The sequence below is a fragment of the Sphingobacterium sp. WOUb80 genome, from assembly GCF_050058145.1.
In the GTDB taxonomy this organism is placed as follows: Bacteria; Bacteroidota; Bacteroidia; order Sphingobacteriales; family Sphingobacteriaceae; genus Sphingobacterium.
Genome location: NZ_CP165617.1, coordinates 634386 through 1557131, shown reverse-complemented (window position 1 = coordinate 1557131; position 922746 = coordinate 634386). Strand labels below are relative to the sequence as shown.

The 922746-nt window shown below is 40.9% G+C and carries 735 protein-coding genes, 5 tRNA genes and 2 pseudogenes (2 of these 742 running past the window's edge); 308 read left to right on the top strand and 434 right to left on the bottom strand.

Translation table 11 applies throughout. The features are described 5' to 3' along the window. Positions 1–147 carry the 3' portion of an MFS transporter gene (locus tag AB1Z56_RS06210; RefSeq protein WP_426791442.1) on the top strand. 1077 nt of this gene lie to the left of the window's left edge, so 147 of the gene's 1224 nt are visible here — the last part of the coding sequence; its start codon lies off the left edge, out of view; the stop codon is at positions 145–147. Positions 148–251: 104 nt separating this feature from the next. On the opposite strand, the gene AB1Z56_RS06205 is transcribed toward AB1Z56_RS06210, so the two are convergent. Beyond that, positions 252–1121 carry a pirin family protein gene (locus tag AB1Z56_RS06205; RefSeq protein ID WP_426791441.1) on the bottom strand — a complete coding sequence of 290 codons (870 nt, stop codon included), beginning with the start codon at positions 1119–1121 and terminating at the stop codon, positions 252–254. A gap of 244 nt (positions 1122–1365) precedes the next feature. Here AB1Z56_RS06205 and AB1Z56_RS06200 point away from each other — a divergent pair, with 244 nt between their 5' ends. Further along, positions 1366–2232 (top strand): alpha/beta hydrolase, encoded by an 867-nt coding sequence (locus AB1Z56_RS06200; protein ID WP_309359556.1) that lies wholly within the window; start codon positions 1366–1368, stop codon positions 2230–2232. Between the two features lie 43 nt (positions 2233–2275). On the opposite strand, the gene AB1Z56_RS06195 is transcribed toward AB1Z56_RS06200, so the two are convergent. Both AB1Z56_RS06195 and AB1Z56_RS06190 read right to left on the bottom strand, forming a co-directional pair. Beyond that, a complete protein-coding gene (locus tag AB1Z56_RS06195) occupies positions 2276–3199 on the bottom strand; it encodes an SRPBCC family protein (RefSeq protein ID WP_426791440.1) in 924 nt (307 codons plus the stop codon). A gap of 43 nt (positions 3200–3242) precedes the next feature. Beyond that, positions 3243–3557 (bottom strand): EthD family reductase, encoded by a 315-nt coding sequence (locus tag AB1Z56_RS06190; protein ID WP_426791439.1) that lies wholly within the window; start codon positions 3555–3557, stop codon positions 3243–3245. 201 nt (positions 3558–3758) lie between these two features. Between AB1Z56_RS06190 and AB1Z56_RS06185 the strand changes: the two genes are divergently transcribed. From AB1Z56_RS06185 to AB1Z56_RS06175, 3 genes are read left to right on the top strand one after another with little or no spacing between them, the layout of a single operon-like run. Further along, a complete protein-coding gene (locus AB1Z56_RS06185) occupies positions 3759–4754 on the top strand; it encodes a GlxA family transcriptional regulator (RefSeq protein ID WP_313263328.1) in 996 nt (331 codons plus the stop codon). A gap of 58 nt (positions 4755–4812) precedes the next feature. Next, positions 4813–5613: a GNAT family N-acetyltransferase gene (locus AB1Z56_RS06180; protein WP_426791438.1), complete on the top strand. Its 801-nt coding sequence runs from the start codon at positions 4813–4815 to the stop codon at positions 5611–5613. A 51-nt stretch (positions 5614–5664) separates the two neighbouring features. Next, the gene (locus tag AB1Z56_RS06175; protein WP_426791437.1) at positions 5665–7260 is read left to right on the top strand and encodes a sulfatase family protein; all 1596 of its coding nucleotides are present in this window, start codon (positions 5665–5667) and stop codon (positions 7258–7260) included. Between the two features lie 42 nt (positions 7261–7302). On the opposite strand, the gene AB1Z56_RS06170 is transcribed toward AB1Z56_RS06175, so the two are convergent. The 3 genes from AB1Z56_RS06170 to dinB are packed head-to-tail and all read right to left on the bottom strand — an operon-like array spanning position 7303 to position 12249. Further along, positions 7303–8100, bottom strand: coding sequence for a GIY-YIG nuclease family protein (locus AB1Z56_RS06170; protein ID WP_309359568.1), 798 nt, complete (start codon positions 8098–8100; stop codon positions 7303–7305). A 47-nt stretch (positions 8101–8147) separates the two neighbouring features. After that, positions 8148–11084, bottom strand: a complete 2937-nt coding sequence (locus AB1Z56_RS06165) for a DNA polymerase III subunit alpha (RefSeq protein ID WP_426791436.1) — start codon at positions 11082–11084, stop codon at positions 8148–8150. Further along, on the bottom strand, positions 11065–12249 hold the full coding sequence (dinB, locus tag AB1Z56_RS06160) for a DNA polymerase IV (RefSeq protein WP_309359571.1): 1185 nt from the start codon (positions 12247–12249) through the stop codon (positions 11065–11067). The genes AB1Z56_RS06165 and dinB overlap by 20 nt, the downstream gene beginning before the upstream one ends. 279 nt (positions 12250–12528) lie before the next feature. Between dinB and AB1Z56_RS06155 the strand changes: the two genes are divergently transcribed. Beyond that, positions 12529–12816 carry a hypothetical protein gene (locus tag AB1Z56_RS06155; RefSeq protein WP_309359573.1) on the top strand — a complete coding sequence of 96 codons (288 nt, stop codon included), beginning with the start codon at positions 12529–12531 and terminating at the stop codon, positions 12814–12816. A gap of 66 nt (positions 12817–12882) precedes the next feature. On the opposite strand, the gene AB1Z56_RS06150 is transcribed toward AB1Z56_RS06155, so the two are convergent. The 4 genes from AB1Z56_RS06150 to AB1Z56_RS06135 all read right to left on the bottom strand — a co-directional run bounded on the left by AB1Z56_RS06150 (position 12883) and on the right by AB1Z56_RS06135 (position 21127). Beyond that, positions 12883–14970 (bottom strand): heavy metal translocating P-type ATPase, encoded by a 2088-nt coding sequence (locus tag AB1Z56_RS06150; RefSeq protein ID WP_426791435.1) that lies wholly within the window; start codon positions 14968–14970, stop codon positions 12883–12885. Between the two features lie 34 nt (positions 14971–15004). Continuing rightward, positions 15005–16315 carry an efflux RND transporter periplasmic adaptor subunit gene (locus AB1Z56_RS06145; RefSeq protein WP_426791434.1) on the bottom strand — a complete coding sequence of 437 codons (1311 nt, stop codon included), beginning with the start codon at positions 16313–16315 and terminating at the stop codon, positions 15005–15007. A gap of 7 nt (positions 16316–16322) precedes the next feature. Continuing rightward, a complete protein-coding gene (locus AB1Z56_RS06140; RefSeq protein ID WP_426791433.1) occupies positions 16323–20645 on the bottom strand; it encodes a CusA/CzcA family heavy metal efflux RND transporter in 4323 nt (1440 codons plus the stop codon). A gap of 152 nt (positions 20646–20797) precedes the next feature. Further along, on the bottom strand, positions 20798–21127 hold the full coding sequence (locus tag AB1Z56_RS06135) for a DUF6660 family protein (RefSeq protein ID WP_309359581.1): 330 nt from the start codon (positions 21125–21127) through the stop codon (positions 20798–20800). Positions 21128–21637: 510 nt separating this feature from the next. Here AB1Z56_RS06135 and AB1Z56_RS06130 point away from each other — a divergent pair. Both AB1Z56_RS06130 and AB1Z56_RS06125 read left to right on the top strand, forming a co-directional pair. After that, positions 21638–23245, top strand: a complete 1608-nt coding sequence (locus AB1Z56_RS06130; RefSeq protein WP_426791432.1) for a hypothetical protein — start codon at positions 21638–21640, stop codon at positions 23243–23245. 83 nt (positions 23246–23328) lie between these two features. Continuing rightward, positions 23329–23499: a hypothetical protein gene (locus AB1Z56_RS06125; RefSeq protein ID WP_309359585.1), complete on the top strand. Its 171-nt coding sequence runs from the start codon at positions 23329–23331 to the stop codon at positions 23497–23499. A 97-nt stretch (positions 23500–23596) separates the two neighbouring features. Here AB1Z56_RS06125 and AB1Z56_RS06120 read toward each other — a convergent pair whose 3' ends face one another. From AB1Z56_RS06120 to AB1Z56_RS06090, 7 genes are all read right to left on the bottom strand, one after another. After that, positions 23597–24256: a DUF6266 family protein gene (locus AB1Z56_RS06120; protein ID WP_426791431.1), complete on the bottom strand. Its 660-nt coding sequence runs from the start codon at positions 24254–24256 to the stop codon at positions 23597–23599. Positions 24257–24692: 436 nt separating this feature from the next. Beyond that, complete coding sequence (locus tag AB1Z56_RS06115) at positions 24693–25859, bottom strand: alpha-hydroxy acid oxidase (protein WP_309359591.1); 1167 nt, start codon at positions 25857–25859, stop codon at positions 24693–24695. A 99-nt stretch (positions 25860–25958) separates the two neighbouring features. Beyond that, the gene (locus AB1Z56_RS06110; RefSeq protein ID WP_426791430.1) at positions 25959–26729 is read right to left on the bottom strand and encodes an SDR family NAD(P)-dependent oxidoreductase; all 771 of its coding nucleotides are present in this window, start codon (positions 26727–26729) and stop codon (positions 25959–25961) included. 57 nt (positions 26730–26786) lie between these two features. Continuing rightward, positions 26787–28430, bottom strand: a complete 1644-nt coding sequence (locus AB1Z56_RS06105; protein WP_309359595.1) for a sodium:solute symporter — start codon at positions 28428–28430, stop codon at positions 26787–26789. A gap of 9 nt (positions 28431–28439) precedes the next feature. Next, positions 28440–29660: an enolase C-terminal domain-like protein gene (locus tag AB1Z56_RS06100; RefSeq protein ID WP_309359597.1), complete on the bottom strand. Its 1221-nt coding sequence runs from the start codon at positions 29658–29660 to the stop codon at positions 28440–28442. Between the two features lie 48 nt (positions 29661–29708). Then, on the bottom strand, positions 29709–30755 hold the full coding sequence (locus AB1Z56_RS06095) for an alpha-L-fucosidase (protein ID WP_426791429.1): 1047 nt from the start codon (positions 30753–30755) through the stop codon (positions 29709–29711). Positions 30756–30795: 40 nt separating this feature from the next. Then, complete coding sequence (locus tag AB1Z56_RS06090) at positions 30796–31224, bottom strand: L-rhamnose mutarotase (RefSeq protein ID WP_426791428.1); 429 nt, start codon at positions 31222–31224, stop codon at positions 30796–30798. Between the two features lie 186 nt (positions 31225–31410). Between AB1Z56_RS06090 and AB1Z56_RS06085 the strand changes: the two genes are divergently transcribed. Both AB1Z56_RS06085 and AB1Z56_RS06080 read left to right on the top strand, forming a co-directional pair. Continuing rightward, entirely contained in the window at positions 31411–32289 is an 879-nt protein-coding gene (locus AB1Z56_RS06085; protein WP_309359603.1) for an AraC family transcriptional regulator, read from the top strand. A 124-nt stretch (positions 32290–32413) separates the two neighbouring features. Beyond that, positions 32414–32905 (top strand): low affinity iron permease family protein, encoded by a 492-nt coding sequence (locus tag AB1Z56_RS06080; RefSeq protein ID WP_426791427.1) that lies wholly within the window; start codon positions 32414–32416, stop codon positions 32903–32905. Positions 32906–32978: 73 nt separating this feature from the next. On the opposite strand, the gene AB1Z56_RS06075 is transcribed toward AB1Z56_RS06080, so the two are convergent. The 3 genes from AB1Z56_RS06075 to AB1Z56_RS06065 form a co-directional block, all read right to left on the bottom strand. Further along, entirely contained in the window at positions 32979–33899 is a 921-nt protein-coding gene (locus tag AB1Z56_RS06075; RefSeq protein ID WP_426791426.1) for an SDR family oxidoreductase, read from the bottom strand. Between the two features lie 146 nt (positions 33900–34045). Continuing rightward, positions 34046–34642 carry a ferritin-like domain-containing protein gene (locus AB1Z56_RS06070; protein WP_426791425.1) on the bottom strand — a complete coding sequence of 199 codons (597 nt, stop codon included), beginning with the start codon at positions 34640–34642 and terminating at the stop codon, positions 34046–34048. A 468-nt stretch (positions 34643–35110) separates the two neighbouring features. Then, the gene (locus tag AB1Z56_RS06065; protein ID WP_426791424.1) at positions 35111–35767 is read right to left on the bottom strand and encodes a response regulator; all 657 of its coding nucleotides are present in this window, start codon (positions 35765–35767) and stop codon (positions 35111–35113) included. A gap of 425 nt (positions 35768–36192) precedes the next feature. Between AB1Z56_RS06065 and AB1Z56_RS06060 the strand changes: the two genes are divergently transcribed. Then, a complete protein-coding gene (locus AB1Z56_RS06060) occupies positions 36193–36801 on the top strand; it encodes a DUF4142 domain-containing protein (protein ID WP_426791423.1) in 609 nt (202 codons plus the stop codon). A 321-nt stretch (positions 36802–37122) separates the two neighbouring features. On the opposite strand, the gene AB1Z56_RS06055 is transcribed toward AB1Z56_RS06060, so the two are convergent. Further along, positions 37123–37356, bottom strand: a complete 234-nt coding sequence (locus AB1Z56_RS06055; protein ID WP_426791422.1) for a hypothetical protein — start codon at positions 37354–37356, stop codon at positions 37123–37125. Between the two features lie 69 nt (positions 37357–37425). Beyond that, positions 37426–37911: a DUF421 domain-containing protein gene (locus AB1Z56_RS06050; protein ID WP_426791421.1), complete on the bottom strand. Its 486-nt coding sequence runs from the start codon at positions 37909–37911 to the stop codon at positions 37426–37428. 206 nt (positions 37912–38117) lie between these two features. On the opposite strand from AB1Z56_RS06050, the gene AB1Z56_RS06045 reads away from it, so the two are divergent. From AB1Z56_RS06045 to AB1Z56_RS06030, 4 genes are all read left to right on the top strand, one after another. Then, positions 38118–38861, top strand: a complete 744-nt coding sequence (locus AB1Z56_RS06045; protein ID WP_309359617.1) for a nucleotidyltransferase domain-containing protein — start codon at positions 38118–38120, stop codon at positions 38859–38861. A gap of 1 nt (position 38862) precedes the next feature. Beyond that, on the top strand, positions 38863–39597 hold the full coding sequence (locus tag AB1Z56_RS06040) for a metallophosphoesterase family protein (protein WP_309359619.1): 735 nt from the start codon (positions 38863–38865) through the stop codon (positions 39595–39597). An 80-nt stretch (positions 39598–39677) separates the two neighbouring features. Beyond that, positions 39678–40232 carry a type 1 glutamine amidotransferase domain-containing protein gene (locus tag AB1Z56_RS06035; RefSeq protein WP_313263356.1) on the top strand — a complete coding sequence of 185 codons (555 nt, stop codon included), beginning with the start codon at positions 39678–39680 and terminating at the stop codon, positions 40230–40232. An 85-nt stretch (positions 40233–40317) separates the two neighbouring features. Further along, positions 40318–40569, top strand: coding sequence for a Rho termination factor N-terminal domain-containing protein (locus tag AB1Z56_RS06030; protein WP_426791420.1), 252 nt, complete (start codon positions 40318–40320; stop codon positions 40567–40569). Between the two features lie 69 nt (positions 40570–40638). Here the strand turns inward: AB1Z56_RS06030 and AB1Z56_RS06025 are convergent, their stop codons facing one another. After that, positions 40639–40842, bottom strand: a complete 204-nt coding sequence (locus tag AB1Z56_RS06025; RefSeq protein ID WP_426791419.1) for a hypothetical protein — start codon at positions 40840–40842, stop codon at positions 40639–40641. 25 nt (positions 40843–40867) lie between these two features. Continuing rightward, the gene (locus AB1Z56_RS06020; RefSeq protein WP_426791418.1) at positions 40868–41524 is read right to left on the bottom strand and encodes a response regulator; all 657 of its coding nucleotides are present in this window, start codon (positions 41522–41524) and stop codon (positions 40868–40870) included. A 224-nt stretch (positions 41525–41748) separates the two neighbouring features. On the opposite strand from AB1Z56_RS06020, the gene AB1Z56_RS06015 reads away from it, so the two are divergent. Beyond that, positions 41749–41964, top strand: a complete 216-nt coding sequence (locus AB1Z56_RS06015; RefSeq protein WP_309360382.1) for a hypothetical protein — start codon at positions 41749–41751, stop codon at positions 41962–41964. A 139-nt stretch (positions 41965–42103) separates the two neighbouring features. On the opposite strand, the gene AB1Z56_RS06010 is transcribed toward AB1Z56_RS06015, so the two are convergent. Continuing rightward, entirely contained in the window at positions 42104–42664 is a 561-nt protein-coding gene (locus AB1Z56_RS06010) for a DUF4230 domain-containing protein (RefSeq protein ID WP_309360384.1), read from the bottom strand. A 202-nt stretch (positions 42665–42866) separates the two neighbouring features. Between AB1Z56_RS06010 and AB1Z56_RS06005 the strand changes: the two genes are divergently transcribed. The 3 genes from AB1Z56_RS06005 to lodB all read left to right on the top strand — a co-directional run bounded on the left by AB1Z56_RS06005 (position 42867) and on the right by lodB (position 46729). Continuing rightward, a tRNA-His gene (locus tag AB1Z56_RS06005) sits at positions 42867–42940 on the top strand. Between the two features lie 648 nt (positions 42941–43588). Continuing rightward, positions 43589–45622, top strand: a complete 2034-nt coding sequence (gene lodA, locus AB1Z56_RS06000) for a CTQ-dependent lysine 6-oxidase LodA (RefSeq protein ID WP_426791417.1) — start codon at positions 43589–43591, stop codon at positions 45620–45622. Between the two features lie 3 nt (positions 45623–45625). After that, positions 45626–46729: a lysine-epsilon-oxidase maturase LodB gene (gene lodB, locus AB1Z56_RS05995; RefSeq protein WP_426791416.1), complete on the top strand. Its 1104-nt coding sequence runs from the start codon at positions 45626–45628 to the stop codon at positions 46727–46729. A gap of 165 nt (positions 46730–46894) precedes the next feature. Here the strand turns inward: lodB and AB1Z56_RS05990 are convergent, their stop codons facing one another. Then, a complete protein-coding gene (locus AB1Z56_RS05990) occupies positions 46895–47674 on the bottom strand; it encodes a class I SAM-dependent methyltransferase (RefSeq protein WP_309360389.1) in 780 nt (259 codons plus the stop codon). 207 nt (positions 47675–47881) lie between these two features. Here AB1Z56_RS05990 and AB1Z56_RS05985 point away from each other — a divergent pair, with 207 nt between their 5' ends. From AB1Z56_RS05985 to AB1Z56_RS05955, 7 genes are all read left to right on the top strand, one after another. Beyond that, complete coding sequence (locus AB1Z56_RS05985; RefSeq protein ID WP_309360391.1) at positions 47882–48847, top strand: bifunctional helix-turn-helix transcriptional regulator/GNAT family N-acetyltransferase; 966 nt, start codon at positions 47882–47884, stop codon at positions 48845–48847. A gap of 154 nt (positions 48848–49001) precedes the next feature. Further along, positions 49002–49535, top strand: a complete 534-nt coding sequence (locus AB1Z56_RS05980; RefSeq protein WP_426791415.1) for an RNA polymerase sigma factor — start codon at positions 49002–49004, stop codon at positions 49533–49535. Beyond that, positions 49516–49788 carry a hypothetical protein gene (locus tag AB1Z56_RS05975; protein ID WP_309360395.1) on the top strand — a complete coding sequence of 91 codons (273 nt, stop codon included), beginning with the start codon at positions 49516–49518 and terminating at the stop codon, positions 49786–49788. Before AB1Z56_RS05980 ends, AB1Z56_RS05975 begins: the two co-directional genes overlap by 20 nt. Before the next feature lie 12 nt (positions 49789–49800). Continuing rightward, on the top strand, positions 49801–50484 hold the full coding sequence (locus AB1Z56_RS05970; RefSeq protein ID WP_309360397.1) for a ClpP family protease: 684 nt from the start codon (positions 49801–49803) through the stop codon (positions 50482–50484). Between the two features lie 96 nt (positions 50485–50580). Further along, on the top strand, positions 50581–50991 hold the full coding sequence (locus AB1Z56_RS05965; protein WP_309360399.1) for a VOC family protein: 411 nt from the start codon (positions 50581–50583) through the stop codon (positions 50989–50991). Positions 50992–51073: 82 nt separating this feature from the next. After that, positions 51074–52174, top strand: coding sequence for a DNA alkylation repair protein (locus AB1Z56_RS05960; protein ID WP_426791414.1), 1101 nt, complete (start codon positions 51074–51076; stop codon positions 52172–52174). A 118-nt stretch (positions 52175–52292) separates the two neighbouring features. After that, a complete protein-coding gene (locus AB1Z56_RS05955) occupies positions 52293–53846 on the top strand; it encodes a M20/M25/M40 family metallo-hydrolase (protein ID WP_426791413.1) in 1554 nt (517 codons plus the stop codon). Positions 53847–53850: 4 nt separating this feature from the next. Here AB1Z56_RS05955 and AB1Z56_RS05950 read toward each other — a convergent pair whose 3' ends face one another. The 8 genes from AB1Z56_RS05950 to AB1Z56_RS05915 all read right to left on the bottom strand — a co-directional run bounded on the left by AB1Z56_RS05950 (position 53851) and on the right by AB1Z56_RS05915 (position 65598). Next, positions 53851–55443, bottom strand: a complete 1593-nt coding sequence (locus tag AB1Z56_RS05950) for a helix-turn-helix domain-containing protein (RefSeq protein ID WP_426791412.1) — start codon at positions 55441–55443, stop codon at positions 53851–53853. A gap of 39 nt (positions 55444–55482) precedes the next feature. After that, positions 55483–55899 carry a hypothetical protein gene (locus AB1Z56_RS05945; protein WP_426791411.1) on the bottom strand — a complete coding sequence of 139 codons (417 nt, stop codon included), beginning with the start codon at positions 55897–55899 and terminating at the stop codon, positions 55483–55485. 164 nt (positions 55900–56063) lie between these two features. Beyond that, on the bottom strand, positions 56064–56609 hold the full coding sequence (locus tag AB1Z56_RS05940; RefSeq protein WP_426791410.1) for a DUF1573 domain-containing protein: 546 nt from the start codon (positions 56607–56609) through the stop codon (positions 56064–56066). Beyond that, positions 56590–58728, bottom strand: coding sequence for a DUF4838 domain-containing protein (locus AB1Z56_RS05935; protein ID WP_426791409.1), 2139 nt, complete (start codon positions 58726–58728; stop codon positions 56590–56592). Before AB1Z56_RS05935 ends, AB1Z56_RS05940 begins: the two co-directional genes overlap by 20 nt. Next, positions 58715–61531, bottom strand: coding sequence for a tetratricopeptide repeat protein (locus AB1Z56_RS05930; RefSeq protein WP_426791408.1), 2817 nt, complete (start codon positions 61529–61531; stop codon positions 58715–58717). Before AB1Z56_RS05930 ends, AB1Z56_RS05935 begins: the two co-directional genes overlap by 14 nt. Further along, positions 61524–62960, bottom strand: coding sequence for a glycosyltransferase family 2 protein (locus tag AB1Z56_RS05925; RefSeq protein WP_426791407.1), 1437 nt, complete (start codon positions 62958–62960; stop codon positions 61524–61526). The genes AB1Z56_RS05930 and AB1Z56_RS05925 overlap by 8 nt, the downstream gene beginning before the upstream one ends. Positions 62961–62972: 12 nt before the next feature. After that, positions 62973–64145 carry a HEAT repeat domain-containing protein gene (locus AB1Z56_RS05920; protein ID WP_426791406.1) on the bottom strand — a complete coding sequence of 391 codons (1173 nt, stop codon included), beginning with the start codon at positions 64143–64145 and terminating at the stop codon, positions 62973–62975. A gap of 337 nt (positions 64146–64482) precedes the next feature. Further along, the gene (locus AB1Z56_RS05915; RefSeq protein WP_426791405.1) at positions 64483–65598 is read right to left on the bottom strand and encodes a helix-turn-helix transcriptional regulator; all 1116 of its coding nucleotides are present in this window, start codon (positions 65596–65598) and stop codon (positions 64483–64485) included. Between the two features lie 273 nt (positions 65599–65871). Between AB1Z56_RS05915 and AB1Z56_RS05910 the strand changes: the two genes are divergently transcribed. Then, positions 65872–66444, top strand: coding sequence for a Crp/Fnr family transcriptional regulator (locus tag AB1Z56_RS05910; protein WP_426791404.1), 573 nt, complete (start codon positions 65872–65874; stop codon positions 66442–66444). 76 nt (positions 66445–66520) lie between these two features. Further along, positions 66521–66937, top strand: coding sequence for a YybH family protein (locus AB1Z56_RS05905; protein ID WP_309360423.1), 417 nt, complete (start codon positions 66521–66523; stop codon positions 66935–66937). A 118-nt stretch (positions 66938–67055) separates the two neighbouring features. Here the strand turns inward: AB1Z56_RS05905 and AB1Z56_RS05900 are convergent, their stop codons facing one another. Beyond that, positions 67056–67784: a CPBP family intramembrane glutamic endopeptidase gene (locus tag AB1Z56_RS05900; protein WP_309360426.1), complete on the bottom strand. Its 729-nt coding sequence runs from the start codon at positions 67782–67784 to the stop codon at positions 67056–67058. A gap of 292 nt (positions 67785–68076) precedes the next feature. Between AB1Z56_RS05900 and AB1Z56_RS05895 the strand changes: the two genes are divergently transcribed. The 4 genes from AB1Z56_RS05895 to AB1Z56_RS05880 all read left to right on the top strand — a co-directional run bounded on the left by AB1Z56_RS05895 (position 68077) and on the right by AB1Z56_RS05880 (position 72448). After that, entirely contained in the window at positions 68077–69429 is a 1353-nt protein-coding gene (locus AB1Z56_RS05895) for a DUF3472 domain-containing protein (RefSeq protein WP_426791403.1), read from the top strand. Positions 69430–69608: 179 nt separating this feature from the next. Then, positions 69609–70298, top strand: coding sequence for a serine hydrolase domain-containing protein (locus AB1Z56_RS05890; RefSeq protein WP_426791402.1), 690 nt, complete (start codon positions 69609–69611; stop codon positions 70296–70298). A 23-nt stretch (positions 70299–70321) separates the two neighbouring features. After that, positions 70322–70648: a serine hydrolase gene (locus AB1Z56_RS05885; RefSeq protein WP_426791401.1), complete on the top strand. Its 327-nt coding sequence runs from the start codon at positions 70322–70324 to the stop codon at positions 70646–70648. A 279-nt stretch (positions 70649–70927) separates the two neighbouring features. After that, on the top strand, positions 70928–72448 hold the full coding sequence (locus tag AB1Z56_RS05880) for a glycoside hydrolase (protein ID WP_309360432.1): 1521 nt from the start codon (positions 70928–70930) through the stop codon (positions 72446–72448). An 80-nt stretch (positions 72449–72528) separates the two neighbouring features. Here AB1Z56_RS05880 and AB1Z56_RS05875 read toward each other — a convergent pair whose 3' ends face one another. Then, positions 72529–72675: a hypothetical protein gene (locus tag AB1Z56_RS05875; RefSeq protein ID WP_309360434.1), complete on the bottom strand. Its 147-nt coding sequence runs from the start codon at positions 72673–72675 to the stop codon at positions 72529–72531. 140 nt (positions 72676–72815) lie between these two features. Between AB1Z56_RS05875 and AB1Z56_RS05870 the strand changes: the two genes are divergently transcribed. Further along, positions 72816–73628: a DUF3575 domain-containing protein gene (locus tag AB1Z56_RS05870; RefSeq protein WP_309360436.1), complete on the top strand. Its 813-nt coding sequence runs from the start codon at positions 72816–72818 to the stop codon at positions 73626–73628. A 93-nt stretch (positions 73629–73721) separates the two neighbouring features. Here AB1Z56_RS05870 and AB1Z56_RS05865 read toward each other — a convergent pair whose 3' ends face one another. Further along, entirely contained in the window at positions 73722–73901 is a 180-nt protein-coding gene (locus AB1Z56_RS05865) for a helix-turn-helix transcriptional regulator (RefSeq protein WP_426791400.1), read from the bottom strand. Between the two features lie 238 nt (positions 73902–74139). Here AB1Z56_RS05865 and AB1Z56_RS05860 point away from each other — a divergent pair, with 238 nt between their 5' ends. From AB1Z56_RS05860 to AB1Z56_RS05850, 3 genes are all read left to right on the top strand, one after another. After that, positions 74140–74376, top strand: coding sequence for a hypothetical protein (locus AB1Z56_RS05860; protein WP_309360440.1), 237 nt, complete (start codon positions 74140–74142; stop codon positions 74374–74376). A gap of 417 nt (positions 74377–74793) precedes the next feature. Next, positions 74794–75591, top strand: a complete 798-nt coding sequence (locus AB1Z56_RS05855; RefSeq protein ID WP_426791399.1) for a DUF3667 domain-containing protein — start codon at positions 74794–74796, stop codon at positions 75589–75591. 6 nt (positions 75592–75597) lie between these two features. Continuing rightward, complete coding sequence (locus AB1Z56_RS05850) at positions 75598–76443, top strand: phospholipase (protein ID WP_309360445.1); 846 nt, start codon at positions 75598–75600, stop codon at positions 76441–76443. Positions 76444–76448: 5 nt separating this feature from the next. Here AB1Z56_RS05850 and AB1Z56_RS05845 read toward each other — a convergent pair whose 3' ends face one another. Further along, positions 76449–77534 carry a hypothetical protein gene (locus tag AB1Z56_RS05845; protein WP_426791398.1) on the bottom strand — a complete coding sequence of 362 codons (1086 nt, stop codon included), beginning with the start codon at positions 77532–77534 and terminating at the stop codon, positions 76449–76451. Between the two features lie 157 nt (positions 77535–77691). On the opposite strand from AB1Z56_RS05845, the gene dapB reads away from it, so the two are divergent. Further along, positions 77692–78492, top strand: a complete 801-nt coding sequence (gene dapB / locus AB1Z56_RS05840; RefSeq protein ID WP_426791397.1) for a 4-hydroxy-tetrahydrodipicolinate reductase — start codon at positions 77692–77694, stop codon at positions 78490–78492. A gap of 142 nt (positions 78493–78634) precedes the next feature. Here the strand turns inward: dapB and AB1Z56_RS05835 are convergent, their stop codons facing one another. Beyond that, entirely contained in the window at positions 78635–80809 is a 2175-nt protein-coding gene (locus AB1Z56_RS05835; protein ID WP_426791396.1) for an ATP-binding protein, read from the bottom strand. An 802-nt stretch (positions 80810–81611) separates the two neighbouring features. Here AB1Z56_RS05835 and AB1Z56_RS05830 point away from each other — a divergent pair. Continuing rightward, positions 81612–82082 carry a hypothetical protein gene (locus AB1Z56_RS05830; RefSeq protein ID WP_309360453.1) on the top strand — a complete coding sequence of 157 codons (471 nt, stop codon included), beginning with the start codon at positions 81612–81614 and terminating at the stop codon, positions 82080–82082. 222 nt (positions 82083–82304) lie between these two features. Next, entirely contained in the window at positions 82305–82715 is a 411-nt protein-coding gene (locus tag AB1Z56_RS05825) for a DUF6157 family protein (protein ID WP_426791395.1), read from the top strand. A gap of 32 nt (positions 82716–82747) precedes the next feature. Here AB1Z56_RS05825 and AB1Z56_RS05820 read toward each other — a convergent pair whose 3' ends face one another. The 3 genes from AB1Z56_RS05820 to AB1Z56_RS05810 all read right to left on the bottom strand — a co-directional run bounded on the left by AB1Z56_RS05820 (position 82748) and on the right by AB1Z56_RS05810 (position 84594). Then, positions 82748–83215 carry an NUDIX domain-containing protein gene (locus AB1Z56_RS05820; RefSeq protein ID WP_313263387.1) on the bottom strand — a complete coding sequence of 156 codons (468 nt, stop codon included), beginning with the start codon at positions 83213–83215 and terminating at the stop codon, positions 82748–82750. Then, on the bottom strand, positions 83208–83993 hold the full coding sequence (gene xth, locus AB1Z56_RS05815) for an exodeoxyribonuclease III (protein WP_309360459.1): 786 nt from the start codon (positions 83991–83993) through the stop codon (positions 83208–83210). Before xth ends, AB1Z56_RS05820 begins: the two co-directional genes overlap by 8 nt. Positions 83994–84111: 118 nt before the next feature. After that, the gene (locus tag AB1Z56_RS05810) at positions 84112–84594 is read right to left on the bottom strand and encodes a GNAT family N-acetyltransferase (RefSeq protein WP_426791394.1); all 483 of its coding nucleotides are present in this window, start codon (positions 84592–84594) and stop codon (positions 84112–84114) included. 89 nt (positions 84595–84683) lie between these two features. Here AB1Z56_RS05810 and AB1Z56_RS05805 point away from each other — a divergent pair, with 89 nt between their 5' ends. The 4 genes from AB1Z56_RS05805 (at position 84684) to AB1Z56_RS05790 (ending at position 89850) form a co-directional block, all read left to right on the top strand. Further along, positions 84684–85133 carry a hypothetical protein gene (locus AB1Z56_RS05805; RefSeq protein ID WP_426791393.1) on the top strand — a complete coding sequence of 150 codons (450 nt, stop codon included), beginning with the start codon at positions 84684–84686 and terminating at the stop codon, positions 85131–85133. A gap of 298 nt (positions 85134–85431) precedes the next feature. Further along, positions 85432–86613 (top strand): glycosyltransferase, encoded by a 1182-nt coding sequence (locus tag AB1Z56_RS05800; protein ID WP_313263391.1) that lies wholly within the window; start codon positions 85432–85434, stop codon positions 86611–86613. A gap of 309 nt (positions 86614–86922) precedes the next feature. Next, entirely contained in the window at positions 86923–88140 is a 1218-nt protein-coding gene (locus AB1Z56_RS05795; RefSeq protein WP_426791392.1) for a hypothetical protein, read from the top strand. A gap of 525 nt (positions 88141–88665) precedes the next feature. Then, positions 88666–89850: a metallophosphoesterase gene (locus AB1Z56_RS05790; protein WP_426791391.1), complete on the top strand. Its 1185-nt coding sequence runs from the start codon at positions 88666–88668 to the stop codon at positions 89848–89850. Positions 89851–89858: 8 nt separating this feature from the next. Here AB1Z56_RS05790 and AB1Z56_RS05785 read toward each other — a convergent pair whose 3' ends face one another. Next, a complete protein-coding gene (locus AB1Z56_RS05785) occupies positions 89859–90224 on the bottom strand; it encodes a VOC family protein (protein WP_313263394.1) in 366 nt (121 codons plus the stop codon). A gap of 155 nt (positions 90225–90379) precedes the next feature. Beyond that, positions 90380–90766, bottom strand: a complete 387-nt coding sequence (locus AB1Z56_RS05780; protein WP_309360475.1) for a DoxX family protein — start codon at positions 90764–90766, stop codon at positions 90380–90382. A 296-nt stretch (positions 90767–91062) separates the two neighbouring features. Here AB1Z56_RS05780 and AB1Z56_RS05775 point away from each other — a divergent pair, with 296 nt between their 5' ends. Continuing rightward, positions 91063–91587: an O-acetyl-ADP-ribose deacetylase gene (locus AB1Z56_RS05775; RefSeq protein WP_313263396.1), complete on the top strand. Its 525-nt coding sequence runs from the start codon at positions 91063–91065 to the stop codon at positions 91585–91587. 12 nt (positions 91588–91599) lie between these two features. On the opposite strand, the gene AB1Z56_RS05770 is transcribed toward AB1Z56_RS05775, so the two are convergent. Further along, on the bottom strand, positions 91600–92073 hold the full coding sequence (locus AB1Z56_RS05770; protein ID WP_309360479.1) for a hypothetical protein: 474 nt from the start codon (positions 92071–92073) through the stop codon (positions 91600–91602). 610 nt (positions 92074–92683) lie between these two features. Between AB1Z56_RS05770 and AB1Z56_RS05765 the strand changes: the two genes are divergently transcribed. The 3 genes from AB1Z56_RS05765 to AB1Z56_RS05755 all read left to right on the top strand — a co-directional run bounded on the left by AB1Z56_RS05765 (position 92684) and on the right by AB1Z56_RS05755 (position 98712). Continuing rightward, a complete protein-coding gene (locus AB1Z56_RS05765) occupies positions 92684–93061 on the top strand; it encodes a hypothetical protein (RefSeq protein WP_426791390.1) in 378 nt (125 codons plus the stop codon). 109 nt (positions 93062–93170) lie between these two features. Continuing rightward, entirely contained in the window at positions 93171–97568 is a 4398-nt protein-coding gene (locus tag AB1Z56_RS05760) for a CusA/CzcA family heavy metal efflux RND transporter (RefSeq protein ID WP_426791389.1), read from the top strand. Continuing rightward, positions 97561–98712 carry an efflux RND transporter periplasmic adaptor subunit gene (locus tag AB1Z56_RS05755; protein WP_309360493.1) on the top strand — a complete coding sequence of 384 codons (1152 nt, stop codon included), beginning with the start codon at positions 97561–97563 and terminating at the stop codon, positions 98710–98712. The genes AB1Z56_RS05760 and AB1Z56_RS05755 overlap by 8 nt, the downstream gene beginning before the upstream one ends. A 214-nt stretch (positions 98713–98926) precedes the next feature. Here AB1Z56_RS05755 and AB1Z56_RS05750 read toward each other — a convergent pair whose 3' ends face one another. Further along, positions 98927–99730, bottom strand: a complete 804-nt coding sequence (locus tag AB1Z56_RS05750) for a DNA alkylation repair protein (RefSeq protein ID WP_426791388.1) — start codon at positions 99728–99730, stop codon at positions 98927–98929. Then, positions 99727–100362 carry a peroxiredoxin-like family protein gene (locus AB1Z56_RS05745; RefSeq protein WP_309360497.1) on the bottom strand — a complete coding sequence of 212 codons (636 nt, stop codon included), beginning with the start codon at positions 100360–100362 and terminating at the stop codon, positions 99727–99729. Before AB1Z56_RS05745 ends, AB1Z56_RS05750 begins: the two co-directional genes overlap by 4 nt. A gap of 92 nt (positions 100363–100454) precedes the next feature. On the opposite strand from AB1Z56_RS05745, the gene AB1Z56_RS05740 reads away from it, so the two are divergent. Beyond that, positions 100455–100796: a winged helix-turn-helix transcriptional regulator gene (locus AB1Z56_RS05740; protein ID WP_309360499.1), complete on the top strand. Its 342-nt coding sequence runs from the start codon at positions 100455–100457 to the stop codon at positions 100794–100796. A 270-nt stretch (positions 100797–101066) separates the two neighbouring features. Here the strand turns inward: AB1Z56_RS05740 and AB1Z56_RS05735 are convergent, their stop codons facing one another. Continuing rightward, a complete protein-coding gene (locus AB1Z56_RS05735) occupies positions 101067–101924 on the bottom strand; it encodes a penicillin-binding transpeptidase domain-containing protein (RefSeq protein WP_309360501.1) in 858 nt (285 codons plus the stop codon). 196 nt (positions 101925–102120) lie between these two features. On the opposite strand from AB1Z56_RS05735, the gene AB1Z56_RS05730 reads away from it, so the two are divergent. Continuing rightward, entirely contained in the window at positions 102121–103488 is a 1368-nt protein-coding gene (locus tag AB1Z56_RS05730; RefSeq protein WP_426791387.1) for a hypothetical protein, read from the top strand. A gap of 91 nt (positions 103489–103579) precedes the next feature. Here AB1Z56_RS05730 and AB1Z56_RS05725 read toward each other — a convergent pair whose 3' ends face one another. The 8 genes from AB1Z56_RS05725 to AB1Z56_RS05690 all read right to left on the bottom strand — a co-directional run bounded on the left by AB1Z56_RS05725 (position 103580) and on the right by AB1Z56_RS05690 (position 112234). Then, entirely contained in the window at positions 103580–104428 is an 849-nt protein-coding gene (locus AB1Z56_RS05725) for a class I SAM-dependent methyltransferase (RefSeq protein WP_426791386.1), read from the bottom strand. 70 nt (positions 104429–104498) lie between these two features. Then, on the bottom strand, positions 104499–106019 hold the full coding sequence (gene eptA, locus AB1Z56_RS05720) for a phosphoethanolamine--lipid A transferase EptA (RefSeq protein ID WP_426791385.1): 1521 nt from the start codon (positions 106017–106019) through the stop codon (positions 104499–104501). Beyond that, entirely contained in the window at positions 106006–106839 is an 834-nt protein-coding gene (locus AB1Z56_RS05715) for a phosphatase PAP2 family protein (RefSeq protein WP_309360509.1), read from the bottom strand. Before AB1Z56_RS05715 ends, eptA begins: the two co-directional genes overlap by 14 nt. Before the next feature lie 164 nt (positions 106840–107003). Continuing rightward, on the bottom strand, positions 107004–107837 hold the full coding sequence (locus AB1Z56_RS05710) for an alpha/beta fold hydrolase (RefSeq protein WP_309360511.1): 834 nt from the start codon (positions 107835–107837) through the stop codon (positions 107004–107006). Between the two features lie 59 nt (positions 107838–107896). Then, on the bottom strand, positions 107897–108481 hold the full coding sequence (locus AB1Z56_RS05705) for a Crp/Fnr family transcriptional regulator (protein WP_309360513.1): 585 nt from the start codon (positions 108479–108481) through the stop codon (positions 107897–107899). Positions 108482–108651: 170 nt separating this feature from the next. Continuing rightward, the gene (locus AB1Z56_RS05700; RefSeq protein ID WP_426791384.1) at positions 108652–109563 is read right to left on the bottom strand and encodes a helix-turn-helix domain-containing protein; all 912 of its coding nucleotides are present in this window, start codon (positions 109561–109563) and stop codon (positions 108652–108654) included. A gap of 11 nt (positions 109564–109574) precedes the next feature. Then, complete coding sequence (locus AB1Z56_RS05695) at positions 109575–110501, bottom strand: NAD-dependent epimerase/dehydratase family protein (protein ID WP_426791383.1); 927 nt, start codon at positions 110499–110501, stop codon at positions 109575–109577. Between the two features lie 380 nt (positions 110502–110881). Continuing rightward, positions 110882–112234 (bottom strand): Gfo/Idh/MocA family protein, encoded by a 1353-nt coding sequence (locus AB1Z56_RS05690; protein ID WP_426791382.1) that lies wholly within the window; start codon positions 112232–112234, stop codon positions 110882–110884. Between the two features lie 192 nt (positions 112235–112426). Between AB1Z56_RS05690 and AB1Z56_RS05685 the strand changes: the two genes are divergently transcribed. Beyond that, positions 112427–113212 (top strand): CPBP family intramembrane glutamic endopeptidase, encoded by a 786-nt coding sequence (locus AB1Z56_RS05685; RefSeq protein WP_426791381.1) that lies wholly within the window; start codon positions 112427–112429, stop codon positions 113210–113212. Between the two features lie 635 nt (positions 113213–113847). Here AB1Z56_RS05685 and AB1Z56_RS05680 read toward each other — a convergent pair. The 4 genes from AB1Z56_RS05680 to AB1Z56_RS05665 all read right to left on the bottom strand — a co-directional run bounded on the left by AB1Z56_RS05680 (position 113848) and on the right by AB1Z56_RS05665 (position 118606). Then, positions 113848–114294 (bottom strand): VOC family protein, encoded by a 447-nt coding sequence (locus tag AB1Z56_RS05680; RefSeq protein WP_313263411.1) that lies wholly within the window; start codon positions 114292–114294, stop codon positions 113848–113850. Positions 114295–114386: 92 nt separating this feature from the next. Beyond that, on the bottom strand, positions 114387–116627 hold the full coding sequence (locus AB1Z56_RS05675) for a TonB-dependent receptor (RefSeq protein ID WP_309360525.1): 2241 nt from the start codon (positions 116625–116627) through the stop codon (positions 114387–114389). Between the two features lie 75 nt (positions 116628–116702). After that, positions 116703–117413: a hypothetical protein gene (locus AB1Z56_RS05670; protein ID WP_309360527.1), complete on the bottom strand. Its 711-nt coding sequence runs from the start codon at positions 117411–117413 to the stop codon at positions 116703–116705. An 821-nt stretch (positions 117414–118234) separates the two neighbouring features. Then, positions 118235–118606, bottom strand: coding sequence for a DoxX family protein (locus tag AB1Z56_RS05665; protein WP_426791380.1), 372 nt, complete (start codon positions 118604–118606; stop codon positions 118235–118237). A 93-nt stretch (positions 118607–118699) separates the two neighbouring features. On the opposite strand from AB1Z56_RS05665, the gene AB1Z56_RS05660 reads away from it, so the two are divergent. Then, positions 118700–119068, top strand: coding sequence for a winged helix-turn-helix transcriptional regulator (locus AB1Z56_RS05660; RefSeq protein WP_309360531.1), 369 nt, complete (start codon positions 118700–118702; stop codon positions 119066–119068). Here AB1Z56_RS05660 and AB1Z56_RS05655 read toward each other — a convergent pair. The 4 genes from AB1Z56_RS05655 to AB1Z56_RS05640 form a co-directional block, all read right to left on the bottom strand. After that, positions 119054–120151 (bottom strand): DUF2891 domain-containing protein, encoded by a 1098-nt coding sequence (locus AB1Z56_RS05655; protein WP_426791379.1) that lies wholly within the window; start codon positions 120149–120151, stop codon positions 119054–119056. The two genes, AB1Z56_RS05660 and AB1Z56_RS05655, sit on opposite strands and share 15 nt — an antisense overlap. Positions 120152–120182: 31 nt before the next feature. Continuing rightward, a complete protein-coding gene (locus AB1Z56_RS05650; protein ID WP_426791378.1) occupies positions 120183–120872 on the bottom strand; it encodes a Sir2 family NAD-dependent protein deacetylase in 690 nt (229 codons plus the stop codon). A gap of 83 nt (positions 120873–120955) precedes the next feature. Then, positions 120956–121411, bottom strand: coding sequence for a hypothetical protein (locus AB1Z56_RS05645; RefSeq protein WP_426791377.1), 456 nt, complete (start codon positions 121409–121411; stop codon positions 120956–120958). Between the two features lie 165 nt (positions 121412–121576). Further along, positions 121577–123415 (bottom strand): alpha-L-fucosidase, encoded by a 1839-nt coding sequence (locus tag AB1Z56_RS05640; RefSeq protein WP_426791376.1) that lies wholly within the window; start codon positions 123413–123415, stop codon positions 121577–121579. A 383-nt stretch (positions 123416–123798) separates the two neighbouring features. Here AB1Z56_RS05640 and rnhA point away from each other — a divergent pair, with 383 nt between their 5' ends. Continuing rightward, positions 123799–124293, top strand: coding sequence for a ribonuclease HI (gene rnhA, locus AB1Z56_RS05635; protein ID WP_309360542.1), 495 nt, complete (start codon positions 123799–123801; stop codon positions 124291–124293). 51 nt (positions 124294–124344) lie between these two features. On the opposite strand, the gene trxB is transcribed toward rnhA, so the two are convergent. From trxB to AB1Z56_RS05600, 7 genes are all read right to left on the bottom strand, one after another. Next, the gene (trxB, locus tag AB1Z56_RS05630) at positions 124345–125301 is read right to left on the bottom strand and encodes a thioredoxin-disulfide reductase (RefSeq protein WP_309360544.1); all 957 of its coding nucleotides are present in this window, start codon (positions 125299–125301) and stop codon (positions 124345–124347) included. Between the two features lie 28 nt (positions 125302–125329). Then, positions 125330–126283 (bottom strand): exonuclease domain-containing protein, encoded by a 954-nt coding sequence (locus AB1Z56_RS05625; protein WP_309360546.1) that lies wholly within the window; start codon positions 126281–126283, stop codon positions 125330–125332. 71 nt (positions 126284–126354) lie between these two features. Then, a complete protein-coding gene (locus AB1Z56_RS05620; protein WP_426791375.1) occupies positions 126355–127677 on the bottom strand; it encodes a M16 family metallopeptidase in 1323 nt (440 codons plus the stop codon). After that, positions 127667–128926: a M16 family metallopeptidase gene (locus AB1Z56_RS05615; RefSeq protein WP_313263424.1), complete on the bottom strand. Its 1260-nt coding sequence runs from the start codon at positions 128924–128926 to the stop codon at positions 127667–127669. The genes AB1Z56_RS05620 and AB1Z56_RS05615 overlap by 11 nt, the downstream gene beginning before the upstream one ends. Positions 128927–128944: 18 nt before the next feature. Beyond that, positions 128945–129841, bottom strand: coding sequence for an oxygen-dependent coproporphyrinogen oxidase (gene hemF / locus AB1Z56_RS05610; RefSeq protein ID WP_309360551.1), 897 nt, complete (start codon positions 129839–129841; stop codon positions 128945–128947). A 17-nt stretch (positions 129842–129858) separates the two neighbouring features. Then, a complete protein-coding gene (locus tag AB1Z56_RS05605; RefSeq protein WP_309360553.1) occupies positions 129859–130863 on the bottom strand; it encodes an NAD(P)H-dependent glycerol-3-phosphate dehydrogenase in 1005 nt (334 codons plus the stop codon). Between the two features lie 88 nt (positions 130864–130951). After that, positions 130952–131287 carry a Rieske (2Fe-2S) protein gene (locus AB1Z56_RS05600; RefSeq protein WP_426791374.1) on the bottom strand — a complete coding sequence of 112 codons (336 nt, stop codon included), beginning with the start codon at positions 131285–131287 and terminating at the stop codon, positions 130952–130954. 68 nt (positions 131288–131355) lie between these two features. Between AB1Z56_RS05600 and ychF the strand changes: the two genes are divergently transcribed. Continuing rightward, complete coding sequence (gene ychF / locus AB1Z56_RS05595; RefSeq protein ID WP_309360557.1) at positions 131356–132456, top strand: redox-regulated ATPase YchF; 1101 nt, start codon at positions 131356–131358, stop codon at positions 132454–132456. Positions 132457–132682: 226 nt separating this feature from the next. Here ychF and AB1Z56_RS05590 read toward each other — a convergent pair whose 3' ends face one another. After that, a complete protein-coding gene (locus AB1Z56_RS05590; protein ID WP_309360559.1) occupies positions 132683–132979 on the bottom strand; it encodes a YgaP family membrane protein in 297 nt (98 codons plus the stop codon). 135 nt (positions 132980–133114) lie between these two features. Between AB1Z56_RS05590 and AB1Z56_RS05585 the strand changes: the two genes are divergently transcribed. Beyond that, a complete protein-coding gene (locus AB1Z56_RS05585; protein WP_309360561.1) occupies positions 133115–133960 on the top strand; it encodes an ATP cone domain-containing protein in 846 nt (281 codons plus the stop codon). A 73-nt stretch (positions 133961–134033) separates the two neighbouring features. Here the strand turns inward: AB1Z56_RS05585 and ispE are convergent, their stop codons facing one another. The 5 genes from ispE to AB1Z56_RS05560 all read right to left on the bottom strand — a co-directional run bounded on the left by ispE (position 134034) and on the right by AB1Z56_RS05560 (position 139152). Beyond that, positions 134034–134849, bottom strand: a complete 816-nt coding sequence (gene ispE, locus AB1Z56_RS05580) for a 4-(cytidine 5'-diphospho)-2-C-methyl-D-erythritol kinase (protein WP_426791373.1) — start codon at positions 134847–134849, stop codon at positions 134034–134036. Positions 134850–134877: 28 nt separating this feature from the next. Continuing rightward, a complete protein-coding gene (locus tag AB1Z56_RS05575; RefSeq protein WP_309360565.1) occupies positions 134878–135405 on the bottom strand; it encodes an adenine phosphoribosyltransferase in 528 nt (175 codons plus the stop codon). Continuing rightward, a complete protein-coding gene (locus tag AB1Z56_RS05570) occupies positions 135392–136354 on the bottom strand; it encodes a helix-hairpin-helix domain-containing protein (RefSeq protein ID WP_426791372.1) in 963 nt (320 codons plus the stop codon). Before AB1Z56_RS05570 ends, AB1Z56_RS05575 begins: the two co-directional genes overlap by 14 nt. Positions 136355–136460: 106 nt before the next feature. Continuing rightward, positions 136461–137765, bottom strand: coding sequence for an efflux RND transporter periplasmic adaptor subunit (locus AB1Z56_RS05565; protein WP_309360569.1), 1305 nt, complete (start codon positions 137763–137765; stop codon positions 136461–136463). 22 nt (positions 137766–137787) lie between these two features. After that, positions 137788–139152 carry a TolC family protein gene (locus AB1Z56_RS05560; RefSeq protein WP_426791371.1) on the bottom strand — a complete coding sequence of 455 codons (1365 nt, stop codon included), beginning with the start codon at positions 139150–139152 and terminating at the stop codon, positions 137788–137790. 54 nt (positions 139153–139206) lie between these two features. Here AB1Z56_RS05560 and AB1Z56_RS05555 point away from each other — a divergent pair, with 54 nt between their 5' ends. Continuing rightward, complete coding sequence (locus AB1Z56_RS05555) at positions 139207–139818, top strand: polysaccharide deacetylase family protein (RefSeq protein ID WP_426791370.1); 612 nt, start codon at positions 139207–139209, stop codon at positions 139816–139818. Between the two features lie 2 nt (positions 139819–139820). On the opposite strand, the gene AB1Z56_RS05550 is transcribed toward AB1Z56_RS05555, so the two are convergent. The 4 genes from AB1Z56_RS05550 to AB1Z56_RS05535 all read right to left on the bottom strand — a co-directional run bounded on the left by AB1Z56_RS05550 (position 139821) and on the right by AB1Z56_RS05535 (position 144899). Beyond that, positions 139821–140618, bottom strand: coding sequence for a DUF4249 family protein (locus AB1Z56_RS05550; RefSeq protein WP_309360575.1), 798 nt, complete (start codon positions 140616–140618; stop codon positions 139821–139823). Positions 140619–140624: 6 nt separating this feature from the next. Continuing rightward, the gene (locus AB1Z56_RS05545) at positions 140625–142949 is read right to left on the bottom strand and encodes a TonB-dependent receptor (RefSeq protein ID WP_426791369.1); all 2325 of its coding nucleotides are present in this window, start codon (positions 142947–142949) and stop codon (positions 140625–140627) included. Positions 142950–143090: 141 nt separating this feature from the next. Then, positions 143091–144014 (bottom strand): alpha/beta hydrolase, encoded by a 924-nt coding sequence (locus AB1Z56_RS05540; RefSeq protein ID WP_426791368.1) that lies wholly within the window; start codon positions 144012–144014, stop codon positions 143091–143093. A 3-nt stretch (positions 144015–144017) separates the two neighbouring features. After that, a complete protein-coding gene (locus AB1Z56_RS05535) occupies positions 144018–144899 on the bottom strand; it encodes a hypothetical protein (protein ID WP_426791367.1) in 882 nt (293 codons plus the stop codon). A 39-nt stretch (positions 144900–144938) separates the two neighbouring features. On the opposite strand from AB1Z56_RS05535, the gene AB1Z56_RS05530 reads away from it, so the two are divergent. Together AB1Z56_RS05530 and AB1Z56_RS05525 are read left to right on the top strand one after the other, a co-directional pair. Beyond that, positions 144939–145832, top strand: a complete 894-nt coding sequence (locus AB1Z56_RS05530) for a DUF4377 domain-containing protein (RefSeq protein WP_426791366.1) — start codon at positions 144939–144941, stop codon at positions 145830–145832. Positions 145833–146086: 254 nt separating this feature from the next. Next, positions 146087–147040 (top strand): glycoside hydrolase family 43 protein, encoded by a 954-nt coding sequence (locus AB1Z56_RS05525; protein WP_309360585.1) that lies wholly within the window; start codon positions 146087–146089, stop codon positions 147038–147040. Between the two features lie 83 nt (positions 147041–147123). On the opposite strand, the gene AB1Z56_RS05520 is transcribed toward AB1Z56_RS05525, so the two are convergent. Then, a complete protein-coding gene (locus tag AB1Z56_RS05520; protein ID WP_426791365.1) occupies positions 147124–149343 on the bottom strand; it encodes an NADP-dependent isocitrate dehydrogenase in 2220 nt (739 codons plus the stop codon). A 272-nt stretch (positions 149344–149615) separates the two neighbouring features. On the opposite strand from AB1Z56_RS05520, the gene AB1Z56_RS05515 reads away from it, so the two are divergent. Then, positions 149616–150455, top strand: coding sequence for an aldo/keto reductase (locus tag AB1Z56_RS05515; protein WP_426791364.1), 840 nt, complete (start codon positions 149616–149618; stop codon positions 150453–150455). A 29-nt stretch (positions 150456–150484) separates the two neighbouring features. On the opposite strand, the gene AB1Z56_RS05510 is transcribed toward AB1Z56_RS05515, so the two are convergent. Further along, positions 150485–151255 (bottom strand): hypothetical protein, encoded by a 771-nt coding sequence (locus AB1Z56_RS05510; RefSeq protein WP_426791363.1) that lies wholly within the window; start codon positions 151253–151255, stop codon positions 150485–150487. 62 nt (positions 151256–151317) lie between these two features. Here AB1Z56_RS05510 and AB1Z56_RS05505 point away from each other — a divergent pair, with 62 nt between their 5' ends. The 3 genes from AB1Z56_RS05505 to AB1Z56_RS05495 all read left to right on the top strand — a co-directional run bounded on the left by AB1Z56_RS05505 (position 151318) and on the right by AB1Z56_RS05495 (position 154335). Continuing rightward, a complete protein-coding gene (locus tag AB1Z56_RS05505) occupies positions 151318–152166 on the top strand; it encodes a helix-turn-helix domain-containing protein (protein ID WP_426791362.1) in 849 nt (282 codons plus the stop codon). A gap of 90 nt (positions 152167–152256) precedes the next feature. Beyond that, a complete protein-coding gene (locus tag AB1Z56_RS05500; protein WP_309360595.1) occupies positions 152257–153591 on the top strand; it encodes a TolC family protein in 1335 nt (444 codons plus the stop codon). Positions 153592–153699: 108 nt separating this feature from the next. Then, the gene (locus AB1Z56_RS05495) at positions 153700–154335 is read left to right on the top strand and encodes an HdeD family acid-resistance protein (RefSeq protein WP_426791361.1); all 636 of its coding nucleotides are present in this window, start codon (positions 153700–153702) and stop codon (positions 154333–154335) included. Positions 154336–154407: 72 nt separating this feature from the next. Here AB1Z56_RS05495 and AB1Z56_RS05490 read toward each other — a convergent pair whose 3' ends face one another. Continuing rightward, positions 154408–155058 carry a peptidylprolyl isomerase gene (locus AB1Z56_RS05490; RefSeq protein WP_426791360.1) on the bottom strand — a complete coding sequence of 217 codons (651 nt, stop codon included), beginning with the start codon at positions 155056–155058 and terminating at the stop codon, positions 154408–154410. 209 nt (positions 155059–155267) lie between these two features. Here AB1Z56_RS05490 and mgrA point away from each other — a divergent pair, with 209 nt between their 5' ends. Beyond that, complete coding sequence (gene mgrA / locus AB1Z56_RS05485; RefSeq protein WP_426791359.1) at positions 155268–156299, top strand: L-glyceraldehyde 3-phosphate reductase; 1032 nt, start codon at positions 155268–155270, stop codon at positions 156297–156299. A 101-nt stretch (positions 156300–156400) separates the two neighbouring features. Here the strand turns inward: mgrA and AB1Z56_RS05480 are convergent, their stop codons facing one another. The 4 genes from AB1Z56_RS05480 to AB1Z56_RS05465 form a co-directional block, all read right to left on the bottom strand. Then, entirely contained in the window at positions 156401–156928 is a 528-nt protein-coding gene (locus AB1Z56_RS05480; RefSeq protein ID WP_309360602.1) for a DUF1697 domain-containing protein, read from the bottom strand. Positions 156929–156937: 9 nt separating this feature from the next. Beyond that, on the bottom strand, positions 156938–157240 hold the full coding sequence (locus tag AB1Z56_RS05475) for an MGMT family protein (RefSeq protein ID WP_426791358.1): 303 nt from the start codon (positions 157238–157240) through the stop codon (positions 156938–156940). A 134-nt stretch (positions 157241–157374) separates the two neighbouring features. Further along, on the bottom strand, positions 157375–157860 hold the full coding sequence (locus AB1Z56_RS05470; protein ID WP_309360606.1) for a hypothetical protein: 486 nt from the start codon (positions 157858–157860) through the stop codon (positions 157375–157377). A gap of 49 nt (positions 157861–157909) precedes the next feature. Continuing rightward, a complete protein-coding gene (locus AB1Z56_RS05465; protein WP_426791357.1) occupies positions 157910–159418 on the bottom strand; it encodes a S41 family peptidase in 1509 nt (502 codons plus the stop codon). A gap of 553 nt (positions 159419–159971) precedes the next feature. On the opposite strand from AB1Z56_RS05465, the gene AB1Z56_RS05460 reads away from it, so the two are divergent. Beyond that, positions 159972–160475: a hypothetical protein gene (locus AB1Z56_RS05460; RefSeq protein ID WP_426791356.1), complete on the top strand. Its 504-nt coding sequence runs from the start codon at positions 159972–159974 to the stop codon at positions 160473–160475. A gap of 32 nt (positions 160476–160507) precedes the next feature. Here the strand turns inward: AB1Z56_RS05460 and AB1Z56_RS05455 are convergent, their stop codons facing one another. From AB1Z56_RS05455 to AB1Z56_RS05440, 4 genes are all read right to left on the bottom strand, one after another. Then, positions 160508–161071: a hypothetical protein gene (locus AB1Z56_RS05455; RefSeq protein ID WP_426791355.1), complete on the bottom strand. Its 564-nt coding sequence runs from the start codon at positions 161069–161071 to the stop codon at positions 160508–160510. Further along, positions 161071–161631, bottom strand: a complete 561-nt coding sequence (locus tag AB1Z56_RS05450) for a hypothetical protein (protein WP_426791354.1) — start codon at positions 161629–161631, stop codon at positions 161071–161073. Before AB1Z56_RS05450 ends, AB1Z56_RS05455 begins: the two co-directional genes overlap by 1 nt. A gap of 232 nt (positions 161632–161863) precedes the next feature. Then, a tRNA-Ser gene (locus AB1Z56_RS05445) sits at positions 161864–161948 on the bottom strand. Between the two features lie 55 nt (positions 161949–162003). Further along, the gene (locus AB1Z56_RS05440; RefSeq protein ID WP_309360616.1) at positions 162004–162522 is read right to left on the bottom strand and encodes a YceI family protein; all 519 of its coding nucleotides are present in this window, start codon (positions 162520–162522) and stop codon (positions 162004–162006) included. Positions 162523–162707: 185 nt separating this feature from the next. Here AB1Z56_RS05440 and AB1Z56_RS05435 point away from each other — a divergent pair. After that, a tRNA-Arg gene (locus AB1Z56_RS05435) sits at positions 162708–162781 on the top strand. A 143-nt stretch (positions 162782–162924) separates the two neighbouring features. On the opposite strand, the gene AB1Z56_RS05430 is transcribed toward AB1Z56_RS05435, so the two are convergent. Further along, on the bottom strand, positions 162925–165237 hold the full coding sequence (locus tag AB1Z56_RS05430) for a glycoside hydrolase family 3 N-terminal domain-containing protein (RefSeq protein WP_426791353.1): 2313 nt from the start codon (positions 165235–165237) through the stop codon (positions 162925–162927). 312 nt (positions 165238–165549) lie between these two features. Between AB1Z56_RS05430 and AB1Z56_RS05425 the strand changes: the two genes are divergently transcribed. Next, on the top strand, positions 165550–166299 hold the full coding sequence (locus tag AB1Z56_RS05425; protein WP_426791352.1) for an NUDIX hydrolase: 750 nt from the start codon (positions 165550–165552) through the stop codon (positions 166297–166299). Positions 166300–166354: 55 nt separating this feature from the next. On the opposite strand, the gene AB1Z56_RS05420 is transcribed toward AB1Z56_RS05425, so the two are convergent. From AB1Z56_RS05420 to AB1Z56_RS05400, 5 genes are all read right to left on the bottom strand, one after another. Beyond that, positions 166355–166720 carry a response regulator gene (locus tag AB1Z56_RS05420; protein WP_309360622.1) on the bottom strand — a complete coding sequence of 122 codons (366 nt, stop codon included), beginning with the start codon at positions 166718–166720 and terminating at the stop codon, positions 166355–166357. 71 nt (positions 166721–166791) lie between these two features. Beyond that, a complete protein-coding gene (locus tag AB1Z56_RS05415; RefSeq protein ID WP_309360624.1) occupies positions 166792–167622 on the bottom strand; it encodes a CheR family methyltransferase in 831 nt (276 codons plus the stop codon). Beyond that, entirely contained in the window at positions 167623–168018 is a 396-nt protein-coding gene (locus AB1Z56_RS05410) for a response regulator (protein WP_309360626.1), read from the bottom strand. Beyond that, on the bottom strand, positions 168008–171610 hold the full coding sequence (locus AB1Z56_RS05405; RefSeq protein WP_426791351.1) for a response regulator: 3603 nt from the start codon (positions 171608–171610) through the stop codon (positions 168008–168010). The genes AB1Z56_RS05410 and AB1Z56_RS05405 overlap by 11 nt, the downstream gene beginning before the upstream one ends. Next, entirely contained in the window at positions 171600–173084 is a 1485-nt protein-coding gene (locus tag AB1Z56_RS05400) for a hybrid sensor histidine kinase/response regulator (protein ID WP_309360630.1), read from the bottom strand. Before AB1Z56_RS05400 ends, AB1Z56_RS05405 begins: the two co-directional genes overlap by 11 nt. A 144-nt stretch (positions 173085–173228) precedes the next feature. Here AB1Z56_RS05400 and AB1Z56_RS05395 point away from each other — a divergent pair, with 144 nt between their 5' ends. From AB1Z56_RS05395 to pdeM, 4 genes are read left to right on the top strand one after another with little or no spacing between them, the layout of a single operon-like run. After that, positions 173229–174230: a ligase-associated DNA damage response exonuclease gene (locus AB1Z56_RS05395; RefSeq protein ID WP_309360633.1), complete on the top strand. Its 1002-nt coding sequence runs from the start codon at positions 173229–173231 to the stop codon at positions 174228–174230. Between the two features lie 3 nt (positions 174231–174233). Next, complete coding sequence (locus AB1Z56_RS05390; RefSeq protein WP_309360635.1) at positions 174234–175814, top strand: ATP-dependent DNA ligase; 1581 nt, start codon at positions 174234–174236, stop codon at positions 175812–175814. A gap of 4 nt (positions 175815–175818) precedes the next feature. After that, positions 175819–178281, top strand: a complete 2463-nt coding sequence (locus tag AB1Z56_RS05385; protein ID WP_309360637.1) for a ligase-associated DNA damage response DEXH box helicase — start codon at positions 175819–175821, stop codon at positions 178279–178281. Further along, positions 178278–178940, top strand: a complete 663-nt coding sequence (gene pdeM, locus AB1Z56_RS05380) for a ligase-associated DNA damage response endonuclease PdeM (protein WP_309360639.1) — start codon at positions 178278–178280, stop codon at positions 178938–178940. The genes AB1Z56_RS05385 and pdeM overlap by 4 nt, the downstream gene beginning before the upstream one ends. Before the next feature lie 18 nt (positions 178941–178958). On the opposite strand, the gene AB1Z56_RS05375 is transcribed toward pdeM, so the two are convergent. From AB1Z56_RS05375 to AB1Z56_RS05360, 4 genes are all read right to left on the bottom strand, one after another. Then, positions 178959–179921 carry a helix-turn-helix transcriptional regulator gene (locus AB1Z56_RS05375; RefSeq protein WP_309360641.1) on the bottom strand — a complete coding sequence of 321 codons (963 nt, stop codon included), beginning with the start codon at positions 179919–179921 and terminating at the stop codon, positions 178959–178961. A 91-nt stretch (positions 179922–180012) separates the two neighbouring features. Then, positions 180013–180804 carry a heme ABC transporter ATP-binding protein gene (locus AB1Z56_RS05370; RefSeq protein WP_309360644.1) on the bottom strand — a complete coding sequence of 264 codons (792 nt, stop codon included), beginning with the start codon at positions 180802–180804 and terminating at the stop codon, positions 180013–180015. Between the two features lie 34 nt (positions 180805–180838). Further along, complete coding sequence (locus tag AB1Z56_RS05365; RefSeq protein WP_309360646.1) at positions 180839–181870, bottom strand: FecCD family ABC transporter permease; 1032 nt, start codon at positions 181868–181870, stop codon at positions 180839–180841. Between the two features lie 5 nt (positions 181871–181875). Further along, positions 181876–182733: a heme/hemin ABC transporter substrate-binding protein gene (locus tag AB1Z56_RS05360; RefSeq protein WP_309360648.1), complete on the bottom strand. Its 858-nt coding sequence runs from the start codon at positions 182731–182733 to the stop codon at positions 181876–181878. A 311-nt stretch (positions 182734–183044) separates the two neighbouring features. Between AB1Z56_RS05360 and AB1Z56_RS05355 the strand changes: the two genes are divergently transcribed. From AB1Z56_RS05355 to AB1Z56_RS05305, 11 genes are all read left to right on the top strand, one after another. Beyond that, positions 183045–185423: a TonB-dependent receptor gene (locus AB1Z56_RS05355; RefSeq protein ID WP_426791350.1), complete on the top strand. Its 2379-nt coding sequence runs from the start codon at positions 183045–183047 to the stop codon at positions 185421–185423. 47 nt (positions 185424–185470) lie between these two features. Further along, positions 185471–186226, top strand: coding sequence for an HmuY family protein (locus AB1Z56_RS05350; RefSeq protein WP_426791349.1), 756 nt, complete (start codon positions 185471–185473; stop codon positions 186224–186226). Between the two features lie 29 nt (positions 186227–186255). Further along, positions 186256–186948, top strand: a complete 693-nt coding sequence (locus tag AB1Z56_RS05345) for a hypothetical protein (protein WP_115048471.1) — start codon at positions 186256–186258, stop codon at positions 186946–186948. Positions 186949–187174: 226 nt separating this feature from the next. Continuing rightward, positions 187175–187915, top strand: a complete 741-nt coding sequence (locus AB1Z56_RS05340; RefSeq protein ID WP_309360655.1) for an HmuY family protein — start codon at positions 187175–187177, stop codon at positions 187913–187915. A 39-nt stretch (positions 187916–187954) separates the two neighbouring features. Continuing rightward, positions 187955–188941, top strand: a complete 987-nt coding sequence (locus AB1Z56_RS05335; RefSeq protein ID WP_309360657.1) for a hypothetical protein — start codon at positions 187955–187957, stop codon at positions 188939–188941. A 67-nt stretch (positions 188942–189008) separates the two neighbouring features. Then, the gene (locus AB1Z56_RS05330; protein ID WP_309360659.1) at positions 189009–189575 is read left to right on the top strand and encodes a hypothetical protein; all 567 of its coding nucleotides are present in this window, start codon (positions 189009–189011) and stop codon (positions 189573–189575) included. A 163-nt stretch (positions 189576–189738) separates the two neighbouring features. Beyond that, positions 189739–190659 carry a hypothetical protein gene (locus AB1Z56_RS05325; RefSeq protein WP_309360661.1) on the top strand — a complete coding sequence of 307 codons (921 nt, stop codon included), beginning with the start codon at positions 189739–189741 and terminating at the stop codon, positions 190657–190659. An 8-nt stretch (positions 190660–190667) separates the two neighbouring features. Next, complete coding sequence (locus AB1Z56_RS05320; RefSeq protein ID WP_309360663.1) at positions 190668–191810, top strand: cytochrome-c peroxidase; 1143 nt, start codon at positions 190668–190670, stop codon at positions 191808–191810. A 196-nt stretch (positions 191811–192006) separates the two neighbouring features. After that, positions 192007–193254, top strand: a complete 1248-nt coding sequence (locus tag AB1Z56_RS05315) for a S41 family peptidase (RefSeq protein WP_309360665.1) — start codon at positions 192007–192009, stop codon at positions 193252–193254. A 141-nt stretch (positions 193255–193395) separates the two neighbouring features. Continuing rightward, positions 193396–193959: a biliverdin-producing heme oxygenase gene (locus AB1Z56_RS05310; protein WP_309360667.1), complete on the top strand. Its 564-nt coding sequence runs from the start codon at positions 193396–193398 to the stop codon at positions 193957–193959. A 29-nt stretch (positions 193960–193988) separates the two neighbouring features. Beyond that, on the top strand, positions 193989–194123 hold the full coding sequence (locus tag AB1Z56_RS05305) for a hypothetical protein (protein ID WP_257786987.1): 135 nt from the start codon (positions 193989–193991) through the stop codon (positions 194121–194123). A 283-nt stretch (positions 194124–194406) separates the two neighbouring features. On the opposite strand, the gene AB1Z56_RS05300 is transcribed toward AB1Z56_RS05305, so the two are convergent. The 5 genes from AB1Z56_RS05300 to AB1Z56_RS05280 all read right to left on the bottom strand — a co-directional run bounded on the left by AB1Z56_RS05300 (position 194407) and on the right by AB1Z56_RS05280 (position 201944). After that, the gene (locus AB1Z56_RS05300) at positions 194407–195411 is read right to left on the bottom strand and encodes a metallophosphoesterase (protein ID WP_309360670.1); all 1005 of its coding nucleotides are present in this window, start codon (positions 195409–195411) and stop codon (positions 194407–194409) included. 9 nt (positions 195412–195420) lie between these two features. Then, positions 195421–197070 (bottom strand): RagB/SusD family nutrient uptake outer membrane protein, encoded by a 1650-nt coding sequence (locus AB1Z56_RS05295; RefSeq protein ID WP_309360673.1) that lies wholly within the window; start codon positions 197068–197070, stop codon positions 195421–195423. 166 nt (positions 197071–197236) lie between these two features. Beyond that, positions 197237–200272, bottom strand: a complete 3036-nt coding sequence (locus tag AB1Z56_RS05290) for a SusC/RagA family TonB-linked outer membrane protein (protein WP_309360675.1) — start codon at positions 200270–200272, stop codon at positions 197237–197239. Positions 200273–200277: 5 nt separating this feature from the next. Continuing rightward, positions 200278–201336: a FecR family protein gene (locus AB1Z56_RS05285; RefSeq protein ID WP_309360677.1), complete on the bottom strand. Its 1059-nt coding sequence runs from the start codon at positions 201334–201336 to the stop codon at positions 200278–200280. 83 nt (positions 201337–201419) lie between these two features. Further along, positions 201420–201944 (bottom strand): RNA polymerase sigma factor, encoded by a 525-nt coding sequence (locus AB1Z56_RS05280; RefSeq protein ID WP_309360679.1) that lies wholly within the window; start codon positions 201942–201944, stop codon positions 201420–201422. A 285-nt stretch (positions 201945–202229) separates the two neighbouring features. Here AB1Z56_RS05280 and AB1Z56_RS05275 point away from each other — a divergent pair, with 285 nt between their 5' ends. From AB1Z56_RS05275 to AB1Z56_RS05265, 3 genes are all read left to right on the top strand, one after another. Continuing rightward, entirely contained in the window at positions 202230–203372 is a 1143-nt protein-coding gene (locus AB1Z56_RS05275) for a DUF4932 domain-containing protein (RefSeq protein ID WP_309360680.1), read from the top strand. A 144-nt stretch (positions 203373–203516) separates the two neighbouring features. Then, positions 203517–204575 carry a 3-oxoacyl-ACP synthase III family protein gene (locus AB1Z56_RS05270; RefSeq protein WP_309360682.1) on the top strand — a complete coding sequence of 353 codons (1059 nt, stop codon included), beginning with the start codon at positions 203517–203519 and terminating at the stop codon, positions 204573–204575. 376 nt (positions 204576–204951) lie between these two features. After that, positions 204952–205143, top strand: a complete 192-nt coding sequence (locus tag AB1Z56_RS05265; RefSeq protein WP_309360684.1) for a cold-shock protein — start codon at positions 204952–204954, stop codon at positions 205141–205143. Between the two features lie 136 nt (positions 205144–205279). Here AB1Z56_RS05265 and AB1Z56_RS05260 read toward each other — a convergent pair whose 3' ends face one another. The 9 genes from AB1Z56_RS05260 to AB1Z56_RS05220 form a co-directional block, all read right to left on the bottom strand. After that, the gene (locus tag AB1Z56_RS05260) at positions 205280–205873 is read right to left on the bottom strand and encodes a TlpA family protein disulfide reductase (RefSeq protein ID WP_309360686.1); all 594 of its coding nucleotides are present in this window, start codon (positions 205871–205873) and stop codon (positions 205280–205282) included. Positions 205874–206835: 962 nt separating this feature from the next. Continuing rightward, entirely contained in the window at positions 206836–208263 is a 1428-nt protein-coding gene (locus AB1Z56_RS05255) for a phytoene desaturase family protein (protein ID WP_426792382.1), read from the bottom strand. Positions 208264–208283: 20 nt separating this feature from the next. Continuing rightward, complete coding sequence (locus AB1Z56_RS05250; protein WP_426791348.1) at positions 208284–208445, bottom strand: hypothetical protein; 162 nt, start codon at positions 208443–208445, stop codon at positions 208284–208286. A gap of 152 nt (positions 208446–208597) precedes the next feature. After that, the gene (locus tag AB1Z56_RS05245) at positions 208598–209269 is read right to left on the bottom strand and encodes a hypothetical protein (protein WP_313263481.1); all 672 of its coding nucleotides are present in this window, start codon (positions 209267–209269) and stop codon (positions 208598–208600) included. 33 nt (positions 209270–209302) lie between these two features. Further along, positions 209303–210754, bottom strand: a complete 1452-nt coding sequence (locus AB1Z56_RS05240) for a rhodanese-like domain-containing protein (RefSeq protein WP_426791347.1) — start codon at positions 210752–210754, stop codon at positions 209303–209305. A gap of 23 nt (positions 210755–210777) precedes the next feature. Continuing rightward, positions 210778–212262, bottom strand: coding sequence for a hypothetical protein (locus AB1Z56_RS05235; protein WP_426791346.1), 1485 nt, complete (start codon positions 212260–212262; stop codon positions 210778–210780). Positions 212263–212285: 23 nt separating this feature from the next. Next, positions 212286–213635 carry a beta-carotene 15,15'-monooxygenase gene (locus AB1Z56_RS05230; RefSeq protein WP_426791345.1) on the bottom strand — a complete coding sequence of 450 codons (1350 nt, stop codon included), beginning with the start codon at positions 213633–213635 and terminating at the stop codon, positions 212286–212288. Between the two features lie 40 nt (positions 213636–213675). Continuing rightward, positions 213676–215043: a RagB/SusD family nutrient uptake outer membrane protein gene (locus AB1Z56_RS05225; RefSeq protein ID WP_426791344.1), complete on the bottom strand. Its 1368-nt coding sequence runs from the start codon at positions 215041–215043 to the stop codon at positions 213676–213678. Positions 215044–215067: 24 nt separating this feature from the next. Beyond that, the gene (locus tag AB1Z56_RS05220) at positions 215068–218121 is read right to left on the bottom strand and encodes a SusC/RagA family TonB-linked outer membrane protein (RefSeq protein WP_426791343.1); all 3054 of its coding nucleotides are present in this window, start codon (positions 218119–218121) and stop codon (positions 215068–215070) included. A gap of 492 nt (positions 218122–218613) precedes the next feature. On the opposite strand from AB1Z56_RS05220, the gene AB1Z56_RS05215 reads away from it, so the two are divergent. Beyond that, a complete protein-coding gene (locus AB1Z56_RS05215; protein ID WP_426791342.1) occupies positions 218614–219240 on the top strand; it encodes a hypothetical protein in 627 nt (208 codons plus the stop codon). Positions 219241–219244: 4 nt separating this feature from the next. Next, positions 219245–219913 carry a TlpA family protein disulfide reductase gene (locus AB1Z56_RS05210; protein WP_426791341.1) on the top strand — a complete coding sequence of 223 codons (669 nt, stop codon included), beginning with the start codon at positions 219245–219247 and terminating at the stop codon, positions 219911–219913. Positions 219914–220025: 112 nt separating this feature from the next. Here the strand turns inward: AB1Z56_RS05210 and AB1Z56_RS05205 are convergent, their stop codons facing one another. Both AB1Z56_RS05205 and AB1Z56_RS05200 read right to left on the bottom strand, forming a co-directional pair. Next, a complete protein-coding gene (locus AB1Z56_RS05205) occupies positions 220026–221219 on the bottom strand; it encodes a DUF1501 domain-containing protein (RefSeq protein WP_313263488.1) in 1194 nt (397 codons plus the stop codon). 17 nt (positions 221220–221236) lie between these two features. Next, complete coding sequence (locus AB1Z56_RS05200) at positions 221237–222610, bottom strand: DUF1800 domain-containing protein (RefSeq protein ID WP_426791340.1); 1374 nt, start codon at positions 222608–222610, stop codon at positions 221237–221239. A gap of 227 nt (positions 222611–222837) precedes the next feature. On the opposite strand from AB1Z56_RS05200, the gene AB1Z56_RS05195 reads away from it, so the two are divergent. The 7 genes from AB1Z56_RS05195 to AB1Z56_RS05165 all read left to right on the top strand — a co-directional run bounded on the left by AB1Z56_RS05195 (position 222838) and on the right by AB1Z56_RS05165 (position 232548). Next, positions 222838–223305: a DUF6265 family protein gene (locus AB1Z56_RS05195; protein ID WP_426791339.1), complete on the top strand. Its 468-nt coding sequence runs from the start codon at positions 222838–222840 to the stop codon at positions 223303–223305. Positions 223306–223423: 118 nt separating this feature from the next. Continuing rightward, complete coding sequence (locus tag AB1Z56_RS05190; RefSeq protein WP_426791338.1) at positions 223424–223975, top strand: sigma-70 family RNA polymerase sigma factor; 552 nt, start codon at positions 223424–223426, stop codon at positions 223973–223975. Between the two features lie 54 nt (positions 223976–224029). Next, positions 224030–225100, top strand: a complete 1071-nt coding sequence (locus AB1Z56_RS05185; protein ID WP_426791337.1) for a FecR family protein — start codon at positions 224030–224032, stop codon at positions 225098–225100. 166 nt (positions 225101–225266) lie between these two features. Beyond that, positions 225267–228761 carry a SusC/RagA family TonB-linked outer membrane protein gene (locus AB1Z56_RS05180; RefSeq protein ID WP_426791336.1) on the top strand — a complete coding sequence of 1165 codons (3495 nt, stop codon included), beginning with the start codon at positions 225267–225269 and terminating at the stop codon, positions 228759–228761. 9 nt (positions 228762–228770) lie between these two features. Further along, positions 228771–230597 (top strand): RagB/SusD family nutrient uptake outer membrane protein, encoded by a 1827-nt coding sequence (locus AB1Z56_RS05175; RefSeq protein ID WP_309360730.1) that lies wholly within the window; start codon positions 228771–228773, stop codon positions 230595–230597. Between the two features lie 32 nt (positions 230598–230629). Then, entirely contained in the window at positions 230630–231016 is a 387-nt protein-coding gene (locus tag AB1Z56_RS05170) for a hypothetical protein (protein ID WP_309360732.1), read from the top strand. Next, on the top strand, positions 231013–232548 hold the full coding sequence (locus AB1Z56_RS05165; protein ID WP_309360734.1) for a sulfatase family protein: 1536 nt from the start codon (positions 231013–231015) through the stop codon (positions 232546–232548). The genes AB1Z56_RS05170 and AB1Z56_RS05165 overlap by 4 nt, the downstream gene beginning before the upstream one ends. Positions 232549–232648: 100 nt before the next feature. Here AB1Z56_RS05165 and AB1Z56_RS05160 read toward each other — a convergent pair whose 3' ends face one another. The 3 genes from AB1Z56_RS05160 to AB1Z56_RS05150 are packed head-to-tail and all read right to left on the bottom strand — an operon-like array spanning position 232649 to position 239266. Further along, on the bottom strand, positions 232649–233839 hold the full coding sequence (locus tag AB1Z56_RS05160) for a glycoside hydrolase family 88/105 protein (RefSeq protein WP_309360736.1): 1191 nt from the start codon (positions 233837–233839) through the stop codon (positions 232649–232651). 31 nt (positions 233840–233870) lie between these two features. Further along, positions 233871–235889, bottom strand: a complete 2019-nt coding sequence (locus tag AB1Z56_RS05155; protein WP_426791335.1) for a RagB/SusD family nutrient uptake outer membrane protein — start codon at positions 235887–235889, stop codon at positions 233871–233873. Between the two features lie 20 nt (positions 235890–235909). Continuing rightward, positions 235910–239266, bottom strand: coding sequence for a SusC/RagA family TonB-linked outer membrane protein (locus tag AB1Z56_RS05150; RefSeq protein ID WP_426791334.1), 3357 nt, complete (start codon positions 239264–239266; stop codon positions 235910–235912). A 680-nt stretch (positions 239267–239946) separates the two neighbouring features. Between AB1Z56_RS05150 and AB1Z56_RS05145 the strand changes: the two genes are divergently transcribed. From AB1Z56_RS05145 to AB1Z56_RS05125, 5 genes are all read left to right on the top strand, one after another. After that, on the top strand, positions 239947–240516 hold the full coding sequence (locus AB1Z56_RS05145; RefSeq protein ID WP_309360740.1) for an RNA polymerase sigma factor: 570 nt from the start codon (positions 239947–239949) through the stop codon (positions 240514–240516). 75 nt (positions 240517–240591) lie between these two features. Next, a complete protein-coding gene (locus AB1Z56_RS05140) occupies positions 240592–241680 on the top strand; it encodes a FecR family protein (RefSeq protein ID WP_426791333.1) in 1089 nt (362 codons plus the stop codon). Positions 241681–241785: 105 nt separating this feature from the next. Next, on the top strand, positions 241786–245418 hold the full coding sequence (locus tag AB1Z56_RS05135) for a SusC/RagA family TonB-linked outer membrane protein (protein ID WP_426791332.1): 3633 nt from the start codon (positions 241786–241788) through the stop codon (positions 245416–245418). A gap of 10 nt (positions 245419–245428) precedes the next feature. Next, positions 245429–246967 carry a RagB/SusD family nutrient uptake outer membrane protein gene (locus AB1Z56_RS05130; protein ID WP_426791331.1) on the top strand — a complete coding sequence of 513 codons (1539 nt, stop codon included), beginning with the start codon at positions 245429–245431 and terminating at the stop codon, positions 246965–246967. Between the two features lie 12 nt (positions 246968–246979). After that, positions 246980–247987: a redoxin domain-containing protein gene (locus AB1Z56_RS05125; protein WP_426791330.1), complete on the top strand. Its 1008-nt coding sequence runs from the start codon at positions 246980–246982 to the stop codon at positions 247985–247987. An 82-nt stretch (positions 247988–248069) separates the two neighbouring features. On the opposite strand, the gene AB1Z56_RS05120 is transcribed toward AB1Z56_RS05125, so the two are convergent. The 8 genes from AB1Z56_RS05120 to AB1Z56_RS05085 form a co-directional block, all read right to left on the bottom strand. Beyond that, entirely contained in the window at positions 248070–249593 is a 1524-nt protein-coding gene (locus AB1Z56_RS05120; RefSeq protein ID WP_426791329.1) for a redoxin domain-containing protein, read from the bottom strand. An 81-nt stretch (positions 249594–249674) separates the two neighbouring features. Beyond that, complete coding sequence (locus AB1Z56_RS05115) at positions 249675–251471, bottom strand: alpha-1,3-galactosidase-related protein (RefSeq protein WP_426791328.1); 1797 nt, start codon at positions 251469–251471, stop codon at positions 249675–249677. A 114-nt stretch (positions 251472–251585) separates the two neighbouring features. Next, positions 251586–253022, bottom strand: a complete 1437-nt coding sequence (locus tag AB1Z56_RS05110) for a Gfo/Idh/MocA family protein (protein WP_426791327.1) — start codon at positions 253020–253022, stop codon at positions 251586–251588. A 112-nt stretch (positions 253023–253134) separates the two neighbouring features. Next, positions 253135–253602, bottom strand: coding sequence for a DUF5018-related domain-containing protein (locus AB1Z56_RS05105; RefSeq protein WP_426791326.1), 468 nt, complete (start codon positions 253600–253602; stop codon positions 253135–253137). 23 nt (positions 253603–253625) lie between these two features. Next, positions 253626–255497, bottom strand: coding sequence for a RagB/SusD family nutrient uptake outer membrane protein (locus AB1Z56_RS05100; RefSeq protein ID WP_309360755.1), 1872 nt, complete (start codon positions 255495–255497; stop codon positions 253626–253628). A 13-nt stretch (positions 255498–255510) separates the two neighbouring features. Further along, positions 255511–258897 (bottom strand): SusC/RagA family TonB-linked outer membrane protein, encoded by a 3387-nt coding sequence (locus AB1Z56_RS05095; RefSeq protein WP_426791325.1) that lies wholly within the window; start codon positions 258895–258897, stop codon positions 255511–255513. Between the two features lie 124 nt (positions 258898–259021). Beyond that, on the bottom strand, positions 259022–260215 hold the full coding sequence (locus AB1Z56_RS05090) for a FecR family protein (RefSeq protein ID WP_309360759.1): 1194 nt from the start codon (positions 260213–260215) through the stop codon (positions 259022–259024). A 51-nt stretch (positions 260216–260266) separates the two neighbouring features. Further along, positions 260267–260848, bottom strand: a complete 582-nt coding sequence (locus tag AB1Z56_RS05085) for an RNA polymerase sigma factor (protein WP_309360761.1) — start codon at positions 260846–260848, stop codon at positions 260267–260269. A gap of 383 nt (positions 260849–261231) precedes the next feature. Here AB1Z56_RS05085 and AB1Z56_RS05080 point away from each other — a divergent pair, with 383 nt between their 5' ends. The 6 genes from AB1Z56_RS05080 (at position 261232) to AB1Z56_RS05055 (ending at position 268895) form a co-directional block, all read left to right on the top strand. After that, on the top strand, positions 261232–261840 hold the full coding sequence (locus AB1Z56_RS05080; protein WP_309360763.1) for an RNA polymerase sigma factor: 609 nt from the start codon (positions 261232–261234) through the stop codon (positions 261838–261840). A gap of 75 nt (positions 261841–261915) precedes the next feature. Next, positions 261916–263076, top strand: coding sequence for a FecR family protein (locus AB1Z56_RS05075; protein ID WP_426791324.1), 1161 nt, complete (start codon positions 261916–261918; stop codon positions 263074–263076). A gap of 198 nt (positions 263077–263274) precedes the next feature. Beyond that, complete coding sequence (locus tag AB1Z56_RS05070) at positions 263275–266697, top strand: carboxypeptidase regulatory-like domain-containing protein (protein WP_426791323.1); 3423 nt, start codon at positions 263275–263277, stop codon at positions 266695–266697. Between the two features lie 10 nt (positions 266698–266707). Further along, on the top strand, positions 266708–267511 hold the full coding sequence (locus tag AB1Z56_RS05065; RefSeq protein ID WP_426791322.1) for a hypothetical protein: 804 nt from the start codon (positions 266708–266710) through the stop codon (positions 267509–267511). Between the two features lie 3 nt (positions 267512–267514). Next, a complete protein-coding gene (locus tag AB1Z56_RS05060; RefSeq protein ID WP_426791321.1) occupies positions 267515–268309 on the top strand; it encodes a hypothetical protein in 795 nt (264 codons plus the stop codon). Positions 268310–268523: 214 nt separating this feature from the next. Next, positions 268524–268895, top strand: coding sequence for a winged helix-turn-helix transcriptional regulator (locus AB1Z56_RS05055; RefSeq protein ID WP_426791320.1), 372 nt, complete (start codon positions 268524–268526; stop codon positions 268893–268895). On the opposite strand, the gene AB1Z56_RS05050 is transcribed toward AB1Z56_RS05055, so the two are convergent. Further along, complete coding sequence (locus AB1Z56_RS05050; protein ID WP_426791319.1) at positions 268876–269334, bottom strand: DinB family protein; 459 nt, start codon at positions 269332–269334, stop codon at positions 268876–268878. The genes AB1Z56_RS05055 and AB1Z56_RS05050 overlap by 20 nt on opposite strands. A 200-nt stretch (positions 269335–269534) precedes the next feature. Between AB1Z56_RS05050 and AB1Z56_RS05045 the strand changes: the two genes are divergently transcribed. From AB1Z56_RS05045 to AB1Z56_RS05035, 3 genes are all read left to right on the top strand, one after another. Further along, positions 269535–269831: a hypothetical protein gene (locus AB1Z56_RS05045; protein WP_309360775.1), complete on the top strand. Its 297-nt coding sequence runs from the start codon at positions 269535–269537 to the stop codon at positions 269829–269831. Positions 269832–270105: 274 nt separating this feature from the next. Next, positions 270106–271656, top strand: a complete 1551-nt coding sequence (locus AB1Z56_RS05040) for a PAS domain-containing sensor histidine kinase (protein ID WP_426791318.1) — start codon at positions 270106–270108, stop codon at positions 271654–271656. Positions 271657–271661: 5 nt separating this feature from the next. Further along, positions 271662–272027, top strand: a complete 366-nt coding sequence (locus tag AB1Z56_RS05035; protein WP_426791317.1) for a response regulator — start codon at positions 271662–271664, stop codon at positions 272025–272027. 79 nt (positions 272028–272106) lie between these two features. Here the strand turns inward: AB1Z56_RS05035 and AB1Z56_RS05030 are convergent, their stop codons facing one another. The 5 genes from AB1Z56_RS05030 to AB1Z56_RS05010 all read right to left on the bottom strand — a co-directional run bounded on the left by AB1Z56_RS05030 (position 272107) and on the right by AB1Z56_RS05010 (position 279388). Next, positions 272107–272481 carry a response regulator gene (locus tag AB1Z56_RS05030; protein WP_426791316.1) on the bottom strand — a complete coding sequence of 125 codons (375 nt, stop codon included), beginning with the start codon at positions 272479–272481 and terminating at the stop codon, positions 272107–272109. Positions 272482–272736: 255 nt separating this feature from the next. After that, on the bottom strand, positions 272737–273594 hold the full coding sequence (locus tag AB1Z56_RS05025; RefSeq protein WP_426791315.1) for a helix-turn-helix domain-containing protein: 858 nt from the start codon (positions 273592–273594) through the stop codon (positions 272737–272739). 164 nt (positions 273595–273758) lie between these two features. After that, a complete protein-coding gene (locus AB1Z56_RS05020) occupies positions 273759–275954 on the bottom strand; it encodes an ATP-binding protein (protein WP_426791314.1) in 2196 nt (731 codons plus the stop codon). A 154-nt stretch (positions 275955–276108) separates the two neighbouring features. Continuing rightward, the gene (gene ggpS / locus AB1Z56_RS05015) at positions 276109–278352 is read right to left on the bottom strand and encodes a glucosylglycerol-phosphate synthase (RefSeq protein WP_426791313.1); all 2244 of its coding nucleotides are present in this window, start codon (positions 278350–278352) and stop codon (positions 276109–276111) included. A gap of 1 nt (position 278353) precedes the next feature. Next, positions 278354–279388, bottom strand: a complete 1035-nt coding sequence (locus AB1Z56_RS05010; protein ID WP_426791312.1) for an NAD(P)H-dependent glycerol-3-phosphate dehydrogenase — start codon at positions 279386–279388, stop codon at positions 278354–278356. Positions 279389–279522: 134 nt separating this feature from the next. Between AB1Z56_RS05010 and AB1Z56_RS05005 the strand changes: the two genes are divergently transcribed. After that, positions 279523–280830, top strand: a complete 1308-nt coding sequence (locus tag AB1Z56_RS05005; protein ID WP_426791311.1) for a mechanosensitive ion channel family protein — start codon at positions 279523–279525, stop codon at positions 280828–280830. A 125-nt stretch (positions 280831–280955) separates the two neighbouring features. Here the strand turns inward: AB1Z56_RS05005 and AB1Z56_RS05000 are convergent, their stop codons facing one another. Next, positions 280956–282962, bottom strand: coding sequence for a BCCT family transporter (locus AB1Z56_RS05000; RefSeq protein ID WP_426791310.1), 2007 nt, complete (start codon positions 282960–282962; stop codon positions 280956–280958). A gap of 306 nt (positions 282963–283268) precedes the next feature. Here AB1Z56_RS05000 and AB1Z56_RS04995 point away from each other — a divergent pair, with 306 nt between their 5' ends. The 5 genes from AB1Z56_RS04995 to AB1Z56_RS04975 all read left to right on the top strand — a co-directional run bounded on the left by AB1Z56_RS04995 (position 283269) and on the right by AB1Z56_RS04975 (position 289846). Further along, positions 283269–284723, top strand: coding sequence for an alanine/glycine:cation symporter family protein (locus AB1Z56_RS04995; RefSeq protein ID WP_426791309.1), 1455 nt, complete (start codon positions 283269–283271; stop codon positions 284721–284723). A gap of 119 nt (positions 284724–284842) precedes the next feature. Beyond that, on the top strand, positions 284843–286642 hold the full coding sequence (locus AB1Z56_RS04990) for a chloride channel protein (RefSeq protein ID WP_426791308.1): 1800 nt from the start codon (positions 284843–284845) through the stop codon (positions 286640–286642). A gap of 274 nt (positions 286643–286916) precedes the next feature. Beyond that, positions 286917–288023 carry a peptide-methionine (R)-S-oxide reductase MsrB gene (gene msrB / locus AB1Z56_RS04985; RefSeq protein ID WP_426791307.1) on the top strand — a complete coding sequence of 369 codons (1107 nt, stop codon included), beginning with the start codon at positions 286917–286919 and terminating at the stop codon, positions 288021–288023. A gap of 243 nt (positions 288024–288266) precedes the next feature. Continuing rightward, positions 288267–288992, top strand: coding sequence for a ferritin-like domain-containing protein (locus AB1Z56_RS04980; RefSeq protein ID WP_426791306.1), 726 nt, complete (start codon positions 288267–288269; stop codon positions 288990–288992). A 20-nt stretch (positions 288993–289012) separates the two neighbouring features. Further along, the gene (locus AB1Z56_RS04975) at positions 289013–289846 is read left to right on the top strand and encodes a ferritin-like domain-containing protein (protein ID WP_426791305.1); all 834 of its coding nucleotides are present in this window, start codon (positions 289013–289015) and stop codon (positions 289844–289846) included. A gap of 201 nt (positions 289847–290047) precedes the next feature. Here the strand turns inward: AB1Z56_RS04975 and AB1Z56_RS04970 are convergent, their stop codons facing one another. Further along, complete coding sequence (locus tag AB1Z56_RS04970) at positions 290048–291139, bottom strand: LytTR family transcriptional regulator DNA-binding domain-containing protein (RefSeq protein ID WP_426791304.1); 1092 nt, start codon at positions 291137–291139, stop codon at positions 290048–290050. A gap of 154 nt (positions 291140–291293) precedes the next feature. On the opposite strand from AB1Z56_RS04970, the gene AB1Z56_RS04965 reads away from it, so the two are divergent. Next, positions 291294–292259, top strand: a complete 966-nt coding sequence (locus AB1Z56_RS04965; protein WP_426791303.1) for a cytochrome P460 family protein — start codon at positions 291294–291296, stop codon at positions 292257–292259. 3 nt (positions 292260–292262) lie between these two features. After that, on the top strand, positions 292263–292751 hold the full coding sequence (locus tag AB1Z56_RS04960; protein WP_426791302.1) for a hypothetical protein: 489 nt from the start codon (positions 292263–292265) through the stop codon (positions 292749–292751). Between the two features lie 85 nt (positions 292752–292836). On the opposite strand, the gene AB1Z56_RS04955 is transcribed toward AB1Z56_RS04960, so the two are convergent. After that, positions 292837–295065 (bottom strand): HEAT repeat domain-containing protein, encoded by a 2229-nt coding sequence (locus AB1Z56_RS04955; RefSeq protein WP_426791301.1) that lies wholly within the window; start codon positions 295063–295065, stop codon positions 292837–292839. A gap of 238 nt (positions 295066–295303) precedes the next feature. Between AB1Z56_RS04955 and AB1Z56_RS04950 the strand changes: the two genes are divergently transcribed. From AB1Z56_RS04950 to AB1Z56_RS04935, 4 genes are read left to right on the top strand one after another with little or no spacing between them, the layout of a single operon-like run. After that, positions 295304–295924, top strand: coding sequence for a hypothetical protein (locus tag AB1Z56_RS04950; RefSeq protein ID WP_309360799.1), 621 nt, complete (start codon positions 295304–295306; stop codon positions 295922–295924). Continuing rightward, positions 295914–298736 carry a TonB-dependent receptor gene (locus AB1Z56_RS04945; protein WP_426791300.1) on the top strand — a complete coding sequence of 941 codons (2823 nt, stop codon included), beginning with the start codon at positions 295914–295916 and terminating at the stop codon, positions 298734–298736. Before AB1Z56_RS04950 ends, AB1Z56_RS04945 begins: the two co-directional genes overlap by 11 nt. Before the next feature lie 4 nt (positions 298737–298740). Then, positions 298741–299952 carry a DUF4876 domain-containing protein gene (locus AB1Z56_RS04940; RefSeq protein ID WP_426791299.1) on the top strand — a complete coding sequence of 404 codons (1212 nt, stop codon included), beginning with the start codon at positions 298741–298743 and terminating at the stop codon, positions 299950–299952. Between the two features lie 11 nt (positions 299953–299963). Next, complete coding sequence (locus AB1Z56_RS04935) at positions 299964–301511, top strand: DUF6850 family outer membrane beta-barrel protein (RefSeq protein ID WP_426791298.1); 1548 nt, start codon at positions 299964–299966, stop codon at positions 301509–301511. Positions 301512–301743: 232 nt separating this feature from the next. On the opposite strand, the gene AB1Z56_RS04930 is transcribed toward AB1Z56_RS04935, so the two are convergent. The 6 genes from AB1Z56_RS04930 to AB1Z56_RS04905 all read right to left on the bottom strand — a co-directional run bounded on the left by AB1Z56_RS04930 (position 301744) and on the right by AB1Z56_RS04905 (position 310560). After that, a complete protein-coding gene (locus AB1Z56_RS04930) occupies positions 301744–301980 on the bottom strand; it encodes a hypothetical protein (RefSeq protein ID WP_046676052.1) in 237 nt (78 codons plus the stop codon). A gap of 370 nt (positions 301981–302350) precedes the next feature. Continuing rightward, positions 302351–304267 (bottom strand): TlpA family protein disulfide reductase, encoded by a 1917-nt coding sequence (locus AB1Z56_RS04925; RefSeq protein ID WP_426791297.1) that lies wholly within the window; start codon positions 304265–304267, stop codon positions 302351–302353. Further along, positions 304260–305651: a RagB/SusD family nutrient uptake outer membrane protein gene (locus AB1Z56_RS04920; RefSeq protein WP_426791296.1), complete on the bottom strand. Its 1392-nt coding sequence runs from the start codon at positions 305649–305651 to the stop codon at positions 304260–304262. Before AB1Z56_RS04920 ends, AB1Z56_RS04925 begins: the two co-directional genes overlap by 8 nt. Then, a complete protein-coding gene (locus AB1Z56_RS04915) occupies positions 305651–308896 on the bottom strand; it encodes a TonB-dependent receptor (protein ID WP_426791295.1) in 3246 nt (1081 codons plus the stop codon). The genes AB1Z56_RS04920 and AB1Z56_RS04915 overlap by 1 nt, the downstream gene beginning before the upstream one ends. A gap of 39 nt (positions 308897–308935) precedes the next feature. Next, on the bottom strand, positions 308936–309988 hold the full coding sequence (locus tag AB1Z56_RS04910) for a FecR family protein (protein WP_426791294.1): 1053 nt from the start codon (positions 309986–309988) through the stop codon (positions 308936–308938). 44 nt (positions 309989–310032) lie between these two features. After that, entirely contained in the window at positions 310033–310560 is a 528-nt protein-coding gene (locus AB1Z56_RS04905; RefSeq protein WP_426791293.1) for an RNA polymerase sigma-70 factor, read from the bottom strand. Between the two features lie 298 nt (positions 310561–310858). Here AB1Z56_RS04905 and AB1Z56_RS04900 point away from each other — a divergent pair, with 298 nt between their 5' ends. From AB1Z56_RS04900 to AB1Z56_RS04890, 3 genes are all read left to right on the top strand, one after another. Next, positions 310859–311107, top strand: coding sequence for a hypothetical protein (locus tag AB1Z56_RS04900; RefSeq protein WP_120336124.1), 249 nt, complete (start codon positions 310859–310861; stop codon positions 311105–311107). 364 nt (positions 311108–311471) lie between these two features. Beyond that, positions 311472–311834, top strand: a complete 363-nt coding sequence (locus AB1Z56_RS04895; protein ID WP_426791292.1) for a response regulator — start codon at positions 311472–311474, stop codon at positions 311832–311834. A 671-nt stretch (positions 311835–312505) separates the two neighbouring features. Continuing rightward, positions 312506–314863, top strand: a complete 2358-nt coding sequence (locus AB1Z56_RS04890; RefSeq protein WP_426791291.1) for an ABC transporter permease — start codon at positions 312506–312508, stop codon at positions 314861–314863. A 43-nt stretch (positions 314864–314906) separates the two neighbouring features. On the opposite strand, the gene AB1Z56_RS04885 is transcribed toward AB1Z56_RS04890, so the two are convergent. Beyond that, positions 314907–315329 (bottom strand): MarR family winged helix-turn-helix transcriptional regulator, encoded by a 423-nt coding sequence (locus AB1Z56_RS04885; RefSeq protein WP_426791290.1) that lies wholly within the window; start codon positions 315327–315329, stop codon positions 314907–314909. A 48-nt stretch (positions 315330–315377) separates the two neighbouring features. Here AB1Z56_RS04885 and AB1Z56_RS04880 point away from each other — a divergent pair, with 48 nt between their 5' ends. The 3 genes from AB1Z56_RS04880 (at position 315378) to AB1Z56_RS04870 (ending at position 319323) form a co-directional block, all read left to right on the top strand. Then, positions 315378–317657 carry an ATP-binding cassette domain-containing protein gene (locus AB1Z56_RS04880; protein WP_426791289.1) on the top strand — a complete coding sequence of 760 codons (2280 nt, stop codon included), beginning with the start codon at positions 315378–315380 and terminating at the stop codon, positions 317655–317657. 61 nt (positions 317658–317718) lie between these two features. Further along, the gene (locus AB1Z56_RS04875; RefSeq protein WP_426791288.1) at positions 317719–318576 is read left to right on the top strand and encodes an AraC family transcriptional regulator; all 858 of its coding nucleotides are present in this window, start codon (positions 317719–317721) and stop codon (positions 318574–318576) included. Positions 318577–318672: 96 nt separating this feature from the next. After that, positions 318673–319323 carry an HD domain-containing protein gene (locus AB1Z56_RS04870; RefSeq protein WP_426791287.1) on the top strand — a complete coding sequence of 217 codons (651 nt, stop codon included), beginning with the start codon at positions 318673–318675 and terminating at the stop codon, positions 319321–319323. A 57-nt stretch (positions 319324–319380) separates the two neighbouring features. On the opposite strand, the gene AB1Z56_RS04865 is transcribed toward AB1Z56_RS04870, so the two are convergent. Further along, positions 319381–319908 (bottom strand): hypothetical protein, encoded by a 528-nt coding sequence (locus AB1Z56_RS04865; protein ID WP_426791286.1) that lies wholly within the window; start codon positions 319906–319908, stop codon positions 319381–319383. 159 nt (positions 319909–320067) lie between these two features. Continuing rightward, positions 320068–320259, bottom strand: a complete 192-nt coding sequence (locus AB1Z56_RS04860) for a hypothetical protein (protein WP_426791285.1) — start codon at positions 320257–320259, stop codon at positions 320068–320070. 158 nt (positions 320260–320417) lie between these two features. On the opposite strand from AB1Z56_RS04860, the gene AB1Z56_RS04855 reads away from it, so the two are divergent. After that, the gene (locus tag AB1Z56_RS04855; RefSeq protein WP_426791284.1) at positions 320418–320711 is read left to right on the top strand and encodes an alcohol dehydrogenase catalytic domain-containing protein; all 294 of its coding nucleotides are present in this window, start codon (positions 320418–320420) and stop codon (positions 320709–320711) included. An 11-nt stretch (positions 320712–320722) separates the two neighbouring features. Beyond that, complete coding sequence (locus AB1Z56_RS04850) at positions 320723–320989, top strand: hypothetical protein (RefSeq protein WP_309360833.1); 267 nt, start codon at positions 320723–320725, stop codon at positions 320987–320989. 107 nt (positions 320990–321096) lie between these two features. On the opposite strand, the gene AB1Z56_RS04845 is transcribed toward AB1Z56_RS04850, so the two are convergent. From AB1Z56_RS04845 to AB1Z56_RS04760, 18 genes are all read right to left on the bottom strand, one after another. After that, the gene (locus AB1Z56_RS04845) at positions 321097–324141 is read right to left on the bottom strand and encodes a SusC/RagA family TonB-linked outer membrane protein (protein ID WP_426791283.1); all 3045 of its coding nucleotides are present in this window, start codon (positions 324139–324141) and stop codon (positions 321097–321099) included. 70 nt (positions 324142–324211) lie between these two features. Beyond that, positions 324212–326026, bottom strand: a complete 1815-nt coding sequence (locus AB1Z56_RS04840) for a RagB/SusD family nutrient uptake outer membrane protein (protein ID WP_426791282.1) — start codon at positions 326024–326026, stop codon at positions 324212–324214. Between the two features lie 16 nt (positions 326027–326042). Beyond that, positions 326043–329150 (bottom strand): SusC/RagA family TonB-linked outer membrane protein, encoded by a 3108-nt coding sequence (locus AB1Z56_RS04835; RefSeq protein WP_426791281.1) that lies wholly within the window; start codon positions 329148–329150, stop codon positions 326043–326045. A gap of 22 nt (positions 329151–329172) precedes the next feature. After that, complete coding sequence (locus AB1Z56_RS04830) at positions 329173–330162, bottom strand: DUF4961 domain-containing protein (RefSeq protein WP_426791280.1); 990 nt, start codon at positions 330160–330162, stop codon at positions 329173–329175. Positions 330163–330244: 82 nt separating this feature from the next. Further along, complete coding sequence (locus tag AB1Z56_RS04825; protein WP_426791279.1) at positions 330245–330697, bottom strand: DUF5004 domain-containing protein; 453 nt, start codon at positions 330695–330697, stop codon at positions 330245–330247. 14 nt (positions 330698–330711) lie between these two features. Further along, positions 330712–332439, bottom strand: coding sequence for a RagB/SusD family nutrient uptake outer membrane protein (locus tag AB1Z56_RS04820; protein ID WP_426791278.1), 1728 nt, complete (start codon positions 332437–332439; stop codon positions 330712–330714). Between the two features lie 86 nt (positions 332440–332525). Beyond that, complete coding sequence (locus AB1Z56_RS04815; protein ID WP_426791277.1) at positions 332526–334802, bottom strand: GH92 family glycosyl hydrolase; 2277 nt, start codon at positions 334800–334802, stop codon at positions 332526–332528. Positions 334803–334831: 29 nt separating this feature from the next. After that, entirely contained in the window at positions 334832–337525 is a 2694-nt protein-coding gene (locus AB1Z56_RS04810; RefSeq protein ID WP_426791276.1) for a glycoside hydrolase family 2 protein, read from the bottom strand. Next, positions 337522–339861, bottom strand: coding sequence for a GH92 family glycosyl hydrolase (locus tag AB1Z56_RS04805; RefSeq protein ID WP_426791275.1), 2340 nt, complete (start codon positions 339859–339861; stop codon positions 337522–337524). The genes AB1Z56_RS04810 and AB1Z56_RS04805 overlap by 4 nt, the downstream gene beginning before the upstream one ends. A 23-nt stretch (positions 339862–339884) precedes the next feature. Further along, complete coding sequence (locus AB1Z56_RS04800) at positions 339885–342458, bottom strand: glycoside hydrolase family 38 C-terminal domain-containing protein (protein WP_426791274.1); 2574 nt, start codon at positions 342456–342458, stop codon at positions 339885–339887. Between the two features lie 4 nt (positions 342459–342462). Continuing rightward, positions 342463–343872, bottom strand: coding sequence for an SGNH/GDSL hydrolase family protein (locus AB1Z56_RS04795; protein ID WP_426791273.1), 1410 nt, complete (start codon positions 343870–343872; stop codon positions 342463–342465). A gap of 225 nt (positions 343873–344097) precedes the next feature. Continuing rightward, positions 344098–345717 carry a DUF6377 domain-containing protein gene (locus tag AB1Z56_RS04790; protein WP_426791272.1) on the bottom strand — a complete coding sequence of 540 codons (1620 nt, stop codon included), beginning with the start codon at positions 345715–345717 and terminating at the stop codon, positions 344098–344100. Positions 345718–345968: 251 nt separating this feature from the next. Next, positions 345969–346742, bottom strand: coding sequence for a sialate O-acetylesterase (locus AB1Z56_RS04785; RefSeq protein WP_426791271.1), 774 nt, complete (start codon positions 346740–346742; stop codon positions 345969–345971). A 27-nt stretch (positions 346743–346769) separates the two neighbouring features. After that, on the bottom strand, positions 346770–346940 hold the full coding sequence (locus AB1Z56_RS04780; protein ID WP_309360861.1) for a hypothetical protein: 171 nt from the start codon (positions 346938–346940) through the stop codon (positions 346770–346772). Beyond that, positions 346927–347211 carry a hypothetical protein gene (locus AB1Z56_RS04775; RefSeq protein ID WP_426791270.1) on the bottom strand — a complete coding sequence of 95 codons (285 nt, stop codon included), beginning with the start codon at positions 347209–347211 and terminating at the stop codon, positions 346927–346929. The genes AB1Z56_RS04780 and AB1Z56_RS04775 overlap by 14 nt, the downstream gene beginning before the upstream one ends. A 274-nt stretch (positions 347212–347485) precedes the next feature. Next, complete coding sequence (locus AB1Z56_RS04770; RefSeq protein WP_426791269.1) at positions 347486–347890, bottom strand: DUF5675 family protein; 405 nt, start codon at positions 347888–347890, stop codon at positions 347486–347488. Beyond that, on the bottom strand, positions 347887–348420 hold the full coding sequence (locus AB1Z56_RS04765; protein ID WP_426791268.1) for a DUF6266 family protein: 534 nt from the start codon (positions 348418–348420) through the stop codon (positions 347887–347889). Before AB1Z56_RS04765 ends, AB1Z56_RS04770 begins: the two co-directional genes overlap by 4 nt. Positions 348421–348470: 50 nt before the next feature. Continuing rightward, entirely contained in the window at positions 348471–349115 is a 645-nt protein-coding gene (locus AB1Z56_RS04760) for a DUF6266 family protein (RefSeq protein ID WP_426791267.1), read from the bottom strand. A gap of 291 nt (positions 349116–349406) precedes the next feature. Here AB1Z56_RS04760 and AB1Z56_RS04755 point away from each other — a divergent pair, with 291 nt between their 5' ends. Both AB1Z56_RS04755 and AB1Z56_RS04750 read left to right on the top strand, forming a co-directional pair. Beyond that, positions 349407–349967 carry a Crp/Fnr family transcriptional regulator gene (locus tag AB1Z56_RS04755; RefSeq protein ID WP_426791266.1) on the top strand — a complete coding sequence of 187 codons (561 nt, stop codon included), beginning with the start codon at positions 349407–349409 and terminating at the stop codon, positions 349965–349967. A 65-nt stretch (positions 349968–350032) separates the two neighbouring features. After that, the gene (locus tag AB1Z56_RS04750; protein ID WP_426791265.1) at positions 350033–350422 is read left to right on the top strand and encodes a RidA family protein; all 390 of its coding nucleotides are present in this window, start codon (positions 350033–350035) and stop codon (positions 350420–350422) included. Positions 350423–350747: 325 nt separating this feature from the next. On the opposite strand, the gene AB1Z56_RS04745 is transcribed toward AB1Z56_RS04750, so the two are convergent. From AB1Z56_RS04745 to AB1Z56_RS04725, 5 genes are all read right to left on the bottom strand, one after another. Next, positions 350748–351062: a MerR family transcriptional regulator gene (locus tag AB1Z56_RS04745; RefSeq protein WP_426791264.1), complete on the bottom strand. Its 315-nt coding sequence runs from the start codon at positions 351060–351062 to the stop codon at positions 350748–350750. A gap of 30 nt (positions 351063–351092) precedes the next feature. Continuing rightward, entirely contained in the window at positions 351093–351836 is a 744-nt protein-coding gene (locus AB1Z56_RS04740; protein WP_426791263.1) for a LytR/AlgR family response regulator transcription factor, read from the bottom strand. Between the two features lie 2 nt (positions 351837–351838). Beyond that, a complete protein-coding gene (locus AB1Z56_RS04735) occupies positions 351839–352405 on the bottom strand; it encodes a hypothetical protein (protein ID WP_426791262.1) in 567 nt (188 codons plus the stop codon). A gap of 467 nt (positions 352406–352872) precedes the next feature. Continuing rightward, positions 352873–353811, bottom strand: coding sequence for a hypothetical protein (locus AB1Z56_RS04730; RefSeq protein WP_426791261.1), 939 nt, complete (start codon positions 353809–353811; stop codon positions 352873–352875). Positions 353812–353879: 68 nt separating this feature from the next. After that, a complete protein-coding gene (locus tag AB1Z56_RS04725) occupies positions 353880–354008 on the bottom strand; it encodes a hypothetical protein (protein WP_426791260.1) in 129 nt (42 codons plus the stop codon). A gap of 317 nt (positions 354009–354325) precedes the next feature. On the opposite strand from AB1Z56_RS04725, the gene AB1Z56_RS04720 reads away from it, so the two are divergent. The 3 genes from AB1Z56_RS04720 to AB1Z56_RS04710 all read left to right on the top strand — a co-directional run bounded on the left by AB1Z56_RS04720 (position 354326) and on the right by AB1Z56_RS04710 (position 356058). After that, positions 354326–354871 carry a hypothetical protein gene (locus tag AB1Z56_RS04720; protein WP_426791259.1) on the top strand — a complete coding sequence of 182 codons (546 nt, stop codon included), beginning with the start codon at positions 354326–354328 and terminating at the stop codon, positions 354869–354871. A 343-nt stretch (positions 354872–355214) separates the two neighbouring features. Further along, a complete protein-coding gene (locus tag AB1Z56_RS04715; protein ID WP_426791258.1) occupies positions 355215–355733 on the top strand; it encodes a MauE/DoxX family redox-associated membrane protein in 519 nt (172 codons plus the stop codon). A 1-nt stretch (position 355734) separates the two neighbouring features. Further along, on the top strand, positions 355735–356058 hold the full coding sequence (locus AB1Z56_RS04710) for a hypothetical protein (RefSeq protein ID WP_426791257.1): 324 nt from the start codon (positions 355735–355737) through the stop codon (positions 356056–356058). A gap of 33 nt (positions 356059–356091) precedes the next feature. Here the strand turns inward: AB1Z56_RS04710 and AB1Z56_RS04705 are convergent, their stop codons facing one another. The 5 genes from AB1Z56_RS04705 to AB1Z56_RS04685 form a co-directional block, all read right to left on the bottom strand. Next, the gene (locus AB1Z56_RS04705) at positions 356092–357564 is read right to left on the bottom strand and encodes a TlpA family protein disulfide reductase (protein WP_426791256.1); all 1473 of its coding nucleotides are present in this window, start codon (positions 357562–357564) and stop codon (positions 356092–356094) included. A gap of 2 nt (positions 357565–357566) precedes the next feature. Then, on the bottom strand, positions 357567–358955 hold the full coding sequence (locus AB1Z56_RS04700) for a RagB/SusD family nutrient uptake outer membrane protein (RefSeq protein WP_426791255.1): 1389 nt from the start codon (positions 358953–358955) through the stop codon (positions 357567–357569). A 17-nt stretch (positions 358956–358972) separates the two neighbouring features. Continuing rightward, entirely contained in the window at positions 358973–362377 is a 3405-nt protein-coding gene (locus tag AB1Z56_RS04695) for a SusC/RagA family TonB-linked outer membrane protein (RefSeq protein WP_426791254.1), read from the bottom strand. A 16-nt stretch (positions 362378–362393) separates the two neighbouring features. Further along, entirely contained in the window at positions 362394–362768 is a 375-nt protein-coding gene (locus AB1Z56_RS04690) for a hypothetical protein (protein ID WP_286777253.1), read from the bottom strand. 630 nt (positions 362769–363398) lie between these two features. Next, positions 363399–363587: a hypothetical protein gene (locus tag AB1Z56_RS04685; RefSeq protein ID WP_426791253.1), complete on the bottom strand. Its 189-nt coding sequence runs from the start codon at positions 363585–363587 to the stop codon at positions 363399–363401. Between the two features lie 135 nt (positions 363588–363722). On the opposite strand from AB1Z56_RS04685, the gene AB1Z56_RS04680 reads away from it, so the two are divergent. The 12 genes from AB1Z56_RS04680 to AB1Z56_RS04625 all read left to right on the top strand — a co-directional run bounded on the left by AB1Z56_RS04680 (position 363723) and on the right by AB1Z56_RS04625 (position 377712). Next, entirely contained in the window at positions 363723–364298 is a 576-nt protein-coding gene (locus AB1Z56_RS04680) for a hypothetical protein (RefSeq protein ID WP_426791252.1), read from the top strand. A 14-nt stretch (positions 364299–364312) separates the two neighbouring features. Beyond that, complete coding sequence (locus AB1Z56_RS04675; RefSeq protein WP_426791251.1) at positions 364313–364732, top strand: nuclear transport factor 2 family protein; 420 nt, start codon at positions 364313–364315, stop codon at positions 364730–364732. 48 nt (positions 364733–364780) lie between these two features. Next, positions 364781–365119: a n-acetylglutamate synthase gene (locus AB1Z56_RS04670; protein WP_426791250.1), complete on the top strand. Its 339-nt coding sequence runs from the start codon at positions 364781–364783 to the stop codon at positions 365117–365119. 151 nt (positions 365120–365270) lie between these two features. Continuing rightward, a complete protein-coding gene (locus AB1Z56_RS04665) occupies positions 365271–365399 on the top strand; it encodes a hypothetical protein (protein WP_426791249.1) in 129 nt (42 codons plus the stop codon). Between the two features lie 41 nt (positions 365400–365440). Beyond that, entirely contained in the window at positions 365441–366232 is a 792-nt protein-coding gene (locus AB1Z56_RS04660; protein ID WP_426791248.1) for an HNH endonuclease, read from the top strand. Positions 366233–366238: 6 nt separating this feature from the next. Next, positions 366239–366640: a (deoxy)nucleoside triphosphate pyrophosphohydrolase gene (locus AB1Z56_RS04655; RefSeq protein WP_426791247.1), complete on the top strand. Its 402-nt coding sequence runs from the start codon at positions 366239–366241 to the stop codon at positions 366638–366640. A 776-nt stretch (positions 366641–367416) separates the two neighbouring features. After that, positions 367417–370203: a DEAD/DEAH box helicase family protein gene (locus tag AB1Z56_RS04650; protein WP_426791246.1), complete on the top strand. Its 2787-nt coding sequence runs from the start codon at positions 367417–367419 to the stop codon at positions 370201–370203. 9 nt (positions 370204–370212) lie between these two features. Continuing rightward, complete coding sequence (locus AB1Z56_RS04645) at positions 370213–371790, top strand: N-6 DNA methylase (protein ID WP_426791245.1); 1578 nt, start codon at positions 370213–370215, stop codon at positions 371788–371790. Continuing rightward, entirely contained in the window at positions 371790–373526 is a 1737-nt protein-coding gene (locus AB1Z56_RS04640; RefSeq protein WP_426791244.1) for a restriction endonuclease subunit S, read from the top strand. The genes AB1Z56_RS04645 and AB1Z56_RS04640 overlap by 1 nt, the downstream gene beginning before the upstream one ends. Next, on the top strand, positions 373507–375339 hold the full coding sequence (locus AB1Z56_RS04635) for a restriction system-associated AAA family ATPase (RefSeq protein WP_426791243.1): 1833 nt from the start codon (positions 373507–373509) through the stop codon (positions 375337–375339). Before AB1Z56_RS04640 ends, AB1Z56_RS04635 begins: the two co-directional genes overlap by 20 nt. Next, positions 375329–376396 (top strand): hypothetical protein, encoded by a 1068-nt coding sequence (locus AB1Z56_RS04630; protein ID WP_426791242.1) that lies wholly within the window; start codon positions 375329–375331, stop codon positions 376394–376396. The genes AB1Z56_RS04635 and AB1Z56_RS04630 overlap by 11 nt, the downstream gene beginning before the upstream one ends. A 116-nt stretch (positions 376397–376512) precedes the next feature. Then, positions 376513–377712: an IS256 family transposase gene (locus AB1Z56_RS04625; protein ID WP_426792381.1), complete on the top strand. Its 1200-nt coding sequence runs from the start codon at positions 376513–376515 to the stop codon at positions 377710–377712. 185 nt (positions 377713–377897) lie between these two features. Here AB1Z56_RS04625 and AB1Z56_RS04620 read toward each other — a convergent pair whose 3' ends face one another. From AB1Z56_RS04620 to AB1Z56_RS04550, 15 genes are all read right to left on the bottom strand, one after another. Then, positions 377898–381737 (bottom strand): hypothetical protein, encoded by a 3840-nt coding sequence (locus AB1Z56_RS04620; RefSeq protein WP_426791241.1) that lies wholly within the window; start codon positions 381735–381737, stop codon positions 377898–377900. Positions 381738–382269: 532 nt separating this feature from the next. After that, complete coding sequence (locus AB1Z56_RS04615; RefSeq protein WP_426791240.1) at positions 382270–383985, bottom strand: right-handed parallel beta-helix repeat-containing protein; 1716 nt, start codon at positions 383983–383985, stop codon at positions 382270–382272. Positions 383986–384598: 613 nt separating this feature from the next. Then, entirely contained in the window at positions 384599–385906 is a 1308-nt protein-coding gene (locus tag AB1Z56_RS04610) for a TolC family protein (RefSeq protein WP_426791239.1), read from the bottom strand. After that, positions 385906–387231, bottom strand: coding sequence for an HlyD family efflux transporter periplasmic adaptor subunit (locus AB1Z56_RS04605; protein WP_426791238.1), 1326 nt, complete (start codon positions 387229–387231; stop codon positions 385906–385908). The genes AB1Z56_RS04610 and AB1Z56_RS04605 overlap by 1 nt, the downstream gene beginning before the upstream one ends. Positions 387232–387236: 5 nt before the next feature. Next, a complete protein-coding gene (locus AB1Z56_RS04600) occupies positions 387237–389456 on the bottom strand; it encodes a peptidase domain-containing ABC transporter (protein WP_426791237.1) in 2220 nt (739 codons plus the stop codon). A gap of 34 nt (positions 389457–389490) precedes the next feature. Beyond that, on the bottom strand, positions 389491–391566 hold the full coding sequence (locus AB1Z56_RS04595; RefSeq protein ID WP_426791236.1) for a glycosyltransferase: 2076 nt from the start codon (positions 391564–391566) through the stop codon (positions 389491–389493). A gap of 81 nt (positions 391567–391647) precedes the next feature. Further along, the gene (locus tag AB1Z56_RS04590; RefSeq protein ID WP_426791235.1) at positions 391648–392106 is read right to left on the bottom strand and encodes a hypothetical protein; all 459 of its coding nucleotides are present in this window, start codon (positions 392104–392106) and stop codon (positions 391648–391650) included. A gap of 49 nt (positions 392107–392155) precedes the next feature. Then, positions 392156–392686 (bottom strand): hypothetical protein, encoded by a 531-nt coding sequence (locus tag AB1Z56_RS04585; protein ID WP_426791234.1) that lies wholly within the window; start codon positions 392684–392686, stop codon positions 392156–392158. Positions 392687–392692: 6 nt separating this feature from the next. Next, complete coding sequence (locus AB1Z56_RS04580; RefSeq protein ID WP_309360967.1) at positions 392693–394180, bottom strand: hypothetical protein; 1488 nt, start codon at positions 394178–394180, stop codon at positions 392693–392695. Between the two features lie 984 nt (positions 394181–395164). Then, positions 395165–395485 carry a hypothetical protein gene (locus AB1Z56_RS04575; RefSeq protein ID WP_426791233.1) on the bottom strand — a complete coding sequence of 107 codons (321 nt, stop codon included), beginning with the start codon at positions 395483–395485 and terminating at the stop codon, positions 395165–395167. Between the two features lie 1660 nt (positions 395486–397145). After that, positions 397146–397454: a hypothetical protein gene (locus AB1Z56_RS04570; protein ID WP_259256391.1), complete on the bottom strand. Its 309-nt coding sequence runs from the start codon at positions 397452–397454 to the stop codon at positions 397146–397148. Position 397455: 1 nt separating this feature from the next. Beyond that, positions 397456–399639 carry a hypothetical protein gene (locus tag AB1Z56_RS04565; protein WP_426791232.1) on the bottom strand — a complete coding sequence of 728 codons (2184 nt, stop codon included), beginning with the start codon at positions 399637–399639 and terminating at the stop codon, positions 397456–397458. A gap of 397 nt (positions 399640–400036) precedes the next feature. Next, positions 400037–402514: a head fiber protein gene (locus AB1Z56_RS04560; protein WP_426791231.1), complete on the bottom strand. Its 2478-nt coding sequence runs from the start codon at positions 402512–402514 to the stop codon at positions 400037–400039. Positions 402515–403319: 805 nt separating this feature from the next. Further along, positions 403320–403940 carry a hypothetical protein gene (locus tag AB1Z56_RS04555; protein WP_426791230.1) on the bottom strand — a complete coding sequence of 207 codons (621 nt, stop codon included), beginning with the start codon at positions 403938–403940 and terminating at the stop codon, positions 403320–403322. A 160-nt stretch (positions 403941–404100) separates the two neighbouring features. Beyond that, positions 404101–404640, bottom strand: coding sequence for a hypothetical protein (locus tag AB1Z56_RS04550; RefSeq protein ID WP_259256395.1), 540 nt, complete (start codon positions 404638–404640; stop codon positions 404101–404103). 272 nt (positions 404641–404912) lie between these two features. On the opposite strand from AB1Z56_RS04550, the gene AB1Z56_RS04545 reads away from it, so the two are divergent. The 3 genes from AB1Z56_RS04545 (at position 404913) to AB1Z56_RS04535 (ending at position 409280) form a co-directional block, all read left to right on the top strand. Beyond that, positions 404913–407858 carry a hypothetical protein gene (locus tag AB1Z56_RS04545; protein ID WP_426791229.1) on the top strand — a complete coding sequence of 982 codons (2946 nt, stop codon included), beginning with the start codon at positions 404913–404915 and terminating at the stop codon, positions 407856–407858. Positions 407859–408683: 825 nt separating this feature from the next. Then, entirely contained in the window at positions 408684–408962 is a 279-nt protein-coding gene (locus tag AB1Z56_RS04540) for a hypothetical protein (protein ID WP_426791228.1), read from the top strand. 153 nt (positions 408963–409115) lie between these two features. Continuing rightward, entirely contained in the window at positions 409116–409280 is a 165-nt protein-coding gene (locus AB1Z56_RS04535) for a hypothetical protein (RefSeq protein WP_426791227.1), read from the top strand. A gap of 511 nt (positions 409281–409791) precedes the next feature. On the opposite strand, the gene AB1Z56_RS04530 is transcribed toward AB1Z56_RS04535, so the two are convergent. The 6 genes from AB1Z56_RS04530 to AB1Z56_RS04505 form a co-directional block, all read right to left on the bottom strand. Continuing rightward, the gene (locus AB1Z56_RS04530; protein ID WP_426791226.1) at positions 409792–410160 is read right to left on the bottom strand and encodes a hypothetical protein; all 369 of its coding nucleotides are present in this window, start codon (positions 410158–410160) and stop codon (positions 409792–409794) included. 31 nt (positions 410161–410191) lie between these two features. Continuing rightward, positions 410192–410821 (bottom strand): SOS response-associated peptidase, encoded by a 630-nt coding sequence (locus tag AB1Z56_RS04525; protein ID WP_426791225.1) that lies wholly within the window; start codon positions 410819–410821, stop codon positions 410192–410194. A 59-nt stretch (positions 410822–410880) separates the two neighbouring features. Beyond that, a complete protein-coding gene (locus tag AB1Z56_RS04520) occupies positions 410881–411483 on the bottom strand; it encodes a DMP19 family protein (RefSeq protein ID WP_426791224.1) in 603 nt (200 codons plus the stop codon). Positions 411484–412199: 716 nt separating this feature from the next. Further along, positions 412200–412322, bottom strand: coding sequence for a hypothetical protein (locus AB1Z56_RS04515; protein ID WP_426791223.1), 123 nt, complete (start codon positions 412320–412322; stop codon positions 412200–412202). A 723-nt stretch (positions 412323–413045) separates the two neighbouring features. Continuing rightward, complete coding sequence (locus AB1Z56_RS04510; protein ID WP_426791222.1) at positions 413046–414032, bottom strand: Rpn family recombination-promoting nuclease/putative transposase; 987 nt, start codon at positions 414030–414032, stop codon at positions 413046–413048. Positions 414033–414164: 132 nt separating this feature from the next. Further along, complete coding sequence (locus tag AB1Z56_RS04505) at positions 414165–414377, bottom strand: hypothetical protein (RefSeq protein ID WP_426791221.1); 213 nt, start codon at positions 414375–414377, stop codon at positions 414165–414167. Positions 414378–414430: 53 nt separating this feature from the next. Between AB1Z56_RS04505 and AB1Z56_RS04500 the strand changes: the two genes are divergently transcribed. Together AB1Z56_RS04500 and AB1Z56_RS04495 are read left to right on the top strand one after the other, a co-directional pair. Further along, positions 414431–414586 (top strand): hypothetical protein, encoded by a 156-nt coding sequence (locus AB1Z56_RS04500; protein ID WP_426791220.1) that lies wholly within the window; start codon positions 414431–414433, stop codon positions 414584–414586. A 1156-nt stretch (positions 414587–415742) separates the two neighbouring features. Further along, entirely contained in the window at positions 415743–416249 is a 507-nt protein-coding gene (locus tag AB1Z56_RS04495) for an RNA polymerase sigma-70 factor (protein ID WP_309361009.1), read from the top strand. Between the two features lie 22 nt (positions 416250–416271). Here the strand turns inward: AB1Z56_RS04495 and AB1Z56_RS04490 are convergent, their stop codons facing one another. From AB1Z56_RS04490 to AB1Z56_RS04420, 15 genes are all read right to left on the bottom strand, one after another. After that, entirely contained in the window at positions 416272–417417 is a 1146-nt protein-coding gene (locus AB1Z56_RS04490) for a cytochrome-c peroxidase (RefSeq protein ID WP_426791219.1), read from the bottom strand. 27 nt (positions 417418–417444) lie between these two features. Further along, positions 417445–418569 (bottom strand): clostripain-related cysteine peptidase, encoded by a 1125-nt coding sequence (locus AB1Z56_RS04485; RefSeq protein WP_426791218.1) that lies wholly within the window; start codon positions 418567–418569, stop codon positions 417445–417447. 10 nt (positions 418570–418579) lie between these two features. Further along, positions 418580–419590: a DUF4302 domain-containing protein gene (locus AB1Z56_RS04480; RefSeq protein ID WP_426791217.1), complete on the bottom strand. Its 1011-nt coding sequence runs from the start codon at positions 419588–419590 to the stop codon at positions 418580–418582. Between the two features lie 2 nt (positions 419591–419592). After that, entirely contained in the window at positions 419593–420462 is an 870-nt protein-coding gene (locus AB1Z56_RS04475; RefSeq protein ID WP_426791216.1) for a substrate import-associated zinc metallohydrolase lipoprotein, read from the bottom strand. A 10-nt stretch (positions 420463–420472) separates the two neighbouring features. Continuing rightward, the gene (locus AB1Z56_RS04470) at positions 420473–421915 is read right to left on the bottom strand and encodes a RagB/SusD family nutrient uptake outer membrane protein (protein ID WP_426791215.1); all 1443 of its coding nucleotides are present in this window, start codon (positions 421913–421915) and stop codon (positions 420473–420475) included. A 30-nt stretch (positions 421916–421945) separates the two neighbouring features. Then, positions 421946–425287, bottom strand: coding sequence for a SusC/RagA family TonB-linked outer membrane protein (locus AB1Z56_RS04465; RefSeq protein WP_426791214.1), 3342 nt, complete (start codon positions 425285–425287; stop codon positions 421946–421948). Between the two features lie 69 nt (positions 425288–425356). Continuing rightward, entirely contained in the window at positions 425357–426076 is a 720-nt protein-coding gene (locus AB1Z56_RS04460; RefSeq protein WP_426791213.1) for a hypothetical protein, read from the bottom strand. Positions 426077–426148: 72 nt separating this feature from the next. After that, positions 426149–426400: a transcriptional repressor gene (locus tag AB1Z56_RS04455; RefSeq protein ID WP_426791212.1), complete on the bottom strand. Its 252-nt coding sequence runs from the start codon at positions 426398–426400 to the stop codon at positions 426149–426151. A 74-nt stretch (positions 426401–426474) separates the two neighbouring features. Next, on the bottom strand, positions 426475–427119 hold the full coding sequence (locus AB1Z56_RS04450; RefSeq protein WP_426791211.1) for an Ig-like domain-containing protein: 645 nt from the start codon (positions 427117–427119) through the stop codon (positions 426475–426477). Positions 427120–427265: 146 nt separating this feature from the next. Then, positions 427266–428480: a DUF4876 domain-containing protein gene (locus AB1Z56_RS04445; protein WP_426791210.1), complete on the bottom strand. Its 1215-nt coding sequence runs from the start codon at positions 428478–428480 to the stop codon at positions 427266–427268. A gap of 75 nt (positions 428481–428555) precedes the next feature. Next, a complete protein-coding gene (locus AB1Z56_RS04440; protein ID WP_309361032.1) occupies positions 428556–430133 on the bottom strand; it encodes a fimbrillin family protein in 1578 nt (525 codons plus the stop codon). A 64-nt stretch (positions 430134–430197) separates the two neighbouring features. Then, positions 430198–431820, bottom strand: a complete 1623-nt coding sequence (locus AB1Z56_RS04435) for a DUF6850 family outer membrane beta-barrel protein (protein ID WP_426791209.1) — start codon at positions 431818–431820, stop codon at positions 430198–430200. Next, positions 431817–432230, bottom strand: a complete 414-nt coding sequence (locus AB1Z56_RS04430) for a hypothetical protein (protein WP_426791208.1) — start codon at positions 432228–432230, stop codon at positions 431817–431819. The genes AB1Z56_RS04435 and AB1Z56_RS04430 overlap by 4 nt, the downstream gene beginning before the upstream one ends. A 14-nt stretch (positions 432231–432244) precedes the next feature. After that, positions 432245–435271, bottom strand: a complete 3027-nt coding sequence (locus tag AB1Z56_RS04425; RefSeq protein ID WP_426791207.1) for a TonB-dependent receptor plug domain-containing protein — start codon at positions 435269–435271, stop codon at positions 432245–432247. 120 nt (positions 435272–435391) lie between these two features. After that, on the bottom strand, positions 435392–436369 hold the full coding sequence (locus AB1Z56_RS04420; protein WP_426791206.1) for a FecR family protein: 978 nt from the start codon (positions 436367–436369) through the stop codon (positions 435392–435394). A gap of 355 nt (positions 436370–436724) precedes the next feature. Here AB1Z56_RS04420 and AB1Z56_RS04415 point away from each other — a divergent pair, with 355 nt between their 5' ends. Further along, positions 436725–437417, top strand: a complete 693-nt coding sequence (locus AB1Z56_RS04415) for a VOC family protein (protein ID WP_309361042.1) — start codon at positions 436725–436727, stop codon at positions 437415–437417. A gap of 571 nt (positions 437418–437988) precedes the next feature. Here AB1Z56_RS04415 and AB1Z56_RS04410 read toward each other — a convergent pair. Together AB1Z56_RS04410 and AB1Z56_RS04405 are read right to left on the bottom strand one after the other, a co-directional pair. Then, positions 437989–439530, bottom strand: coding sequence for a carbohydrate-binding domain-containing protein (locus AB1Z56_RS04410; protein ID WP_426791205.1), 1542 nt, complete (start codon positions 439528–439530; stop codon positions 437989–437991). A gap of 331 nt (positions 439531–439861) precedes the next feature. Beyond that, positions 439862–442207, bottom strand: coding sequence for a TonB-dependent receptor (locus tag AB1Z56_RS04405; protein WP_426791204.1), 2346 nt, complete (start codon positions 442205–442207; stop codon positions 439862–439864). Between the two features lie 151 nt (positions 442208–442358). Between AB1Z56_RS04405 and AB1Z56_RS04400 the strand changes: the two genes are divergently transcribed. The 3 genes from AB1Z56_RS04400 to AB1Z56_RS04390 all read left to right on the top strand — a co-directional run bounded on the left by AB1Z56_RS04400 (position 442359) and on the right by AB1Z56_RS04390 (position 446100). Next, positions 442359–443453, top strand: a complete 1095-nt coding sequence (locus tag AB1Z56_RS04400; RefSeq protein ID WP_426791203.1) for a hypothetical protein — start codon at positions 442359–442361, stop codon at positions 443451–443453. Between the two features lie 1418 nt (positions 443454–444871). Further along, positions 444872–445753, top strand: a complete 882-nt coding sequence (locus AB1Z56_RS04395; protein WP_309361050.1) for a DJ-1/PfpI family protein — start codon at positions 444872–444874, stop codon at positions 445751–445753. 89 nt (positions 445754–445842) lie between these two features. Beyond that, entirely contained in the window at positions 445843–446100 is a 258-nt protein-coding gene (locus tag AB1Z56_RS04390) for a hypothetical protein (RefSeq protein WP_426791202.1), read from the top strand. Between the two features lie 260 nt (positions 446101–446360). Here AB1Z56_RS04390 and AB1Z56_RS04385 read toward each other — a convergent pair. Continuing rightward, a pseudogene (locus AB1Z56_RS04385) lies at positions 446361–447029 on the bottom strand (DUF6766 family protein). Positions 447030–447193: 164 nt separating this feature from the next. On the opposite strand from AB1Z56_RS04385, the gene AB1Z56_RS04380 reads away from it, so the two are divergent. Then, entirely contained in the window at positions 447194–447751 is a 558-nt protein-coding gene (locus AB1Z56_RS04380) for a hypothetical protein (protein WP_426791201.1), read from the top strand. Positions 447752–447858: 107 nt separating this feature from the next. Here AB1Z56_RS04380 and AB1Z56_RS04375 read toward each other — a convergent pair whose 3' ends face one another. Beyond that, the gene (locus AB1Z56_RS04375; RefSeq protein WP_426791200.1) at positions 447859–448344 is read right to left on the bottom strand and encodes a CinA family protein; all 486 of its coding nucleotides are present in this window, start codon (positions 448342–448344) and stop codon (positions 447859–447861) included. A 90-nt stretch (positions 448345–448434) separates the two neighbouring features. Further along, entirely contained in the window at positions 448435–449091 is a 657-nt protein-coding gene (locus AB1Z56_RS04370) for a response regulator (protein WP_426791199.1), read from the bottom strand. 189 nt (positions 449092–449280) lie between these two features. Between AB1Z56_RS04370 and AB1Z56_RS04365 the strand changes: the two genes are divergently transcribed. Together AB1Z56_RS04365 and AB1Z56_RS04360 are read left to right on the top strand one after the other, a co-directional pair. After that, on the top strand, positions 449281–450660 hold the full coding sequence (locus AB1Z56_RS04365; RefSeq protein WP_426791198.1) for a PAS domain S-box protein: 1380 nt from the start codon (positions 449281–449283) through the stop codon (positions 450658–450660). Between the two features lie 42 nt (positions 450661–450702). After that, the gene (locus AB1Z56_RS04360; protein WP_426792380.1) at positions 450703–451122 is read left to right on the top strand and encodes a sensor histidine kinase; all 420 of its coding nucleotides are present in this window, start codon (positions 450703–450705) and stop codon (positions 451120–451122) included. A gap of 82 nt (positions 451123–451204) precedes the next feature. On the opposite strand, the gene ligD is transcribed toward AB1Z56_RS04360, so the two are convergent. The 4 genes from ligD to gndA all read right to left on the bottom strand — a co-directional run bounded on the left by ligD (position 451205) and on the right by gndA (position 458237). Continuing rightward, a complete protein-coding gene (ligD, locus tag AB1Z56_RS04355) occupies positions 451205–453910 on the bottom strand; it encodes a DNA ligase D (protein WP_426791197.1) in 2706 nt (901 codons plus the stop codon). A 689-nt stretch (positions 453911–454599) separates the two neighbouring features. Further along, positions 454600–455310: a 6-phosphogluconolactonase gene (pgl, locus tag AB1Z56_RS04350; protein WP_426791196.1), complete on the bottom strand. Its 711-nt coding sequence runs from the start codon at positions 455308–455310 to the stop codon at positions 454600–454602. A 17-nt stretch (positions 455311–455327) separates the two neighbouring features. Beyond that, positions 455328–456809, bottom strand: a complete 1482-nt coding sequence (zwf, locus tag AB1Z56_RS04345; RefSeq protein WP_309361066.1) for a glucose-6-phosphate dehydrogenase — start codon at positions 456807–456809, stop codon at positions 455328–455330. Between the two features lie 9 nt (positions 456810–456818). Continuing rightward, positions 456819–458237 carry an NADP-dependent phosphogluconate dehydrogenase gene (gene gndA, locus AB1Z56_RS04340; RefSeq protein ID WP_426791195.1) on the bottom strand — a complete coding sequence of 473 codons (1419 nt, stop codon included), beginning with the start codon at positions 458235–458237 and terminating at the stop codon, positions 456819–456821. Between the two features lie 414 nt (positions 458238–458651). On the opposite strand from gndA, the gene AB1Z56_RS04335 reads away from it, so the two are divergent. After that, the gene (locus AB1Z56_RS04335) at positions 458652–460118 is read left to right on the top strand and encodes a ligand-binding sensor domain-containing protein (protein WP_426791194.1); all 1467 of its coding nucleotides are present in this window, start codon (positions 458652–458654) and stop codon (positions 460116–460118) included. A 265-nt stretch (positions 460119–460383) separates the two neighbouring features. Here AB1Z56_RS04335 and AB1Z56_RS04330 read toward each other — a convergent pair whose 3' ends face one another. The 4 genes from AB1Z56_RS04330 to AB1Z56_RS04315 all read right to left on the bottom strand — a co-directional run bounded on the left by AB1Z56_RS04330 (position 460384) and on the right by AB1Z56_RS04315 (position 464283). Beyond that, on the bottom strand, positions 460384–461451 hold the full coding sequence (locus tag AB1Z56_RS04330) for a DNA polymerase beta superfamily protein (RefSeq protein ID WP_426791193.1): 1068 nt from the start codon (positions 461449–461451) through the stop codon (positions 460384–460386). After that, positions 461448–462194: a nucleotidyltransferase domain-containing protein gene (locus tag AB1Z56_RS04325; protein ID WP_426791192.1), complete on the bottom strand. Its 747-nt coding sequence runs from the start codon at positions 462192–462194 to the stop codon at positions 461448–461450. The genes AB1Z56_RS04330 and AB1Z56_RS04325 overlap by 4 nt, the downstream gene beginning before the upstream one ends. A gap of 514 nt (positions 462195–462708) precedes the next feature. After that, a complete protein-coding gene (locus AB1Z56_RS04320) occupies positions 462709–463113 on the bottom strand; it encodes a nuclear transport factor 2 family protein (protein WP_309361076.1) in 405 nt (134 codons plus the stop codon). A gap of 36 nt (positions 463114–463149) precedes the next feature. Continuing rightward, positions 463150–464283, bottom strand: a complete 1134-nt coding sequence (locus AB1Z56_RS04315; protein WP_426791191.1) for a 2-isopropylmalate synthase — start codon at positions 464281–464283, stop codon at positions 463150–463152. A gap of 81 nt (positions 464284–464364) precedes the next feature. Here AB1Z56_RS04315 and AB1Z56_RS04310 point away from each other — a divergent pair, with 81 nt between their 5' ends. Then, entirely contained in the window at positions 464365–465141 is a 777-nt protein-coding gene (locus tag AB1Z56_RS04310; RefSeq protein ID WP_426791190.1) for a helix-turn-helix domain-containing protein, read from the top strand. A 139-nt stretch (positions 465142–465280) separates the two neighbouring features. Beyond that, positions 465281–466297 (top strand): LacI family DNA-binding transcriptional regulator, encoded by a 1017-nt coding sequence (locus tag AB1Z56_RS04305; RefSeq protein ID WP_309361082.1) that lies wholly within the window; start codon positions 465281–465283, stop codon positions 466295–466297. Between the two features lie 6 nt (positions 466298–466303). On the opposite strand, the gene nagA is transcribed toward AB1Z56_RS04305, so the two are convergent. From nagA to AB1Z56_RS04225, 16 genes are all read right to left on the bottom strand, one after another. After that, entirely contained in the window at positions 466304–467503 is a 1200-nt protein-coding gene (gene nagA / locus AB1Z56_RS04300) for an N-acetylglucosamine-6-phosphate deacetylase (RefSeq protein ID WP_310078563.1), read from the bottom strand. A gap of 1 nt (position 467504) precedes the next feature. Beyond that, complete coding sequence (locus tag AB1Z56_RS04295) at positions 467505–468824, bottom strand: sugar MFS transporter (protein ID WP_426791189.1); 1320 nt, start codon at positions 468822–468824, stop codon at positions 467505–467507. 8 nt (positions 468825–468832) lie between these two features. Beyond that, positions 468833–469567 (bottom strand): glucosamine-6-phosphate deaminase, encoded by a 735-nt coding sequence (locus AB1Z56_RS04290; RefSeq protein ID WP_313265624.1) that lies wholly within the window; start codon positions 469565–469567, stop codon positions 468833–468835. Between the two features lie 38 nt (positions 469568–469605). Continuing rightward, complete coding sequence (locus AB1Z56_RS04285; RefSeq protein WP_426791188.1) at positions 469606–471027, bottom strand: Gfo/Idh/MocA family protein; 1422 nt, start codon at positions 471025–471027, stop codon at positions 469606–469608. Between the two features lie 5 nt (positions 471028–471032). Next, positions 471033–473069, bottom strand: a complete 2037-nt coding sequence (locus tag AB1Z56_RS04280; protein ID WP_426791187.1) for an alpha/beta hydrolase family protein — start codon at positions 473067–473069, stop codon at positions 471033–471035. A 15-nt stretch (positions 473070–473084) separates the two neighbouring features. Further along, a complete protein-coding gene (locus AB1Z56_RS04275) occupies positions 473085–474632 on the bottom strand; it encodes a SusD/RagB family nutrient-binding outer membrane lipoprotein (protein ID WP_426791186.1) in 1548 nt (515 codons plus the stop codon). A gap of 11 nt (positions 474633–474643) precedes the next feature. After that, a complete protein-coding gene (locus AB1Z56_RS04270) occupies positions 474644–477727 on the bottom strand; it encodes a SusC/RagA family TonB-linked outer membrane protein (protein ID WP_426791185.1) in 3084 nt (1027 codons plus the stop codon). A 325-nt stretch (positions 477728–478052) separates the two neighbouring features. Continuing rightward, on the bottom strand, positions 478053–479894 hold the full coding sequence (locus tag AB1Z56_RS04265) for a carbon starvation CstA family protein (RefSeq protein ID WP_426791184.1): 1842 nt from the start codon (positions 479892–479894) through the stop codon (positions 478053–478055). 29 nt (positions 479895–479923) lie between these two features. Beyond that, the gene (locus AB1Z56_RS04260) at positions 479924–481573 is read right to left on the bottom strand and encodes an FAD-dependent oxidoreductase (RefSeq protein ID WP_426791183.1); all 1650 of its coding nucleotides are present in this window, start codon (positions 481571–481573) and stop codon (positions 479924–479926) included. A 6-nt stretch (positions 481574–481579) separates the two neighbouring features. Continuing rightward, positions 481580–483583 carry an FAD-dependent oxidoreductase gene (locus AB1Z56_RS04255; RefSeq protein ID WP_426791182.1) on the bottom strand — a complete coding sequence of 668 codons (2004 nt, stop codon included), beginning with the start codon at positions 483581–483583 and terminating at the stop codon, positions 481580–481582. An 8-nt stretch (positions 483584–483591) separates the two neighbouring features. Next, positions 483592–485283, bottom strand: a complete 1692-nt coding sequence (locus AB1Z56_RS04250; protein ID WP_426791181.1) for a RagB/SusD family nutrient uptake outer membrane protein — start codon at positions 485281–485283, stop codon at positions 483592–483594. Positions 485284–485294: 11 nt separating this feature from the next. Next, the gene (locus AB1Z56_RS04245; RefSeq protein ID WP_426791180.1) at positions 485295–488336 is read right to left on the bottom strand and encodes a SusC/RagA family TonB-linked outer membrane protein; all 3042 of its coding nucleotides are present in this window, start codon (positions 488334–488336) and stop codon (positions 485295–485297) included. A gap of 67 nt (positions 488337–488403) precedes the next feature. Then, a complete protein-coding gene (locus AB1Z56_RS04240; protein ID WP_309361109.1) occupies positions 488404–489486 on the bottom strand; it encodes a FecR family protein in 1083 nt (360 codons plus the stop codon). Between the two features lie 89 nt (positions 489487–489575). Continuing rightward, a complete protein-coding gene (locus tag AB1Z56_RS04235; protein WP_309361111.1) occupies positions 489576–490169 on the bottom strand; it encodes an RNA polymerase sigma factor in 594 nt (197 codons plus the stop codon). Positions 490170–490395: 226 nt separating this feature from the next. Beyond that, positions 490396–491346 (bottom strand): helix-turn-helix domain-containing protein, encoded by a 951-nt coding sequence (locus AB1Z56_RS04230; protein WP_309361113.1) that lies wholly within the window; start codon positions 491344–491346, stop codon positions 490396–490398. Positions 491347–491445: 99 nt separating this feature from the next. Further along, positions 491446–492282 (bottom strand): SDR family NAD(P)-dependent oxidoreductase, encoded by an 837-nt coding sequence (locus AB1Z56_RS04225; protein ID WP_426791179.1) that lies wholly within the window; start codon positions 492280–492282, stop codon positions 491446–491448. 376 nt (positions 492283–492658) lie between these two features. Between AB1Z56_RS04225 and AB1Z56_RS04220 the strand changes: the two genes are divergently transcribed. Together AB1Z56_RS04220 and AB1Z56_RS04215 are read left to right on the top strand one after the other, a co-directional pair. Then, entirely contained in the window at positions 492659–493129 is a 471-nt protein-coding gene (locus AB1Z56_RS04220; protein ID WP_426791178.1) for a DinB family protein, read from the top strand. 87 nt (positions 493130–493216) lie between these two features. Further along, entirely contained in the window at positions 493217–493816 is a 600-nt protein-coding gene (locus tag AB1Z56_RS04215; protein ID WP_309361119.1) for a LuxR C-terminal-related transcriptional regulator, read from the top strand. 118 nt (positions 493817–493934) lie between these two features. Here the strand turns inward: AB1Z56_RS04215 and AB1Z56_RS04210 are convergent, their stop codons facing one another. The 3 genes from AB1Z56_RS04210 to AB1Z56_RS04200 form a co-directional block, all read right to left on the bottom strand. Beyond that, positions 493935–495086 (bottom strand): iron-containing alcohol dehydrogenase, encoded by a 1152-nt coding sequence (locus AB1Z56_RS04210; protein ID WP_426791177.1) that lies wholly within the window; start codon positions 495084–495086, stop codon positions 493935–493937. Positions 495087–495218: 132 nt separating this feature from the next. Then, positions 495219–496094: an AraC family transcriptional regulator gene (locus AB1Z56_RS04205; RefSeq protein ID WP_309361123.1), complete on the bottom strand. Its 876-nt coding sequence runs from the start codon at positions 496092–496094 to the stop codon at positions 495219–495221. 81 nt (positions 496095–496175) lie between these two features. Then, complete coding sequence (locus tag AB1Z56_RS04200) at positions 496176–499079, bottom strand: triple tyrosine motif-containing protein (protein ID WP_426791176.1); 2904 nt, start codon at positions 499077–499079, stop codon at positions 496176–496178. A 178-nt stretch (positions 499080–499257) separates the two neighbouring features. On the opposite strand from AB1Z56_RS04200, the gene AB1Z56_RS04195 reads away from it, so the two are divergent. The 3 genes from AB1Z56_RS04195 to AB1Z56_RS04185 are packed head-to-tail and all read left to right on the top strand — an operon-like array spanning position 499258 to position 505942. Beyond that, entirely contained in the window at positions 499258–502314 is a 3057-nt protein-coding gene (locus AB1Z56_RS04195; protein WP_426791175.1) for a SusC/RagA family TonB-linked outer membrane protein, read from the top strand. 25 nt (positions 502315–502339) lie between these two features. Continuing rightward, complete coding sequence (locus AB1Z56_RS04190; protein ID WP_426791174.1) at positions 502340–503890, top strand: RagB/SusD family nutrient uptake outer membrane protein; 1551 nt, start codon at positions 502340–502342, stop codon at positions 503888–503890. Next, positions 503891–505942: a family 16 glycosylhydrolase gene (locus tag AB1Z56_RS04185; RefSeq protein ID WP_426791173.1), complete on the top strand. Its 2052-nt coding sequence runs from the start codon at positions 503891–503893 to the stop codon at positions 505940–505942. Positions 505943–506019: 77 nt separating this feature from the next. Here AB1Z56_RS04185 and AB1Z56_RS04180 read toward each other — a convergent pair whose 3' ends face one another. Next, positions 506020–506811: a hypothetical protein gene (locus AB1Z56_RS04180; protein ID WP_426791172.1), complete on the bottom strand. Its 792-nt coding sequence runs from the start codon at positions 506809–506811 to the stop codon at positions 506020–506022. A 187-nt stretch (positions 506812–506998) separates the two neighbouring features. On the opposite strand from AB1Z56_RS04180, the gene AB1Z56_RS04175 reads away from it, so the two are divergent. The 4 genes from AB1Z56_RS04175 (at position 506999) to AB1Z56_RS04160 (ending at position 510167) form a co-directional block, all read left to right on the top strand. Then, the gene (locus AB1Z56_RS04175) at positions 506999–507877 is read left to right on the top strand and encodes a helix-turn-helix domain-containing protein (protein WP_426791171.1); all 879 of its coding nucleotides are present in this window, start codon (positions 506999–507001) and stop codon (positions 507875–507877) included. A gap of 88 nt (positions 507878–507965) precedes the next feature. Then, complete coding sequence (locus AB1Z56_RS04170) at positions 507966–509021, top strand: alpha/beta hydrolase (RefSeq protein WP_426791170.1); 1056 nt, start codon at positions 507966–507968, stop codon at positions 509019–509021. Between the two features lie 47 nt (positions 509022–509068). After that, positions 509069–509650: a sugar O-acetyltransferase gene (locus tag AB1Z56_RS04165; RefSeq protein WP_426791169.1), complete on the top strand. Its 582-nt coding sequence runs from the start codon at positions 509069–509071 to the stop codon at positions 509648–509650. A 115-nt stretch (positions 509651–509765) separates the two neighbouring features. Further along, positions 509766–510167 carry a (R)-mandelonitrile lyase gene (locus AB1Z56_RS04160; protein WP_309361141.1) on the top strand — a complete coding sequence of 134 codons (402 nt, stop codon included), beginning with the start codon at positions 509766–509768 and terminating at the stop codon, positions 510165–510167. 72 nt (positions 510168–510239) lie between these two features. On the opposite strand, the gene AB1Z56_RS04155 is transcribed toward AB1Z56_RS04160, so the two are convergent. Both AB1Z56_RS04155 and AB1Z56_RS04150 read right to left on the bottom strand, forming a co-directional pair. Then, positions 510240–511451 (bottom strand): DUF3472 domain-containing protein, encoded by a 1212-nt coding sequence (locus AB1Z56_RS04155; protein ID WP_426791168.1) that lies wholly within the window; start codon positions 511449–511451, stop codon positions 510240–510242. Between the two features lie 275 nt (positions 511452–511726). After that, positions 511727–512326, bottom strand: a complete 600-nt coding sequence (locus tag AB1Z56_RS04150) for a porin family protein (RefSeq protein WP_426791167.1) — start codon at positions 512324–512326, stop codon at positions 511727–511729. Positions 512327–512477: 151 nt separating this feature from the next. On the opposite strand from AB1Z56_RS04150, the gene AB1Z56_RS04145 reads away from it, so the two are divergent. Further along, positions 512478–513332, top strand: a complete 855-nt coding sequence (locus AB1Z56_RS04145; RefSeq protein ID WP_426791166.1) for a helix-turn-helix domain-containing protein — start codon at positions 512478–512480, stop codon at positions 513330–513332. 78 nt (positions 513333–513410) lie between these two features. On the opposite strand, the gene AB1Z56_RS04140 is transcribed toward AB1Z56_RS04145, so the two are convergent. The 3 genes from AB1Z56_RS04140 to AB1Z56_RS04130 all read right to left on the bottom strand — a co-directional run bounded on the left by AB1Z56_RS04140 (position 513411) and on the right by AB1Z56_RS04130 (position 515491). Then, positions 513411–514169, bottom strand: a complete 759-nt coding sequence (locus AB1Z56_RS04140) for a DUF6882 domain-containing protein (RefSeq protein WP_309361150.1) — start codon at positions 514167–514169, stop codon at positions 513411–513413. A gap of 96 nt (positions 514170–514265) precedes the next feature. Then, entirely contained in the window at positions 514266–514913 is a 648-nt protein-coding gene (locus tag AB1Z56_RS04135; protein WP_309361152.1) for a hypothetical protein, read from the bottom strand. Between the two features lie 170 nt (positions 514914–515083). Then, positions 515084–515491, bottom strand: coding sequence for a DUF3592 domain-containing protein (locus AB1Z56_RS04130; protein ID WP_309361154.1), 408 nt, complete (start codon positions 515489–515491; stop codon positions 515084–515086). A gap of 453 nt (positions 515492–515944) precedes the next feature. Here AB1Z56_RS04130 and AB1Z56_RS04125 point away from each other — a divergent pair, with 453 nt between their 5' ends. From AB1Z56_RS04125 to AB1Z56_RS04105, 5 genes are all read left to right on the top strand, one after another. Further along, positions 515945–516457 carry a sigma-70 family RNA polymerase sigma factor gene (locus AB1Z56_RS04125; protein ID WP_426791165.1) on the top strand — a complete coding sequence of 171 codons (513 nt, stop codon included), beginning with the start codon at positions 515945–515947 and terminating at the stop codon, positions 516455–516457. Positions 516458–516542: 85 nt separating this feature from the next. After that, positions 516543–517724 carry a FecR family protein gene (locus AB1Z56_RS04120; RefSeq protein ID WP_426791164.1) on the top strand — a complete coding sequence of 394 codons (1182 nt, stop codon included), beginning with the start codon at positions 516543–516545 and terminating at the stop codon, positions 517722–517724. Between the two features lie 137 nt (positions 517725–517861). Then, positions 517862–521146 (top strand): SusC/RagA family TonB-linked outer membrane protein, encoded by a 3285-nt coding sequence (locus AB1Z56_RS04115; RefSeq protein ID WP_426791163.1) that lies wholly within the window; start codon positions 517862–517864, stop codon positions 521144–521146. Positions 521147–521149: 3 nt separating this feature from the next. Then, entirely contained in the window at positions 521150–522751 is a 1602-nt protein-coding gene (locus AB1Z56_RS04110) for a RagB/SusD family nutrient uptake outer membrane protein (RefSeq protein ID WP_309361162.1), read from the top strand. Between the two features lie 384 nt (positions 522752–523135). After that, a complete protein-coding gene (locus AB1Z56_RS04105; protein WP_426791162.1) occupies positions 523136–524134 on the top strand; it encodes an OmpA family protein in 999 nt (332 codons plus the stop codon). Between the two features lie 246 nt (positions 524135–524380). On the opposite strand, the gene AB1Z56_RS04100 is transcribed toward AB1Z56_RS04105, so the two are convergent. Together AB1Z56_RS04100 and AB1Z56_RS04095 are read right to left on the bottom strand one after the other, a co-directional pair. Further along, on the bottom strand, positions 524381–524980 hold the full coding sequence (locus AB1Z56_RS04100) for a hypothetical protein (RefSeq protein ID WP_426791161.1): 600 nt from the start codon (positions 524978–524980) through the stop codon (positions 524381–524383). Between the two features lie 25 nt (positions 524981–525005). After that, complete coding sequence (locus tag AB1Z56_RS04095; RefSeq protein WP_309361168.1) at positions 525006–525374, bottom strand: MerR family DNA-binding protein; 369 nt, start codon at positions 525372–525374, stop codon at positions 525006–525008. A 125-nt stretch (positions 525375–525499) separates the two neighbouring features. Here AB1Z56_RS04095 and AB1Z56_RS04090 point away from each other — a divergent pair, with 125 nt between their 5' ends. After that, positions 525500–526384 (top strand): alpha/beta fold hydrolase, encoded by an 885-nt coding sequence (locus AB1Z56_RS04090; protein ID WP_309361170.1) that lies wholly within the window; start codon positions 525500–525502, stop codon positions 526382–526384. Positions 526385–526530: 146 nt separating this feature from the next. Here AB1Z56_RS04090 and AB1Z56_RS04085 read toward each other — a convergent pair whose 3' ends face one another. After that, positions 526531–527190 (bottom strand): SanA/YdcF family protein, encoded by a 660-nt coding sequence (locus tag AB1Z56_RS04085; RefSeq protein ID WP_309361172.1) that lies wholly within the window; start codon positions 527188–527190, stop codon positions 526531–526533. Positions 527191–527440: 250 nt separating this feature from the next. Here AB1Z56_RS04085 and AB1Z56_RS04080 point away from each other — a divergent pair, with 250 nt between their 5' ends. Then, positions 527441–527830 carry a hypothetical protein gene (locus AB1Z56_RS04080; RefSeq protein WP_426791160.1) on the top strand — a complete coding sequence of 130 codons (390 nt, stop codon included), beginning with the start codon at positions 527441–527443 and terminating at the stop codon, positions 527828–527830. Positions 527831–527928: 98 nt separating this feature from the next. Then, a complete protein-coding gene (locus AB1Z56_RS04075; protein WP_426791159.1) occupies positions 527929–529470 on the top strand; it encodes a protein adenylyltransferase SelO in 1542 nt (513 codons plus the stop codon). Between the two features lie 201 nt (positions 529471–529671). Here AB1Z56_RS04075 and AB1Z56_RS04070 read toward each other — a convergent pair whose 3' ends face one another. From AB1Z56_RS04070 to AB1Z56_RS04040, 7 genes are all read right to left on the bottom strand, one after another. Next, positions 529672–530709 carry a redoxin domain-containing protein gene (locus tag AB1Z56_RS04070; RefSeq protein WP_426791158.1) on the bottom strand — a complete coding sequence of 346 codons (1038 nt, stop codon included), beginning with the start codon at positions 530707–530709 and terminating at the stop codon, positions 529672–529674. Between the two features lie 55 nt (positions 530710–530764). Next, a complete protein-coding gene (locus AB1Z56_RS04065; protein ID WP_426791157.1) occupies positions 530765–531967 on the bottom strand; it encodes a redoxin domain-containing protein in 1203 nt (400 codons plus the stop codon). 67 nt (positions 531968–532034) lie between these two features. Beyond that, positions 532035–533510 carry a RagB/SusD family nutrient uptake outer membrane protein gene (locus AB1Z56_RS04060; RefSeq protein ID WP_426791156.1) on the bottom strand — a complete coding sequence of 492 codons (1476 nt, stop codon included), beginning with the start codon at positions 533508–533510 and terminating at the stop codon, positions 532035–532037. An 8-nt stretch (positions 533511–533518) separates the two neighbouring features. Continuing rightward, positions 533519–537046, bottom strand: a complete 3528-nt coding sequence (locus tag AB1Z56_RS04055; RefSeq protein ID WP_426791155.1) for a SusC/RagA family TonB-linked outer membrane protein — start codon at positions 537044–537046, stop codon at positions 533519–533521. A 190-nt stretch (positions 537047–537236) separates the two neighbouring features. Beyond that, on the bottom strand, positions 537237–538400 hold the full coding sequence (locus tag AB1Z56_RS04050) for a FecR family protein (RefSeq protein ID WP_426791154.1): 1164 nt from the start codon (positions 538398–538400) through the stop codon (positions 537237–537239). A 270-nt stretch (positions 538401–538670) separates the two neighbouring features. Then, positions 538671–539270, bottom strand: coding sequence for an RNA polymerase sigma factor (locus AB1Z56_RS04045; RefSeq protein ID WP_426791153.1), 600 nt, complete (start codon positions 539268–539270; stop codon positions 538671–538673). A 133-nt stretch (positions 539271–539403) separates the two neighbouring features. Further along, complete coding sequence (locus AB1Z56_RS04040; protein ID WP_309361190.1) at positions 539404–539898, bottom strand: hypothetical protein; 495 nt, start codon at positions 539896–539898, stop codon at positions 539404–539406. 1085 nt (positions 539899–540983) lie between these two features. Here AB1Z56_RS04040 and AB1Z56_RS04035 point away from each other — a divergent pair. Next, positions 540984–541379, top strand: a complete 396-nt coding sequence (locus AB1Z56_RS04035) for an STAS/SEC14 domain-containing protein (RefSeq protein WP_309361194.1) — start codon at positions 540984–540986, stop codon at positions 541377–541379. A gap of 217 nt (positions 541380–541596) precedes the next feature. On the opposite strand, the gene AB1Z56_RS04030 is transcribed toward AB1Z56_RS04035, so the two are convergent. Beyond that, positions 541597–542535: an SPFH domain-containing protein gene (locus tag AB1Z56_RS04030; protein WP_309361195.1), complete on the bottom strand. Its 939-nt coding sequence runs from the start codon at positions 542533–542535 to the stop codon at positions 541597–541599. Between the two features lie 301 nt (positions 542536–542836). Next, positions 542837–545263, bottom strand: a complete 2427-nt coding sequence (locus tag AB1Z56_RS04025; protein WP_426791152.1) for an outer membrane beta-barrel protein — start codon at positions 545261–545263, stop codon at positions 542837–542839. Between the two features lie 558 nt (positions 545264–545821). Between AB1Z56_RS04025 and AB1Z56_RS04020 the strand changes: the two genes are divergently transcribed. The 3 genes from AB1Z56_RS04020 (at position 545822) to AB1Z56_RS04010 (ending at position 549554) form a co-directional block, all read left to right on the top strand. Continuing rightward, complete coding sequence (locus AB1Z56_RS04020; RefSeq protein WP_426791151.1) at positions 545822–546640, top strand: alpha/beta fold hydrolase; 819 nt, start codon at positions 545822–545824, stop codon at positions 546638–546640. Between the two features lie 159 nt (positions 546641–546799). Further along, positions 546800–548539, top strand: a complete 1740-nt coding sequence (locus AB1Z56_RS04015) for an NPCBM/NEW2 domain-containing protein (RefSeq protein ID WP_426791150.1) — start codon at positions 546800–546802, stop codon at positions 548537–548539. A gap of 415 nt (positions 548540–548954) precedes the next feature. After that, positions 548955–549554: a DNA-3-methyladenine glycosylase gene (locus AB1Z56_RS04010; RefSeq protein ID WP_309361204.1), complete on the top strand. Its 600-nt coding sequence runs from the start codon at positions 548955–548957 to the stop codon at positions 549552–549554. An 81-nt stretch (positions 549555–549635) separates the two neighbouring features. Here AB1Z56_RS04010 and AB1Z56_RS04005 read toward each other — a convergent pair whose 3' ends face one another. Beyond that, on the bottom strand, positions 549636–550250 hold the full coding sequence (locus AB1Z56_RS04005) for an SMI1/KNR4 family protein (RefSeq protein WP_426791149.1): 615 nt from the start codon (positions 550248–550250) through the stop codon (positions 549636–549638). Positions 550251–550471: 221 nt separating this feature from the next. Between AB1Z56_RS04005 and AB1Z56_RS04000 the strand changes: the two genes are divergently transcribed. Continuing rightward, positions 550472–551059, top strand: coding sequence for a hypothetical protein (locus tag AB1Z56_RS04000; protein WP_426791148.1), 588 nt, complete (start codon positions 550472–550474; stop codon positions 551057–551059). Positions 551060–551089: 30 nt separating this feature from the next. Here AB1Z56_RS04000 and AB1Z56_RS03995 read toward each other — a convergent pair whose 3' ends face one another. The 4 genes from AB1Z56_RS03995 to AB1Z56_RS03980 all read right to left on the bottom strand — a co-directional run bounded on the left by AB1Z56_RS03995 (position 551090) and on the right by AB1Z56_RS03980 (position 553439). Beyond that, entirely contained in the window at positions 551090–551548 is a 459-nt protein-coding gene (locus AB1Z56_RS03995; RefSeq protein WP_426791147.1) for a hypothetical protein, read from the bottom strand. A 33-nt stretch (positions 551549–551581) separates the two neighbouring features. Beyond that, positions 551582–552337 carry a hypothetical protein gene (locus AB1Z56_RS03990; protein WP_426791146.1) on the bottom strand — a complete coding sequence of 252 codons (756 nt, stop codon included), beginning with the start codon at positions 552335–552337 and terminating at the stop codon, positions 551582–551584. Positions 552338–552433: 96 nt separating this feature from the next. After that, positions 552434–552973 carry a hypothetical protein gene (locus AB1Z56_RS03985; protein WP_309361214.1) on the bottom strand — a complete coding sequence of 180 codons (540 nt, stop codon included), beginning with the start codon at positions 552971–552973 and terminating at the stop codon, positions 552434–552436. 61 nt (positions 552974–553034) lie between these two features. Further along, complete coding sequence (locus AB1Z56_RS03980) at positions 553035–553439, bottom strand: hypothetical protein (RefSeq protein ID WP_426791145.1); 405 nt, start codon at positions 553437–553439, stop codon at positions 553035–553037. Positions 553440–553779: 340 nt separating this feature from the next. On the opposite strand from AB1Z56_RS03980, the gene AB1Z56_RS03975 reads away from it, so the two are divergent. Next, positions 553780–556452, top strand: coding sequence for a DEAD/DEAH box helicase family protein (locus AB1Z56_RS03975; RefSeq protein ID WP_426791144.1), 2673 nt, complete (start codon positions 553780–553782; stop codon positions 556450–556452). 52 nt (positions 556453–556504) lie between these two features. Here the strand turns inward: AB1Z56_RS03975 and AB1Z56_RS03970 are convergent, their stop codons facing one another. The 5 genes from AB1Z56_RS03970 to AB1Z56_RS03950 all read right to left on the bottom strand — a co-directional run bounded on the left by AB1Z56_RS03970 (position 556505) and on the right by AB1Z56_RS03950 (position 561102). Beyond that, positions 556505–557152, bottom strand: coding sequence for a DNA alkylation repair protein (locus AB1Z56_RS03970; protein ID WP_309361220.1), 648 nt, complete (start codon positions 557150–557152; stop codon positions 556505–556507). A 240-nt stretch (positions 557153–557392) separates the two neighbouring features. Further along, the gene (locus tag AB1Z56_RS03965; RefSeq protein ID WP_309361222.1) at positions 557393–558292 is read right to left on the bottom strand and encodes a helix-turn-helix domain-containing protein; all 900 of its coding nucleotides are present in this window, start codon (positions 558290–558292) and stop codon (positions 557393–557395) included. A gap of 124 nt (positions 558293–558416) precedes the next feature. Continuing rightward, positions 558417–559277, bottom strand: coding sequence for an oxidoreductase (locus AB1Z56_RS03960; protein ID WP_426791143.1), 861 nt, complete (start codon positions 559275–559277; stop codon positions 558417–558419). 167 nt (positions 559278–559444) lie between these two features. Beyond that, positions 559445–560374 (bottom strand): alpha/beta hydrolase, encoded by a 930-nt coding sequence (locus tag AB1Z56_RS03955; protein WP_309361226.1) that lies wholly within the window; start codon positions 560372–560374, stop codon positions 559445–559447. A 131-nt stretch (positions 560375–560505) separates the two neighbouring features. Further along, positions 560506–561102 (bottom strand): glutathione peroxidase, encoded by a 597-nt coding sequence (locus AB1Z56_RS03950; protein WP_309361228.1) that lies wholly within the window; start codon positions 561100–561102, stop codon positions 560506–560508. Positions 561103–561515: 413 nt separating this feature from the next. On the opposite strand from AB1Z56_RS03950, the gene AB1Z56_RS03945 reads away from it, so the two are divergent. From AB1Z56_RS03945 to AB1Z56_RS03930, 4 genes are all read left to right on the top strand, one after another. Continuing rightward, positions 561516–562337, top strand: a complete 822-nt coding sequence (locus AB1Z56_RS03945) for an ATP-binding protein (protein WP_426791142.1) — start codon at positions 561516–561518, stop codon at positions 562335–562337. A 162-nt stretch (positions 562338–562499) separates the two neighbouring features. After that, entirely contained in the window at positions 562500–564242 is a 1743-nt protein-coding gene (locus tag AB1Z56_RS03940; protein ID WP_426791141.1) for an ABC transporter ATP-binding protein, read from the top strand. Next, the gene (locus tag AB1Z56_RS03935; RefSeq protein WP_426791140.1) at positions 564242–566047 is read left to right on the top strand and encodes an ABC transporter ATP-binding protein; all 1806 of its coding nucleotides are present in this window, start codon (positions 564242–564244) and stop codon (positions 566045–566047) included. Before AB1Z56_RS03940 ends, AB1Z56_RS03935 begins: the two co-directional genes overlap by 1 nt. A gap of 130 nt (positions 566048–566177) precedes the next feature. Then, positions 566178–566501, top strand: coding sequence for a hypothetical protein (locus AB1Z56_RS03930; protein ID WP_426791139.1), 324 nt, complete (start codon positions 566178–566180; stop codon positions 566499–566501). On the opposite strand, the gene AB1Z56_RS03925 is transcribed toward AB1Z56_RS03930, so the two are convergent. The 10 genes from AB1Z56_RS03925 to AB1Z56_RS03880 all read right to left on the bottom strand — a co-directional run bounded on the left by AB1Z56_RS03925 (position 566479) and on the right by AB1Z56_RS03880 (position 578633). Next, on the bottom strand, positions 566479–566865 hold the full coding sequence (locus tag AB1Z56_RS03925) for a YtxH domain-containing protein (RefSeq protein WP_426791138.1): 387 nt from the start codon (positions 566863–566865) through the stop codon (positions 566479–566481). The genes AB1Z56_RS03930 and AB1Z56_RS03925 overlap by 23 nt on opposite strands. Before the next feature lie 192 nt (positions 566866–567057). Beyond that, positions 567058–567546 (bottom strand): hypothetical protein, encoded by a 489-nt coding sequence (locus AB1Z56_RS03920; RefSeq protein WP_426791137.1) that lies wholly within the window; start codon positions 567544–567546, stop codon positions 567058–567060. A gap of 260 nt (positions 567547–567806) precedes the next feature. Beyond that, positions 567807–568619: an AraC family transcriptional regulator gene (locus tag AB1Z56_RS03915; protein ID WP_426791136.1), complete on the bottom strand. Its 813-nt coding sequence runs from the start codon at positions 568617–568619 to the stop codon at positions 567807–567809. Between the two features lie 186 nt (positions 568620–568805). Beyond that, positions 568806–570686, bottom strand: coding sequence for an MGH1-like glycoside hydrolase domain-containing protein (locus AB1Z56_RS03910; RefSeq protein WP_426791135.1), 1881 nt, complete (start codon positions 570684–570686; stop codon positions 568806–568808). Positions 570687–571148: 462 nt separating this feature from the next. Beyond that, positions 571149–571412, bottom strand: coding sequence for a hypothetical protein (locus tag AB1Z56_RS03905; protein ID WP_309361244.1), 264 nt, complete (start codon positions 571410–571412; stop codon positions 571149–571151). 1 nt (position 571413) lies between these two features. Then, positions 571414–571695, bottom strand: a complete 282-nt coding sequence (locus AB1Z56_RS03900; protein ID WP_426791134.1) for a hypothetical protein — start codon at positions 571693–571695, stop codon at positions 571414–571416. A gap of 17 nt (positions 571696–571712) precedes the next feature. Next, a complete protein-coding gene (locus tag AB1Z56_RS03895) occupies positions 571713–573137 on the bottom strand; it encodes an efflux transporter outer membrane subunit (RefSeq protein ID WP_426791133.1) in 1425 nt (474 codons plus the stop codon). A 12-nt stretch (positions 573138–573149) separates the two neighbouring features. Then, on the bottom strand, positions 573150–576290 hold the full coding sequence (locus tag AB1Z56_RS03890) for an efflux RND transporter permease subunit (protein ID WP_426791132.1): 3141 nt from the start codon (positions 576288–576290) through the stop codon (positions 573150–573152). Between the two features lie 14 nt (positions 576291–576304). Continuing rightward, on the bottom strand, positions 576305–577444 hold the full coding sequence (locus AB1Z56_RS03885) for an efflux RND transporter periplasmic adaptor subunit (RefSeq protein WP_309361252.1): 1140 nt from the start codon (positions 577442–577444) through the stop codon (positions 576305–576307). A gap of 277 nt (positions 577445–577721) precedes the next feature. Further along, a complete protein-coding gene (locus AB1Z56_RS03880) occupies positions 577722–578633 on the bottom strand; it encodes a helix-turn-helix domain-containing protein (RefSeq protein ID WP_426791131.1) in 912 nt (303 codons plus the stop codon). Positions 578634–579423: 790 nt separating this feature from the next. On the opposite strand from AB1Z56_RS03880, the gene AB1Z56_RS03875 reads away from it, so the two are divergent. Further along, positions 579424–580275, top strand: coding sequence for a hypothetical protein (locus AB1Z56_RS03875; protein ID WP_313265722.1), 852 nt, complete (start codon positions 579424–579426; stop codon positions 580273–580275). Positions 580276–580791: 516 nt separating this feature from the next. On the opposite strand, the gene AB1Z56_RS03870 is transcribed toward AB1Z56_RS03875, so the two are convergent. Genes AB1Z56_RS03870 through AB1Z56_RS03860 form a run of 3 tightly spaced genes read right to left on the bottom strand, consistent with a single transcriptional unit; the run spans position 580792 to position 581997 of the window. Then, positions 580792–581241 (bottom strand): hypothetical protein, encoded by a 450-nt coding sequence (locus tag AB1Z56_RS03870; protein WP_426791130.1) that lies wholly within the window; start codon positions 581239–581241, stop codon positions 580792–580794. Further along, positions 581219–581563, bottom strand: a complete 345-nt coding sequence (locus AB1Z56_RS03865) for a GIY-YIG nuclease family protein (protein ID WP_309361260.1) — start codon at positions 581561–581563, stop codon at positions 581219–581221. The genes AB1Z56_RS03870 and AB1Z56_RS03865 overlap by 23 nt, the downstream gene beginning before the upstream one ends. Positions 581564–581580: 17 nt before the next feature. Beyond that, on the bottom strand, positions 581581–581997 hold the full coding sequence (locus AB1Z56_RS03860; RefSeq protein ID WP_309361262.1) for a MarR family winged helix-turn-helix transcriptional regulator: 417 nt from the start codon (positions 581995–581997) through the stop codon (positions 581581–581583). Between the two features lie 301 nt (positions 581998–582298). Here AB1Z56_RS03860 and AB1Z56_RS03855 point away from each other — a divergent pair, with 301 nt between their 5' ends. Continuing rightward, on the top strand, positions 582299–583021 hold the full coding sequence (locus AB1Z56_RS03855; RefSeq protein ID WP_426791129.1) for a DUF3667 domain-containing protein: 723 nt from the start codon (positions 582299–582301) through the stop codon (positions 583019–583021). 100 nt (positions 583022–583121) lie between these two features. Here the strand turns inward: AB1Z56_RS03855 and AB1Z56_RS03850 are convergent, their stop codons facing one another. Both AB1Z56_RS03850 and AB1Z56_RS03845 read right to left on the bottom strand, forming a co-directional pair. Then, on the bottom strand, positions 583122–584588 hold the full coding sequence (locus AB1Z56_RS03850; RefSeq protein ID WP_426791128.1) for a sigma 54-interacting transcriptional regulator: 1467 nt from the start codon (positions 584586–584588) through the stop codon (positions 583122–583124). 6 nt (positions 584589–584594) lie between these two features. Further along, positions 584595–585716 (bottom strand): vWA domain-containing protein, encoded by a 1122-nt coding sequence (locus AB1Z56_RS03845; protein WP_309361268.1) that lies wholly within the window; start codon positions 585714–585716, stop codon positions 584595–584597. 595 nt (positions 585717–586311) lie between these two features. Here AB1Z56_RS03845 and AB1Z56_RS03840 point away from each other — a divergent pair. Further along, a complete protein-coding gene (locus AB1Z56_RS03840) occupies positions 586312–586728 on the top strand; it encodes a hypothetical protein (RefSeq protein ID WP_309361270.1) in 417 nt (138 codons plus the stop codon). Between the two features lie 448 nt (positions 586729–587176). Here AB1Z56_RS03840 and AB1Z56_RS03835 read toward each other — a convergent pair whose 3' ends face one another. Continuing rightward, positions 587177–587989 (bottom strand): class I SAM-dependent methyltransferase, encoded by an 813-nt coding sequence (locus AB1Z56_RS03835; protein WP_426791127.1) that lies wholly within the window; start codon positions 587987–587989, stop codon positions 587177–587179. Positions 587990–588364: 375 nt separating this feature from the next. On the opposite strand from AB1Z56_RS03835, the gene AB1Z56_RS03830 reads away from it, so the two are divergent. The 4 genes from AB1Z56_RS03830 to AB1Z56_RS03815 all read left to right on the top strand — a co-directional run bounded on the left by AB1Z56_RS03830 (position 588365) and on the right by AB1Z56_RS03815 (position 593050). After that, positions 588365–589012 (top strand): helix-turn-helix domain-containing protein, encoded by a 648-nt coding sequence (locus AB1Z56_RS03830; RefSeq protein WP_426791126.1) that lies wholly within the window; start codon positions 588365–588367, stop codon positions 589010–589012. Between the two features lie 75 nt (positions 589013–589087). Continuing rightward, complete coding sequence (locus tag AB1Z56_RS03825) at positions 589088–590392, top strand: serine hydrolase domain-containing protein (RefSeq protein WP_426791125.1); 1305 nt, start codon at positions 589088–589090, stop codon at positions 590390–590392. A 208-nt stretch (positions 590393–590600) separates the two neighbouring features. Beyond that, on the top strand, positions 590601–591824 hold the full coding sequence (locus AB1Z56_RS03820; RefSeq protein WP_426791124.1) for a hypothetical protein: 1224 nt from the start codon (positions 590601–590603) through the stop codon (positions 591822–591824). Positions 591825–591991: 167 nt separating this feature from the next. After that, complete coding sequence (locus tag AB1Z56_RS03815) at positions 591992–593050, top strand: alpha/beta hydrolase (protein ID WP_426791123.1); 1059 nt, start codon at positions 591992–591994, stop codon at positions 593048–593050. Positions 593051–593140: 90 nt separating this feature from the next. Here the strand turns inward: AB1Z56_RS03815 and AB1Z56_RS03810 are convergent, their stop codons facing one another. From AB1Z56_RS03810 to AB1Z56_RS03760, 11 genes are all read right to left on the bottom strand, one after another. Then, positions 593141–593914, bottom strand: a complete 774-nt coding sequence (locus AB1Z56_RS03810) for a DUF6624 domain-containing protein (protein WP_426791122.1) — start codon at positions 593912–593914, stop codon at positions 593141–593143. Then, complete coding sequence (locus AB1Z56_RS03805; RefSeq protein WP_426791121.1) at positions 593889–594104, bottom strand: hypothetical protein; 216 nt, start codon at positions 594102–594104, stop codon at positions 593889–593891. Before AB1Z56_RS03805 ends, AB1Z56_RS03810 begins: the two co-directional genes overlap by 26 nt. A 77-nt stretch (positions 594105–594181) precedes the next feature. Beyond that, positions 594182–594682 (bottom strand): 4'-phosphopantetheinyl transferase family protein, encoded by a 501-nt coding sequence (locus AB1Z56_RS03800; protein WP_426791120.1) that lies wholly within the window; start codon positions 594680–594682, stop codon positions 594182–594184. Then, a complete protein-coding gene (locus AB1Z56_RS03795) occupies positions 594679–594933 on the bottom strand; it encodes an acyl carrier protein (RefSeq protein ID WP_426791119.1) in 255 nt (84 codons plus the stop codon). The genes AB1Z56_RS03800 and AB1Z56_RS03795 overlap by 4 nt, the downstream gene beginning before the upstream one ends. Then, positions 594926–596209, bottom strand: coding sequence for a beta-ketoacyl-[acyl-carrier-protein] synthase family protein (locus tag AB1Z56_RS03790; protein WP_309361289.1), 1284 nt, complete (start codon positions 596207–596209; stop codon positions 594926–594928). The genes AB1Z56_RS03795 and AB1Z56_RS03790 overlap by 8 nt, the downstream gene beginning before the upstream one ends. Beyond that, entirely contained in the window at positions 596206–596643 is a 438-nt protein-coding gene (locus AB1Z56_RS03785; RefSeq protein WP_309361291.1) for a 3-hydroxyacyl-ACP dehydratase FabZ family protein, read from the bottom strand. Before AB1Z56_RS03785 ends, AB1Z56_RS03790 begins: the two co-directional genes overlap by 4 nt. Before the next feature lie 18 nt (positions 596644–596661). Beyond that, entirely contained in the window at positions 596662–597714 is a 1053-nt protein-coding gene (locus tag AB1Z56_RS03780) for a type III polyketide synthase (protein WP_426791118.1), read from the bottom strand. After that, positions 597711–598424, bottom strand: a complete 714-nt coding sequence (locus tag AB1Z56_RS03775) for a methyltransferase domain-containing protein (protein ID WP_309361295.1) — start codon at positions 598422–598424, stop codon at positions 597711–597713. Before AB1Z56_RS03775 ends, AB1Z56_RS03780 begins: the two co-directional genes overlap by 4 nt. Further along, positions 598415–599548: an NAD(P)/FAD-dependent oxidoreductase gene (locus AB1Z56_RS03770; RefSeq protein WP_426791117.1), complete on the bottom strand. Its 1134-nt coding sequence runs from the start codon at positions 599546–599548 to the stop codon at positions 598415–598417. Before AB1Z56_RS03770 ends, AB1Z56_RS03775 begins: the two co-directional genes overlap by 10 nt. Positions 599549–599711: 163 nt before the next feature. Beyond that, complete coding sequence (locus AB1Z56_RS03765; RefSeq protein ID WP_426791116.1) at positions 599712–601352, bottom strand: carboxylesterase/lipase family protein; 1641 nt, start codon at positions 601350–601352, stop codon at positions 599712–599714. Positions 601353–601492: 140 nt separating this feature from the next. Next, complete coding sequence (locus AB1Z56_RS03760) at positions 601493–602128, bottom strand: hypothetical protein (protein ID WP_426791115.1); 636 nt, start codon at positions 602126–602128, stop codon at positions 601493–601495. Positions 602129–602338: 210 nt separating this feature from the next. On the opposite strand from AB1Z56_RS03760, the gene AB1Z56_RS03755 reads away from it, so the two are divergent. The 5 genes from AB1Z56_RS03755 (at position 602339) to AB1Z56_RS03735 (ending at position 606907) form a co-directional block, all read left to right on the top strand. Beyond that, a complete protein-coding gene (locus AB1Z56_RS03755) occupies positions 602339–602659 on the top strand; it encodes an ArsR/SmtB family transcription factor (protein ID WP_293898220.1) in 321 nt (106 codons plus the stop codon). 1 nt (position 602660) lies between these two features. Continuing rightward, positions 602661–603125, top strand: a complete 465-nt coding sequence (locus AB1Z56_RS03750; protein ID WP_426791114.1) for an SRPBCC domain-containing protein — start codon at positions 602661–602663, stop codon at positions 603123–603125. An 8-nt stretch (positions 603126–603133) separates the two neighbouring features. Further along, entirely contained in the window at positions 603134–603718 is a 585-nt protein-coding gene (locus AB1Z56_RS03745; protein WP_426791113.1) for a YdeI/OmpD-associated family protein, read from the top strand. 152 nt (positions 603719–603870) lie between these two features. After that, positions 603871–605430: a sulfatase family protein gene (locus tag AB1Z56_RS03740; protein ID WP_426791112.1), complete on the top strand. Its 1560-nt coding sequence runs from the start codon at positions 603871–603873 to the stop codon at positions 605428–605430. Positions 605431–605443: 13 nt separating this feature from the next. Further along, positions 605444–606907, top strand: a complete 1464-nt coding sequence (locus AB1Z56_RS03735; protein ID WP_426791111.1) for a sulfatase family protein — start codon at positions 605444–605446, stop codon at positions 606905–606907. 65 nt (positions 606908–606972) lie between these two features. Here AB1Z56_RS03735 and AB1Z56_RS03730 read toward each other — a convergent pair whose 3' ends face one another. The 4 genes from AB1Z56_RS03730 to AB1Z56_RS03715 form a co-directional block, all read right to left on the bottom strand. Further along, on the bottom strand, positions 606973–607722 hold the full coding sequence (locus AB1Z56_RS03730) for an SDR family NAD(P)-dependent oxidoreductase (RefSeq protein WP_426791110.1): 750 nt from the start codon (positions 607720–607722) through the stop codon (positions 606973–606975). A gap of 109 nt (positions 607723–607831) precedes the next feature. Next, positions 607832–608515, bottom strand: a complete 684-nt coding sequence (locus AB1Z56_RS03725) for a hypothetical protein (protein ID WP_309361311.1) — start codon at positions 608513–608515, stop codon at positions 607832–607834. A 106-nt stretch (positions 608516–608621) separates the two neighbouring features. Then, the gene (locus AB1Z56_RS03720) at positions 608622–609146 is read right to left on the bottom strand and encodes a hypothetical protein (protein ID WP_309361313.1); all 525 of its coding nucleotides are present in this window, start codon (positions 609144–609146) and stop codon (positions 608622–608624) included. A 4-nt stretch (positions 609147–609150) separates the two neighbouring features. Further along, on the bottom strand, positions 609151–609450 hold the full coding sequence (locus tag AB1Z56_RS03715; RefSeq protein ID WP_153848806.1) for a hypothetical protein: 300 nt from the start codon (positions 609448–609450) through the stop codon (positions 609151–609153). Positions 609451–609586: 136 nt separating this feature from the next. Between AB1Z56_RS03715 and mazG the strand changes: the two genes are divergently transcribed. The 4 genes from mazG (at position 609587) to kdsB (ending at position 612936) form a co-directional block, all read left to right on the top strand. Beyond that, entirely contained in the window at positions 609587–610399 is an 813-nt protein-coding gene (gene mazG, locus AB1Z56_RS03710) for a nucleoside triphosphate pyrophosphohydrolase (protein WP_309361315.1), read from the top strand. A gap of 75 nt (positions 610400–610474) precedes the next feature. Next, positions 610475–611473: a tryptophan--tRNA ligase gene (gene trpS, locus AB1Z56_RS03705; RefSeq protein ID WP_088161124.1), complete on the top strand. Its 999-nt coding sequence runs from the start codon at positions 610475–610477 to the stop codon at positions 611471–611473. Positions 611474–611485: 12 nt separating this feature from the next. Then, positions 611486–612103: a deoxynucleoside kinase gene (locus tag AB1Z56_RS03700; RefSeq protein WP_309361319.1), complete on the top strand. Its 618-nt coding sequence runs from the start codon at positions 611486–611488 to the stop codon at positions 612101–612103. Between the two features lie 89 nt (positions 612104–612192). Next, positions 612193–612936: a 3-deoxy-manno-octulosonate cytidylyltransferase gene (gene kdsB, locus AB1Z56_RS03695; RefSeq protein WP_313265766.1), complete on the top strand. Its 744-nt coding sequence runs from the start codon at positions 612193–612195 to the stop codon at positions 612934–612936. A gap of 6 nt (positions 612937–612942) precedes the next feature. Here the strand turns inward: kdsB and AB1Z56_RS03690 are convergent, their stop codons facing one another. The 3 genes from AB1Z56_RS03690 to AB1Z56_RS03680 are packed head-to-tail and all read right to left on the bottom strand — an operon-like array spanning position 612943 to position 615559. After that, complete coding sequence (locus tag AB1Z56_RS03690; protein ID WP_426791109.1) at positions 612943–613848, bottom strand: aldo/keto reductase; 906 nt, start codon at positions 613846–613848, stop codon at positions 612943–612945. Further along, positions 613835–614566: an FKBP-type peptidyl-prolyl cis-trans isomerase gene (locus AB1Z56_RS03685; RefSeq protein WP_426791108.1), complete on the bottom strand. Its 732-nt coding sequence runs from the start codon at positions 614564–614566 to the stop codon at positions 613835–613837. Before AB1Z56_RS03685 ends, AB1Z56_RS03690 begins: the two co-directional genes overlap by 14 nt. Positions 614567–614572: 6 nt before the next feature. Then, on the bottom strand, positions 614573–615559 hold the full coding sequence (locus tag AB1Z56_RS03680) for a glycosyltransferase family protein (RefSeq protein ID WP_309361327.1): 987 nt from the start codon (positions 615557–615559) through the stop codon (positions 614573–614575). 180 nt (positions 615560–615739) lie between these two features. On the opposite strand from AB1Z56_RS03680, the gene AB1Z56_RS03675 reads away from it, so the two are divergent. Together AB1Z56_RS03675 and AB1Z56_RS03670 are read left to right on the top strand one after the other, a co-directional pair. After that, complete coding sequence (locus tag AB1Z56_RS03675; RefSeq protein WP_426791107.1) at positions 615740–616690, top strand: zinc dependent phospholipase C family protein; 951 nt, start codon at positions 615740–615742, stop codon at positions 616688–616690. A gap of 103 nt (positions 616691–616793) precedes the next feature. After that, positions 616794–618680: a TonB-dependent receptor plug domain-containing protein gene (locus AB1Z56_RS03670; protein ID WP_426791106.1), complete on the top strand. Its 1887-nt coding sequence runs from the start codon at positions 616794–616796 to the stop codon at positions 618678–618680. 140 nt (positions 618681–618820) lie between these two features. Here AB1Z56_RS03670 and AB1Z56_RS03665 read toward each other — a convergent pair whose 3' ends face one another. The 3 genes from AB1Z56_RS03665 to AB1Z56_RS03655 all read right to left on the bottom strand — a co-directional run bounded on the left by AB1Z56_RS03665 (position 618821) and on the right by AB1Z56_RS03655 (position 620980). After that, on the bottom strand, positions 618821–619537 hold the full coding sequence (locus AB1Z56_RS03665) for a ThuA domain-containing protein (protein WP_313265774.1): 717 nt from the start codon (positions 619535–619537) through the stop codon (positions 618821–618823). A 118-nt stretch (positions 619538–619655) separates the two neighbouring features. Continuing rightward, a complete protein-coding gene (gene aroB / locus AB1Z56_RS03660) occupies positions 619656–620723 on the bottom strand; it encodes a 3-dehydroquinate synthase (protein WP_309361335.1) in 1068 nt (355 codons plus the stop codon). Positions 620724–620773: 50 nt separating this feature from the next. Further along, a complete protein-coding gene (locus tag AB1Z56_RS03655; RefSeq protein ID WP_309361337.1) occupies positions 620774–620980 on the bottom strand; it encodes an RNA-binding S4 domain-containing protein in 207 nt (68 codons plus the stop codon). 95 nt (positions 620981–621075) lie between these two features. Here AB1Z56_RS03655 and AB1Z56_RS03650 point away from each other — a divergent pair, with 95 nt between their 5' ends. From AB1Z56_RS03650 to xpt, 3 genes are all read left to right on the top strand, one after another. After that, a complete protein-coding gene (locus tag AB1Z56_RS03650; RefSeq protein WP_313265776.1) occupies positions 621076–622269 on the top strand; it encodes a proline dehydrogenase family protein in 1194 nt (397 codons plus the stop codon). A gap of 265 nt (positions 622270–622534) precedes the next feature. Further along, the gene (locus tag AB1Z56_RS03645) at positions 622535–624313 is read left to right on the top strand and encodes an AMP-dependent synthetase/ligase (protein ID WP_426791105.1); all 1779 of its coding nucleotides are present in this window, start codon (positions 622535–622537) and stop codon (positions 624311–624313) included. 53 nt (positions 624314–624366) lie between these two features. After that, positions 624367–624942 carry a xanthine phosphoribosyltransferase gene (gene xpt, locus AB1Z56_RS03640; RefSeq protein ID WP_309361343.1) on the top strand — a complete coding sequence of 192 codons (576 nt, stop codon included), beginning with the start codon at positions 624367–624369 and terminating at the stop codon, positions 624940–624942. Positions 624943–625010: 68 nt separating this feature from the next. Here xpt and AB1Z56_RS03635 read toward each other — a convergent pair whose 3' ends face one another. Beyond that, positions 625011–625496: a hypothetical protein gene (locus tag AB1Z56_RS03635; protein WP_309361345.1), complete on the bottom strand. Its 486-nt coding sequence runs from the start codon at positions 625494–625496 to the stop codon at positions 625011–625013. 177 nt (positions 625497–625673) lie between these two features. Between AB1Z56_RS03635 and mnmE the strand changes: the two genes are divergently transcribed. After that, positions 625674–627053: a tRNA uridine-5-carboxymethylaminomethyl(34) synthesis GTPase MnmE gene (gene mnmE, locus AB1Z56_RS03630; RefSeq protein WP_313265785.1), complete on the top strand. Its 1380-nt coding sequence runs from the start codon at positions 625674–625676 to the stop codon at positions 627051–627053. 180 nt (positions 627054–627233) lie between these two features. On the opposite strand, the gene AB1Z56_RS03625 is transcribed toward mnmE, so the two are convergent. The 3 genes from AB1Z56_RS03625 to AB1Z56_RS03615 all read right to left on the bottom strand — a co-directional run bounded on the left by AB1Z56_RS03625 (position 627234) and on the right by AB1Z56_RS03615 (position 630097). Then, positions 627234–628154, bottom strand: a complete 921-nt coding sequence (locus AB1Z56_RS03625) for a tetratricopeptide repeat protein (RefSeq protein WP_426791104.1) — start codon at positions 628152–628154, stop codon at positions 627234–627236. 80 nt (positions 628155–628234) lie between these two features. Then, on the bottom strand, positions 628235–628882 hold the full coding sequence (locus tag AB1Z56_RS03620; protein WP_309361351.1) for a DUF4919 domain-containing protein: 648 nt from the start codon (positions 628880–628882) through the stop codon (positions 628235–628237). Between the two features lie 624 nt (positions 628883–629506). Further along, positions 629507–630097, bottom strand: a complete 591-nt coding sequence (locus AB1Z56_RS03615; RefSeq protein WP_426791103.1) for a YdeI/OmpD-associated family protein — start codon at positions 630095–630097, stop codon at positions 629507–629509. Between the two features lie 1092 nt (positions 630098–631189). On the opposite strand from AB1Z56_RS03615, the gene AB1Z56_RS03610 reads away from it, so the two are divergent. After that, a complete protein-coding gene (locus tag AB1Z56_RS03610; protein WP_426791102.1) occupies positions 631190–632110 on the top strand; it encodes a metallophosphoesterase in 921 nt (306 codons plus the stop codon). Positions 632111–632229: 119 nt separating this feature from the next. Here the strand turns inward: AB1Z56_RS03610 and AB1Z56_RS03605 are convergent, their stop codons facing one another. The 7 genes from AB1Z56_RS03605 to AB1Z56_RS03575 all read right to left on the bottom strand — a co-directional run bounded on the left by AB1Z56_RS03605 (position 632230) and on the right by AB1Z56_RS03575 (position 641230). Next, a complete protein-coding gene (locus AB1Z56_RS03605; protein WP_426791101.1) occupies positions 632230–633999 on the bottom strand; it encodes a RagB/SusD family nutrient uptake outer membrane protein in 1770 nt (589 codons plus the stop codon). An 11-nt stretch (positions 634000–634010) separates the two neighbouring features. Then, positions 634011–637256 (bottom strand): SusC/RagA family TonB-linked outer membrane protein, encoded by a 3246-nt coding sequence (locus AB1Z56_RS03600; protein ID WP_309361359.1) that lies wholly within the window; start codon positions 637254–637256, stop codon positions 634011–634013. A 378-nt stretch (positions 637257–637634) separates the two neighbouring features. Continuing rightward, on the bottom strand, positions 637635–638411 hold the full coding sequence (locus tag AB1Z56_RS03595) for a phosphatase PAP2 family protein (RefSeq protein WP_426791100.1): 777 nt from the start codon (positions 638409–638411) through the stop codon (positions 637635–637637). A 39-nt stretch (positions 638412–638450) separates the two neighbouring features. Then, positions 638451–638627, bottom strand: coding sequence for a hypothetical protein (locus AB1Z56_RS03590; RefSeq protein WP_309361363.1), 177 nt, complete (start codon positions 638625–638627; stop codon positions 638451–638453). A 27-nt stretch (positions 638628–638654) separates the two neighbouring features. Next, on the bottom strand, positions 638655–639149 hold the full coding sequence (locus AB1Z56_RS03585; RefSeq protein ID WP_426791099.1) for an SRPBCC family protein: 495 nt from the start codon (positions 639147–639149) through the stop codon (positions 638655–638657). A 98-nt stretch (positions 639150–639247) separates the two neighbouring features. Beyond that, the gene (locus AB1Z56_RS03580) at positions 639248–640519 is read right to left on the bottom strand and encodes a glucose-1-phosphate adenylyltransferase (RefSeq protein ID WP_309361367.1); all 1272 of its coding nucleotides are present in this window, start codon (positions 640517–640519) and stop codon (positions 639248–639250) included. A gap of 252 nt (positions 640520–640771) precedes the next feature. Next, on the bottom strand, positions 640772–641230 hold the full coding sequence (locus tag AB1Z56_RS03575; RefSeq protein ID WP_426791098.1) for a hypothetical protein: 459 nt from the start codon (positions 641228–641230) through the stop codon (positions 640772–640774). Positions 641231–641602: 372 nt separating this feature from the next. Here AB1Z56_RS03575 and AB1Z56_RS03570 point away from each other — a divergent pair, with 372 nt between their 5' ends. Continuing rightward, on the top strand, positions 641603–642193 hold the full coding sequence (locus AB1Z56_RS03570) for a methyltransferase (RefSeq protein ID WP_426791097.1): 591 nt from the start codon (positions 641603–641605) through the stop codon (positions 642191–642193). 4 nt (positions 642194–642197) lie between these two features. On the opposite strand, the gene AB1Z56_RS03565 is transcribed toward AB1Z56_RS03570, so the two are convergent. Next, positions 642198–643730 carry a SulP family inorganic anion transporter gene (locus tag AB1Z56_RS03565; RefSeq protein WP_426791096.1) on the bottom strand — a complete coding sequence of 511 codons (1533 nt, stop codon included), beginning with the start codon at positions 643728–643730 and terminating at the stop codon, positions 642198–642200. A 102-nt stretch (positions 643731–643832) separates the two neighbouring features. Here AB1Z56_RS03565 and AB1Z56_RS03560 point away from each other — a divergent pair, with 102 nt between their 5' ends. Continuing rightward, on the top strand, positions 643833–645365 hold the full coding sequence (locus tag AB1Z56_RS03560; RefSeq protein ID WP_426791095.1) for a DUF3943 domain-containing protein: 1533 nt from the start codon (positions 643833–643835) through the stop codon (positions 645363–645365). 41 nt (positions 645366–645406) lie between these two features. On the opposite strand, the gene AB1Z56_RS03555 is transcribed toward AB1Z56_RS03560, so the two are convergent. Together AB1Z56_RS03555 and fbp are read right to left on the bottom strand one after the other, a co-directional pair. Further along, positions 645407–646855 (bottom strand): L,D-transpeptidase family protein, encoded by a 1449-nt coding sequence (locus AB1Z56_RS03555; protein ID WP_309361383.1) that lies wholly within the window; start codon positions 646853–646855, stop codon positions 645407–645409. A gap of 114 nt (positions 646856–646969) precedes the next feature. Further along, entirely contained in the window at positions 646970–647980 is a 1011-nt protein-coding gene (gene fbp / locus AB1Z56_RS03550; RefSeq protein WP_309361385.1) for a class 1 fructose-bisphosphatase, read from the bottom strand. 269 nt (positions 647981–648249) lie between these two features. Here fbp and AB1Z56_RS03545 point away from each other — a divergent pair, with 269 nt between their 5' ends. From AB1Z56_RS03545 to AB1Z56_RS03510, 8 genes are all read left to right on the top strand, one after another. Continuing rightward, a complete protein-coding gene (locus AB1Z56_RS03545) occupies positions 648250–648483 on the top strand; it encodes a hypothetical protein (RefSeq protein WP_309361387.1) in 234 nt (77 codons plus the stop codon). 257 nt (positions 648484–648740) lie between these two features. After that, positions 648741–651491, top strand: a complete 2751-nt coding sequence (locus AB1Z56_RS03540; protein ID WP_426791094.1) for a heavy metal translocating P-type ATPase — start codon at positions 648741–648743, stop codon at positions 651489–651491. A gap of 55 nt (positions 651492–651546) precedes the next feature. Then, positions 651547–651825, top strand: coding sequence for a lipopolysaccharide assembly protein LapA domain-containing protein (locus AB1Z56_RS03535; protein ID WP_309361391.1), 279 nt, complete (start codon positions 651547–651549; stop codon positions 651823–651825). A 141-nt stretch (positions 651826–651966) separates the two neighbouring features. Further along, positions 651967–652039, top strand: a tRNA-Lys gene (locus AB1Z56_RS03530). A gap of 133 nt (positions 652040–652172) precedes the next feature. Continuing rightward, a complete protein-coding gene (locus AB1Z56_RS03525; RefSeq protein ID WP_313265812.1) occupies positions 652173–652334 on the top strand; it encodes a hypothetical protein in 162 nt (53 codons plus the stop codon). A 136-nt stretch (positions 652335–652470) separates the two neighbouring features. Then, positions 652471–653223 (top strand): DUF4241 domain-containing protein, encoded by a 753-nt coding sequence (locus AB1Z56_RS03520; protein WP_426791093.1) that lies wholly within the window; start codon positions 652471–652473, stop codon positions 653221–653223. A 54-nt stretch (positions 653224–653277) separates the two neighbouring features. Beyond that, entirely contained in the window at positions 653278–654465 is a 1188-nt protein-coding gene (locus AB1Z56_RS03515; RefSeq protein WP_426791092.1) for an ankyrin repeat domain-containing protein, read from the top strand. Between the two features lie 11 nt (positions 654466–654476). Continuing rightward, positions 654477–655817, top strand: coding sequence for an ankyrin repeat domain-containing protein (locus AB1Z56_RS03510; protein WP_309361431.1), 1341 nt, complete (start codon positions 654477–654479; stop codon positions 655815–655817). A gap of 277 nt (positions 655818–656094) precedes the next feature. Here AB1Z56_RS03510 and AB1Z56_RS03505 read toward each other — a convergent pair whose 3' ends face one another. Beyond that, complete coding sequence (locus tag AB1Z56_RS03505; RefSeq protein WP_426791091.1) at positions 656095–656778, bottom strand: MBL fold metallo-hydrolase; 684 nt, start codon at positions 656776–656778, stop codon at positions 656095–656097. Positions 656779–656831: 53 nt separating this feature from the next. Further along, the gene (locus AB1Z56_RS03500) at positions 656832–657371 is read right to left on the bottom strand and encodes a Crp/Fnr family transcriptional regulator (protein ID WP_426791090.1); all 540 of its coding nucleotides are present in this window, start codon (positions 657369–657371) and stop codon (positions 656832–656834) included. A 250-nt stretch (positions 657372–657621) separates the two neighbouring features. Here AB1Z56_RS03500 and AB1Z56_RS03495 point away from each other — a divergent pair, with 250 nt between their 5' ends. The 4 genes from AB1Z56_RS03495 (at position 657622) to AB1Z56_RS03480 (ending at position 660844) form a co-directional block, all read left to right on the top strand. Beyond that, on the top strand, positions 657622–658398 hold the full coding sequence (locus AB1Z56_RS03495) for a hypothetical protein (protein ID WP_426791089.1): 777 nt from the start codon (positions 657622–657624) through the stop codon (positions 658396–658398). 115 nt (positions 658399–658513) lie between these two features. Beyond that, complete coding sequence (locus AB1Z56_RS03490; RefSeq protein WP_309361439.1) at positions 658514–659089, top strand: Crp/Fnr family transcriptional regulator; 576 nt, start codon at positions 658514–658516, stop codon at positions 659087–659089. Between the two features lie 74 nt (positions 659090–659163). After that, on the top strand, positions 659164–659982 hold the full coding sequence (locus AB1Z56_RS03485) for an alpha/beta hydrolase (protein WP_426791088.1): 819 nt from the start codon (positions 659164–659166) through the stop codon (positions 659980–659982). Further along, entirely contained in the window at positions 659969–660844 is an 876-nt protein-coding gene (locus tag AB1Z56_RS03480) for an EamA family transporter (protein WP_426791087.1), read from the top strand. The genes AB1Z56_RS03485 and AB1Z56_RS03480 overlap by 14 nt, the downstream gene beginning before the upstream one ends. 520 nt (positions 660845–661364) lie before the next feature. Here AB1Z56_RS03480 and AB1Z56_RS03475 read toward each other — a convergent pair. Next, positions 661365–664082: a GH116 family glycosyl hydrolase gene (locus AB1Z56_RS03475; RefSeq protein WP_426791086.1), complete on the bottom strand. Its 2718-nt coding sequence runs from the start codon at positions 664080–664082 to the stop codon at positions 661365–661367. A 561-nt stretch (positions 664083–664643) separates the two neighbouring features. Here AB1Z56_RS03475 and AB1Z56_RS03470 point away from each other — a divergent pair. Beyond that, the gene (locus tag AB1Z56_RS03470) at positions 664644–665258 is read left to right on the top strand and encodes a hypothetical protein (protein ID WP_426791085.1); all 615 of its coding nucleotides are present in this window, start codon (positions 664644–664646) and stop codon (positions 665256–665258) included. A 194-nt stretch (positions 665259–665452) separates the two neighbouring features. On the opposite strand, the gene AB1Z56_RS03465 is transcribed toward AB1Z56_RS03470, so the two are convergent. Further along, the gene (locus AB1Z56_RS03465) at positions 665453–665878 is read right to left on the bottom strand and encodes a hypothetical protein (RefSeq protein ID WP_426791084.1); all 426 of its coding nucleotides are present in this window, start codon (positions 665876–665878) and stop codon (positions 665453–665455) included. Positions 665879–666212: 334 nt separating this feature from the next. On the opposite strand from AB1Z56_RS03465, the gene AB1Z56_RS03460 reads away from it, so the two are divergent. The 7 genes from AB1Z56_RS03460 to AB1Z56_RS03430 all read left to right on the top strand — a co-directional run bounded on the left by AB1Z56_RS03460 (position 666213) and on the right by AB1Z56_RS03430 (position 677855). Next, a complete protein-coding gene (locus AB1Z56_RS03460) occupies positions 666213–667388 on the top strand; it encodes a FecR family protein (RefSeq protein WP_309361450.1) in 1176 nt (391 codons plus the stop codon). 183 nt (positions 667389–667571) lie between these two features. Next, positions 667572–671000, top strand: a complete 3429-nt coding sequence (locus AB1Z56_RS03455) for a SusC/RagA family TonB-linked outer membrane protein (RefSeq protein ID WP_426791083.1) — start codon at positions 667572–667574, stop codon at positions 670998–671000. 17 nt (positions 671001–671017) lie between these two features. Beyond that, positions 671018–672673 carry a RagB/SusD family nutrient uptake outer membrane protein gene (locus AB1Z56_RS03450; protein WP_426791082.1) on the top strand — a complete coding sequence of 552 codons (1656 nt, stop codon included), beginning with the start codon at positions 671018–671020 and terminating at the stop codon, positions 672671–672673. A gap of 55 nt (positions 672674–672728) precedes the next feature. Next, on the top strand, positions 672729–674252 hold the full coding sequence (locus tag AB1Z56_RS03445) for a sulfatase-like hydrolase/transferase (RefSeq protein ID WP_426791081.1): 1524 nt from the start codon (positions 672729–672731) through the stop codon (positions 674250–674252). Continuing rightward, complete coding sequence (locus tag AB1Z56_RS03440) at positions 674249–675742, top strand: arylsulfatase (protein WP_309361458.1); 1494 nt, start codon at positions 674249–674251, stop codon at positions 675740–675742. The genes AB1Z56_RS03445 and AB1Z56_RS03440 overlap by 4 nt, the downstream gene beginning before the upstream one ends. 191 nt (positions 675743–675933) lie before the next feature. Further along, the gene (locus AB1Z56_RS03435) at positions 675934–676527 is read left to right on the top strand and encodes an RNA polymerase sigma factor (RefSeq protein ID WP_313265834.1); all 594 of its coding nucleotides are present in this window, start codon (positions 675934–675936) and stop codon (positions 676525–676527) included. Between the two features lie 737 nt (positions 676528–677264). Then, complete coding sequence (locus AB1Z56_RS03430; RefSeq protein ID WP_426791080.1) at positions 677265–677855, top strand: riboflavin synthase; 591 nt, start codon at positions 677265–677267, stop codon at positions 677853–677855. Between the two features lie 72 nt (positions 677856–677927). Here the strand turns inward: AB1Z56_RS03430 and AB1Z56_RS03425 are convergent, their stop codons facing one another. Further along, a complete protein-coding gene (locus tag AB1Z56_RS03425) occupies positions 677928–679727 on the bottom strand; it encodes a chloride channel protein (protein WP_309361463.1) in 1800 nt (599 codons plus the stop codon). Between the two features lie 6 nt (positions 679728–679733). Further along, the gene (locus AB1Z56_RS03420; RefSeq protein WP_426791079.1) at positions 679734–680672 is read right to left on the bottom strand and encodes a LysR substrate-binding domain-containing protein; all 939 of its coding nucleotides are present in this window, start codon (positions 680670–680672) and stop codon (positions 679734–679736) included. Positions 680673–680902: 230 nt separating this feature from the next. Here AB1Z56_RS03420 and AB1Z56_RS03415 point away from each other — a divergent pair, with 230 nt between their 5' ends. After that, positions 680903–683065, top strand: a complete 2163-nt coding sequence (locus AB1Z56_RS03415; RefSeq protein ID WP_313265836.1) for a S46 family peptidase — start codon at positions 680903–680905, stop codon at positions 683063–683065. A gap of 117 nt (positions 683066–683182) precedes the next feature. Here the strand turns inward: AB1Z56_RS03415 and AB1Z56_RS03410 are convergent, their stop codons facing one another. Further along, positions 683183–684364 carry a MalY/PatB family protein gene (locus AB1Z56_RS03410; RefSeq protein WP_426791078.1) on the bottom strand — a complete coding sequence of 394 codons (1182 nt, stop codon included), beginning with the start codon at positions 684362–684364 and terminating at the stop codon, positions 683183–683185. A gap of 233 nt (positions 684365–684597) precedes the next feature. Here AB1Z56_RS03410 and AB1Z56_RS03405 point away from each other — a divergent pair, with 233 nt between their 5' ends. Further along, positions 684598–685080: a diacylglycerol kinase family protein gene (locus AB1Z56_RS03405; RefSeq protein ID WP_309361471.1), complete on the top strand. Its 483-nt coding sequence runs from the start codon at positions 684598–684600 to the stop codon at positions 685078–685080. On the opposite strand, the gene AB1Z56_RS03400 is transcribed toward AB1Z56_RS03405, so the two are convergent. After that, complete coding sequence (locus tag AB1Z56_RS03400; protein WP_426791077.1) at positions 685054–685545, bottom strand: hypothetical protein; 492 nt, start codon at positions 685543–685545, stop codon at positions 685054–685056. The genes AB1Z56_RS03405 and AB1Z56_RS03400 overlap by 27 nt on opposite strands. 245 nt (positions 685546–685790) lie before the next feature. On the opposite strand from AB1Z56_RS03400, the gene AB1Z56_RS03395 reads away from it, so the two are divergent. Further along, the gene (locus tag AB1Z56_RS03395) at positions 685791–685979 is read left to right on the top strand and encodes a hypothetical protein (RefSeq protein ID WP_046675853.1); all 189 of its coding nucleotides are present in this window, start codon (positions 685791–685793) and stop codon (positions 685977–685979) included. Positions 685980–686117: 138 nt separating this feature from the next. Here the strand turns inward: AB1Z56_RS03395 and AB1Z56_RS03390 are convergent, their stop codons facing one another. From AB1Z56_RS03390 to AB1Z56_RS03350, 9 genes are all read right to left on the bottom strand, one after another. Then, complete coding sequence (locus AB1Z56_RS03390; protein WP_426791076.1) at positions 686118–687851, bottom strand: thiamine pyrophosphate-dependent enzyme; 1734 nt, start codon at positions 687849–687851, stop codon at positions 686118–686120. Positions 687852–688163: 312 nt separating this feature from the next. After that, positions 688164–689945 carry a glycoside hydrolase domain-containing protein gene (locus AB1Z56_RS03385; protein WP_426791075.1) on the bottom strand — a complete coding sequence of 594 codons (1782 nt, stop codon included), beginning with the start codon at positions 689943–689945 and terminating at the stop codon, positions 688164–688166. Positions 689946–690073: 128 nt separating this feature from the next. Continuing rightward, positions 690074–690856 (bottom strand): zinc-dependent peptidase, encoded by a 783-nt coding sequence (locus AB1Z56_RS03380; RefSeq protein ID WP_426791074.1) that lies wholly within the window; start codon positions 690854–690856, stop codon positions 690074–690076. A 1-nt stretch (position 690857) separates the two neighbouring features. Beyond that, positions 690858–691619: a hypothetical protein gene (locus tag AB1Z56_RS03375; protein WP_426791073.1), complete on the bottom strand. Its 762-nt coding sequence runs from the start codon at positions 691617–691619 to the stop codon at positions 690858–690860. A gap of 167 nt (positions 691620–691786) precedes the next feature. Beyond that, the gene (locus AB1Z56_RS03370) at positions 691787–693070 is read right to left on the bottom strand and encodes a glucose-1-phosphate adenylyltransferase (protein WP_309361484.1); all 1284 of its coding nucleotides are present in this window, start codon (positions 693068–693070) and stop codon (positions 691787–691789) included. A gap of 6 nt (positions 693071–693076) precedes the next feature. Then, the gene (locus tag AB1Z56_RS03365; protein WP_309361486.1) at positions 693077–694489 is read right to left on the bottom strand and encodes a glycogen synthase; all 1413 of its coding nucleotides are present in this window, start codon (positions 694487–694489) and stop codon (positions 693077–693079) included. A gap of 35 nt (positions 694490–694524) precedes the next feature. Next, complete coding sequence (glgB, locus tag AB1Z56_RS03360) at positions 694525–696483, bottom strand: 1,4-alpha-glucan branching protein GlgB (RefSeq protein WP_426791072.1); 1959 nt, start codon at positions 696481–696483, stop codon at positions 694525–694527. Between the two features lie 2 nt (positions 696484–696485). Then, positions 696486–698945, bottom strand: a complete 2460-nt coding sequence (locus tag AB1Z56_RS03355; protein WP_408733541.1) for a glycoside hydrolase family 31 protein — start codon at positions 698943–698945, stop codon at positions 696486–696488. Between the two features lie 148 nt (positions 698946–699093). Further along, positions 699094–699567, bottom strand: coding sequence for a Dps family protein (locus AB1Z56_RS03350; protein WP_309361490.1), 474 nt, complete (start codon positions 699565–699567; stop codon positions 699094–699096). A gap of 337 nt (positions 699568–699904) precedes the next feature. On the opposite strand from AB1Z56_RS03350, the gene AB1Z56_RS03345 reads away from it, so the two are divergent. The 3 genes from AB1Z56_RS03345 (at position 699905) to AB1Z56_RS03335 (ending at position 704816) form a co-directional block, all read left to right on the top strand. Continuing rightward, a complete protein-coding gene (locus AB1Z56_RS03345; RefSeq protein WP_426791071.1) occupies positions 699905–701584 on the top strand; it encodes a pseudouridine synthase in 1680 nt (559 codons plus the stop codon). 301 nt (positions 701585–701885) lie between these two features. Further along, entirely contained in the window at positions 701886–704483 is a 2598-nt protein-coding gene (locus tag AB1Z56_RS03340) for a DUF5686 and carboxypeptidase-like regulatory domain-containing protein (RefSeq protein WP_309361494.1), read from the top strand. 78 nt (positions 704484–704561) lie between these two features. Further along, positions 704562–704816: a hypothetical protein gene (locus AB1Z56_RS03335; RefSeq protein WP_426791070.1), complete on the top strand. Its 255-nt coding sequence runs from the start codon at positions 704562–704564 to the stop codon at positions 704814–704816. A 90-nt stretch (positions 704817–704906) separates the two neighbouring features. Here the strand turns inward: AB1Z56_RS03335 and AB1Z56_RS03330 are convergent, their stop codons facing one another. Both AB1Z56_RS03330 and AB1Z56_RS03325 read right to left on the bottom strand, forming a co-directional pair. Then, a complete protein-coding gene (locus AB1Z56_RS03330) occupies positions 704907–706589 on the bottom strand; it encodes a protein-disulfide reductase DsbD family protein (protein ID WP_426791069.1) in 1683 nt (560 codons plus the stop codon). A 99-nt stretch (positions 706590–706688) separates the two neighbouring features. After that, the gene (locus tag AB1Z56_RS03325; protein ID WP_426791068.1) at positions 706689–707756 is read right to left on the bottom strand and encodes a PLP-dependent cysteine synthase family protein; all 1068 of its coding nucleotides are present in this window, start codon (positions 707754–707756) and stop codon (positions 706689–706691) included. A gap of 160 nt (positions 707757–707916) precedes the next feature. Between AB1Z56_RS03325 and AB1Z56_RS03320 the strand changes: the two genes are divergently transcribed. Then, positions 707917–708375 (top strand): Lrp/AsnC family transcriptional regulator, encoded by a 459-nt coding sequence (locus AB1Z56_RS03320; RefSeq protein WP_408733542.1) that lies wholly within the window; start codon positions 707917–707919, stop codon positions 708373–708375. A gap of 160 nt (positions 708376–708535) precedes the next feature. Here the strand turns inward: AB1Z56_RS03320 and AB1Z56_RS03315 are convergent, their stop codons facing one another. The 3 genes from AB1Z56_RS03315 to yihA all read right to left on the bottom strand — a co-directional run bounded on the left by AB1Z56_RS03315 (position 708536) and on the right by yihA (position 711795). Continuing rightward, positions 708536–710212, bottom strand: a complete 1677-nt coding sequence (locus AB1Z56_RS03315; protein WP_426791067.1) for a PNGase F N-terminal domain-containing protein — start codon at positions 710210–710212, stop codon at positions 708536–708538. An 80-nt stretch (positions 710213–710292) separates the two neighbouring features. After that, entirely contained in the window at positions 710293–711147 is an 855-nt protein-coding gene (locus tag AB1Z56_RS03310) for a UbiA-like polyprenyltransferase (RefSeq protein WP_309361504.1), read from the bottom strand. Positions 711148–711165: 18 nt separating this feature from the next. Then, complete coding sequence (yihA, locus tag AB1Z56_RS03305; RefSeq protein ID WP_309361506.1) at positions 711166–711795, bottom strand: ribosome biogenesis GTP-binding protein YihA/YsxC; 630 nt, start codon at positions 711793–711795, stop codon at positions 711166–711168. 376 nt (positions 711796–712171) lie between these two features. On the opposite strand from yihA, the gene AB1Z56_RS03300 reads away from it, so the two are divergent. Both AB1Z56_RS03300 and AB1Z56_RS03295 read left to right on the top strand, forming a co-directional pair. After that, positions 712172–713107, top strand: a complete 936-nt coding sequence (locus AB1Z56_RS03300; RefSeq protein WP_426791066.1) for an ABC transporter ATP-binding protein — start codon at positions 712172–712174, stop codon at positions 713105–713107. Next, positions 713100–714425: an ABC transporter permease gene (locus AB1Z56_RS03295; RefSeq protein WP_426791065.1), complete on the top strand. Its 1326-nt coding sequence runs from the start codon at positions 713100–713102 to the stop codon at positions 714423–714425. Before AB1Z56_RS03300 ends, AB1Z56_RS03295 begins: the two co-directional genes overlap by 8 nt. Before the next feature lie 111 nt (positions 714426–714536). Here AB1Z56_RS03295 and AB1Z56_RS03290 read toward each other — a convergent pair whose 3' ends face one another. Next, complete coding sequence (locus AB1Z56_RS03290) at positions 714537–715064, bottom strand: hypothetical protein (RefSeq protein WP_426791064.1); 528 nt, start codon at positions 715062–715064, stop codon at positions 714537–714539. 139 nt (positions 715065–715203) lie between these two features. Here AB1Z56_RS03290 and AB1Z56_RS03285 point away from each other — a divergent pair. Together AB1Z56_RS03285 and AB1Z56_RS03280 are read left to right on the top strand one after the other, a co-directional pair. Then, positions 715204–715700 (top strand): annotated as a pseudogene (locus AB1Z56_RS03285) (HAD hydrolase-like protein); the annotation flags it as partial. Then, complete coding sequence (locus tag AB1Z56_RS03280) at positions 715695–715853, top strand: HAD hydrolase-like protein (RefSeq protein ID WP_426792379.1); 159 nt, start codon at positions 715695–715697, stop codon at positions 715851–715853. The pseudogene AB1Z56_RS03285 and the gene AB1Z56_RS03280, both read left to right, overlap by 6 nt. Positions 715854–715910: 57 nt before the next feature. Here AB1Z56_RS03280 and rny read toward each other — a convergent pair whose 3' ends face one another. The 4 genes from rny to pheT all read right to left on the bottom strand — a co-directional run bounded on the left by rny (position 715911) and on the right by pheT (position 720900). Then, positions 715911–717464: a ribonuclease Y gene (gene rny, locus AB1Z56_RS03275; protein ID WP_088161054.1), complete on the bottom strand. Its 1554-nt coding sequence runs from the start codon at positions 717462–717464 to the stop codon at positions 715911–715913. A 348-nt stretch (positions 717465–717812) separates the two neighbouring features. Then, entirely contained in the window at positions 717813–718103 is a 291-nt protein-coding gene (locus AB1Z56_RS03270; RefSeq protein ID WP_046675831.1) for a cell division protein ZapA, read from the bottom strand. A gap of 54 nt (positions 718104–718157) precedes the next feature. Beyond that, positions 718158–718463, bottom strand: a complete 306-nt coding sequence (locus AB1Z56_RS03265; protein WP_046675830.1) for a hypothetical protein — start codon at positions 718461–718463, stop codon at positions 718158–718160. A gap of 40 nt (positions 718464–718503) precedes the next feature. Continuing rightward, positions 718504–720900, bottom strand: coding sequence for a phenylalanine--tRNA ligase subunit beta (pheT, locus tag AB1Z56_RS03260; protein ID WP_313265872.1), 2397 nt, complete (start codon positions 720898–720900; stop codon positions 718504–718506). 512 nt (positions 720901–721412) lie between these two features. On the opposite strand from pheT, the gene purL reads away from it, so the two are divergent. Next, positions 721413–725144, top strand: a complete 3732-nt coding sequence (gene purL, locus AB1Z56_RS03255) for a phosphoribosylformylglycinamidine synthase (protein ID WP_426791063.1) — start codon at positions 721413–721415, stop codon at positions 725142–725144. A 39-nt stretch (positions 725145–725183) separates the two neighbouring features. Here the strand turns inward: purL and AB1Z56_RS03250 are convergent, their stop codons facing one another. After that, positions 725184–725630: a DoxX family protein gene (locus AB1Z56_RS03250; RefSeq protein WP_309361524.1), complete on the bottom strand. Its 447-nt coding sequence runs from the start codon at positions 725628–725630 to the stop codon at positions 725184–725186. A 197-nt stretch (positions 725631–725827) separates the two neighbouring features. After that, positions 725828–726742, bottom strand: coding sequence for an AEC family transporter (locus AB1Z56_RS03245; protein WP_313265876.1), 915 nt, complete (start codon positions 726740–726742; stop codon positions 725828–725830). Positions 726743–726850: 108 nt separating this feature from the next. On the opposite strand from AB1Z56_RS03245, the gene AB1Z56_RS03240 reads away from it, so the two are divergent. Then, the gene (locus AB1Z56_RS03240; RefSeq protein ID WP_309361528.1) at positions 726851–727681 is read left to right on the top strand and encodes an AraC family transcriptional regulator; all 831 of its coding nucleotides are present in this window, start codon (positions 726851–726853) and stop codon (positions 727679–727681) included. A gap of 57 nt (positions 727682–727738) precedes the next feature. On the opposite strand, the gene AB1Z56_RS03235 is transcribed toward AB1Z56_RS03240, so the two are convergent. The 12 genes from AB1Z56_RS03235 to AB1Z56_RS03180 form a co-directional block, all read right to left on the bottom strand. Next, complete coding sequence (locus tag AB1Z56_RS03235; RefSeq protein WP_426791062.1) at positions 727739–730078, bottom strand: mechanosensitive ion channel family protein; 2340 nt, start codon at positions 730076–730078, stop codon at positions 727739–727741. 115 nt (positions 730079–730193) lie between these two features. Beyond that, positions 730194–731597 carry a radical SAM protein gene (locus AB1Z56_RS03230; RefSeq protein ID WP_426791061.1) on the bottom strand — a complete coding sequence of 468 codons (1404 nt, stop codon included), beginning with the start codon at positions 731595–731597 and terminating at the stop codon, positions 730194–730196. An 11-nt stretch (positions 731598–731608) separates the two neighbouring features. Then, complete coding sequence (locus tag AB1Z56_RS03225) at positions 731609–731848, bottom strand: hypothetical protein (protein WP_309361534.1); 240 nt, start codon at positions 731846–731848, stop codon at positions 731609–731611. A gap of 5 nt (positions 731849–731853) precedes the next feature. Next, positions 731854–732606: a prolipoprotein diacylglyceryl transferase gene (locus AB1Z56_RS03220; protein WP_426791060.1), complete on the bottom strand. Its 753-nt coding sequence runs from the start codon at positions 732604–732606 to the stop codon at positions 731854–731856. Positions 732607–732741: 135 nt separating this feature from the next. Then, the gene (lysA, locus tag AB1Z56_RS03215) at positions 732742–733902 is read right to left on the bottom strand and encodes a diaminopimelate decarboxylase (protein WP_309361538.1); all 1161 of its coding nucleotides are present in this window, start codon (positions 733900–733902) and stop codon (positions 732742–732744) included. A gap of 15 nt (positions 733903–733917) precedes the next feature. Then, complete coding sequence (locus AB1Z56_RS03210; RefSeq protein ID WP_309361540.1) at positions 733918–735231, bottom strand: aspartate kinase; 1314 nt, start codon at positions 735229–735231, stop codon at positions 733918–733920. Between the two features lie 125 nt (positions 735232–735356). Further along, on the bottom strand, positions 735357–736304 hold the full coding sequence (locus tag AB1Z56_RS03205) for a D-2-hydroxyacid dehydrogenase (RefSeq protein WP_309361543.1): 948 nt from the start codon (positions 736302–736304) through the stop codon (positions 735357–735359). A gap of 144 nt (positions 736305–736448) precedes the next feature. Continuing rightward, entirely contained in the window at positions 736449–737519 is a 1071-nt protein-coding gene (gene serC, locus AB1Z56_RS03200) for a 3-phosphoserine/phosphohydroxythreonine transaminase (protein ID WP_426791059.1), read from the bottom strand. Positions 737520–737705: 186 nt separating this feature from the next. Continuing rightward, entirely contained in the window at positions 737706–737963 is a 258-nt protein-coding gene (locus AB1Z56_RS03195) for a hypothetical protein (protein WP_309361547.1), read from the bottom strand. Between the two features lie 55 nt (positions 737964–738018). Next, on the bottom strand, positions 738019–739281 hold the full coding sequence (gene icd, locus AB1Z56_RS03190) for an NADP-dependent isocitrate dehydrogenase (RefSeq protein ID WP_309361549.1): 1263 nt from the start codon (positions 739279–739281) through the stop codon (positions 738019–738021). Between the two features lie 27 nt (positions 739282–739308). After that, positions 739309–741432: a cation:proton antiporter gene (locus AB1Z56_RS03185; RefSeq protein ID WP_426791058.1), complete on the bottom strand. Its 2124-nt coding sequence runs from the start codon at positions 741430–741432 to the stop codon at positions 739309–739311. 116 nt (positions 741433–741548) lie between these two features. Then, positions 741549–742766: an ABC transporter permease gene (locus AB1Z56_RS03180; RefSeq protein WP_309361553.1), complete on the bottom strand. Its 1218-nt coding sequence runs from the start codon at positions 742764–742766 to the stop codon at positions 741549–741551. A 148-nt stretch (positions 742767–742914) separates the two neighbouring features. On the opposite strand from AB1Z56_RS03180, the gene fmt reads away from it, so the two are divergent. Beyond that, entirely contained in the window at positions 742915–743832 is a 918-nt protein-coding gene (gene fmt / locus AB1Z56_RS03175) for a methionyl-tRNA formyltransferase (protein ID WP_426791057.1), read from the top strand. Here the strand turns inward: fmt and AB1Z56_RS03170 are convergent. Further along, positions 743829–744050, bottom strand: a complete 222-nt coding sequence (locus tag AB1Z56_RS03170; RefSeq protein ID WP_046675813.1) for a helix-turn-helix domain-containing protein — start codon at positions 744048–744050, stop codon at positions 743829–743831. The two genes, fmt and AB1Z56_RS03170, sit on opposite strands and share 4 nt — an antisense overlap. 389 nt (positions 744051–744439) lie before the next feature. On the opposite strand from AB1Z56_RS03170, the gene AB1Z56_RS03165 reads away from it, so the two are divergent. Further along, positions 744440–745300: a sigma-70 family RNA polymerase sigma factor gene (locus AB1Z56_RS03165; RefSeq protein ID WP_028068906.1), complete on the top strand. Its 861-nt coding sequence runs from the start codon at positions 744440–744442 to the stop codon at positions 745298–745300. A gap of 66 nt (positions 745301–745366) precedes the next feature. Here AB1Z56_RS03165 and AB1Z56_RS03160 read toward each other — a convergent pair whose 3' ends face one another. Further along, positions 745367–748231, bottom strand: a complete 2865-nt coding sequence (locus tag AB1Z56_RS03160) for a M16 family metallopeptidase (protein ID WP_309361559.1) — start codon at positions 748229–748231, stop codon at positions 745367–745369. Positions 748232–748477: 246 nt separating this feature from the next. On the opposite strand from AB1Z56_RS03160, the gene xerD reads away from it, so the two are divergent. Further along, positions 748478–749380, top strand: a complete 903-nt coding sequence (xerD, locus tag AB1Z56_RS03155) for a site-specific tyrosine recombinase XerD (RefSeq protein ID WP_426791056.1) — start codon at positions 748478–748480, stop codon at positions 749378–749380. Positions 749381–749453: 73 nt separating this feature from the next. Here the strand turns inward: xerD and AB1Z56_RS03150 are convergent, their stop codons facing one another. Next, positions 749454–750713, bottom strand: a complete 1260-nt coding sequence (locus AB1Z56_RS03150) for an NAD(P)/FAD-dependent oxidoreductase (protein WP_426791055.1) — start codon at positions 750711–750713, stop codon at positions 749454–749456. A gap of 128 nt (positions 750714–750841) precedes the next feature. On the opposite strand from AB1Z56_RS03150, the gene AB1Z56_RS03145 reads away from it, so the two are divergent. From AB1Z56_RS03145 to AB1Z56_RS03030, 24 genes are all read left to right on the top strand, one after another. Next, positions 750842–752371: an HAL/PAL/TAL family ammonia-lyase gene (locus AB1Z56_RS03145; protein ID WP_313265902.1), complete on the top strand. Its 1530-nt coding sequence runs from the start codon at positions 750842–750844 to the stop codon at positions 752369–752371. Further along, positions 752364–753479, top strand: coding sequence for a WG repeat-containing protein (locus AB1Z56_RS03140; RefSeq protein WP_426791054.1), 1116 nt, complete (start codon positions 752364–752366; stop codon positions 753477–753479). Before AB1Z56_RS03145 ends, AB1Z56_RS03140 begins: the two co-directional genes overlap by 8 nt. A gap of 15 nt (positions 753480–753494) precedes the next feature. Then, positions 753495–754226, top strand: coding sequence for a 3-oxoacyl-ACP reductase FabG (gene fabG / locus AB1Z56_RS03135; RefSeq protein ID WP_426791053.1), 732 nt, complete (start codon positions 753495–753497; stop codon positions 754224–754226). Between the two features lie 4 nt (positions 754227–754230). After that, the gene (locus AB1Z56_RS03130; RefSeq protein WP_309361571.1) at positions 754231–755457 is read left to right on the top strand and encodes a beta-ketoacyl-[acyl-carrier-protein] synthase family protein; all 1227 of its coding nucleotides are present in this window, start codon (positions 754231–754233) and stop codon (positions 755455–755457) included. Between the two features lie 9 nt (positions 755458–755466). Beyond that, the gene (locus AB1Z56_RS03125) at positions 755467–755703 is read left to right on the top strand and encodes an acyl carrier protein (RefSeq protein WP_309361573.1); all 237 of its coding nucleotides are present in this window, start codon (positions 755467–755469) and stop codon (positions 755701–755703) included. Between the two features lie 14 nt (positions 755704–755717). Further along, on the top strand, positions 755718–756611 hold the full coding sequence (locus AB1Z56_RS03120) for a hypothetical protein (protein ID WP_426791052.1): 894 nt from the start codon (positions 755718–755720) through the stop codon (positions 756609–756611). Positions 756612–756852: 241 nt separating this feature from the next. Further along, positions 756853–757290 carry a hypothetical protein gene (locus AB1Z56_RS03115; RefSeq protein ID WP_426791051.1) on the top strand — a complete coding sequence of 146 codons (438 nt, stop codon included), beginning with the start codon at positions 756853–756855 and terminating at the stop codon, positions 757288–757290. Positions 757291–757295: 5 nt separating this feature from the next. After that, positions 757296–757745 (top strand): acyl-CoA thioesterase, encoded by a 450-nt coding sequence (locus AB1Z56_RS03110; protein WP_426791050.1) that lies wholly within the window; start codon positions 757296–757298, stop codon positions 757743–757745. After that, positions 757742–758890 (top strand): beta-ketoacyl-[acyl-carrier-protein] synthase family protein, encoded by a 1149-nt coding sequence (locus AB1Z56_RS03105; protein WP_426791049.1) that lies wholly within the window; start codon positions 757742–757744, stop codon positions 758888–758890. The genes AB1Z56_RS03110 and AB1Z56_RS03105 overlap by 4 nt, the downstream gene beginning before the upstream one ends. Before the next feature lie 2 nt (positions 758891–758892). Continuing rightward, positions 758893–759492 carry a hypothetical protein gene (locus AB1Z56_RS03100; RefSeq protein ID WP_309361584.1) on the top strand — a complete coding sequence of 200 codons (600 nt, stop codon included), beginning with the start codon at positions 758893–758895 and terminating at the stop codon, positions 759490–759492. A 3-nt stretch (positions 759493–759495) separates the two neighbouring features. Then, entirely contained in the window at positions 759496–759753 is a 258-nt protein-coding gene (locus AB1Z56_RS03095) for a phosphopantetheine-binding protein (protein WP_309361586.1), read from the top strand. Positions 759754–759756: 3 nt separating this feature from the next. Continuing rightward, positions 759757–760950: a beta-ketoacyl-[acyl-carrier-protein] synthase family protein gene (locus AB1Z56_RS03090; protein ID WP_309361588.1), complete on the top strand. Its 1194-nt coding sequence runs from the start codon at positions 759757–759759 to the stop codon at positions 760948–760950. Continuing rightward, complete coding sequence (locus tag AB1Z56_RS03085; RefSeq protein ID WP_309361590.1) at positions 760931–761926, top strand: beta-ketoacyl synthase chain length factor; 996 nt, start codon at positions 760931–760933, stop codon at positions 761924–761926. Before AB1Z56_RS03090 ends, AB1Z56_RS03085 begins: the two co-directional genes overlap by 20 nt. Before the next feature lie 155 nt (positions 761927–762081). Then, a complete protein-coding gene (locus AB1Z56_RS03080; protein ID WP_426791048.1) occupies positions 762082–762690 on the top strand; it encodes a polysaccharide deacetylase family protein in 609 nt (202 codons plus the stop codon). After that, positions 762680–763312: a LolA family protein gene (locus AB1Z56_RS03075; RefSeq protein ID WP_309361594.1), complete on the top strand. Its 633-nt coding sequence runs from the start codon at positions 762680–762682 to the stop codon at positions 763310–763312. The genes AB1Z56_RS03080 and AB1Z56_RS03075 overlap by 11 nt, the downstream gene beginning before the upstream one ends. Next, complete coding sequence (locus AB1Z56_RS03070; protein WP_426791047.1) at positions 763293–763904, top strand: hypothetical protein; 612 nt, start codon at positions 763293–763295, stop codon at positions 763902–763904. Before AB1Z56_RS03075 ends, AB1Z56_RS03070 begins: the two co-directional genes overlap by 20 nt. A 68-nt stretch (positions 763905–763972) precedes the next feature. After that, entirely contained in the window at positions 763973–764350 is a 378-nt protein-coding gene (locus tag AB1Z56_RS03065; protein ID WP_309361598.1) for a hypothetical protein, read from the top strand. Between the two features lie 2 nt (positions 764351–764352). After that, positions 764353–765525: a DUF2062 domain-containing protein gene (locus AB1Z56_RS03060; protein WP_426791046.1), complete on the top strand. Its 1173-nt coding sequence runs from the start codon at positions 764353–764355 to the stop codon at positions 765523–765525. Position 765526: 1 nt separating this feature from the next. Beyond that, positions 765527–769153, top strand: coding sequence for a 1-acyl-sn-glycerol-3-phosphate acyltransferase (locus AB1Z56_RS03055; protein WP_426791045.1), 3627 nt, complete (start codon positions 765527–765529; stop codon positions 769151–769153). Further along, positions 769146–770687: a phytoene desaturase family protein gene (locus AB1Z56_RS03050; RefSeq protein WP_309361604.1), complete on the top strand. Its 1542-nt coding sequence runs from the start codon at positions 769146–769148 to the stop codon at positions 770685–770687. The genes AB1Z56_RS03055 and AB1Z56_RS03050 overlap by 8 nt, the downstream gene beginning before the upstream one ends. Beyond that, the gene (locus tag AB1Z56_RS03045; protein ID WP_426791044.1) at positions 770641–772308 is read left to right on the top strand and encodes a C45 family autoproteolytic acyltransferase/hydolase; all 1668 of its coding nucleotides are present in this window, start codon (positions 770641–770643) and stop codon (positions 772306–772308) included. The genes AB1Z56_RS03050 and AB1Z56_RS03045 overlap by 47 nt, the downstream gene beginning before the upstream one ends. Further along, a complete protein-coding gene (locus AB1Z56_RS03040; RefSeq protein ID WP_426791043.1) occupies positions 772305–773597 on the top strand; it encodes a phenylacetate--CoA ligase family protein in 1293 nt (430 codons plus the stop codon). Before AB1Z56_RS03045 ends, AB1Z56_RS03040 begins: the two co-directional genes overlap by 4 nt. A gap of 188 nt (positions 773598–773785) precedes the next feature. Then, positions 773786–773857: transfer RNA gene (locus tag AB1Z56_RS03035), tRNA-Arg, on the top strand. A 109-nt stretch (positions 773858–773966) separates the two neighbouring features. Next, positions 773967–774134, top strand: coding sequence for a hypothetical protein (locus AB1Z56_RS03030; RefSeq protein ID WP_309361611.1), 168 nt, complete (start codon positions 773967–773969; stop codon positions 774132–774134). A gap of 95 nt (positions 774135–774229) precedes the next feature. Here AB1Z56_RS03030 and AB1Z56_RS03025 read toward each other — a convergent pair whose 3' ends face one another. The 16 genes from AB1Z56_RS03025 to AB1Z56_RS02950 form a co-directional block, all read right to left on the bottom strand. Beyond that, on the bottom strand, positions 774230–775240 hold the full coding sequence (locus AB1Z56_RS03025; protein ID WP_426791042.1) for an alpha/beta hydrolase fold domain-containing protein: 1011 nt from the start codon (positions 775238–775240) through the stop codon (positions 774230–774232). Beyond that, complete coding sequence (locus AB1Z56_RS03020; RefSeq protein WP_309361615.1) at positions 775224–776261, bottom strand: pectinesterase family protein; 1038 nt, start codon at positions 776259–776261, stop codon at positions 775224–775226. The genes AB1Z56_RS03025 and AB1Z56_RS03020 overlap by 17 nt, the downstream gene beginning before the upstream one ends. 108 nt (positions 776262–776369) lie before the next feature. Beyond that, positions 776370–778016 (bottom strand): glycoside hydrolase family 43 protein, encoded by a 1647-nt coding sequence (locus AB1Z56_RS03015; RefSeq protein ID WP_426791041.1) that lies wholly within the window; start codon positions 778014–778016, stop codon positions 776370–776372. 18 nt (positions 778017–778034) lie between these two features. Further along, on the bottom strand, positions 778035–780497 hold the full coding sequence (locus tag AB1Z56_RS03010; protein WP_426791040.1) for a glycoside hydrolase family 95 protein: 2463 nt from the start codon (positions 780495–780497) through the stop codon (positions 778035–778037). Positions 780498–780511: 14 nt separating this feature from the next. Then, positions 780512–781420 (bottom strand): alpha/beta hydrolase, encoded by a 909-nt coding sequence (locus AB1Z56_RS03005; RefSeq protein WP_309361621.1) that lies wholly within the window; start codon positions 781418–781420, stop codon positions 780512–780514. A 78-nt stretch (positions 781421–781498) separates the two neighbouring features. Next, a complete protein-coding gene (locus tag AB1Z56_RS03000; RefSeq protein ID WP_426791039.1) occupies positions 781499–783160 on the bottom strand; it encodes a glycoside hydrolase family 28 protein in 1662 nt (553 codons plus the stop codon). Between the two features lie 38 nt (positions 783161–783198). After that, a complete protein-coding gene (locus tag AB1Z56_RS02995) occupies positions 783199–784677 on the bottom strand; it encodes a pectate lyase family protein (RefSeq protein ID WP_426791038.1) in 1479 nt (492 codons plus the stop codon). Between the two features lie 38 nt (positions 784678–784715). Next, positions 784716–786335, bottom strand: a complete 1620-nt coding sequence (locus AB1Z56_RS02990) for a DUF5123 domain-containing protein (protein WP_313265941.1) — start codon at positions 786333–786335, stop codon at positions 784716–784718. Between the two features lie 18 nt (positions 786336–786353). Then, on the bottom strand, positions 786354–788378 hold the full coding sequence (locus AB1Z56_RS02985) for a RagB/SusD family nutrient uptake outer membrane protein (RefSeq protein ID WP_426791037.1): 2025 nt from the start codon (positions 788376–788378) through the stop codon (positions 786354–786356). 10 nt (positions 788379–788388) lie between these two features. Next, entirely contained in the window at positions 788389–791802 is a 3414-nt protein-coding gene (locus AB1Z56_RS02980; protein ID WP_426791036.1) for a SusC/RagA family TonB-linked outer membrane protein, read from the bottom strand. A gap of 48 nt (positions 791803–791850) precedes the next feature. Continuing rightward, entirely contained in the window at positions 791851–792996 is a 1146-nt protein-coding gene (locus AB1Z56_RS02975) for a pectinesterase family protein (protein ID WP_426791035.1), read from the bottom strand. A 161-nt stretch (positions 792997–793157) separates the two neighbouring features. Further along, positions 793158–797489, bottom strand: coding sequence for a two-component regulator propeller domain-containing protein (locus tag AB1Z56_RS02970; RefSeq protein WP_426791034.1), 4332 nt, complete (start codon positions 797487–797489; stop codon positions 793158–793160). A gap of 310 nt (positions 797490–797799) precedes the next feature. Next, entirely contained in the window at positions 797800–798849 is a 1050-nt protein-coding gene (locus AB1Z56_RS02965; RefSeq protein ID WP_426791033.1) for a S41 family peptidase, read from the bottom strand. Between the two features lie 178 nt (positions 798850–799027). Further along, positions 799028–800107, bottom strand: a complete 1080-nt coding sequence (locus tag AB1Z56_RS02960) for an acyl-CoA dehydrogenase (RefSeq protein ID WP_426791032.1) — start codon at positions 800105–800107, stop codon at positions 799028–799030. After that, positions 800094–800711, bottom strand: a complete 618-nt coding sequence (gene pnuC / locus AB1Z56_RS02955; RefSeq protein ID WP_313265954.1) for a nicotinamide riboside transporter PnuC — start codon at positions 800709–800711, stop codon at positions 800094–800096. The genes AB1Z56_RS02960 and pnuC overlap by 14 nt, the downstream gene beginning before the upstream one ends. 214 nt (positions 800712–800925) lie before the next feature. Further along, positions 800926–802425, bottom strand: coding sequence for a malate:quinone oxidoreductase (locus tag AB1Z56_RS02950; RefSeq protein ID WP_426791031.1), 1500 nt, complete (start codon positions 802423–802425; stop codon positions 800926–800928). 507 nt (positions 802426–802932) lie between these two features. On the opposite strand from AB1Z56_RS02950, the gene fabG (AB1Z56_RS02945) reads away from it, so the two are divergent. Further along, positions 802933–803676 carry a 3-oxoacyl-[acyl-carrier-protein] reductase gene (gene fabG, locus AB1Z56_RS02945; RefSeq protein WP_309361700.1) on the top strand — a complete coding sequence of 248 codons (744 nt, stop codon included), beginning with the start codon at positions 802933–802935 and terminating at the stop codon, positions 803674–803676. Positions 803677–803891: 215 nt separating this feature from the next. Next, positions 803892–804872: an acyl transferase gene (locus tag AB1Z56_RS02940; protein WP_426791030.1), complete on the top strand. Its 981-nt coding sequence runs from the start codon at positions 803892–803894 to the stop codon at positions 804870–804872. A gap of 129 nt (positions 804873–805001) precedes the next feature. On the opposite strand, the gene ypfJ is transcribed toward AB1Z56_RS02940, so the two are convergent. After that, on the bottom strand, positions 805002–805871 hold the full coding sequence (gene ypfJ / locus AB1Z56_RS02935; RefSeq protein WP_426791029.1) for a KPN_02809 family neutral zinc metallopeptidase: 870 nt from the start codon (positions 805869–805871) through the stop codon (positions 805002–805004). A gap of 280 nt (positions 805872–806151) precedes the next feature. On the opposite strand from ypfJ, the gene AB1Z56_RS02930 reads away from it, so the two are divergent. Beyond that, the gene (locus AB1Z56_RS02930) at positions 806152–806733 is read left to right on the top strand and encodes a PhnA domain-containing protein (protein ID WP_426791028.1); all 582 of its coding nucleotides are present in this window, start codon (positions 806152–806154) and stop codon (positions 806731–806733) included. Between the two features lie 84 nt (positions 806734–806817). Here AB1Z56_RS02930 and AB1Z56_RS02925 read toward each other — a convergent pair whose 3' ends face one another. Together AB1Z56_RS02925 and AB1Z56_RS02920 are read right to left on the bottom strand one after the other, a co-directional pair. Beyond that, the gene (locus AB1Z56_RS02925) at positions 806818–807744 is read right to left on the bottom strand and encodes a polysaccharide deacetylase family protein (protein ID WP_309361708.1); all 927 of its coding nucleotides are present in this window, start codon (positions 807742–807744) and stop codon (positions 806818–806820) included. 270 nt (positions 807745–808014) lie between these two features. Continuing rightward, positions 808015–808557, bottom strand: coding sequence for a hypothetical protein (locus AB1Z56_RS02920; RefSeq protein ID WP_426791027.1), 543 nt, complete (start codon positions 808555–808557; stop codon positions 808015–808017). 211 nt (positions 808558–808768) lie between these two features. On the opposite strand from AB1Z56_RS02920, the gene AB1Z56_RS02915 reads away from it, so the two are divergent. Then, complete coding sequence (locus tag AB1Z56_RS02915; RefSeq protein WP_426791026.1) at positions 808769–809344, top strand: NADPH-dependent FMN reductase; 576 nt, start codon at positions 808769–808771, stop codon at positions 809342–809344. 33 nt (positions 809345–809377) lie between these two features. Here AB1Z56_RS02915 and AB1Z56_RS02910 read toward each other — a convergent pair whose 3' ends face one another. Continuing rightward, entirely contained in the window at positions 809378–810244 is an 867-nt protein-coding gene (locus AB1Z56_RS02910) for an aminotransferase class IV (protein WP_426791025.1), read from the bottom strand. Between the two features lie 19 nt (positions 810245–810263). Further along, a complete protein-coding gene (locus tag AB1Z56_RS02905; protein ID WP_309361716.1) occupies positions 810264–811310 on the bottom strand; it encodes an RluA family pseudouridine synthase in 1047 nt (348 codons plus the stop codon). Positions 811311–811328: 18 nt separating this feature from the next. On the opposite strand from AB1Z56_RS02905, the gene AB1Z56_RS02900 reads away from it, so the two are divergent. From AB1Z56_RS02900 to AB1Z56_RS02870, 7 genes are all read left to right on the top strand, one after another. Beyond that, positions 811329–812276 (top strand): 1-aminocyclopropane-1-carboxylate deaminase/D-cysteine desulfhydrase, encoded by a 948-nt coding sequence (locus AB1Z56_RS02900; RefSeq protein ID WP_426791024.1) that lies wholly within the window; start codon positions 811329–811331, stop codon positions 812274–812276. Between the two features lie 188 nt (positions 812277–812464). Beyond that, a complete protein-coding gene (locus tag AB1Z56_RS02895) occupies positions 812465–813028 on the top strand; it encodes an NADPH-dependent FMN reductase (RefSeq protein WP_309361720.1) in 564 nt (187 codons plus the stop codon). A 78-nt stretch (positions 813029–813106) separates the two neighbouring features. After that, positions 813107–813685: a DJ-1/PfpI family protein gene (locus AB1Z56_RS02890; protein WP_309361722.1), complete on the top strand. Its 579-nt coding sequence runs from the start codon at positions 813107–813109 to the stop codon at positions 813683–813685. Positions 813686–813694: 9 nt separating this feature from the next. Further along, a complete protein-coding gene (locus tag AB1Z56_RS02885; protein ID WP_293897866.1) occupies positions 813695–814072 on the top strand; it encodes a hypothetical protein in 378 nt (125 codons plus the stop codon). Positions 814073–814271: 199 nt separating this feature from the next. Then, entirely contained in the window at positions 814272–816341 is a 2070-nt protein-coding gene (ppk1, locus tag AB1Z56_RS02880) for a polyphosphate kinase 1 (protein WP_426791023.1), read from the top strand. A gap of 196 nt (positions 816342–816537) precedes the next feature. Continuing rightward, positions 816538–817146, top strand: a complete 609-nt coding sequence (locus tag AB1Z56_RS02875) for a M15 family metallopeptidase (RefSeq protein ID WP_426791022.1) — start codon at positions 816538–816540, stop codon at positions 817144–817146. A 2-nt stretch (positions 817147–817148) separates the two neighbouring features. Next, positions 817149–818039, top strand: coding sequence for a helix-turn-helix domain-containing protein (locus AB1Z56_RS02870; protein WP_426791021.1), 891 nt, complete (start codon positions 817149–817151; stop codon positions 818037–818039). Here the strand turns inward: AB1Z56_RS02870 and AB1Z56_RS02865 are convergent. From AB1Z56_RS02865 to AB1Z56_RS02840, 6 genes are all read right to left on the bottom strand, one after another. Continuing rightward, the gene (locus AB1Z56_RS02865; RefSeq protein ID WP_426791020.1) at positions 818022–818729 is read right to left on the bottom strand and encodes an HAD family hydrolase; all 708 of its coding nucleotides are present in this window, start codon (positions 818727–818729) and stop codon (positions 818022–818024) included. The two genes, AB1Z56_RS02870 and AB1Z56_RS02865, sit on opposite strands and share 18 nt — an antisense overlap. 1 nt (position 818730) lies before the next feature. After that, on the bottom strand, positions 818731–819720 hold the full coding sequence (locus tag AB1Z56_RS02860) for a lysylphosphatidylglycerol synthase transmembrane domain-containing protein (RefSeq protein ID WP_309361732.1): 990 nt from the start codon (positions 819718–819720) through the stop codon (positions 818731–818733). Beyond that, positions 819713–820663, bottom strand: a complete 951-nt coding sequence (locus AB1Z56_RS02855) for a CDP-alcohol phosphatidyltransferase family protein (RefSeq protein ID WP_309361734.1) — start codon at positions 820661–820663, stop codon at positions 819713–819715. The genes AB1Z56_RS02860 and AB1Z56_RS02855 overlap by 8 nt, the downstream gene beginning before the upstream one ends. Next, positions 820644–821528, bottom strand: coding sequence for a hypothetical protein (locus tag AB1Z56_RS02850; protein ID WP_309361736.1), 885 nt, complete (start codon positions 821526–821528; stop codon positions 820644–820646). Before AB1Z56_RS02850 ends, AB1Z56_RS02855 begins: the two co-directional genes overlap by 20 nt. Positions 821529–821541: 13 nt before the next feature. Then, positions 821542–822252, bottom strand: a complete 711-nt coding sequence (locus AB1Z56_RS02845) for a nucleotidyltransferase family protein (protein WP_309361738.1) — start codon at positions 822250–822252, stop codon at positions 821542–821544. 183 nt (positions 822253–822435) lie between these two features. Further along, on the bottom strand, positions 822436–823764 hold the full coding sequence (locus AB1Z56_RS02840) for an inositol-3-phosphate synthase (protein WP_046675789.1): 1329 nt from the start codon (positions 823762–823764) through the stop codon (positions 822436–822438). 637 nt (positions 823765–824401) lie between these two features. Here AB1Z56_RS02840 and AB1Z56_RS02835 point away from each other — a divergent pair. Continuing rightward, the gene (locus AB1Z56_RS02835; RefSeq protein ID WP_309361740.1) at positions 824402–826261 is read left to right on the top strand and encodes a CocE/NonD family hydrolase; all 1860 of its coding nucleotides are present in this window, start codon (positions 824402–824404) and stop codon (positions 826259–826261) included. An 84-nt stretch (positions 826262–826345) separates the two neighbouring features. Here the strand turns inward: AB1Z56_RS02835 and AB1Z56_RS02830 are convergent, their stop codons facing one another. Continuing rightward, positions 826346–827554 (bottom strand): CynX/NimT family MFS transporter, encoded by a 1209-nt coding sequence (locus AB1Z56_RS02830; RefSeq protein ID WP_426791019.1) that lies wholly within the window; start codon positions 827552–827554, stop codon positions 826346–826348. 89 nt (positions 827555–827643) lie between these two features. On the opposite strand from AB1Z56_RS02830, the gene AB1Z56_RS02825 reads away from it, so the two are divergent. Then, a complete protein-coding gene (locus AB1Z56_RS02825) occupies positions 827644–828438 on the top strand; it encodes a helix-turn-helix domain-containing protein (RefSeq protein ID WP_426791018.1) in 795 nt (264 codons plus the stop codon). A 411-nt stretch (positions 828439–828849) separates the two neighbouring features. Then, complete coding sequence (locus AB1Z56_RS02820; protein ID WP_426791017.1) at positions 828850–830172, top strand: NYN domain-containing protein; 1323 nt, start codon at positions 828850–828852, stop codon at positions 830170–830172. Between the two features lie 110 nt (positions 830173–830282). Here the strand turns inward: AB1Z56_RS02820 and AB1Z56_RS02815 are convergent, their stop codons facing one another. Further along, positions 830283–830948 carry a DUF2625 domain-containing protein gene (locus AB1Z56_RS02815; RefSeq protein ID WP_426791016.1) on the bottom strand — a complete coding sequence of 222 codons (666 nt, stop codon included), beginning with the start codon at positions 830946–830948 and terminating at the stop codon, positions 830283–830285. A 203-nt stretch (positions 830949–831151) separates the two neighbouring features. Between AB1Z56_RS02815 and AB1Z56_RS02810 the strand changes: the two genes are divergently transcribed. Next, positions 831152–831682: a YfiT family bacillithiol transferase gene (locus tag AB1Z56_RS02810; protein WP_309361750.1), complete on the top strand. Its 531-nt coding sequence runs from the start codon at positions 831152–831154 to the stop codon at positions 831680–831682. 81 nt (positions 831683–831763) lie between these two features. On the opposite strand, the gene AB1Z56_RS02805 is transcribed toward AB1Z56_RS02810, so the two are convergent. After that, entirely contained in the window at positions 831764–831988 is a 225-nt protein-coding gene (locus AB1Z56_RS02805) for a hypothetical protein (protein WP_313265993.1), read from the bottom strand. Positions 831989–831991: 3 nt separating this feature from the next. Continuing rightward, on the bottom strand, positions 831992–834550 hold the full coding sequence (locus AB1Z56_RS02800) for an SEL1-like repeat protein (protein ID WP_426791015.1): 2559 nt from the start codon (positions 834548–834550) through the stop codon (positions 831992–831994). 177 nt (positions 834551–834727) lie between these two features. Here AB1Z56_RS02800 and AB1Z56_RS02795 point away from each other — a divergent pair, with 177 nt between their 5' ends. Beyond that, positions 834728–835285, top strand: coding sequence for a hypothetical protein (locus AB1Z56_RS02795; protein ID WP_426791014.1), 558 nt, complete (start codon positions 834728–834730; stop codon positions 835283–835285). Between the two features lie 50 nt (positions 835286–835335). Continuing rightward, positions 835336–835896, top strand: coding sequence for a hypothetical protein (locus AB1Z56_RS02790; protein ID WP_426791013.1), 561 nt, complete (start codon positions 835336–835338; stop codon positions 835894–835896). Positions 835897–836047: 151 nt separating this feature from the next. On the opposite strand, the gene AB1Z56_RS02785 is transcribed toward AB1Z56_RS02790, so the two are convergent. From AB1Z56_RS02785 to AB1Z56_RS02765, 5 genes are all read right to left on the bottom strand, one after another. Further along, on the bottom strand, positions 836048–836752 hold the full coding sequence (locus AB1Z56_RS02785; RefSeq protein ID WP_309361760.1) for an NUDIX hydrolase: 705 nt from the start codon (positions 836750–836752) through the stop codon (positions 836048–836050). Between the two features lie 3 nt (positions 836753–836755). Next, a complete protein-coding gene (locus tag AB1Z56_RS02780; RefSeq protein ID WP_426791012.1) occupies positions 836756–837667 on the bottom strand; it encodes a hypothetical protein in 912 nt (303 codons plus the stop codon). Positions 837668–837835: 168 nt separating this feature from the next. Next, positions 837836–838618 carry an NAD(+) synthase gene (gene nadE / locus AB1Z56_RS02775; RefSeq protein WP_426791011.1) on the bottom strand — a complete coding sequence of 261 codons (783 nt, stop codon included), beginning with the start codon at positions 838616–838618 and terminating at the stop codon, positions 837836–837838. Further along, a complete protein-coding gene (locus AB1Z56_RS02770) occupies positions 838608–840104 on the bottom strand; it encodes a nicotinate phosphoribosyltransferase (protein WP_426791010.1) in 1497 nt (498 codons plus the stop codon). The genes nadE and AB1Z56_RS02770 overlap by 11 nt, the downstream gene beginning before the upstream one ends. Positions 840105–840108: 4 nt before the next feature. Further along, positions 840109–840921 carry a hypothetical protein gene (locus AB1Z56_RS02765; RefSeq protein ID WP_313266009.1) on the bottom strand — a complete coding sequence of 271 codons (813 nt, stop codon included), beginning with the start codon at positions 840919–840921 and terminating at the stop codon, positions 840109–840111. A 706-nt stretch (positions 840922–841627) separates the two neighbouring features. On the opposite strand from AB1Z56_RS02765, the gene AB1Z56_RS02760 reads away from it, so the two are divergent. The 3 genes from AB1Z56_RS02760 (at position 841628) to AB1Z56_RS02750 (ending at position 843772) form a co-directional block, all read left to right on the top strand. After that, complete coding sequence (locus tag AB1Z56_RS02760) at positions 841628–842119, top strand: hypothetical protein (protein WP_309361770.1); 492 nt, start codon at positions 841628–841630, stop codon at positions 842117–842119. A 107-nt stretch (positions 842120–842226) separates the two neighbouring features. After that, entirely contained in the window at positions 842227–843078 is an 852-nt protein-coding gene (locus AB1Z56_RS02755; protein WP_426791009.1) for a hypothetical protein, read from the top strand. 16 nt (positions 843079–843094) lie between these two features. Then, on the top strand, positions 843095–843772 hold the full coding sequence (locus tag AB1Z56_RS02750; RefSeq protein ID WP_426791008.1) for a YiiX family permuted papain-like enzyme: 678 nt from the start codon (positions 843095–843097) through the stop codon (positions 843770–843772). A 35-nt stretch (positions 843773–843807) separates the two neighbouring features. Here the strand turns inward: AB1Z56_RS02750 and AB1Z56_RS02745 are convergent, their stop codons facing one another. From AB1Z56_RS02745 to AB1Z56_RS02715, 7 genes are read right to left on the bottom strand one after another with little or no spacing between them, the layout of a single operon-like run. Continuing rightward, on the bottom strand, positions 843808–844779 hold the full coding sequence (locus AB1Z56_RS02745; RefSeq protein ID WP_426791007.1) for a Gfo/Idh/MocA family oxidoreductase: 972 nt from the start codon (positions 844777–844779) through the stop codon (positions 843808–843810). Continuing rightward, positions 844772–845983, bottom strand: coding sequence for a M20 metallopeptidase family protein (locus AB1Z56_RS02740; RefSeq protein WP_426791006.1), 1212 nt, complete (start codon positions 845981–845983; stop codon positions 844772–844774). Before AB1Z56_RS02740 ends, AB1Z56_RS02745 begins: the two co-directional genes overlap by 8 nt. A gap of 40 nt (positions 845984–846023) precedes the next feature. Beyond that, positions 846024–847589 (bottom strand): SLC5 family protein, encoded by a 1566-nt coding sequence (locus AB1Z56_RS02735; RefSeq protein ID WP_426791005.1) that lies wholly within the window; start codon positions 847587–847589, stop codon positions 846024–846026. Continuing rightward, positions 847570–848961: a hypothetical protein gene (locus AB1Z56_RS02730; RefSeq protein ID WP_426791004.1), complete on the bottom strand. Its 1392-nt coding sequence runs from the start codon at positions 848959–848961 to the stop codon at positions 847570–847572. Before AB1Z56_RS02730 ends, AB1Z56_RS02735 begins: the two co-directional genes overlap by 20 nt. 3 nt (positions 848962–848964) lie before the next feature. After that, complete coding sequence (locus AB1Z56_RS02725; RefSeq protein WP_309361784.1) at positions 848965–849732, bottom strand: SDR family NAD(P)-dependent oxidoreductase; 768 nt, start codon at positions 849730–849732, stop codon at positions 848965–848967. Between the two features lie 16 nt (positions 849733–849748). After that, positions 849749–850927, bottom strand: a complete 1179-nt coding sequence (dgoD, locus tag AB1Z56_RS02720) for a galactonate dehydratase (RefSeq protein WP_426791003.1) — start codon at positions 850925–850927, stop codon at positions 849749–849751. Between the two features lie 9 nt (positions 850928–850936). Next, the gene (locus AB1Z56_RS02715) at positions 850937–852259 is read right to left on the bottom strand and encodes an aspartate aminotransferase family protein (RefSeq protein ID WP_426791002.1); all 1323 of its coding nucleotides are present in this window, start codon (positions 852257–852259) and stop codon (positions 850937–850939) included. Between the two features lie 160 nt (positions 852260–852419). Between AB1Z56_RS02715 and AB1Z56_RS02710 the strand changes: the two genes are divergently transcribed. After that, positions 852420–853217 (top strand): SMP-30/gluconolactonase/LRE family protein, encoded by a 798-nt coding sequence (locus AB1Z56_RS02710; RefSeq protein ID WP_426791001.1) that lies wholly within the window; start codon positions 852420–852422, stop codon positions 853215–853217. A 32-nt stretch (positions 853218–853249) separates the two neighbouring features. Here the strand turns inward: AB1Z56_RS02710 and AB1Z56_RS02705 are convergent, their stop codons facing one another. The 6 genes from AB1Z56_RS02705 to AB1Z56_RS02680 form a co-directional block, all read right to left on the bottom strand. Then, a complete protein-coding gene (locus tag AB1Z56_RS02705) occupies positions 853250–853888 on the bottom strand; it encodes a GntR family transcriptional regulator (protein WP_286801560.1) in 639 nt (212 codons plus the stop codon). A gap of 66 nt (positions 853889–853954) precedes the next feature. Next, positions 853955–856603, bottom strand: coding sequence for a hypothetical protein (locus AB1Z56_RS02700; protein ID WP_426791000.1), 2649 nt, complete (start codon positions 856601–856603; stop codon positions 853955–853957). 4 nt (positions 856604–856607) lie between these two features. Next, positions 856608–857600: a DUF4466 family protein gene (locus tag AB1Z56_RS02695; protein WP_426790999.1), complete on the bottom strand. Its 993-nt coding sequence runs from the start codon at positions 857598–857600 to the stop codon at positions 856608–856610. Positions 857601–857608: 8 nt separating this feature from the next. Next, positions 857609–858004 carry a hypothetical protein gene (locus AB1Z56_RS02690; RefSeq protein ID WP_426790998.1) on the bottom strand — a complete coding sequence of 132 codons (396 nt, stop codon included), beginning with the start codon at positions 858002–858004 and terminating at the stop codon, positions 857609–857611. Between the two features lie 25 nt (positions 858005–858029). After that, positions 858030–859862, bottom strand: coding sequence for a RagB/SusD family nutrient uptake outer membrane protein (locus AB1Z56_RS02685; RefSeq protein WP_426790997.1), 1833 nt, complete (start codon positions 859860–859862; stop codon positions 858030–858032). An 11-nt stretch (positions 859863–859873) separates the two neighbouring features. Then, positions 859874–863059, bottom strand: a complete 3186-nt coding sequence (locus AB1Z56_RS02680) for a SusC/RagA family TonB-linked outer membrane protein (RefSeq protein ID WP_426790996.1) — start codon at positions 863057–863059, stop codon at positions 859874–859876. A 376-nt stretch (positions 863060–863435) separates the two neighbouring features. Between AB1Z56_RS02680 and AB1Z56_RS02675 the strand changes: the two genes are divergently transcribed. From AB1Z56_RS02675 to AB1Z56_RS02650, 6 genes are all read left to right on the top strand, one after another. Further along, entirely contained in the window at positions 863436–864956 is a 1521-nt protein-coding gene (locus AB1Z56_RS02675) for a PQQ-dependent sugar dehydrogenase (RefSeq protein ID WP_426790995.1), read from the top strand. Positions 864957–864961: 5 nt separating this feature from the next. Then, a complete protein-coding gene (locus tag AB1Z56_RS02670; RefSeq protein ID WP_293897736.1) occupies positions 864962–866194 on the top strand; it encodes an Nramp family divalent metal transporter in 1233 nt (410 codons plus the stop codon). A gap of 7 nt (positions 866195–866201) precedes the next feature. After that, complete coding sequence (locus tag AB1Z56_RS02665) at positions 866202–867224, top strand: NAD-dependent epimerase/dehydratase family protein (RefSeq protein ID WP_293897733.1); 1023 nt, start codon at positions 866202–866204, stop codon at positions 867222–867224. Beyond that, positions 867224–868285: a dihydrodipicolinate synthase family protein gene (locus tag AB1Z56_RS02660; RefSeq protein WP_426790994.1), complete on the top strand. Its 1062-nt coding sequence runs from the start codon at positions 867224–867226 to the stop codon at positions 868283–868285. The genes AB1Z56_RS02665 and AB1Z56_RS02660 overlap by 1 nt, the downstream gene beginning before the upstream one ends. A 158-nt stretch (positions 868286–868443) precedes the next feature. Next, a complete protein-coding gene (locus AB1Z56_RS02655; RefSeq protein ID WP_426790993.1) occupies positions 868444–869352 on the top strand; it encodes a helix-turn-helix domain-containing protein in 909 nt (302 codons plus the stop codon). A 146-nt stretch (positions 869353–869498) separates the two neighbouring features. Continuing rightward, the gene (locus AB1Z56_RS02650) at positions 869499–870692 is read left to right on the top strand and encodes an MFS transporter (RefSeq protein ID WP_309361812.1); all 1194 of its coding nucleotides are present in this window, start codon (positions 869499–869501) and stop codon (positions 870690–870692) included. Positions 870693–870950: 258 nt separating this feature from the next. Here AB1Z56_RS02650 and AB1Z56_RS02645 read toward each other — a convergent pair whose 3' ends face one another. From AB1Z56_RS02645 to AB1Z56_RS02610, 8 genes are all read right to left on the bottom strand, one after another. Further along, on the bottom strand, positions 870951–875126 hold the full coding sequence (locus AB1Z56_RS02645; RefSeq protein ID WP_309361814.1) for a hybrid sensor histidine kinase/response regulator transcription factor: 4176 nt from the start codon (positions 875124–875126) through the stop codon (positions 870951–870953). A 62-nt stretch (positions 875127–875188) separates the two neighbouring features. Beyond that, entirely contained in the window at positions 875189–877888 is a 2700-nt protein-coding gene (locus AB1Z56_RS02640) for a glycoside hydrolase family 88 protein (RefSeq protein ID WP_426790992.1), read from the bottom strand. Between the two features lie 59 nt (positions 877889–877947). Next, positions 877948–879135 (bottom strand): alginate lyase family protein, encoded by a 1188-nt coding sequence (locus tag AB1Z56_RS02635; protein WP_426790991.1) that lies wholly within the window; start codon positions 879133–879135, stop codon positions 877948–877950. 17 nt (positions 879136–879152) lie between these two features. Then, the gene (locus AB1Z56_RS02630) at positions 879153–881723 is read right to left on the bottom strand and encodes a glycoside hydrolase family 95 protein (RefSeq protein WP_426790990.1); all 2571 of its coding nucleotides are present in this window, start codon (positions 881721–881723) and stop codon (positions 879153–879155) included. A 6-nt stretch (positions 881724–881729) separates the two neighbouring features. Next, positions 881730–884201 (bottom strand): glycoside hydrolase family 2 protein, encoded by a 2472-nt coding sequence (locus tag AB1Z56_RS02625; protein ID WP_426790989.1) that lies wholly within the window; start codon positions 884199–884201, stop codon positions 881730–881732. A gap of 37 nt (positions 884202–884238) precedes the next feature. Then, complete coding sequence (locus AB1Z56_RS02620) at positions 884239–885684, bottom strand: alpha-L-fucosidase (protein WP_426790988.1); 1446 nt, start codon at positions 885682–885684, stop codon at positions 884239–884241. A 25-nt stretch (positions 885685–885709) separates the two neighbouring features. Beyond that, on the bottom strand, positions 885710–887278 hold the full coding sequence (locus AB1Z56_RS02615) for a RagB/SusD family nutrient uptake outer membrane protein (RefSeq protein WP_313266049.1): 1569 nt from the start codon (positions 887276–887278) through the stop codon (positions 885710–885712). A gap of 27 nt (positions 887279–887305) precedes the next feature. Then, positions 887306–890395: a SusC/RagA family TonB-linked outer membrane protein gene (locus AB1Z56_RS02610; protein ID WP_426790987.1), complete on the bottom strand. Its 3090-nt coding sequence runs from the start codon at positions 890393–890395 to the stop codon at positions 887306–887308. A gap of 326 nt (positions 890396–890721) precedes the next feature. Between AB1Z56_RS02610 and AB1Z56_RS02605 the strand changes: the two genes are divergently transcribed. The 5 genes from AB1Z56_RS02605 to bglX all read left to right on the top strand — a co-directional run bounded on the left by AB1Z56_RS02605 (position 890722) and on the right by bglX (position 902329). Beyond that, positions 890722–893607, top strand: a complete 2886-nt coding sequence (locus AB1Z56_RS02605) for a triple tyrosine motif-containing protein (protein WP_426790986.1) — start codon at positions 890722–890724, stop codon at positions 893605–893607. 265 nt (positions 893608–893872) lie between these two features. Next, positions 893873–896974 carry a SusC/RagA family TonB-linked outer membrane protein gene (locus AB1Z56_RS02600; RefSeq protein ID WP_426790985.1) on the top strand — a complete coding sequence of 1034 codons (3102 nt, stop codon included), beginning with the start codon at positions 893873–893875 and terminating at the stop codon, positions 896972–896974. Between the two features lie 20 nt (positions 896975–896994). Next, positions 896995–898425: a RagB/SusD family nutrient uptake outer membrane protein gene (locus tag AB1Z56_RS02595; protein WP_426790984.1), complete on the top strand. Its 1431-nt coding sequence runs from the start codon at positions 896995–896997 to the stop codon at positions 898423–898425. 76 nt (positions 898426–898501) lie between these two features. Continuing rightward, a complete protein-coding gene (locus AB1Z56_RS02590; protein ID WP_426790983.1) occupies positions 898502–899887 on the top strand; it encodes a glucoamylase family protein in 1386 nt (461 codons plus the stop codon). Positions 899888–900052: 165 nt separating this feature from the next. Then, entirely contained in the window at positions 900053–902329 is a 2277-nt protein-coding gene (gene bglX / locus AB1Z56_RS02585; RefSeq protein ID WP_309361839.1) for a beta-glucosidase BglX, read from the top strand. Positions 902330–902412: 83 nt separating this feature from the next. Here bglX and AB1Z56_RS02580 read toward each other — a convergent pair whose 3' ends face one another. From AB1Z56_RS02580 to AB1Z56_RS02565, 4 genes are all read right to left on the bottom strand, one after another. Then, positions 902413–903747: a sulfatase-like hydrolase/transferase gene (locus tag AB1Z56_RS02580; protein ID WP_313266062.1), complete on the bottom strand. Its 1335-nt coding sequence runs from the start codon at positions 903745–903747 to the stop codon at positions 902413–902415. A 73-nt stretch (positions 903748–903820) separates the two neighbouring features. Further along, complete coding sequence (locus AB1Z56_RS02575; protein WP_426790982.1) at positions 903821–905428, bottom strand: RagB/SusD family nutrient uptake outer membrane protein; 1608 nt, start codon at positions 905426–905428, stop codon at positions 903821–903823. A gap of 34 nt (positions 905429–905462) precedes the next feature. Further along, positions 905463–908558, bottom strand: a complete 3096-nt coding sequence (locus AB1Z56_RS02570) for a SusC/RagA family TonB-linked outer membrane protein (RefSeq protein WP_426790981.1) — start codon at positions 908556–908558, stop codon at positions 905463–905465. Between the two features lie 439 nt (positions 908559–908997). Beyond that, positions 908998–909984 (bottom strand): hypothetical protein, encoded by a 987-nt coding sequence (locus AB1Z56_RS02565; protein WP_426790980.1) that lies wholly within the window; start codon positions 909982–909984, stop codon positions 908998–909000. A gap of 227 nt (positions 909985–910211) precedes the next feature. On the opposite strand from AB1Z56_RS02565, the gene AB1Z56_RS02560 reads away from it, so the two are divergent. Together AB1Z56_RS02560 and cydB are read left to right on the top strand one after the other, a co-directional pair. Further along, entirely contained in the window at positions 910212–911549 is a 1338-nt protein-coding gene (locus AB1Z56_RS02560; RefSeq protein WP_313267701.1) for a cytochrome ubiquinol oxidase subunit I, read from the top strand. A 6-nt stretch (positions 911550–911555) separates the two neighbouring features. Continuing rightward, positions 911556–912632, top strand: a complete 1077-nt coding sequence (gene cydB, locus AB1Z56_RS02555) for a cytochrome d ubiquinol oxidase subunit II (RefSeq protein ID WP_426790979.1) — start codon at positions 911556–911558, stop codon at positions 912630–912632. A gap of 14 nt (positions 912633–912646) precedes the next feature. Here the strand turns inward: cydB and AB1Z56_RS02550 are convergent, their stop codons facing one another. The 5 genes from AB1Z56_RS02550 to AB1Z56_RS02530 all read right to left on the bottom strand — a co-directional run bounded on the left by AB1Z56_RS02550 (position 912647) and on the right by AB1Z56_RS02530 (position 917290). Next, positions 912647–913270 (bottom strand): response regulator transcription factor, encoded by a 624-nt coding sequence (locus AB1Z56_RS02550; RefSeq protein ID WP_309361853.1) that lies wholly within the window; start codon positions 913268–913270, stop codon positions 912647–912649. Between the two features lie 12 nt (positions 913271–913282). Further along, the gene (locus AB1Z56_RS02545) at positions 913283–915250 is read right to left on the bottom strand and encodes a sensor histidine kinase (protein WP_309361855.1); all 1968 of its coding nucleotides are present in this window, start codon (positions 915248–915250) and stop codon (positions 913283–913285) included. A 354-nt stretch (positions 915251–915604) separates the two neighbouring features. Further along, complete coding sequence (locus AB1Z56_RS02540; RefSeq protein WP_309361857.1) at positions 915605–916159, bottom strand: NADPH-dependent FMN reductase; 555 nt, start codon at positions 916157–916159, stop codon at positions 915605–915607. Then, positions 916159–916656 carry a DUF2480 family protein gene (locus AB1Z56_RS02535; protein WP_426790978.1) on the bottom strand — a complete coding sequence of 166 codons (498 nt, stop codon included), beginning with the start codon at positions 916654–916656 and terminating at the stop codon, positions 916159–916161. The genes AB1Z56_RS02540 and AB1Z56_RS02535 overlap by 1 nt, the downstream gene beginning before the upstream one ends. Before the next feature lie 7 nt (positions 916657–916663). Continuing rightward, positions 916664–917290 (bottom strand): superoxide dismutase, encoded by a 627-nt coding sequence (locus AB1Z56_RS02530; RefSeq protein WP_426790977.1) that lies wholly within the window; start codon positions 917288–917290, stop codon positions 916664–916666. Positions 917291–917519: 229 nt separating this feature from the next. On the opposite strand from AB1Z56_RS02530, the gene AB1Z56_RS02525 reads away from it, so the two are divergent. The 3 genes from AB1Z56_RS02525 (at position 917520) to fabF (ending at position 920083) form a co-directional block, all read left to right on the top strand. After that, positions 917520–918104, top strand: coding sequence for a helix-turn-helix transcriptional regulator (locus AB1Z56_RS02525; RefSeq protein WP_313267714.1), 585 nt, complete (start codon positions 917520–917522; stop codon positions 918102–918104). Positions 918105–918188: 84 nt separating this feature from the next. Beyond that, the gene (locus AB1Z56_RS02520) at positions 918189–918782 is read left to right on the top strand and encodes a TetR/AcrR family transcriptional regulator (RefSeq protein ID WP_426790976.1); all 594 of its coding nucleotides are present in this window, start codon (positions 918189–918191) and stop codon (positions 918780–918782) included. Between the two features lie 62 nt (positions 918783–918844). Further along, the gene (fabF, locus tag AB1Z56_RS02515) at positions 918845–920083 is read left to right on the top strand and encodes a beta-ketoacyl-ACP synthase II (protein ID WP_309361867.1); all 1239 of its coding nucleotides are present in this window, start codon (positions 918845–918847) and stop codon (positions 920081–920083) included. 740 nt (positions 920084–920823) lie between these two features. On the opposite strand, the gene AB1Z56_RS02510 is transcribed toward fabF, so the two are convergent. Together AB1Z56_RS02510 and AB1Z56_RS02505 are read right to left on the bottom strand one after the other, a co-directional pair. Beyond that, the gene (locus AB1Z56_RS02510) at positions 920824–922332 is read right to left on the bottom strand and encodes a SusD/RagB family nutrient-binding outer membrane lipoprotein (RefSeq protein WP_426790975.1); all 1509 of its coding nucleotides are present in this window, start codon (positions 922330–922332) and stop codon (positions 920824–920826) included. Between the two features lie 42 nt (positions 922333–922374). Further along, positions 922375–922746: the final stretch of a SusC/RagA family TonB-linked outer membrane protein gene (locus tag AB1Z56_RS02505; protein WP_426790974.1), read on the bottom strand. Its footprint extends 2871 nt past the window's final position; only the last 372 of its 3243 coding nucleotides appear in the window; its start codon lies beyond the right edge, outside the window; its stop codon occupies positions 922375–922377.

Genomic DNA, 922746 nt, shown 5'->3' with positions numbered 1-922746 from the left:
TTTAGTTACTTTGCGGGTGGGTCCTTGGGTAGTTATTTAGCTTCCCTCGCTTGGAAGTACTTTCAGTGGAACGGTGTGGTGTTCACAGGTTTTTGTTGTACATTACTGGTCCTGATTGCCCATATTACCTATGGCAAGCGGTCATAATAAGCTGTTTGGCAGCCAACTAACAGTTGCTAATTCCGTTATCTTAGTCTACTAAAATGGCTTACATTATCGAGATGTAAGCCATTTCTGAAAACCTATTTCATTTATTCGAGCACGCCAAACTTACCCGCCTGAAAATCTTCAAAAGCTTGATATATCTCGGCCTGTGTATTCATCACAAATGGCCCGTAACTCGCTATAGGTTCGTCAATAGGTTCACCGCTTAACACAAGCAAGACCGCCTTTTTATTTGCCTTTATCGAAATCTCTTCACCATCATGATCAAATAACACAAAGCTATGCTCTCCAGCGACCTCTCCATTTACCACAATCTCGCCATTCACTACCAATATTCCAGTATTATGATTTTGTGGTACCAAAAAGCTCGTTTCATGCTGCTCTTCCAATTTAATATCAAAGAGGTTGATCGGAGTATATGTGCTGGCTGGTCCGATCGTATCCTGAAATTTTCCCGCTATCACATTGACCACACCGCCCGCATCTGGCAACACAACTTTGCCCATTTGGTCGGCAGTAATCCCCTGATAGTGTGCCGCCGTTGATTTGTCCTTTGCGGGTAAATTGACCCAGAGTTGAACCATTTCAAACAGTCCTCCTTTTTTCGAAAATTCCTCTTCATGATACTCTTTATGCAATATCCATGCTCCAGCAGTCATCCATTGTACATCACCAGGACGAATAACACCGCTATTGCCCGAACTATCATGGTGTGCCACACTCCCTTTGTAAGCGATGGTCACGGTTTCAAAACCTTTGTGCGGGTGGACATCCACTCCCCTTATATGGTCAGAAGGTCCAAAATCAAATGCTGCATTGAAGTCCAATAGAAGAAAGGGACTCATCCTCTTCTGAGAAATTCCTTTGCCTGGAATCATATTAAATACGCGAAAACCATCTCCCACCATTCCAGGTTGGGCCGGACGTTGGAAAATCCGTTCAATTGATCTTTTCATGTTATTATCTCCTATTTATCGTTGTTTACTAATGCTAATGGAAACATAGATTGATGCTATCTATTTATGTTTCTACCTCAAAGTTACGACAAGAAGGCACCTGTCACCAACAACCTGGATTAAGGTATAAACTTAATCTAGGTTAAGAAAATCAAGAACAGTACTTATTCTTAATTTTTATCTCTAAAACTTTCAGCATTTCTCAAAAAAATGTAACTTAAAAAAAACATGGACTAGATCATTTATGGATATAAACAATAGAGCATCGACCAACATCTGTCGACGTTTCAGCCTACGTCTATCACTATTACTCTTCCTATACATTTTTTTACTTCCATTGGGATATGCGCAGTCCAATCGTAAATCCGAAGCAATGCCGAATTGGAACGAGGTGCTGGAAGAACAATTATTCCCCGGTAAAAAGATGCAGGATTCGAGTTTTAATTTCAAGGGTAAATTTGACGAAAAATTTATCCTAACGGCAGATAATATCAAACTCCATGGTTTATTGTTTAAAGCCGATAGTAGCAAAGGGCTAATTTTCTATTTGCATGGCAGTAATGGAGCATTAGATACCTGGGGCAAAATTGCCAATATCTATACCGACAATGAATATGACCTTTTTATGTTGGATTATCGGGGGTATGGGAAAAGCGAAGGTAAAGTAACTGATGAAAAAATACTTTATAGCGATTTACAGACAGTATATGAACAATTAACTCAACACTATCCGGAAGATCAGATTATATTGATCGGTCAATCTATTGGGACAGCACTAGCCTCAACGTTAGCCGCAGACAATAAACCTAAAATGCTTATTCTTCAAGCACCGTACTATAATTTTAAAGATTGGACACATCATGTCGCCCCCGAGATCGATACCACTGGAATCCCTTTCCATTTTGACAATGCTTCAGCATTACAAAAAGTGAAGTGCCAAACAATTATTTTTCATGGAGATAAGGATGAGGCCGTCTATTTTGGTTCGTCCATTAAACTTAGTAAGTTCTTTAAGAAGCATGATAAATTGATCCGGTTGAGACATGAGGGGCATAATGATTTTTCTAAAAACAAGGATTATCTACGCGCCATACATGAGTTACTGCAATAACGCAATTTGCTCGCTAAAATGTATTATGCCCCATTAAACAAGATCATTTATTAAATTCGGGATATGGAAAGCCCTGACCTTTCTCACAAAAAAATTTTAAACTTCTAAAAAATAAAGCCCAATCAAAACTGCACGAAGCAAACTCAGCACTATAGCTTGCCCATCCATCATGGTGGAATAGTAAAACACATCCCTTTTGATGAGGTTCAAGTTCAAAAGTCAATGTCGTTCCAATCCACTCCTCCAGTGCCTTAATACAGCGCCATTCCACTTTTGAATAAGGTGTCAGCACAATGACTTCCATAGTCTTAAAATAACTGGGACCAAACCCGAATCTCAGTACACTGCCAACCTCTGGTTTTGCAACCGTATCTGGAGTCCACCAGCCTGCCAGTCCTTCTGCTGTGGTAATCGCCTTATAAACTATCTCCACAGGGGTTTCAATCAATAATCGATGATATATACTTTTAGTGCCAGCATCCTTTGATCCTTGATCTTCGCCCTGCGGCTGTATAGCAATTTCCTCCTTTGGGGTTGCTAATCCCTGACCAGTAACAATCAACTGTCTCAGGCTGTCCTGGATATAATGCGTCCAAGCATCATGACATAGCTGATAGCATTCTACTTGGGGATGGAGTCCCTGATGGGTAAAATTTAAGGTAGTTGTGCCCCCATCCTCCACTATATCGAAGATAATATAAGTGTCGGTCCATTCCTTTTCATCCTTTGTGAATTTAAAATAGTTTTCTAAGACATGCCATACAACTTTCCGATTGGTTTCCATCAACTCTATTTTTATACGACAGCGATGCACATCTTGATAGTGATACAAAAATTCGTCATTCAAAGCGGCAGTTGATCCTTCAATATTTTGTGACCACCATCTGCGGACATTATTGATCGCCTCAAATACACGTTGAGCTCCTGTGTCAACGGTAAAACTTGTTTTAAAATCCTCCTGTTTCATATTATATGATATTTCACAACTTTAATTCGTACACTTTAAATCCCTATGCCTCAATAGAATCAAATATATAAATCTGGACATCATTTTGATGAGGCGCCAAGATCTTCCGATCCATAGCACAGGCTTTCCCCTGTGCCGAGGCAAATGCAGTTTTAACCGCTTCCAAACTTTCAAAATGTAAAGTTCCAATGCAATAGACATCGTCGTGTCCCGTCGTTGACATAATCCCATCCTTTGCCACTTCATAACTAATCAGTCCCGGAAGTGTTTTAGCCAATGGAATGTGTGTTTCAAAATAATGCCTGTCAAAAAACTCCCTATCCTTCGGCATCTTATATATTGCGAACATTCGTACCATCTTGCTGTGTTAATTTGAATTTGTAAATCAAATATAGCGGGCCTAAAAAAATAAAAGAGGGTGTAAAATAGACATTCTCAGCGGTTGATTTAGACAATCTATTTTGGTATATTTCCACTATAAATAAGTTCTTCAATAGGCAGAGGAGCGATCAATAAACTGCGTATCGTATATTTGCACGCGACCTTATACACCCTGAACATGAAACACTTAACCATCTTAGTACCAGATAGTCAAACAGGCCCAAACACCATATCTTGCATTGTTGGAACATATCATGTATTCACCGAGGCTAACCGCTATTACAATCAACTGGGCAGAGAACCCATTTTTAATATAGAATTGGCGGGAGTTTCCATGCAGAGTAACTTTGTCAATGGATTGTTAACGGTGCTGTCCCAGAAAGATATCGCTGCAATTCAAAAAACCAATCTCATTATAATACCCGCTGTGATTCCTAATTTTGATGCAATAGAAGCTGGAAATATCATCCTGACTGAATGGGTATTGGCCCAATATAACAAGGGAGCCAATGTTGCAAGCATGTGTACTGGCGCATATTTACTGGCGTCCACGGGTCTCCTAGACAACAAAAACTGCTCTATCCACTGGAAGTCCGCGGCAAATTTCAAGAAACTCTTTCCCAAGGTCAATTTGAAAACAGAACAAATTATCACTGATGAGCAAGGCATCTATACGAATGGCGGGGGCTATTCCTTCCTCAACCTTCTCCTCTATCTTGTTGAAAAATTCTACGATAGACAGACGGCTATTTATTGCTCCAAAATCTTTCAAATTGATATTGACAGGCAAACGCAATCTGATTTTATGATTTTTAATGGACAGAAGTCACATGGAGACGAAATGATCATGCGTGCACAGGACTATCTCGAAAAGAATTTTACTGAGAAAATATCGATGGATAAGCTATCAGCACTATTTACGATAGGGCGCAGAAATTTCGATCGCAGATTTATCCGGGCTACAGGCAACACACCAATAGAATATCTTCAACGAATAAAAATAGAATCGGCAAAAAAGTCACTTGAGACCTCTAGAAAGACCGTAAACGAAGTGATGTATGGTGTTGGATACACAGATATAAAGGCTTTCCGCGAAATATTTCGTCGCTTTACAGGACTCACTCCGCTAGCGTACAAAAGCAAATACAATAAGAGAAACACCGTTCAAGAATAGAATTGTTATTCAAAAGTCCTTATATTTAACTTTATACGTAAACCCATTTAATAAATAAATGACTTTTGAACCCATTCAGATTTCCGACTTACCCCAAATAGCAAAACTAACTCCAGAAGGCTGGGGTGATATTACTGTAAAGGTGAGACATTATATGAACAGTGCATTTTGTTTTCCAATAAAGCTCATCGTCAACCGCAAGATTGCAGCCATTGGAGCTACTATTGTGCATGATCATGTTGCGTGGCTGGGGCATATCATTGTCGATCCAGATGAACGGGGAAAAGGATATGGAAAAATAATGACCAACGAGCTCATTCATACCGCTCAACTCAACAACTGTACAAGTATTCAGCTTATAGCGACCGATATGGGAGCACCCGTTTACGCAAAAATTGGGTTCCAAGAAAGCTCCTCCTATCTTTTCTTTGAAGGCATAGCACTGACTCATCCTGAGGAACCAGACAACAATATACTTCCTTATCAATCCAACTTTAAACAGGCTCTTCTAGCGCTTGATCACGCAATAACGGCAGAATATAGACAATGTGAGATAGAGCCACACTTACAATCTGCCTATGTTTACGCGGATAATAACACGGTGAGCGCTTATTATCTTCCAACATTGGGAGAGGGATTTATTGCATCAAACGAACCACATGCTGGAATAGCCTTACTTAAATTACATTTAAAACAAAATTCAAAAGTCGTACTACCCAAAGAGAATACGATTGCAATTTCATTTTTAACGAGTCAAGGATATTGTGTAAAACGCGAAGCGAAACGCATGTATCTTGGTGATCATATCGATGTCCAATTTCCATATATATTCAATAGAATCGGTGGAAATATCGGTTAACTTCTAAAAAAAGATTCATTAGTAAACCATATATTCAATTTAACCTTACCCATGAAACTATATTATTTCCTCACCCTCACCTTAGTCACACTTGTACCCTGTATGCTGATGGCGCAAACAGGTAAAGTAAAAAAGCAACCAAATATTGTTTATATCATGAGTGATGATCACGGCTATCAGGCTATCAGCGCCTATGGTTATCGGTTGAACGAAACTCCTCACATTGATCGATTGGCAAAGGAAGGCGCGATCTTCACCCGTGCCACGGTGACAAATTCGCTATGCGCCCCTAGCAGGGCTGTGCTGTTAACAGGGAAGCACAGCTATATCAATGGAAAAATTGATAATGAGGCTAAATTCGATTGGAATCAGGATAACTTCGCGAAGATCCTCCAAAAAAATGGCTATCAAACCGCATTAATAGGTAAAATTCACATGGATGGTCTGCCTCAGGGTTTTGACCACTCAGCTGTTCTTATTGATCAGGGGGAATACTACAATCCAAACTTTATTATCGATGGCGTCAAACAGCAAATCCAAGGTTACGTGTCCGACCTAACCACCGACATGACTCTGGATTGGATCGCGCAACGAGATACAAGCAGGCCATTCTGTGTACTCTATCACCAAAAAGCACCGCACCGGGAGTGGTTACCAGCCTTACGGCATCTTCAACAGTATACATCAAAAACCTATAAAGAACCCAGTAATCTATTCGATACCTACGAAGGAAGAGGAACGGCAGCAAAAACCGCAGAAATGAATATCCTCAAACATATGAACTGGGCTGGAGACAACAAGATACCACCTGCACTAATGGACGAATTGGGCATAAAAGAATATTTAACCTGGGATAAGGCGGCCTTTAATGGAAACCTGGGAAGGATGACAGCAACACAGCGTGCAACATGGGATTCTATCTACAACCCAATTATGGCAGATTTTAAAATGAAATACCACAACATGTCCAAAGAAGACCTTATGCGCTGGCGATATCAGCGTTATATGCAAGACTACTTAGGCACTGTTGCCGCTGTAGATGAAGGCGTTGGACGTCTATTGGATTTTCTGAAAGAAAATGGGCTCGATGAAAATACAATTGTCATTTATACCTCGGACCAGGGCTTTTACCTTGGTGAACATGGTTGGTTTGATAAACGTTTTATGTATGAAGAATCGCTTCGAACCCCCTTATTGATCCGTTACCCAGCGGAAATAAAAGCTGGCCAATCTTCAAAAGCACTTGTCCAGAATCTCGATTTTGCACCTACAATCCTAGATTATGCAGGGCTTGCGGCTCCAAAAGATATGCAGGGAAAATCATTTCGTGGTTTGCTCAACGGGAAAGAACATAAATGGCGTGATGCCGTATATTACACCTATTATGAATATCCTTCCATTCATATGGTAAAACGCCACTACGGAATTCGCACCGAAAGGTACAAACTGATCCATTTCTACTACGACAAAGATGAGTGGGAATTATATGACCTTGAAAAAGATCCGCAGGAAATGCAGAATGTATACAATGTACAAGCATACCAAAACGTACGTGAAGAAATGCATCATAAACTGCGCGAAGCCCGGGCTTACTATAAAGATTCCGATGAAAACGACAAGAAGTTTTTACCAAAAATAAAACCTTGATTTACTGGAGCAGCGCTCCAGTAAACCATATTCGTCAGTGATCTAAAAAGGATTGCACTTAAAATAACGTCTCAAAATACGTCTGACATCTCTGTTGTCAGCTTTAAGGAGGATAGCTTCCCGTTTTTTCTTTTCACTACGTACACGTTTATTGCAATAGCCAAATCCTTTATACTGACCATCCAAAAGGTAAACCAGCCCTTTTTCTTCGGGTGTACGGCCTAGAAACTCCAAAAATATCTCGCCCAGCGGCAGTTCAGAAGAGGCCACAAACTCCTGGACTCTTCGATTATAATCTTCCGGTAGCTCCTGCGCGATACAAGCCCCCTTGCAGGTTTTCAGCATGTACTGAAAACAATGCCGCGTATAAGTCTGCAGCCTGTTTATCTTTTGGCAAAGCTGGTACGCTTCCACGATCTTGAATAACTGCTCCTTTCCTTCCTGATGACTCGAGAAGGTCATTAACTCCTCACGTTCGGAATCAAGCGCTTCCACTTGAAGGACTTGATAGCCCGATGGATTTGTCTCTAAATAAAGGCCAAATCCATAGTAGGTTCGACGCTGTGCACGGTTGTAAAACGGCTGATGTTTTTTGATCAGGTCAGATTCATATAAAAGGGCTAATAATTCGTGACCTGTTAGTTCAAACCCCACACGGTAAGCCGCTCCCTGGATTTTACGTTCCTTAAAATCTGTACTTCTAAAATGTTGCAATAACCTATTCCTGATATCGATACTCTTACCGACATAAATTAACACATCATTCTTATCGTAAATATAATATACGCCAACTGCAGAAGGCACTCCTTCAAGCAATCCCGCAATTTGTTCTTTCGTCATCACTTGTACTCCACGTAATACATTACAAAGGTAATCTAAAAAATAGGCTATTCACTTCGCGGATCAGATTTTAAAGGCATCTTGGCACATCGTTTTACTTCCAATGATGGACAGCCATAGTCAACGACAATTTTCCCTTCGATCAAATAAATACCGTTCCCCCGAAGTGGATATTCGATAAGTGTCTGAGGAAAATGAACGGTATCAAAAAAACGTCCTTCCGAATCCAAAAAAGTTCCAAATTTCATTTGTCCACCATTGCGCATCCTGACCATTTTTTCACAGACAAAATCACCGACCATCCGAATAGTCTCACCTTCGTTGGACTTCATGTTCTCCGCACAAATATCGCCTCTAAAGGTACTCTTTGCCAAATCGAACAATGTACCTGTAACACAGAAACCGATCAACTCAAGCTCATCATAATAGTCTTCCAAGACATTTTCCTCCAGTGGCGGAAGTATAGGTTTTCTGCTTTCCAGATCAAAGAGTACATTTCCGTTGCGGGCCGGTTTATATTTACTCATCATCAAATGACCCTCCCACAATAATTGTTTTTTCCCTATTCCAGTAAAACGCAAGGCACCAGCACGAATCAAAATAATTAATTGCTCCAGACCGATCGCCGTCCTGCTAATAAAATTTTCTAAACTAAGATAAGGTCCATTCAACTCCCGTTCATTCACAATTCGTAAAGCCAATTTATCCTCCAGATGCTGGAGACAATCAAATCCCAAATAAATATCCTTTCCAAAAATACGCGTATTAGCATTGGACTGGTTAACGCAAGGCAGACAGATGTTGGCCCCTGCAACCCGCGCTTCATTAACATACACCTTGCGGTTGTAGAAACCACCATAATTATTGAGGACCGCAACCATAAATTCCAACGGGAAATAGGTTTTTAAGTAGAGACTTTGGTAACTCTCCACAGCATAGGACGCTGAATGTGCTTTATTGAAGGAGTAACCGGCAAAACTCTCCATCTGCCTCCAAATTTCTATACTGATCCGCTCTGCATATCCTTTCGACTTGCAATTGGCAAAAAAACGCGCGCTGATAGCTGCAAGGTGATCCTTATCACGATATTTGCCCGACATCATGCGCCGCAGTACATCTGCATCGGCCATATCCAAGCCACCGTAGGCGTTTGCAATTTTCATCACATCTTCTTGGTAAACCATCACACCATAAGTTTCCTCGAGCTGCTCTTTAAAGACTGGATGCGGGTAACTTGCGGCAGATGGATCGTGATGACGTCGAATATATTCGCTCATCATTCCCGAACTAGCCACCCCTGGACGAATAATGGAAGAAGCTGCCACTAAAGTTTTATAAGTATTGCATGACAGTTTAGTCAAAAGCTGACGCATAGCTGGACTTTCAATATAGAAACACCCAATAGTATGGGCAGACTGCAATTGTGCCGCAATTAGCGGGTCATTAAAGAAAAGCTCGGGGGTATCTGTATTGATCAGTTCGCCCAGATTCTCACGGACTATCGTTCTGCAGTCCTTGATATGACCTATCCCTCGTTGCGATAGAATATCAAATTTTTCAAAACCAATATCTTCGGCGACGTACATATCAAATTGCATCGTAGGGAGCCCTTTAGGAGGATAGTCCATCGCTCCATAAGATACCAGGGGAGCTTCAGAAATAAGAACACCACTTGCATGGATGGAACGTTGATTCGGGAAATCTGCCATCCGATTGTATACACTCAAAATGGTATTCGTTACTTCATTTTTATTCAGCATGTGTTCGGGTTCATGAATCAAACGATCGATCTCCGCCTTAGGAAGACCATATACCTTTCCAAGTTCACGCAAAATACTCCGCGACCGAAATGTACTCATTGCGCCCATTAACGCGACATGTCCATGCTCGTATTTATTAAAAATATAATCATAAATATCGTCACGCTCATTCCAGCTAAAGTCAATATCAAAATCGGGAGCGCTCTTCCGCTTAGGATTTAGAAAACGTTCAAATGGCAGATTCAATGCAATAGGATCAACATCGGTAATCCCCAAACAATAGGCTACTGCGGAGTTTGCTCCAGAACCACGCCCTACATAATGAAAATCCCGATGTCTTGCATAGCGACAAATATCGTTCGTTATCAGAAAATAACTTGAAAATTTAAGATGTTCTATAATTTCCAATTCCCGCTGGATCCGTTCCCTTGCCACAGCATCACTTTTCCCATAACGTCTTTCCAACCCCATTGCTGCCTGGCTAAAAAGCATTTCCTTATCCGCATAATGACTGTCTGTAAAAGTGGCTTTATTTTTAACGGTCTCAAATTCGAAATAGAAAGAACATTGGGCAAGCAGTTGCTCGGTATTGTTCACGAGTTCGGGTAAATCTGCAAACAGCTCCATCAACGCTTTTCTCGACAAAGGTACTTCATCCGGATGAGCCACTTGATGCGCCTCCAATTGTGATATCAACAGATTATTGTCAATCGCACGTAATTGTCTATGCAGCACATAGTCATTCCGCTGGAAACTTACAGGCGCCAATACAACACAATCATCCAAATGTTTCCGATCCAACAAGCGTACTTTGGTGCGTTCAGAGGGTTTAACCCCAATATATTCATAGTCCCGCAACTCTTGTTGGCCGATCATCGAAAATGGATAAACAACAAATACCTGTTCAAAATTGGGGGCACGTTGCGGCACAGATCGCTGCTCCATATTCAGTTTGGTACGATAGGTATTAATTTCCTGAAAACCACGTTCATTCTTAGCAATAGCGATAAAACAAAGCGTGTCACCTGCTCTAAACTCCATCCCTGCGAGTAAATTTATCCCGCTTTTACGTCCCAGCCGTATAAAATCCAATGTTCCAGAACTATTGTTAATATCGGTCAGCACGGCAGTATCGTAGCCTCCAGACCGGATCTCTTCGATGAGATCTTCCAGACTCAATGTCCCATACCGCAGGCTATAGAAGCTATGAAGATTTAGAAGCACTCTTCCCTCCTTTCTCCCCCGGAATGGGCACACAAATCCCTTTCATCAAAAATTCTGCTCCATATCGACTTTTAATACGATCCATAGCCTGCATCAAATTTACTTCTTCGGCATTATCAGCAAATAGATCCGTCTGGTAAGCGCCATAGATTAGACCCGAAAACTTGATTCCTACCAACCTAATTAACATCCGCCGGCTATATAGCTTTTTAAATAAAGATAGTACTACTTCGATCAATCTTCGGTCGGAATTCGTATAACCGATCTGCAATTGCTGGGTGTGGGTATCAAAATTACTATAGCGTATCTTTAAGGTAACACAACTGGTCAGCCGCTGTTCTTTACGTAACTCAAAAGCGAGATGATCAACCATCCCGATCAATGTACGTCGCAATACATCTATATCGATCGTATCCTGCTGGTAGGTCGTTTCTTTAGACATGGATTTTTGTTCACGAAAGGGAACGACAAGCGTATCGTCGAGACCATTGGCCTTCCGCCAAATATGAATACCATTTTCCCCTAAAACCTGCTGTAAGGTTAAAATCTCCATTTGTTGCAATGTTCCAATTTTCGAAATCCCCATATTACGCAACAAGGTATATGACTTATCACCGACCATGGGTATTTTCCGAATGGAAAGCGGGGCAAGAAAACCCTTTTCTGTCCCCCCATTCACTTGCAACTCACCGCAGGGTTTTGCCTGTCCTGTTGCGATTTTAGAAACTGTTTTGTTGACAGAAAGGCCAAAACTGATCGGCAGTCCCGTTTCCCGAATGATGCGCTGCCGCAATTCTTGGCTCCATTTCCAGCATCCGAAATAACGGTCCATTCCCGAAACATCAAGATAATGTTCATCGATGCTTGCTTTCTCTACAATTGGTGTCTCTAACGAAATAATTTCGGTCACCATATTAGAGTAATAACTGTATAAATCGTGATCACCTTTAACAACAACCGCATCCGGGCACATTCTTAGGGCCAAGCGCATTGGCATGGCGGAATGTACCCCCGACTTCCTGGCTTCATAAGAACACGAAGCCACCACACCTCGATCGCTGCTGCCACCGATAAGCACTGGTACACCAATAAGCTTACTATTGACCAGCCGTTCAACGGATACAAAAAATGTATCCAGATCACAATGGACTATACTCCTTTCCATATCATTCACGTATTGACATGTCATTATTACTTGTCAGCAATAAAAATCACGCTCAAATATACTAATATATTTAGTATTTAAATAAAATGATGGCGAAAAAAAATAGCAAACGCATCTTGTAGAAAGAATACAGCAGCATCTTCAATCGTACGCCAAAAGCTAAGGCAACAGGTAAACAATTGAATGAAAGCAAATGCTATTGGCACACTGTAAAAACATGTGACAAAAAGATAAATTGCAAATCAACAACAAAATGCAGCCATTATCTGTTCAGATGGTATGGGAAAATATTATACAAAGGGAAACACGATTAGTAGCGGAGCATATACTGCAAAGGGTAAAAAGGAAAAAAAATACATTGTCAGCGAGATTAAGCGCGATGGGGAACTGGTCGGCGTCGGTATTTATTATGACGGATCCGATGAACTTCGTGCGGCGGTTGTGATTAATGATCAAGGGCAAGGAGTTGAAATCCGCAACCTACACGATGAACATTATCCAGAAGCGCAAGCAGATGATGACTTGGCTTTTCTCTGGCCTCTTTATGAAAAAATGGTCGGCAAATAAGGTCCTATAAACACCCGTCCTCCATTTCATCAAATTAGAAGGACGAGTGTAAAACAGAGTTCATCACTAAAACTTCATTTTCTGAATTCTTATCGCATTCAATATAGCTATTAACGATACGCCAACATCGGCAAATACAGCTTCCCACATTGTCGCCAAACCTCCAGCTCCAAGAATCAACACGATCCCTTTGACTATGAAGGCAAGGCCTATATTCTGATAAACAACTTTTTTCGTTTCTTTTCCAATGCGAATGGCCATTGGAATTTTCGAAGGTTTGTCATCTTGTATCACGACATCGGCCGTCTCGATCGTCGCATCACTGCCCAGTCCACCCATCGCGATTCCAACATCACTCAGTGCTACGACCGGAGCATCGTTAACGCCATCACCAACAAAAGCAACAGATTCGTTTACCGCCTTTATTTCCTTGACTTTATTCACTTTATCTTCCGGAAGCAGGTCACCATAGGCCTGATCTATACCAAGTTCCTTGGCAACATAGGCGACTACTGTCGTCTTATCCCCGCTCAGCATCGTTGCTTTTACACCAAGCTTATGCAAGAGCTGGATCGTAAGCGCAGCATCCGCTTTAATGCGATCAGCGATCGTCATGAATCCTACAAATTTACCGTCCAAGGCGATCGCAATGGTCGTATAAACGATACTATTCGGATCGATATCATAGGCTACATTAAACTTGTCCAACAATTTAAAATTTCCTACCAACAGTACTTTACCATCAGTAATAGCTTTTAGCCCATGCCCGGCGATTTCTTCCACATCATCAAGACTGACCGCTTCATCGACCTCGCCAGCATATTCTCTGATTGCCGTTGCAACCGGATGACTACTGTGGCTCTCTATTTTATTGACGAGCTTCAAAATTCTTGCTTCATCGTAACCGGCCTGTAGTTTAATTTCCTGCACCTTAAAAACGCCCGCAGTCATTGTCCCGGTTTTATCCATCACGACATGTCTGATGTCGGCCATCGCATCCAAAAAATTACTACCCTTAAATAGAATACCATTTCTGCTCGCGGCACCTATTCCGCCAAAATATCCCAAAGGAATTGAAATGACCAGTGCACAGGGACAAGAAATCACTAAAAACACGAGAGCCCTGTACAACCATTCGCTAAATACATATTGACCGACAAACAAGTAAGGCAGGAGACAGATTCCAATGGCCAAAAAGACCACAATTGGCGTATATATCTTAGCAAACTTCCGAATAAACAATTCTGTCGGTGCTTTTTGAGCTGTCGCGTTCTGTACAAGTTCAAGGATCTTACTCAGCTTGCTATCTTGATAAGCGGTTGTCACCCGAATTAGACTCACTGTATTCATATTGATCATTCCGGCCAGTACAACATCACCCTCCATCTTTGTATCTGGCTTGCTCTCGCCAGTCAGCGCGGCTGTATTAAATGCACCTTGTTCAGACAGCAATTCACCATCCAGCCCGAGCTTTTCTCCAGGTTTCAGCTGAACTATTGCTCCTATACCTGCATCGGCGGCTTTGATCACTTTGCTCTTTCCATTCTCCAAAATGGTCACTTCATCCGGACGCTGATCCAGCAATGCCTTAATATTACTTTTAGCCCGACTCACCGCCAAGGTCTGAAACACTTCTCCTACGGCGTAAAATAACATCACCGCTACAGCCTCCGGGTATTCTTTGATTCCAAAAGCTCCTAGGGTAGCAATGCTCATTAGCAAAAACTCCGAAAAGATTTCCCCTTTAGCTATACTCTTTAAAGCATCCCTGATGACAGGAACCCCTACTGGCAGATAAGCTAATATGTACCAGCTTGTCCGGACCCAATCCTTAAACCATGCTTGCGCAATCCAATTATCCATGGCTATTGCAGCAATGAGCAAGACAAAAGAAATTAGCGCAGGTAGAAACAGCTGCATCTGACTGGCCCCTGCCGTCGAGTGATCGTGACCGTCCTCATCAGGACTATGATCATGACCGTCCTCATCAGGACTATGATCATGACCGTCCTCATCAGGACTATGATCATGACCGTGACTGGAAGCCGGAGCTTCCCCAATAAGGTCTTCAGCTCCGGCCTGGTTATATATTTTTTCTGTCTGTGTACAACAAAGCTGTCTGCCTTGTGCATCATAACGATGTTTATGTTCCATAACTTGCTTTGATTATGTTAACAAATGCTGTCAATTAATGTTCGTGTCCACCTGTATTGCTCATTTTAGCATTGATAAAAAAAGCACCCTTCACAACAATTCTTGTTCCGGCCGGCACTTCTGTAACCGGGATAATCGCCGTATACCCCAAGGCAGACACGCCTTTTTGAATCTCAATTTTTTCAAAATTGATGTTCTTGGCCTGTTCTTCTCCATGCTGCCCGGCTTCCTTCTCATTGCTGTGTGCATGTTTTGCTTCACCCTCATCGTGCGCATGCCCGTGATCGTCGTGCCCTTCTTCATGCTCCTCGGGTTTCTTGTCTGTCTCCACAAAAATATAATACTTGCCGTCGGCCTCCACAATGGCGTCATTAGGAACAGCCGGAGTCCGCACATTATTGACACCGATCATACCCGTAATGTTCATTCCATCAATCAAGCCCACTTTGCTGCCCACAACCGTACTGTGTACAGCGATGGTCTTGCTGTCATTTTCAAAGGAAGATCCAATCGTAAAAACTTTAGCGGTATAGGTCTTATCCGGGTTGTTGGTCAGTTGAAAGTTGATGAGCTGGCCAACTTTAACCAGAGGTAAATCCTTTTCAAACACCTGCAGATCCAAATGCAACAGACTATTGTCAACAATCTCGATCACCGGAGAAGAAACATCCACATAACTCCCTATTTTCGCAAAAACATTACTCACTGTTCCATTGATAGGGCTTGTTACGGACAATGAAGTACGCATATTGGAAAGATTCACGCTATTGGGATTAATGCCCATCAATTGGATCTGTTGTTGCAAGGAAGCCTTTCGAGCCCGTAAACTGTTGAAGTCCGCTGTTGCTGCCTGCAGATTTTTCCGTGCGCCCGCATTACCTTCATTCAATTCCTGTTGCCTTGCCATTTCTTGTTCTGCCAGGGTAATCTTACTTGCGAGGGATACATATTCCTCCTGCAACTGTACAAACTGGGGGTTGGTAATCGTAGCGATTACCTGCCCCTTACGCACATTGTCTCCCAACTGTACATTCAATGTCTTTACAACACCACCATAAAGCGCCGTCGCATTCGCTTTATTGTTATTGGGTACACTCAAAAGTCCATTGGCCTTAATTGTGGCTGTCAGTTCCTTCTCTTCAATACCTCCAAAAACGATGCCCACAGCTTTTATTTGTGCAGCACTCAGGGCGGCTACGGTAACCGGCCCTTCCTCATGACCCTCTTCGGCTTTAGGCTCTTCCTTTCCCGCTGGTTGACCTTTACGCTCCGACTCATTAGAACCGCAACCGTAAAAAACAGCAACGGCGATACATACGATAAATATCTTTATGAAAACTTTCATTGTTGACTTATTTGTTATTGAAGTAATTATATTGAATTGCTGATTGATTATACTGATTGAGTACCTCTAAATAATTCTGACGAATCCCTATGGCCTGACTTAAAAATTGACTTAATTCAGCAAAATTGATCTCCCCAGTTCGATAACCCAAACTTGCCGCTTTAATGATCGCATCAGCTTGTTTTAAACCCGAAGACTCGTAAAATTGCAGTAATGCACTATTCTTGTCGATCTCTGCAAGTGCGTTTCCTTTATTTGTCTGGAATACCTGCGTATCATATTCCAACTTACGCTGTTGAACTTCCATTTCAGCATTGGCAGCCTTCACTTTACTTTTATACGCGCCCAGGCTAAAGACGGGGAAAGATGCGGAGACAGAAAATCCCGATAACGGATCTTTGGCTCCCCACACACGTTGGGAGAAAAATCGCCCCGAGAACTCAGGTTTATTTGTATTTTTCTGAACACTGATATTCGATGAAGCGATATTTACATTCTGCTGCTGTAAAACAAGTAAAGGATGCGTTAGTTCTTCAGATGGGCTGGCGTTCACGACAATCTTCTCCAAGGACTGATCCAATGGAAGCATCCACTCATTACGATCCAACAACATCATCAATTGCTGCTGCTGAATAACAATATCCTTTTTGTTCTGAACCAATTGAGCCTGCAGCTCTTTCAATTTTGCTTCTGCGGCGATTTTATCCAGCGCAGCCACATCACCAGTCCTAAAACGTAATTCTGTTGCCTTAAACATGGCTGTATAGATACTATCCAACTCCATATACAGCTTTTGACGATCCTGGAGATACCAAAGCTGAAAATAGGCTGTCCTTACATCTTTCGTAATCGCAGTTTTCAATACATCCGTATTTAAATTCGCATATTTTAGTTGCTGTTTAAAATACTCCTTACGCGCTGCGTAGAGCCCGGGCCAGGCAATACTTTGCGTTATACCAATTTTCAATAAGCCGGCCTTATCCGTAGGACGGTAATCTTCATTTTCTGCAAAAATCCCGGTCTTGGGGATTTCGGTCGCCGTTTTAACATTAAAACCGGCACCCGCGATTTCAGCCTGGTTGATCTGAAACTGGCGATTGCTCTTTAAAGCAGTTTCCACAGCTTCTGTAACAGAAATGCGCTCTTGGCCAAACACCTGAGATCCCAAGGTCATAAATAGGAAAACAAGTACTGTAACAAAGGTCTTAGCACCGCTACTTCGTTTCATATTCCATTTAGAATTAAAAATTATATACAATAATGGCAGCACAAATAACGTCAGGAAAGTTGCCGTTATCAATCCGCCAATAACTACCGTTGCCAAAGGTTTTTGAACTTCAGCGCCGGCACTTGTACTTATTGCCATCGGTAAAAAGCCCAGTGAGGCCACTGTCGCTGTCATGAGTACGGGACGTAAACGGGTCAAAGTACCTTCTTTAACGCGTTGAAAAATATCATCGACGCCCTCTTTTTTCAGCTGATTGAATGTCCCAATTAAAACGATACCATTGAGTACGGCCACACCAAACAAGGCAATAAAACCGATACCGGCACTAATACTGAAAGGCATGCCGCGCAACATCAATGCAAATACCCCTCCGATAGCACTCATTGGAATTGCGGTAAAAATTAGCGTCGCCTGCTTAAAGGAATGGAACGTGAAATACAACAACATAAAAATAAGCAATAAGGAAACTGGCACAGCAATCAACAGACGTGAACTCGCTTTTTGCAAATTCTCAAACTGCCCCCCATAGGTGAAATAATAACCCGCAGGAAGTTTTACATTTGCCGCCAATTGTTGCTGGATATCTTTTACGACGGTTTGAACATCACGCCCTGCCACATTAAATCCAATCACAATTCTTCTTTTACCAGCTTCGCGGCTGATTTGGGCCGGTCCCAATTTATAATCAATGGCAGCAACCTGAGAAAGAGGAATCTGTGTACCCGTATCTGTAGGAATCATCAGATTACGTACATCATCAATACTGTTTCGGTGGGTTGTATCTAACCTGACGACCAGATCAAAGCGACGTTCATTTTCATAGATCTGTCCCGTACTTCGACCGGCAAAGGCGGTACTCACCACATCATTAACGTCCTGAATGGTCAATCCATAATTCGCAATCCGTGTACGGTCGTAAACAATATTGATTTGCGGCAGACCAGATACGCGCTCCACTTGTGGAGAAGTCGCCCCTTGAACGGATTGAATCTGCGCGGCAACCACATTGGCGTAAGCGGCCAGTGAGTCGATATTTTCACCGAAGATCTTTACAGCCACATCCTGACGGATACCCGTCATCAACTCATTGAAACGCATCTGAATAGGTTGATTCTTTTCGAAAAAGACACCAGGAATTACCTCTAATTTTTCAAGAATAGCACTACCCAGTTCTTCATAAGAACGTCCCGACTTCCACTCTTTTTGAGGCTTCAATACCACCATAATATCTGTCGCTTCCGGTGGCATGGGGTCCGTCGGCACCTCAGCGGCACCTGTTTTACCAACGACCATCTTCACTTCATCGAACTCTTTGATAATCCGGGAAGCCTGCATAGAGGTTTCAATACTTTGCGAAAGCGAGCTTCCCTGCGGAAGTATACAATGGAACGCATAATCACCTTCCTGCAATTGTGGAATAAACTCGCCACCCATATTCTTAAAAAAGAAGGCCGACAAAACAAAAATGGCAACAGTTAAACTCACGATTAGGTATTTAAACCGAATGGCTTTTTGTAATAAAGGCTCATAAATACGCTGCAGCCCCGCAATCATCCGGTCACTCAACGTCTTCTTGTCGCTGTGTTTTTTAGGTAGGAACAAAGCGCACATCATAGGGATATAGGTTAACGAGAGAATCAATGCGCCGAAAATGGCAAATCCAACTGTTTGTGCCATTGGACGAAACATTTTCCCTTCAACACCCACCAATGTTAAAATTGGAATATAGACAATAAGAATAATAATCTCACCAAAGGCTGCACTGGTACGAATCTTTGAAGCAGACTCAAATACCTCATGATCCATTTCAGCCTGGGTCAATTTCTCGGTTGACTTTCGTAAGCCTAAATGGTGTAGTGTAGCTTCCACCACAATGACGGCTCCGTCCACAATCAAACCGAAGTCTATCGCACCCAAACTCATTAAATTGGCACTTACGCCGAAGACGTTCATCAGTCCAAGTGCAAACAGCAGCGCCAGTGGAATCGCCGAGGCAACGATAAGACCTGCGCGCAAGTTCCCAAGAAATAATACCAGGACAAAAATGACGATCAGCGCGCCTTCAATCAGATTTTTTTCAACAGTACTGATCGCACGCCCGACTAGGTCCGTCCGATCTAAATAGGGCTCTATGACCACATCATCAGGTAGCGATTTTTGAATAGTCGGTAGTTTTTCTTTCACCCGATTGACCACCTCATTACTATTTTCCCCCTTTAGCATCATGACCACACCGCCCACAGCGTCTACCTCACCATTGTATGTCAAGGCTCCATAGCGCACAGCATGACCAAAACGTACATCCGCAACGTCTTTTACATAAATCGGTATAGACCCTGATTTTCGGATAGCAATATTTCTGACATCTTCCAAGGAGGTCGCCAGCCCAATTCCCCGGATAAAGTAAGCATTCGGTTTTTTATCAATATAGGCACCACCTGTATTTTGATTATTTTTCTCTAAGGCAGTAAATATCTCTGGAATCGTGATATTCATAGCCTTAAGTCTATTCGGATCAACAGCTACTTCATATTGTTTGAGCTCACCTCCGAAACTATTGACCTCGGCAATTCCAGGTGTTCCATAAAGCTGACGAGCAACAATCCAATCTTGCATGGTGCGCAAATCTTTTGCGTTGTATTTCTTTTCGCTTCCCTTTTTAGGATGGATAATATATTGATACACTTCTCCCAATCCGGTACTTACTGGAGCCAGCTCAGGTTTACCAATACCTTGTGGAATCTGATCCACCGCTTCTTTTAAACGCTCACCAATTAGCTGACGTGCAAAATAAATATCTACATCATCGTCAAAAACAACGGTAATGACAGAAAGCCCGAAGCGTGAAATACTCCTGATCTCCTCAATTTTGGGTACAGTTGCAATACTTTGTTCAATTGGAAAAGTAACCAATTGCTCCACTTCCTGTCCGGCAAGAGTTGGACAAGAGGTAAAGATCTGGACTTGATTATTGGTAATATCGGGAACGGCATCTATCGGCAGTTTCGTTGCACTCCATGCCCCCCAAATGATAAGCAACAAGGTCATTAAACCGATAACGATCTTGTTCTTAATGCTAAATTTTATAATATGATCTAACACAATTATACGTGATTAATGCTTAAATAATAGCTCGTTAGAATAGCTCATCTCTTGTCGTAATACAATACAACAAGCGTATTCCGAGCACAAAGCTGAATAAAGAACAGCATAGCATGCTCATTCAGATTTGTTTTTAGAATTTTTACGAAAAATTAAGCATTAACTTTTGGCGGCTGCCAGATGCTTCCAAAATAACTGGAAACAATCGCTGTATTGAGAACAGGATTACGACTATCAAAATAAATTGAAACCGGGACACCATCTATTTGCGGAAATTGATACGCATAAGCCGTTATATTTCCACTACAACAATTACAATAGCAGAAAATAGAACAGGCATCGGATGCGTCATCACTGTGGTTATGCGCTTGATTTAATTGTGTTTCCATAGCAGTCTGCTCACAGCGATTGGTAGAATCACTGCAGGGAACAAAAGAAAGTCCCATAATATATGCTATCAATATGAAAACAATTAATCTCATGAATACACAAATTTAAAAAAAATAAATTAAAATCTCCTCTTGGTCCCGGAAATCTATTGCTTAGCATTACCTCCTGTTCTTCTTAAAAATAATCGAACAGCTGCGCTGAAACAACCGCTTCTCTCAACCCTTAAATCACATAAAAACGCATAATCCTACACAAAGCTACCGATCAATACTTACATTAACTATTAATACATTTTTATTCAAATAAAACGAATTGTAATTAACAGAAAAATAGCGTAAAACGTGTTTAAACAACATTAAAGCCCTAAATAACACCGTTGTAGATATTTCTCTACAAGAAAAATAAGATAACATAAACACATAATGTTAAGTGAAATGCTATTTATATAATTGCATCGATAAAAAACAATAGCAATAAAAAAAGCAAAGGTATACCATTTTTCAATCACAAATCGGCATACAACTGCAACGATCATTTACGACACAAATCAATAACGAAATCAAATAATCAAAAATCAATAACAAAACAAAATGTCAATTAACATGAATCTAATCCCCCATCGCCGACTGACAAACCTGTTCATGCTAGGCTGCAGTGTCTTCGCACTTAGCCTCTACTCATGTAACAAAAGCGGAGAGAGCACTGCATTAACAGGAGAAACTGTCGTTAAAATCAATCTATCAGGCGTAGAAGCCTACAATGAATCCGACAATAATGCGGTTCAAAAGCAAGCCTCTGCTGGTTCTTCACATACATCCAGCAGTGCACCAGATGTACAGGAAATGACCGTACCATTGGACAACGGAGGCTCCATTGACGTTGTTCTAACAAACAGTTCAGCTGTCACAAAAAGCCTGGTTGCCTCATCCAACCCCAAACTAGCTGCTGCTCAAACCATTGAGAAGCCATTGGACAAAAATGTAAAGTACAAAGTTGTTGTTTATGACAACCAAGGAAACTACGTAACGGAAAAGGTCTATAATTATGGCGAGGAGGCGACTGCCGCAGGTATTGTTCTTGATGCCGGAAAGTCCTACACCTTTATTGCTTATTCAATCAATAGCACAACAGCAATACCGAGCATTAACAACCAAAACACCTTATCAACAGCAAGCTTAAACAATGTTAGCGGTGATTTAATGTATTACACAGGTACTTTGACGCTAAAAAATGGTGTAAACAACTTGAATGTCGTATTAAAGCACAGATTTAGCCAAATCACAACAACATTGACAATGGATCCTAGTATGACTGGCGCGATAACTCAAATCGGTACTGCCGTATTAAACCCTAGTCACAATAGTGCAAATTTAAAATTCTCGGATGAAACGTTAACGTACAACGGTTTGAACAACGCTGGTGTAACCACGCAATTTCCGGCTTTAGGCAATGGCCTGCGCACCGTGATCAGCAATCCGTCCTTATTGATCCACCCGACAACCAGCAACGGAACATTGATGCTTAGCAGTCTCACCATTGATGATGAAACCAAAACGAACATCAAAATTCCAAATGTTAAGATCAATCCTGGACAAAAATACGACCTGAAACTTAACTTCAGAACCTGTACACAAGATGTAACCAGCAATGGTTTGGACTGGAGCTACCCAGCAACAACATCGGGTGGCAAAACAGGCATCATGAAAGATGGTAAATTCTATCCAAATGGAACTGCTATCGACAGAAGTTTCACTGCACCAGCGGCAGACTATGGTTTTGTCTTCGATATTACCGAACTCGACAATGCTTTCAATATGGAAGTTAATGGTGTGAAACTAGCAAAACAGGAAATTCAATTTCAATCCAATGCGGTTGCCTCTACACAAAATATCCAATTTTTTGACGGAAGCAAATATGCAGGCAACAATATCGAAACCAACAAAAAGATCGATGAGGTTTACAATATGAAAGGTACAAGCACTGCTCCATTAGTTAAAGTGGTAATCAGCAGAACTGGACAAGTCACTATGTTTGGTAGTAAAACATCTGGCGGCCCTTTATATGAACTTAAACTCTTTAATGGCAACAGTTTCAACACATTCCCTTGGAGCGCAACACAAAGCAACACCGTAAAAGTAACCCAACTTGTTGATGGACGCACAATTATCAAAGGTGTAGGTGCTGGAAAGAAGAAGATCCCTTGCAAATAATCAATAAATAGATCAATAATCGGAAAGAATAAATCTTGCTGCGTATAACATTTAAAAAAAACAGCACGTAAAAAAAAGATATTATGGAAAAGAAATTAGCATACATCGCCCCAAAAGTCAACACGACTATTATCGAACTTGAGCAAGGTATTGCTGCGGGTTCAGCATGCGCAAGACCAGAAGATGGCAACAGTGGCCAGGTCAGCGAACAATGGGAAGCAGGCTCAACAGACAACAGAAATATCGACTGGTAGACCATTTCCAATACTGGACAAAAAAGGGAATATCCACTTGGATATCCCCTTTTTTTATGCAATTTTATAATACACGATCGTGTCATCAATAGTACATTCAAATCGTTATCGTACCCAAGTGCAGACTGTCTGTATTACCTCCACCATAACTCTCTATAAAAAAGATATATACCTCATAGGTCACTTCCTTTCTATGTTTTGGAATTTCAACATTTTGTTTTCCTGACATTAAGCTGCTTTTTTTATCGTTCATCACAAGTTGATTTCCGCCCCCGTTCTCCATTGCATTATACAGGATTAAGAACGAATCGTAATATCTCGTGTTGAACTTTTCCTCCAGATAGGCATCATATTCCCAGGTAACCTGAAGTTCTTGGTTTTCTTTATCGAAATCCATTGTGTAGGAATTGATGGGATTGGGGCTTCCCTTGGCAATCATAAATTTCCGCCAGTCAATCACAAAACCGTCTTCTTCCCGGATAAGTGCTTCGTTCAAATTATAAGACATCGCGACATCGTATGCCCGTTTAGGATAGCTGTACGCTTTATACCCCATATTGATGATCGGTTTTAATTGACTAATATGCGACCTCACAATTTTGAAGCGTTTTCTACTCAGCAGCTGGCCAGGAGTAGGCTCCCGCTTTTTAACGCGAGGGAGAGACCGTACATAATTTCCTGTTTTAGTCGACACAAACACAACAGGACCTGCTTTCCCGGAAACAGTTCCGTTAACACCATTTTTTATTATTGCCATAATTACCTGATTATGCTATAGATAATAAAGATAAACATTAACACAGAAACATACGCATACCAAATTGTAACAAACTACAATTTTAAATCAATTTTTAGACAGTAATTAGTCAGTGATTGTTCAGTCTCCACTGAACGAGCACTGAACAATCACTGAACAAGCACTGAACGAGCACTGAACAAACACTGTTAAAATGCGGAATTTGGCTACCATCTGTTGCATCTAAGAACTAAAGGAGAAAAAGTAAAATTATCCCTATGATCTAAACCGAGAGCTTAATATTTGCATCAAAGCCAATACCTTTCGAGCGAATCTATAAAACAAAAAAATGTCTCCTACATTTGTTTAATACAAACATAAGAGACATTCTCTTCCTTCGATAGCGTGCTCGATTCTCATCTCAACGCTGGATCGAAAACTCGACCTGCTGCAACAGTTACAGGACAGCCTGTAGACGCTGCGGAAAATCTTCAATCTTTGAAAGACTCAATTGCTTCATAACCTGATACAAATGTGTCTTGAACATATTGATTGTATGTTCCCCTCCTTCATTGCCCAATGCGCCAACGCCATACATAAATGGTCTTCCCATAAAATTGAAATCTGATCCAACGGCATGTGCCCGAGCTAGGTCAACTCCCGATCGAATGCCACCATCTAACATAATTTTTATTTTCTTTTTGTATTCTGGGTTGCTCGCCAAATGGATCAATGAATTGATCGAAGATTCACTTGCGTCGAGCTGTCGTCCACCGTGATTGGATACGATAACTCCATCCACGCCTAATGCGATAGAAGCCTGCATATCTTCATCGGTAGCAATCCCTTTAAGTACTAAAGGCCCTTTCCATAGATCCCGTATTGCTTTAATTTTTTCAACATCCACTTTACCTGTAAATGTTCTATTCATAAACTGCCCTAACTGTGCCAAATCAAGACCTTTTTCCATATAAGGCTTTAATGTCGCAAACGACGGTATTCCATGCCTTAATGTTTCTATCCCCCAAGTCGGACATACAAAAGTTTGCAAGATATTAGCAATACTCATTTTAGGTGGCATGGACAAACCGCTCTTAATTTCACGATAGCGAAGTCCAAAAGCAGGAACATCTACCAACACAACCAATACAGGGCATTCTACAGTCTGTAAACGCTTAATAATATCATCCCGCAGTCTATTTTCCGTCGGATGATAGAGCTGAAACCATGCTTTCCCATCAGATACCTCGGCAATACGTTCAATACTACTTGTTGATACAGTACTTAAAATATAAGGAACATCATTTTTTGCCGCCGCTTTCGCAAGAATCTCCGGCGCATTCGGCCACATCAATCCCTGAAGTCCAATAGGTGAAACGCCAAAAGGTGCACTGTAACGACGACCGAATAGTTCGACGGATAGGTCTATTTCTTCGCTTGCAAGCAGATATTGAGGCTTCAACAGAATGTTATCAAAATCATTCTCATTTCTGGCAAGGTTCAATTCTTCATTTGCACCTCCGGTCAAATAGTCAAATGCAAATCGGGGAATCCTTTTCTTCGCTTTAATCTTTAGATCTTCAACAGAAGGATAACGTGTATTGTATATAAATTTCTGGCTCATGATTGATGTATTATTTATAAACAGTCTACGACTGCGCGCCAAACTTAGATAAATTGCTTTTCAAATGCAAGCTAAATGTAGCTAATATAAAAAAATCTGTCATACATTTCTACGGTAACCCAATTCAGCACCACCACTCACAGGTAAATTTATACCGGTGATAAAGCGTGCTTGGTTTGACAGCAGAAACACACAGGCATCGGCAATGACATCACCTTCAGGACAGTATCCCAGCAAATGAATATCCTTTAAAAAGTCAAAAACCTGTGTCGGATGCGGTTGCTCCAGTGTCCATTTGTTGAGCATGGGTGTCATAACAGCTGCAGGCATAACCGAATTGACACGAATACCGACAGCTGCATAGTCTATGGCCATCGATTTTGTCAACGCATTGATCGCCCCCTTTGTGGCAGCATATGCCGCATGGTTCTCCTGACCTATATCCCCCACTAAGCTACTCGTATTTAGAATACAACCCGCAGATTCCTTTAAATGAGGATAGCCATATCTCGTCGTCAATAGAACACTCTTCATGTTAGTATCCAGCAACCTTACCCATTCATCGTCCGTCGTTTCATGCAAAGGCTTTGATGGGCTTGCCAGGCCAGCATTGTTATGGATTGCATCAAGCCGCCCAAAAAAAGCAACGATCTTTTGGATGGCCAAATCAACCTCCCGGGCCTGCGTCACATCCGCGCAGATGCCCATATGTGGCGCACCGATCAGTGCAGCTGTTTCATCCACGGACGCTTGATCGAGACCAATAAAGGCAACCTTTGCGCCTGCTTTGACATAAGCTTTTACACATTCCAAGCCGATACCGGCACTTCCTCCGGTAATCAATATTATTTTATCTTCTAAGGTTTTCACGTTTTATTATTCTTGTATTTAGCATCAAGTCCCAAGGAATCAGAACAAATTAAAAAATCAGTTGAAAATTACATATAAAATCACGACAATAGCGAGTAGCAATGTGGATAAAATACGGTAATTTCCGATACCTGGCCAGGCTTTACCCCGAAGTGGATCCATGGGGTTCTTCCAGAACAACTCCTGACTTTGCGCAGTATGCTGCACGGGATACATATACGACAACAATACCTGAAGTATCATACAGACCAAAAACAAATAAAAAGCCATCATCATAAATGGGGTCTGGCCTATCCACGAATCAGGCAGCAGCTTGTTTAGCATAAATACAGCAACCCCCAAAACAGAACCTGCCCACAAGGTAAGTTTTGCAGCTGTTGCCGATGCCCCTTTCCAGAATACACCTAAAAGAAACACACAGGTTATCGGTGGTGCAATGTGTGCTATTACATCATTTATACCATAAAAAATACTCTCATAGCGATCCAATAGTGGTAAAAGAGCCAAGGAAAATCCCATAGCTATAACTGCGGCAATTTTCCCAATACGAATCAACTGACCATCGGTAGCTGCAGGCCGTCGCTGTTTAAAGATATCGTAACTCACCATGGTCGATATCGAATTTAGCGCACCCGATATTTGACTCATTAAACCCGACAGAAGCGCCGCTACCAAAACACCGATCAATCCTGAAGGCAAAAGTTGCGTAATCATGAGTGTATAGATACCTTTTGAATTGACCTGCCCTTGATGGTCCACGCCAAGACTGCTTAAATCCAATTGACCTGTTTTAAACAAGGTATACGCAAATAGGCCCGGAAGCACAAAAATAAAAACAGGCAAGATTTTTAGAAAACCACAAAAAAGAGCGCCCACACGTCCATGGTTTTCGTCCTTCGCCCCTAAAACTCGCTGAACAATCGTCTGATCGGCACACCAGTACCAAATACCCAAAATCGGATAGCCAAACAATACGGCATACCAAGGCATTCCGCTTCCATCGTTGCTCCCACGAAGCATAGAAAGACGATCAAGGGCATTATCCTGTACCAATACAGCTTTCATCGGCGTCCAACCGCCCATCTTGTCAAAAGCCGCAAAACTGATAATGAAGGCCCCCGCAAGCAATACAATTGTCTGGATAGATTCCGTCACCACAACAGCACGCAATCCGCCCAAAATCGTATATATTCCAGTGATCACACAGATTACTGTAATACTCAAATACATATTAAATCCAAAAAGTGTTCGCAGCACAATCCCTCCAGCCAACATCGAAAAAGCGATATGAATAACAATTGCCGATAGTATAGAGATAAACGTAAGCCAATCTCTGCTGGCACGATCATAGCGTCGTTCCAGAAAATCGGGCAAGGTGGCAACACCAGACTTGAGGTAAAATGGCACAAAAAAAAGTGCCAGCAAGATTAAAGTAAAGGCCGCCATCCATTCAAAGTTGCCGTTTAGCAAGCCTGTATCAAATCCGCTCTGTGCCAAACTGACCAGATGCACCGTTGAAATATTAGTTGCAAAAAGTGCCAAGCCAATAGCCGGCCACCGGAGTGTCTTTCCTGCCAAAAAATACCCCTCTGCGCTTGTTTCCTTCACTTTCTTAAATCGCCCTGATCCGGCCAATACGCCGACAACTAAAATCAACACAATATAAAAGATGGCGATACCTAAATCTAAATTTCCTAACATAACGTCAACTTATAACAAATCACAACTGCTTCCCACATCCATTGGGGTACGGTAAACTCCATTCTCAATAGATACTGGATGTACAAAATGAGACTTTAGATGCGGAATATGCTCCAAAAACAAAGCCTCATGCCCAAGGCTTATATGGTTAAATAAAACAAGATGCTGATGGAGCTGCCCCATATCCCCAACATGTGGTACAACGGGAATATTATATTTTCGACAAAGTAAACTTACTGAAATAAACTCGCTCACGCCGCCAACGCGAACAGCATCCACCTGTACAAATCCCGTCGCAGCCATTTGAAGATAATTTTTAAACAAAATGCGGTTCGGCACATGCTCACCCATGGCAACTTTTATCGGCGCAATCTGTTCGGCCAATCGTTTATGTCCAACAATGTCGTCCGGGTGTGTCGGCTCCTCTACCCAAAAAGGGTTCATCTCTTTCAGCTCTTGACAGATGGATAGCGCCTGCGGCAGCGTCCATTGCTGATTCGCATCGAGCATTACCTTCGCTTCATCACCAGCAACCTCGCGCACAATATGCGCACGGCGGATATCCCGCAATGGATCTTCACTGCCCACTTTGAGTTTCATCGCCGAAAAACCGTTGTCGATAGCACGCCTACAATTCTCCCGCACTTTTTCATCGGAATAGTTAAACCAGCCTACCGACGTATCGTAGCCAGCATATCCCCTTTCAATAATCCCCATTCTTTCAGAAGACGTTGAGATATTTGACTCCAGCAGGCTGATGGCCTCTGCCTTTGTAAACTCATCTTCCAAATAGGAAAGATCCAGCGTATTGACAATCTCTTCGGCGCTGAGGTCGGTTAGCAGCTTCCAAAGCGGAACTCCTCTCGTTTTAGCCCAAAGATCAAAACAGGCATTTGTTACCGAAGCTAAGGCTAAATGAACAATCCCTTTATGGGGACCCAACCAACGAAATTGCTGTTCGTTGCTCAACTTATTAAACAACTGACCAAAATCTGCCATAAGGTCCTCGATTGGAATCCCTTTCAATCGTTCAGCATAAAAAGCTGCAGCACGACAGACCAGCTCATTTCCTGCACCCAGTGTAAAAGCCAGACCTGTCCCAACGCGCCCCCTATCATCGACCAATCGGGTCACAGCATAAGAATAGATCGGATCCTTGTGTATCGCATCACTACCTGCACCAGTAGCCAAAGGAAATCTCCGATCCTGAATATCAAACGTCTTTATCATAAAATCTTAACGCACTTGTTTTTAGTGTTTAGGTTGATCTATTTTAAATTATAACTTTAACTTATCCTTTAATTTGAGCAAAATGTCAACATCCGAATCCTTTATGCGTCCCATCCGATTGGGACCAACGTTTAAGATCAGGATATTGTCTTGTGCGGTTGCGGTCTGATAAATCCCCGCAAGCTCTTCCAAAGACTTATACTTCTTGTCTGTGGTATTGTAAAACCAGCGTTCTCCAAGTACCACTGTTGTTTCAAAAGGCATATAATAAGTATTCCCCTGCGCCATAAAAAGCTTAGGGTCAGGATCGATCGGAAGATAAGGGTCGCCAAGCCTAAAGTCGCTTGGGAAATAACGTATAGGGTAATAATTTTGCTGGTCTTTCGGCAAGACAATGTGCTTGTCTGTATTCTCAGGCGATCCGATGCTCCAGTTTACACCAATTTGACATCCAGGAACCTTTTTCTTGATTAAATTGTAGATCTCCTGCGTGGGCCATCGATAATTCTCTTTTTCCCAGCCTCCATCCAGCCAAAGCTCAACTATATCCGTATACTTTTTGGTTATATCAACCAACTCATTGAGCTGGTTCAACATATATTGATTATATGCTGCATCTGCAGACTTGTCTTTTACATTGGGGTTCTGCTTTCGGTCCCACAAAGAATAATACAAACCAAGGCGCATTCCCTGTTTGGCACATTCTTTAGCTAGCTCCTGCACAACATTTGTCGCGTTTGAAGAGCTCGCTACATCATAATCCGTATACTTGCTATCCCATAAACAGAAACCCTCATGATGTTTCGTTACCAAAATCATGTACTTCATCCCGGCTTCTTTTGCTGTCGAAACCCACTGTTTAACCTCAATAGCCGATGGCGCATATGAGCTGGCAGGTTTAGATCCATCCGTCCACTCCTGATCATGAAATGTATTCATGCCAAAATGAACGAACATACCATATTTTCGGTCAATTTGCGCCTGCTGATAAGCATTGGGTTGTACCGATGGAACAGGTACAATGGTCTTTGTCTGCGCACCGAGATTTGTACCTAAAACAGCAAGTGCCAAACTAAATAATAATTTTTTTCTCATGGTTATATGATGTTGGTTATTACAGCATTCGTTTCTTTCTTTAGTCCGTATGAAATACCTCCGCCATACCAGACCATACCTCCCCTTTCTCCTGTGCATCGGACAGGGGTTGCTGACAGGGATCCGTTTCTTTCCACCAACGCTGTGTCTCTGGATCGGACGCCATCTTTTGCATATCAAGCTTGAAGTTTTGTCCTACATATTCAAAATAGCTGAAAAGAAAAAATTCACCATCTATCTCCTTCAAAAAAATAGAATAATTGCGGATATGACATGCTTTAATCTTTCGAAGTACTGTGGGCCAAACCTTGGCATGAAGCTTTTTATAATAAGCTACTTTCTCAGCTTTCAGTCCTGTTATGGATGCATAGCGAGTCGCGGCGCGACTTCTTTCTGCAGACCGAAAGGCTGTCATACAGAGTACGACCAAGACGATCACAAGGATATAAGGATATAATTTAGGATACATAAGTTCTGCGTAATCTAGTACAACTATACGTTATTGTATAGTTGTACTAAATTACGCGCTCAGCAGGACGGTGACTACTGCTAGATTGCTCATTTCTCCCACTATATTAACAATTTTACACATGTTAACTTATTTTTAAGGCAAAATAAGCTATATTGCTCGCTCTTAATTAAAATAACCAAACGCATGAAACCTGTTTTTGCAAAAATTCTGGAAGGTGCAGATATTACGACTTTTGCGACCAAAGATGTGCAACGCCCTTTCTTCTCAACTGAATTTCATTTTCATAGCGCCTGTCAGATGACCTATATTGTGGAAAGTGAGGGAAAGCGGATTATTGGCGATAATGTGAGTAACTTTGTTTCCGATGAACTTACTTTTGTAGGACCTGATCTGCCACATGTATGGCACAATAACAATATAAATTGCGCAGGCTCCACCATTGCAGAGACAAAAACTTCCCGTTCTTTAGCCTTGTATATAGAACCTAAATTAATAATTAAACTTTTAGGGCATTTCTTTCAAACACACAAAATCGAAGCCTTCTTTTCAGCCTCCAAACGTGGTCTCCTATTCCGTGGCGCAACAAAGGAACAATTGAAGATAAAGCTAAAAAAGATCGTACAGCTGGATTATGGCTTTGAGAAAACTATTTTATTATTAGAGATTATCGAATTGATGTTATCGACAGATGAATTTGATTACCTCTCCAGCGCTGGATACACCCACAACTATAGCCCCATTGACAATAGTAAAATTGACAGCATCTTTAAATTCGTATTTAACAACTATACGGGCGAAATTCAATTGGATCAAGTTGCACAGCTATCTAATATGTCAAAGCATTCCTTTTGCCGTTACTTCAAATCCCGTACGCAGAAAACCTTCGTTCAATTTGTCAATGAGGTCCGTGTTAGTGAATCCTGTAGATTGATTGTAGAAAACAAGCATCAAATCACGCACATTGCTTATGCCTGTGGTTTCAATAGCCTTTCAAACTTTAATAAAATTTTCAAGTCAATTAAAGGAGTAACCCCAAGTCAATACAAGTCGCAGATACGGTAGCCCAGCAAAAATGTATGCTATTTTAATTCAATAGCGAAAAAAAAGACTGATATATCAGATGATAAATAATTTGTGAAAACAAATCTGCCAGCAGTCTGGTCTCTATAGAAATTAAAGTTTAGCAATGAAAAAGAAGAAGAATTTATTTGAACGATTTTCAGACTGGGCTACCCATGCGACCGGCAGCTCTGCGGCATTCATTATTGCAACGTCCACAGTTATTATCTGGGCAGTGAGCGGTCCCATATTTAATTATTCTGAAACCTGGCAATTGGTGATCAATACAGGAACTACTATTGTTACCTTTTTAATGGTATTTCTTATTCAAAAATCGCAAAATAAGGATTCAAAAGCAGTTCATTTAAAACTCAATGAACTTATTGCTTCACATAAGGGAACGAGCAACCGAATGGTCAGCCTGGAAGACTTAAGCGAGGAAGAGCTGGATCAGTTGGCCAAATTTTATGCACACATTGCCAAATTAGCTCTTCAGGAAAATGATATCACCTGCACCCATTCTATAGATGCTGCAAAGGAAAACCACGCTTCGAAAATGAAAGCTAGGAAAGAAAGACAGGATCATTCAGATGATGAGAAAACTGACAGCACCGATTAGAATTTCAGCCTATCGATTGCTATAAAAAAATCCCCATAGTGGGGATTATTAGGAATGATACAGTTATAAGTTTTTAAGGCTGTCCGCCACCGCCCGCAGCACCATAGATTTGCCCATTAGCATAACTCGCATCTGCGGCAGCCAACTGGACATAGATTGAAGCGAGTTCCGCCGGTTGCCCCGGCCTTCCCATAGGCGTATTTCCTCCAAAATTAACCAGCTTTTCCTGCGTGGCACCGCCGCTGACTTGCAAAGCCGTCCAAATAGGCCCGGGAGCAACCCCATTGACACGTATTCCTTTTGGACCAAGCTGCTTGGCCAAGGAACGAATATAATTGGTGGTTGCGGCCTTTGTTTGTGCATAATCGTATAGATCTTCTGAGGGATCGGCCGCCTGTACCGATGTCGTTCCGATAATAACCGACCCCGGTTTGAGATGTGGCAAGGCGGCCTTGATAAGCCAAAATGGCGCGTAAATATTGGTTTTCATCGTGGCATCAAAATCCGCCGTGGAGATATCTAAAATAGAAGGCTTCGTTTGTTGCCGCGCAGCGTTATTTACCAAAATGTCCAGACCACCCAGCTGAAGTACAGTCTCCTCAATTAGGCGCGTACAGAATTCTTCCTTCCGCAGATCTCCTGGAATAGCCACAGCCTTACGTCCAGCGGCCTTTATTAAAGAAATTACTTCTGCCGCATCTTTTTCCTCTTCCGGCAGATAGTTGATGGCTACATCGGCACCTTCTCGCGCATAAGCAATTGCAGCAGCGCGTCCCATTCCGGAATCGCCACCCGTAATCAATGCCTTACGGCCGTTGAGCCTTCCTGTTCCCTTATAACTATCTTCACCATGATCGGGCCGCGGATCCATTTCACTGCAAAGCCCCGGCCAGGGCTGAGATTGTCTCTTAAATGGCGGGTTTGGGTATTCTTTAACCGGATCAGCCAGCCCCTTTTCCGCAAAACTATTACCCCTATTATCTGAATATTTCATCGCTTTCTTTTTGGAAAAGGCCCAATCAGAATTGAGCCTTTTATGTTTTTCTAAATATGTGCTTCTATTAAAACAGAAAAACAGAGGACAATCATGTCCCTCTTTTTCACAATCTTGTTATAGATTAGCCGCTACTTCCTTTAACCTTATTCAGCCTTCGAATTGAGATTTGTGTCTGCCAGAGCACTTAAATCTTCATCGCACTTCTTCTCCTCGCTTAACGTTTCAAGTAACAGTTTCAAGGCATCCTGATGTTCGAGCACTTTGGCAAATGCGGCCAATGTCCCATAAGTCGCAATTTCATAATGTTCTACCTTCTGCGCCGCTGCTATGATCGCTGCATCTCTGACAGCTCCAACTTCTGTTTCCTTCATAAGGCTTTCGGCCTCTTCCACTAAGCCCGCCATTGCTTCACATTTTTCGGCTTTAGCTTTCACGCCAATAAACTCAAAACATTGCTCGAGACGGTCGACATGTGTTTCAGTCTCGGTCAGATGTTTGGAAATTGCCGATTTTAACTGTTCTGAGCTCGCATTTTTTTCCATCTTCGGAAGTGCTTTTGTGAGTGCTTTTTCAGCCCAATAAATATCTTTCAAGCCGTCTTCGAATAATTCGGCCAAATCTTTCGCTGCACCGGCTTTAGCCCGTACTTTTCTTCCTTCCGAAGTTGCGGCTGAAGTTGCTTTACTAGCCGATTTTGCATTTGCTTTACTTTTGTCTGCTGTTACTTTTGTTGTTGCCATAATTTAAAAGTTTGCGCTCCAAGAGCCGTTTGTGAAATAAACAGCACTCAAACTTTTTTTGTTCAACCAGTTATGCTGTTCCCTTCAAATCAAGCATTTACCACATAAGTTGCGTAAAAACACGTTTTTCCGAAAGATGCCCCTACAGAAGAACCATACTAAAATTAACGTACAAATCTATCGATATGACGTACTTAAACAGTTAACGATAGTGCATTGGGCCATGTTCTATAGGCAAAAGAGTATTAATAATGCGTATTAAGTAAAATCTAAATGAATAAAAACTTTGCTATGAAGGACGCCTATCAAGGCATGGCCATTCTCGCTCTAGCCATCGTGTCACAATCTGGACCAGAAAATCTTCCGAATGATATTCCAGATGAGCATGAAGAAGAGCTTCCAGAAAACACACCGGATCAACAACCTGAAATTGACCAGAATGATTTCGAAACAGACGAAGAGATTCTCTTATATCAACAACTTTTTCTGGAAACCAAAACGGACAAGTCCAGCAGTGTTCTTAGATCCCGTTTTTTCAATCAATTGCTGTCGGTGCCCCTCAACTGTTCTTTTACTTAAATAGATTTGATCAGCTATCTCGGCATTTGTATGTCCCTCTGCAATGAGCTCCAAAACAGACAGTTCTCTTTCTGAAATATCATATCTCCTCATTATTTCCGTGCGATCAACCTCGAGGTGAGCATATTTTGGCAAGTTTTTAATAAGTTCAATACTTAAAGCCGCACTGACATAATGTTCACCCCTGATTACCTGCTGAATTCCGAACAGAATCTCTTCTACATTGGAATCTTTCGACAAATAGCCTTCCGCTCCTAAGTTCAAAACTTCCTGAATAATCTGAATATTATCCTCCATCGACAAAACAATGATTTTTATATCCGGATAATCTCTTTTTACCACTTGAATGAACTGTATGCCATCCATCACTTCCATATGAATATCCGTCAAAATTATATCCGGTCGAGATGCTCCTTTAAGATAGTCTAGAGCCCTTTGCCCATTCTCCGCCCCTGCAATCACAGTTATGTCTTCCTGGGCCTCTAATATGAGTTGGAAACCTGATCGTACCAAAGTATGGTCGTCTACCAAAAGCAACTGTTTCATAGCTGTCTGTTTTTTCTTTGTAGTTTAGTTGAGCAATTGATTTTTGAACGAAACAGCTTTCTAACCAAAAATGTTTTAACAAAATGAATCTTGTTCGATCCAGAAATATTCATCACAAAATGAAGGCAAGAAAAATCTAGCTCTTTTCTAAAAGATCCTCTTAACCCATTAAACTTTGCAAATTCTTTCAGTTGTTGCCCGATCTATGATCTGGTGATTTAATGCGAATTTATACGATGTCCTTACGTAAGCAACACAGTTTTCGATTTAAATACGTAAAATCTAAAGCCTCCAAACCCTTGCTTGCTCGGCACTGTTCATTCTTAAATTTATTCTTTTAGCATCCTATATCATCATGGTTTATAGATGAAAGGAAAACGATGGCAGAAATAGAAAAAAATCATTAACAATTAAAAAATAGTATTATGAAAACCATTTTAAAAACTCTAGGTATGCTGCTCGCAATCTTTGCCTGCATTTTAGCGGCTCAGGCGCAAGACAGTAAACCTGCCCAGCCACAGGCCGGAGACTTAGATTTTGCCAGCAAAGCGACGGCTAGCAATAATTTCGAACTGCAGGCAGCTACTATTGCCCTTGCAAAATCACAAAACGCAAACATCAAACAATATGCACAGATGATTGCTGATGACCATACCGCCGCGGGAAATGAATTGGCGACCTTAGTAAAAAATAAAAATTGGCAGCTGAGTTCGGCCGACGATCAAAATTATAAGACCATGATTGACCAGCTAAACAATGCGGATGCCTCAAATTTCGACCGCGTATACACCGATATGATGGTTAAGAGCCACCAAGATGCGATCTCACTTTTCAAAGATGCAAGTACGGGCACGGCAACCACAGATGCTGATCTGAGGAAATTCGCCGGCGATAAAATTCCAGCCTTCGAAAAACATCTGGGTCAGATTAAAAACATGCAGCCTTCAGATCCGTCAATAGGCGACATGCCCATTACACCTAATGCGCCATCTCCAGCTAGCAAAAACAAAGTACCCAAACTGAAATTAAAATAAAATCATATTAATTCCATTCATTCACCCCGAAGGACAAAGCCATTATCGCTTTGCCCTTCGCTATTTTCTTAACTAACATGGAACAGACATTCGACTACGTACATGAACTACTCAACAGACAAATGGCACTACGTGCAAAGATTGAAGAAAGCAATTGGACGAATTTGGAAAGCTATCCGTTGAATTAGGATTGAATACGCTTGTCGATCTGAAAAATCCGGACGAATTAGAACAGCTGCAGGGCTTAATCTATTACCGTTCCTCAGGAAAGTAAATTTTATGATGCCGAAGCCACTTTTGAATCTGAGTGCTGGGCTTCGGCTATTTATCACCCTTACCCCGATCCAGATTATCCAATGGCACGCCTTCCTTTTTATCTGCCGGGTTATTTTCCACTGAATCTTTTCCACGGCTCCTATGGATGTTGTCCAAGGGGAGACCGTTGTGGACCACTGTCGTATCTATCTTATTTTCAGTCTCTCTAATTTTAGTTGCATCTCTGCAGGATGTTAATGCGCCAATAAATGTGGCGGCTAAATAAAAGTGTTTCATCATGATCGTTATCCTTAATTGTTAATATTCAATACTCCATCTCTTTTGGTTCTTATGAATCGTCGCCAGTATTTAAACGCGCTCCTTCAATGTAAAACTTATTCTCCCGTTTGGTTCCATTAAAGCCATATCCACTTCATCCAGATGCTTGCTATTTGTCTCCAGCCGCAAGCTTGTCAATAAATCCGTACGGCTTACCCCAAGACGATCCATTTGATCCCACTGTATTTTACCGTTTTTGTATAAAACTACAGGCTTCCCCTTGACCATATCGCCTAAATAGGGCAGCCTCGCTGACACCTGTGCTAAAATCTTATTGATAATAATCATGACGAAGCCAGCGAAAACCGTTGACAGAAAGGGCGAAGCACCGACTATTCCTCTTGCCAGCACTGCCCCCAGCATAATGATGATCACAAAATCAACGCCCGATTTCCGTCCGAGAATTCGGATACCTCCTAAACGAACCAGAAAAAGCGCGATGACAAACATGACCAGTGCGCGCGATCCCATCTGTATCATGCTGAGATTTTCACCCGACCCAAATAAACTATCCATGTTTCCTTATGTTTAGATTTATAAAAACCGTTAATGCGCTAAAGCACAAGGGTATTTTGATATAGAACGCTTGTCAAAGGCCTACCAGTTGCACCCATTTTTAAATTGGGTACTTTTACTTGTTGGCTATGTGCATTATACCTTTTCATCGCCAACCTACAAACTTCTCTATTTGACCAGCTGTTTTTAACGAAAAAGAAGACAATATGATTCATTTAGATAATCCACCTGAAGATTGCCTTACCTTCTTTCAGGACACCCTTCGATTGCTGCGGGAGAGTGAAAGCGAATTTATGGTGGGGGGAGCTTTAGCGATGTTCCACTACACAGGGATAATAAGACCAACCAAGGATCTTGATATCTTTTGCAAAAGCAGTGAATATCCTAAAATACTTAAGCACTTCGCTACAAATGGATATCAGACAGAACTGACGGATGTACGATGGTTAGCGAAGATCCATAAAGATCCCTATTTCATTGATATTATTTTTGACAGTGTTAATCACAATTGTACTGTTGAACAGGATTGGTTTGACAGAGGACCGGAAGGAACACTCTTTGATACAAATGTACGCTACATACCCGCAGAGGAACTTGTATGGTGCAAGCTTTATGTACAGAACAGAGAGCGGTACGATAGTGCCGACATCAATCATATCTGGCTGAAATACGGCAAAAAACTGGACTGGAACCATTTGTTAACGCGAATGGATCAACATTGGCATCTTTTGCTTGCCCAAATGCTCATTTTTCAATTTACGTATCCGCATGATTACCGCGAAATTATTCCAAAAGAACTCTTCGATGAACTCATTAATCGCGCACAAGATCAGTATGAACTGCCTGTATGTGTAGAAAAAATCTGCCTGGGACCACTCATCGATCAGACGCAATATGAGATAGATATCAAAGAATGGGGTTATAAATCATATACCATAAAAACTGTTTGATATGAATAAAAAGACAACAATAGCCGCACTGGGCGATATACATATGAATGCAAATCAGCATGGAAAATGGAAAGCAAAGTTTGAAGAAATTTCCGAAAAGGCAAAAGTTCTGCTCCTATGTGGCGATTTAACCGATACGGGTGATGAAGAAGAAGCTGAATTGCTTGTCGCAGAACTGCAATCGATAAAAGTTCCGGTTATCGCCGTATTGGGAAATCATGATTATGAAAAAGGACGGCAGAAACAGATCCGCCAGATTTTGACCGATCATAAAATTACTGTTTTGGATGGCGAAGCAATTATCGTCGAAGACATTGGATTTGCCGGTGTGAAAGGTTTTGGGGGTGGATTTGACCGCTATATGTTATCGATGTTTGGCGAAGATGCCATGAAAAGTTTTGTGCAGGAAGCTGTCAATGAATCGCTACTGCTAGACCGCGCCTTAGCGCGGCTCGAGCAAGAACATGCGGACATCAAAAAAGTGGCATTGCTTCATTATGCTCCCATTGCTGAAACTGTATTGGGTGAACCCGAACAGATTTATCCTTTTTTAGGTTCTACCCATTTAATGGAGCCACTGCAGCGGCGTAAAGTCAGTGCCGCTTTCCATGGGCATGCTCATGCGGGAAAATTCAAGGCGCTGTCCCCTGCTGGCATACCGATTTACAATGTAGCAGTACCCGTACTCAAAGCACAGCATGGAGATGAAAAAGGCTTCGCACTTATTGACATCTAGAATGCGATGTCAGGTTTTGGAAAGCAATTTCTAGGTGAGAGCTGTTTTACCAGAAACGAAATACAAATCAAATTTAGGATATGGAAAAATTAAAGAACAAACGGATTGCCATACTGGTAGCAGATGGCTTCGAAGAAATTGAGTTGACTAGCCCGAAAGAAGCACTGGAAAACGCAGGTGCAAAAACCGATATAATCTCGCCAGCTGAGGGAAAGGTGCGCGCAAAGAGTGGCGACGAGTGGTCAAATGATTACCCCGTCGATGTAGCACTTCAGGAGGCAGAAGAGAATCAATATGATGGTTTGCTGCTCCCGGGGGGAGTTATAAATCCCGACAAACTGAGAACCAATAAAACGGCTATCGCTTTAATCAATGCCTTTTGGGAACGAGACAAACCCATTGCGGCCATCTGCCACGGTCCCCAGTTGCTGATTAATGCAGATCTGGTACGCGATAAGAAAATCACCTCGGTTGAAGCTATACAAATCGACCTAATTAATGCAGGGGCATTATGGGAAGATAGTGAAGTTGTCGTTGACGATAAACTTATTACAAGCCGCACGCCCGAAGATCTGCCTGCTTTCAATAAAGCGATCATTAAAGCGTTTGCAGCCACGGAAAAAAATAAAGCGTAATATTAGCAGGCAATAGCGTATTAAAACGGTCAACTTTTAGCGATTATATCATGTTCAGTTTATAATAACAAATAAATCAAATATTATGAATACAGCTAAAAGTTCAAGCCATACCACTGCAAAAAGTCAGTCTATGGGCAACAGTACAAGCAAAGCGAAAAGTGCAGCCAAATCAGCTGATAAAAAAGCTTCGACATCAAAAAATTCTCAGAATGGCAGTTCCGGAAAAACAAAAGTGGAGCTATTGGAAATGGCAAAGAAAATGGATATCACCGGACGCCATGATATGACAAAAGATGAACTCATGAAGGCTATTGAGAAACAGGACAAAAAGTAAAAAAAGCTTTTATAAACATGTTCTACATGTGCTAGCCATAAAAAAGACCCGTTCAGTACGGGTCTTTTTTTATTTTCTCTTCTCCTTTGGTCGATCTGTCGGATCATTAGGCATATCGTTCAGCTGATCGACCTGCGGATCCACTCCTGCCTCAGCATCACCATGATCTTTATGATTCACGTCCTTAAGTACTTCCCCATCTACACCGAGTTTAACTTTCTTCTTTTTTTCCATTTCTGTGCCGACTACGCGATTTTCGTTCTTAGTTGCCATATTCCTTCTATTTATAGTTGTTCGATTAATGTAAAAGCATCGTATGAAAACCAAACCTGACGAGGCCCGCCGTGTTTTTTGTATTGGTTTTCTCGATAAGTTTTTGCCGATGTCCTTCCACCGTACGTTTGCTCAAAAAAATGCGGTCTGCAATTTCTCCATTTGTATATCCGTCCGCTATAAGTTCCAACACGTGCAATTCGCGTTCTGAAATATCATATTTTACTAGAATGCGATTACGGTCCGGTGCCCTGTCCGCGTAATTTTTGTAATCGTTGAGGCAAGAAACACCTAAAGAACCACTCACATACTTTTCTCCTTTTGCGACTTGTCGCATACCAAAAAGTACCTCATCACAGCTGCTATCCTTTACCAGGTAGCCATCCGCCCCAGCACTAAATACATCAGCAGCAATATGCTTGTCAATTTCCATTGTGAGCGCAAGGATTTTTATATCAAAGTATTGCTGTTTAACTAGTTGAATGAGGGCTACCCCCCCTATCTCTGGCATGTTAATGTCTGTAAGAATCATATCTGGGGGTCGATTGCTTTTCAAAAAATTTAGGGCCTTCTCCGCACTTTCAACATCAGCGACAACAGCGATATCATCCTGCGTTTCTAAAATCAGCCGAAAACCATTTCTTACCAAATGATGGTCGTCGACAAGCATTACCTGAATCATATCTATCTGTTTAATGAACTTCTATATAGATAGGAACAGGAGCGGATTGTAAAAAGTTTTTTACAATTTAAATTATCTAAAAATAAAAGTAATCTTCTGATCTGTTATTTAGCTATAACAATAGATAATTAAAAACCGAAAACGCTTTTGTCCCGAGTGCTGTTCACCAACTGAGAGCATGTAATATTATGCTATAATTAAATAACAAATAAATAACGATAGATATGAATAACCCAACCAAACTAATTGCAGCCTGTCTGGTTTGCTGTGCAGCATACGGATGTAACGGTGCTAAGACAGATGATCAAAAATCGAAAGAGCTGATGCGCGACTCTGTTCCCAACGACACTACGACAATACAATACCGCGATACCACATCTTCAGAATCCCGGGGAGAAATTCCGCCAACACCACAGCCCGATACATCCACAAAAAAATAAAACGAATGTACGCTGGCCATTGTTCTTCGATTGATAATAGCATAATTAGATAGTACCACCGTCGTGAGATGGGCGGAAAGTAGATTTATTGTAGAGAGCTAGACAATTTAAATAATTGTCTAGCTTTTTTATGTTGCGCTTATTCGAAAGTCAGATTGATTTTTGAAAATCCCAATCCTTGTAAGAGCGGTTTAAAAACCGTCGTTGCGTTGGCCTTGGTCTGCTGCAGAATATCCGATTTTTTCACATCATCAGCAACAGCTTTTTCCGCAGCTTTATAGGCTTCATCAACAAGTTCTGCTTCTCGCAAGAAAGCCATCTTGGTATCGTACACCTTGGAAGCTTCATGATCGATCTTGATGTAACAGATCTCCGGAGCAGGTAATTTGATGGAGACTGAATCCCCCATCACTTTGATGTCTTCCGGGCTAAGTTTGCTGAGGTTTACACAGCCTACAGCATCCGCCTTAACGATTAACAACACACTTGCATCCGGTAAAAACGTATTCACGTTTTTATGCTCCACAACATCGCTGTAACGGTATTTGACCAATTCCAGTTTTCCCATTGCCTCAATACGGTCTACCAGCAGCTGATGTTTGCTTTCTACGGTCGGTCCGCTGTTATATTTCTTATACACAAACCAAGCGCCCACTGCCAAAATGGCTACGATAATTAAAAATTTTAAAAATTTTCCCATAAACTATACTATACAAATTAAAGACCAAGCTGCTTTTTTAGGCATTTAACCTGAAAATATTACCTAAATATTATTCTCTAGGGGCGCTAAACAGGCATGCTTGAAAATTATACCTTTTGATAGACAATTGTTTAGTCAAAAAGTTTAAAAAACATTTGGAACATATAAGCTATAATACTACTTTTGTGACATCAAAATCACGGTAGGTATAGCTCAGTTGGTTAGAGCACTAGATTGTGGTTCTAGGGGTCGTCGGTTCGAGCCCGATTACTTACCCAAAAGGCAGATCAAATGATCTGCCTTTTTTGTTTCACACCATTCGGAGATTATTCTAACAGATCATTTATTGTACCTTTTATATCGCCATATTAATTGAGACCAATATCACAGCCACAACCACTCGCTTTCAAATCCCAATTTAATAAAGCCAATTTAAACACACGCGACATTACGTCAAGTTATTTCTTTGCAACGATTTCAATTAAGGAAAAAATTTAATTATTACATTACATCAATCTACTTGTCCACCGCGCTATAATTTCATAAAATAAAATTGTACATATAGACCGCTCAAAATTAGAACAAAAAAAAAAAATATAAAAAACTAATTATAGGACTTTTAACTATATATGGAATAGAAAAAATTAAAAGAAAAGGCGATTGACACGGTTCAAATAAAATGCAAAACAATAAATAAATATCATACAAATACGTTAAAACTAGCTAAAATTGATTTTATTTAAATTAATAATAAAATAATACATATATATTAGAATTATTATTTAAATTTATAATAGCATATTTTTACCCTTATAAACTATTACTTAGCCTTACGGGCATTGTTTTTTCGCAATTCAATTATCATTTCAATATGGCGGAACCGAAAAGCCATTAATAGAGTAGGAAAAACCAAACAAATAAACCATGAATTTATCAATTCATCCATCTGTAGGTGTTGCCCGTCTCGGGAACAGTACTACCGATATCTGTTTATCTCCGACTACGATCGGAGGCCTTCCTTTTGATGCGGACAGCAACGGAAATTCCCAGGGTCCCATTACAGATTTCAAAGATGCGAAAGGTCTGATCAAACGACAAGGCCAGCCATTTACTATCCTTACTGATTATGGGGAAGAAATCACGCTCGATAGCCCTGGTGTACAATCCATTGAGTGGACAGTGCATTTGGCGAACAAAAAAGCAGCCTGGTATCAGTATAGTGAGTTAAAGGGAAATTTGCTGTATGGCCCACAAAACAGCTATAAAAGCTGGGATGTTCCGTTCAGAAACCCAGACGCACAAGATAGAAGCAAGCTTATTATAGATCCCGGACCTAGAAGCATTTCTGGAAGAGCTAATTCAATCGGTTTCGATAAGAACAATGTTCCCGCAGGCTATCCTGCCCAATATCCACCGGATCATGTCCACTATGGCGTGCCGGTAACTACTTTGGGAGACCTCCTAACAGATAACGCTGGTAGGCTCATCGTTTTGGGTGGTTTTGGAAATGCCGGTGGCGACCTTCCACTAACCAGTTATGGGGGATCAAGTACCTGGCACGATGACATTTCTGACGGCGCAGTCTATTGTACCGTAACATTTAATGACGGAAGTTCGTCTTACTTAACGGCTTGGGTTGTGGTCGGATCTCCTGACTTTGCACCTGAAATTGTAAATATCTCTAATTTAAGCGATACGATGTTTGACGTCGCTATAAGAAATTTCAATTTAGTTCCAGGCATGTACAGCAATGGCTACTATAACGCGAACTACGTCGCGAATTTTCAACGGGACATTTTGCCAATTATCAACCGAATAGGACGCTATCAGTGGGTCTCCAATGTACAGTCCATGATGGCCTTTACCAGCAATATCTTTGATTTTACCGATAATTCAAAAGCAAACTGGCAAAATAGACAAAATTATTTTTCATACTTCAGACAAAATGATGATCAGCCACCTTCACCTACATATTTGCCACAGGAGCAATTACTAAAAGAAAATGGGCCAGATATATTCCCTATGATGCCAATGAATTCCGGAAGCAATTCGGTCAGCAATATCAATATCATGAAATTCTTGGCTTTGGACCAAACACAGCTATTCTTGATGCAACAATGGGCTAATGGTAATTTCGTAAACGATCCAAATTATGAGCAATATCCTATAAATCCAATGGATACTGCAAGTGTGGGCAACTGTGTAGGTCTACCCATGTGCCCTGGAATTGAAGTTACCTGGAGTTTGCAAAATCCAATTATCTACGCTGCCCCTTATCAAATTTTGCAGTATGGAAACGAGTCAACGTATGCAACATCGGGCCTAACACCTTCACGTGATGAGTGCGAAGGTGGCGGCTGTGAACCGGGGGATCTGACAAAAAGAATGGCTTGTCCATGGCAGGCAGATTTCTTCCAATGTACGATTCAATTAATCAATTTCACTGATCCTTCAGTGAATAAAGCCGGCTCCCCAGCAGCCCCTCTACCTCCTACTTACTACGCGTATTGGTGGCCGCCTCAAAGCCCCTGGGACGTTTTGGTCGGTGAGTTTACGGCTGAAGGACAGCAGGCAACAAACGTGCCTGCAGGACAACAAATGAATTATGCCCGCGGCATAAATAGCTTTACACAGATGGTTCAGTATTGGTATGCACTAGGCTTCATCAGGGATAAAAACTCCCATAGTACAGGATTCCCATTTTTTGTTGAAACGGAAAGAAACAACGAAATATTTACGTATGACAATGTCCCAGTGAGTCAAATAAGCGGTAATACGGAGGATCAAGAAACATCAATTCCTGTTTTTTATATCGAGGAGCAAGCTCATGTTATCACGCAAAGAAGTAACAAAGGGCGATTATTGATGGAACATCTGGAAGAAGTTGGATTCAAAAAGATTGAGCTCGCAGCAGAACGCATGCCATTGCCTCGCTCTGGAACACGAAACCGAAGATAAATAATGCAACATTTTTTTGAAACTCATGTACTCATAGTCGGTGGAGGCCCCGCAGGGACCTCCGCCGCTTTAAGTTTACTCAAATATTCGAACCTAAAGGTCGTTATTGTTGAGGAGACGAATTTAGAAACAATAAAAATCGGGGAACAGGTCAATTCAAGTATTTTTGACCTACTTGAATATATGGGTATTGAAAAAGACAATCTCAGCCCCGATCATTTTATACAGGGCTACAGCAATATCGCAGCTTGGGGCAGCGACAAAATGGTCGTTAGAGATTCTATTTTTAATACCGAAAGCGAAAATTTTCAGTTAAATAGAGAAGAATTTGATTATCTCTTACTGGAAAAAGTTGCTGCAAGAGGTGCGGTCATCTTCCCAAGGACGAAATGTCTGAATTTTGAACAGGACGATAATAATTATTGGACGGTGAAGTTAAAACATGCCACAAAGGGAAACTTTACAGTACAGGCAAAATATTTGATCGACGCTACCGGAAGGTCAGGAAGTGTCGGTCGGAAATTAGGTATTGAATCAAAACGATATGACGAACTAACCGCAATTGGAAAATTTTTGCAGGTCAAAGCATCACAACAGGTCAAACAAGATATTCTTATCGAAGCCGTCGAAGATGGGTGGTGGTATTGCGCGACCTTACCCAATCAAAAAATGACGCTTACATTCTTTTCAGATGCTGCTATTATTCGAAAAAAAAGACTCGAAAAAATAGAAAATTGGAACGACATGCTGTCGAAAACGAAATACATTAAACATAAAATAGCCCCTGCTGAAAGTCAAGGAAAACCTTGGGTAAGAAATGCTTTTTCGCAGATCTCCAACGTGCTTTCGAAAAACAACTTTGTAGCAGTTGGTGATGCAATAGCATCATTTGATCCAATTTCCTCCATGGGCATTGGTTTCGCCATAAATTCTGCATGCAATGCTGCCAAAGCGATTATCGATGCTGATCTAGGACACGAAAGGACCTTCGCAAATTATCAGGAAAACATCAATGCAATTTATCGTCAATATATCGAGACCAAAGCCTTTTTTTATAAAAAAGAACAGCGTTGGCATGAAGCTCCCTTTTGGCAATACAGACTTTGAACTATAGGCTGCTTTATCAGAGGCTTCCTTCCTTATTCAGCCCCAGACAAGCTATAAACCAACTCTCACCAAAAATTATCCAGTGCGAGTTGGCTTATGGTCTTACATAAAACTCTTTCTCTCAGGTCAACATTCCGAAGAAAGAGGAAATATAATATAAACAATTTAGCGCCACATAAACCCACCTATTCGGAAGAAACGCAGCAACTTGTTGATCATGGTCAAAGCTGGTTTCTTAATCTTCCACTTTAATCCATCAAATCCTGTGGGAGCCGCATTGAAGTCCTTCACCGTCGCCGCCCCTGTCTTCATGTGTACTGGAGGCGTATCTCTTCGGTGCTTTTCCACAACCAAAATACTATCGTAGTAGTGTAGGGAGCTTACCGAACGCGTAAATCCATTGACCTTTAATCCGCGTTGCTCGGAATGGTAAGCATTGATGTAGTCAATAAAATTTTTACTGTACTCGATAAAAGTGCCGTTCCTTTTATGACCACCGCCATAAAAAACCTGATAAGAAGTATGTAAATCTTCACAGAGATATACACCATCATCTTTCACGTGGTCAAAAAGCTCTTCAAATGTCACAATCTGCTGTATCATTGTATGGCCACCGTCGTCGATCAATATATCGATCGGCGGAATAGATTCTTTTACCTGGCGCAGAAACTTTCGGTCCGATTGTGAACCAATAAAGATCTCCACATTTTCCTCTTCAAGCTCCTTGCAGTGCGGATTGATGTCGATACCGTAGATCTTTGCACGATCACCAAAATAGTTCTTCCACATCTGAAGACTTCCACCCTGAAAAACACCAACTTCCAGGACGACGATTTCTTTGCCCTTAAAACGATTAAAATGTCTGTCGTATACATCGAAATAATGCATCCATTTATTGATTAGCTTCGCATCATTATTTCGGAAATAAGTTTCTAACTCGTTCATGCTCTTGGTTCTATTTTAAGGTATTCTGGTTTTTTTATGGCGTGAATTTATTGAAATATAACGAATAAAACAAAGATATATTTTTATTTCAGTAGAAACTTTCCGAAGAATTGATCGCAGCGTAATTCATGTTTTAAAACTAAATTTTTAAACATGAAATTATTCCCCTACTTTTACATAACTGGTTATATAATTACTTATAATACGATGGAACTATTTGAAAAAACTGGAAAAATAGCCTTGGGTAGCAGACTGCGCTATATGGCATCCAACATGACAGAGGAAGCCACCCGTTTACATGAACTCTATCAGATTGATTTTGCGCCCAAATGGTTTCCTGTGTTCTTTATCTTGTCTGAAGGTGATTCCAAAACGATTACTGATATAGCAACTGAGATTGGCCATTCCCAGCCATCGGTCACCAAAATCGTCAAAGAAATGATCAACGCAGGTCTAGTAGAAGATAATCTTCGTTCTGTGGACAAACGACGAAATATGGTTGGATTGACCGATAAAGGAAAAGTGCTTTGGGAAAGGATGCGGATACAATGCGGCGATATAGATCGTGCCATCGATGGCATCATCCAGGAAGCTACGCACAACCTATGGGAAGCTTTAGCGGAATGGGAATTTCTACTCGAACAAAAATCTTTGCTGAAACGTGTGCAGGAACAAAAGAAAATGCGCGAAAGCAAGGACGTCAAAATTGTTCCCTACAATCCGGTCTATCGTATGGCTTTTAAGTCTTTGAATGAGGCCTGGATTTCAACCTATTTTGAAATGGAAGAAACCGATCATAAGGCACTTGACAATCCCGAAGAGTATATTTTGGCAAAAGGGGGCAAAATTATGGTTGCTCTTTATCAGGACGAGCCCGTAGGTGTCTGCTCGATCATTAAAATGAACCATCCAGATTTTGATTACGAACTGGCAAAAATGGCTGTTTCCCCAACGGTACAGGGCAAAAGTATTGGCTATCTCTTAGGAAAAGCGATTATTGAAGAGGCAAGAAATCTAGGGGCCTCAAAACTGTTTCTGGAGAGCAATACCATCCTGAAACCAGCAATCAATCTCTATTATAAGCTGGGCTTCCAAAAAATTAGCGGTTATCCAAGCCCTTATCAACGGTGTAATATTCAGATGGAGCTGGATTTAAAAAATACCCTTGAATAACAGAAATATAAACTGGAATCAGCGTGCTAGAATAAACGTGGTTTAATAAGCGAATGAATGCTTCTCTTTTTGGGAAGCGTTTTTGTTTAAATTATTTTCAGATAAAAGGTGATACTTTTACCTAAATTGGTACATATCTAGAAATGATATTTCTATGCAGCAATTGATCACTTCAAATCGAACAATGGACCGTCAAGAGCTCTTTATGAATCTGTATAAGAGCGCATTTCCAACCGTGGCCGGCTATATCAGCCGCCGGGGCGGTAATTTGGAAGAGGCCAAGGATGTATTTCAGGATGCCTTGGTCGCTTATTACGAGCAGGTTATTCTGACAGCCACTCCCTTAAAGAACGATATCGGTTATCTGGTCGGAACGGCCAAAAACCTTTGGCTGAAACGTTATGGTCAGTCGGGTCATCAGCTGCCCCTAGACCATGCCGACCTTGCCCTGACCGTTGAAGAATCTCCATCCCGCACAAGATTGTTCCGTTTTTTGGAAATTGCCGGACGCAAATGTCTGGAACTGCTCAAAAGCTTCTATTACGATCAAATGTCACTGCAGGAAATTGCCGATGAATATGGTTATTCCGGAACGAGGAGCGCCACGGTGCAGAAATTCAAATGCCTGGAGAAAGTAAGAGCATCCGTTAAACAAAAATCACTAGTTTATGATGACTTCATGGAATGAAACCCAGCAGATAGAGGCTTATATCTTTGGAATAGCTCAACCGGAGGATGTACTAATTTTTGAAGCAAAACTCCTTTTGGATGAAGAATTGGCAGGCAAAGTGGCTGCCCAGCAAAAAGCTTATGATGCTATTCGGCAATTTGGACGCAAGCAACTGAAATTGGAAATTGAAGCTGTACAGCAAACGCTGTTTACACATCCTAAACATAGCTCTTTCAGCCAAAAAATAATAAGACTATTTCGCAAATCCTAAAATTTTAACAGCATGATTATCGACAAAAATGAGTTCCGCAAATTTGCGGTGGGGCATTGCTATGCCCAAAAAGATCTGGTAGATCATTATATTTCCAGTGTCGAGCGCTCCCGTATTCCAATGGCCATGACGCCATACATCACCGAAGAGCGCGAATTAAGGGTATCACAGATGGATGTATTTTCCAGACTGATGATCGACCGCATTATCTTTATGGGTGCCGCTGTAGAATCCAATATCGCCAATATCGTACAGGCTCAACTGTTATTTCTCCAATCGGTCGATCCCAAAAAAGATATCCATATGTATATCAACTCGCCGGGCGGTGAAGTTTATGCAGGGTTAGGCATTTATGATACGATGCAATTGATCAGCCCGGATGTTGCGACGATCTGTACTGGCATGGCCCTCTCCTTTGGGGCCATATTACTTTGCGGTGGGGCTCCGGGCAAACGTAGTGCACTGGAACACGCCCGGGTGATGCTCCATCAGCCCCTTGGCGGTGTTCAGGGGCAGGCTTCCGATATTGAAATCACAGCCAATCAGGTGTTAAAGATCAAGAAAGAACTCTATGATATTATCGCCAAACATAGTGGACAGAGCTATCAAAGAGTACATGATGTCAGCGACCGGGATCACTGGATGGTCGCAGCTGAAGCAAAGGAATTTGGAATTATTGATGATGTACTGACCTAGCGGTGATCATTAAATTTATGAACAGTTTCGAACGGACTATTGACAAACTGGTGTCAATAGTCCGTTTAATTTTGTCATCAATAAATTTAGATCATAATGAAATTAACATCCATTCGGCTAATAGCAAATGACATCCAGCAATCCGTCAAATTCTATGAAGAAATCTTGGGGATCACCGCACAATGGTTTACACCAGATTTCGCTGAACTTTCCACCAGTTCAATTACCATAGCTATTGGAAGTACGCGTACGATGCAAATGTTTAGCGACAGCCCCACTATCTTCGGCAACACGGCCCCTATTATTATTGAATTTTTAGTGGAAAATGTAGATCATGAATATATTCGGATAAAAAATAGTGCTTCAAAAATCATTCAGGAACCGACAACAATGCCTTGGGGTAATCGCTCATTGCTTTTTTGTGATCCCGATGGTAACATGCTTAACTTTTTTACTCCGCTGAGCCCTGAGGCGATCAAAAAATTTGGCGTAGAAGCCACAAACTAATCCGCTCACATGACAAGATACTAAAGGCTAAAAATAGTATCTTGTCTTCCTTAATCGATATTTAACAGCTATTTTTCAACTCATGGCGCTAATTAAAGATATATATACACCGGAATTTTATCAGTTTATTGCCGATCAGTTCCACCGCGTTGACAACAGTTTTAACAGAGAACAGTTTATCAAACGCGTTTTTTCAGGCAGTTTTCATGAAATGGAATGGAAACAGCGTACAAAACACAGCACAGCGGCCCTGCACGAATTTATGCCGACATCTTTTTCCGAAGCAGCGGCTTTGCTAACACAAGTTGTGGAACATCTCCTGGAAACGAACCATCCCGGAGGTCTGGAATATGTTATTTTTCCGGACTATATCGAAACATACGGTATCGATGATTTTGAAACTGCTGTACAATCATTTGAAATCACGACGCAATTTATTACCTGCGAATTTGCAGTTCGCCCATTTATTATAAAATATCGAGCCCGTATGATCAGCGAGATGGAAAAATGGTCCCGAAGCCCGCATCCACAGGTCCGGCGGCTTGCAAGTGAAGGATCGAGGCCCAGACTCCCCTGGGCAATGGCCATTCCATCGCTAAAAAACGACCCAGCTCCCATTTTGTCCATACTTGAAAACCTCAATAACGATCCCTCTGACAGTGTAAGAAGAAGCGTCGCCAACAATCTCAATGATATTGCCAAAGACCACCCTCATCTTGTGCTGTCCATCGCCAGAAAATGGAATGGCATCAGCAAAAATACGGATGCGATCATAAAACATGGCAGCCGTACCCTGCTCAAGCAGGGCCACCCCGAGATCCTACACTTTTACGGGCTGGATAGCCGTGATTTCCAGGTGAAGAATCTCAGCGTCCACACGCCGACGGTTAAAATAGGTGATCATCTTATTTTTTCCTTTCAGATTGAGAATGGAAACAGCATTCCTAAATCACTGCGTCTGGAATATGGCCTGTATTACAAAAAATCGAATGGCCAGCTGGCGAGAAAAGTTTTTAAAATCAGTGAACGGATCTATCAGGGGGCTGAAATAAACTATGTTGAGCGGAAACAGTCTTTTAAAGTGATAACAACCCGAAAATTTTATGCAGGAACACATCAAGTCTCCATTATTGTCAATGGCCTGGAAACCGCACCTGTGGAATTTGAGCTCTTGCATATTTAACGGAGAATAGGTAAACAAACAGACTGCTTAGGTGTTCTACTAGAGAGGCTATCCTTGAACCGGCGGTGATTTTCTCGCTGCCGGTCATGTAAGTGCAGGAGTTAACGCAAAGTCTGTTATGAAGAAAATTCTCGTCATCTTTTTTATCTTACTGATCTTATTTATCATTGGGCTTTTGATCAGAACACTGACTTATCCGTTTGCCCCTATCAAAAAATCTAATGCTGCGCTACCGCAGCCCACAGTCAATGACAGCATTGTCGCTCGATTTGCGGGCGGTATCAAAATTGCCACAATTTCGATCGGCGACTCGGCCTTGTTTAATCATGTTCCTTTTGTAGAATTCAATACCTATATCAGGAACAGTTTTCCCTTGATCTATCAGTCATTGGAAACTTATACGGTCAATAACCATGCATTGGTCTTTCGGCTCAAGGGCAGCGACAATAGCTTGCTTCCTTTACTTTTTCTTTCCCATACCGATGTTGTCCCGCCCGGATCTGCTGCTGTGAAAAACAATGCGTCCGATGTGTTTCAGCCTAACGACAAGCCCATACCGCCGGTAAGCGAAATAGCTGAAGAATGGGATTATGCCCCTTTTTCGGGTGCCATAGCCAACGGCCGCATTTATGGTCGTGGGAGCTTAGACATGAAAGGTATGCTATTTTCCCTGCTGGAAGCTACCGAACAGCTTGTTCGCGAACAGGTACAGCCCAAGCGGGATATCTACCTGGCTTTTGGTTTTGATGAAGAAGTCGGTGGCTTACGTGGTGCTGCTAAAATTGCAGACTATTTTAAGGAAAAGGGGCTTAAATTTGAAGCCGTTTATGACGAGGGCGGATTGATTCTGGAAAAAGGATCGGTTAACGGCATCAGCTCGGATGTGGCGTTGATCGGCTGTGCGGAGAAGGGATTCTTATCCTTAAAAATCAAGGTCAAAGGCCTTGGCGGCCATTCTTCGATGCCGCCAACAGAAAGCGCAATCGGTAAAGCGGCAATCATTATGCAGCGCTTAGAAAATCATCAGATGAAAGCACAGATCGGCCCTATTATTCAGAATTTCTTTCAACAGGTTGGTGGTAGCATGCCCTTTGTCTCGCGATTTGCCATCGCTAACCAATGGCTCCTAAATCCCATGCTCCTGGCACAACTGACAAAAAATCATTCCACCAATGCGCTGGTTCGGACGACTACCGCACTCACGATGATGAAAGGCAGCGATGCCCCTAATGTACTTTCACCGGAAGTTGAATTTGTTGTCAATTTTAGGCTGCTGCCTGAAAACACACTGCAAGAAGTCAACGAACATGTCAAGCAAGCAACCGCTGGTTTTGATGTCGAAATTGAACAGGTGGACAATGCCCGCGAAGCATCTAAGGTTTCACCTACAGATGCTAAAGCTTATAAAATGATGGAAACCTCCATCCGCAGACTTTACCCAGATCTTATCGTTACGCCGTACCTCACCGTAGGCGGAACCGATGCCATCAAATATCAGCAGCTCAGCGACCATGTCTATCGTTTTATGCCAATTAAAATTAATCATGCCGAACAGCAGAGTATGCATAGTACCAATGAATACATCAGTATTGAAAACTACCTGAAGATGATCGACTACTTTCACTACATTATGCGTCATTATGACGATGATACTAGTGCCAAAACGAACTAGCTTGCTAAAGGTTATATTGCTCCATTTCCATTTTTACAAAATGTACAAATGCCGAAGGTGGCATTCCGGTAACGGTTTTGAAAGAAGACGAGAATTTGCTCAATGATGCAAAGCCACACATATCTGCGAGATAAGATAGTTTAAAATCCAGGAGCTCCGGAGACGTACGGATCTTATCCACAATATAATCAATCCGCCTTGTCTGGAGATAATCGTAAAAGTCTTTGCCTTTGAACTTTTGGATGATATAAGTTACATAACGGCTGTTCGTTCCCATGCTCGCTGCAAGCTGGCTCAATGTAACTCCCTTTTCCAGATAAAATAACTCCGCTTCTTTTTTGAGCAGGAGCTGATATAATCGGTCTTCCGTTTCTTTAGACATATTTACCTCTTTCGCTTTGATATTACCTGGGTTTTCTACGCGCTCATTCAACAGAAGTTCGGGCTTGATCTGCGGGCTGCCATTAACCATTTTTGCAGGTTGTTTTTCCATTAGATCAACATACTTTTTTTGATAATTCCGTTGTTTTTCATAGAAAAACAATATCCCGCCAGTCGCCAAAAGCAAAATCACGGTGATACCGCCCAATGCGAAGATTAACCTATTCCGATAAAAGAACTTTCTTTCATTGAGGTTTTCTATGAGATCATCGGAGATACTCTTCGCTACATTGTCTCTTTTCTCCTTGAGGTCAATAAAAAGGGAACGATATTGAAGTGACTTATTTTCATCTATACTTTCCTTATAATATTTTGATAACGTTTCGTAGGTTAACATGCTTAATTCCTCCACGCTACCATTTTCAAGATAAGGTTGTACCAAATCCAGGTATTTCTTTGCGTTTTTAAGATCATTGCGTGCAAGTGCCACTTCGGCCTGAGCACGATAGATATATGGTTTGAGATTACTTTCAACTGTTTTAATTTTATCGAAGGAAGAGTTCAAAAAAGAATCTGCAGCCGCCAAATTGCCCAGATTCAATTCACAGATTCCCCTAAGCTGATCATTTGTTGCTTTTATGAGCAGCGCTTTTTTATCATCATTAGCATTGCGATGAATATAGACTGAAGCCTTAACCACATATGCTTTGGCATCCAAATAATTACCCTGGGCAAAACTATGAAATGCTCTTTCATGTAGGATATTGATAGATGTAAGCATTTTCATGGTAGGATCAGCTTGATTTTCATTGGCAGCTTCCGCTTTTTTCAAAAAACTTTCTGAAGCTTTCAGCAAACCCAACTGACGGAAAGATGTCGCCAGTGAGCCCGAAGTAGTTGCCTGCCAGGAGAAGTTCATGGTTGCATTGGCGATCGTGTCTGCGCGCATCGCACTTTGGATACTCTGCTGCATCTCGCCTTTATTTTCATAAAGCTTGGACCACAACATATAAACTTTAATCTTTTGCTCATCGGTGCTGGCGACGCGACGCAGAGAATCCGCTACCCGTTCTGCCTCTTTGATATCGATGGCTACCAACGAAACAACAACGTCAAGATATCGTTTGTTGAATTGATCCACCTTCATTTTCTGACCGTAGCTATGCTGTAGCAAGGCAAAAAATAATAAACAAAAAAAATTAAATTGCTTCATCATAAAAATATACAGCAGTAAAATGTTCGTAAAACATATAGTCTAATCCAATACAAAAACCCATGACAGCAACAACGTCAATAATCCTCCGAGAAAAGCGGCCAACAATAGATCTTTAGTTTCCCAATGTCTTTTACAGGGTGATTTTTCGACACCATTCCCTAACATATATTCATTATAATCGTGGTATGCGCGCAGATTATTAGACTCAACAACTACATCAATTGTTCGTTCGATCTCTCTTCCCAAATGTAGAAGCGCTAATTGTGAAGAAAGATACCCCACCTCATTGTCGGCCGCTTCCCGCAACTGCAAAAAATCTTCAAGGGCTTTATCCAGATCCTCCGATAATAGTAATTCATTATTTGGGCAATATTTCCCAACTGCCGTGGCTAACCTTTTCTCCAATTCAATCAAGGCCACCAGCAATTCCTTCGGCTCGTATATTACAGTATCCATACATTAGCTAAATAACCACATAGGCAAGCCTATAATCGGCGCTAAATATCTTATTTTAAATTTGTGTCCTAAATGACAGCAATCATCGTAAAAATGACCGATGTCACTAAAACATAATAAACTAATAATTAATAAAAAACTCCAACTGGAGAACTGACCCAATGCTACTTGTCATGGATACGCTTATTAAAATCTTCATCCATAAAATACCCTTTATTATTTTCAGCGCCGTCGACAAGCGTTTTCAGCCCGCCCTGAGCCTTAATTTCTTCTCCATATAGCTCTTCATAGTCTTTTGTATACATCGCATTCGGCACAACATTAATGTCAAAGATTATTTCACGAATGGGTGATTTTTCAAAATTTCCGTATAGGGTAATATAATGTTTAACATAGCCTACATTTTTTGCGCTATTATAGCTAAACGTCAATAGACGTTCCTTACCTGGCGGTATGGAGAATGCCCCCAGTCCCTCTTCTATTTTCAGACAGCCACAAGATGTAATAATGTCTGTAATCATCATCGGATTTTTGCCTGTATTTTTCAGTTTGAAAGAAAGATCCTTCTCCTGTCCTGCCAACAACGGATAATAGTGGCGCTCATTATCTTCAATTTCTATATTGGTCTTACGGTTTGCGATATCCATACATGACCCCAACAGCAGCACAATGGCCGCGAAAATAGTATTTTTAATATAACCGTATCTCATCACAGGCAATTACTGAATTTTTAATATCCTTACTCTTATATATTTTAAGCTGAAGGCTTCCATTTTTCTCCAGCTCAACTTTTTTTCCCAACAGGGCAACTCCTGACTGCAATACGAAATCAGCAGCAGTGTAAGTTGCGGCCTTGTGTCCATCACAGTATAGTTCAACACGATCTGGCACCAGCATGCGATGCCGGGGATTCACAAGACAACGTAGCGCAAATTGCTTTGGCGGATCTGGGTGATCATTCACGCTGCCATTGACTTCTATATCTTCGCCCGTTAAAAACCAGCCCTGGTTAAAATCGCTGGCAAAACCATCTAATCCATCACTTAATAGGTAGCTTTCCGCACAGTTTTGCTTTGAACTAAGGCCTATCGTGTGTATCTGGGAAAAATCATTTCTTTTTAAACCCTTGTTCTCAAATGTTTTCCAGTCCTGGATATAGGTACAAATCGCTCCATCATCTTCCTTATAATTTTTTAAATCAGTATAGGTTACGTAGGCTGAGAGTCTATCTAATGCGACGTCTTTCTCGTTGATCCTTGTTTCCAGATCTGTCCCACTTCTCCTTTCTCCATTTCGTCTACCTGCCCGGATGTAATGTATCTGAAGTTGAGTATACGCCAGTGCAGTCAATAATTTGTCAATTTTCTTTCGTTCATCGCCCACAGTAAGCTTGTTCAGCTGAATCAGGTCGTTGTAGAAATGCAGAAAATCTTCCTCATCAACATATTTTCGTGATGCTTTGCGAAAAGAGGAATAAACATCCGTCGAAATGTTTCTTTTGAGCACAATCCCTTCTAGATTATTCAAATAAGCTGATAGCAAACCTCCTGTTTTCGGATAAAATCGATGTAGATAATTTGTTACCAATTGAGATACCCCTAATGACGGATCGATCATCAAAGCAGCGAACACATAGGTCTGAACATCTTCAAATGGACTATAATCATAACCACTACCATTTAGAAACAGACCATCAATGCCTAGACCTTGAAAAAATACCAGCTGCTTTTTTACACGCCCCATGACAGGAAATGGCGTGAGATAATCGTCAAAATTTGAAATATAGTCCCAGCAGTATAATTGCTTTACTCGTGCTTTCCAATTGCTCGCGAGCGTTGTAAACATAGAAACGGCAGTCGAACTCAGATCCAGGGAAGCTGTTTTCGGTAAATCGATCGTACTTATAAATACCCCAACATTATCCATCAATATCTTTTTCGGTGCTTCAATGGTAGATCGATAAGCCAGGGTAAAAAAATATTGCTTTGGGAATTCTTGAGCCAGCCGGTTCAATAAATCTGCGACTGCAGCCGTCGCACTAGTCGCTGTATTACCTTTCTTTAGGCATGCTGAACAGTTACAAACCACATCATTATCATTCGGAGCTATCATAAAATAGGTTGATCCATCAACTCCGTTTCCATATTGATCGCGTATATATGAGCTGATTGCCTCGTAGGTTTCCTGCGCTGAGAAACAATATTGTTGATTTATCCGTTTTCCGTCTACAAGTGCATAGCAGTTTTGGGGTATAGTATTTCCAAAAACAGCCTTTAGATTGTGTCCCCAAATTCCCCAATCCCGATCAATGGAGCTGGTCGACAATATCCCTGAATAGTCTGCATCTAGGTTAGATGGCAAATGCGGCTCACGATAATGCATTGAAAAAAGCGCTTTCTGGCTTTCAAATTTCAGATAATTGGGCGGTAGATCTGCGACATCTAGTTCGTGGAAATTTGACAAGTGATCAATCAACAGATACGAAATCCAGCGCAGGGTGGCTTGCTCCCGTCCAAAAATAGCCAGCCGCCCCTTTTCATTCCGAATTTCATAATCAAAAGTTAGATCAGGAACAAGTTCCAGATACAGCGTACTTCCATGCTGATCCTCCATCTGATCCGAACGCTGTAAGTGAAAAGCAGTTTCATTTTGAACCCGTTTTTTCAGGTGATGGTATAAATAATCTGCCGCTTCACTGCTCTTTCTGTCACCATTGGATGCAATAACAAGCTCTGGAGACGCAAAGTCGAATGTACTCGCCCTACCCTCACAGCTTACGGACAGCAAAATCTGCAAAAGAAATAGTATTACCGACTTAAAAGGATACATTTAACTGAAGATATAGATTGTATAAATTACGGTAAGCACTATTATCCAACCCTTTACCAGTTTGAAAGTTATACCAGGTACCGATCGCGCTCATACCAATATTACGGCTAATAGACCGTCCCAATCCGGCGCCTACCATGGCATTGAAAACATTAAAACTATTATATAGCTGATTGTCCAACAGGTCAATATCGGGTGAATTACCTATACTTCCCATGGCTAACACATAGTTTTTAGGACTATTCATAAAGTACTGGGCCTTTCCCATCAGACTGTAGAGATAGCGTCCCTGACTGGCGCTATTCAGATAGAAATTGCTCCATTTGGCATGAAGGCGAAAATCTTCGATTTCTTTGGTGATTCCGAGATTCAGATTAAACAGGTTTTGCTCGGTATAGAACTTCCGGAACCCGAGTGCTGCTTCAGCCTCCCAAGATGGCTTCCACGCATACATTACACCCGCATTTAAGGCAATTTTAGCAAAATACTTATTGGCCCAGGCAACATCCACGTGGCTGGACAACTCCGCGGTCCATGGTCTTGTCCACTCAAATTGTCCCTGAATTCCCTTCCCCTCGGCGCGACCGGCATAATTTACTCTTCCTGTATAAGAAGTCCCATCCGGTTTTATGCGTGTATAGTCAGCTGTGGAGATGGTTGAGATGGCATAGTCATCACCAAACCTCGCTCTTAAATGTGATATTGAAACACTATTATGAAAAGACTTTTGTCCTAGATAATTGAGGTGAATTTTGAAATCATCCAATTCTAAAAGCGAGGGTTCATAAAATTTTTGATAATAATAGGCCGAATCGTAGCTTTTCAATCCCTCGTAGGCCAGGCCTTTCATGTATTTCAGCGTCTTATTGTCTTTGTAATGTAGCGCTGTGTCGATGACTGTCAATGCCATCCCATGCTCCTTAGCCCTCAGCAAACGTCCAGCGTATTCCTCTGTTGTACTTGTAAACGTATTTACCAAAGGAATATGGAAGGGGTTGAGCTTTACCTGACCATGCAAGAGCGCCCAAGAGTCAGCAATTTTTTCAACCTTATGTGTCATTGCCTCTGCGAGTTTTATTTTAAATGCAACATCGTCGGCATATTGCCCTTCTGCAATCTGTGCATAACGCAACATCGCATCATTGTCCCGCAGTTGATAACAGATATTGATCATATAAAGAAGTGCATCTTGATTATGTTGGTCAATTGTCAGCCATCTATCCACTGACTGTCGCGCTTCAGCGAGTTTATAGGCTTCCATGAGACTTTTGACCATCGGTATCATGATATCACTATAACCACTCAACAAACGCTGGCGCTCTTCTTCATTTGCTCTGCCCAATACCTGTTCATAAATCGTGAGCGCCTGGTCATACCGTCGTTGTTTATTGTAAAGATCCGATTTCTTCAACATCAGTATCGTATTGCCAGGTTCATCAAGAAGAATGTCGTCCAAAACAACAATTGCCTCCTGATATCGCCCTTCCGTTACATAAGCATTATACAATCCCTGCTGTGCTATGGATACCGATGCATCATCCCCATAACGGATGACATCTTTCCAGTCGGTAATAGCGCCTGCAATTTTGCCGTCCTGAAAGTTGGCTTTTGCCTGTTGTAAAGTGAGCGTGACATAAGATTCACGGAGATCGGTATCGCCTGGATATTTTGCAAAATAGGTTTTTGTCAACGTTGACACTTTTGCCTGATCTCCCATGCGTTTATAGACGGTCAATTCCCGCATATCTAATTCCTTATTTCCCCCTACACTACGTCGATGTTTACTTAAAGCAGCAATAGCGCTCTCATATTGCTCTTTCGCGATCATGTCATTATACACATAGTCAAAAGCTTCCTTATTACCGGGGGCACCATCGAATATTTTTCCATACAGGCTGGCCGGGTCATTATTTTTGGCGTTTCTTGCCGCTTCAAGCAAAAAATAGCTGTATTGAGACCGCAGACTGCTGCTACCGCCATGTTTAAGCTGTTCATCCAAAAATGCCAAAATTTCGGGATACCGTTGTTGATGCTCCAATATGGCAATCTTCTTCTGCACGAAGCCACCACTACCAGGAAACTGATTCAACGCCCTTTCGGTATATACCAATGCATTGTTAAAATCCCCTGCCTTGATATAATTATCGATGACCGAAAAATAACTATCCTGTTTTCGGGGTTGTTCTTCGACCAATTTCTTACCTATGTCAATAGATTGATCGATCTTACCTGATTTTTTTATTTCTCCGTTGCGTTTCTCCAAGAGATAGTTTTGGTCGGATTTAAGTTCGGCATCCTCCGGATAGATTTGGGAGATACGCTTCAATAGGCGGTCTGCCTCGACCTGATTGCCCATCGTGCGATATAACTCTATTTTTTTACGCCATAATCCTTTCCAATACGGATTGACCTCCAATAGTTCATTGATGTAACAGATCGCACTCGAGTAGCGCTGTGTTTCGGTCTCTACTGCGACCAGCATATGTTTGGATTCTACATTTGCTGGGGCATATTCAAGCGATTTTACAAGCTCATACCGTGCTTTGTCATATTGCTGCCGATGCAGATAATACTTACCAAGCAACATGCGCATATCTGAATCTTTGGGATTTTTTTGAAGAAATTCTTCCGCTTTTTTCTTTCCTTCCTCCCATTTTCCCTGGTTATAGAGTTCATTAATTTCGTTTGCATCTTTATTTCTTTCAATTGTCGTTCCGGCCCGTTGAGCATAACTGGGATGTCCCAGCAGTAAAGCGCCAGAAAAGCCGATAAATAAACTGGCGTATGTAAACTTCTTAAACATTGTTATTGGCAGTGTTAGCATTTTTTGAAGGCGAAAAGCCCTGTCGGGTCATCTGTCCCCACTTGAAATTTCGCTTGGTTAAATATTGAATGTATCCTCTTAGGGTAAAAACCACGACCAAAGGGTGGTATATAATAGCTTCAAACGCCGAAAACAGGACAAGCTTGAGATATTCCCAAAAGTTTTTGTAAAGCTTATTCAACACCAGATCATACGAAACGGTAATGATGGATACAGAAAGACCGATGAGGTACGCATAAAGCAGCATCATCCAAAATGTATCAAAATTGACCTGATGCGTAAACAAGAGAAACAGCAGGAATAAAAATCCAGTAAACTCGATTATTGGTGCCAGAAATTCGAAGAAAACGATATAAGGCATAACGAGAAACCCAAGGCGGCCGTAGTCCTTATTCAAGAAGAATTTCCGATGGTCAATAATGAATTGCAGCATACCACGTCCCCAGCGGGTACGCTGCCTATTCAACACTTTGATATTTGGAGGTCCCTCCGTCCAGCAGAGGCTGTATGGACATTGTGCTATTTTATATTTCTTTCTATTTTCCCGCATATAGGCAACCATCCGCACAGTCATATCCATGTCTTCGGCGTGAGATGCTGAATCAAAGCCACCTGCTGATACCACGACCTGTGTATCAAAAAGACCAAAACCGCCCGACACGTTCGGAATGGCATTGAGCATTGACCAGCCCATTTTGGCCACCAGGTAAGATCGTAGATATTCTGTTTCTTGGAAAAGTGGAATAAGGCCCTTTGGTGGCCGCACGCGTGTAATCTGCCCTTTGTCTATCGAACAGCTATTTACCATTCGCATGGTGGCTCCAACAGCAATAACATGTTGCTCGCTGTCCAATACTGGTAAAATAATTTTGCTCAGCGTATCTTTGGCCAGAATACAGTCAACATCTGTATTAATAAAATATTCGTATTGGGCCATATTCACTCCGGCGTTCATCGCATCGGCCTTTGTCCCGCCATTCTCCTTGTCGACCACAATTAACTTACTGTAAGCCGGATTTTTGGAGCGTAATATACGATGTACCGGCCTACAGTAGACCTTATATACATAGTAATAAGGGACCTCTTCAAGTTCGAATTCTTCAATCAAAATCGCCAAAGTCCTGTCTTTACTACCGTCATTAACAATGATGACCTCAAAAGTTGGATAATCGAGATTTAGTAGAGAATTGACACTATCAGATATAATAACTTCTTCGTTGAATGCCGGTGCAACAATTGATATTCCTGGCGCCTCTTCCGGGAAGTTTATGAGATAATTTTCATCCCTTCTTGTATAGGAATAACGATAACGTATCGTTTTGAAATAGCTCATAACGAGCAATGCTATATAGAAAATAGCAAGCGTAGTTGCATAAAAATAAATGAGATAAGTAAAGAAATATACCATTTTTCTAAAAGTTTAGGCTGATACGAAAATATTTTCTGAAAATACCTGATCCAGTAGCACGTTCTCTTTCTCCTTTGCAGCGGAACGGGCATCTTCTTTGAGCTGATTGAGCATTTGCTGCCCCTTCTCGCCATGGCACTTGATGGATCGTGCAACAAGCAATTTAATGTTTACATCTTCGGTAGATTGGTAAGTCTCGACCAGGAAAGTCAATGTTTGTTCGTCCTTTAGATTACCCAGCGCTCTAATAATAGCTTCTCTGACACTGCTGTTCTCCAAGGCAAATCTTTCAATAAGTACAGGTGCACATTCAAAATAATCGAGTTCTCCAAGCGTAATCACAATCTGGGCCCGAACATCCTTGTTCTCTTGTTTATCGAGAAGAGTCAATAATGTTGTAGAAGCTTCGTATTGTTTGAAGAAACCAATCTCTCGTAGCACAAAAATGATGTAATTGGGATTTTTGGAATTATTGATCCAACGGAGTAAATTAGGTAATTTTCCTTCATTTGATTTTTTTATCAATGTCGCATGGAGACGCAATTTATCCAATTGAGTAAAAGCCTCATCAAAATTTTCTTCCATAAACCGAAATGGATTATAGGTGTCCTGGCTTGTATATAGATCCCGTGCAGTTTTACGCAGTTGGATATCTTTATGAAAAGTTGACTTGGAGAGTACACCACTATTGACTCCATTATCAATTTCACCCACAATCTGTAAGACTTCACGCCGACGGTCAATACCCGTAACTCGCATTCGCTTTTCCCAGAACCGCGTCAATCCCAATGCTTCCAAGCAGTTCTTATAATTAATTACATTAAGCAAACTTACTCTATCCACCGTATTTTTGACTGAAAGAACCAGATCGGTCACTAATTCCAGTTTCCACTTTTTCGCTTTACTCGCATCGTAGTCCAGCAGCGCCTGGATTTCCTCAACATCATAATTTGCTTTATTGCGCATGACAAAATCCAGCTTCTCCTCGAAATGCTGCTTCGTTTTGTTCTTTCGCCGCTCTTCCTTATTAATTTTATACCCGATAAATAGTAAGCGCAGTATACCACATAGTGTAATTACTGCCAACACCATCACCATCACCAAGGTCATTCGAATAATTAAGGGATATCCATTGTAAAGAGAGCTCAGATAGCTCAAATAATACAGATAAAAATCGTAATACATATTCTTCTTTTTTTTGGTTGATAAACAGTTCTCGATTTTATACCTTTCGCTCAATCTGACACAAATAGATTCATTTTCAAAGGCATAAAAACTTATTGGCAAAGATTATCAATCGATTGAAAAAGCATGTCTCAAAGAAAGAGCATTCCCTGGCAGATAAATTTACCGCTCAGGGATAATGCTTAATATATAAACCATAAACACCTAATAAAGAGCATATTAAACAACTTAAACAGCTTTATGTCCCTCGAAACGGGACAGCTGTTTTTGCGATAAAAAGAAAATATTTCTTTTGTAAAAAGATAAAATAAAAGGTACAAATTGAGACAATCTGATTTTAGCCACATACCATTGACAGACTCTCCATACGATATTGATGGGGAGAGCAGCCAAATTGCGACTGGAAATTACGATAAAAAGACGCTCTGGAATTAAAGCCGCAAACAAAAGCTAGATCGCTGATTGTATAGACCAACTCCCGTGAACGGAGTTGCTTGGCTGCGTAACTTAATCGCAATTGGTTGATAAATCCATTTAATCCTTTATCAAACTCATCCTTAAGGAAGGCGCCTAGGTGATGTGCGGGAATACCGACTTGCCGGCAGAAGCTTTCCTTATTGAGGTCGCTATCCAGGTAAGCCAACGTTTGTATAAAATAATCAATGGATTTTCTATATTCGAACTGCTTTTCTCTGCTAATGAGCGGCACTGAAAGTTTTGCTTTTTGTTTTTCCAGTGGCATCAAATCGACCGCTATTGTCCGTTGTGAAATTTCAGATTCCTCAAACCTATTAAATTGCGCCGGCTGCAACAATTTAGCCCTTGGAGGTACCACAAATTGCACTGCTGAGAGAAAGAGTGCATATAAGCACATATTGAATCCGCGATGAATATTAAAATTAGCATCATCGTATGCCATTTTAAATATCAAAAATGAGGATACACAAACAAAACTAATTAAACTGACAAAAAAGACTATCCGTTTGAGATTAAATTTAAATAGATAATTTTTCTTTTTTCTTATTCCGAGCCAAATCCAAAAGATATACCCCAATATATGGATATAAGATAAAAAATTGAGAAAGATAGCATAGTCAATATTATAGCGATACCGCATGGTAAAATTGCTACAGAGTAAGATAAAAATCGCTATCGCTCCCAAAAAAGGGAACGTATGCTTCCACAGACGCAATCTGGTAGTTCCGCCATCGAGATCATGGATTAATAAAGCCAATGCGGGACCGTACAACAATCCGATGGGAAAGGTCAACAAGAGGTAGAGCCACTCGTGGAACAAGTGATTGCATAAAAATCCGAACAAGATCTGAAACAAACCCAACGAAAGAATAATCGTTAGGTGTCTATGAAATAACGTATTTTCTCGTCTAATATTGACAAAAATTAGCATAACATTCAATAAAAATACCACAACAGCAACTATAGACAAAAACATATTCTTTACGTTAACAATATCGATATTCAGCGAATTAGGTACACTAGGGTGCAGGTTTCGACGGAATAGGTGTCATAAAAGTAATCTAAAAAAAAGTTAAACAATAAGTTAAATTTGATATTCAAAAAACCTGTAGCCGAAACGCTACAAACAGCTCGTTACGAAGATCTTAGCTATCAGACAAACTATTGTGACTACCCAGAAGGTAAATATTCAAATTGCTACAGCAGAAAAATAGGCTTTATACGCGCTCAAATTTTTTTAATTTTGATTATGGACAATCTTCGCAATTATATTCGAGCCCTAGTCGATTTTTCGACGGACAGCTGGCATTTACTGCAACCCGCATTAACATTGCGCCACTTCAAAAAAAATGAACTGCTGCTGGAACAGGGACAAGTTTGCGACTCGCTATTTTACATCGACAAAGGCTATTGTAAAAGCTATTATATTATAGAGGGTATGGTGAAGAATACAGGATTTTTTTTTGAAAATGACATCGCTACCAATGTTCAAAGCTTTGGCAGCGGACAGAAATCCGAATTTAATATCGTTGCCTGCGAAGCGCTGACGGCCGTAATTTTTGATAGAACAAAACTATTTGAACTCGCTGCACAGTCCATAGAAATCGAACGTTTGGGACGACATTGTATTCGGAATTTCGCTTCACGGCAGGAAGAATTCGCAAATCTGTTTAAACTCTATACCGCTGCTGAACGTTTGTCTTATCTAGAAAGCAAATATCCCGAAATCCTACAACGTGTGCCACTTTCTCAATTAGCCTCCTTTTTGGGGGTAGCCCGGGAAACATTAAGCAGGATCCGCAAACGAAGATTGAACCCCTGATATTATGTGACGATCGTCACAGGATAAAATAAATCCATTTTGGGAACTTTGCATAAGCTAAACAAAAATAAAAGACATGAAAACAGACAATGCAGCCCTTTCGGATTTCGAGCAGTTTATGATGATCAGATTAAAAGCTTCAACAGATTTTCTGGAGGGAAATTTTGACTCCCTAAAAGATCTATCTGTGACAAGCGATCCGGCAACAATTTTCCCACCTCATGGAATATACATCTCGGGCGTATCTCAGGTGAATGATTTTAATCAAAAAGGAGCCTCCAATTTTCTTCCGCATGCGGAAAATGAATTTGAAGTGATCCATCAGGATGCAAGTAATTCACTAGCCTACTGGACGGGTATCCAACGATCGTCGGTTAAAATGACAGGACAAGATGCACCCGTAATTTTTAATCTCCGGGTTACTGAAATATTTAGAAGAGAGCATGGTAGCTGGAAACTTGCGCATCGGCATGCCGATAGATTGGCTGAATAGCCTAAATTACATTTGAAGCACCACATCTATTAGATCTTCCGGAATAGTAACGTCCGCTCCTGACCATCAGGCCAGCGTCAAAGTGACCGGTTTATGGTAACAACGAAATACTGCTCTCCTAGGATTTGAGTCCAACGCTGCTTGTTGCCCCCTTCATTCTCTTGTTCCAAAAGAGCAAGAGAAGAATGAAAAGAATAAATAATATGAGGGTGACGAGGTTTGTCTTTCCCATAAGCGCATGTAAGGTGGCTGGAGCTATAATTGAATTGGTTCTAATGGTAGAGAAAGTCAATACAAACGAAAACACAATACATAAGAGTAGAAAACCGGCAAAGCCAAAAAATTGGGAGAAGTTATCAAAAATTAGGAGATGCCATATCGCCCAAAATATCCCCGTTATTACACTTTTAACAGGCCATTTTATTTCGCCCAGACTATCATTCAAATAGCCCCGCCAAGTAAACTCCTCCATGATATCATACAGCAATGTAAACAAGCAGAACAGCAATGCCCAAACGTGCTCATCAACACCGTAATTATTTTTGAATCCATAAATCCCATACCCTGCAAATAGAAGAAGTGGAAACAAAAGTGATTTTGTTTTATCAGGGCCAAAGAGTGTGACAGTGGAAACGACTTTTGACAGGGCATAAAAAAACGCCGAGATAATCAGAATAATAAATCCGTGGTTCATATTCCAGGGCAAAGGAAAGCTAAAAAGGCCTTTTGTTGCCAACTGGAAAATATTAGGAAGCTTTCGCATAGCAAAGGTCCCCAACAGCACCAACCCATAAAATAATGCGATACGCAGCCAATTGGTCTTTTTTATGCTTTCAATGATATTCATACACTACTTATTATTTTATAGTCTCCCAGCGACTGATTGCAATCAATTAACGCCTACGAATTTTGAAGTCGCGAACTTACAAAAAAACGATGAAAGCAGCCTTTCTTCCAAATGTAAAAAATAAAAGTCATCTATAAATGATGCCTGTGACCAATGACAACTCCTAAATCACAGCCGATGCCTGCGGTATCCCTGTTGTTACAAAAACAATCAACACAAACGATTGCATTTAATATTTTTCGTTTAGTTCAATTGTATTTACAAAATTAGCTAGAACAATTAAATTTAAATTATGAGATATCCCAAATCTACACTGCTGCTCTTTGTGGCACTGGCAAACCTTATTTCTTGCCAAAAGAACGAGGTTCAACCAAATTCAGAAGAAAAGTTGGCACTACGGGCTGCCTCACCGGGTGCGAATGGCTATGAGGTACCATTGGGCGGCAATGCCTTTGTTACGTCTGCTCCTACCGGTGCGGTTGAAGTTATCAACAACAATGGTCTAGCAAACTGGACAAATACCAATAGCGTAATCAGTACCTATGCAAGGGTACCACAAGCAGGCGCTTTACGCGTAAAAATTAGAGCCAAAGTCCTCCCTGCCGGAGATAGCAGTACAGTGAAATTAACAATCAATGGCGTAAGCAAACAAATCAAACTTAAGGGTGGAGCACTACAAGATTACAATATCGGTACCTATTCGTTAAATACCGCTGGATATATAAAGATGGATCTTCAAGGTGTATCTAAGTCAGGCGGTTATTTTGCAGATGTATCACACCTGATCTTAGATAGTTCAGCAACGAATGGCACTGTCATTTACAGTGACAACAATGTCGACAACACTTATTACTGGTCCAGACGAGGTCCTTCCTGCCATCTCAGCTATACTATTCCGACCAATCAACAGGTTTCTTACTATTACAGTGAGGTGAAAGTCCCTGCGGGTGAAGATAAAATAGGCTCCTACTTTATGGCCAATGGGTTTGGCCAAGGGTATTTTGGTATGCAGGTAAACTCAGCAACAGAGCGTCGAATACTATTTTCGGTATGGAGTCCATATAGTACCGATAACCCTTCCCAAATACCAGCAGAAGACCGCATTACATTAAATAGAAAAGGAACAAATACCACGACGGGTGAGTTTGGTGGCGAAGGTTCTGGCGGACAGAGCTACCTCAAGTATAATTGGACTGCCGCCACTACCTATAAATTTTTATTGAAGGGAGAACCTGACAACAATGGAAGTACTGATTTCACGGCGTGGTTTAATGATCCTTCGACCAATACCTGGACGCTTATTGCAAGCTGGAAACGTCCCAAAACAAATACCTATTTAACAGGTTTTCATAGCTTCCTCGAAAATTTTAATGCCGACAACGGTTTCCTTGGCCGCTCTGCAGAATATAGCAATCAATGGGTGCGTACTTCGGCCGGAACCTGGCTGCAGGTTGTTGAAAGCACTTTTACAGTCGATGCAACCTACTCCAACAACCAGCGTATAGACGCTATGGGTGGAATAACAGGCACTAGCTTTTTCCTGAAAAATGGTGGATTTTTCAATACAGTTGTCAATCCCGGGACTAAGTTTACACGATCCGGTACTGGTACAGCACCATCAATTAATTTGACGACATTACCTTAATTATTTCCTTCAGGAACAATGCCGCTTTTGTAGAGCATTGTTCCTGAAGGTTCAAAAATGACCACATGTTTATAACTATGTTATCGAAACCTTTACCTATGTTCCTAGGTCTCCTCTTACTACTGAATAGTCTTTCGTTGACAGGGCAGCATTTGAACTCTATCAAAACTGATCACATAGTGAAAACTCAACTCGATACAATTGTAGCTCGTGCAGTTGAGGACTATCTTTCCCGGGATAATACCCATAGTGTATCAATTGGGATTTATAACAGAGGACACAAAATAACCTACAACTACAGTAAGGATAATTTACCCAACGCCAACAATTACTATAATATTGGATCGGTAGCGAAAACATTCGCTGCTACCCTGCTCGCACAAGCCGTGATTGAGAAGAAAATCAACCTTGATGATGATGTCCGTAAATACCTGACCGGAAGTTATCCCAATCTACAATACAATGGTCACGGAATCCTCGTTAAGCATCTTGCAAATCATACTTCAGCACTTCCGAAGACCTTCAGATCGCTTTCTGCTAAAGTTGCCGATAGTTTAAGCCTGCTATCCATCCCAAAACAGGTAGATTATCTCGCAAATTATAACCGTAACAGCTTGTTGGTAGACCTGAGAAAAGTTAGACCTGACACTATTCCCGGCACAAAATTCAGCTACAATAGTACAGCCGTCATGCTACTTATTGCGCTATTGGAAACTATTTATGCGGACTCCTATGAACATCTTGTCAGCAGCTATCTCAAAACTCATTTAGGTATGCAACATACAGCCCCATATTTAGATGAGGCACAAAAAAGAGAAGTCATACAAGGGCATAACAACAAGGGCAACCTGTCCCTTTCGCCAATTTAAGAGGATTCTACATTGGCCCCACCATGAATTCAACGATCAATGACCTATTGACCTACATGGAAGCCAACCTGAAACTTACGGATAAAGCCGTCGAGCTGACACATCAACTGACTTATGGCAAAGAAGATGGGTTTGGCATGGGCCTCGGTTGGATGATTAATACCGATGAACGTGGCGTTCGCTATTTCTATCATGATGGGAATACCAAAATAGGCTACAATACCTTATGTGTTCTGTATCCTGCAGATGCCTATGGCATCGTTATTATTGTCAACGATACTATTGATCAACGTCAAGTTGGTGAACTTGAAAATATCATTAGACATCAGTTTTTAATGCATAATCAATGACAAGCTCAATCTTCATTTTCGGCAAAAAAGGAAGAATAAAATTAAGTTACCATTAAAAGAATATGTATTTATTTTTAAATCGATAAAAAATAATAAAATATATAATAAATTATCCCAAAATATTATTAATTTTCAAATACTAACCAATGTGGAAATCGGTGAATGTTTAATTTTTTAACTAAAGAAAGGAGGCAAAACAAAACAACGACGAAGAGAACGGCTCAAAAAGCCTAGCACAATTAAATTAATGATTCATTCACAAATCTTAAAAACTAAGTTATGTTAAAATTAACCAGTCGCCGGAACAGGCTTTATACTGTTTTGGCTGTAGTTTCCACATTTTCTATTTTTAGTTGCCAAAAAACATCATTGACTCCTGAAGGTCCAGAGGCACTACTCAACAAAAAAGCTGCGGTATCCGCTCAGGCAGGAGCAGCAATTGCAACATTGAATTGGGATCAAACCTATCAAAAGATTGATGGATTTGGTGCATTCGGGGGCCGAATTGTTCCATTCTTTGAGTCTGCAAAAAGAGATAGTATCCTGGATTATTTATGGGGAGGCAGTGGGCTGAAACTAAATATCCTTCGCGGCAAGGTACTTCACACCTACCCTTTTAACCAGCAGACCAAAGTGGTCACCATTAAACCGGCAGGAGTATCGATTGATGTCGATCGAAATAGCGCAGCCTATCAGAATTTGACGGCAGACGAGAAAGAGCAACTTGGGCAGGTCTGGATTATGAAGAAAGCGAAGGAACGATATGAGGTTCCTTTCGTTATGGCGAGTACATGGACGCCCCCTTTATATATGAAAACCAATACAAGCAGTATTTCTGCAAAATGGTTTAATGGACTTAATTTTAATACTTCCTCAACAGCTTTTGCCCGCTACTTGACTGGATTTGTAAAATCATTTCAGAATGAAGGAATTACGATCAATGCAATCTCCCCGTCAAATGAGCCTGAAAATGTCTTTTCGGATTGGGATGCTTCTTATTGGGACTCCTCTCATCTTGGGCAATTTATTACCAACAATCTACGTCCTGAGTTAAATAGTGCGGGTCTTCAATCCACCAAAATTGTATCTTCTGAAAACGCGGCTTGGGGAACTGCCGATAATTTCTTGTCAGGCATGGACAGAAGCAACGTTGACATCCTTGCGGGACATGGTTACGTAGAGATCAGCGGCATCATCACAGGGCAACGTGGATTTAACCAGAGTCCTTCCATGTGGAATTTTAGTATTGGAGGTAAACCGATGTGGGTAACCGAAGCTTCCGATGATGGCGGCAACTATGACAGTGGTATTGAAGGCGGCCTGAAACTGGCGGTTAACATGCACAAGCTTCTTGCAGATTGCAATGCTAATGCTTATGTGTTTTGGCTAGGTATGTTGGCTTTTCAAAACAATGAAGCACTCATATGTACAAAAAGTGACGGCTCTCTGGAGTTTCCAAAAACTTATGATGTGATGGGACATTATTCCAGATTTATTAAAGCGAATTATATGCGAATCAATGTAGCGGTTCAGAATGGAAATGGCTTGTTGATTTCGGCTTATAAAGATCCGCAAACAGGCAAGTTTGCACTGGTTGTCACCAACACAGGTACGGCAGCAGTTCCATTGGACATCAACCTCAGTGGTTTTGCGAGTGGCGCATTAAACAACTATCAGACCACTGCAACAAGTTCAGGCCATTGGGGCAACGTCGGGGCTGTGAGTCCAAATAGTTCAGGCGTCTATTCCCTAACAATACCTGCTAAAAGCATAAGCACTTTAGAAGGCAACAAACTTTAATATACTAAATACACTGAGGGATCCACTCCCTCGGTGTATATTTTAAAGACTGCCAATCAACCTGTCCTAAAATTCCTGGACTATTCCTCGCCCATTCCTTTTGTAAACATCACTTTTACGAGATATTGATCTTGGGCATGCATATCGAGCATCTTACCTGATTTCACACAGGGAAAGGTTTCGATTGATCGGTATAAAATTGAACTCTTTTCATCCTCGTTTTTCACTTAGCAAATTTACCCATATTAAAAGGATTCTTTTGTAAGCACAATAAAAGCTCAATAGTACATAATATAAAAATTTAAACAACAAAATCCAACTTCCTACGTTCTGTAAAGAACTAAAATCTAAACCATTAGGAGATATAATGCTTAAAAAACAAATTTGTGCCCCCAACCATGCTATGCGGATTAAAAATATATTCCAATATCTTTGCTACCTGAATTTTGGAACAACTACTATGAAATTGCGCTACCTTGCCGTGCTTACCTTTGGGATATGTACTATCTCTGGGCTAAAAGCACAAGAAAAGTCAAATCTTATCAAACTAAATCTTTGGCCACTAGCTGTTGGAAATATTTCGCTGGAATATGAAAGGCCAATTAATGAACACTTATCAATCAATGGAACTGTAAGTTATCGTCCAGATGCTAGCTTACCATTTAAATCGCTTTGGGAATCTGCTTTTGATGATGATAACAATATTTTGGGCGAAGCCAAATTAGGGGCTTTTTCAATCACGCCAGAAGTACGTTTCTACCTAGGCAACAAAGAAGCTTTAAAAGGCTTCTATATAGCACCCTTTGTTAAATACGCCAACTATAATGTACATACTAAAATTACCGTCGATGAGTCTAATTATCATAGAGAGGTACCGATTTCGGGCACATTAAATGCTTTTACTGCTGGTGCAGCTCTCGGCAGCCAATGGCGACTCGGTCAAAATATTTATCTCGATTGGCGTATTATTGGTCCAAATTACGGATTCAATAATGGAACATTTGATGGGAAAACCCCACTAAATGCAGACGAACAACGTGAAGTCAAAAAGCAACTGGATGAATTTGATAGCAATCTCATGAAAATCAAAAAAGAAGTCAATGCTGATGGTGTCACCATAAGCACGAGCGGACCATTTGCCGGTATCCGCACCGCATTATCCGTAGGTTACCGGTTTTAATTACAAAATCCTCCCCTCTCGTATTATCCAAGCGCACGACATTGGTGCGCTTTCACCCTAAATTAGATTATGCTCACGGGCATATTTAAGCATTTATCCAATGGTTTGACACTCTGCTTTTGCCATCATCTTCCTACGATGGGCAACGACAGTGTGCGGACTCAAAAAGGTCTTCGAAGCAGTTTCAGCGACACTATAACCTTCTGAAAAGTATTGTAATACTTCAATCTCCCGCGGTGTGAATGTCTTAACATTCTTATCAAGTGTAGACAAAATACGTTCAAATTCACCACATATATACAGATCCTTTTTCTTGATTGCTTCAAAGCAAGCTAATATGGAATATGAATAAAATTAGCGAATTATCCTCTATTTTAATCTAATTTCATCAATAGGATTTTATTAACAGATTTCTTTCGATCATTTAATTTTATAAAATGATACTAAATTCATTTTTCATATCATTTTCTTCAAATACTCTTCCTACCTTTGTTCTCCAAATTAAATTAACATGCCAAAAGAGACAAGAACAGGGCTTTATCAGGGAGTCATCGAAAAAGATGATAACGGGAACTACTTTTGTGGTCCCTACCTACTGGATTACCAAATCGTAGAAGCTTATTTTAAATTGGGAGATCGCGTGAGTATCAAAACCATCATCAAAAACACAAGCCGCAAGAGTATGGAGGCTTACCCACAAAAGTCTGTTAAATTTTCATTTGCAACAGAGGAGCATGATAATGACTAGAAGCTGCTAAGATTGAACAATATAAATAATAAGGCCAATTCCGAAGAATTGGCCTTATTATTTACGGATTACATTTGATGTATCCAATTAAACAAAGCCTCTGATTTTTGGTAAATCGAGAGGCTTTTACATAATCAAATTGATCGATTACTTTATAAAATAGGTATATTTTTTAATAAAGACTACACGAATGGATCGTTCATCTAAATGATGTATTTCAAATCTATTTTCCATAAAAATTAGGAAAGATTTACTTGCTCTTAGCGGCCTCACACTATTAATGCGTTCATTTATCGTAAGTTTTATTTTTGATTTACTTCTTAAATATAAACACTACTTTAATAGCTTCTAAGCAAAGATGATGATCATGGTCCTATTTTTCGTCGAAATTGCAATTCGGTACGACGAAAATTGGGGATGAGCATATGTGGATTTTTCGATAATAAATCTATATTTGCAAAAAAAATTAACCAAATAATGAATAATAAATGTCTTCATTGCAATTGTACAATTGATGCCAATTTTTGTGGCAATTGCGGACAAAAAGCTGAAACTCACAGATATTCCCTCAAGCATTTTTTCATCCACGATTTTATTCATGGAATTTTCCATTTCGACAGTGGATTTCTCTATACAATGAAGGAACTTTTTACACGGCCGGGCAATAGTGTAAGAGAATATATTGAAGGTAAAAGAGCAAAACATTTCAATTATTTTGCGACCGTAATCATCCTACTTACGATAAACTACTTTTTTTCAAAATTTACGAAGATAGGTCTACAAGATGTGCTCAATCAAGAGAGTGTTTCAGGACTTTCTAAGGTAATTAAGGACTACTCGAAATTTGTGACATTTATCGTTATCCCTTTCAATGCGCTTATGAGTTACTTAATTTTTAAAAAAAGTGGACAAAATTATACGGAGAATTTAGTACTCAATATATTCCTTTTAGCGGCGATTGTTTCTTTAAGATTTTTTATCACTTTTACGCTTATTATAACCGATGACCCTACCACTATACTAACAGTAAATTTCCTATTTGTTATTTTGATCTTTTTATATACCATCATATTCTTCTTTCAGTATTTTTCCGCCTACAATTATAGCAAAATTGAACTTGTTCTAAGAGTTGTGATTATTGCGATCTTATTTATCATCACAAAACAGGGTATTAACACAATAATCAATACAATTGGATTGCGATATCTAAGTTAGGATCTCATGCGACAAAAGAAAATAAGATTTTTTCTACAAATTGGTGTTTTATTCCTTATAATCACCTGTAATTTTTGTTCTGCACAGCAGTGCGAATTCGATAACAGGTCTATTGATAGCACAACATTTGCGGAAACCAGAACAGCATTAAACCAATTATCCGTCGATCAGTTTGAGAAAAGGGTATTTACAAATGAATTCGCTACTATACCATATCGTTTTCTCTTACCAAAGAATTTCAATCCGAAAAAGAAGTATCCCCTTGTCATTACATTTCACAATTCATCCAGAATAGGTACTGACAATGAAAACCAATTGGAACATTTGGCAAGGACATGGGTTAGAGGGGATATTTATGCTAAGTTCAATTGTTTTGTGATAGCCCCGCAGTTTGAAAAGCGCTCATCGAACTACGAACCAAATCAGGATGATATACTTATAGCCAAACCTTCAAGAGATGCGCAACAGATCTTAGGATTGATAGACAATATCGAAACCGAATATCCAAATATCGATATAAACCGTATTTACCTCATCGGTTATTCCATGGGCGCTTCAACCACTCAAAACCTGATGCGCTTGGCTCCTGATAAATTTGCTGCAATGATTTCCATCGCTGCTGTCCCGGATTTATCTAATCTTAATGCATTTAAGCGTAAAAACATTTGGCTTATTCATGGCGAAAAAGACAGCGAAAACCCCTATGTTGGCAGCAAAATCTTATACGAAAAGCTACAGGGAAATCATCGACTTAAATTCACTACGTTTAAAAATTTACAGCACAATAATATCGTCATTCCATTTTTGTTAACTGATGAACTCCATAAATGGTTATTTACCAAGCATCGCTAACGTATCTAGTATCTAGTCTTAAGAGCTATAGGCTGCAATTCCTCATTTGGTATTTCGGGAACATATACGGTTTGTCCTCCCTTTTCATCGACTAACAGCGCCAATAAACTACTGATGTCATCTATCGTATCCAATCCGATGTTGTTTTCTACAGGCTCTATATCTCGATCAGAAAGGATCTTTACAGCTTGATGGAAGCTCTCTTGGACGATTAAGAGATCCCCGCGACCATCTTGACATGCGCGATAGATTTCTTGCAGATCAGTTATTACTAAACCCTTGCCTACAGCAGCATCCAGTTCTTTGAAGTAGTCATCATTTTTACGGACGAGCTCCTGCTTCATAAAATTCCAAGCCCGGCTCTCCAACTGATGGGTTTCTATATTGTTGTAATCGATAGGTAAGTATCCGTAATATATTGAAGGTCGATCCGCGACTTGTAAGAGCTTACTATAATTATCTTCTGTACAAAATACGAGTGTCACCATCTTCTCTTCACCAATATAGCGCAAAAGTGCCTTGTCTACCCTATTTAGATATTCTTTCAGGAGGTCATCAAGGTGTTTGGCATCACTACTTTTATCCGGAAATGTGTTGTAGAACTGATTTTCGGGAATAGGGAACTCTTCATTACTGATATCCTCGACGATACGGCCGTTCAGAGCACCGAAAAGATGAACACCGCTTTGCGATAATAACATCACAAGATAACTTGTCTGACGGCCAATTTCCTTAACCAAAGGACGAACGGCAAATGTGTTGCTTATATGGACGCCCTCTTGGTTCGTCTCCCAAGAGGATTTGAAAACTTCTGCGATGGTATCTGACACGAATATATGCAGGCTATCAAGATTATAGTTGATATCGAGATCATGCTCTATCTTTTCCAATTTTTCGATCAGACCGCTAACATCCTTTTTCGCATGTTTATCCAAGAGTCTATCGATTGCTTCTCTCGTAAAGTTTTTAATTTTTATCCGGTCGCTGAGGTTATCAGGATGTGTACGATGGGTATTGACAGAGATGGTGACGCAGAGCTCGTCCTGAACTCGAATAAGCCTTTGCAGAAGTTGTTTTTCAAACATGATCATGAATAAATAAGTTAAGAATTGAATACACTTTACAGATAACAACAAATTAAAGAAGCTTCTTGTTTGGATAAATAAGAAGTAAGCATAACCTCATCTAACTGATTATCACAAACAAAATAGCTTATTTATAGTTATTGATAGGTAAAAAAGCAGAAATATGAAAAAGGTTTTTATCGCAGGAGCAACAGGTTGGGTGGGAAAAGAATTAAGTAAAAGTATAGTTGACGATCCAAATTATACGTTAGTTGGCGGACTTTCCCGCTCACATACGGGTGAAAATCTAGCCGAGATTCTAAAGATAAAAACATCGCCTATCCTCCTCTTTGACTCCATAGAAAATGCAATTGAGAATATTGATTTTGATATTTTAATTGACTTTACGACACCACTTATCGCCAAGCAAAACATTCTGAATGCGATCAATAAAGGTAGGCATGTCATTGTCGGTACTTCAGGCCTCTCAAATCAGGATTATGAAAAAATTGAAGAAAGGGCGGAAGAAAGGGCTGTATCGGTGTTAGCAGCCGGTAATTTTTCGATTACAGCTGTTTTGTTGAAGAAATTTGCGGAGACTGCTGCTAAATATATTGATCAATTTGAAATTATAGATTATGCATCTCAAAGAAAGGTAGACTCTCCCAGTGGCACAGTCGCCGAGTTGGCCTACAGTCTTTCCAAAATTAAAAAGCCGACGGTTGAAGTTCCCATCAAGGATACCATCGGAAACAAAGAGACCCGTGGTGGTGATATCAATGGAATTCAGGTGCATGCCATAAGATTACCAGGCTATGTGCTCGGCGTTGAAACAATATTCGGTATGGAAGATGAAAAATTAGTCATCAAACATGAAGCTGGAAGTGGTGTAGCCCCCTATCTGAATGGAATTAAGATTGCGCTTGCTAAAATGGGTACCTTTAAGGGATTAAAACGTGGTTTAGATACGATAATGGATTTATAATCGCTACAAATTGAAGAGTTTTATTTCACGACGAATAAAACTCTTCAATTTGTATCTAAGTTCTTTAATGTAAACTCCAACTATTGAAACGATGTTTACTTTAATTTGTTTTCTCCCATTACACTAATTACATCGTTATCTATCAACCTCTAAATTTAACACAGAACGTTGTACCCACGCTGAGATCGCTTTCTACAGTAACCTTCGCATCAAGACGATCCGCTATACGCTTTACGATGGAAAGCCCAATCCCTGATCCTTCAAAACCCTGCGAGTTAGGAAGTCGCTTAAAGATTTCAAAGATATTGCTGCCATCCTTAATATCCATACCAATACCATTGTCTTTAATATAGTAATAAACTGAATGACCGTGTTTTTCACTATAAACTTCTACCTTTGGCTGTTCTTTTCTACTGCTATATTTTATCGCGTTTCCGATTAGATTTAAAAACAGCTGATATAAAAGTGTTCTTTCTCCGAGAATTGGCCATGTTTCCCCTAAAACAAACTCCAGCCTTGCGCTTTCAAACTGTTCCTTGCAGCTCTCGAGAATATTGAGAATTTTGTTTCGAGGATCTATCAGCTCGGTTTTAAAGGCCACATAATTAGACTGTGTGAGCTGATAAACCTTGTCCATCATTTCCGTTATCAATCCGGTAGCATCCATGATATTCGTTGCCATTTTTCGTAACATCTCTTTCGGAAGATCATCTTTCATCAACATCATCTGCGCAGCAAGCTTTATCGACGAAAGGGGGTTTTTAAGATCGTGGGTCAACGTATAGCCAAATGTATCTAAGGCATTGTTTGATCTTACGAGTTCCTTGTTGAGCTGGGCAATCTCTCCTCCCCGTTGCGCAATAGCCTGTTGCGTTATTTGTGCAATTTTCTCCATAAAAGAAAGCTCAGCTTTCTTCCATTTAACAGACTTGCCTTTCATCTTTTCACGCCAAGCTTCAAATGATGTCCTGGGTGATGGAAACTCTACTTCCCTTTCGGGGTCATAATGATATATTTTTTCGGGTTTCCCTGCCCAGACATCTTCGTATACATGTTCCTTACGGAATAAATAAATGTGCCATTTATTGCTGGGAAGAATATTTATCCGCAGAATACCGGGAAATATGACCGATTGCTCTATGGCGGTCCCATCGTAAACAAAATTTGAAGTAAAAAATAAATCGTTCTCGCCTTGTATTTCTATATACTGATCAATCTGACTCTGCTGTAATTCTGCAGGTACCTCACCCCAGGTTTTGCAACCGCGGTCATGTTTGATCATCAATCCATCTGCCCCAACAATTTCCAAGATTTGGGGTGCAAAGCGCTCAAGCACGATTCCAATATCACTGTTTACTAATAATTCAGACTTTAGGTCACGTTCCATAACTCCCATTATCGTCTGGGCCACAAGGTTTTCTTTTTGATGTTCTGAAAGATAATAGTTGATAGCGTACTGCGTTAAGAACGCGCATAAGTGACGTTGGGCAAGGTCAACATTCAAAGGTAGACTATTCTGACAGGCCACCAACCCCCAAAGTTTCCCCTCGATAACGATCGAAAAACTGGCGCTGGCGCGCGCGCCAGCGTTCTTAAGATATTGTAAATGTACTGGAGACAATGCCCTGAGGCTACAACGTGTAAGATCAATTTCTCCTGGCTCCAAGCCTTTTATAGCAATAATCGGCGCATCGATATCCGCAACATGTCGCGCAAGGAATTTGACGTAAAGTGCTCTTGCTTGCGCAGGAATATCAAATTCTGGATAGCGGTACCCCATCAGTGAGGTCATTCCATCTGCCAGGGACTCAGCAATTACCTGACCGCTATTGTCCTCTTCGAAACGGTATACCATAACACGATCAAAACCAATAATCTGGCGGATCAATACCGTTAATGATTGCCAGGCATTACCATGCTGCTCTTCAAGGTATTTTGCATAATAGAATAAACGGGTCGCTTTTAAATGATTTTCGCTACAGATCTCAACTTCAACGTATGTTTTGTCATCATACTGGTAAATGCTTAGATAATAATCCACACCTTTGATACGAATACGTTCCACAAAACGGGTAAATATCTCCCCTTTGATCTGTCTTTCAATCTCTTTGACATTCCACTCCAATTCTGATGATAGCAAAGGCAATAGTTGATCGATTGGCCTGCCTAGGATTTCGGTCATAGGAGTATTCAGGACTGCAGATAGGTTCTCACTTGCGGCAATACATCCGCTCTCATCAAAAATACAAAGGAAACCGAAAAATTGAATTTTACCACATAGGTGGATTTCTTCTTCGTGGCACTCCAGTTGACGCATAGTTTGCTAGTTTTAATCTTTTAATTTACTAATAATAGGAAATTCTCGAAAGAGATAATTTGCCATACATCATAAATCTAGCACCCCTCTTCAAACATGTCATATCTTAGGCTAATATATAAAAATATAACGACGAAAATCGGATCAAACGATTGTCTAACATTTATTCAGGAAGCTGAGCAAATAAAAATACTGATATGAAAGACTATTCCGGTAAAAAATAAAAAAGCTAGGTTGGAAAGGCCCTAGCTTTAAAACTTTCTTCATGACCGGACAAGCAGTCTTTATTTAATGAACAATACTTTTCACTACTTTGTTTGGATTATATCTTGACTATTGCTGAATTAAAGTATAAATAACGCCATATAAAGAACCAGAAAGAATATATTCTATCGGCAGCATTTTATACGGTTTTATATTATTGGAGAATTGATCAAGTGTGTTAGGTAAAAAAACTATCAATCTGATAATGAGATTATTTACTAACATACACGTATAAATCACATCTTCCGTAATATTTACTTAAAAACGACATTGACACTTTCAGCCCCTCTATTTCGGCCAAAATTTGCACTGTTGTTGTTCTAAAATAGCTGTATTAATGACATAAAAGAAACAACATGCAACATATCCAGATAAATCCATTTTTTGAAGAAAAAGAGGCTCACTTAAAAATTTTGGTTCTCAATTCACCTCAGATCCGGAAGATACAAACGAGCAAATTAAACTACAAAAACAATAAACAACGAAACTATTCACAAATAGGTCTTGTTATTTAAACAACATCACAAAATAAATTATTATGATTTCAAACAAAACATTACTCGCTTCTTTAGCGACTGCAGCAATTCTAGTTTCATGTAACAATCAAACACCACAAGAAAAAGCTACAGAGAGCATGGAACATGCAGAGGAAAAAGCAGCTGACGCGAATGAGGATGCCATGAAAACCTCAGAAGATGCCGCTACAAAAGATGCTGAAGCAGTTGTTTATTCAGATAAAGCTGCCGCTAATGCAGCTATAGCTTCAGTGACGGCCCCGGTACTATCCAATGATAAAGCCAAAGAGCTTTATACAAAATTGGGCAAAACATGGGTAGACCGCATCAACGCGGAGTCTGCCGACAAAGCGCTGGATAAGGAAAAATCTCTTTTAGACATTAAAAACGAGATTGAAAAAAATCTTGCGGAAGGTAAAATATCTGCGTCGGATAAAGATAATATCATGAAATACCAATCTGATTGCTTAGCAGCTATAAAGGCTGCACTCTAGTACACAAAACAACAGTAATCAGTATTTAAGAGGATATCTTGCGATTTGAAAATGAATCGCAAGATATCCTCTTATTTTTGTCCCATACAATATTGTCCGCTGCGTTATACTATTAATCCATTCATTGAACTATTTTAACGCTGAAAAATGATAATTTTAAACAAGTTAATTTGCAGAATTGCGTATTATTATACTTCTTTCTGATTAAAGAAAATTAAAATTATGAAAACTCATTCGACAAATTATTTTAATACCCTGATTATGACTGCTACGGATACCAAAGTGGTTAAAGGTACTGTTCCGCCGTCCAAACACAATAAAACCGTAGCTGAAAGACAATATGAATTAATCGTCTCAGCACCTTATCAGTATACATCTGATGACATTATTTTCCAGGTTTATGCGGAAAGGAAAGACCTCATGCCAGACGAGTATCCCTTAGCCAGAACAGTCTTTTTCTCCAGAGGCCAAGCTTGCCTCCGCGCTTCCCCCCTTACAAAAACATATGGGTATGGGGTCCATAGCAACAGTGAAGGAAAGGTAGCCTTATACGGCATGGAAACAGAAGAGTATCAAAAATTTGTAAAGGATGGCAATACAAAAAAGGTTAAAGCAATGAAATCTTCAAAGTAGTGTCTGTTCAATAAAAAGATATGATTTAAACGTCATTTCCCATGAGCAATAACTTGCTCAAGAAAAGAAATCTGTCGTTCGTTTATTTTTTTCTTTGCCTCTGCAAACGTAAACCAAGCTCCACGATCTATTTCAGGATAAGTTTGCATTTTTCCTGATTTCGGTGGCCATTCCATCTCAAAGGTATTGCTAACGAGTTTAGCTGGATCTATATCGCCTTCAATTGCCCAGCACTTAACTATTTTGCCTCCCTTTTGTTGAATAGAATTTAACGCAATGAAATTTCCGCCAGGAAGATAACCTGTCTCTTCAATAAATTCCCTTTTGGCCGCATCGAGTTCATCTTCGTTCATATCGATTTCTCCCTTAGGGATTGTCCATGAGCCTTCATCTTTTTTTGTAAAATAGGGTCCTCCAGGATGTACTAAGAAAAAATAAATTTCTAAAGCCTGAAATTTATACAATAACAATCCAGCGCTTGTATTTATCTTCTTAACCATTAGTGCTGCTATTCCGTAATCGAATCCATGTAGGAGCATGATCGCTGCTCTTCTCCCAGCCGCGAACATCCCGATCAATACCGCCTTCAATTAAACGATCCCGAATTGAAGGGCTCAATAAGATGTGGTCTATACGTAAACCGGCATTTCGGCTGTAAGCCTGACGAAAGTAATCCCAGAACGTATAAACCTGCTGATCCGGAAAAAGCTGACGAATGGAATCCTGCCAACCCTCTTCAAGAAGTTGACTGAAAGCCTCTTTCACCTCCTTTCTAAACAATGCATCATTGATATATTTTTCAGGTTTATAGGTATCCATTTCTGTTGGAATAATATTAAAATCACCAATGAGTATCGCTGGAATATCCATACTAAGCAGCGTTTTGGCCCGTTTGGCTAAGCGCTCGATCCACATCAGCTTATAATCAAATTTGGGTCCGGGAAAGGGGTTTCCATTAGGCAGATAAAGACAGCAGATCACGATTTGTTGAATCATAACCTCCAGATAGCGGCTTTGAACATCGTCGGTATCTCCTGGAAGCTCCCTTGAAATTTCTTGGATCTCATATTTAGAAAGTACTGCAATCCCGTTCCAGCTTTTTTGGCCATGCCAAATAGCATGATATCCGATGTCATTCAGCTCTTTCAATGGAAAACGTTCCTGAGGAGCTTTCAGCTCCTGGAGACATACGATATCAGGTGATTCTTCGGCTAACCATCGTAGCAACACAGGAAGACGTGCGTTGATACCATTAATATTATAAGTGGCTATTTTCATGAGATTGTCGTTCTAACTTAAACAGACAACCAAAGGAAGGTTCCGATTGTTTGAAAACTGCTCAGAAAAATTTAATAGCTGAATTTTAGGCGAGTTAACAGGACTTATTAAGAACACGCTAGGCTAACTCTTTAACCATCCAAACATCACAACCAGAATGTCCAGATTCTCCCATAGGCGCAGTAAGCGTCTCAAACCCTTGCTTCTTGTAGATACTAATAGCATCCCCAAAAGCGGGCAGGCTCTCAAGGTATATGCTGGAATAACCAAATTCCTTTGCTGAAATAATTGATCTGTCCATTAATTCCCGGCCGATACCTTTGCCCCTAGCTTTTGCTGACAAGTAGAATTTAACAAGTTCAGTGCAGTGAGAGGGAAGCCCCGCAGTAGGAAATATACCACAGCAACCTACAATCTCGCCGTCTATCTCAGCGACCCATAAGCAAGCTTTTACTTCTTGGAATAGCTCAAAAAGATTATCAGTCGTAGGATCGGAATAAACTGTACCCAAACGTGGGGCATTCAACTCATCAAAAACAGTTCGTATGATTGTCGCAAGTATAAAATTATCTTCTGGCTGAACCTTCCTTATCGCTATCATTACAATAATGGTATATTACAATTTAATCTGCCTTATTCCAGTTATTTTCAAAGTCAATTATTACTGACAAGAAACATCTTTCATAAAAGATGTTAAAAAATATTAAATTAACATTATATTTATGTAACCAAATATATAAAAAGTTCTACATCATGGCAAAAATATCCGCTAAAAAGTCTTTTCGGAATGACATCGTCATTAACCTAAAAAATTCATTATCCTACCTAAGTGATTATTTGAGTGACAAGAAACTCAATTCTCGTCTAGAAAAAGCATCTAAATTGTTAACCAAGGGTATAAAAGAAAAGAAAATTGAGAAAAACAATTTAAAAAAAGCCAAAATACCGGAAAATGAAAATAGAACTGTCAACAATGCAAATTCTTCTAAAACACCCGCAGCGAAAAGAGTTAAAACCACTGTGCATAAGGTTGAAGCCGCCCCTATTTCGCCAGAACTAACGATAAACGAACAACCCAATGCAATAGCTCCGGTCAAAACTCGTACGCCTAGAAACGGAAAACCAAAAGCTGAAAAGTAAATTTGCTTTTTGTACGCTATAAATACGTAACTCATCTGTTTTTTTCGGTAGTACTGTACTTAGGCTACGTTATTTCCATTCAAAAACTACGGTTAAAGCTGTATAAACAGTCTTTGGGTATAACTTTTGATCCATTTACATCAAAAGAATTCACACTCAAATAGCGTACTGAATATGGAAAATATTGATAAAAAAGCAGAAAAAATAGGTTTAGAAAAAGGCTATTATTTGTTGTTAATGGCCATTCTGGATCTTCCCGTGGAAGAGGTACAAAATGCGGTAAAGGAGGATTAGTCGTATGAAAAAAATAGCAATCATTAGTACATGTCCTCCGCAAGAATGTGGGCTAGCCACTTTTACGAAAGATCTCAAACAAGGTATGGAGCTCGATCCCGATGTTCAAATTGACATTATTGCATTATCTAAATTGGGTTCAGAAGATTTTGACAAATCGGTACGCTTTGTCATCTATAGGGATCGCCTTGATAGTTATCATCAAGCAACCCGTATCATCAACGAGGAATACGACTACTGTATCATCCAGCATGAATTTGGAATATTTGGTGGCGTAGATGGCATTTTCATCACGCAGATCGCCAGCAACTTAACCATTCCATTGCTCACCATATTTCATACTATTCTGCAGACTCCTTCCCTGCAGCAGAAAGAAATTATCGAATTACTTTTGGAAAAATCTCAGGCTGTTGTCAGTCTGTCGCCAAAAGGAGTTGAATTGTTAAAGGAACAATTCAACGCAGCTCATACAGATAAAATTAAAGTTATACCTCATGGCGTACCTCAATTTGACTATAATCAAGGACTGGCTAAATACAGATTGAACCTCCAGCAGAACTTCGTGATGATGACTTTTGGCTTAATCGGAAGAAGTAAAGGACTGGAACATGCCATCCGATCCCTGTCGGGTATTGACTTCCCCGGATTCAAATATCTTATTATCGGAAAAACACATCCGAATGTGTTGGCGCATGAAGGAGAATCGTATCGTTTCGAACTCCAAAATTTAGTCGATCAATTAGGTTTACAGGATAAGGTTGTTTTTATCGATAAGTTCCTGACTGATGAGGAGCTGAAGGAATACTTGACGGCATGTGATATTTATCTGTCCCCTTATCCGCATGAACAGCAAATCAGTAGCGGGACTTTATCTTTTGCGGTAGGTGCTGGCGCAGCAGTTATCTCTACACCTTATTGGCATGCCAAAGATCTATTGAAAGATGAACGTGGGATTCTCACACCTTTTAACGATACAGAAGCCATGCGTGCGAACATCAATCTATTGTATACATCGCATCGGCTTTTAGCCTGGCATCGTTTCAAAGCACGCAGCTATGGGGAACAGACGGTATGGAAGAGCGTAGCAAAAATCTATATGGAGCTTTTAAAGGGTTTAGCAACCCCAGTGAGATCTTTAATTGATTATGAAAAATATGTCTCTTTTGATTTGAGAAGAGAAGCATAAAACAAAAGAGTCCCAACAATTGTTGGGACTCTTTTGTTTTCCAATGCTCTTGCACTATAATTCTGCTGTTCTTCTTCCTATTTGAGATCGGACGTTAATTCAACACTTTTTAGTTGATACAATTTTGTATCTAAAAGCCACTGAAATAGAGCCAAACAACCGCTCAAGTAAGGTCGTTATTAATAAATTAATTTAGCCTTTTATCTTTGACCAGGTACGATTTGGAGTCGTTGAACGTTTTATATGCTAAACATGCCAAGTAATAAATCGATCTTCGCATAATAATATTTAGATATAATTTATTGGTTCATGATGCATTCGAAAATAAAGCTGTCAACATTACTTTTCCTACTAATGGCGCTCACTTGCAACGCGCAGATTTTTGATCACACACTAAAGAATCAAAGGGAGAAAACTCAAAAAGAATTTTTAAAATTTATTACTGAAATAGGCAACAAAATCTCCGATTCCACATTGACAACTGAGCAGCAATATGCGCTATTTAATCCCATTGTTGATTATGCGGATAGAGAACATGCCACTATAACAAAATTGCGCAACAAATATTTTCAACAAACCCTACCTCCACCGGCAGCTCTCGATCAAGTTATTTTTGCGGGCGATCCCCATGATGAACTCTCCAAAATGCTGGAAAACCCACAATTCACAACGGTGACTTTACTACAATGTTATCGACCTCTTGAAATAGGTAGACTTATCAGTGGGCTTATTCAGCCTGCTATTTATCAAAAATTCAATACAGGGCCAGAGGAATCAAATATTGCTTACACCTTTGGAAATCAGGTATTCGCTAAGAAATTAAAGGATAATATTTGGCAAATATGGTTAACAAATAGGCTCTACATGCTTAAGTTTAACCTTAACTTACAGACTATGGTTATTCACAATATGGAGTATACACAGCCCAATCAACCTGAATACTTGCGTCTTCAGCTTCCATTCGGAGTTCAGAAGCCAGCCAATAAATTAGAGATACTCTACCAGAAAATGGATGAAATCCGCTGGAATACCTATACAGAAAAATTGATACAGCACTCATCCCCCAAAGAATGGCAAGATACCATCGACAAACAATTATCCGCTTTCTATTTGAAGAATCAACCGCAATTCATCAAAGTCCAAAGTGAGATACTCAAGAATACAGAAAGAGGCTCCGATTTAGACCAGAACTGGCAGGAATTACACTTGTCTCTTGATGAAAATTTACAATTGAGACGAACTTTAAAAAAGAATATCCTTCAACCCGACGAAACAGCACAGCTGCTATTTTCATTTTCAAATGGCATCATTCCTTTTAATGAAGATATTGAAGAAATCGGCAAAAATGCGATGTCAGGTTTCTTGCATTATATAATTGGTAATGAAAAAAATAACGTTTGGAAAATTCAATCTTTAGGATATTCCATTGCATTTGAATATAAATGGGACTTAATGAAAGGTGAGTTTTCGGAGGTAAGAATCTTCAAGAGAAAATCAGAACATAAGCAGTCTTTAAAATGGGATTAGGAGCAAATTGGAATTTTTCAGTATCAACGATTTATACCATTATAAAAAATGGACTAACAAGGTCAGGCCCTTCTACCCCACGATCATCATGAATAATGTACACTTTTAGAACTCCATCTTTTTTCAAAAGCAACTCAAAAATCACACGGAATATCCAAATATATTATCGCTGGCAAAAGTCGCTATTACAAACGTTCTATTAGTTAACGAAAACGTGAATACGTTTTTTTCACAATACGTCCATACAACTTATATGTCATCTTATTCGTCAATAATACGGCATAAACCAATTAGAAATTATAGCTGCTGCAATGTGACAGCTTTTGATTTATGAAAATAATTTAACACAGAGATTAAGGTTTAGAAAAAAAACATTATCTTAGTTTTAGTCATCCAAACAATCATTCCAACTACAAGACACCACATTAGTTAGACTTGAATATGATCCAACAGTTTTATGCTTATCTAAAAATTTTAACGCTATTTATTTTATTAGATTTTTTAATCTTCATAAGACTACGAAAATTGGTAACTTGGAAATCCAATCCAATACTCGCAAACATTGTTTGGTGGTCCTTCAGCATACTTTCTTACCTTAGCATATTTCTTAATCTATTTTTCAAATGGAGTAGTTTCGAATCCGCCTGTTTCGTATTTTTCCCACTTTCGTTGCTATTTGCCAAGGTCATAGTTCTTTTTTTCATCGGAATCGATGCTATTGTACTTGTTTTCAGAATAACTTTCCGACGCTTTGTTAAACCACAGCCCAGATCTAATCCAGAGGAGCATGTACTACCGATAAAAAGATCGGATTTTATAGTCAAAAGCGGCCTCCTGCTCGCCAGTGTTCCACTCGTTGCACTCACTCGGGGATTTGCTTTCAATTTATATGATTATCAGGTAAAACATATTGATCTCATTTTACCTAATTTACCGAAATCATTTGATGGAATTACCATCGCGCAGATTTCTGATATCCATGCGGGTAGTCTTTATCATCCAATCGCTGTAAAAAGAGGCGTAGATATGTTGCTAGCGCAGAAGCCTGACATCATATTCTTTACAGGAGACTTAGTCAATGATTTCGCTTCCGAAATGGAAGACTATATATCCATATTCAATAAAATAAAAGCCCCATTAGGTACATTTTCAATACTTGGAAACCATGACTATGGCGACTACCATTTTAACAGACAATATTTCTTTGATCAGAATCAATTGACGAAAGAGCAAAACCTCATCAATCTCAAGGCCATCCATCAACAACTGGGCTGGCAATTGCTTCTTAATGAATCGAGAGAACTCGTACTTAACAATGAAAAAATTACAATTATAGGGGTGGAAAACTGGGGAGTCAATAATCCAAACAATTACGGGGATATTGATTTGTCTATGTCAAAAGTAGATAAATCCTCGCCCGTCAATTTAATGCTTTCACACGATCCATCGCATTGGCGCGCAGAGATCATACCCAAATATCCAAGCGTGGATGTTACTTTTAGCGGACATACGCACGGGGGACAATTCGGTTATACAAACCCCAACTATCAATGGAGTCCAATGAAATATGCTTATCGCGAATGGGCCGGCCTATACCGCGAAAAACATCAGGCACTCTATGTAAATGTTGGATTCGGGTATCTGGATTATCCGAGCCGAGTCGGGATATTACCAGAAATTACTGTATTTCACCTGAAGCGTAAAAGTTAAAAGCTATTTTAGCGCTGCTGCAAATTAAATACTGTTCCTGCTGGATCGGTAATCCAATGCATATTTTCCGGCAACTCTTCGAGTTCATCGCATGTTTCAATACCATTTAGTTGTAAATAGGCAGTCGCTTCGGAGACATTTGGAACTGTAAGCTGCAACCAGGTTTCCGAATGAGTATAATTATCTACACAGTCTAACCATATTGTATTTTGTCCAAATATCACACGATGGGTACGGGATACTGTCGGATTAGTAATCGGTCGTTCTTCAACATCTAGCTTCAAAATATCCCGATAGAAACCTACTGTTTTATCGTATTTATTTTTAGGAACTTTTATTGCAATATTAAGTCCAGCTTCAAACTGAGTAATCATAAGGTACATTTTTGATACAAACCCAAGATAAGCAAATTGCCTATTTCGAGACTTGTCATAAGGCAAGTATTTATCATTCTTTTCTGGTCGCACACAATATAGCAATTGTCCATCGGATCGAAATAAATCAAATGGACAATTAAAACGCCTCCATCCTATCTCAAACTGAATTTCCTATCAGCTGGCCTGAAATACCAAGAAGCAGCTATTAGTACAATATACAATAGCGCAGGAGCCATGAAAGAAAAAGAATCTCCAGATACGATATGTGAATATAAAGCCCCAGTCGCAGTAAAGAAAATACCGGCATACGCCCATTCTTTCCAAAGAGGTTTTTTAGGCCAAAGCAAGGCAACCACGGCTAATAGCTTCCAGATCCCAAGTAAAGGAAGTATATAATTAGGGTAGCCCAAATGAGCTATATTCTCTACCCCACCTGCTCCTTCCGTTTGAATTTTAAAAATCTGTATGATAGCAGTTGACAACAATCCTACTGCCAACCATACTGTTGCTATCCAATAAATTATTTTATTTCTTTTCATAATGATTTGATTTACTTATTATATTTTTCATTTTATCATTGGCTTTACTCTTAATATCACTTACTCAATAGCTTTATATTCTTTCCTGATTCACATACCGACAAGTACCCCAGGAAACATGTCGTCATTTGACTACAAATATACATGTAGCTATTTAACTACGCAATATTTTTTTATTTTTTTTAGCAAAAGCGTTACTTTACCAAGCTAAGTGAAAAGGAAAGGCCCTTAGACCCTACTATTTATTTTCCATATATTTGAAAGTCAGTTGATCTTTTTGTTCAAAAAACGATAGAATGGAACTTAAAATTACGGTGATTAAAGGAGATATCACAAAAGTTGAAGCGGATGCTATTGTAAATGCGGCCAACACATCCTTACTCGGGGGCGGAGGTGTTGATGGTGCTATTCATCGAGCTGGAGGGCCAGAAATTCTGGAGGCTTGCCGTAACCTTGTGGCTAAACAAGGAGGCTGCAAAGTAGGTGAAGCGGTCATCACAACTGCGGGCAAGCTAGCCGCTAAATATGTAATTCATACGGTTGGCCCTGTTTGGAATGGTGGAAAAAATCACGAACTTGAAAAGTTGGAAAGCTGTTATCATAACGCACTTACACTAGCGGCTGAAAACGGTTGTCATACCATAGCTTTTCCCAATATCAGTACCGGAATCTATAGGTTCCCTAAAGAACTGGCGGCACAAGTATCTATTCGTATCATTAAACAATTCCTATTTGCGAACACAGCGATCGCACAAGTCAAAATCGTGTGTTTTGATGATGATAACTTTCGACTGGTCAATCAAATGGTAATGCAATCCTAGGATCAAATTGTGCTAGTCCGCTTCAAATTCCCATATACATTCATAGGAAGGAACAGACTTGTCAATGTGTGGAAATTGTAGTTTTTTGAGCTCCCTAATGTGCTCAAAATCTTTATTTAAAAGTAAATATATCCCCGCATTCTTACTGATTTCTCTCAATATTTCCGGAGTGATCTCTCTTTCTCTACTGTTGGCGGATATGATCATTTTCACAATTTGCTTGCCCGGTGAAGTCATATACTGGTTCAGCTTATAGGGCCCCGGAATACCATTATTTTCATGAGATTGTCCTGCCAATACATCATTGATGTAGATAGCATAGTCTACATTCCGTATTTCATGATAGAGAAAGTACGATTTTACGACCGAGGCTATTCCGCTACGAGTGACTTCAGCAACCTCATCATTATCCTTATCTCCACCGCTATTGTTACACGACATAAACAACACAACACAGTACACAGCAATGACGATAATTTTTTTCATTTCGTATTTTCTCTCTATTTTTAACACTGCAACAATATTCCTTTGACAAAGATTCGAAGCCAGTACGACCAACAAATTAACAACCCAATTAAGGTCTTAAAACATAACATTGCGGATGGCTATACAGTGTATTAAGATACAAATTAGTCGGAATAAAAAGTAGCTATACGGGTTTATTTTTTTACGGGAGAAATAAGAAAATCATAAGCAAATAGCGAGATTCATTTCTCTTCAATTTTTTGGTCAACCATATGATCAATCTATAGGACCTAGTTAAAAGAAATAGATATGACCATTCTTTTAATTTTTCTTTATAAGTCATTAGAATTCAATATATTTAAAAAAATAAACACCCTACCAGTATCTGTTTAAAACATTGGTTATCCAATATCTGGATAACTTTTTTTTGCGAGGAGTTATCGTGAAGCTGTGTCCTTCAAATGTTTCATGTCGAACAATACACCGAGTTGTTCACATCGACCAATACTTGGTCGTCTGAAATCGGCTCGCTATGACATAGTATCGAAAAATGCTTCCCTTGCCCGATCGATCTGCAAATTAAGTTTTAGTTTTGTTGTGAAATTGATTGAACAACTGTATTTTTACGACTGTGAAAAGATTTTTTCTTTACATATTTCTATTTTTGGTCATTGGAGAATCAACAATGCTATCCCAGTTGGCGAAACTGCCCAAGCTGTATCAGCATTTTACAATCCATAATGAGATAGGTCCGCCCCTAACTTTTGTGGAATTTCTTTCTATGCATTATTGGGGCCAGGATCTTCCCGACAATGATGAACAGGAAGATATGAAACTGCCCTTCAAAAAATACGATCTAACCGCATTTTCATTTGTATTTGCGTCCAATTATAATATTCATTATGTAAGGCCATATCAAGTCGCAGTGGATAGCGCTTTTGGTTTACCTAAACCGGATAATTATTCCCGATTATATATTTCTGCATTATTCCGTCCGCCTCAAGTCTAATTTATATTAAATCAGCATGTTAAAAACAACCTGATTTTTCAAGTTGCAGGTCCTTTTTTTGTCCCAAAATAAGGTTTGCACGATTTCTTATAATTTAGATTTTACTAAAATGCTTAATAGAATAATACAATTCTCAGTTCGAAACAAACTGGCAATTGGTCTATTTATATTGGTATGGATCGGCTACGGCATCTACCAATTGACTAAGTTGCCTATCGATGCCGTACCAGATATTACGAACAATCAAGTTCAGGTCATCACGACCGCGCCCTCCCTTGGTGCCGAAGACGTTGAACGTCTTATCACCTTTCCCGTGGAATTGGCTGTCAGCAATGTTCCCGAAATCAAAGAAAGCCGAAGTATGTCGCGGTTCGGCCTATCGTTAGTAACCATCGTATTTGAAGATGGCACCGATATCTATTGGGCGAGACAGCAAGTCACAGAACGTCTCGCACAAATTGAAATTAACGAAAATGCAAGTGCTCCTACACTCGCTCCCGTCACTACAGGGCTTGGGGAAATCTACCAGTATGTCCTCAAACCGGAAAAGGGTTATGAACAGACCTATTCGCTAGCAGACTTGCGCACCATTCAGGACTGGACCGTACGCCGTCAACTTCTTGGAACTCCGGGAGTCGCGGATGTTGCTACATTTGGTGGAGAACTCAAACAATATGAGGTTGCTGTAAACCCATCCAGGCTAAAAGCCTTAAATATCAGCATAAGTGACATCTTTGCGGCACTCGAAAACAACAACCAAAATACCGGCGGCGCTTATATCGAAAAAGGCCCCGCAGTATTATATATCCGAAGTGTTGGCTTGACAAAATCCATAGCCGACATCAATAAAATTGTGGTCAAAGATAATGCTGGCGTACCTATCCTCATCCATCACGTCGCAGAAGTCAAGCTGGGCTCAGCGATTCGTTATGGCGCACTAACCATGGCGGGACAAGGCGAGGTATGCGGTGGTATTGTCATGATGCTCAAAGGTGGAAACTCTTCGGATGTGATCAAAATCGTCAAAGACAAAGTCGATCAAATTCAGAAAACACTTCCCAAAGGTGTCCTTATCGAGCCCTTCCTCGACCGCACGAAAATGGTAAATAACGCCATTGGAACAGTGGAACACAATCTCTTGGAAGGAGCACTCATTGTCATACTGGTACTTGTGCTATTTTTAGGTAACCTGAGGGCAGGTCTAATTGTTGCTTCAGTCATCCCGCTATCGCTACTCTTTGCCATCAGCATGATGAACACATTTGGTGTCAGCGGCAATCTAATGAGTTTAGGAGCACTGGATTTTGGATTAATCGTCGATGGTGCAGTTATCATTGTTGAAGCCATTCTACATCATATTCATTTTTCAAAAAAATATAAGGGCATAGACAGTTTATCCCAACAGGAAATGGACCAAGAAGTGACTTCTTCCGCTTCCAGAATGATGAATGCAGCGGTTTTCGGGCAAATTATTATCTTAATCGTCTATCTGCCTATTCTTTCGCTTACTGGAATCGAGGGGAAAATGTTTAAACCCATGGCTCAAACGGTAGCATTCGCTATTTTAGGAGCGTTCATTCTATCTTTGACTTATGTACCAATGATAAGTTCACTGGTGGTGAGCAAGAAACTCAATCATAAACCCAATATTTCGGATCGGATTATGGCCCGTCTCGAACGGGTCTATCAAAATGCACTTACTAGCGCACTTGCTATTCGTAAAACACTCGTTGCCATCACAATTATACTTTTCGCTATTTCAATTGTTGTATTTTCAAAAATGGGCGGTGAGTTTATACCCCAATTGGAAGAAGGTGACTTTGCTGTAGAAACAAGGCTGCTCGTAGGTACCAATCTCTCAACAACGATAAATGCAATTGATCGAGTTTCAGAAGCTTTAAAAAACCGTTATCCTGAAGTAGAAAAAATTGTATCGCGGATTGGAAGTGCAGAGATACCAACAGACCCAATGCCTATTGAAGGTGGTGATATGATCATTGTTCTAAAACCCAAGTCGGAATGGAAAAATGCTAAATCATTTGCGGAGTTGGCGAGTAAGATGTCGGCAACAGCACAGGAAGTTATGCCCGGGATAACAACAGGTTTTCAATTCCCTGTGCAAATGCGTTTTAATGAATTAATGACAGGAGCAAAACAAGATGTCGTGTGCAAAATTTATGGCGAAGATCTCGATAAATTGGCAAACTATGCGCATCTATTGGGCGATATTGCCAAAACAGTAAAAGGAACTGCAGACTGGTACGTCGAATCAGTTACAGGAATGCCCCAGATTGTCATAGACTACAACCGAGATGAGATCGCAAAATACGGTCTCGATATCGCCTCCATCAATCGTACTGTCAATTCGGCCTTTGCAGGAGCTTCTGCAGGCAAGATCTATGAAGGTGAAAAGAGCTTCGATCTTGTTGTGCGCGTGGGTAATGAAGGACGCCGTAATATTGAGGATGTCAGAAATCTACAAGTAACGACTGCCAAGGGAATACAAATTCCACTTAGCCAGATTGCACATATTGATGAAGTGGAGGGTCCTAATCAGATCCAGCGGGAAAATGCCCGACGCCGTATTATCGTGGGCTTCAATGTCAGGGGGCGCGATGTGCAAAGTATCGTGGAGGAACTGCAGCATAAAGTTGCTGTCCAGCTTAAAATGGATACAGGCTACACATTGACTTATGGTGGTACATTTGAAAATCTACAACAGGCAAAGTCCCGCCTGAGCATTGCTGTGCCCATCGCCCTGCTTTTAATCTTTGGTATGCTTTATTTTGCATTTTCGTCATTAAAAGATGGCGCCCTGATTTACACTGCAATTCCCCTGTCAGCGATCGGAGGTATTTTTGCCTTGGCCTTTCGAGGGATGCCCTTTAGTATCTCGGCGGGCGTTGGTTTCATTGCGCTATTTGGTGTTGCCGTTTTAAATGGTATTGTCTTAATCTCGGAGTTTAACCGTATTAAAAAGGAAAGAATTATTACCGACATGCAAGAACTGATTATGGTGGGCACTCGGAATCGTCTCCGCCCGGTACTCATGACCGCCGCTGTAGCGTCCTTGGGATTTTTACCAATGGCATTGAGCAATGGTGCAGGTGCTGAAGTACAACGTCCACTAGCAACGGTTGTTATTGGTGGTTTAATTTCAGCAACATTCCTAACCCTCTTTGTTTTGCCCGCATTATATCTGTTGTTTAATAAATCAGACAAAGCCCCCAACATGCTAAGTTCGGCATTAACCAAAATAGTCCTTCTGGTCCTATTGTCTTGTTTCTCTTTTCAAGGCGCTCAGGTTTCCGCACAAACTGTCAACAGCGCACAGCCTATATCTTTAGCGCAGGCCTTACAGCGTGCAGAACACAATAGCCCGCGTATCCAACAGCTCAGGATCTATGAACAAGCTAAGGAAAAATTGGCCAAAACAGGATTCGACCCTTCTAAATTAGCTATTTCAGGCGATTACGGCCATGTAAATAGTGCGTATACCGATAATCGCATCGGTATCAGCCAAACGGTTAGTTTTCCAGCTGTTTATAAAAAACAGACTGCTGTCTTGCAAAACGAGCTCTCTTTGGCGCGTGAATCTACCAAATTTAATCTCCTGGAGATTCGCACCGCAGTTAAGAGTCTTTATTTCGATTATCTAGCCATGGACAAACGAAAGGAGCTTTTGTTACGCGCAGATAGTCTGTACCGCATTTTTGAAGCAAAAACAAGCAAACGCTTTGACGTCGGTGCAGCAAATATTCTGGAGCAAACTGCTGCCCAAACCCAGCGTCAAGAAATCAATAATCAATTAAAGCTGCTTCAAAAAGATATGAACATCACCCTGAACAGATTCAATTTCTTATTGCAGGACAGTATTCGTTACACCCCACAATCCGATACAATTAAATATCAGTCAGTTAGATCGATCCACCTAAACTTATCAAGTCAGGCAGAAGCACTTCCAACCTATAAGATCGCACAGCTGCAAACGCAGACCGCACATGCGCAATGGCAGCTGGAACGCTCAAAGTTACTTCCTGAAATTACAATAGGATACAATACTCAAACGTTGCAGGGGGCACAAACCATCCATGGTCAGGAGGTATTCTATCGTTCGTCCGACCGTTTGAGCTACTTCAGCGCAGGTGTCACTGTACCCCTATTTTTTGGAGCGCAGTCCAATCGGATAAACGCGGCAAAACTCGCTTGGAAAGGTCAGTTGAAAGAACTTGAATACGTGAAAAGTGAATTGAAAACAGAATCAAACAATGCTATAGAGCAAGTTGAGAAGTTTGAAGAGGTATTAAAATATTATGAAGATCGTGGATTAAAGCATGCAGATACAATTTTTGTAACCGCCGACCAACAATTCGTTAATGGCGAAATAGACTACCTACAATGGGTTATTCTTGTCAACCAAGCCATTGGCATACAGAGCGAATACATCAATACATTAAACAGTTACAATCAGGCAGCCATCCAATTAAGTAAATTATACAATGAATAAATCGTTAAAAAACACCGTATACAGTTTGATCCTTTTTTCCTTCGTTGCCTGTGCACAAGGAGAAAACACTGAAAATAATAAGCCAGCGCCCGTGATAGATTCTACACCTATAGCACAAAGCGTTCTGCTTGAACCCAAACAGATTGCAGCAGCCGGTATTGTTATCGGAACCCCTACACTTGAAAATGTCAATGGTAAAATTACATTACAGGGCCATGTCGCAGTTGCGCCGGAAAGCACTGTGAGCTTAAGCTTTCCCATTGGTGGTTATATTAAATCGACGACCATGCTCCCTGGAAAACCAGTGCGAAAAGGTCAGGTACTGGCAACTATCGAAGATATGCAGTTTATTCAACTCCAACAGGACTATTTGACTGCACAGACAAATTATGTGCTTGCCGAAACCGAATATAAAAGACAATACGAACTCAATCAAAGCAAGGCAAGCAGCGACAAGGTGTTCCAGCAGGCCAAAGCAGATATGGATCGTGAACGCATCCTATTTCACTCGCTGGCGGAGAAACTACGTCTTATCGGAATCGATCCTAAGAAACTGACGACAACAGGTATCAAAAAAGAAGTACCTGTATTGTCTCCAACCAATGGTTTTATTACAAAAGTGAATGTAAGTGTTGGGAAATACACCGCTCCCACAGATATCCTCTTTGAGATTGTTAATCCATCAGACATGTATCTTTCCCTACAGCTGTTTGAAAAAGATCTGTCGAAAGTCAAGATAGGAAATACAGTTTCTGCGTATACCAATACGGAAGTCGCTCGAAAAATTCCAGCCACAGTCTTTCTTGTCAACCGCACTTTTGATGAAAATAGAATGGCCGAAGTGCTATGCCGTTTTCAAAAATCCGATGCTATTTTGACCCCGGGGATGTTCATGAATGGCGATCTCTATATCAATAATACCAAGGCAATGGTTGTTCCCGAAGAGGCTATAGTACGTTGGCAAAATAAATATTTTGTATTTGTGCAACATAGCGCCGGTTCATTTCAAATGAATGAAGTAAAATTAGGTGTCCAAGAGAATGGGAAACAGCAGATTCAAGCCGATAACATTCGAACAGACACACAATTAGCACTAAAAAATGCTTTCGCTTTACTGATGAAAGCACAAAACAAAGAAGAGTAAAATTATGCTGATCGAATAAATCATTTCAAGCGATAGCCGCCATTTATCGTTCTTCTATGAATAATAAATGGCGGCTTTTAATTTCGGATAAGCCAACCATCCGTCTAAACTGTTTTAGTTAGAATAAGCAAACTTAGATTTATTGTGGTAGATTGGGGTCACACGTCGCTCAAGCTGGGGATCATCTTTTTTGTTTGGTAAATACCGGAAATATTTACTTCAGGATGGTTCTAAGTGCTTTTCTAATGATGTATTTGGTTTCTTTGGTATCACTTTCTTCTTCCCAACGATGACAAAGTGCCCTAACAAAACCAGGTTGGCTTTTGCTTGCGTCATTCAGCCAATTTCCGACGCTATCCCGAACATATTTTGAAGGGTCGGATTTTAGCGGTTCTAAAATAGGCAAAGCTAGACTTGGCTCCTGCTTCAACCGATCTATGTGCTTACACCATACGCCCCTTGGTCGGGTCGATTCCGAAGCAAAACGCCTCAAATTTTCATCCTTATCCATTGTCCATAGACTCAGAACCGCAATACTCTGGTCCAGATCAAACGCTATCCGATTACGTATCGCCATCCAGCTGATTTCTCGTACCCCAAAATGCGTATCTGCCGCAAAAGGACGTATTGAAAACAGCAGTTCCTCGATTTCAAGCTGCTTATCATCTCCGATCGTGTAGGTTGCCCAGCAACGCACGAGATCTGCAGCATGGTTAGATAATATTGTAAGGAAGATAGTATCACGATGTTGTGTGACCAAATCGAGCAGCGCACGCCCGATCGTTTCGTTAATGGAATTTACCGTCGGTTTCTGTAACTGCTCAAGCAGCAACAAGATTGGCTTTAAATAATGAAGGCGTCCATTTTGCTGAAGGATATGCTCTAGTAAAAGCCGTTGATCAACAGCTAGCCACTCCACAAGATTTGCAGTTTCAATTTCACCGCGGTTTAAACTGTCCAGGCAATCTATCGAAATATCCGCCATTCGCCTTGCTCCTTTACGTTGTATTTTACTCATAGTTGTGCAATTAACTCTTCGACATTAAGCCGATTCATATAGTTGACATCCATAAATCGATAAGATATCGTATAGTCCCGCTCGATCACAAAAACAGCGGGCACCGGTAGCCTATTGTTTTCATTACCATTGTAACCCGACAAGTTGATTCCCAAGTGATCATAACTTGAAATAGCATAATCCTGAAGTTCAAATGAGATACCACAATTGTTGGCCAGCAAATTGTCTTCGTCAAATAACAATTCAAAATCTAAAGCGAGATCGCCCCTGAGCTGATCATTGTATTGGGGCATTTGTGGAGAAATAGCAAGGAGAGAAACTCCGTATTCTTTAAAATAAGGCAAGTTTTCCTGCAACGCCCGTAACTCGAGATTGCAATATGGACACCAACTTCCGCGAAAAAACGCGACTATTACCTTTCCTTTACTTAATAGTTCGCTCAATTCAATGCGCTTATTCTCTGTATTTAACAGGCCAAAATCGGGGAACTTATCCCCGACCTGGATGCTCCTTTCAATGAGATCCATAGCTGACAGCTCTCCAATAGATCTTCTAAATGTCTCTTTTACTTCACTTGGAAGATTGGCTAAATCTGCGTTTAATTTAGCAATTTCGTTTTCTAGATTTTTCATATCTTATGCGCTATATTTGCAAAGTTTTAAAAGTTTATTCACAACTACAATACCGCATCTAATTATCCCTATGGGATAAAAAAGTCAATTTTATGAGTATAGCAGAGAGAGCAATAAAACAAAAAATTTGTCCTTTGGAATTTGCAGTGAATGCCATTAGCGGAAAATGGAAAATTCCGATTGTATGGCGCATCAACGAAGGAGAAAGACGTCCAAGTGAAATGCTACGTGGCATTGCAAAAGTTGACCGACGAGTTCTAAATCAACAGTTAACGGAGATGGTCGAGGATGGAATATTATCCAAAAAGTCTTTTCATGAGCTTCCACCACGCGTAGAGTATTCACTTACGCCTTTGGGGGAAAGTTTGGTGGAAGTACTCTGGAAGTTAAATGCCTGGGGCGAGATCCTACTCGCAAATTCCAATAAAAGTTAGGGAAAAGAGGTAGCAGCATTTACCTTAGCATATTGACAATTATTTACCAAAACTGCAAAACACAAAATTTTGTGTCGTACCGAATGGCGTGCTGTGGTCAATTGTCATACACTCAATTTTTTTAAAATAAGATTGAAATAATTCGCTTATCGATTGTGCTGATACCAACTCACCGTTTCCAGTGGTTTGTTTTCGTAAATATTTTCCCAATGTTTTTTTCGATCAAAATTTTCCATCTGTTTATTGCTTAATAAATGAACCCCAAAAAATTTACGGTAAAATATTTAAATCTCTTAAAACTTTTTTGGTAATCTCTTTGCGGCAGGCCGAGAAATCGGGGCGATTAAACTTACGATCTTGAATAAGCCTAGTTGCAAAGAAATAAACATCGCCTTTTTGTTCGACGTAGCCTACCCACCATCCTGTATTAATTTGGTTGGCCATTGTCCAGCCCGTCTTAGATCTGATGATATAATCATCGTTTTTTTCCGAAACCATAACACGTTTAACGATATCCATGTTCCTTTTTGCAAAAGGCAAATCTCCGACATAAAGTTTTTTCAAAAATTCAACCTGATTGATTGGAGAAATGCCCATTGAACCAAAATTCCAAAAATCACTACCTGATTCCGAAAGATCTACATTGCCGTAATCACATGCTTCAAGATACTTTCGATAAACAGAACGATCAATTTTCTTCGCTATCTCGATAAAGGCCCAACCAGCTGAAACTTCAAATGCTTCCTTTACAGTAATATTTTTATAAATATTGGGGCGATAGCCATATTTTACGGTATCAGTCGATCCTGGCCATTGGACAATGCTATGCTCATCTTTGATAGTTTTTGTCTCCAAAGCGATCAACATATTAATAATTTTAAAGGTTGATGCAGGCAAAGCTAGGGACTGTGTGTTTGTCGTGTCAGACAAAATCCAAGTGCCACGTTTATTGTCATAAACCGCAATTGCACCGGACACCTGACATTGATCAAAATATTGCTGAAAATCAGATCTGATAATTTTCTTAACGGTACTTTTAGATTGAGCCAACAAACCAAAAGAGCTCGCAGAAATGAGTATAAACAAAACCCATTTGAAAATTGCATTATATTTTATTTTTACAGACATATCCTGCTATCATTAATATTTAGTTTAGCGACAATGGAAGCTTAAAATATGATAAAGTTAAAACAAAATTTTAAAAAGCTTCATCGCTGATCTGAACTTAATTAAATCCCTGTTTTCATGGATTTTTCACAACTTATTATTTCTGTACTTTTGAGTAGACTCAGTGATCATAACAGATTATCCATCAAAATAGTACATGAAAGAATATAGCTTTAAATATCAGAACAAAATTGGAATAGTCTATCTCCTCACGGTGCTGATTGGCATACCATTTCTTACAATCGCTGTCACCGTTTGGTTGATGGATTATATTTCTTGGCTTTTTTGGGTCAGTGTACCATTCATGATTCTGACAATGATCTTAGGTGTCTGGCGTTTCTTAAAAAAATCAAACACATGGGACACAATAAAATTGGACAATGACGGATTTACTTCAAAAAGCTACGGCCGCGTAGAATATCAGGAAATTGCCGATATCCCAGCGTATAATGTTCTTATAGCGCCACCACCATCTATGCGCATCAGACTGACAGACGGAAGGCAATTAATTTGGCTATTCAATCCTAATAATCTAAAATCTACAGATCATATTAATACGTTTATAGCATTCAAGGAAGATCTATTAGATCATCTTGAACAAAGAGAATTAAAGCTAACAGAAAAGGTAGACCATAAGTCTCGTGATCTCCGCGAAATTCAGATTGAAGAAGGTGTCACAAACGAAAAAGTAGATCATGATATCATAGGACAGCTCAAAGAATCCAAACAGCGAGATTATCGTCATATAGCAATTCCTATTTCAGCCGTATTTGGGACAATTATGCTCCTAAAAACTTGTGGTACAGATTTTATTCGCTCGCAGAGAGAAAACGAATCCAATAACTTTCGGTCTGCTGTTCTTAAAATGGAAACAGACTATGGCAACAATATTCAACGCGCTCGCGATGTTGCAGCAAGCTATTCTATTAAATTTGGTCCGGTCTTTCTCCTGACGAATGATCCGGACGCGGTACTGGAGTTTACGCCGAATATAAACAAAGATCCTTATTCGACTGAGATCAATGTTATTGGCTTACGAAGAGTTGAGGATAACAAATTGTTAGAGCAGTATATTAAACACCCAGATAGTGTCTCTTATGAGCTTTCCGTAGTCAACGAAACAGCAAAGTTCTACAGCATTATGCGTAAAAGTATATTTGCGCAACAGGACAGCAGCGCAGGAACTGTCTACTTTGCGGTTTACAATCCGAAAGAGTCATTTCCAGTGAAACATAATCGCAGCTTCAACCAAGACAGTACTTTTCGGCCGATCCAGTTCGCGACATCGATTACAGTACCAAATATTGACAAACCAACAAAAGATATACTTGACAACATGGACTTTGCCTCTCTGAGATCAATCGTACAATCGTACAAGGGTACCTATTTTTATATGGCGGCAAAAGAACAGGACGGCATTTCAGAATCACAATTTGAGCAAATAAAATCCCTTGTCGAACAAGATTTAAAAGAACATCAAATCGACACCAAATTATTTCAAAGCAAAGTATACAATGTTAAATGACCATCCTTCTAAGCGCAAATTAATTCAGCTAGTAAATTGCTCTGATTATCTCATTAGTTTTACCTTCATACGCGACAGCGATGGCTTCGACCTAAACTTTTGCAACGAGAAAAATCTCCCCACTAGCGGGGGTAAGGCCGTCGGATCGCCCCTTAAAATATGCATTCCTAATGTCACCTGTAGAAATAATCCGGACATCATTTAACCCTATTTCTTCAGCAAGTTGTTTGACTTCCTCTACAGAGAAAAAACTCACAAAGGGTGTTCCAGCCGCTTCAGCTCCTTTGATGGCCATTTCTTGCATACCTTGGTCTTCCTCCTCAAGCTGTTCGAGTGGAAGATAAAATGCGATAGCAATACTAGACTGCGGCATCAATAAAGTCATTTTTTGAAGTGTATCCATGATTGCTTCTTTGCTCAGGTAGAGTGTCACTCCGGTGCAGGAAACGAAAGTCTTTTTATGAATATCAAATCCCTTGTCCAACAATGTATCCCACCAAGAAGACTCTTCAAAATTAACAGGTACAAAGTGGAAATTTGCAGAAATTTCATAACCATTTTCGATAAGCCTCTTTTTCTTCCAGGTCAATGTTTCAGCCTGGTCTATTTCATAAAGATCAATATCGGATAGTAGTGCTGTATTTCTCTGCGCAAAACTATCCAATCCGGCACCCAAAAGGACATATTGCTTTGCCCCCTGCTCAAATTGCTCCTTTGCCAGGTCTTCAACAAAGCGCGAGCGACCAACGATAGAGGCCCTAAGTCGCTTTGTATATTTCATATCTGGCCGCTCCTGCCAACCATCTTCAGGGGCCACCAGTCTTAGCCCTACCTCATCCACAAGAATGTGAGGTACAGCGTCTTCTTGAACATGCAGCGCTCGCCACAAAGCTGTCCGGGCGGCAGTATTGTCAGGCAATTCTCTCGGTTGATCTTTCATATTTTCCTCAATTAAATTAAAGTCTCCATACATGATACAAATCGGTCATCCTTGATATGCTTATGACATACTATTTGAAAATATCCATATTCTCATCATAGATAGGGCTCTTCATATCCAAAAATTTCAGCACACTATGAAATACATGATTTTGGGTCAAGGTTTTATTTGATTTCAGCTGTTTCGAGTTATCGGACATCCATACAATAAAAGGAATTTCGTATTGCTCTTTTGGAGCAATACTCATCGGAAGCCCATGCATATATAGGTTATTTTCACCCAATGACTCTCCATGATCCGAAACAAATAGCATTGCACTATTATATTCTTTTAATGCCTTTAGATCTTCTATCAAATTGTGTAAAATATAGTCTGTGTAGACGACCGTATTATCGTAAGCATTAATCAGCTCTTCTTTTGAACAATTCCCCAATTCGACACTGTTACAAACTGGCTTAAACACTTCGAATTTAGCCGGATATTTCTTGCTATAAGTTGGGCCATGACTTGTACTTGTGTGAAGGACAACAAAAATCTTATCCTTTTTACTCGCTAATATCCGTTCTTTTAAACCTGTTAAAAGAACCTCATCGTAAGCACATCCTTCACCTTTACAGTTTGCAGCAAGCTGATCACTCGTTTCATATTCTTTAATATGTACCGGAGGCTCGCCCCAATTGCTTGTACGCCATATAACATCAACATCATTTCTGTAAAGGTAATTTGGCAGAATTTCGTATAAGTCGTCCGTATTTTTGTGCTCCAATAGACACTTTACTCCTGCTGTCGTATAGGTAGAACAAGAATTTGCATCAAAATGATAGAGATTCGGTGTCTTTGAAAGCAAAGGATTCGTATTTTTCTGGTATCCATATAGCGAAAAATTCTCCCTTCTTGCAGATTCTCCAATAACGAGTACGACCACCGTTTTTCTATGGTCAGTTATCGTCGCGTCAGGCAATAATATCTCCTTTTTATTCTTTTGATATTCGTGAATATAAAAACGGGAAATATTTACTGTATAAGACCAAGGCATGGCTAGTGCGCCCAAAGTCTTCGAATTCTTATCTATCCATAACCAGTTACTTGCATTGGCAAATATTAAAATAACAATAAATAACAACGATAACGAGGACGTAATAAGGAACTTTTTCGGTCTATCCTTTACTATTTTGGCTTTAATGATGAAGATACTAGGAAGAATGCCAAGAAAGATTAGGTAAACTATCAATTTGAATGAAAAGAAACCACTGGACTCTGAATACCGGGTATTCAATATATTACCAATCATTGTTTCATCCAAAATAACGCTATATGTATTAACAAAATAAACGGCGACTGAATTGATCAGAAAGAACAAAACAAGTATGGATTTCCCGAAACGACGTGACAGCGAAAAAAACAGATAAAGTACAAAAGCATTCATGACCAGCATTAAAACCATTAAACTAGTAATCAGAATAATGCCGCCAAAGCTCCTGTAATCAACGTTATTAAAAACAAAAGTATAAAATGGAAAATGGAAGAATATAAAATTCAACACACTCATGAATATGACAAAATGGACTAATTTTAAGCTATTTTTTAGCATAAACGGTAATGATTTTATAAAGTGCAATAATTAAGCAGATAAATGTAAAATAAAATATGATCAAATTATCATTAATTATTCTATTGAGCAATACAATACTGAAAACGAGGAACAATAAAATGAAAATCGGATAATACCGTTTATTATACATCCAGTTCCAAATTTTAAATTCCCGGCTAAAAAAAATTCCCAATAGTCCCGAAAGATACCCTATAATGCAGCCGCTAACAACGTCCAATGGATAATGCGCTCCCAAAGCTACCCGAGATAGCGCCAGCATGAATCCAATCCATGTTAAACCCAAAAACCATACTATTTTATAATGCAATCTTTGAGGCATAAAAGCATACATTATCACGGTCAATGTTGTAAATATGGTAATAGAATGGCCAGAAGGCAAACTATTATGGCCTAGGAGTATCTTACCTGTGATCAGAAAACTAGTAGGATCGAATACTGCGGCAGGCCGTGGCACGGCAAATATTACTTTTAACAGGATCGAAAAGAAGGCAGAAATAAAAGATGCTGATAGCAATGCTTCCCATAATTTAGGCCCATAAAAAACAAAAACACTCAAAAGCGACAGACCAATTAAGCAATCTCCAAACTGTGTAAAGTTGGATTCGAGAATAGGATATTGTCCTAAAAAAGCATTTATAGTGAGAAAGCTTCTTTTTTGAATTGTTGTATAGCCATATACATTTAAAGCGTCATTAAAATATAGAAATACGATAAGTATAATGAGGAGAAATAAAGGCAGAAAGAACAGCGATTTTCTAAGCCTGCTATAATTATCGATTATCGTCGCATTGATATCCATCTTGTACTCGTCTTTTTAATCAAGTAAAGAACGGACCGAATTCTGTAGAAATTTAGAATTTAAACGAACGCTCAGGAAAGATGCTGTTGTAAACAGTTAACCGACATTCAACAATTAGATCAGCTTGGCGGCAGGCTATAAGATTGAATGCCGGTTAGGTTCTCCTAAAGCTTGCCCAGCAGTTGTGAAAATGCACTGATAACCAAAGTTGGTTCCTCAAGCATAATATTGTGACCAGAAACTGTTGTTGTTAGGTGAACAAAATCGCTCGTATTCTTTTTCAATAATTCATGCGCGTCGAACCAGTCTTGGCGTGTTTTACCATAGGCCTCATCAGAAGCATTGTTTGCCTGATCTTTTTTCATGCTCGTTATGGCGAAAACAGGGATGTGTGGCAACATACCGATATGGCTCATATAATCAAAATCTTCCAACAATTGTTGCGCTTCCTTGGCTGCACCAGAATTTTCACCATATGCGGAAACAAAAGCCTTATAAACCTGATCTTCCATTGCTTGATCTGGCTTGTTGTAATATTCATGAGAGGTATCAACGAAAAGCAATCCTGCAACGCGATCTGGATATTTGACGGCAAAATCTCGGATGACCAAACCGCCAACAGAATGGCCTATCAGGATCACCTTTCGACCCTTCGCAAACTTGCTAATAACGAGTTCAAGCTCCGCACTTAGTTTCGGTATGTCTCTAGGACCATTTTCAAGCGTCGACTTTCCATATCCTCCACGGTCATACAACAATACAGAACTGTTTTCGGCAATTCTTTCAGCAACTTTTTTCTTTTGCCAAATCTGATGATCATCTGCTAATCCCGATTCAAGAACGACAAGATATTTGCTATCCTTCTCTACGAAATACGTTGAGATCTTACTTTTACCGAGATCGATCAGCTCATTTCGAAAATTGTCCGAATTTGCTTTGTTATCCTTACTACAAGCGAGAAGTAAAAGGCTAACCAATAGTGAATACATTCTTTTCATAAACTTCTTATTTTTTTATAAAGTTAGAAATCGATGTAACAAGGATTGGTTAACCCAAGTTAAGAAATTTCCTTTGCGATGCGTTTTCTAATCCTGCTCAAAGACTGCGGTTGCACCCCAATATAGGATGCAAGGAGATATTGCGGTATACGTTGGGAAAGATCTCTATAATTTGCTATAAAATATTTATAACGTTCTTCGGGTGTATGCATATAGATAGACAAAAGCTGACTGATCATCCTATTGAAACGATGTTCGATAATAAGACGGCCAATTAAATTTCCATTTTTGCTCACAGAAAAAAAATGCTGTAAGTCACCATAGGATATAACTAACAGCTCACAGTCCTCTATCGCCTGTAAATTTTGAATGGATTGCTTCCGGTTAGAAAAGCTTTGATACTCACCAATAAATTCTCCTTCCTTGGTAAACTCAAGGGTAGATTCCTCCCCTTTCTTGTAGACAAAATATCTAATCATACCTTTCCTCAAAAATGCTATTTGGTTATTATACTTCCCCTCTCTGAGAAAAAACTCATCTTTCTTTAGAAAGGCGGGTTTGAAAAGGGTACAAATAAGTTCCACTTCGGACTCGTCGAGTTTTTGTATCGTGTTGAACAGAGTCAACAGTTCATGATGTATCATTTTGGTCTATTTTATTGGTTAATCTTATTGGTTAATCGTGCTGCGAACCTACAAAATAGACTTTAACTGCAGTTCATCCCTATATTAATTATACATGAACACCACAACGCGGGTTCCTAATTTTCTCTGGGCAACAAGCTGCAATTAATTCTCCCATTAAAAACCGTTTATCAATTAAATGATGACCTAAACTCCAATGGAGAGCGAGATGTACGATTTTTAAATAAACGATGAAATGATTGTGGATGCTCAAATCCCAATTGATAAGCAATTTCTGAAACAGACATTGTTGTCGTAGAAAGAAGCTCTTTGGCCTTTTCTATCAACCTGTCCTGTATATGCTGTTGTGTAGTCTGTCCCGTTAGCGACCTGAGCATATCACTCAGATAATTGGCACTCATATGAAGTTCGTCTGCAAGAGCATGTACCGTAGGAATACCATTTAAGATCAATCGATCTATTTTAAAATAATCGTCCAATAGAATTTCAAACCGCGAAAGCAAATCGCTGTTCACGTTTTTCCTTGTCAGGAATTGGCGATTATAGAAGCGATCACAATAAGTTAACAACAGGTCTAAATTCGACACAAGCAGGTTCTGGGTAAAGGAATCCATATTGCTTTCAATCTCTTGTTCCATATTATCGATGATATCAACAATTGATTTTTCCTCTCTTTCATAGAGGTAGAGCGCTTCATTAACAGTATAGGAAAAATAGCCATATTCCTTAATCTGCGAAGCGAGTGCATAGCCATATAAGAAATCTGGATGGACAACTAAAACAAAACCTTTCACGGCATTCAATAATACATCTTCAAATTGCACAACTTGATGTGGCGCAATAAAATACATAATACCTTCGTCAAAGTCATAATATTGCTGCCCATATTTACATTTTCCACTGTCACAGTCTTTCTTTAACGCAATGACATAAAAATCGGTCGTTATTGCTCCAATCACAGTAACCTGGTCCAATTTGACTTCATCAAAATTAAAGACACTAATAAGAGGATTTGCAGGCCTTTTAAGCTTCAAATACTGATGTAATGTGTTAATTGATGAAATTTTTTCTGGTGCTCTCATCTTTGAATAGGTTAAAACTTGCCCTGTTTAATCTGATCGATTCCCGCTGCGTAAGACGTAACCTCAAATTCAGGAAATCTATTTCTAAACTTTGAATCATCAAATAAATTATTGTGTTCGTATCGTGGAAGAAGTTCCAAAAGTTCCTTTAACTGCTTGTTGAATAAAGCGCCTATTTTAAAGATAAATTTGGGAACTACAGTATATTTAAACTCTTTACCGTAAATGTTTGCTGCCATTCTGATAAACTCCCGGTACGTGGGATGCGCTTTATCTACAGGCAAATGCCAGGTCTGTCCATATGCATCAGGGGTATTTCCGATAAGTGCGGTTGCTCGACTCGCATCGGGAGTCCAAATCAAACTTCGTTTTTTATCGACACGTAAAGGCACTTTCAGTTTTTTATCCGCTTTGATATTATGAAAAATTAGGGTATTGGTAATGCTTTGTGTTTTGCCCGGACCATAAAATTCAGGCGCTCGGCAAATAACTGCTTCAAGCTGGCCCGATGCCATTTCAGCGAGTACCATTTCGGCCATTTTCCGGCGCACTTTTCCCTTTCTTCCGACAGGAGCAAATGTACTTTCCTCCGTCAAAACACGATCATCTTGAGGATACATATAGGTATTATCAAAAAAGACAAGTTTAGTACCGTTGACCTTACAAGCATCAATCACATGACGAAGAATAAGTGGAAACTGATCCTCCCACAGATCCGAACTTATGGGAAGCCCTAAAGTGAAATAGGCAATGTCACTCCCTTTCACCGCCTCGATCGCCTGATCACGGATCGTTAGATCAGCGGAAAAAACTTCGTCAGTATCATTAACTTTTTTTGCGTTCCGACTGACTATACGGATAGCAGAAGTAAAATTCCGCTTTAGCTCCCGAGCCAGCTCCTCTCCAATTTGCCCATTGGCACCCAATATCGTCTGCATAATATTCCTTTTTCTATGTTTTAACCATCTGATACCGGTATATTGTCATTTGTTCAATTTACCGCATCCCTAGGTTCAATACCTAATAACACCCGACCTCAACTTTTCTCAGGCCACTTGACCTATAGCTATTCATTATTTTATGCTACAAAAATGGGAAGAACGCCGACAACCTGAGTAACCGAATTTAGGTAAATTGTAACAAAATCTCCGTTTTCTAGGCCGAATACAGCAAAGATTCTCCTAATTTAAACATCGGTAAGGTATCTGAGCGTTAACTTATAAAAAACTAAAATAAGATTATGAAAAAACTGGATATATGAAGTTCCATAAGAGATTGTTTATTAGTGAAAACTCAGGCCTATCTCTAGTGATTGTTATTAAGGATGTTGCCAAGGACTGCGATACGGTCTTTGCAGTAACTGAGTCGCTTCAGGGTCATCAACACATATTTTTTGTATTGGGTCATAAATCAAGGGGCGATTTAACTGCATCGACAAATTGGCCAAAATGCAGCTTGCGGTGGAGATATAGCCCTCTTCAATATCTGCTACAGGAAGATGATTATTTTCAATTGCCGATAAAAGGTCAAGCATATGCCGTCTCGTTGCAGGAGCTGTATGCAACTCGATTCGGTGCTCCGTCAAATCTTGGGGGAACTTCTCTTTTTCTAAGATAACATCTTGCCGGATGGGCTTGCCTTCTCCGATTGGAATAAATTCATATTTCATCACACTTCCCTTTAAAGTCCCCTTGTCACCATATATCACAAATGCCCAAGGGTATTCAGGGTCTGCTGCTGTCCCCCATGTCCTATGCTGCCATATACAATTAAGATCTTCATATTCAAATAGGGCTGTCTGCGTATCTGCAATCGTAGATTTCCCTCCTTTTTGGACATAAATACCACCTTTCGCTTGCACGCTTTTGGGCCATTTAAGCTGCAGAAGCCAACGCACAGTATCAAACATATGCATTCCCATATCCCCAGTTATGCCATTCCCGTAGGCCATAAAAGTTCGCCACCAACCACCATGAGGCAAACCATCATAATCCCGCAAAGGCGCTGGACCGGTCCAAAGTTCGTAATCCAAGAAATCTGGAACCGGCTCGATCGGTGGATTTCCGTTCTTTCGCATATGATAATAGCAGCACATTTCCACATGCGAAATCTTACCAAGTAAGCCACTATCGATCACCCTCTTTTTGGCATCAATGAGATGGGCTGTACTTCTCCGTTGTGTTCCCACTTGAACTTTCCGGTTATATTGTCTTGCAGCACGCCATATAGCATCCCCTTCGAGCACATCAACACTGATCGGTTTCTGTAAATAGAGGTGAGCACCCGAGCGCATCGCATCAATAGCCTGTCTGGCATGCCAGTGATCTGGCGTTCCAATGAGAATCAGATCGAACTTATGATTGGCAAGCATTTCCCTATAATCTTTATAAAGTTTTGGAATTTTTTTTGAAATTTGACGCTCACTAATCAGCCGCCCAGCTTCCTGCAACTGATTGTTGTCTACGTCACATATGGCAACCACATCGACATCCCGAACCTGAATTAAACGGAATAAATCACTTTTCCCATACCAACCTGCACCAATCAATCCGACCCGAAAATTTTTAATCGCATCACGAAAAGAAAGGCCCTTAACTTCTAAGGCTGATAAAGTTAAAACTGCCCCCGCTCCTTGAATAAATTTTCTCCGATTTAGATTGATCATAGTCATAATTCATTGGTTTATTGCCTAATATAAGAAAAACAAGCGATAAACCAACGTATTTTAAGTGGCAAAACGCGTTTCAAACAAAAGATCCTAACGAGGGAAACAAGACCTGTACTTTAAGATCAACAAATAGCACCCCATTTTTTTCATTTAAGCCAAAATAACGTAAATTCATATCAGCTAAACAATGAAGACATGAAAAGAGAAATGGTATTTTTTAAAGTAATATTATTTTACTTTGCTTCCCTCGTAGTGTTTGCTTTCGCTGCGGGCATAACCAAACAAACTATGTTCCCCGACCTATTTTCACTTAGCCTCGCGACATTGCTCAGCTTGGGTTTAGTTTACTTGTTCAAAGCTTGGGATAAAATTAGTTTTTCTCAAATTGGGTTAGGATTTAACAAAAAGAGTATGATCAATTTTAGTGCTGGCTTATGCTTAGGTATTATTATGGTCGGCCTTATGGTTATGATACTAACAAATTTTGCCGAAGTATCTTTTAAGAAACAGGTCTCTATCGACCCCAAATTATTGGCAATACATGTTCTTCTATACTTCTTCGTAGCCTGTCGGGAAGAGTTGGTTTTTAGAACCTATTTCTTATGGCGCCTGAAAGATAAACTCGGCACTGTTGTAGCCTTTTCGATTATGGTACTTGTTTTTATTTTAGAACATCTATTTACCGGTTTTACACTAAAGGCCGCATTACTGGGTTCAGGACTTGGAGCTGTGCTTTTTGGTCTCGCAGTACTAAGAACCCGAAATATTGCACTATCTATTGGACTGCACTTCGGCTGGAACCTAACCCATTGGGCTTTGGGCTTTAAAAATAATACGGGGTTATGGATAGAAAGTGTTGCAAAGGGCAGTGAGCATCAGTCTGAAAACATCGCGTTTATTGCCTATACCATCGTAATGCTTTTAGGTATGTTGATCGTCTATCTGCTATCAAAAAAAAACATCGTTTCAAAGAAACTATAGTAGCCAGATCCATTAATCCCAAAATCGGCGTACATACCATCGGTAAGAGCTTTTACCAACTATAATGCCCGTATTCATATCGACTATCCTGTAGACACGAAGCTACAACAACCAGACTTACTGCAAGTTCTAAAAATAAAGGCACGGCTTTTGTAAACTACTAAGTAAAAAAAAGTATTATGAGAAGAACGCCTTACACCACATCAGTTATTATATTGCTCGTCTTATGTGTGATTGTACTAATGACCACATGTTCAAAAATTGCCTAAATTACATCCAGTTTGGGCAAAATTGTAAAACCGGTAATGAACGTAATGACGAGTTCATATTGAAAACAGCATCTAAAAAAATAGATGCTTAGGCCTTCCTCATGGCTTTCATCTAGCCCATAAATTTCGCTTTATCGATCAGGAAAGAACACAATCCAAACAGATTGTGCTAAACTTCGTTATTCTCACAGGTATACCTATAAAAAAGCCCTAGAGCGGGGAACTCTAGGGTCTTAGCCATATATTAACCTATTTTATGAAAAGTATTTGTATCAATAACGTCTTAGTTTTCTATTTATTTTGTACAACATAGAAATTTCTTAAATTTTCTTTTTTCGCACAGCGATTCAATTCATATCAATTACCTTATAGCGGTTGTGCTAAGCCAATCAATAATCCCTCTACTCCTCTTAGATAACAAAGACGATACGCATTTTCGTATTGTACAACTTCGCCAACCAGGACAGCCTCATGATTGCCAATTAGCCTCTCCAGCACATCATCTATATCCTCAACGGTAAACATCGCCCGCAAATAGCCCAAGGCGTTGACAGGCACATTTCTATGATCTGCAATTATCGCTGGATCAATAAACCTTGAAAGCTCCAATCGGCTGTGTCCATCTGGCGTCACCATCATCGCAATCTCGACTTTCTGTGCGCCAAGCCCTGTAACTTTACCTGCCCATTCGCCTTCGACTATGGATCGCCCTTCCAGATGCAATCCAAGTTCAGAAAAGAACGAAATCGTTTTATCCAACGATTCCACTACGATGCCCATATTATCCATTCTAAGTAACCTGCTCCTTTTCATAATATATCATATTTATCAATAAGGTGTTAGCAATCTAGATTAAAGATACACACGAAAACTTAAAGTTGCCATAAACCAATCACAATCAGCACCTAAAATTTATAACTCAATCCTGCTTTTACCATAAAAGGCGTTCCGGGCGTGAAATGTAATTCGGAAACAGGCTGCTGTTCATTTCTTAAGCGGGTCTCAGTTTCAAACTGGGCCTCATTCCACTTGGTGTTAAACAAATTCTGGATTTGTAGCAAAAAATTCCATTTCCCCATCCCATAGTTCAGCAGCAGATCATTGACAAAGTAACCTTTAGCCCGTACTGAGTTATCCTCTATCGCTGGTTTTGTATTCATATACCGGTATCGCAAATTTGCAGAGATTCCAAGTGGCAGCTTTACCGATATCCCTCCCGTACTTGTTAAAGAAGGAACAAGAGGGATATAATCTTCCCCTTTTGGTTCGTCAATTGCCCTCGCATAAGCATAGTTGATGTCTCCGTCGAGATATAGCCAAGGTGTTGCCTGATAGCGCAGACTTAAATCGGCCCCTAGACGTTTTGTTTTTCCCGAAGGCTCAACGACAGCCTCGTCGCCTACATATACAAACTCTTGCTGAAGATACAGTCCCCATAAAGCTGGCTGAATAAAGAGATTGTCAGTTGGCTTCCAGATCAAGCCAAGATCTGCACCATAGGAAAAGGGCATGATATCTTTACCTTTTTGTTCCATCACTACCCTGATATCATTGGAATGAAATCCCATACCGGTTTTCAGATACAACTGAGCTCTATTATTGAACGTATATCCGAAGTTCAGCTTTGGACTAATTCTTGTCGCGGAAGCTTCTTGACCTGCAGGATCGCTTTTAAGCTTATCATGCAAGTTAAAAATCAAGTGATCGACACGCACAGCAGGATTAATAGTCCATTTTCCAATACGCCAATCTAGATTGCTATAGGCATGCAGATTCATTTCTACGCCCGAAATATGCGAAAGCCGATCTAACAATTCGTCGCGCTGATAGACATGGTTTAGTTGAAGATCTTTGATATCATCCACTCGGAGCCCAAAACCCGATGTCCAAGAAAGCTGACTATGGTCAAAATGAAATTGGCGATTGTATTTATTTTCGATACCGTACAGGTATCGATTATCAACCTGTTCTATTTCATCTCCATGTACCGGATCTTTCAGAAAAAAGGTAAAATCCGAAAACAATTGAAATTTATATCGGGACAGATAAACGTTGCTTTCCCAGCTTTCGTTGTCACTAATCAAAGCCCGATATTGCATAGCCAAATTCATGCGGGATGTGTTTCCTCCTTCAGTAGAATCAATTGACCCCCATCGGCTAATCAGTCCCTGACGGACAGCACGTTCCGGAATCTGCCCGGACGCATTCCAACCCGAACTGAAAACAGATCCCTGAATGTTGATATAATGTTTTTCATCAATCCATTGATTATATTTTGCGAATAGATTGACCCTGCTAAAATTTTGCTTTATATCAAAAGGTCCATTTGAATAATTAAACTCGCCTGCAGCATAGGCATATTTATTCTGCTCGTGATTGTTCAATAAATTAAACATGGCTACTGTCCGCCACGAGTCAAAAGAGCCTCCTTCTACCTTAAAAAGATTGTTATCCAAATGATCCAAGGTGGTAAAATTAACGTACCCCGACGTATTCAAATCACCTTTGTCTGCATAATAAGCACCCTTGCCAAAGTCAATATCCTTCACTGTTTCGGGAATTATAAAATGGAGATCTGCATACCCCTGACCGTGGGCATGAGAAACCATATTGACGGGAATACCATCTGCACTAACGGCAATATCTGTACCGTGGTCATTGTCAAACCCGCGCAGAAAAATCTGTTCTGCCTTCCCTCCTCCGGCATGCTGCGCAATAAAGAGTCCGGGAACTTTCCGTAATAAATCTTGTGCCGAATTAACAGGGATCTTATTTAAATCAACCTTACTCAGCGTTTTGCTACTATTAAAAGCGTCGACTTGAATTTGGCTCAATTGCACCTCGTTCTTGTGCATCTCGATCTCAATCGGAGACCCCGCATCTTTTAGTATGTACGTCTGATCGAGATAGCCAACCCGGCTCAATAATAATGTATCAGGGAATATTCCCGGCTGCACCGAAAAAGTACCGTTTGCTGCTGTATGACTGTGCTTTATCCCGCGTTGATACTGTATATTAACCTCTTCTAATTTCTGTTTACTGTCTTTATCTCTTACAGTCCCCTGAATTACACGCTGCTGTGCATATCCATGTACAGTTGTTACTAATAGCAATGTAAAAAAGGTGATTTGACGTTTATTCATCATTATCTTCTAATAAATTAAGTTTAGGCAGTTTAATACCTCCGTTCATACTGTTTAAAATTCTACTATCACCGAAAATTACCATCCAAGAAATAACATACCCGCTCCGCAAATTGATAATACAGCACCACTGATGGCATGGACATACCTATCGAGTTTTTCGGTATTGAGTAAATTATATCCATAAATTCCCAATAATACCATACCTACCATTGTAATCACTGTCGTTATTGTAAAAGTGCTTATTAATGTAATCACCTCTGGCATTGATCGGTGCGCACCCGAAAAAAAGAGAAGTGGAATCAATGGTTCGGATGGCCCCATAACGAAAATTGCAAACAACACCAAAGGGGTCACCTTCGTCTTATTGTGATGGTGATGATGGCCTGGTGCGCTTTTTCCATGTGCATGTTCATGTACGTAAACCTCATCTCCCATGACGTCAAAATGCTTGTGGGAATGCTTCTTTGACATTTTCCAGATTCCATAAACCAGATATCCTAGTCCAAAAATAAAGAGCGCCCAACTGGAGACATTCCCACGCATATCCTGTAACCAGCTGATTTTATTCAGCTGCCAACCAAGATAAACTCCAATAATACCCAATATAACTGAACTGAAAACGTGTCCAAGTCCACATATAATAGTCCATAGTATGGTTTTGGCTAATGACCATTTTTTTGATTTTGACAGTACAATAAATGGCAGATAATGATCGGGGCCCGAAGCAGTATGAAAAAAACTGATCGTAATAGCTGTAATAGCTAATGCATAAAGTGTTGTGTTCATGTAAATGAGTTAATAGTGAAGCGCAGGATTGAACCGCTTTCTTCAAACAAAGAATTATTGCATAGGTTTTAGCCGTCAGTTGACTCAACCAATGACATTCACCAAAGGGAAAAGGGATTTAACTGTAAATTTTGAAGGAATGGTAAAGGATACACCTGTCAGGTAGTCTGTTGGACAGATATTTATTCTGAAGTTCATAAAAGTTATGCCAGGATTTCTTATCCGTAAATAGCAAGAAAATAGGTAGAATCAGTCCTAAGGTACAGAGCCAAACAGCATATTCTAAATGCTGATCATAACTCAATTCAAATGAGCATTCTTCGATCGATCCAAGATAAAAATCAAAATGGGATGGTGAAGACACGATTGCCGTTTTTGGGGAGCTATTGTAGTCAGGCTGTGAAATGACACCCTTGTTTATTTTGCCTGTCAAGAGTAAACAGAAACAAACAATGGGCATTACAATAAAAATATGTCTTAAATACTTATACATAGTATATAACATCCCCACAGGAATAATACATCAAATTTATTGCAAGACGGACTCTATTGAGTAGCACAAATCTTGAATTTTATAGCCCTTTTCTAACCAAATAATATAATATAGTTATTTAAGCAGATCTTGTAAATAACAGAAAAAACACTTAAAAACCCATTAAAACCAAAAAATAAGATTCACCAGCACTAAAGCAGCAAATTTAAACTAGCACAAATCACGAATTTTTCAATCCCATTATATTGATGATATATTTTCTAAATTTCGATCGTACAATTCCCTCTTTTAAAGGTTTTTTATGATCGCGTTTATCTCCACATAGAAGCTAGAGAATAATTTTAAATGTTTTATCCGTAGCTAGCAAAATAATACTGAGAAAGCACATGATCAACGAATTGTAGAAATGATGGTACTCTTGATGTGCCATATGCGCTGTAAATGCACCGACTGCAAATGGAAACAATAGCAGCACAGCCAAGTTCTTAAACTGCGGATTATACAAGCCCCCCAAGAGCAACAGTACTCCTATTAGCTCGCCGAGTCCAATACCTATTGTCCAAAATTTATTAAATCCTAATGAATGCATACTCTGTATCATAGACGTTTTCTGAAAGACTTTGAATAAGGATGCATAGCCAAATACATAAAGATAGTAAGCATAGCTTAACCAATGAACGATTGATTTAATTATTTCCATTTCTATATTTTTTGTTTTTCTTACAAATTTCTTTATTAATTTGTTGAAATAACAGTACATACAAGATTGTATGATACCAACAAAAAAGTAAGTATGAACCCGAGAAAAGAGAATTCAACCAATCATATCAATGAATTATATTGGAAAGATCACTGTGGTATTGCATATACATTAGCCGCAATCGGCGGCAGATGGAAAATAAACATCCTTTCCTATCTTCTTAATGAGGATAAACTCCGTTATGGTGAGCTGCGGAAAAGGCTCGTAGGAATATCTGAGCGTATGCTGATAGCGAAATTAAAGGAACTGGAACAGGATCGTTTAATATCTCGAACAGTGTATCAACAGGTCCCTCCAAAAGTTGAATATCAATTAACGGAGCTTGGTCGTTCGCTTGAACAAATATTAACGCTAATGGATGATTGGGGAGAAGATCATCTCCCCGACTCAATGCGCCGATAGTGCATAAAGCGCAAATGTACCCAGCCAGTGTGACCCCATATAGTCATCCGTCGTTGTGATATTAGGCAAAGAATAGCTTAAATGCTTATTGGCCAGTTTATGCAGGTAGTTCAATTCTGGCAGTGCTTTAGCAATACCGTTCAGACAGGTCGCCCGGCTAAAGTTCAGTCCATCCAGATGAACCAGGTGGCCATCGGTACGGTCTTTCACAATGCCCGGTTCCAAATTAAAATCCGGATTAAATAGCTCAGGCATAAAATCCTTCAGCCACTTGCGATAGTCCTCCTGCTGCATAACCAGGCTCATACAAAGAGCTTCTTCAAGACAGGGAGAAAGAAAATCGCTCCCACTTGGCTCAAAAGAGATATTGCAGTTTTTATCATGGTTATATAATCGTGACGCATTCGTCATTAATGATTTTTCAAATGTTGCATTCCCTGAGCTTCTAGCATAATCTAAAGATAGGGAAAGACCAAATGCTGAATTATCATGGTAGCCAGTCCGAATCGGATAGACTAACTTGGGCAGATATTCCTGATAGGATTTTACGATATGTTTTACCAAAGGCTCAAGATTCGAAGCCCAGCGTTTTGCGTCTGCATCTTCCCAGGTTAGTAATTCTTTCTGGAGCTGCAACAACCAGGCCCATCCATACGTACGCTCAAAGTTTTTATTATTCTTGTCCTGAAAGAAAGCCAATTCAATTGCCACATTCTCCGCTGTGATATTTCGGTTCAATTGACGACGAATTCTACCCGAGCTATCCAAATTGGGAAATGCTTTCAAAATATGCACAATTGACCAATAACCATGCACAGAAGAATGCCAATCAAAACAACCGTAAAAAATCGGATGCAAAGTACGAGGTGCTTTTAGATCGCCATCACTACCCAGTACCTGACCTAACTTATTGGGATATTCCACCTCGATACAATGTAAAGGCAAGCTGAGTAAATGCCTGGCCTGCACGCTATCTAATGTCAAAGGCTTATCATTTGTACTCGTATTTACATCGATATTCGAATTATTTTGGCAGGCCATAAAAACAACTGAAGCACAAAAAATTCCCACTATATTTTTCATAAACTACTATATTACAAAATATTACACAACATTAACCAAGTAATTGTTCTACCAACTTAGGAACGGCAACTGTAGCGGCCTCCTCAAAACATTGTACGTTACGCAAAACAGTATGATTAGCTATCTTTTTATCAATTAAAAAGATCTGGCAATGATTAGACGCAAATTCTTTGAGTCCTGCTGCGGGATAAACTTGCAAAGAGGTACCTACGATAATTAAGATATCAGCTTCCGAAACTAAAGCTGCAGCCTCTTCGATTGCCGGTACTGCTTCCCCAAACCAAACTATATTAGGTCTTAGCTGGCTACCTTTCTCACAAAGATCTCCCATTTTTATCTCATCACCGATGATAGGGTAAACCAAGCGGTCATCAATAGATGATTTTGCCTGATCCAAGCGGCCATGTAAATGAATAATATGTGATGATCCGGCCTGCTCATGTAATAGATCCACATTCTGCGTGATAATACTGACCTGGTATTCTGATTCCAATTCAACTAAGGCATGGTGAGCTGCATTTGCATTTGCCGCCAAGGCATTTTTCCTACGCAGATTATAAAACTCCTGAACCAAAACTGGATTTTTATACCAGCCTTCAATTGAAGCTACCTCCATCACATCATGTCCTTCCCACAATCCATTTGCATCCCGAAATGTAGGTATACCACTTTCTGCAGAAATACCTGCCCCAGTCAATACAACAATATTCTTTTTTCTCATGTTAGATCTAATCGTTTACCAATATACAGCTTTAAAACCAACCTTTTATAGAACCATCACTACCCGTTACTACCTGGGAGCGATTATTCATTTATCAACATGGACGCATAGTCATGGGGGAGTTCCAGTCTGATAGAGTCTTTACTTGCCGCCGCTTTACGGTTCATCTCATCAAAGGAGCGTTGATAATACACAAAGGCCCTGTTTGGAATATGCAGTTCACGGGCTTTTTCCACATTAAATCGATATCGGTTATCTTCCAGACGAACATGCTGATAAATACGGTAGGTAACCACTTGAATCTGCACCTTATCAAAAGCTGGAATAACTTTTAAATCTGCCGGCTCATGAAAATACTTCTCATTGAAGTACATAAATTCACTCGACTTCGCTAGTACTTCGATATTCATCTTTCCATTCACTACTTCGTTTGTGAGCGAATCTGCCCGCAATCTGTCGGATTTACTTCCATCACCGGAAGAACAAGAAATACTAATGAAAATAAAAAACGGAATAAACACAGTTTTGATCAGATTCATAAGCCTAAGTTATAATAAAAAATACTTCTGCACGACAATTGAGGAGAAAAATGGACTGATTAAAACAAAAAATAGATTAGAATGGTTTAGATCGCACATAAAAAAGCCTAGGATATTTTATTATCCCAGGCTTTTGCTTTAACTCATTGAAGACAATTCGGCCAGTTAAAGGTTATTCTCAATAGCACCGACTTTCTCCCGGTACAATTGCACTGGGGCATCCAGTAATACGGCGATAACTGTCATATTTTTATCTAGGCGTTCTGCGGGTGCCTGAATGTAGATAATACCAGGGATACTGCTCCAATATAGTTTATTAAAGATTTCATGATTTATCATCGAACCTTCACCAACTAATCGGATCCTGGCGACTCCATTTTTGATACCTTTAAGCGCTATTGGGCCTGTTGGCTTTCCTTCAACAAAAAGATAGAGTGTCTGACGATCTTTTGAAAGTGCGCTAAGGCCTTCATAGTGCCCCTCAGGCAAACCCTTCCCTGTTTCGTAAAGCGCTTCAGCATGGTCTTTGACCCATTTTATTACCGCCGGATTCGTTGTGTTTGTTGTAGGTAGCTTCGCTTCCATACCGTCCACGGTTAGTCCTGAGTTGTCAAAGATATTTTTACCTGCATGCAACGTCGAAGCTATCTGCGCTAAAGCTCTATCTGTAAACTTATTATCCAATACTGATTTTAAACTCACTTCAGTCTCTTTCGGAGCCGTCCAGCGAAGTTCTTCTGAGAAATTCAGCGCTATCACGGTAACATCCTGATCAAAGTTAATCTTCTTCAAATCTACCTGAACAATCCCGTCTTCGGATTTAACACTGACTTTAGAAGAGGCATCACCTATAACTGAAACTCCTTTAATAGCTGTATGATTAACCAAACCTCTGAGTTGCAATTCAGGTTTTTGTTCGTACACATACAGATAAAGTGTTTTGCCATCTTTTGATAATGCAGATTTCCCATTATAGTTAGCAAAAGGAATACCTGCTCTCGTTCCATAGATCGCGGCCGCGTGTTTATGAGTCCATCTTCCCAGCTGTTTCAAGATATTTAATTGTTCCGCAGGGATTGTTCCATCTGCTTTTGGACCGATATCCAGTAACAAGTTCCCCCCCATAGAAATACAATCGACCAAGGTCCGAATAATCATATTAGGGGATTTATATTTCTTATCAAAAGGCTGATAGCCCCAAGAATCGTTCATGGTATAACAAAGCTCCCAAAATTTAGCATCTGGACGCGTTACAGGAATCCCCTGTTCGGGTGTGTCGTAATCACCATGATGATTCAATCGTGAGTTTATAATAATATTCGGATTGTATTTCCGCAAAAGGCTTAATGTCTCTTTTGCTTTCCACTCCTCCGCACTGTGCTCCCAGTCTCCGTCAAACCAAATTAACTCAGGCTTATACTGCTCCGACAATTCTGTCAGCTGCTTTTGATAATATTGCACATAATTAGTCCAGCGACCAGGTTCATCTGCCAGCTGATAACGTTTTCTATTACGTGTAAAAACATCATAATAGGGATGACTCCAGTCGGGCAGCGAATAATATAGCCCAGTATGCAAACCTTCTTCTTGTATTGCTTTCACAAAAGGTGTAATGACATCCTGTTTTGCAGCAGCATCTTTCAGTGTAGTGATCGCTTTATCGGCTTTCGTATTCCACATGGAAATCCCATCATGGTGCTTAGTGGTAATCACCGTATACTTTGCCCCGGCTTCTTTGATTAGTTTAGCCCACTCCCTCGGTTGATAATCTTTAGCTGTAAAACCATTGAGCTGTTTAATATAATTATCGTGATTGATATAATTATTAAAAAATGACCAGGACTCTGAGATTCCATCCACAGAATAAATTCCCCAATGAATAAAAATACCCAATTTGGCATCTTCAAACCAATCCATTTTTTGTGTTGAAACCTTGTTCTGGGCTGAAACGTTTGAGCACGCCGATGCCAAAAGAACAAAAAGAGAAATCTTTCGAAACTTCATAAAGCTATTTTATCGATTACATAACGAGTTTAAGCCGGCAAAATACACATTAATCAGCACAATACAACTATGTAAGGGATAAATTACGATCGAGAAAGTTAGGGAATTTATTAAATATTTAAACGGACCTAACAGGGACTTTATAGGGACCTCATTCGGACCTCATTCGGATAAAGACGTATAAAGTACCTTTTAAGTACCTATAAAATAAGTTGCAAGTAACTATTATATACGACCCTTGTAAGGAGATGTACTGTCTTTGAATTGATCTAACTTGTAAAGGTGATAGATTCTTCTACTTCAAGTGCCAAAATTTGGACTAGTATTGACCATTTTTAGCTGTTTGTATGTGCTTACAAAAACTTCATGTATATTTGAAAGGTATGATCGAATTATATACTGATGGCGCTTCCAGTGGGAACCCAGGTCCTGGAGGCTACGGAACTATTTTAAGAACAATTTATACGGGCGATAATGAATCGTTTAAAGGAAAGCTGATTGAAAAGGAGTTTTCGGGTGGTTATCGCAAAACGACCAATAACCGAATGGAATTGATGGCTGTTATCGTTGGCCTTGAGGCCCTAAAAAACTTGAATCAGCAAGTTACGGTGTATTCTGACTCCAAATATGTTATTGATGCTATCGACAAAAAATGGGTATATGGCTGGGTTCAAAAAGGTTTCGCAGGAAAAAAGAATAAGGACCTTTGGCTGCGTTTAATGAATGCGTATAAGCTGCACAGCGTTCGCCTTGTTTGGGTAAAGGGCCATGCGGGTCATCCATTAAATGAGCGCTGTGACCGTCTGGCGGTTGCGGCATCCAAAGACAAAGCAAACTGGAAAATTGACAGTGTTTTTGAAATGGAAGAAGGTAAATAGAAAAGGGAGCATTTTGATACATGCTCCCTTTCCTATTCTATTTAGTTTAGATTATTCGCCGCTTTCCTTCGCAGCGAGATATCTTTCCGCTTCCAGCGCTGCCATACAACCTGTTCCCGCAGCAGTAATTGCCTGACGGAAAATATTGTCCTGAACATCCCCACAAGCAAAAACACCCGGTATATTCGTCGCTGTACTATCTGGTTTTGTGATCAAATATCCGGTTTCATCCATATCCAATACACCTGTAAACAATTCGGTATTTGGTTTGTGGCCGATCGCAACAAAGAAACCTGTCACTTCTAAATCTTTTTCAGACTGATCTTTATTATTGATAACGCGAATTCCAGTGACAACCTGACCGTCTCCTAAAACTTCTTTCGCCTCAGAATTGTAATGTACTTCGATATTTGGCGTATTCATGACACGGTGCACCATTGCTTTAGAAGCACGGAACTCATCACGGCGCACCAGCATATGTACTTTTGAACATAGTTTTGCAAGATATGTAGCTTCCTCAGCCGCTGTATCTCCCGCCCCAACGATTGCAACCTCTTGATTTTTAAAGAAAAATCCGTCACATACAGCACATGCTGAAACACCAAAACCATTATATTTTTGTTCAGATTCCAAGCCTAACCACTTCGCGGTAGCTCCTGTTGCAATAATCACAGTATCAGCGGTAACTTGTACCGTTCCGTCAATTTCCACACGGTGTACCGCACCTGTAAAATCTACTTTGGTTACATATCCAAAACGTACTGAAGTACCAAAGCGTTCTGCCTGCTCGCGCAAATCTTCCATCATCACAGGTCCTGTAATACCTTTTGGATAGCCTGGGAAATTGTCCACCTCGGTTGTTTGAGTCAATTGCCCACCAGGTACAATACCAGTGTACACTACAGGCTTCATATCTGCACGTGCAGCATAAATAGCTGCTGTATAACCTGCTGGTCCCGAACCAATAATCAAACACTGTACATGCTCCACTTCTTGTTTGAATTCCATAATCCTTTTTCTAAGCTATTAATTAAAGTTATTTTTTAAATTTATCTTGCAATCCTTTCAGCATATCCAACGAAATGCTCTGTGGAGCCTCCTCTTTTTGCTGATTGAATTCCTTTTTCGCAAGTTTTCTATCTTCCGCAGAATGAGCGGCAGCCGCTTTAGCTTTTTGCTCGTTCTTCTCTTTTTTATATCTATTCCAGATATTTTCCAATACCTTTTTTGTGTATAATGGAAAATCTCCATTTTGCATCCAGGCATAGTAACTAGGTTCCTGCTCAAATACTTCTACAATAGGTTTTCCTTTATGTTTTCCAAAATTGATCGTTTCCTGTCCGTCGGCATTATAAACAAGACGTCCAGCAAAATCCACCGGCTTACTTAAGTTGGTAAATGCATGCAAAGCTTCAACATCGTTAACTACAGGATGGGAAACGACACCATGTTTATCTTCAAAAGCCGCACCTTCATATTTTGTCAGCTGTGCTTTCAATACCTCATATGTCGCACGAACATCCGCTTCCGCAGTGTGCGCATTTTCGAGGTTTTCATTGCAATAAAATTTATAGGCAGCTTTCAAGGTACGCTGTTCCATTTGATGAAAGATATTTTGAACATCTACAAATGCTCTACCCTCCAGAGAAAAATCGACACCTGCGCGTAGGAATTCTTCCATCAGCATAGGTACATCAAACTTGTTGGAATTATATCCCGCTAGATCTCCATCGGCAATGAATGCTGCCAGTTCCACCGCTATCGCCTTAAAATTAGGCGCATCCTTCACATCTTCATCATAAATGCCATGAAAAAAAGAGGACTCCGCGGGAATAGGTATTTCCGGATTGATCTTCTTTGTATATACTGTTTCTTCACCATTGGGCATCACTTTCAGAAATGATACTTCAACAATACGATCCGTCGCTACATTAACGCCTGTAGTTTCCAAATCGAAAAATACCAATGGTCTCTTTAATTTTAATTCCATGCTGGATAGTACACTTTTTTATCAAAAACCAAAAATACAAAGTAGTATTCGATTTTTGTAGTCTTAGAAATTTAATTTACAACCGCTTGATGAAGTAGTTCCCCTTGGCTTATTTTCCCAACAACAACCTTCACCATCGTGTCAAAGTCCAAATATTTATTGGCAATATCACGTACCTTCTCAGGTGACATATTTCTGATCTGCTCCATATAATAAGAATAGTAAGTTAATGTCATCCCGTTCAATAGCACGCTCTTAAATTTGTCCGCATGGGAAAAGATACTTTCCAATGAACCTAGCATCGACCCCTCCATATAGGTTTTCACAAGGTTTACCTCTTCAATAGCAGCCAATGTCGTTTTCAATGCATTGATCTCCTTCTCTATTTCGGTCAGGGTTGCCCCTGTTACATCCACACCTACTTCCGTGACAATAGTTAAAAAACCAGTATGTTTCAGGGTTGCCACAGCCGAACCGATACTATACGTATATCCTTTTTCCTCGCGGATATTGCGCATAAGACGGGAACCAAAAAAACCGCCCAACAATGTGTTGACAAATTGTAATGCAGGATAATCGGGATGGGTTCTTCCTATGGTCTGATTACCTAGACGAATGGCCGACTGCAGCGCATTGTCTTTTTCTTCATAAGCCAATTCGCTGGAACCCTGGATTAAAATTGGGTCATCTAAACTTGAAGTCCCAACGGCACCTTGCCATTCAATACCGAAAATCTGTTCAAGTTCCTGCAACAGACTATCGGAAACATTTCCGGATACGATCAACGTACAATTGCTGGGATCAATTTCTTTCTTGTACAGTTCAATCAGCTGTGAACGAGTAATCGCATCATAATCTTCAAGTTGAGGTGTCCTCCCGTAGCGATTGTCTTCGCCAAAGATCAGATTATAGAATTTACGTCGTGCCAAGTAATCATTCTTTTGAATGGAAACTTGAAACTTCTGTTTGTTATTGCGTAAATAGGTATCCAATTCTTGCTGCGGAATCGACGCTTCGGTCAAAATATCCTTTACCAAAGGCAGCAGTACCTGACTATGCCTATTCAAGGTATAAAGCGATAAAGATGTGGTATCAAAAGAGTATTCAGGGACGAGAAATGCACCGTAAAAATCCACTTTATCCGCAATCTCTGCACTGGACATTGTCCTTGTACCTTCTTTAAGCAAGGCACTTAAAGCACTATTGAGCAAAGGGTTTTCACGCTGCCCTTCGAGATAGGTATTTGCAAATATCCACTCTATACGAACGAGCTCTTGCTCAGGTGACTGAAATACATATACAGGCAGTCCGTTTGCAAATTGTTTCTTTATCGGTTCTTTCAAACTGATGTTTCCGATTTCACGAAACTCTGGTGCTTTCGTTCTATCCAACATGTAGCGCCTCCTCTTCTTTTGATTTATACATTAATATAGAAGCATTCTCTGCTCTGAAAATGGTCTGAGCCTGCTCTTGAACCTCTTCGGCAGTAACCTTTAAGTACCTTGACACTTCCGTATTGATCCCGTCTGCGTCACCTAATAGTTCATGATAAGCCAAGTTCATCGCTTTATCCAAAATGGATAATTCGGCAAAAACATTGGTCGATTCGATCTTATTCTTAACTTTTTCAAGTTCTGCAGCAGGAACCAGCTCAGATTTCAAAAGATCCAATTCAGCCCAAACAGCACGCTCAGCTTCCTCAAGGGAAATTCCCTCCGATGGTTTTCCCTCGATCACAAATAAATTACTGTCAATACTTCCCATGACATACGCGTTTATTTCACTGAAAAGTTGTTCTTCTTTGACAAGTCGGCGATAGAGGCGAGAAGATGAGCCCCTCGATAAGATATCCGACAACAGATCCATGGCGAAATAACCTTTTTCCAAACGTGCCGGACCATGGAAAGCCATATAAAGTGCATCTAGAGGCACCTCTGCCCATATAGTTTCCCGTCTGATCTCCTCTTGCACAGGCTCTTTTGGCAACTGCCGATTGTACTTCTCACCTGCCTCAATATCCCCAAACCACTTTTGAGTCAAAGCTTTGACTTCTTCAAAGTGGACATCACCAGCCACAACCATAATCGCGCTCTGCGGATTATAATGCAATTTGAAGAACGCTTTCACATCTTCCATTGTCGCCTCTTCGATATGTTTCAGCTCCTTTCCGATGGTTGCCCAACGGTAAGGATGCACCTGATAAGCCAAAGGACGTAATTTAAGCCATGCGTCACCGTAGGGTTGATTGAGATAGCGCTGTTTGAACTCCTCGCTCACAACATTGCGCTGTACCTCTAAGCTTTGCGCTGAAAAGGCCAAGCTTAACATGCGGTCTGATTCCAGCCATAAGGCAGTCTCCAAATTAGAAGATGGCAATGTGATGTAATAATTTGTGATATCATTGCTGGTAAATGCATTATTTTCACCACCAACTTTTTGTAATTCGGTATCAAAATTGGGTATATTGATACTGCCGCCAAACATCAGGTGCTCAAATAAATGTGCAAATCCCGTTTGGTCGGGAGATTCGTCCCGTGCACCTACATCGTATAAGATATTGACACAGGCCATAGCCGTATTATGATCTTCGTGTACCAATACGCGAAGACCGTTTTCTAACGTAAATTTTCGATAAGAAACCATCTATTTTTTTTGATGTTTTTAAATCCAGTTAATACCTTTTCGCAATAAAGACAAGGTCTTGGCTTCTTCTGAGCCTTCCTCAGGACGATAGTCGTACACCCAATTAGCCTGGGATGGCAAGCTCATCAATATAGACTCTATTCTGCCATTGGTTTCAAGTCCGAATTTTGTTCCTGAATCCCATACAAGATTAAACTCCACATAGCGTCCACGACGGATCAACTGCCAATTCTTTTGCTGCTCAGTAAAAGATTTATGGCGGTTCTTCTCCACCAGCGCCGAATAGGTCGGCGCAAAGGTACGTCCGAGATCACAAGAAAAAGCGAAAATATCTTCCATGCTCATCCCTGTTTTTTCCGTATTTAATTTATCGTAAAATACACCACCTATGCCACGTGTCTCTTGACGATGACGGATATAAAAATAATCATCCGCCCAGTTCTTAAATTTGTCGTAGAACGTGGCATCATGCTGATCACATACCGTTTTCAGCTGCTGATGAAAATAATGAGCATCCTCTTCGTTAACATAATGTGGCGTCAAATCTATTCCTCCTCCAAACCAGCGAATCTGATCATTCAGTTCGAAATATCGGATGTTCATATGTATAATTGGTACCCATGGATTATTGGGATGAATCACAATGGAAACCCCTGTTGCAAAAAAATCATCTTCATCTACACCAAACGATTTTTTGATCGCTTCGGGCAATTTACCATACACAGATGAGAAGTTTACGCCTCCTTTTTCTAGAATATTACCGTTTTGAATAATCCTGGTACGACCGCCCCCACCGCCTTCTCTCTCCCACAGCTCTTCTTCAAACCGCGCTGACCCATCCAATTTTTCCAGCGCCTGACATATTTCGTCCTGAATTTCCTTATAGGCTAAAGCAATCGCTTCTTTTGTTATCATCTACTCTATTACTGCTTTTATGTTAATTTTTCACTCAATGCTTGAATAATCTTAGATGCTGGAAGGTGTTCATACAAAATTTGGTGCACAGCATCACAAATGGGTAATTCAACATCATATTTTTTTGCATACTCCTGAATACATGCTGATGCATAGTATCCTTCAGCGACCATGTTCATTTCAAGTTGCGCAGATTGTACACTATACCCCTTTCCGATCATATTTCCAAAGGTTCTATTTCTACTGAACTGCGAATAGGCTGTCACCAAAAGATCCCCTAAATAGGCCGAAGTATTCACGTCGCGTGAAGTATCGCCATCAACTTTACCAACAAATCGGCGCATTTCACGAATCGCATTGGACACCAATACGGCCTGAAAGTTATCTCCATAACCTAAACCATGGCAAATACCGCCTGCTAAGGCATAAATATTCTTTAATACCGCTCCAAACTCAATTCCTAAGACATCTTCAGACAGAATAGTTTTGATGACCCGTGATGATAGAAAAGAAGCTACCAGCGCCGCGCTATCCAGATTCCTGCAACCGAATGTCAAATAGGATAGCTTACCTAAGGCAACCTCTTCTGCGTGACAAGGCCCTCCTACGACGCATATCTGCTCAATATCGACATCATAACGCTGTTCCAAAAATTCTCCGATAATCAGATTATCTTTAGGAATAATTCCCTTAATCGCCGAAACGACAATCTTATTTTTAAAATCTTCTTTCGTGACATTTGCCAAAGCGTCCTTCAGATAAGCCGCTGGCGTATTTAAAATAACAATGTCCGAATTCACGATCACATTTCTTGCATCGGTATCAATCGTCGTAATGCTAAGATCAACAGATACGCTGCTTAAGTAAGTAGGATTATGTTTGAATTTTTGAATATATTCCGCATCCTCTTCTTTTCTTACCCACCAAAAAATATGTTTGTCTTGGTCATTTTCGCATAGCATCTTGATCATAGCCGTAGCCCAGCTTCCGCTACCAATTATACCAATCTTTTTCCCCTGCATGTCTTTAATTTGTTTTCGATAGCAAATATACTTATTTACTACTTAGATATACGATTCGTGCAGAGAGATATGATAATTTCGTTACGTTTCAGGAGAACAAACGTTGCCAAAAGCCTGTTTCTAGACCGACATAATATTCATTATCTTCGTATTTAGTGGGATAAATAGAAATAAAATCATGCTGTCCGGGATCACCTCTGCCGCTTGTAAGATCAAATGCATGGCGGTGAAAAGAACAGATCACTTTCCCACGCTCGCACCAGCCATTTTTCAGTGGAGCCCCCGCATGCGGGCATTTTCGCGAAAAAGCATAAAGCCTATCTTCAAACCAGGTAATACAGATAACGCGCCCCCCAACTTTATATTCGCTGATTCCCTGTTTTTTTAAAAATTCGGCCTGTTCAATTTTGTACCAATGAAGCATATGACAAGATAGTTAAAAATTACAGTGAATTTTCTATCTTTGTGCAATTTCAAAAATTTGCACTATATATGGCTTTACAATGCGGTATCGTAGGTTTACCAAATGTCGGTAAATCAACATTATTTAACTGTTTGTCGAACGCGAAAGCGCAAGCGGCAAACTTTCCATTTTGTACAATTGAACCAAATGTTGGGGTAATTACCGTACCGGATGCCCGTCTAAATAAATTAGCTGAATTAGTTAACCCACAACGAATTGTTCCAAACACTATTGAGATCGTCGACATCGCTGGTCTTGTGAAAGGGGCTTCAAAAGGTGAAGGCTTAGGTAATCAGTTCTTAGGAAATATTCGTACAACAAATGCTATTATCCACGTTTTAAGATGTTTTGATGACGGTAACGTAATCCACGTGGATGGCTCTGTAGATCCCATCAGAGACAAAGAGATCATCGACACCGAATTACAGCTGAAAGATTTGGATACGGTAGTAAAACGTATCCAAAAGGTTGAAAAAATGGCTAAAACAGGTGGTGATAAAGAGGCTAAAAGAACATTTGACATCCTATCGATTGTCAAAGAACATTTAGAAGCTGGTAAATCGGCACGTACAGCAGCAATCGAACCTGAAGATTTTGAATTTATACAAGATTTGGCGCTACTGACAGCTAAACCAGTACTTTACGTATGTAATGTAGATGAAGGTTCTGTTAATACGGGCAACGCTTATGTAGAACGTGTCAAAGAAGCCGTAAAAGACGAAAAAGCAGAAGTCCTTGTTATTTCTGCCCAGATTGAATCCGAAATAGCACAGCTCGAAAGCTACGAAGAGCGCAAAATGTTTCTAGATGACCTTGGTCTGGAAGAATCTGGTGTCCACAAGTTGATCCGCGCAGCCTATTCCCTTTTAAATCTGGCAACCTATTTTACGGCTGGCGTACAGGAAGTTCGTGCATGGACGATTGAAAATGGATTTACTGCTCCTCAGGCAGCAGGTGTCATACACACCGATTTCGAGAAAGGATTTATCCGTGCTGAAGTTATCAAATATGACGATTTCGTCGCACTCGGCTCTGAAAATGCCGTAAAAGAAGCCGGAAAATTGTCGGTAGAAGGAAAAACATATATTGTCCAGGACGGCGATATTATGCACTTCCGCTTTAACGTATAACAAGCTATTCTTTAGCGATAAAGAACTGTATAAAAATAGGCCGGAAATTATTTTCGGCCTATTTTTAAATATGCATATCCGGCGTATTTGGCCTTGCGAACTCCTGCTTTGAGAGGCCCCAACTTAGCCACATATTCGACCTACTACCACAGTGAGTCCCTTACCCACTTGCCAGCACTCAGTCCACCACGGAGCGTTTCGGGAACAAGCATCGCGAAGCTGTCTGCTATTTCACAAAATAACGGTGTTCAATCACTTCTACTTTTTTAATATCTTTATCTTCCAGCACCTTCTTAACATCGCAATGACCGGTTACACCGCGATAGATCAGTGCCCCACCTAGTGTTAGGCCTGAAAACCCTGTCAGTGGAGACTTAAAGAGTTTTTTAACACCCATTCCTAAAATAAAGCCGCCAGCGATTACAGATAAAACACGCTCCGAAGTACCGATATTCTCTTCAATACAGTCATCTTCTATCTTATTTTTAATCTTGTCAAATGCAAATGTCAGTAGGTTACTCATAATTTTTTCTGTTTTATATCTCTTATATGATATAAACAAATGATGATCCAAAAAGGTTTAGCAATAGAATAATAGTTTTTTATATTGTTTCTCGGGTCACATCTCTTATATTCGTATTTAACAAATTAGAGATACATGCAAGTCAAAAAATATTCTGGAGAATTGGTACCTTTTAATGGTGAATCATTACGGCATTCTCTTTCCCGTTCTGGTGCCAATGCAGATCAGGTCAATCAGGTGTACGATAAAGTCCTTAACGAAATATATGACGGTATTTCAACGAGAGAGCTCTACCAGCTTGCTTTTGACACATTAAAAACCGTCCGAAACTCCTTCGCTGCACGCTACAGTTTAAAAAAAGCCCTGCGCGAACTGGGGCCTGAAGGCTTTTACTTCGAAAAGTATATTGCACACCTATTGCGGTCCATTGGTTATGAAAGCACAACAGGACAAACCGTGCAAGGGCATGCGGTTTCACACGAGTTAGATGTGGTAGCCTATAAAGATGGAAAATTGATTACTGCCGAATGTAAATTCCGAAACGATATCGATGCAAAAATTTCAGTGACAACACCGATGTACTACCTTTCGAGATTCAAAGATATCAGTGATATTGACTACCAGTTTTTTGGGAAACAGTTACAATTTAAAGAAGGCTGGCTGATTACAAATGCTTACTTCACTTCCGACTCAATTGATTTTGCGAAATATTATCACATCAATTTACTGTCATGGGATTACCCGAAAGACAATAGCATTAAAAAAAGAGTTGACAAGGCTGTTTTTTACCCAGTCACTTGCCTAACAACACTTTCAGATCTTGAGGAACAGCAACTATTAAAAAATCAGCTGATCTTAGTGAAAGACATTGTCAGCAATCCTGAAAAACTGGATCTTTTGAATTTAACAAAAGAAAGAAAAGAAAAGGTACTCAATGAGGCCCGCGAACTCATAACCTACAAAGTGGAAGAAGAATATTAACTATAACCAAAAAGTGGGATACATGACCTTTCCTAAAGGCATACATCCCACTTTTTTCTCATTCGATTAACGCTCAGAGTTTGGCCGGATGGTAAATTCTACCATATTTAGCAAGATCACTTAAATCTGCCTTTTCCCAAAATATACCATAAATGGCAGCCCCCGAACCGGACATAGCGGCATAAATAGCTCCTTTTTGATATAACGCCTCCTTGATTTCCTTCAACAGCGGATAGTGCTCGAAAATTCCCTCCTCAAAATCATTCCGAATATGGAATTTCCACTCTTGAATAGGCAGCCGGATCGCTTCTTCCAGATTAACCTCCGGTGCCTTAGGCTGCACACCAGCGTAAGCCTCCGCAGTAGAAATATGGATATTAGGCATAATTACTGCAATGTGGTATTCATCCAGATTTAAGCTTAATGTTTTAAAGTCAGTCCCGATCCCTGTTGCAAAAACAGGTTTATTCTGAATAAAGAAAGGACAGTCGGCCCCAAGCTTTGCCGCGTACAGCTCGAGCTGCTCCGATGTAAGATTCAGATTGAAAAGGTCATTAAGCCCTTTCAGAACAAAAGAAGCATCCGCAGAACCACCGCCTAAGCCAGCACCGATAGGAATTTGTTTGATTAAATCAATGGAAACTGCCGGGATAGCATAATCTTCCCGCAATAATTCAAAGGCCTTTACGCATAAATTATCATGAAGATTTCCCGGAATGCGTTCTCCTTGGATGTTTAGCGTTGTCTCCGCCGCTCCTGTTTCCAATAATTCGATAATATCGTAAATCGGAAGCGGATAAAAAACACTGTTCAGTTCATGATAACCATCATTGCGCTTAGCAATGATCTGCAGTCCAATATTTATCTTAGCGTTTGCAAAAAGTATCATGTGAATTGATCTAAATCGTATATTTCAGTTAATAGCTTACCAGTGAATAGATATTCTCGCTGAATCGAGATAACCGCCCTTTCGCCTTTAAAAAATCCAAAGAGATAATAAAACTATAAGCAACAATCTCACCACCAAGTCGCTCGATAAGTTTGCTGGCGGCGACGACAGTTCCCCCTGTTGCCAAAAGGTCATCGTGAACCAATATCCGGCTTCCTTTTTCAAAAGCATCTTCATGGATCTCGATAGTTGCCTGACCGTATTCCAGCGCATAAGATTCAGCTACAGTTTTAAAAGGCAATTTACCCTGCTTACGAATGGGGATGAAAGGCAAACCTAATCGATTTGCAAGTAAAAACCCAAACAGAAATCCGCGGCTTTCGATTCCAGCAATCGCATCTATCTGTACACCTTGCAATTGATCAACAATTGCATCAACCATTTCATTACAGAGCGCCGCATCTTTCAGCAAAGGGGTAATATCTTTAAAGACAATACCAGGTTTAGGAAAATCCACGATATCCCGGATTTCCAATTTCAATTTATCTTGAATCATTCTCAAATATTAAATAAGGCGCAATCTTAGCAATTGCAAGATCTGAAAGTGTACCTATTTTTGTCAAATCTTCTATATTGACATAGCTTCCATGTTGATCTCGATAATTGACGATCAGTTTCGCATCTTTAGGGCTAAGATACGGATGTTTAGCCAATGAAATTGCATCAACCTTATTAATATTGATTTTTTTGATCCCATCCAGACTGGATACAACAATATAATCTTTAATCAGATCATACGTTTCAGCAGTAACACCATAAACCTCCTTTAGCTGTTCAATACGATAGAATCCGCCAAGAACATCCTTATATTTCAAAATACGTTTGGAGAGTATAGAACCTATCCCCTTAAGACTCTTTAATGCAGTTGTGTCACAGGTATTGATATCAATAAGTTCAGCTTTATTACTTTCAAATTTATCATACAGCAAGGACGTTCTATTTTGCTGCTTCGTGATTGCTGAATCGGGACTTGTTTTGATTTGAATATAAGGTTCCAGACGCTTATAAAGCCGATCATTAATGGAGTAAATTTTCTTTAGATCGGATTTCTTTCTAAATCGTCCCCCTTTACTTTCGTAGTTTTTCAGTACTGTAATCTGTTTATCAGAAAGACCCAATTTATGCCAATCGGCATGCGGCAAATTATTTGGATCAAAATAGAATAATTTGGTTTCCTCCAAAACCGGGGCCTGTGATACCGGTGGCTTGCTTTCATTTTTAGGTGAATAAGAGACACTCAGCTCCTGGTTGTTTGCCAAACCGGAGACCTCCAGAGAATCATGAAACGATTGTTCAAAAGCTTTAGCCTGATTTGGAATGGGATCTTTGGTATTTCGCTTCACCAATGAGTAGATCGTGATAAATACAACGATTATCACCAAAATAATGAAAAACCCATTTTGTTCTGTTTTATTAAATTTAAAATAAGCCAATAGCCTTTTCATAAGCCACTAATAATTGGGTTTCCTAAATTTAATAAATTATAAGGAAAATAAAAAGGGAATTATTAAAAACAATTCCCTTTTTATTAATTATTATCTACAAAGATACTTATAGTTTAGACTTGTCGACTTTCTCTACCTGACTGCCGTCCTTTAAAGTTTTCGATATGGCATCAAATGGCCTAGAAACCACTTCATCACCTTTTTTCAGCCCCGAAGTGACAATGATATTTTTATCATCCTGAATACCGGTTTTAACGAGCACCTGCTTAACTGTTTTATCTTTTAGGACAAATACATATTCTTCAACTTTCTTATTCGTATTTGTAGAATCTTTATCCTCAGAACGCACTGTCACCGATTGAATGGGAACGACCAGTCCTTTATCGTGTTTTGTAAAAATCTGAACTGTTGCAGAGAGTCCCGGTTTAAATGGAGATGCTACATTTTCTTTCATCAGATCTTGATACGATTCTGCACTGATACGTACCTTCACATTGAAATTTGTTACCTGATCTGTTGACGATGTTGCGGCAGTTGTTGTTGCGATATTTTTAGAGGAGCTCGCTATTTCAGTGACCACACCTTTAAATTTTCTATCTTTAAAGGCATCGACTTCGATTTCAGCCTGATTGCCTACTCTTACATTATTGATATCATTTTCATTTACATCTACATTCACCTCCATCGAACTCATATTGGCAATACGCATAATTTCTGTACCTGCCATCTGCGCCGTTCCAACCACACGCTCACCCTTTTCAATCGACAGCAACGAAATGATCCCGTCAGATGGCGCATAAATCGTCGTCCGGTTTAAATTGTCCTGTGCTTCTTTTACAGAAGCCTGTGATTGGTCAATACCGTATTTTGTCGAGCGGACAGTTTCACGCTGTGCCTGGATAGATGCCTGCGCAGCATAATATTCGGCCGAACTTTTATCCATTTCTGAAGCCGAAATAACGCGTTTTTCAAAAAGCTCCTGATTCCGTTTATAGGTAGCCGCTACATTTTTAAAATTTTCTTCTTGCTGCTTTAGCTGCTGTTGAGCAGCAGCCAGATTGGCCCGCTGCGAATTCATTGCTGCAACAGAACGGTCATAACCAGACTGCAAGATGTCAGGTTTGATCCGGCAGAGTACCTGTCCCTTTTTAACGAAATCGCCTTCTTTAATATTAAGTTCAACAACCTCCCCAGAGACTTCCGAGCTCAGCTTAACTTCCACCTCAGGCTGAATTTTTCCACTTGCGGAAACTAATTCATCCACATCCATTTCTTTTACGGCATCCACAGCGACTTTAGTCACCTCTCCCTTGCCAAACCAGCCTGCCTTAGAGCCGATAAGCCCCAAAACTACCAAGAGTACAACAATAATCAGTATAATCTTTCCTATGCTACGTTTTTTCTTTGCCATTTCTTTTGTTAATTCAAATAGGTTAATTGTTATCAAATTGAATTGGATTTCCAATGTAATAGTCGATGATCTTCGATCTGAATATTACGTTATATTTTGCCTGAATAAGATCAAATTCGGCCTTATTTCGTTCAGTCTGCGCGGTGAATAATTCAAGTGAATTAGCCATGCCTATATCATAGCGTTCCTTGGTTGCTTTAAATGCTGTTTCGGCACTCTCAAATGCCACAGTAGCGGAGCTGTACCGCTGCTTAGCCGCATTCACATCGAGCACTGCCTGATTAACCGCCTTATTCAAGTTATTCTTTGCCAGTTGCTCATTGGCTTCAGCCTGCTTTAAACCGATCTTTGCTTTAGCAACATTCACTTTGTTTTGGTTATTATTGAAAATAGGAACTGTCAAATTTAAAGTCGTTCCTAGCGCTTTGTTCCGACCCAACTGGTCATTAAACGAAAGTTTTTGCTGCGTTAAATAGTCCCGCCCTTCTGACGAATAGTTTGTCCCATAACTTAGGCCAAGATCCAACGATGGATAATACCCACCTTTAGCAATTTCTATTTGTCTGGCAGCAACATCTTTATCCAACGAAGCTTTCTTAATGTCCGGCTGATGACGTAAAGCTGTTTCATATACTTCGACAGCATCACTATTTTCGACCTTTAGGAGAGAATACTCAACTATTGGCCTAACCAAAGAGATGTTGGTCTGCGGGGGCATCTCCATCAACTGCTTCAATGTCAATAAAGAGAGTTGATAAGAATTTTCAAGATTAACTCTGTTTAGTTCATCTGTTGCGACCTGATTTTTAGATTTTGCAATATCGGCTATTGTTTTGTTTCCCACGGCAAATTGTATGGAATCCAATTTGTATTGCTGCTGGGAAAGCTTGAGCTGGCCTTCACTGGCCGTATAAAGTTCGTAATTAGTGATCGCATCGAGATACGTAACTAAAACATTCAATACTAGATCATTTTTAATCTTTTCAACCTGAGTTGCAGAAGACTCCAACTTTGATTTGTTCTCTTTAATCTGATTAACCTGTTGGAACCCTTTGAAGAGATTCACATTGGAACTTAGGGATCCAATTGCAGAATTGGTCCATTGATTTCCGGTGATTGGTTGTCCCGCAACCTGATCAAAGAAAAATCCGTAGTTTAAACGTTGTGTAGCTCCAGCATTTAAGCTCGGATACAAATTCGATTTCGCTTGAAATACATCTTGAGCAGCTAAATCTTTATTTAGCTCCGCTTGCTTAATTTGTATGTTACGTTCCAAGGTCATCTTTATCGCATCAGCCACACCTACGACCTGCTGGGCCTGGACCAGATCATTTGTCCCTAGAAATAATCCAGTAAATATTACTGCAGAATAATAAAATCTTTTCATGTCCATATGTAGAACCATACATTTTTTTTTAGATTTGAACTTCATTTATCGGTTATGTATTTTGTCAAATCTCCATTCTTCCTGAGATGGCTGTATCCCAAATCAATATGGAATATGCCACGTACTGAAAAAAAGGTCTACCTTACTTTTGACGATGGTCCAATTCCTGAAATTACACCTTTTATACTCGATATCCTAAAAAAATATCAGGTGAAGGCAACTTTTTTTTGTGTTGGTGAAAATATTAAAAAAAATCCACATTTGTTTCAACGAATTTTAGATGAAGGACATCAAGTCGGAAACCACACCTACAACCATCTTAAAGGTTGGGATACGCCTGACGAACAGTATCTGAAGAATATCGCACAATGCCAGGAATTGACGCAAACGGATCTTTTTCGCCCTCCCTATGCAAAAGCTTCGAGATCACAGCTCCAGCAGCTCTATAAACAATACCGTGTCATCATGTGGGATATTATGTCAGGTGATTTTGATCAGAACTTAAGCCCTCAAAAATGCCTGGAAAATGTTTTACCTAACATCAAAAATGGCTCCATTATCATCTTTCACGACAATATCAAAGCCATTCCGCGTGTAAAATACGCCTTACCTAAAACAATAGAATTTTTATTAAAAAATCACTATCAGCTTTCTGTAATAGACTAAAACTAAGGCCGGCTTTTAGCCAGCACGACCTCAGATTCGTAATATTTGCCAACACTGACACTAAAATAGCCCAGCGCATTATTCGACAAATTTGAGATTGGGTTGGAAGGTGATGCCGCACCAGGATTAATCATCTGAAAACTATTCCAGTAATTATAGGCTCCCACATCGATACATTGACGCAAAATACGTACCCGGTCTCCTATCTTTAGATCCCTATCTCTGTCTATAATATCATGTTGCACTTCCAGTCCATTGTTATATTTATCGCTAAAGACGTCAATAAAACGTAGCTTACCACCATTAACGGACATTTTATACTTATAATAATTACCGATTTCCGGCGGATCAGTAAATACAAGTGTTGGGTAATAAATTGTATCCGTAAATATAATGCGCTCGGAGAGCCCTATCGAATCCACATCCACATATCCCGGAACCTTTGACGTCCCCTGGATCTCCCTTCCATCAGCTGTCTTTACCTGCAGCTGGTAAGTGGCTTTCTCCTGCAAGCGTAATGTCTTATTCGTATAAACGCCATCAGCTCCCGCCAAAAACGTGTAAGTACGATTATTTTGCATATTCTTAACAGTCACCTCGGCATCTGTTATCGGAGCAAGCAAGGAATCTTTGATGCTGACAACCTTCTGAATACTAATCTCGTGCTGTTGATCCGAAACCATCAAATCAGCTGTAATAACCAACTGCCCCGTGTTCTCTGGCAGTTCCAACTCTATTTTGTCCTCACAAGCCGACAAAGCGAATAATGTAACAGCTATAACACTTAATATCTTCTTCATGCTTTGCTAAAATTTAAAATTCCAAGTAATCGATGGTATTGTCCCAAATAATGCTATTCGATAAATCTCAGTGACATTAGATTGTCCCTCTTTTTCTCTAAAGTCAATCAAATAGGCATTTTTCCGATTATAGGCATTATAGAGCCCAAAGGACAAGCTCGAATAGCTATTTTTTGTCCGCTTAATATCATAGGTTGCGGCCAGATCCAAACGGTGATAAGCAGGCATCCGCTGCCCATTTCTTTTATCGTAGTAGAAGATCGTTCGATCGTCAACAAAATATTTACCCGCAGGCATCGTCACCGCATCGCCTGTATAGTAGACGAAATTGGCGCTTAAATTCCACTTCGGATTTAACTGATATTGTGCTACAATAGCTATATTATGTGTTTTATCTTGCCGGGCACTGAACCATTCCCCATTATTGATCTGCTCAAATTGCCGTTCACTTTTGGATAAAGTGTAGCTGAGCCATCCACTGAATCGTCCCAGCCTCTTTTTTAGGAACCATTCGATCCCATACGCCCGGCCTTTTCCAAACAGCAACTCACCTTCCAGCAGTTCATTTGCCTGCAGGTCCGCACCGTTTCGGTAATCAATCTGGTTCTTTAGATCTCTATAATAACCTTCGACAGAAAACTCGTACCTGTTGGACGCAAAATTTCTAAAGTAGCCAAGGGAATACTGATTTGACAATTGCGGTTTAATCGTGTTATTGCTCAACACATATTGATCGGTAGGAAGACTGCTGGTCGTATTACTCAATTGATGCAGATACTGAACATTGGTATTGAAAGACGCTTTTAACGTCGTTAAATCATTGATCGCATAGTTTAAGGAAACACGAGGTTCCAAGTAGAAGTACTTTTTACCTAACTTGCCATTCCCCACATAGGTAGAATCTACGGCCTCACCTGCTTGATCATAAGTATAAAATGTTCCCGGCCCCAATGTTGCATAAGCGGATGCTCTCAGTCCATAGTTTAATTTTAAACGATCGGTAATCGACCAGTCATCGGCTAGATAAGCAGCGATATCAGCGCCCTTGCGGTGTTGGATTTTAAGTGAATTTACCTTCGAATCCTCCCCCGCTTCGATACTAGCTGGTCGGATTTCCTGCAAGGCTGCCTGCAGACCGAATTTTAGGTTGTGACGGTCCGAGAGGCTGTATTGAAAGTCCTGTTTAAAATTGTAGTTAAAGATATCCGAACGGATTTTAAAATTGTTGTTGTCTTCAATCTTAACCTGATAATTGAATTTACTAAAAATTAGCGTTGTATTGCTGAACAACCTATTGCTCCAGACATGGTTCCAGCGCATCGTCCCCGTCGCATTGCCCCAATTGAAATCAAACAGATCATGATAAGCCATGGCATCTTTACCAAAATATCCAGATAAGTAAAGTGTGTTCTTATCGTTGATACGGTAATTGAACTTCGCATTGAGGTCATAAAAAAACAGGGCACTTTTTTTTATATTTTCATCACTTGAAAGTTTCAAGAAAAGATCGGCATAAGTACGTCTACCGGAGATCATAAATGAGCTCTTGCCTTTTTGAATCGGCCCTTCCACTTTAAGACGCGAGGCAATAAGCCCCAAGCCACCTTCCACATTGAAATGCTGGTTGTTTCCGTCCAAGGTGGTTATTTCCATGACCGATGAAATTTTGCCCCCATATTGGGCCGGAACACCTCCCTTGTAGAAATTCACGTCTTTGATCGCATCGGAATTGAAGGTAGAGAAAAAACCGAACAAATGGGAACTGTTATACACTGGAGCTTCATCCAGCAAAATCAGGTTTTGGTCGCCACCACCACCACGTACATAAAAATTGCTGCTTCCCTCTCCACCACTGGTTACTCCCGGAAACATCTGAATGGTCTTGAGAATATCCTTTTCTCCAAATAATACGGGGACTTTTTCGATTTCCTTAGGACTAAATTGTGTCAGGCCGGGGGTTAGATCCTTTATTGATTTGCGTCTATTCCCGGTAACGGTCACCTCAGCGAGCTGATTTTCCTCAGGTACCAACTGAATAATATAAGTGGAGTCCTTATCCAGGTGGACAGAAAATGCTTTCGTTCGATAGCCTACAGAAGATACTTCCATCCCTTTACTGCCATCACGAACAGACAAACTAAAAAAACCATATTTATTTGAAGCAGTGGATTTTTTCTCCGTATCGCTTCGTATTACAGCGCCAATAATATTCTCACCGCTGATACTGTCCCTAACAAATCCAGAAATAGATTTAGACTGTTGACTATACGCTTGCTGCGCGCAGAACAAAATGGAAGAAAAACAAAAAACAACCTTTATAGGTTTAAACATAATCAAGTGAAGTCAAAAATTTTGCTGAAAATAATAAAAAAGCCTTACAATTTGTAAGGCTTAATAATAAGTTTATAATTTGTTAGTTAAGGTCTCTGTTTAACAAAAATAGCAATTTATTCATTTATGCCAAATATTTATCTATTTTTTCTTTTCACCTTTTTCAAGCTGATCGAAATATCCCTTAAAAAAAGCCATCTGGTAGATAATTGACCTTGACCAATATTCCCAATTATGCCCACCTTCACTTGTAACAAAAGTATGGTTTATATTATGATACATCAATTTATCATGTAAGGCAACGTTTACCGCATAAAAGAAATCTTCTTTGCCGCAGTCTATAATTAATCGCAATCCGTTATTAACGAGCTTCGGTACCATATTAATAACAACGCGATTGTCCCATTCCTGCGGAGCATCCCCATAAGTTCCGATACGATCCTTGATTTCCCAGTTTAAAGGAAAAGGCCTAAAATCGACCCCTCCCGCCGTACTCCCCGCAGCACCATAAATATCCTGATGTTTAATCGCCAGAGATAAGGCTCCATGGCCACCCATACTCAGTCCCGTAATCGCTCGACCTTTACGGTCTTTAATCGTTGAATAATGTTTGTCTACATAATCAATTAATTCCTTTGACACAAACGTCTCATATTGATAATTTTTATCGTTCGAGATATCCCAATACCAACTTCCGAAACCACCGTCCGGACAGACCACCATATAACCATATTGATCAGCCAGTGTACTCACACTAGAATTTTTAACCCAATTGCTATAATTGCCCGAGTAGCCATGCAACAAGTAAAGAACTGGATAATTCTCTCCTTTCGAATACTTTTGCGGCAGTATCACCACGGTCTTAATAGCCTTCCCCATCGCTGGGCTTTGAATAGACAGCGTATCCACTTTAGCAGCATACACTTGCACAATAGAACATAAAAATACAGCCAAGGTCACGAGCAGACGGCTTATGCCATCCACACGGCACAATGAAATCTTGATAGCTTCTGTCGCATCAGCGATATGTGCTGTGCGATAGGAAAAAGGTTTAGTCGTTATCATAAATTATCGAGTTTTTTCAAAAAAATAAAGATAGGATTTTAAACCAAATGGGCGTTCGCTAATTGTATAAAATCCATTTCCAGCATGATCGAAAGCTATTGCTTCACCCTGAGGTTCCACTTGATAAGGAACAATCACTGGTTCCTGCTGCAATACCTGTTTCCAAGGTTCACGTCCATTTCTCTGCCAATAGAAAATCGATGTAATATTCTTCACAAGCAGCTGCTTACCTGTCGGATCTATAGCTGCAGCTGTAGAAAAAGTAAAGGGAAGTTCCACGACCTTGTTTAACGTAAAATATTGCTGTCTTTTGTTTCCGAATACATCAGCACTATATACAGTAGAGCGAAACTCCCGCTTGGATATAACATACAGCATATTGTCAATTGGATCGATCATCATCGATTCGGCATCTAAACGTTTCTGACCTGGAAATTTTAAAAAAATGACCCGGATGAATTTCTTGGCGACAATATCAGGGTCTTCAGCATGCGGCTCTGGAAACACGTATAAGCAGGTCCATGTCCTTTTACCCGCATTATTTCCGATATCGGCAAGTACAAGAAAATACTTATCACCAATTTTTACCCGATCGATATCCTCACAATCTACCACAGATACTCCCTCAAGTGCAACTTTCTTTACCAATTTAGCCTGACGATCAATTAGATAAACATTTGGACCATCGCCGCTATCATTATGCACCCAAAAATTACCTTTTCTATAGGACTCCGTGATACCAGACACCTCCTTCAGTTGCGGATCCGCCAGTTCACCCAATGCGATTTGCGTTTTAAAATAATCCTTACTATTTTGGCAATACACCTGCCGACTAAGCAGAAAAATGGTCGTCAGCAGGCACAGTTTGATCCGTGCAATATTCATGTTTAAAGATACGTTTTTATTGATATTTACATTCCAATTATGAAGAAGTCCCCAAAATTCAGTTCAGTTCTATTTCTTTCCATGCTCTTACTCCCTTCATATAATTTACTCGCCCAAAACTCCTCATTTCGGATCAAAGTAAAATCGGGCCTTCAAAATACCCCTCCATATCTTGTTAAGTATTACAATAGCAACAATTGGGAAAAATTCTATGCCGATATTCTAAAATTCGATTATGATCCTAAATATGAATATGACATCAAGGTTGCTAAACATAAAGAGGGGCCAAATTCGATTTATACTTTAACGAAGACGTTCGCAAAATCATTGTCTGAAAAGACTGACGTTGCAACATGGGAGATTAGCGACAGTTATGTCAACGCACAGCGTCTTGGAAAATTAAAATGTTTGCAGATAAAAACGGATAAAAAGAGTAAATGGGAATACTTAAATACCCCCATCCGTGGTTTTGATTTTCAGGAAGGTTATCGATACCGCCTCCGGGTTAAACAAACGAAACAAAAAGATACAGACACGATCGACTACAGCTTAGTTGAAATTATTTCAAAAGAAAGAACAAACGAACTACCGAGTGTTGCCGCATTCCTCGCCCGTTTTAAATGGAATTTACTTCAACTGAATGGAAAAGATGTTACCGACAGCAAAGCAAGTATTGGATTTGACGCCAAAAATGGTACGATAGCAGGTACTACTGGATGTAATAATTTTTGGGGAAATTTCAGCATTACAGGCAATCAAATTAGCTTCCCTCACCTTGCGAGCACCATGCGCGCATGTAATGGCGCAAATATCGAGAATGATTTTTTTCAAATTTTTGAGCAGAAACAGATTCAATTCGATATCGCCGAGCAAACCTTAAACCTATATATAGACAGGAAATTAATCATGATCTTTGGATTGGAGCGAGAATAAAAAAACACCCGAAGCCTGGGGGACTTCGGGTATCTTAGCCATATTATTAACCTATTTTATGAAAAGTATTTATGCCATTTGGAAATGACATAAACAAATATGTGAAATAAATCGGAGACAATCGAAAGCAAAATAATGTTTTAACAAAATTTTAACACTTGAAAAATCATTGAGACAAATGGGCATAAAAATGATTCATTTTGACTCTTCCCAAGCAAAAACAATCTTGTATCTTACAGATTTAAACCGACATAATGACTAAAACATTTTTTACATCAACAGCCATACTATTAACATCGACATTATTTGCCCAGAAAAACCCTGTTATAACAGGTAACTATGCCGATCCGGAGGGTATTATCTATGGTAATAAATATTGGATTTTCCCTACCTATTCTGCCCCTTATGAAGAGCAGGTTTTCTTTGACGCCTTTTCATCATCCGACCTTGCGACTTGGACAAAACACAATCGTATTTTGGAAAATAGCAACGTTAAATGGGCAAAAAAGGCCATGTGGGCACCTGCAGTACTCGAGAATAATGGAAAATATTACCTATTTTTTGGAGCAAATGATGTTCATCAGGGGGAAGTAGGCGGTATAGGTGTCGCAGTGGCAGACAAACCGGAGGGCCCCTACACCGACTTATTAGGCAAACCATTAATCAACGATATTATCAACGGTGCCCAGCCTATAGACCAATTTGTCTTCAAGGACAAGGATGGCACCTTTTATATGTATTATGGCGGCTGGAAACACTGTAACGTGGTCAAACTGAAACCGGACTTTACAGGATTGCTGCCTTTTGAAGACGGCAGCTACTACAAAGAAATTACACCTAAAGACTACGTTGAAGGCCCATTTATGTTTATAAAAAATGGAAAATACTACTTCATGTGGTCAGAAGGGGGCTGGACCGGACCAGATTATAAAGTGGCTTATGCCATAGCGGATTCACCTTTTGGACCGTTCGAAAGGATCGGGACGATTCTTGAGCGTGACCCTCAGGTAGCCGTAGGCGCTGGTCATCACTCCGTGATCAAGGTACCCAACAAGGATAAATATTTTATCGTTTATCACCGTAGACCTCTTGGTAAAGATGGCGCCAATGAACGGGTAACCTGTATCGAAGAAATGAAATTTGATAAAAAAGGTCATATCATTCCAGTCAAGATGACCTTTACAGGAGTAAAATATCCTTTAAAATAAATTTGTATTTTGTTGCTATAACGATACACAAAAAAGCCTCGGTCAATTGACCGAGGCTTTTTGTGTATCGAAGCAATTATCGCTTAGATGCTAGCGATTGCATGATTCAATGTTTCAGATGGACGCATTGCTTTTGCCGCCAATTCATCGTTCGGGAAATAATAACCCCCGATGTTTTGTGCGTGACCTTGAGCCGCGATCAACTCTTCATTTATTTTTGCTTCGTTATCTGTTAAAACTTTTGCAACAGCTTCAAATTTATGAGCAAGCTCCACATCTTTAGTTTGTGCTGCCAATGCCTGAGCCCAATACAGTGTCAGATAGAAATGTGATCCACGGTTATCGATCTGTCCTACTCTGCGTGCCGGAGATTTGTCATTTGCCAAAAATTTCTCAGTAGCTTCATCCAAAGTTTCTGCCAGTACTAAGGCTTTGGGGTTATTTTGTGTTTGTGACAAGTGCTCCAATGAAGCACCAAGTGCCAAGAACTCACCCAATGAGTCCCAACGCAGGTAACCTTCTTGAAGGAATTGCTCAACGTGTTTAGGAGCCGAACCGCCAGCACCTGTTTCAAACAAACCACCACCATTCATCAATGGAACAATAGAAAGCATTTTAGCCGATGTACCTACTTCTAAAATCGGGAATAAATCTGTCAAATAATCACGAAGCACGTTACCTGTTACTGAAATAGTATCTTCTCCTTTACGAATACGCTCCAAGGAGAATTTAGTCGCTTCAATTGGAGATAAGATACGGATGTCCAAACCAGTTGTATCAAAGTCTGGCAGATATTTCTCTACTTTCTTGATAATTTCTCTATCATGTGCACGGTTTTTGTCTAACCAGAATACCGCAGGCGTTTCGGACAGACGAGCACGGTTTACAGCCAATTTCACCCAATCCTGGATAGGTGCATCTTTGGTTTGACACATACGGAAAATATCGCCCTCTTCCACTTTTTGCTCCATGAAAACGTTTCCTTCAGCGTTTACTACGCGAATTGTGCCATTGCCTGCCGCCTGGAAAGTTTTATCGTGTGATCCATACTCTTCTGCTTTTTGAGCCATCAAACCTACGTTTGGAACAGAACCCATTGTTTTAGGATCTAATGCACCATGCTCTTTACAGTCTTCAATTGTTGCTTCATAGACACCCGCATAACAACGGTCAGGAACCATAGCGATAGTATCTTCTTCTTGACCTTCTTTATTCCACATTTTACCACCGATGCGGATCATCGCTGGCATGGAAGCATCGATAATCACATCCGAAGGAACGTGGAAGTTTGTAATACCTTTATCCGAGTTTACCATTGCCAAAGCAGGACCGTTTGCAATAGCAGCATCAATTGCAGCTTTTACGTCCCCTTCTTTTGCGTGGCCCGCAATTTTAGCATACACCTCACCTAAACCGTTATTTTTATTGATACCTAACTCCTTGAACAAATCGCCATATTGTGCAAAAACATCAGCAAAGTAAGTTTCAACAACAGCACCAAATATAATCGGGTCAGAAACCTTCATCATAGTTGCCTTTAAATGTGCAGACAATAAGACGCCAGCTGCTTTAGCTTCTGCGATTGCGTCCGCAACAAAAGCTTTCAACGCAGTTAAACTCAATGTCGATGAATCAATTACTTCACCAGCTTTCAATGGAGAAAGGCCTTTCAATTCTGTTACCGCACCGTTGGCATCTACAAATTCTATTTTAAATTGACCCGCATTCTCGACAGTTACTGATTGCTCAGATCCATAGAAATCACCTGATGTCATCGAAGCTACTTTCGTTTTGGAATCTTTGGCCCAAGCACCCATTTTATGTGGGTTTGCTTTCGCATAATTCTTAACGGCTTTCGGTGCGCGACGGTCAGAGTTTCCTTCGCGAAGCACTGGATTTACGGCTGAACCGAGTACCTTTGCATATTTCGCTTTAACGGCTTTTTCTTCTTCTGTCGCCGCTTCATCAGGATAATTAGGAATAGCGTAACCAGCTTTTTGCAATTCAGCGATAGCACCTTTCAGCTGCGGGATTGATGCTGAGATATTTGGTAATTTAATGATGTTCGCCTCAGGAGTTGTCGCCAACTGCCCTAATTCAGCCAATGCATCAGCAATTTTTTGATCTTCTTTTAAAAATTCCGGAAAGCTAGCAAGGATACGGCCTGCTAAAGAGATATCTCTCAATTCAACATCGATATCAGCTGTAGCTGTAATCGCTTGAACGATAGGCAAAAACGAATAAGTCGCCAATAAAGGTGCTTCATCTGTTTTTGTCCAAACAATTTTTGATTTGTTTGACATAGTAATCTATTAGAAATATGTTTAATTTTTAATGCTATGTGAAATGATCGAGAAATCTGAATTTCTCAAAAATTCGCCTAAAGATAAGAATTAATGCCATAATTCGCGAGAAATTGCCTCCCTTTTGACAATAAAATTGTGAAAATAAATATATTTTGGCAATAGAGAATAAGTCCGGCCACCTACAGTTAAACGTATTCCTCTTTACATTTCAGTGACCAGATACTACGGTGTAAATATTATTTTAGCTAAAACAAAAAATAGTATTGACAATGAAATCATTCAAATTGAACAATGGAATTGAAATTCCAGCAATTGGGTTTGGAACTTGGCAGATTCCTGATGGACAAGAAGCGTACCAGGCGGTCAAAGAAGCACTTGATGCAGGATATACACATATTGATACAGCAGCGATCTATGGCAATGAAAAAAGTGTGGGCAAGGCAATAAAAGATAGTGGATTGGATCGAAATTCATTATTTATTACTACAAAACTATGGAATACTGAACGTGGATATGAAAAGACGATTGCCGCGTTTGAGAAATCGCTTGCCGATCTGCAATTAGACTATCTGGATCTTTATTTGATTCACTGGCCGGCAAACGAAACACAATTTGAAAATTGGGCACGGATCAATGCGGATACCTGGCGAGCTTTCGAGCATCTGTACCAACAGGGGAAAATAAGAGCGATCGGCGTGAGTAATTTCCCCAAAGACTACCTCGCCAAACTATTGGAGTCAGCGACAGTTATCCCTGCTGTGAATCAAATTGAATTTCATCCGGGATACCTTCAGGAAGATACAGTGGCACTCTGCCAATCCAATGACATCCTTGTTCAGGCTTGGTCACCTCTGGGTTCGGGCAGAATACTGCAAAATGAAACACTCGTTACACTGGCTAAGGAAAAGAATACCAGTGTTGGACAAATCTGTATCAAATTTGCTTTGTCTCAGGGTATCTTGCCGTTGCCAAAATCAACTAATCCCGAGAATATAAAAAGAAATTTAGTTATCGACTATTTTGATCTGACAGCAGACGACATCAAAACGATCCGTGAGCTTCCTGAACTAGGTTTCTCTGGATCTGACCCTAAAAAAGTCGCTTTCTAGGGTACTAAAATACCATCATTGCGGCTTCCTTAATGTGAGTCCAATGATGGTGTTTTTTGCACCTTTTTTGTTTCTACAATAATGACCCCGTTTGCACCCCGCGAACCATATATGGCGGTATCGACCGGATCTCGAAAAATCTTGATCGATAAAATATTTTCCTTAGGCATCTTTTCAAAAATATACATCTCAGACAATTTTCCATCAATAACGACAAGAGGATCATTTTTCGAAGCTATAGCTATTAATTGCTTTTTTCCTTCCGCATCTACTTTTACAACAGAACGCATGCCATAGTTTCCCAAAAAAACAAAATCACTGTCCGCAGGGAGCGACTGAATAAAATCATCGTACAAGTGTTTAGAAAATGATAAGCTCGAAAGTGCCTCATCAAACCGGAAAGCAACAGCGTCTAGTTCAGCCTTATTTCCCTTATAGTATAGTATATCGATTGCTTTTCCCTCTTTAATTGCCAGGAGACTCAGTGCAGGTGGCAAGTCTATTGCAGGAAGATTTCCCTTATAGGATCTGTAGCTAAATTTAGCTAAAACAAGACTGTCAACTAGCTGTTTGACTTGTGTCACATATTTATTGTCAACGTAGAAGTTTTTATAGATGGTAAAATATTCACCCTGCAGTGTTTGAACATCTATAGCAAACGATCTAGATAAGCTGTAACCATCATATAGCCAATTTCCAAATTTCAGAAAAGTAATATCATCTTTGTTCTCCAGCTTATGTTGCGCAGGTGAAATCTGAAACAACAGCAGAAAAATAGCAACTAACTGTATTCTTCGCATATTAATTTTTTAAAATAAACGAGGCTAATATATGTTTTATATCTTTATATTAAAGAGAAGAAATGAATGAAATACAGCTCATAGACCAATCAGAACTTTCCCAAAAAGGAGAAGAATACAACTATCATCCATTAAGCACGACCTGTATCCTATTATATAAAGGCGCAGCAACAATAAATTGTAATGGTTCTCCGGTCGAACTCAAAGCCGGCTGTATTTTCTTTATCGGTTATAATAAGTACTACAGCTTTATGGAAATCAGTACCGATGCTGTTTTCAAAATCCTAAATTATGACCGGAATTTTTCCAACAGAATAAGGCTATCAATCAGCAGATACGATGCTTATCGACTCATCAATGCTAATAGCTCCGCTCCATTTACTCCTTCTACAGATGACTTTGAAACGATTTGGACATTACTATCAACCTTACATCGCAACCGCAAAAGGCCCACAGATCTAAAAAAAGATTTTCTTCAAAAAGCCGAAATCAATATTTTTATGGCCATTATTTATCTTTTGGCAGATGTGATCTATGCTGCCGGTGAAAGTACCAATCAGATCCGCAATAAAAGAAAGGAAGAAATCACCGTACATTTTTTACAACTTATTGCCGATCATTACAAAACACAGCGCGACCTCGCATTCTATGCCGATCTGCTCCATATTTCCATCAAATACCTATCAATCAGCGTCAAAGAAATCACAAAGGAATCTCCCTCGGAAATTATCAGCAACTGGCTGATCACTGAAGCAAGAGCCCAACTGATCATTTCTACCAAAACAATCAACCAGATATCACAGGAGTTTAACTTTTCGGATCAGTATGCATTTAGCAAATTTTTCAAAAAACATGTTGGCATAACACCCAAGCTATTTCGTGAACAACAGACAACGCTTGTTACCAATTGAACATCATAAAACAGGAATCAGACATTTCGTGCCCTATGATGATACATTAACTTTGTAGCACATATATAAACAAAGTTGAATATCATGAATATGAAGTCAAGAGCCCCTAAAATAGGTCTTTACTTGACGTTATGCTTCTTTACATTTTTTTGCAATCAAACATACGGTCAAGACAGCATAAACACCCGAAAAATAAATATCGAAAAACTGTTTGAACTTGCCTTACATAATCACCCGAACCTTATTGTTTCAGCATCTGCAGTAAGTATAGCCAAACAAAAGACTGAAGTTGCAAAATTGAGAAGACTTCCTGAGATCAGTGCTTCGGCATCCGCATTTTACCTTGGCGACGCCGCTTTAATTGACAAAAATTTATCGGGTTCAGAAAAAGTACCTTTACCTCATTTTGGCAATAACTATGCCTTAGAGGCGAAAGAACTCATATGGAAAGGTGGCGTTGTAAAGAACAGTATCAAAGCCTCTTCTTTAGGAGAAGAATTAGCTGAATTAGATCATAAAAATGAAGAACAAAACATCAAAATTCTGGTTTTAGGCTATTATCTTGATCTCTTCAAACTTAAGAACCAGAAAGCTGTCTATAATCAAAATATCGATCTAGCGCACAAAAGACTGGACTTGACGGACAAATTATATAAACAAGGAATGATCACAAAAAATGATGTCATCCGCAACCAATTGCAAATATCTGAATTGGAGCTAGCGAGAGAGGTCATTCAAAACAACATGAAAATCCTGAATGATGAGCTTATAGTCGCATTAGGACTACAAGAGGGCACAATAATTGAGCCGGATGATAAATTATTAAACAGCAGCTTTCAACTGGCTGACCTCTCGAGCCTGAAACAAGATGCTTATATATCCAGCCCCAGTCTGCAGCTTGCCGCCAAAGAGACTGAACTACTGCATACCGAAAAAGATATTACAAAATCAGAGAAATCGCCCGCTCTTAGCATCTTCGCAGGAAACAGCCTTGTCAAACCAATCACCAATGTGATGCCGGTTATCGATAAATATATGAATACCTGGAATACCGGTATCTCGCTGAGCTATAATATTTCTTCATTATACACAACTGGAAAAAAGCTTAAGCTAAATGATTTGCAAATTGAAAAAAACGAGAAATATGAAAGCGCTCTGAAACAAAAAACCAGCGTAGCTGTTAATACTGCATACATTAAATACAATGAGGCCTACTCACAACGCAAGACGCTGGAGTACAACAAAGCACTTGCTGATGAGAACTATCGTATTATTGAGAAAAAGTATTTGAACCAATTGGCGTTGATCGTCGATATCATGGATGCTTCAAACTCAAAACTTGAAGCAGAATTGAAATACACAAATGCTGAAATCAATATTGTGTATGCATATTACAAACTTTTAAAAGAGACTGGAAAGATCTAGTACATTTTCCCTTTGCCTAATTTAATCAGTTTTATATATGTAAGGCCTCGTTAAGAAATTAATGGGGCTTTTTTTATCCGCAATACTGCACTATTTTAACTCATTATTATGGCAAATTCATTTTTCAAAACAATCCGAACATCCATCAAGCATTGGTATATCCCATTGATTATTGGTATTCTATTAATTCTTTTGGGTTTCTATACCATTTCTACCCCTGTTGCTGCATTTCTCACATTAGCAATTCTGTTCTCTTGGTCGTTTATTATTTCCGGTATTCTGGAGATCATCTTTGCGGTACAGAACAAAGATGAGGTGGACGGCTGGGGCTGGTACCTCACCGGTGGTATCCTCTACATGCTATTCGGCATATTGCTGATTGCCAACCCCTTGCTCTCTGCGAGCACGCTAGCATTTATTGTGGGTTTCTATGCACTCTTTAAATCCTTTCAGTTACTGTCCTTCTCCTTTGACCTCAAAAATTACGGCAGTAAATCCTGGGGATGGAATTTGCTATTTGCCATTTTAGGCATTATTTTCAGCTTTATTTTACTTTGGAATCCACTCTTTGCCGGTTTTTCCTTGGTTATCTGGACAGGTATGGCCATTAGTACAGTGGGATTTGCGGCTTGTGTATTCGCATTTCAGCTAAAAAGTCTGAAAGATATACCAAATAAACTGCCAGACGAGTGGAAAGAGCGTTACCAAAAGCTTAAAGAAGAATTTGACCAGCATCGCAAATAAAAAAAGGGCTTAACGCAATGCCCCCAAAAAGTTAGACACTTTCTGGGGGCATTGCAGCTCTAAAAATCAAAGCTATTTACTTATTTCAATAACCTCAAACGGCACTTTAGCCAACGGATAATCCTGTTTATCCGTTTTGACCTGACTTATTTTCAAGATCACTTCAAAGCCTTGATAAATTTCACCAAAAACGGTAAAATCATGATCAAGTCTCGGCTGACCACCGTGGGCGAGATATTCTTTACGTTGGACATCGGTATATTTAATCCCTTTTTTTGCCTCCAGACTATCAAGCTCAGGCCCTGTGATTTTCTTTCCGACGACAAAATAAATCTGGTTCAGAAAAGACGCTTTTTCAGGATTTCCATCCCTCCCTGCGCCTAATGCGCCCATTTTATGAAAAGCACGGTCATCGAACTCAGCTGCCAATCGCGGCTTTTGATGCAGCGGATCTGCGGCCTCCCGCTTTTCAATATCAATATCATGCTCTCCTCCCTGCACAACAAAATTTTCAATAATACGATTAAACAGCGCTCCCTGGTAAACAGAATCTTGAATTGACCGCAGCATCAAATCGCGGTGATGTGGTGTATAATCATAGAGTACAACTTTAAAATCGCCAAAAGCCGTCTTGAAAAGCAAGTGTTTTGACTGTGCGTAGCAATTACCCAGTGCGATCAAAACAAAGCATAGGATGATCTGAATTTTCCTCATAGTGCGCATAAATCAGTTTTTAGAATTCACATAAAAATACATTAAATTTTGATTTTTGAAAGTCGTTTTCCATCTATCTTCCTTTTGGACCAAAAAAACAGACGCCCCAGATTCTTCCAAAAATTTTTTGGCACTAAAAAATTACAAGCATAGGGCGCAATTAAAACTTGCAAATAAGCATAAATTTATCTTAGTTTGGATCAAAACTATTCACTACTATGCAGTATACAGCAAATCCAGACCGATACCAAGATATGATCTATAATCGGTGTGGTCAATCCGGTCTTTTATTACCCGCAATCTCCTTGGGAATGTGGCATAATTTCGGTGATGACACGCCACATCAAACCAAAGTCGATATCTGCACCACAGCATTTGACCTCGGAATTACGCATTTCGACCTGGCAAACAATTATGGGCCACCTGCAGGGAGCGCTGAAAAAGCATTCGGACAAATATTAAGAGAACAATTTCAGGGCTTACGCGACGAAATGATCATTTCATCAAAAGCAGGTTACCACATGTGGAATGGGCCGTACGGAGAATGGGGCAGCCGCAAATATCTGATATCGAGCTGTGAGCAATCGCTAAAACGCCTAGGTATCGACTATGTTGATATTTTCTATTCACATCGTTTTGACTCCAATACGCCTTTGGAGGAAACCATGTTGGCGCTAGATCAGCTGGTCCGTAGCGGAAAAGCTCTTTATGTAGGTATTTCATCTTATAACTCGCAACGCACAAAAGAAGCCTATGCGATCTTAAAATCCCTGGGCACACCATTTATTATTCATCAACCCAGCTATTCAATGCTCAACAGATGGGTCGAGACCGATGGTTTACTTGACACTTTAGATGCCATAGGCATTGGTTCTATTGTATTCTCTCCGTTAGCACAGGGCATGCTTACAGACAAATACTTACAGCATATTCCACAGGATAGCCGTGCCTCACAGTCAAAATCACTTCAGACTAAATTCCTGAACGAAGAAAATCAAAAAAATATCCAGGCTCTACATGCGATTGCCCAGCGCAGAGGACAGTCATTAGCGCAAATGGCTATAGCTTGGGTTTTACGTAAGAAGCAGGTTACATCGGCGCTAATTGGCGCATCAAAACCACAACAAGTCATTGATTGCGTTGGTGCACTAAAGAATCTATCATTCAGCCCGGAGGAAATTCACGAAATTGATCTTTATGCAAAAGATGGCCATATTAATATTTGGGCCAAATCAGCAGAAATCGATTAAGATGAGTGCCGCAAAAATTTTCATCCGATGAACTGCTTTGCGCCTGACTGAAATCCATAAAAGCATAAATAAGCCCGGCACTAGCCGGGCCTATTCCATGATTAACCCATTTTCTTCAATATCTTTTCAAAGGTGTTGATATTCCGGCTTGTCATCTTATCTTTAAGATTCTTTTTCCCCAATACCTTTCCAAAGCTGGAATCCAAGGTATTTCCCTTAGGCACGCGCCAATAAAAGACCGCATTGACGATCTCAGCCTTCTCCCCCAGTGCTTGCGTCGCCTTGCTAAATTCATCCATCAGTATTTTTTCGACACCTTCTGTTCCTACAAAAGCATATACATGAAAGTCTGCATCCGTCTCAAAAGGAATGTTTGCCTGTAGTAACCCCACCTCATCCGCTGAACGGATGAATAAAAAAGCTTCATAAGAAAAATACGCCGACATAGATTCCTCCAATAGCCGCTTGAGCTGTTCGGCCGCTTGGTCTGATGAAAAAACAATATTACCAGAAGCCAGTACCGAAGTAACGTCCGTTACACCAGCATCTTTAAAAACCTGACAGACATCAGCCATTTTCATATTGGTTCCCTTCACATTGACGCCACGTAAAAAAGCACAGTATTTCATCTTATTAAATTAATCGATTATTTCATCCATCGGATTCCAAAACAACTTTCTAAAATCCTTGATCCGCAAATTATTCACAACAAGCCCTTCGGCCTCAAGCCGTTCCTCAAATTCAGGCACAGCAAGTGTACCGCCACTTGATATAACACGGTGCGCGGGCACATCGCTGGGACATCCGCCCATAGCCTTCCCGACATGTCGCGAATGATTCGGATAACCTAAGGCCTTTGCAATTGCCCCATAGGTTGTCACCCTTCCTCTCGGAATCAGTTTAGCTACCTCATATACCTGCTGTTTGAATTGCTCATCCATGTCAATTTATATTTTATTTGCGCTGTTTATGCATGTCAAAAAATTTTCTCCCTTATTTCCACAGTGAAAAATGAAGAGCAAACTAAGTTACAAAAAGCTCCTGTAAGCTGTGCAGTCTTTAACTGATCACTTGTCTATTTTTTTTCAAGTGGCTGTGGCGAGAAAGACTCTTCCAATTGTCTATATATTCGATTCCAGCTAGGATTATTATCAGCATTTAACTTTGTATATTCTCCACTTTTTGCCTTAATGCTTATTTTAATATCTATTCCATCGTATGGCTGACGCGATTCTTCTTCTTTAGCATCAGCAAATTTTTCCAGATCAATTTTATCCAATAATAAGTTCCATTTGTCTTCCGTATTGGCGTATGATTTTAGGGTACTATGAGCGGTATCAATTGCAGAAAACAAATGATATACACTATCTCTTGTTATCCTAATCGTATAACCGTTTGAAGGTGTGGCCGTAAATCCACCAATGGTAGAAATTGAAACCGCGGTAATTTCATTTTTTTTAGTGTTCTCTGCCGTTACCCGATGTGAATTATGGGTACAACTTTGCCATAAGAATAGCTGTCCGACCAAAAGCGAGAGATTTAGAATCAATTTTCTGTCCATATCTTGTTCTATTAAATCTTAACTCCATATTCTTTACCTATTAAACCCATCAGTTTCCCCGGATTAGCTTTAGAGCCTTTTCAAGATCGCGATCTCTTTTAATTACGATATCCGTAGGATCGTAGTCTACTGGATAATCAGGCATTATACCACGACCGCGAATTGGATTTAGGGCAACCGATTCAACGCGCATCAGGGGAAAGTCTACGATGACCTTTGTGTATGGCAGCGTAAGTGTTTGCATTACCATCCCATTACAGCCTTCTTCATTCCCTGCTGTTTCTCTCCCAATAAAAGTAACATTTTTGCGCTGTGATTTAAGAGCCGCCGTAAAAAGCGCTCCCGATGAAAACGTAGCGCCATCAATTAAAACATATAAGTCTCCGTCGAAATGATCTTCTGCCGTCAATGGAAAAGGTCCATATATTTTTCCCATCGCAGGTGTGGATTCCACATGGTACCATCCCCCCTCTTTATCGGTAATTTTATAGCCTAACAATAAGTTGTTCATCCGTTTCCTGTCAAAATAGGTTGTAGCAGTATTTATAGCGGCACTTGGAAAGCGCGATTTAACATCTCTGACTATACTAAACGGAGCATCTGCCAGATAAGACAACAATCGGATCGCAACACGGATGTCTCCGCCCGTATTATGTCGCATATCCAAAATCAGATTTTTTATTCCATGCTCTTTTATCTGATTGAATACCTCCTCATAAACAGTCGTGTCCCCATAGGAGAATGGTTTTGTTTCAAATAATGCTGTAGCTGAATCAGCTGAAAATCGAAGCGCAAGATTTCCGGTATGCTGTGCAAGGGTCCAGTTTTTATAATTATCAAAACCAGGGGCAGTTACATCTTCGAAATCCAAGCTTTTCGTTTCGACAACCACATCTTTCCGTATCCCCTGCGCGGTTCGTAGCTGTATTCTGTAAGCCCCTTCCCAATGGTAATATGCATTGCATACATCCTGAAAACCGTCATACTCACTTAAAAACAACTCTTTAAATGTTTTATTACAACCGTCCATGGCATAGAGATCAAATCCATGCGCAATAATTTTTTCTGCGGCAACGCCATTTATACCCATAATCTCATCGCCGGTGGTCAATACATCTGTTTGATGGAAAGTTACGAATACACGCCCCTTGCTGACAAGAACTTTAAAAGGTAAATGCGCCGGATATAAGCCTATTGGTTGTTTATACCCTACGGAATGTTTCAATTGCGTATGTCCGCATCTTAACAGACAGACGAAAGGATAGATCTGTGAAATAAACTCGGGTTCATATAGCGGCTTGACGATCGACAGGTACACTCGCTCATAAGCTTTTTGAAGGCTTTCCGACGAGGTATAATAACCATAGCCGGGGTGTATTTTCTGGATAACCGACCAGAGCAAATTTAGATCTGACTGCATGCTTTTTACAGAAAGCTTTGTCGGAATATCGCTTTTTTTGCTCACCAGTGCCTGACTTTTACCCGACAACGAAAAACCTATAAATAGAATAATCGTCAGCCAACAACCCATTATCTTATAATTTATGTTCCTTTTCATCGCCATTTAAGCAAAGTTAATAATCGTTTATGCTAACAAATATAGTTTTAAATTCAGACTCACAACATGAATAAGATGCAAAAACCAACACAAAACCATCCCTTCCTGACTTTGCTCCTATACTGATTATCAATGGTGAAAAACACAGAATAGTTGCGAATCTTCCCTGGTATCAGCTTGTCTTAGCACTTCTTCCACTTTTACTCCTATATGGCGGAGACTTGGGTGGCGGTGCAGGAGCTATTGCAGCTTAGAAAAGTATTGTCCCGAGACGTTTAATATTTTTTCATTTCATCCATCAAGCGCCGAAGTCAATAAATTAAACTGATAAAATTCAAGCGTGGATACATCATTTTTTTGCTATGGGTGTTTTAAGCTAATTTTTGGTCAATGTTTTGCGGTAATAAATAATGTTTATCAATAAAAATCATTTTATTCATTTTCTATCCTAATGCTTGATAAGTTAACATTTAGATTGATCTATTTATTTTCGATATTGTGGCTCATGTATCTAGTATATACAGTTACAATATCTTTTTCTGATCAGCAAAAAATGAAGCAAATATATTGGTATGGAGCTAAAAATATAAGCTCGATTTATAAAGGCTATAAAGCCAGTATTATCACAAGATCATATGAACATGAAAACCTAATAATAAAGAGGGATTATGCATTCTTTGGCCAAGGTCTAAATATGTACCTATCAGACGTAGATCGAAAAAAGGAAATTGTCGACATCACTTTCTTTGTATATGAAAACGATTATCAGCTCTCGAATAACACCATTAGCAGCGCAGTTACAATTCCTTATTTTGGTCTAAGAAAAGGTGAAAGTTCTGCCAGCCGCTTCCTTCTCTGGCTAGATATTTGGAAATTTAATTATTCCAAAATTATTGCATTTGGCATTTTATTTTGCCCTCTGCTTCTTGTTTTGCTCTATTTAAAGATTAGTGGAAATAAGAAATACAAATTGGAAGATTTTGATACCAAAAATAGGTTTATAAATTATACCTATATCCTGTTTGCTTTGTGCTTGCTCGTAAATTTCCTCATTTAATCAAACCGAACAACTTCACAGGCCGAAGATTTTCACTTTTTTAAATAAGTTAGTTTAATGGTTCCAGATGGAGATCGTTGCACAGTTCCATCTTTTTTTTCGTAGTTTTTATCAAAATACGGAAGTATTTCTGCCATAAAGTTATCTAACTCTTTTAAATCATTTATCGTGGAAAAGGGAGTCAATCCACTATTTCCAAATCTCATTTTAATAACTTGATTATTGGTATAGATGCTGACATACTTAAAATTAGTACTTCCATAGATCTTAAATTTTAAAATTTCATCAAGCTTCATCTCCCACTTCCTTTTCTTGAATCTGATAGTGAGTTCCAGGTCATTTATTAATATAATCTCCCAGAATTCACTCATTTTTTTTCCTAGTATTTTAGCTAGCAACAGACCGACAGACAACCCGGCTAATCCACCTCCTAGAAATACAAAATGGGGTATATTTCTAAATTCTACATGATTAATTGAGCGGAAAAGTATAATCGACAATTGGCCAAATAGAATTATAAACGGCACAATAGAAAAGCCTATTAGCAATTCTGTTTTCAAGTCAACACCTTTAATATAATATTTTAACTGTCTCATTACCTTATGTATCTATATTCAAAAACTTTTTTAGGAGTTTCTACTTTTCCGATACTAAAATTGAGCTTATTAAAAATTACCTCCATCTCAGCTATCATACGATCCATCGAGTCAATATCTGTAGCTGATGAATATGGAGCTAGCCCATACGTCCCCAGCCGCATTTTAAATTTCTGCTGCTCAGACTCAATTTTTAAAAGTCGCATGTTTTTCGCTGTTCCCACCAAAGAAATCAGGGTAATCGAAGAGTATTCAAAGCAATAGGATAAATGCCTATCCAACACTTGGATGCTGATAGTTTCATCTGAGAATTCAAATAAAAATTCTACTCGCATCTTTTTCCCTAATATTCTGGCAAAAAATAACCCCAATGCCAATCCTAAAAACATAGCACCGAAGAAAATATAACTTGGTATGTGGATCACAGTATCTATATCGTTTATAATGTAATATAAATAAATGGACACCACCCAGATAAAAACAAAGCACAGCCCAAATAAAAAGCTGATTTTCCACTCGATTTTTGAAGGAACTCCTTCAATAGTATATCTTAAATTCATGACTTACGTTCGAACATTATTGATCTGGCTTCTATTTGAGGCAGGAGATCCCGCCGCCAGAAATCTTGATGGTTGGGACTAATAATAGTACTTTGCCGATGATATAGCTTGACAAAAATAATATCTATCGAACACCTACAATGCTCAATATTTTATTACATAACCACCTGAAAATAAAAAAGGATTGTTAATATACAAAAAAAGAGGGTCTTTTAGAAAAAGACCCTCCCAGCGGAGAGTGAGGGATTCGAACCCCCGAACCTGTGACAGTTAACGGTTTTCAAGACCGCCGCATTCGACCACTCTGCCAACTCTCCGCGACAAAAGTACGAATTTTCACTCTCCTACCAAATTTTATTTTATATATTGTGCTTATTGAGCTTTTATAAACTGAATATCAGCACTAAATTTTACATCGTCGCTCACCATGACGCCACCTGTTTCTAAGGCAGCATTCCAGTTAAGTCCAAATTCTGAACGTTTGATTTTGCCTTCCACAATAAATCCAGCTTTGGTATTTCCCCAAGGATCTTTTTGGATACCTGCAAATTCTAAATCGAAAGACACTGGTCTAGTGACATCGCGGATTGTCAAATTTCCTTTAATTTCATTATTCTCCAAGCTTGTTGCTTCAAATGTAATCGCAGGATATTTCTCCACGTCAAAAAAATCTGCACTTTTTAAATGTCCGTCACGTTGCTCATTACGCGTATTGATGGATGCGGTGTCAATACTGACTTTTGCAAGCGCGTTTTTAAAATCCTCGCCCTCGGCATCAACATCTATTTTAAAACTGTCAAAGTTTCCTTTAACGTTTGTAATCATCATGTGTTTTACTTTGAATTCTATCTCGCTGTGTGCAGCGTCTAGTTCCCATTTTCCTTGTGCCATAATTTTATGTTTTTTCTATTTGTTTAACAACACAAAGTTAACAGCAGTTTTATTCATTTTGTTTGACCTAGATCAATAAAATAATCTTATTGAAAAGCAATCAGTTATTGAAAAACCACAAAAAAAAGTAGACGATATTTTGGAAATATAACACAAATGTCTACTTTTGCATTACCGAAAGCGACGCGCCAATAGCTCAGCTGGATAGAGCATCGGTTTTCTAAACCGACGGTCTCAGGTTCGAATCCTGATTGGCGTACTTAAAAGCCCCTTTGTTTAACACAGAGGGGCTTTTTCTTTAGCTTATTTTACTTTGTCTCTCCTGTTTTATCACAGCCTCTTCCCAGGTTACTTCATTGGGGAATATCAATCATCAGCTGGATACAATCGAAAAGATCCCACCTATTTCTTAACAAACTCACGCACGCGCTCATCTTGAATGACACCCGACCAGTTCAAACCGTAGCCAAAATCGTAAGCATGTCCCGCTTGATCAACATACACCTCCATATCAAAGGGCACATCCTCAGCTTGCTTTTCTACTGTAGCCATATTCGCAGGCATTTGAACCGGTAATAAACCCGAAGGTTCATATTTTCCAAACATAATATCCAGCGCAGCCTGCGTCGATACGCCAAAATTTAGGACAATACCAGAAACTTCCTTTTCGAACTCAGCAAATACCATCGGTTTGTTGGCCGTTACGGCAACCAGAACTGGTTTGTCTTTCATCATAGCCTTTGTATCCAATATGGTCTGCAGATCCATCACATTTGCAGCAGTCACCGTTTTATCTTTATAGGACCTATTCCTAATCGAAGGATCAATTACGGGATCTCCCGCGGCAATACTTTGCGCACGCGCATTTAAGGCGGTATAAGAGCCGTATTGCAGAGAAATGGGTACGTAGCCATTTCCTCCATTCTTCCGGTCTCTTTCGCTGTATCCACCTTCTGCACTGATCGGACTCTGCACAAACACAATGGCGAGATCCGCCTCATTGGGCTTATCAGTTACATCGGCATATTTACGCAAAAGGTCCATATTGACCGGATAGTCCAATCGTGCCTGTGTATAGTTGCCCCACCAGTCTTTCATTGCTGCTGTATAAATCTTCGGAACATACACTTTCTTCCTTCCACGAATCGGCAATTGCTGGCCCTCATTCTTTAGCAAAACAATAGACTTTACCTGTGCCTCATACCCCGCCTTCATGTAATCTGGATTTCCCACGATGGCACGACTTTCCGCGACATCTAGATATGGATTTTCAAAGAGCCCAACGCGAAATATATTTAGCAGAAGCCTCCGGGCAGAAGCTTCAAACCTTTGCCGCATAAATTTCTGTCCGTGTTCCTTTACCCCCAACTCATATGCGGCCAGCACCGGAGCTTTATCGTTATTCCCACCAAACTGATCCACACCGGCCATTAATGCTTTATAATGACGCTCTGCCACTGAAAGCTGTTCTACCCCCCAGGGTTTACCCGCAAATCCATCTGGCGTGGGGGCTTCATCTCCGGTTATCAACCAGTCCGAACAGATTACGCCATCATAACCATAGGTACCGCGCAACAAATCTGTCAGCAAATACTTGCTATAGCCATTGCCGACATTTTCACCATTCTTCTTGTCCTGCCCAAATGAAATCGTATAATACGGCATCACTGCGGCAGCTTTGCTCGTTTTTCCAGCGAGCTGGAATGCGCCGTTGACAAATGGCATGATATGTTGCTTCAGATTATCGCCTGGATAAACAGCAAATTTTCCGATAGCCCAGTGACCATCGCGACCACCCTCCTCAGGTCCACCGCTAGGCCAATGTTTCACCATGGCATTAACACTCTTGTAGCCCCAACCCAGGGCTATTTCATCTTTTCCGCTCGATGTCTGAAAGCCATCAATATAGGCTCTAGCCATAGCGGTAGTCAACTCAGGACTCTCCCCAAAAGTCATACCGATACGGTACCAGCGTGGTTCCGTCCCTAAATCTATCTGTGGCGACAATGCTGTCGTAATGCCCAATGAACGATATTCCGAAGCGGCCACCTGACCAAAACGCTTAACGATAGCCGGGTCAAATGTCGCTGCCATCGCAAGCCCGTCGGGCCACATCGAAATTTGACCCCCAGCCCCGGCATTAAACTCTGCACTGACAACAGCATTGTGGCGTGGGTCTGAACTGTTATTCGCTGGAATACCCCAACCTATCCCTTCTACGAAGCTTTGCAGCTCGTTGTTCCAGCGAGCCGCAGTTTCCGGATCTTTCACCCCAGTCAATAATACATGCCTGACCCCGTCTTTATCAAGAAATTCGCGTTGTTGATCTGTGAGGGCCCACGGCGAAACAATACCCTCCTGGTAGTTTTTCCCCTGATAGGTGCCAGCCATAAATCCAAAGGCCGGAGCTGGCAATGCTTGATGCCGGCTATATAACATAAGTCCAGCAATCTGATCAACAGACAGCTGCGAAGCGAGATCTTTAGCTCGCTCCTCTGGTGTCAAACGCCAATCCTCATAACGGTCTAATTTTCCATTCCGATTGAGATCCTTGAACTTCATTCCAGCGACGGTCAGTACTTTTACTCCCGATATCGCCGAATATCCCAACATAGGACCAGATTTATTCTCAACTTTTTGATAGACCTGCCCTTGCGCTGCAAAAGCTAAAAATAGACTGAAAGATGATGCGAAAATTAGGTTTTTTGCGTTCATATAATCCTGTTATTTTAATGAATGAATTGTAGTCAAAGCTCTTGCCACAAGCGCAATAAAATATTGGGCGCTGGCATTGTTATAATCAGTTATTATTATTGCTTCATAATGAAGCAATACAATTCTACAACCTTTTTATTCAAATACAAAATAAAATCAAGAAAACGACACACAAAACTGATTACCAGGCAATTAATTTAAACAAAATGGCTCAAATGTAATTTTTAACGCTGGGGTTTCAAGGAATTTTACCGATCAACCTGTCTGCCATTGGAATATTTTTTTGTAATATTAACCCAAAGACAGAAGGATATGGATTTTAGAACACAGATAATAAATGCATCAGCAGAGAGTTATGAAAAATTTCTGCCGCATATTTCTGTGGACACCGTTGTTTTTGGCTTTGACCAGGGCTCCCTCAGAATTCTTTTGCTTAAAATGAATTACAACAAAGAATGGTTTCTTCCTGGAGGTTACGTAGGCAAAAATGAGGATACGGACGAGGCTGTCAAACGTGTTCTCCATGAACGGTCCGGCGTAAAAGATATCTTTCTGGAAGAATTTGCTGTATTTGGAAATCCTCAGCGTAACCAACAGTCCTTTGCTGACTACCCTGATACGCTTTGGAACAAACAGCGTTTTATCTCGATAGGCTACTATGCTTTGGTCAACTACACCCATGTCGTCCCTCAGCCTGATGCTTTAAGCGAAACCTGTCAGTGGGTTGATTTCAAAGAGGTGGCAACATTAAAAATCACTATGGATCATCGCAGCATGATCAACAAAGCGCTACAGGTCCTGCGTGAAAGACTTTCCCATAAACCGATAGGCTACAATTTATTGCCCGAAAAATTCACACTACCTGAACTGCAGGGACTCTATGAAACCCTGCTCGGCAAAAAACTTAATCGTGGTAATTTCTATCGCAAAATGAAAAATATGGGTATTCTTCTAAAACTCGACGAACAGCGGAAAGGCGGAGCTCATAAAGCTCCCGACCTCTACAGGTTCAATCTGGATGTGTATAACAGTATTTTACAAGAAGGCTTAAATACTTGGTAATATTAGCTAACTTCCTTGTCCTACCTTTTGCATACTGCCATCCCTATTTCGATTTTTACGCAATATACTTGTTAACAATGTTTTCGAGATCTTCCAAATCAAACGGTTTAGACAAAAAATCATCTGCTCCGGCACGATCTGCCAGGGATTGAATATCATTGTTTGCCGACACGTAAATTACGGGAATATGGCTAAACCGCTCATCCGCCTTTAACAGCCTCGTCGCTTCAACCCCACCAATATTTGGAATCCAGTTATCCATTAAGATGAGGTCTGGCTCAGCAGATTCTACCTTCTGGATAATATCATGGGAAGTTTCGGAAACTTCAACCCGGAACCCCAAATCTGTCAAAACAACTGTTATGACCTCCAAAATAATGGTATCGTCCTCAAATATCAATACAGTTTTTGTTTTACTCATATATATTAGTTTATGTACCCGTCTTTGTCCTAGCCGCTAATACAAAATAGATTCTGTCAGCACGCATACGCCTATAAGGTATAAAGTTTTTTCCAAATTTTTTGATCCCCCACGGCCGTAAAGTTATGCTGAATACTTGAAAAACGTATCGTTTCTTTACTACCCAAAGCCAAATATCCTAAATTTTCTAGACTCGCGTCAAATAATTTAAAAACACGCTCCTGTAGATCCTTATTAAAATAGATCAGCACATTACGGCACAATATCAATTGAAAGCTGTTAAAAGAAGTATCGGACACCAGATTATGGGTAGATAAAATCATTTTTTGTTTCAAATCCGCATTGAATTTAGCCCATTCATAGTTTGCCGTATAATATTTCGAAAAGTCCTGCTTTCCGCCAGATTCAATATAATTTTCCGAGAAAGATTTTATCTGACTCAATGGATACACACCATTCCGGGCAATTTCAAGCACCCGAGGATTAATATCCGTTGCATAAATCAACGACTTATGATGCAGATTGGCCTCTTTTAGTAAAATTGACATCGAATAGGCTTCTTCACCCGTGGAGCAGCCTGCAATCCAGACACGCACTAAAGGGTACGTACCTAATTGCGGTAAAATTTCCTCCCGTAATTGGCGAAAGAATAATGGATCCCGAAACATCTCGGTTAAATTGACCGTAATCTCCTCTACAAAGTGCTGCAAAAACGTCGGATTATCCTTTAATGCAAAGCGAAGTTCAGCAAAACTTGCCAAACGATCATTCGTCATAATCCGATTGATCCTCCTCTTCATCGAGGCACGGCTATATTGCAAAAAATCATAGCCGTAATCCCGGTAGATATCTTCAAGTAAAATATCTATCTCATGGTCTTTTATAATATTATAGCCCAACATTTAAATTAACCGTTCAATTTCCCCCATCAATTTATCGACATCGATCGGCTTCGAAACATAGGACTGCGCGCCGGCATCCAAGCATTTCTCCCGGTCTCCACTCATGGCCTGTGCCGTCACAGCAATAACCGGAAGTCTGTCAATAAAGCTCGAATTACGAATCAGCCGAATCGCCTCATAGCCGTCAATTTCAGGCATCATCATGTCCATCAGCACCAGCACAATATCCTGATTGGTCTCCAGAAGCCGAATCGCTTCATGTGCATTCGTACTGCTCAATACCTGATATCCCTTCGCTTTCAAAGTCAAACGCAAAGCAAAAATATTACGTTGATCGTCGTCCACGATTAATATTACCTTATTCTGATCCATATAGCCGTTATCCTCAATTTTCATATAACCATACACGCAATAAAGATAGCAGCTGATCGATATCCACCGGCTTCGAGATATAATCCGAGGCTCCCGCCTGGATACATTTTTCACGATCTCCGATCATCGACTTTGCCGTCACCGCGATGATAGGTAATCTTGCGTAATCTGCCTGCTGTCTGATGTTCTTGATCGTCTCATAGCCATCCATCTCCGGCATCATCATATCCATCAGCACGATATCAATCGGTTCACCCGACGCCAGTACCTCCAAAGCTTCCTTGCCATCCATGGCCGGAATCACCTTTACCTGAAATTTCTCTAAAGCTTTAGTCATCGAGAAAATATTACGCACATCATCGTCAGCAACAAGAACCTTCTTGCCTTTCAATACATCAGTCAAAGCTCCAAGTCCGTTATTCTTCCTTCTTGCTTCATCTGAATTGTTGACTTCGATCAAATGGAGAAACAGGCCTACCTCATCCAGAATACGTTGATAGGAATGCGCCGTTTTTACGACAACAGAATCTGCGTATTTCTTAATTTTCAATTCTTCAGCCTTGGACAGATTCTTTCCTGTAAAGATAATAATCGGCAGATTCTCCAGTCCTTCGTGCTGTTTGATCGCTTCCAATGTATGATACCCCATTTCATCAGGTACCCCCATATCCAGGATCACACAGTCCACATCCGCTGTACGTAATGCCGTAATACTATCCTCTACATTATCTTTTACTTCAAGGGATATATTAAAACTACTTAAGAAATAAGATAATGCGCTTGCATGCTTTGGATTTTCCTCAACAATAAGAACCTTTTTCGGTGAACGGCTTAGGGCCGACTCAATCTTTTGAAAAACCGAAGTCATTTGTTCCAGCGCAACGGGTTTATTAATAAAATCGATCGCTCCTTTTAGCAAACTTTCTTTTTTCACCTCGAGCGAAGACATAATATGCACCGGAATATGCCGCGTCCCCTTATTGCCTTTCAATTGATCCATGACAGCCCATCCATCCATAATAGGCAATTGAATATCAAGCAAAATAGCTACAGGATGATATTTCTGCGCTGCTGGGAGCGCATGGTCACCACGAACAACAACGACTCCCTTATACTTTTGCGTGTGCATATATTTTAACAGTGCCTTGGCAAAATTAACATCATCCTCCACAATCAAAATCACCTTATCTCCTTCCAAGATCGCATCCCGATCATCCGGAATCTCCTCCGGTATTCTTATTGTGACCGGATTATAGGTTTCTTCTTTAACAATTTCGATCACCTCTTCCACTTCCGAAGAGATCTCTTCAACCAATTGTTGTTCTTTGGTCAAGATTGCTTTGACTTCGGCTTTGAACTTGGGAATAACAAATAAAAATGTACTTCCTTTGCCTTCTTCGCTTTCCAGCCTGATCTCTCCACCTAGCAAACGCGCTATCTCACGGCTAATGGAAAGCCCCAGCCCTGTACCGCCGAACTTCCTCCTCGTCGAACCATCTGCCTGCTGAAAAGCTTCAAAAATAATTTTCTGCTTTTCGAGTGGTATACCGATGCCTGAATCGACTACGGCGAATACCAATCGGTCTGTATCATTTGGATCTTCATAAATTTCCAGGCGTACCACGCCTTCTTTTGTAAATTTGATTGCATTTGAAATCAAATTACGAAGTACCTGGTCGATACGAAGACGATCTCCCTGAAATCTTCCACTGATCTCATCCTGGATTTTCGTTTTGAAAATCAGGCCCTTTTCCTGCACAATTGGTGAAAACAGGCTATTCAAATCTGACATAATATCATTCAGATCCAGTGACTCATATTCCAGGGTCATTTTGCCCGATTCGATTTTGGATAGATCCAGAATCTCATCGATCAGTGTCAGCAAACTTGTCCCTGAACTCTGAATAACTTTAGCAGATTCAATCTGGTCCGAATTTAAGTTTTCCTCTACGTTCTCAGCAAGCAGGCGTGATAGCAGCAATATTGAGTTAAGCGGTGTACGCAGTTCGTGGGACATATTCGCCAAAAACTCCGATTTATATTTGGTACTTAAAGCCAGCTCTTCTGCTTTATGCTGAATTTCCTGATTCCGTTCGGCAATCATCAGATTCTTATCCTCAAGCAATCGCGAGCGTTCTTCCAGTTCTTGATTGGACTGCATCAGTTCCTCATGCTGCACTTTAAGCTCTTCTTCCGACGACTGCAAGCGCAACGTCTGAGCCTCCAATTCCGTATTTAGGCTTTCAAGCTCGGCATGCTGCGTTAACAGCTCTTCAGATTGCACCTGCGTTTCCTCCAGTAAAGTTTGAATCTTCGCCCTTCCTTTTGCCGAGACCAGTGCAATGCCGATCTGGCGGGCACATTCAGTCAGAAATTTATGCTCTACCGCTGTAAAATCCTCCATTTGACCAATTTCCATCACACCCAGCACTTGGTCTTCAACCAACATTGGCAAGAAAAGGATATGCTGCACGTTGATCTTCCCATTGGCAAAACTGACGACATAGTCCGTAGTATTTAGATTATGTAGTGTCTTAGATTCCCGGTCAATAAATACTTGCCCAACATAACCTTCCCCTGGTAAAAAATATTTTTGTACCTGCGTATCCAAACCGTATGACCCGGATAGCTCCAACTTCTCCTCATTGAAAATATAGATCGCCCCACTAACGGCTTCTGTGTAACTGATAAGACTTTTGATGGAATCTGTAGCAATAATCTCCTCACGCTTGTTGCCCACCAACCCCGTATAGAGTTTTGCGTAACCCGTATGCAACCAGTCGTTGTCTGTAAGCTGGTCAAACGATTTCTTCAATGATTTGGACATTCTATTAACCGATTTGGCGATTGCTCCCAGATCATCATCTTCAACCTCTTCTGCCTTAACATCATAATCTCCCAGTGCGATGCGGTTCGTAATCTTCTGAACCAAATTTAACCGTCTAGAAATAGCCTCATCTTTCTCCCGCAATGATTTTTCAAGCGCAGCGCGTTTCAAGAAATCGGCACGTAATCTAAAATAAAAATAGGTTGTGATAATAAGGGAAAGCAGTGCACTGATGACAATGAACAGGGTGGTAATAAACGAGGAATTATCCAAATTAGCTGACTTCTTATCAATATTATCGTCCTCATAATGAATAATATCTTTGATAATTGCCCGACACTTATCCATAGCCATTTTACTTTCATCCAAATGTGCTAAGCTGACAGTGCCCCCCTTTCTTTTTATATCCACAGACTCTTTAAGGACATCCAGCCGCCATTGTGCAGCAGTCAGAAGGCTATCAACCCGAACCTTTTGTACCGGATCCGACTTGGTAAGCGCTGTAATCTCCTGCAATTCCAAAGGGAGACTTTTCAGTGCCATATTAAAAGGCTCCAGGTAATTTTCCTTACCTGTCAAAAGAAAACCTCTATTTCCTGTTTCAGCACCCTGCAACGAATTGATCAACGTATTTGCCGTACTTATGATCTTTCTTGTAACGGCAAGCTCCTGACGGTGTCTATTCTGTTCCTGGATACCGACATAGGATGCCGCAGAACTTACGAGTAAGACGATCAGCGAAAAACCTATCCCAATCGTTAAATTATTGATTGTCTTATTATTTGGCATCTACAGGTAAATTTAATGGTAAGGTAAAATAAAATGTGGCACCTTGCCCATCCGAACTTTCAACGGCGATATTCCCCTGATGGCTACGGATAATTTCGGCGCAGATATAAAGGCCTATACCAAGCCCCTGAAAATCAAAGGAGGTTTCTTCCACGCGATAAAATTTCTCAAACACATCAGCTTGTTTCTCTGCGGGTATCCCAATTCCAAAGTCAGTAACACTGATTTTCACAGCATCTCCTACAATGCGGCAATCGACAATGACCTTCTCTGTTCCGGCAGCATATTTATAAGCATTCGTTAAAAAGTTAACCAATACCTGCTCGAGACGAATCTCATCGCCATAAACAAGCAAATCGGAAATATCACCCTCTCGGTAAAGGACCATATTGCTTTGGTCATGCGTCTGTACAATGGAATCAACAGCGCTCCTGACCATATGTTCAAGCGAAAACACTTTCTTATTGATGACCAGTTTGCCATTGTCTATCTTTGACAAGTCCAGCAGATCACTGATTAGACTATTGAGTTTATCAACTTGCCCTTGAACTCTATGCACATATTTTGACTCAGGACTTTCTTCCTCGAGTCTGAGCTTACGATCCAGCAGTTGCATATACGCCTTGATGCTCGTTAAAGGAGTCTTCAATTCGTGGCTGGCAATGCTCAGAAATTCATCTTTCTCTTTTTCTGCGCGCTTCTGCGCATCAATATCGGTAAACGTTCCCACCCAGTTGCTCTCGCCATTTTCTAAGATTGGCCATACACGCAACAACTGGTATGAATATTCGCCACAAATACGCTTTTTCAGACGGACTTCCATCTCCAGCGGCTCACCAGATTGGAGGCTGGCCTGAAGTTCGGCAGCAATCGGACGGTCACCCGGGTAGGTCTGCGGAAAAATAGTGGCATCGTCGGAAAACTGAAACCAGCGCCCATTGACAAAATCAATATTCCCGCGGTTATCGCAGGTAAATGCGATTTGAGGAAGCGACTCCAAAAGCGTATGCAGATAGTCTACCTTCGAACGTAGTTCTTTTTGCGCCTGCTTACGCCGCTCCACCTCAAGCTCCAATGTTTGCTGGACTTCTTTGAGCGCTTGCGTCTGCTCATATAAACGATAAAATGTCTTGACCTTCAGCATCAGAATATCTGGATCAACAGGTTTGGTAACATAATCCAAACCACCTGAATCATATCCTTTTGTAATAAAACGTTTATCTGTATTGACAGCTGACAAAAATATAATCGGAGTTTCCTTCGTCTTACTAAACCCGGCAATATTTTCAGCAACCTCAAAGCCGTCCATATCGGGCATCTGAACATCCAATATGATTAAGGCATAATTATATTTTAAGATCTTTTTTAATGCTTCTTCGCCAGATTGAGCGGTATCAACTTTAAAATTTTTGGATTCCAGTAATTTTTGTAAAGAGTAAATATTATCCGGATTATCATCGACAATTAATATCATAGCGAGTTAAAACTTAGAATCAAGGTTAACAAATCTAAAAAAATTATACGAATACCACCAATAGAATTGCTCAATCGTATAGGCAAATTGAAAAGGAAGCAAATAAGCAAAACTTTAGTCTCCCAAAGCCTGTTTTAATGAAATATGATACGTTTTACATCCAAAGGCATATATTGTGTTCCGGGCAAATTCTATCTTGACCCCTGGAAACCAGTTGACTTAGCGGTTATTTCACATGGGCATGCCGACCATGCCCATTGGGGAATGAAAAAATACCTGTGCCATCATTTTACAGTCAATATTCTGCGGAGCCGGATTGGGCCCGATATACATGTTCAAGGTATTGCCTACAATGAAGCAGTGCTGATCAACGGCGTAAAGGTTTCCCTGCATCCTGCAGGTCATATTATTGGTTCAGCGCAGATTCGCCTCGAATACAAAGGTAAAGTCGTCGTTTTCACGGGCGATTACAAAATTCAGGATGATGGCTTATCCACCGCATTCGAACCCATCAAATGCCATGAACTCATTACAGAGAGTACATTTGGTCTTCCCATCTACCGCTGGGAATCGATAGCGATGCAAAATGAACGCTTACAGAACTGGATCAGAGACAATCAAAGCAATAAAAAAACATCGGTATTTATCGGCTATTCCTTAGGCAAATCTCAGCGTATTCTAAATGCCGTACATGAGATGGGTCCTGTCTATGTTCATTATAGTATCGCCAAGCTGAATGAAGCCTATAGCCAGGCCGGAATAAAATTACCTCCTTACCAGGTCGCAGATCTAAAATCGGACATCAAAGTGCTCGACAATCAGATTGTCCTCCTACCACCTGCTTTGCTAGATAGCCAGCTCCTGCAGAAAATACCCCATGCCGCCCATGCGATCTGTTCGGGATGGATGCAGATTCGTGGAGCACGACGCTGGCGCAGTGCAGACGCAGGGTTTGCAATCAGTGACCATGCCGATTGGCAGGGCTTATTGCAGGCGGTACGTGGCAGCGCTGCCGAAAAAGTATATGTCACACACGGACAGACAGCTACATTTGCCAAATACCTCAATGAAATAGGTATTGAGGCCGAAGAGGTGAAGACACAATATGGCGATGAAGAGGACCCTCAAACCCAAACAACGGAATAGCCTATGAAAGAATTTGCCACATTGATCCATGCGCTTGACAGCAGCAATAAGACCAATTCCAAAAAAGAAGCTATTTTGGATTTTTTAGACCGGGCTTCCGAAAAAGACAAACTCTGGTTCTTAGCCCTTATGACCGGGAAAAGACCCAAGCGCAGCATCGCTGTCAAAGATCTCAAAACATGGACCTTAGAGATAACAGGAATTCCGGAATGGCTCTTCGTGGAATGTTATGCAGCTGTAGGCGACCTCGCCGAAACATTGTCACTGCTCCTGCCACCAGCATCGCAACTGATTGAAAAAAGCCTCAGCGAATGGATGGCGGAGATTGTCGCTATTCAAGATGCGCCAGTCGCTGATAAAAAAGCATTTGTTGTTCGTTCCTGGAATGCCTTAACGACGGTGGAGCGCTTTATTTTCAACAAGCTTCTCGGGGGGAGTTTCCGTTTAGGCATCTCAGCCAAGGGCTTGATCAATACCATTGCCCATTACAGCGGCAACGAAGCCAGCGCTGTCGCACACAGTATTATGGGCGAATGGAATCCCCATGAATTTGAGTTTGAAAAACTTATTCATGGTGCCTATAGCGATACGAATCTTTCCAAGCCCTACCCATTCTGCCTTGCCTATCCCATTGAAAACGAACCTGAAAAATTGGGACCAATTACCGACTGGCAGGCCGAATACAAATGGGATGGCATCCGCGGCCAATTTATCAAGCGTTCAGATGACATCCATATCTGGTCCCGTGGCGAGGAATTGGTTACGCCACAATTTCCTGAAATTAACGAAGCTCTCCAGCAGTGGAAGGGCAACTTCGTCCTAGATGGCGAAATTCTCGCGGTAAAAGACGGCCGCGTGCTCAACTTTTCCGAGCTTCAAAAGCGGATTAACCGCAAAACCATTCCCAAATCATTACGTGAAGAAGTACCCATTGCGGTGTATCTCTACGATATAGTAGAGCTGGAAGGAGCCGACCTGCGCAATGAACCGCTTGCATACAGGCGTGCGCAGCTGGAAAGTCTTGTAGCCGAAAACCCGAACAGTGCACTGCAGCTATCCCCGCTTATATATGCACCGGAATGGCCCTTACTCCGAAGCATACAAGCCGCCTCGCGAGAGGTCAACAGCGAAGGACTTATGCTCAAGAAAAAGGATTCAGCTTACCATGCCGGACGCAAAAAGGGCGATTGGTGGAAATGGAAGGTAAATCCCATGAGCATAGACGCCGTCCTCATTTATGCACAGAAAGGAAGCGGTCGCCGCAGCGCCCACTATACTGATTATACCTTTGCAATAAAAGATGGCGATAAACTCGTCACCATTGCCAAGGCTTATTCAGGCCTTACGGATAAGGAGATTCTTGAAGTGAGCCGTTTTGTGAAGCAAAATTCCCTGGAAAAGTTTGGCCCGGTAAGAACAGTCAAACCTGAACTGGTATTTGAAATCGCATTTGAGGGAATTGGTTATAGCAAACGGCACAAATCGGGTGTGGCATTGCGTTTCCCGAGAATACTGCGCTGGCGAAAAGACAAGACTGCCGCAGACATCGACACTCTTGAAAATATTAAAAAATTGATCCAATAATACATTGAAGCAGAAATTAGCAGATAGTGAAGGATTTCGAATTGTCAATAATTATTTCGAATCCAAGGGAAATGTCCCTTTTAGCTTTCAGACCAAAGCCTGGGAAAAGTATGCACAAGGCTACAGCGGGCTGATCATTGCGCCTACCGGATTCGGAAAGACTTTTTCCCTCTTTATGGCCGTACTGATAGACTTCCTCAATCAGCCTGAACAGTACCAAAAGGGGTTAAAACTACTTTGGATAACACCCTTGCGCTCCCTGGCTAAAGATCTCGCCCGGGCCATGCAGGCTGCAATAGACGATATTGGTCTGGACTGGGTCGTTCAGGTCCGCAATGGCGACACCGATCCCAAGATCAAGGTCCAGCAGACACGGTCTATGCCCGACATCCTGCTTGTTACCCCAGAGAGCCTGCATTTGCTGCTTGCTCAAAAGCAGCGTGACAAATATTTTAAAAACCTCCAATGTGTGACGGTAGATGAGTGGCATGAACTCATGGGCAACAAACGTGGGGTTATGGTCGAACTCGCGCTATCTTTTCTAAAGGCTTATTACAAAAAAGTACGCATTTGGGGCATCACAGCTACAATAGGTAACCTCGATGAGGCCATGGAGGTTTTACTGCCGACTGCAGCGAAGCGTATACAAATCGTCGCCAAGGAGAAGAAGAAGATTGAAATTAAGCCGATCTATCCCAGTAAGGTAGAACTCCTTCCCTGGGCAGGTCACCTTGGTGGCAATCTGGCCGATCAGGTCGTCCCTATTATCCTCCAAAGCAAAAGCACGATCCTCTTTACCAACACGCGTAGTCAAAGTGAAATGTGGTACCAGCTGCTGTTGCAGGTGCATCCGGATTTTGCGGGACAAATTGCGCTTCACCACAGTTCTATCGACGCACAGCTACGCGAATGGATTGAGGACAACCTGAGTACAGGCAAGCTTAAAGCTGTAGTTTCAACGTCGTCGCTTGACCTCGGGGTTGACTTCAAGCCGGTGGATACAGTTATTCAAATCGGATCAAGTAAAGGTGTAGCCCGGTTTATGCAACGCGCTGGAAGAAGTGGACATAGCCCTTTCGAAACCTCAACGATTTATTTCGTACCCACGCACTCTCTGGAACTGATCGAAGCTGCAGCATTAAAGGAAGCTGTAAAAACACAGACGATTGAAAACCGTGATCCCATGGTACAGACATTTGATGTCCTGGTGCAATTTATGGTTACCATTGCCCTCGGTGGCGGATTCCGTTCCGAAGAACTACACAAGATCGTTGCCGACACTCATGCTTTTAAATATATGGATCAGGAAGAATGGCAATGGTGCATGTATTTTATCACCGCAGGGGGAAAAATCGGCAAACGCTACGAGGAATTTCACAAAGTCATACAGAACGAAGAAGGCCTCTGGGTCATCAAAAATCGTCGGTTGGCTTTGCTGCATCGCCTCAATATAGGCGCCATTGTGGGCGATGCTATGATGCGTGTCAAATTTCTCTCTGGCGGGTATATTGGCATGATCGAAGAATATTTTATCAGCAAGCTCAAAAAAGGTGAACGCTTTATCCTCGCGGGACGGATACTGGAACTCGTCATGGTCAAAGAGATGACTGTGTTTGTAAAAAATTCATCAGGAAAAGCCATTACTCCGAGCTGGCTCGGTGGCAGACTTCCCTTATCCTCCAACCTAAGCCACTTCCTCCGCAAAAAACTGGCGGAGGCCACCGATGCCCCACCTGCTGAGAAGGAACTTCATTTTCTGGCACCACTGATTGAAAAACAGGCGGCGTTATCTGCAGTACCGGGCGAAGATGAATTCCTCGTCGAGCATATCAAAACCCGGGAAGGTCATCATTTATTTTTCTATCCTTTGGAAGGAAGATTGATCCATGAAGTTATGGCGGCGCTTGTCGCTTACCGAATAAGCAAGTTATATCCCATCAGTTTTTCCATGGCCATGAATGACTACGGCTTCGAACTTTACTCCGACAAGGAAATCCTGCTGAACCAAACACAGCTCGAAGCGGTGTTGAGCCGCAAGAATTTGATGGAAGATGTGGTCAGCAGCATCAATTCAGCAGAAATGGCCAGCCGTAAATTCAGGGATATTGCTGTTATCTCCGGACTGGTCGTTCAAAATTACCCCGGAACACAGCAGAACAACAAATCGCTGCAGGCCTCTTCAGGGATTATCTTCCGGGTACTGATGGAACACGATCCTAGCAACCTATTGCTCAAACAGGCTTTTTCCGAAGTATTCAATCAGCAACTGGAAGAATATCGGCTTGTAAAAGCCTTTGATCGAATAAATCAGAGCAAAATACGCTATACCTTTGTAGAAGAATATACACCATTGAGCTTCCCAATAAAGGTCGATAGCCTCCGGCAATCCCTATCGAGCGAAGCGCTGATTGAACGGATTCAACGCATGGAAAAGATCAATGCACAAAAAAAGAAAAGCAGAAAATGAAGATCGCAGAGCAAACTATCACATTTAATAAACAGGAATTAATTATTAATAATCAGCGATCTATATTTTGGGAAGAAACAAAATCCTTGATTTTATCCGACCTGCATCTCGGCAAAGCCGCACATTTCAGAAAGCATGGGATTGCTATCCCCATGGACACTTCGCTAGCAGACCTAAATCGACTCGAAGACCTAATCGGACATTATCAACCTAGGCAGGTCATTGTTGTCGGAGATCTTGTGCATGCAGGTGTTAACCAGGAAGTACTTTTATTGGAGGCGTTCAGGCTGAAATATCCTCATCTCCTGCTTCACCTTGTGAAAGGTAATCATGACAGACTATCGTCTCAGATGAGCGAGCGTTTTGGCATTCATCATCACGAAGAAATTTTTGAACACAATGGAATCCTATTTAAACACCATCCTGCCGATGCGGCAGATCACTCGTCTTTCAGAATCAGCGGACATATCCACCCCGGAGTCAGTATAATCATCCCTCCAAAGCGTCATTTACGTCTGCCCTGCTTTTTGGTAGCAGAGCATCAGATTATTCTTCCTGCATTTAGTAAATTCACCGGTTTAGACAGTAACGACATGTCCGCCGCATATCAATGTTATGCAATTACGGACGATCTGATTTTCCCGGTCGGTTCATTTTGATTGCAGATCAGGAATTACTTACATTTTGAGCTCGCCCGGTGAGATACCGTAATATTTTTTAAACGCGCTGCTAAAGTTATTTTGATGACCATATCCGGTTAACAGGGCGACCTCATAAACCGTCATTTTATCGTCTAGCAGATAACTTTTGGCCTTTTCCATGCGCACGCGTGTCAGATAGTCATGTATGGTTACTGAAAAATATTCCTTGAAATCCTTACGTAGTTTGCTCTCACTGGTCAGCACTTCTGCAGCGAGCTCTTTCTGCGTCGGCGGATTGGCAATGCGTTGCTCCAAAATCTGCCGAGCCATCTCTAGCCGCTGTATATCTTCCTCGTGGAATAACGAATCGTTGCTTTCCGTTTTCTCATTGTATTGTTCAAACTGATACATCAGCAGTTCAACGATACGAGACTCAGTATGCAACCGGCGGATTTCACCTTTCTTCTTGGATTCGATCAATTCGGTTATTGTATGCTGCATTTCGTAGGTGGCCATCAGGTCCTCTTCCGAGAAAGATACATACTCCCCCTTTTCGATCTCGTGAACAAATTGTTGGTGCAGCAGGGAATCACGTTTGATCAGATTGAGGTAATACTCCTTGGAAATAACGGCTATAAAGTAGGTATATTCGATCCCAGGCTCCACCTCATGAATGGATTTGACCGAAGGAATATAGCGGATATTATGCCTGCTCATGCCATAGGGCAATTTGCTATCGGTCGGCTTAAAAAAGATAAACTGACTCGTGATAGTCTCCCCCTCAATTTCAGTAAGAACCTGCACAGGCCGATCAAACTGCATTTTAGAATGCAGTATAAACAATCCCGAAGTGGATAGCTGAAAATTCTCCATATGGACAGGATCCTTGGATATCGATATCCTATTTTCTACCAAAGGTTTGTCGGGAACATAGCCATCCGGAATTTCTTCTTCAAAAAGCCAATCTGCCAACTCTACTATTTTACTTTTCACCAACATGATTACAAATCCTAAATAAGCTTGAAGCAGTTAAAATTAACGAAATAAGATGGTATTCTAAAATTATTTATAATCTTTCTAAATAACAACACTAATCCAAGTCAATATCCATTTCCTCCAATTGAACATAGGGTTTTAAGGTCCTTGGATTCATAATGACGTTGGATTCGACCGAAAAGATGGTGTAAATTTCCTTTTGAGCTAGTACTTCGACAGGAGTACCATGAAAAAGCTTACGCCCATTTTTGAGCATGAGGATACGATCGGCATACATGGCTGCAAAGTTGACATCATGCACGATCAGCACCACCATAAATCCTTTACGGGCAAGCGCACGGGCTATCGCGAGGACCTTCTGCTGGTAGTGTAAATCCAGCGCAGAAATTGGTTCATCCAATAACAACAATGAATCAGGATTATCCCAGATCTGTGCCAAGATACGTGCAAGATGGACGCGTTGCTGCTCGCCACCTGATAAGCTCAGAAAATCCCGCTCAGCGAAAGCCGATACCCCACAAAGTTCCATGGTTTCCGCAACGACCTTATAGTCATGTTCCTTTGGTGTATTCTTGTAATGCGGATACCTTCCCATCAGCACAATTTCCTCCACATTAAAGCTCAGCGTCATCTGCTGCTGCTGGCTCAACAGCGCCCGGCATTTAGAGAGCGTCGCTGGGTCATAATCCAATAAAGCCTTTCCATTGAGATGAACCGCTCCCGAATCTGGTTTCTTTTCGCCACAAAGCACCCCCATCAATGTAGATTTACCCGCACCATTGGCGCCGAGAATGGCCAGGATCTCACCTTTGCGCACCTGAAAGGTAATATCCTTCAGAAGCTTTCGTCCATTCACTTCATAGTTGATTTTCTCTACACGCAACATAATACGATTATTTTATTCGGTCTCCGTCAAAAGACTACTTATCTTTAATTAAAATGTACAAGAATACAGGTGTTCCTAAAAGTGCCGTAATCACACCAATTGGCAATTCTATCGGTGCCACAACAACACGCGCAATCACGTCTGCCAGCGTAAGCACCAGCGCCCCCAACAGCAGTGAACCCGGAAGGACAAAACGATGATCCGCTCCGCCCATTAGCCGGACAGTATGCGGAACGATCAGCCCCACAAATCCGATGATGCCCGATACGGCAACAGAAGCTCCCACTGCTAACGTGGAGAGGATGACAACCCATCGTTTGACACGGTCCGTGCGCATCCCCAATAGATCTGCCTGCAGTTCCCCTAATGCAAAAGCATTTAGCGACTTACCAAAAAAGGGCAATATCAGCACCGGGATCAAAATAAATGGCGCCAAAGCGGTTAAGTTATCCCAAGTAGCCCCTCCCAAACTGCCCAGCATCCAAAAAGTGATGGTACGCAACTGCTGTTCTGTAGACAGATAAGTCATCAAACCTGTTAGCGCCCCCGCAAATGCATTAATAGCAATTCCCGCCAATAACATGGTGGTTACATTAGGACGCCCATTTTTACTCGCAATACGATACACTAAAAAAGCTGTTAAACCCGCTCCCACAAATGCACCAAAAGCCAATAAATAATAACCGATCCAGGCAGACAATGACGTGAAGAGAAAAGTCTCAAATGCGATAATCAATACCGCAAAAAGAGACGCTCCTGACGAAATCCCAATGAGCCCTGGTTCAGCCAGTGGATTACGGAATATACCTTGGATAGCAGCACCGGATATACCGAGCGCTGCACCTACCAAAAGCCCGAGCAAAAGACGCGGCATGCGGATCTCAAAAAGAACATCTTCTTGCATATTAGGCACGCTGCTGACACTCCCCAAGTGCAGCTTTTGCAGCAACATCGTTAATATATCACCGGACGGAATATGATAGGCCCCCATTCCCAAGGCAACAATACTTGTCATAACCAATACGAGGCCCAGGGCCAGCAATATAAATTTCTGTTTCCTCTGCACCTGATCTATTTTGAATCCATCACTTTTCCAAATCCACGGTGCAATTCCAGAATTGCGTCTGGCAGGCGATTACTAAAATTGACCAGCAACGAAGCATTCATCACGAGGATGCGATCGTTTTTACCCGCATTGGTAATGCGCATACCCGGCAATTTAAGAATAGCATCCTCGCCCCCAAGACTACTTGCTCCAAAGTCAAATAGCAAGACAATATCGGGATTGGCCTGTACCAACGCTTCGGTTGTATACGGTTTAAAATCTGAAAATTCCTGCACGGCATTTTTACCACCAGCCAGGTTGATCATTGCATCTAGACTACTTCCTTTCCCAGCAACACTCATTGTACCTGTACCGCGTGCATACAAAAACAGTACTTTCGGGGCTACTTTTCCCTGATTTTCCTTCTTGACCAATTCCATCGTATGGTCGAGACTTAATTTTGTACGTGAAACTAAATTCTTTCCAGCTGCAGATTCGCCTACAGCATCAGCTACCTCCTGAATATAACGAAGGGCACCCGAAACAGAATAGTTGGGCTTGATCGAAACAAATTTCACCCCTGCTGCACGGATTTGCTGAACGACAGCCTTGGATACATCCCCCTCATTCGCGATCACGATCGTCGGTTTAAAAGATAATAAGCCCTCGGCTGAAACCGATCGGTTTTTACTTACTCTGGGCAGTGCTGCCGCAGCTTTGGGCGAGATGCTCGTCACATCCGTCGCAACCATGCGCTCACCTACGCCCAATCCATAGATCGTTTCCGTCAGGGAACTGTTTAATGTAATGATTCTTTGCTGTGCCGTTGCCAATCCTCCGATTTGCATCAAACAGCACAGTATAACAACATAAAATCTACTCATCGCAATTCTTTAGCTCTATCCGGGCAATAACAAAATTTCTGCATGATCTTCTTGCCTTGCCACTCATCTTGAGTACAAAACAAATCAATAATCAGTCTAAATACAAATTAAATTGAATCCTTCAATATAAGGGAATGAACCACAAAAAACACAACAAACAACTAATAAACAACCATTTAACATAAAAACACAATCACTTTAGCCACAACAAAAAACGAATTAAATAGAATTTATGACATTTTGCATAGAGAAAAATTCAGGTGGATTACCGTTTTTTGTAACATTATTTAGAATTAGTAAAAATAAAAATAGTGTTTAAAAGCATCTCATCTATTCGAACAAGCACCCTGATAGCCCTATGCGCCTGCCAGATCTACACTGTGCAAGCACAGGAAAAATGGAAAATCTCGGGTGTATTAAAGAACGAATCCAATAAAGGCGTGGCCAATGCGACCGTCTATCTTTATCCAGATAAATATGCTTTTAAAACAGATACCGCAGGAAGGTTTCAGTTCAATCAGCTTTATTCAGGTCGCTATGAACTGCAGGTACAAGCTTTGGGTTATCAGCAGCAACGGCGGGTCATCGATTTAGAAGACAAAAATCAGCAATTAACCCTAGTTTTAAAAGCCGAGGACCGTCAGATGGATATCGTTGATGTGCAGGGAAAAGCGCAGGCTGTCGACAATCTTGTCAAGGCCGAAAATGCGGCCATGCCCGTCAAGGTCATCACCAAGCGCGAGATTGAACTTATGGGCAGCCGTCGGCTCGATGAGGTGCTCAAAGAGCAGACCGGTATTGCCATTGTGAACGATATTGCCGGAGGATCCAGAGCGGTAGGTGTTCAGATTCAGGGCTTCAGCAGCAACTATGTGATGGTGCTGGTGGACGGACAGCCCATGCTGGGCCGCAATAGTGGAAACTTTGACCTATCCCGTATTTCGGTGACCAACATCGAGCGCATCGAGATCATCAAGGGGGCTTCCTCCTGCTTATATGGAAGTGATGCACTGGGTGGAGCCATCAATATCATCACCCGTCATGGTGCCATTACACCGCAGGCACAGGCTTCCCTCCTCTATGGCAGTCTCAATACCGTCGATGCTACCTTGGAAGCTGAAACACCTTTTGCTAATCAGCGTGGCAGCGCAGTTTTTTCGGGCAATTATTACCGCACCGATGGGTTCAATACAGACAAGCAGTATCTAGATTCCAAGAGTACCACTTTTCCACCTTATACCAATTACAGTTTCCAGGGCCGTGTACGCTATCGTACAAGCAAAAATGGAACACTGGGTATGACGGGACGTTATGCAGCCCGGGAATCTGAAATGATCAATGCCTGGTCTGAATCGGCGACTCTACAGGATAAACAAAAAGATCAGGACATCAACCTCTCGGCAAGTTACGACCATAATTTTGAATCGGGACTGCGCAGCATGACGCGTTATTATTTCTCGCGTTTCCACTCTCAGATTGCCGCACAATGGTTGCAGCAGGGCGTTGTCGCCAGTGCAGAACAATTCGGGCAAAATGTACACCGCATCGAACAGCAATTTGCGTATAGTCCTGCACAACAGGTTAAACTCACCGGGGGTGTAGGCGGTAGCCTCGAGCTCATGGACAACCAAGATCTGGATGCCAAACGATCTTTGAACAGTGCCTTTGTCTATTTGCAGACTGAGTGGAAACCTGTCGACCGATTGCTAACTACGCTGGGCTTACGCTACGATCAGACCAACGTCTACAATGGCCACTTGAGTCCAAGTCTGGGTCTACAATACCATGTCAGCCCCACACTACTTATCAAAGGCGGTGTTGGCGCAGGATTCAAAGCGCCCGACTATAAAATGCGCTATCAGGTCTTCTTCAATCCAGCCGCCAACTATCTTGTCGTCGGTTCAGAGCGCGTAGCCGATGTAATAGCAGCCATGGATCAAGCCGGAGAATTAAGTTACAAAAACAGCTATATGCTCAACCTGGTGGCAGGCAACCTTAAAGCCGAAACCAGCATTTCAAATAATATTGGGCTCACCTGGAACCCGTCCAAGAGATTTCAGGCCGATTTCTCCGTGTTCTATCATCGTATTAACAACCAGATCAACACGGTTAGTGTAGGTAATGGCACCAAGGTCGCACAGATTTATAGCTACCGCAACCTGCCCAAAGCGATGAATAAAGGTTTTGAAGTTTCATTGACCTATCAGGCAACCAAAGATCTGCAATTGTCGATGGGCTATCAGTATCTTATTGCCAAAGACCTGAGTGTATTGGACAGTATTGCCAAGGGCAGTTATCCCTATAACCAGATCAATGATCCCGCTACAGGTGAATATCGTCAAAGCAAAAAATCGGATTATTGGGGTATTGAGGACCGTTCAAGACACATGTTCAACGCAAAAGCCCAATATGAATATAAACCCTGGGGTGTCAACGTCAATGCGCGGGTTAATTTCAGAAGTGCCACACCTTTTCAGGAATACAATGGCAACCAGTTTATCGACAAATACGACATTTTTATTCCCTATCATACACTGGTTAACATGACAGTAGAAAAGAGTCTGATGAACAGAAGGTTGACCTTCCGTCTGATCGGTGACAATCTCTTCAATTTTACCAGCCGTTATTTACTGGGGCAACCTGGACGGGTTATCATGGGCGGTGTCAGCTACCGTTGGATAAAAGAATAATAAGGACTAATAAACAAGAATTTAGCACATAAAGTACAAGATAAAAGATGAGAACGATTCGCATGATTATTGGAGAATGTAGCATCTGGCTTTCCTTTCACAAGATCGGCCGTTGTATTTTTTCAGCACTATTGCTATTTACAGTGGTATCCTGTGGGAAAGACAAAGACTATACCATCGGATTAGAAGACGGCAAAAGTACCTTGATCAAAGATCTTGCCGGCGATACCGATGCAGCCATGGGTGAAGGTACTGAAGGAAAAGAGCAAAGACCATTTTTTATATTTCTTTTTCGTTTTAAAGACCAAAAGCAAATATGGGTTAAAACCAAAGCCGATTCTGCGCAGTGGCTTAAAACAAAAGACTGGGATATTGCCTTTACAGGTCCTTACAATTCGGAGATCTATGTGAACAATTCCAAGCATGAATACAACCCTGGTTATGGCGGCCAGACAAACAATACCGCTGTGGTTTTATTGAGACAGCCCTATCAAAGTGTCACCGTAGCCCCTTCCGATGAAGAGTTTAATAAAAGTGAAGTAAACAAAATTGGCTGGGCAGCAACCGATGGTTCGGATGGCTGGTTTCGCTATAGTTTGAGCACCCATATTATGCAGGCTTTGCCGAATCGTACTTATGTCATTCGGCTGCCCGATGGCAAATACGCCAAATTGCAGCTGATCAATGCCTATAAAGGAAATCCAGCCGCAGTAACCAACCTCAATTGGCCTGCCCCATACTATACATTTAAATATTATGTACAGCAAGACGGCAGCAAAGATTTAAACACAAACACATTATAATAAGGAAAAATTACACAATTAAATTAAAAATGAATAGATTATTTACAACAGCAGCACTACTATGTGCATTGAGTTTAGGTTTTACTTCTTGTAGCAAAGATGATGATAAGGTGGAGCAAGTTGAACCGGAATACCAAGCTAAGGTTATGGTCAAAGACGGTGAAACTGTTGATTTAACAAAGGTTTCCAAAACGATCAATACACAAGGAACAATCAAGCGTACAGGCAATACCTATTCACTTCGTAACTTCAAACAATTTACAATTGGTGAAGATGGAAAAGCAACAACAACTGCAGCGCAAACCTATTATTTCGACTTTAAGGAGAACGATGGCTTAAATGCGAGCGATTTTATTGTTTCTTTTAACGCGAAAAGCTCCAATGTCGATTTAATAACAAATAATGTTAAAGGCTATACCTTATCCTTTATTGACAAAGCTTTTGAAGATGTAAAATCTACCGACCAGTTTACGTCCGCTTCAAATAATCTTTTAGGACTTCAATCGTCTTACGCGCCAAATGTAATTGGTTGGGCGAATTATACAGGACAACCAAATCACCAAGTTCTAGCTGTAGCAAATCGAACAATTATCATTTCAAAGGAAGGTAAACCCTTTTTTAAAATTAGGATGAATAATGTTTATGAGAATGAAACGATGAATCGTGAAATCGCACCAAACAATTATTTTTTCTACTCCATCGATTACCAAGAATTTAAATAGCATTAACAAAGCAGCTGGTTAAAATTCCAGCTGCTTTTGTTAACCAAAAATCAAAAACCGAAAAAAATATATTAAATACCAATTTTCATACACACTTTATCAGCAAAAGATTTTATCTTTACTATTATTTAGAATCAATTTAAATAAAAATAACATACTAACTGCCTTACTACTATAAGTATACGAAGGGACAAGGTATCAACTAACATAAAAAAAACTAGTAACAATGAAAATAAAGAAACGCAGCAACCTATTAAAATTCATACCGGTATTGGCATTTTTAATTGTGTTGGGTGCTTGCAGCAAAAGCGACCCCACAGTAGTAGAGCCTGAACCAGATCCTGTTGCACCAGAAGCTATGTTCAACCGTTTAATTACGGTTAAGAATTTTGGCGAAGACTTACCTGCTGGAAGTGCACCAACCACGGCGCAGTCACCAATATACTACAGTTTGGAACAGAACAAAGCTGTGACGTCGGATTATAAACTAACTGCACGATGGGACATCTCTTGTTCAGAAATATACCGCAGCTTTATCAACTGCAACAATACAGCAAATGGATTTGGTAAAGGTGGTCCAGGGAAAGGCGGTATCTTAATTGTCAAGAAAAAATTTGAAGATGTAATCGATATCCCCTCAGATGCCGAGTTCCGCAAAGGTGAAAAGGCGTATGGTACAGATGATTCAGGAGCTTTTGGTGAAGGTCTAGGTTGGTATTTATATGATTTTGATGGCGTAATCAAAGGTGGTGGAGCGGAAAACAAAAAACACGTTTGCTATCCTATCGAAAGCAATACATTGATCGTACGTACAGCCCAGGGGAATTACGCCAAGATCAAGATACAAAGTATCTATAAAGACCTGCTGGACCCAAAGGATTGGTTTAAAGATTCACCAACACCCTACTTTTCTTTCCAATATGTACTTGCCAAAGCTGGTAGTACCAAATTTACAATCGCTAACTAAAAGAATAAGCATAGCTTACTGATTAGACACTAAACTAACATGAAAAGATTATACAGCATTTTAAGCTTCCTTTTTGTAGGATTGCTGCTAACCCGCTGCACCAAAACGGAAGAATTAGCCTTACTTCCAGCAGACAAAATACTGGAATACAAAGTCACCAACCTCCCCAATGACGAAGTTATTTATGGAGCCGTCGACAATGAGGCCAATACCATTACCGTATATGTCCCCTACTACTATGGTTTATTGGTGATAGATCCGAGCATTACACTCTCCAATGGAGCCAGTATTGCTGAAGAAATTTTACCTGTTAAAACAGATGAAAAAAACCAGACGTATACCGTAAAGTCCGCTACAGGTACCACTAGAACTTATAGCTTAAAGATTGAACTACAAAGTACACCATCTTTTGAAGCTCAGTTTTATACAACTTCATCTCTTATTCTTACAAAAGGTCCTGGAGGTGCTTTTCCAGCCATTAATGGAACCTTTATGCATACCAATCCCTCATTGGTAAGTATTGCATTAATTAATCAAGAAACTAAAGTACGCTATCAGATGTCAACGCCCAATAGCTTGAAAGTATCGGGTAATGTTTATCAATTAACCTACACGGGAACTGAGCGAGAAAATCGCATTCCATCCGATATTTTGGCAGGCACCTATGATGTTGAGGTAACCAATCTAAATCATACTGTTACATTGGCAAATCCGCTCAAGATTACATATCGCCAACCCGATGTATATATTAGCTTATTGGGACTAAATTTGGCAAAAAATAAAGACTGGACCATTTTAGCCAACTTAGATAAAGTGATTTTAGATCCTACAGCCGTTATTATGACACTCAATGGCAAAGATTATCCATTGATTATCAAGTCGCACACGAGAACAGAAATGACAGTTTCATTACCTGCAGATCTTCCGACGGGAACATTTGAAAGCGTACAGGTTAAGTTCCAATTTAAAGACTGGGCCGATGTGGTAAAGACAGAGCAAAATCCTAGTACAATAACGGAATCATAAACAAGCATCCACAGTATGCCAAGGCGGCATCAAAATTAAATAAATTAAAACAAGAGGAGATCTCAACATGAACTCAAACATCAAAACTATCTTAAAATCTGCTATGGCCGTGACTGTGCTATCGGCAGCAGTATGGGCAGCAGCGCCAACAACAGAATCAGCAACAGCTCCTTTGGCTTTAAACCAAGCTAAAGCAAACAGCAACTACACTGTAGTAGGTCAATGGTGGAGCCCTTCGGCAGCGGCAACTTGGCCGGCAGTCTATGTAGACCTTTCAACAGGAGCACAAAGCCTGAGTAGCTCTGGTCAAGTTGCATTCTTTAGCCATGTGAATGGATCGATCAAAGCAAATTCTGGCTATTCAATCAGAACTATAACAAAAGACATCTCTTCCGTTACAGCGGGAGATTGGGCTAGTGCTACTCCTGTGACATCACAAGGTAATAACGAATGGTATGCCTACGATTTAGACAGCCATGCCAACGAAGCTGTCCAACCATTAACTGTATTAGTTAATGATGGAACAGGCGCTAAATATGCAGTCAAACTGCTTAACTTCAGCAATGTCAGCCAAAGAAATATTACTGGCTTAGAGGTAAAAGCAGATATCAATATCGAAGTTAAGGCACTATAGTCTTTCCTATTTTAATGAATAGAAGATCCCGCAACCTGGTGGATGGGTTGCGGATCTTTATAACCTAATCATCATCCGCATAACGATTTTTTAACCAAAAAAAATTATGCAACACTCATTTTTGAAAAAACAAATACATAACTTTCAATTTCTAGCTATTTTTATGCTAGCATTAACATGCTGGTCCTGTAAAACCGAATACCCCAGCTTACCCTACAATGACATCGAATCCTTTAGCATTCAGGACGCTGATGGTAAAACCTTATCAGCTAGCATCGTGAATGACCAGATTATCTTATATTGGCCACCCCTGGTGGAGCAGCCCGAAAGCATTACGCCTACGATTAAAATTTCGGAATTAGCGACAATTACTCCTGCATCTGGGACAGCAATACAGTTACAATCCGACAAACCAATTACCTATACTGTGCGGGCACAGGACGGATCCAGCAAAAATTATACATTGGTATTCCAGTACAACCAGCCTTTGATACAGGCAAAAATGAATCTGGCCGAAGGTAAATATTACCTTAGTTACCCAAAAAATGAGAATTTTGTAGTACGAGGAGAAAATATCCTGCCAGACGAGGCGCAAACCAAGGGCTATCTGATCGATAAGGATGGAAAAGAAACCTTACTTTCTTTTTCTCAACCTCCAACATCTTTTATCGCACAATTCAACACTCCAGAAGATCTTAGACCTGGCATCTACCACATCAAACTGATCTCTGGACGCTACACGGTGCTCACCGATGCTTTTGAAATATTCTTACCCACATTATACAACGTCATACAATGGCAAGGTATGTTTTATACTGGCAAAAAGGGCGGCGACCTGGTGCTGAACATAAATAGTAAAGAGACTTATGAACTTTATTTCAAGGCAGATTTTGACCATTTTATAGCGATTGATAACCTCAATAACGAATATACTATCAACAATGTAGTCTTTGATGTTGCAGCGATGACGATAAAGCTGCCCATTCCCGTATCTGTACAGGGAAACGCAATTAAATCCCTGAAGATGATGGATAAAAACGGGAAGTTATTGTCAGAAGGTGATTTTAGTATCACTTTAAATTAATTAACGCCTTGGCTAGGATATTTTTGACCGCGTATTTTCACTATCACGGAAGGCAATTGATCGCAGCATGTTTCGTGGCACTGATACTATACAGCTGCAGCAAAAGTAAGTCTACGCCAGAAGAGCCGACGATTGTCCCTCAACCTGAAGAAACCTTACGCCAACAATATAGTAAGTCGGCAACGCAATGGCCAGCCGCCACTTGGTACAACTATATCCAGATACGTGAACTGGCCGCTATACCCGAAAATCCATCGAAAGATAAGGCCGAGCTTGTAGCACTTGGCAAAGCCTTATTTTTCGACCCCCGCACCGGTAATGGCATGAAGACTTGCGCTTCATGTCATAATCCGGACACCTACTGGATCGACCAAAAAACAACGGCAGATGGTATCGCACTGCATCACCGCAATACACCTTCCATGGAAAATGTCTGGTACCTGGAAGGCAAACTCTTCCACGATGGCCGCGCAAAGACTTATCGTGAGCAGATCGCCGAAGCCATCAACTCCCCCATCGAAATGGGCGGAAATACGACTGCTTTACCCGCTAAGCTTCAAGCTATCCCAGGCTACCTCAGTTTATATGAGGCGGCTTACTCGAGCCAGACGATGACTGTCGAAGGATTGCTGGATGCTATAGCAGCGTATTCAAGATCAATCAGCAGTGGTGAAACCGCCTTTGATAGGTTTATCAAAGGGGATTATCAGGCGTTAAATGATGCACAGCTTGAAGGTCTCCATCTGTTTCGAACCAAAGGAAAATGTATCAATTGCCATAATGGCGCTTTCTTTACCGATCTCGATTTTCATAACCTGGGTTATGCTGTTACCAGCAAAGGTGCCTTGGACAACGGGCGATTTGAAGCAACAGGACTGGAAACAGACAAAGGTAAATTTCGTACGCCGGGCCTGCGCAATGTAGTCCATACTGCACCCTACCTGCACAATGGTAGTATTGCAAGCTTAAGTGAACTGATCAACCTGCTGAGTCAGGGCATGCCCCAAAAATCAGGACAACAGATCAATGGCACCTTATCGCCGCATATTCAAAACGTCCGATTGAGCAGTAAAGAACAGGAAAATATCGTGGCTTTTTTGGAGAGCTTATCGAGCGTACCGACTAAGACCGAGCGGCCAGTATTGCCCTAAAATAAAAAATCCCAAAGGGACTAGCTTTGGGACATTTGAGTACTCCACAGCAGCGGAGGCATCAAAAATTAAATAAATTGGCACAAAATTAGGCTTTTATATTAAATAAAAAAGTAAAAAAGTATTAAATTTCAGATAATTATCCATTTTGTAGCGAATCAGCTACAAATATATAGGACAAAATGCACATCAAATCATGAGTCGAATCTGCCAAATAACTGGTTTATTTTTTATAGTAGCCGCTACCTCGGCCTGCCAGCAAAACAGCAGAACAGCGACTTCACCCGATGAACTTATTAGTCCAAAAACAGGAACAAAAAAAGAACTCACACTTGATTCTATATACCTGTATGCCAAACAGCTCTACCGCTGGCAGGAATCTCTCCCTTCGTATACCACTTTTGATCCGAGGAAAAAATATGTCAAAATAAACCCTGAACAAACGGCCTACGAACGTGAACTTTTTGCGCTCAGCCAATACGCCTTGCGCAAGAATGATAAGCCCTATGAATGGTCGACCATTCCCAATAAGCCCAAATATTCGTATCTGGAACGCCGTCGGACTGAAAAGAAAAGTAACGGTCATATGGCAAGTACCTCCACCCCCTATCGCTATGCGACTCACCTGTCGTACTGGGCCGCAGGCAATAAACGGATTGCTTATGTATACATCCCCTCTTTTCCGGAGCTCCAGACAGTGAAGACCGAACTGGATCAACTTGCGGCCGAACTCGCACAGCAGCAAGTTACTCATCTAATCCTCGATCTACGTCATAACGGTGGCGGTTATGTGGAAACAGCCGAATATTTAGCCAACCTCATTAGCCCGGCCAGACTGGATAAAAAAGTTATGTTCAGCGAGCAATTTCATCCGAATGTGCAGCAAGGCAAAGCAAAACTACTCCTTAAACAACCCTATCTGGATGCCAGTGGCAAAGTGGTCCAATATAAAGGACGCCCCGCGACAATGGCTGATGTGGATTATAGTGAAAAAGCCAATACGCATTACTTTATCAAAAAGGGGCATTTCAATTCTTTGCAGCAGTTATCCTGTATTGTCTCTGAACGTACAGCTTCGGCTAGTGAGCTTTTGATTAGCAGTTTCAAACCCTATCTTCCGCTGCGACTCATCGGCCAGCAGACCTTTGGCAAACCCGTCGGATTTTTTTCCATACGTGTAGGAGCCTTCGATATTTACCTGGCTTCATTTCTTATCCGAAATGCCGATGGCTGGTCGGATTATTTTGACGGCATACCCGTAGACCTGCCTTTAGCTCCGCTCGAAACCTCCCGCCATCCCGGGGATCCAAAGGAAGCCTGGCTTGCAGCGGCTTTAAAAGATATTGCCAGAGACCATCGTATCAAAGCAATTTCATCCGCTACTTATTTTCCCTTGCCAGCAGAAGAAAATTTGCTACTCAAAACAAATTTCAAATTAAAGTAAGAAACTTATTACAGCTGAATTTTGTCATACTCTTGTTTAAATTAAAACCATTTTTCATAGATGATAAAGCAGAAAACAGCATAAATTTGTGGAAATAAATACGAATCTTTGTATAGAATCGTTATAAATAAAAATAGAAACATGTTAAGTCAACATATCAAAGAGCAAACGCACGCAGCTCACCAAAACGTAGAAGGAACGATCGTGCGCCAATTGAAAAATATTCGTTCTGAAGCAGATTATGCCGAAGTATTAAAAGGCTTTTATGCTTATTTCCGCGCTGTAGAAGATAGCATCGCTCCTTTTGTAACCGCAGAAGTATTGCCAGATTTGGCCGAACGCCGCAACTCGTCTTACATCAAAAGCGACATCGAAGCTTTGGGTGGTAACGTAGATAACCTGCCAGAAGCCACTGCTCCGGCAGTAGCAAATGTACAGGAAGCACTTGCATCATTATATGTTTTGGAAGGTTCAATCATGGGTGGTCCGTATATCGTGCAGATGCTCAACAAATATGGCGTTACCAAAGGAACTTCTTTCTTCGAAGGTTATGGCGAAAATAGCCGTGACATGTGGGCTGGTTTTACAACGGTATTAAACAAATATTCCGAAGATCCGTCAACTTATGATCGCGCAGTAGAGATTGCTAACCAAACTTTTTATAACTTTGGCGAAGTATTCACGCCTATTGCCAGTGCAAACTAAAACAAGAGCGATAGTGTTTAATTCCTTAAATGGAGCAAAAAGATAACAAATCAAAATGGCTTAAGCGTGCCGGAATTGGAGCATTCCTCTTCTTTCTGGCCAAAGGACTCGTATGGCTAGCCGTATTTTTCTTCGCAGCTAAGTCCTGTAGCATATCTATTTAACACAAAATATGAAGCCTTCATCTAACGCTCAAAAAGGGCGTCCGATGAAGGCTTCTTTTTTAGCGCAGGCTAGATTGGCGTTTTGGATCTGCTGTGCTAATGCTATTTTCATACTGTCTTCGTATTGTGTTCGTACCACCTTCGGAGATAAACAGTCTAGTGAACATTATTGCTCCAATTCTAACCAAATAATTCCTGTTCAGGGTCTGGACGGAATCTGGTCGGCACCTGTACAATATCTGTATCGCATCCGAATAAGGTACGAAGCAGGTACGAATCGGGTTTATACTTTTGTAACCACTGTCCGATACAGCTCCATACCTTCATGGCTGATAACCTGACACAGCACATCTGAACCACTGATCGAAAAATAGAAGAAACCATACTGGTCTTTCGCAAAACTACTATACGGCAAGTCAGTTTTGACCGGTGTTACCTCGGATCCTGCCCCCGAAATAAACTGATGAAACTTCTTACCCTCTACTTTCAAATGTTGCAGGGAATGCTCATGTCCGGAAAGATAAATATCGACGCCTCGTTTTTCAAAGATAGGTTCCAAAACCTTTCGCACAGCCAGCGTATCATAATTCGTCGTACGCGGTCCTGCCGTATACAAGGGATGATGGCCGACGACAATTTTCCAATGTGCATCCGAATTTCCCATTAGCTCATCCAGCCAGGCGAGCTGTTTCTCGGGCTGTTGCCCTGCCACATGTGGCCCATACTCGCTGTTGCTATAAAATTCAGGGATCATCGGGTTGGTATCGATAAAAGCCATCAGTACCTTTTTCCCATCCTTGAGCTCAAATGTCTTGCTGTAATAACGCGAAGGCATCTTCCAGCGCCTGCTGATACCGCTATAGCGCACCTGCGCATCTGGATCTGATTTATAATCATGATTACCCAAGATAGGATACCAGTCCCATTGCAGCGAAAATGCTGTATAGATATTTTCGAAGGAATAATGCCAAAGGGGATCATGTTCACTGACCACACCCGAAGGGTAAAAATTATCACCGGTGGAAATAATAAAGTCATTAGAATGCTGATCGGCCCATTGGCCCATTTGCCTTGCTACAGCCAACTGATGGTCGGCACCGTTACGCCCCCAGTCTCCGACAGCCAAAAAATGAAGGTCAAAGGCATCTTTAGGCTTCAAGAGTCGCTGTATATCTTCACTCTCTAGTTGGGTCGGTTTTACAGATCCAAAGCTACTGAGCGAAAATCCGCCTAGGCCGGCTGTAATCGCCGTACCCAGGGAATTTTTCATAAAAGTTCTGCGTTTCATAAATCGTTTCTAATAACCCGGATTCTGCTTCCAGTGTGTGTTTACATTTAAGACTGTTGTTGGCACCGGAAAGATGCGACGAAACTTCTCGCTCATGCCAGCCGGATACAGCGATCGGAATCCCCAGTTATCTTCAAATTTGCCGTAACGGATCAAGTCATTTCTACGCCAGGATTCATCGGCAAACTCTCGTGCACGCTCATCCAATACATCCTGTAAGCTTGGGGCGACTGTCATTGCCGGTGCATTGACATACGATCGAATCTGATTGACTAGGGATTGGGGCGTCTGACCGTTGGTCGCGGTAGCACCACGAAGTATAGCTTCAGCTTTCATCAGTAGAATATCCGCATAGCGAAATACAGGAACATCATTGCTCTGATTGCGTTGATTGGCCGACGTTACTGCAACATCCATATAAAATTTAATGGAACGGTATCCCATCGAACGGCCCTTCTGGTCGTTTCCTGCATTCAACGTGGCCGCACCATCGGGACGCAAAGTAATCTCCCTGGTGGTTTCGAGCTGCCAGTCAAACTGCACATCAGCATCAGCACCTTTATAATCTTGGTCTATACCACGTTTGGAGGTCTTGATCATGAAAGGACGCTTTTTGTCCTCAACATAATTTGACCAATAATATTGTTTGCCACCGATGTAAGATGCATTGCGCTCGTCGCCATCTAAATTAAACTTGTCCAAATAGGTGGGCAATACGCGAAAGGTCCCGCCTACACTTTGAGGTAATGATGCAAACTGGTTTTGTCCACTGCGGTGAATCCAGAACCGGGCATAGGTCATGCCCTGCTGTTTTTCACGGTCATAGGGCACAGCGAAGATAAAATCCTTCACTTGGTAGCCATTGTCTGGACGGAATTTCTCCATAAACTTATGGCTAGTCAAATTAAATTGACCTGAAGCAATGATCGAATCACACATTGCTACCACCGCATTTAACTTCTCATTTGGCATGGATGGTGTGTAATTAGTGACATCAGCCGTCGTATATACATTCCAGTTGAGATACAGTTTGGCCAATAAAGCCTCAGCCATATACTTCGTTGCTTTCCCGTAAGTTGCCACCGAAACTGTTGTTGGCAGCAAATCTTTTACAGCCAATAATTCGGACTCGATAAAACGGCAGATATCGGCGCGGTCCGTTCGCGCAGGCACAGCGTCGATCGGACCTGTGATTAATGGGGCTGCCCCAAAATTGTCCATCAATATAAAATAATAGTAAGCACGAATAGCTCGCGCAGGCGCCGTAAACTGTTCTTTATCCGATCCAAATAGCGTGATGGCGTTATTGGCTAATGTGATTCCTGTAGACGCCCCGTTCCAGATGCTCGGTAGCATTCCGTTATCCGCAGTCCAGTTGTGCACATGGAATTCACGGTAACGTCCACCATCGTAGTAGTCGGTACCAATAGCCACGCTGACAGCCTCATCGGCCGACAAAGTCTGTATCATCCAATGATCACGACCTAAAGCCTCACGATAGGCAGCATACACATCAGCCAAAATGGCTTCGGCAGCACGTTCAGTGTTTGGAAACTCCGTATGTTGTGATTTTATATCAACGTCCAAGTCAGTACAAGAAACTTGCGAAATGGCCAGGGCCGACAACGCAAATAAGTGGATAATAAGTTTTGATTTCATATGTATATAATGTCTCATTTGTATTTATCTCTTTAGATTCATAAATGCTTTTTGTTTATCTCATGAACCTGCTAAGTTCATGATGCCCTTTAATCGGAAATACCCAATTTTCACAGTAGCATCTATACATTTACGGAAACGGCAGGTTCATCCAATACCTAATCCGCTATAAATTAAAGTTAAGTCCAAACATAAATGTACGTGTACGTGGATAGGTCTGACGGTTGTCGATTCCCGGTGTCAGTCCGCCGAGCCCTACCTCCGGATCAATACCCTTATATTTCGTTAAGACAAACACATTGTTCATCGTCGCATAAACACGTAAGTTTTTAACAGGAATATTTTTTACCGGAATATGGTAGGCTAAGGTCACATAAGCTAGCCGCAAAAAACTTCCGTTCTCTAAATACCGATCTGATAGATAATGAGCATTGATATCCGTCATGCGCTCTGTCTCCAACACGCTGGCAAGTAGATTTTTCTGCCCTGCATTCCCGACCACATTCGAATGGCGTGCTCGAGTGGCGTTCAGAATCTTTTGACCAAAACTTCCCTGAAACATGCCCGTCAATGAAAGACCTTTGTAAGACAAATCATTACTCCACCCGAGAGTCAACTTGGGTTGAGGACTCCCTGTGACTACCTGATCTTTCTTCTGCGGCGTAGTTGTCGTCTCGCCAGTTCTCTCACCGGTTTTGCTATCATGAGCGTAAAAGATCGAGATACCCTTATCGTTGTACCCCGCCCATTCCCATGTATAGAATTGTCCTATGGGAGCTCCCGGAGTCAAACGCTGCTGAAATAAATTACTTTGTCCTGCCCCACCAAGATCCGAAAGCTCAATATAATCCTTAGTAAACTGCTCATTGGCGATACTGGCAACCTTGTTCGTATTGTGTGACAAAACCAGTCCGGTATTCCATTTAAAAAACGGTTTGTCTATCGCTTTCGCATTCATCGTCAGCTCTATTCCACGATTTTCAATTTCCCCAACATTTGCTGTCAAGACTGGATAAATGTACTTTGATTGACTGACTTGATAGTCATAGATCAGGTCGCTTGTCTTCTTTTTATACACTTCTAACGATCCTGTCAGACGATTATTTAAAACACTGAAATCCATTCCTAGATTGACCATGCTGGTCGTCTCCCATTTGAGATTAGGATTACTGTTGCGCAGGACTTGCAGCGTACGTAAAGGACTGATGAGGCCAGCCGCACTTACATAATCAAAAAACTTAGAAGATGCCCCTTGTACGCTCTGCGCGGTAAAAGCATCGAAGCCGAGCGAATTACCACTCACACCATATCCTGCGCGGAGCTTGAGGTCATCAAAAATACCCATTTCACGGATAAAAGATTCATCAGATAGTCTCCATGCTGCAGAAACAGAAGGGAAAGTCGCCCAACGATTGTTCGTACCAAAGGCCGACGAGCCATCACGTCTTACAGTTGCCTGCAGCAAGTATTTACTATTGTAAGCATAATTCACACGCCCATAGACCGATATCATACGCAAAGTAGACAAATAATAATTCCCAAATCCGAGTAGATCAACTACATTGGCCATTCCCGGGTTATAGTAACTTAGATCATCGTTGTAATAATCCGACGTTGTTAACTGGAAACCGTCATTATTATTATTCTCTTCCCAGGAGTAGCCGGCCAGCGCAGACAACTTATGTTTTCCAGCAAATGTCTTTTCATAATTTAAGTTCATTTCCATCACCTTGCGTTCGTCTTCCACTGCAGCACGAATGGATTTCCCATTTTGGTTGCGGGCCGCCATTGACAAACTTGAATAGTATTGTGCATTGTTAAACTGTCTGTTCTGTAGAGACAGGTCAATGTTATATGTCAGTCCATTTAGGATTTCATAGCCCAACTTGGCATGTGCCTGAATGACTTTATTCTTGGAGAAATTTGTATTTTCTTCAATCAGTGAAAGCGGATTAGCGTACTGGGAGCGGTCTGATTTTTCAAACCAGGACCCATCGGTATTTTTGATCGGTGACACAGGCAAATAATAATACATGGCATCATATACACTGAGCCCGTCACTTAAAGCAAGTACGTCATGTTGTTTGGTGATACTGGCATTGATGTTGAATGAAGCTGTCAGGCGGTTGTTGAGTGCCTTTGTCTGCAAAAATGCACGGGCGATTTGGCGCCCCATATCAGTGCCTTTGATGACTCCATTATTTTTTATGGTATTGAGACTAATACTGTACTGAGTTTGGTCGCCACCCCCGAGAATAGAAATATTATGATTGTTGGATATCCCTGTTCGCTCCACGGCACGCTCCCAGTTGGTATCTGCGCCTAAGTCGTCGGTAGGTTCCATCGAAAAGCCATTGTCATTGACATACGATCGATATTGCGCTGCATTCATCATCTTATAATGCTTAGCAACCTTGTCGATCGCCAAATAGCCATTATAATTGATGCTGGTTTGTCCTGATTTCCCGCGCTTCGTTGTGACAATAATAACACCATTAGCGGCTTTGGAACCATAAATAGCGGTTGCTGAGGCGTCTCGAAGCACATCAATAGATGCGATATCATCTGGGGCCACCAATGCCAGGGAAGCTCCGGGTACCCCATCGATCACATAGTAAGGTTCCATAGCTTCACCGCTGCGCAATGTTGATGCACCTCTTAGACTGATAGAAGGCGTAGCATTGGGATTACTGTTATTTGTCGAAATCGTTAGCCCCGCAACTTTACCCTGCAGCATCTGCGCTGGTGAGGTAAATACCCCTACATTGGCGTCTTCGGCTTTAACCGTCGTGATGGAGCTTGTCACATCTTTTCTTGATACGCGACCGTAACCGATGACTACTTCATCCAGTTTAACTGAACTCTGCTGAAGCTTAACGCTTAGCGATAAAGGCTTTCTTGCTTCGACGACATAACCCGATAGTGTATCGGACTGAAATCCTACAGCCGAAAACACAAATTGATAGCCTGCATGTTCCACTAAATCCTGGAATTGGAATAGTCCCTGACTATTTGTACTTGTGGTCACACGCTGGTTGCCGTTGACCTGAATTGCCTTCACGCTGACACCCGGGAGAAATTCCCCCTTTTCATTTTGTACCGCTCCTTTCACCTGCTGCTGCGCATACGCCTGGGAAAGCCCGGCAGAAAGCAGCGCAAAAATAAGCAGATTCTTTTTTCGTGAATTTGTTTTTCTGAGCATATCTGTTAGTTGTTTAGATGTTCGATAATGGAATCTTCTTGTTTGTAAAGGGTATAACTGCCGTCCTCATTCGCGACAAAGCGCAATTCATTGATTAAGCAGATTGTGGTCAGGATATCTTTCAGATTGTCCTTGCGCACATCAATTTCACCCGTGTAATGAATCTCGGCTATATTTTGATCGCCAATATGGATATGATGCTTAAATGCGGTCTCCAAAGCACGGAGTACAGCAGGCATAGGTGTATTTTTCAAATTTAATAAGTCAGCCGCAGCCAAATCTGACGTTTTCGCTGTTGCTTCCTTGCGAAGCCCGTCCACTTGGGTCAGTCCCGACTTATCCACACGCAGCTTTTGGCCCGGACCATTCAAAAAAACTTGCTTAAAACCATTTGTCAATGAGGATACAAGCACCTTACCCGTATGAAGTGCTACGGTTACAGCTTGATTCCTCAATTGGGTACTGATGGTAAAGGAGGTACCGAGAGCGGTTGTTTTAGTCCCTGCGGCAATCACCGAAAATGGACGTTTAGGATCAGACGCTACATCAAAGTAAGCTCTACCGACAAGTTCAATATCACGGGCATTTTCAGTAAAATCCTTCATATAACGAATGTGGCTCAGCCCAAATAAGCGAACATGAGACCCATCAGGCAGATCGAGCAGCACACTTTGTCGGTTTTTATTTTCGATCAATGTCCAGCCGGTATCTTTCAAAGTCGCAGGCTTTGCCACGACAGTTACTTTACTGGCTGGTGGCAACAACTTGTCTTTTGTCCACCAGGTAATAAAATGGAAGGAAAAGAAGAAGAGAACCGCCGCGGCCGCGGTATAACGGAGATATCGTATCGTTTTATATTTACCGAGCAACTTGCGCTCACGGCACTTCTCTTGATCCTCAATTGCGGTTTGGACTAGTAGTTTCATCTCTTCGCTAGGGACGCTTCCTTCTAGATCGGTAGCTTCATATTTTTTCCAGTCTTCATCCTTAAACAGTTCGTCGACCAAAAAAGGCATTTTCCAGATCGTCTTACGGATCTGATTCTTCTTTTTATCATGCTTCATACTCCTATTACGCAGGCCAGCACGACATCCCTTACTACTTAATAATTATTTAATAATAGAACCTAATCCTTAACATGGAGGACTTACAGCATAATCGAATAAAGGTGTTGTTTGAGCTGAAGAAGTGCCTTACTGATATGCTGTTCCACGGTTTTTGTAGAGATAGAAAAATGCGCCGCTATCTCTTTATGGGAAAGTCCTTCTTTGCGGCTCAGTTCAAAAACCTTTCGGCGCATGGTTGGCATATTTTGGATATCTTTTTCCATCATCCGTAAAATGTCCTTGCTTTCGATCGCACGAATCAGACTATCTGTAAAGGGGGTGGCTGCAGTTTGACCTTCATATTTGAAACGCGTAGCTTCCTTGCGCAGGAGATCTATCATGACCTGTCTCGCCATACCGAATAACTGCACCAGAATACCCAGTTCTTCATCGAGCTTTTCCCGTTGGTTCCACAGTTTGATAAAGGTCAATTGGGTAACTTCTTGTGCAATATAATCTGATTGCGTACGCTTCTGTACGAAACCGTAGATCTGACGATGATACTTTTCGTAGACAATATTAAAACTTTTCTGATTGGAAGATTTGATAGGCTGAATGTGTTCCATTGCACCGTCAAAAATAAAGGCATAAGATTTACTCCATATTAAGTTAATATCAATATTGGATAAACAAATTCAAACAGCAATTCTCAAACTATAATTCAGCACTTTCCTCCAAGACCTCTCTACAGCTGAAATTTTAATTATAAAACAAGGAGAAATCTCCCTATAATTGCAGTCGCAAATATTTCATTATGGAATGAAATTATTCGCTCTGATACCATGTAACGACCGCAACAGCACAATGACATGACCGTATCAAATCAATAATCACGGGAAAACAGCAATACAATGAAAAGAAATATCCTTTTAATTTTGACCAGCTTTGTCTTAACTGTAAATATCGCCCTTTGTCAACAAAAGGACGTGGACTTTAGCAAAGCATATATTGCGCAAAACGACGGCAAGACGACCGTTGAAATCAATGAGGCGCAAGAACTCGTCTACATTATCTTTGCGATGACAGATTTTGGAAAGGAAAACCCGAACATGACCAAGCAAAACACCACCTATTTTGAGGAAGTTAAGAAGCATTTCTCCCCTTTTTCCAGTCTACCTATCGTCAAGAAATTTGATCAGCAATTGCGGGAAAATCTAACCAACTATTTTCTTTTGGCGGCCAATGCTTATGGCTTTAGGTTTAAAAACGAAGAATTAGTACCTACAAACATCTATATTTTTCCGGCAAAAGGAGTGGGAAATTATCAGATCAAATCAAACCCCATTCCGGGGTACAAAAAAGAACTGGAAGAATTTGCAAGAAAAACTGGCTACCGTACGTTCTACAAACAGCATCAGGCTTACTATGACAGCCTTCGTACAGCCTACGAGGAATATGCTTCCATTGCTGAACAGAAAGAATGGTTAGAAAAAAGATTCGATTATAAAATCAACAGCTATCGCGTACTGACCTCCCCCTTGATTGCCGGAATGAATGCGACCCACACCTTCAAGTACAGAGGATTCAAAGAAATATTACTTTTTCTGCCAACCCTTCGTGACGATGAATCCTGGAGCCCAAAATTTAAAAAAGCGATCAATACCCGCATTATTTTCACAGAAATCGACCATAATTATGTAGGCCCGCTCAGTGAAAAGAATAAAAAACAAATTGATACGATATTCAATAATCGGGAAATCTGGGTAGATGCGGAGAACAAAAGTACCGTCCATTATCCGAGTCCGGTCAAAGTGTTCGATGAATATTTAACCTGGGGGCTTTTCATCTTGTACTGTTACGACAAGTTTGGAGAAGATCATGATCTTTTTGGGCAGATTGTCGAAAACGTAAACGACATGATGGTCAACAAAAAGGGATTCCCCAAAGCGGACGAATTTAATGCCGAATTATTCCGTCTCTATAAAGACGATACCAGTAAAGATATTCAGAGCTTATACAAGCCGCTTTTGGATTGGTGCGAAAAAGAAAATTAGTACTATTCCGATAATATTTGGTATATTAAAGCTGAGAAGGAAACAAGCCGCCAGAAATGTGAATGTATACGACCAGAAGGAATTAGCATAGCATAAGGGGATGATCGTCGAGATACATTTAAACACGTTAGGTACAAAGAAACAATGATAAACATAAGAATTACCGGTTCTGGCAGTTATATTCCAAACAATAAGATCGCCAATACACATTTTAAAGATCATTCTTTTCTGGATGAGAGCGGGGCTCCATTTGGCCAGTCGGCTTCTGTCATTGAGAAATTCAAAGCGATCACCGGAATTGAGGAACGCCGCTATGCCGATCGTGATCAAGTTGCATCAGACCTAGCTTTCTTGGCTGGAGCGCGCGCTATTGAAGATGCCGGTATTGACCCAGAGACATTGAATTACATTATTGTTGCCCACAACTATGGTGATGTTCAACATGGTAAAATCCAGTCCGACACCGTACCTAGTCTAGCGACAAGGGTAAAGAAAAAATTAGCAATTCGTAATCCAAAATGTGTGGCTTATGACCTCCTATTTGGCTGTCCTGGCTGGAATGAGGGAATATTGCAGGCCAATGCTTTTATCAAATCAGGTATGGCAACCCGATGTTTGGTCATCGGCGCAGAAACGCTGTCACGTGTTGTAGATCCCTACGATAGAGATTCCATGATCTACGCAGACGGTGCCGGTGCTGTAATCGTCGAAGCAACAGCGGAAAACCGCGGATTACTCTCTTTTGAGAGCGCAACTTATGCGCTGGATGAAGCCGATTATCTTAATTTCGGCAGCTCCTATCATCAGGAGGAAAACCCAGCTACCCGATATATCAAAATGAAAGGACGCAAGATCTATGAATTTGCCCTGAATAAAGTTCCACTGGCCATGCAGTCCTGCCTTGAAAAGGCCGATATTGATATCTCGGCAATCAAAAAAATCCTGATTCACCAAGCCAATGAAAAGATGGATGAGGCCATTCTAATGAGATTCTATGCGCTTTACGGCAAGACTCCTCCTGTTGATATCATGCCCATGACCATTCATACCTTAGGAAATAGCAGTGTGGCAACTATTCCAACCCTTTATGACCTTGTGGCACATGGCAAAATCGACAACCAGTCAATAAACGAAGGTGATATTATCCTATTCGCTTCCGTGGGTGCTGGCATGAACATCAATGCTTTCACTTATCGTGTCTAAGGCTAATTTTTATCAATATTTCATAGGTGCAAAACGAATTTTAAGCCTGCTTAATAGGTTGTTGCATATTAAATACAGATAAAAAACATCAAAACACTTTATAAATCAATAATTTATAATTACATTTGATTAATAATCGGCTCCGCCTTTGCTTATCTGAAATTGTCAAGTCATTCTTTTCGGCTCAGTTTTCGCATTTTCAGAAGCTACTTTTGTTATCAAATAATAGGTGCTGTACCCTTTTTGAACTTGAATAAAACCAAGCCCATTAAATTACAAACATCATTTCTTGTCAACAAATCGATTTAATAATATAATGATCGCTATTTCATTATAATTATTTATTATTGAATACTTTAATATAATATAGAATACAATGCAAGAAGGAACAGTAAAATTCTTTAACCAAACCAAGGGTTTTGGTTTTATTACACCTGCCGGTGGCGGTGACGACATTTTCGTACACGTATCAGGTTTGATCAATGAAGTGCGTGAGAATGACAGCGTAACATTTGATGTAGAAAACGGAAAAAAAGGCATTAATGCAGTTAATGTACGTATCGCATAATTAAGTAAACACACAAGAAGATACAGTTGTATCTTCTTGCAGAGTGTAACGGTTACCCGTTACACTTTTTTTATCCATTCCATAGCGAAGCCCTGCCAAAATCGCACTGTTTACCAATCAGGGATATTGAAAACTTTTACAGTCCGGCCAACATTACTTCTTCCTGCCGCAGAAAATATGGAGTACTATCTTTAAATCTCCCACCCTTCCTTGAATACTTTTTGATGATACTGTCGACCACCTCCGAAGTCAGTTCGTGCCCTTCTAGCGTAGGAAAGCCCTCCCAACGTACAATACCCTCAGGATCCAATAAAATACAATGTGGAATACCCTGTACTTCAAGCTGTTTTTTCAAACGGGCTTTCGTGTCTATTGCCGAGAAATAGTCGATCTTGATTTCCTTGGCTTTTTTAACAACTTCTGCCTTTTCATCCGAAACTCCGATGATCACAAGTTTATCGCCATACTTTTTATGCCATTCGTTCAATTCAGGAATCACTCTCCGGCATGGCCCACACCAGGTTGCCCAGAAATCAATCAGCACAAATTTACCTTTTGTCTCGGGTACATCAGACAGCCATTGCTCCACCTCCAGCTTGGGAGCCTTTTGGTTCAGGATGGATTTTGCCCACAATTTTTTATTATTGTTGCTTTCCTGCGCATGGCCGACAAAGCAAGTCAGACAAAACGATAACAGCGCAAAAGCCTTTATGATTAATTTTACGTTCATGAAATAAATTGTTTAGTTCTCCTAATTTATGGTTTTTTTTCAACAATTTTCTGATTCATTCATACCGGACATCGATTTTATAAAAGCACAAAACCAGTAACCATTGCACAAAACCAATCATAAACTTTTAATCAATATAACACACACAAACAACTGTATATAAACAACTAATCCATATATAAAAAACATAAAAACAACTTTCCATTTGCTGTACGGCTCATGTTTTCGATAAAGGAACTATCTATATCCAGCTAAAAAAATAACATCAGACATAACACCATAAATTGGTTCTAGCATCCGACAGCTAGGCAAAAACCCTCATAACTTCACAGACACCAAAAGCAATTAAAGCGAAAGAAGGCGCACAGCAAGTAAAACAACAAAAAGCGAGACAAATACCATCGGTTACACAAAGTTTCGTCAGAAGTCTTAAAAACACCTAAAAAAGCCACTATAAACCAAACCAGGATCATCCTATTCCTTTTTGAGCCAATTGCGCACGGCGACTACCGCCTCCAGCTTCCCCAATCTCAGCACCCATTCGCCGCTCATATTCGTCTCAACAGGAACTGACAAACTGACATATAAGCAAATTTTTATAACAATAATTCAATATAAATTAACTATTTAACATAAATAAATTAAATATATAATTTAATAAAAATATTGAGGATCGGTTTTACCAAAAAATACTCAATTCCTAAAGATGTAGATATACTTCAAAAAAATTTTAACAGTGTGCTTGGATAGCATAAAAAATAAACACAAAAGGCCAAGAAATCTCTTGGCCTAATGCAACATATTATTTGGGGTGTTTTCGTAGCTCTCTACTTAGCAAAAATGCTGCCGAAAATAAATACGCTACTCAGAATTTTATTTTTTTCCTAAAACACCGGTATTATACAACAAAAAATACACGATAGCAACATCATTTATCTACGCAGCCTGGGTGAGTAAAATTCCTATAGCCGCAAACCAAAATGCTCGCTGAGCGCTGTCCGTGCAGCATGATAACCGCACATGCCGTGCACGCCACCGCCCGGAGGCGTAGATGACGAACAGAGGTAAATATGCTCTATGGAAGTGCGGTATGGATTTAAGGCCAGCACAGGGCGGCTGTACAACTGCGAAATATCCATTACTCCACCATTGATATCCCCGCCAATGTAATTGGGATTATAAGCTTCTAGCTTCGCCGGCGAAAAGCTGTGTTTTGCTAGAATAGTATCTTTAAATCCGGGCGCAAATCGCTCAACCTGATTTTCAATAGCTTCGGTATAATCGATATCGCTTCCATTAGGCACATGGCAGTATGCCCAGCCTGTGTGTTTGCCCTCAGGTGCTCTTCCCGGGTCGAATGCACTCTGCTGTGCAAACAAAACAAATGGCTTGTCGACCTGTTTTCCTAAATGACTCAAACGCTCGCTTTCCGCAATCTCCGCATAGGTATTTCCGAGATGTACGGTCGCTGCTTCCTGACAGCGGAAGTCCTTAAACGGCGTCATCTCGGACAAGGCCCAATCGACTTTAAACACCCCCATTCCCTGCCTGTAGCCCTCAAGCCTTTTGCGGTAACGCCCCCCAAGCGCTATTCCTTTCAGCTGCAACAGCTGCCTTGGGGTCATATCACAGAAAAGCACCTTATGATAAGGCAGATCGCGCACATCTTCGACCCAACAGCCCGTTTGCACCTCCCCGCCCAACGATTGATAATAACGCAGCAGTGCATTGGCAATGGATTGCGAGCCCCCCACTGGGATTTGCCAGCCGTACTTATTGCCCACGGCAGACAACACGATCGCAATCGCTGAGGTCGTCCAGTTTGTCAGAGGCTGAATACCGTGTGCTGCCATACCTGCCCATAGTGCTTTCGCCTGCTCAGTAGCGAAGCGTCCTGCCGTCCAGCTTGCAGGCTGCAAGGCTTCAAGCCCAAACGAAGCCAACATTAAGGGATGTTTCGGAAGGGATAATGGCCCCATTATATCGAGAGCAAGCTCATCCCAATGGGCAACGACCTTTTCAACCAGCTTACGGTAACGCCCTCCATCAGCTCCCAGTCCTCTCTCTGTTTCGGCAAGGCTGTGATAGAGGATTGCGGACTCCCTATCCTCCAACGGATGTGCCGCTGCATAGCGGGGCTTAACAAAAGATAGTCCAAACGCCTCCAGAGGCAGACTTCTGAAAAACGGCGAAGCCATAGCCATCGGGTGAATCGCCGAACAGACATCGTGCTGAAAACCCGAAAGCGTAAGTTCTTTTGTGCGCATGCCGCCGCCGATCGTATCGGCACCTTCCAGCAGCAGGGTACTTAGCCCTTGCTGCTGGAAGGTAATCGCCGCTGCCAGACCATTTGGTCCCGAGCCAATAATAATTGCATCAAATTTTCGCATATACTGGATTTTTACCATTCCTAGTCACAACCTGTATTGGGCTGTTCCTTTTTTGAACCCTTCGATGAAGTGGAGTCCGATTGCTCTTTGCCAGCTTCTTTTTTCTTGCCCGCCGATCCGCAAGCGATTGTAAATGTCGTTAAAACAAATGCCAAAAGTCCAAGATTGATTATTTTTTTCATAGCATATCTATTTAGTTTAGCTTTATACTCTTTCATATAATTTCACACGCTTCCACACTCCCCACCACTTTTCCTAATGCACCATCCATCTGTTAACTGCGTTTTATGCAAGCTTTCAAGGTCGGATGCAAAAGACTTATATCGTTCGTTCATCATATCGCTCGTTCATCAACAAAATATTCGCGGTAGCGCTGCTTAAGCTCCTGACGCTGCGTGCTATCCAATTTTATTTTTGGATCTATCTGCGACACCACGGTGGAAACAACCTTATGGACTCCTTTACCTTTTTCAATAAACAGCACCGTCGGTGAAGATATCCGTTTGATAGAATCAATGCCAACTGCTGTATAAGGATTCAGGATAGTATGAAATTTGGCCAAAATAGCCTCGTAGCCTGGACTTCCGACTTTGGTCGTGATGACTTTACCCGCTTTATCCTTCTCCTTCAGATCCCGTATATCGTGAATATTGAGGTAATAAATCGTCGCTTTTTCCTCCTGCGCAAATTCCAGCAAAGGTGTTATGGCATTGCGGAACCAGGGACAGCTCGGCCAGCCAAAAAGGACGATTCCATTTTCAATCTCCAACACATCCTGTTCCGTCGCATAAACAATACGCGCATTATCCGGAATCTGCACCGGTACTTTATTGGTCTTATTCAGACTTTCGAGTTCCTGTTTAAAACGGACGGCTTCTTCTTTCTTGATCAAAATCTGACTGTTTTTTACAGCCTCTTTGGTATCCTGTCTGGATTGACAGTTTGTGATATTGAGCAGCACGCAGATCGCTAAAAGCATACTAGCTATTAATTTTAAGTCTTTCATCTCGCATTGGGGTTTAATACTGATATATTCTTGTTAATTCACGGCTGACTTATACCCTTTGATATGCTCGCCAACATCCCATACGTGGGCTTTTGGAACCGATTCATGAATCAGGCTGCTGGCTATGGCCGAACGATAGCCCGAAGCACAATGAACGACAATGGTCTTATCCAGAGGCAGCTCCGAAATATGCTGTTTTAATTCGGCCAGAGGAATATTATGTGCTCCACTGAATACCGGTCCCACCTTGGCCTCCTCTGCTGTACGCACATCCACAATAAAATACTCCTGCGGTGAACGGTCGAAAGCAGCTTGATCAAAGTCTTCCGACTGCTGCGCAGCAAAATCCCCAAAGAGTACAACAGCTTTCACAAACTGCTCATAGCCTATTTTAGCAATCTTTTCAAGCTGCAGCTGCCCCTGTTCTTTGGTATCGACCAACAGATAAAAACTGTCTTTGGGCTCGATAAGTGTCCCTATCCAGGATTCGGATTTACTTCGTTCAGGGATATTGATGGCCCCTGGAAAATGGGACTGCCTGAATGCTGCTGCCGAACGTGTATCGACTAGCGCTGTGGATGAAACAGATACATCAGCAGCTCCAATCAGTGGAATGGCCGCCAGAGAAGCCGATAAGGCTGCGGCACCTTTGCGATTCAATTCCACATTGTATGGAAAGTAAGCTGGTATAGGTGGCTGGTCATTCAGAATCTGTCGTACAAAAGCCTCTTCGGACTGCTGCTGAAAAGCAAAATTCTGCGTTCTTTCGGCACCAATGGTACTTTGCTTAGCTCCTTTGAGGGCATTCCCACAGAGAGAGCCCGCGCCATGCGCGGGATACAATACCACCTGATCATCCAGTTTAGCGTAAACATCCTGAACGGTATGGTAGAGCTGATGGGCCAATTTTTCGCGCTGCGTAGCTTGCTCTCCCGAATATTCCCGCAGATCGGGCCTGCCCACGCCACCGATCAATACCGCATCCCCCGAAAAGATAGCGGCATCGCGGCCATCCGCTTTCAGCAGCACCGAAATACTATCGGGGGAATGTCCCGGTGTATTGACCGCCTTCAATACCACCCGATCCGAAATCTTCAGGGTATTGCCATCGTCAAAAGTCTGATGCGGATAGGCCGCCCTCACCAGTTTACTCACATAAATGGTGGCATCATGATCCCGATGGATTTCCAGGTGGGAACTCACAAAATCGGCATGAGGATGGGTCTCCACGACGGCAACAATTTTCGCTCCTTGCTCCCTTGCATAATTGTAATAAGGCCGCGGATCGCGCGCAGGATCTACGAGCACAATTTTCCGGTCAACCAATATAGCGTACGAAAAGTGGGCCAAGCCTTCATCTTCAAACTGCTTAACGCTGTAGCCCGCCACATTTTTAGCGGTATTTCCAAAGCAGGATACGCTCTGTCCGGCTGAAGCAAGCGTTAATAGGATAGCAGAGCGATGGATAAATAATCTTCTATTCATGATAACATGTATTTTTGAGACAATCAATAGGTAAAGAGTGTATTTTTCATATACCATTCCTTACCGGCGAGATAAGATTCCTTGACACGGTCAAGGGTAATTTCAAGGTTGTTTCCACTGGCATCTAGCCCTTTCAGCTTGATCTGTTCAGCAGTTGGCCGTTCGTACGCCCATTTCAGGATATGCAGACTATCGCCCTTTGCTTTTCCATAAAGGGCTTTCAGGCCTACATCCATTTTTTCATCCAATTGTTTTCGCTGTTCCTTGCTGAATTTTTGATTTTTATCGATGAGATACAAGCTTTGGTCCGCCGAGTCTATTTCATAGTACAGGTAACTCTTTCCCCCGGCGCGACCCGTAAATTCATAGGTTTTGAGCACATCATTCAAGGCCGGGGTTCCATTGCCAAGATCAATAGCATTGGCTTTATTAACCTTATAGACCAATGTCGAATAACGCTCAAAAAATGCCTCATGCCAGCGTACCGAATCCACAGGTGAGTACGGCTGGGACTTCCCATTCAATAGAAAACTTGAAACCTCATAATGTCCGGCGGCATGCGCCAGGCCAGGCAGCACAGGCTCCTTAAGACGGCCTTCATCATAAAATCGTTCATATCGATAATAGCCATATACAAATATGAATAGCACGACAATCGTTGCCTTGGCCCCAAAGTACAGGGGCTTGTTCCACTTTTTCAGAAATCCCGGCACATAATAGTAGGTACTGACAGGCTCACGCAGAATAAAGAGTTTCCAGATCGCAGGCAGGTATTGCAGCAGCAGAAATAGGGAAAGCAGCACAAAGTATGAACTATAAACATGTACTGCACCATCATAAGCAATGTTGGCATGGGCAATATTAAAAAGAACGCCTGCATTGATAATGGCACCTACTACCACCGTCGGCCGAAAGAAAAGCAAGCTTCCAGCAGCAATCTCCAGAAAACCCAGAAATATCTCGTATTTATAAGATACACCCACAATCTGCCAATACAGTTTAAAGGGTGCATATTCACCGAGGTCGGTATTTAAATTGGCCAGTGATGGAAATGGCATTTGCATCGGAAAGAATTTGATAAATCCAAATGCAATCAGCCCCAGCGCAATACGGTAGCGTACCAATACCCGTAACCAGTAGTATAACGCATCGTATTGTTTCACCTTGCTATTTCGTGCCAATATCGTCCAAATGGAAGCGCCAAGTACCGCGATCAAACCATTCAGCCACCAGGAGGTATAGGATGCAAATCCCCATTTACCGCTCTCGGTATCAATTTCTATCCAACCGGTACGCGACCCGCCCGCGATAGAAGCCATAAAATCATATAATGAATCGGGTTTAAAAACTTTTTCGTACCATTCCCAGTCCAGGGGTACGACCATAAGGATAAAGAAAATAAAGGTAAATCTAAATCCCACCTTCTCCCAGTATTTCCAGTCCTGGTCCTTGTCAGATATGTGTACCTCTTTGCTGTACACTCTCTCCAGTTGTTGTATCGTTGCCATAAGTTTTCGCTAAATTTGAATGGTTAATAAATACGGATCGGTTTTCTACGCCCCTCGTGCAGCAGATATTTCTTGTTTATTTTTTCGAGCCGCACATGAAAGGAGTCACCTCGCTGATTAACTCCATCAAGCAACAAGGTCCGTTTATCCGTCCGGCGGAGAACAAAGGAAAATGTGTGGTCCCGATTGACCTTCCCCCTGAGCTTAATAGTCGTCTGCTGCTTTTCGGCACCTTTTTTTTGGCTGTAGCCAAAAAATTCACGACCACCGTTGCCCAGGTATTCGTAGTTGCGCTCCCTGTTGAAGGCAATACGTGGTCTTAGACTGTCGACCTTGACAGGACGATTTCCACGGATACTGATGGTGTTCCATTTTTCAAAAACCACATCCTTCCAGCGTATGCTATCTGTAAGCGAATAAGCCAGGGTATCTCCTTTCCAGACAAAATCTTTCACGTTGTATACACCTGCAGCGTCGTCGAGCCCTTTCTCTTCTGGAAATGGATAATTGGAGTTCTTCCAGCTCAAATAAGCCTGTACGCTAAATACCGCTATCAGTAACAAAAACAACGCCTGCAGATAGGGACGCACAGCAGCGATCTTTGAACCATATACTGGCCAGAATCCGTCAGGGATCGTTGCCGTCTTTCTGATCAGCAACTTGTAAAAGCGAGGCCAGTCGTAGGAGAAAATGACAATTGCCAACAACAATAGAAAAGAGCTGTATACTTGCTCACCGATCTCGTACACATAGTTAACGATGACCACATTGAGCAGTACCGCAATCAGAAGACCCGAACCGATCACTGCAGTGCGACGGTTCAGCAAAAATAGACCACCCAGGATCTCAAGCGCACCAATAACAGGCAAATAGCCGGCCGTAGCGATACCATTGGTTAGGTAATAGAGCTTCCAGAGCAGCAGGTCACCGTATTCGGTATGCAGCTCGCTGATCGTTGGTTCGGGTAATTGTATCGGAATAATTTTGACCAGACCAATAAAGATGATCGCCAGCGCGAGACGATAGCGCAGCAGCACACGGAGCCAGTAAAAGACTGTTTCATCATCTACACGGAACGCCTGCTTGAGTTTGCGCCCAAAAATCAGAAAAAGCAACAGAGCCAGTCCGAGTGCGATAGCCCAATTGTAATAGCCGCGTACGTCTGGGCCTACCAATGGACTCTCAGGAATAAAAGAGCTGCGATAGGTTGCCAGTGCAAACCAGTTTTCCAGCGACAGCAAATCTCCAAACGAAGTATCTTTGAAAAGATTGGGGTCATAAGGGATACTGAGCACCAGGAAAAAGATCAAGCCTATATACAGTATATTCGAGCGCTGACGCTGAAAAAAATGAGATTCTGTTAATGTTGTCATTTCAATACATTTTAATAGAAAAAAAAAGGAATTGATCCTATTAATCTAAACCTGGATTTTGCTGCAGATCCGGATCGATGGAAACCTGCGCGTAAGGGATCGGAAGCAATAATCTGTTGACAGAGGAAATACTGAGCACTTGCTGCGCACGGCCTGTTCGCAAAAGATCATACCAGCGATGGTTTTCCAGGGCAAATTCTACCCGATTCTCCTGTTCGATTGCCTGGAGCAGATCGGTTGCCCCAAGCCCTTGTACAGGCTTCACTCCAGCACGGACACGTATGGCATTTAAATCGGCTAAGCTCGCGGTCAGATCGCCGGAACCATTACGTTGTGCGAGCGCTTCGGCACGGATTAAATAAAGTTCAGCGGTCCGAATCAGAAAGACGGGATCGGTCCGGTCGGTCCGATAATAGAGGTTTCCGATCAGGATATTGGGATCTGTTGATGAGGATGTTTTAGACACCAGCGCTGACCGGTCGCCACCGACAGCCGGATCTATCAGCAGGTCGTAAATATCCTGCGAGGGCCTGATCCAGGCTGTCCCTCCATTGCTGCCCGACAACCACTGACTAGCCTGGCCGCTGGTGTTATTGATATCGTAAACCAGTTCGAACACCGATTCTTTCGTGTTAGATGTATTGTTTGCGTAAAACGAACGATAGGGAGTAACCAAGCTGTAATTGGTATTATCATCGAGGATATATGACGCGTATTTGATTGCTTCGGACCAATTCTTTTGATAGAGATAAAATCTGGCCAGCAATGCCCGGGCTGTTTTCTTGGTGGCCCGGACACGGTTTGTCTCATTGGGCAGCAGCTGCTCTGCTTTTTGCAGATCCTGCAACACCTGTGCATAAGTATCCGTGAGCGAGCTCCTTTTTACCTGCGGCAAGCTGCTGGCTGAAGTCGTCGGCTGCAGAACAATCTGCACACCGCCCCAGGTCCTGGCGAGATCAAAATAAGCAAGCGCACGGACAAAATAGGCCTCCCCAACCAGCTGGTTCCGATAAGCTTCTGTAAATGTGGTCGTCAGTGCCAGATTGGGCACTTTTGTAATGACATGATTGGTGCGGTTAATGGTGGCATAGATCTGATTCCAGGCAGTAGCCAGCACGGCCAAATCTGATTTGACTGTATGATTGGTCAAGGTCTGATGAACGGTCTGACTACCCCGGTATACAATATTGTCTGCCGAAAAGAATCCCAGCAACTGAAAGCTATAGCCGTAGTAATCGTTGGACCGAAGAGCAGAATAGATACCACGGACAGCAGTTGCTGCCGAACCCGCATCGACAATGGTCACTTCATCGGAGACTGAATTTTTGGGCTCCACCTCCAAAAAAGAGCTGCAGCTGCTCAGCTGGAAGATAAGAAGAGGATAAAGGAAATATAACAATTTTTTCATGAGCTTTAGAAATTAGGATTAAGTTTATAAAGTGACATTTAAGCCAAGCTGAAACGTACGGGGCTGTGGCGGCGTTCCAAAGGACCCTATCCCCTGCGCATTTGGATTGCTGGTTACATTCGATTCGGGATCGCCAGTATATTTGCTCCAGACAAAGAGGTTTGATCCTACAAAATAAACACGTGCTGCAGTCAGCCGGGCCCGCTCCACTAGTTCTTTCGGCAGTTTATAGCCAAAAGACAATTGTCTCAATTTTAAGAAAGAGGCATCTTCGAGATAACGGCTATTGGCATCAATCGTATAGTTGAGTCCTTCCGAAGTCAGACGAGGCACGTCTGTATTATCCCCGGGCTGTTGCCATCTGTTCAGCACATTTTGGAAAACACCCCCGCTGCTTGGGTTACGTTCCCTGAAATAGCGATTGAGGTTGACAGCATAGTTGCCATATTGAAAACTGAAGTCGACGCCGAGGTCAAAGTTTTTATAGGTAAACGTGTTGCCGATGCCACCGTAAAATTTGGGATAAGCATTGCGAAAAACCTTGCGTGCCGAGGTTGGCAGCGAACCATCGCTGAGCTGCCCATCAAACACCGCATTTCCATTCTGTGGATCGACATACAGCTGTTCATAAAGCCAAAACGAATTGAGGGAATAACCTTCCTTCAGAATCACCCAATCGCGGGTATACTGGGTAATTTGGGTTGGTAATTTCTCGATTTTATTTTTATTGCCCGATATATTGAAGCTCGTGTTCCAGGAAAAATCTTTTGTTTTTACATTGAGCGAATTGATCAATAGCTCATAGCCCTTATTACTGATCTCCCCTACATTTGCCCAGTATTTGGAAAACCCCGAACTCCCGACGATCGGCCGTTCGAGCAACAGATCGGATGTATATTTATGATAAAGATCTATGGTGACGGACAAGCGATTTTTGAACAGCGCCAAGTCTAATCCGAGATCCGCCTGGGCTGTCTTTTCCCAACGCAGATCCGCATTCCCCAGCTGAAAAGGCCCCGTACTTGGTAGGACTTTGCCATAGCTATCTACATACTTTTCATTGCCCGACCATAAGCCTCTGGCCGCAAAGTTGCTGATGCCCGCCTGATTACCTGTCAATCCATAGGAAGCCCTTATTTTCAAGTCACTCAACCAGCTTTGATCTGCCAGAAATGCTTCCTGACTGATCCGCCAACCTGCCGAGAACGCAGGGAAATAACCCCATCGATTGTTGGCTCCAAATTTGGACGATCCATCCGCGCGTAAGGTCGCCTCCGCAAAGTAACGATCTGCATAATTATATCCTACCCGCTCAAAAAAGGACGCAATGGTATATTTGGTCCAGTTGTCGGACGCGAGGATATTGGCAGCAGAAGAGATCTGTTTGAAGGAGTCATTGGCAAAACCATTCCCTTCCAGGTATTTGTAATCGAGTACATTACTCTGAAAGGTGTTTCCCAAAATTGCGTTGAGGCTATGCTTTCCAAACGTATTTTGATACGAAAGGGTCTGCTCATTGATCCAGGTTCCATTTCTTGATATGCCCGAGGTCGCCTGATTGTTATTGGCAATACCAATACTGGTTTTACTGTTCCAATATTGCGATTCGTCATATACATTGTAGTCAGCACTGAAACTCGATTTAAATTTCAGTCCTTTCACAATATCGATTTCAGCAAAAGCACTTCCGACATAACGCAGGCTGGTGGTATTCACATCATAGTTGTCTACGAGCGTGTAGGTATTATCCGTCCCATTGAGCGATCCGTCGGTATTGAAAATTGGTACATTGGTCGCCGAGGAAACCGCAGAGTTGAAAAGACTTACCTGTGGACCGTCACCGGTACGGGCCTGATTGCGGTAGGTTCTCGAAAAATTGTTCGTCAGGCCAATTTTTACGCGACTATTGATCTGATGGTCAAAATTAAATTTGACATTGGTCCGTGAAAAATCGATCACCTTGATAAAGGCCTCCTGCCCTGTATAACCGGCACCGATGTAAAACCTGGATTTGTCTCCACCACCCTGGATGCCGATATTGTAATCCTGGAGCTTACCGTGGCGCAGCAGAAATCCCAGACGGTCATAGGTAGGCTGATCTTCGGGATTTCCTTTGCCACCCTCCGAAACCGGACGGTAAGGCCGGTTGGCAAAAGTCTGTTTTAGGGCAGGGTTGTCCAGTCCCGAGTTTATCCACCACTCATTGGCCAGCGTTGCCGTTTCGGGTCCTGTAGCCAGTTTGGGCAACAAAGATTTATTGGCCTCGGCCCATCCCCCCTGGAGATTGAGGTCAATTTTGGTGCGGCTGCCGTAGCTGCCTTTTTTCGTTGTGATAATGATCACACCATTGGCACCCCGGGAACCATAGATTGCCGTAGCCGATGCGTCTTTTAGCACTTCGATTGATTCGATATCAGCGGGATTAATATCGGTGAGCGGTGAACTCGTCCTTCCGCCCAGACCTATATTTTGAAGTGAGGTATTGTTTAAGAATACGCCATCAACGATATACAGCGGATCGCTGCTGGAATTGATGGAGGTTGTTCCACGCACACGCAGAAAGATGCTCTCTCCGGGGACACCGGAGTTTGTAGAAACCTGCACTCCGGCAAGTTTTCCCTGCAGCTGCGCATCGAAACTGGCTACCGGAATCTTATTTACTTCAGAGGCTTCGATCTTGGCGACCGCGCCAGTTAAGTTTCTTTTTTTCTGTGTTCCGTAGCCGACGACTACCACTTCATCCAAATCAGACACGCTAGGCTGCAGCAAAATCTGAATCTGCGCTTGCCGCGCCGTAATCTTCCGGCCCTTATAACCCAAAAATGAAGTTGAAAAAGTCAGGGGAAGCCGTTGCCCCGTGACGAATTGAAATCTTCCCGACGCATCGGTCTTTACATGGTGCGTAACACCTTCGAGCTGTATTGTAACGCCTTCAATGGGCTGATTGGTGATAGAATCCAATACAACACCTTTTAAGGTTGCGTTAATAATCGGCTCGGATTGCTGCGAAAATACAGGCAATAGCAAACCATGTGACAAAAAAATTGTCACGGCGTACTTCCATACGCTATTTTTCATAGGTAAAATTTTAACAGTGAATATTTACAAGTGCCAACGCCAATTGATTACTTGTCAGAAAAGCTACATGTTGAGGAAAGAAATATCCCCCTCTTATCCGCAGCTACACATTCGCATGTTTAAATCAGAGAAATAGGATTTGTAAGAGAGCTGACTTGCTCTGGGGTTAGAAAGAATAGAATAAAGTTTGCAGTTCATAAATAACAAATTAAGTTAAACATTATGATAATTACTCATGGAAGAGGCAGCTATTTCAAGCTTGTCTTCTAGGTTGATGAACAAATATAGTAAATCATTAAATAAAATCTATAAGATTAGTAGATTTTATTTTAAATAATGTATTTATTCGCTTCTGAACGGCCAAGTTGATGATTATTGAAAAATTTGATCCCATAAAGATTATGGCCTAAATTGTAAATTGATGCAAAATAAACACCGAAATCGGAACAAAATACAAGATTAATTATTTATTTTTAGTCAAATAACCAAACCATGTTCGTGACAGTACCTAAAATAGCATTGGCCTTAAAAACGCACAAAAAAGAACTTTTTACGACTTACCTGTTAGCCCTATTATGGACCTGCTGCACGATATGCAGTGCAAAGGAAGCCGAGAAAACAATTTTGACGGGAAAGATTGCGCATTATGATTCCGCGGTTCCTTTTAGCATGGTACTCCATCGGCTGGGACTCTCTTCCCTCACGATTTATCCCAAAGTCAATGATAAAGGCGATTTCTATGCGGAGATCGATTTAGATATACCCACGCAAATCTGGATAACATATCGAACAAATTTCAGCGTGGTACTTCATCCCCGAGACAGCTTATGGGTAGCATTTGATGGCAACACCAATCAGCGGACAACACTCCTTTCCACAATCCAGTTTGCCGGAACCGCAGCAGTCACCAATACACATATTGCACAATTTCAGCGCCTTTACTATGCTAGTGAACTGTCCGACCACAATAAAAATTATCAGGCCGTAAAAAATTACGACCCTGTCCAATACATGCGATTTAATGATAGCATAAGGCAAAAGGGCAAAGCTCTATATCAACGAAAAACTGAATGCCCTCGGCAGGAAAGATTCAGATTGGTTCATTACACCAAGTGGTGAGCTCTTGGTCCCGAAGGCGATCGCTGACTCAGTCGTGTTGCACAGCATCGTCGATTTCGTTTCCGATCCGCTATTGCGGGAGATTATGATCAGCCATCACTTTTCAAAAGCTTTTCAAAAGCAGGATATTAAACCCTACGAAAAATTCCATGCTATACGAACCAAATATATCAAATCCCCCTATCTGCGGAATCTCCTGCAACAGGAATACCTCACCACGAAGTCTAGGGTCGAGCACCCCGAATTAAATAGCAGGGCCATTTTTAAAGAAATGCAGTCTTCCCCCGTCAAAGGGATCATGGATGACATCTTACTCTCTAACAAACGTAAAGTAATCTATATTGATTTTTGGGCAACCTGGTGCGCACCATGTTTAAGCGAGTTTCCCAATTCCAAACAGATCGAGGCCTACTTCCACAACAAAGACGTTTCGTTTGTCTACCTGTGTCTTGACTCAGATTTCGATAAGTACAAGGCTACGATCAGCAGGTATGATCTTGGCGGACAGCATTATTTTCTATCAGCAAAACAAAGTAGTGCTATTCGAGAACTATTCAACGCCAATGGCATACCATTTTATATATTGATCGACAAGGACGGTAGGATTCTGGAAACAGGAAACCATCTCCGGCCACTATCCGTCAAAGATCAAATCAACAAATTGATCCAATAGCAATAGATTGCTCTTTCTGCCTCTATTAACTGCACTTAGGATAGCATAGACACGTAGGTCCTCTGTATCTTTTTGTTTGTTTTTATTGTCGCGGGATAAAGTAAGTATTGTTTTAAATAAAACTGTAGACCCCGTTTTTCCAACCCAATATTTTGTCAGAATCCGCGCCAAGCCATTTTTTCAGTAGTGTGGCATAGACTTTCCTGAAATCTTCCGTATACCGAAGATCACCTTCATTGAGCTGGCTCAGATCAGGTAAATCGTTGAGCAGTCCCTGCTGTTTCAAACCGCCCGATATAAAGAAGAGCTGATTGGCTGTTCCATGATCGGTACCATTGCTTGCATTTTGTGCCACCCGGCGGCCAAATTCTGAAAAGGTCATGAGCATCACATCCTGAAAAAGGCCATTTTTCTTCAGGTCATCCACAAAACTCTTGACGGCATCATTTATGGTACCAAACAGGCTCTCCTGACGCTGCCGTTGATTGATATGGGTATCAAAACTGCCTATCTGGAGGTAATATACCTGTGTATTGATATCTGACCTAATGAGCGAAGCAATCGTTTTAAAGTCCTTTCCGAGTGCCGAATCTGGGTATAGAGCCGCTGTTTTCTTCGCCTTACTCTGCTCAAAAATATAGTCAGCATTGTTCATGGTCTCCCCCAGCGTTTGATAGAGATAGCTTACGGTTTCCTCCTCATGCTGCTGCTGATGCTCTTGAAAGAGTGTATTAAAATACTCTTCACGGCTGGTCTGATATAGCTTTTTGGGATCTTTAAATGCGAAAGCCTTTTTCTGTTTTCCCTTAAGGGCAAGGCTCAGCATATCATTCACTTCAAGAGCCTGCGTAGGGTGACTGCAGTCGTAACAGGCCGCATCGAGATACCTTCCTATCCAACCGCTTTCCAGATATTCATCGCTCCTGCTCGCACTGTGCCAGATATCCATGCTGCGGAAGTGTGATTTATCCGGATTGGGATAGCCCACATTATTGAGCACAGCCAAGTCACCACGATCAAAAAGTTCCTTAAAAAAAGGTAAAGCCGGATTTATTCCAGACTCATCGGTGAGATACAGCGCATTGTCGACCGCAATTGTCTGCCGCTCTCTAAAATAGATATCGTTCCGTGTGGGAATAATTGTGTTGAGCCCATCATTGCCACCACTCAGCTGCAAAACAACCAATATTTTATTCCGTCTTTCCAAGGCATCTGGCGAGGTCATCCCCTTTAGAAAATTAGGCAGCAAGAGGGATGCTGTTGCAAGTGAACCTACTTTCAGGAATTCACGTCTTTTGATGATCATGACCGTTCTTTTAAATGTTAACAGAGTTGATATTCAGGAATACTCATCGTTTCTATAATCGCCATCCGGCTGCTTCCGGCAGCATATTTATCAAGCAGCACTTTTCCAAAGGAAGGTTGCCGCTGCAAGAGCAACTGGAATGGGTCCTTTCCCGCAAAAGTACCTTCCACTGTCGGCCAGTCGATAGAAATTCGGGGATTTTTGAATGTTTTGGTAAGTGCTCTTTTCTCCTTCAGCCCCATATCCAGATCGTCATCATTTTGGGGATTCAGATCCAGCGGACGCAGTCCAGTCCATATCTGTGAAAGCTGCATCCTGAGCAGCAGCGTTGAACTGTCTATCCAGGCTTTACCCGATGGCCAGCCGGCTACATTGGGCGGATATAAAAGCATCTGACCCAATAGCTTCTGATAGACGATTAGATTTTCGGGATTTTCAATTTCCATAGGCAGTATCCGCATGATGCCCACCATCAGTTCTATCGGCGATTTAATGCGGTTGCCTATATGCGCAGGATCGTAAAACCAATCGGCGGTAAATATCCGCTCAAGCAGCCGCTTGATATCGTATCCCGAATCATAGAATTCTTTGCTCAATGTATTGACAATCGCTTCGTTCTCCTGTTCATTCACCAAAAAACGGTAGAGCTTCGCGGTAATAAACCTTGCGGTCGCGGGCTGTTCAAGAATCACATCGAGGATGTCATTTCCATCAAAGCGGCCTGTTTTTCCCAAAAATATTTTGGTACCGCCATCATGAAATTTTTTACGTTCCAAAAAGCTGGCCTCCTTGTCGTAGGACCATCCGGTAAAAGCACGTGCAGCCTCGCGCACATCCATTTCGGTGTAATTGCCACGCCCCATGGTAAAGAGCTCCATGACCTCGCGCGCAAAGTTTTCATTGGGATGCCCCTTTTTATTCTGCTGATTATTAAGAAAATTAAGCATTGCTGGCGCCTTTGAAACAGCGAATAACAGGTCCCGGAAGCTTCCAAGCGCATGCTTCCGAATTTCGTTAAGCACCTGGACACTGAAGTTTGGATTGATAACACGGGTTGCAAAATGCCCATGCCAGAAAAAGGCCATCTTTTCCCGCAGCTGATCCTCTGAATGTACCATTGTACGGAGAAAATTGAGGTTAATCTCGATATTATGCTGCCGGTTACGCTGCTGTGCCTGTTTTTTCGCTACCGCATTCAGTGCCGAAAGCGATGGATAATCGGCATTCGTCCCCTCCGAACCGAACTCAATCGGCACAAAATCATAATCTTGAGCATACTTCTTCCAGACTTCAGCCGTAGACAAGCGTTCGAAGTCCGCCAGCTGCCCGAGGCTCATCCCAAATCCGGCCCGGTTGGCCAAGTGTTTGTTTTTGATCAATTCAGAAACCATTTCACTTCCTTTTATAACGAATTAACAATTTAATTTACACATATTTGCGGGTATCCTACACATTTAACAAACATTAAGGTAAATTAACATAGTACACATCCACAGCCTATTTCCCACGCTGCAAATTTTTCATTAAATTTAGTTGAATATCGCTGCATGGAGACATTTTTGAAGGTTTCAATCGGCGATAACAACAATCATTTTTAAGCCTTTTTATAGAACTTCATATGATAAAATTATGTAAAGTGCTAGTCCCCTTATCCATTTTCTTTGTTTTTGTACAATGTATGGGCAGTGAGCATGACCCTTCTGAGAACTTCGACTGGTTACTGGGCAAATGGCAGCGTACCAACGAAACCCAAGGTAAAAAGACCTTTGAATATTGGGTCAAAATTAACGATGCTGAATATGCAGGTTTGGCCTTTACGCTACACAACAGCGATACCGTCAATCAGGAAAAAATGGCGCTGCTGAAATCCGATGGAAACTGGCAATTAAAGGTGAAAACAACCGATGAAAAGGATTTCATCGCCTTTGAAATGACCATGCAGAAAGATGGGCTATTCGAATGCAATAATGACTCCCTACCCTTCCCTAAAAAGATTACCTACTGGCGGGATGGCGAAAAGTTAAAAGCAAATGTAGCCGGCGACAGCCTGCAGATTCCTTTTGAATTCAGCAAAATCACAAAATAATCTGTTCTGACTGCCAGGCGGTCAAAAAAATGCATTTTAGATTCATTTTATGTAGAACATAATATTTACTACCTTAGTAGTCTAATGCTAACCTTTTTTAATCTGTCTATGTAAAACCATGCTGGATATTCAAGAATTGAGTACTGAGGAAAAACAGATGATTGCCATTGGGCGAGATGAAAGAATATTTAAGAAATTTTTCATTCAAAACTTCGATGGACTCAAGCTATATGCATTCTCTTTCATCAAAGACGAAGATCTCGCTCAGGATATCTCCTGCCAAATATTATGGAAAATATGGAATCTTCAGGAAAGACTCCTTGAGATCGAATTACTCGTTCCTTATATACTCCGCGCAGTAAAGAATGGATGCTTAAATCAGATACGAAAGAAATCAATCGAGTATTCATTACACGATATGGCCCATGATAATTTTATCGATGACATATCGCCAGAATCGTTACTTATTTCCAAAGAGAAAATTGCCGAAATCGAACACAGCATATCCCTGCTACCCGCCAAAACAAAACAAGCCTTTCTATTGGTTAAAGATGAACAGCTGTCTTATAAACAGGCGGCTGCTAAAATGGGAATAGCGATTAATACGGTAGACCGACACCTACAAATTGCATTAAAAAAAATCTATGCTCAGCTAAAACAAAAAAAATAAATTCGGTATTGGTGAGATTTGTTTTTTCATGTGTCTTATGAATAAAACAACCCCATGTCATCAGAAGACACTTATTTTTTAGAGCTCATTCAAAAATACCTGGACAAGCGTATATCGGCTACCGAAGAGGAAGAGCTGTATCATTTGATGACTTTAGAAGAAAGCAGAATAGATCTTTATCTCTATTTGACGAAAGAAAATCAAGCGTTAAAAAATAACCCGATTGCGCTTGAATTGTTGTTTGAATCGTCCAAAAAGAAGTATAAGACAACGGAAATTACAGCCAGCGAACCAAAAGAAAAAAGAAATACCCCACTATCATCAAAAAACTACGGGCGCTTGCTTATTGCCGCCGCCCTTCTTCTCATGATGTCTTTTGGAGGCGTGTATCTCTTTCAGCACATGCTGTCCGGGCGCATCGTCAAGCTTACATCGGCCAAAGGTGAAAGGAAACATTTTAGATTAGCAGATGGAACTGAAATTTGGCTCAATAGCGGTAGCCAACTCGAATATGACATCAATTATGGCCTATCAAATCGAGATGTAACACTGTCTGGAGAAGCTTATTTTAAAGTAACCAAAAATAAAAAATTACCATTTCATGTAAACGCTTACGGCAACACAATTGAAGTGCTTGGGACGCAGTTTAATGTTCAAGCCTATGCAGAAGAACAAAAAATGGAAACAACACTCTTTGAAGGTAAAGTGAATCTCAAAGTTAAAGATAAAGGATCCGTTCATGAATTTATTATGCATCCGGGAGAAAAAATAGAGGTAGCGAATAGCCTGGCCACCGGCATGCATATCAAGAAAAGCAACATCGTTAAAGAGTCTACAGATGGGGCAGCAAACATCAGCCAAATTAGCCATGAAAATAGGGAGCCGTCAGAAGCACTATGGACGAAAAACAAACTGGTTTTTCAGGATGACCCTATAGATATCATGGGCAGAAAAATAGAACGTTGGTACAATAAAACTATCCGAATTGAAAACAAGAATATTTTGAACCAATCCTATACGGGAGTGTTTCAGGAGAAAACAGCGCGAGAGGTTTTGGACATTTTGATTAAAACGGGTGCTAACCTCCATTATAAAGAACGACGCGATACCATTATACTGTATTAAAAAAACTAAAGATAAGATCAAATTAACCAACAATAACGACCTGAATATGAAATAAAAAAACAAACAAAAAAGGGTACATCGCAGCGATATACCCAAAGATGATCAATTGGCACAAAGCCCTAGGAAAGTTGTTGTGCCCAATTATTTACCTCTTATTTTTAAAATTATGAAAAAAAATTCACATGCTCGACGTCATGTGCCGATTCTTTATTACCTAAAGTGGCTCTTCATGGTAAAATTTATGATGCTGTTCATTGTAGCATTTGGCTATAACAGCTATGCAACTACAACTTCTGCACAAGAAAATGTAACACTTAAATACAAAAATATAAAACTTAAAAATCTATTGCAGCTTATTGAAAAACAGACGGATTTGAGATTTGTATACAATAATAATCAAGTAGAAGAAGTTACCATACCGCAAATTTCAGCGACTAATAAGCCGTGGAAAGAATTACTGAGGCCCATTCTGGAAAAAAATGGCTTTCAGATGCAACAGATCGATGGCGGCCGTATCATTCTTTCCCAGCCGCGAACACAGGAGCTTAAATTTCAAGGAAAAGTCTCCAATAGCAAAGGAGAACCACTACCTGGAGTTTCCATCAAGGAAAAGGGATCAGACAAAGGTACCTTAACAAATGATAAAGGGGAATTTATGCTCACTGTAAAAAGCACACAAAGCAGCCTATTAATCAGCAGTGTTGGCTTCGTAAGCTTAGAACTTCCCTACTCTTCCGTATTTCAGACCATTGAACTTAGAGAGGATCTAGCCCAACTGGAAGAAGTCGTTGTCGTAGGCTACGGTGCACAAAAACGCGTCAACTTAACGGGTGCTGTTGCCACAATTGGCGGTAAAGAATTAGAAAACCGGCCTGTTGTGAATGCTACGCAGAGCCTACAGGGGGAAGTTCCTGGTTTAAATGTCAATGTTGGAGGCAATACCAAGCCAGGACAGAGTTTCAACCTGAATGTACGCGGTGTCGGCAATCTAAGCGGAACCGATGGCCCTTATGTTCTTGTTGACGGAATGGAAATGTCCTTGGCAGATGTTAACCCTAGCGATATCGACAATATCTCTGTTTTAAAAGATGCGTCGGCATCCGCAATCTATGGCTCGCGTGCTGCATATGGCGTCATTCTGGTTACAACAAAAAAAGGTGCGGCCGGAAAAAAGACAATTAATATCAGTACCAATACAGGATTAACCTCGCCAGTAAAATTACCAGAAATGGTCAACTCAGTTGACTTCGCAAACTTTTTCAATGCGGCGACTTTTAACGCACTGGGGACCAAACAATATTCCGATGACAAGATCGCCTTATTGCAACAATACATCAATGATCCGGGCAGTATATCGATCTTTCCAGAAGTCAATACCAATAACTATGCAAGCTGGGAAAATAGCGCCAACGGTGTAGCCAATACAAACTGGTTTGATCTCCATTATAAACCTACCGCATTGCGACAAAATTACAACATCAATATGGGCGGCGGAAATGCGGGAACACAATTTTATGTCTCAGGGGGCTATTATAATGAGGATGGAGTTTTGCGTTACGCGGACATTGATTACAAGCGCTACAATTTCAATAGCTCTGTTACTTCAGAACTGTCTTCATGGATAAAGCTCAAAGCTAATGTAAAATATACGCGCAGCAGCAATCAAACACCTTTAGCCGGATTTGAGGGCATGTTTTTCCATAATCTTGCTCGCATGCGTCCAAATGTATCACCTTATGACTTTTATGGCAACTGGACGGAACAGTCCATGGTACCCTATCTCCAATCAGGATCCAAAGATCAATTGACAGCGAATACCTTAGCGATATTAGGTGGACTCGAGATAACTCCATTAAAAAACTGGAAAATCTTTGCCGATTTGAATTATCGCTTAGACAATAGCGAAAATGATATCTTAAAATTGCCCGGAACAATTTATGGTATTGACGGCACAACATATCTAGTCAACAGGTCAGAATATAACATCCCGCTTGGAGGAAGTTTCGAACGCCGGATGAACAATAACAATTATCTAACACCAAACATCTATACAAACTACAAACTCACTGTTGACAAACATAATTTTGACTTAACAGCTGGATTTCAACAGGAGGTAAATACTTTCAAGGAGATCTATACCTCTGCAAGCGATCTGATCAGTTTTGACCGCCCGGGCATTGACCTGTCTACAGGAACAAAAAACAGCAAGGAAGCCCGTAACCATTGGGCTACCCGGGGTATGTTTGCACGTTTAAATTACAATTTCGATCAGAAATACCTATTAGAACTCAATGGCCGATACGATGGTTCCTCACGCTTTGCAGCTGGGCATCGCTGGGGATTTTTCCCTTCGATATCAGCGGCATACAATATGAGCGAAGAATCTTTTTTCAAAGATAATATTTCCTGGATCAATCAACTAAAAATAAGAGGATCCTATGGCTCTCTGGGAAACCAAGCCGGCGCCGGTCTTTATGCTTACTCCGAAAATATGAGCATTGTAGTCCCTGGAGCTAACGGTGCAGGAGGGCGCTATTATTTTCAAAATGGCCGTGAAAGTTATATAAACGCACCGGGGGCATTCAATCCCCTAATTACCTGGGAAAAAGTCAGAAGTGCCAACATTGGCCTCGATTTCACTTTATTGAAGTACCGATTGACAGGAACACTAGACCTCTACCAACGAAATACAAAAGATATGCTAGGGCCTTCCAGAGATGTTGCAGACCTCTTTGGAACGACACCTGCAAAAAGCAATAATGCCGATCTCCGAACGAGAGGCTGGGAACTCAATGTAAAATGGCGAGATAAAATTGCCGAGGATTGGAGCTACAATCTAGGCATCATTCTTTCCGATTACCAGTCAATGGTGACGAAATACCAAAATCCAACCAAATTTGACCCTAGCGGACAATGGTATGAAGGTAAAATGTCCGGTGAGATTTGGGGATACCAGGCCAACCAGCTAATCCGTACTCAAGCAGAAGCCGATGAATACAATAAATTGGATCGGTCCTTTATATCTGCACGCAACTGGGTGCCAGGAGACGTGATGTACCTTGACATAAATAACGATGGTAAGATAAACAATGGAGCCAATCGTTTGGGTGACATGGGCGATATTTCCATTATTGGGAACAGTACTCCCCGCTATAGCTATAGTTTTTCCGCAGGATTGAATTGGAAAGACCTTTCGATGAACATGCTTTGGCAAGGAATCGCTAAACGAGATTTTAGTCCTGGATTTGCAGATGCTTACTTTTGGGGATCGGGTGCATTGGCACAGGTAACTGTATTCAAACAACATCTCGACTATTTCTCTGAAAGCAATCCAGATGCCTATTACCCGAATCCGTACGCTTCACCTGCAGGTGCAATAAATTCCTACATCAATAAAACACAGCTAGCCTCTTCACGCTACCTGCAAAATGCAGCCTATCTACGCCTCAAAAATCTGACATTAAGCTATAGTCTGCCGAAGAATCTGATCCAACGCTGGAAGTTTGATCGCTTAAGCGTGTTTGTCAGTGGCGAAAACTTACTGACATTCAGCGCCCTGGCCAAAATGTTTGATCCCGAAACCATAGAAGGCGGATCTGGCATGGGCAAGATCTATCCATTAAGCAAAGTCTATTCCTTCGGTTTAAATCTTAACTTTTAACTAGCAGTCATGAAATTAAAAAAATTCACATATATCGTTTTGGGACTCACTTGCAGTTTGTTGGTAGCCTGCAATAGCAATTTTTTGAATCGGGAACCCTTAGATCAATTATCCACTAGCGGGAGTCTAGCATCAACCAACGAACTGCGATTATATATCAACCAGTTTTATCAAACCCTCCCCAACCACCCGAGCACAACTGGCGGAAATGGTATTGCATTTGAAGATGCCAAAACAGATAATATGATTTTTACCAATGTCGACAATCGCTTAAATGGACAGTTGACCGTATCAAATGCAACATCTATCAGTGAGTATACACAGATCAGATCACTTAATTTTTTCCTCAAACAATCCTCTAATGCAAAAGGAAACCAATCCGAAATAAACAGATATCTCGGTGAGGCCTATTTTTTCAGAGCTTGGTACTATTTTGAATTGGTTAAAAAATATGGCGATGTAACCTGGGTCAACCAGCTGCTAAATTCAGAAGATGAATCTACCTTTTTGGCACGTGATAGCCGAATTGTTATTGTAGACTCCATTCTTAATGACCTCGACCGATCTGCTACACTGCTACCTACGCAGTCGACCAATACCAGCATGCGTATTCACAAGGACGTTGCATTAACGCTCAAATCGCGTGTAGCACTCTATGAAGGTACTTGGCAACGTTATCACAAATTAAAAGCAACTCCGTTTTTCACGACAACAGTGAGTGAAAGCAAAATTAAAGATTATTTGACTCAAGCCCGTGATGCCGCAAAAGAGATCATTGATGGCAATCGATGGAAAATATATAGTACCGGCAAATACAACGATGACTACCGGAACATGTTCAATACGGCCGATCTCTCAACAAATAGTGAGGTCATGCTTTACCGCCGCTACAACCCTGCCGAAAATATCGGTCACGGTGTATCCAAATATTTATCTACTGGAGGTGGTGATATCGGACTGACACAGAGCTTAGTCAGTGATTACCTTACTATAGATGGAAAGCCATTTGTCGGCACCTTGCAAAACAGTATGCAACAAGTCTATGGTCAAGACATGCTGCCAACAGTCCGTGACCCACGCCTATCGCAAACAGCGGTATTACCACAAGCACCTTTACGTCCTGATGCGGTAGCAGCCAACTTCCCTCCGATCAACCAGAGTGGATTTAATCGTTCAACTACTGGATATCCAATGTATAAATATGTTGAATACACAAATCTCTCAGCGGTTACCGATGATGGTATGAGCGCGGCACCCGTAATCTATTTCCGTTATGCCGAAGTATTGCTAAATTATGCCGAAGCCCTTGCCGAACTGAAAGAAGATCCCACTAAAATAGTTCAGGCCATACACCCCCTTCGTGCGCGATTGAATTTGCCCGATATGGATTTTGACCGTGAATATAATACCGCAGCAAGCTATCCATTTTCAACGTTAGACAAATATATTCAGGCTGTACGCCGCGAGCGACGTGTAGAGATGGTTGCGGAAGGCCAGCGTTTACAAGATATTTTCCGTTGGGCAGCAGCTGACCAGCTCATTGTCGGAAAACGTCCTTTAGGCATATTGTTCATTGGCAGCAATATTGCGCAAGAAAATACGAGCACGGGATTTTATAAAGATAACCTGCTTTACTACGATAATGCTCCTGCAGGCAAAAGCATCAACTTTTTTCTTTCCGGAAATCCGGGAGACGCCTATAGATATATGGATCCCTATAAAAGTGTATTGCCTTCAGGCTACAAATTTAGGGTAGAACGGGATTACCTGCTACCTATCCAACAACGAATGATCGAGTTGACAGGTGGAAAATGGAAACAAAATCCCAATTGGTAAAAAGTACAGGCAAAAATTAAATAGCAAAAAAAATGAAGACAGTTAAATTGACTACAAAAAATATTTTTTTCTTATGTTGCGTTGTTCTATTATTCTTATTTAACGCATGTAAGAAGGAAAACCTTCCCGTCAAACCGCAGCCTGGCCCCTTTAGCGTAAGCAGTACATTGACGGCAGAAGTTAGCAAATCTGCGAATACCTATACACTTACTATCGATGGTCATACAAATGGCTGGTGGATCACCCTACCCGACAATGTCCAGTGGTATACCGTTGAACGCAAATATGGCTCCGGAAACGTAACTCAAAAAATAACGATAAAAGCCAACGACAGTGGCGCCGATCGCCAGGGATGGGTAAAGATCAGCTCCACCTCAAAAGAAGAAACAACAATCAATTTTAAACAGAAAGCACAATGAAACTAAAAACGCTCTTATTTCTATTTTTATTACTTCCGCTATTTAAATATGCTTCTGCGCAAAAAAGGCCGAATATTGTCATTATTATCTCGGATGACCATGCCTATCAGACGATTGGAGCCTATGGATCGAAATATGGGAAAACGCCGCAGATAGACCGCATCGCGGATCAGGGGGCGATATTCAAAAATGCGTTTGTCAATAATTCCATCTGTGGCCCCTCGCGCGCTACGCTGCTGACCGGAAAATACAGCCACAAGAATGGTTTCAAAGATAATGAAACCTCCGAATTCGACTTCAGCCAGGATCTCTTTGTGAAGCAATTACAAAAGGTTGGTTATAATACAGCTTGGGTCGGTAAAATCCATTTGGGAAACAAATTGCAAGGCTTCAACTATTATGATATTCTTGTTGGTCAGGGCACCTATTTTAATCCAGATTTTATCAGTAAACAGGGTCGGAAACAAGTTACAGGCTATGTATCTGATATCGTGACCGAAAAAGCAATGAACTGGCTAGATACCGTAGACTCCAACAAACCTTTCTGTTTGGTCATCGGTCATAAGGCAACACACCGTACATGGATGCCAGACCCCAAAGATTTTGGCACCTATGATACTGTAAATTTTACGCTACCAGAAACTTTCTATGATAATTACCAAAGCAGAGAAGCGGCAGCGCTGCAAGAAATGTCTATTGATAAGGACATGAAGATGGGCTATGATCTAAAGATGTTCAAATCATTGGAAGACATGATGGCTGACGGCAATTTCAAACGGATGAATCAAGCCCAAAAAGACAGCTATATCGCCTATTACCGTCCTATTTATGAAAAGCTAAAGCAGGATAATCTGACGGGAAAACAGCTTGCCGAATGGAAATTCCAACGTTATATGATCGATTACCTTAATACAGCTCAGTCGATGGATCGCAATATTGGCAAAGTACTGGATTATCTGGACCAAAAATCACTGACTGAGAATACCATTGTCATCTATCTTTCCGACCAAGGTTTCTACATGGGCGAACATGGTTGGTTTGACAAACGCTGGATGTACGAGGAATCGTTTCGCACACCATTGGTCATGCGCTATCCAGCTCTAGTGCATGCGCATTCAACCATTGACGCGAAAGTTGTCAATGCCGATATCGCACCTACATTATTGGAACTCGCCGCCGTCAAGAAACCTAAAGATATGCAGGGCGAGTCTTTTGTCCATGTACTGAAAAATAACAAGGAGGAGCATCGCAAGGACTTATTCTATCATTACTTTGAAAATGGAGAACACGCCGTGAGCCCACATTTTGGGGTGCGGGATGACCGCTATAAATTGATCCGCTATTATAAACGTGTAGAAAACTGGGAACTATTTGATCTCGAAAAAGATCCACAGGAGCTCCACAATGTATACACCGATCCTGCATACCGCGGCATCGTCAAAATGATGAAAAAGAAACTTGTCAAGCAAATGCGCAAATTTGATGACAAAGAGGCCGAAGCGATTTATCGTGTAAATATCGACCGTAAATAGAAAGTTTAGCAAAAAAAGAGGTTATCTGATGAATCAGACAACCTCTTTTTTTGCTAACAAACCTATTATGCTTTAGCGCCTTAGCTACTGCTTGCCCAGGTTATTTGGTGCTGCCCTCCAACAGCGCATTGACGCACCACATATAAGCCGCCTGCCCGTGGTAATCGCCGGTATGGCGGGGACGGTCATAATAATACTGCTTATCATTCTTTTTATTGGTACCCACACAGATTTCCGACACTGCTCCCTGATCGTCTACATATTTCGCGAGTGCCAGCCAAGCTTTGCGGGCAACGGGACCGTACTGTTTCTCCCCTAGCCAGCCCTGTTTCACCCCCGATATGATCGCATAAGCAAACATCGCTGAACCCGAGGTTTCGGCCCAGCAGTCTGCTTGGTCGATCAGCTGATTCCACATACCACTCTTGCGCTGCTGTTTCTTCAAGCTTTTCATCATCGTCAGATACCCCTTTAATATACGCGGCCGATTCGGGTGGTCCTGTGGAAGCATGCGCAGCAATTCGGTCATACCCGCGGCCATCCAGCCATTGCCTCGCCCCCAGTAGTAAGGAACATCTGGTGCATGATAGAACAATCCATTGGGACGCTGCAGCTCATCCAGATAAAGCACCATTTCCCGAGCCGCACGGTCCAGGTATTCGGCTTTGCCAGTTGCTTTAAAAGCAGCGGCCTGCACGATGGTGATCATGTACATATCGTCGATCCAGAGACGCGTCTGCCAGGAGTATCCTTTTTGCGCCCAGTCCTTGGCTTCCTGACTGGCATTTTGTGGAAGCTCCCATTGTGTGTCGGCATAGGGCAAGCCCAGGTCGAGATAACTTTTCTCTTTGGTCAGCTGATAAAGCCGCAAAGGGAGGCTACCGAACATATTCAAATCGACGTGGTTTTTAATGGGCAGCAGCTGCGGCTCACTTGCCGTTAATTTGGAGAACCGCTCCTCCATGGCCTGCATCAACTCCTGATCGCCCGTTAAATGCGCATAATTAATGGCACCCGTCCAATAGAAAGTCTCAGGATAACTGATCCATTTCCCTGCATGCAGCATATGTTTGCCCGCAATAAAGCGGTGTGCAATGCGATGGCCGATCTCCTTGGGGTCTGCCCCAGTAGGAAAATTTGCCAGATCTGTTTGTGCACTTAAAAATTGAATCGGGAGAAACAATAAAAACAAAAAGATTTTCTTGATCATACGAACTGGTTTAATATAATTACAAACTGGTTTTTTAGTATAAAATACGGTGTTTAAAAAATCCCGAGCCGATGGTCGCAAGTGAACATCGGTTCAGAACCTCTTGGACGGGCTATTCTGCTTTGGCTTCATCCGCTACGGCGTCCTCCCATTTATCCCAGACGGGAGTAGTGGGATCATAACCATCGTAGCCGTAATTTTGCTTTAGTTGCCCTTTGATATTGGATGTAATCGCGACATTGGGGATCGGCCAGTACATATTCTTTTTATCCATCGTGTATTTGATATCACTTAGCCCGGTCGCATTGACATGAATGACCCCTTTGTTGTAGAGGCTATAATGTATAATGCGCTGGTACCAGTAACTTCCGCCACTGGCATCTGTGCCGCTCTGCTTATCGAAATTGTCCAGGTTGTACGCATTTCCCCATTCATCCGGTTTACCACTACGTGCCAGGCAGAGGGACACCCGCTTTAATTCCACATTGCGCCACTCCTCCCAGTAAAGTTCACGAGCCCTTTCGTTCATAATATCCCCGATGCTTACCGATCCCTGATAGAGCTCTGTACATTTTGCGCGCTGACGGACAGCATTTAAATCATCTTTTATTGTTCCATCGGCCGGATTGATATAATATTTCGCTTCCGCGCGCAGGAGGTAAGCCTCCGCCAGGCGATACAGGTACCAGTCGGCGATTCCCCCATTGGTGGCCCCCCGTGAACCGTCTGAACCGCTGATATTGGATTCACTCACGGGATCATCTAGGAAAAATTTATAGTGGGGCACATCGTACCAACGGCGAATGGTGTCGCTGCAGAGGAGTTTGCCCGTTGTGGGATCTTTCAGTGTGACCGGTTTCCCAAAATCTTTGGAAGCCTTATTGTTTACCATGTAATCTTCCATACGTACCCAGTTTCCCACCTTGGAACTGTGGCGCAGGTCGCCTTCATCCTGCTTGCCATTGACAGACCACAGCCCCTGAGTCTGGAAGGACGTAGGGCGGAAAGTCGCAATCCCGCGGCCAAAGGCCCGCATGTAGTCATATTTTGCATTGTAATCCCCACTGTTCCGCTTTATATTCAACAAGGCCTGTTTACCATCCGTTGTCTGTATCCGGCTGTCAAAGACAAAGGGATATAAGATCCGCATGGTCAGCATTTTTACGAAAGACTCCGCATCGGCACCGCGGTTGGGCATCCCCATGATCACCTCCCGGTTGCTGGCAATCAGTTTGTTTTCAGGGCGGTGCATATCCCAGATGACGTTACGTGTAATGGGCCAGGTCTGCGCCTCCCCTCCATCGTTAAAGGTTCCGAAGCTTTCAGTCATCAAAGCGTAGCCCGACTGGTCAATTAGGATATCCGTCTGCTCTTTGGCTTTCTGATACTCGCCTATGGCCAAGTAACATTTTGCCAGCAGCATGCGGCAGGCCCCCTTATTGATCAGACCGATCAGGCTCATATTTTTCTGATCAGGCACCCATTGCACAGCAAACTCCATGTCCTTGGTAATCATCTGCAAAATGGCATCACGCTTGGTGCTTCGGTAATTTTGCTTGGGCACATCGATGATGGTCGTCACCAAAGGCACGTCGCCGTATTCAAAGACCAATGCCATATAGCGAAAAGCCCGATGGAAATAAGCGCGACCTTTGTAGGCATTTCTATCCTGCTCGCTCAAGGTCTGTACCTGGTCCACATATTTGATAATGGTATTAGCATAACTGATCCCTTTGTAGGTTTCATCCCACAAATACCAAAGGCTGTTGGAGCGGTCGAGGTTCTGGTGCGTCGAGTTGTCACTTGTTGGAGTCAGCATGTTGGCCACATCCGCCATCATGCTGCGTTTATCAGTATTGCTGGCCACCATCAGTTCGGAGAAAATATACTCCGTGCCCAAGGTCAGCATTTCGTTATTGTCCGTGGCCCAATAACCCTTGAGGTGACGGTCGCAGATAGCCATGGCCGACAGCAGGCCCGATTCGGTGTTAAAAGTTTCGTTGGGTATATAAATAGACAACGGATCAGGCTGCAGAAATTCTTTCGAGCAGCTACTTATCGCTAGCGTACTAGCGAGCAAAAAAGCGACACCCCTGCTTATGGTTCTGGATTTATTTATTGTATGGTTCATGTACATCACAATTAATCAGGTTATAAAGATAAATTCACACCGAAGGTAAAGACCCGTGAGGCCCATCCGCTCGGGTTATTACTAGGATGGTACGTCTCCGGATCGCCGTATTCCCAGTCTTTGGTCCAGGTGGCCACATTGCGCACCGTACCATACAGCTTCACCCGGTTGAGGTTATATTTGGAAGTCAGGGCTGTCGGCAGCGTATAGCCCACGGAGATATTGTCGAGCCGAATAAACGAACGGTCGTACAGGCGTTGTGCACCCTCCGCTCCGATGGGTCCCTTAGCCTCAATGCGGCCATAGCGATCTGTAGGATTGTCCGGTGTCCAATATTCCTTTGCCGGCAGATTGGCCAGCCCATAGGCCATCCGTCCACCATCATCGTCGTTGTTCAGGTAATTGCCGGATAAGCTTTTATGCCCCATGTAGGAATAGATATTAAACGAAAAGCTGAGGTCTTTCCAAAGGGTAAATTCATTGCGCATCGACCAACGGAAACGCGGATCCGTCTGCCCCAGAAAGACTTTATCTTTATTATTGTACACAGGTTTTCTGCTGTCCCCATTGACCACATCATCTGCCGTATACACATTGGCCACTTTCGGATCGCCGGGAGCCTGCCCATATTTGGCGGCTTCGGCAGCTTCATTGGCCTGCCAGATGCCCGTGACATGGTAATCCCAGATCGCGCCAATGGGCTGCCCGATAAACCAGCCGTTCGAGATCTCATCCATTTCCTTGCGGCCAACCACGCTTCCGCTGGCATCCAGCACATCTTCGTAGTTGTTGTACAAATGCACGATCTGGTTTTTATTATAAGAAAAACTGAAGGTGGTAGACCATTGCAGCTTTTCCTTTTTCAGGTTGACGGTATTTAAGGTCAATTCAATCCCCTTGTTGTCCACCTGTCCCAGGTTGGTGGTAATGCTGCTGAATCCTGTAAAATTGGGCAGCTTCTGTTCCATGATCATGTCGTGGGTCTGCATCAGGTAATATTCGAGGGTACCCGAAATGCGGTTTTTTAGGAATCCAAAATCCAGTCCAAAGTTCCAGGCTGTAGTTTTTTCCCATTGCAAGTTCGGGTTAGCCAGGCGGTCGACCATCAGGTAGCGGTATTGGACCAGTTCACCCGCTGAGTTGAGGTAACCATGCATCTTGCCACTGCCCGAATACAGGTTGGCGAGCGCCAAATTGGGATCTGCCAGCTGCCGATTTCCATTTTTACCGTAGGAAACACGCAGCTTGCCATAATCCATTACATCCGTCCATTTGAAGAATTTCTCTTTGGTAAAATTCCAAGCCAGGGCCACAGAGGGGAAAGTAGCATAAGGATTGGACGTTCCAAAAGCCGAATAGCCATCCCGGCGGATAGAAGTTGTCAGCATATAGCGGTCATCGTAGGAATAAAATAAACGGGCCAGCAAAGCATCCGCTGTCTGATGGGTATCGTAACTATCAAAGGTGCTGTTTTCCTTTGATCCATTTTTGGTATTGTGAAAGCCAAGTGCATCCGAAGGTAAAATATTGCGTGCTTCAATGCGGTCTTTCCAGGACTGCTGTTCCTCCGCCTCCTGCACCAAGGTTACCATCAGGCGATGCTTGTCCGCAAAGGTCTGTTCCCAGCTGATGGTGTTGTTGAGCGACCAGTCGAAACGTTTGGTCTGCTCGCGGTTCGCACCCCGGTCCGCAGGGTTAGAACCTGGCAGTTCGGCCGACATAAAGTAACGGTCGTGGAAATACTGCAGGCGCGGTGAAGCGTTAAAGGAATAAGTAATGTTAAAGGGTAGTTTTATTTTCGCATTGAAAATGGAATTGAAGACCGTATAGCCCTTGTCCAGCTCCAGGTATTTCCGCTGAAAATCATAATTATAACCCCGCTGGCTGAACTGCTCACTGAGCGGATATTGTAAAGGGTTACCGTCGGCATCGGCATAATCCGCATAAGGACTATTGCGCAATGTCTGGTCTATATCGATGTCCATATTGCCGTCGGAGCGATCCTGAAAATTTACATTGGCCCCCAACTCCAGCCAGTTGGTCACATGCGCGTTGATCTTCATATTTGCCCGCACAGTCTTGTAGGTATCGCTGACAACAGCTCCCTCATTTTTAAGATAGCCCATAGACAGGTAATAATTGACCCTATCACTCGCACCGCTGATGCTCGCGTTGTAATCCTGGTTAAAGCCCGTGCGGAAGGTATGATCGGCCCAGTCAACCGTTTTCCCATCCAGAAAGTTCTGCAGGGCATTTCCCTGCAGGCCCAAGCGGCGGCCCCAGATGCTCCGATCAGACTCCCCGTTCTCATTGGTCGACTGCGCGCGCCAGGTATCCAGCGATAAAGACGAAGGCAGCTCACCGGGATTAAGGTAAAAGCCATAAGGTACGGTGAGGTTGCCGTTATCGTCCCGCGTCTGATAAGCTTCATATATTCCCGTTGTCGGATTGATGCCATAGGTATTTTTGGTATACCAGTCCTCGCGGTGCTGCAAGTAAGCTTCTGGGCTGAATCTTTTGCGGTATTCGCTCAGTTGCGTTGCGCCGGCATTCATGGTCATATTGATCGTCGGTTTACCCTGTTTCCCTTTTTTTGTACTGATGATAATCACACCACTAGCCGCTTTCGAACCATAGATAGCCGCAGCCGAAGCATCTTTTAGCACATCAATCTGCTCGATGTCATCCGGATTTATTTCAGAAAGCTCACCGTAGAAAATCATACCATCGAGCACCAGCAAGGGGTTGTTGTGCCCGCTGTTGCTATCATAGACCGAACGTTTACCCCGCACTTCAATGGAGCCGCCGCCTTTTGCCGAGGCATCGTAACCAATATTCAGTCCTGCCGAGCCGCGGAGGATATCCTGTACGGTTTTGGGGTTTTCATTGGCGATGCGGTCCGGATGGATCTGTGTCACCGAACCCGTCAGATCCTTTTTGCGCATGGTACCATAGCCCACCACCACCACTTCGTCCAGTTCATCCGTCGCCGAACTGAGGATCACATTGACGACCTTGGCCGGTGTAAGGTCAATTTCCTGGCTCCGGTAACCCAAAAGTTTAAATACCAGCTTTTTTGCACTGATAGGCACCGAAATAGCATAGGTACCATCAGCCTTTGAGGCTGTACTGACCTTGCTGTCCAATACGCTAACTGTCACGGAGGCCAGGGGTTGACCATTGCCATCCGATATTTTACCTGTGATTTCGCGATTCTGTACCGTCCCCTCTGCCGCCGATACAAGGGGTACATTGGCTTTTAATGTAGCGGCAGGACTAGCCAGAGCCACCAGGCAGAGCAGACAAGAACAGGGTATCCATTTGCCGGCGCTAAAGCTATAAAAGCGGTTTTGTTTTAGTTTACAATTGTTTCTCATAAAGAAATATTCACTATTGGTGATTTAGTAATTTTATAATTGGCTTCCTTTGATAAAGGAATTTTAACTGTAAAAGTGAATATTAGCAATTAGAAAAACAGAACTAGTTCGTATCAAAAAAGTGCTATTTTGTCTCAATAACACGATTTTCGATATAAAAAATGGGTAAGAGTATGAGGAGGTGATCGAAACTAGGCGAAGATTCCTAGAAATCACTAGCAGGTGAAATTTAACTACAACGTTTTCGTAATTTAACTATAACGTTTTCGTATTTTTTATATTACAAATTTCCATAGCCAAAAAATCCATCCTTTTTAAAAGTGTAGTTCTTTTTTTTGCAGGGCGCAAAGCGATGGGGTCAGTTACCATTAAATATCACAGGACAGCGGTATCTTTTCGGATATACCAGGCAACAACACGATGGTCCCGAAGGATCAAACGGGTAAATCCGTCAGCTTCAATTTTATCCCCGATAAGAAAAGACAGATTTTATTGTTAAAATTCAATCAACTCTTATGGCAAAAAGACTGAGTTGCCTCCCTTACAAGTCTTCAACTTTTAGTTCTAACAAAAACAAAATCTTCATCGAAGTAAATTAGTTTCCTATCCTTTAGCAGTTTGGATTTTATGCATATTAAATTTACATTTGACACATCTACTGCAATAGAATACTAACAAATTTGAACGATTACCAAGCTATATCGGATATTGAACTGCTTCATCTTGCTGCACAGGATGATCAGACTGCTTTCGCTGAATTGTTTAACCGCTACAAAGTTTCGATCTTCCAGCATGCCTTTTTATTTTATCAAGATTATGATAAAGCACAGGATGTGGTTCAGGAACTTTTCTTAAAACTTTGGCAAAAACGGACTGATATCAACGTGCAATCATCATTGAAGGGTTATATCCATAAAGCAACCCGCCATCTTATCCTTAACCAGCTTGCGCATGTCGAAGTTGTGGAAAAATTTAACAGCTATTACCTCGACGCCCATTCTGAGGGGGTAAATGAAGTCGAAGAAAAACTGCAGGAGAAAGAACTTCTCGAGATCCTACAGCAAAAAATTGACTCCATGCCCAGAAAGATGCAGAAAATTTTCAAGATGAGTCGTGAGGAAGAGCTTTCCCATAAGGAAATCAGCGAGAAACTGAACATCACTCCAAAAACAGTCAGACAACAGATATACAATGCCTTACTCTTATTAAAGAGCAATCTGAAATATCTTTTTTTATTTTTTTTCCATTAATCTAAAATTTATTTGAGACAATCATCCCTTTGACCTGTCTTATAATCAAAGGGGAAAATTACGCCACCCAAAAAAATGGATAAACACGAATTACAAGATCTATTAGCACGCTACACATCCAACTCACTTACAACAGCTGAGCGGGAACGTCTTTTTTCCTATTATAATGAACTTTTGTCCAAAAATTCACTTGATGATCTCGACGAAAGCTTGCTACACGAAAAACTGAAGCAGATCGATCTCAGCAAGATAACAGCACTTGATAAAACCCATCGGCCCACCCGTTGGAAGTATGCAGCAGTTGCTGCAGCTTCCCTTCTGCTGTTTGCCTTTTTGGGCAAGGTATTGTGGCATGAGGCTGCCCAAAACAAAACCACCGCCAAAGCAACCGAGCGTATTTTGATGGTACCAGACAGAGCCTATGCCCTGTTGCCTAATGGCGATAGTATTCTCCTTGAAGGTCATGGCGAAAATTTAAAGGAGCGCTTAGACAACAAACTCACAAAAGCAGAAAAAACGCAGCTCATCACGATCCGTACTCCGCGTGCTGGCAGGTATAATTTTGTGCTGCCCGATGGCTCCAAAGTATGGCTCAATTCGGCCTCTGAGCTCCGCTATCCTTCCGCCTTTGACAGTCTTGGCCGCGAAGTACAACTCGAGGGCGAAGGTTATTTTGAAATTGCAAAGTTGACCCGCAACAACCTTAGGGTACCATTCCGTGTACAATCGCGCGATCAGGAAGTGAAAGTTCTCGGAACAAAGTTCAATGTCAACAACTATGCAAATGAGCTGAACTGTACAACGACCCTCGTTGAAGGTTCAGTCCGTGTAACCAACAAAAAAGACAACAAGCAGATTCTGTTAAAACCCGATGAACAATTAAAATTGACCGGTTCGGAATCTACACTGCAGCAGGTCGACGCTACAGAATCCATAGGCTGGAAAGATGGTGTGCTCGTACTCGATAAAATGGACTTTCCGGAAATAGCCCGCATCATCGAACGCAACTATGACGTCAATTTTGTCGGATCCCTACCAAAGGGCTTTAAATTAAATGGTGAACTGCAGACCAATGTTGATCTAAAAGAATTATTGAAATCGCTTGAACTATATACCAACGTAAGATTTAATATAAATGGGAGGAATATTATGATAAAAAACTAAACTAACCCTGCCCTAAAAAAAACAGGGATGTTTGCCCATCCCTGCCATTAACATTAGGCATCACTCTTTTCGAATTCAAAAATTACTAACCTAATCATCAAATGTATGAATAATCCAGTTGATACTAAACGTTGGGGTGGATCTTTATACCCCGATTTTTGTAAAAACTACAGTATTTTACCTAAATCTTTACTAAAAATGCGTTTGGCCGCTTATCTTGTATTGGGAACAAGTCTACAGTTGTCCGCCAATACCTATGCCCAAAAAGTAAATCTCAAGTTTGAAAAGAGCTCTCTTGAAACTGTATTCAAAGAAATCCGGAAACAGAGTGGTTATTCTTTTTTGTATAACAATGAGTTACTAAAAAAAGGACAGAAAATTTCAGTGCATCTTTCCAATGCGAATGTGGAGCAGGCACTTGATATTTTACTCAAGGACCAGCCGTTGGAATACCATATCAATGGCAAAATCATTTCGTTGGTACCGAAGGCTGGCCCGATCAAAAGTACAGGCAATCCTTCCTTCACAACAACCGTACAGCGGAAATTAAATGGTTACGTCAGAAATGAAAAAGGCGAACCGCTGCAGAATGCCACGGTTTCGCTCAAAGGAACGCCAGTATCCACTTCGACAAACGGCAGCGGTTATTTTGAGCTGAACAATACTCCTGCTAAAGGCTCTTTGCTCATTTCTTATGTTGGCTATCAAACCCAGGAAATTTCCATTGCGGCCGATCTCGACAACATCAAGCTCGCTCGCGAAACAAAGGCTTTGGCAGAAGTCGTCGTCAGCACCGGTTTTCAAACGATCAATGCCGAAAGAGCAACCGGTTCTTTCGGACGTGTTTCGCAGGAGCAGATCGAAAAACCGAGCACCAATATTGCACAACGTATTATTGGGACCACGGCGGGAGTTCAGGCAACGCTGGATGTGGACGGAAATCCGCGCTTTGAAATCCGTGGACAGACCAGCTTAAATATCCGGGATGCTGCCGGGAACCTCACAGCCAATGCCTCGCCCTTGGTTGTGGTGGATGGCTTTGCCATACAGGGTGATTTCAAGTCCATCAATCCCAACGATGTAGAGAGTATCAACATCCTCAAAGATGCGGCAGCCGCATCCATCTGGGGAGCCCGCGCTGCCAATGGCGTCATTGTCATTGTCACTAAAAAAGCCCGGCAAGGAACCCCGCTCCGGGTTGACTTTCAAGCCTTCACCCGGATAGGCCAAAAATTTGACCTGTCGTATGTCAATCCGCTGGCCTCTTCCAAAGAGACCATCGACTATGAAAAAATGGCTTTCAATAAATGGAGTGCAGTAGAGAACTCGGGCTCCCTGGAATCTAACTATGATAAAGCCTGGTCACAGGGACTTGTCGCATTGAGTGAAAACCACCTGGGCTTTCTCTCCGATACGGAGCGCGATGCCCAACTTGCACGGCTGTCTACACTCGACAATCGCCAGCAGATCAAAGATCTGCTCCTGGCAGCTCCCGTCAGCCAGCAGTACAACCTCAGCATGCAGGGTAGCTCGGGCCGGATGAACAACCTATTCTCCCTGATGCACGAGCGCAACCAGTCTAATTTTCAGGAAACCAAAAACCAGAAATATATGCTGAACTACCGGACATCCGTCAATCTCTTCAGCTGGCTTGACTTCAATGCATCTACCATGCTGCAATATAATAACTACGACAAAAACGGTGTGACATTGGCCGATATCCAGGGCCTTTCGCCCTACGATATGCTGACTAATACAGATGGTTCCTTTACCAATATCAGCCAATATTACTGGCCCCTTATGGAGCGATCTGTTCCCATGGACAAATTTCCATACGCTGACTGGACCTACAACCCGGCGCGGGAAATCCATGCGCAAAACAAAACTTCAAAGGAGCTGAATGCACGTTTTATGGGCGGACTGACGTTAAAACTCATGAAAGGCCTGTCGTTCGACACCAAGCTTCAATATGAACTTTTTAATACCAACAACCGTTATCTCTACAACGAAGATTCCTTCTATGTCCGTAAAAAGGTAAACGAGGCGACCAGCTGGGATACCAAAACAGGTACATTAGTTCCCAATTTGCCGAAGGGCGGAATTATCGAACAACCTTTAAGCAGTCCAAGCCAATGGAATCAGGTACGTATACATGCCTATAGTTTCCGTAACCAGGTCAACTTCAACCGTACCTTTAATGGAAAGCATGAAATCAATGCTATTGCGGGATCCGAAATCAGCAACCAGGTGTCGGAGCAATTCTACCACCCCACCGTGTTTGGCTACAACGATGCGACCTTAGCCGTCGGTTCATTTCCGAATGGCCCTGGGGGAACATTTGCACCCATCAAAGACTGGATGGGTAAAAATCAGACTTTTACTTACAGCAATGCCTTTGGCTACCGAACGGAACGTTTCTTTTCCCTTTACGGAAATGCGGCTTACACCTACCTGAATAAGTACACCCTTTCGGGAAGTATACGTACAGACGCCTCCAATATGATCACCGACGACCCTGCCTATCGCTATGCACCATTCTGGTCTTTGGGAGGATCCTATCAGATCAAACGCGAAAACTTTATGCAGGCTGTAAACTGGCTGGACAAATTAAATCTTCGGTTGACATATGGCTTTAACGGTAATGTGGACCGGTCTACATCATTCCGTCCACTGGTGGCTTTGGGCACCCTGCCCAATATCTATACCAACGATAATACCGCGCGAATTTCAAGCTATGGAAATCCTTCCCTTCGTTGGGAACGTACAGGCACCTGGAATGCGGGTATCGATTATTCCTTATGGCAGGGCAAACTCTACGGAAAGATCGACGTATACAACAAACAGGGAAAAGATCTGATCGCCGAGCTCTCCATTCCCGCCATCAATGGCGTCACCAAGCAAAAACTCAACAATGCCGAAATCAACAACAGAGGTATTGAACTGGAGTTTGGAACGACCCTGCCCCTGAAAGGCTCGGACATCACCTGGCGCGGAAACCTCAACTTCTCCTACAACAAAAACAAGGTAACCAAATTATTTGTAGCTAACTACGTTGCTTATGATCTCTATGGCTATGGGCAGAATTACGGAGCCTATGTACAGGGTTATGATGCCAATTCGATGTGGATGTTCGACTATGCAGGGGTGTATAATAAACAACCGATGGTTAATGGCGCCAATGGGGACCGCTATGATTTCGGGGCCTGGTCTCCGGGCGACGGCCGCGATTACCTGGTCAATGTCGGAACACGCGTAGCACCTTATACCCTTGGTTTCAGCAATACATTCGATATCTATGATTTCAGCCTGTCTTTTATTCTTACCGGGAAATTGGGCCATGTATTCAAAACCCTGCCCTTCGATTATCCTGCTGTAGGCTACGACCGTCTGCTGCCAAACAAAAAACTGAGCGATGTCATGAACGGCGATCCCAATCAGATCGTTCCGCTACCGCTCAATGACATCGAGCCGCGTTATTATTTCTGGGACCGTTATACCCAATATCTAAGCTATCTATCGGCCAATGCCTCACATCTGCGCATGCAGGAAGTAAACGCCAGCTACCGTCTACCGACAAAAAAATGGAGTATACTGAAAAAGAGCGATGCCATGGTCTATATACAGGGAAATGATCTTTTCACCGTGCTGTTCAACAAACAGGGTGAGGATCCTGAATTCCCTTTGGGTACGATGAAGCCACGCCCGCGTTTTACTTTTGGATTTAAGGTCGGATTTTAAGCCTAAAACAATGAACAACATACATAATCATATAAAAATCCTGGCTACACTTGCCGTATGCAGTAGCCTATTGCTATCCGGATGCAACAAATTTCTCGATGAGAAGCCTTCCAAGTCCAGCGATCTTGTGGTGACAACAACAGCTGAACTCGATGCACTATTGAATAATTACTCGACATTCTACCAAGAAGGAAACCGCACCACCATCTATGGTACCGACGACTACGGATTCACGAAGCAAATCTATGATGCGCGTCCCGGCACATTCAGTATGGCCGCCGTAGAGTTCGCCTTGTGGGATATCGACTTTGTGCAGGACGACACGCGGGAGAATTTTTGGAAAAATGAATATAACAAGATCTTTAATGCCAATATGGTGCTCGAAAATCTGGAAAAGGTAAGCGGCACCCAGCAGGATAAAGATCGGCTGCGCGCCGATGCACATTTTATCCGTGCCTATAGCTACCTCAATCTGGTCAACACCTATTGTCTTCCCTATACCGACGCCAATAAAAACGAGCTTGGACTTCCGATCAAGAACAGTACCTCATTTGACGAATCTGCTGTGCGCAAACCACTGGCCGAGGTATACCAACTGATCGAATCAGATCTGGCCGAAGCACAAAAGACAAGTAGCCCGCTGATCCAGTCTGGCAAGGCCAGACATTGGCGTGCCAATACTGCTGCCGTAAACGGCTTTGCTGCACGCTATTACCTGATTCGCAACAACTATCAGCTTGCATTAAACTATACCAATAAAGCGCTGGCCGAATACAGCACACTCGTTGACTACAACAAAGACATGCGTTATGGCCGCAGTTCGACCATCAGTATCAATACCGGCACGCCCGATGCGAAAGTCGTTACACTGCAATTTCCATACACGCACGACAACAACACCGATTTCACGGATATGATCCAATGGAAAGAATTTTTATATTTCCGGATGCTTTATCATGAGTCCTGGTGGTATGTACCGAGTCAGGAGCTGATCGATCTGTACGACCACGACCATGACTTACGTTACGAATACAACTTTGTTGAAGGCTACTCTTACGATCGCGGAATGACCAAACCGGCCTATGACTGGCCCGGCTATGTGTTCTTCTACAAAGACCGCATCCCTTCAGGCCCTACCGTGGCGGAAATGTTATTGATCAAAGCGGAGGCACATGCCCGATTAGGTCAAGTAACAGAAGCACTCAATGCCGTTAATCAATTGCGGGCCAAACGCTTGAAACCAGGCGCGTGGGTAAACCTGCAAGCCGGTGGCAAAGACGAAGCCATCAAGAAGATTCTGGAGGAAAGACGTCGCGAGCTCCCTTATACACAACGTTGGTCCGACATCCGCAGGTTCAACAACAACGACTATGCTGGGGATGATGTGGAGTTGAAACGTACCTTCTACCCCTATACCGTGTCAAATGTCAGTACAACAGAGCCGACCAAGGTTTACACACTCCCCAAACAATCGCGGCGATTTGCAGCACCGATCCCAAGGACGGAGCTAATTTCCAGTCAGGGCGCAATTGTACAAAACAGCTATTAAAAATCAGAAAAAATGAAAAAAACAATACTCGCAGGTTTGGCGGCACTTCTTAGTCTTTCAGCTTTCGCCCAACAGAAAATAACGTTTAAGGGTAAAGTGGAGGATAATCCATTGGGCTATACCGTATACCTGTACAATAATGTACTCGGTGTGACAGATTCGTCGAAAGTCGAAAACGGAAAATTTGAAATAGCTGTTCCATTTCAGCATCCAACAAGGTACCTCTTTTATTCAAGCTACGACATAAAAGTAAAGAAAGGGCATGTTCCTTTTGGTATTCTGATCGACAAGCCAATGACGGTAGACATTGCCCTCAAGTTGGCTGAAGGTTTTTCGACATCGAAGGTCAGTGGCTCAGCACCACAGGCCTTGTATGAGGAGTTAACGGAGCAATTGGAAAAAAGCCAGGACAAAGGTGCCCAATTAGCCGAATTTGTTTCGGCACATGCCCAGTCCTATGCGGCCGCTTTTGCCTTGGATAGACTCGGAGAATATCTCTCTGCAGAACAGCGTAAAACGCTCTATGACAAGTTCCCGAGCGCCCTCCAACAGAGCTATGAAGGAAAACGGATTGCCGACCGCATTAGTGGTGAACTTGGATCAAAAGTCGGCGGCATTGCGCCCAGCTTTATTTTGAAAGATCAAAACGACAAAGACGTATCGCTCGCACAATTCAAGGGAAAATATGTATTTTTAGACTTTTGGGCCAGCTGGTGCGGTCCATGCCGGGAAGAATTTCCCTTTATCAAAAAAGCTTATGCCAAATATAAAGGCAAAAACTTTGAAGTGATCGGCGTATCGACAGACAAAAATCACAAGGCTTGGATCAAAGCCATCAGCGACCTCGAATTGCCCTGGCAGCTGCTGATCGACAACCCGGGTGACAAAGCTATTGCCCTTTCAAAATATGCGGTATCGGTGTTACCTACCTCCTTTCTGATCGATCCAAATGGCAAGATCGTCGCCAAGGACCTGCGTGGCGAGCAGCTGGAAAAGGAACTGGACAAATTGCTAAAATAGCCGTAAAAGCAAAACAGTAAGAGCGGCTCGTAAACAGCAAAAGTAAAAAAGGTGATCTCATGAGAGATCACCTTTTTTACTTTTATATTTTCAATGCTTCCTTGATCATCAGTTCAAGCTCATCTTCATTGTTCTGGTCGGTTCTGAAATTGGAAAAAATAATCCGCCCCTGTTTATCAAGCAGGAAATTTACGGGCGCGGCGCCCCTATTATCCAGATTGCCTTTTACGCGGCCCTCCTTTTCTTCCAGGGGATAAAAGGAATATTTGGTCGACTTCATAAATGGCAGCACGTAGTCATTCTGCTCGGGCACGATATTGATCCCCACGTACGAAAGCTGATCTGTTGTAAACTTGTCTACCACCGCCTGAAAATGTGGAAACTCACCACGACAAGGACCACAGCCCGGGAACCAGTAGGTCAACAGCACCACTTTTCCTTTCAGATCGTCCAATTTTGTCGTTCCACCTTCGTAATTTTTCAATTCAAAACCGGCAGCCGGTACCGCATTGCCAATGATAAACTGCATAATATCCTGATCATAACGATCTTTCCCTATTTTACCAGCTACCGCAGCAATCTTAGCACGAAGTTCGTTGGACGGGTTTTTGGCATAAAAGGCCAATAACTGCTCATAAGCCGCTGCACCTTTACCCTGCGATACGAGGATATCTGCCTTATAGATCGGCAACATGCGGTACAAGGGGGCATACTTACTCACTTTGATTTGATCCAATAAAGTCAAAGCCTGCGCCTGGTTGCCCTTTTCAAGTGCTGTTTTATATTGGATCAGCTGAACAGCATTCTGCTCCTTTTCTTTCCATCCATCCTGTTCCGTTTTGGCAAGCATTTCTGTTGCCAGCGATTTCGCTTCAGCAAAACGCTTCTGGCCTACAAGAAGATCAAAATAGGCGTTCATACCGCTGGAAGACCAGCCGAATTTTTGTGGATCAAATTGTGTTTTTAATTGTTTAAATATGCTTTCTTTATAGTCGTCACCGGAAGAACGGACTGCAAGCCAATATAGCGCCTGCGCACCGCGTTCACTCGTGTTGAATTTTTTGGCGACATCCTGACTCAGTACCTTATATTTTTCCATGTCGATGTTTGAAAAAGAGCTGGCATAATAAAAGGCATAATTGGGATTGAATGGATCCGAATCGACTGCTTTTTTTAGGTAGTCCAAGGCCAGTTTATTGTCTCCCCAACGTTCGGCGTCTATCCAGAGCCCACCCCAAGCCTCGGTAAATTTGGGATTGATATCCACAGCCTTGAGCAGGTATGTTTTTGCCTTGGGGCTCTCCTCATTCTCATACGCTTCGCCCAGGGCAAACGGAATATTGGCATTATTGGGATGGGTTTTCATCCATTTATCATAATAAGCGATCAATTTGGGGTTGCTGGTCCCCATACCTTCGATCAATTCCTTGTGAAAACTCAGGCTATCGAAGTTATGCTCGACCTTAGCGACCAGCTCTTTAAGGATCTTCTCGTCAGTTATGGTTGCCTTTTTGCGCATCTGACCATAGGCATCGGTATGGGCCGCCATTGTTAGCGAGACACCGATTACAGCCCAGAATAATTTGTTCTTTTTGCTATTTTTCATCTTACGATTAAGTTGGAAAGTTTATAATTCACCTACTTAATAGACAGGTAAGAGCGTGCTATGTCTCAGATTTTTTTTTGATCATTTGATATCCGATTTAATAGCACCTTTTCCCATTTCTTTTAGCTGTATTGCTGGCTCCTCTCCAGTAAATTCATTTCCGCTGATTTGTACATCCGTACATGCTATAAAATTGAATGCCGGTAGGCCTTTGCCCTTTGCTGCCGCATTCAATTTTTCGATTTTATTATGGGCAAAAAGCAATCCCTTGGTGCTTTTGGCCGACAGCACTGGTGCATCAATCTGTTTGAAACTATTATTTTCGATACGGATATTTTGATGTACATAATAATTTTTCACGCGTTCGCTGTTTTCTGGATTGATTTTAATCGCATAGCTCTCTGGCGCACTGTTAAAACCACAGGCTATAAATTGGTTGTTTCTGATCGTGACATCACTGACGGGGCCAGACTCGTACCAGCCCATAGCATCATTCTCAATGAGAATAGCATGCATACCCGTACGGTAATAGACGTTATTTTCGATCAACACTTTCCGCCGTGTTGTCACTAAAGTTCCCCTTGAAATTGTGCGTTCAAACCGCGAATTTGTTAAAGTGAGCGCCGGCGTCCAGGTGATATTCTCTAAGGCATCATCCAACTGAAGCTGGCTAGGAATAGGCTTTTCCAATTCGACGATAAGCTCACGCTCATTAACCAAACGGGCCGATTTCACAATCCCCTGCCCATAGATCTGTAAAGCTTTAGCATGTAGATAAGCAATCGTGTCGCCTTTGCTGAAAGCCATAAAACCGTAACTCTGATAATGCATAAATCTTAATTTCAGCTGTGTTGGTGAGATAATCTCCTTCACTTTCAGATGTGTTCCATGCACATTGATGGGGTCGTCATGCATTCCGCTAAACCGACAGTTGTTGATGGTGATCTGCCCTCTACAGCCCGAAAAGTGCATACCATCGGCCGATGAAGCCATCACCCGACCGCTACCTTTAGCTGGTTCAACGTCAACACGGTCATAGTTCAAATTTTCGCAAAACTGGGCTACAATACCCAAGCCATGCATGCTGTTCATATGCACATTATACAGACTGATATTCTTGCTCCGGTTTTGAAACACCCCAACATAATCCCGGATAGCATCCCGAAGCGTGAGAATATCACCTGTATCGGCCTTAAACTTGGAGAAATCTCCAGAAAATTTTAGGCCATAGGCCCCTTCTTTTTCGGCCTTACTCGCCTGAAAAGGAGCCCAATTGCTGTAATAGATTTTATCTTCCGTTGGATTTAGTCGGGCCAAAAAGAAACTTTTTGGATTGGGAATCCATTTTTCACCATACCATTGCACCTGCCCGTTTATAATACTGAATTTGCTATCGGGGTGAACCGAAACAAGCACCTGGCTTGGCGACACAGACCGGATGGTCATTTCAGACATACCCGGTCGTTCATAGTCCACGGTAAAATTGCGCATGGTTATATTTTCACAACTATCGAGCACCCAGCTGATCATTTTCCCATGAAATACAAAGGTAGAACCATTGCCTTCCACAGTCAGATTTTTACTGTTTTTAAAGAATAAACCCACACGTTGATTTTTGACGGGAAATTCAGTTTCTGAGGAACTGTTTGAAATATAATAGTGGGTTTGGGTCGCACTATCAGGCCAAAAGTCATACCTGCCTTTTGGAAAATTTAGGACCGCATCAGGCTGCCCATTTGCCGCCTCAATTGCCCTTTTCACGGATGCTGTAGCATCGCCAAAACTATTGGGGCGCGCCCCAAACTGACTGACATCAATGGTCTGCCCATGCAGCTGTAAAACAATCAATGTCCATATACTCAAAATTATTATTCTCATTATACTACCAAAATATTAATAATTAACTTCATTTATAGTCGTACTATATCACCATATATTGATACGATATACCCTCCTCATGAAAAACTTGCAACCTTTAACATCGTCGGATTCCTATTTCATTCCGGTATTTCCACCACCTTTTAAAGAGAGTTCTATTTTGGCGTTGGTCGCCCATGCCCCTCTTGTAAAATCGGGAATATCTACACTATTGGACCTATTCTTTACCGAACGTTCACTCAGCGGCGCAATAACGCTCCACAGCGCTGCGTCGTAAACATCCTGGTCGAGGGGCAAACCATTGCGGAGGCAATCGATCAAGCGCCAGTCCATCATAAAGTCCATCCCACCGTGACCACCCACCTTTTTGGCCATTTCACACACTTTGAGCACAATCTCGGGCGTATACTGCTGTTCAAGATTTTTCATCTCTTCGCCGGAGATCCAATCATGACCAAAGGCAATCCTTTCGGGTTCGGGCCATTTTTGAGCCATTCCCTTGGTGCCGCTAACCAAGTGTATGCGTGAATAGGGTCTAGGGCTAGACACGTCATGCTGCAACATGATCGTTCTACCCCGCTGTGTGCGGATCGTGGTCGTGTTCATATTTCCCCGAAAACTTCTGCCCGCATACGGATTATAAAAAGTATCTTTCGCGGCCAATTCAACGGCTTTGGCATGCATACTAAAATCATTGGATGACATCGAGGTTAAATAAGTCATTTTATCTCCGCGGTTGATATCCATCAACTGACAGATAGGCCCTAGACCATGTGTGGGATACAAATTTCCATTGCGGAAATTCTCTTTTAATCGCCACATTTCGTAATAGCTGTCTTTAGCAAAATTTTCCTGCAGCAAATTATGGAGGTAAGCCCCTTCCCCGTGCAGTATCTCTCCAAATAGTCCCTGTCTGGCCATATTCAATGTCATGAGCTCAAAAAAATCATAACAACAGTTTTCTAGCATCATGCAGTGTTTTTTTGTTGCTTCGGAGGTTTCGACCAGCTGCCAGCACTCTTCAACTGTCGTGGCAATGGGAACTTCTACGGCAACATGTTTTCCGGCCTTCATGGCATAAACCGCCATGGGTGTATGCAGATGCCAGGGGGTGCAGATATAGACGAGGTCAATATCGGAGCGGTCGCATAATTTTTTCCATTCATCTTCCTTGTCTGCATAGATGGTGGGCGTTTCCCCTTTGATGTGCTTAGCAGCCCGCTCGGCCACCGTGCGGCGGATATCGGCTATGGCTTTGACTTCGACGCCATCAATATGCGCAATCCGATAGACGGCCGATGCCCCTCTATTGCCGACACCGATAAATCCGATGCGTACCTTGTCCATTTTGGGTGCCGCATAACCGCACATATTAAATTTCTGTTTTGGAGCTGACACAGCAGCTAACGCTTCCTTGTCCAGCAAGGCTTGGGACTCGGCAAATATTTTACCGGACAGGACACTCAAACTTGAAAGCCCAGCCAGTTTCAAAAAATTTCTTCTTTTGGAATTCATTTCGGTCATCTTAAAATTATATGTGCTTACAATCATATGCATGAAATTTATCGCGTCCGTTGCGATACATGCGGGGTGATTGATCCCTTAGCCATATTGGATTATGCCTTTCAAAGTATAATGCAGGCATAATCCAATGGCCTTACGCTTAGTTTTTAAACGTCACCACATTGATCACCCAATCGCGCGTTGTGCCGTTGGCAGCCGTAACACGATAGTGTAAATCTTTAGTTAAATCGCCAGGATCACCTAGTTTTGGCGTATCGCCAATCGGCGCAATCTTAGCTGCAGTAGAAATATCGGTATAAACCCACAGGTAGTTTTGTTGCACCTTCTTTCTGATGTCATCTGTAAAAGAACCCGATGCGGCGGGAACCTGAATTTTCAACTCAATACTACTGTTCGATGTATTGACTTTTTTCTCTACATCCAAACGCTTATACTCCACCACAGGTTTACCATTCATCATCTTATTCCCTTCATAACGGTATTCTACGTACACATTATCAATATTATTCTGGTCCCAATTTTCATATTCTGGAAGACCTTTTTTCAAGCAGCTGTTCATTACCACCATGATGAATGGCAGTAATACTAATATTAGTGTTCTTTTCATCTTTAATTTTTTCATTTTCGGAATTACCATCCTGGATTTTGCGGACCAAACTTGCTATTTCGTTCAAGAAAGCTTTGTGGTATTGGAAATAGGTAGCGTCGCGAAGCATTAAATTCCCTGACATCATTGGACGAATAAAAAGCACCCTGTACCACAGAAAAATGCTTTCGGTCTTTACTGATATCCATTACTTTAGGAAGCGTTGTGAGCTCTGGGATTATTCCGCCCGATGCATTTCCATGATTCGCATCGCCACCGTACCGTCCCCAACGCAAGAGGCTCCAGTAATAGTCATTTTCAAGGACAAGATCTACGCGACGTTCACGTTTATAATCTGTCCAAGCCATAGCCAAGTCGGTCGCCTGACTTGGTGGCAGTTGCCCATGTACTACGCGTGTTTTGTTCATCATCTCCAAAGCTTTCCCTAAGTTTCTCTGCAGCAGATACGCTTCGGCCATATTGAGGTATACGCGGCCGAGCCTTGCAATCACATAATGGTAATCTGTAGGGACACCGACATAAATACGTGGATTTACATTGTTATATACACTTTTGCGCCAATACATATTGGTGAGTGAAGTATAATAGGCATATCCATTCAATTTTAACCAGCGACCCGAATTACCTTTCACATCCGTCGTTAAGGTCTCCCCATAAAAAACAGCGGAAGAATCACTTAACACACTGGCATTCCAGCGCGCATCGCGATTTTGATTGGTCAGACTCCATACTGTTGCGTTACTTCCGGCCCTTATTGTACCCCGATTGAGCTCCTTCTCTCCATTTGCTTTCGGAATAATCGTCGTAGCAATAGTTGCCTGCTCATCGATCGCTTTTTTAAACTGCGAAGTTTTATCCCAGCGTACGGCAGTCTGTGGACTCTCCGCATCAATCACCAGGTAATCATCGGCCAAATCTTGGGATGGCCCATGGTCGCCCCATGCTTCAAATATTTTGATCGGAGATTTCAATAGCGGGCTACCCCCGGACTGCTTTATATTGTCATTATTCAAGTTTGGAATCATCACCTGCATCGGCGTACCATCGCAGGACGTATTAATTGCCTTGCGGTAAATGCCGTAAATCGTTTCCTTCGAATAAGGTTTGCCTTCATTGAATATTCCACCGTAATCTGGCTCTAATTGGTATCCACCCGATTGCACCAGTTCACCATAGTCAAGCACCTTTTTCAACAGAGGATTAGAGGGGTTTACAGCAATTGGGTTGGGGTAGTTTTCATAGGCCAGTGCCTGCAAACATACTTCCGTTAAGATGGCCGCGGCGACATATTTATTTGTTCTACCCGTAACCACCTTTGTTGGTAAATCCGCCACCGCTTCCTCAAGATCCTTAATAATATACTGATACGATTCCGTCGGTGAAGCCGTACTCGGGAGCAGCAGCTCATCATCCGGTGTTAGCACCCGATCAATCCAAACGATGCGGCCTACTTTTCGCGCAATATTATAGTAGGACATCGCACGTAGAAATTTTGCTTCCGCAATTAGTTCCTTTTTATCGGCCTCAGTAATTCCTACAGAGCTGGTTACTTTAGCAATAATGACATTGCATCGTCTTATTTCGCCCCAATTGTCGAAGCCCATATCCGAAGTACGGTCTAGGCGTTCCGTAAAAACCGCATTTGCGCCATTGTATGTACCGTCCATGCTGATCAGATTCATGGTCCAGGAGTCCGTAGCTGGGCCACCTGCAAAACTATTCATAATGCCGTAGGTACTATAGATAAAGGTTTCGGCATTTGCACGACTGTTCCAAATAATATCCTCACCGATTTTATCGTAAGGTTGGGTATCCAATACATCTTTACAAGCTGTAAATGCACCTGTCAGCAGCAATCCCAAGGCTATATAGGAAAGTTTATTCAATTTTTTCATTTTACTATCTAACTTAAAAACCAACATTTACACCCAAAGAAATCGTACGTTGGATGGGATAATTCTCATTGTTTTGATCAGACTCGGGATCCACAAAGTATTTCTTCGTATTGGAAAAGGTCAACAAGTTGGTCCCACTTGCAAATACGCGAAATTGTTTAAACTTGGTATTTTTCAACAGCTGTGCTTTCAAATCATAACCGAGTTGGAAATATTTGAGCCGAACGAAACGTGAAGGCAAAATCCAGAAATCGCTGTTCACGAAGTTATTGTTGCCATTTACACCTGTTGTCGATACTTGTCTAGGAAATAATGCATCCGTATTATCCGGGCGCCAATAGTCCTGTTGAAATCCGTAAATCAACATATTCTGCGCACTTGATCCCTGAATGATGCTACCCAGGTAACGATCACGGTTGCCCGACCCCATCACAACTGCCGATAGACTCCAGGCCTTATAACCTAGGTCAATGGTGGTACCATAATTAATCCGGGGAAATGAATTGTCGCCTACGCGAATTTGATCTGCCCCATCGATCTTACCATCGCCATTGAAATCCTCATAGCGTAAATCACCGGCGATCACATTGATCGAACTAATTCGGCGTGGACCATACAACAAGTCGGCATTATTTTGGTAAAAGCCCTGATTAAGGTATCCATTGATCACACCAACGTCGACAATTCCCGACTCGCGCATATAAGGGTTTTTCAAGGTAGCATCGTCCTCAGACGGTTTTCGCTCCCATAATTGATTGAAGTAAGTAAAATTGACCCCAAGCTTATACGTGAAATTGCCACTTCGATCGTTCCAGGTTAGGTTAAACTCGGCACCATGCCTACGGAAAGCTCCGGCATCAAAATTAATCGGCGGAAGGCCGATACCCAAGGTTGCCGCATAACGTGTGTCGGCAACCACATAACCTGTCGTGCGCTTATAGAAGTAATCAAAAGAGCCCGTCAGCCGGTTGCTTAGCGATGCAAAATCCAACCCAAAATTTCGCTCCCGAATGCTATACCATGAAAAATTGGTACTTGGTAAGCTCGCTGGCTCAGAAGAACCCTGCACTGTTTTATCGTCAATCACCCAGGCATTGGCATTGATGCCATACCCCGGTACGTACGTAAAAGGTGAAATCCCTTCGGCACTTCCCACCAGACCATAAGAGCCCCGAAGACGGAGGTAATTCAGAATATTACGATCGCGCAGCGTTTGAAAAAAGGATTCTTCCGAAATGGCGTAACCACCTGACAAGGCATAAAAAGTACCCCATTGCCGTTGTTTTGGAAAGAGATCAAGGCCATCGTAACGGAGCGATCCGTCGATAAAATATTTGGATTTATAATTGTAAGATAGGCGCCCTACGTAGCCCGCCCGGCCACTTTCTGACTCCGACCCATTCGCCAACTGATTGACTGTTGGTCCTGCGATAAATTGATCAAATAAGATTTGATACTGTTGTCTTGTTGCAGAAATTGAACTACTTAAGTTTTTCGCCTGCTCATAAACCCCAGTAAAATCAATGGAGTGATCGCCAAATTTCTTGTTATAAAGTAAATAACCCTGTAATAATAATGTGCTGCCATCGCCTCGGGTTGCACTTAAATTAGGCGGATTACCTAAGATTGGTGTTGTACTATTATTTGCATAGGACGGGGCTGTTAAATTCCATAATTTGTTTTTCGAATTCCACATATTATAATTCCCATTTGCCTTTAAAGTCAATCCATCCAGAAATGGAGCATCGTATTCAAATGACAGCACACTATTGAATATGCGCGAGTTCGACTTGTTGTATCCCGAAGCGTCCGACAGTTCGACAGCGGGGTTATCGGTTGTATTAGCGGAAGGCAGACCAAATTCATTATAAGCCAGCTGAGAAGATCGTTTTTGCTGTATGTGCTGATAGAACGCCGCATAGGATGATGCCGTTGATGAGCTTGGAAGGCTATTCTCTTCAATATAGCCATCTAATCCAGCAGAAACTTTTAAGTGAACTTCTTTAAAATTGCTGACCGTATTTAGACGATACGTAATACGTCGGTTCTTATTATTGTCTGTGCGTAGGTTACTATTCTGATTGTAGTAAGATCCCGAAGCATAATAGGTTAGGCGTTCACTCCCCGACGTAATGGCCAGATCATGCCGTTGTTCAGTGGCATAATCCCGTAATCCAACCTTTTGCCAATCTGTATTGGGGTATTCAAAAGGTTTCTCCTGTGTCCGATAATATTCCAATATATTATCGGGAGTCGGCTGTTGTAGCCCTTCAAATTTATACACCTCATTAATTGCTTTGAGGTTATCATAAGAATTCAGCTTTTTAGGAAAAATAGTCGGTTGGGAAAAGGTTTGATTGAAGGTGTAATTGATATCCATGGCCCCGTTCTTTCCTCTTTTTGTGGTGACCAAAATAACACCGTTACCACCTTGTGCACCATAAAGTGCCGTAGCCGCTGCATCCTTTAAGACCGAGTAGTTTTCAATATCATTGGGATTTATATTTAAAAAGTCATTTTGTGAACGGATGACGTTATCAATAACATACAATGGTGTGCCGGCTCCGCGAATGGAGACCGAACTTTTAGCTCCGGGTGCACCTGAACTGCTGGTTACAATGACCCCTTGGATACGACCTGCGATTCCGTCGTTGATAGACTGCACAGGTATTTTGGCTACATTTCCGATATCCAGTGTACTTACCGCACTATTGATATTACGTTTACTGCTTTGACCGTATCCTACAACGACAACTTCGTCCAGGGCAGCGACATCCTTCAACAAACGAATGTCCAATACCTCGCCATCGGAAACGACTTCCTGACCTACATATCCGAGCATCTTTATGGTAAGAGTAGCTCCAGCCTTGCTATCTTTCAGTATAAACTCTCCAGTAGCATCGGTTGTCGTACCATTTCTCGTCCCTTTCTCCACCACGGTAACTCCGGCCAATGGATTACCGTCCTGATCCAGAACTTTTCCTTTCACAGGACGTTGTTGGACCAAAGCACCTGTTTTCGGAAATAAGGTGATCATATGTGCATTGATCTTATAGTCGATTGGCAAGCGTCGGCTCAGGCTTTCCAGGGCTTGTTCGAGCTCCATGTTTTCCAATTTAACATCCAGTTTACCCAGTTTTTCAACAAAATCGATGTTGTAAAACATATCGTACTTTGACTGTTCACCGATATGATCCAAGACCTCCTTTAAGGTCGCACTTTTCAGATTGAGATTGATTTTTTGCGCATATACCGCAGCATATGCATTCAATGTTCCCATCGCTGTCAATAAGACAATTAGTTTCATAAGCAGGATACCGTAAATCAGGGGTCTACGTTTGATTTTTTTTAATCGATAGACGAGGCAATACAATTCCTTGTATTGAACTTTAAAATTCATACTTTTGTCATGTTAGGTTCTTAGAAAATTTGTTTTTTACTCCTAGCAACGATCGGATGTGCTGGTACCACGTCCGATTTTGCTTTTTTCTCAGCTTGGTTTCTCTTTGTTTCTCATAAATTTATTATTGAATGGTTATTAGGTTATCCTTTTTGTATAATTTGATATTTGCGGTCTGGTTAATCAATTCGATAATCTGATCCAATGCAAAATCCTGTGGAATGGTACCCTGAAACCGTAGATCCGGTATTTTATCCCCATCGATCAGGATATCAAAATCATGCGACAGATCGCGTAAAATAGTCTTTAATGCAACGCCATTATAGTATCGGCGCCCTGTGATCCAACCCCTGATCTCCTTGTCATTTTTTATTTCCACTTTTTCATTGACAGGACGATCTTTTGCCAGTACGATTTTCTTTCCTGGAGTTAAGAAATCTGCTTTGCCGTAGCTATCCCCATGCCGTTTGCGTACCGATACCTTTCCTTCAAATAGCGCCGTACTCACCAGGTTTTCGTCCGGATACTCGCGAATATTGAATTTGGTACCATACACTTGCACAAGCTGCGTTGGTGTTTTGACGAAAAAAGGCTTTTGTGGGTTATGCGCTACTTCGAAATACCCTTCCCCTACAAGTTCAGTTTTTCGTTCATGTGCATCAAATTCCATAGAAAATTTAAAACGTGATGTCGAGTTGAGCATCACCGAACTATGGTCGGCAAAGGATATTTGCATACGCTTTCCTTTGAAGACTTTCAGTTCAAGCAGTTCATGAACAATCTGCCCACGTCCAAGCCCTCTTATTTCAAGCTGGTTAGCGCTCTTTTGTACCAGTTGTACCTGATCTTTTTCCAGTAATACTTGTGGTGTCTTAATGTCCGAGGCCAGCAAGAGAACCTTACCGTTGGGTAAGGTCATTTGGGCCTGATGATCAATTGTCGTATTGACAAGCTTAGGCCCATTTTCCTGAAGGCTCTGCTCCTGCCATCTTTGCCAACCAAAAAATGCCGCTCCAACGAGCAGAATTCCTGCCGCTGCATAAGGTATCCATTTTAGGTAAACTGTTTTGGTTTTAGGAGGATATTGTGACAGCTCCTTCGCGAGCATTTCATCCGTCTTATCAAAAGCAAGCTGCATCTGCTGCCTGAACACTTCGCTATGCAGATCTGCATCAAGCTCATGCTGCTGCATCAGATCAAGCAATAAGGATTCGTTCTTTTTGTCACGGACAAACTGAAAGAACAATTCCAGTTCCTCTGGCGTGCAGTTTCCCTTAAGGTATTTTTCAAATAACTCGTTAAAGTTTTCTTGGTTCACTTGGTTTTCTATTGATTCTAAGGGCTAATACGAATCGTAAAGGAAAACCAACTATTGAAAAATAAAAAAAAATAAAAAAAGATAGAAAACGTCTGATTTCCAATTGTTTTTAATTATACTACTGGCTTTTACAATATGGTTATTGACGGTAGCCATTGAAATATTGAGCAGTTTGGCCACTTCCTGGTAGCTCCGTCCTTCCAGTTTACAAAGCACATACACTTGCCTACATTTTTCGGGAATCATGGCGAGGATATCTTCCAGGTGATCGCGAGCTTCTTTAAAACCGATATTTTCCTCAATATTATTTGTAGACGATTTAGCGTAGTGCAATTTAAAAGTTTCGATCTTATTGCGGTCCGAAGCCACTTTTTTGAAGTAGTCGTACACTAAATTTTGGGCAATAGTATAGAGGTAACTTCTAAAGGACTGATCTACATCGATCTGTTCGCGTTGCTTCCAGATCCGAATGAATATATCCTGGAATATTTCCTGACTCACTTCATGCGAACGCACCATTTTGAACACATAGCCGTAGAGTTGCGGACGGTAAAAGCCATAAAATAATTCGAAGGCTTTTTTATTTCCCTGAACTAATTCCAATAACCTTTCCTTTTCTTCCTCGATATTCATTATCATCTATGCTTAGCGAACGTTTGGCACTTCCATCAGATCGATTTCAGATTGCAAGCCAATTGATTTATAATTGTAAAATTCGGACTAATATATTAAAAGTAGCACAAATAAACATGTATAATAATGGAAAAACCATGTAAAATATAATGGAAGCTCCGATCGAAGAGCGCATCTTGCTTGCTGCCGGCAATATCCATTGCGGGAGCTCGGCAATGTCGGCAGCAGGAAATCGGCACCATTAGCTGAAGGGCTCGCCCGTATTGTAGGAAGTCAACAACATCGTCTGCGGGAGCTCGCTAAACGAATATTAATAATTTATTAATATTCGTAAAACGCTCAGGTTTAATTGCCTATTTACATTTGGTCTTTGCTTAACTAGAATGGCTAATTGTGAATTGAAAACGCTTTCGGATCAGGAACTGGTGGAATTGGTCCAAATGAAAGACCATAAAGCAGCATTTTCCGAACTTTATAACCGCTATTGGGAACCTTTGATCAATCATGCCGGTAAAAGGACAGGCTCCTTGGCTACGGCCGAAGAGATCGTACAAGATGTTTTTGTCGATTTTTATTTGCGGCGGAAGGAGATCACGCTCAGCCATTCCCTTGCGGCCTATTTAAAAACGGCGATTAAATTTCAGGTCTTTAAAACCTACCGGGCGCAACAGGTCCAGGATAAATATATCCAAACCGCAGCACACATCGGGTATACCGCTCCGATTCAGCCCGATAATATACTCGAAGCCAAGCAAATCCATGCAGAGATTATCCAGATCACCGAAAAAATGCCCGCCACCTGCAAAGAGGTTTTTCTATTGAGCCGCTTCGAAAAACGTTCCAATCAGGATATCGCCGACCAGCTCAACATTTCGGTGGCCATGGTGCGCAAGCACATCACAAAATCCATGAAGATAATGCGCACGGAAATCAAAGAACATCAAATGGATATTTTCTACTTGGTCCTGCTGCTGTATACACACAAAAATTAGGGAAAAGTATTTTTTTTCAAATTTCCATTCCCGCTTTTGCAGACTTCGGGTACTCCTTAGTATAAAGCTCAGGAAATGGACGATCAACAGCTACTTGATATACTCGCTAAATACGAAGCCGGAACAATAACGGAGGACGAGCTCCAGGTTCTTGAAGAATGGTACGCTTCCTTTGAAGCCAATCCAGATCTCATCGACAGTTTAAGCGCCGAAGAGCGTTTATTCCGGAAAAAGCAACTGCAGGAAAAGATCTTCGATCAGATCGACGCGGAGACATCCGCATCGACCGAACGACCAAAGAAGCTGTCCTTCCTGCATTCAGGAAACAGGCTATGGCAAGCAGCGGCCTCCCTCGTCTTCCTTTGTGCCGTCTCGTTTTACATCTTCAAGCAGCAGGCTGACCAGTCACCGACCCCTGCTGAAAAGCAAAGCAGCAGCATTCATCCCGCTACGGATAAAGCCATCTTAACCCTAGGCAATGGTAAAAAAATCATGCTGGATGAGTCCAAAAATGGCGAACTCAGTACCGAGGGAAACATTCATATCAACAAACTGAAACCCGGTAATCTGGTTTATACGGCCGGTAAGAACATCGACAAGGTACCTATCAATACACTTGCTACCCCGCGGGGTGGTCGCTACCAACTGACATTGGCCGACGGTACGCAAGTCTGGCTCAATGCACAATCGTCAATCAGCTACCCTTCAGCCTTCCGGGGTTCTTCGCGCGAGGTCACCATCAGCGGTGAGGTATATTTTGAAGTGGCACACAATGCGGCCATGCCTTTCCGGGTGCGCTCCGAAAATCAACTGATCGAAGTACTGGGAACTCATTTTAACGTCAATACCTACAAAGCCAAATCCAGGACCAAAACAACCCTCTTGAGTGGTTCCATCGCGTTGACCAATGCCCATCGGCGCGTCATCCTCAAGCCCGGTGAACAGGGTATTGTAACGGGAGAATCCATGTCCATCAAAAATGTGGACCCCGCGGAGGTCATCGCCTGGAAAGAGGGCTACTTTGACTTTACAGATGCCGATATCGGCAGCGTTGTGGACGAGCTCGGCCGCTGGTACAATGTGGATATCCAGTATCAGGGTGCCGCAACAAGCGAAACCTTTACCGGAAGAATCCCACGGTCCTGGCCTTTTGAAAAAGTACTGAATTTATTGAAAACGTTTAAAAGCATCCAGGTAGAGATGCAAGGAAGGAGGCTTATCGTAGAAACAAAGTAAGATTAGGACTAACATCGGTGACTGTCGTAGCACAGTACCTAATATAAAATTATACCGCATGCCCAATTCCAAAAAAAGCCAATAGTGGTCGCAACACTACTGGCCAATAACTGGAATAGGCCAATGAATTTCTCGATCCAATTAACACATATTTCAGCTTAACAAATGTATAAAAAAAATACAAAAATACTATTGAAAATGAAGCTAAGCACCTTCATGACACTTTTTGGCATGCTACAGATCAGCTTCGGAGCAATAGGACAAAACATCAGTCTCTCCGAGAAGAACAGCTCCCTGGCCAAAGTATTCAAAAAAATAAGTACACAGACGGGTTACGGATTTCTAGTCGAAGGTAGCTTGCTGCGAATGGCCAGACCCGTTACCATAGAAACCAGCAATACCGACATCAGGCTTGTATTGGCAGAAATTTTCAAAAACCAACCGCTCAGCTTTGTGCTGAAGGACCAGTCTGTGATCGTTTCAGCAAAAAGGGTTGCCGCTATCCCCGTTCCGCTATCCGGCAGCATGGGCAACAGCGCTACGCAACAGCAGGGAAATATCAGCGGACGAATCATCAATGAAAATGGTGAAGCCCTTGCCGATGCAAGCATTACGTTGCTCCAAAGCAACCAATCCTTAAAAAGTAAAGCCGATGGCAGCTACAGCTTGAACCTCGCCGCCGGCACCTACACCATCGAAGTCAGTTATATTTCCCATCAGACAAAACGGATCACCGACATCCTGGTTCAGCCCGGAAAGCAGACCAGTCTCAACATCGTTCTTAAGAGCGTAGTTAAAAGCCTGGAGCAGGTGGTGGTGACGGGAAGTTATAAACAGGAAAGTGTGGCTTCTTTATATGCCAAACAAAAGAATCAAGCCACCATCTCCAACGGAATCAGCCGGGAGCAAATAGCCGTTTTACCGGATAAAAACGTAGGTGAGACCCTAAAACGCATCTCTGGTGTCAGTACCAACGACAACCGTCGGGTGGTGATCCGCGGTATTGCCGAACGTTACAACCTGGCCATGATGGATGGCGCTACCCTCCCCAGTACAGACGTGCAGGTGCGGGACTTCGAATTTGATATTGTCCCTAGCAACCTGATCGACAATGTCATAATCCACAAAACCTCATCGCCCGATCTGAGCTTTGGTTTTGGTGGTGGACTGGTACAGATCAACACCCTGGCCATCCCGGTCAAAAATTTTACCTCCTTTTCGGTGGGGAGCAAATACATCAATGGCTCAACGGGCAAAGATTTCCTGGGTTATGGCCGTGGCAGCCTAGACTATCTGGCCTTTGACGATGGCACGCGGGGCAATTTCCCACGGGATCTGACGGTTTTCAACGGCATCAATTACGACCCGGCCAATCCCTATAAACCCGTGCCGGAAGGAGTAACGCCTTTCACTCCTGAAATGATCGCTGCACAGAACAAGCGTATCGGCGGACTGGAACGCCTCGGTACCCGAAAATACACGGCACTACCTGGACAAAACTACCAGTTCAGCCTGGGGCGGAGTTACACTGGTACAAAGGGAATCTTTGGATTTGTAGGCTCGCTCAGTTACCGAAATGAGCAATCTATTGATCATATCTCCAATTTCGAGCGTGGCAACTGGCAAAAAGTAGATGGGGCAACTTTCGATATCAGCACGGGCAAAGAAATCCACCCGACGACCTCAACACAGTATAACTTTAATTCAAGTTTAGGCGCTTTGATCAACCTGGGCTGGAACAGCAAAAATCACAAGATCACCTCGCGGAATTTCTATTCCCGGATGTTCAACAACCAGTTTTCCGTGATCGAAGGCTGGGGAAATGATATTGGCCACGATTCGAGACCAGCTATCCGCGAATATGACCGTCCCAAGTTTATCAATATGCTGCAGAATAAGCTGGATGGCGAGCATCGATTCGGCAATTTCAAATTCGAATGGAATATTGCCCGCAATCAGCTGAACAACCGCGAGAAAGATGCCACCGAAGCCTGGCTCGCTCCTATTGGTTTCTTAAATGATACCATCTACAATGTTATCCCTTCACACTACGCCAATGCCGGTGACGGAACATTTACACGCTCCGAATACCACTATAGGGAGACCAACAAAATTGCTGAAGGTGCATTGAGCTACCAGACGAATTGGTTCGGTCAAAAGCAGACCCTGAAAGCCGGCTACCAATTTATGGATCGGCATGGCTTATTCGAATGGGTTTCGTTGCCTATCGTTTCGGTCGGTGCTAATAATTTTACGCCCGTCAACACCTGGTCAAAATACCTCGAGTTTACGGATCCCCTACACGGCATGTTTTATTACCCGGCGGCATTCTCCATCAGTGCCTATGAAGGGAAAAATATAAACCAGGCGGTTTATGGCATGCTCGACAACCGCTTCAACTCGTGGATCCGACTGGTCTGGGGCCTACGTGCCGAATACTACAAGTATGAGAGTCTGCAAAATGGCGATAATGACCTGCAGATGGACGCCAGAACCATTGCCATGCGCAAGCAACGCTTTGTTGATCCCAAAACAGGGAAACTGGTGGGCATGACGGCAGATCCTGAAACCGAGGAGAAAACATGGCGCTACCTGCCATCGGCCAGTCTGACTTTGACCCCCATACAGGATTTCAACATCCGCATGGCCTATTCACAGTCCGTAGTCCGTCCGGCATTGATTGAAAACTCCAAGATGGTGCGGCAGGACCCCGCATTGGGCGGTGCTTACCGTCGGAATGAAGGCGTGCTTTCAACCTTAATTGATCACTATGATATGCGTTTTGAATGGTACCCTTCCATTGCGGAAGTTATTTCAATCGGGTTTTTCTACAAATATTTCCAGAACCCGATCGAATTGTACCGGCAGATGATGGATTCGTCGCACCGCATTTATGTGACCACCAATAACTCAGAATGGGCCAAAGTAAAGGGCCTAGAGTTTGATATCCGCAAAAACCTGGGCTTTATGGCTCCCGGCTCCATGTTGGAAGACTTCAATGTAAGTGGAAACCTTACCCTTCAAAGCTCCGAAGTGCAGTCGGCCGAATTTAGGGCAAAGGGTATGGGTACTGATAAATATGGAAATACCTTTGAATACCGTGAAAAGCAATTCCTGAAAAGCAAGCGCCCACTGTATGGACAGATACCGGTAGTCTATAATGCGGCCTTACAATACGCCGGAGACCGCTTTGGAGCCAACGTAGCGTTTAACCATATGGGTTATAAAACCTTTATGACAGCCATGAGCGAAGATCTGATTGAATACGAGCGTCCACGCAATCAGCTCGACGCACAGCTGAGCTACAAATTCCTAAAAAATAAGAATCTGGATGTTAAATTAAATCTGAGCAACCTGTTGAACAGTCCGTTCCGCTTTTATGTGAACAGACCCGAAACGTTCAAAGTACAGGATCGCTGGAAAGGCCTGTCAAACTCCGAATGGCCGACACAGGAATGGGACGAGATCTACGAATGGAAGTTTGGTTTCTCCCAAAAATATGAGGAAGGTTACTACGAGACCTCCGAAGATGGAACAAAAAAGATGCGCATAGGCGACAAAGAAACATTTAACCGCAAAGTGGGCAGCTCCTTTAGCCTTTCCATCGGATACACCTTTTAAATCAACCGTTATGAAAACAAAAATAATCTTAACAGCCACGGCGATCGCCTTTTTTCTGCTATCCACCTTCCTTTCATGCGATAAAGGTGGCGAAGAACTGCTCTATCATTCCAATGTGCATATGATCAATTTAAGTGGTTATAATAACAGCAATGAGGAACTTATCCTGCAATTGGATACCTTTAGTCCTACGGTAACACCGGCTTTTAGCCGCATCGCATTTGCTGCCAACTATAATTTCAATGACCCCACCAAGCAGCGTTTAAAATTTACCATGAAGTCCAAAGCGACCGATAAAATTCTGCTAGAAAAGGAAATCAAAGCCAACGATACGGCGGCCGTGACGGATCTCAATGTTATTTACATGGACGGAAAAGTAGCCGATTTCCCGAAAGTGCCGGCACCTGTGGAGGGCAAAGTACAGTTGATCTATATGCTCCAGTCCAACATATTAAATTACCGGGAACCCGTGGACATTGTATTTGGAAAATACTATTTCACCCCCAAAGTGTTTGAAGAGGTCATCCGGATCAAAAACCTAAAGCCCAATACGTTCTCCCAGCCCATCGTTTTTGATCCTTTCCCTTTAGGGATCCAGGATTACAAGGGAGAAAAAACCTCGGTATTATTTCGGGCCTATATTTATAAAGCCGGCACGGACATTCCCTATACGGAAGGATCTTCCATTGAATTCAGCCAGCTTACTTCCGGTGCGCCTGTACCGTCACCCACAAAAGCCATTTCCAAGTTGTTTATCATCAATGAAGCTCCACTTAATAATGTGATACGGTTTAATAAGGTTCTAGAATTATAATGTATGAAAAATTTATCAACGAAGCTATATTCCCTGGCCACTGCGCTCCTGCTGATCGGCTTTCCCTTCCTTTTCAATGCCTGCAATAAGGACGCTACTGAAGTAGAACGCGCGATGCATATTCTAATCAATGGCTATAATGGCAGTGCGCATCCTTTGCAGATCGCGATTGATACAACCGTATTTGATCACAAAAATGGGGCTTTTATCATCCAACCCGAGAGCAATATCCATTTTGCAACGGCATACAGCTACAAAATACCAAAAAAAAGACTGGTTACTTTAACCGATACCGAGACCAAAAAAGTGGTTTACAGTGCCGAATTGCCTGAAAACACGATCAAAGTGAATTTCAACTACATCTATTTTGATGGAAAGGTACAGGAAGTGAACACACCCGCTGCTGACCCCAATGTCAATAAACTAGGCTTTTATATTTATGATAAAAGCATTGATTTCCCGATTGATATTTCTTTGCAAAAGGTCAATGCCACTACGGGCGATGTTCGTAAGGAATATATCGCAAAAAATGTGCTTCCCGGAAGATGGGTCTATGTAGATTATCTACCACTCAAGGATTTTGACAAAAGCGCCGATCTGCGAAGTGCCACGGTTAATTTCACCAAGGCCAATACGGACAATGAATGGGCTTTTGATGGTGATGAAACAAAAAGTAAACTGGGTGCTGAGGGATTCTTTTTGCCAAAATTGGACGATAAAGGCAAGGTGCAGCCTTATTTTATTGCGCCAAAAGTACCGAATCAAACATTCAGCCGACTTTTCTTCTACTTGGATTAAGGTCGTAAAAAGGAAGCCGGGCAGCCCTGCTTCCTTTTTTACATCCGATGTCTTGGACTTCATCCCTGATAGATCTAGGCCATGCTTTTATGCGATCACAGGGCGACAGACCTTAACCCAGCTTCCGCCAAAAATTGAGAAAACCTAGGAAACAACCCACCTATTGCGAAATAAGTGAGAATTACATAGATTTGCTGAGGTAAAAACAAGCAGTATGGACACGGAATTTATTGGAGATTATCTGACCAGCTTACGGAATACATATCCTTGTACCGTAAATCAAACTATGGACCTCATTGAAGGTAAATGGAAAGCAGTTATACTCTATCATTTAAGAAATGAAGCCACCACATACACTGATCTTCTTACAAAAATGCCCTCTATTACAAAGACCGTCCTGGATGCAAAATTAATTATCCTTGAAAATGACGGATTTATCGTCAGCAGGCCCCAAGCCGATACTGCATTTCAATCTACTGTCCACTATCGGCTTACCGATTTCGGAAAAACCTGCATCCCCTTATTGGAATCTGTGAAAGATTGGGGGTATGAAAATAGACTTATATTTACACCACAAACTTTCTAATGCTCATCATATAGCCCAAATGCAGACCTTCATGAAAATTATTCCATTCGAAGGCATCGTATATGGAGGTTAGATGGAACCCCGTTCCAGTTGTACGTTCCTGATAGCTGCCAAACTTTTTGTCATTAAAATCACGGATGGCCGGTTCAATTTGCTCAAGGAGTAATCTTTTTAGGAGATCGGCTTCCTGTTGCGATACCGCTGCTGTAGGCCGTGTTCCGGACTGGTAGTGCATAAACACTTCCTCCGGGATATGTCCCGCTACCCCAGATCCGATATAAATTAATTTATGCTGTGTGGCAATGATGTGCCCGATATTCCAGATCAGGTTGTTGCTGAAGCCTTCGGGAATGCGATTGAGCTGTTCCAAAGAATAGTTTTCAAAGAATTTGAGGTAAGCCATCCGGCTCGTTTTCCATGCGCGAAAGAGTGATTCCATGTCCTGCTGACTGTCCGTGTTTTGTACACAAAAATAGGCTGAATCTTTAAAACTGTCAAAGCTTATTTACGGCAATCCGAATCCATACACAAATTTCTTCCGGGCGCATCCATAGACGCTGATTCTTTTTTTATTGAACTTTTTGATTTGAGTATTGTTCAATTTGAAAGGAATATGGTTCAATTCTTAAAGAAAAAAGTATGAAAGCACAAATCGGACTCGTTATCACAGCAGTTGCCGGAGCAGCACTGTTCGTTTACAGACGCTGGAAACAGCGTTCTGTAAAGGAATCAACAGAGCAAACAGATCGCAAACAGACAGGCAATCTAACGACCCCACCTTCCTGGTACCGCCCCCTTAAAATGCCCGACATCGACAGTACGGATATTGTGTCATTGCAATATGCCCCCGTCGTGGTATCGCCCGACAGAAATGATGCGGCGAGAGGAATCGAAAGAAACATTTCGTATTACCATAAAGGCAACAGACATCAATAAGGTAGTCATAGGGATACATTTGCAGTTTTAAGGGTCTCTACAGCTGAAAAAATGTCCAAGGACAGTATGCGGCGCTGGACCTCGATAACAAATTGCCGCTGTTCTCCGTGGTTCAGAGCGGATCAAAAATAAACATCCTGCTATCTTTTGAAATGATTATTTCTTCAGCAGGGATTTATACGGGTTTTTAATTTAGACATCCCAAAATCCGCTTCAATCTCAGAATTATAGATTATTTTGGGGACACCTCAATTAATATGGGAGTTTAAAATATATGAGAAAAAATGCTTCCGGCATCAACAATTCAAAGCAACGTATTGAAAACAAGAACAATGATTTAGATCTTTATCTAAAAGCATTGAATTCTGCCTATTCGGGTATTATAATTACAGACAATCTGCAGTATGATAATCCCATCATTTATTGCAATAAAGCTTTCGAAACCATCAGTGGTTATGCCCACGATGAAATTATTGGCCACAATTGCCGATTTTTACAAGCTCAGGACCGTTCGCAAGCCGAACGTAAGATTATTAAAGAATCTATTGCGCGTGGCGAAGAATGTAAGATTGAAATTCGAAATTATCGTAAGGATGGAACGCTTTTTTGGAACGAACTTTTTATTTCACCAGTGAAGAATGATGACGGTCAGGTAACTCATTTTATTGGTGTTCAAAATGACATCAGTGATCGAAAAAAAGCAGAGTATGATCTTCGGGAAGAGAAGTCCCATGTGGAACTCAAAATACAGCAAAGAACCAAAGAACTGCAAGATAAAGAAAGCTTTCTCTCCAGTATTATTGAAACAGTACGGGAAAGTCTCTTGGTGCTCGATGCCAATTACATCGTCCTGAGCGCCAATAGACATTTTTTAAACTCGTTTAAAGTCACCACAGAAGAAACGGTAGGAAATTTACTATTTGACCTCGGCAATCAGCAGTGGGATATTTCTTCTTTAAAAGAGATGCTCACTCGGATACTGCCCACCAATAACCCGGTGATCGATTATGAGGTAGACCATATCTTTCCTCATATTGGTCGAAAAGTCATGCTGCTAAATGCTTATCGTATTGAATTCGAGGGCCAGTACAAAGACCGCATCCTGATCGCCATCGAAGATATTACAGAAAAGAAAGAGCAGAATCGGCGTAAAGATGATTTCCTGTCAATTGCGAGCCACGAACTTAAGACACCGCTCACAACAATCAAAGGTCTCTTCCAGATCTTGCAGCGATTGAGTGCCGAAAACACCGATCCGAAATATGTCTCAACTTTAGATAAAATCACAGCTTATATCGATCGCTTGAACTTGCTGATAGCAAAACTCTTAGATACGTCTAAAATTCAATCTGGAAATCTTGAATTGCACATGGAGCCATTTGAGATCGATAAGACGATCCAAGATGCCGTTGAAAGCATGCGATTGGCGGCACCTGATTCTGACATCCAGCTTACAGGAAATACGGGTAGTATCGTAGCGGGCGACGAGCTACAGATTATCCAAGTGCTGAACAATCTGCTCTCCAATGCTATTAAATATTCACCCGAGTCGAAAAAAGTTGAAGTTAGTATCCACAAGGTAGCCAACTTTGTTAAAATCTCCGTACGTGATTATGGCATGGGCATAAGCTATCAGGATAGACTAAAAATTTTCGAGCGATTTTTTCGCGTCAGCCATATACAGAAAAAGTTTCCCGGTTTAGGCATTGGCCTCTATGTTTCGCATGAGATTATCTTACACCACAAAGGAACACTGTGGGTCGAAAGCGAGCCAGGAGAAGGATCCACATTTAATTTTACATTACCCATAGTAATTAACAAATAAAAAATATGCAGCCTAAAAAGATAATGATCTGTGATGATGATCGAGGAATACTCGAGATGCTGGAGCTTTTTTTAGAACTAGAAGGATATAATGTCATATGCGAAATAAATAGCACGCACCTGACAAAGCAATTAATTTCGCATAAGCCAGACCTCTTGCTGCTGGACCTCTGGATGCCAATACTTTCTGGTGACCAGCTGATTAAAATTATTCGTAGTACACCCGAAATCAAAGAAACTCCGATCATTGTGCTATCGGCAAGCGTCGATGGACCTGAAATCGCAGGAAACTTAGGCGCAAATGGCTTTATCGCCAAACCCTTTGATTTAACCGATATCACCGATAAAATTAATAGCATATTGAAAAACTAGTCCGCAAATACACGCTGAGCAGGCACAAGATAAAAGCACTTTTAATGGAAAGTGCTTTTATGCAGCTGATGTGATCATCTTAAGACAAACGCTTACGCTTGGCCATTTTATCCACCAGAAGAAAAAGATCTTCCAGTTCAAATGGCTTAGCCAAAAAAGCATCAGCTCCACTTTCAGAAGCGATCTGCTTCCCACGCGAACTTGCAGACATCATGATCACTGGAATATTTCGATGTTTTTTCGAATTTCGGAGTTCACGAAGGATATCGCCACCTGACAGCCATGGCATTTCAATATCCAATAGTATAATATCAGGTTCAATTTCTTCGACAGATGCAATAAGTTCTCTGCTTTTTGAAACTAAATAAACTTCTCTAAATTCATTCTTTAAAGCCAGCTCCAATACATTAAGGATGACGGTTTCATCATCACAAACAACAATTTTCATTTTCATTTTTTGATTGTTTAAAAACACTACAATGATTGAAAAATATGGTCTTCAGGAAAGGAAATTAAAATATAGACCTAAGCTGGGCAGATAGTTGGTTACCAAACCGTTTATATAATCTTTCTTTGAGATTTTACAAGATAGACAATTTATTGGATAAACGGTTTATTTATTAATTAATTTGGAGTGGAATATTATTCAAATTGAAATTAAAGAAAATGCGGCTGTATGGGTTGATCGGATGTTTAAAAAAACATATATCTAAATAATGGAAATTCGAAAATCGAGCGGCGTAATTTGGGTTTTTCTTTTGAATAATCTGGTGAGTGACTGAGGTTGTTCAAACCGTAGTCTTTCGGCTATTTCAGCAACAGAAAAATCAGTTTCAGCTAATAGTTGCTTGGCAATGCCAATGATAAAGTTATCAATATGGCTTTGTGCTGTACCTCCCGATACACCTACTGAAACATCATTTAGAAATCTCGGTGTGCAACGAAGTTTATTCGATAAGACTGTTAAACTCGGAAATGCTGACATGCACATTCTTTCTCCATCGAAAAATGCATGCAGTTCGTTAAAAAAAAGCTGGTGTAACCGACTGATTTCATCCACTCTACTCTCCATTGAAAGCTGGTAAAACCTTTGCATGTGGTATAAAAGCAAATTGAGGTATGAGGTGATTATCGTTGAATGTATTTCGCTATGCGGCATTTCTGTTTCTTCAATTAAAAGCTCAAAAATATTTGCAACGAGCTTATAATCATTCTCTCGTAATAGCAATGATTCATCCATTGAATATTCTAAAAATCCGAGATCTTTCAATCGGTTACGTAAACTATATCCATGGAATAAATCTGAACGGAAGGCAAAATAAGCCCCTTCCTTAAAAGATTTTTTTATTTCGGTAACAGGAAAATAATGCTGGTTAAAAAATACCAGTTTGTGTTTTTCTTGATGCTTACGATCTAAAACGCCAAAGACAATGATAAAATACTTTTCCTCAATCAGTCTTTGGGAGGATCGGAGAAATTGATCTTCGTTGTCAAAGTACTCAAAATAATAGGTATGATTTAATCTAAAAACTTCTTTTAATTCACTATTCTTGTCACCACTTAGCATATATAATCTTTTATTCAGTATGGGCTATTAAAATATCATTACGAAACATGTCGTTATAGCAATAAACCCGCCTGTTAGGACAATTGTTTGTATTCTTTTAAAATTGCAATTCGGGCTCTTTTAAGCCATTTGATCAAACTGCATATATTAAAAACTTACTGCATTTATACATGAATACGATCTGCTTCAGGTACATCTTTGAAGACGACTGAAAATGTAGTACCGACATCTAATTCGCTTTCCACGTGAATAGCTGCGTTGAGCTTATTCGCAATTTGTTTAACAATGGAAAGGCCAACCCCCGAACCTTCAAAGCCTTCTGAATTGGCCATTCGGGCAAAGATTTCAAAAATTTTGTCGCCCTCCTTCAAATCAATTCCGATTCCATTATCCTTGATATCATACCGGACCCCATTTCCTTGCCGCATGCTCTCAACGGACACCTGCGGGTTTCGCCTTTTGCTGCTGTATTTTATGGCATTGCCAACAAGGTTCAGAAATAATTGATAGATCAATGTTCTCTCTCCCAAAACAGGTAGTGTTTCGCCCATTATAAATTCTAAATGAGGGACCTGGTATTGCTGTTTGCAATTTTCAACGATATTGACAATCTTGGACTTTGGATTAATTGGTTCGAACACAAAGTCTACATGATTTACCTTTGACATTTGGTAGACTCTATCCATCATATCCCGCATCAGTTGCGTCCCCTCCAAGATATTTTTCATTGACTTTGCAAGCAGTTCGTCAGAGATGTCTTTTTTATGGAGCAACATTTGCGCAGTGAGTTGTATCGTCGTCAGCGGATTTTTAAGATCATGGGTCAGCGTATAGCCAAAAGTATCAAGCGCATTATTAGAGCGCACCAATTTTTTGTTCAATTCATCAATCTCTCCCCCACGCTGTGCTACCGCTTGCTGAATAATCTGTGTAATATTTTCAATAAAAGCGAGTTCGGAAGATTGCCATTTTTCGGCTTTTCCTTTTGTAATTTTTTTCCATGCCTCGAAAGAAGATCTTGGCGAAGGAAAGGTAATCTTTCTATCTTCGTCAACCTGCATCACTTTTTCCGGCTTACCTGCCCAAGTCTCTTCTATCAGGCGTTCTTTTCTAAAAACATATAAGTACCAGTTATTTGCGGGCAGAATACTGATGCGTAGTACACCGGGATATATTTCAATATCTTCGGAAGGACCATCGCCCTTAAATCTATCTGTCACAAAAAATTCTGCGGTGGCTATTTTTTTATCAATTTCTCGGAGCATTTTTTTGTCAGGCACCTCACCTACCATCATAATCGCGCGATCGCGTTTAATGATTAGCCCCTGCCCATTCATTACCTCCATAATACGCACTGCATACTTTTCCAATACGTCATACAAGTCGCGCTTGACCAACAAATCACTTTTTAGATCATGCTTGAGCTGCGATAGATTTTTCTGAACTTTCACCTGTTTCTTCTGAAAATCTGCCAGATAATTGTTTACAGCGTATTGTGTAAGAAAGGTACATAGATGGCGCTGTGAAAGATCGACGTGCATTGGCTCCCGATTCTGACAAGCAACAAGCCCCCAAAGATCATCGTCTACGATAATGCTAAAACTTGCACTCGCCTCTACGCCGGCATTTTTAAGGTATTGCAAATGCATGGGTGAAAGCGCCCGAAGGCTACAGCGTGTAAGATCGAGATCATTGGCACTCCGCCCCATCAGCGGAATCGCTTCCGCATTGACATCCGCCGTATGGCGGGCATGAAAAATACGATAAAGCTCGCGTGCCTGTGCTGGAATATCGAATTCCGGATAACGATAATTCATCAACGATTCCAGATCAGCACTCTTGCTCTCTGCAATAACTTGTCCACTATTATCTTCCAAAAAGCGATACACCATCACCCTATCATAGTGAATAATATCCTTAATCAATTCAGTCAATGCCTGCCAGCAAGAGTTGCCGCTGCTTCGGTCATCTAAATGCTTTGCATAATAATATAATTTGGTCGTTTTGACAGCGAGAGGGTTGCAGGCCTCTATTTCAAGATAAATTTTACTATCATACCTATAGAGACTTAAAAAATATTCGTTTTGATGGATAGTCACGCGATCGGCATACCTGGCAAACATGCTGTCGGAAACAGCCTGTTCAATGTTCTCTCCCCGAAGTTCAAATGAAGGAACTATCCGATGAAGAACATCATCTACAGTCATGCCCAGCATTGCGGAGTATTCTTCACCAGCAATAGCTGCACAGTTTTCGCTTACCCCGATACACTTATCGTCTTCAAAGATAAATAAATACCCAAAAGACTGTATATTTCCACACAGGTGAATTTTTTCCTCATGACAATTGATTTCACGCATAAACCTACTGATATATTAAATAAAAATATGGTAAAATCAACAGTCCTGTCATCCATCGACGCTATCATATGGTTACTAATTTACTAAAAACAATTGAGCTATCGAAACTTGCACCTTTCCCTCTAAAACACGAGAAATCACGAAGGGATAGACTTTATCTGCCAGACTTTTCGAGCTCTTTCACAAAATCCTTTCCCCAATAATGGATATCATAATGCTCGATATGCTCATATAATCTACGCGCTCTCACCTGAGCCTCACCCGGCTCCATTACCAAAGCTTTCAATAATGCATCTTTCATACTCTTTCGGTCATAAGGGTTTGTCAGGATAGCATAAGGCAGCTCAACCGAAGCCCCCGCGAATTCCGAAAGTACAAGAGTCCCTGAAGTATCCAATAGCCCATGAGTCGCAATGTATTCCTTTGCGACCAGGTTCAGTCCGTCACGCAAAGGAGTAATCCACGCAATATCGCTCAGCGCATAATGCTTGACCACTTCCTCAAAGGGCAGTGCCCTGTAAAAATATTGAATGGGCGTCCAATTCATCGTCGCATATTTACCATTGATTTCGCCTACGGCCTGATTCACCTGATCGCGAATTTCATCATAGATTGTCATCCCCTGAGAAGGCGGAGTACAGACATTGACCAGTTCAATCTTACCCCTGAATTCAGGATACTCTGCAAGAAATTCACCAAAAGCCTGAATCTTTTCCAAGGGCCCCTTGACGTAGTCTAGGCGCTCAATGGAAATAATACGTGTTATTTCTGATTCGGCTTTGGTCTTTTTGAGGGCAGTTATTTCCGTCCTCACATTATTATCTGTCAAAATCTGTTCGATATGATCCCTATTAACTCCCACAGGCTGTGCACCAAGTCTAATTTGCCTTCCATCCACCTCTATTACCTTTGTCATCTGATCGACCCCCAAAGCACAGCTATAGGTCAGAAACTGATTGGCAACATTGACTTTTTTAATTACTTTGAACGGTGTATGGCTACGAATAACATCCACAAAATTCTCTACATAACGTGGGATATGAAAACTGATAAAATCACAGAGCAAGAGGCTGCCAATAATTTCTTTTCGCCATGGAATAATATTAAATATATCAGCTGCAGGAAAAGCAGTATGGTGGAAAAATCCAATTTTCAGATCAGGACGCATAGTTTTTAAAAAAGCGGGTACCATCCATAGATTATACTCATGGATCCAGACAAGCGCTTCATCGTCAGCTTCCCGTGCAATCCGTTCGGCAAATCGTTTGTTGATTATCAGGTAATGAGCCCAGTCTTCGTGATTAAATTTAGCTTTATCCACAAAGGAAAAGATTGTCGGCCAAAACGCTTCTTTTGAGAATACACGATAGAACTTGTCGATATCTTCTTTAGATAAAGATATAGTGGAGGCGACCAAATTAGGGTATTTGCTTTCATCCACCAGCTGGTTTTTAACAGGCTGCCCGTCCGGTTGGATTACCTCTTCACCGATCCAAAGACCGGACCGTCCCTTTTCAAATAAGCCCAATAACGATGGGATAATGCCATTTGGACTTTTGGGCGCTATCCTTACGGTCTTCCCATTCACCGATTCCTTTTCAAAAGGCAAGCGATGATATACCATCACCAGCTGATCGGACTTTTTGGGTTTTCTTTTTTGAAGTGCAATTTTTTGTTCCTCCCGAATAAGTTGCTGAAAAGGCCTATATTTTTCCATATATTCGAGTATCCCTCCTGCCCCGGCTGCTTCCGCGGCGTAAGCAGTATCCAGCCCATCAATGGCCTGCAGAAGCCCCTGCTCAGATTTTCCAACGGCGACACCACGAAAGCCGATTTCAAATAAGGCCAGATCATTGAGCGTATCGCCAGCGACCATTACTTCATCTACACTAACCTCTAGGAATTCCACAAGCTTTTTGAGTGTTGTCCCCTTATTGACACCTTTCGGAAGAAAGTCAAGGTACTTATCAGCCGAAGTAATCATATCACAGTCATACTTGTCCGCTACCTGCTGCACCAGGCTATGGTCTACCCCAGATTCATAATAAAAGGAGCTGCGGCGCTGCTGCGGTACATGCTGGTAGTTCAATTGTGGGATTTCCTCGAGCGCAGCCCGGATGGCATAAGTCTGCGGCCATTTTTCTTCAATTTCACTCTGCAGCGGCTCAATTGCTTCTAGACTGTGTCCGTTCACGACCGTGGCGCCCACATCGGCAATAATAAAATCCGGCACTGGAATGAGCGGATCACTCAGTAGCGGCAAGACCGACTCCAATCCTCTGCCGGTAACAAAAACCAGCTGAATTTTCGGGCTGTTTTTTATCAATCTATATAATCTAAGGCGGTCTTCCATTTTTCCACCCAAAAAAGTTCCATCTAAATCCGTTGCTAATAACATATTATTTTATATTCCTTTCTAAAAGTTTAAATTCATCAATTGCAGCCATATGATTATACAGTACGCGATAAGCTGTTTGTAATAGCGGCAAGTTAAGCCCGAGACGCAAGACTGTAGCCATCAGTCCCTTCGTTGCAAAATATCCTTCGGTGACCATACCCATAAGTTCGCGTGCCTCGAAAACCGAATAGCCCTGCCCCAGGTATTTACCAAACGTCCGGTTGCGACTATGCACGGAATAACCAGTTACCAGGAGGTCGCCCAAATAAGTAGAGCTGCCGAGTCGGACATTGGGAGCGCCAAAAGCACACAGCAGCCGCTGCAATTCGTCAATGGCATTAGCGACCAGAACAGACATAAAATTGTCGCCATAGTGTAGTCCCTCAGCCATGCCACAGACAATGCCGACCACATTTTTGTAAATAGCAGCATACTCTACGCCCATTGTATCCCGACTATAATTCACCTGCATATAGCTTGAAGCAAAGCCCTTAGAGATCTTACGGATAAATGTTTCATTCGGGCCGCATAAGGTCATATAGGTTTTCTTGTTTCTGGCGATTTCTTCAGCGTGGCAAGGGCCCGCTATAATTGCCTGCTGAAAATCTTTAAGCTCAAAATACATGGCGAGATAAGCACTGGGGAGCAAATTGTTGGAGCCGACAGTCCCTTTGATTGCCGTAATCACGAATTTTTCGGCGAGGGCCTCTTTGGGAATTGATGCACAAACAATGTCCAGCTGCGCACTCGGCACGACGAATAGAATTACTTTCGATCGGACCAACACTTCGTCCAGTTGATCGGACGCATAAATTTTTGTATTATCAAGTTTTAAAAACGATAGGTAGTCAGGGTTTACAGCATCACTATTGATCGAGCGCACCTGTTCAGAACGCCGCATATACCAATTGACAAAGATGCCATTTTCTGTCAAAATTTTAACCAGGGCCGTAGCCCAACTCCCACCACCTATCACACTAATCTCATTCAAATCGTTGGGGGTTTTTAAGATGCAAAAACAGAAAATTTTTGCCATCAGGTTATCTATTAATTTACAAATATACGTAAAAATTAATCATTAAGCAAATTTAAAGCGCCAAAACAAGCATAAATGGGTACTTATCCCTTTAAAATCCGTTTTTTTATTTCTTCGTAAATTTGTCTGTTCATATGAAAAATTTAAACATGCTTAACTTCAATGAACGGTCATCAAGTTCAATTTACCAGTCCATTTACGATCTTCTCGCAAAATTAGGTCTACCCGAACAGCAAGCACACATAGTTACCGCATTGGGACTTCTTCTCGCTTTAGCGCTCCTGCTTTATGCACTTGATTATATCATGCGTCAGGTACTTTATTCGGTATTAAATAAAATTGCGCGACGGACTTCGACCAAATGGGATGATTATCTGTTGGAAAATAAGGTGCATGTGCGCCTGAGCCGTACCGTACTTGTGCTGCTTACGCGTCAGCTGCTTCCGGTGATCTTTCTGGGATTTCCGATACTCACCGCAGCTATTGTCAAGTTTCTCGATTTATTGATTTTGGTCATGATCTATCAGCTGGCAAATAGCTTATTAAAAACCTGCCGGGATATTTTTCGAACATCCAAAGGTTTTAAAGACAAACCCATCGACAGTTATCTGCAGGTGGTTCAGATCTTTCTTATTTTTGTGATCGGTACACTGGTGGTTTCTCTCCTGACGGGCAATTCGCCCTGGTCATTTCTCGTTTCATTGGGAGCTGCATCCGCCATCCTGATGCTGGTATTTAAGGATACCATCTTGGGTTTTGTGGCCAGTATACAAGTGTCTGCCAACGACTCGGTACGTGTAGGCGACTGGATTGAAATACCCAAATATGGTGTGGATGGTGACGTCTTGCAGATCAATCTAAACAATGTGAAGATACAGAACTGGGACAAAACCATTGTCACCATACCGACCTACACTCTTCTCAGCGATTCTTTCAAAAACTACCGGGGCATGCAGGAAACAGGTGGACGCCGTATAAAACGTGCGCTGAATATTAAAATGTCTTCGGTCCGCTATTTAAGCGAGGACGAAATAACAGCATTGAAAAAAATCCACCTGCTGACACCCTATATTGAAAAGCGAGAACAGGAAATTGCCGATTACAATAAAACCTGGAATACCGATACCTCTTCACCCGTCAATGGCCGGAGGATGACCAATGTCGGACTTTTTAGGGCTTACGTGCTGGCCTATGCCAAACATAACCCAAACATTCACCAGGAACTGACCCTACTGGTGCGTCAGCTAGCACCAAGCGAATATGGTATCCCCTTGGAACTTTACATGTTTACCAAGGGAACACAATGGGTATATTTTGAAGATACCATGGCCGATATTTTTGACCACCTATTGGCTGCTATCAAGCACTTCCACCTGCAGGTATTCGAACTGCCAGCATCCGATGATATGCGTTTGATAGTCTCCAAAGCTCCGGGCTCTTAATAGCTTCAACTTAGAAATTTATATCTGCCTACCGATTAATAAATCGAAAATCGGTAGGCAGAAATCCAATTAGATACAAGCTCGGGAATGACTTCATTTAAGCAAGATAAGACCGATATAAGACATTATCTCAGATTCTTGTTGGCATTGCTACTGATAAACATTTCATTTTTCTCTTCCGAGATTATTTCCAAGAAGCGCTCATAATGTTTCAGGACATCGCTTATCAGCTCATTTTTTGTAAAGTACTGGACATCGTAACCCTCACGGGCATCTCCAAAATAAGATTTTGGAAAGTAAGTTTTCTTATCGGCTAGGTCAGGAAGATTTTCTTCTTCGACGACATAATCGGATACCACTTTAAACTGATTCTTGACGCCATATATAAAATTGTTGATTAGGTCGTGTCGGATTTCAATCGCTATTCGATTTGGTTCATCCAACTCATGGATCTTTGCTTCAATACCATTCTCCTTAAACTCAGCCTGCAAATCTTCTAACGCTGCCTTCACTGTGTTCCTCATAAACTCATCGACCGATTCACGGCTTTTAAACGAAACAATCTGTTGCAAGCGGTCTTTCCAAAATTCTCCTGACCAGGGCACAGTGCTCACCGAAAAATCACGTTCATAATAACTTCGGTCTATGGTCAATGCTTTGACCAAACTGACGCAAAAAAGCAGCATGATAATTGAAAATGGCAGTGCTGTAATAAGTGTCATGGTTTGTAAAGCCTGCAATCCACCCGTATTCAATAACATAAGGGCTAAGATGGCCAGTAAAGCACCCCAAAATATCATTTGCCATTTTGGGGATTTTACAGCATTCTTTGTTGCAATACTATTCATTACAAATATGCCCGAATCAGCTGAGGTCACAAAAAAGATAATGATAATGAGAATAACCAGATAGCTGACCATATTGGACAAAGGCAAATAGTCTAAAAATCGAAACATTAGGGCATCTGGATTATCTGCTAAAGAACTCAAAGCACCTTTAGCAATATTGATATCAAACCACATGGCGCTATTACCAAAGACCGACATCCAGATAAAATTAAATATGGTCGGTATAATGAATACCGCAGCAATAAATTCACGGATGGTCCGCCCTTTGGAAATTTTAGCAATAAATAATCCTACATAGGGAGACCATGATATCCACCAGGCCCAGTATAGAATCGTCCAATTATAAAACCAGGGTAATGTTGCCTCATCGTAAACATGTGTATCGAAAGTCAAACTAAAGAAATTGTTTACATAATTGCCTATTCCCTCTGTAAAACTGCCGATAAGATAAACTGTAGGCCCAAGAAAAAGCACAAATAGTAATAGAATAACAACAGTTATGATATTGATATTGCTCAACAGCTTAACCCCCTTATCTACCCCTGAAGTGGCTGATAAAACAGCTAACAATGTTAAGACGCCGACAATCATGATCTGATAGGTGAAATTATTATCGGGTACAAGTCCCAAGGTTTGCAATCCAGCATTTACCTGAACTACGCCAAACCCCAATGTAGTCGTAATACCAAAAAATGTACTGCAAAGCGCAAATACATCAATCGCGTTGCCCCATTTTCCATTGATCTTATTTTTCAATAAAGGATAGAAGCAACTACGAAGTGATAGCGGAAGCCGATAGCGGTATGCAAAGTACGATAGAGCCAAGCCGACCACAGCATAAATCGCCCAAGCATGTATACCCCAGTGAAAAAAAGTATACAACTGCGCATTTTTAGCTCGATTAATATAGTGGTTTCCGGCAAAAGCCTCGGTCGAAAAATGTTGCATCGGCTCTGCAACACTGAAATACATCAATCCGATCCCCATACCTGCAGCAAATAACATGGAAATCCACGAAAAGAAAGTGTATTCGGGCTTACTGTCGTTACTTCCCAGCTTGATATTACCAAACTTGCTAAACATGAGGTAAATCAGAAAAATAACAAAAAGCGTAACGGCCCAGACATATACCCAGTTGAGATTCACAAAAATAAACTGCTTTATTGTATCTAGAATACTTACCGTCAAGTTTGGAAAAAACACAGCTAGCAGACACACTCCTATGATGAAGATCAGGCTCGGAATAATGATTCCTTTGTTGAATGTCGATTTTGACAAGATCACTTGAATTAAATTTTGTTTACAATGCGGCCTTTCATTATATTTTTAACAATTAACCATATTTTTAACAACTAACCGACGCTAATGTTTCTGAAAATACGCATTCCGAATTGGCCTGTTTGAGAATTTTTCGTAACAGAATTGAAAAATACTTTCACTATATAAATATGCTATACGAAGAAGGCTAATTGTACTTATAAGTATTCCATATAACAATTCTGAAATAGATAAACAAAATCTATTCAATATTTAAGATAGTCTTAACCGCTTTTCCTATTTTTAGCAGGCCTAAGAATTCAATTATACAACATGGAAGAATTAATCAATAAAATTTACAATATCATCTGGAGTGACGCTCTTGTTTACCTCTGTCTGCTAACCGGTATTTATTTTACCATACGTTTCCGTTGCCCCCAGCTGATGCAAATTCGGGAAATGATCCGTTTACTTTTTAATGGGAGCAGTTCAGACAAAGGTATCTCCTCTTTTCAGGCCTTTTCTCTTGCTATTTCAGGACGAGTGGGCACAGGGAATATCGCTGGTGTTGCGACAGCAATTGCCATGGGCGGCCCAGGAGCTATTTTTTGGATGTGGGTGATTGCATTTTTAGGCAGTGCTTCGGCCATTGTAGAAGCTACCCTAGGCCAAATGTACAAAGAGGTAAACGATGGTGAATACCGGGGCGGCCCCGCCTACTATATCCTCAAAGGACTGAAATCCAAAACTTTTGCATGGACCTTTGCTATCGTTACGATCATCAGTACTGGATTTTTGTTACCCGGAGTCCAGAGCAATAGTATCAGTGCAGCAGTCGAGTCTGCTTTCCAACTATCGCCGAGTATCACCGGATTAGCCATAGCTGGCCTACTGGCCATTATTATCATAGGTGGCGTAAAGCGCATCAGCACCGTTGCGGAATATGTTGTACCATTTATGGCTGGCGCCTATATCCTTATGGCTTTAGTCATTATTGGACTCAATTTTACGGAAATCCCTTCAGTTATTGCATTGATCGTAAAATCTGCCTTAAACATGGAAGCTACGTTTGGTGCAGTAGCAGGCATGGCAATCTCGTGGGGCGTCAAACGGGGTATTTATAGTAATGAGGCTGGCCAGGGCACAGCTCCGCATGCGGCAGCTGCAGCCGAAGTATCGCATCCGATCAAGCAGGGTTTGGTTCAAGGATTTTCGGTCTATGTGGATACCATGTTTGTATGTACCGCTACAGCCTTAATGATACTCTTTACCGGCCAATACAATGTTGAAAATCCAGCTGGGGGATTTATTGTACAACACCTTCCGGCTACGGAAATGGGGCCAGCCTTTACCCAACAGGCCGTGTCGCACCATTTCCCGACCATTGGAAATGCGTTTGTTGCTTTGGCACTAGCCTTTTTCGCATTTACAACCATTATGGCTTATTATTATATTGCTGAAACCAACATTAGTTTTGTTAGCCGAAAGAAACAGCATAAAACTATACTTATCTGGATCTTGAGGATCCTGATCCTGGTATCCACCTATGTAGGCTGCATCAGTACTGCCAAGTCTGCCTGGACTTTGGGCGATATTGGCGTTGGACTTATGGCCTGGCTCAATCTGATCGCAATACTCCTGCTTCACAAAAAAGTGCTCTCCATTTATGCAGACTACCGTGAGCAGCAAAAGTCTAAGCAAGATGCTGTATTCGACAGCAGTAAATTCCAATTTCCAAACCTGGAATTATGGTCCAAAAAAAAAGATGATGGTTTAAAAGATATATAATGTAACAATACGTTAGTATTAAAGCTTATTGGGGAGGTAGAAGAACTAATTCCTTGCAGGAATGACTATATTGCTGCGCTTCGTTTTACGGGATAAAACAAAGTGCTGAATAGTTCACAATGGCAAATTTTAGAAAGACCTTTTACAGGAAAATAGACCAGATCAATCAATGGCGCATGAGAAAAGTTTCCAACCGAAACTTTATCATCATCTTAGCCTTTTTGGTAGGTATTGTAGGCGGATTAATGGCATCCGTTTTAAAAAGACTGACTCATTTTATTGCCACAAGTATTCAGAACGATATCGACTGGAAAGTGAAGTATTCGCTGTATTTGATTTTTCCTTTGATCGGTATTCTGCTGAGTGTATTATTTGTCCGAAAATTTATCAGAGGTAAAAAGATTGAACATGGCATAACGCCGATTATTTACGCGATCAGCCGAAAAGGAAGCCGACTGGATCCCAGTAATATTTATTCACAGGTGGTGACTTCAGCCATCACCGTTGGCTTTGGGGGATCTTGTGGTTTAGAGGCTCCGGTAGCCTTAAGCGGATCATCCATTGGTTCAAACATTGCGCGCTTTTTTGGATTACAATATAAGGAAGTGACTATGCTGCTGGCCTGTGGTGCAGCTGCAGGTATCGCGGGTGCATTTAATAGTCCTCTGGCCGGTATGATCTTTGCCATTGAGATTCTGCTGCCCGAATTTTCCATCCCTGTATTTATTCCATTGCTGATCTCCTCTGCAATGGCATCGGTGGTTTCGCGGCTGCTATACAGTGAACCCCTATTTACGAATTTTAATTCGTATTGGCAGGTATCAGCCTTATTCTTCTACCTGCTAATGGCTGTACTGATAGGCTTATACACCGTATATTTTGCGCGCGTATCTGTCGTTGTCAACCAATGGTTTCGGAAAATAAAAAATCCTTATAACAAGGTTTGGGTGAGCGGTGTCGCGCTGGGTCTTATGATCCTGGTATTTCCCGCCCTATATGGCGAGGGCTATCTGACCATACAGCAAATTCTCAACGGGCAGTTCAACGCAATTGTCAAAAATAGCCTATTCTCAGAATATCACAACATGGGTATCGTGGTTTTTGGCTATACCTTATTGACTCTATTCGGAAAATCATTTGCAGCCCTTTTTACGTTAAATGGCGGTGGCAATGGTGGCGTGTTTGGACCAAGCTTAGTGATGGGTGGCCTTTTGGGATTTGCATTCTCTTATGGGATCAATCTAACAGGGCTTGCAGAACTGAACGTTCCTAATTTTGTTGTAGCTGGCATGGCCGGTGCCCTGAGCGGCATTATGCATGCCCCTTTAACCGGCATGTTTCTGATTGCTGAAGTAACGGGCGGTTATACTTTAATGGTTCCGCTTATGCTTGTCTGTTCTATCTCCTATCTGATCAATAGAACCATACTTAAACATTCAATCTATACAAAGGTATTGGCAGAATCGGGAGACCTTATATCTTACGAAGATAAAGATCGCTCGGTATTGAGCATGATGCGGATCAAATACGTTCTGGAAACCAACTTTGTGATTTTACGTCCGGATGAAACCCCTAAATCTAGGCAGCACGATATTATTCATAGCAAAAGAAATATATTTCCCATTGTGAGCCATGATGGCAAATTCATCGGGCTGGTCAATAGCGAATATCTATTCTCGATTCTACTTGGCGAATTGGATGGTCTGTATACAACATTTGAAAAATTGGCTCAAAAACCCAATGATATCGTCGTTATTCATGAAAGTATGGAATCTGTGATGTCAAAAATGAACAAAGAAGACACTTGGATCCTGCCCGTGCTTGGACCTGAGCAAAAATATATGGGCTTTGTATCCAAATCTAGCGTATTCAATAAATACAGGGCACTGCTTATCCGTCAGGGACATTATCTCGAATAGTGAAGCGATAGCAGCCCATCTAAGTTTAAAATTGGAATTCATCTATCCGTTAACTTTTAGCAGCAGAAACATAGATGTCCTTCGGTAAAGGTAACGTATTGTCAGCGACAAGTAAGTAAGTGCATCAATTTAAAAACTTTCTATCCGTCTTTTATGGAAATCCATAGCTAGACATATCTTACCAATATGGAAGCAGAGAGCCCGAATTTTTAAATTGATAAAATCCAATTCGGGTCTTTACATCGTATATAAAAAACAAGAATGGAGAAACGCTATGAAAAAGGTATTTTTATTACTATTACTAGGATTAGGCTTATTTATGCTCAGCAAATTTAGTTTTTCACAGAAAACTAATGGTTCCAAGATAATTAAACAACAAGCTACGAACCCTATTGGCAAGAAAGATCAGGTTATTTATTTTGCCGGGGGATGTTTTTGGGGTACGGAGCATTTTTTCAAACAGGTACGCGGAGTGATCGCGACCGAAGTTGGTTATGCCAATGGCCATCTAAAGAACCCAAGCTATGAGCAGGTTTCCACTGGAAAAACGGGCTTTGCGGAGACAGTCAAAGTCACTTATGATCCAGAAGCCGTTGATTTAAAGTTACTCATAGATTTATTCCTAAAAACTATAGACCCGACCTCGGTCAACAAACAAGGAAATGATATCGGAACACAATATCGTACTGGTATTTACTATACAAATGATTCAGCCATTCCAGTTATCAAGGAAAGCCTGGCCGAACTGGCCAAAAAATATCCAGCAAAAATCGTTGTTGAGCTGGAACCCTTACAGAATTACTACGACGCTGAGACATACCATCAAAAATATCTCGACAAAAATCCAGGTGGCTACTGCCACATTGATCCAGAATTATTTGAAATGGCAAGAAAAGCCAATCCATCTACTGCCAAAGCTACCGATGCATCATCTACCTTCAAAAAAAAGGACCAAAGCACACTTAAAAAAGAACTTACAGCACTACAATATGATGTAACACAAAATCAGGCAACCGAGCGTGCCTTTGACAACGCATATAATGATGAGTTCAGAGATGGCATTTATGTGGATATTACTACTGGTGAACCACTGTTTGTCTCGACGGACAAGTTTGAATCAGGCTGTGGATGGCCCAGCTTTTCCAAACCGATCAATCCAAAGCTAGTCGAAGAATTAACTGATAATTCTCACGGCATGCGCCGCACGGAGGTACGTAGTAAAACCGGTGACGCTCATCTGGGACATGTTTTTGATGACGGTCCTGCCGACAAAGGGGGACTACGCTATTGCATCAATAGTGCCTCTCTCCAATTTGTGCCTAAAGAAGAAATGAAAGCAAAGGGTTATGAAAAATATCTGCCCTTGCTAGCCAAGAAGTAAAAGTAATAGCCCAAACGGTTTTTAGCAAAAAACTGATGTAAGTCTACATCAGTTTTTTTGCGCTACTAGGTAGAATAATACAGCACTGAGCTCTTCGCTTACATGTGAAATGATCTTTATTTACGCCATCTAAGAACTCCATCAAAAAAAATATAAAAAAAAATAGAATTTTGAAATCCAAGCTTTCCAATAAGTCGTAGATGGTTATAAGTACAGAAAATTATAAACGAAAAGACTTTTGTTATGGAAAAGACAACAAAGCCCCTCAACGATTCGCTATTGAACTCCAATGGTGAAATTGACAAAAGAGATCTCCGCAGACGGGATTTCCTGAAATTTGCTGGCGCTAGCGCTGCATCATTAGCCATTCTCGGTATGTCTAGTTGTAAAAAAGACCACGATGATGATATCGATAACGGTGGTAAAGGTTTGTATTTTGGTAGCGGCGATATTGCTATTCTCAATTACGCATATGCGCTAGAACAGCTTGAAGCTGCTTTTTATACCCAATTGGTCAATAATCCCTACTCGGGCATGACCGATATGGAAAAGGCTTTCTTTACGGATATCCGTGATCACGAGATTGCCCATCGCGAATTTTTTAAAGTCGCTCTGGGAGCCAAAGCAATCTCCAGTCTTGAATTAAATCTTTCGGGTATTAATTTCGGTAGCCGGGAAAATGTCCTGGCAACGGCCAAAACATTTGAAGATTTAGGTGTATCTGCTTACAACGGAGCTGGATGGCTTATCAAAGATCCTAATTATTTGTTATTGGCAGGCAAGATCGTTTCGGTCGAAGCGCGGCATGCTGCCTGGGTACGTGACATGATTGACAACGGCAGTTTTGCCAATATGGAAGTTGTCGATTCCAATGGTCTCGATGTTGCCAAAAGTCCAAGCGTGGTACTGAGCGCTGCAGCACCGTTTATCAAATCGAAAATCGATGTATCGGATCTACCCACTTATTAATCATCCAAAACTTACTTATCATGAATCTTTTAAACGTTTTTGAACAAATAAATGCTGTAGATCCTGAGTTCAGCGATCGCATCAGCCCACGTCGCGAAGCAATTAAAAATCTAGCTTCCATGAGTAAAAAAGTAACCCTAGCGGCACTTCCCTTTTTTGTGAGTGAACTTTTCAAAAAAGCCTATGGTGCCACAGCTCCAACGGACGTAAATGGTGTACTAAATTATGCATTGACCCTCGAATATTTAGAAGCAGAATATTATACGATGGGTGTTGCCAAAGCTGGACTTATTCCCGCGGGCAAACCGCTCGGAGCCATTACCACCATACGGGATCATGAAGTAGCTCACGTGAATTTTCTGAAACAGGTATTGGGCAGTAAGGCAGTTTCAAAGCCGACATTCGATTTTACGGCGGGTGGCACATTTGGAAATGTCTTTAGCGATTACGATACATTTTTAGCGGTTGCACAGGCATTTGAAGATACCGGGGTGAGAGCATATAAAGGACAGGCAGGCATCTTGCTTGGCAACCGCGTTGTGCTTACTGCAGCATTACAGATCCACTCTGTCGAAGCGAGGCATGCCTCACATATCCGTCAGATGCGCCGTGCACGAGGAGGTGGTGCTGCAAATCAAAAACCTTGGATTACAGGGGCAAATGATACCGGTATCGGTGCTGTCGTTGATCCTGTTTATGCTGGTGAAGACAATGTAAAACAAGCCGGAGTTGATATTACTTCGCTGTCTGGCTCCATGGGAAAAATCTCAACAAGTGCAGCCACACAATCTTTTGATGAGCCATTATCTGCGGAAGCTGTACTTAATATTGCAGGTTTATTTATCAAAGCTTAACAAAAGTCTTAATCTACCTGTGAAAATGGCCCCGGTTTGTTTAACGAATTGGGGCTTTTTCATGATTTAAGTACTATAAGTTCAGTAAAAATTTAAAGAAATAACATTCTAAATGCTTCCCATAACGCAGAGTTCGGTAAGCGTAGGAGCAGGTTTCCCCCCTCATCTTCCAAAAAACAACAGTAATGCAAGCCCTGTCACTCATCGGTCAAGCCATTTCTTAAATTCCGCCACTTTGTTTTTGCTGATCAGGATCGGCGCTGTGCTTTGCGGTTTTGTCTGAATACGTAGCTGATTGCGTCCATACATCCATATGCTGTCAATGGCATTGACATTGATAATATACTGGCGGTTGGCCCTGTAAAAGATCAGGTTGTCCAGTTCTTTTATCAAATCGTCCAAGCTACTGTTGACGGTATACTCCTGCCCTTCAAAGGTAAGCACCGTAACAATGCTGTCATTCAAAACAATATAGGCAATGTCTGCGGTATCAATCCGTATAATCTCGTCTTTCACATAGGTTATCAACCGTTTTCGGATTTTTTCTTCCTCAGCAACAAGAGGTACTTCGGGCTTCTGTCTTTGCTCCAGCTGTTTATTAAGTATCGTAAGGCTGTTCACTTCGGCATTTAACCCCCCAATCTGCTCATCAATCGCAAGCTCGTATTTACGGTAAAGCAATCGGATCAAAATATAACAGCCAGCAGTAATGAGCACAATCAACACGATTGCACCTGTCAAAAACTTGCTGTAAAGGTTTTGTAACTGTTTTTGCATCACATCGATATTGGCATGGCTAGCCAGCATCCAGTCGGTTCCTTTGACCGGATATACGCTAACAATTTCGGAACTACGACCCATATTCTCAGGAAATACACGAATACCCGAGCTTTGTTGCCCCGATTCCAGTACCTGTTGAAAACGCTGTTCCTTTGCCGTATTCGAAAAAGTAGAATTCCCAACATCAATTTTCTTTCCGACAAATGCCGGATCGGGATGACATAATTCTATTCCAGCCCGATTATACATGCATACAAATTCACTTTGTACGTCGGTATTTAATATGCTCTGCTGCAAATTACCGATGACTTGCTGCGTCGGCATACCGGCCTGCAGCTGCTGCTCCAATAACATACCGAGTTCGCGGATCTCACGTTGTCCCGACTGGATTTTCTGTTCGTTCAATGTTTCTTTGGCCTGGGTATAAAAATAATGCAGGGTGGCCATGGTTGCCAGCGAGCACAACAGCGCAATCACCGCAAAAGTGAGGATATATAATTTCGTTTTATTCACCTTAAAAATCAATACGACTAAAATACCGTTTTTAGGGCATTCATTCAAGCTGCATTATTCCCTTTTAGCAGCTATTTTTCCCCTCTCATCAACAAGTCTATCCGCTCATCGACTCATCAACGCTATGTTTGTGTAGATAAATCTTAATGGAACAATGAAAAAAATCAGATTAGTCGTATTGTCTATTGCGGTTATTATCGCACTTATGCAACTCATCCGGCCCGAACAGCCGAGCAATATCCCCAGTAGCGACCTGCCCGGTATTCCGCAGGAAGTGAATGCAATTCTCCGGAGCTCCTGCTTCGATTGCCATTCAAGCCAGACAAACCTACGCTGGTACGATCAACTGACGCCCGCAAATTATCTGGTCAATGACCATATCATAAAGGGCCGAAAAGCACTGGATTTTTCAAACTGGAGCCAGCTGACACCGGCAGTACAAAATACCAAACTCTATTATTCGCTGAATAAAATTCTATGGGGACAGATGCCATTACCCTCCTACTTGCTGGCACACCCACAGGCGGCACTGTCCGAAAAAGATATCAATACCCTAAAGGATTTTGTGCGCAGTCGTAAGGCACCTATTGGCATAGATACGATCAAAACAGACAAAATCAAACAGCAGTTTACCGATTTCGTGCGAGGGAAAATGGGCCAATCCAAACAAACCGTACAGCCCACGCCAAATGGTATCTCCTATATTTCCGACTACCGCAATTGGAATATCATCAGTATAACCGATCGTTTTGACAACGGTACCCTACGGATGATTTACGGGAATGACATTGCTGTCAGGGCGATCCAGGAAGCGCGCACAAATCCCTGGCCCGATGGCGCCGTGCTCGCCAAGGCCGCATGGAAGCAAGTCGCAAATGCAGATGGAAGCCTGTCAACAGGTGATTTTGTACAGGTCGAATTTATGATTAAAGATGCAAAGCAATATGCTGCAACAGCTGGCTGGGGCTGGGCGCGCTGGCGAGGTAAGGATCTGAAGCCCTATGGTGGCACAGCCCTGTTTACAGCCGAATGTATTGCCTGTCACCAGCCTGTCAAAGCAAATGACTTTGTCTTTACCAGACCCTTGGATCTGAAGAAATTAACAGCTAAAAACCACTAAACGATGAAAAATACAAGTTATATCGGCGTAGCACTGCTACTGACTGTAATAGCAGGCTGTACAAACCAGAACCCCGCCACCCATGCAGCATTAGGGCTCAATGAAGACGCTGCCATTCACGAACTGGCCGATCTACCCGAAAATCCACTATTGCTCCATGGCCTCACGAGTCGCATTCAGCCTCAAGATGGAACATTATCGACCCTTTACGGCAATGCCATAGCCTATAACCATGCCCACACGAAGGGAGCCGGCAACTACCCTGCCGGAGCCATACTGTATTATGTCACCTGGCAAGCGGCAGCCGATAGAGAATGGTTTGGCGCCAATGTCCCCGAGCGGATCAAAACCGTCGAACAGGTCAGGTTTACCGATGAGCACAACGCACTATACACCCAATTTACAGGCAATAAACGTGAAAGCGAAAAATCCCCCAGCCAATCGCGCATAGACCTGATCAAAAACATGAAAATCGCCGACTTCGCCGAATAAAAAAGCGGGGAAATACGCTGCCTCCGCCCGAAGTCACAAGCTGCGGACAACAAATAATCCGTTAGGGAAACGATAGGCCTATGCCCTATTTTTTCGAATAGCCTTCCATGATGTTCTTTGTTTTCAGACTTTGGTATTTTACCGTTTCTGGAGCATCTGATTTTATTATTTGTTCACAGGCATCGTATATGGCGCGACGCTGATACGAAAGTGGGAACCAGCTCAGAGCTTCCAGCGCTGTTACACGTATATCCGCCGAGTTACTTTTATCCAGAACGGTCTCAATCAACACCGGCACCATGCGGTGATAACGGTACAGACGCATGGTACGGATATCATTGAGACGTTCCTTTTCCTTTTCTTCCTTGTCCAAGATCTTTTTGGTCAGGCTCTGGGTTGCTCTCTCGCCAGAAAGAACAATTTGATCTAGTTTGTCCGCCAAAAGCTTCGCATTGCTCAAGCCGGGATTTTGTCGAATCTGCCGATCGATTTCCTGCTTGACCAGCGCTGGCTCCATAAAACTAAGCGACGTCCGCAAGCGGTAGCCCACCCGTTCGGAGTGTGGATCGCTCAGATACAGCTGGATCATATCTTTGACAAAATCATTTCCCCCAAACTCCGCCAGATCATACACTGCCAAACGACGGATTAATTCATACGAATCGGATTTAGCCGCATGCAATACCGCAAAGTAATCTGAATTTTCCAGTTGTCGTAACTGTATAAAGGCCTGTGTACGTACGGTTTCAAACGCCGATTGAAAGTAATACTGTTTTAACAAGGGGCTGACCTCTTTTTCAGGTAATATACGCGATAGATAAACCAAAGCCAGCGCCTGCAGGTCGGCATCGTTTTCCTTCAGCAGCGCTCGCCAGTAGCCCGCATTTTGATCATGCGAACCGATTGCCGTATTGATTTTCAGTCGCTCGTCGGCCTTACCTGCAAAATGATACGTTGGGTCACCCAAAATATGCGTTTCCAGATACGCCATATGTTTCATCCAATTGCCTACACGAACACCATGCTGCAGCAAACCCATAAGCTCACCCGGCCACAAATCCTGTAGCACCCCTACCGAATTGGCCACCGCCGCAATATTGTCATTGTCTGAAAAAGGATAATAGCCCGCCAGATAATTGGGCAGGTGAAAAGAGCCCGTTAGGCAGGAATTGAGGTAAACCAATGGGGCTTTGATATGTGCATCTTTGATATCGTGGATCTGCATATCCATATCGTCATTGAACAGGGAATCGGCCGCTATACTTTTGGGATCAAAAGCATCAAACATCCACTTCTCGTTTACGCCAAGGGATTCCATAAACGATTTTTTAACCGCTTCCACATCCCTTCCATCCTCTTTTGCAGAACGTAACTTGGAGCGGAGGTAACGTGCCACATTCTCCATGGAAGGCTGCGGATTAGAGGCCAATGGATAACCATTGAGCAGCTGCAGCGTGGCCGTACCATGTCCGGTCATATACGCAAAATCCACCCCCTCCCGCTTTAGTTCATTCAAAATATTGAACTTAATAAAGTTGTCGGAGCGAAAATTGATAAACTTGACCGAATTTCCCGGAAGAAATAAAGCCGGCATCTGCGATCTGAGGGCCAAGGCATCACCGATTGTTGCGTTGACCGAATTGGAGTTATAGCCATGCCCAGTCGAAGCGATCATATCATTTAACGGATTGGCCTGTGCTTTCTGCCGAACGACCTTTCTCAAATACGCCTTAATTTTTGCGATGGGATCTTCGCCATTTTCCACGGGCGGCTTGATCCGCGCCGAATAGATATCCATCTGTATATACTGCGGCGAACCAGCACTTAGGCTATAGTAAAAATAATTGGACCTCGACTTGGCCGTATCCTGTTTGATAAAGTCAAATTGCAGGTCAAAATCATCATAGTACCGGTCGGATGGCACCGAGGACTTATCCCAGCGGATATTTTGCGACATCTTAAAGGCAGAAGTCAAAAACTGCGCGTCACGCAACATGGGAATCGGAATATCACCGATCAGCACCGTACCCTCCAGGGGTTGCTTTTTTGTATATAGCCCCTTCAATAGCGTTCGGATCTCGTCCGGTTTGGCCCATTGGCTCGAAATAATATAAGTCCCCAATCCATCTTTTTCCACTGCGGCACGATAAGCATCGATCTCAGGTTTTGCCTGATCGTAGGTATGCTGATCCACAATGATCGCAAAGGTGGTGGGGCTTTTTACAGTAGGCTCCTGTATGGCTTGCGCATGGAGCTGCTTCACAGCGAACAAACTCAACGCGAGAGATAAACTGGTAAACGTAGTATGCTTCATATTAAGATGTATTAAAATACGCATAAAGATGCACACAAATGTACAGTAACTTTATTTAAAACGATTAAAAATAATATATTTTATACTGAAATATTTTATTTAACACCGTATTAATTGGATTTAACTGAAATAATATTTTAAAATTCACTTATTTATAATAAATCTAAATACATATATTTGCAACATGCGTGTATCAACAAGCAAAAACAATTAGTCATTAATCGCTAAACGAATATCTATGAAACATCTTATCATCACCCTTGCACTATCGTGGGGTACCTTGGCCGTATTTGGACAAAAACAAGAACGCAGTCCCCTAGCAAAGGATCTACAGATAAAAATTGCCTTACAGGCAGCACCGGCAGACCAACGCGAAGGTGCCAAAGTATTGGGTTATAACGAAAAAGGCGAGTTTGTCACACTACAGGAAGGTACGGCCTCCAATAACCTGATCTGCCTTGCTCCAGACTACAAATCTTCCGTCTTATATGCCTATGCCTATCCAAAAAGCTTAGATCCTTTTATGGCCCGCGGGCGGGAACTGATTGCCGAAGGCAAACGTAAACAACGCGATGAAATCCGTGAAGCGGAACACAAGGCTGGTAAATTAACGATCCCGCAGACACCTACCATACTGTACGGCTATTGGGGACCATTGGCCAAGCTCAACAACACGACGGGAGAAATCGAAGGAGCACAGCGACGTTATGTGATCTATGTTCCTTATGCAAAAGCTGCCGATATCGGCTTGTCGAACAAACCGGGTTTACCTGGAATTCCCTGGTTAATGGACGAAGGATCCTATAAAGCTCATATCATGATTAACCCCGAAAATATGGGCCATAGCCATGGGAAATAACGAATCAGCGTTGATACGTCAAAGATCGCTCCTATTCTTTGCCCTATTAACCTTATCAACAACGACTTTCGCCGCTACCGCCAACAGTACAAAACCGCTTACTGAGCGCTCTTTCCAGGACGGCGACATCCGGGGACTTATTACCGAGAAAAGCACGGGTAAAGCACTCAAAGGAGCTACGTTACAAATCCGGGAATTGGGTTTGTATGCCAAAACGGATGAAAATGGTCACTTTACCTTCGACCGCACTCCAAGCGGACAATACACTCTTGTTGTCAGCTACCTGGGGATGCTCACGGTGGAGCAAACCGTCACTGCTAGCAAGCAGCCTATTGCCATAGCAATGGCCGAGAACTCCATTGCCCTGGCAGACGTTGTCGTTGTTGGTCAGGAAAACCGCAAAGAAGGTGCCACCTCAACCATTATCAACCGCAAGGCCATTGAACACATGCAGGCGACCAACCTGGGGGAAGTGCTGCAATTGCTACCTGGTGGAATGACAACGAATCCGAGTTTCACCAATGTCAACAAGACCGGTATACGCAATGTTGCCAACAGCAATCAACTCAACCGTTCTTCGGATTATATGAGCTCCCTGGGGACTTCGCTCATCATCAACGGGGCACCGACATCCAACAATGCCAATTTGCAGTCTCTGGGTTCTGCTGCAATATTAACCGGTACTTCCGGATCCAGCGGTTCACTCGGCAGTTTTTCCACTTCTCAGGGTTTGGGTGCCGATATGCGGCAATACACCGCCGATAATGTCGAATCTGTAGAAGTCATCCGCGGCATCGCGGGGGTCGAATATGGCGACATGACCTCGGGTGCCATTATCGTGCAGACAAAAGCCGGGAAGGAAGACCTGCAGATCAAAGGCCGGATAAATCCAAAACTGATGCAATTCTGGGCTGGTCAGGGTTTTGATCTTGGAAAAAACAAGGGAACTTTATTTGTCGACCTTGACTACACCCGGGCGAATGACAAGCAGACATCGGCCTATGCCGCCTATAACCGCGTAACCGGTTCTGCGCAGTACAGCAAAACCTTTGGTCAGGAAAAACCATTGTATACCAATACCTATTTCTCCTTTGGCAGCAACCTGGATAACGTCAAAATTGATCCCGATGCCAATGCTGTTCCGCAGCTCAACAAGTCGCAGGAATACAGTTACCGCTTTTCGACCAATGGAAAATGGAAGGTCAATAAGGCCCTGGCCCGACAGTTAAACTATACCGTGTCATTGAATTATTCGCTTCAGAAATCATACATGGAAAATGCTGGAACTGCTGGTATTTCAGCTGTGGGAAGCTCGTATACCGATGGTACATTTGAGGCCCCCTATCTACCTGCCAGCTATATCAATAAAGCTTGGGTAGAGGGAAAACCGATCAATTTATTTACCAAGATATCGGATGAGTTTTATGCCAAAACAGGTCGTTTTACACACCGCATCCTTGTCGGTACAGATTACAGAATGGATGCCAACAGTGGAAACGGAAAGACCTTTGACCCCAACTTCCCCTACCGCACCAATAACCTAAACGGTTACCGCGCGCGGGCCTACAAAGATATACCAGCACTGAATCAGCTCGGCGCATATGCCGAGAACCGTATGACGGCCCGATTTGGAAAGCGCGAACTGGCTATACAGGCCGGTGTGCGAATGGATCAGCTACAGCCTTTCAGCAGCGACGGAAAAACCGCTGTGTCGCCACGAATCAATGTGAGCTACGACCTCCTACCTGCCTTTACCCTACGCGGAGGCTATGGCATCGCCACCAAGGCTCCTACTTTGAACATGCTGTATCCCGAAAATGCCTATTTCGATGTTTTCAGTTTAAACTATTACAAGCAGGATCCCAACGAGGCACTAGCACTCCTGACCACACGCGTCTATGAAACAGGCAACGATCAGCTCAAGCTGGCCAAATCCTATAAAAAAGAATTGGGTATCGACTGGAAAGTCGGCAAAGGTCAGCGTTTGAGCATTACCGCTTATCACGATAAGATCGACAATGCCTACGACTATATGACCACCTTAAACAGCTTGCAGTATGCGCTTATTCCGACATATACCGTGCAGCAAGAAGTAGCGGGCGGAAAACCGATTTTGAGTGATGTTGTGACCAATACGCCTTACGTATTTACCTATGCCACACCTACCAACGGCAGGCAGATCATCAACAAGGGGGCGGAATTTGATTTTGATATGGGCCGCTTCGACGCTATCCGCACTTCTTTTCAGCTCACCGGAGCCTATCAGTCGACCAAATCAACCACCACCATACCTTATATCCTTGCACAGGAGGTGCCCAACAAAACGATGACACGCGTCGGTGTATTTGCGCCACGCGGGACCGACAGCGAGCGACTCATGACCACTTTAAGGGCCATACACCATATTCCCGAACTACGGTTTATCCTGACCCTGACGGCACAAACTATTTGGATCGATAAGGAGCGTAATGTCGACTACTCCAGCCTGCCGATCGGCTATATCCCTGTAGGATCTGACAAACCTATGGACATCGTCTATTTTTCTGAAGCGGAGCGCCAGCAGATCACCTCAGCCGACCGCGATATTTACCTCAGTCTCAGCGATGCAACCTTCCGAACCGAAAGCTGGAAACCACTTTGGCTGTTCAACATGAAATTGACCAAGGAGTTTGCCAAAAATATGGGTTTCTCCTTCTATGCCAACAATTTCATCAACAATAGACCCATGGTAAGGAGCACACGCAATCCTGAACAGTTCACAAAACGAAATATTGATATCTTTTTTGGAACCGAACTGTCTATTAAATTCTAAAAAAATGAAGAAAATCAATTGTTATCTCTACCTGATCGCGTTGCTTTGCTTATTGAGCGGCTGCCGCAAAGATTTTGCGACGGTCAACACGCTTTCCTATACCCTAACGGTCCACTACCCCAGCAATTACATCACATCTCTTGCCAAAGATGCTACTGTTACGCTTAAGAACACGTTTACGGGTCAACTGTCCCAATTGACAACCAATGCAAATGGTGAGGTCGATCTACAGGACATTATACCCGGTGTCTACACCGTAACGGTAAGTCGCGAGGTGACCGAAGAAGAAAGCGTCAGCATCAGCGGGCGCCAGGGCAAAGCATTTTTGAATGCCTCCATCCCTTCCCTGCGTATTCAGGAATCCGGTAAGACCGACATTCAGCTGAGCGGCGGTGCTATCGGAGGATTTGTCATCAAAGAATTTTACTATACCGGCAGCCGAACGCCCAATAATTCGACTTATTTATACGATGGCTTTGTAGAAATCTACAACAACTCGACCGACACCTTATATGCCGGCGGAATCTCCTTTGGAGCAACAAAAGCGGGTTCGACGGTAGCCACCAAATTCATCGAAGATCAACAAAGCGTATACCTTGCATCCCTATGGACTATTCCGGGCACAGCAGGCGTGGATCATCCTGTGCCGCCGGGCAAATCTATTGTCATTGCAGTCGATGGAATTAACCATAAGACAGATCCAAAAGGCAATCCAAATGCCCCCACAGATTTAGGAGCAGGAATTGCCGATTTTGAGACCTATTTCAATCCGCCTGGAAATTCCAACGATACCGACTCTCCAGACGTGCCCAATGTAACGCTGATCTATAGCTCATCGTTGACCGTTTTTGACTGGCTGCCCGGTGTCAACGGCTCTGGACTCGTTATCCTTTCGCCGGACGACTATGCAAAATATGAAACCGTTACCGAACCTGGAGCTACAGTCTCAACACGTTATGTGAAAATTGCCGCAGAAAAAGTGATTGACGGCGTGGATTGCGTCGCCAATAGCACCATTACCCTAGACAAAAAGCGTTTACCGCTCACTATTGATGCTGGAGTAGCCTTTGTCGGCGGTGGTGCCGGCACTGGAAAATCGGTTATCCGAAAAGTAAGGGAAGAAATCAATGGCATCAAAGTACTGATGGACACCAACAATTCCTCCAGCGACTTTGCGATAAACGATACCCCTAGTCCCAAAAGTTATTCCAAATAAGCAGGCGCATCATGAACATAAAATATATTTTTTCCCTGGCATTTACAGCCTCTTTCATGCAGCTGCAAGCACAGGAAAACGCGAATATCAGCTACTCAAAAGAAAAAGAAAGCCTGCTGAAAGTTAAAACCAGTGCTTTACTGGGAGAGCTTGACCTACCAGCTGTGGGAAACACCACCTTAGGCTACTTCTATGAAGATGGTGATTTTAGACATCCATTTACGGGCAAATCAAAACAGGGCCTCAATTTTTCGACAGAGAAATTTCAGCGCTCCGGCGACTGGACGCTGTATGGCCGCTTTGACTTTACTACACTGAAAGAGAAGCAGCTGGCCTATGCATCCCTTGTTAATCCATTTACTGACAATCCCTATCAGTTAGTCGACTCACTAAAGGGCGACTGGAATAAGCAGTTTTACGACATGGCGCTGAAAATAGCAAGTCCCAGTTTTGCAGGCGGCAGCATGCGGGCCGGACTTGACCTCTCCTATCAGGTTGCTACGGGAGCGCGCCAAATGGACCCACGCTCTCAGGATACTGAAAATAAAATCCAGCTAGCACCAAATATTTCCTACAAAATCAGCGAGCGGCATCAGCTTGGGCTCGCAGCCATTTATAATTATCAGAAAAATGATCTGAATCTGGTACGTGCCAACGGAAGTCAACAATACAACGTCTATAAACTTCTGGGCTTAGCCGAATACCTCGGGGCATCACCTTTCATTATGACGGCAGATATGGACCGCAGCTATCTTGCGCATGCGTATGGCAGCGAACTCAGCTTTCGTTATACCGCCGATCAGTTCAGCTGGTTGCTGTCCGGAAGCTACCTTCGTCATGAGGAAAAGGCTACCGACGGCAGCACCTATCCGATGAAGGCTGGCAAACATCAATACGATCAGTACACCGTGTTATCGGCCATTGATCTAAAACGTGGCGATTACAATCATCACTTCGATTTAAACCTGCTGTATTGCGATATTTCAAATACCGAATACCAGCAATTGCAGCGGACGGACGATCGCAGTTACGAAACTATTTTTGAAGGCAGCTTGAATACAGCACTACGTAGTCAGGCTTCTTTGGGGTACATATTAGCCAAAGAAAGCAGTACATACCGTTCCGACTGGTTTGCCAAGGCCACCGTAAGCTATTCAGGCTGGGACAATCGCTATTCCCTTCCACAGGGAAAAGAAATCGTCGACCGCATGGATATCGGTATCCGCTTTAACAAAGCTCTATCGCGCTGGGTCTTTGATGTGGCATCAAACTACAATTTTGGCGTAAAAAACGAATGGAGCTACACGGACAAAAACTATTCGAGCAATTTTGTTGCAAACAACATTGCCCTGCCGATTTACCACTATTTAACACGCGACCGTGTGGTCAATGCGCTAAGCATACAATACCGACTTACCAACTTCGGAAAGAAAAGCAATCAGCTTTATCTGAAGGGATCGGGTAGCTTGGAAACAGCGCTGTCTACACCGAGTGGATATGTTAACAACGGAAAATCCCGTTACTCGGCTAGCTTATCCTTAGGCCTACTGACGTTCTAATGGAGATCTTCAGTAATGGAAATTTTCTGCAAGATTACCTGAAAAACCTTCTTATTGCGGAGCCCAAGTTTTGTGCTCCGCAGTTTTAACGCATTCAACTAAACGAAGTGAAGATCTTAAATTACAAATTACCGCGAAAGAGGAAATTGTTGTAATCGAACGAACAAACGTTTTGAACAGATAAGTTTAAGCCGGCCCAATATTCAGGGCCGCGGAATTTGTTAAACCCACACTAGGGACCTTCGGTTGCTGATAGAAAAGATGCCTTGAAACCTCTTATGGCTAATAGATTAAGGACAACCCCTTCGTCACGTCGTAATGTCCGGATGGTAATGGTACATAGTTTATCCTGAAGATCTGCCGAAATGTATTTCAGATCGGCGATATGCCGGCTAAGGTAATTGATCAGTTCAGTGCGTTTGGTTAGCACCTGAGCCGAAACAGAAAAGGTCAATAAGTAATATTTCATATTCCGTATAAGTTTTTAATAATTGCGCATTCCGATTAAAGCCCGATTTTTCATATCATCGGCCCTATTGTCCGCTAAACTGTCGTAAATATAAAAACTTCTGACCATTACATAGTAATAGTCAGAAGTTAAAAAGTGTTATTATCGCCATTAATGTATTGATCACAAGCAGGCAGAATGCGCCCACTATCGAACATACCATCGCGATAAAAGTGGAAACCAAAAGGTTAACGATAGATTAAATAGTATCGCCCAGCAGAAACGATCCAGCGCATGGGATCAACAAAAACGTCGCATATCATGCTAAAGGCAACAGACATCAATAAGGTAGTCATAAATCTACCTTATTGCTATCTTATCGCAATTATCTTTAGTGCTCCAATTCTTTCAGGTATTCAATCATGGCATCGAGGCTCTGCAGGAGCTTTTCACCCTCAAATCCCACCTTTCGAAAACGGATGTTCCCTTTTTTATCTAGGATCAATGTTGTCGGAATTGACGTGATATCCAGTTTACTACTGAGCTTTTTATCTTGGTTGTAATAAAATGGAAAGTCAAATTCAGGATTGGCCTTTGCCCATTTGTAGGCATCGTCCCAGCTGTTTCCACTACCGGAATTGAGTATAACGAACTTCACCTGAGGATCATTTGCATATTTTTTGTACACCTGATGCAAATAAGGGAAAGAGGCAATGCAGGGCTTGCACCAGGTTGCCCAAAAATCGATGATGACAATCTTGTCCTTGAGGTTCGCTTTGAGCAAAGGCTTCTTGTCCATATCAACAATATTCATATCTTCTGGAAAAGGTGTATTGCCGATGATATTCTGAAACTCCTCGTAATAGCCCTGCTTCCATTGCTTGTCGAGTTGGCTAAAATAAGCCTGCCGTTCAGCCGCATTGTTAATCCTCTTTTTGTCTAGCGCGCCTTCGAGAAGCTGCCTGATCGTTGGGTCAAACGGGGCATAACGATAGGCTGACTCCAATACAGGTATAGCGCTGTTCGGATCATTCCACTGCTGATACTGCATGGCCACTGCGCGGAGCAATGCCGCCGATTTGAGTGTAGGGATACTTTTTGCAAACCAGTCCCGAGCCACTTCGGACTGGTTTAACTGAGCGGCTATAAGTCCCTGATTGGCCATAATTTCTGCTTTTACCGCAGTAAGCTTGTCCGCCTTGGCCGGATCATGGGCCACCAGATAGCCCGTTTCGGGGAAATAGCGTATTAAACTCACGGGATAGGCCGCAACACTGTCAAGTAGATATAAATTGAGTTTGGACGCATCCTGCAGCATCAGCTTATGCTCTAAGAGCAGCTGAACATACTGATTGTATGTGCGCCATTTGTAGGGATCCTGCTCCCAACGGGTAATCAGCGGCAGGTATTTCTTGGCCTTTACGCTATCTCCATGCCGCACATAGTAGGTAAAAAGATAGTCATAGGCGCTGCCATAGGCCGCCTCATTATCGGCTGTTTTGAGGGCAAGAAGCTGCCCGATCTTGGCGACCACAGCGGTAGAATCCTGTTCACGGAACAACTTATTGAGCCGATACCCTATCCCGATCTTCTTGTTGGGAAACTCGTTGATCACCACCTGGCGGATCGAATCCACTTTTTGGTTCTGGCCGAGTATCAGATAGCCCATGGTCACCTTGTTGAGGTTCCCTTCAAAGAGCGGATTGCTTCTGAATTTCTTTTCCACTACGGCCAAGCCCTTTTTCAACAGCCGCCCCTGCTGGGCCGGACCAGCATTTTTCATCTGTAGCACGATCAGCCGGAGCTTTGCTTCATAGTTATCGGGGTACAAGCTAAGCTCTTTTTTGAGGTAATATTCCTGTGTAGCAAGGATATGATCCGAGGTTTTATCCTGGAGCGGTACACTGTATGATTTTCCCAGGTAATTGCCAGCGATCAGTTTCCCCTGTTTATAGACGTAGATCTCATACTGACTGCTATCGCTTGCCTGCTGTACAAATTTCTTGTCCTTATCGGCAATCGTAAAGCAGGAAAAATTGGCATATGGCGGCAGTTTAAAGCGTACACGCCACTGTCCACCTTCGCGCTGCATGGGCATGCGGCTCGGAAATTCGTAAAAATTGGAGTAGTTGAAATCCACGAAAAATGGCCCTGCACCCGGAGCAGCCGCAGACTTAGCGGGATCAAAGCTGATGGTCACGGTATCACCGGCCGCTGCTTTTTGCGGCGAAATACTTACTTGTGCCTGCAAGAGCAGGTTTGTCTGTAGCAGACACAGCAGCAATGCGTATTTGAACAACTTAATCATTCTGTTGGAGGTTAGCATTTGTAATTAAAATAGCACTGGCGATCGGTATTTTGATATCACTTTCACTAAAGTCCGTTTTGACCTTCGAAAGTACAGGCAGGGCCCTATTTGTGCGCACCAGGTCAAACCAACGGTGGCCCCATTCACCGAGCAGCTCCAGCTGGCGTTCTTTCTCAAGCGCCAGGGCGATGCTCGCCTTGTCCATCGTTTGTGGCAGCGCAGAAAGGCCTGCACGCTCACGGATCTGATTGATATCCTGTAATGCCGCCTGCAACTTATTTTGGTTGAGCCGCGCTTCGGCACGGATCAGATACTGCTCGGCAAGGCGCAGCACAGTATTGTATTCGGTTACAGGTGTGCCTGTACGCAACTTATACTTATACGGCATATAAAGCGTCTTATTGCTTACGACATAAGGCTTTAACCATTGCGATTTGCGCAAGTCGTTCGGCTCATAGACTGCCACGGTCGCATCATACACCTGATAGTAACTTCGTGCTGTAGCTACCGTCGGAACGATACTAAAACCCTCCCAGGTGTTGACCCCAGCAGTAGAAAGATTAACTGTCTGCAGCTGCCAGATGGCCTCTTTGCTTGTTTTCAAAAAAACGGCATTGAGGTCGCGCGACAGTTCATATCGGTTATCCCCGATGACTTTATCGGCCGTTGCTTCGGCATTGGCCCAGTCAGCATGATACAGATATACCCGGGCCAATAGTGCGTCAACCGCTTTTCTATTGGGGCGGGTACGCTCATTCCCCTGATAGGCATCCGCAATATCGACAGCAGCTTTTTGCAGATCATCCACCATGAAAGCATAGAGCTCTTCCCGGGATGCCGGACCTTTTCGGCTGTTGGCTTCCAGATCCTTGGTATCGGTGATCAAGGGCACTTTATTGAAGAGGTTGCTCAGGTAAAAGTAATTGAATACCCGCGTAAAACGCGCTTCTGCAGAGAGCTGCGCCTTTACCTTGGTGCTGAGTGCCGACGCTTCAAGGCCCTCGATAATCTTATTGCTGTGATTGATATAGCTATAGGGTTGCGACCAGAGCCGATCGAGATAAGAGGTCGCGGGACTCAGCCTGTTGTATTTGTACTCATCGTAGCTTGTAAAGGCTGAGTTATAATCGTCGGCCAGACTGGACAGCACGATGGTCATCAGTCCACTGGCAAACTGGTTATTGTAATTGTTCATACTGGTATAGAGTCCGCCCACGGTTGCTGTGGCCGTCTTTTCGTCACTGAAGGCCGACTCTGCCGCCACTTCGGTCTTGGGCGGGTCTACGGCCAAAAATTTATTGCAGGAGATGTTTAGCAGTGGTGTCGCGAAAAGGCTGTAGATGATATATTTGTTCATGGTATAAGTCTTTAGTTTTATGATCATTAAAAAGTGAGCTGAACCGCAAATGTATACGTGCGCATGGATGGTGTGGCGCTGTTGCGTACCGAACCAAAGGGATTGACATCCGAAACATACGTGCGGTCAAAACCAGGCATCTCGGGATCTATACCTCTGAAGCTTGTCCAGGTAAAGAGGTTCTGCGCATTGAACTGTAGTACAGCACGGTTTATATTGAACTTCTTTGCCCATTTGGAAATGTCGTAACTGAACGACACATTTTTTAAGCGGATGAACGAAGCATCGTCCCATACGGCTGAAGAATAGCGGTAGTAATTACGGTAAGCCAGGTTGGCTTCGTTGGCACTATTGGCCGTAGCACGTGGCACATCGGTCACATCTCCAGGCTGCTGCCAACGGTTTAACACATATTCATCCAGGTTGCCCAGTCCGCCGATGGTCGTTGCCTGTGGGCCGTAACCAATGGATGGTCCCTCCTGTTTGACAAACTGAAATAGAAATCCAAGGCTCACATCGCCATAACTTAGATTATTGCCGATACCACCATAGTACTTGGGCAGCAGTGATCCCAAAGTCACATAATCATTGAAATCACTGATCTTCCCATCGCCATCGACATCCAGGAATTGGGCGACCCCAGTTTGTGGATCCACTCCCGTAAACTGAAACCCACGGACGATACGTGTGGACTCGCCAATGACGTACCGCCGCACATCACTGCTACTTTCAAGTTCAGGATAGTCCAGCAGGGTATTGGACGGGAAAGTGATATTGAAATTGGTTTTCCAGCTGAACTTTTCCTTTTGGATATTCACACTGCTGAGCTCAAACTCCAAGCCTTTATTTTCGATTAGGGCCGGCGTATTACCAAAATACGAACTGAAGCCCGTCTGCGGTGCTAGCACGATATTGATCAACTGATTATCCGATCTATTGTTGTAATAATTGGCCGTTAGGAAAATACGATCCCTGAAAAATCCAAGGTCGAGCCCCAGTTCCTTCTTTTTAATTTCTTCCCATCCAAAATTGGGATTAAACACCCGTGTCGGATAAAGCCCCGTAATGCCCTGGTAGGCAAAGCCTGTGCCCCAGGTATCCAGGTATTGGTAATCACCGATCTGGTCATTACCCGTCACCCCCCAGCTGGCACGAAGCTTACCGAAGCTCAAGATAGACTGATCCTGGAGAAATTCTTCGCTGCTGAACACCCAGGCTGCACCGATAGACCCAAAGTTGCCGTACTTGTTGTTGGGCCCGAAGCGGGAAGAGCCATCCCTTCGGTAACTGAAATTTAACAGATATTTGTCGGCATAAGCATAATTGATACGTGCAAATGCAGACTGGTAACGGTAATCTGCATACTGATTGTTGCGGTTCACAAGGATACCTGCAGCACCGATATTGTCCAACTGCGAATCACTCGGGTAACTGCTGCCATCGAAGTATTTTCCTTCGCTGACCCTTTGCTGCCAGGTTCCGCCCAAAAGCAGTTTAAAATCATGTTTACCAATTGTTTTGCTGTAGTTTAATTGCGGTTCAATGATATAGGACTGATAATCCGAATTCCCGTAAGAGGCCATGGAACCCGTACTCGTCAATGGATTAAATCCCGCATTGGGCAGCAAGCGCGTCTGGTCCATGCTTTTGAGATTGTAGCCCACGTTGACTTTTGCGACCAATTCGGGTAAGATCGCGTATTCGGCGGAAAAGTTGGCCAGCAGGGATTTCGATTTAGAAACACTTGAGCGCTCCATATAGGCGGCGGGATTCTGTAAGCTCTGCTGAAACCAATAATAGTCGCCATTTTCATCGTATATGGGATAATTGGGCGCCAGGTTATAAAACTGTGCAATATCTGTAGGTACCGTATTGTTACGGTCCAAGTTGAGGTTGAAACTGCTGTTGAGCTTAAATCGCTGATCTTTGGATTGCGTAGACAAGTTCAACAACGCACCACCACGCTGATAATTCTTGTTACCGGGCAAGGGATCACCCTGCCGATTGAAATTGGCACTGGCCAGGTATTGGGTATTTTCGTTTCCTCCGGAAAATGACAGCTGATAGGTAGAGAAAGGGGCCGATGCACCATAAAACTCCTTTTGCCAGTCGCTGTAGGCGGACTGATCCCAAGTGAGCAGATCCGGCGCATTATCTGCTGTCGCTGTCCAGTTATCGTTTTTAAATCCCTCCTTCCGGATATCCAGATATTGCTCGGTGTTCAGCATCTTCAAGTTGCGAATGGCCTTACCGGAGCCTACATTGGCATTAAAGTCTATTTTAAGTCCGCTCTTATTTCCTTTTTTCGTGGTTATCAAGATCACCCCATTTCCGCCCCGGGAGCCATAAATGGCTGTCGCATCAGCATCCTTAAGCACATCGATGCGTTCAATATCCTTGGGATTAATTAGGCTGAGCGGGCTTTGGTTGCCATTGGCCGCGGTAAACTGATTCATGCTTTCGTCCGAAAAAGGAATACCGTCTATAATATAGAGCGGGCTGCTGCCATTGGTCAAGGAATTGACACCCCGCAGCTGCACCTGAAAGGAGCTGCCCGGCAAGCCCGAATTGGAAGCGATGTTGAGTCCCGCAACGCGGCCCTGCAAGGCCGCCAGAGGGTCCAGTACCGGTTGCGTTTCGATCTCCTTGCTGGTGACGCTGGATACCGAACCCGTATTTTTGCGTATCGAAGATGTACCGTAACCGATAACCACCACTTCATCCAGGTTGCCCGGATCTAGCTCAAGACTTATTTCTAGGAGGGCCTTGTCCGCTACCTTCACTTCCTTGCTGCGGTAGCCAACATAGCTCAGAAGCAGGATATCATCCTGCTGCAGCCCATTTAAACTAAAGCGTCCACTGGCATCGGTAACCGTACTGGCTATCTTATTTTTAACCCGAACACTAACTCCTTCAAGCGCTGCGCCGCTAGCATTGCTGACACGGCCACTTATCGTGGCCTGCAGTGTCTTGGCAGCGGCTTTCCCCTGGAGCACGATGGTGTTTTTGACAATTTGATAACGGATACCCTTAGTCGAGAATGCCTGTTTAAGTAGTTCGGGGATATTGGCATTGTTTAAATTGACATCGAAAGGTAGATCGGGATTAATTTCATGCGGATCATACACAAAGCGGTAATCGCTGCGCTGCTCAATGGCTTTGACCAGCTGTTTAAGTTGAACATGGTCAGCTGCCTTGTCTGCCTGCTGGCTAAAGGCATAGCCATTGACATGCATCAGCATCAATAGCAGTGTTTTTACGGATTGTTTCATAGGGTATTTAGATTGAAAATGCGTTTGTTTTGGGTTTGGTTAGGGAACAAGTACCAGCCGGTCCTTGTCGATGGTATAGTTTATGCCGGCGAACCGCAATATCTTAAGCACTTCTTCAAAGGACTCTTTTTTGCTAATTTTCCCGCTAAGGACCTTGTTTTTATAGACCGGCGACAGGCTATAGGTAAAATTGTACCAACGGGCCAAATCGGCCAAAATCTCGGGAAGCGGTGTTTGGTCAAATTCAAAGTAACCGTCTTTCCAATTGGCAGCATCCTGTTGGGTATTTTGCTGCTTTCGCTGGAAGGCACCGTTCAGCACATTCAGTTCGATCGACTGTCCCGGTAGCAGAATCTCCTGAAGCCCGGCATTGCTGACCCGTATTTTCCCTTCGTCGAGCTGTGTGGTTAAGAGCTGGCTATCGTTTGCGTATAACTTCACGTTGAAAGCGGTTCCCAAGGCTTTAATGCTGGTGTTGCCGACATGAACAATAAAAGGTTTGGCTTTATTTTTTGCCACCTTAAAATAAGCTTCACCCGTCAAGTAGACCGAGCGCTCCTTGACGTCGTATCCTGGTCCTATTTCCAGCTTGCTGTCTGCATTTAGCCATACAGTGGTACCATCCGGAAGTTCCATTTTGAATTCTTGCCCCTTTTTGGTCTTGACCGCCAGGTTATTCCCCTTCCCCTGCGCCATATAGACCGGACTAAACGGTTTCTTTTCGTCCAGGCTGACCACTTCATTGCCGATCAGCAGATCGGCCTGGAATTGACCGACACTAAAAGGCAGTGGCTGTGGCGATTGTTGGGGCTGGGAAAAGAAGTATAGCGCTGCACCGGCCATCAAAAAGAATACAATACTGGCAGCCACCTTCAAATAGGCCCTTTGGTGGCGACTAGCCCTTAATTCGGGCCCAAAAATATGCTGTTGGAAATACCGGTCTTCCGCAGCGAGATCCAGTTCCGGGATGTCTTTTTCGTTATTTGTCTTGCTGAGCTGATTGTACCAACTTTCGACAAGTGCAATTTCCTCGGCGCTGCACATCCCCTGCTGATACTTCTGCAGTAATTGTTTCGATAATCGTTGTTTCATAGGTTCTATCCTGTTTACCGTTTAGAAGACAGGATAGTGCCCACTTAGTGGTAGAAAAAAATGAAAATAGTTCGAATTTTTTTTCTCAAAACCGTCAACGCATTGTAAATCTGCTTTTTTACCGTCTGTTCAGAGATATCAAGTTCGGCGGCAATCTCCCGATAACTTCGTTGCTCGAAACGACTTTTTCTGAAGATCAGAGCCATTTTGCGGGGCAGCTTTTCAATCGCCTGATCGATTTGCAGGGCCAATTCTTTCTCCCGCAGCAACTCGTCGGGCATAATTTCAGGAGTTGAGGCGGCATGCTCCAGGTAATGCTCATATTTCCGGCCCACATCCTGGCTGGCGATACGATTGATGACCAAATTACGGGCCGAACGAAAAAGATACGCCTGATAAGAATGCTCAATTTCGAGCCGCTCCATGCGGTCCCAGAGATTGGTAAAAATTTCCTGTACAATATCACGGGCTTCGTCACGATCGTCTAACATCCGGAAAACATGCACATACAACTTCACCCAATTTTCTTCATAAAGTTGGGTAAACAATTGTCGGACATGTGTAACACTCATCTGCTGGTTTAGTTATTGTTGATCAGTCAAAATTAGGCTTTATTTTTAGGAAAGTCAATTTATGATGGATTTCTAATGAAACCTGTAAAATAACGCAGCTATAGATCGCCTTTTGTTACATTTTAATTTATTTTGCGATCTGCTTCACGATGGATATTCCGTTTCCTGAACCTTCAAATTTTAGCAGCGTATCCATTAAAGAAGGTACATTTCTGTTAAAATTGTCCGGGTGTCGACCAGGTCATCAGCTCAACTTAACACATCTTCTTTCGTGTTTTTTTTCGTATATTATCTCACTATGAAAATAGTAGACATCACAAAAGACACTTTAATCAGTGCTCAGAAAGAAGGATTTACCGTATTAATCACCAAATTTAGTTCAGATCCGTTAAACCCAACCTGGATTGTCGATAAGGTTGAAAACGACAAAATAGAAGCTAGCAAAAAAGCATTGAGCGAAAGCTACCAGCTGTGCTATTCCATTAAAGAAGCTATTCTGACGATTGATAATCGTCCTTTCATCGGAAAATTACAGCTTAGCCATTAATAGCGTTTGATCAATCAATCATGCAATACGCAATCAGCAGCATGTATTGTTTCACTTAGCCGTTGAGCTAATGTATAACAAACGGTAAAAAGGGCATTAACGCGGTTAATGTGCGAATAGCATAATTAGGCAGGAAGTTTTAAACTTCTTTGGGTTAAGTTTCAGCGGATAACATGTACGTTATCTGCTTTTTTTATTTAAAAAACTAAACAAAACGAAGGCCTCAGTCCCCTACCATTCTTCATTGCTTCCCGCCCAATAACCACATCAATTTGCTCTGTTTGTCCTACCTGAAAATTAGCCGATCTATCCAGTTTTTTGTATAAGCTTTTTTCCTATATTTATCCCATAAATTTCAAAAGAAATGACAAAAAAGAAGGCTATAGTTATTCAAGATAATGAAGATATCTTGAATATCATGGATGAAGTCTTAGTTGACGAAGGTTTTGATGTGATTCCATCGCTTACAACTGAACCAATAGAAGAGCTTGCAGCTATTGATCCCGACATTCTTATTGTGGATGACCATATCAAAGGAAGGAAAAAAGGTTCCGAAGTGATCAAGGAAATCAAAAATGATCCAGAAACCGAAGAACTACCATCCGTTCTGACATCGACTGCCAATGATATTGCACAAGTTGCTGCCGAATGTAAAGCCGACGATTTTATTGAGAAACCATTTGATTTAGATCATATGGTCAATGTGATTAAAAAAAACAGTGATTAATCTCGATATAGTTTTTATTTTTTATCCTCGTAACACCTTATTAAGCGATTTGCTCAGCTTATTTAAATCATCTTCCGAAGATGAAAATAAAATCAGAGTGATGAAGCTTATAAAATATCTTTTGCAATGATTATTTCTCCAGCATCCCAAACTCCCCTTCAATCGCAGAATTAAAAATTAAATTGGGACACCTTAATTAATCTGGGAATATAGCGGATCAAAACCGTCGAACAGGTCAGGTTTACCGATGAGCACAACGCACTATACACCCAATTTACAGGCAATAAACGTGAAAGCGAAAAATCCCCCAGCCAATCGCGCATAGACCTGATCAAAAACATGAAAATTGCCACTTTCGTGGAATAAAAGAGATACAAAACGCAACGACAACTACTCAAAATAACGCGTAAAGAATCTTATCCTAAACAAAGCCGCCTAGATAGTCCCAGGCGGCTTTATACGGTGTGAAACAGACAGCCCACTTTTTCGAATAGCCTTCGTGGGCGTAGATAAACACCAGGGGAATTTTTTGTCCGAAATTGTCCGCTTTCGAACAAAGACCGTTCGAGTTCGAACAAGAAATTCATCGGTAAAAAATTTTAACAACTTATTTTCAGTACTTTAGCTTATTGGCAAATGAATTGGTAAACGTTAATCCATAACGATTTACTATGCTTGCGAATTATTTTAAAATAGCCTTCCGTCATCTATTAAAGAATAAAGGTTTTACGGCGATAAACATTGTAGGATTAGCTTCAGGAATGACAGCTGCCATATTGATCATGCTATGGGTAGAAAGTGAATTCAGCTTTGACCGCTTTTATTCTGACAGCGACCAGATCTATGCCGTAGGAATGAAAGACGTATGGGAAGGCGAAGCTGTCGAGCATTTTTATACGCCTAAGCCAATGGCTGCGGCCTTAAAAACCGACTTTCCTGAAATACATACGATTACAAGAGTAGATAAGGGGACAGGATTTCTATTAACCCATCAAGAAACAAAACTTGCAAAAGAGCAAGGTGTTTTCGTAGATAGCACATTCTTAAAAGTATTTGATTACAAGGTTATAGCAGGCAATCCCCTCGAGGCATTAAAAAATCCCAACCAGATCGTTCTCACAAAATCTTTGGCTGAAAAATTATTCGGGCATTCCAACCCCATCAACCAGACCATCCGATTGGACAGCTCTCAAATTTCAACAGTTTCTGCAATTATTGAGGACCTGCCAGATAATTCGTTTATGAAAGGAAGCACTTATCTCGTGCCGTGGACATTAATGGAGAAAATAGGCTATTCAGACGATTATTGGGGAAATAATTCCATTCAGACCTACATAAAGCTGAATAAAAATGTGAATGTCGATCAATTTGAAACGAATATAAAATATTTCTTAAGAAAGCATACAGACACAAAAGTGGCCAATTTTATTCAACCTATCGGCGATAAATGGCTTTATAGCAATTTTACTGAGCAGGGAAAGCCGAGCACGCAACGAATTGGCATGGTAGGTTCATTTATCGCCATTGCCTGTTTTATTCTTATTATTGCCTGCATTAATTTCATGAATTTAAGTACGGCACAGAGCGAAAAAAGGGCGAAGGAAGTAGGCGTCAGAAAAGTCGTCGGTGCAAATAAAAAGCTGTTGATCGGGCAGTTCCTGACTGAATCTATTGTTATTTCATGCATTTCGGGCCTATTGTCTCTATTGATTACAATGATAGCACTCCCCTACTTTAATGATCTGGTCTCAAGAAAGCTATCCATCCAATTTGACGATCTTCTTTTCTGGGCAATGTTTGCAGGATTTATTTTAGTGGCCGGAATTATTTCAGGGAGCTATCCAGCGTTTTACCTGTCTTCCTTCCTGCCGACGAAAGTATTGAAAGGTAAAAATCTGCATGTTCAACAGAAATTTAATCCTCGGAAAATCCTCGTCATTTCCCAATTTTGTATTGCTATTATACTGATCATAACAACTTTATCCATTCATCGCCAAATCAGGTACGCTCAAAATAGAGAAATCGGATATAACAAGGAAAGGTTGGTTAGCATTACCGATCAGGGAGAAATCAGCAAAAATAAATTACTCATAAAAAATAAATTATTGTCCACCGGTATTGCCACCCAGATTTCAAGGACTTCTTCCCCACTTACGGAAAACAGGAGCAACAACTACATGGACTGGGATGGTAAACCCAAAGATAATAACACCATTTTTGCCCGGATGGGTGCCGATGAAAATTTGGTCAGTACAGCAGAACTACAATTAGTTGCAGGCCGCGATTTTGATTTGGCTAAATTTCCAACTGATTCTGCTGCGATGATTATTAATGAATCTGCTGCCAAGGTATTTAACTTTGACGATCCGATTGGCAAAACGGTTGTAGATGGAAGGAACTGGCATATCGTCGGAGTCGTCAAGGATTTTATTCAGGAATCGCCTTTCAGTCCCATCACTCCAATGGTTATTCAAGGGGCTTTTGCGGGCAGCAATGTAACCAACATACGGATAAACGAACATGTGGAGACATCAGAGGCCCTTGCGGCAATGGAGAAAATTTTCAAGGAATATAACCCCGACTATCCTTTTGAATATTCCTTTGTAGACAGCAAGTACGCCGAAAAATTTAAAGATTTTCAACAATTGGGCACACTTTCGAGCCTTTTTGCACTATTGACAATTTTTATTTCATGTCTTGGCCTATATGGTCTAACAGCCTATATGGCCGAGAACAGGACTAAGGAAATCGGTATCCACAAAGTACTGGGCGCCTCTGTTTTTAAGATCATGAGGATGCTGTCTCAAGATTTTGTGTTGTTAGTCCTTTTCTCCTACTTAGTCGCATTTCCGATCGCCTATTATATCGCTGATGACATGCTCAGCGCGTATACTTATCGTATTAAAATCACATGGGATATCTTTGTTACTGCTGGAATGGGTGCGCTAACATTAGCATTGCTCACGATCAGCTATCACGCAATCAAAGCAGCCTTAATCAACCCGGTTGTCAGCCTAAGGGATGAGTAAAGAGAAGAAACTTTTATATGTTCTAATGGATAAAATCATCGCACTATTTTTTTATCGCCGTCAACACTTTATGGAGCAATTCAGTCAGCTTATTTAAATCACCTTCCGCCAAGCTTTTCGCAGCTTCTTTGGCCACTGTTTCCCTAAAATTCTCCGAATTATCGATGATGAATCTGCCTTTTTCCGTAACACTTAAGTTGAAAATTCTGCGATCGGCAACGGACTGTTGTTGTTCGACCAGATCATGTGCAATCAAAAATTTGAGCTGTTTGGACACAGCAGGCGGACTGATGTTAAACGCTTGTGCAATCTGCTTGACGATACACTGATCGTGGCGGTAAATATATTCGATCATATTATAGTGGGTTGCCGTTACACCATTGATGTCGCCCCTATTCATATTCGCCAAAATGAAGCATTGTAAATCGGTAAACACTTCATAAAATTTCTGTTCAGTTTTGTCCATTGCCTACAAAATAGTTAACTTAGTTAATAATTAGCAAAGTTAATGATTATGGAGCATATCAACGTCATCCATGCCCGGCAAAATAATCTGAAGAATATTTCTGTCCAGATCGCAAAGAAAAAGATTACTGTTTTTACAGGTGTCTCCGGATCGGGCAAATCGTCTTTGGTCTTTGAAACGATAGGCGCTGAAGCCCAAAGGCAGTTTAGCGAAACACAAGGAAGTTTTATCAGAAATCGACTGCAACACATCGGTGTTCCGGATGTGGACAAAATCGACAACCTAAATGTCCCTATTATTATCAATCAAAAAAGATTGGGAGGCAATGCACGGTCGACCGTTGGAACAGCCACCGATGTGTATGCTTCTTTGCGCTTACTTTTCTCACGCATGGGGACACCTTTTGTGGGCTATTCAAATGCCTTTTCATTCAATAATCCGTTGGGAATGTGCAAGGAGTGTGAAGGGCTAGGCATTGTGCAAACCGTTGATGTCGATACCCTTGTCGACAAGCAAAAATCGTTGAACGAAGGGGCTATCCAATTTCCGACCTTTCAACCCGGCGGCTGGCGCCTGACACGCTACACCCTATCAGGCTATTTTGACAACGATAAAAAATTGAAGGATTATACCCCGCAAGAATGGGACCTGCTTCTGCATGCAGCAGAACATAAACCAAAGCACCCTGATCAAGAATGGGGAAAAACAGTCAAATATGAGGGTATCATCCCCCGCATTGAAAAAGCATTCCTCAAGAAGCAGTCTAAGGAAATTAGGAGCCAAAAAGAGGCCTTAAACCATATTATCATCACCAAAGTTTGTCCTGTATGCAAGGGAAAAAGATTGGATGATAAGATTCTGTCCTGTAAAATAAAGGGCAAAAGCATTGCCGACTGCACCGCACTTTCGATCGATGAGCTTTTGGAATTTGTCGGTTCTTTACCGTCCAGCGCTTTTGATGTCATTGTTACTGAACTGAAAAAGAAACTGCAACATATCGTCAACATCGGTTTGCAGTATTTGACCTTGGATAGAAGAACAGACACGCTGTCGGGTGGGGAAAGTCAGCGTATAAAAATGGTCCGAAACCTAGGGAGCAGCCTCACAGATTTACTCTATATTTTTGACGAGCCAAGCATAGGCCTTCATCCAAAGGATTTACAAAATATCGCCGCGATCATTAAACAGATACGCGATAAGGGCAATACCGTTTTACTTGTAGAGCACGACCCCGACTTGATCCGCATCGCCGACCAGGTCATCGATATGGGACCGCAATCGGGAAAGAACGGTGGAGAGATTGTGTATAACGGTACGTTTGAGGGACTGAAAACATCAACAGGTAAAACAGGCCTGTATTTTGCTAAACGGCCTCAAATTAATAATAAACCACGATCAGCAAAGGGATACCTGGAAATCGAGCATGCCAATCTGCATAATCTGAAAGACATCCAGGTAAGCATTCCCCAAAACGTGATGACCGTGGTTACCGGCGTGGCAGGCTCGGGCAAGAGCACACTGATCAACAAAGTGCTGCCCAAATTTTATCCCGAAACCACCATCATCGACCAGTCTTTATTTTCCACGGGCATGCGTTCTAATCTGTTGACCTACCTCGGTTTGTCTGATGCGATAAGAAAACTGTTTTCACAGGCAAATCAGGTATCCGATAAACTTTTTAGCCGGAATAGCCTCGGCGCCTGTGAAAACTGCAAAGGTATCGGTATCGAAAAAATTGATTTGGCCTTTATGGATGATATTGAACAGCCCTGCGAGGTCTGCGATGGCTCTGGTTTTAAACCAGCGGTATTAAAATATCATTACAACTCCAAAAATATCGTTGCGGTGATGGATATGACCGTAGAAGAAGCCTATGATTTTTTCCCGGACAAGCTCTATCGCCAGTCGTTTGATATGTTACTCCAACTCGGCTTGGGCTATCTCACTTTGGGGCAACGGTCAGACAGTTTTTCGGGTGGTGAAAGACAACGGCTCAAACTGACCAAAGAACTGAAGCACTCCAATAAGATTATCGTCCTTGATGAACCCAGCACAGGCCTACATCCAAACGATACGGAAAAGCTCTTAAAATTTATCAATAACCTAGTGGACAACCACAATACATTAATTGTTATCGAGCATAATCTCGATGTGATTGCACAAGCTGACTGGATTATCGATATTGGGCCCGGAGCGGGCAAATATGGCGGAAATGTGGTGTTTACAGGTACGGTTGCTGATTTGCTAAACGATACGGTCTCGCTAACGGCAGCCTATTTAAGGCAGCATCTCCACAGTGGCGATACGCATGCGAAAAAAGATATCTAGAACCTGACACCCTAATAAAAATCCCGCGTCAATCCTTTATTTTTGTAAAAAGATCTCTTGTATGAAATTAGCGAAAGAAATTTTTGAGGAACCCGAAGTCGCCAATTCTTTTCTGATCGAAACTTTTGACGAGTTGACGGTTAGTGCGCGGACATCCAGCCGGCTGCGTTATCATCAGATCCTGCTGTTCGAGCGGGGTGCAGGCCATCTCACGATCGACAACATTACTTTCGAAATAAGCGACAATTGCATCTTCCTGATGTCAAAAGGCCAGGTGCTCACCTTTAATTCGATAAGGGATACCGACGGATATAAAATTTCTTTTGGCGATTGTTTCTGGGAAAAGGCCCCCCAAAGTGCCAGTAACTGCAAGGCAGTGCTGTTTAACAATACAAATGCCAACCATCAATTGCAGCTCAGTGCCACAGAATTCGGTGAACTGTCCTTTCTATTCCGTGCCTTGCATGCTGAATATGGCGCCAGCAACTATATCAACCAACAAGACGCCCTCGCCGCATACTTAAAAATCATTATGATAAAACTGGCCAATGTAAGGCTGACCGAAGAAGCCACCTTTGACAGTCAGGATTATATGCTGTACCGGAATTTCATGGAGCTGCTCAGCTCCCGTTACCGCAGCCATCATGCCGTGAGCGAATACGCCACAATGCTCAACATCACTACACGCCGGCTAAGCGAACTGTGCAAAAGATGCAGCGGGCTCGGTGCCAAAGAATTGATCAACGGCCAAATTATTGCCGAAGCCAAACGACGCCTTCAGTTTAGTTCCGCCACCATCAAGCAGATCGCCTACGAACTGCATTTTAATAGTCCCGAGCAGTTCAGTCATTTTTTTAAGAACAACGTAACACAGTCGCCTGCGGAATTCCGCTTGCGAGCTGTCGGTATTGGGGCATGATCCATGTAAGTCCAGGTGATTTTGACATGCCAAACGTATTTATTGGCATTATCCGGTGCCTACCAAGACGATAACTTTGTAAAAAAACACATAGTTATGTCAGTAAACCGTTTAAAACAAGTAGCCGGTATCAACATACCGGACAGTAAAATTGCTACCCAGGCTACCGAACTTCTTTTGGAACATGGTACAGAATTTATCTACAACCATTCGCTCCGTGTATTTCTATTTTCATCGCTAAATGCACAGCGAAATAACCTGGCGCATGATTCCGAATTGTTATATGTAGCCTCCGTATTCCACGATCTGGGACTGGTGCCCCATTATAGCAGCAAAGACTTACGTTTTGAGGTCGATGGCGCCAATGCTGCCCGTGACTTTCTGAAAGGCCATGGCATCGCCAACGATAAACTGCAGCTCGTATGGGATACGATAGCCCTGCACACGACCATCGGTATCGCCGAGCACAAAGAGAATGAAGTCGCATTAATGTATTCAGGTGTGGGCCTGGATGTAATGGGCGAAGGCTACGAACATTTAACCGCGCAGCACAGGGAAGAAATCATCGGCGCATTTCCGAGAAATGATTTCAAAAAAAATATAATCCCCACTTTCTTCAGCGGATTTGAGCACAAGACCGAAACCACTTTTGGAAATATCAAGGCCGATGTGTGCGCATTTATGATCCCCAATTTTAAAAGAAAAAATTTCTGCGATTGCATCCTGCACTCGCCATGGAGCGAATAAGTCTACGTGGAAACATAGGATAATCACCTAGACGGTGCTTATCCTGCGTTTTGACTCTTATCGGATAATAATTCGCTTTTCGTTAAATTTTTTCAGATTCGCCTCAGTTCTTGGAATTAAAGTTATCATGTACACGTCCTTCAAGTCACCCACAAATTTAATAGGCGAAACATAAATTAGCATAATATTAGCTTCATCAACGAGCACTTTATTGGGATCGCTCTGGACGAATCGCTCATCAATTTTAAATATTACATTTTCAGATTTGATAGTGGTATATTTATTTTTAAATGCAGATAAACTTATTAGGACCGGATTATACTCAGGTTTCAATCCAAGCATAATCACCTTTCGTTCAGTATTGTGCTCCACCGATTGGATGCCATCAGCGTTTAACGTGAGTATGGTATCATCTAAAAATTCTTTACCTCGTATTTCAATTGTAGCATGTCTCCTATCATCAAGTTCCTTATAAACAACTTTAGGAACAGAATCTGTTTTTTTGTAGATTTCAAATGATTGTTGTCCATAGATTTTCCCAAAGGAAAATGCCGATAATAGTGTTAAAACGAGTATTTTATTCATTATTTATTATCCAATTGCTTATTTATTTGAATTTGCGCGAATATATGAAATCTGAGCTAAATTAGTGGCCGTTTACGTTGAGATTTGTAGATTGCCTCGCCAACATATAAATACCATAGGTAAAATTAGCGCCTCCCTTTGTGGGGAGGCGTTAATGCATTAATTAGGCCTTTTTTTGACGTAACGCCGCAGCAGTGTACTGGTCACACAGCTGACGATGGTACCCAGCGCAGCTGTCAATACCGTCTGCGCTACATCGCCAAGCGAGAAGCTGGCCCAGATGGAACAGAGCGTACCACCTAGCGCTGAGATACGAATATCATTCCACCGCATCGGCTTCACTCCCACCACTTTTTTAAATAGTCTGGTAGAATAGCCCCTAAATACGCGGCGTACCGTATAAGTTCGCTATCCGCAAAATAGGCAAACGAATGGATCAGCACATTCCTTCCTAAGTAATTGTCTTCGAACAGACGCTGGCTTTTTTTACAGTTTAAAAATTTGAAATTATGCTTTCAATGAATTACCGCCCCCCCCCCAATCGCTTACTTACCGATAAAAATACTCCATTGCCTGAGCTCCTCCATCCACAGGATCCTAAAGTCTGGATACTGCGTTCCTGTATCTGCGGATCAGACTTGCATTTTTACGATGGGTTGGTACCCGACACAAGGGTAGGCTCTACTTTCGGTCACAAATTTATCGGTGAGGTGGTCAAGGTGGGCGATGCCTATCATCTTTTCTCTTCCAAACTGGACAACTGCATCAAAACCGTGTTAATTCCACCAATGGCCTCAACTTAAGATATTTTATTATGATAGCAGATCAAACTACACCCGAAGATTTTATCAATGAAAGACAAGGACAATATAGTCATATTAAGGGCTGGGGCATCGATTTTGACCCCAGGAATGATCCGACCTTTCCCATTAAAAAACGAAATAATGAAGAACACCGAAGATACGCCTGGCAGCGGCCTCCATTACAGGAAGAAACAGTTGAAATACTGAAGTCTGTTGAAAGGCCGAACCTGACAGCGGTGTATGGAACGAGCAATCCACCCCCAGGGCTGAGCGAGTGATACGGATCGTCCAAATTTGTTCAAAATAATAAGCAGGATCAAAATTATTTGGCCCTGCTTATTATTTAAACCTGTAATTGTACTATTTAAAACTGATCACTGGCTGATTAAAGTCCGATCTGTATACCTAGATTTACGACACGTTGATTCTGATACGCATCTCCCGCACTGTTGGACGTCACCTCAGGATCCTGCTGATACAAGGAATAATTCGTCCAGGTCAGAAGATTATACCCACTCAGATATAAACGTGCATTGTTAATCCTAAATGGCAGCCATTTATTGGGTAATTGATACCCCAGTTCTATTGTCTTCAAACGTAAATAGGTCGCATCAATAAGCCAGAAGTCGGACATATAGGTTGACGGGCTATTAATCGTTGTCGGATTAGTCGTTAAGCGTGGAAATTTAGCTGTAGAGGCCGTTTCCGCAGTCCATCGCTCTTGATGGATCGGTTGAAACTGGCTCTGGAAGGGCTCAATACCGCTTCCCTGAACGCTAAAACTGTACCCGGTAGTCCCCTGTAGCAGCACATTGAAACTAAATCCTTTGTAACTTCCCCCCAAGGTAAGTCCAAAGCTGGTATTCGGTATATTGGGTTTACCGATCACAGTCCGATCATAGTCATCAATCACACCATCGTTATTGAGGTCCTTATACCGCAGATCGCCGGGTTGCACCTCATACCCTCCCGATGGTTTTGGGCTTGCAGCGATATTTTCTTCCGTATAAAAACCATCGTACAGATAACCCAATGGTTGATTGATCTGCTGCCCTGTCAGCCGCAACCAAGGATACGCTGGTGCCGGTTCATCCTGAAACAAAATCTTATTTTTGAAATACGTCAATACACCTTTAATATTATAATTAAATGCGCCGATATTGTTGTTTACATTCAGTTCCAACTCCACACCCCTGTTCCGTACCTTCGCAATATTTGATGGGGAGACCCCTACACCGATGTGCTGGAAAAGCGACTGTGAAGTGACGAGCTGATCGTACCGCAGGTTATTGAAATAGTCAAAGGTCATGGAAAACTTGTTTTTCCATAGATTGACATCAAGCCCTACATCAAATGACTTTTGTTTTTCCCAAGTGACATTATTATTTCCCAGATTTCCTTCCGTAATAATAAGTGAAGGCTGATGGGTTTCACCAAAAGAATAGCTTCCACCCTCGTTGTATACCTGCTGGTAAAGATAACGGTCACCGGCGACCTTGTCAGACCCCACGATTCCATAGGAAGCCCGCAATTTAAATAACTCTACAAAGTTAAATGCATCTTTGAAAAACGATTCCTTTGCTAGATTGTATCCTGCCGACACCGCCGGAAAAAGGCCATAACGTTGTGCCGCCTGAAAACGATCCGAGCCATTGTATGCTGCTGTCGCATCCAATAAGAACTTCTCTTTAAAGTTGTAGCCTGCGCGCAAGGTATAGCCTTCAAAATTCTGTGGAATCCAGTTGGTTTTCTTATCCCCCTTTGTTTTATAGGATTCCCGATTATACAGCAGGAGTGCTGTCACCACATGATCCCCAAAAGTTCGCGCATAATTGAAATTGGCCTGCACATTCACCCGACTATTGTAATCCCCTTGGTAGGCCCGCAAGGTATAATTGCCCAGCACATAAGGTGCCCCACCTTTCAGCTGGTAACCGTTCGAACTCGGGTCATAACGATACACAGGTATCTCATCGCGGGCCTGCTCTCGACCATTCGACTCCACGCTGGCATAGGCTACACGGGTAGAAAATGAAAGCCCCTTCAACCAAGCATTCAGTTCCTGAGTCCCGCCAAATAAAATATTGATATCGTTACGTCGATCCAAGCTATATCCAGACGCTGCCAGGCGTGCGTTGATCGTCGGTAGCAACTCCTGCGTATCGCTGGCATAGGCGAACGAACCATCTGGGTTGATAAATGGTGCCGACCAAGGTCTTATCTTATTAAAATTGAACACCTCACCAACGATATTTCCCGCCCTCGGTGAATTAATACGATTGAAGTTCGCCCGGAAATCCAATCGTAATTTAAGCGTCTTCGTTGCTTGTACATCTAGATTCGACCGCAAGTTGAAACGACGATAATAATAGTTATTGTTGACCTTGTCACCTTCATTCTCAAAATTGTAAAGGTTTCCATTTTGGGAGAAAGCCCCACCTGATACAAAATATTTAATACTTTCGCCGCCACCAGTGATATCAATATTTGTATTGTACTGTTGGCTCGACGGTTTAAAGATCCGGTCATACCAATTGATATCCGGATGGCCATAAGGATCATCCCCGGAACGGAAATGTGCCAAATCTGCTTCACTAAAAGGTTGATTGGAATTGTCGCCCAGCGTATTTGCTATCGCTTCATTCCATAAGAGCGCACTTTCATAGGCATTCAAAAACTTCAATTTTGTGACTGGGCTCTGCATACCTGACTCGATACGCGCATTGATCTTTGGCCGCCCCGATTCACCCCGCCGCGTTTTGACAACTAATACACCATTTGCCCCCTTGATACCGAAAACAGCCGTCGTCGATGCATCCTTTAAGATCGAAATACTTTCGATTTCATTGACATTGATCTGCGACAGTTGTTCATATGTATATTCGATATCATCAACAATAATCAAGGGCTGGTTTCCTTCTGGATTCAATGAACTGACACCGCGGATATAAAAATCCGAAGCATCTTTCCCGGGTTGTCCGGAGCGCTGTACCGAAACAAATCCCGGTAATCTTCCAGCCAATGCATTCTGTACGCTCGAAGTTGGCACCTGACGGATATCCGCCCCTTTTATTGAACTGACTGCACCTGTACTTGTAAGTTTTTTGGTCGTACCAAACCCCACCACCACCACCTCATCAATATCCTGGCTACTTGATTGCATAATCACTTCGATATTTTCCCCCTGCTTTACATCACGTTGCTGGGTATTATATCCTATACTTGTAAATACCAAGACCTTAGTACCACGTAAGGCCAATTTAAATCGTCCATTTTGATCTGTTTGTGTGGCTCCACCGCCTTTCTCCTGCACCGATACCCCCAACAAGGGACCCGAACTATTTTTGACAATACCATTCACCATGGATTGCGCCAATAGTATAAATGGCGTCAAAACCATTATTGTTAACAGATATATGCTCTTTTTCATCCGTTTATATTTATTTATTCATGATTAAAGCCATTCACACTGCCCGCTTCGGTTTGCGTAAATAGACTCATTACCAGCCGGGATTTTGTACCATTTTTGGGTTTTTGATCACTTCCGAGAATGGAATTGGAGCCAGATACATTTTTGCTTCAAATGTCATTTTCAGTATAGGAACTGTTTGCCTGATCACCCCGGTTCCCGTTTGATAAATGACGGTGGCATGAAGCTCCTTGTTAAATTCCTCTTCCGCTATTTTCCATCGTCGGACATCATAAAAGCGATGCTCTTCAAAAGCCAGTTCTTTTCTCCGTTCGAGGTGGATCAGCTTCCGCATTTCTGCTTTGGACAATGCTTCAGGAAGCAGATAGGGATTTAATCCTGCCCGTTGTCGTATTTGTTCAACAGCACGATAAACATTGACATCAGGTCTGTCCAGACGTTCATTTCGTGCCTCAGCATAATTCAACAATATTTCAGCATAACGGAATAGAATAAAGTCATGGTTTACATTACTATAATTTGCCAGGGATTCAAAATTCCCCATAAACTTACGGAGGTAATAGCCCGTCTTTGTTTGCTGTTTGGATCCGCCCGGTTTATCGGATCCACCCTCAAAGGTTTGTACAGCCCGATTTAACCAAGGTGCCCCATTATAAAAAACAGTTGCGTAGAAGCGGCTGTCCCGTCCAGCATAAGGATCATTTGGATCATAGCCTGAATTTTCGTCCGTAATTTTCATTCCGTTGCTCATTCCAAAGGCGTCTACAAGTTCTTGGGTGGGACTAGTTCGGCCATTGTTTACCCCATTGGCATAGCCCACGGGACCATTGTTGTTTTCAAAGCTGGTGTTATTGCCACCTTGCTTGGCAAAGATCCGTTCATTGTTGCGTGTGATAAAGACATCTTTAAACAGGGGTTCAAGCTTAAAGAGATTGAGGTCCATCAGATCTTTGGCCGCATTCTCCGCCAACTGCCACCGCGCAGCTGAAAATGCGGTATACCCGGAGAGATCATTCTGCCCATCGATATTTCCACCGTTGAACAATGGACTGGCAGCATACAGGAGTACCCGCGATTTTAATGCCATGGCAGCCGCCTTGGTCGGCCTTCCATAAAAAGCAAGATTAAATGGGTCTACACGTAGGCTATCTTTTATTGCATCACATTCTCCTACGATATAGTTGACACATTCTTCGAAACTTGCCCGCGGCAACTCAATATCATCGTTCAGCTGGTATACCTTATCGCCCATCAGCGGCACTCCGCCATACCGTTTGACCAATTCAAAATAAAATAAGGCACGCATAAATTTTGCTTCTGCTTTCCATACTCGCGGCATGGGCGTACCATTTTCGAGTTGTCCCTTTACCGGTACACGATCGATATTTTGGATAAAAATGCTGGTCTTTCGAATCCCTTGATACCAAGATGCCCAAAGGTTGTCCTGATAATTATCCGAAGTATAAGAACCTGTTGCCAACTGCTGTACCGATGTGTTGGTCGGATTGGAGGAAACAGCATCATCTGTGGCTGCGTCCAGAAAATCTCCACCGACCCGATTCCCTAGGCTGGGCAGATAACGGTAGCAATCGGTCAGAAACCGGTTTGCATTTACACCGGCCGAATCCCGTCGGTCAAACACCTGGTCCAGTGTCTGCAGCTCGATAGGCTCTTCCTCTAGGTCGCTTTTACAGGAGAAGATCCCGATCGCAACTCCGACTACAAGCAACCATTTTAGCTGATCATATTTCATACGAATGATTGGTAATTTAAAGGCAATGCGGAAGCCCCGGTCCATTTTAGGTATAGGTTTTATTTCAGACGATCTGCATGATACTTCGTGCTCCTCAGCATGTATGTGGTTTGAATAGGAATATTTCATCATTGTCGATTTCTAAGGTTTATAATTTCACGTTTACACCAAAGCTTATGATCCGCTGCGCTGGATAAGCTGTACCTGATGAGATTTCAGGATCCAAACGTCCATAGGGGGTAAAAGTGAACAGGTTTTGCGCGTTTGCAAAGATGCGTACCGAGGATAGCTTCGCGCGCTTTGTCCAATTGAAGGGCAGTGTATAGCCGACATCCATATTCCTTACCCTAAGATATTCCCCCGAGCGGGTCCAGTAGCTCGAAATATTTTGTGTATTGGTCGGATCGGGGCCCAGCGTCAGCCTCGGATAAGTTGCCGCAGTACCGGTCTCCGGTGTCCAACGTCCCAGCATATAATCAAATCCCTGTCCGTCGCCAGTATTCCCAAAGGAATAATCCGTTTGTTGGTAACTACGGTTTAATACCCCCTGAAGCAATACACTGAAATCAAAGCCTGCGACATTGAATCCTAAGGTTGTGCCAAAATATACGAGTGGTTTTGTATTGCCAATAGCCGTTTGATCGTACTGGTTGATAATACCGTCTCCATTCAGGTCCACCAGTTTGACATCACCAGGATACACCTTATTTCCCGATAGCAAAGGTGCATGATCGGCTTCTTCCTGCGTCTGGATTAGCCCATCCGCACGGTATCCAAATGTCTGGCCTACGGGCATCCCCGTGCGCCTGTTCCAATTATATTGCTGAAAGACCTCGTTCATATACAGCACTTGGGTCTTCATCCGTGAGGCATTAGCGGTAATGAAATAGTTAAACTCACCAAAATTATTTTGATAGGTCAAACTGATTTCCTGCCCTTCATACCGGTTTTTACCAATATTTTCATTCGGATACCCAATACCGATCAAGTCAATGGTCGATCCGCGCTGTTGCAATAGGTCAAAATAAGTATCTCTAAAATAGTCGGCTGTCAATTTCAGTGTCGAATGCCAGAATGCAGCATCCAAACCGATGTTAAATTTATTTCCCTTTTCCCAGGTTCCTTCAATGTTGGCAAGCCCTTTTTCGATCAAGCTATTGGTGTAAGCATATTCTGAGCCGAAATCATAGCCGTTCGCTCCGTCTTGTCCATAGGAAGCTCGCCAACTGTAATAACCTAGGGCGGCTTCGTTGGTATTTCCCGTCCGCCCAAATGTAGCGCGCCATTTCAGTTGAGAAAGCCAATCCGCTTTTTCCTTCAGAAAGTCTTCCTGCATCATATCCCAGCCCAACCCAAAAGCATAAAACAGGCCATATTGGTTTCCCGGCATAAAACGATTGAATCCTGAATAGTTTAAGGCTACTTCAGCAAAGTACTTATCCTGATAGGCATAGTTTGCTGTCGCCGCAAAGTTGGTGTAGATCGCAGGTAAGTCAAACTGATAATTGGCCGTTTGCCTGTCCATGAACAGCTTGGCTCCGACACAATGTTTCTCACTCAGTTGTTTATCATACCCCAGCGCTCCCTGGAAATAGAAAAAATTTGCTGTCGACGTGGTCGCAAATGAATTAGGCTGGTCCGCTATCGTTCCATACCGTACATACACGAGTTCTTTTTGCTCGTTATAGCTTAAGTCATACACCGGCTGTTGGCGATTGCGGTCAATGAGGCTCGACGAGGTTGATGAAACATTTAGCTTACCCTTTGCGTACAGTCCGGGAACAAATTTGTCAAGCTTGTAATTAAAATCCAGATTAGCCAACAGGTCCCTCGTATTGTCCAACAGATAACCCGATCCCGTAGTAAGCTGGTACAAATTGCTCCGGTACACGGAGGAACCACCATAAGATTGGTCGGGATTAAAAATTGGATACGCGTTGTTCGGTGTATTGTACAAACTCGATAGGATCGTTCCTGTTTTTGCCCCCGGCTGTCTGCCATCCTGTATTTTTCCAAAAAACTGCAGTCCAATTGTTAAGTCATCGGTTACATCCACATCAATGGCACTATTGATGAGATAACGTTTATTCTGTACATTGGTCTCATAGTCAAATTTATCATCCGATTTAAATAGACCAGATTGGTTCAGGTAGCTTAGCGAAAGCGCATAACGTGCATTTTTGATTCCGCCCTTCACACCCAGGTTATATTTGGTGATCGGGTTATTGTCCCGCACGACAGCATCATACCAATTGACATCAGGGAAAAACAATGGATCAGATCCATCTCTAAAGGCCTTAAAATCGTCCGAACCATACACAGGTTGGCGCGCTGCATTGAGTAATGCTTCGTTATAGAGATAGGCATACTGATAGGCGTTCAATGGCTGTGGCATTTTAAGCGATTGCTGGATACCTGTTTGTGCTGTAAAACTGATCCTTGGTGGTCCTGCCTGTCCTTTTTTCGTCGTTACCTGCAATATCCCTCTGGAACTCCGTTGTCCCAATAAAATGCTGGACAGCGCATCTTTGAGAACGGTCACCGATTCGATGTTTTCGGGATCTATGGAATAGATATCCCGCTGTACACCGTCGATCATAGTCACCGGACTTTGTCCCCTTAGGTTAAAGCCAATTTCAGTATTGTCACCGATGCTGGAACGATATTTCACGGCATCCGAAGGAAGAGATCCCGCCAGATCATTAGCGGTGATTGCTGTCATGCTCGGTGACCTAAAACCGCTGACTTCCTGGGTAAAAAGACCGGGCATGCGGCCTGTGAGCGCATTCAAATACAAGGGTGTTGGAACATCTTTGATCTGACTGTTGTAGACTATCGAAACGGCTCCCAGGAGCTCCGAACTTTTCTTTTTGTCATAGCCAATATGCAAGGAGTCTGCGTGCTGAATTACGGCCGGCACCAGCGACACCGATTTTTCGGCGCCTCCCTTTATCCTCTTTCTATAATATCCCGGATATTCCACCCATAAGACTTCATGCGTAACATGGCCTGTCAGAGATAGATCTCCATTTTCATCGGTCTCGCCGATAAGCTGCCGCTCGGCATCAAAGACTTTGGCACCCGAGATTGGCTTACCATATTCATCCAGAATTTTCGGAAATTTCCATATCGCCCGCACCTCATTCCCTGAGACTGTCTCACGGAGCCGTGGATACCAGCTGGCCTGTACGGTCTGCTTGTCGGCAATAACCAACAGCACACCGACAACACTTAATTTTATATAATGATTAAACATTTGTCTTTCGTTTATTAGGTTATCAATCACAGCGGAAGGTATATTTAAAAGGCGCATCCGTATTACCATAGCCGACACTTTTAGTTCCCGTAACGTCCGAATAGAAGTATTCCAGTCGGGCGATGTGCACATCTTTGTCGAGTTTAAAAAACCCACGTGGCCAAATATCAATGCGGTATTTCTTGCCACCGATGTCCGACAATTTGGTATCCGCTGTCTGCTTCTTGATTTCGGCAATCAGTTTTCCCGACGCATCCATCGCCTTAACATGTAGATATATAGCCGCCTCCTGATCCAATACCGTATTGGTAACCCCAGCATCAAAAGTCAACGTAATAATATCATTGTCCAGACTTTTGACCGGTTGTACCGTACCCAACTGTGGGTTGATAAAATCGATCATATCGCCCTCACCATCAGTTACTTCAAAAGCATTTGAGAACGTAAACTTCTTATAATCGGTATCCTCGGGGCGAAGATTTTCGATGGAAGAACCGATGTAGAATCCCAAAGACAGCAACATATTTTCGGCTCCAACGTTACATTCGGCCTTCACCGTAAAATCGATATCTTCGTTATTGACAAAGGAATAGGCCTGTGTACTTCTAAAAACAATCCATTCCATATCATCCACCAGATTGGGCCCTATACCGAACATTTTCTTGGCGGCCTGATGCCAGCTCAGTCCCGATACGGGTTCGAGTTCGCTGTCCGGAATAATACGCATGGTGCCGTTTCCTTTTGGACTGGTAAAGGACATCGTCAGGTTTTTGCGTGCATTCCATCCCTTGGGCACCATAATACCCGCTAGCAGCTGGGTGCTATAATTACCTCCACCCTGGATACGGGGCTCGGCCCCGCACTTCATCGTGAACGTCACCCTTTCATTTGCTTTTGCAGATTTTGGTACCACTACTGAGATCGCCTTAAGACCACATTGGGCTAAAAATAGGGCTAAAAAGAAGCCCATTGCCCAGTAGATATATGTTGAATAATGTGTGTTCTTTTTCATATGTAAATAATTTGTTCTTTAAAGGCCATATGGAATATCCAGATTATTTCCTTGGTGCTTGTGTTTTGCAATCGTGGATATTTCATATTCCGCCGTTCAAACGTTCACAATTATATTGATACGTGTTGCTGCTACAACCCAGGCTCGTGACTAAACTGAGCTGACGTTTGCCCTTGACCACAGGAAATTGGAATTTGAGGACAATGTCCGCTTTGCCTTCTGCTGGACTAAGCACAACACTAAACGGATATTGTGGGTCGTCCAAACGGTACTTTCCTGAGCCGCTGACCACAAAAGGTAGATTATCAGCTATAGTATAGGTTCCATCGGCATTGAAATCGATCTTAAAATTGTCCAATGTTAAACGCTTACTCAGGTCTTCCCCGTTTCGGGTCAGCTGAGTGACTTGCCATTTTCCGGTAATATCTTTTTCGGCCTCTTCGGTGGGGATATTGCCCAGCTCATCCTTACAGGAATTTATTGCCCAACATAGGGCCAGCATCAAGGGCCATGAGAGTATCTTGTATATTTTCATCCGTTTAATTTTTTTTAATATCCTGGATTTTGAATCAAGTCTAAGGACTTTGCTACTTCAGATTGCGGAATAGGCCAGAGGTACATCCGTTTGTCAAAGACACGTTTTCGTACGTTGATGGTATTGTAGATTGTTCCCGCTGTTGTACGGACGGGTTCAGTCCCATGCAGCTGTTTGTTTTCCAATGATTCAGCCAATTTCCAACGGCGTACGTCAAAAAAACGATGTCCTTCAAAGGCCAGTTCTTTTTGTCGCTCATTCCGGATTATCTCACGCATGGCGTCCTTGTTTAAGCCGGTCGGCAATACAAAAGGATCCAATCCTGCCCTTTCTCGGATGGCTTCCACGGCCGCATAGACCTTCTGATCTGGGATTCGGAGCGATTCGTTGCGTGCTTCAGCATAGTTCAACAAAATTTCCGCATATCGGATAATCGGCAGACAGCGCGGCGTATAGGTATTAAACCAATCCGCCGCTACATCCCGATTGACCATCTTATAGGTATAATACCCCGTGGGCGTGCCCCGGTAAATGGCATCCTGCCCCGAAGTCACATTGTTTGGATTGGTCTTATCAATATAGATATTCACCGGCCTCCTGGCCAATCCATCCCGGTGGAAGACCATAGACTGATCCCTGGTTACGGTATTCGCTAAACGGGGATCCCGGTTTTTATAGGGGTTTTTCGGATCGTATCCAGCATTGGGATCGTTAATAGGCAAACCATTACGCATCCCAAAAGCATCTACCGTTTCTAGATACGGATAAGCGCCGGGGTTGCTTACGCCAAAAGTTGGCGGATTCCAGATACCTTCAAGATCCCGGTTGGAATCTTGCATTCTGGCGAGTATATATTCTGAGTTTTTGCGCAATTGAAACAGCTGATAGAAGCCAAATCCAGGTTCGGGATCGTTATTGACATACAAACTGTAATGGCCCGATTCAATGACCTGCGCTGCTGCCGCTTCGGCCCGCTGCCAGCGTGTTTCATCCACGACGGGATAGGCAACGACATCCTTCAACGTCCCCGCTGTTGTCACTGGGCTACCATTGAATAGCGGGCTCGCAGCATAAAGCAGTAAGCGAGATTTCAACCCATAACAGGCTGCTTTACTGATACGTCCATAGTCTTCGCCGGCATGTTCCCATGGGAGATCCTGCGCGGCAGCATCGCATTCAGCTGCAATATAGCTGACACACTCATCGAAAGTATTACGCTTAGCTGGGATAACATCACTTGCTGCGTAAACACTATCTCCCATCAGTGGCACACCACCATAATGTTCCAATAAAATAAAGTAATAATAAGCTCTTAAAAAACGGGTCTCGGCTTTTACCCGCACCTTAATAGTCGTACCAAAGCGTGCCCTATGCAGGTTTTTAAGCATAATATTTGCCCTACGAATATTAGTATAGGGTTTTGCCCAGGCATCATTGGTGATAATATTGGAGTTGACAGTACCCGTGGCAAACTGGATGAAGGTATTGATACTGCCGAGTCCAGCGCCTTCCGCTTCATCTGTACTGGCATCAAGGCCACCCCCACCAAAGCGCTTGGGCCAAGTCGCAAACCCGATATCACCATATATGCCTGACAGGAAGTTAATGGTATACGTACTATCCGAAAAGACGACCTCTTCATTCAGGTCTGATGATTGCGTCTGATCTAAAAATCCCTGTTTACTACAAGCCGTACAGGCCAGGAAGGCCAGTGCGCAAAATGTCAATTGGCTTTTGTTCATAATTTTTTGTAAAACAGTAAAATAATTGGTTATGCTATCATGATGTCAGCAAGCCTAGCCCGCTGGCATTAATTTTTTCAAAAGATCTAATCGATCGAACTCAGGGAAAATGGCCTCGAAGCCGTAGAAATTCCCCTTTCATAATTGGGTTTATCCCCCATGACAAAATGAAGCTCGCCCCCTTTCAGCAGATCTTCATAACGAATAAAATTTTTGTCGTAGGCTGCTCCATTGAGCGTAGCAGATTGAATATAGACATGTTCCAGACTATTGTTATCCGCCTTGATGGTAAATGTTTTCCCATTATCGAGACTGATGGTCACTTTTTTGAATACTGGACTCCCAAACACATATTCATCGGTTCCGGGACAGACGCTATAAATCCCCATAGCACTCAGAACATACCAGGAAGACATCTGCCCTTGGTCCTCATCGCCGGGATACCCTTTTTCCGTCGCATTATAAAGGCGCGATGTCACCATACGAGCATATTTTTGTGCTTTCCAGGGTTGACCGCTGAAATTATACAGATACGGGACGTGCTGTGTCGGCTGGTTGCCATGCGCATACTGCCCCATTTTTGACAACAACATTTCACGCATTTCATGGATTTCCTGCTTATAGCTACCGTAGTTGACACGTTGCTCCATGGTGAAGAACGTATCCAGTTTTGCATTAAACTTATCCACCCCACCGATCAGGTTGATCAAGCCATTCACATCGTGCATTACCGACCAGGTATATTGCCAGGCATTTGCTTCGGTGAAAGGGCCACCCCATTCTACAGGATCAAAGGGTTCACGCCATTGCCCATTGTCCAGCCGGCCACGCATAAAGTTTACGGCAGGATCAAATACATTCCTATAGTTATACATCTGTCGAGCAAAGATATTTTCATAGAATTTGTTGCCCGTAGCCTTTGCCAACTGATAACCACAGAAGTCATCGTAGGCATATTCCAATGTCTTTGCCGTACTTTCGTGAATATCTCCATCAGGAACATACCCTTTGGTAAAATACGCCTTCCACCCTTCGCGCCCATTTGATCCACCCCACATTCCCTTATTGGTTGCTTCATGATAATAGGCAGCCAGAGCACTGTCTGCATCGAAGGTTCGGATCCCCTTCATCCAAGCATCCGTCAATAACGAAATGGCATGATTGCCGATCATCACGCCGGACATCCCAGGATTGGACCAGGTCGGAAAAAATCCGGCCTGTTTTTGTGCATCCAACAAGGACTGCATATAACGCCCCTGCATCGCTGGATGCAAAAGATTGCTCAACGGAAATTGCCCACGGAAAGTATCCCAAAAGCCATTATCCGTAAACATGTACCCTTTATGAATCTTGCCATCATAAGGGCTGAAATAATAGGGATTTCCCTCCGGATCCATTTCATAAAACTTACGTGAAAATAAGTTGGCCCTGAACATACAGGAATAGAATGTTGCCATCTCAGCCTCTGTCCCCCCTTCTACGCGTATACGATTCAGCAATGCATTCCAAGTATCAAAAGCTTTCTTTTTACTAACCTCAAAAGTATTGTGCCCTTCCAGTTCGCGTTTAAAATTAAGATCTGCCTGCTGCGGGCTGATATAGGATGAAGCAATCTTCACTTCCACTTTTACTCCGGGGCGGAATTCCAGATACCCACCTTTACCTTTCCCAGCATCATAGTGCTGTCCTGCCTGAATGGTGCCCTCCACATTTTCCCATGTACCGTGCGCTTTAAAATCCTGATCGAAGGTCAGCACAAAATAATTTTTCATATGTTCAGGCACAAAACGCCCATTATGCACATACCCCACAATCTTGCGTTCTTCGGGTATAATCTTGATCTCGCTATCGCCCAAAAAGCCATCCAATACCAAGAATGCTTTTTCCTTTTTCGGGAAACTAAAGCGCATATGCGCCCCTCTTTCCACCGGACTCAGTTCCGCCTTGATGCCGTTGTCAAAATTGACGGCATAATAATGCGGTTTGGCGATTTCATTTTCATGCTTAAAGGATAGCCCCCGGCGCTCCTCATTGACCTCTAGCTTTCCAATGCCCGGCATCAACGAAAAGACCATATAATCCCCCATCCAAGGACTACATTGGTGAACCTGTTGAAATCCACGTATGCGATTTGCTTTGTATTGATATTTCCAACCATCTCCATTTTTCCCCGTTTGCGCTGAAAAGAAATGCACCGCAAAAGGCAATCCCACTGTTGGGTAGGTGTTTCCAAAGGACAGACTCCATTCAGAATCCGTTCCCTGGAGCGTATTTACGTACTTTACCAGGTCCACCTGCTGCGCTCGCGCCTGACTTAGCATCGCAAAAATCACTATCAGATAAATACATAATCTTCGTTTCATAATTACAGCTATTTAAATTTGTATCATCTTTAAAAAATGTTTTTTATTTTCAATGTTTCTTTTTCGGCATGACCATATTGCTTCCATAGCAGCTTCGCATTTTTCAATTGCTGTGCATAAGATTCCGTAAGCCGAACAAACTTTTCCTCGCCCGGCATCAGCGTAAAATAATTATCCGAAATCATGAGCGGCAAAATGCGTTCATTTGTTCCCGCATCGACAAGGCGCAAACGATTACCAAATGCGACTGTTGTTCCACGATTAAAAACCCGGAGCACAATACCTTCGGTACCCGCTTCTTTTTTATAGTTAAATTCAAGCTTGGCCTTCGGTAAGCTAGTTAGGCTGGTATAATCCAGCTCTTTTCGACCATTTCGCCAATAGAAATTTTCAGACAGCAAAGTGCCCTTTCTATCCTTCAGAGTAAGTTTGATGAAGTGTAGATCGGACAAGGCTTTAGCTTCTAGTGCGCCATCAAAATTTATCCGAAAGGTTTCCATCGCCACATTTGACTGTACGGTAGCACAGGTTTGCAGACCATATTTTTTGATCTCTTTGCCACTCATATCAAAGACCTGGGCCGAAATCCATACCGAATCAAGGCACTTTAAGCTCGTATTGATGACCTTGACGCTGTTGTTGGATGCATTCCATTGTATATGTACCGGCTCACAGGCCTTTTTTGCTCCCCAATAGGCGCCCGTTGCATCGTAATAGTAATCATACGTCTGCCATACAAATGATGGATAGGCCGATTGGCTCATCCAGATCAGCATACCTGCTGCATCCTCCCATAGCTTGTCATTCCAGGCTTCATACATGCCCTTCATCACTTCTAGGTTAAGGTATTGCGCCTTTTCAGCAAATGCAGCCAAATTCATCGATTCGCCATACTGTTTATTGACCGCATCTTTATACTGTATCGGACTGGCATTAGCAGCTTCCTTACCAAAAAAATGCCTGTTCCACACATTGTCGTCCTCCGACTTGAGCTGTTCGTCCGTAGGCAATGGCCAGAGCTTGTCCTTGGGGATAAACTTCACGATACTCTCATAATTGGGGAAAGTAGCCGTTCCGATTTCCGTACGTAGGCCATAGCCGTAATCGCTGCTATAAGGGTAAGGCGGATCGTTCCAGGCCAGGTTACTTCCCGAAGTTTCAAAATGGTGCCGCGGCGACTGGTTGCCCCACCATCCACTTCCCGAAAGACCATCCTGATTGGAACTGGACTTATACAGCCGGTCATTGTGGTCTTCCGATGCCACAATAGCACGCAGATAATTATCGAGTTCGGGTTTCGGACGCGTTTCATTGGCTCCGCACCAAATCGCTATGCTGGCATGATTTCGCAACCGTTTTACTTTATCGAGCGCATTTGCTTTAAAGTCATCATCATTCGCGACATCGTTATACGCCACATAGAGCCAAAAATCATCCCACACCATCATCCCATAGCGATCGCAATAATCATAGAAAGCATCGTCTGTGATTGAGCCCGTCCACAAGCGGATCATGTTATAGTTCATATCCTTATGCAACTTGACCTTGACACCGTACTCTTCCCCTTGGCAGCGGAGCAAGTATTCGCTCATTCCCCAATTCCCACCTTTGAGATAGATCTTTTTTCCGTTGATATAGAAATTCAGCACTGGCCATCCCACTTTATTGCGCACATAATGGTACTCATATTTACGGATTCCAAACTGGAACTCCTTCTGATCCGAGATCTCATCAGCAATTTTGACGGTAAGTGCACAACGATATAAATTCGGCTTCCCATAACCATTTGGCCACCATAGTCGCGGTTGTTTAATGAGAAATTCCCTTACCTCATTGCGGGTGATATATACCTTTTGGGTGCTGTTTGCAGCGACCTTCACTTTTTTAGAAAATCGGATATCCCCAGGCATAACGATTCCTTCGAGCGTTATTTCTTTGGCCTGATCACTTACATTTTTTAGATCGGTCGAAAAGTCCAGGTAGGCAAACTCATTACTTTCCAGGTCGGACCGCATCCAGGGATCTTCCATACTGACGTCACCTGTAAAACGTAACGATACATTGCCGGTAATCCCAGCCAAGCGTCCCGGCACATAAGGCATCCAGTCCCAGCCAGCTGCAGCCAAGTATGTGGGGCTTGCCGTTACACCAAAAGGTTCTTTTGCTGTGCGTGTTTTTTTCTGATCGGCATCGGTAATCAACACCGCTATTGCATTGTCCTGTCCCCCGCGCACGAGATCCGTAATATCAAATTTGCTGCGCAACATATGGCCACTGACATCTTTGGTAGAGCCAGCTACGCCCGATAGTTTCACTCCGTTGCAGAAGAAATCAGCATAACGGTTGGTATTGTCAAAATGGATCCACACACGCTGTCCCTTTCTATAGTCTGCGGGGAGGCGGAAAGAGGTACGGTACCAGAACGGACGGTTGAATAACCTTTCATCTACGCGGTAGATGTTGTCTGAAAAATTGGGATCCGTTACTAATCCCTGATTCACATACGCTGTGAAGACGCCCCCCGGAACAATACCCTGCACAGGATCTTTGATCCGAAAATTGGGTTGTGCTATTTCCTGCCCCGAATAAGGCAGATCCGACTGGGGCTTTACTTCCCAACGAATCGCTGGATTATCACTGTTGAGCGAAATCTTGCGTACTTGACCATAACCTACAAGTGCCAGCTGCAAGAATAGCAGCATATATAGCAGTCTTTTTTTCATTCGATCCCCCAGTCTTTGTTTGGATTAGGCCCCATATAGAGTTCCAAAGTTGCCCCGGCCACCATATCTTTAAAGTCAATGTAATTTTTAGCATAAGGCTTTCCGTTTAGCGTTGCGCGCTGGATGTAAATATTATCAGCTGAATTATCGTGGGCGACAACGCGAAAGGTCTTGCCTGAGAAATAATTCGGATCCAGCTTAAAGGTCAGTTCCTGGAATAAGGGGCTTGTTATTTCAAACCGTGTTGACCCCGGACAAGAGGGATGTATCCCCGATGCGGCCAGCACGTACCAGGCCGACATTTGTCCGACGTCCTCATTTCCAACGATCCCCTCTACGGCATTACGATACGCTTTATCGCAGATGTAACGGGTCCATTTTTGGGTTAAGTAAGCCGCATCCAGATGATTGAACAAAAACGGAACTAAATGCACGGGCTCATTGGCATGATTATAATAATCGTTCCAGCGCATATTTTCAGGTGTTTTCTCAAAAAAATCCGTTAGATCAGCTAAGGTCTTTTCTTTACCGCCCATCAACTGGATCATGCCGGGAATATCATGTGGCACAAACCAGCCTTGCTGGTATGGATTACTTTCGATCGTACCATACCATTCTTTGGTTCGGGCATTTTCGGGCCAATCTTCCCATGAACCATCATTTTTCCTTGGTCTGAACCAGCCTTTTTCCGGATCGAATATCTTCCGATAAGCTTGACTTTTGGCCAAATAAGCTTGTTCTGTTTCCGTCTTGTTCAATCCTTTTGCCAGTTGTGCTATGCACCAGTCGGTATATGCATATTCCAGCGTATTCGAGATGCTTAAAGCTCCGGGGCTGTAACCTAAAGAATCATTGCCAAATCTTTTGGATGTATTGATTGCATAGGTTAATGCCTTGGATGCATCATAATTACGTATTCCTTTCGCATGGGCATCCGCCAATACGGATAGCGCAGGGTTACCGATCATGCAGCCTGAATACGCATTTAATAATTCCCAGCGTTCAAAATAACCCTTTCCAGATTCATCAGCCAGACTGATCAATGAATTGAGCTCATCATTTACTAAGCTGGGGTTAATCACTGTTTGCAACGGAAATTGCGAACGGAAGACATCCCAACCGCTAAAAATTGTCCGTTTTGTAAAGCTTTCATTATGGTGTATTCTGTTGTCACCACCGGTATAACGTCCGTCCACATCCGTAAAAGTGCGCGGATCAATCATGGTATGGTACAATGCTGTGTAAAAGATCGTTTTCTGATCCTCTGAGCCACCATTGACAGCGATCTTTGACAGCTGTGTATTCCACATTTCTCTCGCTTCCTGACGGACGCGATCGAAATTCTTGCCTGCTATTTCTTTTTTAAAATTATTTTCTGCCCCCTGCATATCAACGAATGAAATTCCGACCTGTAGATTGACCTGCTCGCCCTGTCGGGTTTCAAATTCGGAGAACACGCCAAGGTGTTTGCCTTCCATTTCGTTTTTTACGGGCCACACCTTCGCTTCAGCTATCCGATTTTGGTAGGGTATGGATTGTACATCGTCACGCTTACGCGTCCAGTTGTCGGGGATTTCTGCAGACCAGATACCATATTTCTTTAAGGGTTTATCAAAGCGTGCATAAAAGTAAACGGTATAATCTGCCTTACCTTCGCCATCGCCCCAGCCCCCACCTTCTGGCGTACAACGCATCCATCCTTGGATACTATAGTCGTCGACTTTTCGGACATATTGCTGTATCGCTGTGCCGCCGACGCGACGCGCCAAATCAATCTGGATACGTGATTCCTTGCTTTGCGGAAAGGTAAAACGAAGCATGCCGCTATGTGCTGCAGCGGTAGCTTCCACGCGGATATGATACCGTTCAAGATCAACCGCATAATATCCAGCCTGAGCAACCTCACTGGACTTGTTGTAGGGAGATCGATAACCGGTCAAGGTACCATCCTCCTTTCCGGCGATGGTATGCAACCTACCGGTGGTAGGCATCACCAGAAAATTTCCAAGATCGCCATACCAACCCACTCCACTCATCTGCGTGAAAGCAAAACCTTCCATACTGCGATGCTCGTAACTATACCCTGGGCTGTTATCACCGCCTGTAATCGTGTTAGGGCTCACCTGCACCATGCCGTAGGGTGTCGTCGCCCCCGGAAAAGTCTTTCCTAGACCATGATACGTGCCTGCGGCACCCACGCTTGTACTGGCCCCAATAAATGGATTAACATAGTCTGCTGGACTGTGAACAGGATGATATCGGCGACTAGCACACGATGTCGAAGACAGAATCAGCGCGATAACAAAACAAGATAGCAGTCCATATATTTTATTCATATTGATTTATCGTTTTTTAGGTTCTATTTATTAATCTGAAAGGTTCTGATTCCGAATTTTGGAAGCTGCACCACAAAAGCCTTCCTCCTGTCATCTACGCTACTCAGGGGAATATTCCCCTTTTGCTCACCATTTAGCAGAACTTCCTGCAGCGAAGCCGCAGGAGAGTTTATGGCGACAGATGATGCGGCCTGTTTATTGCCCGTATTAAAGAGGCGTAAGCTAAGCCGTCCCTGATCCAACAGCAAGGCCGAGATTTCCAGGTTATTATCCGAGATTGTGATCAGCTGACGATCGCTAAGTTCCAAATGGGGATGATAGAAAGCCAGCAAGGGTTCGTTCCAGGCATTGCTTCGGTCTGCTATACGCGCTGTATTCCAGTTTTTTTCATGTGGTATCAATGCATAGCGCATGTGTAATGGTCCAGTGATCTTATAATCCATCCCCCACAATCCCAAGCCCGAGTATTGTGCCGTCAGACTCAATGGATACGCTTTACCATGGACGTATGACCCCGTATGGTCGGTCAGGACGGCGAGTCCATATTGGCTATTTTCATCATAGAGATCTACCCAGTTCAACACAACGTTGTTCTTAATCTGATCCCACTGGCCAAAAAAGGTATCCTCTAAGCTACTTTCGGTGACGTCAAAAGGTGCATTTTTGGCTATTTTCCCCTGTTTCAACGTTGAAGGAAACATGACTTTCAACTTATAGCGATCGTCCGTAAAAGCACGTCTGTTATCAGTCCATTTCTTTTGTTGCTTATATTCACCGATTCCCACATTGCCTTTCCAATCGATGGTCAGGTCCATATCGATGCGTTGCTGCCCTGCCACTAGAGACAGCAACTGAACAAAAGGATGCCCATTGATATTCCCTTTTACCTCCACCGTTGTTTTCAGCCCATCATCCTGTACGATAGTAAACGCTACAGGGCTTTCCTTGGAAGAATAAAATTTCTCCTGCTCATAAAAATGTCCTGCGATTTCTCCCATCCGATATCCCCCATCTTGTGCAGCGAATTCCTTATGATTTGCATATTTGGCAATCAGACTCTTGATTGTTCCACCCTGCTTTTTGTCCAGCAAAATCTTGTATAATTCATTTTCGAGAATACAATTGCCTTCGGTATCAAAGCGGACGATTTTTCGCCGCTCACGCGATTTAGATTGTCCCGGCTTAATGGGTCGAGCGGGCTTAAGCTGATACGTAGCATAGCCAAAGCCCTTCACCTCTGCTTCAAATTCCACGACCTTACCGCGATCCGTTTGGTAGCAATGAGCGGGCAGTACCTGCTGTTTTCCAGTCCACACAGTGGCACCAACCATATGCTTTGGCAAGATAACCTGTACCCATTCCTTTCGGTGCCGGGCTAGCGTATTATAAACCCGGATATAGCCCAATTCCGCATTAATACTCCGCGTGGAAGAGGCATAAGAAGCATTTGCCTGCTGGATCAATTGATCCGCAATGTTCAAGGTATTGTTGGTCCACTTCTCGATCGCCTGCGCCCAAGTCTGGTCCTGATGCAACTTATTGTAAGGCACAATCCAGGAGTCGTGGTGCTGGGCCATCATCAACGTTCGCCAAGCTTCGTCAAGGCGTTTACCATCTGGTACAAAACCATGATCCATAAAAGCCATGGCACCGATTTTTTCAGCTTGCAGTATCTTGTTTTCCGCTTGGCGCACCTGTTGTGCAATGCGTTGCAGCACTTGGCTACCCCACATTAAGTTAACCAAAATGTCCTCCTGCCCCATTTTCCAGCTGGACACAGCTCGTCCAGCCGGGACCGACCGAAAATATTCCGTCCAGGTGCTGTAACGCACCTCATTTTTCACCTGTTCGCCCGTTCCCATCCACGGACCATTTTTCCATCCGGCATCCTGATAGCACATACCGACAGGATTCATAATTCCAGCTTCATAACAACTCTTCCAATAGTCTTCTGTATTGGCCCAGGCAGTAGTTTGCCAGGTGGAGTTTTTTTCAAAAGCCTCGTTTGCATAACGGGGTACCGTAAGTATTGCCGTTCCATCGGGCCCTTCCCAATTCAGAAATTGACCACCATGTGCCCTGATGTAGCCTCCCCAGCAGGTATTTGGAGATTTAAGTACTGCATACTGAAATCCGAATTGCCGGAGGATCTGGGGTAGACTGGTTGTAAAACAAGGCTCTTCCACCGCATAAGTTGTAAAGTTGATTTCTGGAAAATGCGAATGATATTTAGCCAGGCCATAAGCAAATTGACGGATGATACTTTCACCAGAGATATTATACAGATAAGGTTGCGCATAGGTTGGATTTGTGAAATCCAGACGTGGATCCTTCGCCCATTCCTTCATACGTGCATAGCCAGCAGGATCCTTAACTTTGACCGTATCCCAAGTCTCCGGTTCGATCTCAAGTCCAATTCGCCAGCTCGGCTGTGCTTCTAGTTGATCAAGCATAAATGTCGTTACCCAGAGCGGATAGTGCCCGTAGACTCCACCATGGTAACCATCGACAAAATAAGCCTGCTTCTGTCCCTGCAGATCAGCGACCGATATCAGCGCAAGAACCAAAATGGCTGCTATTTTTTTAAACCCTGCCATCCCATTATTTTTTCAGCTGTACCAGACGCACAGACCGTTTTACAGGTTGATTTACTTCATTCATCCGCTGCTGCAGATCGTCAATCTGGCTCTGCCAGGCCGCACGCACTTCAGGATACATCGCTTTGGCATAAAGGTCCCGTTTCGCACGCAACCAACCATCTGTTGCGACATGTTGGTCCATAACCTCGATTGCCTTGCGATTGTCTGCATTCAACAATCCTTTTGGAAGAAAAAAATTATACTGCACCCAGGCTAGATCACGGAAACGGCGTTCAATTTCCCAACGTTCTTCATTGAGAAACATTACTTTCAATGCCTGCTGATATTGTGGTGTACGCGTCTGAGTTGCCAGATTAATTCCTTTGTCCAAATCCGCAGCAGACCATACGCCGATTTCCTGATCATCGATCCATAAGCTATAGTCACCTTTAAGACCTTTTACCTGCAAGATTTCCTGATTCATTTCTTCCATAAAAGGGACGATATTAACTGCATCGTGCTGGCTATATTTAGCTCCCCAGCCTCTTGCGACTGTATCCATGGGATAAGGCAGTGCCGCCGCGAGATAATCAAAACTGAGGTTATTTCCAGCCTTTTTGACATTTTCAACCCCACAGTTCTTTGCTTCTATCACACGTTGTTTTGTCGCGTCAATCCCCACTGTGGCTACCCCTTGACCGGCAAGTCCCTGAGCTTTCAAAAATAAGTAAGCCATGACCATATGCCCATTATTATCCGGGTGTACACGGTCGCTTCCCGATATGGTGAAGGACGGATCCTTTTGTTGAAAATTCGCATTGATTGCGCTGATCGGCTGATTGAAATCATAGAATTCCCAGCCATTGCTTTTGGCAGATTCACGCTGAAAATCAACAATACGTTTCATAGCCTTATTTTTATTTTTAAAGGGCTTACTATCTTTTATGACCACATTTTCATCATAAGGCGTGCTTCCAAGCAATACCAGACGAGTATTGACCAATCCTTTGTATCTTTTTTCCATTTCCTTGTACCCATCATACGACTCTTTTACCTTAGTATCGGCAAACGCCTCAGGCTGATCACCGTTGTATTCAAAATAGCCCGAATCATTCATACCGAAAGTTGTAACCAATACCGTGGGCTGCTTGCTGAATACATCACCATCCAATCTTCTGAGCATATCCACCACCCGGTCACCACCGATTCCGGCGTTGAATACCTTCAATTTCATTTCGGGAAAACGTGTGAGGTAATACAGCCAGATATAGGCGTGGTAATGCCCACCATCTGTAATACTATTTCCCAAAAAGACCACACGGTCGCCATCCTTAAAAGGTGAAATTTGTTGTGCAAGAGTCCGGAGAGCTGTTCCCAAAGAGACGAGAACGATGAATCCTGCCAAAAAGATTTTTCTAGAATAATTTCCCATAAGATTAAAATTGTACAAGGTAGACGATAGGTAAAACATAAAAATAGATTTATCAAATTGGTATTGGTTCTATCGGCATTCCCTTGAAAACAAATGTATAACGCAAGAGCCCTACTTGCAGCTGCAAGTAGGGCTCTTAGTAAACGATTATATTATAGAAAACAAAATAACCAACTAACAAACAATACGTTACAAAAAACAAAAAAAGCTATTTTGGTAAATGATTTAGAATTGATTTGTAGATACTGCACCCAATTTTCGTACTTTTTCTTCGAAATGCTCGCTGTCGGTGCTGGCCTTGCTCTTTACTTTACTTTTATAATTATAGATGGTCTGCATTGAATAACGCAGGAAGATAGCAATCTGATTGACATCAGAGATCCCCAATCTTATCAAGGCAAAAATGCGGAGCTCGGTATTGAGTTTATCCTTTTTCAGCTGGTACTGTTCGTCAGGTCTAAGCAGGCTATTAAATTCATCGACAAAATTGGGATATACCTCCAAAAAAGTCCGGTCAAAATCAGTATAAAGATCCTGCGCATATTTTTCCAATGATTCATTGGATGATGTCAGCTGTTGTAGATCATCCAGCTGACGGCTTTTGACTTTACGGTATACATTTTTCCTGAAATCATCCAATTTGTCTAGGTACACCGCACACTGATTGAGGTAATAGCCGATATAACGTTCACGCACGAGATTGGCCTCGTCCAGTTTATGGTTGACGAGCGTCAGTTGCTCATTGGTCATATTGAGTTTCTTTCGAGCACGGGATACGATCCTCATCTGTTTAAATAAGAAATAGAGTGTGAGGATTAAAATAACCGCAAATATGCTAATTACGATGGCGTATAAACGTAGATTTTTCCGTTGTTGATCGATCTTGGCCAGATAAGTTGCTTCGATAATAGGCTGTGTACGTGCAATCACGGTATTCCGGAAGCGTGAGTTGTAATAGTTGGCATCATCTAGGGCGGCCTGAATATAGTTAAAAGCTCTGTTCACGTCACCTTTTTTATTCAAGTAAATCGCCAATGTCAATAAGGACTCATTTTCCTTAATGGCGAGGCGTACATCTGTTATTGCAGCCATGATCAGATATTCTTCTACCAGCTGCATTTCGGCCAGTTCTTTAGCAATCATAGCAAGACCCATTGCAGACATCCCATAGCCATGCGTATTGCTCTTTTCTTTTCTAAATAACCGCAGCTGAATGTCACGGGACTCGTTGAACAAACCATCTGCTTTGAGCTTAAATGACTTCTCCTTGAGGTACATATCCGAAGTTGGGTCAAGCAGTCCCATAAGGCTATTTCTAGATTTTGCGATTTCAACTTCGTATGCGCTATTATAGACATTGTGGTCGGTATATTTGATCAAGTTTTCATAATAACGGATATAGCTCCAATGGTAAAGGACCTTAAGGTGTTTTGGCAGTCCATCATAATCAATCTGCTTCAGTACGTCCCATGCCTGCGTAAATAATCCAGAGATAGCGAGAACAAAAGCCAATTTAGTCTGGCTTTCGGTCATGAGCATCTGATCATTCAATTGTTTGGCTATTGCGATATTGCGACCAATATAGGCGAGCGAAGAGTCACAGTTTAAGGTCTGGTATTCAAAGATTAACTGGGTTTGGATCTCATAGCGATCTTTGGCTGCAGAATGGCTTTTCAACAGATCTTTGATTGAATCAATCTGGTGAATCTTGGTCTCTAAATAGTCTGTCCGACTACCTATTGTTCTGTCCAGAACTTGCAATAAGGAATCTATTTTGCTTGCTTGTAATGGTGTACAGTAAGCTATCACAGAAATGCATAAAAGAATAAGTTGTCTTGCTTTCACTAGGTTATTATAATTGATCAACGTAACTCAAATATAAACAAAAATTCATTGGTGGAAACCAAAGATTATATCGTCAACTTTATTCATTTTCTTCGCCAAGCTCATAAGCTTTGAACATACTCTTGCTAGGCAAAAGTATGGCACTCGCTTTCCTTATTTGTATTATCCTATTAGTCGTCTATCTAATTATCTCTTATCGCAACTAATAATTTTTGAGTTCTACCAAGATACCTAGCTTCCAAATCATTACCTTATTTACCGATCAGTTTCAGTTGTTCCTGGAATTCTTTAAATGCAATTTTTCCAGATGCAAATTGAACCTCTAAAATAAATTTCTGCTCATTGGGCGACGATTTACGTCTATAAATCTTTTCCAGCAATTCGTCTTCATCAGTTAAAGCTTCAGTCACATCTGCTGCATTTAAAAATGCCCGGTAGTATCGAATCCCGAATTTTCTAACTGACTTCGCGTCGAAATGGATTTGGTCTTCGTTGGCAGTCAAACCTTTTGCGGTAACGAAATGACAATTACTGTGTGATGCTGCATATTCCTGTAAGGCGTTATTAACTAAATAATAATCATGGAAATATGCCCCGAACTGCCCATGTGGCAAAAAATCGCCTATCCCACCAATAATAAGGGGAACATCAGGAACTTCTAACTGATTACGTAGCTCATTTACAATAACATCAAATTTATCGACATATTTTGCGGCCAGTTCTGCAGATGAATCGTTTTCTCCCTGATGCCATAGAATTCCCGATAACTTACTGCTGCGCTGAGCAAGTTTTGCCTGAAAAATAGCATGGTCAAAAAGTTCGCCGCCGGCATGCCAGTCGTTCAGGCTGGTACCGCCATCGGCACAAGGGACAAGGCCGATTTCCTCGCCAATGTTGTCTGCATGCCACGAGGCAGCAAAAGACGATGCAAGCCCAACACCGGCCATAGGCCTGTCGTTGTGTATGGGTTCAGCCATTATCTGCCAACGACCAATATGTCGAAGCCTTACAAAAGTTAGGCGCACCCATAGATACGCCTAAATTACCTCCCTTCATTGTTTTCGTTTGCCCAACTTCGCCAATAATCTACTCGTGGCAAAACTGATCAGAGTGCCCAGCGCGGCTGTCAAAGCAGTCTGCAATACGTCGCCCAACGAGATACTTGCCCAGATGGAGCAGAGCGTACCACCCAGGGCTGAGATACGCATATCATTCCACCGCATCGGCTTCACTCCTTTCTCCAGGCAACATTTGCCCCTCGCCATCGTCGGCCAGAGGCCTTGTAGATTCGGGAGACTTGTCGCTTGATGTATGCTCGGTTCCATCATCAGCAGACTTTTCAGGCGGAGGCTTTTCCTCTTCCAAAACTGTTTCCAATATCCCCAGTCCTACGGCGATATACTTCAATATATTACCCGCTTTACCAGGCCATTTGACAGGCGCCGCAAGAACCACTTGCAACACCTGTCCTATTTTGTTTAAGATTTTTTTCATAATTATTCCTTTACTCCATCACTCCTTCTTTATTCGAGCAATATAGGAGGACAAAGAATTGAAAGCCTGGCATTACGACCACCAATCTCTCCTAATGCCAGCCTCGATAAATATGCAGGTAAAGGAATAGAAAATATGGCTTTCTGACTGTCAAGCTTTGACGGGATCTGGCGTACATATGAATCACTATCTGAGCGCAGCGAGTTTGATTCATATAGCCAGAGAGCTAAAAAGATGACACCAAAGAATGCAATGATCTATTCCATACCTGTATTTATCGAATATTCAAATACACTTCATCCCCCATATCCCACAGGCTATACACCAGCGCTTTAAGTTTTGCTAAAGCATTGCCACTATAATCCCCTCGGCCTTCACCGGTTAAGGTGGTGACTGGCGCAATGCAACCTTGCAGTTCTTTCAATGCGTCGTTTGCAGCATGGATCAGGATCGCTTCGCGCCCGAGCACGATGGGGATACCAATCTGTTCGCCATGCTTGGGGTATCGCCGCTTTTCAAGTTTATACTGTCCGATAGGGATACAACTGATCCGTGGAATATTATTTCTGTCGGGAAGCTCAATCGTATGGCAGATTTCTTCACCTTGATAGGTAATTGTCCCGTTGGTTCCTTGTGCTCCATATTTTCGTTGGAGCAGCAGGATATGTTTTGTTTTCATTTCGTTGAATAACCCAGATATTTTGATCGTGAATATTTGTTGCCTTTTCTATCTGACAGCAATAGATAAAGATGAAAGCCATCCTCGCAGAATCCTTCAGGTATCGAAACAATGACCCTTTCCTCTCGGCGTTGCCAGATTTGCTCATTGACAAAAGCGTAACCCTTTTTAACCTGATAGGCACAAAGGATCAACCGATCGTCGCCATTCACTAATCCGGAGTGTGTCATTGTATGAGTTACCTCAATGCGGTCGCTGTAACGATGTACTTGCGGGGACAGGACACCCCACAACGAACCTTCACTGAGAACTGCCAGTGCAGGATCCACGACAGGTCCACCCTCCTCATGCCTGATGGCCATCTTTAGTAAATATCCAAGGGCCAATCCACCTGCAAGGCTATTTTTTCTTTTGGCCATCTCGGAAAACCCTTTTTTGACCAATCCATTTAAAGGCCTCAAAAAAGCCACTCCCGCTTTAAAGGCTGTACGCACCCGCTGCTGCCCGGGGCTGATTGTCTTTTTTACCATAATAAGCTGCTAAAAAGGAGCTGAGCCCGATCGGCTCAGCCCATAATTGATTAGATAAGCTGTATCTCGCCTAGATACACACTTTTAGAAACCCGGGTCTTGGACCGATTGGATAAAAACAGCCAGGTGTGCACTGAACCGGTACCCAGATGGTCGGGTACAAGGAAGGTAGCTATGCCTATCGATCGTGTACTCGGCGCCGGCGTTGAAATAAACTCATCTTTTTCGGGATGATAAGCCAGCACATAAACCAAGTCATCCCCAAAGGTTTCGAACGTTTCACTTGCACCTGTCGACCAGGTAAAGATAAGTTCACCCGAGTCATAGGAGACTGCGACCGTACCGCCACCGTACAGGCCGCCATCTGAAATACTGATCTTCGCATAGTCAAGCGCGAAATCCGGATAGACACCCGTAATCGCCATTTTTTGATTGAATTGAAATGCGGCATTCATCGGGGTCACTTTCTCCGTGTTTTTACCGCCGAAACCGATTTTCAGAAAGACATTGATCGGCAGCAGAAAACGCATCAGCGTCCTGAACTTTTCCTGCTGCATGAGCTGTGCCTCTGAGGCGGGCTTCGATCTCTTTTTATAAAGTCCTTTGATGTAGTTGATGCTCTTCCAACTACTTCCGATTACTGAGCCGGCTTTACCCTTAAAGCCTCCATTTGCTCCGTTTACAATAGTTCCCATGTGTTAAAATCAACCCTTTTTTATACCGGTATTTTTGATTGACATAACAAACATAAAACACTTTAAATCAACAACAAATACACAAGACACATTAGACCGAATGATGACCGCCAAGCATCGAAAAACTGACCGATTACAGACCTGATTGATTTCACTTGAAGTTTTTTTTGACAGCAAAATTGCCTACCTTTGATTAACAGTAATCGCATTGTACTTCAGCAATTAACTGGGAATTTTATAGCAAGGGATCAGCTGCATCGATAAAAAATACTTGGTTAAACTTCATTGATTATGGATCATAACATCAGCCTTGAAAATAATATTTTTAAGCATATTCCGCTAGAACAACACACAGCGATTCAAAAATACTTTACATACAAAACCTATAAAAAAGCCGCTTTTATTATTAAACCCAATGAACTCGTAAGGGATTTATATTGGATACAATCCGGACTGGTCAAACTCTCCTACGAAGATGAAAATTCCAGGGAGCATATCTTATCATTTGCCTTCGAAGATTGGTGGGAGACTGATTTCTCGGCATTTTATCATCAAACCCGGTCAAAGCTTTATTTACAATGTTTAGAGCCGACGGTTTTGTATGCTTTGTCTTATCCGGATTACCAACATATCGCGCAGCAGTATAATCTGTCGAACTACTTTTTAGAAAAATCAATCAATGGGCATATTGCTAATCAGCATAGAATACTGTCCTTGTTGACAGACAGTCCAAAATCCCGTTATGAACTTTTTTTAAGCTCTTATCCTTCTTTGGTACAGCGCATCTCCAAAACGATTCTTGCGCAGTATCTGGGAGTTTCAAGAGAAACGCTCAGTCGGATTTACAAATAGTGATTTCAGTCACAGGTTAATTTATTGGGATCTATCGAACTTTGTAGGCATTAAAAACAATGACTATGCAAAAGAGAACAATCAATCCCTGGAAGTGGCAAGAGCAAAGAAATTATGTACAGGCGGTAGAGGTAAAAGATGTAAGTGGAACCTTATATGTTTCAGGACAGACCGCTATTGACGAAAATGGCATCACCAGTGACGCTGATATGCGTACGCAACTAACACTTGCCATCGCCAATGTAGAGCGTGTCATTGTAGAAGCAGGATATGAAATCAGCAATATCGTACGCTTGAACATCTACACGACATCTTCTGCCGAATTATTTAAAAATTTTGATCTATTTCAGGCATGGGCACAAAAGAACCAGCTTCAGCAAGCCTCTACTGTGATGGAAGTAAAACACCTTTTCGAAACACTTCAGGTTGAACTAGAGGTCACTGCGGTTAAATAGAATCATTCACAAAATGAACGCTAATTTATTTCGGAAATCCCTGGAGGACGACCCTGTGATTCATACAGTTGTATAATTCTGTATTAATTTCCGATTATTTCCCACCTTTTATCGTATTTTCATCGGGTTCCCATCGGATTCTGATCGGATTATCCCGATGCCAATTCGATGCCAATTCGATGAAAATTGCTGCAAAGGCAGAAGTTGGTCAGGAAAAGACCCGAAGAAGATTAAAAAAGATTGGGATTTCAGTAAAAAACGCCTCCCTATCAGAGAGACGTCCGAAGAAAGTAATGTACAGGTAAAAATCGATTGATCGAGCGGTCTAAAGGCCGCGGTAGCTCTTGCGCAAGCGCTCTACATCTACATCGCGGTAATAGCGTTTGTTGCGCTCGCGCTTCGCAATGCAGATGTAACCATCCCGCTGCAGCCGATAAAGTGTTTCGGTAGAGATTCCGACATGCGATTTGACATATTCGGCATCACGCAGCAGCACATTTTCCGCTTCTAACTGCTCCCGCAGCTCGAGATAAGTTGCCAGTTGGCGCTTTACCGCCAATAGTTCCATCAAGATCAATTTTTGGACATGGGAATGCCCGGGACTTACGGAAAAGCCCCTGAGGTACTGATTTTTACGCATAATATATAATTGAGGTTTATAAAAGACGAGTTATTCAACGGATTTTCTCATGCCGGCAATATTTTTTCTTCGCGATCGACTGATGGGAAGGCCAGCTTTTTCACCTTCAGTGAGCCATAACTTGGCACCATCAATATCCCTGACAAACTGGAAATTGACAATATAACCGCGATGGATACGCACGAAATAAGAAAGGGGCATATTTTCTTCGATCTCCTCCATGGTAATTCTACAGGTCAGCCGCTCATTGCGTGTCACTATTTCCACATAATTATCGATGCTATGGATGAAAATGATATCCCGATACTTCAACACTCTTTTACTACGGGAATCTTTGACTTCGTAGACGTAATATTCGCGCTGTACCGCCGGAGCAATCATAACAGGTGTCCCCAATCGCTTAAGGCATTTATTTAAAGCCAGGAATACCGCATCAAAACTGACATTCTTTAGCAGATAATCGCAGGCATCCAATTTGTAGCTGTCTAACGCAAATTGGGGATAAGCGGTGACAAAGACCAACGCTGGACGCATCTGTTCCGGCAATATTTTGTAAAGCTCCAATCCTGAGATTTCAGGCATCTGTATATCCAGAAAGAGAATATCTACTTTATGATGCATCAGGTAGTTGAGTCCCTCCTTTCCATTCTCGAAAACTTTGACATTTTCAAAATCACCTATTTTGTAAATATCTTTTAATTTGGAGATCTGTTCGACAACCTTGTTGGCGTCCGATCTATCATCGTCGACCACAACAATACTATATTTAGGCATAATTAATTCATGAATTTTAGCTCCACCACAAAATACGTCTGCTCCTCAATACGATATGCAACATGAACATTGTCATCCTGTAATGGTTCAAAAAGACGATTGACCAGTTCAAGTCCCTTGCCAGTTCCTTTCTCATTATCGCTCGCAATACGATTACGCACTCGAAAAACAGTTGCATCATCCTCATGTACCCACTCGATGACAATAGGGATCGCTTTTCCAAAGGGGCTATAGGAGACCGCATTTTCAATCCAGGTCATTAGCGAAAGCGTAGGCACAGACCTGTTCCAGATGCAACCGGGTACAAGCTCCTCCCCTTTAATCTCTATTTTACGATGCACGCACATAACCACCAATTGGTTGAGATAAGCCCATTCCTCAGCCAACGCTACTCGGGTATCACGCATGGCAATCTTATTGATGATATATTGAAAGAAATCCAACACTTTAAGATCGAAAACAATTCTTTTCTCTATTGAAAATTGATAAAGTTTAAACAAAAAATGTCCAGACAGCAGCGCATTATCGGCAATATCTTTTACCTTGAGCTGCAGCTCAGAAATCTTCATTTTTTTATTTCTCTTCTGCCAAAAAAACGTATCGAGTGATAGGATTAGCAACACGAACGCAAGCCCACGAACTATTTTAATAAATAGCTTTTGCCCATCGCCATCCTTCCAGGGAAAATAGAACACAACATGATGTGCTGTAAGAAAATGATAATAATACCATTTGACCACGGGATATACCAACACGAGTAGCAAGAAATTCGGTAGCCATACATACCAGAGTCGAAATTTCTTCAGCCTGATGAAATGGAAAAAAATAAAACTTACTGTAAAGTAGAATATATACGGAATTATATACAACAAAAAGATCAGTAGCGGATGGTGCAACCACAAATTTTTGTACACGATGGCCAACAATACGGCAAACGCCGTGATTCCAAGTAAAAACCTATAATGCAATTGGTTTAAAAAATTCAGGTTGAATGAAAAAGCTTTCATATATAAATTGGTCAGGTTATTAACCCAAATTAGATAATATTATCCTTTTTAACAATAATTTCATAGAAAAGCTTCCGAGATAAGTCGAATAGATAACCTTTATCAGCAAAAGAAAAAGGAACCATCCAACCACCCTTATTCTTTGTACCCGAACCGTTCCGTTCGTCAAATCCCTTGTAATGGTGCATCAGCCCCCAGTTTTCCCATGCAGTCCAATCCTGCTGCATCATTGCCTGAAAGTATTCCTGGAGTTTGGTAAAGGCTTTTAGGAGCGCCATCGGATTATTTTTGTCCGCCGGGGCTAGTACAGTGAGCGGATCTTCCACTTGCCAGGTTGCTCTGGTCTGATGCAGTTTTGAACTTAGGTGCATGGCGTGTACAGGTAGTCCAAATCGATGTGCAAGCTTGAGCAGATTACTACGCCAATAAAAGTAGCTTGCACCGAACGATATCCGCAGTCGTCCCTGCTCCTCTTTACTTTCATTGCTGCCAACTGTTTCATTGGCATCCAAGAATACCAGGATAAGCCGTTTACCGGAAATAGCCTGAAGAATCTTGCGTATAACCATTGAGTTGCCAGCTTCCAGGCATTCGAGCCTATCTGCTGGCAAACCCATGGCGGCAAGGTCACGGGCATACTTTTTACGTTCTCTGTCCAATACCATATTCGAGACCACCATGGTGAGTTGGTATCCTGCTGCAAGCAGATAACGTGGCAGAAGACGATATGGTCCATAATGAAATGTAAATACGATGCTGGCGGGCAACGAAGCAAGCTCTCCATTAAGCGGTCCATGCTGAATATTTTCAGGAGAAAAATCTCGATCCAACTGATCAAACCTTTGGCGTTGCTCCTTCCATTGCTGATAGCCATTCTCCAATTCGACCGCGGACTTATCCGGATAAAATCCTTGTACATTGGCCATCCACAGTAGGCGTTGTAGCTCTTCTTTTTTTTGATTAGTCATATGGTTTTAGGTTAATATGACCTCAGTTGGTTTTAAATCATCTGAGGTCATTGGTAAACGATTAAGATCTATAAAGATCCCGGCCAACACTTATCATCTTCCAAATCCCCCAAAATGGGGTCGTCACCAAACAGTTCAAAAGCTGTATAGCCTTCAAAAAGATCACTCGTTACACTTGTTTGCAATTCATTTTCCATGTTTAAATCATTTTTTTGACTCGAAAGATGCAGGTCGAATCTATCCTGCTCTATCGTACGATATATTCATTCAATACTCAGCTGATGAACAAATGTGCAACAAGCGAGGAAAAAAAAACAAGTCGGGGGAAACAGAGCTAAAAAACAGCACTGAACTGAAAATTAGTTGACAACAAGCGATTAAAATACCATTCACCCCTGCTATATGCCGTTCACCCATCAAATAGGTTATTTGTCCCTCAATTAAACTTTAACTAATCAAATGGATAAATTGGCTTTCCCTTTTTTATGATAAAAAATCCAACATAAACTAAACAATGAAGAAAAGTAAAGAATACCTGCTCGATCCCTTTTTTAGGGACCTCAACCCACAATGGCAAACAGCTATCCCTGAGTTATCAGCCGTATTTGAGGAAGAGCATTTTATGAAAGGCGAACGGCTGATCAACGATTGGGGCGAGCTTTATCTCATCGTTGACGGCATCTTTGGGAAATATGAGAAGACCAGTCCTGTACGTTATGCGATTGCTGGTGAGTCATTGATGATCCCGAATCATAAACACCGCTATCAGTTTACCGCGCTGAGCGATTGCCGCACCTACCGTACCTCGCTCCGACAACTGGAGGAAATTAATGCGCACAATTCGAAAGTCTTTCACCTGTATGCCAATCTCACAGACAAACAACAAACTTATCTGGACTATAGACACAAGTTGTTATCGTTAAACAATCAGGATAAATTCGACTTTGTATTTGACAAATACCCCGATCTCCGAAGCTATGTGAAGCATCATGAACTGGCCCGGTTTATGGGGATCAGCAGCGAGCTGCTCCGCCGCCTTTTGCGGGATCATGATGTTTAATATTCCAATTTTTTGGGCATCCTATCACAATCTTTCGTTGACAGAAGCACAAAACTTAGCCTTCAAAATCCCAACAAGGACAAAAGATTGTACTTGAACTTTGTTATAGCAGCTCGGATAAAGCAGATCAATGTCAATCCACTTAATCGAAGAAAGTAATATGTACAGGGAGAAATGCTATCCGAATTGCCCAATAAAAAACGACGTTATGAAACAGCACAAAAGAAAATTTGCCCTATTCCCGCGATGCCGGTGAATGTAAATCCAATCAGGAAATCCGGCAGTGATATGCTGTTGGCTCCGCAGAACACAAAAGAGATTCAACACCCACATAAACAAGCTTATGGAAAAGCGTTTCAATACCACAGTATATCAACAGGATCATCCTGCAAGCTCCCTAAAACGCGGTAGTTCAATCCGCTCGGGTGCACGCTGGATCTATCGTCGCTTACCTGATCTGATCATTTATGGCTATGCTTTTTTATACATGTACACCGGATGGGCCAAGTTTATGAACCTATCTACGTTTATCAGAGGCAATAGTAAGATCCCCCATCTAGGTCAGTATGCGAAATTGATCGGCTATGGCATCCCCTCGCTGGAGATTGTGCTGGCTATCCTGCTCGTTATCCCTGTATACCGAATCAAGCGCTTTGCACTGTGGACATCTACCCTATTGATGGCTGTATTTACCGCCTATCTCAGCCTGATGGTCCAGTTTGTGGAGAAAAAGCTTTGTCATTGTGGTGGTGTGATCGAATCGATGGGCTGGAAAACGCATATCGTCTTTAATCTTATTTGGCTGATTGCGGGAATCTTTGCCCTCGTAAGAACAAATTATAAAAACTTTAAAATCCAATAAAATGGAGAAATTCAAAAACTTTGCAAAAGTGTTACTTGGAGTAGCACTTTTAGGCACCGGGGCTGGTGCAGCGACATATGCACAAGCTCAAAAACAAACTGTAAAAACCAACTTAACTACGCGTTATTGGATCAATACGGGATCACAGTATCAGGAAACAAATAGCATTCCTGATCCGCAAAATCATTGCTCCGATCCATCTGATTATCAATGCGTACTTCAATCAGACGATCCATCCGTAGATTCAACTTTTCCATTAGATGATGCAGAAAATCAAAATGTTTCTCCGCATCCAGATTCAGAATTAGGGCAATATACTCCCTAAGATTAACGAGGGCGTCACTAAAGACGCCCTTTTTTATTGAACCAATGCTTCTTTTATCATTGCAATTAGCTTCTCGCCGCTATTTCCTCTAGGATCGGGTGGATTGCTTGATATATTCTTTCCATCCTTCCCTATCACCAACAATTGGGGGAATGCCTTATAATTATAATGTTTCAACAAGGGGTGCTGAAATCCTTCTGGAGCCGTACTAATCTCAATTTGTTCTTTGAGTGTATAGTCTCCGCTCTTGAGACCCGCCTGCCATCTGCGCTGTAAATCATCTACATTAACGCTTAAAAACACGACATTTTTATTGCCTTTAAATGCATCGACCACAGGTCTTAGACCTGCCGGCATAAAGCGACAACCAAAACAACCATAAAACCAAAAGTCCAAAATCAATACCTTACCTTTAAAGTCTTTCAATTTCAGTACCTGCCCCTTCTCATTTTTCAGATGAAAATCATAAGCGGGGTTTCCTGTTTTTGTTTTACCGATCCATTCTTCCAGCATCTTCTGGCTTCGGTTGAACCCCATCTCATCGAGCACTTTTTGTGCATTATCGACAATGCCCGTCCTATTTGTATACTCAAACAGAGAAATCAGCGAAATTTGGTCCCTCAACTCTTCGCTATACTTACTTTTAATCAATTCATACAAATCATTATACGGAATATCTTTGCGATGACTATTTCTAAGCCTGAGCTCCGCCAACGCTAAATTATAAAGTGTCTGGGGCAAATAATATGATGACGAAGACTGACTATTTACAGGATATTTAGGCAAGGAGGAAAGCTTATTATTCCAAAAAATCTGTGCATGGATTTTTTGTTCCGGGTTTGACAAAAACGTAAAATCTTTATAAAACTGATGGAATGTCAATCCATAACAATCTGCCACAATTCGATCTCTCACTATACTATCCAACGAAGGATAACTCTGGATTATATCCAATTTAGCCTGCAATGAATTTTTCAAAAAAGGAATGATACAGCGATATATTCCCTGAAAATCATGCATATTATGCAACTCTGTTAAACGCGATTGAAAAGCGGGAGTGATAGCACCTGATTCATAGATTTTTTGTTGGCAGTTCATTTTCTCACTACCCTTTCCAGAGAACCGCAATGAATTGTCTTTATTTATTTTCAGCGTTATATTGTCGCCGGGCTGAAACAGGAAAACAGCTTCCTGCCCTACATAATATAACAACTTGTCCCTTGAATCACCAACTCCTTTTGCCAGTGAAACATAAAACAAATCTGACTCCGATGGGATTGCAAGTCTGAATTGACCATCGACGGCTTTAACCTGATAAACTTCTGAATAGCTCGGCCAAGCCATTTTTGCATTATTCTGCATTACAGCCACTTCAAATAAAGCTGTATTTGCGATTGTTGAATCCGTAAAAGTACCTTGGATGATTACACTATCGCGTATCGATGCATGGCAAACAATGATGCTGCCTAGCAAAGCTATAAGGAAACTATATATTTTTGATTTCATTGTTATCTTGGGTTTTGGGTAATACGACTTAAAGCTATTTCATCATCCGGAATCTGGAAAACATACCTTGGCGATCCCGGAAGCAATTGATAGTTCTTACCTCCTAGCTTTCTGATTAAAGTAATTTTTTCGCCCTCATCATTATAGCGCTTTATATCTTCCCACCGCGTTCCTGATCGCCAAAAGAGCTCTTTCCGCCGTTCTTTTTTAATTTCTTGGAGCGCGACCTTTGCGTCACCAAATTGAACTGGGACAAAGCTTTCTCCTTTGAACCGATTCTTCAGCAAATGATTGAGATAATACTGAGAAAGAGTCAAATCGGATCTTCTAGCGGCGCATTCAGATTTTATAAGATAGATCTCATCCGTAGCAAGTCCAGTAAATGAAAGAGTCAGCGTTTCGGCATACCCACGCTTTGGCTTAATAAATAATCCGCTCTTGATGAAGAACAGCTGTTTTCTAAGATCTCCCACCATGTAGGAGTTGTATAAAACCGTATCTACCTGAATATTGACTGTTGGATTGTAAAGTACATAATTGTACTGCCCATTAACCTGATTGGCATATAATAAGACCTCTTCATTGGTTTTCTTGAATGGTGTTACAGCATTCGGATCGATCGTATTGTAATCTATCAGCTTATCATGCAGCGCTAAACAGCTATCAGCGTAGCGTTCTGCGGATTCATAATCAGACATCGATAAGTAAACTTTGGCCAACAATGCGTAAGCAGCTGGTCGGCTTGGCCGATTGCGATAAAGTGATTGCACTTCCTTTGGCAAAAGAGGGATAGCCTTTTTAACATCGCTTATCACCTGCTGATATCCATCCCAGACAGACGAACGCTGTTTTACCTCGTCAACATTTGCGGTTAATTTTAAGGGAATCCCCATTGCTGTCTGGGCATTGCTTTGATTTTTATAGGTCGGCGCAAAGTTTTTCAGAAGATCATAGAATGCAAAAGCACGAACAAAGTATGCCCAACCTTCGGTAAATTCAGCACGCCCGATATCTGTGTAAGTACCCTGTTCTGAAAGCGACTGCAAAACACTATTTGCATAGAATACTGATCGATACACAATATTCCAATCGGCGACTTCGCTGTCTCCCTCATAAATGTCAGCAGCCCAGATATAAGCATTCCTTTGCGTGGGCGTCGCCGCCGCCCAAAGCGCGCTATCACCTATCATGTAATCATCACAACTCAAAAGAGGCAATCCCGCTGCTGTGTTAATAACGGAATTATCCAACATCTTCTCAAAATCATCTAAGCTCTTAGGCACGACGATGGAACTATTCGATTTAGGTTCCAAAAACTCTTTTCCACAACCCATCAACAGTAATGTAGCAACGAGTACAATATGACAGCAGTAATATTTTTTTATGTTCATAATACAAGATTTAACTTTTAAAAACTCGCTTTAAAGCCCAAAGCCAATGTACGCGGATTGGGGACAGCATTAGCAAAATCGGGATCGATGTATCCTTTGGCGCGCTTCCAAATCAAGCCAATGTTGCTTGCATATAGGTATAGAGATGCCTGGCGCAATAATTTATGTTTCGGGAACATATAAGACAGTCGGATATCCTGCAGGCGAACAAGATCGGCATGTTCTATATGTTCAGATACATATCTATAAAATACATCACGATTTGTATTAGCTGGGTATACCATAGCAGGAACAGTCGTTGTCAGCTCATCACCTGCCTGTTGCCATCGATCCGCAAATCCTGGCTGAGTATAAACGCCACTGAAAAGCGAGCCGTAATTCAGCGCTGGTCTCCGGATATAATGGCCGAATTTGTAGAGAATATTAAAAGAAAGCTCAAAGGCCGAAAATCCAAAATTCTGTCTAAGGCTACCAAACATTGGCGGATTTCCCTGTCCATGAAACTTGAGGGTTTTCGGGTCGATATTGTTCAAAATAGCGGCATAGCTTTCCGAAGGTTGACCATCAACATAGCCAACAGGCATACCCTGCGCATTTAACCCCGACCATGGGAGGCTGAAAATCGCCTGAAAAGGATAGCCGATCTGTGGGTTACTATAGTTTTCAGCAAGCATATTCCTTACACCGCCAGCCAAGCCTTCGTAACCTGTGATACGATCTTTATTGATATTAAACAGAGCGATAATGTCCCACTTAAATTTCCCATTAAATGGATGATAAGCGAGACTGATATCAAGTCCTTCTGATTTCATGCTTGCCGAATTGCCGCGAAAAGTAATAATTCCAGCCTGCCCAGGTAAGGGAGTAGGGCCAATGAGATCCATACTCCGTTTGCTATAATACTCTATTGTACATTCTAGCAGCCTATGAAGTGTTGCAAAATCAACAGCTATATTGGATACAGCTACCCGCTCCCAACGTAGCGCGGGATTTGGAGGGTTGACAATTAAAAGGGTCGGCATATTAAAGGTATTCACTGTAGAGCCAGCAAGTGTGGTCAGGTAAGCAGTTGTGCTTTTATCGACATTGCCATTGTAACCAAAAGAGCCTCTCAACTTAAATGCTGAAAAGAATTCATTCTTGAAAAATCCTTCCTTGCCAAGATCATAGCCGATCCCTAATGACCACAATGGCACGCCTTTTTGGTTACTCTTAACGCCAAATATATTTGATTCATCCCGTCGAGCACTGATGGAGAGCGTATATTTTTGCAGATAGCTATACGAACCGTTAAAATAATAAGAGCGCGAACGATTTAGTGCATTTGCGTCACTTATTCCAGTAGGGATCCGGCTATTTCTATTACCAACATATTCAGGATAATCTCTCGTATAATCTATCGCATTGTTCATATTGCTCGCGGTTTCCGGATCATAACCATAGCGTCGAGCGCTGCTGCTCGTTTGTCTTGTTTGACTTACTTCGAAGCCCATTAAAGCATGAAGTTCGTGTCCCGAAGACCAAGCATGATCCACCATAGCTTGAACACGGGCGAAATGCGACGTACCTTGAGTATTCGAACCATCTACAATTGCCCCTAGCGGTAAAGGCCGTTGTACAGCTCCGGTATTGGGATCAATCTGGGTATATGTATTGATCATATTTCTCGAATAATAACTGTCTATGGGGTAATCTTTTGATACCGCCATTCTATTTCGCTGAAAGAGGTAGTAAGCAGCAAGCTTAATAAAAGATAGCGGTCTTGCTGTAAAATCCGTTGATAAGCGATAATCACTGAGACCTATCCGTTGATCAGGATTAAGTTCATCCAAGGGTCTATAAGACCAGTCGAGCAACTTACTATCTGCAAGCTGTTCAACAAACGATAATCTCCTGTCTTTAACCACCGCCAGGTTTTCTCCATTCGCGTACAAGTTTTCATAAGGATATGAAGGAAGAAAGGTAGTCGTTGCGGAGCGGTTATTTTGCTCCGTCAATAATACTGCTGTATTCCATACAAATCGATCGTTGAGCCAACTATGTGTATTTTTGAAGGTTAAATTGAATCTTTCATCTATATCAGGGCGCCTGCTGCTGATCCCACGGTCATAGCCTATAGAAGAATAAAAAGAATTCGAAGGTGCATTGGCACCTTCCAATGACAGCTGATACTGCTGCTGGAAAGGCGTACGATTTATCCATCTGTTGATATCCTTTCGGACATCCTTTGTCGTTAGTTCAGCCAATCGCTGATCGACAAAATTGACATCCAGTTCCCCTTTTGACTGTCTATAGAGCAATTCAACTACTGGACTAATTTTACTATAACCATCGGGTAGCAATCGTGTGTAATAACCCTTATCAAACAAAAATTTTTCTGCTTCGATAAACTCCTTTGAAGATAACTGAGGCTGATAGTATAGGTCGGGTTTACCTGCGAAAGTGAAGTTCGACACAAAATTTGCTCTTGTCCCTTTAGCAGTATTACCACCCTTAGTGGTGATAACAATCACACCATTACCTGCCCGCGTGCCCCATATGGATGCTGCAGCAGCATCTTTCAGTACTGTTATTGAAGCAACATCATTGGGATTAATATTTGAGATATCTCCCTCGTATGGAAAGTTATCCAGCACGATTAATGGTTTATCATTTCCAAAGATGGTACTACGGCCGCGGATACTGATATCCGTAAAAGTCCCGTTCGGCTTATTTTTATTGAATATAAGACCACTGGTCACTCCATCCAGGCGATCGAGAATATTAGTACTTACCCGCCTATTTAATAATTCATTATCCACCTGCACAAAACTCCCCGTTGCCCTTTCTCTTGGAATCTTTTGGTATCCTGTAGAAACAACCTCCACCTCATCCAATTGATTCTCTATTGGTATCAATTGAGCTTTTAATGATACCCCAGCAAGATAAGATTGTACTAAACGCTTGAATCCCATGTGGGAAAATACGACAGTACCTTTCGGATTGGAGACGTGTAGCGAAAAGGAACCGTCATTTTTGGATGAAGCCCTACCCTTTTCACCTTGAATTTGAATGGATACCCCTTGGATCGGTTTACTGTCAGTGGATGATACGACAGTACCGCTGATAGATAACAACCCTTTCGCCCCGCTGTCCTTGCGGGGCGTCTGAGCTGATAAACTAAACATATGAAAACTGAACATCATAAGGAACAGGATTAGAATTGTCCTTATGCTAAACATTCCCTTTAAGCCCTTTAGCATCGGCACAGGGGTACATGCCGACATTATTTGCCTCAAGCTATATACTATACAATTAAAGGGGTACTTTTTATCCCATGCATTTTGCACTTTTTTAAAACTATTTTTTTCGGCACCTTTTATAGCTGCCACAAATGCTACCTTATCCAATAAGGCAGACATCCAGTTTGACCTGTGTTTCATCTACTTATTGTTAAAGTTAGTCCGCTATGCGGCCGAAAAATTCGTGGATCCGCTTGGTGATTTCCAGCTCATCCAAACTAAAACCTGTTGTTTCTGCGTCTGAAAAATCTAATTTGCTCATGTCTACATAGTCTTTATGCACATGGAAGTAAGCGATCAGTACAGCTAATAGGTCGAAGCCGAACACCTGCTTTTGGCAGAGTTCTATTAAATTTTCATTAGGCCAGCGGTCTGCTGACTTTTTAAGTAGTAAAGAAATGGTATTCTGGATGGTCCGGATATCATACTTTTTCCAAAAATCAGCGATCTTATCAGTGGGATCATAGTTCTGATCGTGTACTTGATATATGGCCAACTCGAGAGCTAGTACATTTGAATATTTTTGATTCATTTTATAGGTTCAAAAAAGATGACTTCAGCCCTACCCGATCAATTTAAACGGGCAGAGCCTCCCCTTTGCAAAAAAATTGCATTCAAAAAGGGTTGTCAATTGCAGCTTTTTTTAAATACTGCTTGTACAACAAGAAAAAATTAACAGTTCCGCAAAGCGCCCGCAAATTGGTTACAAGTCATCATTAGAGGTTATTATTGCGCTTCCTCTCGGAAAGAAATAAAAACCCGACCTATTTAGTATAGAATAACAATACAAAATTATAGTATTTAATTTTGTTGTTTAAAAATAAAATGCTACTTTTAAGGTGTTAGAAGTCTCATAAGAGCAATTTTATTAATTACCTAAAATTAAGGGTGTAGTGTATGTTAAATATACAGATCGGGAAAACCTAGTCTAAGGGCCTTTCTAGTTTATACCTGATTCGGCACATACTATTTTGCGGATACCGCTATCCCCTATTTTGGTTTATACTGTTTTTAACCGATTATTCAGGCCCTCGAATAATCTTGCTAATTAAAATAGAATTTGGAGACCGAATGCAAACCTCCTTGAGGTAAGCCTGGTGTTTTTGGAATTCTTTGAATCGTTTTATCATAATCATATTTGGTTATAAAAACGATGAAACTCCTAAGCTTGTGAAACGTCGGATTGGTTAAAAACCAATAGGGCGAATCCCAATGCTCCGTTAGTGGTGCCGCTAAGTACCCCATGATCAAAACCATGGCTCCCCGGAGACTGACAAGGGAATCGCCCTATTGGACTAATATCTACAAAGATAAAAAAATCCAATAGAAAGCGAACCCAAGGTCGACTCATAGGGAAAAATTTAGCGGCTTCCTAATATGAGTGACATCGTTTAAGTAGAGATATCCTCTACCCTAGTTGTCGCTATATGTTGCTGAAACAAATATAGGTAATAAATATAAAATATAAAAATATTTTCAATAAATTATGAATAGGAATATAGTTGATGAGTATGTAGATATTTTACAATATTATCTGGAATACTATGGACTCTATCACATAGATATCAAAAAACTTCTTAACACCTCTACGGATATTGTTCAAGATATTAAAAAGGGTAAAAATGGTCCTACCCTGAAAAAATTGGGAGACATAGCTCAACTTTTTGGTTTAAATTATTACGAGTTTGGAAATCCCGAATTCAAGCTGCCTGAAAAGGAGAATTTGCCAACACTCACCCAAGAGAAGATTTTGTGGAGAACTGAAGTAGGACCGCCTCAATCTAAAAAATACAATAAACTTGACTTAAATAATGCTGTTATTGATGCACTAGAAGCTTTTAAAGATATGGAGAAATTTCTTCCTTCAGAAGTGTATGATAATTTACCTCAAGAATTAAAAGAAAAATTAGGCTCTACAATACGCATTACCGGTCTTTTTTCTGATGAACTTAGCGAAAACGTTGAAAAAACAGGAGAAAAACTTGACAAGAGAGAGGTTGGCCGAAAACAGGAATATTATAAAGTAATATCGTTAGAAAAAGGTCTGAAGCGTAAAAAATAAATCTTACTTAAATTATGGAAGCAAACGGGAAAGCGCTTACTGAGCCATCCATCTTAAACAATAGAACGGAAAAGATTTTCAAGTATGTGGAGGCCTACAACGAGATGAATGTGGAAAATATGATTGTGGATTTCGCTGATGGAATCATTTTCATAAATATTACGAATGGTGAGAAAACGATGGAATTGCAAGGTATCGAAGAATTTAAGAAACAGGCCATCGAAGCTCTCTCTTTTTTCAGCGTGAGAGAACAGTTCATTGAGACGATGACTCATAACCTTAGCTCTACCGAAATCACGATTAACTACAGAGCGATCGCGGCAATGGATTTTCCGAATGGGTTGAAAAAAGGTGATGAGATCAACTTACAAGGAAAGTCGATCTTTGAATTTTCGGGCGATGGGAAGATAATTAGGTTGACGGATATTTCTTAATTCATTGCCACCAAAACTCAAGCACATGACGACCTAACTAGATCGAAAATGAACTATCATAATAGAATATTCAGAGTTATCAACAATTCAGATAATGGAGATACCTCAAGTGAAACAACATTCCAGTATAGGCAAGAAGGAAATATCCTTTCATCGATCTATTCAGGTGGTAACATTGTATTAGGGCATTTGTTGGGATTCGTAGATGCAAATGGAAATATAGATATGAGGTATCACCATATTAATTCTGACGGAAAAATAATGACTGGACTTTGCCATTCTACTCCCGAGATTCTTGAGGATGGAAGAATTCGACTGCACGAGGAATGGAGATGGAAAAATGGTGATCAATCAAGTGGAAAATCTACACTTGAAGAAATTGTATAAATAATATTAATACTTAAATAGATTAAAACAAAAATACATTAACCACTAAACTTATAAATTATGTTCTCATTTGGATTATTGATGTACCTCATTTACGGAGGATTTATAGCGATATGTTTATATGGACTGTACTTGGTTCTTTCAAATCTTCTTGATAAGATATCTAATCGCAAAACGTGACCACACCGCAGCGTTACGTGAGCAAAATGAAATTCTAAAGGATATTGCAAAAGCTGTTAAACAAGAAACCAACAATAATCCCGCTCCCCCTACTGCATAAGCGATGATTATGAATGATTATAATGCACTAGTTTAATTTTTATGAGTTACGCTATTATCACCGAAAATGACATCTCGCAATGGAAGGATAGTACCGGAAGACAATATCACTTTCCGAAACGCTATTTGAAATATTTGACAAAGGGGACTGTTGTTATCTATTATAAAGGATTAATGAAAGATAGGTCGTTTGCTTCTAAACGTATGACCGCTTTGGCACATTATTTTGGAATCGCACAAATTGGAGATGTCAAGCGCGATAACGATTCTGATAAAAATGATTACTATGCTGAGATCATCAATTTTAAGCCTTTTTCATCCCCCGTTTTAGCTAAACAAAATGGTGCGTTTTTAGAATCAATACCATCCGCAAAAATTAAAAATTATTGGCGAGATGGCGTCAGAGAAATCGATAAGGCAACATTTGACAAAATCATTTCATTATCAGATCTGAATGATTTTAACGCAACTAATGATAACGCCCAGGGAGAACTCGAATCTTTTAGTCGGTTAGAAGGAAAAAGTAAACTCGTTTATTCAACGAAATACGAACGTGATAATACGCTTAGAGAAAAAGCTATAGAGTATCATGGGCTGACTTGTATGGGCTGCGGCTTTAATTTCGAAAAAGTATATGGTGAATGGGGAGCTGGGTTTATCCACGTTCATCATACCAAACCGTTATCAGACGGTGATGGTGAGAGAATAGTCAATGCAGAAACCGATATGGTTGTTCTCTGTCCTAATTGTCATTCGATGATACATCGACGAAAGAATCGAACATTAAGTTTGGATGAACTGCTTCTATTATTAAAAACTAAATCTGTCAACTGATTGATCATGGATATAACTAAAGTTGTTTGCGGCATTATATTCAAAGATGATCTGGTCCTCATCTGTCGACGAAAACCAGAAAAATCTCTAGGTGGCTATTGGGAATTTCCGGGCGGAAAAGTCGAAGGTTTGGAATCTTACGAAGAATCTCTGCTACGGGAACTAATTGAAGAACTAAATATGAAGGTGAATATTAAAAAGCATTTTTTCGATACTGTACATCATTACGATAATGGCGCTATCGAATTGATTTCTTTCATTTGTGAGACTGAAAATATCGCTTCAGAGTCTACCGATCATGATCAACTCGAGTGGGTAAAGGTTAGTGATTTATTGAACTGGAAGCTTGCACCAGCTGATATTCCAATTGCGCAAGCATTAATTGAAACGTATTCTCAAATAAAATAGCATTAGCGACGCAATTTCAGATAAACGATCCTAGTCTCGAATCGCAATGGCGAGCGATCATATTGTTTGGCAAAAACTCGGCGACATATAAGTTCGCCTTTGCCAAGGCGATGATTGAGCTATTGCCTTCCGGCAAATCGTCGTTGTCATTGGAAGAAGCAGCGCCATTCTCAAGAAATATTGTTGAGCATCTTCGGAAAAGTGATAAATAAGGCAACTACCTCTCTAGCAAGCTCTTAAACGCCTGTAGTTTTTTTTTGTAGGTCGGATTAGCGAAGATCAGTTGGTCCAAACGACAATCAAATTCGGTTTTGTCAATGTCATAGATGCATTTCAAAATGTAAATAGCGATATAATCAACGACCCATTTTATCAAAAGAACTATGCTGACGGCAAGAATGAGATCATTCTTACCGACAGCATCTTCAAGCAGCAGGAGATACCCCACTTAGTTGAAGTAACTAAAATATACATAAAAATAAGGTCTTAAAAGAGTAGGTTTGAGTCCCTCTCTTTCCTCCATATGCTGCAGATGCCTAGAATAATCGCTATTCGTAGCATTTTTGTTTTTAATACAATAAAATAAGCTCTAGAGGCCGGTTTAACCCACAAGCTTCGAATCCCTACCTCTCAGCTTTAATAAAATAAATACAACTGATTTTCAACTTATTTCGCTGTTTAATAAACTTTAGGGGGATGATTTAAACTTTCAAAGTTGATTTATTATTTATCATTAGCTATATTTAATATGTATAATAATAACCTAGATAGTATTAATGTCAGAAAAAACAACAAGAAAAGAAATTATAGATATTAATTTGCAGCATGCAGGATGGAATATCTCCGACCGAACGCAAGTTATTGAAGAATTTCTTGTTAAGGTATCTGACCAAATACTCAAAGAAGATACCTTAAGTTATTCTAACACATTTTCCGACTATGTTTTATTAGGGAAAGACGGTAGAATACTCGCTGTCATAGAAGCTAAAAAGTCCTCAAGTGATGCTGCTTTAGGACAAGAGCAAGCGAAACAATATTGTTATCAAATTCAAAAACAACAAGGAGGTGAATTACCTTTCTGTTTTTATACCAGTGGGCACGATATCTTTTTCTGGAATATTGGAAATTATCCACCAAAAAAAGTTTATGGTTTTCCCACATATGATGATTTAGAACGTTATGCCTATCTAAGAAAGTATCGTAAAAATCTTTCGCAAGAATTTATTAATTCAAAGATTGCAGGTAGAGAATATCAAATACGTGCTATACGATCTGTTATGGAATCGCTTGAAAGAAAAAAAACAAAGTTTCTTTTAGTAATGGCAACTGGTACAGGAAAGACACGAACTGTAATCGCGTTGATTGATGCCTTAATGCGTGCTGGTTGGGCTGAAAAAGTTTTGTTTTTAGTAGATCGCATTGCATTACAAGCCCAAGCTTTGGATAATTTTAAAGAGCATTTACCCAACGAACCTCGATGGCCTCAATATAAAGAAACAGATTTTGCGACCGATCGAAGAATTTATGTTTCTACATATCCAACTATACTTAATGTCATCCGAAATGAGAAACACAATTTGAGTTCTCATTTTTTTGATTTAATAATTGTAGATGAAAGTCATCGTTCTATTTATAATACCTATCAAGAAGTTTTACAATACTTTAATACCCTTACAGTAGGATTAACAGCAACTCCTACAGATGTTATTGACCATAATACGTTTGAGTTGTTTGATTGCGAGGACGGTTTACCAACTTTTGTATACTCTTATGAGGAAGCGGTTAATCATGTTCCTCCATATCTGAGCGATTTTCAAGTGATGAAAATCAAAACAAAATTTCAAGTAGAAGGTATCAATAAGCGTACAATCTCTTTAGAAGACCAAAAGAAATTAATATTAGAGGGTAAAGAAGTCGCTGAAATTAATTTTGAAGGAACTGAATTAGAACGTAACGTTATTAATAAAGGTACAAATACCCTTATAGTACGTGAGTTTATGGAAGAATGTATAAAGGATGACAGTGGTGTACTTCCTGGTAAAACCATCTTCTTTTGTATTAGCAAAGCTCACACTCGCCGTATAGAAAAAATATTCAATCAGCTATATCCTGAATACGCAGGCGAGTTGGCTAAAGTTATCGTTTCAGATGACTCGCGCGTATATGGTAAAGGAGGATTATTGGATCAATTTAAAAATCAGGATTTCCCTCGTGTAGCCATCAGCGTTGATATGTTAGATACTGGAATTGATGTGCGAGAAATTACCAATCTTGTATTTGCTAAACCTGTATATTCGTATACCAAGTTTTGGCAAATGATTGGACGTGGTACACGTTTATTAGAACCAACTAAAATGAAACCTTGGTGTTTTAAGAAAGATAGCTTCTTGGTATTAGACTGTTGGGATAATTTTGAATATTTTAAACTAAATCCTAAAGGAAAAAATCCTTCTAGTCAGATTCCTTTACCTATTCGATTATTTGGATTATATGTAGAGAAATTGGAGTTAGCTATGGAGTTGACTGATGCCGAAGTTTACGAACCAACCTTAAAAAAAGTTAAAGGATTAATCGAACAACTACCATTGAGTTCGATAGTTATACGAGATGCAATTACTCTTGTAAAACAAGTAAACGATGAATCTTTTTGGGACGCTTTACAATCCGAAAGTATTTCTTTTTTACAAGTTCAGATTAAGCCTTTATTTAGGACTATAAGTGCTGTTGATTTTAAAGCGATGCGCTTTGAAAAAGTTTTAATTGAACTCTCTCTAGCACATTTGACAAAGGATGAAGCTAAATTCGAAGCTTTAAAATTAGCAATCGTTGAAGAAATAGCGGATTTACCTTTATCTGTAAACACTGTTGCAAAACATAGAGATTTAATCCTGCAAGCAAAAACAGATTATTTTTGGAATACATTATCTGAAGAAAAGATTGGATTGCTTATCCAGTCTTTAGGACCATTAATGGTTTACTGTAATGGCACTACATTGATGACTCCTTCAGAATATAATTTCAAAGATGAATTATTTGAAAAAGAAAATGTAGTTTTCGGCCCGCAAAACGAAGGATTAAGTATTCAACGCTATAAAGAAATGGCTGAAGCAAAAGTAAAATTATTATTGTATAATTTACCTGTATTACAAAAAATCAAAAACGGAGAAACCACTACCGACGTTGAATTAGAAGAACTTTCTTGGCTCTTATCGCACGAAAGTCCATATATTACCGTTGACTTGTTACGTAGAGTATATAAGAACAAAAATGCAGCACTGATTCAATTTATCAAGCATATCCTTGGTATAGAGGTATTAGAAGATTTCCCTAGGATTATCACCAAAGCATTCGATGATTTTATAGCCAAACACACAGATTTATCTGGGAAACAACTAGATTTTTTAAGACTTTTGCAAACTTATATCATTGAAAAGGGAAAAGCTGATCGTAAAGACTTAATCTCAGCACCTTTTACACGAATCCATCCTAATGGAATTAGAGGTTTATTTGATGGAAAAGTGTTGAATGAAATATTAGAATTAATACATGTGCTAGCCGCATAACATAAGAACATGGATAATCAAGAAATTAAAAGTAAAGTTAACGACCTGTGGCAAAAATTTTGGTCAGGTGGTTTAACAAACCCTATAGATGCGATTCAACAAATTACCTATTTGTTGTTTATGAAGCAATTGGATGAAAACGACCAAAAAAGACAAGGCGATGCGGAGTTTTTGGGAAACGAATACCAATCTATATTTGCAGACAAATTCTATTTACCAGGTGAGGATAAAAAAGATCCAAAACATGGTATAGTTAAAGAAGAATTGCGTTGGAAAAGCTTTTCCCATAAACCTTCGGACGAGATGTATCAGTTGGTACAAACCCGTGTTTTTCCTTTTATCAAATCATTAGGTGAGTCAGATTCTCCCTTTGCACAACATATGGATAATGCAGTATTCATTATTCCTAAGGCAAGTTTATTGACAACTGCTGTCAAAAGTATTAATGAATTATACGAGCTTATTCATGCACAAGATCGTTTCGTGGATGCGCAGGGGGATATATACGAATATTTATTGCAACAATTAAATACTGCGGGTAAAAATGGACAATTCCGTACCCCCACCCATATTATTGAACTGTTGGTGGAATTGGTCCAACCACAATTAGGTAACATTATTGCGGATCCAGCCTGTGGGACAGCTGGATTTTTATTGGCTGCCTACCAGTATATCTTAACACAATTCACCTCTGAGGAATATCAAGCTAAAGATGAAAATGGTTTTACGCGTGGTACTTTAGCCGATAAATTGGTCGATGATGAATCAAAAGATATTTTAAATCGTAAAACTTTCTTTGGGTTTGATATCGACCAAAATATGATTCGTATTGGGTTGATGAACTTAATGATGCACGGTATTGAGCATCCTAACATTGATTATACAGATACCTTAAGTAAGTTTTATAATGAAGATAATGCATATGATGTTGTTCTAGCCAATCCACCATTTACGGGTAGTTTGGATAAAGGCGAAATCAACGAAAGTTTTACAACAGATACAAAGAAGACTGAATTATTGTTTTTAGAGCGTATTTATAAGATGCTTCGTATGGGCGGCACTGCAGGCGTGATTATTCCACAAGGAGTATTATTTGGATCAGGCAAAGCCTTTCAAAATGTACGTAGCATTTTGATTGATAAGTGTGAACTGAAAGCCGTTATAAATTTACCTTCCGGTGTTTTTAAACCTTATGCCGGAGTTGCTACGGCTATCTTGATATTTACCAAAGGTGGAGAAACTGAACGTGTGTGGTTTTACGATATGGAGCACGATGGTAAAACATTGGATGACAAACGAAACGACCGTTACAAAAAAGATGGTGAACGAGATTATGGGGATATTCACAAAATTATTGAGCGTTTTGATAAACGTCTAAAAGAAAACCCTACAGACCGTACCCAACGTTATTTCTACGTAAAAAAGGAAGAAATAGTTGATAAAGTTTATGATTTAAGTTTTAACCGTTATCGCGAAGAAGTTTATAAAGAAATTACTTTTGTTTCTCCAAAAATTATTTTAGATAAGGTTCTTAAACAACAAGAAGACATTTCTAAAATGATGAATGAGCTAAAAATTATATTGTAATGGATTATAAAAATTTAGGAAGTCTCGTAACAATACAAAAAGGAAGAAAAAATAATATAGCTGATTCGTATGATGAAAAATCAAAACGAATTATTCAAATTCAAGATTTAAGGAATGATGATAATATCATTTATACTAATGATGAAAAAGGATTGTTAGTTAATGAAGATGATGTTCTAATCGCTTGGGACGGTGCTAATGCAGGATTAGTTGGCTTCGAAAAAAATGGATTTTTAGGTAGTACACTTTCTTTACTACGTTCGAAAAATAAAAAAGTTTTTTTTTCTGCATTTTTAGGTAGATTTTTAAATACAAAATTTGATTATTTTCAAAAAACGGCTACAGGTGCTACTATTCCACACTTAAATAGATTAGCTCTTGAAGAGTTAATCATCCCACTTCCTTCTTACGTCGATCAAATCCGTATTGCAAATATATTGGGAAAGATTGAAAACGTTATCAAAGCTCGCAAAAATGCCATCGACCAATTAGACGAATTGGTAAAGGCGACCTTTTACGATATGTTTGGGGATCCGGTAAGGAATGACAAGGGATGGGATAAATTAGAGATTAAATTCTTTGGAAAAGTGATTACTGGGAATACACCTAAACGTAAAATCAAAGAATATTATGATGCACCATATATTGAATGGATTAAAACAGATAACATAGAATCAAATAAAATCTATTTATCAAAAGCTAAGGAACATTTATCTGAGAAAGGAGTTGAATTAGGACGATTAGTTGAAGAAGGTGGATTATTAATTAATTGTATAGCCGGCAGTATAAAATCGATTGGAAAAGTTGCGATTGCAGATAGAAAAGTTGCTTTTAATCAACAAATTAATGCAATACAATTAAATGAGAATATTGAGCCATTTTTTATGTATTGGCTTTTAAATATATGTAATGAATATATTCAATCATTTGCTAGTGGTGCAATGAAATTTATTTTATCAAAATCCGCTTTTGAAAGTATAGAATTAATAAAACCAGATCCCATTCATCAACATAAATTTGCTACTATCGCTCAAAAAATAGAAAAAATAAAGACGGAACAAGAAAAACAATTGTTAGAGATAGAGGCATTATATTCCTCTGTAAGTCATGATGCATTTTCTGGAACACTGGATTTATCTCGTATACCCTACGATGAAAATTTGTTGCCCAATGAAAAGCTTGAAAGAGACATTGATACAGTTATCAATCAAGACCCATTGGTAATAAATCCTCTGGAAGAAACAAAAATTGATTTTAGCGGAATTGATAATGACACTTCAATAGAGGTAGATCAATTTAATGAGAAAGTAAACAAAATCCCGAAAGGTAAATTTGGTTTTTCTGCAGTAGAGCATTATACTGATTGGAAGGATATAAGCTTTTCAATTGTTGCTGATTTAGTAAAAAAAAATTTTGGGAGACATTACTTTAACACTGAAATGCTGTTAAACTATTTGCAAAACGAAGAAAAAATAAATGTGGCTTACTACACCTCTACAGAAAAAAAGAAAAAACCAGAATTAGACAATGACGAAGACTTCTATGGTTTCATAGAATCTTGCATAACAGGTAGAAATCCTTTCTTAGAAATAGATCAGACATTTTATGACGCAGTAAAACATAACATTTTAAACATTACCTTTAATGAAAAGGATTTAGAGCTTTTATCAAAAAAAGCGATTAAGGATCGATCAGGTATATATTTTCGTATAAAAAATGAAATTACTACGCGTTAAAATATTAGGTGAAAAATTCCGTAGTCTACCGGCCAATATAGACTACAATTTTAATGAAACGTTGATTGAGAACAAACTATCAACAAAGGTGTTTGCAGGTTTAAATGGAAGCGGAAAGTCTAACTTTTTAGAGCTAATCGCAGAGATATTTTTTAGCTTAGAGAGGTATATTTTAAATGAATCTAAAAATAAAATATTGGAGGTTCAAAGATTAGAATTATTAAAAGAATTAAGTAAATACAATTCAGAACGTCATCCTAAAAAATATGAAAATATCTCTAAAAAAATCGATGAAGTGAAAAAAAAGATTTTCTTTGATAGAGATTTCAATTTTGAAATTGAATACTTGCTCAATATTAGTGAAGATATATTAAGAGAATTAAATTTACCACCATTAATTGAGGATAATCTAAATTTATTCAAACCTCATGAAGACACATATAAAATCATAATAACAAAAAAATTTGATGAGCTTCCAGAATATGCATTTCAAGAATTACATAATGACTCTAAATACAGAATAGATACTAATTTCAATAAGTTTCTTCCAACCAATATCATCGCTTACACTTCGGGACAAAACGAATTATTAAGTAATCCTTTTATTCGTTTACGATATCATTACTTTAATGAGCTGCAAAATACCAACAACAATTTATACAAAAGAAGAATGTATTTTATTGACGAGGAAAGCAATTATAGCATCTTTATTGCTAATATGTTGTTAGGTCATCAAAAACCCTTAGAGTATTTAAAATCCATATTTAGTATCGAGGATCTCTTTTCTTTTAGAATTACTATCAACTATAGAAACAATACTAAAGAAGCATTAAGTATTTTTAATAACAAACTTACATTATTAGAACCATTAAAAGCATGTGCTACTAGTTGGCAAGACGATACATATAAAAAAATGATTGTATTGGATTTTGTGGTAAATGAAGCTACGCATGAAGCATTTAAATATTATTATAGTAGTGCTTTTCAATTGTTTCAAACCTTTTACGAACTACAGAGTCTTAATTTACTTATTGATAAACAAGAAGTACGCAAATTTGTAGTAAATGCTTCTAAAGTGTTAAACTTATCTAATGAACTTTCTAAACCCGATCCATCTGATTTTGTTTTTAGAATAGAAAAAATTAGAATTAAAAAAATAAAACAGAAAAAGTGTTCGGAAGAACTAAAAAAAACTGAGACAACTACTATCTTTTATAAAGCACTCTCTGATGGTGAACATCAATTAAATGAAGTGATTGGTTCGGTGATGATGATGGAAAATGAGGGTAGTTTGTTTTTAATGGATGAACCAGATACACACTTTAACCCCAAATGGCGAGCTAAAATGGTGACAATGCTGAATCAAGTATCAGGAAATGAATATGATCATCAAGGTAAACCAGAACGTATCCGTCAGCATGAAATTATCATGACTACACATTCACCGTTTATTATAAGTGATAATCAGAAAGAAGATGTTTATAAGTTTGAGAGAGTTAATAAGTCAATATTTAATGAGCAAGGTAAAGAGATTGATTGTGATGAACTTTTAAAATTAAAAAATCCCGAGTATCAAACTTACGGTTCCTCTGTAGGCTTTGTTTTAGAAACAATTTTTGATAGAGATTTAACTATTTCAGACTATTCTAACGAGGAACTTAATAATTTAAAAGAAAGTTTAACCAGATTAGATGATGTAAAACGAGTAAAAAAAGAACTTCTTAAGTTTGGGGAATCTATTGAAAAATTTGATGCTTATAATTATTTGATGATAAAAGAAAAAGAACTAAAATCAGAAAAAGATGCTAAATAGTTTTAAGGAAATAGATCACCCAATAAATACTTTTCATGATCATATTGTTCATATATTTAAAAACATATTTTATTATGATTTACCATTTTATGTTGAGCAAAATTTAGTACATAGAGATTTTAGAACTTTTATCAATTCTTCGAAAACTAGACTTTTAAAACCATTGAAAGAGATTGTAATTTTATATCATCAATTACCTTATTTTGAGAAAATAAAATTACAGGAAGCCTTAGAAATAAATAATAAATTATCAATTTTTGATGATTGTACTATTGATTTAATCTCATTTAAAGACATTCATTCTAGCATATCCGAAAAACTCAAAATATTTTTTGAAAGTCTATGGTCAGATTATCCGCAAAATCAGGGAATAGAAAATCATTTTGGAACAGTAAAAGATCATTATAATAGGTTAACACACGAAGATAATTTTGAATTTTTGGTTTGTCCATTTTGTGGTATCGATAGTTTTGAACCTTCTGAAGGTTTATATAGAGAAGAATATGATCATTTATTAGCTAAGGCATCTTATCCATTTATATCAGTAAATTTTAAATTATTATTTCCGTGCTGTAAAAAATGTAACCAACAAGAAAAAAAAACAAAAGAAATTCTTTATAAAGAAGATAAAACACGTAGAATAGCCTTTTACCCATACGATCCGAATATAAAATTAGATTTACTTTCAATAGATATTTCCTTAAATCAAGATTATAACAGTAATTTAAAAACTCTTTTAAAAAGTATTGATTGGGAAATAAAAATACTAAGGAATGGAGTAGAAGACTTACGAGACGAATCTTGGGATGAGGTATATGGAATTAAAAGAAGATTTTCTGATCGATTGAAAGCATTGGAAAATCATTGCTTTTCGGAACTTATTTCAGAATTTAAGATAAATGATAAATCGTTTGTCCAATTTGAAGCTAATTTTAAAAAACGATTGAAATACCAAATACCAATTTTGGGTATGGGAATAATTAGATTTATTTATTTCAATTTTATTTTTTCCATACCTGATATTGAAGAAAAGTTGCAACAAATAACAGCTCAATAAAAAAGAGAACCAATGATTCTCTTTTTTAGACACTGTCTCATAAAGTGTGTAAGTTATAGAAATGCGGAGTTTAAAAGGACTTCGCATTTTTTATTTATTAACTTTATAAGAGTATGATTGACAAGGAGTCACTATTAAACGACAAGGAGTTCTTAAAGAGTTTTAAGGACGGTTTAGAGCTGCAATCGTTTTTCCGCGAGTTACAGGCACGGGCAGTATCGCAAATGCTTGAAGGAGAAATGGACGGCCATCTTGGCTATGAAAAGCATGAGCGCAGCGGTCAGGGCAATTCCCGCAACGGACATACGAGCAAAAAGGTTCGTGGGGATCAGGGAGATCTGGAGATTCAGGTTCCCCGAGATCGCGATGGTACATTCAATCCGATCATCGTTCCCAAACGCAAGAACATGATTGACGGAGTTGAGAACGTGATCGTTTCGCTATATGCCAAAGGCATGAGTGTTTCGGATATAGAAAATATGATGCGCGATGTGTATGGATTTGACCTTTCTGAATCGACGATTTCCCGGATTACCGACCGTGTGGCGGGTGATGAGATCGCCTGGCAAAACCGCCCGCTGGACAACGTCTATCTGATTGTATGGATGGATGGCATTGTTTTTAAGGTCAGGGAAAACTCCAAAGTGGTCAATAAAACCATTTATCTTGCTGTGGGCCTAAACCGGGATGGCTATAAAGAAGTTCTTGGCATGTGGCTGGGCAAGAATGAAAGTGCCAGTTTTTGGATGGGAATCCTGACAGACCTAAAATCCCGGGGAGTAGAGGATATGCTGATTACAGCGACCGATAACCTTAATGGTTTCTCCGCTACTATACGAAGTGTGTTTCCTGAGTGTAGTACTCAGGTCTGTGTTGTCCATCAGATCAGAAATGCTTGTAGATATGTTGTATGGAAGGATAAAAAGGCATTTACAGCGGACATGAAGCCTATCTATGATGCTCCCAATAAACAGGCAGCAGAAGCTGCACTGACTGATTTTGCTAATAAATGGGAATCCAAATATCCTTATGCCATACGATCATGGAGGGAAAACTGGGACGAACTGACCGTCTTTTACGGCTTTCCACTTGAGATCCGAAGAATAATCTATACGACCAATATCATCGAAAACATGAATGGGAAGATCCGCAAATACACAAAGAATAAACTGTCATTTCCCAGCGATGATGCCGTACTGAAATCTGTATATTTGGCTTTGAGAGAAATCTCTAGAAAATGGACAATGCCCATTCGTAACTGGGCTATTATCCTAAATCAGTTCTTAACTTTATTTGAAAAAAGAGTCCAGTTATAAGGAACATAACTGAACTCCGTATTTTTTATTTACACACTTGATGGGACAGTCCCCTTTTTTATTGAAATTCAGCAATGTAACTTAAACTGTGTCAGATGTCTTGAAAACAGACTGTAACTCAACTCCTCAGTTTTTATTTATACACTTTTAGGAAAAGTAACTAAAGTAATATTTTGTGAGGTTTCTTACCATGTTTCGTTTTCTAAATCTAATCTGTTAATCTCATTATTTATCGAGTCCAAAGCAGAAACAACTATGCTGCGGCTTTCCATATGTTCAGGGATCTTCTTTAATTCTGATACTAACAAATCCCTCAAATCAAGATCAACCTGAAATGGCTGTCCCGCAGTTCCAGATTTAACGCCCATTGATGTAAGCGCCTGATAAAATTTAAAGTGAGCATCTTTTAAAGCCTGGGTATTATCATCGGATTCTTCAAAATCAAGAACAAAAGAATATCCTTTCAATATTAAAGATACTAAATTCGAATTTTTAGTATGAAATACTTCTAGGCTTTCGGCAATTCTGGCAAGTTTAATAACATCATGAGCATGAATGTCGAGAATTTTTTTATATTTATCGTATATATTATCCGATACAGAATTTGCAGGTTGCAGGTATTCAAAAATATCTTTTCCATAGTATAAATGACCACCTTCATCATCTTCTTCAAGATACCAATCTAATGACTTAAAAAATAACCTTTCCTCAATATCCGCTTGCCCATTAAACAGGCGTGAACGATCACCATTTGGTACAAATTCATACCCGAATATAGTGCGATGTGTTTCCACATACTTTTTCTTATATTGATACCTTGCAATTAAATATTCAAAAATTACCTCACCACCAAAGTCATTCAACACTTTGATCAATATCCTTTCAATTTGATGTGAAAGGTGAAAAGGAATGGAATGACCAATAACTAAATCCTTAACCAGATCAGCCGAAGCGATTTTGTTATCACTTAACCATAGAAAAAACATTTCTGCATCTCTTTGGTTAGCCCTCTCCAGGTAATCGGAAATAATGGAGTATACATCAGGGTATTTAACAGATATTAAACTTTGTAGTGCACTGGCTAATTGAAAATTATTCTCCGGATTTTTTTTATTATAGATGTTTAGAATTAATTCGATGTCTCTTTCTGTGACAATAACCGCCCCAGGTACCCGAGTACCATAAATACTTAAAATAACATTGTCAAAACTTGAATTGTTGAAAGACTCAAGTTTTTGGATTCTATTCCAATATTCCATTCCTTCTTTCTTTTCAAAATAAATAGTAGATAATATACTACTAGCATATTGATAATATAAACGGTCCTTTTTTTCTAATAACAAATCATGAAAACGTAAACCATGTCCCGGAGATTCATTTATCAGTTGCCGCAAAAAATCATGGAAGTAAAATGGCGGATATTCTTGATCAGATAGAAATTCATAAAGAGCATTCGCAACCTCATTATGGTTATCGTCTTTAATCATTTCTGAAATCTTCGACTCGAAATCCTTTTTCATTTCATTAGAATCTCTTAATCCAATCTCAGAATTTCTAAAAGTACGAACCAACTCTTCCGCCAAGGTCTTAGGCTCCATTAAACCTTTTATCTGCTCAATCTGGGCAATGAATTGCTCTCCTATATTCCATTGCACATACCAATAAAGACTTTCAAATGTTTCCTTCTGAGCAGCAATACCAAAACTATTAGCCTTTTGTTCTAAAAAATTTAAAACCGAAGTTATTTCCTCATCATGACGAAATGAAATTCTGTTTCGTTCGGTAGCAAATATCATTCTCGGTATATCCAATATTAAATCTAATATCGACTTCCTATAGTCCGCCAAAAAATCCAATTCATAAGCTGAAGCTAAAAAATTGATAACATTGAGTCGAAATGATTTTACTGTACTAGACTCAGGAAGATAGTAGGTGGTCATGACAAAACTATGGCTATTGGCACTACTAGTTTCAGCTGATGTGAAATCAAGGCTAAGCATATTTTTAAGAATCTCCAATAAGAATGGAAAATTCTCCCCATTTGCTTTTTGCGCAGTCGCTAGCATATTATCAAGGAAATAGTTTTGCATTGATAAATGGTAATGATTAATTACATCTTGCTTTGAGTAATTGTAAATATTAGGAATCTGTTTGTTTCCAGTTAATTCATGTAGTTTAACTGCTGCCTTTAAAACAAATCCATAGTATTTGGGTAGCGAATTTAGATTACGTAGTATACTTGAAATTTTTTCTAAACTGGCATGGTGATTTCTATATCTGGTTTTTATTTCCAGCGCTTCACGAGCAATAGGGTGATTCAAATCAACTAAACATTTTAAATAAATTTCGATCGCTTTTTTTGCGATTTCGGGTCTTACAAAAACGATACGGCTTATTGTAGTAATGATACGGACAACCAATGCCAATTGTCTTTCATAGTTGAGATCATCAACATCACTATTTAGAAGTATCCAGGAAACATATTTGTCCAATATTTCATTTAAAATACTGGAGTCACTATTGCTAACTTCATCAACGCTGCTTAAATTAAATATGATATTATCCAGCAGGGCATTAAACTGGGATATATAGCCCGAAGCGTCGTCTTTATTAATGTCGAGCAGCAAAATATCGCTGTAAAAATCAGGTTTAATACTCTGCTCAAATCTTCCTGAAACAAATGAGAAGTCAACAAGCGTTTTTAGAGCTAGGTTTATCTCTGGAATGCCAATTTCATGGATTGTAGACAACTCCGTAATAATCTCATTATTTTCATAATTGAATGGCTCTATTAAAGCAATATTTTGAAGTAGTCTTTTTAGCTTCAACTTACTTATTTCAGTATGACTGCTGACTGTGGTGTAAAAACTATCAAAATACTTCACGACATAATCCTTTAAAAAACCCCCTTCTCTAATACGTGAAATCGGAATATTTTCGTGAATTGCTTTTAAAATCGCCACGATCAAAATTGGTCTACCATAGGACAATTCAATGAGATGATTGATATGATGGCGATAGGGAGATTCTGATAAATAGGAATCGAAAATTTGCTTTGTCTCCTCTCTCTCTAAATTTTCAAGTTCTATCTTTAAAAATTCCTCTTGTTCGTACTCTTTGATTAATCGTAATGAGTCATTTGCCTGCAAAGTTCTCGCTGTTAATATTAATTTTATCTTCCCCTCGAAGGACTCTGCCAGGCGTTTTAGATCACTTATCGTTTCTGAACTATAACTATGCGCATCATCAATTAGAATAATAATATTCTTGTCTAATGAAAGCGCTTTCTTCAGTATATCAAATTGAATGTTCTTACTCGCTAAAACTAGCGCTATCCAATTTTTAGTTTGTTTTATGTATTTTTCAAAAAACTCGACCACAAGTCTTGTCTTCCCTATACCGGCTTCTCCTGCTATTAAAGCAAGCACACTATTGTCATTTAAAAATTCTTTGAGTAAAGCGATATCTCGCTCTCTAGAAATAAATATGTTGGTAAGGGTTCCCGGATCAAATTCATTCAGCTGCATTTCTTTCTTAAAAAAATCGCGGTAGTCTTGTAGTTGGGCGGTTTTAAATCCTTCATTTAACCAAAGCTCCAACAATGGATATTGAACGTATAATGCAAATAACTTTGCCCCGTCCCATACTCTAAAAACTGTTCTTGACAAAAAACTTGAAGTCTTGTCCCTGAATAAGTCTTCAAGTTCCTTATGCTCTTGCGGTAATAATTCGATATTGGTGACTAACACAAAAAAATCTTCGCTTTTTATATTGCCAATTTCGGTTTTGAGCTGAGATTTTAAACTGCTAAACGCCTGTTTTCTTGCAACTTGGTGGAATTTATATTGAAATCTCCATAAACCGCTGTTATTGTCATATTCTCCAATGTACTTTCCATCTATACCACCATCCTTTCCCGGAGCAGAAAAAGGAATGAAATCATTTCCGATCTCAAAAGTTAATAAGGCATTACAGAATAATGTAAAATCCGTAGAATCAAAATTTGACCAATTAATATTATTCATCTATGGCAATCAAGGTTAAAAACTAAAGATTAATATGAAGATTAATCAAATATACATGAATCAATTTGAATAATTAAAGGTTAGAAACCAATAGATTTTTACATGTAAAGATCCAGTTAGGTATTCGCTGCTATTCAAATTCGGTATGGAAAGTTTCATATCTCAAAAGCGTTATAGAAACTTTATGGTTCAATTTCTGAAAAAAGCTATCATAAGAGATAAACTTTTGCAGAATCATAGGAAGCCGTAGCTGTAATCTTGATCCAGCATACAAGTTGAAATCTACTAACAAAAAAGCCCCCCTTGTTAACCGTCAAGGGAGGCAATGTTAGCTAGATGTCCGCTTTGGCTAAATGTTAACCGGCTTAGGGCTTCGATCTAAATCAAAGGTCGTAAGATTATTTAGAATTAGAGTTGTTCATTTCTTTGGTTCCGATTAAATAAAGAATTTTGTACCGTATGGAAAAGTGTATACTGGATAACACTTCAAGCCAGTTTGGTGTATTGTGGCCGCAGTAGCGATACAATAATACTACGTTGCTAAAATACCCGCAATTCTCAGTGTTGCTTTTAGCTCGCGAAGTTCCGTTAATATTCCATGCACTTCGGATTGAGCATATGTGGTTGAGGGCACATTAGTAGTGTCCGCTACTGCTGCCGCTTGATACACAATTCCTCTTTTGATTAGAGTGGCATCGGTATTAACGGCCTTCCATTCCCCATTTTTTGCTATCCTTAAAATATCTCCCGTGGTATCAAAAGCTAATTCTCCATCTGCATAAGGCGTAGCCGGAAGTCCCGAATTGGCAACATATGTGATAGGAATCCGTACAGTCTTCGTTTTTCCATCGAATTGAGAAAATATGATATCCGCTTGATTCTTAATTCTAAGGCGGTCATTCAACAGGTCAATGGTAGCACTCGAGTTGTTATTCTGTCGGTCTGTCAAAACCAGTTTTGTATTATTTCCATAAAGCTTCAATTGTGTGCCATAAAATTGATTATTCGTCGCATCATATAATAAGCCAGACAAGGACGCTGCAGGAAGATTAATTTTGCTTGTACTGCTAAAACTGTTTCCGAAGCCTTGAATTTTAGTATTGGAGCCCAAACTAAAGTCTATATCCCAGCTATGAGTAGTTCCATAGAATCTATTGTTACCAATATATAGATCCTGTGTTTTGTATGGCTGGATTCCAATTTTACCTTCTGAGTTTACCGTGCCAACATTAAAATAATTATTTGTTATAAAAACTCCAATCGTATCTAATCCAGTATCAGATGAAAATTTTATTATAGGCGATAAACCGTCTGTAAATCCATTGTTCTCACAATAATTTCCTTGAATTAATACAGCCTGCGCTTCGTCTAACAATATTGCGCACCCTCCTGCTTGACGACCGTTATTCTCAAGTTCGCAATTTAAGATGTTAATAGAAGAAGCCCTTTGTGTCACAGCGATCGCATATTCGGAGTTATTGTCAAAAAAACATCTTTCTATAGTTACTCCATTTGATTCCTTCAATAGCACAATACCCTTTTTATTGTTTGTAAATCGACAATGACTAAATGTAGAGAGAAAAGATAATTCCAAATTGTCTCCATATTTGACTGCCAAATCCCACCCAACGTAAGTAATATTTGTAAATTGACCGTTGTTTCTTGTATATGTCACATGCATTCCTATACCGATATTATCTCGATTTAGCTTTTCGATAATTAGATCTTGAATATTGGGATACAAATATTTCGTTGCAGTTCCTTTACACTTAATAAAGACATCATCCCCACTGTATGTTAAATAGGATTTATTTCCTATTATTTTTGTATTGGCTAATATGTTTATTGAGCCATTGAACATATATTTTGCATTACCATTGTTCGGTATAATGATGATCAAGTTGTTAGTATCAGCGTATGCTATGCATTTATTCAATTTGGATGTGTTATCAGGCAGCATGTCAGATACTCCAAAATACTGTACATGCAGTCTATCTAAAAACTTGTGAACTAATTTATTTCCACTAATTTCGACGATGCTAGCGTCATCACTTGGCCCGGGATCTTGTTCATTTTCCATATCTACATAGTAATAGATAATTGATTCAGGAGTATCACCTTTCTCGTAATAACCCAATAACTCTACTCCTGCATAGATTGGATTATTACCCTTCAATCCATCGATTTCGATTGCAGAAAGATTTTTCATATCCTGCATTGTGTTTTTAATTAAGAATTGATTTGCCATATTCTTTTGTTTTTATGTGTATGACAAAAGTATGGTTGCTACCATGGCTATCTGAGGAAAACAAGGTGTATGTAAGCGGTACTCGGGAGATACCGAAAAGTCTGGTATGAACTACAGCCTAAAAAAAAGCCGCCCTTATAACCGTTAAGGGAGGCAGTTTTGGCTAGATGTCCGCTTAGGCCAAATGTTAACCGGCTTTGGGCTTTGATCTAATTTAAAGTTAAATATATTATTTTGAATTTCAGGCGTTCATCTTTTTGAAAATGTTGTTCAAAAGTTGATTGCCATTAATAATTTTCATTTCGCAATTGCATTAGGAATTAAAGTTTGACATGATAAAGCTGCTTACGCATGTCAACCAATTGCTGCCTTAGCTTATCCTGACCTGGTGCTACCGGAAGTAAACCACTCAAGTAAAGCTCTTTAACTTCATGAAAGAGCCTTTGTGACCAGACAAAAAGTTTCTCATAGCTATAGGCACCAGTCTTGATATCTAGTAGCTCTCATTTAGCATCGGGTTAAAAATTGACATTCCGCTCGTCAATCTACATTCTGGGGAGTGGCCAGTTGAAGTTCCTTATCGAATGCTTATGAGTGACCGAAATTGAATTGTTTAATTATTAATCATTAATAGAAATTGTCGCTTATAATACAGAGCGTGAGTACTGGTAATAAGTTTAAACTCGGAGATATTAAACTCGGTCATCGCTTTATACAAATCAATAGAAGAACTTTTCCCTACTTTATAACGCTCACTGATACCTTCATAATTCATCTTGTTTGCTTCATATGTGGCCAAGATCGCTGATCTTTCTTCAATTGCTGCCTGATACTCCATCTCTCCTTGAGAAATGACCTGTAAACGCTCTCTTTTAATCTTCTCTTTTTCATAACGGAGACTCTGTTGATTTAATTTTGCATTCCTGATCGTAAACTTTGTCTTGAGACCATCAAATATTGGAATGGAAAGTGAGAGGCTGCCTGAGAGTGTCCTGTTTTGGTTAAACTGATTCCAAAAAGGGATGGTATTGCCTGTCAACAAATTCTGGCGCTGTGAAGAATAATTAGTTCCATAGCTTCCATTTAAAGTAATCGTCGGAAAATAGCTACTACGTGACAGCTTTACTTGTGCTTCCCCAATTTCTATTTGCTTATCTAAAACTTTTAGATATGGATCGGAACTTAAATGATAGATAGGCAATACAGAATTGACCAATAACTCTTTAGGAGCTAACACCTCCAATTCTTCAGATAAATCCATTTCCAAAAGTTGCTTCAACTTCATTAAAGAAAGATCGAATGCATTTTTTGCCGTAACTACATTCAACTTATCATTGGCATATTTTGCTTTGGCTTGCGAATAATCTATCAGCGTACGCTTACCTATATCCATCAAAGTTTTCTCCTGCTGGAGCTGCTGTTCAGAGAACTTCAACTGACTTTTACCAGCCTCCCAAAGATCATGGTTAACAAGTACCTGGATGAAAATGGCTAATAACTGAAGCTCTAACTCTCGCATCAATCTTTTATTGTCTAATGCTGCGAGTTCGAGTTTTAATTGCTCGATCTTAATTCCACTTTGCTTTTGCCCACCTTGATAGAGTATAACGCTGGTACCTAAATTACCAGTAGCATAGTTTGACCACTGGTTACCAGTAATAAGTTTGCCAGAGATCTGATCAAATACCATCCCCATTGTGTGTTGGTTATTAGTATTAAAAAAAAGATTGGGGTAAATTCCTCCCTTAGCAATTTCAACACTATTTTTAGCAATTTGCTCTCTTAGTTCTCCTTGTTTCAAGGATATGCTATTGTCGTGCAGCAACTGCATTGCATCTGTCAAGCTTATTTTTCTTTGCCCAAAAACGGAGGTACAAAAACATCCAAATAGAAAGACAATAAATATAATCAACCTTTTCATCACTTCGAACGATCTATATATTTTAGATTATCAAAAAAGCGCTCAATAAGTCTTCGTTCTTTTGTAACGATCTCGGCAGAACCTTTGGCTTCAAATTTAAAGTCTAACTTACTCCCATAGTTTGTCGTGAGTCCGCTCGGAAAAATCAATGTTACCAAATAGGAATCGACTTTTGAACCATTACCCAATTCAAAAGAACTGGAAACAAGTGATATATTTTTAACTTTTGCCTCGATATGACCATATTCCATGTAGGGATAGTCAACCATTTTTACAATAACACGTTGGCCTACCTTGACCTTTCCCGCGCCGCTCACAGGTAACATTACTTTACCAACAGCATCGTGTTCTTTGGGAACTATTGAAAACAGTGGTTCTCCAGCCTGAATGAATTGATTATCATTCCAGAACTTGAGAAATTGCGCTCTACCACCAATAGGTGATGTAATAAGATATTGCTTTTCCCACTGCGTAATTTTATCTTTCAGATTGTTATAAGAAGTAAGAAACTCAAGATCAAGCTGGAGTTCTTTTTCTGATTTACTAATTTTATTTTGTTGAATTGAATTCTCTGTATTGCTAATCTGCTCCCGCACAGAACCAGAATTTCGTTGCGAACTTCTCAATTGATCTTCGGCATTTAAATGCCCCGAAATTGACTGTTCATATTCTGCTTCACTGATCAATTTCTTGGCTAAAAGAACGGAGTCTCTTTCGAGGTATTTGTCCGAAATCTTTAAATTTCGCTGACTTAAAACTTCCTTAGCCCGAAGTGTATTTAACGCCGAATTCTGTTCATTCAAAATCTTTGCTAGCGATTGCCCCTGCTGATCATAAAGTTTGTGATCCTGATAGTCGGCAAGCTGTTTTACACTTGAAAGAAAACTGGAATAAGGTGCTGTTAAATCACCCAGATTTAGGTCTTTAGGTAACATGTGGTATAATTTTCGTGCACTTGAGGTTTTGAAATTCAACGAATCAATAAGGCTCTTTATGCGCAAAACCACATCTGGCTGTGCTGCATTATCTATCCAGGCCAACAACTGATTGGGCTGAATAATATCCTGAGATTTTAGTGTGTTGATCCTTATCCTTCCGCTCTGAAATGCTACGAGCTGTAACGGAGCCTGTTCTGCCGATATTGTTACTTCCCCAGTAACAACATCTGGATACTTGACGACATAGCCAAAGAATATTAATAATCCCACAATGAAACAAACCAATAAACTGATATTGCGCGCAAAAGTATTGGGCATACGTTCGATAATATCCCTTACCTCCTCCGTACGTTGATCAATGACTAACTCTTTTCCTTTCGTTTCCATAATGATCAATTTGTTAATACCCTTACTTCAGATTGACTATCGACCAATTGATGATAGCGCCCTCTCCGCTCCATGAGTGTCTCATGATTTCCTATCTCGATAACCTGGCCATCCTTCATAACAACGATTTGATCCGCCTTGCGTATAGTGCTCAATCTATGGGCCACAACAATGACTGTTTTACCCGAAAAGACATCATCTAGAGCTGCTGTGATTTTTTGTTCATTTATCGTATCCAATGCATTGGTTGCTTCATCAAAAAATAAGATGTCGGGATTTTTATATAAGGCACGCGCGATTAGGATACGCTGCTTTTGCCCTCCACTCAATCCTCTGCCATTTTCGCCCATTTTCGTTTGGTAGCCTAAGGGCAGCTGCTCAATCTCATAACCGATGTTGGCTGCTGCAACAGCGCGTTTTAACCTTTCAGTGTCTGGCTTTTCATCATCAAGGACAATATTATTCAAAATTGTATCATTGAATATTTTACCATCTTGCATTACCGCCCCACATTTGTCCCGCCATTGACGCAAACTGATATTATTGATATTCATTCCACCAATAAGTATCTCCCCGTAACTAGGTTTATATAGCCGCAACAACAGTTTTAATAAGGTGGACTTGCCTGAACCACTATCACCCACTATAGCAGTGACTTTACCTTCCGGGATTGTGAGGTATACATTCCGTAGAATAACGGGAGAAACATGTGTATATTGAAATGAAAGATTTGTGACAATAATATCTTTGTTGCCGGTAAGCTCCATATCGTTGTTTCCGGTATCCTCATCCTCTTCTTTAAGAGACTGAACTTCATTTAAACGCAGAAAGCTAATCTGCGCAAACTGAAATGAAATCATAAACATTATAAACTGCTGTACAGGTCCATTAAGCATCCCGATAATGAATTGAGTTGATATCATCACCCCAAAGGTTATATCTCCGGCTATAACAGCCTTAGCGCAGAAGAAAGTAATAAGTAAATTTTTCACACTGTCTATAAATCCGGCGCCAAGATTCTGCACATTGTTTATACCCAACATCCTGAGATTTACCTTAAATAGCCGGGCTTGTATCCCCTCCCACTTCCAGCGTTTTGCCTGTTCGTAATTATTAATTTTTATATCCTGTATAGCTCCTATCGTCTCTACCCAATAACTCTGATTCTTGGCTGTGAGCTCAAAATAGTCCCAGTCCAATTTTTTACGAAGTTTGAGAAATGCCATTATCCAAAATATATACAGTGCACTGCCGCCAACGAAAATGTAGAAAATAGTGGCATTATATATTAAAAGAACGATACTAAATATTAAAAATGTCAGCATAGAGAATACGAGGTTGAGCGAGTTGTTCATAATAAAACTCCGTATCCGTTCATGATCATTGGCACGTTGTAGAATATCGCCCAGCATTTTGTTCTCAAAGAAAGAAACCGGCAGCTTCATCAATTTAATAAGATAATCAGAAATCAGGGCAATATTGATACGTGAAGACATATGTTGCAGAATCCAATCCCGCACAGCTGAACTGAGGGTAATACTTATAATTAAAGCTAAATTGGCTATCAATACGATATTAATAAAGCTAATGTCTTTGGTTTGTATCCCGACATCAATCACGGCTTTGGAGATAAAAGGTAATACCGCCTGCATAGCCGTAATCAGTAGCATAACGATACCCAAATATCCAAAGCTCTTTTTATAGGGTAAAAAATAACCCAGTATATTTTCTAGATGTCTTCCTCGTTCCGCTTTCTCTCCAGCCTGTCTTTGTTTGAAGTCCGCCTGGGGTTCTAGAAGCAATGCTATGCCTGAAGTTTTGTTCTCGTTTCTTTTAATCCATTTCTCCTCGAATTCATCCTGGCTGTAGACAATTTTCCCCCGGGCCGGATCTGCTACAAAAAATGTAGACTTTCCTCCTTTCTTTGCTTTAACATCATAGAGAACTACAAAATGGCTATTATCCCAATGAATAATCAATGGTAACGGTACCTTTATAATCAACTCTTCGATTGAGCAATGGGCAGCCAATGTTCTGAGACCTATCGTTTCAGCAGCATGGGAAATACCTGCCAGTGAGACACCCTCCCGGGTATTTCCGCAGAGATCACGAAGGTAGGGCAATGAATAATACTTTCCATAATATTTTGCAACCATTTTCAAACTAGCCGGACCGCAATCCATAAGGTCAAGCTGTCGATCTATAGGAAATAATTTCAAATTCATATTTACTAAAATTGTATCGGCGTAATAATGGATCCTAGGCCCAATTCATATGTCTACGGATATCTATTCCTAGATGTTTTTCTAATTTATTTATCCATTTTGTTAAGGAACCAGATTTAGAGATAAACTGGGTATTGGAAAAATTCAACACCAGAATTGCCTGCAAAGCAAGTTCCTTTTCCTCAAAATCGACACCTAAATGCTCCAATTGAGTTGAAATTAGCTGTATAGTCTCCTCCTTACAGTTGGACTCCCTATTAGTCATTAAATCTTGAAAAACATTAATTTCATATACCGGATACAACCTTATTTCATCTATTTCGAGGAGTTTGGCCCAACACAAATGGTGTATACCCTTAACAGGCAACTTTTTAAGCGTAGCGGTATTAAAGATAAACCCATTGAAATTGTAGGGGACAATTGTTTTAATCAACTTTGAAAAAGTTATGGTATCCGTCGGATGTGTTCTATCTACAATCTGACTGTTGGAATTAACAAAAAAATTGTTTGATACAATTAGATTTGTCGCGGGATTCTGCTCTAAGAACACCAGTCTATTTTGAAAACTATTTTTGAAGTAAATGCAACTCAGATTACAAAATGCTACATATTTACCTAACTCCAGTTTATTTAATGCATATACAAAAGCTTCGTCCGCGGTAATCTCATCTTTCATCTGAACGATTTTGCTTATAACATTGTGACCAATCGTTGAGTTCAAAAAATTACGCACTACTGCCTCGATTTTTGAATTGACCAAAAATAGAACGTCGATATTGCGATGGCTTTGCTTAATCAGACTTTGCAATGAAAGTATTTGGGCTTTACTTAAATGCTCGGTATTAGCAGGAAGAGCGACGACAACCGAAATCTTTTCTATAGGTGAGGCCGAAGGACATTGAGCTTGAATCTCTTGATATTTCGAAAAAGTTTTTTCAATCATAGATTCTAAACAAAAGTTTTCCTTTGCAATTTTCGTTGCATTTTTCCCCAATATTAATCGGCGCTGATTATCCTCGATCAATTCAATGACTTTATTTCGCACATCATTGAGATTGATCTCACATCGTTCGTCATTGAAACTAACCTCTACTAGGCTACCATTATAATTTTCCTGAACCATTTCATTTAATCCATCGACATTGGATACAAGTAGAGGAATGGCATGATGCATCATCTCAAGCGCCGCATAACTACACTGCTCAGCATGTGACAACAAAAGCCCCAAATCAGTAAATTTATGAAAGTCAAAAAGTGTTGCCTTATCCACTGTCCCTAAAAACGTAACCCTTGACCAAAAACGCTTGAAACGTGAAAATAACAAATCAAAAGATCCTGAACCTGCAATGACCAATCGTAAAGAATCATATCGTTCACAGAGTTCTTCAAAAACCGGAATAAAATCTAATATTCCCTTTCTTTGATTAATAGCACCAACATAAGTAATAATAAAGTCCTTTTCCGAAAATCCAAAATGAGATTTAAGATCTTCGCCGTTAGTACATCCTAACGGTTTTGTCTCAATACCATTAAAAATTTTTGAAATCTTACATGCCTCAATGCAATAAAGCGACTGCAAAACCCGCGCAGCATCTTCAGTAACAGTTATAAAATGATCGACATTTGCATAATTCAAATACTCATGATACATTTCTAAATCTGCTTTTCTTGGAGATGCGATTTTGCCTAGATTATTGTGATAATGGTAAAAGATATCATAGTTAGTGGATACAAAATTCCTATAAATAATATAGTGTTTGGTGAGCACTATACTACAGTTTATTTTGCTTTTGAGAAAATATGCAATCTCGGTATGAAATATCCAATTAAAATGGAATAAAGGCCTCTCCACCTCTCCTATCCATTCAATGATCTTATCTGCGTAATATTCACTATATGCTTCCTTTCTCAAATCTGGTGAACCCGAAATATGAATTTCATTTACACCATTATCGTTCTTGATACAACTTTCGTTTTCTTCAATATCAATAAAAGTTAAATGAAAATGATCTGGTTCACTGGATCTTGCAAAATCTCTTATTTGGTCAATATAAGTTCTAACTCCGGTTCCATGAGAAACCCTTTTTGAGTCAATGATATAAATATTCAAAATGAAGGGGTTATTATACTTTTTATGTTATTATTTCGGGATTGGTCAAGAGCATATCAATTAATAGATTAACTGATATGCTCATTCATTACTAAAACTCAGATAAAGAATATTTTTCTTTTTATCAAAAAGAAAAATACCTTTTTCAGAAAATCCAAATTCAGTCTTACGGATTTCGATGCTATAATACAAATCCTCCAGCCTGATTCCTTTCAGCATTCTACTCAAAAAAATCTCCCTGTAAATACTATTTCCATAAGCAATCTTAACAAGCTGTTTTTCTTGATCAAATATTAATACTTTGGACGGAATTTGGGCTCTACCCAAATTACCTGTTGTATCTATTGTCGCTTTTTGACATTTGATCCATCGAATATTTTTAACATAATCTAATGCTTCATCACTTCCCAATTTTATTGCGATCGTAGACTCCCCTCTATTCTCATCGCCAAAGAACTTCCTGTATTCATAAATAATGATGTCTTGTTTCTCATCTAACTTCAACCCAAAGATAGTTTCATTATAATCGGCCAATGACATTGTCCTTAAATTATCGTTACAAGACACACATAATGTTCCCTTCACAGCATCAATTATCAAATATTAAAAAGAGAATTTCGTTGCTTTTATCATATAACAAAACCCTTTTTTCAATATTTCCAAATTGATTAGATTTTGACTGAAATTGATAATACATATTAGATGTTGGAATATTAATTATTTCTTTTAGATCAACATATCTACCGATTCCTTTTCCATAAGCAATATGTACATACTGATTTTTAGGATCGAAAATAACGGGATATGTTTTATCCCTCTCACTAAAAATATATTTATCTGGGTTTAATAATTCCTTCGGACATTTTGTCCATGCAAGTTTATGGATATATTCTTTGGTGGTTTTACTTTTCAATTGAATGACAGATGTTGAAGTCCCACTATTTTCCCCCGCAGGGAACTCCCGAAAATCTTTTAACGTACTATCAACCTGCAGATCTAAGGGTAAATTAAATACCTCCTCAGATAGCTTGTCCAAGGACATTTTTTGAAAATTATCATCACAGGAAATTGTTAAAAGACAAAAAAGTGCACAAAATATCTGAAAATAAATCCTATTCATAGGTTATTATCTATTTTTAAGTTTATCTAATATTTCGGGAGGAATATTTCCGAAACTAATGTCAAAATTGGCAGCACTTTCAGGTGCCATTTCATTGATTAATCGTGTTACATACTCACTTCCAAATGATCTTGTCCCGTTGTCAAAATTATAATAATCATACATACCAACCATCTGACCCGTAGAATCATAAATACCTGTAAATTTGCCCAATGCTCCCTTATACTTATCGATGATGGCCTGGTTATTCGTGTCTGCTTCGTAGGCTCCTAATTGTGCTGTGTAATACTTTTTACCATCATTTGATTCTAAATAAACACGGCCTGATAATTCTGCGGGGCTTAAAGATGGTTTTAGTGTTTTAAGTTCATTAAAATCGCTCTCAGACATCACATAGGATCCGTTTTCAGCTTTGCCATGCCACCAGATATCAAAAAGTTCCTTTTCAAAATTAGAATCTAAAAATCCAGCCATTGAGCCAGCAATATTTATATCTGTCTCATCAGAAAGCTGGCCTAAAAGAGGAACAAGACTGCTTAAGACGCTTTTAAATTGCGCTAAAAATTTAGTGACAGCAACTAAATCATCAATCAATTTGGAGCGATCAATTTCAAATTTATAATCATTCGAATCTCTTAGCACACTTTGAATGTTAATATTTAGTTCAGAAGCTAGCCGGCCCTCTAAAAGATATGTTAAAATGGCTCTATTGTTGTCTCCATAGTGCTCATTTAAAAATTGGAATTGTTCCAATTCTGTGTTATATCCTCCGAACTGACCTGTCTGATAATTTAATGATTGAAGTGACTGTGTATCCTTAGAAGATACAATGTAGTAGATTCCATCACCATTTACAGAATTGGCGGGGTTGTTTTCTAAATAACTGCCACCTTGGCTTGTGTTATTCGGATTATAAAGAGTAGTTCCTCCTCCAGAAGTATTAAACTTACTCATGAAAAAACCTTCAAGATTGAGACCAGATCCATCCTGATGATTTTGAATATATTGGTATATTTCTTTTTGTATTTGAGACATACCTTGCGTAGGGTCTGAAGCGGTATAACCACTATATCCTTGTTGTGGATTTTGGCCATTATAGTTGTATGACCCACTCCCAGAACCATTATTATTGTTTGGCTGATTGCCATTATTAGTTCCGCTTCCTGGAAAACCACTATTGGAATCGCCATTTCCACCAAAGCCATATCCACTATAACTATTATGATGGCCATTAGAATAAACATCAACGACAGGGATAACTATATGCCACGCGGCATTGCTCATTGAGGAATCCATGGGAGTATATGTTCTTGTATTAAAATCATATCTGCCACTCGGGATATCGGTCAGGTCGCCATTGGCTAATTTATTCCAGATATCGTTAAATGATCCACCTCCTCCGCCCGTTCCGCCCAGTGTATTGTGCAATTCGATTTCTCGTAAAATGTTTAGCTCAAAAGACAATACATCGAGCGTAGATTTATTTCTTTTCATAAAAATAGGACTATCGATTTAATAATTTTTACTAGTTGGCTCTAAAGTAAATAATTTTCACAAAACCCAAAAGAAAAAAACAACGCAATCGATTGTTTTATTTTTAATTCGTAATTAAAGCACTATTTAAATTTCCACTTGTCATTATCGGTGAGCATCGCAAATCGACATCCAAGATCAATAATATGTCTTCATAATTGATTTATTTTGACTTTCCTTCATTCAACATTTCCCCATAGTATTCTGCAGCACTTTCTTTAGTCAGTATTTTTCCGTTTAGCGCTAGATAAATCAAATGATGTTCCTCAGTTTTACAATGGTTTTTCAGATGCTTAATATAAAAACAGCTACCTGAAAATGTTAGTTTCCGGTCTAGGAATAAAATTTATTTTCTATTCCAATAACACGTTTGAAATCATCATAGGAAGTAGAAACAGAGAGCTCCCTGTCGTGAGTAGATTGCGGATCTAATAAAAATATAAGAATTTCAGAAATTTTATTCTCGCTCCACTTGACAAAATTCAATGGATTAAAATCTAACGTTAAGGTGTTTCTATAAGCTTCATTAAGTTTGGACTGAAGCTCATTTTTATTTCTCACTTCTCGAAAGAAGTTTTCAATATTGGCATCGATAATTTATATTATTTTATATATGTAATTCATTGAAAAGACAGGGAATCAAACTAACAGGCAAAAGCATCTACTGAAACTAATTATTCGCTAATAACAGTAACATTTATTTGCCCACATAAAAATGAGTCAATTCTTCTTAATCAAAACTATCTTTGGTTAAAGATGGATGGTTAGATGAAGATGTAATGGGTGTCCATATGGCGTTGTTTCTTGGCGCTTCGTAGTTTCCAGATGAGCTAGTAGTATATTTAGGGCTATTATTCCTAAAGTAAAAAAGTACATCAATAATTTTTATTCATAGCGTTCCCCAAATGATCGTATTTCAAATTTAGATTATTTAAAATTCGATCTTCAAAAGTTTTTTATCACAGTTTTTCTTGTTCTAATTTTTTCTTTATTTTCAGGCTCATGATTTACTACAATCACCTGATCTTCACGACTTATAACGGAAATAAGCAGTAATTCTGTGTCTGATTCAGACGGAGATGGAATTAACACTAAATAGCGTTCGCCATTCTTATTATCATAAATATAGCCCTCATAAAAATATGGACTATTTTTATCTATGTTGAATATAGAATCTTTCAATTCTCCATTTTGCGAAGCGTTAAATAACCTAATCCTTTGCATCAGTGAATCTTTTGAAACCTCAAATTTGTATCTTTCTGCCATCAGATTACTACCTGCGGCTATAAAATCGCAACCATATGCCACCACTTCTGAGAGTATCTTGACACTTTTGATATGTGCATTGATCCGAAACTCTGGTATGACCAGCAGGCTTAGAGTTTATTATTTTATTTCTCCAGTAGAATTATTATCTTGACAGGGCTTTCAACTAATTGTCATAATGAATCGCTTAAAATTATATAACTAAATCAACAAAATACCCAATGTATAAATCTCTTCAAGCCAAGTTAAAAACCTTTCATAAAGTCTGTAATAAGCCTTTAGAATTGCTTTTGCTCCATTTTATAGAAAAGACTTCTATACTGTTCTAAATGAGGTAAAAAAGTACTGCGTTCCACTTATCTCCAGATCCTGTTAGCTGATCAGGATTCAGAGGATATCTATGAGTCCGATGGGAACTTGCCCGACTACTTTTCATTTCGGATATGTGGGAAGTTAAAAAATGAAGTAGACTCGGGCTCCATTGATGAAAGTCGGTACTTGTTTTTTAATACAGATTCGGAGAACGACAGGATAGAAATCTACTCAGTCAACAACGATCGTATCTCTCTTTCCCCAATGGAAGAAACAAAAGACAGGTATTTAGTAGCATCTATAAATTCTAAAGAGTATAAAATAGAAAAGATCCGAACTGTCTTAGTAGCCTTTTTAATGAAGAATTAGAATATCTCACAAAAACTTTTGCGATAGAGCTAAATGCTGAATTGAACTATAGTGGCTCCTATGCTACTGAGGGTAATGAAATATATCAGATCTAACAATTAAATTGTCGGGTGGTATTCCGAGCCCCTTCTATAAAGAAATGCCTAGAAATTGAAAACTGGAATTGCAACAATAAGATAATCGCTTTGAGCGGCACATTTGTAAAAGGAAGTTTGGCGTCATATTTAAAAATAGCTAACCTATTAGGGAAATGAATAACAAAACGATCTTCATATCGATACACTTGCTTCCGTGCGTAATAGCATATTTAATAATGATGTACGGCGGAATAATTGGATTAAAACGTAAAGACTTTGGATTGGAAAAATATCTGAAGAAATCTAGTAATGCGACTGAAAAAAATGCTATTCCATACGGGGGCTTATATTTTATTTTGATTGTTAGTTCAATACTTTTCACAGTAACGGATATAATGGTGTTGAATAATATTGGTTCACTACAAGATAGCCAACTGACAAAGATACTGTTAGGAATTTGCATAATTCCGCAATGTATCGTAACCTTCGCATTCGGTCTATACTACGATTATTATTTTACTCAAATTATTCTACTCGGAATTGATTTAAAGAGCCTTAAGCCTTTAACCATAATTGGAATTTTATGTCTCTATATAATGGGTATACATCTATCGATTTTTCTTGCCGCTTTCTCCAAATGAGCTAGTATAATAGGGCTTTGCCTGTCACTAGATCATGTTAATATTTAAATATATACGTAAGTAAAGGTGCCTAATTTTGGTGATCTTGGACGTAATGAAGGTTTTTCTAAAAATTTCGATACGTTCTTTGAATTTGGTCATACTGGCACAACATGATTGTTATTTTTTCCAATAAAAAGCCTCCCTTATAACATCAAGGGAGGCAATTTCAGCTAGATGTCCGCTTGGGCTAAATGTTAACCGGCATTGAACTTTGATATATTAAGATGCCAGTATTCCCGCGGTCCTCAGCTTGGATTTCAAATCGCGAAGTTCCGATAATATGCCTTGTATTTCAGATTGGATGTAGGTTTCGCTTGGCTCTGCTGCTGAATTTCCTGATGCTGCAGCCTTACTTACCAGACCCTTTATTGTTACATCGGCAATGGGGATTGGGGCGCAGGATTGCCATGTAGTACCGTTCCAAATTTCTAGTACATTTGATGTCGTATTGAAAAATTCAAATCCAACAGTCGTAACATTAGGGCGCTCAGCCAGTGTTCCTGAAAGAATATATTTAGGTTTTGCCATTTTAGTAAGTATATGAGGGGTTTAATGAATAATTAAAATCAAAGTTCACAGTATAGGTACCGTCGGGGAATAACGTTGAATAATTATCTCCAAGTTCATGTCCAATGTACAATTCTCCAATAGTAGACATCATCATGGAATGTCCTTCGTGCGAATAGAGATCAATAACATTTTGAAATGGTCTCAAAAATCCTTGTATTTTAATTCCTGCGGATCCTCCTGAGACAGTAAAGGTGATACTTCCCTTTACCGTATTGTTTCGATTATTGATATTCTGTTGTATAGCATTGACAGAAATACCCGAAATATTCCCCGTTCCAGTCCATTTAACCACGTCAGAGGATAGTACAGCACGGCTAATATCACCATAATTATAAACATTATCGATAAGACCTCCCACAACATCCGAATAAACTCCCAGAAGAGTATTAATACAATTGTCCTTTATTATTGACCTTCTTAAGGTAAATAAACCTCCTGATTGATTGACAATTAAACCGACTTTATTCGTTGCTATATTTGAACGAAGTACAACATTATTATTTATCAATTGTATACCCTCAACTATGATATTCTCGCTGGTGTTATACCCAATTACCGCAGTCCTTATTTCATTTAAACTATTATCTTTAATAATTAAAGGCTTGTACTTGTTAAATGTAGTTGTATTATTTGTTTGCACAAAAAAGGCGGGTGTTTGGTTAGTATAGTCTCTATTATAGGATACTTGGTTTTTCTCGATGGTAACTGAATTGGAGAATGATATCGATATACAGGTAATCAAATTACCAATAAATAAATTGTTTCTGATATTTGCACGTCCTCCACGCAACTGAATCCCAATAATTCCACCTATACAGGTATTACTATCAAATGTAGTCAAATCAGCTCCGCCATGACTCCCTAAGCAAGATCCACTATAGTTCGACGCTATGTTTGACGATACTTTACAACTCCTCACCGTCCCTAAATGACTAGGAATTACTCCACTGAAGTCAACCGCTCTCCTATTATTAGAAAAAAAGCTATTCATAATCGTAACCCGGGTACTTCCATTATCTTGTATTCCATACGATGTGGCCGTACCATCATAATAACCGTCAATGATATGTGTATTTTCAATGTTTAAGCTGTAACAAGTATTGACTGAAATACCTGCCAACCCACTTACCTTACTAAATCGACAACTTGTGATTTCACCAGTTTTGTATGAAACTGATAATCCACCAAAAAGCCCTGTAGAATCTGCGAACAGTGATAAATTATTAATCCTAAATTCTTTCGGTCTATATATGCCATAGGACATGTTGAATGATGATGAAAATAATGTCATAATAGGTACGTCCAATGTAACCCTATTGTCCGTAACAGCAATGATTCGATGTGTCTCACCCAATGTAACATCGGTCTCTCCGGGTCTCGGATCAAAATCCCACAAAATTAATAAACTCCCTCCTGCTCCATAGTCCGGCACTGCAGCGGTTGCTTTAAAGCTAGTTCCTATATTATTGTCAGGAGCACCGACAGCAGTAAAGTTTCCTCCCGCCGATTTAATAACATAATTCCTACCAACAAGTATATTTCCAGATGTTTGAGGTATACATCTAATAACCATCAAGTCACCCACATTAATGCCACTGGTATCATCAAGTAATAATGATGTTGACAGTTCGTTAATATTTACGGTATTTACAATTCGTCCGTTCTTAATACTAGATTCATTAAATGTTATGTAAGGCTTCCCGATCGGATTTACATCTAGTTTTAGATTTAAACAGTCAATGTCAATTTTTATGCTAGTGACAGATATGGCTCTCTTTAATAAAAAGGTATTTTTAGAATTTCTCACTCGCAATCCTTTGCGCAGCACTTTTTCAATAATTTCCGCATCATCCGAAATACCATCTCCCTTGGCACCAAAGTATAAGGGGTCTATTTCTTCAAATTTATGTACTAACTTATTACCATTTATTTCGACGATACTGCCGTCGTCATTTGGGCCGGGATCCTCACCAGTTGGTGCCAAGTAATAAATAATCGGGGCAGGTGTATCCCCTTTTTCATAATACCCCAATAGCTCTACACCAGCATAGATTGGATCGTTCCCTTTTAATCTATCGATTTCGAGCGCAGAAAGATTGTTCATTTCCTGCATATTGTTTTTAATTAAAAATTGATTTGCCATATTTCTTTTGTTTTCATGTATAAAGCAAAAGTATGGCTGTAGGCTGGTCTGCCTGAGGAAAAGAAGTTATATGTAAGCGGTATATGGGAGATACCGAAAAGTCTGGTATAAATTATAGCATGGTTTGTTTTATGAGAAACCGGCTCTGATTTAATCAACAGTCATAGTATAATAATGAAATAGACAATTCAAAAAAAAGCCTCCCTTATTAACCGTTAAGGGAGGCAGTTTTGACTAGATGTAAGCCTGGAAGAAGTGTTAACCGGCTTTGGGCCTCATCTAATATAAAGATAATGAGTTTAACTCATTTCGAAACAGCAATCGTAAAATAAAAAAATAATGGCATTGAGATATAGTATATGCAATGGAAATAAGTATAATTTTCACAAATCCATTTCTATAAAGCAATAATACCGGCATTTCTAAGTTTAGTTAAAAGGCTATTAAAATCCGTAACAAGGTTTTGCACGTCATTTGCGTTGGAATCCGGTTGTTCTTCTGCCTGATTAATCAATCCTTTTACAGTCACTGTTGCTTCTGGGATACTGTTTTGCCAAATACTTCCATTGAAAACTTGTACTGTATGAATGTCCGTATTAAAGTAACCAAATCCAGTTGGAGCAATAGCAGATCTCTCGCTTGTAGATCCAACATTTCGAATAATCGGGTTATAATCAATATTATTTGTTAACCCTAATCGATTATACATTAACAAAGAAGGGGAAGCATTGCCAGATGTCAACTTAGTTATTAACTCACTAGAAAGATTGCTACAGATGTGATTTCCGTAAACCACCTCAGTGTTCAATGGGCCAAATTGCATAGAAGCATTTCCTAATATGGTATTAATATCCGATACAGATTCTACTTGCACACCATTTAATTTAGGTAGTTTCCATAAACAGTTTATAAATAACGTATTTAAGCTAGTGACGTTAAACGATGATGCTATCGCTCCGATTCTATTTAACGCTATAGTAGAATTTGTTATTGTATGCCTAGCATTGTTATTAACCGATCTATATGAAGAAACTATCGAGCCATTGACAACAACTTCACATAATAAATTAGCAGCATTAATCTTTATATTTTGACAATCAATAAACTCAAACTTAGGATATACTGAATCGCTAGAAGCTTGCTCTGTACCATTTTGCTGATTAATAGTAGGATATTGATTACTTACATCTATAGATTCACATTTAAAATATACATTAGTTAGCAATCCTCCTTCTAATAAACCTCCGAATTTATGAACTTTACCACCCGTAAGGTTATCTACTACTAATGGGCAAAATCCATCATTATTTATAGACTTCATGTCCTTTAATTCCACGTACTGAGGAAAGACAACTCTATTCTTCCCAATAGTAACAAGTTTTGACAAATTAACATCAATAATATTTAATCTTACTGATGTGCCACCATTATTGATATATTTGAATCCATTAATTTTTAAGGAATTACATAAAGATAAATCTTGCTCCATTCCGAAATCAAAGTCAGCATATTGATAGTTCAGTATCCTGCAACGAAGATTTGTAGTATTTATTAATACACCATTATTTATAATAATATCACCACTCCATACGGAACCAAAATCTTGTCTGAAAGCCAAATATATATTGCTGTGAATAGTTGTATTGTTTATAGCTAAAACACCGCCCCCAGCTACGGCTAGGGCACTCAAAAAACAATTGTTAATAATTATGTTATATGCTGAATAATGAACATCGATTCGCGATACAGAACAGTTTTCACATATCAAGTCTTTAACATGTAGTCCTCCCATATACCCCCATGCATTGTTGCCACTACTAGCATTCACATTAGATAATTTTAGCTTGGTTACATAGCGTGCACCTAAACCATATGTTCCTGAATTACCTTCATTCGCCCTTGAAACAGATTGTATATTTACCATGCTGACATCATAACATTTCTGAAATAAATGAAAACCAAGATCTGGGGATAGATTGTCGCTATAGTCAACATCGTCTTCATAAGCAACAATTTGATCGATGAATCGAACTCTAGACCTTGTACAATTAAATCCACTTATCTTGTACCCATTAACACTTGTTTTACAATTTAATTTAAAAATCCCTCCCTTAATAGTGGTGAAATCATCGCTGCATGGATAGGCTTTGCAGGAAGTATAGCCATCTAATTTACCTGATATTTCAGACATCACAGAACCATTCTCGCCTATATAAAATAATTCCGTATAATAATATCTTCCGCCACTTCCACCATTTCGATTTATAAATTGGTTTTCATTTTCTATAATAAAATAGTTATTCTTGTAGTTCTTAAAGAAATCAATAACTGATTGCCCCGAATTCAACTGCTGCATTACCCCTTGAGGGAGTGTTATGTTTGAATATTGTCTATCTGGTAAAACTTCAAATCTACCAACGGAGCTTATATCATATTCCTCATATAGATGAAATATAGACTTTCCAAAATCTACATTTACTTTTATGGGAATAGCTCTTTCCTGTTTCAAATAATATTCGCCACCAGTATTTACCACATTAATCTTTTTTTTGGAGGCGTAATCGAAAAGCTTTTTTAATTGAATAGAATCATCAATTAAATTATTCCCTCCGCGCACACCGAAATTAATAAATGAGAGATCATTATATACTCCTTCTAGTTTAATACTATTACCAATCTCAATAACGCTCCCTGCATTGTCCAGTTCAATTGTGTCTGATATATAATAAATAACAGGAACTGGGATATCCCCTTTAACGTAATATCCCAATAATAATAGACCATCATAAATACCTATATTCAGATCATTTACCTCACTTAACGAGATATTGCGTATATCTTCAAAAGTGTCTTTAACTAAAAATTGATTTGCCATATTTCTTTTGTTTTTATGTGTAGAGCAAAAATATAGTTGTTGACTAGCCTATCTGAGGAAAATAAGTTGTAAGTAAGCGGTATGTTGGAGATACCGAAAAGTAAGAAAATTCCGCCCTTATAATCAAAACTTTTATCGTCTAATGTTGGAAGGGAAAATCGAATTTTTATCCGAAAACAAAAGAACCGACATTGCCTCAAATCAACTAATGTGAACTTTAGCGACTACCTACTTTCGAAAGCACTGCTATTCCATAAATTGAAAAAAACATTTAATTTAGTAATTAAGAAGTACTGCTAAATAATAAAGAAGTCTTTGATCTTGCCTATTTAAACGCATCCGTACCGATTTTATCAATGAAATAAAAAACTAAGGTTTGATAAAGTAATACATTCGATTAACAGTCATTTTTGTGAAAGGAATTTTCCTGAAATATTGAAAAACAGCTAATTTATTATGGAAATGAGTATCAAAACAATCAGCATATCGATAGTCTTGCTTCCGTGCGTAATAGCATATTTAATAATGATGTACGGCGGAATAATTGGATTAAAACGCAAATACTTTGGATTGGAAAAATATCTGGATAGATTTAGTAATGCGCCTAAAAAAAATACCGTAGGTAGTGTAAACTGAACTGTGTCACATCACTCCTTTTCGGGTTCGTGCTTAGAGGCTGTAAGCCTCTAAGCACGAACCCGAAAAGGAACAGTGCAATAGCATATTTTTTACATCAAAATAAATTACAATTCCTCTTTATGAGGAAGACCAATTTAATATTCATAATTTACTTCAATTATAATTATCAATCTGCACTCATTTTCTTCACCAGATCCCTTACGAGATAACCAACTTTATAAACAAAGGTCTCCTCTCTCCATCGCTGACTACTAAATAAACGATGGTGATCAAAACCGAGTACATGCATATACTCATGGGCATAATGGCCTGCCAATGCTGCCACATCATCTATGGAAGCCCAATGATCCAATGCCGACGGGCAAATAGCCATAAACCCATCTCCGGCTCCGTCAATACCAAGTGTCTGATTACCAAAAATGGACGGCTTTTCACAATTATCTTTCCAATTAGCATCCCTTCCATTTACTTCAAGCGTTCTTACCCACAAGTCTACTATTCCATCAGTTGCAGCGCTATCTTTGGGCACCTTTTTTTCCTTCGCCTGCATAATAATATTATATAGTTGTTCTGAAGTATACCCTTGGTTCTTTTCCGCTTTCATCGCTATTATACTTTCTTTAAAATCGTCAGAATTAAGAACTTGTTCTAATGCAACAAATGCTTTTTTAGCAAAATCCTGATGCTTTCCATATCCAACAACAGAATGGGCCTTAACAGTTATTTTTTGGCTCAGACACACCTGTGTCCAACATAAAAGTATAAAGGCAAAAACAATTTTTTTCATAATGAAAACATTTAAATAATGAACAAGAGTTATAGCTCAAAATGATTGTTCGTAATTGATCAACTATACTTAAGTTTTCCCCAACAGTAGGTACGAAATTTTATTTCATAGAAAAAAACTCGATCAACGGTTTCTTTATGATGTTTATTGGTAAATGTTACTATTTGAATTTATTGGTAAGCTCGGCCTGACCACCGCTAAAGCTAAAATATGTGAACAACAGAATGGATGCTGCACGTTTTGCCTTTGTATTTGAAGGGGTAAGGTACATTTCAACTTCACTATTTTTCAGTAAACCATTTTCACCCCAGGATAGATCCTTACCGGAACCGTTTACAATCGTTCCATCTTCTTTAATTATAGTCAACACTTTTCCATTTGCATCCACAAACTGATCACCTGACATTTTTGCAAGCACTTTACCCTTGTTATCTTTGAGCTGCCCATTTGTTGACAATACACCAACTTCTTTACCCAAAATGGAGAAATGTCCATCCTGGCTCATTTTTAGCGCATCCTTAACAGTAGCATCGCCTATAGCTATTTCTTCTAAAACTATTGTATTAATAACGGTATCTGTAGGCACCTCAACTTGTTCTTTGGGTTGTTCCGCTGAAGTTTTATCTTCTGTATTATTATTACAGGAGAAAAGGCAGGATACCACTGCCACAGCTAGTAATGGAATAAAAATTCTTTTCATAATTTGAGATTTGGTTAATGCTTACTCTAACAGTTTTCAGCTACCCTGTTTCATTCACCACTAATATACAAACTATCAAAGAGTTATTTAAATTTTCCTAATAACAAATATGTACATCATTACTACAATACAGAAGAAATCGACCAATTTTTAATTGTTACGTCCTTCGGACTATTTTTTTTCACTTATAGTATATTTTTCACAACATTTACTATATTAGTACAAGCCAATTGACTGAAAGCCAAACAAGTCATTAAATAAAATATTGAGTTATGAAAAGACCTTACCTAATTATCCTGACACTTGCGCTATTTAGCAACTATATCATGATAGCGAATGGCCAGCAATCAAAAAAACAACTTCCTAAACCAGTTTTAGACTCCGCCATCAAGGTAGACACTAATGACCTAAAAAATAACATATTAGCTCCTTACAACCTATTTTATTTAAGTAAATATTTAAATAATCCCAACCTAAACCCCACTGAAACTGAATTGATATATAAAAGTCTCGTAAATTTAGTCGGTAAAGATAAGCTCGATATCGTTGGAAAGAATTCTCCATATAAATTAATTGCCAGTTTTAAAGAAGACGCTATAAATTCAAAAGCATTATTTATAAAAAAATTGTTAAACGAAAAAGGTATAAAAAAAAATTCACCTGGTTTAGATTCTTTAAATGATTTACTGGAAAGATATAATAGAAAAAATGATACAATAGCCGCCATCAAAAATAATATAAGCCTTTTAAATGATAAAAAAAGCAAAATAGAAAATATACTCAGCTTCTTGAACAAAAACGATGATACTGTTATGGGGCAAGATTCAATATCAATTATAATTGGTAAATATAAACCCTTACTTGAGAATCCAGAATTACAAATAACAACAATCAGTCAGCTAAAGGATAATCTATTAAGCACCAACAGCTCTTTAATTAGTAATATAGCAAATGAAAACAACAAGATAGATACAAGTCAAACATTAGCGAAAGAAACTAGGAAATTATTCGTCAAAATTGAAAAAAAAACATACGAAATGGCCGACCTCTTATTAACGAATGGAACTTTTTCAATAGATGCAAAAAGCTATCTCCAAGGACAGCAACCTAATCGGCAAGAATCTTTGCAGATCAACCTTACTACCGCAACGCAAAATGCGCAACAAAGTCTCAATTATACAGGATTAAGCATCCCCTCTCAATCTCAAATGATTGATGCTATGGCGATGTTCCTCGCAAAAAGAGCAAAGCAGGAAGCTGCGATATGGTTTATGGACCAGTTACGCAAAAGAGTAAACAATCCATTGATATATGATGTATTCCCTGCCACAATTGAATTGTTAAAAGGCCTCTCTGATTACCGGACCGCTAATTTTGGCACCTCTTGGCGATACGCGATCTCCAAAGATTTTGTTGAAATGCCACGAAATGTATCCAAAAGTAGCTGGACAAAACAATTTCTAACACCAGAAATCGCAGCAAATCTCGGCATGACAGTTGAACTTGGGTATAATATCGATGGTTTGATAAAAGCCCGTTACAATTACAGAGATATAATCCGCCAATTATACCTTAATCCTACTTATAGTCCTGATCCCAATATATCATCTAACAATGCGCAAAACATAAATCAATATGCACAAAATATTATTGGGCTACTTTATATAGCAACTAACGAATTGTTTACAATTAATGATAAGAACTACAGACTTCTAGGTTATGAGGAACTAAAAACATTAGATAAAAAACAATGGGATATATTAATGGAACTACTCAAATTGAAATATGGTGAAGTATTTGATAATCTACCGGGCGTCAAAGAAAATCTAATTATCAATAAGGAAAAAGTGATTGCTTGGCTGAGTCCGCTATTGATGTCATTGGGACAATTCGATAAAATTAATCAGGAACAACAGGTCTTAATTGAAAAAAATAAATCAGATCAGATGGCCCAATCGTCATACAACACATGGAGTATACTTGGACAAGTGATTTCTAACTTTGAAAATTACCCTCTCCTAAACAATAATGATAATAACGTTAATCAATATTTACAAAACTTAAAAAACGTTTTTGATATTATAGAAAATATTCAGGAGAAAAATTTCGTTGCCGCTGCACAGAATACATTAGGATTGGTAGATTCATATTACAATAAGGGCGTTTCTCAAAATCTTGCAGCTATAGATAAGTTGAAAACCTTTTATTTAAACAAGCATCCCGAAAATAATTATGAATTAAATTACGGCGGAAATAAAGCACTATTTACGATTAAGTTTAATAATAAGGATACGGTGGTAATAGAGAAAGAAGAATTGGAATATATTAAGTATTTGGGTACAAATCTACAGCGTCTTGATGAAAAGGATCGATCAGCTTTAATCATAACAAGTAAAAAAACTATTCAAGGAAGGAAGGTGCTATCAGGACTAGCAGAGAAAGCAGGCATATTATCTCGTGATAGCTTGAATAATAAAGATTTGATATACCTAATTAACCGTATAGCTCTTTACAAAATCGTCTCAGAAACCTATAACCCAAGTGAACAAGCTGCAGCACTAACTTTATTTTCAGGTTCAATTTCAAAAGTGGATACGCTTTTCTCAGCTTTACCAAAGTTATCAGAAATGTCGTACGCCAACCAACTGGTTAAACTGTCAGGATTTTTTGGAGACGTGATTTCTTCCTCTTCATCAGCAGAGCTAGCGAATGTAATCGAGTCGCATGCGCTACCTCCGACTTCATACAAATTAAAAAGGAAAATGTCTTCATCTGTTGATTTAAATGCTTATGTAGGAGCTTTTGCTGGAAGAATTATTCCAATTGGTAGTTCATCATTAAATTGCAAATGGACAGGCGGTATAACAGCACCAATAGGTGTTACCATAAGACCTGCAGGTACCTTTTTCAAATATTTCAATTTCAACGTGCAATTGCTGGAATTAGGAAACCTCGTAAACCACTATCTAATTACACCAGACTCAGCTTACAATAAGGACGTCCATTTTAGCGAAGTCTTTAGTCCCGGAGCTAATATTCTATATAATATTAAAAACACTCCCATTGTCGCATTCATTGGAGGAAAACTGCTTCCATTAAAAGCATACTACGACGAAGGACTTAAGAAAAGAATTAACGATAAGGCTTTCGACGCTGCGATATTTAGCATCGGGTTGAAAATTGATATTCCGCTAGTCAATCTATATTCCGGGGAGTGATCTTCTTATAGTCAATAACAAAATACCCACAAAATTCAAGATTATATGGCGTATTTACCTTAGGATCAAAAAATAAATTTAAGTAGATTAAAAAGATAAATAACTTAATTATGAACACATCACAAGAACTTATCTCTGGCATAGAGGCAACCGTAATTGGCGGCTTGATCCTTGCAATTATTTTATCGGGAACAGATCATTTGAAAGCTTTGTTCTCGAATTTGAAATTGTCTACTATGATTTCTCTTTCTCTATTATCGAACGAGATAAAAACAATTCTTCTTTCCGAGAGTTTCGTCTCTGTCTTTAATCCTGTTTCCAAGATTGTTATGCGGTGGACAGTACGATTTTCGTACGTTATTTGTGGCATGGTTATAATTCTAGGATGTTTGTTGGGCGAAAATCTTTTCTTTACTGTTCTATTGGGAGGATCTATTGTAGTGGCAGTTGAAGTTCCTTACAGGATGCTATGACTGACCTGAAAAAAGCAGCTCATTAATCAATAACATCTTATTTCAAAGAGTTTACCGATTGATGGTAAACTCTTTGAAACTTGAACTCTTTGCAAGCACTAGTTTGCGCCTTTAAACTTTAGATAGTAAAGTTGCCCGACGATTGATAGTTTTTGAATGGCTTGGATGATTGCAGCCATATAATTTGTTTCCCATGATCTGTATATCTTATCTTCCGCCCTATTGAAGTTTCATCGTCAAGATTAGCCCTATACATTGAGCCCAATCATCAGATGGGGCTGTATAGATTACCAATGGGAAAAATTGATATAATAGCATTTAATCTTCACTAAATTTTGAAATCAATTTTTCTTTGATATCGATAGCAAAATATATCACTGGATCCAAAATTTTCGATAAAGATGATGACGATTGGGCTACCAATATCGACTTTGAGCCTAAACAGAAATATTTTTCATTCGGTAATGAGTTTTTAAAAGATAAAGACTGGCAGGATATTTTAAAATATACGGAATCGTTAGTCCAATCATATGTAAAATCCGAAGATTTCAAAACTTCATTTTTTGCCCAAGCGATAGCAATAACGGTGGGATTTGATGATGGCGAGTTAACGATAATAAAATCTCAATAACTATGGATCTTATCACAGTTGTTTGCGGGATTTTATTTAAAGAAGATCTTGTTCTGATTTGTCGACGGAAACCTGAAAAGTCTTTAGGAGGCTATTGGGAGTTCCCTGGACTTTTTCGATACTGTCCATCATTACGATAGTGGCGCTATCAAATTGATTTCTTTCATCTGTGAGACCGAGAATATTACTACAGAGTCTACCGATCATGATCAACTCGAGTGGGTAAAGGTTGATGATCTATTAAACTGGAAACTCGCTCCGGCAGATATACCTATTGCGAAGGAACTGATTGAAGAAAAAGAAAAAAATACCAGATAATGAAGGGCAGATAAAACTCATGATCTATTAATAAAAACATCAAAAGGAACAAGAATGATAACGAATATTCCTAGAGCAATTGGTCGGGTATACCAATATGAAGGCTGCCCAAACATTTTCATAATAAGTCAAACTATAATGCTAAAAATGGCTAGAAACAAGCCAGATGCTTGATTATCATTAATACGCTAAAATAAGTAAAAGAATTGACACGCTAGGTCTTAAATCAATTCTTAACGTTATTTGGAAAAAGACTCCAGTTATAAGGAATACAACTGGAATCCGCAATTTTTATTTACACACTTATTTGGACTGCCCACGAAAAAAATGAAAAAGATTTTTACTTGGTTAATGTATGTCGCTGCTTTTTTTTCTGCAATTATTATATTGTTGTTTATTTATTTGTCTGTTGACCCATTTCGTAAACAAAAACAAAGAAAACTTTATTATAAACGGATCGAAGAAATAAAAACACGTAGGAATCTTTACTGACAATTATATTTTAAAAGCTCTACATCTTCAGTGCCAAAGCCCCATCTTTAGTGACCAGACTAGACCAACCCGAACGTGCCCCTACGGCAAGTTTCGCGATCAACCTTTCGGATAAAAATATCTTAGCTACTATTTCTTCCCCAAAATCCCAAATGACCTCAACAAGCGTCCAAGCGTTGAATGGGTCAAGATTTTTTCTAACAAATTCCGCAGAATTTAAAAAGGGATGGTTCTCCTCTATTTGCAATTCTGGCTCACTCGGAGTTGGTGCAACATTGTATAGCCACACATGGGCAATAATATTTTCACCTTCTTTCCAAAGGTAAGCATAGCAGACCTTATCGTCATCTTCGATAAATACGGCGAACTCAGGGCGATCATCTGACACATATTTGTTAAACTTGCCATTGGATACTGATTTAAAACAACGAAGTCTGTGCCGTATCACTCCCCAATGGCGGCAATCTTTCCCAATCAAATTGCTCATAACGGTGTTTACCATCGGGGCGGTTTGGATATCCTCTCAAGGTATACACTGGATAATGCTTCAACTTTTCATTTGGCATTTCAAATCGGAAAATCGGTGGCATATCTTCTTCGTTAATATCTTCGATCCATTGACGCTCGAGATCCTCCGGCAAGAACAAAGGCATACGGTGTTTATTGGGCCCGTCATTATGGATATTGGCCATCACTTCATTGGCTGCGCGCGTAAGCATACCAAACGATCCTACGCGTTCAACTACACCATCTTCATCCACCGTCTCATGCCACTGATACAGACCTGGCAAATAGAATAGCTCTCTCCCCGCTTCACCGGTGAAATAAGGCACTTTCTTTTTCCAGCCCTTTACCGCACGATGCTCAAAGGTACCACTTACAGGGATAAGGCAACGTTGCTTGCGCAAGCGATACCAATAGGATTTTTTATCTTCTAGGATACGCTCGCTACGCACATTGATCATATTGCGCCGGCGATCGGCCTGCAGCTTCGGATCGCTCAAAGCGCTGCAGCACGAAATGGGCATAGCCCGACTCGACGAGTTCACGAAACGAACTTTTGGTAACTTGTTCAAAGGGATTGTACAGCATAGGGCTAAGATAGGATTTAATCAGTAAACTCTTTCTTGTTCTTTCGTATGTAGTCAACCTGAATTTTTTGCAAGTTTTCAACGTCATTAAGTTTATAAAATTCCTCGTCAAATTTGTTTAACGGATTGTTCTCATAAGATTTACTAAAACCTTCTACCGTACCATCCTGATCTTCGGTTATTTTCGATTTCTCCTTTTCAAATGTGCTGTTTGCTCGCTCGGTCAGATCAGCAAATTTAGAAGCGCCAACTAATTTCAACGCTTCTGGCAGCGCAGCGGCAAATTGACTGCTTGAATTAAAATAAAACTGGTTATAACCACCATTATTTACTTCTGCTTCTAATTGGCTGATCATATAAATTGCTTGTCTAGATTTGTTCCAAGACAAGACGATTTCATATTCTTTATCATATGCCGCAGATAACTTACGAAAGAGGTTATCATAAACGACTTCCAATAACATGTCATCCGATGTCGTATCAATAATTTGCTCGGTTAATGGAGTCTGAATTGATGGCTTATTATTATTTTGCTTCGTACGTTCAGAACAGCCAAACAAATTTAAAATCATTATTATAATTCCAATGGTAATAATCGGTGTTCGCATTGATTTTATCATCTATAAATCTTTTTATTACTCAAATATAAACATTGATTTGTCATACTTTCGTGTTTTATGTATCTCGCAAAAGTATGGCTGCTACTGCGGCCCGGTCTTTTTTCATTTTTATCAAACCAAGCTCTTAAAAGAATTGTCCATCTATTGTCGATCGTTACGTATCAGTTTAGATTGATTTAATTGTATGGTCAGGTATTTAGACCTGGCCATTTTAAACGTATTTTCCGGTCCTATATGGATCTGTCTATAATTTAGTTAGGGGCTAATCGAAAGATTAGTCCTTTTTTTGAAAAATAATGAACCATTCTATCAGAATTATGTTCTTCACCAGGTTAAGTTAGTTTGTTTTAGTAGTTATAAAGGTCGGGGATTCATGTCACCGGCCTTTTTTATTTTTTGTAAACCATTATTCAAGTTTAGTTGTACTTACTTTGGATATTTAATGAATAGATTGCAGGCTTGATAGTATCGCATTTATCAGGCCTGCATTTATGAAAATTCTTTCCCAACAAGGGATCAATATATATTGGCCGGATCGTTCAGCCTTTTTTATAACGTAGGTATTTCCCCGGACTCGATCATCTCGATAAAAATATCAGCTTGATCTCTGGTGTGCCAAAAGTTGTAATTGAAATGTACTCGCCAGCCTTCTGTAAAAAACGATTGCGTTAAAAAGTAGGTTTGAAAGCCCACAATAAATTTGAGAGGAAAAATCACTAAAATAGTTTTGCAAGTATACTTTCAAAGGTGACCAAGATATTTTCGCCATATTTCTGCTGTGCTTTTGTACCTAAGAAGTTCTTTTTCAATTCTGTTTTTTCGGAAACGATTATCTGCATTTTATAGGATATTGCAAAACTCAGTTACCGGGACGGAGATATTCCCGAGAAATGGTGGCAACCTGCTGTTCAGAAACTACTGGCTTTAGTAAGGGATGATAACAAAACAACCGGTGATTTAAATTAATTTTTTTCAAATACAAGGCACCCTTATTAACCGACAAGGGAGCCTTTCTGACTATATATCCATTTAGTTACTGAACCACAGCCTAACATGGAGATGGTTAACCGTGTTGCCGGAATGGCAGACGAACTCAGAAGGCCTATGATGCTGATTGTGTGGGCACAAAAAAGGCCGGAATAAACCAGCCCTGATATATATAGTTATGATCCCAATAATGGGATAGTCGGTTTCAAAAAATGCTGGCCTAACAAGTGCAAATTAAGCCAGCAAAAGCAATCTTCTCATTTTTCGTATAAAGGACAACAGAAATATAATATTCGTTTGAAAAAATAAAAAAAACCTTGAGGAGGGGGATCTCAAGGTTTTTTACTACCTGTTATTAACTAATTTATGAAAGTATAGGTATAACAATGGTTGATTTGCTTTCGTTTGATCTTTTATAAAAAAGTTGAGCTCGTCTCCACGGTCTTACAATTATTTTTATTTAAATGAGAGCTTATTCAAAATGGTATTGTTTAAGACCAACTTAACCTATAAAAAAGGAAAAGGCCACTTTGACAGTATCCAAGTTGCCTTAAAATCTTATATTGTAATCTGTTTTATTTTCCTTTAGCCTTCTCTGCCTCGATCTGCTTTACAAACTCTACAGTGACGTTCGCTAATTCGGCTATCTCCGATATTGAAAATTTATTCGAAGACAAAAGATTTTTTATTACTTCCGCCTTTCCTTCGGCTTTTCCGATAACTTCTCCTTCTGCTTTTCCTTCTGCTTTTCCCTCAGCTTTTCCCTCAGCTTTTCCCTCAGCTTTTCCCTCAGCCATTGCTTTTTCGCGCGCTCGTTTCAATTGCTCCTCCTGACTACTTCGGATACTCTCGGCATCCCATTTATTCCTTAAACTTACGTTGTACATCTCTCGTTCCTCCGGTTTTAGTTTGCTATACTCTGCTAACTGAAATAACTTCTCAAAAATAGGCTTACGCAAATAAGTGGAAAGTCCATTTAGCGAAGACATATTTTTTAGTACATAAAGCCAACGATCTAAATCATTAACTAACTCTGCCTCAGCTTTAACAAAGTTAACCAATTCCACATATATAAAGCCTAGATCGTCATAAAATATTTTACCATGATCTCGATAACATAAACAAATATCGTGCAGAAAATACTTCTTATCCCCCGCATCAGGCATTGCAAATCCATCCATCAGTACAATGATATAAACTTCACTAATTGCATAATTCCAAGCCCTTCGGTTGCCTTTGGGTGCCTGATCCGCTATCAATTTGCTACTGTAGTAAAGCATGCGCTTTTTCAAATTATCCTGCGCCGTGCGCTGCACTTCAATAATAAAACGTTCGCCATTGTCTGCCGTGCAGGTCAGATCAAAAATAACGGTACCGATATCCTCTGTATCCCCGACATGCTCATTTTTGTTATAATACAGGTCGGCAATAATCTTGCGGCCTCTAAACAGTTCGTTTAAGAAAGCGATCAGAAGATCTTTATTGGTATCTGATCCGAAAACTTTCTTAAATCCATAATCTGTTGTAATATCGATATATTTCGATTGTTTCAACTCACTCATAATACACTGTTTTTAAATTGGTTAATAATACAAATATAAGTAAATAAACATTTTAATGCTAATGTTTTTAGTATTAAAATGTTAGTATGTATATGAATTAAAACAAGTTCCCCAATGAAGATCATTTCCGTCCTACTCACTCCTCGGATCCGGTTTTAGCGGCATCTTGGCGCAGCGGATCACCTCAATGGAAGGGCAACCGTATTCCAGGACAACTTTGCCTTCAACCAAATAGATTCCGGCCCCACGGAGCGGATATTTGGCTAGGGTCTGTGGGAAATGGACGGTATCAAAAAATCGTCCCTCGGCATCGAGGAACGTTCCGAATTTCATCCGTCGGAGCACATCGGCATCGGCCATATCGAGTCCACCGTAGGCATGCGCATACTTATAAACCCATGAAAGGAAATCTGGAACAATTGCTCGCTCGAACTTGCACAACTCCACTTTGGGAGGACGATTTATTGTCAATAGACGATGCGCTGTTATTGGTGGGTACAGAAAGCGTGCACGATGATTGGATCGTGCTGGTAAAGCAGAAAAGGGGGAAATAAAAAGCCTCCCCTGTTAATCGTTAAGGGAGGTAAAGTCAGCTAGATGCTAACGTAAAACTTATTTTAATGACTCTGTATGTTAGTCTATTGTATGCTATTAATTAAATCTAAGGGGAACAGAAGCCTGTAAATAGAAACCTGTACTCCCGTTGATGATATTTGCATTTTTACCAACTCCATACCAACTAGCTCTATTACCCCAATAGATACTTCCCCTTCTCTTACTTTTGGTTAATGGAAAGAAATATTCAGCATAACATTTTTGAAGAAATGAACAACTTTAGGTTCAACTACTCTTTCTTGTTCGTTTGGTAGTACAGTTATCAATTTAGGCCCTGCAGTGATTATTAATGTAAAATTACTTTGAATGAGGCTTAACGGAGAATGGAAATATTTACCATCAATCGTCAACGCCCCCTTTACACTAGAGATATGATTTACAGCAACTTGTATCGTTTATAAGGAATGACCAAAGTGTAGATCTATCTAAAATATTTAATATCCCTAGTATTCCCTATTATATTTATATCGATAAAAATGGCGTGATCAAGGAAAAAGGAAGCCATTTGCGACCTGAAGTAATGGAAAGCAAACTGAACGATATATAGTTCGAACTCATAAACTACGCGGTATGCGGGAAATACCGAAAAGTCTTTAGGAGGCTATTGGGAGTTCCCTGGACTTTTTCGATACTGTACATCATTACGATAATGGCGCTGTCGAATTGATCTCGTTCATTTGTGAGACCGAGAGCGGAAAACAGGTATTATCTCAGGTTATAGCCCCAATCACGTGTTTGAATATGCGTCAGAAGGTAAATTACAGCGGACTTATATAGGTGGTTTAAATTTTGAGGGCGAGGATATATTGCCCGGTGAAGAAAGGATGACGACTGTTCGTTTTCTCCTTGTAAATGAGCTGGAGCAATATTTGACAAAAGGCCGTAAATGGTGTTCATAAAAAGCCCTATGCTTTTCCGATGGATGTACCAACTTCCTGGGCTGAAAATCATATTCCACTTGATAGTATCAACGGGATTCTTCTAGATTACATCACATCAGTACCACGATAAAAACAAATTTTAAAAACATTATTTGTAATCATTCTAAATAATATTATATTTGAATAAATAATTTCGGCTGTATCATCGTTACTTATGTGGACATTTGGAAAATTGAGATCTTTTGAAAAACTTTTTAAATCATATTGGTTTAAAGTGTACGATATGTGCTGTTATTATCTCAAAGAGACTGAAATGGCCAAAGATCTAACGCAAAACATATTCTTGGATCTTTGGGAGCGTCGTGTCAATTTTGAAAGCAGAGTTGATATGGAAAAGTATTTAACGAGGTGCTCTAAATTTCAAGTGCTTAATTATTTCAGATATGCTCGTAGAATTGAACTTTTGGCATTGGAAGATATGCCTGAACAACATACGGCAGATTATCTAAGGCCAGATTTGCAGATGCAATACAAAGAAATTGAGGAACGTATTGAAAGGCAAATGCAAAAATTATCTGAACCAGCACGTACAGTTTTCTATCTTAGCCGAAGAGAGTATCTCTCCTACAAACAGATAGCTGAACGCCTAGGCATTTCCACTTCAACGGTCGAATATCATATCAGCAATTCCCTTAGAACTTTACGTCGGGAATTGCTGTAATCTAAACTCTTGCCTATTTTTTCTATCTCGGCAATTGTTCGGGTCTACGCATTTTGTATTCTGTAGCTGTAATTGCACCCAAAAAAGCAATCACATCCTGTATCTCTGATTTAGACAATTTGAGCGCTTTCATTTTGGGATCCGTAATCGGAGCCATTGGATCTGCAGCTTTGACTGCCGGTTTAGCGGTATTCATCTGCATTCCACTGTTGTAGATGTTTAGTAGCCCCGTAATATTATCAAATAGACCATTGTGCATCCATGGAGCCGTGTTCATAACATCTCTCAATGATGGAGTCCTGAATTTCCCCACATCATTAGGATCTCCTGTCACGTGGTAACGTCCGAGGTCTTCATATTTACGTTTGTAATAAGTGAGCCCGATGTTGTGAAAGTCCTCATCTGTCAAATATTGTCCATAATGACAGTTCATACAGCGTGCCTTGGTGCGAAATAAATGTAATCCTCTTATTTCTTGATCATTCATTTTCCCATAATCACCTTTCAAAAAAAGGTCGAACCGACTTTGTCTGCTAGTAATAGTACGCTGAAAAGCAGCAAGTGCTTCGGCAATTTGATCAAAAGTAACTTTTTCTCGATTAAATGCTGCTTTAAAAAGTGTCCTATATCCCTTATATTGCGCCAGTTTTTTGGGCAGTTTCTTAAGATCCATAGCCATTTCATCATGTGCAGCGATCGGGCTTTTAACCTGCTCTTCTAAGGTGGTGGCCCTACCGTCCCAGAAAAATGTCTTTCGTTCGCGTACATTCAATAATGAAATAGTATTTCTTTTCCCTTCCTGGTGATCGTGTCCTATGGAAGTCGACAGCTTGTCAGCCCATGAATTTTGCGGGCTGTGACAGCTACTACAGGAGATTTGATTGGATCCCGAAAGCAATGGATCAAAAAACAACATTTTGCCCAATACGACTTTCGGCTGTTCCATTAGCTGAAAATAGGTGGTATCGAAATCTGGTAAGGAAGAAAACTCTTTCCAGGTTGTACCAGAATCAATAGTTGGCTTGGGCCAATTTGAAGTTGGCTGGCTGTAAGCCGCTCTTAGGGAGTCCATACCGAGCATCGTCCTTTCGACAGCAAACTGTTGATAAGAGGATAATAAAACTGCGAGCAAAATACAAAGCCCTAATACGATACTAATCTGTTTCATTGGAATACATTTTTACTATACATTGAGTTAAGGCACCCATTTAAAAAGATAATTCGCATCACTCGCATTATACCAATCCAATGTCTTATAATATGGATGCACCCAAGCGTTTTCAACATGGGGTATATACATAGACAAACCACTATAGGATCTGATTATTTTACCATTAAATTGTGCTGTATGCGCTTTAAATAATATACTGGATGTTAGTGCTTGTTTCAGTCCGCTCAGATCAGCCTCAGGAAAATTGAGCTGATAAAACTCCAAAAGGTCAAATCCTGCCGTCGGCGAGCCTTCGGCAAAATCCAGACGCTGTACGTTATCTCTTTCTAAAACAGACCAAGTAGCACTTTGTAAACGTAGTATCTCTCCTACCTGCGCCGCCAGAATTGGCAATTTTTGATTATCGACCAACGTTATCGTCGCCGACCGATAAGGTCCATTCTGCTGGTTATAGTAATCGTAATAAGCCTGAGCCGCCTGGTTGAGCCCATGGACTAAATCCGTTTGATATAAATACCTCAACATGGTATGATACGGCATTCCCACGGCGATCACCTCTGCAGGAGATGCCAATATATAATGCGCCTTATCCCTAAGTTGATAGATAACCTCCACACTTGCCATTGAGCAGGCATCAAATACCAAAAAATCCAAAGCATCGGGTAGTGCATTTTTTAATGATATAATATCCATTGTCTCTCCGGCGTCATCGCCAAAAGATTTTAGTCTGATCGATGGATCAGGTAACCAAGACGTGGCATGTGACCATAGTATCAGTCCATATGATTCCGCAGGAGCCAAGGCTTGCATATCCTGAATAACGGATCGCATGACCAAAGGATCTGATGAATTATGTTCGGCGTAAGTTTTGACAATGCGGCTACCAATAGCTGTTCCGGTGTCATAACTTATTTCATAAATGGCAGGGGCAACATTTTTCAAACGCGCATATACCAACAGTTTGCCATCGACATCTTTAAACGCAGACTCCATCTGGTTGATATTGGTGTATGCATCGCCATTCAAGCTGTTATTCGCGGCCATATAGACCATTACGGTTCGTCCTGTGGGATGTGGTAACTCGTCCTTGGCACAGCTTGAAAAAGCGAGTGTTAAGACATAAAGTATAAAATATTTAATGGATCTCATCGTCTTTATTCTAGTTGCTTGTATAAGTTGTTGTCAAGACTTCTTCCCCTTGTTTGCCATAAGCCACAAAATCAATATCAAGTTGACTACCCGAAAAACGCACGTTTTTAGCCACGAAATAATGGGTACCAAGATGATCTGCCAGGTAACGTACATGTGTGCTGGTCGATATATTTTGATTAACACTAAATGGAAAAAATGATAATGCATTGTGACCTACTGTTACAGCCGTCTGATAGCTAGTGTTTTCCTTTTTAAAATATGTCCAAAAAACATGAAAAGGTTGTAATGCCTTTGTCGATACATCTCGATTAAAGGGGTCATTCCGACGAAAAGTAGTCAATAAGGAGGATAGCATTGCCGAATTTGTCCATATTGTCGATGCTGTTTTAGTTTTATTTTGATCAACGATATCAAGTGCAATTGCTTTTGTTGGATTCAGAAAGTTTTGCTGCCATTTATTGATATCGTCCAGATCGAAATAGCGGTAGTCATCAGCCCATTTCCAGCCTTTAGGGCGTCTAAATAATTGATAAGTTGCTCCCCCTTCTTGTTGGTATACTCCGCCACTACGGTAGCATTGGAGGGTGATCGTATCTCTGGACACCTTCTTTATTTTAAAAATATGATCTGTAAGGTCAGAACCTTCTGCCCCGATCCGGTATAATGCACTGATCAATGATCCCGTGCTAAATGTGAGCAAGGGTTGTGCGGTACCTTTTCCTATTTCAAAATAGGTTGGCGCAGCATTGGACAGCCCATAGATTGTACGTATGGCAACTGTATTTTTAACAGTATCAAACTTCATGACAATAGGTGTATAGGCCACTTCGCTCAAACTACTTTTGACCATCATGACCCAACCATCTGTTGCATCTTGCAAGCCAAACTTCAGATCAGAAATAAGGGCTGCTTGCCGTTCTTCTGCGTCAGATACCGAACGTGTCAGATGATCTTTTTCACAGCTAGAAAATAGCAGTACTAAAACTCCCCAAACGATTATTTTTATCCGTGTATTCATTTTTAATAGATCGTTTTATAGATGACAGAATCAATGACCTCATGCAAACGATGTAAATCCATTCCCTTATCAAGATAATATTGATAAACCATATTGTACTTCGTTTCCAATTTAGGATTAGCTTTGACAATTGCTGCAATAGATTGCTTATTATTCATGACCATCGACTCTACTGATGTTGCAAAATCTTCTTCTGGCGCATAGCCACCATAAGGTAAGAAAAAACCATCCGCATTGGCCTGTGCAGTATATTTGCTACTATAGTTAAGTCCGTAATACTCCCCCTGCGATATGCGATCGTACTGATATCCACGACCGTATTTATGATCTTGCTGATGAGCATGCTCATGATATATCGTGGCCATCAGTTGCCGCAGCGCTGTTTTATTCGTCTTATCAAAATTATTGATGCCACCTATTCCCAAGCGATAAAACTGAGCATTGAGCCCTGCTCCAGCCGCTGCTCCGGCAACGGTGATATCGTTAAAATGTACATAGCCCCCCACCATGACAAATTCGATGGGAGTTTCTTTATGAAAATAGACCGGAAAGTTTTCTTTCAATGGTTTAAGCCAAAAGTCCCGTAGTACAATTCGTGTATATTCAAGTGCCTTCTCATAGTTTGGTGGCACAAAAAATGTTGTTCCATCTAAAATACGGGGCGTGTACTCGTAAATTATCTTTACCCCATAATCGTTGTAAATACTGTCACATAACGAATCAAGGCCATTCCATTTGTCGGGCGATTTGCTTTGGACAGCAAAATAATCCACGTAGGATGGCGGTGCTATTGTTTCTTCTTTCTGACAGGCAAGCAGTGTGCAAAATATGCCCAAAAGGAATCGTTTTTTACGTATAAATATGTTCATCATTTCTTATTTTTTAGCGCGGATTTAATTCATTTACCAATACCGGGTTCCCAATTCTTGCAGTCAACGGAATTTGTATTGCTTTACGGGGATCATCTGCTGTGAGTACCGCATCAGGTGTTGGACTTGTACGTATCAAACGATGGCTTACAGAAAGCCTCAATCGCTTAATATCATACCAGCGCATGCCCTGACCTAAAAACTCTTTTCGACGTTGGTCAAGTACAAGATCTTCCAGTTCTTCGAGACTAAGGGTACTGGCGTCCAAAATGCTGTATGGTGTAATCCGCTTTTTGCGCAGCTGTTCTACTGTTTCCAGCGCAGCCATCCGGTTAGGTACGGTTTGCTTTAGTAATGCTTCGGCCCGGTTGAGCAGTACTTCTTCATTTGTAAAACATTCGTAACGTGCTACGCCAACATTAGGCTGATTAGGCTGTTGCGCATATTTCACATAGTTTGTAATGCTATCTATTACGGTGCCCCCCGCACTAAAAAGTCCAAAACGGAGATCATTTTTTGGAAATCCATAATACAATTGATGACTCGGGTAAAATCCACAGAGTCTAAATCCTGTTGGTCTCGTTAAAAAAGATTCGCTTTGACTAGCCAAAAGAATATTTTTATGTGTGGCGGGATTCATAAATTCCTGCGCAAAATAAGCTATATCATAACTTTTCCAGACTTGTATGTCTGCTGTTAGATCTCGGATCTGCCCTCCTGAAATTTGTAGTGAACGATCGGCATAGGAAATACATTGCTCCCATTTCTCCTGGTAGAGATATAAACGACAAAAGAAGGCGTACACAGAAGCTAGGGAAAAATGATACGGATTGGCGGATAGAAATGTAGCGTTTTTCTCCATCAATTGTTGCCCTTGTTTCATATCAGACTCAATCTGCTCATATACTTGAGCTACAGTCGCCCGATGAAAGCTTGGTTTGCTTTCTGTCGGAACATCAAGTATCAATGGCACACCCGGATCACTACCTGAGGTCTGTACATTGTAATGTTTTGAGAATAGATTCACCAAAGAGAAATAAGCATAGGCCCGTACACATAAAGCTTCGCCTAAAAGGGCCTCTTTTTCTACCGTTTCACCTTGCGTTTTCATCACTTCTGCGATAACGGTATTGGCCAAATAAATCTTTTCATAATAATGCGCATAAGCTGCGGCTGGAGTAGCCCTGACGCCCTCTTCATAATCATCCTCCCAAAGATATAGCGGTACATAGGTAGGAATCAGATTGGCCTGAATCGAACCTGCATAATGGTGATAGTCGTCGGTTAAGATATCAGTAAATAAATCCTGACGCTCTGGATAGGCTTGCGAAAGCAGAGCTCGATAATCGGAAAGGGTACTAAGCGCTATCCGACTGTCGTAGGGCTCGTCTAACACATGCGAGCACGAAATTTGTAGTAGGACGCATAGCAGCAGTAAATAATATAGTTTTCTCATTGCTAAAACAATCTTTCTTGTTTCTAAATATTAAAATCCAGCTGTAATTCGTAAAGAATAGCTTACGGGGTTCGGTAGAGCTACACCGGTAAGCAACAATTCGGGATCCATCCCATTCAGCTTTTTACTAGCCCAGTATTTTAAATTATTACCCGATAAACTCAATCGCGCTCTTTTTAGTCCACCAACACTCTTCAGTAGATCTTGTTGCAATTCATACGATAGCATCAATTCAGAAAGCCGCAGCACACTGGCATCGGCTACACGCAGGTCACTTCTATTGTACGCGAGTTCGTCAATCTGCGACACGGTGGCTAGGTGAAGACGTTCGATACTGCTCAGGATACCCGGGATATCGGTATAAGATTCATCCCCAGGTCCACGCCAACGATAAGCCAGATCTGCAGGACTAGATACATTATCGCTATAACTACGTGCCGCAATAGGCTGCATAAACACATGATTTCCATGGGAAAAAGTAAAGAATATGCGCATTTCGAATCCTTTATACCCAATTGTATTTGAAAATGAACCTGTACCCAAGGGTTGCCGCGAACCAATATAGCGGATAAGTCCTCGGTCTTGCGCGCTGGGGCTTATACCTTGAACGCTCCGACCATTATTTGAAAAAACAGGCCGCCCATTGAGATCCAACTGGCTGTATTGATAGGCATAGAGGCCTTCAAGGGGGTAACCTTTTAGCGGATAACCATTGGCACGCGTTATCTGTGTCAGTAAGGATGATTGGAGCTCACCATCAGTGACTCTATTGCGTACAAAACCATACACTCCTTGCATATTCCAATGCCAATCTGGCGATGAAAGTAAATTTTTTAAACCGATCGTAATATCAATGCCTGTATTTTTCATGGACGCGAAATTGATTACTTTGGTACCAAATCCTTCTTCGAGCGCGACCGCGGCTTCGCTGATGAGATCTTTATTTTTTCGCTGGTATGCTTCGGCAACAACATCAATTTTATTCCATAGCCCCACTTCTAAGGCTAAATTGCCTATATAATCTTTTTCCCAGCTCAGATTGTACAATTCTGGCGACAGGATGTCTATGATCTGTTCGCTATTGGCATTGTCCAAACGAACTTTTTGAAAGTACTTGGCATAGCGCTGTGGCGATGTTTGATAGGCATTACCACGCAAGGCGTAGCTTCCCCTTAGTTTTAGGTATTGCAACGCACCCGAAGCGAGCAGCGGCTGCATAAATGATTCGCGTTCGACATTCCACGAAAGTCCAAGGCTATAATTAGGCAGAAATTTTGAGCGAGCCCTTTTTCCAAACATATTGCTGGCATCTAAACGTCCGCCTGCTTCCAGATTATAGCGGTTTTTTAAAGCATACTGCGCGGATACATAATAACCGATCAAATATTGATTTTTGAAGGTTTCCTCATAAAGCCGCTCTCCGGTCTGTGCGACTTGCATTAGTGCTAATTCGCTTGGGTTGATGGTGCCACTATCATAGTGTCGGTAGCCAATACCCTTCCTGTAGGTACGATCAGTGCGATCGTGGTTCCATTCGAAGCCCGCTGTAGCATCCAGGGCATGTAAGGCCCAATTCTTCTTGAAGTTGAGTGAATGCCTCATATGATACATCTTACCCCGGTATCGATTGGCATATAAAAATCCACCCTCGGGTAGTATGGTCTGATAATATGCATAGGGATCTGTTGGATCGCGATAGAGCAACTCATTTTCTTCGCGCAGTACATCATTGTAGTCCACTCGATAAGCGTTGGCTACATTGGATTTTTCAGTGACGATATGATCTGTATCTGAATGACTCGCCTGATAAGCTAGCGTTAATTCGTATCGAAGCGTCGGAAGCAGCTGGTAGCTTGGCCGCAATTGAAAACGTATTTCATTACTTTTTAGCTCAGTAAAGTTTTCTTTCAGCTCTTCAATAATATTAAACGGTGCATAATTATTGAGGTAGTATTTATAATTCCCGTCTGCCTGATAAGGGTACATCGCACGGCTGGCACTCATCGCATATATGGCCGGATTGATTTCAAAGTTACGTGTTACGTCAGAATAAAGCGTGCCGCTATTATAAGTACCCGGTGCCAACTGATTGCGTGCACTCAAATTGGCATTGACGTCAATATGAAAAGCATCGGTCACTTGAATACCTGTCTGCAGATTTGCTGTAATCCGATCCATATCATAGCCTATTGCCTGACCGTCGTCTTTGGCATAGCTTCCCGACAGGTAATAGCTAACGCGTTTTTTTCCACCCGAGAACGAAAGGCTATGCTCCTGCAGGATATTATTTCGGAATAATGTACCAAACCAATCTGTATTCACCTGAGCCGAACGGTTGAGTTCCTCATAAGCCTGCTCCTGATTAATTTCCCGTAGGGCATACCGTCTGTAAGCATCCGTAAAAGCTCCGGTCATACTTGGCCAATTGTTATTGGAGAAATAACCCCGGTCAAAAAGTTCTTTATAGAGATCCATTTCCTGTGCAGCGTTCATCCGGTTGTATTTACTTATTGTCGGCTTTTGACCTATTGAGATGGCTGTATTAAAATTTACGGTAGGCTTACTTGCCGGTTTGCCAGTTTTGGTACGGATCGAAATAACACCATTAGCGGCTCTGGTACCATAGAGCGATGTTGCCGCACCATCTTTGAGGATAACGATATCTTCAATATCCTGCGCGTTGAGGCCCGCAATCGCAGACCCGAGCATCGACGCCGGATCACCCGAATACAACTGGCTAACGCTGACGTTTGCTGGCGATGTGATAGGTACGCCATTGAGGACATATAAGGGTTCCTGATTGGCACTTATGGAGGCATTTCCCCTGATCCGGATTTTTGGAGTTGACCCAAATGTTCCAGACACATTTTGTACGCTGACACCGGCAGCCGAGCCCTGCAACATGCGCGAAACGTCGACATAGCCCGATCGATCTATCGTTGCTTTGTCAACTTGACTTACGGATCCAGTAAATCGGCTTTTGTCCAATTTTTGATATCCCGTGACAACAACCTGCTCAAGAGACTGCGCGTCAGGAGTTAAAACAATTTGTTTTGGTACCCTATCTGCGGTATATTCTTGTGGGCTATAACCGACGTAAGATAATACAACAACTGATTCAGAGGAGCTGACCAGTAATCGGAATGTTCCATCCTGTGCAGATACAATTCGATTCTTTGTACCCTTTTCCGTAATGGAAACTCCTGACAGCGAAACTCCATTGCCAGTTATTATACGAGCGGATACAGGATATTGTTGATTATCTCCAATCAATGCTTTTACACCCAAAGTAGATGTCCCCGCCTGAACGAGGCTTATACAACAAGGTGCAATATGCAAAGCCCAAAGTATAAATATGCTATTTCTATTCACGTTATTTTTTATTCTATAGAGATTTTGAGTTTTTCACATTTTTGGATAAGCAGGGATTATTATCTCTGCCTATTCTTGATGGAGATGCTGCAAAATCTTAGACGCTCCGATGGGATTGTATCCCATGGCGATGCTTATCCTGTTGAGCAACTCAGTCATCAGACCCGTCCCATATATTTCTTTCACCGCATTGCTTTCATAAAGCCGTAGCCAATCTTTCACTTCGTTCGACTGTAGTTTTTCGCGGATCTGAAGTGCATCATCTTTTGTTTCAATTGCGCGAAACGAACCAAATACTTTCCATTGCGCATCGCCGAAATAAGTGGTAAAGAACAATTCTTTGTGGTCGATGACGCTACTCACCGTACTGTCTAAAGCCTGTTCATTTAGCCCAATCGCAAGCTGTACTATCCCTACCTGCTGCCCATTCCCCTGATGTAGGGCAATGACCGAGAAACGGTCTTCCGGCAACGGATCTGTTGATAAGGGGATACTATCCAGTCTTTCCAACACGAGATACCATAAACTGTCTTTATGCTGTGATGTGCGGATCTTGTACTGTTTACTGACCTCCCATTCTAATGCAATGAGATTTTTCGTTTGTGAAACATCATACAGCCGACCGTGCAGCCATTCCAAGGTGTCATTACGCTGTTGTAGTCTGCTGATTTCACCATCGGCAATAATGAAGGAATAAGGCTTCTCCAATATAGTGGCTTGTTGTTGCGCATTGGATTTACTGCAAATATGCATAAGAAGCAGTATTGGTATATATCGTAATGATCTCATTTCTTTCTATTTTTTTTGCCGCGCCTCCCGAACTAAACAGCTTCAATCTCGCTCGAAACAGCGAAAAACATGCTACTTCTTTATCCAGCTATAATATTTATCGCCTGCGTCTGAACCATGTAATTGTAACCAACCGAGCTCACATAATAATTTAATCGTAGAATAAACCGTCGCCCAGCTTACCAGCTGTTTTGTTCGAAGTTCCACATACAGGTCATCGATATTTGAAATGATATTCTTCTGCCACAGGTAATTCATGATGTGCACGCGCTGTGTTGTCACGCGATGTCCATTACTTGCCAAAGAGGCTATCAAAATTTCCATATTCATTTTTCTATATTTTATTTCATCCGGGAAAAACAACTTTAATTTTCCCCGGATGAATGATTTTTAAACAATTACCAATTTCCGCCGTTGGGTATATCACCGACACCGGCTCCAGGATTCACTTCGCCTGCACCAACGGTAACTTTATACGTAACCAACACCGAGGGCTGCTCTTTTACTTTAGCTGTTATTGTCGCCTCGCCGACATTGCGTGCTGTTACTACGCCCTGCTCATTGACAGAGGCAATAGTTTCTGCCGAACTGGTCCATTGCAGCGTATAGGTAGCTCCTTCAGGAGATACGGTCGGTTTAAGCGTCTCTGTCGCCCCTATTTCAAGTGTTCCGGTGGCTTTATCTAGCGTCATTGTAAAGCTTTTGACTGTAACAACCGTGGCTGCCGCAATTTTTTGTGCTTCCCCATTTTCATACACCTGTGCTCGTATATTTGCTGTGCCGGCTGCAACTGCGGTCACCTTACCATTCTGATCTACCGTAGCAACCGCCTCGTTATCGCTACTCCATGTCAACTGATAAGGACGCGTCACATTAGCGGGAGAAGTTGTTGCTGTTAGCTGTGCTGTATTTGCTACTGCAAGGCTTAAGGTGCCTGGCAATGACAATTGCTGGATTCCGACCTGCGCCGCGTCTTCACTTTTGCTACAAGACATGCCCATCAATAGCATCAGGCAAGCCACTGTATATATTATTTTTTTCATTGTATGTATCCTTTAAAAATATCTTTATTTTATTCTGTCCTGCCAATCTAAACGGCGGGATTGCAGGAAATCCCCGCCGTTAAAATATCGTTTGAAAACAACCTATCCGGATGCCTAAGGATAAGGTGTTTCAAAAAACGATTAGGTTAAGGCGCAACTGCCGTGCTGCCACCATATGTAAAGTCGTTCGTCGAATTATTGGTATCTTGTAAAATATTACCCACTTTCTTGCGTTTTACACTCTTACCAAAACGGCCATTGTCTGCATCGATACCTGTATACCCTGCATCAATAGTATTGTAAAGCGTATTCCACTCCCAATTGCCAGTCGGACTTAGATTGACGCCGTCTGCGATCCAACTATTTGGGAAAGCATAGGTATTGACCACCACCATTGGATTAGTACCTGCGGTATCGCCTGGTCTTGGATAAGTTGGTCCATACTTATAGTTTTGCAAAAAGTCAGCTTTTGTCGTACCTAGATAACCAATTGCATAACTGCGGAAACCTCTATTGTGCAACACCCATATTGCTGGTGTATAGCTGAATATAATTTCCAAATTAGCGACCTGCGGATTATCCAGATCATTACCCGCTCCTGGACTATACCATTCAAAATCAGCACCTGAGAGATCCAGACCGCCGGAATGGTCTTGCGCCTGATTAACGAGGCTTATATATCCATTATTTCGCGGAATAGGGTCAGCATTATCACCTATCTGCCAGATCGCATTAATCGCAAAAGCCGTGTCGATAATGGAAGGGGTATATACGCGCTGTGTGGTATTTAAAAAAGAGCCCTCCATAATAACAAGTCCACTTGGATCAACATTTACCGCAGCAGTATTGGTAATTTTGAAGAATTGGTCACGAATACTGGTACCTGAACCCGGGAAATAGATCTCCTCGATTTTTAAATCGGCAAATGGGTTGGCAGAAAGGGTCAACAAAGCAGCCGAATTTGCTGCACTACGGAACGAAGGACCGACTTTCTGAATCGCACTAACACGTGTATTCTTTTCTTTGCCTTTGACATTTTGTTTGATATAACCGGAGATCTCCGCTTCATAAGATCCTTCGGGAAGTTCGGCTGTCAACGAAGTTGTAGACTGTGCATTTACCGTAAAGGTCTCTCCCGTAGCTGTATTTTTAAAAATAGCACGTGCCCCCAAGAGCTCTTTACCTGCCAATTTAGGAGAGAGACTGAAATTTAAATTGTATGTTTTTAGATTGGCTTTTGCCAATGCTTCGGTCTGATCCACCGCTTCGAGCGAAATAACATCTTTCTGACAGGATGTTACTGCCATTGTACTGACGAGCAGGCCTAATGCTGCTAAACGGAATAATTGATTTCTTTTCATTTTTCTATATATATTACTGTTTCAGAAACATACTATCCTTGTGGCATCCGGAATAGTGTTTTTATTTACTTTCTATTAAAATGTTAAATAAGGTCGTATCGGGAAGCTATACCGATCAAAACGGATAGATGAAGCTATTGCAACTTCACCAGCAATTAAACCGGCATTGTGCCCGGAAGTCAGGACAGATCGCTTAGCGTCATTTAGCTGGCTATTTTCAACATAAGTCTCTGTACTACTCGCATATTCTTTACCGCTATACGTGGTACCGCCAATACGTAGCAAACTAAGCTCAATAGCATTAATGTCCTTTGTGAACGCAATGGAAAGCTGATTAATAGCTGGTGTATACCAGTTCCCTTTTACTGCTGGTCCACTCGTAATTCCAGCTGGTGCGTAATCCAACGATTGTAGTATAAAGTTCATGTCTTTATAGCCCTCTTCCGTACGCTTGGCAGCAACCGCCTTGCTATGCGCCTGTCCGTCCCAGTCTTCTTCTTCACCAGCACCAATACCTTTCCATGTAGCACCTACAATTTCAGGAATATTGAAAAGTGATAGTTTGCCAAACTGACCATTATCAACATCTTCCAATGAGGCGACAAACCCATTGGTCGCCCCACCTTTTTGTCCCGTATACACCACTACACCCACTACTTTCTTCTTGCTGTCCAAATCTGTCGACCAACTTCCATCAGCATAATAGAAATCACCAACTTTGGCAACCAGCCTGTTCTCCAGTTTCAACTCGCTTGTGTATCTTTTTCCGGCCTCGGTTTTGATATTCGTCTTGTCAAATTGATAGGTACCTTTGTCTGTATCGACATAAATCGAGATGGTTTCACTGCTCCAGTCGGCAGGAAGCATCGCAATTTGTGCCTGGAATGACTCTCCGGCAGCGAGATTAACATTTTCTACCTTTGTTGTCTGTGTCCAGAGCTGCTCTGCTTCGGTCGACGTAATTTTCAAACGGTCCGCTTCGGTGGCTGCACTAATATCAAGTGTACCATTTACTCCAATCAGCTTGCCATCGGCACGTTGAAATCTGATTTGCTTGATCTGTTGTGCTTCGGCACCTGTCGGCAGGCTTATTTTTAAATCCGCGATGGCCATGACATGTTTGAAATTGAGCTGCGTATTTTCCGCGCCAGCTTTGACACCTTTTAATGGATCTGCTACCAAAATATCATACTTAGCCAAATGCTTGGAAGCTTTACCATCAATCGTTTGGTCAGCTATGGAAACAGGGATTTTTTTAACATCCGCTGTTTCTAGTGTCGCATGCGGATAGTAAGCGTAGAAATCCATGTCCCAATCGGCACTTTGAGCAAGCTCGCCCGAGAAAATGGCATTTTTACCACTATTGGTAATATCGGATGCCGCTTTGATGGAGAAAGCCGTATTGGCATTCTTGGTATCGTTGTTGACCACGCTAAACAAACCGATCTTATCGCCGGTCAACCAGGTCACGCTCAATTTATCATCTTCGGCAGTATGTCCTGTACGGAAGCTTGGACCTCCATTGGCGGCCGTAAATCTGAAATTAACCTGATCCGTCTTTTGCTCTTCGGGAGCTTTGCCTATATCATCTTTTTTACAGGCTGCAAACAGTCCTGTGACCAACAAGGCATAAATCATCGTTGACTTTTTCATTGTTTTAATTAATGTTTGATTATGTATTTTTTTATTTTTTTGAATTGTTGATTTGTGCGCTACTTTACAGGATCAAGCCAATACGTACCTCATAAAAACTGGTCCTGACCTGATCTACATACCAACCCCGCTGCATTCTTGGCTGTAAAAACAAGGCTTTCTTATTGAGCAATTGCCACTCCCAGCGCATTGATACTGAAAGCTGTGTATTATTGGTCGACAGGAAACGATAATTGGATAGCTCTGCCTGTGGGGCATGCCTATTAAACAGTCCGTATTGAATGGTATTATTTGCGCTGAGCTGACCAAAGGTATTCTCGATATTGATCCCCGAAGAAAGAGACTGATCGAAAGTTCCCTCCAGTAATACTTGTGTCATGTGTTTTCGGCCCAACCAGGACATACCCAGCTGCGTACCATAGCGCAAACGCTCGTAGTTCATATAGCGCGCCGGATCAAAATAGTCCGCCTCATTTTTTGTATACACAAAAGCAGGTTTAATATGCCAACGCTTTTGTGCCCCCTTTTCATAAGTCCCTTCAACCGCTATCTGCGTATTATTTTCCCGGTAATAAGGTGCCATACCCATCGTTGTTCGATTGGTCGTTACACCAACAATCTCCTGTAATGAACTTGCAATCAATGCCTCTGATCCAATGCGATGCCGATAGGTGTATTTCACCTGCGCTAACCAACTTTGATCGTACTTTTTATCAATCCAACCTGCCCGTGCCTCTATAAGATCCTCTTTCCGATTGAGGATATCATTAAGTGCAGAGGCCGATCTTACTCCGTTTAGATCACCGCTATCTCCGCCACTGGCACCAATACTTTTGTTCAGGTTATCAAATCGGTAACCCAGATGACCTATCCACCCCCTATTCCCGCTGGGATAGATATCCAGCCCTAAAGTCCAGGTTTTGGCTGTATATGAATAGGAAGACGAGTTAACAGGCGAAAACGCTGTGGCCAAGCCTGTCATATTATAAAGTGGGGTTGTAATTCTCAACCGCTCATCAGACAGCATGGAAATTGTATGCGCCTGCTTATAAGCGGCAAACCCTGTTGATAATCCGATGGTATATTGCTCGTTGAAACGGTACCCCACTCCCAACTCCACTTGCATATCGCTAATCCGATTGCGGGGGCGAGGGTCTTTTTGCCGATACTCTTGCTGATTGCGAATCGAAGCCTCGATTCCCCATAGATAGTTACCCTTATTTTGGGCATAACCCCCTGAAAAAATATAGGTCTCTCCTTTTTGATCTGCCGGTCCTAAGGTATCTGCGGTGATATAGGGATAGACGCGCTCATAATCTGACGTTACATTCATATTGATCCCCTTATGTTGGGCACTTTCATAAGATGCTTTACCCCAAGCTCTTGTATTTTCCTTTGGTGCAAGAAAAGAAGAAATGTCTAATCCATAGCGCGTATGCCCTTTGCCTAGCTGTTGCACAAGAGCTTTATCCTGTTTTTCCTCTCCTACGTTAACAGCCATTTCAGTACGGGAAAAATCCCATAAATAAAATTTCAAAGCTGGATTCAGATCTTGGCTTAGCTGTAGTTCAAGCGTGGGCGAATAGCGCTGAAAGCTCCGATTTAACAAATCGTTCCTGATACTGTCTTGTGCGTAAACAACTTGTAAACAACCAAATCCAATGGTTAACATGAATATCCGTTTCATGGTTTGCTCCTTTCTAGAGGCAGTTTACCTTCAACCTCTGGGTTAATCATATTTTGGGCTGTAGAAATATTGTTCAGATAGCAAGACACCGGAAAACTGACTGTCTCACCATTTTCGGTATAATGCAATTGAGCCGTAAAACGCATCTTATTATAGTAGCCGACTTTAAATCTGATACCTGCTTTGATGTCTTGAATGCTATACGTTAGCATTTCATTCCAACGATTTTGATCCTCCGTGCTCAGCTCGGCATCTGTAAAACTGATAGCTGCATTGCCTGGCAATTGCAATTTGCTTGTATCCACGACGAAGGAAAGATGCGTGTACTGGAGCTCTCCGAATTTGTCTGTACAAGCCACTAAACTGAGCAATAGATACAAGCAAAAGGATAAGATATAGGGGTATTTCATAGTATTGATAGCGATTAAAGTTTAAGTTTGAGTTCCATGCCGAAATAAGGCGCCGTACTTGCATCTTTGACCCGCACCCCTTGATAATTGTTGTAATGCGGGGTGATATCGGCAAAATTGAGGACAAAGAGCGAAAGCCTTAGCCATTTGCCAAAATCTTTACTTCCTCTGAAATGTAAAGTGGTCAAAGATTTATTGTCCAAGTAAATTCCAGAATACTCGTCAGGATAGAACAAATATTGTAGGTATCGATGTGATTTATCTGCTTCTGTATAAGGGTGCAATACATTATCCGTCGTCAGATAATAGGACGGATATTCTGGATTGTTTGCGTACTGGTCATTCTTTCCCTTCCAGTATGTTTCGGCTGTCAACGACAGGGTCAAACCATGCTGTTTGATATAAGTATCTGCTGTAAAACTAGTGCTCGTCCGACTACGGTCGAAACCATCCTGCCAATTGGGATAATAAGCGGCATAATTGTCAAAAACAATAACACCATCAACAACAGGATTATTTCGGCTACTGCCTAAAAACCACATGGGCAGGCTATTTTGGTAGCCATTTTTAAAATATGCACCATTCAGTGTAAACCTCGTCGCAATCCCCGGATAACGGGGTGTAGTGAACGTAAATTCCATTCCTTGTTTTGAAAGCTGACTACCATTGGTACGTCTGGTCACACCACGAAATACGGTTCGTTCTTCGTAAGGCATATTGGTCAGATCTGGCCTTTGTCCATAAGTAGGTACATTGAGCATGCCGTAATATTGGTAATAGTACGCTTTGGGTTCATCCATGCTACGAAAACCATTTGTAAGCAACTCGTCGAAAAGGGTAACAGAGAACAAGTGCCCTTTCCACTCCGCATCTACCCGTAACTCTTTCTTCTTGTTTCGCGTATAGGATAGATTATAATTGACGCGATCTTCGATGTAGGTGCGCAATTGGCTGTAGCTATATTCGGGTTTGACATTATTATGCTTGAACTCGACAAAATCCTGATAGACGATATCCGGATAAAGCATAGACATGGTCGGCATCTTACTGAGCCATCCAATTCCTCCCGTAAGGGTAAAATTCAGGGGGGATCCCTGTACTCGGATAGCAGGAAGTGCCAACTGTATATTGACACGCGGATCATTATAAATCTTGCCATTTAGGCTATACGCTTTATCCAGGTTAAGCATCATCCCACCTCGCAATCCTGCCTGTATATGCAATTGACTACCCGCGATTTTGGGGAGTCTTATTCTATCTTCGACATAATAAGAAAAGTGCTGGTTAGCCGGAATACGGTCGAATCGATAAGGACGCACGCCAAAGCTATTGTTGATCGGACGGGCGATATCAAATAGCTGACCGGCACCATAGTTTTTGTCCATGCGCCATTCTGTTCCAATTTGGCCATTGTGCGCTAGAAATCCGGTATGAAAGGCTAAATCACCGCGTAAGGTAGCAAATGCATTGAAAGGCCGGCCGTCTACTTCATGTGTTGCCTTATATTTTCCCGGTAAGACAATAGCCTCGGAAACACCAGGTGTCAGCGAAAGAGGTATAATACCACGTTCTTGTGTATTATTGGGGTACATTTCCCGGTAGATATAATCGATGGAATATTTTAGATTGGCATTGAATTCTATTTGTCTTAGTATTTTCTTTGGTTGCTTTAATGACAACCGCGAACTGAATCCCATTGATTTATAGGATAGTCTGTATTTCCCCTGCTCTAAAAACAGATCCCCCGCAAGCTGTTCGGCATCTTGTTTCCAATCATCAAACTGACCTGTATAATCTGCGGACAAACGCCAACGTAACTGTTTTTCGTCTTTTTTCCCCCAATACTTTTCAGCACGCAACGAAGCTGTATAACGATCATAATTTTCTAAGGGATTGACAGGATTTCTTTTACCATCGAGGTAAGTGAAGTCTCCTACAACAAGCCAGTTCTTGGCCAATTTTACACCTTTGGAAAGTGCGAAGAGTTTAGAAAACTGATCGAGTTTAAAACGTGCTTCCAGCGGAAGTGGTTGCAATAATCGGTCGATTTTAACAACACCACTGGTTAAATCTCCATAACGCACAGAAGGAATACCTCTAATAATTTCAACCTTTTCAATATTGTCGGTAATAATACCACGCATATCCATACCCGCATTGACATATTGTTTTCCCCCCTGATCGGTCCCAGATATGGCCACATTCATCGCCTGTAAATTAGCATCCGTACTGATAGGCATATCATCAATCACAAATAGCGTTCCTAGCGAGGAAATGGCATAATCAGTACCAACTGGCGCATTAGCCTCACGCAGACGAATCAGATTGGGCGCATTCAAAGATGGTGGAACCGACTGCCCACCCGGCAAGAGCGAAAGCAAATCTGTCAAACTTGTTGCCTGCATATGCTCAATGGCTTCCCGCTTAATGACGGAAGATGTCGCCATACCCTTCTGTTCCATCGCAGTCACATTAATTTCCTCGACAAGTCTGTTTTCAGATTTTAAAACCATTGTAATATCCTGATTGGACTGCAGGTTGAGCTCTTTACGATCGGACAAATATCCAATATAGGATGCCTGCAAGATGTACTGTCCTTTCGCTACGGCTACAAATACAAAACGACCGTCACTCCCGGCTACGGTACGGTAGACATGAGAGGTATCTCTTTTTGACCTTAACTGTAAAGTGGTATAACCCAAAGCAAGTGTACTCCCTGATTCAATAACTCTTCCCTCAATACTTACCTGCTTAACACCGGGCTCTGACTTGGTTAATCTTCTGATAATGATATCTTGTTTATTGATTGTAAACCGTAAATCGCTTTGACGCTCCACATCATTTAACAATTGACGAACGGTGCCCGACTGGTTCGTTAACTTTATCTTCTTCTCAAGGTCATTTCCAAGATCACTATAAATGAAATTAACTTTAGATTTGCTTTCAAGCTCTGCGAGCAGCGATTTAACTGCTATTTCTTTGGCCGAAATCTGAATAGACTGACCTAATCCAACGAATGGAACTAGCAATAAAATCATCATAAGGTAGTTTGTTAAAAACCTTATGACCATGTGGTTGTACATATTAATTTTATTTAGATTAATTATAATTATAAGGTCAAAAAAAGGAGACTGCCAGATTAATGACAGACTCCTTACCTACTACCTATCTACCAAAATATTTTTTTCTTGTTGTTTAAAGGTTAGTCCAGTACTCTCTCCTAAAAGAAATAAAACGCGAGCAAGTGGCATATTTTCAAATTTTCCGGTCACTGGCAGATTCAACAATGAGCTGTCCTTGATTTTGAAAGAAATCTGATACCGGTCTTCAAGCTGAGCTAGCGCGTCAACCAACTGCGTTTGCGAGAAGTTTAATTTACCTGCTGTCCACTGCCCAATATTCGCTACATCATATTGTTCGAAAGCTTCTAACTTGTTATCGACTTTATTATACCGTAGCCTATCGCCGGGCTGCATTCTTTGCAACAAACCTTTTTGATCCGAGAACTCCACAGATCCTTCTTTAAGCGCAACAGTTACTGTATGCTGACCTAAACGGTTGCTAACATCGAAAGCCGTTCCCAAGACTTTTATTTGCGCACCATCGCTCTGTAAATAGAAGGGTCTGCTCGGATCTTTAGCAACCTGTAAAAAAGCATGCCCATATTCAAGTGATATCCGTCGCTCGTCTGAAACAAACTGTTTTGGATAAACCAACTTACTTCCACCCTCAACCCATATCTCTGTATGATCACTGAGTTTGAGATTAACACATTTTCCTTTCGGAACTTCCAAAGTCAACAATTGTTGTTCAAATACAACAGCACTGTGATCTTCCATCTGTATTAGATAAATACTTCCTAGGGACGTTAATAACAATAGCGTCAATACAACACGTGTTCCCCACCACCACAATTTGATCTGGCGTATCCCTTCCTCAGTGCGCATCATAAAATTGCGCCATAACTCTGCTGAATTTGTAGCACTTGCTGTCTGTACTTGATCATATATCAAATCCGCATTTGTGTCTTCAAAAAGGTTATCCTCTTTTTCAAGCCACTGCTCGACCAAAAGGCATTCCTCTTCGGACGCACGTCCTTCGACATACTTCTTTAACAGTTTCGGACTTATTTTCTCCATACTTATATATAGCATAAACAGCCTCCAACCCCAGTCAAGAAATCACTTATTTTCGATAAAAACCGATAACACCCTTATTTACAGTGAAATAAATTTTAACAAAAAAAAAAACATTTATTGAAGTAAGTATGTGTTATTTTAGTCAATTAAAAGGTGAACACTAAATTGATATTCAGTTAAATTCAAACAACCAACACATCCAAATCATTAACTCATATCTCCTTTAGACAAAAAGAAAATCTTCCGATAAGTCCATATTTAAATTATTCCTTTTGACGGACATATTGCTCCTTCTAGTGGTTGTTCGGATAAAAAGATCACTATTATATTTATAATGGATTAATAATGGTATAGAATGTATCAAAAAAAGAACCGCATATGGAATGGGAATATGCAAATCAGTCACGTGCTATATCGTGTCGATGACCTTCATAAAGCTGTAAAATCAATGGAAAATGCGGGATTTATCGTGGAATATGGTACCAAACCTGAAAAGGCTTATAATGCTATAATATGGTTTGAAGAAGGTATTTTTATAGAATTGTTCAAAAATTCGGAGTTAGCATCCTGGGTAAAATGGATTATGAAACTATTTGGTTATCAATCTATTTTGAAGCGAATTAAAAAATGGGAAGAAATTGAAACAGGATGGTGCGAATGGTCCCTAGAAACAAAACTTGTAAACCTAAATGATCAAAAAAAGTTGCTACGTACAAAAAAGATTCCTTTTAAATTTCATAAAGCTAAAAGAACGGATATAACAGAAAAAAAGCTTAAGTGGGAATTACTCATCCCCCATTCAATCGATTTTCCCTTCTTGATGTCGACATATACACCCAATCCTCGTCCACCGAAAATTAATCATCCTAATGGTATTAAAGGAATTTCGAAATTGATAGTTGGTAAAAAGAATTTAGATGTGAATTTATTGCAACATTTATTGGAAGAATCAAATGAGCTAGAATTGGTAGAAGGTAGTAAAGGCCTTCAGGGTATTGAATTCGTAGACAGCACTTTAAATATGAAGTCAATACTATTTAACCAATAATCATCACATACCCTCACTGTAATACATTTTCGAATTTAAAATAAAAACACTTAGATATTAGTTTGATTTCATTAATTCATCATTTTATTACAACTAACTATAATAAAAATAATTTATTACAGTTAGTTGAAAGATCACTGAAGGGTCTCCGCCCATAGATGACCTTTTGCCTATGAACAAGCAAAAGAAAAGTAGTTTGCTATAGTTCACCAGCAGCAGGCGTAACCTATTATAGACTATCGCTTGTCCTCGCATCATCATGGCCTCCTGGCATGCGACTCATAATGGCGAGGAGATCGGCCTTCTCCCTTGTGCTGATGTTAACTACTATTTCTTCCCCAAAATCCCAAGTCACTACAACAGGCAAACTCGCATCAAATGGTTCAAGGTTTTCTTTAACAAATTCCGCAGAATTTAAAAAGGGGTGCTAAAATAACGTTTATATCGGAAAAAAGGCCGGAGTAATCCAGCCCTGATAAATATTTTACCATATTTTAAACACTAAAAAAAGACAATTCCTGACGTATTACGGATAAACTTTCCAATATCGACTAAAAGAATAATTGCTTTTCTATCTTCCACCACCGGGTCCTAGGTTTCCGCCCAAATTATTGACCATGGCTGATAATGTAAACGATGATGTAACCGTTGGATTGCTAAATTTTCCACCCAAGTATAGTCCGTTAAACGCATTGGCATCGGCAACTGAAGATACACTTACCGCCTTGTAGGACGCTCCTACTGAAAAGCTTCCATTGGAGACTAGTAATGTTGAAAAAGAAACAGGCGATTTAAATGTTAATACCTCATTATTATCCTTGTCAAGAACACTATAGATCTGGCTGGCAGTGCCGCCACTCAAAATAGCCGAAGGCTGTGTAGAAACACTTGCCGTTGGGGAACTTGTGGATCCGCCCACGCCGATCATAAGTCCGCCGGTAACCTTAAAGGTGTTGTTATCACAATCGAACCCTTCTTCTGGACTCTTTGCACCGATCGCAAAAATATGTCCTCCAGTAATAGTCATCGTTCCATTTGAATCTATGCCATCGTTTGTGGTACTATAGGCCACGATTGTTCCTCCATTGATATAAATTGCTTTCCCGGCGTTGATAGCATCATCAATAGCTTTGATGTAAATTTCACCATTATTGATGCTGAGGGTCGCCTTGCTTTCAATTCCCTCCCCTCCTGATCCAGTGGTTTCGATATTTATTTTTCCGCCATTTATAATTACATCCGGTATTATTGTCGCGTCTCCATCCTCGTAGGAAGCGACAATCCCGTCGTCAGCAACTTTTAAGGTGATTTCGCCTCCATTGACGATAATCCTTCCTTTTTCAGCTTCAATACCATCGGAACTTGCCACGATATTTAATTTCCCGCCATCAATATAAATGCCGTCGTTACTGTGTAAGCCATCCGAAATAGCATCCAAAACTTGAATATTACCGTCCACAATCCGTATATAATCGTCGCTGGCTATGGCATGTTTGGTTTTGCCAGAAATAGTTAGTGTGCCGGCCCCTGAAAATATCAATTGACCTTCACTGAAAATGGTGCCTTTTTGATCTTCAATGGATGTCGCATACGTAGCCGCATCTGTAAGCTTGTTTTCTGTCCCGTCCGCAAGTACAATAAATGCTCTTTTTCCCGACTGAATATTGATTGCAGGCCCGTCGTTATTTGTAATAGAGACCGCATTTAAGGTGACCTTGAATTTTTTATCTGAATAGACCTTGAATGAACCACTTGTTGTTGATCCTGTAAGCTCATAGGCAACACCGCTTGCTGAAGAGTTTACAACAACATCAGCTCCAGATTGGGTAACAGTAACCCCGGAAACTGGATTTTCTATAGTAGCGGAATTGCCATCGAAGTTTATCTTTACAGTACTGTTGAAAGTGGAGTTTGCAACAAGATCATCGTCGTCTGCTCCAGTCTCCTGGCTCCCTTCAACCGGACCACTTTTTGATGTCGAACTAATGTTTATCGCTGTACCGGTTTCGATAACCTCCCCTGACTCCGATTCTGTTTTTTCATCTTTTGAACATGAAGCTATGGAGGCCCCCACCATCAGGACCATTCCATAAAATATTACTTTCCTTAACATAAGTTTACTTTTTTTATCAATTCAAAGCTAACAACAACTAATGTTAATGAATATTAAGCAGTGTAAATTAGATTAAAATTATGTTAATTAAATATTAAATTAACACTCTAACCGCTCAAAGGTTGGGAATATTCATACCTTAATGTTAACCAGTTTTGGGCTTCGATCTAAATCATAAATCGCAAGATTAGTTGGATACTCTCGGGTACTGTTATTTTACCTCTACCGGATCCTTATTAAAATCAAGAGAATTTTGGATTTCGTTTCGCCCCTTTTTTCAAACAAGTCAGGATGTGGCAGGCTTAAAATAATCGATCGTCACCTTTCTTCTTTAGAGCAATAGCTTTAATCCCATAGAAATATTACGCCCCGGTAATGGAGCTAGATATTTGAGTATGGAATTTTGCGGACGTGCTTCAACATTCAATAGATTATTTCCGGAAATAAAATAGACAAATTCATATTTTTTTAGATTCACCTTGTAACCTAATTGACCAGATAGCAAGGAATAGGCTGGCATAGGTGGTTCAATATTGATATTTTTACCTAAATAACGCTGTTTCAGATACCGGTCGAAATTGGCGTTCCCAAAAAACTTTTTATATTGAAGTAACGCGGATATTCCATATCTACTGGTAGGTAAATTGGGCATATAGTCTCCTTCGGCCCATTTGCGCATACTATCATCTGATGTATTTATATTTTTGACGAGATCGGCGAACCCATTTAATGTGAGATGACAATCAGCTGCCAATGCATAAGTATAACCTCCTTCCAACTCCCAACCCTGAATTTCGGTGTCTGAAGCACGCCATTCCTTGACCAAAAAACCACCAGAACGGGAAATGCCTGTATGGGCCAAATAGAGATAATTTTTAAAGAAGCTGCGGTAATGCGTCGCTGACAGCTTTAATCCACCATATTTTATCCCTCCGGATAACTCATAGGAATTTGAGCTTTCCTTGTTAAGTCGATCATCTCCATTTTCTTCTACCAGGATAGCGAAATGGTCATTCCCTGCATAAAGTTCATTGACCCCGGGTGCACGTTCTGCGTGTGAAAATGTAGCCTGTAAATAGGCAATGTCAAAAATCGAATAGTTGATATCTCCCGAAAAGTGGTTTAAGCTAAAATCCCGGGCCGAAAGCTGTCCCCCGGCCATCCCCCGGCTCCGCTGGTAGGTAGGATCGCTCAAAGTACGTCGGGCAACCCAGTCATGCCGGTAGCCCATATGAAGAGCAACTGGATTAAGTTCTATTGTCTGCAACGTAAAGATCCCTCCTTCCCGACTCAGATTATTGGGTACATACCGCCGATCCCCCTCGCCCTTTAAGGCTACAAATGAAAAATCAAATCCACTCGTCCCAGACCAAAAACGGGTAAACTGCTGCGATACCTCCGATCGAAGCGCGTGACGCTCACTATCGAACTTATTGACACGATACCTGCCCAAGAGCTCCCGGTCGTCCGACAGCTCACCGCGGTAATTAAATTTAATCTCCGAGATCAACTGTGTTCTTGGCTTAAAAGCAGATTCTAACTGCCAGGCATAGGAATAAGTGCGCGTATTGATCGATTCATATATGGGGGTCCAAACTGTGCTGTGGCTATGGACAGGCTTGTTGCGCTGTGCAAACCCGGGAATACCATAATAGCTTTCAAGAGCGTAAAGCCCTAGACCTACCCGAAAGTTGTCTCTGATATAGCTGGCTCCTGCATTGACAGCGCTTCTCTCAGCATGACTATTGGGCATCACTCCTCGTTTGACAGGCACGTAATCTGTAATCCCATGAACGACTTCGGTGTACAACGGTGTGTTGGGATCCTGCCCAGCGATATATTTTTCATTTTGAGGGTTTAAGACTTTTGCTCCATTGATAAATGAATAATCTTCAAAGGTATAGAGGTCGGCCTCCGATAAACCCCACTTTGGATCGCCCATATTATTGAGCACAAACTGGCTTAAATAGGGATATAGCGTCAGATTTCGAATCGTCTCGCGATCGACATTTACCTGTGCCATTGCGGCTGTCAAATGATCGATCTTAGGATCATAAGCAATAGCCGCCTTTGTATTGCCCGGAATCCTGAGGTTTCCGTGCGTGAGCCTCATTGCGCCAATATGTCCCACCCAGTATTTTCCAAGGTTTGCATTGAAGGCCAGCGACTGGCTATTGCCACTATTGGTTCCTAACTCCGCACTGGCCCGGCCTGCAATCTTATTTGGCAGACGGGTCATAGGAATGGTGTTATCCTTGAGATTGACCGCTCCACCGATCGCCTTTCCTCCGAATAACACAGTAGCAGCACCCTTGTAAAGGTCTATTTCGCGTAGATTTTCCATATCGAAATTGGGATTTAGGTTGGGACTGATTCCCGACAAATCATTGACCGAAAGACCATTTGAAAGAACACCTACCCTGCTACCACTTAGACTGCGTATCATGGGCATGCCAGAATTGGGACCGAAAAAAGCGTTTTGTATCCCGGAAATATGACTCAATGTTTCACCGAGCGTTTGCGCCTGAATACGATCTAGCTGATTTCGATCGAGCCTCTTCTTTTGCCCATGCCTCGGCACGAAGCCTGTTGTCTCTACGGTGGGAAGCGTATAGCTTCGCAACGTATCCACTGATGGTTTGCGCTGTGCTTGCGCCGTTTTTGCGCTAGTTAACATCACTAGAGATGCTAAAAAAACTTTATTCTGATACCGTAACATAGTGTAGCCTATTCCTGTTTGAGTTGCAAAAATAAAAAAGATAATAGTAAATGCAATCATGTTGCATTAATAATTTACAATTACTACCTTCGTCAAAATTTTACACCATATGAAGTACATCAACACACACATCGCTCTAGCGGGAGCGCTGATTCTGATGCTCGGATCGGCATCATCCTGTAAAAAAGAAACAGCAGGTATTCCAACTGAAATCTCACTTTCGTTACCATCGCAGGTCAGTCTACGCTACGGCGAAACACAGGAAATTAATCTGCCGAAAGACCTATCTGCAAGTACAGGACTTACATTCAGTTTTGACTTTTCCCAGACTGCAGACATCAATTTAGGCAACGGGAGTAAACTCAGTGACAAACTGAACCAAGCCATCAAATACGATAGCGAAAAACAAAGCATACGGATTAACAGCGCCCTACTCTATCCCAACGGAGCCCAATCGAGCAGCGCACGCATTCCCGATGATTATAAAGTCACCGTGATAGCCAAAGAATCTCATGGCACAGTGGTCGGGAAAGAAAATTTTTCAATCAAGATAACGGCTGGAACAATTGCTATCAAAGGTCTAAAAAGCGGCGGCGAGTTACCTTATTCGTATGTATTGTATGGCGACCAATCTACTGATTTTGAAATAGATCCTCTTGGCCTACCGATTACCGGCGCTAGTTTTCACTTGGCAAAAAAGGATGGCCAGGAAAATATCGCTTCAATAGCAGATACACATATCAAGTTATCAAAAGATGCCGGCGATCCGGAAAAAAAGGCTGAAAGGTCGTTCGAACTGACTCCCGAACTTAGAAAAGATGGTTTTCCTGTGGCTTCCACAACTTTTAGGGTCATTCTGATTCCACAAATAAAGTTCTTATTTGGACAATATTATCCCGATCTAAACCTGACAATCGACTTTAGTCTGATACACATCGGTCTTTCAAATGGTTATGTATCTGCCGCACCAACACTATATCCCGAAAAATATAAATCTGCATTTGAACTGGTTTCAATACAAAAAGATGGGCAGCCATTTACAGATAGCGAAAAGCTGTTTAGCGTAAATGCCCAAACAGGTACAGTTTCCGTGAAAAAAAGTGATAGTTTGAAAGCTGGCAGCTATAAGGTAACCATAAAGGCACTGACGACCACAGGGCTTGAATTTACGGCTAACCTCACTTTAGCAATGTCTGAAGGATAATCGAAATACCCTGGTTACAGTGATTATTCCATCGCTGTAACCTTTTTCTATCGGAGGAAGTTCATTTCAATTTTGCTTTTTAGATGGAGAAATAATCTGCGTTTGCCACAGCCTGCCTTCGACGTGTCGGACAAACAATCAATACCTCTGTCCGAAAATCGGTCAACCTCATGTTCTGATCATTAAAACAATAAGTTTTCATTAAATTTATATATCAAATCGAATCCCAATTTATAGCAAAGCAGTTTTAACAAAAGGCCGTAAATGGTGGCTACATGAAGGCCCCAGACTATTGATAAAGCAGAGATTTTATAGAGGATAAGCTGATAACCTCAACAGACAATAGCATGTCTAAAAATTTCTGATAAACGAAATACCTTCGCCGCCAGTGAAACTCTATGAATATCGTTTTGAGGGAACTGAAAGATCTGCGATCAGCAGTTATTGATAGATTAAACATAAAATTATAATTTATGCAGGTCGTGAAATCGGATAGAGACCATATAGAAATCATATTGAAAGAAATTTCTGTAAAGGACGCTAAGTCATTTTACAGGCTGTACGTTGGAGTTGAACCAAACATTCCGGCTCAGACAACTTGAAAAGAAGTTTATTTTAGATGTCAGCTTTGCATCTGGAAAAATCTCGCTAAGTGAATTCCAGAATCAACTAAAATTGATCAATAAATAATTCAAATTTCACGTTATACGTCGAATGGGAATCTTATCGAAATCTCCCCTGGCCGGTTCAAAAGGCAGAGCCAAGGCAACTTTGGTGTTCGCTCATTTCAGGAGGAACATTTTTTAATAAAGGCGAGGACATGAATCCCGGCCTTTATTACTACTAAACAAACTAACTTAACCTTTTTATGAACGTAATTAGGGAATGATTGGTTCAATTTTTCTAAAAAAAAGGGCAATCTTCCGATTACCCTCTAACTAAATTATAAACAGACCCTCAAAAGATCGGAATATACCATTTAAACACCTAGTAGCTAAACTTCGGTTTAAAATGGCCAGGCATTAAACCTGGCCATATATTTAAACAACCGAAACGAAACTTCCTAAATTGAATCGATTGTCAATAAATAGACAAATGCGTTAAGACATTGGTTTGATAAAAATGAAAAAAGCCTTGGGCGGAGAACCCAAGGCTTTAGCCATTATTAACCTATTTTTGAAAAGTAATTATAATACAATATTTATTGCGCTTTAGTTTGATTAAAATAAAATAAAGGGATATTTTACAGTGAAAACTCCATAATTCCCCCAATCTCTCTCGAGTGCTCTTTTCACAAATATTTTTTAGACGAAACAGCATTGGTTTTGATATTGTTATCTCTTATAGTTTATAAAATGTCGCGCGTTTGATTGTTGAATCATCAAAAGCATGGATAACAAATTCTAAAAAATATTACTATGTCCTTATTTTCAAACGATTTGAGTAAAGAATCTGTATTTGACGGAATTGGTTACGAACCTTCTTTTTTTTCAAGAAAAACGATGGTTACGACCAAAACAAATTACAGCAAAAAAAAGTACAGTGATGTCAACAAAGATACCCGGAAAAAGATTCTCGTGCTTTGTACCGAGGAGCGGTATATGACGATGAAAAATGGAAAGAAGTTTTCAACGGGTAATCATCCGGTCGAAACCTTGGTTCCCATTCTTCATCTCGAACAGGCTGGATTTGAGGTTGACTTCTATACAGCAACTGGTGCTTCTGTAAAATTTGAAATGTGGGCTATGCCGTATGAAGATGAAAACATCGGTAAAATCCTCGACAAGTATAATACGCAATTCTCAAACCCGCACAGCCTCAGGGATTTTATAGCTGACACGAATAAGGCATACGTTGACTACGTTGCCGTTTTTATCCCAGGCGGGCATGGTGCAATGCTGGGACTACCTGAAAATAATGATGTAAAAGAACTTATCAAATGGGTAGTAGCTGAAGATAAATATCTATTGGCAATCTGCCATGGTCCGGCAGCGCTCTTAAGCGCAGCAGATTGTGGAGACACCGAGTTTCCGTTTAAGGGGTATCAGATCAATTCGTTTCCTGATGAAATGGATAGGACTTTGCCAGAAAGTGGATATCAGCCCGGAGAGATGCCCTGGTTTTACGGCGAAAAACTCAAACAACTTGGCGTTGAAATTTTGAATAAAAAAATTGCAGGCGATTGTCACGTTGATAGAAAACTGATTACTGCAGATAGCCCATTAGCGGCTGATAAATTCGGGAAGCTCTGTGCAGATGAACTTCTAGCCTATGAAAAATCAAAAGCGGAAAATGGATAGGCAGCGGCAGCAATGCGGATTATATCAAAGTCTTGCCAAGGCTTCAAAATTTGAACTATTATAGGAAGAACTAATAAATATTTCAGTTTATGACAAAAACTAAATTATATAAAGACATTCCGGTTACTTTAACAACGGAAACAGAACAATTATTTGATTTTGAATTGGTTGAAAGTGGTAAGCTGGGCCAATATGCCAAAATATCCTCTCAAGGACACGAACTCATTATAGGTGAGGATCTAGGTTATCTGGACGGCGATATGCCCGAGAAATGGAGACAACCTGCTGTTCAAAAACTACTTGCTTTAGTGAGGGATGATAACAAAACAATCGGTGATTTAAATTAATTTTTTCAAATAAAAGGTTCCCCTATTAATCGATAAGGGAGCCTTTTGGCAGATAACGAAAAGCTTCACAAAAAAATAGCTTGCCTTATTTCTTAGCAATACTAAAGTTAATTTTCGCATCCTAGCCATTATAATTCGCATACCAAGATTTACCTTCAGGGATTATATATCGCAATTTTCATCGATTCTTTTCGCGAAGTGCAATCTTGGTTCTGATCGACCTCTAACAAAGATAACAGCTTCGCCCGATTTAGAATGAACTACTTACCTGTATCTGTATGAGCTGCGTCCACAGGTTTAGATTCTGGAGATCCTTTTTGTCGGAGAAATATTGTTAATATAACAATTGAGGCCACCGAGAGAAATTCACTTTGCCAGTTCTGAAAAGTTTCAAACCAAAACTGAGGTTCAGCTAGAAAATCTAATAAACTTTTTTAGGGTTTGCCATGCAAGCTTTCTTGCAAGTTGGCATCCTTAAAACTGCCATAAAGATGGCCTGCCCAACTTACTAGAAATAGGATAACAAAAACAATCGACAGGGAATTTTGGTAAAGCATTAAACGCCATCCCCCTCTCTTAACTGGACCTGGTGCATCTTTTCGGGTTGGATCAGGAAGCCGATCAACTTCTTCAGGCTTTTCCGGATCTTTTGACTCAGCCGATCCCACTTGCCGCAAAGAGATCGTAAGCATGACATAAAGCGCCATTTGCAGAAATTCGCTTTGGAAATTTTCAAATGTTGACGAGAAAAAATGGCCGCTTTTCAGATATGCAGAAAATATAATTTCTGGAGACCCCAGATCTTTCAGATTCTCATTGTTTTCTTTCCATCCAAAAAATCCCTGCGCACCCAGCGCAGCTATAAATAATACGATAAATACGATGGAAAGACTGTTCCTATAAAAATAAGTTTGTTTCTTATTCTTCATCACTCAAAAGATTTGATAATCGTTTTAACCCGCTTTCAATGTCAGTTACGACCGCGTAGACAACCTGATTTGAGTTTTCAATCACAGAACCAAGTTATTACCAGCAATCACCTGCATTTAATGAATAATCCTTTCACCGTGAACAGCACCAACCACATAATGGTTTGGCATATATCGCTGTTACATATACGTCATCTTTTGAGAGAGCTATCGACCCGCTGGACTATCGGCTGGATAAAGCAAAAGCAGTCAATAATGTTGAAATCCTAAATCCACATAAAGTAGATGTTATCCAAGCAATTCGCGAAATGACTGGCGGAAGAGGAGCCGACGTATGCGTAGATGCAGTAGGCTTTGAACCCGAACGAAATTTTATGGATAAAGTAAAAGCAACGATAAACTTTGAAAAAGGATCAATAAAAGTATTGGAAATGTGCTTTGAAGCGGTCAGACGAATGGGGACAGTATCTATTATGGGTGTATATGGTTCACCATACGATAATTTCCCACTATTTAGGATTTTCGATAAGGGTATAACAATTAAGCAGGGCCAAGCCCCAGTTCTTAATTATATTGACAAACTTATCAACCTTGTCAGCGAAAATAAAGTAGTTCTCGATGATATAATTACCCACACCATTCCTCTTGCTGAAGCAGAGCACGGGTATCAAATTTTCAATGAAAAAGAAGACGATTGCGTCAAAGTAGTTTTGAAACCCTAAGTCAAATTTGGGAGGAAAAATCACTTCAAGATGAGCAGTTTTCCTGTCTATTTGAAATGATTTTTGCTCGCAACTGATAGTTCGATCAATATGGATAGTAGATTTCGCTACAATTGCTTGGCCAGTATACTTTCAAAGGTTGCCAAAATAATTTCGCCATATCTCTGCTGCCCTTTTGCTCCTAAGAAGTTTTTATTCATTTCTATTTTCTCAGAAACGATTATCTGCATCTTATACGATATCGCAAAATATGCATATAACTTAAATTGAGACTCTTCCACCGGAGTTGCGTAACCGGTAACACCTATACCAAAATCAGCATTGAACAAGTGTGATGCCTGCAGTGCCATATCTTCTGCGATCTGGGACGACACACAGTCACATTCTCTAGCCTCATCCTCATCGATTCCTAATAAATTTACTTTCTCTTCAAGTGTGTAAGCTGTAATCCCCCCTTTAAAATTAGCCGCAGCATTTTCGATCTGAGACAGCATAAACTGAAGCTGTCCGGCTGTTACACTTTCTGCCGTTGCGACAGTCTTACGATCAAGTAGCTTGCCGATACGCTGAATTACTTCCTTATCGAGTTCCATCTTATACGTATTAATTTAAACCTATAGCGTGAACAGACCTTTTATCTACACAAAAGATTAAATTTTAAATCGGTTATTGACCGTAGGCCTTTATTGTAGCAGTTTATTCTGAAAGGCGAACCGCACTAGATCAGCCGTATTTTTTGTTTTTGTTTTATCAATCAGCTGCTGCCGATGCCCTTCAACCGTACGTTTGCTCAGAAATATCTGATCTGCTATTTCAGCGTTTGTAAAACCATGTGAGATCAGTTCCAAAACCTTCAATTCCCTTTCAGAAATATCGTAGCGATGAAAAATAGCTTCTTTATCGATATAAATGGGTCTATTTAGCTGAAAATGATCGAGAAGTGATAGACCTATTTCCATTGAAATATATCTTTTACCTTGAGATATTTGTACTATACCCGCTACAAGCTCATCATAATCTGAATTTTTGGATAAAAAGCCAATTGCCCCGGCCCTAAATGCATCAGAAACGGTACTATTATCCTCAACCATCGATAAGACAGCAATGTCAAGATCAGGGTACTTGGCCTTCACTTTATGAATCATTGTAATGCCATCCATCTCTTCCATTTTAATATCAGTAAGTATAAGGTCTGGTAACTCATTTTTATCTAGAAATTCCAGTGCTAGAAATCCGTCTCCCACCTCCCCAATAATGGATAACTGCTTATGTGGCTCCAATATTAGTCGCAAGCCATTCCTGACCAAGGTGTGATCGTCGACAAGTAATATTTTATACATCTTTAGTAGAAAAATGGTGTGTTTTGCGGAATTACACTCAATTTGCTTGCCATTTTTTCATAACTGGACAATTTTATATTCCTATTTTAAATATTGTAATATTTACTTATTACCCAACGTATTTTTACTTTCCTTTAAGTATCTTGTATTATGTAATTTTGTCAGAATCAATATCCACTTAATATATCTATGAACAGTCCCACTACAACTGAGCAATTGGCAACTGAAAATATTGAACTGAAAAACAAAATAGCTGAACTTTCAGAATTTATTGACAGAGCTTCTTTGGCCCTTCATTGGGTAAACCGCGATGGTATTATCATCTGGGCCAATCAGGCGGAGCTTGACTTGCTCGGCTATGATGAAACGGAATATATAGGTGCCAGCATAGCGTCATTTCACGCTGATCAGGACACAATTTCCACTATCCTGGGGAAACTCTTAAACAACGAGCGTATTGAAAATTATCCGGCGACCCTGAAATGCAAAAATGGGAATATAAAACATGTCACCATAAATTCCAGTGCATTGATGAAAGATAATGAATTCGTTCATTCCATGTGCTTTACCAAAGACGTGACAGAAGCAGTTCTTGCTGAACAAAGAAAAGATAAGCTGACAGCAATACTACGAGAGAAAGAAGAACGCCTGCGCCTTGCCCTTGCATCAACGGGATTGGGAACCTGGGATTGGAACGCCGAAAAGGAGGTTGTCAATTTATCCGAAAGGGCACAGCAAATACTCGAATCGCCCTACCCCGCCCAATCTAAAAATACGGTGATAGAAATTATTCATCCGGAGGATCGTTTTGCCATCTACCAGCAGATGAAGGGACTCAGTGAAAACGGGGCCGAAGATCATTTTGAATTTACCTGCCGGATCATTAAACCGAAAACCTTCACCATTGGATATGTTAAGATAACAGGTCTTGCCTACTTCAGTGGGCCAAAAACCTCAAGAAGGATTATTGGAGCTATCATGGATATTACAGATCAGAAAAAATCCATTGAAAAAAGTGCTGAATTGGCAGCTATCGTAAATTCTTCTTACGATGCGATCATCGGAAAGACGCTGGAGGGAATCATCACCAGCTGGAATGATGCTGCTTCCAGTCTTTTCGGTTATACCTCCTATGAAATGATCGGGCAACCGATCTTAAAAATAATTCCGCCCGAAAGGCACGCCGAAGAAGATTATATTCTGGGCAAAATGCGCCTTGGAAAATCCATAAAACATTTTGAGACCCTTCGGTTAACAAAGTCTGGAAAATTGATCGACTTATCACTGACTATATCTCCAATAAAAAATGAGCATGGGGAGATCATAGGCGTTTCAAAGATTGCCCGGGACATCACCGAAAAAAAACAGGAAGAAAAACGGAAGAATGTATTTATATCCATGGCCAGCCATGAACTTAAAACTCCCCTCACGACCGTGCTGATGTGTGCCCAAATGATGCAGATTCATGAAGATACCTTTGGGCAGAAAAGTGCCCAGATGGCAGTAAAGATCGAATCCCAGATTAAAAAGATGATGTTGATGATTGCAGACTTTTTAAGTATTGCCTAGGCTGAAGAAGGTAAACTTCAGCTTCACAAAACCAGCTTTCAGCTGGAAAGACTGATAAGGGACTGTACGGATGATCTCGATTCAAAAAAACATCCTGTTGAAATCGTCTGCGATCCAGACCTCTACCTATTTGCAGACAGGGCAAAGATCGATCAGGTGATCAGCAATTTGGTTAGCAATGCCGTGAAATACTCCCCCTCTGGAGGAAAAATTACGGTTGGCACCGATAAATCCGGAGATAAAACACGGATATTCGTTCGGGATGAAGGTATTGGAATAGATCTTAAACATCAAAAGAATATTTTTAAATCATTCTACCGTGTCGATAATTTAAATACCTCCAATATCTCTGGATTTGGAATCGGCTTGTACCTGGTTGCGGAAATCCTTCGCCAGCATGGCTCAGAAATACAGTTAGAAAGTGCTAAAGGTAAAGGTTCAACCTTTTACTTTGATTTGTAGAAACACAGGCAATTCGTTCAGATAACACGTTATCTAATCTCTTTAGTTTTTGATGTAAGCATCTAGTGTGAACTGCCTTTTTCTATTTTTCTGAAAATTTAGCAATTGCTTTTTTCAGATCGATTCCTTTTCCGAGTACCGGTTTAAAGATATCTCCCATTTCGTTCATCCTTGCAATGGCGTTACGGATATTGAAATCACTGATCTTAAGCCCTTTCTTTACCTCGTCCCAATGCAGTGGCATTGATACCGTAGCTCCGGGTTTCGGTCTTACCGAATACGCAGCAGCAATTGTAGCGTGGGGCCTGTTCTGTAAAAAATCAAGATACATTTTTCCTTTCCGGTCTTTTACGGTCCTTTCCAGACTCGTATAATCCGGGAGTTCATTGTGCACCAAGGTAACAACCACGCGCGCAAATTCTTTGGACTGCTCGTAATCATATTTCCCACCGAAAGGGATATAAATATGCAGGCCTGTCGAACCGCTGGTTTTACAGTAGCAAGTCACCCCCATATCATCAAGTATACTTTTTGTTACCTGGGCAGCTTCGATTACCTGGTCGAATGAATTTTTATCAGGGTCAAGATCTATTATGCAGAAACTTGGATGATCGGGCTTTTTCACTGTACTGCTCCAGGGGTTCATTTCGATGCAGCCCAGGTTGGCCATATAAAGTAAGGTTGCTTCATCTTTTCCGACCAAATAATGTTTGTCCTTTTCATCCGTATCACTGTGGTAAAGATACGTATCCGCCCAGTCGGGAGCAGTATCGGTCACGTCTTTAAAATAAAATCCTTTTCCTTCGATTCCATTTGGAAAACGGTTCATGCTCTGTGGCCTATCCTTTAAATAAGGAAGTATAAAGGGCGCAGCTTGATAGTAGTAATTGATCAGATCCCGCTTAGTATAGCCCTCATCTGGCCAGAACACTTTATCTAGATTAGTAAATTTCAGCTCATGACCGTTTACTTTCCGAACCTGCATTTTATCTTTTGGGTTCAGCAAGGTTTTTCTTCCATTGTCGGCCCGAGCTTTGACGAGCGAATCGGATGTATCCGCAACAACTGATTCCGTTGATGTTTCCTCCTCCAGTATTACTTTTTTTGCTGATTTATCTTCGCGCATTCCATCAAATGATGGGTGTCGCATGACACCATCACTGGTAATTTCCGTAAAGCTTACTTCGCAGATCAGCTCAGGCTTAAGCCAGGTTACCGAAGCATGCGGCGGATCGGGACGGAAACGCGAGGGTTTGTTGACGTCAGGTTCCTCGGCAAATGGTGCTTTTTTGATGATTAAAGGTTTAAAAAGCGCCATCATTTCATGCTGTAACTTCTCATTGAATCCTGTACCCACCTTTCCGGTGTAAATCAATTTTTTCCCTTCATAAACTCCGACAAGAATACTACTGAAAAGCTTGCTTGAATCATCATTCAGCGTATAGCCGCCAATGACAACTTCCTGTCTTTTGTTGGCTTTAATTTTGAGCCAGTCCTTTGAACGCGCCTTTGCATAATATTGACTGTCGGCCCGTTTTGCCATTATACCCTCCAGCCCAAGCTTTCTGGCTTCTTCCAGAAAGGAAATGCCCGAAGTATGAAAATGCTCGCTGATCAATATGTTGCTGCTTTGTGGTAAAACTTCCTTCAGGATTTCCTTACGGTCTGTAAGCGGCAGTTCTTTGAGATCTTTTCCTTTATACCAGAGGATATCAAACACGTAATAGACAAGATCGCCATCCGCTTCGCTCCGCCAGTTCTGAAGTGAGCCAAAATTTGCCGTACCGTTTTTCCCCAGCACGACGATCTCACCGTCCAGTACAGCATCTATATCCAGGCTTTTTACGGTATCATAGATCGGGTAGAATTTTTCACTGAAACTCTTATCGTTTCTAGATTTTAGTTCAAGCTTTCTGCCTTTCTTAAAGGCAACAGCACGGTAGCCGTCCCATTTTACTTCATAGACCCAACCCTGATCGTCAAAAGCCTTGTCAACCAAGGTGGCAAGCATGGGCTCCAAAGTCTGATAGAAAGCCTGTTTAGGAGCCTTTTTCAGGAGAGCTGACACATTGCTTTCTGTTTTCGTTTCTTCTGTGGGCACAGCCTGCAGCTGATCTTCAATAATTTCAGCGGCTTGCTTAGCATCCTTGCCCTTTTTATCCTTTACGGTCGTATCTTTTTTGATAATGTTCTTGCCATATATCTTGTCGGGTGATTTTTCCATCTGCGCGATACTCTTGCCCGATATAACCGATTTGTCCTTTAATGTAATATCCTTTTTATTGGCGTACTTATCTTCCAGTTTAAAAAGAAGCCAGCCGTTATTTCCCCTTCCATGGGCCTTCACGAGTGCAAATTCGCCTTTTAACTTAGTGCCATTCAGTCTGAATTTCAATTTTCCAGAATGAAGCTGATGCAGCAAACTCTTTTCCTGTTTTGAAATACCCGTATCCTCTTCATCAACTGGCACATAGGTTCCCTCATCCCAGACGATAACCGTCCCGCCACCATACTGACCTTTTGGAATAATTCCCTCAAAATTACGGTAATCATAAGGATGGTCTTCGACCATCATGGCCAGCCTCTTTACTTCGGGATCTGTGGAGGGACCTTTTGGTACAGCCCAGCTTTTTAGAACGCCGTCCATCTCCAGACGGAAATCATAATGGAGATGAGATGCATCGTGCTTCTGGATAACAAAGCGGAGCTCCTTGCCATTGGATTTCCCTCCAAATGGTTCCGGCGTCTCTCCAGCGGCGCGTTTTTCGCGGTATTTCGTTAAGCCCATAATTTTAAAATTTACAGTGTCACTTTTAAAGGTAATCTTCCAGCCCTTCTGTTATTGGAGTTACATTATTATGCAAATAACATGGCTCGCCCCGGAATGGTTGGATTTTAGATTCAACTCACAAAAAAGGCTGGAATAATCCAGCCCTGATATATAGTTATGATCCCAATAATGGGATAGTCGGTTTCAAAAAATGCTGGCTTGACAAGTGCAAATCAAACCAGCAAAAGCAATCTTCTCATTTTTCATATTAGAAACAATTGTAATGTCTTACTCGTTTGAAAAAAATAAAAAAACCTTGAGGAGGGGATCTCAAGGTTTTTACTACCTGTTATTAACCTAATTTATGAAAGTACTCTTATAACAATGGTTGACTCGTTTTCGTTTAATCTTTTTATAAAAAAGGCCAAGTTTGTATTCTCGGCCTTACAATTATTTTTATTTAAATGAGAAAAGTATCCGGTAAATGTATTGGTAGCAAAGAACAATTTGCTCGCTCGATCCTGCAAAACACCACTTTGGAAAGATGATTTATTGCCGATTGAAGATGCGTTATTATTGTCAGGTAACGAAAGCGTGTAAGATGATTGGATTGTACTGATAAAGCAGAAAACGGAAAATAAAAAGCCTCCCTTTTCAATCGTTAAGGGAGGCAGTTTTGGCTAGACGTTCATTATAGTTAAATAACATTAAATTCCAGTTTCTTTATCAGTAAAAAGTTGGACTCCTGCTTTCTTTTCAATTAACTGTAGCGGATATAGTTCAGGATTATATACACCATGAAGAACTTCATTCAAAGCGTTTTTCTTGGATTTGCCAAATGTAACAATCAGAATATTTTCAGCTTTATTGATAATAGGTTCAGTCAACGTAATTCTAAACATTTCCTGTGGCTTTAGATAGTAGGCATCAACCCATTTTTCTTTTTCTTGTAAAATCTTTTCGCCTGGAAAGAGAGAAGCTGTGTGGCCATCATCGCCCATTCCTAAAAGGATGAAATCAAAAATACCGTCAGCTCCCAAAACATTTCTGATTTGAGCTTCGTATTCTTTAGCGTAATTTTCAGGCTCAATTCCGTCTTTATACATGGGGAAAATCTGATTTTCATTGACTGGAACCTTATTCAAAAGTACTTCCAAAGTCATCTTAAAATTACTTTTCTCATCTTCGAGAGAAACCCATCTTTCATCTACCCAAAAAAAATGGATTTTGTCCCAAATTATTTTATCTGCATATTCGGGTGTAGCTAATAAACTAAAGATGGCTTTCGGTGAAGAGCCACCACTCAACGCAACCACAAATTTATCATGCTTCTGGATTGCTTTTTTCGAAAGCTCAACAAATGTATCTGCTGATTCTTTATATAAGGCATCCAGATTATCAAATATCGTAATATTCATTTTCTTTTAATTAGATTTTAAACCCACTGATGTCCCTGTCGCTCTACCAATGCATCACTCTCGTCAGGTCCCCAGTTGCCTGAAGCATAATTTGGGAAAGATGGGTCTTTGGTTTTTTCCCAGGTTTCCTGAATCGTTTTTATCACATCCCAAGCTTCTTCTACCTGATCAGAGCGCATAAACAATGTAAGATCTCCTACAAGTGCTTCCAATAAAAGAGTTTCATAAGCTTCGGGAGTATCGGTCTGACAGGCAAAATTATCGAAAATCATTTCCACAGGTTTAAGATCTAAAGACAAGCCCGGCTTTTTAGACATAAACTGCAATCTGATGTCCATTTGTGGCTGAATATTAATAACCAATCGGTTTGCCGACAGAAGCGAAGTGCTTTCTGAAAACATAGAATTTGGAAGTGGCTTAAACTGAATCGTTATATAAGAATGCTTTTCTTTCATCTTCTTACCGGTACGAACATAAAAAGGAACATCCTCCCATCTTTCATTATCCAGATAAAACTTAATAGCGACAAATGTTTCCGTATTGGAATCATGAGCAATTCCCTCTTCCTGGCGATAGCCATTTACTTTTAGTCCATTTACTTTGCCTCGCCCGTACTGTCCTCTTACCGCATAATGATCTACTTTTTCGGGAGAAATCCTACGGATGGATTTTAAAACGTCAACTTTACGATCCCTGATCTCACCTGATTCGAGTGAGGCTGGAGGTTCCATAGCAACCATGCAAAGAATTTGCAAAAGATGGTTCTGAATCATATCGCGCAAAGCTCCTGTCTGCTCATAAAAACTGGCTCTTGTTTCCACTCCTACTTCTTCGGCAACGGTAATCTGCACCGATTCTATATGTCTGTGGTTCCAAAGAGGTTCAAAAATTGAATTTCCGAACCTGAACGCCAAAATATTCTGAACTGTTTCTTTACCTAAATAATGATCGATACGATAAATCTGTTCTTCCTGGAAAGTTTGTGAAAGAAGATTATTCAGCTCAATAGCAGATTCTTTATTGTGACCAAAAGGTTTTTCGATAATAATTCGATCCGTTGAAGGATCAGATGCTATTGATGTATTTTTAAGATGGTTTGAAATTACCGATACAAAGTTTGGTGCAATGGACAAATAGAAAAGCCTGTTTCCTCTCATTCCGTACACTTTATCGAAATTTTCCAGTTTCTGATATAAATTCTGATAAGAGCTTTCTTCGTCAAGCTGATGCTGAAAATAGCTGATGTGGGCCTGAAAACCAGCCCAATCTTCCTTGATTACAGTCTTCCTGGAAAAACTCTCCAGATTTTCTTTAATATAAGCTCTGAATTTTTCATCTGTATTTTCGGCTCTTCCCAAAGCTAAAATATTAAAACCTTTTGGCATTCTGCCATCGATATATAAATTGTAAAAGGCTGGAAAAAGCTTTCTTTTTGCCAAATCCCCTGTTGCACCAAAAATAACGATCGTTGTTGGATGCAGGATTGTATTGTCACTCATTGTTAGGATTTAGTTATTTGGGTTTTGCCATGAAGTATGAAAAACTCCTTCTCTGTCCGTTCTTTGGTAAGTGTGCGCACCAAAATAATCACGCTGAGCCTGAAGCAGGTTTACAGGCAAAGATGCCGTGGTGTAAGCTTCGAAATACCCTAGAGCCGCCTGAATTCCTAAGCTTGGAATTCCATTTGATACTGCAAAAGCAGCTGTTTTTCTTAATGACGAAATTTTATCTTTTACAATTTCTGAAATTTCCTGATCCAATAAAATATTAGATAAGTTCTCGTATTTTGAATAAGCCTGATAAAATTTTTCCAATAAACCAGAACGAATGATACATCCACCCCTCCAGATTTTAACAACATCTTTTAACGGAATTTCAAATTGATATTCTTCAGAAGCTTTTACCAATAATGCCAAACCTTGAGCATAACTGATTAAAGTAGATAAATACAAAGCATCCCCCACCTCTTTGATGAACAATTCTGTATTTTCAGGAGTTTTTACTTCTTCTTTAGCATATAATTGAGAAGCTTTCACTCGTTCATCTTTGTAAGCGGATAAAATTCTTGATGTTACTGCAACATCGATGGTTGGAATAGACACACCGATTTCCATAGCCTCCTCAGAAGTCCATTTTCCGGTTCCTTTTGCTCCTGCTTTATCTAAAATCTTGTCGACAAGAAAACCGTCTGTTACATCATCTTTTTGCTGGAAGATATCTCTTGTTATTTCAATAAGGAAAGAACTCATCTCGCCTTCATTCCATCTTTTGAAGACTTCATACAATTGTTCATTGGTAAGATTAACTCCTTTTCTCAGTAAATCGTATGCTTCACTGATCAATTGCATGATGGCATATTCAATTCCGTTGTGAACCATTTTAACATAATTCCCGGCAGCTCCTTTCCCCATATAAGCGGTACAAGGTTCCCCGTTTACTTTTGCCGAAATAACTTCCAGCATAGGCTTCACCAAATTGAAAACTTCCAGATCTCCACCCGGCATAATACTCGGTCCTCTTCTTGCGCCCTGCTCTCCTCCAGAAACTCCCATTCCCATAAAATGAAGGTTTTTAGAAGCTAAATCAGCTCTACGTCTTTCGGTATCTTTGAAATAAGAATTTCCCGCATCAATTACAACATCTTTTGGACTCAGAAGCGGTGTTATGCTTTCAAGAACAGCATCAACCGGCTTGCCTGCAGGAACCATCAAAATAATTTTTCGCGGACTGTCTAAACTTGACACAAATTCCTCTAGAGAAACAGCTCCAACAACCTTTGTACCTGAAGCCACTCCTTTACGAAGTTCTATTACCTTTTCTTCATCTAAATCGAATCCTACGGTAGAAAAACCGTTATCGGCAATATTATAAAGCAGATTTCTTCCCATTACACCCAGACCAATGACCCCGTAATTATACTTTTCCATTCTTACTTAAAGTTTATGTTATAGATCAAAATTACTGAAATGCATGCCAGTAAAAAAATTATCTAAGATTTTCTTTCAATCGTTACACTAGTTATCATCTACTGGAGAATGTCTTTAATTAATAATACGTTGATAATGACACCATTCAAAACATAAACTCTTAATAAAAATTAGCATACTATTTCCTTCCCCTCTAACCGGCAGAGGAAAGTATTCGTCTTCAATATAAAGTTTTTGTTGACTTTTTCCTTAAATTTATGCCATTAGTTGGCCTTTGCTCACCCTGTCGCTGGATTGAAACTTTTAGCTTCAATTTCCACCACTGACGCCAAGCCCCATAACTTAAGCCATCGGTACGCGGACAGCTTTACAAGCAATATTAAACGGACACTCTTCAATAGATAAACAAAATAAATGAGAAAAACGCTTTTTATCCTTTTTGCAGGTTTGACAATTCAAGCAAAGGCACAAAACTTATTCCCTGTAAAACTCGAAAATTGTAAGGCTGAAAAGTTTTGCCTTGACTGTGGAGATATAAAAGCAGGTTATGAACAAAATGAGTTCACAAAATTACAAGACAAACTGAACAAGGAATTGAACTTACAAGGAATAAAAGGTGCTGTAAAATTTCAGGTTCTTGTTGACGCAAAAGGTCACGCTTGTGTATTAAGTCATACTGACCAATCAAACAATCCCATTTCATTGAAAATTATTGAAGAACTTAACAAATTCAAGAAATGGACACCAGCAATAACAGGTGGAAAGGCAGTAGAAAAATCGTCCATCAACTTAATTTTTGCAATAAGCGACAACAAAATTTCGGGACAGATTGAGCAGATTGATATGAAGATTTTTAAGTCGTCATTTGATAAACCAAGAAGCCCCGAGATATACAATAAAACCTACGTGTACAAAAACGGAAGTTTAAAAAATTACAAAATGACAGTTTGGAACTCTAGTAACTCAAATCTTTCAAACAATATGAACGACAATATCACAATTGACAAAAATGGGCTTGTTTGGCTGACTGTTGATGAAGGATTGGTAACTTTTGACGGAAAAGAATTCAAAAATGCAGAACAAGATATTACTGACAAAGGGAAATTCTTTTCCTATTATGCATTAACAACAGATAATGAAAATGTTAAGTGGGTTTATGGAACTAAAAATATTTACAGTTTTGACAATGTAAAATGGACAAAGTATGACTCAACAGATATTGGAATAGATGGAGCCTATGAAATTGTTAATAATCAAAAAACTGGAGAAGTATTTTTCTGCTCTGACGAAGGCTTGACAATTTACAAAGATCGAAAATGGACGAATCTAAATAAAAGCAAACTCAAAGACCTGCCGTCAAACAGAGTAAATTTCGCAAAAAGAGATTCAAAAAACAGAATTTGGATTGGAACCTTTAGTGGTACCGCTATAATTGACGAAAATAATCAGGTAACTAACTTTGAAAATACAAATACCATTTTAAAAGGAAAATGTATTACTTCAATGGACGAGGACGAAAATGGTAATCTTTTTTTTACGCTTTATGAGTTTGACAGAAAAGTGAAAGGAAAAGTAAACAATGATGAAGGAATTGCAATTAGATACACAGACGGAACTTTCAAACAATTTACGACCGAAAATTCAGGAATGCCATTTAACCATGCTAATTGCGTTCTTTACGACAAAAATGAAAAGGTTCTTTGGATTTCGACTGACAGAGTCGGCTTAGTAAGATATGACTTAAAAGATGGCTGGGAAAATTATCACAATGAGAATTCTGACATTCCAACTTCATACATTTCAACAATGACTTTTGATATTAATGGGAACTTGTATCTAGCGACACGACAAGGATTAGTAAAAATTGAAAGAAAACAATAAATACTACTAGTAGTAACTAAGTTTTCGTTTTGTCCTACGGACAAAACGAAAACTTAGTTGGACGGAACCTAACAAGGGGAATTCCTTTATCAAAGTCTGTACAATTCACCGGAAAAAATCGTCCCCCTTTAGTTTTGCTCTACTGCAGAGAGAATAACTTCGAGCGTTCGCCCGCAGACAATACGCATCGAGTCAGGTTGACTTATTACTGGAAAGACAAACAGAATTAGGCAGTATATAGATCCTGCGTTTTTAGCATAAGGAATTAAAGTCTGACATGATACAGCTGTTTACGCATGTCCACCAATTGCTGCCTCAGCTTATCCTGATCTGGCGCTACCGGAAGTAAACTGTGCAAGGAAAGTTCTTGAACCTCCTGAAATAGCTTTTGCGACCAAACGAAAAGTTCATCATAGCTATAAGCGCCATTCTTGATGCGCAAGAGTTCTTCCCTGTTGGGACGTTGTATCTGTAGTGCACTTTTAGACAAAATCTCTTTTGCCTGTTGCAATAGGCGTACGGTATGCATCATATTTTTGGCATCATAGCCCTGCCCATGATTCATTGTTCCTTCAAAGCGTGCCTCATTACGCTTTGAAACCCAGCTAAAGTATTCATTATAGGTCTTGCAATACGAAGAATAAGCCTCGTGATTAACAAAGAGGTAGGCACAAAGTGTTTCATCCTTAGGGATAGAACTGTAGGAAACCTCATTACTCTCCAGTGTGGCAACGATACCTTTGTAACCCAAAGTCTGGGCCTGATCATAATACAATGCATACATACCCTTTGCATGTTCGATCTTTGCTAAACCACAGTCTTCTTGTTTCCATTGCCGCTGGCTTAACCACGCGCTTAACGGTAAACTACCATGACCAGCTATGATAAAGCAGAAATCCAGCAAACTTTTACGTTCACGATCCATCGGATTGTTGATCTTCTTATTCAATCCTTTTGCCTTCCGCACCTGTACCATCGCGTATTGCGCAAAGGTCATAGCGGCCTCTCGCGTAATAAAATCCTGCATTTTAAATTGATCCATGATTGGATCTTGGTATACGATACAATCGGCAGGACAAGCCAAAAGCTCCAATACAGTGGGGTTACTCTTTGAAAGGAGCTCTACGAAGCGTCCTAGCTCATAGTAAACTTCATCATTGCTGGCATTTGCCACTTGGGCAATATATTGACCACCCAAGTAATATTCTAGGGGCAGATAAAATACGCCCTTGATATCAGTATCGGAAGATGCTGTGGCCAAGCCATATGTCCGGCTGCCGACAACGGCCTCAAACAGGATCAGCCCGTTCTTTCGAAGTTCGTCTATAGTCATCTTAATATGCTTTTAAAGTAATTCTCCAGTCCTTCTTTATCCAATATGGATACGGGAACCTCTTTTACTTGATGCTCTAAGTGTATTAACCTTGTTTCAATATAATTCCTTATGGTTGCTGAACAGCTGTATATAAATCCTTCATCGACTTGGCTCTTCAACTGGCGCAATTCCATAACTTCGCCTTTAACAACATCAGGCAATAATACGGATAGTTCGGTCAATGTCATGGGCGCATAACTGCGATAGGTCATACTCCAGTCTGCTGCAAGTAGAGATCTTAGGATATAAAATAAACTTTTGAGCTTCATCGTTTCCCGTTGCAGATCTTCTAATTTGCTACGGACAATCCCTAAATAATGATGAGTGTGCCTACGTGCGTCAAAATAATTTTCCATCATTACCCTAAAACTTGTTTTGAATCCGTTAAACTCATGGTAGACCACTGGTGACTGGATCCATTCAAATGGACTGACATTACTCTTATACAGTAAGGTGAGTACTTTAAACAGATCCCAGCCTGCAATATCGAGATCATCGATTATCGGAAACCGCATTTCGGTAGGCAGCGGAAACAAACGGGTGTAGTCCTCCGCTTTTCTCACATAAATAAACCGAACGTCGTAATCGCTATCGATTGACGGAAATCCCCAACCTCGGCTTCCGGATTCACAGGCAAAAAGTATACGTACTCCTTCGCTCGCTTCTATTGCCATGAGCTTCTTGATGATATGTGCTTTCATTTCTTCGTGCATTTTAAATTTTCATTGACACAAAGATTGATTGCGATAATGAAGCCCTTTTGCGCATTAAAAAAAAGAACGTAAAAATAACGGTAGACCATTTATTATCAGACAGATAATTTTCCTAAAAAAAATTGAACCTTACAAAGGAATATAAAAGTACGCAGATAGAATGCGTAGGATAAGGCGACCGAAATTTTTATAGCTATGTGGAAGATACCGAAAAGTTAGCTTTAAAAGAAAAACAGCTCCTCTCACTAAGAGAAACTGTTCGAAAAAGTATGAATCAAGAAAATTGGGGTTTTCACCACGAACTCTCATTTGGTATATTATTGTGCTAAAAATGCGAGTGCTTTTGTTAAGAATGCGTCATGATTCTGATAAAAAGCTGCATGACCAGAATCTGAAAATTCACCAAGTACAGCATTTTCTAAATTCTGTTTCATATTATGAACAGGTCTAATAGTTTACATTATCTACCACGATTATTGGGATCGCTACGTTTGTAAAATTGTTATTTATCTTTAAAATTTTTATTAAAAAAAGAATCAACAGCGTGCTGATCCTGAGGAAAATTAAACACTTCTTTAATTTTACCTCCCTCAAATTTCCATAGTAAACAAGATAAATTATTTAAATTCTCTATATTTTCTATTTCACTCCAGTTTTTATGACAGTCAATTACATAATCATCGCTTACCCCTAATACTACTCCCTCGGCTCTAAAGTTAAAGTTACCTAATTGATTGAGGTATTCTACGATTTCTCCAACCCCATTTTTAATCCCACTTAAAGGGTGTCTGCCGGGAATATGCCATTTTACATCGGCATGGAATATATCCTGCAATTCATCGATTGAATTACTCGAATATGCTTTGAAAAATTTGTTTACTAACGCTAAATTTGGATGTTCATTCATGATTTTTTTAAATATAATTGTAAATATTTCTCCGTACTAAACCAAACTCCGGAGGTCGTTATCTTCAATAAAACGTTTCTGATCTGCCAAAACAAGAAATCGGTTATAGATATTTTCAAAATGTTCAGCAGAGAAATCTATTTTCATACTTTTTAACCGATCTTTTAATGCTGCACGTCCACTCCTTGCGGATAAAAACAATGCCGGCAACTTCCCCCCTATTATTTGGGGATCAATAATTTCATAGTTTCTACGGTCTTTCAGCACGCCATCCTGGTGGATGCCGGAAGAATGCGCAAAAGCATTTTTCCCAACAATGGCCTTATTGGCCTGTATAGGATTTGACATCGCCCGTTCTACCATACTACTTAGTTCCACAATATATTTTGGATCAATTCCAGTCGCAATCCCCAGATTTTCTTTTACAATAAGTGTCAAAATAATTTCTTCTAGGGCAGCATTTCCAGCACGTTCGCCCACACCATTAATCGTTCCTTCCACCTGAAGTGCGCCCGCCATTAGCCCAGCAATACTATTCGCTGTAGCCATACCTAAATCATTATGACAGTGGACAGAAAGAATTGCGTTTTCTTTTTCCCTTCTATTTTGGTTCACATAGGCTATCTTTTCAAAGTACTCAAAGGGTGTACAAAAACCATTGGTATCAGGAAGATTCACAACTTTTGCACCCGCTTCAACCACTGTATTGGTCATTTGAACTAAAAAATCATTGTCTGCGCGACCAGCATCTTCGGCAAAAAATTGTACTTCATCACATTTATCCGACGCATAAGCCACCATTTCATAAGCTTTCGCCAAAATTACCTCCCGAGTGGTATTAAACTTATATTTAATATGAATGTCCGATGTTCCAATTCCGAGCTGAATCCGCGCTACCTTTGCCTTACTCAAGGCCGAAGAGGCCTGTTCAATATCTTTTCTATTGGCCCTAGCTAATGCACAGACTGTTGCTTTTTTCACCAGTTTACAAACCTCTGTTACTGCCTTAAAATCTCCAGGTGAACTTATTGGAAACCCGCCCTCTATCACATCTACCCCCATTGCATCGAGTTTTTCAGCGATTTCTAATTTATCATTCAGTGTCAACTGGCAGCCCGGTCCTTGTTCTCCATCGCGTAAAGTAGTATCGAAAATCTTAACTTGTTTCATATTCAACTTATTTTTATAGTTCAAAAGTACCGGAACTACAGAATTTAATATATTTGAAAATAAAACAATTGTTATTCAATAATGCCAAAATCCACCATTCCCTTTGTTCAATGTGCCAAGAACTTCCACGATGGCACAATTGACTTACGTAACTATAGACAATTCAATACAGAAATGCATGCGCACGACCAGGTACAGGTACTTAGCCCAACAAATGGTACCCTCTTTATTTATACCGAAAAAGCCAGTTTCTGTGTACCTAGTACTTTCTTTGTATATATCCCGGCACATGTCCCACACAAAATCATTTCCCGCTCTCAGCAACTGTCATTAAAAACCATTTTTTTGGATATGAACAATATGCACGAGGAAGTTAAGGTGTATCCATCAAATGAATTGTTGAATCATTTTTTGATTTTTGGACAGCGACATTGGAAGCTTAAAGACCACGATGCGTTGACAACATCTACCTTGGAGGCCTTCAAGTCTATGCTTCCAATACTATTGGCTAAACCGATCCTGTTACAAATCACGCCGGCAAAAAGTGAATTGATGATCCAGGTAAGCACGTATATTCTCCAACACCTCGACAATAAATTGTCAATCGCTGAGATTAGCGCTAATTTTTTTCTATCGGAGCGAACACTTTTCAGGCAGTTTAAGGAAGAAATGCAGATCACCATATTCCAGTTTATAAAACAGCATAGACTTCTAAAGGCTCTTCAATTATTGGAAAATAAGGATATGCACATCGCTGAAATTGTCTATCAAGTCGGGTATGAAAGTGTACCTAACTTTTCCAATCTATTCAAAGAATATTTTGGACTGTCACCGCAACAGTATAGGACAAGGCTATAATAATAAATACTATATCATTATTAACTGTATTCTCGTCACGACCGAACTAGTGTGACCTGGAGATATGGATGAAGATAGATCCTACATTTTTCGATAGTTTTTAGTATTTTGTATCGTAATTTGTTAACCCTATCTAAATATGAAGAATCCTTTAGGCATCAAGGATATCGCCAAGATGCTCAAAATTTCGGTATCGACAGTTTCGCGGGCTTTTCGGGATACCCACGATGTCAATCCCGAAACCCGAAAAAAGGTGCTGGCACTCGCCAAGAAATTAAACTTTAAGCCTAATAAAAATGCTTCCGCCTTAGCTTCTGGTTCAACAAAAAATATAGGTGTGGTCATTCCCTTTATCACCAATTATTATTTTTCGATGGTGATTTCAGGTATTCAGGAAGAAGCTTATGAACGCGATTATAATGTGATTCTCTACGTCACCAACGATCATGTCGCACGGGAACAGAACCTATTGGAAAACCTATCAACGAGCAGTCTGGATGGACTTCTTATTTCGATCTCTTCCGATTCATCCACAAACGATCATTTTGAACAATTGATGGCCAAGGGAATGCCAATCGTATTCTTTGACCGTGTACCTAAAGATATAGATGCCTCCAAAGTTGTCCAAGATGATTTTGCAGGAGCCTTACAAGCGACCGAATACCTAATCCGACAAGGCTATACGCGCATTGCTCATATTGCTGGACCCGAAAATCTGCAATTTACACAGCAGCGGCTAAATGGTTATCTACAAGCACTGGAACAGCACAACATGGTCATCGATCCGCGTCTTATTGTATATTCGGGTTTTTCACAGGCTCACGGCGCCACTGATGCTTTGAAGCTACTTGCCCTCCCCGATCGTCCAGACGCGATCTTCGCTGCCAATGACCGCAAAGCTGTTGGTGCCATTCAGACTATCAAGCAGCAGGGGCTCCGTGTAGGCCAGGACATTGGCGTCATCGGATTTACCAATGATCCTATTGCTACAGTGGTAGAACCCAATTTAAGCACAATTGAAGAGCCTGCCATGGAGATCGGCAAAAGGAGTTGTGCGCTGCTCATCCGTCATATAAAAAATCGGGATTTTGAAATTCAGGATATGGTATTGCCTGGCAAATTAATCGAACGGGATTCTACCAAACGATCCTCTTAGTGTTCTTTATTTACTGTAACGTAATTCACCAGCAACAAAACTGTGATGAATGACCACATCATCATCAAAAAGTACAATATCTGCTTCCATTCCTATAGCTATTGCTCCGATCTTATGATCCAGCCCAAGTAGTCTTGCGGGGTTGATCGTCATCATCTGTACGGCTTCTACCAAACTAACGCCTCCCTTGTTGACCATTGTGCGGAGGAGGCGATCTGCAGTAGCCACGCTACCTGCAAAAGAAGAACGATCGGTCAGCTTGGCTACGCCTTCCTCAACAATTACTTCAGTTCCGTGACGCAAGCTTCCCAACACGCTTTTACCCTCGGGCATACCAGCTGCACGCATCGCGTCGGTAATCAGAATCATTTTATCCGCACCTTTCACTTTATGAATTAGCCGCAGAAAAGGCTCGGGCAGATGGACACCATCTGCTATAATCTCCACATCTATCTGGTCCAATAGAAAACAACTCTCAATAGCTCCGGCATAACGATGCGCGTGAACGCGCCTCATGCCCGACATACCAGAGTAGAAATGTGTTGCCAAGCGATATCCAACTTCGACCGCAGGTAATATCTCCTCATACACTGCATCGGTATGTGCCAGAGCCAATAAGATACCATGACTGCGCACAGCCCGTCCAAAGTCCAATGCTCCAGGCAGCTCAGGAGCCGCACTCCATCGACTGATGAGGTGGTGATAACGTTCAAGTATAGGCATGTATTCTTTTGGATCCGGATTACGGATATACTTGGGGTCCTGCGCCCCCCGTTGGTTCATCGCAAAATAGGGCCCTTCGAGATGCAGACCTAAAAATCGGCTCCCTTTGCTATTCTGCTCCCTAGCTGCTTCATAGACGGAGAAAAGTTCCAATAGCTCCTCGCGTTCACTGGTCAAGGTGGTCGGCAGCATGGCAGTGGTACCATAACGTAGATGCGTTTCGGCAACAGTTAAAAATGCAGACACACTGTTATCCATAAAATCAGCGCCGCCACCGCCATGGACATGTATATCAATAAAACCCGGTGCAAGATACAGCCCCCCGGCATCCAGCCATTGGGCAGCTGACCAATCTTCTTCGACAGCTTCTTTTGACAAATAGCCTTCGCTAATATGCACAATTTTCCCCTCGGCAATCCATACTGTTCCATCCGCGATCACGCGGTAAGGTGTTATAATATTGGTATTTGTTATAATCCACATGTTAATTCGTTGATTTTTTTGTTTGTCCTGACCATGTCTGAACCCGATACCCTTTAAAGGCGTAAAATAACAGGTATAAAAAACATGGCGTCAATATCCAATAGGCTGATTTAGGATCGATCGTATCGGCCAGTACCCCATAGAGGAGCGGAAGTAAAGCATTGCCACAAAGTCCCATAATTAATAGTGCCGATCCTTGTTTGGCCAATGGACCGAGCCCTTCAAGCGCCAATGGCCATATGCCTGCCCAGATAAGTGCATTAGGAAACCCAATCAATACAATAAACCAGATCGAAATATCCAGATCCATATTAAACAGGACAACATGTCCATGAGTCGACACGACTAAGATAGACAAAATCAGACCAAGAACTGTACTGAAACGCAACATACTGTGTTGACTGAACACTTTGGGAATCAAGACAATTCCCGACAAGTAGCCTAGTATTGTGGCCGTCAACGTATAGGAAGGTAGTGCTTTGGCTTCCAGTAGGGATAGGCCCATCACCCCTGCATAATTGATGATCGTATCAATCGCGATAACCTGTGTACCCACATGGAGGAATATTGCCACAGCACCCAGAATGAGGTGTGGGTATTGAAAGATACTTTTCTTGGTTTCGTCCCTGTCTTTCCCTAGGCCATCTTGTTGTTGATCCAATTCGGGAAGAATAGAAAACTTAACAAACAGCCCGATCAATAGTAAGATGATTCCGACCGCAGTATACGGGCCTACTACGCGTAATATCAATTCATCCAAAGCCAATGTACGCGCCGTTTCTGTCATCTGTGGAAGCTGCTTAAAGAGCTCATTGTCCTGTGGGCGTAAAATAATATAGGAAAATAGTAAGGGTGCCAGTATACCTGCTCCCTTATTACAAATGCCCATCATACTAATCCGTTGCGCTGCACGTTCCTTTTCACCAATCAGGGTAATGTATAGATTGGCGACGGTCTGTAACAGGGCTAATCCACTTCCCAACGTAAATAGACCAATCAAAAAGATCGGATAGGCCCTATTATAGGCCGCAGGGACAAATAAAAATGCCCCCAATGCCATAATCCAAAAGCCTACCATAATTCCATTTTTATAGCCTATTTTTTTGAGCAAATACGAGGAAGGCATCGACATCAACAAATAAGAGATATAAAATGCAAAAGCAACAAGGTATGACTGAAAATTGCTCAGTTCACAGGCTATTTTAAAATATGGAATGAGAATCGCATTAATCCAGGATACAAATCCAAAGATAAAAAACATTGTTCCAATAATGCCTATGGATACCCAGGTAGTTTTCCTATCGCGTGCCGATGCTGTCATAGGATACATCATTTTAAAAGCGATGCAGATCCCGCGTCCAAGTAGCATGTGCAGTCGGCATGCTGCTGCAAGATACTCGCAGGATACAAATTGGAAATAGGTTGCGTGAGGCAATTTTTCACAGCTAGTGCTTTACGTTCATCCGGTACAGCACAGATTATTTTCTGAGCTGATAGAATCTGCTGTATGGACATACTGATAGCTTGCAATGGCACTTCGGCGAGTGAGCCAAACCATCCTTCTCCCAACTGCTGACGACGACACTGCTCGTCCAGATTGACAATTAGATAAGCATCTTTTACATCAAAATCAGCAGGAGGATCATTAAAAGCCAAATGACCGTTCTCTCCAATTCCCACAAAGGCAACATCGATGGGATGTGCTTTAATCTTGTTGTGCAGACGTCCACATTCTGCAGCTGGATCCGCTTCACCATTAATCAGTACCACTTCCTTCAGTGTCGCCACCTGCGTGATGAAACGCTCGGTTAAGTATTTCCGAAAGCTAGCTTTATGGCTAATTGGCATGCCAATATATTCATCGAGGTGGAACATGCGCACCTTGCTCCAATCGATATTATCACTAGCCACCAGCGTTTCTAATGTTTCGAACTGGCTCTGTCCGGTTGCTAAAATAATGTTGGCTTCTCCCCTCGCCGCAATGGCAGCGTTAATAGCTTCAATTCCTGCAGCTCCTGCATGTTGTCCCAGTTCTAACCGGGTGTTAAAAGTTTTGATGTTCACGTCTCTTGATTTAATATAATATTCTCGTTCTGTTTTGTTTATGATGATATTGTGCTCGTTTCCCTCGCCAGCTCAATATCATGTACCTGATTATTTTTCCAATGACCAGCAGTAAAATCAGGCACCTCAATTGGCTGGGAACCATTGGCGACCGACCATTCACTTAAAGGGCCAATGACGCTCCAGCTGGCGGCATCATAGACATCCATGTCCATCGGTAAACCATTGCGTAAACAATCGATCAGGCGCCAGTCCATCATAAAATCCATGCCACCATGGCCACCGATCTGCTTGGCCAGTTCGCCGATCTTTTTGACAATACCCGGTGTATATTGCTCTTCCAGTTTGGTCATCTCCTCGGCAGACAGGAAATCGGCATGGCCAATAGCGATTTTGCCGGGCAGAGGATATTTCTGCGCAAAGGCTTTGGTACCACTAATCAGATGGAGGCGTGAATAAGGCCGTGGCGAACTCACATCATGCTGTAACATTATGGTACTGCCGTTATTGGTGAGGATATTGGAAATATTCATATTGCCCCGGAAGGGTTTGTCTATATAAGACTCAAATTCCTTATCCGTCGCAGCCATTTCTTTGGCCTTCTGCCCTAGCATAAAATCTTTTGAAGACATCGAACTCATATACTCCATCTTATTACCTCGGTTGACCTTCAGAATCTGGCAGATCGGTCCCAGACCGTGGGTGGGATAAAGATTCCCGTTGCGTGTCGCATTTTCCTTTAAGCGCCAAAAATCAAAGCGTTTTTCGGCATCAAAAAAACTCTCCAGAATGTCGTGGATATAAGCCCCTTCGCAGTGGACGATATCTCCAAAAAAACCTTGTCTAGCTAGATTTAAGGTCAGCAGTTCAAAATAATCGTAGCAACAATTTTCCAGCATAACACAATGCTTTTTGGTCTTCTCGGAGGTTTGTACCAGTCGCCAGCAGTCTTCCACCGTCGTCGCTGCTGGAATCTCCAAAGCGACATGCTTCCCTTGTTCCATGGCATATATCGCCATCTCGGCATGCAACTTCCAATGGGTTGCAATATAGATAAGATCATAATCTGCCTGTTCACACATCTTTTTCCAGTGTTCGGCATTTTCGGTAAATAGCTCCGCGCGGTGACCAGCTGATTTTATCCTTGCCTTTGCTTCGGCAGCCTTTTCGGCTCGTACATCACAGATGCCGTTGATCGCAACACCTTCAATCTGGCTCATACGTTCCACTGCAGCAGATCCCCTATTGCCAACCCCAATAAAACCGACTCTTACGGTTGGTATTTTGGGGGCCGCGTAGCCCGACATATTAAATGTAGCTGTATATTTCTTTGCTGCTTCCAGCCGGATATGATCCAGATTTGTCTTTGCTGAAGCCTTATTTTCCTGTCCACAGCCAGCCATCAATCCAATTCCAGCCAGCCCGGACAGTTTTAAAAATGATCTTCGATTTGTTCCCATAATGTTTAATTGATAAGGAGTGTTCCTTGGTTATTTAATTGCTTCTTATAGTGCTGCACTTTGTTTTTTAATTGCTGTTTATTTGTTATTTCGCAAGGTTTACCGTCCAACTGGTAGAGTCCATCGACCATGACTCGCTGTTCATTGAGCGCGAGCAGCATCGGAATATCGCCCCAATGGAGAATACCGGGAATATGGATCGCCATATTGTAGCTGTCCAGCGCTCCCGTTGCACTCGGCAAATAACTGATGGGGAGCTCGCGAAGCAGTAATTCCTGTTCTGAGGTATTCAGCACATTGCTGATCAATGCTGCTATGGCCGTCTCCCGATCTGCAATCAAGAGCTGCTTGCAGGACTTATATTCTTGTTGCAGATAAGCATTGACAAGCCCAATTTCAGACGCCCAAATCCCCATCATGCTACTACCCATCCAGAGCAGTGAGCGCGAAAGTGTATGAAAGCGCGGTAACGCTCCATCGATTTTATCAGCAGTAGCTGAAGAGCGCTCACCGAGCCCAAAGAGATCTATGAGCACCACTCCCTCACCTTTACTGCGAAGCGCCTCAATTTCCTGCATAGCGACCTGTTGCTTACCAATCGAGGGGAAATAGACATGTAGTGTATTTGCGTTGGTAAGAGGCGGGCTTATCAATAACGGAATCAGCTGTCGCGTCGATGTCTCCAATAGAACCCGTTGCCAGCCCTGTTGCGATTCCAACGTCTGAACACGCAGCAAACTATCGGTACCCCCTGTATAAAGTAATGCCCGCAGTTGTTTTTTGTAATCCACTTTATCCAGAGTGGATGTTGCAATCCGTGATTCGGTCCGACTAAATTCACGGCTGATAAAATCCGGTATACTGAGGATCAGCTCTTGCTTGACCCCATGTTTCAGTACTGCAAGCTCATTTGTATCCAAGAGAAGCACATTGTCCAACTGCAATCCTTTCTCGCGCATCACACCAAATGCCCCATCAAACCAATTTATCATACTTATATTCATTTCTGTGGTATAGCTATGTGGTTCATCAAAAAGCTCATAATCGATCCGTTCAGGTACCCCTTGCCGCGCAAAAGCTTCCTTGGCTATACGAAAAGACTTGAGCATCTGATGAGCGTTGAAAGCAGCGTTACCATCTTTAAGTGCCGAAATAATCTTAATTGCCTTAGGCGCCATTACCTGTAACAGTTGTCCTTCTTCAAAATGCAGGAGTCCATTGGGATGGAGTTCGCAGACACAATTGCTGTTCATGATATAGGCGCGGAAAGTTCCGACGCTGACGACAGGAACGGCGGCCTTGATCCGCGGATCCATAGCCGCGAGCCACATCGTCTGATTGCCACCACCACTGGCCCCGGTAGCCCCAATCCTTTCGGGATCTACCTCAGGTAAGCTACAGAGCAGATCAATGGCACGACTGTTTTCAAGTAGCTGTATACCCATCAGAGGTGTGCCCAAATCGAGCAGTGCCGACCCAAGATTAGCTCCATGATACTCATGCTGATGCCCACGTCCGCGCTCGCCCGACCCCATGGCGTCGATACAAAGACATACATAGCCGTTGGATGCCAACATATGAGCCGTACGCTGAACAATCTCACTTCGCCGCCCCGGTGGCCAATGTCCGTGGCTATTGAGTATTGCTGGAAACGGTCCCTTGCCTTTTGGCACATATAAGCTTGCGGGAACATACAGCCCAGGCAAGCTCTGAAAGATCAGGCTGTGAATGGTATAATTGTCCTGCTCAATTGACGAAATCAGCTGCATGTCCAGTGACGGAATAGCATATCCTTCCAGTTTCAGGTTTTTTCTGACCAACTGAACAATATCTTGCGTATTTGAAGCTTTCTCGCAATCCAAAGCCCTGATAAGTTGTTCTGCCTGATCTTCCACCATGACCTTTATCGGGTCTATTTCAGCAGGTATGGCCAATACGCTGGGCAAGGCCGCTTGTTGTTGTTGTTGTTGTTGTGCTTGAATGCTCGAATTTAATCCCATAAGAATACCGAAAGAAACTAACCAGATCTTGAAGTCTATCATTGTAATTTACCCAATTTAGTCCACATCCCACCAGAGTTTGGTTGCCGCATTGTCTGTACCGCCAAGCAGTGCACGTCCTTTGCTCAGTTCAACCAGATTGTCTGTCGCCTCGGTCAGTGGATAAGGCAATCTTTTAATAAATGTCCCAATAGGCAGGTCTGCGTTGTCGGACTGGATCAATGAATACATTTTTGGGAATCCTGTACGCCTGTATTCCGCCCAAGCCTCCATACCATTGGGATAGATCGCCAACCACTTCTGTACGCCGATCTGTTCACGCTGTTCGGCCACGCTTGTTGCCCATTTGACGGGGATATTGGCTACAGCCGGCGAATTATGATAATCGCCTGGAGCGATAGGCACATGGTTTGATGCGATGTAATTACTGATCTGCGTAGCATCTGTAACGCCCCATTGTTCCATACTTGTTTTGATGCCTTCCTCGTACAGTTGCTTGGCCTCACCGCCCATATTCCAGCCATTCAACGCCCCTTCGGCGCGTAAGAAAAAAGATTCGGCAGTACACATCACATGGAAATTCTGGGTAAAATTTCCTTCAATAGCCACGCCATTGTAACGTACCCAATAGGTGCCTACATTGGAATTGGAGCCTGACTGATTACGTACGTTCCCTAAATCCGTGGCCGTAGCCCCATTTCGTACGCTATTGAATGCCTTTCCAATATAACTGGGTTGAAAATAAATACCTAAACGTGGATCGGCATAGCCTTTTAGGTATGAAGCAATAGTGGAACTCATTGAAAATTCGTTCCATACGGCAACTTGCGCCAATCCATTGGTATCATTTCCAGAAAGGGATTTGAGCATACTGGCATTGTGCGTATTGCTAGACATCAGACCGGCAGCAACAGCTGCTTCTGCTTCGACTTTTGCTTGATTGGCATCCACCTTAGCGATACGCAAGGCCAACCGCAAACGGAGCGAATTAGCAAATCTGATCCAGTTTTCGGTGTTTCCATCGAAGATCAGGTCGTATCCCTGAAAGATTTTCGTTCCGGCTGGTAAGGCCTTCAGATTGGCGACCGCTGTAGTCAATTTTTCAAAGAAATCTGCATAGATCTTATCCATGGCGTCATAAGGAATAACGTCGTTGGCCTCGGCAGCACCGAAATAGGGTATCGGTCCAAATTGGTCTGTTAGCCGATGAAAGGCATACACCCACATGATATTGGCCAATGCAGCCTCACCTGATTTGGGTTCTGTATTTTCGAGAATGCTTTTGAGCTGTGGTGCGGTATCGACATAAATAACTGTCCAAAACCGGCGCTGCCAATCCGGAGTAAGCAGATAACGGTCTGTACTAAACGAATTCGTAGTGAGTGCGAAATATTGGGCATATAGATCCGGCCCCAGATTTTGCACTGTTTGATAAAAAGATCTATTCATTGCAGCCGAAGACTGTGCCTTGGCAAACATAAAGGGTAATTCACGCTGTGTGATCACCGTGATATTGTTCGGATCGGTATTGATATCCTGAAAGTCTTTGGTACAGGACAACAAGCTTAGTGCGAATAGCGAAGTAAAGAGGGTGCTTTTTTTCATTGTTCAAGGATTTAAAAAGTTAACTTAACATTCAGTCCAAAGGAACGGACAGTAGGCGGCAAGCCCACTTCAATTCCCTGAAAATTACCCGCTCCCAATGCTGCTTCAGGATCTATGGGGTTGTCTGTTTTGCCTATTCCCGGAATATCCAATTTGGATTTTCCACGATAAAAGAAAAATAAGTTGCGGCCCGTCAGCATGAGCTGTGCACCTTTGATCGCAGCGGTATTTTTGAGGTTAAATTTGTAACTGACAGATAGTTCACGTAAGCGGACATTGGTCATATCATAGGTAAAGAATTCTCCCCAGGCATCGCGTCCGTTCTGCGATACACGGGTCCAAAGCTGCTGCGCTGTGATAGCCTTGGCATTCGCTGCGCCACTCGCGTCCACGGCATCCAGCACCAGCCCCCCTTCCCGGTAATCTGTGGTATAATCCGCTACTCCGAAAGCCGCTAGATAAGCCGAGGTACCCGATACGATCTCACCACCAATACGTGTATCAATCAAGGCATTGATCGTAAAATTCTTATAGCGGACCGAATTTGACCAGCCCAATAAGGCCTTAGGGTTAAAATTGCCTAATTTTTGATTCGCTTCGACCACCGGCAACCCGCTATCGTCAACCACATATTTCCCTGTCGCCGCATCCCTTTTCCACTTATAACCGTAAAGATCCCCGTATTTCTCCCCTTCATTGACGACAACAGAGGCATATTTGGTACTTTCGGTAATCGTTGCTCGTTTTGTCCTCTCGTGCAGTTCAATCACTTTATTGGTATTGGCTGCAAAATTGAAAGTGGTCTGCCATTCTAGATTTTCTTTTTTTATAGGCGACGCAGTTAATTGGACCTCAATTCCCTTATTTGCTATATTTCCCGCGTTGATGTATTGCCTGCTAAAACCGCTTGCCATTGGCAGTCCAAGAAACAAAAGCTGATTAACTGTATTACTTTTGTACATCGTCAAGTCAAACCCCAATCTGTTGGCAAAGAATTTCATATCCAGTCCCGCTTCATAGGATTTGGTCAGCTCAGGTTTCAATTCTGGGATTGCCTTTATTGGTGAACGAGAGATAAATCCTTTTCCCGCACCGAGCCCAAAAGAATACAATTGTTGAAGCAGATAGGGATTCGCATCGTTACCGACCTGCGTATAGGAAGCCCTTAGCTTGCCATAACTGATCCAGGCTGGCAACTTGAGCCATTCATTGAAAATAGTGGATACGCCGATTGAGGGATAGAAATAACTGTGTGGAGATTTTAAGGTTGAGGTCCAGTCGTTTCGTGCCGTCATATCGAGAAAGGTATGATTAAAAAAGGCCAGCTGTGCACTTCCATAGACCGAATTTAGACGTCGTTGGTAACCATTGATAAGTAGAAATTCTGGCGTTGTAGCCATCGTTAGACTAAACTCATTTGGTACGGACAGGCCGTTGGCCATATTCTGAAAGCTACTGTACTCCCGATTTAAGGAACTTGCACCAACATTATAGCTAATTTTGACCGCCTCATTAAGTGTATTATTTCCATTGAACAACAAATCAAAGTTGCGTTCCTGATAGCGCGCATGTGTTTCATAATATTTACCTCCAGGGCGGACATCGCCAAGAGAAACAGTACCTGCGTAGAATGCCCCGGTTGTCTTATCAATGTATTTATCATAACTGAACCTTCCCATTACATTTAGCCAATCCGTCAACTGATAGGTTGCCGAACCCAATGCGGTAATGCGATCGCGTACTTCATTGACCGAGGTACGGTTGGTACTCCAATAAGGATTGTCGTATACAGCAGAACCGGACCAGTACTTCCGTCGCGGCTCACCGGTAACCGGATCAATATCCTCAAAATCTTTAAGTTCAGCCTTATCCATATCCCGTGGCATCACATACACTTCCACTGGGATTCCCATATCGCCTAAACGCGGGCGATTGTCAATCTGCTGGTTAACGTAATTGAGTTTTACATCTGTTTTTAGTTTTGGGATCAGTTCCGTATTTATGCGAAGATTCAAGCTATTCCGTTTCAAGTCGTTACCAGGAATAATACCTCCAATTTTATTGTTTGTATAAGAAACATACCCCTGCACCTTTTCCGTCCCTCCATAGGTGCTAATACTATTGTTGAAGGAACTCGCATTTTCAAAGAAATCGCGGACATTATTTTTATAGGTTTGCCCTTGTGGTCCCCAGCTCTCACCGACATTCGTACCACTGACACCTCCATTTCCCCGCCCGTAGGTATTCTGGAATTTACTGAGCAAGTTGACCTGATCCAAGGATGCACTACCATTGTAATCAATATTATACCGACCAGCCTTACCTTGTTTAGTTGTAATCAGTATGGCACCATTTGCGGCCCTGCTTCCGTATAGTGCAGCAGCCGAAGGACCTTTGAGCACATTGATGGATTCTATATCGTCCGGGTTGATATTCGCGGCGCCATCGCTCGTCCCATAATTGTAAGTTGTTCCGGTAGCTTGTTGTGCACTGGAATTATCATAAGGTACACCATCTACCACGATGAGCGCATTGTTATTACCGGAGATGGACTTGTTGCCCCGCAAAACCACTTTGGCGGAAGCACCGGGTCCCGTAGCCGCCGTAGTCACCACAGCACCCGCGACTTTACCCGTCAGACTACTCAGCACGTTGCCACTGTTGTCGCGGGCATCATTGACTGCACTTCCATCCAGTTGTTGTGTCGCATAGGTCAGCCCCCTGGTCTGACGTTTGATACCCAACGCGGTAACTACCACTTCATCAATCTGTTGACTTTCTTCGTTAAGAGCTATCTGGAGATTACCAGTTGATGGAACAGCAATTTCGAGTGTCTTAAAACCCAGCAGCGAAACTTTGAGCCTATCCCCTGCATTCGCTCTGATATTAAAATTTCCCTGTTTGTCTGTTCGTGCTGCAACAGGCATACTCAGATTGGTGATCGTTACACCTTCCAAGGCGGTATGATCGGTCGCATTGGTGACACGTCCCTGTATTGTTGTAGTCTGTGCCGTAGCGATACCTGTCCAAAGGAAGAGACAGCTCAGCATCGTGCCTACTGAAAATGTTCGATTACTGTGGATATGAACTATCATAATTTATCCATTTAGGGTTGAGATTTTTAGTTTATTCAATTGCGTTATAACTCAAAGAAAGACCTAAAAGCCTAAAAATCCAACACTTTCACCGGATAAAGTAGCGGTAACGTTATCGAAAATCACGGTCCCTTTAGCACCCAACATAGCACTTAATTAGGAACACATTTTCCATCAAAAAACTTACAATATAATTTAAGAGTAACAAAAATCCGCAAAAAAAGGTATTTAAACAACCTATTTATTACTTTTAAATTTAAAAAAGTGATCAATAGGAAATTAAAAAAGCTTAATTATGATTTTAAGTGTGGTTTGAAACTTCCGCTTAACGATCAACCAATTCCTTGACAGATTCTCCATTTTGGTCGATAAATTTAGCCTCAGTTTTAAATAACTGATACCATTTTCGGAACGTGCCTATAAAGACAAGCAGCATCAAAAGCATGGCCAATATAGCCAATGAAGCTAATAGCAGCTGTCCCTTAGGCAAATAAATATCCATCACCTGTAGATAGCCAGCCCAAAAGGTAATCGCGGCCATAAATACGCCCGGAATTGCCGTAATTAAGGCATATTTCCCCCGGTTCATCCGAATAAGCATCGTCGTACATACAATAAGGCCACAGGCAGCCAACAGCTGGTTGCTGATTCCAAATAGCGGCCAGATACTGCTTACATTGCCCGTAAAAACAAGATAGCCCCATGAAAAAGTAAAAATAGCGCTGCATAACCAAATGCCCGGTTTCCAATCCTTGTCTTTAAAAACCGGGAAGATATTGCCCAGCATTTCCTGCAAAAAGAACCGTCCGACTCGCGTCCCGGCATCGATAGCTGTAAGAATAAAAACGGCTTCAAACATGATAGCAAAATTATACCAATAAGCCATCACATTGTCCATAAAGGGAACTTTATCAAAAATATGGGCCATCCCGACAGCCAAGGACACGGCTCCCCCCGTACGGCCGTGAAGGTCTACTCCTATACGATCTGAAAAATGCTGCAAATCTACCGCTTTTAATTCGGGATACTGAGCCAAAAAATGTGCATAGTCACCGACTGGTGTGTTGATCGCAAAATAGTCGCCGGGCAGTAAGGTGCAGGCAGCAATCAATGCCATTAAGGCAACAAATCCCTCCACCAGCATTGCACCATAGCCCACAAAAAGAATTTCCCTTTCGGTTCCCAACATCTTAGGCGTTGTTCCGGTGGCAATAATCGCATGGAAACCCGAAATTGCACCGCAAGCGATCACGATAAAGATAAAAGGCAGCACAGGTCCGCCGATCACAGGTCCACCGCCATGGATAAAATCGGTCAGTGCTGGCATCTGTATGGTGGGATGCACAAACACAATGCCTACGGCCAGCATCAGGATCGTACCGATCTTGAGATAAGTGGAAAGGTAATCGCGTGGTACCAGAAGCAGCCAGATGGGTAAGACTGAAGCTAAAAATCCGTAAATAGCAATCGCGATTGAAATGGTCTTCACATCCCAATCGAACAGGTTATGAACGATCGGAATCTCCATCAAACGATGTCCAGCAATGATGCCAACGATCAACAAAATACCCCCCAATACACTGGCCAACGCAACAGATCCTGTTTTATACCGCATCAGAAGTCCCATAAAAATCGCAATTGGCATGGTCAGAATAATGGTAAATAAGGACCAGGGGGCTTCGTGCATGGCGCTAATGCAGGCCAGGGACAGCCCGGCCAAAGTGAGGATCAGAATAAACAGAACGGCTATACCGGCTATACCACCGACAACGGGGCCGATCTCCTTGGACGCAATGGTAGCAAGACTCTGCCCTTTGTGCCGTACAGAAGCAAACAGAACAACCATATCATGCACACCACCGCCCAGGACACAGCCGATCAAAATCCAAAGTGCCCCAGGAAGATAACCAAACTGTGCAGCCAGCACCGGACCTACCAATGGTCCTGCCGCGGCTATTGCGGCAAAATGATGCCCAAACAAGACCTTACGGTCCGTCTTAACGTAATCATGGCCATCAGCAAACTCAACCGCTGGAGTTGCTACCGCATCGTTGAGACGTAGCACTTTCTGCGCCATAAAAATTCCGTAAAAGCGATATGCGAGCGCAAAAATTAAAATTGACGCAAAAACCAGCGTGAGGGCATTCATATTAGCCAAATCCATCATATATCTAAGTATAATTCTAACGCAATATATTATTTTTGTTCCAAGACTTGCCCTGCTTTCAACAGCTCCTTTTTTAATAGCCCGTAGCCGACATGCTGCACAACATGATCATGATCAAGTGCCAATACTGCAGCGGCACCAGCACTCTGCCCCAGCACCATAAATACGGGCTCCATACGAATTGAACCAAAGGCAATATGTGAACTGGATACGCAGACAGGGACAAGCAAATTTGTACATTCATCGCTCTTTGGGATGATCGATCCATAGGAAATAGCATAAGGCCGTGGTACGTGAACACCGATATCACCTTCATTTTGAACATATCCTTCTTTGGTCACATAGCGTTGTACATTGTGGGAATCCAACGTATAGGAGCCCATGCCAATCGGATCTTCTACCTGGTTCCTCCCTAGAATATTATGCTCGGTCGTCACATATTGTCCAAGCATCCGCCTCGCTTCACGTATATACAATTGAAAAGGCCAATTGTCATTATCTTTAAATTCATCGTTTGCCAGCCCCCATTCAGCCATCTTTGTCCTGATTGCCGTTGGGACCGAAGGATCATTGGCCATAAAATAATATAAGCCCTGCTGATATCGGCGATGGGCTTCGATAATGGATTTGCGTTCGGCATAGCTCGCTTCGGGATAACCATAATTCATCCCAATAAAATCGGTGCTGAACGGACCGTGGTTATTGGCATCGGTCTTATGATTGGGCACCAGATCAAATTTTTGAAAGGCTTCGTCCCAGCCGGCACGGAATAGACGTTGCAGCAGAATATAGTGCTGTGGATCGTAGCCAACAGGCTTAGCAAAGGGTTTCCGATTGCGGGCATCATTGGTCAGACACATGCGGAAGCAATAAGCCTGCAGCCTCTGATCTGCTGCACCATATTGCCCGGGATCTTCTGCAGAAACGCCGAATACCAGGCCACTGCCCGGATCGCCTTCACGTTTATAGGGGCTAATCTGCGCAATAAAGTGATGCCGGTGCTGAAAGACTCCGGTCTGCACACCGTTCCACTGCTCCCCATAAGTCTGGTTGGCCTCCCGCCCGATCGTATAGCTTACCTTGGCCAGCGCCATCAGGTCGCCTTCATATGTGGCATCTATAAATATCTTCGCTTCGTAGACTGTTCCGTCTAAGGTCTTAATCGATTTGATGGCTGTTGATTCTTTTTGAATGGCACTTTCCTGCCGATCTAAATAAGCTCCACGGACCACATCAATCTGATGATCCCGCACCCAGGCATCAAAAATACGCTCGGCGACATGAGGCTCAAAGATCCACATCGTCCCATGCGCACTGTCCATCGCGACGGTACCTTGCCCCCGATTGCCAAACGAGGCCCTGGACTGCCAATTCCAGCTCGATTCTTTCGAATAATGATCATAGACGTCCTGATAGAATTTTTTGGCTAGGCCCCCAATAACTGCTTTATTGCCGGTATCGGTAAAGCCAAGTCCACCCGAACTAAGACCTCCCAAATGCTGATCGGGCGATAAGACGACTACAGACTTACCGGCCTGCTTCACTTGCAATGCGGCAGTAATCGCCGCAGGAGTTCCCCCATAAACCAAAACATCCACCTTTTTGGTCAAATGCTGCGCTTCACCCTGTAGAAAAGCCAAGACAAGCACTAATTTTAACCCTATTTTTATCTTTTGCATATGTACTTAATTTTGATCTGAAACCGGAACCCACAAGATGGCATTTGCAGCCAAAACGCCCTTTGCGGCTGGCATAATCTCAACATAAGGTTTGTTGCCGCCATTTTCAAATTCATATTCACCGAGTGCTACCCAGGTACTGGTTGTCTGTCCGAGAATATGGACCTCCTTGAAATTTATATTTTTTTCGATCCTTGTCTTTCCGGTATGAATAATGAATTTTCCGGCTTCCGTGCTTTCGGCAGTTTTTGGAAAATAGCTATAAAGTTTATACCTCCCCGCGGCAAAATCTTTTCCAGGCGTAAAACGTGCGACAGCAGCGAGATCAGTATCCACTTCCTGATAACTCATACCATAACCTTTTTTTGAAGAGACGTGCCAAGCTCCTTTCAACATCACTTGATTTTTATTTTCGACGTGAATAATATAATCGGCCATCCGGCCATCTGCTTTCGGATTGTCGCGCAATATTTTCGCTACGCGTTTTATATCAACATCTTGAACGGCTATTTTGTTGTCGATTGCTTCGCAAGCCGCCACAGCACCAGATTGCCCCAATACCATAAACACAGGCTCCATGCGGATGGACCCAAAAGCGATGTGACTTGCCGACAGACATACGGGGACAACAAGATTGTTGATTTCTTCTTTTTTGGGCACAATGGCCCTATAGGAAATCGGAAAGGGGGAGAAACCGCCGACCTCAACATTGCCCTCGTTTTTGACCATGCCATTCACGATCACACGATCGCAGTTGTGCGAGTCCATGGTATATGCAGCATAGCCTACGCCATCGGATACCAGCGCACGACCCTGACAATGGTCTTGGGTCATGACAACATCAGCAATCATCCTTCGGGCTTCGCGGATATATAATTGTGGAGACCAATGCCTATTGTCAAGATATTCATCTTTGGGGTATCCCCATTTTTGAAATTCGCTTCGGATCGCCTCTGGTACCGAACTATCGTTGGCAACAAAATATAGCAGACCTTTGGTGTAATCTTCATGGGCCTGAATAATCTCTTTCCGTTCGAAATAATCGGCTTCGGGATAACGCCAGTTCATGCCAATCATATCTGTTGAAAATCCATTCCTGTTATTGATATCAGTCTTTCCATTGGGCATCAAACTCCAGATAAATACGTCCTGCATACTCTTCCAAGGCTGTATCTCCTTTTGGCGCTTTAAGAGTTCGTATTTGGTTGCGTCGTAATTGCGGGGTTTGGTGATTACTATTCTATTTTCAGGGACATTGGTCAATGTGATCCGATAATTATAGGCTTGAACCTTGGCATCTCCCGTTCCATTTTGTTCTAAAGGATCCGTATTGATCCCCCATAAAATGCCACTCTTAGGATCACCTTTTTTCTTATAAGGGTCTACACCATCCGGAAATTGATGACCGTCTAACAGTTGTACACCATTAATTGTCTCGCCATAGGTGCTATTCGGCTCTCGCCCCACGTGGTAGGATACACCAGCTTTGGCCATGAGGTCACCCTCGTAGCTGCAGTCCATAAACACCTTGGCACCGACAGTTATCTTTTTGCCATTCCTGCTCTCGCTTGGAAGCAGTGAAATAGTTTTAATCGATCGATTGTCGGTCTTTACAGCTATCAAACGATGCCCCATTAGCATTTGTGTGTTTGCATGTGCCAGATAGTCCTTAAAAATAGATTCGGCTACCTTGGGTTCAAAAATCCATTGTTCAAAACCGCCATAGTGCTTGCCCATTTTGCGATAAAAATCAAGAGCGAGCCCTGTGACGACATATTTGTTTCCGATATCCGTCTGCCCCAATCCACCGGAGCTGAGCCCGCCCACCCGTGTACCAGGATCGATCAGTAGCACTGATTTTCCGGCCTGTGAAGCGGTATAGGCGGCTATTACACCGGCTGAGGTGGCGCCATAAATACATAGATCTACCTGTCTGTCGGTTTGCCCTTTGACTAAATGCCAAAACATCGTCAAAAGTCCAATGGTCATTACGAGTGTCTTTTTCATCATCTTAGGATTTAATAGCCTGGATTTTGTTCCAGATTTTTATTGGTTACAATTTCAATATTCGGGATCGGCCAAAGGTAATTCTTGTTGGGATCGAACTTTCGGAGCTCGATAACCCGCATGTCTTTCTGATTAGCGACATTTTTATAATTCACGTAGTTATCCGAATCGATCGTCGGTGCATTGGCCAGCAAGCCTTTTGGAATACGGCCATAGAGCGTCGAATTCATAAATTTATCGGCTAGTTTCCAACGTCTCAAATCGACTAGACGAAAGCCTTCATTGGCTAACTCGTAAAGTCTTTCTTTCCGTACAATCTCGCGCAGCTCAGCTTGCGTTTTATTACTCGCGATCGCTGGCATATCGACGCTAGGGCGCTGCCTGATGCTGTTGAGTGCGTCATAGACGGTTTGGTCGATCTTATTGTTTTCGATCATCGCCTCGGCGTAGATCAACAACACTTCGGCATATCGGCTCTGAATAATATTTAACTCCGATTCCATGGTAAAGTCCTTGTCTTTTATATCGACATATTTTTTCCAGCAATAACCAGAAAAGGTCGCATATGCATTGATCGCATCCTGATTTTGGATACGTACTGCTGTGGACGTATTGTATGTGTAGTTCCAGCAGGTTATGCTATCCTTATGTGTCTCAAACTGAAAACCAAAAAATGTGGTACCAGGGAGTGCAATAGTGTATCCCAAACGCGGATCTCGATTGGCGAATGGTTTTTTAGGATCAAATCTGGAAGATTTGTCAATGGCCAATCCGTCTGTACAGAGATAGCTATCAACAATGGATTGCGATGGAATTTTGTTGGAAGTCCCTTGTGCGTTGCGCGACAGAAATCCACGCGTAGCACTGTGGGTCTTTGTTTTTTGTAACCGTAGATATTGAAAAGCAAAAATAATCTCCTTGGAAGCCTGCCCATCATAGGTAAATAATTGGCCGAAATCAGCGTGTAAGGCATATACTTTCAGACCCATGACTTCTTTGGCCGAACGTGCTGCTTCTTCCCAAAGTCCATTATTAAGTGCTGCCCGAGCGCGTATGGCCAATGCCGCTCCTTTGGTCGCACGTCCAATATCTGCCGAACTATAGCTAACCGGTAAAATAGCTGCAGCTTCATCAAGTTCTTTGAGGATGAAGCTAGCAATTTCAGCCTTCGATGTTTTCGGAACATTCGCATCAGCAAGGCTTAGGCCGCTCGTTACCAGGGGTACTCCGCCAAAGTAATCGATCAGATATTGGTAGACATAAGCCCGGATAAACTGTGTCTCGGCTTTATAACGCTTTTGGAGATTGGCATCCATCTTTCCATCCAACTTCTGGATATTATCCAGGATGAAATTACATTTGCCAATGACCTTATAAGAATTGGTCCAGATATTCCGGATGTAGCCATTGTTGCTATCGTGGTCTCCTCTTCCCACAGCTTGTAAATCAGAGGTATTACGGTCCCAGCCAATATCGGTGGCATCATCAAGTGTAAGATTGATAGGCATATCGTCCGTTGGGTGAAATGCCAAGGCGCTGTACAAACCATTGACAACCAATGTCAGCTCGTCCTGATTTTTGAAATAATTTTCGTCCGAAGGGCCATCCAAGGGAGATCTATCCAGGTATTTTTCGCATGCCCCCACCAAAAGGAGCATTGCAATCGACAGCATATATAACGCGAGTTTATTTAGAGTTTTCATACAAGCCAAGTTTATAATGTAATATCCAATCCAAAAGAATACACCTTTACCTGTGGGTAAAAGTTGCCATAACCTACTGGTGCTTCGACGTCATAACCGTCCCAAAATTTATCTACGCTGAATAAGTTTGAACCATTAACAAATACCCGAAGTTTATTCAGTCCGATGGATTTTAGCAGCTCAGCCTGAAAGGTATAACCGAACTGTAAATTTTTCAGCCGAAGATAGGCGGCATTTTTCATCCAGAATTGGGAGGACTGCTGGTTGTTATTCTGTCCGAATGCGAGCCGCGGATATTTAGCCGTAGTATTGTCAGGTGTCCATCGGTCTTTATTGTCCTCACGGATCGTTCCGCCAATTGCTCCTGTTGTTGTAAAAGGCTGTATACCGGCCCCGTAGAGGTAACCATCGGCTTTCCCCACACCCTGCAACAGAAAACTGAGGTCGAACCCTTTGAAACTAAAATTGGAGTTGAGCGAATAAGTATATCTTGGAATGGTACTCCCGATAATGACCTTATCGGATTCGTTAACTACGCCATCGCCATTTTGATCACGGTATTTGAGGTCACCCGGTGCCAAGGTACCAAACTGTGTGGCATGTGCTTTCACTTCGTCGGCAGTCTGGAAAAAGCCTTCCGAAACATAGCCAAAGATCGAATTAATGGGATAGCCTTCCCTATTGACCGTTAGACCAGTCTGATTGATTCCCCGCATATCCAGCACTTTGTTTTTGACATCAGAGAGGTTGAATGTAAAATTATATTTAAAGTCCTTAGCTGGATCGCTTCGATAGCCCATGGAAAGCTCCCACCCTTTATTCTCGACGACGCCTGCATTTTGATAAGGCTTATTCAAACCGATGATGAGCGGGATGTCCAGCTGTAATAATATATCACTGGTTTTTCTGTTGTATAGATCTGCGGTAATAGTCCATCGCTTAAATAAGGTAAGATCAATTCCTATATTTTTCTCCTCGGTAGACTCCCATGTAATATTAGGATTGGACATATCATTTAGCGCTGCCGTATTGACGATGCCATTGCCCAATGTATAAGAACCCAGATTTAGAGATGCCACGGCTGGATAGGTACCGATATTCTGATTTCCCAGTTTACCCCATGATGCCCTGATTTTTCCCTCTGTAAGCCAGCCCTTGGATGCTGTTAGGAACTGCTCCTCAGAAAAACGCCATCCTGCAGACGCCGACGGAAAAAAGCCATAGCGATTACCTTTGGCAAACCTTGACGAACCATCGTAGCGTGCATTGAGTTCCAAAAGATAACGATCTTTGAAAACGTAATTGATCCGAGAAAATAAAGATTGTAACGCCCACTCGGAGGCACTGCCTGTAGCTGACTGATTCAGTGCCGACCCTGCATTGAGCACTTCATAGTCAGGGAGAACATAGGTATCTCTAAAACCCTGGGAGTAATCGATCTTGTAGTCTTCTCGCGAACCACCAATCAATGCTTTCAACTGATGTGGACCAAAATCTTTGTTTAGCGTAAGGGTCGCCCGCATATTATTAAAAAGTTCTTGGCTATTGTATTGCGTAAGTGCTGTCCGCACAGGGACCGAGAAACTCGGCGTACCATCTGGAAAATAGGACTGTACTGCTTTTCGGAAATTCTTATTTACCTGCGTCGCATATTTAGGTGCATAATTGACCTCGGCGGTCAACCATTCTTTGGGTCTGTAGATCAATGATGCGTTGATACTGCCAAATGGACTTTTGTTGGTAGCAACACCACCATCAGCCGCGGCCGAGACGGGATTGTTACCATTCCAGCCCAGTCCCCAGGTACCATTGGAATTTCTGAAGGATTGATTGGCAGGAATACTGCTCATCCACTGAAAAAGTTCCTCGATGCTCGCTGCAGGTGAGGTGACGATCGGATTGACGTATTGAAAGTCAAATTTAACAGCGAGCTGATCTGAGAATTTAACATCTACGTTGTTACGGATGGTATAACGCTTAAACGAACTATTTAATGTCAAACCTTTCTGGTCGAAATAACCGACCGAAGTCAGCATTTTTACTTTGTTTGTGCCAGCATTGACTGTCAGAAAATGGCTTTGCTGAAATCCATTCCCCTGCAAGGATTCCTTTTGCCAATCAGTATTGGGATACTCGTCCGAACTGCCATTGCCCTGACTACGATAAGCGGCAATGATATCCTCTGGATATAATGGGCTCGCACCAACATTGGTATAAGCTTCATTAGTCAGTAGCATATGGTCCAGGGCATTGACGATTTTGGGCATATTGGTTGCAGACTGCCAGCCGAAATAATTATTGTAGGCAATAGCGACCTTATCAGAACTTCCCCTTTTTGTCGTGACCAAGATGACACCATTGGCAGCTCTCGAGCCATAAATCGATGCAGATGCGGCATCCTTTAATATTGAAATATTCTCTATTAAATTGGGGTCAATATTATTGATGGAGCCTTCGATCCCATCAATAAGTACTAAAGGCGCGGCGTTGCCAAGTGTACCGATACCGCGAATACGGATATCCGCACCGTCCGACCCTGGCTTACCAGAACGCTGCGTCACGGTTACTCCCGAGGCCATGCCCTGAAGGGCCGACGAGGTTTGCCCAGCGGGTCTATTATTCAGATCTTCACCCGATACGGCGGAAACAGCGCCCGTCAAATTGACCTTTTTCTGAACACCATAACCGACGACAACAACTTCGTCTATTATTCCGGTGCGTGATTTCAGACGGATAAGCACTGTGTTTTTGCTGGTTGCCGTTGCCACAAAATGCTTAACAGAATCGGTATCGTAGCCGAGATGGTGTGCATAGATCGTATAATTTTCGCCAGCTACAAGTGGCGTTAAAACAAACAATCCATTGTTATCGGCCACAAAATGGAGCTTTTTGCTGCTCTTCTCGTGGACAAGATCAATAGTTGCACCGGGTAATGTATTACCTTCGTTGTCTACTATTTTACCATTTACTTTCAGGTTTGATTGCGCAAATCCTACAGAAAAGTATGGAAATAGCAATCCCACGAGCATTAATTTGATTAGAATATGCTTCATAATTGTTTACAGTTGGTTATTCTGATTTATATATTGGTTTATTTTTCCGCGTTGGGTTGACTCTCTCCTACTGTACGTCCTCCTTTCTTCCCGAATTACTGATGTTGACAATACCATTGTTCACTTGGAATGTACAACCGTTCAATTGACAGAAACTGATCAAAAAATTGGCTAGCGATTCTTTGCTATTTAAACTTCCTGTAAATGTACTGTTGAGCAAATCAGGATTATCGCATACAATCGAAACATCATAAAGGCTTTCGATTACTCTTAAAAGTTGAACGTTTTTGGTTTGGTTAAATTTGACAGACTGATTGGTCCATTCGACATTGGCGGTTAAATGTGGAATGAGTTTTCTTAACTCCTTATCTACACGAGCAGGCTGAGATTTTATCAATTCAGGCTCCGAATACTTAATCATCTGCTGCAGTTTTAAGTTAACTAATACTTCCTCTTTTGGTTTGAGGTATATTAGATTGCGGCTATCCGCTGTAACTGATCCGACAGAGATTTTGCCCTCCATTAGTTTTATCAGTACATGATCGGCATCCTTGGGGTCTACGCTAAATATTGTCCCTAAGGCGGTGGTCAAATATCCTCTGTAATTGACTTGAAAAGGCGCATTTTTATTTTTGTGCACGTTATAAATAACTCGCCCTTGCACCTGCTGTACATCCCGGTGGCCTTGGCCATTATATTCAAATCCGATTTTTGCATGTGGATAAAGTATAACGGTCGTGCTATCAGGAAGCTGAGCATTGATCGTATAAGCATTTTTATTTTCATACCAGGTGACCTGTTCTTTTGTTGAGGTTGATAAATTTCTCAAAAAGATAACCGATAGTACACAGAGTAGCACGGCGGCACATGAAGCCCAGGCCCACGGGCTTATTCTCTGGATTAGCTTAGGCTTGGGCGGATCTACGGCATAGATATGATCGAGCACTTTCCGATGAACCATGCTTAAATCTGGTAAGGGAATTTGTTGTAATGCTTGTCCTTCATCCTGATCCAGCATCTCAGCGATCCAGAATTGCAGAATTGCAGCATCCATCTCGGCCATTTCATCAAAAAACGACTCATAATACTGCACATCCAAGCGGTTGTGGATATACGCCAACAATTGATCTTTAAAGGATTGCTCTTTCAAAATTTTCTATAATTAGTTCAATACATTGCTGTATTTGTTACTCTATACGTTTGACAAAGAGAATCACACTATTGCTTTTTTATTTTTTTTTAAAGCTTAAATAAAAAGGCCGCAAAAAGACTGATTATATACTCATCTCGGTAATTTTTTTGAATATATTCTTTGATATCTTTGAGTGCGCTCACGAGTTGATTACTCACTGTAGAGACTGAAATTCCCAATAAATCGGCAATTTCCTTATAACTTTTGTCTTCAAATTTATTGAGCAACAAAATCTCCTTTCGTTTGGGGCTCAGGGAGTCGATTGCATTGGTCAACATCTGTTGTTTATCTTTGAAAAACAGCTTTTCTTCGGTATGATAATACAGTTCTATTGCTGAAGCCCATATTTCCAATTGAAGAGCCTTGTCTCTTTGCACTTTTCGAAAAAAATCCATGGCCAAATTATCCGAAATATGATTGAGAAATGAGACAAATCCTTTATTAGGGTCAATCTTTTCGCGTTGGAGCCATATTTTGGTAAATACCTCCTGTAGGATTTCTTCTGCAATAGTTTGATTTTTCACCAATTTGATCAATCTAATATAGATCTTCGGAGAATAATGAAAATAAATTTCATTAAACGAATTTAGGTCTCCATTTTTAAGTTTTTCCAGTGTAGCAGTTTCTTTAGGAGATTTCATTTGGCAGATTCTTATAATTGGTACAAACGACGAACTTAATATAGTGATAAATTTACTAAATCAAAATCATTGGTAACCCAAATAAAATTTTATACTTCCGACTGATCGGGTTGCTCCCTTTTAATCCATCGATAAGACTTAAAAAGTATTGCATCAATAGTTGTCTATGTGTTTGTACAAATTCGCAGCAGAAAAAATAGTGCTGAGAGTTTAAGCAATCCTAAAATTAATTGAATTGAGCTCTATATTGTTGTGGACTTTGTTTGGTTTTTAATTTAAACAATCTGCTAAAGGATTGAGGCTGTTCAAAACCTAATTCAAATGCAATTTCAGAAATACTAAGAACTGTGGTAGATAACTTATTCTTTGCCCGATAAATCATTTTATCATGAATGATTTGCTGGGTGTTTTGACCTATAAGGTTTCGCAACAGATCGCTTAAATAACTCGCTGACATATGCAGCTGGTCAGCTAGGTAATTAACGGTAGGAACTCCTCCTTTCAGGACCTTATCGCTATTAAAATAATCTTCCAACAATTGATCTATGCGCTCAGCAATACTCGGATATTTCTGTTTTCTGGTCAGAAATTGCCTGTTATAAAATCGTTGAGCATAATTTAGCAACAGCTCAATCTGGGAGATGATAACATTGTGGCTTATGTCATCTATACGGTTCTCAAGTTCTTCTTCTATATTTCTGAAAAGCGACAGAATGGTTTCTTTTTCTTTGCTCGAAAGGTGCAAGGCTTCATTTGTAGCATAGGAGAAAAAGTGATACTGATGGATCTTTTGCGCTAACGGATATTGCAGTAAAAAATCAGGATCTATTAGTAGTGTGATCTGCGGGCTAAGTATGTTTTGTTCTCCGGTTTCCTTTTGCTTATCCTCTTCTATAGATGAGAGTATTTGCTGAGGAGCCACAAAAAACAAACCGCCCTCTTTAAAATCAAATTTGGTATGACCATAAATTAATTCTCCTCCGACATCTGGTTTAAAAGCTATTTTATAATAACTCAATACATGTGATTTATTAGGAGCACGACCTTTAAGTGGCTTGTCGACACCGTTTAACAAAACGATCAATGGATGCTGCGGAGGCGGAAAACCAGATGCCTGCATGACATCAGCCAGCGTATTAAATCTTTTTACAGAATGATTCGATTTTTTTGAAACCATATTATAAAAATTCTAGGTTACAAGTTAAACAATATTCGCTTTCCCTCACAAAAAAGAAAAGCGAATAGAAACGGAAAGATTGTTAAAGACGGCATAGCACTAGCCTTGGGCCGCTTGAGAAATCGGTTTCCAAATTTCCCATTCCTGGATACGTTCTGAATAGATTTGTTGGATATGCGGCAAGTCATTTTTACCCAAAAGTAATCTCAACGGCGGATTTTCAGCATCTACAACAGCAAATATAGCATCGGAAGTGGCAATAGGATTTCCTCGTTCCATCTTTTGTAAATTTTTCATCAACTGGTTTTTCAAATCGTCATAATCCGGCAGCTTTTTGCTGGCTATTTTCAATGATTCGGTACTACCAAATTCAGTATTATAAGCCCCAGGTTCAATTAGCGTTACTTTAATGCCAAATACCGCAACTTCCTTAGATAAACTATCGTAAATCGCCTCAAACGCAAATTTTGAAGAACAATAATACCCAATTAGCGGATTGCTGTATATGCCAACAGCGCTAGATGTCCCCAAAATATGGCCATGACCTTGGGCTCGCAGTATTGGTAATGCTGCCTGAATCACATGGATAGGTCCCATAATATTTGTTTCATACATGGCTTTTACCTCATCTGTGCTGCTCTCTTCGATGGTTCCCACTAGAGAATATCCTGCGTTATTGAACACAATATCTAATCTTCCAAAATATTGATTGGCCTGTCTGACAGCATTTTGCACTTGGGAGGCATTGGTCACATCCACTTCAAGAACCAAAACCTGATCTCCATACGTTTCTTTTAATGTGGCAATACTATTTATATTACGCGCTGTAGCTGCGACTTTGTCTCCGCGTTTCAAAGCGGCTTCTGTCCATATTTTTCCAAATCCCCTTGAAGATCCCGTAATGAACCAAACTTTTTCTTTCTTTCTATTTTCCATTTTTTAATTGTATTAATATGAATGCAAAGTTGCTTCTAAATGGAAATTCTTACGTTGCCAGAATGAGGTTTATACTAACCAAAATAAAGAAAAACGAGTCATTTCAGGAGAAGGTCAAGGAGCAATTTGTACATGTCAACCACTTAATGTGTTGAACAAATGCCAAAGCTTTTTCACTTTGTAGTTTAACTATTATAATCTATCCTTGGCATTTCCATGCCACCAGATATCGAAAATCAAAAATTTAAACAGACTATTATTACTCAAATAAGAAAAGTATATAGTCAGGCCTAAAAATCTGGTCTCCAGGCATGAATATTTGATACAAACATCATTATATTAGAGTTTATTAAATTGATTTGAAATCTTGACCAATATGACTAATGACTTATTTGAATTTGAAATTTTAAAAGCCAGCAGAACTAGGTTATTACAATTAATAGAACCAGTTGATAGCGAAATATTATTTAAAATTCCTAAAAACTTTAACAATAATATAGTTTGGCAAATTGGGCACTGTATCACCTCTCAACAGAGGCATATGTATATGCGTAGTGGACTACCAATGCATATATCACACGAATTTATGGAAATGTTCAAAATTGGAAGCTCCCCAGATACATGGAAAAGTATCCCAGACGTCGATGAAATAAAACATTTATTACTTTATACCGTAAACCAGCTTAGTGAAGATCTGGAATCGGGTATATTTGTTAATTACCAACCCTTTAGCTTACCAATTGGCATCACAATAAATAATCACAGTCAAGCACTTCAAGCAGCTAACTTTCACGAAGCCGAGCACAGCGGAATAATATTAAGCTACTTAAAACTTCTAATTGAATAAGATCTATTTAAGCCATACCGAAATGCTAAACGCATAGCGGACTATTCGCTTTCCCAAGTTTCAGAAAGCACCACAAGTATCCATGGATTGGCTACTCAACCAACGACAATAAGAGAGATCATAGACCAAATACATCCCGATGATTTAGATTTTGTTCTGAAAGCAGAAGAAGCCACATTAGTCAAAATGAAGGAAATTGGATTTGAACACCAACTGTTTTTGAAAACTTCTTATTGTTTTCGCATGCGTGTTTCCAATGGTAGCTATCACCTGTTTCATCATCAAGCTATACATTTGGCTAAAGATCATTTCGGTCGGTTGACTTCCGCATTGAATATCCATACTGATGTACAACATATAACCCAAAGTAATAATAAAATTGTGCTCGTTACCGGTATCGGTACACGTGACGATTATTGTCAGATCGATTTATCTAAACAACTTCCACAATTTGATATTCCTAAATTTTCCAAGCGTGAGATGGAAATCGTATCGTTGGTTGCCAAAGGGAACTCTAGCCCCCAGATTGCTGAAAAGCTTTTTATCTCGCCAGATACCGTAAGGACACATCGAAAAAACCTATTTAGGAAAACGGAAACAAAAAGTGTAGGTGAATTTATACGCAAATGTATTGAATGGGGATTATTGCAGCTTTTTTGTTTTTTCAATATAGAATTTTTCATTTAAAGCGGATGGTTATGGGCAAGTCGACGGTAATGGTTGTGGGCGTGGTTGGAGCAGTGTTTTTATTCAGAAGAAACCGGTTGCGCACTTTCGCAACAACCGGTTTCTTTGGTCTGTTCGATTAATTTTCGTAAATCAAACCTTCGTAGCAAGCATTGTAAAGGTCTTTTAAGTCTTGTAGACTTGGCTTACGGGGGTTAAAACCTGTACACGGATCCTGTAAAGCGTTTTGGGCCATATAATCCAGATTTTTTTGCCAGTCTTCCCTAGAAATACCAAATGCTTTAAGGGAGCCAATATTGTTGACCGCGGCTCTCAGTTTTTCAATTTCCTGTGCCAATCCTTCCGCCGAATCTCTACCGACAAGTTTGGCCAAATCTGGGTATCTTGTTGTATCTGTCTGATTAAAACGGATGACATTGGGTAGGAAAATCGCATTGGAAGCTCCATGAGGAACGCCGTACAGTGCACCGACCTGATGTGAGAGGGAGTGTACGATACCCAACCAGGCATTGTTGAAAGCCAGTCCGCCCATAAAAGATGCATCGTGCATATTTTGGCGTGCTTTAATGTTGGTCGGGTTGTTGACCGCTTCCTCGAGATTCCCGAAAACAATTTCCAGCCCCCCTTTAGACAAGACATCGGCATAGTTATTTTCGATATTGGACACATAGGCTTCCACACAATGTGTAAGTGCATCAAGACCAGTATTGGAGGTGATATGTGCTGGCATCGTGGCACAAATTTCGCCATCGACAATAGCGATGTCTGGTGTCAACTCATACGATACGATTGGGTACTTCACCCCTTTTTCCCGATCAGTGATCACAGCCAATCCCGTAGTTTCCGTACCTGTGCCGCTTGTTGATGGGATGGCAATGAATTTAGCCTTTTGACGCAATATAGGTACGTTAAAAGGTTGGGTCATCGCTTCAAAATTTGCATCTGGATATTCATAAAATACCCACATCATCTTTGCCGCATCAATTGCCGAGCAACCTCCTAAGCCAATAATCCAATCAGGTTGAAAATCAGTCATCACTGCAGCGCCACGAAGGCTTGTCGCTGATGATGGATCTTCTTCGACACCGTCAAAAACTGCAGTTTCCAATCCTGCTTCTGTTAAATAACTTATGGCACGGTCCAAAGTTCCGCTTTTTTTCATAGACTGACCACCAGTTACGATGATGACTTTTTTTCCAGTTAGATTTTTCAATTCCGACAACGTACCAGCACCGTGGAATACTTCGCTGGCAACAAATAACTTGCTCATATATTTTATATTAAATTTCTACTGCAAAGTTACTGTGCCCAGAAAGGCAAATGTTATACATTACTTACGATATGATATACATTTGATCCAATATAACCACAGGATATAATCGCGTCAAATCGCAAAATAGCCTTAAGTCTTATACATTTGCGCAAGTTGCTGTTGCAGATTGGTTGGCGTTTCATCCAGTTTGGCACGCACAAACTTATTCAATGCCGCCGGTGAATTGAATCCAAGCTCAAAGGCAATCTCCTTATGCGAGTAGTTGGATAAAAGTAGTAGTTGTTTGATCTCATTCATAATCCGGGCATGAATGGTTTCGATGGAGGTGAGTCCTGCAATCTTGCGGGTAATTTCATTTAACTTTTTTGGTGACAACTGTAATTTTTCAGCATACCAACTCACGGTACGCTCCGTTTTATAATGCCTTTCCAGCAGTTCCAGAAATTTACCATAACTCTTCGCATTTTCATTGCTGAGCTGGCTATTTCCCCATTTGGTATGGACAAATTCCACCAATTTAAGCAAGATGATTTTGATATAGAACCGAGCCTGCTCCTTCTTGATTGATGTTAAATCCTGATAAGATTTTTCGACCTGCTCCAGCAGCAGCTCTATTTCTGCGGTCTCCGCCTCAGGCAACTCAATATGATTGAGCTTCACGGAGATATTGTAGTTGTAAATACTCAATTCGTTTTTTAGGATATCCGAACAGAATAGTACTTCGTCAAACAGGATCAACTTGCCTTCGAAGTTATCGCTGAGCAATTCTTTGGAGGAGAGCTGCCCGGGAAAGATGACGCATATATGAGGTGCATTGACGGTATAACGTCGATCTTCCACCTGTAGATTGAGCCGACCTTTTTTTACAAACAAAAGGCAAAAATGGTCTTTTGTGTGCGGCTCCCGGTAGGCTGCGAGGGCTTCCCTGTCTAGATCAAAAATATGAAATGGCGTGATTGCCCTTTCAGCTTTATATTGTATATCTTTTAAATGATAAACTACCATAGAGGCCCATGATAAGCATTTATTCTGAATTCCTCAAATTTACTTTTTCGTCAAGCTAGCTTGATATTGCATTTGCGTGGGTCAAATTGTATTCAGATAATCATTTAATGAGAGCTCCGTTTCAATCTGCAATTTCTTGCGTAACCTATACCGATGAATTTCTACTCCCCTAACGGTGATATTCTGCAATTGAGCAATCTGTTTGGATGTAAAATGCAGTTTTAAATAGGCACATACTTTGAGATCATTTCGAGATAATGCTGGATGCTTCGCCTTCAGATTATTTAAAAAACCATCATTGAGCTCATCAAAGTGACTCGCGAACTGGTTCCAGTTCGCACTATTCTTTTCAATATCCTTTAATAACGTGTTGATGCGTTTCAAATTGGAGTCTTCGTCATCTCCGGTATCGAGCTTTGCGAGTTCATCTCTTACTTTAATTAATGCCCCCGAATTTTCAAGTAACTGCATGCTTGTACTGGCTAGTTCTTTAGTTTTAGCCATCACTTCATGTGCCAATTTCTCATTGTTCAACTTCACGATTTCTTTCTCATTTTTCTCAATTTCCAGCTGATGGATATAACGAAGTTGCGCCAGCTGTCGCTCATGTTTAAGCTGCTGTTTGTGTCGCTCGATTTTCCGCAAACGAATCAAACCAAACACAGCGAGCATAGCCAATAAAAAATAAGCCATTTTAGCCCATAGCGTTTTATACCAAGGTGGTAAAACAATAAAACTGTATTCAGCCACATCGGATTGCTGGTTTAGATTATTTCGTACTTTCACTAAGAACGTATATTGTCCATCCGGCAAATTGGTATATGCCTTTTCCGACTGCTGGTTCCATGAAGACCAGTCATCATCATAACCAGACAATTTATAACTGAATTCAAGATGCTGGTTTATACCATAACTTGGCGAAGAAAAGCTGAATCGAAAAGAGTTGAAAATGGAAGGTAGCCGTGGGATATTGTCTTTGTCGGAGTTGACCAATTGCTGATTTGGCTTCATGGTATTTGAAAAAAAACCTGCAAAAATGAGACTATCTCCTTTTCCCGTTGCGACAATCTGAGATAACATTGCGACAGGTCTAACACTCTGCTTCAAATACTTATCATAATTGATATGAATTGCTCCTTTCTCTGCTCCTACATAGATATTATTTTGATCAACACTATAAATATGCTCGAATCCTGTGGTATTCATCCCTTCTATCTCAGGAAAATTAATGAGATGATAGGTTCCATGCCTGGAGTCAAATCGCCCTATCCCTACCATTTTCTTTGTACAAAACCAGATATTTCCCTCTTGATCATCTTTTAGGTAACGTATGGTCAAATCTTTAAACGCTGCGAACTGTTTCGCAGGTATAAACCGATTTATCTTATAATCATAGCTATAAAGCCCTTTCTCCGTAGCAAACACAACCTGATTTTTTATTTTAAATACGTAATTCTGATAATCGGCTGGTAGCCCATTTTTATGATCGCAGAGTTGGGCCCGATAAGATTTCTTATCATCCGACAGTGTAATCCGATAGATACCCCGATACGGATGGGAAGCCCAGATGGTCCCCTTTTCATCTTGTTCGAGGAATCGGAAGGAATCAGCAAATCCATCCAGCGGGCCTTTGGTCGAGAATAGGCCTTGGTGAAAATCCAGCAACTCGAGGCCCTGATAGGTTCCGATTAAACTCTCTTTGATTGGATACACCATACTCAGGGGAAGCAACTTCCATGTCCCGATCCCCTGCCGTACGGGTTTGATGGAATGACCCGCGATCTGAAATAAGCCTTTGTTGTGTCCAAGCAATAATTGACCATTAAGTTGTTCAAGGCGCCAAGCTTCGCCACCATCGCTACCCGAGAGAAGCGAAAAAACAGCTGGTGAACGGCTTTGATCTGTTAATCCTTCTTTTATTCCCGCATAATACACCCCATTCGAAGAGGAAAGATAGAGTGTATGGTTAAACATGAGCATAGAATATCCCGTCACATCGTTCTCCATATTTGGTCTAAGATAGCGAATGGCACTTCCATAGCTGATCACAGAAATGACATTGTCCGTACCCATCCATATATTCTTCTGTCGGTCCACAAACACAGAAGTGACATTTTTATTTTGCAGTCCTTCCCTGACACCAATCTTTTGAATTGTTTTCCCAGCTAGATTACGGATCTGGCAACCTTCTTTGGCATTACCGACCACGAAGGTTGAGTCGTCTATTTTCGCTATGGACGGTGTATAGCTACCATCTCCTCCCTGTGCACGCCGTATTGTCAATTGTCCGTTCTGCAAGGTATAGGTTTCGTTATTCAGGGTTGACAGCAACAGACGATCTTTGCCAAGAGAGAGCAATGATGCGATCTTCACATCCTTAAAGGGTAGGTCTTTTAAATAGGGATTCCATTTATTGTCACGAAACTCCAGCAAACCATTCCTTTTATCCTGTGCATAAAGTATACCTCCTGATTGCCCCATGTAATACCACTCTACCGCCGCCGGATGTACTTGAATCTTTTGTCCCTTCAATTCAAATATCGCATAGGTACCCCGAAAAAAAATCGATTGCCCTACGCCAACTGTATTCCAGATATCTGCAAAATTCTTATATTCTTCTGGAACGAGATCCCGCAAAGAATGATAGATTAGGCCAAATTGCGGTGAACGCTCAAAATAGCCAAAATCACCTTGTCCGCCAACATAAATCCGATCCTCAGCATCAATCCAAATAGAACGGATATTGGTATGATTGGGTAAAGAAAATGTTTTCCAATATCGTCCGTCAAAGGTCAACAGCCCTTCACTGTTACCAAAGTACATGATGCCATGGCTATCTTGTTTTATATCCCATGTACGGCTTCCTCCTTGATAGACAGATTTACCGTAATTGTAAACCAAAGGTAAGCCAAGTAACTCCTGCGCCGATAGCGTCTTTGAAAAAACAGAAAATAGCATAAAAAACAGGATGGCAAAACACTTCATAATAATTCCCTTCAATTGGCTGACGTAAACTTGACGTACCCCAAATATATTGAATTATAGCCGAAAAACCCAATATGAAGTAGTGTTGTTGTACCTCTAAAATTCAGCAATAACCTGCTTAAGCCTAATTTTGATTCTTGATAATTATAAACAATTCCTAAATTTCAATTCATTACACATGAAAAATAATATCAGTATTATTGCCAGTACTGTGCTGTTCTCTTGCCTCACAAATATGGTAAGCGCACAGACTAGAACAGTCACCGGTCGGGTTACAAATGAGCAGGGTCTTCCTATCGTGGCTAGCATCACTGTACAGGGAAATGCCAAAATCGGCACAAGCAGCAATGAAAACGGGGAATTTACACTCGCTATTCCCACAAACCTCAATTATGTCGTCATCTCATCATTGGGATATGACGCGAAGACAGTGCCGATAAATGGGACTACCTTAACGATTCAACTAACACAAAAAAAGGGTGATTTTAATCTCGATGAAGTTGTGGTTGTGGGCTACGGTACCCAACGAAAGGGCGACTTAACAGCGCCCATTGGCACAGTAAATATGGAAGAAATGGTCAAACGTACTGTTTCCAACCCCATGGATGCACTACAAGGGGCTGTTGCTGGTGTGCAAATCGTAGGTTCGGGCGCGCCCGGTTCTTCTCCTTCCGTCCGTGTACGTGGAGTAGGATCTTTTAATAATGAAAGTCCTTTATATGTGGTGGATGGCATGTTCATGGACAATATTGATTTCCTCAATCCAAATGATATTGCCGATATCTCCGTCTTAAAAGACGCTTCAGGTGCGGCTATCTATGGGGTACGTGCCGCTAACGGCGTCATTTTGGTGACCACAAAAAAAGGAAGCCTAAATATGAAATCAAAAGTTACGTATAATGGTTTTGCTGGTTTCCAAACACCAACAAATGTATTGAAAATGGCTAATGCACAGCAATATGCAGCATATGCAACAGCCATTGGCAATGAGGCCTTTGTAAAAAGTTCAGTGGAAAAGTATGGTGGGACAGCTGCCAATCCGGCGATGGACACGGATTGGTTCAATGAGCTTCTGCGCTCCAAAGCCCTGATCACCAACCATAACCTGGACATTACGGGTGGATCTGATAAAATCACTTATTCCATGGGGCTCAATTATGTCAAACAGGATGGTATCATGGATGCCAGTAATATGAATCAAAAATACAATATCCGCATGCAGGCTGACGCCAAAGTAACAGATTGGTTAAAAGCAGGTTTTAGTGCGCACATCAATAACTTCAAAACCTACTCGCCCAACAATGCTGCTTTCAGACAAGCCTATTTCGCATCTCCACTCTATCCGGTTTATGATTCCTCATTGGAACTGGCCAAACCGGAAAAATTTGGATCGAGTACAACGATCGGTATGCAGTCGGGTTTTTGGTATAACAACCCAATAGCAACAGCTTTTTATAATACGAATCAAACAAAGGGCTTCCAGATCCTTCCGACGATTTATCTGGAGGCAACATTCTGGAAAGACAAGATCACTTTTCGTTCGCAGCTGAGCCAAAGGTATCAGTCCACACATAATATAAACTATAATCCTGTCTACTACATTGACAATGATCAGCGAAATGATCGCTCCTTTTTACGTTCGGCACAAGCGCGAAATACCAATTATATTTTGGATAACCTCCTAACGTATAAAGATCAGGCGGGTAAACACCACTGGTCACTGCTGTTAGGGCAATCATCGCGAGAGGAACGCTGGCGAGAGACTTGGGTGCAGGCCAATGATGTACCAGCATCGGAGGAGTTTTGGTATGTAGGTGTAGATGCCCAAGGTACTGGTTCAGCCACCGGTTATGGAGAAAAAGGTTTTCGAAATGCCGGGATATCTTATTTTAGCAGAGGCACATATGACTATGACAACAAATATTTGCTGACCGCAACATTCCGTGTAGATGGCAGCTCAAAATACCAAACGAAATGGGGTTATTTTCCATCAGTGGGCCTAGGTTGGGTATTGACTAAGGAGAAGTTTATGGAAAATCAAAAGCTTTTCAATCAGTTGAAATTGCGTGGAAGCTGGGGTAAATTGGGGAACGATGGAATTCAGCCCAATGCGGGTTATGCAACAGTCTACTCGGGCAATAACTACTCGGGTATATTTGGAAGCGAAGGAACAACCAACGGAACGCGCATACCTGGATATCGGGTAGGCCGTTTTTTCACCCAAGTACGTTGGGAAATTGTTGAAGAATGGGATGGCGGTCTTGATTTTGCCTTGTTGAACAATCGTTTGACGGGGACAGTTGATTATTACCACCGTACCACTCACGATCTCGCATTTAGCCGACCTATCCCCTTTTCATGGGATCGTGTGTATGGCAATTGGGGAAGTGTGACAAACAGTGGCTGGGAGATTGGCCTGCAATGGAAAGACAAAATTGGCGAATTGGGCTATGCGATCGGCGGAAACCTGACCACCTTAAAAAACAGGGTTACGAATCTCGGTGGACTAGAAAATATTATGAATGGTTACCCGGAATGGTCTGCTGAATTCCCTGCACGTATAGAACTGAACCAACCCATCAACTTCTTCTACGGCTATGAAGTAGCAGGTGTCTACCAAAATCAAGCACAGATCGATGCAGATCCCATCGCAAAAAGATATAACCAACAGAATCCGAGTACACCGATTCTACCAGGATATCTTCAGTATAAGGACCAAAACAACAATGGCGAACTTGATGAAAAAGATCGGGTAAACCTTGGAAACTACCTTCCTACGATAGCCTACGGATTTAACCTAGCGTTTGATTATAAGAAATTTGATCTGAGTATCGCCTTTCAAGGTGTAGCCGGCAACAAGATCCATAATCTTAACCGTGCCATGCGCCGAAAATACAATCAGATGAATGCCGATGCTGCATTCATCGAAAACCTCTGGACCGGAGAAGGAAGTAGTAATACGCATCCATCTGCCAAAGGATCTGTTGCACCCTGGAATCTTCAGGCGAGTTCGTTTTTTGTGGAAAGTGGAGCCTATCTACGCGTACAAAATATACAATTGGGCTATAATTTTGACCTCAATAAAATACCAGTACGTGTGTTTGCAACTGCTGACCGCCCTTTTATTTTCACAAAATACAATGGTTTTACACCAGAAATATCTGGAATGGGATTCGATGCCAATGTGTATCCGATCGCTTCTTCCTATAGTCTGGGTGTAAAAGTATCGTTCTAATTATTAACCTTCTAATTTAAACTGTATGAAAACTCTTACATATATCCTGATTGCAAGCTGTTTAGGTCTTTCTTGTAGCCTATCTAGCTGTAATAAATTTTTGGACAAACCTTTAGAAAACCAGCAGCGATCTGAGGAGATCGATTATAGCAATACCGCCTTGATGTACGGTCCGGTGTCTGGTGTGTATCGTTCGGCTTCAGATGATAACCTGGTGCATTGGATCGATCTTTCCATTCGCTGTATGCGCGATGACGACTACCAACAGGCCGCACCAAATCCAAATGATAATCCCGAATTAATGGGCATCAAAAATTTTCAAAATGATGTCACCATTCAATCTTACTGGGGACTAAATCAATCTTGGATTAGTTATTATAGCCTCGTTATCGCCGCAAACAATGCATTAATCGAACTGGATAATTTTGCGGAAAAGATTCCTGCGTCCAATACTGCTGATATAAAACTAAATAAACAGTACAAGGCCGAAGTCAGGTTTTTAAGGGCATACGCCCACCTGATGGCATCACGTCTGTTTGGCAATGTTCCTATCCTCATTGACAGCGATAATATAGGCCGTCTAGCTACCATACAAAAAAGTACGGCAGCAGAAGTACGCCAGTTTATAATTGATGAAATGAATGTCTGCTCGGAAGATCTTGAAGATGCCCGTCCAAATCAGTCGAAACACGTTGGAGCAGTAACCAAATATTCCGCTCTCCTTTTGAAAGCAAAGGCCGCAGCAGATTTGGCTGGGAATGATAACGGTAGTGCACATTGGAATGACGTCCTAGATGCAACAAACAAAATTATTGCGAGTGGTCGATTTTCTTTATATCCAAATTACTACGAGCTTTTTAAAATACCTGGAAAATTGTCGAACGAGTCTATCTTTGAACTGCAATATTCTGATTTTGGCTTAGGAACTGGCGATATTGTTCGCCCGGGTGTAGATTGGGGTACCTTCTTTAAATGGCAGGGGCCTTCGGGGGATCAAAAGGGAAGCCCTATCTCCGGAGCCGGCTGGGTACCGCCTTCACAGAATATCGTTGATTTCTTAACCAATAGAGGTGAAACGGAACGCTTAAAAACAACAATTTTATATTGTGGCGTAAATGGCAATCCGGCGACGACAGCAACGACTCCAAGTGGTGATGTTGTTTATGGCAATCCTTTTGGCGTAAAATATTTCAATGGTAAAGCCTATCTCCCAAAATCGCAGATGACAGCTGGCCGAATGGAATATGGAGCAAACAATAATGTACGTATATTGCGTTATGCGGATGTTCTTTTATTAAATGCGGAAGCGAAGGTCAGGAAGGGACAAAATGGCGATGAGCCTTTTCGTCTGATTCGCGAACGCGCAAAACTAGCACCGATTACAAATGTAAATTTAAATCAAATTTTGGATGAACGCCGAGCAGAATTTGCCTGTGAATGGTGGGGCGAGCGTTTTAATGACCTGGTCCGTACCTCGCGCGCCAAAGAAGTCTTCGGCGCAAAATTCACCCCTGGTGTGAGTGAGTACATCCCTATACCGCAAACTCAGATAGATGCAAATCCTAACTTTCGATAGATGATGAAAGCAGCAAAATTACTAATATCCGTATTGCTAAACGTACTTTTCCTTTCCTATGGATGGGGAAAGCAAGGCAAACCCGTTAAATCGACAATCGTTAAAGTTGAAAATGGTTTTACGATAATGCGTAATGGACAGCCCTACTTCATTAAAGGGGCAGGTGGAACAAACAATTTGGAAAAATTAAAAGCGTATGGAGGCAACTCCATACGCACTTGGAGCCCGCAGCAAGCGGGTGAAGTCCTAAATAAAGCACAAAAGCTAGGACTTACAGTAACCTTAGGACTCGATGTGAAAACGGAGCGCCATGGCTTCGATTACAATGACCCGATAGCTGTTGCCAAACAAAAAGAATATATTCGCACAATTGTCCTGAAATATAAAGATCATCCGGCACTACTCGCTTGGGGAATCGGCAACGAGCTCAACTTACATTATAGTAACCCAAAAGTATGGGATGCTGTCAATTCGATCGCCGAGATGATCCATGAGTTAGACCCCAATCATCTGGTCACGACCATGCTAGCCGGCGTGAACCAAAAGGAAATTGATTATATTAAAACCAGGTGCCCAGCTTTGGACCTGATTGCTGTGCAAGTGTATGGTGGCCTTGCTGCTGTTCCTGAGCAATTAAAAAAGACCGGATGGAATAAGCCCTATATTGTAACAGAATGGGGGCCTACGGGGCATTGGGAAGGCTTACAAACACCATGGGGAGCATCGGTTGAAGAGACCAGTCACGAGAAAGCGCTAGTTTACAAAAGTCGATACGAAGCCTCTATCGGAAAGGATAAAAACTGTCTGGGCTCCTATGTCTTTTTGTGGGGACAAAAACAGGAACGCACGCCAACATGGTATGGATTATTTACTGAAAGCGGTGAGGAAAATGAGGTTGTCGATGTCATGCAATACCTTTGGTCGGGCCAATGGCCCCGCAATCGGGCACCGCAGCTAGACTCTCTATTATTAGACCATAGGCATGCAAAAGATTTTATCTATTTAGAATCGGGTAAAGCCTATCCAATAGAAGCCTTTGTCCGTGATCCTAATGGCGATAAACTACAAATACGTTGGGAGCTTCTCCTGGAAAGCACAGACCTTAAAGAAGGTGGCGACCGTGAAGAGCGTCCCCAGGCATTAAGTGATTTTATAAAAAATAGCACTGATAACAAGACGCTATTGACTGCTCCTTCCCAGGAAGGAGCCTATCGGCTATTTGTCTATGCAAGCGATGGAAATAACAAGGTCGCAACTGCAAACATTCCCTTTTTCGTGAATTCAAATTCAAATAAAGCGAATAGCATCAACTATCATTTTTCACCGACCCCCGTATGGGCCGATGAATTTAATTACTCCGGATTACCAGATAAAAACAAATGGTCTTACGATGTCGGCTCTTTGTATAACGGATGGGGCAACAATGAGTTACAATATTACATGAAGGCTTCAACGTCAAATTCGATAGTGCACAACGGTGTCCTAAAGATTAGGGCAAAAAAAGAAAATAAAGACGGGAAAGCCTATACCTCCGCGCGGCTAACTAGCAAGAATAAAGGAGACTTCAGGTATGGCAGATTTGAGGCACGTGCAAAACTACCAAGAGGCATTGGCACCTGGCCAGCCATCTGGATGCTTCCTACTGATATGAAATATGGTGACTGGCCTAATTCGGGGGAAATAGATATACTTGAACATGTCGGATACGATCAGGATGTTGTTCATATATCTATTCATACCAAAGCCTATAATCATGGTATAAACACACAGAAAACGAGCAAAAAAAGGGTATCTGGTGTCTCTGACGAATTTCACAACTATCGTGTAGACTGGACGCCCACCTACATAAAAGGCTTTGTTGATGAGCAGGAGATCTTTCATTTTGACAATGAAAACAGGAGTTTTGAAGAATGGCCTTTTGACCAAAAGTTCCACTGGTTAATCAACCTGGCTGTCGGCGGAAACTGGGGCGGTAAAGAGGGCGTAGATGACACAAAATTCCCAGCAACATTTGAAATAGACTATGTGCGCGTCTATCGTTTATTAGATTAAACTTTCCGATCGCTACCCTGATTGCTTGTCAAATTTCCTGTACAAGCAATCAGGGACGGAAAAAGTAGGATTTCAGCTTAATCTTTGGTTAATAAAAGGGCTATATCCTGTTTTGCAAGCACATGGCCTTTATTGACAATATTACTATTAAGGTAAAGAAAACACTGATTGTTTTGATCGAGTTTACCTATAGCCACTTTAATGGATTTTACATCAAGTTCCCTAATCTGTGTCGGATCTACCTTATCTGGATCCGCGACGAATTGTCCGTCTTTCCTAAAGTCCTCCAGTTGCCAGGAGTACCCTTTCCAAGGTCCGGCAAGCAGCGTTGTAGTTTTAGCATCCTTAGTGATCTGCGCTTTGTAGGGCAAACGTAGACTATCAACCATGACCGTTTGGTCTTTTAAATTAAATGCTAGATATTTTAAATAATCCGCGAAACCTTCTGGCTCAAAATAAATACTACCGTTGCTGCGAATAATCTTAAGTGGGATCACCCCTATTTTGTCCATCTTAACAGATTGCGAAAACTGCATAAAATCAGCATACTCCGCTTTGCTGATACCCAAGCTTTTGTGATACGGCATAGGCTCTCCGGATTTTAATTCCTTCATCATTTTGAGAAACCAGTCTTCATTGTCTTTGATAGCAAGTTTCATTTTTTCCACAATAGCAAGTTGCGATGAATCTGGCTGGGGAATCCCCAACACCACTGCTGTATAGTTTCCTTCAGGAAGCAATCTGTCAACAAATTGGAGTGCGATAGCATTGCTATCTACCCCAGATTGTTTTTGCGCAAAAACATTGACGGAAAATATTAACGTAGCTAGAAGCGCAAAAAAACGAAGATATCGGTATAAAACTGTCATGTTATAGATATTTGATCAATGAAATTACTGTTTAATCCTGACATTCCGCTATCATCTGGCCAATAGTACATCTTGAAAAATCTCTGCAATCTGATATTAATAAAATAGCTTAGCTTGGGATAACGGTATTATTTATGTTGCTTTGTACTAAATCCAATATTATATTTGAATTTCTTAACTTTGTTTCATGGAAACAAAAATAGTCCGAAGTGTCTCTGAATTCAATAATGAACTCAGATTGCAAGGTTTTAAAGCATTTCAGATTGAGGATGATAGCAATGCAACCCGTGTTTACAGTCGGAAAGATTTCTTTAAAATCTGCCTTACAACCGGCAAAAGCAAGATTCATTACGCAGATAAAAGCTTTGAACAAGAAGGCACAATACTATTTTTTGGGAACCCGCATATCCCCTATTCCTGGGAAACCATTGCGACAATCTATGCAGGTTATACATGCTTGTTTTCGGAAGACTTTTTAAAACGTGCTGATCGTGCGGAAAGCTTGCAACAATCTCCCTTCTTTAAAATCGGAGGTACACCTGTCCTAAAAATTACGGAGGATCAACGCTTATTCCTCAACACGCTTTTCCAGAAGATGATCGAGGAGCAAGAAAGTGATTATACGTTTAAGGATGAACTCATACGCAATTATATCAATCTGATCATTCATGAAGCCCTAAAACTTCAACCATCAGAAATATATACTCCTACCAAGAATGGTACAGCACGTATCACATCGGTATTTTTGGAACTATTAGAACGACAATTTCCAATTGAAACACCAGCAAGTCCTCTCAAAATGAAAACAGCGCAGGATTATGCTCAAAACCTCAACATCCACGTCAACTATTTGAATCGTGCTGTAAAAGAAATTACAGGCAAATCTACGACGACACTGATCTCAGAGAGAATCCTAACAGAAGCAAAAGCCCTGTTGCAACACACGAACTGGAATATTTCAGAGATAGCAAGCGCACTGGGATTTGAATACCCGACCTATTTCAATAACTTCTTTAAAAAACTGACAGGAACAAACCCAAAATCGCTCCGGAAACCTGAGGTTTGAAATTCTTATGTTTTGGTTTGATAATCATTAACATCTTCCTTTTATCCTAGTCTACCTTTGTATCTGTAATAATTAATATAATACAGATATGAAAATAGCAGCAACATTATTGCTCTTGTCTTCCCTGTTTTCTGGTAGGGCTTACACAAAACATGTTCAATCAAACCCAAATTTAAAACCCATGAATACTTCATCCGATCATTATACTTTTCAGTTAAGCGATAAGGTAATCCGCAAAAAAGTAAATTTTAAAAACCGTTATGGTATCATACTTTCTGGCGATTTATACATCCCTAAAAACATAGACAACAAAGTTTTATCGGCACTTGCCATCAGCGGTCCCTTTGGTGCAGTGAAAGAGCAGTCTTCTGGATTGTATGCTAGCCAAATGGCTGAAAGAGGATTTATTGCCTTGGCTTTCGATCCTTCCTACACAGGTGAAAGTAGCGGCATACCTCGTAACGTAGCATCACCAGATATTAACACCGAAGATTTCAGCGCAGCTGTAGACTTTCTAGGGTTACAGAAAAACATTGACAGAAGCAAAATCGGAATCATTGGTATCTGTGGATTTGCTGGTTTTGCATTAAATGCAACAGCAGTAGACAAACGTATAAAAGCAGTAGCTACAACCAGCATGTACGATATGACGCGTGTCATGTCAAAAGGCTATAATGATGTGGTAACAACAGAGCAGCGTACACAAACATTGGAACAATTAAGCCAGCAGCGTTGGAAAGATGCTGAAAGTGGATCGTACGCTCCATCAACAAACAATTTACCACAAAAATTGACTGGAAGCGAACCTCAGTTCGTAAAGGAATATTTTGATTATTATAAGACAGCTCGCGGATTTCATCCTCGTTCTATCAATTCAAATTCTTCTTGGACGGCAACCACACCCCTGTCGTTTATGAATATGCCGATTCTCTCCTATATCAAGGAGATTGCACCTCGGCCAATGCTAATCATTGCAGGTGAAAATGCCCATTCAAGATATTTCAGTGAAGACGCCTATAAAGCTGCTGCTGAGCCAAGGGAACTAATGATTATCCCTGATGCAGTTCACGTTGATTTATATGATCAATTGGATAAAATTCCATTCGATAAACTGACAGCATTCTTTAAAGCTAATTTAAAATAACACACTTATTTTCATTAAATTACATATAAAATTCAATCCACTATTCAATGAAAACATCAGATCATAGTTATCAGGAGGATATTTTTGAACGCTTAAAAAAAGAAAAAAATATCTCTTCCGATGATCCCCAGGGATACCGTTTGCGGGAGGCCTCTTTTGCTACGAAAGCATTATTGGTGCCTATGAACAATTCGGCTGATCCTAAAGAGATAAGAGATCTATTAAGTCAGATTACTGGTTCTGCTATAGATGAAAGTACGACCATATTTACACCATTATATATCAACTATGGTAGGAATATAAAGCTAGGAAAAAATGTCTTCATAAACTTCGACTGTGTGTTTTTAGACTTAGGTGGTATAATTATAGAAGATCATGTGTTAATAGCTCCCAAAGTGAGTTTATTAACGGAAGGCCATCCAATTGAAGCTGAAAACAGACAATCGTTAACTGTGGCTCCGATTCATATAAAAAAGAATTCCTGGATCGGGGCAAATGCAACGATCCTACCCGGCGTTACAATTGGAGAAAATGCTGTGGTGGCAGCTGGTTCCATAGTAAGCAAGAATGTACCGGACAATACGATTGTCGGTGGAATTCCCGCAAAGATCATTAAAAACATTTCATAAAGAATTCGGATCATATATTTATCAAGGCCAAATTGCAAACTATATGAACAGGTTATTCGTTATCCCAATTATGGCGATAAGTTTATTCGCCTGTAACACTAAAACAGATCATACAATGAGTACAACAGAAATATTTCCCAAAGGGGAACCATTGCCTAAGGAATGGTTTACTGGAGATGCATTTTTAAATCCTTTGGTAGCAAAAGATAAAAACAATGATTTCTCTGCAGGTAGCGTAACTTTTGCGCCCGGTGCAAGAACCAATTGGCATACACATCCTAAAGGTCAGGTTTTACTGGTCATCGAAGGAAACGGACTCTATCAGGAAAAAGGGGAACCTGCGCAAGCAATCAAAAAAGGTGATGTTGTCAATATTCCTGAGAACGTAGAACACTGGCATGGAGCAACTGCTGACACTAAAATGGTGCATGTTGCCATCACCAATTTTAAAGAAGATGTTCAGGTTACTTGGCTAAATCCCGTAACAGAAGAAGAATTTAGTTCAGCCAATAAATAATGAAGAAGCCCCTCTGTTATGAATTTGAGAGGCTTTTTTTATTGTTTCTCAATAAGATTTTAACAAGTTATATTATTTCATCACTCGAATTGTTTTCGCAGTGGACTGCTTATTGAAAATGTCTGTAATGGTCAGGCGCACATTGTAATTACCCGTGGTTAAGGTATTATTCAACGTATCGGCACGTGTCTCGGGCCTAATTAATTCCTTATTTGCAACCACTCCCCCCTGAGGATCGAGTAGTTCAATTTTATAACTTAACTGTGGCGAACCGGTATCACTAATGGCCCACGATACAATGACTTTATTACTTTGGTATTTTGCTGACTCATTGCTGCTGCTAAGTGCCATTAACATTGGAGTAGCCCCTTGATTAGCTTGCTCTGGCAAATCTAAAGTACGACCTGTTCCAAAAGCTACGTCTGGCGTTACAGAACCACCATGCTCCATAAAATATGCGTTTTCTTTAGCATCATATCCGGCATTAAAGGCACGGTCGAAATAACCATTCCGACCGGCGTCATTATCATTCGCTGAAAAATATCGTCTCGTAGATTTCTCCCAAACGTTGTCTACACCTAAATTCCAACAATCTTTAAAGAATGCTTTACGATGGAATCTACCATCCCACAAAGGATTATCCCCTACCCAGTTTTCAAGAAAAGCGCCATTTCCGACACCCAAAAATCCTGATTCTGCCTGTCGTCCAATTGTAGAAGTATGAAACCACTTCCCTGTCGCTTCATTACGGATGAAATTAGCGATGTAAATCTTTCCATTCTCTTTCCATGATCGTAGAACCACATTATACCAGGTGTTTAATTCCCATCCGTAAGGGTTTACGGTTTTCTGTCCATCTCCTTCCCCACCAAAGCGGCTCGTTACTGTTGTTGGTGCTTTGTAAGAATAAAAAGCATAGTTGGCAGCACTAATATTAAGATCCCATAAGGATGCAATCAAGGTATAAGGTGTGGAAGTATTCTTATCAGGAGTATCTTGTAATCCAGCGTACCCACCGTGATAATTATGTACGGAAAAGTATTCGGTCCTCGCGGTATTGGTAATTTTAATCTTATGCATCTTCAATACAGCGTCGCGCTTAAACACATACACTAAATGTTGTGACGGTGCCGCATTACTTCCCGACAGGCTCAAACTAGGCAAGTCTTTGTCGCTTTGTGCCTTTGTGCTGTATTCCTTCATCTTTAAATCGGATCTGATACTTGAACAGGAACTGCTCAATAGGACATTCAATAAGGTCGCACATAGCGTGGCTTTTATCATAATTACAGTTTTGGTAAAAATTAGTTAACAAGTTTGACTGCTGTTAAAAAACAGTCATTACAACAAATTATTTATAAAATTTGGGATCGGAAAATTTCTTTCAAACGAAATCGGTTGCGTAATCTTGTATGTGATAGCGATGTACTGTCATTACCTTCCAAAACTAAAGTAATAAAAATGCCCCTTTCCTGGATTCTTTGAATGAAATATCAACACTTTTTAGCTGTTTTTACTTCAAGGACTTATTCAAAACAAACATAAAGCAAATTTCATTTCTAGAAAATATAGAACACACTTAGTTGTGCCACACTATTTTTAAAATCAGATTTCACAGCAGGAGAGTAAAATTTACCTACGTCCATAAAACCGTGATAATATCTAGCCCCAATGCCCAGCCCTTTGATTGGCCCTGCTTTAAATTGATACCCCAAACCTGCCACAGCTCCAGCGTCTATTTTATCTGCAAAATCATTAAAACCTGTATTTTTTGCATCTTCAATAAGCATATTGGCTTGTGCTCCAATTTCTGCATAAAATCCAATATTTGAATGATATTTTGCGAGAATGGGAACGGACATATAAGACAATCTCAAATCATTATCGGGACCAAACAAGTTGTTTTTTACTTTTGCGCCTTGGGTAGAATATAGAAATTCTTCTTGAACCGACCACTTATCTGTGAGCTTGAAATTGACAATAAGCCCACTGTGGAATCCTGATAGCCCCTCAGTATCAAAGCTAGCTCCAGTAAAGTTACTGTAATTTACACCCGCTTTTAAACCAAAAGAAAGCCTTTGCCAAATACCGCCTAAACTTTGAGCAAATAACGTTTGTGTTGAGACAAATAACAATCCCATTAATAATACTTTTTTCATTTTAATAACCTTTTTTAATTATAATATTTTTCAATAGGACAAAGGTAATAGCGATTACAGCTCACAGAAAGCCCATTAAGTAGACTAAATTGTCCTAAAAGTCGCTTTTTACATTTAAAACAATACCTTTGGGTTATAAATATTGGATATTATGACCAAAACATCTCCTTTCGCATTCGATCAAAATGTTAGACTGTATGATTATAACAATGAGTTTATTTTATTGGACAAACCTTCCGTCAAATGTTTGACCTATCCTGTTAAAACAGATACTACAATAAGTATAATCTGCCTTAATGGACAGGTAAGAGGGCATTCGAACATGCGTTATTTTGATACAAAATCTCCTTGTCTTATTATTCTAATGGCCGATCATACGGTAATGATAGAATATTTAAGCGATGACTTTTCTGGACTTTTTATTATCATGTCAAAGAAATTTACAATGGCCCTTAATATAGAGGAACATCTTCCCGTTTTTCTTTCCTTACACAATAAGCCTTTTATTGCTTTAAATGTAGAGGAATTAACGAGTTTAAAAGATTACTTTAAAACAGTACAAAGAGTATTGGAAACTGATAATCCATATAACTTAAAAATTATCCAATACTTTACAAAGGCGTATTTTTATGGTTTTGGTTATAACGTACATCATATTGAACAGCGTAATGGACAGGAGAAAAAGCCAAGATTAGAAGTATTAGTTGAGAATTTTCTCAATGAGGTGCAGAATAATTTCAAAGAAGAACGAGGCATAGAATTCTATGCCAATAAATTATGTGTAACGGCGAAATACTTATCTAAGATAGTAAAGAACCATAATGGATTGTCTGCTAAACAATGGATTGATGACTATGTGGTTTGCGAAGCCAAAGCGTTGCTGAAATCGACCGATATGACTATACAACAGATCAGCAATGAGTTAAATTTCCCTTCCCAATCTTTTTTCGGTCGATATTTTAAACGTTTTGTTGGCTTGTCTCCAATGGAATATAGGAAGGTGTAAATCGATTATCTTCTAAGTGAATGTAGAACCTCCTCTCGACTGGTAACTAAATATGCAATTCAAAGGCGGATAATATAATCACTCTGCCCTATTAAAGTCTTTCAGCTCGAAGTAACAGTCTTCACAAATAAGTTTGATCTTCGCAAACTCCTCAGACTCTTCGTTCCAACCATTATATTTCATCCTGACCCTCTCACATTCATCGCACCACGCCGCAAAATCATCATCTTCTTCAAGGTTCATTCCTTTATAGGTCTCAAAAGTTTCTTCAAAACCTTTAGGATCCTCCAAATTAAGATGCTGGCATACAAATGCTGGCCTTGACAAGCCATGGATTTTGCATTTAACTTTTGCTTGGTTGAAATGGACAACTTCACAAGACTTCTCATCCAGAACAGCAGTGATAAGGAAATAACTTTGGAGTTTTTCCGTGCTTGCCCTATAAAGGCCCATGCCGTCTAATACATCCAAAGAAATCGCCGCAAACTCCCAACAGTCAAATTCATCTGCAGGGAAAGTTCCTTCTGTCAATTTGGGATAATTGTTTTTGATTCCAAATTCCTTAACAGCAAGTATACTTTCTTTGTTAGGTTCGACACTATACTCATTAAACCAGCTCCACATCCAAGTTTCCGATGTAAACGAAAAAGTACCTATCGGAATATATTTTAGATAAATTTGATCTTCATCATTATTGTATAATCTCAGAAGCGCAAGTGTAGCATCATAATACCAATGCTGATAGCTGTTTAGTTCAAATTCCGCTCTAAATGTTTCCTGGATCTGTATAAGTTCCTGACATCTTTTACCAGCGAACTGTTCGTAATCTATTTTCAATATTTTAAATTTAAAGTAGTTATGAAGATATTTCTAGCTGATTGTTTTGTGATCTATACAAAAATGAAGAAAATTGCTGAATGAGAAAAGCCAGGTTTACCTTGAAACGATATTCATTTCCACAACGATATAATGTTCTATTTTGTATTTATCCCACCATTTATCCGGAGGTATACCTAAAGCTGTAAGCTCACAATAGAATAAATACCCCGGTCGTTTCGGATCCTCATAAGGCAATGAATAAACAAACAAGGGCAGCGTTTTATTGACCGGAATACTTTTGAATTTTTCGTTGGTCACAAGCCCATCGCGCAAACTGTATTGATCATTATGCTTTCGTTTATAGTTTTTCTTAAATTCAAGCCCCAAAAGATTGTAATGAAACGTAATACTATCTCCTTTCGGCTTAGTCAGCAATGAAAGATTTTTCGTGGAATCTACATCCTTCAGACTTAAGTATTCCTTTGCCATTTCGGTGGTGAATAGTGTATCGCTTTTGACAACCTTTCCTTTCCAGTATTCCTTGGTATAAAACATCAGATAGGTTTGCTTCTTTAAATGTTTTGGCAGGAAGCTAACTCGATAATAATCAATACTATCGATGCGCATAAGTAGCTGTACATCCTTTATTTTGGATCCATATTCTGCCTTTGCGAAAAGGCTATCTAAAGTCTGTGCGATTGAAAAACAGATACTTGTAAAAAACGAGAAAAAAAATATGGCTATACGAATTATTTTTTTCATAAAATTTGGTTCATAGACCTGTTTAGTAACCCAGCTTTGGTTAAAATTGGATGGCTTAAACAAGTTATTCTAAATTATGATTTTATCTCGATCTTTGAAGGATTTTAGATATATTTTTCCAACCGTTTTCTGAATTCATCAAGATGAAAAAATAAACAAAAGAGATTAAATTACTCAAAAAAAAATCTGGCTGCTATAAAATAACCACCGCCAATGACTATGAGTGGCAGAGCTACTGACAGGAGCAACAAGCTCCATATAAATACGCGAAAATAACTGTATAAAGATACTCTTGATGGATCCGATAAGTCATAGATTACCGTTGTTGTCTCTCCTATTTTCCATGCAGGGGGATCATTCCCTTCTGCTAATTCATATGTAACCAACTGATTATCTTCAGTCCGAAAGGAAAATACCGGCGCATATACCTCACCTTCTGACTCGTACTTGTGAAGGTCGATTACAGTAGCGGTAGCTTTATAGCCGTTTTTTAAAAATACCAATGTATTACGAAAGCTTATGATCGCCAATAAAAGAAAAACCAACCCCAGTCCAAGGATCACATAATATTGCCACATAGTTTTATTTTTAATTCCGCCCACTTCAACGAAGTTACTATATCTAACTGATAAATAACAAGATACTTATAAATATACTACAATTTTCAAATAGAAGACAGATAAAACGTGCTTGAGGCTTAGTCGCAGCGAGTTTGTAAATCTGTCGCTTTGATAATCAGCTCGCGGAATTCTTGTATCCACTTCCAACGATCGAATGAATTCTCCATAATGTCCTATAAAAAAACCTATAGAAATAGCAGATGAAAGATTGTGAAAAGTTGAAAGTTCATATAGAAAGCCTATTGTAATATCATCTTTATATTAAATTGAAGTAAACTAAAAATCAAAATGGCGCATAGTGGCAAATTGGTAGCGCTTCAAAATTTTAGCAGGTTTTATCTATACAAAATCTCTAATATTTTTCTTTACTTCACTTTTAAAATCTATATTTTAAGAAAAAAAGAAAACGAAATGTTATCCACAGAATATTATTTTAACAAATATTTTCTGCAACTCAGTGTATTTGCATTTCCTTGGGTTGGTTCAGAGGAAATCGCAAAAGACATCGTGCAGGACGCATTTATCGTTCTAATGAGCAGACAGGATTTACTGGAAAAAGGAGAACCCGTAATTAAAAGCTTTCTTTATAGCTCAGTTAAAAATCTGGCGATGAATATCAAGCGAAGAAATATTGTATTTGATCGTGTACGTAACCAACTTGACACAGACAAACCAGATGACAACGATATCCTTGATAATTTAATAAATGCAGAATTGATCGGAGCTCTTCATCGGGAACTCAATGAACTTCCCGAAGGCTGTCAAAGAATCTGCCGTTTAATCTATTTGGACGGAATGAAGTACGAAGAGGTCGCACAGGAGCTGAACGTCTCTGTCAATACCGTGAAAACACAACGCATGCGGGCTATAAACCTACTGAAAAGAAAATTCTTAAATATCCTTTTTTCATTTTTTACACTCTGATAAACAAATACTTACCATTAAACCTTAACTTTTTTTATAAACGGATCACCCATTTTAACCGTTCAAGTTATTTAGCTTATGAATTATGATAGAAACCGACAAAATAATATTAGCAGAATTGATTGCTCTTCTTTTGAAAGATGGCGAGCTGCCATCCGACAAAGAGGCGCAATTAAAAAATCTTTTACAAAGGTATCCCGAGGCGAAGGATAGCCTAAGTCGTCGACTATCACAGACTGCTATTTATCCCCCATTTGATCTTCGCAACATTGATTTAAATAGAGAATGGTTGATAACACAAACTAAATTCACGGCAAAGGAAACAATTTTGCAGCCTAGAAAAAAACACATCTTCTTAAATAAAACTTGGCATAAAGCTATTGCAGTTGCTGCAACTGTTTTACTTGCCCTAACGTTACTATGGCAGCAACAACATCACGAAAAATCGGCAAGCTATTTAATACCCGACAAGGTATATGGACATAAAAACGATGTTCTCCCGGGGGGAACGGGGGCAATTTTAAAAATTGAGGGGAAAGAAGAAATACAATTGACCGAAAAAAAAGCTGTGCAATATTTGGCTCAGGGTATTGAACTAAAAGAAGGGCGTCTCATCTATCCATCTAACTTAACCGAAAACCTGAAAAACACTTTAATTGTTCCCAAACGGTCCACCATGATATTGACCTTTAGCGACGGGACTAAAGTGTGGGTGAATGCAGCGTCAGAACTTAGTTATCAAACCAATTTTAATAAAAAAGAGCGAAGAGTAAGGTTAAAAGGTGAAGCCTATTTCGAAGTTGCCAAAGATGCGCATAGGCCATTTATTGTAGAAACAAATCATATCAATATACAGGCTATCGGCACGGCTTTTAATGTAAACTCCTATCATGCGACCACGAAAGTATCATTGACAGAGGGAAAACTTAAAGTCAGTAACGAAGAAAATGAAATCTATATGGATGCCGGTAGCGAAACGGAGATCGTCAATAAAAAACTGAAAACTTTTCCATTAGCCAGCAAAACCGAAGCCACCGCTTTCAAAGACGGTTATTTTTATTTTAAAAATAAGAATATGCAACAGATACTTGATGAATTGAGTCGCTGGTATGGCATTCAGGTTGATTGCAAGGTACCTTTAAATAACGAACGATATGAAGGCAGTATAAAAAGAGATGTGACACTGGGAGAACTTTGTAATCTCCTAAAGGATTTGACAGGTTATAAATTGACCATTGACAACGATAAACTGATTGTGAATAGATAAACTTATTAAGGAGGACTTTGTATGTAAAAAAGATAAACGCCTAAATTAATAAAATAAAAAATGCAGAAGTACGGCAAATACTCCTGCATCAAAATTGAATTAACACCGATCATAAACCATTAATTCTATACCAATTTATGAATAATTTATTTTATTCAAAAGGGATCTTTTGTCCCATTGACAAAGGGAAAACTTTGAACCAATTATTAAAAATGAAACTGACAGGAATCTTATTGGCGACATCCATGATGGGCGCCTACGCTTCAACCTCTGCTCAGATTACTTTACATGCCCAAAATACCAAGATTGAAACTGTCCTGGAGAGCATCACTAAACAAACTGGTATACATTTTATCTTTAAAGAGGGGTTGCTTAGAAACGAAAAAGCAACTGTTGAGATCACGGACGTATCCCTCGATAAGGCGCTAGACCAAATTTTCAAAAGCAGCGCTTTCTATTACATGTTACACCGAGGGACTGTTGTCATCAAACGTAAAAATGAGGATGCTTCTATTCCAGAACAAAGTACGGCCAGCATGGCATATATACAGCAACAAGTTGTAAAAGGAAAAGTACATGATACCAAGGGAAATCTATTGAGTTCAGTCAGCATTCTGTTAAAAGGTTCTAATATAGGAACTTCTACGAATGCTAAAGGAGAGTTTCAACTGACACTTCCGGATGGCAAAAAAGGCACATTGATGTTTAGTGCAGTCGGATTCAAACAGCTTGAAATCCCCATTAACAATAAATCGGAAATGAATGTCATCATGGATACAGATGAAGTGGGACTTGACGAAGTTGTGGTCGTAGGCTTCTCCGAAGTGGACAAAAAACATATTGCATCATCCGTATCGCAAATGGATATGGAGAAAATAAAAAACCGTCCGATCTTTAAAATGCAGGATGCTTTCTCAGGAACCATCCCTGGAGTAACAATGATGCGCGGAAACAGTATGCCGGGAAGTGTTCCGGGCACCATCTCTATTCGTGGAATCAGTACTTTGCAAAATGCAGACCCCTTGGTCATCGTCGATGGCATGGAACAGAGTATCCATGATATTGACCCCAATCAGGTGAAAAGCATCACCGTTTTAAAAGATGCAGCCTCAGCTTCCATGTATGGTTCCCGTGGTGCAAATGGGGTTATTATCATCGAAACAGAACGTGGACAGACCGGCCAGTTTAAAGTTATTACCAACAATTGGTTTGCAGTTAACAAACCAATTGATCTCCCAAAATTTGTCGGTGCCGTCGATTTTATGAAATTGCGTAACGAAACTTTAATCCAGCAGGGACAATCTCCGATCTATCCGGAAGAGACAATCAACAAATATGCCTCCGGAGAACTAAAAGAAGTCAATTGGCTCGATCAAGTGATGGAAAGAACCTCAACAGCGATCAACAATAATGCGAGTATATCCGGTGGTGGTGGTGTCGGTACTTTCAATTTAATGCTCGGCCACATAAAAGAAAATGGTCTCAATAAGATTGAAGGCACTCAAAAATTTTCCGCCCGATTCAATACAAATATCAACATAGCAGATAAATTTGTATTAATGGCCGACTTCTACGCCCACCGCTTACAGGTCGATCGTCTATTGGCAAATGATGATGGACACGGCCTTTATAAACAAGCTTGGCGCTTAAACCCAACACAGCAGATTTTTTATGATTCAGACCTTCCCGAACATTATATCCTGCACAACAATATCAACCCAATCGCGTCAATCAAACATGGTGGTACAAAAAATAATATGTATGATCGCAGTACCATCAATCTGCGTCCTAAATATAACATCAATAGCAACCTCAATATTGAAGGAAATGTTTCTTACATGATCAACAAGTCGGCTAATAAACAAAAAAGGCTGACCTATAAGTTTTTTGATGAGAACGGTGCTCCGGCTGCAATCTGGGGAAACGACGTCAATGCGTCTCAGGGTGTCAGTGAAAGTCAGCTCACGGCACGGATGCTGATTAACTTCAACAAAGAGCTCCGCCAAAACAAAGACAAGATCTATCTGACTGCGGGATCAGAAGTCATGAATTATACCTTTACTGATTTTAGAGAAATCAGTAAAGCTTCTTTTTTCGGTAAACTCAATTATTCCTTCGACAACCGTTATATTCTGGAATTAACCGGCCGTTCAGACGGAAGCAGCAAGTTTGCTCCCGGTCACCGCTGGGGATTTTTTCCTTCGGGAGCCTTTGCATGGAACTTACACAACGAACATTTCTTCAAGCCTATTCTCGAGTCAGGAACGGTAAATAACGTTAAGATACGCGCATCATATGGACTTATCGGAAACGAAAATGTAGCTCCTTACCTCTGGCAGGAATCTGTAAACACTTGGGGTTGGACAATACGTGTGCCCAATCCAAATTTCTCTTGGGAAAAACAGAAACAATGGAATTTAGGTTTGGATCTCAATGCCTTTAAAAATAGGCTCTCCTTTACTGCTGAACTCTATCACAAAAATTCATACGATCTTATTTATGATCAATTTGCAGTTCCTCCGCTCACTGGATCAAATAGCCTGGAGTCTGCGGTCAATATCGGTGCCGTTGAAAATAACGGCTGGGAATTGTCGGCGAGCTGGTCAGATAAAAAGGATGATTTTTCGTACACCATTGGTGGAATGCTTTTTGATAACCGAAACCGGATGCTCAAAGCGGGGTACAATGAGAACGATAGACTTATCTTTAAAGGTGATAATAATCGAATTTGGTACAAAGGTGTTCCAATTAACAATTATTATGGTTTCCAGTCTGACGGCTATTTCCAGACGCAAGAGGAAGTTGAATCAACCCCGGCTAAAATGCCAAATTCAAGACCCGGCGATATCCGCTACGTGGATAAAAATCAGGATGGTATTATCAACGATGAGGACCGCAGCTATCTAGCAGATCCCCTTCCCCACTATAACTATGCAATTAATTTGGACTTTCGATACAAAGGATGGGATTTTTCGGCATTGGGTCAGGGAATAGGAAAGCGCACCGGACGCTTGATCGGGCAAGAGGCCTATCCAGTGTATGTCGATGGGAACAGTAATGACCTCGGAGCACCGCGGGTTGAATATGTGGCAAACCACTGGAGCTCCGAAAATCCAAATAGCCGTTTTCCACGTCTTTGGACGGGACCAAGTCCCAATACCCTACTCAGTGATGTATGGCTAAGCAATGCAGCTTTTTTCCGGGTCAAGTCACTTCAGCTTGGCTATACATTTCCTAAAATCGGTAAAAGCATCAAAAATTTTAGAATATATGTTAATGCGCAGGATGTATTCACTGCCACGAAATGGGAAGGCTTGGATCCCGAACGTATTGATGTAGATAGTCCGGGTACAAATGATGGGAATGGAAACTATCCGCGTATGGCAACATACAGTGTTGGACTTAGTGCAAGCATTTTTTAAACTATGATGATGAAAAAGAAAATTTTAACCCTGATAATTGCGTTAGCAACATTGAGCAGCTGCGAAAAATTTCTTGACAAACGAGATCCTACTGCTACATCTTTTGACGAATTCTTCAACACAGAGGAAGATTTACGGCGGGTAGTCTACAGCAGTTATTTGGATGTGTTTATGGGGCCAGGCGAACGCCGCTTGCTCTTTTACATGTTAGATGGCCGTACAGATAATGCATATGCTAGAATAGAGACAGACCATCATATGATTATTGCCAATGGTAATATGACCAGCAATGCACGTTTGGCCGAGTATTATTGGACATTATATAATAAACATGTCGGACGGATAAATACTTATCTAGCAAATATTGACATTCCCTATGTGGAGAATGAATCGATACGGCAAAAATACAAAGCGATCTTAGAAGCGCTCCGTATCTGGCATTATTTCAGAATTACTGAGGTATGGGGCGATGTACCGTTTGTACTCGTTCCTGTCACACTGGAAGAGGCAATTCCTCCGGTAACGCCGAAAGCTGAAATATTGGATAAACTATTTGAAATGAGCCAAGATGTAGCCAACAGGCTTCCAGAAAACGAGGGCACCACAAATGCCTATATGTTCAACAAATACTCTTTCAAAACTTTGGTCATGCGTTACGCTCTTTATAATGGACGTTATGATCTCGCCGCAACTCTTGCAAAGGAAATAATGGATAGTGGCAAGTATCAGCTCCATCCGCAATATGCGAGCTTATTCAATTATCAAGCGGATAAGACTAACAAGGAGTTTATCATCAAGTTTGACATGGAAAGTCACAATAATTCAGCTACAAATTCCTTTCAGCACCTTGCACCACAATACAAAACCGGAAATGGACAATCCTATGTCGTTCCATTAAAGTCTTTGGTCGATAGTTATTGGACACTTCAAGGGCGACCTATTGATCAATGTCCTTTGCATAGTAAGCAGGAATATGAGCTCAACCCAAAATTAAATCGGGATCCGCGTTACGCAGCCAGTATTTTTGGACAAGGCGATCTATTCAACAAGGAGAAAATAGATATTTATGATTCAAAGAGTCTTTTCTATTATCAGAACTTACGAAGCAGCCGATCGGGTTATTGGTTTAAGAAGTTTGTAGATGAAGCTGATGCATTTCGGACAGGCGGCAATATGCACTTTCCTTTAGCACGTTATGCTGAGGTATTGCTGACCTATGCTGAAGCCAAAATCATGCTGAATAATGTAGATGATTTGGCGAAAAGCTGTATCAACCAGATTCGGCAACGTGCCGGACTTGATATGAGTATGGCGGATGTTAATCTAACAGTGAAATCTCAACAAGAATGGATCGACTTAATTCGTAATGAGAGAAGGATCGAATTTGCCGGTGAGGGGCTGCGCTATAGTGATATCCTTCGGTGGAAGACTGCCGAAGTAGTGCTTAATCAACCTGCATTGGGTCATATGCGGCAAGGTGCAGACGGAAAATCTGAGGTACTTAAAATTGAAGACAGAAAATTCCTGAAACATCAATACCTCTGGCCTTTTCATGAAAGCAGTTTTCAGGTCGAACCAAATCTGAAACAAAATCCAGGATACTAGCGGATAAAAACAGAATAGACCATTGATTACTCAATGGTCTATTCTGTTTTTATCCGCATCTATATAATTATTTCTGATCAATCGTAACACTATGCACAGGTATTAAAAATATATCATTTGAAGAAAAAAAACTTGAGTGGAAAACTCAAGGTTTAACTTAACTGTTATTAACCTAATTTATGAAAAGTATCCATATAACAATGGATAGTCCGTTTTCGTTTTATCTTTTTTATAAAAAATCGTCCCCATCAATAACTGTTAAGGAAGACAGCACTTACTAGATGCTAACCCGGAGTTTTTGTTAGCCGTCGCTGGGTTTTGATCTAATTAATACATAAAGTAAAGTTTTAGGCATAAAATTTGTCTTAACAAGAAAAAGAAAATATGAAAAGAACGATATTATTATTCGCATCAGCATGGATGGTTGCATCTTGCAACCAACAGGTAAAAGATAATACCCCGCCTCCTGCTCCGCAGGAAAAAGAAGTCGCAGAAGAACCTGCAAAAATTGATACGACGGCCAATCTAGATCTTGCCAGTATACCCTATTCTGATAATGATATTGGTGTATTTCCCTTTTTTACTCCTCCCAAAGGTTATAAAGTCATGAACCAGCCCATAAACAAAGACTTTGATGTCTGCTATTTTGCAATAAATGGTCTCATGAAACCTTTTGAAGGCAGGCTTTATAAAGCAAATATTACCAATGAACAAGGCACGCAGTTTTCACAGCGCTATTTTGAAAAAAGTATGGAGGATTATTTAGCCTCTATCGGTGCCGTAAAAGTTTTTGATGGTAACATCACAAGTGAAGAATATGAGCGTTATAACAAACAGGATCCGCATAAAGGTGATGAAGGCGACATCGGATATGCCGATGAAAAAATCCGGGTCTATGTGATCCGCACGAAAGATCAGGGAAATGTCTTTATTCAATATACGAGCAATAACGCCGGTGCCAAGCTCAATATACTTCAGGAGAACGATTTCAAACAAACGATAAAAAAAATAACTGCAGATGATATCACAAAAGATCTCTCTGAAACAGGCAAATCAATCGTTTATATCACTTTTGACACAGATAAATCCAGCATTACAGCAGCAGGAACGGAATTGGTTATTCAGATTGCCGAAGCGCTAAAAAATGACCCCTCACTTAAAATCGCGATTGAAGGACACACCGACAATACCGGGGATGCTACGCACAATAAAAAATTATCCACCGAACGTGCACAGGCAGTAATGGCGGCCCTGGTTGCACAGAAAATTGACAAAGCGCGTTTATCAGCAAAAGGATATGGCGCCGAGCGCCCTTTGGTCGCCAATGATTCGGAAGACAATAAAGCCAAAAACCGACGTGTTGAACTAGTGAAGATAAAATAAAAGTTCCTTCAGCATATCCCTATGGTACTTATCAAATTGAAAGTAACATAGGGGTATTGATAAAGCTTCACCTGCTCTTTATCGCAGCTCCACCAACACAGGTTGCTTTATTTAAATAACATCTATAATTTTTGAGTTCTCAATGTATAGATTTCTTCCACACTTCCTTTATTTTTTTGCACTTTATTTATATCCTTTCCTTCTTTCGTCCAATAAGTAGGGATAAAACATGATGATACAGTCTGATTATTCTAAATTATAAAAACATTGACTTCCTATCGCCCCACCACCATACTCCAGCACAAGTCTGTCATTAACCATAATGTAGGTACAACCGTCATTGTAAGCTGTTTTTAAACTATCGGGAATTGGTTTATCAAAAACATTGAAAGAATACCTTCCCATTCCACTACGTTGAAAATTTATTTGACAAGGTTCTCCACTCGAGATGCCGATACAGTTTGCTTTATCCAATTTCTCTTTAAGAATTTTTAAAGTTTCTGTTGTCCAACCAAGCTTTTGTAGTAATGTACCGGCCTTTTCTGAATTAATTTTTACGTCCCAATTACTTTCAAAACTACTGTCCACACCTACGTGAAAGATACCCACAGTATTGTTGTTGTCGAATTCTATATGCACTGATTTACCAGGGGGAACTATCTTGTTTAAATAATTCTTGACGTCATAAATCTCGTTTTTTTTCTCCTCATAATGCTCTTTAAGCTCCGTTACGGAATAATCTTTATTAAAACCTCCAAAAGCAGCCATAATCATAACGGTAAAACCCACAAAAATAACAAATCCAATCCCGCATAGAATTAAAAATATTTTTAGAAAAATTTTCATTTACCTGTTGTATATTGTTTTCAAATTAGCGACTCAGACCATTTTCAATATTGCTTTTACATAATTTTATTTGTTTTTTCATTGCCTTAAGTTCCCTAATCTTAGTGTCTATCTGTTCCAATTTAAGATTGAGCACTTCCATTTTACTTGCCTTAGTTAGCTCTTTCTGATACCAGGCATCAATAACCTGCTTAATTTCAGCTAAGGTAAAACCAACAGCCTTCGCCATTTTTATAAACCTAAGTTTTTCAGTTACCTCATCGTCATAGTAAACATAATTATTGGATGTTACATCCTTCTTTGTCATTCCAGAAATTAATCCGCTTTTTTCATAAAAACGTATAGTTCCAATAGGAATGTTAGCTTCCCGCGCTAGCTGACTAATTAATTTCATCTGATAATCAATAGTTTAAAATAAATAACACAAGTATACAGTATACTTCATACTTGTGGGTAGTAAAAATACAGGTTAAATTTGTCAATAGAAATTAAATAGTAGGTGTCAATTATCTTTTTATCATGAAGACAGCATATTCAGACAAAGAACTTATAAAACTAGTACCCGGATTCACAAACAATTATACGACAATAAATGATCTATCAATCCATTATGTTAGCGGCGGTACAGGGGAACCTTTCATCCTTATTCCCGGTTATCCGGAAACATGGTGGGCATATCATCATGTCATGCCAATATTAGCAGAAAATTACCAAGTAATTGTTGTTGAAATTAGAGGAATGGGCAGTTCGGATAAACCAGAAAATGGCTATGAGAAAAAGAACATCGCCAAGGATATCTATGAACTAGTCAAATATTTGGGCTTTGAAAAAGTGTTTATTGCAGGTCACGATATAGGTGCACATGTTGCATTCAGTTTTGCCTGCAATTACCCTCAAACAACTAGTAAACTGATTATGTTGGATACACCGCATCCAGATCCCAGTATGTATCAGCTTCCGATGTTACCTATCTTGGGTGCCAGTTATCTATATCCATGGTGGCTCGCGTTTAATCAGGTGAAAGAGTTGCCCGAAAAATTGCTCGAAGGACGCATGTCAATCGTTATTTCTTGGTTATTCGATAACCTTTTGGTAAACAAAGATAGCATAAACCAATTTGACCGGTCTGTTTATAGGGAGAGTTATGACAATAAAAATGCTATCCGCTGTTCTAATGCCTGGTATCAGGCCTTTCCACAAGACATCAAAGACTATGAAGGCTACAATAAATTAGAAATGCCTGTTCTGGCAATTGGCGCAAGTGGCTACGACTTACTTCAGCATTCTTTACCAACAATTTCGAGCAACCTAATACTTAAAAAAATTGAAAACTGTGGTCATTTTATTCTTGCTGAAAAACCAATTGAAACAGCTGGATTGATCAAAGAGTTTTTGGCTAGCTAAAATGGCAGCAACTATTAACAAACTTTTTGGGGATAAATCCTTCTACTAGCTAATCGTTCACTAATTTTACTTTAGCTGTTTATCTTTTTAGCGATAGAATTACTGATAAAAAACTCGTGAAACACAAGGTAAAGAGGCATCTCAAGTTACTCTTTTGTATAATTTGATTTTCCGGTTATATCAACCTGTTTACCTAAATACTTTGGTTGTCTATTTCTAATCACATCCAAAACGGCTTTTGTGACGGATAGCTTTTCTCTAAATGCATAGTATTTGTATCCTCGGTAAACTCCCCTATCTGCACTATAACCGAATGATTTGACCCCCAATTTATCGCCTAAGTAGACGCATCTATTTAGGTGATATTTCTGAGATACCAGGATTGCCGTGTCTACATTAAATATATATTTTGCACGGTACATGGTCGAGTAACTATCAAACCCCGCATAGTCGATGTAAATTTTTGCGGTATCGATACCATTTTTCTGACAATATAACTTCATCACCGTAAGCTCATCGTATTCATCTCTTCCATTATCTCCCGATAGCAATATTTTATCCACTTTGTGGTTTTTATACAGCGAAATCCCGGCATCCAACCGATCCTTTAAATACCTACTTGGCTGATCGCCATTTATGCCAGCACCAAAAATGATGGCTACCTTAGCTTTGGGCACATCTTTAAGTTCGGTGAAAATAACTTTTTCTGTATTGGACGTTACGTTGCTGTTGGTTACCACCACAATAACCAGTGCTATTACGCACAGAATGATAACCGGTAAAACGAACTTTTTAATTTTTTTCATTAGTTTGATTTTCGACTGATTTAACATTGTTATTTTATACCCAAATTTAGCAGCAAAACCTATGGGAAATTGAACCAATAATAATTCGCTGCGGATCAATTATCATTCGCAAGCGTCTGCAGTTTTTTCGGCATTTTTCAGATGGTATAAACTTCCTTCTGCGAAGATGAAAAAAAGATTCGAAAGCAATAATAATACAATAGCAATCCTTATTATACAACAACAAAAAATAAAATTATTAATATTGGGTATGAAAAGGTCATATGTTTTCAAGCATTGGGGATGTACTTTAGTACTATTTGCCATCTTCTTACCGATTTATGAAATATTCACAGAATCTGAAAACTTAAATGATATCTTCAATGGGATTTGGTTCTTTCCAGTTATATTGATCGTGTCCATCGTTTATTCTATTCCTACATTGTTGATTGATTTACTGACATTTGATATATTGTTAAGCTATCAAGTTAACCTAAAATGGGTAAAAGCGATTTTGATTACAGTAACAATTGTTTGTATTTTCTTAACGTTTAGCTTAACTAGTTATGCATCGATCAATCGGGTTGACTGGAATGCTCCTTCAATTTGTGCTGCAGCAGCGATACTTTCAGGCCTACTTTTGAAAATCAGAGAAACATAATTTCATGCAAATAAGCCACTTGGCATATACTTATTGCATAGATAGGTCCATTCAATAATTGGAGCGGTCTTATCTTTTTTAATTAATATCTTTGCCATATGAATATCGAAGACATCAGACAGCCTTTTCTAAAAAAATTTCCCGGAGACTTTTCCAATAATCCTACGCAACGAAGTACACCAAAAGTTTTATTTGCCACGATTAAACCTGCCGGGTTTGAACAGCCTCAATTAATTGCTTTTAATGAGGCTCTTTCTGAGGAGATAGGGCTGGGAAAATTTGAAAAAAAGGATCTTAATTTTCTGGTAGGATCTGACCTTCCTGACCATGTTCAAACTTATGCTACAGCTTACGCAGGACATCAATTTGGCAACTGGGCAGGACAGCTGGGGGATGGAAGAGCTATTCTGGCGGGAGAAATTACCAATGCCGAAGGTAAGAAAACAGAAATTCAATGGAAAGGTGCCGGTGCGACGCCCTATTCAAGACGTGCAGACGGAAGAGCCGTATTAAGGTCTTCTGTACGCGAATACCTGATGAGTGAAGCCATGTATCACTTTGGCATACCCACCACCAGAGCGCTAAGCCTCGCCTTTACGGGAGAAGATGTTATTCGAGACATCATGTATAATGGTAATCCACAATACGAAAAAGGAGCTGTAGTGATAAGAGCAGCCGAGAGCTTTCTTCGATTCGGCCATTTTGAACTGCTGTATGCCCAGCAGGAATATACCTTATTGCAGGACCTGCTTGATTTCACCATAGAAAATTACTTCCCTGAAATTGTTTCGCCCAATCATCAGAAATATAAAGATTTTTTTGAAAATGTATGTACCCGAACCGCAGACCTAATGGTAGAATGGTTCAGAGTAGGTTTCGTTCATGGCGTCATGAACACAGACAACATGTCCATCTTAGGTCTAACGATTGACTATGGCCCCTATTCCATGATGGATGCATATCAGCTAAATTTCACCCCCAATACAACGGATCTTCCGGGACGGAGATATGCTTTTGGAAAGCAGGCACAGATTTCACAATGGAATCTATGGAAACTTGCAAATGCACTTCTGCCGATCATAAAAGATGAAAAATTTCTGGAAAATACGTTAAAGAATTTCGGCATTTATTTCTGGGAGACTCATGACAAAATGCTTTGCAAAAAATTCGGATTTGACGGAATGAAAAAAGGAGATGAAGAGTTTTTATCTAACTGGCAAGGCTTCATGCAGGACCTTGAATTGGATTATACTTTATTTTTCAATCAATTGGAAAAAATAATGCCAGATACAGATCTAAAGGAACATTTCAGCCCGGTATCCTACACTGTTTTGGATGAAGAAAAGCTCGGTAGACTTCAAGATTTCATCGAACTGTACCAATCACGGATTCATTCAAATACTATTTCAAAGGAAGAATCCCTAGCTATAATGAAAACAACAAATCCAAAATTTATATTGAGAAACTTCCTCCTTTACGAGTGTATTGAAGAAATCAGCAATGGTAAAACGGAGCTGCTGACCAAACTCACTCAGGCTTTAGAAAATCCATACCAAGAGCTATTTCCAGAGTTTTCTATAAAGCGTCCGTCCAACTACGATGATACGGCAGGCTGTTCAACGCTTTCATGCAGCTCATAACAACTGCTATCGTCTGAATTTGATGTATTTATCTATATGGGCTGCAAAATTGGAAAGCTTATATTTAATAAATAAGAACGGCCTGTCAATTGAAATGATAGACCGTTCCTCGATAACCAAACTGGCTGTTAAACATACCCGATTATTATAGAGGTAAAAACCTAATGAGGAATGTTCATGTTCCTGCTGGCATTTCCTGATTTATTGATTCCCAAATAATCTAGTCAGATACAATTCCAGATCCTTCCCCCTGAGATCCCGAGCGATGATTTTTCCATTTGGATCAATCAAAAATGTGGTCGGCAATGCCTTCACTGCAAACTGATTGATGGAAATACCTTTATCTCCCTGGCCATCGATCAGCTGTACCCACGGCAACTGATGGTTTTTCAGCGAGTTTTTCCATGATTTTTCATCTCTGTCAACTGAAATACTGACTATTTCGAAGTTTTTCTTCCCCTTAAATTGGGGGTAAATCTCTTTAAAATTTTTAAACTCCTCAATACAGGGAACACACCAGGATGCCCAAAAATCCAACAATACATAGTTACCCTTTAAGGAAGAAAACTGGACGTTTTTTCCCTCTTCGTTCAACAAGGAAAAATCTTTTACCGTGGCGCCTACCCTGGATCGGATAGCTCCTTGAAACTGATCAAATGCAGACTTCCCGTAGACTGTTTGCTGGATTTCAGGTGTCAATAACTCATAAACCTTTAACGCTTCCTCAGGCTGCATGGATTTACCATAACGATCCAACAGGAATGCTGCTCCAAAAGTATTTCCATTTTTTGAAACCAATTCTTTGACTATTGAACTCTCATCCTGCTTTTTATCCTGCATCAGGGTAAGATATGTATTCAAGAGCTCCTGCGATCTAGAACCCGTAATCTGGGATGCCGAGAAACTTTGAAGATCTCCTTCAATCTGTATCGTCCCCGGGCCATCGATCAGGACACCAAATGGCGAATACCCATTATATTTTTTCATTTCAGCCTCAGAATAGAACATATGCCGCGTAGGAACCGTAAACGGCCGCTCCATACGCCATTGTCCATCGACAACTGTTGCAGAATCATTTTCATTTGTTAACCGATTATAGAGAAACACCTTGGTCCCATCATATTTCGGATCTACTTTGCCCATGAGCACGATTATTTTCGAATTCTGTGCAAACGAAGTAACTATTGTCATCAAAATCAGTACAGCAGTTGTCTGAATTTTTCTAAACTGTTCAACCATAATTTAATTTTTTAATACGAAGTCTTTAAAAATTGATTACTAACGTTCCCCTTGTTTACTGACCGAAAATTTCGACCAGTTTATTATCCAGATCGTCATCCTTTTCTGAGCCACTAGAATATCTGCCTACAATCATCCCATTGGGATCGACCAAAACTTTGGTCGGCAAGGAACTAACACCATAATTATTGGCTATTGCTCTAGACCTGTCATACTGTCCATCGTTCACTTTCATTCCATTGAGCACATGTCGCCAGATCATGATTTTATCCTGATCTACAGCTTTCCGCCAGGCTTTTTCATTGTTGTCGTCGTCGGCAACACCAATAATTTCAAAGCCTTTATCTTTATACTTATTGTAGATGCTGATCAGATGCGGATTACTTTTACGGCATGGCACACACCAGCTCGCCCAAAAATCAAGAAGGACGTATTTCCCTCTGTAATCTGCCAGGGCCAAAGATTTCCCATCGATATCGGTTGCCCTGAATTCATGGGCCTTACTACCCGGTGAACCGCTTTTTACTTCTCGAATATGGTTGGAGACCTCCATACCATCAGCACTTTTCTTTACCCTGTCAGACAGGCCAGCATAAAGCCGTTCAACTTCATTGAGATCTATTCGAGACATCATATACAGCATCAGGTGGGAACTGACATACGAGTCGGGATTATTCACTATAAAATCCAAATTGATCTGATTCAACCTCTTTTTAAAAGGTTCAAAATTCTGTTTGAAATCTGATTGCTCCTCCGTAAGTTTTGCCACCTTCGCTTCCATTTCCTTCAAGGCTCTATCCGCATCACGAAGTTTTTTGCTTTTTTCAGCATACTCCCTATCTAGATCGACCATTTCATTCCGCACGACTTTCTCTTTCTGGTTTAGAAGTCTCCATTCGTCCTGTGTTTTGGATCCCTTAATTTCGGCATCGGCAAATTTTCCTGTAATCAATTTTGCTGTCATGCTAGCGGGCTCCAAATAGAATCTAAGTAAATCCGGATTGGCCGTACGTTCAATATTTGGATCCGAATACAGAATCGCTAATATCGGTTCCTGAAGCTTTCCCTTAAAGACAAATTTATTGTTCTCGATCTTCGAGCTATCAACCTGACGCTGACCGGCTTTATCCCAATAGCTTAAGTAGAGATAAGAAGAACTTGGCTGGCTGATTTCACCCTTAAGGACATATGTTTTTTGTGCTCTGGATCCCAAAGAAAGACAAAGCAAAAGGCCTAGGCCTGCTATCATTTTTTTCATTGCTGGCATATTTGTGTAAAGTGAGGTTTATCCCCCATCGATCATCATTTTTTATCTGCTTGACCTATTAATTTGGAACAAGATTTGGGTTTTCGGCTCTCTCTTCTTCCGGTATAGGCATTAATATTTTTTTGTCTGTGGGCTGCACCGTCATTGCACCCGATTTACCGGAATCATAGTTGCGCACCATTGGAAGGCCATTTCTGAATTCGTCAAAACTGGCATGCCCTTCAAAGGCAAGTTCCAATTTCCGTTGTTTTAAGATTTCATTAAATAAAGTCGTACCGCTAAGTCCGGATAACTCTGAAAGTCCGGCGCGCTTTCTGATCGTATTGACATCGGCCAGTGCCTCGCTCTCTTTCTTCAGTTTATACAGCGCCTCTGCCCGGTTTAAATACATTTCAGCCAATCGTAAATAACGAAAAGGAGAAACTGAATATAGGGTCGTAAATCCGAGCATATATTTACTAACAGCCTTGGTGTCGTCAGGAAAACCTGCTGTGACGTTCTCAACATAAAAACTGTTTCTTAGGTCATTTGCATCCAATAGCGATTTCAGATAGGGAGAAGGTCTATAAAGTCCACCGGGACGGGTTCCCTGAAGTGGATTGGCAAAAATAATGCTGATCCCTCCTTGGCGTAACTTCGTGTTTACCGCAAAAATATCCTCCTTATTGCCAGGATTGTCCGTCTTATAATAGTTCTGATAGGCAGTATTCTGCAATAGTTGATATCCCCCTTCATTGATAACTTTGGCGGCATAATCTGCTGCTTTCTGGTTATAGGCTGCTACAGGGGTTGTGCTGGTTCCCCCCATATACAAATATACACGTGACAATAAGGCATACGCGCTATATTTACTTGCATAGCTATTTGATTTGGACTGATTGAATAAGCCTGCTGCGGTCTCCAAATCACTTATCACCTGCTGATAGACCTCAGCCACCGACGCCCTGGCAGGTGCATAGTCAGGGCCCATCCTGGTATCCAGAACCAACATGACACCCGGAGACTTATCTGCGTCCAGATAATAGGGTCTGCCATATAAACGCACAAGATTAAAATAGGTAAATGCCCGAAGAAATAAGGCTTCGGCTTTTGCCTGCAAGATCGTTCCATTGGTTTCGCCGTCCTTCACATGTGCAATCACTTCATTGGCATGCAGGATCACATTATAGCCCGAGCGCCAGAAATTATAGCTATGGGAAAAATCCCTGGTTCCAGTATTAATAAAGTCAAAAGCATCGCTCTGTTTATTTATCGTTCCATCCAGCGATTTGATTGTATTCCCTTTGGCCTCCGACAGAAAAATCAGCATATCGTTATAATTGGTTCCTTTATCGATAGCCGCAGCACCGGATACTAATGCATAAATACCTGTCACTGCTTCGGAATATCCTGTCGGACTAGCAAACTGCATGTCTTCAAAGATGACGTTATGTGGCCTCAGCTCGTCCAGTTGTTTATTACATGATGTAAATAGAAGGCTGAATGGTACAGCCCCCATAATAATCCGCTTTAATATATATTTAAATGATCTCATGTCTATTATTAAAAAGTTAATTGCACTCCAATTAAAAAACGTCTCGGATTAGCGAAGCCTGTACTTACGCCCGAATATTGGGTCGTTCCTACACGTGCACCTTCTGGGTCTGCCCCCACGAAGTCTTTTTTGCGTATCACCCATAAATTATCACCGCTGACGTAGATATCTGCTTTGGCCAGCTTCATTTTCTGCAATAATTGCTGCGACAGACTGTAAGTTAAACGAACATTGCGCAAACGGGCATGGCTTGCATCACCCCATAATTTGGAGGATCTGGTCGTGAGAGAACTCCAGGCATTCGGATCTATACTAAACACGTCGGGATAATTAGCCTTGGTGTCACCGGGGCCCGTCCAAACGTGCTGATTGTCCCCGAAAGCGACATTATTATATCCATCACGTGGCATCGTGGGCGACTGGAAGTCTTTAATCAGAGACATCGCCACGTAGTTTCCATACTGAAACCACCAACTCGCATTTAAGGTCAGGTTTTTATATTGGAAGGTATTGTTAAAACCACCAAAAAATTTGGGTGTCAGTGAACCTACTACCTGATAATTAGCCAATTTACTGGTCTCTCCCAATCCATCGACGATAATCTGGTTTCCGTTAGCATCAAAATTGTAATGCTGTATGTTTCCATTCTCCGAATTGATACCCGCAAACCTGATCGCCTTGATAACGTTGATATCCTCACCTATCTTTCTGTAATATGCCTGACCCGAACTCTCGATCAAGGAGTCCTGATACAATTTGGTAATCTCATTTTTATTAAAACTAATATTGAAACTTGTATGCCAGTTAAAATCCTGAGATTTGATATTATGCGTATTCAGCATAATTTCCACGCCTTTATTAACAATCTGCCCCACATTCCTATACTGGTTCATGGCCCCTTGCGCCGAAGACAGAACCACATTCTGGAGAAGGCCATCGGAACGTTTATGGTACCAGTCAAAAGTGAGGTCAATACGCTGGAAAAATGATGCATCTAATCCCAGGTTCGTATTATGTAGGGTTTCCCAGGAAATATTCGGATTAGCCAATTGAGAGATCCTTGTTCCGACATTATTGGGTTGTTCATATCGTATTCCAGTACTTCCGTCATAGGTATTCGCATAAAAAGTGGTATTCAGGTACCCATCCCCAAGATCCCGGCCTGATGTGCCATAAGCCGCCCGGAGCTTCAAATTATTGACAGCTTTCACATCCTTCATAAAATCTTCGGACGACATCATCCAGCCGGCACTGAAGGCATAAAACGTTCCATAACGTTTGTCCCTTCCAAAATTGGTCGTTGCATCGGTACGAACTGATGCGGAGGCCAGATAACGTCTAGCATAATTATAATCAGCCTGCCCAAATACAGAAAAAGTTGCTCTTTCCTGATAATTGCCACGTGGGCTATAGGGTTCTCCAAACGCTGCCGTAAAAACATCTCCAAAATATTTACCTGCTCCCATATTTCTTTCCCCCGGCAATATATCGTACATGTTGACCGTCATTGTTTCCGTCGTCCTCTTTCCCCATTCCTGTCCAAGCAGCGCAGAGATATTATGCTTGCCAAATTGCTTGTTGAAATTAAGTGTATTTGATGTCAGATAATCCACATATTTGATATCATTGATATCTAGTGTTCCGTTTGGCAGGGTCATGCCGGGATAAAACAAATAGGGATAACCGCCATATTTACCTGAAAACGAACGCACATCGAGGTAAGAATTGAAATTATTCCCAATATAATTAATGGAGTTAGAACTCTGTAGGCTCAAATAGGGTAAGATCTGATAACGCAGACGTACCATACCTAAATGGTTTTGCACCTTTGTGAGACTGTTATTGTCGTATTTTGCCTCCGATAGAAAATTTTGCGTCCATTGTGGATAGGCAGGACCATAATTGAATGAAGCATTCACTTGTAAGCTATCCCGGAGCTTGCCAGTAGCATCATACGGATCCATAAAAGGTTGAACCATATACAGCTCGGGCACACCGTTTCTCCTGCTTAATAGATCAACCATCGAACTCAGGTTGATGCTTGCTTGCAATTTCGAGGAAATTTTATGGTCTATATTTACTCGGATACTTTTTCGGTCAAATGAGTTTTTATACAGGATCCCATTTTCTTTATACCAGTTGACACCAGCATAAAATTTAGTTTTTTCAGTGCCATGATGTATACTGACATCTGTATTACGGAAATTTCCGGTACTATATGTGGCATCTTCCCAATTGAAATTACGGTCACGGTCCTCGTCACTATATGTCCTTCCCTGGGCAATAAAGTCGGCAACATTTGGATATGCTTTCTGTACCGACGGTGTCTGCTCCCAGTAGCGCTGCATTTGTTTATCCATAAAACCGATCAATTCGGTACTGTTCATAAACCTGATATTACGCCTTGGCTGCGTGATACCGTACTGTACTGTGACATCGGCGGAACTTTGTCCTGCAGCACCTCTTTTGGTCGTTACGACAATGACCCCCTGTGCAGCTCTCGAGCCATAGATCGCTGTCGAAGAAGCATCCTTTAAAATACTAACGTTTTCAATATCTGATGGATTTACTGCATCCTGCAACGATTTATAGTTGGTGATAACTCCGTCAACAACGATTAGTGGTCCAAAATAGCTATTGGTTGGTGTAGCAAGCGAAGACTGGCCCCGCTCGACCACCTCACCTTTTGCGCCAGCTTCACCTGACCCTTCGGTAATATACAGACCGGTAGTCCTACCCTTCAGCATAGAAAGAACATTAGGACTCGAAACGCTGCTGCGCAGTTCATTTCCACTGATCGCCTGTACCGAACCTGTGACCTCCGACGCAGACTTTTTGGTATACCCCACAACAACCAGTTCTTCCAGATCAGTGGTCTGTACCTTAAGTCGAATAGTACCTATATTTTCAACGGCCTTGATCCGCTTCTGCTGATACCCCATGAGTGAAAATTCAAGATAGCTATCAGCTGCAACATTTTCGACCAATACTTCCCCGTTTGCCCCAGTACTGGCTTGCTTAAGCATCTTCCCATTTGCCTGAAGCACAGAGACAGTCACTCCAGCAAGTCCATTGTTAAGCGAGTCAACGACCCGGCCACGTACAACAATAGTTTGCTGACCGGCAAGCTCATCCTTCACTATGATGGGAGCTTGTATTTCCCTAACAGCTGGTGCATGACGTTCTTTGATAATAATCAGATTACCATCGAGTTCATAGCCTAACTGCAGTCCCCCGATCACAGACTGAATGGCTTTCTCCAGTGGCTGATTTTTTATATCAACAGTGACAGTGGTATTGCTCTTAACCTTCTGGGCCGACCACAGGTAATGATATCCCGTCTGTTTGTTAATTTCCTTAAAGGCATCTTTAAGGCTGATCTTTGTATGCTTCATACTGACATTCTGCGCCATGGTGCTTGCACTGATATGCATGCAGCCTACGCTACAAATAAGAGCCGTCAATGATATTTTCATAATAGATTCCTTGGTTAGGCGTAACCGCCAGTGTAGATCTTTCTTATTTATTTTATACATTTGTTTTTGGTTAGTTTAACTATTAAAATCATTCGTTGTAGACGGTTTTGATAAAGACTATCCTTTATCTTTCAGGGGCGCGGCCAACGCCCCTGATCATATATTTAGGTTTTGTTTTTTGTATTACTTTCTCATTGGCTTCCCGGATTTTAAACGATTAATAATTGCAATATGTTCCCCTTTATCATTGTTACTTGACAAGGAGCTCGCGCTCTTTTATTTCAAATTTGATATCACCAGCTTTTTCAAGCGCTTTTAGCAATCCTTCCAGATCCTCATAACGGGGGACTATCCCTTCAAATTTCAATTGCTTCAGCTCATCGCGCTGAAAATGCACCTCCACGTCATACCAACGCGCTGCCTGACGCAAAATCCCCTCGAGATCTTCTCCCGAAAAATTAAAGGTGCCCTCTTTCCAGCTTGTATAGCTGCTGCTTTCAACGTCTATAATAGCTACACGGTTACTTGAGACTATTGCTTGCTGATTAGGTTTTAAAAAATGCTGCTCCTGTTTATTAGGGACATCGACCTCTACACTTCCTTCCACCAGGGTAGTCCGGCTCGGCTCCCCCCTATAAGCAGTCACATTGAAAGAGGTGCCATGAACTTTGACTGTATACCCTGCAGTTCTGACCAAGAAGGGAACCGCTTTTCGCTGTTCGCCCTCGCCGATATTCTGATGGGCAACCTCAAAGTATGCCTCACCGTCGAGTTCCAGTTCGCGGACCTGTTTCTGTTTATTAAACTGATATTTCAACCTCGTATCGGCATTGAGCCAAACTCTAGTCCCATCGGCTAATATGATTTTATAGGTTCCGCCCCTGGGAATGTACACGTCTATCTTTTGATCTTTCCAATGGCTAGCGGTCCCACCCTTTACCACCGAGCCATCTGCATAGGTCAGTGCATCACCAACAATTATTTCCGACTGCAGTTCGCTCAGCGAAATTTCACTTCCATCGGCAAGACGGAGGATCGCTTTATTTCCTCCAGCAGAAATAACAACCTTGGAATCAGGAGTATTATCCTTTGCTAGCCAGTAATGCAGAGAAATGCCTATACCTAAAATCAGAATCGCCGCTACCGCAGAACGGACCCAGAGACGCCATACTCTCGGCTTGACATTTTCCCGTCGGCCAGTTAGCTTATTCATGATATTTACCTCAATTCCAGCTAGCCATTCTTCTTCAGACAAGAGTAGTGGATCTCTTTTAAGCTCCTCCCCGATAAGGTCTCTGATATCGAGTTGATCCTCTTCTCCATTCAGAAGTTCCTGTAGTTCTAGGACCTCTTCACCGGTCAGTTTATTGGCTATATAGCCTTCAAATAAAATGGATATTCTAGACTTCTGCATTTTTACTGCTTAATATTTAAATACTAATACGAACGAAAAAGGCAAACCAATGAAGTGATTCGAAAAAAAAAATAATTTATTTTACCATCAGATCTTCATTCAGCTCGACGATATCTTCACCGAATTGACTTTTGCCTATATTGTTCAAAAAGTATAATCTAATCGTTTGTAAGTTTTATCCGCTCACATTTATACACTAATACGAACGAAAAAGACAAACCAATGAAGCAATCTGAAAAAAATATGATTTATTTTTAAAAGGTATACAACCTATAGATTTGCAAAGATGACGGCAAAAACAATTAGCGCACCGAAATCTGGATGTTGCTGGAAGTACTTTTTAATGGAGGCATTGGCATTTGTTATATGTGAGTTGACTGTTGCAACTGAAATTGACAACAACTGGCTGGCTTCCTCATAGCTCTTGCCCTGCATACGACAAAGCTCAAATACTTTTCTTCTTTGTTCAGGTAAGTTCGCAATCGCTGTGAAAAGGATATCGCGGACCTCCTTATCGAACAGCTGCTCTTCAATATGCGAATAGGCTTCCACGATATAACTAAAATAATTAACAGCCAATCGCTTTTCACGGGCGATCTTACGCAGTTGGTCGTAGACAAGATTTTCAGCTATTTTATAGAGAAATGATTTAATTTTATAGTTCAGGTCAATCCTTTCCCGATTATTCCATACCCTTAAAAAAAGTTCCTGCAGCAATTCCTCGACATCTTCCTTTGATTTCAATAGCCGGAGCATAGATAGCGCCAACGGCTTTTTGTAAAGCAGGATCAACTCTTGCAGGGCAAGCTCATCCCCGTCTTTCAAACGGGATAAAATGGAAACTTCTTCTGTATGGTTTATAACTTTCAAGGTAAATTTAAAACAATAGTAAACCAAAAAACGCTTAAGCGAATGATAGCACTATAATGCTTCAAATATATAAATCAGTTTTTATTTTTTAGTATAAAATCAATCCATAAGTCAAAATCCCCTCTTATGTCTGCTAAAAAGCCCGCTGATTTGAAGCTTTTCTAAAAATAATCAGACTAAGTAACCAGCCAACAAGTACACCAGCCAATATATATGACTCAAGGTGCATATCCTGATAATTAATACCAGGTAGATCGCCATCTGAGGTAAACTCTGCCCTTTTTAACAGATCACGTATCTGAGCAATTCTATATTTCAGATAAATCACTCTCATACCGAAAATTATCAATCCTGAACCAGTTATTATTAACAAAGAAAGCACTTGATTTTTAGTCGAAGAAATTTTACAATAATTTTTGACAAACAGATATAAAAAAGGAATAATCCCAAAAGAGAAAACGAAAATCAAGGTTGGAAAAATCTGTTGAGACAGAGGCTGACTATCGTTAAATAAAAAGTTCTCACCAATAATTTCAGTTGTAAAAAAAGTCAAAAACCAATCTCTCATAAAAAAGGCTATAAGACACAAGGCTAGTGACAATCCAATAATAATTCCTTTCGTTTTCATATGTAATATGTGCTAGAATTTGATTTTTATTCCAAGTATTCAATCTTTGTCAGTTGGACATTACAAAGTTCAGCATTTTTTAGCTTATTTTTTTGAACTGTCCCACAACATACGCTATATAAAAAGCTAGGAGAATAGAGCTTTTAGAATTACCACAATCAGGTTTCCTACACTTGGTCTATTCTCCTTTTTCAATCGTTTAAAACTTGCCTTAAGACAAGTATTCCAGGCCATTTATACTGTAGTTTTATAACATTAACATTTTTCAATTATGCAGAGTCTGTTTCTGGCTATTACAATAAGTTGTCTTGTTCTATTCTGGTTGGCTGTACAGTACAAACTTTCAGTAACAGTTTATATTATCTGGTCATTCATCATATCTTCTGCAGCGATTGCTGGATTCTTCGTTCAATTTCCCGCTTCTTTCGCCTTAACCTTATTAGGGACAGTAATAATAATCCTCTCTTGTTATAAGTTATTGGCGCATTCAAAAATAAATATGTATTTACTTTTGGTAATCCATATCTTACGCATACCTGTGGAATATCTGCTCTTTGCTTTATTTAAAGCTAAGATGCTTGCACGGGAGATGACTTTTATTGGTTGGAATTATGATCTATTTTTTGGAATCACAGCATTCGTATTTTTAATAACGGGAATTTTCTATCGTAAAATTTTCAATTTTCAGATTTTCAGGTTATGGAATATATTCGGTATTTGCTCAGTTCTCATTGTTGTTATTCTAGGCATACTGTCGTCACCAATTCCTATACAAACGATAGCTTTTGATCAGCCAAATATTGCTATGCTACAATTTCCTTATGCTTTATTGCCCAACGTGATTGTACCACTTGTAATCTTGTCCCACATTCTTCTCTTGAAGAATTCGGTTACATCAAAATTCCAATAGCAAATATTTGCCTTTGGTCCGTCTATCAGTAATGGCGTCCCTTACCTGCCGTTTCCCAATGAAATAAACAGCCCCTTCTCCCCCGCATTCAATTATATGGGTTGTCTTTACCTTGATTCTTTTTATATTTGATATATAGCAGCATGGGAAGAAAAAACAGGTAAAAAAACTAATTATGATCACCCAGATAAAAGAATTTGAGGAAAATGCGATTGCCCTAGAACTATCGGGCAAATTTACCGAGACTGATGCTTTATTCATTGAACAGCTTTTCGAAAGAAAGCTCAATCAAGGTTATAAGCATGTCAACATACTCATTAAGGTAAAGGATCTGTCCGTAATGAAGAATATGGAATTAAAAGGATTCTTTGATGGCGAGTTATGGGGTTTCAAACACTTTGGAAAAATAGGGCGCTGTGCTGTTGTATCTCACTCCGAGTTTATGAAATCAATCGTTAACCTCGAAAATAAAATCCTCCATTTGTTCAGCTCCTCCTTGAAAGAGAAATATTTTGATGAAACAGAATTAGACGACGCATTAAAGTTTATAACACCTCAAGCCGAAGGTTGATGCATCTATATACAACGAGCAATAACAAGCTTATAAGTCAGCGACTTACTGGAAATTCTTTGGGTCAATTTTCTCTTGTTGATCCAACCTAACTGTTTTTGATGGATCAACAAGAGAAAATCCTCAATAAACTTTACCTCCGAGGAAATCATGAGGATCGAAATAGATTACATATGTAGCAGTGAAGATAAGCTAAAAATCTTATCATAAATAACAATTATTCCTGACGTCCGCTATCTTTGGGTAGTTCCGACAATTGAACGTTACTGTGTCCATCAATCTTTTGCGCTGCAGCAATTGAAACAACTAAATCATTCAGCATGGTACTTGCGGCTGTCGGCGAGTTAGGAAGTAAAACCAAATTGCTTCTACTATTGGCTCCAATAGCATTCAGCGTATCATAATGCTGGGTGACTACAATTAAAGCAGAAGCTTCCTGAGCATTGATATCGGCGGCGTTCAGCATTTTTACAGATTCTTCCAGTCCTTTGGCAATCTCCCTTCTTTGGTCTGCAATCCCCTGTCCCTGAAGTTTTTTAGATTCTGCTTCAGCTTTTGCGACGGCAACAATTCGTATTCTTTGGGCTTCAGATTCATATTCTGCGGCGGTTTTTTCACGCTCTGCAGCGTTGATTCTGTTCATAGCGTGTTTTACCTGTTCATCAGGATCAATATCGGTCACTAATGCTTTGATTATATCATAGCCATAACTTTGCATCGCATCCTGCAATTCACTTTTTACGGCAATGGCAATATCATCTTTTCTTACAAAGACATCATCTAATTTTGTCTTGGGAACTTCCGCACGCACAACATCAAAAACATAAGATGTAATCTGATTTTCGGGATTTTCCAAACGATAATAAGCGTCTTTTACATTGTCTCTTATGACCTGATACTGAACAGAAACTTTCATCTTGATGAAAACATTATCCAACGTTTTGGTATCAATCATGACATCCAATTGCTTTATCCGAAGATTCAGACGTTTAGCGATCTGATCTAAAAATGGAATTTTTAAATGCAAACCAGCATGACTTACTTTTAAAAATTTGCCTAACCTTTCGATCACAGCGGCAGATTCTTGTTTTACTGTATAAAATGAAGCAAACAATGTAATAAGTCCAAAAAAGACTAGAATTCCTAAATATATCATAACCTTAAATTTAATGTTGGCGATACACAAACTTACATCTTTACATTGTTATTCTTACTCCAATTTCTTTATTTTTTAAAGATCCACAACCCTAACACCGATTTGACAAGAGTCTTATCTTTCTTTAATTTCATATTGAATCCTATAGACTGGGACATGATAACAATAACGATCACCGAATTTATAAAATAATATCTGACAACAGTACATTTGGCAAAAAGGACAAGTATTGATAGGACTTTAATATTTGGCACGAGACTATAGATCATTGAAAACAGGGAATTGTTGCTTTTTTATCTTCTTATTGTATGCGACCACTTTCACTTTCAAGTGCCGATTTGCGATTACGTTGATCCTTGGCCACACCGCTACTGAATCGATAGCTAAAACTTAGACGTACCTGCCTTGATTCATAGTAGCCGTAGCTTGACGAAAGCAATCCTGGTAGATTCTGTGTATATTTAATTTGATTGCCTTTATAGATGTCTGTAATTGCAACTCTTATTGTTGCCTTGTCTTTTAATATGGGTTTTTGAAGTGCGATGTCTACTTGACTAATAGGCCTGCTGATTGTATTGGCTCCACTTAGCCGTTTTGAATTATAGACTGTAGAAAGTTCGCCCCTTATCTTTAATGGTAGTTTGAACGTCTGGACGAGACTAACACGTCCGGCAGTCTGCTTTATGCTGAGATCTCTATACTGGTCAAAGGAAACATCATTATGAATGTAATACAACAATCCATTGAAGGTAATGTCCCACCAAGGTTTTGGCGAATAAGTCTGTGTTAAGGACAAAGACCAATGTTTTTGCGTTCCCACATTTTTACTGATCATCATGATCTTGTCCTGTTCTAGTGTATCCGTTACTTTTGCGTTCAGCTGATCTGTGTAGGCATAAGTTAAGGCGACTATTGTGGAGCTTTTTAACGAATAAAGCAGCGTGAATCGCTGGGTCAAAGAGGGTATCAAGAAAGGATTTCCTTTCCAGAAAGAAAGTTCATCAAGCATATAGACAAAAGGATTCAGATCTTGGTACGCAGGTCTTTCAATCCGTTTAGCATAAGATAGCGAGAGTGTCTGTTGATTGGTCATCTGTCTAGTGACGGAAACAAAAGGAAATAAGTTGATGAACTTTCTATTGATATGCTCATTGAAATCCGCTCCTTGCTCCCAGTAGATTAAAGTACCCTTAGAACGGGCACTTTCTAGTCGTATTCCCGCCTGGAATGACCAACTTGCAATAGACCTTTTGTAATCAACATATGCACTACTGATACGTTCATCGAAGTGAAAATCATTTGAACGTCTATTGTCGAGGCTGTCCCCTGATCCCGTAACATGGTAAAAACGTGTGTTATTTTTCGAGCTTACCGCAGAGTACTTGGCACCTGTTTCTAATTTCCCACCCCATAGTCGTGACGTATAATCTATTTTTAATCCTTTTAAATCAATATCAATATCATTCAGTGTGCGATAAAGGTTTTCGTCAACAATCGTGGACTGAAGATCACGATAAGTATTTGATTGCAAATTCTTGTTCCATTTGTCGAAAAGGCCATAATCAGCATCAACATTTAGGCTGTGGCCGAGGGTATCTTCGTATTTGTAGTTGAGGTTAAAATTATAGCGTTTCGTTTGCTGGCCATAATAGTCATTGATAGCATCCAGAGTTTCCTCTACCGTAGTAGAAGGTACCGTCGCAATTGCTGTAGCGGTATTGGTTAGACCTCCTCCAAAAATAAAGTTGCCATTTGCCAAAAAGCCGACCGTATTTTTATCGTTGATAAAATAGTCCACACCAACCTGAGAAGCCATTTTCTGACGTTTGTCCACATCAATCGTCCGACTGTCATATGACTTCCCATTTTGCCTGCGACTGGTACCATACATGTAATTGTAATTACCCAATGTGTGATTATAAGTGCCAAAAATATTAATCCTATTAACCCGATAATTGAATCCAACAGTCTCCAGTTGTTTCGGACTCGTCCCATAGGCAAAGGCTGTAGAAATGGTTCCGTTTAGCCCCTTTGTTTGATTTTTCTTCGTTTTGATATTAATCATGCCAGCGGCTCCTGTAGCATCATATCTGGCACTGGGACTATGGAGAATTTCTATAGATTTGAGATTATTGGACGACATTGATTTCAATAAATCACTTAGCTCCTTTCCAGAAAGAAAAGTTTGCTTTCCATCCAAGAGAATCTGAACACCGCTTTTTCCATTGAGTGTAATGTCTGTTTCGTTTTCTATTTGTACACCGGGTGCTCTCTTTAAAGCTTCGAAGGCTGATATATCCTGTCCCGCTATACTATTTTCTATATGGTAAATGACCGAACCTCCATCTACACTCAATAGTTTTCTTTTACTCTCTACCTCTACCGCTTTCAATGTATTTTCCTGCCGGAAGAGCTGTACAGTTCCGACATTGCCATTGGCTGGACTGACCAAACTGCTCTTCAATTCGTGATAGCTTAGATGCCTTATTAACAAATAATACTTCTCCTTTAGATTATGTACTATCTGAAAAGTACCCGTACTATCTGTCCTTGTGCTTAATATCAATTTGTTATCAATATTGTACAAGCTTACTGTCGCTAAGAAAACAGGTGTCATTTCGGGGCTGACGACTTTACCTCTGATTACCTTTTCTATAGACTGTCCATACAGCAACCCACTGTATAGGAAGATTATTCCAATTAATAAAAGTTTTGGTAAAGAAGCCATTCGGTTTATAGTAAAATCTGGTTTTTAATACTGGTTAATAAGCTATTATTGAAAAGCGATTCACCAAATAATGTAAGGATACACATAATAATTGAAATACGCAACAAAATGCAATTCACAACTAAAAAGAATACAAACATGCATAAAGTTGCGTGTTTTAATCATCTCGAATTGATACACAATTGCATAGAACCAAACTCTTCAAATGTTCGTCTAACATATAACATCAGCCTTAGCCCTATTGCATATGCTGGTTTAAGAAGGCCAACACTTCTTCTGGTGTCCTTCCAATATAGTTGTAACCGTCTTTAAAGCGCAGTGTACTGTACTTAGTATATAGCTTAATGAAGCACCAAAACATTTTACCGTAATAATGAAACATTTCACTGAGTTGGATCACTGGAGTTGATTGACGCAATCAACCCCTTAAGTTGTCGTATTTACACAGGGGCTTCCTTGGTAATTGTTCACATCTTTGTCCTGTAGAACTTATATAAATCAATTACGAAAAATCCTATCAAAACCAGCAATGTTTTTAAATCATTCATATTTATCATCATGATGACAACTGTAATGCAATCACCTGGCCAGCAGATCAAACCTTCTGTCAAAGGTTTAGTGCCCCTGAATGGCACCAAAGTATACTATGAAGTTTATGGCAAGGGTAAACCAATTGTACTGTTACATGGCGCCTTTATGACCATCAGTTCAAACTGGGGTCAGCTAATACCTGAATTAGCTAAAAATAGAAAAGTTATAGCCATCGAATTGCAGGGACATGGCCATTCACCATTTTCCGACAGAAAATTTGACCATGCAGTACTTGCAGAAGATGTGGCCGGCGTAATGGATTATCTGAAAATCGAAAATGCTGCTGTACTTGGCTATAGCTTTGGTGGTGCTATAGCATACCAATTTGCTATTCAATATCCGAAGCGGTTAAATGAGTTGGTCATTATTTCTGCGACCTATAAAAGTGCTGGATGGATGCCAGAAATCAACAATGCATTCAAGGGCATGAAACCAGAATTATTTGACAATAGTCCTATGCAGCAAGCTTACGACGCTGTTGCCCCCGATAAAACAAAATGGACGAAATTTTTGGAGCAGATGATCTCATTAGCACAACGCCCATTTGACTTAGGAGATGCAAATATTGCCAAAATATCTGCCCCTGTCTTGATAATTGCCGGAGATAATGACGGTCTGGATAAAATCAAACTAGCTAAAACTTATCAGCTATTGGGTGGTGCCGTAGTGGGTGACTTTGGACAAATGCCGAAATCTCAATTAGCAATCATCCCCGGACAGAGCCATGTCAGCGTCATGAATCAGACAAAATCCATTTTATGGTTCCTAAATGATTTTTTAAAATAAACTTTGCTATTTTATGAGATTTTGAAAGAATGAAATCACCATTCTATTGGGAATAAAAATACCTCGGAAAGATTGAGATGGAATAAATGTCAAATAAAAAGATTATTTTAGTTTTCACCAATCAGACCGACCAAACACATTCTTTAAATGGGAACTTTTATGGAAACCATCAAAAAATGCAGACAGCCCATCTTTCAACAGCTGATGCTGTACATTTTTCTAGCTGCATTTACCCAATTGGCACAGGGTACTACCCCAGCAATTAAAAAAAAGACGCTGAATACAGTTAAAATAGTCTATTTCTATGCTGCAGACTCAAAGCCGTCTTCAAACTGGAAAAATCGACTGGATCGAACACTGAAAGATATCTCTTCCTACTACAAAAATGAGTTTGAAAGTTCAGGATTCGAAAGTGATGGCATCCCTTTTGAAACGGACAATTCGGATTACCGGTACCATCTGGTGCAAGGATCAAAACCTTCAAATGATTACACAATAAATTCGGGTGGAGAAATAGAAAAAGAAATCTTCGAAAAACTAGCACCTGTTATCAATCCAAGCGCAGAACATATTCTTGTAATTACTGCTTTGAGCCATAAAAATGAAAATGGGACCTATATATTTCATTCACCCTACTATGGCAGGGGGTCGGCTTCATCGGGATTGTGTATGGTTGCTGACTGCGACCTGCTAGATCCAGCGCTCCTATCCGACGCCAGCACCAAAATGACTTTCACAGAAATGTTTGCAACTGATAAAGAATGTTCTGTAGGTGAGTTCAATAGCTGGTATCTTGGCGGGATAGCTCATGAAATGGGACATCTATTCGGATTAACACATGATAATGGTTTCCCAAATGAGTTCAGTTCAAAAACGATATCCCTGATGGGAGAACATGGCAGCCGACACTACAAAGAGGAAAAATGGGGCGGTCTAAAATCATCTAAATTTTCCCGTGCATCAGTATTTCAGTTAAGCAGTCATCCCCTATTTACACAGCGGCCGAAACCTACACATAATAACAACGAATTTCTATTGCAGTCATTTAAGATATCTCAAACGGAAAATAAAACAAAACTAATGCTCCACTACCAGACAAGTACAATACCATATAGCGTTGTTGTACTAACCCGCCCATATAACATCTCGGAATATTTGAGCAACAGCTTTTTGTCGGCAGTCTGTCAAAGAAATTTTGCAGAGATTAATATAGCTTCACTTGAACGTAATCTACCTTACGAGATAAGAATTCTCTTTTTATTCGACAATGGATCTATTAAAGAATACCGCAAAATGGTTAGCTACAGTAAAGAGGGACATTTTCAAACCGTAGATAATTTTGGTCAGGCAACCGTCAATGATTTGATTAGAATAATAGAAAATGACAATCTGGATAATCAAAGACAGATCAAGTTAACCATACTAAATCAGCTATTGCAAAATAACCAGCCAATCAACCTCAAAACCATTAAAAAGGATAGCATCTCTCTTTCAGATGCAGCTTGGGAAGAAGCTTCTGTAGGTTGGGAAAATCCAGCGCGTAATTACTACACAGCCGAATCCAACAAATTATTTTTTCTGGAAAACATGGGCGAAATATATCCTAAAGGATTATATGCCCATGCCCCATCACTATATAAGTACAAACTTACAAAAAAGTGGCGGAAATTGAAGATTACAGCAGCTTTACGTGACGGGGCACAAAAGCCTGAAGGCATTCAATTTATCATCCGCGGCAACGGAAAAATACTTTCTTCCTATAATGTCAAGCCTAATGAAAAGCATCATTTTGACATAGATCTCGCAGGTGTCGATGATCTTGAGCTCTGTACACAGGATCAAACGGGAAACAACTTTAATGCCTGGTCAATTTGGTGCAGCCCCTATCTTATCAAATAACAGCTTATCTTTGTCCGCCGCTATTCCACCACAGATACGACTTCAACCAGTATCATCTTTACGCTTGTATGCGATATTGCTAAGCGAAAGTTAGGATAAACAGGGGTTCATAGACTCTCTGAGTTGCGATCGGAATTTATTTGATTAACTATTCGTTAGCGATAAACTATGATTTTTCTTATATTTAATTACCGTTGAAAGACGTATTTAACAGTGGTAACAGAATTTGACGGATATAAAGATTCTCGAAGAAATGATAAATTCTTTTTTAATGTTGCTCAATCTCAATAGCTATAGAAGACATAATTCCAGCGATACAATAGTTCAACATAAAATCGAATTTGGAGAATTATTGAATAAGCGTATTGATACGGGTACCATACAGGTATAAATGAGTCTTCTAGGGGTATAAATTATGAGTAAACTGCTTCAGTCATATTATAAGGACACTGATGTCCTATTTCTTGCAGAAGATCTGCTAGGTAAGATTCTCTATACGCAAAAAGATGGTTTGATAACAGCGGGCCGAATTGTCGAAACCGAAGCTTACTTTGGCATTTCGGATAAAGCATCGCATGCTTATAATGGCAAGAGAACATCGAGGACTGAATCGATGTACCGGGAAGGCGGAATAGCCTATGTATATTTATGTTATGGAATTCACCATCTTTTGAATATTGTCACATCAGTTGCAGAGGATCCGCAATGCGTTTTAATTAGAAGTATTGAACCGTTGGTTGGCATGGATGTAATGGCATTGCGAAGGCAAGTACCACCTGAAAAAACTTCCTTTTCGAATGGTCCGGGTTCTGCGGCGAAAGCTTTAGGAATTGATTCTTCGTTTAACGACATGTTACTGACCGGAGATAATATATGGGTTGAAGATCAAGGATTGAAATACAGCCCTTCGGAGATTGGAAAGGCACCGCGGATAGGTATTGCTTATGCTCAGGAGCATGCTGTGCTACCATTACGCTTTTTTGTAAAGAACAATAGGTATTCAAAAAAGGGATAGAACTGTATAGACAAAGATAAGAAGTGCACCATGAAACAAGGATTGGAGGAGTGGAATCCCATGAACGAAAATAATTAACAGCTAGATTTCGATTTTATTCAAACATTTGAAAGTCCTGGGCAAAGGCTGAATAGAGAATGGCAGAAATTCCTTGTACTGCTCCCCAGTAAGTTTTTCTATTGTTTCATCTAAAGAGTTACCAACTTTTCTAAATCCAATTCCCCTAAAATCGGTTAAATAGATATCGAATTCATGAGCTGATTCTGACTCATAATTCCAAAAAAGATATAAGCCATTGTCACTCGACGCAAATGGGAACAATACTTTCAGCAATGCGGGAGAACCATCTGGCTCTAAATCAAACCAGAAATCGTCATTGTTAACATCTTCTATGTAGGTTCTTTTAATTCCTTCTGCCCGCACAGAAAGTGAATCTCCATATTCTCCCATGGGCAAATATATATGGAATTCGCCCAAAGCTAATCCATATCCGTATTTCAATACAAATCTCTTATATGATTCAGGAAATCCCTTCCCATTTTGAAATTTAAAATCTTCTAGTTCTGCTGTTTCTCCAAACTCTGTCGGAGTTCCGATTATTCTTAATTTCATATTTACTGTTATCTGAATTTCCCTCTTAACGTTACACTGTATAATTGATGTATTTTTATCCTCAAAATAAAAAAACTTATTCAAATCCAGAGCAAGCTAATGATTAAATTTAATGTTCCTCTCATCCATTTTCGACTTGCCAATAAAAAAGTTCATAAACGAACAGGATCTGTGACTGGAATTCCAATTGGCCATTCGACTTGTTGATGTATGAAATAAATTAAAAATTGTTTTTTTATTCTTTGACTTTTTGCATATTAGCTCCTGATAAATTAACCTTTTTAAACGAGTAACAAATTATTACCATGGAAAGACCTTATGAAGGTATTGCAAACATTGAACAAATGCCAAATGGATATCAGATTATAATACCAGCAAAAAAACATTTACCTGTCATCATGTTTCTTAGTTTGTGGCTAGTCGCCTGGTTTGTAGGATTAAATTTTGTTGGTTCATCCATTTTAGTGGATTTTTATGATAACGGAAATAGCGGATTAGGATTTGGTAGTTTATTTACCATGGTTTGGTTAGTCTTCTGGATTGCAGGTGGCCTATTTGTGATTAAAACATTAATGTGGTGTTTGTTTGGAAAGGAAATTATCTTAATAGATCGCGAGCAAATAAGTATTACCAGAAAAAATGATATATTTTTTAGGAGTAAGGTATATGATCTAAGGGAAGCAAAGAATTTTCATGCTGAGGAAGAACCTTTTGAATTTGCTTTTTGGGGGCGCAGAAATGATTTGTCGCTGTTTAAAAATAGAGGTTCTATTCGATTTGAATACGGTTTTAAAACCATAAGGTTTGCTAATGATATGGATCAAGCTGAAGCAAACCACATCTTAGAAAGATTAAAATCATCAGGCTATCTGAATTCAATCAATTTTAATTAAATAATAAATAGGCAGACGAAAGATATTGTATTATTTCTGAATTTTCAGATGGGTTTTCCGTTTTTCTATTGCTTTTCTGAATACCACAAATTCTAAGATTGTGCAGGAAACATAAATAATTGAAAAGACTAACAACATTTTTAGCGGATCAAGAATCATATTATATTTATATATACCCGCCAAAATGTAAACGATCAGTAAGACCAAAAAAAGCGTCGGTATTCCCGAGAAAGTCAACAATGATAGTACTTTATGATTCCTAACTTTTTCGATGTGATTTAGGAAAAGTAGTAAAGAACACAAAGCCATTGCTACAAGATAGATCGTTGAGAAACCAAGATTGACCACAATATCCAAAATAACAATAATGCTCTCCAAAAAACCAGTCGGCGATGTATCTGTCTGCGCAATGATAAGTCTATATAAGGTAAAAAGCAATACACTTAGTAGTATATTAACTAGCCAGAATCTAAATATAATTTTTCCCATTTCTTCTTGTTTATACAAAAGAGTTTCCTTCAATTATTCCCACCATTTTTCAGACTCTTTTTTCTTCCCCATAGCAGCATCAATTTCTGTTTCACCAGCAATGCTCAGTATATAAGATTTCCAGCCGTTATCAAAATATTTAGAATTTGGAGAAAATTCTCCAGCTCCGATATCCAGATCCCCGCTAGCAGGAATTCTAAAATCACCCCAATTACATTTTTTTGAGACTTTCGTCTTATAGCTTGTCCAGGTCCCTTCAAAAGAATTATTATTAAAACCGTCTGCGTAATAATATAAAGTATTGTATTTTAATCGACTCGTTTTATCGATTAAATAACCAATTCTCATTGTTCCAAAAATAGACCCCGTTGAGGTCATTCCCCTATCTTCGTAAAATTTCACATCACAGATAGCTATGCCACTTGTATAGCCGACATACATATCGTCATCTTTCTCAATTGTCGCCTTTTTAATCATAAGAGTGCCTTTAAAAGGTCTTATCGTCCCCCTTACCCGAGTTTTCCCTTCAGCAATGTACTTATATCGGTTATCCGTAGCTTGCCTGATAGAAGTAAAATGAATATAAAATCGCTGGTAATCATCGCCTATGAAACCTATTGCTTCGGGTCTTGTGAGGATATTGCTATCATCAATGATCTCGATTTCAGTCGCCATTAAAATTGGAGAAATATCATAATTTTTAATTTCCCCAAAGAAATTATTGTCCGGTCCGATTTCTCCCTCCAGCCTCTGAGCTTTGTTCTTTGCCATAGTTTTCTCTTTTGCCACCTCTATTTTTCCTGTCTTATGGGGCTTATTGCCACAAGAATGCAGTGCGAAAGCAACACAAAAAAGTAATAAAATGCTCTTCATACAGATTATTGTCTACCTACTTACCATGGGTTCCAGACAATCACCTGGGACAAATTTATTGTTTTCTTCATCTATCAAGCAATCAATTTTCTTTGTTCTTGACTTGTACAACAATCTAAACCTTCGTGTTTTAAATTTTTCCTTTTTTTCAGGAGTAAAAACAAGCATATCGTTTTGTATCTTGTAACTTCCATTGACAAATTGCATTTTCCTTTCTTCCAAGAGAACATATCCACTCTTTGCTGCCGATTCTTTTTTGATTGGATCATAACTGTATGAAGTAATAACCATTCTGGCATTGTCGCCTGCCCAACCATATTCCAATAAATTCTCATTGACAAATAACAGCGAGTCCTTCTTTTCTTCGGTGTTATAAACAAAACAACTTTTTGAAGGGACGAGATCAAGATCCTCTATTTTTTTTGCCTCCGGCACACGTGTTGTATTCTCAATTTTTGGAAATGGAAAATCTGTTTTACCTGATTTTTTTTTCTGTCCGAAACATAAGATATGGGCCATGATCATTGGCACCAGAATAATAATTTTTCTCATATAATTTGATCTTTTTACAATTGTTGCTATTCCATGTTCCCTATGCTCATACTTTCCGGTCTTAACGCATACGTTTTAAAGATCGACCTTTTTTTATTGAAAAATAGATCAAAAAGACGGAAAAGCCTATAAATATTATTGTCTGAAAAGCAAACCGCATAGGCTGACTCTCCCACAATATTGTCGTCTCACCCCCAGTTCTGCTAAAATTCAAGCGATAAGCACCTTTGATTATTGCCTCGATTACGATAAAGATGCTCGAGCCTGCAAGTGTCAAAAGAAACATCAATAAACCAATCTCTACTATATGGGTACTTATGTACAACACATTATCCACCCGTCCCTTCCATACCCGATTTCTACAGACAAGGGCGATAATTGATGTTAACAACATCAAAACTGCTCCAACAATTAGAATAACAATTCCTACTAACAATATGATCGAGAACACCGCTATTATACTCATTAAGAAACCCTTTAGCTGTTTCTACAAAGGTATCACCTTATCCTTCAGGAATGATGTACGAATATAAAGTCTATCCCAGCGAATAATAACTGCTCTGCTATTCAATAAGCATAATAGTAAATAATCTAATGCCAAACCTTCAGCTTGCTCATGATTAACTTTTAATCAACAAACCACTTAGATTCAGTCCCATATCCAAAATTTATTCCAGAAGAAATAATCGATTATTATAACACTGATATTTGGGAGAAATAGAGGCACATCCAAAATTCTTTTGTGACGAACAGTAATTGTAGCCAAAATTATTATATTGGTATAAAATTTAAATTGTCCTAATCTATTGACTGGATATCCAAAAGCAATTAAGTTCAAATATTCATGGCGGAAGTACCAACTTCGCGTACTTGAAGAATTACAGGCGCATCTGAAGGATGGGCATTTACATGTGGTGGCTCCTCCCGGCTCTGGTAAGACTGTTTTAGGGCTTGAAGTTGCGATCCGCATTAATAAACCAACGCTAATTCTTGCACCGACACGCGCGATCCGTAATCAATGGATACAACGGTTCTGTGAACTTTTTCTTCAAACAGATACCGTCCCCGACTGGATATCTAAAGATATCCGAAATCCCAAATTTATGACGGTAGTGACCTATCAGGGACTGCATGCTGCATGCAATGATCAGAATGTAAGGGGGAATGATTCAAGCCTTGACCGTATTCTAGGGGGATTGCAATTACAGAAAATCGGTACAATCGTCCTCGATGAGGCCCATCATCTTAAAAATGAATGGTGGCACACGTTAATAAATATCAAAAAAAAACTGAAACCCATGGTTGTCGGCTTAACCGCGACCCCGCCTTACGATGTCACACCAACAGAATGGCAGCGCTATATAGATCTCAATGGACCTATAGATGCAGAAATTTCAGTCCCTGAGCTTATCATTGAGGGGGATCTATGTCCGCATCAGGATTATATCTATTTCACCTCCCCGACCCAAAAGGAAACACAGTTCATTAAAGATTACAGGGAAAGCATCCATAAGCTGTTTAAAGAAATAAGAAAGGACGAAATCGTGCTCCAGGCGATCCAAAAACATCCGATATGGCTGGACCCGATAGCTGATCTAGACTGGGTATATAATAACTTAAAATTTTACTCGGCTTGCTTAATTTTTCTACATGCCAACCAAATTCCCATTCCTGATCTCCATCTGGAGATCATTGGTGGCAAAGATTTCAAAATACCTGATCTGGATTATGAATGGATCGAAATTCTACTTGATTTTTATCTGCATCGGGAGAAGGTACATTTCAATGCGTTTGAAGAGCATCGAAATATACTGACAAATAGATTACAACGGCATGGTGCTCTTGAAAAAAAACAAGTGAACTTTTCCCAAAATAGTCGTATCAGACAATATTTAACGTCAAGTATCAGTAAAATGGAATCTATCAAGTCGATTGTGGATTTTGAATACGACAAATTGGGTAAAGATTTACGCTTGGTCATCCTCTCGGACTTCATACGGAAAGAATTTTATATAAACAGCACTCACAATGAACTTGAATTGAACAAAATAGGTGTTATCCCTATTTTCGAAAAATTAAGACGCGAAAATAAAAACAACAAGAAAATCGGGGTCCTTACAGGTTCCATAATCATTATTCCGGCTGACACTTATCCAGCATTTAAAACCACTTCAGCCAAATACGGTGTCTATGACACCTACGCTAGCCCTGTTCCTTTCGATACTAATTATCTTTCAATAAATCAGACAGAGGGGCTTCAACATGATATTGTCCACATTGTCACCCAACTATTTCAGGCAGGAGAAATCGAAATCTTACTGGGAACCAAGTCTTTGTTGGGCGAAGGCTGGGATGCTCCAGCAATCAATTCACTGATTCTAGCGAGTTTTGTAGGCTCATTTGTACTTTCCAACCAGATGCGTGGACGGGCGATCAGAGCCCAACTGGGTAATACGAACAAAACGGCAAACATATGGCATTTGGTGTGCGCTGATCCAACCTCTGCTACGGGTGGAGATGACCTTAAATTATTAAAACGACGTTTTAAAAGCTTTGTCGGCATCTCACTTCGTCAAGAACCTGAAATTGAGAATGGTATCGGCCGTTTTGATCTACCCGAAAATATAAACAACGTTAGGGAAATCTCAAGGAAAAACGCTGAAATGCTTGAATTTGCAGCCAATCGAAAGGATCTCAAGCAACGCTGGAACGTTGCGCTTAACAAAGGAGTGAATCTCGTAGAAGAGATCAAAATACCTTTTGAAGAAGAACAGGATTATCAACGCGTTAAAGCACTGTATCTCAACAAAACAATGAAAAACTTGTTAGTGACAGTGGCTGCAGCCTGGCTTAGCTTTGGACTTGATCATATACAAGGTTTTATTCGAGTACTAAAAAATATGCAGAGCTTGAGAGATCTTTACATTTACATGGCGGGCTTGGGAACAATCGGCATATTGCTTTTCGGTAGAAACACCATCAAATCGCTACGTATATATCTGAAATACAGAGACATTACCAAAGATCTAAAAAAAGTGAGCCATACCCTATTAGACGCCTTGCTAAAAGCGCATATCATACGTGCTGATCATGAGGAATTGCGGGTGGAAACGCAAGTCGATCGATCAGGGGCTGTTTACTGTCATCTGGAAGGAGGAACCACTTTTGACAAATCTATATTCATCAATGCGCTGTGCGAAATTATTGCACCGATCGACAATCCGCGCTATGTGATTGTCAGAAAAAACACTTTTGCTTTTTTTGTAAAGCAGGAAGATTATCATGCAGTGCCTGAAATTCTGGCGCGTAAAAAAGAGCTCGCCGAATATTTTAGCAATCAATGGAGACAACATGTAGGTAATTGCGATTTAATCTTTACAAGGTCTATTACAGGTAGAAAATTAATTTTAAAAGCCAGAGTAAAATCATTGGCCGCTCAATTGGAAGAAAAGTCACTACAGGTGAGCAAGTGGCGGTAATACTATCTGTTACCTCCCTGCTCAGCTTCATAGTCCTATTGCGAGAGAAAAATTATAGATTTCTTTTGTTACTTTCGATTGCAATAAACTCTGGCAAATACTCTGGAGTACAACCTTTGGACACCATCTTATCTCTGTAAAGACCTGTTTTTTCTCCAAGTGCTATGCAACGTTCTCGATACTTTTTGTCGTAAACTCCAATCCAGCCCGCCAAAAAATTCATTGCCCATTGAACTTCTGGCTCTTCTCGTTCAATTTTACTTTCTACTTCAGACAATAACTCAGTGTTGCTTGTCGGCGGTGTTTGGCCCATCCAACGCAAACGCCCTTGATAATACCAATAAGTTCGTCTTTTAAGTGGAGATTGGTTGTTTTTCCAATTCTCTATTAAGGAAAGGGTCTTTTTGTCTTTGGTAAGCTGGTTTGCCATCAACCAATCTATGAGCTGAAGTTTCTCTTTATCAAAATGTTGTTGACTAATCTCGTCGACTAAATTATCAATAACGCCCTCTGTAAGATGCTTTCTGTCCATAATTAGAATTGCCAGTTGTCGGGCGAAAAAACTTCGAGCTGACCAAAGTTCCATTGCTAATGGATGATCCTTTTTTATCTCTTTGGCAATCTTTCGCAAATCACCAAGTTTGGTATCCTTGGCAGTGATTTGTGTCAATATGTTTTCTGCTGTATATGAATGTTTCATTTACCTATATCTGTCATTAATGGATGCTACTTCGCCTTACTCCATGATTTTAGCTTCTATTTTTATTGTTTAAAAGATAAATCTACAGATTCTAATGCAGCTTTTAACACTGGTAGAGAACTTTTTCCAAAACCATGGAATTTCATTACCTCATTTTCGCTGCAGCTGGCCAACGGCTCCAATTTTAGCATATCATTGTTTTCCAGAGACCTCCTAGCTATTTTTTGATTATAAGGAATTTTAAGCCAGACTTTGCCCCGAATAAATTGAAATCTTTCTCCAATTATTGGGGGTATTTCCCGTCACTCGTTTAAAAAAGTTGTTAAAATAGGTAGGATATTCAAACCCCAAAGAATAAGCAATATCGGAAATACTCCAATCGGTATAATGCAAAAGCTCTTTGGCTTCGGAAGCGATTCTTTCTGTAATGAGATCTTTCGTAGTTTTTCCCGTAATTTCTTTAATAGACCGATTGAGATGATTGACATGGATATTCAGTCGCTCAGCAAAATCATTGGGATTTTTAATTGTTAATGGATACTTAGGATTATCGATCGGAAATTGGCGTTCTAAAAGATCCATAAACAGCCCTGATATCCTCGATGAAGCATTGCCTGTCGTAAAATAATTATCAGACGGCTGCATCTTATGAGCTTCGTGGATTATCAGATTGATATAGTTTCTGATTAATTCGTCTTTATAATGATAGTCAGAATCCTGTTCTTCTAGCATTTTTTCAAAGATCCCTTTTAGAAACTGATGAGAATGTTCCTCTAACGCAAAAACAGGCGTCCCTCCTACTTTAAAAAGAGGTGAATTATGTAAACTTTCTAAACGGTCGTTATTGCTGAGAAAACCTTCAGTAAAAATACAGGTATAACTATGGTGCTCTTCAGATTCAATTTCCCAGGAATACGGAATATGCGGTGTTCCAAAAAATAAAGTATAGCCTTTCACAACGACACTTTTATCTGCATAATGGATTGTACTATCTCCATGGTGAAGGCATATTTTATAAAAATCCTTACGGGAATACTCAGGTACTCCCCGAAATGATTCCTCCACCTTAAACACTCTAAAGCCCTTCAACCTAAGATTGATATCTTTGAGATCAGCCAAACTTTTTAATGAATTTTCCATTTGTCAAATATAAGAAAATCAAATAATCGCTGCTTACCTATCTCTAGAATGCCACCCTTGAAATTAAAAGCGTGCAGTTAAAAGGTTACCGCACGCTATTTGATCATCTATTTCGGATGATATACTAAAGTGCTTCCGCAGTGTTCTTCAATGCGCCTGGGATGGCCGTATTTTCGCCACGCCGACGCCACCGATCAAGATCACGGTTCCGAGACTGTACGGCGCCTTGCCATAAATTATATGCATCCTCTCCCAACATGAGACGTACAGGCGCGACATCACTTTCTACCATATCCACGACCAACTGCATGCCTTTGACCGGATCGCCCATCTGCTGGCCATTTTGTGTCCTATAGTATTCTTCCATACCCGCATGTAACGGCGCATAATCTTCAATACTACGGGCGGCTTTCATCGCTACACTGCTTGCAAATTCTGTGCGGAAAGCTCCGGGCTCAATCAGTGTTACACGTACACCAAAAGGTTTCACTTCATGGTGCAATGCCTCCGTAAAACCCTCCAACGCAAATTTTGAAGCATTGTAAAGCCCACTTCCCGGGAAAGCAACCAAACCGGCAATACTAGTAAGATTGAGGATATGTCCTGATTTTTGCCTCCGCATTTGTGGCAGTACATCGCGAGACAATTCAGCTGCAGCGAAGAAATTCAATTCCATTTGCGAACGAATCTGTTCGGAAGTAAACGCTTCCAACGCTCCATAAGAACCTGCTCCAGCGATATTAGCCAAAACATCAATACGACCAAAATGTGCTGTGGCAGATTTTAACGCCTCTCTACGTGCATCGGCATCTGTCACATCCAATTTAATGACCAATGCCTGCTCACCATACTCCATGGCAATTTCCTGTAGGGGCTCTAAACGCCGAGCGGCAAGTACCACACCGTCTCCTTTGGCCAATGCCAATGTAGCTAATTCTTTTCCAAAACCCGACGATGCGCCTGTTATGAACCAAACTTTATTCATTTCTTTTATTTTTGATACAACAAAGTTATGGACACCGACGCATTCACAATAAAGGTTTTCAAACAGATTTGTATGATTTTCAAACATACCCTTTTTATTATTCCCCCAGGAATCTATAGACATTTTAGCATAACCTTAGCTGGAGCTGCAATGAATTAATGTCGATTCTATCCTAGATTGTCTTGAAAGAATGGTATTAACTGTGCGATGGCTTCTGCTGTTGCGAAAGGTTTATCATATAGATCGTAATGACTTGCTCCAGCAACAATGTGCAATGTTTTATTTTTTGAAGCAGCTCGGCTGAATAGCTCGTAAGCATCACGATGAGAGCCAAATGCACCTGTCTTCTCTCCTGCTATAACCAACAAGGGCTGGGTGAGCAGATGCTCCGCCAGATGGAATGCATCAAAACCAAAAACTGGTGCCAAACCTGTAAAATATAACTTATTTGGAGATCCCGGATGTTGGGCTCTCGCTGTTGTGTAGTAGTCGACGGCTTCTACAATATCAATATCATTCAAGCCTGACTGTTTTCTTGCTTCTTCATTTTGAGGAATATAGGAGGTAATAAAAGCATCAGCTCCATTTGCCTCTGCAGTTCGTTGATTGGCTATCGCTTCTAATGTTTTGATCGCAGCATCAATACTATAATCTCCTTCGCGCATAATCCTTCCATAATTAGCAGCAACTACCGTGGCCACAGCTTTAAAACGTCGTTCGGTCATGGCCGCATTTGCGGCATATCCGCCACCGCCACAAATTCCCAACACACCAATTCTATTGTTGTCTACATACGAAAGTGTCGTCAAGTAATCTGCTGCACAGCGAAAGTCTTCTACCCGGGTCGCGGGATCTTCGAGAAACCGAACTTCACCTCCACTTTCTCCCTGATTAGATGCATCAAATGAAAGAGCTATAAAACCTGCTTCCGCCAAAGATTTTCCATAAATTGCACCAGACGTCTGTTCTTTGCAGCTGCTGATCGGATGAGCACATACGATTGCTGCATATTGTTTATGCTCATCAAAATCTGATGGAAACTGAAGCGTAGCCGCTACTGCCCAGTTTCTATTTTTAAATGTTACTTTTCGTGTCATGATATTTGTTCTTTAAATATGATAACACAAAGGTAGGGTGCATCAAAAGGCTAATTCTAAAGGAAATCAAACAGTTTTGTATGATTTTCAAATAATCAAATCGACCACTTTATAGTCCCGATAAATCGAAATCAATCTAGTAATTTTAAAATTTCAATATCCTCGGGTTCAGTTTTTGGAGAAAAATGTTTCATAAGCCTACCATTTTCATCGATTAAATATTTCTGAAAATTCCACAAGACAGCAGAACCTTCCACACCATTTAGGCTTTTATTGGTCAACCACTGATAGATAGGTGCCTGCTGCTTTCCTTTAACATCAACCTTTGTGGCCATCGGAAAAGTTACGCCGTAATTGCGCTGACAAAACGCAGCTATCTCTGCGTTCTTCCCAGGCTCTTGATCTAAAAAATCATTGGAAGGAAAACCAACGATGACCAACTTATCATTGAACCTTTTGTATAAACGTTCAAGTCCCTCATATTGCGGCGTAAATCCGCATTTGGAAGCCGTGTTTACAACGAGAATCTTTTTACCTTTAAATTGGGAAAAATCTATCGTTGCACCATCCAGACCCTGAACTTTGAAACTATATATCGTATCTGATTTTAAAGCTTTATCTATTTTAACGTTACCGTTAGTAAATAAATAATAAGCTACACCTCCGACAGCTGCCGCCACTATGAATAAAATTATAAGGAGCATTTTTTTACTTTTTTTATGAATCATCCCAATAGATCTAGACCGCAACCCTAACCACATTATGTTATTTGGGCCGACGTATATCTCCTTGCTTTATCATAAGCTGCATACGGTACCTACGTCGACCAAGACAGTACAAAGCAGAAAAGTATGGCGGTGTACCAACGAACTTTGCGATCAGCGTCCGCTACCATTAAAGGTACTAAAGAAAGGTTGAATTTGGAATAGTTAAAACTTGTCGTTCCATATACTTGAATTTTGTTTTCTCTTGACAAAGCAAACAATATGGGCTTAATTCTGTATATTACAAAGTCTTAGTACTCGATCTTCCCTTGAGTTCAACTATTTCTTTTTTTCATTTGGGGACAAAAAGTTCACTTGGGCAACCTTCATACAATACGAATAAATTAAACTTAATATAAACCTCAATTAGATTTTCTATGAAAATTACGTTCACATTTATCCTTATCATGTTTACTCAAACCCTATTTGGGCAGCGGTCTTTAACACCGCAGTGGCAATCGGACACCACCCTAAGATCGCCTGAATCCGTGTGGGTAGATTCCAAAAACAACGTACTCTATGTGTCAAATACGATCGCTTTTGAACCGAACACGACAGCTTTCATTAGCAAACTGGATATGGACGGAAAATTTATCAAAAGAGATTGGGTTACTGGACTTAATGCTGTTTTGGGCATAGGAATCTACAAAAACCGGCTCTACGCTGCAGAAGCATTTTCTAAATCCATTGCCGTAATCGATATGGAAAAAGCAAGCATCATTAAAAGAATTGCTATCGATGGTGCCGAGCTTCTCAACGACATTACTGTAGACGCCAAAGGGATTGTCTATGTGAGTGACACGCGACATGGAAAAATCTATCGTATTGAAAACGACATCCCTATGCTTTACGCCGAAAATCTCAAAGGTGCAAACGGGTTGCTGGCGGTAGGCAAAGACCTATATGTGCTGTCGGACGGAGCGCTTGTAAAGATAGACCAGGATAAAAAAAATACCATAATATCAAAAGGTATGGAGGGTGGTTTGGATGGCCTCGTGCAGATCAAACCTAATGAATTTATAGTTTCTGGCTGGCAAGGACTGATCTACCATGTCAAATCTGATGGTTCAAATACAGTATTACTTGACACACGGGATAAAAAGATAAGTGCGGCCGATATTGGCTACGACAAGTCTTCAGGTATGCTTTATGTACCTACCGTCAGAACAAATACCATTCAGGCTTACAAACTGGACTAGCTGATCTAATGACCAGCGTTGTTAATTAAGAAAAACAAAAAAACTGCAGTTTTATTAGCGATTCCCACCGGATGCCACGAAATCGCTAATAAAACTTTTTTGTTTTGAATAAAGACCCGAATTTCATTAACTTAAAACATATATTAATGGACATATAAGCAGATGAAGCTTTCCACGTTTACCCCTTATACCAAGTCATTTAGAAAGGCTTTTTTGATCATTCCCTTTTTTGTAGTGATTGATGTGTTTTGCGAAATTATACAACCTCGTCTAATGTCTGTCATTGTTGATGACGGGATCCTACATAAAGATATCAACTACATTTTGAAGATTGGATTGGCCATGATCGGGTTAGCCATCGTTGCTATCGTCGCCAATTTGTGCAACATCTATTATTCTGCACATGCTTCTGTGGGTTTCGCAACGAATCTCCGGACCGCTTTATTCCGAAAAATACAGTCTTTTGCATTTGCAGATACCGACTATTTCAGTTCAGCCTCGCTTACAACACGGCTCACCAACGATACCAATATGATGCAGCAGGTCATGATGATGTGTCTGCGCATGCTCCTAAGGGCACCGCTCATGATGGTTTTTGCCATTATCTTTGCAGTTTCCATTAATAAGGATCTGTCCATCGTAATGGCCATTGCATTGCCTATATTGGCCTTGAGTATTTTCATTTTATTGCGTAAAGGACTCCCCTTTTTCATCAAAATGCAACAGGCTGTTGACCGCGTTAATAGTGTTGTGCAGGAAAATCTGCTCAATGTGCGAGTGGTAAAGGCTTTTGTACGGCAGGACTTTGAGAAAAAGAAATTTGAAAAAGTGAATTTCGATCTGATGGATCTTGCCACCAGGGCCTCGAGCATCGTTGTACTTATTATGCCAGTCATGCAATTGGTGATGGGCTTATCGCTCGTTGCGGTGACCTGGTTTGGTGGACAAAAAGTAATGACAGGCACTCTTGCGCTGGGTGGTTTGATGTCCTTCCTAAGTTATATCACGCAGATACTTATTTCCTTGATGCTGCTTTCCCTGACATTCATGATGATTTCAAGGGCAATCGCTTCTGGCGACAGAATTGAAGAAGTTTTGGAAAAAAAAGCCTCGTTAACGAATACCGAAGAAGGACTCAAGAACAAATATGCCATCACGGCAGGACGAATAGCATTCCAGCAAGTCACTTTCCGTTACAACAGACAAAGTGAGAAACCTAATCTCGATAATATAAGCTTCGAAGTGAAGCCTGCGAGCATACTTGCTATAATTGGCGGAACAGGTTCTGGAAAGAGCACTTTGGTCCAATTAATACCACGACTGTACGATGTGTCTAAAGGTTCGGTATTGGTGGATGGCATTGATGTCAGAAATTACAAATTGCAGGAACTGCGCAGCCAGATTGCGATTGTATTGCAGCAGAATCAGCTTTTTTCAGGTACGATTTTAGAAAATCTTAAATGGGGAAATGAACAAGCAACAGAAGAAGACATTTATACTGCGGCCCGAATTGCCTGCGCTGACGACTTTATACGCTCCTTTCCCAATGGTTATCAGACGCTATTGGGACAAGGAGGAGTGAATGTTTCTGGCGGGCAAAAACAACGAATTTGTATCGCAAGGGCATTATTGAAGAAACCTAAAATCTTGATTATGGACGACAGCACAAGTGCGGTTGACATTAATACAGACCGAAAAATACGGGAAGGTCTAAAAAAGCACTTGCAAGACACCACACTATTGATTATCGCACAGCGCATTTCCAGTGTCATGCATGCCGACCAGATCTTGGTCATGGAAGAAGGCCGGATTGTCGGTAGCGGATCACATGATGTACTGCTGCAGACAAATACGATCTATCAGGAAATTTATCAGTCCCAACACCTGCAAAAAGAAGAAGTCTAATGAGTACCTCAAACAAATCCATCCCTGTAAGTTTACCCGGCCCAGGTAATTCAAGACGCATTAAAAATGAAAAGCCTCAACAGGGTTTTAAGGCTTTGTGGCGATTGATGCGCTACCTTTCTTCACAACGGCTGATGCTTCTGCTGATTTTAATTTCGCTTCTGCTGGGAACGGCCGGAACGCTTGCGGGAAACTACCTTTTACGGCCTGCGATCAACAATTATGTATTGAAAAAAGACATTGTCGGCCTAGGGCATATCGCTTTGGTAATGATCGGAATCTATATCGCCACAGGAATTTTCAACATGTTGCAATATCGGCTTACGATACGCGTTGCACAGAAAACGATTTCCAACCTCCGAAACGATTTGTTCGACCGCATGCAGTATCTACCTTTGCAATTTTACGATACACATCAGCATGGTGACCTGATGAGTCGCTTTACCAATGATATGGATACGGTCAGCGACGCCCTAAATAATAGTATTACACAGCTTTTAATCAGCTCAATCACTTTGTTGGGGACACTCGCCCTTATGGTGTATATCAGCCCTATACTCTCGGTTATTGCACTGATCATGATCCCATTGATGTTATATCTGGCAAAACTGATCATCAACAAAAGCAAGAGCTTTTTTGCGGCCAACCAAGCAGCACTTGGCAACGCCAATGGCTATGTGGAAGAAATGATCAGTGGGCAAAAGGTTGTAAAGGTTTTTGGACATGAAAATGCCGCTATCGAACAATTTGAGAAACTGAATCAGGTACTACGGGAAAAAGCAACAAAAGCGCAGTTCTATTCTGGAATGATGATGCCGTTGATGGCTAATATGAGCACCATCAATTACGCACTGACCACCATTGCTGGCGGTATTCTCGTGATCACGCGCGGATTTGATTTGGGGGGATTAACTGCATTTTTACAATATGCGCGACAATTTGGACGACCTGTGAATGAGATTTCCAGCCAATACAATAGCCTTCAGGCAGCCCTTGCTGGAGCAGAACGCATTTTCGCAGTCATTGATACCGCCCCTGAAAGTGAAACAATCGATTCTCTGCCAATACCGACGCCATTGCAGGGCCAGGTAACACTATCGCATGTAAATTTTGGCTATGTGCCCCAAAAACAGGTTTTATTTGATATTGACATCGACGTAAAACCAGGACAAAAGATCGCTTTCGTAGGTGAGACCGGTGCCGGCAAGTCAACTATTATTAATTTACTACCTCGCTTCTACCCTTTGCTATCGGGAGATATTCTTTTAGACAAAACATCAATTTTTAAACTGGATCGAAATGAACTACGAAAAAAACTGTCTATTGTATTTCAGGATACCCACCTATTTACCGATACCGTAATGGAAAATATCCGTTATGGCAGGCTCAATGCAACGGATGAGGAAGTAATAGCCGCAGCGAAGCTTGCTGCTGCAGATAGCTTTATCATGCAGTTGCCCCTGGGATATAAAACCGAATTGACCAATGACGGGGCCAATCTAAGTCAGGGACAAAGGCAGTTAATTAACATCGCACGGGCGACAGTGGCCGATACGCCAATTTTAATATTGGATGAAGCGACCAGTTCGATCGATACACGAACTGAAATCGCTATTCAGGAAGGAATCGACCGCCTAATGCAGAATAAAACCAGCTTCGTCATCGCACACAGACTTTCCACCATAAGGAATGCCGACATGATCTGCCTGATCGAAAAAGGAACAATTGCCGAATTCGGTTCGCATGCTGAATTATTAAAGCAAAAAGGGAAATACTATCGTCTATATATGGGGCAGTTTGACTGATCCTTTCGGAGGCCTTTAAATTACGGTCATTTCATTGCAGATAGCTTAAATATTTCCGCCAGGTATCTCAGTAATTTGCTTAAGATACTGACAGGACAAAGCACCCAACAGCATATTGACAAAAAACTAATTGAAAAACAAAGGAGAAATTGCCAACAAAGGCACTTTCTGTTACCAGATTGCTTATGAATTAGGCTTTGAACATGCACAGTCATTCAGCAAATTGTTTAAAACCAAACTTTTCCCCCGGACTTTCGAACTAGCCTTCATAAAGTTATTGAAAGCTAACCATGACCACCAAATGACCGTTGGATTCGAAAAAAATGGCCCATCTGGGCATGGACAATATATTTTAACGGGTGAAAATAAAAAAAATAAACAGCAGATCAGGCAATATCGATTGCCTAATCTGCTGTTTGAATCAACAAAGATTATTTTTCTTTTTGATCTTTAATTGCATCCTTAATCGCTTTTGTCTCTTCAGCAGTCTTTGCACTTATTTGATCTTTATACTTATCAAATTCATCAGAGACCTTATCAGCCACATGGCCTGCTGTCTCACTAATTGAGGAAGATACTTGTTCATACTCCGCCTTCACTTTATCGGCTACTTCTTCGTATGTATGTTTTGCCTGCCCTTTGAGCTCCTTGGTTTTTTCCTTAATTTTTTTTCGTGTTTTTTTTCCACTATTCGGTGCCACTAATAGACCGACCAATGTACCAAGTGCTGCTCCCGCCACCATTGCGAGAAGTAATCCCGTTGGATTATTTTTTCCATTGCACATCTTTAATTTCTTTAAACAATCGTAATTAAGCATATATTTCAAAATGATTATGTTGTTAAAAATCTACAAGACCTAACAATAAAAGCAAAAGATTAGTTTGTCATATTTTAAATACTGTACAACAAACTAGATTGCGGCATCACATAGAAGGAAAAACGCCAAAGATGAGTATTCGCGAACCGTCTGGATCAAATATCTCTACTGGACTCGACTTTTTAGCTTTGATCACGATGCAGTGTTAATTTTCTTTTGTTTGAAGTATTGAAAAATGGCTACAATAATAAAAAGCACAAAAAGGACAAGAAGGGTCTGTCCAATAATTGGATCATTTATATCCTTTGCCAAAGGATGTCCGATTGGAACTCTGGTCAAGGTCTCATTAACGGTGGGCACCAGCGACAAGAAAAAACTGAATGACCATAGAAAATTTTCAAAATACCGAGCCTTCGTACTATTTTTCTTTGTTGCGTATAACCAATAAGCGACCGTTATAAGAACAAAGATGAAGAGTGAAAAAACATGTCCGACATTGAAGCCTCCCTGTTTCGAAATTCCTAATGCCGTAAGGGAAGTGATGACTGTCGCATAAAAATATAACTTTCCCGATAATACGTTAAGATTGATCTTACCGTAGCTGATAAATCCTAATAGAGCGCCTAAAAGTGCTGTTAGACCGATAACCGTGTGGAAAACTCCTAAACCTGATAAATTCATTTTTTCTATTTTTAACGTTGATAATTTCAAAAAAACTGTTCCTGTAAGGTCGTTGTTACGCTTTCATTGAACAATTTTATTGGAGTAACATCCCCTTAATGGAACACTACAAAGTTGCAATAGAATAGAGAAAATGACTTTTTGATTTCGTTCAAAGATTTGACATTTTAGTTCAAAAAACAGGACTACAATCTTATTGGAGAAAACTTAGGCCCCTGAATAAAAATGGAATATCAAAAACAGTAAGTCACCGTTGTTAGTTATTTGCTTTTAAGCTGTCGACGATAATTTGTTGGCGATATATTGTATTTGTCACTAAAACTCTTTGTAAATGTTGCGAGGTCGTTAAATCCACACTTAAAGGCAATTTCGGAAACACGCTGATCTGAAACCAAAAGGAGTTCTGCTGCTTTTTCGAGCTTCTTATTTTTAATATAGCTGGCAGGTGTATCATGATATATTTTAGCAAATTCTCTTTTAAATGAAGAAATACTTAGATTATTCTGTTCTGCAAGCTGCTCAATGGTCAATTGGGAAAAGAGATTGGCTTCAATGATCTGTTTAAACGAATAGGTACTTGAAGAAAAAAGCTGTGATAATATCACCCGTATGACCGACGCGTTTCTCGTTTGAGACAGGAGTAATATAATTTCTTTTAATTTGAGCACCAGTATGTCTTCATTGATCAATGAAGGATTTTCAAAATAGAACAGCAAGCCTTCCACATATTTCTGGATCAGGAAATCATTGTCAATTTTTTCTTTTGATTGGTTTGAAATGACATTTTCAGGTTCATGCAGCAACGATGGCAACTCTCTATCGTACACTTTCTTCAAGGTATCTGGATAAAAAGTGACGATTAACAGCTGACAATCTTGCGTTGGATTCACATTTTGGATTCGCTTTCCAGAATTAATACAATTCAGCAATAAGGAATAATGCTTCGCAATAGTTAGCTCTCCGTCATTTGCCTGGTATTGCATCTCCCCTTCCAGCACATAGAGGAAGCAAGCCTGTTCCGCTACTGGAAATTCAAATGTAAATGGTGCCTTCAATGCAATTTTTTGCATCATAGGTCTTCCAAATAGCTCATATTTTTTGTAATCATTTACCATTGTGCCGCTCAATTTCTCAAATTTAACGATTGAGTTCGGTATAATTAAAATGACAGTTGTGCAATAGAGTCTTATTTTTCAAAATTCCGTTAAAATAGATTCTTCCAATTGATGTACTTCAAATTGGTTAAACGCCTGTTGATATTAGTCTAAATTTACGTCTATTTTAACACCAAGATCTTTGCTACTTGCCTTTAAAACATGATCTACCCAAATACATAACATAGGCTGTTTTCCGGGTTTGTTTTGATCCCAGTCTTCTTTCCAGACAATGTCTATTGTTTTCCCGTGATAGTCGAGGTTTCCGAGGTAAAAATAATCCATTTTGCCCGCAGGTATCAGCGGCTGAACCTGAAAGCTATTGTGATGGGCTGCCTTAAAACCAATGAGATCTGCTATGATCATGTCTGGATAGGTTGAATGAAAATAATCATTCTGCCCACCAAATTGCTCACCATCACTAGGTATATACCATTCACCGATATTTGGGTGGGCATAACCGTGAAGTCGTGTAAGCTTCATAATTTGTTCGTATAGGGTCTCTTTGTCCTGCGCAGTGATTTGATTTTTATAATTTCTTAAATAGTTGCTGTATGCCTTATAGACGACCGAGTTTTGAAAAGGCCATCCTCTGCCATTCCAGGCATAAGCCTGCTCATTGTAATAGGGATGTTGCCTTTCGGCCGTGGTCATTCCTTTATGATTATTGAAACCTTTTTCGGAAGTAAACATAGCCCAGGCTACCTCATACTTTTTATTATCCTCACGCGGTATCATATTGAAATACCAGGGGCTATAACCAACGGATTCCCGCACCCGCGCTTCGTAATCCCGAACACCATAGGCGTTGTCACCAGCTGTCAAGGTATTAAAAAATCCATCATCTGAATTCCAAAGTGTTCTGAGAAATTTCTGCTGTATTTCCTGGCTTCTGACCTTATAGTAATCTGCTTTCGCCTTAGTCCCAGTCGAAGGATGCTGTTGCTCTTCCAAGCTATAGAGATTATACAATGCGTTTGTATTTCCAAAGGAATAACTTCCAACGGATGGACGCACCAAATAAAAATCAGGATAACCTTTGGTAAAGGCCAATGGAAAATCCTTCGCTGCAGTCGTATTTGCAGCCTTGTCTGTCGTCCCCCAACCTAAATAAAGATCTCTCCATGTACTATCAGTATAAATTGCATAGGCCCCTTTACTTTCAATTAAGCCTAGTACCGCCGAAAGGCTGAATTCCATGCCATCGTACAGATCCAGAATTTTGTACATACCGTCGGTCTTCGCATTGGGATTTTTCACAGTGAATAGGCTGTCCAAAAGATGCTGATGGGTCTCCATCGCTGGAAGCATCTTTTGCGTCCATGCCCGATCGGGATGAATTTTTAAAAATGATTCAATACCATCGATCATCCAGCTTGAAAAATGAACGCTTTCGGGCCTACTCAGATGGGTTAAAAAATTACCGTTTTCACGTTGATTTAATTTGGAAGCTGATCCAAGCATAAAATATTCGGCATAAGATCGAAGGTATTTTGGATCTCGAAGCCAACGTACATCGTAAAACTGATGCGCTGTTGGGCAGGTAATCGCTCCACTCAGGGATCCCCAGGCGGGATAGCCAAAAAATTCTGTTATAACCCAATATTTCTTTGAATCATGTGGATCGTAATAATCCCGAAGATGCTTGCTTATCATCCACCAACGATAATTATACACGCGACTTAAGGTATCATTGGAACTCTCAAAATACGGAATGTTATTGACCAAAAATTCTTTGTTGTTGGATTCGTCAAAGGCTCCGTCCGATTTTGGCCGGTGCTCGTAAGCATTGAACTCTTTTATGTTGTCTGTTAGATTATTTTTTGCCACTTCCTTTAAACGATCAAGTTCATGGCGATATATCGACTCCTGCTTACCCGAAAATCCCCGATTACTCGAACAGGAAAAAAGAACAGCTAAGACAAAAAAGGCTGTGCTGCTTAACACGATAGATTTTAGAAAAACGGAACGATGTTGTCTTTTCATCTGGTTAAATGGAATAGAATGAGTGCATAATTGATCTGCTATAACTTAAAAATTAGTATTAACGTCCATCCGAGGGAATCAACAGAGATTGACCGGCTTTCAACGCCGTAATTTTCTACAGGGCAATTCTTGAAGATTTATACGTAGGATCTAATCCAAGGCTATAACAAACAAGAACCTAATCAACAGAATTTTTATGACAACTCAGCATTGTGGAACAAATCAGCGCAAAATTGATACAATGTATCATATCATATCAATTTTAGTTCATGCTTTAGCGTTCAACATAGATAGTAAGAACTGTAAATCGGGGTCCTTAACAATCCTCAACAGCAATTGCTGCCCTCAACTTGGGAGGATAAGCAATGAATAGGGTTGGACAAGCATAAAAATGGATTGCATTTACGCAAAAAAGCCCGACAGGTTGTCGGGCTTTCCATGAAATTAAGGGTAATATTTTGATCAGACGATGATCGGAATATCGACATTTCCGTTGGAAACGTCTGAATTGAGCAGCTGGGTCACGATTCCTTTTTGCACTAGAAGGAGTAGAATCAAATCGCTGACTCTGCCTTTGGTCTTAACGAACAAATAAGTTAAATGATCGTCCAGATAAATCGCAGTAAATAAAATTCCCGGAACCCTGAGGTTCAGGTAATCTAAAACTTCTTTCTTCTTCGTCAGTACCGTACTACTGATCGAAAATATATGTACAAAATGGCTCATCTTATTTTTTTTTACTATCCGCTTTAATTAAAAAAAAACTAAATTCGATTGACTCCTGTCTGCCTGCCCTGCTATGGCACACATACCGATAAAGTTCATCTAGCCGATCGATGATCATTACTGATTTGTCCATATTTTCAAGTTGAAGTGCCAGATAATCTAAGAAATCCAAATTTGCATCGACTAACACAAACTCCTGATATTTTCCAATAAACTCATGTCCTATCGTAAACTCGAGTGGTCTGGTGCTTGGATTTATCAAAATACAAATACTCTTTTTCATCCTATCGGGCTTCCTTGCTATAGCCAGCCTCCGCCCAAAGAGCGATACAACATAGCTATGCTATTAAGTTTTTGAGCTTGGACTGTTGCTAGATCAATTTCTGCCTGCAGTCGGTTGGTCTGCGCAATAATCACTTCCAGATAAGTGCCTTCATTATATTTGTAAAGCAGCAGTGACTTGTCAACTATTTCCCGGGATTGTTTGATAACCTCCCCAGCAATTAAACGCTGCTCATCCAATTTCTGAATTTTCACCAATGCGTCGGAAACCTCCGCTACACCCACAAGTACCGCTTGTTTAAACTGGATTTCAGCCTGTTCGGCCATGATCTTGGATTGTTCATATTTTGTCTTTAGTTGGCGACCATTAAATATAGGCTGCGTAATCGCTCCCGCCGCAGTTCCAAAAAGCGCACCAGGAATAGTAAACCAATTGCTCGCTTTAAAAGAGTTGAGCCCACCTTGTGCTGTAATGTTCAATCCCGGATACATGCTCACCCGCGCAATGTGAACCCCGAGATAACTCTTTCGAAGATCCAGTTCTTTCGAACGCACATCAGGTCGAAAGCTCAACAATGCAGCGGGAATACCTGCAGTAAGCTGCTGGGGCACATAGACATCATCTAGACCTTTCTCCCGTTCAATGCGCCTCGGATAATTCCCTACAAGTACATTAAGCGCATTTTCCTGTATCGCAATTGCACCTTCAATATCCGGTATCCGCTTGGATACCTGCTCTTTCACCAAAAACTGTTGCTGTACAGCCAAAGCCGTTGTCATCCCCAGCGACTGTTGTTTCACCAATATCTGCCAAGTGCTGTCGGCAAAAGATAGATTCTCCTTCGTTATGGCCAGTTGCTTGTCGAGCATGAGTAGATTATAGTAAGCCTGCACAATCTCGGCGACCAGTCTCGTTTTTACCGCATTGGCTGCTTCCTTGGTTTTTAACAGCTCAATAACAGCATCCTGCTTCTGAGCTTTGAGCTTACCCCAAATATCCAGTTCCCAAGAAATATTGATGGCACTGGTATAATCTGTCGTGTAGCTCTGTCCCATAAACTGAGAAGCCATCATCCCGTTCATGCTATTATTGGACGGCCTATTGATACTGGCATTTGCCAAAGTCGCATTTACAAGTGGTGCGTAGAGCCATTTCGATTGTTTAAAACCTTCGGCAGCAATATCTATCTGTTTCATAGCGACCTGAAGATCATTATTTTTGGCCATGCCCCGGTCTATTAATTCAACGAGGACGGGATCCTTGAAAAAATCCTTATAGGTCATTTTAGCAACACTGCTATCCGCAACAGCAGCGACGTTATCAAAAGACGCTGGCAGTGCCAGATCTGTCTTTGGGGCCTGCTGTACCGAACATGAACCAAGCAATAAGATAATCAGCAAGGCAGCAAAGGCCGTAGATTTTATATGTTCCATTTTATACATTCGCACTAATTTTTAAAATTCCCATTCTGTATCATCCTTCACTGTACCACTCACTTTTTCTTGTAGAAACTGGAATACCACAAATAACAAAGGCGTCAAGAAAACACCTAAGCAGGTACCGACTAACATCCCGAAAATTGCTGCATAACCAATTGAATGATTCCCCATGGCCGATGGCCCCGTTACAAACACTAAGGGTACAATCCCTGTGATAAAGGCAAGCGAAGTCATTAGGATCGGGCGAAAACGAGCCTTTGCACCCTCCACTGCTGCTGCCACCAAACTTTTGCCTGCCTGACGCCGTTGTGAAGCAAACTCTACAATCAGAATTCCATTTTTAGCCAGCAAACCGATCAGCATCACCATAGCGATCTGTACATAGATATTATTCGCAATCCCTGCAAAGCCAATTCCAAGGAATACCCCCGAAAGTCCGACTGGAATAGCGAGCAACACAGCAAATGGCAGAATATAACTCTCATACTGAGCAGATAACAAAAAGTATACAAACACAATACACAGGATAAAGATGATGGTGGATTGCGAGGTCGATGTACTTTCTTCACGACTCATCCCTTTATAGTCGTAGGTATATCCCGGAGGGAGCACCTGCTGACTAACTTCCTTAATGGCCTGCATAGCTTGACCAGTACTAAATCCTGGAGCCGGCATGACCGTCAAATTAGAAGCATTAAACAGATTGAATCGTTCCACCACTTCAGGTCCTGTAATAGCCTTTAAAGTCACCACACTGTTAACAGGAACCATCTCCTGATTCGCATTTTTAACAAAAATGCTACTTAAAGATTTTTCGTCTGTCCGGGTATCAGGTGTTGCCTGAACAAGAACCCTATAATACTTGCCAAAGCGATTGAAATCCGATGCCTGAATACTGCCATAATAACCTTGCACCACTTGAAGAACATCACGTACAGCTAAACCAAACTGAGCAGCTTTTGTCTCATCTACAACAACTTCATACTGCGGATAAGAAACATCGAATGTCGTAAAAGCTACCGCAACTTCAGGACGCTGCATCAATGCCCCCATCATACCATAAGAGATATTGCCCAAGCTCTGTAAAGAAGAGTTTGTACGGTCCTGCAAAACGAGTTCCATTCCACTCGAATTTCCAAAACCTTCTACCGTAGGAGTATTTAGCACTAAGAAATTTGCCCGTTTATCTGTTGACAACATTCCTTGGAGCTGTCCCATTACGGCATTCAGTTCCTTCACTTCTCCGCGCTCTTTTACTTCTTTCAGCCGAATAAAAAATGTCCCCGAAGCTGAAGACATAGCTCCGGAAAATAAATTTAGACCATTCACAGAAATGACTTCCCTAATAGCTGGATAGGCCATAAGCTTATGTTCTGTATCAGTTAAAAGCTTTGTTGTGCGATCTTTCGATGTACCAGCCGGCAAATTGGCGGTCACAATAATAAAAGATTGATCTTCATCCGGTATAAACCCTTTTGGCGTGGTGAGCGAAAACCAGGTAAACAGACCTGCAAAGACAAATAAAATCCCTAGGCCAAGCCATTTTTTCTTGATCAGAAACAACACCGATTTACCATAACGGAAAGTAAGTTTATCAAATGAAGCATTAAAAGCTTTGAAGAATCGCTGTTTAAAGTTCAATTTCTCTTCAGCATGACCATGGTTTCCCTTCAACAATAACGCACAAAGCGCAGGACTAAGAGTCAGTGCATTAACAGCAGAAATAACAATGGAGATAGCTAGGGTCAATGCGAATTGTTTATAAAATAGACCTGTAGACCCTTCCATAAATGCAACAGGTATAAATACGGCCGACATCACTAAGGTGATTGATACAATCGCACCTGAAATTTCACCCATGGCAGATACTGTCGCCGCCTTGGCGCCCAATTTGCGGCGTTCCATCTTAGCATGTACAGCCTCGACAACAACAATAGCATCATCGACCACAATACCGATGGCAAGAACCAGTGCAAACAAGGTGAGGATATTGATGGAGAACCCAAATAGATTCATAAAGAAAAATGTTCCCACAATGGATACCGGAACAGCTATCGCCGGAATCAAAGTAGAACGAAAATCCTGCAAAAAGATAAATACAACAATAAAAACCAGAATGAAAGCCTCTATTAAGGTTTTTATAACCTGGCTAATAGACTGATCCAATGACTCCTTGGTTGCGTAGGGAATTTTATATTCCATTTTGCCCGGGAACGATTTAGATAGTTCTTCCATACGGTTTTGAAGGGCGATCTGCACCTCATTAGCGTTCGAACCACTCATCTGGAATATAGCCATGGTAACGGAAGGCTTTTTATTATAGTTGGACTGTACGGTATAGCTATAAGCTGCAAATTCGACCTTAGCAAGGTCCTTTAATCGAAGGATAGAACCATCGTTCTGCGCTTTTACAATTATATTCTCATATTGCTCCGGCTCGGTATACTTTCCTTTATACCGCATAACATATTCTTTTACCTCTGTGGACTGTTCGCCAAACCGGCCTGGTGCAGCTTCCAGATTTTGCGCCTGTATTGCTGCCGACACATCATTGGGTGTCAAGTTGTATGCATTCAGCTTATCCGGATCTAACCAAACCCGCATCGAGTAATCTTTATTTCCATAAACCATAGCATCACCGACGCCTTTGATCCTTTTCAGCTCAGGTACAACATTGATTTTGGTATAGTTTTCCAGAAATAGATCATCCATGCTGCCATCTTCACTGGTCAGAGTAACCATAGCAATCATACTATTCTGTCTTTTTATTGTTGTAATACCACTTTGGATTACCTCTGCCGGCAACTGGTTGGTCACCTGGGAGACCCTATTTTGCACATTTATGGCCGCCTGATCCGGATCAGTACCTAATTTAAAAATTACAGTAATGGTTAGCGAGCCATCATTACTCGCGACAGAGCTTATATAATCCATATTTTCCACTCCATTGATTGCATTTTCCAAGGGTGGTGCCACAGATCGTCCAATAGTCTCGGCATTCGCGCCTGGATAAACAGCAGTTACAGTAACCGTGGGCGGCGCGATGTCCGGAAATTTAGTAATGGGAAGGCCGAGCATCCCTACTACCCCCAGGATAACAAGCAATACAGAGATCACCGTCGCCAGCACGGGACGTTTTATAATTTGTTTTAACATGAAAATCAAGTATTTTATTTGTGTTCAACTGGGGACTTTTCAACGACTGACATTCCTGCCTGTAATCGCTCAAAACCTTGAGAAATGTATCTATCCCCTACTTTCAGTCCCTTAGACAAGATAAAGCTATCGCCAGATTTGCCAACGGTTTCAACCGGCAATTGAACGACCTTCCCGCCCTTGTCAGCCGTATAGACAAAAATTTTGTCTTGATAGGTTACCGTGGAGGCTATTGGCAATAGTGGAACCTGTGTGATATTCTTTTTCATCTGCACTTTGCCGGTATTACCACTCCGCAGGATATCTTTCGGATTATCAAATTTGGCCCGCAAGGTTATCGAACCTGTTGATTTATTAAATTGACCTTCAACGGCGTCAATCTTTCCTTTTAGATCATATTCGCGACCATCTGACAACAACAAGGTAACTGGGGCTGTGCTCTTTAGCTTCTCGGCCATGGAATTTCCGGGATGCTGATTCTGGAAGGCTACAAAATCATTTTCGCTGAGGCTAAAATAGGCGTAAACCTGTTTATTATCTGAAATAATTGTCAGAGCCTCTTGGTTGGATGGCGACAATAAACTCCCCAAACGGTAATTAAACCGGCCCACATAACCGTTCACAGGCGCTTTAATAACCGCAAAGTCAATATTAATCTGTGCTGATTTAATAGCAGATTCGGCCTGTGCTACCGCGGCTTTAGCTCCAAGATAAGCCGCATTGGCTTCCTGGACCTGCAGCTCCGAAACAATTTTGCTGCGGACGAGTTCCGTTTTTCGATCCAGATCTATCTTGGCTGTTATCAAATTAGCCGATGCTGACTGCAAAGATGCTTTCGAATTGTTCAGCTGCTCTTGATAAACACGATCTTCTACTTTAAAAAGTGGCTGCCCCACTCTTACGTAAGCCCCCTCATCAATATAAATTTTACTCAAGTAACCTGTCACCTGTGGCCTGATTTCAATATTTGACAGGCCTTCTATGGCGCAGGTATAATCATTTTGTACCAGTGCATCACCAACTTCTACTGCCGCAAAGCTGACCTCAGCCGGCCCTCCTTGATACCCTCCTTCAGTAGATCTATTACCGCAGGACATAAACAGCATGGGCACAAGAAAGAGTGTCGATGATTTAACAACGAAATTTCGCTTCATAAGTATATTATTGCTTTATTTATTCAGTGTTTACAAAATTACCAAAAATTAAAACTATATAACTTAACGTTAAGACTCCATTTCTTGTCAAAAAGACAACAATGAAACATCTAAAATTCCGATCACGCTAAAAATCCTCTGCAATATCGGACATTAAAGACAGTAAAATGACATTATTAATTTTTTATAAAATGAAAGCCAGCATTAATAATTAGAAAATTTCAGGAAAATAAAATAGAAATAATTAATCTTATTAGTTAATATAAATCACATAAATCTAAAACTCCACACTCACTTTATAGCAGCTCGGATTTTTGCCCGTTAATTTTTTAAAGAATTTGCTGAACGTAGCTTGATCTGCGAACGAAAGTTTCACAGCGACATCTTTAACGCTGAACTTATTATTTTTCAGCAGTACCTTCGCCTCGATAAGTAGCACATTATTGATAATCTCCTTGGGGCTTTTGGTCAAAGTTGTATTTAGCACCTTCGTTAAATACTTTCTGCTGATCGCAAGCTTATCGGCATAGAACTGTACATCATGATTGTTAATATAATGTTGATTGACGAGATTAAAAAAATCTGCTGTAATAGCTTCAAGTCGAGGGGAAATATGGCTTTGCTGTTCAAGATACCTGTTAAAATTCTGCACTTCATACATCAACAGCGAAAAATGATGCCATATCATATCGTTGGAATAGTCGATCCGATCGCGACTAACATTCAGGAACCCGAGCTGGGTGATATGGTAGTCGACTCTAAAGAAGATCTTTTCCTGTTTTGATAAGATATAAGAAGGCGTACTGGAGAAACTTTTCAGAATATCGTTGGTCTTATAATTGAAACCTGCCTCCTCGATCAATTTCTGCGTGAAATATATACTTTTCATCTGCATATCTGGTGATATGGTGTGGATCACAAAGGCTTCCATAGGGCCACAGAATAAAACATCTCCAGCTGAAGCGACGAATTTCCGCGCGCCAACGCTAAACTCAACGGTCCCCTGTTTGATCAAAATCAGCGCATAATATTCTGAACGATAATAGAAATCAAGGTAAAGGGAAAAATTTGTAGCATCCTCCTCGGCAACTAAGTAATTGTCATTTTTTACCGGAAACAAGGATGTCCCTAATGCATTACTTAACTGCATTAACGTTACAGTTTTTAGATCAACAAATTTTGTTCCCATAATGATGCTTGTACCAATAAATTAGAAGTCCCATTTGATTCCCACTAGACCAGATTATATTCCTGAAATGCGATAAGTAAAAGAGAAAAATAGCGGGGCTAAATTAACCAATAGGCGCTTCTTTTTGTAAGTGAAAACAGAAATATTTCTTTCAAATGACCTTAAGTCCCCTCTTCATCAGCTGCTTTTCAGCCGGTATTGCTATTCTTCTTTCCGGATCCATTTTTAGATATTCCGGGCTTGAGCCTAAAATATTATGAAAGAGAATGGTATTTTTTATGTAAAAAGCCAAATATTCCCATTTTTACATAAAAAAGTATCTTTTTCATATTCTTTCTACTGCTATTCTAAGCTACATTTGTTCCATAAGTAAACTTGACTCAAGAGAAGTAATTGCCAAAATGAATGGAGATGCCTATCTCATCATTTTAAATTTCTGAATTGATTCGATAAGAATACTGTAAAAAGAATCCTACAATACTACACTGAAAAACATTTTGTGGAACGACGCTGTCGTTCCACATTTTTAATCTATTAAACCGCTCTTCACCCAACCTTCTAAGGCAGCCACATTAGCTTTATAAAATAGACAAAACGTATTTTGATGCCTGTAATCGCGTTGGCTTCATCCCCCTATCAATAAGACCATCTACTTTCGATCGTCACCTCGTGGAATAAATAGTATTTTTCACCTGTTTTGACAAAAATTATTCTTTTTGGGTCAACGTGCAAGTGGACAATTTAATTATATTTATAGGAGTATAACCTATTTTAATAACCAAAATAAATTATGAAAAAAATATATTTTTTGTTTACCATTCTCATCGGATTGCTAAGTTGTAACTCAGCGGTGGAGTCCAGTATCCCCGATGATGCTAAGAAGGCTGATATCTTCGCTAAAGCATTTATTGAAAAAATTATTAATGGCCAAATTGATAGTGCAGTCGCTAATGTAGATCCTTCTGTAACGAATAGCGATGCTATGGCTTATATCAAAAATGCCAATAAAGCGCTTTCTGGAGAGAAGATAAAACAAATTAAATTGATCGAATGCAATTGGACTCATGGAATTTCTTCAAATGCTGGCGTAAGTTCCAACTATAAATTTACTTATGAATATCAATTACAAAAATCGACCGCTTTGTTCGCACTCGTCGTAAAAGATAATCACGAAAAACTCTCTCTATCAGCATTTGAGGGAAAATTTATTGACGCCCAATTATCTGAGTCCACAAAATTCACATTTGCCGGTAAATCAATCGTGCACTACACTTTTGCTTTTCTTTTAATTGTAGTTCCACTATTTATTATAGCCACATTTATAGTGATGCTGAAAACTAAAATTAAAACCAATAAAAAAATAATGTGGGGATTTATTATTCTTTTGTTAGCCTTTCCGAGATTCGCCCTAAATTGGAATACCGGCGACATAGACTTCAAACTGCTTAATTTTAGTATCCTTGGCGGAGGAGCCATTAAAGAATCTATCTATGCCGCATGGTATATTTATTTCAGTCTTCCCATTGGCGCCGTTATTTTCTGGATAAAACGTCGAGACTTACAAAATGAAGCTATTTTGGATGAAGAAAGTGAAGCTTTTGAATGGCAAAATGCAAATGAAACTCCGAAAGAAGAAAATTAAAAAAAGAGCTTTCTTTACTCATAAAGGAAGCTCTTTTTTTATAAAGGAATTTATCTTTGACAGCTCGCCGGCTTTTTCATGCTTTAGTCGCCGGTCGTTCCTTACGTTGTCATTTCAATTTTATGGATCTACCGTCTGAACAGTAATTTAAGGTATCCATACATATCGAACGGCTAAAACTGCCTCCATCTGGATTAATCCCCCCATTATGGTAAATGAAATACCATTGGTTTTTAAAAGGAACAATTGCCTGATGGTTCGTGTTTGTATCAATTTTTAGGTTTTTCTAAATGTTCATTTGTCAAGCAAACCTTCTTTATTAAAACTTAACCATGGATTATTTAATGCACAAAATCTAAATTATCTTGATCTAGGAGGGGTATTCAACACAAATTTAAATTTGCTCAAAAATACTTTTCCACGACGCTGCAGAAGAATAAAATACGAGGTCTACTTTATTAATATTAAATACACATTTATTATTCAAATAGGCGACATTTTTTATGATAGTATAGTTTATAAAGAGATATTCTGCAATGGTAGAAGCCTCGAATCCGAGATGGCTGCAATCCGATGCCCTATAATCTTCATATACGCTGGATTTTGTTCAAATGAAAAAAAATCGGCCATGCTTTTCTGTTTGATCAGCATACAGATATCCCAATGTTCCTGATCGGGTCCTATCAGATAACGGTCACCGTGCCCAACAAAAAGTAGCTCACCGCCGCTTTTTTCCACAAAAGGTTTGGCTAGCTGTATATAATTCATAAACGCATCGTATCCCGAAATTTCTTTGATCGGCGCAATCTCTGGAAAATTAGTATAGTCTGCAATTTCCCTTAACTGAATCAAATTGAGATTTACAATGGGGCCTTGGATATTTTTCAATGCCAGATTCCTTCCGGCTTCATAACTGGGATACAAATACTTCTTTCTTGTCATATCAATAGCTACCTGTTGTTTCATTCACTTTACGCTTCAACTCAGTTGCGGCATGAAGTACGGCTTTTTTATAATCAATAATTTTGTCGTTTTCAAATGGAATAATAACTGCATTTTCAAACAGGAAATTTCCCTCGCCCAGTCTGTTCCAATCCTCCTGTAAGTTTTTTTTGTCAAATTGGCCCATGTTTAACATAAATCTGATTCTGTTGGAAAGAGCCGTTAAATTCATGCTATCTGCGATATATATTTTATTTTCGGCCCTATTGTAAATTGTTAAAACTCCCATCAATGGTTTACTTTCCAGGAATTCGGCTTTCAATTGTTTTTTATCTATTTTGTTCATGTGTTTTTTCATTAAAATTATAAATCTCCTCCCAATGACTTCAATTGTGCAGCAAAAACAAGGAGATCTGTTACGGCCATTCCGTCCAATAGCTTATTGGCGATGTGCTCAGCTGTAATAGTCGCCTCTTTAAAAATTCGATCACCAGCTTCGGTAAGCTTCACATAACTGACCCGGGCATCTCTATCATTGTGCTCTTTTATAACGAGCCCCATCTTTTCCATAGGTGAAATAATCCGTGTAATTCCTGAGGCTGTTAAACCGGTACTTTCAGCCAGGTCAATTCGTCGTAGCCGGTTCACGGGAGCCTGACTTAAGATATGTAGGATCATAAAGTCTGTCAGGCTTAGTCCATGTAAACTTAACCCATCAAACTTTTTGGTGATGACAGATTGAACTTTTATAATGTTCAGAATTGTATTAATCGCGGTCATATTATCATTTGCAAAATACTTGATTAGTCAAGTATTTTGCAAATATAATATTTTTATTTATATGCCCGAATAGAATAGACAAAAGATCCCGCCATACACTAAAGCGCTCTAAATCTATTTTTTTCACGGGAGAAAGAGATTTGTATAAAACTACACTTAGGTGTAGCATTGATTGACATAATCTATAATATTTTTGGACAAATCCTAATCGATAAGAGGCAAAAGCCAACGATCTACATAACATGAAAAGGATAGAATCCTCAAATATTAACAAATTTATTACCTATAGCATAGTATAAACATGACAAATTGCAAAAACTGTGGGACTGATATAACACTGAATTTCTGTCCAAATTGCGGTCAACCAGCGATCCTTAAAAGAATTGATGCGCATTATATCGCCCACGAAATTGAACATGTGCTTCATTTCGAGCGGGGAATCTTGTACACGATTCGTGAACTTATTACCACGCCGGGAAAAAATGTAAAAAAGTATATCGCCGAGAACCGAAGCCGCTTAGTAAAACCCATTATTTTTATCATCATCACTTCACTGATATATTCTATTATAAGCCATTTCTTTCATGTAGAAGACAAATATGTGAGTTATTACGAATCCAAACATTCTACCACGGGTTCGATATACCTTTGGATCCAGGGCCACTATGGTTACGCCAATATTATGATAGGCTTATTTATCGCTTTCTGGGCTAAATTATTTTTTAAAAAATACGGTTTTAATCTTTTTGAAATAGTCATCCTACTGTGTTTTATTTTAGGAATGACGATGTTGATCTATACTGTTTTTGCAATAGCCGAAGGCCTAACCCATACAAGCGTTATGGTTCAGGCCAGTATCGTCGCGATGTTATACAGCGTCTGGGCTATTGGGCAATTTTTCGATCCCAACAAAATAACGGCTTATTTAAAAGCGCTCTCAGTTTATATTTTAGGGTATCTATCATTTACTGTTGCTGTATTTATTATTGGTCTATTGATAGATTTAATCTTTATGAAAAATTAGTTTCTCCTCAATACATCATCTCCATTGCGAGACCCTCCTGCAAAAAATAGATGGGCAAATTTATATGCTAAACTTGCCCATTGTACTATTAATAACCGATTTAGAGATTATTCCTCAGATAGCCTTGAAAGTTATCTTGGAATTGCAGACCGTTCCCTAATCTATATTTACTTAATTTATTATGGAGTGTTAGTCCCCATAATACAAATTCAATCAAAAAATGGAGATCTTTAGGCATTGTTTCTGGTTGATATTGCTGAATTAAAGCAAGGATAGGAGCCACTTGGTCCAAAATTCGCTCATAATCGGTATCACTAAGCTCGTCCGATAATTCGATCCCCTCTGATTCCGAAAACCAACGAACAATATCATCGTAAGGGTAACGTTCGTTTTCTCTTTCCAGCTTCTCAATTTTAGGAAATAAGACTGGAAAAAGGTTTTTGACAGCATTTTCAATCAGTTGCAATGCGACAGTATCAGCTCCCTCCTGCTCACCTTCATAAACAAGCTCAACTTTACCCGTTATCGCTGGTACAATGCCCATAAAATCACTCAGCCGTACCGCGGTTGTTTCCGTACCGCTTCTGAGCATACGCAATTCAGCGGTGCTTAATAAGTTCTGAAATGCTGTAATGCTCATACGCGCACTCACGCCACTCTTTTCATCAACATATTCACTATTTCGTGCTTCAAAGCTTATCTGCTCAATCAATTCCCGCGCCAGTTCAGGGACGTATATCTGCTCCTTTTGGGCCGTTTCCAAGTTCGCCTCCTGCGCAGTAATTGCCTTTGCTATCTCAACCGATGTGGGATAATGCGTGAGTATCTGCGATCCTATGCGATCTTTCAGTGGCGTCACAATACTTCCTCTATTGGTATAATCCTCCGGGTTCGCAGTAAATATAAATTGCACATCTAAAGGTAAGCGTAACTTAAAACCACGGATCTGAATATCTCCCTCTTGCAAAATATTGAAGAGTGCCACCTGAATTCTCGCTTGAAGATCAGGCAGTTCATTAATGACAAATATGGAGCGATTTGCTCTTGGAATCATACCAAAGTGAATCACACGATCGTCTGCATAGCTCAATTTTAAATTTGCGGCTTTGATCGGATCTACATCACCGATCAAGTCGGCGACAGTTACATCTGGAGTGGCCAGTTTTTCAGCAAAACGATCACTTCTATGAAGCCAGCTTATCGGTGTTTCATCACCTTTCTCCCTCAGCAGTTCCAGGGCATAACGTGATATAGGATTATACGGATCATCATTAATCTCAGAACCCTGTACCACCGGGACATATTCATCCAGCAGATTGACCATGAGTCTAGCTAGACGTGTTTTCGCCTGACCGCGGAGACCTAGAAAATTAATATTGTGCTTGGAAAGAATAGCTCTTTCAAGTTCTGGAATAACGGTATCTTCATAACCATGCACTCCAGCGAAAACTTTTTCACCTTTCCTTATTTTTGTAATCAGATTCTGACGCAATTCTTCTTTTATTGTTTGAGGTTTATAACCCGAAGTTTTTAATGCACCAAATGTTGTAATCTTCGTGTAATCCATATATTCTTATCGTATTCTTTTTTTACGGTTTTCTTCATAATCCTCAAAAATCATTTCACCTAGATTTCCAAGTCCTGTATAATAAGCTTTCCCTTGATTTGAAGCTGTAAATTCGTCGACGAATTGCTGCAGGTAAGGATCTGAAGCAATCATAAAAGTAGTAATAGGTATTCCCAGCTTTCGAGCTTGCGCCGCCATACTATAGCATTTACTGGTGATAAAAGGATCCAAACCCATAGGATTCTTATAATAAGTACCGTCCGGCATATTTAGACAGCTCGGTTTTCCATCGGTTATCATAAATATCTGCTTATTTGCATGGCGTTTCCGCCTAAGTAAGTCCATCGCTAGCTTTAAGCCCGCGACCGTATTGGTGTGAAATGGTCCAACTTGCAGATAAGGCAGGTCTTTTATCGCGATAGGCCAAGCGTCGTTGCCGAAGACGATAACGTCAAGTGAGTCTTTCGGATAACGTGTCAGAATCAGCTCTGATAAAGCCATTGCGACTTTCTTGGCAGGTGTGATCCGATCCTCTCCATATAAAATCATGCTGTGACTGATATCAATCATCAACACCGTGCTCATTTGCGATTTAAACTGGGTATCCTCAACAACCAGATCATTTTCCGCTAAAGCAAACTCTCCTACCCCATGATTGATCTGCGCATTTTTTAAGCTCTCGGTCAAAACTATCTTTTCCAGGCCATCTCCATACTGATAGCTTCTGAAATCGCCCATATTTTCGTCACTGCGTCCCTGGTGATTGGTTTTATGATTGCCGGACCTTCCTTTTTTCATTTTTCCAAAAATTTGGTCCAAAGCATGCTGCCGCAGTGCCTTCTCCAGCTTTGAGGTTATATCCATCCCGCCTTCGCCAGCAGAATCCATCTTTTCTCTGACATATCCTTTATCCTTCAAATCCGCAATGAAGTCGTCTATTGTGTAAGCCGGGGTCGTCAGTTTAAACTCTCTATCCAATTGCCTTAACCAATCGATGGCCTCATCGAAATCACCTGAAGTGTGGGTAATCAGTTCTTTGAAAATGTCAAATAATTTATCAAAAGGCGATTGAAACGGCTCGTCATATTGCTTGAATAGAAAACCTTTATTTCGTTTCGTGCTTTTCATGCATTCCTTTCTATTAGTATGAAGAAGCAATTCAAATCGTTCTATCGGTTGCTCCATAGGATGAATTTACGAAATAATAATCCTTATGTAAGCGATATTCCTTTTTACATAAAAAAACTGGCTGTAGTATGACGATTGACAGTCAGCCTTTTTTAATTTTTAGGTGTAACAAAGGAAGATCAGATGATAACTAAATTCTGTCTTTTGACAGTGATTGTTCATTACTTGTTCAATGATTACTCAGTATAGGTTGTATAAATAATGACTAATTACTGTTTAAGAATTGGTTGAATATTGTTTTTAGGTATGATTTGGTATGAGTATGTTTCAGTTTTAGTATTTATCTTGATTATCTATAACCACTGCCTCGAATCAAATAGTTTTTTGTAATCGAAGGTTATTAATAATTGTTACGATTTGTTATACACGCGTTCTTATTCCTATGAATACAAACTTTATAAGTTAATTGACAACATTAAATTATAAGCAACTTACCAATCACATGAAGGTAAAAGATAGCCCATCGAATCTTTTTAAGGATATCTGCGTCTAAATCAAAAAAATTGAATATTTTTAGATAACAATTATAGTCCTTATGGACGACAAACAATTAATGGAAATAGATCAGTATATCAATACACTCTCGGACAGTGAGCAACAAGTAATCCGTCTATTCCGAAAAGCTATAATGGAAAATGACAGTACTGTTTCCGAGAGCTTCGGGAAATTCATGTCAAATCCTAATGCCATCAGCTTTAACGAAAAAGGAGTATTTAAATATGGGTTAACCGTCGCAAAGAATTATATTTCATTCCATTCCTTAGTGATGTATGCTAATCCAGAATTAATGGTAGCACTAAAATTAAAATTGCCTAGAGCAAAGTTCCAGAAAGGCTGCATTAATTTCAAAACATTGGATGAATTTCCCGCATCAGTATTAACAGAGCATATTCAGAATTCTTCCAAAATAGATTTTAGTCCCATGATAAATCGTTATCTAAAAAAGAAATAACATATTTGTGACGATCTATCCAGAAAAAATTCCAAACAGTTTTACCAAGAAAGTACCAGCGCACAAATCGGTAAGATCGACATGGTGACCGATACCGGGACCTACATAGACTATGAAGATCATCCTTACCTAACCGCAGGGGCAGCGGAGTACCTCCGCGATTGCAATGTTACGCTAGTCTGCATACACTGCCCTAATTTAGACAGCACAGCAGGTAATACACGTCCGGTACACTATGTTATTGGGCACGGATATATCGATCGTCGAACATCTCTGTAACCTAAGCTGTTTACCCGATGAAAATTTTACTTTTACAGCGGTCCCTCCCAAGATCAGTGGTGTGGGTACCTTTCCTATCAGGGTTTTTGCGTCCTTAAAAAATTTTGTCGATGTATAAAACAATAGAATAGCTAAAAATTGACCGACCGGAATCTGTCAAAATAAGTCTTTATTTAACTTTACTGGCAACAATAGAATAGACCATGGGAATTTTGTTTCCTAAATGAGCTATTCTGAATTTTTTAGATTCGAGTTCTGTCATATTTTTAAAAATTGGATAAGGGGAATAGTCAAATTCATTCAAGTCTTGAATGTTCAGCCCGTTATGAAGCAAAGCACCGACGACTTCGCTCATGCTATGATTCCAGGTAACGTAAGATTGTGTTATAGCTGCGCTTTTATCCGCATAAGTCCCTTCCTCGATTTCAACAATCGGAGCTACATTAAAATAATTATAGCCAATTTTATCAAAATTATCATCGAACATCCAGACAACTGGATGAAACTCAACAAAAACAAATTTCCCTTTCGGTTTTAAAAATCGTGAAATTATTTTTGCCCATTTGTCTAAATCTGGTAACCAAGTGATCGTACCGTAACTTGTAAAGATTAGATCAAACGGTTCGTCAAGATGATTCTCTAGGGCATAGAGGTCACAACAGATAAACTGTACATCGGCATTCGTTTCTTCAGCAATTTTCCGTGCACTTTCGATCGCTTTATCCGACAGGTCAACACCGGTCACTTTTGCTCCAAGTCTGCTCAAAGAAATCGTATCCTGTCCAAAATGGCACTGTAAACGTAAAATCTTTTTTCCCCTGATATCACCAATTAACGCCAATTCAATTGGATTCAGTGAAGTCTCCCCTTTCAAAAATCCTGCTAAATTATAAAATTCTGATTTTAAATGCGTATCCGTTCGGTTATTCCACGAGTGTTTATTTATTGCAATGTAGTTCTCTTCTGGATTGAAATCGATCATTTTTATTTTTTAATTACATGGTTAATTGCTAACTAAGTTACAACAAAAACCGTAATTCATTCGCATTCATAAAACCTTAATTTAATGAACTAGACAAAAAAATTATCACAAAGGTTCTCTATATTTAAATCGATTATGAAATACCTGCAACTTGAAGAGAATTAAGTAAAAGCAAGGCCCAGTTACGCGAAGGAAAAAATGACAATAAAAATCTATAAACCTGATAATGTACTCCTAAAAAGACATATCGAATGCTTTTATATACTTGAAAAAACCACAGAGGAACAACCTACAGTATATTTTACATTTCCTAGTATTTACACTATTGTTACCATAAGCAAGCAAACCCAAACTGTGGTAACTGGAAATAAAATAATGACCAAACATTGTCCATCTAACAGAATAGAAACTAACCTCGTATGTAACTTTAATGACCCCGTCCTCATCTGTTACGAAGGAAAAATAAATGAAATCACCACCTACTTTAAACCCCTTGGGATAAATGCTTTCATAACAAAGGACCTAAGATATTATAGCCATGGAACATTCCCCGATTTTAATCCATACATGGATTATAAAGATGCGATGAGCTCCATTCTTTCGATAGATGACAATTGTGAAAGAATAAAGGCCTTAGAAGCTTATTGGCTCTCAAAATTAGGGGTATTTGAAAATTCTTTGCTAGAAAACGTGATTTCCGAAATGTTAAATAAAGCGAACCTAAATCAATCTATGGCAGAATTCTCATTAAAAACAGGGCGTTCAAGAATGACAATAAACAAGCATTTTGATCAGCATATCTGTAAAACACCCTCCCAATTCAAAAAAATAATCAGATTCCGCACAGCTATTCAAAGTCAACTGGACGACAAAAACAAAATTGGCCTTTCATATCATCTGGATTACTTCGACCAATCCCATATGATCAGAGATTTTAAAAAATTGACAGGTTTTACACCAAAAGTTTTCTTTTCCAAGATATCGCATCTTGAACGAGGCCAAATAAAATGGATTTTTATCTAGCCGCTTTACAAAAATACAATCATGCAAGCTCATTAAATAGTAACATTGCTTCACAATAACTTATACAATACTTTTATGAAGCTATTAATTCTACTCATCCTGTGCCCTATTTTTCTATGTGGACAAGAAAAAACATCAGCTAAACTTGCAAAATATATGCAAGCGCAGGTCGAAGTAAATAACTTTAGTGGAACCGTGCTCGTTATAAAAAACAACACTATTTTGCTAAAGAAAGCCTATGGTCTCGCAGATTATGAATGGAATGTCAAAAATACAATAGAAACCAAATTCCAATTAGCATCGGTCACAAAACAGTTCACAGCAGCGGCTATTCTCCAGTTGATAGACATCGGAAAATTATCCCTAAATGATAAACTCAGTAAGTTTTTCCCCGATTATCCAAAAGGCGATAGTATCAGTATCCACATGTTGCTGTCACATACCTCAGGACTAGCCATGGGTTTCAAGGAAATCGCATTGAGCAGTATAAGCAGCGATTCTGCTTATACTGCAATCAAGAAAATTCCTTTCGAATTTTCACCGGGTACGAAAAGCTCCTACAGCAATATTGGTTATTATTTGTTAGCTAAAATTATTGAAAAGGTTTCAGGTGAGCGTTATGAAGCTTTCTTAAAGAAGAATATCTTTGAGAAAGTGGAGATGAAGAATACGGGGGTTAGTAACAATGAATCCATCGTCGCAAAAAAAGCAAAAGTATATTGTCACAACGAGGAAGGGCTAATTCATAATCCTTATATCAACTGGAATATCAACTTGGGCCATGACGGTGTTTATTCAACTGTCGAGGATTTAGCCCTATGGGACAAAGCCCTCTACGGAACAACCGTCTTGTCTGCCGCAATGAAGAAAAAGATGTTCACCCCATATGGTTCCGAAAATTGGGGCTATGGATTTATAATCAATCCGTTTTATAATCACGGACATTATTTGATTGCACATGACGGCGGATTCTTTGGGACAATGACTTCTTTTAATCGATTTACCGACGACAAACTCTTTGTCACTGTCCTTTCTAATAACGGCTCAGCCTCCCATATCATAGGTTATGGACTTTCTGCAATTGCCCTTGGCAAAGAAGTAGAAATGCCCTACAAACATCATCGGGCCAAAATAGATACGACCATATACAAAAACTATGTGGGTGAGTATGGCAAAATACAGGTGTTAAAAATTGGAGGTAAACTCCATTATAATGATGCGGATATTGAACTCATTCCCGAGTCTAAAACAAAATTTTTCAGAGCAGACGACAACGATAGAACCATCGAATTTATTCGGGATAAAACAGGAAACTATAATGCCCTTATTTTAACAAAAGGTGGTGTTAAAGAGATTTTTCCGAGATCCATTAAAAATTAATGAACCGCTATGCATACTTCTAGCATTAAAATTTTAATCTACTATTGGAACCCATAAAGAAAAAAATTAAATTACACCTATATCAGTCTAGCGTTAGATCGGATTATAAAGTATACTAAATTATAAGATATTGCAACAGATAGATCGGGAACCGAAGAAAGCTAAAAAGAATTTCTTATGGAAGTCTTTTATATTATGCCTAGTCTTTATGACAGCATATCTTATCAGTTTTTTCATTTTTGATCTTAGCAACAGTGAGCAGCTGAATTATATTATTTTTTCACCTCTTGCACTCGTGTCGAGCTGGATATTCTTTTATTTCTTTTTGCAACTAAAAGGTACCAAAAGCTTGAAATATTACCTGCTTGCATGGATGCTAATAGCCTTCGCCATTATTTATACGAATGGTATTTTTGATCTCGATATTCGACTTCAGAATTTCTTCCATTCTTCAAAGCTACCGAAGGAATATAGACAATATGTCGATATTAACAAGCCCAAAAACCGATTCGGAAAACATGAAATTATACTCTTCAAAGCAAGCGACCGTCCTATAGACCAGTTTTTAACGAAAAACAATGAACTAATCATTCACAGTTTGACCACAGCTACACATTCTAATACTCCATCACCAATCATTCATACTTTTTATAAACTGGACAAAAACGGCAACCAGATCGATCAGTATTTCTATAGACAGAACAAAGATGACGAGACAGAAATTCTATTCGAAGGTTATTTAATCAACGTAACGAAACATTACTTTCGCAACTGGCCGCTAGATGGAGATACGACAAAAAAAACAATCGAACTGTACAATGCCAATCTCAGCTGGTCCGAAGATCAACAACGTCAGGCGCTAAATGACATTGAAAATAAAGCTGTTTACCTGCTATCGGAGAAAATCTATGGTTTTGATCACCACGATTCTAAAAGTTACTCAAAAAAAACCTACTTAATGAACGGCAAATGGCACACGCTGTGTGAGAATATTTCGGATGATAATGAGTTTGCTCCACAGACCGAATCAAAAGGTCGCACCATGAATGATCTTTTTGGTCACTGGGAGAAGAATGAATGGCTAACGAATACCGCTCCAGCCAATGTACAATCTCTTTATTATCAAAAAATCAAACGTATACGCAACAGACATGATACCAAAAGTGGAAAGTATGCACCTGGAGACGTTTGGCAAGGCTGCCTATTCTCACAGCTTATTATCGAAAATGATACCTTAAAATTTAAGGATAGTTTATATCTCGACGAACAATGGCATTGGTCACAGATAGAAATCAACAATAGGAATATAGGGGGCCTAACTTTTGAAGATACCGAACAATTTCATACCTATGGTTATTACTCAAATCCGGCTTTAACTTATCAGCTTTTCACCAATCAGCGCAACAGGCTTTATTTGATAAAAAGACTGTGACCTTTACATCTGTCTTGATAAATTTCACCTTTCAAATACAAGCTAACTTTTCACAATCCAAAATAATGACTATATTACAAGAAATCAATTTTGTGAAAATATAGCCAATTTGGCAGCCATTGGATCCTAGTTGAAATAAAATTCAGGTATAGAAGGAAATACATCATATGAACAAAAGATATTTTTTCTACGTCATTATCATCATTGGCCTATTCACCTCGTGTGGCCTCATCCATAATCTTCCTGATTCGGCTTCTCCCAATACCGGAGCAGATCCTAATTTATGGTATTCATTTGTGGATCAAAATGGTAATTTCTACCCCGACAACTGGAAGAAAAACTATGGAATCCCTTCGAATAAAGCTGCTCGGGATCCTTATTCTCTTATGAAAATTGCCACCGACAAAGGTGACCGCGAACAATTACTCGCTTTTGAACGCGGCAACATGCTGCGTCTGTCAAAACGTATTGCTCCCAAGAAACGTGTTTTTATTTTGGTCCATGGCTTCAATGCTGATGAAGAATCAGTCGTAAAACAATATAAATATATTGCCGATCATATCGTTACAAACCCCAAAACCGATGAGATCATTCGATTTTATTGGGACGGTTTACGATCAACTTCCCCTTTTCGATCTGCAAAAAATTGGTTCTCAGCAGCCTCTTTTAGCCAGATGGCGGGTGAATTCGGATTACGGCGCATACTTAACAATATGGCCGATAAGGATGTTTTTATCATATCGCATAGCCGTGGTGCATCTGTTGTAATGAGCGCAATTTCAAATCCCGAATACAATAGTTCATTTTCCGCTCAGGCTAAAGACATTCACAATGTCGATATCGAGCGGGCAAAGCCATTGCTGGAAAACAAAAACAGGATTACCTGCATCATGCTGGCGCCAGCAATAGGCCTTTCCGAATTTCAATATACTGACACAACAACTAATACAAAAAAATTTGTCGATCTGAGCACACAAGTAAAGAAAATACATATCACGATTAATGGCACTGACAAAATGTTAAAGAAATTTTTCGGATTTCTATCCAACAAACTTAACCCAACTGATCTAGGGTATAAAGAGGAGAGCTTTAATGCGCTTAAGAAAAACTATACGATCTTTTCGAAGACGGATTTTACAGGAATGTCAAGTCACGATTTTAGTCGCTACATACGAGATCCCAAGTTCAAGCAAATGCTGCGGGAAGAATCAATTCAAGTACAATAAGTTGTTAGTCGCGCTGCGCATCTTGCTCTGCGCTCCGAGAAGTTGCGGATAACATTATATGGAATCAAACTAATAAACTGAGAAAACTAACTATTTTCTTGATTTAACAGATCTTTCTATATATAATTTTTCGATTCGGCCAAGATCCTTTTTATACGCCTCAAGATTCCACGTCATCCCAAACTCCTCAAGATACTCGTTCAAAGGTTCCAAACCTATTTCTTTCCTTAAGACATCGACTTTGTCAGGGTCCTGTAAAGGAACTATATAAGCATCTTTCGGTCCGATGGAAGTAATCGTTTGTGTGCCATAGATCTGCTTCTTTCCCTGGTTCATTAAAATTCTATCCGTTAAAAAAGCGAAATGCCAAGGCTCCGCATTTCCATTTTTAACCGCCGCCTCGAGGATAGGCAGATATTTATTTTGAACAAGTAAATCATCAATGTGCTGAATTCCCAAGAATAGCGTTTCGTTGCCTTCGCTTCCGATCTTATCTTTTCCAAGCCATCCATTTTGATCAACAATCTTAGCAACCACAGTGGCACTCTCGACATCGATTTTGTTCATTTGAGTTTGAATCTTTCTGATCAAAACTATATCGTTTGAATGCGTTTTTTGAGCAGTCAACAAAATCAATCGGATACTTTGGTCTCGCTTCTTTAAAGATACGAGCTCTTCCCTGACCGGATTATTATAGTGAGATTTAACTCGCTTAATTTGTTCCTCAACTTTCTTCCAGCCTACCAATCCATGAAGGGGTAAAAAGTCTTTTTCAAGGAGTATTTCATCCAGAAAATATCCTTCAGTAATCAAACTATCGATATTTTCAATCGCCTTCTCAAAGTGTTTTTTTTTGAATCTCACTAGTTGCAGCGGTATAAAATGGAACATTTTCTTTCAAATATGCATTCCATATTTCAGGATAGCTTCTTTCAAAGTTTGCATACGCATCGTTCGCTATCAGCCCAATGGATTTGTCAATGAGCTGGGCCGAATTTTGAGCCAAACTATGGTTAACAATAAATAAGAGAATAATTAATAATTGAATTTTCATTTCTAAGCTCTTTCGTATTTTTTCAACTCAATAAAAAGGGTAGATTTCAGATCTAACCTTAGATTTTATATCCGCGTTTAAAGTACGGCAACTATTTTCTCAAAACGGCCGTGATTACTTATAGAAGCTGGTAACAGCTCCTTTTGTCCCTCTAGTGTAATACCCGGCAAACCGAACGGATCTTTAACAATTGTGCATCTTTTGATTTCCACCACATGCTCCAAATGGTCCAATACCTTAACGGCTATAGTATGTATAAAATCAGGACAAACAATGGTCTTGGTATAATAACGATTCTCTGCACAGACGACCTCTCCTACAGCGGTACCGCAAGACCTTTCAACAAAGGAACACAGCAATTTAATAGGTGCATATTTTCTGCTACCCGTCTCTCTATTCCATATTTTGTAAGCAGCTTCTTTCATACTCCACAAAAGCCACACAACAATCTCCTGATCGTCACTATTGGCTATTAACAGCTGCTCGTTTTCACTAAATATCTTGTTAATAAACCCGCGACGTTTCCAATTGCTGTCTTTTCTGGATTGAACTAGATCGACAATGTCATTACCAATCATTTTTCATTAAGCTTGGTTTCTATAATATCGATTGCCGCCCTTACATTGAGCATACGTTCCATATCAGCATTTTCAATAACTATCTCGAATTGCTCTTCAATATCCAGTACAATATCAACCAGATTAGCGGAATTGATATGCAGATCATGAATAAAATCAGTTTCTTCGGAAAGCTTTCCAAATGCTTCTTCGTTTGTCGTATAAGATGCTATAATAGGTTTTAAAGCATTGATCAGTTCTTCTCTATTCATATGGCAAGTTATCAAATTTTTTAAATATTAAGCAAGCATTCACATCCCCAAATCCAAAACTTGCCTTGGCAATAATTTGAGGAGCAAAACTTCTTGTGTGCATAGGTACGTTTGATGGATCTATCAGTGCAGCAATTTCAGGATGTAGGTCAAGACAATTACTGTTTCCAAATATGAAACCGTGATATAGCTGCAATACCGTAGCTACGCTTTCTATACTACCAGCTGCACTGAGACAATGTCCAGTCATACCCTTTAGTGAGTTTATAAAAGGAAAATCCTTCCCCTTACGTCCAAGAGCCTCAATCCAGTTTTCTATTTCAAAAGCATCTTTAACGGTTGCTGTCAAATGGCCATTTATAGCATCGACATCTAAAGCGGAAACACCGGAATTTTTCAAGGCCTCTATAATACACCGGCGAACAGCTTCAGCATTAGGAGCGGTCATACTACCTGTCCCCCGCTGCCCTCCGGAATTTACCTCACCACCCAACAACTCACCATATATCGTCGTCTTTCGCGCTAAAGCACTTTCCAAATCTTCCAGTAGCAAAGCTCCTGCGCCGCTGCCGGGCACAAACCCTCCGGCTGTCGCACTCATCGGACGAGACCCTTCATGCGGACGATCATTATAATGCGAACTACACACGCGTAATGCATCAAAGCCACCCCAAATATAAGGGCCGCTGTCTCCGGTGCTGCCTGCTAGCATCCGTTTTGCCCTACCGGATCGAATACGGTCATAGGCCATTAAAATTGCTTCGGTCCCAGTTGCACAGGCAGATGAATTTGTTGTTACTTGGTTTCCAAGCCCCAATTTGCCGCCCAAATAAGCGCTGACACCACTGTTCATCGTCTGGGCCACAACCGTACTACCTAACCTGCGGGTCTGCAAATCATCAATTTTATAGATGCTCTCACGAAACTTATCGATACCAGAGCTTCCGGATCCAAAAATGGTTCCACTGTCCCAATCCGGAGCAGATTCATTCACTATCGGTAACCCCGCATTTGCCCAAGCTTCCATACCTGCAATGACTCCATATAATATCCCCGTACTGTTAAAACCTCTAAGCTCAAGTTCAGTGAAATAGCGCCTTTTAAAATCATCCGTTATTTCAGGAGTTCCTGCTATCTGGCAGGAAAACTGTAATTTCTCCAATTGCACATCATGTCGAATACCTGAGACACCATCTTTTATCGCTTGGGTAAAAGATGGTAGGCCTACCCCATTCGGTGCTACAACCCCCATTCCTGTAATGACGACTCTCTTCATAGCTCCTCCGTAATCATACCTGCCAATATCCCCTTACAAACCTCCTGTCCGGTTTCATTTTTCATAACGACCTCACATTTTAGTTTACCAAACCTGAAATACACTTTTTTTGAAAACACGGTAACTCTTTCCTTCGGATACACAGGCTTTAAAAATTCAATTTCAGTCGAAGTCAACGCTATAGCAGCGCTTGCCTTAACCTCCTTATCCAGCAAAAAAATTCCCAGACAGGCTAGACCTATCTGCGCCATCGTTTCGATCAAAATAACTCCTGGAGTAATCGCTTTACCATAAAAATGGCCTCTATAAAAATCCAGATTTTCATTAAAAGTAAAGGTACCAGCAATACCTTCCTCATCAACTTGAATTAATTCATCAACAAACAAAAAAGGCTCTCTATAGGGCAATTGTGCCATTATATCATTCAAATCCATTGATCAAATTTAAATAAGTCACCATTTTAACAATACGCGCTGTGCTGAAAACCCAGGGCCAAAACTCAGCATCAACCCAAATTCTCCAGCCTTTGGTCTACACATCATGATGCGTTCAAGAACATAAAGTACTGTAGCACTCGACATATTGCCATACTGCGCAAGCACTGCCTTAGTGTCTTTTATGTCTTTACCAAAATCGGCAAAAATCTGCTCAATCGTCGCCACAATCTTCTTCCCCCCTGGATGAAAAATCATGTAATCGATATCTTTGATTTCCAGACGATTCTTTTTCAAAAATGGATGTATCACATCTGCAAAATGCGACGCAATCACATTGGGGACATCAACATCCAATATCATCTTCATGCCACTGTTAGTCAGCTTAAAACCCATGATATCTTCTGTATCATAAAAATGATACATCTGCTCGTCAAGAATTTCTGGTCCACAATCATCTTCATGAGATGAAAGCAGACTACAGGCTGCACCATCTCCAAATATAGCCGCACTAACCATATTTGACATGGAGAAATCCTCCAGTTGAAAAGTAGCTGTTGGGGCTTCAACTGCAATTACTGCAGCGCGTTTACCTGGATTAGCTTGCAAGAAATTTTTAGCATAGATGACAGCTGAAACCCCAGCAACACATCCCATTTCTGTAACTGGCAGTCTGACAATATCCTGTCTTAACCTCATCTTATTAATTAAGTATCCGTCAAGTGACGGTATCATAATTCCGGTGCAGCTGACTGTTATAATATAGTCTAAGGACTGCGGGTCCCATGCTGCTTTTTCAAGTGCTTTATGGAGCACCTTCTCCCCCAATTCGATTGCTTCACGGCAATAAATATCATTTTTTTCTTCAAAGGATCTCACTGTAAACACTTCATGCGGATCCATGATCGCATAGCGCCTCTCCACAGCAGAGCCTTCAAAAAGTTTTTTTATCTTTTTTACAAAACGAGGCTCCTGTCCTTTAAGCCAAATATCCAATAACGGCAGAACCTCATCGGTGGTACAGGAATATTTAGGCAATTGCTTGGCAACGGTAATTATCTTAACGCTCATATATTGGAAATTATCCACTGGTAACGAAAAGCCCATTTCCATTGGATGGTATAACTTTTTAATTGCAATGTTTTTGAGAATTGTTCTAACTCATATTTTTTAAACCCGCGCAGTATGGAAATAAGTCCATCCGCTCTTGTCATTTTATTTAACCTAAAAAAAGTACCTATGGCTTGAAAAAGACGATAGGCAACTTTGCTCCTTTGCAGGTCGTTGATAACGATCCCCAAATTTGAAATCTTGATGAGACTATCTATTAATTCAATAATTTTTTCATTATCAAAATGATGAATGGTCAGCGTACACAACACAATATCATAACTATTATTCTCAAAATCTGTGTCGAATATATCAGCACACAAATAGGATACATTGCTATGGTCCTTTGACAGAGTTTGCGCATAATTTACCGTATATTGATTGGCATCCACCCCAAGTAGATTCAGATTGATCTTATTTTTATAACCATAATCGCTCAACATACGAAGCATGTCTCCATTACCGCATCCTATATCAATAATTGAAATTGACTTGCTCTTATCGGCACAAGAAAGAAGTCTCTTGACTCCATCCAGGGTGATGCTATTACCACCTAAAAACTGGTTGATCTTTGAAATCCGATCCAATGTGACACGAAGTTCTTCACCCGCAAGCAGGAAATCATCCATGATCTCAGTCTCCCCTGTTCTATGTTTCGTGTTTATAGGCATTTTATTGTGTTTGCATTTCCATGAGTTTGTTTGATAATCCAGATCAAAATTTTCGGAAAAAGAGTCCCGATCTTCATCAGTATTGTCGCACCAAGTTCATAACGTAATATGATGGACAGCACCCGCCCGAATAATAGGCGCTTTCCAAAAGTTTGTTTCCAGCGATTGACATACATCACTTCCAATTGTCGACGGGATTCAATTTTACGGCTATAGTAATCCAAAATAAGCTCCGAAGCTAACTTTGCACTGTGTATCGCCATAGCCATTCCATTTCCACAGAATGGATGAATAAGACCGGCTGTATCGCCGACCATGAGGATATGGTTTTCTACCGCATATTTTTTATCGAAGGAAAATTGACTGATTGTAATTGGCTTATCAAAAAGCATAGTGCTCTTTTCAAAAAAGCACTTAAGATACCTATTCTTAGACATGACGTACTTTTGATACGCTTCGATGTTCCTATATTTCTTGAAAGTTTTCACATTGGCCAAATAACAGACATTTATCTTGTTATCTTCAACTTTCGAAATGCCACAGTAGCCACCTTCAAAGTTATGTAAGGCGATGAGCTTGTCAGGGAAATCACCAGAATAATGAGCTTTTACCGCCATCCAGACCGAGGTTCTCTTCATGAAACTCCGTGACAACAGTTGATCGATATTACTACGTTTGCCAAAAGCCCCCAATACAATCTTTGCATTTAACTGCTGCCCCTGAAACGAAACAGCAAATGTATCATCGCTAAAGGAAATTTCTGTGACAGTAGCAATCACGATTGAACAACCATTATCTTTTGCCCTTTTATAGAGCAATTCATCCAAGGAATAGCGACTCACACCGATGCCACCCAATGGTAATTTAACCTTACCAGATACCCCATGCTGTGTTGTAAATTGCAATTCTTCGAGATCTGTAGCACGCAAAGTATTCACATCAACCCTAAGCCAGTTCAAATAGGGTAAAATCTCATTGGAGAGGTATTCCCCGCAAACTTTATGATGTGGGTAATCATGTTTTTCGATTAATGTTACCTTCAATCCCTGTTTGGACAAATGCAATGCACTTGAGAGTCCAGCTAAACCACCGCCTATTATAATTACATCAGGATTTATTTCCATATAAGCAAATTTGCTCCGCGTTAGTAATCTTCAAAATTTCGTTAGGACACCGCACAGGCCATGATTGATGGGGCTGCTTTCTACAAGTCTTTCTGATAACAGATCTTATCGATAAATAGTTTTGCCCTCCCTATAAAATAAAAAAGACGCATTACAAAGTTCCTCAATCCTTTTGCGCTTGATCCATAAATAGCTTATCAAGAAAAAGGTATCGGTCCCGAAACTCCTCAGCAGATGTTTTCACATCGACGTTTAAATTAAGAATATTCATACGCTTATCTTTGGCTGTTGTTTTCGGCCATAGGGAAAGCCCCTTTCCATTTGGATCACCTGTCTTAATGAAATTGACAAAGTAATTCTGCCCGAGTCTGGATACCTTATCATCATCATCTGTCCAGGCAAAAACATCGTTACTCCTAAGATTGCCCAATAAATATTCTATATCACTGGCATGGAAAGCGCCTGGTAAAGGCTCGGGCATTTTCTCTTTGGGCTGTTTTTCAGTCTTTTTACTAATACCTCCCGCAAGCCCAGTCTGTACATCGCTATACGCCGGTTGCATGGCTGGCCGTGGTTTACTGAATATATAGACAAATACAGACTGACCACTATTTTTCCGTTGCAGATCCAGCCATTTCCAGGTACTATAGACTATAAAATTATCACTGGCCAATGCTGTTGACGATCGAATGACTTCCATTTCCGTTTTTCCTGGATATAGTCTCAGAACTTCGTCGGCTTTAGCCCCATATTGCATTCTTACCAACTTTTCATAATTCTCCGGAGAAGGATAAGATTTCCCCATATAGGCCGTATATGGAGCTTCTGTCGAAGTCCAGCCCGCGAGCAGGGCTACTTTAGACTGCTCGCCGGCTTCAAAAATCGCGAGCGGAGATTTCGGCAAAAAATACCCATCAACGATCAACCGTGTAGCGAATGCCCCCGGTTCACTGGCCTTATCAAGAAGTTCAGATGCAGGCATCTCACGCAGTTTATCGAGCTCTCTGGCATTTACACGATCTGCAAATCTAATCCCTTGCTGTTCTTGATCCGCAAGAGAAACAGTGCCATATCTCAGGTTAAAGACACTTCCACTTTGACCAATAGCACGCTTAAACAATCCTTTGGATAATGGACTGGCCATCTGCGCAGAGACAGACATACTTCCCGCCGATTCACCTCCAATGGTGACCGCATCAGGATCTCCACCAAATGCAGCAATATTTTTTTTGACCCACAACAAGGCAGCATGTTGGTCCAAAAGACCATAATTTCCGGATGCATGCTGAGGAGATTCTTTGGTTAATTCCGGATGAGCAAAGAAACCAAAAATACCGAGACGATAATTGACTGTAACAACTATAAGTCCTTCTTTTGCAAAGCTTTCCCCATCGTAACGATTTTCCGATCCATCACCAGCATTGAAACCTCCACCATAAAAATAAACCAATACAGGAAGTTTGCCCGCTCCGGCTGCCTTTGGACGCCATACATTTAGATAGAGACAATCTTCACTGATTCCGGGCGAACGAAATCTCATATCTCCATAGATAGGCTTTTGCATAGGCGAGCTACCAAAATGATCTGCTTTACGAATACCATTCCAAGGCACAACTGCTTGTGGTTCTTTCCATCTCAGATCACCAACAGGTGGTTCCGCAAATGGAATCCCTCGAAAAGATTGCACCCCGCTTGACAGGGTAATCCCTTCCAATATACCCGCTTCAACCTTTACCTGAGGTGCTTGAGCAAAAACACGTGATACAATAAAAAAAACGATAGTCGTAAAAAAGATCTTTTTCATAATGAGGGCCTTTTAATTCTCTTTTTAAGCTTCTTTCAGTTAAAATACTAAATAAAATCTATAGAAGGACGGCCGGCTCATTTTTTACAGCAGAAAATAAGATCAATCACTGGACAACATAAATGAAACACTCCGATAGCCTAATTGGTAAACCAGACAAAAAGTAAAATGAGCCATTGCGCAACGATACATACCCAAAATGATCTACTGTTTGGTGCGGTCAATATTTCAAGTACTTGAATAAATTTTGACTTTAAAATAGTATAGAAGCTCTCGTTATGATCCAGGTCAAGACGATCAAACTTCACTTTATTCAAACCAAAAACAAGAATCCGCTTAACCCAGAGATTCTCTATCTGGGTATTTTTCACGTCGTTGATCAATTTAAGTTTAGCGAACGTGTAATCAGCGGCATTTTGTATTACATCGGGTTGATTCGATTGAAAAATCAATAAAACTTTATCAAAGGCTGGAAGGATAAGGTCATCCTGTCTTTCTTCAACAACGATGCTCGCAATCTTTGAAAATACATATCTATTGCTAAAAAGAAAGAGCAATACGGGCAACAAAATCAATCCTATTAACCAAAGAAATTTGCCAGCGGTTTGCACATGGCTGATCATTGAAAAGAATGCATCATGACTGTTCTTAAATTGAAAACTCCCAATCACGAGATATAATAGAGTGGAAACAATAGCTACCAGATAATACTTGACTAAAATCTTCGTCCCCAGTATGCCCATTTTTTTGAAATAAGATAATTGTGTTTTCATCATGTTAAAATTAATTACCCTAATTTAACATTATTCGCCAAAAATCGACCGGTAAGTTTAATTCCTGATCAGTTTCATTTTAAATTTGCTGCGGAAGAATTTTTATTCGTCGCCCCTCTTTATACCCATAACGACATACTCTCAATAAATATTTAAAAAAAACATTGCGTAGTCAAATAACTACACGTATATTAGTAGTCAAATGACTTCACTATGAATTTAAGACGAGACGTATTCCAGGCTATAGCAGATCCAACGAGAAGAGCGATCTTACTTCTACTGGCCTCACAAGCCATGACTGCAGGTGCAATTGCAGCCAATTTCAATACAGCAAGACCAACGGTTTCAAAACATCTGCAGATATTGACGGAATGTGAATTATTAAAATCCCAGCAAAATGGACGCGAAATATACTATCAGCTTAACCCACCAAAGATGAAAGAAATAGCCGATTTTATTGAGCCATTCCGCCAAATGTGGGACGACAGATTCAATAAATTGGAAGCTATTATGAAAAACTACAAGAACAAATAAAATGGAAACAAAAACCAATGTCCAGGCCACAGACAATAAACAGGAAATAATGATCACAAGGGAATTCGATTTACCTTTGGAGCTCCTCTTCAAAGCCTATGAGGATCCCGAAATATTCGAACAGTGGATGGGGACCAAAGTGCTAAAATTAGAAAATAAAAAGCATGGCTCTTATGCATTCGAAACATCTCACAATGGTACAGTTATGTTCAGTGCAAATGGAACGATACATGAATTCCTGCCGAATCAACGCATTACCAGAACTTTCGAAATGGAGAACACTCCGTTTCCCGTGCAATTGGAATATTTAACTTTTGAAAAAATAAATGAGATGCGCAGCAGGCTGCAAATACAAATTGTATTTCAGTCGGTAGAATTTAGGGACCAACTCTTACAGATGCCCTTCGCACAAGGCATTAATATGGCTCACAACAGATTGCAGGAAATTGCTGCTAAACTTACTTAAAGCACTACATGATGAATCTAAAAATTGAACATTTTTTTGAAAATGCGACAAGATGGAATGAAGAATTCAATCTGTTAAGGGAAATTGTCCGTGACAACAAAACACTGCAAGAGGATTATAAATGGATGCATCCTTGTTATACATTTGAAGGTAAAAATGTCGTATTGATACACGGGTTTAAAGAATACTGTGCGCTGCTATTCCATAAAGGTGCATTATTAAAAGATCCCAAAAATATACTGATCCAGCAAACCGAAAATGTTCAGTCAGCCAGACAGCTTAGATTCACCACTATTGAGCAGATAGAATCATTGCGAGAAGTGATATCGGCATATATTCAGGAGGCCATCGAAATTGAAAAATCAGGCAAGAAAGTTGACATGCGAAAAGCTGCCGATTACCCTGTACCTGAAGAATTTAAGCGTGCCTTACTTGAAGACCCTTTACTTCAAAAAGCTTTTCAATCCCTTACACCAGGTCGACAAAAAGGGTATCTATTCTACTTTAACCAGGCAAAACAAGTTAAAACACGAGAGGCAAGAATCGAAAAATACTACCAGCATATTCTCGATGGAAAAGGTATCGATGACTAACATATTTATTACAGTTTATACGGTATATATTTGTCGATAAAGAGTAGATTTGTCTAAATCAAAATAGACAGAACTAAACCGGGACAAGCGAATACATCTATTGAAACAATTCAATATAAACAATTCGCCGTCTAATATATAGCTGAATTCACATGAATAAAAAATTGTTATTGCTCATCTGCGGCTTCCTGCCAATCATCTCTCAGGCTCAGAAAAAAAACACTGCCTCCCAACGTCCGAATATCGTTTTCATCCTGACAGACGATTTTACAGCCCAAGCCTGGGGAGTATATGGCGGGATTTTAAAGGACGTTGTCAAAAATCCGAACATTGAAAAATTGGCCAGTCAAGGCGCTATACTCAATAATACATTTTGCACCAATTCAATCTGTACGCCTAGCCGCGCAACCATACTCACAGGGCAATACAGTAACAAAAACCAAGTTTACACACTTGAAGACGCACTGGATCCCGATAAGGAAAATATCGCCAAGGATCTGCACAATGCGGGCTACCAAACTGCTGTTTTTGGGAAATGGCACCTGAAAAAAAAGCCTAGTGGATTTGACGATTTTAAAGTCCTCCCTGGCCATGGTGTTTATCATAATCCGACTTACCTCTCCAAAGATAACTGGAATGATAAAGAAGAGGCAGGGACACCTTACCAAGGCTATGTAGATGATATCACAACAGAATTGAGCCTCGACTGGATAAAATCGCGCAACCCCGACAAACCCTTCTTCTTAATGTGTCATTACAAAGCGACACATGAGCCTTTTGACTTTGCCGATAGATTCAAAGACTACTATAAAGACGTTGAGTTTCCTTATCCACCGACCTTTTTGGATTCAGGTGCGATAACTACGGGGCGTTCTTTTGAAGGCCAGCCATTGGAGGAACTTGGTCATCGCTATGAGCAAGCTTCCGTAGGTCCTTTTTGGACATCCTATCCTGAGCTACCATTTTCCACAAAGGGCATGGCCCCCTTGGAAGCCCGTAAAAAAATATATCAAAAATTCATCAAAGATTATCTGCGTTGCGTCGCTGGAATCGATGATAATCTGGGGAAAATTATGCGTTATCTTAAAGCGGCAAATTTAGACGAAAATACCGTGGTCATTTTAGCTTCCGATCAAGGGTATTTTTTGGGCGAGCATAACTTTATGGACAAACGTTTAATGTACGAAGAGTCATTGCGCATGCCTTTTGTCATCAGCTACCCAAAAGAAATCAAAGCTGGCAGTAAATTAAACGACATGATTCTAAATATCGACTTCGCGGCGCTGTTTGCAGACTACGCCGGCATCAAAAAACCGACTTACATCCAAGGAAAAAGTTTTCGGAATAACCTCAGAGGAAATACATCCAAAGACTGGCGATCTGCCATGTATTACCGCTACTGGCAGCATGCACCCATACGCCCAGCTCATCTCGGTGTCCGTGACGAACGCTACAAACTAATCTATTTTTACGGACAGCCTTTAGAAATGACAGGTAGTGACTCCAAAACAACAGCACCCGCCTGGGAATTCTATGATCTACAACAAGACCCCATGGAAACGCATAATGCCATCCTGGACAAAAAATATACCAAGGAAATTGCTCGATTAAAGAAAAAATTGGCCAAACTTAAAGCCGAAGTAGGCGACGATGATCGGACAAGACCGGCTTTTCAGCAATTACTCAAACAGGAAAACTTAACCGTTAAATAATTAAATGCAAACGATGGATTTAAAGTGTATATTCTCTTTTATACCACTCTTATTTACCCTTGGAGCTTCCGCAGCTTCCATTACAGATGGGAATAAACCAGCTCCTCCCCCAAACATTGTTATTATTTTAATGGATGACATGGGTTATGCCGACCCGGTCTGCTACGGTGGTGGCCCCTACCAAACGCCAAATATCGATAAACTCGCTGCACAAGGCCTGCGTTTCACCGATTTTTATGCCGCGCAACCAATCTGTACGGCATCCCGAAGTGCCCTATTAACAGGCTGCTACCCTACGCGAATTGGAATTAGCGGTGCTATTGACCATAATGCCAAATTTGCACTTAACCCCGATGAACAGACCATTGCTGAGCTACTGAAAAGCAAAGGATATAAAACCGGTATGGTCGGAAAATGGCACCTTGGGCATAAGGAGCCTTATCTCCCCCTTCAAAATGGGTTTGATGAGTTCTATGGACTTCCTTACTCCAATGATATGTGGGCCTACGATTATGAAGGAAAAAAATGGCAAGATTCAACTTTTTGGCGAGCCCAATATCCTCCACTTCCTTTAATTGAAGGCAACAAAACAGTTAAAATTATCGATTCTTTTGATGGGCAGGATCAACTGACTACCGATTATACAAACCGCGCTATCTCGTTTATCAGACGTAATAAAAACAATCCTTTCTTTCTTTATTTGGCCCATGCTATGGTTCATGTTCCGCTTGGCGTTTCCGAAAAATTTAAAGGTAAAAGCGGTGCCGGTATGTTTGGAGATGTCATGGAAGAAGTGGACTGGTCTGTAGGCGAAGTTATGAAGACGTTGGAACAATATCATCTGCTCGAAAACACCATTGTTATTTTCACGAGTGACAATGGTCCATGGCTCACGTTTGGAAACCACGCAGGTTCGACAGGGGGACTTAGAGAAGGTAAAGCAACCATATTTGATGGTGGATTAAAAGTCCCTTGCATTATCAGCTGGCCTGGTCACGTCAAACCGGCGACTGTAAGCAACCAGCTTCTGACTAATATGGACCTGCTGCCAACCATCGTCAACATCACACAGGCCGCCAAGCCAACAAAGAAAATCGATGGGGTTGATTTTACGGAACTCTTACTGGGCAATGCACAGCGTAGTCCGCGCGATGAGCTCGCTTATTATCACAATAAAAACAATTTGAAAGCGATTCGAAAAGGAAAATGGAAGCTCGTCTTTCCTGCCGAAACCGAGACCTATGAGGCTCCCGCAACAATAGGGGGAGATCGGTATCCAGGAAAATATGCTACAGTAAAAGTTCCATTGGCCTTATATAACCTTGCAATTGATCCCGGTGAAGATAGAGACGTTAAGGATCAATACCCGGAGATTGTCAAACAACTCCAAGAGGTAGCAGATAAATACCGTCGTATGCTGGGTGACGGATTAAATAACATCGAAGGGACAGAAATACGTCCGGCAGCGCAATTATAGATCAAACAAAAGGTCCCGATCAGAAATCGAGACCTTTTGTTTTTTAAACAGCCGTTAAACAGTTGCTAAACAGCCGTATAACCACCGTCAACCAAATAGTAACCTCCGGTCATAAAAGACGATTTATCCGAGCTTAGAAAAAGAACCAATTCAGCGACTTCTTCTGCCTTGCCCAAACGCCCAATGGGGTGTTTACTAATTAGTGTATTGATATGCTCTTTATCCAACTTAGCCAATAAGGGGGTATCAATATAGCCAGGTCCAACTGCATTGCAACGAATGTTTTTTTGACCATATTCTGCACCAATATTTTTTGTCAATCCCACAACAGCATGTTTTGCTGCAGTATAGGCACTCGACATCGGAGCAGCGACCATACCATGAATGGAAGCCATATTGACGATAACGCCACCGCCATTTTTTTCCATCGCTTCTATTTGATATTTACAGCCATAAAATACCCCATTGAAATTAATATCGATCACTTTTTTCCAGCCATCTAGGCTGTAATCTCCTGTTAGGGCAGCCTCCCCACCAATCCCCGCATTATTACAGGCGATATCGAGCCGGCCAAATGTCTGGACTGCGTAACCCACCAAAGCCTCATTGTCAGCTGGAGATGAGCTATCTGCTTTAAAGAACACAGCTTCTCCTCCCAGCGATTCAATTTGTTTTACTGTTTCCTGGCCCGCTTGCTCATTGATATCCGAGACAACGACCTTTGCTCCTTCTTTACCATAAGCCAGTGCAACAGCCAGTCCGATCCCCGAACCAGCACCAGTTACTAAAGCTACTTTATCTGCTAAAATTTTCATATGATATAAATTTTATGATAAATACAATTTACTAAAAGCAATGCGGAATCAAGTAGAAGCGGCCGTTTACTTCATTTAAAACGAAACTAAAATGACATTTCTCAGTGGGTTAGTTCTGTAGCTGCGGATATTTTTTATATAATCTATCCAAAAACAAACGCCCCATCAATTGAAGCCTTGCTTGTGTTTCAAACATACCTGAACCTGGCGAAATAATACCATGCGGCATACGCTGAACAGTGCCATAGTAAATGATATCGAGCCCATTTCCATTGACGTCAAGATGCATTTTCTTAGGTTTCAAGCCCATGACAGACCCCATACGCGTTACCTTTTCAGAATTAGTAATCTGCGCAGTTCGCGCATCGAGCAAGGTTTCATGATCGAAAACCAAATGGTCTCTAACCTCCCCCTCATCAAAAAACACATAATGCAATTCGTTGTTGCTAAGCACCAGATAAGATGCATTATCCCGTTCATTGTAACGAGCCTTTACACCTACAGCTGCCCAAGCAACAGTCTTCGCTGCTGTGGCCGCAGCCGAAGCAACTTTGTCCCCAACTGTTGCAATATACGCGCATTGCGTAAAGGCATCGATCGGAGCACCGTTCAATTGTTTTCTTAATTCGCTAAATTCATCATTTAACAATTCATCTTTTATACCTGGAGCTAGGCCAATCCCGGATTCACCTTCATATTTTTTGGCCGTCTCTTTTTGCTTTTTCATCATCATAAGAGAAAAAAACACGCAAGCCACAACGATAACAGCAAAAATGCCGATGTACAACATCATAAAATAAAATTTAAAATGGGTTTATAATTCAATAAAAATCCAAAACAGGAATAACCTAGTCAGTTTTCCTCTTTCCAGTATAATCGGCTACAAAAATTTTGCCAGACTAAAGAATTTTATCCGGGTAGTGAATATTATTTAATGCGGTCTGGTGCATGTCAACCCAAATATCGCTGTTTGACTGCTGTATAAGCCAATTTGGAGAACTTCGCATGTCGGCATCCTCATCATTATTATAAATGGCTGGAAAATCAGACTCTTTGGCCCTAAGCAAAACAACGATCGTACCAGCCATGAGTAAGGGGATATCGCCCAAAACGAGATTATAAAAACCATCTTCAAGCAATCCCGGGCTAAAACGCTGCAAACTGTCATAACTACGTTCTAATTTGCCAATCAATTTTTCCAGTTCGTGTGGGTAGTGAACCTCAACATAAGACTCAAACAAAGCCGAGCCTTTGTTGTAAAATCCTGCCTTCATAAGGTTTAATGCTTCATTTCTATAAACCTGCAACCAACGATCCGAGGCTAGATCATGATATTCCATATCTGCATTTTTACCATCACGTCTCAAAGCCCAAAGCTTAAGCTGCTCCAGCCGCTCCGTTGTTTCCATTCCATTTTTTTCCATAAGGCTATCGCTCCCGTTCTTTAAGTTCCATTTGTAATAGAATATCGCGCTTCTTACCTTCAATCAAAGACAAATTGCCCGCAACAAAAACACCTTTCTGACCCGAATTTTTGCTTATACCATACACTGACGATTCATCATCAGGATCCGATGCACCTTCATAGCGAAATAAGTAGTCAATTCTGTACTGATCAGCATGAGCCAACAAATCGTCAAATTCAATATTATAATCTATTGTGTAACCTAAGTTGTTTAACTTTTCCAGGGCAACACTTGCAGAGGAGTATCCATGCATTCTTTCCATAGTTGATTGTTCTAAATCCGATCTAAATTCTAATTTTTATTATAAAACGATTGACAAAAGGGTTTTGTTTTCCGCAATTTGAAATAGTTTATTCAAAATCATATTTCTACTTTTGTGCTACCAAACACGATGAAATATGGCAAATCTAGTAGCACCAGCATATCAGCATACACCTCAATTAGCATTTCAACGATTACTCGATGTCTTATATACCTTACGGATTGAATGTCCCTGGGATAAGAAACAGACCATGGAATCCCTTCGCCATTTGACTATGGAGGAAATGTATGAATTAACCGACGCCATTTTGGAAAACGATTATCCAGAAATCAAAAAAGAACTTGGTGACGTCTTGATGCATCTCGTATTCTATGCCCGCATTGCCGAAGAAGAAGGACAGTTCAATATCGTAGATGTACTTAATGCAATCTGTGATAAATTGATTACACGCCATCCCCACATCTACGGTGACACCAATGCTGATACAGAAGATCAGGTCAAATCCAATTGGGAAACAATCAAGCTCAAAGAAGGCAACAAATCTGTTCTTTCCGGCGTCCCGAAAGGTCTGCCCGCATTGGTGAAGGCCTATCGTATCCAAGATAAAGTTCGCGGTGTCGGTTTTGACTGGGAAGACAAGAAACAAGTATGGGAAAAAGTAGAGGAAGAGCTTGCCGAATTCAAAGCTGAATTTAATCTGGAAACGGCGCTTCCAATGGATCAGGAAAAAGCCGAAGGCGAATTTGGTGACCTCTTATTCTCCTTAATAAATTATGCACGTCATATTGGTATAAACCCCGAAAATGCACTTGAACGTACCAACAAAAAATTCATTGCGCGGTTTACCTATTTGGAACAAAAAGCCGCTGAAAATAAGCAACAACTGCAGGAAATGAGTTTAGAGGAAATGGACGTGTATTGGAATGAAGCTAAGAAATTGAAAAAATAAGGCAATTCCTAAAAAGGAAGTCGCCAACCGAATTTAATTCGACTTTGTCAAATTTATGCGTAAATTCGCAGGAATATGGAAACAGTTGTTAGCGGTATCAGAAGTACCGGAAAATTACATTTAGGAAATTACTACGGCGCATTGAGCAATTTTGTGAAAATGCAAAACGAATATAATTGCTTTTTTTTCATTGCGGATTTACATTCACTAACGACCCACCCCACTCCTCATGGACTTCAGGGAACGGTTCGCCAAGTTATTGTTGAATATTTAGCAGCAGGAATAGACCCCGAAAAATCGACTATTTACGTTCAATCAGATGTTCCAGAAGTTGCGGAACTCTATCTATACATGAATATGAACGCCTATCTCGGCGAGCTTGAACGCGCTACAGCATTTAAAGATAAAGTTAGAAGCAATCCCGACAATGTTAACGCGGGTTTGTTGACCTACCCGGTCTTGATGGCCTGTGATATATTGATTCATCATGGCACAAAAGTTCCGGTAGGAAAAGATCAGGAACAACATTTGGAGATGACGCGGACTTTTGGCAATCGCTTCAATCGCTTATATAACGTAGATTATTTTAAAGAAGCATTTGCGTTCTCCTATTCTGACAAATTGGTTAAAGTTCCCGGACTTGCAGGCCAGGGAAAAATGGGTAAATCTAACGGTGAAGCTGATTGTATTTATCTATCAGATAGTGAAACCGTAATTCGTAAAAAGGTGATGCGTGCTGTATCCGATTCAGGTCCAACGGAGATGAACCAGCCTAAGCCTGAAGCGATCCAAAATCTTTTTGATTTAATGAAAGTCGTATCTACTGCAGATACGTTACAGCATTTTGATGAACTCTATAACAAATGTGAAATTCGTTATGGTGATTTCAAAAAACAATTGGCAGAAGATATGGTACTTGCAACCAACGATGTACGCTCCCGTATTGAGGATATATCAAACGATGATGCATACATTGCTAAAGTTGCAAAAATGGGCGCTGAAAAAGCAAGTGAATCTGCGCACAAGACACTGAAAGAGGTTCGTGAGATTATTGGTATTAAAAGATTTTATTAAGCTAGAAATAATATGCACATAGCTATCGTTGGAAATATAGGTGCCGGCAAAACAACATTGACTGAAATGTTGGCCAGTCACTTTAAATTTGAACCTCAGTTTGAAGCTGTAGACAACAATCCTTATCTAGAAGATTTTTATTCGGACATGAAACGCTGGGCATTCAATCTTCAGATTTTTTTCCTCAACAGTCGCTTTAGACATATTGTAAAATTGCAGGAAACCGGCATTGATATGATTCAGGATCGTACCATTTATGAAGATGCCTATATCTTTGCAGAAAATTTGTATGATATGGGCTTAATGAGCGCACGTGATTTTGAAAACTATAGCAATATTTTTCAAAGCATCATCCACTATATCAAACCACCGGATTTATTGATTTACCTCAAAGCCTCTGTCCCTACTCTGGTGAATAATATCCAAAAAAGAGGCCGTGACTATGAATCCGCAATTCGCTTGGATTATTTGTCGAAGCTGAACGATAAATACGACAAATGGATCAATAATTACAAAGAAGGTAAAGTAATGGTTCTGGACAAGGATAATTTGGATTTCACAAAAAATCCAGAAGACCTTGGTGATATCATTCAAAAAATCGAAGCTGAACTATTCGGGTTATTCGAATAATAGCTCAATAAGAAAAGCCTGTAAATACCTTAATTTTACAGGCTTTTTGATAAATACGAATTCTCCCCAGCCATTGATAAAATTAAAAGATGAAATTTTTAGGTATTATCCCCGCCAGATATGCATCGAGCAGATTCCCTGGAAAACCGCTGATCGACATCGAAGGAAAAACAATGATTCAACGGGTCTATGAACAGGTCAAAAAATCAACAAGATTAAACGAAGTCGTTGTCGCAACGGACGACCAGCGCATAGCGGACAATGTATTGTCTTTTGGAGGCCAAGTTGTCATGACTGCATCGCATCACCAATCGGGAACAGACCGTTGCGCTGAAGTCATCGCCCAAATGCCAGGTTATGATATTGCCATTAATATTCAGGGCGACGAACCTTTTATCAACCCAGCACAAATTGATCTATTAGCGAACTGCTTCGAAGCCCCGAATACACAAATTGCAACCTTAGTAAAAGAAATTACGCATGAAGAGGAACTTTTCAATGTAAACATCCCCAAAGTTGTCCGAAACACCAAAGGAGAAGCAATCTACTTTAGTAGACAGACTATTCCTTTTTTAAGAGCTGTGGAAAAAGACCAATGGTTACAAAAGCAGACATTCTATAAACATATTGGAATATATGCTTACCAAGTGGATACATTAAAAGCCCTGACACAACTTCCTATTTCTATGCTAGAAGAAGCAGAGGCATTGGAACAGCTGCGTTGGTTAGAAAACGGTTACGCCATTCAAACAGCAATTACAACGCATGAAACTGTCGCCGTAGACACAAAAGAAGACCTCGCTAAAATATTAAAACTATTTTTCAATAAATAGTAAAAATTACCGGTGTTCGGTATAGTATAACGACCGGACACCTTCCAATAGAACCTGCTTATCCGAATCACTTAATTTGATAATCTGCGCTTTCGCTCTGATCAATTCATCCAATTGCAATTTGGTACTCACCCCAACAAGTGCTGTTGCTACAGCTGCATTAGAAAGCACATAAGAAAGAGCAACAATCATATTGTCTTTCCCGATACGTTTGGAAAGATTTACCAAGTTTCTCACGATATGGGCCACCTCTCCAGAACTATACTGAAGAAAAGGTTCTATAGGCTTGTTGATAAGGACACCTTTGGCTAATACACCGCGTACAACGATACTTACACCCCGTTCTTCCAATAAGCCACTAATCTCCTCTTCTGGTCTTCTATCCAATAGACTATATTGCATCATCACTGAGGCAATGTCAGATTTGGACAAAAATGTCTTGATGACATTAGGGCGAATTGATGAAAGACCGTAAGCACAGATTTTCCCTTGTTTCTTCAACAACTCAAATGCTTCTACAATCTCCTCTATCGGATCTTCTATGGTACCACCATGTAACTGATAGAGGTCGATGTAATCCGTTTTTAAACGTGACAACGAACCTTCAACAGCCTTGATAATATAATCTTTAGAGGCCTTCCAATCCCATCCGGACCCATCAGCACGCCAAAGGTTACCAACTTTCGACGCCAAAACAATATGCTTGCGAAAGCTTTGCACACTCTCCCCGACGATCATCTCGTTTTGACCCTTATCGTAGAGATCAGCCGTATCGAAGAAAGTGATCCCTTTCTCGTAAGCTTTTTGGATAATATCTTTGGATTGTTTGGACTGATTACCTTTTAGCGACATACAGCCCAAACCTATTTCCGAAACGATTAAGCTTGTATTTCCTAATTTACGTTGTTCCATCTGCACCAATATCAAGCAATTCTACCTCAAACACCAATGTGCTGTTTGCAGGAATTTCACCTGTTGCCCGTTCGCCATACGCTAATCTGCTTGGTATAAAAAATTTATACTTTGCACCTTTGGACATTAACGGGATTCCAATCTGCCAACCTTTGATCACCTGACCCAAGGATAGTTTCAATGGCTCCTTACGATCATATGAGCTATCAAATTGCTTTCCATTCAATAAGGTACCTTTATAATGCACTGTTACCTCATCGTCACTTTTTGGCTTTGGACCTTCGGTTTGATTTAGAACAAGATATTGAATTCCTTCAGCTGTAGATTTCATCCCAGCAACCTTTGCATTTTCGGCAAAAAATTTATCTTCTTCAGCACGGCTAGCAGCCTCTTTTTTAGCACGAACGTCCATGATCGCCTGTTGGATAACAGCTCGTCCTTGGCCTTCTTCCAATAGAGACTTCTCTCCTTTCAACACATCCGAAATTGCTTTTGCAATAACATCTGACTTCAAGTAATCGATCTCAATAGATTTTAGGGAATTTCCGATATCGGCACCAAATGCATAGGACACAGAATCGGCCTTCGTTTTCAGTTGATTTGTTGCACTTGATTTAGTTGCGACGACCTTCTTCGTCGCCGTCGTTTTTGTTTTTTTTTGTTGAGCAAATCCTGTGACCGTTGTCAAGGATAATAGGGCTAATGCAATATACTTCATGTTTGTTTAACGGTGCTTCTGCACGATTTCATTTATAATTTCCTGCGTGATATTAGGGTAATCAACTTCAACCCTAGATTTACTGTTGAGCCAGGCTTCTATCGCCAGCATGTTTTTCTGTTTTAAGCTCGAAATTACAGGCACCCCCATTTCTTCCAATGAAGCGGCATTCAAATGCTGCTCATATTGGTTTTTCATCGGGATAACTAACAGTTTCTTTTTCAAATATAAGGCTTCTGCCGGTGTTTCAAAACCTGCCCCACATAAAACTCCAGAAGAAGAAGCCATACTATCAATAAAAGACTTGTTATTGATGGGCTTGATCGTCACATTTTTCATTTCAAATGCCTTTGAATTATGTTTGCTAAAAACATCCCACTTCACATCAGGAAACTTCATCAAATGCTTTAATAAATGGGCATCGTCATACGCAGGCAGATACACAGTGTAATGCCCCTGGTCTGTTACGTCCAATTCACGAACAGCATTACGAATCACCGGCGGATAGATATGCTTGGAGTAACGCTTGAAATGGAAGCCATAAGAATGTGTAGAGGGCGCATAATTTTTCATAATAAATTTACCCAGCATATCACTCTCATCTGGCTTAGGGCTAGCAGGATCCAAGGCTGCTATCTGATGACTCAGACCAATGCATTCCAAATCCTTGCTGTGACAGGCCCAAGCAGAAATAGGTTCAAAGTCATTGATCACCAAATCGTAGTTTTCTATGGGCAAGCTCTTAATTTCATTCGTAAATTTACGGATCGTCGAACTCATAAACGTTTTCCACAGATCTACTCCTCCGGATTTACCAAAGATAAAACTCAACCCGTGAAAACGATATTTCACTTCGAAAGGTAATGATAGATCCGCTTGAATTCCACTGACCAATACATCTACTTCCCCTAACTCCCTCAAACAGGGAACAATATCCATTGCACGGCTCAAATGTCCATTTCCGGTCCCTTGTACGGCATACAATATCTTCATAACGACTGTATTTTGTATCGGCAAATTAATCAATTTTAACGAGTATCAATATTATTTTATTGTTTAGTTATGTTAAGAAAATATAAATTAACATCAATAAAAAATTCAGTTAATCCATTTTTAATTTTCCTTTATGTATATTTAATATCAACAATTAATTAATAGCCAGTTTGATACCACATGAAGTCCTTATTTTATTGGATGCTCGCTATAGCGACCTCATTAACGCTAACATCGTGGGGATTTTTTGCGCATAAAAAAATCAATCACTATGCCGTCTTTGCCCTCCCAGCAAAGCTGGCAAAATTCTATAAACATAATATAGACCTTATTACTGAAAAAGCTGTCGATCCAGACAAACGCTGCTTCACGGATAGCGCAGAAGGTCCCAGACATTTTATAGATATAGAGGACTATCGCGAAGACAGAATAGTCGATTCGATTCCCATACATTGGTCACAGGCTAAAGAAAAATTTCAGGAGAAAGAATTGTTAAAGAATGGCATTGTGCCCTGGCAAATCAATCTTACTTATCAAAAGCTGGTTAAAGCGTTTCAGACAAAAGATTATAAACGAATCATCAAACATTCAGCAGAACTTGGCCATTACATAGCAGATGCCCACGTACCGCTTCATACCACTAAAAATTATAATGGACAGCTGACGAATCAAATAGGTATACATGCATTCTGGGAAAGCCGCTTACCAGAAATGTTTTCCGAAAAATACAACCTTCTGGTTGGAAAAGCCTCCTATATTAGGGATCCCTTGGCAGAAGCATGGCATATTGTCCGTGAAAGTAATCGCCTTGTCGATTCCGTTCTAGACATCGAAGCCGATCTCAATCATCAATTTAAAGCTTCTCAAAAGAAATCTTTTATTGAACGAAACAACCAGCTGGTCTGGACCTATTCGGACAATTATGCCATGGCTTATCATAAGACAATGAATGGCATGGTGGAAAGGAGAATGCAAAAAGCAATCTTGCGTGTTGCCTCCTATTGGTATTCTGCCTGGCTTGAATCCGGTCAACCTGACCTAAGCAACATTGAAAAAACAAAAATAATTGACAAGCAAGATCCCATTGATATAACTGGAAAAAAACCAATCGGCCGGGAAGAGTGGATGTAGGTAAATAGCAATGTACATCCGGACTACTTACAATGTTAATACCGGACTATTAGTTTTTTAATCAGCTAAGTTACTTTTGCAGCGTAAAAGCTATGAAAAAATCATGTTGAATAAGAAAATTACGTTAACCAAACTTGCAGTAGTGCTGAGTATAGGGGCTGCATCGGCACAGATCAAGGATACCACTGCCTTGAGCGAGGTCATTATTAATCAAAATCGCTTACAGATCCCTTTTTCCAAACAAAGCAAGAATATACAGATATTGACACAGGAAGATATTCAAAGACTGCCAAATCGATCAATCAACGAATTGCTGACGAATATCCCCGGAGTTGATATTCGTCAACGCGGACCATTTGGTTCACAAGCAGATATTAGTATAGATGGTGGTTCTTTTGAACAAACTGCGATCCTGCTCAATGGTGTTAAAATCACCGATCCACAGAGTGCTCATCACAACATGAATCTCCCCGTCCCTCTCGAAGCCATCGAGCGGATCGAAATCATCAGAGGACCAGCATCACGAATTTTCGGTATCAATGCCCTTACTGGTGCCATTAATATTGTAACAAAGAAAATTGAATCAAATCAGATCAGCGCCCAGATATATAGCGGATCCTCATTCAAAGATAATGAACAGACAAGCACAGGGAAGTATTATGGTAAAGGAGTTCAACTTGGATCACAATTCCTCACCAAACAGATAAGCCACGGTTTATATTTTGGCCATGAAGACTCGAATGGACAACGTTACAATACAGCTTCCAACAACAATAAACTCTATTATGACGGGACATACCAACCTAATGCATCCAATCTGGTAAAAGCCAATGTGGGCTATATCAACAATCAATTTGGCGCCAATGGTTACTATGCAGCGCCGAACGATAAGGAAGCTTATGAGCAGGTTAAGACCGCTTTTGCTTCCCTGCAGTCCAAGCATCAATTAACATCGGCATTGTCTATCAGTCCACGCATCAGCAATCGTTATAACGAAGATGAATATTGGTATCTAGGACGAGAAACAACAAAAGGAAGAGCCAAACACTATAGTAATGTTTTTGGCGCAGAAATCAATGCCGCATTGGAGCAGCGCTATGGAACCTTCGGTATAGGGCTGGAAAGTAGATTTGAACATATCAATAGCACCAGTATTGGCCGTCATGATCGCGAGAATTACGGTGGTTATCTAGAATTCAAAACGGAAGCAATCGAAAAGCTGATGATTAATACAGGAGCATATATCAATTACAATTCAAAATTTGGCTGGCAGATCTTCCCGGGCCTCGATTTAGGTTATGATATTACCGAACATTGGAAGATTGTCGTTAACGCAGGATCAAGCCAACGCATTCCTTCTTTTACCGATCTTTACAATAATCAAACTGCCAACATCGGAAATCCAAACCTTACCTCCGAAAATGCCTATCAGATCGAGGGGGGGATCAAATACCTTTCCAATCGAATTGTCGCCCAAGCAGGTTATTTCCACCGTAAAATAGACGATTTCATCGACTGGCAAAAAACCGATGCAAGTGCCGCACCTGGAACAGTTATTCCTTGGAAACCAACCAATATTGGAAAAAACAAAATCGATGGATTCAATGCATCATTCCGATACAATCTCAATGAGCCTAGTGCTGCAACACGCTATTTTACCACCATTAGCTACAATTATCTCAATCCTAGCGTAACGTTAGCCGATGGAGTATTGTCCAAATACGCGATAGAGAGCTTAAGACACCAAGTTATCGTCAACTTTACAATAAACCACAAAAATTGGATGTTAACTACCGCCAACCGGTTTAATGAGCGGATCAGTTACAAATCTTATTTTATCGCTGACGTAAGAGGATCCTACCAGTTCCATGACTTAAACATCTTTGCAGATGTTCAAAATATATTTGACAAGAGTTATATCGAAGCAGCCGCTGTGCCTATGCCGGGACGCTGGTTTAGTCTCGGGGTAAAATACAAACTAAATTACTAAATCCAATAAAGGGCAAAATTAGTTGGCTAAACATTTAGCCATTCGCAATAAAAAACCCCAAATGGTCATTCCATTTGGGGTTTTTCATGGTACCCTCATTATTCAGGCGCTTGCTTCTTTTTTAAACCGACAACAATAGCCTACTTTTTCTTCGGAAGAACAGATAAAATCCCTCCGATTAAATGTTTTTGGAATTCAGGTTCATCATAAGACTCCTCGGTATGCCCCAGACCGGTATAAAATACTTTGCCACCATCGTAGTTCTGTGTCCAGGAAATCGGATGTTGATCGCCCATTTTTCCACCTTGGTAGCTTTTTTCATCTAAATTCATCAAAACATGCAATCCATCTTTCACATCCTTGAAATTATACCATTCATCCTTGTGCCACCAGATCGGATCAAGATGTTTCGTAGCAGCATGTTTTCTATCCAACACATCAATTTTAGCCTTTTGCACAGCAGGGTGAGATGCAAAATACGCACCAACTAGACCATTATACCAGGGCCAGTCAAACTCAGTATCAGTCGCAGCATGGATACCAACAAATCCCTTACCTGATTGGATATACCGCACAAAAGCTTCTTGTTGCGTATCGTCAAGGATATCGCCAGTCGTGCTCAGGAAAATAATAGCGTCGTATTTTTTTAATCCCTGATCTGTAAACAAAGCCGCGTCCTCTGAATGATCAGACTTTATCTTTTCCTTATCCAGTAATTGTTTGAGCACTTCCGCTCCTTTTTCAATACTACCGTGTCTAAATCCTTTTGTTTTACTAAAGATCAGTACTTGTTTTTGCGCGTTAACAGCAATTGATGCTCCAAAAAGGAGAAACAGAAAAATGATGATTCTATTCATGATATAAATGGTTATGATGATTTAAGTTTAGGTTTGCGATTTCCAGCAACAATATTATGCTAAAAATTGAAAGTAGGAAATGCCCTATATTCTCCCGCTATAGGACATTTCCCTTATTTTATGAAGTAATTAACTCCCGATAAAAATCAAGACTTTCTATAATATCGTCTTCGGACACATAGATATCATATTGACAACTGCCAATTTGATCAAGCAGCGCAAAACCAATCTGGTTGGACAGATTTTTCTTATCGTTCCGCATTAAATCCAACAGCGCAGTGTCAATGGAAGAATCAAATGTATAATCCTTAAAGTATCTTCTGAACGTTTGGATCAAATCGTTTAATTCATCCAAGGACAGACCATTTAATTTATGCGACAGATACCCTTCACAAATCATTCCAGCCGCAATAGCTTCTCCATGTAGCAAAGGTGAAGAATCGTTCAGCAAAGAGTATCCTTCAATTGCATGGCCAATCGTATGACCAAAGTTTAAAATTTTACGTAGTCCTTTCTCCTTAGGATCTTCAAGAATAACACGATTTTTGATCGAAACAGAGTGTTTAACCAAGGAATTATCGATTTGATCAATATCAAGTGCCTTTACCTGCTCATAATAAGCGCGATCGAAAATAAGTCCATGTTTGATCACTTCTGCGAAACCCGAGATCAGCTGACGCTGATCTAATGTTTTTAAAAACTGACTTGAAATAAAAACGGCCTGAGGCTGTGCAAATGTTCCAATAATATTTTTTACACTTCCCATATCGATACCGGTCTTGCCTCCTACTGACGCGTCTACTTGGGACAATAATGTCGTTGGGATTTGGATAAAATCCATTCCTCTTTTGAAAGTAGATGCTGCAAATCCGCCCATATCCGTCACAACACCGCCTCCGAGATTGATCATCAACGAGTGTCTATCGGCTCCAAAATCGAGCATGTTATGCCATACACCAATACAGAAGTCAATATTTTTATTCTCCTCCCCCGGATCCACTTCAATGACATCATAATTTGCCAAATTGGGTAAGGCTTGCTGAAATAAAGGCAAACAATTATCTAAGGTATTGGTATCCACCAAAACGATGATCTTTGAGTAATTGCGTTCAGCTAAAAATGCCTCCAAAGAGGCCAACGTATCATCAAAATATACCTGATAGCCCAAACTTTCTATGACTTCCATTCTACGATTCTTTAAGGTTTAAGTTTTCTATTTACCAATATTGTTTAATATTACACCAATTTTATTTGCATCCCATCAAATTCAACAACATCTCCTGGTCTTAATTTGAGTCTTTTCCGATAATCGACCTGCCCATTGTATTTCACATAGCCTTCCTCCACAACCCACTGAGCCATAGCACCATGTTCTACCCAATTTAAAGCTTTAAGTAACTGTATAAGCTGTATATATTCGCCCTCGATTTTAAATTCTTGCATTCCACAAAAATAGTGGTTTCACTGAGGAATACAAGAATAATCATCGTTTTAATGCTTAGTAAATTGCTACATTTGCCTTATTGCAAATAAAGATTATGATTGAGAATTCTGAGCCCAAGACATTATCCTTTGATAATACAGAGATTGCTTTTAAAAGTAAAAGTGATAAGGATTTGGAAAGAGCGTATTGGTTATTCAAAATAATAGCGAATAACTTCTTGACAAAGGTAGGTCCGTCAATGACCAACTTTGCACTGAACATAGGACTGCCAATCCAAGGCATCATCCGTAAAACAATCTTCAAACACTTCTGCGGTGGAGAAACCATCGAGGGTTGCGAAACAGCAATCAACGAATTGGGAGAGAATGGTGTAGGCACAATCTTGGACTATTCTGTTGAAGGAGAAGAAACTGAAAGTGCATTTGATGCATGTTGTAACGAAGTATTGCGTACCGTAGTTGCTGCCAGCAAAAACAAGTACATTCCATTCTCCGTATTTAAACCAACAGGGTTAGGTCGATTTGAATTGTTTGAGAAGGTTAATGCCAAAGAGACACTAACAGAAAGTGAGCAGGCGGAGTACCAACGTATGTTAGATCGTACGGACCGTATCTGCAAAGCCTGTCACGTAGCAGGTGTGAAAGTATTGGTGGATGCTGAACATTCATGGATTCAAGATGCGATCGATGACATTGCTCGCGAGATGATGGAAAAATACAATATGGAAAAACCGATTGTATATAATACATACCAATTGTATCGCAGTGATAAGTTGGCCTCTCTGAAAGCTGATTTTGAATATGCGAAAGTAAGAGGATTTCACATGGGAGCTAAAATCGTACGTGGCGCCTATATGGAAAAAGAACGTGCCCGTGCAGCTCAAAAAGGTTACGCGGATCCGATCCAACCGAACAAAGAAGCTTCCGATAGAGATTATAATGAGGCTATTGAATTTATTTTGGATCATTTGGACAACTTTGGACTTATGGCAGGTACGCACAATGAGGATAGCAGCATGCTATTGGCGAAGGAAATTGACAGACGTGGTATCGATAGATCCACTGATCGTATCTACTTTGCCCAGTTATTGGGGATGTCTGACAACCTTAGCTTTAATTTAGCAGCACACGGTTACAATGTAGCTAAATACATGCCTTATGGACCGGTTAAAGCCGTTATGCCATACCTTTTCCGTAGAGCGCAAGAAAATACATCAGTCGCCGGAGCGACAGGTCGAGAGCTCGGGCTTTTGATCAAAGAAAAACAAAGAAGAAAAGCTAGTCGATAACGACTAGCTTTTTTATAATTGGCAGGCATCAAGTCCATCTACTCAAGGAACTATTCTCAAATGGTCTCCAAGAAACACCCTACTTTTGAAAAGCACAAAAGCACTTTACCTATCACTCGCCTCCCCTTCGTCCTTTTGAAACAAGCTAATTACAAAATCATTCCATATTCTTGAAACTATTATTTATGTTTGCAAACTTTTCCCTTAAAACAGAGTTCATAGTGGAAGGGTGCTCCCCAAGAGCTTAAAAAGAATACAATTTGAAATGGAGGAAAAACTTAGATTATTTGATCTTGCACGTCAACAGATGGGCAAATACCCCAATCTTGACATATTTGCGCACAAAGTGGACGGCAAGTGGAATTATATCAAAACAGCAGATTTTCTTGAACAAGTAGACAGCCTCTCCAAAGGGCTGATTGAACTTGGCGTTAAACCTAACGAAAAAGTTGGTCTCATTGCCGGCAGTAGCATGGAATGGCATCTGATTGATTTTGCAATCCAGCAAATTGGTGCTGTAGTGGTGGCCATCTACCCTAATATTACAGACACAGATTATCAATATATCTTTAATGATGCTGAAATCAGGGTTTGCATTGTCAGCAATAAAAGCTTGTACGACCGCCTGATGAACCTAACGGATTCAATCTATACATTGAAGTATATTTTTTGCATCGCAGATCAAGAAGGAACACGCAGCTGGAAAGAACTTAATGATATAGGCTCTAATTGCTCCCTAGAAAAACTAGCAGCACTACGTGACCAGGTTAAACCTGAAGATCTCGCTACCCTGATCTACACTTCCGGTACAACGGGCAAACCAAAAGGCGTAATGCTCTCGCATAATAATATCTTTTCCAATGTATTGGGCGCAGCAGAAATTACCCCCTGTAAGGCCTACGACCGCGGACTGACCTTCCTACCACCTTGCCACGCCTACGAACGTATGGTTTTATATACCTATATGTATCTTGGCTTTACAATCTATATCGCAGAATCTTTTGATAAGATTGGTGATAATCTGAAGGAAGTAAAACCTCATATCATGACCGTTGTCCCACGTATTCTTGAAAAAGTCTATGAGAAAATTATGAAAACAGGCCACGATCTCACTGGTTTCAAAAGAAAAGTATTTGACTGGTCGGTTTCAGTAGCGGAAGAATATGATCCTAACCCAGAAAAACGAAGCTTTGCCTATAATATGAAACTTAAGCTGGCCAAACAACTTGTCCTTAACAAGTGGTATGAGGCCTTAGGTGGCGAATTACTTACTGTTGCCTCTGGATCAGCTTCTCTTCATAGTAAACTAACACGTGCCTTCTTAGCTGCAGGAATTCCATTATATGAGGGTTACGGCATGACCGAAGCTTCCCCACTCATTTCGGTCAATCATTATATCAAAGGAATACGCATAGGTACTGTTGGCCTTCCCGTCCGTTTTGTCGAAATAAAACTAGCTGAAGACGGAGAAATACTGGTTAAAGGTCCTAACGTCATGATGGGATATTATAAGAATAAGGCCGAAACAGATAAAACCATTATTGATGGATGGCTACATACTGGTGATATTGGCAAATGGGAAGACGAGAAATTTTTGAAAATCATCGACCGAAAAAAAGAAATGTTCAAAATTTCGGGTGGAAAGTACGTCATACCACAACCTATCGAAACCAAGCTCGTTGAATCTAAATTTATTGAACAGGCAATGGTTATCGGTGACGGGATGAAGTTTGCTTCTGCTTTTATTGTACCAAACTATGCCCATTTGTTGGATTGGGCCAGAACAGATGCTCCTGAACTTGCAACCATGACAAAGGATGATTTTCTGACTGACCCTGCCATTGTAAAAAAAGTCAATCAGGAGGTACGTCGTGCAAACCAGCACTTTGGTAACTGGGAGCAGATCAAAAAACCAATTATTTTAAGAGACGAATTTACCATCGAGAATGGGGAATTAACACCTACATTGAAAATGAAACGGAAAGTAATTCTCGAACACCATCAGGAGGAGTTTAACAACCTCTATCAAATGGAGATAGATTAAGGATCAACAAACCAAAATTTTGACATAGCACGCTATATTTATATAAATAAAACATGAAATTATTAAAAGATAGAATTCTTCATGATGGCAAAAGTCTTGAAGGTGGCATACTTAAAGTAGACAACTTCATCAATCATCAGATGGATCCTGTATTGATGAAATCTATCGCAGTTGAATTTGTACGTCGTTTTGCTGACCTCCCGATCAATAAAATCATTACAATTGAAGCAAGCGGAATAGCCCCAGCGATCATGCTTGGCTACCTTCTAGAACTCCCGGTCGTATTTGTAAAAAAAGCGAAACCCACTACCATGGCTGATATGTATGTAAGTCAGGTGCATTCTTTTACTAAAAATAGAACCTATGACATCTGTGTAAGTAAAGAATTTCTTGCCCCCGGAGACAATGTTCTTTTCATAGACGACTTTTTAGCTAATGGGAATGCCGCATTTGGCATGCTCGATCTGGTCAAGCAATCAGGGGCATCATTGCTAGGCATGGGATTTATTATCGAAAAATCTTTTCAGGAAGGCGGCAAGCGATTGAGAGAATTAACTGATTTAAGGATCGTATCTTTAGCACGGATCAAATCACTTGAAGTCAATAAAGTCAGTTTCGAAGAAGATTAAAAGAAAAATAAAAGCCTCATCTTCCTAAAGATTGAGGCTTTTTATTCAAACAACAAGATAAATTCTTTCTAATCCCAACGATAGTCGTTGTAAAAATCTTCAGGATGTCTGCTAATTGCAACATCTTTTACAATCCGGATATTGGCTGCTCCCAAGTTGACATTCAACATAAATGAAGGTACATTTGCCGAAAAATTCCAACGACCATTGCGCATATACACGTAACCTCCCCTATAAGGGTCGTAGAATGTTTTGTAATCTCTAAAGTATACATGGTGTCTACTATCGTAACGATGTGCACTTGCCCAGGCCGGTGCTCCATGACGGTATCCTTTTCGATAAGACTTTGCAACTTCTCTATGATATTTACGATCTTCTTTTTCGCGTTTTTCTAAATATTTTCGATAGTCCTTATCCCTTTTCTCTTCATATTTTCTGCGCTCTTTGTCCTGTTTCCATTCACGTTCATGTCCACGATGTTGAGCTGAAGATTGTTGGGGAGCCATTAAAACCAGCCCTCCAATTGCCAACGCGAAGTATATCATCTTTCTCATAACAGTATAATTTAAATTTAAAAATCAATTCCGCTCTGCCTGTGTTTCATTCTTTTTTACAAGCGTTTCTATGGGTATGACTTCAATGTTTGAACAAAGGTTTAATCGATCACGACGAATTTAATTTGTCCGGCAATATATAGAATCCATTACTCCAATTTAACGTATCTTTGTACCATGTCAAATACGGGATATATCACAGAAGATACCATTGTTGCATTAGCGACATCTTCCGGAACAAATGGAGCTATTGCTGTCATACGCGTTTCGGGTCAGCATGCCATAAAAATTACGAACGAAATATTTAAAGGGAAGAACCTGCTTCAACAAGCATCACATACCATCCATTTTGGAACCATACGGGATGGCGAAGAGATCATTGACGAGGTATTGGTCTCCTTATTTGTAGCCCCGAACTCCTATACGCGAGAAAATTCGGTGGAAATATCAACACATAACTCCAAATATATTATTGAGCGCGTTGTTAATTTACTGATCAAAAAAGGAGCGCGTGCGGCCCGTCCGGGAGAATTTACCCTACGTGCATTTCTCAATGGCGGAATGGATTTATCCCAAGCAGAAGCAGTTGCCGATTTAATTGCATCCAATTCTGCAGCCTCACATCAAGTGGCGATGCAGCAAATGCGAGGCGGTTTTTCCAATCAGCTTAAATCCCTTCGCGAAGATCTCATACACTTTGCTTCACTGATTGAGTTAGAGCTTGATTTTTCGGAAGAAGATGTGGAATTTGCAAACAGAGATCAACTTAAAAATCTAATTAATAAAATACAGGTCATTGTTCAAAAATTAGTGCAATCTTTTGAACAGGGGAACGTCCTGAAAAATGGTGTCCCTGTCGTCATTGCCGGAAAACCTAATGTTGGGAAATCAACGCTATTGAACGCTTTTTTAAACGAAGAGCGTGCTATTGTTTCTGACATCGCAGGAACTACTCGCGACACCATTGAAGATGAAATTAATATTCATGGTGTCACATTCCGATTTATTGACACAGCAGGTATACGTGAGACGGCAGATGTTATTGAAGCAAAAGGTGTTGAGCGTACCCGTGAAAAGATGAAACAGGCACGATTGATCATTTATCTTTTCGATCCTACACAAGACAAAGTTGAAGAAGTACAAGCTCAATTACCTGAAATCGAGCGCCTACAAATTCCATTTGTTACCATTATCAATAAATCAGATTTGCTTTCTGAGGCGCAAAAAGACGTTTACAATGTCCTTAATCCGCTTTACATTTCAGCAAAAGAGCAGACCGGTGTCGAGGAACTGAAAGACGAATTGATCAATCGTGTACAATTAGGAAATTTAAATACCGATGATGTTATGGTCACCAACATCCGTCACGTAGAAGCGTTACAAAAAACAGCAGATTCATTGGAACGCGTTATATATGGTATTGACAATCCTGTCACTTCAGATTTTCTAGCCATGGATATTCGTCAAGCCTTATATCATCTTGGTGAAATTACAGGTAGTGTTTCTACAGACGATTTATTGGATAATATCTTTTCGAAGTTCTGTATCGGAAAATAAACAAATAAAATATAACAAGCCAACACACTGAAAATAAACAAACTTACAGAACTCCATTTTGTAGTATTTAACGAGTCAGTTGGCTTTTTTTGCACCAGGATAATCTTTGGAAATGATTGTCAGACCAATAAATAATGAGGTGGTTTCTTATAAGGGATCACCTCATTATTGTCTGTTTCTCTATTTGCAATATTCATTAATTCGTTCTTTTGCATATTCTGCTCCGTTGTCAAGTGCCTTATTCCAATTTTCGCAAGCTCTCCTTTTGTCTTTTAAATTGAAATAAGTGTTTCCTAAATTAAAATATGCTTGTTGTTTTGCTTCCTGCTCTAGTTTGTCAAGTTTCAAAATTGTTTCGTAGTCAGCGATTGCACCCTGATAATCTCCATTTTGGTCTTTAAGTCCACCACGATTTATTAAAGCACTTACAAATTTTGGTGCAATTTCTAATGCTTTGTCGTAGTCTTTAAGTGCCGATTTCCAGATGTACAGTTCGTTTTTCACTATAGCTCTTGAATAGTAAGCATTTGGGTCTGTTGGGTCAATTTGGATGGCAAAGTTCCAATTAAATATTGCGCCGCTTAAATCTCCATTGTTATAACATGCTAAACCTTTGTCAAAATAATAGTCAGTCTTTGTCGTGTCAATGACTGGAAATTTCTGGTTTCTCTGGTCAAAGGGGCCACCGTAAGCGTCAAGTTTTGCGTCGAATTCAAAGCCTCTTTTATACATATCCAAACTCCAGAAAAGTAAGTTGTCGGCTGTCATTGGAATTTCATTTGTCTCTCCGTTTAATTCCCACAGTTTCTCGTATTTTTTAACTTCTTGAACAGTATATGGATAATGTACCTTGATAAATTCTCCAAGTTTTTGTAAGTTCTCTTTTTTGTCTGAGATAAAAGTGAAGTCCATTTTTGTCAAGCAGTTGTCTTTAAGACCACTCTTGACCATATTATTAAAAACGTCTTCGGCAGAAACTATTTCTTTGCTATATCCCTTAACAAAATCGTCCCAAGTGAAGAATTTCTGTTCCATTTTCTTTTGTCCGTAGACTGTTAAGGCTGTTAGTAAAAGTAATAGTGTCAATATCTTATTTCTCATTCGATGGGTCGGTTTTAAATTCAATCAAAGTAATTCAACGCTCCTTTTACCAATTCAACGTTAGCGCTAGTTTTCTTGAATTAGTTATACTTATAGTTCCAACTGTCTTCAAAGTAAATTTTCTCATTTCCATTATCCCAAACACTAAAAATTCTACCATTTGAAGTTTCAAACGATTCTTTGTCTCCTTTAAATCCCAAAATTCCTTTTATCCATAAATCGTCTTCGACATTTGCTATTTTTATAGCAGTTTCTTTCGTTTTTCCGTCTCCAGTCTCAAAAATTGTTTCTAAAACCATTTTTAATCTTGCACCTAAATAATTGTTATCTGTTGTCCCCTTTTTTTGTTGACAACCACAAACAGGAATCAATGTGGAGAGTTCTACAGGATTTTTCGCCAAATTTGAGTAGCCCAATTTCAATATTTTAGAACAGTTATTTTTTACAACCGCTTTTCTGAAATTATCCTCGTTTGGGTTGTCTAAAAAAGCGAGCCCACTTCCTTTTTTATATATTTGACCGTAATACAAAAATTTAATTTCTTCACTTGATATTTTTTCAGGTTCAGTTCTTATTTTATTTAATAAATTAGGATAGAAATACTGTGAAGATGGATTTTCTATTTCTGTTTTAATTCTTTCTTCGAATTCATTGGAAACTTGATTTTTTTGAGCATATAAAAACGTATTCAAAAAAATCAACATTAGAATTGAATTTAGTATTTTCATTTTCAAGTGGACAGTTTTTAAAGTGGTAGTTAAGTCTCTAATATACGCAATTCACAAAATTAGAAAATAGATTTTATGGAATCAAATTTCTTGGTTTGCGGATCAAAACGATATTGTATGACATGGTTATGGACCAGGCCCTGGTCAGAAGTTAAGGTTTTGAACGCATATGTATTGACCCGGCTCCAAACTGAAGATTGCCCTAAGTATTCTCAATACAAAAAATGGCATTATTGAGACAGCTATTCTTTATACCCCTAACCATATACCCCTAACCATGTTACCACATTGCGATCACATTCGTAAGTTAAACTGGAATAATACCATTTTTACAGGGATATAGCAGGGGGTTAACAAGGGTTTACCCCTGTTAACCCCCTGTTATCCCCCTGTTAAACCCCTACTAATAGTAGACCTGGTATAAATTAATTAATACGTTTTGTAGGAAAAAATGAAAATCAGTTTTACAAGGAAGCGCTTCCAAAAGATTGCTATTAAATAGCCATGAAAATAGCACTATTTAAACAGCCCTATTAGGCAATAGAATTCCTAAAACCAGATGTTTAGATCTGACTAAAAATCCTTTATTTACCACTCGAAACAGCAGTTCGAAATACTGGAAATTTACACAAATTGCTTAGGTCTGTCTTTTTCTGCTGCTCTTGCGGCAATCTCATCAATGCGTTTTTTGCGGGTATCTGGTCTTTTGGCGAGAACAATCCATTGCAACATCATTTTTTTGACGGATTTACTCAATCCAAGAAAATAATCTTTTGAACCAGCATAATGTTGAAATGCTTCATCCAAATCCTCGGGAATAATTAATTCTTCCACACTGTCCAAAATTGACCAAGAGCCATTTTCTTGTGCTATTTTTATAACCTCATGCCCCGCTGGAGTCATCAGATTTGCATCGATTAGTTTTTTTACTTTTTCTTTGTTAATTTTAGACCAGGTACTATTGGGTTTTCTTCGGCTAAATAACTGCATGAATGAATAGGCATCAATCGGCCTCCTCGTGCTATCAATCCAGCCAAAACACAAAGCTTCATCCACAAGTTCTGTCCAGTTGACCACCGGTAAATTTGATTTTTTAGTATTACAGATCACCCAAATTGATTGTGCTATGTGATGATTGTTCTCAAGCCAAAATCGCCACTCTTCCTTTGTATTCAGGTAAATAGTGATTCTCTCCGCCGAATTCTTTTTGATCATTTATTTAGTTTTTTAGTCCTTACTGGTATGAATAAAATTTGTCTATTGTGAAAATACGTTTTTTTTGAATACTAGTCATCCATGTTCTGCAGAACAACAACGACCAGCTTGTCCTATTGACAAACTCAAATTATTCAGCAGCATTTTCATTCTTAAATTTTAAGAATATATCTTTTGGGAACTAATAGAAGTATTAAGAGTAGAACAATTTGTATACAGATTACTAAAAACAAAATAGTTTGAGTTCGAAAAGCAAGTTCAGAGACTCGTTTTGCGTTTCCGCGCCGTAAATCGATCTGATTTTTCAGCACATGCTTTTCACAGCTGTCAATATCAGCCCGCAGCTCTATTTTCCATTTTTCCTCATTTGCCAAATGATTATTTTTCGTAGGCGCCAAGTCGATAGCGTCGAATAGTGTAAAAAAAAACCAACAACAGCCAAGAATGGTAATTAAAGTCAAGCTAATCAGGATTTTATTTATCATACGTATTTATTTTTGCATTTCGTTTCAAATAATAAGTCCTTAAAAAAATTACGATCAACACAGAAGTTAATCCCGAAACCAGAATAGACGAAAACTGGAAAATAGCTTCACCAAACGCTTTACTGTCGCCAAAACACTGTACTGCGTTTCCCCATATATCAGTGCCCATAGCCCCCTCATAAATACATTTCCGACAAGCCCAATATTCGGGAAGTATAATTCCGAGATAAATTGGTAACAAAATACCATAACAAGTAAGAAGAATAATTGTTATTGCACGAATCAATTTCATATTATCTATATACCTAAACCTTTTATTCGTTAAACACCACAATCGCCAATTTACAGTATTACAATATCTAAAAAATCAATAGTTTATATGTGTTGGCAATCATTTATAATTCGTTAGCGATCCATCAATTTACACAAACGTTTGTGTATTCCATTTACTTGAATCTCTAATTTATTCTCAGTATACTCGTGATAACATTATAATCAATTACCCAGAACGGCAGCTTAAAAAATAGACTAAACAGACAGTAAAGCAACATTACCGGAATACGGACTAATATATTCTTATAGAAACATATTTTAAAACGCTAAAAAAATGAAACAAACCGGTTTAAAAATCAAGCAGAAATGGAAGTTCTTCTCCATGTTCATCACCTGCTATTTACCTCACTTATTGAGTATGGCTCAATCCAGCACGCCGATTCTCCGTATCGGTATCATGGCCGATATGCAATACGCTGATAAAACAGATCATGGCAGCCGGTTCTACCACAATTCTTTAATGAAGGTCGATACGGCCGTAGATTTCTTCAATCGCAATAAGGTCGATTTTTCATTGATTCTTGGCGATCTTGTGGATGAAGGTCCAAAAGATCTACCTGTACTGTTAAAACATCTCTCCCCTTTAAAAAAAACGAAGTATTGTCTACTTGGAAACCACGACTACGTCAACGTATCCAACCCCGATCTATTGCACAGTACTTTTGGGATGCCAGCTAAATACTACGCATTTACAAAAGGAAAATGGCGATTTGTATTCTTAAACACAAATGCACTTAGTGAATATGCCACAACAGCCAATTCAGCAGAGCGGAGCGAATGGAAATTATTGGTCGATAGCCTACAAGCAAATGGAAGAAAAAACACGCAACCCTGGAATGGCGGAGTTGATCATAAACAGCTCTTATGGCTACAAAACGAACTTGCCCAAGCGCGGAAAAACAAGGAGCATGTAATCGTATTAACACATCATCCATTATTGCCAGAAAATGGCTATGAAACACTCAATAACAGACAAGTTCTTGCTATACTCTACAAATTTTCCGAAGTAAAACTGGTGCTTTCAGGTCATAATCATAAAGGCAATTTTGTACAGGAAAACAATATTCCTTTTGTCACTATGGAGGGTATGATTGAAACTCCTGCCAGCAATGCCTATGGCTTATTGGAACTTTATCCAAAAGAGATCAAAATTAAAGGCCACGGCAGGCTCACTTCACGAGTTTTTAAGTTTTAATCAAAACAAAGTTCTATCCGGAGATTATTCAAGCTATCGTTAATGACATGAAGATAAAACACCCTCAAAAGCTTTCGCTTTTGAGGGTGTTTTTTATTGAATGGGTTTAGACAAAAATACTATTCCATGGTTGGATTAAATGTTCCGCCCCAATCTTTATTCTGCTTGATATTTGGGTTCTTATCAATGACCGACTGCGCGACGGGAAAGAAATAATAGGTATCGGGTACCAAATTCACTTTGTTTCCTGTACTGGGCACCTGCAAGACGCTATATTTGAACTGATTTTCTTTCAACGAATATGTCTTGGCCAATGCATTGGCATCATCCAGATTCATCTCCGTTCCGTTTGCGTTTACTGCAATGGCTTCAACTCCATGTTTGGTTGTATTGTTCAGTATATTGAGCTTACGTAACCTTCTTAAATCCCAAAAACGATGTCCTTCAAAACAGAACTCAATGTTACGCTCTGCCAAAATAGCTTCACGCATTTGTTCCTTCGTGGTCGCTGTTATACCATATTTATTGTCCGCACCGGGTTCGATTCCCGCTCTTTTTCTGATTTGCGTAACCAGGTCTAAGGCTGTCGCAAAATCTCCTGTTTCATTTGCCGTTTCAGCATAATTCAATAGAACCTCGGCATAGCGCATCAACACAAAGTCGACGTCATACTGCGTTTCCACTTCGGTTTGCTTTAATGACAGTTTGGAATTTTTCAAGATAAAAAATCCACTATATCGATCCAAATTGGACGATGGAGTTTTTGCCTTCGGGTTAATGCCAAAGTCATCTAAAGCCGGAGCAATACCTACAGAAGTGTATTGTCTTTTGCCGGTCTTGCCGGAAACTTCATAAATCTTGGCATTCCACACGATAGATTTTTCAAAACGCGGATCCCGGTTCTCCCAATAGGATTGTAAAAATTGATCTTCGTTCTTATGATATTTACCTGTTTGATCTGAATATAATTTTCCATCTTTCATTGGAAATGCCTTTACAAATTCCCAGGATGGAACGGAACCTGCTGGCCCCCTACTTTCAGATCCCGGACGTACACCATTATCCCAACTGGCAACTTTATTCGGATAGGCGTTAATCACAGCAAAAACAACCTCCGGTCCCTTTTCTACCAGGGCAATGTTGGAATAATCAGGAGTCAAACTATAGCCATCCGCCTTAAGCTGATCATAAGCTAATTTATTTGCGGTATTGGCCTCCTGCCAATAGGCATTTCCATAAGGATTGGAAGGGTTAAACTGTGGAGAAGCCTTATATAATAGTACCTTTGCTTTAAAAGCGGTTGCAAAATCACCATCGATTTTCCCATAATCGGCCGTTCCTTTTGCAATTGTTTTTGGCAACTGTGAAATAGCCTGATCCAGATCTTTAACGATCAGATCAAAGCATTCTTTTGTCGAATTGCGGGGAACATTAAGATCATCATTTTTTAGATCTTGCGGTACCGTAATATAAGGAACACCGCCATGGATCCTAACCATGTTAAAATACATAAAGGCACGCATAAACAACGCCTGACCAATCACCGTTTTTTTAAAATCGTCTTTTAGTGAACTACTTTCATTGACTTTCTGTATTGCCGTATTGATTTTCCGGATGGTTGTGTAATCCCATGATTTGTAAGAACCATTGTTGACGGTAACCGCATCCAATGGAAAAGCGATCCCAATTAGTTGTTCCGAATTTCCATCCGCACCAGAATTCCAGTTACCAAATAGTGGATATAAATTGGCAAGATAACCGTTGACTAAATTTGGATCGGCCCATACCTTGGCTTCATCCAGCGAATTGAGGTCCTCAATGTCCAATACATTTTTACAGGAGGATATACACAAAGCCAAGGCAATTAAAGGATAATATATTTTTTTCATCTTTTTCTCATTTAAAATTTAACATCGAGTCCAAACGTGAAGGTTTTCATGACTGGATAAGAATCGTACAGTTTTTGCTCTGGGTCATGGAACTCTTTCATCGGTGAAAAAACAAACAAATTGGTTCCATTGAAAAACAAGTTGACATCTTTTACGCGTATCTTCTCGGTCATGCTTTTTGGCAATCGATAAGACACATTAATATCGCGCAATCGCAGATAGGCTCCATTTCTTATCCAGAATGACGAAGGTGCTGCACCGGACTCGGCCCAATCCGAGCGGCCTGTTGGCCGTGGATATTTGGCATCGGTATTATCCGGTGTCCAGACATCGGAAGCCCAAATCGGGTAATATGGACGGAAGGTATCGCCGTGTTGGCGCATGCCACCGCCTTCTTGATTGCTGATCATCCGATCATAGGCAAGAACCCCCTGAAATAAGGCGGAGACATAGAAGCCCTTCCAGCTTGCATTGAATCCAAACCCATAATTGATGCGCGGAGAATTATTGTCCGACAATAGCTGCATATCGTTGTCATCAATTTTTCCATCCGGACCACCTGAATAGTTTGTCCCTTGGACATCTTTGTACAAGATCATTCCTGGAAAAGGATCCCTTCCGTAAGTCGTAAATCCCTTTGCCTTCAGTGCATCAGCTTCGGCTTGCGTCCTTACCAGACCCAGCGCTTCAAAACCAATAATTCTATTTTCAGGCCGTCCAATTCTAGACCGAAAATACTGAGGCTGCCCATTGGTATATGCTGGTTCTTCATCAAAGATGTCCCAACGGTCTTTCGCATAACCCAGATTGGCATTGAGACCATAAGCCACCTCACCAACCCTGTCATTCCAGTTCAAAGAAATCTCCCCCCCTTTATAACTTCTCGCCGCATAATTTTCGGGAGCAAGCAAACGTCCATAATTATCGGGGACTTTCAGTGATCTTCTGCCAAGAATATTGGTTTCCTTACGTGAAAACAGATCGAGGCTACCAGTCAGTTTATTATTGACAAATCCAAAATCCAAGCCCAAATTGACACTTTTGGAAGTTGTCCAGGTTAAATTCTGCGTTGGTGTTGCGCCATACGCAATACCATTGTAATAGCGGTCACCAAACATATAGCCACCAGAGGTGGTATACTTCTCTAAATAGCCAAATTGACCGATCCGATCGGCATTTACATCCAAATCATTACCCGTGGTACCATAAGAAGCCCTGAACTTCAAGTCCGATATCGTATTTTTTATATCCGTAAAGAAGTTCTCGTCCGATACACGCCAGGCTGCCGAGACCGAAGGAAAAAAGCCCCAACGCTTATCTTTAGGGAACAAAGGTGATCCATCGTAACGAAAAGAAAACTCAGCAATGTACTTATCCGCATAATTGTAGTTGGCGCGACCAATGATGCCACGTCTCGAATCAACTGTTTCATTGGCAGTTGTCGACCGAAAGTTACGATCTGTAGGATAAATAAACATTTGATCTAGGGCTGTAATTGGATTTTCTGCCCGTGAGGTGACATAAGTCCCTCCTTTTTTGGACTGTTCATAAACCAATGTTCCATCCACAGCATGTTTACCAAACTTGCGGTTATAGTTTAAAAACCAGTTTACCTGATATTCCCACAGTCGTTGTGGGCTGTAGTCCATAAAAGGCTGGCTCTGACTAAAAGTAAAGATATTGATACTTGCTTCTGATGGCGGAGCTGGTATAAAGCGGTTGTCATTCGGGTTTAAGGGGGTAAAGGTATAGTTCTTTTGAAAGCTCATATAACGCTTACGCATATAGTCTTGGGCAATGTAACTTCCGACAACTTTTGTCGATAGACCTTGCACCAATTTATCAAGCTTTAAGTTTAAGGTCATAATAGGATTGACCTGCCGCACTTTACGGTCTATATAGCGATCTCCGATGACCTGATCGATCACATTCCAGGCCTGCCAGCTTCCCATAGGCGTCTGTACGGGATAAGCTGTTGGTGTATTGCTCGGTGTCCCGTCTGCATTCAGGTAAAACGGATACATCTTTGGCCAGTTGAAGGTAACACGATAGAAATCGGATACATCAAAATCATCATCATTGGAAGATGTGCTAAACGGCCAGAAAAAGCGCTTCGAGTTGGTTTGGTTAGCTGAAATATTAAAATCCATGCTAAAATCCTCTGTAATTTGGGCAGAGATATTGCTTCTCAGATTAAACTTCTCATGGTCCAGTGATTTGTAAGACCCATTTTCTTTACGGTAGCTCAGCAAGCTATAATAGGTAATTTTGTCACCGCCGCCATTGACTGATATGGATTGTCGATGTGTAAATGGATTTCGCCAGATAACGTCATTGGCATTGTAATTTTTGTCCTTAAAATAATCAAACTCCTTTTGACCGTTAGGAATAGCATTACCACGAAACTCCGCAACCCTATTTTGATAAGTTAATTCATCTTGCGCAGTCGTTAAATTAGCAAGGAGCTCCTGTGTTGGCGTATTGAAGGTATAATTACTTTGTACATTAAAAACAGGGGCCTGCGCCGTTCCTTTTTTAGTCGTCACAACAACAACGCCATTACCGGCCCGTGTACCGTATACTGCCGCAGTTGCCGCATCTTTTAAGAAGGTCATTTGGTCAACCTCGTTCGCTTCAAGCACATCAAATGCAGCTTTATCGCGAACCACGCCATCAATTACATAAAGTGGCTCGGCAAAACTCCCCCGAATACGTAAGCTCGACGACGCTCCCGCCATCCCCGAAGTATTGGTGACATTTACCCCCGCTGCTCTACCGGCCAAAGAATTGGAAAGATTTGAACTGGGGATGTTTTTTAACTGTTCTGCATTGACGGTAGCGACCGAACCGGTGATATTTCCTTTCCGCTGCTTACCATAGCCAATGATCACGACCTCTTCAAGTGCTTGATCACTCGATACCATGACCACGTTCACATTACCTGTGGAAACGGCCACCTCCTGTTTTGTAAACCCTTGGTAGTTCACGACCAAAACATCACCACGCTTTGCTCGAATAGAAAAAATACCTTGTTGATTGGAGGACGCTTGAACGGATGTTCCTTTGACGGTGATGGTGGCGCCGGCTAATACCTGACCTTTCTCATCTTTAACGACCCCTGTGACCTGATCTTGAGCTGCAATAGCATTAGTCGGCTCCAGATTCAGCCCGTAAGAATCGGGCTGATTAAACAGCAGGCAGAGCCCCAAAAGGCTAATGGGTCTTGCCTTTCCATGAAGAAAAAAATTTCTCATCATAATTACAAATTGGTTTAAAATAATAAAGAACCTGTAGGTTCAACTTTGGTTTATTTATTTTCACTGATTTCTTTTTATAAAAAACAGTAAAAGTGGATTAGATTGTCTATTAAATTTAGAAAACAAAATCTTATTAACGAAACTAATATGATTTTTTAATCCAAAATTCACAGAAACGTTACATCTTTAAAATAGGGAATGGAAATGCCTGACACAGCAGTCCCGATCTTCAGGGAGAACACCTAAAAACTGTAGTGAACACAGGGATTTAAAGTGGATTTATATCCCTGTATGAATAATATCTAGGAAATTTTATTTTCAGGCGAGCCGAGTACGATCAATGTAGAGGCTCCGAATGGGACTTAAAAAAATAAGAGCCTAAAACTGTAAGCTGGCATTTAGACAAAAATGTCTTCCGTTATACGTGGGTAGTACAACATAGCTCTTTTTCGAATTTTGTAATCGACTGTCGACCAAAGGCAATAGCCAATAAGCTATTTTAGTACTTAAGATACCAACCCCAGCTCCCATAACGATATCTGAGAACCAGTGTTTATCATTGTGCATCCGCAGATAACCGATACCAGCTGCAACAGCATAGCCCGCTATTCCGTACCAAATTGACTCCTGTCTATATTCCTGCCAAAGCAGTTCCGCACCAACAAATGCAGTGGCAGCATGCCCTGAAGGAAAAGAATTGTTCGCTGAACTATCTGGTCGCCAAACAGGAATCGTGGATTTCATAATTTTTACAGTTGAAGTCATGATAATATTGGAAACCGCTGTCGTAAACAAGCGTTGTTTAAGATTATGTTTCGCAGGTACCCCGACCGCATCCAGAACAAAAACTCCGGCAGTTCCAGCAAAACGGGTGAAATCGTCTAATTTAATTTTTTGATTGTTCCCTCTCGAAACGCCGTCTCTAATATCTTCATCTATCCCTTTTAAAAAGGGATTCCCTTTGGCAACAATACCATAGGTGATCAATCCTACAGGAACAGCCAGTTCTTTGTAAGGAATTTTCTTAAAAAAATGAGATCCGCTGCTCGAATCCGAAGGTTGTTCCGACAAGATCTGTGCAAACGAGGCAACAGGTAATACAAAAAGTAAAACCAGCATACAATAAAAAACCAGCTGTTTCCTGTAATCGATCATTTTATTATTTATTTTATCGTGCGCAAAGATAATATTAATTTATCCAGTAAAAGAAGTCGCTAGCCCCCGTTCATTAACATACCAAACACCTTTTCCAATCACCGATCGCAGGCGATCAACTTCCGCTATAGGTTGAATAGCCATGGGGTGAAAGCGTAAATAATCAGACATCCCACCTAAAATTGCAGTTTTCATTTCGATATTTGTGCTATTCATACCCAAATAGCCCTTGTTTTCCCAAAACTATACACGGTGCTGATTTGGCCAGGGCTTACCCTTACCTGTTTCACATAACAATTTCAAACTTCGAAGAAAAGCACCCCAGGTGTAGCTGCATTCTGCAAACATTGCGGAGTAGGCTTCCCAATTGTCGTGCTGAAAGAGCAATAAAGTACCCCAGCTACTACTCCCCTGCTCAAACTGTCCTTGCATTTCAGGGTAGATGGACAATAAAGTTTCCTGATCAGCATACAAAAGTTCAAAAGAAATTAAAGTTCCAATCCATTCATCTGCTCCCGCAACACAAAACCATTTAACCGTTTGAAAGGGCTCAAGCTCTTTGATTTCCATGGCTTTGAAATAGCCGTTCCCAAAAGTAAATCGTGAGACTGTCCCATTCTCTGCCTTTGCGATAGTAAACGGGGTCCACCACGACGATAAACCTTCTTGCGTACTAATAGCTCGATAAACAACCTCTTTGGCTGCACAAATCCATACAGTATGACGAATATTAGGCATAAGCACACATTTTATCTTTATAACAAACAAGAAAAAAAAGTCCGCTGTTTCATGCACTTAAGTGAACAGCGGACTTTAGGTTCAACTTTTATAAATCATCAAAATCCGATGGTAACCCCATTTGCAATGACCGCATCTTTTTTCACAACAACAATACCATCACATATCATGTGGGTCTCAAAGTCGCCATCATTCAGACCCGGTCCACCGATGATGCGGACATCGTCTCCGATACGACAGTTCTTATCCAGGATTGCATTTTCAATATAACAGCGTTTTCCAACACCTACCGGTGGTGGCTTTTGTGTACTTCCCAATTCAAGCACCTCTTCCAATTGCTCATAGTAATCTGTCCCCATCATATAGGTCGATTTAATAACTGTTCCTTCTCCAATGCGGGAACGGATTCCAATTACAGATCGCTCCAGTTTATCTCCATTTAAAATACAACCATCGGCAATCACTGTATTGTTTAAGGTTGTTCCCGAAATTTTCGAAGGTGGAAGCATCCGCGCCCTTGTATACACTGTTTCATTAAACAAATTGAAATCCGGAATATCATCGGTTAATCCAATATTTGCATCAAAAAAAGACTTGATTGTCCCGATATCGGTCCAATAGCCATCAAATTGATAACTTAACACGCGAAGTGCTTCAATGGCATCCGGTATAATTTCCTTGCCAAAATCCATTCCTGGATTTGCAATTAGAAGGTTACGCAATATGTTTTTTGAAAAAACATAAATCCCCATGGATGCCAAATAATGCCGCCCCTGTTTGTGCAGATCTTCTGAGACCTCAGAAGTCCAGTTTAACACTTCTTCTTTATCGGGTTTTTCGACAAAAGCTGTAATCTCGTTGGCTTCATTGGCTTTTAAAATACCAAATCCAGTCGCATCTTTGCCATTCACAGGTATGGTTGCAATGGTAACATCCCCCCCATTGTCTACATGGAAATCAATAAGCTTTGAATAATCCATCTGATAAAGCTGATCACCAGATAACACCAGAATGTAATCATAATCTACATTAAGCAGATGTTTCTGTGTACGTCTGACAGCATCGGCTGTTCCTTCAAACCAGCGATCGCCCTCATTTGTCTGTTCCGCAGCCAGAATGTCAACAAAGCCCTTACTAAAAATGCTAAAATTGTAAGAATTTTTGATGTGTGTGTTCAAAGAGGCTGAATTGAACTGCGTTAATACGAAGATCTTGTTATAGCCAGAATTCAAACAGTTCGAAATCGGAATATCTACCAAACGATATTTTCCAGCTATAGGTACTGCTGGTTTCGAACGTTGTTGTGTCAATGGGAAAAGGCGCGACCCTCGACCTCCTCCCAATACAAGGGAAACTACTTTGTGTATCATACCTCAATCCATTAATTGGTTATAAAATTGTTATCGTCAAGAATAAGGACCTGATCAGGTTTACGCTTGGGATCCTTTAAATTCAGGTTTAAGAATCCTTATTAAATTAGCAATTTTCCTGTAAAGAAGCAAATACCAATTTTGACCATTGATTCTTCTTACAGAAGAAGTAATTCTCGAAAAACGAACAACAACGTTCTTAACCTTAACCGATTAAAAGACGATGATTACAAGCCAGTATCTCCAATAGATTTAATATCCAAATAGACCACTGAATATAAAAAGGCAGTAGATATAGCCAACAAGTAATAGATTAACACCAATTTGCGGATATTTCTTTTGCGTAAATAACCATACGATTTCTATAAAGGCATAAATGGACAGCGGTACCGCAAGACTGACTGTCATAAAATAAAGTAAATATCCGGCCCCCAAACCATCATTTTGTTGCTTAAGGATCACATATGGGGCAATAAGTAGCAGGAAGGCGATACAGACTACAGAAAACCGGATAAAAAAATGTCGCTTTAATTTCCTATCGCTTTTAAGAGGTTTATACACAAATAGTGATGAGCCTGTTATATATATAGCTAACAGCAAATAACCGATATATTGATGGGCTTCCTCCAAGCCGTTCCAATCTTGATTAGCGTAAGCAAGACCAACAATTAGAAATAAAACAATAAATAAGACTACTTTAATATAATTCATTTAAAAACATCAGGGTATTGTCCCTGCTAAACTATTTGAACGCTATAAATTTTAATATCGTATGTATCCAACCGAATTCAATAATTCCCTGCCCAACAGTAGCTTTCCCCACTAAAATCTGACAGCAAAGTTCACAGCTTCAACAGCACTTTATTAAACCATGGATTTAGGAAATCCACTTAAATCTGGATACCAGCGGTAAAAATAGCTATTTAATCAAATAATAAACTGCAAATAATAAAGGCATTCATTAAATTTCTTTTATCGTTTAAAATTTTACTAAATCACGATTATCCGTAATATCAAAATCGAACGTGATTTTGACGTAATATTTAAGTAAATTGCCAATGGACATCGAATAAAAAAATTGATATGAATTCTTCACTGCTGGATGGAAACTATTGGGATGATCGTTATAAAAACAAAGAAACGGGTTGGGATATTGGATACCCAGCCCCTGCAATCGTTAGCTACGCTGAAGAATACATTGCCAAAAATGCGTCTATTTTAATTCCCGGCTGTGGTAATGCGCATGAGGCGAGGGCTCTTCTCGATAAAGGATTCAGTCAAATTACATTACTTGATATCGCACCTACCTTGGTTGAAAAAGTCAGCAAAGAATTCGCTGGCAGCCCTCATCTCCAAATTGTATGTCAAGATTTTTTTCGGCACCAGGGCCAATACGACTACATTATTGAACAGACCTTTTTTTGTGCACTCAATCCGTCATTACGCTGTAACTATGTACAGCAAATGCACACCCTGCTTAAGCCTAATAGTATCCTTACAGGATTATTATTTAAACGGGAATTCGCTCAACAGGGGCCTCCTTTCGGTGGAAATCAAGCGGAATATCAGCAGCTATTCGAATCTCAGTTTGACATTTTACAGTTGACAGATTCTATCAATAGCATTCCACAGAGACAAGGGAACGAACTATTTTTTGAACTACGGAAAAAATAGCAGCCTATGTCCGAGGCATGACCTGATAAGTTGGATCTTCCATGATATTGACCACCACAATACCCGCAGCATTTTTCAACAAGGAGCGACAGTCCTCACTGAGATGCCAAAGTTCTATTTTCTTCCCTTGTGCAGCATAGCGCTCGGTAATTTTGTTAAGCGCATCCACAGCAGACATATCTGCGACCCGGCTTTCCTTAAAATCTAAAATAACTCGTTCGGGGTCTTCTAAAACATCAAATTTATCCAAAAAATTAGCTGTGGATCCGAAGAAAAGTGGGCCGTAGATTTCATAATGCTTAACACCGTCGGAATCCATGTATTTTCTTGCCCGAATACGTTTTGCATTATCCCATGCAAATACGAGTGCAGCTATTACCACACCAATAAGCACAGCAAGTGCCAAATTATGGAGGGCAACCGTAATTCCTGCAACAAGCATCCCAACAAAAATATCGGATTTCGGAAATTTATTGACAATACGTAAGCTCACCCATTGGAAAGTGCCGATCGCCACCATCATCATCACTCCCACCAGTGCAGCCATGGGAATCTGCTCAATAAAAGGCGCGCCAACCAAAATAATCAAAAGGATTGTTATTGCACCAATAAACGAGGAAAGCCTTGTCCGTGCACCAGCATTTAAATTGACGAGTGTTTGAGCAACCATGGCACAACCGCCCATGCCTCCAAAAAAGCCATTGATTGTATTTGCTACACCTTGTGCCATGGATTCACGGTTCGCATTTCCTTTAGTCGCCGTTATTTCATCGACCATATTAAGTGTCAAAAGCGACTCCACAAGTCCTACTCCTGCCATCACCAATGAATACGGAAAAATCAGCTGCAATGTTTCCCAATTCCAAGGGACCATAGGCACATGTAAATGTGGTAAAGTTCCACTGACAGAAGCAATATCTACGACTTTCTTCGTTGGAATACCCAATAGCGATACTAAACCAAACACGATCAAAATAGCTACCAACGAGGCGGGAACGGCCTTTGTGATACGTGGAAATCCGATCACGATCAGCATTGTCAACAAAGTCAGTCCACCCATGATGTACAAAGTGATTCCCGACATCCATTCCATCCCCTGTCCGGTATTCACTTTAAATTGGACCACCTGAGCCATAAATATGATAATGGCCAATCCATTCAAAAAACCATACATAACAGGCTGGGGAATTAAGCGCACAAATTTGCCCCATTTAAAAAGGCCTACCAAAAATTGCAAGAGGCCAGCCAATACGACTGCCGCAAAGAGATAATCGATTCCATGGCTTGCTGCAAGTGCCATCAAAACTACCACGGTGGCTCCCGCACCGCCCGAGACCATTCCAGGCCTACCGCCCAAAACGGAAGTAACTAAACCCATTAAAAATGCAGCATAAAGTCCTGTCAAGGGTGGTAGTCCAGCCAAGATCGCGAACGAAAGCGATTCTGGAATCATGGTCATTGCAACTGTTAATCCCGCAAACAATTCGTTCTTAAGATTAACCGATTTTATATTGAATATGTCAAAAGTGTTGTTCATTTCGAGATTACTTGAACGCGATAAAGTGCAGCAAAGGTACTAATCACACAAACACTTTTACCCTATATTTGTTATTCTTTACAAATTTTATCGCAAAACAGTATGTTCATTTCGATCAAAAAACGCATTACCCCACATCATTATAGCCTCTTTCTATTTGCCTGTTTGTTGCTTGCGCAGCTAGTATGTGTCGGGAATAGCAAGGCAGCATTTCTTCTAGATAGAGATTCGCTAAGGACTTCAGATAGCCTATTTCGATCGAAACCTGCCGAAAAGTATACCTTGTCCCACTACGGGCAGCCCCAAGCATGGAACAAGCACCGTATCGATATCAAACAAACAGACAGCCTATTCGACTACCAAAAAAAGAATTTCTTGAGAGCAGGAATTGAATGGTTTTCCATCCAGGCCATTCCAGCCTCAGTCAATTACTTCATCCGAAAAGATCCTGTTTCCCATATTTCTTTTAAAAACTTTTTTAGCCATTTAAAGTTATCAGCGTGGACCTGGGACGATAATCTTTTTGCAACAAACCAAATGGCGCACCCTTATCACGGTCAGTTTTATTTCAATTCGTTTCGATCCAACAACTATAGTTTTCTGCAATCAACAGCGGCAACCGTTGCAGGTAGCTATATCTGGGAAACTGCAGGTGAAACAGAACCGCCTTCTATCAACGATATCATCAACACAAGCTTTGGCGGTACAATTTTAGGTGAAATGACCCATAGACTATCGCATCATATTCTTTCCCGTCCGAGTCTGACCAAAGGGCAGCGCAATAAAAAAGAGCTATTGGCCATGCTGGTCAATCCGATAAATGGACTCAACCGACTTCTCGATGGACGCTGGGGCGATAAGGTCAAAGGTGCCGTTATCGACAGTTCTTTGGTGCACACCGAAGTTGAATTGGGACTAAGACGCTTTGACGCCAAGGAACACGACATATTGAATAAAGGAAAAAATGACATATATGCACGTATCAAATTGATTTACACCAATGATGATTTGGACAAAAAGAAACCATTTGATGACTTCTTCCTCAACCTGGAACTTGGATCAGATGACAGTTCCATCGTCAATGCAGTCAATGTTTATGCTTCGCTATATGGCAACCGTATTCTATCCAATTTAACAGGACGCCATCGTGGTATCGTGTCTGCTCATTTCGATTTCTTACGTAATGAAGCTTTTTACTATGGATCGCAGAGTATCAACTATAATGTCTTTTCCAATTTCAATATCGGCAGCCGTACCAAGCTGACAACGATTCTTGGTGGCGGTCCAGTGGTATTAGCCGCTGTCCCCGATCCCTATCTCCATTTTGGTGAAAGCCGCACCTACGACTATGGTCCTGGAGCGGATGTTCGAGTTTCAGCCACTTTGAGCACATTAAACCGCTTTAAATTTGGTGTAGACTATCGTGGTGGGTATTTTGTAACGATCAGCGGCAACAAGTCCCATCATTTTCTACATACGGCATCCACGAGCGCTTCCATGCGTATCTGGAAAAACTTTGGTGTCAACCTTTACTCCGGATACTTCAGATTGGAAGGTCATTATCAAGACCATAATAATGTCAACAAAGACTATCCTTTTGTCCGGATAGCACTCGCCTACAACTCGGAATACTAACTAATAAAAAAGGCTTAACGTATCGAGTTAAGCCTTTTTTATTAGTTAGTCCAATATTTCTTTAACGCCTCTTTCAATCGAGGATCGTAACCGTAGATATCAGGATACGTAACAATTTTTCCGTCGTCATCCAACCAGGTTGTATAATAGTTGATATAAACTGGCATCTGGCGTTTTAGTGTTACCCAACGCGACTTCGATATCGAATCTGTCGTAATTTCCTTTGCAATTTTTTCGGCCTGCTTTTCATTATTAACAAGGTAAGATGCCAGATCAACAGGTTTTTCCACCCGCACACAGCCGTGGCTTACAGCGCGATTGCTTTGTCCAAACATTTGTTTTGCAGGTGTGTCGTGCAGATAAATAGAATATGGGTTCTCAAACAGAAACTTCACATTCCCTAATGAATTATCCGAACCGGGATTCTGTTTAAAACGGAAATTTTCGACAGAATCCGAATTCCAATTGACCGTTGCAGGATCCACTTGTTTACCTTTGTAATAAGCAACCATATTGCGCGATGCCAAATAGTTTGGATTATTTCGGACACTTGCCAACAACTCTTTTTTAACGATACTATTTGGGATGTTCCATACAGGATTCACTTGCATGGCATCCAACATGCCCTGCATAACCGGAGTTTCATGGTTCTCGCCTTTTCGTGTATAGGCAGGATTTTCTGTTTCACCCACACATACATTCATCAATTGGCTTGTCTTTCCGTCTTCCATAATATGCAGCCGTTGTTCAGGGATATTTACAAAGACATATTTTTCTGGAAAATCCTCTCCCATCCAACGCAATTTTTCCAATACCATTAGAACCTGGCTCCGTTGCGCACTAGATAGATTTCCGTTTTGCAGCAGATCCTGAAATTTACCATAGTATTGGTTTTTAGGTTGGATATCTGTCAAAACAGCTCCAATTTTCACACTGTCCAACAAGTGTACAACTTTACTATAGTTCATACGCTTTTGAGGGACAAAATATCGTCCATAAAGACGCTTAGGATTAACAACACCATATTTTAGGCTGCTTACATAAGCTACAAGCCCATCAGTACTCAATAAGTCAAGCTTCGCCAATAAGGGATAAACTTCGGCAACATCTTTGCTTTTCAGTTTTCGAAGCGAAGATAATGTTTCCTTAATCGCAGTTGTATGGAAATAACTAGCTCGAATACCATGCGCATCACTCCGCTCAAAATAAGTTAACATGGTGTCAATACTACCATCAAAGAGGTGTTCGGCAATTAAAGTCATCCCTTCAGTAGAATCAGATAATTCCTTCATCCAGCTTGGATTAACCAGTTGGGATTTTTCTTTGCCATACACTTCATGGAAGACTTTTACATAAGCTGCTGTGTCAAAATCCTTATAGGACTTATTTTCAAACCCCTTCGCCAAAACGTCGCCATAAGTCGGAGGATTATCCTTACAAGAAAAAAATACTACTGAAACAAATGAAATAAAAACTAAAAATCGTAACATATTACAAATCGTGAAAAAGAAATGGCTTCGCAATAATGAAGCCATTTTCTGAGGACAAAGATAAATAATTCTTATTGTCTAAAGAATCTTACCTGTCATTGAATCACTACAGAATCAATCACTGTATTTTTTTAGGAAATCTTCGAGCAATTCCACCATCTCGGTATTCCCCAAAAATGCCGCAGAACGCTGATGTAAAGTTTTGGGTTCAATAGTTAAAATACGTTGGGATCCATTGGAAGCTTTGCCTCCAGCTTGTTCGATGATAAAGGCAATAGGGTTACATTCATACATCAATCTAAGTTTCCCATTGGGGTGAGCAGAAGTCGTTGGATAAAGAAATATTCCACCCTTGAGTAGATTGCGGTGAATATCGGCCACCATTGAACCAATATAGCGCGACGCATACGGACGTTGTGTTGCACTATCTTCCATTTGGCAATATTTGATATATTGCTTGACGCCGTTTGGAAATTTGGAATAATTTCCCTCGTTAATCGAATAAATTTGGCCCGAAGCCGGAATTTTCATATCAGGATGAGATAAACAAAATTCACCGATAGAAGGGTCCAATGTGAAGCCATTTACCCCCTTTCCCGTCGTGTATACCAACATTGTTGAACTTCCGTAGATCACATAACCAGCGGCGACCTGTTTCGTGCCATGCTGTAAAATATCATTGCTGTTACAAGAGACACCTGTATCAGAAATTCGTCGATAAATGGAAAAAATCGTTCCTACAGATACGTTGACATCGATATTGCTTGAACCGTCCAATGGGTCAATACAGACAATATATTTGGCGTTTTTGGAAACCCCTGATTGGATATAAACCGGATTTTCATGTTCTTCAGACGCAACCACACAGCACTCGCCTCCACTTTGAAGCGCTTTAATAAACTGTTCATCAGCGTAAACATCCAGTTTCTTTTGTCCCTCCCCCTGCACATTGACCTGTCCTGCGTCGCCTAAAATATCAACTAATCCGGCCTTATTAACCTCCCTATTTACAATCTTTGCCGCGATTCCAATATCGCGTAATAGACGGGAGAGCTCCCCTTTGGCATACGGAAAATCGGCCTGTTTTTCAATGATAAATTGACCTAGTGTAGTTATACCACTCATAATGTTGTTTTATTGGATATTTGTTGCACAAAGCTAAAAAAGTTAAACAAACTTTAGCAAATACATCCTTCTCATATTTAGCATTTTAGCAAACTAAATACGCAATCGATTGCGCCAAATTTTAAAAACTATTCTTTGCTAAAACGATTATTAGCTATTAAAAAAATAATAAAAGCCTAAAAGCACTGGATAAATTTTAAATAACAACTAGGAGAAAAAAAACAAAAAATGCTAAGTATTTGGTAATTTTGGCTAAATATTTTGATACAATGCAACAACTTTTACAACTTATCGAAAAGGAAAAATTAGGCAATCAGCTGGCAAAACAACACACCTTGATCATCGACGATAAACAGGTCGTTCATGGCGCCCTATTCATCATAAAAACTGCTCGAAAAACATTTAAGCTGATGATCCCTGCTCCTTTTCACGAAGAAATCCTGAAAAATAACGTAACGGTCAGTACCTTGATCAAACACCCGCAAGTGATGCTTTTATCTTAATTTCAGAGATATCCACGTTCCTGCTTATCCCATAAGCAAACAAAATGGGCCGCGATTTTGTTTATCATAGCGTGATTTGGGTAGAATTCTTTTGACATCACTTTCCGTCATCTAAAGGTGATTAAACCAGTTCTGTCGACACGATAGACGCCTACCGAAAAGACAGATTATTAAGGGGAAATTTTACAAGAAATTCTGATAATAGTGTAAAATTCCTTCCAATATAACCTTTAGCTTTATTCAACAAAGACAACGCTATGCAACACCACTATAAACTTTCCGGCATGTCCTGCGATGGATGTAGAACAACGATCGAACAGAAATTGAACGAGCTCCCTGGAGTACATGCCACTGTCACTCTGGATCCACCTGCCATGACAATAGCCGCTCAGAACCATATTCCGCTACAACAATTACAGGAAATAATATCCACATTGGGGCCATATCAGGTCAGCGAATCAGATGAGCATCCTATTGATACACCATCCGGTCTATCCTTGGCGGAGCAAACAGCTGATAAATACGGCTGTCCTATGCATTGCGAAGGCGACAAGCTTTATGACTCACCAGGAAACTGCCCTGTATGTGGGATGCATTTGGTGAAACACGATTCAGCCTCACACAGCGATCGAGAACATCAACATGACCCGCCCATTCAGTCAAATACAACAGTTCCTTCACCCCATAGTCACGTCAACAACCATCATAATACTACAAATCAATCAAAGACAGCATCTCTGGCTGGCAAAACAATTGACAGCACATCTTTGGATAAATACTATTGCCCTATGCATTGTGAGGGCGACAAACTTTATAACGAACCTGGAAACTGCCCTGTATGCGGCATGAACCTGGAAAAGGTCCCCATGTTAAAGACAGACCTTCAATATACCTGCCCCATGCATCCGGAGATTGTGCAAGATCATCCGGGAAATTGTCCCATATGCGGCATGGACCTGGTCCCTATAGCCAATGGAAATGACGAGGCAGACGATCAGACCTATCGTGATCTGCGTATGAAATTATGGGTTTCTTTGCTATTTACGGTTCCTATATTTGTACTTTCCATGGGCGAAATGCTTCCGGGCAATCCAATAGGCAAAATTATTCCTCCAAGTTGGTCGGGATGGGTACAGCTGGTGCTATCTTTACCAGTTGTTTTCTATACCTGCTGGTCTTTTTTTCAACGGGGTTGGATATCTTTCAAAACCTGGCGGCTTAATATGTTTAGTCTGATTGCACTTGGTGCTGGAGCTGCGTTTGTCTATAGTTTGGTTGGCCTATTTTTTCCGCAGATCTTTCCTGCAGAATTAAAAAATCATCATGGTTACATTGCGCTTTACTTCGAGTCTGTTACCGTTATTCTAACACTGGTATTGTTAGGCCAAGTAATGGAAGCTAAAGCACATTCCAAAACTAATTCAGCAATCAAAGAGCTGATTAAATTGAGTCCTTCGGAAGCCACCCGCGTAGAAAATGGAATCGATAAAAAAATTGGTATCGATCAAATCCAGCTAGGAGATATACTCAAAGTAAAACCTGGCGACAAAATTCCTGTAGACGGTCAGATTACGGATGGTAACAGCAGTATTGACGAATCCATGCTGACTGGCGAACCCATACCAGTGGAAAAACAAAAGGGCGATCATGTCAGTTCGGGAACAATCAATGGCGACCGAAGTTTCCTTATGAAAGCGGAGCGCATTGGTTCAGATACACTCCTGGCTCAGATTATTCAAATGGTCAACGATGCAAGCAGAAGCAAAGCACCCATTCAGCGATTAACAGATAAAGTCTCCGAAATATTTGTTCCGATTGTCATTATCATAGCAATTTTGACATTTTTTACCTGGTGGCTTTGGGCTCCCTCTGCGTCTTTAGCATTCGGTTTTGCCAATGCACTTGCCGTACTTATTGTTGCTTGCCCTTGTGCACTGGGACTCGCTACGCCGATGTCCGTGATGGTTGGCGTCGGTAAAGGTGCGAAACATGGTATCCTCATCAAAGATGCCAGCGCACTGGAAAAAATGAATCAGGTGGATGTGATACTAACAGATAAAACAGGTACCATCACCGAAGGAAAACCCACCGTTGATGATATTCAGCCGAACTCGTCCAGCAGCAAAGACGAAATATTATCTTTGGCCGCCGCGTTAAATGCCAATAGTACACATCCTTTGGGTCATGCTATTATCGAAAGAGCCAAAAAAGAAAATAGTAGCACAGACAGTAAAGTCGTCGATTTCGAAAATGTTGCCGGACAGGGCATAAAGGGAAACATAGCGGGGAATAGTATCGCGCTTGGCAATCAACTGTTGATGGAGTCTATCGGTATAGCAATTCCGCATGACATCAAGCGAATGGCCGAAGATGCGCAATCGAAGGGAAAAACGGTGTCCTTCCTTGCAAAAGGGAATAACTTATTGGGATACTTTAGTATATCAGATCAAATAAAGGCTTCTTCGAAGCGGGCAATTCAATACCTCCTACAGCATCATGTCGATGTGGTTATGCTGACAGGGGACAATATCCATACGGCGAGGGCTGTCGCCGAACAAGTCGGCATCAAACATTTCAAGGCCAATGCGCTGCCCAAAGACAAGTTGCAGGAAATTCACGCATTGCAGCAAAAAGGTCATGTAGTCGCCATGGCCGGCGATGGGATCAATGACGCCCCTGCCCTTGCTCAGGCCGATATTGGCATTGCCATGGGCACCGGTACAGATGTCGCGATACAAAGTGCTTCACTAACTTTATTGAAAGGAGATCTCACTGGAATTGCCAAGGCAAAAGTACTGAGTCACAAACTGCTTCGTAATATTAAGGAAAACCTAGGTTTTGCCTTTGTCTATAATATACTCGGTATTCCATTGGCGGCTGGACTGTTATATCCATCCTTCGGAATACTACTGTCACCGATGATTGCTGCCGCTGCAATGAGTTTCAGTTCAGTTTCGGTTATCTTAAATTCCCTACGCTTAAATCGTGCAAAGATCAACATCGATTAAAAACAGATATTCCCTATATTCGCTGTTATAATAACGACATATAGTTTATAGGAACATGCGTAATATCTTTTTAATCTTAATTACGGTTATCATCACAGTTGTCTGTGTTAAGAATCCGCAATCGGTCCAGCTCAATTTTCTCGGGGCAACACAGATCGCACTATGGAAGCTGCTATTGGCCTTTTTTATTGCCGGGATCGCATTTGTATCCCTACTAAAAATCGGAAAAAAGAAACAGCAGGTGTATGAACAGGAAGATTTGGACGAATCGGGTGAAGAAAACAACGACCAGAAGTCCCAATTATCGGATGAAGACCGAGAATTTCTCTCCTAAAAGAAAAAATAAATCACTAAAAATGAAGCCCTAAAGAGCCAGGACGCATTTTTATCACACAAATACTTGCGCGGAATAGGGATTAACCCTATCTTTGCATCACTTCAAACAAGGAACGGTAGTTCAAAAACAAAGAAGTAAGATTCCGTAGCTCAGCTGGTAGAGCAATACACTTTTAATGTATGGGTCCTGGGTTCGAATCCCAGCGGGATCACAAAAGAAAAGCTAATCGCAAGATTAGCTTTTCTTGTTTTAAAGGTATTAGGATTCGAAAGAACGGTCAGCCGGATTCGATCTTAGGTATAAGTTGGTATTAGGATGTATCCGTTTTAATGCTTATCTCGATTATGGCCTTTGCATCCTTTGCCCCTAAAGATAAACTGGAGCTAATCAAACGTACATACAGGGAATTGTATGGCCCCGAAGCAGATGCTTTTTATTTGAATGATCTTACCTATAACCATATCCAAGAGGCTTTATTGCACTGGCAACATAAAATAGTGAAATAAACTTATTTGTGCTAAGCATCGATCCCAATAATACGTGGGAAACAGCGTTATAAAAATAACGGTTTTCAGGGATAGAGGTCTGACTGGCTTTCCCTATTTTTATAAATGTTTAAGGGTACAATTTTAAAGAATAAATATGCAGCATTTACCTACACCTGAATGGCTTCAGAAATATGAACCTGTAAAGCAAAAGCTATCCTCCCCAACAGACTTCAACAGGTATTTTGACAGCGCTGAAATCTGCGAAAAGCGTTTGTTTAAAATCGAAGTTGGCGGTATTTCTTTTCCTACGGGAAATGTCATTGTTCGCGACCCATTGGTCTATTTAGCAAAAGATGCACTGCCTTATCATACCAAAATCCCTATTGGAATATTCCCGCTTACCATATTAGTGGTTGAAATGGAAGCAGATCATTACCGTTATGTGGGCTTTAGGTTAAAACTGTCTTCCAGCAAGGCCGTTACCTATACGGAAGCTCTCCTCGGGAACGAAAATCTGGACAATTTCCAGGAAGGGGAATATTTTGGTTTTCATGTGGATGCAGGGCTGGCGACAATCGTAGACCAGGCTACTAGAGATGCCTATTGCAGTTTTGTTGAGAACTGGCAAAAAAGCAATCCCGATCAAAACATCTATGACCACTTTTTTGCCGCGGAGTTCAAAAAGAGCAGCCAATCAGCGCCAGCTTATCAAAGGGACGGCGGAGACTGGATCAACTTTGCTATTCCAGACACAGAGCTGACCATCCCTATGATACAAAGCGGTTTTGGCGATGGCACTTATCCCGTTTATTTCGGATACGATAAACAGGGAGCTATTACGGAAATAGTTGCTCAGTTCATCGATATTGAACTGACATTTAGCGAGGAGGAAGAAGAAAACATATAAGCTTCCTTTTAGACTTATTTATTGCTATAACTAAATTTTTATAAAATACTACCTATGTCGGAATTTGATATCAATGTCTTTATGGACATCACTTATAAACGGGACGAAAAATTGCTGGTGGAATATTTACAAAATATAACATCAAAACCTCCTGAACATCAGGTGACCAATGTGCTGAAACAAATAATACAAAATAAATATTGGGAAGCATTCGAGTTGTATTTAAACAAGGACTGGATTCAAACAGACCTTTTTGAATACGAGAGTTTCAACCACTCTCCAATAGCGGTTTTCCTTAAGCCGGCGCTGTATGATCCTGCCGCAATACAAGCCTATCTTCCTTATTTTAATAAATTCCTGTCCAAAATAGAGGACATTAACGAAGAAGTTTCCGGAGATACTCTGCTCAGTTTTGCAATTGACAATAATGCGCCCATCGAAATTTTGAAGGCCCTTATTGATGCAGGAATCAACATCAATTTCAAAAGCAGGTACGGGGAATCTTATCTCTATCTGTTTTGTCAAAAGTTGGGTATGCCGCCTGCCAACGCAGATCAGATCATACAGCTACTACTCGACAACGAAGTCGATATCAATGCGACCACAATAGAAAATAAAACGGCATTGTTTCTTGCTGTCAGTGCCAATAAAATTGCGGTATGCAAGCAGCTATTGGAAAACGGAGCAGATGTAAACATAACAAACACCAAAGGTGAAACGCCTTTTCTCCTTGCTGCCGCTCATTCGCAGAATATCGATATGTTGAAGCTATTGCTGGAATATGGCACACCCGATTTTACGCAGTTGACCAAGGATGGGGAAAATTTACTGAACGTAACCCTTCGCTTTGTACAAAGAGATGAACATTCCATCAACATAATCGGATTGCTTTTGGAAAATGGTGCTTCTTTATCTGCCACTTCCCAATATTATCAAAAACCAAAATCGGGCATCGATTGGGTGGCAGAGAAGTCTTCGGAATTGCTTTCGTACCTCTTGGAACATCATTATATCGAAGACATCAACGAGGCAGACAATGATGGGAATACATTGCTGATAAAAGTCTGCATGTATAATTGCAACTATGAAGAGTCCGTTGCAAAAGACATTTACCGGAAAGTAAAATTGTTACTGAAACACGGTGCAGATTCCACCATTGAAAACCGTTTTGATAAAAAAGCAGTGGACTATGCGATGGAAGACCAACTCAAAACCAAAATCGTTGAAACATTATTAGCCTAAAAATTGAATTTATGTCCCAATCATTTATAGTAGCCTGCGAAGGCGGTAAAAGAAAAATAGCCGAGATCCTGATAGAAAAAAATCAGGTCGATGTAAAATATACCGATGAAAAAGGCAGAACAGCACTCCATTACGCTGCCTATCAAGGGTATCTGGATATTGTAAAACAACTGATAATATCCGGAGCAGACATCAATTATGAAGATCACAATGGAGAAACCGCTTTGTTTTTTGCGATTCTCAATAAGCAAAAGCAAACGGCCTCTTATTTGCTAGAAGCCGGAGCGAAAACTGATATAAACGATTTCCAGGGGAATAGTTTACTTCACATAGTTGCACGAACAGGGCAGCAGGATATTGCGGAAAAACTACTCAGGGAAGGACTTGATGTCAATGCATTGAATAAAGACTCGATGCCTCCTTTACTGATTGCTGTGGCCGGGAATTTCCCACCAATGGTAAACATCTTATTGCAAAATAATGCCAATGTCGATTTTACAGACAAAGCAGGCAACACAGCATTAAGCGTAGCTATCCAAAATAATTCAGTACCAATTGTCAACTTTTTGTTGGACGGCGGCGCTTCTGTCAATATACTAAATGATCAAAACGAAAGCGCACTTTTATTGGCTGCACGTTCGGGTAATCGTATTATTTGTGAAAAACTGGTTGCACAAGGCGCGGACATTTTCGCCGAGTCCAGGGAAGGCGTTTCTCCCGTATGGTATGCCGTTGGTGCTAACCAAAAAGAACTGGTGAATGTTTTTTTGAACAAAGGGCTTTCTCCCGATTATGCTAGAAATGTGGACGCCTGGGACGGTAAAGATGGACATTATTTGCAGAAATTGATCGCCAATACCGGGACGCGCACTTTTGTCCTCGGATTTGAGTCCCACTACGCAGGCGAAACCTTATTGCAGACAGCCGCCAAATTTGGATACTTATCTATGGTTAAACTGTTGCTGGATAATAGCGCAGCTATTGATAAACAGGACGCTTCAGGCAATACGGCCTTGCATTATGCCGCATCTTACGGAAAAAAAGATATAGTCCGTTACTTATTGACCCATGGCGCGACGACGGATATTGCCAACGTATTGGAACAAAAACCCATCGACTATTCCAATATAAAAGGATACAATGAGATCACTGCATTGCTGATTGATTTTGGAGCGAAAACCAATGCAATAGAAGACGGCGAGGTCAAAGAAAAAACGAATACACCACCACCTGCACAACCTCTAGATATGGCCGAGAAAAAGAAAGCGCTCTTTGACCTGAAAGAACTATTGGATGCCGAGATCATTACCGAAGAAGAGTTTCAGGAGCAAAAGAAAAAAATATTAGGATGACAGGGAAAAATCCTTTAAAAGTAATCCCGCTACATCTAAAGCAAACAACACAACGTCATAAATCATCATGGTATATATTTATCAAATCCATAGTATGGAGCACCGGCACGAGTATTTTCCCGACATGGTTTCCCTGAAAGGGAAAAAGGGTATTACAATGTATGTCATGCAACGCTATATTTGGTAGCTTCAAATCTTCCAAGAAATGGATTGAAAATTGTAATGAGAAGTTCACAAAAAAAACTTATTGGGATTCGAACTGATTTTTCCTTGCAAACTAAAACTTACTACTGCATTCAGCTACGAACCGCTCAAACTTCCGATCTGTATTTCTCATAACAGGTCCATGACCAAAGCAGATAATAGCCGGATTCAGTTTTGCTAATTTCTGTAGCGATCGAATGTTGAGCTGTTGATCTGAAGTGAATAAATTTGGTGGAAGGTGCAAGCCGGACTTTGTTGTAAGCAAATTCATATTTGTTGCGACATCACCGATGATCAGTACACCATCGTGTTCGCGGAACAGAGAAATATGTCCTGTTGAATGCCCGGGCGTTTCTATGACCCGAAAGCTGCCTATCGTATCGTTTTCAACAACTGTGCGATTCACGCTATGCCCCTGGCCTGCCCAGTACTTTTGCTGAAGCTTTGCAAGCCAATGGTGCCGATCAGGATAATCTTTAGTGACCAAACCTGTCTCGGTTCTAAAAACTTCATCGGGGTGACACAATAAGGGTATTGCAAACTCGGCGCATAGTTGACCAGAACAGCCTTGATGGTCCGGATGAGCATGCGTAAGTATATGCTGGTAAACGGGAATTTCCTGTAGCACATTCTTTATAGTGCTGTACGAGTTCCGTATTCCAGAATCGACCAATACTCCTTCGATAATATAACAATTGATGCTGTTTCGCGGTAAGAGGGATATCTGAAAAACTTCGGGAGCAATGTGACGTAACATAGTTTTTTGTGCAAATCTACATCACTGAAGAGCCTTATATAAGGACATTTGTCCTATAAGATGCCTGGTCGGAGTATTTCCCGCTTCGCCCGCGTAAGCGATCGCTGTGTAATACCTAAATAAGATGCCAGATCTTGCGTTGCAATCCGCTGGATAAGCATTGGCTCACTAGATAATACATAGCGGTATTTGTCTAGAGCTGACCTATTATTATAATTTAGCAGATAACTTTCCTTTTGGCTATACTCCCGCTCCATCACAGATTTTACAATTTCATTCCAAGCAGTCACCTGACGAAGCAAATAGCGGTAGTCGGTGTAGCTTATGCTATAAATTACGCTATCTTCTACTGTCCGTATACTTCTTCTGGATTTATTTTGTGCAACAAACTCTGGAAATGAAGTGACAAACTCGTTTTCAAACTTAAAACAGGTTATATTTTCTTTTCCTTCGCTATCTAAAGCGTATGCTTTTACAGCACCACTAGCGATAAATCCAATATGACGGCAGGGTTCATCCTCCCGGATAAAAAAATCACCTTTTTTTAAGTAGGTCGGCTTGAACAACTGTACAGAAAAGCTAATTTCTTCCATGGATAGTTTACCTATGGATAACAGGTAATTTGTCAAAACATGAGTCATATTCCCGATCTATTCTCCCTTAATTTCTTTCAAATTCTGTAGATTCTACACAAAATTCGGTCTTCAAATCTAAGAATTCCTGTGTAATACCAATTCCAATCGGTTAAGGTTTAGATTAACTCTGTCTAAAACCCCTATTTTCATGGATTTTTTAAAAACGCTAATTTAATAATTTTGTTATGCGCATTAAATATCATAACAGATGAAAAATTTTATATTATTTCTTTTAACACTCTTGAGCATGCCCAATCTTGCCCAAGATAAATCAGTTTCCACAAATTTAGCCTATCCAGATTTAATTCCGGTACTCATAGGTGACAGCTTATATGGTTACTGTGACAAAGCGCTAAACGTGAAGATAAATGCACTTTTTGAAAAAGCTGAGCTGTTCGAAGCTGATTATAACTTTCAGCTTTTCCATGTGAATAATCCGGAGATCATTAAATTTGGAACAAAAGACTTCGCCTGGGTGCAATTCAGTGGCGAACGCTACCGCATTGACAAATCAGGCGCAAGAGTATATAAGTACAACGCTGCCGATTTTAAAACGGGTGAAACAACAATTTATCTATACAAAAATTCAACAGTTCATATGAGCAACAGCATAGATCAAAACACGCTCTTACAGGAAATCAAAGATAGCCATACCGGAAAAATAATATTTCCAGAGGAGCGCTCCATACAGGAGTTTCGCGAAAAAAATAAGGATCTGATTGAAGAAGGGGTTAAATTAGTTTTTCGTCCCAACAGAAAAAAAATACCTTATACAGATTTTACCAATGAACAGACGCTCCTGAAAGGAATAAAAAATGGTGAAACAAATCAGATTCTCATCAAAGCAAAGTATGCGAACATCGAGGAACTTTATAATAACCCATCAGGAGATCAGGAATATCCTCTTTTTATCGGCTACCGTGGCGACTTAGATAAAGAAATATATGTAGGCCTGAATGGAACGGAGTATTACATTCAAGACTAGCATAAAAATCATCAATTTCAAAGTTACTATCCACTAAAAAATGCTATTCATGCGATCATTTCACTAACTTTGTCCATCGGCTTGACCAGGCATTAAAAACTAACAGCCGCTCCTGATGGTAGAAAAACTCCTCTTCGAAATGAATAACTATGCTGCGCTTAGCCCAGCTACGACAGAAGTTTTGAAAACCATCTGCCAGGTAAAACAGTTCAAAAAAAATGAGCTCATTCTGCGCGCCGGAGAGTATGCGAAATACTATTATTTTGTATGTAAGGGACTATTGGGCTATTATAAACCTGATGCTGATGGCAATATCATCTACAAACTGTTTTTCGAAGAAAATAGCTTTTGCGCTTCCACTGCCGCAATCATCGAAGAAAAACCCAGTACATTCAATATTATTGCACTTGAAGATGTGGAGCTGATCCAGTATTCGGCTAAAGCTTTCCGCGAACTTATCATGATCCGTCACGATTTAGCGCTCTTTCAGATTGCCTATCTCGAAAAGAACTGGGTCGTAAAAAAAGAACCGCTCGAAATCGGTCTCAAATGGGAGTCCGCCAAAGAGCGTTACCTGCAGCTCTATCAAAATCAAGCTCTTTTCAAAAGGCTCAAACAGCACCATATCGCTTCTTATCTCGGCGTAACCCCAACGCAGCTGAGTCGCATCCGTAAAGAATTAAAATCATAATTCCATCAACATTTGTACATGTTTTTGAATAATATACTTTGGAATTTTGTACCATAAAGACAAATTCTTAAGATATGAAAACAATACTCACCATCCTATTTTACGCCCTTATCCTACCGCTCGCTGCGCAACAGGTTATCAGGACAAAAGTCCATAGTGACAAAATGAACAAAAATATCGAAACCATTATAATTACACCCGACATGCAAAAGGGAATCAATTATAAAACGGTTTATATTCTTCATGGCTATAGTGGCACCCCCAATCGTACAGTGCAAAACGACATTCCGGACTTAGTACAAAAAGCAGAAACATGTCAGACTATATATATCCTCCCCAATGGAAATTTCAATTCTTGGTATGTAGATAGCCCTGTAGACCCTGGCTCACAATACACAACTTTTATCGGTGCCGAACTGGTAAACTACATCGATCAGCACTACCCTACCTTACAGCATAGAAGTGCTCGCGGAATACTCGGCTGGAGCATGGGTGGTTATGGGGCGCTTCACATCGGCATAGCTTATCCGCAGACTTTTTCAATCGTCGGAAGCTCATGTGGTGCCATAGACTTCGATCGCTTCGGAAAAGGATACCAAGGCTATCAGGTAGATAAAGTACTCGGAGATTTAAAAGATCTAAACGACAGCGAACGGATTTATAGCAATGAAGATAGGATGATGCAAAATAAGCAGCACTATATTATCGATTGTGGAACGGAGGACCAGCAAATGCTGGACATGAACCGAACATTTCACAAGCATCTAACCGACAAAAACATCGAGCACCTTTATATGGAATCAAAGGGAGGACATGATACAGCTTACTGGAGCAAATCATTATCACAGCAATTGGCTTTATTTCAAAACTATTTTCAAAATGAAGGATTATAAATCAACACTCTATGTTGCCGCTGGCGCTTGTAGCTACGGACTCCTCGCAACAATTGTAAAATATGCCAACCATTTGGGCATACATACCAGCTTGTTGACCTTTTTGCAGTTTATGTTTGGTTTTCTCTTTTTGCTTCTATTTAATCTACTAACAAAACGAAATGCCGAAGAAAAAAGAACGGTCAAATTTGCTGCTAAGTTTAAGCTGATGGCATGGGGTACTTCATTAGGTCTGACCACAACTCTCTATTACCTCTCCATTCAATACATACCTGTATCAGTGGCCATCATCCTATTGATGCAGTCCATTTGGATCAGTTTGGTTGCGGAAGCATTGCTCTTGAAAAAGTTTCCATCCCTGGGCAAGATTGCAGGAGTTCTCATTGTTTTGTTGGGCACAGCCTTAGCAAGCAATCTATTTAAAAACGACAATAATTTTGATTATAGAGGGATCTTGCTAGGTTTCGGAGCAGGAATAAGTTACGCCATGGCAATTTATGCTTCAAGTTCTGTAGAGAAACAATTACTAAGTCCTGTACGCAGCCAGTTCTTGGTCCTCGGCGGACTGCTGCTCATTGTGGCTTTTTGGAATATTGATATTATTCGGCACATGCAAATTCATGCCTTAGCTTGGGGATTACTGATTGCGATTTTCGGAACGATCCTTCCCCCTTTGCTATTCACAAAAGGGATCCCAAAAACTGGAATAGCAATGGGAAATATTTTATCAAGTCTAGAGATTCCCATTTCAACACTTTCTGCTATGCTGATCTTGCAGGAATCCGTTTCAGGATTCCAATGGCTTGGCATACTCTTTATTTTAATGGCTGTCGTTATAATTAACGCAGGTAAGGCCAAATAGTTAACCATTTCTTACACTTATGGTATTCCTATACAATTAAAACAGGCACCAGATCAGTACTCCTACCATGCCTCTACCATAGCCTTTCTTCGCTTTTTTCCCTAGTAATCTTCTGGTTAACACCTAGTGTTTACCTATCGAACTAGAACTTAGGTCGGTAAACACTAGGTATCAGCAAAGTAAAACCCAAAAGCAAGGCATAAACAGGACATAAGCAAGTCAATGTCTCTGAATGGCTTCAACTGAATCTAAAACTATCAAATTTTGAATTTATTGACCTAAGCTTGTTTTCTTCATATTGTCTCTGAGTATATTTTCCTTATCGGCATTCCAATATTTACAATTTAGCGCAAGATCTTTGTATAGAACTGGTTTAATATGCGATTGTGCTTCTAACTGCACTCAGATTGAAGTTCCTCTTTCTAACCAACCGCTTTATTTACGTCAGGCATTGGTTCATTAAATGACTGGCAGCCTATAAATAAAATAGAAACAGCAAATAAAAAATAACTTATTCGTTTCATGATACAATCTGGATTGAAAATTCTTCCCCTTTTTTAATTAGCGCCGCAGTTTTAAGAACAATGTTGACCTTCCCATCCATCAAAAGAATTTTTTTTACTGAGCAATCTTTTTGATCCAATCTAATCACGATATTTTCAGTAGAGAACTGAGATTTTCCGGGCACATTCAGCGAGATTTCGGCCAGTTCCAATTGTCCTTTTTCAAGTTTAAGTGCAGCCGTAAATTTAGTACCTGAGAATTGCTGAGAAAAGCTCCCCCAGCCTTCTGCAGCTGTAAATGCAGCCTTAAAATTCTGAGGATTGATTTTGGGATCAAAACCGATTTGTTTTTTGGGCCCATGGTAACTAAATCCACAGGCATTGATAAACGTTCCATAACTTGCCATAGCCCTTGCATAATGATCACTACATTCGATCTCATTGAACGGATTACGTTTCGACGCATGATATCTATCATTAATTTTCCGGGTAAGAATTAGCCCTTCATCCACCATACCTTCTGCAATCATGTGGGCAGCTACCTGATGTTCAAAACCGCTCATACATTCATGGAAATAGCCTAATTGCCAGGTTTCATTCTCTCCATAAGCATTTTTCTCATTCTTAGGGTTGGTATTCATAACCATTCCCCCGTCTCCGGCAAGCGCATATGGCCTTCCTTGCAGATGTGTTTTTATATAAGGGCCAACATCTGGAGTGAAATTGTAATTCCAAAGGGCGCGAAGGGCATACATTGTTTTTTCTTTAGAATTTACCCGAGGCAGTCCGACCTGGAAAGTCCATGCCTGTCCATACACCTGATCAATGTGGCAGGTATTGTATGAACCCAATTTCTTTCTGCCGAATTCCTTGTTTGGCCGATGGATGTAGTATTCGCCATTAAACAACTGCTGATCCATATTTTTAGTCCCTTTATTAAAATATTCGGCACAAACTTTTTGAAAAGCTTTATCGCCTACTTCTTCCGCCATGCGTTCTCCTGCTTTAACAGCCGCCAAACAAAGACCAACTATCCAGGCAATTTCTCCTTCCCAAATGGCATCCAGCGTGTTTTCCATTGGTGTATCTGTCATTCCATCACCATTCTTGTCCTGATTCAGAATAAACTGAGTCGCTTTTTTTATAGCAGGCCAGTTTCTTTTCAAGAAGAGGCTGTCTGTGTTTGTTTGATGATCACGATAGGTTCTTAGAATCACACCGGCCTGACCATCAATTGCGGGTCTAGTCTCATATTCTGCCCTGAATATTATTGCTCCAGAATCTTTTACAAACCCCACTCCATAATCCGTCGTTTCGCGGAGGTTTCTTTCTAATCCCGGAAAAATTCTGCCCATAGCTTGACCATACTGCCAGACATGGGTACAGGTTCCGGCACAGGCCCCCACGCCTTCCCAGCTCCAGAATCGACCTGTTGCAAATCGCATTGTATTTGCTGTTGCCAGAGTTCCGATATTAACAAAGGTTCTATCAATAAACCAGTATGGTAATGTTGTATCATTCCAGGTTCTCACCCAATTCAAAGTATCATTATCCAATTGAGGTTTATTCATTGAATAATATTTCAATACGTCGGCAGCATCTTTGTACTTCCTTCCAAACCAGTAGCCCTCTTTGGCATCTGATAGATGTTTTTTCAATTCTGGATGTGGATTGTTGAAAAACCACGATATAGCATAGTGAAATTTCCGCGAAGCCGAACGCCCAACCCTTTGACTCGAACTTATTGCTGCAACCTGCATTTTGTCAAAATCATCTACAGATTTCTCCTCGGTACTGGCCAAATTATCCGGATTGATAGGCCATTCTGGAATACTTGTAACAAGTTTGACATCCGGGTCATGACATACAAAAGCCATATTGCCAGAATCTCCTTCAGACACAAAATTCGAAGGTACTTGTTCACAAGTAAATTGAACTATTTTGTGTGCAGTGAATGATCTATCCAATGACGCTATTTTCGTTGTGCCTTTTAAATCCTTCCGTCCTTTGTGAACACCATTTTCCATCCATCCAATCAACTCCACGTCCAGATCTTCATTGGATTTATTTTTCACCTCAATTTGAAAAGAGGTCAATGGTAAAGATGAATTATCTTCATCCAAGGGAATAAATGGGGAAAAAGCAGTTAATGTCACTTCTATCGGAAACGATTCACTGCTATAAACAACTTTACAACTTGGATAAGAAGGTTCAAAGGTTACCTCATCCCAATCGTTTTCATTCAATTCTTTTTGAAAGAGCTTTCCCGATTTTCTCATAACAACCTTAAACCCCTGTTCAAATTTACGTAGATTATCTGCAATGGCTGGTTCGACATAGGCAGATCCATCTCTTGGTCTTACCTTAACCATTTCCTTTCCATTATCCCACTGCACAATTTTGGTTTCTATACCCTCTTTCAATCCATCGTAGGCATCATTGAAGATCTGCCACAACCACAATCTGCCATCGCCGCCAATGTATACAGTACCGGCATGCAGTCCACCAACTGGCATCCCAATATATTTCAGTTCGTTCCTACTTTTTCTATATTGAATTTTATCTCCCTTCTGGTAGAGTGATTTTATCCATTCAGCAGGATATCCTTTGTCCAATGGAATATTGTGAAGGGGCTGTTCCCAGGCAAACATTGTGTTTGACCAGACGGGGTAATTAGCCACTAATACACCTAATCCCAGTAGGCCCGATTTCTTCAAAAAATTTCTTCTGTCCATTTTCTCCGTTTATATACATTTTACCAGCCCGCATCTTGAGGCAACAATTTTTGGCTTTTGTCTATGGCTTATTGTGGTATTAGCCAAAGGTAATGTTTACTTTTATCGAACACCCAAATAATCTGTAAGTTTTGCTTCAAATAAATTATACTAATTTACCATGTCAGACGATTTAATTTTTATCTAAAGAAATTTTGTTAAGGGGGGTTTTATTTCTATAGACAGATCTATGAGAGTTGGTTTGATACTATTTTTCTGTATGGAAAGCAATTCAGCTCTTTTTTGAGACTAGTTCGGTTCATATTCGAAAATGCTTTGCAAGCTGGAGTGCTGCGTACCTCATCGGAGCAAGATAACACTCAGGAAAAAGCCTGATAGTTTCGAAGGAAACAGGTGAATCAAACCCTTTTTCATATCATTTAGGCCCTTTTTCATATCGAAATGTCCTCTTATCTTCTCTATATTTGGCCTCTATTTACTAGGATTTAAAAACTCAATTGGTATTAATTATCGCTCGCTTTATAAGATAGCTGAAGCAATCATGAGCAAAATTTAAGTCATATGGAAAAAATTACAGACCATGCTCTAGCGAATCTAATTTCAAATAGAATCACAGAACTGATTGATTTAACTGAGCTTCCATTGGAGGGCATAGCCAATTTCACAGGCATCTCCTATTCAACATTACGCAGTGTTTACAGAAAATCCCGATCTCTTTCTCTCGATACTTTCGCACGCCTATGTACCCCATTTTCTATACAGCTTACAGATTTCTTTAACCCACAAAGAAAACTGTCTGTCGCTGCCAAAGACCTATCTGAATTGATTGCTTTTAAGTCAGCATTTTTCCAGAAACTGGAACAGCAGCAACCTTTGCACAAAGCTATTTCAAGATCTGAAGGAACCAATACTGAGAATAGACAGCAACGGGAATTCATTTTGCAACTGATCCAAACCTCCGGCTACTTTTCTACAGCACGAACCATAGATCAAATGGTCGTCGATTTCGAACAGGTATATCATATCAAATTCAGTCCAGACCGACTCAGTGCATTACTTAAAAAATATATTGGTCTCGAACTCTTAGAGAAAAAAGTCGTTCCTAAGACAGAACGTAAGCCCGGCGATCCACGCAGGCCATATTTCTATTATAGAAATGAAAAATTGGATCTTTAGTCCGATAGTCAACGGCGGAAGTTTATGGGTCTAAGACTCTAAAGAGAGGCTGTCCCTGTTAGAGACTCCTGGAAATATTATTTCAAGTCTGGAGATTCTCATTTCAACACTTTCCGCGATGCTGATCTTGCAGGAAGTCGTTTGGGGATTCCAATGCCTTGGCATACTCTTTATCTTAATGGCTGTCGTTATCATTAATGCCGGTAAGCCCCATTAGCTAACCATTTCTTAAACTTACGGTATTCCCATCCGATTAAAACAAAAACCGGGATCAGTGTTGCTGCCATGTGGAGAATTTCAAATAGACTGGCTACTTGTCCGGCTTGGATAAGGACAGAAAGAAACCATAAACTGCTTGCAGCGGGCAATAAAACAAAAGATAGCAACAGCGCAATCCGATTATTTCTGAATCTCCTATTTAAATTCAGAAAAATTGTCAACGTACCCACCGCAATACAGAGTGTCACAAAAGAAAGCAGCAATTCGGTAAAAAAAGGCATATAACAACGTGCCTTTTTTGCGGCCTCATTATTTGCCTGAAGTATTCCTGTAAGCACAAAGGTCGCCAATACTGCAAGCCCAGTAATTCTCAAAAAAATAAAACTCAGCTTTCTTTTCATTACCGCAATATTTTCAATACCAATAGCTAATCCACATTGCCATTACTAGCCTTTATTGTGGTCCGCCAGCCGAACAGGTTCCCAATAATATACTGAAACTAATAACAATATTTCTCATCATATCTAGATCCATTTAACCGTTAAACTGGCGATCGTCTATTTAAAGTTGCTAATTAATTCTTTAAAAATAAATGTTAAAGCCATATTAGACGAAGCCTTAATGATATTAGAAGTTGGCCTGTCAATATTCGCAAACAAGCGGTATCTCTTATTTTTTTTATTTTTTTACTAAGGTTTCCTTCCAATACCGCGTATCTATCTAAAATTATATACCATGAGATTGACTGATCCTATCAAACAACTAATCCTAAAGTACATTGGCGACAATTTATCTTCCGATGAAAAGGCCGATTTAAAACTATGGTTGGATGAATCAGCACAACATCGTATTTTTTTCGAGGAGCTTTTGAAGCGGGATGATTTAATAAATGACCTGAATCAATGGGGTGCACTCCAGGAATCCGACCCTATGGATTGGAATGAAAGATTGAAAACAAAGACACTCGAAACCATTCGGGCTACCGCAGTTAAGCCATCGCCTATCCGGAGCATAAAGCATCTTATTCCCTATGCGGCGGCTCTACTGTGTATAGGCTTAGGAAGTTTGATCTATATCGCCATCAACAGACAAACTGCCCCTTTGGGCAATCGAATCGTCTTAAATGACGTGGAAGCACAGAGCAACCAGGCAGAAATACGGCTTTCGAACGGTAAAGTGCTCCAGGTATCGAGTCAGAAAGGGGCCTTGGTTTCTGGACATCATTTACAATATGAAGACGGGACTATGCTGCAAAGTGCCGCCTTAAACGGGAATATCACAGCGATGGTCAGCACACCCGCTGGAACTATGTTACAAATGATACTGGAAGATGGATCGCAGATCACACTCAATGCTAAAACAACACTAAAATACCCACTTCATTTTGCCAAAGATAAACGTGTTGTCGAGATTGATGGCGAAGCTTATTTTAAAATTGCAAAAAATAAAAAGGTTCCATTCCAGGTAGTTTCCAACGGACAGCTCATCGAAGTTACCGGTACTGAATTCAACGTAAACACCTATTCGAAATCCCAAAGTAGTACAACGCTTGTCGAGGGGAGTATCAATCTATCGGCGCAAGGGCAAACGTTACAGCTCAAGCCCAATCAGCAAGCAATATTAGCATCTGGTCAACTGTCTCAAAAAACAGTCGACCCCAATAATTACATCGCATGGCTCGACAATAAATTCTATTTCAATGAAACAGACCTTCGTACAGCCCTACAACTGATCGGCCAATGGTATGACCTCCAAATTATCTACAAACAACCGATAAAAGAAACACTATTATATGGCGAAATTCAACGTACGAAAAGTCTATCGGCAGTCCTAAAAATCTTGGAACGTAGCCATATTAAATTTGAATTGATCGAAGAAAATGGCATCCGTAAGCTCTTTGTTTCAAACTAACCAATTACCCATGAAATAACCCAAAAACAACAATTATGAGAAAACCAACTTGACGAAACAAGATGAGATGCAAAAAAGCCGATCAATGCTACGAACATTAACCGGCCATAATAGCGATCTCCATCTTTGACCGATTTACCCAATCAGTTTACAAATAGATTATATCCCTAATTCAACAAATTTATGAATTTTAAATTTCTTGTTCATAGAAATCGAATCACTGTGAACATACCCAAGCAATGGAAGACCAAAATGAAGCTGAGCGCATTTTTTACTCTTGCATGTGTTGTTAAGCTGTCTGCAGCCAGCTACGCACAATCCATCACGATTAACGCCAAAAAAATGTCTTTGGTGCAAGTACTACGTACCATCCAAAAACAGAGTGGTGTGCCCTTTCTATTGAATGGTAAAGAACTCGCTGAACTAAAAATTGAGGCGCAGGTTCGTAATATGCCTTTAGAAAAAGCTGTACAGATCCTCTTAAAAGACCAACCTGTGGATTGGAGTTTTCAGGACAATATGCTTGTCGTAACGAAGTTAAAAACAAACCACCTAACTTATGACCTTCCAAGTAATTACGTCTTAGTGCAACAAAACCGCACCATCAAGGGAAATATTCACGATAGCAAAGGAACCTCGCTCCAAGGTGCGACAATTATGATAAAAGGATCGACAAAGGCAACTACCACAGATGCAAGTGGTAACTTTCAGATTGAAGCAAATAATAACGCCGTACTCGTGATTAAAATGATCGGCTACCAAACCAAGGAAATCCCATTGGCCAACCAGCTTTACCTGAATATTGAACTTAGCCAACAGATCGACGCACTGGAAGAAGTTGTCGTCGTTGGCTACGGTACGACAAAAAAGAAAGAATTAATTGGTTCGGTTTCCCAAGTTGATGGAAAGCAACTAGCCAAACGATCCGTTCCTCAGCTTGCTCAAGCCCTTACGGGTCAAATGCCGGGCGTGACCGTCATACAACGATCTGGCCAACCTGGAGCAGCAAACAATACCATACAGATCCGTGGCGTGGGATCATTCGGTGCAAGTACCGACGCACTTATTTTAGTTGACGGTATACCCACCAATTCCTTCAATGATATCGATCCAAATGATGTTGCATCGATCTCGGTACTGAAAGACGCCTCTTCGGCAGCCATATACGGAGCTAGAGCCGCAAATGGTGTCATTTTGGTTACAACAAAAACCGGGGCAACAGGTGGAAAATTAGCGGTCAATTACAATGGTTATTATGGGATTCAAAAACCAACAGCCTTCCCCGAATTTGTCAACTCTTGGGAGTACGCTTCTTTACTCAACGAAACCACAAGTGGTGGCGGTGGTTACACGGCCGAAGAAATCCAAAAATTTAAGGATGGCTCTGATCCTGACAATTATCCAAATGCCAATTATATGGCAAGCTCATTTAAGTCCCAAGCAGCACAAACGGGCCACAACTTAAATATATCCAATACCACAGATAAAATACAATACACCTTATCTGCTGGCTTTCTCAACCAAAAAGGTATTGTCATCAAAAACAATTTTGACAAATACAATATTCGCCTCAATCTCATATCAAACCTCAATGACAAGCTCAAGTTAACCACTAGAGTGGCAGCGATTCAAACGGACACGGATGAACCCGCAGCTCCGGCAACGCTTGACTTCTCCCGCATGACGGATATTATTTCCCAGGTGATTCGCTACCCCGCCATATATCCGATACGCCTGAGCAATGGCGACTGGGGCGCAGGAAATAACCTGAAAGGTACTCCCGTATCCTTCCTGGAGAGCGAATCCTTCTATAAAGAAAAAGTATCCAACATCGCAGGAAATGCAAGACTGGACTGGAAACCGATTTCAGATCTGACTTTATCCGCTATAGGAGGGTATACGCAAACGAATGGCCGTACAAAACTTTTCAGAGCTTCACAACGGATCAACAATTCCATTACGCTGGGACCTTCTAACCTCAATCAAACTGCTCCTTATGAAACGTATAAAACTTTTCAGGCATTAGCAGACTATAACAAAACAATCGGGGACCATTCCTTGAAAATATTGGGCGGTTATTCCTTCGAGAAAGGCTACAGTGAAGGTTTAAGCGCTTACCGGCAGAATTTCCCCAGCAATGATCTTACCGAGTTAAATGTAGGTTCACCAGATGGACAACAGAACTCCGGCACAGCCTCTGAGTGGGCATTGGAATCATTATTTGCCCGTGTACAATATAATTATGCCAAGAAATATCTTGTCGAAGGTGTTGTTCGCTACGATGGATCTTCCCGCTTTCCAACGAATAAAAAATATGCCACTTTTCCCTCAATTGCAGTAGGCTGGTTACTGAGTGAAGAATCGTTCATCAAAGACCACTATAGTTGGATTGACGAATTGAAAATCAAAGGATCTTATGGGGTTCTCGGTAACCAAAATATTGTCGGCAATGTCCAACAGCGTGTTGTCTCTAACTACCCATATCAGGATGTTTTAAATCCGGGTTATAATTACCCCTTTGGAAACACGATCTCTCCAGGCGTAGCTCGAACCACAATTGTTGACCCTACGCTACGCTGGGAATCGACCAGAACGGCAGATGCAGGCCTGGAAGTAGCTTTATTTAAAAATTTACTAACATTCAGCAGTACCTATTACAATCGGTTCACCTACGACATCCTAGTGAGCCCAGGTTCTAGTGTTTCCAAAGTTTTGGGTTTTGAAGTAGGCGTACAAAACTCGGGGAAACTTAGAAATTCTGGTTGGGAATTCACCTTAGGACATCAAAAGAAGTTGAACGAATTTTCGTATAATGTGAATCTAAACTTCTCTACCGTCAAGAATAGAGTAGTTGATTTGGGTGTCGGTAATATCAACCAGCCAAATGGCTTAGTTGGAAATGGCTCCTCCTTATTTATTGGTTACCCAATCCAGGCTTACTATGGCTACCAAGCTGACGGCTTATTTATCGATGCTGCTGATATCGCAAGCTATGCTAATCAAACCAGCATCAATCCGAAGCCACAACCTGGTGATATTCGATACAAGGACATCAGTGGCCCCGACGGCGTGCCTGATGGAAAAGTAGACGCTACGTACGACCGAACTGTGATTGGATCACGTATTCCCAAATACACCTACGGGATGAATATCGGGATGAACTACAAAGGGTTTGACTTAGGAATACTTCTTCAAGGTGTAAGCGGTGTTAAAGGCTTATTGGACAATTATGCTGGATTTGCGTTGACACAAAACGGCAATATCCAACGCTGGCAAGCTGACGGCAGATGGACTGCTGCCAATCCCGATAGAAATGCCATATATCCAAGAATTGAACAATTGCCGAATACCGGGACACCCAATACTCTGCTATCAGACTACTGGTTACTGGATGCGAGCTATCTTCGTTTAAAAAACATCCAATTAGGCTATGCCATTCCTAAGCACATCCTTACAAAATGGAAATTATCTGGTCTAAGGGTCTACGCAAATGCCGAAAACCTATTTACCAAAAGCAACTATAGAAAAGGCTGGGATCCCGAAATCAATTCAAGTGGTGCCTACTACCCTATTATGCGCAATTTTACATTTGGGGTTAACCTAAGTTTCTAACCAATCGATAAAAAACCATGATACACATCGCATACAAACCTATAAAGTTGGCCTTATGCATTCTTTTTGCATCAAGCCTAAGCATCAGTTGCAAAAAGCAACTGGAAACCAATCCATTGGATAAATTTGCCAACGAAACCTTTTGGACCAGCGAAACGAATGCTCGATCAGCGCTGACAGGATTATACAAAGCGGAAATACAAATGAACTCCCTTGCCGAATTCAGCCCCACAGACTGGTGGTCCTATAACGGCCTGCTTTACCTGGAGTTTGCTTCGGACAATGCCTACGATAGACGTGGTGATAATTCGGTTTTCAATAAACTATCCGATGGCACACTAACGAACAATAACGGCAACTTAGACGCTTATTGGATGTATACCTACAAGAAAATCGCCCGTGTAAATTATTTTCTTGAAAATATTGATAAGACCCCTATTTCAGCAGAACTGTTGGCCCGTTTTAAAGCCGAAGCGCGGTTTATTCGTGCTTGCCAATATTTCTACCTTTCTCAATACTGGGGCGACGCTCCCTTAGTGAGCAAAACCTTGACGCCCAATGAGGCCAATCAAGTATCCAAGGCAAAAAAACAGGAACTGGTCACTTTTGTTGAACGTGAATTGCAGGAAGCCGCGAACGACCTACCGAGCTATGGCAAATTGACGACCGCAGAACGGGGCCGCGCAAGCAAACAGGCAGCCCTCGCTTTCCTGGGACGCATCCAACTGGCAGAAAAATCTTACGCCGACGCTATCAAAAGTTATGAGCAGATCATCAATGCCAATGAAAACAGCATTGATCCTAATTATTCAGGCTTATTTAATGGAACCAACGAAACGAGCAAAGAGATTATTTTTGCCACGCAGTATCTTGTTGATCTAGCTGGAAACGGTATGTTCCAACACAATTTTCCCGCAGTAGCTGGGGGTTGGCATCTCCACTGCCCACTTGGTAGCCTTGTAGAAAGCTATGGTTTCACCGATGGAACGGCATTTTCGTACGATGATGCGCGTTATAATGCGCAAGACATCAGCAAAAACCGAGACCCACGTCTAGCCTTCACGGTGATAACGAATGGAGACCGCTTTAAAAATTTAAAATACACCTCACATCCAGATTCAACACTGTCTATTGATCAATTGACAACAACAAAACAGGCAACACGTACGGGCTACGGATTACGCAAGTTCAACGACGAGGGTTTTAGTGGAAACTTACAAAACTCTGGAGCCGATGTTCCTATTGTACGCTACGCCGAAGTCCTCCTGAGCTACCTTGAAGCCAAACTCGAAAATGGCGATCCCATCACAAGTGAGCTATTGGACAAAACCATCAACGCTGTCAGAAAAAGAAGCAGCGTTAATATGCCAGCCATTAACGTCCAAAGCAGTACCACCTTGCGCACGACGTTACGCAACGAAAGACGTGTCGAACTCGCATTGGAAGGGCTCCGTTATTGGGATTTATTACGTTGGGGTATCGCAAAAGATGTACTGAAGGGTGATTTCTACGGGGCTCCATTCCCGAACGCAAAAAACCTTCGAATAAAATCCGGTGGAAGTAAAGATCCGTATAGCCGCTGGTACGTGACCAGCAAGTCTTTCCGAGCTGGCCAAGATGAACATTGGCCAATTCCGCAAAATGAAGTTAATATCAATCCAAATTTAAAATAGTATCTTGGGTATCGTCAATTGTCAAGCGATACCCTTTAAACAAAATTTAAAGTATATGAAGAAGCCACTATCCCTAGCGTTATTACTCTCCTCGAGCCTTTTCGTTACGCTACCCACCGTTAGTTTTGCCCAAAAGGCAAGTAAACCTAATGTCATCTATATTTATGCGGATGATCTTGGTTTTGGTGATTTAAGCAGCTATGGTGCCAAACAAATCGAAACACCCAATCTGGATAAGCTCGCCCGAAACGGCGTTCGATTTACCAATGCACATAGTACATCGGCAACTTGTACCCCTTCTCGTTTTGCATTGATGACTGGGACGTATCCATGGCGTCAGGAAGGGACAGGCATTCTGCCTGGCGATGCCAAGCTAATCGTTCCTACGGATAAAATTACATTACCCAAAGTATTTAAACATGCCGGCTATGCTACTGCAATTGTTGGAAAATGGCATATGGGACTTGGCAATCAGGTACAAAAAGACTGGAATGCCCCCATCAAACCCGGACCTAATGATGTAGGTTTTGATTATTCATTCATTTTCCCTGCAACAGCAGATCGCGTCCCAACGGTGTTCCTTGAAAATGATCAGGTCGTGGCTGCAGAAGCGAGCGATCCAATCCTGGTCGACTATGAAAAGAAAATCGGCAATGACCCTACGGGCAAAGAACACCCCGAACTGCTCAAAATGCATTCTTCACCTGGTCAGGGACACAATCAGACTATAGTCAACGGTATCGGAAGAATCGGTTATATGAGTGGAGGCACGCGTGCGCGATGGGTGGATGAAGAAGTCTCTACTACATTTCTTCACAAAGCCCAGGATTTTATCTCCACGCATCAAAACAAACCGTTCTTCCTGTACTTCTGCTTAATAGAACCGCACGTACCCCGTATGCCGGCAACACAATTTAAAGGGAAGAGCAAACTTGGTTATCGCGGCGATGCTATTCTGCAGTTAGATTGGACCGTCGGACAAATTCAACAGCAATTGCAACTTTTGGGACTTGACAAAAACACGATTATAATTTTCAGCAGCGACAACGGCCCCGTTCTCGACGATGGCTACATGGACGGCGCTGTGGCCCAACAAAATGGCCACTTACCTGCTGGTCCACTGCGCGGCGGTAAATATAGTATCTTCGAAGGTGGAACCCGGGTACCATTTATCGTCAGTGGTAAGGGTGTTGCACAGGGGAAAGTTTCCAATGCATTGATCAGCCAAATAGATCTCTTGGCAACAAGTGCCCAATTACTGGACATCCCACTAAAAACCGACGAAGCAAAAGACAGCAAGCCACTCTTGAAAACCTTAACAGGTCAAGATAATAAGGGCCGCACGAGTATGGTTCAGCATGCACAGACATTGGCTATCGTAAAGGACGACTGGAAATATATTGCGCCAAGTAAAGGTGCCCCCTACATGAAATTAACGGACACTGAAACAGGAAGCCTGCCTGAAGACCAATTGTATGATCTCAAAAACGATATCGGTGAAAAACACAATGTTGCTTCAAAATATCCCGAAAAGGTCATTGAACTCAAACAATTGTTGGAAGGAGAACGTCAAAAATGAAAATAAAAGTTGGACTTTCCCTCATCCTGCTCGGATGGGGGACCCTTTTTGCACAGCAAAAGAAAAAACAGCATAAACTCCCTAATATTATCTTCTTTTATGCAGACGATCTAGGATATGCCGAAACGGAGCCCTATGGACAGCGATTGATCAAAACACCCAATATCCAGCAACTGGCACATGAGGGTATGCGCTTTATAAATCATTATACAAGTACACCTGTATGTGCCCCAGCCCGATGCATGTTATTGACGGGCAAGCATGGCGGTCAATCTTACATCCGCGGAAATTATGAATTAGGCGGTTTCGCCGATAGCTTAGAGGCAGGTCAAATGCCTCTTCCCGAAGGAACCTATACCATGGCGCACCTATTTAAAAAAGCCGGCTATCAGACCGCGGCCATTGGAAAGTGGGGACTTGGCATGAATAATTCCACTGGAAGCCCCAACAAACAGGGATTTGATTATTTTTTTGGCTACCTGGACCAGAAACAGGCACACAATTACTACCCCAGCCATCTGTGGGAAAATGAAACAAAATATCCGCTTCAAAATAAGGAAAAATTCGTCCATACTCCTTTAGATTCCAGTAAGGCCACGGCAGAGGACTTTAAACAATTTGACGGTAAGGAATATGCACCTGAACTAATGACAGCGAAAGCGCTGGCTTTTATCGACAAAAACCGAAGTAATCCTTTTTTCTTATACCTTCCTTATACATTGCCGCACTTATCACTCCAAGTTCCCCAGGAATATGTGGATAAATATAAGAACCTCTTCCAGGACAAACCTTATTACGGACAGGACGGCTACACAGCAACCCCCTATCCAAGAGCAACCTATGCAGGTATGATCACCTATCTGGATGACCAGGTCGGTACGATTATGAAGCATATCAAATCATTGGGAATAGATGAAAACACCATTATTCTGTTTTCCAGTGACAACGGAACTGGCTTTAATGGTGGTATAGATTATCGCTTTTTCCGTAGTGTCGATTCGCTTAGAGGATTGAAAATGGATGTCTTTGAGGGCGGTATTAAAGTTCCGTTAATTGTCAAGTGGCCCAACCATATCAAAGCGAATTCCGAAACAGACTTGATTTCGGCTCAGTACGATCTCATGGCAACCTTCGCACAGCTGATTCAGCAGAATCCCGGGCACAGCAATGGTCTATCCTTACTCCCAACCTGGCTGGGGCAAAAGAATAAACAGGAACATCATCAGTATCTCTATTTTGAATACCCCGAAAAAGGTGGCCAGATCGCCATACGGGAAGGACATTGGAAAGCTGTAAAACTCGATTTAAAGAAGAATCCAAAAGCTAAATGGCAATTATACGATTTAACCACAGATCCTTGGGAAGAAAAAGATCTAGCAGCACAATATCCGCAATTGATGCAGCATTTTGATGAAATCGTCACCAAAGAACACCGACCTGCCCATATACAGGAATGGGAGATTGTAGCCAATAAGATGATTAAAAAATAAATCGATTATTTTTTAATCTCAAAAAACTTGGGTTGTTAGGATTGAATCCTGACAACCCAAGTTTTTTATGTAATTTAGCAAAGCGATTCATAGCAGGAGCCCCATGTGAATGTACCTATTGAATGACGTATAAACCATAGAGGAGTATAGCATAATCCGAAGGCAAACGTAAAAATGATCAATAACCAAGTATGCAGCAAAAAGAATCATACATCCATACGCTGAAAGAAGGTGATGAAACAGCTTTATGCTTTTTTATGGATCATTTTGGCCATTCATTGCGCTATTTTGCCTTTTCCTACCTCCGCAACAAAACCGATGCAGAAGAAATTGTCTCCGATGTTTTTGTAAAGCTCTGGAATAATAGACAAAAAGTGGAAAATTATGAAAGCCTTAAAGCCTTTCTTTTTATCGCGACTAAAAATGCCTGCATTGATATACAAAGAACAGCTCAATTCAAAATACGCAAAGAAGAGCTCGATATTCTCCAGCATATGTCAGTTCCGGAAGAAGATGTCCTCAAGAAAATATTCCGGACAGAACTCACCGAATTGCTGCTTGCTGAAATCAACTTGCTTCCCAGACAGCAAGCTCAGATCTGCAAGCTCAGCTTTTTGGATGGCTTGAATACCGAAGAAATTTGTGAAACATTAAGTACCACCGCATCGACCGTCTATTATGCAAGGTCTAAGGCATTATATGCATTAAAAGAACGATTCAAATCGAAAAAATTTGAATACCTCAGTATTCTTATGCTATCCGCATGGTATGCCTTCAAAGGATAATTACCTTTCCTAAATCTTCCACATCCGACCTTGGGATAGATCAATATACTATCCGCACGGCATACTTTCAAAGGTTAACCACCTTCAGGCAATACTCCCCATCCAACTTTGAGACAGATTAAAAAACACAAACAACTGTTTATCAGAAAACTAACCAGGTAATCATTTTAAAAAAATTGGAAACAAAAAAAGCTTAGCATTCGGTCGGGCGACCTGCTAAGCTTTTATAAATACCTCTTTGTAAGAGGCAATCAACCTAAACCTAGGACAAAGATAATGCTTCAAATGATATAAACAAAAATTTTGTTATATTTTTTTTCAACTCCCATAAATTTGTTTTAAGACAGCTATCACAAAAGGAATAGTAAGTGTACAATGTACACTACAATCTTTTTGCATTTTTCAACAGGCCATTTTTTGACTACCTCTATTCAAATACTCTATACTACCCTATTTAACTCTTGCATTAGTTATATTTATCAATGCGGCAGCTGCCATTCTCTTTTATTATTTTCTTTTCCTGAGAAAAGGAATGGCACCTATAAATTTGTCCCAACGGATGACCACAACGAGGAATTCACCTCTGAATGTCTCTTTGCCTACCCTACTTCCTGTGAACATGCGGACTAATTTCAGCTATTCCGAGCAGGCCTCTACAACAGCCGTATTTGTAGGATCTAAACATGGACATTTCAGTTAATTATTTAGTAACTTTGAATCAATCAAAAAAAAATAGCATGTTTACTGGAATCATAGAAACCTTAGGAAAAATAGAAAATATCGAACAGGAGAAAAGCAATATCCATTTTTACGTCAGTTCCCCTATTTCCAATGAACTCAAAATAGACCAAAGTGTAAGTCATAATGGAGTTTGCCTTACAGTTGTGGGATTGGACAATGACCTTCATAAAGTTACAGCAATTGATGAAACCTTGCAGAAGACAAATCTGGCTCAGTTAAAGGTAGGTGACTTGATCAATCTAGAGCGCTGCACACTGGCCGGTGGAAGATTTGACGGCCATATCGTTCAGGGTCATGTCGATCAGACCGCCCTTTGTATCCAAAAGAAAGACGAAAACGGGAGTTTTATTTTCACCTTCCAATACGATGTTTCCAAACAAAATATCACCGTAGAAAAAGGGTCCATTACTGTAAATGGCATTAGTTTGACGGTCGTAGACTCTAAAGACGATCAGTTTTCTGTCGCAATCATCCCTTATACGCTTGAGCACACCAACTTACAGCAGGTCGAAGTGGGCAGTACAGTCAACTTAGAGTTTGATATAATCGGGAAATATGTCACTAAAATTATGGCTTTGCGCGGTTAAGAAAATTCGGTAAGTTTCCTTTGGTCTAAGACTGACCAAAGGAAACTTATTTCAACGAGTATCCCCATCAAATTACTCTAAGTAATGGCCCTGGCGTATTAATAATGCCCGATATTTATTAAATACGCTCGATTTGGAAACAAAACCCATATATTTATTTTCATCGCCCAAAACCGGAAGTATCCAAGTGTCATCCTTATTCATTTTGGCCATCACAATCTCCATATTTTCATTGATTCCTACGGTATCATTTGGCTTCTGAGCTAATTTTTCAAAAGGAGTGTCTCCTCCATCTACTTCACCCAATAGGACAGAAAATAGGAACTCGCTATAGAGCAGCCCCATAAATTTGCCTTCGTAATCAACCACCGGAAAGATATTGCGTTTACTATGGATGATGTCCGTTTGCCGGTCTTTAGGTGTTTCATCGGGACGTAAGACTACAAAATTCGTTTCCAATACATATTTTATCCGCATCATGCTTAACACAGATCGATCCTTATCCTCATAAGAAATGAGATCTCCAGACTCTGCCAGTACCTTGGTATAAATTGAATGCTTTAAAACAGACCGATTGATCAGATAGGAAATTGAACAGACCAGCATCAATGGAACCATTAATGTGTAGCCTCCGGTCACTTCTGCGATCAAGAATATACCCGTCAATGGCGCATGCATAATACCGCTCAAAGCCCCGGCCATGCCCGCTACCACAAAATTTGGCACATTTAATTCGGCAATTCCGGTCAGGTTGACGCCATAAGAAAATGCAAAGCCCAACAGGCCGCCCATCACCAGGCTCGGACCAAAAACACCCCCATTGCCCCCGCCATTTAGCGTAAATAATGCCGCAAAGGATTTTCCGAATAACGTCAATATGGTATAGCCAAAGACTACTAATCCAATATCCTTATAGTCTGAAAACAAGCTATTCTTAACAATTGAATTAAACTGTCCATTGAGAATCTGCTGAATCGTAATGTAGCCCTCGCCATACAATGCCGGAAAGACAAAGATCATCAACCCTAAGGCGATACCGCTGACCCAGACTTTGTTATAGGGATTTTTAATTTTTGAAAACCATTTCCCGACACTTCTGGAAACACGGGCAAAGTAAATGGTATAAAGACCGATCAGTACCGCCAATAACAAATAGAACAATAATGCCGAAACCTGCCAATCGGAATTGAACGTACTGAATAGCGGTTCATTGTAAAGTACCCGCGACACCACTGAAGCCAAAGCCGATGAAATCAGTAAAGGGATAAACACCGGAATGGAAAACTCAGGCAGTAAGATCTCGATCGCAAAAATCATTCCCGCCAAAGGACTATTGAATGCTCCTGAAATTCCCGCCGCTGCCCCACAGGCCAATAACATCGTTACCTCTTTATACTGTAACCCAAAAAAACGGGCAATATTCGAACCTATGGAAGATCCTCCCAAAGCAACTGGAGCTTCAAGACCACAGGAACCACCAAACCCGACCGTAATGGCCGACGTCACCACCTGCGAATAGATATTGCTCGGATCCAAACGGCTTCCTTTCCGGCTGATGGCATAGATAATCGGTGTGATTCCATGCTCCATCTTCTTCCCTTTCAGAAACTTCCGGACAAAAAACACACTAAGCAAAATCCCAATTAAAGGAAATATCAAGTACACCGAGTATTTCACTTTCCAATCGATATCGTCCTGTATAGTTGCTGCAATAAAATGGGTTAGTCTTTTCAGGACAGATGCCATAATACCGCCAACAATTCCAACCAAAAACGCCAATAGGATGATAAAATTTCTATTCGAAACTTTCTTCATTCGCCATTGATTGATCTGATCTATTTTCCTAAAAAAACGTCCCTTGAGGTTTCTCATAACTTCTTATTGAAAGCTCAACACTTCCTTCTTCTTTTTTGTTTTGAATTTATCCGGTACTACAGCCAATATTTCTTTTTCCAACGCCTGAATCGCATGTCGCTTTACAAAATTCTGCGTCGTCACCAAGGAGATCTCCCGTACAGGTTCCGGTGATTTGAAATAACGGATCCTATCCAATTGTTCATCGGAATAATCCCAGATCGACAATTCAGGCAATATCGTAATGCCGTCGTTGATATCAACCATACGTTTCAGCGTTTCCACACTACCGGTATTATATTCAAATCGTCCTGTCAGATCCTGATTGTGTTTGTGATGACAGATATTGAGCACCTGACCGCGCATGCAATGTCCTTCATTGAGCAGCCAGAGTTTATCGTCCGCAATATCATCGCCACTAAGTACTTTTTTACTGAACAAAGGACTATTGGCAGAAATATAAGCGACAAAATTCTCATAGAACAGCGGAGATTCTAAGATGCCCGGATCATTTAGAGGTGTCGACAATACACCACAATCCAAAAGTCCGACCTTCAGTTCATGGACAATTCGCTCTGTCGTATACTCCCAGATCTGCAATTGCAACTTCGGATATTTTTCCATAAATGTGGTCAGTACATTTGGAAGTAAATATGGAGCGATCGTCGGAATAACCCCCACCTTTAGCGTCCCCTCAATCTCTCCCTTTTTATCCTGCACAATCTCATTGATCTTTCGGCTTTCCGTGAGAACCAATCGGGCCTGAAGAATAATTTTCTCGCCGATCTCTGTAGGAATGACAGGCTGACGGCTCCGATCGAAAATCTTTGCCCCTAAAAACTCTTCAAGTTTTTGTATTTGCATGCTCAACGTAGGTTGCGTGACAAAACATTTTTCAGCAGCTGCAACAAAACTTCGGTAGGTATCAACAGCTATAATATATTCCAATTGGATTAAGGTCATCTTACTATCTTTAAAGCACAAAATTACGAATCCTGTCGTAAACCCATGTTAAATCCTTTGATAATTTAAAAAGTCTGCATGGATATTTGGCTTGCGTATTATACAATAAATACCTTGCCAAAAAGCCACAGTCTATCCACTATTGTTACATTCGTTAGCATAAAAAGTCGATTTCATCAAAAACCTTTTCTTAAATTTGGAGATTTACAACAGTTGATAGTTAAAATCCTATGAAGTTTATTAATAGTACGACAATTGCACTAGCTTTATTCTTAACCATGGCAAACAGTCCTTACAGCAAGGCTAATCCTGATGAAGGAATGTATCCATTGAGCGAATTAAACAAAGCTGGGCTAAAGAAAGCGGGGTTAAAGATCAGTGAGAAGGATATATACAATCCGGGACAGGTTGGATTAGTAGACGCCTTGGTTCAAGTCAGCGGATGTACCGGATCATTTGTCTCCAACCGCGGATTGATTATTACCAATCACCATTGTGCCTTCTCTGCTGTTCAGCTAGCCAGTACAGCAATCAACAATTACCTGAAAAATGGCTTTGTTGCACAAAATCAGGAGCAGGAAATTGAAGCGAAAGGATTAAAAATAAGAATTACGGATTCCTATGAGGATGTCTCCAATAAAATTTTAAATGCTGTCGCGAACATCAGCGATCCTGTGGAACGTATCAACACCATCAAACGTAAGCAGGAGGAATTAGTTAAGCAGGCTGAAAAACAGGACCCGACGATTAAAGCCGAAGTGTCCGAAATGTTTATCGGCAAGAGCTATGTCCTATTTCGCTATAAAACGATCGAAGATGTCCGTTTAGTCTATATTCCACGTCAGAATATCGGTGAGTTTGGTGGCGAAACCGACAACTGGGTGTGGCCTCGCCACACCGGAGACTATTCCTTTTTAAGAGCATACGTTGGTAAAGACGGAAAATCTGCACCTTACTCCAAAGAAAATGTCCCTTATCAGCCGAAAAAACACCTTAAAGTAAATCCAAATGGGGTCAGAGAGAATGATTTTACCTTTATCCTGGGATATCCCGGAAAAACATTCCGACACCGGCCCGCACAGTATATCCAATACCAACAGGAATACCTACTGCCTTATGTTTCCAATCTCTATGATTTCCAAAATAAACAAATGGAGGAAGCCGGTAAAGACAATACCGATATCGCATTATCGCTGGCAACACGGATAAAACGCAATGCCAATGTCCTGAAAAATTACCGCGGTAAGCTAAAAGGACTACGTGGTATTGACTTGTTGTCGACTAAAAAGCAGGAAGATGAAGCACTGGCTGCATTTATTCTAAGTAAACCAGCTCTAAAAGACAAATATGGCAATCTGTTGGCTGACATTGAATCGTATTATCAAATCAGCAATCAGGATGCACTAAAAGAACTTTGGATCAACAATATTTACAATAGCACAAGCCTATTGAAAGTAGCGCGTGATGTCAATGCATTGAAAATTGCTTTAGGAAAAGAAAAATCTCCACAGGCTGCAAAAGCGCTTTTCGACCGGGATATCCAAAAGATAAAAACGGGGATTAAAGAAGCTTATGAAAGCTACAACAAACAGGCTGATCAACGTATCCTGACTAAAATGCTACAGGATGCTGCGGCATTTCAAGGTAAAAATCAATTGCCAGCTATTCAAACGCTACAACTGAACAGTGAAACAGCACCAGGTTTTGCCACAGAAATTATCAATAGCACCAAACTTGCTGATCAAAACTATGTGCTGAATACAGTTTTGGCAAATGCAGACGCACTTCAAAAATTTGACGACAGATTATTGAATTTCCAAGCTGGTCTGAACAATGACATTGTGACTTTCGCGGCTGAACAAAAAAGACGTGAGGGTGTACTCAATAAATTAATGGGCGATTATGTGGCCGTCAAAGAAATTTTTCAGGCAAAGAACTTTATTCCTGATGCAAACTCAACATTACGTTTGACTTATGGCCACATCAAAGGTTACTCACCTGCTGATGCAACCTATATGAAGCCATTTACAACGATCGAAGGAATAATTCAAAAAGGAAATCTAGGCTTGACAGAATTTGACTATCCACAGGAAATCAAAACAGCTTACCTGAATAAAAACTTTGGTCCTTACCTTCAGAAAGATTTAGGTTCTGTCCCTGTGAATATTCTATACGATATGGATACCACTGGCGGTAATTCGGGATCTCCGATCATGAACGAAAATGGTGAATTGATTGGTGTCAATTTTGACCGCGCTTATGATGCAACAATCAATGATTTCGCCTGGAACGAAAGCTATAGCAGATCCATTGGCGTCGATATTCGCTATGTCCTTTGGGTTGCCGATAAAATTGACAATGCACATTTTATTTTAAAAGAAATGGGTATCTAATTCAACACAGGATTAAAACTAAAAAGCAGCTGTACAGGAAGTGATACAGCTGCTTTTTTTTCCAAAATTGTCTGCTGTTATTGACCAGAAAGAACCTTTAGGTCGCTAGAGTAAGATCTAAAGTTTTCCGCCTTGCAGTAAGGTGGAGAAAACAGCTTTCAACCGTAGCAAACCTGCTGCTAATACGGACCTCGAACAAGCGATATTCAGGCGAATAAAGTCGTTGCTCCCCTTTCCATACATTGCCCCAACATTGACTTGAACATGTCCTTCAGCCAACAACAGTTCACCCAACTTTCGGCTTGAAACTCCCAAGGCAGCACAATCTACCCATACGAGATAAGTTCCCTCCAAAGGAAGTACCTGCAAAGCAGGAAGATGCTCAACCATAAAGCTTTTCAAATAAAGATAGTTCGCCCGGATATAAACCAGCGCCTGATCCAACCATTCTTCCCCTTCATCATAAGCTGCAGTCAGGCCCGTGATGGCAAAAGGACTTATACTAGATATTTCGTTGACCAAAAATGCCTGCTGTACTTTCTTCTTAAGTTCAGGATCAGCAGCAACAATCGTAGCAACCTGCAGACCTGCCAAATTAAAAGTCTTGCTCGGTGCAACGCAGGTAATGGAATGAGCAAGCAGTTCAGGACTAATAGTTCCAAAAGGAATATGCGTATGTCCGTCAAAAACAAGATCACAATGAATTTCATCTGAAATGACCAAAACCTGATGACGGAGACAGATCTCACCCAAGCGTTCAAGTTCGGCTCTCGTCCACACCCTTCCGGCAGGATTATGTGGGCTGCATAAAATAAATAATTTCACTTTCGGATCACTTGCCTTATACTCGAAATCCTCAAAATCGATTCCATAATGACCGTCTCGATAGATCAGATCATTGGAAACAACCTCACATTGATTGCGTTCGATCGAAGAAAAAAAGCAATGATATACCGGTTCCTGAATCAATACCTTGTCACCGGGCTCTGTAAGTGCTTTGACCAAAGCCGACAGGGCCGGTACCACACCGATAACAGGAAGCAGCCATTCCTGCTGTATCGTAAAGCCGTGCCTGCGAGAAAACCAATTTATAACAGCCTGATAAAAGGCCTCTGGAACTTTGGCATAACCGTATACGGCATGCTGAACTCTTTGTGCCAATGCATCCACAATAGGTTGCGCAGCCGGAAAATCCATATCAGCTACCCATAGTGGAATCAAATCTTCATACTCCTGCTGATTCCATTTAACCGAATCAGTACCACGGCGGATAATTATTTTATCAAAATCATAGATCATACAGCAATTTAATCAAAAATATAGGTCATTTACAATAAAAAACGCGACAACCTAGGCATCTTCCTTCAGAAATTTGAATCCAGCTAGCCATCAGGCTAAAATAAAGTTAACCGTCGGAAATTGACTGAATTTAGCTAATCCTTAGCGATTGAATTTCACTAACCCTTAGGATTTCAATGCAGCGAATCAGGTATTTTCAGTAGACAAGAGCAGAAAATTTATCCCCTTGGAGATTGAAATTACAAATCGTCAAACATATCGGAAAGATACAGCGAGACAAGACGATTGGAAAAAGCTATATTTACAGAAAATATCACGATGCTATGGCCAAAAACAACTTTTCACTCCTTGCTCGGTTAAAGAGTTTCCGCTATGCCTATAACGGTGTGAAAATAGCTTGGCAGGAAGAGCACAATTTTAGGGTTCATTGTTTCGCCGCAGCTGTTGCCCTCCTCTTGTCCTATGTACTTCGAATCAGTACATACGAATGGCTAGCCATCATCTTTTCAATCGGGTTTGTATTTGTTTGCGAATTGCTAAACACCGCATTGGAAAATCTCTCTGATTTCGTGTGTCCGGAAAACAATCCAAACATCAAAAGAATCAAAGATATTGCTGCTGCAGCGGTCATGATAAGCAGCCTAACCGCCCTGTTGATCGGTCTGATTATTTTTATGCCTAAACTAATATCAGTCGCCCGCATTTACTTTCTCTAACGTAAATTTCTCATCGTAAGTCACCTTTTGCGGATCAACAAAAGACATTTTGCCGGCCTTTTCTTCCATAGTACCATAACCTTCAAGCGCATGGTCCTTGGACAGCTTAAATACGACTTGCCTAACGGATTCCTGCCCCTCAGATGAAAAGGTATAATCTGCCAGTAAAACATCTCCTTTCAATACACCATCAATATGCCCGCTATTGCGATCCTTTTCTTTCCATGCATAAAGTAGATCGCCATGTACCTTGTCGCCTTCAATCGTGATGGCCAATGCAATGGTATCCCCGTTTTTGACGTATCGGTAATTATTCTTGCCATGTGCGTAACTTACGGTATCCAGTTGCTGTTGATCGACCTTAGCCATATCGTTTTTTTCAGCTGTGATATCTTGCTTTTTCTGTTCTTGATGACAGGCCGTGCTGCACATCAACAGTATTAATCCTATATTGATTGCCTTCATATCGTCTATTTTATGACACTATAATATAGCAATTCAAAAGAAATTTTGTTTTAAATAACTAACATTTAAAATTTCAAAATCGAGAAAACAAAAAAGAGCTGAATATTGTTTATAAGTTAGATAAAGGTAAGCCATTAAAAATAAACAATTTAGTAACAATAAAATTATTACGTGTTTATTGTAAAGCTAATTTTTATTAGTAAATTGTACAGTATAAAATTCAGGAATTCTTAACCAATATTAGTATGAAAGATGTAAGCTTTAAGAAATTTGATAGTGGATGTACATCACTCACAAAATTGTCCATTGAAACAGACTTGGCTATTATTGTTAAAGAGCAAGTTACAATTTCTTCCGAATCAAAAATTGAAAAACTTAGGCGCTGTAAAGAAGAATTACTTAAAAGCCTCTGGTTTGTTCAACGTCAATGTTGAGAGAACATGATCTTAAAATTACGACTATCAGCCCACAAACAGCACCATAGTGGGCATCAATGAATTTATCGCTTAAATCCTCTCCATATTTCAGTATGGAGAGGATTTTTTACTAAATACACGCTTTTAATCAACGCATTAAAGCGATTTCAAATGCTTATAATTAGACTTAATGGTATCCCACACTTCTTCGAAATTACCAGATAACATTAACTTTGCCATACTTTCTGTCATGCCTTTCATCTGACCGAAGGAAATCTTTGGTGGCATAGCCAGCGCATTGGGATTGGTATAGATATCGATAAGAACAGGCTCATCTGTAATGTCTAGTGCCTCTGTTAATATACCATCGACTTCTTCAGGCTGAGTCACTGTATAGGCACGAATTCCCATTGCCTGTGCAACCATAGCAAAGTCTGGATTAACCATATTTGTTTCCTGATCTTTTAAACCCGACACCTGCATTTCTAGCTTGACCATACCGAGTGCACGGTTGTTAAAAACAATTATTTTTATCGGCAGGTTGTATTGTTTTATTGTGGCAAGATCGCCCAATAGCATAGATAGTCCCCCATCGCCACAAAAAGCGATCACTTGCCTGTCCGGATGTGTCAGAGCTGCACCTATTGCCATTGGCATTGCGTTAGCCATCGATCCGTGATTAAAGGATCCGAGCATGATACGATTTTTCTGCTGATTGATATAACGCGCCCCCCAAACACAGCACATACCTGTGTCGACCAAAAAGATAGCATCATCACTGGCCTTTTGATCGATGGTATGGGCGACAAACTCAGGTTGAATAGCACATTCACTTCCTGAATCGTCTACATAGATCATGAGATCTTCCTTGACCTTCGCATAGGCAGCAAGCTGCTTATCTAGAAATTTAGTATCTGAGCGGCCTTCCACAAAAGGTAATACGGCTTTTATGGTATGCTCGATATCGCCCACAAGTCCATAATCAACAATCGACCTACGTCCCAACTTCTCCCCTTCGAGATCAATTTGGACAATGGTTTTATTGGTGGGTATAAAATCCTTGTAAGGAAAATCAGTCCCCAAAAGTAAAATGAGGTCTGAATGATGCATACTTTGGAATGCGGAGGCCGTTCCCAGAAGACCTGTCATCCCGATTTCATTGGGATTGTCGCGCTGGATATCCAACTTCGCTTTAAATGAATAGCCTACAGGTGCATGTATCTTTTGTGCTAATTCAACAATTTGCTTCTGTGCCTTTTTTGCCCCAACACCGCAAAATAAAGTTACTTTTTCTGCTTGATTGATGTATTGGGCAAGGCGTCCAATTTCCAATTCCGAAGGTCTGATTTGTGGTTCTGTAAAAAACACCTTCGATGAGGTATTCATCTGGACAGCTTCCATTTCAGATACATCTCCCGGCAGACCGATCACTGCAACGTCCCGCTTAGATATGGCCTGTTGCAGTGCATTCTGAACCATACGCTGCACCTGTTCTGGCCGAGTGATCATTTGATTATAACATGAACAGTCATCAAACAATTTAATCGGATTGGTTTCCTGAAAATAGTCGGTTCCAAATTCATATGTTGCACAAGTGGAAGCAATCACCAGCATGGGTACACGGGTCTTATGTGCTTCATAGACACCGTTGATCAAATGCACGTGTCCGGGCCCACTACTTCCGGCACAACACGCAATTCCATGCAGGTCAGCTTCTGCAGTTGCCGCAAAAGCACCAGCCTCCTCATGCCTGACATGTATCCATTGCATGGTTCCATCTTCATGGACAGCTTCGTTGAAAAAATTTAAACTATCGCCCGTTACGGCATAAATACGCTGAATTCCCGCATCTTTTAAAAGGTCAACAATCTGATGTGCTACATTTTTCATACCCATATTATAATTTTAGAATGTCATAAAGCGAAGTTGTACTGTTTAAGAAGTGTACTGTCTAAGCTGTCGCTACTTTATAACAACAATAATCTGGGGTAATGGTTTGGGAATGATTGCTTGCTGATCAGAATCGAATTCCCATCGGGAGGGCATCTAAGATAATTATTCCCATAGCGCTGTTAGTACAACCTGCAATGAATCCACTTATGAACAAAAGGAGCCAATAAGAAGGAAGAACAAGAGCGATTAATACAAAAAGCTGCTCCAAAATTAATTGGAGCAGCTTTTTGTACAACAATAAGGTTTAAGCTATTTAATTTGTCTGGACAGCTCATTGACAAAATTCTTTGCGTCATTGAGATCTTTATTCCAGTCTGCATAGCGTTTAGCAGTATTTAGTTTGGCAATTTTTGCATTTAGCTTAGTTAGATTAGCTTGATCTTTTGACTTCTCCAACTTTGCTTTGAGTATACCGACTTTGGTATAATCCTGAATACCTTCCAGCATACGTTCATAACGGATGGAGCTTCTTCCCTGTGGATAAACAATATAGGTATCTCCTGCAGGCCATGTACGGAACCTTGAGTCACGCAGTGGATCCTCCACCCAGGAGTTAAATGCCCAGCGCAATGCACCATCGAAGCCTGCCGCTAGCGCATACCAAGCCATGTAGGTGGATTCTGCCGGATCAGAGAACGTAAATTGATTTGGAAATTCGTCCGAACAACAAACATAAAATGTCGTGATATATCCTTTTTTGCGACGCTCAATCAGATCTTTCTGGTCAAAAGGATCACCCGCGGCAACACTAATGTCGGTACTCTTATGATAACGCTGGTAACTTTTGTGATTATCGGCGAAAGCCACCCCAAATTCGGGTGCTACACGTTCCAACAGGGCTATCGCTGGATCCATTTCTTCACGCCCCCTTTCATCCATCGCAATATTGGTAATTTTCAGCCAACCTTTTGCCGTGACATGCTTACTAAAATCCTTTAAGAAAGGTGTCCATAGTTCCTCGAATATAGGTGTTCCGGGCTTCGCAATAACATTGACAAGTTCATTTTTGCTCTCATCAAAATAATGCACCTCGTTATTCCAAGGTAACAGCGAATAGCAATTAATCTGTTTATTGACCCCTAGATCCATCATAAAGTTTACCCATCGATCAAAAACAGCATAATCATAGGTCCAGGAACCATCTTTTGTCTTCTTCCAGGTAATCATGTCAGCATATGGATCGTATGTCTGCACATTCCAGGCATCTTTATTCAAGGTCGCCGTAATAACTTTTTGTCCCGCAGCAGCCAATTGCTTCATCGTTGGTTTCAATGCTTCAAAATGTTCATCACTCCACATCTTCACCTGATTGACGCGGGCAACAGCAGAAGGATGTTGCCATTGGTCCAAATGATATGTCCACTCCGAAGATGGTGGCAACACATGATTTTGGACATTGACAACGAGCTGTAACTGCTCTTTCACTTGACCATTTTGCTGAACAGAGATTGTTGTTTTATATTGTCCTGCCGTCGCTTCCTTTGGAACCTTTACGGTAATCCATACAGGGCGCACTTTCTTCGCTTCGAGATCATAGCTTTTTAGGTCATCCAGCATATCCGCAGAAAGAGCAGCTTTAAAATCTTCCGGTTTACGGTGGCCACAGCCACTTGCAAATTCGTCGGTCATGACATAACGGACAAAACGCGCCTGTACCGCATCGCCGCCAATCACTTTACCTGCCGCAGATTTCAGCGCACTCGCAGATACCGCTACATTTGCAGCAGCAGCATTGGTCCACAGCAATACTTGCGCCGATACTTGCTCACCTTTCCATGCATCCACTGTCGCTGTATTTTGCGCTGTCAGATTTGGATTCACAGATTTGGGATAACGTTTGTCTATCGATACAAACGAAGCATGCAGTCCGGATTTAACATTCGACCAGTTGGATAAGGTGTCCTTTGTTGGATCGGCCATTTCCGTAAAAGTAGTCCCTGTCGCATAACGCTGCTGGGAAAAGCCATGATTATTGCCACAAAACAGCATACAAGCCAGGGCAATTGTAGAATAAATTGTAGTTTTAGGCATAACAGTTATAATTAACAAAACTTTTGTGAAGCGATGCTCTTTTGTCCAGCCTAGGAGCGGGTGCTCGCAGAAAAAAGGCAAACAACTTCTGTTTGCCTTAAAAATACTAAAATTTTATTTATCGATAGCTAACTTTGTTCAAAAATTTCAGAAAGTGCTTTGTAAAGTTCCGGATGATTGGACTTGAATTTTTCTGGATTTTCAAAAAAATATTCCGAGGAAACCGCAAAAAACTCCGCTGGATTGGTCATTCCGTACACATCGATATCGGATTTATTCTCCTTTATTTTGGTAATCTCTTCGCGGATCAGATTCATAAAAGGAATCACAGAAGCCTTATCCATCAAGTGCGTAGGAACACCGTCCACAGTACCGTCTGTTTTATCGATCAGGTGTACAAATTCGTGTATCGCTGTATTCTGTCCGTCTTTTGGGTTCTTAAATCCATATTCCAGGGCCGATTTAGATAGGATCATTTGTCCATTCATCGCACCTTCTCCGACCATACCCATAATATTACGATCGGCATGTCCCTCAAATTCATAGGCGGTATTGAATTGTGCGGGATACACCATAATATTTGTCAAGTTAGGATAGGTCCATTTCTTAAAAGCAAAAATTGGTATAATTGCACTGGCCGCAATCATCATATAATCTTTTAGCTCTACTTCTACACCCACTCCTTCGATTTTGACCGTATCCAAAAATTTTAGGCAGCGCGCTTCAAATTCTGCCTTATCAGCAACCGATAAATTACGGTAATGGGCAACTTCCTTTTCTAAAATTTCCTTGCCTTCGTCGCTTAGCACACGTTTAATGGCCTTGCTATTTTTGGCCGTACGATTTAATAAATAATAAACGACATAAATGGTGACTGGTATAAGCAGTACAATGAAGAGTTTTCCTATCATATTATTTGATCTTGATCCATTTGGGATCCCGAGCTTGCAAATTACGCAAAAAGCCTTTAAAATGGGAGGTTCCAAATAAGATTAAAATCTTCTGCTGCGGCGCATCAGCAACTAAAGAAGCTAGATTTTCTTCTCTTTTTTTCATCACAAATTCCCGATCGAACTTATTCTTTAAGCTCGTTTTTGCTGGCTTACAGGAATAAGGCTCATTGAGCGGTGTTTTATAATCACATGGATCAAGTGTAATGGTGCCATACAGGTATTCAAACTCATCAAGAAGTTTATTTTTAGGGATATCCGCGTTGACTGCAGTTTCATAGTTAACCAAGAAAAAGGAATAATCAGGCTGGCTAATAATACGTTGCCCCAGTTTACGGTACATCGGTGCGCGAAGAACCCTTGTGGTATCGCCGGGAGTTTCAATACATTGCTGTAAGCCCAAACGATTGCCTGTCAGCTTACGGAATTTGCGATCATAGAGATCTCGCTGTGCCGCGCTGTCCACCTGATAGGCGATACTTTCATAAAAAACAACATAGCCCGATTTTTGGAGAGAATCTACAGCCCGCTGGATCTGATCATAGTATACACGTGTTCCTAAATGCCGCATTGGGATATAAACGACTGTTCGATCTCCGTTGCGAAGTTCAAATTTCCGCGAGGCATCACGCAAGACACCGCTACTTTGAACCATCAAGGAGGTATCACAGCCTACAAAAACAAACAGTATAAAAAAAAGGGAGATAATCTGTCTCAATTGCATAAGATTTTATTAGAATAAATGCCCTTTGAGAGCAAAGACAGTACCATGAAATTTTAATTTGCTAGCTACAGACAGATTCCGCCTGCAGATCGCTTGCATTTCACCATACTTTTATTAAAATAACTTGCAATGATAACAATATATTATCTCCCTTGTTCTATAAAATTTTAGAGGGTCGTCAATCCTATTGTCGTTCCGTTTGGAATAACCGCATTTTTTTTGATAACCACAATTCCGTCACAAATGGTATAGGTTGGATGATTGGCGTTCAACAAATGGGGCCCGCCATTGATCCGGACATCGTTACCGATACGGCAGTTTTTATCCAAAATAGCGTTCTCGATATAACAGCGCTCTCCAACACCGACCACGGGTATATTTTTCCGCTTTGCATCTTCCATATCGACAAGATCCTCATAGTAGTCTGATCCCATCATATAGGTTCCGCGCACCACTGAACCTGTACCGATCCTTGAGCGCACCCCCACCACAGAACGATCTATTTTATCGGCCTGGATAATACAGCCATCCGAAATGACAGAATTAATTAATGTCGTCCCCGAAATCTTCGATGGCGGCAACATCCTTGGGCGTGTGAAAACAGTATTTTTGTCAAATAGGTTGAAGGCTGGGATATTATCAGTCAAACCAATATTGGCCTCATAGAAGGATCCGATGGTACCAATGTCAGTCCAATAGCCTTCAAATTGATAACTGAGCACCCGACTTGTATCAATCGCGTCCGGAATAATTTCTTTTCCAAAATCCATTCCTCGATTTTCTTCAAGCATGCGTTTCAGAACTCCCTTTGAAAAAACATAAATCCCCATGGAAGCCAGGTATTCCCGCCCCTCGCTCTTTAAATGGTCGCTCACCTCTGAATTCCAATCTACCAACTGTTCACTGTTGGGCTTCTCGATAAAAGAGGTAATATGATTTTTTTCATCCGATTTCAATATTCCAAAACCAGTAGCATCTTTACCGTTGACCGGAATAGTCGCAATAGTCAGATCACCTTCATTTTCAACATGGAAGTCAACCAGAGCATCAAAATCCATTTGATACAGCTGGTCTCCAGATAAAATCAGTACATAGTCATAATCAATGCTGGCCAACTTACGGAACGACCGTCGCACGGCATCGGCCGTACCCTCGAACCATTTATCACCATCATTGGTCTGTTCGGCAGCCAGGATATCGACAAAACCTTTACTAAAAATACTAAAGTTGTAGGTATTCTTAATATGGGAGTTGAGCGATGAAGAATTGAATTGTGTCAACACAAAAATCTTGTTAAAACCCGAATTGAGGCAATTCGAGATGGGAATGTCCACCAAGCGGTATTTCCCCGCGATAGGAACTGCTGGTTTAGACCGTTGATCGGTCAATGGATACAGACGTGAGCCCCTTCCTCCGCCCAAGACGATAGCTACTACATTGTGACGTGACATATCAAATTAAATTATTTGGTTATATAGACTTATATACTTCGCTGCAGATTTATCCCAAGAAAAATCTAAGCACATCATTTTACGTTGATTCTCTTCAAACTGCTTTTTACTTTCGTAAAAATTTGTAGCCCGGGCAATAGCTTCAGTAATTTCAGTTATTGCCAGACCATCAAAACCAACACCGTATCCATCATTTTCCAGATCGATTACCGTATCTTTTAATCCCCCTACCCGATGAACAATAGGCAATGTACCGTATTTCATCGCATAAAGCTGATTAAGCCCGCAGGGCTCAACGCGGGAAGGCATTAAAAGAAAGTCCGCACTAGCATAAAGCCAATGGGCGAGATTTTCATCATAACCAAAGAACACATCAAAGTTTTCAATTCCATCATCGACAAGTGATTTCACGCGCGACTGGATAGCTGGGTCTCCGGCACCCAGTATAAATATACTTAATCTGCCGCGATATTCGGCTGCCAGATTCAAAATTATATCGGGCAGCAAATCAGCACCTTTTTCCGTTGCAAAACGACCGATAAAAACCAGCAATGGCAGCTTGGGATCGATTTTGTACTGCTGCGCCAAAGCCTGTTTGTTTTTCAGCTTACCCGCAAAAGCTTGTTCGGCACCATAATTTTCCATCAATGTATAATCAATTTTGGGGTCCCAGATTTCCCAGTCAATCCCATTGACTATACCAACCGATTTATGCCGTTCATCATAAAATAGATGCTGCAGACCATTTGCTTCCACATAGAGCTCTTCCAGATAACCTTCAGATACCGTCGTATAAGCATCACAGCATTTAATTAATGCGGCGAGCGGGTTAATTAAGCCGTCCCAGTCCAGGAGCCCCCATTTCCAGCTATCGAACGCTGGCAATAAAATAGCTTTACTCCAATGTGTCCAGCCCTGATACTGCCCATTATGTACAGTGGCTACCGTCTTAACGTCCGCCAGAAAATCATAATCATTGCTGTATTTCATCAAAAAAGGCATTAAACCAACATGATGATCGTGGCAATGCACAATCGTTGGAATAATGTTTTTTTCTTTAAACCAATTCAATACCGCGTGTTGAAAAGCAATAAATTGCTCCCCTTCATCTGGATAACAATATACTTCCTCGCGATCAAGTTTACCTGGGATCTTAATCAAATAAAGTTCAAAACCCAGTGTGTTTTGGTTTTCTTTATATACGCCATAGTTCAGCAATTCAGATCCCTGATAAAAAGTACCTTCGTGAACTAGGCTAAAAGCATGATCCCTAACAAACGGGCGGTCATACCAAGGCATGACAACCGCCGCCTCCCAGCCGAGCTTAGTTTGGTATTTAGGCAATGCACCCACAACATCCGCGAGACCACCTACTTTGGCCACAGGATAACATTCAACACTCAAGTGAAATACTTTCATTCTTCTTTTACACCATGAAATTTTAAAACCATATTTTATACAGGAATGCGCTCTCCTTGCTGAACTGGATTTACTTCCTTGATCTCCTTTTTCCTTTTGAGAACATAGCCACCAAGCGGCGGCAAATGTAGCTGGGCCGACTGTACATGATTCATCCAGTGCAGATGTTCGCTATGGAAAGGTGGATTATTTATTCCTGAGCCGAAATATCTTAAGTCATCAGAATTCAAAACGACTTCCCACTCGCCTGCATACGGAAGACCTATACGGAAATGCTCCCGCACCACAGGTGTCAAATTGAGGACAACAACGGTATCGTCCCAAGCATCAAATCCCTTTCGCCAATAAACCACAACTGAATTTTCACGATCACCAGCATCTATCCATTCAAAACCCGAAGCATCAAAAGCTTTTTGAAAAAGGCTCGGTTGTGTACAATACACGCCGTTCAAGTCCGAAACAAATTGCTTCATACCTTGATGCGGAGCAAACTCCAGTAGATGCCAATCAAGCGATTGATTTACATTCCATTCCGAAGTCTGACCAAATTCACCGCCCATAAACAATAATTTAGTTCCCGAAAAGGTATACATAAAGAGATACAATGTCCTTAGATTGGCAAATTTCTGCCATTCATCTCCCGGCATTTTATAGATCAACGATTGCTTCCCATAAACAACCTCATCATGGGAGAGCGGCAGCATAAAATTCTCATGAAAAGCATATACTGTAGCGAATGTTAACCGGTCATGATGATACTTTCGGTTAATCGGGTCTTCTTTAAAATAATCCAAGGTGTCATGCATCCAGCCCATCATCCATTTCATTCCGAATCCCAATCCCCCAGCATACGTTGGCCGGCTAACGCTTGGCCAGGAAGTCGATTCTTCAGCAATTGTCTGCACATGTGGAAAATGTCCATAAACCGCCTCATTCAGCTCCTTTAAAAATTGTACGGCTTCTAAGTTTTCATTTCCGCCAAATTCATTTGCAATCCATTCACCTTCGTTTCTGCTATAATCCAGGTACAGCATCGACGCTACAGCATCCACCCGAAGACCATCAATATGAAAACGGTCTAGCCAATAAAATGCATTGCTGATCAGAAAAGACCGTACTTCATTGCGCCCATAATTGAAAATATAAGATTGCCAATCGGGATGGAAACCTTTCCGTGGGTCTTCATGCTCATATAAACTGGTCCCATCAAATCGATAAAGACCGTGGGCATCTCCTGGAAAATGAGAAGGAACCCAATCCAAAAGCACACCTATGCCAGCAGCATGCAATTCCTCAATCAGATACATCAGATCCTGAGCGGAACCGTAACGCGAACTTGCAGCAAAATATCCAGTTATCTGATATCCCCAGGAAGGATAATACGGATGTTCCATCAAAGGCATAAATTCGACATGCGTAAAATTCATTTCCTTGACATACGATACAAGCTGGACAGCAATTTCGCGGTAGCTCAGCAAAGTATCCGGACTTTCGGGATCCCGAGACCAGGAGCCTAAATGGACCTCATAGACCGACCAGGGTTGATCCAATCGATTTTTTAGGACCCGTTCCTGCATCCACTGCTTGTCACCCCATTCGTACCAAGTCGAGTGAACAACAGAAGCAGTTTTTGGCGCGACCTCCCATCTGAAGGCAAAAGGATCACCTTTTTCAAGCTGCTCTCCTCCGTTCGTCTGGATAACATACTTATATGTTTCTCCATTCCCAAGCCCCGGAATAAATCCCTCCCAAATTCCACTGCCATCCCAGCGGACATAAAGCGGATGATGCTCCTTGTCCCAAAAATTGAAGTTCCCGGTGACCGAAACGGATTTTGCATTTGGTGCCCAGACCGCAAAATAAACGCCTTTTTCACCATTCACTTCCAGTTCATGCGAACCGAACTTTTCATATAATTTGAAGTGCTTACCCGATTGGAATAAAGCAACATCAAATTCAGAAAAGAGACTATGTGGAATTACTTGATTGGCCATGTTTAACCTTCTATCAATATGTTATCAAATTCTCGTGCGACATTAATCCAATACCGCCCCTTCTCATCTATTTGTATTTTTGTATCGACGCCATCGGTCTTCACTTTCTTAACCTGAAAAGGTAAACCGATTAATTGTAACTTATACTCTTCGTATCGCTCTGTAAAAAGTCCATCTCGCGTTTGTTTGATCGACAAGGATTCTTTGAGTCCCGAAACCGTAAAGCATTTTTCAAGATAAATATCTTGCTCATACGCAAAGGTGTCGCCATGATCTGAATACACATACGAACGGGTTACACCTTCAGCGAAGTAAACATTGAGCTGTAGCTCCTCAATTTTCTTCTCACCAGTATATTGCATCACCGGATATTCAGGGATAACAGATCCGCCGCGAATGAAAATCGGCATTTCATCAATCGGCGTAGGAACAGTATGTTCCTTACCGCCCACGTAGGTTTCATTATTGAAATAATAGAACCAAGTGCCCTCGGGTAGATAGACAATCTTGCTTTTTTGTCCTGGCTGCAATACCGGGGATACCAATATTTTATCCCCAAAACAGAATTCCTCCTCACGCTGCCAGTTGGTTGGTATATGCTGCTCGACCATGGAAATCGGGCGTAATATTGGAAAACCATACTTGGTCTGCTCCCAAAAACAGGTATAGATATAAGGCAAAAGCTTATACCGAAGCTCAATAAACTTCCGATTGATCTTTTCCCAATCTTCACCAAAGCTCCATGGTTCGCGGTCGCGCGTATCCCCGGCAGAGTGCACACGCATAAATGGCGAAAAGACACCGAATTGCATCCATCTCGTAAACAATTCGCCATCAGGCTCCCCTGTAAAGCCGCCGATATCCGTTCCGCAAAAGGACATGCCGGAGGTAGACAGACGCTGTAACTGCAAAGTCCCCAATTTGAGATGCTCCCAGCTCGCCAGATTATCGCCCGTCCAAACCGAAGAATAACGTTGTGTACCAGCATACGCAGCCCTGGTAATCGTGAAAGGTCTTTTGTTTTTATACAATTTCTTAAGGCCGTCATAGGTCGCCCGGACCATCTGCATGCCATAGATATTATGCGCCTTTCGGTGCGAGCCCCGGTGTCCGTCATATTGGTGACGCACATCGTCTGGAAAAGTTCCCCGCCCAAATACAGCAGGTTCATTCATATCATTCCAGAACCCGGCAACACCATCTTCGACGAGCCCCTGATAGAGTGTTCCCCACCATTGACGAACCTCAGGATTGGTAAAATCAGGAAACTGACAACGCCCGGGCCATACAAATCCTTCCATAAAATAATCATCCCCCCGACGGCAAAAATATTTATTCTCCTTCCCTTCCCTGAATACCCAATAGTTTTCATCGACCTTAATACCCGGATCGATCATGACGACCGTTTTAAAACCGTCGTTTGCCAAATCGCTGATCATATTTTTAGGATTTGGGAAATACTGTTTATTCCAGGTAAAACAGCGGTACCCCTCCATGTAGTCAATATCAAGATAAATAGCGTCACACGGAATTTGCCGCTTTCTAAATTCCTCGGCGACCTTACGGACATTGGCTTCGGGATAATAGCTCCAACGGCATTGATGATACCCTATCGCCCACAGCGGTGGCAGATAATGTGTACCTGTCAACGTATGGTACCGACGGATCACATCGATAATATGTGGGCCATGAATGTAATAATACTGTAGTTCTCCACCTTCGGACCAAAAACTTGTTTTTCCCGGATCTTCTGCCGCGAAATCGAAATAGGTCTTAAAGGTATTGTCAAAGAAAATCCCATAGGCTTCACCATCTTTCAAGCCAATGTAAAACGGAATTGTTTTATAAAGAGGATCCTGATCGTACGCAAAAGCATAGGTATCTGAATTCCAATTCTTAAGTCTCTTCCCTCTAAGGTTCAATTTAGTCGCCTTATCGCCAAGTCCATAAAATGCTTCACTTTCAAAAGCTACTTTTGTACTGTAAACATAATACCCGCCAAAATCGGGATTCTCTTCCCAGTGCATGGGCGCTAAATCTGCATTGAACAGATTACCGGCACGGTCGGAAAAAGAAATCAAAAAGTCATTCTTGTTGATCTTACAGGAAATGGTGTTCGTGTGGACAAGGTAATGGTCGGCCTCCTCCTTACATTGATGTATACTGACACGGTGATCTTTCTTGGCCAGCGCATAGGAAAAGTCTTCCAAAAAAGTTCCCTGGGGTGCCAGTCTGACCCGTACAATTTCATCGGTTACAATTTTGATTTCCACCTTCGCTTTACCATCAGAAAAATAATAGGACTTATCATTTTGACTGTGGGCTACTATAGCTTCTAGATACTTCTTTTCAATTTTAGGCAGATCCAATACCGGATTATTCACATGATGCATACTTTCCAAAGTACCATCATTTTCCTCCTCATTTAGTGTGGTTTGATTTAGGTTGTCGTCTTCAAGCATAGTTGTAATATGTTAAAAAGTTTCTGAAGGCTTAATTCCTCTTTAAGATAGAAAATTAATCCTGTGCCGACAACAAAACAGAAAAAAAAATCCCGCCTATTCCGATAGGTGGGATTTTTTCCAAGAACTGTGGATAGATGACTACAGCCTACTTCACGAAATGTGCTCGGAGCATCCAAGCCATCTTTTCATGCTTTTCCAACAACCCGACCAAAAAGTCCTCCGTACCATTGTCCGCCGTGCCCTCTACCACCGCAAGATCCGCACGGATTGACATCGCAATAGCTTCATGATCAGCCAGCAATTCTTTATAATAAGACTGGCTATCTGTCTTCTCTGAAGTAGATTCCGTTAAGCGAGTCAGCTTCAAATACTTATCAAATGTACCTACAGCGTAATGCCCTAGCGTACGCACACGCTCTGCCACTTCATCGATCACTTCAGCCAGTTCATCGTATTGAGATTCCAAAAATAAATGAGCAGCATGAAAATCCGCACCTTCCACATTCCAGTGCGCATTACGTGTCTTCATATAGACAATGTGTTCATCTGCCAATAGCACATTCAGCAACTTTGCAACTTTTTTCAAGTCTGCATCTTTAATTCCAATTGAAGTTTTCATATGTGTATTCTTTTGTTAATTATATGTATGAAATGCTTGGTTAAATTTACCCAAAAATGCGGTAAAAACCAAATAAAGCTACATGCAAAAATCCATATCAATTGTCCCAAACACCGCTATCAGAAACCTCTCATTTATTAAATAACGGAAACGTGTCTGCATGGAGAATAAACAGAAAAAGCTGGCATGATGAGCCAAGCAGAACAGCGCGAAAACAATTAGCCGAAATCCATAAAATTGACATTTTCCTATAAAACAGCCAACGCTATGTTATTTATAAGAACAGAATATTGTACTTTTGCCGACATATTTATCTCGAGGGAAAGCTGTGGGCACAATGGACAACAACACTTATTTTCATACATTCAAAAAAGATATTTCAGGTATTGAACTTCCGGCGCGATTTACCTTTCCATTTTGCTATGAACCACACCCACTCGCCGTCATTGCAGCCAAAGAGCTTCAATATTATATAGAAAATCAAGAAGATTGGAGCCATAACTTTGGCCTCGATGAAAAATCGGAAGGACTCGCTATCGGAAAAATGTTTGGTGTCCTTGTTGTTAGAAACCAGCATGACGAACTTGGCTACCTTGCTGCCGTGTCAGGAAAACTAGCAGGAAGTAATAAACATCGGTATTTTGTTCCGCCCATCTTCGATATGCTCGAAGAAAATAGTTTTTTTCTGAACGAAGAAGTGCATCTCAATGCACTTAACCGAAAAATTGAACAGCTGGAAAAAAGCGATGAATTAACAAGTATAAAGCAGCATCTTGATTTACTGAAAGGCAACTGGGATATGTCCCTGGATGAACTAAAAACAAAATTAAGAGTTCAAAAAAAAGAGCGCAAAGAAACCCGGACACGGTTGCGGGCAAGTCTATCTGATGAAGACTATGAACTCCTCATGGAAGATATGCGCAGCCAAAGTTTAAAAGACAAACAGCAGCTACAGCGCTTTCAATATGATATGCATCTTGCACTGGAAGCCGAAAGTACCCAATTACAGCAGATGCTGTCTGCAATTACAGCATTAAAAGAGGAACGAAAAACGCGGTCAGGAAACCTGCAGAAACAGCTTTTCGAACAATATAATTTTCGCAATGCAAAAGGTGAGCAGAAAAATGTTGTTGCTGTTTTCCATGACTTCGACAAGACAACACCTCCCGCAGGATCTGGGGAATGCGCTGCTCCCAAACTTTTGCAATATGCTTATGAAAACGAATTGACCCCAATTGCTTTGGCTGAGTTCTGGTGGGGCTGTTCACCAGCGTCTGAAATACGCAGGCACCAAAACTACTATCCTGCTTGCCGAAAAAAATGTGAACCAATTTTAGGCTATATGCTGGAAGGATTGGCTGTTGACCCCAATCCGATGCAACAGGAAACAACCTTGAATGTAGAACTCCCTCAGATTTATGAAGATGAGGATATCATTGTCATCAATAAGCCGGCAGAATTTCTATCTGTCCCCGGTATCTATGTGAAGGATTCGGTTTACAACCGTATTCTGCAACGTTACCCGGACGCGGGTCCAATTATTATCCATCGGCTGGACATGTCCACCTCGGGCCTTTTGATCGTTGCCAAAAACAAACAATCCCATCAGTTTATTCAAGATCAATTCATACAACATACGATAAAAAAAACATACATTGCTTTACTCGATGGCGTTGTAGAAGCTGCGTCAGGTTTAATCGACCTCCCACTTCGAGTGGATCTGGATGATCGACCCCGACAAATGGTCTGCTATACCTATGGCAAACCAGCACAGACGAAATGGGAAAAAATTGCGATAGAGAATAATCAAACGAGGGTCAGGTTTTATCCCTTGACTGGCCGAACCCACCAGCTCCGTATGCACGCTGTACACCCGAATGGCTTAAATACCCCGATTGTCGGGGATGATTTATATGGTACAAAAGCCAACAGATTACATTTGCATGCCGCTTCAATTACCTTTATCCATCCTCGTTTCAAGCAAGAAATGACCTTCGAAATCGAGCCAAATTTTTAATAGCGTTGACTATATCGTTACAAAAGTCAATAAATAATCCCCTGGAAAATCATCGCCAAGTCAAAATGTCATTGACAAATTATTGACCTAAATCAACAATTACCCACAAACAACTGATAAACAACAGATTACTAAGAAACCTAAAACAAATACTTTCCTTTATTACATTACAATAAAATTTTAATTATTCTTAATTTTTTATTTCCTTTGTTCACTGATTTTTTGATTTTAATACCTATAAAGTCAAAAATAAAGTAGAAACAAGAAAACAATTTTGAATTTTCAAGATTATAGCAATATAATGGAAGCTAAAATAAACGCAACAACCTTCATAACTAAACTCTTTTTTTCGATAACACTCGTGCTAACGGTATCTTTGGCTTTTGCCCAGAACAAAACTGTTACCGGTACAGTTAAAGATGCAAAGACCAAGAATCCCATCCCCTATGCTACTGTAGCTGTAGTCGGTGCCCCCGCTTCTGCAGGAACCACCACATCGACAAATGCAAATGGTGAGTTTAAGCTAGTCTTTCCGACATCATACGTAAAAATCAGAGCAAGTTACATTGGGTATGACAGTAAGGATGCTTTTGTTACGAATGATGCAACGCAAACAAAAGAAATCCTCATGGATCAACAGGACAATATGCTGGAGGAAGTCGTTGTTAAGGCCAAAAAGAAAAAATATAGCAACAAAGACAATCCTGCTGTTGCATTGATTCGCAAAGTCATCGAGAACAAAGAAAAAAATCGACTTTCAGGTCAGCAATATGCTGAATTTGATCAATACGAGAAGATGTCCTTAGGACTAAGTAATCTTTCGGAGAAATTTGTCAATAAAAAAATATTCAAAAACTATCAATTTCTTTTTGAAACGGACGACTCGGCGAAAACCGCCAACAAATACGTACTTCCTGCTTTCATAGAAGAAAAAATGTCGAGAGTGTACTACCGTAAAGATCCGAGCAAAACCAAACAATATATACTCGGTGACCAACGCGCGCAATTTGACCCTAAATTTATAGATAACGACGGTCTTACCGCCTACTTCAATAAATTGTATGAGCAAGTTGATATTTACGACAACAACATTTCATTGGTTACAAATCAGTTTTTAAGTCCGATCGCGAACTCAGCTCCTACGTTTTATAAATTCTTTATCACGGATACCATTAAAACGGTGCAACCTTGGCTGGTCGAATTAAGTTTCTTTCCGCGCAACAAGGCTGACATGTTATTCAAAGGCCAGCTATATGTTACTTTAGACGGCAATTATGCCGTTCAGGGCGCCAACATGACCGTTGCTGATGATATCAACTTAAACTTTGTGCGCGACTTACAGATACAGCTGAAATTTGACAAAGACAGCAAAAGCCGTTTTTATTTAAAAACGAGCACTTTAGGAATAGATTTCTCCCTAACAGAGAAAGGTATGGGTATCCGCGGAAGCCGGACAGTAGATTACAATAATTACAAAGTCGGCATTCAACAACCCGATAGTATCTATGATGGTCCGTCGACGGTTATCGCCTATAATGTTGAGAATAAGAAAGCGACAAAAACATTGTTTGAAACTCAACGGCCACTCGCTCTTGCGCAAAATGAATTGAACATCTATCATAATATTGATACGCTACAGAAGATTCCTTCATTCCGCACATTCATGGACATTGCTGCGCTATTGCTATCTGGATACAAACAAGCTGGCCCAGTAGAAATTGGTCCCGTGAATACATTCTATAGTTTTAATCCGGTAGAAGGTTTCCGTTTACGTGTCGGCGGACGCACTACAGAGTCTTTAAGCAAGCGTTTCTATGCTGAAACTTATGCAGCTTATGGTTTTAAAGATCAGAAATGGAAATACTTTTTCAGTGGAACCTATGCGTTCAACAACAAATCGGTCTACTCCTTCCCGATGCATTACATCAGGGCTTCTTATAAAAAAGACACCAAGATTCCTGGACAAAAACTAGAGTTTATTCAGGAAGACAACTTCCTGTTGTCTTTCAAACGCGGCGATAACGACCGTTACATCTATGAGACAAACTACGGCTTAGAGTATAAAAAAGAATTTTTAAATCACTTAGCTATTGGGGCTGCATTCAATATCAACAGACAGACTCCTGCCGGAAGCCTGACCTACCAGATGGTAGATGCCAACAATGAAAGCAGGCTGTTTAATGAATTGAACTCAACAGAATTATCTGTCAATTTTAGGTATGCTCCACACGAAGAGTTCTATCAAGGAAAAATTTATCGGACACCTATTTTCAATCAATATCCGATCTTTACGTTCAATTACACGGCCGGAATCAAAGGACTGGCCAAAGGTGAATACAATTATCACAACTTTAATGTAGGGGCATTCAAACGCTTCTATTTTAGTCAATTTGGATTCGCTGACGTGACGGCAGAGGGTAATTATATCGCAGGGAAAGAAATTCCATTCCCTTTCTTAACGATCCATCGTGCTAACCAGACTTATGCCTATCAATTGAACTCGTATAACTTGATGAACTTCCTTGAGTTTGTCAGTGACCATAACGCTTCATTGAATGTGCAGTACTACATGAATGGGTTTCTGCTGAACAAAATTCCATTGATCAAAAAGCTTAAATTACGTGAGGTATTCAGTTTCAAAGGAGTATATGGTGGACTGCGTAAAGAAAACAATCCTGACGACCCGAATTATGGTTCGAAGGTATTCACTTGGCAGCATAATGCTGATGGTGCACAAAGCTCCTATACGTTCGGTTCAGAACCTTATATGGAGGCAAGTATTGGTCTATCCAACATTTTCAAAATATTACGTGTGGACTACGTAAAACGTCTAAATTATCTTGATCACGTCGATGCACCAGCTTGGGGTATTCGTGCACGGGTCAGATTTGACTTCTAACAGTTTCCATAAATTTATAGTATAATTTGGGCCGTGTCAAAGAGCGTATGACACGGCCTTTTTTTTTGAAAGTGCTTAATGTTATTGACCAGAAAAAACCTTCTTTCGCTTTCATTGCTGTGGCGCCTGCGAAGTCATGAGGGAGGGAAAGATTCGGACCTGCTTCGTACCATGTTCGGATGCGATACAGATATTGTACAGATCCTGACCACATTCCGACCAGACCCTGAACAGGAATTATTCGGTCGGAAACTCGTCAATAATGGTTACCAGACCATCCGTATCCGAACGTGGTACGAACACAGTACGAAGACAACCCCAAAAGCAGCATGAACAGTACAAGCACAAAAAGCCATGTCTTAAAAATAAAAAAATCCTCCTTGCTATTATAACAAGGAGGATAAAATTAGAATATGACGATGGTTAGTTTTTTTGTTTAAAGGCATCCACACCAGCCTGTAAGAATGCTTTATATTCCTCAATATTATAGTTGGCACCACTTTGAGGAACCAGCACTTTACCGGCTGGATCTACAATAACATACAGGGGCTGTGAATTGCTATCAAATGTAGCCGCTTGAAAATCACTATTTTTCTTACCGATTGTATTGATCTTTTTGCCACTATATTTTGAAACAAATTGTTCGTTGGCAGCCAGCTCGGTCTTATCATCCACAAAAAGTTCGGCCATCACAAACTCTTCTTTTAATAATTTGGCCACAGCTTTATCCGTCCAAACATTCGCTTCCATTTTACGACAATTGACACAATTCCAACCCGTAAAATCTATTAAAACGGGTTTGTTTAATTCTTTAGCCGTAGCCAATGCCTGGTCATAATCATAATAAGGATCAAATCCCTTTGGCGTACCTCTTTCATGAAAAATTTCAGCATATTTTTTCACCTTCCCGTCTGAATGTGCAGCAGCACCAGCACTTACACCCGAAGAAAGATCAAAGTCTTGTGTTGCCGATGGCGGTAAAAAAGCAGAAATCGATTTTAAAGGCGCTCCCCATAAACCGGGCACCATGTAGACCACAAAAGAAAAAACAACAATGGCCAGAATAGTTCGAGGAACAGACAGGAATTTCAGCTCACTATCATGGGAGAACTTGATCTTGCCAATCAAGTAAAGTCCCATTAAAGCGAAGATGGCAATCCACAGGGACAAAAACACCTCCCTATCCAACCAATTCCAATGATAGGCTAAATCGACGTTGGATAAAAATTTGAGTGCTAAAGCAAGTTCCAAAAAACCCAATACAACCTTTACACTATTCAACCAGCCACCGGATTTAGGTAAGGACTTAAGCATGGAAGGAAACATGGCAAACAATCCAAAAGGAATTGCCAGGGCAATCGAAAATCCTAGCATCCCAATTGCTGGCCCTAAGCGTTCACCTTTTGAGGCTGCCTCCACCAGCAATGTTCCTATAATTGGCCCTGTACATGAAAATGAGACCAACGACAAGCTAAAGGCCATAAAGAACAAGCCGACCAGACCGCCCTTATCTGATTTGGCATCCATTTTATTGACGAAAGAGCTCGGTAAGGTAATTTCAAATGCACCAAAAAACGAAGCTGCAAATCCAACCAATAACAAAAAGAAGATGAAGTTGAAAACACCATTTGTCGACAGCGCATTGAGCGCATCAGATCCAAATGCGATCGTGATAATCATTCCTAATGCAACATAAATGATAATGATAAATAAGCCGTACAACAAGGCTTTACTGATACCGCTTGCGCGGTTCCCGGCCTGTTTGGTAAAAAAACTTACTGTCAATGGCAGCATAGGAAATATACAAGGCATCAATAAAGCAGCAAAACCGCCTATCAGGCCCGCAATAAAAATACTCCACAGCGACTTTTTTCCTTCAGGCTCGGCTTTGTGTACCTTAGCTCCCGCTTGGCCCGCCGACTTAACCGAGTCGGCTTTTACTGTAGCCGTATCCGGAGATTCTTCAAAAGACAGGGAGTCTGGACTTATTGTACCATCAGTAAATTCAACCCCCTCCAAATTGTTCGTTGTATCTGCTTTTGCAAACATGTATGCAGGCGCAATCAGCAACAGTAAAAGGATTAATAATTTGAAATTGACTTTCATTTTTTGTTTTTCTTAGGTATAAATTGGTTTTTGAATAAATGAAACCCGAGGAGCTAGAGACTCCCCGAGTTAACTATAAACATATGAAACTAAATCTTTTTAAGCGCCAAATACTGGATTTGGCAGCCTACAAATCGGTTGAAAACCTGAAAAATCGACATCCGTAGAAAGATACCCCGCCTTTACTGGCTCCTCTTTTACCAAATCAGTACTTAGGTATTTTTTGTTATCATCACACAATAGAGTGACCACTACAGCCTCATCACCCAACTCCTGCTGCAATTTAATTGCTCCGATCACATTTGCTCCCGATGAGATACCAACAGCCAGCCCCAATTGCCGCGATAGTTTTTGCGCCATGATAATAGAGTCACCGTCATTCGCACATACGACGGTATCGAGTTCATCCAAATCCACGATCGCAGGAATAAATTCATCGGATATGCCCTGTATACGATGTGAGCCCACTTTATGTCCTGTCGTCAACGTAGGACTTTCTGCCGGTTCCAACGGATGTACACGGACACTTGGATTTACCTTTCGCAAGGCCCGGCCCACACCCATGACGGTGCCACCTGTGCCCACTCCTGCCACAAAAGCGTCTGCAACCAGCCCTTGTTCTTCCAACTGCTTAACGATCTCGTAACCCGTGGTTTTCTCATGCGCTTCGGCATTGTACTGATTTTCGAATTGTCTCGGCAAAAAAACACCACCTTGCGCCGCAAGCTCTTCACTTAAACGGATACTTCCCAAGAATCCACCTTCCTCTTTGCTTATCAACTGAATATCAGCTCCCATACTCCGAATAATATCGGTACGTTCCTTACTCAGCCAGTTCGGCATAATAATCTTTACCTGATGACCGAGGGCCTTACCGATTGCTGAAAAAGCAATGCCTGTGTTCCCGCTTGTTGCTTCAATGACAACATCCGTTGGGCGGATCTGACAATTCATATAAGCTTTATACAAAATATAAAGCGCCATCCTATCCTTTATGCTGCCGGTTAGATTGTAGTTCTCACATTTCACGAAAATCCGTCCCGGTTTACCGCTGTAAGTATACTGTAATTCCAACATGGGTGTATTCCCTACCAATCTCCATAGATGTTTGAATCTCTTGTCCAATGCAGGCGACAAACATGCACTTAATAATTCTTGTTCAGCCATTTCTTATAAATGATTATTCTGTTGCAAAATTGACTATTGACAAGATAATATTCAATACAACATCATAAATTCAAGAAAAATTAAATTAAAACTCACATAAGTCAATAAATAATTCAGAACAATACCGTATTTTTACAGCTGCACCGAAAATATTCAGATTATGGAATTGGATGAAATAGATGTAAAATTATTACGCCTTCTGCAACAGGATGCATCACTTAGCAATAAAGAACTATCTTTTGAGCTCAACAAATCTATAGCAGCTGTGCATGAGCGCGTTAGAAAACTTAAACGACTAGGCTATATCAAAAAAACAGTCGCAATTCTGGATCGACATAAGATCGGCATTGGACTGATCTCCTTTTCCCAGGTGTTTCTGAAAGCGCACACTTTTGAAGTGTTAAATGAATTTGAAAAAGAGGTAGCTAAATTTCCGGAGGTTATGGAATGTTATCAAATGGCAGGTTCTTATGACTTTATGTTGCGCATTGCAACCAAAGATATGGATGCCTATCATATTTTTCTGCGGCATCGGCTGGCCGTATTGCCTCAGGTAAACACTGTTCAGACCTATTTCGTATTATCAGAGACAAAAAGCGAAACCGCTTACCCCCTTTAATGTCGTATGACAAACAAAACCTTCATGACTTCGCAGACACCGACAGGAATGAAAGCGAGATAAGGTTCTTTCTAGCCAATAGGATCAGACATTTTTAGAAAAAATCATTGCTGTATTGACCTGAAAAAGGAATCTAGACCAATACAGCAATGAACGGTGATTAATCGAACAATAGGGTACCCGTCACATTCCAGCTGCTGAAACTTGTCCCTTCCGGGGCTCCCTGTGGAATCTGCACCTGCATCTTGTAATCTCCGGCTTTTAAATCACCCAAATCAATGTAGATTGGCGGCGTCACGGTACCGGGGCACCAATTGGAACGGCTTAGATCTGAAGATGACAGACCTGTAGCGAAATTGCCTGAAGCTGGATTCGACAAGCGATACGAGCCACAATCATTCCGCCAAGGCGTGTATTTAAAGCGCAAGGAATCGTTCAGAAAAATACGGTTTTCTTTAGGGACAAACTCATCACCGTTTCCCCAGCCTCCATGTCCTGTGGTAATATAGCGTAATTGCACGTTTTTAGCGTCCTGATCCAAATGAAACGAAACAGCAAGACCTTTCTCCTGATCAAACATAGATCCGTATTCCTGGCCTCCCATTTCCATCACGTTGGTAGTGGTGAACAAAGACATGGTCTTTTTCAATGTACCCTTCGACTCAGCATCAAACCCCGGATGGATGGTTAATTCCACACTCACTTCATGTCCGTTCTTATCGTAGTTGCCAATGAAGGCACCAATATAGACTTCCTGCTCACTCAGCATACCCGCCAACTCAGATACATCCTGGCGATAAAGGACCGAATCCTGCCAAACCTTATCCTTTAACTGAAGATAGTTAAACTGCTTAACACCAAAAGGTGTAAAGAAGCGCATCAGTTCAACAATCGGCTCAAAAGAAGCTGTTTTCACAATCCCTTGATAGGTTTTACCATTTCCGTTTTCATACTTCGGAAGCGTGTTCATCCCGTTTTTCATACCATCCAGAAAGCTCTGCGACTTGTTGACCGGGATCACAAATACCGAACCTGTACGATCATAGGCATCGCCCTTTGATTGTTCGATCAACTGGACAAATACGTTATCACTTGTTTTAATTTTGGGGATTTTCACCTTTTTCACGATCACGGTGCCATTGGCAAACCGCAAAATAGAATCTGATTTTGCATCATCCGAAAAACGGATCCTCTCCTTCCGGAAAACAGGTATCTGAATGAAACGATTTTTCCAAATGAGGTCCTTGTAGGAAAGTTCATCGTAAGGCTTTTCATTCCCTTTTAGCTTCAGCTGATCTGGCACTGTTTTTACTTTTTCCACTTTTGTGGCAAAGGTCCGCGTATTGCCATTGCGAATGACTTCAAGAACCAAACCAAGATCCTGTCCCAGTTCCGTAGGCGCCCCTTTTACCCCCAGTTTATCCGTGTACCAGACTTCAATCTTATTGGAATTGATGCTGGTTTCAACTTTCTTACACGGGTAGCCTAAGATCGTTTTGGTCTCATTGTTGGCATTAAATTTCTGTTTGGAAAGCGCAAGTGAATCTTTGGTAAGAATCAATGATCCATCTTTAAGTTTAGCTATTTTAAGCAAGGTATTGACGCCAGAACGCTCCACGACAACCCGTTCATAGGGAGGAGCCAGCTGTCCTTTCATCTCTTTCTCTGAACTAACAAAAGTCTCCTTCTCATTGGCATATACGAGAATAGCGTTTTGATTGGCAGGTGTATTCCCATTGAAACTTTGACTATATTGAATGACATAGCCCGGCAGCTTTTGTGCCTGTGAGGCCAATGACATACATAAAATAGCGGCAAAAAGGATACTTTTCTTCATATCATCTGTATTGGTTTAGATGCAAAAATAAGAAAGGCTTTAGGAATTCCTAAAGCCTTTCTTATTTTATGCTAAAACGTTTATTTAATTAGCCAGATATCCAGTAGATAAAACAGAGCAAAGATAACCGAAGCATAACCATTAGTCGTCATAAAGTCGCGGTTGACGCGGCTTAAATCTGTTGAAGAAAACAGGGTATGCTGATAGATCAGCAGCGCACCGTAAAAAACTACACCTAAATAATAAATCCAGCCTACTGGCATCAAAAACGCTGGTATCAAGATAAATATAAAGGAAAACACATGCAAGCATTCCGAAACACGCATCGCCCCTTTCGTTCCTAACCACACCGGTATAGAATTCAGATGGTTGGCGCGGTCAAATGCTTCATCCTGCAAAGCATAAATAATATCGAATCCACTCACCCAGGTCAATACCGCAAAGCCATATAACACCGGTACGGTAGCAAATTGCCCTGTGATAACCATATAGGCCCCTATTGGAGCCAATCCGAGTCCAGCCCCCAGCACAAGGTGGCATAATGGCGTGATGCGCTTCGTATAAGAATAAAAAAGCACAACAAAAAGCGCGACCGGCGAAAGCATAAAGCAAAGGGAATTGATAAAATATGTCGCGCCTACGAAGATCAGACAGTTTACGATCGTAAAAACTAACGCGTTTTTAGCAGAAATTTTTCCAGCTGGAATATCACGCATTGCCGTTCTTGGATTAATGGCATCAATATCTCGATCCAGATAGCGGTTGAATGCCATAGCTGCATTACGGGCCGTTACCATGCATACGAGCATCAGGCCTAATAATTTCCACGAAAATTCATATGTTGTTGTATGCAGTGCCAGAAAAAAACCGATAAAGGCAAATGGCAACGCAAATACACTGTGGGCAAATAAAACTAAGGATAAGTATTTTTTCATCTGAACTTAAAATCTAGGCTAAAACTGCTCGTTTCCATCAAGTTCAGGGCGGACAAATCGGCCATTAACTTCATCGATAGCCTCGAGAATAGGTTCATGCCCCATTTTCTTTTCTGCCGAAGTCAGGAAAATCGGCGGAACTTCCTCAAACCATTGCAGCAATGATTTTTTAAACTTAGCAATATTCGCATCGGATTTGACAGCCGACTGCTTATCGGCCTTTGTAAACACGAGCATAAATGGCAAACCGCACTCTCCCAACCAATAGCAGAAGTCCAAATCGATCTTTTGTGGTTCATGACGGCTATCTACCAATACAAAAACGCATTGCAGATTATCCCGATGGGTAAGATACCGACGGATAAATTTTTCCCATTCATTGCGGCTAGTTTTAGAGGCTTTAGCAAAACCATAACCGGGCAAATCCACCAAATACCATGTATCGTCGATGATAAAATGGTTGATCAACTGTGTCTTACCAGGCTTTTGAGAGGTCTTGGCAAGTCCTTTCTTGTTGGTCATTGCATTAATCAACGATGATTTACCGACATTTGAACGCCCGATAAAGGCGTATTCCGGCAAATTGGGTGCTGGTAATTTATCAACTCTCGTGTTACTGCACACGAATTCGGCTTTTTTCACTTCCATGGAACAAAGGTACATTAAATGAATCCCTTTGACAAGGTTTCTGCGGCTTCTATTCCAGAAAAAGCATCGCATCCAATTTTATAGCATAGACAGGAAAATGTCCTCAATTATTTTTAACTTTCATTTTCATAGCCTATTACATTTATTGAATGAAAAAATTGGCTATAAAAGGGAATAAATAGAAGATCATTAACCAAATAGAGAAAATCATTGAACGCTTCAAATTGAATAAGAAAATTCACTAATAAAATCGATCGAATTGCTGTAACAATCCGTTCGTATTTCATACTAATACTAAAAAAACAGTCATTTTTTGAGGAGAGCAACGCCTAATGCGGCACACTCAAAGAATAATTTAATTAAACCTTAAAAACAGATGTTACTCGAAATCAATCATGTCACCAAGGATTACGCCAATCACCGTGCATTGGACGATGTTTCCATTCAGATTCCAAAAGGAAAGATTTTTGGCCTATTGGGACCAAACGGAGCTGGTAAAACATCCCTGATCCGAATTATCAACCAAATTACGGCGCCAGATTCCGGTGAAATCTTGTTTAATGGCGAAACTTTGGGGCCACAGCATATTTCACAGATTGGCTATTTACCCGAGGAACGGGGCTTATATAAGAAAATGAAAATCGGTGACCAGATGCTCTATCTCGCCCAGCTTAAAGGACTTTCCAAGAAAGAAGCTCTGCTGCGCATCCACGATTGGTGCGAACGCCTCGATATTTTATCCTGGTGGGACAAGAAAATAGAAGATCTCAGTAAAGGGATGCAACAGAAAGTACAGTTTGTGGCTACAGTCATTCACCAGCCACAGTTAATTATCCTGGATGAACCTTTTTCTGGATTCGACCCCGTCAATGCCAATATCATCAAAGAACAAATTCTCCGATTGAACCAGGAAGGTGCAACGATTATCTTTTCTACCCATCGCATGGAGACTGTTGAAGAACTTTGCGACAACATCGCACTCATCAACCGATCAAAAAAAATATTAGATGGTTCGGTAAAAGCAATTAAAAAGGAATACCGCAATCAGACCTATAAGTTGGAATATATCGCTAACGAAGATAATTTTCTTCTCTCTGAAGATACCCTGTTTAAGGTATTGGAGTCAACTAAGTCTGAAAACACATACATCACTACAATTCAGCTAAATAACAATGTTCATATCAATGATGTATTAATACATTTCCTGCCGAAAATACAGCTCAATCAATTGATCGAGATCGTTCCTTCCATGTCAGATATCTTCATTCAGAAAGTTACTCAAGTCTCACCTCTATCTCAAAACCATGCATAAAATATTACTTATCATTCAAAGGGAGTACCTGTCCCGGGTCAAGAAAAAATCTTTTATTGTCATGACCTTTGCTGTGCCCCTATTCTTTTTTGCGCTGTATGCTGGCATGTTTTACCTGACAAAGAAAAGCTTTAAGGATGCCCACACCGAGGTATTTGTTATCGATAATCAGGGGGACTTTGCCGGAAAACTCCAAAGCAATAAAAATGTAAGCTACACCGTAAGCAAATTAGACCTGCAGGCACAGAAAGCCAAGCTCAGCCAAAGCGAAGGAAAACAGTCGATTCTGTACATCCCCAAAGATATACTCTCCGCCCAAAAAGCCGAACTCATTACCAGTGGAAAAACAAGTTTTGTCATCCAGGAGATCATCAGCGGACAGCTAGAGGAAATCATCCGTGAAAAGGAATATAAATCCAAGGGAATCGACCTTCAGATCATCCAGTCCATTAAACCCAAAGTCACCATCGATGCCAAGGAAATAACAGCAGACGGGGAAGAAAAAAACAGCAATACAGCCATCGCAATGGGTCTAGGTGTTGCTCTTGCGATCTTGGTATACCTCTCGCTATTCCTCTATGGAGCGCAGGTAATGCGTGGCATTATAGAAGAAAAAAGCAATCGGATCATCGAAGTTATCATCTCCTCGGTCAAACCCTTTCAGCTTATGATGGGTAAAATTGTGGGAATTGGCATGGTCGGGCTCACGCAATTTGTCATGTGGCTGATACTTACGGGCGGCCTCTTTATCACAGCGACGATATCGTTTGTCAACCCCCAAGATATGCAGGAGGTTGCCGCAAGCCAGCCCGGGGCAGCCAATATGAGTACCGTATCGAAAGCAGTCGCTCAGAACGATTCGGCTTCTATTCTTTCTTCGATACAGAGCTTTAACTTCACAGAAGTCATCATCTTCTTCTTTCTATTTTTTATCGCCGGATACCTGCTTTATAGCGCGATTTTCGCTGCGGCGGGTTCAGCCGTCGACAATGAGACAGAGGCCAATCAATTTTCAATGCCCATTACGATGCCTTTGCTCTTGACCTATATCCTTTCTTTCGGTGTCATTATCAATGACCCGAATGGTCCGATTGCGACTTGGCTGAGCTTTATTCCGTTCACCTCGCCTATTGCGATGCTGGTCAGGATACCTTTTGGGGTACCGTTATGGCAGATATTGACGTCCTTAACCTTACTTATATTAACCTTCCTATTGATCACTTGGGTCGCAGCACGTATCTACCGTGTCGGTATCCTGATCTACGGAAAAAAAGCAAGCCTTAAAGAAATTATCAAATGGTTTAACTACAAAGGTTGAGATGATCAAAAAAGCCCGAATTGCGAGCAGTTCGGGCTTTTTTTTAAATGCATATATTACGTATCGGAAGATCTCGTCCTACATAGGCCGCTGACCATCAATACGGCACAGTTAATAGCGTAATTTCAATTTTTTAAAGACAAAATGCCATAACCATATCGGTCCCACCATCAAAAATTGCAGGAATTGCTGCCCCGTAACTTTCCTTTTTTCCTTTCCCTTACCCAAAAACAGTATGATGATGGATACTAATGCAATAGCCAAACACACCCAGATTACAGCAGGGCCACCATTTTTTTGCGCATATTCCAGCTGCACGATAAAATAACTCATGCCCCCGATAGAGAATAAAATCGCATAAGATAAGGTTGCTGAAAGCTTTAAATAATAGTAGATAACAACGGCAATGAAGAAAGAACCCCAGTTCAGAAAAGTATGCCAATTGAGTTTGACCAAGAATTCAAATTGAGGAAAAGGGATCATCCAGATACAGCCCATAATACCAAAAAATAATAACGGCAAAAAGATGGCCTGAATAACACGGTTGGCTGGATCTTGAAAATTAGCATCCAATTCTGCAAAATATTTATCTACGGGACGCAGAGGTTCAGCTTCTGGAACTTTCTTCTTTTGTTTCATTCGGCAAATTTAACAAATATTGGACATGCCTCGCTCCTCCGAGGGAATAATTTGCTATTTTTTAGTCTGCCGCAAGTCATTATATACTTTCAAGCTTCACAGACTCGCTTACTCCTATACTATTCCGTAATATTGCAGCATGAAGTCTTATAAACATATCTTATTCGATCTTGACGGAACACTCACTGACCCTGCAGAAGGTATCACCAAATGTATTGCTTATGCACTGGAATCGAAAGGAATCCAGACAGCAGACCTAAACAGTCTCAAAGCTTTGATCGGTCCACCGCTCAAAGATTTTTTATGCATACTTTTGGCTTTGAGGAAAACGAAGCAATCACCTGTGTCGAAAAATATCGGGAACGCTTTTCGACAGTGGGATTATATGAGAATATACTGTTTGATCGAGTACCCGAACTTTTGGAACAACTAAAATCAAGAGATTACCACATCTACCTAGCCACATCGAAACCTGAAATATTCGCAAAAAAAATATTGAGTCATTTTGCAATCGATCAATATTTTGATTTTGCAGGCGGAAGTGCTTTGGATGATTCCAGACCGACAAAAACCAGTGTCATCCAGTATGTCATGGAAAACACCGGGCTGACGGATCCCCAAAACTGCATCATGGTCGGCGATCGTAAACATGACTTAATTGGCGCTCGAGAAACGGGAATGGATGCAATAGGAGTTCTGTATGGCTATGGCAACCGAACGGAACTCGAAGGGGAATCGCCCACCTATTTATTGCATAGCGTAGCAGATTTAATTGAATTTTTCGAATAATAAAAAAGCTCCAATCAGCAGATTGGAGCTTTTTTATTATTGTTGACCTCGATAGATCTATTTCGCGTAAGACACAGATCTTGTCTCGCGGATTACAGTAACTTTAATTTGTCCCGGATAAGTCATTTCCGTTTGGATACGGTTGGAGATATCAGCGGCCAATATTTCTGATTGCGCATCAGATACTTTTTCGCTTTCCACGATCACACGAAGCTCACGTCCAGCTTGTATCGCAAAGGTTTTTTCAACGCCAGGATAAGATAGCGCCAAATCTTCTAACTCTTTCAGACGTTTGATATAACTTTCTACAACCTCACGGCGTGCACCTGGACGTGCACCAGAAATGGCGTCACAGGCTTGAACGACCGGAGATATTAAAGCGGTCATCTCGATCTCATCGTGGTGAGCTCCGATGGCATTACATACATCCGGATGTTCCTTATATTTTTCAGCAAGCTGCATACCTAAGATGGCGTGTGGCAATTCTGGGTTATCGTCAGGCACTTTTCCAATATCATGCAGTAATCCAGCACGTTTTGCGTGTTTAACATTCAGGCCTAGCTCTGCAGCCATTGTAGCAGCAAAATTAGCAACCTCACGCGAGTGTTGTAAAAGATTTTGTCCATAAGACGAACGGTAACGCATACGACCTACCATACGAATCAATTCAGGGTGTAAGCCATGTATTCCCAAATCGATCGCGGTACGTTCACCAATTTCAACGATTTCATCCTCTATTTGCGTCCGCGTCTTAGCAACAACCTCTTCAATACGTGCCGGGTGGATACGTCCATCTGTTACCAAACGGTGTAAAGCCAAGCGGGCAATCTCACGACGAACAGGATCAAAACCAGATAAGATAATAGCCTCCGGCGTATCATCTACGATAATCTCCACACCAGTTGCAGCTTCAAGAGCACGGATATTACGACCTTCACGACCAATAATACGACCTTTGATCTCGTCATTTTCAATATTGAAAATAGAAACCGTATTTTCGATGGCAGATTCCGTTGCTGTACGCTGAATTGTCTGGATAACAACTTTCTTTGCTTCTTTTGTTGCTGTCAATTTCGCCTCATCCACGATATCCTTGATTTGAATCATCGCTTGTGAGCGTGCTTCTTCACGCAAAGAATCCACCAGCTGGTTTTTCGCCTCGTCAGCAGTAACGCCAGCGATGCTCTCCAATTGTTTAATCTGTTGTAATTTGAGCGTTTCTACTTCTTCGGATTTCTTTTCATTCAATTCAACTAATTTATCCAGCTGTTTTTTCTTCGTATCCACATCTTGCTTATCGCGATTGATGTTTTCCAGCTTTTGGTTAATTGACTGTTCTTTTTGTCTTAACGTATTTTCCTTTTGGTTGATGGTATTATTACGTTGATTGACTTCCTTTTCGTGTTCAGATTTTAATTGAAGGAACTTTTCTTTGGCCTCTAACAGGCGTTTCTTTTTAATGTGTTCCCCTTCCTGCTCTGCATCTTTCAGTATGCTATTTACCTTATCCTTGGCTTCCTGTTCTTGTTTTTTAAATAACAGAACCAATAGATAACGACCTATAACAACACCAACAATCAGAGAAATTATGCTATAAATTGCGATGTCCATGTATGTATAATTGTATTATGTATGTTTGTTTTTATTAATTATTTTAAATTCCAGTATAAATCAATCGGCCCTATTCCGCAGTTTCTCTTCAAACTGCAACGGAGCCTCCCGGCTCATGATCAAGGCTTCATGACAAAAAAAAACCGCAATTAAATTTAAACAGGTCTCATGTATTATTAAACTTCGTGATTACATAATTAGGCTTAGATTATGACCCAGATGGCTTTCGCAAAATGGCCTATATCTTTTTGCGCCTGTAATATTGAAGCGTTAAGTTTAAAATAGTGACAACCCGAATTTAATTGCGGCAAATTCGTCGTTTAAGCTCTAAATATAAAGAACGTAAATTTATTTTTTAAAGAAATCCGTCAACAACTGATCAAGTTCCTGTACTGAATTTTCCAGCCCCACTTCGTGGTTCTGGGATTGCCGCTCTGCATTTAGCATACGCGTCGCAAATTGCAATACACACATGGACAACAAATCCTGCTTATCTCTCACAGTATAGTTTTCCTGCAATTCCTTTACTTTTTCATTTATCAATTTCGCAGCATGCCGAATTACTTCTTCTTCCGCGCTCTCCACCCTCAGGGGATAGACACGATCTGCGATATTTATTTTTATGGAAATCTCTCCCATTTCTTTGAGCTTTTTAACGTTGTATTAGTTTCAATCCGATAACACGTATTCCAACTACTTCAACAAACTAATACACTTGTCTATTTCTCGCACAAAATCGTTAATTTTTTGTTTTGTGTCAAGTATTTTTTCATTAATTGCTTCCTTATCCGTTTCAGAATCTAACGTACGGGCTACAGCCAGTGCTTTGACCTTCTCTTCCAATTGCTTGCTCTTATCGTTGCTCGCATCGAAAGCTACTTTTAAGGATTGTACCTCTAATTTAAGCAAATCATTTTCTTCTTGCAAGACTTCGCACAATTGAATTAAATTTTTCGTTTTCTCAACGATTAGATTCATTTGTGAAGACAATGTTGCCATATTATAAATTGAATATTACCAATTAATGTTGTTTCTCTAATTAACCGCGCACTTCTGCGCCTAGTTCCTTCTCAAAATTAACAATTAATTTTTGAACTATCGCATCAATTTGCTTATCCGTAAGTGTTTTTTCTTCGTCCTGCAAGATAAAGCTCAGAGCATAAGACTTTTTCCCCGCCGGAATTTTATCACCTTTATAGACATCAAACACATTTACCTCCTTCAGAAGCTTACGTTCGGTCTTTTGCGCAATAAATTGCAGCTTGTCAAAGCTCACATTTTCGTCGATCAAAAGTGATAGATCTCGACGTACAGCAGGGAATTTGGACACTTCTTTATATTGGATGCTATTTTTGCGAATAATTTTCATCAAAACATCCCAATCGAAGTCTGCAAAGAAAACCTGACCTTCTACATCTGCCTTTTTCAGATCGGCATCAGCAACAGCACCGAAAGAAACCAGGCATTTTTGCCCTTTCATATAGGATAAACCATAAGCAAAATGCTTGTTCGAAGCATCCTGGATTTGGATTCCTTCGATTTTCAAACGCTTGACAAGGGTGTCCACTGCCGCTTTTAGATGATAGAAACTAACACCTTCTTTCTTGTTGTTCCATTGCTCCGGCTCATTTTTTCCTGTCAATGCAAAAACAAGATGCTGCGTCTCTTTATATCCTTCTCCGTCCAATGCATAAGTCTTCCCAAATTCAAAGAACTTGAGATCGAAATTTCTTCTTTTCTGATTATATTCAACCGCGTTCAAAACAGAAAACACCATGTTTTGACGCATTGTATCCAAATCGGAACTCAATGGATTAAACAGCTTTACTGCTGTTTCAGGTTCATCAGCATAATCCAGTTTCGTTAATGAATTGGATAAGATTTCACGAAATCCATTGGCAATTAGCAGATCCGCCAATTGATTTAGAACGACTTCCTTCTCCGGTTTCTCAACCGTATTTAAAGAGGCTTTAATTTGTGATTTCAACTCGATATTGTTGTAACCATAAATCCGCAATACCTCTTCAACAACATCCACTTCACGTGTGACATCTACGCGATAAGCTGGCACCAAAACATCAAGTCCCGCTTCGGTTTCGGCAGCAACTTCAATCCCCAAGGCTACGATAATCGATTTGATTTCGTCATTTGGAATAGCCTGTCCGATGAGACGAACCACATTTGCATAACTTACATGAAATGAAAATGGTTTGATCTCGACAGGATATTCATCTTTTAAAGTCGATGAAATAGTTCCACCAGCGATTTCCTGAATCAATAAAGCCGCACGTTTTAGCGCTTCAACCGTCATATTAGGATCAGTACCACGTTCGAAACGGAAAGATGCGTCAGTTTTTAGTCCATGTCTTTTGGAGGTTTTACGAACCGAAACAGCATTGAAATAAGCCGATTCCAAAAATACATTTGTTGTTTCTGCAGAAACACCGGAAAATGCACCACCAAAAACACCCGCAATACACATCGGTTTTTCAGCGTCGGCAATCACCAAGTCCTCTGCAGACAAGGTACGCTCTACCCCATCCAGGGTAACAAATTTCTCACCCTCAGTCGCAAGACGAACAAGGACTTTATTTCCAGCAATTTTATCGGCATCAAAAGCATGAAGCGGCTGTCCTAAATCATGTAAAATGTAATTCGTAACGTCTACTATATTATTGATCGGACGAACGCCGATCACATTTAATTTTTCTTTTAACCAGTCTGGAGATTCAGCAACCTGAACGCCACTGATATTAATACCGCTGTAACGAGGACTCGCCTGCGCATTGTCGACAACCACAGCTGTTCCCTCGGCCGCACCTGCTTTGAATGCCGAAACATCTGCTTTCAGCAGCTGTGTGCGAGAATGTGCCGCAATATCCCTTGCAACGCCTAAATGGGAAGCTGCATCCGCACGATTAGGGGTTAAACCGATCTCGTAACGGTAATCATCCTGAATATTATAATGATCTTTAACCAGTGTACCTACCGCAACATCGGCCGGCAACTCAACAATACCGGCATGTGAAGTACCCAAACCAATTTCGTCTTCGCCACATAACATACCTTCGGAAACCTCGCCACGGATTTTAGATTTTGTGATTTTAAAAGGCTCTCCTGACATCGGATGACAAGTTGTACCAACAGTGGCAACAATGACCTTTAAACCTGTACGGCAATTTGGTGCGCCACATACGATATGTAAGAGCTCCGGACCGCCTACATCAACGGTAGTTACTCTCAATTTATCTGCATTCGGGTGTTGTTCACAAGTTTTCACTTCACCAACGACCAAGCCATCTAATCCACCTGGGATACTCTGTACAACGTCCAAAGCCTCTACTTCCAATCCTGTATTTGTCAGAATCAAAGAGAGTTCTTCTGGAGTCGAATCTATATTAACGTGTTGTTTTAACCAATTATATGAAATATTCATCTCGAATTTGATTTGATGCACAAACTTAGATAAATTTGAGTTTATATCCAACGTCAATTTACCCTTCATCAACAGTTAGTCTGAATTTAATGCAGTAGGTAGGCTCCTCAAAAGACCTCATTAAGCTAGGCAGCAAGCGATTTTATCTTTTTTGAAAAAGTTGATAAGATAGGAACAAGTTAGCTATCTGGGCCCTAGATTCATACCGAAGGAAGAGATCGTATGAAGGAGTTCATAAACCCCATCCCAAGGATAATTCTAGTTATTCATAGGTGATGAATGCTGCGAATGTAGGGTCTTTCCCCGAACGAAACGAATGCAAATATTAATTATAACTTTTATTTACATGAATTAACACAACTTTACACTTATTTACACAAAACAGCAATTTTGGCCTTTTCCAGTAAACGCAACCTGAGCCTATTTTTTAATGAAAATTCAAGCATTTCCATCAAAATAAATATGTAACTTTGTGCTTTAAATTTGAAGAACGTTCAAAACAAACACTTATAATGATTCATTTCTTTGAGAACCCATCGAACACTGTATATGGTGTTCAAAGCGTAAACTCTTTATCACAAGAAGACATTACTAAACTCAACTGGCTATTCGGCAACGCCAAAAAACTTGACGACCAAAACCTTAACCATTACTTTGTAGGACCCCGCGCAGCGATGGTCACTCCTTGGAGTACCAACGCTGTAGAAATCACACAAAATATGGGTATCCAAGGAATTGTTCGCATCGAAGAATTTCAACCGGTACCAGCAGATTTCAATGACTTCGATCCAATGATTTCGCAAAAGTTCAGTATGTTGACACAGGACATGTATACTGTCAACATCACACCTGAACCGATATTGGAAATCGAAGACATCGATGCTTACAATAAATCTGAAGGGCTGGCACTAAATCCAGAAGAAGTCGACTATCTCAATAACCTATCGACCAAATTGGGCCGTCTGTTGACAGACTCTGAAGTGTTTGCTTTTTCGCAGGCTAATTCTGAACACTGTAGACACAAAATTTTCAATGGTACCTTTATCATTGATGGCGAAGAACAACCTACTTCCCTATTTAAATTAATCAAAAAAACTTCTGAAACCAATCCCAACGAGATTGTTTCAGCCTATAAAGATAACGTTGCCTTTATTAAAGGCCCTCGTGTGACACAATTTGCACCAAAATCTGCAGACAAGCCTGATTTTTACGAAGAGAAATCATTTGATTCTGTCTTATCTGTAAAAGCAGAAACACACAATTTCCCAACGACTGTTGAACCTTTTTCTGGAGCAGCAACTGGATCTGGCGGTGAGATTCGTGACCGTATGGCTGGTGGCCAGGGAGCAATTCCTTTGGCTGGTACAGCTGTCTATATGACGGCTTATTCCCGATTGGAACAAAACAAACTGAACCTCCAGTCAGGAACAGTGACCGAACCAGCAAAAGACCTAAACAAAACACGTCCATGGGAAAATGCAGTGCAGGAGCGTCAATGGTTGTACCAAACACCTGTAGACATTCTGATCAAAGCTTCCAATGGTGCTTCGGACTTCGGCAATAAATTTGGTCAGCCTTTGATTACAGGATCTGTACTGACCTTCGAGCATGAAGAGGACGGCCGTAAACTTGGCTACGATAAAGTCATTATGCAAGCTGGTGGTGTAGGTTATGGAAAATTAGATCAAGCAAAAAAACATACGCCAAAAACTGGAGATAAAGTTGTTATCCTAGGTGGTGAAAATTACCGCATCGGAATGGGTGGAGCTGCAGTATCTTCTGCAGATACAGGAGCATTTGGCTCTGGAATTGAGCTTAATGCGATTCAACGTTCCAATCCCGAAATGCAAAAACGTGCAGCGAATGCTGTTCGTGGTTTAGTAGAGTCCGATCATAACCCAATTGTCTCTATCCATGATCATGGTGCAGGTGGCCACTTAAACTGTTTATCTGAACTTGTTGAAGAGACGGGAGGTTTAATTGACCTGGATGCACTTCCTGTAGGAGATCCTACATTATCGGCAAAAGAAATTATCGGTAATGAATCGCAAGAACGTATGGGGCTTGTGATCGCTGAAGATGATATTGATATATTAAGACGTGTTGCAGATCGCGAACGTGCACCAATGTACACTGTAGGTGATGTCACTGGTGACCACCGCTTTACTTTCGAATCGAAAAGTACAGGTGAAAAACCAATGGATTACGCCCTTGAAGATTTCTTTGGTTCATCGCCAAAAACTTTCATGCGCGATAAAACCGTCGTTCGCAATTATGCTGATCTTGCTTATGATGCAGCCGACATTCCAAACTACTTAAACCAAGTATTACAACTGGAAGCTGTTGCTTCGAAAGATTGGTTAACCAATAAAGTAGACCGTTGTGTTGGTGGCCGTGTTGCCAAACAACAATGTGCAGGTCCATTGCAATTGGCGTTGAACAACGTCGGTGTTATGGCTCTTGACTATAAAGGTAAAGAAGGTATTGCGACAACAATAGGTCACTCCCCTGTTGCTGCCTTGGTGGATCCGGCGGCGGCAAGTAGAACGGCTATTGCCGAATCGCTTTCCAACATCGTATTTGCGCCAATCAAAAATGGCCTTGCAGGAATCTCCCTATCGGCCAACTGGATGTGGGCGGCCAATAATGAGGGAGAAGATGCGCGCTTATACCAAGCTGTTAAAGCCTGCTCGGATTTTGCCATTGCATTGGGAATCAATATCCCAACGGGAAAAGATTCTTTGTCGATGAAGCAAAAATATCCAAACGGCGAAAACGTCATTGCCCCAGGCACATTGATCATTTCTGCCGCAGGAAATTGTACGGATATCACAAAAGTGGTAGAACCTGTGCTGAACAAAAAGGCCGGATCGATCTATTACATCAACTTATCAAAAGATCAGTTCAAATTAGGCGGTTCGTCATTTGCGCAAATCATCAATAAATTAGGTACTGAAGTACCGACCATTCAAGATGCTGCTTATTTCAAAACAGCATTCAATACGGTACAGCAATTAATTAACGAAGGACAGATCGAAGCTGGTCATGACGTCGGATCGGGGGGCTTAATTACCACCTTATTGGAAATGACCTTTGCCGATGTTAATCTTGGCGCCAACTATGACCTTTCAGCATTAAATGAATCGGATAGCGTAAAAGCCTTCTTTAATGAGAATATTGCACTTGTCCTGCAGGCGAAAGACGACGCTGCTTTTGAAGCAATTGTCAAGGCAGCTGCTGTGGACGCGGTTAAAATTGGTCAGGTGACCGAAGGTAATACGGTAACGATTAAAAATCAAGAAGCGGTATTCAGCTTTGATGTCGCAGCAACACGTGATGTATGGTCTACAACATCATTCCTTTTGGATTCAAAGCAATCTAAAAATGGAACAGCACAACAACGTTTCGATAATTATAAAAATCAACCGCTAGCCTTTACTTTCCCGAGTCAATTTGATGGTAAGAAACCGCATATTGACGGAACTAAAGCTCGTCCGAAAGCTGCAATCCTTCGTGAGAAGGGTTCCAACTCCGAACGCGAAATGGCAAATGCCATGTTCTTGGCAGGATTTGACGTGAAAGATGTACACATGACTGATTTGATATCTGGCCGTGAAACGTTGGAAGATATTCAATTTATCGGTGCTGTCGGTGGTTTCTCCAACTCAGATGTATTGGGTTCGGCAAAAGGATGGGCCGGTGCTTTCCTTTACAACGAAAAAGCGAAGAAAGCGCTAACTGATTTCTTTGCCCGTCCAGACACACTTTCGGTCGGTATCTGTAACGGTTGCCAGTTATTCATGGAACTTGAAATGATTAACCCAGAACATGAAGTTCACGGAAAAATGCTACACAATACTTCCGGAAAACACGAGTCAAACTTTGTATCTGTAAAAGTTCAGGAAAACAATTCCATCATGTTATCGACACTGGCGGGAAGTACATTGGGTGTTTGGATCTCACATGGTGAAGGAAAATTCAATCTTCCGTATGCTGAAGAGCAATACAATATTGTTGCGAAGTATGCATATGAACAATATCCGCACAATCCAAATGGTTCAGACTATAATACAGCGATGGTATGTGACAAAACTGGACGCCACTTGGCAACCATGCCACATATTGAACGCTCTGTTTTCCAATGGCATTGGGCAAACTATCCTAAAGGCCGTCAAGACGAAGTCTCTCCTTGGATAGAGGCATTCGTTAATGCGCGCCAATGGATTGACAACCAAAGCAAATAAAAAAAGAAAAAACTCCTTCATATATGAAGGAGTTTTTTTTTAAATATCCCGTTTATATCCAGGTTTGTTCATCATCTGGTCAAGAGAATATTTTCCAGAGCCCATGACCATAAAGAAGATCAACAAACAGCATACGACTATAGAAAGCCACAATTCGGAATTCAAATAACTAAACCCGTTGGTGATATTAACAAAAAATACAGCTCCGACCAGCACTGGAAATAATAGCAGCGAAGCCAAACGGGTTTGAAAACCTAAAATAAGAAACAGTCCACCGACTAAATGGGTAAAAACCACATAGTGCACAGCACCCCACGATGACAGGTGGAAACTGCTCTGCTCAATCATGTGCTGAACAACATCCCTGTCGTTTACGAAACTTACACCTTTGGCAAAAATAACTACCCCAAGTGCAATTCTGAGGTAATCAATCCATTGCGGATGATGTGCATCTCCCCAATGTTCAATTTTGTGTATCAGGTTCATAATATACCTCCTTTTATAGATGGTTATAAGCTAATAACAGTTGAAAAGTAAAAAAGTTGTTCACAAGAGATGATTCACTATCAAAATGTTACGAAGAGAATACATAGCCACCCTCCTACGCCATACTTCGGCTAAGGTAACCTCATTGGCAAATGAGCGCCCACACTCTTTTTAAAATCAATCAACGAAACCGTAGGTTAGGAGAAAAAAAGTCGAATAACAAAATCCCAAAACGCGGTTGTCAGTAGCCCCACAACAATACTAAAGCCGATGACCAGATTGACCAGTTTCGTATTCAAATGATATTGTTCGGCAATAATACCTGAAGTTACCAAGGTTGGCATAGCTGCTTCAAAAATGCTGATCCTTGCAACCGATCCCTTTACCCCCAGCAATAAAGCAAACATGCAGACAAGCAGCGGTGCCAAAATCAGCTTATAGGTCATCGCTGTACTGATTTGCGATGCTTGCTGTCTCCAGCCATCGAACTTAAGCTGCAGACCAATAGAGAACAGCGCCAAGGGTCCCACTGTAGCAACGAGCTTATCGAAAAAAGGCTCGGCAACCGAAAGGTCGACAAATCGAGATAGCAGCAATGCGGCTGTGCAGCCGATTAAAGGAGGAAAGCTAATCAGCTTTCGAAGCATAAATGTCACATCAATTGTCTCACCTTCATGTACATTAGCTTTGAGTGCATTGATAATTCCTGCAGTAGAAAGCAGCACAAATGTGGTCTGATCACAGATAATCGCAATGGGCAGCTGCGCCTCACCAAAATAAGCAATAATCAGCGGGAAACCGATAAAAGAAGTGTTACTGTATCCTGCCGCCAGCTCCAAACTGCTTCGTGAACGTTGCTTATAGTTTTTGCGTTTACAGTATAATTCCATAAATAACCAACTACCTGCCCAAACTAAGATCGCAGAAAACACCGGGAACAGGAGCTCAGAAGACCATACGATCTTCGGAATATATTTGAAAGACACCGCCGGCAAGGCAAAATAGAGAATCCAGGTATTGATTCCTTTGTGCGCTTCGGAATGAATTAAATTTGTTCTCCGCAACAGCATTCCTGCTGCGATACAAAATGCTATCATTATAAAATTAACCATGTTTTCTTACCATTTTATCCGACACAAAAGTGCAATAGAACGCGAGGTAAAAACATGTACAAATACATTATTTTTATGTACATTTAACCATAAATAGATTGAATTGCCATGCGAAAAAAACAGTTTGAGCCTTTATTGATCAGTGAATTTATTGAGGACAACTTTCATTTGCCGCCGCATGAGCAGAATTATTATGAACTTGTGTATATACGCTCCGGTAAAGGGAGTCACGTGATCAACAAATTTGAACTGGATTATGAACGTGGGGATGTTTTTTTGATCAGCCCTGCCGACAGGCACTATTTTAAAATCGCAGAAAAAACACATTTTCTATTTATTCTATTTACGGACAACTACTTCCTCCAGAATAAACGAAACCAAAAGCTCTATGCCTGGATCATGGAATTGATGAATGATAGAGCGCTTAAAGAACGCAAATTGGTGATGGACGAGCATTATCGCCTCATGTATTCACATCTTATGGAAGCAATCCGATTGTATGCCGCCACCGCAATTAGCCAAAGTTCCGAATGGCTGTTTGACCAGCTTGTCGCGATATTTGGGCTCTATAAAGAAATATCAGAAATACAGCGGTCCCCTCAGTATCAGGAGCTTTTCATCGACCGTTCCATTTCTGCTTATATCCATCAGCATATTTTTACGCCCGATTTGCTTCAGGTCAAAACACTTGCACAAAAATTCAACATCGCCCCATCCTACTTTGGTATCTACTTTAAAAAAAACTTCGGGACAAGTTTAAGGGCCTACATCAATACCTATCGCATCGAACTGATCGAAAACAGAATCAAGTCCAAAGACTACACCTTGAAACAAATTGCGGCAGAACTGGGATTTATTGATGAAAGCCACCTCTCCCATTTTTATAAACGTGTGAAAGGTTTTAGTCCACTTAGCTACCGGAAAAGCCTAAATAAATAGCCATTGTTCCCAAACAAAGGCTTTTTATGAATTCCATAAACGAGCTGCCTCGATGCACTAATTTCCCTTGGGCGGAATGACACTGTAAAACTTCAGCCCTTCAGCTTCAAATTTCTTATACAGTACAAGTAATACATCATTTTTAAAAGATGAAGCATTAGCCGCAAAATTTACCCAGCCGGAAACGCTCAGGTATATCATCTCCTCACTTATATCCTGTATACTGATACCGCTATCCCTATCCTTGATAAAATGCACACTGCTTTCCATCGCTTCCTTGATCCATTTTCTAGCTTGTTCCAAATCTGCTTTCCGGTCAACGTGAAGAACAAAACTCGTCTTGCTGTATTCCTGGGATAATGTCCAATTGACGACTCTGCCCGAAAGCAAATCACCATTTGGAATAATTACATCGGCACCATCGCCAGTTTTTAAGACGCTAGCACGTATCCCTATCTCCTTGACACGCCCCTTTTTGTCAGCTAACTCTATCTGATCCCCCACACGAAATGGTTTATCAAAAACGAGGATAATTCCAGAAACAAAATTATTGATGATATTCTGCATTCCCAGACCGATACCGACACTGAGCGCACCGATGACAACGGTCAGTTTATCCAAACTCATGCCCAGAGCAGAGATTGCCATAAAAAAACCGATCAAAATAATAGCTAAACGAAATAAGGGAAACAGCGTCATCTTTTGGTTATACGTCTGATTGAGCTGTCCGTCTTCCCCTCCGAGAACGATCAAGCTGATATTTTTTTGGAACCAATTGGCTACTAGAAAAACCAGAACTGCAACAACAAGGTTGCCTAACGTAAATGAAATACTGCCTATACTTCGTACTTTGCCAAAAAATGTTTCGCTTAAAACCAGCAAGGTTTCTATAAATTGCAGGTTATTTGCTAGCACAATGATTGCCAAAAGCACACAGACGATCCGAAGAATTTCGGTGATGATAGCCAACGTACGCTGTTCATTAAAACGCATCCAGAATCCTGTAGTCAAACGATCTTTTTTAAACTGATTACGTACATCAGCCTTAATCATATCAGCAAAATATTGCAGCGTAAAAGATTGAACCAAACCAACGGCACAGGCAATACTAAAGCTCCGCGAGTGCTCAACATGGCCGATCACATTCAAGGTAATTGCCGTGATATTGAGGATAGCGAAAACGACATAAATAAAATTGCTGATATAGCCCGGACTGTCCACATTTTTGATTCGTCGTTTGGTGTAGCTGACAAGTCCGAGTGCGATCAGATTAAAGGCAATACAAACAATCCTTAAAAAGAGGTCATCGCTTACGATCATATTTACAAATACGTCCAGCAGATAGAATACAATGAGGATAACGGCAATTTTACGCTGTAATCCGCTCATGCGATGCCGCAGCAAAAACATGAAGATTAACATGATGACCAATTGGGATGCCTGCAAAATGAAACTTGGCGTAAAGAAATTGACAAAAGGCAACAGTGTCAAGAGAAAAATAATTGTTTTCCCAACTATAGCGTCAATCGCAAGTTTATGTTCAGGATCATTTTGTCGAAGAGCATAGGACACCCGTACAATCCAGTAGCAATATCCCAGTCCGAGTACAATCAGCAGAACACGGCTCGCCCAATCCGTCCGATTAACATATTTATCTATCGATGTATTGTTGCTATAATTACTGCGTATATTATTTAAAATAACATCCTTTGAAATCGCTGCCGTATTCGCTTTCCAGATTGAACTTTTGCTCGATGTGGAATCGACCTTTTTACTGACATTTTGTACTTCATGCACAGCATCAAGTCGTATTAAATGGCGTTGGTTCTTGGCGATAAGTTCATCTATCGTACGGTTGATAGTCTCCAGAGAATCCATTTTTGACGACAGCTTGAGCTGCGCGTTATCAAGGTATTGATATGCTCGACTATGATTATTAGCACTAATATCATAATGGCTGACCAAGTTCCTGATTTGATCCTGGGTAACATGAAGACTGTTTGAATAATTACTGATACTGCCCTTAATGGACTTTAGCTGCCTAATTTCTTCGTGAATACTATTTTTAATTGCAGCAATACTGTCTTTGGCCGATCCTTTATTGGTCGCAGTATACGTATTGGATTTTTCATTCAATTGCGCAACGAAATCTGCCATTGATCCAGTTCGAATATTAGAAAGAAAAGTCAAATTAACTTTCTTCAGGTCATTCCGTAAGGAGTCATTCCCCACTCGTGTAGAATCCGTAACTGACCTCCTATTAAAGCTGCCATGCGCTGCCGTGCGATCACTGGTCAGATTCCGTCTAACCTGAACGGAATCCTGTGCAAACACTTGTAGCTGAAAAGTCAGAAGACTTAAGACAAAAATAAAACGTGTAACGATGCCCAATTTCATACTTCTATTTTTTTTGATTTCCTTTCCCGGCAATGCATAAGCTAATTCGACGGAAAAAACATATTGCAAAGAAAGAACCAAAGCTGTTTTTTCGACAAAAATAAGTTATCTGAAGCTAAAATCGAATAGCATCTGTTAGTTTAAGTTCTTCCAACCTTTTTATTTTATCATCACGATAAAATAAGTTCATCGTCTCAAAAGGAATTAACTTCAGATCCTTATTGACGATGTGAACACAAGATTTCTTAACCGCGCGAACATCAAAATCATAGGCATCCATAAAATTCATAATGATAATACGAAATAGATTATCGTAATCAAGATCTGGTGCGCACACTTCCGGTAAACAGCAAAGCAGCTGGTTTACCTTTGGCTTCACTTTATCAACAGAAATTCCAGTGCTAAAAATATCTAATAGCTGTATCTGAACGCCTTTGTCCTGCTCATAGACAATAGTATTTCGAGATTGGTTATTTAATAGAATTGCAGGATCAATGTGTCGGGTTAATGGAATACGCTCTGCTCCAATCTTCAAGATGTATCCCATGGCTAAGGCATCAGGATTACAGGGCACCGGAATAATATCATGGGGATCCAGCAGCGGATATTGGTTCAGAATTTCCTGACGCACCTCGGTCAGTGTCATTTTATGCTGTTGGGCATCGGACGCATTTCGCCCGGCAATTTCCACTGGTTGAAAGGTTACCCCCCGTACACATCGCTGTTGTAGGGCGTAATCCAATATTTCCCCTATTTCATCATCGTTGGTTCCTTTTTCTAAGACGACGACCAATGTTGTACTTAGATTGAGGGCATTTAATTTGTCAATGGCCTTTTTTCGGACATCAGTGAGATCTTTGCCCCGAAACTTTTCGAGCACGGATGGGCGAAAGGAATCAAACTGAAGATAGATTTCAAATTCAGGGGCATACGTGGCGAGTTGCTCAGCAAAACCAGGGTCATTGGCAATTCTGATACCATTCGTATTGAGCATCAGATGCTTGATCGGTTTTGTCTTCGCGATATCTAAAATCTTAAAAAAATCAGGGTGAATGGTTGGTTCCCCGCCGCTGATCTGCACCACGTCTGGTTCACCTTCACTTGCCACGATTTTGTCCAACATTTGCTCAATTTCTTCCAGCGATCGATGTCGTCCATAATGGGGAGACGACATAGCGTAACAGGTTGGACAGGTCAGATTGCAGCGGTCGGTTACCTCAATGATGGACAGACAGCTATGCTGCTCGTGATCGACACATAGGCCACAATCGTAAGGACAGCCATAATGCACTTCATTGTCAAATTTTAAAGGTGTTTCGGAGGCTTTATTATAATTACGAATGTTCTTATAATAGTCAACATCAGTTGCAATCAGTGTTTTGAAAAAGCCATGATCAGGACAGTTTTTGGTCATAAATACCTGCTCATCCTCGATAATAATCTTGGCACCAACTCGCGAAAGGCATGTTGGACATAGGCTAATGGTATAATCGTAGTAGGTGTAGTTTCTAACTGGCATCGTTTTGATTTCTAGTTCATAAAGGTAAGTCCACAGGCAAGTCCTCCTGCCAGCATTGCTCCAATTCCACCCAACAAGACTTTAAGCCAGGGGTTAACATTGAATTTTGACTCTTTATTGCCAGCTTTGATAATCGAGCCGATAATAATAACCAAAAGTGCAATACCGATTACAATAGCACCTAAAGTAAGTAGAAAAAGTCCCAACATCGCGGTACTTTCCGAACCAAATGACCCTTCAAGCAAATACATAATTTCTATTTTTTGATTAAACGTTCATTTTTTAATAAATAAATATAATAAATTATCACCACGATGCAGGTAATTTGTATGGTACTTAGTCCCAAAAGTATAATTTCCCGGGGCTTAATAAAGTCCAGCAGGAAACGAAAACTAAAATAACTAAGCATAAAAAGCTGAAACAACACACCATTTCGATAATTGTATCGCCGTTTAAAAAGTTGGAGTCCTACAAATAAGAGCAGTAAAAATGCGATTTCATACAGCGCTACCGGATGCCGTTTATAGGCATCACCCAGGTACATCCCCAAGGGAGAGGTTGTGGGTAAACCATAGGTCTGCTCGAACACCCCCGTGTAAAAACATCCTATCCGACCAATGGCAATTGCGGTAATTAAAGGAAAGACCATCCTATCCCCGGTACTTTCTTTTTTACCCATAATCTTCTTCATCCCTTCTACGGCAACCAAACCTCCGGCCAAACCACCGATTATTGTATTGTTCACCCAGATGTAGACCCATTTATGTGTTGCATTGAGTAATTCAGCCGGACGCTCGAAGGAACCGATAAGATGCGAGCCGATTAAAGCGCCTAGACCTGCTGCTATGACAATAAGAAGTGAATTGCTATGCCCTAAACTTTCCTCATCCTTCCATTTGAGCAGTTGGTAATAACGCATACCAATAAACATCCCCAGTCCTTCCATAAAAGGATGTAAGAGAAATGTTTTTCCAAACAAATCTATCGTAACCGGAAACTCGATCATCATAAGCATAAACAAGTATACGAAAGACGATCAAGAAAATGATAAACAAAAGTTGCTGCACACAGAACAAAACTATTAAAACGAAAAAGCCAGTCCGAGAAATGGACTGGCTTAGAAATAATTATTTTACCACAGCAATTATAGCTGATTGTTGTATACAAAGCGTATTTCTTCACGGAGGTTATAACGCGAGGCCATCACTTCGCCATAAGCACCTGCAGAACGAATAGCAATTAAGTCGCCGCGTTTTGAAACTGGAAGTGGTACTTCTTTCCCAAAGCAATCCGACGATTCACAGATTGGCCCAACCACATCGTAGTTAATGGATTCGGCGGTGTCTGTCGCACTGATATTTTCAATTTTATGATAGGCCTGATACAAGGCTGGGCGCATTAATTCAGTCATTCCGGCATCCAATACCAAGAAGTTCTTCTTGACACCATTTTTGACATACAACACACGACTGACCAAGCTTCCGCATTGTGCGACCAAAGCCCGTCCCAATTCAAAATGTACTTCTTGCTGTGCTGTACGCTCCAGGAAGCGGTCGAAGATATCAAAATAGGCTTCAAAATCGGGAATTGTATTTCCATCCGGATTTTTATAATCTATCCCCAATCCGCCACCGACATTCAATACACGGATTTGTGTACCGCGTTCTTCAAACCAGTTTTTCCATTCATTGACCTTCACACATAGACTTTTGAATACGGTCATATCCGTAATCTGTGATCCGACGTGAAAATGAAGACCTACCAATTCAATAGACTCACATTTTTTAAGCACGGCTGCACACTTTTCCAAATCGGCATTGGGCACACCAAATTTGTTTTCGTCAAGCCCTGTTGTAATATAATGATGGGTGTGTGCATCCACATTTGGATTGATCCGTAAAGCCACATTTGCTTTTACACCTTTCTTTGAGGCAAGCTCATTGATGACTTCAAGCTCCTGAATGGATTCAACATTAAACGCAAAGATATTTTGATCGAGCGCATAATTGATTTCCTTATCGGATTTACCAACGCCAGCAAAAGTGACTTTCTTGGAATCAAAGCCACATTCAATGGCTTTCTTTACTTCATTGCCACTCACACAATCCGCGCCAAAGCCGACCGCTTGAATCGCCTTCAATAACTCGTCATTAAAATTGGCCTTTAATGCATAGTGAACATGAAATCCTCGTTTGTGCGAAGCAACATGCGCAGCCTCCAAGGTCTTGTTTAACACATTCAGATCATAATAATAAAACGGCGTTTCTTTCTCTGCAAACTTCGCCGCGATACCTGTATTTATCATATAAAAACCTAATTCTTAAAATAAACGATTGTGCAATGAACGTAATGCTTCTGTTTTATGATCTGAATTCAATAGAATAGACACATTAAAGTCTGAACCACCGTAAGAAATCATACGAACTGGAAGGTGTTTTACAGCATCAAGCACGCGAGCAGCATAACCATGGCTATTTAAACCAAAATCGCCTACAACACATACAATGGTCTGATCACCATCAACTGTTACTGAACCAAAATCCTCCACTTCTTTGATAATATCCGCCAAATTTGTTGTATCATCAATCGTCAAAGATACCGCCACTTCCGAAGTTGTGATCATATCGATTGGTGTTTTATAACGCTCGAATATTTCAAAAACACGGCGTAGGAAACCATAGGCAAGAAGCATTCTCGACGAATGGATATGAATTGCTGTGATACCGTCTTTCGCTGCTATAGCACGGATACAACCTTTCTGCGCACCATCTTTACTGATCAATGTCCCTTTTGCATTAGGTTCCATCGTATTCAACAACCGAACTGGAACGTTATATTTTTGCGCTGGGAATACCGATTGTGGATGTAAAATTTTAGCACCAAAATAAGCCAGCTCCGCAGCCTCATCAAAGCTTAGATGTGCAATCGGTGTTGTTCCTTTGACAACACGCGGATCATTATTGTGCATTCCGTCGATATCCGTCCAGATCTGCACTTCCTCGGCACGAATTGATGCGCCGATCAATGAAGCTGTATAATCGGAACCACCACGGCGCAAATTATCGATTTCACCAAATGAATTTCTACATATAAAGCCTTGTGTGATAAATAGCGTATTTTCTGGGCTCTGTGCCAAAATATGACTTAGCTTTTCACCGATATACTCTACCATAGGCTCATTGTCCTCGTCGATTTTCATAAAATCTAAGGCCGGCAATAACACGGATTTTATACCGATTTCATTCAAATAGAAATGCCATAAAGCAGTAGACATCAATTCACCTTGCGCCAGAATAACTTTTTCTTCAATAGGTGTAAATAATTCATTGGCCAAGGTAGAAATCAGATTAAAATGGTAATCGATCAATTCTTTACCATTTTTATACCCTTGTTCAGTACTGAAAAGTTCTTTAATAAGGTCTTCGTACTTATCCTTATGCTTCTTGACCAAATCTTTAGCTTCGTCCTTCTTACCCGCTGTGTAAGCTTGACCTATTTCAACCAAAGCATTTGTCGTTCCAGCAACTGCGGACAATACGACGATCTGACGTTCAGCAGGGTTTACTATATCCAACAACCCTTTGATACGTGCTGCACTCCCCACGGAAGTACCACCAAATTTTAAAACTTTCATACTGAAGTTACAATTATTAAATTTCTGTGTGCCAATATAGGCAATTCATGAATTTATATTAAAAAAAATGCGGCACAAAATCATGAAAGTTTTGTGCCGCATATCTTATATGTTATGCGGAAGAATTACTTCTTCAAGTTTTCGATCAGTAGACCGGCCAGTTCTTCGCCGATTCTTTCTTGAGCTTCATTGGTTGCTGCCCCGATATGAGGCGTCAATGAAATTTTAGGGTGTTTCAAAATCTCTTCACGTGGAGTTGGTTCATTATCGAATACATCCAAACCAGCAAATGCAACTTTACCGGAATCCAATGCTTTCACCAATTCCAATTCATCGATAACGCCACCTCTGGAAGCATTGACTAAGCCTACACCGTCTTTTAACAATGGAAACTCAGCAGCACCGATAGCCGGTTTATCCAAAAATGGAACATGTAAAGAGATGAAATCAGAAACTTTCAATAAGTTTTCCATTTCCACCTGCTGAATAGGCACGTCGACTTGAATACCGCCAGAAAGCGCTATTGTCAATGCTTTAGGTCCTTCAAATAGATCTGTATAAACGACATCCATACCTAAACCAATGGCGATCTTGGCAACTTCACGGCCGATACGACCAAAACCAACGATACCGATCGTCTTACCACGAAGCTCTGTTCCGGCTCCATAAGCTTTTTTCAGCGCACCAAATTTAGTATTGCCCTCAACAGGCATTTTCCTGTTAGAATCGTATAAGAAACGTACACCGTTCAACAAATGGGCAAAAACCAATTCGGCAACAGATAAAGAAGATGCCGCCGGTGTATTGACAACAGCGATACCTTTTGAACGCGCATATTCCACGTCAATATTATCCATACCTACTCCACCACGGCCGATAACTTTCAAGTTAGGACAGCCATCGATCAATGCCTGGCGTACTTTTGTCGCACTGCGTACCGTGATTGCATCATAAGCAAGTAGCTTCTCAGCAAGCTCTTCCTGTGGAATATGGTTTGTATCTACACTATGACCTGCATCTTCCAACATTTTCTTTCCTAGTGGATCGATACCGTCATTCGCTAATATTTTCATCTTTATAATTCGTTTTTAAAGGTATCAGTACCGTTCAACTCATCGGAAGATCCAACCAGGTGAATACGATACGACCTCTATAATTCTTAATCTAACTAATTATCAGTTTGTCAACTGCTAAATTTCAGCAACATGCACAGTCCCTTAGGCGGTATGCGTATCCTCAAATTCTTTCATTGCATCAATCAACGCATTTACGCTGCTTAATGGTAAAGCATTGTAAATCGAAGCTCTAAATCCACCTACAGAACGGTGACCTTTGATACCAATCAAATTACGCTCTTTTGCCAAAGCCAAAAATTCAGCTTCCAACTCTGGTGTATCCATCACAAAAGTAACATTCATGCGGGAACGGTCTTCTACAGCAGCAGTACCCTTGAACAATGGATTGCGATCGATCTCATCGTATAAAGCACGTGCTTTGATGATATTCTCCTGCTCCAATACAGTAACACCACCTTTTGCTTTTAACCAGCGAAGATTTAACATAGAGACGAAAATCGAATATACGGGCGGCGTATTATACATTGAACCACCATTGATATGCAACTGGTAATCTAACATCGATGGAAGTACGCGGCCTGATTTACCAAGGATATCATCTTTCACGATAACTAAGGTAACACCTGCAGGTCCCATATTTTTCTGTGCTCCCGCATAGATCAAATCATAATCTGCTACATTGATCTCACGTGAAAAGATATCCGAAGACATATCAACAACCACTGGCAATGCTGTCTCAGGTTTTTCAAAGACTTCAGTTCCATAAATGGTATTGTTGGCTGTGTAATGGAAATATGCTGCATCCGAAGGAATAGCATATCCTTTCGGTATATAGGAATAGTTTTTATCAATCGACGAAGCTACAACATCTACTGTACCGAATTTTTTAGCTTCTTTTAAAGCTTTTGTCGCCCAGACACCAGTATCCAAATAAGCAGCTTTACCACCTTCTGGCAATAGATTCAAAGGCGCCATTGCAAATTGCAGACTGGCTCCGCCCTGAAGGAAAAGAATCGAATATCCCTGAGGCACTGCCAATAACTCTCTTACTAATTGTGTCGCTTCGTCTATCACTGCTTCAAACTCTTTGGAACGGTGAGAGATCTCTAAAATTGATAAACCTGTGTTGTTAAAATCAATTACAGCTTCTGAGGCTTGTTGAAATACTTCCTTTGGCAGAATACATGGACCTGCTCCAAAATTATGTTTCATTGATGTTATAGTTTGTTTGATTGCCTTTTTTAACCCTAGCTCAGCAATCTGTTGTTTTAAAAACCAAAGGTAAAATAAAATTATATATTTTTCAACTAATCTCTTTTTTTATTGAAAATTTACAAAATTCTAAATGATTTCAATAAAAAGATCGCACAACAAATCCTTAATTCAATGCAAAAAACATCAGATAAGCAAAACCTTCCAAGCCATATCTACCTGATTATCTTGCAAATACTCCTTCGCTTTAAGCTGAAGGTGGGTATTACGGGAGGATTGATCGCCAATAAAGGCATTTAACAATTCGTAAATTTCGGGAAGCCCGGTGATGTCATCCACTTCCTGCGGAGTAGGTAAACGCTCGGCCTGAGCTAATTTAATTTTATCGTTCTCTGTAAAAATACGCGATTCCCTTATAAAAGGTGGCAACTGATTATAGTCCATAAAAAAGCAGAAATTTTATTCAAATTTCTGCTTAATATCTCAAAAAATAAAATTCTTATATTTTTTCAATAATTCGATCTGCAAATTCACTTGTTTTGACTAAGGTAGCATCATCCATCAAATTGTAAAAATCCACCGTCACGGTCTTAGCCAGTATCGTCTCACCCAAGGCCTTAACAATTGCCGCCGCAGCTTCGACCCATCCCAGGTACTCGAACAGCATAACGCCGCTTAAAATAACCGAAGAGGGATTCATGGTATTGGTATTTGCAAAGCGAGGTGCAGTACCATGGGTGGCTTCAAAAACAGCATGCCCTGTTTTAAAATTGATATTTGCCCCCGGTGCAATCCCTATACCGCCAACCATGGCGGCTAGTGCATCAGAAATATAATCACCGTTCAGATTCAACGTTGCCACAACGGAAAAATCCCGTGGATTAAGCAGGATCTGCTGTAAAAAATTATCGGCAATCATATCTTTAATCAGAATTTTGCCTGAATCCAAGGCCGCTTTTTGTTCTTGGTTAGCAACCTCAGCACCCTTTTCTTCTTTCGTTCGCTCCCACTGTCCCCACGTATACGTTTTATCGGCAAATTCCGTTTCAGCAACTTCATAGCCCCAAATCTTAAAAGCTCCCTCCGTAAATTTCATGATATTTCCTTTATGAACAATCGTCACGGAAGGCAAATTGTGATCAATAGCATGTTCTATCGCTGCACGGACTAATCTTTTGGACCCCTCCTCAGAAACCAGTTTGACACCAACTCCTGTAGTGGCCGAGAAATTGTAATCAATATCAAGCTCATCATGCAAGAAATCCTGAAACCTGTTGGCTTCAGCTGTTCCTGCCTGAAACTCTATTCCGGCATAAATATCCTCTGTATTTTCACGAAAAATGACCATATCCACATATTCCGGATGTTTGACTGGCGAGGGTACCCCCTCAAACCATTTTGTCGGCCGTTGACATACATAGAGATCCAAATCCTTACGCAAAGCAACATTCAAAGAACGGATTCCACCGCCTACTGGCGTAGTTAACGGCCCTTTAATTCCAACCAGGTACTCTTTTAATACATTCAGCGTATCTTTTGGTAGCCATTCGCCTGTTTCGTTGAAAGCTTTCTCTCCTGCCAACACCTCCTTCCATGTTATTTTCCGTTGTCCGCCGTACGCTTTCTCCACTGCTTGATCAAAAACACGCACTGCCGCATGCCAAAGGTCAGGACCAATACCGTCGCCGATAATAAAAGGAATTGTTGGAAAATCTGGAACCTGTAAAGTTCCTTCACTCGACATTGTAATCTTATTCGACATAATCTGCGATTTTAATGGAAGGTATACCTATCCTTTATTAAACATATTTCCGATTTCTTTGCTAATTTTTCTAAAGATTGGAGCAGCTTCCACATCTTCATATTCGTCGATATGGGCATTTTCCACTCTACTAGGAAACACTAAAACAAGATTTTCGTTTGCATAAATACGATCTAATTTTTTTGCTACGCCATCTAGGGAGTCACGGTAAGACACCTCCCCATTTCTAGCCGATACGAAAATAAACATTGCCTCCTCCTCCTTAAACGCTTTAAGGCCCTGCAAATTGTCCCAGGCATCATAATGTTCAAAGGTGACGGGAACAGAATTTTTCAATTCGGCAAGATGTGCTTCAATGGCAGCAGCGGAACGTGCATCGACAACAAAAGTGATCGAAAGGGATAATTCCTGAGCAAGCTTAACCACCTTTTCCAGCCAATACTCGAACCCAAATTCAGCCTCGCACATCGGTGGTGCAAAAACAACGATGGACTTATTAGAAATAAAAGGTTTTTTAAAATGACATAACATCACATTTGCAGAAGTTCGATTTAAAATACTTTCTGTTTTCTCTCCCACAAACTTATCCATAAAATTCGCTGCGCTCGGCCAGCCCAAAACAATACAGTTGGCAGAAACCTCTTTTGCCGACCGCGCAACACCGCTTGCGATATTTAAATCTATTGTCGCGCTGATATTCACATTTGTTTCGCTGCCGGAAGCATAACGCACCATGTTATCCAGATTCTTCCGTGCTTTAGACATATTTAGCTCGGCCTGTTCATTGTCTTTCACAACAGAAACAATATTGACCGGATAGGAACATTTCTTACTCTTAATATAGGTGGAAAAGTCCAAAATCGGCTCCATATTATCCATATTAGCAATAGATATCAGGATGTTTTCATCTTTTTCCTTAACAACATCCGTATGCTCTTCATCCTGCTCGCCATCCATAACCACTTTACGCGAAGCATTTCCTGTAACAACTGTAGCGACGATGCAGGTCACCAATATCAATAGGATGGTACCATTGAGTACGTTCTCGTCAATAATACCGTTCTTATGACCGACCATGATGACAGCCAATGTTGCCGCGGCATGGGCACTGCTCAAACCAAATATCAGATTGCGCTGACCACGGCTATACTTGAAAACGATCTGCGTCAACCAAGCTGCCACATATTTTCCGACGATAGCCACAACAGTCAACGTTCCGGCAATAATAAGTGCCTGAGGCCCCTTCAGGATCACGCTGACATCAACAATCATCCCCACCGATATCAAAAAGAAAGGAATAAAAATTGCATTACCAATAAACTCGATCCGGTTCATCAAAGCCGAAGAATGCGGAATCAGTTTGTTCAGGGCCAATCCAGCTACGAAAGCGCCAATGATCGGCTCAAGGCCAGCAATTTCCGCTAAAAAAGCAGCAAAAAAGACAACAGAAAGGACGAAAATATAGTTTGATGTCTTCTCACTTCCCAAGCGCTCAAAAAACCATTTTGCGATCCTTGGAATAACACCAAACATGATAAACAGAAAGATAGCAAAGGAAATTGTCAGAGTCATCCAAAATTCATTACCAATATTTCCCTGGGAAACGCCCGTAATCACAGCAAGTATAATCAGCACTGCGGTATCCGTTAGGATTGTTCCGCCTATCGTAATCGCAACAGCCTCCATTTTTGAAATACCATAGCTATTCACAATTGGATAAGAAACCAACGTATGAGTAGCAAACATGCTTGATATCAATAAACTCGGCAAAACACCGTAGCCCAATAAAAAATGACAAACGGGATAGCCAATGCTGATCGGCACGATGAATGTTAAGAAACCAAAGAGTAAGCTTTTATTTTTGGTCTTTTTAAACTCATTCATATCTAATTCCAAACCAGCGATAAACATGATATAAAGTAGGCCTATTGTTGAAAATAACGTTATCGCCGAGTTTTTTTCCAGCCAGTTAAGTCCATGAGGTCCAATGATAACACCTGATATAATTAACCCGATGATGCCAGGGACTTTGATCGGTCGCAGTACAATCGGTGACAACAGGATAATAAAAAGTACCAGCGAAAATATAAGTACAGGATTTTGTAAAGGTGCTTCGAAAGCGTGGGAAATATGCTCAAAAGTTTTATTCATAAGTGCTTGTATACTAGCCGTAAAATATAAATACTTATTTTTCTATACAGCTCGAAAAATAGTTAACAGCACTAAAAATACGATTTTTTAAAGAAAGCGAAGCCTAAAAAATAGTGTTACTTAAAAGAAATGGCTTTGATCGGACTAATCTTGGTAATTAGCATTGACGGAATAAATAAGGAGATCATTCCGATAAACACGACAGCCAAATTAACGAAAATCACATCAGACCATTGAAGTTGAACGGCCACATAAGAGATATAATAGGTCTTCTCATCCAATTTAAAGAAATGAGTAAAATCCTGAAAAAAGTAAAAACCTAAGCCTATAAGATTTCCGATCAATAATCCGAGCCCGATGAGGTACAAGGCACTGTACATGAAAACCCGGCGAATTCCGGCATTGTGATAACCTAATGCTTTTAAGATCCCAATCATTGAAGTCCGCTCAAGAATGGTGATGAGCAATGCGGAGATCATATTGATAATAGCCACCACTGTCATCAGTATGAAGATGATTTTTGTGTTCATATCCAGCAATTCCAGCCATTGAAAAATATCAGGAACCTGATCCTTGATGTTGATTGCCTGCATATCAATAGGCAATAAATCTTCAACCTTGTTCGTTGTCTGTTCGAGCTGACTAAAATCCTTAATACGAATTTCATAGCCCCCCACTTCATGATCATCGAGGTTGCTCAGTTTGCGGATAACATTGAGCGATCCGATAACATAAACCTTATCGAGCTCTTCAGAACCCGTATTAAAAATGCCCTTAATGACAAATTTTCGTTTACGTATGGGATCCTGCACGAAATACATAATAAAATCGTCGCCGACTTTCAAGAGCAGCCGGTCTGCAAGATACTTGGATACCAAAATCTGATTATCTGCATTATCCGATTTAAAGTCGATCATATTTCCTTCCACCAACATACGCTGCAGGGGCGCTTGATTATACAATGAATCGACACCTTTGAGGACCACTCCCTCAACCTCATCGTTCACATTAATAATCCCAGCCTTGGTCGCGAAGGAACTGATTGAATTGACTTCAGGAATCGCCAATATTGATTTTTGGAGCTTCGGTGTAAGTGTTATGGGTGAATTTTCATAGGACTTATTCAGGTCATAACGCAAGACCAATACATCCGCAAAAAAACTCCTTTGTTTGCTGATAATCTCTCCCTTAAATCCTCGCAATACTGCAATAGATATGATAATCGCTGCAATAGCAAGAGCAATTGCACCAATAGTCACCCGAACGATCAATTTTGAGAACGTTCGTTTTCCAGAAAATGCGATCCGATTTGCTAAAAAATAAGGAAAATTCAAGCTTTCAATATATTTATGTAACTTCGCAAAGTTATAAAAATTTGTTATTTACAAAACTGAAATAACAAATATTAGGCGTTTTTCAGGTGGATATTCAACTTTGAGACCCTGTGCTGCTTTTAAGAACTTTATAAAAATTATAAGTATTATGCGTATTATTTTCATGGGTACTCCCGATTTTGCTATAGCTTCACTTGAGGCGCTTATCCAGTCAGGTGAACAGGTTGTCGCTGTTGTTACCGTGCCGGACAAACCTGCAGGACGTGGACAAAAAATACATGAATCGGCTGTCAAAATATTTGCGGCACAGCATAACATCCCAGTTCTACAACCAGTAAAACTTCGCGATGAAGCATTTTTGAATGAACTCAGGAGTTTCCAGGCAGACCTTCAAGTTGTGGTGGCCTTCCGCATGCTTCCTGAAATGGTCTGGAATATGCCTAAATTTGGAACAATCAATGTCCATGCTTCGCTTCTGCCACAATACCGAGGTGCTGCGCCAATAAATCATGCGATCATCAATGGAGAGAAGGAATCTGGCGTAACGACATTTTTGCTACAACACGAAATTGATACCGGAAATATCCTATTGTCGAAAAAAGTTACCATCAAAGAAACGGACAATGCAGGTGATCTTCACGATAAACTTATGGTCGCAGGGGCTGAAACTCTTCTTCAGACCATCCAGCAACTGAAAGCAGGAACCTTGCAGCCTAAACCTCAGGATGACCTTATAGCAGCGACCTCACTCAAACATGCGCCAAAGATTTTTAAGGAAGATTGTAAAATAAACTGGAATCAGCCCACGGCGCAGGTCTATAACTTCATTCGTGGTTTAAGTCCTTATCCTGCGGCATTTACGCTCTTAAATGAGAAGGTACTAAAAATCTATCGCACAGAAAAAGAACTTGTCAATACACCTACAATACCGGGAACCATAGAAACTGACAAGAAAAGTTTCTTAAAAATTGCGGCACAAGACGGCTATATTGTTATTTCTGACCTTCAGTTAGAAGGCAAGAAAAAAATGAACGTAGTGGACTTTTTAAAAGGCTATCGATTTTAGCCTTTTTCATCCCCCCCGTCATAATATTGTAGCAGGTCACCGGGCTGACAGTCCAGTGCTTTGCATATCGCTTCAAGCGTATCTAATCGCAATGCCTTCGCCTTTTGATTCTTGATGATTGAAAGATTGGAAAGGGTAATTCCGACGTTGTCACTCAATTGGTTAAGCGACATCTTTTTCTCTTTCATTATTTTATCCAAGTGAATTAAGATTGGCATAGTATAATTTTTATTCTTTTAAATTTATTAATGTCACTAGTAAAACAAAACATACATCTTTTTGTTTTATCATAAAATTATCATTTTAAAATAAATTTGAGGAATGCATACTGCACAATAAATCAGCTACCGCCGAGTTAAATTGTCAAGAATCAGAAAAAAAATTAAACCCTTTAGCTCTTTAGCAGTCAAACAGTTGAATATTATAAACGATAAATTGAAAGAAAAAAAACATTAAAATGGAATAGTTTTTGATAGTAAAAAATTGAAACTCATAAAAACCTAACTCATTAGATATGAGTGGTTAGATAATCAATTTTCCATTAATAATTCAAAAATTTTTCGTATTTTCGCAAACATTTCTTAGAGAGGAGAATTAATAAAAATTAATGAGACAGCTCAAAATTACACAATCTATCACCAATCGTGAGTCACAGTCTTTGGACAAATACTTACACGAAATTGGTAAAGTAGACTTAATTACAGCAGAAGAAGAAGTAGAATTAGCACAGCGCATCCGTGAAGGTGATCAAGTTGCCTTGGAAAAATTGACTAAAACCAACCTTCGTTTCGTAGTATCAGTAGCAAAACAATATCAAAATCAAGGTTTGACCTTAGGTGATTTAATCAATGAAGGTAACCTCGGCTTAATTAAAGCAGCTAAACGTTTTGACGAAACAAAGGGTTTTAAATTTATTTCTTATGCCGTTTGGTGGATTCGCCAATCTATTCTTCAAGCAATTGCTGAACAATCACGTATCGTGCGTCTGCCATTGAACCAAGTTGGTTCATTGAGCAAAATCAGTAAAGCTTTCTCAAAACTAGAACAGGAATACGAACGAGAACCATCTCCAGAAGAATTGGCGGATATTCTAGAAACTACGGTAGACAAAGTTTCAGATACCCTAAGTAACTCTGGTCGCCATGTATCCATGGATGCTCCTTTTGTTCAAGGTGAAGAAAACACACTTTTGGACGTATTGGAGAACCATGATCCCGATACAGACAGTTCTTTGATTGATGAATCTCTATCGGAAGAAATCAAACGATCATTGGCAACATTAACAGAAAGAGAACGCGAAATTATTGTTCTTTTCTTTGGCTTAGGTTCCAATCACCAATTGTCGTTAGAGGAAATCGGAGAGAAATTCAATTTGACACGTGAGCGTGTTCGTCAGATCAAGGACAAAGCTCTTCAACGTTTGAGACACACTTCAAGAAGCAAAATCTTAAAATCCTATTTGGGTTAACAAGAGATACTTATTAAAATTTTTGGCAATCCCAATCAGAAATGATTGGGATTTTTTTTATCCTTTCTATTTGGTATCCTTGGAATCCGGCATTAAAATAAATTCAAAAAGTCGATCTTTTTTCAAATATTTTCCAGCAACGTCCTGCACAGACTTCGATGTTACCTTCTTCAGGTTATCAATCCTTCGCGTATACCGGCTAAGATCAAGATCATTCTGATAAGAACTTGATATATAATTCAGCCAATAGCCATTTTCACGAAGATTCAGTTCATTTTGTCTTTGCTGTTCCGCCAGAAATTTCTCGACATCTCCTTTTTCGGGCCCCTGCTCCTGAATTTTTTTCACTTCATCCAATGCCGAGGCAATCAGTGCATCAGCCTTATCAACAGCCGATCCAAAACCTATTGAAAAAGCATAACGCGCCTTTGGCAACTTACTGAAACTCGCACGGGCACCTACTCCGTAAACACCGCCTTCTTTTTCTCGAAGTCTTTCAAGTAGCTTAATCGTCAAAACACTTTCCAAGGCTTCCATATTAACATTCTCCGTTTCACTATAATTATAGTCCCCGTAATAGGCTAATTGTGTGCTCGCCTTTTCTTCCTTCCCTTTATGGACAACAACGCGTTCGCCTTTACTTGGTTCCAGAATATTTAAATCTTTGTAATTCTCTCCCCGTTTAAGTACAGGTAGGGACGCAAGATAGGTTTCAATAAATGGCTTAATCTGATTTTCATCGAAAGATCCAACAATTGTAAACACAAAATCTGATGCATCAGCAAATCGTTCCTTGTAAATGGTCAAAGCCCGCTCTCGATCGATTTTACTGATTGTTTCTACCGTCGGATTTTGCCTGCGCACATTATTGCCATAAAGCACTTCTTTCACTTTATCAGAAAATACGTTATTCGGATTGCTTAGCCTATTTTCCAAAGATCCTTTTGCTCGGGTCATGGTACTCTGGAAAATATCCTGATCCAATCGAGGTTCGGTAAAGTAACCATAAATCAATTCAAAAGCATTCTTTAGACCTTCTTTGTCCGTACTACCTGAAATACCTTCGTAACGTTCGGATATGTATGGAGAGATTGAAACATCTTTTCCTGCGAGATACTTCGTAAGCTCTACATTGTTCATTTGTCCAACGCCGCTTGCATCAATCAAAGATGACGCATTGGAAGCAGAGAAATAGTCGGCATCGCTATAGAGCGATGTTCCTCCGGGACTATAGGCCACAATCTGGATCTCGTCATTTTTAAAATCTGTTGGTTTCAGGATCACTTTAATACCATTGCTCAACGTCAGTTCTTTTGCCTGAACTGTTCCTATATCTTTTGAGGACAAAATTGTACCTTTGACCGGTTCTTTCGAAAGCAACGGAAGATTGGACACTTTATCTTCATAAGCCGATACAGGGCTTTCCTCGACAGCCTTTATCCAGCCCATTACGGCAGCTTCAGTAGGTAAATTTGCTTTTTCCTTTTCTGGCCCCATTACCAATACGTCGCGATTTAGATCCGTATAGTATTTTTTCACCAATCCGTTCAGCTCCGACAATTGCAGGGTTGGCAGCAGCTGTTTGGTCAGACGGTAAGCGTTCTCATTACTCAAAGCAGGCTCATCATCAATAAAATAATTCAGATAGCGGTTGACATAGCTATCAGATTTCTTTTTATCCCTTTCAATATATGACATCTCATTGCCTTTTTTCATATCAGCAATGGCACGGTCAAGCTCTGTTTGTGTAAAACCATATTTCTGAATACGCTCAAATTCGGTCAACATCGCTTTAAACCCCGACTCCAGTTCCCCTGGCTTAGGTACCACCAACAATGAAAATGTATTCAGATTAGCTACAAAATCACTGATACTTCCGCCCGCCTGCATGAAAGGAGGATTGGGCTGTTGCATTAGTTCGGAGAAACGTCCCGCGATCATCTGATTGAAAACACTTTTTAACAGCTCGTTTCGGTAATCTCCTACAGTGGTAACCTTCTCTTTCTCGCTTTTGATTAGAATCTGCATCACAGTATAGGGCAATTCGGGATCTGAAATGGCCAAAAATTGATTTTTGTTTAACAGATCCACACGATATTTTTTACGGTCCAAGGGTTTCTTTGGCATCGTCATATCTGCAAACAAAACTTTCACCTTTTCTTCCATCTCTTTTGGATCAATATCCCCAACGATAATTAATGCTTGTAAATCCGGGCGGTACCAATCTTGATGGAATTTACGTATTTCTGTATAAGGGAATGTTTTCAGGATCTGTTCAGTCCCTATTGGCAAACGTTTGGAATAAAGGGAACCGTTAAGCAACATTGGAAAGTATTGATCCTGTAAACGCTGCTGCACTCCTCTTCCACCGCGTTTTTCTTCCAGGATAACACCGCGCTCCTTATCAATTTCTTCCCCATCCAACAAAGCATCTTGTGCCCAATCGCGCATCACCTGCAAGCCATTTTTTAAAAGTTCAGGATCGTCAGAAGGAATGGGAAGCTGATAAACCGTTTGGTCAAAACTTGTGTAGGCGTTGAGGTCTGAACCAAATCGAACACCGGCTTTCTGCAAGTAGTTCACCAATTCATTTTTTGGAAAATGCTTTAAGCCATTGAAGTTCATATGCTCTAAAAAATGGGCCAAACCGAGTTGTTTTTCATTTTCCAGAATTGAACCGGCCTTCATACCCAAATACATGGTAACACGACCTTTAGGCTCGCTATTTTTGCGAATAAAGTATGTAAATCCATTTTTCAGCTTACCTGTAATGACTTCATTGTCGAAGGGTAATTTTTGATTTAGAGCTAAACTATCCTGAGATAGGATCGCTCGCGCTTCCGCAGTTAGCGTTGTTGGCATTTTGGCTTCTGCGCTATAAAATGTTGCAGGCAACAGAAAGGCTAATGCTAGTGGTTTAATGAATTTCATACAAAAAAATCTCTTTTTCTAAGTCAGTTATCGTTGCTAATCTAATTGTTTTATATTAGGGTGAACGGAACAGGAGATCAATTGTCCCGATAAATAGTAAAATACAGATCAATCCTATTTTCATTATCCAAACTGGAATAACGCACCTTTATCAAGGTGCCTCCAGCCGGCGATCTGTAAAAATTCCTTCTAAAAATACAGAATATCTTTCGAAAAGAACAACAGTTAATTGTAATTTTGTTGCAAATGGATTTTGAAAACTGGATGGTTATAAAAAAGGAATTCGAGCAATTCTTGAAGTTCGAAAGAGGCTTAAGCGTCAATTCTATTGATGCTTATTTAAATGACGTATCCAAATTTCAGATCTACTGCGAAGACAATCATTTGGCATTAAATACCGTAACGAGAAAAAACATCCAGGATTTTCTGGTCTGGTTGCAAGAATTCAATGTTTCACCTTATACACAATCCAGGCTCATATCTGGTTTGAAGACCTTTTTTAGTTTTCTGATCATCGAGCACGACTTTGTCAACAATCCGACGGACCTGCTTCAAGCTCCCCGTCTGGCGCGCAAGCTCCCCAGCGTTTTGAGTGTACAAGAGATCGATCAATTGATTTCGGCAATCGATCTTTCTTCGCCCGAGGGTGAACGCAACAAAACAATCATCGAAATATTATACGGCTGTGGTCTTCGTGTTTCCGAACTGGTCACGCTTAAAATATCAAACCTATTTTTGGATGTGGAGTTTATCAAAGTTGAGGGCAAGGGAAGTAAAGAACGTCTTATTCCCATTGGCCAGCAGGCTATCAAACACTTGCGCATTTATTTGGAATCGGTGAGACCGCATATCAAGGTTAAAGCAGGAAACGAAGATATTGTATTCCTCAATCGAAGAGGTGCTGCGTTGTCAAGGGTGATGATATTCTTGATCATTAAGGAACTTGCCCAAAAGATAGGCTTACAAAAAACCATTAGTCCGCATACCTTTAGACACAGTTTTGCTTCCCATTTGGTGGAAGGTGGAGCCGACTTAAGAGCCGTCCAGGATATGCTTGGCCACGAAAGCATTACAACGACCGAAATATACACACATATCGATACCGATTATCTTCACGCGATTATCACGCAATATCATCCCCGTTCTTAAAGAGCGACTCGGTCTTGCCAAATTACCCTATCGTACAAGGTTTAAAGCGCGATCGCAGGCTCAATTCATACCGCTAAACATCAAGCGTTGGATCGCATTTTTCCTCCTTGGACATCCGGATAAGGTGCGCTAAATTTTTCACCGCCCGATCGTGTTTTTTAACAAATGGATTGTTTTTATCCCAAACATACCCCGCCAATATTGCACATATACTGCGTTTAACCTCCGGATTTTCGGGCTGATGATAAAATAACTCCTGTAGATTGCCTGTGTACCATTCCTGGATATAGGTTGTAAAAACGGCAATCCCTTCTTTCATGTAATCTTCAAATTCCGACTGCCAATCAACTTGCTCGCCCCGGATTTGCCGCAACGCCAACTTAGCAGCCAATATACCGGATTCTGTTGCGAAGCACACACCAGAAGAAAAAACAGGATCCAAAAACTCCGAGCTATTACCTGTCAAGGCATAACCGGCCCCATACATCTTGCTTACTGCAGTTGAATAATTGCTCAATTTACGGGGCTCAAAAATGAAAGGAACCTCACCAAATCTTTTCACATAGTAGTCCGACAGCAGGATCGCCTTATTCAATGCCGTCGCTGTATCCTCACCCAGGTTTTCTATGAACGAAGTTGGGCCAACTATTCCAACGGAAGTATTGCCATTGGAAAAAGGAATAACCCACAACCATACTTGCGTTTCCAGGATATCAAAGGAAATCAGGCTACCTTCCTGACCCGCAGGCCGATTAACGTCATTCACGTGACTGAATATCGCAGAATGCGGACTCAGTCGGGAAGGCTGATCCAAATTTAACATACGGGGCAGTACTCTCCCGTATCCCGAACAGTCAATTAGAAAATTGGCTTCTATTTTTGTCTCGACACCTTCACGGTCCCGAACTGTGGTGATCGATCTTTCACCTTGAAATTGAACATCAGTCACTTCCGTTTCAAACGATAGATCAACACCTTTCCGAATAAGTTCATTGGCCATTTCCTGATCAAAATCAGCTCTTGGAATCTGCCATGTCCAATCCCAGCCTTCGGAAAATTTAGCTGAAAAATCAAAAATACACACTTCCTCACCACGTATAAACCTGGCCCCAAATTTCTTTTCAAACCCTTGGGCATCCAGCGCCTCAAACAGTCCAGCTTCATCAAAATGATCCATCACCCGTGGGATTAAGCTCTCCCCGACCACAATTCTCGGAAAACGGCTTTTTTCAACAACTTTTACCTTTATCCCCTGCTTCTGTAAATACCCCGCAGCCACAGAACCCGAAGGACCTGCCCCGATGATCAAAATGTCAACCTGTTCAACGTTCATTATACGCTTTGATTAAAAGAAAAAAATATTAATTTCGTGCCTGATTAATAATTGCCAAATCTATTCACAAAAAATTATATAAAAAAAACAATTTCGAGAGTTTTTCAAAATTGCTACCCCAATAAACCATGAGCTTACTCACAAACCATTTAGATTTAAAACAGTTTGTCCAAATAATCTACGGAACGGAAAAATTGGATATTGATGACGATATTTGGGAAAAAGTAGATGCTAGCCACGATTTTCTTCAAAAGTTTGCTGAAAACAAAGTCATTTATGGTGTCAATACGGGATTTGGCCCTATGGCTCAATATCGAATTAAGGAGGAAGACCGGACCAAACTCCAGTACAACCTCATCCGTAGCCATGCTTCGGGCACTGGACGGCTTTTCGATTCCTTCCAGGTAAAAAGTACAATCTTAGCTCGCTTAAATACCTTAACCCTTGGTTATTCGGGTGTCCACCGGTCCACTATTGCCCTGATGCGCGAATTGATTAACCGCGACATTAGCCCAATCATTTTTGCCCATGGCGGTGTTGGCGCGAGCGGTGATCTAGTACAGCTTGCTCATTTGGCACTCGTATTGATTGGCGAGGGAGAAGTAATTTATAAAAACCAAAGAATTGCAACAAAAGAAGCTTTTGACGCAGAAGGCCTTGAACCGATTCAGATTGTCCTTCGTGAGGGTCTAGCATTGATCAATGGAACCTCGGCGATGACAGGTATAGGTATTTTAAATTGGGATCTTGCACAAAAAGCCCTTTCTTTGTCCATTAAGGCGGCCTGCGCAATCAATGAAATCGTTCAAGCGTACGACGATCATTTCTCGGCGGCATTAAATCAAAGTAAAAAGCATGCAGGACAGCAGCATATTGCTCAAAAAATGCGAGATCATCTTGCCAGCAGCCAATTGATCAGAAAACGTGAAGACCACTTATATACTGGTGAAAATCAAGAAGACATTTTCAAAGACAAAGTACAGGAATACTATTCGATCCGTTGCGTGCCACAGATTTTGGGTCCTATCGCAGATACGATTGATAATGTAGCAACCGTACTTGAGCATGAACTAAATTCGGCCAACGATAATCCTATAATTGATCTTCAGGAACAGCATGTTTATCATGGTGGAAATTTCCACGGTGATTACATTTCACTTGAAATGGATAAACTCAAGCTTGTCATGACCAAAATGACAATGCTTGCGGAACGTCAGCTAAATTATCTACTCAATAGCAAGATCAACGAGCTATTCCCTCCTTTTGTGAATCTAGGTACCTTGGGGCTTAATTTTGGCATGCAGGGGGTTCAATTCACAGCGACCTCCACAACCGCAGAATCGCAGGCGCTAAGCACCTCGATCTATATCCATAGCATCCCCAATAACAATGATAACCAAGATATTGTCAGCATGGGCACAAATGCCGCTATGTCATGCAGCCAGATCATTGAAAATTCATTTGAAGTTCTCGCGATAGAATTTATTACATTAGCACAAGCAATCGACCATTTAGGTTGTCAGGAAAAATTAGCAAAAGAAACGCTATCTTGGTATAGCGACTTAAGGAATCTATTTCCGGTCTTTGTGGAAGATCAGGTAATGTATCCCATTATAAAGAAGGTAAAAGAATATTTGATGAATAAAAATCATGATTAAGAAGCTCACACTCGGAGGACTATTTATAATGTCCTTCACGATCATATCTGCTCAGCAACTAGCACGAGTCCAGGAAAAAGGACTTGTCGGATTTATCAAAAAAGATGGAACCTTTCAAATTGAGCCCAAATACAAAAATGCGCAGGATCAATCCGAAGGCAAAATTGCTATTTATGAAGGCGGAAAATGGGGATTTATCGATAAGAACGAACATGCTATCATTCCACCTCAATACGAAAATGCCAAATCATTCAATCAGGGAATGGCCATGGTTAAATCTATGAATGGTTGGCTCTATATCGATTCCCTAGGCCAGGAGGTTCCCGCGATTTCGAGCAAGAGAGTCTATGAGTTCAATGACGGCGTTGCATTCTTTCGTGATGCGAGCAACTTGGTCGGTCTGATCAATAGTAAGCAGGAAGTTATACTCAGTCCAACTTATGACGTGATTCGTCCATTTAAGGATGGTTATGCCCGAGTTGCAAAAAATAAAAGATGGGGTGTTATCGATAAGCTAGGAAAAGAAGTAGTCGCTCCTAATTATGACGATATCGGCGATTTTAATGCAGGATTGGTATGGGCAAAAAGACAGCATAATTGGTACCTTGTATCCAGCCAAAAAGAAATTGCAATCCCAGCTATTTCAAAAATTGAAAGAATAGAAAACCCAGATTTTATCATTGTTCAACAAGGAAATAAAGTAGGATTTATGACAGCGGAGGGCAAGTGGGTGATAAGTCCAAGCTATGATGATGCCCGCGATTTTCAGCAAGGTTTAGCGCCTGTAAAAAAAAATGGCAAATGGGGCTTCATTGATACGACTGGTAAAATGCTTATCCCTGCTACTTATCAAGATGCACTTTCTTTTTCTCCCGAAGGTCTCGCTGCGGTAAAAAACGGTAAATGGGGATTTATAGATAAAGATGCCAAAGTCATCATCCCTTTTCAATATGAGATTACAGCGGCATTAACTTTTAAGAAGCAAGAGAAAGGATTTATCGATGGATTAGCCCGTGTTAAACTTAATGGCAAATGGGGATTCATTGATACCAAAGGAAATCTGTTGGGAAACAAGTGGTTTGATAATGCGGAATTATTTCAAAATTAATAAACATATTGCAGGATGAAATGTGCTTTAGTTACAGGTGGGTCTCGGGGAATCGGCAGAGCAATTTGTCTTAAACTAGCCCAGGACCTGGGTTATCACGTATTGATCAATTTTCAGCAGAATGAATCGGCTGCATTGGAAACGCTCACAGCGATAGAATCTTTTGGTGGGAGCGGTTCGCTACTCAAGTTCGATGTAGCCGATAAAACAGCGGTAGAAAATGTCCTTTCCCAATGGGAAACGAATCATCCTGATGCTAAGCTTGAAGTCATCGTTAACAATGCTGGCATCGCTAAAGATGGTTTGTTTATGTGGATGCCGGCAGAAGACTGGTCTACAGTAATCAATACAACGGTCAATGGCTTTTATCATGTGACACAATTTTTTATTCAGAAACTTCTCCGCCAGCGTTATGGCCGTATCATCAATATGATTTCGGTATCGGGCGTAAAAGGTACGGCAGGCCAAACCAACTATTCCGCGGCTAAAGCGGCTTTACTAGGGGCAACCAAGGCACTGGCACAGGAAGTCGCTAAACGAAATATTACGGTCAATGCTGTAGCGCCAGGATTTATCCATAGCGACATGACTGCTAATATGGATGAAAAAGAGCTAAAAAAAGTAATTCCGGCCAATAGATTTGGTGAGCCGGAAGAGGTTGCTGATCTGGTTAGCTTTTTAGCTTCTCCTAAAGCGGGCTATATCACGGGAGAAGTAATTAACATAAATGGAGGAATTTATTCGTAAATCTATGGAGCAAAGAGTAGTGATCACGGGGATGGGAATTTATTCCTGTTTGGGAACGTCATTGGATGAAGTAAAAGATTCTCTCCAGCAGGGAAAATCGGGTATCATCTTTGATAACGAGCGAAAACTCTTCGGTTTCCGTTCGGCACTAACTGGAGCTGTCCCACATCCAAATTTAAAAAATGAACTGAATCGCCGTCAGCGGATGTCTATTGGCGAAGAAACTGAATACGCCTATTTGGCTACGATGGAGGCCTTAAAAAATGCCGCTATCGACGACACTTATCTCGATACACATGAGATTGGCATTCTCTATGGAAACGATTCAGTATCTAAGGCTATCATTGATGCTGTCGATATTGTACGGGAAAAAAAAGATACCAGTCTGATAGGTTCCGGAGCAATTTTTAAATCGATGAATTCTACGGTGACCATGAATCTGTCCACCATTTTCCGATTAAAGGGCATCAACATGACAATATCGGCGGCCTGTGCCTCCGGCTCACATTCCTTGGGATTAGGTTTTAATTTGATCAAAAGCGGCATGCAGGACATGATCATCTGTGGCGGTGCACAAGAAATAAACAAATATGCCATGGCCAGCTTCGATGGCTTAGGCGTATTTGGAAACGATGCTTTACCAGCAACAGAGGTATCCCGCCCTTTCGACAAAGACCGGTCCGGCTTAGTACCTTCGGGTGGTGCAGCAACCTTGATTATTGAAAGCTATGAATCTGCCCTGCGCAGAGGTGCGCCTATTCTGGCAGAAATACTCGGTTATGGTTTTTCATCGAATGGTGGTCATATCTCTACACCAAATGTAGAAGGGCCTGCCCTAGCCATGGAACGTGCCATTAAACAGGCTGGAATTAAACCCTCCGATATTGCCTACATCAACGCACATGCCACATCCACCCCTGTCGGTGATGCCAATGAAGCACAGGCTATTCTACAGGTATTTGGTGAAACACAACCTTTTGTCAGTTCTACAAAATCAATGACAGGTCATGAATGCTGGATGGCTGGCGCCAGCGAAATTATCTATTCCAATCTCATGATGTTACATGGTTTTATAGCTCCAAACATTAATTTTGAAAATCCAGACGAACATTCGGCCAAATTAAATATTGTTAAGCAGACAGTATTTAAAGAATTTGACCTATATTTGTCCAATTCTTTTGGCTTCGGAGGAACTAACTCAGCCTTAGTCATAAAAAAGATTAACGATTAACTTATAAAAATGATTTCTGAAAAGATTAACGAAATACTTGTTGATGAGTTTGAGGTGGATGTTGATTTAATCCAGCCGAATCTAAATTTGAAAGATACATTAAATTTAGATAGTTTGGATTATGTCGATCTTGTCGTTATCATTGAGTCTAATTTTGGTGTTAAATTAGTAGAGGCTGATTTTACAAACATCCAAACCTTCCAGGACTTCTATGACCTCATCAAGCGAAAAACTAGTGAAAACTAAGTCAATGTTTGCCCATGAGTCAGTGGAAAGGACAATCCAAAGGTAGTGTTTTAGGATATCGGATTTTTGTCTTCTGTATTCAAAGGTTGGGAATCCGTACGGCCTACCTACTCTTAGTATTTGTCGCTTTCTACTATTTTCTAACAGCATGGAATAGCAATCGATCGCTCTATTTTTACCTAAGGCACCGATTAAAATATCCACTTCTATCCACAATCGTTGGATTCTACCGCAGTTATTTTACTTTCGGTAAAATCCTCATTGATAAAACAGCCATATCAGCGGGGCTCCGTAATAAGTTCAGTTATGAATTTGATGGGATTGAAATTTTAAAATCCGCCTTAGAGAAAAAAAATGGTGGCATCCTGTTATCCGCACATATCGGCAACTTTGAAATCGCCTCTTATTTCCTTGAGGACATCAATATAGAAAATCAGATTAATCTGGTCATTTCCGACCGGGAACATCAAGCCATCAAATCTTACCTTTCAAAAGTCGCCCGAAAATCTGCAGTAAAATTTATAGTAATTCAAGAAGACCTTTCCCATGTATTCGCTATTAATGAAGCGTTGACAAACAATGAATTGATAGTCTTTACAGGTGACCGTTATTTAGAAGGCAGCAAAACACTTTCCGCAGATTTACTCGGAAAAAATACGGAATTTCCGGCAGGTCCATTCTTAATCGCTTCCAGGCTTAAGGTTCCTGTTGTATTCGTCTATGTCATGAAAGAGCCTAAGCTTCATTATCATTTATATGCACGGGAAGTGGAAGTCAAACATCGTGATGCACAGGCACTCCTACATCAGTATTGCCAATCATTATCCTATATGATAAAAAAACACCCGCTTCAATGGTTTAATTTCTACGATTTCTGGAAAGATTATTCCGAAGAGAACCAAAGATAGTCCAGCACTTTATTTATCTCATGGAACAAAAAAAGAATGCATATTAACATATTCTTATACACATCGTGACCGCTATTTTTTTCCAGCAGTTATTTTTATCATTCAAGGGATTAACCGCAGCAAACAGGCATTTTTACAAATTGACTTTATGCTTCGAACACCATGAAAAGCAATTTTGAGTAGTCCAAAACCTATGATTTCGTCTTTAAATTAGTACCTTTGATACAACTTTTTTATACAAATGACAGCTAGCCCGTTCCCAATCGTTGATAAATTATTTTTACAGGAATTGTTACCTCACCGTGCTCCTATGGTCATGATTGATTGCCTGTATGATTTTAACGAAAAGACCGTAGCAGCGGGCTTAACTGTTCGAGAAGATAATATTTTTGTGGAAGACGATATTTTGTTAGAAGCAGGTATCATTGAGCATATGGCTCAATCTATTGCTTTACACACAGGCTATAGCTTTTATATTCAGCAAAAAACGTCCCCCATTGGTTATCTCGGCACAATAAAAAGTATTTCAATAAACTCCTTCCCCCGCGTAGGTGACAAATTACTGACCAAAGCAACAATTCTACAAGAATTTATGGGAGTCACACTCGTTTCTATTGAAACTTTCGCGGGAGACGAGCAAATCGCTCAGGCGGAAATTAAAAGTGTAATAGCTTCTTAATGATTATGGCAAAAAATAAACGAACTGAACAAGTTAATCAAATTACTTGGACTAGTCCTTTACGCATACGTTTTAATGAAGTTGATTCGCTGGGAATAGTATGGCATGGCCATTATATCAGCTATTTTGAAGATGGCAGAGAATCTTTCGGAATTCAGCACAGAATGACCTATCTGGACATTCACCGGAGTGGTTATACTACACCGATCGTGAAAAGTACATGTGAGCACAAATTACCATTAAAATATGGTGAAAATGCACGAATTGAAACATCATTAATAGATACCAAAGCCGCGAAGATCATTTATCAGTATCGGATATTAAACGAGAGCAATCAAGTTGTCTGCCTAGGCGAAACAATCCAGGTCTTTTTAGACGCTTCGGGAAGTTTACAATTATATATACCTGAGTTTTTTCAGCGGTGGAAAGACACACTTAATTTTGTCAGCCAATGAAAAAGGTGTATTTAGGAGCTTATAACTGTGTGTCCCCTATCGGCAATAATCTCACGGAAACCTGGAATGCGCTCGTTAAGGGCAAATCAGGCGCTAAACAAGTAACCATTACTGGTATGGAAGCTGACATATGCGCTGCTCTTGTTGGAGAAGACGAACTCAACGGCTACTTCAACAAACTTTTACGGGAGGAGAACTTATACACAAGTACTGGATTTACAAAACTGGAGAAATTGATGATAGCGGCATTGATACCCGTTATCAAAACTGCTACCATAACGCAGGAGACCACATTTATTGTCTCGACAACCAAGGGCAATATCGCGTATTGCGAACCTGAAGAAAAAGGTTCTACAGCGGCAAGCCTCCCTGCTTTAGCACAAAAAATAGGAGATTTCTTTGGCTTTAAGCGCCCGCCTATCATTATCAGTAATGCATGTGTGTCGGGTCTGCAGGCAATATCGACAGCCAAACGACTTATCCAAATGAATTATTGTACAGATGCCGTGATTGTGGCGGGGGATTTGGTCAGTGAATTTGTCCTTTCGGGATTTAAGTCTTTTCAGGCGCTCAGTGACAGGGCCTGTATACCTTATGACGAGGCCAGACAAGGCTTAAATCTAGGAGAAGCTGCTGCTGCAATTCATGTAACTGGCCAGCAATTGCAAAACCACCCGTTTTCTATAGCCGGTGAAGCCTCCATCAACGACGCCAATCATATTTCGGGCCCATCCCGCACAGGCGAAGGGTTGAAACGGAGCATCGTATCTGCCTTGGCCGAAGCGAAATTAGAACCGAACTCCATTGATTTTATCTGTGCACATGGAACAGCGACAATTTACAATGACGAAATGGAAGCAATAGCAATTCATCGTTCTGGATTAGCCGATAAACCTATCCATAGCTTAAAAGGTTACTTTGGTCATACGTTGGGTGCTGCCGGATTATTGGAGAGTATTATTTCCCTAGAATGCTTAAGGCATAATTTACTCCTCCCGAGTCTAGGTTATCAAAAACAAGGTACCTCATTGCCTTTAGCCGTTATCAAAACGCTATCGGAACAGCCTCTTAAGCGCTGCTTAAAAACTGCATCGGGATTTGCTGGAACAAATACAGCCGTACTATTTGAAAGGGAACTATACTAGCCATGGAACAGCTCTATCAGATCAGCAGGCATTGCCGCATGGATACGCAAGGCGTATATCGCAACGGTGAACAGATTTCAGTAGAGGCATCCCCAGATTTTGCCTCCTTTTCAAAATCACTATACTATTCACTGGGAACCAGTTATCCGAAGTTTTTCAAGATGGATAACCTGAGCAAATTAGCTTGGTTAGGGGCCGAATTGCTACTAAAAGACGAACAGACAACTAATATTGCGATTGTTTTATCCAATCGCCACAGCAGTTTAGACACCGATTTAAAACATTTGGCGACCATCTCGGACAACGAGCAGTACTACCCCAGCCCAGCGATTTTCGTCTATACGCTTCCAAATGTATGCATCGGTGAAATTGCTATTCGGCATAACCTGCAAACAGAGAATATCTTTTTTGTCTCAGAGCAATTTGACAGTCAACTTGCAGTAAACTACAGCAATTACCTTTTAAATACCAAACGCGCAGAAAAAGTGTTATGTGGCTGGGTGGATTATCTGCAAGAAAACTACAAATTGGTTTTGTATCTTGTGGAAAAAACAGGCATTTTAGCACATAATTTAGATGTCGTAAGACAATTAACACGATAAAGAATGGAAGAATTGAAAGCGGAATTAAAAACGAAAATAATTGAAGCCCTTAACTTAGAAGAAGTGACTGTCGATGAAATTGAGGACCAGGCGCCATTGTTTGGAGACGGTTTAGGACTAGACTCGATTGATGCTTTGGAGTTAACTGTTTTATTGGACAAAGATTACGGGATCAAAGTAACCGATCCGAAAATTGGAAAAACTATTTTTCAATCCATTGAAACATTGGCTACCTATATTTCAGAAAATAGAACCAAATAACACATGAGAAATGCTGTTGCTGTTACTGGCATGGGAATGATAACCGCTATTGGAGATGATGTCGCGCAAAACTACCATTCATTGCTCCAGAAGCAGCATGGCATCAAAACACTTCAACATATTTCAGGAAAGCATCAACATCAGACACTTGTTGGTGAAGTTGCCTGGACAGATGCAGAGCTGATTGAAAAATTAGGTCCAGAAGTTCCAAAAAACAGTTCCCGAACGAGCTTACTTGCAGCGATCGCAGCGCGAGAAGCCTTGTCACAAGCTGGTATCACTGTGGCCGAGAATATGCCAATTATCCTGGGGACCTCCGTTGGCGGAATGGATATTTTTGAGCAACATTTCCCCTATTTGCTACAGGATAGCCAGCTGATACAACGACGTGATGTTGGCGATTCCAGTAGGGTATTGGCTCAATTACTAGGCAGCAATAGCCTGGTAACCTCCATCAGCACGGCCTGCTCTTCTGCAGCCAATGCAATCGCGTTTGGTGCACGGCTTATACTTTCCGGTCGGGCAGATCGGGTTTTGGTCGGTGGTTCGGATGCATTATCCAGATTCACGATCAATGGATTTGACAGCCTAATGCTGCTGTCCAACGAACTGAACCGCCCATTTGACGCCAACAGAAATGGGCTAAATCTGGGCGAAGGTGCTGGTTTTTTAGTCTTAGAATCAACCGAATCATTAAAAAAGACTGCAAAGCCGATCTTAGGTTATCTCAGCGGTTTCTCGAATGCCAATGATGCTTTCCATCAAACCTCAACTTCGGAGCATGGTGAAGGGGCTTATCTTGCTATGAAACAAGCCTTAGCGAGTGCAGCATTAACACCGCGGGCCATTGATTACATCAATGCACATGGCACAGCAACGGAGAACAATGACCGAACCGAAGCAACAGCGATCCTTCACCTATTCAAAGACCAAATACCGCCATTTAGTTCTACCAAAGCCTATACCGGGCATACCTTAGGCGCATCAGCCGGTATCGAAGCTATCTATGCATTACTGGCCCTGCAGCAGCAGCTTGCATTTGCAAATCTAAGATTTGAAAATACCATGGATCAGCCTGCTTTGAAACCGATTGCTGATCATCAACCGACAGCCATCCGGCATGTACTTAGCAACTCCTTTGGATTCGGTGGCAATTGTTCAACCTTAATTTTTTCGCATGAACAAAGTTTATATTAATGCGGCAAGTATATGCGTTGCTACGCCGAATCAACAGGATGCAACCGGCAGCTGGCTCAAGGTTGATTTGCCCAAAATAACGAACAAGCTCCTATCCCCTAATGCGACAAGACGCATGTCCAAAGCTGTTAAAATGGGAATTTTCTGCAGCCTTGAAGCTGTAAATCATTTGGACGCAGCAACGCTTGACGGTATACTCGTTGGCAGCAGCAAAGGCTGCCTCATAGACTCCGATAAATTTTTGCAATCCATTGTTGAACAACAGGAAGAATTTTTATCACCTACCCCATTTATACAATCAACCCACAATACTGTTGCCGGCCAGATTGCGTTGTTGATCAAAAACCGAGGTTATAATATGACCTACTCTCAGGGACGAATTTCCTTTGAATCCGCCGTGCTGGACGCTTACATCCAGCTTAAGATGAACGAACGAAATACGCTATTGGTTGGCGCGGTTGATGAGCTCTCAGACATCAGTATAAAAATCAGTTCAGCCCTCGATGAAGCAGCAAGTCAATACAAAACAACTGGTAGCTCACAATCAGAGGGCGCAGGTTTCTTCGTTTTTTCCAATCTGCAGGACCAACATACGCGCGCTGAACTAACTGACATTTCAATTTATCCAGCCACAACAAAACTTTCATCGGAAGATCAGGTATTAGCATTTCTTAAAAAAAATGATTTATCGGCTGAACAAATCGACGCAATTGTGTATGGTTCCGAAAACACGGAAAATCCATTCGATACGAGTTGGACGAACTTTAATAAGACCACTAAAATAAACTATCAATTACTGGTTTGCCGCTTTGACACAGATGTCGTATTTGCATTGGATCTGGCTTTAAAATTATTGCACCATCAAACCTTAGTTCCAAAAAGCAGTCCAACTGAAAATGGCAGTAGAAGCTATCAAAAGATACTGATTTGTAATTTTGGAGAACAAAACAGTTTAATGCTGTTATCGGGATGCTAAATTTTAAAAACACAACATACGGATGTCTTATTCTTTTTCTAATGGCGGTGTTCATAGGAAGGGAATACCAATTATACTACCCGTTTGTCCTAGTGCTCATTCTTTATTTAGGGATACTGTCTTGGGGAGCCTTTAACTTGCGTTTAAATTTCTTTATGCCATCGACAACGAAGGGTCAGCAGCATACACGTCAAATAGCGATCACCTTTGATGATGGCCCTAGCCCCTTTACATTGGAAATATTAGATCTACTCGATCAGTATCAAGCCAAGGCAAGTTTTTTTTGCATTGGTTCGCAGATATTGTGCTACCCGGAGATCGCAAAAAAAATTGTCGAAAAAGGTCATGTAATCGCCAATCATAGCATGAACCATCCCAATCAAATGGGCTTTCTTTCAAGCCGAAAAGTCCGTATTGAAATAGAAGTGGCAAATCGGGCTATTGAAACAACGACCGGAAAAAGAGCCTTGCTTTATCGGCCTCCATTTGGTGTCAGCAATCCACACATTGCAAAAGCATTGCAGGATTGCAATTTGAAATCCATCGGCTGGAATATTCGTTCACTGGATACTTTAAATTTAGATGAACACCAGATCTTTGCTCGCATCAAGAAAAGATTAAGCCCGGGCAGCATTGTCCTCTTGCACGACACCTCCGAAAAAACAGTCCATGTCGTTAAAAGTTTATTAATAGAATTGAAGGCTAACAAAATAGAAGCCGTAAATTTAGAAGATTTATTAAATCAAAAAGCATATGAAAACTAAGCTCATTATACTCATCGTCTCTATATTTCACATGACGCTTGCCAAAGCACAGGAAACAGCCATGTCAGGTGCTGAAATAACGAGTTTCAAACAAACCGTAATTTCCGAAGCACAAAAGATAAAAACATTAAAAACGGATTTCATACAGTACAAGCACTTGGATTTTCTTTCCAAGGAAATCACATCAAGCGGATCCATGTTATTAAAAAATCCAGACAAGCTGCTATGGAAATACAATACCCCTATTCAATATGGAATCCTTTTTAAGGACAATAAGGTATTGGTGAATGATCAGGGTAAAAAGAATAAAGTAGATCTAGGCAACAATAAGAAATTCGAAAAAATCAACAAAATGATTATCGGAAGCATCAGCGGTGATCTTTTTGCAGCCAATGACTTTACGATCACATTCCACAAAAATCGGAATCAACGGATTGCTAAGCTTTCACCCAAAACGAAGGATCTATCCGCCTATATTCAAACGATCATTCTATACTTTAACGATCAACAATCGACAGTTTCGGAAGTCCAGTTGATTGAACCATCAAAAGATTATACAAAAATTGTTTTCAAAAACAAGCAGATCAACCAACCCATCAGCGATGCGTCATTTAGTTTTTAGTCTATTACTTTTATTGCTTTTGGCAGGCTGTAAAGTATACTACCCTAATGGTAAACAGCATTATAGTACAATAGATACCACTGTTCAAAACCCTTATTTTTCGGAGCTGAATGAGGAGCGATTATATCGGGCTACGATCCACTTTTACGGAAAAGAGCTTACGGGGATGTTTGTAGCTAAAAGAATAAGTCAGGACGATCATCGCATTGTGCTAACTTCTGATTTGGGAAATACCTTATTTGACATAACGATTTCAAAAGATCATCATGTGGTCAATTATGTTATGCAAGACCTCAATAGAAAGATTATTCTCAACACCTTAATTAGGGACTTCAAGGCTTTAACACAGCCAGATTATCATATTGATCATCAAAATTTAACACATCGTGAGTTCCTAAGCATTCATGCAGACAGGCGGTATTTTCTAACGATCGATGATCAAGGCATCTTATCCAGCATCGAAATAGCCTTCAAGTATAAAACGAAGTTTGAAATTCAGTTCAAAACGGATTCCCTGGGGAAACTTGACCGCTTTCAGATCAAACACCATGGCATCAAACTGAATATGGATTTTGTGAATATTCCATTTTAACTGACTTGACACATAAGTCAGAGAATGAAAAAATTGCATATAAAAGGTAATTTATCTAAGTTTGAAACATGGTTTTAGCAGACTTTTATAACATACTCGATCGTCAGGTAAGGGAAAATGGAAAGCATTTGCTGGAAATACGTATTCATCCAGATCATCCGATTTTCGGGGGCCATTTTCCGGGAAGGCCCGTAACACCAGGGGTATGTATGTTACAGATCATAAAAAATACAGCTGAGGATATATTGCAGGCAAAAATACGTATGCATTCAGCCAAAAACATTCGTTTTTATGCCATAATAGATCCCACTGTTCAGCCAATTGTCAAGCTAGAATTGGTGATTCAGGAAACCGAAACAATACAGATCAAGGCTAATTGTTCTTTCGAGGATACCCTTGCGCTTAAAATGGAACTCAATTTTTACCGCTCTTATCCTGTTTTGTAGCCATGCCCAATTCGCAAACCCCGAGCCAATCTATGATCCCTGCCCCTGTATGTGTGCTTATTCCCACCTACAACAATGCAAAAACGCTGCGGCGAGTTTTGGACGGCGTTTTGGTCTATACCAGACAAGTTATTGTTGTCAATGATGGCTCGACGGATTCAACAGCTTTAATTTTAGCAGATTACCCCTTCATTACAGTTCAGCATCTCGAAAAAAATTCCGGAAAAGGCAAGGCCTTACGAAAAGGTTTTGAGATCGCAAAAGCACAAGGTTTTCAGTACGCTATCACAATTGATTCGGATGGACAGCATTTCCCCGACGATATTCCGGTATTTCTAAATGCCCTCCAACAAAGTGATGGAAATATTCTATTGATTGGTGAGCGCCAAATGGATCAAGCCGGAATACCGAAGAAAAGCAGTTTCGGCAACAAGTTTTCTAATTTTTGGTTTTGGTTTGAGACTGGGATAAAACTTGCCGATACCCAGTCTGGATATCGATTATACCCTTTGGAAGGCATACCTAAAAAACTATATACCAACAAATTTGAGCTTGAAATTGAAGTTATTGTTCGATCTGCATGGAAGAATATCGAGGTCAAAAATGTCCCTATTAAAATTCTTTATGATCCGAATGAACGGGTTTCTCATTTTAGGCCGTTTAAAGATTTTACACGAATTAGCATTCTCAACACCGTTTTGGTTTTAATTAGTCTCCTCTACATATTTCCAAGAAATGCTTTTCGAAGTTTCAAAAAAAAAAGCTTTAAGGATTTTCTAAAAGAAGATATTCTGGGAACGAATGATTCCGACTTTGTTAAATCAATTTCGATAGCATTGGGTGTGTTCATTGGGATTGCCCCCATTTGGGGATTTCAGTCTTTTTTATCAATTTTTCTTGCCTCTGTCTTTAGGCTTAATAAGGGTCTTTGTTTTGCCTTTTCAAATGTCAGCATCCCGCCTATGATCCCATTGATTATTTGGGGATCGATAGAGACAGGGAAATTATTTATTCCCAGCGCCAAACCGTTATTGGATTATAACCACATAGATTTTCAAGCTATTTCCGAACATTTTTTACAATATGTGCTGGGCAGTCTCTTCCTGGCTTTAATGGCCGCACTCCTATTTGGGTTTTCCTCTTTTACATTATTGCGGTTTAATCAACGACGTTAATATGCAGTATTATTTTTATCAGCTTTATCTATTTTTCAAGAAGAAACCTTATATCGCCTGCTTAGTTGCTCTGCTCTTTTTGGCTGCAACAGGATATTTCGCGCTAAAACTAAAATTTGAAGAAGATATTACGCGGATTATACCTCAAAACGAACGGACAAATGAGATGGCCAAAATATTGGCCCAGCTTAAATTTTCGGATAAAATAAGTGTCATTATCGAGCGGGAAAAGGCTGCTACAATTGACGATATGGTTGAAATGGCCAATTCCTTTTCAGATAGCATCGTATCACTTGCCCCCTACTACCAGAGCATACAAGGGCAAATCAGCGATGAGGAGATGGAAAGTACCATGCAATTTGTATACCGACAGTTGCCGACATTATTGGACGAGAATGATTACAAATCCATAGCAGATCGCCTCCCTGTTGATAGTATCACGCAAACAGTCGAAGCCAATTATGCTGCATTAATTTCACCTACGAGTATCGTCGCAAAATCTTTTATACAGCGAGATCCCCTGGGAATTGGCTTTATGGCGCTTAAAAAATTCCAAAAGCTCAGTATTGCCGGTGACTTTCAACTTTACAATGGCTACATTTTTACAAAAGATTCAAGCAAGCTACTATTGTTTATTAATCCCAAATATTCGGGTTCGGAGACCGAACATAATGCGATTTTCGCTGGCAGGCTAGAGCAGATGAAAAGTGAGTTAAACAAGCGCTACCTAAACAAGTCCAAACTCAGTTACTTTGGGGCATCCCTAGTTGCCGTAGCCAATGCCAAGCAGATCAAAACGGACATCCAAGCGACTATACTCATTTCGATGAGTTTATTGATGCTCATTTTGATTCTCTTCTATAAGAAAATACAAATTCCAATCATCATCTTTATTCCCTCAATCTTTGGAGCCTTGCTCGCGCTGGCATTTTTATACTTTCTGCGTGGTACCATTTCAGCCATTTCGATCTCTATTGCTGCAGTTTTAATCGGTATTACCATCGACTATGCCCTGCATATCATGACGCATTTCAAGCAAACGCAGGATATCAGACATCTGTATAAAGAAATCACCAAGCCAATCCTGATGAGTGCAGGTACAACCGCAGTCTCGTTTCTTTGCTTGCTCTTCGTCAATTCGGAAGCCTTAAAAGATTTGGGAATATTTGCTTTCATTGCTATTCTATTCTCGGGAATCTTCTCGTTGGTACTTATACCGCATATCTATAAACCAAATATAAAGACGCTGGATGATAAAAATCATCTGATCGATCGGATTTCCGCATTTAGCTTTGAACAGAATAAACCTTTACAGCTATTTAGTTATTTATTGTTAGCTGTGAGCTTATTTACTTTTTGGAAAGTAGGCTTCAACAAAGATTTATCCGCACTAAATTTCTTCCCAAAAGAATTACAGGAAGCGGAGTACAAACTTGAAAATTCAGCACAGCAGCAAAATAAGTCTCTATTTCTGATCAATTACGGCAGCAATATTGACCAGGTCCTTTCAGATAATTCAGTATTATATCACAAGTTACAACAAGATACAAGCATAATCGCTGTCAATTCCATTGGCGAAATCGTCCTATCAAAAAAGGATCAGGAGGCGAAGATTGCCCAATGGAATTCCTTTTGGACCGATGGTCGTAAAAAGGAAATTCGGGAGAATCTTATCCGTTCAAGTGCTGCTTTTGGCTTTAAGCCCGATGCTTATCAAGCATTTTTTATGCTCCTGGACCAGAAATTTTCAACAGCCTCACTGGATGATTATCGCGAGCTCAACCAGGGTATGCTGGCGGAGTATCTGAGTTCAAAAGATGGCTTCTTTACCACAAATACCATTGTAAAAACTTCGGAAGGAGACCGCGAAAAATTGATTAGACAGTTTAATGGGAAAAGTACGGTTGTCATTGATCGCAAAGAAATGAATGAAACCTTTTTGGGACAGCTCGTCAATGACTTTAACACCTTAATTAATTACAGCTTTGTAGCCATATTTGTTATTCTTTGGCTGTCGTTTCGCCGAATCGAACTGACATTGATAAGCATGGTGCCTATTGTATTGACAGGTTTGGTTACAGGCGGTTTAATGGGCTTATTTCACCTCGAATTCAATATTTTCAGTACCATTGTCTGCACACTCGTATTCAGTCACGGGGTAGATTTTGCAATCTTTATGACTGCGGCCTTGCAAAAAGAATACAGTACTGGCAAAGATGAAATGCCTACATACCGCACTTCCATTCTCCTTGCTGTATTAACGACAATCTTAGCCATCGGCGCCTTAATTTTCGCCAAACACCCGGCATTAAAGTCCATTTCAGCGGTTTCCCTGCTTGGTGTTACAGCGGCTGTTTTAAACACTTTTGTTCTTTATCCGCTCGTTTTTAGGTTTGTATTTCGCCGCAGGCCTTCCCAAGGTCTATCCCCGATTACTTTGCGGCTGCGCTTGATTTCAGCATTTTCCTTTAGCTACTATATCATCGGAAGTATTCTTTCAGGTCTTCTCTTTAGTTTGGTTTCTAACAGAGCTTGGATGACAAGGATCATGTCCCGTTTTGGAGACTCTGTATTAAACTCCAACCCTTTTGTCAAGAAACAGGAATTCAACCCACACGGCGAAGACTTCAAAAAACCAGCGATTATCATAGCCAATCACAATTCGTTATTGGATACCCTTCTTATTGGGCGTCTATTGCCAAAATGCGTATTTGTGACCAACGAATGGGTCTACAAATCACCTGTTTTTGGCCGTGTCGTTAGACGTGCAGGCTTTTTAATGCTCGACGAAGATTTAGAAAAATCTAAAAATATATTAAAGCAACGCATCGATGCAGGATATTCGATTGCGATTTTTCCAGAAGGAACGCGATCGGCAACAAATGATGTACAGCGGTTTCACAAAGGAGCATTTTATATTGCAGAACAACTGCAATTGGATATTCTCCCAATTTATATACATGGAGCCGCTGATGTCTGTCCAAAAAGGGATTTTATCATTTATGATGGAACACTCAGTACAGTCATCGGTGAAAGAATCCGACCGGCTGACCGAAGATTTGGAGACAGCTACTCCACACGATGTAAAGCTATCAGTGGATTATTCAAACAACAATTTGCTGAAATCAGAAAGCAGTTTGAAGGTCCAGCTTATTTTAGAGAAAAACTCAGCTTAAACTATCGGTATAAAGAAACCGAAATCGAAAAATTGAGCTTAAACGAATTCGATCTTCATCAGTCGTCTTATGCTGCATGGAATAATTTGATTGCAGCAAATGCAAAAATTTTGCATATTGGAAACAATTATGGTCATATTGAATTTTTGTTGACGCTGCAACAGGCGCAGCGGCGGGTCGAAACATTTATCCCTGATCCCGAAAAACGCGCTATTGCGGCCAACACGTATCTAAAACAAAAACGTAAATTGACCTATCTGAATCATCTGACAGAAAACGCATTGCATTTTGATGTGCTGATCTGGGGCAGTAACGATCAAAAGTTTGAAATTACAGATTCGATACATACTATTGTATGTTATGATTTTACAGAAAAACCCAGTTACATTGGTTTTGAAGAAGTATTTAGCGATCAATACAGTTGTATATTAAAAAGAAGAATGAATGGATAAGGTCTACGATAGTGTCATTATTGGTTCCGGTCTCGGAGGTCTAGTTACCGCAGTTCTTCTCGCCAAATTTGGACGCAAAGTTTGTGTCATTGAAAAAAACAATCAATACGGGGGCAATTTACAAACTTTTGTCCGGGACAAAGAGATCTTAGACACGGGTGTTCATTATATCGGAGGCTTAGGTGAGGGCGAAAATTTGTATAAATATTTCGACTATCTGGGAATTATGAAAGATCTATCGATCCAACGCATGGGCCTTGACGAATATGATCGGATTTCATTTGAAGGAAATCCCATCAATTATCCGCATGCCCAGGGATACGAGAATTTTATAAGCCAATTACTACCTTATTTTCCAGAGGAAGAACAAGCTTTAACAGACTATTGTGAAAAAATACAGGAAATCTGCAATTCTTTTCCAATGTATAACCTTCGCAAAAGCTTTGGTTTCAATGAAGCTATTCTGGGGATATCATTAAAATCCTTCCTTGATGACTTAACGGATAACGAACTTCTTAAGGCTGTTCTGGTCGGGTCTAACTTCCTTTATGTCGCAAAAGAAGGAAGCACGCCGCTCTATGTTCATGCCCTGACCATCAACTCCTATATCCAATCCGCTTGGCGCTGTATAAACGGCGGCAGCCAAATTGCCAAGTTATTGATTCGCCAATTGCGAAAATATGGTGGCGACATCATCAAAAATAAGGAAGTCATTGCGGTAGAAATGGACGATCAGCTGATCAAAGCAGTACGTACCGATGACCAGCAGCTGATCTATGCAAAGGAATTTGTTTCGAATATCAACCTCCAGCATACTTTTGCTATGTTGCCCGAAAGATTTCAAAAACAAGCCTATGTCAAGCGTATACAAGGCTTACCGCTGAGCCCTTCAGTTTTTTCCGTTTATATTGTTTGTAAAGAAGGTTATATCCCCTATCAAAATTATAATATTTACCATTATAAAACTATAGCTTCTGTTTGGTATGATCGGGGGCAATCTCCTTTGGTCATTTCCATGAGCTGCAACAGTGAAAATCAGGACTATTGCAGTACAATGACGGTGATGTGTTACATGACCGCAAACGAAGTACAAGAATGGCATGAGACTTTCAACCGATCCATTATCCAACAGTTAAGTAGCCGCGGAGAAACGTATGAGGCTTTTAAAACCGCGAAAGCAGCGGAGATTATCGAAGAACTCCAACTGCTGTTTCCGAATATTAAAGCCGCTACCCGTTCCATTCATACTTCTAGCCCGCTAAGCTACCGTGACTTTATAGGCGCTGAAGAAGGAAACATGTATGGGTATTTAAAAGAATATAAGCATCCACTGAATAGTTTAATTTCCACGAAAACGAAGGTTAAGAATTTATTTCTGACAGGCCAGAATGTCAAAATGCATGGCGTATTGGGTGTTACGATTACAGCCTTCTCCTGCTGCTTAATGATGCTTGGAAAAGAATTTGAAGATGATCTATTTAAAGAGAATGATGAAAAGGTATTGGCTGGCGATCTGGATAGCATCACTGTTTAGCTCCTGCGCGCTAAACGGTGCTCTAAAAGAAAAAGCTAGATTTAAGCAACTAGAGATCCCAAAATTAAAGCTAGCTGATTCAATGGACAATTACCTTGCAATAGACAGCAGCTTTCTATTCCATAATGCACAAGGTTTATGGGAACTCTATGTTGGTGGCAATCCAATCGAAATCGGTTTAAAAACAGGTATATTGACCAAGTCCCTATATGCTTACCAGGAGCGGGCTTTTTTTACTAAGATCCAAGAGTTTATCCCTTCTGAGCGCAAGCAGAGATGGATGATGCGATTGACGAAGATTTATAACCGGAACATCCATAAATACATCCCCTTAGAATATAAAAAAGAGATTTTTGGATTGTCAAATTATGCCTCTTCAAATTACAATGGACTGATGGATCCCTATCAGCGTAATTTATTTCTTCATGGGGCACATGATCTAGGCCATGCCTTTCAGGACCTCGCTTTGGTCGGTTGCTCCTCCTTAGCGGCATGGGGATCAAAATCGGCAGATGGTGAGCTTATAATAGGTCGAAATTTCGATTTTTACGCAGGCGACGATTTTAGTCACAACAAATTAGTCTCTATTGTGCAACCTGATTCAGGTTATTCGTTTCTTTCCGTGGGCTGGGCTGGCATGATCGGTGTCGTCTCTGGCATGAACAGTGAGGGCCTGACAGTTACCCTCAATGCGGGAAAATCGTCTATTCCCTGGGCTGCAAAAACGCCTATATCTATTGTTGCCAGAGAAATACTTCAGTATGCCCGCAATTTTAAGGAGGCCATTGCCATTGCGAAAAAATACCCCATTTTCATTTCAGAATCACTGATGATCGGCTCCGCAGCGGAAGGTCGCGCCATTTTGATTGAAATGTCGCCCCATAAATTTGATGTATTTGAATCGGACAATGCAGATTATCTACTATGTACAAATCATTTTCAGAGCAACGCCTATCAGTCGGATAAGCGCAACCAAAAGCAGATTGAAGAAAGTCACAGTGCATATCGATATGAACTGCTAACCGAGCAATTGCAACAGCAGGATAAACTTACAGCTCCTAAAGTCGCAGCTATATTGAGAGATCGCAATGGATTAAAAAATAAAGAAATCGGCTATGGCAATGAAAAGGCCTTAAATCAGTTATTGGCTCATCACGGAATCATTTTCCAACCACAAAAACGCCTGGTATGGGTATCTGCCAATCCCTATCAGCTTGGGGAATTTGTCTGTTATGACCTCAATAAGATCTTTGCAAGCCATACCCATCGGGCAGCTTATTCCTTGGCCAATACAGCATTAAATATTCCACAGGATACGTTTTTAACGAGTAAAGCCTATCGCGATTATGAGGACTACCGTAAACAAGATCGGGTAATAGACCGTAAGCTGAAATCAGATGAGAAGATTACTGAGTCAGAATGGCAAGAATACCAAAAGCTCAATCCGCTGTTTTGGGCAGTCTATTATAAGAGAGGAAAGTATTACTTTGAGCAAAAGCGCTTTGGGGAAGCATTAAAGCAATTGCAACAGGCCGACTCTTGCGAAGTGACCACACTGGCTGACCGCAAAAATATTGCTTCATATATCCATAAAATTGAGAAGAAAGGAGATAATCGATGATCCCAACTATAGAACAAGCAAGTCTGGAAGAAATTAAGCTTTTTCAAGACCAAAAACTAAGCGATGTTTTAAACTATTTGAATACTTATTCAACCTACTACAAAAGTCTGTTTCAACGAGAAGGCATTGATTTGCAGCGCATCCGCGGCACGCAGGACCTCCACCTTCTTCCGACAACTTCCAAAGAACAGCTGCAACAGTTTAACTGGGATTTTCTATGTGTTCCCGAAGAGGAGATTATCGACTTCTCAACAACTTCCGGCACCTTGGGTAGTCCTGTTGTGTTTGGATTGACAGATGCCGATCTTGATCGTCTGGCTTACAATGAGATGATTTCTTTTGAGCGGGTAGGCATTAAAAAAGGCGATCGGGTACAAATTATGACGACCTTGGACCGCCGTTTTATGGCTGGTTTGGCCTACTTTCTCGGACTCCGCAAGATTGGAGCGGGCATACTCCGTATTGGAGCTGGAATACCACAGATGCAATGGGACTCAATTCAGCAGTTTAAACCCAAGTTTCTTGTCGTCGTACCATCCTTCTTACTCAAAATGATTGCTTATGCCGAAGAACATAACATCGACTACAACAACAGCTCTGTAAAGGTAGCCATTTGTATAGGTGAAAATCTCAGAACCGCTGAACTGGGGGATAACCAACTCGCAAAACGAATTCAGGAAAAATGGAATATTGCCCTCTACTCCACCTATGCTTCTACTGAAATGAGCTCGGCATTTACAGAATGTGAAGCATTCGCAGGAGGCCACCAACATCCGGCCTTAATCATTACCGAAATATTGGACGACAAGGGTCTGGCAGTCGCAGATGGTGAGCTGGGCGAATTGGTCGTAACGACATTAGGAATAGAAGCTATGCCCCTATTGCGCTATCAGACCGGCGATATGGTCAGGCGTCATGCTGCTCCTTGCACATGTGGCAGAAACTCCTATCGAATCGGCCCTGTTGAAGGCCGAAAACAGCAAATGATTAAGTATAAAGGCACCACCTTGTTTCCGCCGGCTATGTTTGATGTATTGGCCAGCTATAAAGAAATTGAACAATATCAGATAGAAATATCCAGCACTGCAGTTGGTACAGACGACATCCGGATTTTAATCGCTGCCAAGCAACAAAATAGTGCGCTATTAAAAGAAATCAAAGATAGTTTTCAGGCCAAACTGCGCGTAATTCCCAACGTGGAGTTCGAACGTGAAGAAATTTTGATCAGCAAAATTTACAATCCGCTTAGCCGAAAACCTATTTATCTAGTGGATAAACGGGACCAGTAAGCATCGTCAGCAAGATATTAAGCATTCATATACAAATCATTAGTACCAGCTTAAAAAAATGAAGAATTAGAGAAATCTAAATGTAAAAATACTGACGATAAAAAGCACTAAAAATTGCCTGCTAAAAGATTAAATTTTATCGCAAAGATTATTTGTTAGATCTAGAAAATAATATATCTTTGCGAGACGTTCCCGTAGTTCAATGGATAGAATTTCAGATTCCGGTTCTGACGATGTGGGTTCGACCCCCGCCGGGAACACAGATTAAAATGGACCCCACTTTAATTTAAAGTGGGGTTTTCTTATGATTTCACTTCGCGATGGCTAAAATGCCAACTAGCCTGTACAATTTGCCAGAAAAATTACAATATGAGCTTCTATAAGGCATACATCCGTCTCGCAAAGCCTAAGAAAAAATTGTCAGTGCAATATATCGATAGGACGTTTTTATATTATGGTGGTGCAGAGTCCAAAGTTGCTGTGGCAATTTATGATCCGCGCCATCCTGGTGCACTGGATCTTATGCCAGGATTGTAAAATGAGAGCGTCAGGAAAAACGAGAAATTGTCCCTGAGCCTGTATTTTGTTCGTATCGTATTCGTACCTGTTTTTGCCTACACCAAAGCTTGTTTTTAATTCTTTTTTATTAAATTATTCTTTAAAAATTGGTCAATTACATCAACGCACCTATCCACCCAAGGATGGAAAAGCCAGAAAGGGTGTACCTGTACATCAAATGTATACACTTGATGAGCCGTCCCCCAACGCTTTAGCATACCAATCAATTCATCTTGTCCGGCATGAAATCTAGGGAGACCGCTATTTATGAACAACATCGGAATTTTCTGTTCTTCTCTGGCCCAAAATATAGGTGAAGCCTCTTTCCATATTAACGGTTTTTCGGCAAAGGTTCCTCCGAGCCAGAAGGCATCAGGGGAATCGGGTTTTCGCTCTAAATTGAGTGAAAGCGGAGCCATCAAATCCACCACTCCATCCAAATTAATAATCGCCTGAATCCGCGTACTGTGTTTAGACTCAAGAAGTGGTTCAAATTTAGGCACACTGCCTGTCAATCCAACCAGACTCGCGAGGTGACCTCCTGCGGAACTTCCCGCCACCACGATACGACTACTGTCTATATCGTACTGATCGGCATGATTTTTAAGCCACAAAATAGCCGACTTGATATTGAGTAAGGCATTGGGATATTTTGCCTCCAAAGATAACTGATACTCCACTGGAATGCAGACATACCCTTTTCTCGCCAACAACTGTGCCATGGGTACATCCATTTCCTTTTGACCTGAGCGCCATCCACCACCATGGATCCATATCACTGCTGCACGTTTTCGTCGGTCATTAGGCCGGATAACATCGAGATGTAGATCCCGAGGCCCAAAATCGGTTCGAGCTAGATGTGCATATACCAGATTACGTGCAACCTTTAGATCTCTTCCAAGGCTGTCCATAGCTGGTCGTGCATGGGGATAACTTTTCTTTATTTGTCGCCATACGCGCATCGTGTTATAAGTCGTATCTTTCGGAATGTAAAGATTCTGCGCCTGCACCGAATCGCAAAACATAAACAATAATAACAAACTCCAGAAAGGAAGCTGCTGGGGATAGTTATTTTTCCATTTCATCGAGCATTTCTTTAACTTTCCAATCGTCCATTACTTTTTCGAGTTTATAAACATTCCGTTCATCTTCCGGCAACTGATGTGACCAAGTCACTCGCTTTGAAAGTTCCGATGCCCCTGCTCCCTTAGATCCCAATTCGGCGTAAAATACGGTCTTATCCTTATCTGGGAACAATGCATCTCCCTTCCATTCATTCCAGCCTTCAGGGATAATATGAGCTCCTAAGTTACAATCTATCAGAACCGTATTTGCATAAGGACGCCATGGTCTACCAAGAAATACTTTATCGACAGACTCATCTGCAGCTACAAAATCACATTGGTCGAAAACGTAACCATAAAATTGCCCCTGTGGTGTGGCAGCTGCTGTGACATACGAATTTCGCAACGAGAGCAATCGGCATCTGCTAAAGAACGCAATGCCTGGCCCAAAGATAAAATCCGTCGTTCCGCTAATACTGCAATCAGAAAAGTAGCTCCTTGCACCACTTTTACCCAAGTACAAGGTATCCTGAAATCCTAAAAGACGGCAGTTGACCAGTGCAATCTGATCCCCTTCTAGATGAAGTGCTACGGCCTGCCCTACTGGGCCGGCCGCATTTTCGATAGTTATATCTTTGATAAGCACCCTGTTTGCACGTACCAATAGTGTATAACTACTGAAAGTCCCAAGCTTAGGCTGCCCTGTCTCATCTGGACAATCAACTAACTTACCTGCATAATCATCAAAAATAATCTTGGTATTGGCAGCATCTTCACCAACAAGCTGGACATTTTCGACATAAGTTGGGATAACTATTTTCTCATGGTAAATTCCCTTCCTGATCCAAATCCGAACCGCATGTTCTGCACGAAAAGCACGAACTGAATTTACCGCTGCCTGTATACTCGTGAAATCACCTTTTCCTTGTTGGTCTACAGTGATCACTTCAAGGCTAGCCGCCCGCAATCCAGATCCCAACAATGACAGGCTAACAACTAGGTAAACCGCCACCAAGGTCTTAATTAATTTTATCCGTCTCATAAATCAGAAAATAATTACATTATCAAACTAATATATTTATATATAAACTTTATTCATAACTTTAAAATACTCCAATAATTTCATAGCTATTAAAGGGTCAAAACTATATTATTGATCTATTCGAAACCAGTCCACTTCTGCATAGCCACTATCATTGATATGCTTTTCGCGGCTGGCATAGAGTCCTAACGTGGCTCCTATCCATTTGCCAGGTTTCGCTTGGAAGCCATTTTCCACGACTGTATATTTTTTACCATCCAAGCTATAGGTCCAGTTGCAGGTCTTTCCATTTTTGACTTGTACACGAAGGTAGACAAAGTCTTCCGGCAAAGTAGCGATGGGCCTGACCTGCTCTTCAGTCCCCGAATAGGCACTAGCACAACTACCATAATAAAGTTGAAAGCTCCCCTTTTCCTTACGGATAAACAACTGGCTATAATCTTCACCGACCACCACCAATCCTGCCTTTTCACCAAGTTCCTTCTCGCTAGGGCGCAGTCGTATTTTTGCTGTCGCACTGAAATTTTCGGCGGGGAATTTTTGTGTCAGTATATTAGGCACCGCCATCAGGTTTTTACTTCCTTCAGGAAGCTGCTGGCTATACAGCCTAAGCTTGCCTTCTTGTGAAGGCATAAGCCAGGTACCGTCGGGATTTGCCTGCCATTGCCACTGCAATCCTAAATGAGGAGAATCAAACTCATCCGATTCTTGAGGATTCATCTGAGCGATAACCTGTTTTCCTACATTAGGTTTTTTATAGCTCATCACAGGTGTCCCTACGCCATTTCCATCGATATCCTCCCCTATAATAGGCCAATCAGCTTTCCAAACCATAGGCTGCAGATGGACCACACGTCCCATAGCTTCTTTATCCTGAAAGTGGAAGAACCAGTCTTCTCCTGAGGGTGTGTCTACCCATGCTCCCTGATGTGGACCATTAACTGCCGACTTGTTCTGGGCCATAGCCACTTTGCGCTCATAAGGTCCATAAATACTTTTCGAACGCAAAATCAATTGCCAGCCCGTTGATACACCACCTGCTGGTGCAAACAAATAATAATATCCATTCCTCTTATATACTTTGGGGCCTTCAATTGTAGGATCCAACTCATGTCCATCATAAACAATCGTACCCCTGTCCAATACACGGTTCCCATCGGTATCCATCTCGGCTACAGCGAGCACACTTTTCAAGCCTGCACGGCTCCCTGCATAGGCATAAGCTAAATAAGCACGACCATCTTCATCCCAAAAAGGACAGGGATCTATCAGTCCTTTCCCTGGGAAAACCAGTATAGGAGCAGACCATTTTCCCCGAATATTCTTCGTCTTTATCTGATAAATTCCAAAATCCGGATCGGGGTAATAAATGTAATACTCTCCATTGTGATACCGTATGGAAGGCGCCCATACCCCACCCCCATGTTGCACTTTGTTGAACACTTCCTCCGGTAACTGCCGTTGCAAAGCATGTCCTATAATCGTCCAGTTGATCATATCTTTAGAATGTAGAATGGGCAGGCCTGGACTGTGATTAAAGCTTGAGGAAATCATATAATAATCTTCACCTACACGGATAACATCGGGATCGGAATAATCCGCATTGATGATAGGGTTTTTGAATTTTCCATATCCAAGATCCGGGCTCCAGACCTTAGAATTATAATGTTGTCCGAATGTCAATGATGAACTACAGAAGCTCATAATGGTCATCAGGCAAATATGTTTCCATTTTTTTTTATTGGTATTTAGCATAAATTCGAATATTAAGTTTTATTTCACAACAAATTCATAAACCTTACCTTTCGTGGTCGAAAGATCATAAAGCGTTGTTTCAGGAGTTTCAAACAAACTATTTTGCGTTTTTATCAATGGTTTTTTGATTTCATCAACGTCAAAAAAGGAGTTGGTATTTTTTCCATGAGCTTGTTTCAAAGGCTTCCCCATTAAATAGAGTTTACTCTTATTGGTGATCCGAATGCGGCAGTTGCCACCTGAGGTGGAGCTGACTTTTAATCCCGTTAACTTTCGATTTTTCCAGCTCATATCTATAATAAATCCACCTCTAGTGACTAAACCTTTCACTTCGCCATTCGGTAACTCATCTGGCCAAGCAGGTAATAAAAATATGCTCCCATCATATGATTGCACCAACATCTCTGCAATTCCAGATGTGCAGCCAAAATTACCATCAATCTGAAAAGGCGGATGGGCGTCCAGTAAATTGGGGTAAGTACCTCCATTTTGTCCTTTCTGTTCTTCCGGGGCCGGACTCAATTGATCTTTGATCAATTTATACGATTGATTACCGTCCAGCAAACGAGCCCACCAATTTACTTTCCAGCCCATAGACCAACCTGTTGACTTGTCTCCGCGGTAGATCAATGAGTTTTTTGCTGCCTGAGCAAGTTCAGGATGGCGAAACGGTGAAATCTGACCCGAGGGAAACAGCCCGTATAGATGCGATATATGACGGTGATGGTCATCTTTTCTATCCAGATCTTTAAGCCACTCTTGAAGCTGACCATGTTGACCAACTTGCATAGGTGGCAACTGTTCCAGACTTTTTTTGACAGAATCCCGCAATGCACCATCGGCATCCACAATGTAAGATGCACGGATAAAATTATTAAAGACATCAAACACGAGTTGGTTATCCATTGTTGTGCCCGCGGAAACTCCTACACCTCCTGTTTCATAACTATTTTCCGGACTGATGGAAGGACTGACAACAAGCCATTTTCCAGATGGATCCTTCGTCAAAACATCCAGATAAAATAAGGCCGCCCCCTTCAACACGTGGTAGTAATCCTTCAAAAATTGCTTGTCTCCTTTATACAGATAATGTTGCCAGAGATGTTGGCTCAACCAAGCTCCGCCCATTGGCCACATACCGTAAAAACCACCGTCCACCACACCCGTAATACGCCATAAATCAGTGTTATGATGAGCATTCCACCCTCTGGCGTGATACATTTCCCGTGCACTCTCCTGCCCCGTGACAGCAAGGTCCTTTAACATGCTAAACAATGGTTCATGCATTTCACTTAGATTCCCTACCTCTGCAGGCCAATAATTCATCTCGGTATTGATATTTATCGTATACTTACTATCCCATGGGGGTGAAAGTTTAGCGTTCCAAATTCCCTGCAAATTGGCAGGTTGCCCCCCCGGTTGTGAAGAGGAAATCAGCAAATAGCGGCCAAATTGAAAATAAAGCGCAACTAGCTGTGGATCAAAGTTTGTCGCAAATTCCCGAATACGCACATCCGTTGTTTTTTTTGCCTGCGCATTGCTCCCAAGGTCTAATTTCACCCGATTAAAGAACTGCTGGTATTTTCTCACATGTTTTTCCAATGCTTCCGCGTAAGAAATTCCTTTTGCCTTTTCAAAAATTCGCGTGGCTTTTCGTTCAGGATCGATGGAAAGATCTTTGTAATTTTTGAAGCTTGTTCCAATGGATACATAAAGGATTACTTCGTCTGCATCCTTGATTGTAATCTGCTCACCATGATGATTAATTTGACCACCTTTAACCTGTGGATAAACAAATCCGTAGAATGCCACCTGCCCTTCTTTTGAATCCACTGTCCCCCCTTTTCCCCGTAGAAACAATGCATCATTATTTATGCCGAGGTTAATATTTTGATGTGGACTTTTCCAGTTTAGATCCATTGAAATACTTTTCGCTTTATCAGCTGTAATGCGGATCAACAGCAAACTGTCGACCAGTGACGTAAACATTTCCCTTCGATAATTGACGCCATCGACTTGATAAGAAACAGTAGTTATCGCTTTATTTAAATCCAGCTCCCGTTGATATTGAATAGGGTTAAGGTGAGTCGGAAATGCAAGCAATAGACTACCGAAAGTTTGGTAAGGCATGCCATAGTCCAATCCTGCTGGTGCAGCTCTTGGAAAGGCGCGATTCGACAGTTCCTGCGCTTCTTTATTCCTGCCCTCAACTAAAAGCTGACGAATCTTAACTATATCCTTGTATTTACCCTGGGGGACATTGTTCCCAGGGCGTCCGGCCCAAATCGTTTCTTCATTCAGTTGAATCTCTTCTTGGGAAACTCCACCGTATACCATAGCACCGATACGTCCATTCCCCAAAGGCAATGCTTCGTTCCAGTTAGTAGCTTCTTTATCATAGTTTAATTTCAATTCTTGCGATAAACTAAACTTCCAAAACAGCAATAGAGCACTAGAAAATATAAGGTATTTGATATTCATATCAAGATATAGATTTATGGTTTAATCATTTTAATTTCATGAAGCCAAGCTGTCAATATACTTGGCCAAGTTGCCGTCGACCCTGGATTGTTGACCAGAGCGATGGCATGTGCTCCCTGTGGAAAAACATGCAAAGAGGCTGTTATGTTATTTGCTAGTAAAGCTTGATAATATAAAAGGCTATTTTGTACAGAGACAGTCCTATCGTTTTGAGCATGTACCAAAAATGTGGGCGGCGTACGCTCTGTCACCTGAGTCTGCAAGCTAAACAACTCTTTTTGAGAACCATCAGCGACCTTACCCAATAGATTATCCATGCTTCCCTGATGGACATGATCTCCCTTCATCGTAATTACGGGTGACACCAAAACGGTGAAATTGGGTTTACTGCTTAAATGATCTATTGGATCACCCAGAACTTTGATAGGCCGATGTATACTCGATAAGGAAGCAGCAAGATGTCCTCCAGCCGAACAGCCCATCACACCAATACGGCCAGAATCCACATGCCATTCAGCCGCCTTAGATCGAATAATACGGATCGCTCGCTGTGCATCCTGCAAGGGAGCTAGCGACCGATCGATTACATCAGGCGAGTTTGGCAAGCGATGAAGCAGTACGAACGCATTGATACCAATGGCATTAAACCATTTGGCCAACTGTGTACCACTGATCACATAAGCCAAACGGGCGTAACCTCCTCCAGGAATGATCAACACGGCAGTTCCCGAATTTTCTTCTTTTGCGACCAAAAAAGGAATAATCCGGGGCGCAGCAACTTGATACACGCGTTCGTTAGCAATACTATCTAAAAGCTTCAACCCTTTACTATTTGGCATTGTTGTATCGTATAACAGAATTGATTCTTGACCGTGGGTCTGTAGATATGCAAAAGATAAGAGAATTGTCAATAACTTTTTCATTTACATGGAGATTTAAGTCAAAAAATTAATGTTAGGCCTGTACATCCAGTATTTCAGATCTTTACACAATCTCATAAACTAATTAATTTTGACAGCATTAGTTTTTGCGCCATGTTTAAAACTTAATTTTCTTTTATCTATGTTCGAATTATTAAATACGATATTTGTAGCATTGAGTCCATTCACTTCTAATTCAGGAAATACGTTCCTATCAAATCTTAAACCTTCAAACCGTATGTTGGAAGCATTTTCAATATAAATAGTTGGTGTTTCAGTATCTTTCGAATGCAAGAATGCATTTTTCACCACAATACCCATTGCATCTTTAAGTTCAATCGCTTTGTTGGCAAGTATGTTAAGATTAGTCATACTAACCTGTTGGATCGGCATCTCTGGCAATCCGCGAACGAAGATGCCAACATGAGCTCCCCTACATGTAATCGCATCAATGGATATATTACGAAATTGTGGGGTTTCAATACTTACGGGCGGCGCCTTTTGAACTTCGTTTGCCTGTGGGGGTTTCGTCCAATAGTACATGTCAAAATATATCGCCTCCTGTACAATATTATTCATATTAATATTGCGGATATAGATATTCTCTACAACCCCACCTCTACCACGTGTGGCCTTAAAACGTAAACCTTTGTCAGTCCCCATAAAAGTGCAGTCCTCTACAAAAATATCACGAGCGCCACCAGACATTTCACTACCTACCACAAAGCCACCATGCCCTTTATAGACTTTGTTATGGCGAATAATAACGCGTTCAGTCGCAATCCCACGTTTGCGGCCCTCTTCATCTTTACCTGATTTTATACAAATGGCATCGTCACCCACATCCAAAACGCAATGCTCAATTAGCACATTGGAACAAGATTCAATGTCAATACCATCTCCATTCTGGGCATAATCTGGGTTTTTGATTTTCACATCTCTTATAGTCAGATGCTGTGTCATCAGGGGATGCAAGTTCCAGGCCGGTGAATTTTGGAAGGTTACACCTTCAAGTAATACGTTCTTACACTTGGTCAAAACTAAGAGATTGGGTCTTAAATAATCTTTAATACCCTCGAAGTCAGTCAATTTCTTACCTTCATCCAACAAGAAAGAACGTTTTTCTTCATGGGCAAGCTTAGATTTCGCACTGGGGTACCATGTTTTGCCATCTGCACTGATTAAACCACCAGATGCAACTTTATTCCTCCATTCGCTTTCTGTCAATGCTCCTTTACCAACCATCCTCCAAGCATCTCCATTACCATCGATGATACCTTTGCCTGTTATACCAATGTTCTCAAGTTCCGTACCGCTTATGGGCGATTCGTTTCGTGCCGAAACTTTTCCTTCATAATTTCCTGCTACAATTTTATATTGGTTAAAGTCATCTGTAAACTGCAAAAATGCATTTTCTTCCAAATGTAGATTCACATTGCTCTGCAATGTAATAGGTCCTGAAAGCCAATAGCCTGCCGGCACCACGACAACACCGCCACCGTTCTTGCTACTAGCACGAATAGCCGCATTTATACTACTGGTATTTAGGGTATATCCATCCCCTTTCGCACCAAATTTCACGATACTAATCGTATCATTTCGAAATTGAGGTTGTGCCACTTCAGGAAGATTATTCCAATGATATTGACTATCTACCGACTGGGCTTTAATATGCTGGCATACGCCGAGTCCTACACAAATGCACGCTATTTTCAGCCCTTTTTTCTTAATTTTCTTAAACATTAGTTTTACTCGTTATGTTATACAAAATCTATAAAATATTAGATCTGACCTTCTGTAATGGAAGCCACCAATTTATTGAGATACACCTCTAGGTAAGTATATCCTAATTCAGTCAGATCGTTTGCCTGTTTTCCGGGATAATTCTTTTTAAGCCATCCATCTGGTATTCCATCCCGGTCATGATCTTGAATGGCTGTTCCAGCTTCCAACGAAGGCCAGGCCCCATACCGATTACCCACGGGATCTGGATTAATATCCTGCTGTGAATCAATCAAACCTTTACGAGGATACTGTAGGCTTTTCCATTTTCCCCCTTCGCCATTATGAGGGCTCTTTCCTTGAAAAGTAGTACTCCCACTACGTGTTTCGTTAATGATCCGCTGATCGACAGCATCACGTACATAGGAGTTACCAGCATACGTCAGTACTTTTTCGTAAGCTGTTTGTGCCTCGTGGGTATGGATAGTCCCTTGTAAGGGGATCTCCTTATCTAATCTGATTCGCGACTGGACCTGTTCGCCGACGATCCGCACACCCTGCCAATTATCTGCGGAGATGCTGGAATTGTGGGTCAGTAGATTACCGCTCACAAAATATTTACCCCACACATCTTTAATGTTTGGAAAAGGGTGTTCTTCTGTTTTGGCATTAATGGCTATAATTCTATCCTTAATGTTACTACTCGTAGCAGGCCCAGGTTTATAGAAGTTATTAACGATGTTAACATACATAGCTTCACCGCCATACACTCCGTTGCCATTCCAATTGTAAATTACATTATTACGAATATCGGTCGTATCGCTTCCTGCGTAAAGGGCTCCAGGTCCCAATCGAGGGCTTCTACTATCGTGATGAGCAAGGAGGTTGTGGTGAAAGGTTGCATGAACTCCACCCCAAATAGCACCATAACCGTGTGGACCTTTGGAATGTCCAGAAAGACGCAGACTCTCGGAAATAATGCACCATTGCATCGTGAAATTTTTATTGTCATAGAATGAAGCACATTCATCCGTACTCCAACTAATGGAGCAATGGTCAATTATGATATGCTGTCTTTGGCGTCCGCCGAGAGCATCCGCTCCGTCAGCATCGCGGCCAGTGAGCAGCAGATCCCCCATACGGAAACGCAGAAATCGGATAACTATATTATCCGCATCTACTGAAACAGGATTTCCGGCTAACGTAATTCCTTCACCGGGAGCAGATTGTCCAGCTATAGTCAAATCCCCCTTATTTATTGACAGTCGTTTCTGGAGCCATATCGTTCCCCCTACTTTAAACAAAATTGTTTTTGCCCCTTCTTGTCGTAGGCACCAGCGTAGCGAGCCTTCTTTTAGTTGTGCATCACCCTGGTCATCATCACGCAATGTATTTACATAATAGACTGTACCAGCCCGGCCTCCTTTTGTAAACATTCCGCCTCCCTCAGCCCCCGGAAAAGCTGCAATATGCTGAGCACAAACTCGTGTGTTATAAAATATCAAACACAACATTCCACACCATATCAATTTCTTCATACTATCCTTTCCTGATTTAGTATTATGTATGTTTTAATTTATTCAAACCAACGTGGGTCTCCAACAGTACCACGTCCACCAAATCCATTACCAGCTTTAATACGGAAGTCTCTATTCATCGGATTTACAAATAAATCTTCCGCGGTTCCGCTGAAAATAGTGATCTCCGAAAAATCCCGAGAAGTTCTCTCTATCTGCAATTCATTTGTCCGATAGCTTCCCGCAAACGATACGTTAAGCGCAGAGCCAGCATGATCGTAGCTCGTTGCGTTTATACGTCCCCCATTGTTCGTTCCAGCGATAATATTGTTACTGCCGACAAAAGATAAAGGCAATCGAGCTGTATCGAAGCGGAGCAATTGAGCCATTGCTGCATTTTGATTGTAAAAAGTACAGTTGCCAACCACTATTTTCCCGACAGCGACGCGAACGTCCATCAACTGCGTTGTCAGATCGGTGAAGGTACTCTTGGTTATCGAGATCGAATCCACACTTGCGCTACTACCTCCGATATTGATCACACCATATCCTCCAATTTTATCGACTATACAATTGTCAAAGTTTATTCCTGTTACCTTTACAGTATTGTTGAGGCGCAGCACTCCACTGCCTAGTCTTTCTATATAACAATTTTTAAACGTATAGGCAGCTACACTTGCACCATTCTTATCCTGAGAGATCAAAAAAGAGCTACCGTTTGCATGAATTTCGAGATTTTCAAACACAACCTCACCTAGCACAAGATCGGTGAACTGCAAACTCGAAAGATTTAACTTAGGGTTATTGCCACTAGCATCTGAGATACCGGTCAGGTTTAGATTACCGATTCCTGCAGGCATCAGTAAATTGGCCAAATCGTAAGTCTTACCACCTGTAAATACCAACACGATATTGGTTTTTCCTTGGGCAACAGCTGAACTGACCAACGCAGGAATATCGTCTCCAGGGTTTACCGTTATCATCTCTCCTCCGGCTATACCTAAGGTTTTAACTGTCTTTGCTCCCCGCTCGTTTTCCTCGTTAAAAATTGCAACGCGATAGTTTGTTCCAGGTCGTAAGCCTTCAATTTTGATATGACCATCGGCTTTATTAGCAGGGGACAAAGTAATCTTCTGCAGTTCAATATTCTTCACCGGGTCAAAAACGCTAACATGAGTTACACGATCCGTTGCAGGCCAATAGAGCTCGATATGATCCACAGCAATATTCAGTTTACTGAATAACTGTTCTGCAGCCGTCTTAAAATATAATTGTGAGTAATTCGATTCTTCACCGGTTTCTGTATTTACTCCTTTCATCCTGACAGAATACCCCGTGAGGCCATCCAGGTTATCAAATGAAGTCCGATATTCAACCCTTGCAGGAATGGTGGATGGCGCAAACGGGGTCAACGTATCAGCTAATATTTCCACTGTCTTAACAATTTCGGTAAACTGCAAACTATCCTTACTAAATTCAAAAATATATTTCTGCGCAGCTACTGTTTTTGTATAGTTAATTTCCACTGAAGTTGCACCGACCACACCAGTAGTAAACTTTAGCGATTTAAAAAGCCGCTGGTGTGAAGTATCCACTTCCCAATCGTTAGTCTTTTTACAACTAAGCAGGTTTAAAACCAGAGCCAGCAACATTATGATATTTAAAAGTATCTTTTTCATAAAACTATCTGCTTGATGTTAATAACCGTAGGCATTACTCAGGTAGCCCCTTGCTTCCCGAATATCGTCTATATATATTGGATAAACGTACCGATAATTACAGACGCCATTGCCCATTTTATACTGGTTAAGCTGCGCTTGAATTTCAGCACCGTATGTCAAGGTGGAGAGAAATTCCGAATAGTTGTATGTAGCCATCAGTCCTGTTCCGGCCAATAATGTTCTGATCGGCCAAATTGTATAATTGTATACTTTTCCTGATTCTACTTTTTCCGGCTTGGCAGCATCTTGAGGGAACCATCTGACAGAAATGTAGTCCCCACCCGGAACCGCTGGCAGATCACCGTAATAATTTAAAGAAGCCTTATCAATATATTCGCTGTCTTTATAGCGGAAATAAACTGTCGAAGGAAATTGTGCTGGCTGATAGTTCTTATCAAATATTTTCACTGGTTTGCTATGATCGTACATAAGACATAGCGCCATCTTCATATCTTCGATTTTTTTGTAAAGCAATCCCCAACGAATTAGATCTTGTTTACGGACAGACTCACCGCCAAACTCCCAAGCACGTTCATTAATTACTGCATCCAAAAAATTAGCATCATACGCTTGTATTTTGGAAGACCCAACGCCAAATGCTCTTTCACGAACTTTTTCTAATGCCTGTCTCGGTGATATTTTGGCCATTTCATGTACTGCGTCAGGGTTTTCAATTTGACTTTGAGCTTCGGCATACATAAGATAAATATCGGAGTATCGCATCAGTATCCAATTGACTCCAGTAGCGATACGACCTGTTGCGGTCTTATGCATAGCAAGATATGAATTAGACATCCAGTAAATCCTCCATTTACCGAATTTGACATCGTTTGGGTTATTACTGACCTTCTCTTTATTGTCGGCTCCGTAGCCAATCCAGGTAAGGGTCACGTCACGTCTTTTATCTTCTCTGTCGAAGGAATAAAAATAATAGGCGGTAGAGGTCACATAACTCCCCCCAAATCCTCGGGAGCCATACTTTGAATTCCCATCCACAGCATAGCCCATCAAAGAGCCTATATCTCCATTGTTGCCCATACCAAAGGCTACTTCAAACAAATTTTCATTTGAAGCATTTGGACGATTACCACATACGGAAGACCATATGTTTTCAAAATCTGGATCTAAACGATGTGGATTTTCTGCCGATCCGATCAATTCCGCTGTCTGTTGTGCCGCGATACGGTAATATTCTTTCCAGTTTTGAGGTCGACCTACATAATAACCGTTGCTGGATGAAATAGTAGGATGCTTCTCAGCGGTAGAATTGGGAAATGCTTTACTGTCTCTGAGGGACCAACCTCCAGCAAATAATGCCACACGTGCCAGCAAACCTTTTGCGAAACCTTTGGTTACACGTTCTACCGTACCATACTCACTATTTCCCCCTTTATAAGGAAGATAAGACTGTGCTTCTTCCAAGTCCTTTACTAAATAATGATACACAGTATCCTTATCAGATTTTGGCAAATACACATTAGATAGGTCGGACCTGGAAGCTTCTTTTTTATACGGAATATCCCCCCAATACCGGGCAAGCTCAAAAAATGCGAGAGACTTAAGTGTAAGCGCTTCTCCCAGAAGAGGTTTCATATTATTTGCCTCACTCGTTAGAATCGGTGAATTGCGGATGCCATCAACGACTGCAGTTGCCATTTCTGCAAACTCGAACAAACGTTGCCACCTTGTCGTAGAATTATTGGCGTGTCCGAAATAATTTCCGGCGCCAAAATCGTCTGTCTGAGAGATATATCCGGTTTCGCTAAATGAACCATTGGATTCCGTATCCGATACTCCTTGCCAGTTGACAGATAGTTTCTGACCATAGATATAGGTATCTGTCATTTTCCCATAAAGTCCCATAACCGCAGCTTTAGTCATAGAACTCGTCTTAAATACAGTTTCTCCACTTAGCGAAGAAGGAGAACTCGTTTCAAGATATTTTTTGCATGAACTCATACAAGCCAGTATGACAACAGCAATGATGATTATATTTTTCATGTTCTTGTGTTTAAAATGTAACATTTAATCCAAACAACACCTTTCTCGCTTTCGGATAAGCAGAGTATCCCACACCGGGGGTCAATGGATTACGTTGTGTGTCGACCTCTGGATCCTGTCCACTATATTTTGTCCATACATGTAGGTTGTACCCAGCGACATAAATGCGTAAATTCTGCATAAGAAGCCGCTTAGCGATACGTGTAGGCAAAGTGTATCCTAGTGTCACATTACTCAGTCTAAGGAAGGAGCCGTCTTCGATGGCCCAATCGGTTAAAATACGACCATTTGCCGCCATGGGATTCCACATCGTCTTTCCTTCATTGAGCGCACGGAAAAGCTCGGGGTTAGCATCATTTCCAAACATGATATTGGCACCAGTGGTAGGGTTTATCGTGGTAAAACGTTGCGAAAGCCTCATATCATTACTGATATTCTGATACCGTTTAGAACCTTCATAAGCCATGAAATCTATTTTATCTGCATTATATATGTCATTGCCATATGACCAGTTAAACATACCTACCAGATCAAAGCTTTTGTACTGCACATTCAACATTAAACCACCTGTGTGTTTTGGTTGTGCCTGGCCGATCACCGCTCTGTCATCCTCCAATGTAATTACCTGCCCTTCTCCGCCCAATTTCTCAAGTTTAATATGACCTGGGCCAAAATAATTACCGCCCCTGGACATCACTTTCGAAGCATCCACCACCCCTTCATTTAATAGCCATCTATTTTGTGTACCATCAAAAGTAAAATCATCAAAAGAATAGAAACCATCTTGTTTAAAGCCATACATCAATCCCAAAGGCTGTCCAACGATGGCCCTAAAATCGTCACGCCCAAAATCCAGCCATGGAGAGGCTGGCGTTGTCATTTCATTCAGACCATCAATCAGCTTACGAATCTTATTGCGGTTAAAAGCAATGTTAAAATCTGCTGATAAACGAAAATCTTTTTTTTCCACCAATACTGCAGATGCCGAAAACTCAATTCCCCTATTGGAAGTACTACCTACGTTCTGATACTGGTTGGCATACCCCGAGCTCGATGGCAACGGCACCTGAAGGATTAAATCGTTTGTAATATTATTATAAGCATCAACAGTAAGATTCAACCGGTTTTTAAACAAGGAAAGATCCAAACCTATATTACTGGACACGGTGCTTTCCCATGTTAGATTTTCATTCTTCAGCGTAGTTTTCGTGCGTAGTGCACTCTGTGGTGTTTCTCCAATATAATACAATTGATTTGCCGCATTAATAAAATCATAGTCCTGCCGCCAATAAGATCCCACACGGGCATTACCGACCGAGCCGTGACTCAAACGCAATTTAGCGTCAGAAAGCCAAGCTTTGGTACCTGACATGAAAGACTCGTCCGAAAATCTCCAGGCAAAAGCCGCACCGGGGAAAAAACCCCACTGGTTGCCTGGCGCAAATACATTTTTACCATCAGCCCTCCCTGTCAACGTCAGAATATAGCGATCACTGAAAGTATAGTTAATCCTCGAAAAGAAGGAGGTCGTCCGTGATGGTTCGCGAATAGTGGTGTAGGTAGGCGATGGAATACCATAATTCCACATCGCTAACACATCGTCTGTTGAGAAATCTTTCGGGTAAAATTTAGATTCCAATAGCATATCATTTTGCTCGCTATTTGTCATCTCCTGTCCCCCAACGATCGTAAACCGATGCTTATTTTCTTGCAGTTTGAAATCGTAAGTCAGCACATTTTGGAATGACCAGAGTGCCCCTTTTTGATCTTCTCGTCGCGCGACGGGCTGCCCTCCATTGGCGCTGGACTGTCCAGTTCCTTTTATCCAGATGTTATCTGTAAAATTTTTATTAAAACCATAAGAACCTTTGGCATTGAAGCTCAATCCTCTGGTGATTTTCCAATTCAGCCCGGTGTTGAAAATTAAATTAAAACGATGTTGATCTTTGTACTCATTAACAACATTTACAACGGGGTCGTTGAGTGAGCTCAATGCTTCAGCTGAGGTAATATCTTCCGCGCCACCCAGGGCCCCTTCAGTCAGAGATGCAAGACTACGAACGGGCGCATACTTTACTGCTTCCCGCAGCTTTCGTCCATCAGAGATACTGGGGCCGGTGATTTTTGTGTTTGACATCCGCGAGTTAAACTCAAAAGAAAGCTTAGGACTGATCTTTTTATTGAGCTTGGCGCTAACATAATCCCGCTGATAAGCCGAGTTTAGCATAATATAGTCCTCATTATCGTGTGTATAGTTTAAATTATAGGTCAGACTGCCGTCTTTGTCGCCTCCGGTCATTCCCAAGCTATAGTTTTGTTGCAGCCCCGTATTGCCATATAATTTATCCTGCCAATTTAGCCCGCCTTTGGATTTATAGATATCCACATCTTCCCAGAGTCCATACATGGAATTAAAACTGTTATTTGCAGCTATAGAAGGATCGAGTTCACGCTGCCAATATACATACTCATAGGGTGACAGTACCTCAGTAAGGTTGTACACTTTACTTGCTGCCAGATAGGAGTTGAATGTAATTTTTGGACTCCCTCCTTTCCCAGACTTAGTCGTAATCAAGATAACTCCATTGGCTCCTTCAGAGCCATATATTGCAGTGGAGGCAGCGTCCTTCAGTACATCTATATTTTCAATATCTGCCATCGGAATATCATTGATATTGGCGACACGAAATCCATCAACGATATATAGGGGCGAATTATCCTGGGTGATGGAACTTCCTCCACGCACGCGGACTTTTATCTGGGCATCAGGCGAACCTTCCGTTATGGTGACATTGACTCCCGGTAAACGACCGGATATCGCTTGAAGGACAGATACTGTGGGGAGATCTTTCAATTGTTCGGCATTGATAGAGGCAACTGACCCTGTCAGATCTTTCCGTTTTGTGGTACCATAGCCGATGGCGACAACTTCATCCATCATAAGCGTATTATCTGCAAGAACTACATCTATTTTCGTGCGTCCATTGACCTGAACTTCTTGGCTTTTTTTTCCGACATACACAAACACAAGAACAGCATTCTCGGGAATATCCTTAAAAGCATAACTTCCCGACTGATCAGTTGATACCACCATACTGCTTGATTTCATTCTCACGGTTACCCCTGTTATAGGAACTCCCCGTTCATCCAATACCTTGCCTATGACAGCAATAGACCTTTGGGGTATCCATTGAACTTGCTTACCGGAACTATCCAAGAGCACTCTCGTGGTCGCATAACTATCGTTTGCCTGAATGGTAGTTGAAAGAAAAACCAGCAAGAAGCCAATATTCGCCCGGCTCCGCCAATTGTAATAAGGTACATCCCTGACTCCATCTGAATGCAACAAATCTTTACGCTGCTGCGTAGAACGAAACAAAGAAAACTTTATTCCGTCAAATGGTTTCAATTTGTTATTTCTCATAAGATTTGATTTATAATTGTTTGGCTATATCGCTCGATTTCTGCGAAATCACTTCCATACTTGGGGTTTAGTGGAGATAAATTTGCGAGGATCCCACTGATCAATACTTAAAATAACCTTATCATAGGTATAGTTGGAGGCTTCTGCATCGGTTAATACTGCTTTTGATACGCCGATCTCATTGTTACTATTTTTAAATCGTGTCTTACGATTGTCATTGCTAATCGCATTTCCTGACGCATCTATACTCTTGTAGTCAGCAAATATTTTGGGAATTCCCCCCATGTCTGTCCATCCTTCTGGAGCGACCGGGATATTCATTCGGGTGTAAAGAAAAACAGCTTTAGGCTGGTCGTGCCATGGGCGTCCTAACTTTACTTTACCATCCGCTGCTGCAGTATTTCCATCGATCGTACAATACTTAAATATGTACCCCCATTTAGTTTCCTCTTTATGTCTCGGAGCTACAATGACCGAGCCGCTGCGCACATTATACAATGTACTATGCTCAACATACGCATTACCTCCCCCATAAAAATAATCCACAGCCCCTTCTATCCAGCAATTGTATACATATAGCCGATCATTAGGCTTGCGTGTACTAGTCATCCAGGTATCTTGAAAAGATCGGAATATGCAACCACTAAATGCTACCCTATCCGCTTGGATACGTATTGCCAAAGCCTGTGGGCCGCTTTGCCGTTCAAGTCCCCAATCATTTATAAAACTGATATTTTCGGCATAAAAATCATCTCCATTAATTGTGACCACTGCCCCTGGGAAGCTGTAAACTGCCGCTTCGGGATTGTGAACAGAAAATTTCCAAGCTGCAGTGTCTGTTTGATACCATTTCGAATCTGGCTTGGGTAAAGACTGAACATTTAGTTTAAAATGAACACGTGTTTGCTGCTTATCTTGACCAATTAAATGGATAAATTTTTTTTCTGCGGATACTATGACGACTTCATTGTAATCTCCATTTTTCACATAAATACGGTAAGGTTCACTGCAATATTTTGGTGCATTGTCGATTGCCTCTTGTATGGTCTTATAATCGCCGGTACCATCGACTGATACTATCACCTTGTAACTTCCAGCTAGCGCTGTTATATTAATTGTACTTGCACAGCTAAAAAAGGGACTACAAAATTGAACATAGGTCAATAGGATAGATACAAGAATTTGTCTAATCATTAGAAGTCTATAATTGGTTCGTTTAACATTAAGTTTGCAAGCCTTTCGCTAGCAATAATCAAAGCTAATGGAGCACAACAAATTAAAGGTTCAATAATTAACAAAAAAGGTTTAATTTTTACACACAGCTAATTACCAATGATTTATATTGAAAAATCATATTAAAAATCATTTTTTTTATTTCGCATGGCATACTCTTTTGGTGAGATCCCAAACATTTCCTTGAAACTTGTACTGAAATATTTGGGATTATTAAATCCTACGCGATAAGCCACATCGGATACGTTTTCCAAACCGGCATCAAAATATAATTTTGCCTTTTTCAGGCGCAACTCCCGAACAAATTCAACTGGAGCCATATTTGTCAGGCTCTTAAATTTTTTGTAAAAGGTATTACGAGCCAAATTCAGCTGTTCGGCAATCAAATCAATATTAAAGTCAGATTGATTCATATGCTGTTCCACCACCTCAACTACCGTATCCAAGAATTTCTTATCCCTGTCATCAATTTGAACTTCTGATACTTGAATTATAGGAGCATTCCGTTCAGTAACTTGTTCAAAATAGGATCTTCTTTTTTGAAGTAAACTATGAATAGCCGTTAACAGAAAAGCAGGTTCGAATGGTTTTGTGATATAATAATCAGCACCATAACTCAATCCTTCAATTTGCGTTTCAACAGCATGTTTAGCACTCAACAACACAAAAGGAATATGACAAACGCGCGCATCCCGCCGAACTTCTTTCAACATTTCAATGCCATCCATTTCTGGCATCATCAGATCGCTTAATATAAAATCAGGCATAATAGAGTGAATTTTTTCCAACCCTTCTTTACCATTTGTAGCTATTTCAACGCGATAATGAGCATCCAACTGCCCCTTTAAAAATATACGTAAATCCGCATTGTCTTCTACTAACAATAAAGTTTCATTTTTGCCTTTATGCAAAGATACTGGGCTATTCTTATCCGGAGCGGAACGCGGAAGGTCAAAAGAATTGAAGCTAAGGAATTTTTCGACATTTTGCGGCAGATTTGAGTTATTGTGAATTGGAATTTCAACGCTAACATGAAGCCCCTGACTTATCCTGTTTCTAGCATAAATATCTCCGCCGTGTAATAATGTAAATTCTTTTGAAAGCGCTAAACCTACTCCTGTACTTTTTCTTTTATGTGCTTTAGTATTATTTTCGGTATAAAATAGTTCAAAAATATAAGGCAGTGATACATTTGCAACCCCAGGCCCCTCGTCAATGATATGCATACACATTTTATCTTGATGTAGGTTTAACCGGGTTTCCACTGTACTTCCCTCTGGTGCATAATTTAGAGCATTTGACAACAAGTTGAAAAGGATTATCTCTATTTTCCCCTGATCCAACTGGACAATCAGTTCTTTAAATGCTGTGACAAATTTAAGGTTCACCTGTTTTGCCTCTGCAGATGCAGTAAAGGCGAATAACACATCAGATACCAATACCACTAGGTCGAATTGTGTAAGATGCAATTGATGCTTGTTTTCCTGTACCTTTCTCAAATCTAACAATTGATTGACAAAAAGCTCCATTCGCGTAGCATTCCGATGAATAATATCCATATACGCCTGCTTTTTTGTATCCGTTTCTTCACGCATCAATTTCTTGACTGGGCTTATGATAAGTGTCAATGGTGTTCGCAATTCATGAGAGATATTGGTAAAAAACTCCATTTTAAGTGCTCCAAGATGCTGTTCGAAGAGTACTTTCTGCTTTAAATGTATCATTTGCAGACTTATCTTAAAAACAGTACAAAAAATTCCTAGAATCAAAAGACCGTAGACTATATACGCCCAATTGGTCTTCCACCATGGTGGATTAATAATCAATTCAATCTTTCTGTAAGGTATTCCCCTATAAAGATCATCTTCACCCTTTATCTCGAGTGTATAATTGCCGGGATTTAAATTGGTATAGGTAATACGTGTAATCTGATTATTAAGATGCCAGTTGGTATCAATCTGCTTTATACGATATTGAAAATTGGGGTGCATGTAGCGAGGATCCGAAACTGTTACATCAAAGGATAGGTTATTTTGATTATAATTTAAAATAAGTCGATCTGTATATTGTACACCGACTTGTTGTCCTTTTTTATGAGGGTTAATTACAAACTCTTTATTATTAATCAAAAGCCCAGTCAGTAGAAGCTGGGGTTTGCTATTTTTCTGTTGAAAGGATTTGGTGTCCAAACAGAGCATACCCTTCGTTGTACCCCAATAAATCATCCCTTGCTGACTCTGAACCACCGTCTTTTCTGAAAATCGCATATTGCCAAAACCGTCGCTCGCATTAAAATTCACGAATCTCTTTTTTAGACGATCAAACTTGGACAGACCACCTTCTGTTGCTAACCAAAGGTTATGCTCTTCATCTAAGATACAGCTTAAAACATAATCATTAAAAAGCCCTTCTTTGGCAGTATAATGTTCAAATCGAAGTGCGCTAAAAGGGTTACCAATGCATTTTGTCAATCCACCTCCTGAGGTACATATCCACATTGCTCCATCCTGATCTTTGTACAGATATTGCACATCGTTATCTCCGATATGATCTCCCTTATAGTACACAAAGTAGAAATTATCCCCCTTTTTGATTGGATTGACAACCAGAACACCATACGTTGTTGCTACCCAAACCATCCCCTTTTCATCGAGGGTTAATTGTCGAACTCTGCCAAATGCATCCTTTCGCAATCCAGGCTTTTGCAAAGCTACCCGTTCGAATTTCGTTCTTCCATTGATTTCAGTGGCACGCAGTAACCCCGATCCATAAGTTCCTATCCAAATAGCCCCCTGCTTATCCTCCAACAAAGAATAAACTTGGTTGCTATTTAATTTTTTGTTTGTTGCACTAAATTGTTCGAGTCTGTAGGAGGTTCGCTCTCTATTTTGTGGCACGGCCTTTAATAAGCCATGTTTCTTCGTACCCATCCACATTATTCCCTTTTGGTCTTCCAATAGGCTATAGACAGACGAAAGTGCCTCGGTATCCACGCCGCTAAAAGAAACTGACGAAATTTTTCCTTGATCAAAAACTGATATGCGTCCAAATTTTTTACCAACCCAAAGTCTTCCCATCTTATCAAATAAAAGGCTACGAACTTCGGGATCCGATGCTTCTCCCTGTCCATTCTCAAAAGGTTGGAAGGATACCCCCTTGTTGTAAAAGACTATCCGTGCCATTCCCTCACCCTCTACGGCAAACCAAATTACGCCAGCAGAGTCATATAGGATATCATGGACAAAACGTGGAAAATCAATCTGCTGACCATTGATTGACTTAAAAGAAAAGCTGATCCGGCCATTCTGCTCATCAAAAAAACCAAATCCACCTCCGCGCATACTGATCCAGACTCTTTTCGATACATCCTCAAAACATTTAAAACTCACCGTTGAACTCTTTTTAAAGAAAGGAGAACTAAAATAGTTACTTTTAAAATTATCCAAATTCAGCATCACTACGCCACTGCCTTCTGGCTCAAGCCACAAACGTCGTTTACTATCTTCATAAATACCGGTAAGGCCAGTTCGAAAGCGATGGATTGTCCGTAATGTATGTTTCACGACATCAAATGCAATAAGTTCTCCTAAAGAAGTTGACAGAAAAAGCTGCTTTTGATCACGCGACATACGCATTTCATTGATTCGTCCTTTTGTTACCGTTAGCACCTGCAGCTTTTTCTTTTGTTTGTTATACAGCAAGAGGTTATTTTTTACAGTAGAAAAGTACATGAAGTCCGAGGACTCAGCAATCTTAAAGATTCCATTGGAGGTCAATTCAAAAGATTGAATAACATGTGGCTTATTCCCCTTTTTTGAAGTTAACTGAAGCAAATGAAGACCATCTTTTGTCCCAATCCATAACTGTCCTTCAGCATTCCTATGGAAAAAAGTCAATTGATTTGACGATAGATGATTATCTACAGCCTTATTGTCTGAGCTAAAGATTGAATAGTCAAAATTTTCACTTTTCGTATTTATACAAAATAAACCATCGTCTGTGCTGCCTACCCATATAGATTGTGCATCGATTGCTAAAATTTTGTTGAACTGTACTGATTTTTTTTGTGTACCTTCCACCTTTTCCGATATCGAAAAAAACTCCTCAGAAGCCTTGTCAAAACGATAAAGTTTCATATCATAGGTAAGAAACCAAATATCGTTTTTAATGCCATCAATCATCTGGATAACTCGACGACTTGCAACATCATACTTTTTGAGTTCTGTGGAATTATAGGTTTTGAAATGCTGACCATCGTAACGGTTAATTCCGTTCCATGTTCCAATCCAGATAAAACCATCCTTATCCTTCAATAGGCCTGTTAGATTACCATGAGAAAGGCCTTTTTCTCCGCCAAAACGATCCAATCTAAAGTTTTCTTGACCTAGAACAGTGGGTATATAAGCGAAAACTAACGCTAATAAAAATATCCACGACCTATTAAATTTTATCATAATGAAGATTAGGCTTATCCCTCACTTTTTGAAAATTTGGTTACTACCTAAAAGTAACTTTTTATTCACGTATTACTTTATATTTTCTACGCAAACGATCTCAAAAATACGATATGGAAGTATTGTCCAATCTAAGTATATATAGCAACCTAATAGTAATAAGACAAACACTCTGATATACCCGACGAAAAACTTTCTGATTTCATGAATGACAGTGTCAATTCTCGTCACCTATTCCAGAATCGAATTATTGATGGAACATAATTTACTCATCCCTACATTCATAAGATACCATCAACACAGAATCAGTCTACTTTTTCAGTTGCGTTATAGCAGCCTTAATTTTAGCATCATTCGCTAGGTTTTTAAAATTATCCCCGCCTATAACACGAAGATCAGGATACAAACTGTGAGGGTATGATTTAGCTTGATTATCCTTCAATATACCTTTAGAGTAACTTAGTATAGCATTCTCTTCAAATACTTTTGTCTCATTCATACTCAAATAGCCAGCAGTCTCTTCACCTATGACCATTGTATGAAGATTGGACTTAAGGGCTAATGCAGTCTGTTCACCGGCACTCCCTGTTAAGGCCCCTACAAGCACCACAACTTTTTTATTATCAAAATCGCAATGAGCGCGCGTTGTAACCATGGTATCTCTATCTTGATAAATAGTATTGCCTAACCGACTAAACTTCGTATTGGAACCATCGGCATATTGCATGGTAAATAAAGTTCCATCCTTTAACAAGGGGGTCAAAGCGCCCAAATGTATCCACAATGTCCCGCCCCTATTCAATCGTAAATCAATAATTAATCCCCCAAAACGGGGTTCTGATAATGAACATAAACTATCTTGTAACTGTTGGGCCATTTGCTTAATCCTTTGTGTCATTTTACTCTTATCAGAAAAAAAATCATTTTCCACTCGAGCTGATGGCATAGCTATATAACCGTACTGATCATCAATTACCGCTGTTCGAAAAGCATAGGATTCTTCGAGAGCATATTGATAAATACTAGGATCGATAGCTCTCTTGCTCTCAGTAAATTTACCTCGAATTACAGTATCATTATACTGAAAAAAAGCATGTTTGTCACCTAATTCTGTCAAAACTTTTTGTACTGCTGATAACAAAAAATCTGTTGGATTTCTTTTTTGGTCCAAGTCTGTATTAAGATACTGATCCATGTTGGACCAATTTATCTTATTCTTATAGATTGAATTATTTTTAAGCTCCTGAAAAATTGATTTTAAAAGTGCATGCCGCTGCTGTGCCATTAGCACCTGACAAAAAAGGCTAATGAATAATATCATAAATATACTTTTAATCAAGTATGAACTTTTCTTACGCATACAATTGGATGTTTAATGTAACAAGATAAGAAATCATTTTTTAATATATTCCAACCTGAAGCATTCGATTAATAACCTTGGGATGAAGATACCCAACGGCAGCAAAAGTTCCAACCCGATCTCGCGATCTACACATTCTTTTATAACAAAAAAGACTATCAAATGATAGTCTTTTTTGTTATAAACTCTTCTGCAGCAACTTATGCTGCGAAGCCGTAAAAATATTTCGGAAGATTATATTAATTTCATGATCAATGGCAGCTCCCGAAATCCCTGTATGCGGATAAAGGATGACAGTATTCGTTAAAATGGAAGCTACAAAATCTCTGCTTTTAGAGGCTATCTCCGCATAAATTGTAGCATTATCAATTCCATCGCGGAGGTTATCCCAAGAATGATAAGCCAAATTCATCACCTCGTCCTTTCGCATCATGTAATCCTGCTGAAAGTCATCGAGCAACCTAAACGCAGCTTTGCTTTCAGATTTTTCCCATTTGGATTGATTGCTTTTCAAAACAAATAGCTTCTCAATCAAATCCAAAAATCGCTTATACATCCCTGTAAAATTGACCAATAAGGTCAATTCCGCAAAAGGCATAAAAGGATATTGATACAGCAGCTCTTTACGCGTACTTTTTGCGGCATCAATCTCAAAAGACTGCCTCCCATCAACGACAATATCTTCCAGCGAAAAAGAATGCGAAGCCGTAGCCTCCAATCCAAATGTATCCCAATCGTAATGAACCAGTACATGGTCACGGTCGACAAAAAATGATTTTATAAGCGGTTCACCTTTTTCATCCAATACTGGATTTCCTGCCTCCATAATCTGTGCATTTAAAGTGAAATGAGTTAAATGGGGGGCTCCGGTAGCATATTTCCAAAAACCGCACAGCCGATAATGGTCCCCTTCATGCGTAGCTGTACCAGATGCCTGTCCGCTGCCACCGAAACAAACCCGATCTGCTTCAAAAACCTGATCCCCTACAACTGGATCAATAAAGCCGACAAATAGATTGGCTCCCGAACATAAAGTTACCGTCCAGGCTAATCCCCCATCCCAATAAGCCAAATCATCCAATAAATGGAGACCTTCGGGGAGCGTAAGTCCCAATCCGCCCAATTCAGGGGGAATCCAAATCTTAAACCATTTCCGACGATAAATCAACTCCAGTTGTCCATCTGACAACGTCTTCTGCTGAATTCCCTTTGCCTGATTATCTTTCAGAATGGCGATATCCTCGCTACTGAGTTGCATATCTTTCTTCACTTACTATTCTCCTCCAATTAAAATATCCACTAAATGCCATAACAAATAAAAACAAAGTCAAGCCCGAATAAAGAAATAATCCCTTATGGATCAGTAAAGGAATTGCCATCAGATTACTGATATTTAACAATATCCAATTTTCTATCTTCCGCTTTGCCAATAACCACATCCCTGCCCACGCTGTACAGGAAACTGCAGAATCCCAAAGCGGTACATCAGAATCCGTTAAGTGTACCAATCCGAAGTAAAACAACAGAAAACCGGTGGCACAGATTCCACCTACTATCCACCATTCTTTCGGCTCACAATGCGTTATGGGCGTAGCTACATCACGACTATATTTCCAATAGATCCAGCCATAAATGCTCATGATCAAGTAATATAGATGTAGCAATATTTCGGCATATAGTTTCGCATGGAATAATACGTATACAGAAATTAATATACCAATAATTCCAAAAATGTAATTGATCGACTTATTTTGTCGAGAAAACCAAACCTGTAAAACACCAAAGGATACCCCTAGCCATTCCGCGATGGTGGCCTGTTGAATCTGTTTTATAAAAGCTTCGAAAATTGTTTCAGAAGTCATCGCCTTGTTTATTATTTCGTGTCATTCATAATAAACCTATGGGAGAAAAACGGCTGTTTTTATTGAAATTAAATCCCTACGCCAGCATTACCTGGATCAGGTATATAAAAGCGATTGTACAAGGAGGTACAATCGCTTTTATTGGGTATAATCTCAGCCGAGAATGACCATGGTCATTCCAAGCACCCCATAAGTATATTTTCTGTTGAATTGATTATTCTATATCAATCAATTTCAACGCTTTGTGCGTACGCGTACGCGTTTCTTTACATAGTTGCGCATCATCGTTCAATGATTTCCCGTGTGAAGGAATCATTTCACGTAGTTTTTTACGGTATTCATCTGATTTCGCACGTTCAGGGAAACATCTCTTCAACAGACTGATCATGATAGCAACAGATGTCGAAGCTCCTGGAGATGCCCCCAATAAAGCTGCAATAGAGCCATCGGCACTAGAAACGACTTCTGTACCAAATTCCAGAATTCCACCTTTCTTCTCATCTTTCTTGATGACTTGAACACGTTGTCCTGCTTTCTCGATTACCCAATCCTCCAATTTAGCCGTAGGCATAAATTGTTTTAAAGACTCCAGTTTATCTTTTGGCGACTTCATGACTTCAGTAATAAGATACTTCGTCAAAGGTAAGTTGTCAAGTCCGGCTGATAACATCGGGCGGATATTGGACAATTTGATAGAAGCAGGTAAATCGAAGTAAGACCCCTGTTTTAAGAATTTAGTTGAGAAACCTGCATATGGTCCAAACAATAATGCTTGCTTGCCATCGATGTATCGGGTATCTAAATGGGGAACAGACATCGGCGGCGCGCCAACAGAAGCTTTACCGTATACTTTCGCATGATGTGTATTGATGATCTCTTCATTGACACATCTCAGCCACTGGCCTCCTACCGGAAAGCCACCATAACCTTTTGCTTCTGGAATACCCGATTTTTCTAACAACAACAAAGAGTGACCACCAGCTCCAATAAAAACAAATTTAGCTTTGATCTCTCGTTTTACGCCGGTGTTTAAATCTTTGACTTCCACTTCCCAACGACCATCTTCCTCACGTTCGATATCAACAACTTCGTGGTTTAAGGAAATAGAAATATTTTCTTTATGTTCAAGATTAGCGATCAAATCACGCGTCAAAGAACCAAAATTAACATCTGTGCCGAGATCCATTTTAGTCGCAGCGATTTTTTCGTCTGCAGCGCGCCCTTCCATCATTAATGGAATCCACGATTTCAGCAATGCAGGATCTTCAGTATATTCCATCCCCTTGAACAAGTTTTGAGTCGTCAATGTTTCCCATCTTGTCTTTAGGAATTTAGCATCTTTTTCACCAAAAACCGCACTCATGTGTGGAATACTACGGATAAAATTTTCAGGTTGGGCAATAATGCCTTTATCAACGAGGTAGGACCAAAATTGCTTTGACACTTCAAATTGCTCGGCAATTTTCACTGCTTTATCAATCTTTACAGAACCATCTTTCTGTTCCGGGGTATAATTTAACTCGCACAGGGCAGAGTGACCCGTGCCAGCATTATTCCAAGCGTCAGAACTTTCAGCAGCCACAACATCCAAACGCTCAAGAATTTCAATATTAACGTCTGGGCTTAATTCATTGATTAGAGTACCCAAAGTAGCACTCATAATACCGGCGCCGATTAGAACAACGTCAACTTCTTTATTTGATTTTTTGCTCATGTTTTTGTGATTGATGCAAATTTAATATAGTTTTTGGTAAACCCCCAAGTCTTTTGTCAAAAAACTGTACTTTTTAGAACCACTTATTCAAAAATACCATTGATTTATTAAAATAATCCTAAGTGAGCGATCGCTTACTGCCAAATCCAAAATTTGAATACTGAAAACAAGTGTCCACTCAAAAATAAACACTAGAGCAGCATACAATGTTTTGGTATTTTAAACCGTTATTTAGCGAAAGATTTTGTGTTATAATATAGTTTTAACATTTTTGCAAAACATCAATAGGCAATAGGGCACACTATAACGATGAAACTGTATGATTTATTCATAGCTAGGGTGTACCGAAAAAACAAAATTGTGGCATAACACGATAAACCACATGAATCGAATTCATATATCGTACTGAATTCCAGCGACCGAAGGCATATGAAAGACAGAAAACGCATCGAAGATGGTCATAAATGCCTTAGAAGTGAACAATTGACGAACAAATAACTTATACAGATGAAAATACTTGAAGGAAAAATTGCTTTAGTAACAGGAGCATCAAAAGGAATCGGAAGGAAAATTGCGGAAGTGTTTGCACAACATGGTGCTAACGTCGCTTTCACTTATCTTTCTTCTGTCGAAAAAGGGCAGGCTTTGGAACAGGAGCTTCAAGCTTTTGGCACCAAAGTGATTGGCTATCGTTCTGATGCTTCAAAATTCGAAGAAGCGGAACAATTAATTAACTCCATTGTTGCCGATTTTGGAGGATTAGATATCGTTGTAAATAATGCCGGTATCACAAAAGATGGCCTGTTGATGCGCATGACCGAAGAGAATTGGGATGATGTATTAAATGTCAACTTAAAATCTGTCTTTAACGTTACAAAGGCTGCTTCAAAAATTATGATGAAAAACCGTAAAGGTTCCTTTATCAATATGTCTTCAGTAGTGGGTGTGCAAGGAAATGCTGGTCAAGCAAATTATGCGGCATCAAAAGCTGGTATTATTGGGTTCACAAAATCCATTGCTAAAGAATTAGGTTCTCGTAATATCCGTGCGAACGTAGTAGCTCCAGGATTTATACGTACCGAAATGACCGATGTACTGGATCCAAAAGTTGTAGCGGGATGGGAAGCAGGAATTCCATTAAAACGTGCTGGAGAACCAGAAGATGTAGCCAACGCTTGTCTTTATTTAGCATCTGACTTGTCTGCATACGTAACTGGGCAAGTTCTACCTGTCGACGGTGGTATGTTGTAAACAATAAAATCCTGAGGTTAAATTCGTTAAATTTGACCTCAGGATTTCCCACATTCATATTTCCCTCCCTCCAATCTATTTCTCTTAAACACTGCTATAATGGACAAAGTTCGTAATATCATCCATCTTCGATAGGTGTCTGGTAAATGGAATCTATAAGTCGTCCCTATATTTCCAAATTTTAGTTAATTTTGTTCATCAAATTTTTAAATGCTATGACGAATTGGAAGGATTTTTTTGAGATTAAAACCGAAGTTGATTTTAATCAGCATTGTTTAGATACCTACCGATTCCAAAGCCAGCATTGTAAGGTTTATCGTGACTACGTCAGGTTATTGGGAAGAGAAAAAGACAGTATTCAACATTATACTGATATTCCCTTCATGCCCATCGAATTTTTTAAGACCCAACAGGTTATTGCTGAAGGAATGGAAGCTGAAATCGTATTCTCGAGTTCGGGTACAACGGGTATGGTCACATCAAAACATCTGGTCGCCGACAGGAGTATATATGAGCAAACTTTTCGTAAGATTTTTGAAAGTTTCTATGGCCCGCTAGGCGACATTGCCGTCCTGGCATTGCTCCCATCCTATCTCGAAAGAAGTGGTTCATCTTTAATCTATATGATTGATGATCTCATGAAGCAAAGTGAGCAACCTGAAAGCAATTATTTTCTCTATAATCACCAAGAGCTTTACGATACACTTGTTAAGCTCAAAAATAAAGGGACAAAGACCATCCTCTTTGGCGTAACGTATGCCCTACTCGACTTCATTGAACAATATGCCTTTGAATTTCCTGAACTGATCATTATGGAAACCGGCGGAATGAAAGGCAAGCGAAAAGAAATGGTCAAACAAGAAATTCATCAGCTTCTTGAAGAAGCCTTTTCTGTACATGGAATCCATTCTGAATATGGCATGACAGAACTGCTCTCACAGGGCTATTCTTCAGGTCAGGGAATATTCCATCTCCCAAAATGGATGAAAATCTTAATTCGGGATACCAATGATCCATTAAGCCTGATTCCGTTGAATAAAACTGGTGGTATCAACGTAATCGACCTCGCCAATCGCTACTCCTGTTCATTTATAGCCACACAGGATTTAGGTAAAATATATGAGGATGGATCTTTTGAAATATTGGGACGCTTTGACCAAAGTGATATTCGTGGTTGTAATCTGTTGGTTCAGTAATGATCTGATATGACCAGCGCGGCATTTGCCAAACGGCTTGGTTCCCTCAAGGCAAATTGCGTATACCACAATAAAAAAACACCCGGACATGCTGCACGGCCAGGTGTTTTTTTATTCGAATTACGATCCCTATTTCAGACTCGGATCTTCAAAGGTATTTCCCGAACGCATATCCCCTGACTCATAGCCCTTCTTAAACCATGCCATACGCTGAGCAGAAGTACCATGTGTAAATGATTCGGGAACCGCGTATCCCTGAGCTTCGGTCTGCAATTTGTCATCACCGACAGCTTCGGCAGCCTTCATCCCATCTAGAATATCATTGTAATCAATTTTTATATCCGTGAACTCGTTGAGGTAATGCGCCCATACGCCGGCATAAAAATCAGCTTGCAGTTCAGTCATAACGGAGATTTTATTGTTCTCTCGTTCGCTGAGCTTTCCTCGGGCCTGATTGGTGTTCGGTAATAAACCTACCAATTGCTGAATATGGTGCCCGACCTCATGCGCGATAACATAAGCCATGGCGAACTCCCCTTTTGCTCCAAATTTATCCGACAATTCTTTACTAAAACTCAAATCCAAGTAAATCTTCTGATCCCCCGGACAATAGAAAGGTCCGTAAGAAGCCTGCCCCATACCACAACCATCGGTCTGCGTACCGCCATCGTAAAAAACCAGAGTCGTTGGCGTATAATTCTTTTGCATCTGTTCTTTAAACAACTTGGCCCACACATCCTCCGTGCTCTGGAGCACGGTCAGCGAAAATTCGGTAAGCCTTTTTTCATCAGGATTTAACTCACGAGGTTGTCCGGATTGTTCGGTTTGCGCCCCCATGTTCTGGGCTTGCTGTAAAAGTTGCATGGGATCTCCCCCCATCAAAAATCCAATCACCAAAACAATAATTCCACCAATTCCTCCTAAAGCAATTTTTCCTCCCCCCGACATTCCACGACGGTCCTCAAAATTACCACTTTGCTTGCCTCCTTGCCATTTCATAGTATTCCTATATTACAGTTAATAATCTTTTCTAATGTTGGTTAAACACAAATTCGGTACCAATGTTCTACATGGAGTAAATTTATTTGAAGAAAAAATTTACTCCACTTTACCTCATAGCGAGCATCATATAAATAAATTTACCAGCAAACAAATGAAAGCCATAAGCAAAAACAATGCTTTATAAGAGTAAAAACAGGAATTATTTCCCTAAGTCGTGATATTCGTCATTGTACATCAAAGCAAATTTGGCTAAGTTTGGGCTTTCAAAAAAACTGACATGAAATTAGAAGAACAATTACAAGCGAGAGCTGGCGGAAAATGTGAGCTGACAGGCGAAGATGCCACTTTAATTGCCTACACATTACCCCCGGAAATAATATCAAATTTGGACAATACTTTACTGATTTCAGAAACATTGGTCAATCAGCTCAACAAAACGGAACAATTAAATCCAGACGACTGGAAATTCCTTCCAAATGCGATGTGGTCCGAAAACCCATCGGTGCAAATTGTATGCTGGCGTATGTTAAACCGATTAAAAAATGAAGGGTGGGCGTCTGAAGCACTGGATATCCTCTATCTCGACGATGAAACACTATCGGAAGCTAAGAAAACTGGAGATCATGAAAATGATGGCTATGTTTCTTTTCATGAAGATAGCATCGGGCAACGACTGTTGGAGGGTGATACTGTTGTTCTGACAAAAACACTTGACGTGAAAGGATCTTCTTTAAAAGCGACTTTAGGAACCGTAGTTAAGAATATTCGACTAGTAGCAGACAATATCGAACAAATTGAAGGAAAGATTGAGGGTCAAACAATCGTGATACTGACCAAATATCTTCGTAAACAAAATTAAAATAGACTTTTCGTCTAAATAATTAAGGCTTAAACTGGGATTCATTCCTGTTTAAGCCTTAATTATTTAGAGAGATAGCTGTCACTATTGCGGATAATTCCGTACAAATTCAAAACGATAGTTTGGATGTTGTTTGAGACTATCGATCAAATCCGATAATAGCCGCTGTCCTTTTTTCGTTTGATACATATTGTCATGTGTTAATAGCACAACATTGTTTTTCGTATAAGAGGTACCTTTACGGAGCAAATTCTTCATTTGGGTATACAATTGATTCACCGATAGGTCCGGTTTCCCTGTAACACCATTTATCTTCCACTCACAGTCCCAACCAATTACTTTATAACCATTCTGGTGTAGTAACTCGGCTGTCGAAGCCCCACTTTTCAAATCAACCTTTTTACGGTCTCCGATATACCAGATATTTCGTCCCGGCAACCGAACTATTTTATGTGTTAATCCCAGCGATTGCTCAGCAAGTTCAAAATCTTCAAAAGCCGTCTGCGGATTCGAATAGAAAGTACTGTATTTATTGTGCGCATGCCAGTAACTGTGGTTGTAACAATCCACTAAAGGATTATTCTTATAACGTTCTGTAAAACTGTGTAATTTTTTACTCATTTTATCATGATTGCCAATCAGAAAAGCATTAATTTTAATGCCTTTCGCTGTCGCAATGGAATCAAGGTGCTGGCTTCCATTCAGTGGACCATCGTCAAAAGTGAGATAAATATAACGTGGAGAAACAGTATCAGTCAACAATACCGTCGTATCTTTAGCCCCTTTGTAGTCCACATTTTCTTCCATTTTTGTAATGGTGTCTTTACGGAGGGAATCTACTTTACTTATCGAATCTTGCACAGCAAGCAAACTATCTTTTTTGGGCGGCATAGAGTCAACAGCTCCCACATTTTGCACCTTATTTGTCCCACTTTGATTGCAGGAGTAAAATCCCATAATAGATATACTTAACCCTCCCCATACAACAACCGAATTAACCACTTTTCTCATCACAAAAATTAACTTACACATTACAATTATTTCCCAAAGACTCAAATTCATCTAAAATAAACTGATCTCAGTCACTTGTAGCGCAAAATTAATATATTTTTCATTAATCAAGCTGTAATGTTATTTAATTTATTGTGCATGCACACTAAAAGTTTCATGATTCCGAAAGCACCCGAAGCTACGAATGCAAACAGCGTGTTATTTCTGGTCAAAAAAAAGGAACCTATATGTATATAGATTCCTTTTTTATCATGTTATTCAACTACTCGATTAATCTCTATGTCTTCCTCCGTGACCGTTACCACGCCCATGTCCGTTTCCATGCCCATGGTTATTGCCACGTCCATGTCCATTTCCTCTATCGTATCGACGGCTTTCTCCCCATGAATGTTCGCGCCTTACACTACGTTCGCTAGCAAATGAATACCCACTGCCACCGTGGTGGTTGTCACGGATAGATACTTGTCTTCCACGGTAGCCGCCATAACGGCTTCTATACCGATCGTGGTGATGCCAAGGTGTGCGATCGTTGATAACCACTTTATGAGCACGATAAAAATCGTAATGTCTGTATCTTCTTGGCAAACTTGCCCTTCTTATCCAGCCGCCATTATCATAATAAACGTAACATCTCGCGGGTACATCGTAATACATATTATATTCTGGAATATAATAATAGCGCGCGTAATCATAACCAGCTGGCCCCCAGCTAGGCTGACTCCCAATATTGACACTAATACTGACTTGCGCTTGTGCAGCTCCCGCAGTAAAAAGGCCTGCAATAATCGCAGCCGCGTAAAACAATTTTTTCATAAGTAGCTCCTCCCTCTAGTTTGTAATTTCTTCTTTACAATACGACAACAAACAGTGTGCAAAAGATTAATGTTCAAATGTTAATTTTTGTTAACACAGCAATAAGAATCTCATTTTAAACAGGTTAAATACGATATGATTGATAAAAAACCGCAAACTTTTTAATAGGATCAGTTGTTCAGATCATACAGACTTTAATAAACTAATTACCATGAGTATATATAACGTAGGAATATTGGTTGGTAGCTTACGAAAGGAATCTTACAACAAAAAAATTGCGCAGTTTATTCTTGAGCAAGAGGAATCTAAGTTTGGCTATCGCATAATCGATATCAGCGAGCTTCCCCTATATAATCAGGATTTTGACGATGTAGGAAATCCTCCTCCGAGCTATGTGCGATTTCGGAAAGAGGTCGCTTCTCTGGATGCTGTACTTTTTATTACTGCAGAGTATAATCGTTCTATTCCTGCAGTTTTAAAAAATGCGATTGACGTGGGTTCAAGACCCTATGGAAAAAATAAATGGGATGGCAAACCTGGCGCAATAATTTCTTCATCAACGGGAGTTTACGGTGGCTTTGGCGCCAACCACCATTTACGTCAATCACTGGTCTTCGTCAATATCTTAACGATGCAGCAACCCGAAGCTTATCTGGGCAGTATAACAACATGTATTGGACCCAGTGGGACAATTGAATCACAAAAAACCAAAGATTTTCTACGCAGCTTTAAAAATGCCTTTGAGCAATGGGCTGAGCGAATTATACATACAAAAGGACAGGATTAAATCCTGCCCTTTTGTATGTATAATCAAATTATTCTAGTCCTGTTCATCACTGACGTCATAGTTCCAATGTTGTAATTTTTCCTGCAAAATCCGCGAGATCTTATTGAAATAACGCTTTTGCTTATAGCCCATTACCCATTGTACGCCCTGTACAGCATTGGTACAGAAAATCTCATCCGCCCGTTTCATGATTTCGGGGCTTATCTGTGCCTCAACCACCTCTATACCTTCATCCTGTGCCATGTCCATGACTACCCGGCGCATTACTCCTTCAATACATCCTTCGGATAACGCTGGTGTATAAAGTACCTTTTCATAATAGACAAAGATATTTGAAATCAAGGATTCACATAGATAACCTTCCTGATTTAGAATCAATACATCATCAAAAGCCATTTTCTTTTTATAGATGCCAGCCAAAACATAAATCTGCGCATTTAAAGATTTAATCTTTGAAAGATCGCTATACGGTTTTTTGAATTCATTGTACAGCCCTACAATCAAACCAACCTTTTTATCGCGAAGATTAGGTTCTATGCGCTGCACCTGCAAAACAAAACCAGGTTTATTACTCGTCGGACTATACAATCCACCACCAGATCTAAATACGATCAATCGGATGCGAACCTGTTGCCCCAACATATTATTTTTGCGAATTAATTCTTCGGATCTTGAACGAATAAAAAACTCATCGAAAAGATTGGCGTCATCCAAATGAATCAACTCCATACCTTTCTGTAAACGCTCAACATGAAAATTTAGAAAACGGATATCACCATCCTTATACAGCATCGTTTCGAATAATCCGTCCCCATAACGAAAACCTCTATTCTCAATGCTAAATATTTCCTGATCTTCCGGCACTACATTGCCATTGAAATTGATATAGTTTATTGGCATCTTAATTTTGTTCTAAATTTTAATCATTTTCTATAGCCATTGAATTTGCAGCATAAGCACGCCACTTTTCTAAAGCTAAACGAAAATCTTCTGGAAATGGTACCTCAAAATACATATTTTCTTTTGTAGAAGGATGGATAAATCCCAATACCTGCGCATGAAGTGCTTGTCGCGGCAGTAATGAAAAACAGTTATCCACAAACTGCTTGTACTTTGAAAACACGGTACCTTTTAAAATCTTATCTCCACCATACATTGCATCATTAAATAGCGGATGACCAATAGATTGCATATGCGTACGAATTTGGTGTGTACGCCCTGTTTCTAACTGACATTCTATTAAAGTAACATAGCCCAGTCGCTCCAAAACTCTGTAATGTGTCACTGACCAACGCCCTTTGTCTTCACCATCATACATGGCCATGATGCGTCTGTCTTTTAGATGACGTCCAATATAACCTGTAATTGTTCCGTCCTCTTTTAAATCACCCCAAACTAATGCAATATACTTACGGGTAATACTGTGATCAAAAAACTGTTTTGCCAAAAAGGCCATTGATTTTTCATTTTTAGCAATAACCAATAGTCCGGAAGTGTCTTTATCGATTCGATGTACTAAACCCGGGCGATCGGAGTTTCCTGGAAGCTGTGGCAACTGCTGTATATGATACGTCAATGCATTTACCAAGGTTCCCGTATAATTATTATATCCTGGATGCACGACCATGCCCGCCTCTTTATTCACAATCAGCACGTCGTCATCCTCGTATTTGATATCCAATGGAATGTTTTCTGGATAAACTTCATTATCCCGTGGTGGATCAGGTAGCACCAATGTAATCACATCATCAGGTCTAACCTTATAGCTCGCCTTGATCTCCTTACCGTTAACCATGACAGAACCTGCTTCAATAGCATGCTGAATTTTGCTCCGTGTCGCATTTTCAACTCTGTTCATCAGGTATTTGTCAATGCGGAGTAATGCTTGTCCCTTATCCACCTCAATACGTAGATGCTCAAATAATTCTTGTTCTTCCTGATCTTGCGATCCAATTTGTTCTGTCATGCTACAAAAATAAACCAAATGAAACAATTTTCGTTAAATTTGTTTTCATTTAATGTTATGTTGTCCTTCAAAATCCATAGCCCCGAAACTGAATTGTGCCTCCCAGCCTGGGAGAAGAAGCATATTAAAGTAACGCTTAAGCGCGATGACCTCATACATCCCTTTATTTCAGGCAATAAATGGCGAAAATTAAAGTATAATCTGGAAGAAGCCCTGCAGCTTCAGAAAAATCATCTTGTTACATTTGGTGGAGCATGGAGCAACCATCTTTTAGCTACCGCTTGCGCCGGAGCTACCTTTAAGTTTAAAACAACCGCTTTTGTTCGAGGTGAAGAAGGGGTTAACAACCCTGTTTTAGCAATGTGCCGCCTTTTTGGGATGCAGCTCATTTACGTCGACCGCGAATCTTACCGAGATAAAGAAAATTTATACAACACCTATTTTGATCAGGATCCAACGACGTTCTATATACACGAGGGTGGTTACGGCATGCTGGGAGCAAAAGGTTGCTCCGAACTCGTTGATGAACTCCAACATGAATACCAGCATATTTTTACCGCCTGCGGCACAGGAACAACGTTAGCTGGAATAGCCAATGCGATAGAAAAACGAGACCTATTTACCCGCGTACACGGCATACCTGTTTTAAAAAATGGAGGCTTTATTCAGGAGGAAGTCGATCAAATTTACCCCAACATCACCCCTCCTATTTTACATCTTGATTATCATTTTGGTGGTTATGCAAAATCCAATAACGACTTGCTCGCCTTTGTTCAGCATTTTATAGCTGCTACAGGAATCATGATCGAGCCCACCTATACCGGCAAATTACTTTATGCTGTAGATGATCTGATCAAAAAGGACTACTTTACCCCCGCGGATCAGGTACTCGTTATTCATACTGGCGGACTTACAGGCCTGCTTGGTATGTACGAACGTTTCAATTTTATTGATCTACATCAATAAATACGCTAGGACGCCGTACAGAGACATTTGATTGACATTTATTCAGCAATTATATCGTAAGTTTGACCAGATTTTAAAATAAAACATAGCGAAAACATGCGAAAATCATGATTTTCTAAAGGTAACAAGGAGGTCAGTATTGGGCAGTTTTGCCCCTATTCAACACCTCATAAATTAATGATATAAAGATGAAAATATTAGCATTTGCAGGAACAAGCAACAAAAACTCAATCAACAAAACGTTCGTCACAAGTACTTCCAAATACTACAAAGAAGCAGACGATATCATCGAATTGCTAGACTTAAACCATTTTGAAATGCCTATCTATTCTTACGACAAAGAAGTCGAGTTGGGCATTCCACAGTTGGCACATGACTTTGCTGCTAAAATGGATGCAGCAGATTTCCTTTTGATTTCTTTGGCCGAACACAATGGGTCATATACTACAGCTTACAAAAATATTGTTGACTGGGTCTCACGTATTCCTAACCGTAAATTATTCAATGGCAAACCTGTTTTCTTATTGGCTACTGCTCCTGGTCCAATGGGAGGTGCCACGGTATTGAACACCGCAGTAAACCGAATCACTTGGGATGGTGCCGACATATTAGACTCCTTCTCTCTTCCTGAATTCCACAAAAACTTTGAAGAAGGTAAAGGTATTGTCGATCCCACTTTAAGAAGCCAATTAGAAGCTAAAGTACGCAAAACAAAACGTGCACTTGCTGAAAAATTATCCGTACAAGGTTAACAAAAGATTAACAAATAATCATTGTGAATACCTCTTTTAATATGTAAATTGAAAACCTATTAAAAGAGGTTTTTTGATATGGCAAAAAAAATATTACTACTTGTAGGAGACTTTGTAGAAGATTACGAAGCAATGGTTCCATTTCAAGCAATGGGTTCAATAGGATTAACAGTAGATGCAATTGCTCCGGACCGCAAAAGCGGAGATGTAGTCCCCACAGCAGTGCATGATTTCACTGGTGACCAGACTTATAAAGAACTGCGCGGACACAATTTCGCAATCAATAAAGATTTCGACCAGGTCAATGTCGAAGATTATGATGGTTTATATATTGCGGGAGGACGATCGGCAGAATATATTCGACTCAACAAACGTGTTTTGGAGATTACGAAGCACTTCTTTGAGCAAAACAAACCTGTCGCGGCAATATGCCATGGTATCCAAGTATTGACAGCTGCAAAGGTACTCGCAGGTCGGACATTGACAGCCTATGTTGCTGTAGGTCCCGACATCGAACTAGCGGGCGGCACATGGAAAAATATCCCTGCGGATCAAGCTGTCGTAGACGGCAATTTGGTTACCTCTCCTGCTTGGCCAGGACACCAAGCAATTTTAAAAGAGTTTTACAAATTATTAGGTATAACAATTACAATTTAAATATTTTTAATGAAGAAGAATAAAAGGCTATGGCTTTTGGTCATACCGATTTTAGTGCTGTTGGGTTTTATTTTAAAAGATAGTTTCAATCAGAAAAGTATTGAAGATCTACCGGGAGGTTTTAAGGAAGCCGCTTTCGTAAGAAATGAACAAAATAAAGGTGGTATTATACGCATTTATGCCGTTACAGTAGGCGACTTGTTGAATGCAGATTACTCAGCCTGTCTTGATTTGATGCCTGTTAATGATTACGGAAGTACAACAACTGTGTATTTCTTTGATCGCAGCGCTCCTTATCCGACAAGCTTGTCAATTGACACACCACATTTTGACACAACGAAATACAAAGCTATTCAGATTTCCAAAAAGTACGGAAAGAAGAAATAAACGAAACCAAACATAATGACATATCCCTCAAAGTCTAAATAGACCTTTGGGGGATTTTTTTTGCCATGAAAGAATTTGTATTAACATGAGCGCTGAGATACATAAACAAAAAATAACTTAATAATTCTTTAACACGAAAAAGTTCGTTTATCACCCCTAGAGCTATAGTTTTGCTTTTTAAATTTACGTATATTTAGTTATGGCGAAAAAATTCATCCCGAGAGACGTTAGCTGGTTGAGCTTTAATGGCAGAGTATTACAGGAAGCAGCGGACGAGACTGTCCCTTTACCCCTAAGAATCAAATTTTTAGGTATATTTTCCAATAACCTCGATGAATTTTTCCGTGTACGTGTTGCAGGTCTAAAACGGGCTATAGACCTGAAAGACAAAAGTGCCAACCAATCCTTCTACGAAGACCCACAGCTCATCTTAGAAGAGCTCAATATCCGGGTAATCAAGCAGCAAAAGAAATTTGACAGTACGTGGAATCGTATCCAAAAAGATATGGCCAAACAGAATGTCTATATCAAGACTAGTGAAGAACTCAATCCCGAACAACAAAAGTTTGTGAGCGACTATTATCAGGATGAGGTGGAATCGAACGTCATTCCTTTGATATTGGACGATATACGACCTATGCCCTATATTCGGGATAAGAGCCTCTACTTGGGCATTGCGATGGGAAAACAGGAATGGCAGTATGAAACCAAATTTGCACTTATCGAAATCCCGACCAGTCAAAATGGACGCTTCGTACAGTTACCTTCGCCAAAAGATGAAAAGCATATTATACTTTTGGAGGATGTTATCAAGTTTAATCTTCCATTAATATTTTCCTACTTCGGTTTTGATGTATTCAATTCACATGTCTTTAAAGTAACAAAAGATGCCGAGTTTGACATTGACAATGATATCAACACGACGCTGGTTGAGAAGATAAGCAAAGGGGTAAAAAACAGAAGAAAAGGTAAACCTACCCGATTTATTTTTGATCAAGAGATGGACCATAAATTGGTAGAATTCCTGATCAAGAAACTTAACCTTTCAAAAAAAGACAGTATTATTCCAGGGCAAAAAATACATAATTTTAAACACTTTATGGATTTCCCAAATGTGTTTAAATCCTACAATCAACCTTTGGAACGGACCTCTTTTCCGCATCCTTATTTTCAGAATTACGAACGTGTAACGGATACCGTATTGAAAAAAGATGTACTTCTCTCCTTTCCATACCATGAATTTAGACCGATCATTGATCTTCTTCGGGAAGCAGCAATGGATCCAGATGTAAAAACGATCCAGATTACGGCATACCGCTTAGCTTCGAATTCAAAGATTGCAAATGCCTTGATTAACGCAGCCCGCAATGGAAAGGAAGTCACCGTAATGCTTGAACTTCGCGCAAGATTTGATGAAGAAAACAATTTGGACTGGAAAGAGAAACTCGAATTGGAAGGCATTAAAGTGTTGACCGGTATACCAAATAAAAAGGTCCATGCAAAACTATGTGTGATAAAAAAACGTATTGGGATGAAAACGATCCAATATGGTTTTGTCAGCACCGGAAATATCAACGAAAAAACAGCGAAATTATACGGTGATTATTGTCTCTTAACGAGTAATAGGGATGTTATTGCCGATATAAATAAGGTTTTCAATTACCTGAGACGTCCTAAATCAAATCCGGCTGAAATTATCAAAAATTGCAAAAGTCTTTTGATATGCCCAACAGATATGCGTAGAGAACTTCTACACTATATCGACCAGGAAATTACAGAAGCAAAGGCTGGTCGAAAAGCATACATCATTGTCAAGGTAAATTCACTGAGTGATAAAGAAATGATTAAAAAGCTCTATGATGCCGCAACAGCTGGTGTCAAAATAGATCTTATCATCCGGGGAATCTACTGTGCAACAAATCAAAAAACGTTTAAATTGCAAATGAATGCCATTTCAATCGTAGATGAATATTTAGAACATGCCCGTGTGATGTATTTCTACAACGCTGGTAGAGAGCAGCTATTTATTTCCTCTGCTGACTGGATGACAAGAAATTTGGATCATCGTATTGAAGCAGCAGTCAAAATAACGAGCAAAAAAATCAAGGAAGATTTAAAAGAAATGCTTCAAATACAGCTCAATGATAATGTCAAAGCGCGCATACTCAACAATTCGCTTAGCAATCATTACGTTGAGAATAAAAAGGTACCATGTCGTTCACAGATTGAAATATACAATTACCTGAAAAAAAAATTAGCTGATCATTAGCGACCTGTCTATCAATAGGCGCGCAAATTGATCAATAAACCGAACTGGGCTTTATACCTATTGATACAGACGAGAATCACCGTTTTTATTATATTAATTAAGACACAAGTTGTATCTTCATTCCATGAAATTCAACTTGTGTCTTACATTTGGCTTAAGCCTTCTCACACTTTGCCTCAGTGCGCAGGAAAAAACCATGCCATCAGATTTTGTATACGTCAAGGACATTATTCCCACGATAAGCTTAGAAATGCGTTATTTCGGAAGCCACAACTTCACTGGAAGGCCAATCCGCGGTTATGAGAAACCTGTCGCCATCTTAACTAAGCGCGCTGCATTAGCACTTCAGCAAGTGGAGATCCATTTAAATAAAAAAGGCATGGGACTGAAAATATTCGATGCCTACCGTCCGCAACGCGCTGTTGACAATTTCAAGTCATGGTCTTTAAAAACCGACGATACCATTGCAAAAAGAGAATTTTATCCACTTCTCGATAAGAAGAATTTGTTTAATTTAGGTTTTATTGCTTCCAAATCAGGTCATAGTCGCGGTAGTACAGTAGATCTAACGCTCATTAGCTTAAAAGACAAAAAAGAGATTGATATGGGTGGACCTTTTGATTTTTTTGGCGCAGTATCTCATCATCAATATGCGAATCTTTCAGCCCAACAAAAAGAAAACCGAAAGATTTTAAAAGAAGCGATGGCTAAGTTTGGCTTCAAAGCTTACGATAAGGAATGGTGGCACTACACCCTGCAAGATGAACCCTATCGTAAAACCTATTTTGATTTTATCGTAAAATAAACATGTCTGTACAGGAAATACCATTCGAAAATAAGGGCTTTTATGTCTTTCATTTTAAAGGCAACAAATCAAAACCCGTTTTTAGTTCCGAGCAGCAGCACATTTTAACAAAAAGCGAGCTCTATTCACTTTGTTTAATAAAAAAGGGCGAGACTTCCTTTGTTATTAATAACGAAAGGATACAGGTCGCTCAAAATCACCTGCTGCTAACCAATCCGTCTTCGAGGGTAAATGGCTCTTCGGTCTCTAAATCTTGGGATTGTGAGGTATACTTGATTTTCTTTACGCTGGATTTTAGCTTCAAACTGGATTTTCAGGAAGATTTCTTCGAGGTCACCAAAAAGTCTCTTGCCTTAAATGACAGCTACATCTGGTCGCTATCCAACCAGGATTCGACCAACTTATCTAACTTATTTAAACAGTTTATTCATTACGATCGACAAGAGGCTAGCTATCTCTTCAAAAATCAGATTATAAAGTCATTAACGGAAATATTGTTTTGTGAGATAGCCCGTCTAGGAAGCCAAAATATGCGAAATACACCCGCTGTTCCCTCCCGGAAAAGGGAGATCCTGGCCAATTTCCATCTACTATTAAAAAAGTCATTCCATAAAGAACATATGGTGCAATTTTATGCAATGCAACTTGGCATCACGGCAAAGCACCTTTCGGTAATTACCAAGGAGCTTACAGGAAAATCAGCAATAGAACTTATTCAGAATGTTTTAGTAGAAGAAGCAAAATCCTTGCTCTGCCAGGGGCTTTCAATACGGGAAATTGCGGTGAAATTGCATTTCTCGGATCAGTCTTTTTTCGGTAAATTCTTTAAGCGAAATGTTGGAATCTCGCCTAAAGAATTTCGTCAGAATCTTTATTTAAACAAAGTCGATTAAGTCAAAGATACTTGTAAATTGCTGGTCTGCAGCTGAAGTATCTTGCAATTTATCCTCGCCCCAAGTCTGCCCTTTCAACCATAAGGTCTGGCAGCCAACAGCTTTAGCGGGTACCATATCTTTACTATAAGAATCGCCTACGACAAGGATTTCCTGCGCAGGAAGACCTATTTTAGTCACACCTAAAGCATAAATTGCAGGATCAGGTTTGCGTACACCGACTACGGCCGACTCCACAACAGACTGAAAATAGGAAAGAATTCCAAAATCAGCGAGAACAGATTTCAGGTTACCGTAAAAATTGGAAACCATGACAATCGGATAGTTTTCACTTAGCGAAGTTAATAGAGGTTTTACCTGTTCAACTGTATTCTTCGCCAGTGAATAGCCATCAAAGGCTATTTTATGAGCTAATGTTCTATCCAATTCATAACCGGCAGCAATAAGATATTCAAATTGTACGTTAAGCTTTGCTTCAAGGACCTCTAAAAAATTAAAGTCCGGCTTAATAATAGGCTGTAGAGCCATTTGACGTTCAGCGTAAGCATAAGCTTCCTGAAAAGCATTCAAATTTACAGGGACCTGATATTTTTCATAACCTGACCAGATAACAGCTCCCCAATGGCCACCATTGGTATCCAAGGTACCGCCATAATCAAAAATAATCCCTTTAATGTTAAACTTATCCATGTTATTTCTTTTTTACTAAACTCATCCAGCCTAAACCGATCATAATCCAGACGATTTCCCGAATTCGTGTAACAACTCCCATAAAAATACCGACTTTCGCTGGCAATCCTATACTCATCACAGCCATAGCTAATCCACCTTCCCGTGTTCCCAATTGCATTGGAAAGAAAAAAACGAGATTGGCAAATAAGGAAGATCCTGAGCTAATAATCATGGCATCGATAAAGTCAATATTGATATCTAAGGCCAAACCAATAAAATAAATCTCAAAACAGCCAACAACACGTGCTACAAATTCCCAAAAAAGGGCCGTGTAGAAACGATCCCTGCGATTTTGAAAGAGATTTTTCACCTGCTGATCCACGTCATTCAACGTTTCATACTTAGACTCTAATAAATTACCGATTTTCTTACCTACAAAAGGTAGTTTAGACAAAGCTTTCAATAGTGAAACTGTAATTCCCTTCTTATAAAACTTTGTAAATAGCCAAGTACAAATAATGGCCATCACAAAAATCACAGCACAAGCCACATCCACCATAGTGCTTGCGGGGACAAACCAAAGAATGAGAAAAACAGAAGCGACCCAAAATAAAATATGCGACAAAATGTGCATCACGCCATATAACAATACGGAAGAACCGGCCTTCGAACCGCCGACATAGTTCTTTAGCTCCATAATACGGTAGGGCTCCCCTCCCAATGCGACAAATGGCGTAATATAATTGATGGCATAACCAGATATTGTCAATTGCAATACCTTCCAAAATGGCACATTCGTCTGTGGCAATTGCGGCTCCTGAATAATTGCCTTAAATGCCATTGCATTCATCCAGTAAAGGACTGCCCAGCTGCCAAGTACAGGCAAAAACCACCAGCCAATCTTTTCGAGGTTGTTCCAAATCTCATCAATGCCCATTGCATGAATCATATAAGCCAGTGTGCCTATACCAATCAGCATAAAGAGTACTTTATAGATCTTACTACCCATAGGTTGGATCGTTTGTTAATTTATCAACAAAATAGCCACTTACTTTTTCTTGCCGGTTACACATATAAATCAAAATCGGATTTAGGACAAACATATCAAAGAAAAAGTAAATCCAAGGCTGACCTATAAATAACCAAATAAATAGAAAAATAACCCGTGTATTGAACTGTACAATATTTGTATACTTCATCAGTGGTTTATTCTGTGCCCTAAAGTCTACCATCAACTGCTTTGGCAGTTCATCTTTATAACGACCTTTAACAATATGCAGCAGTTTTTGCAGTTTTGGAGATAGCTTTTCTTGGTTGCGCGTATAGCCCATATAGCCATTCAACACAAATTTGCTAAAAAAATTCTTACGCCAGGACAAGGCATCATAGTCAGCTTTCAAGTCACGTGTATTATCTAATTCACTTCCCGCTTTCCCTTTTATAAAATATAAATGGACATTACGGTAATAATCAGCCATTGCCGACTGAATCATATGCGATACACCCGCAAGCACACAAAATACCCATAGCCATTGTGGCCATCCTTCATTAATACTGCGCAAACAGATCGCAATATGAATAGATGCGAACCAAAAATCCCCCGCAAATCCATCTAAGATACGGCCAAAACGACTTTTATTATCTGTCATCCGCGCCAACTGCCCGTCGGCACTATCCAAAGAGTTGGCAAACACCAATAGAAGCATGCCGATGACGTTAATCCACAACGCCGGGTAATAGAATAAAATACCCGCCGCAACGCCAAAGAAAATACTAATAATCGTCACTGCATTTGGCGTAATACCGATTTTAGCACAGACTTGCGCGATGCGATAACCTATAGGCCGGTAAAACCAAATATCAATTCGCTCTTCTGTATCATTAGATTTTAAAGATTGTTCGAATGCACTCAAATTCTCTTCTTCGATTACATTAACTTGTTCTTTCTGCATTGTGGTTCTTTTCAGTAAATTTATGGTAAACCATTTGAGCAATGGCCTCAGCAGCCTCTGCCCGACATGGCGCAAAACTTGGCCAGTCGTTTAAGTCAATAATATGGAAGTCTCCATTTGCATCAATAATCACATCACCGCCGTAGATATGTACATCCAGAACTTCTGCAGCACGATTGGCGACTTTTTTGAGATTGTCGAGGTCGAAAGGAAAGTGTACTACCTCATCATTAATTTGTTCATACAAATCATATTTGTGATGATTATGTTCATAAGGGTAGAAATAAAAGAAGAAATCCGTTCCCCGAACCGCATAAAACTTCAGAAGGTCACCGGCAAGATGTTCAGAAATAACAGCTTCTTTAATCCCGCGAAGCGCGTATTCATTCAAGATATGCTGTGCTTCTTTCAGACTGGCAGCAAACGTAACGTCTTCCTTATGAATAGCATGGAAATCACCGCGTTTGATCCATACCCCCTTCCCTTTCAGTTTCTCAAAAATAGATTGAATATCGGCAACTGTAGAGATCACAATACTTTTGGGATAAGGAACACCGCCTTCCAAAAGCTTAAGTGTCATATTTTTCCGAAAGCAATTTTCGATTCCAAAACCGGAATTCAAAACATTGATCCCATTATTTTGAAGAGATTGTAACTTTTTAACCAAAGTCTTTGTTCTCCCCATCGTCAGAATATTTTCCTGCTTTATAGATGTAGAAGACAAAAATTCATCTTCATTACACACTTCGACCGATGCACCTTTTTCGGTCAGTTTTAAAACTACTTCATTAAATATAGCGGCATCATTCCCCACATGATTGGGTGAAAAGCGATTTTTTCGAGTTACGCCTAAAATAGAAATCATTTCGCTCATTTTACTAACTAACTTCCTCACTCAAAAATTGTTCTGCAACCGCACGATCTTTTAGATGATCAATATCGACGACTTTTTCAAAAACAAATGCTTCTACTTGTAAATCGTTTTCTAATAAAGCGCGCTGAAAGTTACGCATTCTCGAATTTCCAGCTTCAACGGAGCTTAACGCACAGTCCATCGCCGCTTGGCGAAAGCAATAAATTCCCCCGGAAACATATTTCGTTTCTGCAGTTGCCGTATCCAAAAATGCTTCCACACGAAGCTGTGAATCTGTGTTCACGTAGAGTGGGCTTTCATCATCGACAAAAGGCGTGATTGCCATAAAAGCGTCTGCATTTTTGTTTTGATGAAAAGCATCTAAATAGGCATGAAATTCATGTGGCCTAAAAACCGTATCTGTTGTCGTAAGACAGCAGGACGACCAATCGGGGTTGTTTTTAACAAGCAAAGCAAAACTATGCAATGAACTTGCAGTATCTTCCTCGATAAGCACAATAGGTAATTCAAACGTTGTTTTTTCCAAAAACAATTTCAGTTCCGGAGATTGTTTATTGATGATAACATGAACTCTTTGCGCCCCTTCTTTAACAAACACGCGAATCAATCGTTCAATTAATGGAACTCCATGTAATGGTAGCAAGGGTTTCGGTAAATTGAACCCCTCTTTTCGCAATCGAGAACCTTCTCCCGCCGCTATAATTGCAAATTCCATTTCTTTTAATTGCAAAATAAAATCATTTATAAAAAAAGCAAAACCCCCGTCACTATCTCAGCGTTCGTAAGCGCAAAAGTCTACAGAGGGTTAAATCACAAATCCTCAAGATCTTTACGATCTTGAAGAAAAAGGGGAAAAACTGTTTTTAAACAATTGTTTCCCCTCTCTTATTAAGGTAGTTTATTGAATACTATCTACAAGCTCCTGGTAATAATCCAATCCCAAATGTGTGATTAAATCTTCACCCATAATGTGGCGCAATGTATTTTGCAATTTCATCAATTGTTTGAAGATATCGTGTTCAGGAGGCAATCCCGGAGCAGTTTGAGGCGATTTCAAGTAAAATGACAACCACTCTTGAATACCTGACATACCTGCACGTTGCGCCAAATCAATAAACAAAGCTAAATCCAAAGCAACTGGAGCCGCTAAAATTGAATCGCGACACAAGAAATTGATTTTGATCTGCATTTTGTAGCCCAACCAACCGAAGATATCGATGTTGTCCCAAGATTCTTTATTATCACCGTGTGGCGGGTAATAGTTGATACGTACTTTATGGTAAAGGTCACCATATAACTCAGGGTTCTTTTTCGCATCTAAAATTTCTTCCAATACCGATAGTTTAGATACTTCTTTTGTTTTGAAATTTTCAGGATCATCCAATACTAATCCATCACGGTTACCTAAGATATTCGTCGAAAACCAACCTTCAACACCCAAAGCTCTTGCTTGAAGACCTGGTGCTACAATTGTTTTCATCAACGTTTGACCTGTTTTAAAGTCTTTACCCGCGATTGCTACACCGTTTTCATGCGCCAACTCAACAATAGCTGGAACGTCACAGGTTAAATTGGGTGCACCATTTACATACGGCGCTCCTTCTTTCAATGCCGCATAACAATAGATCATACTCGGTGGAATACGTTGATCGTCATTATCCAAAGCCTCCTCTAATTTAGCTAATGTTGAAAAAGCTTCGTTGGTCTCAATATAACGCTCAGTAGATCCACACCATACCAATACAACACGGTCTAATCCGTTTTTCTCTTTAAATTCACGAATATCACGTTGTACAGCATCTGCCAATTCACGGCGAGTTTTTTCAGATTTGATGTGCGTTCCGTCCAAATTTTTTACAAAATTACGGTCAAACACAGCTTTCATTGGTTGGATTGCCTCCAATTCAGCTTTAACAGCATCCAATTGACCTTGCTCCAATACCTGCGCTTTTGATGCAGCCTCATATACGTTATCTTCGTATACGTCCCATCCACCAAAAACTACATCTTCCAATTTTGCTAAAGGGACGAAATCTTTAATTAATGGATTTCTGTTCTCAGTGCGTTTACCCAGACGGATTCTGCTCAATTGAGAAACAGATCCGATTGGTTTTGAAAAACCTTTGTTTATAGATGCCACACCAGCGATTAATGTTGTAGCCACAGCACCTAATCCCGGAATAAGAATACCCAATTTTCCATTGGCATCTTTCACTTGTTGTCCCATATTAATTCTATATACTTAAATTGTTATTTAATTGATGTATTATGATAAAATAATTCTTAAAATTAGCTTAAAAAAACATATTTCATACCACCCATCACTTAATTTATAAAATCGTGACAAATACCGATACAAACTCCATTCGAAACCTAAAGAAATAATCCGAAAATGAATTATTACTTAGTGTTCTACTACTCCATCTGACTGAAATTTAACGTTTTTAGCTAAAGTTGTTAACCTCAAAAATAATTCTCCTTAATTTTACTCAATATATCAAGATTCGAAAACTAATCCAAATTCAATCTAAAAAAAGTTCTTCTTTCTCAAAAATTGGTCGATTTTTCTTTTTCTATTCGCTATAAATATGACAATAAAATTGGAAAATGGTTTTAGTAGCACTAACTTTAGCCTAAAATCTAAATGCAAGCAATGAATCTATAGTTAGGTTTACATGTCAACATCTCTTGATCTGCGCACTGTCGATGGACAAATGGTCTGCCTCGCGATAACGCGATGATAAATTTAACGGTATCGCATATAGTCTAAGGTACATAAGCATATCCATAGCATTGCAAAAAACGAAACCAAGTGTAAAGGATAATTTTACACCAAAGAATGTACTGAACAAATAATTATCTGAATGAAAAATACAATTTCGTGCCTAACTTTGGCGCTTTTAAGCGCAAGCCAGTTACATGCTCAAACAGCTGCCGACTCGGCTTATGTTAGAGATCATTATGAAAAGACCGAAGTAGCAATCCCCATGAGAGATGGGAAAAAATTATTTACTGCGATCTACAGTCCAAAAGACAAATCCAAGAAATATCCAGTTTTGCTCAATAGAACGCCCTACACGGTTTCTCCTTACGGGCAAAACGAATACAAAAAAAGCTTGGGAAACTTCCCCCAAATGATGCGTGAAGGCTATATTTTCGTTTATCAGGATGTCCGTGGCAAGTGGATGAGCGAGGGTGATTTTGAAGATATACGTCCGACCACGTACAGCAAAGATAAAAAAGCAATCGATGAAAGTACGGATACCTATGATGCGCTTGAATGGTTACAGAAAAATCTCAAAAACTATAATGGCAAAGCTGGGCTCTATGGGATTTCCTATCCAGGCTTCTATTCTACCGTCGGATTGGTCAAAACACATCCGAGCTTGAAGGCAGTCTCCCCACAGGCTCCCGTAACAGACTGGTTTATCGGCGACGACTTCCACCATAATGGCGTATTGTTTCTTCAGGATGCATTTACATTCATGTCAACCTTTGGTGTCCCACGTCCAAAACCCATCACACCAGATCAATTTAAGGGCAAAATTCAGATCAAAGAAGCCGATAAATATAACTTTTTTGCAGAAGCAGGAACAGCGCGGGAACTCAAAGAAAAGTATTTTGGTGACTCCGTACAATTTTGGAATGACCTGTTTAAACATCCCGACTATGATGATTTTTGGAAATCGCGTGTGATCACCAATTCTTTACAGGAGGTAAAACCAGCTGTGATGGTGGTTGGTGGTTTCTTTGACGCGGAAGATGCTTATGGAACATTTAAGACCTACCAATCGATTGAGGATAAAAGCAAAAAAAACAACTCGATTTTAGTGGCAGGACCTTGGTATCATGGTGGCTGGGTTCGTGCAGAAGGAAACTATTTAGGTGATATCCAATTTGAGAAAAAAACCAGTGTTACCTATCAGGAACAATTTGAACAACCGTTTTTCAAATATTACCTAAAAGATGAAGGGAACTTTGCACCATCAGAAGCGAACATTTTTGTCTCAGGAAGCAACGAATGGAAACATTTCGAACAATGGCCACCAAAAAATGTAGAGACAACAAAACTATACTTCCAACCTCAGGGGAAACTTGGATTTGACAAAGTTCAACGTACAGATTCCTGGGATGAATATGTAACAGACCCTAATAAACCTGTTCCGCATCAAGGTGGGTTAATTCAAAACCGAACACGTGAGTATATGGTAGATGATCAACGTTTCGCAGCTAGTCGCCCTGATGTTATGGTTTATCAAACGGAACCGTTGACGGAGGACCTGACTATAGTAGGTCCAATCAAAAATTTCCTTAAGGTTTCTTCAACAGGTACGGATGCAGATTATGTTGTCAAACTGATTGATGTTTACCCTAACGATGCAGCAAGTTATCAAGGAAAAACAATGGCTGGATATCAAATGATGGTACGTGGTGAGATCATGGCCGGGAAATATCGAAATGGTTTTGAAAAAGCACAGGCCTTGACTCCAGGAATGGTCGAAAAAGTGAATTTTGAAATGCCAGATGTTGCGCATACCTTCAAAAAAGGACATCGCATTATGGTTCAGGTACAAAACTCATGGTTTCCGCTGGCGGAACGAAATCCACAGGTATTTTTAGCGCCTTACACAGCTACCAAAGCTGATTTCCGTAAAGCTACCCAACGTATTTTTCACGATGTGAACAATGCCACATACATCGAATTTTCTGTTCTCAAAGATTAACGGTTAAATTTGAATACTAACGCCTAAGAGCCAGTTGAATAAGGCTACATCAGCTAAACACCTATGCCTGATGTAGCCTTATCTTTAATCTTCCGCTACATACTTATCTTCCCCGGCCTTCCATCCCGCAAACAATAAAAGTAAGATACTTCCCCCTAAAAAATAGAACGAGTAATTCCAGGTAGTATCTATTTCGTGCAGCTTACCAAATACCGGCGGACCAAAAGCCGCAATCAGATAACCGACAGACTGGGCCATGCCCGATATTTTAATTGCATTCACCGTAGATCTGGCCCGCAGGGTAAAGAAAAGAATAGACAAACTGAAAGACAGTCCATTGGAAAGTCCCAACAATATAGCGGCAACATAAATTCCCTGAAGTTTGTAATGCCAAAATATAAAGATACTTCCAAGCATGCCTACCGCAACAGCAGTTGCCATAAGACGTTGATCCTTCATCCGATGTGCCAAAATAGGTCCAATAAACATAATGGGAATCATGGCAATTTGGATCAAAAACAGCAACCAGCCTGTATCCTCCGCTGGCATGCCATAATCCACCAATACTTTGGGCAACCAAGAAATCAAGCTGTAGTAAATTAAGGACTGAATACCCATAAATAGGCTGATATACCAGGCTAATCTTGACCTAAAGATATGCCCGATTCCACTTGTTGCTTGTCTATTTTCAGTGATACCCCGTGCTTTCTTTTGGCTTAAAGCATCAAAGAAAACAACAATAAGGGATAACAAGGCTAAAATCACCCAAACACCCAAAGAACCCTGCCACCCAAGACCAGTCCATTCACCCAATCGTAAACTAAAACCCGAAGCAAAAGCTGCTGTCAGGTTCATAGCTACTGCAAAAATGCCTGTCATCAGTCCAATTTGCTTTGGAAAATTGGTTTTTATGTAACCAGGTGTAACGACATTGCCCACACAGATCCCAAGTCCAATTAAAAAAGATCCCATAAACAGCGTTGGCATATTGCCCCAGACCCGAAGCACAATCCCTACACTCAATGCCATTAAACCGAGCAATAAAAAACGATGCATGCCCAGCATATGTGAATATCGACTTACGGCTACGGAACAGCTCGCAAACATAAAAAGGGGAATTGCCGTCAGTAGACTGCTTTGAAAACTATTTAATTGTAAATCTTCACTGATTTGCCCCAGTACAGGGCCAACGGCTGTAATTGGCGATCGCAGATTGGTTGAGACTAAAACAACAACCAATATGGATAACCAGGTCCAAGAAACAGCTGTAGATACTTTTATATTTTCTTTCATAATAAAATCGCGCTATACATTTAATGATTGCTTGCAAAGATATACCTAGAATTTTAATTAAATTTGCCATTAATTTAATTTAAAACGACATGGATCAGACAAATCATATGTTGACAATTGACCGCATCCAAAAATCAACCTTTGTCTGGTTTGAAGAAAACTGGATACACGACGACGAGTTACACAGTCATCGGAAAGGTCAGTTGATTTATGTCGAGCAAGGTTTCCAATACCTTACCGTCGCAGGAAAAATGTACCTACTCCCCCAAAATCACGTTGCTTGGATTCCCTCAAGTGCATTACATAAGACCAACTCCCACTCGGAACGCATCAAGCTTATGGTCCTATTTTTTGATACTCCACAATCTGACGGCTCACAAGACCATTTGTTTTTCAATCAGGTACAGATATTTTCTGCGCCAAAAGTATTACGGGAAATGATTTTGTATTGTGAAAAATGGTCGAAATTGATTGAAGAAAATCAACAGGAGAAAGTATTTCTAGGCGCATTGCTAAATGAGCTCCCCTATTTTGGCACACAATTACTCCAACTTGGGATCACCCTTCCTCAGGAAAATAGACTTCAAACCGTCTTGAACCATCTTCACGATCATTATACAGAGGCCATCACGATGGATGAGATCGCCATGTTGTCCAATCTTTCGCTCCGAACTATTGAGCGCCTTTTTAAAAAAGAAACCGGAATGACACTTGCAAAATATCAGCAGTTACTCCGCATTATCAAGAGTTTGGAACTTCTTAGCACAAAAGAATTCACCATCTCCCAAATCGCGTATAAAGTCGGTTATAAAAGCGTCCAAGCGTTTACCAATAGCTTTTATGCGGTGATGAAATATAGACCTTCGAGCTTTATGATGGACTAGTTTTGGCCCAGCTACAGGTAGTTTGTAGCTAAACAGCTACAAAATTCAGGATGTTTTTAAAAAACAGTAACGAATATTTGCACGGGTGTAATATTTACACTATCTTTGTATCATCATAATTTAGGTTTATAATTGGTTATTTAAGGTTTTCATTCTCCCCGTTTGAAAACCTTTTTTTATTTATTTTCACCGTCTCTCAAATCATTTAACCGCTTCGCAAACGTAATAATTCCCCTTTAGGCCCAAACAAAAGCAGCTGATCGTATGTTCCAAAAAAGTAGCGTTCAAATTAATTCTCAAAAAATTCAAGATATTCTTTAACAATACTGTATTTTTAACGAATATATTCGGATGAGAAAGGTCACGCGAATAGAAAAGAGTTCAAATATTGAAAAAATAATCTAAACATATATGGCAGAACATGGGGATTTGCAAATCGCAATACTAATCGATGCGGATAATGTATCTTATCGAAAGATCGAAGAGATTTTGAATGAAGTCAAAAGATACGGGATTCCAACCATCAAGCGCATCTACGGAGACTGGACCAACCCATATGTTGAAAAATGGAAGGATAAACTTCTTACCCACGCGATTACCCCCATACAACAATACAGTTATACCCAAGGCAAAAATTCTACTGACTCGGCATTAATTATTGACGCCATGGATATTCTGCATTCGGACAGAGTCGACGGATTTTGTATTGTATCGAGCGACAGTGACTTCACCCGCTTGGCCACCCGCCTCCGGGAATCAGGCAAGCTCGTAATCGGTATAGGTGAGAAAAAGACACCTAAACCTTTTATCGCCTCCTGTGACAAGTTCATCTATGTCGAAATTTTTGAAAAAAATCAAAAGAAAGAAACGGTCGCAAAGAAAAAGCAACAAAATCAACCCAAACCTGCTCCAGTTGACAATCCAACAAGTATTGCCGTATTAGACGAGGAGACTTTGGAACTTTTAAAGGATACTGTCGATGATACTGCAGATGAAAATGGCTGGGCGTTCTTAGGTGAGATCGGAAGTCTTTTCAATAAAAGGAAACCTGATTTTGATGCGCGAAATTACGGATACGACAAGATGTCTCATCTTTTCAAAGCTTACAAAGAAGATTTTGAAATTGAGGAACGAAACACCGACAAATCGCGCATAAAACACTACTACATCCGCAATATCATTAAACGGCCTTTAGCAATGGCCAGCCCGGCTACAGCAGCGGAAACCGAACACAAAAACCTTGCTACTCCTACTCCTTCCGCACCGCCTACAGAACCTACAGAAAAAACTGCAAGTCAAAACAATAGAAGGAAGGGCCGACAAGAGAAGAAACGTCAGGATAAAACAAGTTCTGAACCAATACAAAACGAGGCACCAAAAGTTCAGCAAATTCAGGAGCAAAAAACAGAAACGGCAACCCCTACAGCTGACACTCCGCCCACGAACATGTTGTTTCCTTCTGAAGGCAACAAGATCACTGCAGATGACGTAAAAAAATCTCAAATAAGGATTACGAAAGAATTTAAACCCCTATTCCCAACCAAATCCCAAAAATTAAGGATTATGATCAACGCTGGAAAATATGAATGTAATTTTACCTATCGCGGCAGAGGATTTCATATACTTAAATTAGGAAAAGAAGCGGCGACCAAACTTGGTCTTTCCGAGGGGATACAAATACAACTAGTCAAACTGAACGAGGTTAGCTTTAGCCTTCAAAATAAATCAGTTTAATATAATTCAGGGACATTACCCTTTGTATCATACGGTAATAGGACAATATATTATTGTCCTATTACCGTATCAAAGCATTACGTTGAAGGTTTGTCGTATTGAAATAACAATTAGCGCGCACCAGCAAATTCCATCGTAAAATGGTAGTTCTCATCGATTGCCATTGGCTTACGATCCACTTTACGAAAATCGCGTGCTTCTTCAGTCCATAGAAAAGGATAAAACGAAAAAACTTGATTACCATTCAACGATTTGACGTCTTCACTCCAGTCTTTCCATTTAAATGTTTCATAAAACTGTCTGATATCCCCTTTCAAAGCCCAAAAAACAAAGTCCGAATAGCCACATTCCAAACTTTCCCATTGCAAGGTATCTTGAGCAAAATAATAGACCTGTCCAATTGCATCTCCCAGAGCGCCGGCATTGATGGCAAAATAACCGCCCAAAACATCGTCAGCTATCAGCAAAAACCCTCCTTTCTCACCTTCCTTGTCAAAGCTCTTCCCCTTATTCCACTCCATAATTCCACGGTTCAGCTGCGGCGAACCAGAGCCTAAAATCCGCAACCAGCCGCCATCGATTAAAATACCACCAGTCTGATGAATAATGGCTCCCATGGGAGATTTTGTCGTAATTTGCGCCCTTAAAAGTTCCTCATCAGCCCGCTTAGGATTTTGAGGAAGCACTTCATATGAATTTGTCGCTTCCTTCAACCAGCCCTCAACCAGCTTCCATCCCGAATTACTTGTATCAATCAGTTCTTTTAGACTTTTCATTTCTTGTGCTTTTATATGCTAAGATCAATGATCCTCCACACAAACGGGAGGATCATTGATCTTAGCATTTTTGCCGAAATTAACACAATTCTTTATCGCATCCAAATTACAGCTTATACAAGAATGTATCGAAAAAAAATATTCATCGAAAACATGAACATAAAGATTAGGAACCTTGCATCTATTTTAAGTAATTTTAGGTTATGCAACATGAATTAGAAAAACTCAGATACCCCATAGGTCGTTTCGCGATACCCGATGTAATTGACAGCTCCCTGTTGAATGACTGGATCAAGACAATTGCAGATTTTCCGGCTCGGTTAAAATCCGAAGTCGGCGACCTTACGGACAGTGCGCTAGAGAAGCGCTACCGTCCTGACGGCTGGACGATACGTCAGGTCATTCACCATTGTGCCGACAGCCATATGAATAGCTTTGTCCGGTTCAAATTGGCCCTAACGGAAGAAGATCCAACCATCAAATTATATGAAGAAAAATTGTGGGCCGAACTTCCCGACGCTAAAATAATTCCCATAGAAAGTTCGGTAAAATTGCTCGAAGGCTTACATGAACGTTGGGTCATACTGCTAAAAGGCCTTTCAGCTGAACAACTTGAAAGGGGTTTTATTCACCCCGTTACCAAAAGACTAATTTCTTTAAAGGTCAATATAGGCTTGTATGCATGGCATTGCAACCACCACCTCATGCATATTGTCAATGCCAAGAACCATTGATGGAAATAACATATCGCAATGATCCTTTGACTGGCAGTCAAAGGATCATTGTGCTAAATTCACTTTAATGCCATGACTTTACTATAGTGACATCGCCCACAGAAAGGCCACCAATGCCGCAATCAGGAGCCCAATAAGGCCCGACAGCAAAAACGACAAAAAATAATACCCTGCGGTCCGTGTTTTCTTCTTTACGATATGAACAATACCCACCGTTAACGTATAAACTGCTCCAAATCCAAAAAAAACAATCATGATTAAGTCGATCAGAATGCCACTAAAATCTATATTTGCTGATGATAACATATTTTATTTTTTCTTTCTAAAAAGTTTACTAAAAAAGGAAGGACTTGCACCTGAATCTTCAGGCTGTTTATCCCATTGCAATAAATCCGGTTCGATATCCAGTTTATTGCTTTTTGCAAAATCAAGCCAATGGGCAAATTTTTCCTGATTTCTAAATGTAGGATCATTCTTGTAATAATCCAATAAGCGAGCTGTAGCACTTTCGTAAACGCCATAGTCATTGGCACGTTCAAAATAATGGATCGCCTTTTTGCTGTCCTTTTTAAATTTCAGTCCCTGATCATAGAGCAATCCATAATAAATAGCGGCAAATTGATTTGCGGTATCTCTTTTCAAGTAACGCAATAAGTTCGCGTAATCTTGTTTTTGATAATAGATTTCGGCCATTTGCGCATCATTGGGAATACCCGCTTTTTCAGCTTGCTTAAAGTAATCTAAAGCTAAGGGATAGTCCTGTCCCACGTAAGCTCCTTCATAATACCAATTCCCTAAGTTGCTCATGGCTTGCGGCTCTCCAAGCGCAACAGCTTGCTGATATCCTTTTAAGGCTTTCGAAATATCCAATTCAACACCATGCGCTGTCGCATATAAAAAAGCCCAGTTATTCCATGCTTGCGCATGGTTCTGCACCATTGCCTGTTCATAGAAGAATTTTCCCTTTGCGATATCCATCCCTTCGTAGCCTACATCTGTATATATATTTCCAAGGAAGTATTGACAGTCTGCACTACCGCGATCGGCTGCGATCGTGAGTAAACGAATGGCATCAGCGACCTTCCCTTCAGCATCCAGCTTCTTTCCTTTTTCGAGCAGTGTGTCATTATCGAAATACTGTTCATATCCATCACCTTTGCGCTTGGTCCAGGCTTGATAGAATTGTACAAAGTAGCTTTGATCGCGCCCCTGTAGCTGATAGCGTTCCGTATATAAATATCCAAATTCCGTTTCTGGAATCTCAACGATATTCCGTTGCATGTCGAGACGAAACAGCTTCTCTCCCTTAAAAAGCAATAGGAGTTCGCCTGAGATTGCCTCGAGCGCTGGATAATGAAAAGGCGAACAAATATAATCGTAAAGCTCACTGCAAAAGTTAAGCTTCGTATCGAAATAGCGCATTCCCTGTGGGCAGTGTAGGCGCATAAAATCCAAAAAACAATGTTCGATTTTCTGATGGTCGGTAGCAGGTTCAAGTAACCATTCCCCCCGATGCGCATCATAAATCCCCTGCCCCTGGGAGCAGCCTACAACAAAAATATCTTTATGTTGCTGCTGTATACTATCTATTCCTACTCTGTCTATCAGACTATCCATCAGTCGAAATACCCCCTGTTCAAGCGAATAAATCTGCCATCTTTTATTTTTGAGATACGCGATACTTCGGTAGCCATCCAACACAATAATCCGGTCTATTCCGTCATCCAAGATGTTACCATCGGGTTTAATGACAGCAATTTTTGGCTGTAGCTTATTGGGTTTAATCCAAAAATATCGATTGGCCAGCGGCTCCAGGCTGCCCTCCAAAAAAGTTCCAAAATACTGACCATCTATGAGGTAATATTTTCTTTTTATCGTTCCTTTTTGCCGGCTATAGAACAGCTTATTATAGTCATACATAAACGGCTCGGCTGCAGGATCTGAAATAATCACTCGTCCTTCAGTCGAAAGGAGAATGTGGCCATCCCCCTGTCTTGCGTTTAAAAAGCCATAGGCGATCCAGTCGAGTTCATCATAGATTGCAGGTATACTCAGCTGTTTGGTATCAATATGCAGTACCCCACGTTTTCCTGAAACTTCCACTTCTGCGTAATTGTTTCCGTTGATATGCCTGGCATCGTAAGCGTCTTTATATTGACAGGACACAAACTCGGAGCCGTTAGCATGAATATAGCCATACAGGCCATCACGTTCAACAACTGCAATACCCTGGTCATTGAATTCGAATATTTCATCATAAATCGCCGAAACAATAATTTCCCCCTTGGCATTCTTTAATCCCTGCTTTTCCCCTTCTTCAAAGACTTCCGCTCCTGCCCCTTTCAAAACCTCTTCTTCCCATAAGCCCAATCCATAGTCTATCCAATCGGTCTGAAGGGTCTCTAAAAATGAATCGTAACCAGATTCTTGCAAAAGTCCATTCAATGGATCTAAACGCTGTTCATCAACAGCCTGTTCGTACAAAGCGGCTTTCATTTTTATGTCCGCCACCCAATCTTTGGCTTGCTCCGTGTCCTTTTCCTCATTCATGGTAAAAACATCGCGTCCATCGATCTGAAAGGTATCAAAAGGTAGCGCTTCCAAAAATTCAAACATGCTGTTGACAGGCTCATAATAGCTCTTTTTATAATGCAATTGATACCGATCAGCCAATAGTGCATAAAAATAGCGCAGTCGTGCAATCCCGTCTTCCTTATTGGCATAAAGCTGAGAACCCTTGGAACGAACATGAGCAGAAAACAAGGGTAGCATTAGAATAGGAATTTCATAATTCCATTCCGCCAGGTAAGTGGGATATGTTTCTTTGGTCCTGAGATTTACATTATAAATATAAATACGATGTGCCATGCGCTAATTTTTCTGTTTGTTGTTGTTGTATGGTGTTGATTCATGCTATACGACAAGAATCATGCGAATGCTGTAAAAATACCGTATTTGTCGATTTTTTCGATTAGCGGAAAATAGGGATTTTTTTCTCAGCATATTTTAGGCAACTTTGGTTTGGATTTTGTAACAGAAAGAACAATGAATCATTTCAAATACAGTTACTATATCGGCGCATTGATACTTCTTTCATCGCAAATTGCCTGTCAGAAAAAATCAAAACAAGACAAAGTACAGGTAACCGCGACGAAAGCTATAGAAAAGCCTATCCAAGATACTGTCCTAAAAGAACGTATCTCGCCAAAAAGCTCCAAACTGGATAGTATTGACCACGCCAATGCGCAAAGTGTACTGGAATCTGACGAAGTCACCAAAGCTTACGTAAAATTGACTGCTAAAGACAGTATCATACACCTGCATTCCAATATACGTATAGATCACCGTTTCTTTGGCTATGAGCAGGCTGATATAGGCTCAAAAAAACTACTTTTATTTTCCATCTTTACCAACGATGTTGAAGACAACCCTTATCAACTTAAACTGGGTGCATATTACGATACCTCTGGTTTAGGTAGTAAGGGCTCAAAACTAAAATATGTGGGCACAAAGGGTGATTTTGTGCAAGCTAAATTCATCGATTCGACCGATATACCGGTATGCACGATCTATTTCGAAAAAAAATGGGTCGAGGCCGAATAAAAAAACAAGTATAACCAATTTCAAAAAAGTACAACTAACCTCAAACAACCATGAAGTTCACTATAAAAACTATTTTTCTACTCTGTATAGCATTGCTTTTTAGCTGCCAACAAAAGAATGAGGCTAAAAAAACAGCCATTGCAGTTAGTACCTCCACCAGTATAGACACTTTACAGAAAAAGGAGGCGATGAAATCCACATCCAATGATGACCTGGCTCTTTTTAATCAGCTTTATCCGATTGATATTCTTCAGCCAGAGAGCAAAAATAGTTTCAAGAAATATGGTATCGAATTTTCAGGAATATGTTATGCCTGCGATCTTGCAGAAATAAAAATAAATAAAAAACAGCTGCATTTGGTCAATGTTTGTGATTCCAATGAAATCTATCAAATTAAAGATTTTACTTATAATGTTCGTGATAGTAGTCTCACAATTAAGACCAAAAATAATGAGTTTTCCTTCAAGAAAATAGAGAAAGAGCCTATTTTCGAATTACAAATCAAGGGGGATTCGTTGTTGCTAAAGAATAAACGAATCGCAAAATACTACACCCAGAAATCTTTGATCGATCAATTTGAAGTACATGATTGTGGTGATTTTCAGGGTTAGCCTTAACGTGATGCGACCTAACAGACGCTCCCTCACAATAGCGTGTTGCAATAAATTGTCCCGAATCTTGGCATAAGATCTTAAAAGAAACCGACAGAAATAAAAGCAGGCAGTAGCTAATTTCAATACCGCCTGCTCCGCTCGTTAAAACTTATACTTCAAAATAAAATCCTGATTCAGTAAGGGCCTTATATTTCACCTTGTCAAAACTATAGATCTTTGCAGCCCTGGCATGACGATCTTTTTGCTTATCGCTGTGGTCGATTAATAAACCCATGCTGAGGATTTTTTTTCGAAAGTTTCCCCGATCAATTGACCGCTGCCAAACAGTCTCATACAAATTGTGCAAATCGGGCAAAGTAAACTGTTCAGGCAAGAGCTCAAAACCGATCGGCTGATAACGTATCTTCCCCTTCAGTCTTTCGATGGCGGTGTTCAAGATCTGTTTATGGTCAAAAGCGAGATCTTTGTTTTCATCAATGCCAAACCACTTTACAGCTTCAATATCCACCCCAGCCTCCAAGATATACGTTTCAGGCTTGACAAGCGCATAATAAGCAATGCTGATCACTCTTCCGCGCGGATCACGTGCTAGATCTGAAAACGTATAAAGTTGTTCAAGGAAAATATTCTTAAGACCGGCCTCCTCCCGCAGCTTACGAAGCGCACAGTCGTCAGCTGTTTCTTCTTCCTGGATAAAACCGCCAGGAAACGCCCATTTCCCCAAGAAAGGTTCTATTGCCCGTTTGGTCAATAATACCTTGAGCTGGTTTTTATCAAAACCAAAGATCACACAGTCCACCGTGACAGCAGGCCTTGGGTAATCATAGGTGTATTTTTTTTCAGAGGCTGTCATCTGCTACAGAGTTACTTCGGTTGACAATTTAATTTGGATTCCATACTTCTCCTTTAAAGCCTCAAACTGCTGCAAAGTCTGTACTTCAAATCCAGCGATTGGCGACATGCAGTCTATCAATAAAGTAATACGGGAGGTAATTGCTCGGTCTTGTTCAAAATATTCCAAAATCTGCACGGCCGATGCTAAAACACAATGACTGGAAGCTTCACCGGCGATGTATATCGCATCGTAATCACGAATTGCATCGAGCACAGCATGGTTTACGAATTTATTATCGTCATATTCCGCTTTGATAATACCGTACATTTCCGTATTTGGATCTTGCCCCTTATAAACCAATATCGGTTTGACTTGGCGCGCTGCACTGTGAAAATAAACCATATTGGTAAATTGACTTTCGAGCTGCGCACCCGAGGTTCCCTCCAGGCAATGGTATGGCCAGATACACAATTGTTTTTTCCCTTCCGATTCCAGATGCTGGAGATAATCCAGCGCTAAGGCTATATGACCATTGGCAGCACGCCAGATACCGTCGCGGACATCAGCGTAGCGAATGATGGTAAAAGGGGCCGGATGATTTCCTTCCGTATCCAGCCACCAGTCGGCATGAAAAACCTGCATCATCGAATGACAATCAAGACTGCACATCACTTGTGTCAGGGAGCCTAAATTACGGTACATCCACTGCGTTAGACGCTGAACATCTCCTTTGGAACCATTGACAGCAAGGCTACCGATGGATTCCATAAAATCATTCTGGACATCGATCGCCAATAGCAATGTCCGTTTTTTATCCAAGACTGCCGGCTGTATGTTTTCTTCCTGCGCCAATGTCAACATGTTTGGAATATTATCCTTTTTGCCCGTAGCAATATATTGAACATCGACAATCTGATCAAATTGTGTTTTCATACTATTCAGTTTCTTAACATCCATATTTATTTCAACGCAGCATTTATGATGCAGAACGATGAAGCCCTTAAATTTTTTCTTCCAGAAAATTCATCTTCCTTAAAGCACTGTTTTCGTTCCTTGTTGCCTGCCACAGAGTGCTTGGGTAGACTTCCCTAACTATTTAAATTAACCTTTGAACGTAGGTACCGCTGCAAACTTGTGTGCAGACTGTTGTACACGTTTACGAATAAGTTCATCTATAACCGGGTTGCCCGATGTACCTTTTAAAATAAATCCATCGATTTGCGCATAAGTCATTCCCAGTTCATCTTCATCTGTCTGCCCTTCCCAAAGACCAGCAGACGGACTTTTATACTGAATGGATTCGGGTACACCCAAATATTTAGCCAGGGTATACACTTCCTGTTTGGTAACCATTGCCAACGGATTCAGGTCATAGGCGCCGTCGCCCCATTTCGTAAAATAACCTACCGTAGCTTCGGCCATATTCCCCGTACCAATCACAAATCTACTTCCCAGTTGCGCAAATTGATACAAATACGTCATACGAACACGTGGACGAATGTTTGCAAGGCTCAAGGCGCGGTTAGCGGCGGTAGCTGCGGCGACAAACTGTTCTTGATGAATTGCCAACGCATCCACAGCAGACTGAATGTCAAACACATGAAATGGAAAATCAAACTTCTGAATAAGCTCCATCGCATGCTGATGGCTTTTACTATTATCCATATCGCTGCCATAGGGCATCATGACCAAGTGCACATCTACTTGCGCTAACCGACATAAGCAGGCCACAACACTGCAGTCGATACCACCGCTCATTCCCAATACAAGTCCTTTACGGCCGGCCGATTTCACTTGCTGAGCAATCCAGGATGCCATCAATTGTGCATACTGTGCTACGTTTTCATCCTGGATGAAAAACGGTTTGTTTACGCTATTTTCCATATACTCGAATTGTTTCAGTTTTTAATCGATTTCTGATTTCTTCAAAGCTGCATGTACGACTGAATTCACCATTCAAATAACACTCTCGCAGCAAGTTTCTATTTTCCAGTTCAGCTACAGTTTGTGGATTTAGATTGTCTACTAAACGAAATTCATCATTTTCGAATACAACAGCCACCATACCTTTTTGTGACTTCTTAAAGTTTCCAGTATCGGTAGCCGGACGTTTCTGAATTGCTTTAAATTCTCCATTGACAATTTCGGCAGTCCCTTTTAATGCAAAGCCAAAGGTGTCACGTGTGACATACTGATAGGTATACGAACCTATTCCCAATATGGTATTCGTAGAAGCAAAACCCTTATCTAGCAAACCTTGACAGATCTTATCCGCTCGATCGACTGTAATGGAATCACCGTACACTACGCCAATATGGGGATCCAGCTCCTTAAAGCCTTTGTTGTTAGTTGTACCTCCAAAAAGTTCAAACAAACGTTCGACGATACCTTTCTGCACAGTACTGCGATCAGATGCCGCATCGCCACAGATAATCTTCACGGGATCTCCACTATCGGGACGAATAACAACCTTCCCCTCCCTAGCCATAATAAGATCTTTCAATTGTGGCAATACATTGTCAACTACATTCCAGAGGTCATAGGTATCCGATACGATGGAGATATTACCACTTGGATACACCGTTGTAATTAAATGTCGAAATGCTTCCACCTCATCTTCTCCGTACGAACACATCACGCTGTGCTCCGTAGACGGGGTATACATCATCACATCACTTTTTGCTTGATAGTAGGATTTCAGATACTCCCGAACAGACAATGTAGCGGAGACACCGAAGCTCAACAGATGCCCCCCAGCTGTACGATAAGCGGTTTCAGGGGAGCCCATGCCACGCATAGAAAAATCACCTGCTTGGGTAAAGACTTTATTGACGTCTCCCGTTTTCTCGGCGAAACCCGTCAATAATCTTTTATAACGATCTGCGATTGTCGCAGCTGTCATCGGAGACCAGATGTAAGCCGATAATTGTGTTTCCAGATAACCCGGAAGCCAGAAAAAATCGGGATGTGTATTTTCAATCGTAAACATCGGTACGCCAATAGGCACCAAGCTCCCTTCCTGCAACGCATTTACCTTGATTGGAAGATACCCCAGCCGATGTAAGTCGCGAATATGTTTAGATTCATGCATCGCCGCAAACTTTGCATTTGTATTTTCAAAAACAGCTGCTATCGCCTCTTCGTAAGCCGCCACAACCTCTTCTTCCGGTTGAGCAAAAAAGTTCTCATCAAATGAATTGGTGATTTCGGCCAGCGCGCCCTGCAGTCCAAAGAAAACAACATGACTGATGCCTTCCAGGCGAGACATGCGTGGAGTCCAAGTCTCATAAACCCATTCCGTATGTGCTGGATATTGATCCTTATGGCACAATTTATAACCATCCGTCCAAAGTATTGGATTCTTGTTCATTGATTTAAACATAGCTTTCAGTCGTTAAGTTGATGTAATTTATTTTGGGGTGCTTGGTATCCATCATGGAATTGGTGGTAAAGACACAGGCTATCGGTGAATCATCATCCAGTAATGTGCCTTTAAAAATGCGAGGTTCACAATGTGTGACCAAAAGATAGACCGCACTGGCACCCATTTCTTTCAAAATTTTCCCTGCCCAAAGAAAAGTTCCACCTGCAGAACACAGGTCATCGACAATAATGCATTTTGCCCCGAGTGGAATATCTCCGGCCTTAAGTTCCATCCCCTCGATTCGGCCTGTTTGCGGGTTCCGCTTCTTCTCAAAAACACAGCTCTTTTCATAGCCGCTATTGACATAACGTGCCGCAGCCCCTTTATCTGGAAAAACAATCCGATCTTGATCCGAAAAATCAAGTTTTTCCATTAATTGTGGCAACCAGTCCAATGCCGGATAAATCCCTACACTGTTCGCCAGTAGCTCCAGCGTCACATTGGAATGCGGCTCGACAACAGATACCGTATCAAAGCATAAACTATTTATAAAATCAGCCACATACTGTAAGGTAAACAAATCGCCTTCAATCTTCCGATCCATACGGCTATAAGGCATATAATGGATCAGTAAGCGGCAGGATTCAGTGGGCACTTCGTCTAATCGCTTCTTGACAAAAAGCAAGCGGATTAAATCCCCATCCTCCTGATAAGTAAATTCAATAAGGTTGTTCTTGAAGATCAACTGATCAAAATCTTTCACTTTTGTCTCCCCATTTGGAAACTGCTCTGTGACTATCTGATGCTTATTTAATACAATCATAGCTTTATATTTTGCTTTCTACTATTGAGTACTTTTTACTCAACAAATATGGGGATTAAATTTAAGCCTGCAAAACATATTGAGTACTTTTTACTCACAAATACCAAAACAACACATATAAAACTGAAAATCAGCCAAATAATTTAATAAAGACCGGGTAACTTAACTATTCACCCAACATTTCTAAATATCGGACATAAATCTGATTTCCTGATTAGCGTATGGACAATCAAGATAGATATAAAACCGAAACACACGCATACCATCTAGTATCTAATAACAATTTTTAATCAATATTTAGACAGTTATCAGTCAGTGATTATACAATCTACACTGAGTCATCACTGAACAAGCACTGAACAATCACTGAACGATCACTGAACAAGCACCGACAAAAGACGGAATTTGTCTCCTATATGATCTCCGTTTGCTGCTATAGCTTCCCACTCTTCGTTTGATTAACGGACAGAAAGAAAAATCCCGACTGCAAGACAAAAAAAAAGCAACGGAAACATCTACTGCACACGCTTATAGGAGATGTTTAGATGATAAAAAAATACGGAAAGACAGTTACAATAAAAATTAGCTGATTATAGGGATGGAAATTTTACGATAAAACATGATCTTTGTCTATACCATAGTCACAAAATTCTTTGTCAGCACATTTGTGGGCTGAGTGAGATTTTGAATTACTTAAGCATAAAGCATGGAATTAGCCAATCTTATAAAACAGGATATTGAGTCAATATTACAAATTGAATCTCAAGACATCAAACAATTGGTCGAGGACTATCGCGAAGACTTAATGGATTCGGAAACCTATGACGCTATTGATGCGTACAATATGCTCTATTCAAATATTTACGAAATGTCTGAGGAAGAGTACCTCGATGCTTTTCGAACCTTAAGTGAAGCTTATCCAAACTTTGGTAAAGCAGATGAAAATGACGTCCAAAAATCAATCGCTGAATTGGAACGATTAAAACATGCTTTTAATGAACTACAGCTCCACACAACGGAAGGCAAACAGCTTTTAGCACTACAATTAGCCGTTTTGGAATTGGACATTCAGGTCTATCGAAAACTCACCTCGTCACCGACTACAATGGAGATACAAGCTGAAATCAATTTATTGGAATCCGAATCGTTTGGATTAACCAATCAGATCAATCAGTTTTTAGAACAATACCACGATTAGTCATGCGATCATTTTATACGATGAATCGCTTAGGGTTCAAAACAGGTCTTTACTTACTTTGTTGGCTATCATTCCTGCCAACGGTACTTTTTTCTTCTCAAAGCAGGATGGTGTTTGATATACAGCAACAGACAGGCGACAGACTGCCCTTTTACATCAGCGACCAAGGAATACTTTGTTACAATTTGTCGGCTGAGGAGAATCAAATCAACACAATTCAGGTTGATTTAAACGCGGTATTTACAAATTCAACGGTAGAGCATCTTCGATCAAAGCACTATGAGCTATCCGATACAACAATAACGATCATTAGCTTTGATACTCCTCCCATTTCCGCCAGTTATAAGATTACCGATCACAAATTTGTTGTATCCAAATCCTCAAATTGGCTACCTAGCATGCAGCCGGCAGTTCGCACGATGACGTTGGATAGTCTGAAGCACATAGAGGCGCTGTTTGACACGAATGACCTCCACGGCCTCCTGCAACTCGAAACGACCATGCTCCCTTTTGAAAATATACTTTTATTTTTTAGTCAGCTGCATGGATTTTCCACAGTAGAGGAATTTAGCAGCAATGCCCTTCATCGGATTTTAGAAAAGGATCAGTATGCTATTGCCAAACAATTTCATCACTTATTTCTGACGAGAAACAGAAAAGTCGATGATTTCGAAGTACTGAAGGCGGCAATAGAAAAAAACGACATAGATTTTATCCGTAAAACCTCTTTAAATAGTCTAAACCGTCTGGGTATAGATGAAGTTAAAGCGGACTATAGCTTCACACAATGCACATTACTTGGAAAAGCCATATTAATGAAAAACAACATAGCCATAGATTATCTTTTGCAGAAAGGTGCCAGCACGGAGAAAGTATATCAATATGAATCCGACGTATTATCTGCTTTTCAACTCGCCGAAAGGACCAAGTCAAAGAAAATCATGAAACTATTTCAGTAACTTCATAAATAAAACAATGAAAAAGACACTTATTTACCTGATATCTCTTGTTAGTTATCTTATGATCACTACAGCGCTGACGCTACCAGTCCATGCGCAAAAAAAGCCAATGATTTCCAAGCAATCGAAAGCTAATTCAAAATTACCCCAGTTCAACGATGGCGATATGATCTTTCAGTCTTCTATTTCACCGCAATGCAAGGCCATCCAATTAGCAACGCGTTCTCCCTATTCCCATTGTGGCATTATTTTTTACGAACAAGGTAAACCTTACGTGTTGGAAGCCGTACAGCCTGTAACTGTAACGAAGCTGGAACACTGGATTGCGCGTGGCGAAAAGCAGCATTACGCCGTCAAACGCCTCAAAAATGCCAACAATGTACTAAACAGCTCGACAATAGCCAAAATGAAAGCAATCGGCAAAGATTTTATCGGCAAAAATTACGACGCGACATTCGAATGGTCAGACGATAAGATCTATTGCTCGGAATTGATCTGGAAAATATACCAACGTGGAGCAGACATCGAAATTGGGAAGCTGGAAAAGCTGAAAGATTTTGATTTAAGCAGTCCCGAAGTAAAAGCTAAATTGAAAGAGCGTTATGGCAATACTGTTCCCCTGAACGAAACCGTCATATCCCCCGCTTCAATCTTTAATAGTCCATTGTTGATTACGGTGACGAGTAATTATTAAGCAGGCTCTCTCCTTTATTTTTGAAACCGCCGCCTCTATTTTTGAAGCAGAACTGCCTTGCCACCGTTTAATTTACTTTCTTCGGCGGCGTCAATAAATGCGCATATTGCCAAGGTTTCCTTTTCGTCCACCGGACTTACGCCCGTTTCGAAAAACGGAAGGATCTTATCCAACAAGGGGCCGTAGCCCATAAATTGTCCCAAATGCACAATCCGATCTTTTAAAAAAACCGTACCACCAAAATCATCCTTCCCCTCGCGAATGCCACGGAGTGAGGCAATTCTTCCATCCGCCCAGTCCCCAACATAAAACGAAGTACCCTCTTCCTGAACAGTCCTTACCGAACGACATCCCGGTCCCATCAACGCAAATAACATTTCAACCCCATGGATGCCATACCAATAGAGATCCTTATGTGAAGGTTCCGTTACCGCCGGACAATAGACATCAGCCCCAATAATATTGGCTCGATCCAATTCCTGAAGCCCATTAATGTAACGCAATGAGCTTGAGGAAAAAACAGGACAATCGTAGTTTTTTGCTGCTTCAAAAATTTTGAAAGCGTCCGCATAGGAATTCGCTACTGGTTTATCGATAAATAAAGGTTTTTTAGCTTTGATTACTTGAAGTGCCTGTTCCAAATGTAGATTTCCATCATTTGTCTCCAAAAGCACATAATCTACTTTCTTCAATAGTTCGGCAATACTTGATACAATCGAAACCCCGAGCTGTTGCACTTCCGCTGTAATTTTCGGAATACGCGCGATACTTAAAGGGATTGTTTTGCTTCCATAGGGATAAGCCGCAACAACCCTGAATTTTCCATAGGGATGATTGCTGGCAGCCGTATTAATCGCTCTTGTAAAAGCAACGGCGTGTGTAATGTCCAGTCCGATGATTCCTATTTTTTTTACGCTCTCTTGCCTCGAGAACACCTTGTTATTCGCATTAACGGCATAGGATAGTCCAAATGCAAAAGAGGACATCAGGAATTTTTTTCTATTCATTTGATTCATTCAAAAGAGAAATAGCTGCATTGACCAAAACAGCTATGGATGTTTCGAAAGCCTTTTCATCCAGATTGAACTGTGGATTGTGAAGGCCATATTGGGTGGTAGAATCGTCGTTATTTGTCCCTATTAACATGAATAACGAGGGATAACGATAAGAATAATAAGCAAAATCCTCGGCTGCCATCCAGATTTCGAGATCTTGTGGCACACTATTGCCCATCGTTTCCGCGATAATTGTTTTGACTTTTTGTGTTAATGCGGGATCGTTATAAAGTGCGGGATAACCATGGCGTACTTCAACTTCTATCTTTGCACCCAGCGATACGGGAAGCGTTGCGGCTATTTCAGCAACCATTTCCAGCGCTTCCTTGCGCCATACCTCATCCATGGTACGAAATGTTCCCGCTAATTTGACTTCTTCGGGAATAACATTGGCAGCGCCATCTCCAATAAAACGACCAAAGGTCAATACAGATGGTACATCAGGGTTGGCTTTCCGACTGACAACTTGCTGTAATGTGGTGAGTAACTGTGCGCCGATCATAATGGGATCAACAGCCCGATGTGGCTCCGCAGCATGGCCACCACGTCCCTTAATGGTGAAATAGAATTCGTCGCTCGAGGCCATAAACCGGCCGGAACGTAAACCGACTTTTCCTACCGAAACACGAGGACTCACATGTAAACCCAGCACAGCTTTAATTGTTCCACCAAAAGATTCCAGAATCCCGGATTCCAAAACCTGAATCGCTCCCCCGGGAATCTTTTCCTCAGCAGGCTGAAATAGCAGTACAATTTTACCGGAAAACTCAGTTTTATAATCATTTAATAGGGATGCCGCCCCCAACAGATTAGCCGTATGAAAATCATGACCACAAGCATGCATGACACCGCTATTCTTCGATTTATAGTCCACATCATTTTGCTCATCTATCGGCAACGCATCAATATCAGCCCGTAATACCACAATATCATCACTCGCAGATTTCTGGCCGGTCAGTACAGCCACAACGCCTGTTTGAGCGACAACCTCAAATGGTATACCCAATTCCCGGAGTTGTTGCTGAATATAGGCACTTGTCTCGTATTCTTGAAAAGACAATTCAGGATGCTGATGGATATGTCGGCGTATTGAAACGATTTTTGGAAAAACAGCCGCTATCTTGGCATTTAATTCTTTCAGTATTGGGTCGATCATCTGGATAAGTTTTAAGAGTCTAACAAGTCAACAAGTTAAGCTAAAAATAACGTACATAAAAATAGAGCACCAACACCGTTATAATGATCCACCATAAGGTCGGATTTCGAAATCCACGGTAAGCGGCTTTATCCTGATCTGGCACCTGAAAAGAATCGCCCGTCAACACCAGATTTTTCAACCTTGCTTCGGAGACCGCAGGTGTCAACAAACTGACCACTGTGCAAGCAAGCATACAAGTCCAGAATACAATGCCTGTTCTATTAAAAAACGGCATTTCAGGTAATGTATATTCCAAAAGTAAAGAAAGGGGAATTGTCAATAAACCTGCTGTCAAAGCACCTTGCGATGTGGTTCTTTTCCAAAAAACCCCCATTAAAAACATCGTTGCAATGCCTGGCGTAAAAAGACCATACAGATTCATCAAATAAAGGAAAACTGGTTTATCCGAATAACTGATCAGCACGACCGCGCTCATGATTCCGAGCACAATAATAGCGACTCCGGCACGCTTACCAAAACGGACGGCTTCGTAGTCGCTTGCATTTTTATTAATATACTGACTATAGATATCCACGGTCAGAATTGTTGTACAGGAATTGATCGCTCCTGAAATATGGGACATGATCGCCGAAATTAATCCAGCCATCACCAACCCTACCAGACCTTTGGGCAATAAGGTTTCCACCAGTGTTGCAAACAGCAAATCGGGCTGATCGAGATGCGGCAGGAATTTTGGAGCCACCAATGCTGGAATAGTAATAATCAATGGAACCAAAAATTTAAGATAGTCACCAAAGATAACTCCCATACGCCCATGCCATTCATTTTTTGCCGCCAATACGCGTTGCACAATAAACTGGTTCGTAGCACAATAAAACACGCTGATACACAACAATCCGCCTAAATACATGGTCCAAGGAAAGTCAGGATCAGAAGCGGGATAAAACATTTTCCAATCCTTGGAGGATTCTACCACAGACTGAAAACCTCCTGCAGCATCTATGGTGGCAAAAGTTAATACGATTCCTCCCAGCACCAAAATGACAAGCTGCACCATCTCCGTCCATATCACCGCTTTTAACCCACCTAATACGGTATATAAACCGGTCAAAATAGCCATTCCAAAAATGCTGTATAAAATTGGAATGCCGAATAAGGCGTGCAGCGACAGACCGCCCAAATAAAGCACTGCCCCAATCTCCACAAATACATAAGTAAACAAGATCAAGATAGCATAAAGCACCCGGGTAGCGTTGCCATATCTCTTTTCGAGGTACTCAGGTATCGTATATAAACCGTTACGGATATAAAAAGGGAGAAATATCCATAATAATGCATTAAAACCGATTAGAATTGCTCCCCATTCTAGCGTAATTGCGACAAAACCACGACTATATGCAGCGCCCATAGCGCCAACAAGATGATGGCTGCTGATATTTGCAGCGATGATACTCCCCCCAATCATCCACCAGGGCAGCTTATCGCCTGCAAGAAAATAGTCCCGCTTCGAGGCGGAGTTTTTTTTCGAAGCGTATAAGCCCAATACCACTATACCAATAATATATACGGCAAAAATAACGACATCAATCCAATCGAGTTTCATCGGTCAATAATGTTTGAATTCCTAATTTAGTTTGTTCAATAAGTATTTCAAGACCACCGCTGGCATAGGGGCTTTGCCACACGGCATAAATATCCTTATCATAAAGCTCCTTCGGTGCGAGGTAACCCACATAACCATTCGCGATATTGATAAAAACGATTGTATGATCTGGAAATTCGGCTCTCACTTCGATTTGATAACAGGAATAAGCTTCGTTGGCCTGCGCCACTAAGACAGCATCCCCCATTTTCCAGATCCACACCGGAATAATAGCATCCTCTTGATCGCCGATAGATTTGCGGGTATTATATTTCCGCCAAAGGCGATCTTTCATAACACGGTCCGTACAGCGTTCGTATTCACTCAAAATTGCTTCGGGACTAGGCAGCTTTTTGTAAGGCACTTTGATCGATAATACCTTTTGCTTAAAATCGGTTGAAGCGCGCTGTTCCCGAAATCCCCAACAGGCCAGTGGAGCTCCCGAGATTAAAGATTCCTTAAAAACCCAGTTTTTATGACTACGCTGTTCCTGGGCCAGCGTCGCAAGCACAGCATAGCCCAACTGCTTCCCGTTGGCTTCGACCAGTGCCGGATCTTTTACATACTGTCTCCGTGGAGCCAAATCACCTGATGCACCCTGTAAAAAAAGACAAGGCACGGATAACGAGCGCTCTACTGTATTTCGCATTTCGCCAACAAAATCGGGTGAGAGCAAATCGTTCTCGTGAGCAAAGCTGGTTGGATGGCAGGCATAATTACAAATAACAGCTTTTAAGGTTTCAGTTTCATCATATAACCGTCCGACCAACAAGGTTGTATCCGCTTCTTTCAGGGGGTTATAACCAATCAGATAATGAGAGTCCACTTCCAGATCGCGATTACTGGCCAAATCACATACACCATAACTCCAGGTTAGACTTCCGTTAAACAGCCCACTTTGTGCCATTTCAACACAAGATATCGCCTGTTGTTTGAGGAATTCAAGGTAGGGCGAAATCAGTTCACCTCCAGGTTGCGCTGAATCTGTCGAACAGATACTAGGCCCGGCATGAGTATGCGATAGCGCAAAAATCAGCTGCGATTCAGCCAGATTAAAATGACTGAGCAATGCTAATCGCAAATTTTGTTCATCAGCTGCATTTTTCCACCAGCCTAAATCAGCTGTTAGCAGAATTGCGGGCAAGCCATCCCAGGATTGCATATATAGACAATGCATCATCAAAGGCTGATGAACAGCCGTTGCCTGGTCAAATGCAGCCGCCCCCCAATTACGGGAATAGATACCGACCGGTGGAGTAATATCACATTGGCTAAGTCCAAATCGTGCGCACAAGCTACCTGTCGTTTCTTTCAAGAGGTCTTTCTGTTTCATAAATTAGGGTCTAATCAAAGACAGTCCACCATCCATCACAATTGCGGTACCAGTCATATGTTTACAATTGTCTGAACAGATCCAAAGCACCTGTTTTGCAACCTCTTCAGCTTCAATAATCTGCCCGAGTGGCACCACAGCCTTTGCTTTCATTTGAAGTTCAGTATTCGATGACCAGACAACTTTACTCAAGCCGGCATTGACATAGCCAGGCGCAATCTCGTTGACACGAATTCCATATGCTGCATATTCAAGAGCCATGGCTTGGCAAAGCATACGCAGGCCAGCCTTAGAGACACTATAGGCCGGTAAATTTTGATGTACGGCATGTGCGGCCCAGCTACCCATAAAAACGATCGAACCTGCAAGCTCAGTCTCCACAAATGACTTCGCACAGGCATTCGCCAAGAAGAATGAACCGTCGAGATTAACGGCCATTTCATTCTTCCATTCCTCATTGCTTAACGAGCTGAAATTTTTAATCGTGACACATGCGGCATTCGCGATACAGATGGAAATTGCCCCCAGCTCCTGCCTTATCCGTGTCACCCAAGCGTCCACCTGTCTACCATCCGCCACATCGACCTGATCATAAAATAGGCTCGCTCCAGCGTCATCCAACAAGGGCCACCGCGCTCTAGCCACATGAGGTTCAAACCGATCCGAGATACATACAATGGCCTGCTGGGTCAAAAATGCTTCAGCCATGGCCCTTCCGATATCACCAAGCCCCCCACTGATCAATACGACTTTATTCTTATATTCCTCCATTATCGCTATTTTTAGACTACCAATCCCCTACACTACCGTCTTTATAGAAGGTTCGCTGTAATATTTCCTGTTGAAAAGGGTGCTTCTTTACCTCTGCTTCATTGATTTCAATCCCCAAACCAGCGCGCGCATTCGGACGAACAATCCGCCCTTTCTCTTGCACCGTAAATCCTTCGGTAACCACATCCTGACGCCATTCGACGTCCTTATGCACACTTTCACAAATAATATAGGATGGTGTTGCAAACCCCAGTTCAATGGAAGCTGCCGTACTCACGGGTCCCTGTGGATTATGTGGTGCCATAGATACCCGATACGCATCGGCCAAGGCTCCAATTTTACGCGCTTCAGTCAGACCGCCACAATGGGTAATATCTGGCTGTATAACACTTACAGCACGCTTTTCGAGCATATCCCGGAATGCATGTACACCAATCAAACGCTCTCCAGAAGCAATGGGTGTTGAGACAGCACGTTGGATCAAGGCAATATCTTCCATGGTCTCTGGCCAGCATGGCTCTTCAAAGAAATACAGACCATACGGCTCCAATGCTTTCGCAAATTGCATCCCCATTCGAGGGCTTGGCCGCGCATGGCAATCCACCATAATATCAATATCATCGCCAACAGCGTCACGCATCGCCTTCACGCAAGCTTCAGCATATTTAATTGGGCGTAGACCTTCTAAGGACATTGTCTCTGGAACAGCCATCGATTTAAAAGCGGTAAAACCCTCATCAACAGCTTTTAGTGCAAGATCACCAAATCGTTTGGCATCATCCGGAGCAGTCTCATAAAAATCCTCCATTCGACCTCCCCCTAAATGACAATACAAACGGATATAATCACGTACACGACCTCCCCACAACTCGTGACAAGGAACATTGTGAATTTTTCCTAAAATATCCCATAAAGCGATGTCGATACCACTGATGGCCGTACCGCGAACGATCCCGTTTCCATGCCAGAAGTGCTGTCTATACATCATCTGCCACAGGTATTCAATACGACGCGGATCTTCACCGATCAACAATTGAGAAATATCTTTGATTGCTCCGACCACACTTTGCGTATGCCATTCCAAGGTGGCTTCGCCCCAGCCCCAAAGTCCGGGCTGATCGGTCATAATTTTGACAAAAATCCAATTTCGCATGCGCGCATGGCATACAAAGGTTTCAATAGCGGTTATTTTCATAGTTAGGGTTTACAAACTTTTTATTACGCGTTCAGTTGCCTCCAACGTTCTGTCTATATCATCCTCCGTATGCGCAAAGGAGATACTTCCTTGTTTAATTGGTGCCGGGAAATTGAAAATCCCTTCTTTAATAAGCTTTTTACGATATTGGGTATCCAGTTCAAAGTTGTGGTTATCCAAAATATCATGAAAATTGACTGGCGCATGGTCCATAAAATATGTACAGAAGGCAGATCCTTGACGTGCAACATAAAATGGTACGCCTAATTTAGGAAATATTTCGTTATATCCCTGTTCCAAACGCGTACCAAGTGCTTCTACGTGCTCATAAACACGATGCTCGGCGCTTCCTAGTTTTTTCAGGGTCGCGATCGCCGCCGCAGTCGTTAAAGGAAAAGCATTAAAAGTACCGGCAATCATAACGCGCTTCGACTTATCAGGATCGACAAAGTAATCCATATATTTTTTCTTTCCTGCAATAACACCCAATGGGTAGCCGTTTGCAACCGCCTTTCCGAAGGTTGAAAGATCCGGCTGAATACCACAGATCGACTGATAGCCCCCCAGCGCATGTCTAAATCCAGTTTTCACTTCATCAAAGATCAACAGAAATCCATGCTCGTCCGCCATCTTGCGTAAGCCTTCCAAGTAACCTTCCTTCGGCTTTACAATACCGATATTCTGCAGAATTGGCTCCAACAAAATACAGGCAACATCATATTTTTGAACCACATACAGCACACTTTCCAAATCGTTGTAGTTGACAATGTGTACTAAATCGCTGTGATTTTTGGGAACGCCAGCACTCAATGAATCGAATGGATATTCCCCCGGACTTTGATATGAACCCACATCTGCACGTTGACTGATCACATTGCAGGCCACATCGTTATGCCAACCATTGTAGCCCCCCTGCATAACGATCACGTGGTCACGCCCTGTTACCGCACGGGCAATACGGATCGCATGGTAAGTCGCTTCCGATCCTGTCGTTGTAATCTGAACACTCTCCACCGAAGGAACAGACTGACAAAAAAGCTCCGCAAACTCACCTTCCAGTAAAGTTGGCCCAGCCCCCATCAATACCTGCTGTTCCTGCAATGTCTGTAACACGGCGGCATTGACATCCGGGTCATTATGTCCCAAAAAGGATGCGGCAAATCCAGCTTGATAATCTATGTAGCTATTCCCGTCAATATCTTCGACCAAACTACCATTTCCTTTGACGAAGCAGATATTCGGATCTGACTTTCGATTTAACGATACCACTCCACCAGGTATCCATCTTGCATTCTCCCGCAGTATTGCGGCTGATTTTTCATTTTCTTGCATGCCTATTAAAAGTTTTGCTATTTGTTATTGTTATAATTGGACGATGACTGCTAAACATGCTGCAGTCATCAGTAATATGTATTTCAATACCTATTACTTTATGTATACCAAATTACAATATTTTTGTATACATTTAAAATAAATTTTAAAATTTTTAAAAATGAACATTCTCATTGAAGGACTTCTTTTCCCAGAAGGCCCCGCTTTCGACCGAGCGGGTGGCATATGGCTTGTGGAGAAAGAAGCAGGAAACTTAGTTTATTACAAAGACAATCAGCATAGCAGGATAACTGTGGGCGGACATCCCAACGGCATTGCAATCGATAAGAAAGGAGTGATTTGGTTTTGCGACTCACAACAAAACAGCATCCGTCGCTATGATCCCTTCGACAAAACCACGACGACAATAGTTACAGAAATCGCAGGAAAGCCATTAAAAATGCCCAACGACTTATGTTTTGACACCGACGGAAACCTACTATTCTCCTGCCCGGGAAATGACCTGGAAGATGGCACAGGCTACCTATGCTGTCTAAATAAACAGGATGAGCTTACGAAAATCCACACAAGCCTTTTTTACCCAAACGGATTGGCCTTTGCGGCAGACAAGCGCACGCTTTTTGTCGCTGAAACAGGCACAAAATGGATCTGGAAAATGCACTGGAACAGCTTGACACAACAGGTGGAAAACATCGAAAAATTCATAGAAACAGGCGGTAGTATCGGCCCAGATGGAATCGCTTTCGATCAGGACAACCAGCTTTATGCCGCTATCTATGGATCACAACACATCCTATCCATTAATACCAAAAACAAGACGACAGAGAAAATACCTACACCGGGGAAGAATCCAACAAATTGTGCTTTAGACCCAAAAGGCATTCAGGGACTTATGATTACAGAAGCTGAAAAAGGACAATTATTACAGTGGAATAGCACAAAAAAGGGTCTATTGTAAACAATAGACCCACTATAAAAATCCAAAAAATATTAAACCAGTTCCAAGGCTTCCTGCTCTCCGCGATCCAAATGATGAACTAAGGTTGTATAGGCTTTATTCCAATCATCCGCTTTCAGCGCATCAACAATAGCGCGATGCTCCTTCTCCGTATCCAGGTAATCTTCCATCTGCCCCATAATAGCCCCGAGTTTCATATGAAATAAGGGGATGTTACTATTCTTGTAAATAGAAATTAATCTTGAATTGCAGGTCCCCTCAATAATCCGCTCATGAAAACGAACATCCGCCTCACAAGCTCCACCATAATACCCCTTGCTGACCATCTCAGAAAAATCGTTGCAGATCAGCTCCAAATCTTCGATAAGCTCTTTACTTTTCTTTGAAAACAGAATCTTTAATGCACCTATTTCCAACAACTCACGCAGCTCACGAATATCCTTCACATCTTCGACCGTCATTTTCTTCACAAAGCAGCCGCCTTTTTCACCAAACTCAACCAGACTCTCACCTGCTAACCGCATAAAAGCCTCACGAACAGCCACTCGACTCACCGTCATCTTATCCGCCCAAGCACTCTCTACCAATCTTGCCCCTCCAGCTAGCTGACTGGACAAAATTTTCTTACGTACTTCTAAATAAACTTTATAGGCAAGCGAATCCTCTTTCATATTGTATACAATTTTATGCAAAAATAAGAATACAAAATCATTAAAAAAATTTAAACAATGTATTCTTTAATTATTCTTTCCTTCTTGGGCACCATACTGTCTCCCTGGCGATAAATAAATAGTTTCGGCTTTAGATTTCCAACTGGTTGTATGATTCCCTTTCAGGACATTTATATTAAAGCTACTATTTTTTAATGAACTTTTCATATTCCAGAAACCATCTTTCAAACCCACCACAACAACCTCATACGATTGATCTCCCGGCACAGCAAATTCAATGGGTTCATTAAGATATTGATTTGGTTTGGCCACCACCAGTAAACGATCAGCCACTCTTATGAGGTAATAATTCGCTTTTTCCTCAGCATACACCGGTAATTTTGATGAGCCACTCTCCGTCATCTGAAAAACCGAAGCGTAACTAACCTGATCACTTTCCTGTTTAGGCGAAACCATAATCCGTGTTCCCCTAGCCTCAGGCCAAGGAGACTTGACCTGATAAAGATCACCAAAAACAAAAGCAGTAGAATCACCCGAATACAATTTCACTGCACAGTCTTTTAATTGCGGCTTCAGCAGATCAACATAGGTAGCACCAGCAACATTTTTAAATTTACTGGTCAACACAAAACCTGTTTCACTTCGTACAGGCTTTTCAAGCGTATTGATTTGCCAGTAGGGTTCGAATTTTTTATCATTGGTCTTAAGCTCGTCCAATAAGACAATGACAGCAGGCACATCCTTCCGCTTCAAATTCAAAAACAGGAAGCTTTTTGCATAGGATTTTACTTTAGCAGTATATGCGGCCGTTAGATCCATATTGAAATAGCTATAGCTCGGCTGAATGGGATCCTTGCCAAATGCCGATGCCCTGATCTCTCCGGTATGGTACCAGGAGTCACTTAACACCTCCTCAACCGTGCGTGGAAAACGCTGGCTAAACCGAGTCCCACCATCGTTTGTTTTCGTCCTAAATAACAGCGGCTCAGCAGGATCACGCACTAAAAGCATACTATGCGCAACCGATCGCTTATTAAAGTTAAAATCATAAGGGGAGCCATAAGAAAGATACAAACCAAGATCACCAACCTGAATACCATGATGATAAATCTGTAAAGCCCCTGCATCAGCATGCTGATGATTGCCGAAATGATAACCGCCACCTTTAATTTCTGCAACCACATCTGAACTTCCATTTTCTTCGCTCCAGCCTGTCCGGGCAACCATAGATCCTAAGATGGGTCCAAAATCCTTCGTCAACGGCATTTTCTCTCGGTCAAAATCCGGCTTCAATTTTGGATCATCCAAGAGGAGATACAAGATTGGATTGTCAGGCAAACCGCCCTGCTTGACAAACTCAGCCTTGATTACCGGGTTGCCTGAATAGGCGTAACAAAGCAACATGGTCTGCGGATTTTTCCAATAAAAATCAGCACTGCTGTTGTACTTTACATTAAACATATCCCCATCGCGTAACATTTTTCCGTCAGGCGTTCGCATATACAACCAGTAATACGGCATATTTTTGATGTTATCGTCAAAAACCGGATAGCCAAGCATGCGATAATACAACCATGCCCCATGCATTTCCCATCCAAAGCGATAGCCACCATAATCAACACCTTGATTATGGCGCGGCGACTGATACTCAAACTTGCGCATCGGCACCAACTCTTCCAAAATAGAATACGAAGTATACTTGTAAGGTACAGGATCCTCATCATATAACGCAATACTCATTGCTAGCAAATCGCGTGACACCTGCGCCTCATTCCCATGTCCATTGATAATACTTTCGATACCAAAAAAAGGAGGCCAGCCAATCTCCATATCCTGCGCCAGACGCATCATATTTTTATGCAGATTGGTCTTAACGCGTACATCCAACAACGAGAAACACCAGTCATACACCAATGCTCCCGTATAAATTGCACGACCCAACTCGCGTGTAATATCACCATAGGAAACATTCCCAAATTCCAACATCGTCAAGTATTGATCTGCCAGCCTGACCGCTTCCCTACCTATTTTTTCGTCACCGGACATGAGGTAATAAAACGCTTTTGATTCAATGGCACGTTCGAGCTTTTCATCGTAAAACATTTCCTTATTCGGATCAAAAATAAATTGAACAGGTTGTTGCGCAAGTGTTTTCACTTTCCCCCAAGCTTCTAGATGCTCCGCTTCTTCCAACCGCGCCTTAACGACCGGCAAAGATTCTTTGTTAACCCATAGTCTCGGGTGACCTGCAGGCGGAACAATCTTTGGTTTATAATTTTCTGCCGCAGCTGGCGCAACTGGAGGCACAAAGGCATTGATCGAAACAGCTTTAATCTTAAAATAAGCTGGCAATTGCATGCCGATCATCTGCTTCCCTTTCTCAAAATAAAATTTACCAAGATCTTGCTTCGCGCCTTTAAAGCTGTCAAATACGATCCGTTTGGTCGATCGTGCAGCGCGAACATCAATCATCGCATACAGCGTCATCATACCTGTTTTATCTGCCGCTTTAATTTTATCCAAATCGGTAACCTCGCCTTCAGAAACCAAGGTATAGACACCGGCCGTCGGAACATCCACCTGAACCTGCAGGCGTTGTCCATTTCCCTTTATCGAAGTAACCTTTGCCTGCTGCCCATAGGACGTTCCAAGGATCGCCATAAAAGCGATCCCCAGCATAGTACCTTTAACTTTTAGCCATATCCTTGCACCCATATCTTTATTTTACTTGCAACCTTTTTACACTGATCTTCATTTCTTTCGTGGTATTATTTACGCTATTGACAAATACATAAGCATTGTATTTACCATCAGCCGTTTGCAGCCATATTCCTGATTCAGCTTTTAAATTAATCGCAAAATCAGGCGCATCTACGAACGATTTATCTTTCAAATCCACATCGTCCACAAATACACTGTATTGCAATCGCGCTAATTGTTGATCGCGCACGGTCCAAGCCTTCACGATCTTCGTTTTATTTGTCAACCCCACAGGTAAGGTGAAACTCGGCAAATAACTGGCATCCGTCGTGGGAGCAACCAAAGAATGTGCATAAGTCACCGTTGGCAATGCCCGGTACAAATAGACCAAATCAATTTTATCCGGGTTTGCTGCCGCTTCGGTAGCAGTATACCATTTTAGGTCGGCCACAGAAAAAAAGCAGGCCGCGCCGTCTTTCCCGATCAAGTCCAAAGCCATATCCATATTACGAATCGCATAAGCTTCGGTCTTCAACGCAATTTCCTGCCCATTACTGGACCTCGCCCTGAACGTAAAAGTGACCGATTTACCTTTTGCTGCTGCCGGTATTTTGTAGCTATAACGCAGCGTTGAAGCGGAGGTATCTTTTGTAAATTTCACCTCCATGTTATTCCCGTTTACTGTCGCAGGATCACCAACGACGACACCGACATCTGCCCCTGTACTACTGGTGTAATACGATTTGTTTTCAAGCACAGTACCCTCATCACCCGCAATGCTGGCTTCCACAGCAATCGATGTGAGCTTCCCCTGATCTGGCAATATCGCCGCAGCATAAGCAAAGTCTATGGTAGCCCCAACCACATTTGGCCCTAAAGAGCGTTTAATAACATCGTTTTGCAAACCATCCTTTGCTTTTGGAATTTCATAAGCTTCTTCTTTACAAGAACCTAACAGCAAGAGCCCGAATCCGATGGACAGTAGCCCTATTTTTAAATAATTTGTTTTCATCAGCTCACTTACTTTTGTACTGTCAAATAAACTTTATATGTCTTACGAACCTTTCTATTTCCAGACACGACAGTCCATTCACGTGGCGCATCCAAATTGGAAAAATCTTGTTTTCCTAAAATCTTAGGATCTAACACCGCATCGGTGACCAATGAAAACTGTGGGTATAGATTTTTCAAATCCGTACCAAAGAGCACCTCCACTTTTACGGTTTGCTCAACGGTATCCACCAATGCAGCTTTGGTCCGTACCGTCTGAAAATCGGCGCCCAACAGTTCAAAACTACTGACATAACATTCCGACCTGGTCGTGATCAACAAACCATCCTCATCCATTGGATAATCATCCTTACAACCGGACAAGCTAACGAACAGCATCCCGATTAAAAATAATGTATATTTCATCTTATTACAGTCAAGTGTTACCATATTATTTCCAAGGTATATTTTGTGTTAAATTCGGATTCCTCGAACGTTCTGTTTCCGGGATTTGATAGATATAACACTTTTGATAAGTCAACTCAGACTCATTGAAGAAAAAGCGCTCCCAATTATTCCCAAAACTATCCTGGAACCATTTTCCATCACCATAAGGTTTACCAAATACTGTTTCCAGTTTACGCCATCTCCGCAGATCAAACGTACGCTGCCCTTCACCAAACAACTCCACAATCCTTTCCTGTTCTATGGCGTCAAAAAAGGCATCATGAGAAGATGTTTTAGCACCCGCAAGCGCAGGCAGGTTACCACGGCGTCTGACTTTATTAACCAAATCAATCGCATCCGCCTGTGGACCACCGATCTCATTGGTTGCTTCCGCATACATCAGGTACACATCTGCAATACGCATCAAAGGCCAATTGTAATTTCCATCACTACGTGCTACACCACCATAATTGCGCACAAATTTACGCGATTGTAATCCCGAGAGATTTGTGGTATTATCGGTGAAGGAAGTTTTGTAAGATACACCGTTAACCGTCACCGCAGCGCCCCAAGTTTTGTAGACAAAAGGAATATAACCTGTCGTTTCCGTAGGGCTCATACTCATAATCAATTCGTAATCCCACAACAAAGTCGCTTTCATGCGATAATCGCGATTACGGTACGACTCAGGGTTCACCGCTGAATTTGCCGTAGTACGTGCTGCCGGATTTTTCACCGGATCTAGCTGAACCATCTTTGGCAAGAAATCTCCCGTAATGGTAGATTGATAACGGTCGGCCAATTCATAACGCGGAATAGCTTGGTTCTGTCCCAAAGACACCAATGGCCCGGTCCATACCCGCTGGTATTCCTCGCTCTGTTTTGTCCCCACACCGCCATGTGTCAGCACCATGACCATCTCTTCATCCTGGCTCAGGTTGCCCGTAGAAGGTATAAACATATAGTAATAGTTTGGGAGCACATCAGCCTTCCCCAATTCACCCCATGAACCTGGATCACCATTTCTAAACATTTTGATACCAAAATCATTGATCACACGCTTAAAATCCGCGGCGGCCGCAGTATAGGCCGTTTTAGCGTCTGCAGCAGATTGCACAAACCCATCCAATTCGGGCCATCCATTTTTCTTCCACGAACCCCAGTACAATTGAAACTTACCACGGAAGGCCAACGCTGCAGGCTTACCGGCACGTCCAATTGCAGAACCCTTATTCGGCAATTTGTCCACAGCATAATTCAAATCAGCCATAATGGAATCTTTCAACTGTGCAACAGGCATTCTCCGCACTGTATCAGCCTCTATGGGCGCCGGCGCCGATTTATAAAAATAAGGTACATCACCCCATAGGGAAATTAATCTAAAGTATGCAATGGCGCGCAACAACTTGGCCTCCGCCACGATAGTTTCCAAGGTCTGTTTTACAGCATCAGTTTTTGCTACGGGCAACAAACGCGCATTGGTATTTTCGATCACAAAGTTAGAACTGAATATAGATCCATACAATGCTCTATACATTGCCGATGCACCGGAGCCATAATTCATCGGACTATTGACCGTTAATGAAATAGGCGCCGCACCAGTATTGTACATTTTAAGGAAATCTCCATGTCCATCAAAATGATAGTCGCGATCAAAACAAGGTCTAAATATGGAATAGTTCGCCATTAATGCAGCAAGCGCGTCATTTTCGTCCACCCAGAACGTTTCAGAGCTTGGCGTTGTTGTTGGATTCTGATTCAACAAATCTTTGCGACACGCGGACAAACCAAGAAGCAGCAAAGAAGAAATAAACAATATGTTATATATCGATTTCATAAGTTCAAATATTATAAGTCTACATTCAGTCCAACCACAAAACTCTTCGTCATCGGATATGCATCATTGGTATAGGTACTTTTCTCCGGATCTAAGCCTTTAAAACTCGTCAAAACCGCCAAATTATCTACCGAACCAAATACACGCAACTTCTGGATACCCAGCTTCATCAGTAATTCTTTCTTAAAAGTATAGCCAAGCTGCAGATTTTTCACCCTTAAATAAGACATGTTTTGCAGCCAAAATGTGCTCAAATACGCATTTGGACTCGTCGATCCTAATGTACTTGGAAGTAACTTAGGATAATCAGCATCGCGATTGTCCAGGCTCCACATATTATTCCACTGATCTTCCGTAATAGCCTGATTTGCCGTTCCTAAAAAGTTCGAATTCGCTTTGTTCATCCAAAATTCCTTTCTTCCTGTGGCAGCCTGCAACAGGAAAGAAAAATCAAAACCTTTGTAATCCACCGAACCCCTAAATCCATAATTCACCTTTGGCCTGCCCAACTGATAAGCTGGATATGCCACACGGTCATTCGCATCCAATTTGCCATCACCATTGACATCTTTCAACAAAATATCTCCTGGAGAAGCGCCCTGAGGAACAGCATTATAGACATCCTGCCAAGACTGAGCAATGCCCAACGATTCGAAAGCATAGATAAAATTATAAGGCATATCAATAAATACCGAACCTCTTTGCAACTGCTCATTCCAAGACAGCAGCTTGTTCTTGTTATACCCTACATTGAAGTTCAGCATGTAACCCACATCCCCCTTTCGGTCATTCCAGGTAACATTTGCCTCCAGCCCTTTATTCATCATATCACCAATATTACGTCGGGGAGCAGCGAATAAACCCGTCAGATGCATGGATACATCCGAAGGCCTGTTCATACCGATCGTCTTTCTTTCGTAGTAATCAAACTCGGCCGTCAGTTTATTTTTAAAGAACCCAAGATCCAACCCCAGGTTAAACACACGTGTTTTTTCCCATGTAAGATCATAGTTGATCAGTTTTTTATTGATCAGGCCTTTTACCACGGAACCTGTCCCTGTACTATTATCGATCAAATAATAAGGACTGGAGACCAAAGATTGCTTTTGCTCATACAGGCCCACACCGCTATTATTACCCAAAGAACCATAGGAAGCTCTAAATTTAGCCGAACTCATGCTGATCTTATCCTTGAAGGCTGTCATAAATACCTCGTCCGAGATGCGCCAGCCTACCGCGGCAGAAGGAAAGAATCCATATTGATCACCCGGCAAGAAGCGTGACGAACCATCTACCCTGAAGTTCCCTTCAAACATATACCTTCCAAAAGCCGTATAATTCAGTCGTCCGATATAAGAACGCAAACCTTCTGCTGATGATGATCCCGATACATTTTGTACATCCTCCGAAGCACCATCGATTTCATGTAAGCTCGGATGTAAACGATCTAAGCGACTACCCGCCAAAACGCGATTGTTCCAATATTCTTCCGAATACACGGCCAAAGCAGAGAAATCATGATTGGCGCCGAACTTATGGTCGTAACTCAGCTTGAAGTTCAGCTGTGTTTTGTAATTGTTCCGGTCTGTATTATATATCCCATCATTTGTCGGCACAAGATCCCGGATAGACAATCCCGTCCGGATGTTATATAATTTTGTCGGCATATCTGCCTTCCATTGAAAACGCGTGTCATAATTTAGGGCATAATCCACTTTAGCCTCAAACCCTTTAAACGGCTTCCAGTTTAAATAACCATTCACCAAAGCCTGCTTTTGATTCATGTGGTTTTGGTTGCGCGTCATGTAATCCGCATAAATATTATTGGCCTGCGGACTTTCATTGTAAGACATTGCACCGCCATAAAAACCGGTAATAGGATCATAAGGCAATATACCTGCTGGTGAGGTAAACAAATCCATCCCACTTGTCGAGTTAGCAGTCATACCATCCTCGTAGTTATACCGATAATCGGACCAGTTTCCAGAGAACCGGACCCCAGCACCAATGGTATTGGTTACTTTTGTTTCGAAGTTAAATGCAGCATTATAACGTTTAAAATCATTATTGATCTGTATCCCCTTCTCATCCAGCATACCCACAGATAAATAGTAATTATTATTTTCAGTTCCCCCATTAATGGAAACATTATAATTCCCACTTTGACCATTGCGGAGAATAACATCCCACCAATCGGTACTTGGATACAATCTCGGGTCGATCATACTTAAAGCCAACCATTCATCGATCGTTCCATTTTTAAAATTGAATGCAGATGCGGCGGTATTATAAGCCTGGGCCCTTTGAGTCGCCGTCATTGCTTTTGCATAATTATTGACAAAATCAAAAGAGCGCGTAGGTTTCACCAGCGATTTGTTGGCACTAAAGGAAATAGCCGTCTTACTGTTTCTTTTACCAGACTTTGTCGTAATCAATACAACCCCATTGGCCGCTCTGGAACCGTATACAGCAGCCGAAGAGGCATCTTTTAGCACGGTCACACTTTCAATATCATTCACATTCACACGGTTCATATTCACATCGGGCATCCCATCGACCACGATCAGCGGTCCAGCACTATTGACCGTCCCCAAACCCCGGATCAAAAGATCCGCTGCATTATTTCCGGCCATCCCCGAGTTCTGACTCACCGCAAGGCCGGGAATAACACCCTGCAATGCCTGGGAAGCATTGGAAAGACCCCGACTTGAAGTCGATTGGTCAAAATTGACACTGGCCACTGCGCCGGTCAAGTTGCCTTTTTTCTGCTTACCATACCCCACCACAACCACTTCATCCAGCGCATTTTCGCTCGCATCAAGCACCAAAGCCTGCACATCTTTGCCCGACACCACTTTTGTATTGAAACCGATTAACCGAAATTGAATCTGATCTGAAACGGAACCCGTTAATTTAAAACGACCCTCTTGATCCGTAACGGTAACAGTTGCATTTTTAAGGTTACGCACTTCCACACCGGACAGTGGCTGCCCTTTGGCGTCCAGCACTTGCCCGACAAGCTGCTGCTGAAATTTTGCTAAACCCGGCGAAGGGTTTAAAACATCCGAGATCGGAATCTTTCCATTATTAAGGGAAGAAGGTACATTTGCCAATGCAGCCATCGAAATAAAAGGTAGCCCCACCAAAAGGCAACTCCTGTTTATTACATCCCGGATTTTAATCTGCTTTAGTATCATGAATACTCAGGTTAAAGTGGTTAAATAAATGATTTATAAGCTCTTTAGTTTATTGGTATTTTTTCAGAAAACATAACGCTCGACCCTAATATGGTCTAAATTGCATTTCCATAATTATCATAGTGAATACAATAATATATATTTTTTGTATACAATTCAATATTTTTTTTACTTTTTTACAAAAATAGGGCGGCTAACAAGTTCGTGACAATTCCACAACGTCGCTCTTTTAGCTGTATAATTATAAACTAAATCGTATTTACTGTAGACTGATAAAATATTTTTGTATACAATTTAACTTATTTTTTGTATATTTATTTTTATTCAACTACATTTGACTAACCAAATAAATCAAAGGAATAACCGTAGATCCTATATGAAAAAACAAACCTATATTTGGCTTGTATCGCTGATCCCGCTACTATCTTCCTGTTCTTCCGAGACAGAAAGAGAAAGTAAACCAATAAACAACATCCAACTGGAGCACAGCATACTATCGCTAACCAAAGAAGCTACAAAACTCCATGTGCCATGGGATTTACAATATGACCGGGTCAACGACGCCATTCTGTTTTCTGAAATCGGAGGAAGTATACGAAGGCTGGATACGAAAACAAAAGTTGTTACTTTGGTGGACAGCCTGACCGACGTTTACCACCAGCGCACCCTGGGACTATTAGGGATGGCACTGTATCAACCCGAACAGCAACAAGCCTATCTTTACCTTTCTTACACCAGTAAAAAGGACAGCCTTATTTTCTCCAACTTATATCGCTACGATTATCATACGGCAGGCAAGTTGTCAAACCCAAAATTGCTTTTACAGATCCCTGGAAACACAGGACACAACGGCTCCCGAGTTATTGTTTCGACAGACAAAAAAGTGTATTGGGCTACAGGTGATGCAGCAAGTGATACCTTTGCGCAAGACAGCACCTCATTAAATGGCAAAATCTTACGCCTCAATCTCGACGGAAGCATCCCAAAAGACAATCCAATTGCAAACAGCTATGTATATGCATGGGGATTTCGAAACATGCAAGGACTTACCCATGATGCGAAAGGCTTAATTTACACATCTGAACATGGCGATGCCATCGAAGATGAAATCAACCTGATCCAACCGCTAAAAAATTATGGCTGGCCACAGATCGAAGGTATGATTGATACGGAAAAGGAAAAAGCTATTGCCAAAAGCTCCCCAAGACAGGAACCCATTAAATCATGGACTCCAGTCGTCGCACCATCCGGTATGGCGTATTACAGTTCTAACGTTATCCCCGAATGGAAACACAGTTTATTGCTCGCGACTTTAAAAAATCAGTCCTTACGTATCCTAAAATTATCTGCCAACGGGCAGCAGATCGTCGATGAGAAGATCCTATTCAAAGATCAACTTGGCCGGCTAAGATCCGTATTGACCTTACCCAATGGGGACATTTATTTCTGTTCAAGCAACCGTGACTGGAATCCGCAAAAGGGATTTCCAAAGCCCGATGACGACGTGATCTATCGTCTCCGTATTACCGATAAAGCCGCTGCGCCAATGATTAAACCCGTCGCTGCCAATGCGGTCAACTCTCCTGCCAAAAGTGGTCAAGCCTTATACGAAGCCTATTGCGCTTCTTGTCATAAAGCAGATGGAATGGGGCTAACAAATACCTTCCCCCCCTTAGCCAACTCAGCTCTTGTCAACGGCGACCCAGCACCTTTATTGCAGGTTATCCTCCATGGACTGAAAGACAAAACAATAGCCAAGGTCAAATACGAGAGCGCAATGCCATCTTTTTCATTCCTAAAAAATGAAGAGGTCATTGAAATCACCAATTATATCCGTACACACTTTGGAAATTCTGCCCCTAAAATTAACCAACAGCATTTAACTTCATTACGATAAATCTCATGGAAAACAACCTCGAGCCAAAACCATCCTTATTTAAAAATTGGCTATCCATCTTGGGGCCCGGCATCATTACCGCCGCTCTGGTTTTCGGGCCCAGCAAAATGACCATCACATCAAAAATGGGTGCAGATTATGGCTTCTCCCTGTTATGGGTTGTCGTCGTCGCGATCTTTTTTATGATGGTTTTCACCAATATGGCGGCACGTATCGGCATCGCGAGAGACGAATCTTTACTTACTTTAATTCGCCAGAAATTTGGTAAAACAACGGCCATCATCATCGGCCTCGGAATCTTCCTTGTTGCAACCTGTTTTCAATCTGGAAATGCCACTGGGGTCTCCATTTCTGTTTCGGAAGCAACGGGGACAAATCCCAAAATATGGATCATCGTTTTTAATGTCATCGGCATTTTACTGCTGTTCTTCAAGTCCTTCTATGCACTATTGGAAAAGCTCATGCTTGGACTTATCATCCTGATGTTATTTGCTTTTCTTTCCACCGCGATTATGATAAAGACACCGGCACAGGACTTTTTCTTAGGCTTTATTCCGAGCATTCCTCCCTCTTCAGTTGGCTTAATCATCGCTTTCACAGCTTCCTGCTTTTCAATTGTGGGCGCTTTTTATCAAAGTTATCTCGTTCAGTCAAGAAGAAAATTATCCGCCAATGGACAAATATCAGATCGGCAGATTATCGGAAGCCGGATAGGGATCATTATTCTTGGGATCATGAGCGCAGCCGTTATGGTCTGCGCCGCAAATACGCTTCACCCCCAAGGGATCAAATTAAATTCTGCCGCTGAGATGGGCCGTGCACTGGAACCACTTTTGGGAACCTATGCCTCGCACCTCTTTTTTATCGGTCTTTTTGGGGCTTCTTTTTCCTCCTTGATCGGCAATGCCGTATTAGGCGGTTCGTTACTGGGCGATACCTTTGGCTTCGGCAACAATCTCAATCACCCTAAAGTGAAGCTCTTTATTTCGCTGGTCATGATTTTTGGATCTGCCATCGCACTGATCTTCGGAAATCTTCCCTTGGAGCTTATTGTTTTTGCGCAAAGCATCACCATTTTTTTAGTTCCCTTTATTGGCATTATCCTCTTTCTGATCGCAAACGACAAAGAAATTATGGGCGCGCTCAGAAACAGCCCCTTAACGCGGTTATGGGCTATCCTCGGACTCCTATTACTCGTTTTTTTAGCTTTTAGTAATTTCTATAATTTAATCAAATAATTCAGACATGGACCATAACAATTTAGCGGAATTGGAACAGCAAATACTTGCACCATCATTAGATCTAATTGAAGATATAAAAAAGATAACAGGTGATATCCTTTTCTTAGGTATTGGCGGAAAAATGGGGCCAAGCATGGCAAAACTAGCCATGAGGGCTATCCAAGCTGCAGGAATAGACAAAAAGGTCATTGGTGTTTCGCGTTTTTCCACCAAGGAACTTCAACAGGAACTGGAAGATCTAGGCATAAAGACCATCGCTTGTGACCTACTGAATGAGGAAGAACTCAAAAAGATTCCGCAAGTTCCGAATGTCATTTACCTCGCAGGACATAAATTCGGCACCACAGGAAATGAAGATTTCACCTGGGCGATGAATACCTATCTTCCAGGAATGGTGGCTTCTCATTTTCGAGACTCCAACATTGTTGCTTTTTCTTCGGGTAACGTACTGCCATTTGTGCCGATAAGCAATGCCGGCGTTTCCGAGGAAAGAACTCCCGAGCCTGTCGGTGAATACGCACAATCCTGTTTGGGAAGAGAGCGCATATTCGAGTATTTTTCGAAGAAAAATGGTACACCTACCCTGATCTACCGATTGAATTATGCGGTGGATTTTCGCTACGGCGTGCTCGTAGAAATTGCTAAATCGGTCAAAGGGCAACTCCCAATAGATTTGACAACCGAAAACGTCAATGTTATCTGGCAGGGAGATGCCAACGAAATTGCCTTAAGATCATTACTGCATTGTCAGTCACCAGCCAAAATACTGAATGTCACAGGGCCTGAAATCCTTTCTACACGATGGATCGCAGAGCGTTTCGCTGAGCATTTCAGCACAAAGCCGATCTTTGTGAATGAACCCGCCGGAACCGCTTTACTAAACAACGCGTCCGAATGCCATCGTTTATTTGGCTATCCTAAAACAACCATACGGGAAGCGATAGACATTACAGCCAAATGGTTGAACCAAGGTGGCGAACTATGGAATAAAGACACGCACTTTCAAGAACGAAAAGGAAAATTCTAATGAAAACTTTAGACAACAAATTACAACAGTTGCTTTGGGAAGGGACGGTTATTCCGGCACACCCCCTTGCCTTAAATGAGGACCGCAGCATTGACGAAGTACATCAACGGCTCCTGACACAGTACTACATAGCCAGTGGAGCGGGCGGAATCGCTGTCGCAGTACATTCAACCCAGTTTGAAATTCGGGACCCTGAGATCAACCTTTTTGAAACCGTATTGAGATGGGCTAGCGAAGAAGTCGATAAAGCTGAGCTCCAACGACCATTTATCAAAATTGCAGGCATCTGCGGTGCCACAGAACAAGCGATACAGGAGGCAAACACGGCACTTAAATACGGTTATGATATCGGACTTTTGAGTATGGGCGGACTTCAAAGCTGGACCGAAAATGCAATATTAGATCGAGTTAGAGCAATAGCAGCCATTATTCCTGTTTTTGGATTCTATCTTCAACCCGCTGTTGGTGGCCGCATTTTCTCGTATTCTTTTTGGCAGCAGTTTGCCGAAATCGACAACGTCGTCGCTATCAAGTGCGCCTCGTTCAACCGGTACCAGACATTAGACGTCATGCGCGCAATAGCCAACTCCAGTCGGCGAAACCAAATTGCCCTATACACGGGCAATGATGACAACATTGTCAACGATCTGATGAGCGTGTATAATTTCCCTGTAGCTGGAGAAAACGTCTCCATAGAATTTAAAGGCGGATTACTAGGCCATTGGGCTGTTTGGACGGCAAAAGCCGTTGAACTCCTTCGGGAAATAAAAACATACAAACAGAACCCCAACAACTTCCATGCGAGCCACCTTCTGAGCAAAGCGATTGCTGTAACAGACAGTAATGCAGCATTTTTTGACCCAGCAAATGCATTCCATGGCTGTATACCAGGCTTACATGAGGTGCTCCGTAGACAAGGTTTGATGAAAGGTATCTGGTGTCTGAATCCCGACGAAAATCTATCCATGGGACAGCAAGAAGAAATTGATCGTGTATATAAAGACTACCCAGACTTAAACGACGACGAATTTGTCAAGGAATTTTTAAAATCGAGATCCTAATAATCGCTTCCTTTTATAAGGTCTCATCACCCGGGCTAGTCATGGCTGACGACGTGATGGGACCTTTCTTTTTGTTCCAATTCATATTTTACGAATCAATGACCGACTAAGAGCAATAGTGCGCAGCATGAAATGTTTGATTTTTATAACTTTGCATCATGACAACTTCTGAAAATATAATTGATTTCTATCAACGGGTATTTCGAGAATCCAATTACCCAATAGGTTCCTCACCCGAACAAATTTCTCATTTTAACGTATTTTCACGTGAGCATTGTCCCTTAAAATCACCTTACAATAGAAAAGATTATTTCAAAATATCCCTTATGATCGGCGAGGGTCAATTGCATTATGGCGATCAATGGATCCCTATTGACCGTCCCGCACTTGTATTTTCAAGTCCGCTCGTTCCCTACTCTTGGGAAACAGACAATCCCGATCAAAAGGGATGGTTCTGTCTCTTTACGCAAAAATTCATTCAAGAAGACAAACATTATAACCATAACATTCTAGAAAGTCATTTTTTCAATCCGGGTGGTAGTCCCGTCTATTTCTTAACGAATGAACAGGTCGATCTTTTCGATCACATTTTTCAGCGGATGAATACGGAACTACGATCTGATTTTTCGTTCAAATATGAAATTATCCGGAATCAGCTGCAGTTACTCGTTTTAGAAACATTAAAACTAGCGCCAAATGAGGGAATATCACCTTACCAAAACGCCAATCAGCGTATTTCCCATCTTTTTCTAGAACTATTGGAACGCCAATTTCCGATTGACACCGAAAATTTACTTCGTTTTAAAAATGCAACGGATTACGCGCAACAGCTCAACATCCATGTCAATTCGCTAAACAGGGCTTTGAAACAAAATACAGGAAAAACCACACAAGAACTCATCGCACTGCGCATCACACAGGAAGCAAAAGCCCTCCTTCAACATAGCAGCTGGAATATCAATGAAATCGCTTATGCCTTGGGTTTCGAAGAACCGGCAAACTTCAGTAATTATTTCAAAAAACATGCTGGTGTACCACCTTTAGCCTTCCGCAATAAGCCTGTTTGATTTTCACAATAATTTGTTTGAATTCTATATCTTTCGAAACAAGCAATGGAGCTACTTTTGTCCCCATCATATTTAGCGGGTCAAAGAGAAAAAAGTGGCCGACAGCATAAACGTCCCTAGAGACGGGAAATTAAAAAAATGACAGGATGGAAAAAAACACTAAACCACAGCAATCTTTTATCCCGACGATACTAGCATTTGCACTTGTTCCGATTACGGGACTTGCCACTGATATTTATCTTCCGTCGATGCCACAAATGGCCCAGGAGCTTGGCTTGAACGAAAGCAAAATTCAGCTAACACTTTCGCTTTTTCTAATCAGCTATGGTGTTGCTCAATTCTTTACAGGAGCATTGGTTGACGCTTGGGGAAGGTATCGCATCAACCTGATATCACTTTTCCTTTTCATTGTCAGTTTCTGGATCACAGCAAGCACGCAAGATATTTGGGTTATTTACCTGATGCGTATCCTACAGGGCATCTTATCGGCATTTGTGGTCATCTCAAAAAGAGCCTATTTTGTAGATGTCTACGAAGGCGAACAGCGCAAGCACTACCTCAGCATTATGACCATCGTCTGGTCGATCGGACCGATTGTCGCTCCTTTTATTGGCGGCTACCTCCAAACACAATTTGGTTGGCGTTCTAACTTTATGGTTCTCGCCGTTTACAGTGCCGTACTTTTCATCCTTGAACTGATCTTTTCTGGCGAAACAATCAAACAGAAGAAACCACTCCATATCAACTACCTGATCGGCGAATTTAAAATGATGCTTAAAAGCAATGATTTTACGTTCGGTATAGTCATGTGCGGTATATCCTATGGTCTTGTCATGTTCTACAATCTCAGTGGTCCTTTTTTTATTGAACATCAATTGGGCTATAGTGCGATTACAACCGGTTATACCTCACTTATTATGGGCTTAGCTTGGATGTGTGGTGGTTTTATTGGTAAAGCCCTTATTAAAAGAGCCTTGGTTCCAAAGTTGAGAATCGCCAACTTTATTCAGATCAGCCTGATTGTATGTATGCTAATTGTTTCACCTTACTTATCAAACCTATATACATTAACATTTTTCGCATTTGCCGTACATTGTACTGCAGGATTTATCTTTAATAATTATTTCAGCTACTGTTTGGGTAGGTTTCCATTGTCGGCAGGTATCGCCGGTGGATTGGTTGGCGGAATTACCTACCTCCTTACCTCTTCACTCAGTTACATCACCGTAAGCCTAGTAAACCCTTCTTCGCAGTTTCAGATTGGATTAGGATATGGGATATTTGCGCTGTTAGGATTGACCATTTTATACCTTATTCATAAGCTGGTCAAAAGCGTATAAGCTATGCGCTGGTTCTTCCAGCGACAGGGCCACAACAGCCTGTAGCTGACCAGCCACAAAACAGTTTTTAAAAGGTGAATTATTTTTAAAATAGTATTAAAAACAACTATATTTGTTCTATCATAATTTAGGTTTATAATTGGTTATTGAAGGTTTTCATTCTCCCCGTTTGAAAACCTTTTTTTTGACCGAAAAAACCTTCAGTCTGCTTTCCTAGCTGCTGATGCTGACCAAATTATGAAGGCCTTCGCTTATTTTTTAATTGCTACCTTCCTTGATACCGAATTTTTCAACATAGGTACGTGGACTCTCCTTATAGAATTTCTTAAATGTTTTGCTAAAATACTTTGGATCATTGAACCCGACCTGATAAGCCACCTCACTGATACTCAAACCCGTATCGTTCACCAAAATATAGGCTGCTTTCTTAAGACGTACCATATTAATAAATTCAACCAAATTCAGTCCCGTTTGTTGCTTAATCTTGCGGTACAAAACAGAACGGCTCACACCGATGGCTTTGGTAAGATCCTGTACCCCAAAATCTTCACAGCCCAGATTTTCTTCGACAATCTTCAATACCTGATCCAAAAAACGAGTTCTTTCGGGCAGGTCTGTTCCCTGCGTTCCAAGAAGATAATTCTGTACAAATTTTTCTTCCAGTCGTTTCCGCGTCTGTATGATATTAGAAATTTTCTGAATGAGGTGTGGCATACTGAAGGGCTTGGTAATGTAATCATCTGTACCAATTTCAAACGCCTCTGTGATATAAGGATCAGCTGTACGGGCTGTCAAAAGAATCACAGGAATATGATTTGAACTGCTATCATTTTTAATCTGCTGCAAAAGTGTGATTCCGTCGCAGTTGGGCATCGTTACATCTGAAATGATAATATCGGGCTGTCTTGTTTGTACCAATTCCAAGGCCTCAATTCCATCATTAGCTTCTAAAACAATATATTTTTTCCGTAAATTTTCACATAGAAAACAACGCAGTTCCACATTGTCCTCGGCAACAAGTATGATGGGTTTATCTTCATCTGCTGCAGGACGCTCAATTTCTGTTTTTGTAACATCCACCTCTGGCGTATCGGCATCTGCTGGGTCAGAGCACATTGTCCCTGCCGTATCCGCTAAGACCATTAGCTCTTCGATGACAACAGCCCCCTGGGGCAGGCTGATCCGAAATACAGTATTGAAGTCGGCCGATTCCTGTGCCATATTACTTTCAACAGTGAGTTTTCCACCGTGCAACTGTATAATCGAACGGGAAAGCGCCAAACCTATTCCTCCATTGGTCGCTGACAGTCCTTTCGCATTGGCTTGGTAAAATTGTTCAAATACAAAAGGTATATCTTTTGCCGGGATCCCACGCCCGGAATCCCAAACGGAAACAAGCAGTTTCTCCAACTCACCTTCCCCTTCTAGCTCAACCTGAATCTTTATTTTACCCCCATTGTCCGTAAATTTAAAAGCATTATAAATCAAATTGACAAGGACTTTTTCAAATTGTTCCGGATCTAAACCTGCAACATAATCAGGACTTACCTTATTATCAAGGAAAAACTGAATATTATTTTTCTCGGCAATAAAGTAAAAATTCTGGCGAATGTTTTCCAAATACGTAGCAAGATGAACCTTTTGGCAAAACAATTTCATCTTTCCGCCTTCATGTTTTCTGAAATCAAGCAGCTGATTGACAAGATTCATCAAGCGATCGGCATTTCTCGTTGCATAACCGAGGTGCTCCTGTGCATATGCTGAAAGCGATCGATCGCCTTTCAATTGATTTAACGGTCCGATAATTAATGACAATGGCGTACGGAATTCATGGGAGATATTGGTAAAGAAATTCAGTTTTGCTTCATGGAGCTCCTCCTGTTTTTCCGAATCTATTTGCCGAATCAAAAGGTCCTGTTTCAATTTATTCCGACCGTGGAAAAATCGGATAACCAAAAAACTGGCCCCAGCAAAAAGAAGAAAATAGCCGCTATAGGCCCACCATGTCTTCCATGGTGCTGGCAGCACTTTAATCTTCAAGACCGTTGCCTTTTCGTTCCATACCCCGTCGTTGTTGGCCCCCTTTACCCAAAGCTCGTAGGTACCAGGGTCTAAATTGGTATAAGTAGCCACGGGATTGCTTACATAATTCCAGTCTTGATCAAAGCCTTTTAGATAATAAGCATATTGATTTTTCTCCGGATGAACATAATTCAATACACTGAATTCCAAACTAAAAACATTTTGATTGTGATCAAGTATCAATTCATTCATCATCGATATATCTTTAGGAATAACACCATCCAGGCCCGGGAGAACTGTTTTATTGAATAATTTCAACTCCGTAAACTGAATGGGGGGAATGTAATTATTGACACTTAAACTATCTGGATTAAATAGGGTGAAGCCTGAGAAACTGCCAAAGGCGAGTTTTCCGTCCCGCAACATTGCTGCTGCATTTTGAATATATTCGTTGCCAGGAAGACCATCGGTCTTCGTGTAGGTGCGTACATGACCGGATTGGGGATCGAAACAAGAAATCCCTGTATTTGTGCTCAACCACAATTTGTTTTTCAGATCACTCAGCATCGCAAAAACATTGTTGATCGGCAATCCATTTCGCTCATTAAACCTTTTGAACGCTTTCTTCTCTGGAAGATAGCGATTGAGCCCGCCCATATAGGTACCAATCCAAATCTGTCCTTTTCGATCTTCATGGATACTCACAATATCATTTCCACTAATTGAAAGAGAGTCTTTCTTGTCATTTAGAAAGGAAACAAATTTATCGGTCCCCGCTAATTTTAGATTTAATCCATTGGAAGTACCGATCCATAGATTACCTTTTGAATCCTCTAACAAAGCGCGCACCATATTGGAACTCAATTGCTTTCCTGCAACATCAAATGTTTGGAAAGATCCGGCTTTCTGGTTTTTACGAAGGACCTGTAGGCCGCCACCGAACGTGCCTATCCAAATATCGCCATTGCGATCCTCTAAGATCGCATAGACATTATTGTTTGCCAGGCCATTACTTACATTGGGATCGAAACGAAAATGTTCATAGCCTTGTTGCCCCTTTCGTCTTAAATTCAATCCACCATCATAGGTACCTACCCATAAATTCCCTTCCTTATCCAAACAGATGGACTTCACATTGTTATGACTTAGGCCATTCAGGTTATTTTTATCGTAACGTTCACTAAAAAACGAATTCGTATGCCGATTAAAATAATTCAGTCCTCCCCCCTCAGTTCCAATCACGAGTTCTCCCATAGCATTTTCAACAAAAGCACTCACCACATTGTAACTTAAGCTATTGCGTTTAGATTGATGGGTAAAATTCTGAAAATTAGGAATATCCTTGTCATAGATATTGACCCCTCCAAAGTAGGTTCCGATCCAAATAGATCCCCTTTTATCCTGAAATATAGGGCGAATGGAATTATTGCTTAAGCTATTGGGATTTCCATCGTCTGCCTGAATAAAAAGCAATTTTCCATTTTGATAAACGTAGAGGCCATTGAATGTTCCGATCCAAATCTTTCCATCATCTGTTTTTTTTAAGGAGCGCACATCTTGACTGGCCAAACCGGTATGATTGCCCTCTTCGGTTAACGAGGATATTTCGCCTGTATTCTCATTGATAATCCGAATACCATTATATTTCGTTCCTACCCAAAATATACCTGGACTAACTTCCAATACTGCTTGAAACCGTTGATTAACCTTATTATCTACCGATTTCTCTTTAAAATAAGTCCGTAGCACCTTTAAGCTATTTCCATCTTTCGATGCAGCCTGCATGAGTACAATGGCATCATCAGTACAAAACCATAATCGCTTTCTGCGATCCTCATATAGGGTTCGAAAATTACGATAATATTCTTTTCCCTGGCTTCTTTCAACGGTAATCTCATTGAAAACCAATTCCGCTTCGAGATGCCGGCCCTCTTTAATCTTATACAAGCCTATATTTGTCGCAATCCAAATCTTACCATTGGAATCCTGAAAAATCTGGTGAACGTTGACATCCCTTTTTCCATTACTACTCTCCACAGTAGGTAAAGGTATACGGATGAAATTGTCTGACGCACGATTATATAAATTCAGACCTGTCATTGTCCCTATCCAAAGGCGCTTTTTGTTATCTTCCGTAATCGCTTGAATAAAGTTGTGCTCTAAGGAAAGGCTATCTTGCGGATTACTGCGATAAATCGTAAACTTCCGGGCGTCGTATTTATTTAAGCCGTCACGGGTACCGATCCACATAAAACCCAAATAATCTTGAGCTATAGCGAAAACGCTGCCCTGAGACAAACCTTCGTTGACATCCAAGTGTAAAAAACGATAGTTTTTTTCCTGCGCATGCAAAACAGAAATTAACGCTAGTACACAGCAAAAACAGCGCATAAAAACACGTAATGGCATCATAAGGTATATAATTGAAATGGATGATAAAAATAATCATTCCATTGAATAAACACGAACAAGAATCACTTTAATCGATCTTTTAATTGTTGCTCATAAAGTGAGCCGATCGACAGTATTCTGTTTTGATTTTCCCAGTAACCAGCATTTCTATTTTTCAATCTTCCAGCTACTTTTTCTCCCTTTACTCCTATGGCAAAATTTTGCCCGGAAGCCCAGGGCTTTTGTACTGCAGCACTTTTGACCGTACAATTCCATAAGATCTGTGTCACCCCAGCCCAACCATGTCCACTTCCCCAGTTACCCCGGTCTTGAACATTAATTTCACCATCCGTTACGATTTGATCGTATAAGGTTCCAACAGCCCATCGATGATGTGGACCGATATCCGCATGTGTTCGCTCCGCGCTAGAAAGGCTAAAAACGTTTGGACCGAGGGTTCTGGCCCCTGTTACGTAATCATGGCGTCCTTCCGTGGTATAAAGTTCTTTAAATAAATTAAGCTGACCGTCATTATTGAATGAATACCGCCTTCCGCCTGTAATTTGAGATTTTCCATCCAGACACCGCGACTTCATTACTGTAATCTGTTTGGCAAAAGCACCAAGACTCACCGCCGCATAGCCAAAATAACGCGCGGTGATATTACGCACCCAACCATTCGCTATTTTATCCATATCAATTGCAATCCAGCCGTGATTTTCGTCCTCATTATCTACAAAATCAGATTCGAAACGTATATTTTCGATTCCAACTTCGCTTATACGTCCGTCAAAGGTGTAAGGAATGACGGTCACTTTTCCGTACCTCGGATCGATCGCCATCACCAGGGGATTATCAAAAAATACAGAGTCACCTCGAATGGCTAAAATAGTACGTTCAAAATTTAGCTTGTATTCCCGCGCCGTCCACTGTTTCGTCCCTTCTCTCTTTTCAATCTGGTTCATTCGAAGCGCTTCGATCCAGGCATCATTCATCTCATACGATAGCAGGACCTGCTCGCCCACTTTCCATTCGTTCGTATGATCGACTAGGACATAGTTAGCCCCTACAGGTCCATAGCCATCCTTAACGAACTGTTTTCTAGCCTGGTCCACTGTATAGCTGCCCGTACCGGAAACTTTCAATAAGCTCCGTTGATGCTGCCCTACTGCTTTAAGCAGGGTTTGTCCCTCGGCATCCCCCTCACCTCTCAACACGACACCGCTGGCATGAATTTCCAAACTTCCAGGTATAGTGTACAGGCCTTTTTTTAACAAAACAGCACCTCTATAACCGTTTTTATCACGCGGTTTTGCTGATACGGCATCGATGGCCTGCTGTATAATTTGCTGATCATCACCATTTACGCTGGGTTTTACCGTAATCACGACAGGAACATTGGGCAACTTTTGATCACCTTGATGATAGCCCACGCGACTAAAGTCGGGGATGACATTTCCCTGTGCATCTGGAAAATAGATCAATTGTCCCGCTGGATTTTTCCGGACCAGATCCGATTGAACTTTTCCGGACTGTAGCTCTTCTTGCCGATGCAGTGCTTCCAAAAAATAATAATCGGCATAACTCAAGGGTTTATCCACTTCGGTATTGGAAGGTTTCGATCCTGTGCTGTGTAATAATATAAAACCTCTACTTTTATTTGCTGGCGACATGTAATTGTCTATCAGGTTCGCCAATATGGTCTGTGCTTTTGCACGATAATCTTTCCCTTGATTGCTATACGTACTTAATTCCAACAGCCCCGATGCGATGACTGTCGCTGCCGACACATCCCGGGGTTCATTTGGAATATTAGGCGCATCGAAATCCCAATAAGGGATCAAGTCTTTCGGCATATTGGGATGTGTAAACAGCCACTGCGCGACTTTTTCAGCTTGCTGCAAATATTTCGGATCTCCCGTTTCTCTGTAACACATTGTATAACCATACAATGCCCAGGCCTCACCCCGCGACCATGTTGACTCGTCACTTAAGCCCTGATGGGTGTTTTTATGCTGTACAGCTCCCGTTTTCGGATTGTAGTCTATCACATGATAGGTGCTGTAATCCGGTCTGAAATGATTTTTCATTGTCGTATTGGCATGGCTCACTGCAATATGATAATAAGTAGAATCTCCAGTGAGTTTGGTTGCTTCAAATAGTAATTCCAAATTAAGCATATTGTCAATGATAACTGGAAAGTCCCAGCGGTGACTATTGTGATCCCACGAACGTATACAGCCAACTGTTGGATTGAAACGGGTTGACAGCGTTTTGGCTGCCTGTACAAGCACCTCCCGGTACTGTGGATTTGCAGTTAACCGATAACCATTTCCGACACTACAGTAGACCTTAAAGCCCATATCATGGGTCTTTCCATTAAATTGCTCCGCTTCGATCGACCTTGTTGTTTCTGAAGCGAGATCCTTCCATTTCTGTTTTCCCGACTTTTCGTAGAGAAACCACAGGACGCCAGGAAAAAAACCACTGGTCCAGTCGCCCCTTTTCACGGCAACCAGTTCGTTATCTGTGGAAAGCGTACGTGGCGAAACCAAGGATGAATCACTTTTTTTCAAGAGTTGCAATTCTTTATAAAGCAGTTGAGCTTGTTGATCTGCTAGATTCCAAGCTTTTTGCAGCTGCTTGGTACTCTGTGCCTCAACGTGTTGAAAAGAACACAAAATTCCCGTCAAAAAAATTACTTTGGCAATGGATGGCTTTTTTAAATTTCGAAAGCACAAAAAGAGGGCATATCTTCGCAAAGACGTCGCATTAACATTCATGTTATCTTTAGGTTTTTAAGGTGAAATGGTTAAGTTATTTTATAAGGAGGCCAGGAAATTCACAGCCATATAATCGGGTTACGAATGGGTAAATTTCGAACAACCTCTTCTTGTTCGGGTGCATGATCAAGCTTTTTCCAAAGCTGCAGGTATGCTCTATTTTGGAAAGCCGTGGCCGAAAACACAAGTGCCGGATGCGCAATCGGCCATTGATCCCAATACATGACATCTTTCGGATAAGGCCATTTTTCTTTATCAGCAATATAGGGAACCATAAAATCAACCCCCTTTTTTATTGTCCGCCCATCAGACAATGTATACTGCCAAAGGGAGGTATTGGTCTTGGACAAAATCTGGCATATCATGGTCATCGCATCGAGATTAAACAACGCGTAGCCATAAGGTTTTGTACGCTGCAATTCTCTCGGGAAACTACCATTAGCCTCCATTTGATTCGGTAACAACACCTGCGTATAACGATCTGCACATTTTTGGAGTAATATAGAGTCTTGTACTAAACTCGAAAATGCAGCGACCTGCATCACCCAACATGTACCATGATTATTAGCAGCATTCATTTCATCGATACCATATTGATGCGTTGTAAGCCAACGTAAATAGGCCGCAAACCAGCGATGTATGGCATCCTTAGCATCCTGTGGAAAATTAGGGTCGTTTTCAAAGATCTTGACAGCCTGTGCAACTTCCATCAGATGAATGGTATCAATAATACCTATCCCTCGCCCTGTAAAACGCCCTTGTATGGCCTGTGCATAAAGAAGATTAGGGTTCATCATCGTTTCTGCATCAACAAACCAAGCCTTTAAATGACGAAGGGCCTGCTGTACGTATTTTTTATCCGGATTCAAACGATAAGCTGAGGCCAGCGCCCCCACGATTCGGCTGAAGCGGATCATCGCTTTACGATGTTCAACGAAATTGGCTGGATTAGTCATCCCATCCCGTTGGATATAGGGCGCAGCGGGATCTTTGGGATCAGGCCACCAATAATCGCCTTCAGAATAAAAATCATGAATACCCCCGGAACTCCGAACTGCCTTATAAGCTGTAACAGTCACTGGCTTCTGCTTCATCGCCCATTTGGACTGCTCGAGGATAACAGGACGCAGCGTCTGGATAATCTCCTGCTCAAAAATACCTTCCTTCATTTTTGCCCTCAAGAATAAGGGGAAAATTGCGATCCCAAGAAGACAGCCCATGACGCGAACAATTGATGTAGATTTCATTTTTCCTGGTTTTTGAATTACATTGGAACAACACGATACTGTTTACCTTTTATGGTCTCAAATTGAACTTCGAATGTTTTCGTAGATGCTAACGATGGCAATTTGGAAGAATCCGCTACCGTATACGGTAGCTGTTCCGGTTTATATAATAGCGCATTCTCTGTGACAGCTACCTGATTTGATTCGACACCGACAACTTTAACGGGTAAAGGAGTACGCAAACGGCAAACACCACCAATATTGGATACGATCATTGCTTCGGTCAACAGGTTATTTTTCCAGGCAATATCCACGGTAAAGTTTCCCCTGGCCTTAATTCCTTTTATCGTCCCAGCAGACCATTCATCAGGTAGGGCTGGCAACAAATGGACAGCTCCGTCATGACTTTGCAGCAACATTTCGGTCATTCCAGCCGTAGCACCAAAATTACCGTCAATTTGAAAAGGTGGATGTGCATCAAATAGATTCGGATAGGCTCCACCACCGCTCATCTGCGCACGGTCCAATTTAGGATCAATAAAATTTAAGGCATCCTTGAGGATTTTATAGGCATGATTTCCATCCTGAAGCCTCGCCCACCAATTTGTCTTCCAGGCCATCGACCAGCCGGTACTGACATCGCCCCTTAAAAGCAATGAACGCTTGGATGCCGCAGCCAAAGCCTTGTTTTCTGCAAAACTGATCTGATTGCCCGGGTATAATCCAAATAAATGGGAAATATGACGATGCTGATCCTTTGGATCATCCCAATCTTTAAACCATTCCTGCAATTGTCCATATTGGCCCACCTGATAGGGATAAAGCTTTTCCTTCGCTTGTTCTAGTGCTGATTTAAATTCAGGATCAACGTTGAGTATCATACAGGAGTGAATAACAGCTGTGAAAAGCTCCCGAATGATCGCCATATCCATGGTAGAGGCCATGGTCAATTGATATTCTTTACCTGCTATTTTGATTGTATTTTCAGGTGAAGTGGACGGATTGGTAACAAGGTATTTATTTCCAGGATCCGCAATCAGCCATTGCAACATAAATTGGGCTGCGCCTTTCATCAACGGGTAGGCCTTCTCCTTTAAGAAAGTTTTGTCACCCGTAAAACGATAGTGTTCCCATAGATGTGTGCTCAACCAGGCACCTGCCATAGGCCATGCCGACCAGCGTGGCATTCCTTTTGGATCCCAATCATATCCGCCCGGAGGGGAAGTTTTGGCCCATAGATCGGAGTTATGATGAACAACCCAGCCCTTATCTATATGATAATTTATCGATGCTGTTTTGGCCCCATTAATAGCCAACTCATCCATAAAATCAAACAAAGGCTGATGACATTCCGCAAGATTGGTATTTTCCGCAAGCCAATAGTTCATTTCTGTATTGATATTGGTCGTATAATTACTCCCCCAAGGTGGCTGCACATGATCATTCCAGATCCCTTGTAAATTTGCTGGTCTTCCGCCTTGTCTGGAACTAGCAATCAACAAGTACCGTCCAAAATGATAATACAGTGTCAGTAGTCCCAAATCGGCTGGTCCTTTGGAAAACTGCATGATACGTTGATCTGTAGGCAATTGATCATGCGCAGAAGTACCAGTCAGCTCAAAGGCTACACGATTGAATAGCGCTTGATAATCTTTTTGATGATCGGAGAATAAGGTCTGAAAATTCTTTTTTGAGACATTTTTCAAGCGATTTTTCGCCAACAATGTGGCATCTTTACCTTCCCGACTCGGCGACTTATCAAAACCGTTAAAGCTTGTCGCTTCCGTCAAAAATAAAGTCACCTCATCAGCGCCTATAATTTTAAGCTTATCCCCCTCTTTTTTTACCACACCACCGGTAGTTTTTACGCTTACCTGTATCGCAAAAGTCATCCCTTTTCCGCCAATACTGTCATACACAACTTGTTGAGGTTCATAATCCCTATTGGCGACAAAACTTGGCGCTTTCCCCTGAAGAGTTAATTGATTATCCCCTTGGGTCGAAACTCGATACCTGAGTTTACTGGTCAAGGAAAGGTCTAATGTAATTGATTTTTTCTTGTCTGCCTTCAGTCGAACAACCAATGCTTTATCCGGAAAGCTGACAAAACTTTCTCTTAGGTATTGAACACCTTGATAGGAATAACTGACCTGATTGATCGCTCGCTCAAGATCTAGCTCCCGTTTATAATCTTTGACCTTTTTCTCATCTTGGTGAAAATCCAACCATAAATCGCCCATCGGTAGATACCGGGCAGAGTAAGGTCCCTGCATTTTCTTCCAAAGAACTGCAGCATCTTCATATTTTCCAGCAAAGATGGCTTGGCGTACCTGGGGGAGAATCTGCGGGCCATTGGGATTATTGCCCGCATCTGGTTCACCCGACCACAGGGTATTATCGTTAATTTGAAACCTATCTTTACTTAGCCCACCAAAGACCATCGCTCCTGTCGTGCCATTGCCAAGCGGTAGTGCCTCTTCCCAGAGCGTGGCCGGTTGATTATACCAAAGCTTGAGCTTCGGGGAACTCCTTTGTGCATGGCATGGGGCAATCGCCCCTAGGAGACCGAGCAGTACAAAGAGGTTCAAATGATTCGTTGCTTTTAACATCTTGTGCTATTTTTCTATTGTTAATAAGGTACTCTTTGATCCTTCCATCCGGCCGGATACTACAGCGCTTCCCGAAGGCAGTCGAAGTTTAATCAATGCACGACCATTGTAGGCCTGTACTTTTTTCGACCCTGTAGAAGTACCTTGATCGACGATCAACTGACCGTCGCCGGTTGAACCAAAATAGATCCAATCCTTTGCATCGAGACAAGGGGTATTGGTATTATCCACAATTTGAGCTTGCACAGTGATCATTTCCCCTTCCGTGGCAATCTTTTCGACAAGCAATTTGGCAGGTTTGCCCCACTTTTTTGTCTGATACTGCTGTTCAATTTCATCCACGAGAATTTCCCGGCCGTTTTTCGCTACCGCTTTAATCTGATTGTTTCCTTCGTTCAGTTTCACCATCCACCTTAGCCCCGCGGCTGGAAAATCCTGACTGTTTCTTTTTTTTACCCCTTGACTTACTCCATTGACAAAAAGCTCAACCTCCTTTGCATTGGAATACACCTTTATCATTTTTGACTCCTCCTTTTCACCCCAACGGATCGGCCAGGTATGGCCATAAATATGCAGCATTGGCTTCGCTGTCCAATACGACTGGAATACGTAGTAAGATTCTTTTTTGGCAAAATCCCGTTCAACAACACCCTTCTGATTGACATAAGGCACAGGATTGTCTGGCCGTACCGGAGTTGAAAAATCTTTAAATGGCCAATAGGCTGTTCCCGTGAGCCAAGGCATTGTTTCCTGTTCCTTTAAGTGCCAATCGATGAGATTACAAATGTAGCTTTCACTCCAATCGCCATCTTTAGAAACGCGTGCTGCCCCACCAATGAGCGAAGCATCGCCCGCTCGTTCATCTGTTGTTCCATCACCTTTGATTTTAGCTAAAGCACGATCAGGGTCCTCTGCATGTCGTCTAGCATGACTATCCCCGCCCCACTCCACATGAAGGAAATGTTTTACCTTTTTCATCTCTTCTTCTGAGGCTGTTTTATAGTCGGTATAAACACCTCTATACCAACCGGCCCAAATGGATGGCGAATAAACATCAACAATATCTTTACAGAAATCACAACGCCGTATCGCTGTTTTCCGGCTCGGATCCAAGTGATGAGATAAGGTATTCAGTTCACTCATATAAGCTCTTATCTTCGCCTGATCAAACTCCGTAAAATCCCCCGGCCAATCATTTTCGTTGCCGAGGCCCCAAATAATGACCGATGGATGATTATAATGCTGTTCAATCATATTGGTTAACATCCGTTTTCCCTGAAGCTGATAGACCTCACCACCTAATCCACCTCTACACCATGGAATCTCTTCCCAAACCAAAATACCCAGACTATCACAGGCCTCAAGCACTTTACGACTCTGCTGATAATGTCCCAAACGAATAAAGTTTACGCCCATCTCTTTCATCAGAGTCATCTCTTGCACGATCTGATCGTCAGTCATTGCGGCAGCAACGCCGGCATGGTCTTCATGACGATGGGTGCCGCGAAGCAAAAGCCTTTTCCCGTTCAGCAGAAAAGGACCTTTTTCTTTAAACGCTACATGTCTAAAGCCAAAGACAGTCTCTTCTTTAAATACTTGTCCATTGCTTTTGACTGTGGTAACCAAACGGTACAAAGCCGGTTGATCAGGACTCCAAAGCTGTGGCTTCTTGACCAGGAATTGTCCAAATTCAAGATTCAATGCCCCCTTATTTACCTGTGGTTGCTGGGTTTGCACGATTTTTCCAGCGGGATCATAGAGTTGCGTTTCGACTTCAAAATTTGTCTGAGTCGAAAATGGCATCAGTCGTCCACGGACGTTGGCTACCCCCTGCTTTCCATCGGCCCCTACTGACGCCTCAACAAATACACGTTCCAAGGCTGTCTGCGGAACATATTTTAGGTTTAGATGTCTGTAAATACCTCCATAGACGTTAAAATCAGACAGATCAGAAGGGATCATTTCGAGATCACGTGAATTATCCACACGAATTGAAAGCGGTATTTTGCCCTTAAATTGTTTTTTGAAAGCATCTGTTTTTTTAAACTTTTCAACCGCATCTGTAATGTCCACAGTCCATTCGTCGTATCCGCCAACGTGCTCCCCAACTTTAATTGTATGGATATAAACAGCTGTCTTTTGTCCGGCTCCTTCAAAATGAAGCAGGGTACGACCATCTAAATAGGGATTGTCTATAGCCAGTGATTTTCTATACCAGCTTGGCCCCTGATAATAATTGATAGCTGGATCAACAGCGTCCAGTGCATTATAACAATGTGGCAGATCCACCTGCTGCCACAATGGAACAGACTCGGGATTACCGGCTCCCACCGGTCTTACAGCTTCCCAGATTCCCCCCAGATCGCTCTTTAAGAAATCCCAGCCTTGATCAATCCGCTTAACTTCCTGAGCGTTGAGCTGAGCAACTCCAAAAGTCAACAACAACGCAACTATTTTATTCAATCTACTTTTCTTCATTATGCTATTTTAGTATCTGCTTTTCATCTTATCGGCCTTACTCGTCCAAAGCTCCGGTTTTCATTTTCTTTGCTCTAGACACTTTGTCGCGCTTGAATTTGCCTGCTACTTCGATTTTAATCACCGTAGCAACAGGATCAATGGCCTGCTCAGGTACGGCAATCTGAATACCATTGGAATTCGATTTTACCTTTAACACTTGATTATTGGCTAAAAGGCTCGCTTTTACGACTTTATTTTCAATCGGAAGTTCAACTAGGCCATTTTTTGGCCAGTCAAATACCGAGATATACAAATAAGTTCGCTTTCCATCTTCCTTCAGGGTACACCTCCCCCATTCAAATGGTTGTAAGGGACTGCTCTTGGTTGCGTAGATTGCTTCACTATTGACTTTCATCCATTTGCCAATTACAGCCAGACGTTCTATGCTCTCCTGGGGGAACGATCCATCGGGTTTTGGGCCAACGTTCAACAGGTAATTTCCACCTTTGGAAGCAATATCAACAAGATTACGGATCAAGGTTTCGGCAGACTTCCATTTGTGATCCGATGTGCGGTAGCCCCAAGTGCCATTCATGGTCATACAAGTTTCCCAATGTTTGCCTTCGAGTTCACTCCAATCTGGAATTTTTTGCTCCGGCGTTTTTGTATCGCCGGGGAAATTAGGTCGTTTCAATCGATCATTTGTGATAATATTGGGTTGAAGTGCCAATTGCTCCTGAAGCATATTTGCAGCGTCGTCGGTCATATTGGTTGGCGTATCCCACCATAGCACAGCAATATCCCCATAGTTACTCAACAATTCTTTGACCTGGGGCACAGATACATTTTTGATATAGTCACTAAAACTCGCTGTTTCTTGTTTGGGGTCCCAATGGCCATGATGTGCTAGTGTGTAATCATCTATACGGGTTGAATCTGGGTTAGGCCAGCCTTCTCGCATTAATTTACGAGCAGCCGATCCACCAGGGTTATTCCAGTCCTGCGCCTGGGAATAATAAAAGCCAAGTTTCAGCCCATATTTTCGGCAGGCTTCGGCCAAAGGTTTCAAGACGTCTTTACCGTAGGGTGTCGCGTCCACCATATTCCACTTACTCGCTTTTGTTTCAAAGAGTGCAAAACCATCGTGGTGTTTGGCTGTAATAATTAAATATTTCATCCCAGCATCTTTCGCCATGCGTACCCATTCGTCTGCATTATACTGCGTGGGATTAAATTGCTTTGCCATCGCCTGATATTCATCAACTGGAATTTTAGAGCGGTTCATAATCCATTCTGCTCCACCACGTGCCTGTTCGCGCCCCTTATAAACACCGCCAAACTGTGCATATACTCCCCAATGGATAAACATGCCAAACCGGGCTTCCTCCCACCATTTCATGCGTGCACTATCGGGCAAGCGGTTTACTTGCGCATACAATAATCCCTTACTCATTCCCATGATGAGGATAAGTGCCAGCAACATTTTATATATAGCTTTCATACCTTAATTTTTCACAGTTCTTAATTTAGAAACCTGGTGTTTGTTTAAAATTGTCATTACCTAAACTCTTGGCCATGTCTACCTCAGATTGAGGTACTGGCCATAAGGTATCTCTTGCCATAAATAACCGTGAAGCTCCATCTGGATCCTTGGTTTTATCCATCACCTCTTTGATCATCCCCCAGCGTTTCAAGTCAAAATAACGTTGCCCTTCCAAAGCCAATTCAATCCTCCGTTCATGACGGATAATATCGCGGAATTCATTTTTTGTCAAGGAACCGCTAAACTGTACGAGCGGCATTTTCACATCAGCCCTGGATCTTACCTTATTTAATGCATCCACAGCTGTTTGATCAGGCCCTGCACTTTCATTTTTCGCTTCTGCGTACATCAATAAAATATCTGCATAGCGTAAGAATACCCAATCCTGATCGCTTTGTGTCGCGTAGCTTGTTGGCCATTTCGATTCGTTGATATATTTTCTCGGTAAAAAACCACCCAAAACCCCTTCGGCAACGGGATCAAAAGCGGAAGATGCTGTAGTACCGCGCCATACACCGCGGTACATGATTGTTGACTTCAACCGTGGATCCCTATTTTCGTAAGGGTTTTTAGCATCGTAAACTGTCGATTCTTTAATATCCTTTCCATCGATGGCATAATATGAATCAACCAGATAACCCAACGGTTGTATCGTCTTCAGATAAGAATACATCATATCTGCCGGGCTATACATATTGGGTGGTAAAAATCGAGCGGAGAACATGATTTCGGGATTGTTATTTTGTCCAGGTTTTCGGAACAGATCGCGGTATCCACCCTGATAGATCGAAAACTTGTTTTCATCCATAACAATCTTCGCTGTTGCAGCTGCCTCAGCCCATTTTTTCACCGTCAACAATACCTTTGTTTTGTACCCCAGCGCAGATCCCCGCACAGCATGTCCTTTATATCCTGTATTTGGCAGTTTTTCACTCGCATAATCTAAATCTGCCAAAATTGCTTCGATAATGTTGCTTTTAGGTGTTCTACCGAGCCGAATACTCGCATCGTCCATACCCAGAGGTTCTAAAGTCAATGGCACATCACCGTACAGATTGGTCAACAAAAAGTAGTAATGGGCGCGGATAAAACGAGCCTCTGCTTTATATCGGTCACGGTCCTGCTGGCTCATGCTTGTAATGCGGTCAATATTGGCAATCAATTTATTACATGCAGCAATGGCCTGATACGAAATCTCATAGCCCTCAGATTGCATACCGCCAGTTGTCGAAGTGATTCCGGATCGCGAAATAATATTGAAGTTATTGGAGGTACTGGACACAAAAGCATCGTCTGAAAGCCCATCCCAAAACATACTTGCTCCACCCCAACCACCACGTGCATTGGATGAAGACGTCGAATTGTATCCTCGGCAAAGAAATTCATAACAGCCCGATAGTGCCAAATCAGCATCAGTCTGCGTTTTCCAAAAGGTTGATTCCGAAATTTTATCCGTTGGGTTTTTATTTAAAAAATCTTTTGTGCAACTACCTAGTGAAGCTAGGGCTGCTAAGCTTAGGTATAGATATGTTTTTTTTACGCTATTTTTCATCTTTAATTTTTTTTAGTTACCACTCGATTAGAATGTGATTCTCGCTCCAAATGCGAATACTTTATTCTGCGGATGAGTCACATAACGTCCTGATGTTGCACCACCGCTTGATGAAACGCCACGTTCGGGATCTAAACCGGGGAACTTGGAGAATGTGACCAGGTTATCTGCCGCAAAATAAATGCGAAGGCCAGAAATACCAGCTTTGGACAAGGTGCTTTGTGGAATAGCATAACCTACCTGAATATTTTTAAGACGCAGGAAGGATCCATCTTTTAAAAAGAAAGTCGATGCAGTCCGTACATTATTTGCCGCAGGGGTATTTTCAGCACCCACTATTGGAAGCGATGCATTCGGATTCTCGGGAGTCCAAGCGTTCATCCAGTCGCGAGTGAACGTACCACCTTGCCTAAAGGGCACTATTCCCCATTCACTTACAAATATTTTTTGTCCCTGGGAACCGAAGAAAAAGGCTGTAAAATCAAAGTTCTTCCAAACAGCCGTCGCATTAAAGGAGTAATCGAAATCTGGATAAGCGCCCGGCACGACAATACGATCATTATTGTCCACAACTTTATCGCCATTAACGTCGGCAAATTTCAGATAACCCGGTTGTGCTGGAATCTGTTGCACTGGAGAAGCTGCTACCTCTTCCTTCGAACGGAATATGCCCGTGTTCTCCAAAAGATAAAAACTACCATAAGGTAAACCTTCCCGGATAATGGTATTGCCCGAGATACGTTCGGCACCATATTTCATCACCTTGTTGCGATTGGCCTGAATATTTCCATTGAGGGTCAAGGATACCTCTCCAATTTTATCACGGTACTGAAGACCGAGCTCTATACCTCTGTTACGCAATTCACCATAATTGACGGTCGGTGCAGTCAGCCCAATATAAGAAGGGAAAGCCGTAGATGCAGATAAAATATCTGATGTTACTTTGTTATACCAATCGAAAGAAGCGGTCAATTTGTTGTTCCATAAACCAATATCTACACCAAAATCCAAGACTTTGGTACTTTCCCATTTGATCCGGTCATTGGCCATTGCTACCTGGCGAGCTCCCTGTTGGAGTGTTTCATCAAAAGGATAAGCAAAAGAGGAATTATAAACAATCTGATACGGATAGTTACCAATATTCTGATTACCCAATGTTCCAATGGAGGCTCTTAACTTTAGTTCATTAACAACTTCTTTTAATTTCGGACCAAAAAAGTTTTCATCCGAGACTTTCCAACCTCCAGATAGTGAAGGGAAAAATGCCCATTTTCTATTTTCAGGAAAACGTGAAGAGGCGTCGTAACGCGCATTCCCTTCCAGTAGATACTTGCCTTTGTAGTCATAGTTTAATCGACCATAATAAGACCTCAATGACCACTCATTAGTGACACCGTTATTTGACTGTTGTCCGGCACCACCACCATCGAGCTCAAGGAGGTCATTGTTAGGAAATTGCAACCTACTTCCGAATAGTTTTTGTGTTTTATTATATTCTGCCTGGGTTCCTGCCAGCACTTTGATGTTGTGATTTCCGAAGGACTTATCGTAAGTCAGTTGGGTATACCCCACCGGATACACATTGTTGTCGTCCGTTACTTCTAGCCCCTGACCGCCGACATCAAGTTGTCTGGCAGGTAGGTCATCAGGTTTAGCAAACCACATGTATTGATTAATCACAGGTTTGTTGGTATAGTTTTTTGTAAAACCATACGTCAACCCACCGCTTGTCTTCCAATCCAGTCCTTCCAATATTTTCACATTTAGGAAGATATTGCCCTGCATAAAATAATTGTTCAGTCTGGTAAATGCATTTTCAGCGACTGCAACAGGGTTTTTATTTGGGGATTGAAAAGGATATGCCCTAGACGTATAACGACCACTACCATCGGGTAGTACAGGTCCATATAACGGTGATTGACTAATGGTTGACAAAAATTGATCTTCACTGCCATTTCTAGGATATTTCCGATCGCCATAGTTCAAGGTAATACTTGACCCAAAACTGATCCGGTCATTGATTTTAGAACCCAGATTCAGCTGCAGATTATACTTTTTAAAGGAAGTCCCGATCATAATATCAGGTTGATTGACATAGCCCAATATAACGTTGTAATTTGTTCCCCCTGCCCCGCCGCTTAAGCTTAAATTGTGGGTCTGTACCGGGACAGTTCTAAAGACAGCATCTAACCAGTTAAAATCGGGATATAATGTTTTATCTGTTGCATTTTTGTAGGCATCAATCATCTCCTGGCTAAAAGAAGCATTTGGATTTGTGACACCCGAGTTTTTATTTGCCTGATTATACAGGGTCATGTAATCAACGGAATTATACACGAGGTCTGGAAGAGCTGAGGCTTTGGTAATCCCAACATTATAATCATAGCTCAATTGTGTCTTTCCAGCCTTGCCTTGCTTTGTCGTTACGAGAATGACTCCATTTGCTGCTCTTGCCCCATAGATAGCAGCCGAAGCAGCATCTTTCAATACGGTGATATTCTCGATTGCTTGGGGATTCAAATTTTCCAAACTCCCGGGGATACCATCTACGATAACCAGTGGAGCAGAAGAGGCACCATAGGAACCCAATCCACGTACCTGGAGATTCACATTTTCATTCCCAGCTTCTCCCGATCCTTGGGTAACACGAAGGCCGGGCATGCGACCTTGAAGTAACTGCGTTGGATTTGTAGCGATACGTTTGTTAAGCACCTTTCCGTCGACAGCTGCAACAGCACCGGTTAGATTACTTTTTTTCTGGGTACCATAGCCTACAACCACCACTTCATCAATCAGGCTACTGGACTCCTGGAGCACCAGATTAATGTGATCTTTCTTATCGACTTGGACTTCGGCCTTCTCTTTACCTACCAATGAAAATATCAGGACATCAATGTCTCGCGCAAGAATCTGATAATTGCCGGCCCCATCAGTTACAGTGCCGTTTTTCACCCCCTTTATCTGTACTGTGACGCCCGCAAGAGGCTCGCCTGTTGAGGAGCTTACTTTTCCGGATATCTTTATTTGCGACTGGGCAAGTACCATGGGGGCAGACATGCTCATCAACGAAAATAAAAGTAACCCCTTCCCTACCGTTTTGGTTATCGGTGTTATCATAGTTGTTTTGGTTTATTTGGTTATTTAACGAAGTAAATGAACTCAAATATCAAAAATCGTTCACAGCAAAAGGAGTATTTTTTGTTCAAATAGGTGGAATAAATAGCTTCATTCCTGATTTTCAACGCGATTAAATGGTTTTTTAAAACAAAAAAAATAAACATCCTGGCTTCTTTTAATTTTTCTTCCATCAATCCATCGGTTGAGCTCCAAAATAAGAAGGAGATCTGCAGGAGCTCCTAGAACTCCATACGACGAGGGAGATTATCAATTCTGCGATAAAATCGATATATTGTCCCCAAAATCAGTTTAAAGTGAGGGAGTCGATGACAACAAAAAAATATAGTAACGTCTATATCTTTTGGTTTTGCAGCATTTTATTTTTTTTAATGCACCATGGCTATTGCCAGACAATCATACCTACAGGAACACCTTTTGTAAAACAATACAAAAAAGACCAATACAAGGCTGGAAATCAGAACTGGTCTTTGGCAGTCGATAAAGATGGTCGCATTTATAGTGCAAATACCGAGGGGCTGTTACAATTTGACGGGCAATACTGGCGTATCTTTCCACTGCCAAATCACTCCACAGTCCGAAGTGTTGCAATTGGTAAAGACGGAAAGATATATACAGGCGGAAGAGGTGAATTTGGCTATTGGACTTCCAAACCTTTTGGGAACTTGAGCTATCATAGTCTCTCGAAACTTGTACAGGACAAAACCTATTTCCCAAACGAAGAAATCTGGAAAATCATTGTCGAAGACCGACGGGTATTTTTTCATACATTTTCCAAATCCTATATTTGGGAAAACAATCGTATACGGCAGCTAACCGCCAAAGGTGAACCCTTTTTATTTCCGCATCAGCTCGATAACAAGTTATTTTTCGAACAGCTGCCAAGTGGTCTGCATGAATTTAAACAGGATAAACTTATCCCTGTAAAAGGAAAAGATGTTTTGAAAGACAAAAATGTACTTGCCATCTTACCTTTCGACGCAACGACCTCGCTTATTGCCACCTCGCGAAATGGCCTTTACCTGATGAAAGCGGATGGAACCATTCTACCCTGGCCTGTTCCGGCAAACCAGCTCTTAAGCCAATCACAAATAAACAATGGTTTATACCTCTACGACGGACAATATGCTTTTGGCACCATCCAAAACGGCGTTATTATCATCAATAAAAATGGGCAAGTCATTCAGCATATCAATAAAAACAATGGTCTTCAAAACAATACTGTACTCAGTATTGTCAAGGACAATCAGAAGAATATCTGGGTGGGACTGGATAATGGTATAGACCGCATTGAAATCAATTCCCCATTATCATTTTACACTGATTTTGTCGGAAAAATCGGTACCGTTTATACATCGATTATCTACCAGGGAAAAATCTACCTTGGAACGAATAAGGGCTTATTTTCAAGTGATTGGAAGGGATTGACCAATTACAATTCATTAAATTTCTCCCAAATTCCAAATTCAAATGGTCAGGTTTGGACATTAGCACAATTTGGTGATGAGTTGATCTGTGGACACAATGACGGGACCTTTAAGCTCGTTGATGGCCGACTTGAGAAAATTTCACAGATCACTGGCGGATGGGTTTTCAAACCTATCTTTGGAACAAAGAATATTCTTCAAGGGAACTACACAGGCTTATCGAAATTTACGTTCGATGGTATACACCTAGCATTTGTTCAGCAGTTCGCGGGCGTTAAAGAACCGGTTCGATTTTTGGCGCAAAAAGATAATCATGCCTTTTGGATTGGCGATTGGGGGCAGATACAACTACTCGGATTTGATGCAAATTTCCAGCAGGCAGACATTTTATTTTCCTCCAAACAGGACAGTATCGCTTCAAAGAGGCAATTTACAGGGATTTACACCTTAGAAAATAATCTTGTATTTGCGACGGACAGCGGATTTCTCCAATTCGACAATATTGTAAAAAGATTCAGCTATGCCGATGAATTAAACACAGCTTTAGGCAGCTATAAAAATTCAAATAAGGTCATACCGATCAATACAAACAGCTACTGGTTTATTCAGAAGACTAAAATTGCTAAAGTAGATTTTGACAGTAAGGGCAAACTGCATATTGACTCCAATCTGCTCAGCCCCTTACAGGATCGAATGATGAATAACTATGAAAATATCCTTCCTATTGAAAACCAATACTATCTCATCGGTTTAGATGATGGATTTGCGATCTACCGTCATGCCGATAAATCACAAAAATACACGTTGCCACTTCCGCAAATAGCACAACTCGTCAACTTGACAACAGGCCAGACTATTATCCCAGATTCAGCATTTAAACTATCATCATCGGACAATAATCTTAGAATTAGCTTTTCAAGTCCATATTATTCATCTTCACCACTTCAATACCAATATTACCTCGAAGGCTACTCAGACAATTGGTCCGAATGGAGTGAAACTGCCTACCAAGATTTCACAAATCTACCTTATGGAAAATTTCAAATTAAAATCAGGGCCAGGGACAATATGGGCTTGGTTTCGGAAATCCAAACATTTTCCTTTACCATTCGGTATCCATGGTACCTCTCCTGGTGGGCAAAGGCATTTTATGCACTAGCTTTGCTGGCGCTTATCTATTTAGCTTATAAGTTTAATCTTCAACGGGAGCGCAAGCGTCAGTTTCAGATAAGGCGAAAATGGCTAGAAGAGAAAAAGATTGCCTTGGAACGCGAAACAGAGCAAAAAGAAAAGGACTGGATTAAACTTAAAAACCAGCAATTAGAAGATCAACTTCAATTAAAAAATAAAGAACTCGCTAATGCGGCCCTCAATATCGTTTACAAAAATGAGATGTTGAACAATTTACACGACGAGCTCAAACAGCTTAAAGATGCAGATGGCAACAAGCTGAGTTCGGATGAATTGAAAAAAATAAACAAGCTTATCGATGATGCCCATAACGACGACCGTGATTGGCATATTTTTGAAACAAGCTTTAACGAATCACATGAGAATTTTTTCAAGAAATTGAAACAAGAGTTTCCTGATCTAGTCCCCAATGATCTGAAATTATGCGCCTATTTAAGACTCAATATGTCGAGCAAGGAAATTGCCTCATTACTTAACATTAGCACACGCGGTGTCGAGATCAGACGCTATCGATTACGCAAAAAGTTAGGCATTCCAACAGACAAAAACCTCTCTGAATTCCTGATGGAACGTTAAATTTTCATCACAGACACTACATCATTACTACACACGAGCTTTAGTGTATAAAACACACTAAAGCTCGTGTTATTTCAGCGAAAAACACAATATAAAAATCTGATTATCAAAAACATAAAACACAAAAAAAGGTAAGCTGAGCAAGCTAAAATTCCATGTAGTAGTGATGTGAAAATGTTAAATTTTGGCAAAGTTGTACTACATCAACATATTTGCTTCAGGGAAATAACCAACGTATTTTAAACAAACACCAAAAATTAACGATATGAGGAATCTATCCGCATTATTTTTGACATCCATGGTCGTCTCGGTTGCCTATGGACAAACTTCTATACAAGGAGTGGTCAAAGATGGCTCAAGCATGATCTCCATGCCTGGGGTCACCATTAGCATCAAAGGGAAAGCAGTATCTACAAAAACCGACGCAACGGGGAAATTTCAAATCAACGCCTCTCCTACCGACTCATTGGTCTTTAACTTTCTAGGATATCGCACGCAAACCGTCTACATTGGCAATCAAACGCAACTCAATGTATTCTTAGAAAATCAAAATCAAGCATTGGAAGAGGTGGTGGTTATTGGTTATGGTACGCAAAAGAAAGCGGATCTGACCGGATCGATCAGTTCATTGAAATCATCCGATATCACAAAACAGCCAGCCATGTCGGCCATGCAATCGATCCAAGGTAAAGCTGCGGGTTTAAACATTATTGCGAATGAGGCTCCTGGTTCATCGCCGAATGTAGTCATTCGCGGACTGGGAACAGCTTTGTCAGGGCGGAATCCACTTTATATTGTTGACGGAATTGCACAGACGGACATCAATAATATCAACCCATCAGATATTGAATCTATGGATGTTTTGAAGGATGCATCGTCAGCTTCAATTTACGGTCTTCGGGCTGCAAATGGTGTTATTATCGTAACCACGAAGAAAGGTAAAACCGGAACGACAAACATCAACTATGAAAGCTTCGCAGGAATAAAAAATGTCCTCAATCGCGTGAAAATGGCCAACGCTGATCAGTTTAGAATATTTGCCAATGAATACCTGACCTCGACCAATGGATCTTATCGTTTGGCGGAAAACCAAAAATATGATACAGACTGGTATGACGAATTGTTACGTACGGGTTCCGTATTCAATAATGCTGTCAATATTTCTGGCGGAACTGAGAAAGTTGATTACTTTGTATCAGCAAACAACTATACCGAAAATGGTATTCTTGACGGCTCTAAATTTGTAAGAAATACAATACGCAATAACAACGTTTATAAATTTTTAAACAACCGCCTAAAGTTCAGCCAAAATTTAAATCTTACATTAACAAATGCAACACCCAAGCCCTATAGTGCTTTCACCACGGCTTATCGTCAGTCACCGCTGGCTCCCGTTATGTTTGATAATGGCCGTTACGGTTTAGGTCGTGTAAATACAACAACTGGTGTAGCAGGTATTGAAGCAGCTCAAGGGCAAGCAATTGGAAACCTAAACTCCATTGGCAATCCAGTGTATGAGGTTTTACGCCAAAACGAAAGAACAAATACGCTACGCTTACAGGGAAGTTTTGAGGGAGAATTCAAAATAACCGATTATTTAAAAATCAATTCGCGTATTGGCGGGAATAAATTCTATTCAAAACAACGGATTTTCAATAATGTGAAGGATCAATGGTTGAATGCAAATACATTGTTAGATGAAGCTAGATTCAACGCATTAAAAGCGGAAAATCCAAAGGCCGTTGATTACGTGGACAACAGTTTAAAATACGAGAATCTCGAACAATTTCGGTGGTCATTCGAGAATTTCCTAACATTCAACAAAAGTTTTGACAAACATCATATTGAAGCTGTTGTAGGGATGTCGCGCGAAAAATACGATATCAACAGCATGAGCAGCCAAACAGGCTACAATGTACCCGAACAAGAGCAGTATTGGAATATTAACTTAGCCAAGGGTACTAATGATTATGGTATTGTCTCTTTACAAACTTATTACACACCAAGGGCACTAGCGTCCTATTTTGGTAGACTACAATACAATTACGATAGCAAATACTATTTAACAGCTACCTTACGCAGAGACGGATCAAGCGTATTTCGTAATACAGGAAAATACTGGGGAACTTTCCCTTCGGTTGGATTGGGTTGGACAGTGACCAATGAAAGCTTTATGAAAGACGCCACTTGGATCAATTTACTGAAAGTCCGCGGAAACTGGGGTAAACTAGGAAATCAAGATATTCCATTGAATGTTTCTACGATCTTATCAAGTCCTGAGAGCTCGAACTACAACTATGTGCTCGGTCCTGAACAGAATATGGTGTACGGAAGTGCAAAGGGTACACCTGCGGTGAATTTGACTTGGGAAGTAACCAGAGAGACAGGTGCTGGCTTAGACTTTGCGTTTCTAAACAATCAGCTTTCAGGATCCATTGACTACTATCATAAGCTAAACACAAATACGATTCTAGATGTAACACCTATATATTCTTCACCGGACGAGAAAAATTATTATGCTCATGGAGCTAAAATATTGAACCAAGGTGTCGAAATTGCATTAAACTGGAATAAAAATATAAGTCCAGATTTTAGCTATACAGTCGGCCTGAATTACGCATACAATAAAAACAAGGTAACCGAAGTCGTCAATACATTCGATGGTGCAACTGGCGGAAGTTTAAATAATGGCGAAATCACCAAACAGCTACGTGTTGGACAACCTATTTATGGTTGGTGGATGTTTGAAGCCAATGGTGTCTATCAAGATGATGCAGATGTTGCAAATACACCAGCATTTGGAACAGCTAAACCTGGTTACCTCAAATACAAAGACCAAAATGGCGATGGCGTAATCGATACAAGGGATAAAAAGTTCTTCGGCTCATTTCTCCCAAGCTCTACCTATGGTATAAATATAGGGATCAATTATAAAATGATCGATTTCAATGTTTCGGGTTATGGTGTTGCCGGTAACAAAGTATATAATGGTTTAAATAGCGTGCGCTCCAACGCTGGTGAAAATATTGCATTATCTACTTTTGAAAATCGCTGGACTGGCGCAGGTTCAACCAATGAACATCCTGGTGCTGAAAGAGCATATTGGGCCTCTAGTTATTTTCTTGAATCGGGCGCTTACTTCCGTATCAATAATATCACCCTTGGATATACTTTCAACAATCTCTATAGTTCAAAGTCTAAGCTGAGACTATATGTGACTGCACAAAATCCATTTATGTTTACGAATTACAGCGGTTTTTCGCCTGAACTTGCAGGTGACGGAAGTCCAAACCTTACTTCCGGTATTGAGCTTTCAGCTTATCCAACTACCCGCAATTTCTTATTCGGACTTAACATGCAATTTTAATCACTTTAGTTTTGAAAACAATGAAAATTAACAAACTCTATATAGCGCTCTTACTCACTGCAGGAATTGCAATGCAGAGCTGTAAAGACAATAAGTTCCTGGATGTACCATCAAAGGAACTGGTTGAAGCCGAGGATAGTGAAGAAATCTACACACCTGAACAATACGTCAATGGGATTTACGGTATGTTTACCGACTGGGATTATTCCTTCTCTTACATTGGTATTACCGATATGCTATCCGATAACGCCGACAAGGGAAGTTCGGAAACAGATGCTGGTGGCGATAAACTGAGTCTAGACAATTTAACCTATACTTCCACTACCGGTTCTTTTGAATCCATGTGGACACGCTGGTACAAGTCAATTGGTCGCGCAACAAGGGCCATAGAATATACCGAAAAATACGGTTTAACCGATGAAACCTATAAGAATAGACTGATTGCAGAAGCTCGTTTTCTTCGTGCATTGAATTACTTTTATCTTGTACGGGGTTGGGGCGATGTCCCTATCCAAGAACGCGATTATATAAAGAGAGAACCCGCAGCTGAAGTTTACGCGTATATCGAAGCTGATCTCCAATTTGCGATTAACAACCTACCTATCAAATCTGCCTATGCCGCAAAAGATTTAGGTAGAGCAACCAAAGGTGCTGCGCAGGGCTTATTGTCAAAAGTCTATTTGTATCAAAGCAAATGGCAACAAGCTGCTGATATGGCGAAAACGGTCATCACATCCGGAGGATATAGCCTTGAACCAGATTATGCAACAATTTGGCGATTAGCAGGAGAAAATGGTCCGGAATCACTCTTTGAATGGCAAGCTCGTGGTACTTCCATTGCTCACGGTATCCAACAGTATAGCCAGGTACAAGCACCTCGTGGAGGCGCGGTCAATTTAGGCTGGGGCTTTAATATCCCAAGCCAAAACTTATTGGATGCCTTTAATGCAGAAAAAGATAATATCCGTCGTGATGCCACGATTATTTTTAGAGGAGAAACACTCTACGATGGCCGTCTAATTGACAATGGTGTAGAAAATCCGATGTATAATGAAAAAGCGTATTCTTCGGCAAATGGAGGTGCCTCTGATGGTGATAAAAACGTACGTTATCTGCGTCTAGGCGAAATTTACCTCATCCTTGCTGAAGCAGCAAATGAGGTTGGCAATAGCAGCGAAGCGCTGAATGCGCTGAATACTGTGCGGACAAGGGTAAAACTAGCCAACGTAACGACGACCGACCAAACACAGCTCCGCCAATTGATCTGGAAAGAAAGACGTCTTGAATTGGCATTCGAACACGACCGCTGGTTTGATTTGGTGCGTACAAAACAGGCAAAAACAGCCATGGCTGCAAATGGAAAGACGTTTCAGGATAAAATGTTGCTATTTCCAATTCCTGAAAAACAACGTATCCAAACACCAGAAATGACTCAAAATACTGGTTGGTAATCATCTATACAAAATAACTCCGTTCAAACGGCCTTTGGCCGTTTGAACATTTTTTCAAGAATTAAACAAGATATCCATGAGAAAACGAATAGCATATCCTGCACTTAGCGGTATCGCTTTGGCGCTTATTCTCAGCAGTTCGTGCCAAAATGCTACTAATAGCAGTCCAGACAGTCCCTCAAAAATTGATTCAACCAGCGGAAGCAAGATCAATGAAGATTCGCTATTGACCAATATTCAGCAACATACATTTCAATATTTTTGGGAAGGTGCCGAACCTACTTCTGGTCTCGCCAGAGAACGTATCCATATGGATGGTGTTTATACCCAAAATGATCGTAATATCGTGACCATAGGTGGTAGTGGCTTCGGACTCATGGGTATGATCGTCGCGATGGAACGGGGTTTTATCAGCCAGGAACAAGGCCTTCAAAAGTTGAATCACATCATGGACTATCTTGGCAAAATCGAACGGTTTAAAGGAGCCTGGGCACACTGGTACGATGGAGAACTGGGTACAGCGAAACCGTTCAGTGAAAAAGATAACGGTGGCGACATTGTTGAAACGGCATTCTTAGCCCAAGGCCTAATCGCCATTCGGGAATATCTAAAAGATAAAGGTGATTCCGCCCAACTGGTTGCCCAAAAAGCAGATAAGCTATGGAAAGAAATCAACTGGAATCACTATACAAACGGACAAAATGTTATTTATTGGCATTGGAGTCCAAAATTTAATTTCCAGCAAAATCACCCCGTCAGAGGATACGACGAGTGTCTTATCACCTATATTTTAGCGGCTTCCTCCCCTACTTATCCGATTGCACCCCAAGTGTATCATGAGGGTTGGGCAAGATCTGGTGCAATTAAAAGCTCCGCTAAAAAATATGACATTCCACTCGTGCTGAAGCACAATGCCAAAGAAGGTGAAGTGGGTCCGCTCTTCTGGGAACATTACTCCTATTTAGGATTGAGCCCTAAAGGATTAAAAGATCAATATGCAGATTATTGGGAAGCGGCAAGCAATCATGTTAAGATCAATTTAGCATACGCAGATCTGAACCCGAAAGGTTACAAAGGTTATGGTTCAACGAAAGGCTGGGGCTGGACGGCCAGCTATTCCATCAACGGCTACGATGCGCATCATCCAGACAACGACCCTGGTGTGATCTCACCTACAGCTGCTTTATCGTCTATGCCCTATACCCCACATGAAAGCATACAATTTGCACAATACTTAAACAATCAGCTCGGAAATAAAATCTGGGGTAAATATGGCTACTATGATGCCTACAGTGAAACCGCAAATTGGTATCCACAACGTTATTTAGCCATCGATCAGGGCACCATTATTGTCATGATCGAAAATTACAGAACAGGAAAAATCTGGGATCTATTTATGCAGGCCCCAGAAATTCAACAAGGACTAAAGAAACTCGGTTTTACCAGTCCTTATTTAAAATAGTGGCCTATGGAATCATTTTCAATCCGTCACACGTTGAGAATGGTTCCTTCCACGAAAATGATAGGACATCCCATCAAAGAGGTTCAAGAGTCATCTTGAACGCTTGACATATACTTACCATGTAGCGCGGAAAGCAAAATCCATGCGCACAAAAAAAATAATACGATGAAAAAAGTAGTAGGTACTTTCCTTCTTGCATTTCTAGCTTGGCATACCAGTCCGGCCCAGTCCAATCAGAAAATGGACACGTTCATTGATCAGCTTATGGCTAAGATGACTGTCGAGGAAAAAATTGGACAACTTAATCTGGTCACCGGCGGTGAAGCGACGACCGGAACCACAGTATCCACGGGAGTAGAAGCGAAAATTAAAAATGGTCAAATCGGTGGGATTTTCAGCATGAGTACACCAGCGAAAATCCGCAAAACGCAGGAAATAGCGATCAAACAATCCCGATTAAAAATACCCATCATTTTTGGGATGGACGTCATTCACGGTTATCGCACAGTGTTCCCAATTCCCTTGGGACTTGCCGCTACCTGGGACATGAACTTGATTCAGCAATCTGCACGTATAGCAGCCGAAGAAGCTACCGCCGATGGAATTAATTGGGCATTTTCGCCCATGGTCGATATCTCACGCGATCCACGCTGGGGCCGTATTTCCGAAGGTGCAGGTGAAGATACCTACCTGAGCTCGCGGGTTGCAGAAGCCATCGTTCATGGTTTCCAAGGTGATAACCTCGCAGCACACAATACCATGATGGCCTGTGTCAAACATTTTGCCTTATATGGTGCTGCCGAAGGCGGCCGTGATTACAATAGCACGGATATGAGCCTTCACCGGATGTACAACGAATATTTACCACCCTACAAAGCGGCGTTAGATGCCGGAGCGGGAAGTATCATGACTTCTTTTAACGATATCAATGGTGTTCCTGCCTCGGCAAATAAATGGTTGATGACGGATGTCTTACGCAAACAGTGGGGCTTTAAAGGATTGGTCGTCACCGATTACACAGCCGTAAATGAATTAACGGCGCACGGCCTCGGTGACCTTCAACAGGTCTCTGCCTTAAGCCTGAATGCCGGGGTTGATATGGATATGGTCGGTGAAGGATTTCTGACAACGTTAAAAAAATCTTTGGATGCGGGAAAAGTCAAAATTGCGGATATTGACCGGGCTTGCCGTTTTGTTTTGGAAGCCAAGTATAAATTAGGCTTATTTGACGATCCCTATCGCTATTGTGACGAAAAGCGGGCTAAAACAGTGATCGGATCTGATGCCAATCATGCCAAGGCCAGAGAAATTGCGGCAAAATCATTTGTTTTGCTGAAAAATGAAAACCAAGCGCTTCCATTAAAAAAAACAGGCACAGTTGCTGTCATTGGCCCATTGGCCAATTCAGGTCCAAATATGCCCGGAACATGGAGTGTCAGTGCTGAATTGGACAAAACAGCCTCTTTAGTGGAGGGAATGAAAGCCGTGTTGGGTAATAAAGTCAATATCCTCACACACTTGGGAAGCAATCTGTTGGAAGATCCAATTTACCAAAACCACGCAACGATGTTTGGCCGTACAATCCCACGTGATTCCCGAAAAGAAGAAGAGATTATTGCAGATGCCGTGAAAGTCGCCCAACAGTCCGATGTGGTCATTGCTGCACTTGGTGAATCGTCTGAAATGTCAGGTGAAAGCTCCAGTCGCTCAGAACTGGACATTCCAAAAAATCAACAAAATCTGTTAAAAGCATTGTTGGCCACAGGAAAACCAGTTGTACTTGTATTATTTACGGGTAGACCGCTGACGCTCACCTGGGAAGATGCCCACGTGCCGGCGATATTAAATGTCTGGTTTGGGGGAACAGAAACCGGAAAAGCAGTAGCCGATGTCTTATTCGGGGATGTCGTTCCTTCGGGAAAGATTACAGCAACTTTCCCACGAAATGTTGGTCAGATTCCGATCTATTATGCGCATAAAAACACCGGCAGACCTTATGGAAACTCGGGTGATTTTGAAAAATTCAAATCGAATTACCTGGATGTAAGCAATTCACCGCTCTACCCTTTTGGTTATGGACTGAGCTATACAACTTTTGCTTATAGCGACATTCGCCTTGACCGAAATACAATCGATGAAAAAGGTACGCTGCAAGCAAGTATCAACATCAGTAATACAGGAAATTATGATGCAGAAGAAACAGTGCAGCTGTATATCCAGGACTTAGTTGGCTCTGTTACGCGTCCCGTAAAAGAATTAAAAGGGTTTCAAAAAATATTCCTCAAGAAAGGAGAGCAAAAAACCGTGAACTTTAAAATCAAGGTGGATGATCTCAAATTCTTCGACAACAACCTGAATTATGTTGCCGAACCCGGAAATTTCAAAGTCTATATTGGTCCGAACAGTCGCGATGTCAAAGAAAAAGCGTTTGAATTGCTTTAAATCTTTTGCATCTGTATAAAACACAAGGTGGCCCTTATTTCCTAAGGGCCGCCTTGTTTATGTTAAACTGTCGTTATGTCTACCTATTTCATATTCCCATCAAAGCTTTCAAACAGCAAACGTAATTCGGCCGCTTTTTCAGGATAATCCTTTAGAATATTGGTCCGTTCACTTGGATCCCAGGCAATATTATGTAACTCTTCAATAGCGTCATAGGGTTTACCCGAAATTTGATTGACTCCACCTGCTATTCGACGATACTTCCAGTCGCCTGACCGAACAGCCTCAACATGACCATAATTTACCAAAAATATCGGTCTATGTGGCGTCTTCAAATCTTCCGATTTACCATTCAGCAGAGAGTCAATAGCTTGACCATCGATGGATTTCTTCGGCAATGATGCACCAGTCCATTTGGCTATTGTAGGCAACACATCCAAGTTACTGATTGCTTGCCGAATAACTTTCCCTTCTTGGGCATAGCCCTTTCCATAGACGATGAAAGGTACACGGACACCACCTTCTGTCGTCTCGGCTTTAGAACCTTTGAAGACACCTGCAGTACCCACATGCCAATTTTTGGTGGCATGATCGTCAGACATCCGCGATGGATAGGCTATCCAGGGGCCATTATCACTTGAAAAAATTAAAATGGTATTATCGGCGAGACCTTTTCGTTCAACTGTTTTCCAGAGCTCCGAAAAATTATGATCCAGCTCCTGCATCACCGCGCCCAGTGGGCCTGCATTTTGCTGATCTGCAAATCGGTTCTTTTTATTGGCAAATGCCAAAGGAAGATGCGGGAAATTATGCGCATAGTATAAAAAGAATGGATGATCTTTATCTTGATCTTCTATAAACTTCACTGTTTCTTTGTGATAAAGTGAGCTTAAGTCCGAATCATCTGGCGCAACGACTTCAGGTTTTCGATTCCGGAAGATTTTAATGACAGAATCGGTCTTTACATAGGGATCGCGGTAGTCATGGCTATACAGCATCCCATAAAAAGAATCGAAGCCTTGCTGATTGGGATGATGGTACGACTGTTTATCCCCTAAATGCCACTTCCCGATTAACGCAGTTCTATAGCCTACCTTTTTTAATAATTCGGCAATTGTTTCCTCATCATCAGGTAAGCCTAAATTGGAGCCTGGACCAATGGGTGCCGGAAGATTATAACGTGAAGCATATCTTCCGGTTAGTAATGAAGCTCTTGAAGGCGTACAAGAGGGCGTAGAAACCATAAAGTTTGTTGCTCTCACACCCTTACTGGCGATCGAATCCAAAAAAGGGGTGGAAATATTCGGACTTCCATAACAACCAATGTCGCTATAACCGAGATCATCGGTCAGAATCAAGATAATGTTAGGCTTTTTTTGCTGGGCATTGGCCAAAGCCACCAGTAAAAATAGAGCCATAGAGGTCATAAGTTTAGTGTATCGCATCATATGTATATGAGTTAATTGGATTCGTGTCGCAAGATAACAATTTTTACCAATTTGGATTCTGTTTCAGATTCGCGTTGAGGTTAATTTCCCTTTGTGGAATAGGCCAGAGATAATGCTTTTTCGCATCAAAAACACGGCTTTCGGAGGCTGCCTCAACGACAACTGTCTCCCCCTTATTTTGATATGTGATCCCGTAAACCTTTCCAGAAACTACATTTTCGGCGGTTTTCCATCGTCTTATATCCGCGAGATGCAATCCCTCAAATGCCAGTTCAACCGTACGCTCGCGACGAACCAGCTGACGAAGCTGAGACTGATTGAGCTGGTTACTGACTAGCGGAAGTTTGACATCAGTACGCCCGCTTCTAACCTGATTGATTGCATCATATACACTTGCATCAATTTCGCCAAGCTCAATCTTTGCCTCCGCATAGGTCAATAATACTTCCGCATAACGTAATAGTATAATATTCAAACCGCTCTTGGAAGGATTAGCCAGATCTTTTTTATCGATATATTTTTTGATATTAAAGCCGGTTGTAGAAGCGATATAGGTACTCCCTACCGCATCAGCAGTACCACTGTTGGGTGCAGGATGAAAAATAGCCCCATTTGGAAGCGGATCGCCATCCAAAAAAATTGAAAGAGCAAGCCTAGAATCCCGATTTTTATAAGGATTTTTGGGGTCATAACCGCTATTGGCATCGTTAATTACAAGCCCATTGGAAGTTTCATAGCTATCTATCAGGGCTTTGGTAGGCACATAGGTACTTTGCCCATTCTGCTGGCTATAAGGTGCTAATAGGTTAAAAACACTTTGTGTGTATATATTCTCCAGAAATTGCTTGTCTAACAACACCTCTTTATTATTTTCGGCCGCATACGTAAAAAGATTTGCATACAAGGGGTATAGCTCAAATCGTCTGCTATCGATAATAGCTTTTGCGGCTTTTGCTGCTGCTTCAAAACGTCCAGCGTATAAATCTGCCCTTGCTTTCAGGCCCAAGGCTGCCCAACGGGTTATCCTTCCAACATCGTTGCTCGCATAGCTTTCTGGCAAACTTGCCGCAACCTGATCCAGCTCGCTATCGATAAAATCATAGATTTCAGCGAGAGTCGCTTGTCGTATTTCCCTTCCTTCCTGTAGTGTCAATGGTGCCTTTACTAAGGGAACTGTACCGAATAAATAGGCCAATTTGATGTATTGGTACGCACGCAATACGCGTGCTTCGCCGATATATCGAGCGATCAGTGTTTCATCTTTGCTGCCCTCGATTTTACCAACATTGGCTAAAAAATAATTGGCCGCTCCAATTCCTTTGTATGCGTTGCTCCATGTATTGTACAAGCGGGAGCTTGAAGCGTCATAGGTACCAAGCTCGATATAGGCATCCACAGCGAATGGCTGATTGACATGGGCGATATCTGTCAAGGCATCTGAATAGAATATTTCGGCGCCATCAAGATCATTGTAAAGGGCATTGACAGCCAGTTCTGCATCAGCTTGACTCTTCCAGAATATATTTTCAGACAGCCGGTCAGTGGGTACTGAATCCAACAGATTCTTATCGCAGCCAAATATCGTGCAAGACAGAAGTCCAAGATAAAAAAACAAGCTTCTTTTAGGAGATAGATATTTGTAAAAATTCATTATTCTTCAATTATAAATGATATAAACAATCACATTATAGGGTCAAATTCACCCCCAGTGTATAGAGTCCAGTTTGTGGGTAGTAAACAGCTCTTCCAGACTCTGCTTCAGGATCCAGATTCCATTCGTTCAATTTTGAAATTGTCCATAAATTTGTCGCGGATACGTATACACGCAGTTTATTGACCGTTGTTTTTCCGACGGCATGTAAAGGTATGGTATATCCAAATTGAATATTTTTCAGACGCAGATAAGATCCATTGACGACCAGGCGATCAGCGGTTGCTACATTACGCAGATCATATTTGACCACACGCGGAAAGCGTGCATCGGTATGTGTTGGTGTCCAATAATTGCCCGTAAATATTTCATGCGTAAATCCTTCCTGATTTCCCATCTCCGCCAATGCACCGGACAATCGCGTATCAACTTTCGCTGCTCCTTGAAAAAGGAGATCAAGATCAAAATTTTTAAAACTGAAACTCCCATTAATTCCGAAGGTATATTTGGGGAAGGAATTCCCGATAGCGGTCATATCATCTGCATTAATAACTCCGTCTCCATTTAAATCGACATATTTAACATCACCCGGTTTGGTATTTGTCGCATAGGTGGCTCCATAAGCTTTAATTTCCTCCGCAGATTGAAAAAGACCATCGGTTTTATACCCCCATAAGGTATTGACCGGAAGCCCTTTGGCAATAATATACCGTGGATCTATATCCGAACCCGAGATATATGGGCCAGTACCTTTTAGATCCGTTACCTCATTATGGTTGATGCTAAAATTTGCGTTTAACTGGTAGGCAAAGGCTCCCGGAGCACTCGGTCTTTTCTGATAATTGGCACTGAATTCCCAGCCCCGGTTAAGTACCGTTCCTGCATTCTGGGGGGATGGCTTCAATCCCAGTACCGCAGGAATATCTAAATTCAGCAGAATATCATCCGTTACCTTGTTGTAATAATCTAGCGTAAACGTCAATTTATTATTCAGAAAAGAAGCATCCAGACCTAAATCATACTGCGTCGTCGATTCCCAGCCCAGTTGTTGATTGGCATAACTGTCCAGCCGATAGCCTTGTACCGATTTACCGCCGAAATCGTAACCCGCTGCAATCAGAGCCGAATAATAGCTGTATAGATCCACCGACTGATTTCCAGTTTTACCCCATGAGGCTCTTAGCTTAAACTCGTTTAACCAGGTTTTTAGTGGGGTCCAAAACTGTTCTTTCGATAAGAGCCAGCCTGCGGATGCAGAAGGGAAAAAGCCATATTGCTTGTCTCCGGTAAAACGGGAAGAACCATCGTATCTGCCATTCACCTCCAGCAGATACCGGCCATTCCAATCATAATTTACCCGCCCAAAGAAAGAGCGCAAACCATACTGCACATCATACCCGCCATTATTTTTTGTCGCATCATCGGCTCCCTGTCCGATAGAAGTAATGTCATTATTGTAAAATCGTTCGCGATAGGCACTCAGGTAATTTTGATCGTTATGAATCTGTGAATATCCAGCAAGTGCCTTGATATGATGGGCACCTAGCTCCAGCTGATAAGTCAACAAATTGTTCCAGGTATATTCCTTGCTATTATCGCGAATTTCTGTCAGTGAATTGATGGGAAAACTCTTAACCACCCCCGTACTTCGATCCTTATTTTCAAATGCATTCAAAAATGTCTTGCTATTATTAAAGTTTATCCTTGCCCCAAATTGAGAGGTAAACAGTAAATTTTTCATGAGCTGAATATCTGTTTTTACAATAGAACTCAAGTAATTTTCATTGACTTTCCTAAAGCCGCTTTTTTCAATCAACATCAACGGATTATTGCCCTGTGTGCTCAATCCATAAGTACCATCATCGTATTTAGGCACGACCCACATTGAACCGTGAAAAAAGTTATTGATCGGATCACGTCCGGGCTCCGAAGCTTTGCTGTACCGGTAATTGATGCTCCCTGTAAAATTGAGCCAAGAAGTTGCTTTATAATCGTTGTTTAGACGAATGTCAGCCAGCTCGGAACCATAGTGTTCAATAATACCATCCTGCTTATTGTAACGGACCGCCAGTCTGGACCGCAGAATCTCATTCCCGCCAGCAAATGACAATGAATGGTCTTGTTGCGGAGCCGTTTTCAACAGCGTGTCAAACCAGGTATTCGGTAAAGGATATTTTTCACGGTCTGTTGCTGTGCGATAGGTCGCAATGGATTCGTCGCTAAATCGTGCCGGCACCGCTAATCCTGCATTGCGGTAAGCATCCTGCTGCAATTGGAGATAAGATACGGCATCCATTTGCTTAGGCTTATTAATTGATTTCTGCAGGGCGTAATAGCCATTATAATCAATCACAACATGTCCCGATTTTGCACTTTTGGTGGTGACAATGATAACACCGTTTGTCGCGCGTGAACCATATATTGCTGTGGAAGCGGCATCCTTTAGGACTGAAATTGAGGCGATATCATTCGGGTTGAGTTTGGACCAAGGCTGTTCGATTCCATCCACAATAACCAAAGCATTATTCTTGCTGAGATCATATCCACTGGTGCTGCTCGAATTGGTATTAAATGTCGTTAATCCCCGGATTCGGATATTGGCAGCTGATTGCCCCGGTTTTCCACCAAGGTCTTGAACAGTTACCCCCGGCAGCAACCCCTGTAAAGCCTGCTGGGTATTAGAAACCGGTCTCTTCGTCAGTTTATCGCCTTCAATACTGGCAATTGAATTGGTCAGCGAAATTTTCTTCTGTGTTCCGTAGCCAACAACGACTACCTCATCAAGGTCCTGCGTAACGGGCTCCAATTCAATTTTCGTAGGAGACTCGGAAACCAACAAGGTCTTCTTTTTATAACCGATGCGCGAGAGCGTAATGGAGAACGGTAATTTCTGTCCGGTTACAATTTGAAAAAATCCTTTTTGGTCTGTTGTAACCGCATGAGTTACCGCTTCAAGCTGAATGGTTACGCCTTCAAGGGGCTGCTTATGCTGGCTGTCATAGACAAATCCTGATAAGGATGCATTGATAATCGGTCTAACATCTGTTTGTGCATATGCCTGATGCCCAAGGCCAGATAATAGTAAACATAGCGACAAGGTAGAATACCGGAGTACCCTAAGATTTTTCATAGATAAAGTGTTAATGGTGAATATGAACAAGTGCCAACGCCAATCGAAAACTTGTTTTTATTTTGAAGACATCAGGGGAAGCGAGCGCCTCCCCTAGTGTCAGTTTGAGAAAAGATAAGGGAAATTATCCTATATAACACATTCGCATCTTTCTTACATCAGGGGTTTTAGCCTTCAAAGACTTTGCAGTAATACTTACGAAAAATGTGCTTTTACTAATATTGATATGTTCCATAATAATATATTCATACGGTACGCTGAAAAAGTAACCTATTTTCAACAGCCACCTGTTATCTCCTCACAAATATAGAAGTAATTTTAATATAATCTACTAATCCTATAGATTTTGTTAAAATAAATAAATAGGATATGCCGGAGCTCTACAAAAGCAAGCCAGTAAGCTTTAAAGAATTGGCGATTGGGGTTAACCGGGGAGTTCTTATTTTAGCGTTTTTAAATAGGTTTTGATCAGCAGTATTCCTTCATCATGCAATACGGTGGTTCCTTTTTGAGGCATATGCATCTCTCCCAATGTAGACATCCGTCCAATAATCTTGGCTTGTTTCAACCAAATCCCAGTTTCATTCAGGGGGCTTTCATATCGAAGGTCCAGCATAGTCATATAAGCAGTCCCTTTAGGATTATGACAGTGGGCGCAATTAATCTCCAGATAAGCTCGTGCGCGTTCTACGGTCGATTGGCCAGTATCATCATAAGCCGGCAAATGACTGAAGCCATTCAGGGACTTCAGATCGAGTGCTTCCTGCTTCGCCAACAGCATCAATTGTTGAATACTGTCGCGATCGTGAACGATGATCCGGTTCAGGTTTCTGATCTTCGGCCCTATTGGAAGCAGATGATTTCCTTGCCGATGGCATGCCATACAATCCTTCCGTGAAGGAATAATATAATTTGTTTTTCGCTCGACACCTTTGTCGTCCAAAAACGAAACTGGTACGGAAGCACTGTCCATCAACAGAAACGCTTCATCCTGGGACGCATTCCATTGATAGGTAGCTGCGTTCCACTGTCCGTCTTTATGGATCAAAAGCCGCGTTTCAAGTAGCTGTAATCTCGAGTTTTCTACCGTATATCCCGGGGGATAAAAAAAAGTTTTGGCAATGACGGTACCATCCGGGAAGCTGGGTAAACCATCGTCGGAGGCAGTCATTTTTTTTCCCTTAGGGAGAAAGATGACACGTTTTTTATCTGTATAGTCTGTAAATAAGGCCGAAGCTAATTCGTAAGAAAAACCCTGGTCGTTTGGAACAAGATCTGCAATTCTACCCTTGAATAAATTGTAATCAGATAATTTATCCCTGAATACCAAATTATCTTTAGCAACTGTTCCCCGCCCGGTATTATTCAGTATAATAAAAAGTATAGGTATCAATAAAACACCCATCAAAATTAGCACTTTCTTCATTTCCCTAATGCTCTTTTCTCCCGTTCAAGACCGCCTTAAATTCGCACGAAGATAAGATAAAAAAGAGATTACAGTGATGGATTGCTTCGGTTGACTTTCATATTTTACAATCAGGACAGAAATCAGGAGAAATCCAGCTTTTTTATCAAAAAAATAAAACTTTTCATGGATATATACGCAAATAAAATGGCTATATTTAACTGTCTTTTAACCAAAACTTCGGATCCATGGAAGATATGATTCTCTATAATCGGCTTCAGTTCGCTTTTACAATTACATTCCATTATTTATTCCCCCAATTGACCATGGGTTTATCCCTCATGATCGTCTATTTCAAATGGAAATTTCTGCAAACACAGAACGAAGATTACAACCATGCGTCAAAATTTTGGATGAAAATCTTTGCGCTTAATTTCACCATGGGTGTTGTAACGGGTATTCCCATGGAGTTTCAATTTGGCACCAACTGGGCCAAGTTTTCTGAACTTACGGGTGGGATTATTGGACAGACCTTGGCCATGGAAGGCATGTTTTCCTTTTTCCTGGAATCCTCGTTTCTGGGGATGTTTCTGTTTGGAGAGAAGCTGCTCGGCCATAAACTCCATTTTTTATCCGGACTCATGGTCTTTATTGGATCTTGGGCTAGCGGCTTTCTGATTATTGCTACCCACTCCTGGATGCAGCATCCCGTTGGGTATGAAATACTCGAAAATGGCAAGTTTGTCCTCAACAACTTCAGTTCACTATTTAGCAATCCTTGGCTATGGCCCTCCTATCTCCACAATCAAGCCGCGTCGTTGGTGACCAGCTCCTTTTTCGTTGCTTCTATAGGCGCGTTTTATCTGCTCAGTGACAGGCATAGCAAATTTGGAAAGATATTCGTTAAAAGCGGTGTCATCTTTGGTGCGATCTCCTCGGTGATGCTTGCATTTCCAACGGGAGACCTTGCCGCCAAAAATGTGGTTAAATATCAGCCCGCAGCATTCGCTGGTATGGAAGGGATTTTCAAAACCGAAAAAGGTGGATCAGAGATTATTCTGATTGGCCAGCCGGACATGGAAAATAAAAAATTAGACAATAAAATAGCTGTGCCGAATGTATTAAGTTTCCTCACTTATCAGCGTTGGGATGCGGAAATTAAAGGATTAAATGAATTTGATCAGTCTTTGCATCCAACCAACGTGCCGGGGTTGTATTACAGTTATCATATTATGGTCGGTCTGGGTACGATATTTATTGGAATTATGGTTCTTGGGGCTCTTTTACTCTGGCGGAATAAGCTCTATCAAACCAAGTGGTTATTATGGATCATCATGTTTATGATCCCTTTCCCCTACATCGCCAATACCGCCGGATGGTATACGGCAGAGCTCGGACGGCAGCCCTGGCTCGTTTATAATTTAATGCGGATGGTCGACGGGGTCTCACCTACCGTATCTTCTGGCAACACCTTATTTACCTTTCTGGGTTTCGTCGGACTGTATATCCTGCTGGGACTGCTATTCTTGATGTTAGTCCTAAAAATTATTAGAAAAGGTCCTGAAACGACAGTTGCATTAACCTAATTAGCTATGGAAATATTCTGGTTTATCGTATTAACTTTCATGCTGGGAATTTATATCGTACTCGATGGGTACGATTTTGGGGCGGGAATTGTCCATCTGTTCTTCGCTAAGACCGAACAGGAAAAAAAAGCTGTAACAAATTCCATTGGACCATTTTGGGATGCCAATGAGGTATGGCTCATTGCTTCCGGAGGGGTATTATTTTTTGCTTTTCCTACACTCTACGCTTCTTCGTTCAGTGGGTTTTACCTACCGCTCATGCTTGTATTATGGCTGCTTATTTTTAGAGCGATAAGTCTCGAGCTGCGGGGCCAGGTTCACCACCGCCTTTGGGAAGCTTTATGGGACAGAGCCTTTGGACTAGCAAGCTTATTGCTCGCGCTTTTCTTTGGCGCCGCCCTCGGAAATGTCGTCCGGGGAGTCAACCTGGGTATGGTAGAAAATGGTGTATCGACGCAAGAACCACATTATTTCTTCTTAGCACTTTGGAATCCGACATTTGACCCTTTAGCCCAGCATCAAGGCATTATAGACTGGTTCACCATTATATTAGGTCTGGTTGCCGTAGTTACCTTAACAATTCACGGTGCAGGATGGGTAATCCTGAAAACATCCAGCACACTCAACGCTAGATTAAAAAATATTATTTTTAAACTCAACTTTGTCTTGCTTATTCTCGTCATGCTATCGGCCTACGTATGGCACTATGTAAAACCCATCTCCTTAAACAATCTTCAAAATCATTATTGGCTGTGGATATTTCCGCTTATCGCAACAGTCGGATTACTTGGCCAATTTTGGATCCGAACATTTAAAAGAGATGGTACTGGATTTTTATTTTCATCACTTTTTATACTAGGTAGTTTTGCGACCACTGTTGCGTCCATGTTCCCCATACTGTTACCTTCGACAAATGGCGTAAATCCTTCCTTGACTATTCAAAATGCCGCGGCACATGAATATGGTCTTTCGGTCGGTTTAGGTTGGTTTATGTTTGCAGCTATTTTGGTGGTAGTCTATTTCATCATCCAATTCAGGGTATTCAAAGGTAAACTGGATGACGTAGGTTATGGCGAACACTAAGTAATCGTTTCTTATTACAGTCCCAATAGTTTATGTTTCAGCGCAAGCTGAACAAGTTCTATCATGTTTTTTACTTTAAATTTAGTCAATAGATTGCGTCGATGTGTTTCTACGGTAACTGGACTTAAAAACAGCTGTTCAGCGATCTGATTCGTCGTAAGACCATTTGAGATCAGGATCAGAATCTCCTTTTCACGCTGTGTAAGCCGGGGAAGGCTCTTCATCGTAGAAACTGCACCAGTATATAATTCTTTTGCACGATCACAGATGGCTTCTCTGCCCTCGAGCCCCAGCTGCACACAGTCCAGAAACTCCCCGTTGGACACATCCTTTAAAATATAACCATTTCCTCCAGCCTGCATAAACTGAAAAATAAGATTGCCATCGGCCAGGTTACTTAACGCGACAATAGGAATCAAAGGGAACAGCTTCCTTACCTGTGCACAGACCTCCACTCCGCTGATATTCAAAAGCTGCATATCCATCAGCAACAGGTCAGCTTTCGTTGTATTTAGAAATTCAATCAATGATACCTCTTCCAAAAAGGGATACACCTGATACCCATCCTGATTATTGAGAAAAGAAGCAACACCTTCCAACAATAAGGGATGATCGTCTAACACTGCAATTATCTTCATGACCCCACCTATTTAAACAGTTACACCAATCTCGATTTGAGTTCCGGATCCAAGCTTACTCTGAATGTCAATTGATCCATTGATCCATTTAACCCTATTTACCATATTATTTAATCCCAATCCATAATTTAACACAGAAGAATCGAAGCCTTTGCCATTATCCTCCACGAGTATATGCAATATTTCTTCCGATTTACTTACCTGAACAATAATCGCATCTGCATTCGCATACTTTAGTGCATTTGAAATGGCTTCCTGAACAATTCGATATATGGCCAATCCTTTTTGAAAATCCACATTCAATTCTGGTTCGTAATTCTCAAACTGAATCGAAACATGACTATTTTTCATTGCCATACACAACTGCTCCAAGGCTGCTATCAATCCAAACTGACGCAATGATTCGGGCATCAGATTATGTGATATCCGCCTTACTTCGCCTAAGATATCGTTTAACTTCTGCGGCACTTCATCTGTCAAGAGTGTACTCTTTGCCACGTCGCCTGCAATCTTAAATTTTAAACCTGTCAACATACCACCTATGCTATCATGCAGATCTTGGGCAATACGCTGACGCTCCTGCTCCTCTCCCTTGAGCATAGATTCCGAAATTTGTAGTTGCTTTTCCTTTTCCAATTTGTCCAATACGATTTCGTGGTTGAGCTTTATCTGTGTATTGAGCTTCCGTTGTTTTCGATAGAAAAAAGTAACAAAAAGCACAATAAAGAAAAGCAAAACGGCAATACCCAAAACTAGAAAAATCCGAAATTGGTTACGGTCCTTTTCTGCGCGCAGATTCAGAATCTCTTTTTCTTTTTCAACGGTCTTATATTTTGCCTCCATCTCGTTCATTTTTTCCAACAATTGGACCTTCTGAATACTGTCGGATAGTGTATTTGCCTTATTGGACATCTTCAGTGCTTCCTGATAATTACCCATCAGCTCATTTACGGCCGCCAGTTGACTGTACACAATTTTACTGTTGTAAAGATCTCGCGTTAATAATCCATTTTTCACGATTTCCTCCAACTGCAGTTTAGCATCAGCATATTTTTTTTGCAGGAGATACACATTAAACTTTCTGAACCGCATCATCTGGAATAATTTCCAATTGTTCATTTTCACCGACCAATCCAAACCGATATCCAACAGGCGAAGGGCTTCATCAGTCTGTTGCTTTGTGGTAAAATAAAGCGCTTCATTGTAATAGTAATTGGGTAATTGGGAAGAATTTGGATAATCTTTCAAAAGCTGTTTGACTTTGTCCAATAGTACTCTTGCTTCTTTGGATTTCACCTGATAGCAATAATTGCTGACGGTGTTGAGATAAGCCACAACAAGTGCAGCACTCGGCGGTTGCTGCTCGAGCTGCTTTATGGCCAATTGATGGTATTCATCAGCTTTTGCAAGCTGATTGGACGACATAAACGTCATGCCGATCATCGTATTTATACTACCTTCCATGATGGGGTCATGTGCTTTTGCATAAGGTAAGCACTTCCCGTTAAGGATATCCAGAAAATCAGCAAATCCTTTTTTGGGGAATCGAATCAAGCCTAAATTATACCAAGCTTTGGCCAAAAGACCCTGCTGAAAAGGCTCTTGCGCATTTCCAAGGAGGTCTACACATCGTTGAGCTTCAACTCCAGCATTTTTACTATCCAGAAATTGCCCATAATAAAAGCTTTTGTAGAGTGCGCCCATAGCCTGTAAGCTCCGGAACGGTTTGGCTAAACGCTCCCCCTCCCGCATATGATCCCAAAATTTGGCCGTATCTCTAAATCTATAGTAATCTGCCAAATAAAAACATTGCATTGCTTTCACGCTGTCATCCGAACTCGACAGCAATAACTTTTCTGCGTCAGATCGATATTTATTTTCATCCAATGGCAGAAAACTCTGTGCAGCTACAGCATGTACAGTAAAGTATACTATAAAAAAGGCAATTATCTTCGTTAACTCTTTCAACTGAAACATCATTAATCCAATATCTTAATCATTTAAACAATTAAACTAAATGGGGACTTTTCAGCCAATGGTTTCATAATATGTAACAAGAAAGTCTGATAGTGGTTCAAGACTTCTCTCTATGTCTAAATTTGCGATCGATTAGGCTTCGTCAAAGTCGACAATAGAAAATATAGGTCGGAAAACCGCATAGTCAAATGGCGGGTCCAAAAAACAAAGATATATCTCCGCGATGAATTGCTAAAGACATTCTTCTACTTTTTTGAAATTAATTACCAATATAGGGTTCGACTAATCGATTTCAATATAGACTAAAACCTCTCCCGTTGATAAAAAAGCCTCTCGAGCTATCGAGAGGCTTTTTTATCAACGATATTCGCTGCTCTTTTTCGTGGCAATATCAATCAGCAAGTCCAGCTTGCATTGGTAAGTCGAAGACAACACATTTGGATTATCGGGCTCAAAAAGCGTCGATTTCATAATGGGCACGCTAAAAGGCAATGTCCAGGCGCGGAGCGACTTCGCGATAGCATCCATTGCATTAATGCCCTGTAGTGCATGTACACCATCGGCCCAACAAACCAGTCCGATATGTTTATCCGTCAGGTAAGCCGGTTTATTTTTAGCACTGACTTCAAGCCAATCCAAACAATTTTTCATGACACCGGGGACACTTCCATGATAAAGCGGAGATAACCAAAAATGTATATCTGCTTCTAGAAACAGGTTATTCATAATCTTGACGGCATTGGGTACCCGATTGAGACTCAAATCAAATAAGGGTATTCCGCTATCGGCCAGATTAAAAATCGTATTTCCAACACCTCGTTGGTTCAGTTGGTCGGAAAAATACTGTGACAATTTTCCCGATGTAGATTCTTGCCTTCTTTCCAAGGCGCCATTGAATATTAATGCTTTCATTATACTTTCCCTTTTTTAAAAATAACTTTTGGCATACCCACCTCACCATACATCAATGTCTGCACAATAGGAATCAAACGTTCCGTAGCCAACATATAAAGTGACGCCGGAATATTCGGACGGGCCCGTATAACAACTTTTTGTTGCTGAAAATGCGACAAATCCATCGCTTGCAAAGCCTGCATCCAAAGGTCTATTTCCAAATCCTCCATCGCCTTAAAATCGTAATACGCTGCAACAGGATGAAGTTTTTCCGCCAGGGCCATATAGACCCAAGGCGGGATAATTGCGTCCACAGAACAGCTAATGGCAACCGCCTTATTTCGAAAAGCTGACCAGTCCAACGCCGCCAAAGCTTCTCTAAATTCCTTTTCTCTGACGATAGCCTCTTGATAAAGTAATACTTTGATATCAAAGCTTTCGATCGTCAGATTGGTCTTAAAATCGATCAGATCTAAGGCCAATATGCCCGTGTTTTCAACTTTATTTATAAACATGTCGTCTTTACACCAAACTAGCGATTACCGCCTCATATTTTTGTTCCACAACAGACCAATCCAAAAGTGACCAAAATGCATCTAGATAATCGGCCCTTTTATTCTGATATTTCAAATAGTAAGCATGCTCCCAAACATCGATCCCCAAAATAGGGAAACCTCTGCTGGTCAATTGGATATCCATCAACGGATTATCCTGATTTGGAGTTGCTGCTACATCCAACGCACCGGAGTGCTTCACATAAAGCCAGGACCAGCCCGAACCAAATTGCCCAAGTCCTGCATTTTTGATCTGGGCCTTGAGCTGATCCAAAGAACCGAAGGCTGCGTTTATTTCGTCCGCTAATTTTCCTGTGGGTACCGTTTTTGGATTCGGCGATAAAATTTCCCAAAATAGTGTGTGGTTAAAGTGACCGCCGGCATTATTGCGGACCGCTGGGCTATATTTACTTACACTTGTTAGTATATCCAATAGCCCGTCAGCTTCGCTTTCCGTTCCTTCCAAGGCCTTATTTAGATTGTCAACATAAGCTTGATGATGCTTCTGATGATGAATCGTCATAGTCTCGCCATCAAAATAGGGTTCAAGCGCCGCATAGGCATATGGTAACTGGGGTAATTGAAATTTTTGCATAGTTTTATTGTTTTTATGATAAGTCAAAACTAGAGAATCCATTTTAATAAAACAACTAAACAGTTGTTTTATTAAAGTCATAAAACTAATCCAAAAAGACTAAACTGTTGTTCAAAACACATTTTAGAACAAAAAATAAAAACACTACCTTTGTTGATAGTCTATAAAACAACTTTTTTATTGCCAAATGCAGAAGAGTCCAGCTGATCGAATATTAATGTTATTAAAAATGCGCCGAGAAGCCACTGCAGCCGTAATTGCAACAGAGTTGGCGATAACAAAAGAAGGCGCCCGTAAACATTTATTGAACCTTGCGAATCAAAACCTGATCGTCTCCAATGCCCGGAGCGAAGGTATAGGCCGTCCTTCGACTTACTACAGTCTGTCACCGCAGGGCATGGCAAAATTCCCAGATAGTCACGCCGACATTACAGTACAATTGTTGCAGTCGATTAAACAAGTGCTTGGCGAGAATGCATTGGATCTACTTATTAGTGATCGGGAATCTAAAGTATATCAGAAATATACTGACGCACTATCGGATATTGAATCCATCGAAAAAAAACTTGAAGTTATAGCCGCCAAAAGAACAGAGGAAGGCTATATGGCTGAATGGAGGAAAGAAGCTGACGATTATCTTCTCATTGAAAATCATTGCCCCATATGTGCAGCAGCGACCGAATGTCAGGGATTTTGCCGTTCAGAATTAAATAATTTCCAGCAACTTATCGGTCCGGCATATCGTATCTGTAGAACAGAATACATCATCGAAAATGCACCACGCTGTACCTATCGCATCTCCAAGGCAAAATAAATCCAATTTCTAAGGCATTCCTGCATAAATTATTAATATACCAAAAAGTATTTTTTATATTTGCATTTAAAGAACAGGAATAACATGTCAAAAGCAGAACAGACACGGCAATATATCATTGAAAAGACCGCGCCCATCTTTAATAAAAAAGGCTACTTTGCAACTTCGCTCTCGGACATCACGACAGCGACAGGCTTAACCAAAGGAAGTATTTATGGTAATTTCAAAGACAAAGATGACCTAGCTACTCATGTCTATACCTATCAGAGCAAAAAAATAGCCGAAGCCGTTAATCAGCAAATTATACAGCAAAAAACAGCGCTAAAGAAGCTCTTGTCTTTTTTAGATTTCTACAAGGAAAATTTCAAAAACATTGCAGCTTCAGGAGGATGTCCCATGATGAATGCGGCCGTAGAGGCGGATGATTCGCTATCTTTTCTAACGCCCAAAGTCAAACGTTCCTTTGACTTATGGAGACAACGGTTAATTCTAATACTTGAAGAAGGAGTCGCCAGCGGCGAATTTAAACAGCATATTTCTGCTGAAAATTATGCCATTACGTTTATGGCTATGATCGAAGGCGGAATCCTCCTTTCCAAGATTTCCGGCCGAGGAAAAGATCTTGCCATTGTATTGGATAAAATGAAGGAAATGGTGGATCGGGAGATCAAGGCTTAATTTTTTTTACAAAAACAAATACCAATTGGTATATTTATAGGTTTATATTAAAATAAAAAGAGATGAAAAGAGTTGTAATAACTGGCATGGGAACAATTAACCCGCTGGGAGAAAACATAGACATATTTTGGGATAACATTTTACGGGGCGAAAACCACACAACGATGATTAGCCGTTTTGATGCCTCGCTGTTTCGAACACAGATTGCAAGTGAAATTAAGCACTTTCAACCCGAAAAATACCTAGATAGAAATGAGATTAAACGAAGTGATCGCTTTACGCAATATGCTTTATACAGTGCAGCGCAGGCGATGGAAGATTCAGGACTAGATCTCGATGCCATGGATCCGTTTGATATCGGTGTGATCTGGGGTGTTGGTCAGGGTGGAATGGAAACTTTCGAAAATGAAGTAGAGGCGTATGTAACTGGAGACTATAAACCGAGATTCAGCCCTTTCTTTGTACCTAGACTCATCGTCAATATGGCTTCAGGCATGATTTCAATGAAGTATGGCTTAAAAGGAATTAATTACACCACCGTATCGGCTTGCGCCACATCCAATACGGCCTTTATGGACGCTTTTAATTACATTAGGCTTGGCAAAGCCAAAGTTTTTATTAGCGGCGGTTCCGAAGCCCCTATCACACCGGCATCAGTTGGCGGCTTTTCTGCTATGAAAGCCATGTCGAGCCGGCATGATAGTCCACAGACTGCGAGCAGACCATTTGACCGCGATCGTGACGGTTTTGTCATGGGTGAAGGAGCCGGCGCACTCATCCTGGAAGAATATGAACATGCAAAGCAAAGAGGCGCAAAAATTTATGCAGAGCTTGTTGGGGCTTCAATGACCGCAGATGCTTACCATATGACCTCGCCCGATCCCGAAGGAATAGCGGCAGCCAAAGCCATGTCATTGGCCCTGGAGGAAGCAAAAATCAATACCAGCCAGCTCGACTATTTAAATCTACACGCGACTTCCACACCAGTTGGAGATATCGCCGAACTTAACGCTGTGCAACGGGCTTTTGGAAACCCAAATAATCTATGGGTCAGCTCCACCAAATCAATGACAGGACATTTACTTGGGGCGGCTGGCGCTATCGAAGCAATCATTGCCATAAAATCCATTAACAATAATGTAATTCCCGCAACTATTAATATCGAAAATATCGATCCTGATATTCCCGAAGGAATTCAGATTGTCGTCAATCAGCCGCTTGAAAAAACAGTTCAGACCGCAATGAGCAATGCCTTTGGCTTCGGTGGGCACAATTCGAGTATCGTCTTCAAAAAGATTTAATTTTTTTTGAAATAATTCTTGACAAAGTGTAATAAACACACTATCTTTGTACTATCATAATTTAGGTTTATAATTGGTTATTTAAGGTTTTCATTCTCCCCGTTTGAAAACCTTTTTTTTGCCTATTTTTTTCGTCCAATGTTATTTGCATATCTGCTTTTTTGAATCACTGCCCTTGTTCATTCCCGAAGTACTTTAACCCTATTTTTGGAAGTAGACAGGTAGACAATCAATCCCACATTTATTTAGATGCGCTTAATTTCGCTTCCTTGCGCTATGAGAACAGCAAGCTGGAGAGCATATTCCCTGGAATAAGGGATACCACCTTTTTTAACCATTACACGATCACCTGCTTATAAATAATTAAGATAAACATTAGAGCAGATACATATCTGTACCAACGTATGGTTAATCACAATTTTCAATCAATATTTAGACAGTTATTCATCACTGGTTATTCAGTCTACACTGAGCAATCACTGAACAAGCACTGAACGATCACTGAACGATCACTGAACAAGCACTGAATAAGCACTGTCAAAATGCAGAATGTGATCACCATTTGTCCCCGCTTTGCTACACCTAAAAATTAAAAGAGAAATTTGATTGACGAGTAGAATTTACGAACGATATTCCGGAACAGGCGCCCAAGCAACAGGTTTAAGATAGCATGAATATTTACACAAAAAAACAGCGAGACAACCGAAGCCGCCTCGCTGCATAAAAATAAACATATGAAACTAAAATTTTCCTGTTCGCTTATCCCACCACATTTGTTCACCCCAGACATTGTCAACTACGTTTGCCGCCGCAACATCAGTATTCGCTTTGTTATATAAATATTCATTGTTCGGGTAAGGCAATCGCCAAGGCTGATCATTGTGCTTCTTCCCAAATATAGAATTCAACGAAGGATAATTTGTTGTTGGAACTCCAGTTCTACGGTATAAGCTCCAAGCTTCAAAATTTTCTTTAAACAGCGCGACCCACATATCCCACCAAATACGCTCTTTTGTATTATTCCACTTTCCAGCTCCTGCTAAATAGGCGTTTGTAGCTTCCGTAGAAATTCCATTGTCAGCCATAGATAAATTTACAGCTTTTTCATAGGCCATCTGTGCAGATACACCTACGTTATACCCTAGCATTGCAGCCTCAGCCAAAATATAGTACGTTTCACAGGCTTTAAAAAATGGTGTTGCACCAGCTGCATTGGTTATATAACGATCACCTATCCAAGAAACAGAAGTTAGACTCGAAGGACCTTGTTTTGCTCCATTAGGATAACCTCGATACTCACCGTCATTTGCTTTTAAAGCCACCGCAGCAATCCGAGGATCCTTCGTATCAATTAAATGGTCGATAAAAATATCAGACAGTGCCCAGTTATTTCTTCTATTCCCTATCATCCCGGAATTATACCAAGGTTCATAATATGGTGGAGCTCCGGGGTAAGATAGCTGACAACTTTCACTATTGTCGTCTATAACTGGATACGTATCTGGTTTACCTGCAATTTCTTCTATAGTCGATTTAGCCAAATCAGGCGCTACTCCAGAAATGCGCATGGCTATGCGAAGCCTCAAGGAATTACAGAACTTACGCCATTTCAACATCTCCAAGTCTAGATCTTTTTTACTTGGATTATAATAAATTGCATCTGCTCCATCCAATTCATCAGTTCCATAGCCTTTTGCCATCTCATCAGCGATCTCTTTTAAACTTTTCAATATAGCAGGATAAATATCTTCTTGTTTATCATACTTTGCTCTTAAAACCCCACCTTGCTCTTCAGTTCCCTGAAACGTCTCCGTAAAAGGTACATTTCTCCACCCGTCCGTTAAATAGGACCACATATAATTTTGCCAGATCCGCGCAATAAAGCGAACATTTTTATAGCCTGCGGCAGTCTTTTCGGTATAATCCAACATATCTTTTAGCTGCGTATTATTATAGTAACACGCATACCAACGATTGCCATAAGTATTATTTGTAGGCACCAATCCGGACATAAAATCCATGTATTGAATTTTAACAATATAGCCTGCAAACGTACCATAACCATCAACATCCCCCCCAAACTGCTCGCCCGTATTGCGGAGCACATTAACCAGCGTATTGTTTGGTGGACTATAAGGCAATGCATCTGGGTTAGTATTTATATCTTCGAAATTCTTAGTACATCCCGATAATAACAGAAGTGATAGCGCCGAAGCTGCTAATCCTGTTTTCTTAATAATCTTATTCATACTCATTGTATTTGTTAAGAATATAAAATTCTTGAAATCTAATTAAAAAGTAATACCTAGTTTCAATCCTATACTGCGTGAACTTGGAACTGACGCTTGCTCAAAACCGACACCTCTACTATCACTCGATACACCACTGGTTTCTGGGTCAATACGCATTGTATTGGATTTATCCACCCACAATAATGCTAGATTGGAGCCTATCAATGACACATTCGCACGTTTGATTCCCTTAATTTTACCATAAACATGTTGCGGAATTGTATAAGTAATATATCCTTCGCGTAATTTCAAGAAAGATCCATCAAATACATACATTTCCGCTATCCCTCCTGATTCATACCAGTCTTGAGTATTTACGGCAATAGTATTTTCTACCCAGCCTCCTTTCCCATCTGGCATCGCAAATCGCTC

Bases quoted from the DNA above. Each gene is read 5' to 3' on its own strand.
- AB1Z56_RS04285 (WP_426791188.1), bottom strand. From the start codon at position 471,027: ATGGGAACAAATCGAAGATCATTTTTAAAACTGTCCGGGCTGGCTGGA.
- AB1Z56_RS04105 (WP_426791162.1), top strand. From the start codon at position 523,136: ATGAAAAGAACGATATTATTATTCGCATCAGCATGGATGGTTGCATCT.
- AB1Z56_RS04450 (WP_426791211.1), bottom strand. From the start codon at position 427,119: ATGAAAAAAATAATATATACAGTGGCTTGCCTGATGCTATTGATGGGC.
- AB1Z56_RS04925 (WP_426791297.1), bottom strand. From the start codon at position 304,267: ATGATTAAGTTGTTCAAATACGCATTGCTGCTGTGTCTGCTACAGACA.
- AB1Z56_RS03100 (WP_309361584.1), top strand. From the start codon at position 758,893: ATGGAACAGCTCTATCAGATCAGCAGGCATTGCCGCATGGATACGCAA.
- AB1Z56_RS04280 (WP_426791187.1), bottom strand. From the start codon at position 473,069: ATGATAGACTTCAAGATCTGGTTAGTTTCTTTCGGTATTCTTATGGGA.
- AB1Z56_RS03620 (WP_309361351.1), bottom strand. From the start codon at position 628,882: ATGAAAATACTAAATTCAATTCTAATGTTGATTTTTTTGAATACGTTT.
- AB1Z56_RS05900 (WP_309360426.1), bottom strand. From the start codon at position 67,784: ATGAATATCATTGAAAGCATAAAAAAGACCAATTGGCTGCGTATCGCA.
- AB1Z56_RS02525 (WP_313267714.1), top strand. From the start codon at position 917,520: ATGCGCCGAGAAGCCACTGCAGCCGTAATTGCAACAGAGTTGGCGATA.
- AB1Z56_RS05810 (WP_426791394.1), bottom strand. From the start codon at position 84,594: ATGATAGCGATAAGGAAGGTTCAGCCAGAAGATAATTTTATACTTGCG.
- AB1Z56_RS04320 (WP_309361076.1), bottom strand. From the start codon at position 463,113: ATGAATGAACATCCAAATTTAGCGTTAGTAAACAAATTTTTCAAAGCA.
- AB1Z56_RS03850 (WP_426791128.1), bottom strand. From the start codon at position 584,588: ATGGATTACACGAAGATTACAACATTTGGTGCATTAAAAACTTCGGGT.
- AB1Z56_RS04155 (WP_426791168.1), bottom strand. From the start codon at position 511,451: ATGATAAAAGCCACGCTATGTGCGACCTTATTGAATGTCCTATTGAGC.
- AB1Z56_RS05705 (WP_309360513.1), bottom strand. From the start codon at position 108,481: ATGATACATCATGAACTGTTGACTCTGTTCAACACGATACAAAAACTC.
- AB1Z56_RS06105 (WP_309359595.1), bottom strand. From the start codon at position 28,430: ATGTTAGGAAATTTAGATTTAGGTATCGCCATCTTTTATATTGTGTTG.
- AB1Z56_RS05860 (WP_309360440.1), top strand. From the start codon at position 74,140: ATGCCAAAAGAGACAAGAACAGGGCTTTATCAGGGAGTCATCGAAAAA.
- AB1Z56_RS03895 (WP_426791133.1), bottom strand. From the start codon at position 573,137: ATGTATAAAATGGAACATATAAAATCTACGGCCTTTGCTGCCTTGCTG.
- AB1Z56_RS04395 (WP_309361050.1), top strand. From the start codon at position 444,872: ATGTCCTTATTTTCAAACGATTTGAGTAAAGAATCTGTATTTGACGGA.
- AB1Z56_RS06175 (WP_426791437.1), top strand. From the start codon at position 5,665: ATGAAACTATATTATTTCCTCACCCTCACCTTAGTCACACTTGTACCC.
- AB1Z56_RS03565 (WP_426791096.1), bottom strand. From the start codon at position 643,730: ATGAACAACACTTTTGACATATTCAATATAAAATCGGTTAATCTTAAG.
- AB1Z56_RS04160 (WP_309361141.1), top strand. From the start codon at position 509,766: ATGAGTACAACAGAAATATTTCCCAAAGGGGAACCATTGCCTAAGGAA.
- AB1Z56_RS03245 (WP_313265876.1), bottom strand. From the start codon at position 726,742: ATGGTTAATTTTATAATGATAGCATTTTGTATCGCAGCAGGAATGCTG.
- AB1Z56_RS04710 (WP_426791257.1), top strand. From the start codon at position 355,735: ATGGAGAAATTCAAAAACTTTGCAAAAGTGTTACTTGGAGTAGCACTT.
- AB1Z56_RS05200 (WP_426791340.1), bottom strand. From the start codon at position 222,610: ATGGTTTCTGAATTGATCAAAAACAAACACTTGGCCAACCGGGCCGGA.
- AB1Z56_RS03000 (WP_426791039.1), bottom strand. From the start codon at position 783,160: ATGTTTAAGAAAATTAAGAAAAAAGGGCTGAAAATAGCGTGCATTTGT.
- AB1Z56_RS06135 (WP_309359581.1), bottom strand. From the start codon at position 21,127: ATGAGATTAATTGTTTTCATATTGATAGCATATATTATGGGACTTTCT.
- AB1Z56_RS02830 (WP_426791019.1), bottom strand. From the start codon at position 827,554: ATGAAAGAAAATATAAAAGTATCTACAGCTGTTTCTTGGACCTGGTTA.
- AB1Z56_RS04935 (WP_426791298.1), top strand. From the start codon at position 299,964: ATGAACATAAAATATATTTTTTCCCTGGCATTTACAGCCTCTTTCATG.
- AB1Z56_RS05930 (WP_426791408.1), bottom strand. From the start codon at position 61,531: ATGTTTAAGAAGTTTACATACGCCAGTTTATTTATCGGCTTTTCTGGC.
- AB1Z56_RS06075 (WP_426791426.1), bottom strand. From the start codon at position 33,899: ATGAAATATTCAGATAATAGGGGTAATAGTTTTGCGGAAAAGGGGCTG.
- AB1Z56_RS05795 (WP_426791392.1), top strand. From the start codon at position 86,923: ATGATGCATTCGAAAATAAAGCTGTCAACATTACTTTTCCTACTAATG.
- AB1Z56_RS05270 (WP_309360682.1), top strand. From the start codon at position 203,517: ATGATAAACATAAGAATTACCGGTTCTGGCAGTTATATTCCAAACAAT.
- AB1Z56_RS04940 (WP_426791299.1), top strand. From the start codon at position 298,741: ATGAAGAAAATCAATTGTTATCTCTACCTGATCGCGTTGCTTTGCTTA.
- aroB (WP_309361335.1), bottom strand. From the start codon at position 620,723: ATGGAAGTCATAGAAAGTTTGGGCTATCAGGTATATTTTGATGATACG.
- AB1Z56_RS04125 (WP_426791165.1), top strand. From the start codon at position 515,945: ATGTTATCCACAGAATATTATTTTAACAAATATTTTCTGCAACTCAGT.
- AB1Z56_RS04655 (WP_426791247.1), top strand. From the start codon at position 366,239: ATGGATATAACTAAAGTTGTTTGCGGCATTATATTCAAAGATGATCTG.
- AB1Z56_RS03140 (WP_426791054.1), top strand. From the start codon at position 752,364: ATGATTAAGAAGCTCACACTCGGAGGACTATTTATAATGTCCTTCACG.
- AB1Z56_RS02895 (WP_309361720.1), top strand. From the start codon at position 812,465: ATGAAAATATTAGCATTTGCAGGAACAAGCAACAAAAACTCAATCAAC.
- AB1Z56_RS04365 (WP_426791198.1), top strand. From the start codon at position 449,281: ATGAACAGTCCCACTACAACTGAGCAATTGGCAACTGAAAATATTGAA.
- AB1Z56_RS03460 (WP_309361450.1), top strand. From the start codon at position 666,213: ATGAGATTGACTGATCCTATCAAACAACTAATCCTAAAGTACATTGGC.
- AB1Z56_RS05970 (WP_309360397.1), top strand. From the start codon at position 49,801: ATGATTATCGACAAAAATGAGTTCCGCAAATTTGCGGTGGGGCATTGC.
- AB1Z56_RS05600 (WP_426791374.1), bottom strand. From the start codon at position 131,287: ATGCTTCATTGGTACAAAATTGAACAGGCCGAATTTTTAAAAAAACAG.
- AB1Z56_RS05215 (WP_426791342.1), top strand. From the start codon at position 218,614: ATGTTCGTGACAGTACCTAAAATAGCATTGGCCTTAAAAACGCACAAA.
- AB1Z56_RS04120 (WP_426791164.1), top strand. From the start codon at position 516,543: ATGATAGAAACCGACAAAATAATATTAGCAGAATTGATTGCTCTTCTT.
- AB1Z56_RS04245 (WP_426791180.1), bottom strand. From the start codon at position 488,336: ATGAAGCATATTCTAATCAAATTAATGCTCGTGGGATTGCTATTTCCA.
- AB1Z56_RS05700 (WP_426791384.1), bottom strand. From the start codon at position 109,563: ATGAGAGCACCAGAAAAAATTTCATCAATTAACACATTACATCAGTAT.
- AB1Z56_RS02995 (WP_426791038.1), bottom strand. From the start codon at position 784,677: ATGAAGAAATTGATATGGTGTGGAATGTTGTGTTTGATATTTTATAAC.
- AB1Z56_RS02975 (WP_426791035.1), bottom strand. From the start codon at position 792,996: ATGATTAGACAAATTCTTGTATCTATCCTATTGACCTATGTTCAATTT.
- AB1Z56_RS05945 (WP_426791411.1), bottom strand. From the start codon at position 55,899: ATGGATACTGTAATATACGAGCCGAAGGAATTGCTGGTGGCCTTGATT.
- AB1Z56_RS05925 (WP_426791407.1), bottom strand. From the start codon at position 62,960: ATGGTATATTTCTTTACTTATCTCATTTATTTTTATGCAACTACGCTT.
- AB1Z56_RS04750 (WP_426791265.1), top strand. From the start codon at position 350,033: ATGCAAAAGAGAACAATCAATCCCTGGAAGTGGCAAGAGCAAAGAAAT.
- AB1Z56_RS04190 (WP_426791174.1), top strand. From the start codon at position 502,340: ATGAAAACTCTTACATATATCCTGATTGCAAGCTGTTTAGGTCTTTCT.
- AB1Z56_RS06180 (WP_426791438.1), top strand. From the start codon at position 4,813: ATGACTTTTGAACCCATTCAGATTTCCGACTTACCCCAAATAGCAAAA.
- AB1Z56_RS04310 (WP_426791190.1), top strand. From the start codon at position 464,365: ATGCCAAAATCCACCATTCCCTTTGTTCAATGTGCCAAGAACTTCCAC.
- AB1Z56_RS06200 (WP_309359556.1), top strand. From the start codon at position 1,366: ATGGATATAAACAATAGAGCATCGACCAACATCTGTCGACGTTTCAGC.
- AB1Z56_RS03020 (WP_309361615.1), bottom strand. From the start codon at position 776,261: ATGAGACGGATAAAATTAATTAAGACCTTGGTGGCGGTTTACCTAGTT.
- AB1Z56_RS05410 (WP_309360626.1), bottom strand. From the start codon at position 168,018: ATGAAAATTGAGGATAACGGCTATATGGATCAGAATAAGGTAATATTA.
- AB1Z56_RS06030 (WP_426791420.1), top strand. From the start codon at position 40,318: ATGAATACAGCTAAAAGTTCAAGCCATACCACTGCAAAAAGTCAGTCT.
- AB1Z56_RS03040 (WP_426791043.1), top strand. From the start codon at position 772,305: ATGATCCCAACTATAGAACAAGCAAGTCTGGAAGAAATTAAGCTTTTT.
- AB1Z56_RS05935 (WP_426791409.1), bottom strand. From the start codon at position 58,728: ATGTATCCTTTTAAGTCGGTAATACTATTTCTTTTGCAGATTTTGCTG.
- AB1Z56_RS04185 (WP_426791173.1), top strand. From the start codon at position 503,891: ATGATGAAAGCAGCAAAATTACTAATATCCGTATTGCTAAACGTACTT.
- AB1Z56_RS05325 (WP_309360661.1), top strand. From the start codon at position 189,739: ATGCTAGCATTAACATGCTGGTCCTGTAAAACCGAATACCCCAGCTTA.
- AB1Z56_RS03995 (WP_426791147.1), bottom strand. From the start codon at position 551,548: ATGGGAAAAATTATATTTAGATTCTGGCTAGTTAATATACTACTAAGT.
- AB1Z56_RS04950 (WP_309360799.1), top strand. From the start codon at position 295,304: ATGAAACATCTTATCATCACCCTTGCACTATCGTGGGGTACCTTGGCC.
- AB1Z56_RS05460 (WP_426791356.1), top strand. From the start codon at position 159,972: ATGAAGCAAATATATTGGTATGGAGCTAAAAATATAAGCTCGATTTAT.
- AB1Z56_RS02800 (WP_426791015.1), bottom strand. From the start codon at position 834,550: ATGGCACATCGTATTTATATTTATAATGTAAATCTCAGGACCAAAGAA.
- AB1Z56_RS02540 (WP_309361857.1), bottom strand. From the start codon at position 916,159: ATGAAAGCATTAATATTCAATGGCGCCTTGGAAAGAAGGCAAGAATCT.
- AB1Z56_RS05520 (WP_426791365.1), bottom strand. From the start codon at position 149,343: ATGTCAAACAAATCAAAAATTGTTTGGACAAAAACAGATGAAGCACCT.
- ligD (WP_426791197.1), bottom strand. From the start codon at position 453,910: ATGGGCTTAACGAAATACCGCGAAAAACGCGCCGCTGGAGAGACGCCG.
- AB1Z56_RS03875 (WP_313265722.1), top strand. From the start codon at position 579,424: ATGAAAAAAATATATTTTTTGTTTACCATTCTCATCGGATTGCTAAGT.
- pheT (WP_313265872.1), bottom strand. From the start codon at position 720,900: ATGAATATTTCATATAATTGGTTAAAACAACACGTTAATATAGATTCG.
- AB1Z56_RS02545 (WP_309361855.1), bottom strand. From the start codon at position 915,250: ATGATGTTTCAGTTGAAAGAGTTAACGAAGATAATTGCCTTTTTTATA.
- AB1Z56_RS04775 (WP_426791270.1), bottom strand. From the start codon at position 347,211: ATGAAAAAAATCTTAAACAAAATAGGACAGGTGTTGCAAGTGGTTCTT.
- AB1Z56_RS04845 (WP_426791283.1), bottom strand. From the start codon at position 324,141: ATGAAAAAGAGCATATATCTGTTAACAATAATGGTTTTGACGCCATTT.
- AB1Z56_RS05155 (WP_426791335.1), bottom strand. From the start codon at position 235,889: ATGAACCATACAATAAATAAATCCAGAACCATAAGCAGGGGTGTCGCT.
- AB1Z56_RS03900 (WP_426791134.1), bottom strand. From the start codon at position 571,695: ATGAAAAAGAGTATTTGTATTTTGATAAATCCAAGCACCAGACCACTC.
- AB1Z56_RS02520 (WP_426790976.1), top strand. From the start codon at position 918,189: ATGTCAAAAGCAGAACAGACACGGCAATATATCATTGAAAAGACCGCG.
- AB1Z56_RS03415 (WP_313265836.1), top strand. From the start codon at position 680,903: ATGAAGTTTATTAATAGTACGACAATTGCACTAGCTTTATTCTTAACC.
- AB1Z56_RS05675 (WP_309360525.1), bottom strand. From the start codon at position 116,627: ATGATGAATAAACGTCAAATCACCTTTTTTACATTGCTATTAGTAACA.
- AB1Z56_RS03980 (WP_426791145.1), bottom strand. From the start codon at position 553,439: ATGAGTATAATAGCGGTGTTCTCGATCATATTGTTAGTAGGAATTGTT.
- AB1Z56_RS02750 (WP_426791008.1), top strand. From the start codon at position 843,095: ATGAAAAAGACACTTATTTACCTGATATCTCTTGTTAGTTATCTTATG.
- AB1Z56_RS04145 (WP_426791166.1), top strand. From the start codon at position 512,478: ATGACCAAAACATCTCCTTTCGCATTCGATCAAAATGTTAGACTGTAT.
- AB1Z56_RS02755 (WP_426791009.1), top strand. From the start codon at position 842,227: ATGGTGTTTGATATACAGCAACAGACAGGCGACAGACTGCCCTTTTAC.
- AB1Z56_RS03890 (WP_426791132.1), bottom strand. From the start codon at position 576,290: ATGTTAAAACAAATTATAAAACGTCCCGTGCTGGCGACGGTGATCTCT.
- AB1Z56_RS05165 (WP_309360734.1), top strand. From the start codon at position 231,013: ATGAAACTAAAAACGCTCTTATTTCTATTTTTATTACTTCCGCTATTT.
- AB1Z56_RS05550 (WP_309360575.1), bottom strand. From the start codon at position 140,618: ATGAAGAAGATATTAAGTGTTATAGCTGTTACATTATTCGCTTTGTCG.
- AB1Z56_RS03055 (WP_426791045.1), top strand. From the start codon at position 765,527: ATGCAGTATTATTTTTATCAGCTTTATCTATTTTTCAAGAAGAAACCT.
- serC (WP_426791059.1), bottom strand. From the start codon at position 737,519: ATGAAACATAATTTTGGAGCAGGTCCATGTATTCTGCCAAAGGAAGTA.
- AB1Z56_RS02665 (WP_293897733.1), top strand. From the start codon at position 866,202: ATGGACCATAACAATTTAGCGGAATTGGAACAGCAAATACTTGCACCA.
- AB1Z56_RS03030 (WP_309361611.1), top strand. From the start codon at position 773,967: ATGAGCTTCTATAAGGCATACATCCGTCTCGCAAAGCCTAAGAAAAAA.
- AB1Z56_RS02780 (WP_426791012.1), bottom strand. From the start codon at position 837,667: ATGAAAACACAATTTGATCAGATTGTCGATGTTCAATATATTGCTACG.
- AB1Z56_RS03925 (WP_426791138.1), bottom strand. From the start codon at position 566,865: ATGCTTAATTACGATTGTTTAAAGAAATTAAAGATGTGCAATGGAAAA.
- AB1Z56_RS03485 (WP_426791088.1), top strand. From the start codon at position 659,164: ATGAAAACAATACTCACCATCCTATTTTACGCCCTTATCCTACCGCTC.
- AB1Z56_RS05195 (WP_426791339.1), top strand. From the start codon at position 222,838: ATGATAAAATTATGTAAAGTGCTAGTCCCCTTATCCATTTTCTTTGTT.
- AB1Z56_RS03885 (WP_309361252.1), bottom strand. From the start codon at position 577,444: ATGAAGCGAAATTTCGTTGTTAAATCATCGACACTCTTTCTTGTGCCC.
- AB1Z56_RS04335 (WP_426791194.1), top strand. From the start codon at position 458,652: ATGAGAAAAACGCTTTTTATCCTTTTTGCAGGTTTGACAATTCAAGCA.
- dinB (WP_309359571.1), bottom strand. From the start codon at position 12,249: ATGGAAAGGAGTATAGTCCATTGTGATCTGGATACATTTTTTGTATCC.
- AB1Z56_RS05670 (WP_309360527.1), bottom strand. From the start codon at position 117,413: ATGAACACAACACTTTATGCATTAGCTATTACAGCTATTACGATCAGT.
- AB1Z56_RS05770 (WP_309360479.1), bottom strand. From the start codon at position 92,073: ATGAAAAAAATTATCGTCATTGCTGTGTACTGTGTTGTGTTGTTTATG.
- AB1Z56_RS05005 (WP_426791311.1), top strand. From the start codon at position 279,523: ATGAAAAATTTAAACATGCTTAACTTCAATGAACGGTCATCAAGTTCA.
- fbp (WP_309361385.1), bottom strand. From the start codon at position 647,980: ATGAGTGGTATAACTACACTAGGTCAATTTATCATTGAAAAACAGGCC.
- AB1Z56_RS04735 (WP_426791262.1), bottom strand. From the start codon at position 352,405: ATGAAGATTTCTGAGCTGCAGCTCAAGGTAAAAGATATTGCCGATAAT.
- AB1Z56_RS05780 (WP_309360475.1), bottom strand. From the start codon at position 90,766: ATGAAAAGAAATAAAATAATTTATTGGATAGCAACAGTATGGTTGGCA.
- AB1Z56_RS05065 (WP_426791322.1), top strand. From the start codon at position 266,708: ATGAAAACAAAAATAATCTTAACAGCCACGGCGATCGCCTTTTTTCTG.
- AB1Z56_RS05025 (WP_426791315.1), bottom strand. From the start codon at position 273,594: ATGCTAAGTGGTGACAAGAATAGTGAATTAAAAGAAGTTTTTAGATTA.
- AB1Z56_RS02990 (WP_313265941.1), bottom strand. From the start codon at position 786,335: ATGAAAAAGATACTTTTAAATATCATAATGTTGCTGGCTCTGGTTTTA.
- AB1Z56_RS03570 (WP_426791097.1), top strand. From the start codon at position 641,603: ATGAATTCTTCACTGCTGGATGGAAACTATTGGGATGATCGTTATAAA.
- AB1Z56_RS02630 (WP_426790990.1), bottom strand. From the start codon at position 881,723: ATGTTAAAAGCAACGAATCATTTGAACCTCTTTGTACTGCTCGGTCTC.
- AB1Z56_RS02840 (WP_046675789.1), bottom strand. From the start codon at position 823,764: ATGGGACAACAAGTGAAAGATGCCAATGGAAAATTGGGTATTCTTATT.
- AB1Z56_RS05695 (WP_426791383.1), bottom strand. From the start codon at position 110,501: ATGCAGACGATATTGGGTGCCAATGGGCAAATTGGAGAGGAGCTGGCT.
- AB1Z56_RS05725 (WP_426791386.1), bottom strand. From the start codon at position 104,428: ATGAAAGATCAACCGAGAGAATTGCCTGACAATACTGCCGCCCGGACA.
- AB1Z56_RS04995 (WP_426791309.1), top strand. From the start codon at position 283,269: ATGGAAGAATTAATCAATAAAATTTACAATATCATCTGGAGTGACGCT.
- AB1Z56_RS05745 (WP_309360497.1), bottom strand. From the start codon at position 100,362: ATGAAAAATCTAGAAAACGAAATTGCTAAATTAAACGCAGATTTAGCC.
- ppk1 (WP_426791023.1), top strand. From the start codon at position 814,272: ATGGCGAAAAAATTCATCCCGAGAGACGTTAGCTGGTTGAGCTTTAAT.
- AB1Z56_RS05110 (WP_426791327.1), bottom strand. From the start codon at position 253,022: ATGATTGTAAGCACATATAATTTTAAGATGACCGAAATGAATTCCAAA.
- AB1Z56_RS05500 (WP_309360595.1), top strand. From the start codon at position 152,257: ATGAAGTCAAGAGCCCCTAAAATAGGTCTTTACTTGACGTTATGCTTC.
- AB1Z56_RS05335 (WP_309360657.1), top strand. From the start codon at position 187,955: ATGAAAAGATTATACAGCATTTTAAGCTTCCTTTTTGTAGGATTGCTG.
- AB1Z56_RS04305 (WP_309361082.1), top strand. From the start codon at position 465,281: ATGAAGAATCCTTTAGGCATCAAGGATATCGCCAAGATGCTCAAAATT.
- AB1Z56_RS05735 (WP_309360501.1), bottom strand. From the start codon at position 101,924: ATGTCTGTAAAAATAAAATATAATGCAATTTTCAAATGGGTTTTGTTT.
- AB1Z56_RS03800 (WP_426791120.1), bottom strand. From the start codon at position 594,682: ATGATTGGTAATGACATTGTCGATCTAGTTCAATCCAGAAAAGACAGC.
- AB1Z56_RS02985 (WP_426791037.1), bottom strand. From the start codon at position 788,378: ATGAAAAATATAATCATCATTGCTGTTGTCATACTGGCTTGTATGAGT.
- AB1Z56_RS03605 (WP_426791101.1), bottom strand. From the start codon at position 633,999: ATGAAAAAAATATATTATCCTTTAATTGCCTTGGCTTTGTGTATATCC.
- AB1Z56_RS03860 (WP_309361262.1), bottom strand. From the start codon at position 581,997: ATGACCGCGATTAATACAATTCTGAACATTATAAAAGTTCAATCTGTC.
- AB1Z56_RS03315 (WP_426791067.1), bottom strand. From the start codon at position 710,212: ATGAAGAAAAGTATCCTTTTTGCCGCTATTTTATGTATGTCATTGGCC.
- AB1Z56_RS03145 (WP_313265902.1), top strand. From the start codon at position 750,842: ATGAGCTTACTCACAAACCATTTAGATTTAAAACAGTTTGTCCAAATA.
- AB1Z56_RS04990 (WP_426791308.1), top strand. From the start codon at position 284,843: ATGGCAAATTTTAGAAAGACCTTTTACAGGAAAATAGACCAGATCAAT.
- AB1Z56_RS02535 (WP_426790978.1), bottom strand. From the start codon at position 916,656: ATGTTTATAAATAAAGTTGAAAACACGGGCATATTGGCCTTAGATCTG.
- AB1Z56_RS05985 (WP_309360391.1), top strand. From the start codon at position 47,882: ATGGAACTATTTGAAAAAACTGGAAAAATAGCCTTGGGTAGCAGACTG.
- AB1Z56_RS02600 (WP_426790985.1), top strand. From the start codon at position 893,873: ATGAGGAATCTATCCGCATTATTTTTGACATCCATGGTCGTCTCGGTT.
- AB1Z56_RS03110 (WP_426791050.1), top strand. From the start codon at position 757,296: ATGGCAAAAAATAAACGAACTGAACAAGTTAATCAAATTACTTGGACT.
- AB1Z56_RS03910 (WP_426791135.1), bottom strand. From the start codon at position 570,686: ATGAAAAGACAACATCGTTCCGTTTTTCTAAAATCTATCGTGTTAAGC.
- AB1Z56_RS03310 (WP_309361504.1), bottom strand. From the start codon at position 711,147: ATGAAAAAATACTTATCCTTAGTTTTATTTGCCCACAGTGTATTTGCG.
- AB1Z56_RS03195 (WP_309361547.1), bottom strand. From the start codon at position 737,963: ATGGACTATAATCAGTTGCCACCTTTTATAAGGGAATCGCGTATTTTT.
- AB1Z56_RS05220 (WP_426791343.1), bottom strand. From the start codon at position 218,121: ATGAAAAATAGCGTATGGAAGTACGCCGTGACAATTTTTTTGTCACAT.
- AB1Z56_RS03790 (WP_309361289.1), bottom strand. From the start codon at position 596,209: ATGAAGAGAGTCGTCATTACAGGAATGGGGGTTGTAGCACCGAATGGG.
- AB1Z56_RS05475 (WP_426791358.1), bottom strand. From the start codon at position 157,240: ATGGATGAGCAATTCAAACAGCAGGTATATGAGGTAGCTAAACTGATT.
- AB1Z56_RS03115 (WP_426791051.1), top strand. From the start codon at position 756,853: ATGACAGCTAGCCCGTTCCCAATCGTTGATAAATTATTTTTACAGGAA.
- AB1Z56_RS03870 (WP_426791130.1), bottom strand. From the start codon at position 581,241: ATGAAACAACAGGTAGCTATTGATATGACAAGAAAGAAGTATTTGTAT.
- nadE (WP_426791011.1), bottom strand. From the start codon at position 838,618: ATGGAAAATAGCGTAAACAAACCGTTTTTCATCCAGGATGAAAACGTA.
- AB1Z56_RS04330 (WP_426791193.1), bottom strand. From the start codon at position 461,451: ATGACTATAGACGAACTTCGAAAGAACGGGCTGATCCTGTTTGAGGCC.
- AB1Z56_RS05495 (WP_426791361.1), top strand. From the start codon at position 153,700: ATGGCAAATTCATTTTTCAAAACAATCCGAACATCCATCAAGCATTGG.
- xpt (WP_309361343.1), top strand. From the start codon at position 624,367: ATGAAATTATTAAAAGATAGAATTCTTCATGATGGCAAAAGTCTTGAA.
- AB1Z56_RS05305 (WP_257786987.1), top strand. From the start codon at position 193,989: ATGGAGCAAAAAGATAACAAATCAAAATGGCTTAAGCGTGCCGGAATT.
- AB1Z56_RS04040 (WP_309361190.1), bottom strand. From the start codon at position 539,898: ATGAAAACGAAAGGAATTATTATTGGATTGTCACTAGCCTTGTGTCTT.
- AB1Z56_RS02595 (WP_426790984.1), top strand. From the start codon at position 896,995: ATGAAAATTAACAAACTCTATATAGCGCTCTTACTCACTGCAGGAATT.
- AB1Z56_RS03590 (WP_309361363.1), bottom strand. From the start codon at position 638,627: ATGAATAGCACAAATATCGAAATGAAAACTGCAATTTTAGGTGGGATG.
- AB1Z56_RS04880 (WP_426791289.1), top strand. From the start codon at position 315,378: ATGGAGCATATCAACGTCATCCATGCCCGGCAAAATAATCTGAAGAAT.
- AB1Z56_RS05615 (WP_313263424.1), bottom strand. From the start codon at position 128,926: ATGGTTTCTTATCGAAAATTTACGTTAGAAAACGGTCTTCGCGTATTG.
- AB1Z56_RS05415 (WP_309360624.1), bottom strand. From the start codon at position 167,622: ATGTTGGGCTATAATATTATAAAAGACCATGAGATAGATATTTTACTT.
- AB1Z56_RS04520 (WP_426791224.1), bottom strand. From the start codon at position 411,483: ATGATAAAATCAATGCGAACACCGATTATTACCATTGGAATTATAATA.
- lodA (WP_426791417.1), top strand. From the start codon at position 43,589: ATGAATTTATCAATTCATCCATCTGTAGGTGTTGCCCGTCTCGGGAAC.
- AB1Z56_RS02870 (WP_426791021.1), top strand. From the start codon at position 817,149: ATGTCTGTACAGGAAATACCATTCGAAAATAAGGGCTTTTATGTCTTT.
- AB1Z56_RS02825 (WP_426791018.1), top strand. From the start codon at position 827,644: ATGGATCAGACAAATCATATGTTGACAATTGACCGCATCCAAAAATCA.
- AB1Z56_RS02760 (WP_309361770.1), top strand. From the start codon at position 841,628: ATGGAATTAGCCAATCTTATAAAACAGGATATTGAGTCAATATTACAA.
- AB1Z56_RS05180 (WP_426791336.1), top strand. From the start codon at position 225,267: ATGAAAAAAAATTCACATGCTCGACGTCATGTGCCGATTCTTTATTAC.
- AB1Z56_RS03010 (WP_426791040.1), bottom strand. From the start codon at position 780,497: ATGAATATCAAATACCTTATATTTTCTAGTGCTCTATTGCTGTTTTGG.
- AB1Z56_RS03125 (WP_309361573.1), top strand. From the start codon at position 755,467: ATGATTTCTGAAAAGATTAACGAAATACTTGTTGATGAGTTTGAGGTG.
- AB1Z56_RS03740 (WP_426791112.1), top strand. From the start codon at position 603,871: ATGAATAAAAAATTGTTATTGCTCATCTGCGGCTTCCTGCCAATCATC.
- AB1Z56_RS04295 (WP_426791189.1), bottom strand. From the start codon at position 468,824: ATGACAGCATCGGCACGCGATAGGAAAACTACCTGGGTATCCATAGGC.
- AB1Z56_RS03830 (WP_426791126.1), top strand. From the start codon at position 588,365: ATGACCAAACATTGTCCATCTAACAGAATAGAAACTAACCTCGTATGT.
- AB1Z56_RS02570 (WP_426790981.1), bottom strand. From the start codon at position 908,558: ATGAAAAATCTTAGGGTACTCCGGTATTCTACCTTGTCGCTATGTTTA.
- AB1Z56_RS04195 (WP_426791175.1), top strand. From the start codon at position 499,258: ATGAAAAATAATATCAGTATTATTGCCAGTACTGTGCTGTTCTCTTGC.
- AB1Z56_RS02970 (WP_426791034.1), bottom strand. From the start codon at position 797,489: ATGATAAAATTTAATAGGTCGTGGATATTTTTATTAGCGTTAGTTTTC.
- AB1Z56_RS04645 (WP_426791245.1), top strand. From the start codon at position 370,213: ATGGATAATCAAGAAATTAAAAGTAAAGTTAACGACCTGTGGCAAAAA.
- AB1Z56_RS05960 (WP_426791414.1), top strand. From the start codon at position 51,074: ATGGCGCTAATTAAAGATATATATACACCGGAATTTTATCAGTTTATT.
- AB1Z56_RS04060 (WP_426791156.1), bottom strand. From the start codon at position 533,510: ATGAGATCATTTAAATATATATTAAAGCGGATTATTATGGGGGCTGTA.
- AB1Z56_RS05540 (WP_426791368.1), bottom strand. From the start codon at position 144,014: ATGATAACGACTAAACCTTTTTCCTATCGCACAGCACATATCGCTGAT.
- AB1Z56_RS03165 (WP_028068906.1), top strand. From the start codon at position 744,440: ATGAGACAGCTCAAAATTACACAATCTATCACCAATCGTGAGTCACAG.
- AB1Z56_RS05250 (WP_426791348.1), bottom strand. From the start codon at position 208,445: ATGAAAAAAATAATCAATCTTGGACTTTTGGCATTTGTTTTAACGACA.
- AB1Z56_RS03735 (WP_426791111.1), top strand. From the start codon at position 605,444: ATGGATTTAAAGTGTATATTCTCTTTTATACCACTCTTATTTACCCTT.
- AB1Z56_RS05245 (WP_313263481.1), bottom strand. From the start codon at position 209,269: ATGAAAGACTTAAAATTAATAGCTAGTATGCTTTTAGCGATCTGCGTG.
- AB1Z56_RS02700 (WP_426791000.1), bottom strand. From the start codon at position 856,603: ATGGGTGCAAGGATATGGCTAAAAGTTAAAGGTACTATGCTGGGGATC.
- AB1Z56_RS05265 (WP_309360684.1), top strand. From the start codon at position 204,952: ATGCAAGAAGGAACAGTAAAATTCTTTAACCAAACCAAGGGTTTTGGT.
- AB1Z56_RS04825 (WP_426791279.1), bottom strand. From the start codon at position 330,697: ATGAAAATATACAAGATACTCTCATGGCCCTTGATGCTGGCCCTATGT.
- AB1Z56_RS05950 (WP_426791412.1), bottom strand. From the start codon at position 55,443: ATGATGAAGCAATTTAATTTTTTTTGTTTATTATTTTTTGCCTTGCTA.
- AB1Z56_RS03645 (WP_426791105.1), top strand. From the start codon at position 622,535: ATGGAGGAAAAACTTAGATTATTTGATCTTGCACGTCAACAGATGGGC.
- AB1Z56_RS03440 (WP_309361458.1), top strand. From the start codon at position 674,249: ATGAAAATAAAAGTTGGACTTTCCCTCATCCTGCTCGGATGGGGGACC.
- AB1Z56_RS03395 (WP_046675853.1), top strand. From the start codon at position 685,791: ATGAAAGATGTAAGCTTTAAGAAATTTGATAGTGGATGTACATCACTC.
- AB1Z56_RS04050 (WP_426791154.1), bottom strand. From the start codon at position 538,400: ATGCAGAAGTCTAGAATATCCATTTTATTTGAAGGCTATATAGCCAAT.
- AB1Z56_RS04515 (WP_426791223.1), bottom strand. From the start codon at position 412,322: ATGCAGATAATCGTTTCCGAAAAAACAGAATTGAAAAAGAACTTCTTA.
- AB1Z56_RS03325 (WP_426791068.1), bottom strand. From the start codon at position 707,756: ATGGCTGAACAAGAATTATTAAGTGCATGTTTGTCGCCTGCATTGGAC.
- AB1Z56_RS06195 (WP_426791440.1), bottom strand. From the start codon at position 3,199: ATGAAACAGGAGGATTTTAAAACAAGTTTTACCGTTGACACAGGAGCT.
- AB1Z56_RS03540 (WP_426791094.1), top strand. From the start codon at position 648,741: ATGCAACACCACTATAAACTTTCCGGCATGTCCTGCGATGGATGTAGA.
- AB1Z56_RS05125 (WP_426791330.1), top strand. From the start codon at position 246,980: ATGAAAAAAACAATACTCGCAGGTTTGGCGGCACTTCTTAGTCTTTCA.
- AB1Z56_RS05690 (WP_426791382.1), bottom strand. From the start codon at position 112,234: ATGACTATGATCAATCTAAATCGGAGAAAATTTATTCAAGGAGCGGGG.
- icd (WP_309361549.1), bottom strand. From the start codon at position 739,281: ATGTCGAATAAGATTACAATGTCGAGTGAAGGAACTTTACAGGTTCCA.
- purL (WP_426791063.1), top strand. From the start codon at position 721,413: ATGATTCATTTCTTTGAGAACCCATCGAACACTGTATATGGTGTTCAA.
- AB1Z56_RS03235 (WP_426791062.1), bottom strand. From the start codon at position 730,078: ATGAAATTGGGCATCGTTACACGTTTTATTTTTGTCTTAAGTCTTCTG.
- AB1Z56_RS04220 (WP_426791178.1), top strand. From the start codon at position 492,659: ATGACTAATGACTTATTTGAATTTGAAATTTTAAAAGCCAGCAGAACT.
- AB1Z56_RS04425 (WP_426791207.1), bottom strand. From the start codon at position 435,271: ATGATGATTTTATTGCTAGTTCCATTCGTTGGATTAGGTCAGTCTATT.
- AB1Z56_RS06205 (WP_426791441.1), bottom strand. From the start codon at position 1,121: ATGAAAAGATCAATTGAACGGATTTTCCAACGTCCGGCCCAACCTGGA.
- AB1Z56_RS05710 (WP_309360511.1), bottom strand. From the start codon at position 107,837: ATGAAAAGAATGTATTCACTATTGGTTAGCCTTTTACTTCTCGCTTGT.
- AB1Z56_RS05455 (WP_426791355.1), bottom strand. From the start codon at position 161,071: ATGAGACAGTTAAAATATTATATTAAAGGTGTTGACTTGAAAACAGAA.
- AB1Z56_RS04930 (WP_046676052.1), bottom strand. From the start codon at position 301,980: ATGAAATATTACTTATTGACCTTTTCTGTTTCGGCTCAGGTGCTAACC.
- AB1Z56_RS03505 (WP_426791091.1), bottom strand. From the start codon at position 656,778: ATGTTACGTCACATTGCTCCCGAAGTTTTTCAGATATCCCTCTTACCG.
- AB1Z56_RS03355 (WP_408733541.1), bottom strand. From the start codon at position 698,945: ATGCTTGAAGACGACAACCTAAATCAAACCACACTAAATGAGGAGGAA.
- AB1Z56_RS03560 (WP_426791095.1), top strand. From the start codon at position 643,833: ATGTTCATTTCGATCAAAAAACGCATTACCCCACATCATTATAGCCTC.
- AB1Z56_RS05525 (WP_309360585.1), top strand. From the start codon at position 146,087: ATGACTAAAACATTTTTTACATCAACAGCCATACTATTAACATCGACA.
- AB1Z56_RS06125 (WP_309359585.1), top strand. From the start codon at position 23,329: ATGGAAAAGAAATTAGCATACATCGCCCCAAAAGTCAACACGACTATT.
- AB1Z56_RS02900 (WP_426791024.1), top strand. From the start codon at position 811,329: ATGAAACAATTTTCGTTAAATTTGTTTTCATTTAATGTTATGTTGTCC.
- xth (WP_309360459.1), bottom strand. From the start codon at position 83,993: ATGAAAATAGCCACTTATAATATTAATGGTATCAACGCACGTCTTCCT.
- ychF (WP_309360557.1), top strand. From the start codon at position 131,356: ATGGCTTTACAATGCGGTATCGTAGGTTTACCAAATGTCGGTAAATCA.
- AB1Z56_RS03760 (WP_426791115.1), bottom strand. From the start codon at position 602,128: ATGATGAAAACACAATTATCTTATTTCAAAAAAATGGGCATACTGGGG.
- AB1Z56_RS05360 (WP_309360648.1), bottom strand. From the start codon at position 182,733: ATGAGTAGATTTTATGTTGTTATACTGTGCTGTTTGATGCAAATCGGA.
- AB1Z56_RS06090 (WP_426791428.1), bottom strand. From the start codon at position 31,224: ATGTATCCTAAATTATATCCTTATATCCTTGTGATCGTCTTGGTCGTA.
- AB1Z56_RS05575 (WP_309360565.1), bottom strand. From the start codon at position 135,405: ATGATTCAAGATAAATTGAAATTGGAAATCCGGGATATCGTGGATTTT.
- AB1Z56_RS05105 (WP_426791326.1), bottom strand. From the start codon at position 253,602: ATGAAAAGAACACTAATATTAGTATTACTGCCATTCATCATGGTGGTA.
- AB1Z56_RS03455 (WP_426791083.1), top strand. From the start codon at position 667,572: ATGAATTTTAAATTTCTTGTTCATAGAAATCGAATCACTGTGAACATA.
- AB1Z56_RS04900 (WP_120336124.1), top strand. From the start codon at position 310,859: ATGAAAATAGTAGACATCACAAAAGACACTTTAATCAGTGCTCAGAAA.
- zwf (WP_309361066.1), bottom strand. From the start codon at position 456,809: ATGAGTGACAATACAATCCTGCATCCAACAACGATCGTTATTTTTGGT.
- AB1Z56_RS03495 (WP_426791089.1), top strand. From the start codon at position 657,622: ATGAAAAATTTTATATTATTTCTTTTAACACTCTTGAGCATGCCCAAT.
- AB1Z56_RS05965 (WP_309360399.1), top strand. From the start codon at position 50,581: ATGAAATTAACATCCATTCGGCTAATAGCAAATGACATCCAGCAATCC.
- AB1Z56_RS05845 (WP_426791398.1), bottom strand. From the start codon at position 77,534: ATGATCATGTTTGAAAAACAACTTCTGCAAAGGCTTATTCGAGTTCAG.
- AB1Z56_RS03445 (WP_426791081.1), top strand. From the start codon at position 672,729: ATGAAGAAGCCACTATCCCTAGCGTTATTACTCTCCTCGAGCCTTTTC.
- AB1Z56_RS03960 (WP_426791143.1), bottom strand. From the start codon at position 559,277: ATGAATAAAGTTTGGTTCATAACAGGCGCATCGTCGGGTTTTGGAAAA.
- AB1Z56_RS05315 (WP_309360665.1), top strand. From the start codon at position 192,007: ATGAGTCGAATCTGCCAAATAACTGGTTTATTTTTTATAGTAGCCGCT.
- AB1Z56_RS03525 (WP_313265812.1), top strand. From the start codon at position 652,173: ATGGCCTTTGCATCCTTTGCCCCTAAAGATAAACTGGAGCTAATCAAA.
- AB1Z56_RS03725 (WP_309361311.1), bottom strand. From the start codon at position 608,515: ATGATGTTGTACATCGGCATTTTTGCTGTTATCGTTGTGGCTTGCGTG.
- AB1Z56_RS03865 (WP_309361260.1), bottom strand. From the start codon at position 581,563: ATGAACAAAATAGATAAAAAACAATTGAAAGCCGAATTCCTGGAAAGT.
- AB1Z56_RS02615 (WP_313266049.1), bottom strand. From the start codon at position 887,278: ATGAAAAATAGCGTAAAAAAAACATATCTATACCTAAGCTTAGCAGCC.
- AB1Z56_RS04805 (WP_426791275.1), bottom strand. From the start codon at position 339,861: ATGAATAAAATATATGGACTGCTATCTTGTTTTGTTATCGCGCTGATT.
- AB1Z56_RS02650 (WP_309361812.1), top strand. From the start codon at position 869,499: ATGGAAAAAAACACTAAACCACAGCAATCTTTTATCCCGACGATACTA.
- AB1Z56_RS02580 (WP_313266062.1), bottom strand. From the start codon at position 903,747: ATGGCTCTATTTTTACTGGTGGCTTTGGCCAATGCCCAGCAAAAAAAG.
- AB1Z56_RS05060 (WP_426791321.1), top strand. From the start codon at position 267,515: ATGAAAAATTTATCAACGAAGCTATATTCCCTGGCCACTGCGCTCCTG.
- AB1Z56_RS05605 (WP_309360553.1), bottom strand. From the start codon at position 130,863: ATGCAGGGGAAAAAGATTGGTATAATTGGTAGCGGAAGCTGGGCTACG.
- AB1Z56_RS03665 (WP_313265774.1), bottom strand. From the start codon at position 619,537: ATGAATAGAATCATCATTTTTCTGTTTCTCCTTTTTGGAGCATCAATT.
- AB1Z56_RS03500 (WP_426791090.1), bottom strand. From the start codon at position 657,371: ATGGAAGAAATTAGCTTTTCTGTACAGTTGTTCAAGCCGACCTACTTA.
- AB1Z56_RS03335 (WP_426791070.1), top strand. From the start codon at position 704,562: ATGTTATTGACCAGAAAAAACCTTCTTTCGCTTTCATTGCTGTGGCGC.
- AB1Z56_RS04635 (WP_426791243.1), top strand. From the start codon at position 373,507: ATGAAATTACTACGCGTTAAAATATTAGGTGAAAAATTCCGTAGTCTA.
- AB1Z56_RS05295 (WP_309360673.1), bottom strand. From the start codon at position 197,070: ATGAAATCAAAACTTATTATCCACTTATTTGCGTTGTCGGCCCTGGCC.
- AB1Z56_RS04165 (WP_426791169.1), top strand. From the start codon at position 509,069: ATGAAAACATCAGATCATAGTTATCAGGAGGATATTTTTGAACGCTTA.
- AB1Z56_RS05775 (WP_313263396.1), top strand. From the start codon at position 91,063: ATGGAACTTAAAATTACGGTGATTAAAGGAGATATCACAAAAGTTGAA.
- AB1Z56_RS02925 (WP_309361708.1), bottom strand. From the start codon at position 807,744: ATGAGAAAAGTGGTTAATTCGGTTGTTGTATGGGGAGGGTTAAGTATA.
- AB1Z56_RS06070 (WP_426791425.1), bottom strand. From the start codon at position 34,642: ATGGCAACAACAAAAGTAACAGCAGACAAAAGTAAAGCAAATGCAAAA.
- AB1Z56_RS06185 (WP_313263328.1), top strand. From the start codon at position 3,759: ATGAAACACTTAACCATCTTAGTACCAGATAGTCAAACAGGCCCAAAC.
- AB1Z56_RS05640 (WP_426791376.1), bottom strand. From the start codon at position 123,415: ATGAAGTTTCGAAAGATTTCTCTTTTTGTTCTTTTGGCATCGGCGTGC.
- AB1Z56_RS03280 (WP_426792379.1), top strand. From the start codon at position 715,695: ATGGTCGGCGATCGTAAACATGACTTAATTGGCGCTCGAGAAACGGGA.
- AB1Z56_RS05655 (WP_426791379.1), bottom strand. From the start codon at position 120,151: ATGAAAAATATAGTGGGAATTTTTTGTGCTTCAGTTGTTTTTATGGCC.
- AB1Z56_RS06055 (WP_426791422.1), bottom strand. From the start codon at position 37,356: ATGATGAAACACTTTTATTTAGCCGCCACATTTATTGGCGCATTAACA.
- AB1Z56_RS04270 (WP_426791185.1), bottom strand. From the start codon at position 477,727: ATGATAGTTCATATCCACAGTAATCGAACATTTTCAGTAGGCACGATG.
- AB1Z56_RS04390 (WP_426791202.1), top strand. From the start codon at position 445,843: ATGACAAAAACTAAATTATATAAAGACATTCCGGTTACTTTAACAACG.
- AB1Z56_RS02920 (WP_426791027.1), bottom strand. From the start codon at position 808,557: ATGAAAAAATTGTTTTACGCGGCTGCGATTATTGCAGGCCTTTTTACT.
- AB1Z56_RS05075 (WP_426791324.1), top strand. From the start codon at position 261,916: ATGGACGATCAACAGCTACTTGATATACTCGCTAAATACGAAGCCGGA.
- ypfJ (WP_426791029.1), bottom strand. From the start codon at position 805,871: ATGAAATGGCAAGGAGGCAAGCAAAGTGGTAATTTTGAGGACCGTCGT.
- AB1Z56_RS03515 (WP_426791092.1), top strand. From the start codon at position 653,278: ATGTCGGAATTTGATATCAATGTCTTTATGGACATCACTTATAAACGG.
- AB1Z56_RS04265 (WP_426791184.1), bottom strand. From the start codon at position 479,894: ATGATGGATTTGGCTAATATGAATGCCCTCACGCTGGTTTTTGCGTCA.
- AB1Z56_RS04235 (WP_309361111.1), bottom strand. From the start codon at position 490,169: ATGAAATCTCCTAAAGAAACTGCTACACTGGAAAAACTTAAAAATGGA.
- AB1Z56_RS03835 (WP_426791127.1), bottom strand. From the start codon at position 587,989: ATGATCGATTTCAATCCAGAAGAGAACTACATTGCAATAAATAAACAC.
- AB1Z56_RS03365 (WP_309361486.1), bottom strand. From the start codon at position 694,489: ATGAAAGTATTTCACTTGAGTGTTGAATGTTATCCTGTGGCCAAAGTA.
- AB1Z56_RS06150 (WP_426791435.1), bottom strand. From the start codon at position 14,970: ATGGAACATAAACATCGTTATGATGCACAAGGCAGACAGCTTTGTTGT.
- AB1Z56_RS05740 (WP_309360499.1), top strand. From the start codon at position 100,455: ATGAGTATAGCAGAGAGAGCAATAAAACAAAAAATTTGTCCTTTGGAA.
- AB1Z56_RS05390 (WP_309360635.1), top strand. From the start codon at position 174,234: ATGAAAGAATTTGCCACATTGATCCATGCGCTTGACAGCAGCAATAAG.
- AB1Z56_RS05535 (WP_426791367.1), bottom strand. From the start codon at position 144,899: ATGAATATTGCACGGATCAAACTGTGCCTGCTGACGACCATTTTTCTG.
- AB1Z56_RS05170 (WP_309360732.1), top strand. From the start codon at position 230,630: ATGAAGACAGTTAAATTGACTACAAAAAATATTTTTTTCTTATGTTGC.
- AB1Z56_RS02715 (WP_426791002.1), bottom strand. From the start codon at position 852,259: ATGCAAGAAAATGAAAAATCAGCCGCAATACTGCGGGAGAATGCAAGA.
- AB1Z56_RS04405 (WP_426791204.1), bottom strand. From the start codon at position 442,207: ATGTTAACTAGCGCAAAAACGGCGCAAGCACAGCGCAAACCATCAGTG.
- AB1Z56_RS04150 (WP_426791167.1), bottom strand. From the start codon at position 512,326: ATGAAAAAAGTATTATTAATGGGATTGTTATTTGTCTCAACACAAACG.
- AB1Z56_RS02905 (WP_309361716.1), bottom strand. From the start codon at position 811,310: ATGACAGAACAAATTGGATCGCAAGATCAGGAAGAACAAGAATTATTT.
- AB1Z56_RS05140 (WP_426791333.1), top strand. From the start codon at position 240,592: ATGGATAAACACGAATTACAAGATCTATTAGCACGCTACACATCCAAC.
- AB1Z56_RS02745 (WP_426791007.1), bottom strand. From the start codon at position 844,779: ATGAATAGAAAAAAATTCCTGATGTCCTCTTTTGCATTTGGACTATCC.
- AB1Z56_RS04650 (WP_426791246.1), top strand. From the start codon at position 367,417: ATGTCAGAAAAAACAACAAGAAAAGAAATTATAGATATTAATTTGCAG.
- rnhA (WP_309360542.1), top strand. From the start codon at position 123,799: ATGATCGAATTATATACTGATGGCGCTTCCAGTGGGAACCCAGGTCCT.
- AB1Z56_RS05450 (WP_426791354.1), bottom strand. From the start codon at position 161,631: ATGAATTTAAGATATACTATTGAAGGAGTTCCTTCAAAAATCGAGTGG.
- AB1Z56_RS05375 (WP_309360641.1), bottom strand. From the start codon at position 179,921: ATGTTGGTGAAAAGTAAAATAGTAGAGTTGGCAGATTGGCTTTTTGAA.
- AB1Z56_RS03585 (WP_426791099.1), bottom strand. From the start codon at position 639,149: ATGCCTAATATTCGTCATACTGTATGGATTTGTGCAGCCAAAGAGGTT.
- AB1Z56_RS05940 (WP_426791410.1), bottom strand. From the start codon at position 56,609: ATGAGATACGGTTATATTAAAAATACTATTTTCGCGGCCATTGTGCTG.
- AB1Z56_RS05625 (WP_309360546.1), bottom strand. From the start codon at position 126,283: ATGGAATTAAAATTAAAGAGACCATTGGTATTTTTCGATTTGGAAACT.
- AB1Z56_RS04570 (WP_259256391.1), bottom strand. From the start codon at position 397,454: ATGGCAAAACCTAAATATATTCTTTCAGGAACACTGGCTGAGCGCCCT.
- kdsB (WP_313265766.1), top strand. From the start codon at position 612,193: ATGAAATTTTTAGGTATTATCCCCGCCAGATATGCATCGAGCAGATTC.
- AB1Z56_RS06035 (WP_313263356.1), top strand. From the start codon at position 39,678: ATGGAAAAATTAAAGAACAAACGGATTGCCATACTGGTAGCAGATGGC.
- AB1Z56_RS06045 (WP_309359617.1), top strand. From the start codon at position 38,118: ATGATTCATTTAGATAATCCACCTGAAGATTGCCTTACCTTCTTTCAG.
- AB1Z56_RS06065 (WP_426791424.1), bottom strand. From the start codon at position 35,767: ATGAAACAGTTGCTTTTGGTAGACGACCATACTTTGGTACGATCAGGT.
- AB1Z56_RS04800 (WP_426791274.1), bottom strand. From the start codon at position 342,458: ATGGCAGGGTTTAAAAAAATAGCAGCCATTTTGGTTCTTGCGCTGATA.
- AB1Z56_RS03700 (WP_309361319.1), top strand. From the start codon at position 611,486: ATGCACATAGCTATCGTTGGAAATATAGGTGCCGGCAAAACAACATTG.
- AB1Z56_RS06085 (WP_309359603.1), top strand. From the start codon at position 31,411: ATGAAACCTGTTTTTGCAAAAATTCTGGAAGGTGCAGATATTACGACT.
- AB1Z56_RS02645 (WP_309361814.1), bottom strand. From the start codon at position 875,126: ATGATGCCATTACGTGTTTTTATGCGCTGTTTTTGCTGTGTACTAGCG.
- AB1Z56_RS03795 (WP_426791119.1), bottom strand. From the start codon at position 594,933: ATGAATAGAGAAGAACTGATCAATGCTTTAAAACCTATTATAGCATCT.
- bglX (WP_309361839.1), top strand. From the start codon at position 900,053: ATGAAAAAAGTAGTAGGTACTTTCCTTCTTGCATTTCTAGCTTGGCAT.
- AB1Z56_RS04550 (WP_259256395.1), bottom strand. From the start codon at position 404,640: ATGAAAAGAATTTTTATTCCATTACTAGCTGTGGCAGTGGTATCCTGC.
- AB1Z56_RS03220 (WP_426791060.1), bottom strand. From the start codon at position 732,606: ATGATGATCGAGTTTCCGGTTACGATAGATTTGTTTGGAAAAACATTT.
- AB1Z56_RS04770 (WP_426791269.1), bottom strand. From the start codon at position 347,890: ATGAAAACAAAACATATCCTGCTGCTCCAACGAAAATATGGAGCACAA.
- AB1Z56_RS02740 (WP_426791006.1), bottom strand. From the start codon at position 845,983: ATGATCGACCCAATACTGAAAGAATTAAATGCCAAGATAGCGGCTGTT.
- AB1Z56_RS05530 (WP_426791366.1), top strand. From the start codon at position 144,939: ATGAAGAAGTCCCCAAAATTCAGTTCAGTTCTATTTCTTTCCATGCTC.
- AB1Z56_RS03270 (WP_046675831.1), bottom strand. From the start codon at position 718,103: ATGGGAGAGATTTCCATAAAAATAAATATCGCAGATCGTGTCTATCCC.
- AB1Z56_RS04260 (WP_426791183.1), bottom strand. From the start codon at position 481,573: ATGCAAAAGATAAAAATAGGGTTAAAATTAGTGCTTGTCTTGGCTTTT.
- AB1Z56_RS02885 (WP_293897866.1), top strand. From the start codon at position 813,695: ATGAAGAAGAATAAAAGGCTATGGCTTTTGGTCATACCGATTTTAGTG.
- AB1Z56_RS06020 (WP_426791418.1), bottom strand. From the start codon at position 41,524: ATGATTCAGGTAATGCTTGTCGACGACCATCATTTGGTAAGAAATGGT.
- AB1Z56_RS04110 (WP_309361162.1), top strand. From the start codon at position 521,150: ATGATGATGAAAAAGAAAATTTTAACCCTGATAATTGCGTTAGCAACA.
- AB1Z56_RS03595 (WP_426791100.1), bottom strand. From the start codon at position 638,411: ATGATCGATTACAGGAAACAGCTGGTTTTTTATTGTATGCTGGTTTTA.
- AB1Z56_RS03775 (WP_309361295.1), bottom strand. From the start codon at position 598,424: ATGCCTATAAACACGAAACATAGAACAGGGGAGACTGAGATCATGGAT.
- AB1Z56_RS03905 (WP_309361244.1), bottom strand. From the start codon at position 571,412: ATGAGCCATTTTGTACATATATTTTCGATCAGTAGTACGGTACTGACG.
- AB1Z56_RS02635 (WP_426790991.1), bottom strand. From the start codon at position 879,135: ATGAAATCTACATCAATTGTTCGCGTCATGGGCTGTCTTCTTGGGATC.
- AB1Z56_RS03120 (WP_426791052.1), top strand. From the start codon at position 755,718: ATGAGTCAGTGGAAAGGACAATCCAAAGGTAGTGTTTTAGGATATCGG.
- AB1Z56_RS05050 (WP_426791319.1), bottom strand. From the start codon at position 269,334: ATGGAATCACTCTTTCGCGCATGGAAAACGAGCCGGATGGCTTACCTC.
- AB1Z56_RS05955 (WP_426791413.1), top strand. From the start codon at position 52,293: ATGAAGAAAATTCTCGTCATCTTTTTTATCTTACTGATCTTATTTATC.
- AB1Z56_RS04200 (WP_426791176.1), bottom strand. From the start codon at position 499,079: ATGAAGTGTTTTGCCATCCTGTTTTTTATGCTATTTTCTGTTTTTTCA.
- AB1Z56_RS04575 (WP_426791233.1), bottom strand. From the start codon at position 395,485: ATGGCAGAAAGATACAAATTTGAGGTTTCAAAAGATTCACTGATGCAA.
- AB1Z56_RS03755 (WP_293898220.1), top strand. From the start codon at position 602,339: ATGAATTTAAGACGAGACGTATTCCAGGCTATAGCAGATCCAACGAGA.
- AB1Z56_RS04820 (WP_426791278.1), bottom strand. From the start codon at position 332,439: ATGAACAAAAGCCAATTGACATTTTGCGCACTGGCCTTCCTGGCCTGT.
- AB1Z56_RS05070 (WP_426791323.1), top strand. From the start codon at position 263,275: ATGAAGCTAAGCACCTTCATGACACTTTTTGGCATGCTACAGATCAGC.
- AB1Z56_RS05830 (WP_309360453.1), top strand. From the start codon at position 81,612: ATGATTTCAAACAAAACATTACTCGCTTCTTTAGCGACTGCAGCAATT.
- AB1Z56_RS02795 (WP_426791014.1), top strand. From the start codon at position 834,728: ATGAATCATTTCAAATACAGTTACTATATCGGCGCATTGATACTTCTT.
- AB1Z56_RS05225 (WP_426791344.1), bottom strand. From the start codon at position 215,043: ATGAAAAAATTGTTATATTTCCTTTATCCTCTTCTTATCTTCCAGCTG.
- AB1Z56_RS05040 (WP_426791318.1), top strand. From the start codon at position 270,106: ATGAGAAAAAATGCTTCCGGCATCAACAATTCAAAGCAACGTATTGAA.
- AB1Z56_RS04810 (WP_426791276.1), bottom strand. From the start codon at position 337,525: ATGAAAAAAAGACTGCTATATATGCTGCTATTCTTGCAGCTGGCACTT.
- AB1Z56_RS04850 (WP_309360833.1), top strand. From the start codon at position 320,723: ATGATAGCAGATCAAACTACACCCGAAGATTTTATCAATGAAAGACAA.
- AB1Z56_RS05545 (WP_426791369.1), bottom strand. From the start codon at position 142,949: ATGTTTAAACCTATAAAGGTTGTTTTTTGTTTTTCTTCCATTTTGTTC.
- AB1Z56_RS05515 (WP_426791364.1), top strand. From the start codon at position 149,616: ATGAAATCATTCAAATTGAACAATGGAATTGAAATTCCAGCAATTGGG.
- AB1Z56_RS04135 (WP_309361152.1), bottom strand. From the start codon at position 514,913: ATGAAAAAAATAATTCGTATAGCCATATTTTTTTTCTCGTTTTTTACA.
- AB1Z56_RS05660 (WP_309360531.1), top strand. From the start codon at position 118,700: ATGAACCCGAGAAAAGAGAATTCAACCAATCATATCAATGAATTATAT.
- AB1Z56_RS02790 (WP_426791013.1), top strand. From the start codon at position 835,336: ATGAAGTTCACTATAAAAACTATTTTTCTACTCTGTATAGCATTGCTT.
- AB1Z56_RS04605 (WP_426791238.1), bottom strand. From the start codon at position 387,231: ATGGAAACGAAAGGAAAAGAGTTAGTCATTGATCAACGTACGGAGGAG.
- AB1Z56_RS03765 (WP_426791116.1), bottom strand. From the start codon at position 601,352: ATGAAAAAGATCTTTTTTACGACTATCGTTTTTTTTATTGTATCACGT.
- AB1Z56_RS03045 (WP_426791044.1), top strand. From the start codon at position 770,641: ATGATGAAAAGGTATTGGCTGGCGATCTGGATAGCATCACTGTTTAGC.
- AB1Z56_RS04010 (WP_309361204.1), top strand. From the start codon at position 548,955: ATGAGTAAACTGCTTCAGTCATATTATAAGGACACTGATGTCCTATTT.
- AB1Z56_RS04725 (WP_426791260.1), bottom strand. From the start codon at position 354,008: ATGGAAAATGAATTGCAAACAAGTGTAACGAGTGATCTTTTTGAAGGC.
- AB1Z56_RS03075 (WP_309361594.1), top strand. From the start codon at position 762,680: ATGAAAACTAAGCTCATTATACTCATCGTCTCTATATTTCACATGACG.
- AB1Z56_RS05290 (WP_309360675.1), bottom strand. From the start codon at position 200,272: ATGCTCAGAAAAACAAATTCACGAAAAAAGAATCTGCTTATTTTTGCG.
- AB1Z56_RS04020 (WP_426791151.1), top strand. From the start codon at position 545,822: ATGATGACAACTGTAATGCAATCACCTGGCCAGCAGATCAAACCTTCT.
- AB1Z56_RS03370 (WP_309361484.1), bottom strand. From the start codon at position 693,070: ATGTCACGTCACAATGTAGTAGCTATCGTCTTGGGCGGAGGAAGGGGC.
- AB1Z56_RS03105 (WP_426791049.1), top strand. From the start codon at position 757,742: ATGAAAAAGGTGTATTTAGGAGCTTATAACTGTGTGTCCCCTATCGGC.
- AB1Z56_RS06155 (WP_309359573.1), top strand. From the start codon at position 12,529: ATGGGAAAATATTATACAAAGGGAAACACGATTAGTAGCGGAGCATAT.
- AB1Z56_RS04630 (WP_426791242.1), top strand. From the start codon at position 375,329: ATGCTAAATAGTTTTAAGGAAATAGATCACCCAATAAATACTTTTCAT.
- AB1Z56_RS04865 (WP_426791286.1), bottom strand. From the start codon at position 319,908: ATGAATAAAATACTCGTTTTAACACTATTATCGGCATTTTCCTTTGGG.
- AB1Z56_RS04475 (WP_426791216.1), bottom strand. From the start codon at position 420,462: ATGATGAACATATTTATACGTAAAAAACGATTCCTTTTGGGCATATTT.
- AB1Z56_RS05330 (WP_309360659.1), top strand. From the start codon at position 189,009: ATGAACTCAAACATCAAAACTATCTTAAAATCTGCTATGGCCGTGACT.
- AB1Z56_RS04470 (WP_426791215.1), bottom strand. From the start codon at position 421,915: ATGAGAAAACTATATTATTTACTGCTGCTATGCGTCCTACTACAAATT.
- AB1Z56_RS04410 (WP_426791205.1), bottom strand. From the start codon at position 439,530: ATGTTAAGGAAAGTAATATTTTATGGAATGGTCCTGATGGTGGGGGCC.
- AB1Z56_RS03070 (WP_426791047.1), top strand. From the start codon at position 763,293: ATGCGTCATTTAGTTTTTAGTCTATTACTTTTATTGCTTTTGGCAGGC.
- AB1Z56_RS05300 (WP_309360670.1), bottom strand. From the start codon at position 195,411: ATGAAACGCAGAACTTTTATGAAAAATTCCCTGGGTACGGCGATTACA.
- AB1Z56_RS05340 (WP_309360655.1), top strand. From the start codon at position 187,175: ATGAAAATAAAGAAACGCAGCAACCTATTAAAATTCATACCGGTATTG.
- AB1Z56_RS03600 (WP_309361359.1), bottom strand. From the start codon at position 637,256: ATGATGAGAAATTTTTTTCTTCATGGAAAGGCAAGACCCATTAGCCTT.
- AB1Z56_RS05685 (WP_426791381.1), top strand. From the start codon at position 112,427: ATGAAAAGAGAAATGGTATTTTTTAAAGTAATATTATTTTACTTTGCT.
- lysA (WP_309361538.1), bottom strand. From the start codon at position 733,902: ATGATAAATACAGGTATCGCGGCGAAGTTTGCAGAGAAAGAAACGCCG.
- AB1Z56_RS03385 (WP_426791075.1), bottom strand. From the start codon at position 689,945: ATGCCTAAAACTACAATTTATTCTACAATTGCCCTGGCTTGTATGCTG.
- AB1Z56_RS04065 (WP_426791157.1), bottom strand. From the start codon at position 531,967: ATGAAAAAAATGATAGCAGGCCTAGGCCTTTTGCTTTGTCTTTCTTTG.
- AB1Z56_RS02510 (WP_426790975.1), bottom strand. From the start codon at position 922,332: ATGAATAAGATTATTAAGAAAACAGGATTAGCAGCTTCGGCGCTATCA.
- AB1Z56_RS04180 (WP_426791172.1), bottom strand. From the start codon at position 506,811: ATGACAGTTTTATACCGATATCTTCGTTTTTTTGCGCTTCTAGCTACG.
- AB1Z56_RS06060 (WP_426791423.1), top strand. From the start codon at position 36,193: ATGAAAACCATTTTAAAAACTCTAGGTATGCTGCTCGCAATCTTTGCC.
- AB1Z56_RS03510 (WP_309361431.1), top strand. From the start codon at position 654,477: ATGTCCCAATCATTTATAGTAGCCTGCGAAGGCGGTAAAAGAAAAATA.
- AB1Z56_RS03675 (WP_426791107.1), top strand. From the start codon at position 615,740: ATGAAGTCCTTATTTTATTGGATGCTCGCTATAGCGACCTCATTAACG.
- AB1Z56_RS03390 (WP_426791076.1), bottom strand. From the start codon at position 687,851: ATGAAAAATGTAGCACATCAGATTGTTGACCTTTTAAAAGATGCGGGA.
- AB1Z56_RS04960 (WP_426791302.1), top strand. From the start codon at position 292,263: ATGAAAAATACAAGTTATATCGGCGTAGCACTGCTACTGACTGTAATA.
- AB1Z56_RS05490 (WP_426791360.1), bottom strand. From the start codon at position 155,058: ATGCGCACTATGAGGAAAATTCAGATCATCCTATGCTTTGTTTTGATC.
- AB1Z56_RS04600 (WP_426791237.1), bottom strand. From the start codon at position 389,456: ATGAATTTGAAATTATTTCCTATAGATCGACAGCTTGACCTTATGGAT.
- AB1Z56_RS03170 (WP_046675813.1), bottom strand. From the start codon at position 744,050: ATGCCAATCTTAATTCACTTGGATAAAATAATGAAAGAGAAAAAGATG.
- AB1Z56_RS03410 (WP_426791078.1), bottom strand. From the start codon at position 684,364: ATGATCTATGATTTTGATAAAATAATTATCCGCCGTGGTACTGATTCG.
- AB1Z56_RS04830 (WP_426791280.1), bottom strand. From the start codon at position 330,162: ATGAAAAAGAACACACATTATTCAACATATATCTACTGGGCAATGGGC.
- AB1Z56_RS04000 (WP_426791148.1), top strand. From the start codon at position 550,472: ATGGAAAGACCTTATGAAGGTATTGCAAACATTGAACAAATGCCAAAT.
- AB1Z56_RS04130 (WP_309361154.1), bottom strand. From the start codon at position 515,491: ATGTGGCAATATTATGTGATCCTTGGACTGGGGTTGGTTTTTCTTTTA.
- AB1Z56_RS05800 (WP_313263391.1), top strand. From the start codon at position 85,432: ATGAAAAAAATAGCAATCATTAGTACATGTCCTCCGCAAGAATGTGGG.
- AB1Z56_RS04640 (WP_426791244.1), top strand. From the start codon at position 371,790: ATGGATTATAAAAATTTAGGAAGTCTCGTAACAATACAAAAAGGAAGA.
- AB1Z56_RS04460 (WP_426791213.1), bottom strand. From the start codon at position 426,076: ATGAGATCATTACGATATATACCAATACTGCTTCTTATGCATATTTGC.
- AB1Z56_RS02820 (WP_426791017.1), top strand. From the start codon at position 828,850: ATGGCAGAACATGGGGATTTGCAAATCGCAATACTAATCGATGCGGAT.
- xerD (WP_426791056.1), top strand. From the start codon at position 748,478: ATGGATTTTGAAAACTGGATGGTTATAAAAAAGGAATTCGAGCAATTC.
- AB1Z56_RS05650 (WP_426791378.1), bottom strand. From the start codon at position 120,872: ATGAGAAAAAAGAATATTGTTGTATTGACTGGGGCAGGTATTTCTGCA.
- AB1Z56_RS05555 (WP_426791370.1), top strand. From the start codon at position 139,207: ATGTATTTTGTCAAATCTCCATTCTTCCTGAGATGGCTGTATCCCAAA.
- AB1Z56_RS03880 (WP_426791131.1), bottom strand. From the start codon at position 578,633: ATGGGAACAAAATTTGTTGATCTAAAAACTGTAACGTTAATGCAGTTA.
- AB1Z56_RS05620 (WP_426791375.1), bottom strand. From the start codon at position 127,677: ATGTTGGATAGAACGAAAGCACCAGAGTTTCGTGAAATCGGAAACATC.
- AB1Z56_RS03715 (WP_153848806.1), bottom strand. From the start codon at position 609,450: ATGGAAAGAATGCATGGATACTCCTCTGCAAGTGTTGCCCTGGAAAAG.
- AB1Z56_RS02685 (WP_426790997.1), bottom strand. From the start codon at position 859,862: ATGAAATCGATATATAACATATTGTTTATTTCTTCTTTGCTGCTTCTT.
- AB1Z56_RS05470 (WP_309360606.1), bottom strand. From the start codon at position 157,860: ATGGACAGAAAATTGATTCTAAATCTCTCGCTTTTGGTCGGACAGCTA.
- AB1Z56_RS03920 (WP_426791137.1), bottom strand. From the start codon at position 567,546: ATGAATTTATCAGGTTTAGGAGTTTTCCACACGGTTATCGGTCTAACA.
- AB1Z56_RS04610 (WP_426791239.1), bottom strand. From the start codon at position 385,906: ATGAAAAGGTTGATTATATTTATTGTCTTTCTATTTGGATGTTTTTGT.
- AB1Z56_RS03750 (WP_426791114.1), top strand. From the start codon at position 602,661: ATGGAAACAAAAACCAATGTCCAGGCCACAGACAATAAACAGGAAATA.
- AB1Z56_RS05820 (WP_313263387.1), bottom strand. From the start codon at position 83,215: ATGGTTAAGAAGATAAATACAAGCGCTGGATTGTTATTGTATAAATTT.
- AB1Z56_RS04590 (WP_426791235.1), bottom strand. From the start codon at position 392,106: ATGTCATTGGCCGATTATAATGAAACTATCTTTGGGTTGAAGTTAGAT.
- AB1Z56_RS02850 (WP_309361736.1), bottom strand. From the start codon at position 821,528: ATGATTTCTATTTTAGGCGTAACTCGAAAAAATCGCTTTTCACCCAAT.
- AB1Z56_RS04510 (WP_426791222.1), bottom strand. From the start codon at position 414,032: ATGAGTGAGTTGAAACAATCGAAATATATCGATATTACAACAGATTAT.
- fmt (WP_426791057.1), top strand. From the start codon at position 742,915: ATGCGTATTATTTTCATGGGTACTCCCGATTTTGCTATAGCTTCACTT.
- AB1Z56_RS02670 (WP_293897736.1), top strand. From the start codon at position 864,962: ATGGAAAACAACCTCGAGCCAAAACCATCCTTATTTAAAAATTGGCTA.
- AB1Z56_RS04085 (WP_309361172.1), bottom strand. From the start codon at position 527,190: ATGAAAAAAATTAAAAAGTTCGTTTTACCGGTTATCATTCTGTGCGTA.
- AB1Z56_RS05115 (WP_426791328.1), bottom strand. From the start codon at position 251,471: ATGAGAATAATAATTTTGAGTATATGGACATTGATTGTTTTACAGCTG.
- mgrA (WP_426791359.1), top strand. From the start codon at position 155,268: ATGCAGTATACAGCAAATCCAGACCGATACCAAGATATGATCTATAAT.
- AB1Z56_RS03465 (WP_426791084.1), bottom strand. From the start codon at position 665,878: ATGAAAAGAAAGCTGAGTTTTATTTTTTTGAGAATTACTGGGCTTGCA.
- AB1Z56_RS03475 (WP_426791086.1), bottom strand. From the start codon at position 664,082: ATGGACAGAAGAAATTTTTTGAAGAAATCGGGCCTACTGGGATTAGGT.
- AB1Z56_RS05030 (WP_426791316.1), bottom strand. From the start codon at position 272,481: ATGAAAATGAAAATTGTTGTTTGTGATGATGAAACCGTCATCCTTAAT.
- AB1Z56_RS06115 (WP_309359591.1), bottom strand. From the start codon at position 25,859: ATGAGCCAGAAATTTATATACAATACACGTTATCCTTCTGTTGAAGAT.
- AB1Z56_RS04980 (WP_426791306.1), top strand. From the start codon at position 288,267: ATGGAAAAGACAACAAAGCCCCTCAACGATTCGCTATTGAACTCCAAT.
- AB1Z56_RS04875 (WP_426791288.1), top strand. From the start codon at position 317,719: ATGAAATTAGCGAAAGAAATTTTTGAGGAACCCGAAGTCGCCAATTCT.
- AB1Z56_RS06190 (WP_426791439.1), bottom strand. From the start codon at position 3,557: ATGGTACGAATGTTCGCAATATATAAGATGCCGAAGGATAGGGAGTTT.
- AB1Z56_RS05805 (WP_426791393.1), top strand. From the start codon at position 84,684: ATGTTAAAAAATATTAAATTAACATTATATTTATGTAACCAAATATAT.
- AB1Z56_RS02930 (WP_426791028.1), top strand. From the start codon at position 806,152: ATGAAATTAGAAGAACAATTACAAGCGAGAGCTGGCGGAAAATGTGAG.
- AB1Z56_RS03225 (WP_309361534.1), bottom strand. From the start codon at position 731,848: ATGTATTTGCTTGAAGGGTCATTTGGTTCGGAAAGTACCGCGATGTTG.
- AB1Z56_RS04225 (WP_426791179.1), bottom strand. From the start codon at position 492,282: ATGGAAAATAGAAAGAAAGAAAAAGTTTGGTTCATTACGGGATCTTCA.
- AB1Z56_RS04905 (WP_426791293.1), bottom strand. From the start codon at position 310,560: ATGAGTGTTACACATGTCCGACAATTGTTTACCCAACTTTATGAAGAA.
- AB1Z56_RS03085 (WP_309361590.1), top strand. From the start codon at position 760,931: ATGAACAAAGTTTATATTAATGCGGCAAGTATATGCGTTGCTACGCCG.
- AB1Z56_RS04915 (WP_426791295.1), bottom strand. From the start codon at position 308,896: ATGAAACAATCCGTAAAAACACTGCTATTGATGCTGATGCATGTCAAT.
- AB1Z56_RS05975 (WP_309360395.1), top strand. From the start codon at position 49,516: ATGATGACTTCATGGAATGAAACCCAGCAGATAGAGGCTTATATCTTT.
- AB1Z56_RS02610 (WP_426790987.1), bottom strand. From the start codon at position 890,395: ATGATAACACCGATAACCAAAACGGTAGGGAAGGGGTTACTTTTATTT.
- AB1Z56_RS05855 (WP_426791399.1), top strand. From the start codon at position 74,794: ATGAGCATATGTGGATTTTTCGATAATAAATCTATATTTGCAAAAAAA.
- AB1Z56_RS04910 (WP_426791294.1), bottom strand. From the start codon at position 309,988: ATGAAACAACGATTATCGAAACAATTACTGCAGAAGTATCAGCAGGGG.
- AB1Z56_RS06040 (WP_309359619.1), top strand. From the start codon at position 38,863: ATGAATAAAAAGACAACAATAGCCGCACTGGGCGATATACATATGAAT.
- AB1Z56_RS03380 (WP_426791074.1), bottom strand. From the start codon at position 690,856: ATGATAGGAAAACTCTTCATTGTACTGCTTATACCAGTCACCATTTAT.
- hemF (WP_309360551.1), bottom strand. From the start codon at position 129,841: ATGATAACAAAAGAAGCGATTGCTTTAGCCTATAAGGAAATTCAGGAC.
- AB1Z56_RS02725 (WP_309361784.1), bottom strand. From the start codon at position 849,732: ATGGAGGAATATAAGAATAAAGTCGTATTGATCAGTGGGGGGCTTGGT.
- AB1Z56_RS04455 (WP_426791212.1), bottom strand. From the start codon at position 426,400: ATGGAAATTTTGATAGCCTCTTTGGCAAGTAATGGACATCGCGTGACA.
- AB1Z56_RS05885 (WP_426791401.1), top strand. From the start codon at position 70,322: ATGAATTCAACGATCAATGACCTATTGACCTACATGGAAGCCAACCTG.
- AB1Z56_RS02855 (WP_309361734.1), bottom strand. From the start codon at position 820,663: ATGCAGAAAGAACAAGTTAATGTAATCGAAGAAGAGAATTTGAGTGCA.
- AB1Z56_RS02530 (WP_426790977.1), bottom strand. From the start codon at position 917,290: ATGCAAAAATTTCAATTACCCCAGTTACCATATGCCTATGCGGCGCTT.
- fabF (WP_309361867.1), top strand. From the start codon at position 918,845: ATGAAAAGAGTTGTAATAACTGGCATGGGAACAATTAACCCGCTGGGA.
- AB1Z56_RS05915 (WP_426791405.1), bottom strand. From the start codon at position 65,598: ATGTTTTTGTCTATAGTTGCTGTTGTGGTATTTTTATTGAATGTTATG.
- AB1Z56_RS04115 (WP_426791163.1), top strand. From the start codon at position 517,862: ATGAATAATTTATTTTATTCAAAAGGGATCTTTTGTCCCATTGACAAA.
- AB1Z56_RS04675 (WP_426791251.1), top strand. From the start codon at position 364,313: ATGGAAGCAAACGGGAAAGCGCTTACTGAGCCATCCATCTTAAACAAT.
- AB1Z56_RS03650 (WP_313265776.1), top strand. From the start codon at position 621,076: ATGATTGAGAATTCTGAGCCCAAGACATTATCCTTTGATAATACAGAG.
- AB1Z56_RS04855 (WP_426791284.1), top strand. From the start codon at position 320,418: ATGCTTTCAATGAATTACCGCCCCCCCCCCAATCGCTTACTTACCGAT.
- AB1Z56_RS03745 (WP_426791113.1), top strand. From the start codon at position 603,134: ATGATGAATCTAAAAATTGAACATTTTTTTGAAAATGCGACAAGATGG.
- AB1Z56_RS03095 (WP_309361586.1), top strand. From the start codon at position 759,496: ATGGAAGAATTGAAAGCGGAATTAAAAACGAAAATAATTGAAGCCCTT.
- AB1Z56_RS05405 (WP_426791351.1), bottom strand. From the start codon at position 171,610: ATGCCAAATAATAAGACAATCAATAATTTAACGATTGGGATAGGTTTT.
- AB1Z56_RS03840 (WP_309361270.1), top strand. From the start codon at position 586,312: ATGGACGACAAACAATTAATGGAAATAGATCAGTATATCAATACACTC.
- AB1Z56_RS03555 (WP_309361383.1), bottom strand. From the start codon at position 646,855: ATGTTACGATTTTTAGTTTTTATTTCATTTGTTTCAGTAGTATTTTTT.
- AB1Z56_RS02680 (WP_426790996.1), bottom strand. From the start codon at position 863,059: ATGATACTAAAGCAGATTAAAATCCGGGATGTAATAAACAGGAGTTGC.
- AB1Z56_RS03575 (WP_426791098.1), bottom strand. From the start codon at position 641,230: ATGAATTATATTAAAGTAGTCTTATTTATTGTTTTATTTCTAATTGTT.
- AB1Z56_RS04715 (WP_426791258.1), top strand. From the start codon at position 355,215: ATGGAAAAGCGTTTCAATACCACAGTATATCAACAGGATCATCCTGCA.
- AB1Z56_RS06015 (WP_309360382.1), top strand. From the start codon at position 41,749: ATGAATAACCCAACCAAACTAATTGCAGCCTGTCTGGTTTGCTGTGCA.
- AB1Z56_RS04415 (WP_309361042.1), top strand. From the start codon at position 436,725: ATGTATCAAAAAAAGAACCGCATATGGAATGGGAATATGCAAATCAGT.
- AB1Z56_RS03855 (WP_426791129.1), top strand. From the start codon at position 582,299: ATGACAAATTGCAAAAACTGTGGGACTGATATAACACTGAATTTCTGT.
- msrB (WP_426791307.1), top strand. From the start codon at position 286,917: ATGAAAAAGGTATTTTTATTACTATTACTAGGATTAGGCTTATTTATG.
- AB1Z56_RS05035 (WP_426791317.1), top strand. From the start codon at position 271,662: ATGCAGCCTAAAAAGATAATGATCTGTGATGATGATCGAGGAATACTC.
- AB1Z56_RS02690 (WP_426790998.1), bottom strand. From the start codon at position 858,004: ATGAAATATACATTATTTTTAATCGGGATGCTGTTCGTTAGCTTGTCC.
- AB1Z56_RS05085 (WP_309360761.1), bottom strand. From the start codon at position 260,848: ATGAATATCGAGGAAGAAAAGGAAAGGTTATTGGAATTAGTTCAGGGA.
- AB1Z56_RS03005 (WP_309361621.1), bottom strand. From the start codon at position 781,420: ATGAAAAAGTTATTGACAATTCTCTTATCTTTTGCATATCTACAGACC.
- AB1Z56_RS04325 (WP_426791192.1), bottom strand. From the start codon at position 462,194: ATGAAAGCACATATCATCAAGAAGCTCATGGCAATAGAAGCGAGCGAA.
- AB1Z56_RS04690 (WP_286777253.1), bottom strand. From the start codon at position 362,768: ATGAATCAAAAATATTCAAATGTACTAGCTCTCGAGTTGGCCATATAT.
- AB1Z56_RS04760 (WP_426791267.1), bottom strand. From the start codon at position 349,115: ATGGGAACTATTGTAAACGGAGCAAATGGAGGCTTTAAGGGTAAAGCC.
- AB1Z56_RS04095 (WP_309361168.1), bottom strand. From the start codon at position 525,374: ATGAAATTAATTAGTCAGCTAGCGCGGGAAGCTAACATTCCTATTGGA.
- AB1Z56_RS03940 (WP_426791141.1), top strand. From the start codon at position 562,500: ATGAAGCTTTCCACGTTTACCCCTTATACCAAGTCATTTAGAAAGGCT.
- AB1Z56_RS04870 (WP_426791287.1), top strand. From the start codon at position 318,673: ATGTCAGTAAACCGTTTAAAACAAGTAGCCGGTATCAACATACCGGAC.
- AB1Z56_RS05665 (WP_426791380.1), bottom strand. From the start codon at position 118,606: ATGGAAATAATTAAATCAATCGTTCATTGGTTAAGCTATGCTTACTAT.
- AB1Z56_RS05715 (WP_309360509.1), bottom strand. From the start codon at position 106,839: ATGGATATCAATGCGACGATAATCGATAATTATAGCAGGCTTAGAAAA.
- AB1Z56_RS03375 (WP_426791073.1), bottom strand. From the start codon at position 691,619: ATGCAATTGAGACAGATTATCTCCCTTTTTTTTATACTGTTTGTTTTT.
- trxB (WP_309360544.1), bottom strand. From the start codon at position 125,301: ATGGAATTCAAACAAGAAGTGGAGCATGTACAGTGTTTGATTATTGGT.
- AB1Z56_RS03340 (WP_309361494.1), top strand. From the start codon at position 701,886: ATGGAAGCTAAAATAAACGCAACAACCTTCATAACTAAACTCTTTTTT.
- pgl (WP_426791196.1), bottom strand. From the start codon at position 455,310: ATGAATATTACGATATTTGATAATCTGGATGCCTTATATAAAGAATCA.
- AB1Z56_RS04445 (WP_426791210.1), bottom strand. From the start codon at position 428,480: ATGAAAAGAAATCAATTATTCCGTTTAGCAGCATTAGGCCTGCTCGTC.
- AB1Z56_RS04700 (WP_426791255.1), bottom strand. From the start codon at position 358,955: ATGAACATAAAAAAATATTACTGCTGTCATATTGTACTCGTTGCTACA.
- AB1Z56_RS03015 (WP_426791041.1), bottom strand. From the start codon at position 778,016: ATGCTAAATACCAATAAAAAAAAATGGAAACATATTTGCCTGATGACC.
- AB1Z56_RS03670 (WP_426791106.1), top strand. From the start codon at position 616,794: ATGTTGAATAAGAAAATTACGTTAACCAAACTTGCAGTAGTGCTGAGT.
- AB1Z56_RS06050 (WP_426791421.1), bottom strand. From the start codon at position 37,911: ATGGATAGTTTATTTGGGTCGGGTGAAAATCTCAGCATGATACAGATG.
- AB1Z56_RS04275 (WP_426791186.1), bottom strand. From the start codon at position 474,632: ATGAAAAAAAGCACCCTCTTTACTTCGCTATTCGCACTAAGCTTGTTG.
- AB1Z56_RS03345 (WP_426791071.1), top strand. From the start codon at position 699,905: ATGGACAACAACACTTATTTTCATACATTCAAAAAAGATATTTCAGGT.
- AB1Z56_RS03770 (WP_426791117.1), bottom strand. From the start codon at position 599,548: ATGGAAATAAATCCTGATGTAATTATAATAGGCGGTGGTTTAGCTGGA.
- AB1Z56_RS02810 (WP_309361750.1), top strand. From the start codon at position 831,152: ATGCAACATGAATTAGAAAAACTCAGATACCCCATAGGTCGTTTCGCG.
- AB1Z56_RS02550 (WP_309361853.1), bottom strand. From the start codon at position 913,270: ATGAAGATAATTGCAGTGTTAGACGATCATCCCTTATTGTTGGAAGGT.
- AB1Z56_RS02875 (WP_426791022.1), top strand. From the start codon at position 816,538: ATGCCATCAGATTTTGTATACGTCAAGGACATTATTCCCACGATAAGC.
- AB1Z56_RS02765 (WP_313266009.1), bottom strand. From the start codon at position 840,921: ATGATTGTATTAAATAAGCATCAGATAGTCACAGAGCAGTTTCCAAAT.
- AB1Z56_RS03295 (WP_426791065.1), top strand. From the start codon at position 713,100: ATGCATAAAATATTACTTATCATTCAAAGGGAGTACCTGTCCCGGGTC.
- AB1Z56_RS05440 (WP_309360616.1), bottom strand. From the start codon at position 162,522: ATGGCACAAGGAAAATGGGAACTAGACGCTGCACACAGCGAGATAGAA.
- AB1Z56_RS05835 (WP_426791396.1), bottom strand. From the start codon at position 80,809: ATGCGTCAACTGGAGTGCCACGAAGAAGAAATCCACCTATGTGGTAAA.
- AB1Z56_RS04370 (WP_426791199.1), bottom strand. From the start codon at position 449,091: ATGTATAAAATATTACTTGTCGACGATCACACCTTGGTCAGGAATGGC.
- AB1Z56_RS02655 (WP_426790993.1), top strand. From the start codon at position 868,444: ATGACAACTTCTGAAAATATAATTGATTTCTATCAACGGGTATTTCGA.
- AB1Z56_RS05255 (WP_426792382.1), bottom strand. From the start codon at position 208,263: ATGCGAAAATTTGATGCAATTATTATTGGCTCGGGACCAAATGGTCTG.
- AB1Z56_RS02710 (WP_426791001.1), top strand. From the start codon at position 852,420: ATGAACATTCTCATTGAAGGACTTCTTTTCCCAGAAGGCCCCGCTTTC.
- AB1Z56_RS03720 (WP_309361313.1), bottom strand. From the start codon at position 609,146: ATGGAAAAAAATGGAATGGAAACAACGGAGCGGCTGGAGCAGCTTAAG.
- AB1Z56_RS03730 (WP_426791110.1), bottom strand. From the start codon at position 607,722: ATGAAAATTTTAGCAGATAAAGTAGCTTTAGTAACTGGTGCTGGTTCG.
- AB1Z56_RS02845 (WP_309361738.1), bottom strand. From the start codon at position 822,252: ATGGAATTTGCAATTATAGCGGCGGGAGAAGGTTCTCGATTGCGAAAA.
- eptA (WP_426791385.1), bottom strand. From the start codon at position 106,019: ATGCTAAAAAATAGCTTAAAATTAGTCCATTTTGTCATATTCATGAGT.
- AB1Z56_RS05175 (WP_309360730.1), top strand. From the start codon at position 228,771: ATGAAATTAAAAAAATTCACATATATCGTTTTGGGACTCACTTGCAGT.
- AB1Z56_RS05190 (WP_426791338.1), top strand. From the start codon at position 223,424: ATGCTGGATATTCAAGAATTGAGTACTGAGGAAAAACAGATGATTGCC.
- pdeM (WP_309360639.1), top strand. From the start codon at position 178,278: ATGAAGATCGCAGAGCAAACTATCACATTTAATAAACAGGAATTAATT.
- AB1Z56_RS05205 (WP_313263488.1), bottom strand. From the start codon at position 221,219: ATGATCATCAAAAGACGTGAATTCCTGAAAGTAGGTTCACTTGCAACA.
- AB1Z56_RS05990 (WP_309360389.1), bottom strand. From the start codon at position 47,674: ATGAACGAGTTAGAAACTTATTTCCGAAATAATGATGCGAAGCTAATC.
- AB1Z56_RS05755 (WP_309360493.1), top strand. From the start codon at position 97,561: ATGAATAAATCGTTAAAAAACACCGTATACAGTTTGATCCTTTTTTCC.
- AB1Z56_RS05585 (WP_309360561.1), top strand. From the start codon at position 133,115: ATGCAAGTCAAAAAATATTCTGGAGAATTGGTACCTTTTAATGGTGAA.
- AB1Z56_RS02860 (WP_309361732.1), bottom strand. From the start codon at position 819,720: ATGGGTAGTAAGATCTATAAAGTACTCTTTATGCTGATTGGTATAGGC.
- AB1Z56_RS05280 (WP_309360679.1), bottom strand. From the start codon at position 201,944: ATGGAACACATTCAGCCTATCAAATCTTCCAATCAGAAAAGTTTTAAT.
- AB1Z56_RS04955 (WP_426791301.1), bottom strand. From the start codon at position 295,065: ATGAAGCATACTACGTTTACCAGTTTATCTCTCGCGTTGAGTTTGTTC.
- AB1Z56_RS04205 (WP_309361123.1), bottom strand. From the start codon at position 496,094: ATGGTAGTTTATCATTTAAAAGATATACAATATAAAGCTGAAAGGGCA.
- AB1Z56_RS05345 (WP_115048471.1), top strand. From the start codon at position 186,256: ATGAATAGATTATTTACAACAGCAGCACTACTATGTGCATTGAGTTTA.
- AB1Z56_RS03635 (WP_309361345.1), bottom strand. From the start codon at position 625,496: ATGAGAAAGATGATATACTTCGCGTTGGCAATTGGAGGGCTGGTTTTA.
- AB1Z56_RS03025 (WP_426791042.1), bottom strand. From the start codon at position 775,240: ATGAAATGGAAAAATAACTATCCCCAGCAGCTTCCTTTCTGGAGTTTG.
- rny (WP_088161054.1), bottom strand. From the start codon at position 717,464: ATGGACATCGCAATTTATAGCATAATTTCTCTGATTGTTGGTGTTGTT.
- AB1Z56_RS04075 (WP_426791159.1), top strand. From the start codon at position 527,929: ATGAATATCGAAGACATCAGACAGCCTTTTCTAAAAAAATTTCCCGGA.
- AB1Z56_RS04255 (WP_426791182.1), bottom strand. From the start codon at position 483,583: ATGATGAAAAAGACACTCGTAATGACCATTGGACTTTTGACGATGTTT.
- AB1Z56_RS04175 (WP_426791171.1), top strand. From the start codon at position 506,999: ATGGAAACAAAAATAGTCCGAAGTGTCTCTGAATTCAATAATGAACTC.
- AB1Z56_RS02565 (WP_426790980.1), bottom strand. From the start codon at position 909,984: ATGAAGAAAGTGCTAATTTTGATGGGTGTTTTATTGATACCTATACTT.
- AB1Z56_RS02980 (WP_426791036.1), bottom strand. From the start codon at position 791,802: ATGAGAAATAACAAATTGAAACCATTTGACGGAATAAAGTTTTCTTTG.
- AB1Z56_RS04485 (WP_426791218.1), bottom strand. From the start codon at position 418,569: ATGAGATCCATTAAATATTTTATACTTTATGTCTTAACACTCGCTTTT.
- AB1Z56_RS05645 (WP_426791377.1), bottom strand. From the start codon at position 121,411: ATGAATCTGATCAAAACTGTGTTTATTCCGTTTTTTATTTTCATTAGT.
- AB1Z56_RS02805 (WP_313265993.1), bottom strand. From the start codon at position 831,988: ATGTTATCATCAGCAAATATAGATTTTAGTGGCATTCTGATCGACTTA.
- AB1Z56_RS04090 (WP_309361170.1), top strand. From the start codon at position 525,500: ATGAAGACAGCATATTCAGACAAAGAACTTATAAAACTAGTACCCGGA.
- AB1Z56_RS03430 (WP_426791080.1), top strand. From the start codon at position 677,265: ATGTTTACTGGAATCATAGAAACCTTAGGAAAAATAGAAAATATCGAA.
- AB1Z56_RS03160 (WP_309361559.1), bottom strand. From the start codon at position 748,231: ATGAAATTCATTAAACCACTAGCATTAGCCTTTCTGTTGCCTGCAACA.
- AB1Z56_RS03970 (WP_309361220.1), bottom strand. From the start codon at position 557,152: ATGAAACATTCATATACAGCAGAAAACATATTGACACAAATCACTGCC.
- AB1Z56_RS03915 (WP_426791136.1), bottom strand. From the start codon at position 568,619: ATGATGCAAAAAATTGCATTGAAGGCACCATTTACATTTGAATTTCCA.
- ggpS (WP_426791313.1), bottom strand. From the start codon at position 278,352: ATGTTATTAGCAACGGATTTAGATGGAACTTTTTTGGGTGGAAAAATG.
- AB1Z56_RS04890 (WP_426791291.1), top strand. From the start codon at position 312,506: ATGCTTGCGAATTATTTTAAAATAGCCTTCCGTCATCTATTAAAGAAT.
- AB1Z56_RS05590 (WP_309360559.1), bottom strand. From the start codon at position 132,979: ATGAGTAACCTACTGACATTTGCATTTGACAAGATTAAAAATAAGATA.
- AB1Z56_RS03985 (WP_309361214.1), bottom strand. From the start codon at position 552,973: ATGAGAAAAATTATTATTCTGGTGCCAATGATCATGGCCCATATCTTA.
- AB1Z56_RS05895 (WP_426791403.1), top strand. From the start codon at position 68,077: ATGAGATATCCCAAATCTACACTGCTGCTCTTTGTGGCACTGGCAAAC.
- AB1Z56_RS04920 (WP_426791296.1), bottom strand. From the start codon at position 305,651: ATGATCATAAAACTAAAGACTTATACCATGAACAAATATATCATCTAC.
- AB1Z56_RS04565 (WP_426791232.1), bottom strand. From the start codon at position 399,639: ATGGCAAATCAATTTTTAATTAAAAACAATATGCAGGAAATGAACAAT.
- AB1Z56_RS04685 (WP_426791253.1), bottom strand. From the start codon at position 363,587: ATGAGTCGACCTTGGGTTCGCTTTCTATTGGATTTTTTTATCTTTGTA.
- AB1Z56_RS05565 (WP_309360569.1), bottom strand. From the start codon at position 137,765: ATGGCAAAGAAAAAACGTAGCATAGGAAAGATTATACTGATTATTGTT.
- AB1Z56_RS02560 (WP_313267701.1), top strand. From the start codon at position 910,212: ATGGAAGATATGATTCTCTATAATCGGCTTCAGTTCGCTTTTACAATT.
- AB1Z56_RS04210 (WP_426791177.1), bottom strand. From the start codon at position 495,086: ATGAGCAAGTTATTTGTTGCCAGCGAAGTATTCCACGGTGCTGGTACG.
- AB1Z56_RS03435 (WP_313265834.1), top strand. From the start codon at position 675,934: ATGCAGCAAAAAGAATCATACATCCATACGCTGAAAGAAGGTGATGAA.
- AB1Z56_RS04945 (WP_426791300.1), top strand. From the start codon at position 295,914: ATGGGAAATAACGAATCAGCGTTGATACGTCAAAGATCGCTCCTATTC.
- AB1Z56_RS05880 (WP_309360432.1), top strand. From the start codon at position 70,928: ATGTTAAAATTAACCAGTCGCCGGAACAGGCTTTATACTGTTTTGGCT.
- AB1Z56_RS02730 (WP_426791004.1), bottom strand. From the start codon at position 848,961: ATGAAACAGAAAGACCTCTTGAAAGAAACGACAGGTAGCTTGTGCGCA.
- AB1Z56_RS04315 (WP_426791191.1), bottom strand. From the start codon at position 464,283: ATGAAACAAGTTAAGATTTTCGATACTACTTTACGCGATGGAGAACAA.
- AB1Z56_RS05430 (WP_426791353.1), bottom strand. From the start codon at position 165,237: ATGAACGCAAAAAACCTAATTTTCGCATCATCTTTCAGTCTATTTTTA.
- AB1Z56_RS03490 (WP_309361439.1), top strand. From the start codon at position 658,514: ATGGTAGAAAAACTCCTCTTCGAAATGAATAACTATGCTGCGCTTAGC.
- AB1Z56_RS04680 (WP_426791252.1), top strand. From the start codon at position 363,723: ATGAATAGGAATATAGTTGATGAGTATGTAGATATTTTACAATATTAT.
- AB1Z56_RS05825 (WP_426791395.1), top strand. From the start codon at position 82,305: ATGAAAACTCATTCGACAAATTATTTTAATACCCTGATTATGACTGCT.
- AB1Z56_RS02620 (WP_426790988.1), bottom strand. From the start codon at position 885,684: ATGAAAGCTATATATAAAATGTTGCTGGCACTTATCCTCATCATGGGA.
- AB1Z56_RS05285 (WP_309360677.1), bottom strand. From the start codon at position 201,336: ATGAAGCATGATAAAAAGAAGAATCAGATCCGTAAGACGATCTGGAAA.
- AB1Z56_RS06095 (WP_426791429.1), bottom strand. From the start codon at position 30,755: ATGAGAAAAAAATTATTATTTAGTTTGGCACTTGCTGTTTTAGGTACA.
- AB1Z56_RS05095 (WP_426791325.1), bottom strand. From the start codon at position 258,897: ATGAATTTTAAAGTTCAATACAAGGAATTGTATTGCCTCGTCTATCGA.
- AB1Z56_RS02770 (WP_426791010.1), bottom strand. From the start codon at position 840,104: ATGAACAAGAATCCAATACTTTGGACGGATGGTTATAAATTGTGCCAT.
- AB1Z56_RS04480 (WP_426791217.1), bottom strand. From the start codon at position 419,590: ATGAATACACGGATAAAAATAATCGTTTGGGGAGTTTTAGTACTGCTA.
- AB1Z56_RS05235 (WP_426791346.1), bottom strand. From the start codon at position 212,262: ATGGCAACGATACAACAACTGGAGAGAGTGTACAGCAAAGAGGTACAC.
- AB1Z56_RS03450 (WP_426791082.1), top strand. From the start codon at position 671,018: ATGATACACATCGCATACAAACCTATAAAGTTGGCCTTATGCATTCTT.
- AB1Z56_RS03815 (WP_426791123.1), top strand. From the start codon at position 591,992: ATGAACAAAAGATATTTTTTCTACGTCATTATCATCATTGGCCTATTC.
- AB1Z56_RS04580 (WP_309360967.1), bottom strand. From the start codon at position 394,180: ATGAAAAGAAATAAATCTACGCTCGATGTATTGTCTTTTGAGCTAAAC.
- AB1Z56_RS02815 (WP_426791016.1), bottom strand. From the start codon at position 830,948: ATGAAAAGTCTAAAAGAACTGATTGATACAAGTAATTCGGGATGGAAG.
- AB1Z56_RS04070 (WP_426791158.1), bottom strand. From the start codon at position 530,709: ATGGTTGAACAGTTTAGAAAAATTCAGACAACTGCTGTACTGATTTTG.
- AB1Z56_RS02590 (WP_426790983.1), top strand. From the start codon at position 898,502: ATGAGAAAACGAATAGCATATCCTGCACTTAGCGGTATCGCTTTGGCG.
- AB1Z56_RS04250 (WP_426791181.1), bottom strand. From the start codon at position 485,283: ATGAAAACTCTAAATAAACTCGCGTTATATATGCTGTCGATTGCAATG.
- AB1Z56_RS02950 (WP_426791031.1), bottom strand. From the start codon at position 802,425: ATGAGCAAAAAATCAAATAAAGAAGTTGACGTTGTTCTAATCGGCGCC.
- AB1Z56_RS03290 (WP_426791064.1), bottom strand. From the start codon at position 715,064: ATGAAACAAAAGAAGAAAGTTCCAGAAGCTGAACCTCTGCGTCCCGTA.
- AB1Z56_RS02960 (WP_426791032.1), bottom strand. From the start codon at position 800,107: ATGCAACTCAGTAGCGAGGATATCGCCATTCTGAAAGATAATCAGGCA.
- AB1Z56_RS02575 (WP_426790982.1), bottom strand. From the start codon at position 905,428: ATGAATTTTTACAAATATCTATCTCCTAAAAGAAGCTTGTTTTTTTAT.
- AB1Z56_RS02625 (WP_426790989.1), bottom strand. From the start codon at position 884,201: ATGAAGAAAAGTAGATTGAATAAAATAGTTGCGTTGTTGTTGACTTTT.
- AB1Z56_RS04670 (WP_426791250.1), top strand. From the start codon at position 364,781: ATGAACTATCATAATAGAATATTCAGAGTTATCAACAATTCAGATAAT.
- AB1Z56_RS03300 (WP_426791066.1), top strand. From the start codon at position 712,172: ATGTTACTCGAAATCAATCATGTCACCAAGGATTACGCCAATCACCGT.
- AB1Z56_RS03785 (WP_309361291.1), bottom strand. From the start codon at position 596,643: ATGGATTTGAATGATATAATGGCACAATTGCCCTATAGAGAGCCTTTT.
- ispE (WP_426791373.1), bottom strand. From the start codon at position 134,849: ATGATACTTTTTGCAAACGCTAAGATAAATATTGGACTGCAGATCATT.
- fabG (WP_309361700.1), top strand. From the start codon at position 802,933: ATGAAAATACTTGAAGGAAAAATTGCTTTAGTAACAGGAGCATCAAAA.
- AB1Z56_RS03185 (WP_426791058.1), bottom strand. From the start codon at position 741,432: ATGAATAAAACTTTTGAGCATATTTCCCACGCTTTCGAAGCACCTTTA.
- AB1Z56_RS05010 (WP_426791312.1), bottom strand. From the start codon at position 279,388: ATGGCAAAAATTTTCTGTTTTTGCATCTTAAAAACCCCCAACGATTTG.
- gndA (WP_426791195.1), bottom strand. From the start codon at position 458,237: ATGGAAAAGTATAATTACGGGGTCATTGGTCTGGGTGTAATGGGAAGA.
- AB1Z56_RS05400 (WP_309360630.1), bottom strand. From the start codon at position 173,084: ATGATATTAATTGTCGATGATAATCCGGATAATATTTACTCTTTACAA.
- AB1Z56_RS02835 (WP_309361740.1), top strand. From the start codon at position 824,402: ATGAAAAATACAATTTCGTGCCTAACTTTGGCGCTTTTAAGCGCAAGC.
- AB1Z56_RS03420 (WP_426791079.1), bottom strand. From the start codon at position 680,672: ATGACCTTAATCCAATTGGAATATATTATAGCTGTTGATACCTACCGA.
- AB1Z56_RS03825 (WP_426791125.1), top strand. From the start codon at position 589,088: ATGAAGCTATTAATTCTACTCATCCTGTGCCCTATTTTTCTATGTGGA.
- AB1Z56_RS05420 (WP_309360622.1), bottom strand. From the start codon at position 166,720: ATGAGTAAAACAAAAACTGTATTGATATTTGAGGACGATACCATTATT.
- AB1Z56_RS04705 (WP_426791256.1), bottom strand. From the start codon at position 357,564: ATGAAATCAAAAATATATAGTTTCCTTATAGCTTTGCTAGGCAGCATC.
- AB1Z56_RS03480 (WP_426791087.1), top strand. From the start codon at position 659,969: ATGAAGGATTATAAATCAACACTCTATGTTGCCGCTGGCGCTTGTAGC.
- AB1Z56_RS03060 (WP_426791046.1), top strand. From the start codon at position 764,353: ATGCCCAATTCGCAAACCCCGAGCCAATCTATGATCCCTGCCCCTGTA.
- AB1Z56_RS02695 (WP_426790999.1), bottom strand. From the start codon at position 857,600: ATGAAAACAAATTATTTAAAAATAGGGCTACTGTCCATCGGATTCGGG.
- AB1Z56_RS04440 (WP_309361032.1), bottom strand. From the start codon at position 430,133: ATGAAAAAGTCAACGATGATTTATGCCTTGTTGGTCACAGGACTGTTT.
- AB1Z56_RS04375 (WP_426791200.1), bottom strand. From the start codon at position 448,344: ATGGAACTCGATAAGGAAGTAATTCAGCGTATCGGCAAGCTACTTGAT.
- AB1Z56_RS03470 (WP_426791085.1), top strand. From the start codon at position 664,644: ATGGAAAAAATTACAGACCATGCTCTAGCGAATCTAATTTCAAATAGA.
- AB1Z56_RS04765 (WP_426791268.1), bottom strand. From the start codon at position 348,420: ATGGTAAAAAAGACAATCAGCCCCGGGCAGCAGCGGGTGCGTACAGCC.
- AB1Z56_RS04745 (WP_426791264.1), bottom strand. From the start codon at position 351,062: ATGCGTAAAAATCAGTACCTCAGGGGCTTTTCCGTAAGTCCCGGGCAT.
- AB1Z56_RS04500 (WP_426791220.1), top strand. From the start codon at position 414,431: ATGAAAGGAAATCTGGAACAATTGCTCGCTCGAACTTGCACAACTCCA.
- AB1Z56_RS04585 (WP_426791234.1), bottom strand. From the start codon at position 392,686: ATGAATAGGATTTATTTTCAGATATTTTGTGCACTTTTTTGTCTTTTA.
- AB1Z56_RS03615 (WP_426791103.1), bottom strand. From the start codon at position 630,097: ATGATCAAAAAGAATTCGGCGGAGAGAATCACTATTTACCTGAATACA.
- AB1Z56_RS05020 (WP_426791314.1), bottom strand. From the start codon at position 275,954: ATGCGTGAAATCAATTGTCATGAGGAAAAAATTCACCTGTGTGGAAAT.
- AB1Z56_RS05570 (WP_426791372.1), bottom strand. From the start codon at position 136,354: ATGAAAAGGCTATTGGCTTATTTTAAATTTAATAAAACAGAACAAAAT.
- AB1Z56_RS02910 (WP_426791025.1), bottom strand. From the start codon at position 810,244: ATGCCAATAAACTATATCAATTTCAATGGCAATGTAGTGCCGGAAGAT.
- AB1Z56_RS03780 (WP_426791118.1), bottom strand. From the start codon at position 597,714: ATGAGCGTTAAGATAATTACCGTTGCCAAGCAATTGCCTAAATATTCC.
- AB1Z56_RS02965 (WP_426791033.1), bottom strand. From the start codon at position 798,849: ATGCGTAAGAAAAGTTCATACTTGATTAAAAGTATATTTATGATATTA.
- AB1Z56_RS03625 (WP_426791104.1), bottom strand. From the start codon at position 628,154: ATGAGAAATAAGATATTGACACTATTACTTTTACTAACAGCCTTAACA.
- AB1Z56_RS03425 (WP_309361463.1), bottom strand. From the start codon at position 679,727: ATGAGAAACCTCAAGGGACGTTTTTTTAGGAAAATAGATCAGATCAAT.
- AB1Z56_RS05560 (WP_426791371.1), bottom strand. From the start codon at position 139,152: ATGAAAAGATTTTATTATTCTGCAGTAATATTTACTGGATTATTTCTA.
- AB1Z56_RS03690 (WP_426791109.1), bottom strand. From the start codon at position 613,848: ATGGAACAACGTAAATTAGGAAATACAAGCTTAATCGTTTCGGAAATA.
- AB1Z56_RS02640 (WP_426790992.1), bottom strand. From the start codon at position 877,888: ATGAATGTTAATGCGACGTCTTTGCGAAGATATGCCCTCTTTTTGTGC.
- AB1Z56_RS03805 (WP_426791121.1), bottom strand. From the start codon at position 594,104: ATGAAAATTCAATTATTAATTATTCTCTTATTTATTGTTAACCATAGT.
- AB1Z56_RS05910 (WP_426791404.1), top strand. From the start codon at position 65,872: ATGGACAATCTTCGCAATTATATTCGAGCCCTAGTCGATTTTTCGACG.
- AB1Z56_RS03845 (WP_309361268.1), bottom strand. From the start codon at position 585,716: ATGAAAAGCACGAAACGAAATAAAGGTTTTCTATTCAAGCAATATGAC.
- AB1Z56_RS04835 (WP_426791281.1), bottom strand. From the start codon at position 329,150: ATGTTTAATCATTATATAAAATTAAGTGTTGTCGGTGTGCTGTTGGTT.
- AB1Z56_RS05760 (WP_426791389.1), top strand. From the start codon at position 93,171: ATGCTTAATAGAATAATACAATTCTCAGTTCGAAACAAACTGGCAATT.
- lodB (WP_426791416.1), top strand. From the start codon at position 45,626: ATGCAACATTTTTTTGAAACTCATGTACTCATAGTCGGTGGAGGCCCC.
- AB1Z56_RS05730 (WP_426791387.1), top strand. From the start codon at position 102,121: ATGAAAGAATATAGCTTTAAATATCAGAACAAAATTGGAATAGTCTAT.
- AB1Z56_RS05785 (WP_313263394.1), bottom strand. From the start codon at position 90,224: ATGATTACTCAGTTTGAAGCTGGACTTAATATTGCAATAAAAGTTCCT.
- AB1Z56_RS03580 (WP_309361367.1), bottom strand. From the start codon at position 640,519: ATGATACACAAAGTAGTTTCCCTTGTATTGGGAGGAGGTCGAGGGTCG.
- AB1Z56_RS04025 (WP_426791152.1), bottom strand. From the start codon at position 545,263: ATGGCTTCTTTACCAAAACTTTTATTAATTGGAATAATCTTCCTATAC.
- mnmE (WP_313265785.1), top strand. From the start codon at position 625,674: ATGTCAAATACGGGATATATCACAGAAGATACCATTGTTGCATTAGCG.
- AB1Z56_RS04560 (WP_426791231.1), bottom strand. From the start codon at position 402,514: ATGGCAAATCAATTTTTAGTTAAAGACACTTTTGAAGATATACGCAAT.
- AB1Z56_RS04080 (WP_426791160.1), top strand. From the start codon at position 527,441: ATGAAAAGGTCATATGTTTTCAAGCATTGGGGATGTACTTTAGTACTA.
- AB1Z56_RS04895 (WP_426791292.1), top strand. From the start codon at position 311,472: ATGACAAAAAAGAAGGCTATAGTTATTCAAGATAATGAAGATATCTTG.
- AB1Z56_RS04755 (WP_426791266.1), top strand. From the start codon at position 349,407: ATGGATCATAACATCAGCCTTGAAAATAATATTTTTAAGCATATTCCG.
- AB1Z56_RS03090 (WP_309361588.1), top strand. From the start codon at position 759,757: ATGAGAAATGCTGTTGCTGTTACTGGCATGGGAATGATAACCGCTATT.
- AB1Z56_RS04435 (WP_426791209.1), bottom strand. From the start codon at position 431,820: ATGAAACGGATATTCATGTTAACCATTGGATTTGGTTGTTTACAAGTT.
- AB1Z56_RS05425 (WP_426791352.1), top strand. From the start codon at position 165,550: ATGGATTTTAGAACACAGATAATAAATGCATCAGCAGAGAGTTATGAA.
- AB1Z56_RS05260 (WP_309360686.1), bottom strand. From the start codon at position 205,873: ATGAACGTAAAATTAATCATAAAGGCTTTTGCGCTGTTATCGTTTTGT.
- AB1Z56_RS05980 (WP_426791415.1), top strand. From the start codon at position 49,002: ATGCAGCAATTGATCACTTCAAATCGAACAATGGACCGTCAAGAGCTC.
- AB1Z56_RS05135 (WP_426791332.1), top strand. From the start codon at position 241,786: ATGAATAATCCAGTTGATACTAAACGTTGGGGTGGATCTTTATACCCC.
- AB1Z56_RS03205 (WP_309361543.1), bottom strand. From the start codon at position 736,304: ATGAAAATATTAGCGAATGACGGTATCGATCCACTAGGAAAGAAAATG.
- AB1Z56_RS03610 (WP_426791102.1), top strand. From the start codon at position 631,190: ATGAAACAAACCGGTTTAAAAATCAAGCAGAAATGGAAGTTCTTCTCC.
- AB1Z56_RS05750 (WP_426791388.1), bottom strand. From the start codon at position 99,730: ATGAGTAAAATACAACGTAAAGGAGCAAGGCGAATGGCGGATATTTCG.
- AB1Z56_RS04015 (WP_426791150.1), top strand. From the start codon at position 546,800: ATGGAAACCATCAAAAAATGCAGACAGCCCATCTTTCAACAGCTGATG.
- AB1Z56_RS03065 (WP_309361598.1), top strand. From the start codon at position 763,973: ATGGTTTTAGCAGACTTTTATAACATACTCGATCGTCAGGTAAGGGAA.
- AB1Z56_RS05850 (WP_309360445.1), top strand. From the start codon at position 75,598: ATGCGACAAAAGAAAATAAGATTTTTTCTACAAATTGGTGTTTTATTC.
- trpS (WP_088161124.1), top strand. From the start codon at position 610,475: ATGGAAACAGTTGTTAGCGGTATCAGAAGTACCGGAAAATTACATTTA.
- AB1Z56_RS05080 (WP_309360763.1), top strand. From the start codon at position 261,232: ATGGCTAATTGTGAATTGAAAACGCTTTCGGATCAGGAACTGGTGGAA.
- AB1Z56_RS05150 (WP_426791334.1), bottom strand. From the start codon at position 239,266: ATGAGAAACAATTGTAAACTAAAACAAAACCGCTTTTATAGCTTTAGC.
- dapB (WP_426791397.1), top strand. From the start codon at position 77,692: ATGAAAAAGGTTTTTATCGCAGGAGCAACAGGTTGGGTGGGAAAAGAA.
- yihA (WP_309361506.1), bottom strand. From the start codon at position 711,795: ATGGAAGTGAAAAAAGCCGAATTCGTGTGCAGTAACACGAGAGTTGAT.
- AB1Z56_RS02940 (WP_426791030.1), top strand. From the start codon at position 803,892: ATGACGAATTGGAAGGATTTTTTTGAGATTAAAACCGAAGTTGATTTT.
- AB1Z56_RS03350 (WP_309361490.1), bottom strand. From the start codon at position 699,567: ATGAAAACTTCAATTGGAATTAAAGATGCAGACTTGAAAAAAGTTGCA.
- fabG (WP_426791053.1), top strand. From the start codon at position 753,495: ATGAAATGTGCTTTAGTTACAGGTGGGTCTCGGGGAATCGGCAGAGCA.
- AB1Z56_RS04420 (WP_426791206.1), bottom strand. From the start codon at position 436,369: ATGGAGAAAATAAGTCCGAAACTGTTAAAGAAGTATGTCGAAGGACGT.
- AB1Z56_RS03520 (WP_426791093.1), top strand. From the start codon at position 652,471: ATGCAGCATTTACCTACACCTGAATGGCTTCAGAAATATGAACCTGTA.
- AB1Z56_RS03250 (WP_309361524.1), bottom strand. From the start codon at position 725,630: ATGAACCTGATACACAAAATTGAACATTGGGGAGATGCACATCATCCG.
- AB1Z56_RS03080 (WP_426791048.1), top strand. From the start codon at position 762,082: ATGCCATCGACAACGAAGGGTCAGCAGCATACACGTCAAATAGCGATC.
- AB1Z56_RS06080 (WP_426791427.1), top strand. From the start codon at position 32,414: ATGAAAAAGAAGAAGAATTTATTTGAACGATTTTCAGACTGGGCTACC.
- AB1Z56_RS03685 (WP_426791108.1), bottom strand. From the start codon at position 614,566: ATGAAGTATATTGCATTAGCCCTATTATCCTTGACAACGGTCACAGGA.
- AB1Z56_RS04490 (WP_426791219.1), bottom strand. From the start codon at position 417,417: ATGAAACAGATTAGTATCGTATTAGGGCTTTGTATTTTGCTCGCAGTT.
- AB1Z56_RS03050 (WP_309361604.1), top strand. From the start codon at position 769,146: ATGGATAAGGTCTACGATAGTGTCATTATTGGTTCCGGTCTCGGAGGT.
- AB1Z56_RS05185 (WP_426791337.1), top strand. From the start codon at position 224,030: ATGTCATCAGAAGACACTTATTTTTTAGAGCTCATTCAAAAATACCTG.
- AB1Z56_RS04545 (WP_426791229.1), top strand. From the start codon at position 404,913: ATGAAAAGACCTTACCTAATTATCCTGACACTTGCGCTATTTAGCAAC.
- AB1Z56_RS05505 (WP_426791362.1), top strand. From the start codon at position 151,318: ATGAATGAAATACAGCTCATAGACCAATCAGAACTTTCCCAAAAAGGA.
- AB1Z56_RS03265 (WP_046675830.1), bottom strand. From the start codon at position 718,463: ATGGCAACATTGTCTTCACAAATGAATCTAATCGTTGAGAAAACGAAA.
- AB1Z56_RS04965 (WP_426791303.1), top strand. From the start codon at position 291,294: ATGAAAAAAATCAGATTAGTCGTATTGTCTATTGCGGTTATTATCGCA.
- AB1Z56_RS05370 (WP_309360644.1), bottom strand. From the start codon at position 180,804: ATGTTGCGTGTAGAGAAAATCAACTATGAAGTGAATGGACGAAAGCTT.
- AB1Z56_RS04815 (WP_426791277.1), bottom strand. From the start codon at position 334,802: ATGAAACGAAGATTATGTATTTATCTGATAGTGATTTTTGCGATGCTA.
- AB1Z56_RS05510 (WP_426791363.1), bottom strand. From the start codon at position 151,255: ATGCGAAGAATACAGTTAGTTGCTATTTTTCTGCTGTTGTTTCAGATT.
- AB1Z56_RS06130 (WP_426791432.1), top strand. From the start codon at position 21,638: ATGAATCTAATCCCCCATCGCCGACTGACAAACCTGTTCATGCTAGGC.
- AB1Z56_RS03655 (WP_309361337.1), bottom strand. From the start codon at position 620,980: ATGCAAGAATTTAAAATCGAGGGCGAATATATACAGCTTATACAGTTA.
- dgoD (WP_426791003.1), bottom strand. From the start codon at position 850,927: ATGAAAATAACCGCTATTGAAACCTTTGTATGCCATGCGCGCATGCGA.
- AB1Z56_RS03210 (WP_309361540.1), bottom strand. From the start codon at position 735,231: ATGAAAGTTTTAAAATTTGGTGGTACTTCCGTGGGGAGTGCAGCACGT.
- AB1Z56_RS05480 (WP_309360602.1), bottom strand. From the start codon at position 156,928: ATGAAATACTGTGCTTTTTTACGTGGCGTCAATGTGAAGGGAACCAAT.
- AB1Z56_RS04885 (WP_426791290.1), bottom strand. From the start codon at position 315,329: ATGGACAAAACTGAACAGAAATTTTATGAAGTGTTTACCGATTTACAA.
- AB1Z56_RS05130 (WP_426791331.1), top strand. From the start codon at position 245,429: ATGAACAACATACATAATCATATAAAAATCCTGGCTACACTTGCCGTA.
- AB1Z56_RS05275 (WP_309360680.1), top strand. From the start codon at position 202,230: ATGAAAAGAAATATCCTTTTAATTTTGACCAGCTTTGTCTTAACTGTA.
- AB1Z56_RS04100 (WP_426791161.1), bottom strand. From the start codon at position 524,980: ATGAAAATTTTTCTAAAAATATTTTTAATTCTATGCGGGATTGGATTT.
- cydB (WP_426790979.1), top strand. From the start codon at position 911,556: ATGGAAATATTCTGGTTTATCGTATTAACTTTCATGCTGGGAATTTAT.
- AB1Z56_RS04840 (WP_426791282.1), bottom strand. From the start codon at position 326,026: ATGATGAAATATTCCTATTCAAACCACATACATGCTGAGGAGCACGAA.
- AB1Z56_RS04660 (WP_426791248.1), top strand. From the start codon at position 365,441: ATGAGTTACGCTATTATCACCGAAAATGACATCTCGCAATGGAAGGAT.
- AB1Z56_RS03680 (WP_309361327.1), bottom strand. From the start codon at position 615,559: ATGAAGATATTGTATGCCGTACAAGGGACCGGAAATGGACATTTGAGC.
- AB1Z56_RS03950 (WP_309361228.1), bottom strand. From the start codon at position 561,102: ATGATTCATAAAAAAAGTAAAAAAATGCTCCTTATAATTTTATTCATA.
- pnuC (WP_313265954.1), bottom strand. From the start codon at position 800,711: ATGACTTCTGAAACAATTTTCGAAGCTTTTATAAAACAGATTCAACAG.
- AB1Z56_RS05920 (WP_426791406.1), bottom strand. From the start codon at position 64,145: ATGTATTACGATTTTTATCTGTATTATTTGAGCTATCTGAGCTCTCTT.
- AB1Z56_RS03945 (WP_426791142.1), top strand. From the start codon at position 561,516: ATGAAAATTACGTTCACATTTATCCTTATCATGTTTACTCAAACCCTA.
- AB1Z56_RS04430 (WP_426791208.1), bottom strand. From the start codon at position 432,230: ATGAAATACCCCTATATCTTATCCTTTTGCTTGTATCTATTGCTCAGT.
- AB1Z56_RS04030 (WP_309361195.1), bottom strand. From the start codon at position 542,535: ATGATATATTTAGGAATTCTAGTCTTTTTTGGACTTATTACATTGTTT.
- AB1Z56_RS06010 (WP_309360384.1), bottom strand. From the start codon at position 42,664: ATGGGAAAATTTTTAAAATTTTTAATTATCGTAGCCATTTTGGCAGTG.
- glgB (WP_426791072.1), bottom strand. From the start codon at position 696,483: ATGGCCAATCAAGTAATTCCACATAGTCTCTTTTCTGAATTTGATGTT.
- AB1Z56_RS03130 (WP_309361571.1), top strand. From the start codon at position 754,231: ATGGAGCAAAGAGTAGTGATCACGGGGATGGGAATTTATTCCTGTTTG.
- AB1Z56_RS05465 (WP_426791357.1), bottom strand. From the start codon at position 159,418: ATGAAAAGGAACATAAATTATAAGATAATGGGTTGTTGGCTGACGATT.
- AB1Z56_RS04730 (WP_426791261.1), bottom strand. From the start codon at position 353,811: ATGACTAATCAAAAAAAAGAAGAGCTACAACGCCTACTGTGGATGGCC.
- AB1Z56_RS06025 (WP_426791419.1), bottom strand. From the start codon at position 40,842: ATGGCAACTAAGAACGAAAATCGCGTAGTCGGCACAGAAATGGAAAAA.
- AB1Z56_RS03820 (WP_426791124.1), top strand. From the start codon at position 590,601: ATGACAGCATATCTTATCAGTTTTTTCATTTTTGATCTTAGCAACAGT.
- AB1Z56_RS04695 (WP_426791254.1), bottom strand. From the start codon at position 362,377: ATGAAACACAGGTCAAACTGGATGTCTGCCTTATTGGATAAGGTAGCA.
- AB1Z56_RS02660 (WP_426790994.1), top strand. From the start codon at position 867,224: ATGAAAACTTTAGACAACAAATTACAACAGTTGCTTTGGGAAGGGACG.
- AB1Z56_RS05395 (WP_309360633.1), top strand. From the start codon at position 173,229: ATGATACGTTTTACATCCAAAGGCATATATTGTGTTCCGGGCAAATTC.
- AB1Z56_RS06145 (WP_426791434.1), bottom strand. From the start codon at position 16,315: ATGAAAGTTTTCATAAAGATATTTATCGTATGTATCGCCGTTGCTGTT.
- AB1Z56_RS03150 (WP_426791055.1), bottom strand. From the start codon at position 750,713: ATGAACGTTGAACAGGTTGACATTTTGATCATCGGGGCAGGTCCTTCG.
- AB1Z56_RS06120 (WP_426791431.1), bottom strand. From the start codon at position 24,256: ATGGCAATAATAAAAAATGGTGTTAACGGAACTGTTTCCGGGAAAGCA.
- AB1Z56_RS02705 (WP_286801560.1), bottom strand. From the start codon at position 853,888: ATGAAAGAGGATTCGCTTGCCTATAAAGTTTATTTAGAAGTACGTAAG.
- AB1Z56_RS02915 (WP_426791026.1), top strand. From the start codon at position 808,769: ATGAGTATATATAACGTAGGAATATTGGTTGGTAGCTTACGAAAGGAA.
- AB1Z56_RS05120 (WP_426791329.1), bottom strand. From the start codon at position 249,593: ATGAAAAATAGCAAAAAGAACAAATTATTCTGGGCTGTAATCGGTGTC.
- AB1Z56_RS04975 (WP_426791305.1), top strand. From the start codon at position 289,013: ATGAATCTTTTAAACGTTTTTGAACAAATAAATGCTGTAGATCCTGAG.
- AB1Z56_RS04035 (WP_309361194.1), top strand. From the start codon at position 540,984: ATGATCACCCAGATAAAAGAATTTGAGGAAAATGCGATTGCCCTAGAA.
- AB1Z56_RS04780 (WP_309360861.1), bottom strand. From the start codon at position 346,940: ATGCGGTGGAATGATATGCGTATCTCAGCCCTGGGTGGTACGCTCTGC.
- AB1Z56_RS02675 (WP_426790995.1), top strand. From the start codon at position 863,436: ATGAAAAAACAAACCTATATTTGGCTTGTATCGCTGATCCCGCTACTA.
- AB1Z56_RS06170 (WP_309359568.1), bottom strand. From the start codon at position 8,100: ATGACGAAAGAACAAATTGCGGGATTGCTTGAAGGAGTGCCTTCTGCA.
- AB1Z56_RS04230 (WP_309361113.1), bottom strand. From the start codon at position 491,346: ATGGTTTCAAAAAAATCGAATCATTCTGTAAAAAGATTTAATACGCTG.
- AB1Z56_RS03230 (WP_426791061.1), bottom strand. From the start codon at position 731,597: ATGCCAGTTAGAAACTACACCTACTACGATTATACCATTAGCCTATGT.
- AB1Z56_RS04555 (WP_426791230.1), bottom strand. From the start codon at position 403,940: ATGAAAAAAATTGTTTTTGCCTTTATACTTTTATGTTGGACACAGGTG.
- AB1Z56_RS02865 (WP_426791020.1), bottom strand. From the start codon at position 818,729: ATGGATAAGTTTAACATTAAAGGGATTATTTTTGATTATGGCGGTACC.
- AB1Z56_RS03320 (WP_408733542.1), top strand. From the start codon at position 707,917: ATGGAATTGGATGAAATAGATGTAAAATTATTACGCCTTCTGCAACAG.
- AB1Z56_RS05045 (WP_309360775.1), top strand. From the start codon at position 269,535: ATGAAAGCACAAATCGGACTCGTTATCACAGCAGTTGCCGGAGCAGCA.
- AB1Z56_RS05100 (WP_309360755.1), bottom strand. From the start codon at position 255,497: ATGAAAAAATTGAATAAACTTTCCTATATAGCCTTGGGATTGCTGCTG.
- AB1Z56_RS04170 (WP_426791170.1), top strand. From the start codon at position 507,966: ATGAAAATAGCAGCAACATTATTGCTCTTGTCTTCCCTGTTTTCTGGT.
- AB1Z56_RS04400 (WP_426791203.1), top strand. From the start codon at position 442,359: ATGAAGTACATCAACACACACATCGCTCTAGCGGGAGCGCTGATTCTG.
- AB1Z56_RS05240 (WP_426791347.1), bottom strand. From the start codon at position 210,754: ATGAATAGAAGATTATTTATCCATCGCTCTGCTATCCTATTAACGCTT.
- AB1Z56_RS04795 (WP_426791273.1), bottom strand. From the start codon at position 343,872: ATGGGAAATTATTCTAGAAAAATCTTTTTGGCAGGATTCATCGTTCTC.
- AB1Z56_RS05230 (WP_426791345.1), bottom strand. From the start codon at position 213,635: ATGACAACATTAACAGAATCTCATTTTTTTCAGCGTCAGCGCTCGAAT.
- AB1Z56_RS05055 (WP_426791320.1), top strand. From the start codon at position 268,524: ATGGACACGGAATTTATTGGAGATTATCTGACCAGCTTACGGAATACA.
- AB1Z56_RS02785 (WP_309361760.1), bottom strand. From the start codon at position 836,752: ATGACAGCCTCTGAAAAAAAATACACCTATGATTACCCAAGGCCTGCT.
- AB1Z56_RS03240 (WP_309361528.1), top strand. From the start codon at position 726,851: ATGCGAAAAAAACAGTTTGAGCCTTTATTGATCAGTGAATTTATTGAG.
- nagA (WP_310078563.1), bottom strand. From the start codon at position 467,503: ATGTGGATTATAACAAATACCAATATTATAACACCTTACCGCGTGATC.
- AB1Z56_RS04055 (WP_426791155.1), bottom strand. From the start codon at position 537,046: ATGTATAAAATAAATAAGAAAGATCTACACTGGCGGTTACGCCTAACC.
- AB1Z56_RS04615 (WP_426791240.1), bottom strand. From the start codon at position 383,985: ATGGCAAATCAATTCTTAATTAAAAACACAATGCAGGATATGAAAAAT.
- AB1Z56_RS02890 (WP_309361722.1), top strand. From the start codon at position 813,107: ATGGCAAAAAAAATATTACTACTTGTAGGAGACTTTGTAGAAGATTAC.
- AB1Z56_RS04495 (WP_309361009.1), top strand. From the start codon at position 415,743: ATGTGGACATTTGGAAAATTGAGATCTTTTGAAAAACTTTTTAAATCA.
- AB1Z56_RS03535 (WP_309361391.1), top strand. From the start codon at position 651,547: ATGCGTAATATCTTTTTAATCTTAATTACGGTTATCATCACAGTTGTC.
- AB1Z56_RS03935 (WP_426791140.1), top strand. From the start codon at position 564,242: ATGAGTACCTCAAACAAATCCATCCCTGTAAGTTTACCCGGCCCAGGT.
- AB1Z56_RS05680 (WP_313263411.1), bottom strand. From the start codon at position 114,294: ATGAAAAGGAGCAGGTTACTTAGAATGGATAATATGGGCATCGTAGTG.
- AB1Z56_RS03400 (WP_426791077.1), bottom strand. From the start codon at position 685,545: ATGAAGGCAATCAATATAGGATTAATACTGTTGATGTGCAGCACGGCC.
- AB1Z56_RS04620 (WP_426791241.1), bottom strand. From the start codon at position 381,737: ATGAATAATATTAATTGGTCAAATTTTGATTCTACGGATTTTACATTA.
- AB1Z56_RS03955 (WP_309361226.1), bottom strand. From the start codon at position 560,374: ATGACACGAAAAGTAACATTTAAAAATAGAAACTGGGCAGTAGCGGCT.
- AB1Z56_RS05905 (WP_309360423.1), top strand. From the start codon at position 66,521: ATGAAAACAGACAATGCAGCCCTTTCGGATTTCGAGCAGTTTATGATG.
- AB1Z56_RS05870 (WP_309360436.1), top strand. From the start codon at position 72,816: ATGCTTAAAAAACAAATTTGTGCCCCCAACCATGCTATGCGGATTAAA.
- AB1Z56_RS04740 (WP_426791263.1), bottom strand. From the start codon at position 351,836: ATGCCTAAATATAGTATTGTTGTGGTCGACGATGATAGATCGGACGCC.
- AB1Z56_RS02605 (WP_426790986.1), top strand. From the start codon at position 890,722: ATGACAACAAAAAAATATAGTAACGTCTATATCTTTTGGTTTTGCAGC.
- AB1Z56_RS05350 (WP_426791349.1), top strand. From the start codon at position 185,471: ATGAGAACGATTCGCATGATTATTGGAGAATGTAGCATCTGGCTTTCC.
- AB1Z56_RS03545 (WP_309361387.1), top strand. From the start codon at position 648,250: ATGCAACAACTTTTACAACTTATCGAAAAGGAAAAATTAGGCAATCAG.
- AB1Z56_RS02735 (WP_426791005.1), bottom strand. From the start codon at position 847,589: ATGAAACTCGATTGGATTGATGTCGTTATTTTTGCCGTATATATTATT.
- AB1Z56_RS03965 (WP_309361222.1), bottom strand. From the start codon at position 558,292: ATGGAAAATTCATTAAAAAGTTTGGCTGATCTCAAAGATATCAATCTT.
- AB1Z56_RS04720 (WP_426791259.1), top strand. From the start codon at position 354,326: ATGAAGAAAAGTAAAGAATACCTGCTCGATCCCTTTTTTAGGGACCTC.
- AB1Z56_RS05310 (WP_309360667.1), top strand. From the start codon at position 193,396: ATGTTAAGTCAACATATCAAAGAGCAAACGCACGCAGCTCACCAAAAC.
- AB1Z56_RS06100 (WP_309359597.1), bottom strand. From the start codon at position 29,660: ATGATAAAGACGTTTGATATTCAGGATCGGAGATTTCCTTTGGCTACT.
- AB1Z56_RS03330 (WP_426791069.1), bottom strand. From the start codon at position 706,589: ATGAAAGTCAATTTCAAATTATTAATCCTTTTACTGTTGCTGATTGCG.
- mazG (WP_309361315.1), top strand. From the start codon at position 609,587: ATGGCAAATCTAGTAGCACCAGCATATCAGCATACACCTCAATTAGCA.